General features: G+C 64.9%; 807 protein-coding genes, 20 tRNA genes, 2 pseudogenes and 4 riboswitches (1 of these 833 cut by a window edge). Of the genes and pseudogenes, 312 read left to right on the forward strand and 517 right to left on the reverse strand.

Features of this window, described 5'->3' with window-relative positions; all coding sequences use genetic code 11:
• Both JOD97_RS32590 and JOD97_RS06960 read left to right on the forward strand, forming a co-directional pair.
• Positions 1-483 carry the 3' portion of a PEP-CTERM sorting domain-containing protein gene (locus JOD97_RS32590; protein WP_229264211.1) on the forward strand. It extends 171 nt beyond the left edge of the window, so 483 of the gene's 654 nt are visible here — the last part of the coding sequence; its start codon lies off the left edge, out of view; the stop codon is at positions 481-483.
• A 1-nt stretch (position 484) separates the two neighbouring features.
• The gene (locus JOD97_RS06960; RefSeq protein WP_209714574.1) at positions 485-1228 is read left to right on the forward strand and encodes a polysaccharide deacetylase family protein; all 744 of its coding nucleotides are present in this window, start codon (positions 485-487) and stop codon (positions 1226-1228) included.
• Positions 1229-1242: 14 nt separating this feature from the next.
• Here the strand turns inward: JOD97_RS06960 and JOD97_RS06965 are convergent, their stop codons facing one another.
• A complete protein-coding gene (locus tag JOD97_RS06965; protein WP_209714576.1) occupies positions 1243-1785 on the reverse strand; it encodes a hypothetical protein in 543 nt (180 codons plus the stop codon).
• A 30-nt stretch (positions 1786-1815) separates the two neighbouring features.
• A complete protein-coding gene (gene bla / locus JOD97_RS06970; protein ID WP_209714578.1) occupies positions 1816-2679 on the reverse strand; it encodes a class A beta-lactamase in 864 nt (287 codons plus the stop codon).
• A 294-nt stretch (positions 2680-2973) separates the two neighbouring features.
• Between bla (JOD97_RS06970) and JOD97_RS06975 the strand changes: the two genes are divergently transcribed.
• The 3 genes from JOD97_RS06975 to JOD97_RS06985 all read left to right on the forward strand — a co-directional run bounded on the left by JOD97_RS06975 (position 2974) and on the right by JOD97_RS06985 (position 6967).
• Positions 2974-5151 carry a phosphocholine-specific phospholipase C gene (locus JOD97_RS06975; protein ID WP_209714580.1) on the forward strand — a complete coding sequence of 726 codons (2178 nt, stop codon included), beginning with the start codon at positions 2974-2976 and terminating at the stop codon, positions 5149-5151.
• On the forward strand, positions 5129-5851 hold the full coding sequence (locus tag JOD97_RS06980) for a PEP-CTERM sorting domain-containing protein (protein WP_229264212.1): 723 nt from the start codon (positions 5129-5131) through the stop codon (positions 5849-5851). Before JOD97_RS06975 ends, JOD97_RS06980 begins: the two co-directional genes overlap by 23 nt.
• A 483-nt stretch (positions 5852-6334) precedes the next feature.
• A complete protein-coding gene (locus tag JOD97_RS06985; RefSeq protein WP_209714583.1) occupies positions 6335-6967 on the forward strand; it encodes a hypothetical protein in 633 nt (210 codons plus the stop codon).
• Between the two features lies 1 nt (position 6968).
• On the opposite strand, the gene nhaA is transcribed toward JOD97_RS06985, so the two are convergent.
• Positions 6969-8156: a Na+/H+ antiporter NhaA gene (gene nhaA, locus JOD97_RS06990; protein ID WP_209717291.1), complete on the reverse strand. Its 1188-nt coding sequence runs from the start codon at positions 8154-8156 to the stop codon at positions 6969-6971.
• A gap of 239 nt (positions 8157-8395) precedes the next feature.
• On the opposite strand from nhaA, the gene JOD97_RS06995 reads away from it, so the two are divergent.
• The 4 genes from JOD97_RS06995 to JOD97_RS07010 all read left to right on the forward strand — a co-directional run bounded on the left by JOD97_RS06995 (position 8396) and on the right by JOD97_RS07010 (position 14287).
• Positions 8396-9991 carry an FAD-dependent monooxygenase gene (locus tag JOD97_RS06995; protein ID WP_209714585.1) on the forward strand — a complete coding sequence of 532 codons (1596 nt, stop codon included), beginning with the start codon at positions 8396-8398 and terminating at the stop codon, positions 9989-9991.
• A gap of 141 nt (positions 9992-10132) precedes the next feature.
• Positions 10133-12016: a DUF885 family protein gene (locus JOD97_RS07000; protein ID WP_209714586.1), complete on the forward strand. Its 1884-nt coding sequence runs from the start codon at positions 10133-10135 to the stop codon at positions 12014-12016.
• A 13-nt stretch (positions 12017-12029) separates the two neighbouring features.
• Entirely contained in the window at positions 12030-13289 is a 1260-nt protein-coding gene (locus JOD97_RS07005; protein WP_209714588.1) for a D-amino acid dehydrogenase, read from the forward strand.
• 41 nt (positions 13290-13330) lie between these two features.
• Positions 13331-14287, forward strand: a complete 957-nt coding sequence (locus JOD97_RS07010; RefSeq protein ID WP_209714590.1) for a M48 family metallopeptidase — start codon at positions 13331-13333, stop codon at positions 14285-14287.
• Between the two features lie 112 nt (positions 14288-14399).
• On the opposite strand, the gene JOD97_RS07015 is transcribed toward JOD97_RS07010, so the two are convergent.
• Entirely contained in the window at positions 14400-15374 is a 975-nt protein-coding gene (locus JOD97_RS07015; protein ID WP_209714592.1) for a LysR family transcriptional regulator, read from the reverse strand.
• Positions 15375-15557: 183 nt separating this feature from the next.
• On the opposite strand from JOD97_RS07015, the gene JOD97_RS07020 reads away from it, so the two are divergent.
• Positions 15558-16196, forward strand: coding sequence for a response regulator transcription factor (locus JOD97_RS07020; protein WP_209714595.1), 639 nt, complete (start codon positions 15558-15560; stop codon positions 16194-16196).
• On the opposite strand, the gene JOD97_RS07025 is transcribed toward JOD97_RS07020, so the two are convergent.
• Complete coding sequence (locus JOD97_RS07025; RefSeq protein WP_209714597.1) at positions 16186-18294, reverse strand: EAL domain-containing protein; 2109 nt, start codon at positions 18292-18294, stop codon at positions 16186-16188. The two genes, JOD97_RS07020 and JOD97_RS07025, sit on opposite strands and share 11 nt — an antisense overlap.
• Positions 18295-18608: 314 nt before the next feature.
• Between JOD97_RS07025 and JOD97_RS07030 the strand changes: the two genes are divergently transcribed.
• Positions 18609-19118, forward strand: coding sequence for a glycoside hydrolase family 73 protein (locus tag JOD97_RS07030; protein ID WP_209714599.1), 510 nt, complete (start codon positions 18609-18611; stop codon positions 19116-19118).
• Between the two features lie 15 nt (positions 19119-19133).
• Positions 19134-19478 (forward strand): hypothetical protein, encoded by a 345-nt coding sequence (locus JOD97_RS07035; protein WP_209714601.1) that lies wholly within the window; start codon positions 19134-19136, stop codon positions 19476-19478.
• Positions 19479-19482: 4 nt separating this feature from the next.
• On the opposite strand, the gene JOD97_RS07040 is transcribed toward JOD97_RS07035, so the two are convergent.
• The 4 genes from JOD97_RS07040 to JOD97_RS07055 are packed head-to-tail and all read right to left on the reverse strand — an operon-like array spanning position 19483 to position 22732.
• Entirely contained in the window at positions 19483-20139 is a 657-nt protein-coding gene (locus JOD97_RS07040; RefSeq protein ID WP_209714603.1) for a YoaK family protein, read from the reverse strand.
• Complete coding sequence (locus JOD97_RS07045; RefSeq protein ID WP_209714605.1) at positions 20126-20536, reverse strand: DoxX family protein; 411 nt, start codon at positions 20534-20536, stop codon at positions 20126-20128. Before JOD97_RS07045 ends, JOD97_RS07040 begins: the two co-directional genes overlap by 14 nt.
• Position 20537: 1 nt before the next feature.
• Positions 20538-22466, reverse strand: coding sequence for an amidohydrolase (locus JOD97_RS07050; RefSeq protein ID WP_209714607.1), 1929 nt, complete (start codon positions 22464-22466; stop codon positions 20538-20540).
• Positions 22466-22732 carry a DUF1427 family protein gene (locus tag JOD97_RS07055; RefSeq protein ID WP_209714609.1) on the reverse strand — a complete coding sequence of 89 codons (267 nt, stop codon included), beginning with the start codon at positions 22730-22732 and terminating at the stop codon, positions 22466-22468. The genes JOD97_RS07050 and JOD97_RS07055 overlap by 1 nt, the downstream gene beginning before the upstream one ends.
• Positions 22733-22965: 233 nt before the next feature.
• On the opposite strand from JOD97_RS07055, the gene JOD97_RS07060 reads away from it, so the two are divergent.
• From JOD97_RS07060 to JOD97_RS07080, 5 genes are all read left to right on the forward strand, one after another.
• Positions 22966-23382, forward strand: a complete 417-nt coding sequence (locus tag JOD97_RS07060; protein WP_209714611.1) for a hypothetical protein — start codon at positions 22966-22968, stop codon at positions 23380-23382.
• 26 nt (positions 23383-23408) lie between these two features.
• Positions 23409-24104 (forward strand): response regulator transcription factor, encoded by a 696-nt coding sequence (locus JOD97_RS07065; RefSeq protein ID WP_209714613.1) that lies wholly within the window; start codon positions 23409-23411, stop codon positions 24102-24104.
• Positions 24105-24174: 70 nt separating this feature from the next.
• The gene (locus JOD97_RS07070; protein ID WP_229264214.1) at positions 24175-24504 is read left to right on the forward strand and encodes a hypothetical protein; all 330 of its coding nucleotides are present in this window, start codon (positions 24175-24177) and stop codon (positions 24502-24504) included.
• Between the two features lie 117 nt (positions 24505-24621).
• Positions 24622-26769 carry a TonB-dependent receptor gene (locus tag JOD97_RS07075; RefSeq protein ID WP_209714615.1) on the forward strand — a complete coding sequence of 716 codons (2148 nt, stop codon included), beginning with the start codon at positions 24622-24624 and terminating at the stop codon, positions 26767-26769.
• A gap of 190 nt (positions 26770-26959) precedes the next feature.
• Positions 26960-28408, forward strand: a complete 1449-nt coding sequence (locus tag JOD97_RS07080; RefSeq protein WP_209714617.1) for a serine hydrolase — start codon at positions 26960-26962, stop codon at positions 28406-28408.
• Positions 28409-28491: 83 nt separating this feature from the next.
• Here the strand turns inward: JOD97_RS07080 and JOD97_RS07085 are convergent, their stop codons facing one another.
• The 5 genes from JOD97_RS07085 to JOD97_RS07105 form a co-directional block, all read right to left on the reverse strand.
• Entirely contained in the window at positions 28492-28887 is a 396-nt protein-coding gene (locus tag JOD97_RS07085) for a hypothetical protein (protein WP_209714619.1), read from the reverse strand.
• A 14-nt stretch (positions 28888-28901) separates the two neighbouring features.
• Positions 28902-29948 carry a GGDEF domain-containing protein gene (locus JOD97_RS07090; RefSeq protein ID WP_209714621.1) on the reverse strand — a complete coding sequence of 349 codons (1047 nt, stop codon included), beginning with the start codon at positions 29946-29948 and terminating at the stop codon, positions 28902-28904.
• Between the two features lie 31 nt (positions 29949-29979).
• Positions 29980-33054, reverse strand: coding sequence for an efflux RND transporter permease subunit (locus JOD97_RS07095; protein WP_209714623.1), 3075 nt, complete (start codon positions 33052-33054; stop codon positions 29980-29982).
• 10 nt (positions 33055-33064) lie between these two features.
• The gene (locus tag JOD97_RS07100) at positions 33065-34213 is read right to left on the reverse strand and encodes an efflux RND transporter periplasmic adaptor subunit (RefSeq protein ID WP_209714625.1); all 1149 of its coding nucleotides are present in this window, start codon (positions 34211-34213) and stop codon (positions 33065-33067) included.
• Between the two features lie 68 nt (positions 34214-34281).
• Positions 34282-35823 carry an efflux transporter outer membrane subunit gene (locus tag JOD97_RS07105; protein ID WP_209714627.1) on the reverse strand — a complete coding sequence of 514 codons (1542 nt, stop codon included), beginning with the start codon at positions 35821-35823 and terminating at the stop codon, positions 34282-34284.
• A 254-nt stretch (positions 35824-36077) separates the two neighbouring features.
• On the opposite strand from JOD97_RS07105, the gene JOD97_RS07110 reads away from it, so the two are divergent.
• On the forward strand, positions 36078-37004 hold the full coding sequence (locus tag JOD97_RS07110; RefSeq protein WP_209714629.1) for a glycoside hydrolase family 6 protein: 927 nt from the start codon (positions 36078-36080) through the stop codon (positions 37002-37004).
• Between the two features lie 87 nt (positions 37005-37091).
• Here the strand turns inward: JOD97_RS07110 and JOD97_RS07115 are convergent, their stop codons facing one another.
• Entirely contained in the window at positions 37092-37712 is a 621-nt protein-coding gene (locus JOD97_RS07115) for a hypothetical protein (protein ID WP_209714631.1), read from the reverse strand.
• A 428-nt stretch (positions 37713-38140) separates the two neighbouring features.
• Between JOD97_RS07115 and JOD97_RS07120 the strand changes: the two genes are divergently transcribed.
• On the forward strand, positions 38141-38740 hold the full coding sequence (locus tag JOD97_RS07120) for a PEP-CTERM sorting domain-containing protein (protein ID WP_209714633.1): 600 nt from the start codon (positions 38141-38143) through the stop codon (positions 38738-38740).
• Positions 38741-38768: 28 nt separating this feature from the next.
• On the forward strand, positions 38769-42353 hold the full coding sequence (locus tag JOD97_RS07125; protein WP_209714634.1) for a pectinesterase family protein: 3585 nt from the start codon (positions 38769-38771) through the stop codon (positions 42351-42353).
• On the opposite strand, the gene pcaD (JOD97_RS07130) is transcribed toward JOD97_RS07125, so the two are convergent.
• From pcaD (JOD97_RS07130) to JOD97_RS07165, 8 genes are all read right to left on the reverse strand, one after another.
• Positions 42354-43118 carry a 3-oxoadipate enol-lactonase gene (pcaD, locus tag JOD97_RS07130; protein ID WP_209714636.1) on the reverse strand — a complete coding sequence of 255 codons (765 nt, stop codon included), beginning with the start codon at positions 43116-43118 and terminating at the stop codon, positions 42354-42356. It abuts the gene before it with no gap.
• Positions 43119-43120: 2 nt separating this feature from the next.
• A complete protein-coding gene (locus JOD97_RS07135) occupies positions 43121-43906 on the reverse strand; it encodes a 1,6-dihydroxycyclohexa-2,4-diene-1-carboxylate dehydrogenase (protein WP_209714638.1) in 786 nt (261 codons plus the stop codon).
• Complete coding sequence (benC, locus tag JOD97_RS07140) at positions 43903-44928, reverse strand: benzoate 1,2-dioxygenase electron transfer component BenC (RefSeq protein ID WP_209714639.1); 1026 nt, start codon at positions 44926-44928, stop codon at positions 43903-43905. The genes JOD97_RS07135 and benC overlap by 4 nt, the downstream gene beginning before the upstream one ends.
• 15 nt (positions 44929-44943) lie before the next feature.
• A complete protein-coding gene (gene benB, locus JOD97_RS07145; RefSeq protein ID WP_209714641.1) occupies positions 44944-45423 on the reverse strand; it encodes a benzoate 1,2-dioxygenase small subunit in 480 nt (159 codons plus the stop codon).
• Positions 45420-46790 (reverse strand): benzoate 1,2-dioxygenase large subunit, encoded by a 1371-nt coding sequence (gene benA / locus JOD97_RS07150; RefSeq protein WP_209714643.1) that lies wholly within the window; start codon positions 46788-46790, stop codon positions 45420-45422. The genes benB and benA overlap by 4 nt, the downstream gene beginning before the upstream one ends.
• An 18-nt stretch (positions 46791-46808) precedes the next feature.
• Complete coding sequence (gene catA, locus JOD97_RS07155) at positions 46809-47729, reverse strand: catechol 1,2-dioxygenase (protein WP_209714645.1); 921 nt, start codon at positions 47727-47729, stop codon at positions 46809-46811.
• A gap of 30 nt (positions 47730-47759) precedes the next feature.
• Positions 47760-48050: a muconolactone Delta-isomerase gene (gene catC / locus JOD97_RS07160; protein ID WP_209714647.1), complete on the reverse strand. Its 291-nt coding sequence runs from the start codon at positions 48048-48050 to the stop codon at positions 47760-47762.
• 192 nt (positions 48051-48242) lie between these two features.
• A complete protein-coding gene (locus JOD97_RS07165) occupies positions 48243-49352 on the reverse strand; it encodes a muconate/chloromuconate family cycloisomerase (RefSeq protein WP_209714649.1) in 1110 nt (369 codons plus the stop codon).
• Between the two features lie 113 nt (positions 49353-49465).
• Between JOD97_RS07165 and JOD97_RS07170 the strand changes: the two genes are divergently transcribed.
• Positions 49466-50380, forward strand: a complete 915-nt coding sequence (locus JOD97_RS07170; protein ID WP_209714651.1) for a LysR family transcriptional regulator — start codon at positions 49466-49468, stop codon at positions 50378-50380.
• Positions 50381-50491: 111 nt separating this feature from the next.
• Positions 50492-52165, forward strand: a complete 1674-nt coding sequence (locus tag JOD97_RS07175; protein WP_209714653.1) for an alkaline phosphatase family protein — start codon at positions 50492-50494, stop codon at positions 52163-52165.
• An 81-nt stretch (positions 52166-52246) separates the two neighbouring features.
• On the opposite strand, the gene JOD97_RS07180 is transcribed toward JOD97_RS07175, so the two are convergent.
• Positions 52247-52615: a response regulator gene (locus tag JOD97_RS07180; protein ID WP_209714655.1), complete on the reverse strand. Its 369-nt coding sequence runs from the start codon at positions 52613-52615 to the stop codon at positions 52247-52249.
• A gap of 164 nt (positions 52616-52779) precedes the next feature.
• Between JOD97_RS07180 and JOD97_RS07185 the strand changes: the two genes are divergently transcribed.
• The 4 genes from JOD97_RS07185 (at position 52780) to JOD97_RS07200 (ending at position 59349) form a co-directional block, all read left to right on the forward strand.
• Entirely contained in the window at positions 52780-54318 is a 1539-nt protein-coding gene (locus JOD97_RS07185) for a carboxylesterase/lipase family protein (protein WP_209714657.1), read from the forward strand.
• A gap of 144 nt (positions 54319-54462) precedes the next feature.
• A complete protein-coding gene (locus JOD97_RS07190; protein ID WP_209714659.1) occupies positions 54463-56829 on the forward strand; it encodes a M1 family metallopeptidase in 2367 nt (788 codons plus the stop codon).
• The gene (locus JOD97_RS07195) at positions 56826-57320 is read left to right on the forward strand and encodes a DUF6702 family protein (protein ID WP_209714662.1); all 495 of its coding nucleotides are present in this window, start codon (positions 56826-56828) and stop codon (positions 57318-57320) included. The genes JOD97_RS07190 and JOD97_RS07195 overlap by 4 nt, the downstream gene beginning before the upstream one ends.
• Positions 57262-59349 (forward strand): TonB-dependent receptor, encoded by a 2088-nt coding sequence (locus tag JOD97_RS07200; RefSeq protein WP_209714663.1) that lies wholly within the window; start codon positions 57262-57264, stop codon positions 59347-59349. The genes JOD97_RS07195 and JOD97_RS07200 overlap by 59 nt, the downstream gene beginning before the upstream one ends.
• 31 nt (positions 59350-59380) lie before the next feature.
• On the opposite strand, the gene JOD97_RS07205 is transcribed toward JOD97_RS07200, so the two are convergent.
• From JOD97_RS07205 to JOD97_RS07300, 20 genes are all read right to left on the reverse strand, one after another.
• Positions 59381-61096, reverse strand: a complete 1716-nt coding sequence (locus JOD97_RS07205; protein WP_209714666.1) for a methyl-accepting chemotaxis protein — start codon at positions 61094-61096, stop codon at positions 59381-59383.
• 179 nt (positions 61097-61275) lie between these two features.
• Entirely contained in the window at positions 61276-62895 is a 1620-nt protein-coding gene (locus tag JOD97_RS07210) for a rhodanese-related sulfurtransferase (RefSeq protein ID WP_209714668.1), read from the reverse strand.
• 38 nt (positions 62896-62933) lie between these two features.
• Complete coding sequence (locus tag JOD97_RS07215; RefSeq protein WP_209714670.1) at positions 62934-63521, reverse strand: cysteine dioxygenase; 588 nt, start codon at positions 63519-63521, stop codon at positions 62934-62936.
• A 15-nt stretch (positions 63522-63536) separates the two neighbouring features.
• A complete protein-coding gene (locus JOD97_RS07220) occupies positions 63537-64874 on the reverse strand; it encodes an LLM class flavin-dependent oxidoreductase (protein ID WP_209714671.1) in 1338 nt (445 codons plus the stop codon).
• Positions 64875-64895: 21 nt separating this feature from the next.
• Positions 64896-65894, reverse strand: a complete 999-nt coding sequence (locus JOD97_RS07225) for an ABC transporter substrate-binding protein (protein ID WP_209714674.1) — start codon at positions 65892-65894, stop codon at positions 64896-64898.
• Positions 65884-68388 carry a TonB-dependent siderophore receptor gene (locus tag JOD97_RS07230; protein WP_209714676.1) on the reverse strand — a complete coding sequence of 835 codons (2505 nt, stop codon included), beginning with the start codon at positions 68386-68388 and terminating at the stop codon, positions 65884-65886. Before JOD97_RS07230 ends, JOD97_RS07225 begins: the two co-directional genes overlap by 11 nt.
• A 35-nt stretch (positions 68389-68423) precedes the next feature.
• Positions 68424-69437 carry an ABC transporter substrate-binding protein gene (locus JOD97_RS07235; RefSeq protein ID WP_209714678.1) on the reverse strand — a complete coding sequence of 338 codons (1014 nt, stop codon included), beginning with the start codon at positions 69435-69437 and terminating at the stop codon, positions 68424-68426.
• Positions 69438-69461: 24 nt separating this feature from the next.
• Positions 69462-69884, reverse strand: coding sequence for a biopolymer transporter ExbD (locus JOD97_RS07240; protein ID WP_209714680.1), 423 nt, complete (start codon positions 69882-69884; stop codon positions 69462-69464).
• A gap of 1 nt (position 69885) precedes the next feature.
• On the reverse strand, positions 69886-70683 hold the full coding sequence (gene tolQ / locus JOD97_RS07245) for a protein TolQ (protein ID WP_209714682.1): 798 nt from the start codon (positions 70681-70683) through the stop codon (positions 69886-69888).
• Positions 70684-70697: 14 nt separating this feature from the next.
• Positions 70698-71435: a TonB family protein gene (locus JOD97_RS07250; RefSeq protein ID WP_209714684.1), complete on the reverse strand. Its 738-nt coding sequence runs from the start codon at positions 71433-71435 to the stop codon at positions 70698-70700.
• A gap of 15 nt (positions 71436-71450) precedes the next feature.
• Positions 71451-72341, reverse strand: a complete 891-nt coding sequence (locus JOD97_RS07255) for a class II aldolase/adducin family protein (RefSeq protein WP_373999829.1) — start codon at positions 72339-72341, stop codon at positions 71451-71453.
• Entirely contained in the window at positions 72338-73306 is a 969-nt protein-coding gene (locus JOD97_RS07260; protein ID WP_209714688.1) for a D-isomer specific 2-hydroxyacid dehydrogenase family protein, read from the reverse strand. The genes JOD97_RS07255 and JOD97_RS07260 overlap by 4 nt, the downstream gene beginning before the upstream one ends.
• A gap of 13 nt (positions 73307-73319) precedes the next feature.
• Entirely contained in the window at positions 73320-74435 is a 1116-nt protein-coding gene (locus tag JOD97_RS07265) for an LLM class flavin-dependent oxidoreductase (RefSeq protein WP_209714690.1), read from the reverse strand.
• The gene (locus JOD97_RS07270) at positions 74432-75670 is read right to left on the reverse strand and encodes an acyl-CoA dehydrogenase family protein (RefSeq protein ID WP_209714691.1); all 1239 of its coding nucleotides are present in this window, start codon (positions 75668-75670) and stop codon (positions 74432-74434) included. The genes JOD97_RS07265 and JOD97_RS07270 overlap by 4 nt, the downstream gene beginning before the upstream one ends.
• 2 nt (positions 75671-75672) lie before the next feature.
• Positions 75673-76536 carry an ABC transporter ATP-binding protein gene (locus tag JOD97_RS07275; RefSeq protein ID WP_209714693.1) on the reverse strand — a complete coding sequence of 288 codons (864 nt, stop codon included), beginning with the start codon at positions 76534-76536 and terminating at the stop codon, positions 75673-75675.
• A gap of 2 nt (positions 76537-76538) precedes the next feature.
• Positions 76539-77378 (reverse strand): ABC transporter permease, encoded by an 840-nt coding sequence (locus tag JOD97_RS07280; RefSeq protein WP_229264215.1) that lies wholly within the window; start codon positions 77376-77378, stop codon positions 76539-76541.
• Positions 77379-77507: 129 nt separating this feature from the next.
• On the reverse strand, positions 77508-78434 hold the full coding sequence (locus JOD97_RS07285) for a LysR family transcriptional regulator (RefSeq protein ID WP_209714695.1): 927 nt from the start codon (positions 78432-78434) through the stop codon (positions 77508-77510).
• A gap of 50 nt (positions 78435-78484) precedes the next feature.
• On the reverse strand, positions 78485-80872 hold the full coding sequence (locus tag JOD97_RS07290; protein ID WP_209714697.1) for a TonB-dependent siderophore receptor: 2388 nt from the start codon (positions 80870-80872) through the stop codon (positions 78485-78487).
• Between the two features lie 26 nt (positions 80873-80898).
• On the reverse strand, positions 80899-81399 hold the full coding sequence (locus JOD97_RS07295) for a RidA family protein (RefSeq protein ID WP_209714699.1): 501 nt from the start codon (positions 81397-81399) through the stop codon (positions 80899-80901).
• Positions 81400-81422: 23 nt separating this feature from the next.
• Positions 81423-83012, reverse strand: a complete 1590-nt coding sequence (locus tag JOD97_RS07300; RefSeq protein ID WP_229264216.1) for a flavin monoamine oxidase family protein — start codon at positions 83010-83012, stop codon at positions 81423-81425.
• Positions 83013-83226: 214 nt separating this feature from the next.
• Here JOD97_RS07300 and JOD97_RS07305 point away from each other — a divergent pair, with 214 nt between their 5' ends.
• A complete protein-coding gene (locus tag JOD97_RS07305; protein ID WP_209714701.1) occupies positions 83227-84192 on the forward strand; it encodes an aliphatic sulfonate ABC transporter substrate-binding protein in 966 nt (321 codons plus the stop codon).
• 147 nt (positions 84193-84339) lie between these two features.
• Here the strand turns inward: JOD97_RS07305 and JOD97_RS07310 are convergent, their stop codons facing one another.
• The 3 genes from JOD97_RS07310 to JOD97_RS07320 are packed head-to-tail and all read right to left on the reverse strand — an operon-like array spanning position 84340 to position 88380.
• Positions 84340-85128, reverse strand: coding sequence for a phosphate/phosphite/phosphonate ABC transporter substrate-binding protein (locus JOD97_RS07310; RefSeq protein WP_209714704.1), 789 nt, complete (start codon positions 85126-85128; stop codon positions 84340-84342).
• A gap of 4 nt (positions 85129-85132) precedes the next feature.
• Positions 85133-86095 (reverse strand): fatty acid desaturase, encoded by a 963-nt coding sequence (locus JOD97_RS07315; RefSeq protein WP_209714706.1) that lies wholly within the window; start codon positions 86093-86095, stop codon positions 85133-85135.
• Positions 86095-88380, reverse strand: a complete 2286-nt coding sequence (locus JOD97_RS07320) for a TonB-dependent receptor (RefSeq protein ID WP_209714708.1) — start codon at positions 88378-88380, stop codon at positions 86095-86097. Before JOD97_RS07320 ends, JOD97_RS07315 begins: the two co-directional genes overlap by 1 nt.
• Positions 88381-88553: 173 nt before the next feature.
• Here JOD97_RS07320 and JOD97_RS07325 point away from each other — a divergent pair, with 173 nt between their 5' ends.
• Positions 88554-88748, forward strand: a complete 195-nt coding sequence (locus JOD97_RS07325; protein WP_209714710.1) for a hypothetical protein — start codon at positions 88554-88556, stop codon at positions 88746-88748.
• Between the two features lie 23 nt (positions 88749-88771).
• On the opposite strand, the gene JOD97_RS07330 is transcribed toward JOD97_RS07325, so the two are convergent.
• Both JOD97_RS07330 and JOD97_RS07335 read right to left on the reverse strand, forming a co-directional pair.
• On the reverse strand, positions 88772-89530 hold the full coding sequence (locus tag JOD97_RS07330) for a Crp/Fnr family transcriptional regulator (protein WP_209714712.1): 759 nt from the start codon (positions 89528-89530) through the stop codon (positions 88772-88774).
• Positions 89531-89716: 186 nt separating this feature from the next.
• Positions 89717-90886, reverse strand: coding sequence for a 4-hydroxybenzoate 3-monooxygenase (locus JOD97_RS07335; RefSeq protein ID WP_209714714.1), 1170 nt, complete (start codon positions 90884-90886; stop codon positions 89717-89719).
• A gap of 133 nt (positions 90887-91019) precedes the next feature.
• On the opposite strand from JOD97_RS07335, the gene JOD97_RS07340 reads away from it, so the two are divergent.
• Entirely contained in the window at positions 91020-91913 is an 894-nt protein-coding gene (locus tag JOD97_RS07340; protein WP_209714716.1) for a helix-turn-helix domain-containing protein, read from the forward strand.
• On the opposite strand, the gene JOD97_RS07345 is transcribed toward JOD97_RS07340, so the two are convergent.
• Positions 91910-92647 (reverse strand): IclR family transcriptional regulator C-terminal domain-containing protein, encoded by a 738-nt coding sequence (locus JOD97_RS07345; RefSeq protein ID WP_229264217.1) that lies wholly within the window; start codon positions 92645-92647, stop codon positions 91910-91912. The two genes, JOD97_RS07340 and JOD97_RS07345, sit on opposite strands and share 4 nt — an antisense overlap.
• A 182-nt stretch (positions 92648-92829) precedes the next feature.
• Here JOD97_RS07345 and pcaH point away from each other — a divergent pair, with 182 nt between their 5' ends.
• Genes pcaH through pcaD (JOD97_RS07365) form a run of 4 tightly spaced genes read left to right on the forward strand, consistent with a single transcriptional unit; the run spans position 92830 to position 96726 of the window.
• Positions 92830-93522: a protocatechuate 3,4-dioxygenase subunit beta gene (pcaH, locus tag JOD97_RS07350; RefSeq protein ID WP_209714720.1), complete on the forward strand. Its 693-nt coding sequence runs from the start codon at positions 92830-92832 to the stop codon at positions 93520-93522.
• An 11-nt stretch (positions 93523-93533) separates the two neighbouring features.
• Complete coding sequence (locus JOD97_RS07355; protein WP_209714722.1) at positions 93534-94055, forward strand: protocatechuate 3,4-dioxygenase; 522 nt, start codon at positions 93534-93536, stop codon at positions 94053-94055.
• A gap of 18 nt (positions 94056-94073) precedes the next feature.
• A complete protein-coding gene (locus JOD97_RS07360; RefSeq protein ID WP_209714724.1) occupies positions 94074-95453 on the forward strand; it encodes a lyase family protein in 1380 nt (459 codons plus the stop codon).
• Between the two features lie 7 nt (positions 95454-95460).
• On the forward strand, positions 95461-96726 hold the full coding sequence (pcaD, locus tag JOD97_RS07365) for a 3-oxoadipate enol-lactonase (RefSeq protein WP_209714726.1): 1266 nt from the start codon (positions 95461-95463) through the stop codon (positions 96724-96726).
• 88 nt (positions 96727-96814) lie between these two features.
• On the opposite strand, the gene JOD97_RS07370 is transcribed toward pcaD (JOD97_RS07365), so the two are convergent.
• The gene (locus JOD97_RS07370; RefSeq protein ID WP_209714729.1) at positions 96815-97837 is read right to left on the reverse strand and encodes a porin; all 1023 of its coding nucleotides are present in this window, start codon (positions 97835-97837) and stop codon (positions 96815-96817) included.
• Positions 97834-99099, reverse strand: coding sequence for a C4-dicarboxylate transporter DctA (locus tag JOD97_RS07375; RefSeq protein WP_209714730.1), 1266 nt, complete (start codon positions 99097-99099; stop codon positions 97834-97836). The genes JOD97_RS07370 and JOD97_RS07375 overlap by 4 nt, the downstream gene beginning before the upstream one ends.
• Positions 99100-99358: 259 nt before the next feature.
• Here JOD97_RS07375 and JOD97_RS07380 point away from each other — a divergent pair, with 259 nt between their 5' ends.
• Entirely contained in the window at positions 99359-100225 is an 867-nt protein-coding gene (locus tag JOD97_RS07380; RefSeq protein ID WP_209714732.1) for a MurR/RpiR family transcriptional regulator, read from the forward strand.
• Between the two features lie 6 nt (positions 100226-100231).
• Here the strand turns inward: JOD97_RS07380 and JOD97_RS07385 are convergent, their stop codons facing one another.
• The 3 genes from JOD97_RS07385 to JOD97_RS07395 are packed head-to-tail and all read right to left on the reverse strand — an operon-like array spanning position 100232 to position 103447.
• Positions 100232-101416: an ABC transporter substrate-binding protein gene (locus JOD97_RS07385; RefSeq protein ID WP_209714733.1), complete on the reverse strand. Its 1185-nt coding sequence runs from the start codon at positions 101414-101416 to the stop codon at positions 100232-100234.
• 19 nt (positions 101417-101435) lie between these two features.
• Positions 101436-102398, reverse strand: a complete 963-nt coding sequence (locus tag JOD97_RS07390; RefSeq protein ID WP_209714735.1) for a PDR/VanB family oxidoreductase — start codon at positions 102396-102398, stop codon at positions 101436-101438.
• Complete coding sequence (locus JOD97_RS07395; protein ID WP_209714737.1) at positions 102395-103447, reverse strand: aromatic ring-hydroxylating dioxygenase subunit alpha; 1053 nt, start codon at positions 103445-103447, stop codon at positions 102395-102397. Before JOD97_RS07395 ends, JOD97_RS07390 begins: the two co-directional genes overlap by 4 nt.
• A gap of 131 nt (positions 103448-103578) precedes the next feature.
• Here JOD97_RS07395 and JOD97_RS07400 point away from each other — a divergent pair, with 131 nt between their 5' ends.
• Positions 103579-104082 (forward strand): MarR family winged helix-turn-helix transcriptional regulator, encoded by a 504-nt coding sequence (locus JOD97_RS07400; RefSeq protein ID WP_209714739.1) that lies wholly within the window; start codon positions 103579-103581, stop codon positions 104080-104082.
• Between the two features lie 147 nt (positions 104083-104229).
• The gene (locus JOD97_RS07405; RefSeq protein WP_209714741.1) at positions 104230-104691 is read left to right on the forward strand and encodes a cache domain-containing protein; all 462 of its coding nucleotides are present in this window, start codon (positions 104230-104232) and stop codon (positions 104689-104691) included.
• Positions 104692-104736: 45 nt separating this feature from the next.
• Here JOD97_RS07405 and JOD97_RS07410 read toward each other — a convergent pair whose 3' ends face one another.
• From JOD97_RS07410 to JOD97_RS07440, 7 genes are all read right to left on the reverse strand, one after another.
• A complete protein-coding gene (locus JOD97_RS07410; RefSeq protein ID WP_209714743.1) occupies positions 104737-105438 on the reverse strand; it encodes an ABC transporter ATP-binding protein in 702 nt (233 codons plus the stop codon).
• A complete protein-coding gene (locus JOD97_RS07415) occupies positions 105431-106189 on the reverse strand; it encodes an ABC transporter ATP-binding protein (RefSeq protein ID WP_209714745.1) in 759 nt (252 codons plus the stop codon). Before JOD97_RS07415 ends, JOD97_RS07410 begins: the two co-directional genes overlap by 8 nt.
• Positions 106186-107178 carry a branched-chain amino acid ABC transporter permease gene (locus JOD97_RS07420; RefSeq protein WP_229264218.1) on the reverse strand — a complete coding sequence of 331 codons (993 nt, stop codon included), beginning with the start codon at positions 107176-107178 and terminating at the stop codon, positions 106186-106188. The genes JOD97_RS07415 and JOD97_RS07420 overlap by 4 nt, the downstream gene beginning before the upstream one ends.
• A 50-nt stretch (positions 107179-107228) precedes the next feature.
• Positions 107229-108095: a branched-chain amino acid ABC transporter permease gene (locus tag JOD97_RS07425; RefSeq protein ID WP_209714749.1), complete on the reverse strand. Its 867-nt coding sequence runs from the start codon at positions 108093-108095 to the stop codon at positions 107229-107231.
• A 97-nt stretch (positions 108096-108192) separates the two neighbouring features.
• Positions 108193-109395 (reverse strand): 3-oxoadipyl-CoA thiolase, encoded by a 1203-nt coding sequence (gene pcaF, locus JOD97_RS07430; protein WP_209714751.1) that lies wholly within the window; start codon positions 109393-109395, stop codon positions 108193-108195.
• 12 nt (positions 109396-109407) lie between these two features.
• Positions 109408-110070, reverse strand: a complete 663-nt coding sequence (locus JOD97_RS07435; RefSeq protein WP_209717304.1) for a CoA transferase subunit B — start codon at positions 110068-110070, stop codon at positions 109408-109410.
• A gap of 5 nt (positions 110071-110075) precedes the next feature.
• Positions 110076-110741, reverse strand: a complete 666-nt coding sequence (locus tag JOD97_RS07440; RefSeq protein ID WP_209714754.1) for a 3-oxoacid CoA-transferase subunit A — start codon at positions 110739-110741, stop codon at positions 110076-110078.
• A gap of 172 nt (positions 110742-110913) precedes the next feature.
• Between JOD97_RS07440 and JOD97_RS07445 the strand changes: the two genes are divergently transcribed.
• Positions 110914-111756: an IclR family transcriptional regulator C-terminal domain-containing protein gene (locus tag JOD97_RS07445; RefSeq protein WP_209714756.1), complete on the forward strand. Its 843-nt coding sequence runs from the start codon at positions 110914-110916 to the stop codon at positions 111754-111756.
• A gap of 159 nt (positions 111757-111915) precedes the next feature.
• Here JOD97_RS07445 and JOD97_RS07450 read toward each other — a convergent pair whose 3' ends face one another.
• The gene (locus tag JOD97_RS07450) at positions 111916-113007 is read right to left on the reverse strand and encodes a porin (RefSeq protein ID WP_209714759.1); all 1092 of its coding nucleotides are present in this window, start codon (positions 113005-113007) and stop codon (positions 111916-111918) included.
• 204 nt (positions 113008-113211) lie between these two features.
• Between JOD97_RS07450 and JOD97_RS07455 the strand changes: the two genes are divergently transcribed.
• Positions 113212-114396 (forward strand): ABC transporter substrate-binding protein, encoded by a 1185-nt coding sequence (locus JOD97_RS07455; protein ID WP_209714761.1) that lies wholly within the window; start codon positions 113212-113214, stop codon positions 114394-114396.
• A 6-nt stretch (positions 114397-114402) separates the two neighbouring features.
• Here the strand turns inward: JOD97_RS07455 and JOD97_RS07460 are convergent, their stop codons facing one another.
• On the reverse strand, positions 114403-115311 hold the full coding sequence (locus tag JOD97_RS07460) for a CopD family protein (RefSeq protein WP_209714763.1): 909 nt from the start codon (positions 115309-115311) through the stop codon (positions 114403-114405).
• 1 nt (position 115312) lies between these two features.
• On the reverse strand, positions 115313-115684 hold the full coding sequence (locus tag JOD97_RS07465) for a copper resistance protein CopC (RefSeq protein ID WP_209714765.1): 372 nt from the start codon (positions 115682-115684) through the stop codon (positions 115313-115315).
• 265 nt (positions 115685-115949) lie between these two features.
• Here JOD97_RS07465 and JOD97_RS07470 point away from each other — a divergent pair, with 265 nt between their 5' ends.
• The 10 genes from JOD97_RS07470 to JOD97_RS07515 all read left to right on the forward strand — a co-directional run bounded on the left by JOD97_RS07470 (position 115950) and on the right by JOD97_RS07515 (position 128163).
• Entirely contained in the window at positions 115950-116810 is an 861-nt protein-coding gene (locus JOD97_RS07470) for a GNAT family N-acetyltransferase (RefSeq protein ID WP_373999805.1), read from the forward strand.
• 134 nt (positions 116811-116944) lie between these two features.
• Positions 116945-118324 carry an aspartate aminotransferase family protein gene (locus tag JOD97_RS07475; RefSeq protein ID WP_209714767.1) on the forward strand — a complete coding sequence of 460 codons (1380 nt, stop codon included), beginning with the start codon at positions 116945-116947 and terminating at the stop codon, positions 118322-118324.
• A gap of 84 nt (positions 118325-118408) precedes the next feature.
• Positions 118409-118906: an Lrp/AsnC family transcriptional regulator gene (locus JOD97_RS07480; protein ID WP_209714768.1), complete on the forward strand. Its 498-nt coding sequence runs from the start codon at positions 118409-118411 to the stop codon at positions 118904-118906.
• A 142-nt stretch (positions 118907-119048) separates the two neighbouring features.
• On the forward strand, positions 119049-120548 hold the full coding sequence (locus tag JOD97_RS07485; RefSeq protein WP_209714770.1) for an NAD-dependent succinate-semialdehyde dehydrogenase: 1500 nt from the start codon (positions 119049-119051) through the stop codon (positions 120546-120548).
• On the forward strand, positions 120545-121504 hold the full coding sequence (locus tag JOD97_RS07490; RefSeq protein ID WP_209714772.1) for a M14 family metallopeptidase: 960 nt from the start codon (positions 120545-120547) through the stop codon (positions 121502-121504). The genes JOD97_RS07485 and JOD97_RS07490 overlap by 4 nt, the downstream gene beginning before the upstream one ends.
• Positions 121505-121537: 33 nt before the next feature.
• Positions 121538-121909 carry a cupin domain-containing protein gene (locus JOD97_RS07495; protein ID WP_209714774.1) on the forward strand — a complete coding sequence of 124 codons (372 nt, stop codon included), beginning with the start codon at positions 121538-121540 and terminating at the stop codon, positions 121907-121909.
• Between the two features lie 97 nt (positions 121910-122006).
• Positions 122007-122417: a hypothetical protein gene (locus tag JOD97_RS07500; RefSeq protein WP_209714776.1), complete on the forward strand. Its 411-nt coding sequence runs from the start codon at positions 122007-122009 to the stop codon at positions 122415-122417.
• 90 nt (positions 122418-122507) lie between these two features.
• Entirely contained in the window at positions 122508-123788 is a 1281-nt protein-coding gene (locus tag JOD97_RS07505) for a TolC family protein (RefSeq protein ID WP_209714778.1), read from the forward strand.
• A complete protein-coding gene (locus JOD97_RS07510) occupies positions 123785-124963 on the forward strand; it encodes an efflux RND transporter periplasmic adaptor subunit (protein WP_209714780.1) in 1179 nt (392 codons plus the stop codon). Before JOD97_RS07505 ends, JOD97_RS07510 begins: the two co-directional genes overlap by 4 nt.
• Positions 124963-128163, forward strand: a complete 3201-nt coding sequence (locus tag JOD97_RS07515) for a CusA/CzcA family heavy metal efflux RND transporter (RefSeq protein ID WP_209714782.1) — start codon at positions 124963-124965, stop codon at positions 128161-128163. The genes JOD97_RS07510 and JOD97_RS07515 overlap by 1 nt, the downstream gene beginning before the upstream one ends.
• Here JOD97_RS07515 and JOD97_RS07520 read toward each other — a convergent pair.
• Positions 128160-129380 carry a DUF1624 domain-containing protein gene (locus JOD97_RS07520; protein ID WP_209714783.1) on the reverse strand — a complete coding sequence of 407 codons (1221 nt, stop codon included), beginning with the start codon at positions 129378-129380 and terminating at the stop codon, positions 128160-128162. The two genes, JOD97_RS07515 and JOD97_RS07520, sit on opposite strands and share 4 nt — an antisense overlap.
• A 286-nt stretch (positions 129381-129666) precedes the next feature.
• Here JOD97_RS07520 and JOD97_RS07525 point away from each other — a divergent pair, with 286 nt between their 5' ends.
• The 3 genes from JOD97_RS07525 to JOD97_RS07535 are packed head-to-tail and all read left to right on the forward strand — an operon-like array spanning position 129667 to position 132526.
• Entirely contained in the window at positions 129667-131232 is a 1566-nt protein-coding gene (locus tag JOD97_RS07525) for an ABC transporter substrate-binding protein (protein WP_373999806.1), read from the forward strand.
• A complete protein-coding gene (locus tag JOD97_RS07530; protein ID WP_209714787.1) occupies positions 131229-131921 on the forward strand; it encodes a HupE/UreJ family protein in 693 nt (230 codons plus the stop codon). The genes JOD97_RS07525 and JOD97_RS07530 overlap by 4 nt, the downstream gene beginning before the upstream one ends.
• 14 nt (positions 131922-131935) lie before the next feature.
• Positions 131936-132526: a transmembrane anchor protein gene (locus JOD97_RS07535; protein WP_209714790.1), complete on the forward strand. Its 591-nt coding sequence runs from the start codon at positions 131936-131938 to the stop codon at positions 132524-132526.
• Positions 132527-132565: 39 nt separating this feature from the next.
• Here JOD97_RS07535 and JOD97_RS07540 read toward each other — a convergent pair whose 3' ends face one another.
• A complete protein-coding gene (locus JOD97_RS07540) occupies positions 132566-133237 on the reverse strand; it encodes a haloacid dehalogenase type II (RefSeq protein ID WP_209717310.1) in 672 nt (223 codons plus the stop codon).
• 254 nt (positions 133238-133491) lie between these two features.
• On the opposite strand from JOD97_RS07540, the gene JOD97_RS07545 reads away from it, so the two are divergent.
• Positions 133492-134421 carry a glyoxylate/hydroxypyruvate reductase A gene (locus tag JOD97_RS07545; RefSeq protein ID WP_209714794.1) on the forward strand — a complete coding sequence of 310 codons (930 nt, stop codon included), beginning with the start codon at positions 133492-133494 and terminating at the stop codon, positions 134419-134421.
• 95 nt (positions 134422-134516) lie between these two features.
• Here JOD97_RS07545 and JOD97_RS07550 read toward each other — a convergent pair whose 3' ends face one another.
• The 4 genes from JOD97_RS07550 to JOD97_RS07565 all read right to left on the reverse strand — a co-directional run bounded on the left by JOD97_RS07550 (position 134517) and on the right by JOD97_RS07565 (position 139539).
• On the reverse strand, positions 134517-134897 hold the full coding sequence (locus JOD97_RS07550) for a hypothetical protein (RefSeq protein ID WP_209714797.1): 381 nt from the start codon (positions 134895-134897) through the stop codon (positions 134517-134519).
• A gap of 13 nt (positions 134898-134910) precedes the next feature.
• Positions 134911-135669 carry a DUF4198 domain-containing protein gene (locus JOD97_RS07555; protein ID WP_229264219.1) on the reverse strand — a complete coding sequence of 253 codons (759 nt, stop codon included), beginning with the start codon at positions 135667-135669 and terminating at the stop codon, positions 134911-134913.
• An 11-nt stretch (positions 135670-135680) separates the two neighbouring features.
• Positions 135681-137831: a TonB-dependent siderophore receptor gene (locus JOD97_RS07560; protein ID WP_209714800.1), complete on the reverse strand. Its 2151-nt coding sequence runs from the start codon at positions 137829-137831 to the stop codon at positions 135681-135683.
• A 220-nt stretch (positions 137832-138051) separates the two neighbouring features.
• A complete protein-coding gene (locus JOD97_RS07565; protein WP_209714803.1) occupies positions 138052-139539 on the reverse strand; it encodes an aldehyde dehydrogenase in 1488 nt (495 codons plus the stop codon).
• Between the two features lie 314 nt (positions 139540-139853).
• Here JOD97_RS07565 and JOD97_RS07570 point away from each other — a divergent pair, with 314 nt between their 5' ends.
• The 8 genes from JOD97_RS07570 (at position 139854) to JOD97_RS07605 (ending at position 147970) form a co-directional block, all read left to right on the forward strand.
• Positions 139854-141128, forward strand: coding sequence for an FAD-binding oxidoreductase (locus JOD97_RS07570; protein WP_209714805.1), 1275 nt, complete (start codon positions 139854-139856; stop codon positions 141126-141128).
• A 9-nt stretch (positions 141129-141137) separates the two neighbouring features.
• Positions 141138-142094 (forward strand): ABC transporter permease, encoded by a 957-nt coding sequence (locus tag JOD97_RS07575; RefSeq protein ID WP_209714807.1) that lies wholly within the window; start codon positions 141138-141140, stop codon positions 142092-142094.
• The gene (locus JOD97_RS07580) at positions 142091-142963 is read left to right on the forward strand and encodes an ABC transporter permease (protein ID WP_209714809.1); all 873 of its coding nucleotides are present in this window, start codon (positions 142091-142093) and stop codon (positions 142961-142963) included. Before JOD97_RS07575 ends, JOD97_RS07580 begins: the two co-directional genes overlap by 4 nt.
• The gene (locus JOD97_RS07585) at positions 142960-144816 is read left to right on the forward strand and encodes an ABC transporter ATP-binding protein (protein WP_209714812.1); all 1857 of its coding nucleotides are present in this window, start codon (positions 142960-142962) and stop codon (positions 144814-144816) included. The genes JOD97_RS07580 and JOD97_RS07585 overlap by 4 nt, the downstream gene beginning before the upstream one ends.
• A complete protein-coding gene (locus tag JOD97_RS07590) occupies positions 144813-145121 on the forward strand; it encodes a (2Fe-2S)-binding protein (RefSeq protein ID WP_209714813.1) in 309 nt (102 codons plus the stop codon). Before JOD97_RS07585 ends, JOD97_RS07590 begins: the two co-directional genes overlap by 4 nt.
• Positions 145103-146479: an NAD(P)/FAD-dependent oxidoreductase gene (locus JOD97_RS07595; RefSeq protein WP_209714815.1), complete on the forward strand. Its 1377-nt coding sequence runs from the start codon at positions 145103-145105 to the stop codon at positions 146477-146479. The genes JOD97_RS07590 and JOD97_RS07595 overlap by 19 nt, the downstream gene beginning before the upstream one ends.
• Positions 146480-147649, forward strand: a complete 1170-nt coding sequence (locus JOD97_RS07600; protein ID WP_209714817.1) for an FAD-binding oxidoreductase — start codon at positions 146480-146482, stop codon at positions 147647-147649. It abuts the gene before it with no gap.
• Between the two features lie 138 nt (positions 147650-147787).
• Entirely contained in the window at positions 147788-147970 is a 183-nt protein-coding gene (locus JOD97_RS07605) for a DUF3606 domain-containing protein (RefSeq protein ID WP_090314197.1), read from the forward strand.
• A 28-nt stretch (positions 147971-147998) separates the two neighbouring features.
• On the opposite strand, the gene JOD97_RS07610 is transcribed toward JOD97_RS07605, so the two are convergent.
• A complete protein-coding gene (locus tag JOD97_RS07610; RefSeq protein ID WP_373999807.1) occupies positions 147999-150137 on the reverse strand; it encodes a TonB-dependent receptor in 2139 nt (712 codons plus the stop codon).
• A 274-nt stretch (positions 150138-150411) separates the two neighbouring features.
• On the opposite strand from JOD97_RS07610, the gene JOD97_RS07615 reads away from it, so the two are divergent.
• The gene (locus tag JOD97_RS07615) at positions 150412-150594 is read left to right on the forward strand and encodes a DUF3606 domain-containing protein (RefSeq protein ID WP_209714819.1); all 183 of its coding nucleotides are present in this window, start codon (positions 150412-150414) and stop codon (positions 150592-150594) included.
• A gap of 3 nt (positions 150595-150597) precedes the next feature.
• Here the strand turns inward: JOD97_RS07615 and JOD97_RS07620 are convergent, their stop codons facing one another.
• From JOD97_RS07620 to JOD97_RS07655, 8 genes are all read right to left on the reverse strand, one after another.
• Positions 150598-153030 (reverse strand): TonB-dependent siderophore receptor, encoded by a 2433-nt coding sequence (locus tag JOD97_RS07620; RefSeq protein WP_209714821.1) that lies wholly within the window; start codon positions 153028-153030, stop codon positions 150598-150600.
• Between the two features lie 172 nt (positions 153031-153202).
• The gene (locus JOD97_RS07625) at positions 153203-154099 is read right to left on the reverse strand and encodes an alpha/beta hydrolase (RefSeq protein ID WP_209714823.1); all 897 of its coding nucleotides are present in this window, start codon (positions 154097-154099) and stop codon (positions 153203-153205) included.
• Positions 154089-157124, reverse strand: coding sequence for a glycosyl hydrolase family 28-related protein (locus tag JOD97_RS07630; protein ID WP_209714825.1), 3036 nt, complete (start codon positions 157122-157124; stop codon positions 154089-154091). The genes JOD97_RS07625 and JOD97_RS07630 overlap by 11 nt, the downstream gene beginning before the upstream one ends.
• A gap of 11 nt (positions 157125-157135) precedes the next feature.
• Positions 157136-158500: a gluconate:H+ symporter gene (locus JOD97_RS07635; protein WP_229264220.1), complete on the reverse strand. Its 1365-nt coding sequence runs from the start codon at positions 158498-158500 to the stop codon at positions 157136-157138.
• 21 nt (positions 158501-158521) lie between these two features.
• Positions 158522-161533, reverse strand: a complete 3012-nt coding sequence (locus JOD97_RS07640) for a TonB-dependent siderophore receptor (protein WP_229264221.1) — start codon at positions 161531-161533, stop codon at positions 158522-158524.
• Between the two features lie 94 nt (positions 161534-161627).
• On the reverse strand, positions 161628-162170 hold the full coding sequence (locus JOD97_RS07645; protein WP_229264222.1) for a gluconokinase: 543 nt from the start codon (positions 162168-162170) through the stop codon (positions 161628-161630).
• 314 nt (positions 162171-162484) lie between these two features.
• The gene (locus JOD97_RS07650) at positions 162485-162730 is read right to left on the reverse strand and encodes a hypothetical protein (RefSeq protein ID WP_209714828.1); all 246 of its coding nucleotides are present in this window, start codon (positions 162728-162730) and stop codon (positions 162485-162487) included.
• Positions 162731-162837: 107 nt separating this feature from the next.
• Complete coding sequence (locus tag JOD97_RS07655) at positions 162838-163455, reverse strand: TetR/AcrR family transcriptional regulator (RefSeq protein WP_209714831.1); 618 nt, start codon at positions 163453-163455, stop codon at positions 162838-162840.
• A gap of 172 nt (positions 163456-163627) precedes the next feature.
• On the opposite strand from JOD97_RS07655, the gene JOD97_RS07660 reads away from it, so the two are divergent.
• Positions 163628-164290: a DUF3313 domain-containing protein gene (locus tag JOD97_RS07660; protein ID WP_209714833.1), complete on the forward strand. Its 663-nt coding sequence runs from the start codon at positions 163628-163630 to the stop codon at positions 164288-164290.
• Between the two features lie 15 nt (positions 164291-164305).
• Here JOD97_RS07660 and JOD97_RS07665 read toward each other — a convergent pair whose 3' ends face one another.
• Entirely contained in the window at positions 164306-165028 is a 723-nt protein-coding gene (locus tag JOD97_RS07665; RefSeq protein WP_209714835.1) for a siderophore-interacting protein, read from the reverse strand.
• A 22-nt stretch (positions 165029-165050) separates the two neighbouring features.
• Here JOD97_RS07665 and JOD97_RS07670 point away from each other — a divergent pair, with 22 nt between their 5' ends.
• On the forward strand, positions 165051-165557 hold the full coding sequence (locus JOD97_RS07670; RefSeq protein WP_229264223.1) for a MarR family winged helix-turn-helix transcriptional regulator: 507 nt from the start codon (positions 165051-165053) through the stop codon (positions 165555-165557).
• A 46-nt stretch (positions 165558-165603) separates the two neighbouring features.
• Here the strand turns inward: JOD97_RS07670 and JOD97_RS07675 are convergent, their stop codons facing one another.
• Entirely contained in the window at positions 165604-166167 is a 564-nt protein-coding gene (locus JOD97_RS07675) for a hypothetical protein (protein WP_209714838.1), read from the reverse strand.
• A 225-nt stretch (positions 166168-166392) separates the two neighbouring features.
• Between JOD97_RS07675 and JOD97_RS07680 the strand changes: the two genes are divergently transcribed.
• Together JOD97_RS07680 and JOD97_RS07685 are read left to right on the forward strand one after the other, a co-directional pair.
• The gene (locus tag JOD97_RS07680; RefSeq protein ID WP_209714841.1) at positions 166393-167010 is read left to right on the forward strand and encodes an ABC transporter ATP-binding protein; all 618 of its coding nucleotides are present in this window, start codon (positions 166393-166395) and stop codon (positions 167008-167010) included.
• A gap of 31 nt (positions 167011-167041) precedes the next feature.
• Positions 167042-168244, forward strand: a complete 1203-nt coding sequence (locus JOD97_RS07685) for a hypothetical protein (protein WP_209714844.1) — start codon at positions 167042-167044, stop codon at positions 168242-168244.
• 30 nt (positions 168245-168274) lie between these two features.
• Here the strand turns inward: JOD97_RS07685 and JOD97_RS07690 are convergent, their stop codons facing one another.
• Genes JOD97_RS07690 through JOD97_RS07700 form a run of 3 tightly spaced genes read right to left on the reverse strand, consistent with a single transcriptional unit; the run spans position 168275 to position 174269 of the window.
• Positions 168275-169708, reverse strand: a complete 1434-nt coding sequence (locus JOD97_RS07690) for an efflux transporter outer membrane subunit (protein ID WP_209714847.1) — start codon at positions 169706-169708, stop codon at positions 168275-168277.
• On the reverse strand, positions 169705-173037 hold the full coding sequence (locus tag JOD97_RS07695; protein WP_209714850.1) for an efflux RND transporter permease subunit: 3333 nt from the start codon (positions 173035-173037) through the stop codon (positions 169705-169707). Before JOD97_RS07695 ends, JOD97_RS07690 begins: the two co-directional genes overlap by 4 nt.
• An 11-nt stretch (positions 173038-173048) precedes the next feature.
• Positions 173049-174269 (reverse strand): efflux RND transporter periplasmic adaptor subunit, encoded by a 1221-nt coding sequence (locus JOD97_RS07700; protein ID WP_209714852.1) that lies wholly within the window; start codon positions 174267-174269, stop codon positions 173049-173051.
• Positions 174270-174513: 244 nt separating this feature from the next.
• Between JOD97_RS07700 and JOD97_RS07705 the strand changes: the two genes are divergently transcribed.
• The 4 genes from JOD97_RS07705 to JOD97_RS07720 all read left to right on the forward strand — a co-directional run bounded on the left by JOD97_RS07705 (position 174514) and on the right by JOD97_RS07720 (position 177950).
• Positions 174514-175521 (forward strand): SDR family oxidoreductase, encoded by a 1008-nt coding sequence (locus JOD97_RS07705; RefSeq protein ID WP_308937226.1) that lies wholly within the window; start codon positions 174514-174516, stop codon positions 175519-175521.
• A gap of 14 nt (positions 175522-175535) precedes the next feature.
• On the forward strand, positions 175536-176252 hold the full coding sequence (locus tag JOD97_RS07710; RefSeq protein WP_229264224.1) for a succinate dehydrogenase iron-sulfur subunit: 717 nt from the start codon (positions 175536-175538) through the stop codon (positions 176250-176252).
• A 190-nt stretch (positions 176253-176442) separates the two neighbouring features.
• Positions 176443-177096: a Crp/Fnr family transcriptional regulator gene (locus JOD97_RS07715; protein ID WP_209714855.1), complete on the forward strand. Its 654-nt coding sequence runs from the start codon at positions 176443-176445 to the stop codon at positions 177094-177096.
• Positions 177097-177104: 8 nt separating this feature from the next.
• Positions 177105-177950 carry a universal stress protein gene (locus tag JOD97_RS07720; protein ID WP_209714858.1) on the forward strand — a complete coding sequence of 282 codons (846 nt, stop codon included), beginning with the start codon at positions 177105-177107 and terminating at the stop codon, positions 177948-177950.
• Between the two features lie 179 nt (positions 177951-178129).
• On the opposite strand, the gene JOD97_RS07725 is transcribed toward JOD97_RS07720, so the two are convergent.
• The 7 genes from JOD97_RS07725 to JOD97_RS07755 form a co-directional block, all read right to left on the reverse strand.
• Complete coding sequence (locus tag JOD97_RS07725) at positions 178130-178972, reverse strand: oxidoreductase (protein ID WP_209714861.1); 843 nt, start codon at positions 178970-178972, stop codon at positions 178130-178132.
• A 103-nt stretch (positions 178973-179075) separates the two neighbouring features.
• A complete protein-coding gene (locus JOD97_RS07730; protein ID WP_209714864.1) occupies positions 179076-179699 on the reverse strand; it encodes a TetR/AcrR family transcriptional regulator in 624 nt (207 codons plus the stop codon).
• A gap of 44 nt (positions 179700-179743) precedes the next feature.
• Entirely contained in the window at positions 179744-180421 is a 678-nt protein-coding gene (locus JOD97_RS07735; RefSeq protein ID WP_308937227.1) for a GntR family transcriptional regulator, read from the reverse strand.
• Positions 180422-180549: 128 nt separating this feature from the next.
• Positions 180550-180990: a MarR family winged helix-turn-helix transcriptional regulator gene (locus JOD97_RS07740; RefSeq protein ID WP_209714869.1), complete on the reverse strand. Its 441-nt coding sequence runs from the start codon at positions 180988-180990 to the stop codon at positions 180550-180552.
• Positions 180977-181858 (reverse strand): alpha/beta fold hydrolase, encoded by an 882-nt coding sequence (locus JOD97_RS07745; RefSeq protein WP_209714872.1) that lies wholly within the window; start codon positions 181856-181858, stop codon positions 180977-180979. The genes JOD97_RS07740 and JOD97_RS07745 overlap by 14 nt, the downstream gene beginning before the upstream one ends.
• A 56-nt stretch (positions 181859-181914) precedes the next feature.
• Positions 181915-184902 carry a DUF4982 domain-containing protein gene (locus JOD97_RS07750; RefSeq protein WP_209714875.1) on the reverse strand — a complete coding sequence of 996 codons (2988 nt, stop codon included), beginning with the start codon at positions 184900-184902 and terminating at the stop codon, positions 181915-181917.
• 161 nt (positions 184903-185063) lie between these two features.
• A complete protein-coding gene (locus JOD97_RS07755) occupies positions 185064-187094 on the reverse strand; it encodes an ATP-binding protein (protein WP_209714878.1) in 2031 nt (676 codons plus the stop codon).
• A 237-nt stretch (positions 187095-187331) separates the two neighbouring features.
• Between JOD97_RS07755 and JOD97_RS07760 the strand changes: the two genes are divergently transcribed.
• Positions 187332-187517, forward strand: coding sequence for a hypothetical protein (locus JOD97_RS07760; RefSeq protein ID WP_209714881.1), 186 nt, complete (start codon positions 187332-187334; stop codon positions 187515-187517).
• A gap of 31 nt (positions 187518-187548) precedes the next feature.
• A complete protein-coding gene (locus JOD97_RS07765; protein ID WP_209714884.1) occupies positions 187549-188067 on the forward strand; it encodes a hemerythrin domain-containing protein in 519 nt (172 codons plus the stop codon).
• Between the two features lie 111 nt (positions 188068-188178).
• On the opposite strand, the gene JOD97_RS07770 is transcribed toward JOD97_RS07765, so the two are convergent.
• Entirely contained in the window at positions 188179-189090 is a 912-nt protein-coding gene (locus JOD97_RS07770) for a LysR family transcriptional regulator (protein ID WP_209714887.1), read from the reverse strand.
• Positions 189091-189186: 96 nt separating this feature from the next.
• On the opposite strand from JOD97_RS07770, the gene JOD97_RS07775 reads away from it, so the two are divergent.
• On the forward strand, positions 189187-190320 hold the full coding sequence (locus JOD97_RS07775; protein ID WP_209714890.1) for a DSD1 family PLP-dependent enzyme: 1134 nt from the start codon (positions 189187-189189) through the stop codon (positions 190318-190320).
• A 149-nt stretch (positions 190321-190469) separates the two neighbouring features.
• Here JOD97_RS07775 and JOD97_RS07780 read toward each other — a convergent pair whose 3' ends face one another.
• The 9 genes from JOD97_RS07780 to JOD97_RS07820 all read right to left on the reverse strand — a co-directional run bounded on the left by JOD97_RS07780 (position 190470) and on the right by JOD97_RS07820 (position 199378).
• The gene (locus tag JOD97_RS07780) at positions 190470-191675 is read right to left on the reverse strand and encodes a TerD family protein (RefSeq protein ID WP_209714893.1); all 1206 of its coding nucleotides are present in this window, start codon (positions 191673-191675) and stop codon (positions 190470-190472) included.
• Between the two features lie 5 nt (positions 191676-191680).
• A complete protein-coding gene (locus JOD97_RS07785; RefSeq protein ID WP_209714897.1) occupies positions 191681-192598 on the reverse strand; it encodes an HpcH/HpaI aldolase/citrate lyase family protein in 918 nt (305 codons plus the stop codon).
• Positions 192591-193685 carry a cysteine protease StiP family protein gene (locus tag JOD97_RS07790; protein ID WP_209714900.1) on the reverse strand — a complete coding sequence of 365 codons (1095 nt, stop codon included), beginning with the start codon at positions 193683-193685 and terminating at the stop codon, positions 192591-192593. The genes JOD97_RS07785 and JOD97_RS07790 overlap by 8 nt, the downstream gene beginning before the upstream one ends.
• A complete protein-coding gene (locus JOD97_RS07795) occupies positions 193682-194434 on the reverse strand; it encodes an HAD family hydrolase (RefSeq protein ID WP_209714902.1) in 753 nt (250 codons plus the stop codon). The genes JOD97_RS07790 and JOD97_RS07795 overlap by 4 nt, the downstream gene beginning before the upstream one ends.
• On the reverse strand, positions 194412-195590 hold the full coding sequence (locus JOD97_RS07800; protein WP_209714905.1) for a phosphoribosyltransferase domain-containing protein: 1179 nt from the start codon (positions 195588-195590) through the stop codon (positions 194412-194414). The genes JOD97_RS07795 and JOD97_RS07800 overlap by 23 nt, the downstream gene beginning before the upstream one ends.
• Complete coding sequence (locus tag JOD97_RS07805; protein WP_209714907.1) at positions 195587-196618, reverse strand: ATP-grasp domain-containing protein; 1032 nt, start codon at positions 196616-196618, stop codon at positions 195587-195589. Before JOD97_RS07805 ends, JOD97_RS07800 begins: the two co-directional genes overlap by 4 nt.
• Positions 196619-196788: 170 nt before the next feature.
• Positions 196789-197364 (reverse strand): TerD family protein, encoded by a 576-nt coding sequence (locus JOD97_RS07810; RefSeq protein WP_209714910.1) that lies wholly within the window; start codon positions 197362-197364, stop codon positions 196789-196791.
• A 133-nt stretch (positions 197365-197497) separates the two neighbouring features.
• Positions 197498-198223: a transglycosylase domain-containing protein gene (locus JOD97_RS07815; protein WP_209714913.1), complete on the reverse strand. Its 726-nt coding sequence runs from the start codon at positions 198221-198223 to the stop codon at positions 197498-197500.
• Positions 198224-198271: 48 nt separating this feature from the next.
• Entirely contained in the window at positions 198272-199378 is a 1107-nt protein-coding gene (locus JOD97_RS07820; RefSeq protein ID WP_209714916.1) for an S-(hydroxymethyl)glutathione dehydrogenase/class III alcohol dehydrogenase, read from the reverse strand.
• 129 nt (positions 199379-199507) lie between these two features.
• Here JOD97_RS07820 and JOD97_RS07825 point away from each other — a divergent pair, with 129 nt between their 5' ends.
• The 7 genes from JOD97_RS07825 to JOD97_RS07855 all read left to right on the forward strand — a co-directional run bounded on the left by JOD97_RS07825 (position 199508) and on the right by JOD97_RS07855 (position 204784).
• Complete coding sequence (locus JOD97_RS07825; RefSeq protein ID WP_373999808.1) at positions 199508-200494, forward strand: GlxA family transcriptional regulator; 987 nt, start codon at positions 199508-199510, stop codon at positions 200492-200494.
• Positions 200495-200883: 389 nt separating this feature from the next.
• A complete protein-coding gene (locus tag JOD97_RS07830) occupies positions 200884-201288 on the forward strand; it encodes a CsgE family curli-type amyloid fiber assembly protein (protein WP_209714919.1) in 405 nt (134 codons plus the stop codon).
• A 24-nt stretch (positions 201289-201312) separates the two neighbouring features.
• The gene (locus JOD97_RS07835) at positions 201313-201738 is read left to right on the forward strand and encodes a curli assembly protein CsgF (RefSeq protein WP_209714922.1); all 426 of its coding nucleotides are present in this window, start codon (positions 201313-201315) and stop codon (positions 201736-201738) included.
• The gene (locus JOD97_RS07840; RefSeq protein ID WP_209714925.1) at positions 201735-202607 is read left to right on the forward strand and encodes a CsgG/HfaB family protein; all 873 of its coding nucleotides are present in this window, start codon (positions 201735-201737) and stop codon (positions 202605-202607) included. Before JOD97_RS07835 ends, JOD97_RS07840 begins: the two co-directional genes overlap by 4 nt.
• On the forward strand, positions 202604-203020 hold the full coding sequence (locus JOD97_RS07845) for a hypothetical protein (RefSeq protein ID WP_209714927.1): 417 nt from the start codon (positions 202604-202606) through the stop codon (positions 203018-203020). The genes JOD97_RS07840 and JOD97_RS07845 overlap by 4 nt, the downstream gene beginning before the upstream one ends.
• Before the next feature lie 19 nt (positions 203021-203039).
• Positions 203040-203783, forward strand: coding sequence for a hypothetical protein (locus JOD97_RS07850; RefSeq protein ID WP_209714930.1), 744 nt, complete (start codon positions 203040-203042; stop codon positions 203781-203783).
• 35 nt (positions 203784-203818) lie between these two features.
• Complete coding sequence (locus JOD97_RS07855) at positions 203819-204784, forward strand: hypothetical protein (RefSeq protein ID WP_209714933.1); 966 nt, start codon at positions 203819-203821, stop codon at positions 204782-204784.
• A gap of 175 nt (positions 204785-204959) precedes the next feature.
• Here JOD97_RS07855 and JOD97_RS07860 read toward each other — a convergent pair whose 3' ends face one another.
• From JOD97_RS07860 to JOD97_RS07870, 3 genes are read right to left on the reverse strand one after another with little or no spacing between them, the layout of a single operon-like run.
• Positions 204960-205778, reverse strand: coding sequence for a response regulator (locus tag JOD97_RS07860; RefSeq protein WP_209714935.1), 819 nt, complete (start codon positions 205776-205778; stop codon positions 204960-204962).
• Positions 205771-207471, reverse strand: a complete 1701-nt coding sequence (locus JOD97_RS07865; protein ID WP_209714937.1) for a hybrid sensor histidine kinase/response regulator — start codon at positions 207469-207471, stop codon at positions 205771-205773. Before JOD97_RS07865 ends, JOD97_RS07860 begins: the two co-directional genes overlap by 8 nt.
• The gene (locus tag JOD97_RS07870; protein ID WP_209714940.1) at positions 207468-208196 is read right to left on the reverse strand and encodes a Crp/Fnr family transcriptional regulator; all 729 of its coding nucleotides are present in this window, start codon (positions 208194-208196) and stop codon (positions 207468-207470) included. Before JOD97_RS07870 ends, JOD97_RS07865 begins: the two co-directional genes overlap by 4 nt.
• Before the next feature lie 310 nt (positions 208197-208506).
• On the opposite strand from JOD97_RS07870, the gene JOD97_RS07875 reads away from it, so the two are divergent.
• Positions 208507-210738, forward strand: coding sequence for an NADP-dependent isocitrate dehydrogenase (locus JOD97_RS07875; RefSeq protein ID WP_209714943.1), 2232 nt, complete (start codon positions 208507-208509; stop codon positions 210736-210738).
• Positions 210739-211337: 599 nt separating this feature from the next.
• Positions 211338-211970: a hypothetical protein gene (locus JOD97_RS07880; RefSeq protein ID WP_209714946.1), complete on the forward strand. Its 633-nt coding sequence runs from the start codon at positions 211338-211340 to the stop codon at positions 211968-211970.
• Between the two features lie 72 nt (positions 211971-212042).
• On the opposite strand, the gene JOD97_RS07885 is transcribed toward JOD97_RS07880, so the two are convergent.
• Positions 212043-212555 (reverse strand): hypothetical protein, encoded by a 513-nt coding sequence (locus JOD97_RS07885; RefSeq protein WP_209714948.1) that lies wholly within the window; start codon positions 212553-212555, stop codon positions 212043-212045.
• Between the two features lie 503 nt (positions 212556-213058).
• Here JOD97_RS07885 and JOD97_RS07890 point away from each other — a divergent pair.
• Positions 213059-213689 (forward strand): annotated as a pseudogene (locus JOD97_RS07890) (tyrosine-type recombinase/integrase).
• 37 nt (positions 213690-213726) lie between these two features.
• Here the strand turns inward: JOD97_RS07890 and JOD97_RS07895 are convergent.
• The 7 genes from JOD97_RS07895 to JOD97_RS07925 form a co-directional block, all read right to left on the reverse strand.
• On the reverse strand, positions 213727-214083 hold the full coding sequence (locus JOD97_RS07895) for a hypothetical protein (protein ID WP_209714951.1): 357 nt from the start codon (positions 214081-214083) through the stop codon (positions 213727-213729).
• Between the two features lie 130 nt (positions 214084-214213).
• Positions 214214-214483 carry a hypothetical protein gene (locus JOD97_RS07900; RefSeq protein WP_209714954.1) on the reverse strand — a complete coding sequence of 90 codons (270 nt, stop codon included), beginning with the start codon at positions 214481-214483 and terminating at the stop codon, positions 214214-214216.
• Between the two features lie 101 nt (positions 214484-214584).
• A complete protein-coding gene (locus tag JOD97_RS07905; RefSeq protein WP_209714957.1) occupies positions 214585-215202 on the reverse strand; it encodes a YdeI family protein in 618 nt (205 codons plus the stop codon).
• 16 nt (positions 215203-215218) lie between these two features.
• Complete coding sequence (locus JOD97_RS32600) at positions 215219-215818, reverse strand: PEP-CTERM sorting domain-containing protein (protein ID WP_229264225.1); 600 nt, start codon at positions 215816-215818, stop codon at positions 215219-215221.
• 138 nt (positions 215819-215956) lie between these two features.
• Positions 215957-216283 carry an NIPSNAP family protein gene (locus JOD97_RS07915; RefSeq protein WP_209714960.1) on the reverse strand — a complete coding sequence of 109 codons (327 nt, stop codon included), beginning with the start codon at positions 216281-216283 and terminating at the stop codon, positions 215957-215959.
• 222 nt (positions 216284-216505) lie between these two features.
• Entirely contained in the window at positions 216506-216766 is a 261-nt protein-coding gene (locus tag JOD97_RS07920; RefSeq protein ID WP_209714965.1) for a plasmid stabilization protein, read from the reverse strand.
• A 101-nt stretch (positions 216767-216867) separates the two neighbouring features.
• Positions 216868-219798: a diguanylate cyclase gene (locus JOD97_RS07925; protein WP_209714969.1), complete on the reverse strand. Its 2931-nt coding sequence runs from the start codon at positions 219796-219798 to the stop codon at positions 216868-216870.
• A gap of 173 nt (positions 219799-219971) precedes the next feature.
• On the opposite strand from JOD97_RS07925, the gene JOD97_RS07930 reads away from it, so the two are divergent.
• Together JOD97_RS07930 and JOD97_RS07935 are read left to right on the forward strand one after the other, a co-directional pair.
• Entirely contained in the window at positions 219972-221711 is a 1740-nt protein-coding gene (locus tag JOD97_RS07930) for an amidohydrolase (RefSeq protein ID WP_209714973.1), read from the forward strand.
• A gap of 14 nt (positions 221712-221725) precedes the next feature.
• The gene (locus JOD97_RS07935; RefSeq protein WP_209714976.1) at positions 221726-222685 is read left to right on the forward strand and encodes a transporter; all 960 of its coding nucleotides are present in this window, start codon (positions 221726-221728) and stop codon (positions 222683-222685) included.
• A gap of 12 nt (positions 222686-222697) precedes the next feature.
• Here JOD97_RS07935 and JOD97_RS07940 read toward each other — a convergent pair whose 3' ends face one another.
• Entirely contained in the window at positions 222698-223813 is a 1116-nt protein-coding gene (locus JOD97_RS07940) for a PAS domain-containing protein (RefSeq protein ID WP_209714978.1), read from the reverse strand.
• Between the two features lie 178 nt (positions 223814-223991).
• On the opposite strand from JOD97_RS07940, the gene JOD97_RS07945 reads away from it, so the two are divergent.
• The 4 genes from JOD97_RS07945 to JOD97_RS07960 are packed head-to-tail and all read left to right on the forward strand — an operon-like array spanning position 223992 to position 226385.
• Positions 223992-225236, forward strand: a complete 1245-nt coding sequence (locus tag JOD97_RS07945; RefSeq protein ID WP_209714981.1) for an ABC transporter substrate-binding protein — start codon at positions 223992-223994, stop codon at positions 225234-225236.
• A 51-nt stretch (positions 225237-225287) separates the two neighbouring features.
• Entirely contained in the window at positions 225288-226001 is a 714-nt protein-coding gene (locus tag JOD97_RS07950; protein ID WP_209714983.1) for a response regulator transcription factor, read from the forward strand.
• Positions 226002-226045: 44 nt separating this feature from the next.
• Positions 226046-226234 carry a type II toxin-antitoxin system ParD family antitoxin gene (locus JOD97_RS07955; protein ID WP_209714985.1) on the forward strand — a complete coding sequence of 63 codons (189 nt, stop codon included), beginning with the start codon at positions 226046-226048 and terminating at the stop codon, positions 226232-226234.
• A complete protein-coding gene (locus JOD97_RS07960) occupies positions 226227-226385 on the forward strand; it encodes a type II toxin-antitoxin system RelE/ParE family toxin (RefSeq protein ID WP_209714988.1) in 159 nt (52 codons plus the stop codon). The genes JOD97_RS07955 and JOD97_RS07960 overlap by 8 nt, the downstream gene beginning before the upstream one ends.
• Here JOD97_RS07960 and JOD97_RS33235 read toward each other — a convergent pair.
• From JOD97_RS33235 to JOD97_RS07985, 6 genes and pseudogenes are all read right to left on the reverse strand, one after another.
• Positions 226348-226500: pseudogene (locus tag JOD97_RS33235) on the reverse strand (SDR family oxidoreductase); the annotation flags it as partial. The gene JOD97_RS07960 and the pseudogene JOD97_RS33235 sit on opposite strands and share 38 nt — an antisense overlap.
• A gap of 19 nt (positions 226501-226519) precedes the next feature.
• Positions 226520-228178 carry an alpha-L-fucosidase gene (locus tag JOD97_RS07965; protein ID WP_229264227.1) on the reverse strand — a complete coding sequence of 553 codons (1659 nt, stop codon included), beginning with the start codon at positions 228176-228178 and terminating at the stop codon, positions 226520-226522.
• A 113-nt stretch (positions 228179-228291) separates the two neighbouring features.
• On the reverse strand, positions 228292-229209 hold the full coding sequence (locus JOD97_RS07970; protein ID WP_209714991.1) for a galactose-1-epimerase: 918 nt from the start codon (positions 229207-229209) through the stop codon (positions 228292-228294).
• A 143-nt stretch (positions 229210-229352) separates the two neighbouring features.
• On the reverse strand, positions 229353-230543 hold the full coding sequence (locus JOD97_RS07975; protein WP_209714993.1) for a DNA-binding transcriptional regulator: 1191 nt from the start codon (positions 230541-230543) through the stop codon (positions 229353-229355).
• 368 nt (positions 230544-230911) lie between these two features.
• Positions 230912-233158 (reverse strand): glycoside hydrolase family 3 C-terminal domain-containing protein, encoded by a 2247-nt coding sequence (locus tag JOD97_RS07980; protein ID WP_209714995.1) that lies wholly within the window; start codon positions 233156-233158, stop codon positions 230912-230914.
• 238 nt (positions 233159-233396) lie between these two features.
• On the reverse strand, positions 233397-234605 hold the full coding sequence (locus JOD97_RS07985; protein WP_209714997.1) for an AraC family transcriptional regulator: 1209 nt from the start codon (positions 234603-234605) through the stop codon (positions 233397-233399).
• 194 nt (positions 234606-234799) lie between these two features.
• Here JOD97_RS07985 and JOD97_RS07990 point away from each other — a divergent pair, with 194 nt between their 5' ends.
• The 4 genes from JOD97_RS07990 to JOD97_RS08005 all read left to right on the forward strand — a co-directional run bounded on the left by JOD97_RS07990 (position 234800) and on the right by JOD97_RS08005 (position 240281).
• Positions 234800-235165 carry a DUF2946 domain-containing protein gene (locus JOD97_RS07990; protein WP_209715000.1) on the forward strand — a complete coding sequence of 122 codons (366 nt, stop codon included), beginning with the start codon at positions 234800-234802 and terminating at the stop codon, positions 235163-235165.
• 214 nt (positions 235166-235379) lie between these two features.
• On the forward strand, positions 235380-237563 hold the full coding sequence (locus tag JOD97_RS07995; RefSeq protein WP_209715002.1) for a TonB-dependent siderophore receptor: 2184 nt from the start codon (positions 235380-235382) through the stop codon (positions 237561-237563).
• An 8-nt stretch (positions 237564-237571) separates the two neighbouring features.
• Positions 237572-239179: a PepSY domain-containing protein gene (locus JOD97_RS08000; protein ID WP_209715004.1), complete on the forward strand. Its 1608-nt coding sequence runs from the start codon at positions 237572-237574 to the stop codon at positions 239177-239179.
• A 10-nt stretch (positions 239180-239189) separates the two neighbouring features.
• Positions 239190-240281, forward strand: coding sequence for a calcium:proton antiporter (locus JOD97_RS08005; protein ID WP_209715006.1), 1092 nt, complete (start codon positions 239190-239192; stop codon positions 240279-240281).
• Between the two features lie 108 nt (positions 240282-240389).
• On the opposite strand, the gene JOD97_RS08010 is transcribed toward JOD97_RS08005, so the two are convergent.
• Positions 240390-240575 carry a hypothetical protein gene (locus JOD97_RS08010; RefSeq protein ID WP_209715009.1) on the reverse strand — a complete coding sequence of 62 codons (186 nt, stop codon included), beginning with the start codon at positions 240573-240575 and terminating at the stop codon, positions 240390-240392.
• A gap of 214 nt (positions 240576-240789) precedes the next feature.
• On the opposite strand from JOD97_RS08010, the gene JOD97_RS08015 reads away from it, so the two are divergent.
• Both JOD97_RS08015 and JOD97_RS08020 read left to right on the forward strand, forming a co-directional pair.
• Complete coding sequence (locus JOD97_RS08015; RefSeq protein ID WP_229264228.1) at positions 240790-244134, forward strand: winged helix-turn-helix domain-containing protein; 3345 nt, start codon at positions 240790-240792, stop codon at positions 244132-244134.
• A 14-nt stretch (positions 244135-244148) separates the two neighbouring features.
• Positions 244149-244637 (forward strand): hypothetical protein, encoded by a 489-nt coding sequence (locus JOD97_RS08020; protein WP_209715012.1) that lies wholly within the window; start codon positions 244149-244151, stop codon positions 244635-244637.
• Here the strand turns inward: JOD97_RS08020 and JOD97_RS08025 are convergent.
• The 3 genes from JOD97_RS08025 to JOD97_RS08035 all read right to left on the reverse strand — a co-directional run bounded on the left by JOD97_RS08025 (position 244627) and on the right by JOD97_RS08035 (position 249221).
• A complete protein-coding gene (locus JOD97_RS08025) occupies positions 244627-245397 on the reverse strand; it encodes a hypothetical protein (protein ID WP_229264229.1) in 771 nt (256 codons plus the stop codon). The two genes, JOD97_RS08020 and JOD97_RS08025, sit on opposite strands and share 11 nt — an antisense overlap.
• A 171-nt stretch (positions 245398-245568) precedes the next feature.
• Complete coding sequence (locus JOD97_RS08030; RefSeq protein ID WP_209715015.1) at positions 245569-246159, reverse strand: NF038129 family PEP-CTERM protein; 591 nt, start codon at positions 246157-246159, stop codon at positions 245569-245571.
• A gap of 11 nt (positions 246160-246170) precedes the next feature.
• Positions 246171-249221: a putative Ig domain-containing protein gene (locus JOD97_RS08035; protein ID WP_209715018.1), complete on the reverse strand. Its 3051-nt coding sequence runs from the start codon at positions 249219-249221 to the stop codon at positions 246171-246173.
• Positions 249222-249685: 464 nt separating this feature from the next.
• Here JOD97_RS08035 and JOD97_RS08040 point away from each other — a divergent pair, with 464 nt between their 5' ends.
• Entirely contained in the window at positions 249686-249940 is a 255-nt protein-coding gene (locus JOD97_RS08040; protein ID WP_209715021.1) for a type II toxin-antitoxin system Phd/YefM family antitoxin, read from the forward strand.
• On the forward strand, positions 249937-250362 hold the full coding sequence (locus tag JOD97_RS08045) for a type II toxin-antitoxin system VapC family toxin (RefSeq protein ID WP_209715024.1): 426 nt from the start codon (positions 249937-249939) through the stop codon (positions 250360-250362). The genes JOD97_RS08040 and JOD97_RS08045 overlap by 4 nt, the downstream gene beginning before the upstream one ends.
• Before the next feature lie 75 nt (positions 250363-250437).
• Here JOD97_RS08045 and JOD97_RS08050 read toward each other — a convergent pair.
• The 26 genes from JOD97_RS08050 to plsX all read right to left on the reverse strand — a co-directional run bounded on the left by JOD97_RS08050 (position 250438) and on the right by plsX (position 270560).
• Positions 250438-250513 (reverse strand) — tRNA-Gly (locus tag JOD97_RS08050).
• Between the two features lie 17 nt (positions 250514-250530).
• Positions 250531-250604: transfer RNA gene (locus JOD97_RS08055), tRNA-Cys, on the reverse strand.
• 53 nt (positions 250605-250657) lie between these two features.
• Positions 250658-250733: transfer RNA gene (locus JOD97_RS08060), tRNA-Gly, on the reverse strand.
• 54 nt (positions 250734-250787) lie between these two features.
• A tRNA-Gly gene (locus tag JOD97_RS08065) sits at positions 250788-250863 on the reverse strand.
• An 80-nt stretch (positions 250864-250943) separates the two neighbouring features.
• Positions 250944-251019 (reverse strand) — tRNA-Gly (locus JOD97_RS08070).
• Positions 251020-251194: 175 nt separating this feature from the next.
• Positions 251195-251779 (reverse strand): CDP-diacylglycerol--glycerol-3-phosphate 3-phosphatidyltransferase, encoded by a 585-nt coding sequence (gene pgsA, locus JOD97_RS08075; RefSeq protein ID WP_209715027.1) that lies wholly within the window; start codon positions 251777-251779, stop codon positions 251195-251197.
• Positions 251780-251881: 102 nt separating this feature from the next.
• Positions 251882-253756: an excinuclease ABC subunit UvrC gene (uvrC, locus tag JOD97_RS08080; RefSeq protein WP_209715030.1), complete on the reverse strand. Its 1875-nt coding sequence runs from the start codon at positions 253754-253756 to the stop codon at positions 251882-251884.
• Positions 253757-253895: 139 nt separating this feature from the next.
• On the reverse strand, positions 253896-254291 hold the full coding sequence (gene acpS, locus JOD97_RS08085) for a holo-ACP synthase (protein WP_209715033.1): 396 nt from the start codon (positions 254289-254291) through the stop codon (positions 253896-253898).
• Positions 254288-255046, reverse strand: a complete 759-nt coding sequence (gene pdxJ / locus JOD97_RS08090; RefSeq protein ID WP_209715036.1) for a pyridoxine 5'-phosphate synthase — start codon at positions 255044-255046, stop codon at positions 254288-254290. The genes acpS and pdxJ overlap by 4 nt, the downstream gene beginning before the upstream one ends.
• Positions 255047-255080: 34 nt before the next feature.
• Entirely contained in the window at positions 255081-255977 is an 897-nt protein-coding gene (gene recO, locus JOD97_RS08095) for a DNA repair protein RecO (RefSeq protein WP_209715039.1), read from the reverse strand.
• A 10-nt stretch (positions 255978-255987) separates the two neighbouring features.
• Complete coding sequence (gene era, locus JOD97_RS08100) at positions 255988-256890, reverse strand: GTPase Era (protein WP_209715041.1); 903 nt, start codon at positions 256888-256890, stop codon at positions 255988-255990.
• 60 nt (positions 256891-256950) lie between these two features.
• Complete coding sequence (gene rnc / locus JOD97_RS08105) at positions 256951-257754, reverse strand: ribonuclease III (protein WP_209715044.1); 804 nt, start codon at positions 257752-257754, stop codon at positions 256951-256953.
• 46 nt (positions 257755-257800) lie between these two features.
• A complete protein-coding gene (locus tag JOD97_RS08110; protein ID WP_209715047.1) occupies positions 257801-258202 on the reverse strand; it encodes a DUF4845 domain-containing protein in 402 nt (133 codons plus the stop codon).
• Positions 258203-258237: 35 nt separating this feature from the next.
• The gene (lepB, locus tag JOD97_RS08115; protein ID WP_209715050.1) at positions 258238-259158 is read right to left on the reverse strand and encodes a signal peptidase I; all 921 of its coding nucleotides are present in this window, start codon (positions 259156-259158) and stop codon (positions 258238-258240) included.
• A complete protein-coding gene (lepA, locus tag JOD97_RS08120) occupies positions 259155-260948 on the reverse strand; it encodes a translation elongation factor 4 (protein WP_209715053.1) in 1794 nt (597 codons plus the stop codon). Before lepA ends, lepB begins: the two co-directional genes overlap by 4 nt.
• Before the next feature lie 191 nt (positions 260949-261139).
• Entirely contained in the window at positions 261140-261388 is a 249-nt protein-coding gene (locus tag JOD97_RS08125; protein WP_209717350.1) for a glutaredoxin family protein, read from the reverse strand.
• Positions 261389-261492: 104 nt separating this feature from the next.
• Positions 261493-263019 (reverse strand): Do family serine endopeptidase, encoded by a 1527-nt coding sequence (locus JOD97_RS08130; protein ID WP_373999810.1) that lies wholly within the window; start codon positions 263017-263019, stop codon positions 261493-261495.
• A gap of 166 nt (positions 263020-263185) precedes the next feature.
• Entirely contained in the window at positions 263186-263548 is a 363-nt protein-coding gene (locus JOD97_RS08135; RefSeq protein ID WP_229264230.1) for a sigma-E factor negative regulatory protein, read from the reverse strand.
• A gap of 62 nt (positions 263549-263610) precedes the next feature.
• Positions 263611-264213, reverse strand: a complete 603-nt coding sequence (gene rpoE, locus JOD97_RS08140; RefSeq protein WP_209715056.1) for an RNA polymerase sigma factor RpoE — start codon at positions 264211-264213, stop codon at positions 263611-263613.
• A gap of 79 nt (positions 264214-264292) precedes the next feature.
• The gene (locus tag JOD97_RS08145) at positions 264293-264721 is read right to left on the reverse strand and encodes a hypothetical protein (RefSeq protein WP_209715059.1); all 429 of its coding nucleotides are present in this window, start codon (positions 264719-264721) and stop codon (positions 264293-264295) included.
• 183 nt (positions 264722-264904) lie between these two features.
• On the reverse strand, positions 264905-266152 hold the full coding sequence (gene fabF / locus JOD97_RS08150; protein ID WP_209715062.1) for a beta-ketoacyl-ACP synthase II: 1248 nt from the start codon (positions 266150-266152) through the stop codon (positions 264905-264907).
• A gap of 31 nt (positions 266153-266183) precedes the next feature.
• Positions 266184-266423: an acyl carrier protein gene (acpP, locus tag JOD97_RS08155; protein WP_008449912.1), complete on the reverse strand. Its 240-nt coding sequence runs from the start codon at positions 266421-266423 to the stop codon at positions 266184-266186.
• Positions 266424-266576: 153 nt separating this feature from the next.
• Positions 266577-267323, reverse strand: coding sequence for a 3-oxoacyl-ACP reductase FabG (gene fabG / locus JOD97_RS08160; protein WP_209715065.1), 747 nt, complete (start codon positions 267321-267323; stop codon positions 266577-266579).
• A 59-nt stretch (positions 267324-267382) separates the two neighbouring features.
• Positions 267383-268324, reverse strand: coding sequence for an ACP S-malonyltransferase (fabD, locus tag JOD97_RS08165; RefSeq protein WP_209715068.1), 942 nt, complete (start codon positions 268322-268324; stop codon positions 267383-267385).
• 175 nt (positions 268325-268499) lie between these two features.
• Complete coding sequence (locus JOD97_RS08170; RefSeq protein ID WP_209715072.1) at positions 268500-269483, reverse strand: beta-ketoacyl-ACP synthase III; 984 nt, start codon at positions 269481-269483, stop codon at positions 268500-268502.
• Positions 269484-269498: 15 nt separating this feature from the next.
• Complete coding sequence (gene plsX / locus JOD97_RS08175) at positions 269499-270560, reverse strand: phosphate acyltransferase PlsX (protein ID WP_209715075.1); 1062 nt, start codon at positions 270558-270560, stop codon at positions 269499-269501.
• On the opposite strand from plsX, the gene JOD97_RS08180 reads away from it, so the two are divergent.
• Positions 270532-270708 carry a hypothetical protein gene (locus tag JOD97_RS08180; protein ID WP_209717527.1) on the forward strand — a complete coding sequence of 59 codons (177 nt, stop codon included), beginning with the start codon at positions 270532-270534 and terminating at the stop codon, positions 270706-270708. The genes plsX and JOD97_RS08180 overlap by 29 nt on opposite strands.
• A 39-nt stretch (positions 270709-270747) precedes the next feature.
• Here JOD97_RS08180 and rpmF read toward each other — a convergent pair whose 3' ends face one another.
• On the reverse strand, positions 270748-270930 hold the full coding sequence (gene rpmF / locus JOD97_RS08185) for a 50S ribosomal protein L32 (protein ID WP_008449924.1): 183 nt from the start codon (positions 270928-270930) through the stop codon (positions 270748-270750).
• A 181-nt stretch (positions 270931-271111) separates the two neighbouring features.
• Positions 271112-271609, reverse strand: a complete 498-nt coding sequence (locus tag JOD97_RS08190) for a DUF177 domain-containing protein (protein ID WP_209715078.1) — start codon at positions 271607-271609, stop codon at positions 271112-271114.
• A gap of 136 nt (positions 271610-271745) precedes the next feature.
• On the opposite strand from JOD97_RS08190, the gene JOD97_RS08195 reads away from it, so the two are divergent.
• The 3 genes from JOD97_RS08195 to JOD97_RS08205 all read left to right on the forward strand — a co-directional run bounded on the left by JOD97_RS08195 (position 271746) and on the right by JOD97_RS08205 (position 273994).
• A complete protein-coding gene (locus JOD97_RS08195) occupies positions 271746-272375 on the forward strand; it encodes a Maf-like protein (protein ID WP_209715081.1) in 630 nt (209 codons plus the stop codon).
• 6 nt (positions 272376-272381) lie between these two features.
• The gene (locus JOD97_RS08200; RefSeq protein WP_209715084.1) at positions 272382-273107 is read left to right on the forward strand and encodes an SAM-dependent methyltransferase; all 726 of its coding nucleotides are present in this window, start codon (positions 272382-272384) and stop codon (positions 273105-273107) included.
• 326 nt (positions 273108-273433) lie between these two features.
• Entirely contained in the window at positions 273434-273994 is a 561-nt protein-coding gene (locus tag JOD97_RS08205) for a dihydrofolate reductase family protein (RefSeq protein ID WP_209715086.1), read from the forward strand.
• Between the two features lie 135 nt (positions 273995-274129).
• Here JOD97_RS08205 and JOD97_RS08210 read toward each other — a convergent pair whose 3' ends face one another.
• Together JOD97_RS08210 and JOD97_RS08215 are read right to left on the reverse strand one after the other, a co-directional pair.
• Positions 274130-275395: an EAL and HDOD domain-containing protein gene (locus tag JOD97_RS08210; protein WP_229264231.1), complete on the reverse strand. Its 1266-nt coding sequence runs from the start codon at positions 275393-275395 to the stop codon at positions 274130-274132.
• A 104-nt stretch (positions 275396-275499) separates the two neighbouring features.
• The gene (locus JOD97_RS08215; protein WP_209715091.1) at positions 275500-276429 is read right to left on the reverse strand and encodes a 23S rRNA (adenine(2030)-N(6))-methyltransferase RlmJ; all 930 of its coding nucleotides are present in this window, start codon (positions 276427-276429) and stop codon (positions 275500-275502) included.
• A gap of 176 nt (positions 276430-276605) precedes the next feature.
• Between JOD97_RS08215 and JOD97_RS08220 the strand changes: the two genes are divergently transcribed.
• On the forward strand, positions 276606-276863 hold the full coding sequence (locus tag JOD97_RS08220) for a hypothetical protein (RefSeq protein ID WP_209715094.1): 258 nt from the start codon (positions 276606-276608) through the stop codon (positions 276861-276863).
• Positions 276860-277096 carry a hypothetical protein gene (locus JOD97_RS08225; protein ID WP_209715097.1) on the forward strand — a complete coding sequence of 79 codons (237 nt, stop codon included), beginning with the start codon at positions 276860-276862 and terminating at the stop codon, positions 277094-277096. Before JOD97_RS08220 ends, JOD97_RS08225 begins: the two co-directional genes overlap by 4 nt.
• Positions 277097-277160: 64 nt before the next feature.
• Here the strand turns inward: JOD97_RS08225 and aceA are convergent, their stop codons facing one another.
• From aceA to JOD97_RS08240, 3 genes are all read right to left on the reverse strand, one after another.
• The gene (gene aceA, locus JOD97_RS08230; protein ID WP_209715100.1) at positions 277161-278456 is read right to left on the reverse strand and encodes an isocitrate lyase; all 1296 of its coding nucleotides are present in this window, start codon (positions 278454-278456) and stop codon (positions 277161-277163) included.
• A 242-nt stretch (positions 278457-278698) separates the two neighbouring features.
• Positions 278699-279193, reverse strand: a complete 495-nt coding sequence (gene rraA, locus JOD97_RS08235; RefSeq protein ID WP_209715103.1) for a ribonuclease E activity regulator RraA — start codon at positions 279191-279193, stop codon at positions 278699-278701.
• A gap of 36 nt (positions 279194-279229) precedes the next feature.
• On the reverse strand, positions 279230-280456 hold the full coding sequence (locus JOD97_RS08240) for an MFS transporter (RefSeq protein ID WP_209715107.1): 1227 nt from the start codon (positions 280454-280456) through the stop codon (positions 279230-279232).
• A 104-nt stretch (positions 280457-280560) separates the two neighbouring features.
• Here JOD97_RS08240 and JOD97_RS08245 point away from each other — a divergent pair, with 104 nt between their 5' ends.
• A complete protein-coding gene (locus JOD97_RS08245) occupies positions 280561-281352 on the forward strand; it encodes a helix-turn-helix transcriptional regulator (RefSeq protein WP_209715109.1) in 792 nt (263 codons plus the stop codon).
• 94 nt (positions 281353-281446) lie between these two features.
• Here the strand turns inward: JOD97_RS08245 and clpB are convergent, their stop codons facing one another.
• The 6 genes from clpB to JOD97_RS08275 all read right to left on the reverse strand — a co-directional run bounded on the left by clpB (position 281447) and on the right by JOD97_RS08275 (position 291567).
• A complete protein-coding gene (gene clpB / locus JOD97_RS08250) occupies positions 281447-284047 on the reverse strand; it encodes an ATP-dependent chaperone ClpB (protein WP_209715113.1) in 2601 nt (866 codons plus the stop codon).
• Positions 284048-284202: 155 nt separating this feature from the next.
• Complete coding sequence (locus JOD97_RS08255) at positions 284203-284661, reverse strand: molybdenum cofactor biosynthesis protein MoaE (RefSeq protein ID WP_209715115.1); 459 nt, start codon at positions 284659-284661, stop codon at positions 284203-284205.
• The gene (locus JOD97_RS08260) at positions 284658-287156 is read right to left on the reverse strand and encodes a DUF349 domain-containing protein (protein ID WP_209715118.1); all 2499 of its coding nucleotides are present in this window, start codon (positions 287154-287156) and stop codon (positions 284658-284660) included. The genes JOD97_RS08255 and JOD97_RS08260 overlap by 4 nt, the downstream gene beginning before the upstream one ends.
• A 77-nt stretch (positions 287157-287233) precedes the next feature.
• Positions 287234-287977, reverse strand: coding sequence for a hypothetical protein (locus JOD97_RS08265; RefSeq protein WP_229264232.1), 744 nt, complete (start codon positions 287975-287977; stop codon positions 287234-287236).
• Between the two features lie 161 nt (positions 287978-288138).
• Positions 288139-290541 carry a bifunctional acetate--CoA ligase family protein/GNAT family N-acetyltransferase gene (locus JOD97_RS08270; protein ID WP_209715121.1) on the reverse strand — a complete coding sequence of 801 codons (2403 nt, stop codon included), beginning with the start codon at positions 290539-290541 and terminating at the stop codon, positions 288139-288141.
• A gap of 36 nt (positions 290542-290577) precedes the next feature.
• Positions 290578-291567, reverse strand: coding sequence for a DUF2804 domain-containing protein (locus JOD97_RS08275; RefSeq protein WP_209715124.1), 990 nt, complete (start codon positions 291565-291567; stop codon positions 290578-290580).
• Between the two features lie 244 nt (positions 291568-291811).
• On the opposite strand from JOD97_RS08275, the gene JOD97_RS08280 reads away from it, so the two are divergent.
• From JOD97_RS08280 to JOD97_RS33240, 10 genes are all read left to right on the forward strand, one after another.
• The gene (locus JOD97_RS08280) at positions 291812-294487 is read left to right on the forward strand and encodes a diguanylate cyclase domain-containing protein (protein WP_209715127.1); all 2676 of its coding nucleotides are present in this window, start codon (positions 291812-291814) and stop codon (positions 294485-294487) included.
• 121 nt (positions 294488-294608) lie between these two features.
• On the forward strand, positions 294609-295841 hold the full coding sequence (locus JOD97_RS08285) for an exonuclease SbcCD subunit D C-terminal domain-containing protein (protein ID WP_209715130.1): 1233 nt from the start codon (positions 294609-294611) through the stop codon (positions 295839-295841).
• The gene (locus JOD97_RS08290; RefSeq protein WP_209715133.1) at positions 295838-299656 is read left to right on the forward strand and encodes an AAA family ATPase; all 3819 of its coding nucleotides are present in this window, start codon (positions 295838-295840) and stop codon (positions 299654-299656) included. Before JOD97_RS08285 ends, JOD97_RS08290 begins: the two co-directional genes overlap by 4 nt.
• 290 nt (positions 299657-299946) lie before the next feature.
• Positions 299947-300486, forward strand: coding sequence for a putative metalloprotease CJM1_0395 family protein (locus tag JOD97_RS08295; RefSeq protein ID WP_209715136.1), 540 nt, complete (start codon positions 299947-299949; stop codon positions 300484-300486).
• A 54-nt stretch (positions 300487-300540) separates the two neighbouring features.
• Positions 300541-300750: a hypothetical protein gene (locus JOD97_RS08300; protein WP_008449977.1), complete on the forward strand. Its 210-nt coding sequence runs from the start codon at positions 300541-300543 to the stop codon at positions 300748-300750.
• A 157-nt stretch (positions 300751-300907) separates the two neighbouring features.
• Positions 300908-301885 carry a hypothetical protein gene (locus tag JOD97_RS08305; RefSeq protein WP_229264233.1) on the forward strand — a complete coding sequence of 326 codons (978 nt, stop codon included), beginning with the start codon at positions 300908-300910 and terminating at the stop codon, positions 301883-301885.
• A 109-nt stretch (positions 301886-301994) separates the two neighbouring features.
• On the forward strand, positions 301995-303164 hold the full coding sequence (locus JOD97_RS08310; RefSeq protein WP_209715139.1) for a class I SAM-dependent methyltransferase: 1170 nt from the start codon (positions 301995-301997) through the stop codon (positions 303162-303164).
• A gap of 103 nt (positions 303165-303267) precedes the next feature.
• Positions 303268-303669, forward strand: coding sequence for a hypothetical protein (locus JOD97_RS08315; protein WP_209715141.1), 402 nt, complete (start codon positions 303268-303270; stop codon positions 303667-303669).
• Positions 303670-303732: 63 nt separating this feature from the next.
• Positions 303733-303809: transfer RNA gene (locus JOD97_RS08320), tRNA-Met, on the forward strand.
• Between the two features lie 78 nt (positions 303810-303887).
• Positions 303888-305426, forward strand: a complete 1539-nt coding sequence (locus JOD97_RS33240) for a tyrosine-type recombinase/integrase (RefSeq protein ID WP_209715144.1) — start codon at positions 303888-303890, stop codon at positions 305424-305426.
• Here JOD97_RS33240 and JOD97_RS08330 read toward each other — a convergent pair.
• Positions 305423-307198 (reverse strand): hypothetical protein, encoded by a 1776-nt coding sequence (locus JOD97_RS08330; RefSeq protein ID WP_209715147.1) that lies wholly within the window; start codon positions 307196-307198, stop codon positions 305423-305425. The two genes, JOD97_RS33240 and JOD97_RS08330, sit on opposite strands and share 4 nt — an antisense overlap.
• Positions 307199-307579: 381 nt before the next feature.
• On the opposite strand from JOD97_RS08330, the gene JOD97_RS08335 reads away from it, so the two are divergent.
• The 3 genes from JOD97_RS08335 to JOD97_RS08345 all read left to right on the forward strand — a co-directional run bounded on the left by JOD97_RS08335 (position 307580) and on the right by JOD97_RS08345 (position 312763).
• Positions 307580-310186: an AAA family ATPase gene (locus JOD97_RS08335; protein WP_209715150.1), complete on the forward strand. Its 2607-nt coding sequence runs from the start codon at positions 307580-307582 to the stop codon at positions 310184-310186.
• A gap of 586 nt (positions 310187-310772) precedes the next feature.
• Positions 310773-311906 carry a DUF3800 domain-containing protein gene (locus tag JOD97_RS08340; protein WP_209715153.1) on the forward strand — a complete coding sequence of 378 codons (1134 nt, stop codon included), beginning with the start codon at positions 310773-310775 and terminating at the stop codon, positions 311904-311906.
• A 122-nt stretch (positions 311907-312028) separates the two neighbouring features.
• A complete protein-coding gene (locus JOD97_RS08345) occupies positions 312029-312763 on the forward strand; it encodes a GIY-YIG nuclease family protein (RefSeq protein ID WP_209715156.1) in 735 nt (244 codons plus the stop codon).
• A 426-nt stretch (positions 312764-313189) separates the two neighbouring features.
• On the opposite strand, the gene JOD97_RS08350 is transcribed toward JOD97_RS08345, so the two are convergent.
• Both JOD97_RS08350 and JOD97_RS08355 read right to left on the reverse strand, forming a co-directional pair.
• Entirely contained in the window at positions 313190-313687 is a 498-nt protein-coding gene (locus JOD97_RS08350) for a hypothetical protein (protein WP_209715159.1), read from the reverse strand.
• Positions 313688-313729: 42 nt separating this feature from the next.
• Complete coding sequence (locus JOD97_RS08355) at positions 313730-314113, reverse strand: glycoside hydrolase family protein (RefSeq protein ID WP_209715162.1); 384 nt, start codon at positions 314111-314113, stop codon at positions 313730-313732.
• Positions 314114-314464: 351 nt separating this feature from the next.
• On the opposite strand from JOD97_RS08355, the gene JOD97_RS08360 reads away from it, so the two are divergent.
• The 19 genes from JOD97_RS08360 (at position 314465) to JOD97_RS33090 (ending at position 334733) form a co-directional block, all read left to right on the forward strand.
• Positions 314465-314956 (forward strand): type VI secretion system tube protein Hcp, encoded by a 492-nt coding sequence (locus JOD97_RS08360; protein ID WP_209715165.1) that lies wholly within the window; start codon positions 314465-314467, stop codon positions 314954-314956.
• Positions 314957-315172: 216 nt separating this feature from the next.
• Complete coding sequence (locus tag JOD97_RS08365) at positions 315173-315940, forward strand: hypothetical protein (RefSeq protein WP_209715168.1); 768 nt, start codon at positions 315173-315175, stop codon at positions 315938-315940.
• Positions 315941-316103: 163 nt separating this feature from the next.
• Positions 316104-316904: an alpha/beta fold hydrolase gene (locus tag JOD97_RS08370; RefSeq protein WP_209715170.1), complete on the forward strand. Its 801-nt coding sequence runs from the start codon at positions 316104-316106 to the stop codon at positions 316902-316904.
• A gap of 4 nt (positions 316905-316908) precedes the next feature.
• On the forward strand, positions 316909-318504 hold the full coding sequence (locus tag JOD97_RS08375; protein ID WP_209715173.1) for an ATP-binding protein: 1596 nt from the start codon (positions 316909-316911) through the stop codon (positions 318502-318504).
• Between the two features lie 600 nt (positions 318505-319104).
• Positions 319105-319266, forward strand: a complete 162-nt coding sequence (locus JOD97_RS08380; protein ID WP_209715176.1) for a hypothetical protein — start codon at positions 319105-319107, stop codon at positions 319264-319266.
• 168 nt (positions 319267-319434) lie between these two features.
• Positions 319435-319602, forward strand: a complete 168-nt coding sequence (locus JOD97_RS08385) for a hypothetical protein (RefSeq protein WP_209715178.1) — start codon at positions 319435-319437, stop codon at positions 319600-319602.
• 47 nt (positions 319603-319649) lie between these two features.
• Positions 319650-319838, forward strand: a complete 189-nt coding sequence (locus JOD97_RS08390; protein ID WP_209715181.1) for a hypothetical protein — start codon at positions 319650-319652, stop codon at positions 319836-319838.
• A gap of 1063 nt (positions 319839-320901) precedes the next feature.
• Positions 320902-322173: an HlyD family secretion protein gene (locus tag JOD97_RS08395; protein ID WP_209715183.1), complete on the forward strand. Its 1272-nt coding sequence runs from the start codon at positions 320902-320904 to the stop codon at positions 322171-322173.
• A 15-nt stretch (positions 322174-322188) separates the two neighbouring features.
• Entirely contained in the window at positions 322189-324339 is a 2151-nt protein-coding gene (locus JOD97_RS08400; protein WP_209715186.1) for a peptidase domain-containing ABC transporter, read from the forward strand.
• Positions 324340-324404: 65 nt separating this feature from the next.
• Positions 324405-324536 (forward strand): hypothetical protein, encoded by a 132-nt coding sequence (locus JOD97_RS32980; RefSeq protein WP_255585136.1) that lies wholly within the window; start codon positions 324405-324407, stop codon positions 324534-324536.
• A 104-nt stretch (positions 324537-324640) separates the two neighbouring features.
• Positions 324641-326392 (forward strand): hypothetical protein, encoded by a 1752-nt coding sequence (locus tag JOD97_RS08405; RefSeq protein WP_209715189.1) that lies wholly within the window; start codon positions 324641-324643, stop codon positions 326390-326392.
• Positions 326393-326473: 81 nt separating this feature from the next.
• Positions 326474-327631: a glycosyltransferase family 4 protein gene (locus JOD97_RS08410; RefSeq protein WP_209715192.1), complete on the forward strand. Its 1158-nt coding sequence runs from the start codon at positions 326474-326476 to the stop codon at positions 327629-327631.
• A gap of 4 nt (positions 327632-327635) precedes the next feature.
• A complete protein-coding gene (locus JOD97_RS08415; RefSeq protein ID WP_209715195.1) occupies positions 327636-329549 on the forward strand; it encodes a glycosyltransferase family 2 protein in 1914 nt (637 codons plus the stop codon).
• A complete protein-coding gene (locus tag JOD97_RS08420) occupies positions 329546-330490 on the forward strand; it encodes a UDP-glucuronic acid decarboxylase family protein (protein ID WP_209715198.1) in 945 nt (314 codons plus the stop codon). The genes JOD97_RS08415 and JOD97_RS08420 overlap by 4 nt, the downstream gene beginning before the upstream one ends.
• A gap of 1 nt (position 330491) precedes the next feature.
• On the forward strand, positions 330492-331367 hold the full coding sequence (locus JOD97_RS08425) for a hypothetical protein (RefSeq protein ID WP_209715199.1): 876 nt from the start codon (positions 330492-330494) through the stop codon (positions 331365-331367).
• A 22-nt stretch (positions 331368-331389) separates the two neighbouring features.
• Positions 331390-332562: a glycosyltransferase family 2 protein gene (locus tag JOD97_RS08430; protein ID WP_209715202.1), complete on the forward strand. Its 1173-nt coding sequence runs from the start codon at positions 331390-331392 to the stop codon at positions 332560-332562.
• Complete coding sequence (locus JOD97_RS08435; protein ID WP_209715205.1) at positions 332559-332999, forward strand: hypothetical protein; 441 nt, start codon at positions 332559-332561, stop codon at positions 332997-332999. Before JOD97_RS08430 ends, JOD97_RS08435 begins: the two co-directional genes overlap by 4 nt.
• Positions 333000-333015: 16 nt before the next feature.
• Positions 333016-334089 (forward strand): DUF6492 family protein, encoded by a 1074-nt coding sequence (locus JOD97_RS08440; RefSeq protein ID WP_209715208.1) that lies wholly within the window; start codon positions 333016-333018, stop codon positions 334087-334089.
• Between the two features lie 56 nt (positions 334090-334145).
• Positions 334146-334733, forward strand: coding sequence for a serine O-acetyltransferase (locus tag JOD97_RS33090; RefSeq protein ID WP_304511209.1), 588 nt, complete (start codon positions 334146-334148; stop codon positions 334731-334733).
• Between the two features lie 108 nt (positions 334734-334841).
• Here JOD97_RS33090 and JOD97_RS08450 read toward each other — a convergent pair whose 3' ends face one another.
• The 3 genes from JOD97_RS08450 to JOD97_RS08460 all read right to left on the reverse strand — a co-directional run bounded on the left by JOD97_RS08450 (position 334842) and on the right by JOD97_RS08460 (position 337466).
• Positions 334842-336254, reverse strand: coding sequence for a hypothetical protein (locus JOD97_RS08450; RefSeq protein ID WP_209715210.1), 1413 nt, complete (start codon positions 336252-336254; stop codon positions 334842-334844).
• Between the two features lie 74 nt (positions 336255-336328).
• Positions 336329-336751: a biopolymer transporter ExbD gene (locus tag JOD97_RS08455; RefSeq protein ID WP_209715212.1), complete on the reverse strand. Its 423-nt coding sequence runs from the start codon at positions 336749-336751 to the stop codon at positions 336329-336331.
• Complete coding sequence (locus JOD97_RS08460; RefSeq protein ID WP_209715215.1) at positions 336741-337466, reverse strand: MotA/TolQ/ExbB proton channel family protein; 726 nt, start codon at positions 337464-337466, stop codon at positions 336741-336743. Before JOD97_RS08460 ends, JOD97_RS08455 begins: the two co-directional genes overlap by 11 nt.
• A gap of 468 nt (positions 337467-337934) precedes the next feature.
• Between JOD97_RS08460 and JOD97_RS08465 the strand changes: the two genes are divergently transcribed.
• The 4 genes from JOD97_RS08465 (at position 337935) to dbpA (ending at position 341943) form a co-directional block, all read left to right on the forward strand.
• On the forward strand, positions 337935-338282 hold the full coding sequence (locus JOD97_RS08465) for a DUF6404 family protein (RefSeq protein WP_209715217.1): 348 nt from the start codon (positions 337935-337937) through the stop codon (positions 338280-338282).
• A 93-nt stretch (positions 338283-338375) separates the two neighbouring features.
• On the forward strand, positions 338376-340037 hold the full coding sequence (locus JOD97_RS08470) for an acid phosphatase (protein WP_209715220.1): 1662 nt from the start codon (positions 338376-338378) through the stop codon (positions 340035-340037).
• A gap of 125 nt (positions 340038-340162) precedes the next feature.
• Positions 340163-340387: a hypothetical protein gene (locus JOD97_RS08475; protein WP_209715223.1), complete on the forward strand. Its 225-nt coding sequence runs from the start codon at positions 340163-340165 to the stop codon at positions 340385-340387.
• A gap of 116 nt (positions 340388-340503) precedes the next feature.
• Entirely contained in the window at positions 340504-341943 is a 1440-nt protein-coding gene (gene dbpA / locus JOD97_RS08480) for an ATP-dependent RNA helicase DbpA (protein WP_209715226.1), read from the forward strand.
• Here the strand turns inward: dbpA and JOD97_RS08485 are convergent.
• The gene (locus tag JOD97_RS08485; RefSeq protein ID WP_209715229.1) at positions 341930-343174 is read right to left on the reverse strand and encodes an MFS transporter; all 1245 of its coding nucleotides are present in this window, start codon (positions 343172-343174) and stop codon (positions 341930-341932) included. The genes dbpA and JOD97_RS08485 overlap by 14 nt on opposite strands.
• An 86-nt stretch (positions 343175-343260) precedes the next feature.
• Between JOD97_RS08485 and JOD97_RS08490 the strand changes: the two genes are divergently transcribed.
• On the forward strand, positions 343261-344073 hold the full coding sequence (locus JOD97_RS08490; protein WP_209715231.1) for a helix-turn-helix domain-containing protein: 813 nt from the start codon (positions 343261-343263) through the stop codon (positions 344071-344073).
• A 3-nt stretch (positions 344074-344076) separates the two neighbouring features.
• On the opposite strand, the gene JOD97_RS08495 is transcribed toward JOD97_RS08490, so the two are convergent.
• Positions 344077-345066: an alpha/beta fold hydrolase gene (locus tag JOD97_RS08495; protein WP_209715234.1), complete on the reverse strand. Its 990-nt coding sequence runs from the start codon at positions 345064-345066 to the stop codon at positions 344077-344079.
• 112 nt (positions 345067-345178) lie between these two features.
• Between JOD97_RS08495 and JOD97_RS08500 the strand changes: the two genes are divergently transcribed.
• Positions 345179-345916 (forward strand): hypothetical protein, encoded by a 738-nt coding sequence (locus JOD97_RS08500; RefSeq protein WP_209715237.1) that lies wholly within the window; start codon positions 345179-345181, stop codon positions 345914-345916.
• 100 nt (positions 345917-346016) lie between these two features.
• Here JOD97_RS08500 and JOD97_RS08505 read toward each other — a convergent pair whose 3' ends face one another.
• The 3 genes from JOD97_RS08505 to earP form a co-directional block, all read right to left on the reverse strand.
• Entirely contained in the window at positions 346017-347624 is a 1608-nt protein-coding gene (locus JOD97_RS08505; protein ID WP_209715240.1) for an amidase, read from the reverse strand.
• 237 nt (positions 347625-347861) lie between these two features.
• Positions 347862-348437, reverse strand: a complete 576-nt coding sequence (locus JOD97_RS08510) for an elongation factor P (RefSeq protein ID WP_209715243.1) — start codon at positions 348435-348437, stop codon at positions 347862-347864.
• 132 nt (positions 348438-348569) lie between these two features.
• Positions 348570-349721 carry an elongation factor P maturation arginine rhamnosyltransferase EarP gene (earP, locus tag JOD97_RS08515; RefSeq protein WP_209715244.1) on the reverse strand — a complete coding sequence of 384 codons (1152 nt, stop codon included), beginning with the start codon at positions 349719-349721 and terminating at the stop codon, positions 348570-348572.
• A gap of 221 nt (positions 349722-349942) precedes the next feature.
• Between earP and JOD97_RS08520 the strand changes: the two genes are divergently transcribed.
• The 3 genes from JOD97_RS08520 to JOD97_RS33095 all read left to right on the forward strand — a co-directional run bounded on the left by JOD97_RS08520 (position 349943) and on the right by JOD97_RS33095 (position 353599).
• A complete protein-coding gene (locus tag JOD97_RS08520; RefSeq protein ID WP_229264234.1) occupies positions 349943-351112 on the forward strand; it encodes a hypothetical protein in 1170 nt (389 codons plus the stop codon).
• Positions 351113-351200: 88 nt separating this feature from the next.
• Positions 351201-351491: a hypothetical protein gene (locus JOD97_RS08525; RefSeq protein ID WP_209715247.1), complete on the forward strand. Its 291-nt coding sequence runs from the start codon at positions 351201-351203 to the stop codon at positions 351489-351491.
• An 11-nt stretch (positions 351492-351502) separates the two neighbouring features.
• Positions 351503-353599, forward strand: coding sequence for a S8 family serine peptidase (locus JOD97_RS33095; RefSeq protein ID WP_209715250.1), 2097 nt, complete (start codon positions 351503-351505; stop codon positions 353597-353599).
• Positions 353600-353654: 55 nt separating this feature from the next.
• Here JOD97_RS33095 and JOD97_RS08535 read toward each other — a convergent pair.
• From JOD97_RS08535 to apbC, 10 genes are all read right to left on the reverse strand, one after another.
• Positions 353655-353730 (reverse strand) — tRNA-Glu (locus JOD97_RS08535).
• 52 nt (positions 353731-353782) lie between these two features.
• Positions 353783-353858 (reverse strand) — tRNA-Glu (locus JOD97_RS08540).
• Positions 353859-354032: 174 nt separating this feature from the next.
• A tRNA-Glu gene (locus JOD97_RS08545) sits at positions 354033-354108 on the reverse strand.
• Positions 354109-354130: 22 nt separating this feature from the next.
• Positions 354131-354206: transfer RNA gene (locus JOD97_RS08550), tRNA-Ala, on the reverse strand.
• Between the two features lie 61 nt (positions 354207-354267).
• Positions 354268-354343, reverse strand: a tRNA-Glu gene (locus tag JOD97_RS08555).
• A gap of 42 nt (positions 354344-354385) precedes the next feature.
• A tRNA-Ala gene (locus JOD97_RS08560) sits at positions 354386-354461 on the reverse strand.
• Positions 354462-354593: 132 nt separating this feature from the next.
• Positions 354594-354669: transfer RNA gene (locus JOD97_RS08565), tRNA-Glu, on the reverse strand.
• 49 nt (positions 354670-354718) lie between these two features.
• Positions 354719-354794: transfer RNA gene (locus tag JOD97_RS08570), tRNA-Ala, on the reverse strand.
• Positions 354795-354877: 83 nt separating this feature from the next.
• Positions 354878-356284: a glutamate--tRNA ligase gene (gene gltX / locus JOD97_RS08575; RefSeq protein WP_209715253.1), complete on the reverse strand. Its 1407-nt coding sequence runs from the start codon at positions 356282-356284 to the stop codon at positions 354878-354880.
• A 141-nt stretch (positions 356285-356425) separates the two neighbouring features.
• Positions 356426-357514: an iron-sulfur cluster carrier protein ApbC gene (gene apbC / locus JOD97_RS08580; RefSeq protein ID WP_209715256.1), complete on the reverse strand. Its 1089-nt coding sequence runs from the start codon at positions 357512-357514 to the stop codon at positions 356426-356428.
• 133 nt (positions 357515-357647) lie between these two features.
• On the opposite strand from apbC, the gene metG reads away from it, so the two are divergent.
• From metG to JOD97_RS08600, 4 genes are all read left to right on the forward strand, one after another.
• A complete protein-coding gene (gene metG, locus JOD97_RS08585) occupies positions 357648-359801 on the forward strand; it encodes a methionine--tRNA ligase (RefSeq protein WP_229264235.1) in 2154 nt (717 codons plus the stop codon).
• Between the two features lie 12 nt (positions 359802-359813).
• The gene (locus JOD97_RS08590) at positions 359814-360293 is read left to right on the forward strand and encodes a GNAT family N-acetyltransferase (protein ID WP_209715263.1); all 480 of its coding nucleotides are present in this window, start codon (positions 359814-359816) and stop codon (positions 360291-360293) included.
• Positions 360294-360395: 102 nt separating this feature from the next.
• Positions 360396-360911 carry a hypothetical protein gene (locus JOD97_RS08595; RefSeq protein ID WP_209715266.1) on the forward strand — a complete coding sequence of 172 codons (516 nt, stop codon included), beginning with the start codon at positions 360396-360398 and terminating at the stop codon, positions 360909-360911.
• A 488-nt stretch (positions 360912-361399) separates the two neighbouring features.
• Complete coding sequence (locus JOD97_RS08600; RefSeq protein ID WP_209715269.1) at positions 361400-363139, forward strand: PHB depolymerase family esterase; 1740 nt, start codon at positions 361400-361402, stop codon at positions 363137-363139.
• 33 nt (positions 363140-363172) lie between these two features.
• Here the strand turns inward: JOD97_RS08600 and JOD97_RS08605 are convergent, their stop codons facing one another.
• From JOD97_RS08605 to JOD97_RS08625, 5 genes are all read right to left on the reverse strand, one after another.
• Positions 363173-363634 (reverse strand): cache domain-containing protein, encoded by a 462-nt coding sequence (locus tag JOD97_RS08605; protein ID WP_209715272.1) that lies wholly within the window; start codon positions 363632-363634, stop codon positions 363173-363175.
• A gap of 10 nt (positions 363635-363644) precedes the next feature.
• Positions 363645-364709 (reverse strand): porin, encoded by a 1065-nt coding sequence (locus JOD97_RS08610; RefSeq protein WP_209715275.1) that lies wholly within the window; start codon positions 364707-364709, stop codon positions 363645-363647.
• A gap of 49 nt (positions 364710-364758) precedes the next feature.
• Positions 364759-368382 carry a hydantoinase B/oxoprolinase family protein gene (locus JOD97_RS08615; RefSeq protein ID WP_209715278.1) on the reverse strand — a complete coding sequence of 1208 codons (3624 nt, stop codon included), beginning with the start codon at positions 368380-368382 and terminating at the stop codon, positions 364759-364761.
• Positions 368383-368426: 44 nt separating this feature from the next.
• Positions 368427-369701, reverse strand: a complete 1275-nt coding sequence (locus JOD97_RS08620; protein WP_209715281.1) for an MFS transporter — start codon at positions 369699-369701, stop codon at positions 368427-368429.
• Between the two features lie 84 nt (positions 369702-369785).
• Positions 369786-370559: a putative hydro-lyase gene (locus JOD97_RS08625; RefSeq protein ID WP_209715283.1), complete on the reverse strand. Its 774-nt coding sequence runs from the start codon at positions 370557-370559 to the stop codon at positions 369786-369788.
• A gap of 151 nt (positions 370560-370710) precedes the next feature.
• Here JOD97_RS08625 and JOD97_RS08630 point away from each other — a divergent pair, with 151 nt between their 5' ends.
• The gene (locus tag JOD97_RS08630) at positions 370711-371646 is read left to right on the forward strand and encodes a LysR family transcriptional regulator (RefSeq protein ID WP_209715285.1); all 936 of its coding nucleotides are present in this window, start codon (positions 370711-370713) and stop codon (positions 371644-371646) included.
• A 22-nt stretch (positions 371647-371668) separates the two neighbouring features.
• On the opposite strand, the gene JOD97_RS08635 is transcribed toward JOD97_RS08630, so the two are convergent.
• Both JOD97_RS08635 and JOD97_RS08640 read right to left on the reverse strand, forming a co-directional pair.
• Positions 371669-372640 (reverse strand): pyridoxamine 5'-phosphate oxidase family protein, encoded by a 972-nt coding sequence (locus tag JOD97_RS08635; RefSeq protein WP_209715288.1) that lies wholly within the window; start codon positions 372638-372640, stop codon positions 371669-371671.
• 2 nt (positions 372641-372642) lie between these two features.
• Entirely contained in the window at positions 372643-373266 is a 624-nt protein-coding gene (locus tag JOD97_RS08640; protein ID WP_209715290.1) for a glutathione S-transferase family protein, read from the reverse strand.
• Between the two features lie 120 nt (positions 373267-373386).
• Here JOD97_RS08640 and JOD97_RS08645 point away from each other — a divergent pair, with 120 nt between their 5' ends.
• A complete protein-coding gene (locus JOD97_RS08645; RefSeq protein ID WP_209715293.1) occupies positions 373387-374292 on the forward strand; it encodes a LysR family transcriptional regulator in 906 nt (301 codons plus the stop codon).
• Here JOD97_RS08645 and JOD97_RS08650 read toward each other — a convergent pair.
• The gene (locus JOD97_RS08650) at positions 374289-375191 is read right to left on the reverse strand and encodes a DMT family transporter (protein WP_209715296.1); all 903 of its coding nucleotides are present in this window, start codon (positions 375189-375191) and stop codon (positions 374289-374291) included. The two genes, JOD97_RS08645 and JOD97_RS08650, sit on opposite strands and share 4 nt — an antisense overlap.
• Positions 375192-375328: 137 nt before the next feature.
• Between JOD97_RS08650 and JOD97_RS08655 the strand changes: the two genes are divergently transcribed.
• From JOD97_RS08655 to panC, 3 genes are all read left to right on the forward strand, one after another.
• Positions 375329-375538 (forward strand): DUF3460 family protein, encoded by a 210-nt coding sequence (locus JOD97_RS08655; protein ID WP_090315205.1) that lies wholly within the window; start codon positions 375329-375331, stop codon positions 375536-375538.
• An 18-nt stretch (positions 375539-375556) separates the two neighbouring features.
• Positions 375557-376477, forward strand: coding sequence for a ScpA family protein (locus JOD97_RS08660; RefSeq protein WP_209715299.1), 921 nt, complete (start codon positions 375557-375559; stop codon positions 376475-376477).
• A gap of 62 nt (positions 376478-376539) precedes the next feature.
• Positions 376540-377379: a pantoate--beta-alanine ligase gene (panC, locus tag JOD97_RS08665; RefSeq protein ID WP_209715300.1), complete on the forward strand. Its 840-nt coding sequence runs from the start codon at positions 376540-376542 to the stop codon at positions 377377-377379.
• Here panC and JOD97_RS08670 read toward each other — a convergent pair.
• The 18 genes from JOD97_RS08670 to flhD form a co-directional block, all read right to left on the reverse strand.
• Positions 377376-377993 (reverse strand): apolipoprotein A1/A4/E family protein, encoded by a 618-nt coding sequence (locus JOD97_RS08670; RefSeq protein WP_209715303.1) that lies wholly within the window; start codon positions 377991-377993, stop codon positions 377376-377378. The genes panC and JOD97_RS08670 overlap by 4 nt on opposite strands.
• Positions 377994-378006: 13 nt before the next feature.
• Positions 378007-378402, reverse strand: a complete 396-nt coding sequence (locus JOD97_RS08675) for a hypothetical protein (protein ID WP_209715306.1) — start codon at positions 378400-378402, stop codon at positions 378007-378009.
• An 84-nt stretch (positions 378403-378486) separates the two neighbouring features.
• Positions 378487-379707, reverse strand: a complete 1221-nt coding sequence (locus tag JOD97_RS08680) for an EAL and HDOD domain-containing protein (protein WP_209715309.1) — start codon at positions 379705-379707, stop codon at positions 378487-378489.
• Positions 379708-379771: 64 nt separating this feature from the next.
• Complete coding sequence (cheZ, locus tag JOD97_RS08685; RefSeq protein WP_209715312.1) at positions 379772-380431, reverse strand: protein phosphatase CheZ; 660 nt, start codon at positions 380429-380431, stop codon at positions 379772-379774.
• Positions 380431-380820: a chemotaxis response regulator CheY gene (gene cheY, locus JOD97_RS08690; RefSeq protein WP_008450066.1), complete on the reverse strand. Its 390-nt coding sequence runs from the start codon at positions 380818-380820 to the stop codon at positions 380431-380433. Before cheY ends, cheZ begins: the two co-directional genes overlap by 1 nt.
• A gap of 145 nt (positions 380821-380965) precedes the next feature.
• Complete coding sequence (locus tag JOD97_RS08695) at positions 380966-382036, reverse strand: chemotaxis response regulator protein-glutamate methylesterase (protein ID WP_209715315.1); 1071 nt, start codon at positions 382034-382036, stop codon at positions 380966-380968.
• A gap of 55 nt (positions 382037-382091) precedes the next feature.
• Positions 382092-382688, reverse strand: coding sequence for a chemoreceptor glutamine deamidase CheD (gene cheD / locus JOD97_RS08700; protein ID WP_209715318.1), 597 nt, complete (start codon positions 382686-382688; stop codon positions 382092-382094).
• A gap of 3 nt (positions 382689-382691) precedes the next feature.
• Positions 382692-383567, reverse strand: coding sequence for a CheR family methyltransferase (locus tag JOD97_RS08705; RefSeq protein WP_209715321.1), 876 nt, complete (start codon positions 383565-383567; stop codon positions 382692-382694).
• Positions 383568-383612: 45 nt separating this feature from the next.
• Positions 383613-385337 carry a methyl-accepting chemotaxis protein gene (locus JOD97_RS08710; protein ID WP_209715324.1) on the reverse strand — a complete coding sequence of 575 codons (1725 nt, stop codon included), beginning with the start codon at positions 385335-385337 and terminating at the stop codon, positions 383613-383615.
• A gap of 128 nt (positions 385338-385465) precedes the next feature.
• Positions 385466-385954 (reverse strand): chemotaxis protein CheW, encoded by a 489-nt coding sequence (locus tag JOD97_RS08715; RefSeq protein ID WP_209715327.1) that lies wholly within the window; start codon positions 385952-385954, stop codon positions 385466-385468.
• Between the two features lie 31 nt (positions 385955-385985).
• The gene (gene cheA / locus JOD97_RS08720; protein ID WP_209715330.1) at positions 385986-388187 is read right to left on the reverse strand and encodes a chemotaxis protein CheA; all 2202 of its coding nucleotides are present in this window, start codon (positions 388185-388187) and stop codon (positions 385986-385988) included.
• A gap of 39 nt (positions 388188-388226) precedes the next feature.
• The gene (locus JOD97_RS08725; protein WP_090314352.1) at positions 388227-388592 is read right to left on the reverse strand and encodes a response regulator; all 366 of its coding nucleotides are present in this window, start codon (positions 388590-388592) and stop codon (positions 388227-388229) included.
• 82 nt (positions 388593-388674) lie between these two features.
• Positions 388675-389223 carry a chemotaxis protein gene (locus tag JOD97_RS08730; protein ID WP_209715333.1) on the reverse strand — a complete coding sequence of 183 codons (549 nt, stop codon included), beginning with the start codon at positions 389221-389223 and terminating at the stop codon, positions 388675-388677.
• A gap of 49 nt (positions 389224-389272) precedes the next feature.
• Positions 389273-390235: a flagellar motor protein MotB gene (motB, locus tag JOD97_RS08735; protein ID WP_209715336.1), complete on the reverse strand. Its 963-nt coding sequence runs from the start codon at positions 390233-390235 to the stop codon at positions 389273-389275.
• Between the two features lie 55 nt (positions 390236-390290).
• Positions 390291-391151, reverse strand: coding sequence for a flagellar motor stator protein MotA (gene motA, locus JOD97_RS08740; protein ID WP_209715339.1), 861 nt, complete (start codon positions 391149-391151; stop codon positions 390291-390293).
• A gap of 132 nt (positions 391152-391283) precedes the next feature.
• On the reverse strand, positions 391284-392093 hold the full coding sequence (locus tag JOD97_RS08745) for a cyclopropane-fatty-acyl-phospholipid synthase family protein (RefSeq protein WP_373999813.1): 810 nt from the start codon (positions 392091-392093) through the stop codon (positions 391284-391286).
• Positions 392090-392632 carry a flagellar transcriptional regulator FlhC gene (flhC, locus tag JOD97_RS08750; RefSeq protein WP_209715342.1) on the reverse strand — a complete coding sequence of 181 codons (543 nt, stop codon included), beginning with the start codon at positions 392630-392632 and terminating at the stop codon, positions 392090-392092. Before flhC ends, JOD97_RS08745 begins: the two co-directional genes overlap by 4 nt.
• 60 nt (positions 392633-392692) lie before the next feature.
• On the reverse strand, positions 392693-393010 hold the full coding sequence (gene flhD / locus JOD97_RS08755) for a flagellar transcriptional regulator FlhD (protein ID WP_018059336.1): 318 nt from the start codon (positions 393008-393010) through the stop codon (positions 392693-392695).
• A 630-nt stretch (positions 393011-393640) separates the two neighbouring features.
• Here flhD and kynU point away from each other — a divergent pair.
• The 3 genes from kynU (at position 393641) to JOD97_RS08770 (ending at position 396501) form a co-directional block, all read left to right on the forward strand.
• Positions 393641-394885, forward strand: a complete 1245-nt coding sequence (gene kynU / locus JOD97_RS08760; protein WP_209715345.1) for a kynureninase — start codon at positions 393641-393643, stop codon at positions 394883-394885.
• 10 nt (positions 394886-394895) lie between these two features.
• On the forward strand, positions 394896-395783 hold the full coding sequence (gene kynA, locus JOD97_RS08765) for a tryptophan 2,3-dioxygenase (RefSeq protein ID WP_209715348.1): 888 nt from the start codon (positions 394896-394898) through the stop codon (positions 395781-395783).
• Between the two features lie 172 nt (positions 395784-395955).
• A complete protein-coding gene (locus JOD97_RS08770; protein WP_209715351.1) occupies positions 395956-396501 on the forward strand; it encodes an alpha/beta hydrolase in 546 nt (181 codons plus the stop codon).
• 157 nt (positions 396502-396658) lie between these two features.
• Here the strand turns inward: JOD97_RS08770 and htpG are convergent, their stop codons facing one another.
• Complete coding sequence (gene htpG, locus JOD97_RS08775) at positions 396659-398578, reverse strand: molecular chaperone HtpG (RefSeq protein ID WP_209715354.1); 1920 nt, start codon at positions 398576-398578, stop codon at positions 396659-396661.
• A gap of 106 nt (positions 398579-398684) precedes the next feature.
• On the reverse strand, positions 398685-400340 hold the full coding sequence (locus tag JOD97_RS08780) for a PLP-dependent aminotransferase family protein (protein ID WP_229264236.1): 1656 nt from the start codon (positions 400338-400340) through the stop codon (positions 398685-398687).
• A gap of 187 nt (positions 400341-400527) precedes the next feature.
• On the opposite strand from JOD97_RS08780, the gene JOD97_RS08785 reads away from it, so the two are divergent.
• From JOD97_RS08785 to JOD97_RS08800, 4 genes are all read left to right on the forward strand, one after another.
• Entirely contained in the window at positions 400528-401406 is an 879-nt protein-coding gene (locus tag JOD97_RS08785) for a DMT family transporter (RefSeq protein ID WP_308937235.1), read from the forward strand.
• Positions 401407-401507: 101 nt separating this feature from the next.
• Positions 401508-401969 carry a RidA family protein gene (locus JOD97_RS08790; protein WP_209715361.1) on the forward strand — a complete coding sequence of 154 codons (462 nt, stop codon included), beginning with the start codon at positions 401508-401510 and terminating at the stop codon, positions 401967-401969.
• Positions 401970-402074: 105 nt separating this feature from the next.
• Positions 402075-403268, forward strand: coding sequence for a PLP-dependent aminotransferase family protein (locus JOD97_RS08795; protein ID WP_209715364.1), 1194 nt, complete (start codon positions 402075-402077; stop codon positions 403266-403268).
• 316 nt (positions 403269-403584) lie between these two features.
• Positions 403585-404943, forward strand: coding sequence for a diguanylate cyclase domain-containing protein (locus JOD97_RS08800; protein ID WP_209715368.1), 1359 nt, complete (start codon positions 403585-403587; stop codon positions 404941-404943).
• Here the strand turns inward: JOD97_RS08800 and JOD97_RS08805 are convergent.
• On the reverse strand, positions 404921-406129 hold the full coding sequence (locus JOD97_RS08805; protein ID WP_209715371.1) for a hypothetical protein: 1209 nt from the start codon (positions 406127-406129) through the stop codon (positions 404921-404923). The genes JOD97_RS08800 and JOD97_RS08805 overlap by 23 nt on opposite strands.
• 175 nt (positions 406130-406304) lie before the next feature.
• Here JOD97_RS08805 and JOD97_RS08810 point away from each other — a divergent pair, with 175 nt between their 5' ends.
• Positions 406305-407369 carry an AraC family transcriptional regulator gene (locus tag JOD97_RS08810; RefSeq protein WP_209715374.1) on the forward strand — a complete coding sequence of 355 codons (1065 nt, stop codon included), beginning with the start codon at positions 406305-406307 and terminating at the stop codon, positions 407367-407369.
• A gap of 17 nt (positions 407370-407386) precedes the next feature.
• Here the strand turns inward: JOD97_RS08810 and JOD97_RS08815 are convergent, their stop codons facing one another.
• From JOD97_RS08815 to JOD97_RS08825, 3 genes are read right to left on the reverse strand one after another with little or no spacing between them, the layout of a single operon-like run.
• Positions 407387-408262 (reverse strand): SDR family oxidoreductase, encoded by an 876-nt coding sequence (locus JOD97_RS08815; RefSeq protein ID WP_209715377.1) that lies wholly within the window; start codon positions 408260-408262, stop codon positions 407387-407389.
• A gap of 20 nt (positions 408263-408282) precedes the next feature.
• Entirely contained in the window at positions 408283-409806 is a 1524-nt protein-coding gene (locus tag JOD97_RS08820) for an aldehyde dehydrogenase (RefSeq protein ID WP_209715380.1), read from the reverse strand.
• Between the two features lie 11 nt (positions 409807-409817).
• On the reverse strand, positions 409818-411218 hold the full coding sequence (locus tag JOD97_RS08825; protein ID WP_209715384.1) for an NAD(P)/FAD-dependent oxidoreductase: 1401 nt from the start codon (positions 411216-411218) through the stop codon (positions 409818-409820).
• 260 nt (positions 411219-411478) lie between these two features.
• On the opposite strand from JOD97_RS08825, the gene JOD97_RS08830 reads away from it, so the two are divergent.
• The gene (locus JOD97_RS08830; RefSeq protein WP_373999815.1) at positions 411479-413914 is read left to right on the forward strand and encodes a TonB-dependent receptor; all 2436 of its coding nucleotides are present in this window, start codon (positions 411479-411481) and stop codon (positions 413912-413914) included.
• An 8-nt stretch (positions 413915-413922) separates the two neighbouring features.
• Here the strand turns inward: JOD97_RS08830 and JOD97_RS08835 are convergent, their stop codons facing one another.
• The gene (locus JOD97_RS08835) at positions 413923-414387 is read right to left on the reverse strand and encodes a hypothetical protein (protein ID WP_229264237.1); all 465 of its coding nucleotides are present in this window, start codon (positions 414385-414387) and stop codon (positions 413923-413925) included.
• A 128-nt stretch (positions 414388-414515) separates the two neighbouring features.
• On the opposite strand from JOD97_RS08835, the gene JOD97_RS08840 reads away from it, so the two are divergent.
• Positions 414516-414917: a VOC family protein gene (locus JOD97_RS08840; RefSeq protein WP_209715387.1), complete on the forward strand. Its 402-nt coding sequence runs from the start codon at positions 414516-414518 to the stop codon at positions 414915-414917.
• Here the strand turns inward: JOD97_RS08840 and JOD97_RS08845 are convergent.
• Positions 414914-415114 carry a hypothetical protein gene (locus tag JOD97_RS08845; RefSeq protein WP_090314373.1) on the reverse strand — a complete coding sequence of 67 codons (201 nt, stop codon included), beginning with the start codon at positions 415112-415114 and terminating at the stop codon, positions 414914-414916. The two genes, JOD97_RS08840 and JOD97_RS08845, sit on opposite strands and share 4 nt — an antisense overlap.
• Positions 415115-415167: 53 nt before the next feature.
• Positions 415168-418008, reverse strand: a complete 2841-nt coding sequence (locus tag JOD97_RS08850; protein ID WP_209715391.1) for a pitrilysin family protein — start codon at positions 418006-418008, stop codon at positions 415168-415170.
• A gap of 96 nt (positions 418009-418104) precedes the next feature.
• A riboswitch (FMN riboswitch) is annotated at positions 418105-418254 on the forward strand.
• A gap of 94 nt (positions 418255-418348) precedes the next feature.
• Here JOD97_RS08850 and ribB point away from each other — a divergent pair.
• Positions 418349-419011 carry a 3,4-dihydroxy-2-butanone-4-phosphate synthase gene (gene ribB / locus JOD97_RS08855; protein ID WP_209715393.1) on the forward strand — a complete coding sequence of 221 codons (663 nt, stop codon included), beginning with the start codon at positions 418349-418351 and terminating at the stop codon, positions 419009-419011.
• Positions 419012-419105: 94 nt separating this feature from the next.
• On the opposite strand, the gene JOD97_RS08860 is transcribed toward ribB, so the two are convergent.
• The gene (locus JOD97_RS08860) at positions 419106-420497 is read right to left on the reverse strand and encodes an MFS transporter (RefSeq protein WP_209715396.1); all 1392 of its coding nucleotides are present in this window, start codon (positions 420495-420497) and stop codon (positions 419106-419108) included.
• A 115-nt stretch (positions 420498-420612) separates the two neighbouring features.
• On the opposite strand from JOD97_RS08860, the gene JOD97_RS08865 reads away from it, so the two are divergent.
• The 6 genes from JOD97_RS08865 (at position 420613) to JOD97_RS08890 (ending at position 425386) form a co-directional block, all read left to right on the forward strand.
• Positions 420613-421479: a LysR family transcriptional regulator gene (locus JOD97_RS08865; protein WP_209717381.1), complete on the forward strand. Its 867-nt coding sequence runs from the start codon at positions 420613-420615 to the stop codon at positions 421477-421479.
• Positions 421480-421529: 50 nt separating this feature from the next.
• Complete coding sequence (locus tag JOD97_RS08870) at positions 421530-422318, forward strand: ABC transporter permease (RefSeq protein WP_209715399.1); 789 nt, start codon at positions 421530-421532, stop codon at positions 422316-422318.
• A 21-nt stretch (positions 422319-422339) separates the two neighbouring features.
• The gene (locus JOD97_RS08875) at positions 422340-423320 is read left to right on the forward strand and encodes an MlaD family protein (RefSeq protein WP_209715401.1); all 981 of its coding nucleotides are present in this window, start codon (positions 422340-422342) and stop codon (positions 423318-423320) included.
• The gene (locus JOD97_RS08880) at positions 423317-423982 is read left to right on the forward strand and encodes a hypothetical protein (protein WP_209715404.1); all 666 of its coding nucleotides are present in this window, start codon (positions 423317-423319) and stop codon (positions 423980-423982) included. Before JOD97_RS08875 ends, JOD97_RS08880 begins: the two co-directional genes overlap by 4 nt.
• Positions 423983-424055: 73 nt before the next feature.
• Positions 424056-425039: a nucleoside hydrolase gene (locus JOD97_RS08885; protein WP_209715407.1), complete on the forward strand. Its 984-nt coding sequence runs from the start codon at positions 424056-424058 to the stop codon at positions 425037-425039.
• Positions 425036-425386, forward strand: coding sequence for a translation initiation factor Sui1 (locus JOD97_RS08890; RefSeq protein ID WP_209715409.1), 351 nt, complete (start codon positions 425036-425038; stop codon positions 425384-425386). Before JOD97_RS08885 ends, JOD97_RS08890 begins: the two co-directional genes overlap by 4 nt.
• An 18-nt stretch (positions 425387-425404) precedes the next feature.
• Here the strand turns inward: JOD97_RS08890 and JOD97_RS08895 are convergent, their stop codons facing one another.
• Complete coding sequence (locus JOD97_RS08895; RefSeq protein WP_209715411.1) at positions 425405-426673, reverse strand: DEAD/DEAH box helicase; 1269 nt, start codon at positions 426671-426673, stop codon at positions 425405-425407.
• A 118-nt stretch (positions 426674-426791) separates the two neighbouring features.
• Here JOD97_RS08895 and JOD97_RS08900 point away from each other — a divergent pair, with 118 nt between their 5' ends.
• Positions 426792-427760, forward strand: a complete 969-nt coding sequence (locus tag JOD97_RS08900) for a dipeptidase (protein WP_209715414.1) — start codon at positions 426792-426794, stop codon at positions 427758-427760.
• A gap of 6 nt (positions 427761-427766) precedes the next feature.
• Here the strand turns inward: JOD97_RS08900 and JOD97_RS08905 are convergent, their stop codons facing one another.
• Complete coding sequence (locus tag JOD97_RS08905) at positions 427767-429608, reverse strand: DUF4153 domain-containing protein (RefSeq protein ID WP_209715417.1); 1842 nt, start codon at positions 429606-429608, stop codon at positions 427767-427769.
• Positions 429609-429784: 176 nt separating this feature from the next.
• On the opposite strand from JOD97_RS08905, the gene dapC reads away from it, so the two are divergent.
• The 3 genes from dapC (at position 429785) to JOD97_RS08920 (ending at position 433062) form a co-directional block, all read left to right on the forward strand.
• Positions 429785-430999, forward strand: a complete 1215-nt coding sequence (dapC, locus tag JOD97_RS08910) for a succinyldiaminopimelate transaminase (protein ID WP_209715420.1) — start codon at positions 429785-429787, stop codon at positions 430997-430999.
• Positions 431000-431028: 29 nt separating this feature from the next.
• Positions 431029-431856 carry a 2,3,4,5-tetrahydropyridine-2,6-dicarboxylate N-succinyltransferase gene (gene dapD, locus JOD97_RS08915; protein WP_090314387.1) on the forward strand — a complete coding sequence of 276 codons (828 nt, stop codon included), beginning with the start codon at positions 431029-431031 and terminating at the stop codon, positions 431854-431856.
• Between the two features lie 63 nt (positions 431857-431919).
• A complete protein-coding gene (locus JOD97_RS08920; RefSeq protein ID WP_209715422.1) occupies positions 431920-433062 on the forward strand; it encodes a PilT/PilU family type 4a pilus ATPase in 1143 nt (380 codons plus the stop codon).
• Positions 433063-433083: 21 nt separating this feature from the next.
• On the opposite strand, the gene JOD97_RS08925 is transcribed toward JOD97_RS08920, so the two are convergent.
• Positions 433084-434088, reverse strand: coding sequence for a polysaccharide deacetylase family protein (locus tag JOD97_RS08925; RefSeq protein WP_209715425.1), 1005 nt, complete (start codon positions 434086-434088; stop codon positions 433084-433086).
• Positions 434089-434198: 110 nt separating this feature from the next.
• Here JOD97_RS08925 and JOD97_RS08930 point away from each other — a divergent pair, with 110 nt between their 5' ends.
• On the forward strand, positions 434199-435098 hold the full coding sequence (locus JOD97_RS08930; protein WP_209715428.1) for a LysR family transcriptional regulator: 900 nt from the start codon (positions 434199-434201) through the stop codon (positions 435096-435098).
• A 32-nt stretch (positions 435099-435130) separates the two neighbouring features.
• Here the strand turns inward: JOD97_RS08930 and JOD97_RS08935 are convergent, their stop codons facing one another.
• Complete coding sequence (locus JOD97_RS08935; RefSeq protein ID WP_209715431.1) at positions 435131-435304, reverse strand: hypothetical protein; 174 nt, start codon at positions 435302-435304, stop codon at positions 435131-435133.
• A 189-nt stretch (positions 435305-435493) separates the two neighbouring features.
• Between JOD97_RS08935 and JOD97_RS08940 the strand changes: the two genes are divergently transcribed.
• From JOD97_RS08940 to JOD97_RS08955, 4 genes are all read left to right on the forward strand, one after another.
• The gene (locus JOD97_RS08940; protein WP_209715434.1) at positions 435494-435847 is read left to right on the forward strand and encodes an ArsC family reductase; all 354 of its coding nucleotides are present in this window, start codon (positions 435494-435496) and stop codon (positions 435845-435847) included.
• Positions 435848-435855: 8 nt separating this feature from the next.
• Positions 435856-436989 carry a succinyl-diaminopimelate desuccinylase gene (gene dapE / locus JOD97_RS08945; protein WP_209715437.1) on the forward strand — a complete coding sequence of 378 codons (1134 nt, stop codon included), beginning with the start codon at positions 435856-435858 and terminating at the stop codon, positions 436987-436989.
• 51 nt (positions 436990-437040) lie between these two features.
• Complete coding sequence (prmB, locus tag JOD97_RS08950; protein ID WP_209715439.1) at positions 437041-437928, forward strand: 50S ribosomal protein L3 N(5)-glutamine methyltransferase; 888 nt, start codon at positions 437041-437043, stop codon at positions 437926-437928.
• Between the two features lie 84 nt (positions 437929-438012).
• Complete coding sequence (locus tag JOD97_RS08955) at positions 438013-440010, forward strand: ATP-binding cassette domain-containing protein (protein ID WP_209715442.1); 1998 nt, start codon at positions 438013-438015, stop codon at positions 440008-440010.
• Here the strand turns inward: JOD97_RS08955 and JOD97_RS08960 are convergent, their stop codons facing one another.
• A complete protein-coding gene (locus tag JOD97_RS08960) occupies positions 440011-440523 on the reverse strand; it encodes a chemotaxis protein CheW (RefSeq protein ID WP_373999830.1) in 513 nt (170 codons plus the stop codon).
• A gap of 150 nt (positions 440524-440673) precedes the next feature.
• On the opposite strand from JOD97_RS08960, the gene arfB reads away from it, so the two are divergent.
• The gene (arfB, locus tag JOD97_RS08965; RefSeq protein ID WP_209715448.1) at positions 440674-441069 is read left to right on the forward strand and encodes an alternative ribosome rescue aminoacyl-tRNA hydrolase ArfB; all 396 of its coding nucleotides are present in this window, start codon (positions 440674-440676) and stop codon (positions 441067-441069) included.
• On the opposite strand, the gene JOD97_RS08970 is transcribed toward arfB, so the two are convergent.
• Positions 441070-441852 carry a sulfite exporter TauE/SafE family protein gene (locus JOD97_RS08970; protein WP_209715451.1) on the reverse strand — a complete coding sequence of 261 codons (783 nt, stop codon included), beginning with the start codon at positions 441850-441852 and terminating at the stop codon, positions 441070-441072.
• A gap of 82 nt (positions 441853-441934) precedes the next feature.
• Between JOD97_RS08970 and JOD97_RS08975 the strand changes: the two genes are divergently transcribed.
• Positions 441935-442831, forward strand: a complete 897-nt coding sequence (locus tag JOD97_RS08975) for a LysR substrate-binding domain-containing protein (RefSeq protein ID WP_209715454.1) — start codon at positions 441935-441937, stop codon at positions 442829-442831.
• A gap of 73 nt (positions 442832-442904) precedes the next feature.
• On the opposite strand, the gene JOD97_RS08980 is transcribed toward JOD97_RS08975, so the two are convergent.
• The 3 genes from JOD97_RS08980 to JOD97_RS08990 all read right to left on the reverse strand — a co-directional run bounded on the left by JOD97_RS08980 (position 442905) and on the right by JOD97_RS08990 (position 447310).
• Positions 442905-444770, reverse strand: a complete 1866-nt coding sequence (locus tag JOD97_RS08980; protein ID WP_373999816.1) for a flagellar assembly protein A — start codon at positions 444768-444770, stop codon at positions 442905-442907.
• Positions 444771-444896: 126 nt separating this feature from the next.
• Positions 444897-446807: a flagellar assembly protein A gene (locus tag JOD97_RS08985; protein ID WP_373999817.1), complete on the reverse strand. Its 1911-nt coding sequence runs from the start codon at positions 446805-446807 to the stop codon at positions 444897-444899.
• A 164-nt stretch (positions 446808-446971) separates the two neighbouring features.
• Positions 446972-447310, reverse strand: a complete 339-nt coding sequence (locus JOD97_RS08990) for a hypothetical protein (RefSeq protein ID WP_229264240.1) — start codon at positions 447308-447310, stop codon at positions 446972-446974.
• A 234-nt stretch (positions 447311-447544) separates the two neighbouring features.
• Between JOD97_RS08990 and ompR the strand changes: the two genes are divergently transcribed.
• From ompR to JOD97_RS09005, 3 genes are read left to right on the forward strand one after another with little or no spacing between them, the layout of a single operon-like run.
• Complete coding sequence (ompR, locus tag JOD97_RS08995; protein WP_090314399.1) at positions 447545-448312, forward strand: two-component system response regulator OmpR; 768 nt, start codon at positions 447545-447547, stop codon at positions 448310-448312.
• Between the two features lie 15 nt (positions 448313-448327).
• A complete protein-coding gene (locus JOD97_RS09000) occupies positions 448328-449695 on the forward strand; it encodes an ATP-binding protein (RefSeq protein WP_209715459.1) in 1368 nt (455 codons plus the stop codon).
• Positions 449695-450426 carry a hypothetical protein gene (locus tag JOD97_RS09005; protein ID WP_229264241.1) on the forward strand — a complete coding sequence of 244 codons (732 nt, stop codon included), beginning with the start codon at positions 449695-449697 and terminating at the stop codon, positions 450424-450426. The genes JOD97_RS09000 and JOD97_RS09005 overlap by 1 nt, the downstream gene beginning before the upstream one ends.
• Here the strand turns inward: JOD97_RS09005 and JOD97_RS09010 are convergent.
• Positions 450410-450898, reverse strand: a complete 489-nt coding sequence (locus JOD97_RS09010; protein ID WP_209715463.1) for an Imm26 family immunity protein — start codon at positions 450896-450898, stop codon at positions 450410-450412. The two genes, JOD97_RS09005 and JOD97_RS09010, sit on opposite strands and share 17 nt — an antisense overlap.
• A gap of 198 nt (positions 450899-451096) precedes the next feature.
• Positions 451097-451196: riboswitch (TPP riboswitch) on the forward strand.
• Positions 451197-451251: 55 nt separating this feature from the next.
• Here JOD97_RS09010 and JOD97_RS09015 point away from each other — a divergent pair.
• Positions 451252-453408 (forward strand): TonB-dependent siderophore receptor, encoded by a 2157-nt coding sequence (locus JOD97_RS09015; RefSeq protein ID WP_209715466.1) that lies wholly within the window; start codon positions 451252-451254, stop codon positions 453406-453408.
• 158 nt (positions 453409-453566) lie between these two features.
• Here the strand turns inward: JOD97_RS09015 and JOD97_RS09020 are convergent, their stop codons facing one another.
• From JOD97_RS09020 to JOD97_RS09060, 9 genes are all read right to left on the reverse strand, one after another.
• The gene (locus JOD97_RS09020) at positions 453567-454103 is read right to left on the reverse strand and encodes an AAA family ATPase (protein ID WP_209715468.1); all 537 of its coding nucleotides are present in this window, start codon (positions 454101-454103) and stop codon (positions 453567-453569) included.
• The gene (gene pnuC, locus JOD97_RS09025; RefSeq protein WP_209715471.1) at positions 454100-454765 is read right to left on the reverse strand and encodes a nicotinamide riboside transporter PnuC; all 666 of its coding nucleotides are present in this window, start codon (positions 454763-454765) and stop codon (positions 454100-454102) included. The genes JOD97_RS09020 and pnuC overlap by 4 nt, the downstream gene beginning before the upstream one ends.
• Positions 454765-456903: a S46 family peptidase gene (locus tag JOD97_RS09030; RefSeq protein WP_209715475.1), complete on the reverse strand. Its 2139-nt coding sequence runs from the start codon at positions 456901-456903 to the stop codon at positions 454765-454767. The genes pnuC and JOD97_RS09030 overlap by 1 nt, the downstream gene beginning before the upstream one ends.
• 69 nt (positions 456904-456972) lie before the next feature.
• Entirely contained in the window at positions 456973-458718 is a 1746-nt protein-coding gene (locus JOD97_RS09035) for a PAS domain S-box protein (RefSeq protein ID WP_209715478.1), read from the reverse strand.
• Entirely contained in the window at positions 458715-461315 is a 2601-nt protein-coding gene (locus JOD97_RS09040; protein ID WP_209715481.1) for a chemotaxis protein CheB, read from the reverse strand. Before JOD97_RS09040 ends, JOD97_RS09035 begins: the two co-directional genes overlap by 4 nt.
• Before the next feature lie 162 nt (positions 461316-461477).
• Positions 461478-462929, reverse strand: a complete 1452-nt coding sequence (locus JOD97_RS09045; RefSeq protein WP_209715486.1) for an efflux transporter outer membrane subunit — start codon at positions 462927-462929, stop codon at positions 461478-461480.
• On the reverse strand, positions 462926-466216 hold the full coding sequence (locus JOD97_RS09050; protein ID WP_209715488.1) for an efflux RND transporter permease subunit: 3291 nt from the start codon (positions 466214-466216) through the stop codon (positions 462926-462928). Before JOD97_RS09050 ends, JOD97_RS09045 begins: the two co-directional genes overlap by 4 nt.
• Positions 466213-469332, reverse strand: a complete 3120-nt coding sequence (locus tag JOD97_RS09055; protein ID WP_209715493.1) for an efflux RND transporter permease subunit — start codon at positions 469330-469332, stop codon at positions 466213-466215. The genes JOD97_RS09050 and JOD97_RS09055 overlap by 4 nt, the downstream gene beginning before the upstream one ends.
• A complete protein-coding gene (locus tag JOD97_RS09060; RefSeq protein WP_209715496.1) occupies positions 469332-470726 on the reverse strand; it encodes an efflux RND transporter periplasmic adaptor subunit in 1395 nt (464 codons plus the stop codon). Before JOD97_RS09060 ends, JOD97_RS09055 begins: the two co-directional genes overlap by 1 nt.
• 285 nt (positions 470727-471011) lie before the next feature.
• On the opposite strand from JOD97_RS09060, the gene JOD97_RS09065 reads away from it, so the two are divergent.
• Both JOD97_RS09065 and JOD97_RS09070 read left to right on the forward strand, forming a co-directional pair.
• On the forward strand, positions 471012-471746 hold the full coding sequence (locus tag JOD97_RS09065) for a response regulator (protein WP_209715499.1): 735 nt from the start codon (positions 471012-471014) through the stop codon (positions 471744-471746).
• Positions 471746-473017, forward strand: coding sequence for a HAMP domain-containing sensor histidine kinase (locus JOD97_RS09070; RefSeq protein ID WP_209715502.1), 1272 nt, complete (start codon positions 471746-471748; stop codon positions 473015-473017). The genes JOD97_RS09065 and JOD97_RS09070 overlap by 1 nt, the downstream gene beginning before the upstream one ends.
• A 45-nt stretch (positions 473018-473062) precedes the next feature.
• On the opposite strand, the gene sppA is transcribed toward JOD97_RS09070, so the two are convergent.
• The 3 genes from sppA to JOD97_RS09085 all read right to left on the reverse strand — a co-directional run bounded on the left by sppA (position 473063) and on the right by JOD97_RS09085 (position 477293).
• A complete protein-coding gene (gene sppA / locus JOD97_RS09075; protein ID WP_209715505.1) occupies positions 473063-474937 on the reverse strand; it encodes a signal peptide peptidase SppA in 1875 nt (624 codons plus the stop codon).
• A 32-nt stretch (positions 474938-474969) separates the two neighbouring features.
• Entirely contained in the window at positions 474970-476433 is a 1464-nt protein-coding gene (locus tag JOD97_RS09080; RefSeq protein WP_209715508.1) for a sodium:solute symporter, read from the reverse strand.
• 77 nt (positions 476434-476510) lie between these two features.
• The gene (locus JOD97_RS09085; protein ID WP_209715511.1) at positions 476511-477293 is read right to left on the reverse strand and encodes a DeoR/GlpR family DNA-binding transcription regulator; all 783 of its coding nucleotides are present in this window, start codon (positions 477291-477293) and stop codon (positions 476511-476513) included.
• Between the two features lie 186 nt (positions 477294-477479).
• Here JOD97_RS09085 and JOD97_RS09090 point away from each other — a divergent pair, with 186 nt between their 5' ends.
• Positions 477480-478010: a sugar O-acetyltransferase gene (locus tag JOD97_RS09090; protein WP_373999831.1), complete on the forward strand. Its 531-nt coding sequence runs from the start codon at positions 477480-477482 to the stop codon at positions 478008-478010.
• Positions 478011-478020: 10 nt separating this feature from the next.
• Here the strand turns inward: JOD97_RS09090 and JOD97_RS09095 are convergent, their stop codons facing one another.
• Complete coding sequence (locus tag JOD97_RS09095; RefSeq protein WP_209715518.1) at positions 478021-479655, reverse strand: ATP-binding domain-containing protein; 1635 nt, start codon at positions 479653-479655, stop codon at positions 478021-478023.
• Positions 479656-479793: 138 nt separating this feature from the next.
• On the reverse strand, positions 479794-481005 hold the full coding sequence (locus JOD97_RS09100) for an MFS transporter (RefSeq protein WP_209715521.1): 1212 nt from the start codon (positions 481003-481005) through the stop codon (positions 479794-479796).
• A 183-nt stretch (positions 481006-481188) separates the two neighbouring features.
• Here JOD97_RS09100 and JOD97_RS09105 point away from each other — a divergent pair, with 183 nt between their 5' ends.
• The 3 genes from JOD97_RS09105 to JOD97_RS09115 all read left to right on the forward strand — a co-directional run bounded on the left by JOD97_RS09105 (position 481189) and on the right by JOD97_RS09115 (position 482824).
• Positions 481189-481407: a DUF3820 family protein gene (locus JOD97_RS09105; RefSeq protein WP_209715524.1), complete on the forward strand. Its 219-nt coding sequence runs from the start codon at positions 481189-481191 to the stop codon at positions 481405-481407.
• Positions 481408-481478: 71 nt separating this feature from the next.
• Complete coding sequence (locus tag JOD97_RS09110) at positions 481479-482507, forward strand: M4 family metallopeptidase (RefSeq protein WP_209715527.1); 1029 nt, start codon at positions 481479-481481, stop codon at positions 482505-482507.
• A 17-nt stretch (positions 482508-482524) separates the two neighbouring features.
• Complete coding sequence (locus JOD97_RS09115) at positions 482525-482824, forward strand: protealysin inhibitor emfourin (protein ID WP_229264242.1); 300 nt, start codon at positions 482525-482527, stop codon at positions 482822-482824.
• A 7-nt stretch (positions 482825-482831) separates the two neighbouring features.
• Here the strand turns inward: JOD97_RS09115 and JOD97_RS09120 are convergent, their stop codons facing one another.
• The 6 genes from JOD97_RS09120 to JOD97_RS09145 form a co-directional block, all read right to left on the reverse strand.
• On the reverse strand, positions 482832-483221 hold the full coding sequence (locus JOD97_RS09120; protein WP_209715533.1) for a PPC domain-containing DNA-binding protein: 390 nt from the start codon (positions 483219-483221) through the stop codon (positions 482832-482834).
• Complete coding sequence (locus tag JOD97_RS09125) at positions 483221-483586, reverse strand: glutaredoxin (protein ID WP_209715536.1); 366 nt, start codon at positions 483584-483586, stop codon at positions 483221-483223. Before JOD97_RS09125 ends, JOD97_RS09120 begins: the two co-directional genes overlap by 1 nt.
• 191 nt (positions 483587-483777) lie before the next feature.
• Entirely contained in the window at positions 483778-484359 is a 582-nt protein-coding gene (locus JOD97_RS09130; protein WP_209715539.1) for a YSC84-related protein, read from the reverse strand.
• A gap of 112 nt (positions 484360-484471) precedes the next feature.
• Positions 484472-486631, reverse strand: coding sequence for a bifunctional diguanylate cyclase/phosphodiesterase (locus tag JOD97_RS09135; protein ID WP_209715542.1), 2160 nt, complete (start codon positions 486629-486631; stop codon positions 484472-484474).
• Entirely contained in the window at positions 486624-487625 is a 1002-nt protein-coding gene (locus JOD97_RS09140) for an EAL and HDOD domain-containing protein (RefSeq protein ID WP_209715545.1), read from the reverse strand. The genes JOD97_RS09135 and JOD97_RS09140 overlap by 8 nt, the downstream gene beginning before the upstream one ends.
• Before the next feature lie 113 nt (positions 487626-487738).
• Positions 487739-488671, reverse strand: coding sequence for a LysR substrate-binding domain-containing protein (locus JOD97_RS09145; protein WP_209715548.1), 933 nt, complete (start codon positions 488669-488671; stop codon positions 487739-487741).
• Positions 488672-488844: 173 nt separating this feature from the next.
• On the opposite strand from JOD97_RS09145, the gene JOD97_RS09150 reads away from it, so the two are divergent.
• The 7 genes from JOD97_RS09150 (at position 488845) to JOD97_RS09180 (ending at position 495961) form a co-directional block, all read left to right on the forward strand.
• Entirely contained in the window at positions 488845-489546 is a 702-nt protein-coding gene (locus tag JOD97_RS09150; RefSeq protein ID WP_209715551.1) for a pirin family protein, read from the forward strand.
• A gap of 138 nt (positions 489547-489684) precedes the next feature.
• The gene (gene ribA, locus JOD97_RS09155; RefSeq protein ID WP_209715554.1) at positions 489685-490338 is read left to right on the forward strand and encodes a GTP cyclohydrolase II; all 654 of its coding nucleotides are present in this window, start codon (positions 489685-489687) and stop codon (positions 490336-490338) included.
• Between the two features lie 21 nt (positions 490339-490359).
• Positions 490360-491946 carry a serine protease gene (locus JOD97_RS09160; RefSeq protein WP_209715557.1) on the forward strand — a complete coding sequence of 529 codons (1587 nt, stop codon included), beginning with the start codon at positions 490360-490362 and terminating at the stop codon, positions 491944-491946.
• On the forward strand, positions 491943-492932 hold the full coding sequence (locus tag JOD97_RS09165; RefSeq protein ID WP_209715560.1) for an FHA domain-containing protein: 990 nt from the start codon (positions 491943-491945) through the stop codon (positions 492930-492932). The genes JOD97_RS09160 and JOD97_RS09165 overlap by 4 nt, the downstream gene beginning before the upstream one ends.
• Before the next feature lie 179 nt (positions 492933-493111).
• Positions 493112-493924, forward strand: coding sequence for a MipA/OmpV family protein (locus tag JOD97_RS09170; protein ID WP_209715563.1), 813 nt, complete (start codon positions 493112-493114; stop codon positions 493922-493924).
• Complete coding sequence (locus tag JOD97_RS09175) at positions 493924-494610, forward strand: response regulator transcription factor (protein ID WP_209715566.1); 687 nt, start codon at positions 493924-493926, stop codon at positions 494608-494610. The genes JOD97_RS09170 and JOD97_RS09175 overlap by 1 nt, the downstream gene beginning before the upstream one ends.
• Positions 494579-495961 (forward strand): HAMP domain-containing sensor histidine kinase, encoded by a 1383-nt coding sequence (locus tag JOD97_RS09180; RefSeq protein WP_209715568.1) that lies wholly within the window; start codon positions 494579-494581, stop codon positions 495959-495961. Before JOD97_RS09175 ends, JOD97_RS09180 begins: the two co-directional genes overlap by 32 nt.
• Before the next feature lie 72 nt (positions 495962-496033).
• Here the strand turns inward: JOD97_RS09180 and JOD97_RS09185 are convergent, their stop codons facing one another.
• From JOD97_RS09185 to JOD97_RS09215, 7 genes are all read right to left on the reverse strand, one after another.
• Complete coding sequence (locus JOD97_RS09185) at positions 496034-496996, reverse strand: polysaccharide deacetylase family protein (RefSeq protein ID WP_209715570.1); 963 nt, start codon at positions 496994-496996, stop codon at positions 496034-496036.
• On the reverse strand, positions 496996-498048 hold the full coding sequence (locus tag JOD97_RS09190) for a bifunctional UDP-4-keto-pentose/UDP-xylose synthase (protein ID WP_209715573.1): 1053 nt from the start codon (positions 498046-498048) through the stop codon (positions 496996-496998). The genes JOD97_RS09185 and JOD97_RS09190 overlap by 1 nt, the downstream gene beginning before the upstream one ends.
• A complete protein-coding gene (locus JOD97_RS09195; RefSeq protein ID WP_209715576.1) occupies positions 498045-498998 on the reverse strand; it encodes a formyltransferase in 954 nt (317 codons plus the stop codon). The genes JOD97_RS09190 and JOD97_RS09195 overlap by 4 nt, the downstream gene beginning before the upstream one ends.
• Positions 498995-500008 (reverse strand): glycosyltransferase, encoded by a 1014-nt coding sequence (locus tag JOD97_RS09200; protein ID WP_209715579.1) that lies wholly within the window; start codon positions 500006-500008, stop codon positions 498995-498997. The genes JOD97_RS09195 and JOD97_RS09200 overlap by 4 nt, the downstream gene beginning before the upstream one ends.
• Positions 500009-500060: 52 nt before the next feature.
• Positions 500061-501704 carry a glycosyltransferase family 39 protein gene (locus tag JOD97_RS09205; protein ID WP_209717393.1) on the reverse strand — a complete coding sequence of 548 codons (1644 nt, stop codon included), beginning with the start codon at positions 501702-501704 and terminating at the stop codon, positions 500061-500063.
• Between the two features lie 146 nt (positions 501705-501850).
• Positions 501851-503002, reverse strand: coding sequence for a DegT/DnrJ/EryC1/StrS aminotransferase family protein (locus JOD97_RS09210; protein ID WP_209715582.1), 1152 nt, complete (start codon positions 503000-503002; stop codon positions 501851-501853).
• Positions 503003-503297: 295 nt separating this feature from the next.
• Positions 503298-503828, reverse strand: coding sequence for a TetR/AcrR family transcriptional regulator (locus JOD97_RS09215; protein ID WP_229264243.1), 531 nt, complete (start codon positions 503826-503828; stop codon positions 503298-503300).
• Between the two features lie 31 nt (positions 503829-503859).
• Between JOD97_RS09215 and JOD97_RS09220 the strand changes: the two genes are divergently transcribed.
• A complete protein-coding gene (locus JOD97_RS09220) occupies positions 503860-505113 on the forward strand; it encodes an MFS transporter (RefSeq protein ID WP_373999818.1) in 1254 nt (417 codons plus the stop codon).
• Between the two features lie 160 nt (positions 505114-505273).
• On the opposite strand, the gene JOD97_RS09225 is transcribed toward JOD97_RS09220, so the two are convergent.
• Entirely contained in the window at positions 505274-505576 is a 303-nt protein-coding gene (locus JOD97_RS09225; protein ID WP_209715591.1) for a hypothetical protein, read from the reverse strand.
• Between the two features lie 110 nt (positions 505577-505686).
• Here JOD97_RS09225 and JOD97_RS09230 point away from each other — a divergent pair, with 110 nt between their 5' ends.
• The 4 genes from JOD97_RS09230 to JOD97_RS09245 are packed head-to-tail and all read left to right on the forward strand — an operon-like array spanning position 505687 to position 507828.
• Entirely contained in the window at positions 505687-506469 is a 783-nt protein-coding gene (locus JOD97_RS09230; RefSeq protein ID WP_209715595.1) for a BrnT family toxin, read from the forward strand.
• A gap of 35 nt (positions 506470-506504) precedes the next feature.
• Positions 506505-506996 (forward strand): DUF433 domain-containing protein, encoded by a 492-nt coding sequence (locus JOD97_RS09235; RefSeq protein WP_209715598.1) that lies wholly within the window; start codon positions 506505-506507, stop codon positions 506994-506996.
• Between the two features lie 51 nt (positions 506997-507047).
• Positions 507048-507395 carry a BrnT family toxin gene (locus JOD97_RS09240; RefSeq protein ID WP_209715600.1) on the forward strand — a complete coding sequence of 116 codons (348 nt, stop codon included), beginning with the start codon at positions 507048-507050 and terminating at the stop codon, positions 507393-507395.
• On the forward strand, positions 507328-507828 hold the full coding sequence (locus tag JOD97_RS09245; RefSeq protein ID WP_209715603.1) for a DUF433 domain-containing protein: 501 nt from the start codon (positions 507328-507330) through the stop codon (positions 507826-507828). Before JOD97_RS09240 ends, JOD97_RS09245 begins: the two co-directional genes overlap by 68 nt.
• On the opposite strand, the gene ispF is transcribed toward JOD97_RS09245, so the two are convergent.
• The 31 genes from ispF to JOD97_RS09400 all read right to left on the reverse strand — a co-directional run bounded on the left by ispF (position 507768) and on the right by JOD97_RS09400 (position 540082).
• Complete coding sequence (gene ispF, locus JOD97_RS09250) at positions 507768-508256, reverse strand: 2-C-methyl-D-erythritol 2,4-cyclodiphosphate synthase (RefSeq protein ID WP_209715606.1); 489 nt, start codon at positions 508254-508256, stop codon at positions 507768-507770. The two genes, JOD97_RS09245 and ispF, sit on opposite strands and share 61 nt — an antisense overlap.
• A 27-nt stretch (positions 508257-508283) precedes the next feature.
• Positions 508284-508988, reverse strand: a complete 705-nt coding sequence (gene ispD / locus JOD97_RS09255; protein ID WP_209715609.1) for a 2-C-methyl-D-erythritol 4-phosphate cytidylyltransferase — start codon at positions 508986-508988, stop codon at positions 508284-508286.
• 8 nt (positions 508989-508996) lie between these two features.
• Positions 508997-509686 carry a hypothetical protein gene (locus JOD97_RS09260; protein WP_209715612.1) on the reverse strand — a complete coding sequence of 230 codons (690 nt, stop codon included), beginning with the start codon at positions 509684-509686 and terminating at the stop codon, positions 508997-508999.
• Positions 509687-509690: 4 nt separating this feature from the next.
• Positions 509691-510245, reverse strand: a complete 555-nt coding sequence (locus JOD97_RS09265; RefSeq protein WP_209715615.1) for an NUDIX hydrolase — start codon at positions 510243-510245, stop codon at positions 509691-509693.
• Positions 510246-510278: 33 nt separating this feature from the next.
• Complete coding sequence (locus tag JOD97_RS09270) at positions 510279-510584, reverse strand: DUF2818 family protein (protein ID WP_209715618.1); 306 nt, start codon at positions 510582-510584, stop codon at positions 510279-510281.
• Positions 510584-512089 (reverse strand): NADH-quinone oxidoreductase subunit NuoN, encoded by a 1506-nt coding sequence (gene nuoN / locus JOD97_RS09275; RefSeq protein WP_209715620.1) that lies wholly within the window; start codon positions 512087-512089, stop codon positions 510584-510586. The genes JOD97_RS09270 and nuoN overlap by 1 nt, the downstream gene beginning before the upstream one ends.
• 19 nt (positions 512090-512108) lie before the next feature.
• Positions 512109-513608 carry an NADH-quinone oxidoreductase subunit M gene (locus JOD97_RS09280; RefSeq protein WP_209715623.1) on the reverse strand — a complete coding sequence of 500 codons (1500 nt, stop codon included), beginning with the start codon at positions 513606-513608 and terminating at the stop codon, positions 512109-512111.
• 31 nt (positions 513609-513639) lie between these two features.
• Entirely contained in the window at positions 513640-515754 is a 2115-nt protein-coding gene (gene nuoL, locus JOD97_RS09285; RefSeq protein ID WP_209715626.1) for an NADH-quinone oxidoreductase subunit L, read from the reverse strand.
• Between the two features lie 48 nt (positions 515755-515802).
• Positions 515803-516111 carry an NADH-quinone oxidoreductase subunit NuoK gene (gene nuoK, locus JOD97_RS09290; protein WP_072780604.1) on the reverse strand — a complete coding sequence of 103 codons (309 nt, stop codon included), beginning with the start codon at positions 516109-516111 and terminating at the stop codon, positions 515803-515805.
• Positions 516108-516743: an NADH-quinone oxidoreductase subunit J gene (locus JOD97_RS09295; protein ID WP_209715629.1), complete on the reverse strand. Its 636-nt coding sequence runs from the start codon at positions 516741-516743 to the stop codon at positions 516108-516110. The genes nuoK and JOD97_RS09295 overlap by 4 nt, the downstream gene beginning before the upstream one ends.
• 92 nt (positions 516744-516835) lie before the next feature.
• Positions 516836-517324 carry an NADH-quinone oxidoreductase subunit NuoI gene (gene nuoI, locus JOD97_RS09300; protein ID WP_090314443.1) on the reverse strand — a complete coding sequence of 163 codons (489 nt, stop codon included), beginning with the start codon at positions 517322-517324 and terminating at the stop codon, positions 516836-516838.
• Between the two features lie 12 nt (positions 517325-517336).
• Positions 517337-518422, reverse strand: a complete 1086-nt coding sequence (gene nuoH / locus JOD97_RS09305; RefSeq protein ID WP_209715632.1) for an NADH-quinone oxidoreductase subunit NuoH — start codon at positions 518420-518422, stop codon at positions 517337-517339.
• The gene (gene nuoG / locus JOD97_RS09310) at positions 518422-520737 is read right to left on the reverse strand and encodes an NADH-quinone oxidoreductase subunit NuoG (RefSeq protein WP_209715636.1); all 2316 of its coding nucleotides are present in this window, start codon (positions 520735-520737) and stop codon (positions 518422-518424) included. Before nuoG ends, nuoH begins: the two co-directional genes overlap by 1 nt.
• 22 nt (positions 520738-520759) lie before the next feature.
• Entirely contained in the window at positions 520760-522055 is a 1296-nt protein-coding gene (gene nuoF / locus JOD97_RS09315) for an NADH-quinone oxidoreductase subunit NuoF (RefSeq protein ID WP_209715639.1), read from the reverse strand.
• Entirely contained in the window at positions 522052-522543 is a 492-nt protein-coding gene (gene nuoE, locus JOD97_RS09320) for an NADH-quinone oxidoreductase subunit NuoE (RefSeq protein ID WP_209715642.1), read from the reverse strand. The genes nuoF and nuoE overlap by 4 nt, the downstream gene beginning before the upstream one ends.
• Positions 522544-522554: 11 nt before the next feature.
• Complete coding sequence (locus tag JOD97_RS09325; protein WP_209715645.1) at positions 522555-523808, reverse strand: NADH-quinone oxidoreductase subunit D; 1254 nt, start codon at positions 523806-523808, stop codon at positions 522555-522557.
• A 3-nt stretch (positions 523809-523811) separates the two neighbouring features.
• Entirely contained in the window at positions 523812-524402 is a 591-nt protein-coding gene (locus JOD97_RS09330; protein WP_209715659.1) for an NADH-quinone oxidoreductase subunit C, read from the reverse strand.
• Between the two features lie 18 nt (positions 524403-524420).
• Complete coding sequence (locus JOD97_RS09335) at positions 524421-524897, reverse strand: NADH-quinone oxidoreductase subunit B family protein (protein WP_008450353.1); 477 nt, start codon at positions 524895-524897, stop codon at positions 524421-524423.
• 3 nt (positions 524898-524900) lie between these two features.
• Entirely contained in the window at positions 524901-525260 is a 360-nt protein-coding gene (locus tag JOD97_RS09340) for an NADH-quinone oxidoreductase subunit A (protein ID WP_090314448.1), read from the reverse strand.
• A 174-nt stretch (positions 525261-525434) separates the two neighbouring features.
• Positions 525435-525519 (reverse strand) — tRNA-Leu (locus tag JOD97_RS09345).
• Between the two features lie 217 nt (positions 525520-525736).
• A complete protein-coding gene (gene secG / locus JOD97_RS09350; RefSeq protein ID WP_209715662.1) occupies positions 525737-526150 on the reverse strand; it encodes a preprotein translocase subunit SecG in 414 nt (137 codons plus the stop codon).
• A gap of 127 nt (positions 526151-526277) precedes the next feature.
• Positions 526278-527033, reverse strand: a complete 756-nt coding sequence (tpiA, locus tag JOD97_RS09355) for a triose-phosphate isomerase (protein ID WP_209715665.1) — start codon at positions 527031-527033, stop codon at positions 526278-526280.
• A gap of 108 nt (positions 527034-527141) precedes the next feature.
• A complete protein-coding gene (locus tag JOD97_RS09360) occupies positions 527142-528122 on the reverse strand; it encodes an NAD(P)H-quinone oxidoreductase (protein ID WP_209715668.1) in 981 nt (326 codons plus the stop codon).
• Between the two features lie 159 nt (positions 528123-528281).
• Positions 528282-528890, reverse strand: a complete 609-nt coding sequence (locus JOD97_RS09365) for a tetratricopeptide repeat protein (protein ID WP_209715671.1) — start codon at positions 528888-528890, stop codon at positions 528282-528284.
• A gap of 19 nt (positions 528891-528909) precedes the next feature.
• Positions 528910-529680, reverse strand: a complete 771-nt coding sequence (locus tag JOD97_RS09370; RefSeq protein WP_209715674.1) for a GIN domain-containing protein — start codon at positions 529678-529680, stop codon at positions 528910-528912.
• Between the two features lie 202 nt (positions 529681-529882).
• Positions 529883-531334: an ATP-binding protein gene (locus tag JOD97_RS09375; RefSeq protein WP_209715677.1), complete on the reverse strand. Its 1452-nt coding sequence runs from the start codon at positions 531332-531334 to the stop codon at positions 529883-529885.
• A complete protein-coding gene (locus JOD97_RS09380) occupies positions 531327-532034 on the reverse strand; it encodes a response regulator (RefSeq protein WP_209715680.1) in 708 nt (235 codons plus the stop codon). Before JOD97_RS09380 ends, JOD97_RS09375 begins: the two co-directional genes overlap by 8 nt.
• Positions 532009-533415, reverse strand: coding sequence for an ABC transporter substrate-binding protein (locus tag JOD97_RS09385; protein ID WP_209715682.1), 1407 nt, complete (start codon positions 533413-533415; stop codon positions 532009-532011). The genes JOD97_RS09380 and JOD97_RS09385 overlap by 26 nt, the downstream gene beginning before the upstream one ends.
• A 76-nt stretch (positions 533416-533491) precedes the next feature.
• Complete coding sequence (locus JOD97_RS09390; RefSeq protein ID WP_229264244.1) at positions 533492-536080, reverse strand: family 20 glycosylhydrolase; 2589 nt, start codon at positions 536078-536080, stop codon at positions 533492-533494.
• A gap of 27 nt (positions 536081-536107) precedes the next feature.
• Positions 536108-538741, reverse strand: coding sequence for a TonB-dependent receptor (locus JOD97_RS09395; RefSeq protein WP_229264245.1), 2634 nt, complete (start codon positions 538739-538741; stop codon positions 536108-536110).
• A 72-nt stretch (positions 538742-538813) separates the two neighbouring features.
• The gene (locus JOD97_RS09400; RefSeq protein WP_209715684.1) at positions 538814-540082 is read right to left on the reverse strand and encodes an ABC transporter substrate-binding protein; all 1269 of its coding nucleotides are present in this window, start codon (positions 540080-540082) and stop codon (positions 538814-538816) included.
• Between the two features lie 500 nt (positions 540083-540582).
• Here JOD97_RS09400 and JOD97_RS09405 point away from each other — a divergent pair, with 500 nt between their 5' ends.
• On the forward strand, positions 540583-543252 hold the full coding sequence (locus tag JOD97_RS09405; protein ID WP_229264246.1) for a TonB-dependent receptor: 2670 nt from the start codon (positions 540583-540585) through the stop codon (positions 543250-543252).
• A 61-nt stretch (positions 543253-543313) separates the two neighbouring features.
• Here JOD97_RS09405 and axe2C read toward each other — a convergent pair whose 3' ends face one another.
• From axe2C to JOD97_RS09440, 7 genes are read right to left on the reverse strand one after another with little or no spacing between them, the layout of a single operon-like run.
• A complete protein-coding gene (axe2C, locus tag JOD97_RS09410; protein WP_209715689.1) occupies positions 543314-544378 on the reverse strand; it encodes a bifunctional acetylxylan esterase/glucomannan deacetylase AxeC2 in 1065 nt (354 codons plus the stop codon).
• Positions 544378-545124 (reverse strand): GDSL-type esterase/lipase family protein, encoded by a 747-nt coding sequence (locus JOD97_RS09415; RefSeq protein WP_209715692.1) that lies wholly within the window; start codon positions 545122-545124, stop codon positions 544378-544380. The genes axe2C and JOD97_RS09415 overlap by 1 nt, the downstream gene beginning before the upstream one ends.
• Before the next feature lie 14 nt (positions 545125-545138).
• Entirely contained in the window at positions 545139-548618 is a 3480-nt protein-coding gene (locus tag JOD97_RS09420; protein ID WP_209715695.1) for a sugar-binding domain-containing protein, read from the reverse strand.
• Between the two features lies 1 nt (position 548619).
• A complete protein-coding gene (locus tag JOD97_RS09425; RefSeq protein ID WP_209715698.1) occupies positions 548620-549834 on the reverse strand; it encodes a glycoside hydrolase family 27 protein in 1215 nt (404 codons plus the stop codon).
• A gap of 10 nt (positions 549835-549844) precedes the next feature.
• Positions 549845-551176: a cellulase family glycosylhydrolase gene (locus tag JOD97_RS09430; protein ID WP_209715700.1), complete on the reverse strand. Its 1332-nt coding sequence runs from the start codon at positions 551174-551176 to the stop codon at positions 549845-549847.
• A gap of 25 nt (positions 551177-551201) precedes the next feature.
• Positions 551202-553508, reverse strand: coding sequence for a glycoside hydrolase family 3 C-terminal domain-containing protein (locus JOD97_RS09435; protein WP_209715702.1), 2307 nt, complete (start codon positions 553506-553508; stop codon positions 551202-551204).
• A gap of 28 nt (positions 553509-553536) precedes the next feature.
• A complete protein-coding gene (locus JOD97_RS09440; protein WP_209715704.1) occupies positions 553537-554808 on the reverse strand; it encodes a sugar MFS transporter in 1272 nt (423 codons plus the stop codon).
• A 311-nt stretch (positions 554809-555119) separates the two neighbouring features.
• On the opposite strand from JOD97_RS09440, the gene JOD97_RS09445 reads away from it, so the two are divergent.
• The 12 genes from JOD97_RS09445 (at position 555120) to JOD97_RS09500 (ending at position 571619) form a co-directional block, all read left to right on the forward strand.
• A complete protein-coding gene (locus tag JOD97_RS09445) occupies positions 555120-556184 on the forward strand; it encodes a LacI family DNA-binding transcriptional regulator (RefSeq protein ID WP_209715706.1) in 1065 nt (354 codons plus the stop codon).
• A 153-nt stretch (positions 556185-556337) separates the two neighbouring features.
• Positions 556338-557546 carry an AGE family epimerase/isomerase gene (locus tag JOD97_RS09450; RefSeq protein WP_209717402.1) on the forward strand — a complete coding sequence of 403 codons (1209 nt, stop codon included), beginning with the start codon at positions 556338-556340 and terminating at the stop codon, positions 557544-557546.
• A gap of 1 nt (position 557547) precedes the next feature.
• Positions 557548-558456 (forward strand): carbohydrate kinase, encoded by a 909-nt coding sequence (locus JOD97_RS09455; protein WP_209715708.1) that lies wholly within the window; start codon positions 557548-557550, stop codon positions 558454-558456.
• 118 nt (positions 558457-558574) lie between these two features.
• Complete coding sequence (locus tag JOD97_RS09460) at positions 558575-560680, forward strand: TonB-dependent siderophore receptor (RefSeq protein WP_209715710.1); 2106 nt, start codon at positions 558575-558577, stop codon at positions 560678-560680.
• A 2-nt stretch (positions 560681-560682) separates the two neighbouring features.
• A complete protein-coding gene (locus JOD97_RS09465) occupies positions 560683-562218 on the forward strand; it encodes a histidine-type phosphatase (RefSeq protein ID WP_209715712.1) in 1536 nt (511 codons plus the stop codon).
• Between the two features lie 151 nt (positions 562219-562369).
• Complete coding sequence (fdnG, locus tag JOD97_RS09470) at positions 562370-565441, forward strand: formate dehydrogenase-N subunit alpha (RefSeq protein WP_209715715.1); 3072 nt, start codon at positions 562370-562372, stop codon at positions 565439-565441.
• Between the two features lie 19 nt (positions 565442-565460).
• Positions 565461-566375 carry a formate dehydrogenase subunit beta gene (gene fdxH / locus JOD97_RS09475; protein WP_209715717.1) on the forward strand — a complete coding sequence of 305 codons (915 nt, stop codon included), beginning with the start codon at positions 565461-565463 and terminating at the stop codon, positions 566373-566375.
• Positions 566372-567046 (forward strand): formate dehydrogenase subunit gamma, encoded by a 675-nt coding sequence (locus tag JOD97_RS09480; protein WP_209715720.1) that lies wholly within the window; start codon positions 566372-566374, stop codon positions 567044-567046. Before fdxH ends, JOD97_RS09480 begins: the two co-directional genes overlap by 4 nt.
• 102 nt (positions 567047-567148) lie before the next feature.
• Positions 567149-568159: a formate dehydrogenase accessory protein FdhE gene (gene fdhE / locus JOD97_RS09485; RefSeq protein ID WP_209715723.1), complete on the forward strand. Its 1011-nt coding sequence runs from the start codon at positions 567149-567151 to the stop codon at positions 568157-568159.
• Positions 568156-569613 (forward strand): L-seryl-tRNA(Sec) selenium transferase, encoded by a 1458-nt coding sequence (gene selA / locus JOD97_RS09490; RefSeq protein WP_209715726.1) that lies wholly within the window; start codon positions 568156-568158, stop codon positions 569611-569613. Before fdhE ends, selA begins: the two co-directional genes overlap by 4 nt.
• Entirely contained in the window at positions 569610-571508 is a 1899-nt protein-coding gene (gene selB, locus JOD97_RS09495; RefSeq protein ID WP_209715730.1) for a selenocysteine-specific translation elongation factor, read from the forward strand. The genes selA and selB overlap by 4 nt, the downstream gene beginning before the upstream one ends.
• 15 nt (positions 571509-571523) lie before the next feature.
• Positions 571524-571619, forward strand: a tRNA-Sec gene (locus tag JOD97_RS09500).
• A 1-nt stretch (position 571620) separates the two neighbouring features.
• Here JOD97_RS09500 and JOD97_RS09505 read toward each other — a convergent pair.
• The 3 genes from JOD97_RS09505 to bla (JOD97_RS09515) all read right to left on the reverse strand — a co-directional run bounded on the left by JOD97_RS09505 (position 571621) and on the right by bla (JOD97_RS09515) (position 573103).
• Positions 571621-571875 carry a HigA family addiction module antitoxin gene (locus tag JOD97_RS09505; RefSeq protein WP_255585152.1) on the reverse strand — a complete coding sequence of 85 codons (255 nt, stop codon included), beginning with the start codon at positions 571873-571875 and terminating at the stop codon, positions 571621-571623.
• Positions 571876-571885: 10 nt separating this feature from the next.
• A complete protein-coding gene (locus tag JOD97_RS09510) occupies positions 571886-572164 on the reverse strand; it encodes a type II toxin-antitoxin system RelE/ParE family toxin (RefSeq protein ID WP_209715736.1) in 279 nt (92 codons plus the stop codon).
• Between the two features lie 102 nt (positions 572165-572266).
• Positions 572267-573103, reverse strand: a complete 837-nt coding sequence (gene bla / locus JOD97_RS09515; protein ID WP_229264247.1) for a subclass B3 metallo-beta-lactamase — start codon at positions 573101-573103, stop codon at positions 572267-572269.
• 140 nt (positions 573104-573243) lie between these two features.
• On the opposite strand from bla (JOD97_RS09515), the gene JOD97_RS09520 reads away from it, so the two are divergent.
• Positions 573244-574662 (forward strand): PQQ-dependent sugar dehydrogenase, encoded by a 1419-nt coding sequence (locus JOD97_RS09520; RefSeq protein WP_209715739.1) that lies wholly within the window; start codon positions 573244-573246, stop codon positions 574660-574662.
• Positions 574663-574766: 104 nt separating this feature from the next.
• Here the strand turns inward: JOD97_RS09520 and JOD97_RS09525 are convergent, their stop codons facing one another.
• The 4 genes from JOD97_RS09525 to JOD97_RS09540 all read right to left on the reverse strand — a co-directional run bounded on the left by JOD97_RS09525 (position 574767) and on the right by JOD97_RS09540 (position 578031).
• Complete coding sequence (locus JOD97_RS09525; RefSeq protein WP_209715742.1) at positions 574767-575642, reverse strand: GyrI-like domain-containing protein; 876 nt, start codon at positions 575640-575642, stop codon at positions 574767-574769.
• A gap of 132 nt (positions 575643-575774) precedes the next feature.
• Entirely contained in the window at positions 575775-576638 is an 864-nt protein-coding gene (locus JOD97_RS09530) for a class I SAM-dependent methyltransferase (RefSeq protein ID WP_209715745.1), read from the reverse strand.
• A 63-nt stretch (positions 576639-576701) separates the two neighbouring features.
• Positions 576702-577073, reverse strand: coding sequence for an antibiotic biosynthesis monooxygenase family protein (locus JOD97_RS09535; RefSeq protein ID WP_209717408.1), 372 nt, complete (start codon positions 577071-577073; stop codon positions 576702-576704).
• 64 nt (positions 577074-577137) lie between these two features.
• A complete protein-coding gene (locus JOD97_RS09540; RefSeq protein ID WP_209715748.1) occupies positions 577138-578031 on the reverse strand; it encodes an NAD(P)/FAD-dependent oxidoreductase in 894 nt (297 codons plus the stop codon).
• A gap of 113 nt (positions 578032-578144) precedes the next feature.
• Between JOD97_RS09540 and JOD97_RS09545 the strand changes: the two genes are divergently transcribed.
• A complete protein-coding gene (locus tag JOD97_RS09545) occupies positions 578145-578777 on the forward strand; it encodes a TetR/AcrR family transcriptional regulator (RefSeq protein WP_209715750.1) in 633 nt (210 codons plus the stop codon).
• Between the two features lie 149 nt (positions 578778-578926).
• Here JOD97_RS09545 and JOD97_RS09550 read toward each other — a convergent pair whose 3' ends face one another.
• The 5 genes from JOD97_RS09550 to rpsO all read right to left on the reverse strand — a co-directional run bounded on the left by JOD97_RS09550 (position 578927) and on the right by rpsO (position 582739).
• Positions 578927-579241, reverse strand: a complete 315-nt coding sequence (locus JOD97_RS09550; RefSeq protein ID WP_209715753.1) for a DUF29 family protein — start codon at positions 579239-579241, stop codon at positions 578927-578929.
• Positions 579178-579519: a DUF29 domain-containing protein gene (locus tag JOD97_RS33165; protein ID WP_209715756.1), complete on the reverse strand. Its 342-nt coding sequence runs from the start codon at positions 579517-579519 to the stop codon at positions 579178-579180. The genes JOD97_RS09550 and JOD97_RS33165 overlap by 64 nt, the downstream gene beginning before the upstream one ends.
• A gap of 2 nt (positions 579520-579521) precedes the next feature.
• Positions 579522-579941, reverse strand: a complete 420-nt coding sequence (locus JOD97_RS09560) for a DUF29 domain-containing protein (protein ID WP_209715759.1) — start codon at positions 579939-579941, stop codon at positions 579522-579524.
• A gap of 119 nt (positions 579942-580060) precedes the next feature.
• On the reverse strand, positions 580061-582181 hold the full coding sequence (pnp, locus tag JOD97_RS09565) for a polyribonucleotide nucleotidyltransferase (protein ID WP_209715762.1): 2121 nt from the start codon (positions 582179-582181) through the stop codon (positions 580061-580063).
• A gap of 288 nt (positions 582182-582469) precedes the next feature.
• The gene (gene rpsO / locus JOD97_RS09570; RefSeq protein ID WP_008450438.1) at positions 582470-582739 is read right to left on the reverse strand and encodes a 30S ribosomal protein S15; all 270 of its coding nucleotides are present in this window, start codon (positions 582737-582739) and stop codon (positions 582470-582472) included.
• 167 nt (positions 582740-582906) lie between these two features.
• Here rpsO and bamE point away from each other — a divergent pair, with 167 nt between their 5' ends.
• Complete coding sequence (gene bamE / locus JOD97_RS09575) at positions 582907-583395, forward strand: outer membrane protein assembly factor BamE (protein WP_209715765.1); 489 nt, start codon at positions 582907-582909, stop codon at positions 583393-583395.
• A 110-nt stretch (positions 583396-583505) separates the two neighbouring features.
• Complete coding sequence (locus JOD97_RS09580; RefSeq protein ID WP_209715767.1) at positions 583506-584318, forward strand: hypothetical protein; 813 nt, start codon at positions 583506-583508, stop codon at positions 584316-584318.
• Positions 584319-584413: 95 nt separating this feature from the next.
• Here the strand turns inward: JOD97_RS09580 and JOD97_RS09585 are convergent, their stop codons facing one another.
• The 7 genes from JOD97_RS09585 to JOD97_RS09615 form a co-directional block, all read right to left on the reverse strand.
• Positions 584414-585115: a winged helix-turn-helix domain-containing protein gene (locus JOD97_RS09585; RefSeq protein WP_209715770.1), complete on the reverse strand. Its 702-nt coding sequence runs from the start codon at positions 585113-585115 to the stop codon at positions 584414-584416.
• Positions 585112-585456: an antibiotic biosynthesis monooxygenase gene (locus tag JOD97_RS09590; RefSeq protein WP_209715774.1), complete on the reverse strand. Its 345-nt coding sequence runs from the start codon at positions 585454-585456 to the stop codon at positions 585112-585114. The genes JOD97_RS09585 and JOD97_RS09590 overlap by 4 nt, the downstream gene beginning before the upstream one ends.
• A gap of 30 nt (positions 585457-585486) precedes the next feature.
• Positions 585487-585837 carry an NIPSNAP family protein gene (locus tag JOD97_RS09595; RefSeq protein ID WP_209715778.1) on the reverse strand — a complete coding sequence of 117 codons (351 nt, stop codon included), beginning with the start codon at positions 585835-585837 and terminating at the stop codon, positions 585487-585489.
• An 81-nt stretch (positions 585838-585918) separates the two neighbouring features.
• Positions 585919-586842 carry a sugar kinase gene (locus JOD97_RS09600; protein ID WP_209715781.1) on the reverse strand — a complete coding sequence of 308 codons (924 nt, stop codon included), beginning with the start codon at positions 586840-586842 and terminating at the stop codon, positions 585919-585921.
• Positions 586843-586850: 8 nt separating this feature from the next.
• Entirely contained in the window at positions 586851-588398 is a 1548-nt protein-coding gene (locus JOD97_RS09605) for a 2-isopropylmalate synthase (protein ID WP_209715785.1), read from the reverse strand.
• 61 nt (positions 588399-588459) lie between these two features.
• On the reverse strand, positions 588460-589332 hold the full coding sequence (pssA, locus tag JOD97_RS09610) for a CDP-diacylglycerol--serine O-phosphatidyltransferase (RefSeq protein WP_209715788.1): 873 nt from the start codon (positions 589330-589332) through the stop codon (positions 588460-588462).
• A 104-nt stretch (positions 589333-589436) separates the two neighbouring features.
• Positions 589437-590201 (reverse strand): SIMPL domain-containing protein, encoded by a 765-nt coding sequence (locus JOD97_RS09615; RefSeq protein WP_209715791.1) that lies wholly within the window; start codon positions 590199-590201, stop codon positions 589437-589439.
• A gap of 169 nt (positions 590202-590370) precedes the next feature.
• Here JOD97_RS09615 and JOD97_RS09620 point away from each other — a divergent pair, with 169 nt between their 5' ends.
• The 4 genes from JOD97_RS09620 (at position 590371) to JOD97_RS09635 (ending at position 592754) form a co-directional block, all read left to right on the forward strand.
• Entirely contained in the window at positions 590371-591264 is an 894-nt protein-coding gene (locus tag JOD97_RS09620; RefSeq protein ID WP_209715794.1) for a prolipoprotein diacylglyceryl transferase, read from the forward strand.
• A gap of 49 nt (positions 591265-591313) precedes the next feature.
• Positions 591314-591826: a YcxB family protein gene (locus JOD97_RS09625; protein WP_209715797.1), complete on the forward strand. Its 513-nt coding sequence runs from the start codon at positions 591314-591316 to the stop codon at positions 591824-591826.
• 2 nt (positions 591827-591828) lie between these two features.
• A complete protein-coding gene (locus JOD97_RS09630; RefSeq protein ID WP_209715799.1) occupies positions 591829-592092 on the forward strand; it encodes a hypothetical protein in 264 nt (87 codons plus the stop codon).
• A gap of 122 nt (positions 592093-592214) precedes the next feature.
• Positions 592215-592754, forward strand: a complete 540-nt coding sequence (locus JOD97_RS09635) for a hypothetical protein (protein WP_209715801.1) — start codon at positions 592215-592217, stop codon at positions 592752-592754.
• Positions 592755-592857: 103 nt separating this feature from the next.
• Here the strand turns inward: JOD97_RS09635 and ilvC are convergent, their stop codons facing one another.
• From ilvC to JOD97_RS09650, 3 genes are all read right to left on the reverse strand, one after another.
• Positions 592858-593874 (reverse strand): ketol-acid reductoisomerase, encoded by a 1017-nt coding sequence (gene ilvC / locus JOD97_RS09640; RefSeq protein WP_090314506.1) that lies wholly within the window; start codon positions 593872-593874, stop codon positions 592858-592860.
• Between the two features lie 61 nt (positions 593875-593935).
• Complete coding sequence (ilvN, locus tag JOD97_RS09645) at positions 593936-594427, reverse strand: acetolactate synthase small subunit (protein ID WP_090314507.1); 492 nt, start codon at positions 594425-594427, stop codon at positions 593936-593938.
• Position 594428: 1 nt separating this feature from the next.
• Complete coding sequence (locus JOD97_RS09650) at positions 594429-596180, reverse strand: acetolactate synthase 3 catalytic subunit (RefSeq protein ID WP_209715803.1); 1752 nt, start codon at positions 596178-596180, stop codon at positions 594429-594431.
• Between the two features lie 549 nt (positions 596181-596729).
• On the opposite strand from JOD97_RS09650, the gene JOD97_RS09655 reads away from it, so the two are divergent.
• The 6 genes from JOD97_RS09655 to JOD97_RS32625 all read left to right on the forward strand — a co-directional run bounded on the left by JOD97_RS09655 (position 596730) and on the right by JOD97_RS32625 (position 602215).
• Complete coding sequence (locus tag JOD97_RS09655) at positions 596730-597299, forward strand: RNA polymerase sigma factor (RefSeq protein ID WP_209715805.1); 570 nt, start codon at positions 596730-596732, stop codon at positions 597297-597299.
• Positions 597296-597703, forward strand: a complete 408-nt coding sequence (locus tag JOD97_RS09660; RefSeq protein ID WP_209715808.1) for a DUF3619 family protein — start codon at positions 597296-597298, stop codon at positions 597701-597703. The genes JOD97_RS09655 and JOD97_RS09660 overlap by 4 nt, the downstream gene beginning before the upstream one ends.
• An 80-nt stretch (positions 597704-597783) precedes the next feature.
• On the forward strand, positions 597784-598461 hold the full coding sequence (locus tag JOD97_RS09665) for a DUF3106 domain-containing protein (protein ID WP_229264249.1): 678 nt from the start codon (positions 597784-597786) through the stop codon (positions 598459-598461).
• A complete protein-coding gene (locus tag JOD97_RS09670) occupies positions 598451-598978 on the forward strand; it encodes an RDD family protein (RefSeq protein WP_209715815.1) in 528 nt (175 codons plus the stop codon). The genes JOD97_RS09665 and JOD97_RS09670 overlap by 11 nt, the downstream gene beginning before the upstream one ends.
• Before the next feature lie 50 nt (positions 598979-599028).
• Entirely contained in the window at positions 599029-601182 is a 2154-nt protein-coding gene (locus JOD97_RS09675; RefSeq protein WP_209715817.1) for a prolyl oligopeptidase family serine peptidase, read from the forward strand.
• Between the two features lie 88 nt (positions 601183-601270).
• Complete coding sequence (locus tag JOD97_RS32625; protein WP_229264250.1) at positions 601271-602215, forward strand: PEP-CTERM sorting domain-containing protein; 945 nt, start codon at positions 601271-601273, stop codon at positions 602213-602215.
• Positions 602216-602222: 7 nt separating this feature from the next.
• On the opposite strand, the gene JOD97_RS09685 is transcribed toward JOD97_RS32625, so the two are convergent.
• From JOD97_RS09685 to JOD97_RS09755, 15 genes are all read right to left on the reverse strand, one after another.
• Positions 602223-602966: an rRNA pseudouridine synthase gene (locus JOD97_RS09685; RefSeq protein WP_209715820.1), complete on the reverse strand. Its 744-nt coding sequence runs from the start codon at positions 602964-602966 to the stop codon at positions 602223-602225.
• Entirely contained in the window at positions 602963-603985 is a 1023-nt protein-coding gene (gene ltaE / locus JOD97_RS09690; RefSeq protein ID WP_209715823.1) for a low-specificity L-threonine aldolase, read from the reverse strand. Before ltaE ends, JOD97_RS09685 begins: the two co-directional genes overlap by 4 nt.
• Before the next feature lie 22 nt (positions 603986-604007).
• Entirely contained in the window at positions 604008-604913 is a 906-nt protein-coding gene (locus tag JOD97_RS09695) for an SAM-dependent methyltransferase (protein WP_209715826.1), read from the reverse strand.
• On the reverse strand, positions 604900-605094 hold the full coding sequence (gene iscX, locus JOD97_RS09700; protein ID WP_209715829.1) for a Fe-S cluster assembly protein IscX: 195 nt from the start codon (positions 605092-605094) through the stop codon (positions 604900-604902). Before iscX ends, JOD97_RS09695 begins: the two co-directional genes overlap by 14 nt.
• Before the next feature lies 1 nt (position 605095).
• Complete coding sequence (fdx, locus tag JOD97_RS09705; protein WP_209715832.1) at positions 605096-605437, reverse strand: ISC system 2Fe-2S type ferredoxin; 342 nt, start codon at positions 605435-605437, stop codon at positions 605096-605098.
• 25 nt (positions 605438-605462) lie between these two features.
• On the reverse strand, positions 605463-607343 hold the full coding sequence (gene hscA / locus JOD97_RS09710; protein WP_209715834.1) for a Fe-S protein assembly chaperone HscA: 1881 nt from the start codon (positions 607341-607343) through the stop codon (positions 605463-605465).
• The gene (locus tag JOD97_RS09715) at positions 607344-607739 is read right to left on the reverse strand and encodes a hypothetical protein (protein WP_209715837.1); all 396 of its coding nucleotides are present in this window, start codon (positions 607737-607739) and stop codon (positions 607344-607346) included. It abuts the gene before it with no gap.
• Entirely contained in the window at positions 607736-608173 is a 438-nt protein-coding gene (locus JOD97_RS09720) for a hypothetical protein (RefSeq protein WP_209715840.1), read from the reverse strand. Before JOD97_RS09720 ends, JOD97_RS09715 begins: the two co-directional genes overlap by 4 nt.
• On the reverse strand, positions 608173-608691 hold the full coding sequence (gene hscB / locus JOD97_RS09725; RefSeq protein ID WP_209715843.1) for a Fe-S protein assembly co-chaperone HscB: 519 nt from the start codon (positions 608689-608691) through the stop codon (positions 608173-608175). The genes JOD97_RS09720 and hscB overlap by 1 nt, the downstream gene beginning before the upstream one ends.
• A 5-nt stretch (positions 608692-608696) precedes the next feature.
• The gene (gene iscA, locus JOD97_RS09730) at positions 608697-609020 is read right to left on the reverse strand and encodes an iron-sulfur cluster assembly protein IscA (protein ID WP_209715847.1); all 324 of its coding nucleotides are present in this window, start codon (positions 609018-609020) and stop codon (positions 608697-608699) included.
• 59 nt (positions 609021-609079) lie between these two features.
• Positions 609080-609469, reverse strand: coding sequence for a Fe-S cluster assembly scaffold IscU (iscU, locus tag JOD97_RS09735; protein ID WP_020702063.1), 390 nt, complete (start codon positions 609467-609469; stop codon positions 609080-609082).
• 24 nt (positions 609470-609493) lie between these two features.
• Entirely contained in the window at positions 609494-610750 is a 1257-nt protein-coding gene (locus JOD97_RS09740; RefSeq protein ID WP_209715850.1) for an IscS subfamily cysteine desulfurase, read from the reverse strand.
• A 41-nt stretch (positions 610751-610791) separates the two neighbouring features.
• Complete coding sequence (gene iscR, locus JOD97_RS09745) at positions 610792-611268, reverse strand: Fe-S cluster assembly transcriptional regulator IscR (protein ID WP_090314522.1); 477 nt, start codon at positions 611266-611268, stop codon at positions 610792-610794.
• A gap of 131 nt (positions 611269-611399) precedes the next feature.
• Positions 611400-612179, reverse strand: coding sequence for a uracil-DNA glycosylase (locus JOD97_RS09750; RefSeq protein WP_209715852.1), 780 nt, complete (start codon positions 612177-612179; stop codon positions 611400-611402).
• A 99-nt stretch (positions 612180-612278) separates the two neighbouring features.
• Entirely contained in the window at positions 612279-613619 is a 1341-nt protein-coding gene (locus JOD97_RS09755; protein ID WP_229264251.1) for a glucoamylase family protein, read from the reverse strand.
• A gap of 172 nt (positions 613620-613791) precedes the next feature.
• On the opposite strand from JOD97_RS09755, the gene JOD97_RS09760 reads away from it, so the two are divergent.
• From JOD97_RS09760 to JOD97_RS09775, 4 genes are read left to right on the forward strand one after another with little or no spacing between them, the layout of a single operon-like run.
• On the forward strand, positions 613792-615015 hold the full coding sequence (locus tag JOD97_RS09760; RefSeq protein WP_229264252.1) for an efflux RND transporter periplasmic adaptor subunit: 1224 nt from the start codon (positions 613792-613794) through the stop codon (positions 615013-615015).
• A complete protein-coding gene (locus tag JOD97_RS09765) occupies positions 615012-615707 on the forward strand; it encodes an ABC transporter ATP-binding protein (protein ID WP_209715855.1) in 696 nt (231 codons plus the stop codon). The genes JOD97_RS09760 and JOD97_RS09765 overlap by 4 nt, the downstream gene beginning before the upstream one ends.
• A 15-nt stretch (positions 615708-615722) precedes the next feature.
• Positions 615723-616880, forward strand: a complete 1158-nt coding sequence (locus JOD97_RS09770; protein WP_209715858.1) for an ABC transporter permease — start codon at positions 615723-615725, stop codon at positions 616878-616880.
• Positions 616877-618043 (forward strand): ABC transporter permease, encoded by a 1167-nt coding sequence (locus JOD97_RS09775; protein WP_209715861.1) that lies wholly within the window; start codon positions 616877-616879, stop codon positions 618041-618043. The genes JOD97_RS09770 and JOD97_RS09775 overlap by 4 nt, the downstream gene beginning before the upstream one ends.
• 91 nt (positions 618044-618134) lie before the next feature.
• Here JOD97_RS09775 and maiA read toward each other — a convergent pair whose 3' ends face one another.
• Positions 618135-618782, reverse strand: coding sequence for a maleylacetoacetate isomerase (gene maiA, locus JOD97_RS09780; RefSeq protein WP_209715864.1), 648 nt, complete (start codon positions 618780-618782; stop codon positions 618135-618137).
• The gene (locus tag JOD97_RS09785) at positions 618779-619804 is read right to left on the reverse strand and encodes a fumarylacetoacetate hydrolase family protein (protein WP_209715866.1); all 1026 of its coding nucleotides are present in this window, start codon (positions 619802-619804) and stop codon (positions 618779-618781) included. Before JOD97_RS09785 ends, maiA begins: the two co-directional genes overlap by 4 nt.
• A 393-nt stretch (positions 619805-620197) precedes the next feature.
• On the opposite strand from JOD97_RS09785, the gene JOD97_RS09790 reads away from it, so the two are divergent.
• Entirely contained in the window at positions 620198-620797 is a 600-nt protein-coding gene (locus JOD97_RS09790) for a gamma-glutamylcyclotransferase (RefSeq protein WP_209715869.1), read from the forward strand.
• Positions 620798-620819: 22 nt separating this feature from the next.
• Here the strand turns inward: JOD97_RS09790 and JOD97_RS09795 are convergent, their stop codons facing one another.
• Positions 620820-621974 (reverse strand): PA0069 family radical SAM protein, encoded by a 1155-nt coding sequence (locus JOD97_RS09795; RefSeq protein ID WP_209715871.1) that lies wholly within the window; start codon positions 621972-621974, stop codon positions 620820-620822.
• A gap of 264 nt (positions 621975-622238) precedes the next feature.
• Between JOD97_RS09795 and JOD97_RS09800 the strand changes: the two genes are divergently transcribed.
• The 3 genes from JOD97_RS09800 to JOD97_RS09810 are packed head-to-tail and all read left to right on the forward strand — an operon-like array spanning position 622239 to position 627609.
• A complete protein-coding gene (locus JOD97_RS09800; protein WP_209715874.1) occupies positions 622239-622841 on the forward strand; it encodes a DUF2760 domain-containing protein in 603 nt (200 codons plus the stop codon).
• Positions 622838-624715 carry an Hsp70 family protein gene (locus JOD97_RS09805; protein WP_209715877.1) on the forward strand — a complete coding sequence of 626 codons (1878 nt, stop codon included), beginning with the start codon at positions 622838-622840 and terminating at the stop codon, positions 624713-624715. Before JOD97_RS09800 ends, JOD97_RS09805 begins: the two co-directional genes overlap by 4 nt.
• Positions 624716-624717: 2 nt before the next feature.
• Positions 624718-627609: an Hsp70 family protein gene (locus JOD97_RS09810; protein WP_209715879.1), complete on the forward strand. Its 2892-nt coding sequence runs from the start codon at positions 624718-624720 to the stop codon at positions 627607-627609.
• Here JOD97_RS09810 and JOD97_RS09815 read toward each other — a convergent pair whose 3' ends face one another.
• The 9 genes from JOD97_RS09815 to JOD97_RS09855 form a co-directional block, all read right to left on the reverse strand.
• Positions 627610-628248: a tRNA-uridine aminocarboxypropyltransferase gene (locus JOD97_RS09815; protein WP_209715882.1), complete on the reverse strand. Its 639-nt coding sequence runs from the start codon at positions 628246-628248 to the stop codon at positions 627610-627612.
• A 43-nt stretch (positions 628249-628291) separates the two neighbouring features.
• Positions 628292-630016 carry a methyl-accepting chemotaxis protein gene (locus JOD97_RS09820; protein WP_209715885.1) on the reverse strand — a complete coding sequence of 575 codons (1725 nt, stop codon included), beginning with the start codon at positions 630014-630016 and terminating at the stop codon, positions 628292-628294.
• A gap of 126 nt (positions 630017-630142) precedes the next feature.
• Positions 630143-631021, reverse strand: coding sequence for a type VI secretion system protein TssA (gene tssA, locus JOD97_RS09825; protein ID WP_209715888.1), 879 nt, complete (start codon positions 631019-631021; stop codon positions 630143-630145).
• A 13-nt stretch (positions 631022-631034) separates the two neighbouring features.
• Positions 631035-633674 carry a type VI secretion system ATPase TssH gene (gene tssH / locus JOD97_RS09830; RefSeq protein WP_209715890.1) on the reverse strand — a complete coding sequence of 880 codons (2640 nt, stop codon included), beginning with the start codon at positions 633672-633674 and terminating at the stop codon, positions 631035-631037.
• Between the two features lie 2 nt (positions 633675-633676).
• Positions 633677-634150 (reverse strand): type VI secretion system baseplate subunit TssE, encoded by a 474-nt coding sequence (tssE, locus tag JOD97_RS09835; protein ID WP_209715894.1) that lies wholly within the window; start codon positions 634148-634150, stop codon positions 633677-633679.
• Positions 634151-634240: 90 nt separating this feature from the next.
• Positions 634241-634732, reverse strand: coding sequence for a type VI secretion system tube protein Hcp (locus tag JOD97_RS09840; RefSeq protein WP_209715897.1), 492 nt, complete (start codon positions 634730-634732; stop codon positions 634241-634243).
• Positions 634733-634764: 32 nt separating this feature from the next.
• On the reverse strand, positions 634765-636252 hold the full coding sequence (gene tssC / locus JOD97_RS09845; protein WP_209715900.1) for a type VI secretion system contractile sheath large subunit: 1488 nt from the start codon (positions 636250-636252) through the stop codon (positions 634765-634767).
• Position 636253: 1 nt separating this feature from the next.
• Positions 636254-636763, reverse strand: a complete 510-nt coding sequence (tssB, locus tag JOD97_RS09850) for a type VI secretion system contractile sheath small subunit (protein WP_209715903.1) — start codon at positions 636761-636763, stop codon at positions 636254-636256.
• Positions 636764-636800: 37 nt separating this feature from the next.
• Positions 636801-637385, reverse strand: a complete 585-nt coding sequence (locus tag JOD97_RS09855) for a M48 family metallopeptidase (protein ID WP_209715906.1) — start codon at positions 637383-637385, stop codon at positions 636801-636803.
• Between the two features lie 167 nt (positions 637386-637552).
• On the opposite strand from JOD97_RS09855, the gene tssJ reads away from it, so the two are divergent.
• From tssJ to JOD97_RS09870, 3 genes are read left to right on the forward strand one after another with little or no spacing between them, the layout of a single operon-like run.
• Positions 637553-638137, forward strand: a complete 585-nt coding sequence (gene tssJ / locus JOD97_RS09860) for a type VI secretion system lipoprotein TssJ (RefSeq protein ID WP_209715909.1) — start codon at positions 637553-637555, stop codon at positions 638135-638137.
• A gap of 15 nt (positions 638138-638152) precedes the next feature.
• Positions 638153-639514 carry a type VI secretion system baseplate subunit TssK gene (gene tssK / locus JOD97_RS09865; protein WP_209715912.1) on the forward strand — a complete coding sequence of 454 codons (1362 nt, stop codon included), beginning with the start codon at positions 638153-638155 and terminating at the stop codon, positions 639512-639514.
• Positions 639511-640293 carry a DotU family type IV/VI secretion system protein gene (locus JOD97_RS09870; protein WP_209715915.1) on the forward strand — a complete coding sequence of 261 codons (783 nt, stop codon included), beginning with the start codon at positions 639511-639513 and terminating at the stop codon, positions 640291-640293. The genes tssK and JOD97_RS09870 overlap by 4 nt, the downstream gene beginning before the upstream one ends.
• A gap of 93 nt (positions 640294-640386) precedes the next feature.
• On the opposite strand, the gene JOD97_RS09875 is transcribed toward JOD97_RS09870, so the two are convergent.
• The 4 genes from JOD97_RS09875 to JOD97_RS09890 form a co-directional block, all read right to left on the reverse strand.
• Positions 640387-641175, reverse strand: coding sequence for an OmpA family protein (locus JOD97_RS09875; protein ID WP_209715918.1), 789 nt, complete (start codon positions 641173-641175; stop codon positions 640387-640389).
• 52 nt (positions 641176-641227) lie between these two features.
• On the reverse strand, positions 641228-642196 hold the full coding sequence (tagF, locus tag JOD97_RS09880) for a type VI secretion system-associated protein TagF (RefSeq protein ID WP_209715921.1): 969 nt from the start codon (positions 642194-642196) through the stop codon (positions 641228-641230).
• The gene (gene tssM / locus JOD97_RS09885) at positions 642193-645933 is read right to left on the reverse strand and encodes a type VI secretion system membrane subunit TssM (RefSeq protein ID WP_209717418.1); all 3741 of its coding nucleotides are present in this window, start codon (positions 645931-645933) and stop codon (positions 642193-642195) included. Before tssM ends, tagF begins: the two co-directional genes overlap by 4 nt.
• Before the next feature lie 114 nt (positions 645934-646047).
• Positions 646048-646887, reverse strand: a complete 840-nt coding sequence (locus JOD97_RS09890) for a M15 family metallopeptidase (RefSeq protein ID WP_209715925.1) — start codon at positions 646885-646887, stop codon at positions 646048-646050.
• 128 nt (positions 646888-647015) lie between these two features.
• Here JOD97_RS09890 and JOD97_RS09895 point away from each other — a divergent pair, with 128 nt between their 5' ends.
• Positions 647016-647936 carry a hypothetical protein gene (locus tag JOD97_RS09895; RefSeq protein WP_373999820.1) on the forward strand — a complete coding sequence of 307 codons (921 nt, stop codon included), beginning with the start codon at positions 647016-647018 and terminating at the stop codon, positions 647934-647936.
• On the opposite strand, the gene JOD97_RS09900 is transcribed toward JOD97_RS09895, so the two are convergent.
• The 5 genes from JOD97_RS09900 to JOD97_RS09920 all read right to left on the reverse strand — a co-directional run bounded on the left by JOD97_RS09900 (position 647937) and on the right by JOD97_RS09920 (position 652490).
• On the reverse strand, positions 647937-648386 hold the full coding sequence (locus JOD97_RS09900) for an Hsp20/alpha crystallin family protein (RefSeq protein ID WP_209715927.1): 450 nt from the start codon (positions 648384-648386) through the stop codon (positions 647937-647939).
• Between the two features lie 290 nt (positions 648387-648676).
• A tRNA-Asn gene (locus tag JOD97_RS09905) sits at positions 648677-648752 on the reverse strand.
• A 145-nt stretch (positions 648753-648897) separates the two neighbouring features.
• Positions 648898-651087: a TonB-dependent receptor gene (locus tag JOD97_RS09910; RefSeq protein ID WP_209715930.1), complete on the reverse strand. Its 2190-nt coding sequence runs from the start codon at positions 651085-651087 to the stop codon at positions 648898-648900.
• Between the two features lie 439 nt (positions 651088-651526).
• Positions 651527-652210 carry a DUF3334 family protein gene (locus tag JOD97_RS09915; RefSeq protein ID WP_209715933.1) on the reverse strand — a complete coding sequence of 228 codons (684 nt, stop codon included), beginning with the start codon at positions 652208-652210 and terminating at the stop codon, positions 651527-651529.
• Between the two features lie 10 nt (positions 652211-652220).
• Complete coding sequence (locus JOD97_RS09920) at positions 652221-652490, reverse strand: hypothetical protein (RefSeq protein ID WP_229264253.1); 270 nt, start codon at positions 652488-652490, stop codon at positions 652221-652223.
• A 133-nt stretch (positions 652491-652623) separates the two neighbouring features.
• On the opposite strand from JOD97_RS09920, the gene JOD97_RS09925 reads away from it, so the two are divergent.
• Both JOD97_RS09925 and JOD97_RS09930 read left to right on the forward strand, forming a co-directional pair.
• On the forward strand, positions 652624-654777 hold the full coding sequence (locus tag JOD97_RS09925; RefSeq protein ID WP_209715936.1) for a serine/threonine-protein kinase: 2154 nt from the start codon (positions 652624-652626) through the stop codon (positions 654775-654777).
• A gap of 79 nt (positions 654778-654856) precedes the next feature.
• On the forward strand, positions 654857-655258 hold the full coding sequence (locus JOD97_RS09930) for a hypothetical protein (RefSeq protein WP_209715939.1): 402 nt from the start codon (positions 654857-654859) through the stop codon (positions 655256-655258).
• Positions 655259-655284: 26 nt separating this feature from the next.
• On the opposite strand, the gene JOD97_RS09935 is transcribed toward JOD97_RS09930, so the two are convergent.
• The 3 genes from JOD97_RS09935 to JOD97_RS09945 all read right to left on the reverse strand — a co-directional run bounded on the left by JOD97_RS09935 (position 655285) and on the right by JOD97_RS09945 (position 657680).
• Positions 655285-656670 carry a sigma 54-interacting transcriptional regulator gene (locus JOD97_RS09935; RefSeq protein ID WP_209715943.1) on the reverse strand — a complete coding sequence of 462 codons (1386 nt, stop codon included), beginning with the start codon at positions 656668-656670 and terminating at the stop codon, positions 655285-655287.
• Positions 656671-656848: 178 nt separating this feature from the next.
• Positions 656849-657052, reverse strand: a complete 204-nt coding sequence (locus JOD97_RS09940; protein WP_209715946.1) for a hypothetical protein — start codon at positions 657050-657052, stop codon at positions 656849-656851.
• A gap of 136 nt (positions 657053-657188) precedes the next feature.
• A complete protein-coding gene (locus JOD97_RS09945) occupies positions 657189-657680 on the reverse strand; it encodes a hypothetical protein (RefSeq protein WP_209715949.1) in 492 nt (163 codons plus the stop codon).
• Positions 657681-657767: 87 nt separating this feature from the next.
• On the opposite strand from JOD97_RS09945, the gene JOD97_RS09950 reads away from it, so the two are divergent.
• Complete coding sequence (locus JOD97_RS09950; protein ID WP_209715952.1) at positions 657768-658310, forward strand: hypothetical protein; 543 nt, start codon at positions 657768-657770, stop codon at positions 658308-658310.
• 172 nt (positions 658311-658482) lie between these two features.
• Here the strand turns inward: JOD97_RS09950 and JOD97_RS09955 are convergent, their stop codons facing one another.
• Positions 658483-659466, reverse strand: a complete 984-nt coding sequence (locus JOD97_RS09955; RefSeq protein WP_209715955.1) for a hypothetical protein — start codon at positions 659464-659466, stop codon at positions 658483-658485.
• A gap of 616 nt (positions 659467-660082) precedes the next feature.
• Here JOD97_RS09955 and JOD97_RS09960 point away from each other — a divergent pair.
• Positions 660083-661084, forward strand: a complete 1002-nt coding sequence (locus JOD97_RS09960) for a hypothetical protein (protein WP_209715958.1) — start codon at positions 660083-660085, stop codon at positions 661082-661084.
• Between the two features lie 263 nt (positions 661085-661347).
• Here JOD97_RS09960 and JOD97_RS09965 read toward each other — a convergent pair whose 3' ends face one another.
• The 5 genes from JOD97_RS09965 to JOD97_RS09985 form a co-directional block, all read right to left on the reverse strand.
• Positions 661348-661980 (reverse strand): hypothetical protein, encoded by a 633-nt coding sequence (locus tag JOD97_RS09965; RefSeq protein WP_209715963.1) that lies wholly within the window; start codon positions 661978-661980, stop codon positions 661348-661350.
• A gap of 322 nt (positions 661981-662302) precedes the next feature.
• Positions 662303-662378 (reverse strand) — tRNA-Asn (locus JOD97_RS09970).
• A gap of 54 nt (positions 662379-662432) precedes the next feature.
• The gene (locus tag JOD97_RS32630; protein WP_229264254.1) at positions 662433-663041 is read right to left on the reverse strand and encodes a choice-of-anchor C family PEP-CTERM protein; all 609 of its coding nucleotides are present in this window, start codon (positions 663039-663041) and stop codon (positions 662433-662435) included.
• 650 nt (positions 663042-663691) lie between these two features.
• A tRNA-Asn gene (locus JOD97_RS09980) sits at positions 663692-663767 on the reverse strand.
• Positions 663768-663892: 125 nt separating this feature from the next.
• Positions 663893-665095, reverse strand: a complete 1203-nt coding sequence (locus JOD97_RS09985; protein ID WP_209715966.1) for an amino acid aminotransferase — start codon at positions 665093-665095, stop codon at positions 663893-663895.
• Between the two features lie 113 nt (positions 665096-665208).
• Between JOD97_RS09985 and uvrB the strand changes: the two genes are divergently transcribed.
• Both uvrB and JOD97_RS09995 read left to right on the forward strand, forming a co-directional pair.
• A complete protein-coding gene (gene uvrB / locus JOD97_RS09990) occupies positions 665209-667290 on the forward strand; it encodes an excinuclease ABC subunit UvrB (protein WP_229264255.1) in 2082 nt (693 codons plus the stop codon).
• Positions 667291-667299: 9 nt separating this feature from the next.
• Complete coding sequence (locus tag JOD97_RS09995) at positions 667300-668325, forward strand: pirin family protein (protein ID WP_209715970.1); 1026 nt, start codon at positions 667300-667302, stop codon at positions 668323-668325.
• 7 nt (positions 668326-668332) lie between these two features.
• Here JOD97_RS09995 and JOD97_RS10000 read toward each other — a convergent pair whose 3' ends face one another.
• From JOD97_RS10000 to JOD97_RS10065, 14 genes are all read right to left on the reverse strand, one after another.
• Complete coding sequence (locus JOD97_RS10000; RefSeq protein WP_229264256.1) at positions 668333-669262, reverse strand: alpha/beta hydrolase; 930 nt, start codon at positions 669260-669262, stop codon at positions 668333-668335.
• A gap of 32 nt (positions 669263-669294) precedes the next feature.
• Positions 669295-669951 carry an SdpI family protein gene (locus JOD97_RS10005; protein ID WP_209715976.1) on the reverse strand — a complete coding sequence of 219 codons (657 nt, stop codon included), beginning with the start codon at positions 669949-669951 and terminating at the stop codon, positions 669295-669297.
• Positions 669948-670259: an autorepressor SdpR family transcription factor gene (locus JOD97_RS10010; RefSeq protein ID WP_209715979.1), complete on the reverse strand. Its 312-nt coding sequence runs from the start codon at positions 670257-670259 to the stop codon at positions 669948-669950. Before JOD97_RS10010 ends, JOD97_RS10005 begins: the two co-directional genes overlap by 4 nt.
• Positions 670260-670372: 113 nt before the next feature.
• Positions 670373-671467 carry an ABC transporter ATP-binding protein gene (locus JOD97_RS10015; protein WP_209715982.1) on the reverse strand — a complete coding sequence of 365 codons (1095 nt, stop codon included), beginning with the start codon at positions 671465-671467 and terminating at the stop codon, positions 670373-670375.
• Positions 671468-671479: 12 nt separating this feature from the next.
• Positions 671480-675274, reverse strand: a complete 3795-nt coding sequence (locus JOD97_RS10020; RefSeq protein ID WP_209715985.1) for a GH36-type glycosyl hydrolase domain-containing protein — start codon at positions 675272-675274, stop codon at positions 671480-671482.
• Entirely contained in the window at positions 675274-676641 is a 1368-nt protein-coding gene (locus JOD97_RS10025) for a GH1 family beta-glucosidase (protein ID WP_209715988.1), read from the reverse strand. Before JOD97_RS10025 ends, JOD97_RS10020 begins: the two co-directional genes overlap by 1 nt.
• Positions 676642-676665: 24 nt before the next feature.
• Positions 676666-679815 carry a discoidin domain-containing protein gene (locus tag JOD97_RS10030; protein WP_209715991.1) on the reverse strand — a complete coding sequence of 1050 codons (3150 nt, stop codon included), beginning with the start codon at positions 679813-679815 and terminating at the stop codon, positions 676666-676668.
• Positions 679812-680642, reverse strand: coding sequence for a carbohydrate ABC transporter permease (locus tag JOD97_RS10035; protein WP_209715994.1), 831 nt, complete (start codon positions 680640-680642; stop codon positions 679812-679814). Before JOD97_RS10035 ends, JOD97_RS10030 begins: the two co-directional genes overlap by 4 nt.
• A complete protein-coding gene (locus JOD97_RS10040) occupies positions 680639-681514 on the reverse strand; it encodes a carbohydrate ABC transporter permease (protein WP_209715997.1) in 876 nt (291 codons plus the stop codon). Before JOD97_RS10040 ends, JOD97_RS10035 begins: the two co-directional genes overlap by 4 nt.
• Positions 681511-682779 carry a sugar ABC transporter substrate-binding protein gene (locus tag JOD97_RS10045; protein ID WP_209716000.1) on the reverse strand — a complete coding sequence of 423 codons (1269 nt, stop codon included), beginning with the start codon at positions 682777-682779 and terminating at the stop codon, positions 681511-681513. The genes JOD97_RS10040 and JOD97_RS10045 overlap by 4 nt, the downstream gene beginning before the upstream one ends.
• Positions 682776-684248: a glucoamylase family protein gene (locus tag JOD97_RS10050; protein WP_229264257.1), complete on the reverse strand. Its 1473-nt coding sequence runs from the start codon at positions 684246-684248 to the stop codon at positions 682776-682778. Before JOD97_RS10050 ends, JOD97_RS10045 begins: the two co-directional genes overlap by 4 nt.
• Positions 684249-684262: 14 nt before the next feature.
• Entirely contained in the window at positions 684263-687115 is a 2853-nt protein-coding gene (locus tag JOD97_RS10055; RefSeq protein ID WP_209716003.1) for a TonB-dependent receptor domain-containing protein, read from the reverse strand.
• Between the two features lie 264 nt (positions 687116-687379).
• Positions 687380-688387 carry a LacI family DNA-binding transcriptional regulator gene (locus tag JOD97_RS10060; RefSeq protein WP_209716005.1) on the reverse strand — a complete coding sequence of 336 codons (1008 nt, stop codon included), beginning with the start codon at positions 688385-688387 and terminating at the stop codon, positions 687380-687382.
• Between the two features lie 194 nt (positions 688388-688581).
• Positions 688582-689412: a DUF2306 domain-containing protein gene (locus tag JOD97_RS10065; RefSeq protein ID WP_209716009.1), complete on the reverse strand. Its 831-nt coding sequence runs from the start codon at positions 689410-689412 to the stop codon at positions 688582-688584.
• A 139-nt stretch (positions 689413-689551) separates the two neighbouring features.
• On the opposite strand from JOD97_RS10065, the gene JOD97_RS10070 reads away from it, so the two are divergent.
• Together JOD97_RS10070 and JOD97_RS10075 are read left to right on the forward strand one after the other, a co-directional pair.
• Positions 689552-690613: a sensor histidine kinase gene (locus JOD97_RS10070; RefSeq protein ID WP_209716012.1), complete on the forward strand. Its 1062-nt coding sequence runs from the start codon at positions 689552-689554 to the stop codon at positions 690611-690613.
• A complete protein-coding gene (locus JOD97_RS10075) occupies positions 690610-691380 on the forward strand; it encodes a LytTR family DNA-binding domain-containing protein (protein WP_209716015.1) in 771 nt (256 codons plus the stop codon). The genes JOD97_RS10070 and JOD97_RS10075 overlap by 4 nt, the downstream gene beginning before the upstream one ends.
• Before the next feature lie 201 nt (positions 691381-691581).
• On the opposite strand, the gene JOD97_RS10080 is transcribed toward JOD97_RS10075, so the two are convergent.
• From JOD97_RS10080 to JOD97_RS10095, 4 genes are read right to left on the reverse strand one after another with little or no spacing between them, the layout of a single operon-like run.
• Entirely contained in the window at positions 691582-692178 is a 597-nt protein-coding gene (locus tag JOD97_RS10080; protein ID WP_209716018.1) for a MarC family protein, read from the reverse strand.
• Positions 692179-692231: 53 nt separating this feature from the next.
• A complete protein-coding gene (locus JOD97_RS10085) occupies positions 692232-692777 on the reverse strand; it encodes a phosphoribosyltransferase (protein WP_209716021.1) in 546 nt (181 codons plus the stop codon).
• A gap of 12 nt (positions 692778-692789) precedes the next feature.
• Positions 692790-694100: an adenylosuccinate synthase gene (locus JOD97_RS10090; protein ID WP_209716024.1), complete on the reverse strand. Its 1311-nt coding sequence runs from the start codon at positions 694098-694100 to the stop codon at positions 692790-692792.
• A 4-nt stretch (positions 694101-694104) separates the two neighbouring features.
• On the reverse strand, positions 694105-695265 hold the full coding sequence (locus JOD97_RS10095) for an ATP phosphoribosyltransferase regulatory subunit (RefSeq protein WP_209716027.1): 1161 nt from the start codon (positions 695263-695265) through the stop codon (positions 694105-694107).
• 252 nt (positions 695266-695517) lie between these two features.
• Between JOD97_RS10095 and JOD97_RS10100 the strand changes: the two genes are divergently transcribed.
• Positions 695518-696261, forward strand: coding sequence for a siderophore-interacting protein (locus JOD97_RS10100; RefSeq protein WP_209716030.1), 744 nt, complete (start codon positions 695518-695520; stop codon positions 696259-696261).
• A gap of 69 nt (positions 696262-696330) precedes the next feature.
• Here the strand turns inward: JOD97_RS10100 and hflC are convergent, their stop codons facing one another.
• The 13 genes from hflC to ndk form a co-directional block, all read right to left on the reverse strand.
• Entirely contained in the window at positions 696331-697248 is a 918-nt protein-coding gene (hflC, locus tag JOD97_RS10105) for a protease modulator HflC (protein ID WP_209716033.1), read from the reverse strand.
• Positions 697248-698558, reverse strand: coding sequence for an FtsH protease activity modulator HflK (gene hflK, locus JOD97_RS10110; protein ID WP_209716036.1), 1311 nt, complete (start codon positions 698556-698558; stop codon positions 697248-697250). The genes hflC and hflK overlap by 1 nt, the downstream gene beginning before the upstream one ends.
• Complete coding sequence (hflX, locus tag JOD97_RS10115; protein WP_209716039.1) at positions 698558-699778, reverse strand: GTPase HflX; 1221 nt, start codon at positions 699776-699778, stop codon at positions 698558-698560. The genes hflK and hflX overlap by 1 nt, the downstream gene beginning before the upstream one ends.
• Positions 699779-699820: 42 nt before the next feature.
• Positions 699821-700057 carry an RNA chaperone Hfq gene (gene hfq, locus JOD97_RS10120; RefSeq protein ID WP_008450615.1) on the reverse strand — a complete coding sequence of 79 codons (237 nt, stop codon included), beginning with the start codon at positions 700055-700057 and terminating at the stop codon, positions 699821-699823.
• Positions 700058-700349: 292 nt separating this feature from the next.
• Positions 700350-701696: a ribosome biogenesis GTPase Der gene (gene der / locus JOD97_RS10125; RefSeq protein ID WP_209716042.1), complete on the reverse strand. Its 1347-nt coding sequence runs from the start codon at positions 701694-701696 to the stop codon at positions 700350-700352.
• Between the two features lie 4 nt (positions 701697-701700).
• Entirely contained in the window at positions 701701-702837 is a 1137-nt protein-coding gene (gene bamB / locus JOD97_RS10130; RefSeq protein WP_209716045.1) for an outer membrane protein assembly factor BamB, read from the reverse strand.
• 61 nt (positions 702838-702898) lie between these two features.
• Positions 702899-703567 carry a tetratricopeptide repeat protein gene (locus JOD97_RS10135; protein ID WP_209716048.1) on the reverse strand — a complete coding sequence of 223 codons (669 nt, stop codon included), beginning with the start codon at positions 703565-703567 and terminating at the stop codon, positions 702899-702901.
• 49 nt (positions 703568-703616) lie between these two features.
• Positions 703617-704969 carry a histidine--tRNA ligase gene (gene hisS / locus JOD97_RS10140; RefSeq protein WP_209716051.1) on the reverse strand — a complete coding sequence of 451 codons (1353 nt, stop codon included), beginning with the start codon at positions 704967-704969 and terminating at the stop codon, positions 703617-703619.
• Between the two features lie 10 nt (positions 704970-704979).
• The gene (ispG, locus tag JOD97_RS10145) at positions 704980-706251 is read right to left on the reverse strand and encodes a flavodoxin-dependent (E)-4-hydroxy-3-methylbut-2-enyl-diphosphate synthase (RefSeq protein ID WP_209716053.1); all 1272 of its coding nucleotides are present in this window, start codon (positions 706249-706251) and stop codon (positions 704980-704982) included.
• A 28-nt stretch (positions 706252-706279) separates the two neighbouring features.
• Positions 706280-707317, reverse strand: coding sequence for a helix-turn-helix domain-containing protein (locus JOD97_RS10150; protein WP_209716055.1), 1038 nt, complete (start codon positions 707315-707317; stop codon positions 706280-706282).
• 13 nt (positions 707318-707330) lie between these two features.
• Complete coding sequence (pilW, locus tag JOD97_RS10155) at positions 707331-708158, reverse strand: type IV pilus biogenesis/stability protein PilW (protein WP_209716058.1); 828 nt, start codon at positions 708156-708158, stop codon at positions 707331-707333.
• On the reverse strand, positions 708158-709330 hold the full coding sequence (gene rlmN / locus JOD97_RS10160) for a 23S rRNA (adenine(2503)-C(2))-methyltransferase RlmN (protein ID WP_209716062.1): 1173 nt from the start codon (positions 709328-709330) through the stop codon (positions 708158-708160). The genes pilW and rlmN overlap by 1 nt, the downstream gene beginning before the upstream one ends.
• Before the next feature lie 72 nt (positions 709331-709402).
• Complete coding sequence (ndk, locus tag JOD97_RS10165) at positions 709403-709810, reverse strand: nucleoside-diphosphate kinase (protein WP_090314593.1); 408 nt, start codon at positions 709808-709810, stop codon at positions 709403-709405.
• A 280-nt stretch (positions 709811-710090) separates the two neighbouring features.
• Here ndk and JOD97_RS10170 point away from each other — a divergent pair, with 280 nt between their 5' ends.
• Complete coding sequence (locus tag JOD97_RS10170) at positions 710091-710774, forward strand: Bax inhibitor-1/YccA family protein (RefSeq protein ID WP_209716066.1); 684 nt, start codon at positions 710091-710093, stop codon at positions 710772-710774.
• Between the two features lie 256 nt (positions 710775-711030).
• Here the strand turns inward: JOD97_RS10170 and rlmD are convergent, their stop codons facing one another.
• The 9 genes from rlmD to JOD97_RS10215 form a co-directional block, all read right to left on the reverse strand.
• On the reverse strand, positions 711031-712368 hold the full coding sequence (rlmD, locus tag JOD97_RS10175) for a 23S rRNA (uracil(1939)-C(5))-methyltransferase RlmD (protein ID WP_209716068.1): 1338 nt from the start codon (positions 712366-712368) through the stop codon (positions 711031-711033).
• A gap of 120 nt (positions 712369-712488) precedes the next feature.
• A complete protein-coding gene (gene rpoS / locus JOD97_RS10180; RefSeq protein ID WP_209716071.1) occupies positions 712489-713520 on the reverse strand; it encodes an RNA polymerase sigma factor RpoS in 1032 nt (343 codons plus the stop codon).
• A 7-nt stretch (positions 713521-713527) separates the two neighbouring features.
• Positions 713528-714481, reverse strand: a complete 954-nt coding sequence (locus tag JOD97_RS10185; RefSeq protein ID WP_209716074.1) for a peptidoglycan DD-metalloendopeptidase family protein — start codon at positions 714479-714481, stop codon at positions 713528-713530.
• A 55-nt stretch (positions 714482-714536) separates the two neighbouring features.
• The gene (locus JOD97_RS10190; protein WP_209716076.1) at positions 714537-715412 is read right to left on the reverse strand and encodes a protein-L-isoaspartate(D-aspartate) O-methyltransferase; all 876 of its coding nucleotides are present in this window, start codon (positions 715410-715412) and stop codon (positions 714537-714539) included.
• Positions 715409-716146 (reverse strand): 5'/3'-nucleotidase SurE, encoded by a 738-nt coding sequence (gene surE, locus JOD97_RS10195; RefSeq protein ID WP_209716080.1) that lies wholly within the window; start codon positions 716144-716146, stop codon positions 715409-715411. Before surE ends, JOD97_RS10190 begins: the two co-directional genes overlap by 4 nt.
• Before the next feature lie 69 nt (positions 716147-716215).
• A complete protein-coding gene (locus JOD97_RS10200) occupies positions 716216-718099 on the reverse strand; it encodes a tetratricopeptide repeat protein (RefSeq protein ID WP_229264258.1) in 1884 nt (627 codons plus the stop codon).
• Positions 718100-718198: 99 nt separating this feature from the next.
• Positions 718199-718804 (reverse strand): toll/interleukin-1 receptor domain-containing protein, encoded by a 606-nt coding sequence (locus tag JOD97_RS10205; protein WP_209716087.1) that lies wholly within the window; start codon positions 718802-718804, stop codon positions 718199-718201.
• 408 nt (positions 718805-719212) lie between these two features.
• Positions 719213-721273 (reverse strand): ATP-dependent DNA helicase, encoded by a 2061-nt coding sequence (locus JOD97_RS10210; protein WP_209716090.1) that lies wholly within the window; start codon positions 721271-721273, stop codon positions 719213-719215.
• A 25-nt stretch (positions 721274-721298) separates the two neighbouring features.
• Positions 721299-721499 (reverse strand): YdcH family protein, encoded by a 201-nt coding sequence (locus tag JOD97_RS10215; protein ID WP_008450659.1) that lies wholly within the window; start codon positions 721497-721499, stop codon positions 721299-721301.
• A 158-nt stretch (positions 721500-721657) separates the two neighbouring features.
• On the opposite strand from JOD97_RS10215, the gene JOD97_RS10220 reads away from it, so the two are divergent.
• Complete coding sequence (locus tag JOD97_RS10220; RefSeq protein ID WP_209716093.1) at positions 721658-722425, forward strand: PP2C family serine/threonine-protein phosphatase; 768 nt, start codon at positions 721658-721660, stop codon at positions 722423-722425.
• Positions 722426-722461: 36 nt separating this feature from the next.
• On the opposite strand, the gene JOD97_RS10225 is transcribed toward JOD97_RS10220, so the two are convergent.
• The 7 genes from JOD97_RS10225 to JOD97_RS10255 all read right to left on the reverse strand — a co-directional run bounded on the left by JOD97_RS10225 (position 722462) and on the right by JOD97_RS10255 (position 731658).
• Positions 722462-723169 carry a hypothetical protein gene (locus tag JOD97_RS10225; RefSeq protein ID WP_209716096.1) on the reverse strand — a complete coding sequence of 236 codons (708 nt, stop codon included), beginning with the start codon at positions 723167-723169 and terminating at the stop codon, positions 722462-722464.
• Positions 723170-723185: 16 nt separating this feature from the next.
• Positions 723186-724283, reverse strand: coding sequence for a cell division protein ZapE (zapE, locus tag JOD97_RS10230; protein WP_209716099.1), 1098 nt, complete (start codon positions 724281-724283; stop codon positions 723186-723188).
• A 77-nt stretch (positions 724284-724360) separates the two neighbouring features.
• Positions 724361-725791 carry a dihydrolipoyl dehydrogenase gene (lpdA, locus tag JOD97_RS10235; protein WP_209716102.1) on the reverse strand — a complete coding sequence of 477 codons (1431 nt, stop codon included), beginning with the start codon at positions 725789-725791 and terminating at the stop codon, positions 724361-724363.
• A 3-nt stretch (positions 725792-725794) separates the two neighbouring features.
• Complete coding sequence (locus JOD97_RS10240; RefSeq protein WP_209716106.1) at positions 725795-726127, reverse strand: PspC domain-containing protein; 333 nt, start codon at positions 726125-726127, stop codon at positions 725795-725797.
• A gap of 85 nt (positions 726128-726212) precedes the next feature.
• Positions 726213-727469, reverse strand: coding sequence for a 2-oxoglutarate dehydrogenase complex dihydrolipoyllysine-residue succinyltransferase (gene odhB / locus JOD97_RS10245; protein ID WP_209716109.1), 1257 nt, complete (start codon positions 727467-727469; stop codon positions 726213-726215).
• A gap of 111 nt (positions 727470-727580) precedes the next feature.
• On the reverse strand, positions 727581-730433 hold the full coding sequence (locus JOD97_RS10250; protein WP_209716112.1) for a 2-oxoglutarate dehydrogenase E1 component: 2853 nt from the start codon (positions 730431-730433) through the stop codon (positions 727581-727583).
• 307 nt (positions 730434-730740) lie between these two features.
• Complete coding sequence (locus tag JOD97_RS10255; RefSeq protein ID WP_209716117.1) at positions 730741-731658, reverse strand: LysR family transcriptional regulator; 918 nt, start codon at positions 731656-731658, stop codon at positions 730741-730743.
• Between the two features lie 102 nt (positions 731659-731760).
• Between JOD97_RS10255 and JOD97_RS10260 the strand changes: the two genes are divergently transcribed.
• The 3 genes from JOD97_RS10260 to JOD97_RS10270 all read left to right on the forward strand — a co-directional run bounded on the left by JOD97_RS10260 (position 731761) and on the right by JOD97_RS10270 (position 734446).
• Positions 731761-732636, forward strand: coding sequence for an MBL fold metallo-hydrolase (locus tag JOD97_RS10260; protein WP_209716120.1), 876 nt, complete (start codon positions 731761-731763; stop codon positions 732634-732636).
• 74 nt (positions 732637-732710) lie between these two features.
• Positions 732711-734033: a leucine-rich repeat-containing protein kinase family protein gene (locus JOD97_RS10265; RefSeq protein ID WP_209716123.1), complete on the forward strand. Its 1323-nt coding sequence runs from the start codon at positions 732711-732713 to the stop codon at positions 734031-734033.
• 32 nt (positions 734034-734065) lie between these two features.
• Positions 734066-734446, forward strand: coding sequence for a BlaI/MecI/CopY family transcriptional regulator (locus JOD97_RS10270; protein ID WP_209716127.1), 381 nt, complete (start codon positions 734066-734068; stop codon positions 734444-734446).
• Here the strand turns inward: JOD97_RS10270 and JOD97_RS10275 are convergent, their stop codons facing one another.
• Positions 734447-735373: a LysR family transcriptional regulator gene (locus tag JOD97_RS10275; protein WP_229264259.1), complete on the reverse strand. Its 927-nt coding sequence runs from the start codon at positions 735371-735373 to the stop codon at positions 734447-734449.
• A 62-nt stretch (positions 735374-735435) separates the two neighbouring features.
• Here JOD97_RS10275 and JOD97_RS10280 point away from each other — a divergent pair, with 62 nt between their 5' ends.
• The 3 genes from JOD97_RS10280 (at position 735436) to JOD97_RS10290 (ending at position 737257) form a co-directional block, all read left to right on the forward strand.
• On the forward strand, positions 735436-736335 hold the full coding sequence (locus JOD97_RS10280) for an NmrA family NAD(P)-binding protein (RefSeq protein ID WP_209716131.1): 900 nt from the start codon (positions 735436-735438) through the stop codon (positions 736333-736335).
• Positions 736336-736397: 62 nt separating this feature from the next.
• Positions 736398-736805 (forward strand): hypothetical protein, encoded by a 408-nt coding sequence (locus tag JOD97_RS10285; protein ID WP_209716134.1) that lies wholly within the window; start codon positions 736398-736400, stop codon positions 736803-736805.
• Positions 736806-736927: 122 nt separating this feature from the next.
• Positions 736928-737257: a PilZ domain-containing protein gene (locus tag JOD97_RS10290; protein ID WP_209716137.1), complete on the forward strand. Its 330-nt coding sequence runs from the start codon at positions 736928-736930 to the stop codon at positions 737255-737257.
• Here the strand turns inward: JOD97_RS10290 and JOD97_RS10295 are convergent.
• Entirely contained in the window at positions 737212-738528 is a 1317-nt protein-coding gene (locus tag JOD97_RS10295; protein WP_209716140.1) for a hypothetical protein, read from the reverse strand. The two genes, JOD97_RS10290 and JOD97_RS10295, sit on opposite strands and share 46 nt — an antisense overlap.
• 250 nt (positions 738529-738778) lie before the next feature.
• Between JOD97_RS10295 and JOD97_RS10300 the strand changes: the two genes are divergently transcribed.
• On the forward strand, positions 738779-739972 hold the full coding sequence (locus JOD97_RS10300; protein WP_209716143.1) for a hypothetical protein: 1194 nt from the start codon (positions 738779-738781) through the stop codon (positions 739970-739972).
• A gap of 117 nt (positions 739973-740089) precedes the next feature.
• Here JOD97_RS10300 and gltA read toward each other — a convergent pair whose 3' ends face one another.
• The 7 genes from gltA to JOD97_RS10335 all read right to left on the reverse strand — a co-directional run bounded on the left by gltA (position 740090) and on the right by JOD97_RS10335 (position 746245).
• A complete protein-coding gene (gene gltA / locus JOD97_RS10305) occupies positions 740090-741391 on the reverse strand; it encodes a citrate synthase (protein ID WP_209716146.1) in 1302 nt (433 codons plus the stop codon).
• Between the two features lie 70 nt (positions 741392-741461).
• Positions 741462-741743, reverse strand: coding sequence for a succinate dehydrogenase assembly factor 2 (locus tag JOD97_RS10310; RefSeq protein ID WP_209716149.1), 282 nt, complete (start codon positions 741741-741743; stop codon positions 741462-741464).
• Positions 741744-741844: 101 nt separating this feature from the next.
• Positions 741845-742555 (reverse strand): succinate dehydrogenase iron-sulfur subunit, encoded by a 711-nt coding sequence (locus JOD97_RS10315; RefSeq protein WP_209716152.1) that lies wholly within the window; start codon positions 742553-742555, stop codon positions 741845-741847.
• Between the two features lie 9 nt (positions 742556-742564).
• Positions 742565-744343 carry a succinate dehydrogenase flavoprotein subunit gene (gene sdhA / locus JOD97_RS10320; protein WP_209716156.1) on the reverse strand — a complete coding sequence of 593 codons (1779 nt, stop codon included), beginning with the start codon at positions 744341-744343 and terminating at the stop codon, positions 742565-742567.
• Positions 744344-744345: 2 nt separating this feature from the next.
• Positions 744346-744717, reverse strand: coding sequence for a succinate dehydrogenase, hydrophobic membrane anchor protein (gene sdhD / locus JOD97_RS10325; protein WP_209716159.1), 372 nt, complete (start codon positions 744715-744717; stop codon positions 744346-744348).
• 1 nt (position 744718) lies between these two features.
• Complete coding sequence (gene sdhC, locus JOD97_RS10330; RefSeq protein WP_209716162.1) at positions 744719-745141, reverse strand: succinate dehydrogenase, cytochrome b556 subunit; 423 nt, start codon at positions 745139-745141, stop codon at positions 744719-744721.
• Between the two features lie 249 nt (positions 745142-745390).
• The gene (locus JOD97_RS10335) at positions 745391-746245 is read right to left on the reverse strand and encodes a GntR family transcriptional regulator (RefSeq protein WP_209716166.1); all 855 of its coding nucleotides are present in this window, start codon (positions 746243-746245) and stop codon (positions 745391-745393) included.
• Between the two features lie 240 nt (positions 746246-746485).
• Here JOD97_RS10335 and JOD97_RS10340 point away from each other — a divergent pair, with 240 nt between their 5' ends.
• The 6 genes from JOD97_RS10340 (at position 746486) to JOD97_RS10365 (ending at position 755650) form a co-directional block, all read left to right on the forward strand.
• Positions 746486-747475: a malate dehydrogenase gene (locus tag JOD97_RS10340; protein ID WP_209716168.1), complete on the forward strand. Its 990-nt coding sequence runs from the start codon at positions 746486-746488 to the stop codon at positions 747473-747475.
• Positions 747476-747616: 141 nt separating this feature from the next.
• Positions 747617-748624 carry a CoA ester lyase gene (locus tag JOD97_RS10345; RefSeq protein ID WP_209717439.1) on the forward strand — a complete coding sequence of 336 codons (1008 nt, stop codon included), beginning with the start codon at positions 747617-747619 and terminating at the stop codon, positions 748622-748624.
• Complete coding sequence (locus JOD97_RS10350; protein ID WP_209716170.1) at positions 748624-749145, forward strand: hypothetical protein; 522 nt, start codon at positions 748624-748626, stop codon at positions 749143-749145. Before JOD97_RS10345 ends, JOD97_RS10350 begins: the two co-directional genes overlap by 1 nt.
• A 91-nt stretch (positions 749146-749236) precedes the next feature.
• Entirely contained in the window at positions 749237-751945 is a 2709-nt protein-coding gene (gene acnA / locus JOD97_RS10355; RefSeq protein WP_209716172.1) for an aconitate hydratase AcnA, read from the forward strand.
• A 197-nt stretch (positions 751946-752142) separates the two neighbouring features.
• The gene (locus JOD97_RS10360) at positions 752143-754200 is read left to right on the forward strand and encodes a LamG-like jellyroll fold domain-containing protein (RefSeq protein WP_308937229.1); all 2058 of its coding nucleotides are present in this window, start codon (positions 752143-752145) and stop codon (positions 754198-754200) included.
• 178 nt (positions 754201-754378) lie between these two features.
• Positions 754379-755650, forward strand: coding sequence for a DUF2863 family protein (locus JOD97_RS10365; protein WP_209716176.1), 1272 nt, complete (start codon positions 754379-754381; stop codon positions 755648-755650).
• Between the two features lie 22 nt (positions 755651-755672).
• Here JOD97_RS10365 and JOD97_RS10370 read toward each other — a convergent pair whose 3' ends face one another.
• Genes JOD97_RS10370 through JOD97_RS10385 form a run of 4 tightly spaced genes read right to left on the reverse strand, consistent with a single transcriptional unit; the run spans position 755673 to position 759184 of the window.
• Complete coding sequence (locus JOD97_RS10370; RefSeq protein WP_209716178.1) at positions 755673-756038, reverse strand: hypothetical protein; 366 nt, start codon at positions 756036-756038, stop codon at positions 755673-755675.
• 28 nt (positions 756039-756066) lie between these two features.
• Positions 756067-756531: a CYTH domain-containing protein gene (locus JOD97_RS10375; RefSeq protein WP_209716181.1), complete on the reverse strand. Its 465-nt coding sequence runs from the start codon at positions 756529-756531 to the stop codon at positions 756067-756069.
• Positions 756532-756533: 2 nt separating this feature from the next.
• Entirely contained in the window at positions 756534-757661 is a 1128-nt protein-coding gene (locus JOD97_RS10380) for a M14-type cytosolic carboxypeptidase (RefSeq protein ID WP_209716184.1), read from the reverse strand.
• Positions 757662-757690: 29 nt separating this feature from the next.
• A complete protein-coding gene (locus tag JOD97_RS10385) occupies positions 757691-759184 on the reverse strand; it encodes an acetyl-CoA hydrolase/transferase family protein (RefSeq protein WP_209716187.1) in 1494 nt (497 codons plus the stop codon).
• Between the two features lie 96 nt (positions 759185-759280).
• Between JOD97_RS10385 and JOD97_RS10390 the strand changes: the two genes are divergently transcribed.
• Complete coding sequence (locus JOD97_RS10390) at positions 759281-760198, forward strand: LysR substrate-binding domain-containing protein (protein ID WP_209716190.1); 918 nt, start codon at positions 759281-759283, stop codon at positions 760196-760198.
• A 57-nt stretch (positions 760199-760255) separates the two neighbouring features.
• On the opposite strand, the gene JOD97_RS10395 is transcribed toward JOD97_RS10390, so the two are convergent.
• From JOD97_RS10395 to cphA (JOD97_RS10410), 4 genes are all read right to left on the reverse strand, one after another.
• Entirely contained in the window at positions 760256-761359 is a 1104-nt protein-coding gene (locus JOD97_RS10395) for a patatin-like phospholipase family protein (RefSeq protein WP_229264260.1), read from the reverse strand.
• 155 nt (positions 761360-761514) lie between these two features.
• Positions 761515-762978 carry a catalase gene (locus JOD97_RS10400; RefSeq protein WP_209716195.1) on the reverse strand — a complete coding sequence of 488 codons (1464 nt, stop codon included), beginning with the start codon at positions 762976-762978 and terminating at the stop codon, positions 761515-761517.
• A gap of 178 nt (positions 762979-763156) precedes the next feature.
• Positions 763157-765727, reverse strand: coding sequence for a cyanophycin synthetase (gene cphA / locus JOD97_RS10405; RefSeq protein ID WP_209716198.1), 2571 nt, complete (start codon positions 765725-765727; stop codon positions 763157-763159).
• Between the two features lie 27 nt (positions 765728-765754).
• Positions 765755-767932 (reverse strand): cyanophycin synthetase, encoded by a 2178-nt coding sequence (gene cphA / locus JOD97_RS10410; protein ID WP_209716201.1) that lies wholly within the window; start codon positions 767930-767932, stop codon positions 765755-765757.
• 336 nt (positions 767933-768268) lie between these two features.
• Here cphA (JOD97_RS10410) and JOD97_RS10415 point away from each other — a divergent pair, with 336 nt between their 5' ends.
• Positions 768269-770542 (forward strand): ABC transporter ATP-binding protein, encoded by a 2274-nt coding sequence (locus tag JOD97_RS10415; RefSeq protein WP_209716204.1) that lies wholly within the window; start codon positions 768269-768271, stop codon positions 770540-770542.
• A gap of 23 nt (positions 770543-770565) precedes the next feature.
• Positions 770566-771036, forward strand: a complete 471-nt coding sequence (locus tag JOD97_RS10420; protein WP_209716207.1) for a DUF1854 domain-containing protein — start codon at positions 770566-770568, stop codon at positions 771034-771036.
• A gap of 130 nt (positions 771037-771166) precedes the next feature.
• On the opposite strand, the gene JOD97_RS10425 is transcribed toward JOD97_RS10420, so the two are convergent.
• The 10 genes from JOD97_RS10425 to JOD97_RS10470 all read right to left on the reverse strand — a co-directional run bounded on the left by JOD97_RS10425 (position 771167) and on the right by JOD97_RS10470 (position 781491).
• Positions 771167-772756, reverse strand: a complete 1590-nt coding sequence (locus JOD97_RS10425) for an oleate hydratase (RefSeq protein WP_373999832.1) — start codon at positions 772754-772756, stop codon at positions 771167-771169.
• A gap of 128 nt (positions 772757-772884) precedes the next feature.
• Complete coding sequence (locus JOD97_RS10430) at positions 772885-774249, reverse strand: GH1 family beta-glucosidase (RefSeq protein ID WP_209716211.1); 1365 nt, start codon at positions 774247-774249, stop codon at positions 772885-772887.
• Positions 774250-774349: 100 nt separating this feature from the next.
• Positions 774350-775372, reverse strand: a complete 1023-nt coding sequence (locus JOD97_RS10435) for a LacI family DNA-binding transcriptional regulator (RefSeq protein WP_209716215.1) — start codon at positions 775370-775372, stop codon at positions 774350-774352.
• An 85-nt stretch (positions 775373-775457) separates the two neighbouring features.
• Positions 775458-776714 carry an ABC transporter substrate-binding protein gene (locus tag JOD97_RS10440; protein WP_209716218.1) on the reverse strand — a complete coding sequence of 419 codons (1257 nt, stop codon included), beginning with the start codon at positions 776712-776714 and terminating at the stop codon, positions 775458-775460.
• A 131-nt stretch (positions 776715-776845) separates the two neighbouring features.
• Positions 776846-777760, reverse strand: coding sequence for a cupin-like domain-containing protein (locus JOD97_RS10445; RefSeq protein ID WP_209716222.1), 915 nt, complete (start codon positions 777758-777760; stop codon positions 776846-776848).
• 70 nt (positions 777761-777830) lie between these two features.
• Positions 777831-779951, reverse strand: a complete 2121-nt coding sequence (locus JOD97_RS10450; protein WP_209716225.1) for a TonB-dependent receptor — start codon at positions 779949-779951, stop codon at positions 777831-777833.
• Positions 779952-780115: 164 nt separating this feature from the next.
• Positions 780116-780349, reverse strand: a riboswitch (cobalamin riboswitch).
• Between the two features lie 37 nt (positions 780350-780386).
• Entirely contained in the window at positions 780387-780566 is a 180-nt protein-coding gene (locus JOD97_RS10455; RefSeq protein ID WP_209716227.1) for a DUF3606 domain-containing protein, read from the reverse strand.
• A 90-nt stretch (positions 780567-780656) separates the two neighbouring features.
• The gene (locus tag JOD97_RS10460) at positions 780657-780851 is read right to left on the reverse strand and encodes a hypothetical protein (RefSeq protein WP_209716230.1); all 195 of its coding nucleotides are present in this window, start codon (positions 780849-780851) and stop codon (positions 780657-780659) included.
• 124 nt (positions 780852-780975) lie between these two features.
• Complete coding sequence (locus JOD97_RS10465) at positions 780976-781275, reverse strand: hypothetical protein (RefSeq protein ID WP_209716233.1); 300 nt, start codon at positions 781273-781275, stop codon at positions 780976-780978.
• Positions 781276-781414: 139 nt separating this feature from the next.
• A tRNA-Pro gene (locus tag JOD97_RS10470) sits at positions 781415-781491 on the reverse strand.
• Between the two features lie 100 nt (positions 781492-781591).
• On the opposite strand from JOD97_RS10470, the gene JOD97_RS10475 reads away from it, so the two are divergent.
• A complete protein-coding gene (locus JOD97_RS10475; protein WP_209716236.1) occupies positions 781592-782428 on the forward strand; it encodes a Sir2 family NAD-dependent protein deacetylase in 837 nt (278 codons plus the stop codon).
• A 5-nt stretch (positions 782429-782433) separates the two neighbouring features.
• On the opposite strand, the gene JOD97_RS10480 is transcribed toward JOD97_RS10475, so the two are convergent.
• From JOD97_RS10480 to JOD97_RS10500, 5 genes are all read right to left on the reverse strand, one after another.
• Complete coding sequence (locus JOD97_RS10480; protein WP_209716239.1) at positions 782434-783141, reverse strand: fumarylacetoacetate hydrolase family protein; 708 nt, start codon at positions 783139-783141, stop codon at positions 782434-782436.
• 101 nt (positions 783142-783242) lie between these two features.
• Positions 783243-783854 carry a TetR/AcrR family transcriptional regulator gene (locus JOD97_RS10485; RefSeq protein ID WP_209716242.1) on the reverse strand — a complete coding sequence of 204 codons (612 nt, stop codon included), beginning with the start codon at positions 783852-783854 and terminating at the stop codon, positions 783243-783245.
• A gap of 138 nt (positions 783855-783992) precedes the next feature.
• Positions 783993-785441 (reverse strand): AdeC/AdeK/OprM family multidrug efflux complex outer membrane factor, encoded by a 1449-nt coding sequence (gene adeC / locus JOD97_RS10490; RefSeq protein WP_209716245.1) that lies wholly within the window; start codon positions 785439-785441, stop codon positions 783993-783995.
• 10 nt (positions 785442-785451) lie between these two features.
• Positions 785452-788595: an efflux RND transporter permease subunit gene (locus JOD97_RS10495; RefSeq protein ID WP_209716248.1), complete on the reverse strand. Its 3144-nt coding sequence runs from the start codon at positions 788593-788595 to the stop codon at positions 785452-785454.
• Positions 788596-788610: 15 nt separating this feature from the next.
• A complete protein-coding gene (locus JOD97_RS10500) occupies positions 788611-789816 on the reverse strand; it encodes an efflux RND transporter periplasmic adaptor subunit (RefSeq protein ID WP_209716251.1) in 1206 nt (401 codons plus the stop codon).
• Between the two features lie 252 nt (positions 789817-790068).
• Here JOD97_RS10500 and JOD97_RS10505 point away from each other — a divergent pair, with 252 nt between their 5' ends.
• The 5 genes from JOD97_RS10505 to JOD97_RS10525 all read left to right on the forward strand — a co-directional run bounded on the left by JOD97_RS10505 (position 790069) and on the right by JOD97_RS10525 (position 797389).
• Complete coding sequence (locus tag JOD97_RS10505; protein WP_209716253.1) at positions 790069-792240, forward strand: diguanylate cyclase domain-containing protein; 2172 nt, start codon at positions 790069-790071, stop codon at positions 792238-792240.
• Positions 792241-792355: 115 nt separating this feature from the next.
• Positions 792356-793858 (forward strand): ATPase domain-containing protein, encoded by a 1503-nt coding sequence (locus tag JOD97_RS10510; RefSeq protein ID WP_209716256.1) that lies wholly within the window; start codon positions 792356-792358, stop codon positions 793856-793858.
• 5 nt (positions 793859-793863) lie between these two features.
• Positions 793864-795393 carry a response regulator gene (locus tag JOD97_RS10515; protein WP_209716259.1) on the forward strand — a complete coding sequence of 510 codons (1530 nt, stop codon included), beginning with the start codon at positions 793864-793866 and terminating at the stop codon, positions 795391-795393.
• Positions 795394-795608: 215 nt separating this feature from the next.
• Positions 795609-796382, forward strand: a complete 774-nt coding sequence (locus tag JOD97_RS10520; protein WP_209716261.1) for a MerR family transcriptional regulator — start codon at positions 795609-795611, stop codon at positions 796380-796382.
• Between the two features lie 44 nt (positions 796383-796426).
• On the forward strand, positions 796427-797389 hold the full coding sequence (locus tag JOD97_RS10525) for a S9 family peptidase (protein ID WP_229264262.1): 963 nt from the start codon (positions 796427-796429) through the stop codon (positions 797387-797389).
• A gap of 74 nt (positions 797390-797463) precedes the next feature.
• Here the strand turns inward: JOD97_RS10525 and JOD97_RS10530 are convergent, their stop codons facing one another.
• The 4 genes from JOD97_RS10530 to JOD97_RS10545 form a co-directional block, all read right to left on the reverse strand.
• Positions 797464-799371, reverse strand: a complete 1908-nt coding sequence (locus tag JOD97_RS10530; RefSeq protein WP_209716266.1) for an MFS transporter — start codon at positions 799369-799371, stop codon at positions 797464-797466.
• Positions 799372-799485: 114 nt separating this feature from the next.
• A complete protein-coding gene (locus tag JOD97_RS10535) occupies positions 799486-799755 on the reverse strand; it encodes a hypothetical protein (protein WP_209716269.1) in 270 nt (89 codons plus the stop codon).
• The gene (locus tag JOD97_RS10540; RefSeq protein ID WP_209716272.1) at positions 799745-800044 is read right to left on the reverse strand and encodes a hypothetical protein; all 300 of its coding nucleotides are present in this window, start codon (positions 800042-800044) and stop codon (positions 799745-799747) included. The genes JOD97_RS10535 and JOD97_RS10540 overlap by 11 nt, the downstream gene beginning before the upstream one ends.
• A gap of 62 nt (positions 800045-800106) precedes the next feature.
• Positions 800107-800841 carry a class I SAM-dependent methyltransferase gene (locus JOD97_RS10545; RefSeq protein ID WP_209716277.1) on the reverse strand — a complete coding sequence of 245 codons (735 nt, stop codon included), beginning with the start codon at positions 800839-800841 and terminating at the stop codon, positions 800107-800109.
• A gap of 95 nt (positions 800842-800936) precedes the next feature.
• Here JOD97_RS10545 and JOD97_RS10550 point away from each other — a divergent pair, with 95 nt between their 5' ends.
• Entirely contained in the window at positions 800937-801815 is an 879-nt protein-coding gene (locus tag JOD97_RS10550; RefSeq protein WP_209716279.1) for a polysaccharide deacetylase family protein, read from the forward strand.
• A 159-nt stretch (positions 801816-801974) separates the two neighbouring features.
• Here JOD97_RS10550 and JOD97_RS10555 read toward each other — a convergent pair whose 3' ends face one another.
• The 25 genes from JOD97_RS10555 to JOD97_RS10675 form a co-directional block, all read right to left on the reverse strand.
• Positions 801975-802586 (reverse strand): 4'-phosphopantetheinyl transferase superfamily protein, encoded by a 612-nt coding sequence (locus JOD97_RS10555; protein WP_209716282.1) that lies wholly within the window; start codon positions 802584-802586, stop codon positions 801975-801977.
• 12 nt (positions 802587-802598) lie between these two features.
• On the reverse strand, positions 802599-803045 hold the full coding sequence (locus JOD97_RS10560) for an excinuclease ATPase subunit (RefSeq protein ID WP_209716285.1): 447 nt from the start codon (positions 803043-803045) through the stop codon (positions 802599-802601).
• A gap of 10 nt (positions 803046-803055) precedes the next feature.
• Positions 803056-804288: a beta-ketoacyl-ACP synthase gene (locus JOD97_RS10565; RefSeq protein ID WP_209716288.1), complete on the reverse strand. Its 1233-nt coding sequence runs from the start codon at positions 804286-804288 to the stop codon at positions 803056-803058.
• Entirely contained in the window at positions 804285-805022 is a 738-nt protein-coding gene (locus JOD97_RS10570; protein WP_209716291.1) for a 3-ketoacyl-ACP reductase FabG2, read from the reverse strand. Before JOD97_RS10570 ends, JOD97_RS10565 begins: the two co-directional genes overlap by 4 nt.
• The gene (locus JOD97_RS10575; protein ID WP_229264263.1) at positions 805019-805513 is read right to left on the reverse strand and encodes a hotdog family protein; all 495 of its coding nucleotides are present in this window, start codon (positions 805511-805513) and stop codon (positions 805019-805021) included. The genes JOD97_RS10570 and JOD97_RS10575 overlap by 4 nt, the downstream gene beginning before the upstream one ends.
• A complete protein-coding gene (locus JOD97_RS10580; RefSeq protein ID WP_209716294.1) occupies positions 805510-806712 on the reverse strand; it encodes a beta-ketoacyl-ACP synthase in 1203 nt (400 codons plus the stop codon). The genes JOD97_RS10575 and JOD97_RS10580 overlap by 4 nt, the downstream gene beginning before the upstream one ends.
• 37 nt (positions 806713-806749) lie before the next feature.
• On the reverse strand, positions 806750-807328 hold the full coding sequence (locus JOD97_RS10585; protein ID WP_209716297.1) for a DUF3261 domain-containing protein: 579 nt from the start codon (positions 807326-807328) through the stop codon (positions 806750-806752).
• Complete coding sequence (locus tag JOD97_RS10590; RefSeq protein WP_373999822.1) at positions 807313-808560, reverse strand: NAD(P)/FAD-dependent oxidoreductase; 1248 nt, start codon at positions 808558-808560, stop codon at positions 807313-807315. Before JOD97_RS10590 ends, JOD97_RS10585 begins: the two co-directional genes overlap by 16 nt.
• Positions 808553-810904, reverse strand: a complete 2352-nt coding sequence (locus JOD97_RS10595; RefSeq protein WP_209716300.1) for an MMPL family transporter — start codon at positions 810902-810904, stop codon at positions 808553-808555. The genes JOD97_RS10590 and JOD97_RS10595 overlap by 8 nt, the downstream gene beginning before the upstream one ends.
• Positions 810901-811509 carry an outer membrane lipoprotein carrier protein LolA gene (locus JOD97_RS10600; protein ID WP_209716304.1) on the reverse strand — a complete coding sequence of 203 codons (609 nt, stop codon included), beginning with the start codon at positions 811507-811509 and terminating at the stop codon, positions 810901-810903. The genes JOD97_RS10595 and JOD97_RS10600 overlap by 4 nt, the downstream gene beginning before the upstream one ends.
• Positions 811506-811940: a thioesterase family protein gene (locus JOD97_RS10605; protein WP_209716307.1), complete on the reverse strand. Its 435-nt coding sequence runs from the start codon at positions 811938-811940 to the stop codon at positions 811506-811508. The genes JOD97_RS10600 and JOD97_RS10605 overlap by 4 nt, the downstream gene beginning before the upstream one ends.
• On the reverse strand, positions 811927-813498 hold the full coding sequence (hutH, locus tag JOD97_RS10610) for a histidine ammonia-lyase (protein WP_209716310.1): 1572 nt from the start codon (positions 813496-813498) through the stop codon (positions 811927-811929). The genes JOD97_RS10605 and hutH overlap by 14 nt, the downstream gene beginning before the upstream one ends.
• Positions 813485-814426 carry an acyltransferase gene (locus tag JOD97_RS10615; protein WP_209716313.1) on the reverse strand — a complete coding sequence of 314 codons (942 nt, stop codon included), beginning with the start codon at positions 814424-814426 and terminating at the stop codon, positions 813485-813487. The genes hutH and JOD97_RS10615 overlap by 14 nt, the downstream gene beginning before the upstream one ends.
• Complete coding sequence (locus tag JOD97_RS10620; RefSeq protein WP_209716315.1) at positions 814423-815181, reverse strand: glycosyltransferase family 2 protein; 759 nt, start codon at positions 815179-815181, stop codon at positions 814423-814425. The genes JOD97_RS10615 and JOD97_RS10620 overlap by 4 nt, the downstream gene beginning before the upstream one ends.
• Positions 815174-816934, reverse strand: a complete 1761-nt coding sequence (locus JOD97_RS10625; RefSeq protein WP_209716318.1) for an AMP-binding protein — start codon at positions 816932-816934, stop codon at positions 815174-815176. The genes JOD97_RS10620 and JOD97_RS10625 overlap by 8 nt, the downstream gene beginning before the upstream one ends.
• Positions 816927-817472, reverse strand: a complete 546-nt coding sequence (locus tag JOD97_RS10630; RefSeq protein ID WP_209716321.1) for a hypothetical protein — start codon at positions 817470-817472, stop codon at positions 816927-816929. Before JOD97_RS10630 ends, JOD97_RS10625 begins: the two co-directional genes overlap by 8 nt.
• 5 nt (positions 817473-817477) lie before the next feature.
• Positions 817478-817729, reverse strand: a complete 252-nt coding sequence (locus JOD97_RS10635; RefSeq protein ID WP_209717449.1) for an acyl carrier protein — start codon at positions 817727-817729, stop codon at positions 817478-817480.
• Positions 817730-817758: 29 nt separating this feature from the next.
• Positions 817759-818013 carry a phosphopantetheine-binding protein gene (locus tag JOD97_RS10640; protein ID WP_209716324.1) on the reverse strand — a complete coding sequence of 85 codons (255 nt, stop codon included), beginning with the start codon at positions 818011-818013 and terminating at the stop codon, positions 817759-817761.
• Entirely contained in the window at positions 818006-818791 is a 786-nt protein-coding gene (locus JOD97_RS10645; protein ID WP_209716327.1) for a 1-acyl-sn-glycerol-3-phosphate acyltransferase, read from the reverse strand. The genes JOD97_RS10640 and JOD97_RS10645 overlap by 8 nt, the downstream gene beginning before the upstream one ends.
• Complete coding sequence (locus tag JOD97_RS10650; RefSeq protein ID WP_209716329.1) at positions 818784-819533, reverse strand: beta-ketoacyl synthase chain length factor; 750 nt, start codon at positions 819531-819533, stop codon at positions 818784-818786. Before JOD97_RS10650 ends, JOD97_RS10645 begins: the two co-directional genes overlap by 8 nt.
• 285 nt (positions 819534-819818) lie before the next feature.
• Positions 819819-820889 carry an ABC transporter ATP-binding protein gene (locus tag JOD97_RS10655; protein ID WP_209716332.1) on the reverse strand — a complete coding sequence of 357 codons (1071 nt, stop codon included), beginning with the start codon at positions 820887-820889 and terminating at the stop codon, positions 819819-819821.
• 53 nt (positions 820890-820942) lie between these two features.
• On the reverse strand, positions 820943-822718 hold the full coding sequence (locus JOD97_RS10660) for an iron ABC transporter permease (protein WP_209716334.1): 1776 nt from the start codon (positions 822716-822718) through the stop codon (positions 820943-820945).
• A gap of 131 nt (positions 822719-822849) precedes the next feature.
• Positions 822850-823956 carry an ABC transporter substrate-binding protein gene (locus JOD97_RS10665; RefSeq protein WP_209716337.1) on the reverse strand — a complete coding sequence of 369 codons (1107 nt, stop codon included), beginning with the start codon at positions 823954-823956 and terminating at the stop codon, positions 822850-822852.
• 36 nt (positions 823957-823992) lie between these two features.
• Positions 823993-824970, reverse strand: a complete 978-nt coding sequence (locus JOD97_RS10670; RefSeq protein ID WP_209716340.1) for a tripartite tricarboxylate transporter substrate binding protein — start codon at positions 824968-824970, stop codon at positions 823993-823995.
• A gap of 99 nt (positions 824971-825069) precedes the next feature.
• Positions 825070-826137: a porin gene (locus JOD97_RS10675; RefSeq protein WP_209716343.1), complete on the reverse strand. Its 1068-nt coding sequence runs from the start codon at positions 826135-826137 to the stop codon at positions 825070-825072.
• 216 nt (positions 826138-826353) lie between these two features.
• Between JOD97_RS10675 and JOD97_RS10680 the strand changes: the two genes are divergently transcribed.
• The 10 genes from JOD97_RS10680 to JOD97_RS10725 all read left to right on the forward strand — a co-directional run bounded on the left by JOD97_RS10680 (position 826354) and on the right by JOD97_RS10725 (position 836835).
• Complete coding sequence (locus JOD97_RS10680; protein ID WP_209716347.1) at positions 826354-827055, forward strand: response regulator; 702 nt, start codon at positions 826354-826356, stop codon at positions 827053-827055.
• 27 nt (positions 827056-827082) lie between these two features.
• Complete coding sequence (locus JOD97_RS10685; RefSeq protein ID WP_209716350.1) at positions 827083-828561, forward strand: sensor histidine kinase; 1479 nt, start codon at positions 827083-827085, stop codon at positions 828559-828561.
• Between the two features lie 72 nt (positions 828562-828633).
• Entirely contained in the window at positions 828634-828963 is a 330-nt protein-coding gene (locus tag JOD97_RS10690; protein ID WP_209716353.1) for a nucleotidyltransferase domain-containing protein, read from the forward strand.
• A 9-nt stretch (positions 828964-828972) separates the two neighbouring features.
• On the forward strand, positions 828973-829314 hold the full coding sequence (locus JOD97_RS10695; protein ID WP_209716356.1) for a ribonuclease E inhibitor RraB: 342 nt from the start codon (positions 828973-828975) through the stop codon (positions 829312-829314).
• A gap of 541 nt (positions 829315-829855) precedes the next feature.
• Entirely contained in the window at positions 829856-832213 is a 2358-nt protein-coding gene (locus JOD97_RS10700; RefSeq protein ID WP_209716359.1) for an RHS repeat-associated core domain-containing protein, read from the forward strand.
• Positions 832210-832629, forward strand: coding sequence for a hypothetical protein (locus JOD97_RS10705; RefSeq protein ID WP_209716362.1), 420 nt, complete (start codon positions 832210-832212; stop codon positions 832627-832629). Before JOD97_RS10700 ends, JOD97_RS10705 begins: the two co-directional genes overlap by 4 nt.
• A gap of 177 nt (positions 832630-832806) precedes the next feature.
• On the forward strand, positions 832807-834243 hold the full coding sequence (locus JOD97_RS10710; RefSeq protein ID WP_209716364.1) for a HAMP domain-containing sensor histidine kinase: 1437 nt from the start codon (positions 832807-832809) through the stop codon (positions 834241-834243).
• Positions 834244-834248: 5 nt separating this feature from the next.
• Positions 834249-834851: a hypothetical protein gene (locus JOD97_RS10715; protein WP_209716366.1), complete on the forward strand. Its 603-nt coding sequence runs from the start codon at positions 834249-834251 to the stop codon at positions 834849-834851.
• Positions 834848-836296: a sigma 54-interacting transcriptional regulator gene (locus JOD97_RS10720; RefSeq protein ID WP_209716369.1), complete on the forward strand. Its 1449-nt coding sequence runs from the start codon at positions 834848-834850 to the stop codon at positions 836294-836296. The genes JOD97_RS10715 and JOD97_RS10720 overlap by 4 nt, the downstream gene beginning before the upstream one ends.
• Positions 836297-836502: 206 nt before the next feature.
• Complete coding sequence (locus JOD97_RS10725) at positions 836503-836835, forward strand: BON domain-containing protein (protein WP_209716372.1); 333 nt, start codon at positions 836503-836505, stop codon at positions 836833-836835.
• A 177-nt stretch (positions 836836-837012) separates the two neighbouring features.
• Here JOD97_RS10725 and JOD97_RS10730 read toward each other — a convergent pair whose 3' ends face one another.
• Both JOD97_RS10730 and JOD97_RS10735 read right to left on the reverse strand, forming a co-directional pair.
• Complete coding sequence (locus tag JOD97_RS10730; protein WP_209716375.1) at positions 837013-838335, reverse strand: homoserine dehydrogenase; 1323 nt, start codon at positions 838333-838335, stop codon at positions 837013-837015.
• A gap of 42 nt (positions 838336-838377) precedes the next feature.
• Positions 838378-839610: a pyridoxal phosphate-dependent aminotransferase gene (locus JOD97_RS10735; RefSeq protein WP_209716379.1), complete on the reverse strand. Its 1233-nt coding sequence runs from the start codon at positions 839608-839610 to the stop codon at positions 838378-838380.
• 327 nt (positions 839611-839937) lie between these two features.
• On the opposite strand from JOD97_RS10735, the gene JOD97_RS10740 reads away from it, so the two are divergent.
• The 5 genes from JOD97_RS10740 (at position 839938) to JOD97_RS10760 (ending at position 844504) form a co-directional block, all read left to right on the forward strand.
• Positions 839938-840330, forward strand: a complete 393-nt coding sequence (locus JOD97_RS10740; RefSeq protein WP_209716382.1) for an Mth938-like domain-containing protein — start codon at positions 839938-839940, stop codon at positions 840328-840330.
• 29 nt (positions 840331-840359) lie between these two features.
• Complete coding sequence (locus tag JOD97_RS10745; protein ID WP_209716385.1) at positions 840360-841298, forward strand: formyltransferase; 939 nt, start codon at positions 840360-840362, stop codon at positions 841296-841298.
• 58 nt (positions 841299-841356) lie between these two features.
• Positions 841357-841845, forward strand: a complete 489-nt coding sequence (locus JOD97_RS10750; protein WP_209717451.1) for a peroxiredoxin — start codon at positions 841357-841359, stop codon at positions 841843-841845.
• Between the two features lie 283 nt (positions 841846-842128).
• Entirely contained in the window at positions 842129-844012 is a 1884-nt protein-coding gene (locus JOD97_RS10755; RefSeq protein WP_209716388.1) for a PhoH family protein, read from the forward strand.
• Positions 844013-844219: 207 nt separating this feature from the next.
• The gene (locus tag JOD97_RS10760; protein ID WP_209716391.1) at positions 844220-844504 is read left to right on the forward strand and encodes a type II toxin-antitoxin system HicB family antitoxin; all 285 of its coding nucleotides are present in this window, start codon (positions 844220-844222) and stop codon (positions 844502-844504) included.
• A gap of 24 nt (positions 844505-844528) precedes the next feature.
• On the opposite strand, the gene JOD97_RS10765 is transcribed toward JOD97_RS10760, so the two are convergent.
• Positions 844529-845272: a hypothetical protein gene (locus JOD97_RS10765; protein ID WP_209716394.1), complete on the reverse strand. Its 744-nt coding sequence runs from the start codon at positions 845270-845272 to the stop codon at positions 844529-844531.
• Positions 845273-845435: 163 nt separating this feature from the next.
• Between JOD97_RS10765 and JOD97_RS10770 the strand changes: the two genes are divergently transcribed.
• From JOD97_RS10770 to JOD97_RS10790, 5 genes are all read left to right on the forward strand, one after another.
• A complete protein-coding gene (locus tag JOD97_RS10770; protein WP_229264265.1) occupies positions 845436-845741 on the forward strand; it encodes a DUF6516 family protein in 306 nt (101 codons plus the stop codon).
• Positions 845722-846090 (forward strand): DNA-binding protein, encoded by a 369-nt coding sequence (locus tag JOD97_RS10775; RefSeq protein ID WP_229264266.1) that lies wholly within the window; start codon positions 845722-845724, stop codon positions 846088-846090. The genes JOD97_RS10770 and JOD97_RS10775 overlap by 20 nt, the downstream gene beginning before the upstream one ends.
• Before the next feature lie 11 nt (positions 846091-846101).
• The gene (locus tag JOD97_RS10780) at positions 846102-846302 is read left to right on the forward strand and encodes a heavy-metal-associated domain-containing protein (RefSeq protein WP_209716397.1); all 201 of its coding nucleotides are present in this window, start codon (positions 846102-846104) and stop codon (positions 846300-846302) included.
• Between the two features lie 170 nt (positions 846303-846472).
• Entirely contained in the window at positions 846473-846802 is a 330-nt protein-coding gene (locus JOD97_RS10785) for a hypothetical protein (RefSeq protein WP_209716399.1), read from the forward strand.
• A 318-nt stretch (positions 846803-847120) separates the two neighbouring features.
• The gene (locus JOD97_RS10790; RefSeq protein ID WP_209716402.1) at positions 847121-849091 is read left to right on the forward strand and encodes a protease pro-enzyme activation domain-containing protein; all 1971 of its coding nucleotides are present in this window, start codon (positions 847121-847123) and stop codon (positions 849089-849091) included.
• Between the two features lie 33 nt (positions 849092-849124).
• On the opposite strand, the gene JOD97_RS10795 is transcribed toward JOD97_RS10790, so the two are convergent.
• Positions 849125-849844, reverse strand: a complete 720-nt coding sequence (locus tag JOD97_RS10795) for a glutathione S-transferase (protein WP_209716405.1) — start codon at positions 849842-849844, stop codon at positions 849125-849127.
• Positions 849845-849966: 122 nt separating this feature from the next.
• Between JOD97_RS10795 and JOD97_RS10800 the strand changes: the two genes are divergently transcribed.
• The gene (locus JOD97_RS10800; RefSeq protein WP_209716408.1) at positions 849967-850728 is read left to right on the forward strand and encodes a sulfite exporter TauE/SafE family protein; all 762 of its coding nucleotides are present in this window, start codon (positions 849967-849969) and stop codon (positions 850726-850728) included.
• A 190-nt stretch (positions 850729-850918) separates the two neighbouring features.
• Here JOD97_RS10800 and JOD97_RS10805 read toward each other — a convergent pair whose 3' ends face one another.
• The 5 genes from JOD97_RS10805 to JOD97_RS10825 form a co-directional block, all read right to left on the reverse strand.
• On the reverse strand, positions 850919-855016 hold the full coding sequence (locus tag JOD97_RS10805) for a cobaltochelatase subunit CobN (protein WP_209716411.1): 4098 nt from the start codon (positions 855014-855016) through the stop codon (positions 850919-850921).
• Complete coding sequence (locus tag JOD97_RS10810) at positions 855003-855338, reverse strand: DUF2149 domain-containing protein (protein ID WP_209716414.1); 336 nt, start codon at positions 855336-855338, stop codon at positions 855003-855005. The genes JOD97_RS10805 and JOD97_RS10810 overlap by 14 nt, the downstream gene beginning before the upstream one ends.
• Before the next feature lie 7 nt (positions 855339-855345).
• Complete coding sequence (locus tag JOD97_RS10815; RefSeq protein ID WP_209716417.1) at positions 855346-855942, reverse strand: MotA/TolQ/ExbB proton channel family protein; 597 nt, start codon at positions 855940-855942, stop codon at positions 855346-855348.
• A gap of 63 nt (positions 855943-856005) precedes the next feature.
• Positions 856006-856226, reverse strand: a riboswitch (cobalamin riboswitch).
• A gap of 42 nt (positions 856227-856268) precedes the next feature.
• Entirely contained in the window at positions 856269-856661 is a 393-nt protein-coding gene (cueR, locus tag JOD97_RS10820; protein ID WP_209716420.1) for a Cu(I)-responsive transcriptional regulator, read from the reverse strand.
• A gap of 4 nt (positions 856662-856665) precedes the next feature.
• The gene (locus tag JOD97_RS10825; protein WP_229264267.1) at positions 856666-858897 is read right to left on the reverse strand and encodes a cation-translocating P-type ATPase; all 2232 of its coding nucleotides are present in this window, start codon (positions 858895-858897) and stop codon (positions 856666-856668) included.
• 164 nt (positions 858898-859061) lie between these two features.
• Between JOD97_RS10825 and JOD97_RS10830 the strand changes: the two genes are divergently transcribed.
• The 4 genes from JOD97_RS10830 (at position 859062) to JOD97_RS10845 (ending at position 864205) form a co-directional block, all read left to right on the forward strand.
• Positions 859062-860375: a HAMP domain-containing sensor histidine kinase gene (locus tag JOD97_RS10830; RefSeq protein ID WP_209716423.1), complete on the forward strand. Its 1314-nt coding sequence runs from the start codon at positions 859062-859064 to the stop codon at positions 860373-860375.
• Entirely contained in the window at positions 860366-861733 is a 1368-nt protein-coding gene (locus JOD97_RS10835) for a sigma-54 dependent transcriptional regulator (RefSeq protein ID WP_209716427.1), read from the forward strand. The genes JOD97_RS10830 and JOD97_RS10835 overlap by 10 nt, the downstream gene beginning before the upstream one ends.
• 518 nt (positions 861734-862251) lie before the next feature.
• On the forward strand, positions 862252-862938 hold the full coding sequence (locus JOD97_RS10840; RefSeq protein ID WP_209716430.1) for a hypothetical protein: 687 nt from the start codon (positions 862252-862254) through the stop codon (positions 862936-862938).
• Between the two features lie 58 nt (positions 862939-862996).
• A complete protein-coding gene (locus JOD97_RS10845; RefSeq protein WP_209716433.1) occupies positions 862997-864205 on the forward strand; it encodes an SLC13 family permease in 1209 nt (402 codons plus the stop codon).
• A gap of 23 nt (positions 864206-864228) precedes the next feature.
• Here the strand turns inward: JOD97_RS10845 and JOD97_RS10850 are convergent, their stop codons facing one another.
• The 6 genes from JOD97_RS10850 to JOD97_RS10875 all read right to left on the reverse strand — a co-directional run bounded on the left by JOD97_RS10850 (position 864229) and on the right by JOD97_RS10875 (position 881005).
• Entirely contained in the window at positions 864229-865032 is an 804-nt protein-coding gene (locus tag JOD97_RS10850; protein WP_209716436.1) for a FecR domain-containing protein, read from the reverse strand.
• Positions 865033-865066: 34 nt separating this feature from the next.
• On the reverse strand, positions 865067-869161 hold the full coding sequence (locus JOD97_RS10855) for an S-layer family protein (protein ID WP_229264268.1): 4095 nt from the start codon (positions 869159-869161) through the stop codon (positions 865067-865069).
• A gap of 20 nt (positions 869162-869181) precedes the next feature.
• Entirely contained in the window at positions 869182-870777 is a 1596-nt protein-coding gene (locus tag JOD97_RS10860) for a ShlB/FhaC/HecB family hemolysin secretion/activation protein (protein WP_209716439.1), read from the reverse strand.
• A gap of 165 nt (positions 870778-870942) precedes the next feature.
• Complete coding sequence (locus JOD97_RS10865) at positions 870943-876843, reverse strand: YDG domain-containing protein (protein ID WP_209716442.1); 5901 nt, start codon at positions 876841-876843, stop codon at positions 870943-870945.
• A gap of 250 nt (positions 876844-877093) precedes the next feature.
• On the reverse strand, positions 877094-879367 hold the full coding sequence (locus JOD97_RS10870) for a CHASE2 domain-containing protein (protein ID WP_209716445.1): 2274 nt from the start codon (positions 879365-879367) through the stop codon (positions 877094-877096).
• A 9-nt stretch (positions 879368-879376) separates the two neighbouring features.
• Complete coding sequence (locus tag JOD97_RS10875) at positions 879377-881005, reverse strand: HD family phosphohydrolase (RefSeq protein ID WP_209716448.1); 1629 nt, start codon at positions 881003-881005, stop codon at positions 879377-879379.
• A gap of 233 nt (positions 881006-881238) precedes the next feature.
• Here JOD97_RS10875 and JOD97_RS10880 point away from each other — a divergent pair, with 233 nt between their 5' ends.
• Positions 881239-882174, forward strand: coding sequence for an MBL fold metallo-hydrolase (locus tag JOD97_RS10880; protein ID WP_209716451.1), 936 nt, complete (start codon positions 881239-881241; stop codon positions 882172-882174).
• Positions 882175-882287: 113 nt separating this feature from the next.
• Here JOD97_RS10880 and JOD97_RS10885 read toward each other — a convergent pair whose 3' ends face one another.
• The 3 genes from JOD97_RS10885 to JOD97_RS10895 form a co-directional block, all read right to left on the reverse strand.
• A complete protein-coding gene (locus tag JOD97_RS10885) occupies positions 882288-882767 on the reverse strand; it encodes a hypothetical protein (RefSeq protein ID WP_209716454.1) in 480 nt (159 codons plus the stop codon).
• A gap of 125 nt (positions 882768-882892) precedes the next feature.
• Positions 882893-883369 (reverse strand): GNAT family N-acetyltransferase, encoded by a 477-nt coding sequence (locus tag JOD97_RS10890; RefSeq protein WP_209716458.1) that lies wholly within the window; start codon positions 883367-883369, stop codon positions 882893-882895.
• An 8-nt stretch (positions 883370-883377) separates the two neighbouring features.
• Positions 883378-884244 (reverse strand): metallophosphoesterase, encoded by an 867-nt coding sequence (locus tag JOD97_RS10895; RefSeq protein ID WP_229264269.1) that lies wholly within the window; start codon positions 884242-884244, stop codon positions 883378-883380.
• Between the two features lie 154 nt (positions 884245-884398).
• Here JOD97_RS10895 and ycaO point away from each other — a divergent pair, with 154 nt between their 5' ends.
• A complete protein-coding gene (ycaO, locus tag JOD97_RS10900; protein ID WP_209716462.1) occupies positions 884399-886123 on the forward strand; it encodes a 30S ribosomal protein S12 methylthiotransferase accessory factor YcaO in 1725 nt (574 codons plus the stop codon).
• A 120-nt stretch (positions 886124-886243) separates the two neighbouring features.
• Here the strand turns inward: ycaO and JOD97_RS10905 are convergent, their stop codons facing one another.
• Positions 886244-886633, reverse strand: coding sequence for a hypothetical protein (locus JOD97_RS10905; RefSeq protein ID WP_209716465.1), 390 nt, complete (start codon positions 886631-886633; stop codon positions 886244-886246).
• Between the two features lie 182 nt (positions 886634-886815).
• Here JOD97_RS10905 and JOD97_RS33245 point away from each other — a divergent pair, with 182 nt between their 5' ends.
• Positions 886816-887247 carry a hypothetical protein gene (locus JOD97_RS33245; RefSeq protein ID WP_209716468.1) on the forward strand — a complete coding sequence of 144 codons (432 nt, stop codon included), beginning with the start codon at positions 886816-886818 and terminating at the stop codon, positions 887245-887247.
• 93 nt (positions 887248-887340) lie between these two features.
• Here the strand turns inward: JOD97_RS33245 and JOD97_RS10915 are convergent, their stop codons facing one another.
• From JOD97_RS10915 to rpsF, 7 genes are all read right to left on the reverse strand, one after another.
• Positions 887341-888354 (reverse strand): inorganic phosphate transporter, encoded by a 1014-nt coding sequence (locus JOD97_RS10915; RefSeq protein ID WP_209716471.1) that lies wholly within the window; start codon positions 888352-888354, stop codon positions 887341-887343.
• Between the two features lie 19 nt (positions 888355-888373).
• A complete protein-coding gene (locus JOD97_RS10920) occupies positions 888374-889000 on the reverse strand; it encodes a DUF47 domain-containing protein (RefSeq protein WP_090314775.1) in 627 nt (208 codons plus the stop codon).
• Positions 889001-889116: 116 nt separating this feature from the next.
• Complete coding sequence (locus JOD97_RS10925) at positions 889117-890502, reverse strand: replicative DNA helicase (protein WP_209716475.1); 1386 nt, start codon at positions 890500-890502, stop codon at positions 889117-889119.
• A gap of 141 nt (positions 890503-890643) precedes the next feature.
• Positions 890644-891096 (reverse strand): 50S ribosomal protein L9, encoded by a 453-nt coding sequence (rplI, locus tag JOD97_RS10930; RefSeq protein ID WP_090314782.1) that lies wholly within the window; start codon positions 891094-891096, stop codon positions 890644-890646.
• 28 nt (positions 891097-891124) lie between these two features.
• Complete coding sequence (gene rpsR, locus JOD97_RS10935) at positions 891125-891415, reverse strand: 30S ribosomal protein S18 (RefSeq protein ID WP_019922639.1); 291 nt, start codon at positions 891413-891415, stop codon at positions 891125-891127.
• Between the two features lie 15 nt (positions 891416-891430).
• Positions 891431-891736 (reverse strand): primosomal replication protein N, encoded by a 306-nt coding sequence (priB, locus tag JOD97_RS10940; protein WP_090314785.1) that lies wholly within the window; start codon positions 891734-891736, stop codon positions 891431-891433.
• 30 nt (positions 891737-891766) lie between these two features.
• Entirely contained in the window at positions 891767-892159 is a 393-nt protein-coding gene (gene rpsF, locus JOD97_RS10945) for a 30S ribosomal protein S6 (protein WP_090314787.1), read from the reverse strand.
• Positions 892160-892317: 158 nt separating this feature from the next.
• On the opposite strand from rpsF, the gene JOD97_RS10950 reads away from it, so the two are divergent.
• Entirely contained in the window at positions 892318-895032 is a 2715-nt protein-coding gene (locus tag JOD97_RS10950) for a DUF5695 domain-containing protein (protein WP_209716479.1), read from the forward strand.
• A 117-nt stretch (positions 895033-895149) separates the two neighbouring features.
• Positions 895150-895788 carry a transcriptional repressor LexA gene (gene lexA / locus JOD97_RS10955; RefSeq protein WP_209716483.1) on the forward strand — a complete coding sequence of 213 codons (639 nt, stop codon included), beginning with the start codon at positions 895150-895152 and terminating at the stop codon, positions 895786-895788.
• A gap of 159 nt (positions 895789-895947) precedes the next feature.
• Here lexA and JOD97_RS10960 read toward each other — a convergent pair whose 3' ends face one another.
• The 20 genes from JOD97_RS10960 to JOD97_RS11055 all read right to left on the reverse strand — a co-directional run bounded on the left by JOD97_RS10960 (position 895948) and on the right by JOD97_RS11055 (position 917845).
• Positions 895948-897192, reverse strand: a complete 1245-nt coding sequence (locus JOD97_RS10960; RefSeq protein WP_209716487.1) for a cystathionine gamma-synthase family protein — start codon at positions 897190-897192, stop codon at positions 895948-895950.
• A 56-nt stretch (positions 897193-897248) separates the two neighbouring features.
• On the reverse strand, positions 897249-898775 hold the full coding sequence (gene purF / locus JOD97_RS10965; protein ID WP_209716490.1) for an amidophosphoribosyltransferase: 1527 nt from the start codon (positions 898773-898775) through the stop codon (positions 897249-897251).
• A 70-nt stretch (positions 898776-898845) separates the two neighbouring features.
• Positions 898846-899334 (reverse strand): CvpA family protein, encoded by a 489-nt coding sequence (locus JOD97_RS10970; RefSeq protein WP_209716493.1) that lies wholly within the window; start codon positions 899332-899334, stop codon positions 898846-898848.
• Between the two features lie 15 nt (positions 899335-899349).
• Positions 899350-900384, reverse strand: a complete 1035-nt coding sequence (locus JOD97_RS10975) for an SPOR domain-containing protein (protein ID WP_209716496.1) — start codon at positions 900382-900384, stop codon at positions 899350-899352.
• A gap of 22 nt (positions 900385-900406) precedes the next feature.
• Positions 900407-901696, reverse strand: coding sequence for a bifunctional tetrahydrofolate synthase/dihydrofolate synthase (gene folC / locus JOD97_RS10980; RefSeq protein WP_209716499.1), 1290 nt, complete (start codon positions 901694-901696; stop codon positions 900407-900409).
• Positions 901697-901812: 116 nt separating this feature from the next.
• A complete protein-coding gene (accD, locus tag JOD97_RS10985; protein ID WP_209716502.1) occupies positions 901813-902685 on the reverse strand; it encodes an acetyl-CoA carboxylase, carboxyltransferase subunit beta in 873 nt (290 codons plus the stop codon).
• A gap of 122 nt (positions 902686-902807) precedes the next feature.
• Positions 902808-903080, reverse strand: a complete 273-nt coding sequence (locus JOD97_RS10990) for an antitoxin (protein ID WP_209716505.1) — start codon at positions 903078-903080, stop codon at positions 902808-902810.
• Positions 903081-903105: 25 nt separating this feature from the next.
• Positions 903106-903357: a BrnT family toxin gene (locus tag JOD97_RS10995; RefSeq protein WP_209716508.1), complete on the reverse strand. Its 252-nt coding sequence runs from the start codon at positions 903355-903357 to the stop codon at positions 903106-903108.
• A gap of 101 nt (positions 903358-903458) precedes the next feature.
• Positions 903459-904256, reverse strand: a complete 798-nt coding sequence (gene trpA / locus JOD97_RS11000) for a tryptophan synthase subunit alpha (RefSeq protein WP_209716510.1) — start codon at positions 904254-904256, stop codon at positions 903459-903461.
• Between the two features lie 100 nt (positions 904257-904356).
• A complete protein-coding gene (gene trpB / locus JOD97_RS11005) occupies positions 904357-905604 on the reverse strand; it encodes a tryptophan synthase subunit beta (protein WP_209716513.1) in 1248 nt (415 codons plus the stop codon).
• Positions 905588-906280: a phosphoribosylanthranilate isomerase gene (locus JOD97_RS11010; RefSeq protein ID WP_209716515.1), complete on the reverse strand. Its 693-nt coding sequence runs from the start codon at positions 906278-906280 to the stop codon at positions 905588-905590. The genes trpB and JOD97_RS11010 overlap by 17 nt, the downstream gene beginning before the upstream one ends.
• Before the next feature lie 14 nt (positions 906281-906294).
• Positions 906295-907098, reverse strand: a complete 804-nt coding sequence (truA, locus tag JOD97_RS11015; protein ID WP_209716518.1) for a tRNA pseudouridine(38-40) synthase TruA — start codon at positions 907096-907098, stop codon at positions 906295-906297.
• A gap of 53 nt (positions 907099-907151) precedes the next feature.
• Complete coding sequence (locus JOD97_RS11020) at positions 907152-909938, reverse strand: FimV/HubP family polar landmark protein (RefSeq protein ID WP_209716521.1); 2787 nt, start codon at positions 909936-909938, stop codon at positions 907152-907154.
• Positions 909939-910206: 268 nt separating this feature from the next.
• Complete coding sequence (gene asd / locus JOD97_RS11025) at positions 910207-911349, reverse strand: aspartate-semialdehyde dehydrogenase (RefSeq protein ID WP_209716524.1); 1143 nt, start codon at positions 911347-911349, stop codon at positions 910207-910209.
• Positions 911350-911375: 26 nt separating this feature from the next.
• Positions 911376-912446 carry a 3-isopropylmalate dehydrogenase gene (leuB, locus tag JOD97_RS11030; RefSeq protein ID WP_209716526.1) on the reverse strand — a complete coding sequence of 357 codons (1071 nt, stop codon included), beginning with the start codon at positions 912444-912446 and terminating at the stop codon, positions 911376-911378.
• Between the two features lie 14 nt (positions 912447-912460).
• Complete coding sequence (gene leuD, locus JOD97_RS11035; protein ID WP_209716529.1) at positions 912461-913108, reverse strand: 3-isopropylmalate dehydratase small subunit; 648 nt, start codon at positions 913106-913108, stop codon at positions 912461-912463.
• A 53-nt stretch (positions 913109-913161) separates the two neighbouring features.
• Positions 913162-913299, reverse strand: a complete 138-nt coding sequence (locus tag JOD97_RS11040) for an entericidin A/B family lipoprotein (RefSeq protein ID WP_209716532.1) — start codon at positions 913297-913299, stop codon at positions 913162-913164.
• A gap of 133 nt (positions 913300-913432) precedes the next feature.
• Positions 913433-914836 carry a 3-isopropylmalate dehydratase large subunit gene (gene leuC / locus JOD97_RS11045; RefSeq protein ID WP_209716534.1) on the reverse strand — a complete coding sequence of 468 codons (1404 nt, stop codon included), beginning with the start codon at positions 914834-914836 and terminating at the stop codon, positions 913433-913435.
• Between the two features lie 292 nt (positions 914837-915128).
• Positions 915129-917009, reverse strand: a complete 1881-nt coding sequence (locus JOD97_RS11050) for a chemotaxis protein CheA (RefSeq protein WP_209716537.1) — start codon at positions 917007-917009, stop codon at positions 915129-915131.
• Positions 917009-917845, reverse strand: coding sequence for a protein phosphatase CheZ (locus JOD97_RS11055; protein ID WP_209716540.1), 837 nt, complete (start codon positions 917843-917845; stop codon positions 917009-917011). The genes JOD97_RS11050 and JOD97_RS11055 overlap by 1 nt, the downstream gene beginning before the upstream one ends.
• A 396-nt stretch (positions 917846-918241) precedes the next feature.
• Between JOD97_RS11055 and JOD97_RS11060 the strand changes: the two genes are divergently transcribed.
• The 6 genes from JOD97_RS11060 to JOD97_RS11085 all read left to right on the forward strand — a co-directional run bounded on the left by JOD97_RS11060 (position 918242) and on the right by JOD97_RS11085 (position 922672).
• Positions 918242-918709 (forward strand): universal stress protein, encoded by a 468-nt coding sequence (locus JOD97_RS11060; RefSeq protein WP_209716543.1) that lies wholly within the window; start codon positions 918242-918244, stop codon positions 918707-918709.
• An 89-nt stretch (positions 918710-918798) separates the two neighbouring features.
• On the forward strand, positions 918799-919443 hold the full coding sequence (locus JOD97_RS11065; RefSeq protein ID WP_090314830.1) for a response regulator transcription factor: 645 nt from the start codon (positions 918799-918801) through the stop codon (positions 919441-919443).
• 298 nt (positions 919444-919741) lie between these two features.
• The gene (locus JOD97_RS11070) at positions 919742-920548 is read left to right on the forward strand and encodes a Crp/Fnr family transcriptional regulator (RefSeq protein ID WP_209717470.1); all 807 of its coding nucleotides are present in this window, start codon (positions 919742-919744) and stop codon (positions 920546-920548) included.
• A 228-nt stretch (positions 920549-920776) separates the two neighbouring features.
• Complete coding sequence (gene hemP, locus JOD97_RS11075) at positions 920777-920926, forward strand: hemin uptake protein HemP (protein ID WP_373999833.1); 150 nt, start codon at positions 920777-920779, stop codon at positions 920924-920926.
• Between the two features lie 98 nt (positions 920927-921024).
• The gene (locus JOD97_RS11080; protein WP_229264271.1) at positions 921025-921363 is read left to right on the forward strand and encodes a hypothetical protein; all 339 of its coding nucleotides are present in this window, start codon (positions 921025-921027) and stop codon (positions 921361-921363) included.
• 13 nt (positions 921364-921376) lie between these two features.
• Positions 921377-922672, forward strand: a complete 1296-nt coding sequence (locus tag JOD97_RS11085) for a DUF2325 domain-containing protein (protein ID WP_209716548.1) — start codon at positions 921377-921379, stop codon at positions 922670-922672.
• Positions 922673-922746 lie beyond the last annotated feature (74 nt).

Genomic DNA, 922746 nt, shown 5'->3' on the forward strand with positions numbered 1-922746 from the left:
ACCTCGATCCAGACCGCCATCGACAACGTCAGCGGCCTGGGCAAGATCACCCTGGGCATCATGGGCTCGGTCAAGCAAGACACCACCGGCGTGCCCAACCCCGCCGACTTCCCGGAACTGCCATCGGGCAAACTGCTGTACTCGAGCGACCTGACCGGCGTGCTGTCGGGCGCCTCGCTGTCCAACCTGAACTGGACGCTGGGCGCCGGCACCTACTGGCTGACCGGTTCCGCCTTCGCCAACACCAACGCGACCTGGACCACCGGGAACACGGCCAACTACGCGCTCTCCGACCAGGCCGGCGTGTGGACCGGCGGTCTGGAAAATAACTTCAGTCCCGCCGCGCTGATCGAAGGCATCATGATGGGCGCCGGTGGCGGCCAGGGCGGCGTGAGCCCGGTACCGGAACCGGAAACCTACGCGCTGATGCTGGCCGGCGTGGCGCTGGTCTCGGCAATGGCCCGCCGCAAACGCGCCGCCTGAAATGACACGCGCGACACGTGTCGTAAAACTGATGGCGATGGGCGCGCTGGCCGCGCTGGCGTGCCCCGCCCTCGCCGCCGAGTGCGGCGCCGACAAGCTCGGCACCTCCCGCACCATCAAGCTTCCCCGCGAAGGCGCGCTGTACGGCGCGCAGCAGCACGACCCCTTGCCGCTGAAAAAGGGCGAGGTCGTGCTGACCTTCGACGACGGCCCGGAGCCGGCGGGCACGCCCGCCGTGCTGGCGGCGCTGGCCGACCAGTGCGCCAAAGCGACGTTCTTCATGCTCGGCGACAAATTGACGCGCGCGCCGGACCTGGCGCGGCGCGTCGTTGCCGAGGGCCACTCGGCCGGCATGCACAGCTACGCCCACCAGCACCTGTCCGAGCTGCGCCCGGAGCAACAGCTCGAAGACCTGCGCAAGAACCTGGCCGCCTATCGGGCCGCGTTCGGCGTGGACGCGCCGGCCTACCGCTTCCCGTATCTGGAAGAAACGCCGACCATGCTGGCCGCGCTCAAGGCGTCCAACATCACGGTGATGTCGATCGATCTGGGCATCAACGACTGGCTGCCCAGCGACACCACCGAACTGCTGACCGTGCGCCTGGCCGAGGGCCTGACCGCCAGGGGCGGCGGCATCATCCTGATGCACGACGCCAACGGCCCAACCGTCAAGGCCTTGCCGGCGCTGCTGCGCCTACTCAAGGACAAAGGCTACAAGGTGGTCCACCTGGAGTGGGAAAAGTAATCCGCGCGGCGTGATTACGGCGCCGGGGCGTCCAGGAAAAAGATGGCGTGGGCCTTGGCCGGCGCCTTCTCGGTCGGCTTATCGATCTGCACCTGGGCGCAATCCTCGACCACCAGGCTGCGCCAATTGCCGACGCCGGCGTTGGCGAACGCCGTGTGCGCCTTCGACCCCAGGCTGATGTCCAGCGCCAGCCGCGCGTTGCGCTCGCCGGTCTTGGCGTAGTTGACGCCGCGCAGCTCGAAGCCGAACGCGGTCAGCCACGGCTCCCACAGGCCGCTCTCCACGCCGTCGACGATGCGGTCGAACATCGTCCACAGCGGCAAGCCCTTTTTCACCACGGCGCGCAGCACCGCCAGCGACGGCGCCATGCGCGCGTCGGTGCTGCGCTTGCCGGCGCCGCTCTCGCCGATCGCCTTCAATTCCTTGGAAAACGCCGCGTCACGCTCGGTGTAGTCGCGCATGCGCGCGTACAGCTCGGCATTGAGGAAGGGATTGGGGGCGCGGCCCGCGGGCGCCTCGGCGGGATTTTTGGCGGGAGGCTGTTTTTTGTTCGTCATGGGGGGCCCACTAAGGTTAAGGGCCGTAGTTTAGCCGACCTTGAACGCATCGATGACAATCTTTGCCGCCTGGCCGAGGATTTCGGGACGGATCGCGTCATCCTTGCCGGGTTGCGTCAGGTACACGGCCAGCACGATAGGCGCCTTGCCGGGCGGCCACAGCACGGCGATGTCGTTGACCGTGCCGTAGGAGCCGGCGCCGGTCTTGTCGCCCACCCGCCAGCTCGACGGCACGCCGGCACGGATGCGGGTGGCGCCGGTGGTGTTGCCGATCAGCCAATCCGTCAGGATCTCGCGCTTGGCCGGCGGCAGCGCGTCGCCCAGCGCCAGCTTGTGCAGCGATTCCATCATCGCCGCCGGCGTGGTGGTGTCGCGCGGGTCGCCGGGGATGGCGCTGTTGAGCTCGGTTTCCAGGCGGTCCAGGCGGAATTGCCGGTCGCCGATCGTGCGGGCGTAGGCGGTCACCGCCTCCGGACCGCCGAGGTGGCGTATCAGCAGGTTGGCGGCCGTGTTGTCGCTGTACTGGATGGTGGCGGCGCACAGGGCCTCGATGGTCATGCCGTCGTCAAGGTTTTTCCCGGTGATCGGCGAATGCGCCACCAGTTCGCCCTTGTCGTAGCGGATGCGCTGCTGCAGCGCCGACGGCTCGCGCGCCAGCACCGCCGCCGACAGCATCATCTTGAACGTGCTGCAGAAGGGGAAGCGCTCGTCGGCGCGGTGCAGCAGCTCGCGACCGTCGGCCGTGTTCAGCGCCGCCACGCCCAGCCGGCCGCCGGACGCCGCTTCCAGCCGGACCAGCCGCATGTCCGGCGGCATGGGGGCGGCGCTGGCGCGGGCAAATGGGGTCGATGCGAGCGCCAGCAACAAAGTACGACGGAGGGCGGAGTGGGTCATGGTGTGTGGTCGGGGCGTCAATCTGGATGAAGGGGAAGTGCTGGATGATAACGCGAAGCGCCCGCTCCGTGCCAGGGAGGCGCAAATCCGCCCGGTCCCACCGGAGGCGTCTGGCCCAGGATTATTGCCGAAATAAGTAAATTGCTTCGATTGCATGACATGTCATCAACTTTTCATAGTTGGTGCGTAAGCTCTTGCCTCGCATGACCTCAGTTTTCGTGTTCCCCGACAATCGACCTGGATCAATCAAATGCATATTTTCTATTTCGCGTTCGCACGCACGCAGGTGCATGCATGAGCCGACGTGACTTCCTCCGCACAATGGGCAAGTCGGCCGGCGCCAGTGCCGTGCTGGCGACCTTTCCACCGTCCATCCAAAAGGCGCTGGCCCTGCCTGCCAATCAGCGCACCCGCAGCTTGCAGGATGTCGAGCACATCGTCGTGCTGACGCAGGAGAACCGCAGTTTCGACCATTACTTCGGCACTCTTGAAGGGGTCAGGGGATTCGGCGATCCCTTTCCGATTCCGGTGATGGACCGGCAAAATCTCTTCAGCCGCAAATCGGTCTTCGTGCAGCGCTCGGTCGGCGGGGCGCCGGTGCCCGGCCGACCCAACTGGCCCCATGGCAGCGCCATCGCGCCGTTCCGGCTCAACACGGTGCAGGACTTTCCAGTCATGCGCGTGGCCGGGACGCCGCATAGCTGGCTCGACGCCCAGCTGGCGTGGGACCACGGACGCATGAATGACTGGTGCACGGTCAAGCAGAACCACGCGATGGGCTATTACGCCGACGCCGACATTCCGTTCCAGTTCGCGCTCGCGCGCGCCTTTACCATCTGCGACCACTATCACTGCGCAACCCAGACCGGCACCAACACCAACCGGCTGTTTCTGTTCAGCGGTCACAACGATCCCCTGGCGGTTGCGGGCGGCCCGTCGACCGACAACAGCCGCGACGACTTCAATCCGGACATGTCCACCGACTACTTGTGGACCACCTATCCGGAGCGTCTCGAAGCGGCGGGCATCAGCTGGCAGGTTTACCAGAACATGGCGGACAACTTCACCGATAACTCGCTGGCGGGCTTCCGCTCTTTCCGCAACGCGTGGTATCGCCGGCCGGGCTATTCGCAATCCCTGCGCGATCGCGGCACCACGACGCGTGACCTCGACCTGCTCAAGGCCGACGTGCTTGCCAACCGCCTGCCGCAGGTCAGCTGGGTCGTCGCGACCGCCGAAGGCTCGGAACACCCGGGTCCCTCGAGTCCTGCGTCGGGCGCCGACTACATCGCGCGCGTGCTGGACGCCCTGACCGCCAATCCGGACAGCTGGAGCAAGACGGTCCTGCTCATCAACTTCGACGAGAATGACGGCTTCTTCGACCACATGCCACCGCCCGCGGTCCCGGCGTACACGAGTTACGGCAGCAATCCGGCGCAGTCGCAGCTCGCCGGCGCGTCAACCGTCGATACCACCGGCGAGTACCATCACGTGCTCAACGGCGCCGATGCACGCACGCACCACCGCCCCTACGGGCTCGGGCCGCGCGTTCCGATGTATGTCATCTCGCCATGGACCAAGGGCGGCTGGGTCAATTCGCAGGTCTTCGACCACACCTCGGTGGTGCGTTTCATCGAGGCGCGCTTCGGTGTGCGCGAGCCGCTCATCAGCCCATGGCGCCGTGCGGTGAGCGGCAACCTGTTGTCCTGTTTCGACTTCGCCAACCCGAACGACAACGGGTTCACGCAACTGCTGCCGGAAACGGCCGCGCGGCGCGCAATGGCGCTGAGCCTGCCAAACACCAAGGTCCCCGCAACGCCGGCCACGCTGACGGCGCCGGTGCAGGCTGCCGGCGTGCGTCCGGCACGCGCCCTGCCCTACGAACTCCAGGTGCAGGCACAGGTGCCGGCCGCAGGCGGCCAGGTGGTGCTCAAATTCGACAACCTGGGCGAAGCCGGGGCGGTGTTTCATGTGTACGATCGTCTGGCATTGGAGCAGGTCCCGCGCCGCTATACGGTCGAGCCTGGCAAATATCTCGAAGGCCGCTGGAACACCGCAGCTGCCTACGATCTTTGGGTATTGGGACCGAACGGCTTTCATCGCCACATCGTCGGCGACGTGCGTGGCGCAGGCAACGCCGCCTGGCCGGAGATCAGCATGCGCGCCGACCGCAGCGCAGGCGAGCTGCTCATCGACCTGGTCAACAATGGCGCGCAGCCATGCACCTTCGAACTCACCGCCAACAAGTATTACGCGAGCAAGCCGCTGGAAGTGCGCGTCGTGGCACGCTCGAGGAGCACCGTTCGGCTTCCGCTGGCATCGAGTTCAAACTGGTACGACTACAGCCTGCGCGTGAACGGCTTGCCGGGCTGGTTGCGCCGCTTCGCCGGCCATCTGGAAAACGGCTTGCCGTCCATCAGCGACCCGGCGATGCGCGGGGCAGCGCAGCTTGACCAGTACCGCGTCATTTAACTTCTACAAGGAGCTTTTCATGAAGTGTCGATTTCTCGTTGCCGCGGCCTTGTTCGCCGTGGCGTGTAGCGGCAAAGCTGCCGTCACCTACGGTCAGAACCTCATCGTCAACGGCGACGCCGAGGCGGGCGTGAGCGGCTGGACCGGCTACTCGAATTACAACACGGTCCAGTCGGTGGACTATGGCAACAACTGGGTGCTTCCCACCCAGCCTGGCCCGGTCGATCGCGGAACGAAGATGTTCGCCGGCTTCGGGGAGTATGCGGTGGGCGTTCAGACGCTGGATTTCGGCGCGCCCACGGCGCAGAACACTTCCTATTCCTTGAGCGGATGGCTCGGCGGCTGGGCCGACCAGGGCGACAACGCACTGTTCTTCGTGCAGTTTCTCGATGCGGCGAACAATGAGATAGGAAACGCGGCGATCGGTCCCGTCACCCCGCAAGATCGCGGCAACCAGACGGGCCTGTACTACCGGGAGTCCTCGGGAATCATGCCTGCTGGCACGAGCAAGCTGTCTTTCTGGCTGTCGATGGAGCGTCTTGTTGCGGGCGACAACGATGGCTACGCGGATAACCTGTCCTTCATCGCGCGGCAAACTGCGAGCGTGGTGCCGGAACCTGGCATGGCGCCGATGTTCTTGCTAGGCTTCGGCATGTTGGCCGGGGCGCTCCGCCGCAACAAGCGCGCGCGCATGTCGTAATTGGGGGCATAGTAGGTCGACCAGCGCAGCGGCGCGAACGCCGTTGCTGCGACTCAATGTTCCGGCGGCTAGGGGGACCTGGCCACCGGACGGTAGCGGTAACGCATGGGCAGCGCCCGCCATCGAGCGATCGTGAAAGAAGTATCCGCGCGCCTACCCCCGCTTCCAACTTTGCCTGACCGAATGCAGACGTTCGGCTAATGATCGGTCGGGCTATTCGCTTGTAGTTCTGGAAATTTTGGCCGGTCCCGTTTCGTGGGCCGACCGTCGGCTAACGCCCCACAGCCGCCCCTCGTCCCCCACTCAGGAGCGGAACCCCATCGCGCTCCCCCTGGCAGTATGCACAGGGGTGGGCCGCGCAGCTCCTTGTAGCAAAAGCCCGATTTTTCGCCCTGTTTTTCCCTATTTTTCCAGGGATTGAACTATCGCCGCGCTTCCCGGTCTAAATATGACAAAGCAGAACGAAATAGGGGAGAAAATCGAATGAATACCACAGTGACCGTGCAGGTGCCTACCGATACCCTGCTCCACCTCATAGAAAAGCTGCGCCGTCGTGGCGGCTCGCAGGACATTTCGGAAGCCATGACGAAGGCCGTCGAATGCTGGCTGGAAGACCCGGCCAGATTCGCGCCGGGCGCGGACCCTGCAGACATGCACGGCTATCAATGGAAATCGCTGTTCCTTCCGGCAGGCACCGTGTTGAAATCGTGGAGCTACGGCGAAAACAATTACGCTCGCGTTGAAGGCGATCAGATCATCCACAATGGCCGCGCGGTGTCCCCGAACCAGTTCGCGCAATCGTTCGCCCGCTCGACGCGCAATGCGTGGCAGGACTTATTCATCCGCCGTCCGGGCGACAAGACCTTCAAAATAGCATGCCGGCTGCGCGATGAACTGATCGCGGCGGCAAAGCCGGCAGCCGCAACGCCAACCGCTACGATCCTGACAGGCTCTACCGCAATGCCGCCGCTGGCAGTTGGATCGACGGCAAACTTGCCCGCGCCGCAGGCCCCGTCACCGGCAGGCCAGCCACCGCGCAACACCGACCGCGAGCCCGGATGGGACTTGCCGGAGCGCAGAAAATTCCGCTATCGGCTGGAAGACGTCGCCTATTAATTCAGCAAGAATCCGTATTCGAGTCGCTCGCGAGCGGGCCACCCCTGAGCTTCAGCCATACAAACCCGACTATGCCCGCAGCCAACGAAGCTCCGAGGATCGCCATCTTCGACGCATTGATCACTTCCGCTTGCCCCGTGAACGCGAGATTGGTGATGAAGATCGACATCGTAAAACCAATTCCGCCCAGTAATCCCGCCCCCAGGATGTGCCGCCAAGCCAGATCCAGCGGCAGCCGGCACAACCCCAAAGTCACCGCCACAAAGCTGAACAGGACAATACCGACCGGCTTGCCCAGCACCAGTCCGGCGATGATGCCCAGGCTATTGCTGCTGGCGAGCTCGCCGATCCAATCCGGGCCGATGACGATGCCGGTATTGGCCAGGGCGAAGATCGGCAGGATCAAAAAGGTAACCGGCTTGTGCAGGATGTGTTCCAGACGATGCGAGGGCGACGCGGCGTCGTCTTCCTTGGCGGAATAGGGAATCGCGAAGGCAAGCAGTACGCCCGCAATGGTCGCATGCACGCCGGATTTAAGCATCAGGAACCACATCAGGGCACCGCCCAACAGATAAGGCAACAACGCCATAACGCGCAGCAGGCGGTTCATTGCAATCAGTGCGATGAAAACAGCCAGCGCGCCCATCAGATACAGGAACGACAGGTCGGTGGTGTAGAACAGGGCGATCACGACAATTGCGCCCAAGTCATCCATCACCGCCAGCGCCGTCAGGAAGATTTTCAGTGACGCTGGCACCCGGCTGCCCAGCAAAGCCAATACGCCGAGCGCAAAGGCAATGTCCGTCGCCATCGGGACGCCAACACCGGCTTGGGTAGGCGTCCCGCCGTTCATGCCGAAGTGGATCAAAGCAGGCACTGCGATGCCGCCAGCCGCAGCCAGCATCGGTAACAGCGCGTTCCTCATGTCGGACAGTTCGCCGCTGTACAGTTCGCGTTCAAGCTCCAGCCCGATGAGCAGGAAGAACACCGCCATAAGGGCGTCGTTAATCCAGTGCTCAACGCTTAGCCCCGCCACGATCTGGTGCCAGAAGCCGAGATAGGCGGCGCCCCAGGGCGAGTTTGCAATCGACAGCGAGACAAGCGTGCACAGGATGAGCACGATGCCGCCAGCTTTGCTCGACTCGGTGAATTGCTTGAAGGTATTAGAAAGACCGCGTTCGACGGACATCATGCTGCCTCCAGGGGCGCATGACGTAAGGAGGAGAAGCCAGGAGCAAAAAGGATAATGTTCATATTGGACGCAATAAAGCCGCGTGGCGGCCCGACCATCGCGCGTCCTGTCGTACCTTGCTGTACGAACACCCGGCAATCATTATACCTCGACCATAACCGATCCACCACGCCGACCAGCCCGCCCGCGCCACCAATTGCGCGCGCCGCATTCGCCCACGCGGGTAGACTGGCCCGATGGTTCCCCAAGTTCTCATCGTTGGCGCCGGACCCACCGGCCTGGTACTCGCCCTGCGGCTGGCGCGGCACGGCGTGACGGTGCGCATCATCGACCAAAACAGCGGCCCCGGCCAAGCCTCGCGCGCCATGGCCGTGCACGCGCGTACGCTCGAGTTCTACCGCCAGCTCGGTTTCGGCGACACCGTCGTCGATCTCGGCATCCGTATCGAGGCCATCCACCTGCGCGAGGAAGGCCACGACATCGCCGAGCTGCCCTTCAAGGACATCGGCGCCGGCCTCAGCCCCTATCCCTTCGTGCTGGCTTTCCCGCAGGACGACCACGAACGGTTCCTGGTCGAACAGTTGCGCGCACACGGGGTGGAGGTCGAGTGGAACACCGAGCTCGAATCGTTCACGCAGGACGAATGGGGCGTGCGCTCGGTGCTGCGGCGCGGGGGCGAACGCATCGCCTGCGGCACGGCCTTCCTGTGCGGCTGCGACGGCGCCCGTAGCCGCGTGCGCGAGTCGCTCCAAATCAACTTCGGCGGCGGCACCTACGACCATCTTTATTATGTGGCCGACGTCAAGACCGACGGTCCGCCCAACGTCGACCTGGTCGGCCACCTGGGCGCCAACACCTTCGCGCTGATGCTGCCGGTGCGCTCGCGCGGCATGCAGCGCCTGATCGGCATCATGCCCGAGCCTAAAACCGACCCGGCCGCCGGCCACGCCGAGCCCAGCTTCGAGGACGTGCGCCCGGTGCTGGAGCCATTGCTCGGCATCAAGGTCGCGCAGTTGAACTGGTTCTCCACCTACCGCGTGCACCACCGGGTGGCGTCGCAATTCCGCGTCGGCCGCTGCTTCCTGGCCGGCGACGCGGCCCATATCCACAGCCCGGCCGGCGGCCAGGGCATGAACACCGGCATCGGCGACGCCGTCAACCTGGCGTGGAAGCTGGCCCAGGTACTGCGCACCGGCGCCCACGGCGCGCTGCTCGACACCTACCAGGCCGAGCGGCTCGTGTTCGCCCGCAAGCTGGTCACCACCACCGACCGCGCCTTCCAGATGGTGGTGTCGCAGGGCACCGGCGGCCAGCTGTTGCGCAACTGGCTGGTGCCGCATGTGCTGCCGGTGCTGACCGGCTTCTCGGCCGCCCGCCGCACACTGTTCAAAACCTTGTCGCAGGTGCAGATCCATTATCCCGACAGCCTGCTCAGCGGTGGCCGCGCGGGCGAGATCATCGGCGGCGACCGCCTGCCGTGGGTGCCGCAGGCGGACGGCGGCGACAATTTCGCCCCGCTGCGCTCGCTGGACTGGCAATTGCACGTGTACGGCAAAACCGATCCGCTGCTCGCCGCCGCCGCGCAGGTGTTGCATTTGCCGCTGCACGCCTGGCCCTGGAGCGAGGCCGCCGGGCAGGCCGGCCTGCTGGAGGACGCGGCCTACCTGGTCCGCCCGGACATGCACGTGGCGCTGGCCCTGCCGCGCCAGGAGCTCGACGCGCTGCGCGAACTGGTCGCCCGCTTCCAGCTGCGGTTCGGGGCCGAGGCGGAGCCGGTTCCAGCGTCGATTTCAACGTCGAATTCGTCACCGCCACCGCCGTCCCTGTATTAAATCCGCCTTAACCTGCGCACGATACTCATTGACAATTTTCCGGCCAACGCGCTATGGTCAGCGTCGCGCCGGCCGCGCGGCCGAAAAATTCCCGCGCCACGCGCCCCGGCCAGCATTACCAACGAACAATAAAAGGATGTCATGAGCAACAAGTCCCAGAATTTCACCCGCCGCGACCTGCTGCTGTCCGCCCTTTCCGCCACTGCCGTGGGGGTGCTGCCCGCGCTGCCGGGCCTGGCACGGGCGCAAAGCGCCCAGGCCGCACCGACCGCCGCCGACGCCGGCTTCGCCAAGCTGCTCGACAACTTCGCCGAGGAGATCCTGCGCCTGTCGCCCAGCTCCGCCACCGCGCTGGGGCTCGACAAGGGCGAGCGCGCCGCCCTCAAGTCGCAGCTGGAGAACGTCAGCCGCGCCGGCGACGCCGCCTGGGCCGGCCAGGTCAAATCAATGCTCAAGCGCCTGTCCGGCGTCGACCGCGCCCAGCTCGGCGCCGACGCGCAAATCCGCTACGACACCATCCGCTACGCCGCCAACGAGGGCCTGGAGGGCTTGCGCTTCTCGTACGGCGGCGCCGCCGCCGGCTTCAACGGCGGCACGTCGCCCTTCCCCGTCACCCAGCAGGACGGCGCGCTGACCCGCGTGCCGGAGTTCCTGCACTCGCAGCACCAGATCGCCAACGCCGCCGACGCCGAGGCCTACCTCGAGCGCGTGACCGGCATGGCGCGCATGCTGGACCAGGAAAGCGCCCGCATCGCCAACCAGGCCAGCCGCGGCATCCTGCCGCCCAATTTCATCGCCCGCACCGCGCTGGGGCAGATGCAGGACTACCGCAAGACCGCCGTCGCCCAGCAAAAGCTGGTCACCTCGCTGACCGAGCGCACCCAGAAACTGGGCCTGGCCGGCGACTGGAACGCGCGCGTCACGCAGTTGGTCGAAACCCAGGTCTACCCGGCGCTGGAGCGCCAGATCGCCACCTACACCAAGGCCACGGCCAAGGCCACCGACGTCGCCGGCGTGCACCGCCTGCCCGATGGCGCGGCCTACTACGAGTGGGCGCTGCGCCTGGGCACCTCGACCAACCTGAGTCCGCGCGAGGTGCACACCATCGGCCTGGAGCAGAACAAGATGCTGCAGTCGCGCATCGACGCCATCCTCAAGGCCCAAGGCATCACGCAGGGCACCGTCGGCGCGCGCCTGCTGTCGCTGTCGAAGGACCCGAAACGCTTCTACGCCGACAACGACAAGGGCCGCGACGAGCTGATCGCCTACTGCAACGACCGCATCGACGCCGTGCGCGCGCTGATGCCCAAGATCTCCAACATGAGCCTGAAGGCGCCGCTGGAGGTGCGCCGCGTGCCGGTCGACATCGAGGCCGGCGCGCCGCTCGGCTACATGAACTTCGCCTCACTGGACGGCTCGCGCCCGGCGATCTATTACATCAACCTGAAGTCGACCACCTTGTGGCCGAAGTCCGAGATCGCCACCCTGACCGCGCACGAGGGCTTGCCGGGCCACGCCTGGCAAGGCGCCTACCTGGCCGAGCACCACGACGAGCTGCCGCTGATCTCCTCGCTGATGGGTTTTAACGCCTTCGTCGAGGGCTGGGCGCTGTACGCCGAGCAGCTGGTCGACGAGTTCGGCCTGTACGTCAACGATCCGTACAGCCAGATCGGCTACCTGCAGGCGCAGCAGTTCCGCGCCTGCCGCCTGGTGGTCGACACCGGCATGCACGCGATGAAGTGGACGCGCGAGCAGGCGATCCGCTTCCTGGTCGAGAGCACCGGCCGCGGCGAGCAGGCGATGACCAGCGAGATCGACCGCTACACGGTGTCGCCGGGCCAGGCCTGCGGCTACAAGGTGGGCCACAACGAGATCCTGCGCCAGCGCGAACGCGCCAAGGCGGCGCTGGGCGCGCGCTTCGACCTGCCCGGCTTCAACGACGCGCTGGTGCAAAGCTGCGGCGTGCCGCTGACGGTGCTGCCGACCGTGATCGACCGCTACATCGCGGGCCTGAAAAAGGCCTGATCCGGACCGCGCCATGAAGACCATCGCAGTCATCGGCGGCGGCATCACCGGCGTCACCACCGCCTACGCGCTGGCCCGGCGCGGCCTGCGCGTGACCTTGCTCGAGCGCCACCGCTACCCGGCGATGGAGACCTCGTACGCCAACGGCGGCCAGCTGTCGGCCTCCAACGCCGAGGTGTGGAACCACCGCGCCACCGTGGCCAAAGGCTTGAAGTGGATGCTGCGCAAGGACGCGCCGCTGCTGCTGAACCCCAAACCGAGCTGGCACAAGCTGTCCTGGCTGGCGCAGTTCATCGCCGCCATGCCGGACTACCGCGACAACACCATCGCCATCGCCCGGCTGGCGGTGGCCGCGCGCGAGCATCTGTTCAGCTGGGCCGAGCAGGAGCGCATCGACTTCGACCTCAAACGCGCCGGCATCCTGCACATCTACCGCGACCGCGCCGACTTCGAGCACGGCGAGCGCGTCTCGCTGCTGCTGGCGCAGGGCGGCGTGCGGCGGCGCAGCGTCACCCCGGAGGAGATGCGCGCGATCGAGCCGACCCTGGCCGGCCAGTACCACGCCGGCCACTACACCGACAGCGACAGCTCCGGCGACATCCACAAATTCACCACCGGGCTGGCGCAGGCGGCGCAGCGGCTCGGCGTGCAAACGCGCTTCGGCCAGCAGGTGGTGGGCCTGAGCGCGGACGCGCGCGGCGCCTGCGTCACCGTGCTGCGCGACGGCGTGGCCGACATCGGCGTCTACGACGGCGTGGTGGTGTGCGCCGGCACCGCCAGCCGCGCGCTGGCGGCCATGGTCGGCGACCGCGTCAACGTCTACCCGGTCAAGGGCTATTCGATCACGGTGCGCCTGGACGACGACGCCAGCCGCGCCGCCGCGCCCACCGTCAGCCTGGAGGACGACGCCGCCAAGCTGGTCGCCAGCCGGCTCGGCGACGACCGCTTCCGCGTCGCCGGCACGGCCGAATTCAACGGTTTCAACCGCGACATCCGCGCCGACCGCATCGCCCCGCTGGTCGAATGGGTGCGGCAGCACTTCCCCGGCGTCTGCACGCGCGACATCACGCCGTGGGCCGGGCTGCGGCCGATGATGCCCAACCTGATGCCGCGCGTCGGCCGCGGCAAGATTCCTTGCGTCTTCTACAACACCGGCCACGGCCACCTGGGCTGGACCTTGTCGGCCGCCACGGCCGACCTGATCGCCGCCACGGTGGAGACCAATCTGCGCTCTGTGGCGCAGCGCACCGCCGTCCCCTTGAAAATGGCCTAAACTGCCATCATTATCAGAGTAGTTCCAACTGGAGATCGACCATGAAGGCAAAATCCTTAGCAAGCATCACCCTGCTGGCCGGCGCGATGGCGCTGGCGGCCCCGGTCTTTGCGGCTGCTCCCACCATCCACGAAGTCTACGTCGCCGCCGAGGCGGGCAAGTTCGACGAGGCGCAGACGATGATGGACCAAGTGCTCAAGGAGCACCCGAACAGCGCCAAAGCGCACTTTGTCGAAGCCGAACTGCTGGCCAAGCAAGGCAAGTTCGCGGCTGCGCAAAAGTCGCTCGCCACGGCGGAAAAACTGTCGCCGGGCCTGCCCAAGGTCGATCCCGCGGCCGTGAGCAAGCTGCGCGCCGTGCTGGCCCAGGGCGAAGCCAAGCCCAAGGCCAACTATTCGCAGCAAAAGCCGGCGGCCGACCGGACCAGCTATAACAACGGCGGCTACGCCAACGGCGCCGGCGCCGGCACGAGCAGCGGCGCGGGCGGCGGCATCCCCTGGGGCACGATCCTGCTGATGGGCGGCCTGCTGGTGGGCTTCATCTTCATCGCCTCGCGCTTCATGTCGCGCCGCCAGCAACAGCAGGGCGGCCTGGGCGGCGGCTACAACCAGGGCAACCAGGGCTTCAACCCGGGCGGCACGCCACCGGGCTATCCTCCCGGCGGCGGCTATCCGCAGCAGGGTTATGGTCCCGGCTACGGCCAGCAGCCGCAGGGTAACGGCATGGGTTCGCGCATCATGGGCGGCCTCGCCACCGGCGCGGCGCTGGGCGCGGGCCTGGTGGCCGGCGAAGCGATCGCGCGCCAGTTCACGGGCGGGCATGACAACGGCGGCAACGCGGCCAACGACCAGGGACGCAACGACATCGTGTACGACGACCCATCGCGCAGCAACATCGTGCAAGGCGACGACATGGGCGGCAACGACTTTGGCGTCAGCGGCGGCTGGGACGATTCGGGTGGCGGCGACAGCGGCGGTGGCGGCGACGAGTGGAATTAATCACGCCAACGCGGCACGCTTGAACCCGCACGGCGGCATGCCCGGGGTCGGACCCCGCGGGTCGACGGGGACGCCGAGTCCCGGATCAGCCCTGCGGGTTTGACGTCAACAATCAATCACCCAACGGCACGGGCCTCGCCACCCCGGCCGCCTCCATGGCCACATCCCAATACGGCGGATCGCCGAAATACTCCCGCAAATGATTAATCAGCAGGTGCGACTTGGCCTGATTCGAGCGCCCCGGCATATGCACCGCGTGCACCGCCGATTCGGCCGGATCGTGCCGGGCCGCCGCCGCGCCCCGTGACAGCGGCGCCATCGGAAACACCGGCACCAGCTTGCCCGCCACGATCGCCTCGCTGACCATCCAGTTAGCCAGATGCACCAGCCCCGCCCCGGCGATCGCCGCGTGCATCAAGGTATCGGTATCGTCGCAGCGCAGCGCGCTTTTCACATCCAGCGGCTGGTTGTGATTGACGCCGTCGAAGCGCCACCACGCGCGCGGCGACTTGCCCACCATCGACAGACACTGATGATTGAGCAAATCCTCCGGCGTGGCCGGCCAGCCATGCCGCGCCAGATACGCCGGACTGGCGCTGACCACGCGGTTTTGCGGCGCCAACCGGGTCGCCACCAGATCGCCGTCGGGCAGCACGCCGGCGCGCACCGCCACGTCGACCCGGCGCGAGGCCAGGTCGACGACATTGTCGCTGACGTGCAAATCCACCTGCAGGCGCGGATAGCGCCGCAAAAACGTCGCGATGGCCGGCGCCACGTGCAGCCGGCCGAAGCCGGCCGGCGCGGTGACGGTCAGCAGGCCGCGCGGCTCGCTTTCGGTCTCCTGCACGGCCGCCTGCCCTTCGGCCAGCTCGGCCAGGATATTGCGCGCGCGCGGCAAAAAGCGTTCGCCGGCGTCGGTCAGCACCACGTGGCGCGAGCTGCGCACCAGCAGCCGCGCGCCCAGCTGCGCCTCCAGCGCGTCGAGCTTGCGCGACACCGACGACACCGCCATCTCCAGCTGCACCGCCGCGCGCGACAGGCTGCGCTGTTCCACCACCGCGATCAGGCAATGCAAGGCATCGATCATCCATTTCTCCCCAGGCCGGCCCCTTTGCGGAAAGCGCAAAATGCATTTGCCGGAACGGCTATTGTGCCATTTTTTGCTAAAGTGCATACTTTGTGTTGCATTGCACACCACAATCGCAAGCCTTGGGCGACATCGCCCAAATCCCTAGACATTCCTGTTTTTGGAAGATCGCATCCCTACGACATGGAACCGAGCACCGCACCCCGCCCCATCACCGTCCTGGTCGTCGACGACCATCCGCTGCTGCGCGCCGGCCTCGGCGAGGCCATCTCCAGCCAAGACGACATGCGCCTGGTCGGCGAGGCCAACAACGGCCGCGAAGCGGTCGAACGCTACGACGCGCTGCGCCCGGACGTGACCATCATGGACATCGCCATGCCCGAGATGTGCGGCGTGACGGCGCTGCAGCACATCCGCCGCGAGCACGGCGGCGCGCGCATCATCATGCTGACCACCTACAAGGGCGACGCCCAGATCCTGCGCGCCGTGCAGGGCGGCGCCAGCGGCTTCCTGCTCAAGAGCACGCTGCGGCGCGAATTGCTCGACACGGTGCGCGGCGTGCACATGGGCCAGCGCCGCATTCCGCCGGAAATCGCGATGGAACTGGCGCAGCACATGGGCCAGGGGCCGCTCAGTCCGCGCGAGATGGAGGTGCTCAATCACGCCGCCGGCGGCAATTCGAACCGGCGCATCGCCGAACACCTGTCGATTTCCGAGGAAACCGTTAAGGCCCACATGAAAAACGTGCTGGCCAAACTGGCCGCCAACGACCGCACCCACGCGGTCACGATCGCCCTCAAGCGCGGCATCATCACGATATAAGGCCGCTTTCCCTGCGGCTGGCCGCCGCGCCCGCGCCCGCGCCCAGCAGGTACTCGGCGCAGGCGGCGGCCGGCAATGGCGCGCTGTACAAATAGCCCTGGAAAACGCCGCAGCCCAGCGCCGCCAGCGTGTCGCGCTGCTCGGCGGTCTCGACGAACTCGGCCACCACCTCCACCTGCCGCGTGCGCCCCAGCGTGGCGATGGTGTGGATGATGTCGCGGCTGATCGGATTGGTGAGCACGTCGCGCGTGAGCGAGCCGTCGATCTTGAGCGAGTGGATCGAAAAGCGCCGCATGTGCAGCAGCGACGAATAGCCCATGCCGAAATCGTCCATCGCCAGCGACACGCCCATGGCGACGATCAGCGCCAGGTTCTGGTCCACCACCTGGCGCACCGGGATGGCCTGGCTCTCGGTGATCTCCAGTTCGATCTCGCCCGGCGTCAGGCCGTAGCGCTCCAGGCAGCGCGCCAGCAGCGCCGGCAGCAGCGGGTCGTCGAGCTGCAGCGGCGAGACGTTGATCGCCATCGTGATATGCGACAGCCCGAGCGCGTTCCACTGCGCCTTGCGCGCGCACGCCTCCTCCATCACCCAGGCGCCCAGCGCGCGGATCACGCCGCCCTCCTCGGCCAAGGTGACGGCGACATCGGCGCGCACCGCGCCATGGCGCGCGTGGCGCCAGCGCAGCAGCGCCTCGACGCCGACGGCCACGCCGCGATGATCGTGCTTGGGCTGGAACGCCAGCGTCAACGCGGCGGTGCCGAGGTCGCGCGTGAGCGCGGCCAGCAGGCCGCGGGCCACCAGTCCCAGCTCGCCATGGAGCGGCACCGACTGCGTCTGCGGCCGCCCCTCGGTGGCGATGGCGTTGACCGTGGCGTGGAAGGCGGCGCTTTGCGCGCGCACGCGGCGGGCCTCGGCGCGGCGCACGAACGGCAGGTAGATCAGCGTGCTGACCAGCAGGCCGAGCACCTGCAGCGCCGGGCCGCGCCAGCTGCCGGTGAGCAGATAGCCCGACAGCAGCGGCGGCGTGGTCCACGGCACCTGCACGTCGAGCAGCGGCAGCAGCCCGGCGTGGACGGCGGTCAGCGCGATCAGCGTCATGACCAGCGGCGCCAGCACGAAGGGCCACAGGAACAGCGGGTTGAGCGCGATCGGCAGCCCGAAGATCAGCAGCTCGTTGATATTGAACAGCGACGGCAGCACCGACACGGCGGCCAAACGCCGGAACGGCCCCTCGCGCGCGACGATGAACAGCGCCAGCGTCAGGCCCAGCGTGGCGCCGGCGCCGCCGATCATGCCGAAAGTGCCCAGCAGCGGGTGCCACCCCAGCACCGGATTATAGGCGGCGCCGCCGGCGCCGAACAACGCCTGCGCCTGCTGCTCCAGCACCATGTTGCCGTGTATGCCGACGAACCACAGCAGATGGCTGGCCACCACCGCCGCCGTGCAAAGCGACCAGTCGGCGTCGATCCAGCCATGGACCGTCGGCGGCAGCGCCGCCAGCCAGCGCACCCCGGGCGCCGGCAGGGTCTTGGCGGCCTCGACACCCAATATGACGCCGATGCCGAGGACGACCAACGGCGGCGTCATGCGGATGGCGGCGTAAAACGTCGGATCGCAGTCGTGGTCGGGCTTGACCCCGAAGATCCTCGTCAGCGGACGCAGCAACTCGGGCGTGGCCAGTCCGACCAGCAGGCCCAGCAGCATGGAGTCGCGGCCCATGCCGGTCAGCGCAGGGGCGTTGCCGATCGTCAGGCACAGCATGAAGTTGACCAGCGCGGCCATGCCGACCGAGACCTCGGGCAGCGTCTCGTCGGACGGGCCGGCGCCGAGGCGGCGCGCCAGCCGGATGCCGACCACCACCGCCAGCGCCAGCCCGAACACGCCGTAGGTCGCGTTGACGACAGCGTCCATGATGTCGCGCCATCCATCGCCCAAGAGGGCCGCCAGCACGCGTTGCACCGCCGCGAACGGAGCATTGGCGAGCAGCGTCGCCGTCACGCCAAGGAAGGTCAGCGGCAGCAGCAGCACAAAGCTGTCGCGGACGGTGAGCGCCCACAGCGCCAGCCGGCGCCGGCAGCGCCTCGCCAGATTACGCATGACGGCGCCACGTGCGAATCGACATTTGTATCCTTGGTTAGTATATCGAGACGTAACCCAAAGAAACATAGATTACAAAATAATAATACCAAGGAACTTACCGTGGGAGTATCGGGCAATGCTGATAGCGGGGTAGGGTTTTCCCTAGCCGCCGAGGGTGGAAGTCGGATGGAGGAAGGTTGCGCCACAGTCGATGGCGACCCCGCCGGTCAAGGCTCGGCCCCCCCGTAGTGGCAGATGAATCCTGAGCGAAATCAACAACAAGTATTTGAAACAATTCAATCTGGCTACTTCAACCGGATCGGAGATCGCTCATGTCAAAACACTCGCACGGGACCGCAAAAACGCGTAGCCACAAGCACCACCCCAAGCCGCAGCCAGCTCATGTCGCCCATTTTGTCGCACTACACATCAGCGATGCAAGAACTGTCTCCACCCGTACGAGCATTCCAGCCGAGGTAATACTTGCTCAATCAGCGCTTGAAAGCAACTGGGGCAGATCGGTCAAGGACAACGCCTACTTTGGTATCAAAGGCAAATCCGAGTCGGGCCGCTCGACGACGTTTTCAACGCATGAAGTCACGCTGTCCGGGCAACGAATAAGCGTCACCGACGAATTTCGTGCTTATACCGACTACGCCGAAGCCGCCGCCGATTACGCGTCCCTAATACAACGAAAATATCCTACTGCTTTGGCTTATCGTAACGATCCTGAAAGATTCGCCGAGGCTGTAGCTAGCCATGGGTATGCAACCGACCCGCTTTACGCGAGCAAATTAAAATCTATCATTCGTTCACACATCGTGCCGCTGGTTAGCAAATAACTACCTGGACACCCCATGAAACCACTTCACTACCTGCCGCTCTTAGTGCTTCTTGCCTCGACGTACGCGGTCTCCGGGCAAATAAAAACCAAAGACGAGGCCATCAAACTAGCCACCGACGCCATACACAAATTTCGCCTGACGACAATCAAAGACGAATGCGGCGTAATCGATGTTGTCGAGAAACCGTCATACTTCGAAATGATAGTGCGCGAACGTCACACGCAAAACTGTGGTGGCATGCAAGAGACCGGACCACGCTTGTTTAACATGCGAATAAGGAAGCACGACGGCCGGCTGACAAGCGATGTTTACGACGGGACAACTTATCAGCCGGTAGATCACATACCGGCAAAGTGATCGATCAGTCCTGCGCCGAGATCGCCAGCCACAGCAACAGCAGGCACGGCAGCAGCAGGCCGTTGAAGCCGACCGCGACGAACATCAGCGCGCCGCTCATGCAGCCGAGCGCGAACGCCAGCACCGGCCAGATCAGCTTTTTGCAGCGGCCCATGGCGTCGGGGTCGCCGCGCGCCGAGTCCACCAGATCGATCACCAGTTGCGTGACGTTGCCGGTCATGACGGTGGTGGCGGCTGCCTTGCCCAACAGCAGCTTGCCGTAGGCGTTTTGCACCGCCATGGCGCCCGCGCACAGCATCCCGGTCGCCATGCTCAGCGGGGCATCGGCCGAGACGATCGGCGCCGCCAGCCAGGCGCAGGCCACCGTCGCCACCATCAGCAGCAACTGGGTCAGGAAGCTGTTGCGCAGCTGCTTGGCGCCGGTGCGTTGCCAGCGCAGGATCAGCAACCGCGCGATCGCCACGAACAGCATGAACACCGGAAACACCAGCAGCTTGAGGAAGATCTCCGGCGCCGCCTGCACCACCGAGCGCCCGATCAGCACGAAGTTGCCCGTCACGTGGGCGGTGAACAATCCGAACAGGCCGATAAAGCCCAGCGTGTCGACGTAGCCAGCCAAAAAGCCCAGCGTGACGCCTTGTTTGATATCACCGCGTTCCATCCTTACCTTTCTGAATATCGTACCAGGCCACCAGCACGAAGGCGCCGGTCAGGCCGAGGTGTTCGAAGAAGCCGTTTTCGGCCATGAAGCGGGCCGGCCCGGTCACCTCCCAAAAGCGGTTGGCCATGAAGGTGGCCATCAGCGTGAACACGGCCAGGTAGCCGGCGCCGAGCCAGCGGTAAAAGCCGGCCAGTATCATCAGCGAGGCGCCGATTTCGCCGCCGATCACCAAGGCGGCCATCGGCGCCGGCGGCGACACGCCGAAGTGCCGCATCTCGGCGACGGCGCCGCCGAAGTCGGCCAGCTTGTCGATGCCGCCCTGCAGATACGCTGAGCACAGCAGCAACAGGCCGGTCCAGCGCACCCATGGCGCGCGTAAAAAAGCGGGAAAAGTCATCTCACACCGCCCAGCAGGCGCAGCCCAGCGCGCCCCAGAAGCTTTTCAGATCGGCGATCGGCAGCTTGCTGGTCCACGCGGTGGCATGCTGGTGGCCGTGCACATTGCACTGGTGCGCGCAGCCGCAGGCGGCCTGCTGCTCGCGCAATTGCGCCTGCTGGCGCTTGCGCTGTTCCAGCTCCTTGAGCGCGGCGCGGTTGTTGCCGATCTGCTCACCCCAGCCGGCGTAACCGCCGAAGCGGCGCACCGGCGACCAGTCGGGCATGGCCGGCGGCGGCGCCTCGTCGTGGGCGGCGAACTCCCCCGCCGCGTAGACGATCTTGCCGCCGACGATGGTCAGGCGCGACGACATGTCGGCGATTTCGCTTTCGGCGCAGGCGTAGAAATCCTTGTCCGGCACGATCAGGTCGGCCAGCTGGCCCACCTCGATGCGGCCCTTCTTGCCCTCTTCGTTCGAGAACCAGGTGGTGTTCTCGGTCCACATGCGCAGCGCCGTCTCGCGGTCCAGGCAATTGGCGCGCGGGTACAGCTGCATGCCGCCCACGGTTTTACCGGTGATCATCCACGCCAGCGACACCCACGGGTTGTACGAGGCGACGCGGGTGGCGTCGGTGCCGGCGGAGACCTTGACGCCGGCCTCGAGGATCTTCTTGACCGGCGGCGTGGCCTCGGCCGCGCCGTGGCCATAGCGCTCGACGAAGTATTCGCCCTGGTAGGCCATGCGGTGCTGCACGGCGACGCCGCCGCCCAGCGCGGCGATGCGGTCGATCGACTGGTCGGAGATGGTTTCGGCGTGGTCGAAGAACCAGTTCAGGCCTGCCAGCGGAATTTCCTGGTTGACCTTCTCGAACACGTCCAGCGCGCGGCTGATGGTTTCGTCGTAGGTGGCGTGCATGCGCCACGGCCAGCGGTTCTGCGCCAGCACCCGCACCACGCCTTCCAGGTCGTCCTCCATATTGTCCGCCATGTCGGGGCGCGGCTGGCGGAAGTCCTCGAAGTCGGCCGCCGAGAAGGTCAGCATCTCGCCGGCGCCGTTGTGGCGGAAGTAGTCGTCGCCCTGCTGGTAGGTCACGCTCTGGGTCCAGTTGAGGAAATCCTCCTTCTCCTGTTGCGGCTTTTGCGTGAACAGGTTGTAGGCCAGGCGTATCGTCAGCTGCTGGGCGTCGGCCAGCTGCTGGATCACCTGGTAATCCTCGGGATAGTTCTGGAAGCCGCCGCCGGCGTCGATCGCGCCCGTCACGCCGAGGCGATTGAGTTCGCGCATGAAGTGGCGGGTCGAGTTGACCTGGTACTCCAGCGGCAGCTTAGGCCCCTTGGCCAGGGTCTGGTACAGGACGGCGGCGTTGGGCTTGGCCAGCAGCAGGCCGGTCGGATTGCCGGCGGCGTCGCGCAGGATCTCGCCGCCGTGCGGCGCCGGCGTGTTCTTGTCGTAGCCGACGGCGCGCAGCGCGGCGCCGTTCAGCAAGGCGCGGTCGTACAGGTGCAGGATGAACACCGGCGTGTCCGGCGCCACCGCGTTTAATTCGGCGATGGTGGGCAGGCGCTTCTCGGCGAATTGATGTTCGGTGAAGCCGCCCACCACGCGCACCCACTGCGGCGCCGGGGTGATCGCCACCTGCGCCTTGAGCATGCCCATGGCGTCGGCCAGGCTGCGCACACCGTCCCAGCGCAGCTCGAGATTGAAATTGAGGCCGCCGCGGATGATGTGGCAGTGGTTGTCGATCAGGCCCGGCAACGCGCGCTTGCCACCCAGGTCGATGACCCGGGTGGCCGGACCGGCCAGCGCCATGATCTCGTTGGCGCGGCCGACGTGGGTGAAGCGGCCGTCCTTGATGGCCACCGCCTCCGCGTGCGGATTGGCGCGGTCCAGCGTGGTGAACAAGCCCCGGTGCAAAATCAGGTCGGGGGCGGCGTGGGTGGTGGTGCTCATCATGCTTTCCTTTTCGTTTCGTTGGCGTCCTGCGCGCCCGGCAGCTGGCCGAAGCAGTGCGGCTTGACCTGATCGTCGATCCAGGACACTTGTTTGGCTTGCGGTTGCCACAACTGGCGCAGCAGCGGCGGCACCTGTTCGCCGAGCAGGATGCCCAGCAGGCCGACCAGCGCGATGACCGGCGGCGCCGGCGAACGCACGTTCAAAAATCCGTAAATGATCCCGACCAGCAGGCCGGTGGCGATCGACACGATATAAATCTTCATGGCTGGCTCCTTAAAACCCAAACTCTACCCCGCGAACCGCCGGCGGCGCCCCTGCCATTGTGCCAGTGGACGCCCCGGGCGCTCGGTTATTGGCCGCCACGATGCCACACGCGCGGGGGATTGAACATACCCACATCTAGGTAGGGTGTACCCCCCGGATCGGGTCGTGGCAAAAGCGGCAAGAGGGTTTAAGCTTGCTCCGACAATGCCAACAGCGCGGGGACCGAACAGACATGCGTGGATTCAGTAGCAGTTTTCCGCGTGGCGGCGCCGGCGCCGGCCTGCTGCTGTTGCGGCTGGCCGTGGCGCTGCAACTGCTGACGGAGACGTTGTGCGCCGAGGCGGCGCCGTGGTGGTCCGCGATGCTGCCGGCCGCCATGGCGTGGCTGCCGCTGTCGCTGGCCGTCTCGCTGGCCGTGGCGCTGGCGCTGGGCGTGCTGACGCCGGTGGCCGGCGCCCTCGGCGCGCTGTGGCAGCTGCTCTGCCTCGCCCAATCCGGCTGGGGGCACGCGCCGCCGTGCATCGTCGGCGCCCTCACCGCCGCCGCGCTGGTGCTGCTGGGGCCCGGCGCCTACGCGCTCGACGCGCGCCTGTTCGGCCGGCGCCGGCTGGTGCTGCCGGCCAGTCCGGCGGACCACAACCGATTTTAGTCAGACGTTCATTTGGGAGAAACGACATGCGACTCGATAGCAAAACCTGGCCGCAGATGGCCGTGGGCGGTAGCAATGGGACGGGCGCCATCATCCATCAGGGCGACACGATCAACGTGGTGGCGGCGCACGCGGACGCCATCGTCAACGCCGGCCTGGCCGCGCTGCTCGGCGCCGGCGCCGGCATCTGCGTGCGCGCGGCCGGCGCCGATGCCATCGACGACGGCGCCGACGTCGTCATCCTCGACCACAAGGCCGGCCTGGAATACATGCGCCGCCGCGGCAATGCCCTGCATGCCCAGGACGGAAGCCAGCCGGCGGTGCTGATCGTCACGCAGCTGGACCGCGAATGGGAGGTGCGCACGGCCATGATGGCGGGCGTGCAAGGCTACCTGCTGCAAAACAGCGCCGCCGACCAGCTGCTGGCGGCGGTGCGCGCGCTGGGCCGGGGCATGCGCTACCTGAGCGCGGACCTGAGCCGCTGCGTGGCCGACAGCTTCACCCGCATCGGCCTGACCAGCCGCGAGACCGACGTGCTGCAATTGCTGGCCCAGGGCCAGTGCAACAAGTCGATCGCGCGCGAACTGGGGATCGGCGTGGGCACCGTCAAAACCCACGTCAAGGGTCTGTTCGACAAACTCGGCGCGACGGCGCGCACCCACGCGGTGGTGCTGGCCACGCGCCGCGGCCTGGTGGGCGACCACGGTCATAGCCAGCACTGAGGGCGCGGCGCGCCGCGGCACCGTGAATAGGCGTTGTCTGTTTGCGCCGAACCCCTGTAAAATCGCCGCTATGCACGCAATAACCCTCTCGCCGGCCACCCAGCATCGCAACACGCGCTACCAGCGCGTGGTGATGCTGTTCGTGCTGGTGTTTCTCGCGCTGCAACTAATCGGGGCTGTCTCGCACAGCCACGCCTACACCGACGACCACAAAAACGATTGCACGGCGTGCGCGGTCACCGACATGCCGTTCGGCGCCCCGCCGCCGCCGGCCGCCGTGGCGCCGGTGACTTTCCTGCTCACCTACGCCGTCGACGCCCTGCCGCGCGACATCTGGATCGCCCGCGCCGGCTACCTCACTCCCCCTTCGCACGCCCCGCCCGCCGCTGTTCTCTCCTGACCGCACGTACCTGAAACACCTGTAACGCCCATTGCGCGACCCGACGTACCCGCGCGCCTGCCCGACACGATCCGGCAGGCCGGCGGCCGCCCGCGCCTGAACATTCAAGGATTGAACATGCAACACACCCCACAACTCCGCACCCTGCCATTGCTGCTGGCCGCCGCTTTCTACGCCACCCACGCCCATGCCGACGACGCCGACAACCCCACCGCCGCGCCGATGCAGCAGGTCGACGTGGTTGGGCATCTGAAAAGCTCGCGTATCGACCTCTCGCCCAACGTCGGCACCACCGTCTATTCGATCGACCGCCACATGATCGACCAGCTGGGCCAGGGCGACAACACGCCGTTCAACGAAGTGCTGCTGCGGCTCCCGGGCGTGGCCCAGGATTCCAAGGCCTCGGGCTCGATCCACGTGCGCGACGATCACGCCAACATCCAATACCGCATCAACGGCGTGCAGCTGCCGGAGAGTATCAGCGGCTTCGGCCAGTCGATCGACACCCGCTTCGTGCAGCAGACCGATTTCATCACCGGCGCGCTGCCGGCGCAATTCGGCCTGCGCACCGCCGGCATCGTCGATATCCAGACCAAGGAAGGCCTGCCGAAATCCGGCGGCCGCGTCGGCGTGCTGGTGGGCAGCCACGATTACGTCGAACCGAGCGCGGAATTCTTCGGCACCCAGGGCGCGTTCAACTACTACCTGTCGGGCAGCTATCTGAAGAACGACATGGGCATCGAAAACCCGCTGCCAAGCCGCGACGCCATCCACAACCGCACCAAACAGGCCAAGTCGTTCGGTTCCCTGTCCTGGTTCCTGGACGACCAGACCCGTTTGGGCCTGATGTTCGGCACCTACAACGGCCGCTTCCAGATCCCGAACAACCCGGACCAGGCGCCGGCGTTTTCGCTGACGGGCCAGAGCGACGCCGCCGCCGGCACCAGCGCGCTGGCGTCGTCGCAGCTCAACGAACACCAGCGCGAGGTCAACCGCTTCCTGGTGCTGTCGCTGCAAAAAAGCTTGGGCGACCTGAATTACCAAGTCTCGGCCTTCCACCAGTACTCCGAGCTGCATTACACGCCGGACCCGGTGGGGGACCTGGTCTACAACGGCGTCGGCTCCAACACCCTGCGCTCGAACTCCTCGAGCGGCGTGCAGTTCGACACCAGCTATAAACTGAACGACGCCCACACCGTGCGCGGCGGCCTGGCCTACTCGCGCCAGAACACCCACAGCGACAACAGCGTCGCCGTGTTCGACATGAACGACGACGGCACGCAGGCCAGCACCGACCCGCGCACCATCATCGATAACAGCAGCCAGACCGGCAAGCTGTCGAGCATCTACGTGCAGGACGAATGGCATATCGGTGCGCCGCTGACGCTGAACTACGGCCTGCGCTACGACAAGGTATCGGCCTTCATCAACGAGCATCAGTGGAGCCCGCGCGTGAACCTGGCGTACCAGCTGGCCAAGGACACGTCGCTGCACGCCGGCTATTCGCGCTACTTCACCCCGCCGCCGCAGGAACTGGCGGCGCAGGCCAGCATCGACAAATACGCCGGCACGTCGAACGCGCCGGAGGTGCCGGTGTCCGACAACGTCAAGGCCGAACGCACCAACTACTACGACGTGGGCCTGAGCCACAAGTTCAACGAGCAGTTGACCGTCACGGCGGACGCCTACTACAAGAAGATCCGCAACATGCTCGACGAGGGCCAGTTCGGGCAGGCGCTGATCCTGTCGCCGTTTAACTACGACCGCGGCTACGCCAAGGGGCTGGAGCTGTCGGCCGTCTACAACGAGAAAAACTGGGGCGGCTTCCTCAACGTGACCTCGCAGCGCGCCAAGGGGCAGAACATCACCTCCGGCCAGTCGCTGTTCGCGCCCGACGAACTGGCGTACATCGCCAACCACTACATCTACGTCGACCACGACCAGACGTACACGGTGTCCGGCGGCGCCCACTACCACTGGGGCGAGTCGCAGGTCAGCGGCGATTTCCTGTATGGCAGCGGCCTGCGGATGACGCCCGACGGCGGCGCGCCCAATTCCGGCGCCCTGCCGAACTACGTGACGACCAACCTGTCGCTGACGCATAACTGGAAGAACACGCCGGTCGGCAATGTCGAGGGTCGCCTGGCGATGCTCAACGTGTTCGACAAAACCTATCTGCTGCGCGATGGTTCCGGCGTCGGCGTCGGCGCGCCGCAGTATGGCGCGCGCCGCACGCTGTATATGGGCCTGTCGACCAGCTTCTGACCATGAGTGCCGGCGCCGGATGCAACACCGGCGCCGGCCTCTATTTTTCGGTCACTCGTTGTTCGTGCGCCCGTTGTATTCAGCGGTTGTTGTAGGCATAATCAAAGCGAAGCCTTTAGCGGAAGATGACATGCCCCACCCTGTTTCAGATCACGACACAGCTTTCGACGCCGTCATGGCAAGGGTGTAGATGGCGGCTCGCGCGATCCCACGGCTGTTGTTCCGTTTGCTGCTGGCCGTTGGCGTCATCCTGATCCTGCTGGCCGGCGCCGCCTGGGCGCTGATCGCCAATCCGCCGGAACTGCTGCGCATCGGCGCCGCCTACGCCGCCAAAACCGTGTGCTCCAACGTCTTCGTCGCCGGGCGCGAGGCCGCCCGCGTGCTGGCCGACGATGTCCAGGCCCCCGGCCATCCGATACTCAAACACCTCAAGATAAACATCGACCAGCAGCGCAAGCTGGTACGGGCCGATTTGTTCGGCGTGATCGGCGGCGGCGTCGCGGTGTATCGCCCCGGCACCGGCTGCGCGGTGGCGCCGGACGGCGACGTGGCGCAAGCCTCGCTGTACAATTTTGTGCCGATCAAGATCTGGTCGCCCTCGCCCAGCGTGCCCTGGCCGACCGGCTCGATGGCGGAGACGGCGCCGGCGCTCCAGGCGCTGGTCAACCAGGATGCGCTGGCCGGCCCCGGCGTGCGCGGCATCGCCGTGATCCACCGCGGCCGGCTGGTCGCGCAGCGCTTCGGCGACGGCTTCACGCCGCGCACTCCGCTGCCCGGCTGGTCGCTGACCAAGACCGTCAACGCCGCGCTGGTGGGCATGCAGATCGCCGAGGGCCGCTTGTCGCCGCAACAAAGCGGCTTCTGGCCGGAGGGCGCGGACGGCAGGTCGCGCATCGCGTTGCCGCACCTGATGGCGATGAGCAGCGGCTTGCGCTTCGACGAAACCGCGGGCGGCGTCTCCGACCTCACGCGCATGCTGTATCTGGAGCCGGACATGGCGGCCTACGCGGCCGCGCAGCCGCTGATGCAGGCGGCCGGCACGGCATGGAACGATTCGAGCGGCACCGCGATGCTGCTGTCGCGCATCTGGCAGCGCGCGGCGGCGGGCGCGCGCACGGGCAGCGCGGCAAAGAACGGCCCGACGTCGGTGGCGGTGCTGTCGCTGCCGCACGACCGGCTGTTTGCGCCGCTGGGCATGAGCAGCGCGTTGATCGAGGCCGACGCGCGCGGCAATCTGGTCGGCTCCAGCTACATGTTTGCCAGCACCCATGACTGGGCGCGCTTCGGCCAGTTCCTGCTGCAGGACGGCGTCTGGCAGGGCAAGCGCATCCTGCCGGACGGATTCGTGGCGGCGATGTCGCAGCCGGCGCCGGCGTCGGGCGGCCGGTACGGCCAGGGCCAGGTCTGGCGCCAGGGACCGCCGGGACAAAACCCCGACCTGGCCTTCAAACTCCCCGCCGACACGTACTGGATGCTGGGCCAGGACGGCCAGTCGATCGCCATCGTCCCGTCCAGGGAGCTGGTGCTGGTGCGGCTCGGGCTGACGCCGGAACGGCTGCACTATCAGCCGCAGGCGCTGCTGGCCGCCATCCTCGAAGCGCTCGACGCCGACATCCCTCAACCACGTAGGGCGGATTAGCGCAGCGTAATCCGCCATGCATGCGCCGTCAGCGGCTCATCGATGGCCGACATTGCCAGCAGCATCTGAAAAAGTAGACAGCGTCACAGGCATTTACCACGCAGCGCCGCCGCGATCACCCACGGCAGCGAATACGGCCCGGCGACGCCGATGGCGCCTATCTTGGCCGGTTGATGCTTAAGCGCGTCTCCATGCAGGCAATCGGGCACCTTGGCTTCCTCGAACGCGGCGGTCATGATTCTTTGCGTCGTGCCGGCGCTAAGGGTGCCGGCATCCCGACTGACGCCAACGCCCGACCGCGCGTCCTCGGCCACGGTCTCGCGCACGGCCTTCCTGATCACAGCGTCGGTCAAGCCAGTCGGCCCGCCGGCGGGCGCCGCCTCCAGCGCCGCCGGCATGGGCGGTTCCGGCGCCTGCTGCGCGCCGGCCGGCGCGGTCACCGCCACCACCAACAGCCCCGCCACCATCATCCGCCTCATACAGCCTCCCGCGCTCAGACCTGTTCCGTATTCTCCACCGGTGGCGCGAGGCTGTCCACCCTCACGGCATTGCGGCCGGCCTGCTTGGCCGCATACAGCATTTTATCGGCGCGCATCAGCCAGTCGGCCGGCTTGCCCGCTTTGTCCATGCCCGCCACGCCGATCGACACGGTGATCGGATGCCCTTCGATCAGCGGCTCGGCGGCGACGGCGGCGCGCAGGCCCTCGGCCAGGCGACTGGCCGCGCTCAGCCCCGCGCCGGTGGCGATGATGGCGAATTCCTCGCCGCCGTAGCGGAAGATCCGGTCCGATGACCGCGTGTGGTTGCGCATCAATTGGCACAGGCGCACCAGCACCTGGTCGCCGGTCGCGTGTCCGTGCTGGTCGTTGACCTGCTTGAAGTGGTCCAGGTCCAGCAGCAGCAGGCTCGATTCCAGATGCGGCCTGCGCTCGCCGGCGTAGGCCTCGAGCTTGCGATCCAGCGCGCGGCGGTTGCCGACGCCCGTCAGGAAGTCGCGCTCGACCTCCGTGTGCAGTTCCTGGTTCTGCAATCCGGTGCGATGCGAGAAGATGTAGGCGAACAGGTTGACCAGCGAGATCGTCACCACCACCGTGAACAGGTTGAGCAACTCCAGCTCGCGCAGCAGGATCGCCACCAGCACCAGCATCGACACGCTGTTGATCGCCAGCGCCACGGCCGGCCGCAGCATGAAATAGGCGGCGATCATGGTCGGATAGACCCAGTACACCAGCGACAAGCCGCGCAGATGGATGGTGGCCAGCATGCCGGCCGAATAAAACAGCGTCACGCCCAGGCTGGCGGCCTTGTAACGACCGGTGCGCAGCACGTGGACAATCACCGCCAGCATCGCCCCCACCAGCGCCAGATCGACGGCGGCGGAGATCCAGCTGCCCTGCAGCAGCCGGTAGATACCGAACGGCAGGATGCTCGGTATGCTCAATGAGCACATCAACAAGAGAATGACTTCTTCCTTGCTTCGCTTGCGCCGGGCGGCCAACCAGGCCAGCCGGCCGCCCAGCATCTTCTCTAAATCAGGCATAAAGGTGTACAGTGGTCTCTTCAGTTTCTTATTATCCGGGCGCGTGCGCTTGCGCCGGCGACGCCGGACGTTCTCCGGCAGGCGCCTCGGCCTTGTGCTCCCCCGCCAACAGCATGTACATCGCCGGCACCACGAACAGCGTAAACAGCGTGCCGATCGACAGCCCGGTGAAAATCACCAATCCCATCGCGTGCCGGCCGGCGGCGCCGGCGCCGGAGGCGATCACCAGCGGCACCACGCCGAACACCATGGCGGCCGTGGTCATCAAAATCGGCCGCAGACGGGTGGCGGAGGCTTCCTCGATCGCTTCGCGCTTGCTCTTTCCGGCCGCTCGCAAGTGGTTCGCCACTTCGACGATCAGGATACCATGCTTGGAGATCAATCCCATCAATGTCACCAGCCCCACCTGCGTATAAATATTGATCGAGGCGAAGCCGAGGAAGATGAAGGTCATCGCGCCGAACAGCGCCATCGGCACCGAGAACAGGATCACGATCGGATCGCGGAAGCTCTCGAACTGCGCCGCCAGCGCCAGGAACACGATGACCACGGCGAAGGCCATGGTCATGACGAAGCCGCCCGATTCGGTCATGAACTGGCGCGACGAGCCGGAATAATCGACCGTGTAGCCGGCCGGCGCCACTTCGCGCACGGCGTTGCGCAGGTATTCCAGGATCTCGCCCTGCGACGCCCCGCTGACGCCGGAGATGGTGGCCGAATTGAGCTGCTGGAAGCGCGTGACCGATTCCGGCTGCACGCTGTACTGGATGCTGGCCACGGTGCTGGCCGGGATCATGCCGCCGTTGGGCGTCTTGATGTAGAAATTCAGCACATCCGACGGATTGAGGCGGTCGACCTGGCGCACCTGCGGTATCACCTTGTACGAGCGGCCGGAGATCGAGAAGTAGTTGACGTAGCCGCCGCCCAGCGCCGCCGCCATGGCGTTGCCGAAGTCCTGTTGCGTCAAGCCCAGGGTACTGAGCTTGTCGCGGTCGACCACCACCTTGGCCTGCGGCGAATCGATCTTGAGGTCGACGTCGGCGAAGTAGAACTTGCCGTCCTTGTTGGCCTTGTCCAGCACCGCGTGCGCGACGTTGTTGAGGTTCTCGAACGGCTCGGTGGTGGTGATGACAAACTGCACCGGCAGGCCCGAGCTGCCCGGCAGCGCCGGGAACTGGAACGCCGCCACGCGGCCGCCGGCGACGGTGCCCCACTTCTGCTGCAGCTCGCGCTGGATCTCGGCGGCCGAGCGGCCACGCTTGTCCCACGGCTTGAACAGCACCCCGCCGATGCCGGCGTTGGTGGTTGGTACCCCCGTGATCTGGAACATCTGGTCGTACTCCGGCAGCGCCTTGGCGATATCGAAAATCTGCTTGGCGTAGGCCTGCATCTGGTCCGAGGTGGCGGTCGGCGCGCCGACCACCTGCGACAGCACGATGCCCTGGTCCTCCTCCGGCGCCAGTTCCGACTGCGACATCTTGAACATCACACCCAGCAGCGCGCTCAGGATCACACCCAGCACGATCAGCACCGCCCAGGTGTTGAGCAGGCTATGGAGCAGCCGCAGGTAGCCGTTGTGGACCTTCTCGAACACGCGGTCGATGGCCTTGACGAACTTCCCCTGGTCCTGCTTGGGGTCGAACACGTAGGCGCACATCATCGGCGACAAGGTCAGCGCGACGATGCCCGACACCGCCACCGCGCCGGCCAGCGTGAACGCGAACTCGGTGAACAGCGCGCCCGTCAAGCCGCCCTGGAAGCCGATCGGCACGTACACGGCGATCAGCACCACCGTCATCGCCAGGATCGGGCTGCCCAACTCGCGCGCGGCGAGGATGGCGGCGTCGAACGGCTTCATGCCGGCCTTCATGTGGCGGTCGACGTTTTCCACCACGATGATGGCGTCGTCGACCACCAGGCCGATCGCCAGCACGATGGCCAGCAAGGTCAATAGATTGATCGAATACCCCAGCATCAGCATCATGAAGAAGGTGCCGATCAGCGACAGCGGCATGGCGATCACCGGCACGATCACCGCCCGCAGGCTGCCCAGGAACAGATAGATCACCACCGTCACGATCAGCAGCGCCTCGACCAGCGTCATGATCACCTCGTGGATGGAGGTGTTGATGAACTCCGTCGAATCGTAGACGATCTCCCCGGTCAGGCCCGTGGGCAGCTGCTCCTTGATCGCCGGGAAGGCCTCGCGCACGCGCGTGGCCACCTCCAGGATGTTGGCCTCCGGCGCCACCTTGATACCGATGAACACCGAGCGCACGCCGCTGAAGGCGACGTTGAAGTCATAGTTCTCCGACCCCAAGGTGACGTTGGCGACATCCTCCAGCCGCACGATGGCGCCGCCGCTCTGCTTGACGGCCAGCGCCTTGAATTCCTCCACCGTGTGCAGGTCGGTGCCGGCGGTCAGCGGCACGCTGACCATCTGGCCCTTGGTCGAGCCCAGGCCGGCCAGGTAGTTGTTGGACGCCAGCGCCGCGCTGACGTCCGTCGCGGTGACGCCGTGCGCCGCCATCTTGCCGGCGTCGAGCCAGGCGCGCAGCGCGAACTGGCGCGCGCCCAGCAGCTCGGCCGTCTGCACGCCCTGGATCGAATCGAGCTTGGGCTTGACCACCCGCGCCAGGAAATCGGTGACGTTGTTGGTCGGCAGCGTGTCGCTGTAAAAGCCCATGTACATCGCGTCCGTGGTCTGGCCCATCTGCACCGTCAGCACCGGTTGCTGCGCCTGTTGCGGCAGCTGGTTGCGCACCGAGTTGACCTGCGTGGTGATCTCGGTCAGCGCGCGGTTGGAGTCGTAATTGAGCAGCAGGGTCGCGGTGATCGTCGACACGCCGCTGTTGCTCGACGAGGACAGGTAATCGATGCCCTGCGCCTGCGCGATGGCCGCCTCCAGCGGCTGCGTGATGAAGCCGGCCACGGTGGCGGCGTCGGCGCCGTAGTAGGTGGTCGAAATGGTGACCACGGCGTTCTGCGTTTTCGGGTACTGGTTGATCGGAAGGCTGAACAGCGAGCGCAGGCCCAGCACCACGATCAGCAGGCTGATGACGCTCGCCAGCACCGGGCGTTTGATGAAGATGTCGGTAAAGTTCATGGCACCGTCCTCAATGTTCTTGCGGCGTCGGGTTCGGGCTGTTGGACGGCTGCACCGTGTTGTTGATCACGGCCGGCGTGCCATTCTTCAGTTTCAGCTGGCCGCTGGTGACCACGGTCTGGCCCTCCTTGATGCCGGTGAGGACGGCCACCTGGTCGCCGCGGGTCGGCCCGGTGGTGACGAACACCTCCTGCGCCACCAGTTGCGCATTGCCCTTGTCATCCTTCGGCGGCTCCTTGCCGTTTTGCGCCTTGGCCGGCGCCAGCACGAACACCGTCGAGCCATACGGATTGTAGGTGATGGCCGTCTGCGGCAAGGTCAGGTATTTTTTCAGCTCGCCCTGATCCAAACTGACGTTGGCGAACATGCCCGGCAACAGCTGGCGCTTGGCGTTGGCCACCGTCGCCTGCACCTGCACGTTGCGGGTGGCCGCGTCGACCTTGGGACTGATCGACGTCACCTTGGCGGGGAAGGCCACGCCGGGCCAGGCGTCGCTGCTCAAGTTGAGCTTCTGGCCGATCGACAGGCCGGCGATCTGCTTTTGCGGCACGAAGAAATCGACGTACACGGTATCGATGGTTTGCAGGGTCACCAGCGTGTCGCCCGGGTTCAGGTACTGGCCGGGATTGACGGCGGTGATCCCCAGCTTGCCGGCGAACGGCGCGCGGATGGTTTTCTTGTCGACCAGCGCCTGCTGCTGCGCCGTCAGCGCCTTGCGGCTTTTCAGGTCCGCCTCGTCGTTATCGACCTGCGCCTGGCTGATGGCTTGCGCCGCCAGCTGCAGCTTGTCGCGCTTGAGCACCGTCGCCGCCAGGTCGGCCGCCGCCTGCAGCGAGCGCAGTTGGGCGATATCCGATTCGGCGTTCATTTCGAACAGCACCTGGCCCGCCTTGACCTCGTCGCCGGACTTGAAATTCACCTTGCGCACCATGCCGGCGATTTCGGTGGTCACGTCGACGCCGCGCACCGGCACCAGCGTGCCGACGGCGGTGAGCTGCGGCTGCCATTCCACCACCGGCACCTTGATCGCGGTGACCGTCTGCGCGCCCGGCTTGGGCGAGCTGGCGATAAGTTTTTGAATCTGCAGATATTTTCCAAAGGCCAGTACGGCGATCAGTAGGATCACGCACCCTACCATGATGAGCATACGCTTGGTCATGAATCAGTCTCCTGCGTTTTTGGGATGTCCGACAAAATCCGGTCTTGCATCGACTCGCGGGCGCGCCGCTACGGACTTTTGCTGATCGACGGCGCCGCCGACACCGGCGCGGCGGCCGGCACGCCGTCGGCGCGGTTCCACCAGCCGCCGCCCAGCGCCTGGAACAGCGCCGCCGTGTCGGCGTAGCGGGCGGCCTGCGCCTGCACCAGGTTGATATGCGCCTGCTGATAGCTGCGCTGGGCGTCGAGCAGCGCCAGATAGCTGATCGCGCCGAGTTTGTACTGCTCGGTGGCCAGCGCCAGCGATTCGGCGGCCAAGGCCTCCGCCTCGGCCTGCGCCTTGAGCGCCTGCGCGTCCGTATCGAGCGCGCGCAGGCTGTCGGCGACGTTCTGGAACGCCGTCAGCAACGTCGCCCGGTACTGCGCCGCCGCCGCGTCATACGCCGCCTCGGCCGCGCGGCGCTGGGCGCTCAACGCGCCGCCGTTGAAGATCGGCGCCGCCAGCCCGGCCGCCAGGCTCCATACCGCGCTGTTGGCCTCGAACAGGTTGCCGAAGGTCGGGCTGGAGGCGCCATAGCTGCCGCTCAGGGTGAACTGCGGATACTGCGCCGCCGTCGCCACGCCGATCAAGGCGCTGGCCTGGTGCAGCAATTCCTCGCTGGCGCGGATGTCGGGACGCTGGCGCACCAGCGCCGACGGCAGCGACACCGGCAGCGTCTCGGGCAAGGTCAGTGTGTCGAGCGCGAATTCCGGCATGCCGGCCTCGCTGGGCAGCTTGCCCGCCAGGACCGAGAGCTGATGGCGGCTGTGCGCCAGCGCCTTCTCCAGCGGCGGCAAGGTGGCCGCGACCTGCGCCACCTGATTGCGCTGGCTCAGTACCGTGGTGCGCGGTATGGCGCCGAACTCGAACTGCTTCTCGATCACGCCGAGCTGTTTGTTCAAGGCGTCGAGCACCTCGCGCGTGGCCTGGATCTGCGCCCGCAGCGAGGCCTCCTGGATCGCCGTCGTCACCACGTTGGCGCTCAAGGCCAGGTAGGTCGCCTCGACCTGGAAGCGTTGGTAGTCGACCGTCGCCCGCGCCGCCTCCAGCGTGCGGCGGGTGGCGCCGAAGACGTCCGGCGTGTACGAGACATTGACCGAGGCGTTATACAGATTGAAGACGCCGGCCGCGCCGCCGGTGCCGGTGCCGGCCGCGCCGGCCTTCTGGCGCGACACGCCCAGTTGGCCGTTGACCGCCGGCCAAACCAGGTTGCCCGCCTGCGCGGCGTAGTTTTCCTGCGCCTGGCGCAGCGTCGCCTCGGCCGCCGCCATGCTCGGGTTCTGCGCCAAGGCGTTGCGGATCAACTGGTCCAGCGCCGGCGAGCGGAACACCGTCCACCACTGGGCCGGTATGTCCTGCCCCATCGAAAACTGCTGGACCGCGCCGGCGGCATTGGACGCCGGGGCCGACGCGGTGCGCGCCGCCAGCGGTGCCGGCGTGTAGCGATCCGTGGCGGCCGCCGGCGGCTCCGGCGTCTTGAAGTTGGGGCCGAGCGCGCACGCGCTCAAACCGGCGGCGACGACCGCCATCACCCCCGCCCGCGCGGCCGGACCCCTATATCGTTTTACCATAACCAGCTCCCGTTATGTCCGGGACGAGCGTCTCCCACCCGTGGCCCGATGTCCAACGTCTTCAAAGATCAGATAGTCATTTGACCACATGTTCGCATTTTTTCCGGGCGCGGTGTCGTTTTTTGTTCGGTGCGCCGCGTATCGTTGGGTGCGGCTGCAATTGAAACATCTATGTATAATTTTCTTGCATTTAATGCAAATCGCAACCCACCGACCGCCGGCCACAGCGCGGCTACCCCACCGGAGACTGCACCATGATCAAGACACTAATACAACCCACGTTGGCCTTGCTGCTGGCCGCCACCGGCGCCGCCAACGCGGCCACCGGCCTGTACGTCGATCCGCAGTCGAGCGCGGCGGTCTGGGCCCGGGCCAACCCGAGCGACGGCCGCGCCGCCGATATCGCCAACCGCATCGCCAATCAACCGGGCGCCAGGTGGTTCGGCGGCTGGAGCGGCGACATCGGCAGCGCCGTCGGCGGCTACGTGGGCGCGGCGGCGGCGGCCAACCGGATTCCGGTGCTGGTGGCCTACAACATTCCCGCGCGCGACTGCGGCCAAGCCAGCGCCGGCGGCGCCGGCTCGCTGGCGGCCTACCAGGATTGGATACGGGCGTTCGCCAGCGCGTTGGGTAACCGCCAGGCGATCGTCGTGCTGGAGCCGGACGCGCTGCCCCAGCTCGATTGCCTCGACGCCAACGGCAAGGCCGCGCGCCTGCAACTGTTCCAGTACGCGGTGACGCAGTTCAAGAACCTGGCGACGCAGACCTCGCTCTACCTCGACATCGGCAACAGCTCGTGGCTGGCGCCGGCCGAAGCGGCGACCCGCCTGGCCAACGCCGGCATCGCCAACGCCCACGGTTTTTCGCTCAACGTGTCGAACTACCGCACCGACGCCGAAAGCAACGCCTACGGCATCGCCGTGAGCAACGCGCTGCAGCAGCAAAAGGGCTACGGCAAACCGTTCGTCGTCGATACCAGCCGCAATGGCAACGGTCCCAACGGCACCCAGTGGTGCGACCCGGCCGGCCGCAAGATCGGTGTGACCTCGCGCATCAACCCGGCCGGCAGCCAGCCGGAAATGACGTTGTGGATCAAATCGCCGGGCGAGGCGGACGGTTGCGCGGCGGCGGCCGGCGCGTTCTCGCCGGAGCTGGCCTATAAATTGATCTACGGCTATTGAGCGGCGGGCGCACCCCGGCGGCGCGCCCATAAAAAAAGGGCTTTGCCGTCGTGGCAAAGCCCTTTCTGATAGATGCTTGAGGCGGGATCAGGCCAGCGCGGCCGCCACCACGCCGTAGGCGCGATTGGCTTCGGTCAGCGAGAACGCGGACGGACCGTCGACCAGCGCGTCGGTCGAGCGCTCGCTGCTGCGATAGGTGATCGGCAGCTGATAGCGGCGGCGCTCTTCTTCGCTGATCTTGCCGTCGTTGTTCAAGTCGGCCGCCTGGTGATTCTTGTCGCGCAGGCCTAGCACGCCGTCTTCGCCCACGCCGGGCAAAGGCTCCGGCGACACCAAGTTTTCCGGCGTGTCGTTATCGAGACCGAACTTGGCTTGGAAGATCTGGGTTTCCGGACGCAGCGCCAGGCGCTTCAGGCCGTCGTCGAACTGTTTCAACGCCTGCTTCAGGCCGTCGTCATCGGATTCGTTGACGGCCTTGACCATCGCGCTGGCCTTGTCGGCGGCGCTGACGGCATTGGTGGCATCGCTGGAGTCGACTTGCGCCGGGGCGTTAAAGCCAGGCAACGATAAATAAGCAGCAACGGAAGCGTTCAGCTCGACATTTTGCATGTCGGTGGATGGCTCGCGCTTCTTGTTAGGGTCGAGCGCCGCCTGTGCGATCACATCCGCAAACCGGGTGGCGCCACCTATGGCATTTATCATAATCATCATCGACTCCTGTAGGGAGATTCCTCACAGCACAATTCTACCAATAATTTTCCCTAGAAGCACCATTTTTAGCGGGCTGCAGCCGCGAAAAGTTGATTATTCGCACGAAAATACGGGTAACTCATCGTTAAAATTTATCGGTTTTCGATTGCTATAGTTTCTATTCATAGCGATAACTTGCGTTCGAACATGCTGCGGGTTTTATTGGCCAGTCCACCTTGCGTGATTGGTCAGACCACCGTAGAATTGACCACAGGAATTAGCAAACTTACATCGCCTTCCCGTAACACCACCTGTACGACAGATTTTTGACCAACCGCGAGCTCGGCGCTTCCTGCGTCCTCCTCTCGGTGGCACGGCATACGCGAGGTGTGCCGACCGGCGACCGGCAAAGACCGGCGTTGTTGAACCCAATATCTGGAGACAAAATGCACACCTCACTACACAAAGCCGTGGCCGCCGCATGTTTCGCGCTGGCCGCCGGCGCCGCGCACGCGGCCGCCGATCCGCTGCACAACGCGATCATCACCGCCAGCTACAACGGCCAGCCCGGCGGCATGCTGGGCGCCGACCACCTGTTCGCCGATGAAGCGGGCAGCAATGTCAGCGCCCTCGATCCGATCGAGCCGGGCGCCGAATTCCTGAGCCGCGACTACCTGCTGGCGTTCGACTTCGCCCCCGACGGCCGCCTGACCATCTTCAACAACGGCGCCCTGCCCGCCGGCGCCTACAGCGCCAGCTTCGATTTTGGCGCCACCCTGGCCGCGCCCATCACCGGCTTCAGCGTGCTCGATGCCGGCCCCACCAGCGGCACGCCGGTGCTCAGCATCGTCAACGGCCACACCATCTCGATCGACCTGACGGACGTGGCCTGGAACGGCGACTTCAGCGCGCTGACGACCGCGATCACCTTGCAAGGACCGGTGGCGCCGGTGCCCGAACCGGATGCCGCGTGGATGATGCTGGCCGGCCTGGTCGGCATCGGCATGCTGGCCCGCCGCCGCCGCGACGCCGCGACACCGCGCTAACAACGCCCACCCAAACAAGGAGCATTCAATGAAACTGACTCGTTTCAGGGCCGCGCTACGCCTGTCCTGTTCACTGGCCGTATCTTTATCGCTGTTCGCGGCCACCGCCGTCAGCGCCGCCGCCATCGATTCCGCGCTGCAAACCGCGCCCGCCGACGGCTTCGCCGGCCAGGCCGGCGGCACCGTCGGCGGGTCCGCCGCGATCCCGTCGCAGATCTACACCGCCACCAATCGCGCCGAATTGGTCGCTGCGCTTCGGCGCGGCGCCGCCAATCCGAAGATCGTCAAGCTGCGCGGCACCATCGATATGAGCGAGGGCGTGCCCTACGCGAACACCGGCGACCAGGCCAGCCGCGGCCTGATACGCCTGCCCAGCAACACCACGCTGATCGGCGACGGCGCGGGCGCCGGCATCGTCAACGGCCATATCGTCGTCGCCGGCGTCTCGCAGGTCATCATCCGCAACCTGAAGATCGTCAACCCGTGCGACGTCGGTCCGATCTGGGACCCGAACGACGGCGCCCTGGGCAACTGGAACTCGGCCTTCGACGCCATCGGCGTGACCACCTCGGATCACGTCTGGGTCGACCACAACACCTTCACCGACGGCGCCATGACCGACGACCTGCTGCCGATCGAGAACGGCCAGGTCAAGCAATGCCACGACGGTTCGGTCGACATCACCAAGGCGTCGGATTACGTGACCGTGTCGTATAACGTCTTCGGTCAGCACCGTAAAAATAACCTGATCGGCTCCAGCGACAACGACCCCGCCGACGCGGGCAAGCTGCACGTCAGCTTCAGCAACAACGTCTTCCGCGATGTCGTCAGCCGCTCGCCGCGCGTGCGCTACGGCCAGGTCCACATGTTCAACAACTACTTCGTGGGCAGCAAGACGAATCCGGTCTATCCGCACGAATACTCGATCGGCGTGGGCCACGCTTCGCAGATCCTGTCGCACAACAACGTGTTCGAGATCGCCGGCGGAGCTGCCGCGCTGCGCTGCCGCGACGTCATCGAACCGATAGGCGGCACCATCCGGGGCACCTTCAAGGACACCGGCTCGGCGCTCAACGGCGCGCCGCTGAGCGGCTGCACAGTGCCGCTCAACGTCACCTTCACCGCGCCGTACGCGTACACCGCGCGTCCGCTGGCGCTGGTCAAGGCCAACGCGCTGGCACAGGCCGGCGACGGCAAGCTGACCACCACCATCACCGGCAGCGGCGACGTCACGCCCGACACCACCGTCACGCTGAACTGCCCGCCCACGGGACTCTACTTCTGCGACGACTTCCAGAACGGCGGCACCGCCAACTGGAACCTGCTGCCGGTGGCCGGCGCCAACGGCAGCTTCAGCGTCAAGGCCGAAAGCGTCGGCGCGACCAACCTGGTGATGCAGTACACCGCCGCCACCACCGGCGGCGTGCTGGCGCTGCTCAAGCCCGCCGCGCTGGCCGCCGTGCCGTCGGCCGACTACTACGTCGAGGCCCGCATCAAGCCGATGACCAACAGCACCACCGGCAACAAGCAGCTGTATCTGATCACGCGCTACAAGGACGCCAACAACTGGTACGGCGCCGGCCTGAACGTGCAAAGCAGCACCGCCAGCACGCAGGTGGAGATCGCCCGCATGCTCAACGCCACGCTGTCGCGTCCCAAACAGGCGAAAAAACCGATCCTGATGGACGCCCAGTTCTACACGGTGCGCTTCGAAATGATCGGCACCGCCCTCACCGTCTACCTGGACGGCGAGGCGCTGGGCACCGTGACCGACGCGTCGTTCGCCGAACGCGGTCTGGTGGGGCTGTACACCACCAACAAGTCGTTCCAGATCGACGACGTGCGCATCGGCGACCCGTCGCTCAAACCCGCGCAGCTGACGCTCAATCCATCGTCGGTGGCCTACATCGCCGAGGTGGGCGACACGCCGCTGGCCATCAACGTCACCGCCGTCAAACCGGACGGCACACAGGATAGCTACACGGCCGCCTCCAGCAAGCCGGGTGTGGCCGCCGTCGCCGTCAACGGCGGCACGCTGACGCTCACGCCCGTCGGCGCCGGCACCGCGACGATCACCGTCACCAGCGCATCGGATCCCACGCTGCAGCGGACCATCGCGGCCACCATCAGCCCTCAGTTCGTGCAGCCGTCGCAGGCCTATCCGCTGGGCGGCGCCACGCAGCCGGCCGCCGCCGCCGCTTCGGCCCACGTCGACGCCCCGCTCAAGCTGACCTTCGATACCGCGCCGACCCTGGGCGCCGGCGGCAGCATCCGCATCTTCCGCAAGAGCGACGACGCGCTGGTCGACGTCATCCGCTTGACCGGCGAGACGGATATCCTGGGCTACGCCGGCCAGGCCACGGTCCGCAAGGTCAACACCACGCCGGTCACGATCAGCGGCAATACGGTGACGATCAAACCGCACAGCAACAAGCTCGATTACGGCACCGAGTACTACGTCGCCATCTCCAACGGCGTGTTCACCGGCACCTCGCTGGGCGGCATCCCGTTCGTCGGCATCGGCAAACTGGGTGACTGGTCGTTCACCACGCGCGCCTCGGGACCGGCGCCGGGCGCCGCCAGCGTGACCGTGGGCGCGGCCGACGACGCCGACTTCAGCTCCGTGCAGGCGGCGCTCAATTATGCGATGAAGGACGTGGCGGTCAATGATCCGCTGACGATCACCGTGCGCAACGGCACCTATACCGAGCTGCTTTACCTGCGCGGCAAAAACAACGTCACGCTGGTGGGCGAAAGCCGCGACGGCGCCGTCATCCAGTACACCAACTACGACAGCTTAAACAGCGGCACCGGCGGCAGCCAGCCCGCCGACAGCGCGGCGACTTCAGGCGGCCGCCCGGTGATGCTGGTGGAAGCGGCCGACATGCTGACCATCGACACGCTCACGCTGCGCAACACGACGCTGCGCTCCAGCGCCATCTCGGCCCAGGCGGAGGCGATCTACTTCAACAACGACAGCGGCCGGCTGGTGGCGAAGAACGCCGCCTTCTTCAGCGAGCAGGATACGCTGAACCTCAAGGGCTACGCCTGGTTCTACCGCAGCCTGGTGGCGGGGAACGTGGACTTCATCTGGGGTGGCAGCCGCGCGGCGCTGTTCGAGGAAAGCGAAATCCGCTCGGTCGGCGACACCACCAGCGCGACCGGCGGCGGCTACGTGCTGCAGGCACGCGTGCCCAACGCCACGGACAAGGGCTTCGTCTTCCTCAACAGCAGCCTGACGCACGGCCCCGGTCCGGGTCCGCTGCACGGCGACGTGCCGGCCGGCGCCACCTGGCTGGCGCGCAGTCCGGGCGGGACCTCGACGTGGGACAACATCGCCTTCATCAATACCAAGATGGATAACCACATCGCCACCGCCGGCTGGGCCGGCGCGGGTGTCAACGGCCAGCCGGCGCCGAATCCGGTGGTGCCGACGGCGGCCAGCGGCTGGCGCGAGTACGGCAGCACCACGCTGGGCGGCGATCCGATCAACCTGGCCGCGCGCGTGGGCGGCTTCCAGTTGAGCGCAACCGATGTCGCGGCGGGTTTCGCCAACCGCGCGCTGGTGTTCTCCGCATGGAACGGCGGCGCCGGATGGGACCCGCAGCCTTAATCAGCGCAGGAACGCCGCCAGCGCCTGATTGAAGGCTTGGGGCGCTTCGATGTTCGAGATATGGGACGCGGCCAGCGTGACGGTGGCCGCGTCCTTGATCTTTTGTTGCATGAAGGCGGCATCGACCGGTGTCGTCACCGGGTCGTGCGCGCCGGCGATGATCAGCGTCGCATTGGGTATCGTGGCGATTTTCTCGCGCAGGTCGGCGACGGCCAGCGCCTCGCAGCAGGCCGCGTAGCCGTCCACGTTCCCCTGCCGCAGGGCCGCCACCAGCGCGGCCACGCGTTCCGGCTCGCGGGCGACGAAATCCGGCGTGAACCAGCGCCCGGCCGCGCCATCGGCGATGCCGGCCAATCCCTCCTCGCGCGCCATCCGCGCCCGCTGCCGCCAGCCATCCGCCGTGCCGACGCGCGCGGCCGAATTGGCGATCACCAGTTTATCGATCCTGTCGTACGCGTACACGCCGAGCCACTGCGCGGTCAGCCCGCCCATCGACAACCCGCAAAAATGCGCGTGGCTGATGCTTAAGTGGTCCATCAGCGCCAGCACGTCGCCGCCCAGCTGCGCAAGGCTGTACGGACCAGCGGGATCGGATGACCGGCCATGTCCGCGCGTGTCGTAGCGGACGACGTGATAGTCCTTGCTCAGTTCCCGCGCCTGCGCATCCCACATCTCCAGCGTGGTGCCGAGGGAATTGGAGAACAACAGCGCCGGCAGCCCCGGGGAACCTTCGGTCTCGTAATGGATTCCGTTCGCGACCGGCATGGCTACCCCTGGTCGCCGCCACCGACCGGCAATACCGTGCCGGTGATGTACGACGCTTCGGCCGAGGCAAGGAACAGGATGGCGCCGACCTGCTCCGCGATGCTGCCGTAACGGTGCATCCAGCTGCTGGCGATGGTCTGGTCGACGATCCCCTGATACCACCGCTGCTCATGCTCGCTGAGCGGCTGCGGGTTGCGCGGCACCTTGCGCGGCGGCGCCTCGGTGCCGCCGGTGGCCACCGCGTTGACGCGGATGCCATCCTGCGCATGCTCCATCGCCAAGGCGGCCGTCATCGCGTTGACGCCACCCTTGGAGGCGGAGTACGGCACGCGGTAGATGCCGGTGGTGGCGACCGACGAGACGTTGACGATGGCGCCGCGCCGCCGCTCCACCATGTGCGGCAGCGCCGCGCGGCAGGACCACATCGTTGGGAACAGTGAGCGGCGGATCTCCGCCTCGATCTGCTCGGGCGCGTATTCCTGGAACGGCTTGGCCCAGATGGTGCCGCCGACGTTGTTGATCAATACATCGACGGCGCCAAACGCGTCCAGCGCGGCGGCCACCATCTGTTCGGCGCCGGTCCAGGTCTCCAGGTCGACGTTGACGGCAATGGCTTGCGCCCCCGCCGCGCGTACCTCGGCCAACACCTCCTCGACCAGTTGCGAGCGGTCTGCCAGCACCAGCCGGGCGCCCTCCCGGGCGAGCGCCAGCGCGACACCGCGCCCGATGCCCTGCCCCGAGCCGGTGACAATCACCGCCTGCCCGTCAAAACGTCCGGCGCGAGTCATGCCGCCACCTCGCTGCTGGCCGAGAATTTTTCGAAATAGAAGTTGGCCGGCGCCGCGCCGCAATCCGCCAGCCAGCGTTTGACGGCATCGACCATCGGCACCGGTCCGCACAGGTAGACATCGACATCGCCGCCATTCAGCCATTCGGCATCGACATGCTGGGTGACGTAGCCTTTGCGCGGGTGCGCGCTTTCCGGCGCCGCCACGCAGGTGCGGTAGCTGAACAGCGGATGGGCGGCGGCGATACGATCGAGCGCCTCCAACCCGACCAGATCGACGTCGTTGGTCACGCCGAACACCATCCGCACCGGCTGGGTGAATCCCGACGCCGCCAGCACCGCCAGCATCGACAGGAACGGCGCGATGCCGGTGCCGCCGGCCAGCAGCAGCAACGGCCGCCGCACCTCGCGCAGATAGAAGCTGCCGTATGGCCCGGAGAAGCTGATCGCCTGCCCGGCCGTCGCCTGGTGCGACAGGAACTCGCTCATGCGCCCGTGCGGCACGTTGCGGACGACAAAATCGAGCTGGCGGCCGCCCGGCGCGGAGCTGAAGGAATAGGAGCGCGTCAGCATGGTCCCGGGCACGTCGACGTTGACGTATTGGCCGGACAGGAAATCCAGGCCGGCCGCCGCATCCAGTTCGATCGAAAAGCCGATGGTGGTGCTCGACAGCTGTTTTACCGCCGCCAGGTTGCCGGTGTAGCGCGAGACGGCCGTCTTGCAGGCCGCCGACGTGGCCGGAATCCGCACCACGCAATCGGAGGTCGGCTTCATCTGGCAGGCCAGCACGTGTCCCTTGGCCGCGTCGTCCGGGGCCAGCGCGTCCTCGATGTAGCTCGATTCCGGCATGTCGTAGCGGCCCGATTCGCAGAAACCACGGCAGGTGCCGCAGGCGCCGTCGCGGCAGTCGAGCGGAATGTTGACCTTCTGGCGGTAGGCCGCGTCGGCCAGCTTTTCATTCTCGTTGCATGAAATGAAGCGGGTTACCCCGTCCTCGAACTGCAGGGCGATGTTGTAGCTCATCGTCGTCTCCTGATACTAGAGGTGATAGATGTCGATCACCTGGTTGATGTAGTCGTTCTTGAGCACCACGTATTTATTAAGTATCAGCGGGAGCTCGCCGGAAAAATCGATGACGTAGCGCGACATGCCGAAGTAGCTGAAATCCGCCTTGTAGCGGTGGCTCAGCGTGTGCCAGTTGAAGCGCACGGTGTAGCGGCCGCCCTCGCACGATTCGATCTCCACGTTGGCGATATTGTGGCTGGTGCGCGTGTCCGGCATGGTGGCGCTCGAGCGCTCGGTCTTGATGCGGAACACGCGATCCTCCAGGCCTTGCCGGGTCGGATAGTAGATCAGCGAGATCTCGCGTTGCGGATCGCTGACCAGTTCATCGTCGTCGTCCCACGCGGGCATCCAGAACTGCGCGTCCGGGTGGTAGCACTCCAGCCAGTCATCCCACTGCTTGTCGTCTAGCAGACGGCTTTCCTTGTAGAGGAAGGCGCTGATTTTGTCGATCATGCCCCCGCTCCTTCGATTTGGATCGCCTTCTTCATCACGTCCAGCCAATAGCGGTGCTGGATCGTGTACAGGCCCTCGTCCTCGGTCTTGACGCCGCTCATGACGGGCGCCAGGCCGATTTCCCTGGCCGCCGCGTCGGCGCCTTGCACCCAGTGCGTCGAGCCCCGGCACATGTCGTTCCATTCCAGCGCGCGGCCGTTGTAGCCCTGCTGGCAGGCGCGGAACTCCTCCAGATCGTCCGGCGTCGCCATGCCGCTGACGTTGAAAAAGTCCTCGTACTGGCGGATGCGCCGCGCGCGCGCCTCGTTCGATTCGCCCTTCGGTGCGATGCAGTAGATCGTCACCTCCGTCTTGTCGACCGAGATCGGCCGCAGCAAACGGATTTGCGAGCCGAATTGGTCCATCAGGTAGACGTTCGGGTACAGGCAAAGATTGCGCGAGCGCTCGATCATCCAGTCCGCCGTGGCGCCACCAAAGCGCTCGGCGTATTCGGCGCGCTTGGGATAGTTGGGCCGGTCCTGCGGGTTGGCCCACTGGGTCCACAGCAGCAGGTGGCCGTGGTCGAAGGCGTAGAAGCCGCCGCCCTGCTTGCCCCAGTTGCCCGCGTCCATGGCGCGGATATTATCGGGCCGGACCTCGTTCAAATCCTTGCGGCGGTTGGTGGTGGCCGCATAGTTCCAGTGAACCGCCGAGACGTGGTAGCCGTCGGCGCCATTTTCGGCCTGCAGCTTCCAGTTGCCCTCGAAGGTATAGGTGGAAGACCCGCGCAGCACTTCCAAGCCATCGGCCGACTGGTTGACGATCATGTCGATGATCTTGCCCGCCTCGCCCAGGAACTCGGCCAGCGGCAGCACGTCGTCATTCAGGCTACCGAACAGGAAGCCCTTGTAGCTCTCGAAGCGCGCAACCTTCTTCAAGTCGTGCGAGCCTTCCTTGTTGAAGCAATCCGGATAGCCGGCGCCCTCCGGGTCCTTCACCTTGAGCAGCTTGCCGCTGTTGTTGAAGGTCCAGCCGTGGAACGGGCAGGTGTAGGTGGCCTTGTTGCCACGTTTGTGGCGGCACAGCTGCGCGCCGCGATGGGTACAGGCGTTGATGAAGGCATTGAGCTCGCCCTGGCGATTGCGCGCGATGAACACCGGCTGGCGGCCGATATGCGTCGTGTAGTAGTCGTTGTTGTTAGGGATCTGGCTTTCGTGGGCAAGATAGATCCAATTGCCTTCGAAGATATGCTTCATCTCCAGTTCGAACAGCTCCGGATCGGTGAAGGCGCCGCGATGCAGACGGTAGTCGCCTTTTTCGTGGTCTTCGACCAGGTAGTGGTCCAGGTTTTTCAGCCCGGCCTTCTTCTCGACGTGAATCGGAATCATGATGGCGTTTCCTCTTGTTTAAGCGGCGGCGCGTACGCGCTCGACTTCCGCCGCCGGTGCGGCCTGGCGTTCGGCGTACAGACGGAAATCGAAGTCGATTTCGGAATAAGGTTTATCGAGTCCCTTGGCCGCGATGGCCGCCGGCTCGGTCACCTTGCGCACCGCCGGCACCAGGCCCTCGCGGCTGGCGAAGGCAAAGTCGTCCCACAGGAACTCGTCGCCGTCGATGTTGATCTGGGTCGTCAGCTTGCGCTGGCCCTCGGCGCTGATGAAGAAGTGGATGTGCGCCGGGCGGTGGCCGTGGCGGCCCAACTGGTCCAGCAGGCGCTGGGTGGTGCCGTCCGGCGGGCAGCTGTAGCCGACCGGCAGGATGCTGCGGAACTGGTAGCGGCCTTCGCCATCGGCGATGATGGTGCGGCGCAGGTTGAAGGCCGATTGCGTCTGGTCGAAGAAGGAATAGCCGCCCATCAGATTACAGTGCCAGACTTCGACTTTGGCGCCGGGGACCGGCTTGCCCTGCTCGTCGCGCACGGTGCCTTGCATGAACAGCACTTCGGCCTTGTCGCTTTCGCTGCCATCGTCCAGGCGCGCAAACCCTTTGCTCTCCGGCGCGCCGGCCACATACAGCGGACCTTCGATGGTGCGGGGCGTGCCGCCGAGCAGGCCGGCCTTGGCCTCGGCTTCGTCGGCGCGGATATCGAGGAAGCGTTCCAGCCCCAGGCCCGGCGCCAGCAGGCCCAGTTCATTGCGGACGGCCGACTCGCGCAAGTATTCCAGGCCGCTCCAGAATTCGGTGGCCTGGATGTCCAGGTCCTCGATGGTTTTGCACAGGGCGCTCACCAGGCCGAACACCACCTGCTGCACCCGTGGGTTGACCGGGCCGGTGGCGGTGTCGATGATCCAGCTCTTTACCAGTGTGTCGATTTCGTTGTGGGTCATGCTAGTCTCCTTGTTGTGTGATGGTGTGATTCAGGCGTCGGTGTCGCGGATCGAGGACGGGTGGCGGCACATCGGCGTTACGTCGATGCGCATATACGGGAACAGCGGCAGCGAGGTCAGTAGCGCATGCAGCTCGTCGACGCTGTCGACGTCGAACATGCTGACGTTGGCGTACTGTCCGGCGATGCGCCACAGGTGGCGCCATTTGCCGCTGCGCTGCAGGCTTTGCGCCAGTTCGCGTTCGGTTTTTTTAAGTTCGTCCGCCTGCGCCGCCGGCATGGCCGGCGGCAGTTGGACATCCATACGGACGTGGAACAGCATGGTGGTCTCCTCTAACTAATACAATCTCGAAAGCTCCGCCGGGCTTTGTCGGCGGCTCGACGATGGCGGATTACGCCGTTCCGGCTCTCAAGTCCTCCGGCAGGAGGACGCTCGTTCGATGGGCCCCCGGGGCGGATTGGCGGGCCTCGCCCGCTAATCCGCCCTACGTGTTTACGTTGTCGTGATCCATTACTACTTGCGGCGCAGCCGGTCGAGCTTTTCGATATCGATCTCCACACCGAGCCCCGGGCCGGTCGGCACCTGCAGCATGAAATCCTTGTACACCAGCGGTGTGCGCAGCAGCTCCTCCGTCAGCAGCAGCGGCCCGAATAGCTCCGTGCCCGCCGACAGATCGCCGAACGTCGAAAACAGATGCGCCGACGCCGCCGTGCCGATCGCCCCTTCCAGCATCGTCCCGCCATACAGCGCGACGCCCGACAGCTGCGCCACCGCCGCCACCTGCGCCGCCGGCACCAGGCCACCCGATTGCGCGATCTTGACCGCGAAGACATCGGCGGCGCCCGCGTTGGCCAGCGCCAGCGCGTCGTGCGGGCCATGCAGCGCCTCGTCGGCCATCACGGCAACGGCGAACCGGCGCGCCAGCCGGGCCATGGCGGCCACGTTCTCCGCCCTCACCGGCTGCTCGACCAGATCGACCCCGCCCGCCTCCAGCGCCGCCATGCCCTGCACCGCTTCCAGCTCGCTCCAGGCCATGTTCACATCGACCCGGATGCTGACCGCGTCGCCCAGCGCCTTCTTAATCGCCAGCACGTGCGCCACGTCCTCCCCGACGGCGCGGGCGCCGATCTTCAGCTTGAAAATGCGGTGGCGCTTCAGCTCCAGCATCATCTGCGCCTCGGCGATGTCCTTGGCGGTGTCGCCGCTGGCCAGGGTCCAGGCCACCGGCAGCGCGTCGCGCACCCGGCCGCCCAGCAGCTCGCTGAGCGGAACGCCGATGCGGCGGGCCTGCGCGTCCAGCAAGGCGGTTTCGATCGCGCACTTGGCGAAGCGGTTGCCCTGAATGACCTTGCGAATCTTCGCCATCGCCTTGGCCACCTGGCTGGCCTCCATGCCGACCAGCAGCGGCGCGATGTGGGTGTCGATATTGACCTTGATGCTCTCCGGGCTCTCCTCGCCATAATTCAGGCCGCCGATGGTGGTGCCCTCGCCCCAGCCCTCGACGCCGTCGGCGCAGCGCACCCGGACCAGCACCAGCGTTTGCGTGTGCATCGTCGCCACCGACAGCTTGTGCGGACGTATCGTCGGCACGTCGGCGAGGATGACTTCTATGCTCTGGATCATATTTAATTTGTATAATGAGTCGGAATAAGTACACAATATGCCGTTCAAACGGGAGCGTCCAACACTGAGTTGGTATGATCTCCATACCCAACAGGTATGAAAAAGGGTTAACCATGGAGCTACGCCACCTGCGCTATTTCGTCGCCGTCGCCGAAGAAAAAAACTTCACGCGGGCCGCCAAGCGCTTGTTCATCGCCCAGCCTCCGCTGAGCCGGCAAATCCAGCAGCTGGAAGAGGAACTGGGTGTAGAGCTGATCGAAAAAGGATCGCGTCCGCTGCGCCTGACCGAGGCGGGAACCTTCTTCCACGCCCACGCGCAGGAGCTGCTGGCCAAGGCGGCCGAGCTCAAATCGATGACGCAGCGGGTCGGCAAGATCGACCGCACGCTGTCGATGGGCTTTGTCGCCTCGACCCTGTATGGCCTGCTGCCGGACATCGTGCGCCACTTCCGCGAGCAGTACCCGACGGTGGAAGTGACCTTCCACGAGATGACGACGATGCAGCAGTTGAAGGCGCTGAAGGAAGGGACCATCGATGTCGGCTTCGGCCGCGTGAAAAGCGAAGACCCCAATATCCGCCGCATCGTGCTGCGCGAAGAGCGGCTGATCGTGGCGCTGCCGGCCGGCCATCCGCTGGCGCTGTCGGACACCCCTCTCAGCCTGGTGGACCTGCTGATGGAAACGCTGATCATCTATCCCAAGGCGCCGCGTCCCAGCTTTGCCGACCAGGTGCTGGGCGTGTTCAGCGAGCGTTCCATCCTGCCGCACAAGATCATGGAGGTGCGCGAGCTGCAGATCGCCATCGGCCTGGTCGCCGCCGGCGAGGGCGTGGCCGTGGTGCCGGACAGCGTGCAGGGCATGAAGCGCAACAACGTCGCCTACCGCGCCCTCACCGACCGTCACGCGGTGTCGCCGGTGATGTTCAGCGTCCGCAAAATGGACACCTCCGAGGAGCTGCGCAATATGCTCGAGACGATCTACAGCGTCTACGACCGCGCAGGCATCTCGTATATACGCGAGTCGCTATAATTCGAGCCGCAATCGTGTCATGTCATAGTCATAAGAATCGGGTAGCATATCGGGGCGCATGATAGGCTGTGCCGTTTTTGCCAACTCCTTCCACCCTGACGATGAATCACCATGACAAAGAAACTGTCCTTGCCCGTACTCGCTATCGCGACCACCTGTTTCGCCCTGCACGCCGGCGCGGCCGCCGCTCCCGCCGCGACGATCACCAACGCCGCCCAGCCCAAGCTGGTGGTGGTGCTGGTGGTGGACGGGCTGCCGAATGAACAGGTGCAGCGCTACCGCGATCAATTCGGCGAGGGTGGCTTCCGCCGCCTGCTGGACCAGGGCGCGTCGTTCAGCAACGCCCACCAGGCGCACGGCGTGACGGTCACCGCGATCGGCCATAGCGCCGTGCTGACCGGCGCCTACCCCTACGTCCACGGCATCATCGGCAATAACTGGATCGACCCGGTCACCAAAAAATCCGTCTACTGCACCGAAGACACCAACTACACCTACATCGGCGAGCACACCGATCCAAGCGACGGCACCGCGCCGACCAAACTGCGGGTCGACACGCTGGGCGACCAGCTGCGCTACGCAACGGGTGAGCGCAGCAAGGTCGTCGCCGTCTCGGGCAAGGACCGCGGCGCGATCCTGTTGGCCGGTAAAACCGGCACCGCCTACATGTATATGGAACAAACCGGTAATTTCGCCAGCAGCACCTTCTATATGAAGTCGCACCCGGCCTGGGTACAGGCATATCAGGCGACCAAGCCGCAGGACCGCTACTACGGCAAGGCCTGGGCGCCGCTGCTGCCGGATGCGGCGTACGCCGGCGACGCCAGCGAGGAACTGACCCCGGCCAAGCCGGGTGGCCACAACCGCCTGCCCTACACCTACTACAGCGAGAGCGGCCAGATCGACTCCGGCTACTACAACAATCTGAAAACCGGTCCGTTCCTCGACCAGTTGACGCTGGACTTCGCGCGCGCCGCGATCGAGGGCGAAAACCTCGGCCGCAATCCGGCCGGCGTGCCGGATTTGCTGGGTGTGAGCCTGTCGGCGCACGATTATGTGAACCACGCGTTCGGGCCGGAGAGCAAGCTGTCGCACGACCACCTGCAGCGGGTCGACCGCATGCTGGCGCAGTTCTTCACCTATCTGGACAAGCGGGTGGGTATGGACAACGTGCTGGTGGTGCTGACGGCCGATCACGGCTTCGCCAACACGGCCGAATTCTCGCAGTCGCGCCATCTGGACGCGCAGCGCATCAAGGGCGATCAGTTGATGAAGGATCTGGGCCAGCACCTGTCGGATAAATTCGGCGGCGCCAAGCTGCTGACCGCGTGGTCGCTGCCGAACATCCATCTGGACTATGCGCAGATCGACAAGAGCGGCTTGCGCCGCGAGGATGTGGAAAATGCCGCCGCGCGGTATCTGCTAGCGCAGAAGGGCATCGCCGACGTCTTTACCCGCACCCAGTTCGAAAGCGGCGCCGTGCAGGGCACGCGCATCGCCACCTTGATGCGCCGCGCCTGGAACCGCGAAGCCTCGGGCGACCTGATGGTGATCACCAAGCCATACTGGTACTTTGGCTATGGCGACACCGGCACCACGCATGGTTCGCCGTACGCTTACGATACCAATGTGCCGCTGCTCATCATGGGTAAGCGCTGGATCAAACCGGGCAACTACGGACAATACGCGGAAGTGGTTGATATCGCGCCGACCTTGGCCAACATCCTGCGCGTGCGTCCGCCGGCAGGGGCCGAGGGCCGCGTGCTGAGCGAGACGCTGCGCTGATCGATCGCGCGCCGTCGACGGCTCTTGGCGGATTACGCCGTTCCGGCTAATCCGCCCTACGTGTCTGCGCGACGGCTCAAATTAGTTCAAACCGGCGAGATACTGGTTCAAATGCTCGAAATTGAGCGGCTTCGAGAAATGGTGCGTGAAGCCGGCCGCCATGGCCTTGCGCGCCGACTCGCCATCGGCCGAACCGCTCAACGCGATGATCGGCAACGCCTGCGTCCCTGGCATGCGCCGGATCGCCCGCACCGCCCCGTAACCATCCATCCACGGCATGCCCAGATCCATGATGATCGCCTTCGGCATGGCGTCGCGCACCGAGTCGCATGCCTCGTAACCGTTATGCGCCGCCGACGTCTCGTAGCCATGGCACCGCAGCAGCGCCGACAGCGACTCCACCACGTCGACATTGTCGTCGACGACCAGTACCTGATTTGCGTTTGCCATGTTTGCCTCGTTATTGATGAGTTCGATAAGCCATCCTAACAATGCCCATACGCAATGTATGTTCGCTATCGCACCCTAGGCCAATGCCCGGGGAAACCGAAATTTGTCGCCAATGGAAGGGCTTCCAGCTATAGTTGCCACTCCCTCGTTATTGGCCAAAAGACATGAAAAAAATCGGTATGCTGTTGATCGCCTCCAGCGCGTTCGCCTATTCGGTTCCCGCCGTCGCGGCGGCGGCCGTCGCCCCGCGCGCCACCACCGCCACCGGCGTGGTGCAAGGCACGCTGGAAGCCTCCGGCGTGGCATCGTATAAAGGTATCCCGTTCGCCGCGCCGCCGGTCGGCGATCTGCGCTGGAAGGCGCCGCAACCGGCGCAGAAGTGGAAAGGCGTGCGCAAGGCCGACCACTTCGGCCCGCGCGCGATGCAGCTGCCGCTGTTTGGCGACATGGTGTTCCGCTCCGACGGCGTCAGCGAGGATTGCCTGTACCTGAACGTCTGGACGCCCGCCAAATCCGCGAAAGCCAAGCTGCCGGTGCTGGTGTACTTCTACGGCGGCGGTTTCGCCGCCGGCGACGGCTCCGAGCCGCGCTACGACGGCGCCAGCATGGCCGCCAAGGGCATCGTCACGCTGACCGTCAACTACCGCCTCAACGTGTTCGGCTTCCTCGCCCATCCCGAGTTGAGCGCGGAATCGCCGAACAAGGCGTCCGGCAACTACGGCCTGATGGACCAGGCGGCGGCGCTGAACTGGGTGAAGAAAAACATCGCGGCCTTCGGCGGCGATCCGTCGCGCGTGACCATCGCCGGCGAATCGGCCGGCTCGTGGTCGGTCAGCGCGCAGATGATCACGCCGCTGTCGAAAGGCCTGATCGCCGGCGCCATCGGCGAGAGCGGCTCGCTGCTCGGCGTCCATCCACCGGCGCCGCTGGCCGACGCCGAAAAGGCCGGTGCCGCCTTCGCCGAAAAAATCGCCGCGCCGACGCTGGCCGCGATGCGCGCGCTGCCGGCGCAACAGCTGCTCGAGACGCTGCGCCAGCCCGGCGCGCCGTGGTTCAGCGCCATCGAGGACGGCTATGTGCTGCCACGCGCGCCGAGCGCGATGTACGCGGCCGGCGAACAGGCCAAGGTGCCGCTGCTGGCCGGCTGGAACTCGCACGAGGGCCACTACAAGCAGGTACTGGGCGACGCCGAACCGACCGAGGCCAACTTCGCCGCCGCGCTGCAAAAATTCTACGGCGACCAGGCCGGCGCCGCGCGCAGCGCCTATCCCGGCGAGGTGGTGAAGGCGGCGACCGACCTGGCCAGCGACGGCTTCATCGTCTACGGCACCTGGAAGTGGATCGACACCCACGCCCGCACCAGCGGCAAACCTGTGTATCGTTATTACTACAGCCGCCCACGCCCCGGCGACACCGGCGCCGCCCATTCGGCCGAAATCGAATACGCATTGGGCAACCTCGATGGGAATAAAGTGTATGCGTGGACCGGCGAGGACCGCGCGCTGTCGACCCTGATGCAAGGCTACTTCGCCAACTTCATCAAGACCGGCAATCCCAATGGCGCCGGCCTGCCCGACTGGCCGCAAGCCAGCAACGGCGCGGGTTCGCGCCTGATGCACCTGGACGCGACGTCGCGCGCCGTCACCGCCACCGACGACGCCCGCTTCCAGTTCCAGGACGCCGAAATGCAAAAAAAACACTGACCGGAGCAGGCGACGGCGCGGCCGGTTTACGTAAATAATATAAACCGTATCATCGATTGTATTTTATTGTATCCGCCAGTGATACTTTGAAAACTTGCTATACACTAGTTCCTTTTCTTCTGGCAAAGATCAGGAATACAGAATATGCGCAAAACAATCGGCTTCGTCGCCATTTGCTTTACGGTGTCCGCATTCGCGGCGGAACCGTTCGATGACAAGTTCCGCCAGCTGGACGAAATTCTACCCACCGCCAATACCTACCGCACGGCCTCCGGCGCCCCCGGCGCCGCTTATTGGCAGCAGCGCGCGGACTACACCATCCGCGCCACGCTGGACGAAGCCAAACGCTCGATCACCGGCAGCGAGCAAATCCGCTACCACAACAAATCTCCCGATACGCTCAGCTACCTGTGGGTGCAGCTGGACCAGAACATCTACAAAAAGGATTCCGACGCCCGGATGATGATCACGCAGCCGTCGCGCGAGGCCTGGGCCAAGCCGCCGGCGCAGGACGACGGCTACAAGTTCGAAGGTTTGCGCGGCGTGCTGGCCGGCCGCGACTTCGACGGCGGCTTCAAGATCAAGAGCGTCGGCGCCGGCGGCCAGCCGCTGAAGTACACCATCAACCGCACCATGATGCGGATCGACCTGCCGACGCCACTCAAGCCGGGCCAGAGCTACGCCTTCAATATCGACTGGTCCTATAACATCAACGAGCAGAAAGTGCTGGGCGGCCGCTCCGGCTACGAAAGCTTCGAGGAAGACAAGAACGACCTGTTCGAGATCGCCCAATGGTTCCCTCGCATGGCGGCCTACTACGACGTGACTGGCTGGCAGCACAAGCAGTTCCTCGGCGCCGGCGAATTCACGCTGGAATTCGGCGACTACGACGTCCAGCTCACGGTGCCGGCCGACCACGTGGTGGCCTCCACCGGCGATCTGCAGAATCCGGGCGAAGTACTGAGCGCGGCGCAGCGCGACCGCCTGGCCAAGGCGAAGACGGCCACCAGGCCGGTGCTCATCGTCACGCAGGAGGAAGCCGAGAAGGCCGAAAAGTCCGTCAGCACCGCGACCAAGACCTGGCACTACAAGGCCGCCAATGTGCGCGACTTCGCGTGGGCATCGAGCCGCAAGTTCATCTGGGACGCGCAAGGCTACAAAAAGGACGGCACCAATGTGATGGCGATGTCCTACTATCCGAAGGAAGGCAATCCGCTGTGGGGCCAGTACAGCACCCAGGCCATCATCCATACCATCGAGCAGTACAACAAATACAGCTTCGACTATCCGTACCCGGCGGCGATCTCCGTCAACGGTCCGGTAGGCGGCATGGAATACCCTATGATCTCGTTCAACGGCCCGCGTCCGACCAAGGACAAGAAGACCGGCGCGCTAACCTGGTCGCAGCAGACCAAGTATGGCCTGATCGGCGTGATCATCCACGAGGTGGGCCACAACTACTACCCGATGATCATCAACTCGGACGAGCGCCAGTGGACCTGGATGGACGAGGGCCTGAACACCTTCGTGCAGTATCTGGCCGAGCAGGCGTGGGAGGATAATTATCCGTCGCGCCGCGGCGAACCGCGCAACATCGTCGACTACATGCGCAGCCGGAACCAGGTGCCGATCATGACCAACTCGGAGTCGCTGCTGCAGTTCGGGAACAACGCTTACGCCAAGCCGGCCACCGCGCTCAATATCCTGCGCGAGACCATCCTCGGACGCGAGTTGTTCGATTACGCGTTCAGGGAGTACGCCAACCGCTGGAAGTTCAAGCGCCCCACTCCGGCCGATTTCTTCCGCACCATGGAAGACGCTTCCGGCACCGACCTTGACTGGTTCTGGCGCGGCTGGTTCTACACCACCGACGCCGTCGACATCAGCATCGACGGCATCAGCGAATACGGCGTGGACACCAAGGACCCGGAAAAGGAAAAGGCCTGGAAGAAGGCGCGGAAGGACGCGGAGCCGGTGTCGGTGTCGCAGCAGCTGAACAAATCGCTGCCCAAGCGCCTGGACAGCCATCCGGAGCTGAAGGATTTCTACAACGAGCATGACGAGTTCACCGTCACCAACAAGGACCGCAACAGCTACGCCGAGGCGATCGAGAAGCTGGAGCCGTGGGAGAAGAAGCTGCTCGATCAGGGCAAGCACCTGTATCTGGTGGACTTCTCGAACATCGGCGGCCTGGTCATGCCGCTGGTGCTGGAGATTGAGCTCAAAAGCGGCAAGAAGTACATCGAGCGCGTTCCGGCCGAGGTATGGCGCTACTCGCCGAAGAAGATCACCAAGTTGATCGTCACCGACGAGCCGATGGTCGGCCTGACGCAGGACCCGTATTGGGAGACCGCCGATATCGACACCAGCAACAACGCCTGGCCGCGCAAGCCGACGCAGTCGCGCCTGGAGCTGTTCAAGACCGAGCATGACCGCGATAACCTGATGCGCGACTTTAATACGCCGCTCAAAGGCAAGGACAAGGCGGACAAGGACGCGTCGGACAAATGATGGCATGCGTTCTGCGCCGCCTGGCCTTCACCGTGCTGGCCTTTGCCGGCACGGCGGCCGGCGCCCATAATTTTCACATGGGCATAGCCGACATCAGCTACAACGAACGCACCGGCAATACGGAGATCGTGCATACCTACACGTCGCACGATGTCTCCACCTTGCTCACCAATCTGTATGGACGCAATTTCGACCTGGGCCAGGCGGACAGCGAGCAGCCGCTGCGCCGCTACGTCGAGAAGCAGTTCCGCCTCGCCGGTCCTGACGACAAGCGCCTGCCGCTGCAATGGGTGGGCGTCAAGGCGGACGCCGACAGCGTCGTCATCTTCCAGGAGATCGCCGGCACGAAACTCAAGCCGGGCACTCGCATTCACAACGCCCTGCTGATAGACTTCCTGCCTTCGCAAAAGAATACCGTGAACCTGCAAACAGATGGCACCGTCCAAACCCTGGTCTTCGACCAAGACAGCATCGATCAAACCGCCCGCTAAATCGCTGATCGCACTGGCGCTGGCCGCGTTGGCCATCCAGGCCCCCGTGCACGCGGACGACCTGCTGCAAAGGGTGACCATCGACGGCTCGCGCGCCAACCAGCTGGGCGTGGCCGATGCCGCCAGCGCCGGCAGCGTGTCGCAAAAGGAGCTGGCCGCGCGCACCGTCTACCGTCCCGGCGAACTGCTCGAAGCGATGCCCGGCCTGATCGTCAGCCAGCATAGCGGCGAAGGCAAGGCCAATCAATTCTACCTGCGCGGTTTCAATCTGGACCACGGCACCGATCTGCGCACCACGGTCGACGACATGCCCGTCAACCAGCGCAGCCACGCGCACGGCCAGGGCTGGACCGATCTCAATTTCCTGATCCCGGAACTGGCGGTGCGCCTCGATTACAAAAAAGGCCCCTACTCCGCCGGGGAAGGCGATTTCGCCTCCGCCGGCACGGCTTCCGTGGCCTACGCCAACCGCCTGACGCAGGGACTGGCCAGCGTATCGGCCGGCCAGAACGGCTACGCCCGCGCGCTGCTCGCCGATTCGGTCGAACTGCCGCGCGGCAGCCTACTGTACGCGCTGGAAGCGTTGCACAACGACGGCCCGTATGCGAACCCCGACCACTACCGAAAGCTCAACGCGGTGCTGCGCTACAGCGAGGGCTACGCCAACAACGGCTTCAATGTCAGCCTGATGGCCTATCGCGCGGACTGGAACGCCACCGACCAGATCCCGCTGCGCGCGGTGCGCGACGGCCGGATCGGCCGCTACGGCGCCATCGACCCTACGGACGGCGGCGAGTCGCACCGCTACAGCCTTTCCGGAGCGTGGCGCCGCACCACCGAGGACAGCGCCTCCAAGGTCAACGCCTACATCATCGGCAACCAGCTGGATCTGTTCTCCAACTTTACCTATTTCATGGGCGACCCGGTGCGCGGCGACCAGTTCGCGCAGCCGGACAAGCGCGTGACCAGCGGAGTGAATGCGAGCCACAGCTGGCACCAGCACGGCGAGGGCTGGAGCAGCGAGACCACCGTCGGCCTGCAGCTGCAAAACGATAATATCTTCAACGGCTTGTACAACACGCAGGCGCGCCAGCGCGTGTCCACCACGCGCCAGGACCATATCGTCGAATCGAGCGCCGCGCTGTTTGTCGAGAACAGCACGCGCTGGAGCGACGCCTGGCGCACGGTGGCGGGCGCGCGCATCGATCGTTACCGCTTCGACGTGCGCAGCGACCTGGCCGCCAATTCCGGCACGGCGAACGACCATCTGGCCAGCCCGAGCCTGAGCCTGATTTACGGACCGTGGAAGACGGCCGAGCTGTATGCCAATATCGGCAACGGATTCCACAGCAACGATGCGCGCGGCACCACCATCGCCGTCGATCCCAAGACCGGCGAGGCGACCGGCAAGGTGTCGCCGCTGGCGCGCTCGCGCGGCCTGGAACTGGGCGCGCGCAGCATGTGGTTGTCCGGCCTGCAATCGTCGCTGTCGTTCTACCGCTTGGATTTCGATTCCGAACTGACCTTCGTCGGCGACGCCGGCACCACCGAGGCGGGACCGCCGAGCCGCCGCTACGGCGTGGAGTTCTCGAACTATTACAAACCGCTGAAATGGCTGTCGGTCGACCTGGATTTGGCGTACGCGCGGGCGCGGACGCGTGGCGATGCGCCCGACGGCGATCGCATCGCCGGAGCGATCGAAGGTACCGGCCAGCTGGCGCTGACGGTGGATGACGGCGGACCGTTTTCGGGCTCGCTGAAGTTGCGCTACTTCGGTCCGCGGCCGCTGATCGAAGACAACAGCGTACGATCAAATTCCAGCCTGACCTTGAACGGCCGGCTAGGCTGGAAGGTTCGCAGGGACCTGTCGCTGGAGCTGGAGGCGTTCAACCTGGCCAACCGCCGCGATTCCGCCATCGATTACTACTACGCCTCGCAGCTGAAGGGCGAAGCGGCGCCGGTGACCGACATCCACTTCCACCCGATCGAATCGCGTTCGCTGCGGGCGACGCTGATCAAAACGTTCTGACCTTATTACGTCGTCCGCCGCGCCAACTGGATTAGAACTCTTCCCACTCTCCGCTGGACGTCGCCGCAGCGGTGGTCTTCGGCTTCTGGGCCGCGGGCTTCAACGGCGTGGCGGCCGCCTTGAGCGCGGGCTTGGGCAGCGCCTTTTTCGCCACCGGGGCGCTACGCGGCGCCGGACGTGCCGGCGGCGTGTAGCTCACCTGCTGCGCGCCGATCGTGAACGCGCTGACCACGCGCTCCAGGGCATCTGCCTGTTCGCGCAGCGTTTGCGCGGCGGCGGCCGTCTGCTCCACCAGCGCCGAATTCTGCTGCGTGGTCTCGTCCATCTGCGTGATCGACTGGTGCACCTGGGCGATGCCGTCGTTCTGCTCCTGCGTGGCGGCGCTGATTTCGCCGACGATATCGGTCACCTGCTTGATGCTGGAGACGACTTCGTTCATCGTCGAACCGGCCTGCTCGACCAGCTTGGTGCCGGAGCCGACCTTCTCGACCGAGTCGTCGATCAGCGCCTTGATCTCTTTTGCGGCGGCCGCCGAGCGCTGCGCCAGGTTGCGCACCTCGGTGGCCACGACCGCGAAGCCGCGTCCCTGCTCGCCGGCGCGCGCCGCTTCCACCGCGGCGTTCAGCGCCAGGATGTTGGTCTGGAAAGCGATACCGTCGATGACCGAGATGATGTCGACGATCTTGCGCGACGATTCGTTGATCGAACCCATGGTCACGACGACCTGTTCGACCACGCTGCCGCCCTGCGCCGCCACGTCCGACGCCGACCGCGCCAACTGGTTGGCCTGGCGCGCGTTGTCGGCGTTCTGGCCGACGGTGGACGTCAATTGTTCCATGCTGGCGGCGGTTTCCTCGAGCGAGGCGGCCTGCGACGAGGTGCGGTTCGACAGGTCGCCTGTGCCCGAGGCGATCTGCTGCGAAGCGGTACCGACCGCGCTGGTGGCGGCGCGCACGGTGTCGATCACGCCGGCGATCTGCTCGAGCAGCTTGTTGAACGCGACCGCCGTGTGGCCGATTTCGTCCATGCGTTGAACCGGGATTTTGTGGGTCAGGTCCAGCGACTGGCTGACGTCGACCAGCGTGCTGCGGATGCTTTCAAGGCTATTCTTGATGATGCTATACAGCTGCCACGCCAGCGCGCCGGTGACCAGCAGGCCAAGCACGATCACCGTCAGCATCAGGCGGAACGCGAACGAGTACGCGGCGGTGCTCTCGGCGCGGATGTCGTCACTGAGCTTGTTGTTGTAGGCGATATGGTCGTCGAAGCCTTTTTTAAGCGCGCCGGCAGTCAACGCCAGCGGCGTGCCGGGCATCAGCGTGGCGCGCACCGCGTCCATGTCGCCGGCGTGGGCGCCGGCCAGGAACGGAATCAGCGCCTGACGATACGCGGCCATGTTGGCCTTGTCCGCCTCCAGCAGCTTGCGGTCGGTGTCGTCGAAGACGCGCTCTTTTTCATACTTCGCGATGACCGTGTCGAACTTGGCGTGGGCATCGTTATAGGCCTTGTCGAGTGCCGTCTTGTCGGCCAGGTTGGAGAACACCGATAGACGGTAGCCGGCCAGGCGGCTGTCCGCGAGGTAGCCTTTGGCCTCGTTCAGGCCAGCGATACTGGGGTCTAATCGGGTCTGCACCAAGTCCAGCCGCGCCTGCGCGCGCGACAATTGATTCAATCCGGTGAAGCCGACGAAGATCAGCGCAAGTAGCGCCAATGACAGGGTCAGAATCAAGCGCTTGGTAATAGTCATGGTGACTTTTCTCATAGAAGTGTTAAAAGGTTCGATTATTGCGCGGTCACATTTAAGTATACCGGAACCCTATTACCACAAGACAACAATGAGGAAATTTACGCTGCGCCGCAACCAAAACGCAACGCATGCATCCATTAAGGGACGCATAGCGTTGCGCTTGTTACAAGGAAGAATAGCTAAACAACCACGAAACCGTGCGTGCCGTCGCGTCCGAGCTGTTCGACCAGCCCAAACTCCCAATCGAGATAGGCCTGCATCGCCTCGTCCTGATTGTCGGTGCCCTCGTAAGGCCGGCGGTAACGGTCGATCAGCGGCGACGCCAGGCGGGTCGGCCCCTCCTCCAGCGGCAGTCCGGCGGCGGCCCACGCCTGCGTGCCGCCCGCGAGCACGTGGATCGGCACATCGGTCAGCGCGCGCAGATCGGCCACGACATAGCGCGCCAGCAGGCTGCTGCCGCAGGTGAGCACATAACGTTTAGCGCCCGGCGCCAGTTTCGCCACGACCGCCGGTAATTCGGAGCGCAGCGCGAACCAGGCGCCCGGGATGTGGCGCTTTTTGTAATTGACGCCGGCAGTAAAATCCAGCAGCACCGTATCCTGTGGCACGTCGGCGAGCCATTGCGTCAATGTGCCCGCGCCTATCTCGCGCACTTCGGGCTGCGGCGGCAGCTGGTCGGCCCACGCCTCCGTCAAATTGAAGTCGGCCGCTTGCAGGCCGTCGATCACGTAGACCTCGTGGTTCATTTGCGCCAGCCAGTGGGCGGTCAGGTTGGCGCGCACGCCATCGCTGTCGGCGAGCACGATGCGCGCGCCACGCACCGGTGCGAACTGTTCGGTTTCCTGCACCAGCTGGCCGCCCGGCGCCGAGCGGAAGCCCGGCAGGCGGCCGTCGCGGAATTCCGCCGGAGCGCGCACGTCGAACAGATAAATGGTGCGCGAGGCGTCGGCCTTCAAAGCGTCCAGTCCCGCGCGGTCGAGGCGGCGCACGCCGGCGCGGTCTGCCAGGGATCTGGCATCGCCGGCGGCCGTCAGGCGGTTGGATTCGGACGCCGGCGGGTAAGTGCGCGACTGGCCATGCTCCAGTTTTTGCCGCGCCAGCGTCCAGCCTATCGTGCCGTTGCGCAGTGCAGCAACCGGATTGGGAATTCCAGCGTTGATCAGCGATTGCGTGCCGATGATGCTGCGGGTTCGGCCGGCGCAGTTGACGATAATTTGTGTCTTGGGATCGGGCGCCAGCTCCCGCGCGCGCAGCGCCAGCTCGGCGCCGGGAACGCTGAAACTGCCCGGAATGCTCATGGTCTGGTACTCGTCGTAGCGGCGCGCGTCGAGGATGACGATGTCCTCGCCGCCGTCGATCAGCGCCCGCACTTCCGGCGCCGACAGCGACGGGGTATGGCGCTTCGCCTCGACCAGCTCGCCGAAGGCCTTGCTGGGCACATTCACGTCGCGGAACAATTCGCCGCCGGCGGCCTGCCAGCCGGCGACGCCGCCCGCCAGCAGCGAAACGTCGGTGTAGCCCAATTGCCGCAAGCGGCTGGCGGCGGACACCGCCAATCCCTCGCCGCCATCCAGCACGACGATGGGCACGTCGCGGCGCGGCAGCTTGGCGTAGGCATCGAGTTCGATGCGGCCGTATGGCAGGTTGGCGGCAAACAGCGGATGCGCCTGCGCATGCGGATCTTCTTCGCGCACATCGAGCAGCGCGATCTCGCGCCGCGCCAGCAGGTCTTCGCGCACTTGCTGTGGGCTGCGGTAGGGGAAGCCAAGCAGGCCGGTTTGGAGCGGGTTCTTAGTCATGGCGTTGGATTCCTCGGATACTTGGATTGTGTGGACGGTCAGGCGGCATTGGCGTAGCCGGAACGGAAAGGCTTGACCGCGCCCTCGGGGGTGAACACGCTGCGATCGACGGCGCCGATGTCGGCGCCGTAGACGTGGATGCCGATCGAAACGCGGTCGTCGTAGGCGTTGAATACTTGATGGATGTCGCCGAGCGTGGGCGACACGGCCGTCACGACGCCCGTTTCCAGCCGCCGCGCCTCGCCCGCCTTCTCAAGCCGGCCGTCGGCGCGGCGCTGGTAGTCCTGCGAGATCTCCGCGCCCCGCAACAGGCCGATCAGGCCCCATACGGTGTGGTCGTGGATCGGCGTCGACTGGCCCGGTCCCCATACGAAGCTGACCACCGAAAACCGCGCCGCCGGATCGCGGTACAACAGATACTGGCGGTAGTACTGGGGGTCCGGCTGCGCCGCCTGTTGCGGCAGCCAGTCGTCATGCGACACCAGCTCGCGCAGCAGTTCGGAGCCCTGCGCGACGACGCGCGTTTCGTCCAGCGCCGGCCCCCGCCCCGGTCCCAGCAGCGCGTCCAGCGCCTCGACGAAATGCCGCAGGCGGGGCGGCGTTTCAAAACCCAGTGGTGTACTCATCTCGTTCTCCCGATCTCAGGCGGCCTGGCGGCGGGCGGCGGTGTTGGGGTTTTCCGGCACGTCCAGTCCCAGGTTGCCGCGCAGGGTGCTGTGCTGGTACTCCCGGCGGAACAACCCGCGCTGTTGCAGCACCGGCACCACCTCGGCGACAAAAGCGTCGAGCTGGCGCGGCAGCGATTCGAACAGTATAAAGCCGTCGGCGGCGCCGCCATCGAACCAGTTCTGAATCGCGTCCGCCACCTGCACACCGGTGCCGACGAACTCCTTGCGCGGGCTGGCGTAACGCAGCGCGGTCTCGCGCAGGGTCAGATTTTCTTCGCGGGCGACGCGGATGATGCGCTCGGAGGCGCTGCGGTTGCTCTCGGCGCCGTATTGGGCGATATCCGGAAACGGCCCGTCGAGCGGATACTGCGTCAAGTCATGCTCGTTGAAGGAGCGCGCCAGCGCCACCAGCGCGTCCTCGATGCGCACCAGCGAGACCGCTTCCTGGTACAGGCGCCGCGCCTCCTCCTCGGTGCGGCCGACGATGGCGCGCAGCGCCGGCAACACCGCCAGTTTGGCGGCGGGCCGGCCGAAGGCGACGGCGCGCTTCTTGATGTCCGCATAGTAGGCCTGCGACGACTCGAAGGACGATCCCTCAGTGAAAAAAGCCTCCGCGTGGCGCGCCGAAAAATTGCGGCCGTCCTCCGAGGCGCCGGCCTGGAAGATCACCGGCTGCCCTTGCGGCGAGCGGCTGATGTTCAGCGGCCCGCGCACCGAGAAGAACTCGCCCTGGTGGTGCAGCGTGTGCAGCTTGTCGGCATCGATGAATTGGCCGCTGGCCTTGTCGTGCACCAGCGCGTCGTCCTCCCACGAATCCCACAGCCCCTGCACGGTCTGCAGATGCTCGGCGGCGATCCGGTAACGCACCTCGTGCGGCGGGTGCGTCGGCTTGCCGTAGTTTTCCGCGCTGCCCGACAGCCAGGACGTGACCACGTTCCAGCCGGCCCGGCCACGGCTGATGTGATCCAGCGATGCGAACTGGCGGGCGACCGTATATGGCTCGCTGTAGCTGACCGTCAGCGTGCCCACCAGGCCGATGTTCCTGGTGGCGGTGGCCAGCGCCGACAGGATGGTCAGCGGTTCGAAGCGGTTCAGGTAGTGCGGGCTGGATTTCTCGGTGATGTGGACGCTGTCCGCCACGAACAGGAAATCGAACTTGCCCTCCTCCGCCAGCTTGGCCTGGCGCAGGTAGAAATCGATATTGGTGCTAGCGGTCGGATCGGCGTCCGGATGGCGCCAGTCGCCCCAGCCGGGACCCACGCCGTGCAGGATGAAGCCGAGTTTGAGTTGACGTTGTGCTGATGTAGTCATTGCGATGCTCCTGAAATGTGATTAGACCGGCCGGAAAAGTGTGGTGTCGACCAGCAGGCTGGCATCGACCCGGCGCGGGAACAGCTTCGCTTCAAAAAATGTATCGGCCACCTGCTGCAGTTGCGTGACGATTTGCCCATCGACGGCGCGCAGTTGCGGGCGGTCGCGCTCGACCACCAGCTTGACCACGTCGGCCGGCAGGCCTGTCAGGCGCTGGAACACCTGGGCGTACTCCCTGGGATGGGCATTGGCCCAGGTGTTGGACAGCGCCAGGCGACGCAGCACGTCGGCCAGGGCCGCGCGCTTGCCGGGATCGGCCAGCGCGGCGTCCGACGCGGCGATCACGCCGATGCCCGAGTTGATGCCAACGCCGTCGCGCAGCACGCGCGCGCCGTGGATCTCGGCGTTGGCCTGGTAGGTGCCGAAGGTGGCCCAGGCTTCGATCTTCCCGCTCGAAAAGGCGACGGCGGCGTCGCTCGGCAGCAGAAAGCCGGTGGTGACGTCGTCCGGCTTGAGGCCCGCCTCGCGCAGCGCGCCAAACAGCAGATAGTGCGCGACGCTGCCACGCGCCGACGAGACGATGACGTTGCGGCCTTTAAGATCGGCCACGGTCGTGATCGGGGAACCGGGCGGCACCAGGATCGCCACGCCGGTGGGCGACGACACGCTGGCCGCCACCACCTTGACGCGCGCGCCCCCAGCCGCCGCGGCGAGGGCCGGCGTATCGGCCGCCATCGCGGTATCGACGTCGCCCGACACCACCGCCTCGAACAATGGCGCGGCGCCCTGGAAGCTGGCCCATTGGATCTTATATGGGACGTCATCGAGCACGCCGGCCGCTTCGGCTTTGGTGCGCAGCAGCTTGACCTGGTCTCCCAGCACCACCGTCACCTTGGACAAGTCGACCGGCGCGGAGGTGTGCGCGCGAGCCTGCTCCGTAGGTTTGCCACACGCCCCGAGCATCGCGGCCGCCGGCAGCATCGCCAGCAGACGGCGGACGCGGTTCGGATCAGAAGTCATAAGTCACCTTGCCATAATAATAGGCGCCGCTGGGCGCGAACGGCGCCGGGCCGTAGACGAATCCACTGCTGCCGGAATTGGCGTCGCCGGGACCGTTCCTGTCCGGCCTTGTGTCGAACAGGTTGGCCGCGCCCAGTACCAGCTTGATGCGCTTCGTGACGGCGTAGCTGACGTCGACGTCGGTCAGCCACTTGGCGCCGAAGTGGTAATCACGGGCGCGGTCGGCGGTGGTCTGCCAATCGTAGGAGTCGTAGCGAGTGGTTTGGACGTTGGCCTCGACGGGCCCGATGAACCAGCGCGCCGACAATATCAGCTTGGTCTTCGGCGTGGCCGTCAGATCGCCGATGCCGCCGCCGGCCGAATAGCCGAACCACACGGAGCTGCCGCCGGGGTTGGCGCCCAGCGCGGTGATCTCCGGCGGCGTGGCTTTGATACTGGTGATCGTGGTACGGTTCCAGTTGAGCGCCGCGCCCCAGCGCACTAGCCCATAGGCGCCATAGTCGCTGGTGACATCGGCCACCAGGTCCGCGCCGCGCGTGCGGGTATCGACGCCGTTGGCGAAGTACTGCACCCACTCGGTGCCGGTCAGTCCTCCGGCGACGAGCGTCGGCGCGAAGGCGGGGCCGAACATGTAGCCGGTGCGAATGACGCGGTCCTTGACCTTGACCTGATAGCCATCCAGCGTGACGTTGACGTTATCGGCCGGCTTGAGCACCAGGCCGATGCCGAAGTTGACCGACTTTTCGGGATCGAGATCGCGCGCGCCGAACCTGCGGGCCAGCGCCGAATCGTTGCGTAACAGCTTGGACAGGCTCGGTTCCACCACGCCGGTGACGGGGTTGATATTGGTGCGGTTGTCGGTTTGCGAGTAGCCGGTTTGCGTCAGCGATGGCGCGCGGAAGCCGGAACCGACGGTTCCACGCACGGCGAACTTCGGCGAGAAGTCGTAGCGGCTATTGATCTTGCCGCTGGCGGTGTTGCCGGCGCTGTCGTTGTAGTGCTCCGCGCGCACGGCGCCATCGACGAACAGGTTCTCCAACGGGTAGAAACCGATATCGTTATAGATCGCCAGCACGGTGCGGCGGATGCTGGTCGCGTCGGCCGGCGACAGCGCCACGCCGGCTTGCGCGCCGACGGCCGCCGGTTTACCCACGTTGGGATTGCCTTCCTGGTCGCCCGGTTTGAAGATGTAGCCGCCATTGACGTAACCGAGCGGATCGCCGGCGTAGGTGGTGAAGCGCTCCACGCGCTGCTCCAGGCCCCACGACCACTGCAAAGGCTTTTTGAAGCCGATATCGAACGCGCGCGTGAAGTCCTCGTTGGTGGTCCACTGCTCGAACTGATAGACGGCCAGGTTATCGAAACTGGTCGGCGAGGATGGTCCCAGCGAGGGATTGAGCGTCTGGTTGCTGTACTGGCGGGCGCGGTTCTTGCCATAGCCGGTGCTGACATCCCAGTTCCAGCCGCCCGCGCGGCCGCGCGCGCCGGCGTTCAACTGGAAGTCGAAAGCGCTCATGTTATTCAGCGCGAAATAGCCGTCCGGGTACACCTGCGCTATCGTCGCCAGCCCGTTCGGCCGGCGAAAGTTATTGCCCGCCACCGTGTTGCGGGTGCCGGCGGTGCCGAAGACGTACAGCGTAACGTCCTTGTTGAAGGGCTTCTCGGCGTTGAAGGCCAGGTCGTAGGCTTCGATGCCCGGATCGCCGTTATGTGCGCCGTCCCGGTTCCAGGTGGCGTTCTTCGGGTTCGACGCCGGCGAATACGCGACCAGATTCGTCGACGGGAAGTTGTCCCACGATTGGCCGCGCTTGCGCAGCGCGGCGGCGATATGGACAAAGCCATCGTCGCCCAGCGCGAAGCCGACGTCGCCCTCCAGCTTCTTGTTGGACAGGTCGCCGTCGCCGTTTTTCAATTCGCCATAGCCGGCCGATATCTGGCCGCCGTGATTGCCCGTTTTAAGGATGACGTTGACCACACCGGCCACCGCGTCCGAGCCGTATTGCGCGGCCGCGCTGTCCTTGAGCACTTCGATATGGTCGATGGCGCTGAGCGGGATGGTATCGAGATCGATCGCGTTGACGCCGCTGGTATCGCCGCCGCCGTTGGTCAGCAGCGCCGAATTGTGGCGGCGCTTGCCGTTGACCAGTACCAGCGTATACGCCGGCCCCAGACCACGGTTGCTGACCGGCCGCACCACGGAATTGACGCCGGCCTGGTTGGTGCCGAAGTTAAACGACGGCAGCAGGCGCGCCAGCGCCTCGGCCAGCTCCGCGCGGCCGGTGTGGATCAGCTGCTCGCCGCTGATGACGTCAATCGGCGCCGGGCTGTCCGCCACGGTGCGCGCCTCGCCGCGCACGCCGGTGGTGACCACCACGTCCTGCACCTGCCCCACGCTGGTCTGCCCCAGCGCGCCGGCCCCTCCCAGCAGGCCGGCCGCCAACAGCGCCAGGCGCAAAGCCTTCAGTTTTGGTTGATTATTCTTATAGTGCCGCATGCGTTAATTCCCTCTATCGATATGTTTGTTTTTGATCAGGCCAGATACTTCGCAAAGCTGCGGTCCCAGATTGGTTTGACGTCGACCCGGCGTGCCAGCAAGCCGGCATCGGCGAAGACATCGGCCACCTGCTGCTGCGACTTGATCGCCGCGTCGTCCACCGCCGCCAGCTTGTAGGGCTGGCTGCGCTGGGTCGCCTGGTTGAGGAAGAACTGCTGCGGTACGCCGGCGATTTGTCCGCTCTTGGCGGCCCAAGGTTTCGGATTGCGGTTGATCCAGTCGTAGACCTTGGCCACGCGCTGAAGATAGTCGCCGATGGCGGCATGCTTGAGCGGATCGGCGATCGCCTGCGGCGACGTGCTGATGACGTAGTTACCAGACAGGTAGCCGTCGGCCGTGCGCAGCACGCGCGCCCCCTCCTGGCTTTTGGCCAGCTCCACCACCAGGCCGTAAATCACCCACGCATCGAGCTGCCCGCTCTTGAACGCCGCGAAGGCGTCCTGCGGCGGCAGCGCCACCGGCTGGATGTCCTTGAATCCAAGGCCGTTTTCCTTCAGCAGCTGCAGCAGAAAGTAGTGCGAGGTGGTCGACCGCGCATAGCCGATGCGCTTACCCTTGAACTGGGCCGGATCGGTGATGGTCGAGTTTTTGGGCACCAGCACCACCTGGTTGTTGACGTCCCCGCGCAGCACGGCGATCACCTTCAGCGGCGCGCCGCTGGCGGCGGCGAAGATCGGCGGTATCTCGCTCATGCTGCCGAAGTCCAAAGAACCCGACGCCAGCGCCTCGACGATCAGGTTCCCGGCCGCGAATTCGGCCAGCGCCGTTTTGTAAGGGGCGCCCGCGACGCCCGCCTCGTTAAAATAATATGAGTCGCCGCCCTTGTAGGTGCCGACCCGCAGCGTGGTGTCGCGCAACTGGGTCGCCGCCGCCCGAGTAGCATTGCTCCAGCCGCCCAGCAGCGCGGCCAGCCCGGCGCCGGCCCCCAATCGCGCGCTCCGGCGCAGGAACTGACGGCGAGTGTCGCCCTTCGAAGTGATCGAATCCATTTTTCCAGCCTCTGTATTGTATGTTTAGGGTGTTGGCGCTTCCGAGACCAGCGCGATGCGGGCGTAGCCGGCGTCGTTCAGGGTTCCCATGGTCTTGACGATACGTCCGTAGGCCAGCGCCTGGTCGCCGCGCAGATGGATGCGGCGTTCCTTGTCGCCGGAGGCTTCCCGCGCCATCAGGGGCAGCAGCGTCTCCGGCGTGGCGGCGGTCTGGTTGACGAACACCGTGCCGCTGGCGTCGATGCTGACGACGATGGGCGGCTTGGGCTCCTCCAGCGGCTTGGCGCTGGAAGTTGGCAGGTCGACCTTGACGCCCGCCGCCATCATCGGTGCCGCCACCATGAACACGATCAGCAGCACCAGCATGACATCGACCAGCGGCGTGACATTGATATCGCTGACCGGACCTGGACGGTGAGCCGGGCCGGAAGATAAACGGACACCCATCTCAGGCTCCCTGTGCCGCCAGCGGCGTGACGTTGCGTGCCGCGCGCCCGGGCTTGGGCGGCACGGTGTCGATGTTTTCCACCAGCGCCTCGCCGGCTTCCAGTTGACGCGACAACTGCACTTCCACCAGCCCGACCAGCGTGGACAGACGTGCGGCATAGCTGTTCAGATCCCCGGATGCGCGGTTGTAGGCGACAACGGCGGGAATCGCCGCCACCAGGCCAAGCGCGGTGGCGAACAAGGCTTCGGCGATCCCCGGCGCCACTACGGCCAGGCTGGTGCTGTTACTGGCGGCGATGCCCTGGAACGCGTTCATGATGCCCCACACGGTGCCGAACAAGCCTACGAACGGCGCCACGGAACCGACGGTGGCCAGTATCGACAGGCCTTTCTGCAACTGCTCCACCTCGACGTTGCTGCCGATCTGGCCGACGCGGTTGATGCGTTCCTTCAGGCTGTCGCGCCCCGCCGCATCGACCTGCAAATGCTGGCGGTGGCTGGTGTGCCATTCGTCGACGATGGCGTGATAGATGCGGGCGAAAGGGTCCCCGGGGTTTTGCCTGAGTTCCTGCGCCAGCCGCGTCAGCGAGCGCTGGCCGGAGAGCGCGGCGGTCCAGGCGATGGCACTGCGGCGCAGACGCGAGAAACGCAGCAGCTTGTCGATGATGACGCCCCAACTGGCGAGCGATGCCAGGACCAGCACCACCATAATGGATTTAACGATAAAGTCGGCCTGTTCGAACAACTGAAGCGGCGAAAGATGAGCAACAGACTGGGCGACAACTTGGGTAGCACTCATGGCGGTTTCCTTGACTAGTTAATTTTGAAGACGATGTTCCCGGCCAGCAGATACGAGCTGCCGCCCAGATCGGGCAACCGGGGGAATGGCGCCGCGCGCCGAATGGCGTCGCGCGCCGCCTCGTCCAGCGCTTCCACGCCGGACGACTGGATGTCGAAGGAAATCAGCGCGCCCTGCGAATTGAGCGTCAGGCGGTAGCCGACCTTGCCCTGCTGGCGGCGCATCTTCGCTTCGCGCGGATAATCGGTATTGCTGTTGATGCGTGCATAGACCTGGTTCACGTAATCGGTCGGAATGCCTTCGGTGGCGATCTGCTTCGGCGCGGCCGCCACCGGCGCGGGGGCGGGTGGCTGTGCCGGTGCCGGTGCCACCGGCGTCACCGGTCCGATGGGCGCGGCCTGCACCGGCGCCGCAGGCGGCGTATAGGTCTCCGCCTTGTCGGCCGAGGCATCCACCGTCTTCGGTGCCGGCATGGGCTGCGCCACCGGTTTGGGCGGCGCCAGTTGCACCGGCTTTTCCTTCACCGGCTCGGGCTTCGGCGGCGCCAGTTCCCGCTTCGGCTCTGGCGGCAGGCGGATCAGTTCCACCACCGGCGGTGCCACAGGTGCCTTGACCACACCGCTGGAGAAGCTCCAGATGGCCAGCAGTGCCGCGCCATGCACCAGCATCGTGCCGGCCGCGCCGGGGCTGCGCAACCAGCCCGCGAAGGTGGCCTGGGAGGCGTCGTTCAATGACAACGTAGCGCTAGACATCACGATTCTCCTGGATTAATCGAACAGATCCGGCTCTTCGCGCGTGATCACATCCCACAGCGGCTGAAAGCTGAACCAGCCGCCGGCGTCCGAGCCGATCTGGCTCGCCGTGTGCAGCGCCACTTCGTGCGGAATCGGCTTGGTCGGCCCGGCCGCCTCGGACAGCAGCTGCGCCTGGGCGGCGTTCTCGAAGGCGATGTAGCGCCATACCGCCGATTCCACCGACGCGCCGACCGTCAACAAGCCGTGGTTCTGCAGGATCACCGCCTTGCGCCGGCCCAGAGTGGCGGCGATGCGTTCGCCCTCGCTCGAATCGAGCACCACGCCGCTGAAGTCCGAAAAGATCGCGTGGTCCTGGTAAAACGCGCACGAATCCTGGGTCAGTGGATCGAGCAGACGGCCCTGGGCCGCGAACGCCTTGCCATACAAGCCGTGCGAGTGGGCCGCGGCGATGACATCGGGCCGCGCCTTGTGCAGCTCCGAGTGGATGGCGAAGGCGGCGCGGTTAAGCAGCCCGTCCCCCTCCACCACCTTGCCGTCGTGGCTGACCAAGATCAGATCCGATACGCGAATATGGCCGAAGTAGACGCCCGCCGGGTTGACCCAGAAGTGGTCCGGGTATTCCGGATCGCGCGCGGTGATATGGCCGGCGCCGCCCATGTCGTAGCCATAGCGCGCGAACAGGCGGAAGGAAACCGCCAGCCTCTCCTTGCGGTACTGTCGCTGGCCTTCGATGGTCGGCGGTGGCGGCGGTTCTGCGAAAATGATGCTGCCGTTGGCGTCACGCGGCGCGGCGTAGATCGCCGGACGGGGAAGGCTCTTGCCAACCTGGCGCAGGTGGGGCCGCGACAACGGCGCCGAATAAAGCGGTGATGAGCTGCTCATGATTGTTCCTTGTAAGTTCAGTAGCCGCGCGCGGTGTCGACCACGTCGGTCAAAGGTTCGCCGCTGCGGAAGCGGTCCAGGTTCAGCACGAACTTGTCGATCAGCGCCGGCACGATCTGGTCGGTGCTGGGTGAAATATGCGGCGACAGACGCACGCGCGGATGACCGTAGAACGCATGCCCGGCCGGTAGCGGCTCCGGATCGGTCACGTCCAACGTCGCCAACGCCACCTTGCCTTCGTTGAGGGCATCGAGCAGCGCCTGGTGGTCGACCAGATTGCCGCGCGCGATATTAATCAAGTGCAGTCCTGGCTTGGCATGGGCCAGCGCGGCGCGGCTGATCGCGTGGCGCGTTTCGGCGGTGGACGGCGCCGCCAGCACCAGATGATCGGAGCGCGCCAGCAGCTGATCGAGCGAATCGACCCGTTCGACGCCAGCGATGCCGAAAGTAGCGTCGGAGCGGCGCAGCGCCACCACCTTGATGCCCAGTGCCAGCGCGCGCTGCGCCAGCGCCTGTCCGATCGAGCCAAAGCCGTAAAGGCCAAGCGTCGTCCCTTGCACCAGGCCTAGCGACAGCCGGCGCCAGTCGCTGGCCTGCTCCAGCCAAATTTCCGGAATACGCTTGGCGGCCGTGAAGATCGCCGCCAGCACGTATTCGGCGATGGCCACGGAGGCGGTGCCGCGCGCCGACGTGACCACCGGCCCCTGGAACAGCCAGTGCGGGTAGTAGTCGATGCCGACGGAAGCCAACTGCACCCAGCGCACCGCGTCCCAGCCTTCCGGCGCGGGCGTCTGCAACAGCGTCTGGCCTTTCGGGGCGGGCAGCGCGAACAGGACATCGGCGCCGCGCGGCAGTTCCGTCAACGGGCCAGGCGGCACATCGCGCACGGCCAGGCCGGTACGTTCGGCCAGCAGCGCGTTCACCTCGGGGGCGAACTGGCTGGCGACGATGATGTCGCTCTTGTTTAGGCTGGTGGATAAACTCATCGACTGCTCCGTATCAGGCGGCCAGGCGCGATGGCTGATCGGTTTGCCGCGCTTCGCGTTCGGCCACCGCCGCGCGCACCAGCGGAATCAGCTCGCGGCCGTACTGCAGCGCGTCCTGGATCGGGTCGAAACCCCGGATCAGGAAGGTGGTCACGCCCAGTTCCCAGTACTTGAGCAGCGCATCGCGCACCTGCTCCGGCGTGCCGACCAAGCCGGTCGAGTTGCCGGCGGCCTTGGTCAGCGCGGCGATCCCGGTCCACAGGCGCTCATCGACCACCCTGCCCTGCGCCGCCGTGTCGAGCAGGCGCCGGGAGCCGGCGTTCTGCGGCTGCTGCGGGCGCTGGCTGAAGTGGACATTGCCCTTCACCCGTTCGGTGGCGGTGGCCAGGATGGCGTCGGCCTTGGCCCAGGCCTGTTCCTCGGTCGCCGCCAGCACGGGGCGCAGCGACAGGCTGAATCGGATCTTGTCGGCGCGGCCATGCTTGGCGGCGGCCGCACGCACCCGGGCGATCGTCTCGGCCACCTGCGCCAGCGACTCGCCCCACAGCGCGTACACGTCCGCATGCTTGCCCGCCACGTCGATGGCCGCCTCCGACGACCCGCCGAAGTAGACCGGAATATGCTGGTTGTTCAGCGGGCGCACGCCGGCGTACTGGCCTTTGAAGCGGTAGATCGGGCCTTCGTGATCGAACGGGCCTTCCGAGGTCCAGGTTTTCCTGACCACGTCCAGGTATTCGTCGGTGCGCTGGTAGCGCTGGTCGTGATCGAGGAAGTCGCCGTCGCGCTGCTGTTCGGTGTCGTCGCCGCCGCTGATGACGTGGACCGCCAGACGGCCGTCGCTGAAGTGGTCCAGCGTGGCGAACTGGCGCGCCGCCAAGGTCGGCGACACGAAGCCAGGACGATGGGCCAGCAGGATGCCCAGCTTCTGCGTCTGCGATGCGATATAGGAGGCGACCTGGAAGCCGTCCACGGAGGCGCTGCTGTGGGCCACGAGCACGCGATCGAAACCGGCGTATTCGTGGGCGCGTGCGACAGCGCCAAGGAAGCTCTTGTTGACGACGGAGCCCTGGGGCAGCACGGTTTCGGAGACTTCCTGGGTGGCGCTAAAGCCGATGAATTCAATGCTCATGATGCTTCCTTTGCAGTGATGGATGAAATACCGGCCACGCCGGACGAAGGTTTTTTCCTGGCGGCGCGGGCGGCGAATGCCGCCTTGCCGCTGTTGACTAAAATGGTGTCGTTCTGCGGCGTGTGAATACGGCTGCACAGCACATCCCGATAGTGGCGCTGCAACGGATTGGCGCGCGACAGGCCGGGATTGCCGCTTAACTCAATCGCCTTTTCCACCACCTGGATAGCCTGGTTCGTCACCAGGTATTTGATCCGGAAGCCGTCCGATGCCGGCACCGCGCCGTTGGCGGCGGCGTCGATCAGCACGCGGTTGGAAAACAGCCAGGCATCCAACTGACCCAGCGCCTCCTGAAAGCGCGGCAGGGTCGAAAGCGGCGCGCCCAGGTTGGCCGGCACGCGCTCCTCGATCCAGCCGGCCAACCAATCGCGGGCCGAACGCGCCACGGCGTCGTAGATGGCCGACAGCAGCACCGACATCCACAACAGCAACGAGACGTCCAGCTCCGGCGCGGCGCCGGCCGGCGCCACTTCCACCGCGTGATCGAGCGGCACCAGCACGTCGTCGAACACCACCTCATGGCTGCCGGTGGCGCGCATCCCCAGGTGATCCCAGTTTTCGATGACGGTGATGCCCGGGGTATCGCGACGCACCAGCCAGCTGCCGACCAGCGGCTCCGGATCGTCGCTGCGGGCCCATACACCCAGCCAGGTCAAACGCGGTATGCCGGTCGAATAGATCTTGCGGCCGCTGATGCGCCAACCTTCCGGGGTGCGGCGCGCGGTGGTCGCCGGCAGGCCGCCGCGCGCGGGCGTACCCAGTTCCGGTTCCACGCGCAACGCGTTGATCAGGGCACCGTCGCGCAGGGTCTCTTCGACAACACGCTGCAGCAGGTGCGGCGGCCACTTCGACTGGCGGCCGGACGCATGGTGCAGGTATTGCATCGTCAGCACCAGCGCGGTGGACGGCTCGCCGCGCGCCACGGCGGCGACCACGCGGGTTGTCTGCGCCAGGTTGGCGCCAAGCCCGCCCAGCGCGCGCGGCACCGTCAGGCCGAGCAGTCCCAGTTCATGCAGGCGCTCGAAATTCTTGTGCGGGAAGCTGGCGTCGCGGTCGTGCTGTTCGGCGGTGGCGCCGAATTCGGCGCTCAGGCTATCGAGCAGCGCGGCGAATTCCGGACTGTCCAACTGATGGACCGTATCGGCGACTGGCAGGCGGAGGACGGAGGTAGGCATGATCAGATCGAGAAATTACTAAAGTTGAACGGGGTATGGACAGGTGCCGGCGCCTGGACTTCCGGCGCCGGCGGCGGCACGTCGGTTTCCACGCCCAGCAATTGCAGCAACTGGGCGCGAACCCTTTGGAACTCGGGCCGTTCGGCGCTGCGGGGGCGCGGCTGGGTGATCGCGATATCGGAAACGATGCGGCCCTTCTCCAGCACCAGCACGCGGTCGGCCAGCAGCACCGCCTCGTCGACATCGTGGGTCACCAGCAGCACGGATGGCCGGTGCTGGCGCCACAGCGTCAGGATCAGCTGGTGCATGCGGATGCGGGTCAGCGCGTCCAGCGCGGCGAAGGGCTCGTCGAGCAGCAGCAGTTGTGGTTCGCGCACCAGCGCCCGCGCCAGTGCCACGCGTTGCGCCTCGCCGCCGGACAGCGTCGCCGGCCACGCGTTCTCGCGGTGCTCCAGTCCCACCTCGGCCAGCGCCCGGCGCGCGCGCTCGCGCGGTTGCTCGATCTTCAATCCCAGCGTGACGTTGCGCCAGGCGCGCTTCCACGGCATCAGGCGCGGCTCCTGGAACACCGCGGCGCGGGCTTGCGGCACCTCCAACGTGCCGGAAGTGATGCGATCCAGCCCGGCCAGCGCGCGCAGCAGCGTGGTCTTGCCGGAACCGCTGCGGCCCAGCAGCGCGACGAATTCGCCGGCGCGGATATCCAGGTTAAGCTGGTCGAGAATGAGGTTCGGGCCGAAACGTTTGCTCAACAGGCGCGCCTGCACTGGAGCGCGCGGTGGCACCGGCGCTTCCGGACGGAAGCCGGCGACGCCGTCGTTGCGCGCAGTGAGGCCAACGCCGGGCAGATCGAGTTGAATGGTTCGCATACTCAGTCCTTGATGAAAGTCGGACGCCAGGCCAGCGCATAGTGTTCGATGGCGCGCACCAGCAGGTCGGTGGCGAGGCCCAGCAGGCTGTAGACCAGCAGGCAGACGACGATGACGTCGGTGCGCATGAAGTCGCGGGCATTGTTAATCAGGTAGCCCAGGCCCGCAGTGGCGTTGATCTGCTCCACCGCCACCAGCGACAACCAGCTCACGCCCAGCGAATAGCGCAGGCCGACCAGGAAGGATGGCAAGGCGCCGGGCAGGATCACGTGCACGATCAGCTGCGGATAGCTCAAGCCGAACAACCGCGCCGCCTCGACCAGTTTGGAATCGATGCCGCGAATACCGCTGTACAGCGTCAGGTACATCGGGAAGGTGGTGGCGAACGCGATCAAGGCGATCTTGGTGAATTCGCCGATGCCGAACCACAGGATGAACAACGGCACCAGCCCGAGGAAAGGCAAGGTACGCGCCATCTGCATGGTCGAATCGACCGCCACCTCGCCCTGGCGCGACAGGCCGGCGATCAGCGCCAGCGCGGTGCCCAGCGTGAGCGACACCGACAGGCCGGTGAGAACGCGGTGTAGCGACACCCACACGTTGCTGCCCATTTCACCGGATACGATCAGCTCTCCCAGCGTGACGAAGATCTGCGACGGCGCCGCCAGCACGCGCTCTGGCAGCACGCCGGCGCGCGAGGCCAACTCCCACAGCGCGAGCAGCACCAGCGGGCTGGCGGCGCGCCGCAACACGGAGAGGAAAACGGAAGGCTTGGCTGGAGCGGGTGCGGTGCCGGCGGCCGGTACCGTGACACCGCTATAGGCAGGAGTAGAAACCGACATGTCTTTGCTTCCCTATGCTGAAGATTCGAAGGCTTCGAGAGCCGTTGAAATCTAGTATAGGTAGCAAATGATTATGTCAAAACTAATTGTTTCGACTATTGATATATGATTTTCAGGAATAATTAAGGGCTAGCGCGCGGCCACCTTCGGCACCGCCTTCAGCGGCGCCTCGGCGAATGCCTGCTCCACCGCCTGCGCGAAGAAATCGATCGCATGCCGCACCGGCCCTGGCTGCAAAGGCTGCACCAGCCAGATCTCCAGCACGGGCTTGAAGTCGACCACGTTGACGATGTCTAGTTGCGCGCGGTGGCGGCTGCGCTCCAGGATGGGAAGCGGCATCAGCCCCAGTCCCAGGCCGCTAGCGGCCAGCCCCAGTTGCAGGTCGGCGCCGAAGGTCTCGAGATTGATCTTGAACGACAGCCCCTGCTCCATCAGCGCGCGCGCCAGCCCGGCGCGGAAGCCGCAGCCGTCCGGATTGAGCACCCAGCCGGTGCCGAAGATATCGCGCAGCTTGTAGGCGCGCTTGGGCATGGCGCCCTTCTGCGCGACGACAACCAGCTCGATGCGCCCCAGCGTACGCCCGCGCAGCCCTTCCGGCAGCACTTTCGTGGCCGGGAACAACGCCACCGCCGCGTCGATCTCCGCGTTGGCGACGCGCTCGACCAACTGCGATCCCCAGCCCGACGTCACCTCGGTGTGCAAACCGTCGAAGGCGCGGTTCAGATTTTGCAGCGTATCGAGCAGCACCACGTCGCCGATGGTTTGGATGACGCCGATGCGGAACACGCCGCGCGGGGCTTGGTCCACCTGCACCAGGTCGCGCAGGCGGTCCACTTCCTGCAGCACCCTGCCGCACTGCTCGAACACCTGCTTGCCCATCAAGCTGGGTTTGGGCGGCTTGACGCTGCGGTCGAGCAGTTCCACGCCAAGCTCCTGCTCCAGGTTCTGAACGCGGCGGGTGATCGCCGACTGGGTCAAGCCCAGCGTCTCGGCGGCGGCGCTGACCGACTGGCTGCGCACCACCGCAACGAACGCACTGATGTCATCTATTTTCATGTAAGTATCGCGTTAAGCCATGCAAAAACAGACGTCATATTACCCCCTTATCAGAACTTGTAGTTCGCCCTCACATAGTAATAACCGCCGTTGAACGGTATCTGCGCGGCCGCCGTATCGTACTGATACACGCCCAGGTAACGACTGGTGGCCGGCACCTTGGTCGGATACACGTCGAACAGATTGGTCGCCCCGGCGGCCAGTTGCAGTTTTTTCGTCACGGCGTAACGCACTTCCAGATCGGTCAGCGTTTTCGGCTTGTTCTCTATGTGGTTGAAGACCGTCGTCGAGTAGATATTCGGCCCGGAATAGAAAGTCGCCTCTGTCGCGGTCTTGCCGTATCGGGCCGCGTGCAGGCTCACGCTCCAGTCGTCCAGCGTCCAGACGCCGCCGACTATCAGCTTGTTCTTCGGCGTTGCAGTCGTCAGGTAGCCTACCTGCTGGGCATTGAGCAGCGTCTGTCCATTGCCGTCATTGGCCACCTTGGTCACCTTGCTGGTGTTGATGTTGGCGCTGAAGTCCCAGTCGATCCGTCCCAGGGCGCCCAGGTTGCTGGGATAACCCGCGACAAAATCCAGCCCCTGCGTGCGGGTGTCGACGCCGTTGGCGTAATAGCTGGCGCTCACCGACGACAGCCCGCTCGGCAGGCTGATGCCGGCCGCCGTCAGCGCATCGATCGCCGCCTGGCCAGTGTAGGTGCCGCCCTGGACGATACGGTCGCGGATCAGGATGCGGTAGGCGTCCACCGTGATGTGCAGATTGTCGATCGGCTCGGCGACAAGACCCAGATTGAAGCTGCGCGACTTCTCGGGACGCAGCGCCAGCGCGCCCAGTTTGCGGGCCGCGTCCGAATTGACGGCCAACTGGCCGCCGGCGGTGGTGGGCGACACCGCCAGGCTGGTGTAGTTTTCCTGCGCCAGCGACGGCGCGCGGAAGCCGGTGCTGGCCGTCGCGCGCAACGCGAAACGCGGATTGAACTCATAGCGAGTCGATACCTTGGCGTTGCGTGTGCTGCCCGCGTCGCTGTAATGCTCATAGCGGCCGGCCAGTTCGGCCTCCCACTGGTTCGTCAGCTTGGTCGAAAAATCGGCATAGGCGGCGCCGATATTACGCGAGTGTTTGCCGGCGCTGATGGGCGACAAACCGGGCAAAGCTTGCGATCCGCTGCCGAAATAGGACGCCTCGTCACCCGCCCCCACTTCATAGGTCTCCCGGCGGAACTCCGCGCCCAGCGCGACGCTCAGCGAGGAAGGCAGAGCACCGGTGTCGAACCCGCGCGCCACGTCCGCATTGACGCTTTGCTGACTATTCTTGTACTGCGCCAGATGGAAGCTGGTCGGCGTGGCGCCGGTGGCCGCATACAAATCGGTGTTGGCCGAATCGACCATGTTGATCTTGACGTTGTCGATGCCGTAGCTGGCGCTCAGGTCCCAGCGCCATCCCGCCAGGTCCGTGCCCCTGATGCCGGCGGTCAGCGCGGCATCGGTCTCGTTGCTGGTTTCGACGGGACTAAAACCGCCCGGATGCACCTGCGGCAGCTTCGATGGCAGCCGATAGTTCTGATAGCTGCCGCCGGTGCGATGCGCCGCCGTCGCGAATGCGTACAGCTCGACATCCTTGTCGACCGCGATGCCGGCATTGGCGCCGAACGATTCGCGCCGCACTTGCGGATCGCCCAGCGTGCGGTTGACGTAGGTGCCGGTGCGTTCATCGGCGCCGCTGCGCATGCTGTGCTCATGGCGGCGGTATTCCGTACTCAGATGCAGGAAGCCATCCCCGCCCAGCGGCAGGCCCACATCGGCCGCGCCACCCAGCGTAAAGCCGTCGTGCTTATAGTATTCACCGGTGGTCGCGGTCAGGCTGCCTCCCTGGCTGGATGATTTAAGTATGACGTTGATCACGCCGGCGATGGCGTCCGAGCCGTATTGCGCCGCGGCGCCGTCGCGCAGCACCTCGATATGATCGACGGCGCTCACTGGTATCAGGTCGATATCGACCGGCGTCGCGCCCTGCTGCGATCCCGCATCTGCCGTGATGTTGGCCGAGGTGTGACGGCGCTTGCCGTTCACCAATAGCAGTACATGGTTGGGGCTAAGCCCGCGCAGCGTCAAGGCGCTGGTCAGGTTGGCGGCGTCGCCGGTTTGCGCCAGCCGGTTTATCGACGGCAGCAGCTTGACCAGCGCGTCACGCAGGTCGGTCTGGCCGGTACGCTGCAAATCCTTTGCGCTGATCACATCGATGGGGCTAAGGCTCTCTCCGGCCGAACGCTGGATGTCGCGGGTGCCGGTGACGACGACATCTTGCACCGCAACGGCGGCCAGCGCCGCCACCTCGGGTTCGGCATCAGCAGCGATGGCTGGCGCAACGGCTGCGTACAACAACGAGATGGCCAGTGCGGCGGGACGAAGGCGTGGTCGGATCGATGATGGTTGATTCATGCGGTTCAGCTCCTGAATAAAAAAAGTTATGGCTTGACGCGGGCGGCGACCAGGTCGATCTCCACCAGAGCGCCCGGCAGCGGCAGCGCGGCGACCTGCAATGCGGTGCGGGCCGGCTTGGCCGGCTGCGCGGCGGTGCCGAAGAACTGGCCGAAGGCGGTATTGAGGCCATTGAAATCGAGTTTGTTATCGAGTTTCGGATCGCCCACCAGGAACACTCGCAGCGACACAACGTCGCCGAAGTTCAGGCCTTCCGCCGCCAGTGCGGCCTGCAAGCGGCGCAGTACCGACGTTGTCTGCGTCTCCGTGCTGCCATAGGCCGCCGGCGTGCCTTTGGGCGCGGCGGCATCGGCGACTTCCGGCAACACGCCGCTGAAGTAGATGGTCTCCGCGTTGGCCGGGACCGTGACGGCGACCGAGATCGGGAAGCTGGAGTTGGGGATGGGCGTGCGTTTGATCTGCTGCGCGCTGGCGGCGGCGGTGGTGAGCAGGAGGCTGGCGACGAGTAGTTTGGATGTGGTTTTCATGGTGTTCTCTCAAGTGAATGAAATCAGGCCGCGCGTTTTACCGCGGCATCGCCGGCGGCGACGCGGTCGGCAATGGCGGCGACGGCATGGTGGGCCGACAACGCCGCCCCCTCCTGCCATGCGCCGATCTGGCTCAGGTACTCGCCGGCGAAATAGACGCGTCCATCCGGCTGGTTGAGCAGCGTGTATTCCCTCTCCGCCGGCGTGGCCCAGTGCACCCAGGAGCCAAGGCTGTACGGCACCTTGTGCCAGGCCACGCTGACGGGACGCTGCAATTCGGCGCCGCGCCCCGGATGCACGCGGTCGATGACGCCGCGTGACGACGCGAATTGCGCGGCCAGCGGTTTGGCGGCGAAATCGCGGGCCGCCTGGCCGATGTTGTAGCAGCCAACCAGCACACCGCTGGTCTTGTGAAAACCGCCGCTGGGATACCAGATCAACGCCGTCTCGTGTTTGACGATCGAGATGCCGCCATAGATATGCGTGTCCGTCTCCCAGAAGCGGCGCGACTGCCAGGCGATTTTGCTGGCGGTGTCGTAATGGACGCCGGAAATCGCCGCCTTCACCTCAGGCGAAAAATTGGTGTCGACCAGCGCCAGCACCGGCAACGGGAAAGTCGTGATCGCGAAATCCGCCGACAGCACCTGCTCCTTGCCGCTGGCGCGGTCGCGTACCGTCACATCGACGCCATTCGGCTGATTGCGGATCGCCTTGACCTCGGTGTTGAGGCGCACCACATCCTTCAGTCGCTGGTGGAAGGCGTGCGGAATGCGGTCCATGCCGCCGACCGGCTGCAGCATCGTCGGCTGGAAGATCAGCAGTTCATCGAAGATCAGCGACGTCCACAGATCGGGATCGAGCAGGGCTTCCAGCGACAGCGGCTCGTGCCGCTCGCCGACCTGCTCGGCCGAACCGGGAAAGACCTTGTAGCCGGATCGCTCGGTGCCTTTGAATTCGGCCTGCGGCGTCAGGTCGCCGTACACCTTGAGGAAGTCGACCAGCCTGGCGCGGTCGTCGGCGCTCAGCTCCTGATCCAGCGCGCCGCGATGGACCGACTTTGCCAGCAGTTCGGAGATGTGGCCGCGTGCGTCGTTGATGGCGCGCCGCAGCTGCACCGGTTGGCCGCCCTTGGCCGGATCGGGCAGGAAGTAGGCGCTGCGGCTGGTGTTGACCTCTGCTTCCAGCTCCACGCCGAACTCGCGGCAGTATCCGAGGATGGCCCGGTGATGGCTGGGCAAACGCGCCGGCCCGGCGTTGAAGTAGTGATCCGGCTCGAAGTCGGCGGTCTGCGTGGTGCCGTCGTTCAGCTCGATGCGGGTGCCGTTGCGGATGGTCCAGTTACGGCCGCCGACGCGGTCCCTCGCCTCGACCACCTGCACTTCATAACCCGCCTTGCGCAACTCGTAGGCGGACACCAACCCGGCGATGCCGGCGCCCAGCACCAGCACGCGCAAGCCTTTACCGGAGCCGGGCGCCAGCCGGGGCACGGCGGTCTGGCCGGCGACCGCGATCGCCGGCGCGCCCAATCCCAACGTCGTCATCGCCGCCGTGGCGGCGGCATAGCCGCTGGTCGCGGCAAGCCGCATGAGGAAGGTCCGACGCGACACTGTCATAAATTAGCTCCACAAATTGGTTAAGTCGGAGCGATCTTATGACGCGGATAATTATGTAGAAACTAATTGTTTATCATATTCAAATATGAATTTTGAGAATAATGTATTTACATGGACGATATCCGCTGGCGCTATATCCAAACGCGAAACCATTCGTTCCGGCGCCATCGGCACGCATCCTACAATCGGAGGATAACCAATGACAGGAGCCTCCATGTCCATGCCCCGCCGCCGTGCCGTGCTGTCCCTTCTTGCGCTGACGTCCTTGCTGCCGCTGGCCTCCTCGCCGGCGCTCGCGCAAAAACCCTCGACGCTGCGCATCGGCTATCAGAAGTCGTCCACCCTGCTGACCATCCTCAAGGTGCGTGGCCAGTTGGAGCAGGACCTGGGGCCGCTGGGCGTCAAGGTCAGTTGGCATGAATTCTCCAGCGGCCTGCCGCTGCTGGAGGCGCTCAACGTCGGCGGCGTCGATATCAGCGCCGACGTGGCGGACACGGTGCCCGTATTCGCGCAGGCGGCCGGCGCACAGTTGACGTACTTTGCGCAGGAGGCGCCATCGCCGTCGGCGCAAGCGATCGTGGTGCGGGCCGACGCCCCGTATGCCACGGTGGCGGATTTAAAGGGAAAGAAGATCGCGCTGACCAAGGCGGCCGGCAGCCATTACCTGCTGATCGCGGCGCTCGACAAGGCCGGCTTGCGCTTCAAGGACATCGAACCGGCTTATCTGACGCCGGCCGATGGCCGCGCCGCGTTCGAGCGGGGCAGCGTCGCCGCCTGGGTGACCTGGGACCCGTACCTGGCAGGCGTGCAGCGCCAGTCGCCGGTGAAGATTCTGGCGGACGGCCGCAACATCGCCGACTATCAGCGCTACTATCTGGCGGCCAGCAGCTATGCCGAAGCGCGTTCGGATGTATTGGCGGTGGTTTTTGAGGCCTTGCGCAAGACGGGCAAGTGGGTCAAGCAGTCGCCGAAGGAGGCTTCCGAGCTGCTGGCGCCGGCGTGGGGCTTGGATGCGAAGACGGTGGAATTGGCCAATAGCCGCCGCAGTTACGACGTGCGGCTGGTGCTCAAGGATGCGCTGGGCGAGCAGCAGCGCATCGCCGATGCTTTTTATGGCGAGGGCCTGCTGCCGCGCAAGCTCGATGCCACGGCTGTGCCGCTGTGGCGCGGCGCGCGGTGACATGTGGAGACGGCACGCGATGACACGTGGAGACGGCACGCGATGACACGTGGAGGCACGTAGGGCGGATTAGGCGGGACGCCGTAATCGGCCATGCATGCGCAACCAGCGGAGCATACATGGCCGATTACGCTTCGCTAATCCGCCCTACGTGATTACCGGGTAAGCCGCCGCCCCGGCTTCGGCTTCGATAGCAAGAATCCGGGCGTAATCGGTATCGTCGCGGTATTCGAAGGCGCTAATGCTCAGCACATCCATCAAGCCGCGCAGCCGCGAGGTGGGCCTCAGCAAAGCGTCGCGCATCCGCAAAACCAGTTCTTCCTCCACGCCACCACCGGCAATCAACGGCAATCCAGGCGAGGACACCGAATACCCCAGCACCTTCAATCCCTTCACCGCCTCCGGATCTTCCCGCGCCAGATACCCCCACGTGACGCAATCCACCGCCGCGATGTCGGCCGCTCCTTCGCGCACCATGCGCACACTGGCCGCATGGCTTCCCGAGACGACCACCTTGCTGAAAAACCGCCCGCCGCGCGCAAGCGGTGCCACCGCATGGCGCAGCACATTCATGCCGCTATTGGAATGCAAATCATTGACCGCCGCGACCAGTCCCATCGCATCCGCCAGCACGTCGACATCGGCCCCATCGCGCACCACGAACACGCTCGAATAGTCGCTGCCGGAACACCCGGCAAAATCGTAGCAAGGCGTGGCAACCAGCGTCACCTCGCCGCGCAGCCGGGTCATATAGGGATAGCCGCAGGTCTGGCTAAGCAGCAGGTCGCGCCGCCGCCAGAACAGCGGCAAGTCCGCGGGCGCTTCCAGCGCGACCACTTGTCCGGCTTCCTCCGCCAGCGTGACCAACAACGCCTCATACGCCCGCCCGAGCCGCGCGGAGACGTTGTACATGGGCAGGGCGGCTATCCAGGTCATGTGACTAATCCGGCATGTGAGGGTGAACCGGCGCATCGATCGCGCCGAAACCGAAACGGCGCATCAACCGTCCGTATCCCTGGACATGAAAGCCGCCACTGCGCGTATTGTAGGCCAGTCGCCGCGCCTTGTAGACGCGCGGCAGCAGATACCACGGCAGCGAAGGCAGGTCGTGATGGACCAGATGCAGATTATTATTGAGGAACAGCACCCGCCAAACAAAGCCGGCTTCATTGAGCACGATGCGCTGCTTGTGATCGGCCGCCGGACGATGCTCGTAGTACGAGCGCACCATCGCCAGCGATTGGGCCGGATACGAGATCACCAGCAGATAATAAATCGGCTCCACGCCGAACGCCGACCGCACCCACCACAACAGCGCCCCCAGCATGGCGATGTGGGTCAGCCACATCGGCACATTGCGCCAGTCGCCACGCAGCGGCTCGCGCACCGCCTCGGCCCAGGCGCCGGTGACGGCGAGCGCCGGCCCGACCAGCATACGGCCCCAGAGGGTCTTGTTAAACCAGTGCAGCGCCCTCACCGCCTTGCCCATGTCCGCCCAGCGCGCGGGCGAGACGTAATTGCTCTCGGTGTCCAGCGCCGGCATCGTCAAATGGAAGTCATTGTGGTGACGCAGATGGCTGTCCCGGTACAAACCATACGGATACCAGACCGCCAGCGGCAGATAGCCGAACAAGCGGTTCACCGCCGGCCAGCGGGTGGGATGGCCGTGTATCAGCTCATGCTGCAGCGACATGTACCACGCGCACCACCAAATCATCAGCAGCGTGGCGCCCAACGCGCCGATCTCGCGCCAATACGCAAGCGTCAGCAGCCAGCCGCCGTGGATGACGGCGATCAGCAACCAAGTCGGCCACTCACCCAACCACAGCAGGCGGCCACGCTCGGCGGCCACCTCGCCACGCTGCCGCGCATCGATATAGTCGGAGGGCCGCTGCTTCAACATCAGAATCTCGCTTTAACGCGCAGGCCCACGGTACGGGGACGCGCCATGTACACCAGATTGCCCGGCTGGATGGCGATGGTGTTCGGTACGACATCGCTAACCTTGGCGCCGTTGGTCAGGTTGGTGCCGAACAGGCCAACCTCGTACGCGCCGGTCTTGTACGTCACCGTGGCGTTGACGGTGTTCGACGACGGAATGCGCGCATACCCACCCTGCTCCGGCGCGAAGTTGGTGTAGGCGTCACCCCGGTACGCATAGCTGGCGGCGATACCCACTTCGTCCGTGCCGCGCACCGGGATGCTGTAGCTGGCGGTGGCGGTGGCCGACAAGCGCGGCGCATAGGGCACACGGCTGCCTTCCGGGATGTTCTGCGCCGCGATGCCGGTGACAACAGTGCGGGTGGCGTAGGCGTGGTTGTAGGCAGCGCTGACACCGACCGACGCGCGCCGCGTCAATTTGAAGGCGGTTTCCAGCTCCAGCCCTTCGCTGCGGATCTTGCCGGCGTTTTGGGTGAAGTAATACGTGCATGGCAGGCGGTTGAAGACCTGTACGTCCTTCCATTCGATCACATAGGCGCTGGCGTTGAAGGTCATGCGGTGGTCGAGCAGTGTGTTCTTCGATCCGACTTCGTAGTTCCACAAGCTGTCCGGCGCAAGGGTGGTCGGCGCGTTGATGCCGCAGAAGTTGAAAGGCACCGGCTGGTTATTGCCGCCATAGCGGAAGCCCTTGCCCGCCGATGCGTACAGGTTGTGGTCCGGATCGAGCCGGTAGGCGGCGACAAAGCGCGGATTGGCGCCCTTCGACGTGGCGCTGCTGTCGCTGACGGTGGGCTGTCCGACCGGCGCGGCCGGCGTGGCGCCGACCAGATTACCGAACAAGCCGCTAAAACGCAAATCGAAATCCTGCGTGCCCCGGAACAGCCGCACGCCGGCCGTTAGATCCAGCTTGTCCCAGACGGTGTACGTCGCTTCGGCGAACAATGCGGCCTGGCGCGACTTGATGTTCTGCGCCCCCGAAAAGAAATCGTCCGGATTGAAAGCCAGCTCGTTGGTCTGAGAGTTATAGCCCGGGAAGCCACGGGTCTCGGCGAAGCGCGCGTCGAAGCCGACGGTCGGCTCATCCTGCCGCGTGTTGCGCTTGCCCGACTCGAAAAAGGCACCGGCGGTCCACTTCAACGGGCCTTCGCCCTTGGAGTTGACGCGCAATTCCTGCGCGAAGTCCTCGACCTTGTTACCGATCGTGTAAGCGGCCTGCATCAGCGGATTTTTTCCGCCAAAGATGAACGCGGTCGCCGGATACTGGGCCGACGTCACGTACAGCGTGTCGCGATGCAGGTAGGAGGTCGACGAAACCAGTTGCGCGCCACCCAGGTCGTAGTTGACGCCCACGTTATACAACTGCAATTTGTCGTTGCTGGTCTGCGGGATCAAGGCAAAGGTGGTGTAAGGCGCCAGATCGCCATAAGCGTCGTTGACGCCCGCCTTGACGTTGGAGGCGGTGACGCTGGCGTCGATCACCAGATCGCGCGAGGCCTTCAACCGCAACGCGGCCCGTCCCTGGTTAGTGGAGACGGCGTTGGTGATGGCGCCGTTGTACTGATTGCGGATGTAGCCCGAGTCGTTGCCGGTGTAGGCGGTCAAGCGCAGTCCCAACACGTCGTTTTTCAGCGGCAGGTTGACCATCCCGCGCAGATTGTGATTGGCGCCGCCGAATTTGGAAGTGCTGGAGCCGACCGCCTCCACCGACCCGAATACATCGTTCAGGTCCGGTTTCTGGGTGATCTGGCGCACCGCGCCCGCCATCGCACCGGCGCCGAACAAGGTTCCCTGCGGCCCTTGCAGCACTTCGATGCGCTCCAGGTCCAACACCTTGAGATCGGGATTGGAGGACTTCAGCGTCACCGGCATATCATCGACATACACCGCGACCAGCGACGCATCCTGCACCTCGGACGGGACGATGCCCCGCACGACCAGCCCGCGCATGGTGATGTTGTTGATGCCCGGCCCCTGCTCCTGCACCGACATCGCCGGCACCAGGGCGGCGATGTCGGTCAGGTTACCGACCCCGTATCTGGTCAGATTGTCCGGTTTGAGCACCGTGATCGCCGCCGGCACCTGCTGGACATCGACCGCGCCGGCCGCTCGTGTCGCCGTGACCCGCACTTTTTCGATCCGCTCGCCGTCGCCATCCGGCGCTATCTCTTGCGTCGCCACCTGCGCATGCGCCGCCGCCATCGCACCAAACGACAACGCCGCAGCGACCCGATACTCCCTCTTCCCCATCATTTTTCCTTATTAAGCGGCCTATACCATGAGAAAACAGTATATAGACCCGGAAAAGGCCGGGAAAGGAAGATAAACGCGTTAGGTTAGAAGAAAATTAGAAGAAAAGTGGCTTAGCGCCAACGTGGTCCACCGTACAGCCGCGATGCGCGGACGGGGCCACAATAAGACCCATGGATACTTCAAAAGCCCCCAAACATACGCCCGCCGCCCGCGCACTGCATCGTCAGATGATGGCTGTGCAGCGGACCATGTCCGCGCCGACGGTGGAGGAATCGATGGTTGCGTCCCGATGGGCGATGGCTTGGTACTGCCTGGTGCAGCGCAAGCTGGAACAGCTCCAGCAAGCGCCAAGGTATCTGCATTAAGAGAGGTTTGAAGCGGTGAGGACTCAGGCGGCGACGTAGCAACCGCCGGCGCGGCGTTCCATACCCGCGCGGTCCAGAACCGTGACGGTGCCGCGACGGTATTCGATCAAGCCTTCTTCCTGCAGTTTGCCCGCCGAGCAGGTGATGCTTTCGCGGCGCACGCCCAGCATATTGGCGATCATCTCCTGCGTCACTTTCAATTCGTTGGAGGTGGAGCGGTCCAGGCGTTCCAGCAGCCAGCGGCACAGGCGCTGCTCGATGCTGCCGTGGCGGACGCCGGCCACCGTTTGCGCCAACTGGGCGAACAGCGCGCTGGTATGGCGCATCAGTTGCTGCGCCAGGGCGCCACCGCTGAAGAAGGCTTCGCGCAGCACGGCCGATTTGATGCGGTAGCCGTAGCCGGCGCTCTGCACCACCGCCGAGCAGTTTGCGCGTTCGGTTTCGTACATCGACACGCCAACTACGCCTTCGCGTCCGACCACCGCGATCTCGGTCGCGCCGCCGTCCTCGGTCACGTACTGCAGCGAGACGATGGCGTTGGTTGGGAAGAAGGCGTATTCCATTTTGTCGCCGAAGTCGAACAGGTGTTTACCGGCGGTCAGCGGCACCAGCTCCAGGTGGTTGAACAGGCTAACCAGCTCCTCACGCGACAGGGCCCGCAGCAGTTCGTTCTGCTGGGCGCCGATGATGCTGATGGCCGGCGACGCGGCGGCGGCCTGGCTGACTGACTGCATCGCGATCACTGCGTTGGCGGAGACGGTGGTGTGAGTAGCTTGTTGCATGGCGAGCCTCTTATAGTGTGTTTTATTCCGATGGTCGTTGCCGACCTGATGGATACACTATATCCCCGCTATGTGCGCTAGCTCATAGGAGCGCGTAGGAGGCATATGTAGGCTGGGAACATAGCACTTTGTCATCCCAGTCCTACGCAATGTCTCTTGTATTCCTACGTCGCGCCCAGTGGATTGTTAAAACGCCCCGACATAATTTTCCGCCAGCGCGGTCGCCATCGCGCGCGAGGTGACGATATTCTCCAATTCCGCGCGCTGCATCTCGCGCTCGAACGGCGTCGCCTCGGCGAAGGTGTGCAGCAGCCGCGTCATCGTCCACGAGAAGTACTCGGCGCGCCAGATCCGCTTGAGCGCATCGTCGCTGTAGCTTGCAAGGCGCTCCTCGCTGCCCTGGCGGTAGAACTGCTCCAATCCGCGCGCCAGCAGCTTGACATCGGAGACGGCCAGGTTCATGCCTTTGGCGCCGGTGGGCGGCACGATGTGCGCCGAGTCGCCGGCCAGGAACAGCCGGCCGGCCTGCATCGGCGTCGACACGAAGCTGCGCATGCCGATGATATTTTTCTGGAAGATCCTGCCCTCCTTGAGCCTCCAGCCGTCGTGGTTTTCCAGCCGCGCGTGCAGCTCGGACCAGATCTGGTCATCCGACCAGTTGTCGACATGGTCGGTGGGATCGCACTGGAAGTACAGCCGCTGCACCGTCGGCGAGCGCGTGCTCACCAGCGCGAAGCCGCGGTCGTGCTGCGCGTAGATCAATTCCTCGGACGACGGCGCCGATTCGACCAGGATGCCGAACCAGCCGAATGGATAGATGCGCTGGAAGTTCTTGCGCTGCTCCTGCGCCGGCATGGCCGGGCGGCTGACGCCATGATAGCCATCGCAGCCGATCACGAAGTCCGCCTCGATGCTGCGGGCCTCCCCGCCATGCATGAAGGTGGCCGACGGCGTTTGCGTGTCCACGCCGTGCAGCGCCACCTCGCTCACCTCGAACAGGATCTGGCCGTCCGCCGCCAGGCGCGCCGCCACCAGGTCCTTGATGACCTCATGCTGCGGATAGACGGTGATCGCCTTGCCGGTCAGGCCGGTCAGGTCGATACGATGGCGCTTGCCGCCGAAAGCGAGTTCGAAGCCGTGATGCAGCGCGCCTTGCCCGCGCATGCGCTCACCGACGCCGGACTCGGTCAGGATATCCATCGTGCCCTGTTCCAGCACGCCGGCGCGGATGGTCGCCTCGATGTCGGCCCGCGAGCGGGTTTCAATGACGATCGACTCGATGCCGTCGAGGTGCAGCAGGTGGGATAACAGCAGGCCGGCCGGGCCGGCGCCGATGATGGCTACTTGGGTACGCATGGTTGTCTCCGATGTGGTTATGAATGCGGCATGGCTGCATCTGTGACGCCATCGTAGCGCCGCCACGGCGTAAAAAAAATGGATGAAACGGCATAAAACTTGTACTATTTCGACAAACACCGGATTCCACACCATGCCATCACCAGCCAAAGAAGCATACGCCGACATCCCCAAGTTTGCCCTCTACGGGGAGCAAACCCGCACGGAAAACGCTGAATTCGTCCATATAGAGCTGATCGAAACCCGCAGCCGCAGGCATGACTGGCATATCGACAACCACACCCATCCGGGGATGTTTCAGGTACTTTTTTTATTCGGTGGCGAAGTGCGCGCCAGCGTCAACGACACGCGATGGGAGCGGCGCGGCCCGGTGGTGCTCACCATCCACCCGTCGGTGGTGCATGGCTTCGACTTCTCGCCGGAGGCGCACGGCTACGTGCTGACGGTGGACCAGAACGTGATTTTCTCCGCCGCCGACGACCAGGGCGATTTGTTTTCCACGCTGTTTGTCGAACCGCTGGCGATCGACCTCGCGGACCTGCCGGAGGTGCGCGCGCGCCTGGAGGCGCTGCTGCAGCAGCTGCTGGCGGAAGCGGCCTGGCCGCAATACGGCCACACGCTGATGCTGGAGTGGCTGGCGCGCGCCGCCCTGCTGCTGCTGGTGCGGGTGCAGGCCGACCACCGCTTCGCCGACCAGTCGGGACGCAGCGACTTCGAACTCTTTAGCCGCTTCAGGGCGGAGGTGGAGCAGCATTTCAAGGAGCAGTGGCAGGTCGGCCAGTATGCCGATGTGCTCAAGGCGTCGCCGGTACGCCTCAACCGCCTGTGCCTCAAGTTGTCCGGCAAATCGGCGTTCGACATCACCCAGGACCGGCTGATGCTGGAGGCATGCCGCAAGCTGACCTACGTCCCGGCCAGCATCGCCAGCATCGCGTATGAACTGGGGTTCCAGGACCCGGCCTATTTCAGCCGCCTGTTCAAGAAGCGCATGGGGCTCACGCCCAAGCAATTCCGCAAGTCCGACTAAAGCAAGGCGTTCAGCTCCACCTGCATCTTGATCAGCGCCGGCAGGCAGCGCTCCACCATTTGATCGAGCGGCATGCGGGCCGCGTGGACGCTGATGTTCATCGCCGCCACCACCTCGCCGCGAAAATTCTTCAGCGGGACGGCCATCGTGCGCAGCCCCAGCTCCAGCTCCTGGTCCACCAGCGCGTACCCCTGGGCCCGGGCGCGCGCGATCTCCAGCGCCAGACGCTCCTTGCTGACGATCGTATGCTCGGTGATCTGCTCCAGCCGCACACGGGCCAGAAAACTCTCCAGTTGATCCGGCGGCAGGCTGGCCAGCAGCATGCGGCCATTCGCCGTGCACCACGCGGGCACCCGCGTCCCCGGCTGCAGCGTCGCCGATACCAGCTGGCCGGCGCTGACGGCGGCCACGCACACCAGTTGGTCGTGATCGAGCACACCGGCCGATGCCGCCTCCCCCACCGAATACGCGAGCCGGTACAACAGCGGCTGCGCCAGACGCGGAAGCCGCGCCGAATGCAGATAGGATTGGCCGAGCCGCAGCACCATCGGCGTCAACGAAAACAGCTTGTTCTCGTGCCGCATATAGCCCAGATGCGTGAGCGTGATCAGGTAGCGGCGCGCCGCCGCCCGCGTCAGGCCGGTGCGCTCGGCCACCTCGGCGATACTCAGGCGGCTGCGCTCCTGGTCGAACGCTTCGATCACTTGCAGGCCTTTTTCGAGGCCGGCGATCATATCTCGCTTGGCGGGAGGGTCGATTCCAGTGCTCATGATGTAGAAAAACGGGGAATTTGGGCGATATGCGCACAAATTGTGCGTATAGCGAATATAGCACGCGGCGGACGGCTTGTGATGGCGCGTCCGCTTTCGTACCATCGACAGCACTACAACCAAGGCACAACCTCAGGAGACCAGCAGTGAAATTCGATGCTATCGCGCCCGGCGTCTATCCGGAGCTGATTTATCCATCCTACAAATCCACCCTCAAACGCGGCCCCGAGCAACCGGCGCTGCGCATCGTCGCGCCGGTGCCGGCGACGCAAAATATCGCGCCGTCGCCGCGCATCCTGCTGCCGAACGATATGGACCTGACCGCGCAGGGCGAGTCGGAACCGCTGGGCGAGAAAATCGTCGTCACCGGCCGCGTCGTCGACGAAGACGGCAAACCGGTGCGCAACTCGCTGCTGGAAGTCTGGCAGTGCAACGCGGCCGGCCGCTATCGCCACAAGCGCGACCAGCACAACGCGCCGCTCGACCCCAACTTCAACGGCTGGGGCAAGATGATGACCGACGACGACGGCCGCTATCGCTTCGTCACCATCAAACCGGGCCCGTACCCATGGGGAAATCACGACAAGGCATGGCGCCCGGCCCACATCCACTTCTCGCTGTTCGGGAACGTCTACGCGCAGCGGTTGGTCACGCAGATGTACTTCCCCAGCGACCCGCTGTTCGACTACGACCCGATCTTCCAGAGCATTCCGGACCTGGCCGCGCGACAGCGTTTGATTTCCCGCTTCAGCCTTGAGCACACGGTCGGCGACCAGATGCTGGGCTATGAATTCGACATCGTGCTGCGCGGCCGCAACGCCACCCCAACCGGCATCTGAGAGGAACCGACATGACCAATTCCGCAAAACCGATCACCACCTCGCAGACCATCGGCCCGTTCTCGCACGAGGCGTGGCAGTGGGCGGTGGACCTTAGCGACGCCGCCGCACCGGCCAACGGCATCACCATCAGCGGCACCATCCACGACGGCGACGGCTTGCCGATCAACGACGCCCAGATCGAAGCCTGGCAGCCCGCCGCCGCCGAAGCCGAAGCGTCGCAAGCGCTCGCCGGCTTCCGCCGCGTGCCTAGCGGCGACCAGGGCGAGTTCACGCTGCGCCTGTCCGCCAGCGCGCAACCTCCGGGCCAGCCGTTCGCTTACATCACCGTGTTCGCGCGCGGCCTGGTCAAACACCAGTTCACCGCCGTTTTCCTGGAAGACGACGCGGGACTGGCCGAATCGGCGATACTTGAGCAAATCCCGGCGGCGCGCCGCCCCACCCTGATCGCGGCCAAAACCGCCGATGGCCAGTACAGCTGGAACATCCACCTGCAGGGCGCGCGCGAAACCGCCTTCTTCGACTATGTTTGAACCAGAAATGGAGCAACAGTGAGTGTATCGATTTTCGACAGCTTCCTGACCACCAGCGACATGATCGCCGTGTTTGACGACGCGGCCATCGTGCAGGCGATGTTCCGCTTCGAGGAGGCGCTGGCGCAGGCGCAGGCCGATGAGGGCATGATGGAGCAATCGGCCGCGCGCGCCATCGCCGGCGTGTGCAACGCCCAGCTGTATGACATCCCCGCCATCATCAGCGCCGGCCGCCGCGCCGGCAGCCTGGCCATCCCGCTGGTCAAGGAGCTGACCAAGACCGTGGCGCTGTACGACGCCGAAGCCGCCGGCAAGGTGCACTGGGGCGGCACCAGCCAGGACGTGATCGACACGGCGATGGTGCTGGCCACGCGCGACGCGCTGCAACTGCTGGACGACGGCCTGCACGACCTGACCGGTCACCTGCTGGAACTGGCGGAACGCCATCTGGCCACGCCGGTGCTGGCACGCACCTTGATGCAACCGGCGCAGGTGACCAGCTTCGGCTTCAAGCTCACCGGCTGGCTGGCGCCCCTCGTACGCGCGCGCCTGCGCCTGCGCGAGGGCGCGTCGCGCGCGCTGCAGCTGCAATTGGGCGGCGCCGTCGGCACGCTGGCGGTGATGGGAGAGCAAGGCCCGGCGGTCGCCGGCCGGGTCGCCGCCGCGCTCAAGCTCAAAGTGGCCGACGCGGCGTGGCACACGCAGCGCGACGAGTGGGTGCGTCTGGGCCTGGAAGTGGCGGTGCTGTCCGGAAGCCTGGGCAAGCTGGCCACGGACCTCAGCCTGATGGCGCAAGGCGAGATCGCCGAATTGGCCGAGCCCTCCGGCAATGGGCGCGGGGGATCGTCGGCCATGCCGCACAAGCGCAATCCGGTATCGGCGATGATCGCGCTGGCCGCCGCCACCAGAACGCCGCAGCACGCGGCCGCGCTATTGGCCAGCATGGGCCAGCAGCATGAGCGGGGCCTGGGTAACTGGCAGGCCGAACTCGCCGAGTGGCCCGGCCTGTTCCTGAGCGCCCATGGCGCGCTGCAGGCGCTCAACGACGCCTTCGCCGGTCTGCGGATCGACAGCGCGCGCATGCTGCGCAATATCGACGCGCTGCAAGGACTGGTGTTCGCCGAGGCGGCATCGGCCTACCTGGCCGCCGCCATCGGCAAGCAGGCGGCGCACACGCTGCTGGAGAAGATGACGGGCGAGGCGCTCGCCAGCGATCGCCACCTGGCGGATGTACTCGAAGAAGCGGTGCGGCGGGACGACACGCTGCGCGCCCACGTCGACACGGCCCATCTGCGTTCGCTGTTCGATCCGGTCGCCGCCACCGCGCCCGCCCACCGGCTTGCGCAACAACAGCTGCAAAGCCTGCGCGGCGATATCGCCTCGCTCAACCAAAAGTGAAGACACCATGAGCTACGATCCCATCGACCACGACTTCGAACGTGGCCTCGGCAACCGCCGCGCCATCCTCGGCGACGCGTGGGTGGAGCGTTCCCTCGGCAACGCCAACAATTTCAACGCCGATTTCCAGAACCTGATCACGCGCTTCGCGTGGAACGAGATCTGGGGCCGCCCGGGCCTGGAGCAGAAAACCCGGCGTGCCATCGTCCTCTCCATCACCATCGCGCTGGGCCGCTGGGAGGAATTCGACCTGCACGTGCGCGCCGCGCTGCTGGGCGACGAAGCAAATCGCCTGACGCCGGATGAACTAAAAGAAGTATTGATCCAGTCGGCCATCTACGCCGGCGTGCCGGCGGCGAACACCGCCTTCACGCACGCGCTGGCGATCCTGCGCGAAGTCGGCCCGCAGATCGGCTACGAGCTGGAACCGGCGGCTCCCGCCGATGCCAGCCACCCCGGCGTGGGCCGCGAAAGCCGTGGCGAAAAATCCCGTCCGTCGCTGCACTACACGGTGCGCGAGCCGCGCAACGGCAAGGCGCCGCGCCACACCGTGGTGCTGAGCCACGCCATCGGCTGCGACCTGACCATGTGGGACGGGCTGGCGAATCAACTTGCGGAGGACAGCCGCGTGATCGCCTACGACCATCGGGGCCATGGCGCCTCGGAGTCGCCGCCGGGCGCGTACACCATGGCCGATCTGGCGGACGACGCGGCGGCGCTGCTGCGCGAGCTCGATACCGGACCGGTGGTGTGGGTGGGCTTGTCGATGGGCGGCATGGTCGGCCAGGAGCTGGCGCTGCGCCATCCGGCGCTGGTGCGCGCGCTGGTGCTGGCCAACACCACGTCCGGCTATCCGCAAGCGGCGCGCGAGGCTTGGGAGCAGCGTATCGCCACGGTGCGCGAGGGCGGCATCGAAGCGATAGCGGATGCGGTCATGGGCCGCTACTTCCATGAAGGGTTCAGGGCTGATCACGCGGCGACGGTGGCGCGCTTCCGGCGCCGGGTGGTGTCGACCGACCCGGTAGGCTACACTGGCTGCTGCAACGCCGTCGGCACGGTCGATACGACGGCGCGACTGAGAGGGATACAAGCGCCGACGCTGGTGATCGCGGGGGAGCTGGATCAGGGAACGCCGATCGAGATGTCGCAAACGCTGGTGGATGGTATAGCCGGAGCAAGGCTGGAGGTGCTACAACAAGCGTCGCACCTGAGCTATGTCGAGCAGCCGCAGGGCTTTAGCAAGGCGGTGCGGTCGTTCATCGCGGAGCTATGATCGCCATGGGCCGCCGATGAATCACACATGGCGGATTACGGCGTTCCGCCTAATCCGCCCTACGTGCCTCACGTATTCAATACCCTCCCTAAAAGCGGTGGTGTATCCCTACGCCGTAGAAGTTGATCGACGTCGCGGCCTTGCGTTGTGAGGCGTCCGCGTACAGGAACGTCCGCGTGGACAGGTTGTATTCGTAACCCACCCCTATCTGCTTGGTCGGCACGGCGCCATCGGGCGTCTTGCGGCCATAGCCGGCGAGCAGCGTTCCGGGACCGATATCCAGATTCGCCCCCACCACCCACGCCTTCGTAACGGAATTGACGGCCACCGTATGATCCTGGTCCTGGCTTTGATAAGAAGCCATCAACTTCAGATCGCGCCGTGGCTGCACGGAAGCGGCCACCGACCACAAACGGGTCTCGGCGGCATTGCGCTCGGACGCCAGCATCGCACCGAACATCCCCGCCTTGTACACCAGCGTCGCCGAATACGGATTGCTCGTCAACGGCGCGTTGGCCGCGTATTGCGGAGCCGCCGCCGTGCCACGTCCGATCAAGGCGGGGTTGCCGTTGGCCTCCTTGGTGGCGACGGTGACATTGAGCTGCAATCCCGCCACCTGCGGCGAATTGTAAAACACCGCATTGGAGAAACGGTTGGCCGACGAACCGGCCGGATCGAGCGGCTGGCTGTTATAACCCGCCACCATCAAGTCGGTTTCAAAACCGGCGGTGCTGGGCGTACCGCGAAACGGCTCGAACGCCACATTCGAGTCCTGATAGGCGGTCAACCCGCGCCCGACCCGCAGCGTGCCGAAATCGCCCTGAAGACCCACGCGGCTCTGGCCCTGGAACAGCGGCCGCGATACCCCCTCAACCGTGCCGACGTCCGGATCGTAGCGGATCTCCAGCTGGAACAAGGCCTTCAGGCCATTACCCAGATCCTCGACGCCCTTGAAACCGAGCCGGTTGTTATCGCGCCTGCCCTCGGTGAGCGCGCCGCCGGTCTTCTTCGACACACCGAGATCGATGTTGCCATACACCGTCACCGCCGACTGGGCTTGCGCCGCGCCGCCCGTTGCCAGCATCGCCAGCGCTAAAAACGATTTCTTCATGCTTTACCCTTCCCGTTTAAAACCAGGTGCGCCTGCTCGCGATCGATATCCTTCTCCCACACCGCCACCACCACCGTGGCCACGCAGTTGCCCATTAAATTGCCTGCGGCGCGCGCGATGCCAATGAACCAGTCCACCGACAGCACCAGCACCAGGCCCACCACCGGAATCGTCGGCATGGCCGTCAGCGTGGCCGCCAGAATCACGATGGCCGAACCGGGCACGCCGTGCGCGCCCTTGGAGGTGATCAGCGCGATCGCCAGGATGGACAGCAGGTCGCCAATCGCCAGCGGCGTGTTGGTGGCTTGCGCGATGAAGACGGCGGCCAGCGTCAGGTAGATCGAGAACGCATCCAGATTGAACGAATAACCTGTGGGGATCACCAGCCCCACGGTGGAATCCTTGATGCCCATGTACCTCAGTTTGCGCATCACCTGCGGCAGCACGCTGTCCGACGACGCGGTCCCCAGCACGATCAGCAGCTCCTCGCGCAGGTAGCCGACCAGTTTGAAGATGTTGAACCCGGCCGCCCGCAGAATCGCGCCGAGAATGACAAACACGAACACGATCACCGCGCCATAGAACAGCAACACCAGCATCGCCAGCTGCTTGAGCGAGCCGATACCGTATTTACCGACCGTGAATGCGATCGCGCCAAACACGCCCAGCGGCGCCAGCTTGATGATGAACGACATGCACTTGAAGAACGCGGTGGCCAGGCTGTCGATCAGCGTTGCCACCGGCTGCGCCTTATCGCCGATCAGCGACAGCGCGCAGCCGAATATCACCGAGAACAGCAACACCTGCAACACGTCGCCCGACGTGAAGGCGCTGACCACGGTGGTGGGAATCAGCTTGAGCATGAATTCGGCCAGGCCGGTCTTGCGCACCGCGTTGGCGTTGTCGACGTAGCCGCTCAACGAACTCGCATCGAGCGTGGACGCGTCGATGTTCATGCCCGCTCCCGGGTGGAACACGTACGCCAGCACGATACCGAGCAACAGCGCGATCGTCGTGACGACTTCAAAATAGATCAGGGCCTTCAAGCCCACCCGTCCCACCTTGCGCAGTTCCCCGGCACCGTGGATGCCCTGCACCACGACGCAGAACACGATCATCGGAACGATCATCTTGATCAATTTGATGAAGCCATCGCCCAGCGGCTTGAGACTGAGGCCGATGTCCGGGTATAACACCGCCAGCAATATGCCAGCGCACATCGCCACAACGATCTGGCCAAACAGTGATTTGAAAAACCGCATTACTGATCCCTCCCTGGTTATCCGACGCGCACAAAACTACATTTGGTTTCTTTTTTTGAGGCTAAGCCATTCACGATAATATTTTTTCACCGCTCAATTCATTGAAAATGCTTTTTCATGCAGCGTCAACATTTTCCTGTCCCTTGCATCGAAATAGACGGCGAGTAGTCGCATTCCGCCGACAACCGCAAACGCCGCGGCGGTGTATATTGGCGCTGCGGTGGATGATCCTTACGCGCTTTTCCCTGGAATGCGATCAATGACAAAAAAAACTCCTTTCACAGACAGCCTCTCGACCAGCATCAAGCAGCATATGGACCAGTTGCCGCAGGCGGAAAAACGCCTCGCCAATGTCATACTGGAGTCACCCGGCCAACTGGCCAGCTACTCGGCTTCGGAGGTGACCCGCATGGCGGGCGTGTCCAACGCGACGATGACGCGCCTGGTCCATCGGCTGGGGTATGAGAATTACGACCAGATGCGCCGGCTGGCGCGCGAGGGCAAGGACTGGGGCTCGCCTCTGTATCTGATGGATCGCCGGGAATCCGACGAGGGCGGGAAGGATGCCGCCGGTCCGTTCGACCGGCATATTTCGGCCAGCGTGCAAAACATCCACCGCACTTTCGCGGGCATGTCGCCGGAGCGGGTGGGCGAAGTCGGCACCGCGATCGCCAAGGCGCGCCAGGTGCGCGTGTTCGGCCAACGAAACAACTATTTTTTCGCCGCGTATCTGCGCTGGCAGTTCATCCAGTTTCGCAGCAACGTATATCTACTTCCGGTATCAGGAGAGACGATGGCGGAGTATCTGGTGGGTTTGCAGCCGAACGATATTTTCATCGTGTTCGGCCTGCGCCGGCGCACGCCGGGATTGGCGCCTTTGATCGCGGCGGTGGGCCGCGCCGGCGTGAAGACTTTGCTGATCACCGATTCATCGAATCACAGCGACCTCGGCGCCGACTGGGTGCTGAAGTGCGATACGGCCAGCGCCACCCCGCTGGACAACCATGCGGCGGTGATGGCGCTGTGCCACGTGCTGGCGTCGCAACTGATCGACAAGACCGGCCAGGCCGGCCGCCAGCGCCTGGTCAAGATCGAGGAACTGCACGCACAGCTCAACGAGCTGTGAACCTGGTCAGACGCCCGGATCGCGCACCTTCTCTACCTTGTCGAACTCCACGTTGAAGAACGAGCCGCCCGTGGCCTCGGCCTTGCGGATATAAACCGTCTGCACGATGTCGCGCGTGCCGGCATCGATGCTGACGGGACCGCGCACGCTGGTCCACGCCATGCCCTTCATCGCCGCCAGCAGCTTGTCGCCGTTGCTGTCGCCGGCCGTCTGCTTGAGCGCCTCGTACAGCAGATGCATGCCGTCGTACGCGCCAACCGAATGGAAGTTGGGCCGCATTCCCTTGTTCGCCTTGCCGAACGCCTCGACATACGCCTTGTTCTCCGCCGATGGATGCGCGGCCGAATAATGATGGCTGCTGACGACACCAGCGGCGGCGGGCCCGATGCTCGCCATCAGATCGTCGTCGAGCACATCGCCGGTGCAGATCAGACGAATGCCCGCCGCCGCCAAGCCACGGTCGGTGAACTGCTTGAGCACCGCCGCCCCCTCGCCCGATGGAACGAACACGAACAGGGCATCCGGCTTCAAGTCCTTGACCTTGGCCAGGAAAGGCGCGTAGTCCGGATTGCGCAACGGCGAACGCAGGCTCTCCACCACTTTGCCGCCGCCTTCGTTGAAGTCCTTGACGAACACCTTTTCCGCATCCAGGCCCGGCCCGTAGTCGCTCACCAGGGTCACCACGGTCTTCATCTTGTTTTTGGCGGCCCATTGCGCCATCGGCGCGGTCACCTGCGCCAGCGTGAATCCGGTACGCACGATATACGGCGAGCGTTGCGGAATCACCGACGTCGCGGCGGCCATCACGATCATCGGCACCTTGGCCTGCGTAGCCACCGGCGCGGCGGCGAAGGCCAGCGGCGTCAGGCCGAAGCCGGCCAGCACCTGCACCTTGTCGCGCGAGACCAGTTCCTGCGCCAGCCGCTTGGTGACATCCGGCGACACCCCGCCATCGTCCTTGAGGATGATTTCGACCTGGCGGCCGGCGACGGTGGCGCCGTTCTGCTGCATGAACAGCTTGACCGCCGCCTCGATCTGGCGGCCGGTGGAGGCGAACGGCCCGGACATCGGCACGATCAAGCCCACCTTCAGCGGTTCCGCGGCGGCGGCGATGGCCGGCAGCACGCCGGCCGACAGCGCGGCGGCGCCCAACAGGATGTGACGGCGATGCGTATTGATAAACTCTGGCATGGTGTCTCCTTCTTCTTTTTTATAGGTCCAGCAGCAGGGTCGCGCTTTTGGATCGGGAACAGCAAGGGGTGAACTGGTCGTTGGCCGCCTGTTCTTCTTCGGTCAAATACAGATCGCGGTGATCCGGCACGCCTTCGAGCACGCGCGTCAGGCAGGTGCCGCACACGCCCTGCTCGCAGGAAGCCGCCACGAACACGCCGGCGTCGCGCAACACTTGCATCACGGTGACGCCGGCGGGAACAGTGTAACTCGCGCCGCTCGATGCCAGCTTGACTTCGAAGGCCTGGTCGCCGCCGGTGTCGACGGCGGCCGCGCCGAAATACTCCAGATGCAGCTGGGCCTCGGGCCAGTTTTGCGCGGCGGCCGTCGCTTTCACATGGTCGATGAAGCCGCCCGGCCCGCAAAAGTAGATATGCGTGTCCCGATCCAGGCCGGCCAGCAGCGCCGCCAGATCGAGCTTTTGTTCCGGCGCGCCGCTATCGTAGTGGAAGTGGGCCTGCGCCGCGAATGGCGAGTTGGCGATGCGCTCACGGAAGGCGGTGCGCTCCGGCGAACGCGCGCAGTAGTGCAGCTCGAAAGGCGCGCCCTGCGCCGACAGCGCTTCCGCCATCGCCAGGATCGGCGTCACGCCGATGCCGCCGGCCAGCAGCAGGCTGCGTTTGGCCTCCACCAGCGGGAAGTGGTTTTTCGGCGCGCTGATGGTCAGCGTGGCGCCCGAGTGGATGTTTTCATGCATGCCCTGCGAACCGCCGCGCGACGCGGGATCGCGCAGCACCCCGATCAGATAGCGGTGCGTTTCGTGCGGCGGATTGCACAGCGAGTACTGGCGCACCAGCCCCGGCCCCACGTGCACATCGATATGGGAACCGGCGCTGAAAGCCGGCAGCGGCGAGCCGTCCGCGCTGACCAGCTCATAACTGCAGATATCCTCCGCCTCGCTGGCGCGGCGCTCGACCCGGACCTTCAGCAGATCGGCGCTCATGCCTGCGGCTCCGGCGTCTTTTGCTTGCTCTCCTTTTCCATCCACTGATCCAGCAGACGGCGCGACTGCACGCCGCCGGCGTCGATATTCAACATCAGCAGCTTGCGGTCGGGATGGCGCAGGATGTTCTGCTGCTGCAGCTCCAGCATCTGCTGGTCCTCGGCGAAGATCTTGCCCTGCCCTTCGCGGATGGTCGCCGTCAGTTCCTTGTCTTCCGGTTTGAAATTGCGCGCCATGCCCCAGAAGTACCAGTGCGACGTTTCCGTCTCCGGCGTGATGAAGTCGACCACGATGCTCGACGCCTTGAACTTCGGATCGGCGTCGTAACCGCCCTTGCCCGCGTGCGCCACGCCCACTTCGATCATCACGTGGCTCGGCGGGGAGAAGCGGCAGATCTGCCAGCGGTCCACCGGCACGTCGTCCGCCAGGCCGTTGCCGCGCAGGGCCGCGCGCCAGAACGGCGGCGCCATGATGTTCTCCATATAGCGGCTGGTGATGACTTCCTCGCCCTCGACGCGGGTGGTGACCGGGGCCTCGTCGATCTCCTTCTGGCCGATGCTCGACGCGTGCACATAGGTCTCGTGCGTCAGGTCCATCAGGTTGTCGATCATCAGGCGGTATTCGCAGTGGATGTGATACATGCCGCCGCCGTAAGCCCATTCCGGGTTGTCGGCCCATTCCAGATGGTGGATCAGCGCCGGATCGGCCAGTTCCTTGTCGCCGGTCCAGACCCAGATGAAGCCATAGCGCTCCTCGACCGGATAGCTGCGGATGCAGGGGAAGCCGCGCACGCGCTGGCCGGGCATGCTGACCACCTTGCCGTCGCAGCCCATCTCCAGGCCGTGGTAGCCGCAGACCAGCTGCCCCTCGCGCACGAAGCCGAGCGACAGCGGCGCGCCGCGATGCGGACAGAAATCCTCGACCGCCGCCACTTTGCCCTCCGCGCCGCGATAGAAAACGATCTTTTCGCCGCAAATCTGGCGGCCCAGCGGTTTGCCATCGATCTCGTCGGGCGTGCAAGCCACATACCAGGTGTTTTTTGGATACATCTTGTCTCCTTATAGGTTTTCAGCTTAACATTCAGTGTACTGAATGTCGTAAAGTATAGACCGGAAAACGCGGAAGTAAACACCCAGGCCCAACTCTTTTTTTATTGCGCCGCACCAGCAGAGAATACGCCATGCCAGAAACCGAAAGCACGCTCACCAATTTATATGAACATCCGGGCCACCTGCTGCGCCGCGCGCAGCAGATATCGGTATCGATTTTCTACGACGAGATGGGCGGCGAGCTGACGCCGGTGCAGTACGCGATGCTGCGCAACCTGGCCGGCAATCCCGGCATCGACCAGGTCTCGCTGTCGTCCATCAGCGGCATCGACACCTCGACCGGCGCCACCGTTTGCGCGCGGCTGGAGGAAAAGGGTCTGCTCGAGCGCAAGGTGATTCCCACCAACCGCCGCCAGCGCGCGCTGACCATCACCCGGGCCGGCCAGCAGCTGCTGGACGATATGATCCCCGGCGCGCAGCGGCTGCGGCGCCGCCTTCTGGCGCCGCTGACCGGCGAGGAGCAGCTCAAATTCATGGAGCTGCTGACCAAGCTGGTACAGGAAAACAACGAGCAAAGCCGCGCGCCGTTGACGCCCATCGCCGCCACGCCGCCCTCGGCACGCGAGGCGCGCTAGCAGCGCGGCAAACGATTCATGCCCCGCGCTCCAGTGTGTTGTATCTTGCTATCCCGCCGCACTTCCTCCTACCAAGCGCACATCCGTTGCGCTAACATGGACTGTACCGGGACACCGGAAAACAATCCAAAAAATACAGGAGACGACATGAAATCATCACCACTCATCCCTTCGTTGGCCGCCCTCATGTTGGCGGCCGCGCTGCCGGCGTTCGCGCAGAACGCGTCCAAGGCGGACGTGATCGCGCTGGTCGACAAGGCGGTCGCGAACATCGAAAAAAAAGGCGCCGAGGAAGCCTGCAAGGACTTCGCCGATCCCAAGGGAGGGTACATACAGGGCGAGTTGTATGTCTTCGTCCAGGACGAGAAGATGAAGATGACCTGCCACTCCGCCAATCCCAGGATGAACGGCAAGGACATGTCGGAACTGAAGGACGCCAACGGCAAACGCTTCACCAAGGAGATGCTCGATGTCGCCATGTCGAACAAACCGGGCTGGGTCGATTACACCTGGGTCAATCCGGTGACCAAGGCGCTGGAGCCGAAGACCTCCTACATACGCCTGGCGGCCGGCAAATACACGGTCGGCGTGGGCATCTACAAAAAATAAGAATTAAAAAAGGCGCGCCGCGATGGCGCGCCTGCAAAACGTCAATCAGGCCACCGACACCAGCCGATCGAGCTTGTCGCCATCGGCCAGCAGGCTGGCGCTATCCGAGTCGTGTACGATGCGGCCGCGATCGAGCACGATGGCGCGCTTGGTCAGCGACAGCGCCAGCCGCGCATGCTGCTCCACCACGATCACCGACATGCCCTCCTCCTCCACCAGCTTGCGGATCACGCGCACCAGCTCCTGCACAATGATCGGCGCCAGTCCTTCCATCGGCTCGTCCAGCAGCAGGATGCGCGGATTGGTCATCAGCGCGCGCGCGATGGCCACCATCTGCTGCTCGCCGCCGGACAACTGGTTGCCCATGTTGGCGCGGCGCTCATACAGGCGCGGGAAGATTTGATACACCTTCTGCAGGTTCCACGCGCCGGGACGGGCGACCACCGTCAAATGCTCCTCCACCGTCAGCGACGGGAACATATGCCGCTCCTGCGGCACCCAGCCCAGGCCCGAGCGCGATCGCTTGTGCGTGGGCATGCGCGCGATGTCGCCGCCGTCCCAGCGTATGCCGCCGCCGTGCAGGCGCGTCAATCCCATCAGCGTCACCAGCAGGCTGGTTTTGCCGACACCGTTGCGGCCCAACAGCGCCAGGCTGTCGCCTTCATTCATCGTAAACGACACGTCTTCCAGCACGATGGACTCGCCGTAGCCGGCGGTGACTTTATCGAGCGCCAGTAACTCACGCATGTTCGGCCTCCCCCAGATACACTTCCTTCACTCGCGGGTCCGCCGCGATCTCCTCCGGCGTTCCCTCTGTCAGCACCTTGCCGCCCACCATGACGGTGATGCGGTCGGCGAAGCGGAACACCAGGCCCATATCGTGTTCGATAAACAGCACCGTCACGTCGCGCGGCAGCTGCGCCAGCACTTCGAACAGCTCCTTGCTCTCGGCCGACGGGATGCCGGCCGCCGGCTCGTCCAGCAGCAGGATGCGCGGCTTGGTCGCCAGCGCCAGCGCGATCTCCACCAGCCGCTGCTTACCGTACGCCATGCTGCGGGTGATGCTGTTGGCCTGGTCGGTCAGCTTCAAGGTCGCCAGCAGCTCCATCGCCTCGTCGATGACCTCGGGGTGGTTGGCCACCGTCTTGTACCAGACCGACTGCAGGCCGCGCCGCTCGCTGATGGCCAGCGCCACCGATTCCAGCACCGTCATCCCGGCGAACAGGGTGTTGAGCTGGAAGGTGCGCGTCATGCCGCGATGTACCCGCTCGTGTTGCGGCAGATTGGTGATGTCCTCGCCGCCCAGATAGACCTTGCCGCTGCTGGGCAAGAAGCCGCCCGTCAGCAGATTGATGAAGGTGGTTTTTCCGGCGCCGTTAGGGCCGATCAGCGCGTGGCGCGCGCCGGGCTCGAAGGTCAGCGTGACGTCGCTGTTGGCGATGAATCCGCCCCAGCGCTTGCTCAGGCCCTCGGTGCGCAGTGTGATGTCCTGGCTCATGCCTGCTCCTTACGGGATGGTTTGAAACGCTGTGCGAGCTTTTCCAGTCCGCCCAGGATGCCGCCGCGCGCGAACAGCACGATCAGCACCAGCAGCAGGCCGATATAGAACTGCCAGTAGGCCGGATTAAGGCCGGCGATATAGTCCTGCGCCACCATGAACACGGCGGCGCCGATCAACGCGCCGTACAGCCGCCCGGTCCCGCCCAGCACCAGCATGATCAACAGCTCCGCCGAGCGCGGAAAGCCCAGCGCGTCGAGGCCGACGAACTGCGTGGTCTGCGCCAGCAGCGCGCCGGCCACGCCGGCGATGGCGGCGGCGGCGGTGAAGATGGCGATCAGGCGGCGATTGACGTTGACGCCCAGCGACGGCATGCGGCGCACGCCCTCGCGGATGCCGATCAGGCTCAGACCGAACGGCGACTTGACCACGCGGCGCAGCGCCACGAACAGGATGAACAGCACCGCAAAGCTGTACCAGAAAGCGACGGTGCCATTCAGGTCGAACTCGAAGACGCCGAACACCTTACCGACCATCATGCCGGACAGGCCATCGACGCCGCCGGTGATGAAGGATGCCTTGTTGGCCGCTTCGTGCAGCATCAGGCAGATGCCCATGGTGACCATCAAGCGGGTCAAATCCTGGCCGCGCACCACCAGGAAGGAGGTAATGAAGCCGAACAGGCCCGCCACCACCGCGCCGGCCAGCAGGCCGCTCAACGGCTCGCCCCAACCATGCACCGCCAGCAGGCCGGCGGTGTAGGCGCCCAGCCCGAAGAAGGCTGCGTGCCCCAGCGAGACGATGCCGGCGTAACCGAGGATCAGATCCAGCGACAGCGCGAACAGGCCCATGATCATGATCTGGCTGATCAGCACCAGATAACCGGGGAAGAAGAAATACGCGGCCACCGGCATCAGCCAGAAGACAATCTCCAACGGCTTCCAGCGGTCGTTCGGCAAATTCAGTTGGCGTTGCTGTAGTGGCGTCATGACGGGCTTTGCGACGGGAGCGGGTTTAACTGCGGTTTCGGTGAAGGCGTTCATGCTTTCCTCCGCACCAGGCCAGCCGGGAAGACGATCAGCAGCACCACCATCAACGCGTAGATGACGAAGGCGCCCACTTCAGGCACATAGTATTTGCCGGCGACGTCGAACACGCCCAGTATCAGGGCGGCCAGCAAAGGCCCCTTGATGGTGCCGGCGCCGCCCACCGCCACCACCAGCAGGAAGTAGACCATGTATTTGATCGGGAAGGTGGGGTCGAGGCCCAGCACGTCGATGCCAAGGCCGCCGCCCAGGCCGGCCAGGCCGGAGCCCAGCGCGAAGGTCAGGCTGAACACCAGGCTGACGTTGATGCCGAGGCCCGCCGACGCGGTCTGATTGTCGACCGAGGCGCGGATCTGCGCGCCGAAGCGGGTGCGTTCGATCAGCAGGCCAAGCGCGATGGTGATCAGCACCACGACGCCGATCAGGAACAGCCGGTAGGCGCCGACGTCGAGGCCGAGCAGCGACACCTGCCCGCGCAGCCAGTCCGGCAGCGTGACCGGCTGCTGCGTCGGTCCGAAAAAGTAGGTGGCGGCGGCGACCGACATGAAGGTCAGGCCGATGGAGAACAGCACCTGATCGAGGTGGCTGGCCTTGTACAGGCGGCGATACAGCAAGCGCTCCAGCACCAGCCCCACCACGGCGGACGCGATGAACGCCAACGGCAGCGATGCCAGGAACGGCACGCCAAGGCGCGACAGCACCGTCACGCTGACATACCCGCCCAGCATCGCGAACGCGCCGTGGGCGAGGTTGATAAAGTTCATCATCCCCATCGTGACCGACAGGCCGACGCTGATGAGGAAAAGGAGGCTGCCATAGGCGATGCCGTCAAACAGCACGCCGGCCATATTCGCTAGCATGGCCGCCTCCGTCGATACGCAAGACGCTCGTTGGCGCCGTTTTTTTGCTTGTTCATTTTGTCTCCTGCACTATTAACCTCGTTGAATCACACCAGCGCTACACCCTTTCGATCACCATCGCGATGCCCTGCCCCACGCCGATGCACATGGTGCACAGCGCGTAACGTCCGCCGGCGCGCTGCAGCTGATAGGTGGCGGTGGTGACCAGGCGCGCGCCACTCATGCCCAGCGGATGACCCAGCGCGATCGCGCCGCCGTTGGGATTCACGCGCGGATCGTCGGCGCTCAAGCCAAGTTCGCGCAGCACGGCCAGGCCCTGCGCTGCGAAGGCTTCGTTCAATTCGATCAGGTCCATCTGCTCCAGCGTCAGGCCGGTCTGGCGCAGCAGCTTTTGCACCGCCGGCACCGGGCCGATGCCCATCACGCGCGGTGCCACGCCGGCGGTGGCCATGCCGACGATGCGCGCCAGCGGCTTGAGGCCGTGTTTTTTCACGGCGTCGCCGCTGGCGATCAACAGCGCGCAGGCGCCGTCGTTGATGCCCGACGCATTGCCTGCCGTGACGCTGCCGTCCGGGTGCACCACGCCTTTGAGCTTGGCCAGCGCCTCCAGCGTCGTCGCGCGCGGATGCTCATCCTGCGCGAAGACGACCGGATCGCCTTTTTTCTGCGGAATCGAAACCGGCACGATCTCGCGCGTGAAGATGCCTTCTGCGATCGCGGCGGCGGCCCGCTGCTGGCTCGCCAGCGCGAACGCATCCTGGTCCGCGCGGTTGATGCCGAAGTCTTGCGCGACGTTTTCCGCCGTCTCCGGCATCGTATCGACGCCATAGGCTTCCTTCATCTTCTTGTTGACGAAGCGCCAGCCCATCGTCGTATCCTGCAGCGAGGCGCTGCGCGAGAAGGCCGAATCGGCCTTGCCCATGACGAACGGCGCGCGCGTCATGGATTCGACGCCACCGGCGATCATCAGGCAGGCGTCGCCGGCCTGGATCGCGCGCGCCGCCGTGCCGACGGCATCCATGCCGGAGCCGCAAAGCCGGTTGATGGTGGTACCGGGCACCTGCTCCGGCAGCCCCGCCAGCAACGCCGACATGCGCGCGACGTTGCGGTTATCCTCGCCGGCCTGGTTGGCGCAGCCATAAATCACGTCGTCCACCTGATCCCACTGCACGCCGGGATTACGATTCATCAGTTCGCGCAGCGGCACCGCGCCCAGGTCGTCCGCGCGCACGTCCTTCAGCGCGCCGCCGTAGCGGCCGATCGGGGTGCGGATCGCGTCGCAGATATAAGCTTCGTTCATATTCCGTTCCTCTTAAATTCTGTTGATGGCGACGGCCGGCGGCAGCAATTTTGTGCCGGTGGCCGCCTGCAGTTCTTCAAACGTCAGCCCGGGCGCCATTTCGCGCACCGCCAGGCCGTCCGGCGTCACATCCAGCACGGCCATATCGGTGTAGATGCGGTTGACGCAGGCGACGCCGGTCAGCGGATAGGTGCACTGGCCGACGATTTTGCTCTCGCCGGTCTTGGTCAGATGATCCATCATCACGAACACCTGCTTGGCGCCGATCGCCAGATCCATCGCGCCGCCCACCGCCGGTATCGCGTCCGGCGCGCCGGTGTGCCAGTTTGCCAGATCGCCGCGCTCGGACACCTGGAAAGCGCCCAGCACGCACACGTCCAGATGGCCGCCGCGCATCATCGCGAACGAATCGCCATGGTGGAAATACGCGCCGCCGGTCAGCAAGGTGACCGGCTGCTTGCCGGCGTTGATCAAATCTTCGTCCTCCTCGCCCGGCGCGGGCGCGGGGCCCATGCCCAGCAGGCCGTTTTCGCTGTGCAGGAACACCTCGCGCTCGGCCGGCAGGTAATTGGCGACCTTGGTCGGCAAGCCGATGCCCAGGTTGACGTAGGCGCCCTCGGGGATGTCCTGCGCCACGCGGGCCGCGATCTGGTCGCGGCTATATCGATTGGTCACGTTACTCACGCCGCCTCCTGCACCACGCGTTGAACGAAGATGCCCGGCGTGACGATCACTTCCGGATCGAGTTCGCCCAGCGGCACCACCTTGCGCACCTGCGCGATCGCCACTTTGGCAGCCATCGCCATGATCGGGCCGAAATTGCGCGCGGTTTTGCGGTACACCAGATTACCCCAACGGTCGCCCTGCAGCGCCTTGATCAGCGCGAAGTCGGCGTGGATCGGCGACTCCAGCACGTAGTGGCGGCCGTCGATCAGGCGCGTCTCCTTGCCTTCTGCCAGCAGCGTGCCGTAGCCGGTCGGCGTGAAGAAGCCGCCGATGCCGGCGCCGGCGGCGCGGATGCGCTCCGCCAGATTGCCCTGCGGGGTCAGTTCCAGCTCGATCTCCCCGGCGCGGTACAGCGCGTCGAAATGCTGGGAGTCGGCCTGGCGCGGGAACGAGCAGATGATCTTGCGTACCCGCTTGGCCTTGAGCAGCGCGGCCAGCCCGGTTTCGCCGTTGCCGGCGTTGTTGTTGACGATGGTGAGCTCGCGCGCGCCCTGCGCGATCAGCGCGTCGATCAGCGCCGAGGGCATGCCCGCGTTACCGAAGCCGCCGATCATGACGGTCGCGCCGTCATGAATGTCGGCCACCGCGCGCTCCAGTGATTCAAAAGTTTTATCGATCATGTCTATGCCTTGATGATTCGTCGCCTGCCGGTCGTTTTAGTTATCGTGCCTCGCCTGTCTTGTGCGATAATCGAACTAATGATTGATTACCGCACAGCCAGTGTAGAACTTGCGCCTGCCGTGGTCAAGAAAAACCGCCAATTAAATCCACCATCTGCATTAAAATCACGCCATGTCAAAAGCCACTCCCCCCGAATCCAGCGCCGCCGCCGAAGCGGACGACGAGCGCGAGCCCACCATCGCCGAGCAAATCGACGCGATGACCGACCCCAGTTTCATGACCTCCCTGGCGCGCGGACTGGCGGTGGTGCAGGCTTTCAGCGATTCGCGCAAGCCGCAAACCATCGCCAACATCAGCCAGAAAACCGGCATTCCGCGCGCCGCCGTGCGGCGCTGCCTGCACACGCTGCGCGAGCTGGGTTATGTGGACGCGGAGCTGAATAACTTCTCGCTGCGCCCCAAGGTGCTCACGCTCGGCTACTCCTACCTGTCGTCGACGCCGCTGACGGTGTCGGCCCAGCCATACCTGAACGACATCAGCCGAACGCTCAACGAATCGAGTTCGATGGCGGTGCTGGAGGACGGCGAAGTGCTGTACGTGGCGCGCGCGTCCACCGCGCGGGTGATGTCGGTGGCGCTCAACACGGGTAGTCGGCTGCCGGCCTATTGCACCTCGCTGGGCCGTGTGATGCTGGCGCACCTGCCGCCGGATGAACTGGAGCGGTACCTCGCCAAAACCAAGCTGCGCGCGATGACGGAGAACACGGTGACCAATCCCAAGCGCCTGCGCGAGATCCTGGCCGACGTGCGCCGCGACGGTTATGCCATCAACGACGAGGAACTGGAGCTGGGCCTGCGTTCGATCGCGGTGCCGGTGCGCGGCGCGTCGGGCCAGGTGCTGGCGGCGCTGAACGTGGGCGCGCAGGCGGCACGCGTCAGCGTCAAGCAGCTGGAGAAGGAGTTCTTGCCGGTGCTGGTGCGCGGTGCGCAGGAATTGGCGATTCTGCTGCCGTGATTTAGCGGGGGCCGGCGGCGGCGCCGGCATGGCGGATTACGCTGCGCTAATCCGCCCTACGTGTCTCCCCGATTAACCGCGACTTGCGCCTTCCACGGTTCCACGTAGGGCGGATTAGGCGGCACGCCGTAATCCGCCACGAGCCGCCAACACCGCCCTTTAGAAGCTGTGACGCAAACCAGCCATCACACCGTTCTGGGTTTTGCCCACGCCGACGGTGCCGCCGGCATCCAGCGCGACGGCCGACAGGCCGCTGTTCTTCATGCGGCCGATACCGCCGTAGACCGCCGTACGCTTGGAGAAGTAATAGGTCAGCCGCGCCACCAGCAAGGTGACGTCCGCGCTGCTGTTCTTCACGTCACGCTTGGCGACCTGCGTATCGAGCGTGGTCAATGGCGTGACCGGATAGCTCAAACCCAGGAAGTACAAATCCGATTCCGTCAGGCCGGTGGCCGCGCGCGTGGTGCGATCGACCACGCCGGCGCCGATCTTGCCCTCGCCGACCTTGAAGTAGCCGTTGACGGTGATGCGCTTGTCGCTGTTGTCGCTGCTCGTCAGGCCGCCGGCCGCGCCGGTGTTCCCGTACATGATGTCATAGGACGCGTTCAAACCATAAGCCGGAACCTCGTAGCCGAACAAGCCGGTGACCTGGCGGCAGGCCTTGGAATTGCCGGCCACTTCGCCGGCGCAGCCGGTGGCGGCCGGCCCGCCGGCGGCCGACGAGTCGCGCCCGGTGCTGTAGGTGGCGCCGACGACGAAGTTATTGAAGTTACCCAGGTAGCTGATGGAGTTGTCGCTGCGCGCGTTCGGCAGATACGGGTCGATACTGCCGATCGCGAACAGGTTCGGGCCCATCACGTCCGCCTTCTGGGTGGCGATGTAGGTCATATTAATCTGGCGTCCCACCGACACGGTGCCGAAAGCGCCCTTCAAACCCACCGACGCCTGGCGGCCGAACAGACGGTTGCCCTGCTGGCTGGTGCCGGTGTCCATCGCCAGGCCGGCTTCCAGCGTGAAGACCGCCTGCAGTCCGTTGCCCAGGTCCTCGACGCCGCGGAAGCCGATGCGCGACGGGAAGGAACCCGTCAACGACGGCACCTTGGTCACGGAATCGCCGGCGGCGTTGACATTGGTGACGTGGACAAGGCCGGTGTCGAGCAGGCCATACACGGTCACGTTGCTTTGCGCCATCGCTGCGGATGCGCCCATGCCAGCCATCAGCGCCACGGCGCAACGGATACTGTTTTTCATTACTGTCTCCTGTTATTTTATTGGATGTGCGATTATCGAACAATAGGTTGTTAATCGCACATAAATTCGATACTATGATTGTCGAGGGGTGTTGTCAAGAAACAGAGCGGGCCCGTGAATCAACAATGCGACAACAAAGCGTCTGCCGCGTGTCGCTTTTGATAGTCCCTCATAGACAAAAACAGAACCGAACAGGAGACCGGCATGACCATGAAAAAATTTGTAAATATTGCGACACTTGCGACACTCGCCGCCCTTGCCGTGACTATCGCCCCGCTGGCGCGGGCCCAGGACACGATCAAAGTCGGCGTCATCGCCGCGTTCTCCGGCCCCTTCGCCGACTACGGCAAGCAGATGGAAGGCGGCATCAAGGCCTACATGGCGCAGAACGGCGCCACGGTGGCGGGCAAAAAGATCGAGATCATCGTCAAGGATACTACCGGACCTTCGCCGGAAATAGCCAAGCGCCTGGCGCAGGAGTTGGTTATACGCGACAAGGTCGACTTCCTGGCCGGCTTCGGCCTTACTCCGGAGGCGCTGGCGGTGGCGCCAATCGCCGAACAGGCCAAGAAGCCGATGATCATCATGAACGCGGCCACCTCCATCATCACCACCAAGTCCAACTACATCGCGCGCTTCTCCATGACGCTGCCGCAGGTCTCCGCGCCGATGGCCACATGGGCGGTGAAGAACAACATCAAGAAGGTCGTCACCCTGGTGGCCGACTACGGCCCCGGCATCGATGCCGAGGCCGCGTTCAAGAATGAACTGGCCAAGGGCGGCGGCACGGTGACCGAATCGATCCGCGTCCCGCTGCGCAATCCGGAGTTCGCGCCCTACATCCAGCGCATCAAGGATGCCAAGCCGGACGCGGTGTTCATCTTCGTGCCGGCCGGCGAACAAAGCATCGCCTTCATGAAGGGCTACCGCGAGCGCGGCCTGGCCGAAGCGGGCATCAAGGTCATCGCCACCGGCGACCTGACCGACGACCACGTGCTGCCGGCGATGGGCGACGCCACGCTGGGTGTGATCACCACCTTCCACTATTCGGCGGCGCACAAGTCGCCGGAGAACGCGGCGTTCCTGAAAAGCTTCGCGGCGGCCAACCCGAATGGCGGGCGGCCCAATTTCATGGCCGTGGCGGCGTATGACGGCATGGCCGCGATCTACGAAGTGGTCCGCAAGCTGAATGGCAAGATCGATGGCGACAAGGCGATGGAGATCCTCAAGACCATCAAGTTCAATAGCCCGCGCGGCCCGATCGCGATCGACCCGCAAACCCGCGACATCGTGCAGACGGTGTATGTGCGCAAGGTGGAGAAGATCGGCAATGAAGTCTACAACGTCGAATTCGACCAATTCGCCAATCAGAAAGACCCGGGCAAATAAGCCGGTTCAGATGCTGGCCGGTGGCGGCATCGCCGCCAGCATCACCGCGGCCAGCATGGCGCCGGCCAGCAGCACGGACTCGATTTGCAGCAGGCCGGTGATACGCGTCATGGCGCCCGTCCGGCCCACCGCGGCGTCTGGAAAGCCGATAAACTTATTGTAGCCACCCACCGCGACGGCCAGCGCCACCAGCAGCAGCTTGACCGCCAGCGTGGTCTCGTAGGCGCCCGTTCCCACTTGCGCCCACGTGCCGAATACTCGCCACGCGTTGTAAGCGCCACTGGCCGCGATGCCCACCAGCGCGAAGGTCGCCGCATCGGACAGTAGCTCCAGATAGCGCGCCGGCGCGCCCGACCTCTCGGCGGCCAACGGCAACACCAGCCAGCCGGCCACCGCCACCGCCCCCACCCACCCGCAGATCAGCAGCAGATGCAGCCACTCGACCCACACGCCGCTGCTGAACAAGCCGTGTTCCGCCGCATGGCTGTTGGCCGCGCGGCTGAAGGCGAAGCCGCCCAACAGCACCAGCGCGATCCAATCGCGCCCCGGCAGCCGTCGACCCATCCAATGGAGCGCCGCGACCGACAGCAGGCAGATGCCGCCAGCCGCGCCGATAAGGCCGTAGGTGCTACGCGACAGCAGCATCGAGAACGCCTCGCCGGCCTCGCCCAGCGGCACGTCGGCCATCGCGGCGGCGGCGGCCCACAAGGCGGCGCAACCGGCCAGCAATGCCGCCAGCGCGGCCGCCGGCATCGACGTTTCCAGCGCCGCACGCGCCCTCGGCGCCCATGCCCGTTCGCCGGCCTGGTCGTCACCCCGCAGCCAGCGGCGGGCCAATAACGCCGCCAGCATCCACGCCAGGCACAGATTGAGAAGCAGCCCGCTGGCCGCCTGCAAAGTCGCCGTGGCAGTCAACTCACTTCACCGAAAAATTGTACTGGCCATTGCGGCGATGGCCGTCCGGCCCCACCGCCACCCAGCGCACGATGTAGCCGCCGGATTTAAGCGCCGGCAGATCGAGCTTCAACAGGCGCTTGTTGGTCGCGTCCACCGCCGCCTTGCCGATATCCGGAACCGCCTTGCCCGTCGCATCCTGCAGAACGATGGAGCTGAACGCCGGCTCCACCTCTTCATTGAAGGTCAGCGCGATCGCGGCGGGCGCCTTGTCCAGTTGCGCGTTGGCGGCCGGCTCCGACACCTGGATCGTGGCGTGTGCCATGGCCAGCGGGCTTGCCAGCGTCGCGGCGCCCAGGACGACGCTCAAAACCAGCGATTGTAGTCGTTGCATGATGATTCCTTTTCAATGAAAGACAGATTGATATGACGTTCACTTTACAAGCTTCCCCTATAGGAAGGTCAAGCTTTTTCCGGTCCCGGAATCACACTTGACAGGAATGCGAAAAAACGCCGTCGCATTCGGTAGTTTGTGCCGAAACACGGTCCCGCCCCGCGACATCCTAGCGTTCTTCCATCGGTGCTGGCGCGGCCCGCGCGGGGTGGGTTAGCATGGCTGCTCGCCGCCCCCGATCAGCGGCACGTGAAAAGGAGTTACCGTGACAGACCACCAATCCGCGACGGCAGCAAGCTACCGCCGCATCACCGACAACGACGCCGAGGCGGCGCATCGGCTGTCGCTATCGGTGCGCTGGCCGCACCGGCTGGACGACTGGCGCTTCATGCTGCGCCTTGGCGCCGGCTTCGTCGCCGAGGACGACGAAGGCATCGTCGGCACCGCCATGTGCTGGAGCCATGGCACCGAATTCGCCTCGCTCGGCATGGTCATCGTCGACGCCGCACGCCAGGGCCAGGGCATCGGCCGCAAGCTGATGTCGATGGTGATGAATGAGCTGGGCAACCGCAACGTGCTGCTGCACGCGACCGAGGCCGGCAAGCCCCTCTACGAAAAAATGGGATTCAGGCAGACCGGCGAAATCCACCAGCACCAGGGCACGGTGTTCAAGTCGCCGCTGATGCCGCTGCAACCGGGCGAACGCATACGCCCGCTGGGCTCGCGCGACGGCGCCCGCCTGGCCGCGCTTGGCGCGCGCGCCGCCGGCATGCCGCGCAATACCGTGCTAGCGGCGATGCAGGACGTCGCCGAAACCGTCGTCATCGACCGCTACGACGAGGTGATCGGCTGCGCCATGCTGCGCCGCTTCGGCCACGGCTACGCGATCGGCCCGGTGATCGCGCCCGACATCGACCGCGCCAAGGCTTTGATCAGCCATTGGACCGGCACCTACGGCGGCGCCTTCCTGCGCATCGACGTCACCGGCTGGAGCGGCCTGAGTCCGTGGCTGAACGAACTCGGTCTGGTGCAGGTCGACAGCGTGGTGGCGATGGTACGCGGCGAGGCGCCGCTGTCCGACGCCGGCGTGCGCCAATTCGCCGTCATCAGCCAGGCGCTCGCCTGAACGACGGCGGCGCGGCAGAAAATGCTGCGCCATCAAAAAATACGCAATGAACGCTTGCCCGGCGGGCCGGTTCCGCAAGCACCCGCCGGCACAACGGTCCTAACATGGAGCCATACCACCACATGGATTTCATCATGACCGACACCTCCCTGGCGGACCTGGACCGCCAACACCTGATACACCCCGTCTCCAACTTCCGCGCCCACGAAAGGCGCGGACCGACCATCCTGGCCTCCGGCCACGGCGCGTGGCTGCGCGACGACCAGGGACGCGAACTGCTCGATGCCTTCTCCGGACTGTGGTGCGTCAACACCGGCTACGGACAGGAGAGCATCGTCGCGGCGGCGACGGAACAGATGCGCCGCCTGCCCTACGCCACCGGCTACTTCAGCTTTTCATCGGAACCGGCCATCGAACTGGCGGCGCGGCTGGTCGAACTGGCGCCGGCCTCGCTGCGGCACGTGTATTTCACCATGGGCGGCTCGGACGCGGTCGACGCCGCGCTGCGCTATATCGGCTACTACAACAACTCCAGGGGGCAGCCGCAACGCGACCAGTTCATCTCGCTGCAACGCGGCTACCACGGCTCGTCCTCGGTCGGCGCGGGCCTCACGGCGCTGCCCGTGTTCCACCGCCACTTCAATCTGCCGCAGCCGAACCAGCATTACCTGCCGTCGCCGTACGCCTATCGCAGCCCGGTCGGCGCCGATCCGCAGGCGCTGATCGCGGCCTCGGTGGCCGACCTGCGCTCCAAGGTCGCCGAACTTGGCGCCGACCGGGTGGCCGCCTTCTTCTGCGAGCCGATACAGGGGTCGGGCGGCGTGGTGGTGCCGCCCAAGGGCTGGCTCAAGGCAATGGCCGACGCCTGCCGCAAGCTTGGCATCCTGTTCGTCGTCGACGAGGTGATCACCGGCTTTGGCCGCACCGGCCCCTTGTTCGCCTGCGCGGCGGAGGACGTGGAACCGGACATGATGACCGTGGCCAAAGGACTGACCGCCGGCTACGCGCCGATGGGCGCGCTGATGATGTCGGACGCGATCTACCAATCCATCGCCGACGGCGCCGGCCCGGACATCGCGGTCGGCCACGGCCAGACCTACTCCGCCCACCCGGTCAGCGCCGCCATCGGCCTGGAGGTGCTGCGCCTGTACCACGAGGGCGGTCTGCTGGCCAACGGCGTGGCGCAAACCCCGCTTTTCGAGCGCGGCCTGCGCGCCCTGCTCGACCATCCGCTGGTGGGCGACGCCCGCGGCCGCGGGCTGCTCGGCGCGCTGGAGCTGGTGGCCGACAAAGGCAGCAAGCGCCAGTTCGATCCGGCGCTGCGCCTGCACGAACGGATCACGGCCGCCGCCTATGAAAACCGGCTGATCTTCCGCGCCTTCGGCGACAACATCCTCGGCTTCGCTCCGGCGCTGTGCTACACCGCCGACGAATTCGCGATCATGTTCGAACGGCTTAAAAACACGCTGGACCAGGTGCTTGAACAGCCGGACGTGCGCCGGGCGATGGCCTGAAGCCGGCCGCTGTTCCCTCTAAAACCATCATGCTACAATCAGGCCGGCAACCACCCCAAGGCTGCCAGCCGAACAAGGGAGATCATGTTAGAAGGCGCGTTTAAACTGGATCGCATCGACATCCGCATCCTGTCCCACCTGCAGCAGAGTGGCCGGATTGCCAACGTTGATCTGGCCGATGCCGTGGGCCTGTCGCCCAGCCCTTGCCTGATCCGCGTCAAGCGGCTGGAAAAAGCCGGCTATGTCACCGGCTACGGCGCCCACATCGAACTGGAAAAAATCGGCAACGTGCAGCTGGTGTTCACCCAGGTCACGCTGTCGGACCACCGCCGCGAGGACTTCACCAAGTTCGAGGCGGCCGTGCGCAAGATCGACGAAGTGGTCGAGTGCCACCTGGTCAGCGGCGGTTTCGACTACCTGCTCAAGTTCGTCACCACCGGCGTGGTGCACTACCAGACCATCATCGAAGGGCTGCTCGACCAGCATATCGGCATCGAGAAATACTTCAGCTACATCGTCATCAAGTCGCCGTTCACCAAGGGATACTACCCAGTCGATAAGCTGTTCACGCAGAACTCCTGACCTCCCGCAAGCGGCGCGGCATATTCTGCCGCCGCCGCGCGATATTCGCAATTTCCCCCGCTTCGCCCGGCCCTCAACGGTCCCCTCCTCTTGCGCTGCGCCGCTACCATGGTCCTCAGTCCACCACACCGAGTGCATATCCATGACCTATCCAAATTTAACGTTGACGCTCGATCGGGGCGAACTGCTTTGCCAAGGCAACTACGTCGATGGCGCCTGGCGGCCGGGCCGTGCGGGCTGCCGTTACCCGGTCGTCAATCCGGCCGACGGCCAGGCTTTCGCGGAGGTACCCGACAGCGATGAAACCGACGCCCGCGACGCCGCCGACAGCGCGGCGCGGGCCTTCGAAGGCTGGCGCGCGCGCAGCGCCCGCGAGCGCGCGGCGCTGCTCAAGCGCTGGCACGCGCTGATCCTGGCGAACAAGGAAGACCTGGCGCGCCTGATCTCGCGCGAACAGGGCAAGCCGCTGGCCGAGGCGCGCGGCGAGGTGCTGTACGGCGCCTCCTACGTCGAATGGTTCGCCGAGGAGGCGGTGCGCGCGTATGGCGACATCATCCCCGAGCCGGTGCGTGGCCGCAAACTGATGGTGGTCAAGGAGCCGGCAGGCGTGGTCGCCGCCATCACGCCCTGGAACTTCCCGCTGGCGATGATGGCCCGCAAGATCGCCCCGGCGCTGGCCGCCGGCTGCACCGTGGTCGCCAAGCCGGCCGAGGACACGCCGTTGACGGCGCTGGCGCTGGTGCGGCTGGCGCATGAAGCGGGCATTCCTCCCGGCGTGCTCAATATCGTCACCGCTTCGCGCGGGCATACCCCGGCCGTCGTCGGCGCCTGGCTGGAGGACACGCGGGTGCGCAAGATCACCTTCACCGGCTCGACCGCCGTCGGCAAAGGCCTGGCGCGCGATTCGGCGGCCACGCTCAAGAAGCTTTCGCTGGAACTGGGCGGCAACGCCCCCTTCATCGTCTTCGACGACGCCGATCTCGAAGATGCCGTCGAGGGGCTGATGGCGGCCAAATTCCGCAACGGCGGCCAGACCTGCGTCAGTCCCAACCGGGTCTACGTGCAAGACGGCGTCTACGCGCGCTTCGCCGAATTGCTGACGGCTCGCGTGTCGGCGCTGGCGGTAGGTCCGGCCACCGATCCGGCGTCGCAAATCGGTCCGATGATCAACCGCCGCGCCCTCGACAAGATCGCCGCCCACGTCGCCGACGCCGTCGAAAAGGGCGCGGAACTGCTGTGCGGCGGCCGTCAACCCGCCGGCCGTGACAGCCCGGCATCCACCTACTACGCACCGACCGTGCTGGCAGGCGCCAGCCACGACATGCTGCTGGCGCGCGAGGAGACCTTCGGCCCGGTGGTGGCGCTGTTCCGCTTCGCTACCGAGGACGAAGTGGTGGCCGCCGCCAACGACACCCCTTTCGGCCTGGCGGCCTACTTCTACGCGCGCGACATATCGCGCGTCTGGCGCGTGGCCGAGCGCCTGGAGACGGGCATCGTCGGCATCAACGAAGGCGCGCTGGCGGCCGAATCGGCGCCGTTCGGCGGCGTCAAGGAATCCGGCTATGGCCGCGAAGGCTCGCGCTACGGCCTGGAAGACTACATGCACACCAAATATCTCTGCCTTGGAGGACTGAAGCAATGACCATGGAAACCTACCCGATCGAAATCGAATTCCCCGACCTCGCGCCTTACGCCGAGGGCAACACCGGCATCCCGTATGTGTACACCTACGACAGCGGTGCACCGGGCCCGCACACGATGATCAACGCCCTCACCCACGGCAACGAGGTATCCGGGGCGATCGCCGTCAAGGCGCTGCTCGACGCCGGCGTGCGGCCACGGCGCGGCCGCCTGACGCTATCGTTCGCCAACATCGACGCCTATCTCAGCTTCGATCCGAAGCGGCCCGACGCCTCGCGCTTCGTCGACCAGGACTTCAACCGGGTGTGGATGCCGGCCACGCTGGACGACATGACGCTCGACTCGTCCGAACTGCGGCGCGCGCGCGCCATGCGGCCGCTGCTCGACAAGGTCGATTTCCTGCTCGACCTGCACTCGATGCACGAGCGCAGCGCGCCGCTGACGGTCAGCGGACCGCTGCAAAAAGGCATAGCCATGGCCAGACAGCTCGGCGTGCCGGAACATATCATCAGCGACGAAGGCCATCCCGAAGGCCGCCGCATGCGCGACTACGGCCAGTTCGGCGATCCGTCCAAGCCGCACACCGCGCTGCTGGTCGAAAGCGGCCAGCATTGGGAAGCCGCCGGGGTCGAGGTGGCGCGCAACTGCTGCGCGCGATTCCTGCTCTTGTGCGGCAACGTCGACGCCGGCGACATCCCGGCCGGCTGGCTCAAGCCGCACCCGCCGTCGCAGAAGGTGATCCGCGTGACCGAACCGGTGGTCGCCAGCGGCACCGATTTCCGCTTCGCCGGCGAGTACACCGGCCTGGAGACCTTTGCCGACGCCGGCACCGTCATCGGCTGGGACGGCGACACGCCGGTGCGCACCCCCTATCCGAACTGCGTGCTGGTGATGCCGTCGCTGCGCCAGCTGCGCGCCGGCGTCACTGTGGTGCGCCTCGGCCAACTGCTCGACTAATTGACTCGCCCCCCCAAACCAGGAGCTCACACCATGCAAAGCAATCCCGTTATCCGCTTCAGCGACATCACACCGGAAACCACCTCGCAACATCCCAACGAGGCCAATCGCATCAAGGGCAACCCACTGCGCATCGCCCGCGAATACTTCGCCAACGACACGCACGGCGTGCGCGCCGGCACCTGGGAGGCCGGTGAAGGGGTCTACCGCATCGCTCTCGGCGCCGACAAGCACGAGCTGTTTCACCTGTTGACGGGGCGCGTGATCATTTCGGAGCCGGACGGCGGCAATCCGCGCCAGTTCGTCGCCGGCGACAGCGGCGTCATTCCGCCGGGATTCGCGGGCATTTTCGAGATCGTCGAAGCGGCCAGCAAATTCTGGGTCGTCACCGAGCTGCGAAACTGAGCGTCACGACGCCGCGTCAAGAAAATATTGACATGGCCGACGCCGCAGCGCTTACAATAAGAGATCTTTTCACGACCATCCCGCATCGCGTCCCGACATGAAGAAGGTGCTCCTGACTTTTCTGATGTTTGTGCTTCCGTGGCAGGCGATGGCCGCCGCGGAACGCGATCTCGCGCACATGTTCGGCGACGGTATCGGCCGCCATATCGCGGTGGTGGCCACGCATATGGCGGAACACGCCGCCCATGTGCCGCATCATCACGACGATAACGGGCACCATGACGATGAGGGCGCCGACGACGGCGCGGGCATCCACCAGGACGACTCCGGCAAATCCGTCCAGCATCTGGCCGATTACGACCAGGGCTGCGGCATGAACCTGCTGTTCCCCGCGGCGGCGCGGCTGCCCGACTCGCAGCTTCCGCGCGCCGCGCCACTGTTCGAGCCGGACGTCCACGCCGGCAGAACCACCCTGCCCCTGCTCCGTCCTCCGCGCGCGCCCGCCTGACCAGCGGGCCGTATCGTCACGCCCGGCCATTTTAATGGCCGGCCGCGGCACCGCCGTAGCGCATACCGTTCAATCACGCCGAGGCTTTTCATGCACAACATTCCCACGCGCCCGCGCGGCCGGCCCCTGGCCGCCCCGCGCCCCTGCCATCAGGCGATTCTGTCCCTCGCATTGCTGGCGGCGGTCCCCGGCGGGCATGCCGAAACACCGTCTTTCAGCGCGCTGCTGCGGCAAGCCCTGACCGATGCGCCGCGCCTGCTGGAGCAGGCGGCCAACGTGCGCGCCGCCGAGGCGGACGCCGATCAGGCCCGCGCATGGAACAATCCCACGCTGAGCGCGACGGCGGAAAACATCGGCGCGCCGCTCTCGGGAGGCGTCAGCCAGCGCCAGGACACTTACACGCTTACCCAGGTATTTGAAATCGGCGGCAAGCGCGCCGCGCGCATCGACGCGGAGCGCAGCAAGTCCGCGGCCGCCGCGGTGCATGACCGCCAGGCCCGCATCGTCTACGCCAACGAACTGGCGATCGCCTACGCCACGGCGGAGGCGATGCAAGCGCGCAAGGCGGTCGCCGACGCCGACCTCGCGCGGGCCTTTGACGACCTGCGCGCGGTGCGGGCGCTGGTCGACGCCGGCCGGGAAGCCGGCCTGCGGCTGGCGCAGGCCCGCGCCGGCGCCGCCGCCGCGGAAGCGGCGGTGCAATCGGCGGACGCGGACGCCCGCGGCGCGCTGGAGCAGTTGTCGGCGCTGGCCGGCGCGGCGCAACCGTTGGTCCGCATCGACCACACGCTGCTGTCGGCGGCCGCGCCCCCGCGCCCGGCCGCCGGCTGGAGCGAGGACCAGGCGCCGGCGCTGGCCGGCGCGGCGGCGGAACGGGACGTCGTCGCGGCACAGGCGAAGCTGGAGGAAAAACGCTGGATACCGGATATCGGCGTGAGCGTCGGCGTGCGCAAATTCGGCTGGACCGGCGAGACCGCCAAAACCATCGGCCTGAGCGCGAACATCCCGCTGTTCGACAACAACCAAAGCGGCATCGCCGCCGCGAGGGAAAGGGCCGGCGCCGCCGCCATGCGCGTGCAGGCGGCGCGTCTGGAAGCGCTTGCCATGCGCCGCTCGGCCATCGCGTCGGTGCAGGCCTCGGAGCGCCGTCTGGGCGCGGCCGAACAGGGCGAGAGCGCCGCCGTTGAAGCCTACCGGCTGGGCCGCATCGGCTACGAAGCCGGCAAAAACCCGCTGATGGAGTTGCTGGGCATACGCCGCGCGCTGTCCGAAGCGCAGGCACTTACGATCGACGCCCGGCTCGCCCGCGTGCGCGCCATCGCCAACCTTTCCACGGCCGAAGGCCGCATCGCATTTGGAGAAACACCATGATGGAACCTCGACGCCCGGCAATCGGCTGGCCCTGGGTAGCGGTATCGGCGGCCGTCGCCGCCGCGCTGGGCTTCGGCGCCGCCCGCTGGATCGCACCGGCAAGCCCCGCCGGCGCATCGGCGCCGACGGCGGCGCCGGCTCCGCGGGGCGGTGACGCGGACATCCCGCTCGCCATCAACATCCCGGCCGAATACCTGGCCGCCGCGAAGATCGAGGTCGAAGCGGTCGCTCGCGGCAGCCTGCGCGCGCAAATCCTTGCCGCCGGCACGGTGACGGCGCCGCCCAACAGCGAGGCTGTCATCGTCGCGCGGGCGGCCGGCAATATATCGCGCATCAACCGCCAATTGGGCGACAAGGTCCGCGCCAACGAAACGCTGGCCCTCGTGTCCAGCGAGGAGGCGGCATCGATGGCGGCGGCGCGGCGCGTCGCCGACACCAGGGAGGAACTGGCGCGCAAGGGCCTCGCCCGCGAATCGGCCCTGTTCGAACAGGGCGTGACGCCGCGCCAGGACATGGAGGCGGCACGGGCGGCCCTGGACGCGGCGCAAGCCGAAGCCCAGCGCGCCCGCTCGGTCGCGCAGGCCGCGCATGTATCCGCCGACGGAAAATCGGTGGCGGTGGTCAGTCCCATCGCCGGCACCATCACCGTCCAGACGGCGACGCTGGGCGGCTACGCGCAGCCGCAGACCGAATTGTTCCGCGTCTCCGGCGCCGGCCCGGTGCAGGTCGAGGCGGCGGTGCCGGCGTCCGACATCGCCCGCGTGGCGATCGGCGACCAGGCCACCATCACCGCCGCCAACGGCGAGGCCGTCGCCGCCACCGTTCGTTCGATCACGCCCACCGTCAACGGCGGCGCCCATGCCGCCACCGTGGTGCTGTCGCCCGCCGCCGGGGCACCCGGCCTGATCGTGGGCGCCGGGGTCCGGGCGCGCCTGCACGTCAGGGACGACACCGGCGGCCTGGTGGTGCCGGAGGACGCGGTGCAAAATATCGACGGCCGCGACGTGCTGTTCGTGCGCACCGGGGACGGCTTCCAGGCGCGCGCGGTGCTGGTCGGCCAACGCGGCGGCGGCATGGCCCAGATCACCTCCGGCGTAAGGGCCGGCGAGCGGATCGCCACCCGCAACGCCTTCCTGGTCAAGGCGGACATGATCAAGAGCGCCAAGGACGAATGATGATGGATTCCATACTCACAGGTTCGGTGCGCGCGCGCTGGCTGATCCTCTTCCTCACCGTCGTGGTCGCGGCCATCGGCGCCTGGCAGCTCAATCTTCTGCCGATCGACGTCACGCCCGACATCACCAACAAGCAGGTGCAGATAAACACCGCGGCGCCGACGCTGGGCCCCATCGAGGTCGAAAAGCGCGTCACCTTTCCGATCGAGACCGCGCTGGCGGGCCTGAACGGCGTCGAAAGCGTGCGCTCGTTCTCCCGCAACGGCTTCAGCCAGGTCACCGCCGTGTTCAAGGAGAGCGCGGACCTGTATTTCATGCGGCAGCAGGTGGCCGAGCGCCTGGCGCGCGCCGGCGCCGAGCTGCCGGCCGGTGTCGCGCCGCAAATGGGGCCCGTCTCCACCGGCCTCGGGGAAGTGTTCCACTACAGCGTGGAATACGCGCATCCCAACGGCGAAGGCGCCGCCGCGGCCGACGGCAAGCCTGGCTGGCAGGCCGACGGCAGCTTCCTGACCGCGCAGGGAGAACGGCTCGCCGACGACGTCGCCCGCCTCGCCTACCTGCGCACCGTGCAGGACTGGATCATCCGGCCGCAGTTGCGCGCCACGCCCGGCGTCGCCGACGTCGACTCGCTGGGCGGCTACGTCAAACAATACGTCGTCGCGCCGGATTCGGCGCGGATGGCGGCGCACGGGGTGTCCTATACCGAGCTGGCGCAGGCGCTGGAGGACGCCAACGTCTCGGCCGGCGCCAACTACATCCGGCGTTCCGGCGAATCGTATCTGGTGCGCGCCGACGGCCGCATACGCACGCTCGACCAGATCGCCGAGGCGGTGGTGGCCACGCGCCAGGGGGTGCCGGTCACGGTGGCGCAGCTGGCCCAGGTCGCCATCGGCGGCGAGTTGCGCAGCGGCGCGGCCAGCCGCGACGGCAACGAGACCGTGGTCGGCAGCGCGCTGATGCTGGTCGGCGCCAACAGCCGCACCGTCGCCCGCGCCGTCGGCGACAGGCTGGAGGCGGTCTCGAAGACGCTCCCCGAAGGCATCGTCGCGGTGCCGACGCTGGACCGCTCGCAACTGGTGGAGGCGACCATCTCCACCGTCGCCAGGAACCTGGCCGAGGGCGCGCTGCTGGTCATCGCCATCTTGTTTTTCCTGCTCGGGAACTGGCGCGCGGCGCTGATCGCCGCGCTGGTGATCCCGCTGTCGCTGCTGATGAGCGCCATCGGCATGAACGCGTTCGGCATCTCCGGCAATCTGATGAGCCTTGGCGCGCTCGATTTCGGCCTGATCATCGACGGCGCCGTCATCATCGTCGAAAACACGCTGCGCCGCCTGGGCCGGCGCCAGCATCGCCAAGGCCGCCCGCTCACGCTCCACGAGCGGCTGGAAGAAGTGGTCGGGTCGTCGCGCGAGATGCTCAAGCCAACCATCTATGGCCAGTTGGTCATCTTCCTGGTGTTCCTGCCTTGCCTGGCCTTCCAGGGCGTCGAGGGCAAGATGTTCTCGCCGATGGTCATCACGCTGATGCTGGCGCTGGGTTCGGCCTTCGTGCTGTCGCTGACGTTCGTGCCGGCGCTGATCGCGGTGATGATGAAGGAGCCGGTGGCCGAGGGCGAGGTGCGCGCGGTGGCCATGGCGAAGCGGCGCTACGAACCGTGGCTGCGTCGGTCGGTCGCCCGTCCCCTGCCCTTCATCGGCGCCGGCGTCGGCGTGCTGGCGGCGGCGCTGGTCGCCTTTTCCCTCGTCGGGCGCGAATTCATGCCGACCCTCGACGAGCAAAACCTGAACCTGTCGTCGGTGCGCATTCCATCGACCTCGATCGAGCAATCGGCCGCGCTGGATCTGCCGCTGGAACGGGCCGTCATGACGCTGCCGGAAGTGAAGACGGTCTACTCCAAAGCCGGCACCGCCAGCCTGGCCGCCGACCCGATGCCACCCAACGCGTCGGACAACTACATCATCCTCAAGCCGAAGGACGAGTGGCCGGCCGGCCTGACGACCAAGGAGCAGGTGATCGAGCGCATACGGGCCAGGACCGCCCACCTGGTCGGCAACAACTTCGACGTCACGCAACCGATCGAAATGCGCTTCAATGAGCTGATCGGCGGCGTGCGCAGCGACGTCGCGGTCAAGGTCTACGGCGACGACCTGGATCAACTGGCCGCCAGCGCCCGCGACATCGCGGCGGTGCTGCGCAGGATCCCGGGCGCCGCCGACGTCCGGGTGGCGCAGACCGAGGGCTTCCCGACCTTCGACATCGTCTTCGACCGCGCCGCCATCGCGCGCCACGGCCTGACCGTCAAGGAGGTGGCCGACACCGCGTCGGCCGCGCTGGCGGGCCGCCCGGCCGGGCAGAGCTTCGAGGGCGACCGCCGCTTCGACATCGTCGTTCGCCTGCCCGCGCGGTTGCGCGACAATCTCGACGAGCTGGGCGCGCTGCCGGTGATGCTGCCGGCCGACGGCGCGCGGCCGCGCGCCTCGGTGCCGCTGCGCCAGCTGGCCGACTTCCGCTTCACGCGGGGGCTCAACGAGATCAGCCGCGACAACGGCAAGCGCCGCGTCTATGTGGAGGCGAACGTCGTCGGACGCGACCTGGGCGGCTATGTCGACGAGGCGCAGGCCAGGATGGCGCGGGAGGTCAAGCTGCCCGCCGGCCACTGGATCGAATGGGGTGGGCAATTCCAGAACCTGCGCGCCGCCACCGGGCGCCTGGCGATCATCGTGCCGATCTGCTTCGTGCTGATCGCCGCCGCCTTGTACATGGCGATCGGCAACGCGATGTTGACCGCCACGGTGCTGACGGCGGTTCCGCTGGCGCTGGCCGGAGGCGTATTCGCGCTGGCGCTGCGTGGCATACCGTTTTCAATCTCGGCGTCGGTGGGCTTCATCGCCGTTTCCGGTGTGGCCGTTCTGAACGGATTGGTGCTGATCTCCGCCATCAACAGACGCATCGCCGACGGCGCCGACGCCGCCGCCGCGGTGGTCGACGGCGCGATGGAGCGCCTGCGCCCGGTGATGATGACGGCATTGGTGGCATCGCTGGGATTCGTGCCGATGGCCGTGGCCACCGGCACCGGCGCCGAGGTGCAAAAGCCGCTGGCGACGGTGGTGATCGGGGGATTGGTCACGTCGACCGTTCTGACGCTGTTCGTGCTGCCGGCGATCAGCGCCATGGTGTTGCGGCGCCGCGCATCGCCTTAAAAGTACCGCACCCAAGCCTGCTTCGAGCTTCGCTTGAAGTTGGCGAAGGCCTTGCAGGGGACATACAGTACCGGCATCAGCGCCAAAGCGACCACCCACACCGGCCAGAGCGCGTCGACGCCGAAGCGCGCGCCGTGGTTGGCGCCGAACACCGCGACCAGCGCCTTCTGCATATACAGCAGCAACAGCAGATGGAACAGGTAGTAGAACATCGGGGCGCCGCCGAAAGTGGCGAAGGCGCGGGTCAAACGATTGTCGTACGGCTCCAACCACGCCAGCACCAGCATTCCGGTCCCTATTGTCATCAGCACGAAGTCCAGCGACGGCGGATATTTGGTGAAGTTCAGGAAGGACATCAAAGTCCGGACCGCCGTTTCACCCTGTACCCATGGCAGTTCCTCGCCATAGATGTTCAATCCGCGCAGCACGAGCAACAGCAGCAGCGCGCCGCCGCCGATCATGCGCAGCAGCCGGCGGCGGCGTTCCGGCGCCATCGCCCGCGCGTACAGCGGCCCGGCCGCATAGCCCAGCAGGATCACGCCGATCCACGGCAGCAGCGGATAGGTGACCTTGACCTTGACCGCGCCGTCGGCGACCAGGAAGCCGCGATGCAGCAACAGGGTCCAGGCGTCATAGGCGACGCTGCCGGGTTCAAAGCTGATCCAGGTCAGCGCGTTGTGGCCGGCCACGATCAGCGCCCCGGCCGCGCCGAGCAACTTGAGCGGCAGCTTGTGCGCCAGCGCCAGGAAAATCATCGCCAGGCCGATCACCCAGATCACCTGCAGATACATCACCGGCGGCGGGAACGTGCCGACCCAGGCGAAATTGACCACCACCAGTTCCAGCGCCACCAGCAGCAAGCCGCGCTTGACCAGGAAGCCGGTCGCATCGCGCGGGCCCGCGGCCGGGTGCGCGTACAGCCAGGCCGACAGGCCAGTCAGGAACACGAACATCGGCGCGCAAAAATGCGCCGCCGTGCGGGTGAAGAACAGGTCCGGCGGCATGCTGTCGACCGCCATCGGATCGCTGATCGGCACGTGCAGGTAGATCGCCTCGCGCACGTGATCGAACAGCATGATCAACATCACCAGGCCGCGCAACACGTCGATCACGGCGATGCGCGACCTCACCGATTGGGCGGCCGCGTCCAGGGCGGCCGAGGGCACCGGCTTGACGCGGTCCGTCATACCGGGGTTGAGGGTGCTGGTGTGGTCCATGGATAGGTTCTCGGTAGGGTTGAAAAGATGTCCCGCGGCCGCCGGCGCCGCGCGGCCATCACAATATTGTACGGAGCGGGTGCGGATTTTTCTGCTTTGTTGTCCGCTTCCGGTGACGTTTAAACACCGAAATGGGCCCCGCGGCGGCATTTTCCACGGCCGGCAATCTATGCTGATCCACACGGCGAAAACCGCCGGTTGTGCGCCGGCGGCCGCGCGAAACGCGACAATCGAGCGGCGTTATTGTGATGTAATGATATCCATGACTAAGTACAAAGGCGCATCGATGAAATCAACGCTTCTTCCGCCGCGTGACCAGGTCGACACGCTGTCCCGGCGCGACATGCTGCGCCGTCTTGCCGCCGGCGGCGCGCTGCTGTCGGCGCCCGGGCTTGCGGCGGCGGCGCCGGCACCGCGCAAAGGCGGCCAACTGACGATCGCCACCCAGTCCAGCTCCACCGCCGACACGCTCGATCCGGCGCGCGGCGCGCTGTCGACCGACTACCTGCGCGCGCACATGTTCTTCAGCGGCCTGACCACGCTCGACGCCCACCTGGCGCCGCAGATGGCACTGGCCGAGGAAATGGCCACCGACGACGCGATCACGTGGACCGTCCGTCTGCGCAAGGGCGTCGTCTTCCATGACGGCAAAGCGCTGACCGCCGCCGACGTGGTCTACTCGCTCAAGCGCCACGGCGACGCGGCCATCGGCTCGAAGGTGCGCGGCCTGGCGCAACAGTTCGCGTCGGTGCGCGCGGTCGGTCCGCTGGTGGTGGAGATCACGCTGACCGGCGCCAATGCCGACTTGCCGGTGATCCTGGCGACGTCGCACTTCGTGATCATCCGGGACGGCACCACCAGCTTCAACACCGCCAACGGCACCGGCGCCTTCCGCTGCAAGGAGTTCACGCCGGGCGTGCGCACCATCGGCGTGCGCAACGAAAATTACTGGAGGCCGGGCCTGCCCCACCTCGACGAAGTGGCGCTGTTCGGCATACCGGACGAATCGGCGCGCATCAACGCGCTGCTGTCGGGCGACGTCGATTGGGTCAACGAAGTCAATCCGCGTTCGACCAAGCGTATCAGCGGCGAACCTGGCTTCGTGGTCTTGGAAAGCCAGTCCGGCTTGTACACCGACCTGGTGATCCGCCAGAACCTCGGCTTTGGCCGGCATCCCGATTTCACGCTCGGCATGAAGTACCTGATCGACCGTGAACAGATGAAGCGCGCCGCCTTCCGCGGCTACGCCGTCATCGGCAACGATCAGCCGCTGGCGCCGAGCAACCGCTTCCACTTCGCCGGCCTGCCCCAGCGCCCCTATGATCCGGACCGCGCCCGCTACCACCTGGCGCGCGCCGGCGCGGTGGGCCAGACCTTGCCGCTGGTCGCCTCGGTGGCCGCCGCCGGTTCGGTCGACATGGCGATGCTGATGCAGCAGTCGGCCATCAAGGCGGGCCTGAAACTGGCGGTCAAACGCATCTCCGCGGACGGCTACTGGTCCAACCATTGGATGAAGTCACCGATGGGCTTCGGGAACATCAACCCGCGTCCGAGCGCCGACATGCTGTTCACGCAGTTTTTCAAGTCGGACGCGCCGTGGAACGAATCGGGATGGCGGAACGAACAATTCGACCAGTTGCTACTGCTGGCGCGCGCCGAAACCGACGAGGACAAACGCAAACAGTTTTATGCCGATATGCAGGTGCTGGTGCACCAGAAGTGCGGCATCGGCATCCCGCTGTTCATCAACAATCTGGAGGCGTTCAGCAGCAAGGTGGGGGGCGCCGCCTCGCATCCGCTGGGGTCCTTCATGGGCTACACCTGCGCCGAGCAGGTCTGGCTGGAGGCATGAGCGTGAACCGGAATCTGGCACGCGCGCTGCTGCTTGCGGCGCTGGTGACGGCCGTCGGCGACGGCATGGCGCACGGCGTCGCCGACGACGACAAGGCCTACTTCGAACAAAGCAGCGGCGTGCATCTGCTGCCGTTTATCTATCTGGGCGCCAAGCACATGGTCACCGGCTATGACCATCTGCTGTTCCTGGTGGGCGTGATCTTCTTCCTGTACCGCCTCAGGGATGTCGGCGCGTACGTGACGCTGTTCGCGGTCGGCCACAGTGTGACGCTGCTGTCGGGGGTACTGAGCGGGACGCACGTCAATCCCTACCTGGTCGACACCATCATCGGTTTCTCGGTGCTCTACAAGGCGCTCGACAACATGGGCGCGCTGGAAAGGGTCCTGGGCTTCCAACCCAACACCAAGGCGGCCGTTCTGATCTTCGGTCTGTTCCACGGCTTCGGGCTGGCGAGCAAGCTGCAGGAACTGGCGCTGTCGAAGGATGGCCTGGTGCCCAATATCCTGGCTTTCAATGTCGGCGTCGAGATCGGCCAGATGCTCGCGCTCGGCGCCATTCTGATCGCGATGGGCTTCTGGCGGCGCGGCGCGGCCTTCAGGAGGCAGTCCTTCGCCGCCAATACCGCGTTGATGGTCGCGGGCCTGGTACTGATGGGATATCAACTAGCCGGTTATGCAACCACATGAACGAGGAAACCACCATGCGTCAAAACCACCAGACCGACCCATTGCCGACGCTGACCCAATTGGGCAAGGCCACCGCCGTCGCCATCGGCGCCGCCGCGCTGATACTGGCGGTGGCGGTGCTGCCGGCGGAATTCGGCATCGACCCGCTGGGTGCCGGCAGGCTGCTGGGACTGGCAAAACTCAATGGTGGCGCGGCCAAGGCCGCCGGAACGGCGCCGCCGGCGGGCGTCGGTCCGGCCTCCCCCGCCGCCTCGCAGGTGACGCGCAGCGCGCTTCCCATGCGCTCCGACGAAATGCGGGTGACACTGGAGCCGGGCCAGGGAGCGGAAGTCAAAGCCCTGATGCGCAAGGGCGAATATTTTGTCTTCAGCTGGAGCACCGACGGCGCGCCGGTCAAGGCGGACATGCACGGCGAACCGGAAAACGCCAAGCCGAACGAATTCACGACGTACTGGAAGGAGCCGCGCCAGACCGGCGCCCAGGGCGGCTTCACCGCCGGCTTCGACGGCATCCATGGCTGGTTCTGGCGCAACAAGGGAGAGCGCGCGGTCACCATCACCGTCAAGGTGACCGGCTTCCATCAGAAGTTGTACCGGCCCTCCTGACAAGACGAAGCGGCGCCCGACGCGCCGCTTCGAAGGCCGTTACAAGCCGACCAGGCCGGCCAGGCCGCCGATCTCGCTGATTTCCTGGTAGTTGTAGAACGGCGTGCCCGGCTCGTGGCCGCGATTGACGAAGGCCTTGTCCTTGATGCCGATGTCGTTGGCCGACATCAGGTCGTAGCGCATCGACGACGACACGTGCAGGAAGTCTTCCGGCTTCGCGTCCAGCTGACCGATCATGTACTCGAACGCCGTCAGGCGCGGCTTGTAGGCCTTGGCCTGCTGCGCGCTGTAGACGCGATGGAACGGCACGCCCAGGTTCTTCACGTTGTGCACCAGCTGTGCGTCCATGGCGTTCGACAGGATCACCAGCGGGATCTTGTCGGCGATCCTGGCCAGGCCCTCGGTCACGTCGGGGTGCGGGCCCCAGGTGGGAACGGCGGCGTAGATCTCGGCCACGTCGGACTCCCGGAACGGCACCTTCCAGCGGTTGGCCGTGCGCAGCAGCGCGTTGTAGACCACCTCGTAGTATGGTTTCCAGTCGCCCAGCACTTCGTCGTAACGGAAGGCCGAGAAATCCTTGCAGAACCGCTCCATGTCGTCGGCGCCGATACGGTCGGCGAACAACTTGCGCGCCATCGGTGACATCTGGAAGTAGATCAAGGTGCCGTAGCAATCGAAGCTGATGTATTTCGGTCTGAAGATGATGCCCATGGTTGCCCTTTCGTTGATGATGGTCTGATATCGCGACGGATCCATGATATCCAACCTGGCGCCGTCAGAGGTGCCGACTATGCCCCCGCCGGCGCGGCAAAACGGCTTTTATGGGCGCCGAATCAGCACGATTTGCCGCGCCGCGGCTGCGACAACCGCAGCTAATACCGCCGGCGCCCTTTATACTGTAGGCACCATAACGCAGGTTTCGCGGGGCCGCATGCGGCCCGTGACCCACCAACGAGAGCATAGTCATGAGTGTATTGTACCGATCGGACGCGGCCCGCACACAGGTATGGGCGCGCTTTTTCGCCGCGTACGCGCCGGAAATCGACTTCCGCACATGGCCCGACAATACCGGTGATTTGAACGATGTCGAGTATCTCGTCTCCTGGCATGCCGGCGCCGAGTTCCTGGCGTCGTTGCCGAACCTGAAGGTGCTCTTCGCATCCGGCGCCGGCATCGATCATATCGATTTCGACGCCGTGCCGGCAAACGTGACGGTCGTGCGCATGGTCGAACCGGGCATCGTCAACGGCATGATCGAATACACGACGATGTCGGTGCTGGCCTTGCACCGCAATCTGCTCGACTACGCCGACATGCAGTCGCGTGCCCAATGGCGGCCCATCCCGGTGATACCGGCGTCGGCGCGCACGGTCGGCGTGATGGGATTGGGCGTGCTGGGGCAGGCGGTGCTGGAACGGCTCGGCGTCTTCGGCTTTCGCCGCGCGGGCTGGAACCGCTCGCGCAAAACGCTGCCGGGCGTGGAGTGCTTCGCGGGCGACGAGTCGCTGCCGCGGTTTTTGGCGCAATGCGACGTGCTGGTTTGCCTGCTGCCGTTGACCGACGCCACACGCGGCATCCTCGGCGCAAGGCTGATGTCCCTGCTGCCGCGCGGGGCCGCGCTGGTCAACGTCGCGCGCGGCGCGCACCTGGACCATGACGCGCTGTTGTCGGCGCTGGACTCCGGTCATTTATCGCGTGCCATCCTCGACGTGACGGACCCGGAGCCGCTACCGGACGATCACGCGCTGTGGCGCCATCGGCGCGTGCTGATCACGCCCCACATCGCCAGCATGACTCAGCCGGATACGGCGGCCCCGGTGCTGCTGGCCAACCTGCGCCGCCACATGTCGGGACAACCGCTGCACGACGTCGTCGACCGCCGGCGGGGATACTAGTCTTTCGGCCAGGCTGGCCGCTTGGTCGAAGACCCCGGGACGGGTCGGCGGGCCTGGCCCGCCAACCCGACTGGGAAAAACGTCTGCGACGGGCCTTATTTGATGTCGAAAGTCGTGCTCACGCGCGTCTTCTTGTCCGCCATCGTCAGCAGCGCCAGAACCTTGCCGACTTTGGCGACGCCGGGCGCCTTCGCTTCCAGCTTGTTGCCACCGGCCGGCTTGAGCGCGAACTCCTTGCGGCCAGCCTCCGTCACCAAGGTAACCTTGCCCGTCACCTCGGCGCTTGGCATGTCATCGCCGTCGTCCTGCAAATACAATTCGACCTGATCGCCCTTCACCACCAGCTCGAGCCAGGTTTCGCCGACGGCCTGCACGATGCCCCCGTGGTTCGCCACCGGCGCCCCGTGCGCGAAGGCGTGGCCGCTGGTCAGCGCGGCCGCCGCCAGCGTCACCGCTCCAAGAATTTTTTTCATCATCCCGTCCTCCAGTTCATTCAGGTTTATGCGCGAGCACGAACGACAACGTGGCCAAATGCTCGCTGCTGTCAAACTTGGCCGGCTGCTCGGACGGCCCGCGATAAATCGCGGCGATCACATTCAGGCCCTGATTCCGCACCTTGATGGTGACGGTACCATCAGCGCCGGACAGCACCGGCTCCGCGTCGGGATCGTTGACCATGTCTTGCAACACCTGTGCTCCGGCCACCGGCTTGCCGTTGAACAGCACGCGAAGCTTGATCGGCGCTCCCAGCGTCGCCGGCAGCGCCGCCTCCACCGGAACGACCTGCAGGATCTGATTCGGCAAGGGACCAAGTGGTTTGCTCAACGGCTTGCGCAGATGGACGGCGTACTTGTAGGTATGCTCGCTGATGATGTACTTCGGAATCTCGTCCTTGCCCTTCTTGTGGAAAACGCCATCGGGCGTCTTGGTCCACGTGCCGTTGTCGAGCACCGCCGCGACGATCGCCGGCTGATTGTCGAGATTGACCAGCACCAGGCGCCCATCGGGCTGCAGCGACGTCTCCACCGGCTTGCCGTCGGCGTCATATCCTCCGACGCTGGTCACTTGCGGCAGCCGCTTTAACGAATCCAGGTCATCCGCCCCAATGCCGTACAGGAAGGCCAGCTGCGTGGCACGCTGCGCGAACCAGATACCATGCGCCTGTGCCGGCACCACGCCGGCAGCGCCGGCGAACAAAGCGATTGCGCAAACCGCGCAGGCCTTTTTTTTCAATGTCATCATGTCCATGATGCTCCTCTTCAGAATTTGTAGTGCAGATTCAAGGTCGCGGTGCGGTCGGTGCCCGGCGACACCCACAGCTGGCTGTACGAACTGGCGTAATACTGTTTGTCGAACAGGTTGTCGACATTCAGCGAGATGCGCAGCTTCTTGGTCGGCGACCAGGAGGAGATCAGCTTGGCCGTGGTGTAGGCCGGCAGCTTGAAATTGCTGGAGACAGCCACGTCGCCCAGGCGTTCGCCCACATAATTGACACCGCCGCCGATGGTCGCCATGCCGCCGGCGACAGCGAATGCCCGCGTCAGCACCACGGTGGCGCTCTGCCTGGGCACATTCGGGAAGCGGCTGCCGGTGCGGATGGTGTTGTCGCCCTTGGTGACGGTGGCGTCGGTGTACGCGTAGGCCGCCGACAGGCGCAGGTTGCGCGCGACCTCGCCCGACAGATCCAGCTCGACGCCCTTGCTACCCACCTCACCGGCGGAGATCGAGAAATCGGTGTTCGCCGGATTGGTGGTCAACACGTTCTGTTTGGTGATTTTGTAGACCGCCAGCGTCCCTGTCAGCTTGCCGTCGGCAGACTCCAGCTTCGAGCCGACTTCATAGGACTTGCTTTCCTCGGGCGCGAAAGCCTGGTTGTCGATGCTGATGCCGCTGTTCGGACGAAAGCCTTTCGAGAAGGTCGCATACAACGACAGCACCGACATCGGCTGATAAACCAGGCCGGCGCGCGGGCTGGTGGCGCTCAGCGACTGCTTGTTGGACGCGCCGTTGCGGAAGTTCGTCACCGTCTGGTCGTAGCTATCCCAACGCACGCCAAGCAACGCCTTCCATTGGGCGGTCAGGTCGATCTGATCCTGCGCATAGACGGCATGCGCGCGCTGTTCTTCCTTGGTGTTGATCGACATCGTCATCACGTCGGAGACGCCGCCATAGACGGGATTGTAGATGTCGATCGCGTAAGGGAAAGCGGCGCTCGGATTGCGGCGCAACTGGATGCGGCGGTCGTTGAATTTATAGGCGTCGACGCCCACCAGCACATTGTTCGTCACCGGCCCGGTATCGAACTTGCCAACCACCTCGACGCGGCCCGAGGCGTCGATGGCGTGGTAGTCGCGGCTGCGGTGCTGGCGGCGCACCGTGCGGCCATCGGCCTGCAGCGCGCTGGCCTCGCTCGATGCGCCTTTCAGTTCGCTGTCCCGATACGAGACGCCCGATTGCAGCTTCCAACGCTCATTGAACTCGTGTTCGACGAAGACTTGGTGGCCCAGCGATTTGACCACGGTCGGTCCGTCCGCCGGCTCGCCCAGGAAGCGCGAATTCGGGATCAGTCCCAGCACGCCGCCGACCGCCAGCACGCCCCGGTCGAACGGCACGCGCTGCTCGCTGGCTTCGACCTCGTACGACACGCGGGTGTGGTCGCCGATCAGCCAGATGAACGACGGCGACAGGAAGGAGCGCTCGGTTTCCACGGTATCGCGGAAGCTGTCGCCCTTCTCGTAGGCGCCGTTCAAGCGGTAGGCCAGGTTCTCGCTGATCGGACCGGTCAGGTCGAGCGCCGTCCGATAGGTCTCGTGGCTGCCGACCGAAACATCCAGTTCATACGAAGGCTCGAAGCGCGGCTTCTTGGTGGTGATGTTGACGGTGCCCCCGGGTTCGCCGCGCCCGTACAGCGCCGACGCCGGGCCCTTGAGCACTTCCACACTGGCGGTGCTGGCCGAGTCGCGCAGGCCGTTGTAGCCACGGCTGGAGCTGAAGCCGTTGACCAGATAGTCGGAGCCGAAATTGGGATCGCCGGTGAAGCCGCGCATCGCGTAGCTGTCCCACAGGCCGCCCAGGTTACTCTGGCGCGAGATGCCGCTGGTCAGATCGAGCGCGCTGGCCAAACTGGTCACGCCGACGTCGCGCAGCAGATCGGCGGTCAGTACGCGCACGCTTTGCGGCAGGTCCTTGAGCAGCGTGTCGGTCTTGGTCGCGCCGGTCGCCGACAGCGCGCGGTAGTTCTGGCGCGAGCCGCTCACCACCACGACCTCCTTTGCGGCCGGGGATTCGACCTGCGACGCGCCCTCCGCCACCGCGTCGACGACGCCGGGATCGGCGTCCGCCGCCAGGGAGCACAAAGGATAAGTCGCGGCCAGGAACAGGGCCAAGGTACAGTGACGAGTGGGATACATGACGAACTCCTGGTGAGGTGTGGATGTACTTGTTGATGCGTCTACTGAATTCGATTACAACATGTGCACCCCACCGGTTTATCCTGTAATCACCTTGTCACAAAACAGAAATACTTGTTTTTCCGTCCGCAATCAGCACAGCTTGCCGATCTGAAGCCGCCCGCACCGGCACGGTGCCGCGCGCGCCGCGATGCGCCAAAGCGGCGCGGCCGCATGCCCGTTATTGGCGCACGAAATCCACCAGCACGGTCTTGTAGCGCAGGTTCGCCTCATACGACTGGCGACCCAGATCCTTGCCCATGCCGGAGCGTTTGAAGCCTCCCGTCGGCAGCACGTAGTCGTCGCTGCGGCCGTAGCGGTTGATCCACACGGTGCCCGCTTCGAGCTCGCGCGCGCAACGCAGCGCGCGGCCGATATCGGCGGTATGCACGCCGGCCGCCAGCCCGTAGGCCGGATGATCGCCCAGCGCCAGCGCCTCGTCGTCGTCGTCGAACACCTGCACCGTCATCACCGGTCCGAAGATCTCGTCGCGCACCGCCTCCATATCCGCTTCGACCCCGGTTAGTATCGTCGGCTGATAGTAGCCGCCATCGCCCTCGACCGCCGCCAGCGCGCCGCCGGCCGCGATGCTGGCCCCCGCCTCCACCGCGCGCCGCACCACGCCGTCGATGCGCAGCGCGTCCTTGCGACTGATAATGGGCGACAGCGTGGTATCGCCGCTCCACGTGTGGCCCGGCCGCAGCGCCTTGAACGCCGCCGCGATGCCCTCCACCAGCTGCCCGGCGACGCCGCGCTGCACGATCAGGCGCGACCCGGCCACGCACACCTGCCCGGCGTTGCCGGCGATCGCGCCCGCCACCATCTTCGCCACCCGCTCCAGATCCGGCGCGTCGGCGAACACCAGTTGCGGACTTTTACCGCCCAGCTCCAGGGTCACCGGCTTGGTGCCGCTCTCCGCGCATGCAGCCATGATAGCCGAGCCGGTACGGGTGGAACCAGTAAATGTCACTTTGGAGATGCGTGGATGACGCACCAGCGCATCACCGGTGGTGCGGCCGTCGCCCTGGATCACGTTAAATATCCCCGGCGGCATGCCGGCGGCGATCGCCAGCTCCGCCAGGCGGATCGCCGAAAACGGCGTCAACTCGGACGGTTTGAGCACCACCGCGTTACCGGCGGCCAGCGCCGGCCCTATCTTCCAGGAGGCCATCACCAGCGGGAAGTTCCAGGGCGCGATGGCGCCGATCACGCCGTACGGCTCGGCGATGGTCATGCCCAGCGCGTCGCTGCGCGTGGCCGCCACGTCGCCGCCCACCTTGTCGGCGAACTCCGCGAAAAATCGCAGGCCCTCGGCGGTGAACGGAATATCCCAGGCCACCGCGTTGGCGATCGGCCGGGTCGAGCCCACCGCCTCCAGCGCGGCCAGTTGCGCCACATCTGCCTCGATCAAGTCGGCCCAGCGCCGCATGATGCGCGCGCGCTCGCGTGGCGCCTGGCGCGCCCAGTTACTCTTTTTGAAAGCTTGCCACGCATTTTGCACGGCCATGTCCACCAGCTCCGCATCGGCGACCGGCAGGCCGGCATAGACACGGTTGTCGGACGGACGCCGCACGTCGAGATCGAGCGCCGTGCCCTGGCCTGCCACGTGAACGCCGCCGATGAAGTGGGAACTGCGGACCTTCACCAGGTCCGGATTGAAGCTATGCATAAGGCGTATCCTTTTGATAAGTGGAATAAAAACTGCATACCTCATGCTAAGCGCGGGAGCGCAGCATTTAATGCCGCCGGGGCGGCCGTGGATGGTGCAAGCTTGTGTAGTTTCCAGCGCAGCCGTCGTTCCTGCCGCCCGGCGCGGAAAGGTGCGGCGCCACCGGCGCGGGTGGGCGCGAGGCGCAGCAATCTGTGCTGCCGACGGCCGGCAAAACCGCGCATTCTGTCTCCCCGGCGCGACAATTCAGGATATTGCGCAGCCGTGGCTATGGTGTAATGGTTTTAACAAAACGTCCAACCAAGGATAGATGCATGAAGCTTGAATCGTACTGGCTCGACACGGCGCCGCGCTTTCTCGGCGCGGCCAACGGACCTGTCCCTCCGCGGGCGGACGTTGTCGTCGTCGGCGGCGGCTTTACCGGGCTGTCGGCGGCGCTGGAGCTGGCCAAGCGTGGCGCGTCGGTGGTCTTGCTCGAAGCGGGCCGCATCGCCGGCGAGGCGTCGGGACGCAACGGCGGCCAATGCAATACCGGCCTGGCGCACGACTACGCCGACCTGTCGAACCGCCTTGGCGAGGCGCGCGCCCGTGCCTACTGGGAAGCCTACGACGCCGCCGTCGCCACGGTCGAACGGATCATCGCGGCCGAAGCCATCGACTGCGACTTCCAGCGCTGCGGCAAACTCAAACTGGCGGCCAAGCCGGAACACTACGAAAAGCTGGTGCGGGTCCACGAGCGCCTGCGCGCCAGCGTCGATCCGAACGTCGAGCTGGTGCCGCCGGAGCGCTTGAGCGACGAAATCGGCTCCAGCGGCTTTTACGGCGGCCTGCTGCAGCGCCAGGGCGCCCAGATGCACATGGGTAAATTCGGCGTCGGCCTGGGACAGGCCGCGGTGCGCGCCGGCGCCCGCGTCTACGAGAACGCGGCGGTCCAGGCCATCGAGCGCACCGCCGGCGGCTTCCGGCTCAAGTCCGCGCGCGGCGACATCGATGCCGCGCAGGTGTTGCTCGCCACCGGCAATTCCAGCCTGGGCCCCTTCGGCTACTTCCGCCGCCGTCTGGTATCGGTGGGCAGCTTCATCATCGCCACCGCGCCACTGGCGCCCACGCTGATCAACGAGATCACGCCGACCCGCCGCAACTACGTCACCACCAAAAACATCGGCAACTACTTCCGCCTCACACCCGACAACCGCCTGCTGTTCGGCGGGCGCGCGCGCTTCGCGCTCTCGAACCCGAAGTCGGACACCAAGAGCGGCCGCATACTGGCCGACACCATGGTGCGCCTGTTCCCGCAGCTGGCCGGCACCGGCATCGACTACTGCTGGGGAGGACTGGTGGACATGACGGCCGACCGCCTGCCGCGCGCGGGCGAGCACGAAGGCATGTTCTATTCGCTGGGCTACAGCGGCCATGGCGTGCAGATGTCGGTGCACATGGGCAGCCAGATGGCCGACATCATGGCCGGCAAAAGGGACAGCAACCCGTGGCGCGATCTGGATTGGCCGGCGATCCCCGGCTACTCCGGCAAGCCGTGGTTCCTGCCGGTGGTCGGCGCCTGGTACAAACTACAAGACATCCTGCACTGAGGCGCGACGATGAACTCCACCATAGGCAAGCTCGTTCTCGGCCGTCTCGGCATCGGCGCCCTCACCTTGCTGATCGTCTCGATCGTCGTCTTCGGCATCACCAACCTGCTGCCTGGCGACGCCGCGCAGGAGTCGCTGGGACAGGCGGCGACGCCGGAAGCGGTGGCCGCGCTGCGCGTGCAGTTCGGCCTCGATCAGCCGGCGCCGCAACGCTACGCGCACTGGCTGGTCCAGATGCTGAAAGGCGACGCCGGCGTGTCGCTGGTCAACGGCCAGGCGATTTCCGCGCTGATCGGCGACCGCCTCCCCAGTTCCCTGGTGCTGGCCGGCGCCACGGCGGCCGTCTCGGTGCCACTGGCGCTGTCGCTGGGCATACTGTCGGCGATGTTCCGCGGATCGCGCTTCGACCGCGGCATGAACATGCTGGCGGTGTCGCTGGTGTCGGTGCCGGAATTCCTGATCGCCACGCTGGCGGTGCTGCTGTTCGCGGTCAAGCTGCGCTGGCTGTCGGCGCTGTCGCACACGGCGGACATCCAGACGCTGGGCCAGTTCCTGCGGGCCTACGCGATGCCGGTCTTCACGCTGTGCTGCGTGATCGTCGCGCAGATGGCCCGCATGACGCGCGCCGCCGTCGTCGACCAGCTACGCTCCCCATACGTCGAAATGGCGCGGCTCAAGGGCGCGCGTCCCGTGCGCATCGTGTTGAAGCACGCGCTGCCGAACGCCATCGGCCCGATCGCCAACGCGGTGGCACTGAGCCTGTCGTACCTGCTCGGCGGCGTGCTGATCGTCGAAAGCATTTTCAACTACCCCGGCATCGCCAACCTGATGATCGACGCCGTCACCACCCGCGACATTCCGCTGGTGCAGGCCTGCGCGATGATCTTCTGCGGCGCCTACCTGCTGCTGGTGATGCTGGCCGATATCTGCGCCATCCTGTCCAACCCGAGGTTACGCAATCTATGAGCAGCTCCCCCCTTGCCTCCTTCCCTCCGTTACGTGCGTTGACCGGTGCGCTGGCCGGTGCCTGGTCGACCATGTCGCCGGCCGCCTTGCTCGGCCTGGCCATCGTGGTCTTCTGGCTGATCGTCACGCTGGCCGGCCCGTCGCTGTCGCCGCACGACGCCTCGGCCATCGTCGACGCCGACGTCTTCGGCTCCATCAGCTGGCAATTCCCGCTTGGCACCGACTACCTGGGCCGCGACATGTTGAGCCGCATCCTCTACGGCGCCCGCTACACGGTGGCGCTGGCGCTGGCGGCGACCGTGCTGGCCAGCGCCACGGGCACGCTGCTCGGTCTTTACGCGGCGGTCGCCGGCGGCTGGTTCGACGCCTCCCTGAGCCGCGCGCTGGACGCGCTGATCTCGATCCCCAGCAAAATGTTCGCGCTGATGATGGTGGCGTCGTTCGGCTCCTCGGTGCCGCTGCTGATCATCACCGCCGCCCTGGGCTTCATGCCGGGCGCCTACCGCATCGCCCGCGCGCTGGCGGTCAACGTGCAGGCGCTCGACTTCGTGGAGGCGGCCAAGGCGCGCGGCGAGGGCATGGCCTACATCGGCTGCGTCGAGATCCTGCCCAACATGATCCGTCCGGTGCTGGCCGACTTCGGCCTGCGCTTCGTGTTCACCGTGCTGCTATTGTCGGGCCTCTCGTTCCTGAGCCTCGGCGTGCAGCCGCCGGACGCCGACTGGGGCTCGCTGGTGCGCGAGAACATCGGCGGCCTCAGTGAAGGCGCGCCGGCGGTGCTGATGCCCGCGCTGGCCATCGCCAGCCTGACCATCGGCGTCAACCTGCTGATCGATAACCTGCGCGGCAAACGGAAGGACGCCCGATGAAACCATTGGTACAAGTGGAAGGCCTGCGCGTGGTCGCCCGCAACGACGCCGGCACCGAATTCCCCATCGTCAAAGGCGTCGATTTCGCGATCAACGAAGGCGAGGTGCTGGCGCTGATCGGCGAATCCGGTTCCGGCAAGACCACCATCGCGCTGTCGCTGATGGGTTATGCGCGCAGCGGCTGCCGCATCGCCGGCGGCAGCGTGCGCATCGGCGAGCAGCAAGTACTGGAACTCGACGACGCCGGCTTGTCCGGCCTGCGCGGGCGCACCGTCGCCTACATCGCGCAAAGCGCGGCGTCGTCGTTCAACCCGTCGCGCACCTTGATGGACCAGGTGGTCGAAAGCGCCGCCATCCACCACACGCTGAGCCGCGCCAGGGCCGAAGCCAAGGCGGTCGAACTGTTCCGCGCCCTGGCGCTGCCGGACCCGGAGCATATCGGCGCGCGCTATCCGCACCAGGTGTCGGGCGGCCAGCTGCAGCGCGTGATGGCGGCGATGGCCTTCATCACCGACCCGGCGCTGGTGATCCTCGACGAGCCGACCACCGCGCTGGACGTGACGACGCAGATCGAAGTGCTGCGCGCCTTCCGCAACGTGGTGCGCCAGCTCGGCACCACGGCCGTGTATGTGTCGCACGACCTGGCGGTGGTGGCGCAGATGGCCGACCGCATCGTCGTGCTGCGCGACGGCGAGATCCGCGAGAACGGCGAGACCGCGCAGGTGCTGGGGGCGCCGGCCCACGATTACACCCGCTGCCTGCTGGCCGCCGCCGAACCGGCGGAGCGCGATATCGCAATCGCCGCGCCGGCGCCGCTGCGCATGCCGGTGCCGCTGCTGCGGATACGCGGCCTGTACGCCGGCTACGGCGCGATCGGCCGCGACGGCCTGCCCGCCAAGCGCATCCTGACCGACATCGACCTGACCATCGAGCGCGGCGCCACGGTGGGCGTCATCGGCGAATCCGGCTCCGGCAAGACCACGCTGGCGCGGGTGGTGGCCGGCATGGTGCCCAGCGCGCGCGGGCAGGTGCTGCTGGACGACGCGCCGCTGCCCGACGGCAGCCATGGCAGGACGCGCGAGCAGCACCAGCGGGTGCAGTTCGTGTTCCAGAACGCCGACACGGCGCTCAACCCGGCCCACAGCATCGGCGCCATCCTGGCACGGCCGCTGAGTTTTTACCTGCACCTGCGCGGCGACGCGCGCCGCAAGCGCGTGCTGCAGCTGCTCGATCTGGTCAAGCTGCCGGCCTCCATCGCCGACCGCCTGCCGGGCGAACTGTCGGGCGGCCAGAAACAGCGCATCAACCTGGCGCGCGCGCTGGCGGCGGGACCGGACTTGATCCTGTGCGACGAAATCACGTCCGCGCTCGACACCGTGGTGGCCGCCGCCATCCTCGACCTGATGGCGGAACTGCGGCGCGAACTGAAGGTGTCGTACATGTTCATCAGCCACGACATCAACACCGTGCGCGCCATCTGCGACGAGATCGTGGTGCTGTACGCCGGCCAGAAGGTCGAATCGCGGCCGCGCGCGGCCATGGGCGACGCCCCCTTCCACCCCTATACGCATTTGCTGGTATCGTCGGTGCCCAAGCTGAAAATGGGCTGGCTCGACACCGTCTGCGCGCGCGCCACCGCCCATCCGCCCGCGTTGGCGCCAGCCCCACAAGCCTCGGACGCCGGCTTGTGTGGTTTCCTGCCGCGCTGCGGCGTGCGCGTCGACGGCCTGTGCAACCGCCTGCCGCCGCCACGCCAGCAACTGCCCAATGGCGGCGAAATTCTCTGTCACCACACGCCCGCCGCGCTGATCCCGCTGCAAGCGCCCCTACAACGTTTTGAGGAAGTCGCATGAATCCACGCTTCGTCCGGCTGGCGGAAACCACCCGCGCGCCGGTGCACTTTTACATCGACGGCCAGCCCGCGCAGGCGCTGCACGGCGACACGCTGCTGGTCGCCATCATGAGCGTCGCCCGCAGCCTGCGCGCTTCCGAATTCGACGACGGCCGCCGCGCCGGCTTTTGCCTGATGGGCGCCTGCCAGGATTGCTGGGTATGGACCGAACAGGGCGACCGGCTGCGCGCCTGCTCGACCGAGGTGCGCGACGGCCTGCGCATCGTCACACGCAACACGGAGGCGGCATGGCTGAACCAGGCGTAATCGTCATCGGCGCCGGCCCCGCCGGCGTGCGCGCGGCCGAGGAACTGGTCGCCGCCGGCCTGCGTCCCGTCGTCATCGACGAAGGTCGGCGCGATGGCGGCCAGATATACCGCCGCCAGCCGGAGCACTTCACGCGCAGCTACGAATCGCTGTACGGCGGCGAGGCGGCACGCGCCGCCGCCGTGCATCAAAGCTTCGACGCCCTGCGCGGCAAGATCGACTACCGGCCGGAAACGCTGGCCTGGAATATCTCGGAAGGCCACCTGCACGTGGTCAGCAACCACCGTACCGAAAAGCTGCCCTACGCGGCCCTGGTGGTCTGCTCCGGCGCCACCGACCGCCTGATGCCGGTGCCGGGATGGGAGTTGTCCGGCGTGTTCAGTCTGGGCGCGTCGCAGATCGCCCTCAAGTCGCAAGCGTGTTCGATCGGCGGCCGCGTGGTGTTCCTCGGCAGCGGCCCGCTGCTTTACCTGGTGGCGACGCAGTACCTGAAGGCCGGCGCCAACATCGCCGCCGTGCTGGATACGTCGCGCCTGCGCCACCAGATCGCCGCGCTGCCCAAACTGCTGGCGCGTCCGAAATTGCTGCGGCAAGGCCTGTCGTACATCGCCGCCTTGCGCAAGGCCGGCGTACCGGTGCTATCGGGGATCACACCGGTCGCCATCGGCGGCGGCGCCGAGGAAGGCGTGGACAAGCTGTCCTATCGCGACGCCTCCGGGCAGACGCATACGCTGGCGTGCGACGCCGTCGCGCTGGGCTACCATCTGCGTCCGGAAACCCAACTGGCCGATCTGGCCGGCTGCGCCTTCCGCTACGACGACGAGACGCGCCAATGGTTCCCGCAGGTGAGCATGGAGGGCCGCAGCTCGGTGGCCAACGTCTACCTGGCCGGCGACGGCGCCCGCATCCTCGGCGCCGAGGGCGCGGAAAACGCCGGCCGCCTTGCCGCGCTGTCGGCGCTGGCCGATCTTGGCCTCGCCGCCGACGCCGGCCGCGTCGCCACGCTGGGACGCGAACAAGTCAAGATGGAGTCATTCCGCCGGGGCTTGGCGCAGGCCTTCCCCTGGCCCGCCGCGCAAGCCGCCGCCCTGCCCGACGACACCATCGTCTGCCGCTGCGAATGCATCACCGCCGGCGAGTTGCGCCGCGTCGTCAACGACATGGGCGCGCAGGAAGCCAACCGCGCCAAGGCCTTCAGCCGCGTGGGCATGGGGCGCTGCCAGGGACGCTACTGCGCCAACGCCGGCGCCGAAATCATCGCCCACGCCGCCGGCGTGCCGCTGGAGCAGGTCGGACGGCTGCGCGGCCAGGCGCCGGTCAAACCATTGTCCTTCCGTACCCGCGAGGAGCAGACCTAAATGAGCAATCCAACACAGGCCGACGTGCTGATCATCGGCGGCGGCATCATGGGCGCCTCCACCGCCTTCTTCCTGCGCCAGCGCGGCGTCTCCGTCATTCTGCTGGAGCGCTGGCTGGTCGGCCAGCAGGCCAGCGGTGTCAATTTCGGCAACGTGCGCCGCCAGGGACGTTTCCTGTCGCAGCTGCCGCTGTCGAACCGCGCGCACAAGATATGGCTGCGCCTTCCCGAGCTGCTGGGCGAGGACGCGGAACTGGTGCGCGCCGGGCACCTGCGCTGCGCCTACGGCCAGGAAGGCGCCGACCGCATGGAGGTCTACGCCCGCGAGGCGCGCGAATACGGCCTGAATCTGGAGCTGCTGTCGACCGCCGCGATGCGCAGCCGCTATCCCTTCCTCGGCAACGAGGTGATCGCCGGCTCGCTGTCGGCGGAGGACGGCCACGCCAATCCCCGTCTGGCCGCACCGGCGTTCGGGCGCGCGGCGGCGCGCGCCGGGGCGCATATCCACGAGAATACCGAGGTCACGTCGCTATCGAAGGATGGCGTGGATTTTCGCGCCGTGTGCGCCGACGGCCGCGAGTTCACCGCGCCGGTGATGCTGGTCTCCAGCGGCGCCTGGGGCGCGAAGATGGCCGCCCGGTTCGACGAACCGGTGCCGCTGGTGGTGCGCGGGCCGCAGATGGCGGTGACGGAGCCCATGCCCTATATCGTCGGGCCGTCGATCGGCGTCGCCGCCACCACGTTGGAGGAGACGCTGTACTTCCGTCAGGTCAAACGTGGCAATATCGTCATGGGCGGCTGCGGGCGCTCGAACTCCACCACCGAGCCGCGCACCGCGCCGGTGCTGCCCGAGCACACGCTGACGCAGTTCAAGCAGATGGCGCGCCTGGCGCCGGTGGTGACGAAACTGAATATCATCCGCGTATGGAGTGGCGTGGAAGGCTACATGCCGGACGACCTGCCGGTGATGGGCCCAAGCGCGACGACTCCCGGACTGCACTACGCCTTCGGCTTCTGCGGCGCCGGCTTCCAGATCGGCCCCGGAGTGGGAGAAACGATGGCCGAATTGATCGCCACCGGCGCCACCGACACGCCGATCGCGCCGTTCAGCATCGCGCGCTACGCCGCTCCGGCACACACGCCGACCGCGCACGCCACGACGCAAACTTAGCGGGAAGACAAGCACGGATTTCTCAAATATTTTTTGCGCCGTTTGTCATCCGAACCGATACCTCATGCGTTAGAGCAATGTAGGACAACGCAATCGGTGCCATTTGAACAACGTCGCACTACTAGTAAATGAGACATCATGCAAGCATATCAAAACGCCAATGAAGCGGATTTCCGCTGCCAGCATACGATCAATCCCAACCTGACGCAGGCCGTGCGCTATTGGGCCAGCGAATTCGACGTGCCGCCATCGAAGCTGCTCGAAGTGGTGCGCGAAGTTGGCCGCAACCTGCTCGAAGTGCGCAAGCGCCTGTCGACGTAAGAACGGCGACAGGCCGCTAAAAGGCCTGTCAGAAACGCAGCGCGTAGCCGAGGCTCACGGTGCGGCCACGGCCTGCGAAGTAGCGTTTCGGCTCCACCAGCGCGCTTTGCGAGTAGTAGGTGATGTAGTCGCGGTCGAACAGATTGGCCATCGACACGCGCAATTCGCCGTTTTTACCGAGCTTGTAGTTGGCGCTCGCATCGACCAGCGTGTAGCCGCCGAACTCCTTGGCCGGATCGTCGAACGACTGCCCGAACGCGTGCTGCGCCTGCACGAACGTCGTCAGCTTGTCGTTCCATTCCGAAGTCCAGCCGGCGATGACGCGATTGGGCGCCACGTTCAGGCCATCGAGCCTGGCATCCAGCGAACCGTTTTCGTCGCTGTCGTAGCGGCCCTTGGTATAGGCGTAGGACAGTTTGCCGCGCTGCGCCTTGGTGAAGCGATGCCCCAGGCTCAGATCCACACCCTCGATGCGCGTCTTTTCGCGCGCCATCATGAAGGCGCCGTTGATCGGCACCACGCGCGTGCCGAAATCCGAATCGGAGCGGAACAGGCTCGCGTCCAGATCCCATGCGCCGCTGTGATAGCGGCCACCCACTTCCACGCTCCTGGTCAGGATGGGCTGCAGCTCGCGCATATTGGCAACGCTTTGGCCAACGGTATTGATGGACCGAAGCACGCGGCCGATATCCGGCATGCCGAAGCCCTCTGAATAGCTGGTGAACAGCGAGACATCCTTGACCGGGTTCCACACCAGCCCCGCGTTCATCAAGGTCTCGTTGAAATCGATGGTGCCGCCTTGTACCAGCACGCGCCGGTACTGCGCAAGGGTGCGATAGGTGTCGATCTTCAGGTCGGCCTTTTCCCTGCGCACGCCGGCGTGCATGGTCAGCGTGTCGAGCAGTTTGTATTCACCCTGCAGGAACAGCGACAGGTTGCGGTATTCGGATTCCGGCACGTAGGTGCGGCCGGTCAGATACAGGTCCTGCTTGCCCTTGTCGAACAGCGTGTCGAAGCCCACCGTCAGCTTGAGGCGGCCGTTCAGAAGATCGTCGCGGCTCAGGCCGACCTTGCTGCCGTACTTGGAGGCGACCGAGCGCGATTGATCGTACAGCGTGCCGGCGGGGGCGATCAGCGGGTCCTGGAAGGTCGCCGAGATGTCGGCGCCGAACAGGCCTTCGAACTCCTGGTTGAACACCATCGCCGACAGCTCCATTCCCGCCAGATTGGCGTGGCGGTAGCTCAGGCTCGAGGTCCACACGTCGTTCCACGGCGCGATGCCGGGTGGCGCGCCCTCGATGGAGGTGGTGGGGATACCGCGCGCGCGATCCCCCGCCACCGCCAGATAACCTGCCTTGGATTTGATCTTGTAGCGGTTGACCGAAAGCTGCAGGCGTTGATCGTCGTCGATCCAGTAGCCCAGCTTCGCCAGCACATCGTAGGTGCGCGAGTCCATCAGATCGCCCTGGGTATTGTCCGTGCCGATCGAACGCCCCTTGCCGTCCAGGTACAGGCCCTGGTCCTCGTAAGAGAGCGCGAACAGGTATTCGAGTTTGTCATCGCGGCCGCTCAGGCGATACGCCGTCTTGTAGCTGGCGGTATCCGAGCCGGCGCCGCTGGTCGGCAGCGTCGCCTGCACGTCGATGGACTGGTTGAACGTGCCCTTCTCCGGGCGCTTGGTGATGATGTTGATGGTGCCGCCGGTCGCGCCCAGTCCATTGATCGCGTTCGCGCCCTGCACCACCTCGATCCGCTCCACCATCGAAAAATCGATCGTGTGCGCCTCGCGCCCGGTGGGCCGCATCGGGTTCGATTGCGGCACGCCGTCGACCAGTATCAGCGGCGCGCGGCCGCGCAGCGTCTCACCGGAGCCGTTCATCTTGCCGCGGCTGGGCGTGTACGAAGGCAGCACGCTGCTCAAGACATCGGACGAATTGCCCGATATCGCCATCTGGCGCTCGATCTCCTCCTGCCGGATGATGACCACCGCTTGCGGCGCCTGGTTGGCAGCGACATTCGAGCGGGAGGCCGACACCAGCACCGCCGGCACGGCGGCATCGTCGGCCGGTTGCGCCGCGACGTGGGCCGCCGCCAAGGTGGCGACGACGGCGATGATGGCGCGCGGCAGGCGCGCGCTGGGATACGACGTGGGATTCAGGGATTTCACAGGGCTGGGCTCTCCGGTACATGGAACCGCCCGTACCGGCCAGCGCGGGTTGAAGAAGAAATCCGAGGAAATCGCCGCTGAACGGTGCCAGGTGGTGTGCTGGCTGGCGGCGGGAACGCGCGTGGCTTGCAAATAAGAATGATTACCATCATCAGGAAATCTTCCCGTTTGGTCAAGCGGGTGGCGTCCGATTGCCCGATAAGTGCGTTAGTGCACTGTGGCGGGGACGAATCGCTGCGACCATGACCGATCTGAGTACTATTTAGATAACATCATGCACGCACAACCAACCACCGGCCAGGCGGAGTTCCGCTTCCAGACCACCATCAATCCCAATATCACCCAGGCGGTGCGCTACTGGGCCGACGAATTCGATGTCCCGCCGGCCAAGCTGCTCGAGGTGGTGCGCGAAGTGGGCCGCAACGTCTACGAAGTCAGGAAGCGCTTGTCCGCTTAAGAGCTAGAAGGTGTAGCTTCCCTTGACGTAGTAGTAGGCGCCGTTGATGCCGAACGGTGAAAAGCTCGGATACACGTAGGCGTGCGAGTACCCTTGCGAGATCGCCTTGTCCGGATGTCGGTTCAGCAGGTTTTTCGCGCCAGCGCTCAAGGTCAGATGGGCGGTGACGTCGTAGCCGCTTTCCAGGTCGACGATCACGGTCGGATCGATGTGGTTGGTGTGATACGGCGCGCCGCCGGTATCGCCATCGGCCACCGTCAATTCCGTCACTCCGTAGCGGGTCGCGCGCAGGTTGCCGTTCCAGGCGCCGTTCAGGTAGCGCGCATTCAGAATCAGCTTGTTCTTCGGCGTCGCATCGATAATCGGCGATGCCGATGCCGGATTCAGTCCCCCCGCCAGCGTGACGTTGGTGATGCGGTTCTTGTTGACGTTCCACCCCGCCGTCCATTTCACCTTGCCGGCATCACCGAAATCGGTCGCGTAGTCGCCAGAGGCATCGAGCCCGCGCGTGCGCGTGTCGACGCCGTTGGTCAGATAGCTGACGGTGGCGTCGGTGATGCTCGGATCGAGCACGCTGCCATGCGCGACGATCGCGGCATCCGCGCCGGCGCCGCTGAGGGTGCCCGAACCGATGATGCGGTGGCGAATCTCGATCTGGTAGGCGTCCAGCGACAGGTGCAGGCGCGGCGCCGGTGCCGCCACCAGGCCGACGCTGACGTTCCTGGACTTTTCCGGCGCCAGTCGCTTGGCGCCGGCCAGCGTCGCGGCGGCCGAATTGGCCGGCAAGACCACATCCGCATACGTCGGGCCGACGTTGGCGATCGAGTGGTACTCCTCCTGCAGCGTCGGCGCGCGGAAGCCGTTGCTGACCGTGGCGCGCAACGCCAGCGCCTGGGAAAAATCGTAACGGCTGGTCAGCTTGCCGTTGAAGGTGTTACCGAAGTCACTGTAGTGCTCCTGGCGTCCGGCGAAGCTCAGTTGCCATTCGGGCGTGGGACGGTTACTGACGTCGACGTAGGCCGCGTAGTTATTGCGGCTATGGGTGCCGGCATCGTTCAGCGCGTAACCCGCGAATCCGTCGGGACCAAAGTCGTAGCGCGACGCCGCGTCGCCGGCGCCGAGGCGATACGATTCGCGGCGCGCTTCCAGTCCCAACGCCAGCAACAACGGCGCCGACCAGCCCATATCCAACGATTTGCTGACATCTGCGTTGTTGGTCCATTGCGAGAACGTGTACTGGCCGTCGTGGAAGCGCGTCGGCGAGGAGCCCGTGTCGCGCAACAGCGGACGATTGACCGTGCGCTCGACGCCAACGGCGATGTCGTCGCGGCCATAGGTGGAACTGAGGTCCCACTGCCAGCCCGAGTCGCTTCGGCCCTTGATGCCGGCGGTGACGGCATAATCGTTTTCGTTGGTAGTCTCCAATGGGCTGTAGCCCAGCGGATAAAAAGTCGGGGCCTTGGTGGGAGTGCGCCAGTTCTGCCAACTCTCCGCCTCGCGATGGGCGGCGGTGGCGAAGCCATACACCTCGGCGCCGCCATCGAGTTGCAACCCGGCGTTGAGCGCGACGGTGCCGAAGCGACTGCGCGGATCGCCGGCCACCCTGCTCGGATAGGGCTCCGAACTGGCCGAGCGGGGCACCAGCGGCGTGCCGAAGCCGGAGGTGGTCACCAGGTCGGCGCCGGTCTGGTTGGTGAAGTCGTGGTCGCGCACCTGCGCCGACAAATGCGCGTAACCGCCGCCCCCTAATTTGAAGCCCTGGTCCAGCGAGACGTCGCGCGTCAGGCCGTTGTGCTCATGGTGGGGATTGACCTTGCTGTCGCCGTAAGTGCCGATCAAGGCGTCGATCTCGCCGCCGCTGCTGCTGTTCTTGAGGATGACGTTGACCACGCCGGCGATCGCGTCGGAGCCGTATTGGGCGGCGGCGCCGTCCTGCAGCACCTCGATATGATCGACCGCCGATACCGGTATCAAGTCCAGGTCGGCCGGCGACGAATACTGGTTGGGTCCCGCGTCGGCGGCGATGCTGGCGGTGTTGTGACGGCGCTTGCCGTTGACCAGCACCAGCACGTGGTTGGGGCCCAGCCCGCGCAGCTGCACCGAACGCACCATGTTGCCGATGTCGCCGCCGACCGATTGCGAGTTATACGACGGCACCACCGTCGTCAACGCGTCATACAGGTTGCTTGCGCCGGTCTGCTGCAAGGCGTCGGCGGAGATCACGGAGATCGGCGTCGCGCTGTCGCGCGCCTTGGCGCCAGCGCCGCGCGTGCCGGTGACGATCACCGTTTCGACGCTGCTGTCGACGGTGGCGGCGGCCGATGTCTGCGCGTGCAGGTTACCCATCGGCGCCGCCAGCATGGCGGCCAGCGCCAGCTGGACGGCGCAAGCCATGACGGTCTGGCGGTATCCGTTCGAGCTATTTTTTTGATACATATTATTCCTCGCTTGATGTGTTTTGGCTGGGTTGGGAGCCAAACCATTACACCATCGCAAACGAGGCTATCCATCCCATTTTAGCGGGGCTGGACGACATAAACGGTCGTTCTGATGTCGGGCCGCAGCAGTTTGGGCGGCGGCCCGACATCAACTTCTCAATACGTCTTACTCACTGCGCCGGCGACGGCACACCCTGCGGCGCGCGGCCGCCGCGCGGCACCAGCCAGCCGCCATCGGCCAGCCAGTCGGCCAGGCGATCGGGCCAGTGGACATCCGACAACCGTTCCGAACGCTGCCCCATATTGAACGCATGGTCGGTGTCGGCATACATATGCAGTTCCGCCGACACGCCGGCCGCCACCAACTGCTGATACAGCGCCACCGCCGGCGGGCCACAGCATTTGTCGGCCGAACCGGCGACGATGAAGGCCGGCGGCGCGTTCGCCACCGCCTTGGCCGGCACGCCCAGCGGCCCTGGATACACCAGCACCTGGAAGTCGGGCCGCGCGCTTTGCTTGTCGACCGCGTCCTGCTTCGCTCCCGCCGGCGGCGCGGGATTGTCGGCCACCAGCGACACCAGTTCGCCGCCGGCCGAAAAGCCCATGACGCCAACCCGGTCGGGATCGACGCCAAATTCCGCCGCGTGCGCCCTCACCCACCGCACCGCGCGCCGCAGGTCGGCGGCGGCGTCGTTCTCGATGCTGTAGGTGGAGCCCTGGTCGCGCGCCAGCCGGTACTTCAGCACGAAGGCCGTCACACCGGCGCGGTTGAGCGACTTCGCCGCCACCATGCCCTCGTTCATCCACACCAGCATGCGATGGCCGCCGCCGGGCGCAATGACGACCGCGGCGCCGTTGGCATGGCGCGCATCGGCCTTGGCCACCGTCAGCGAAGGATCGTGGATGTTGCTGACATAGGTGTTTTGCACCGTCTCCGCTTCGCCGTGGCGCTTCTCCGATCCCGGGGCGCCGTCGGGCCACAGCAAGTGTGTTTGTTGGGCGCCAGCCTGCACGCAGACGGACATCAGGACCGCCAGCACCACGCCACCGAATTTTTTATACACCATTCAAGCCTCCGGTCGAGTAAAGCGCGCGGTGAGTCAGGATGAACAGCGTGCGTCCGCCCTCGCCACCGAAGATCAGCTGTAGCGGGCGTTCCGGCACGTCGATGCGGCCGATTTCCTTGCCATCGGGCGAATAAACGAATATCTGGCCGTTGGCGACATAGACATTGCCCGCCGCGTCCACGGCCGCGCTCTCGCCGCCGCGATTGGCCACCGGTTTGAGATCGGTGATGCCGCCGCCGGCGCCGATCACACCACTGAAGGTGCGGTTCTCGGAGCCGTTGGTGAACACCACGCGGCCATTGCGCCCGGCCGACACCAGGCCGTGCGTGTCGAGCGTGTCCGAGAAGCGCCAGCCCAGATGATCGTACGGCCCCTGCTGGAACACGCGGTAGGCCGGCAGCACCAGCGTGCCGTCGGGCGAGACGTACTCGCGCTTTTTCGGCAGCGCGACGTCGCGCGCGAACATCTCGGCCAGCGTGGTGAACTCGTAGGTCTCGGGATTGAGCTGGTCGCGGAACTCGCCGTTCTGCCAGAAGTTGACCGGCACCACGGTCCTGGCGCCGGCATGGGCCTTCGCCGGCGTCGGCTTGATCAAGGTGATCTCGCCGGCCGGGCGATCGGGATGGAAGGAATACACCGTGCCCTCGACGCCGTGCGACGACAGCACCATCAGCGCGCCGCTGTTGTCGATGGCAAGGTTGACCGGATCGAGCGGCGCGTCGCGCACCACCACCAGTCCCTTGTCCTTCGTCCAGCTATAGATGCGCTGGAAGCGGCGGTCGACGAAATACAGCTTGCCCTTGGCATCGACCACGCCACCGGCGATCGAATAAAAGCCGTCCTCCAGCTTTTCCACCTTGACCGGATTGGCCGCCGGCGCCGCCGGGTTGGCGACGATGTCCAGCATCGCGAACTCGCGCTCGCGCACGTTCAGCTTGTGGGTGACATCGCGCAGCGCGTTCTCGAACGGGAATTTGCTGGCGCGCAGATAGGTATCGCAACCGTTGGCGTCGCAGGTGGCATAGCCGCTCTCGCCGTTCACGTGCACATTGCGGAATCGGATATCGCTGGAGTTGGTCATCTTGACCGCCGCCGGTGCCGGCTTGATCGAACGGGTGACGCGATAGGCGTGATAGTTCGCGAACAGGATGTTGCGCGAGTTGCGGATCTCCAGCGACACCGCATCCATGCCGTCGCGGACCTCCTGCTCCGTTTGCGGCGCCAGGAATTCCCAGTTTTCCACGTTATCGAGCACGATCTCGGCGCGCACATGATGTTCGGCGGAGAGCTCGTAGACGCGGCCCGGCGTCTTGGTGTCGGAAACGTAGAACCCGGCCTGGGCGAAGGTGCTCGGCGACCAGACCGCGACGAAGGTGCCGCCTCCGCCGTCGGTCACCCAGATGCTCGGATACTGGCGATCCCAGTGCGCGGTCGGATCGAAGTCGGCGCGTTTTTGATACGGGTCGCGGCGCACGCCATCGTAAAGGCGCGTGCCGTGGCCGCCCTGGATGCGGATGTCGTCGACCAGCGAATGCTCGCCGGCCTTCCACAGCAGCGCGACCGCGCGCGGATTGACCTCGCCGGTCGCCAGCCCGAAGCCGGAGACGATGGCATCGCCGCCCCTGGCGCTTTCCAACAGCGCTTTGGGGCCGTCCACGCCGGCGTAAAGCGGCGAGCCATTCGGCAGCAACAGCTGCGTCAGGCCCGGATGCAGCCCGACGATCACAGTGTCCGGCTTCATGCGGATCGTATCGTTGACGAGGTAAAAGCCCAGCGGCAGATACACCACGCGGTGGTTGTCGATGGCTTTTTGAAGCGCCGCCGTGTCGTCGGTCTGGCCGTCACCCTTGGCGCCCAGGGCGCGCGCGTTGGCCCATTGTGTCGTCGGCGGCAACGCGCGCAGCACGCGTTTGGGCGCGGCCGGCATCGCGTCCAGCGGCGCGATTTTGGAAATGGTATCGAACTTTCCGGTGCTGCCCACGCCCGGCAGCATCAAGCCATAATTGAATTCGCTGACGCGGTAGATGGCGCCCGGCGCGGCGACCTTCCGACCGCTGTCGCGGAACTGCGCGAACACCGGCGTGTTGCGCGCCACGGCATTGTCGAAGCCGACCTGGGTGTAGACATTGTCCTCGTTCGAAATGATCACAGCCGCCTTCGACACATTCTCGAAGCGCACATCCTTACCCCACAGCCAATCGCCGTAGCCGCGATCGATCTCGATACCCACTTTGGTATCGCGGATGGCGACGTTGATCATCGTCAGGCCGGCTTCGTGCTCGCGGATCGCCGCGTCGCGCTGGCCTTCGAAGGTCGAATCCATCAGCGTGAACTGCCATGCCGGCGACGTTTTCTCCGACAGGATGCCGTAACGGCCGCCGTAGAACTTCAGGTTGAAGCCCTCGTTGCCGACCTGGTAGATGCCCGCCAGGCCGGAGCCGATATGGAAGTCGATGTGGCTCAGGTTCGAGTGCTGCGCGGTGCGCAGGCGCACGGCGGCGGCGGCCGGATTGCCGTCGCCGATTTCAAAGTCGACATTGCTCATCGCCGAATAGAACGTCGACGAGTTCGCGTCGCGCACGTTCTCGCTGAACGGCACCGCCGTCGGCACGGGAACCGGCACCTTGCCCACCCTGTACTGGTCGCCGCCGGTGAACACCACCATGTTGGCGACGCCCTTCTGGAAGCCCGGGGTGCGCTCGCCCAGCACCAGCACCGGCCGGGTCGGACCGACGCCGTACAGACGCACCGCCAGCGGTATCAGGATCGTGCGCGTGATGCGGTAGCGGCCCGACGGCAGGAACACCACCCCGCCCTCGCCCTTGTTGGCCGCGCTGTCGATAGCTTGCTGGATGGCGGTCGTATCGTCGGCGCGGCCGTCGCCGGTGGCCTTGACCTTGACCGCCAGCGCGTCGTTCGGCATGGTCTGGTAGACGGAAACCGAGGCCGCGGCCCGGGCGCCGTCCACCGGGACGGCCAGTATCGCCACGGTTGCCAGCAACAACCGCGTTAAAGATAATCTCATTTGCTTAGTCCTTAGATAAAGATCGATAGGAGCAATACGAAAATCAGACCAAAGACGCCAACCAGCGTTTCCATCAACGTCCAGGAGCGGAAGGTATCCTTCAGCGACAGGCCGAAGTACTCCTTGAACATCCAGAACCCGGAATCGTTGACGTGGCTGCACATCAAACTGCCGGCGCCGATCGCCAGCACCATCAGGCTCGGATCGATGCCCGAGCTTTGCACCAGCGGCGCGACGATGCCGGCAGCCGTCAGTCCCGCCACGGTGGCCGAGCCGAGGCAGATACGTATCAACGTGGCCACCAGCCATCCCAGCACCAGCGGCGGCACCGGCAGGCCGCCCAACTGCCGGCCCAACTCCCCGCTGACGCCGGAATCAACCAGCACCTGTTTAAGCGCCCCGGCGCCGGCGATCACCAGCAGGATGGGCGCGATATCGCGCAACGCGTCCTGCGCGCCGGACATCAGCGACGGCAGGCTTTTGCCGCGCGCCAGTCCCAGGGTCACCAGTGCCACGGCCAGCGCGATCAGCATCACGATCATCGGATTGGCCATGAAGGTGATGAGCGACTTCAGCGCCGGATCGGACGTCGGCACCAGCGTCAACGCGGTGGCCGAGGCCAGCAGCCAGACCGGCAGCAGCGCTGTGGCGAAGCTGTTGAAAACACCTGGCAGCTGCGCCTCCTCCAGCAGCCCGGCGCGGAACATCGGCGCCGGTTCGCTGTGGATGCGCTTGAGCGTCATCGCGAATATCGGCCCGGCGATGATCAGCGTTGGAACCGCGACGATCATCCCGTAGAACAAGGTGCGGCCCATATCGGCGTGGAACTGGGCCACCAGGGCCGTCGGCGACGGGTGCGGCGGCAGGAAGCCATGCGCGATCGACAGCCCGGCCAGCAGCGGTATCGCCAGCGCCACCGCCGGCCGCCCGCTCTGGTACACCAGCGAGAACACCAGCGGCACCAGCAGCACGAAGCCGACGTTGTAATACAGCGGAATCCCGGCCACGAAGCCGGTCAAGGTCAGCGCCACCGGCATGCGCGCCGAGCCGAATACGCCGATCAGGTAACTGGCGATGCGCTGGGCGGCGCCGCTGTCGGCGATCAATTTGCCGAACACCGCGCCCAGGCAGACGATGACGATCAGCGATCCAAGCAGATCGCCGATGCCCTTGTCGATCGATTTGGGGATGGTCTCCAGCGGCATGCCAAGCAGCAGCGCCGCCGCCAGCGCGGCCACCACGAACGCCAGCAGCGGCTGCACTTTGCCCCAGGCGATCAACAGCGTTAGAAGGCCGACCGACAAGCCGACCGCCACCATCCCCCACAATGCGGGCGTCACGCCGAAAAGCGCCGCCAATGGACTTGTGATGCTCATGACGGCGCCCTCGCTTGAAAGTTAGAAGTTGTAGCGCACGCCGACCCGGTACACACGACCCAGCACGTCGTACAGCTGCGGGTTGATACCGAAGCTAAGGTTGGTCTGCGGTGCCGGCGCCGGATCGACATTGCCGATGTTATCGATCTTGAAGTACGCGGTCGTCTTGTCACCCAGCTTGTAGCTGCCACCAAGGTCGACGTAGAACGCGCCCTTCATCTTGTTGTCGAAGATGGTCGGGTGGATCGTGGTCGACACCGGGCAGTTGGTCTGGCACTCGATGTACTCGTTGCTGTAGACGCCTTTGCTGATCCAGCGTTCGGTCAGCGTCAGGCTGTACTTGTCGGTGTCCCACGACTGCGAAGCCAGGCCTTTCCACTTCGGCGTCGCGCCCAGGTTGGCGCCGGCGCCTTCCGACGGGATCGTGCCGACCACGCCCGGATCGGTCAGGAAGCTGATATTGCGGGTGACCAGCGCGCGCAAGGTCAGACGGCCCGGCACACCCCAATCCTTCAGGTTCATACGGTAGGCGCCTTCGAGGTCGTAGCCTTTGGTGCGCAGCGACGCCAGGTTAAACGCCTGCACCGTCACGTAGTTATTGCTTGCCACGGGGCTGTTCAACACCATCGCGCCGCAGATCTCCTGATTACCGGCCACGCACAAATCGACCTCCTGCTGCGCCGTCAGCGCCGAGATCACGCCATCGACCTTGATGTCGAAGTAATCGATGGAGGCGCTGAAGCCCGGCGCCCACGATGGCTGCGTCAGCACGATGCCGGCGGTGTTGTTGCGGGCGATCTCCGGACGCAGGCGCGTGTTACCCACGGTGCGCTGCTGGATCCCGATCGTGTTGCCCTGGTACGCGACCACGTTGTTGACCACCACCTGCGCCGCATACAACTCGCTCAGGTTGGGCGCGCGCACGTCCTTGGACGTCACGGCGCGCAGGCGCAGGCCATCGATGCCGGTCTTCCAGCTGGCGCCCAGCTTCCAGCTCTCCACATGGCCGGAGGTGCTGTATTTGGTGTGGCGGTCGGCCATGTTGACGTTGGCCTCGCCCCAGGTGGCGGACTTCAGCACCGGCACGTTCAGCTCCACATACGCTTCCTTGACGTTGTAGGTGCCGCTGGCGTTATGGTAATTACCGGCGTACCAGTTGTTACCGACGGTGGTGTTAAGCAGCGGATCGGCCGGATACTCGGCGGTGTTCTGGCTGTCCGGGAAGATGCCGTTGCCGTAAGGGTCGCCGGTGACCTTGTAGTGTTCGCGGCGGTATTCGGCGCCGGTGGCCACCGCGACCGGGCCGGCCCACGACTCGAACGCCTCGCCGCTGAAGTTGACGCTGGCGACGTCCTGCGTCTGGCGGGTGTGCTGGCGCGGACCGTTTTCCGGCGCGATGTACGACCAGGTGGCCGCGTCGACCGGGTTGTTACCGATGATATTCAGCGGCTTGCACCCGGATGCGGCGGCCACCGGATTGCGGCAGACGATGGTGCCGTCGGCGGCGCGCACGGCGTCGATGGCGGCGTTGTAGCGGGCGTTCAGCGTCATGTCGTTGACGATGATGTCGGTCTTGTTGGCGCCATGCTCGGCGTACGCGTCATACGACCACTCCTTCCCCAGCAACTGGAACTTGCCGGTGCCGCCCACCACCACGCGCTCCATCTGGCGGGTCGGATGGACGTTGATATTTTCGGGGAAGATGGCGTTGGCCGTACCGTACTGGAAGCTGGTGATGTTATTGGCGGCGCAGGCGGCGGCGATCGACGCCGGCAGATAGGGATTGCTGCACTGGATGGTCAGGTTGGCGTTCTTGGCGGCGCCGGGATTCGGCGAAAACGCCGACTTCACCTTGCCGAAATTGGCCGTCATGTAGATCTCATGATCGGGATTGATGTCGAAGCCGACGCGCGTGTACGCCACCTGGCGGGTAAGATCCATCGCCAGGTTGGTGCCGGCGCCGACGCTGCCGCTCAAGTCCCCGCCGATGCACAGCGGATTGATACAGCCGGTCACCGCGCCGGTGCCGGTCGGCACGCCGTTGGAACCGTAGTTGAACTGGTACGGCTGGCCGTTGGCGCCGAAGGCCGTGCCCTGCAGCGGGCCGTTGGTGATCAGGCCATACTTGGCGTACTGGTACTGCTGCGCGTGCAGCACCGAGTAGTACTGCGGCTTGCCATCCTTGGTCTGCGACAGCGGGCGAACCTGGAACGCCGGATTCTGGTACCAGGTGCGCCCGTTCGGACCGACCTCGCCGAAGCCGGGCGAATCGATGCCCTTCTGGCGGCCGTACTCGCCGCTGACCTGCACATGCAGGCGGTCGTCCATGAAGGAGTCGCCCCACGCGGCCTGCAAGGTGCCGTTCTTGTCGTCGTGATAGGTGGTCTGGCCGCCCATCACGTTGGCCTTGAAGCCCTGGAAGCGCTTATCGGTGATGAAGTTGACGACGCCGCCGATCGCGTCCGAGCCGTACGACGCCGAGGCGCCGCCGGTCACCACGTCCACGCGCTTGACCAGCAGTTGCGGGAACTGGCTGACGTCCGTCACGCCGGTGACGTTGGCGCCCACCACGCGCTGGCCGTCCAGAAGGGTCAAGGTGCGGATCGCGCCCAGGCCGCGCAGGCTCAATGAGCTCAGGCCCTGGACCCCGCTGCTGGTGCTGTTGGTGCTGGTGGTGCGGCCGGTGCTGCCCTGCAGGGCCGGCAACTCGGCGATGCTGTTGAAGATGTTCGGCTGCGCGCCCTTGGCCAGGTCGTCGGCGCTCAGGGTGGTGGTCGGTGTCGGCTGCGTGAAGCCGCGCGCGGCGATGCGCGAACCGGAGACGGTGACCACATTCTGCACCGGCGCCGCCGCTTCCGGCGCGGCCGGTGCCTGCGGCGCGCCGCTCTGTGCTTCCGCGCCGGCCGGCGGGGTTTGGGTTTGCGCCTGGGCCTCGGCTTGGGCCTGGGCCTGGGCCTGGGCTGATAAGGCGATCCAGCTGCAAGCGCTGGCGACGGCCAGGCGCATGATGGTGTTGCGTGTAGGTGTAGTCATGTTGGTCTCCGTTTTTTTGTCTGTAATTGTTCGCGCGGTACTGCTGACGGTCCGCTGCGTTGTGCTGCCTGTGATGCCCTGTGCCGCCAGTCCGTCACGTCCGGCCGTCCGCCCCTCCCTCGCTGGCCAGTATCGACGCCACCAGCTGCGCCGGCGGCGCCGTGATGGCCAGCGTGATTCCCGCCTCGTCGGCCTGCAGCGGTTGCAGGTCCTTGAACTGGCTATCCAGCAGCGACGGCGGCATGTAGTGGCCGACGCGCGCCAGCATGCGGTCGGCGATCAGTTCGCGCGCGCCGCTCAGATGGGCGAAACGCAGCGCTGGATCGGCGGCCCGCAGCAGGTCGCGATAACGGCGCTTGAGGGAGGAGCAAGACAGCACCAGGCCGACGCCGGCCTGGCGCGCCTCGCCGATCTTGGCCTGCAGCGCCAGCAGCCAGTCGGCGCGGTCGTCATCGGATAGGGGCAGGCCGGCCGACATCTTGGCGACATTGGCCGGCGGATGAAACTGATCACCCTCGACGAAGGCCACGCCGCGCGCGGTCGCCAGCGCTTGGCCGACCGTGCTCTTGCCGCAGCCGCTCACGCCCATGACGACCCAGCGTATCGGGTGGTCTTGCGGGCCGCTGGAACTGTCCATCCATCTCTCCGGGTAAGTTAGCGCTATCATTTCAATTCTGAGTAAGGCGCACCAACTGCTGCGCGCACTCTCTCGTTTGAAACTGGGATTGGTTCGGTGATGTCGGCCAACATCAAGTTAGCGTTATCATCGGTAGGTGAACTCTAGCGCAACGCAGAAATTTGTAAAGGATTATTAATATTGCATCGCAGCATATGAGCCGCGTTCAACAGCACGGCCACGCCCGCGCCGATATGGGCGACGCGGTGCAGCACGGCCGTGGCAGGCCCGCAACATCAGCCGGACCACGGAGACACGCGGGCGCGTGTCTCCGCTCAAACGATGAACTTGTAGCGGGACGCCTCTTCCGCCAGCAAATGTTCGTCCTTGCCGCGCAGGCGGCCCATGTTGCGACGGTGCGCCGGCTCCGACACAACGCGCGCGATCACCGGTTCCAGCACGCCGCGCTCGCTCAGGTAAGCGGCGGCGCTGTCCGGCCCTTCCCGATCCGCCTTTTCGATACCGGTTTGTACAATCTCCGACGACACCAGATCGGGACGAAAAGTGTGGCTACTGGACATGATTATCTCCTCAACGAGACACGTATTGTGCGCCTGTTGCACCAGTCCGGTGCGTGCGTTCGCTCACTTTGGGCAATTTAGCCACATCAATTTTTTCTATCGCGATGTCATCGTGGCGTCATACCAGCGAAGAACAAATCGGCGGCCCGCGCCACCAACTGCTGGATCTCCTTGAGCGACAACGGCGGCGGGTCGCGCTGGAAGATCCGCGCCGACACCTCGGCCGTCACCAGCGCCGTGTACTGGCGGGCCGCCACGGTCGCGTCCACCCGGCGGATCTCGCCGCGCGCCATCGCCGACTCCAGCACCGACGCCAGCACCGCCGTCGATTCGCTCGGCCCGGCGTCGTGGAACAGCTGGCCGGCGTCGGAGCGCCCGGCCTCGGCCACCACCATGCGATACACCGCCAGCGCCTTCTTATCGTTGGTCAGCACGTGCAGCATGCGCTCGCCGAAATGGATCAGCGCCATCTCCAGCGCGGTGCGCCCGACGATATCGGTCGGCAGCTCGCGCGTGGCGTCGAACAGGTGCGCGGTGGCCACGGTCCGAACGACCGCGCCGAACAGCTCCTCCTTCGACGGGAAATAGCCGTACAGCGTCGCCTTCGAACCGCCCATTCGCTTGGCCAGCTCATTCATCGACGCGCCCTCGTAGCCGGCCTCCTGGAACAACTCCGCCGCCGCCTCGATGATCGCTTGGCGCCGCGCCTCGGTTCGTACCTTCATTGATGCCCCATATCTAAACCAGAACGTACATTTTATTGCAAATCTCGCACGGTGAATAGCGTATCCGAGGCGTGAAAGCCGCCATTTCAGCTTGACAGCCGGTATTGATCGCATCAATACTGTACATGTCGGTTCAGTTTTAAAACATCAACCCTCCATCCAAAGGCACACCATGCACGCATTGTTCAAGTCCACCGCTCCCCTGTTATCGGCCGTTTGCCTCGCGCTCGCCGGCTGCGCCAGCACCCAACCGGTGCCATACGCCGGCCTGGCGTCGTCGAGCCAACTGCGACCCAACACCAACGACCAGACCGGACGCATCCCCTACAACTACATCACGCAAGCGAATCTGCGGGACTATCGGAACATCATCGTCGATCCGGTGGTGGTGTATCGCGGCCAGGACAGCCAGTTTGAAGAGGTGACGGAGGCGGACAAGGCGGCGCTGGCCGCCTACATGCAGAGCGAATTCGAAGCCAAACTGCGCGGCCGCTTCAACCTCACCCGCGACGTCGGCCGCGACACGCTGCGCCTGAAGCTCACGCTGACGGGGGCCAAGTCCAGCACCCGTTTTCTGAGCACGGCGTCGCGCTTCGATCTGGCCGGGGGGCCGTACAACGCGGTGCAGGCGGTGCGCGGCAAGGAAGGCGCGTTCACCGGCTCGGTGATGTACGCGGTGGAGCTGTACGACGCCTCCACCAACCAGCTGCTCAACGCCTACGTCACCAAGCAGTATCCCGGCCCGTACAACCTTGGCGCCAGTCTGGGACTGATGGACGCCTCCAGGGCCGGCGTGCGCAGCGGCGCCGAGGCGCTGCTCGCGCAGCTGCAATAACGGCGGCGTCGCCGGCTATTCGAGGTTCTCGTGGTGGGCGGACGCGCCCTGCTTCCAGTAGGCGGAAATGCGCGCCGCCTCGCGCGGGAAAGCCTTGTCGACGAACAGGATGTCGCGCACCTGGCTGGCCATGCGCGCCTCGCCCGCGCACCAGATAAAGCCGTCGCCTTCCGGCAGTCGCATGGCGCGGAAGGCCTCGACGACGTCCTCCGGCGTCGGCGCCAGCTGCACGCGCAGCCGCGCGGCGCTGGCAAATTCCAGGGCGGCGGCCTCCTCGCCGGTCACCAGCACCAGCACATCGGCCGCCGCCGGCAGTTCCTCCAGCCGGCGGCGGATCGCCGGCAAGGCGGTGGCGTCGCCGGCGAGGATGTGCCAAGCATAATCGGTCGGGATGATCATCGATCCCTTGGGACCACCGATGACGGCCTGCTGGCCAACCCGCGCCTGGCGCGCCCAATCGGTCATATGCCCCTCTGTGTGCAGCGCGAATTCCAATGTGAGCTCGCGCGCGTCGCGGTCGTAGCGGCGCGGGGTATAGTCGCGCATCACGCGCTCGCCGGCGGCATCGTGCAGGATGAACTTGACGTGATCGTCATACGACAAAGAGACGAAATCGTGCAGGCTCTCGCCTTTGAATGTTACGCTAACGAAATTCGGCGCCAGCTGCCGCACCTCGCTGACCGTCACTTCGCGCGGCTTGAGTTCGTGGCGAACTCGCTGAATACGTTTATCATTCATACAAATCACCTGTTAGTTGACAATGTCCCCTATTCTGCAGAAACAAGTTAACCTTGTCAACCAATTTGGCAGCGGTCCGGCCGAGGCTATTTTCGACTCGATCCACTCGCTGATGCACATGTACCGGTCGATGCAGCTGCGCAGCCTGCGCGACACCGGTCACGAGCTCACGCACATGGAATACAAGGTGCTGGGATTTTTCGCCAAGCATCCGGGCGCCAGCCAGAGCGAGCTGGTCGCGCATTCGGGGCGCGACAAGGCGCAACTGGCGCGCCTGATGCGGGGGCTGCGCGACAAGAAGCTGCTCGACGCGCAAGTCGATGAAAGCGACCGCCGCAGCGCACGGCTGCGGCTGACCGACGAGGGCATGACGGTGATTCAAGGGCTGCAGGAATTGGGCGCCGAGGTATCGAGCCTGGCGGTGGCCGGCATGAGCGCAAAAGAATGCGCGCAATTGCAGTCGCTACTACAACGCGTGCGCGCCAACCTCGAACGCGCCGAACCTGCGGAGACACGTAGGGCGGATTAGCGCGCAGCGCGTAATCGGCCATGCCTGCGCGGCCGGCGGCGTATATTCACGGTTGCGACCAACCGCCCTCAGCCTTCAACGCATCGAGGACCAGAATCTCGTCGTTAGCCTTCCCTATAGTTCTGGTCCGGGTGCAAATATTAGCAAAAAGATGGCCACGTGACTCGTACGCGTAAATCAGATACGACTTGCCCACTTCATACGGATACTCATGGGCTTCGAATCCTATATCTCCGGCAGCGTTTCTGTGATTGGCCGTGTAAAGCGTGACGTCACGACTTTCGACCCCTTTCCACCACGAGTGGGCGGCCACTCTCACCACTTGGCTTTCAAGACCGCTCTCCGCGTGGTCCTGGGCCGGAATGTATTCGATCGCGGTGACGATGCCGTTGAAGACGGCCGCGCTGCTAGCCACGGCAAGCTTCACCACCGATTTAAGGGAAGCAAATTCACCCGAGCCAGGCATCGCGTTACAAGCGGCATCTGCTACGCCAGACCCGGTAGCCAGCGCAAAGACCGCCGCCGCTTTAAAAACAAAACGCATCATAAAACCTCGGGAAAACCTTGGGAAACCTTGGGGGTCGGAAACCTTGGGGGTCAAGTCTAACATTCAGACACGTACACATCTTTGGTCAGCATCGGCCTCCCGGCAACGCCTGCGATACCAAGGTACTCCTATCGTGCACTTACCGATCAGGACGTGTACGAATGTTAGACTTGACCCCGTCGCTGATCAGGACGTGTACGAATGTTAGACTTGACCCCGTCGCTGTGACCCCGTCGCTGACCCCGTCGCTGACGCAGTTCGGATGAGAGCAATGATGAAAGATGATCGATGATACAGGTGTCCGGCTTGTCCAAAAGCCTGGGAGCACAGACCGTGTTCAGGAGCTTGGCGTTCGAATGGGGACCGCGCGGCGCCATCTGCATCTGCGGGCCGAACGGCTCAGGCAAAACCACCTTGCTCTCCATGTTGGCCGGAGCCAGCGCGCCCAGCGCGGGCGATATCGTGCTAAATGGCCGCAGCCTGGTGCACGCCCACCAAGCCGCGCTGGAGGTGGTTTCCTACGTTCCCGACGGCTGCCCGGTGTATCCGTTTTTAAGCGGACGCGAGTGGCTCGACTTCGTCAAGTCCATCCGCCCCTGCGACCTCGGGCGCGAGCGCGAGCTGCTGGAGCGCTTCAACATCGCGCACTTGCTCGACATGCGCATCGACAGCATGTCGCTCGGCACGGCGAGGAAGTTCATGCTCACCGCCGGCTTGATCTGCGAGGCCGCTATCCTGATCCTCGACGAACCCACCAACGGCCTCGACCTGGCTTCGTTCGACGTCTTGCGCGACGCGCTGGCGCGCCACCGGCAGCAAGGCCTGGTGGTGCTGAGCTACCATGATCCGGCGCAACAACGGCAGCTCGACGTCACGGCGGTGCAATTGCACGCGCTGGAAGCGTAATGAGCGCGGCGACGGGCGGCGGGGAACCGGCATGAGCACCTTCGGCCGGCTGTGGCGCTGGCGCCTGACGCATTTCCGCGTCACGTCCCTGCGGTTGCTGGAGCGGCGCTGGCAAAACGTCCTGTTCCTGCTGTTTATGCTGTCGCCGGCCCTGATGCCGCTGCCCGAACAAATCTACTGGCTCGGCCGGCCGGTGGCGGTCATGGCCGCGCCAGGGTGGGACGGGCTGGCGCTGGGCGCGCTGGGCCTGGTGACCCTGTTCGCCTGGTTGTGGACCGGCTTGCAGGCGCACGCGCTCGACGGCGCCGGCGCCTGGCGCCACCTGCGCGCCATGCCGCTCGGCGCCAGCATGGCGCTGCGGGTCGACCTGGCGGTGCTGGCGGTGGCCGACCTGCCGTTGTGGCTGCCGTTTGCCGCCGCCATCTTCTCGTTGCGCGGCGATCCGGCGGCCGTGGCGATCGTGGCCGCCCTGGCGTTGCAGCTGCCGCTGTTCCAGGCGCTGTGGTTGAGGGGATCGTGGCGCGCCGCCGCCGGCTGCCTGCTGTTCGACGTGGCCGGCATGGCGTTGCGCGCCGGCGGATTATCGCCGTGGCTGTTCGCCGCAATGGCGGCCGGCGGCGCCGGCACCGCCCTGGCCTGCCTGATCCGCTCGCCCGGCCCCGGCATGCGCGGCATGGCAGTGGTGCCGCGCGTATTGCGCCTGGGCGCCGGCCGCGCCCGCATCCTCAATCTGGCGGCGATCGATCTGCGCCACCTGTTCAGGGTCAGCCAGCTGGCCCAGCATGTGCGTCTGCTGCTGTGCATGGCATGGCCGCTGCTGTTGAACCGCTTGCTCGGTTTGAGTGCGCTCGACGACGCCAGCAGCCGCGTCGCGCTGCTGTGCCTCGCCTGGCCGCCGCTGATCTTCAACCTGTCCGGCCTGGCCGTCGATCTGGCGGCGCTGCACGCGCCGATGCTGCCGCTGCACCGCGCGCTTGGGGTGGCCGGGCACCAGTTGCACACCGCCATGCTGCTGGTGCTCGGCACGCTGTTGAGTCTGGCGTGCCTGCCGCTGGCGACCGCGCTGTACCCGCATGGAAAGTCGCCGCTGGTGCTGGCGCTGTTCCCTGTCGGGGTGGCGACGCTGGCGGTGTGTGCGCAGCTCAATCTCAGCGCCCGCGCCCGGGGTTTTCTTCCGAAAGTAGCGGTGGTGGCGACGGCATGCTTTGCCCAGATCGCCCTGCTCTCCCTTTAGTTATTCGTACCGGAACCCGCCGTCGGCGGCCTATTGCCCCGGCACGTCCCATCCACCCGCCAGCGCCTTGTACACCGCCACCAGCGTGGTCGCCGCCCCCGCCTGCGATTGCGCCAGCCGGTCGCGCGCCGTCAGCAGTTCGCGCTCGGCGTCGAGCACCGTCAGGAAATCGGTCGAGCCGACCGCGAAGCGCTCGCGCGCGATCAGCGCCGCCTGTTCCGACGACTGCGCCGCCTCGTACAGCAACGCCGCCTGCCGCTGGCTGCGCGTGTACGCCGCCAGCGCGCCCTCGGTTTCCTCCAGCGCCGCCAGCACCGCGCGCTCGTAGGCGATCATCGCGCCCTCGCTGCGCGCATCGGCCGCCGCGATCTGCGCGCGGATGCGGCCGAAGTCCAGCAAGTTCCACGTCAGCTGCGCGCCCAGGTTGTAGACATACGCCGGCCCCTTGGCCAACTCGCTCAGGTGCTGCGCGTTCTGCCCCAAGGTCCCGCCCAGCACCACCTGCGGGAACAGCGCGCTGCGCGCCACGCCCACCTGCGCCGCCGCCGCGCTGACCTGCGCCTCGGCCAATTGAATGTCCGGGCGCCGCCGCAACAGCTCCGCCGGCGATCCGACCGCCGACAGCTCCACCGCCTGCAATCCTGGCAAGGCCTTCACCGGCTCCAGTTCGGCGTCGAGCGCCGTCGGCTGCTGGCCGCACAGCATGGCGATGCGGTAACGGGTGCGGATCAGCGCCGATTCCAGCGCCGGTATGTTGGCCGCCGTCGACTTGACCAGCGCCCGCGCGCGTTCGCTGTCGAGCGCCGTGCCGCGTCCGACGTCGAGCCGGGCGTCGACCAGCTTGAGCGCCTCGTTCTGCGTCTCCAGCGAGGAGACGGCCACCCGCAACTGCTCCTGCAGGCCGCGTAGGTCGAAGTAGTTGCGCGCCACCTCCGCCGCCACGCTCACCTGCGCCGCCCGAACACCGGCCGCTCCGGCCAGCACATTGGCCTCGGCCGCGCGCCGGGCGTCGCCCAGGCGGCCGAACAGGTCGACCTCCCAGCTGACATCCAGCCCGGCGGAGTAGTTGTTGTTGGTGCTGACGACACCGGCGTCGTTCGGCCCGCGGATGCGCGCGGCGCCGGCGTTGACGCCGATGCTGGGCAGCAGATTGGCGTCGGCGAAGCGGTTCAGCGCGCGCGCCTCGCGCAGGCTGGCGGCGGCCGAGCGCACGTCGGTGTTGGCCGACAGCGCCCGCTCGACCAGGCTGTCGAGCAGCGGATCGTTGAAGCCGCGCCAGAACCGGCTGACCGGCTGCTCGGCCTTGACGCCGGCCGGCGCGTTGGTGAAGCCGGCGCCCAGCACCGGTTCGAAGTGCTTGACCGGCGGCGCGCTGGAACAGGCGCCCAGCGCCAGCGCGACGAAGGATGCAAGTGCGGCGATGCCGGCCGGACGCAGGCGGGCCATGCGGCGAGACGTGATCATAAGTCCTCCTTGCGTGGCTCGTGCGCGGAAGGAGCCCTGTGCGCACCCGGCGCCCCGGCCGGTCCGGCGTCGTCCACGCCGGCGTGGAACGGATGCGCGGCGGCGTCGATCTCGCGCCGCAGTTCCATCGCGTGGGCGCGGCGTTTCTCGGTGCCCTTGCGCAGCAGCGCGTAGAACACCGGCGTCAGGAAGATGCCGAACAAGGTCACGCCGACCATGCCGGAGAACACCGCGATCCCCATCGCGCGGCGCATTTCGCTGCCCGCGCCGCTGCCGAGGATCAGCGGCACCACGCCGGCGCAAAACGCGATCGACGTCATCAGAATCGGCCGCAGGCGCAGATGGCAAGCCTCGATCACCGCGTCCATCATCGATTTGCCCTGCTCTTCCAGCTCCTTGGCGAATTCCACGATCAGGATCGCGTTCTTGCACGCCAGGCCGACCAGCACCACCAGCGCCACCTGCGTGAACAGATTCAAATCGCCCGCCTGGCCGAACGGCGGGAAGTGCGACAGCCACACCCCGAACAGCGCCGACAGGATACACATCGGAACGATCATGATGATGGCCAGCGGCAGGCTCCAGCTTTCATACTGCGCCGTCAGCACCAGCACCACCAGCACCACCGACAGGAACAGCACCGCGCCCAGGGTCGGGATCTTGATGTCGAGGCCCGGCAGGTTCACGGAACGCGTCAGCCGGTCCTGGTAGGCCAGGTCGGTCCACTCGTACGACATGCCGCGCGGCAGATTCTTGACCATGCGTTCGATCTCCGCCTCCGACTGGCCGCTGGAGAAGCCCGGATTGGCGGCGCCGTTGATGTCGGCCGAAGGGAAGCCGTTGTAGCGCGTCACGCGGGTCGGGCCGAAGGTCGGATTGACCTGCATGACGGAGCCCAGCGGCACCATCTGTCCGGCCGCGTTGCGCGTCTCCAGCCGCGCGATGCTGTCGGCGCGGGAGCGGAACGGCGCGTCGGCCTGCACCACCACCTGGTAGGTCTTGCCGAAGCGGGTGAAGTCGTTGACGTACAGCGAGCCCAGATTGATCTGCAAGGTGTCGTAGATATCCTGCAGCGGCAAGCCCATTTGCTTGGCCTTGGTGCGGTCGACGTCCGCGAACAGCTGTGGCACGTTGATGTCGTAGGTCGAATACGGCGTGCCGATGCTCGATTTCGGATTGCCGTAGATCTGACCGAGCACGCCCCAGATCGCGCCGTACAGGGCTTGCTCGCCCTGGCTACCGCGATCCTGCACCTGCACCTTGAAGCCGCCGGCGTTACCGAGGCCGTCGACCGCCGGCGGCGGCACCACGAACATGCGCGCGCCCTGGATCTGCTGGATCGCGCCATTGACCTTGCCCAGGATCGCGTCCTTCGACAGGTCGCCCGAGGTGCGCTTCTCGAACGGCGCCAGGCCGAAGAAGACGATGCCCTCGTTGGGCGAGGCCGAGAAGCCGGCGATCGACAGCCCCGGGAAGGCGATCGAATCGGTGATGCCCGGCACCTTGAGCGCGATGTCGCTCATGTCGCGGATCACCTTCTCGGTGCGTGACAGCGAGGAGCCGGCCGGCAGCTGCGCCACGCCGATCAGATACTGCTTGTCCGGCGCCGGCACGAAGCCGCTCGGGATGCGCGTGAACAGCAGCCCGGTCAGCACCAGCAGCACGCCGTACACCACCAGCGCCAGCGACTTGCGTCCCAGCAGACCGGTCACGCCCCGGCTGTAGGCCGCGCTGCGGCGCTGGAACATGCAATTAAACCAGTGGAAGAAGCGGCCGAACACCTTGTCCATGCCGCGCGAGAGCCGGTCCTTGGGCGCGTCGTGGGGGCGCAAAAGCATCGCCGCCAGCGCCGGCGACAGGGTCAGCGAGTTGAACGCCGAGATCACCGTCGAAATGGCGATGGTGGCGGCGAACTGCTTGTAGAACTGGCCGGACAGCCCGGGCACGAAGGTGAGCGGAATGAACACCGCGCACAGCACCAGCGCGATGGCGATGATCGGCCCACTGACCTCGTTCATTGCGCGCACCGTGGCGTCGTGCGGCGTCAGGCCGTCGGCGATGTTGCGCTCGACGTTCTCCACCACCACGATGGCGTCGTCGACCACGATACCGATCGCCAGCACCAGTCCGAACAAGGTCAGCGTGTTGATCGAATACCCGAGCAACAGCAGCACGGCGAAGGTGCCGACGATCGACACCGGCACCGCCAGCAGCGGAATCACCGACGCGCGCCAGGTCTGCAGGAAGATGATCACCACCAGCACCACCAGCAGCACCGCCTCGATCAGCGTGTGCACCACCTTTTCGATGGAGGTCTGCACGAAGCGGGTCGGGTCGTAGACGATGCTGTAGTCGACGCCCTTGGGGAAGTTGGCCTTCAGGCGCGCCATCGTCGCCCGCACGTCGTCCGACAGCTGCAGCGCGTTCGAGCCGGGCGCCTGGAAGATGGCGATCGCCGCCGCCTCCTTGTTATTGAGCAGGCTACGCAGCGAATAGGTGCTGGCGCTCATCTCGACCCGGCCGACATCCTTGACCCGCACCACCGCGCCGCTGGCCGGATCGCTGCGCACGATGATGTTGGAAAAATCCTCCTCCGTGATCAGGCGCCCCTGCGCGTTGACCTGCAGCTGGAAGTCGGTGTCGTCGGGCGCCGGCGGCGAACCGACCACGCCCGCCGCCACCTGCGCGTTCTGCTCGCGGATCGCCGCCACCACGTCGCCGGCGGTCATGCCGCGACCGGCCAGTTGCTGGGGATTGAGCCACACCCGCATCGCGTAATCGCCGGCGCCGAACTGCAGCACCGACCCCATGCCCGGGATGCGCAGCAGGTCGTCGCGCACATTCAGGTTGGCGTAGTTGCGCAGATAGAGGGCGTCGTGGCTGTTGTCGGGACTGACCATGTGCACCACCATGGTCAGGTTGGGCGACTGCTTCTCGGTCGTCACGCCGATGGTGCGCACGATCTCCGGCAGCCGCGGCAAGGCGCGGTTGATGCGGTTCTGCACCGCCGTCTCGGCCTGCTCCGGCACGGTGCCGATCTTGAAGGTCACCGTCAGCGCCATGCTGCCGTCGGCGGTGGCGCGGCTTTCGAAGTACAGCATGTGTTCCAGGCCGTTGATCTGCTCCTCCAGCGGCGCGGCCACGGTTTCCGAAATCACGCGCGGATTGGCGCCCGGGAACTGGGCGCGCACGACGATCTGCGGCGGCGCCACTTCGGGATACTCCGAAATCGGCAGCTGGAAAATGGCCAGCACGCCGACCAGGAAAATGAACAGCGATAAAACGGTGGCGAAGCGCGGACGATCGATGAAAAACCGTGAGATATCCATGCGTGCGCCCCTCAGCTCTTGGCGACGGCGGGAGCGGCGGGGGCGCCCGGCGGCGCCGCCGCCGGTAATGGCCGGCCGTTTTCATCGAGCTTGACCTGCTGCGGCGTGACGGGGGCGCCCGGGAAGGCGCGCAGCAGGCCGTCGACGATCACCAGTTCGCCGGCCTTGACGCCGGTGACCGCGCGCATGCCGCCGATCAGCGCGCCGGTCTTGACCTCGCGCTGGTCGACGATGTTGTTCTTGCCGACCACCAGCACCACCTTGCGCGTCTGGTCGGTGGTGATGGCGCGGTCGGGCACCATCGTCGCGGAATACTTGCCGCTGCCGACCAGCTGCAGGCGCGCGAACAGGCCGGGCGTGTACAGGCCGTCCTTGTTGTCGAACACGGCGCGCCCGCGCATCGAGGCGGTGGCCGGATTAAGGCGGTTGTCGACGAAGTCCATCTTGCCCTCATGCGGGTAGCCCTCCTCGTTGGCCAGGCCCAGACGCACCGCGTTGGGCGCCTCGCGCGACGACGGCCGCGAGCCCTCGCGCGCGGAGCGCATGTATTTCAGGTAGATCGCCTCGCTGGCGTCGAAGTAGGCGTAGACACGGTCGCTCGACACCAACGTCGTCAACACCGGATCGCCGACGCTCACCAGGTTGCCCTCGGTGATATTGGCGCGCGAGGTGCGGCCCGTCACCGGCGCCGTGATGTTGGTGAACTCCAGATTGAGCCTGGCCTGCGCCAGCGCCGCCTCGGCCGCCTTGACGTTGGCCTGGGCGCTCGCCAGCGCGGCGCGCAGCTGGTCGATCTCCTGCTGGCTCACGCCGCGCACCGCCACCAGTTTTTCGGCGCGCGCCAGCTCGGTCCTGTTCAACTCACCCTGGGTCTTGGCGGCCAGCAGTTGCGCCTCCAGCCGCGCCGTCTCGGCGGCGAAGGGACGCGGATCGATGGTGAACAGCTTGTCGCCCTTCTTGACGACCTGCCCCTCGCGGAAATGCACCTTGGTCAGCATGCCGGCCACGCGCGAGCGGATGTCGACCGTGTCGGGCGCCTCCAGCCGGGCCGTGAACTCGTCGAACTCCTGCACGTCGCGCTGCACCACCGGCGCCACCGACACCGGCGGCGGACCGCCGGCGTGCTGGCCGGCGCCGTCGCCCTTGCCGCAGGCGGCCAAGGTCAGCGCAAGGCCGCACAACAAGGAATGTTTCGCCCAGCGCGAGCGGGACAGTGCGGCCAGAATTTCCATCGTTGACTCCCGGTAAAGGTGACGAGCGTGAGTTGCTGGTTGATACTAATAAAGTAATGAATTCTGACAAAAAAATGTTGGCCTGTCATTAACTTTAAATTCGGCAAGGACTACAAGACGAGGAAAAGACCGAAAAACCCGCCACAGCGCTTCCTACCGGCTTGCAAGTGGCAGTCCTACATCGCCACCGGCCCCCGCGTGACACAATATTGGTCACCTAGCGAGGTCGATGATGGAAGTTCCTTTGAAAAAGCTATCTGAACAAGTCATGGTGATCACCGGCGCCACCAGCGGCATCGGGCTGACGACGGCGCGCATGGCGGCCGAAGCCGGCGCCAAACTGGTGCTGGCCGCGCGCAGCGCCGACGCCCTGCATCAACTGGCCGACGAATTGGCCGCGCGCGGCGCCGAGGCGCTGGCCGTGCCCACCGACGTCGGCGAGCGCGCCGAGGTCGAAAAGCTGGGCCAGGCGGCCATCGACCGCTTCGGCCGCGTCGATAGCTGGGTCAACAACGCCGGCGTGTCGATTTTCGGGCGCCACGAGGACGTCACCGACGAAGACCGGCAACGCCTGTTCCAGACCAATTTCTGGGGCGTGGTGCACGGCTCGCTGGAGGCGCTGCGCCGCATGAAGCGCGACGGCGGCGCGCTGATCAACCTGGGCAGCGAAGTGTCGGACCGCGCCGTGCCGCTGCAAGGCATCTACTCGGCCTCCAAGCACGCGGTCAAGGGCTTCACCGATTCGCTGCGCATGGAAATCGAAAAAGACCAGGTGCCGATCTCGGTCACGCTGATCAAGCCGGCCGCCATCGACACGATGCTGATCGCGCACGCCAAAAACTATCTGCGGCACGAACCGCGCCTGCCGCCGCCGCTGTACGCGCCGGAGGTCGTCGCCAGCGCCATCCTGCACGCCACCCAGCACCCGCAGCGCGACGTCTACGTGGGCGGCGCGGCCAAGATGATCGCCGTGGGCAGCTTCCACATGCCGCGCCTGTTCGACCACTATATGAAAGCGACCATGTTCAAGCAGCAGGAATCGGACCGGCCCGCCCCGCCCGACCGCCACGACACGCTGCACGCGGCCGACAGCCTGGAACTGCGGCAGCGGCTCGGGGCCACCTACAGCCGGGTGCACGAGCGTTCGCCCTACACCGCGGTGGCCTTGCGCTCCGGGCCCCTGACGACGGCGCTGCTGTTCGGCGGCGCGGCGCTGGCCGCGTGGAAGCTGCTGGCGCGTCCGCCGCGCTGACGCGAGGAGTCCCCATGCCCCAAAACGGCCCCGTGCGACTGAAAATCTACCGCTACGACCCGGACACCGGCGAACCGCCGCGCATGCAGGACTACACCGTGGAGGCGGGCTACCGGGGCACCATGGTGCTCGATCTGCTGATGCGCATCAAGGGCGACATCGACGACAGCCTGTCGTTCCGGCGCTCCTGCCGCGAAGGCGTGTGCGGTTCCGACTCGATGAACATCAACGGCAAGAACGGCCTGGCCTGCGTGACCGCGATCACGGAGCTGGACCAGCCGATCGTGCTGCGCCCCCTGCCGGGCGTGCCGGTGGTGCGCGACCTGATCGTCGACCTGAGCGAATTCTGGAAGCAATACCACTCGATCAAGCCGTATTTGGTCAACGACGATCCGCCGCCCGAGCGCGAGCGCCTGCAGTCGCCGCAAGACCGTGACAAGCTCAACGGCCTGTACGAATGCATCCTGTGCGCCTGCTGCAGCACCGCCTGCCCCACCTTCTGGTGGAATCCGGACCGTTTCGTCGGCCCGGCCGGGTTGCTGCAGGCCTACCGCTTCATCGCCGACACCCGCGACAGCACGCCGTCGCAGCGGCTCGACGACCTCAGCGACGCCTACCGCCTGTTTCGCTGCCGCACCATCATGAATTGCACCGACGTCTGTCCCAAGGGACTCAATCCTGCGGCGGCGATCAGCGACATCCGCGACCTGCTGGTGCGGCGCATGATTTGAGCGCGTGGACAAGCGAACCGGGAGGAATTTGACGCAGATCAATTTTTTTCCAGTTAAGACTTGCTAGGCTATCCATACTTTGCCTCAGGTCCTACACATGTCGCCGTCCAACACAGCCGTATTACGCTCCGAACCACCCAGCGCGGACTCGCCATCCACTTGCCGCGACTGCGCCACGCGCGAGCACTGTTTGCCGGCCGGGCTAGATCCCGCCGGCCTGCGCGGCTTCGAACACACGGTCACGCGCCGCCAGCACCTGAAGCGCCACGAGCGCCTCTACCAGCGCGGCATGCCGCTCGAACATCTGTTTATCGTGGCAAGCGGCCAGATCAAAACCGAACGGCCGATGCCCGACGGCCGGCCGCAGGTGGTGGGCTTCCACCTGCCGGGGCAATTACTGGGCCTGGAGGCGCTGGCGACGCACGTCTATCTCTGCGACGCCGTCGCGCTGTGCGACAGCGCGGTGTGCGCGATCTCGTACTCGATGCTCACCAGCCTGATACAGCAGCGCAGCACGCTGCTACTGCGTTTTCACGCGCTGTTCGGCACCGAGCTGGCGCGCCAGCAGAGCAGCATGCTCCTGCTGGGCAACGCCAGGGCGCCGCAGCGGCTGGCCGCCTTTCTGCTGGACTTGGCCGCCAGCCACCAGGCACCCGCGCCGCCGGCGCCGTCGTTCGAACTACGCATGTCGCGCGACGACATCGCGTCCCACCTCGGTCTCGCGCTGGAAAGCGTGAGCCGCCAACTGACGCAGTTCCGCGCGGCCGGACTGCTGGAAGTCCAGAACCGTCGCATTGAACTACTCGACGCCGAGGCATTGCAGGCGATCGCCATTTCTTCTTAGGAGGCAGCATGTCTTACAAAACCATCCTGGTCCACGTGGACCGTTCCAGCCGCGCCGACGCCCGCGTCGCACTGGCCGCCCGCCTGGCCCTCGACGAGCAGGCCTACCTGATCGGCGCGGCCTCCAGCGGCTTCGTGCCGGAGCTGTACGTCGCCAATGCGATGATGATGGCCGCGCCGATGCCGCTCGAGGAGCTGGAAGTGTGCCGCGCCGGCGCCAGGCGCGCGCTGGACAATTTTGAAAAGATCGCGCGCGGCGCCGGCGTCGACGCCATCGAGCGCCGCCTCGGCGACGACCCGGCGCAGTACGGCATCGTGCTGCAGGCGCGCTACGCCGACCTGGTGGTGGTCGGCCAGCACGACCCCGCCGATGTCGAAACGGGGGCCACCAGCGACCTGCCCGAATACGCCGCGCTGCAGGGCGGGCGGCCGGTGCTGGTGGTGCCGTACGCCGGCCAATTCGACCGCATCGACCGCCACGCGCTGGTGGCCTGGGACGGCAGCCGCTCGGCCGTGCGCGCCCTCACCGACGCGCTGCCGCTGCTGCGGCGCACCGGCAGCGTCACGCTGGCCGTGTTCAACCCGCAGCGGCAGTACGGCGTGCACGGCGACCTGCCGGGCGCCGACATCGCGCTGCTGCTGGCCCGCCACGGCGTCAAGGTCGACGTGCTGCGGCAGGACACGCCGCCGGGGCTGGACGTGGGCAACGCGCTGCTGTCGCTGGCGGCCGACATCGACGCCGACCTGCTGGTCATGGGCGCCTACGGCCACATGCGCTGGCGCGAAGTGCTGATGGGCGGCGTCACGCGCACGGTGCTGCAATCGATGACGCTACCGGTGCTGATGTCGCACTGACCACGAAAGCGACGGACATCTAAATCCGATCGGAATCCGATATCAATCCAATGTGAATCCGATCTGAATCACGTAGGGCGGATTAGGCGAAGCCGTAATCCGCCATGCGTGCGCCGCCAACGGCCCACCCCGCCCCACCGATCAGCCCGTGTAGAAATGGTGGACCTGACCCCGGAGTGTCAAAGGGTGGCGGCGGCCGGCGCGGCGACGGGCGGCTGCGCGTCGAGCTTCAGATCCTTGCGGATGCCCGCCTCCACCAGCGCGGCCGGCGCGAACCGGCGCAGCATGCGCAGCCGCGCGGCCAGCGCGCCGGCCGTGTAGCGCACCTTCGGCCGGCAGTCGCCGGCGGCCTTGAGCACCATCCGCGCCACCACGTCCGGGCCGTCCGCGCCATCCATCGCCTCCTTCACCGTGCGCGCCAGCGCGGCGCGCACATCGCGGTATTCCGGCAGCTGCTGGTCGGCCTGCAGCTGGTTGGCGTCGAACGGCGTCTTGACGTACGCCGGTTCGATCAGCGACACCCGCACGCCCAACGTACGCAACTCCTGGTCCAACGCCTCCGAGTAGCCCTCGACCGCGTGCTTGGTCGCACAGTACAGCGCCGCGTAAGGCAGCGCCACCAGGCCCAGGATGGAACTGATGTTGAGGATGCGTCCCGCGCCCTGCCGGCGCATGTGCGGCACCACCGCGCGCGTCATGCGCACCGTGCCGAAGAAGTTGGTGTCGAAGATGGCCTGCGCCTGCTCCATCGAGCTTTCCTGCGCCGCCGCCGGCGCCACGCCGAAACCGGCGTTGTTGACCAGCAGGTCGATGCGCCCGTGCCGGCGCAGCACCTCGGCCACCAGCGCCGCCACCGATTCGTCGCTGGTGACGTCCAGCGCCAGCATCTCGAAGCCGCGCCCCGCCGACGCCCCCTTGCGGCTGGTGCCGTAGACCGTATAGCCGGCTTGCGCCAGCAACCCGGCCGTTGCTTCGCCGATCCCCGACGACGCGCCGGTTACGATTGCAATCTTCTTGTCCATGCTGTTCCCTTTAATGGTGGGTGCTACGAAAATATAATATGACGATCGTCATATTTTTATTTAAAAAAAACGGCCGCGACGGCCCGGCCCGAACGGACGGTCATCAACCGTCCGCCGGGGCGAAATACTTGAGCGCCGCTTCGCGCAGCGATTTCGACAACGCCGGGTCGTCCACCGCGCGCGCCAGCACCAGCGTGCCGACCATCGCGCTGATGCGCACCATCGCCTCGTCGTGGGCGCTGCGCTCGCCCCCTTCCGGTATCTGGCGCGCGACCAGGTCGATCAGCTCCTGGATGTGGCGGGTGGCCACGTGGCGCACCTCCGGCGCCTGCCGGTGCATCTCCGAGCCCAGCGCCGAGATCGCGCAACCGCGCTCGGCGCCGTTCAAGTGTTCATCCGACAGATAGGCCTGCGTCAACCGCTCCAGCCCCTGTGCGCCGGGCGCGGCGTCGACCACCTGCGCCGTCCAGCCCAGCGCCTCGGCGCGGGCGCGGTCGGCCGCCTCCGCCAGCAGCGCCTCGCGCGAGGCGAAGTGGGCGTAGAAACCGCCGTGCGTCAATCCGGCTTCCTTCATGATGTCGGCCACGCCGGTGCCGTCGTAGCCGCTGCGGCGTATCGCCCGCGCGGCCACCTCCACGATGCGCTCGTGCGAAGCCTCCTTGCGGCTCTGCGTGGCGCGAAGCTGTGGCGTCTTGGCTGTGGTTTTCTTCTGCATGATGGTCATCATATACCATTTTTACGCAAAGCGCCAGCCAGCCGTATTTTTGCCCGTCAACCGCTGGCCGGGGGCAACACGAAATCCGGGTATTTCTCGCGCAACGCGTCGAGCTCCGACAAGGTGCCGGACAGGTGGCGGCGCACCGCGTCGCGCGCCCGCTCGGAGGCGCCGGCGGCGATGGCGGCGGCGATCTCGCCGTGGTCGTCGAGTATCCGCCGGGCTTTACTGTTGAGGGGGAGATGCAGACGCCGCAGGCGGTCCAGATTGCCGCTCAAGCGGCGCACCAGGTGCCACAAATCGACCACGTCGGCCGCCGTGTACAGCGTCTGGTGGAACTCCAGGTCGGCGCGCGCGAAGCTTTCCAGGTCGTCCCGCTCGAGCGCCATGCGCTGGCGCGCCAGCAGGTCGGCCAGCGCGCCGTCCAGCGTCGGCGGGCGGCGCTGGCACAGCTGGTGCGCCGTCTCCAGCTCCACCGACAGCCGCAGCACGTGCGCCTGGCGCGCCGAGGCCAGGTCGATCGCGCTCACGCGCGTCAGGTGCTGGGGATAGATATCCACCAGCCGCTCCTCCTCCAGGCGCAGCAGCGCGTCGCGGATCGGCGTGGTGGACAGCTTGAAGTAGTCGGCCAGTTGCTGCCGCGCCAGCACGGTGCCCGGCGCCAGCACATTGGTGACGATCTTTTCGCGCAGGTGTTCAAACACTTGCGCGGTGGCGTTACGCGAGCGATCCAACGAAAAAGCGCCCGGCGTCGGTTGCAAAGCCATAGGGGGAATGGGCTACGTGGTAGGGCTCATATATTAACATATCAGCATCACCGGCCCGGCACCACCACCGCCAATCCGGCTCGGCCGGCCGCGCCTCACTCCCCGGCCGGCGCCAGGCTGGCGGCCCGCTCCAGCCAGCGCGCCACCACCGCCAGTTCGGCCTCGGTGAAGCCGTCCGTCAGCTGTCCGTTGAGCTGCGCCAGCACCTGCTGCGCCTGCGCGCCGGCCTGGGCGCCGGCGTCGGTCAGGCGCAGGCGCGTGACGCGGGCATCGTGTTCGTCGCCGGCCCGTTCGACCAGCCCGAGCGCCTGCATGCGCTTGGACAGATTGGTGACGGCGGCCGGCGCCACCTCGGTCGCCGCGGCGATGTCGCCGATGCTGGCGGCGGGACGCGAGCGCAGGAAAAACAGCAACCCCACCTGCGCCGGACTGATACCGTCCCACGCCTGCGGCCGGGTTTCGATCCAGCGGTGCACGGCCCGTTGCGCGCGGCTGAGCAGCCAGACGAAGCGCGGCGGCGCCTTACCCTGCTTCATGCGCCGCCTCCCGTTCGGTGCAGTGACCGAGCAGCCAGTCGCCGACGCCGGGCCACAGGACCTCGGCGTGGCGTTTGCGGAAAAACCCCATATGGCCGATGGCGGCCAGCCCAACCTCGCGCGGGGCGATCTGGCGCCGTTCGACGGCCGCGTTGACGGCGGGCGCCAGCAGCAGCGCGATGGCGGTCGGATTGGCCCAGGGATCGTCGTCCAGTCCCAGCACCAGCAGCGGCATGGCGACCCGCGCCGCCCTCTGCGCGGCGTGCAGCGCCGGATCATCGTAAAAATAGCGCGGCAGGGTGGTCCAGCGGCTCCATTGGCGCATCACGCCGGCCGGCAAGTCCTCGCCCAGCCCGATGCGCCTGCCGGGCATGTAGCCGAACACGCCGCACAGCAAGGGGCCGAGCACGCGCAGCACGCACCAGACCCGCAGGCGCTCGGCCGCGCCACGGATGGTGCGCGTCACGCCGGCGTGCGCGGCGATCAGCACGCCGGCGCGCAGGACCGACGTCGACGACGCCAGCAAAATCGCGTGGCCACCGACGCTGTGGCCGACCGCCAGCAACGGCAGGCCGGGAAAGCGCGCGGCCGCCCAACGCGTGACCGCGCCCACGTCGTCCTCCATCCAGTCCGCCATCGAGACCTTGGTGTCGCGCAGATCGCGCGGTCGCGAACGGCCGATGCCGCGATAGTCGTAGGTCAGCACGTGCAATCCCCGCCCGCACAGATAGGTGGCGAACGCGTGGTAGAAGGTCTGGCTGACGGCGGTGGCCGGATGCAGCAGGACCACCGCCCTCGCCTGCCCGGCCGTCCACAAGCAGGCCCCGATGGCGGTGCCATCGACGGCTGGAATGTTCAGATGTTCCAAGGCTGCCTCGGATTTAGTTAACGTGTTAACTAAATTAAAGCACCCGGGCCGCGATGTCAATAGGGCGCCGACGCGGCGGCCTGGTAAAACTCGATCTCGACGATCGACAGCACGCCCTTGGGAGTGGTGTTGGCGCCGGTGTCGACGATCGCCTGGTTGGCCACCTCGGTCATCTTGACGGCGTTGCCCTCCTCGGCCACGCCGTTCAGCTCCACCTTGACGGCGCTGCCCCGGCGCGGCGCCAGCGGCAAGGTCACGTAGCCCAGGCTTTTCGGCGTCATGCCGGAAAAGACCACTTCCCCGTCGACCGAAATCTTCAGCGGATAGCTGCGTTCGCGCCAGCCGGACAGTTTGAGCGCGATCTCGGTCAGCGTGGCCGGTTGCGCCAGCCGGTAGGTGATGGCCGGCGCGCCCTCGCCCGGCTTGCTGACCCATTTGGTGGTTTCGTCGTCATCGTAGGAATTGGCGGCGTCGGCGGCGTTGCTGCCCGCCTCCACCGACGCCGGCAGCACCGCCACCCGCGTCACCTTGTACGACGGCGTGGCCGGCGTCGGCCCGCGCTCCAGATATACCGGCAGGTCCGCGCCGGGCAGGCGCGTCGACAAGCCGTTCGCCTGCGGGGCGGGCAGCGCGTCGAGCGTCAACACCGCGCCCGCCAGGCCGGGGGCGCTGGCCCGCACGACGATCCTGCCGGCCCGCGTGGCGCTGCGCAGCAGCACCCGGTTGACGCCTCCCTCGACCGGCAGCGTCCTGGCCAGCACGTGGTTGTCCGGCCCCTGCGCGATGCCGCCGCGCCATTCGGCCGGCCCGTCGACGTCGAAGGTGACCGTATCCAGCGCCACCGGATTGCGCCGGCCTTGGGCGTCGACCACCTCCACCTGCACCAGCGCCAGGTCGGCGCCGTCGGCCCGCAGGCCGGACGGCGACACGACCGGCGTCAGTTTGAGCGCGGCCGGCGTGCCCGCCGTCGCCAGCACCGCCTCGCACACCTGCTTGCCGGCGGCGTCGAAGCCGACCGCTTTCAGCTCGCCGGGCTGCCACGCCACATCGTCGAACGTGAACAGAAAGCGCTCGCTCTGGCGGCCCTGCCCCAGCGGCTTGCCGTTCAAGCGCAGCTCCACCTTCTCCGCGCTGGAGATCACCGTCACCGTCTTGGTGGTGCCGGGCTGGTAGTTCCAGTGGCCGACGATGTGGGCGCGCGGCTTTTCGACATCGACCCAACCGTCCCACATCACTTGGTGCGCGTAGAAGCCGTCCTTGGGGATGCGCATCGCATCGACCTCGCCGCTGCGGCGGTAATTCTCGGCGCCGCGGTGGTGGGTGTTACTGTCCGAGAAAATGATATTGACGCCGCCGGACGACACCCGCGTGCCGGTGCCGGGCCGCTCGCGCCAGTAGTCGTACCAGCGCTTGACGTTCTCGATCGCGTGCGTGTCCTGGTTGCGGTTGTAGACGCTGGCGTCCTGCCCCTTGTGCGGCGGACCGTCGCCGTCCTTGTGGAACGGCGGCGTCAGCTCGTCCCAGAACTTGCGCGCGCCCTCGTCGCGCGAATACTCCATCGCCCACATCGGGATGCGCGCGCTCTTGTTCACGTACAGCATCTCGCCGCCGTATTCGGCCACCTGCTGCAGGCGCGCGCTGAGCATCTCGCGGCTGCCGGAGGCGCGTCCGCCGTGCGGATCGAACTGGTCGCGCAGCGCCTTCATCTCCACCATGTGCGGCTCGCTGACGCCACGGTTGCCGCTTTCGTAGAAGATCACGCTCGGGCTGTTGCGGTTGTAGACGATGGCGTCGCGCATCGCCTCGATGCGCTGTTCCCAGCGCCGGCCGGTGACGTCGGCCTCCGAGTCGCCCGCCGGCAGCGCCTGCATCAGGCCAAGCCGATCGAGCGATTCGACGTCCTGCTTCCACGGCGTGATATGCATCCAGCGTATCAGGTTGGCGTTGCTGGCCAGCGCCAGGCCGTTGCTGTAGTCGCTCAACCAGGCCGGCACAGACAGGCCAATCGCCGGCCACTCGTTGGACGTGCGCTGCGCGTAGCCCTTCATCTGGATGACGCGGTCGTTCAGCCTGACCATGCCGTCGGCGAAGGCGGTCTTGCGGAACCCGGTGCGCGTGACCACCCGGTCCATCGGCTTGCCGTCGACCTTGAGGATGGTGGCGACGTCGTACAGATAGCCGTAGCCCCAGCTCCAGAAGTGCAGGTTCTTCACGGGAGCGCTGGCCTTGACGACCGCCGTCGCCCCCGGCGCCACCGTTTGCGCGGGCGAGGAGAACGCGACCACCCGCTTGCCGTCGCGGTCCATGATTTGCACCTCGTAGGTGAAGGTGCGCGGCCGGTCGTATTCGTTGCGCACCTGCGATTCGGCGCTCACGGTGGCGCGGCGGCCGGGGATGTCGAAGTCGCGCGCGTAGACGTAGACGCCGGTGGTGCCCAGCGTCGAATACAGCGGCAAGGTCTGATACAGCTTGTCCGTCACATGCAGGCGCACGTTCTTCGACAGGCCGCCGTAGTTGGCGTTGAAGTTCTTGTCCGACCATTGATAGCGCTGGCCGGTCGCCTTCTCGCGGTAGTCCCAGCTGTTATCGGTGCGTACGGCCACCGTGTTTTCTCCGTCGACCAGCGCGGCGCCGATGTCGAAACCGAAGGCGTTGATGCCGTTTTCGTGCAAGCCCATGCGCTTGCCGTTGACGTACACCTCGGCCGCCTGGCGCGCGCCCTCGAACTCCAGGAACACCTTGCGCCCGCGCGCGGCCGCCGGCAACGTGAAGCGTTTGCGGTACCAGGCCACGCCGGTCGACTGGTCGACGATGTCCTTGGCGAAGGCGTCGTCCTCGTTCCATGCGCGCGGCAGGGTCACGCGCTTCCAGTTTTGGTCGTCGAAGCTTGCCTGCGCGGCGTCGGCAGGGTCGGCGACGGCCAGGCGCCAGTCGGGGTTGAAGTTGTAGGTCAGGCGTTCGGCCACGGCGGGGAAAGGCAGCGCGATGCAGCAGGTGATCAGGAACGCCGGCAGGGTCGGGGCCGGGAAACGTCGATTGGGCATATACGCTTTCAGTGGTGGCATGCACTGAAATATTAGCATTTTAGTTCTGGCGCGTAAGCACGGTGGGTGCTTTGATCATCAATGTGATTGGTGGGGTTTGCGTTGCTGGCGGCTCGTAGATGGCGGATTACGCGCTGCGCGCTAATCCGCCCTACGTGATATCAGGAGACATTTTCGGCCGGGCTTTCGGCGAGGTCGCTTAACAGCCGCGTCAACTTTTCAAAATTGACCGGCTTGACCAGGTAATGGTCGAAATTGGCGTGCCCGGCGGCCTGCTCCTCCGGGTTGCCGTAGCCGGTGACGGCGATCAGCCGCGCCGGCGCCGTGTGCGGCTGCGCGCGCAGCCGGCGCGCCAGCTCGTAGCCGTCGATCCCCGGCATGCCGATATCGAGCAGGAACACGTCCGGCACCTCCTCCGCAGCAATGGCGAGCGCCGTGCGCGGGTCGGTCATCTCCTCGACGCTGTGGCCGACCGCCCGCAGGCACGTGGCCAGCGTCCACGCGGCGTCGGCGTTGTCGTCGACGACCACGATGCGCAGCGCCTTTCCCAGCCCCGGCGCGGCCACATCCGCAGCGCCGTCGTCCGCGGCGGCGGCCCGGTGGCGCGGCAAGCGCACCTCGAACACGCTGCCGGCGCCAACGCCGCCACTGCTGGCGGCGGCGCGTCCGTCGTGCAGCTCGACCATGCTCTTGACCAGCGCCAGCCCCAGCCCCAGTCCGCCCTGCGCGCGGTCCGGCGTGCGCGCGCCCTGCACGAACAGTTCGAACACATGCGGCAGCAAATCGGCCGCGATGCCGATGCCGTTGTCGGCCACGGTGACGACGATCTCGTCGCCGTCGATGCGCAGCGCCAGCTCGATCGCGCCCCTGGCCGGCGTGTACTTGGCGGCGTTGTTCAGCAGGTTGGCCAGCATCTGCACCAGCCGCTTTTCGTCGCCCAGCACCCGGGCCGGCTCGTGGGTGATCTGCGTGCGCACCTTGTGGCCGCGCGCCTCGATCAACGGCTGCACCTGCTCGAGCGCGGCGGCGACCACCTGCTTGCAATCGAGTACCTCCTTGTTCAGCTCGACCATGCCGCGCGTCACGCGCGAGACGTCGAGCAGGTCGTCCAGCATGCCCGACATGTGCCGCGCCTGGCGCGACAGCACCTCGCTCATGCGGGCGATGCGGGCCGGCTCCGGCGGCGCCAGCGCCAGCAGGTCGGCGGCGGCGGTGATCGGCGCCAGCGGATTGCGCAGTTCGTGCGCCAGCATCGCCAGGAAGTCGTCCTTCTGCTGGTTGCTGCGCGCCAACTCGGCTTCGACCCGCTTGGTGTCGCTGATGTCGATGGTGATGCCGTCGAAGCGCGTCGGCGCGCCGTCGCGGTCGAAATAGGTGCGGCCCTTGGCGCGCAGCCAGCGCTCGCGCCCGTCCGGCGCGACGACGCGGTATTCGACGTCGTAGCCCTTCTTGTTCTCGACGCTGGCGTCGACGGCGGCGCGGGTGCGCTCGCGGTCGTCGGGGTGGATGCGGCTGTAGAACAGGTCGAAGTCGATCTCGGCGTCCTCGGGCACGAAAAAATGCTCCTTGCACTTGTCGTTCCAGAAAATCTTGCCCATCGGCATGGGGCAGTAAAACGTGCCCAGCTCGCCGGCGGCGACGGCCAGCTCGAGGCGTTCGCCGGCCTCGGTGGCGCGCGCCTCGGCGTTGCGGCGCCGGCCCTCGCCCTCGCGCACCAGCTCGGCCAGTTGCCGCAACTCCTGAAGCGAGCGCGTCAGGTGCGCCGGCTGGTCGCCCGCGCCCGCGCCGTCCTCGCTGGCCACGATGGCCGTCAGATCAAACAGGCGGTGCAAGATGAAGCGCACCGCGCCGTCCTCGCCCGGCACCGGGATATTGGTGGGCAGCCAGTACTTGACGATGAAGCCGTCGCCGTCCCGGTCGGGCACGTCGTAGCGCTGCACCTCCATCGCGTGCGCGCGCCCGGTGGCAATCACCTGTTCCAGCGACGCGCGCAGCCGCGCCGGCCCGTCGGCGTCGGCCGTCGCCGCCGGGAAGGCATCGAACAGCGGCCGGTCGATGAGGTCGGCACGCCGCGACCGGGTCGCCGCCAGGTACTCGTCCGACGCGTGGCGGATAACGAAGTCCGGCGTGGCGTCGAGCACCGTTATCGCGAACGGCAGGAACTGCACTATCAGGGAGGTCTCGAACGTCATGCGATTTCTGTAAGGAATGGCGGTGCGGGCCCACACGGCGCGTCCGCATAGTGAATAAAAAGTAACCAAGATTGTAGCATTCGCCCCCGGCAGTCTGATGGGCAATCCGGCCTACACGGACACAAGGGGCGCTCCTACAGCCGACGGCAGAGCGCGCGTCTACTATATTTCCACGGCAAAGCTTTTCCATTGCTAACTTCAGGTTACCAACATCCGACCGACATACAGGAGATTATGATGAGCAAACCAACACAAGGCGGCAAAAACGGCGGCAACAGCAAACTGGAAGAAACCGGCACCGCTAAGAGCTCCGGCAACGGCGGCAGCGGCAAGGGCAACAGCCAGTCCGCCACCTCCGGCAACAAGGCAACGGCTGGCGCGGGCTCGGCCGGCAAGTCTTCTTCCGGCTCGAAGTCGAAATAATCCCCACACTTACCGATACGAGGCAACCGACATGACCACCACCACCACCGCCAAGGGCAAGGCGCCGCGCGCGCCGCAAGACGCAGCTTCCATCGACGCCATCGAACTGCTCACGCAGGATCACAGGAACGTCAAGGAACTGTTTGAAAAATACGAGAACCTGAGCGATCGTTCGACCGCCAGCAAGAAGAAACTGGCCACGCAGATCTGCCTGGAGCTGACCAAGCACGCGACCGCCGAGGAAGAGATCTTCTATCCGGCCGTGCGCGAAGCCAACGGCGACAACGAGGATCTGGTCGATGAGGCAACGGTCGAGCACGCCTCGGCGAAGGACCTGATCGCGCAAATCCTGGAGATGGAACCGGGCGACGACTTGTACGACGCCAAGGTCAAGGTGCTGTCGGAACAGATCGAGCACCACGTCGAGGAAGAGGAAAAGGAAATGTTCCCGAAGGCGCGCAAAGCCAAGCTGGACCTGGCGGCGCTGGGCGAGGCCATTGCCGCGCGCAAGGAAGAGGTGGAGTTGCCGATGCCGTCGTTGCCGCACTAAGCGGTATCTGAATCACGTAGGGCGCATTAGCGCAGCGTAATCGGCCATGTATGAGTCGTCGGCGACGCATGCATGGCCGATTACGGCGCTAATCCGCCCTACGTTTCATTGCTATTCGACACGCAACGCCTCGACAAAGAAATCGAACGCCGTCCTCACCCTGGACGGCATATTTTTGCTCGACTGTACCAGTATCAGTATCGGCGCGGCATCGAACTGCCACGGCTGCAGCACCCTCACCAGTTTGCCCTGGCGCACCACCTCCTCCACATCCCATTGCGAACGCAGCACCAGGCCCAGCCCCTGCTCGGCCCAGTAGCGCGCGGTGCCGCCGTCGTTGCTTTGCATCGCCGGATGGATGCGGATCGACTCGCGCGCGCCCCAGCGTGCCTCCACCCCGCCCTTGTCCGTCCTGAAATGCCACAGCGTGACATCCTCGTCGTTTTCGCGGATGCAGATGCACGCATGGTTGAGCAGGTCGCGCGGCGTGCTGGGCGCGCCGTGCTGCTGCAGATAGGCGGGACTGGCGCACACCCAGCGCTGGTTGTCGGCGATGGTGCGCGCCACCCACGACGAATCGCGCACGCTGCCGATGTGGAACACGATGTCGGCCTCGGCGCGCTCCGGCCACGGCGTCTCGCGCAAATCCAGTTGAACGTTGAGATCGGGATACCGCCGCGCCAGCCGCACGATCAGCGGCGCGATGCGCTGGCGCCCGTAGCCGAACGGCGCGGCCACCCGCAGCTTGCCCTTCACGCTCTGGGCGCCGCGGTCGAACAGCTCCGGCAATTGCTCCAGACGCGCCAACAGCGCGGTTGCCTCCTGCGCCAGCAGCTCGCCGTCGGCGCTCAAGGTCAGCATGCGCGCGGTGCGCATCGCCAGCGACAACCCCAGTTCCCGCTCCAGCGCGCGCAGGCGCATCGATAACGCGGACGGCGTCACGTTCAGCGCCCGGGCCGCCTCGCTCAACGACTCGCTGCGCGCCAGGGTCGCCATCAAGCGCAGGTCTTCGATCTTGATCATTCAATTTTGCTTAGGCTTTTATTATCTTCTATTTAAACACGGATTGACGCCCAGGCCTTACATTAAGCGCACGATTTCATTCACCAAGGAGAAAATATGTCGGCGCTTACCGGTCTGAACACGCCTGCGGCAATCATCGACGTCCCGCGCATGCAACGCAATATCGCACGCATGCAAAGCAGGATGAACACCATGCACGTCCACTTCCGTCCGCATATCAAAACCAGCAAGAGCGAGCCTGTGACGGCCATGCAACTGGCCGCCGGCGCCTGCGGCATCACGGTGTCCACGTTGCTGGAGGCGGAGCGCTTTTTCGAGACCGGCATCACCGATATACTGTACGCCGTCGGCATGGTGGGCAGCAAGCTGCCGCAAGCGATGGCCTTGCGCCGCCGCGGCTGCAACCTGAAGATCATCACCGACAGCCTGGCCTCGGCCGAGACCATCGTGCGCTTCGGCGCGGAAAACGACATGCGCTTCGAGGTGTGGATCGAGATCGACAGCGACGACCACCGCTCCGGCATCAAGCCCGACCGCGACGTGCTGCTCGACGTCGGCCGTCTGTTGCATGAGGGCGGCATGCTGCTGGGCGGCGTGATGACGCACGCCGGCGCCAGCTACGAGCTCGACGTCCCGGAACAGCTGATCGCCATGGCCGAGCAGGAGCGCAAGGCCTGCGTCGACGCGGCCGAACGGCTGCGCGGCGCGGGTCTGCCGTGCGCGGCGGTCAGCGTCGGTTCGACGCCCACCGCGCTGTCGGCGCGCTCGTTCGAAGGCGTGACCGAGGTGCGCGCCGGCGTGTACGTGTTCTTCGATCTGGTGATGCACAACATCGGCGTGTGCGCGATGGACGAGATCGCGCTGAGCGTGCTGACGACCGTCATCGGGCATCAGGATGAGAAGGGCTGGGCCATCGTCGACGCCGGCTGGATGGCGATGAGCCGCGACCGGGGCACGCAAAAGCAGAAGCAGGATTTCGGCTACGGCCAGGTGTGCGATGTCGATGGCGTGCCGATCGCCGGCTATGTGCTCAGCGGCGCGAATCAGGAGCACGGCATCCTGTCGTTGCGCGATGGCGTCGATGGCGATATTGCCGAGCGTTTTCCGATCGGTACGCAGTTACGGATTCTGCCGAACCACGCCTGCGCCACCGGCGCGCAGTATGCCGAGTACCAGGCGCTGGGCGACGATGGCAGCATCGAAAGCTGGCCGCGCCTGAATGGCTGGTAGCGGCACGGGGCGGACTGGGAACCACGGAAACACGTAGGGCGGATTAGGCGGAACGCCGTAATCCGCCAATGCATGCGCCGCCGCGACGCATGCATGGCGGATTACGCTACGCTAATCCGCCCTACGTGTCTCCACGTGATCCCACGTGATCAGCTCTTGCTGCCCGCCACCCACTTCATGCCGAAGTTGTACTTGCGGTCCATGACCTCGTGCATGCTCTTGCCGCCCTCGGGCACGATGTAGTCGACCAGCTTGGTGACCTGCAGCTTGCCGCCGACATTCTCGATCATGGCGATCGCGCACATGCGCTGGCTGGCGCCCTGGTCCAGCCGCACCTCGATCGGCGGCTGGTCCGGTACGTTGACGGTGACCACGCCATCGGTGGAGGCCCAGTTGGGCGCGCCCTCGTAAATGAACGCGAAAATAAGCGCCCGCTTGATCTCGTCGAAATGCTGGCCGTTGATGGTCAGGTTCTCGCCGTCGACGCTGGCGCCGGTGCGGTCGTCGGCGGCCAGCTGGATGTAGGGCCGGCTGTTGAAGTCGCCGAAGCTATTGCCCAGCGCCTGCACCACGCCCTTGCTGCCGCTGGTCAGCTCGTACATGCAGGCCAGGTCCAGATCGAGCCCCTTGGACGCGCGCGCGCCGCCGGTCAGCTTGGCCAGGAAGCCGCCCTTCTCGGCCGGCGCGACGGCCGCCGAGCGGTTCCAGTTCAGGTTGACGTGGATGCGGCCGAAACCGCGCGACGCCGATTTCTCCAGCGAGATCTTATCGCCGCGCTTCTCCAGCGTCACCTTCGACAGCGACACCCTGGCCTGCGGCGCAGGCGCAGGCGCCGGCGCGGGAGCGGCCACCTCGCTGCCGCCAAAATGCGCCAGCAACGCCGACATCCCGCCGTTGAAGCCCTGCCCCACCGCGCCGAAGCGCCACAAGCCATCCTTGCGATACAGCTCGGCGAGAATGACCGCCTTCTCCTCCTGGAAATCGGCCCCGGCCAGCGCGAACTGCGCCACGCCGCCCAAGGTCACGCTGCCCTGGCTGAGCGCGCGCATGATGGCGCCGCCGTCCAGCGCGGCGGTGAACACCAGCTTGGAGATCGTCGCCGGCAGCGCCGCCAGATTGACGGCGAAGCTGGCGCGCTCGCCGGCCAGCGTCAGACGAACGGCGTCGCCCGGGCTGGCCAGCTGGTTGTAGAACACCATGTAGCGGTCGTCCGACAAGCGGTCGGCGCTGTCGAGCCCGAAGCAGGAGACGTCGGCGCTGGCGCCGGCGATCCGCAGGTCGACCTCGACGTTGAACGACTGGCCGCAGCCCAGGTCGTCCAGTTTGCTTTTCTGTCCACGCGAAAATTGTTTCATTTGAATCACCTCAAAATGGTTTGACTCGTCAGCACGGGCGCCGCCTGCTCCGGATGGGAGCCGAACAGGCGCGAGCGCTCGAGCGTGCTCTCGGCCCAGGCGCGGTGGGTGGCCACTTCGCACATCGACTGGTTCATGGCGAACACCGCCGGGCTGTCCGGCCGCAGGATGGCGGAGGCCTCCTCCAGGTCGCTGGCCGAGACGCGGTAATGGCTTTCGATCGGCGTGATCTGGCTCGGATGGATCGCCGTCTTGCCGACCATGCCGTGCGCCAGGTCTTCGTTGACCTCCTCTGCCAGCAACTCCGGCAGGTCCAGATGCTCGAACACCGGCGCCGTCAGCGCGAAGCCGTGCGGGCGGAAGGTTGTCACCAGGCGCCCGATCACCGGCCCCAGCGGAGTGCGGTAGATCGTCATGTTGCGCGGCCGGCGCAAGCCCAGCAGCGCCAGCAAATCGTTGCCGCCGATGCGCAGCGCCGCCACCCGCTCGCGGATGCCGGGCGAGCTGATCAAATGGCGCAGCGCGTGCATCTCGGCGTCGTAGAACACCTCGGCCGTCTCCAGGGTCGGCATCAGCACGTGCGCGGTGTCGCGCACCAGGTTGCAGTAGATCGGCAGGTTGTACTGGGTCGCCTTGGGGATGACGAAACCGGTCAGCTTGTCGGCGCCGGGCATGGCCAGCACACGCGCCATCACGTCCAGGTTGCGCACGCGTACGAAGCGCTCGGCCGGGCCGGCCGCCGGCATGTTGGCCAGCACCAGCGACAGGTTGAACAAGGCGTAGCTGAGCTCACGGTCGGCCACCGCGTCCTCGGTGCACATGATCAATGAGCGCACGTGAGCCAGGCGGGTGCCGCTGGCGACATCCATCAGATATTTGTGGGTGGCCGGCACGTACAGCGAAGCCCCTAGTGTCTTAACCATCGGCGATACTCCTGATGATGGAAACCGCCTGGTAAGGCAGCTCGGAATCCAGATGCACCGGCACGTCTTTTTCACGCGCCAGCACCAGCAAATGGGCGACGTCGGCGCTGGCCGCGTCGCGCACGATCAACCGGTCCGGCGTGCGCCGCAACAGCACGCGCGTCGCCTCGCCCAGGCCGGGTTTGATCAGGTTGCGGTCGGCGATGCCATGCCGTTGCATGGCCGCCTCCATATAATCGCGCGATACCCGCGCCGCCGTCGCGCGCGCGGCGTCTGTCGCGGCAACGTCGGCGCCACCATTCTCCGCCCATTTTTGCGCCAGCGCGACCAGGCGGTCGGCGAAGGCGCGCGACTGGTCCTGCGGCTCGAACTCGGCGTAGTACACGCAGCCGTGGAAATCGTCCGGGCCGATGGCGTCGTTGAGGATCGAGCGGCTCACCAGGCCGGACACGGTGGCGTTCAATATGCTCGACGGTATCAGATAATCGTCGTGGGCGGCGGCGCACGCGGCCACGCCGGCCAGGTCGGACAGCACGTACAGGCCGCTGTCGATGTCACAACCATGGGCGGCGTTGAAGGCCGCCACACTGGCGTGCAGCTCGGCGGCGATAACGCCTTTGCCAGTCCAGCCGTCGACGAACACGATCGACTCCGGCGCGTGGCCCTGCGCCAGGATATATTCCAGCGCGACCCGGTCGATGCCGCGGTCGCGGATGATGGACAGCGAATAGTGCGCCACGTCGCGCCCGAGCACGCCGCCGAGCAGGCGCTTGAGCACCACCCCGACCGGCGTGCCGGCGCGCGCCAGCGACACCAGCGTGATGGCGCCGGCGCGGCGGCGCGCGATCAGGCCGGCCAGGGTCACGCAGTCGCGCGCCATGCGCTCCAGGTTGGCGGCGCAGGCCTGGCCGAACACGTCCAGATAGCGCGCCGACGGCAGCGACTCGCGCGACAGCATCTCGCTGTAATGGCGCCGTCCCGACTGGATCAGGCGCTCCTTGTCGGGCACGTCGACAAACGACGCCAGCGCCAGCGGCTTGAGCAGGAAGCGCACGTCGTCGCCGTGGTAGCTGCCGCTGAAATTCATAGCGGCTCCAGGGCGATGGCCGCCAGTTGCGTGCCGCGCGGGATGATGGCGTAGTCGCAGGCGGCCATGAAGCGCGCGTCCGAGCGGCTGTCGCCGATGCCGAAGGTCAGCAACGGGCCATGCTCGGCGCGCAGGCGCTCGGTGACGTAGGCCACCGCGTGCGATTTGTTGAGCGCGTTGGGCAGCACGGCCAGGTTGTTGCCGTTGCGGTGGATGAAGTAATCGTGGCCGCGCGTCTCCAGCCACGGACGCACCACCTCGCGCTCGATCGGTTCCAGCCGCTCGGCAACTTTGTCGGCGTCCTTGAAGACCAGGTAGAACGGAATCGAAAAATCCTCGATCACGCGGCAGCGCCCGCGCTGGCCGGCGCCGGCCACAAAGGCGTCGATCAGGCCGGCCAGCTCGGCCAGGCCGGCCTGCGCCGCCAGCATCAACGGGCGCATGCGCTCGAGCCAGGCGCGGTCGGCGCTGCCGTCGGGCAGCAGCACCACCCCGCCGTAGTTGATCACCGCGTAGCTGTTGAAGTTCAGCTTGACGCGGCTAAAGGCGTCCTGGTTGCGCGCCGTCGCCGGGATGACCGTCATGCCGTCGTCCATGAACTCGAACAGCGCGCGCTGGCCGGCGGTGGTGAACGAACAGGCGACGCCATCCTTGAGCACGGCGGCCGCTTGCAGGTCGTCGCGGCCGCCGCATTTTTCCAGCGATTGGAACAGCGTGTCGTCCAGGTCAGCGAACAGGAATTTCTTCAATCAGGGCCTCACTCATAAAATGGAACAGACGCGCCTTGAGCAGCGCGGCCAGCTCGAACAACGCGGCGCCGGGCGGCGTCTCGTGGCAGATGAACACATGGTCGTACTGGCCGGGGTGGACGTTGTACAGGAAATTGGGGATGCCTTCGCCGTAGTTGTCGGCGAAGTCCAGCGCGTGCGCGACCGCGCCCCAGCGGCGGATCGGCGAGCGCGTGGTCGACTGCACCGCCACCTCGACGCCGCCGCGCGCCAGCCCGGCGCCCAGCACATAGGCCGCATGCATGAATTCGCCCGTGCCCACCACCAGCACTTTCTGGCCGATGCCGATACCGGCCGCCAGTCCCGCCACGAAGGCCGGCGGCAGGCGCAGCGGCCCGGTCAGGCCACGGCGGCCGAACGCCGCGCTGGCGCCGCGCTCGGCGTCGGCGTCGAAACGCTGGGCCGGCGCCGCGCCGGATGCGACCATGCCCGGCGTGAAACGATAGCTGCCATGCAAACACGCGCCCAAGGTCATCGGCACGGCGCAGCGGCCCGCCAGCGATGCGGCGCCCTCTTCGCCCATGAAGTTGGTGATCACCGCCAAGTGCAGGTGCTCAAGGGTCGGTTGCACCTGGCGGCAGGCGTTCAGCAGATTGAGGAAGGTATTGCCGGTGCTGGCCTCGTCGTCGACCAGCACCAGCGAGCGCATGCCGGCGAACAGCGCGCGCTGCGCAGGGTCGGCCGGCCAATGCAGGAACTGGCGCGGCGCGTGGCTGTGCGCCTCCTCGAATTCGATCAGCGGCTCCCGGCCGACCCGGTAGCGGGTGGTGTGCAGGAACAGCGCCGGCTGCTCCGGATGGGCGCGTTGCCACGCCTCGAACATGCCCTGGCCCAGGCCGATGCCGGTTTCGGCCATCGAGATGAACACCACCGGTCCCGGCAGCTCCGGCATGCCGGCGGCCAAGTGCTCGTGGATCTCGGCCATGCGTTGCGGCGTTACCGGCCAGTGCTTGCCCAGCACCTTGCTCAGGAACAGGAAGCCGCGCTTGGCGTTGTCGCGCGCGGCGAACCCGAGCAGGCTGTCGGGGGCGAATGCGCTGTCGGTCACGCGCAGCTGCAAAGTGCCGGTCGGCAGCTCCACCTCGACCGCGCCGGGGCATGGCGACGGCCCGTTCATGGCAGCTCCACGGCCGTGCCCAGCTCGCCGACGCGCAGCCCGTCGCGCACCGGCGCCGGGGCCAGCCCCTGGTGCCCGTCAATGAACGCGCACAACGCCAGATACGGCAGGTTCGGTCCGGCCAGGCAGGCCATGCCGATGCCGCCCGAGGCGCGGGCGTTGATTTCCAGCAGGCGCAGGCCGTCGCGGCCCTCGCGGAACTGTACGTTGAACATGCCGCTCAGGCCGAAATCGGCCGCCAGCTGTTCGCACGAGGCGATGATGTCGGCGCGCATGTCGATCAACTGGCCGTGGCCGGGCTGGGGCAGCTTCTTGCGCGCCACTGCGGCGACCAAGTGGCCGTCGGCGCCGACGCAATCGACGCTGTATTCGTGGCCGCCAAGATATTCCATCAGCAGCATCGTGCGGAACCGCTCCAGCTCGGCCAGGCCACGGCGCAAGTCGCCCAGGCCGATGCGGTAGCTGGACCCGGCCAGCAACAGCGCGGCGCTGCTGCGTTCCTCGTCGAGCACGCTGAAGCCAAGGCCGTAGACCGAGCGCGCCGGCTTGACGCACAGCGTCTCGTGCCGCGCGCGCAACTCGGCGTGGGCGGCGTCGAATTGGCCGATGTCGCTGAAGACGCGGAATTCCGGCGGCGGCGCCAGCGGCAGTTTGACGGTCGCGTAGAAGGCGGCCTTGTCGTCGATGAGCTCGAGCTTGTCCGGCGCGGCGGCGCTGAGTACGCGCACGCCGTGTTCCAGGAAACGCCCGCGCGCCGCGCTCAGCGCCGCCGCGTGCTTGGACGGCACGAAGACGTCGACCTTGTGCTCGCGGCAAAACGCCAGGCACCAGTCGACATAGTCGGACGCCGCCAGCCCGGTCGGCTCGACGTGGAACGCGTGCGCGGCGCCGGCCGCCGGCGAATGGGCGTGCGCGTGCGTGTAAATGGTATGGAAGCGGCCGTCCGCGTCGGCCTCGCGGACCAGCCTGATCACGGTGGCGATGGACGAAAACGCGCTGTTATACCAAATGCGCCAAACACGGGTCATAACGGCTCCTCGGCCAAAACGGGGTGTGGTCCCGCGCTCGGATAAATGCTCATGCCGTCCTCGTGTGATCAATGATGAAAAGTGCGCGCACGTGCAAACCGGGAGACGACGGCCTCCCGGTTTGCACGTTCGGCGCGCGACTGGCGCCGAGTCGAAACTATTACTAGGTGTTAAGCGTTGACGCCGAACGAGCGCGCCAGCGGACCGAGCCCGCCTTTGAAGCCCTGGCCCACGGCCCGGAATTTCCACTCGGCGCCGGCGCGATAGAGTTCGCCGAAGATCATCGCCGTTTCCACGGAGCTATCTTCGGACAGGTCGTAGCGGGTCAGTTCGGCATTGCCGTTGGCGTTCAGGCAGCGGATGAAGGCCTTGCCGACCATGCCGAAGTTCTGCTTGCGGGCCTCGGCCTCGTGGATGGTCACGCAAAACGACACGCGGTCGATTTCGGCCGGCACACGGCTCAGGTCGACGGTCAGGGTCTCGTCGTCGCCCTCGCCGGCGCCGGTCCGGTTGTCGCCGTTGTGGACCACCGAACCGTCGCTCGACTTGAGGTTGTTGTAGAAGATGAAGTCGTTATCGCCGCGCACTTTGCCGTCGGCCTTGAGCATGAAGGCGCTGCCGTCGAGGTCGAATTCGGCGCCGTCGGTGGCGCGTGGGTCCCAGCCCAGGCCGATCACGACCTTGGTCAGGCCGGGTGCTTCTTTGCTGAGGTTGACGTTACCGCCTTTTTGCAAACTGATCGCCATACTGGTCTCCTGTTTAAAGTTCCGAGAATCAACACTGGCCCATCGGCACACTGCCGGCGGACACCTTTAAATTTCATCCCAAAGTATGTGGCGACATTTGCGCGAAAATCAATACTGCCTGAATAGAATCTTTCTATGACGAGTGGCTACAGGAGGGATAATCCGTGTCGAACCAGCCGTCCGGTTTGCATTTTCCCGCCAGCAATGACTGGATCCGCGCCACCCGCTCGGCCAGTTCGGCCGGGTGCGTCACGGGATGATATTGATTGGGCGCCTTGATCATCGCCACCAGGCCGATGAATTCGTCCTCGCTGGCCTCGTCCAGCGGCTTGCCCAGATAAGTCTCGGCCGCCATCGGCAAGCCGGTGATTTGCTTGCCGTCATTGCTGCCCATGTAGACCTCGGCCACATACAAGGCCAACTGCTCGCGCTTGGGCAGCTTGGCGTTCAACACCAATGCCAGCACATCGCGGCCGAGGTCGACCTTTTTGCAGCAGTCAAACACCCGGCTGTAAAAGCGTTGCAGCACCCCGGAGACGCCGGGCAGCGGCCGCTCGGAAAAATACAGATCGCGCGCGACTGCCGATGTGATAGTCGCCTTGCCCTGCCCGCTGGCCACGCTGAGCCCGGAGTGCTGGAAAAAGGTCGGGTCCTCGACCTTGAGCAAGATCGTCATCTGCCGGGACGACAACGGCATGCGCGGCGGCTCGGGCGCCGCCTCCATGACGGCGCGGAACGATGACGACGCCCAGACGGCGACCAGCCCGAGATAGGCGGCCACCAGCAGCAACAGCACCAGCACGGTCTTGCCTGCAAAACGCATCAGCATGACATCCTTGTCGAGAGAGAAAGATGCCAATTCTACGCTGCGGTACAGGCCGCTGCCACATCAAACCCTCTCAGAGCATCAATACAACACCACCGACCGGATCGACTCTCCGCTCTTCATCAAATCGAAGCCTTCATTGATGCGCTCCAGCGGCAAGCGGTGGGTGATCAGGTCGTCGATATTGAGCTTGCCCTCCATATACCAGTCGACGATCTTCGGCACGTCGGTGCGGCCGCGCGCGCCGCCGAACGCCGAGCCGCGCCATTCGCGCCCCGTCACCAGCTGGAACGGCCGGGTCGAGATTTCCTGCCCGGCGGCGGCCACGCCGATGATGAACGACTTGCCCCAGCCCTTGTGCGTGCACTCGAGCGCCTGGCGCATCGTGGTGGTGTTGCCGACGCACTCGAAACTGTAGTCGGCGCCGCCGTCGGTGATCTGCACGATGGCGTCGACGACGTTCTCGACCTCCTTCGGATTGATGAAATGCGTCATGCCGAACTTGCGCGCCATCTCCTGGCGCGCCGGATTGATGTCGACGCCGATGATCTTGTCGGCGCCGACCATGCGCGCGGCCTGGATCACGTTCAGGCCGATGCCGCCGAGGCCGAACACGACGACGTTGGCGCCCGCCTCCACCTTGGCCGAGAACAACACCGCGCCGACGCCGGTGGTCACGCCGCAACCGATGTAGCAGACCTTGTCGAACGGCGCGTCCTCGCGGATCTTGGCCAGCGCGATTTCCGGCACCACGATGTAGTTGGAAAAGGTCGACGTGCCCATGTAGTGGAACAGCGGCTTGCCGTCCAGCGAAAAGCGGCTGGTGGCGTCCGGCATCAGGCCCCGGCCCTGGGTCGAGCGGATCGCCTGGCACAGATTGGTTTTGCGCGACAGGCAGAACTTGCACTCGCGGCATTCCGGCGTGTACAGCGGAATCACGTGGTCGTCTTTTTTCAAGGTCTTGACGCCGGGGCCGACATCGACGACGATGCCGGCGCCCTCGTGGCCGAGGATGGCGGGGAAGATGCCCTCCGGATCGGCGCCCGACAGGGTGTAGTAATCGGTGTGGCAAATGCCGGTGGCCTTCAGCTCGATCAACACCTCGCCGGCCTTGGGGCCTTGCAGGTCGACTTCTTCAATGGTCAGCGGCGCGCCGGCGCGCCACGCGATGGCAGCTTTGGTTTTCATGGAGTGGTTCCCGTCGTAAGACACAATGTTGGAACCCGCCATTGTGCCGGCCGCGCCGGGCGAAGCGCGCCGCGACGGATGAGAATGGCCGGAAATGATGCCATAATGACCGGATTTTAAGGACCCACAGTGAGCACAAGAACCGTCGACATCGTTGTCTATCCCGGCTTCAAGGCGATGGAAGCGATCGGACCGATGTCGGTGTTCGAGTATGCCAACCTGCACCTGCAACGGCGTGGCCGCGCGCCCGGCTACGACGTGCGCATCGCGGCCACCGCGATTGGAACGGTGCGCTCCGACACGCTGATGGCGCTGCAGGCGACCAAGGCGCTCAGCGCGCTGGCCTTGCCGGACGACGCCATCGTCGTCGGCGCGCGCCACATCCAGGCGGCGTTGGCCGACGGCGCCGCCATTGTCGACTGGGTGGCGGCGTCGGCGCCCCGCCTCAAGCGGCTCGCGTCGCTGTGCTCGGGCGCGTTCTTCCTGGCGGCGGCCGGTGTTCTGGACGGCAAGCGCGCCACGACACACTGGAGCGTGGCCGACCGCTTGCAGGCCGATTTCCCGTCGATCCTGGTCGAAGCCGACGCCATCTTCATCCGCTCCGACAATTTGTGGACCTCGGCCGGCGTAACGGCCGGCATCGATCTGGCGCTGGCGCTGGTGGAGGAGGATTTCGGCCGCGACCTGGCGCTGGAGGTGGCGACCGAGATGGTGGTGTACCTGAAGCGTCCGGGCGGGCAGTCGCAGTTCAGCGCGCATTTATTGAGTGAGCGCACCGCCAAGCCGAACATCCGCGACATTCAAAACTGGATACTGGACAATCTGCACGAAAAGCTGTCGGTCGCGCAGCTGGCGCAGCGGGCGATGATGAGCGAGCGGCACTTCACGCGCGTGTTCCAGCAGGAGGTGGGTTTGAGCACGCAAGCGTTCATCGAGGCCTGCCGCTTCGAGCGGGCCACGCAATTGCTGGCCGATCTGGCGCTGCCGATCAAGACGGTGGCCGCGCGCGCCAGCTTCAGCGACGAAGCGCATATGCGGCGGGTGTTCCAGAAAAAGCTGGGCATCACGCCCAAGCTGTACCGCGAACGGTTCGCGACAACCGGCGTCACGCCGTGACAGCGGCTACCCGAACGCCGTAATCCGCCATCGATGAGCCGCCGGCGGCGCATGCATGGCGGATTACGCTGCGCTAATCCGCCCTACGTGTTTCCTCGTGAATCCTGGCGCCCCGGATCGCCGCGACGGTCCTCCGCTTGCCCCGGAGACACGTAGGGCGGATTAGGCGGAACGCCGTAATCCGCCATCGGTGAGCCGCCGGAGACGCATGCACGAATCCCGTGGCGAGCGCTATCCAAAATCAATCAATTTCCCCACGCACAAATCACTTCCTGCACGCTTGACACCTACCATGAGTCCGCATGACCGCCGTCAAATTTGCGCGCGAATCCGACTCCTATACTGAACTCCCGACGTCAGCCGTAGACGCCCCTTCCCCGCGAGTTCATATGTCCACTGGTCACATCGTCACCGCAGCGACCGTCTTTTGGCTCGGCTTCGCATCGGCCGCGAGCGCCGCCGAACCGGAACCGGCGACCGGCGTGGTGACCGTCCAGACGGTGACGATCGCCGGCCACGATTTCTCCCAATACTTTCTGGCCGCCTGGCGCGACAAGGAAGGCAGCGAACACTACACGCTGTCGATCAACGAGCGCCCGTCGGCGCGCCTGGGCAGCGAGGTGTGGATCGGCTTCGCCCAGCGCCGCGTGTTCCAGACCCGGCTGCCGCCGGCCCGCGCGGCCATCCGCTCGCTGAGCGAGAACGCCGCCGAGACGGTCTGGCAAACGGTGCTGCAAACCGACGCCGAACGCAAGCTGATCCGCGACGCCGACCTGGCCCCCGACGAATTCTGACACCGCCACACCGAGGAGTCCGCCATGCCCGTCTTCCGTCCGCCACAACTTGCCCTGATCGTCCTGGCAATCGCCGGCGGCGCCGGCGCGACCGACATCGTCTACCAGCCGGTCAACCCGGCGTTCGGCGGCTATCCGGCCAACGGCCAGCACCTGCTGGCGACGGCGACCGCCACCAACAACCACGCCGGCAAGGACGGCCTGGGCCGCTCGCTGCTGGACCAGTCGCCGCTGGCCCAGTTCAACCAGACCCTCGAGCGCACCGTGCTGAGCCAACTGGCCGCCGCCGCCACCTCCAAGCTGACCGGCAGCGACGGCAAGCTGGTGCCCGGCACCTTCTCCACCGAAAACTTCACCATCAGCGTGACCGATCTGGGCGGCGGCATGTTGCGCATCACCACCACCGACAAGGCCACCGGCGCCGCCACCACCTTCGAGGTGGCGCAATGATGCCGGCGATCAAACGCGCCGCGCTGCTGGCCGCCACGGCCGCGCTGCTGTCGTCCGGCTGCGCCCTCACCCATCCGCCGTCGGCCGCGCGCGAGGACGCCCGCTTGACGCCGATGACCGCCGCGACCAGCGACCTGCGCAAGCTGCCGCCGCCCAGGGGCAAGGTGGCGGTGGCCGTGTACGGCATCCGCGACCAGACCGGCCAATACAAGCCGGCGCCGGACAGCTCGTTCTCCACCGCCGTCACGCAAGGGGCCTCGTCGATGCTGATCAAGGCGCTCCAGGAATCGGGCTGGTTCATCCCGGTCGAGCGCGAGAACCTGCAGAACCTGCTCACCGAGCGCAAGATCGTGCGCGCGCTGGAAATGCCGCAGCCGGCCGGCACGCCGGCGGTGCAGATTCCACCGCTGCTGGCGGCGTCGGTGCTGATCGAGGGCGGCATCACCGCCTTCGAAAGCAATGTGCGCACCGGCGGCGCCGGCGCCCGCTTTCTCGGCATCGGCGTCAGCACCCAGTACCGGGTCGACCAGGTCACCGTCAGCCTGCGCACCATCGACATCCGGGGCGGCCAGATCCTGCAGAGCGTGTCGACCACCAAGACCGTGTATGCGTACGAAGTGCACCCGAGCGTGTTCAAGTTCGTCAACGTCAAGGACTTGCTGGAGCTGGAGGGCGGCATGACGCGCAACGAACCGACCCAGCTGTGCGTGAACGAGGCGATCGAGGCCGGCGTGGCCCATCTGATCGTGCAGGGTGTGCGCGACGGCAACTGGGCGCTGCAAGACCCGGCGCGCTGGTCCGATCCCGTGGTGCAGCGCTACGCCACCGATCGCGACACCGCGTACCGCGCCGCCGGAGGCACGCCATGAACGCGCGGCTGGCGGCGCTCGCCGCCCTGCTCTCGGCGCCGCTGGCGATGGCCGGCGACCTGGCCGGGCCGGAGTTCACGACCGGCGGCTTGGCGGCCGCCGTCGTCCAGCGCGGCGACGCCAACACGGTGACGGCCGGCCAGAGCGGGCGCGAACTGCAGCTGGCAGCGTCGCAGCGCGGCCGGCACAACCAGGCGTCGGTGACGCAGCAGGGATCGTCCAACACGGTCGAGCTGCGGCAAAACGGCAACGACAACGACGCCACCGTCATCCAGGCGGGCGCCGGCAACAGCGCCGCCATCGACCAGCAAGGCAGCTTCAACAGCGCGCGTGTCGAACAGTACGGCCACGATGCCGGCGCGCGCGTGACCCAGACCGGCAACGGCAAGCGCGCCATTGTGATCCAGCACTAACCACCACCGAGGAGTTCCCATGAACTACGCAATATCCTGTGTCGCCGCCGGCTTGCTGCTCTCCGCCGGCGGCGCGTCGGCGCAATTCCAGACCACCGCCACGATCACGCACAACGGTGTCGACAACCAGTCCTATGTCGAGCAGCAAAACGTCAGCAGCGAGTCCAGCGTCGCCGTCGCGCAGACCGGCAACAACAACCGCGTCGGCGATCCGGGCGCCCGGACCGGCGGCATCCTGCAACGCGACACCAACCGCATGAACATCAATGTTGTGCAGCAAGGGGATAACAACCAGGCCGCGTTCTCGCAAATCCTCGGCGACTTCGACCTGGTCTTCATCAACCAGAACGGCAACGGCAACGTCGCCGCCGTGCGGCAGAACGACGTCTACGAGTCGGTCGTGCGGATCGACCAAAGCGGCGCCGGCAACGTGGTCGAGTCCGACGGCGCCGAATCGCTGGCCTTCGGTTTCCAGGCCAGCCAAAGCGGCAGCGACAACGCCCTCCGGCTCAACCGCGGCGGCTCGGCCTTCGGCGGCCCCCGTGTTTCACAGGACGGCATCGGCAACCGGGCCTTGTCCACGCAGGATCAGACCACCTTTGCCTTCGTCGAGATCAGCCAGGCAGGCATCGGCAACAATGCCACCGTCAGCCAGGTCAACGCCGAAGTCAGCACCGCCCGCATCACGCAGGTCGGCGATGGCTTCACCGCCAGCATCACGCAGACGGGCTCCGGCAACGACGCCACCATCTATCAGCACTGAGTCCCTCCACGTTTTGACCATCGCAAGGAGTCATCATGAAATACCCCGTCCACCCCGTCGCCCTCGGCCTGATGCTGGCCATTTCCAGCGCCTCCGGCGCGTTCGCGCAAACCGCGCCCAGCGCCACCGTTACGCAAAACGGCACCGGCAACCAGGCCTACGTCGAGCAGAACCAGGCCGGCGAGGACGCCACCGTCTCCATCGTTCAGACCGGCAATTACAATATGGTGGGCGATCCGGCCAGCCGCAGCGGCGGCATCCTGCAGCACAACACGCCCGGCATGATCGTCGCCGTCAGCCAGCAAGGCGACGCCAACCAACTGACGCTGCGGCACGACGAGGGCGGATTTTTCGGCTTCGCCTACGTCAACCAGTCCGGCACCGGCAACCGCGCCACGCTGCTGCAGAACGGCGCGTACGAGTCGACCATCCGGGTCGAGCAGCATGGCGAGCGCAACGTGATCGAGGACCGCGCCAACGACGTCGGCGCGCTCAGCTTCCGTCCGCAACAGTATGGATCGGACAATGTCATCACTGTCCGCCGCAGCCGCTCCGGGTATGCCGGACTGCCGATCCGTCAGGACGGCATCGGCAACCGCGCCACCGTCACGTACGACGACGCCTTCTATTCAGGCATCGCCATCAGCCAGACGGGTACGGACAACGAGGCGCGCGGCAGCTTGACGTCGACCGGCTTTGCGACCGAGGCCGAGATCCTGCAGAGCGGCGCCGGCAACCTGGCGGTCACCAACATCGTTGGCGGCGGCGGCGCGCTGACGACGCAAACGGGGACCGCCAACACGGCCACCATCGACCAGACCGCCGGCTCGAACACGGCGGCGATCAGCCAGCTCGGCAGCCTCAACGCGGCGTCGGTGACGCAGACGGGGCCGCTGTCGAACGCGCCTAACATCGCCTGGATCACGCAAGTGGGCGACGGCTTTGCCGCCAGCATCATGCAAACGGGCAGCGGCAACAGCGCGGGCATCTACCAGCATTGAGCGCTGACGCCAGGAGGTTGGCGATGTTGACGCGTAGGGCGCATCGATGGCAAGGCCTACCTGCCGGTAGGCCTTGAGAGGCGGAACGCCGTAATCCGCCAATACGTGCGCCGTCGAAACGCATGCATTGGCGGATTACGCTGCGCTAATCCGCCCTACGTGTTTCCGTAGTACGTCATGGCCGGGCCGTCGCGAACATCGCCGCCATCGCCGTGACGTCGCGCCCCACGCCGCGGTAGCCGACGAAGCGGCTGGCGTCGTCGAACATCGGCTCGCCGCTGACCTGCAAGTGCTGCACCTTGCCGTTGGCGGCCGTGCGCCGGTAGACGAAATCGAGGAACGGCTTGCGCTCGGCGATGTTGGCCTCCAGCGTCGCGCGCTCGGCCACGTCCCAGCCGCCGCCACCGCCGGCGCCGATGCCGACCATGTCCATCACCGGCCCCGACCAATGGGTCAGCTTGCCGTCGGCATCCTGCTCCCAGTACCAGTCGCTCGACAGCTCGGCGTAGCGCTGGAAACGCGCCTCGCTGGCGCGTAACTCGGCCGTGCGTTGCATCACCTGGTGTTCCAGCTGCTGGTTGTAGCGGTTCAGTTGCCGGTGCAACAGGCGCACCTCGAGCATGTTGTGGATGCGCGTCTCGACCTCGACCAGCTCGAACGGCTTGGCGACGAAGTCCTTGGCGCCGGCCTGCAACGCGCGCAGCTTGTGGCCCGGCTGCGCCGTCACCACCAGCACCGGCACATAGCCGTCCGGCTCGATGACCTTGAGCGCCTCGAGCACCTCGAAGCCGTCCATGCCCGGCATTTGCAGGTCCAGCAGGATCAGGTCGTAGTGGTTGGCCAGGTGCAGCCCGCTCACGGCGAACGGGTCCGTCGTGCTGGTGACCTGCGTGTAGCCGGCGTTGCCCAGCATTTGCTCGAGCAGCATGACGTTGGCCTGCTGGTCGTCGACGATCAGGATGTTGGCGTTTAATAACTGGGTGGCGTCAATCATGGCGTACTTCCTTATGGGCGGCGGCGAAGGCCAGCGCCAGGTCCAAGGCGTCCATGAACTGGGCCACGTTGATGGGTTTGGTCAGATAGCGGAAGAAACCGGCCTCCACGCCTTTTTCTATGTCGCGCGGCATGGCGTTGGCCGACAGCGCCATCACCGGGATGTGCGCGGTGGTGGCGTCCTCCTGCAGGATCTTGAGGCAGCCGAAGCCGCTCACGCCGGGCAGGTTGATGTCCATCAGGATCACGTCCGGCTGGTAGGTGCGCGCCAGCTGGATGCCGGCGTACCCGTCGACCGCGGTCAGCAGCTTGAGGTCGGGCCGGCGCGTGATCAGCTGTTCGACCAGGTTCAGGTTGGCCGGGTTGTCCTCCACGTACAGCAAGGTGCGCGGCGCGGCGTCGACGTGGGCGTCGCTGTAGGTGCTGGTGTCGAACGCGGCCAGCTCGAGCACCGGCTCGGCGCTGGCGGCCAGCTCGACCCAGAACGTGGTGCCGACGCCGAGCTCGCTGTCGACGCCGATGGCGCCGTGCATCAACTCAACCAGCTGCTTGGTGACCACCAGGCCGATGCCGGTGCCCTCCTCGCCGCCCTCCTCCTGGCCGAGGCGGTTGAACGGTTCGAACAGGTGCGCCATTTGTTCGTCGCTCAGGCCGGCGCCGGTGTCGGTCACGCCGACCCGCACCATGCCCTCGCTGCCTTCGCCGCAGGTCACCGTCACGCTGCCGCCGGCGCGGTTGTACTTGATGGCGTTCGACAGCAGGTTGATCATCACCTGCTTGACGCGGGTGCGGTCGGCGTGGACGAAGAACGGCCGCTCCATCTTGCTGAAGCGCAGCTGGATGCCGCGCTTTTGCGCCTGCGGCCCGACCATCGCCTGGCAATCCTTGAGCACGTCGGACAGGCCCATCGATTCCTGCGACATCGTCACCTTGCCCGATTCGATCATCGCCAGGTCGAGGATTTCGTTAATCAGTTGCAGCAGATACCAGCCGCCCTTGAGGATCTGGTCGATCGAGCGCAGCTGCGACGGCGTCGGCGGCGGCTTGTCCGACGCCAGCAGTTGCGCGAAGCCGAGCACGGCGTTGAGCGGCGTGCGCAGCTCGTGGCTCATGCTCGACAGGAACTCCGACTTGGCGCGGTTGGCCTTGTCGGCCGCCGCGCGCGCGGCCTCCAGTTCGATATTGGTCTCCTGCAGCGCCAGTTGCTGCTCGCGCAGCCGGGCGTCGAGCACGGCCTGCGCGTCCTCGACCTGCTTGCGGGCCGTGTTGTCGGTGCCGATCAGCAGGTAGCCGATGATCTTGTCGTCGCCGTCGCGCAAAGGGCTCACCGACACGATCGCCGGGAAGCGGCTGCCGTCCTTGCGCACATAGGTCAGCTCGTATGTGTCTTCGATGCCGCGCGACGCCTTGAACGCCAGCGCCTCGAAGCCGGGGCGGATCGGCGTGCCCAGCTCCAGGCTCAGCGCCTCGGCCCGCTCGATGATCTCCTGGGCGTCGGAAATGCCGGCCGGAGTGATCAGATTGACCACCTCGGCCGCGCTGTAGCCGTGCATGCGCTCGGCGCCGACGTTGAACAGCTGGATCACGCCCTGGGCGTCGGTGGCGATGCAGGAAAAATTGGCGCTCTTAAAAATCGCCTGCTGCAAGGCGTCGGCCTTGAGCAGCGGCGCGTCGACGGTCTGGTGGGGGCTCATTGCGATCCTTGGCGTTGCCGCACGTCTGACATCAGCCGCGCGAATTCTTTTTTGACGACGTCGTAGCATTCGCACACCTCGGCCTCCAGGCCGACCCGGTCGAGCACGGTGATGTGGCCGCGGCGGTAGCTGATGTAGCCGTTTTCCTGCAACTTGCCGGCGGCCACGGTGACGCCTTCGCGCCGCACGCCGAGCATGTTGGCGATCAATTCCTGCGTCATCGTCAGCTCGTTGCCGGGCAGGCGGTCGAGCGTGAGCAGCAGCCAGCGGCACAATTGCTGCTCGACCGTGTGATGGCGGTTGCAGACGGCCGTCTGCGACATCTGCGTCAGCAGCGCCTGCGTGTAGCGCAGCAGCAGCCGCATGACGGGGCCGGCGCGGTTGAACTCGTCCATGAGGATGTGCGACTTCAGGCGGTAGCCGTGGCCGGCCGTCTGCACCACGGCGCGGCTCGGCGTTGTATTTCCGCCCATAAACAAGGAAATGCCGAGGATGCCCTCGTTGCCGACGCCGGCGATCTCGGACGAGCCGCCGTTCTCCAGCACATAGTGCAGGGAAACAATCGCCGATGTTGGGAAATAGACATGTTGCAGCTGCCCGCCGGACTCGTACAGCACGTCGCCCAGCCGCATCATGATCGGTTCGAGGTGCGGCGACAGGCGCGCGAAATCGGACTCCAGCAAGGCGGCGAGCAGGTGGTTTTGGTTGGGATCGTTAAGACGCATGGAGAAACTTTTTTTTCCAGTCGTCAACTAGGCGGGCTTCGGGGACGGGGAACGAGGACCGTGCCGCACAATAACACATCCGGGGCGCCGGCCCCGCCGCCAGCCCGGGAAACGGCAAAAAATGCCCGCGCGACCCCGCCCAACGCAGGGGTTTCCGCCCCAGTCCGCCAGTATTGTCCTAAAATAAGCACTTGAGTGAACATGGCGACCGCGCCAGCGCACCATCCGCCCCGGGTTTCCGCAGACTATCCTGCGCCCCGGAACGGGAACATTACTTACACTACCCACTACCGTTTACAAGGGAATGACAATGTCAACACAAAAGTCAAAAATCATCTACACACTGACTGACGAGGCGCCGTTGCTGGCGACGTATTCCCTGCTACCCATTATCAAAAAGTTCACCGCGCCGGCCGGCGTCGACGTTGTCGCCAAAGATATTTCCGTCGCCGCCCGCGTGCTGGCCGAGTTCCCGGAATTCCTCACCGACGCGCAAAAAGTGCCGAACAACCTGGCCGAACTGGGCGCGCTGACCCTCAAGCCAGAAGCCAACATCATCAAGCTGCCCAACATCTCGGCCTCGGTGGCCCAGCTGCAGGCCGCCATCCGCGAACTGCAGGAAAAGGGCTACGCCCTGCCCGACTTCCCGGAAGACCCGAAGACCGACGAGGAAAAAGCCCTCAAGGCGCGCTACAGCAAGTGCACCGGCTCGGCCGTGAACCCGGTCCTGCGCGAAGGCAACTCCGACCGCCGCGCGCCGAAGGCCGTCAAGGAATACGCCCGCAAGCACCCGCACTCGATGGGCGAATGGAGCCAGGCTTCGCGCACCCACGTGTCGCACATGCACGGCGGCGACTTCTACCACGGTGAAAAGTCGATGACCCTGGACAAGGCGCGCAACGTCAAGATGGAACTGATCACCACCTCGGGCAAGGCCATCGTGCTCAAACCGAAGGTCGCGCTGCAAGCCGGCGAGATCATCGACTCCATGTTCATGAGCAAGAAAGCCCTGCTCGAGTTCTACGAGAAGGAAATCGACGACGCCTACAAGACCGGCGTGATGTTCTCGCTGCACGTCAAGGCGACGATGATGAAGGTGTCGCACCCGATCGTGTTCGGCCACTGCGTGCGCATCTTCTACAAGGACGCGTTCGAGAAGCACGCCAAGCTGTTCGAGGAACTGGGCGTGAACGTCAACAACGGCATGGTCAACCTGTACGACAAGATCGACAAGCTGCCGTCGTCGCAGAAAGAAGAGATCATGAAGGACCTGCACGCCTGCCTGGAGCACCGTCCCAAGCTGGCCATGGTCGACTCGGCCAAGGGCATCACCAACTTCCACTCGCCCAACGACGTCATCGTCGACGCCTCGATGCCGGCCATGATCCGCATCGGCGGCAAGATGTGGGGCGCCGACGGCCGCACCGCCGACGTCAAGGCGGTCATGCCGGAATCGACCTTCGCCCGCATCTACCAGGAGATGATCAACTTCTGCAAATGGCATGGCAACTTCGACCCGACCACCATGGGCACCGTGCCCAACGTCGGCCTGATGGCCCAGCAAGCCGAGGAATACGGCTCGCACGACAAGACGTTTGAAGTGGCCGAAGGCGGCATCGCCAACATCACCGACCTCGACACGGGCGAAGTGCTGCTGACCCAGACCGTGGAAGCGGGCGACATCTGGCGCATGTGCCAGGTCAAGGACGCGCCGATCCGCGACTGGGTCAAGCTGGCCGTCACCCGCGCGCGCCAGTCCGGCATGCCGGCCGTGTTCTGGCTCGACACCTACCGTCCGCACGAAGCCGAAGTGATCAAGAAGGTGCAGCTGTACCTCAAGGACCACGACACCAGCGGCCTGGAAATCCACATCATGTCGCAGACCCGCGCCATGCGCTACACCTTGGAGCGCGTCTCGCGCGGCCTGGACACCATCTCGGTGACCGGCAACATCCTGCGCGACTACCTGACCGACCTGTTCCCGATCCTGGAACTGGGCACCAGCGCCAAGATGCTGTCGATCGTGCCGCTGATGGCCGGTGGCGGCATGTACGAAACCGGCGCCGGCGGTTCGGCACCGAAGCACGTCAAGCAGCTGGTGGAGGAAAACCACCTGCGCTGGGATTCGCTGGGCGAGTTCCTGGCGCTGGCCGTCTCGCTGGAAGAGCTGGGCATCAAGGAAGGCAACGCCAAGGCCAAGATCCTGGCGCAGACCTTGGACGTGGCCACCGGCAAGCTGCTCGACAACAGCAAATCGCCATCGTCGCGCACCGGCGAGCTGGACAACCGTGGCAGCCACTTCTACCTGGCGCTGTACTGGGCCCAGGCGCTGGCCGCCCAGACCGACGACGCCGAGCTGCAAGCGCACTTCGCGCCGCTGGCCAAGGCGCTGGCCGACAACGAAGGCAAGATCGTCGGCGAGTTGAAGGATGTGCAGGGCAAGCCGAGCGACATCGGCGGCTACTACTATCCGGACCCGGCCAAGACCGAAGCGATCATGCGTCCTAGCGCCAGCTTCAACGCGGCGCTCGACAGCATCTGACGATAAGCTGGACAACGGCGCGGCGCCTGGCGCCGCGCCAGCATAGCAAAAAGGGAAGCCTGCGGGCTTCCCTTTTTTATGTCGGCGTCGGCACGGCCTCGATATCGAACGGACGGGTCCGATCCTTAACAATCCGGTCAGTCCATTAAGCCTATGCGCCTCATCATTTCGAAAACGAGGTTGGTAGCGAGAAGAATCATTCAACGCCGGCGACTGGAACCGGTTCGTATCTCTCGTACGTTGCATGGGCTCGACCTCCTTGTTCGTCAGGCCTATCCCCGCCCTAACGCGGCGATGGCGTCGCCAAGATATTGGCCAGTGGTGTCACCAGGCGGCGTTTTCCAGACTCTAGGAAAGTTTCGACAATATTATCGATTGCAACGTCTGCTTGCGCCCCAAAGCGGCCCCTCGCTGCTCCCGCCAGAGCGGCCACCCATCGCGCTCCCTCTAGGAGTATGCACAGGGGTGGGCCGCGCAGCTCCTTGTAGCAAAAGCCCGATTTTCCGCCCTGTTTTTCCCTATTTTCCCCGCGATTGAACTATCGCCGCGCTTCCCGGTCCAAATATGACAAAGCAGAACAAAATAGGGGAGAAAACCGGATGAATACCACAGTGACCGTGCAGGTGCCTACCGATACCCTGCTCCGCCTCATAGAAAAGCTGCGCCGCCGTGGCGGTTCGCAGGACATTTCGGAAGCCATGACGAAGGCCGTCGAATGCTGGCTGGAAGACCCGGCCAGATTCGCGCCCGGCGCGGACCCTGAGGACATGCACGGCTATCAATGGAAATCACTGTTTCTTCCCGCAGGCACCGTGTTGAAATCGTGGAGCTACGGCGAAAACAACTACGCGCGCGTTGAAGGCGATCAGATCATCCACAATGGCCGCGCGGTGTCGCCCAACCAGTTCGCGCAATCGTTCGCGCGCTCGACGCGCAATGCGTGGCAGGACTTATTCATCCGCCGTCCGGGCGACAAGACCTTCAAACTAGCATGTCGACTGCGCGATGAACTGATCGCTGCGGCGAAGCCGGACGCCGCCATGCCAACCGCTACGATCCCGACTGGCTCCACCGCAGTGCCGCCGCTGGCGGTTGGATCGACGGCAACCTTGCCCGCGCCGCAGGCCCCGTCCCCGGTTGGCCAGCCACCGCGCAACACCGACCGCGAGCCCGGATGGGACTTGCCGGAGCGCAGAAAATTCCGCTATCGGCTGGAAGACGTCGCCTATTAATTCAGCAAAATCCGAATGCAATGATCGAGGAACGTCGCCTCTTGGCCGAATTCAGGCAAGATGAATTGTAGCTCAGGGCGCTCGGCCGTGTTCTTTGCTCCATTCGTCTAAGATTGTGATCGCCGCATGGACTTGTTCTAATTTACTACTTTTAAACCAGGAAAAATTGGGCTCCGAGTAACTATGACAATAGACAGACTGCTCATCCGGAGTTTTCCCTAGAAACGTCGACCGCAGGATATCCATAATCACCCGCGCCTTTACAAAAGCGACAGGATCGGCACCAGAGTGTGGCAACGGAAACAGCGGAACGAGTTCAGCAAACCGACGATCAATTCCAGCGATCAGCTCGTGGTTTTCGTTTAGCCAAGCGTCGTATCGGGAACGCCGTGTGCCTTCGCTATCCGGATCTATGCGGTTACAGTAACGCAGAATGGCTTCGGGAGCCACGCGCCAACCCTCGATAGCGCCCAACTGAGTTTGGATGCGATAGCTTTCTTCGCTCGCCAAGACATTCATTGGATGGATCAAAATGGCGAGCAGGCCGACGGCGAATTTACGGAAAAAAAACATGCTGAGGGGCATTCAAATGGTTTCTGAGTATGGGACTATGGGACGGATTAAAACGGCCGCTTCTGGCCGGTTACAGCCTATCCGAAAACCCTAGTGTGCCAATACATCTGCGGAGATGCAAACCACATTTCGTTCTTGGCGTTTTTGAACTGGGCAAGCTGCTTCATGGGCATCTGGTAACGAAAAAATAGCGCCAGCAAGTCTCTTAGGATGCTTGACTCAGCCTCAGTGATTTCACCACGAGTGTATCGTGCTCCCACCGCATGACGCCTGGAATTTGCATGGCCCACTCGAACAAATGCCGCTCATCAAGCTGAGAGCCGAAGGTGACGCCAGAACAATCGAGCCGAACTATCAATTCTGCACCTTATTTTCGAATAGCACCTTCTGGCCGCATTCGACCATGAGCAAGGATAGCATCTTCCCCAGAGAAAAAGCTCATCAATTACCACTCACCTTCGGATACGGCTGTCGCCCGACGAGCGCATAGTAGCGCTTCAATCAGGAGGTCAATCATGAACAATCTAGTGACAGGTTCTCCAAGCCCGTGTACGCCTTGGAACAAGGGCAAGTTGGTGGGGCAAAAAAAAAGCACCGCTGCGCGTAAGCGAAATATGGGCAATTCGAGTTCGCGTGGAAATCTTCGGTAGGGTGCGTGACTTGGCACTCTTCAACTTGGCCATCGACAGCAAATTGCGTGGTTGCGACTTAGTCCAGCTGCGCGTCAACGATGTCTGCCATGGAGGCCATGTGGCAGCGCGGGCCAGCGTGATGCAGCAGAAGACCAAACAACCCGTCCAGTTCGAACTCACCGCAGGAACGAGGAAAAGCTTGGGGGACTGGATAGCAGCAGCGTCCCTGCACCATGCCGATTTTCTTTTTCCCAGTCGAATCACGGAATCGCCGCATATTTCGACTAGGCAGTATGCGCGTATTGTTCACCAATGGTTCGACGAAATAGGCTTGGACCCGACGGCATACAGCACGCACACGATGCGCCGGACAAAGCCCACACTCATCTACCGACGCACAAAAAATTTGCGTGCGGTGCAGCTGTTGCTGGGCCATTACGGACATTTATTTCCGTCACATTTAGGCGCTATGCCCTGGTTGCATCGAACGCCAGTGTGGTTACCGGCGAACTGAAATCAACTAAACCGAGCATCGACTCAATCGATTGCGACTAACGGCAAAGCAACTGCTGGCCCAGCGCTACCGCATCGTCCAACGTCTCAAGCACAGACGGTCCCTCCCATTCGCGCCAGCCCGCAGCAGTGCGCTCATAAACGGTGAGCCGATGTGAACCGTCACGTGCTTGAGTGGCCCTCGCAAAGCGCAGCCCATCAGGTGACAGTTGCGACCACCGCTCAGGCTCTTGCCGGTTGCTGATGAAAAGCGCGCTGCCGTCGATTTCGGTCCACATTTCGTAATCGCGCGAATCGACTTTCGCATCGAAACCATACGTTCCAGGCGCACTTTCTCCGGCGCGCCGCTTCGCCGCATCTGCACTGACTTTAAGCAACCATCGTATAGGGTTCATTCAGAATGAGCGTGGGCTTGAGTTTGTTTTCTAGAAGCGGAAAGGCATGGGCGACTAACTGGGAGCTCTGCCTGATCGCGGTTGATTGTACGTCGGCTCCTTGCCGGTTGCCGGCTGGGAGGCCGTCTGTTCAATTTTCGGTCCAATACACCTCGACCTTATCTATATCCAGACCTTCTGTTTCAGGTACTTCTTGAATCTCTTCAACGTTGATTACCGGACGCGGGAAAGGTCCAACTGCCTGTAAAAGCTCTGGAGCAAGCACCCTCGCTATCGCGCAGGCTCTTGAGAAGGCGTCGTCGGGATCATCGGCACGAACGAACCCCGCGATTTCGCAGTCTTGTCTTTTACCAATTTTCATGAAGCCCCAGCCTACTGCCGACACCTGCCATACGCGCATGTTTCCCCTGCACTTCCTCGATTAAATTCCAGTCGGATCTGTTCGCCAGAGGCCGCTAATGGCCGGTTGCGGTCGTCACCGCGATAAGGCGCCCGCATTCACTACGTCGCGTCCTCGGCCGCCTTACTGCGCTTCTTCGCCATGACCGGATGAGGCGTCTCGTGCCGAGCCAGCATGGCTGCATACTCCTGTGACTTGCGTACCTTGGTCTCTGGCATTTTTGCTGTCTGCACCCGGAACAGCACCGCATAACGACTTTGCGAATTGAGCGTGGCGAAAAATTCGGCGGCCCCGGGGTGGTCGGCGAAAGCGGCATCAAGTTCGGGCGGCACGCTCGCCATGCTAGCCGAATCGTATGCGGCATCCCATCGACCATCTTGTTTCGCTCCCTCGATTTCAGCCAGGCCGCTCGGTTGCATCTTCCCCTCCTCGATATACCTCAGCACCTTCTCGCGATTGACCTTGGACCATAGGCTGCGAGGACGACGCGGTGTCCAGCGCTGCAAATAGTGATGCTGGTCGAGCGAACGCTTCTGGCCATCGATCCAGCCGAAGCACAGCGCAACTTCCAACGCCTCTTGATAGCTTACGCTAGGGACCGGAGCCCCTTTCTTCGCGTGCCGCAGCCACACCCCGTCAGAGCCATCGTGGTGGGCCGCCAGCCACTGCGCAAACGCTCCCTGGGATGGGAACAGCATCGCTTCAATATCCGCTGCCATCGAGTTACTCCGACGCTCAGGAACGCTTGCGACGCCGAGCTTCGACCCCCATCAACGCCAAGCCAGCCAGAAGCATTGCATAGTTGCCAGGCTCCGGGACCGGGGAGACGTCCTGGCCAGGGAAGCCGGGAGCGGGATAAGTATCGGTCAGGTCGAGGACAAGCCTCGTCGATGTCGTTACATCAAGATTTTCGAAATTCAAGAACAACTGATTCGACGCGACGTAGATACGGTCTGCGGTGAATTCATCCCAATTGGTGGCCGCATTGATCATGAAATTGGGTATACGCCGCTCAGTGTCAAACGACAAATTAATACCATTGAACGGCACTTCGCTGAACCGTTGGTGATCAAACTGTCCAGCGAAACCATCGATGACGATTTGCGTGTCATTGATGTGTACCGAGAAAAAGTAAGGGCGAGTGAAAGTTACGCCATCATCGGTGACCTGACCATGGCCAAAAAACCCGCCGTTATTGGCGACGGTCGACATGTCAGGAAACAAATGGAACGCTGATACGAGATCTCCGCTCATGCCTGCAAATGCAGGGCCTGCACTGAGCACAGTAAAGGCAACAGAGCAAAGAGACACACGCAGAAGTTTGAAAAAATTCATAAGTTTTAAGGCCCCATTTGAGCTGGTTGGCAATCTAAATTGTCTATTCGACAACTCGATTGTAGCACAAAGACACCTTATGAATTTTATACAAATATTTCACGCCGCCACTGGCATCACGGCAAGCAAGGCAGGCGCTCAGCGCACCGACGAATACGGGGTCGGCTCCAGGAACGAATTCTCGATGCGCTCGACGATGATGCCGTCGGCCTCCGACGCCGCGCGCGCGGCCACCCATTCCGGATCGGTGGCGAAAGCGGTCCACTTGGCCTCACGCTGGGCCAGGCTTTCCCACTTCAGCAGATAGGTCAGCGTCTGGTTGCTGGCGCCGACCACGGTGGTGAAAAAGCCGGCCTGCTCGATGCCATGCTTTTGAAACAGCGCCAAGGTCACCCGCGTGAAGCGCTGGTGCAGCGCCGGCAGGCGGCCGGGAGCGCAATGGTAGACGCGCAATTCATAAATCATTCAACTCTCCTTGGAAAAATTGGGGGACGGCATGCATGTCACCGGCTTTCGTAGGGCGGATTAGGCGAGACGCCGTAATCCGCCATGAGCCGCCGACGGCGCTTGGCGGATTACGCTGCGCTAATCCGCCCTACGTGATTCCGATCAACGCTAAATTTAGCACCGCGCAAGAGTTTATACGGAAGCACAGACGAGCGTGATCCGCCGGGTGAAATCTTACGATCAATTCAAAGGATATTTCAACGGCTCGGCAGGTGTTTTGCCTTTCGTCCGCTCCAAGGCCTCGACATCCTCGCCGGTCAGCCCGGCGGTTTGTGCCAGCGCCGCGATCGCGTCGCCAAGCCGGACACGCGTCTGCGGCGTTACCGCTGCGGCGAGGATCTCGCGCACTTCGGCCTCGGTGCTGCGGCCATGCTCGGCGGCCCGCGCCCGCAGCGCGCGGTGGACGTCGTCAGGGAGATTCCGCACAGTTAACATCGCCATACCATCACCTCATCAAACGCGTTCGGTGCCTGCATTTTATCGTATTGAATGCAGCGGCAGCGCGTAATCCGCCTGCCCCGCGTACGAATCGCCCAAGAAACTCAAGCCTCGTAGTCACCCGGCCCGGCGAACTCGACCCGGTTGCGGCCCCGCTGCTTGGCGCGGTACAGCGCCAGGTCGGCGCGCCGCACCAGCTCCAGCCCGGCGGCCGGGTGCGCCGGATCGAACTCGGCCACGCCGAAACTGGCCGTCACCGCCAACGTGCGCCCCTCGCCGATGTCGAACGGCGTCGCCGCCACCGCCGCGCGCATCGCCTCGACCCGGCCGGCGCCGGTGGCCTGGCTCAGGTCCGTCAGCAGCACCAGGAATTCCTCGCCGCCGTAACGCCCCACCAGGTCGTAGGCGCGCAGGCCCTCGCCCAGGCGCGGCACCAGCTCGCGCAGCACGGCGTCGCCGGCCAGATGGCCGTGGGTGTCGTTGATGCGCTTGAAGTGGTCCAGGTCCAGCAGACACAACAGGAAGGTGCTGCCGTGCCGCTGCCCCTTCAGGATCGCCTGGTCCATCATCTCCAGCATCGCCACCCGGTTCCACGCCTTGGTCAGGCCGTCGCGCAGCGCGCGCTCGCGCAACGCCTCCTGCGACAGCTCGAGCTCGCGCGTGCGCGCCTCCAGCTCGCTGGTGCGGGCGCGCACCAGGCTTTCCATCTCGGCGTTGTGGCGGCGCAGGCCGCGCACCCGGTAGCGGTACAACTGCCACAGCGCGAACATGGCGACGAGCGCGCACAGCAGGAAGAACCCGTTGCTCAGCCACCATGGCGGCAGGATGGTGAAGCGCAGCTCGCGCACCTCGGACTTGCTCTGGCTATCGACATTCTCCACCGCGTACTGCAGCCGGTATTGTCCCGGCGGCAGCGCCGCGTAGCGCAGGCGCGGCACGGCGGTGGTGGTCCACTCCGTCTCCAGGCCGGCCAGCCGGTAGCGGAAGCGCAACGCCTCACGGTGCTGATAACTGAGGCTGGCCATGGTGAAATTGAGCGAGCCGGCCGACCACGGCAGCGCGTCGCCGTCGCGCAACGTCAGCGCCCGGCCGTCGCGCTCGGCCGCCTCGACGATGGCCGACATCGCATACGGCGCGAACAGCCGCCCGGGCCGCTTGACCTGCGAGGCGCCGTTGGCGCTGGCCAGCCACAGCGTGCCGTCGACCTCCTCGTAGACCGGCCGCGCATTGAGCCCGTTCCACACCAGGCCGTCGCTGCTGTCGAACTGGCGCCATTCGTGCCGGTTCCACACCAGCAGGCCGGCATCGGTCGTCAGCCACAGCCAGCCGTCGCCGTCCTCGTGGATGCCGGTCAGGTTCTTGTCGCGCAGCAGCGGCACCGATTGCGCGCGCTTGACCAGGCCGCGCTCGCCCACCTCGGCGCGCCACAGCACGCCCGTGACCTGCCCCAGCCACAGCGCGCCGTCGGCCGCGCACGCCATCGAGTCGAACTCGGGCGCCCCGGCGGCGGCCAGCGCGTAGCTGTCCCAGCGGCCCTCGCGCAGGCGCCACAGCGTGTCGGCGGTCATGAACCACAACGTGCCGTCGGCGCCCTCGCAACTGCGGCGCGTCTGCGCGGTCAACAGGCCGCTGCCGACGGGCAACCCGGCCGGCAGCGACGGCGTGGCGCCCGATTCGGGCCGCTCGATCACATACAGGCCTTCGCCGGTGCTGATCCACAGGCGCCCGCGGCGGTCGACCAGCAGCTTGAAGATCATCGGCATGGTCGCGACCTGGGTCACGGCGCCGCTGTGGGCATCCTCGCGCATCAGCGAGCCGACGTAGCTGGAGGTCCACAGATTGCCCTGGTGGTCCAGCGCCATGCTGTTCCATTGCTCCGCAGGATAACCGGGCACCGGCAGCGCCCGCGTGGCGTTCGGCCCGGCCAGCATCGCCAGGCCGGAACGCGTGCCGATGCGCATGCGGCCCTCGCCGTCGCGCAGGAAGGCGAACACCATGTCGTCGGGCAGGCCCTGCGCGCCGCCCCAGTTTTCCCAGTTGTCGTAACCCATCCAGCGCACCAGGCCGTGGCCGCCCGTGCCCAGCCACAAGCCCTGATCGCGGTCGACCAGCATGGCCGGCACCCCGCCGCCCATCTTCAAGCCGTTGGCCGCGCCTAAAAATTGCCAGCGCCCAGTCGCCCAGCGCGCCAGCCCGTGGTCGACATTGATCAGCACGCGGCCGTCGGCATCCTCCACCAGCGCCGTGGCCATGGTGGCCTTGCGCATGACGTCGCCGGGCGGGGTGCGGTCGATGAAGCGCTCGGCGCCCGGTTCCAGCGCGATCACATGGTGCGCGCCGCGCGCCCACAAGGTGCCGTCGGCCGCCCGCAGCAGGTTGAGCCAGTCGTCGTCCGGCACGCCGTCGGCGGCGCCACGCACGCCCACCCCGCCGGCGCCGGCCACACACAGCGACTTGTCGCAGCCCATCCACAGGCGGCCGTCGCGGTCCACCATGACGCCGAGCAGCTGGTCCAGCGCCGGCCGGCGCTGGCGTTCCTCGCGCGAAAAAAACAGCCGCGCGTCAACCTTGCCGCCGGCTTCGGACAGCCGCAGCAATTGGTTGGTACTGACCACCAGCACGCTGTCGTCCGGGCCGTCCGCCAGCGGTTGGCCGGGAATGGTGAAGAAAGTCTCGCCCTCCTTGGTGACCGGCACCAGGCGCTCGCCCTTGCGCAGGTACACGCCATCGCTCGTGGCCACCCACAGGCGCTGGCGGCGGTCGCTGAGCACGCCGGTGACCTGGGTGCCGGTCATGCCCTCGGCCTGGCCGAAGCGGCGGAATTCGGCGCCGTTGTAACGGAACAGGCCATTGTCCGTGCCGACCCACAGGTAACCGGTCTGGTCCTGCGCCAACGCGTTGATCGCCAGGTTGCCCAAACCATCCTGCTGGGTCAGATAGCGCAGCGGTAATTGCTGGGCGCGAGCGGCCCCGGACCATGCGCTCGCCAGCAACACCGCCAGGGCGAGCACGACGGGTGACAGGAATGACAACATGTAGCGGACCCGGCATTAAATGATGAACTTGCATTGTAGCAATCAAAAACCCGCCGACTGTCGCCCGTGACGGGTTTTTTCCACGCCGACCTCCCAATTGGTACATGACGCCGCGCCGGCGCGCTCCCTACACTGGCCCGGCAGTACATAAAAAACCGATAACGGGAGACACCATGCAACTGAAAAAAACCTCGCTCCGCCACTGGACGGCCGGGCTGTGCGGCGCCATCGCGCTGGCGGCCGGCGCCGCGCCGCCGCCACCGGCCGACCTGGTCGTGCGCAACGGCCAGATCCACACGATGCGGCGCCCGGCCGAACAGGTCCAGGCCTTCGCCGTGCGCGACGGCCGCTATGTGGCCGTCGGCGACAACGCCGCCATCGACCGGCTGGTCGGCCCCGCCACCCGCGTCATCGACCTGGCCGGCGCGATGGCCATGCCGGGCATCGCCGACGTCCACATGCATCCGCTCGACGGCGCCTACGAGGCCCTGTTCGCGTGCGACATCGGGCCCGGCGGCGATCTGCCAGGCATCTTGGCGCGCGTGGCCGACTGCGCCGGCCGCGCCGGGCCGGACGACTGGGTGGTCGGCGGCGCCTGGAGCGGCGCCCTGCTGGCGCAGCTGGCCACGCCGGCCGCGCTGGCGGCGCTGGACCGCGCCGGCGCCGGCCATCCGGTGGTGTTGCGCGACGACTCCTTCCACAACCGCTGGGCCAACAGCGCCGCGCTGCGCCTGGCCGGCATCACGGCCGCCAGCACCGCGCCGGGCAACGGCGTGATCGACAAGGACCCGGCCAGCGGCGCGCCGACCGGGTTGCTCAAGGAATTCGCCGCCTTCGCCACGCTCGAGCAGGCGATCCCGCCGCGCACCGACGCGCGCCTGGCGCAGGCGGCCGAGGCGGCCGGCGCGACGCTGGGCGGCTACGGCATCACCGCCGTCCAGGACGCCTTCAGCAACGAGGCCATGCTGCGCGTCTGGCGCCAAACCGACCGCGACGGCAAGCTGCCGCTACACATGGTCAGCTCGCTGGCGGCGATGCCCACCGCCAGCGCCGGCGACGCCGCCACGCTGGCGCTGGTCGACCACCGCCGGCGCTACGCCGGCGCCCACCTGCACCCGACCTTTGCCAAGCTGTTCCTCGACGGCGTGCCGCCGGCGCGCACCGCCGCCTTCCTCGATCCCTACCTGCCCGACCAGGAACACGGCGCCCACTTCCACGGCAAGAGCAATTTCACCCGTGCGCAGCTGGCCGACCAGTTGGCGGCGCTGGACCGGCGCGGCGTCGCCGTCAAGCTGCACGCCACCGGCGACGCCTCGCTGCGGCTGGCGCTCGACGCCATCGAGGACGTGCGCAAGCGCAACGGCATGCCGGGCCAGCGCCACCAGATCGCCCACGCCTCCTTCATCGCCGCCAGCGACATCGGCCGCTTCAAGCGCCTGAACGTGACGGCCGACATCTCGCCGATGCTGTGGTATCCCACCGGCCTGGGCGCCGCCACCGCCGCCGCCATCGGCCCCGAGCGGGCCAACCACATGTTCCCGGTGCGCGACCTGATCAAGGCCGGCGCGCTGGTGGCCGGCGGCTCCGACTGGCCGGCCGGCCAGGCCACGCCCGATCCATGGCGCGGCATCGAGGGGCTGGTCACGCGCCGCGACCCGCTGGGCGCGGTGCCCGGCGCGCTGTGGCCGGAACAGGCGGTCGACCTCGACACGGCGCTGCGCATCTACACCATCAACAGCGCCACCGCGATGGGACTGGGCGCCACCACCGGCTCCATCGTCCCCGGCAAGTCGGCCGACTTCATCGTGCTGAACCAGGACCTGTTCGCCGTCCCGCCCGAGCGCATCCACGACACCAAAGTGCAGCACACCTATTTCGAAGGCCGTCCGGTCTACACGCGCCCCAACAACTAATTGAAGGACTCATCATGCGCTTACCCGTTGCGCGCCAGCCGGCGCCGTTCCGTCACGCCCCTGCCTTCTCCCTCTGGCTGGCCGCCGCCCTGGCGCTGCTGCCGGCCGGCGCCGCCCGCGCCGTCGAAGGCGGCGCCCCGATCACGCCGTTCGGCGTCAACGACTTCGGCGCCGGCATCCTGCCGCCGCCGTCGGACCTGCCGGCCATTGGCCTGCGCGCCACCAGCTACCACGCCAACCAGTTGCGCGACGACCAGGGGCGGCGCTCGCCGGTCGGCGCCGACCTCACCGTCAACAGCGTCGGCGTGGCGCTGATTAAAATGACCCGCACCACGCTGTGGGGCGCCAACTACGGTTATGGCGCCGTGCTGCCGGTGCTGGACATGAAACTGGCGCTGACCATTCCCACCCCGGCCGGCCCGCTGCGGCAAGCGGGCGAGCGGCGCGCGCAGGGCGATCTGCAGCTGATACCGGTGGCGCTGCAATGGACCGCGCCGGGGCTGTTCCAGTACGCGGCGCTGCTGGTGCAGGCGCCCACCGGCGCCTACGATCCGGCGCGGCTGGTGAACCCGGGCACCAACCACTGGAGCATCGTGCCGGGCTACGCGTTCACGCACATCGGCGCCGGCGGCTTCGAGGTGTCGTCGAGCATGCAGCTCAACATCAACAGCCGCAACCGCGACAACGGCTACCGCTCCGGCGCCGAGTGGCAGCAGGAGTTCGCCGTCGGCCGGCATGTGGGCGACTACACGGTGGGACTGGGCGGCTACTTCTACCGCCAGGTCGGCGACGACCGCCTGCACGGCAGCGGCATCGGCAACCGCGCCGGCGTCAGCGCGCTCGGCCCCAGCCTGAGCTTCTTCCGCCCCGGCTCGGGCCTGCCCAACATCTGGCTGCACGCCTACAAGGAGTTCAACGCCAGCAACCGTTCGCAGGGCACGCAGATCGCCGTGCGCGCCGCCTTCGTGCTCTGACGGGCGGCGGCGTCAGGCCGGGCCGCCGCGCTCGAGCACCTGCGCGGCGGCCGACGTCAACATCAGCCCCACCAACTCGGCCTGGCGCGCGGTGCCGGTCTTGGCGAACACCTGCTTGACCTGGCCGCGCACCGTGCCGATGCCGACGCCGCGCCGCGCCGCGTACTGCTCGAGCGTCTGGCCGGCGACCAGGCCGGCCGCCAGGCTGGCCTCCGCCGCGCTCAGCCCGAACAACGACGCGATCGCCGCCGGCGACAGGACCGCGCCCGCGCCGGCGGCCGTCAGCACCACCAACACGGCGTTGCCGTCCCGCTCCGGCGGCGACTGCAGCGCCACGTGCAAGCGCTGGCGCGGCTCGCCCAGCGTCAGGAAAGCGCCGGCGCGCCGGCCGTCGGCGACCTCGGCGATCAGCGCGCGCAAGCGGCCGTCGTCGTCGCGGCGCGCCACGCGCAGGCGTCCGCCCCACTGATCGACGCCGTGTCCGGCCTCCAGCAGCGCCCGCGCGCTGCGGTTGCTCCATTGCACCCGGCCGTCGCCGTCGCACATGAGGATGCCGGCGCGCAGCTGGTCCAGATGCCGCTGCAGGCGCCGCTGCCGTTCGGCCTGCGCGCCCAGCGCCTGGTGCAACTCGCAGGCCTGCCGCACATGCGGCGCCAGCGCGGCGAAGCGCGCCGCCTGTTCGGCCGAAAAGTCGCCGCCGTCGCCCAGGCCACGGTGCAGCGCCAGCGCCAGATAGGCGCCCTCGCCGGCCGCGCACAGCTTGCCCATGAAACGCCCCAGGCCGCGCTCGGCCAGCTGCGCCTGCAGGCGCGACTGCTCGGCGTCGCCCGGGTCGAACAAGTCCTCGTCGCGCACCACCCGGTCCAGGCCGCGCGCGAGGCGGCGCATGGCGATGCGCGGATTGCCGGCGTCGGCCAGGCCGGGGTTGGCCGCCGCCTCGCCGGCCAGCGTGCCATGGTCGGCCGTCGACCAGGCCACCGCCAGTCCGGCATGACCGCGCTCGATGCGCTGCACGACGGCCGAGCGCGCGCCGGTCTCGCGGCAGATCCGATCGAGCACGCCGGGCCAGCGGCCCGGTTCCCCGGGGCAAGCATACAGATGCAGCAACAACTGGTCGGAGACAGTCATGGGACTCGTCCTTAGGCTGGAGAATGCGAAGACGGCGACGGGTGGGTTTCAATTTGCAAGACTACACCAGCGCGGACAACAATGCATCAGCCAAAAATCCCTTGTTGACATAGCATGGCGACACGGACACACTTTACTGATGCAATCCGCCGCGACGACACTTCCTTGCCCACTGATTATGCGAACCAAAGGCTGGCTGGCGTGGGCTTTGCTCTACGCGGCGCTCGGACTGGCCGGCATCCACGCCCGCGCCGAACAGCTGGTGATCGACTACGTCGTGTCCAATACGCCACAACGCACCACCTGGGTCAGCATCATCGGTGAATTCGCCGCCGCCAATCCGGACATCGAGATCATCAATCAGGGCTATCCGCAGGAGGAATATAAACGGACTTTCACCGCGCGGCTGCGCTCGGGCCGGGCCGACCTGGCGTTCTGGTACGCGGGCGAACGTTTGCGCGACGCCGCCAGGAACAAGCTGCTCGCGCCGCTCGACGCCGATCTGGTGGCGCTGCTGAAGAAAAAGAACTTCTCGCCGGCCACCATCGAAGGCACCCGCATCGACGGCGCCGTCTATGGATTTCCGCTGTATTACTATGTCTGGGGTTTTGTTTACCGCAAGTCGCTGTTCGACCGTCTCGGCATCCGCCCGCCGGCCACGTGGAGCGAGTTCCTGCAAACGTGCGAGCGCCTCAAGGCGGCCGGCGTGACGCCGCTGGCGGTCGGCGCCAGGAGCGGCTGGCCGGCCGCCGGCTGGTTCGACTATCTGAACCTGCGCATCAACGGCATCGAATTCCATCGCAAGCTCACGCGCGGCGAGGTCCACTTCAACACGCCGCAGGTGCGGCAGGTGTTCGATGTCTGGGGCGATCTGCTGCGCAAGGGCTACTTCTTCGAAGCGACCATCGACCAGGAGCCCGAGCGCGTCATGCCCTACCTGTACCGCGATCGGGTCGGCATGGTGCTGGCCGGCAGCTTCGTCGCCTCCCGGTTTCCGGCCGCGATAGGCGCCGACATGGGCTTCTTCGGCTTCCCCAACTATTCGCCGCACATGCCCACCTACGAGGAGGCGCCGATCGACGTGCTGGTGCTGCCGGCCCGGGGCTTGAATCCCGGCGCCCGCAAACGCTTCCTCGCCTTCCTGGCCGACACCGGCGCCATGCGCAAGATCGCCGAGGCCGACCAGACCTTGTCGGCGCAGGTGGATCCCGATCCGCGCCCGATCTGGCTGGGCGACGCCCCGAGCCGGGTGTGGGGCCGCGCGGCGGGCCTGACCTATTTCTTCGACCGCGACGCCAAGGCCGAACTGGTGGCGCCGACCTACGACGGTTTGCGCCGCTTCCTGAAACCGCCCCATGACACCGGCGATGCGGTCCGCTACATCGACGACGCGATCAGGAAGGCCCGCGCCGGCGGCAAGTAGCGCCGGCGCCCGTGCTGGCGCCCCCCTTCATTTATTGCTACACTGCGCCGCATGCACATACTCCTGGCCGAAGACGACACCATCCTCGCGGACGCGCTGGACGCGCAATTGCGCGGCGCCGGCTACACGGTCGAACTGGCGCCCAACGGCCCGGTCGCCGAATACCTGCTGTCGCGGCAAACCTTCGACATGGCCATCCTCGACCTCGGCCTGCCGATGGTGGACGGCCTGACCGTGCTGCGCCAGTTGCGCGCCACCAATCAACACATGCCCGTGATCGTGCTGACCGCGCGCGACGGGCTGGAAAGCCGGGTGGACGGCCTCGACGCGGGCGCAGACGATTACATCACCAAGCCTTTCGATTTCCCGGAACTGGAAGCGCGCGTGCGCGCGCTGATACGCCGCGCCACCGCCGGCGCGGCCGCCGCCTCGCAGGGCGCGGCCGCCGAACTGGGCTTCGGCCACCTGCAGTTCGACCCCAGGGCGCGGCGCGCCAGCGTGGCCGGCGAGCACATCGAACTGAGCCCGCGCGAGTGGACGCTGCTGGAACTGCTGCTGGTCAACCGCGACAACGTGGTGACCAAGGAGCAGATCGCCCAGGCCTGGACCAGCGACGGCGGCGGCCTGGGCGCCGGCAACGCCACCGAGGTCTACATCCACCGGCTGCGGCGCCGGCTGGAGGGCTCCGGCGTCGACATCCGCACGGTGCGCGGCCTGGGCTATCTGCTCGAGGCCGACAGCAAGGCCGCCTCCCGCGCCGGCTGAACGCTATCGGCGGTCTGACTGCTGATGCAATGCAAGGAGGTGCGATGGGAACCGTACCCAAGACAATAACCAACGACAGTGAATACATCCGCGACTTGATCCGACGGGAACAGGAGCGTGGCGCAGAGACAGAGGCTATCCGAGCCGCATTGATTGAAGGGGAGGCCAGCGGCGAGCCGACATCTTTCGACGTCGCCGCCTTCAAACAGCGAATGTTGGCCGCCCGTGGCTGAATATCGGCTGACGCCGGCTGCGGAACGCGACCTTGAGTCGATCTGGATTTATACCTCGCAGCGGTGGAGCATCGACCAAGCCGATCGTTACATCGACATGTTGACCGCGACGCGGACAGCGCCGCGTCCACCATGTCGTCGGTGCGCATGACGGATTCCGGATTGAGCGCCGACAGCGGCACGCCGGAGATGTCCCAGACCTCGGTGGCGGTGGACGCGGGCAGCACCGCCTGCACCCGCACACCGGTTTCGGCCAGCTCCTCCCGGTTTTATTCCTGCGACGGCTCAGGTGATCTTCAGCGCGTTGGCATAGGCCAGCGCCGGCCGGTCGGCCGGCAAGGTCACCTGCAGGCCCTCGGCGGTTTGACGGAACGCCAGCGCCGGCCCGCCGCCGAGCAGCTCGACGCGGGTGACGGGCCGCGCCAGGTGCGCGCCGCCGCTGCCCATGGCCGCGATCGCCAGCTGGCCCGATGCCGGCCATCCCATGACGAAGGCATACACGGCGTCGCCCTTGGAGGTGAAGCGGATGTCGGCCGCCGAAAACGGCTTGCCCTTGCCCTCGTTAAAGCCCGCGCCCGACATCGGCGCGCCCGCCGCCGACGCCACCGGCCCTTCGCCGAACATCGTCCACGGCCGGGTGTCGTAGATGGCCTCGCCGTTGACGGCGATCCAGCGGCCGATCTCCTCGACGATGGCGCGCTCCTGCTCGTCGATGGTGCCGTTGCCGCGCACCGGCACGCTCAGCAGCAGGTTGCCGTTCTTGCTGACCACGTCGATCAAGGTGTGCACCACCGTTTGCGCGCTCTTGTACGCCTTGTTGTCGTACACGCGCCGGTCGTAGTGCCAGTTGCCGATGCAGGTGCAGGTCTGCCACGGCAGCTCTTCGATCTTGTTGCTCTGGCCGCGCTCGATGTCGAGCACCATGCCGCGGCGCTGCTGGGCGTTGAGGATCTTGCCGTTGACGACGGCCTCGAGCTTGCCCTTGCGCGCGATGGAACGGTTGTACATGTGCGCGGCCAGGCGCGGGCCGGCGTCGCTGAACGGCCACAGCGGCAGCACGGTGTCGTCGTAGTACACCAGGTCGGGGTCGTAGTTGTCGATCAGGTCGCGCGTGCGGTTGAAGAACTTGTCGTTGTAGGCCTGGTCGGGAATCGACGCGCCGCCGCCCCAGTGCCATTGTTCGTGCTGCACGCCGCCGTCGCCGCCGGATTTGCTCGGCGCGTGGTTCTGCGCGTACAGCGCCTGCGGGTCGAGCCCTTCCCACCACTTGCCCTTGCCGTCGGCGCGGGTGAGCTTGCCATCGTAGGGGACGCCGGCGTACGGGCCGTTCTTGTCGGCGCCCTGCGCCGTCTCGTACCAGGTCCACGCGTGCGCGGCGTGCACGCTGACGCCGAAGCGCAGGCCGTTGGCGCGCGCAGCCTTGCTCCAGCCGCCGATCAAATCCTTGCGCGGTCCCATGCTGGTGGAATTCCAGCGCGGCTGATGGCGGCTGTTGTACAAGTCGAAATTGTCGTGGTGATTGGCCAGCGCCACGAAGTACTTCGCCCCGGCCCGCTTGTAGAACGCCACCAGCGCGTCCGGGTCCCACTGCTCCGCCTTCCACTGGTGGATGATGTCCTTGAAGCCGAACTTGGACGGATGGCCATACGTGCTGACGTGGTGGCGGTAGGCGTCGCTGCCCTCCTCGTACATCAGACGGCCGTACCAGTCGCCGTACTCCGGTTCGCATTGCGGCCCCCAGTGCGCCCAGATGCCGAACTTGGCGTTGCGGAACCAGTCGGGGGTCTGGTACTTTTCCAGCGAATTCCAGTCCGGCGAAAACGGCCCGGCGGCGATGGCGCCCGGCGCCGGCGCGGCCAGCGCGTCGGCGGCGCGCGCGACACCGGACAGCGCGACGGCCGGAATGGCCGCGCCCATGTGCTTCAACAAATCCCTGCGCTTCATCCTGTCTCCTTGGCGATATTTTTTTATTGTCCAGGCACGGGCCGCGCGCCGCAATGGTCAAAACCGCTAAACCGGCGAACAAAATCGATCAAGCGGACGCATGCCCGGCGCGCCTACCCGCCCTGGTCCTGCACCGACAGCCGGTAGACCGTGGTCTGCCGGTACACGGTCCCCGCCTGCAGCACCACCTTCGGCCAGGCGACGCTGGCCAGGTTCGGCAGCGCGTCCGGTCCCAGGCGGAACACGTCCGGCCCCAGCGCGGGCGCGGAGGACGCGCCGGCCAGCACCGGCTCGGGCATGGCGCGCCGCTTGCCGGCCCAAAACGCCACGGCCGCCTCGGTGGTGTACATCCGCAGGCAGCGCCCGGAGCCGGGATCGAGCACGCTGGCCGCCTCGCGCAACGCGCCCTGCCCGCCCGTGTAATGGCCACGCACGAAGAAACGGTGATCGAAGCCGCCGGCCGTGCCGGTCTGGCTGTCCGGCCAGCTCAGGCGCGCGCCGATGGGCGCCGGCTGGCGGAAGTCGAACGGCGTGCCGCCCACCGTGGCCACGCCGACCGGCGTGCCGGCGCCGTCGATTTCGACATAATAATCGGCGCCGATGCGCAGCATATGGTCGCCGACGTCGGTGCTGCCGCCGTTGAGGTTGAAGCAGGGATGGGGCGCCGACTCCAGCGTGGCCGGCGAGCGCGCCGAGGCGTGGTGGTCGATGGTCAGGCTGCCGTCGTCGTCGAGGCGGTAGTCGAGCCGGTGGTCGCCGCGCCCGCTGGGCGACGTCAGCAGCATGGCCACGCCGCCGCCGGCCTGGCGGCCCTGCCACCGGGCCGCCGGCGCGGCGCCGGGCGGGCCGCCGGCCACGTCGCGCCCGCCCAGCAGCACATCGGCCATGCGGCCATAGCGGTCGGGCGTGCGCCACGAGCGCAGTACCCCGCCGCGCTCGCTGATCGTCACCGCCATGCCGCCGGCGTTTTCAAGCGTAAACAGGCGGCTGTCGTCCGGCTCCAACAGGCAGCCGGTAATTCGGTTGGTCATCATTGCAATGCGGGGCTTTCTGATCGAGAACGGCACCATGCCATTCTGCTATCCCCGGCATGGCGTATCAATTATGAAAATCACTAAGCGAAGCAACGATTCTGGCGAACCGCCCCACGCCTGCCCGTTGCGACCCGGGCGGCTCAGCCGGCCCGCGCGCCGGCGCCGAGCGCGCGGTCGCGGTAGGCGCGCGGCGTGCAGCCCAGTTCCCGCTTGAACACCAGGTGCATGTACTGGCTGGACGTGAAGCCGCAACCGAGCGCCACGTCGGCGATGCTGCGCTCGCCCCCCTCGAGGCCGGCCTTGGCCGCGTCGAGCTTGAAGCGCAGGATCATGTCGTGCACGCTGCAGCCCAGCTCCTCGCGGAAGTACGCCTCCAGCGACGAGCGCGACACGCCCACGTGTTCGGCCACCTGTTGCGTCTTGATGCCCTGGCAGCCGTACTGGCGGATGAAATGGCAGGCCCGCATCACCTGCGGATGGCGGATCGCCTGGTGCTCGCTGGAGGCGAACACGTTGATGCCGGCCGGCGGCACTTGGATGCGGGTGTCCGCCTGGCGCACGCCGTGCAGCATCTGGTCCAGCAGATGGGCGGCGGTGCGGCCCATTTCGCGCGCGCCCTGGATCACCGAACTGAGCGGAATGCGGGTGAGCATGCGCACCATCGGGTCGTTGTCGATGCCGATCAACGCCACCTGTTCCGGCACCTCGATGCCGGCAAGTATGCATGCCTGCAACAATTGGCGCGCGCGGGCGTCGGTCACGGCGATGATGCCGACCGGCTTGGGCAGGCTGCGCAGCCAATCGATCTGGCCCCGCACCGACTCTTCCCACGACGACGCGCTGGTCTCGCAGCCACGGAAGATCTCGCCTTCCATGCCGTCCTCCCGCATCAGGCTCAGAAAGGCGTTTTCGCGCTCCTGGGCCCAGCGGTTCTCCGGGGCCTCGGGCAGGCTGAACATGGCGAAGCGCGGCAGGCCGACATCGATCAGGTGGTCGCGCGCCAGTTTGATGAGCTTGAAGTTGTCGGTCGCCACGTAGGGTATGCCGGCCGGATAGTCGGCCTCGTTGGCGTAGGAGCCGCCCACCGCCACCACCGGCACGCTGCAGCGCGACAGCGCCTCGGCCACGGCGGGATCGTCGAAATCGGCGATGATGCCGTCGCCCTGCCAGCGCTCGATGCCGGCCAGGCGCAGTCGGAAATCTTCCTCCAGGAACAAATCCCAGGCCGCGCGGGTGCCGCCCAGGTAAGCGGCGATGCCGGCGGTAACTTCCCGATCGAAACTTTTATTTGCATTGAACAACAAGGCAATCCGACGTACTTTGCTAGTCATAGTCCAGGTCTCCGTGTGTATTTTTTTATCCGGGCGCTTTATGGCAGCGCCTCGGTCGGATCGGCTTGCGAGCATCCCCCTTGATAAATCGATCACTCACAGCTGACCACGGTTCAAGCATAGGGTCGCGTGGCGGCGCGGCAGTAATGCGCGCAAGGGGATTTCTAGTACGGTGCAGAAAATGCGAGAACTTGTGCAGGGAGTGCAAGAACGGCTGGGAATGCGCGTTCGCGGGGGATGTCCGTAGGGCGGATTAGGCGGAACGCCGTAATCGGCCATCTTTGAGCCGTCGAGACGCACGCAATGGCGGATTACGCTGCGCTAATCCGCCCTACGTGGTTTATCGGTTAAACGGGGGGGTTTAACGGTTAACGCTTGCTGGTGCGCAACGGTTTGCCGTGGACGTCGTAGACGGCGGCTTCCAGTTTGATGACCTGGCTGACCGCGCGCTTGTCGGACGCGTCGGCCGCGAGGATGACCTTGTAGTCGCCCTTCGCCACCCTCCACGTCTTGCTGGCCGAATCGTACATCGCCAGCAGGCGCGGATCGACACTGATCGTCGCCTTCACCGCGCCACCCGGCGCCACCTCGGCCTTGTGGAAACCGACCAGCCGCTTGGGCGCCTCCCAGCGGGCGCCGACCGGGGCCACATAGACCTGGGCCACCTCCTTGCCCGCCACCTTGCCGACGTTCTTCACCGTGAACGACGCGCTCAGCACGCCGTCCTTGACGCCGGCCGACAGGTCCGACAGCGCGAAATCGGTGTACGACAAGCCATGGCCGAACGGGAACAGCGGTGTCAGCCCCTTCAGGTCGAACCATTTGTAACCGACCGCCGCGCCCTCATGGTAGTTGACGTCGAAGCGACGGTCCGCCACTTCCGGAAAGCCGTCTAGCGCCGGCCGCGGCAGTTGCGACTCGGCCGCCGGGAAGGTGGCTGGCAAGTGGCCCGACGGGTTGACCTCGCCGAACAGCACGCCGGCGATCGCCTCGCCGCCGCCGGTGCCCGGATACCAGGCCTCCAGCACCGACGACACCTTCGGCAGCCACGGCATCGTCACCGGGCCACCCGTCTCCAGCACCACCACCGTCCTGGCGTTGGCGGCCGCCACGGCGGCGATCAACTCGTCCTGCTTGTCCGGCAGCGACAGGTTGGGCATGTCGAAGCCCTCGCCGGTCCACTGGGTGGCGAACAGCACGACGACGTCGCTGTCCCGCGCCAACTTGGCGGCGGCGGCGGCGTCCTTGCCGTCGTTGTAGACCACCGTCGCGCCGGGCAGGCGCGCCTGGATCGCCTTCAGTGGCGACGACGGATAGATCATCACCGGACCCGGCCAGGTCTTCGGCGTCAACTCCGGCGCCGCGTTGCCGCCGGCCGGATACACCAGCGACGAGCCGCCGCCGGCCATCACGCCACGGTCGGCATAGCCACCGATCACCGCCACACGCTTGACCGATTTGTTCAGCGGCAACAGTTTGGCGTCATTCTTGAGCAGCACCATGCCCTGCTGCGCATCCTTCACCGACACGGCGGCGTTGGCCTTGAAGTCGATGGATTGTACGGCCGGCGCCACCGGATGGTCGACCACGCCGTGTTCGAACATGGCATGCAAGATGCGGCGCACCATGTCGTCCAGCCGCGCCTGCGGCACCCAGCCGTTGAGCACCGCCTCCTTCAGCGGCGGACCGAAGTAATCGGCCAGGTCGAACGGCATGCCCGATTGCTGGTCCAGCCCGGCGTTGGCGGCCGGCACCGTGCTGTGCACCGCGCCCCAGTCCGACATCACCCAGCCCTTGAAGCCCCAATCCTTTTTCAACACCTCGTTGAGCAGATAACTACTTTCGCAACCGTGCACGCCGTTGAGGCGGTTGTACGAACACATGACCGCGCCCGGATTGCCCTCCTCCCTGGCGATCTGCAAGGCCAGCAGGTCGGACATGCGCGCGGCCTGGTCGCCGATCTTGACGTTGAGCGTGGTGCGGCCGGTCTCCTGGTCGTTCAGCGCGAAATGCTTGAGCGTCGACACCACGCGGTTGGACTGGATGCCCTTGATTTGCGCGCCGACGATCTTGCCGGCCAGCAGAGGATCCTCGCCCGCGTATTCGAAATTGCGGCCGTTGCGCGGCTCGCGCATCAGGTTGACGCCGCCGGCCAGCACCACGTTGAAGCCGTAACCGCGCGCCTCGGCGCCGATCATGGCGCCGCCCTCGTAGGCGGTCTTCACGTCCCAGGTGGCGGCCGTGTTCAGGCCCGACGGCAGCGCCGTGGCGGCCCGCGCGTCCGGCCCGGCCTGGCTGGCCACGCCCAGGCCGGCGTCGGTCTCGTACAGGTTCGGAATGCCGAGCCGGGGCACGCCGTAGATGAAGCCGGCCGACTGCTTGTACGCCTCCTCGGGGCGCTTGGTCTTCTTGTTGTCCATGTCGGCGCCGAGGTAGCCGTAGACCAGCTTCAATTTCTCGTCCAGCGTCATCTGCGCCACGGCCAGGCCGGCGCGCTCGCCGGCGTCCAGGCGCGCGTTCATCCATGGCTGCGCCCCCGTCTCCGCCGCCTGCACGGCGCCGTAGCACAGGGCCACCGCGGCCGATAAAAGACTGATCCGTTTCTTGAAACTCATGATTGCTTCCATTGATATCGATAGTGAATGACGTGAAAAAAAAAGGGGCGGCCGAGGCCGCCCCTAAAAGTGCCTTGGAGAGGCAGACAACACAATAGTTACGGTGAAACCCGAAGTCGCACGTATTGTGGAAGCGGCGCGGGGACGCGGCAATTCTAAAATTCCTCAACGGGGAAAATGAAATTGCGCAGACGCGCGGCGAATACGGCGCGCGGCGGGATCGGCGGCAACGCGGCGCTTAGGCCGCGCCGTCCTCGGGGGCGGTGGAAGCCTCGGCCGGGGCGGACTGGCCTTGCTGGACGGAGAGGGAACGGAAGGCTTTCGGCGTGCAACCGTATTCGTCCTTGAACAGCCGGTTGAAATACGAGACGTTGGCGTAGCCGACCGAATAGGCGATTTCCGCCACCGCCGCGCCGCTGTTTTCGGCCAGCAGCCTGGCCGCCTCGGTCAGGCGCAACTTGTTCAGATAGGTGGTGAAGGTCATGCCCAGCTCGGCCTTGAGCACCTCGTTGACCTTGTTGCGGTTGGCGCCGGTCCCGGCCGCCACGCCGTCGAGGTCGAGCCCCGAGTCGGTGTAATTGGTGGCGATGAAGCGCAGGATCGACGCCTTCTCCTTGTCCTTGTACGGTTCCAGCGTCAACTGGCGGTACGCGACCAGCGGCAAATCTTTTTTCATCTGCGAATCGAGCCCGGCGAGCAAGGCGCGCGCGTGGCCGCGGAAGAACCACAGGCCGAACCCCAGCCAGCTGGCCAGGATCGCCACCGCCATCGCCACCAGGTAGCGCCAGTCGCGGCCGCGCAGCGTCAGGTCGCTCACCTCCAGGTAGGAATCGATGTCGCGCGGGCTGTAGGGGCTGGTGCCGAAGACGACCTTCGACACCCCGTCCAGTCTATAGCCCTGGTCGGACAAATCGAGTTTCATCTGGGTGAACCACCAGTCCGGCGTCGTGAAGCGGGTCATGTCCAGCGACACCGGCACGCCCTGCTCGTTGCAGGAAAAATAGGTGCCCGGCGAGCGGTAGGTCTCGAACTTGCCCGGCTTGGAGATTTTGGGATCGAAGGTGGAGATGATCAACGTCATCGTGTTGGCCGGCGAGCATTTGGCAAGAAAATTGATGGTGGTGTACTTCGACCAGTCCATGTGGGCCAGCCGCCCGTTCTTGTCCTCCTGCACCAGCTCGGACGACACGTAGGGGTAGGCCGCGGCATTCTTCACCTTGAAGTCGAAGCGCAGGCGCGCCTTGTTCTGCGCGTCCAGTCGCAAGGTCGAGGCGCCGCCCATGAACTGGTCGGTAAACGTCCGGTAATGCCACAGGGCGCCGTCGCGCTGCGCCGGCAACAAGGTGAACGACGGATAACTCCCGTACGTGAACAGACCCGCCATCAGCGCGTCTCCGAGCACCAGGAGAAGCAGCGCGATCAGCGCCTTCTTGTAGAAATCTTGCATTGCGATATCAAAGTGTTTAACCGTTCGACGCACCGCCTCTGGACGGCGTGCCGCTCGCATCATAGCAGTTCAGTCCGGCAATGCGGCGGCTGCGCACAACAGTGGTGCATTTCGGCCACAGCGCTTGCAAAAATCGACAAACGCGGGGACGGCGTCACGCCGGCGCCGGACGCTGCTACAATTCCGTTATGTTGATGACAAACAAATGGCGGGGGTGGGTGGCAAGGCTGGCGTGCGTCGCCGTGCTGCTGTCGGCGTTGATGCCGGCGCTGTCGCACGCGCTGGCGCCGGACCGCGCCGCCGCCTTGCTGGCCGAGATCTGCTCGCCCGGCGGCATCCGCAACGTCGGCGAGGACGGCAAGGCGCCCGTTAAAAAGCCGATGAGCATGGAGGACTGCTCTTACTGCCGTATCCAGTTCGACACCCCGGTGCTGCCGTCGGCGCCGCCGGCGTTGATCATCGCCGCTATCGTCGCACGCCATCCGGTGCTGTACTACCAGTCGCCGGCCCCGCTGTTCTCCTGGATTTCCGCCAAGCCGCGCGGACCGCCGCTGGCCTGACCGGGCCGCGCTCCGCCACGGCCATTGCGGCCGGCGCCGGCGCGCGCCCATCGCCTTCTCCGGGTTCCGACCACGCCTGATCGGCGCCGCGCGCATCGCCCGCGCCGGCGCCCCCACGCGCGCGCCGGAACAACCAACACCGACCGCCGCGCCCATCGCGCGCGGCCGCGCCGACCGCGTCCGACGCGTGCCGGCGCCCCAACGAGAACATCACATGACTTCATCACCGCTACACCACGGCACGCCGCCCTCGCCATCACCGCTGCGCGCGCTGCCGATCACGCTGGCCTGCGCCTTCGCCGCCCTGGCGGCGCCCGCCCGTGCCGACCACCCGCTGCCCACCGTGGAAATCGCCGGCGTGGCGCCCGGCCCGCTCGGGCTCGACGCGGTCAACGGCACCGGCAGCCGGCTCGGCCTGACGGCGCGCGAGACGCCGGCCAGCGTCACCGTCGTCGACCGCGCCGCCATCGACGAGCGCGGCGCCCGCGACACGCAGGAAATCCTGCGCGCCATTCCCGGCGTGACCGCGCACGACGCGCCGGGCAATATCGGCGTCAGCTATCGCGGCTTCGGCGGCGGCTCGATCAGCCAGCTGTTCAACGGCATCAACGTCCAGTACACGATCGCCGCGCGCCCGGTCGACAGCTGGATCTACGACCGGGTCGAGGCCATCGGCGGCCCGTCGAGTTTTTTATACGGTGCCGGCGCCGTCGGCGGCTCGATCAATTACATCACCAAGGTGGCCGAGCGGCGCGACTTTTCCGAAGCGCGGCTGCGCCGGGGCAGCGACGACCTGACGGAAGGCTCGTTCGGCTTGAACCGGCGCCTCGGCGGCGACGGCGGCGCGGTCGCGCACCACGCGCGCATCGACGTCAACCACCGCGACGGCGGCAGCTGGGTCGACGGCACGCGCGGCCGCTCGACCCAGCTGGCCGCGTCGCTGCGCTCGGACTTCGGCCAGCGCCTGACGCACACGCTGGCCTATGAATTCCAGCACGAGGACGTGGCACGGCCGTACTGGGGCACGCCGCTGCGCAATCCGGCCGCCGGCGTCGCGCGTGTCGATCCCGCCACGCGCGACAAGAACTACAACAGCGCCGACGGCGTCTACGCGCAACGCGTGCACTGGCTGCGCTCCATCGCCGCGTGGCAGGCCGGCCCATCGGCCACGCTTACCAACACGTTCTACGTCTACGACGCGCTGCGCGACTACCGCAACGTCGAAAACTTCCGCTTCAACCCCGCCAACACGGCCGTGATCCGCTCCGCCGCGCTGCTGCAGCGGCACGACCAGCGCCTGGTCGGCGACCGCCTCGACGGCGCGTTCAACGGCGCGCTGGCCGGCCGCCGCAGCGACTGGGCCTACGGCATCGACGTCAGCGTCAACCGGCAGACGCGCTTTCCCAACAGCCTGCCGGCCACGGTGTCCACGGTAGATCCGCGCGACTTCGTCACCGAACGCTTCTTCGACATCCCCGGCATGGCGCCCGGCTTCCGCCCCGACCGCGACAACAAGGTGCGCACCACCGCCGTCTACGCGGAGAACCGCACCGTCCTGGCGCCATCGCTCAACCTGGTCACGGCGCTGCGGCACGAGCGCATCACGCTCGATTTGACCAACCGGCGCGACATCACGGCCGCCAACCCGGCCGCCTTCGAGCGCCGCTACCGCCCCACCACCGGCCGCGCGGGCCTGGTGTGGGACCTGGCGCCCGGCGCCAGCGCCTACGTCCAGTACGCGACGGCGGCCGATCCGCCGTCCGGCGTGCTGTCCACCGCGTCGTTCGCCGACGTGCGCACCAACAGCGAGCTGACCACCGGCCGCCAGGGCGAGGTCGGCGCCAAGCTCGATTTCTGGCACGGCAAGGGCGCGGCCACGCTGGCGGCCTACCGCATCGAGCGCCGCAACATCGCCACGCAGGACCCGGCCGACAGCACGCGGACGATGCTGGTGGGCCAGCAATCGGCCCGGGGAATCGAGCTGTCGGCGGGCCTGCGGCCGAGCCGCCGCTGGACCGTCCAGGGCGACCTGGCGCGGCTGGCGGCGCGCTACGACACCTTCCGGCAGAACGGCGTTTCGCTGGCCGGCAGGACGCCGGCCAACACGCCGCGCACGGTGGCCAACCTGTGGCTGTCGTACGCCTTCAACGACGCGTTCAAGGCCAGCGCCGGCGTGCGCCACGTCGGCCGCGTGTATGGCGACGCGGCCAACACCATCGCCTGGCCGTCGTACACGCTGCTCGACGTCGGCGTCGCCTACCGCGTCAGCCGCGACGCCGATCTGGCGCTGCGGCTGCGCAACGCCGGCAACCGCCTGCACGCGCTGAACCTGACCTCGACGATGGCCTATCTCGGCGCGCCGCGCACGGCCGACGCCGCGCTGCGCGTAACCTTCTGAGGTCTGCCATGAAAATCAACCTGAAGCTCAACTTCAAACGCCTGCTGTTGCTGGCCCACCGCTGGTTCGGTATCGTGCTGTGCGCCTTCTTCGCCATGTGGTTCGTGTCCGGCGTGGTGATGATGTATGTCGGCTACCCCAAGCTGACCGACACCGAGCGGCTGGCGCACCTGCCGCCGCTGCGCGCCGGCGCCGGCCTGCTCGGCCCGCGCGAGGCGCTGGCCGCCGCCGGCGTCGCCGGGCCTTTGCGCCAACTGAGCCTGGCCAACGCCCGTGGCGGGCGCGCCGTCTATCTGGCGGTGCCGCCGAGCGCCAGCGGCCACGGCCACGGCCGCGAGATGGCGCCCGCCATCGTGGTCGACGCGCTGACCGGGGCCCGGGCGCCGGCCACCGACCAGGCAACCGCCATGGCCAGCGCGGCCGCCTACGCCGGCGCTGGCGTCGGCCTGCGCTATCTGGGCACGGTCGGCGAGGACGCCTTCACGCACTCGCGCGCGTTGGATGGCCACCGGCCGCTGCACCGCGTGCGGCTGGCCGACGCCGACGACACGCTGCTCTACATCTCGGGCCGCACCGGCGAGGTGGTGCGCGACGCGCCGCGCACCGAGCGGCTGTGGAACTACGCCGGCGCCTGGATACATTGGCTCTATCCGTTCCGCGGCAACGCGTTCGACCGCTACTGGGCCGACATCGTCAACTGGCTGGCGATCGCCGGCATCGTCATGGTGGCGAGCGGCGCCGCCGTCGGCGTGCTGCGCTGGCGTTTCCGGCGCCCTTATCGCGACGGCGCGCGCACGCCGTACCGCGACCGCATGATGCGCTGGCACCACATCGGCGGCCTGCTGTTCGCCGTGACGACCGCCGCCTGGATCTTCAGCGGCCTGATGTCGATGAACCCGTGGCGCATCTTCGACGGCGGCGCCGCGCCGCTGCGCACGGCGGCGCTGGAGGGCGCGCCGCCGGCGCCGTCCGCCGCCGCGGTCACGCCGGACGCGCTGCTGGCCGCCGCCGGTCCCGGCGTGCGGGAATTGCGCTGGACGCGAGTGCTGGGCGACACCATCGTGCGCGCCCAGGGGGCGGCCGGCGCGCCGCTGCTGCTCGACGGCCGCGCCGCGCGCCCGCTCACGCTCGACGCCGCCGCGTTGCAAGCGGCCGCCGCCGGGCTGCTGCCGGCGCCGGTCGCGCGCATCGAACGGCTGACGGCCTACGACCTGTATTACTACAGCCGCGACGACCACGCCATGAGCGGCGGCCGCGCCAGGCCGCTGCCGGTGCTGCGCATCGTCTTCGCCGACGCCCTGCGCAGCTGGGTCTACCTCGATCCGCGCACCGGCGAGGTGGTCGGCCGCAGCGACCGCTACCGGCGCACCAGCCGCTGGCTGTTCGCCATGCTGCACAGCTGGGACTGGGCGCCGCTGCTGGCGCGCCGGCCGCTGTGGGACGTGCTGCTGATCGCGCTGAGCCTGGGCGGCGCCGTCATGAGCGCGACGGGCGTCGTCATCGGCTGGCGCCGGCTCGGCGCCAAGCTGCGGCGTGCGGTGAACGCGCAAGCTCATCCGTCGGGTAAAATTGACAGGCAGGCCACACGGCGTCCGCGCCCCCTCCACCCACTTTGATGAGCTGCCGATGAAAATATCCACCACCCTGCCCGTTTGGACGATCGCCGGACCCGTGGTCGGCTGGCTGGCGCTGGCCGGCAAGGCGCTCGGCGCCCAGGAGCTGCTCGGCGGCGCCTACCTGGCGCTGCTGGCCGTCGCCCTGTTCTGGGGTGTGCTGGCGGCGGTGTTCCACGCCGAGGTGGTGGCGCACAAGATCGGCGAGCCGTACGGCACGCTGGTGCTGGCGGTGGCGGTGACGGCGATCGAGGTGGCGCTGATCGTCTCGCTGATGATCGCCGGCGGCGCCGAGACCACCGGCCTGGCGCGCGACACGGTGTTCGCCGCCGTGATGCTGATCCTCAACGGCATGGTGGGCATCTGCCTGCTGGCCGGCGGCGGGCGCCACGGCGAACAGACCTTCACGCTGAGCGGCGTGTCGGCGGCGCTGACCACGTTGGCGGCGATCTCGGTGCTGACGATGGTGCTGCCCAACTACACCACCACCACCCCGGGGCCGTTCTACAGCGGCAGCCAGCTGATTTTCATCGCCGTGGTGTCGCTGGTGCTGTACGGGACATTCGTGTTCGTGCAGACGGTGCGCCACCGCGACTACTTCCTGCCGGCCGACGGCGGCGGCGAGGACGCGCACGCGCCGGTGCCGCCGGCCAAGCTAGCCTGGATGAGCGGCGCGCTGCTGCTGGTGTGCCTGGGCGGCGTGGTGCTGCTGGCCAAATCGCTGTCGCCGGCGCTGGAGGCGGCGGTGCTGCGGATGGGCGCGCCCAAGGCGCTGGTCGGCATCATCATCGCGGCCGTGGTGCTGCTGCCGGAGGGCATCGCGGCCTACCAGGCGGCGCGCGCCAACCGGCTGCAAACTAGTCTGAACCTGGCGCTGGGCTCGGCCCTGGCCAGCATCGGCCTGACCATACCGGCCGTGGCCATCGTGTCGATCCTCAACGGCTGGACCTTGACCCTGGGGATCGACGTCAAATCGACGGTGTTGCTGCTGCTGTCGATCATCGTCACCTCGCTGTCGCTGGGCAGCGGCCGCACCACCATCATGCAGGGCACGGTGCTGCTGATGATCTTCGCGGTGTACCTGTTCGTGACGGTGGTGCCTTAGCCTCGAACCCGTGCCATCCATCGCGCGTCCGCCAGGTTTATTACCGCATCTGCCAGAAAATCGGCAAGTCGCCCGCGTCCCGTCGGGTTGGCCCACACGGCCTGGCGTTCACGACGCGGTTTTGGGGGCCGACGCCCGCACGGCGGGTTCGCGCGCGGCCGGGGCGGGCGCTTCGTCAGCCATTAGCATGCCCAGTTGAAAACCCAGCGAGAACAGCAAAACGAGCAGCACCAGGCAGGAGAGCAAGCCCACCCACAGCAAGCGCCTTGTTAAGTTGAATCGGTATTCCATCATCGGCCTCGCCCAACAAGGTTAAGCAACCACCACGGTCGTCTGCCCACCGTCGCCTTCCGCAGTACCACGCAATTCTTAAATCGGGTAGTTCGGAACTGATGCTAGGAGTTCGCCGCCGCGTAACACAAGTAACAAACTGGTGTCTCTTCAAAATAATGACATCGACACGCATGACCATGCCGTGCTAGGATATTGCAAATTAGTTAATATCATTTTGGATATCATTTCCGCCATCATGCCCCTTCGCCATTCACCTGTTGGCAGCGCCAGCCAGGTTGGTAACGCGTCCCGCGCCAAGGCGCGGTTCCGCCTCGGAGCGTGGCTGGTCGATCCATCCTCCAATGCCATCGAAAGCGCTATCGGAACGCGCCAGATGGAGCCGCGCACGATGGATGTGCTGGTGGCGCTGTGCCGCGCCAACGGCGAGACGGTCAGCACGGAGCAACTGCTGGAGCAATGCTGGGGCAGCACGATCAATGGCGACAGTCCCGTCCACAAAAACATCGCCCTGCTGCGGCGCCTGTTGGGCGACGACGCGGGCGCGCCCATCTTCATCGAGACCATCCGCAAGCGCGGCTATCGCACCGTCGCGGAGATCGATTTCACGGTGGACGATATCCACCGCGTTTCGCTGTGGGACGGCGGCTCGCCGTTTCGTGGCTTGCTGCCGTTCGACGAGGCCCACGCGCAAGTGTTCTACGGCCGCGACGAGGCGACGCGCAAACTGGCGAACGCGGCGCAGGCACAGATCGACAACGGGCTCGCCCTGCTGCTGTTGCTCGGTCCCAGCGGTTCGGGCAAAACCTCGCTGGTGCAGGCCGGCCTGTTCCCGGCGATGTCGCGCGCGCAGGCCGGCGCTGGCGCCGCACTGCTGGCCACGACCACCTTCGACGTCGCCGATCAAGGCGAGCAAACGCTGTTCACCGCGTTGGCCGGCGGGCTGCTGGACTTGCACTGGGACGAGGCATACGCCTTTCCAGACGAGAACGCGGTCGCGCTCGGCAAACGCCTGGAAGGCGATTGCGCAAGCGTCGCCGAACACCTCCAGGCCACGCTGGCGCCGCACCGCGCCGGCATGCGCTTCGCCATCTTCATCGACCGCTTTGAAGCGCTGTTCAACGCCAACCGCGTGAGCGAGCAGGAGCGCGCCGCGTTCCTGGCGACGCTGGGACAGCTTGCGCGCAGCAGCGCCTGCTTGATCGTGCTCGCCTGCCGCAACGATTTTTACCCGAGCATCGCCAAGCTTCCCCTGTTGATCGAGGTGAAGCCGCACGGCGGCCATGTGGATCTTGGGCCGCCCAGCTTCAGCGACATCGCGCAAATGATACGCAAGCCGGCCGCGGCGGCGCAGCTGACCTTCGGCGTCGATCCCGTCAGCCACGCCAACCTGGACGATCTGTTGTGCGAGAGCGCCACGGCCAGTCCGGACGCCCTGCCCTTGCTGCAATACTGCCTGCACGAGCTATACCGGCTGCGCACGCCGGAGGGCGAGCTGAGCTTCGACGCCTTCCATGAACTGGGCGATCTCGAGGGCGCCATCGGCCGGCGTGCCGAACAGCTGGTGGTAGGCCTGACCGAGGGCCAGCGCGCCGAACTGCCCCACGTCATGTCGCTGGTGACGGTGTTGTCGATCAACGAGGAACAGGTCACGAGCCAGCGCGCGCCGTGGTCCGCGCTGCGCAGCGAGGCGGCGCGCCAGACCGTCGCGGCGCTGATCGAGGCGCGCCTGTTTGTCAGCGACCTGGCCAGCGGTACGCGGGTGTTCGGTATCGCGCACGAGGCGATCCTGCGGCGTTGGCCGCGGATGAGCGAGTGGATAGAGGCGCACCGCGATGCCTTGCGCGCGCGCGGCAGGCTGGCCCAGCAGGCGGCGCGCTGGAGCGCGGAGGGACGGCGCGCCGACCTGCTGATCCCGCGCGGCAAATTGCTCGACGAGGCCAAGGCGCTGCGCGACGCGGCCCTGTGGTCGCTGGAGCCGGCCGAATCCGAGTTGATCCGCTTGTCCAACCGCCGGGCGCGCCAGTTCGCCTGGGCACGCCTGTGCGCGCTCGGGATCATCATGGGGCTGGCGGTGCTCAATTCCGCGCTCGGTCTGAGCGCGCTGTCGGCCAAGCGCGCGGCCGAGGCACGCCGTACCGAGGTCGAGGGCCTGGCCGGCTACATGCTGGGTGACTTCACCGACAAGCTGCGGCCCCTGGGCAAGCTCGATTTGCTTGAGGGGGTCAGTGGCAAGGTGCTGGAATACCTGCGCGGCTCGCAGACGGACGCGCTGAGCCCGACAGGTTTCACCTTGCGCGCCAAGGCATTGCAAGTGATCGGCGAAGTGAGCCGGTCGCGGGGCAACGCCGTTCAGGCCATTGATGCGCTGGACGAAGCCAACGCCATTTTGAAGCGTCAGCATGCGTCGCATCCCAACGACATCAAGGTACTCAACAATCTCGGTGTGAACGCCTACTGGGTCGGCCAGTTGCACAAGGACCGCAATAATTTCGAGGCGGCCGAACTCGCGTGGCGGCAATATCTGCAGTTTGCCGATCAGGTGCAGCAACTTGAGCCCGACAAGGTGGATTGGTGGATCGAGCAGTCGTACGCCCACAATAATCTGGGCTCGCTCGCCATCACGCGCGGAACGCCGGAGCTGGCGGCGCCCGAGTTTGCCGCATCCATCGCGTTGAAGGAACGCGCGCTGCGGCGCACGCCGGACTCCAAAGTCCTGATCGCTGAATTGGCGGACAGTTATTCCTGGCTGGGTTTGGCCAGGCAATCCTTGGGCGAATTGCGGCTGGCGGAAAACCTCTACCAGAAAGAAATGGCGTTGGTCTTGCGGCTGCGCGCTCAATTCCCTGACGAGCCTCTGTGGGTGAAACGGCAGATCCAGGCACTGCAGCATCGCGCCATATTGGCACTCGCCTTGGGTCGCGACGACATCGCCCTGGCCGACTATACAACGGCTAAGGAGCTGTTCTTGCACATCGCTGGACAGGACCAAAATAACCACGCCTGGCAAGTCGAACTGGCAATGCTCGACCAGGATTTTTTGCGGGTGAAAGCGCGCCGGGAGCCGGCCTCCACCATTTTGCCCCAGCTCAGGCAGGTACACTCGACGCTGTCCTCCAGGCTGAAACTCAACCCGGAAAACGTCCTATGGGCGAGCAGCGAGGCCGTCGCCCGCTCCAGGGTTGCAAAGGCTATATTGGCGAGCGGCGATGCCGCGCTGGCCAAGCCTGAAAGCGAATTGGCCATCGCGCAGCTCAAGGCGCTGTATGCCGACAATCCGGCGAACTTTCAGGTTAGGCTGTGGCTGGTCGAATCGCTGTTGGTCTACGCAACGATACTACGGTCGGAAAAAAATCTCGAACTATCGACCAAGATTTGCAGGCATGCCTACGCCTTGATTGATCCTGGGACCAAGACCACCATGGACTATCGAATTCTCGACCCTTGGGCACATGCGGCTTTTTGTCTGGAGGACGATCGAAACGCCTCCATCCCATGGAAGCGATTGCATCAGATCGGCTATCGCGACTCCATTTTTCGTCAACTCAACGCCCCTCAATAAAAGAAAGAAATCGCATGCCACTCGCCCCCAAGCTCCCCCTGGCGCAGATAGTCGTCATGGTATCCGTTACAAAAACAGGTTCGGTCGGATACAGTTACACAGATCCCCTCAACGGTACTTATTATTCGCCTAAGCAACATTCAAATTCCTGTGTCATCAACGCACTCGCTCCCTTCCAGGTCGTTTATGCGCTCGACTACCAGAGTACGCTCATGGGCTGGCGTTTCAGGCGTCATGTGGATCCGCGAGCCGGCTCTCGCCTTATTCCGCACCAACGCGCAGCCAACCGCTTGTCGATGACCACTATGTATAAAACCATCGACACGCAATATTCGTTCTATCTTCTTTTCCAAAACAAACTAAGAGGGTTGCGCTGTTATGACGATCCGCAGGAAGGCAACATTCCACCGCCTCAGGCCAGTAGCGCATTTTCCGCACCCACCCCCACTCCCAAGCCACAAGCCAAGGTTCCTGCGCCTAAGAAAAAGACCGCTAAGTCCTGAACCTTTCGCCTGAACGGCCTTGCAATGGATTCCGGGATGAGCGCATGAACTTTTGTAAAACGTTAGAAATTTCCAGCGCCAGTTCTTCCTGCAAGGCTATCCCAACATCGCCATGACAGTCGCATTGCTGCAGGCAGACAATGTCGCCCGTCCCCTCCTCTATCAGCCGCATGGAGGCTCGGGCACGGCGGTGTTCCAACCGGACGCTAACTTCGAGGCGATGCTCCTGCGACAGCATCTGATCGTGCTCATTGCCAAACCGCTGGAATAGCTGCACGGCGAGTTCCTCCTCGAGTCCGGAGATGAACTCGCCCGAGCCGCTGTCCGTGGTGATCAATCGCATTGGTGCAAGCCGCAGTCTGTAGGACCGATCAGGCTGTTTAATTTCGCACGGCGCCAGTTCCGGCACATACGTTCCAGGCGGAATTACAATCTGCAAGCCGGCGCCATTGCCCGTCGTTGCGTAATACTGCGCGAGACGATCGCGCAGCCGGCCCATCTGCACCCGCACGACTGGATCGGTCGTTGTATCGTAATCGCGCGCATCGCGGCGAAAGACCTCGATCCCCAACGCATACTCGCTGATCGACGCTTCCATGCCGCTCAGTTTACGCATCATCAGGAACGACAACATGGCGCGCATTCGCGGCGCTTTGACGAAGACCGGACTGCCCAGCACGCGCTGAACAGCTTGCCACCGCTCATCATTTTCCATTGAGGTTGCGGCAATATTCGATGCCGCGGAGAGTAAGGCGTTCATATGCGATCCAGTCAGAAAAGTGTTCAGTCGGTGCACTGTCGTGTGCCTGAATTCACTCTATCGAGCTGGACGAATATTTACCTTTCGATGATCTTACGATTGCAAGGCCTTGATTTAACGTGGTATTTTGCGAGGGCCGGCGCGCCCGCCGGCCCGGTTTACCGCCGGCGGCTAACGATGGCGGCGCGCGTGCGCCATCAGACACAGCATGCCCGCCACCATCAGCAGCACACTGGAAGGCTCGGGGACGGCCCGCACGCGGCTCAACGCGCTAACGTTGTCGACCACGAACATCGCTCCTGGCGCCGCGCCCGGCCACAGCGACACCGTGCCGAGATCGCCGTCGGCACCAAGGTAGCGGGAATCGTCGAACAACGCCCAGCCGAAGGTCGTGCCGGCATCGCCGGCGCCCAGGGTGAAGCCGACGTCGAACGAGAGCATGCCGCCCAAGGTTACCGCCCGCACCAGCTCGCCGCCACCGTCGGCATTGCTGAATACCAACGGCCCCGGCAGCGCGCCGGTGACCGACCCGGTGACCTGGGCCGTGCCGGAGAACGCGCCGGCCAGATTACTGACCGTCGCCGTGGCCGGCGCGGCATTGCCCAAGCCGAGGAAGTACAGTCCGAGGTACGCCTGGCCGCTGCCCAAGCTGGCGGTGTCAATGGTGATGTTGTAGAGCGGCGCGGCGCCCGCCTGTGCCGCGCCTGCCACCATGCAAGCGGCCAGCAGCAGTTTTGCCAATAGGTCTTTCAGATAATTCATCGTGGATCTCCTTAGTATTTAGCGCTGATCAGCTTGCGCGCATAGCTGATGGCCAGCTTGGACGGGTTGCTGAAGGTGGTGGTCATGGTCACGCTCTGGCCCGGCGCCAGTTCGCCGACGGGCAACGTGATGTAAGGCACGCCGTCGTCGAGGCCGGTCGCGTTGTCAAGCGTGACGCCGGCGCTCAGGTTCTCCAGCCGGAAGTGCAATGGCCCCTTGATGACCTGCTGCGTGGTATTGGTGATGGACACCGTGCCGCTGTACTTCTGCGTGAAGCGGTTCATCGTCAGGCCAGATTGCAGCATCGTGACGCTGGCGCTGACGTCGACGGGCGCCAGCAAATCGAAGCGCGTGCCGTGGAAGTGAAGTTCGCTATACGACGAAATGCCGGGATACGCCGGATCGGTCGGCGGACCCGGATGGTCGACACGCACCATGAAATAGCGATAGCGCTCGTTTTCCAGTCCCGGCAGCACGGGAATGACCTCCATGATGAAATTCTGGCTGCCGGTGTCGGTGGTCTCGCGGCTGGTCAGCAAGGTCCAGCCGGCGTTGTCGTTCGAGCCGTAGACATTGATGCCCTGGGTACGATTGCCGAACATGAAGCGCGGACGGAAACCGAAAGCGCTGGCCGCCACGCGGTAGTTCGCGCCGAAGTCCAGGGTCACGGCACTGCGCAAGTCGCCGGAGGTGGTGTTGTAGTCGTCGTCCACCAGCGACGGGATGGCCGCCGCGTTCAGCACGGTCGGGACGACCATGTTCTTGCTCCAGTCCAGGCTACCGTCCGAGGCCAGCCGGGGATTGAGCAGTTCCAGCTTGCCCGCCACTTCCTGCACCTTTTTCAGCAGCGCAGGAAATTCGGCGTCGGGCACGGTGGCCATGGCCTTCCGCAACGGCGCCAGTTCGGCCTTGAACGTCGCCAGCGATGGCGTCGTATAGATCGACGCCGCGTCGTAGCCACCCAGCGCGGCGGCGAACGCCGTATGGCGGTCCGGCTGCACGCTCAGGCGCGCGGTCATCGTGCTGATCGAGACGCCGTCGGTGGCGCTGATCACCAGATCGTGCACGCCGGCCTGGTTCGGGGCCGGCGTCCAGGTCAGCGCGCCGGTCGAAGCGTCCAGCGTGGCGCCGGCCGGCAGGCTGACCGCCTTGTAGACGACACTGTCGGCGGGATTGGCATCGGTCGCCGCGTAGACGGCGCGATAGGTCATGCCCTGCACCACGTACTCCGTCACCGGGAACACCGGCATCGAGAAGCGCGGCGGCGTCAACTGCGTGGGCGCCGCCATGTTGACGAAGTCCACATCGACGGCCGCGCCTTCGGGACCGGTGAATTTGAGGTAGATGATGTTGTCGCCCAGCCGCCTGCCCGCCGTCGCCGCGTTCGAGCTGTCGGGCACGATGTAGCGCCATTGCCCGCCGGTGTCCGGCACCGTCATCTCGCACCACGGCTTGGCACCCTCGGTCGCGCTGGCGGCCAGCTTGGTGACGGCGTTGGTGCGCACCATGATGCCCACCGGCGCGTACTTGCTGCGGTCGGCGTAGCCGATGTCGTGGAACACCACGGTGGCGCCGGACGGCGTCAACTGCGCGCGGCCGTAGGTACGCTCGCCTTCGGTCGCCATGCGCCAGTCGCCGTTGAGGAAGATCGACTTGCGCTCGGTCTCGAGCATCCCCGTGTTGGCCGGCAGCGGGATGCCGGTCAGCGCCCTGGGCAAGGTCAGGAAGGCTTCGGCGCCGAAGTCCTTGTTGGCGGGGCTGGCCGGCCCCCACGGCGTGACGGGACCGTTGGCGTGGGCGGCGGCGATCGACAAATAAGGCGCCACGGAATCGACGTCCACGCCCTCCTCGTACTTGTAGACGTTGTAGACCTCGGGGATGCCTTGAACCTCGTACAAGCGCCCCCGGTACGCCTCGGAAATGCCCGAGGTGCCGCCGCTGGTGTCGGCCCACGGCGTGTTATAGCCCAGCATGAAGCGGGCATAGGCATCGGCCCCCATCAGCACCCGGTTGCCGCCGAATTTGTACACGCTGACGGCGTCGCCGGCGGTGGACGGCTTGCCGCTGTACGGATCCACCTTGGTCCCCTGCGCGGTCACCAGGCGCAGCAAGCCGATCAGGTTGTCGACGTTGTCGCCGCCGTGGGCCTGGTCGCGCTGCATTTCCTGGATCTGATAGAACGGGTAGCCGACCGTGTTGCGCGGGTTGTCCGTGTCGATCAAGGGAATCAGGGGCAGGATGCCGCCGTTGATGTCCGGGCGGGTCGAGCTGGCGTTGACGGTCAGCCATTCCACCGTCTCGTCGTAGCGGGCCCGGTTGTCGGTGAAGATGGCGCCGGCCAGCCGGCCCGCGATCGAATAGACGTGCTGGTTCATGAAGCGCTCGTTGCTGGCGAAGAAGGTGCGCTCCATGGGATCGATCAGGTTGTCCTTGATCTTTTGCGTGTCGGTGGCGGTCCAGGCCAGCGGATACGCGGTATAGCTGGCATCGGCCGGCGTGTAGCGCATGATCTCCGCCGCCAGCAGCATGCGGAACAGCGGCACGCCGGTGTGGATGTGCGCATCCGGATAGTAGGCGTAGCCGTTGGGATTCATGTTGCTCCAGGTGCGCAGGATGCGCATCGCGTTGCGGCGATACTCGTTCTGGCCTGTCATGTAGTACAGCAGCGCTTGCGTCAGCGCGCCTTGCGAATCGTTGATCAGCCGGGTCTGGCCGGTGCCGTTGTTGAAGTTCGGCGTGTTGGGCGTATCGACCTTGGTGGCGTCGCGGTTGGTCGGCTGCAGGTTGATGTTGGCGTAGTTGCAGCAGACCGTGGCGAGGGTGTTGTAGTAGGTCTTGTACGGCTCGACGTCCGCCCTGACCTGCTGGCGCGCGTACTCGAGCTGGTCCAGCGTGAAGCCGAGCGCGGGATGCCTGAAGCCGGCCTCGCTGACCGACGGCTGGGCCTGCGGTGTGGCGACGAAGCTGATGGCCGTTGCCGGCGGGGAGGAAAAAACCAATAGTGTCGACGCTACCGCGCCCCACAGCCGGATGCGGCGATGGGCGGACGTTTGCTTATCCATATGTCTCCTTATAGTTAGAAATACTGAAGCTAGGTACACCCCTCAAAAAACATCGTTTGTTATCGATAACAAACCATGGCAAAAAAAAAGGGCTGGGGTTCAGCCGGAATTTCCATGGCATCGCTATGTTATCGATAACAATTTTAAGTAAAAAAAAAGCGGCGATGTGATTTAAAGAATAGCGAATCTACCATGAGACGCTGGATTTTTCTGTAGCAAACAAACAACGATGGGTTGATTGGCGGCCTCGCCGGCCGGAGGAAAAAATGACTCCGCGCCTTGGCGATTTTGGAAATTGCGGCGTACACGAGGAGCGCGCAGAATGCGGATCACCCTCTGGAGACCATTCCTCATCTGCCCATCATGATTCTTGAAGCGGCCGAATCTGGCTCGATGGACTCAATTGAAACCCCACGCTCAATGTAGTAACATCGCTACATCGTTCACTGTGCGAGATCGACACCATGACCATTACCACCATTTCGAGCCGCCAATTCAACCAGCGCGCAAGCGAGGCCAAACGGGCCACAAACAACGGACCGGTTTTTATCACGGACCGGGGCCGACCAGCTCACGTGCTGATGACCTTCGAGGATTATCAGAGGCTCACCAAGCAGCGGCGTAACATCGCCGATGCATTGGCCATGCCGGATATCGCCGGCATCGAGTTTGATCCGCCGCGTGCGGCCATCGAGATTCGGCCAGCTGACTTGTCATGATGTTTGTTCTCGATACCAACGTGGTGTCCGAACTGCGTAAGATACGCTTGAACAAGGCCGATATCAATGTGACTGCATGGGCTGAAAGCGTTGATGCCACCGATCTGTTTGTGTCGGCCATCACGGTCATGGAACTGGAGTTGGGCGTGCTGTCGGTTGAACGAAAGGACGCCACGCAAGGGGCGATGTTACGATCGTGGTTGGAGCAACAAGTCCTGCCTGAGTTCGCTGGACGCACGTTGCCTGTCGATACCGCCGTGGCACAACGCTGCGCCAGGCTGCATGTACCCAATAGGCGCGGAGAGCGCGATGCACTCATCGCGGCAACCGCCCTCGTCCACGGCATGACTGTCGTTACTCGCAATATCGCTGACTTCCAGCCAATGGGAGTCAAGCTGTTCAATCCGTGGGAGGGGTCGTGATACCGAATAGCGGGCAAGCGGTGGGGCGAACGCCAACGCAAAAAGGGCAGCCACATCGGCTGCCCTTCTACATACTGGAGCGGGAGAAGAGTCTCGAACTCTCGACCTCAACCTTGGCAAGGTTGCGCTCTACCAACTGAGCTACTCCCGCTTGGAGTTCAAATTGTCTGGAGGCGAGGATGGGAGTCGAACCCATCTACACGGCTTTGCAGGCCGCTGCATAACCGCTTTGCTACCTCGCCAGAGGAAACTTTGACTAAGAGCACAGCGGGTTATGCGCTGCGATCCGAAATTCTGGAGCGGGAGAAGAGTCTCGAACTCTCGACCTCAACCTTGGCAAGGTTGCGCTCTACCAACTGAGCTACTCCCGCATTGGAGCTACATTTTTTTACTATCTTTGCCACACCGGCCAGCTTTTAAAAAACTGGAGCGGGAGAAGAGTCTCGAACTCTCGACCTCAACCTTGGCAAGGTTGCGCTCTACCAACTGAGCTACTCCCGCATCGGAGTCCAACATCATAGCAGCAACCTGTTGCTAATTCTAGTGCTACTTTTTTTACCGCGCCACGCGCTGCATCAAACTGGAGCGGGAGAAGAGTCTCGAACTCTCGACCTCAACCTTGGCAAGGTTGCGCTCTACCAACTGAGCTACTCCCGCGTCGTCTTCTGCAACAACAGGCCAGCATTATAGAGTATCTGTGCCGCCTGTCAATGGCAAAAACTTTGCCGAATGAAAAAGATTAAATATTGTTTATTCCGTTCTTGAACTCGCACGGCGCAGACCACCGGGGTCGTACCCGTACGGGGTACGACCCCTCTGTCGCCTTGCGGGTTTATTGCAGCGTGCCGGCTTTTTCCTTGATCAGCGGCCACGCCAGGCGCAGGTAGTAGAACATCGACCACACCGTCAGCACGGCGGCGATCTCCAGCAGGCGGGCGCCCCAGAACTGCGTGTCGATGGCGGCGAACAGCACGTCGTGGTACAGCAGCAGCGGGATGGCGGTCATTTGCGCGGTGGTCTTGATCTTGCCCAGCGAGCTGACGGCGACCGATTTGGAGGCGCCGATTTGCGCCATCCATTCGCGCAGCGCCGAGATGGCGATCTCGCGGCCGATGATCACGAACGACAGCACGGCGTTGGCGCGGTCCAGCTGCACCAGCACCAGCAAGGCCCCCGCCACCATCAACTTGTCGGCCACCGGGTCGAGGAAGGCGCCGAAGGCCGAGGTCTGGTTCCAGCGGCGCGCCAGGAAACCGTCGAACCAGTCGGTGACGGCGGCGACGATGAACACCAGCGTGGCCGCCAGGTTCTGATCCGCCACCGGCAACATCGTCGTCGGCAGGTAGTAGACCCCCACCACCAGCGGAATCAGCGCGACGCGCAACCAGGTTAACAGTATCGGTATATTGAAAGGCATAGGCTTGAATGAAGGTGCGGCTGTGAATATTCTGTTACGCGCCGCTAGTCTACCTTGCCGCCGCACATTAAACCAGCACGTTTGCCGCAGCCCTCCCCGCCGCTAATGCAGCTGGCGGTAGATTTCCTCGGCCAACGCGCTGGAGATGCCTTCGACCTGCTTCAAGTCCTCGACGCTGGCGTTGACCACGCCGCGCAAGCCGCCGAAGCGCGCCAGCAGGCGTTGGCGGCGCTTGGCGCCGATGCCCTCGATCTCCTCCAGCCGCGAGGTCTGGCGCGTCTTGGCGCGCTTGGCGCGCATGCCGGTGATGGCGAAGCGGTGCGCCTCGTCGCGGATCAAGGCCACCAGCATCAGCGCCGCCGATTCCTTGCCCAGCTCCTGCGGCGCGCGGCCGTCGACGAACATCAGGGTCTCCAGGCCGACGCGGCGCCCCTCCCCCTTGGCCACGCCGACGATCAGGCTGATATCGAGCCCCAGTTCGGCGAACACCTGACGCGCCATTTCGATCTGGCCCTTGCCGCCGTCGATCAGCACCACGTCCGGCATGACGCCGTCGCCGTTGGCCACCTTCTCGTAGCGGCGGAACAGCACCTGCCGCATCGCCGCGTAATCGTCGCCCGGCGTGATGTCGTTGATGTTGTAGCGGCGGTATTCGCCGTTCTGCATCTGGTGGTGGTGGAACACCACGCACGAGGCCTGCGTCGCCTCGCCCTGCGTATGCGAGATGTCGAAGCACTCGATGCGCAGCTGGTCGATGTCCTCCGGCTCGAGCGCCAGCGCCTCGACCAGCGCGCGCGTGCGCGACTGCTGCGAGCCCTGCTCCGACAGCAGCCGCGCCAGCGAGATCTCGGCGCCCTTCTGCGCCAGCTCCAGCCATTTACGGCGCTGATCCTGCGGCTGGAAGATCAGGTTGATGCGGTGGCCGCACTGCTCCTGCAGCGCCACCATCAAGGCCGGCTGGTCGAATTCGATATTCAGGATCAGGGTGCCGGGGATGAATTTCTCGGTGTAGTGCTGCACCAGGAAGGCGGCCAGCACCTCCACCTCGATCGGGTCCTCGGCGATGGCGGCGGCGTCGCCGATATGGTTGGGGAAGTAGGCGCGGTCGCCCAGGTGGCGGCCGCCGCGCACCATCGCCAGGTTGACGCAGGCGCGCCCGCCCTGCACCAGCACGGCGATGATGTCGACGTCGGCGTCGCCGGTGGTCTCCATGCTTTGCTGGTGCAGCACGCGCGACAGCGACTGGATCTGGTTGCGCACCGATGCCGCCTGTTCGAATTTGAGGTCGGCGGCGTAGGCGTGCATTTTCCTTTCCAGGTCCTCCATCACTTCGCTCTGGCGTCCGCGCAGGAAGCGGGCGGCGTTTTCGACGTCGAGTTTGTAGTCTTCCTTGCTGATCAAGTCGACGCACGGCCCGCTGCAGCGGCCGATCTGGTGCAGCAGGCAGGGGCGCGTGCGGTTCGAGTAGACGCTGTCCTCGCAGGTGCGGATCAGGAACACCTTCTGCAGGATCTGCATCGACTCCTTGACCGCCCAGGAGCTGGGGAATGGGCCGAAATACTGGTTCTTCTTGTCGACGGCGCCGCGGTAGTAGACCATGCGCGGCGAGTCGCCGCCGGTGATCTTCAGGTACGGGTACGATTTATCGTCGCGGAACAGGATGTTGAAGCGCGGCGCCAGCGCCTTGATCAGGTTATTTTCAAGGATCAACGCCTCGGCCTCGCTGTGCGTGACCGTGGTTTCGAGCCGGGCGATGCGCTCGACCATCATGGCGATGCGCGGGCTGGCGATGTTCTTCTGGAAGTAGCTCGAGACGCGTTTCTTCAGGTCGCGCGCCTTGCCGACGTAGAGGACCTTGTCCTCGGCGTCGAAGTAGCGGTACACGCCCGGCAGGTTGGGCAGCTTGGCCACGGTGGCCAGCACTTGTTCGCGCGGGTCGGGCGCGGGTGCCGTTACGGTTGTTGCGACTTCATTCATTGCATGTCTCGGTTAAAAATGCCGCGTCGCCACTTGCCCACGTAGGGCGGATTAGGCGGAACGCCGTAATCCGCCATCCGTGAGCCGCCGACGACGCACGCATTGGCGGATTACGCTGCGCTAATCCGCCCTACGTGTTTTAGATGGCCTGCTCGACGATGACGAAGGCGACGGCGTATTCCGCTTCGTCGCTGACCGTCACCTGTGTCGTCAGCTTATTCTTGTCCATGAATTCTTTCAGTACGCCGCTGCACACGATCATCGGCTTGCCGCTCGGCGCGTTGAGCATCTGCGCCGCCGGCCACGTCATCGGCATGCGGATACCGAGGCCGATCGCCTTGGCGAAGGCCTCCTTGGCGGCGAAGCGCGTGGCGACGAAGCGGATGCCGCGCACCGGGTTCTTGGCTTTGCGCGCCAGGTACTTTTCCATCTCCTGCGGCCCCAATATCTTTTTGGCGAAGCGGTCGCCGTGGCGCGCCAGCGCTTCCTCGATGCGGGGAATCTTGCAGATATCGGTGCCGATGCCGTAAATCACCGCGCCCCCAGCCTGGTCGAGACCATGATCGCCTTCATCTCCCGCACGGCGTTTTCCCAGCCGACGAACACCGAGTGGGCGACGATGGCGTGGCCGATGTTCAGTTCCGCGATGTCCGGAATGGCGGCGATGGCCTGCACGTTGGTGTAGTGCAGACCGTGGCCGGCGTTGACCTTCAGGCCCTTGCCGACGCCGAACAGCACGCCGCGCTTGATGCGTTCCAGTTCGGCGGCCTGCTCGGCGCCTTCGGTGTCGGCGTAGCGCCCGGTGTGCAGTTCGATCACCGGCGCGCCGACGTCGGCGCTGGCGGCGATCTGCGCCTCGTCGGCGTCGATGAACAGGCTGACGCGGATGCCCTCGCCCTGCAGCTGCTTGACGGCCGCCTGCACCGCCTTGAAGTGGGTGACGACATCGAGTCCGCCCTCGGTGGTGACCTCGGTGCGCTTCTCCGGCACCAGGCAGACGTCGGCCGGCTTGATGCGGCAGGCGAAGTCGATCATCTCCTGCGTGACGGCGGCCTCCAGGTTCATGCGCGTGAGCAGTTGCGGCGCCAGCGCGATGATGTCGGCGTCCTTGATGTGGCGGCGGTCCTCGCGCAGGTGCAAGGTGATGCAGTCGGCGCCGGCCTGCTCGGCCAGCAGCGCGGCGCGGATCGGGTCCGGATACATGGTGCCGCGCGCGTTGCGCAAGGTGGCGACGTGGTCGATGTTCACGCCAAGGTCGATGATGGTGCCGGAGGGATGCAGGTAGCTCATTTTGTCTTTTACCGGTTGTGTTTATTCTGTGATTTTATAACTGCGACAGGTCGATCAGTATCTGGCGCGTGTTCAGCGGCGCGCCGCCCAGGTGGTGCGCCAGCAGGAAGCGCATCAGCTGCTTGCTCTGCGATTGCGTGGCGGCGTCCTGGTAGTCCTCGCGCTCCATGTCGAGCAGCGTCTTGCCGCTCACGCGCGGCGACTGGTCGGCCGCGCGTTCGGGACGCGGGCCGCGCTCCGGATCGACCACGTAGACCACGTCGGCCCGCACCGGCGCGCGCGTGGCGGTGCAGCGCGACAGGTCGGCCGAGACCCCCGTCTCCCTAAGTAGGGCCCGTTCGAATTTTCGCAAGACGATGGGCGCCGGTTCGTTATGGGCCAGCTGGTTGAGCGTGGCGACGTAGTGGTCGAACAGGGCCGGATGGGCGTCGTCGCGCGCCAGCAGCTTGACCAGCAATTCATTGAGGTAGAAGCCGCACAGCAGCGCGGTTTTCTCCAGCGGCAGCATGCCGCCCACCCATTCGGCGTCGGTCAAGGTGCGCAGTTCGGATTTGCCCACCCAGCTCGACGACAGCGGCTGGAAGGTTTGCAGCACCCCGCGCAGCTGCGAGTGCGGCCTTTTGGCGCCCTTGGCGATCAGCGCCACGCGGCCGAAGTCGCGCGTGAACAGATCGATGATCAGGCTGGTTTCTTTGTAGGGATAGCTGTGCAGCACGAAGGCCGGCTGGCCGGCGACCTTGGTGCCGAAGGTGCGCTCGCGCGACGGCGCACGGGGGCGCTTGGCAGGGCTGGCCGGCGTGGCCGGCGTGGTCGCCACCGCCGGCGGCGTGGTCACCACGGGCACCACGCCACGCTCCGCGCCCGGCGCTGCCGCCGAGGCATCGGCCGTGGTCTCGGCAACATCCCCGGCGTCGTGCGTGGTGGTGGACATCGGTCCTCTGTTATTCGTAGCCGTAGGCGCGCAGACCCGCTTCGTTGTCGGCCCAGCCGGATTTGACCTTGACCCAGATCTCCAGGTAGACCGGGCCGCCGAACAGCTTTTCCATGTCCAGCCGCGCCTGCGTCGACACTTCCTTCAGGCGCGCGCCCTTGTTGCCGATGATCATGGACTTGTGCGTGTCGCGCTCGACCAGGATGGCGGCGAACACGCGGCGCAGGTCGCCCTCCTGCTCGAACTGCTCGATCAGCACCGTGCTGGTGTACGGCAGCTCGTCGCCGACGAAGCGGAACAGCTTTTCGCGCACGATCTCCGACGCCAGGAACTTCTCGCTGCGGTCGGTGATGTCGTCCGGGCCGAAGATCGGCTGGTTCTCGGGCAGGAATTTCTTGATCTCTTTTTCCAGCCCGTCGAGCTGGAAGCGCAGCTTGGCCGACACCGGCACGATGGCGGCGAAGTTGAACTTGGCCGCGACCTGCTGGGCGAACGGCAGCAGCACCGCCTTGTCCTTGACGCGGTCGGCCTTGTTGATCACCAGCACCACCGGCACCTCGGTCGGCAGCAGGTCGAGCACCTGCTGGTCGGCCGGGCCGAAGGTGCCGGCCTCGATCACGTACAGGATCAGGTCCGACGAGATCAGTGTGTTGGTGACGGTCTTGTTGAGCGTCTTGTTGAGCGCGTTGGCGTGGCGGGTCTGGAAGCCCGGCGTGTCGACGTAGATGAACTGGGCGTCGTCGTGGGTCTGGATGCCGGTGATGCGGTGGCGCGTGGTCTGCGCCTTGCGCGAGGTGATGCTGACCTTGGCGCCGATCAGCGTGTTCATCAACGTCGATTTGCCCACGTTGGGGCGGCCGACAATGGCGATATAGCCACAACGGAAGTTGGCGGGGGTCGTTTCGGTAGTCATGCTATATCGCTTCAGAGTATGGTGTTGCGCCTAATGTAATACGGAGGTGGCCGCCGCTGCCTATTTGGTGGCGGCCTTGGCCGGCGCGGCCGACGCTTCGGCGCCGGCCTCGCTTTGCACGGTGGCGATGCCCGCCAGCTTGAGCTGGGCGGCACGCGGCTTGGCCTTGCGGCCGGCGGCCGGTGTCTTCAGCAGCGCCTGCTCGGCCACTTCCAGCGCCAGCTTGGCGGCGGCCTGCTCGCCGGCGCGGCGGCTGCCGCCGCGTCCGTAGACCTGGATGCCCAGCTTGGGCACCAGGCATTCGATCTCGAATTCCTGGCTGTGCGCGGCGCCATGGGTGGCCACCACATTGTACAGCGGAAGCGAAATCTTCTTACTTTGCAGGAATTCCTGCAGCAGGGTCTTGGCGTCCTTGCCCAGGGTTTGCGGGTCGACGGTGTCGAGGATGGGGATGTAGAAGGCGCGGATCACGTCGCGCGCCGGGTTGAAGCCGCCATCCAAAAAAATGGCGCCTAACAGCGCCTCAAGCGTGTCGGCCAGGATCGATGGACGCCGGAAGCCGCCCGATTTGAGCTCGCCCTCGCCCAGGCGCAGGAACTGCGACAGCTCCAGCTTTTGGGCGATCTCGTACAGCGACTGCTGCTTGACCAGGTTGGCGCGCAGGCGCGACAGGTCGCCCTCGTCGATCGCCACGTAACGCTCGTACAGGATGGACGCCACCACGCAGTTGAGCACCGAATCGCCCAGGAATTCCAGTCGTTCATTGTGCAAACTGCTGTGGCTACGGTGCGTCAAGGCCTGCTGCAGCAAACCAGCATCCTGGAACGTGTAGCCTAAACGGGTTTGCAATAACTGAAGATTCATTGTCTGTTCGGTTCTGTGTGATGTCGTCTAAACTTGTTTACTCGACTTATTGATCGATTTTCGCCGTCGCGGCCGGCGGGCCGGACTTGGCGGTGGTGCCCTGGTATTCGAGCAGCAGGCTGGCCGGTCCGACCAGCGGGATTTTCTTTTCGTACGCGAAACTCACTTCCATCTCGCCGTTTTCCTTGCCGATCACCAGATCGCGGCCGTTGATCGCGCTGATGTAGCTGGTCGTGGCGCTGGCGTCGAACGCCTTCTGGATCTCGACCACCGAATTGCCGCCGACCGACTTGGCCGTGACGATGGCGTTCTGGATCGCCCGGTACTCGGTGTAGGTGGGCACGATCTTCAGTCCCAGCACGCCGATAAAGCCCAGCATGGCCAGTACCACGATCAGCCCCACCAGCGAAATACCCCGTTGCCTGCCGTGTTGATGAACTAATTGCATGTTAATCCCTTTCGGCCGGCCGTGCGCTCACCGGATTATTGGATGCTGCCGATGCGGCGCAGGTTACCCAGGTTCATCCAGACAAAGAATGCTTTTCCAACAATGTTCTTGTCGGGAACAAAGCCCCAGTAACGGCTGTCGAGGCTGTTATCGCGGTTGTCACCCATCATGAAATAGTTGCCTTTCGGAACCACACACGTGAAGCTGTCGTAGGTGTAGGTGCACGACTCGTCCTTCAACGGGAACTGCTGCACTTCGGCCGGATTGAAGGTCGGCGCGCGTTCGTTGTTGAGGATGCGGTGGGTCACGCCCGTCAGCGCCTCCTGGTACTGCTTGTTGTAGACCAGGCGCTCGTCGTCCAGGTAATCGTCCAGCGGGGTGTACTTCACTTCCACGCCGTTGACCGTTAAGCGCTTGTTTTCATACGTGATTTTATCACCCGGCACGCCGACCACGCGCTTGATGTAATCCTGGGTCATATCGCGCGGATATTTGAAGACCATCACGTCGCCCCGCTTGGGGTCGTTGATCTGGATGATTTTCTGGTTGAGCACCGGCAGGCGGATGCCGTAGGTGAACTTGTTCACCAGGATCAGATCGCCCACCAGCAGGGTCGGCACCATCGACGACGACGGGATCTTGAACGGCTCGTACAGGAACGAGCGCAGCACGAACACCAGCGCGATGACCGGGAAGAAGCTGCCCGAGTATTCGATCCACACCGGCTGGCGCAGGATGCCCGCCTCCAGCGCGGCGCGGTTGCCGTTGTTGTCGAGCTTGATGCCGTCGGCGGTCAGCTTGGCGTTGCGCGCGTCGTACTCGGCCAGCGCGCGGTTGGCGGCGGCGCGGCGCTGCTTGGCCAGGTAAAACACGTCGAGGCACCAGATCACGCCCGTGATCACCATCAACACGAACAGGATTAATGCGAAGTTACCTAAGATTACTTGCAGGCTCATTTATCGTCCACTTGTAAGATTGCCAGGAATGCCTCTTGTGGAATCTCGACCGAGCCCACTTGCTTCATGCGTTTTTTACCGGCTTTTTGTTTCTCGAGCAGTTTCTTCTTGCGGCTGATGTCGCCGCCGTAGCACTTGGCCAGCACGTTCTTGCGCAAGGCCTTGACGTTTTCGCGCGAGATCACGTTGACGCCGATGGCGGCCTGGATCGCCACGTCGAACATCTGGCGCGGAATCAGCTCGCGCATCTTGGCGGCCACCTGGCGGCCGCGATAGGCCGAGTTGGAGCGGTGCACGATGATCGCCAGCGCGTCGACCTTCTCGCCGTTGATCAGCATGTCGACCTTGACCACGTCGGAGGCGCGGTATTCCTTGAACTCGTAGTCCATCGAGGCGTAGCCGCGCGAGGTCGACTTGAGCTTGTCGAAGAAGTCCAGCACGATCTCGCCCATCGGCATCTCGTACACCAGCTTGACCTGGCGGCCGTGGTAGGCCATGTCCATCTGCACGCCGCGCTTGCCGATACACAAGGTGATCACCGAGCCGACGTACTCTTGCGGCATGTACAGGTTGACCGTGACGATCGGTTCGCGGATCTCGTTGATCTTGGTCGGCTCCGGCATCTTCGACGGATTGTCGACCTTGATGATGCTGTTGTCGCGCATGACGACCTCGTACACCACGGTCGGCGCCGTCGTGATCAGGTCCATGTCGAACTCGCGCTCCAGGCGTTCCTGGACGATCTCCATGTGCAGCAGGCCGAGGAAGCCGCAGCGGAAGCCGAAGCCCAGCGCCTGCGACACTTCCGGCTCGTACATCAGCGCGGCGTCGTTCAATTTCAGTTTTTCCAGCGAATCGCGCAGCGCGTCGTACTGGTTGGCCTCGACCGGGAACAGGCCGGCGAACACCTGCGGCTGGACTTCCTTGAAGCCCGGCAGCGGCGCCGGCGCCGGACGGTTGGCCAGGGTGACGGTGTCGCCCACCTTGGCGGCCTTCAATTCCTTGATGCCGGCGATGATGAAGCCCACCTGGCCGGCCGACAGCTGCGGCAAGGAGACCGAGCGCGGCGCGAAGATGCCGACGTCCTCGACCAGTTGCAGCGAGTCGGTGGCCATCAGCTTGATCTTGTCTTTTGGTTTCAAGGTGCCGTTCATCACGCGCACCAGCATGACCACGCCGACGTACGGGTCGTACCAGGAGTCGACGATCAGCGCCTGCAGCGGCGCGTCCGGGTCGCCCTTCGGCGGCGGCACCTTGGCGATGATCGATTCGAGCACGTCCTCCACGCCCAGGCCGGTCTTGGCCGAGCAATGGACGGCGTCGCCGGCCTCGATGCCGATGACGTCCTCGATTTCGGCGATGGCGGTCGGTGGATCGGCGTTCGGCAAGTCGATCTTGTTGAGCACGGGCACCACTTCGACGCCCAGGTCGAGCGCGGTGTAGCAATTGGCCACGGTCTGCGCCTCCACCCCTTGCGAGGCGTCGACCACCAGCAGCGCGCCTTCGCAGGCCGACAGCGAGCGCGACACCTCGTACGAGAAGTCGACGTGGCCCGGCGTATCGATCAGGTTCAGGTTATAGACGACGCCGTCGCGGGCCTTGTATTGCAGCGCGGCGGTTTGCGCCTTGATCGTGATGCCGCGTTCGCGCTCCAGATCCATCGAATCGAGCACTTGCGCCTCCATCTCGCGGTCGGACAGGCCGCCGCACAGTTGAATGATGCGGTCAGCCAGGGTCGATTTGCCGTGGTCGATGTGGGCGATGATGGAAAAATTGCGTATGTTGTTCATTAACAAATATTCAAAAACGGGGGTGAGACGACGGGCGCGTCGGCGAGGTGCATGCTGCGCGCAATACAAAAAAAGCGCTCCGAGCGGGGCCGTAATGCCCTGGCGAGCGCCTTATCAAACTTTTCTACCCCCGCATTTTACCGGATTTCAGAGGGGAAAGGCCGACTTCTGCACTGCGACATGCATTTTGCTTATTTATTAAGCACAGCAAGGACGCGCGGCGCGTCGAGGAAGTAGTGGCACAGCTCCGGTTCGGCCGGGTCGGCGTACAGCACCGGCACCAGCTCGTCGAAACGGGCCAGCAGGGAGGGATCGTCGGCGGTATCGATGTCGATGACGTCGACGGTGAACGGCCGCGCCGGCGTTTGCAGGCGCAGCAAGGCGTCCAGCATGTCCTGGCAGAGGTGGCAGTAGCCGCGGGAGTAGAGGGTGAAGTGCATGGTGATCGGAGCGGAGCCGTTCAACCCGCACCCCGGCGGCGTGGGGTCGGACCCGTTCGGGTCCGACCCCCGGTTGGCCGGGGCGTGGCGGGCGGCTCAGCCGTTTATTTCTCTTTCGTCGCGCTCGGCCGCAACGAAATGAACTGCGTCGCGTCACCACGGCGCACCAGCAGCACCGACGGCTTCTTCGGATCGAGCTTGGCCACCAGCGCATTGAACTGCTTGGCGTCCTTGACCTCGGTGTTATTGAGCTGCAGCACCACGTCGCCCTCCTGCAGGCGCGCCGACACACCCTCGGCCGACTCCACCATGACACCGCCGCCGACGCCCAGCGCCTTTTTCTTCTCGGCGCTCAGGTCGCTCACCACCAGGCCCAGCGCGTTCGGCTTGCCTTCCGCCTCCGGCTCGGCCTTGTTGCCCTTGCCCTTGGACGCCTTGGCGGTCTTCTCACCTTCCAGCTCGGCGACGACGACCGGCAAATCGATCTGCGCGCCCTTGCGCCACACCGTCACGGTGGCCTTGCTGCCGATGGCGGTGCCGCCCACCAGGCGCGGCAGGTCCGACGAGCGCGTCACCGTCGCGCCGTTGAATTTCAGGATGATGTCGCCGGACTTGATGCCGGCCTTGTCGGCGGGACCGCCCGGCTCGACCAGCGAGACCTCGGCGCCCTGCGCGCTCTTCAAGCCCAGCGACTCGGCCACTTCCCGGCTCACTTCGCCGATCTGGACGCCGATGCGCCCGCGCGTGACCTTGCCGGACTTCTTCAACTGCTCGGAGACGCGGATCGCCTCGTCGATCGGCACCGCGAACGAGATGCCGTTGTAGGCGCCGGACAAGGTGGCGATCTGCGAGTTGATACCGATGACCTCGCCACGCATATTGATCAGCGGGCCGCCCGAGTTGCCGGGATTGACGGCGACGTCGCTCTGGATCAGCGCCAGGTAGTCGCCGGTGTCGCGCTGCTTGGCCGAGATAATGCCGGCCGTGACGGTGTTTTCCAGGTTGAACGGGGAGCCGATGGCGATCACCCATTCGCCGACGCGGATCTTGTCCGAATCGCCCATGACCAGGAACGGCAGGCGGTCGCCTTCGATCTTCAGCACGGCGACGTCGGTGCGGGCGTCCGCGCCCAACACCTTGGCCTTGAACTCGCGCTTGTCGGTCAAGGTGACGAACACCTCGTCGGCGCCGTCGACCACGTGGGCGTTGGTCATCACGTAGCCGTCGGCCGACAGGATGAAGCCGGAACCGACGCCGCGCTGCACCGGCTCCTCCGGCGCCTGGCGGCGTCCACGGGGATTGCCTTTGCCGGGTGGCACGGCCTTGCCGCCGGGGCTGGGCTGGGGGATCGCGCCGCCGAAGAAGCGGCGCAGGAATTCCTGCATTTCCTCGTCGCCGAGGTCCTCGCCGCGGCCACCCTGCTTCATCACTTCGGTGGTGCGGATATTGACCACCGCCGGGCCGACCTTGTCGACCAGGTCGGCGAAATCGGGCAAGCCCACCACGGCGCCGGTGACCGGCGCGGCCGCTGTCGCGGGCGCCATGCCCAGCAGGGCGGGAGACATCCATACGCTTGCGCCGACCAGCAGCGCGGAAAGAGTTTTACCACCAGCAGTGAAATTGTTTTTCATGGAAAGTATCGGTCTCTATAAAGTTCTTGGATGCGTTTAACCACCCGTTGTCGCGTGGCGCCGGGTGGCTAGCATACATGGTAAGCGAAAAGTCGCCCGCCAGCGTGCGCAAAGTTATTATAAGAGTATGTGGCCGATGCTGGCTTAAGGCAGGATTACGGCGAGATTATGGCAGGATCACGTCCGCGCGGGACTCCGGCAGTTTGTCGGTCGGCGCGCCCGGCGCCAAAGGGGACCCATCCGCGGCGGCGCCGTCGGCGAACGGCGGCACCTCGTGGGCAGGCTCGGCCGCCAGGCGGGCCGCCAGCGCGGCGTTGAAGCCCGCACTCAGGGTGCCGTCGGCCTCGTCGCGCAGCACGTCGCCGGTCAGGTGATAAGCGCGCCAGGCCGCCTGCCCTTCCGCAGTGTCGAGCGCGGCGAACGCCAGCTCCCGTTCGCTGTGCGGCAGCTCACCGTCGGCCAACGCCGAGATGTTTTCGTGCAGTCTTTTCTGGGTATCCATCGCATATCCCGCCATCTTAAAACACATCCACCTCGTGCCGCCTAGTCGACACTTTCCGGACGTCAACAACAATTGCCATCATCACCGCCTTACCAGCGCTTGTCAATCGGCATGTCCAGTAAAGGCTTCAATTTTTCGGCGATGACTTCGCGGGCACGGAATATGCGGCTGCGGACCGTACCGATGGGACAGCCCATGATGTCTGAAATCTCCTCATAGCTCAATCCCTCGATTTCGCGCAAGGCGATCGCGGTCCGCAAATCGACCGGCAGGGCATCCATCGCCGCATTGACCGTTTGCGCGATTTGCTTGCTTGCCAGCATGGATTCCGGCGTATTAATGTCACGTAACTGCTCTCCATCGTTAAAGGCTTCCGCCTGTTCCGCGTCCGCTTCGGTCGACGTGGGCGTGCGGCGGCCCTGCGTCGCCAGGAAGTTCTTGGCGGTGTTGATGCCAATACGGTACAACCACGTGTAGAAGGCGGAGTCGCCGCGAAAATGCCGCAACGCCCGGTACGCCTTGATAAACGTCTCTTGTACCACATCTTCAGCCTCGGCGGGATCATGCACGATACGCGACAGCAGGCGCATCAAGCGGCGCTGATATTTCGCCACCAGCAGATCAAACGCCTGCTTGTCACCGGCCCGGACCCGGTCGACCAGCATCTGGTCACACTCACGTTCTGTCGTCACTCCTGCATTCCTCAGTGGCCTGCAGCATCGCCGAATCTTATAGTCATATATGCTATAGAGTTAGCCCGCTGCAAGAAGTTCACAGTGTTGGCGTTTTTATTTCAGTGCGTCCAGCGACGGAACGGCACGCCAGCGACAAAGCGCGCAGCTCAGGCCGCGTCACCCCGTCCGGCAGCACCAGCACCCACCGCACCCTGCCGTCATCGCCACCCAGGCGCAACAGCAACATGCCCGGCCACAGGGTCGACCCGTCCAGCAGGCGCAGCGTCGTCCCTGGTTCTTGGTATACCGCCAGCCGAAAGCGGCCGACACCGGATATATCAAGGTGGAGCGCGATACCGCAGGGACGCCCCGTCACCCAGCCCAGCAGGCCGGCCACCACGCACAACAGCGGCGCTGCCACGCCCGGACACAGCGCGGCCGACATCGCCACACAACTGCACAGCCCGGCATGCAAGAAGCGCAAGCCGGACGAGGGGCGAACGACGACAGACACCGCGATCGACATGACGGCAGCACCACAAAACGCGTACACAAAAAAATAGGGGGAAACAACACAGCTTGGAAGCGCCAGCGCGAGGCTGGGCAATTCTGGCGCTGGCGAATGCCAGCGCCGAATCCTCGCTCACCATGGTTGGACCAGGTGAGCCCGGATTTAGTTCAACCCGAAGGCGAACTTTTCACACTTTTTTTACAGCTTGCCGAACAGCAGACTACCGTTGGTGCCGCCGAAGCCGAACGAGTTCTTCAGCGCGTACTCGATCTTCATCGGCCGGGCGACGTTGGCGCAGAAGTCCAGGTCGCAGGCAGGGTCCTGGTTGAACAGGTTGATGGTCGGCGGCGACACCTGATGGTGGATCGCCAACACCGTAAACACCGCCTCCAGGCCGCCGGCGCCGCCCAGCAGGTGGCCGGTCAACGACTTGGTCGAATTGACCACCAGCTTCTTGGCGTGCTCGCCGAAGGTGCGCTTGATGCCCTGCACCTCGGCCACGTCGCCCTGCGGCGTCGAGGTGCCGTGCGCGTTCACGTACTGCACCTGGTCGGGGTTGACCCCGGCGTTGCGCAACGCGGCCTGGGCCGACTTGCTGCCGCCGGCGCCGTCTTCCAACGGCGACGTCATGTGGTAGGCGTCGGCGCTCATGCCAAAGCCGAGCAGCTCGGCGTAGATCGTCGCGCCGCGCGCCTTGGCGTGTTCGTACTCTTCGAGCACCATCACGCCGGCGCCCTCGCCCAGCACGAAACCGTCGCGGTCCGTATCCCATGGACGGGACGCGGTGGCCGGATCGTCGTTGCGCGACGACAGCGCCTTGGCCGAGGCGAAACCGCCCAGGCCCAGCGGCGAAATGGTCGACTCGGCACCGCCGGCCACCATCACGTCGGCATCGCCGTACTCGATCAGGCGAGCGGCGGCGCCGATGCAATGCAGGCCGGTGGTGCAAGCCGTCACGATCGACAGGTTAGGGCCACGCATGCCGTACTTGATCGACAGGTTACCGGAGATCATGTTGATGATCGAGGCGGGCACGAAGAACGGCGAAATACGGCGCGGACCGCGCTTGTCGTAGTCTTCCTTCTGCTCTTCGATCATCGGCAGGCCGCCGATGCCGGAACCGATGATGACGCCGATGCGGTCGGCGTTGTCCTCGGTGACGACCACGCCGGAATCCTGCACGGCCTGGATGCCGGCCGCCATGCCGTAATGGATGAACGTATCCATATGGCGGGCTTCCTTGGCCGAGATGTAGTCCTCGATATTGAAGCCTTTGACTTCACCGGCAAAACGGGTACTGAAAGCTTGCGCGTCAAACTTGGTGATGGTGGCAATACCGGACTTGCCTTCGAGCGCCGCGGCCCACGTGTCGGCAACGTTGTTGCCGATCGGTGAGACGGCGCCCAGGCCGGTAATGACAACACGACGGTTTTTAGAACCTCTCAAGCGATTCTCCTAAAGTCGATCGGGCGGTAAATCAGGCCTTGACGTGTGCAGTAGCGTAGTCGATCGCTTGCTGAACGGTCGTGATCTTTTCTGCCTGTTCGTCAGGGATTTCCATTTCGAATTCGTCTTCCAGGGCCATCACCAGCTCGACGGTGTCCAGCGAGTCAGCGCCCAGGTCGTCGACGAACGAGGATTCGATCTTGATGTCTGCTTCGGCGACGCCCAGTTGCTCAGCGACGATTTTCTTAACGCGTTGTTCGATATCCGACATGTTATGGCTCCATTTGTTTGTTACGGAAAGCGCGCATTTTATCAGGTTTGCGCACTGAAAAACTAATTTCGGTGTCTGCCGCTAATTTGCTGCAAACTATTCCGAAATCACTGGTAAAAGACGGGAACGGCATTTTTTCGATGCCAGAACCCATCAATTCATATACATACCGCCATTCACGTGCAAGGTAGTGCCGGTGATATAGGCCGCCTGCGGCGAGGCCAGGAAGGCGACCGCCGCGGCGATATCCTCCGGCTTGCCCAGGCGCGCCAGCGGAATCTGCGTCAGCAGCGCCGCGTGTTGCTCCTCGCCCAGCGCCTTGGTCATGTCGGTGTCGATGAAGCCCGGCGCCACGCTGTTGACGGTGATGTTGCGGCTGCCGATCTCGCGCGCCAGCGCGCGGCCCATGCCCTCGACGCCGGCCTTGGCGGCGGCGTAATTCATCTGGCCCGGATTGCCGGCCGACGCCACCACCGACGTGATGTTAATAATACGCCCAGTTTTCGCTTTCATCATGCCGCGCAATACCGCGCGCGACAAGCGGCCGACCGAACTGAGGTTGGTGGCGATGACGCTGTCCCATTCCTCGTCCTTCATGCGCATGGCCAGCTGGTCCTGCGTGATGCCGGCGTTATTGACCAGGATGCCGACGGCGCCGAAGGTTTTGCCGATCTCGTCGATGACGGCCGCGCAGCGCTCGGCGTCGGTCACGTTCAGCACCATGCCCTTGCCGGCCTCGGCGCCGAACTCGCCCAGGTAGGCGCTGATCGCCTCGGCCCCGGCCTCGGTGGTGGCGGTGCCGATCACGCGCGCGCCCTGGCGGGCCAGCTCTTGGGCGATGGCCTTGCCGATGCCGCGCGATGCGCCCGTGACCAGGGCGACTTGGTTTGCTAAATTCATGGTTGTCCTTCTACGTAAATAACGAGTGTGCCTGAAGTTCTTTGATTTACCCGGCCGTTTTACTTGAGCGAGGTCAAAACGCGCTCCAGCGAGGCCTGATCGGTCATGGCGTCGCCCACCAGGGTGGCGTCGATGCGCTTGGTCAGCCCCATCAGCACCTTGCCCGGGCCGCACTCGACCACTTGGGTGATGCCGTCGGCGGCGACTTTTTGCATCGTCTCGACCCAGCGCACCGGCGCGGCGGCCTGGCGCACCAGCGCGTCCTTGATCGCGGCCGGGTCGTTGAGCACGGCGACGTCGACGTTGTTGATCAGCGCGATCTGCGGCGCCGAGAAGCTCAGCTCGGCCATGTAGTCGCGCAGGCGGTCCGAGGCCGGCTTCAGCAGCGACGAATGGAACGGCGCCGACACCGGCAACTTCATGGCGCGCTTGGCGCCCTTGGCCTTGGCGATCTCGCAGGCGCGCTCGACGGCCGCGGTCTCGCCGGCGATGACCACCTGGGCCGGCGCGTTGAAGTTGACGGCCTCGACCACCGAGCCCGGCGTGGCGGCGACCGCCTCGGCGCAGGCGGCGCGGACGTCGTCGTCCGACAGGCCCAGCACCACGGCCATCGTCCCCTGCCCGACCGGCACGGCTTCCTGCATCGCCTGGGCGCGGAAGCGCACCAGCGGCACCGCGTCCTTGAACGCGATCACGCCGGCGGCGACCAGCGCCGAGTATTCACCCAAGCTGTGGCCGGCGACCACCGACGGCAGCGGACCGCCGGCGGCGAGCCACGCGCGGTAGACGGCGACGGCGGCGGTCAGCATGACCGGCTGGGTGTTGGTGGTCAGGTCGAGCTCTTCCTTGGGACCTTCGGCCATCAGCTTGCCCAGGTCGAAGTTCAGCGCGTCGGACGCCTCGGCGATGGTCTGCGCCACCACCGGATTGCCGGCGAAGCCGTCCATCATCGCGATCGCCTGGGAACCCTGGCCTGGAAATACAAAAGCAAATTTAGTCATCACGCAATCCATCTTATAAATATAGGAATCCAACCGACGCCGCCAACCGTGGTGACCACGCGTGGACCACGACGGATGATCGCACGAGGAGACACGTAGGGCGGATTAGCGAAGCGTAATCCGCCAAGCATGCGTTACAGCCGGAGCCCGTTAGAACTCTAATTCTAATTCCGCGTTAAAAACGCGCCAGGACAGCGCCCCAGGTAAAGCCACCGCCAACACCCTCCATCAGAATGTTCTGGCCCTTCTGGATGCGCCCATCGCGCACCGCGGCATCGAGCGCCAGCGGAATCGACGCGGCCGACGTATTACCGTGCTGATCGACGGTAACCACCATCTTCTCCAGCGGCAGGCCCAGCTTCTTGGCGGTACTGTTCATGATGCGGATATTGGCCTGGTGCGGAATCAGCCAGTCGATCTGATCCTGCGACATCTCGGCCTTCTCCAGCGCCTCGTTGGCCACCTTTTCCAGCACCGACACGGCCAGCTTGAACACCGCCGGCCCGTCCATGTACAGATAAGCCTCGCCGGCCACCGCGCCGCCGAACGAATCGGGCATGCACAGGATGCCGGAATGGCGGCCGTCCGCGTGCAGCGCGGTCGCCAGCACGCCCGGCTCCTTCGAGGCGGTCAGCACCACGGCGCCGGCGCCGTCGCCGAACAGCACGCAAGTGGTGCGGTCGTTGAAATCGAGGATGCGCGAGAACACCTCGGCGCCGATCACCAGCACGTTCTTGTTCATGCCGGCGCGGATGAAGGCGTCGGCGGTCGACAGCGCGTAGACGAAGCCGCTGCACACGGCCTGCACGTCGACGGCGGCGCCGTTGTTGGTGATGCCCAGCTTTTGCTGGACGATGCAGGCGGTGCTGGGGAAGCTGCCGAAGAAATCGGGGGTCGAGCTGGCCACGATGATCAAGTCGATATCGTTGGGCTGCAGGTCGGCCATCTCGAGCGCGCGCTTGGCCGCGTGGACCGCCAGGTCGGACGATTTCTGGCCCGCCTCGGCGAAGTGGCGCGCCGAAATGCCGCTGCGGCTGACGATCCACTCGTCCGAGGTCTCGATCCCCTTCGCGGCGAGCTGATCAGTCAAATCCTGGTTGGTGACACGCCTCTCGGGCAGATAGCTGCCGGTGCCGATAATTTTGCTGTACAAAGTCATGCCGTCCACCATTCACTAAATAGTTGAGCTTGGTACTTCCGGAGTTTCCGTGTTGCGCGGCATGAGTTCGGCGATTAACGTCGAAATGTGCGGCAACACATCATTTCTGGCAGCATCATACGCCCGCTTGATGGCCCATTCAAAGGAATATGCGTCGGCGCCGCCATGGCTCTTGAACACCAGGCCGCGCAGCCCGAGCAGGCTGGCGCCGTTATAGCGCGACGGCGACAGGCGGTTTTTGATGGCCTTCAACGCGCCGCCGCCGATCAGGGCGCTCAGCATCGTCAGCGGGGTGCGCTTGAATTCGGTCTTGACGGTATCGGCGAAGAAGCGCGCCACGCCCTCCACCGCCTTCAAGGTGACGTTGCCGACGAAGCCGTCGCACACGACGATATCGGTGGTGCCCTTGAAGATGTCGTTGCCCTCGACGTTGCCGTAGAAGTTCAGCGCGCCGCGCTCGTGGTCGGCCTGCAGCAGCTTGCTGGTGGCCTTGACGACGTCGTTGCCCTTGATGTCCTCGGTGCCGACGTTGAGCAGGCCCAGGGTCGGACGGGCGATGTCTTCCATCGCCGACACCAGCACCGAGCCCATGATGGCGAACTGGTGCAGGTGATGCGGTTCGCAATCGACGTTGGCGCCCAGGTCCAGCATATAGGTCGGGCCGCCCTTTTGGTTCGGCATGATGCTGCAGATGGCCGGCCGGTCGACGCCGGTCATGGTCTTGAGCACGTAGCGGGCCACCGCCATCAGCGCGCCGGTGTTGCCGGCCGACACGCAAGCCTGGGCGCTGCCGCCCTTGACCTGCTCGATGGCCACGCGCATCGACGAATCCTTCTTGCGGCGCAGCGCCACTTCGAGCGGATCGTCCATCGTCACTTGTTCGGATGCATGCACGACGGACAGGCGCGGATGCGCGTCGGCGTGATGTTTTTTCAATTCTGCGCGGATAACGTCTTCCAAACCGACCAGTATCAGTTCAGCCTCTGGTTCGCGTTTGACGAAGGAAATAGCTGCGGGGATAGTGACCGATGGACCGTGATCTCCGCCCATGCAGTCGATAGAAATTTTGATTGTCATTGTTTTGATTCAGTACCACGCTCCAGCCCTTGTCTGGGCAAGCTGCGGCAAGCGGCGGACCACTGAAATCCCGGTCTACGCGTTTCAAAATGACGGTGTGCAAAAGAGGATTGCAGCCGATGAAAAAAGAAAAAGCGATGCTTCATAAGACAGCACCGCCTATTTCCGGGTCCAGCAAAAGCGTCGATTACTCGTCGTTTTTGGTTTTCAGGACTTTACGGCCACGATAGAAGCCGTTAGGGCTGATGTGGTGACGCAGGTGGGTTTCGCCGGTGGTTGGCTCGATGCCCAGTTGTGGAGCAACCAGGAAATCGTGCGAACGGTGCATACCGCGCTTCGAAGGGGACTTCTTGTTCTGTTGAACTGCCATGTTAATGACTCCTAATACATAAGTTCTAAAATTTTAACACAATCGACCAGCAAATACATGCGAATCGAGTATCCTGCCGGCAAAACCTAACCGGCATAGTTAAACTGAGATTTACTACATTGCCCTACTGACTTGCCATACTCGACTACAACACGTGCCTGGCACGTTCTTTACACACTACTTATTCGGATTTGAGGCCCTTGAGGGCGTCGAACGGCGAGATCTTCTCGCTTTTCGCCTTGTCCAGCAGGGCGCTATCGGGGCAGACATCGTGTTTCGGCGTGTGCGGCAATGCCAGCAGCGCCTCGTCTTCCACCAGATCCGCCACCGCCATGCTGCGGCTGCCGACGATCACGTCGATCGTCTCGTCGTCGATCATTTCTTCGATTTCATCCGCCTGCTGATCATCCTTACCCAGCATCAACAGCGTCGACGAATCGATGGTGTGAGCGTATGGGGTCAGGCAGCGCTGGCAGACCAATTGCACGGTGCCGGCGACCGACAGCTTCATCTGCGGGAAGCCCATCTTGCCGGTGCCTCCTTCGACCTTCCAGGTGATGGTGCCCGAGGTATCGGCACAATCCTTGGTCAGGCGGGTCATTTCAGCAACAGGCGTCACGCCTTCGTGGCTGCCGTTGCTCCGACAAAACTCAAAAGCGTCGATGACAATAGCATTCATTACAGAAAATTCCCCGGAAAACCTGCGATAATAACAGGGTTTTCGGCATCAAGTCAAAGCCTGCTCGGCTTTTTCCTGTTTTTCGTCTTTTTCCGTCTCTGTCCAGGCCGGCGACAGAGCATATAACATTCCCCCTATGACATCAAGCGCAACCGCTCAAATCGCCCCGCAACGGCTCGTTTTGGCCTCCAGTTCGGCCTACCGCAAGGAATTATTATCACGGCTACAACTGCCGTTCGACGTGGCCGTGCCCGACATCGACGAAACGCCCGCCGCCGGCGAAACACCGAGCGCCACGGCGCTGCGCCTCGCGCGCGAAAAAGCCGCCGCCGTGGCCGCCAAAGTGCCCGGTTGCATCGTCATCGGCTCCGACCAGGTCGCCACGCTCGACGACGAGCAGATCGGCAAACCGGGCGACCACGCCAACGCGCTGGCGCAGCTGCAAAAGATGCGCGGACGACAAGTCGTGTTCCACACCGCGCTGTGCGTCTGGGACGGCCGCGCCGCCGACCCGGCGGCCGGCGCCCAGGTCGAGGACGTCCAGACGGTCGTCACCTTCCGCGACCTGCCGGACGCCGAGCTCGACGCCTACCTGCGCATCGAACAGCCGTACGACTGCGCCGGCAGCGCCAAGAACGAAGGGCTCGGCATCGCCATTCTCGAGCGCATCGACAGCAGCGACCCGACCGCCCTCACCGGCTTGCCTTTGATCGCGCTGACAGGCATGCTGCGCAAGATAGGCGTTTCCTTTTTCAATACTAAGTAGATTTATATGCCCGGCACCCTCTTTTTAATACCGAACACCCTGGGCGAGACCGAAGCGCTCGCCTCCGTACTGCCCGAACAGGTGCAGCGCATCACCTCGCAACTGGATTACTTCGTGGCGGAGAACGCCAAGACCGCGCGCGCCTTCCTCAAGCTGGTCAACGCCAACCACCCGCTGGCCAAGCCGTTGCAGGAGATCACGATCTCCGAGCTGAACGTCAACACGCCGGCGGCCGCGCTGGCCGGCCTGCTGGCGCCGCTGCTGGCGGGGCGCGACGGCGGCCTGGTGTCGGAAGCCGGCGTGCCGGCGGTGGCCGACCCCGGCGCCGACCTGGTACGGCTGGCGCATCAGCACAACATTCCGGTGCGCCCGCTGGTGGGGCCGTCGTCGCTGCTGCTGGCGGTCATGGCGAGCGGCCTGAACGGGCAAAGCTTCGCCTTCAACGGCTATCTGCCGACCGACGCCGCGCAGCGCGCCACGCGCATCAAGGAGCTGGAAACGCGCTCGCGCAAGGAAAAGCAAACGCAGCTGTTCATCGAAACGCCCTACCGCAACGCCGCGATGCTGGAAGCGCTGGTGACAGCATGCGCGCCGGGCACGCTGGTCTGCGTCGCGACGGATTTAAGTCTCGCGTCGGAAACGATCCGCACCATGACGGCAACGCAATGGAAAAGCGCCAAGGCGCCGGACTTCCACAAAAAGCCGACGGTATTCCTGCTGCTAGCGCAGTAAAGAACAGCATCACCCCGCCCGAACGACGAAACACCGTGGAGACACCGTGGAAACACGTAGAGTGTGTGAATAAATCAAAAAATCAAAAAGGTGTTTTGGCGAAGGGGTCCTCGCCCCCTTACCGCCCTCGCGAAAATCGATTGTAGGCCGTTTTAAAGGGCCAAAAAATTAGACATCGACGCAAGCGGAGCCTAGTTAGCAGCTTTTCCGAAAATTTCGATTTATTCACAACCTCGTAGGGCGGATTAGCGTAGCGTAATCCGCCATGCATGCGTATCGGCGGCACATGAATTAGTGACCTGGCTCAAGCTTATACGGAGCACACCATGGGACTCTTAACCTTCAGCATCAACGTCACCCTCGACGGCTGCATCGACCATCAAGAAGGCATCGCCGACGACGAAACCCACGCCTTCTTCACCCACCTCATGGACGAGGCCGGGGCGATGCTCTGGGGCCGCACCACCTACGAGATGATGGAAAGTTACTGGCCGGCGGTCGCCAGCGGCAACGTGGAGGCACCCCCGGCGATGCGCGAGTGGGCGGTCAAGCTGGAGGCCAAGCCGAAGTACGTGGTGTCCTCGACGCGAAGCGATTTCCCGTGGACCAATAGCCACCACATCGCCGGCGACCTACTCGCAGGCATACAAACGCTCAAGGACGCGACCGCGAACGGCGTGCTCCTCGGCAGCGGCAAACTCGCGACCGAACTGGACCGACTGGATCTGATCGACGAATACAAATTACTCGTCCACCCCCGGATCGCCGGCCACGGCCCGACACTGTACGAGAGCGGTCTGCCCGGCACGCGACGGCTTGAATTGATTTCGGCGAAGCCGCTGCGCAACGGCGCGATCGCCCTGCACTACCGGCGCGCGCTGACTTAGAGGGGGGTCAAGTCTAACATTCATACACGACCACATCTGTGACCTAACTGGCCCTCGACCAAGCCTCACCTTGTTCTGCCACGTCATTTACTGATCAGGACGTGTACGAATGTTAGACTTGACCCCCGGTCGTGGTCAGAAACCGCGCGTATATTCCGTCACCCACTCGATCGCCGCCAGTTGGATCGAATACAGCTCGGCCGGCCTGAGCGACATCTGGCTCAGCATCTGCGCCAGCACCTGCTCTTCCCGCCCGCGCTCGATGTGCTCGATCAAGCTGAGCATGCTGCCGTAATCGCCGCTCCGGTGCAGCAGCGCCGCCCTCACCTCGTCGAGCACGTTCACACTCTCGAGCACGTCGCGCATCTGGATCGAGAACAAGGTGTCCATCAACGACATCACCCCGACCGTGAAGCCGATATCGGCGCTGACCCGCTGCCCCGGCCGCAGATGCTCGACCATCAGCTCGATGGTCTTGCCGCGCGTGGTGGCCAGCTGCAGCAGCGGCGACGTGAATTCCTGCGCGCCACCGGCCTTCACATACAGCAAAATCTGCAGCCAGCGCTTGAGCTGGCGCCGCCCCAGCACCATCAGCGCGTGGCCGACCGAGTTGATGCGGTAACGCGTGCCGACCGCCGGCGTGTTCACCAGCCGCAGCAAATTGAGCGTGATCAGCGCGTCGTGCTTGACGCTGCTTTCGATCTCGTGGCTGCTGGCGTCGGCGTCGATCAGCTCGAGCAGATGCAGCACGCTTCGCTGCGACGGCGAGATCTTCTTGCCGCTCAAAATCACCGGGCGGGCGAAATAATATCCCTGGAAATATTCGAAGCCGAGATCCATGCACTGGCGGAATTGCTCCACCGTCTCGACCTTTTCGGCCAGCAGCTTTTGCTTGGGATTCTTGAGCACGCGCGCCAGCGCCGGCAAGGTGCCCGGCCGCATGTCCTGGATGTCGACCTTGATGACGTCGCACAGCGGCTGCAGCTTTTGCACGTCTTCGGATTCGCCGATGACGTCGTCGAGCGCGAAGCGGAAGCCGGCCTGCTTGAGCTCGCGGATGCGGTCGAGCACGTCCGGCGTGGCTTTGACCGACTCGAGGATTTCGAGGATGACCTTGTCGTTGGGCAGAAACCGGATGAAATCGCTCATCAGGCCGACGCCGTCGACATTGACGAAGGCCATTTGATCGCCGACCACATGCTCCATGCCGAGCTCGGACGCGTGGGCGATGACGGTGGCGGTCGCCTGGGCGTGATTGGTGATGTTGGCCGTATCGGCCGTGTGCGCGTCGCGAAACAGCAATTCGTAACCGACCAGCCGCTGCCCACGGTTGAGAATGGGCTGGCGGGCCAGGAAGAAATTGTCCGCAAGCTTGGACGGCGGCAGCTCAGGCGCTGTCATCAATAATATCCCAATCTGCGATGGCATTGTCCGGGTCACCATAGGGAGAAGCGACCCGCTAACCGCCAGACTACCCCCGCTCCTACCGTCTTGACAACATTTTTCTATCGAGAAACGGGACGACGGGCGGCAGTGTTGCGCGTAGCAGTCGGTTTACCGCTCTCGAGCGTGAATCGGGCGCCGGCGTCCTTGGCCAGCGCCTTGACCAGCCACGGCATCACTTCCTTGAGCATCGGTTCCAAGGTGTACGGCGGATTGAGGATGAACATGCCGCTGCTGTGCAGGCCGAAGCCGTCCGGCATCGGCGTGTGCGTGGTCAGCACGACGTTGAGCCAGTCGTTGCATTGCAACTGCTTGAGCTTGTCGGCGAACTGGCGCGATTCCATGCGCTGCAGCAGCGGATACCAGACCGCGTAGGTGCCGGTCGGGAAGCGGATCAACGCGTCGGCCAGGGCGTCCTTGACCTTTTTGTAGTCCATCTTGTCTTCGTACGGCGGATCGATCAGCACCAGCGCGCGGCGCGACGGCGGCGGCAGCAGCGCCTTGAGCGCCTGGAAGCCGTCGCCGCGGGTGACCAATACGCGCTTGCCGCGCGTGGTCGGACGGATGCCCTGCTGCGCGGCGTGCTCGTCGAGCTTGCGGAAATTATCGGCCAGCAGCTTCGAATCGGCCGGGTGCAGCTCGAACAGGCGCAGCCGGTCTTGCTCGCGCGCGACCTGGTCGGCGATGTACGGCGAGCCCGGGTAGTAGCGCATCTTGCCGCTGGGGTTCATGGCCTTGACCAGGTCGACGTATTCCTTGATCGGCGCGGGCATGTCGGTGCGCTCCCACAGCGGGCCGATGCCGGTGTCGTATTCGGCGTTCTTGGACGCGAACGTGCCGTCGAGCGCGTACACGCCGGCGCCGGAGTGCGTGTCGATATAGCTGTACGCGGTATCTTTCTGGTTCAGATACTGCATCAGCTGGATGGTCACGAAATGCTTCAATACATCGGCGTGATTGCCAGCGTGAAAGCCGTGGCGGTAACTCAACATAGCTAGGGTACTTCCTAAAATAGATGGTGCAACACAATCCCGCATTATCCACTAGAAAGCCCGTCCGGACAAAAAAGGCCCCGCATCGTTTGCGTCAAGGCGGGCTCGATCGTCGTGACTAAGATGGAAGGACCGCGCCGGCATTCGTCGACGCGGCGGACTTTTTGGAGGAGATCATGGCATTCAACAATGTAGGCCCGCTCACCTTCCTGGCGCCGGGCCAAACGGCGTTCTGGAGCTACAGCTATCCGGACGACCGCGGCACGCAGTTCGCCTCGGCCGACGTCAAAGCACCGAACCTGGGTGCCGTGCACGTCGCCGACGAGCAGGCCAAGCGCAAGGAAAACAACGGCAACGCCACCTATTTCGTGCAGATCCACAATCGCGGCATCGGCGGCGCTTTTCACAACTTACAAGGCGGAGGCATGGTATGAAAATGACCATCATCACCGACGACCAAGGTAACATTCTTGGTGCCGTGCAGGGTCACTCCCTGTCGGGGAAACAAGGCGAGGTCGAGGCGACAGTCTCGTTCGCGGAGGGCCACCAAACACATATGGTGGAAGTGGACGACGACATGGGCGTCATCCAGGACGCCAACGTCTTCCAGCAGCGCCTGCGGCAACATCTGGACGCGCATCTGCAAAAGGCCGCGCCCAAAGCGTAAGCATCCGGCGCGCGAGCCCCCATCCGCCACAACGGCGCATGGGGGCTTTTCTATGCGGCCGCGATCACGCGACCTTCTTGTCGAAGAACTGTTCATCCTCGGTCGAACCGTGCAACGCGGTGGTCGACGACTGGCCGTTCTGGATGGCCTGGGTCACGGCGTCGAAGTAGCCGGTGCCCACTTCGCGCTGGTGCTTGACGGCGGTGAAGCCCTTCTCGGCGGCGGCGAACTCAGCCTCCTGCAGTTCGACAAAGGCCGACATCTGGCGGCGCGCGTAGCCATGCGCCAGGTTGAACATGCCGTAGTTGAGCGCGTGGAAACCGGCCAGCGTGATGAACTGGAACTTGTACCCCATCGCGCCCAGCTCCTTCTGGAACCTGGCGATGGTGGCGTCGTCGAGGTTCTTCTTCCAGTTGAACGATGGCGAGCAGTTATAGGCCAGCATCTTGCCGGGGAAGCGCGCGTGCACCGCTTCGGCGAAGCGCTTGGCGAACGCCAGGTCCGGCTTGCCTGTCTCGCACCACACCAGATCGGCATACGGCGCGTAGGCCAGCGCCCGCGCGATCGCCTGCTCGATGCCCGGCTTGACCTTGTAGAACCCTTCCACGGTGCGCTCGCCGGTGCAGAACGGCCGGTCGTTGTCGTCGATATCGGAGGTCAGCAGATCGGCCGCCTCGGCGTCGGTGCGGGCGATGACCAAGGTCGGCGTGCCCATGACGTCGGCCGCCAGGCGCGCCGCCGTCAGCTTGTCGACCGCCTCGCGCGACGGCACCAGCACCTTGCCGCCCATGTGGCCGCACTTCTTGACCGACGCCAGCTGGTCTTCGAAGTGCACGCCGGCGGCGCCCGCCTCGATCATGGCCTTCATCAGTTCGTAGGCGTTCAGCACGCCGCCGAAACCGGCCTCCGCGTCCGCCACGATGGGCGCGAAGAAATCGATGTCGTCCTTGCCCTCGGACCATTGGATCTGGTCGGCGCGCTGGAAAGTGTTGTTGATGCGCTTGACGACCATCGGCACCGAGTTGGCCGGATACAGCGATTGGTCGGGATACATTTCGCCGGCCAGGTTGGCGTCGCCGGCCACTTGCCAGCCGGACAGGTAGATCGCCTTCAAGCCGGCCTTGACCTGCTGCATCGCCTGGTTGCCGGTCAGCGCGCCCAGTGCGTTGACGAAGGGCTCGTTGTTGAGCAGATCCCACAGCTTTTCCGCGCCGCGCCGGGCCAGCGTGTGCTCGATCCGCAGCGAGCCGCGCAGGCGCACCACGTCGTCGGCCGTGTAGCTGCGGGTCACGCCCTTCCAGCGCGGGTTGGTGTCCCAGTCCGCTTGCAGGTCCGCGATTTGCTGTTCACGAGTTGCCATGGTGTCCTCCTTGATTTAATGATGAAATAAAAAGCCGTTGAGCCAATAGTAGACCTTTTTGTGCAGCGCACGAATGGTCTTATATAAGATAGATGACTAATATATTTACATTAAAAATCAAGGAGTTGGGTTGGACTTTCCATCATGCGGAAGCATCTTCCTCCGCATGAAAAAGCGCGATGCTGCGCCACCACATCGGTTTCCGCGATGTGAAACGCATTTCCCGCATGATGAGAAATTGCTCAGGCCAGTTTTTGCTGCGCCACCACAATGCCGTCGGCGTCGGCGTAGATCCAGTCGCCCGGGTTGACGGCCACGCCGGTGATATGCACGCGCAGGTTGCGCTCGCCGGTGCCCTTCTTGCCGCTCTTTTGCGGATGGGCGCCCAGCGCGCGCACGCCGATCTCGCAGGCGTTGATTTCGTCGGTGTCGCGGACGCAGCCGTCGACCACGATGCCGGCCCAGCCGTTATCCTGGGCCAGCAAGCCCAACTGTCCACCGACCAGCGCCCGCCGCAGGCTGCCGCCGCCGTCGATGACCAGCACGTTGCCCTCGCCCGGCGTCTCCAGCACCGCGCGCACCAGCGCGTTATCCTCGTGCACCTTGAGCGTGGTGACGCGTCCGAAGAAGCGCACGTGCTTGCCGAACTGCCGGAACACCGGCGGCAAGACGGCCAACCGTCCATCCTCCAGCAAGGTGGGATTGTCGTCGCACAAATCGGTGGTGGCAAAGCTCATCGTCCTACCTCGCGGCTGATTGGGATGACGGCAATTCTATGCTGTTTTGGGGACGCCGGCCACGCGGCTGTTGTTGCCGACGCCTATCGTGGTGAAGATCACCAGCACCTGGAACAGCGCGATGCAGACGAACACCCCGGCCGGATGGTTGGCATCCATCAGCGCGCCGAACAGCAACGGACCCAGCGCCAGCCCGCTGTCCAGACCGGAATAGACGACGCCGAACACGCGCCCGGTGGCGTTGGCCGGGGCCGCGCCGCGTATCATCAGATCGCGCGACGGCCCGGCGATGCCGGTAACCAGGCCGATCAAGCCCATCAACACAATCGCCATCCACGCCGGCACCACGGCGGCGGCGAGCACCAGCGCCAGCAGGGCCGCGCCGGCGAACGCCAGCATGATGATGCGGTCGTGGTGGCGGCTGCCGGCGCCGAGGAAGCCGCCGTACAGCATGCCGACGGCCGACGCGAACATAAAGCAGGTATAGGCCGACGTCGCCCATTGCAGCGACATGCCGTACAAGCTCACCAGGCTGGTGGCGGCGAAGGTCTGGATGCCGGCCAGCGCCACGGCCGAGATCAGAAAGAAGCCAAAGCACATCCACACCACCTTCAGCCGCAGGAAGTCGAGTGCGCCGGCCGGCGCGGGGCCGCCGACGATGACGACCGCGGGCGCGGCGACCGGGTCGGGACGCAGCGCGTGGCGGTTCCACAGCAGCAGCGCCAGCACGCCCAGCGGCAGCAGCGCGGCGCCCAGCAAGGCCGTGCGCCAGTCGGTGCGGGCCGCAACAAAAGTGAGGAACAACGGCGACAGCGCCCAGCCGATATTGCCGCTGATGCCGTGCACCGAAAAGCCGTGCGTCAGCCGCGCCCTGGACACGCGCTGGTTGAGCAAGGTGTAATCGGCCGGATGGAACACGCAGTTGCCGCAGCCGGCCAGGAAGGCGCCGGCCATCAGCTGGGCGTAGCTGTGCGCGCCGGCCAGCACCAGCGCCGACAGCCCCAGCAGCGCGATGCCGCTGAACAGCACGGCGCGGGCGCCGAAGCGGTCGACCACGAAGCCGGCCATGGCCTGGCCGACGCCGGAGACCGCGAAAAACACCGTCATCAGCAAGCCGAGCTGGGCGTAACTGAGGTGGAACTCCGGCTTGAGCCACGGGATCAGCGCGGCCAGGATCACGTGGTAGAAGTGGGACGTGCCGTGGGCCAGCCCCACCAGCGAGATCACTTGGGCGTCCTGCCGCAGCAGTGTTTTGTCGGTCATCCTGTTTCTCCATATGGCGTGGTGACCAAGTGTAGCAATCCGCGGCAGTCTGATTTAAGATAGAGAGACAACTTTTATCGCGTTTACGCCATCCGCCCGAATTCATGCCCATCCCTATCGTCACGCACACGCAATTCGACTGGAATTGCGACTACCCGACGCCGGAGCGCCCATTGACGATGTCGGGACGCGACCTGCCGGCCGACGCCCACCTGCTGCCGCATCACCATCCGTGGGGCCAGTTCACCTACGCGATGCAAGGCGTGATGCGGGTGACGGCCAACAACAGCAGCTGGATCGTGCCACCGCAGCGGGCGATATGGATCGCGCCGGACGTGGTGCACGCGGTCACGGTGCTGGAGCCGACCCGCCTGCGGCCGTTGTGCGTGCACGCGGACCGCTCGCCGTTTCCGGGCAACGAGTGCAAGGTGGTCGAGGTTTCGAGCCTGCTGCGCGAACTGATCGCCGCACTGGAGCAGCACGACCAGCACGAGCAATCGGCGCGGGAGCGCTTGTTGGGGGAGATGATCCTGGATGAATTGCCGCGCTGCGCGGTGCGGCCGATCCGCGTGCCGCTGCCGGCCGACAAACGTCTGAAGTCGCTGTGCGACGCGCTGATCGCCGATCCGGGCGCGGAGCTGACCTTGCAGCAGTGGGCCGGCCACGTGGGCGCATCGGACCGCACGCTAACGCGGCTGTTCGAGCGGGAGTTGGGAATGAGTTTCGTGCAGTGGCGCCGGCAGGTGCGGCTGGCGCATGCCGCGCCGTTGATCGCGCGCGGCATGCCGTTGTCGCAGGTGGCGGCGGAGTTGGGCTACGCCAGCCAGTCGGCGTTTTCGGCGATGTTCAAAAAAACCTTCGGCAACAGCCCGTCGGCGTTTTTCGAGCAGCGATAACGAGCGGGAACCGTTCAACCCGCACGGCGGCGAACAGGGGTCGTACCCCGCACGGGGTACGACCCCGACCTTTTCGGGTTACCGCCCCGCCCAATCAGGCGCGGAACGCCAGCTCGCCGTTCTCGACGTCGACGTGAATCGTGTCCTTCGGCCCGAACCGCCCCTGCAGGATCAGCTTGGACAGCGGATTTTCGATCTGCTGCTGGATCGCCCGCTTCAACGGCCGCGCGCCATACACCGGATCGTAACCCGCCTCGGCGATCTTGTGCAGCGCCGCGTCGGTGATCGACAAGGTCATCTCCATCTTGGCCAGGCGCTGCTCCAGGATCGACAACTGGATTTTGGCGATGGCGCCGATGTTCTTCTCATCGAGGCCATGGAACACGACGATTTCGTCGATCCGGTTGATGAACTCCGGCCGGAAGTGCGACCGCACCTCCGCCATCACCGCCAGCTTGACCACGCCGGGGTCGGACTCCTCCATCGCCTGGATCTTATGCGACCCAAGATTGGACGTCATGATGATGACGGTGTTCTTGAAGTCCACCGTGCGTCCCTGCCCGTCCGTCATGCGGCCGTCGTCGAGCGCCTGCAGCAGCACGTTGAACACGTCCGGATGCGCCTTCTCCACCTCGTCGAGCAGAATCACGCTGTACGGCTTGCGGCGCACCGCCTCGGTCAGATAGCCGCCCTCGTCGTAGCCCACATAGCCCGGCGGCGCGCCGATCAGGCGGGCCACCGAGTGCTTCTCCATGAATTCGCTCATGTCGATGCGGATCATCGATTCCTCGGTATCGAACAGGAAGCCCGCCAGCGCCTTCGACAGCTCGGTCTTGCCGACGCCCGTCGGCCCCAGGAACATGAACGAACCATACGGACGGTTCGGATCGGACAGCCCGGCGCGCGAACGGCGGATCGCGTCCGACACGGCGGCAATGGCCTCGTCCTGGCCGACCACGCGCTCGTGCAGCTTCTCTTCGATGTGCAGCAGCTTGTCGCGCTCACCCTGCATCATGCGCGAGACGGGGATGCCGGTCGCGCGCGAAACCACCTCGGCGATCTCCTCGGCGCCGACCTCGGTGCGCAGCAGCCGTTGCTTGGGCGGCGTGTTCTTCTCCAGCGACACGCCGTTGGCCGACGCCGTCTCGGCCTGCTTCAACTGCGCCTCCAGTTCCGGCAGGCGGCCGTATTGCAGCTCCGAGACGCGCTGCCAGTTGCTCTCGCGCGTGGCCTGCTCCATCTGCAGCTTGATGCGCTCGATCTCTTCCTTGATGTGGGTGCTGCCCTGCACCACCGCCTTCTCGGCCTTGAGGATCTCCTCGAAGTCGTTCAGCTCACGTTGCAGGCGCGCGATCTCCTCCTCGATCAGGTCCAGGCGGCGGCGCGAGCCCTCGTCCTTCTCCTTCTTGACGGCTTCCTTCTCGATCTTCAGCTGGATCAGGCGGCGTTCCAGCTTGTCCATCACCTCCGGCTTGGAATCGATCTCGATCTTGATCTTGGCCGCCGCCTCGTCGATCAAATCGATCGCCTTGTCGGGCAGGAAGCGGTCGGTGATGTAGCGGTGCGACAGCTCGGCCGCCGCGATGATGGCGGCGTCCGAAATGGCGACCTTATGGTGCAGCTCATACTTGTCCTGCAGGCCGCGCAGGATGGCGATGGTCGCCTCCACGGTCGGCTCGTCGACCAGGATCTTCTGGAAGCGGCGCTCCAGCGCGGCGTCCTTCTCGATGTATTTGCGGTATTCGTCGAGCGTGGTGGCGCCGACGCAATGGAGCTCGCCGCGCGCCAGCGCGGGCTTCAGCATATTACCGGCGTCCATCGCGCCCTCGGCCTTGCCGGCGCCGACCATCGTGTGCATCTCGTCGATGAAGACGATGGTCTGGCCCTCGTCCATCGCCAGCTCCTTGAGCACGGCCTTGAGGCGTTCCTCGAACTCGCCGCGGTACTTGGCGCCGGCGACCAGCGCCGCCATGTCGAGCGCCAGCACGCGCTTGCCCTTGAGCGAATCGGGCACCTCGTTGTTGACGATGCGCTGCGCCAGGCCTTCGACGATGGCGGTCTTGCCGACGCCCGGCTCACCGATCAGCACCGGGTTGTTCTTGCTGCGGCGTTGCAGCACCTGGATGGCGCGGCGGATTTCGTCGTCGCGGCCGATCACCGGATCGAGCTTGCCGGCGCGGGCGCGCTCGGTCAGGTCCAGCGTGTATTTTTTCAGCGCCTCGCGCTGGCCCTCGGCTTCCTGCGAGTCGACCTTGGCGCCGCCGCGGACGGTGTCGATGGCCGCCTCCAGCGATTTGCGCGACAGGCCGTTCTCGCGCGCCAGCTTGCCTGCGTCGGACTTGTCGTCGGCCAGCGCCAGCAGCACCATCTCGCTGGAGATGAACTGGTCGACGCGCTTCTGGGCCTCCTTGTCGGCCAGGTTGAGCACCGAGACCAGCTCGCGGCTGGCCTGGACGTCGCCGCCGGTGCCGGAGACCTTCGGCAAGCGGTCGAGCGAGGCCTTGAGGGCCTTGGTCAGGCCGCCGACGTTGACGCCGGCGCGCTGCAGCAGCGAACGGGCGCTGCCGTCGTCCTGGTTCAGCAGCGCGGTCAGCAGGTGCACCGGCTCGATGTACTGGTTGTCGTTGCCCACGGCCAGACTCTGCGAGTCCGACAAGGCTTCCTGGAGTTTGGTGGTGAGTTTATCTTGCCGCATGGAATTGCTCCGATATATTTAACTTATCGCTTAGATAGTGCTATATGGGCAGTTTTCAAGGGCTTGGTGGACGCGATGCCGAACCCGGCAGGGCGGGGTCGTACCCCGTACGGGGTACGACCCCTGGCGCCGAATTGCGGGTTGAACGTGTCGCGCTAGCGCCACTTATCCAACGCGGCATCGTCGCTGACGCGCGCATCGACCCACCGCGCCCCCTCCGGCGTCTGCTCCTTCTTCCAGAACGGCGCCTCGGTCTTCAAATAATCGATAATAAATTCACAAGCCGCGAACGCCTCGCCGCGATGCGCCGCCGTCGCCGCCACCAGCACGATCTGATCGAGCGGCTTGAGCGGCCCGACCCGGTGGATCACCAGCGCGCCGAAGGTCGGCCAGCGCCCCCTGGCCTGCTCGATGATGGCGGCGATCGACTGCTCGGTCATGCCCGGATAATGCTCCAGCTCCATCTCAGCCACCTCGGCGCCCTCGTTCAGATCGCGCACCACGCCGACGAACGTGACGATCGCGCCGATCTTCGGATTGGCCGCGCGCAGCCGCGCCACCTCGGCGCTCAGATCGAAATCCCCGGTCTGGATGCGGACTTCGTTCAAGCTCATGCCCGCTCCGACGCGCCGATGCGGCGGAACAGCTGCTCGATGCGGCTGGCGGTGCGGGCGTCGGCCAGGGCCGGCATCGCGCACAACTGCAGATACGCGGCGGCGGCCGTCAGCGGCTTCTGGCCCGACTTGAGCGACGATTGCAGCACTTCGACCTGCATTTTCAACCGCTCGCGCGCGAATTCGGCGCCGCTGTCGACGCCGGCGACGATCTCCAGCCGCAGTACCTCGTCCAGCAATCTGGCGCGGTTGCGCTCGAGCTGCTCGGCGTAGGCCGCGCGGTTGCCGTCCAGCGCGGCCAGACCAGCCGTGAAGCGCCCGTGCAGCGCGCGCTCGTACTCGGGCGCCAGCGGCGGCAGCGCGGCCCAGCGGGCCTGCCACCCGGCGGCGTCGGTGTTTTCCGCGCCGGCGGCGCCGCTGATGGCGCTCTCCAGCGCCTGGCACAGCCGCAGCTTGTCGCGCAGCGCGTTGGCCTGGGCGGCGCCGGCGCGGCGCTTGATCGCGTCCGCCTGCCCCTGCACGGCGGCCACGGCGCTCTGGTAGCGCTGCGCGATCTTGGCCTCGGCCGCGCGCGGCACGGTGCCGGAGGCGTTCCAGGCGGCGGCCGCGTCGCGCAGCGCCTTGGCGATGGCCGCCAGCTGCGCCTTGTCGTCGCCGCTGAAGGTGGCCGTTTCCAGCTCCTTGCAGATGGCCTCGCGCGCGTGCAGATGGGCCTTGCGCTCGTGGTCGGCCGCGTGGGCGGTTTCCTTGCGCTTCGCGAAAATGGCGTCGCACGCGGCGCGGAAACGCTGCCACAGCGCCTGCTCGACCTTGCGTTCGAGCGGCAGCGCCTTGGCCTGTTCCTGCCAGCGCTCCTGCAAACCGCGCAGCTTGTCGAGCGTGTGGCGGTCCGACGGCTGCAACTGCTCGGCTTCGGCGATCAGTTGCTCGCGCTTGGCCGTTTCGATCTTGCGCTGCTCCGACAGCGGCGCCAGCATCTGCGCCAGCGCCTTGTCGAAGGCCTGGTCGAGCTTGCGCTTTTCCTTGCGGTCGATGGTGCCCAGCCGGCCCCATACCTGGCGCAGGCGCTGGCCGGCGGCGGCGACGTTCTTCAGGTCGGCGTTGTCGCTGGCGGCGGCCGCCGCCATCGCATGGGTTTCGTCGATCAGCGCCTGCGCCTTGGCGGCGTTGGCGTGACGCTCCTCGGCCAGCTGCTTGAAGTGCGCCGCCGCCGGCGCGTAGGCCGTGGTGCAGGCGGTGTCGAACCGCTCCCACAGGCTCTTGGGCGCGTGGCCGGAGACGGTGTCGAGCGCCTTCCAGCGCTCGCGCATGCTGCCGACCTTCTTGGCCAGTTCGCTCATCGGCAAGCCCAGCGCCGGCAGTTCCTCGACCGCCTTGACCAGCTCTTCGCGCGAGACGTTGCCGCCCCAGCGCGCCCAGTCGCCCAAACGCTTGAGCTCGGCCCGGACGTGGTTCAGGCGGTCCGTCTGCGCCGGCGTCAGCCGGGTTTTGTGTTCTTTCAGCCACTTATCGTGCTCGGCGGCGGCGTGCAGCGAGCCTTGCTCGAGCGCCGCTTCCAGCGCGTCCAGCGTTTCGAGGAATTTCTTGTCGGTTTCCTTGGGCGGCTGCGCGGCCTTGGGCGGTTTCGGGCCCTTGGCGGGGTTGGCGTTGGCCGGCTTGGCCTGGCTTGACGGATCGGCCAGCGCGGCGGCCGGGGCGGCGTCGCCCGCGCCGCCGTCGCTCACGGCGGGTTCGGCCGAAGCCGAAGCCGAAGCAACCGGCGCCGCCGGCTGGACGGCGGCCGACAGCGCCGCGCGCGCCTGCTCCAGCGCCTGCGCGAAATCGCTCAGCAGGTGCTTGGGCAGCGCGTTGTGCTCGGGCGCGTCACGGTATTCGGCCAGCGCGGCCGTGTGGCGCTCCAGCGCCTGCGCCGCCTCGTCCGGCGCCAGGCCGGCGGCCGGCAGCTGGCGCACGGCGGCCATCGCATCGATGATGGCGCGCTGCAGCTCGACCTGCGCCTGCAGGCGGGCGGCCAGCGCGGCGCGGGCGGCGTCGTACGGCACGGCCAGCTCCGGCACGGCCGAGGTGATGTTCCATTGGCGATCGAGCTCGGCCACCTGGTTCGGCGTCAGCTTTTCGTCCTGCAACAGGCGGTTGGCGTGGTCGAGGCAGGCCTGGGCCTTTTGCAGCTCGGCCTGCTGGTAGCGGATGGCGTCGAGCCGGCCCTGCATCAGCTTGGCGACGCGGCGGTCGGTGTTGCGCATCGCTTGCTGCACCTGCTCCAGATAGGGTTGCGACTGCACATGCTCGGCGGCGGCCAGGCGCACGCCGGCGAATTCGCTGTGGAGGATCAGCTCGACGGCGGCGGCCTCATCGCCGGCCAGCGCGGCGGCGCGGCGCGCCTGCTCGTCGCGGCGGCTGGCCGACAAGGCGGCGGCGGCCTGCTCCGGGGCCGCCGGCGGGGTGGCGGCGGCGGCCGGCTGGTCGGTAGTGCGCTTAAAGATGAAATCGAACATGGTGCGCTATGTGATGGGGAAAACCACCATCATAGCAAAGCAGGGGGAAATTGCCCGAGGCGAGTGCTATTCGGCGGTTATTTCGTTATAACATCGTCCAGCGACCGCTGCCGGGCGTTATATAAGGGGGCCGCCGGCGCGGCGGCGTCGAGCGCCAACGCCGGCAATACCTGCAGGCCAGGGATGGCGATGCGGGCGTCGTCGGCCGCGGCGGGGGCCGCCAGCCGGCGCGCGGCGCCGGCCTGCGCCCTGGCTTGGGCCTTGGCGGCGACGGCCGGCGGCGCCTGGTCGCCCAGCACGACGCGCGAACGTTTCATTTCCTCCAAGTGCTTGTCATGCATCATCAGCTGGTTGGCGATGGAGAACCAGGTCTCCCCTCCTATCAGACCGCGCGCCATGGCAAACAGTTCCTGCTCCTCTTTTTCGAGCCGCTTGAGCAGCGAGGCGCAGCACGTTTCGATGCTGTCGCACACCTGCTCGACCTGGAAGTCGCGCGCGTCGGCCAGGATGCCCGCGCGCTCCTGCAAGGAGCGGATGGCGGCCAGCGCCGCCTGGTTCAAATGGTTGAGCTCGTCGAGCAGCTGGTCGGCGCGCTCGGTGGTTTCGCGCAGCGCCGGGATCAGGTACATCTCGGTCTTGCGCCAATAACAGGCCTGATACAGGCTGTTGAGGTTCTCGCACGCGTACTCCAGCTGGGACAGGGTTATGCTGTTCTGCTGCATCAGCGTCGAGCGCACATACTTTTGAAACGATAACAAACTGAGGCGAACGCTGGACTGTTCCACCGACAGCGCTACCAGGGTATATGTGGCCGTTAACATTCTTACTCCCAAGACTAAAGTTGCGCACACCCGGTCGGGCGGCAAGAGCGGAAGTGGAAAGTGTAAATAAACCCGACACGGACGCCTTGAGCTAGAACAAACCAGACCCCGCGTTTCATTTCATTGGGAACATCAAATATATATCAAGCCGACAACGAACACTATCGCAACGGCAGTTCCAGGCGCACCATTCCCGCTTCCGGATGCGCCGATACCACACCGCCGAATCGCCGCACCAGGTTTTGCACGCCGAGGTTCTCCGCCAGCGCGTCGCCGACGATGGCGCCGGTGCCCCGGCCGCGGAAGTAATCGACCAGCTTAGCGAACAGGATATGCCCCAGGCCGCGCCCTTTCAAGTCGGAGCGCACGATGATGGCGAATTCAGCGTGCTGATTGTCGGGGTCGGTGACGGCGCGCGCCACGCCCAGCGTCTCGGGCTGGCCGTCGGCGCCGTTGCGGGTGGCGATGAAGGCCATCGCGCGGTCGTAGTCGATCTGCGTCAGGCGCGCCAGCTGCGCCGGCGGCAGCTCGCGCATGGCCGAGAAAAAGCGCAGCCGCACGTCGTCCGGATCGAGCGCGTGGAAGAACACCTGGTGCTGCGGGCCGTCCTCCGGCCGGATCGGCCGCAGCAGGATGTGGCCGCCGTCCCAGGCGACCTCCTGCTCGAGCTCCTGCGGATACGGCCGGATCGCCAAGGTGCGCGCGCTGCGCGCCGCTGATTGCAGCCGCAGCCGCGCGCCCAGCGCCACCACCGCGCCGCCGATGGCCAGCAGCGGATTGAGGTCGAGCTCGGCAAGCTCGGGCAGCTCGGTCACCATGTCGGCCACCTGCACCAGGGTGCGCACGATGGCTTCGGCGTCGGCCGCCGTCTGGCCCTGCGCCAGCAGGCGCGCCACGCGGGTGCGCCCGACCATGTCGCGCGCCAGCACCATGTTCAGCGGCGGCAGGCCGGCGACGCGGTCGGCCGCGACCTCGGCGGCGATGCCGCCCTGGCCGAAGAACACCACCGGCCCGAACACCGGATCGGCGCCGATCTGGATGCGCGCCGCCGCCAGCGTGTGGCCGGCCAGCGCCGCCTGCGCCGGCGTCGCCAGCGCGATGCCGTAGGCCGCCAGCAGCGCGCGCGCGTCGTCGTCCGGCAGCTCGGTGCGCCCGGCCGCCAGCGCCGCCGTCACCAGCGCGCGCGCCGCCGCGCGCTCCGGCGCCGAGGTGCCCGGCTGGCCGGCCGGCACCTCCATCAACAGCTCCTGGTTGCGCCGGTACTGGGCGATCTGCACGAAGCCGTGCACCGCCTTCTCGGGCGTGTCGTAGGTGGGCAGGCCGGCGTCGGCGAAGACCTGGCGCGCGAACGTCACCGAACTGCCGCCGAGCCAGCACGACAGCACGTTCTTGCCGGCCGCGCGCATCAGCGGCGCCACCGCCTCGGCGATCAGCTGGCTCGACACCATCGCCGTCGGCGCGTGCAGGAACAGCAGCGCGTCGGCCTGCGGTTCGCGCAGCAGGGCCTCGACGGCGGCCGTGTAGCGCTCGACCGGCGCGTCGGCCAGCAGGTCGACCGGGTTGGCCGGCGGCGCGCCGGCCTTCGTCAGCTGCTTGAGCGTGTCGTCCGACAACGGCGCCAGGCGCGCGCCGCCACTGGCCAGCGCGTCGGCCGCGATCAGTCCCAGCCCGCCGCTGTTGGTCAGCACCGCCAGCCGCTCGCCGCGCTGCGGCCGGCGCCGCGCTAGGGTCTCGACGGCGTCGAACAAATCCTCGGTCGAGTACACCCGCAGCATGCCGGCGCGGCGGATCGCGGCGTCGAACACCAGGTCGGCGCCGGGGGCGGCGTCGCGCCCGACCTTGAGCACGATGACCGGCTTGCCGCGCGCGGCCAGCCGCCCGGCCGACATGAACTTACGCGCCGCGCCGAGCTGCTCGACGCACAGCAGGATCGCGTGGGTGGCGACGTCGGCGGCCAGATAGTCGAGCAGGTCGCCGAAATCGACGTCGGCGCCGCCGCCCATGGCGATGCAGCGCGAAAAGCCGATGCCGCGCAGCGCCGCCCAGTCCAGCACGGCCGCCGCCAGCGCCCCCGACTGCGAGACGAACGCCAGTTTGCCGGCGCCGGCCGGCAGGTGGTGGAAGCTGGCGTTCAGGCCGGCCGCCGGCGATTGCACGCCGAGGCTGCCCGGACCCAGGATGCGCAGCAGGTGCGGCCGGGCCGCGTTGAGCATCGCCTGGCGCAGGCTGTCGGCGTCGCGGCCGTCCATGGCGGTCATGACGATGGCGGCGCGGGTGCCGCGCGCGCCCAGTTCGGCGATCAGGCCGGGGACGGCCGCCGCCGGCGTGCAGAGGATGGCCAGCTCCGGCGCCGCCGGCAGCGCCGACACCCTGGCGTAGCACGGCATGCCGCGCAGCCGCGCGTACTTGGGATTGACCGGCCACAGCTGGCCGCCGCCGGCGCCGAACGTCCCCTCCACCAGGTTGTCGAGCACGCGCGTGCCGATGCGCTGCGGCTTTTCCGACGCGCCGATCACGGCCACCGAGCGCGGTTGAAACAATCGGTCGAGATTCCTGATGCTCATGCGGCGGTGCTCCGGGGTTGGGTGGTGGTGAGAGGCTTACCAGCGCGACGCGTGGTCCTCGGTCACGCCCATCATTTGCGTGACGATGCGCTTGGGCTGGTCCGGCGCGCTGCGCACCCAGCCGCTGAAGGTGCCGACCGGCTGCAGGTAGCGGCTCGCCGCCAGCAGCATCTTCTTGTTGTCGCGGCGCGCCCCCTCGGGCGTGAAGTACAGCTCCAGCAGGTCGTCCTCCGTGAAGATATGCCATTGCGACAGCGGGTCGCTGCTATCGTACAGGAAGTGCGCCGGCGCCAGCGCGTGGACGTCGCCATCGAGCCACAGCGCGTTCTCGTGGCCGCCGAAATAGCCGGCTTGCAGATTGAACCCCATCTCCAGCGTGTGCGCCGAGGCCCAGCGCCACGCGGTCTCGCGCGCCAGCAGGCCGTTCGAATAGTCGAAGCTGGCCACGCCGCCGGCCAGGTCGTACTCCTCGCGCCAAGTGCGCACCTCGCCGGTCAGCGGCATGCCGGACGACTTTTGCGTCGCGTGCGCCGAGCCGCGCGCCACCGGGCCGCTGGCCAGCAGCAGCGGCGACGCGCCCGGTCCGAAGGCGGCGTCGATCTCCAGGAAGTCGCAGCGCAGCGACAGCTCGTAGCGGCCGGCGCCGTCGCTGTCGAGGGCGATGCGGGTGCTGCCGGTTTCGAAGCGGCTCGAGCCGCCCGCGTGGTCGGCCAGCCGCGCCGCCCGGCCGGGCAGGCCGTCCTGCGAGAAGTTGGCCAGCATGTCGCCGTCGTCGCGGTCGAAGGCGTAGGCGAACGCGGTGGAAGCCCAGCCCAGGTCGACGATGGCGACGGCGCAAAACACCCGCTCGGTGCACAGCGCCACGTAATGCCAGCGCTTGTGGTGGAAGCGGCGCCACAGCCGCCCGCGCGCGTACGGCGCGGCCAGCCGGCTCCAGTCGATGGCGCCGGTCTGTCCGGCGTAGCGGCCGAACAGCGGCTGGCCGTCGGGACCGGGCAAGTTGGGGGGCGCGGCTGGCAAACTCATGCGGCAGCCGCGCGCGCGGGCGCAGCCAGCGGAGGGTGTGGCGGCGGGGTTGTCAATTCGGTCAAGGTTGTTCCTTCGCGCACACGCGCGGCATGGGCCAGCCGCTATTCTAATAAGGAAATCCCTACCACCTGTGAACGGAATGCGGTTTTTTTGCCGGTGCCGGCCGGAAACGGAATACAAACCAGATATTTCCGTGCAGAATATCCATCCATGGCGACCTGTTCCCGCATCCGCTGACTCGATGACCGCACTCAACCATAGCCCGACGCAAACGACGCTCCGCGCCCTGTATCGTTCGATGCCGCTGCCCGGCTTCGCGCTGTTGCTGCTTGCGTTCATGTGGTCGGCGGTGGTCTACCAGGTGCGCGAGGAAAAGCGCAGCGCGCACTTCGAGGCCGTGCTGCACAGCCAGTCGCTGGCGCACACGCTGGCCGAGCACGCCAACCACCTGCTGCGCCAGACCGACCACGCCACCTTGCTGTTCAAGCTCAAGTTCGAGGCGCCGGGCGCCCCGCCGCAGCTGGCCGACTTCACCGGCCCCAATGGCACGCTCGACACACTCTTGCCGACCAAGTTCGACCTGCCGTTCGCGCGCCTGGACGCGGCCGGCAAGGTGGTCGACCGCAGCAACGGTTATTTTCCGCCGGACTTGCGCGACCAGGCCTTCTTCCAGGGCCACGCCGCCAGCGCCGAGGACCGCGGCGTCGTCGCCACGCCGGTGGTCGAGCCGCGCACCGGCAAATGGCAGGTGCAGATCTCGCGCCGCCTCAACGGCCCGGGCGGCCGCTTCGCCGGCGTCATCCTGGCGCGGCTGGACCCGGCCGATCTGGTCGACGACTACGACCGCGTCAGCGTCGACACCGGCGGCGCGGTGATGCTGATCAGCCGCGACAACGGCATGGTCACCGCCCGCATCGACGAGCAGCTGGTGATCGGCGGCGACATCGACTTTCGCGTGCTCGCCGGCAGCGCCGCGCGCCCGGCCGACGAACTGGTGCTCAAGCGGCCGTTCGACGCCGTGCCCCGCATCTACGGCTACGCGGAGATGCCGCGCTACCTGCTGATGGCGGCGGTGGGCAACCCGGTCGCCAGCGCCATGGCCGGTTTCGCCAAACGGCGCATGCTGTACTACGGCGCGGTGACGGCGGCCTCGCTGCTGGTGCTGGCCGTGGTCGGGCTGTTGATGCGCCAGGCGCGGCGCCTGCGCAACAGCGCGCGCCTGGTCATCGAGGCCCAGCAGTTGTTGCGGGCGGCGTCCGACGCCAGCCTGGACGCGATGTATCTGCTCAAGGCGGTGCACGCGCCCGGCCCGGCGGGGGAAATCACCGACTTCGTCATCGCCGACCTGAACCAACACGCGGCGGCCCGGCTGGGCCGCGCCAGCAGCGAGCTCAAGGGCAAGGCGCTGCGCGAGGTGGCGCCCGAGCTGCACAGCAAGGGCCTGGTCGACCAGTTCCGGCAGGTGCTCGCCAGCGGCCAACCGCTCGAGGAGGAGGTCGAACTCGATGGCGCCGACGGCGCCGGCGAGCACTGGGTGCAGCGCCAGATCGTCGCCATCACCGACGGCGTGGCCGTGACCGTGCGCGACATCACCGCCCACAAGGAGGCCGAGCTGGCGATGCGCAAGAACCAGGCCGAGCTGGCCGCCGTCAACGACGCCTCGCCGCTCGGCCTGATCCGCGCCGACGCCACCGGCCATTGCACCTACGTCAACCGCACCTTCGAGTTCATCACCGGCCTGCGGCGCGAGGAGGCGCTGGGCGACGCCTGGATGCGCGCGGTCCACCCCGGCGACCGCGGCCTGCTCGAGAAGGCCTTGCGGCGCATGGTCAAAACCCGCCGCCCCTACCAGGGCACGCTGCGCTGCATCCATCCGGACGGCATGGTGATCTGGATCTCCTTCAAGGTCGCCGCGATGGTGGTCGACGGCCGAGTGTACGGCTATGCCGGCACGGTGGACGACATCACCCACGTGCGCAAATCGGTCATGGCGCTGCGCGAAAGCGAGGCGCGGCTGCGCACCATCACCGACACGCTGCCGGCGATGGTGGCCTACATCGACTACGAGGAGGTGTACCGCTTCCACAACATCGCCTACGAGCGCGAATTCAATCGCGGCGGCGTGCAGGTGCTGGGCAAGACCATCCGGCAGACGATGGGCGAGGCGCGCTACGCCGCGCTGGAGCCCTACATCCGGCGCGTGCTGGCCGGCGAGGCGCTGACCTTCGAGGAAGACGACAACAGCGGCGGCGTCGAGCGCACCTTCGAAGTCGATTACATCCCGCAGCGCGACGAGGACAACGTCACGGTGATGGGTTTCCACGTCATGCGGCAGGACGTGACGGCGCAAAAGCACGAAAAACAGCGGCTGCTCAAACTATCGCAGGTCGACGCGCTGACCGGCCTGACCAACCGCGCCGGCTTCCTGCAAAAGCTCCAGGAGGGCATGGCGGCCAGCCGCGAGAACGGCGGCTTGATGGCGGTGATGTACATGGACATCGACCGCTTCAAGCCGGTCAACGACACTTATGGCCACAGCGTCGGCGACGCGCTGCTGAAGATCTTCTCGGCGCGCCTGACGCACGCGATGCGCGCCAGCGACACCATCGCGCGTCTGGGCGGCGACGAATTCACCGTCATCATGGAGCGCATCCACCGCCCCGAAGACGCCGCCGCGCTGGCCGCCAAGATCGTCGGCGTGATGCGGGCCCCGTTCGATCTGGGCGGCACGGTCGTTTCGGTCTCGGCCAGCATCGGACTTGCCTATTACCAAGGCGAAGACATCACCCCGGCGGACCTGCTCAACCACGCCGACAAGCTGTTGTATGAAGCCAAGCAAGCCGGCCGCGACACCTTCCGCGCCGCCCCAACGGCCTGCGACATGAGAAAAACCGAGGAACCACGTAGGGCGGATTAGGCGGAACGCCGTAATCCGCCATGTCCGCGTCCCGCCGACGCCAGAACCCAGCATTTCTCAAGTCGTCCCCAGCCATCTTGCGCTATATTGCTGGTTTGCTGTTTCCACCACACACCACCCCATGCGCCTGCTGCACACATCCGACTGGCATCTCGGCCAATCCCTGCACAATTTCGAACGCCACTACGAGCACCAACGCTTCCTGGACTGGCTGCTCGACACCATCGTCGCCGAGCGGGCCGACGCGCTGCTGATCGCCGGCGACATCTTCGACAACGCCAACCCATCATCGGCGTCGCAAAAGCAGCTATACCGCTTCCTGCAGCGGGCCAGGGAACGCGTGCCGCACCTGAACCTGATCGTCATCGCCGGCAACCACGACTCGCCGGGCCGCCTGGAAGCCCCCGGCCCGCTGCTCGAAGCGCACGGCACGCGCGTGATCGGCGCCGTGCAGCGCGACGCCGACGGCGCCATCGACATCGACGCGCTGGTGCTGCCGCTGACGGCAAGCGACGGCGCGATCGCCGCATGGTGCCTGGCGGTGCCCTTCCTGCGCCCCGGCGACGTGCCCAGAATACCGGCCGACGGCGACAACCCCGCCGATCCCTACCTGGCCGGCATCGCCCTGCTCTACAAACAGGCGCTGGAACTGGCACAGGCCAAGCGCGGCGACGGCCAGGCCATCCTGGCGATGGGCCACTGCCACATGGTCGACGGCCAGATGTCGAACGACTCCGAACGGCGCATCGTCATCGGCGGCACCGAAATGCTGCCGGCCGGGATCTTCGACCCCGCCATCGCCTACGCCGCGCTGGGCCACCTGCATCTGGCGCAGGCGGTCGGCAAGCAGGACCACATCCGCTACTGCGGCAGCCCGATCCCGCTGTCGTTCGCGGAGGTCGGCTACACGCACCAGATCCTGCGCATCGACATCGACGGCGCCAAGGTCGGCGCGATCACGCCGATCCACGTGCCGCGCGCGGTGGAGCTGCTGCGCGTTCCCGCCAAGCCGGCGCCGCTGGCGCAGGTGCTGGAGGAACTGGCGGCGCTGGACGTGCCGGACGCCCCGCCCGACCAGCAACCGTTCCTGGAGGTGCGCGTGCGGCTCGACGCGCCCGAGCCGGGCCTGCGCGCGCGCATCGAGGCCGCGTTGGAGGGCAAGCCGGTGCGGCTGGCGAAGATCGAAACCTCCAGCGCCGCGCGCGCGACCTCCATCGACAGCGACATGATGACGCTCGACCGGCTGGAGCAGCTCAAGCCGGACGACATCTTCCGCCAGCTTTATCAGCAGCGCTTCGGCAACGACGCCCCCGCCGAACAACTGAGCGCCTTCGCGGAGTTGATGCTGCCATGAGAATCCTGAAAATCGGCGGCAAGAACCTGGCCTCGCTGGCAGGAGAATTCGGCGTGGACTTCGAACAGGAGCCGCTGGCCTCGACCGGCCTGTTCGCCATCAGCGGCCCGACCGGCGCCGGCAAGAGCACCCTGCTCGACGCGCTGTGCCTGGCCTTGTACGACGCCACCCCGCGCCTGCTCAAGGTCGCCGGCCGCAACTACCTGACCGACGTCGGCGCCGAAACCGTCTCCACGCAGGACACGCGCACCCTGCTGCGACGGGGCACCGCCGAGGGCTACGCGGAGGTCGATTTCGTCGGCAACGACGGCGCCTCGTACCGCGCGCGCTGGAGCGTGCGGCGCTCGCGCACCAAGGCCGAAGGCGCGTTGCAGCCGACGGCGATGAGCCTGCACCTGCTGCCGGCGCTGCAGCCGATCGGCGGCACCAAGACCGAGGTGAAGGCGGAGATCGAAAAGCGCATCGGCCTGTCGTTCGAGCAGTTCACGCGCGCCGTGCTGCTGGCGCAAAACGAGTTCTCGGCCTTCCTCAAATCCGAGGACAACGAACGCGGCGAGCTGCTCGAGACGCTGACCGGCAGCACCATCTACACCGAGATCTCGATGCGCGCCTTCGAGCGCGCCAAGCTGGAACAGCTGGCGCTGCAAAAGCTGAACGCGCGCCTGGCCGACCAAAAGCCGCTCGGCGGCGAGCAGCGCGGCGAACTGCAAGCGCAAAGCGCAACCGCCGGCGAGGCGCTGCAGGCGCTGGACCAGCGCAAGGCGGAGCTGGAGCAGGAACTGCGCTGGCACAAACAGGCGGAAAAGTTGAAGGATGACGAACTGGCCGCGCGGCAGGCCTGCGAGCTGGCCGCCGCCGACGTGCTGGCCGCCGCCCCGCAACGCGCAGCCCTCGCCCGCATCCTCGCGGTGCAGCCGGCGCGCCCGCTGGCCGACGACATCCGCCGCATCGACGCCGACATCGCCGCCGCGCAGGCCGGCATCGCCGCCGGCACCCAGGCGGCGGCCGACGCCGCGCTGGAGCTGGAACGCGCCGGCGCCGCGCACACGCAAGCGGCCGCGCAACTGCTGGAGGCGGAAAACGCCCAGCGCGCCGCCGCACCGCTGCTCGACCAGGCCAAGGCGCTGGACGCGCGCATCGAGGCCATGCTGCCGGCCTACCGCCAGGCGTCCGCCGCCTGCGAAAAGGCCGACCACGCCGACGCCGCCGCCAAGGCGGCGATGCAGTCCAAGCAGGACGAACGCCAGCGCCTGGACGCGCAGCACGCGGCCGGCCTCACCTGGCTGGGCCAGCACAAGCAATGGCAAACGCTGGCGCAATCGTGGGAGCGCTGGGACGTGCTGTTCGTGCAGGCCGGCCAAGCCGCGTCGCAGGCGGAAAAGCTGGGCAACGCCGCCGCCCGCGTCCAACGCAACGCCAAGGCCCATCGCGACGAGGAAGCCGACGCCAGCGCCAAACTGGCCACCTCCAGCGCCGTGCTGCAAACGCTGGAGGCGCGGCGCCAGGACGCCGCGCAGGCGCTGGCCGCCTTCTCCGCCGAGCAGTTGCAGGCCACGCGCAGCGGCTGGGAACAGCGCCGCGACCTGCTGGCCGGCGCAGAAAAGATCTGGATCGAGCTGGAAGCGCACCAGCAGCGCGGCGCGCGCATCGCGGCGCAGTCGGCGCAGCAGCGGCTGGCGATGGAAACGGCGGAACAGCAGCTGGCGGCGGCACGGCAGGAGAACATCGCCATCCTGGCCGCCTTCTCGCAGGCCGAACGCTCGCTGAAACTGGCGGAGGCGGCTTGCGCCGAGAACGTCGAATCGCTGCGGGCGTCGCTGGAAGATGACACCCCTTGTCCGGTGTGCGGCGCGCACGAACATCCATACCGCCATAACGACGGGCCGCTGCAAGCGATGCTCGGCGGGCTGCAGGCCGAGGTCTCGCGCTGCCGCCAGCAGATGGAGGCCAACGTCAATCAGCAGGCGGCACAACGCGCCACCGTCCAGGCCAGCCTGGAACAGCTGCAACTGCTGGCCACCGAAAGCCGCGGCGTGCAGCAGGCGCTGGAGAAGGCGGCCGCCGCGTGGGGCGCCCACCCGCTGGTGGCCGGCGACGACGACACGCGGGCGGAGCTGCCGCCGGAGCCCGAACGCACCGACTGGTTCACGGCCGAGCTGGAGGCGGCGCGCGCGGCGCTGCGGGCGGCCGAGCAACAGGAACGCGCGCTGCACGCCGCCCGCAATGCCCGCGACCAGGCGCAATCGGCCTGGGATGTGGCGTCGGCGGAGCACGCGCGTTTGCAGGGCGTGGCGTCGGGCGCGCAAACCGCCCTGGCGCTGGCCAACACCGAATACAAGGCCCTGGAGGACCAGCGCATCGAAGTGGCGCTGACGCTCAGCGCCCTGCTGTCCGACCTGGACGCGGCCTTCAGCGGCGGCGACATCCCCAGCGACGAATGGAAAGACGACTGGAAAACCGGCCCGGCCAGATTCCACGCGGCGCGCCAGGCCGAAAGCAAGCAATGGCTGGCGCAGCGCGCCGCCCACGACGAGCGCAATGCGGCCCTTTCCACCATCGACGTCGAACTCAAAGCGTTGAATGACGCCCTGGCCAGGACCGGCCACGACGCCCTCGCCGCCCGCGAGGCCTGGAACGCCGCCGACGCCGCGCTGCGCGCCATGCAGCAGCAACGCATGGAACTGTGGGACGGCAAGCCGGTGCGCGAAGTCGAACAGGCGCTCGGTGCCGCCATCGACGCCGCCAGGTCGCAGCTGTCCGCGCGCCAGCGGGCATTGGAACACGCCGCACAAGCCCGGACGCGCCAGGACGAGGCGCTGGCACAAGCCGGCCATCGACTGGCCGCGTTGCGCGCGTCCGCCACGGCCGCCGCCGATGGCCTGGCGCAGTGGCTGGCCGCGTTCCAGCAGCGCCAGCCCGACGCCGATCTGCGCGACCTCGAACAACTGCACGCGCTGCTCGCCCACACCGCCGAGGACATCGACGCGCGGCGCGCCGCGCTGCAAGCCATCGACCGCGCCGCCGACAACGCGACCACCGTTTTGCAGGAACGCCAGCGCCAGCGCGAACAGCATCGCCTGTCCGCGCCGCCAAGCAGCCTGCCGCCGGTGATGGAAGAAGCGTCCTCCGACGTACCCGATTCCCCGCTCGCCGCCCTCGCCACCGCCCTTAATGAACTGATGGCCGAACGCAAGGCGGCGCACGACCACGCCACCGCCCTGCAACTGGCGCTGGCGCAGGACGACGCCAAGCGCCGGCAATCGCAGGCGATGCTGGCGGAGATCGAAAAGCAGGAGGCGATCGAGCAGCGCTGGTCGCGCATGAGCGATTTGATCGGCTCGGCCGACGGCAAGAAATTCCGCAACTACGCGCAGCAGTTCACGCTGGACGTGCTGCTCGGCTACGCCAACGCCCACCTGAACCACCTCGCGCGGCGCTATCAGCTTGAACGGATCAACAATCCGGCCAGCCCCTCGCTGGCCCTGCTGGTGCGCGACCAGGACATGGGCGGCGAGATGCGCTCCGTGCATTCGCTGTCCGGCGGCGAATCGTTCCTGGTGTCGCTGGCGCTGGCGCTGGGACTGGCCTCGCTGTCGTCGAACCGGGTGCGGGTCGAATCGCTGTTCATCGACGAGGGCTTCGGCAGCCTGGATGCGGAAACGCTGCGCGTCGCCATGGATGCGCTGGACGGCTTGCAAGCCATGGGCCGCAAGGTTGGCGTCATCTCCCACGTGCAGGAGATGACGGAGCGGATCGCCACCAAGATCCTGGTGCGGCCGTCCGCCGGCGGCCGCAGCACGGTCAGCGTGATGTGAGTGTCATCGCTTGGGTGGCTCGCCGCGCTCCAGCTTCAATAACTCCCAGCCCAACTCGCGCCGGATCTGTTTCGGGTCCGGCGGCGGGCGCCGTTGTTCGATCTGTATCCGCAACCACTGGCGTACAGCCTCTTTGCTCGGTTGCTTCCTGTCTTCCATGGCATTTGCCTCTTGATGGAATGATCCCTGGTGAGACCATAACGCACGGCGCACAACGGTGTTGACGGCGAATTTGCAACCAATTGCGACAAATTTGCTATCATTAAAGCATCAGTCAGGAAGCGACCATCATGAGCATTGGCGCCATATCAACCAGCCCCGCGATCCAGCCGCCCGAGCGCGCAGCGTCGAAGGCCAGGCAGGACGCATCGGCGCCGGCCGCGCCCACGGGCGGCGCCTCCACCACCACGCTGACGCCGGAAGCCCTCAAACTGATCGACCAACTCAAAGCGCGCGACGCCGAAGTGCGCCAGCACGAGCAGGCGCACCTGGCGGCCGCCGGCGGCCTGGCCCTGTCCGGCGCCTCCTACACCTATCAGCGCGGCCCCAACGGCGTCAACTACGCTATCGGCGGCGAAGTGCAGATCGACACCTCGCCCGGCGCCACGCCCCAGGAGACCATCGCGCGCGCCGGCAAGATCCAGGCGGCGGCGCTGGCGCCGGCCGGCCCGTCCGGCGCCGACCGCGCGGTAGCGGCCCAAGCACAACAAATGGAAACCCAGGCCCGCGCGGAACTGGCGCAGCAAGACCAACCGGGTGCGTCGGAGCGCGTGCGCCGCGCTTATGGCAGCGAGCCGTCGTCCCAGCCGACGCTGGATGTCCACGCATAAGCGCGCGGACCGGATGATAAAATCCCGCCTTTGCCTCTCGCCTACGGATCAATCATGTTAAAAGCACCACGCACCCTCACCTTCAAATGCGCCAAATGCGCCAAGGCGGTACAAGTCCGCCTGCAAAAGGTATCGGCCTGCTCGCACATCCAGCCATACCTGGGCATTTGCGCATGCGGCGAAGTAAAGCACCACGCGATCGGCCAAAAAGACGCGGTAGCCTCGTACCTGGCCGCCCCCGAAGGCTGGACCCACCACCACTAATAAATAAGATGACGGTAAATTGGTCTAAACCACGTAGGGCGGATTAGCGCAGCGTAATCCGCCAAGCTCCACCCGCGGCCAACGATTACATTTAAAGCAACCCCTCAAGTTTCCCTGATCCCGACCGTTATAGAAGTATTATCAAACGGAAACTGCCATGTCCACTCTCTCCGCACTCGGCGCCCGTGCTTTGCCGGCGTCCTACCCTGCCGCCACTGCGCAAAACGACGGCAAGACCACCGGCGCGCCCGCCACGCAAAAGAGCACCAGCGCAGCTTCCTCGCCGCTTTCCCTATCCAGCGACGCGCTGGACATGCAAAAACGTGTCGCCTCGCTGGGCGGCGCCACCGTCGATTTCGCCCAAGACCTGATGAACAGCTTCACGCAGGCCCTGTTCGGCGACGCCGCCAAGGGCGCGACCATCGACTTCGACTCGGCCAGCCTGGAAACCTCGTCCAGCTTCGCGCTGGGCGTACAACAAAGCTCCGGCCCGAACGGCACCACCTCTTCGGCCGCCTTCAGCCTGACCGACAGCTCGCACTTCCTCGGCAAGGGCACGATCACCACCGCCGACGGCCGCAAGTTCGATTTCGAAGTCGAAGTCCAGTACGACTACCAGCTCGACGCCGCCGCCAGCCAGACCACCGGCGCGGCGCCGGCGTCCGACCGGATCTACAACCGGGCCGGCGAAAAAGCCAACGGCAAGGACAGCGGCAAGGCCGGCAACCAGCCGCAAACCATCGACCTGCCGACCGTGCAGCTACCGAATATCGACTTCGCCGGCACCCTGGCCGACCTGTTCCAGTTGATCGGCCGCGATCTGCACACGGCGCTGTCCACCGGCGGCGATAAAAGCAGCCAAATCGGCGGCGACGTCGACCGCAACGCGCTGCGCAGCCTCTCGCTGCGGCTGCTCAACCTGGTCGACAGCAAGGACGCCAACACCTACACCGCCCCGACCCCGGCCGACCAGGCCAAATCGGCCGCCGCGTACGGCGACCAGGCCGGCGCGGCCGACAAGGTGACCGGCGGCCCGTCCGGCGCCGTCGATCCGCAAGCCGAAGGCGCCAGTTCCGCCGCCGCGCCGGGCGTCGCCGACGACGACGGCAAAGGCGCCGCGACCGCCGCAAGCTGACCGCCAAGTATAATAAGCGCCTCAACACGCAAACGCCGGCAGGGATGAACCGCATCCCCGGCGTTTTTCGTGCTCGTTCCGATCCGCTTATTCCTACCGATTGCCCGACATGCCCGTACAAACTCCCGCTTCCCCGATTCCGCAGCAGATCCACTGGGAGGAAAACGGCGTGCAGTGCTCCGCGCGCTGGCGCTCCGAAGCCGGCATGCCGCCGCCCAAGCGCGTGATCATCGCCGACGACCGCACCAACGCCGATGTCGCCTACCGGCTGGCCTGCGAAGGCACCGCCCTGCTGTGGCGCGGCGACTTCCAGAACGCCCGCCAGCTGCTGCAGGCGCTGGCCCGGCGCGCCGACGTCAAGGGCAAGCCATCTAAAAAGGCCAAGCCGGCCAAGGCCCCGGCCACGCCGACCGAGGCGTTCCACCTGCACCGCCAGGCGCAGTCGCAGCGCGCCCGCACGCTGGCCATGCTGCTGATCCCCTTCGAGGACGGCTACACCATTCCGCTGCGCCGCGCGCCGGACGTGCAATTGGCCTGCAACGAAGCCTACGGCCGCTTCGAGCAACCGTTCATCGCCTCGCTGCGCGAACTGCTTGGCCTGATCGGCGCCCACGAATGGCGCCGCACCGGCGTCGAGATTGCGGCGCTGGACGCGCGCATCCACCCGCACTACGGCGTGTTCTCGCCGGTGCGCGGCGAATACGTCGAGCTGGTGGCCAACACCCCGCTGCCGGCCGGCGTCAAGCTGGCCTACGACATCGGCGCCGGCACCGGCGTGCTGTCGGCGGTGCTGGCCAAGCGTGGCGTGGCCCGCGTGATCGCCACCGACCAGGACCCGCGCGCGCTCAGCTGCGCGCGCGAAAACCTGGCCCGCCTCGATCTGGACGGCCAGGTCGAACTGCTGCAAACGGACCTGTTCCCCGACGGCCGCGCGCCGCTGGTCGTGTGCAACCCGCCTTGGGTGCCGGCACGGCCGAGCTCGCCAATCGAACACGCCGTCTACGATCCGGACAGCCGCATGCTGCGCGGCTTCCTGGCCGGCATGGCCGATCACCTGACGCCCGGCGGCGAAGGCTGGCTGATCCTGTCCGACCTGGCCGAGCACCTGGGCCTGCGTCCGCGCGACGAGCTGATGGGGTGGATCGCCGCCGCCGGCCTCAAGGTGCTCGAGCGCCACGACGTGCGCCCGACCCATCCGCGCGCCGCCGACGCCACCGACCCGCTGCACGCGGCCCGCGCCGCCGAGGTCACCTCGCTGTGGCGCCTGGCCGCCGCGTAAGCACGCGTTGAGGTGGATCAAACGGCCATCGCGCGCCGTTTGACTTGCGATAAGGCACGGCGCAAGCTTTTCGGCTGAGTCAATGAACCGGACGGAGGCACCCATGGAGACCACGGACATACTTCAAACGATCCGCCAGCTTCAGCGCGACTTTCAATCGGTCGCGCCGGATAACCTGGCGGGTCTGTCGGCCCAGCTGGAAGACATGCGCAACTATTTCGACACGACCGCGCCGCGCGTCCGCTACGGCGCCATCGCCCATGCGCTGGACCCCGACGCCGAGATCGATCGCGAGCTGGAAACCACCGGCCAAGCCATCAGCCAGGCCTATCACGCGGTGCGGCGGGGACGCGCGCGGCGCGGCCAGGCGCCGGCCGCCGGCATCGCCGCCGTCTACGGCGCCGCGCGCGCGGCCTACGCGGCCGTGGTGCGCCTGCAGTGGGAAATCGGCGCCCACGACGTCGAGTTCATTCCCGGCACGGCCGGCCACGCGGCCCCGGCTTAAAAAGGCCCGGTTATTTAAGCCCTTGCGGAAACAAACAGGCCTGTGTATAATTCGGGCCTCAGACGCGGGGTGGAGCAGTCTGGCAGCTCGTCGGGCTCATAACCCGAAGGTCACAGGTTCAAATCCTGTCCCCGCAACCAGATTCAAAAAAGCCGTTGATTTTCCTAGGGGAATCAGCGGCTTTCGCTTTTCCGGGTGCACCACCTAGTGAGCCACCTGTGCAAATCAAAGCCCCACGCCTCTACCGCAACCGTTGCGGCGTCTACTACTTCCGCTTCAAGTCCGGCGGAAAAGAAAAGCGGATCAGCCTCCGCACCAAGTGTTCCAAAACTGCTAACATTCTCGCTCTGCAACTCAACCTTGATTTGGAGCGGAGGCGGGACATGGGCCCACCCAAACTGTCGGATTTCAACTTCGATATCGAGGCGCTGCGCCGCTACGAGATCGCGCTCAAAAACGGAACCACCATCCGTACCGACGGCTCCGCCGAGGAGCATGCTCGCGCCATGGAGATGGTGGCCCAGATCGAGCGGATCGGCATGATCGATCCCGAGGACTGTCCACAGCGCCGTCCAGCCAAGTCCAAGCCGATCACCTTGGCCGTTGACAAGTGGATCGCCAACTGCGCGGGCAAGAACGGCGAGCGCACCTTGGACGCGAAGGTCTATCACATCAAGGACTTCCTCGAACGCTCGTTCCCATTAGTCGAGTCGGTTGAGCGCTGGCTCGCCTTGCATGAGAAGGTCGAGTTCAACAAGAGCAAGGGGCTTCGACGGTTGGATGAGAACAAAGCCGCTGGCCGCCACGTCAGCTCTGACATCGAAGTCAACGTCATCGGCAAGCAAACGCTGGTCGAATACAAGGACGCTTTGCTCGCCATACCGCAGACCCCAAAGACTATCGACAACAAGCTCAACAGCCTGCACGACTTCTTCAAGTACATGATCGGCCACGGCCTGCACACCGCGCTCGAAACGAATCCGGTCGAGGGCATGTTCATCCAGACCAAGAAGTCGCGCAAGAAGATCACGAACCCGTATCAGCCATTCACGGCGGAGGCGCTCGCGATCCTGTTCGAGCCCGAAGCATACCGCACCGCGATGGACTCGCCGGACCTGTTCTGGGGACCGCTGCTACGCATCCACACCGGCATGCCGATCGGCGAGGCCACGCGAATCCGCTGCGTCGATGTCCATCAAGCTCCTGGCAGCGGCCTGCATTACATCCACGTCTACAAAAGCAAGACGCCCGGAGGCATCCGCAACGTCCCCATCAGCGACGCCCTGATCGAGCTGGGCTTCTTGGACTATGTCGGGGAGTGCCGAGCGGCCGGCGCGGACCGGCTGTTCCCGCACCGCACGCTCATCAACCACAGCTACTCCAAGGAGCTGTCGGCGGGGATGCTGGCATACCAGCGCGCGCGTCGCATCAAGGCGCCGCAGACGAGCGTCCACTCGTTCCGCATCAACGTCATCACGCAGATGCACAACAACGACTCGAACACCGCAAAGGTCATGAAGATCGTGGGGCACGACGACGGCGGCGGCCACACGGTGCATTGGGGGCTACGTCCGCGACCTTCCCGATTTGAAGCCCATCGTGGACAAGCTGGAATGACCGATAGACGTGCAGGCTTTGCGATACAACGGCCGGTTCGCCAGTTTTTGGCGAATCGGAACAACTGGGCGCCTGACAAATCCACGGGCAAAGCCACTGCCAAGAACGCCAAGCCCAAGAGAAGCAACCCCGTCGTTTAGGCCGCGCTGCCGGCACCATCCGCGAGCTGTTCCGCCGGCTCCGCCGCAGAAGGGGCTTCTGCGCCTCGCTCATCCAACACATCTTCCAGCCCGGCCTCTCGGAACACTTTGCGGATTGCCCGGCTAAGGCGTGGAATTGTGTCTGCGCGGCAAATGGCCCGACACGCTGTGGCGAAATGCTCCAAAGCGTCGGCGAAGTCCGCCACATAACCTCCGCGCCGAGAATACAAGACAACGTTCGCGCGCAAGAAATCGCGCAGATGCGGCCCCGACGTTGTCTTGATCGTATCCTCGTAGGAGGCGACGGTCGCGTCGCGCATGGCTTGGCTGTTCACACTTTCCCGATTGGCATTGTCTCCAATGCGAAGGCACGCCACCAAAAGAGATGGGAGCGGTTTGAGGCGCCTCTCGGCCTCCGCAAAGGCCGCCTCTATCTCGGGATGCAGCGGCTTGTTGTCATAGTTGTCTAGACGATGTTGGGGCGGCTCCTTCGCTTTGAAACCATCCAGCCAGCGCGCGACAATCGCCTCTCCCACGCTGGCTCCGCCCGGGACATCGGCCAACCTATCGTGAAGCGCCGTGGCGGCATAAGGGTCCAGCAGGTCGGCGCTTTCCGCCAGCTCCGCCGCAAGCGACAGAAGCTCCTCGTCCGTGACCGAGGGGTGCCACTGCTCCAACTCGAAAAATCGTCCGCATTTCTCGCGAAGCTCCATCACGTTCTTCTCGGCCACGTAGCGATCCAGTATGGCATCCACCCGGCCGGAATCCAGCAACCCCGATGTCAGGAAGTCGAGCAGCATGCGCTCGTAGTCGTCGCAATTGATAATCTTCAAGTCGTCCAACAACGCTCCCCACTTCCTCTCCTCTGGCGGGCGGGCTGGGGCATCTGCGAAAACGCTGCCCGGACGCCTCATCGCTTCCTCCATCTGGAAGTCTGAGGAATTGAATCCCATGACGAAATCGAAAGAAGGGCCGTTGTCCAAGCCGTGATGATGCATGGCGCACATGAGGACCGTCGAGGGGATTGTCCGGGCCAACACCTCGTCCGTCAAATTGTCGCGATCTCCAAGCACCTTGTTCACCGTTCGGATGATCTTTTGGATGATGCGAATGTTGGAAATTTTGCAGACCTCCACGGCGCCCTCGATGTGGGGCGCGTATATGGATGGCTCCTCCTCGATAGCTATTTTAAACGCCTCCTTCGGCGTCGTTGTCAACGCAATCTCGTGGTCGATCACTTTCTCGCGCAGCTTGTTCCACATGTCCTTGTCTTCGAGCTTGTCAGAATTCAGGATCAGTAAAATTCGAGAGCCGTAAACTTGGGTGAATTCGTCGATGAAACCCATCACCTCTTCGATGTTGAGGTCCATGTGCTTGCGTTCGATGTCGTCAATGACGATCACGCGTTTGCGCAGAATGGCCGGCACAGCCAACAATGCGATTTCGTCGATGGCGGCGAAGCCTGGGTGCAAGGTCTTCAAGAATTTGGACGATTCCCGCCAAGCGCTCGTGATGACTTCGCGCGCGACGTGGCCGGTCTTGCTGTTTGGCACCGCGCTTTGGACAATTTTCATTTTCAATTGCAGTATGTCCTTGACCCCAAACAACGACACGTAAAGAGCGTTCTTGATCGCGCCGTTGGTCGAATCCTTCTGCACCTCTCGCCACATGTGGCTTTTGCCCGATCCCCACTTGCCAGACAACGCGATCACGCCGTTGTCCCTGTCGTCAATCAACTGCTCAAAATTAGCCTTCGTGATTGCTAGCGACATTCTTGATCCTGTTCAGCTTTGCGTGGGCGACGACCTATTCTTTCACAAGCCTGTCCAGTGCAGCAAGACCAAAGTCTCTTAGTCCAAGGCCGTCAATGCCCTAGGCAGCCAGCGAGAAAGAAGCATTCGGCGATCCGGCTTAGATTTTGAACGTCGCGCTCATATTTAGGCGCCAGGAATTTTGGAAGAAGCTTGCTGAGTGAAAGCTTATAGGCATCATCAGATCCTTTGTCTCACCACTCCTCTCCATAGGAGAGGAGTGGCAGGCGAAGCTATTTTTGTGGCGGCTTTCAGCCTCTTGCATGTTTGTCTCCCGACGTTGTTGAAATGGAATACCATTATCCAAAAGACAAAACCATATTTCCACCGTCCAAGGCGCACATGGCAACGATACTGCAGGAGATTCAAAAATGGTCCGAGGAGCTGCCGGCTTGGCAGCAGCACGCCATCGCAAAGATATACGCACAAGGAGAACTGACGCAGCAAGATCACGACGACGTATATGCGCTGCTCAAAGCGGCCCATAAGATTGCCGACCCGGAGAACCGCGCGGCGAACAAGCTCGCGGCCGGCGAAGTCGCGGTCCAGCCAGCAGTCGGGCAGCACATCCAAATCGGGGCGATCAAAAACCTGAGCAATGTGAATGCGTTGGCGGGCGACCAGCGCCTCTCTCTCTCGGTGAAGGGGCTCACAGTCATCTATGGCGAGAACGGCTCGGGCAAGTCGGGATATTCCCGCGTCTTCAAGCATGCTTGTCGCGCTCGCGACCGGCGCGAGCCCATCCTGCCCAACGCCAACGAGGAGCCTGGAAAAGCCGGCCCTCCACAAGCGACCTTCGAACTGCACGTGGACGGCGTCGAGCACGAAGTCCAATGGCAATCGGGGCAAGTGTCCCCAGCGGAGTTGTCGTCCATCGCCATCTTCGATTCACATTGCGCTCGCGCCTACTTGGACAACCACGGCGATTTCGCCTACGTTCCCTACGGTTTGGATATCCTCAAAAAATTGGTGGATACCCTCGGGACGTTGAAGGCAATGGCTACCAAGGAGCACGGGCAGAACACGCCCGACTCGGCCCTGTTCGCCGAACTGGGCCAAACCAAGACCAAAGTGGGAACCTTGCTGTCCGCCCTCTCCGCCAAGACCAAGCCCGCTGATGTCGACGCCCTCGCGATGTGGTCGGAGGAGAAGAAAGCCGAGCACGCAAAGATTGTGGCCGCGCTTAGCGAAGCCGATCCCAAGCTTAAAGCTCAGACGCTCAGGAATCAAGCCACTCGATTCGAAGGCTTGGCCACCAGAATTGACACGGCAATCGCCCTAGTTGATGACACGCCCCTCGTCGTGCTGGTCGCGGCGGTCCACACCGCAAGCGTTGCGAAGGACGCGGCTGAGCTCGCAAGCAAGGCGTTCAGGGAGACGCCGGGCCAATTGCCAGGCACCGGCGAAGAGGCTTGGAAAAAGCTGTTCAAGGCGGCGCGGTCGTTCGCCGCCGAGTCGCATCCAGGCAAGAAATTTCCGCATCTTGGACCTGAGTCCGCGTGTCCATTGTGTCAAAACACTCTCGGCGCAGAAGGCGCCGAGCGGCTCGTCATGTTCGACGAGTTTGTCGAGCGTAAAACTGAGCAGGAGGCCAAGACGGCGAAGGATGCCGCCGATGTCGCCATCTCGGCCATCAAGCTCGCCAACTTGGACCTGTTGATCGACGAGATCTTGAACAATGAGATCGCCGCCCGGGATCAAGCGCTGGCCGAAGGCTGCGCCGGCATACAAAAATGGCTGACTGACCGGCGCTCTTCAATGTTGGCCGCGTGTCTGCCAGCCGGCGACTGGGCAAACTTGGTTCAGTTGATCGAGAGCCCTGCGCCCGCGCTCGTTCTTTTGAAGGACCAACTCATCGCCGAGGCGGACGCCTTGGAGGCGACGCTGGACGAGGCCGGACGCGCGAAGATGATTGCGGATCGCGATGAGCTTGATGCCTGCCGCCGCCTGTCCGAGTTGAAAGCGGCTGTAATGCTCGCCATCGAAAAGCATGTCCTGACTGGCAAGCTTAGTTCATGCATGACGGCGGCTGGCGGCACCACGCCAATCTCCAAGAAGGCAACGACGCTTTCTGACACGATGGCCACAAAGGAAGTCGTCGCCGCGCTCAACGCTGAATTGGAAAGCCTTAACGTCCATGAGTTGAAAGTGGTGATGAAGCCGGCCTCGGCCAAAGGCAAGGCTCAATTCAAACTTGCGCTGGAAATGCTGGGCAAGCGCGACGCCACCGAGATTCTCAGCGAAGGCGAGCAACGGGCCATCGCGATCGCATCCTTCTTGGCTGAAGTCGGCTTGGGCAAAGGATTGGGAGGCATGGTGTTCGACGACCCAGTGTCCTCGCTCGACCACTCACGACGCGAATATGTGGCGCGCCGCATCGCGAAGGAGGCGCTTTCCCGCCAAGTCATCGTCTTCACTCACGATTTGTTCTTCCTGAACGTATTGGTGCATGAAGCCCGCTCGCTGGACATGGAGCCGGCATGTCGTAGCCTGCGAAGAGCTCCTGCGGGCTATGGCGTTGCTGACGAATCCATGCCATTCGAGGGCGCTTCGACCAAGGACAGGGTCGGCATCTTGCGCGTGATGCTGGTTGCAGCAACGAAGCTGCACAAAGAGGGCGAAGACAAGGGATACAAGCGTGAGGCGCGCGACATATACGCTCACCTTCGCATGTCCTGGGAGCGCGCCGTTGAAGAGCTGTTGTTCAACAACGTGGTGCTGCGATTCCGCAAGGGCGTGGAGACGAACCGCCTCAGCAAGGTGACGGTCGCGCCGGCCGACGTTGAGACTATCATGAAGAACATGGGCAAGTGCTCCAACTACACCGGACATGACGGGGCAATCCAAGCCAATCTCGCCATCCCCCTTCCGCCGGAGATTGAGCAAGACATCAAGGTCTTGGATGATTGGCGCAAAGCCGCCTCGGACCGGCTCAATAAGAAAAAATAAACTTCACGATGTTGAATGACTTCCACCCCTTGACTGACCATGGAGACGCTATGCCGATGACCCGAAAATCCGCTGTGGACCCGATTTACACGATTGCACAATTGCTTTCTTATTTGCAGATCGAGGGGCACTTGGATGGCATTGAAGTTCGGCGGGACATCAGTCGAAGAGCTCATGCTCGCGCTTAGAACCGTCGGCAATCGACGGTGGCTCCAATAAGTCTACGTGCTCCACGGGCCGGCGGAGGCTGCGGACAAGTGATCGGCGACTACCTTATGGGAAACGAGGTGGCATCGCCGGAAGACTTGGGCTAGAGGCGGCAGCGAAGCAGCTCAGTTTCAATATGACGTTGCTAAAAAAACTTTGGCTCAGGAAGTAAATTTTGTTCTCGAGGACGACGACGCGAAAGGCTCGATCAGCACTGGCAGGCATTAAAGCCTAGTGGCCGTAACGCCCGGCCTCCTGTCCCCGCTGATAAATCGATGGGCGACTGTTGGCGAAATAATGGCTCGGTTATGAACCTGGCGTATGCTCGCCGGGCAAGCGCGCGCGTGCTATCGCCCCCATGCACTACTTGAAAACGATTATGAAAATCAAAATCGAAGCGGCAACGTTTGGCAATGACAACCCAACGCTGTATGGGACCGACGCCCAATTGGCGCTCTATTACGATGAGACGAACAATGTCAGAAAACTGCGCCTCACGGAAAATGGCTTGAATGTGGCAAAGCATGACAACTTCGTGCTTGGAGGGATCGTCCTGAAGCTAGGGCAATCAGTCGGAGACATCGCAGAGCTTAGAAAGCTCCTATGGATTCAAAAGACCGCCGAGGAAATCAAATTTGATTTGGTGGCAAAAGGCGACTTCGAAAAGGTGCTGGATTCGACCAAGTTGAACAAGGTGTTTGAATGGCTTGCGGCGCGCGGCATCGGCATCCACTACGTCAACGTCAATATCTTGAATTGGTTCATCTTGGATATCATCGAATCTTTGGTGGCCGATGACCGGTTCGAGGATTTTCTGCCTTTTCATCGCGAGATCAAGAACGAATTTCATCGAATGGCCATCGCCGATCTCCCAGCCTTCTTGGCGATGCTCAGAAGCTACGGCTTTCCCGACATCGACCGGAGCAAAACAAACGAGTTCATGACCGAGATACGAGCAGTCGCCCAAAGGCATTGGCCGCTCCGTCCGAATAACGCAACTAGGATGTTGAATGATCTATTGGGGCGCGCGCGATCGTTGCCCAAACTGGCCTTCTTGGTTGACGAGACCCCAAACGAACTCATTGACGGATTCAGTGGCTTTTTTCTCGACAGGATCTGCACGTTCAGAAACGCGCGGCATGTGCTGGACGAGGAGTATGAGATACAGGGTTCTATAGAAAAATTCCAGTTGATGAATGGAGACCGCGAAGTTGACTTCTCTTTCGTCGATTCGAAGTCGTCTGCCGAAGTCCAACTATCAGACATTGTCGTCGGCTTTTTGGGGAAATATTTTACGTTCATAGAGAAGACGCCCATGTCGGTGCTGCTCAGCAAGCGCAAGGCTCTCACTAAAACGCAAGCAAGCACCTTGAAATTGTTTGCGACTATGATCGACATTTCTGACGAGACCAGCAATGGGCTGCTTCACCGAATCACCACTCTGGACAGTGACTGGAAGAGCGACTCATTCCTATTAGGCCGAGCGCCGCCACCGCACCTTCTCGAAGACTGAATTGACGCGCCGCCAATAGAAGGCACGCCCAGCGAGATGTTCCGTTCGACGTCATCGACTAGAAGCCGAAATACTTCGAGCATCCTTAAACAATACGAGACCAATGGAAGGCCGACGCGATCATGAAATCAACTGAACTTCTCCGCCACTTGTCCAACAAAATGGGAACCGTCAGCGACACAGCGCTGGCTTCGATCCTCGGCATAAAGCCGCATGCGCTTCATCGTTGGCGCAGAGATGAAACATTGCTCACCGCGCTGCAGGTGGCCAATGCGATCAACAATGCACACAAGGCGGCGACAGTGCATGTTCACTCACATGCGATCAAGCCCATAGTCGAATTCTTTCCGATCGAAGCAGTGGCGGTCGGCCGCTCAGGAAATTATCTTCAAGTCTTCGACACCGGCGACGATTGCGGCAAACATTTGCAGGGCCTGTGCGAAATGCTTACAAATGCGAAGTCAGGGCTTTATATTTTTTACGATACCCGAGGCCGAGCGCTGTATGCAGGACAAACCAAGAAACAGAATATTTGGAAAGAAATGAATCTGGCCTTCAACCGGCATCGAAGCGGACAAATCATGACCTTGGTCCGCCACCCGACAAGGGATGTGAGTTTTAAATCCGCCCACATCAAGGTCCGCCAACCAACGGACACCATGTTGAAGCTTTACGATCTGGCAGCATATTTCAGCGCTTATGAAGTCTTGCCTGAAATGGTGGATGACTTGGAGGCTTTGCTGATCAGGGCATTCCCGAACGACATGTTGAATTACAAGATGGAGAAGTTCGCGAAAAGCGCGAGAAAGGCCGCCAAGACGAAGGCGGCCAATTTGAAAAAGAAAGCTGCCCGTTAAAGGCGCGTTGCGAAGATCGGACTTCCAGCACCTAGCCAACTTCCGGCGATGTTGTATTCGAAGAACTCGGCGGCGCCGTCCTTGTCCATGTCGTTCCGGCGCCGCAGTGCTTGAATGATCTTCCGGGTCATAGTCGACGCAGGCCTCGCCATCTCGCTCAGCTATGCCGATGATAGCGTCGTCGTGCCCATCCAAGAACATCAGCTCGTCGCCGCCAACGGCATCGGTGTAGCCTTGGCGAAGCCGCGCGCCATCGCGTGCCGGCCAGGCCTGCGGGGTGTCGGCCAAATTGGAATCCACTTTGGTTGCTCCCATGCCGCTCTGCTCTCGTTGTTGCGCTCTTCGGCGCATTCTTTGGCAGGCTGACGGCATTGCTCCTGCGCGCGTGCTGTAAGCACCGCCACTTCGCCCCTTCGATCTCGAAGATCAGTGCCGCGTCGGCCGAGGCCGAACTCCGCGTGCCGCCTTGATCGCGTCGAAATAGAATCCGTCCCAGTGGACAACGATGCGGCCGGGGGCCTTAAGGTAGAGATGGGTGCAGCGGGCGTCGATGGCCGTTACCGGATCGGGGAGCCCCATGTTCGCGGAGCTCACGTGGCCCTGCTCTCGAAACGATTTAACGAGGTCCTCAACGCTGCGCTCGTAAGTCGGTCGCCTGCAGGTCCGGTTGCCGATCTTGAATCTATCCTTCGCGATCACCACCTCCTTGCCGATCATGGCTTGGGCTTGGCGGTCGGACATCGCGGCGATGTCGGCCGAGCCGAGCACCTTGGCCAGCCGCCATGTCCCATAGATGTCGGCGTTCGCCTCGGCCGGCGCCGGCGGCTCGGCTGGCCAGGCGGACATTGGGGCGAGCAGGAGCGGCGCCAACGCGCACAGCGCGGCGCCTAGACGCACCTTTGAAAGCAATCCAGCGAGTCGCATGACGATCCCCTTTTTAATGGTTCTATGTGGCGGCGAAGCGCGCTACCTCGCCGTAGTCCGGAACGGCGCACTCTCCTCCGCGCGCCTTCCGATGAGCCCGCGCGCCACGACCTGCTTCGATCCCCTGCGCGTCTTGACTGTCATGTAAATCGTTCGGGAGATCGCCGCAGCCGCCTCCTTGAAGTCCCCGTCGTCGACGAGCGACAGGACGTTCTCGGAGCCTTTCCAACCCGCGTTGTAGACGAAACTAACCAGTGCGTCGAACTGATCTTGGCTCAACGCCTTGTTTGGCACCTTCCTGCGGACGGTCCTCTCCGCGTCCGCTACGTGCTCCGCGAAGGCCGCCTCGACTTCTGCTGGGCCGACCTCCCGCTTGAGCTCCTCGTCGGTGCAGGCGCCCCTGTGGCGAGCGTCCCGATGCCCCATGTGCAGTTTCCTCGGCCGGGCCTGCCGCCGTCGTCGTAATAATGGTATTTCGGGTCCTCGCGTGCCCGCATGCGCGCCCTGGCGGCGGCGCTCATGCGCAGCTTGCTGTTGTCGACCTTCTGCGCATTTAAGTCATCGTCGGGCATGGTTTCCTCGAGGCGGTTAGCGGGTGATTGAAATCGGCGCGGCCGCATTCCAGGGCGGCCACGCCAAACTTTACGTCCGCCAATCCGCGCCCGCCCTGACGCCGCGCAAGGGCGATCCGTTGAGCATCCTCAACGGAGGTTGACTCCGGCCGGCAAATAATCGCATGGCGCGCGGCACCGTCGCGCCTAACCAAAGGAAAAAACCATGGCGATCGACGTCTATCTGCGCATCGACGGCATCAAGGGCGAGTCGAACGACGACCGCCACAAGGATTGGATCGAGTGCAAGTCCGTCCGGTGGGAGCTGTCACAGCCCAAGTCGGCGACGGCATCAACCAGCGGCGGCCACACGGCCGAGCGGAGCGAGCACGGCGACATTGTGATATCCAAGCTCGCGGACCTGTCTTCGCCGCTACTGCTGCAAAACTGCTCGTCGGGCAAGACCATCGCGAGCGCGACGATTGAGTTTATGCGCGCCGACGCGATGGGCGAGCGGGTCAAGTATTTCGAGATTGCCTTGGAGAACGTGCTGATCGGCGGCGTGTCGCCTCGCGTGTGCGAGGGCGACATCCTCGGGGAGCATGTCGCTCTGAAATACTCGAAGATCAAGTGGCGCTACACGCGGCAGGACATTTCCGGCGGATCGGCCGGCAACACCGCCGGGGGCTGGGACTTGTCGACGAACAGGATCGCCTGAAGCTCCGAGGCACGTCTTTTGAACCCTCACCCGCCCGCTCGAAGCTGTGTTTCGCCTGACGGTCATCGCACATCTCATGCGTTCCTGGCACCTCTCCGTCCCGCAACCAGATTCAAATGCGGCAAGCCAACACCCTTCGCGCGGTGAGAATGTGCGTATTTGTCAACGATACATCTCTGTTAAGCTGCACCGGTTTCAAGCAACCATCACATCGACATGCAACGAGCCATCGTGGTCCTCGGGGTCCTCTGCGCGGCCTTGTTCGGCAGCGCCCTGCTGCTCTCCTATGCCAACCCGCGCCTGATCGAGTCGGCCATGCGGGAAGTGATCCGTATCCAGGTCGAGCGCGAGAGCACGGAGAAGGTTGACTCGTTGCTCAACTCGCGCCTGGTCGCGGCGGCGCAGCGCGCGCTGGGCGGCACCGACGCACAGGTGGCACAGGCCCGGGAACGGCTGCGCGCGGACGTCCCGGCCAAGGTCGCGGCGGTCGTCGCCGAGATGGTGCGCCCAGACTGCCCATGCCGCGCGCGCCTTGCCGACGCCGTCCAGGTTTTCGAGCGCCAGCGCCTGCACTCCCTGCTGCACACGCGGGAACGGCTGGCCGCGTTGATCGAGTCCACTTACTCGACAGTCGCGGCAAGCCTGCTGCGCGAGTTTCGCATCTTCACCGCCGCGAATGCCCTTGCGTTCGCCGCATTGGGGCTGATCGCCGCGTCCCGCCCTCGCGCCACGATGCAATTATTGCTTCCAGCGGTGGCGCTGACGGCGGCGGCGCTGGTCACTGGCGGCCTATATCTGCTCGGCCAGGACTGGCTCCGCACGATCGTCTTCAACGACTATGTCGGGCTGGCCTACTTCGCCTATCTGCTGGGGATGGCGCTGCTATTTGCCGACGTGCTGCTCAACCGCGCGCGCGTTGCCACGCGCGTTGTGAACCTGGTGTTGCATGCGCTGGGCTCGGCGACGTCAGCCGTGCCGTGTTGATTGCCGAAGCGGTAGAAAGCCGTTGATTCTTGCAAAGGAATCAACGGCTTTTTCATTGCCGTAGGCCCCGCACGACCGGCTATCGCACCGCCAGTCACGGCGTTTGATGATATCCTTTGCCCCTCCCAAGCCGGCCAGAAGCAACCCACACCAGGATCGACCAATGCACCTGCAAAAGCGCAACAACATCAAGATACTCGGCGACGGCGAAGCGACCATGGTGCTGGCCCACGGCTTCGGCTGCGACCAGAGCATGTGGCGCCACCTGGTGCCGGCGTTCCGCGACCAGTTCCGCATGGTGTTGTTCGACCTGGTCGGCAGCGGCGGCTCGGACCTGTCGGCCTACGACAAGGCCAAATACGGCACGCTGCAGGGCTACGCCGACGACCTCGTCGAGATCGTCGACCACTGCGGCAACGGGCCGGTGGTCTTCGTCGGCCACTCGGTCAGCTCGATGATCGGGCTGCTCGCCTCGAACGGCGCGCCGCACAAGTTCACCGCGCAGATCATGGTCGGCCCGTCGGCGTGCTACATCGACGACGCCGACTACCGCGGCGGCTTCTCGCGCGAGGACATCGACGACCTGCTCGACACGATGGCCGGCAATTACCTCGGCTGGTCCAGCACCATGGCCCCTGCCATCATGGGCGCGCCCGACCGGCCGGCGCTGGGCGAGGAGCTGACCAACAGCTTTTGCCGCACCGATCCCGACATCGCCAAGCACTTCGCCCGCGTCACGTTCCTGTCGGACCACCGCGCCGACCTGGCCAAGTCGACCATTCCGACCCTGATCCTGCAATGCAGCGACGACCTGATCGCCCCCAGGGAGGTTGGCGACTTCATTCATCGCGCCATTCCCGGCAGCGCGCTGGCGATGATCGAGAACACCGGCCACTGCCCGCACCTGAGCGCGCCCGCCGCCAGCATCGACGCCATGCGCGCCTTCCTGGCCGCGCCCCGCTGACGCCATGCGCGAGCGACGCAGCTCCGGCTGGGACCTGTGGGAGGATGCGCCGTGCGGCCTGCTGATCGCCGCCGCCGACGGCACGGTCATGCGAGTCAACGCCACCTTGTCGCGCTGGATCGGCTACGAGCCGTCCGAGCTGGTGGCCCATAAACGCTTGCCCGAACTCATGCCGATGGGCGCGCGCGTGTTCCTGCAAACCCACTGGACGCCGCTGCTGCAAATACAGGGATCGGTCTCCGAGGTCCAGCTCGACCTGCTGCACAAGGACGGGCGGCGCGTGCCGATGATGCTCAGCGCCATCCGGCGCGAACGCAACGGCGTGCTGCAGGATGAGATCGCGGTGCTGATGGCCAGCGACCGCAAGCTCTACGAGCGCGAGATCCTGGCCGCGCGCGCTAAGGCGGAAGCCGCCGCCAACGACCTGGAACTGGCGCAAAACCGGCTGCGGCAGGCCAACGAGGCCATGGCCGCCGAGGACCGCCGCAAGGACGAGTTTTTGGCGACCTTGGCGCACGAACTGCGCAACCCGCTGGCGCCGCTGTCGAACGTGATCGCCACGATGGAGCTGCGCGGCGCCGACGCGCCGCCGTCGGCGCGCGAGCTGGCGGTGCTGACGCGCCAGGTGACGCAGATGACCCGGCTGGTCGACGACCTGATGAACGTCTCGCGCATCAGCCAGGGCAAGATCGACCTGCGGCTGGAACCGGCCGACCTGGTGCAGGCGCTGCGCTTCGTGGCGGAGGAGGCGCTGTCGTCGATCCACGCGGCCGGCCAATCGTTGCGCGTCGACCTGCCGCCCTACCCGATCTGGGGCAACGTCGACCGGGCGCGGCTGACGCAGATCGTCGCCAATCTGCTCAACAACGCCAGCAAATACAGCCACTCGGGCGCGTACATCGACCTGGTGGCCAGGATAGTCGACGGCGGCGCGGTGATCGAGGTGACCGACGACGGCATGGGCATCCCCGCCGACCAGCTCGACAATATTTTCGACATGTTCTCGCAACTGACGCCGGCGCTGGACCGGGCCCAGGGCGGCTTGGGGATCGGCCTGTCGCTGGTCAAGGGGCTGGTCGCGCTGCATGGCGGCGAGGTCTCCGCCCGGAGCGCGGGCGTGGGACAGGGCAGCTGCTTCACCGTGCGCCTGCCGTTGATCGAAGCGCCGGCGGCCACGGTGGCCGTGGAACCCATCGCGCCGACCACGGCCGCCAGCCAGCCGGCGAGCGTGGTCATCGTCGACGACAATGTCGACGCGGCCGAAACGCTGGCGGCGGCAATGGAGATGCTGGGTTACCTGCCGGTGGTCGCCAACACGGGGCGCGACGCCTTGCGCGTGATCGGCCAGTCGCCGCCCGGCGCCGCCATCCTCGACATCGGCCTGCCGGACATGAACGGCTATGAGCTGGCGCGCAAAATCCGCGGCGAGCCGTGGGGAAGCGCCATCGTGCTGGTCGCGGCGACTGGCTGGGGCCAGGAATCGGACAAGCAGGCCGCCAGGGACGCCGGCTTCGACCTGCACTTCACCAAGCCGCTCGATTTCATGAAACTGGACCAGCAGCTGCGGCCGCTGATGACGGGCGCCTCCGCAGTTCGCTAACGCGAGCGGATTCCGATCACAGGGCGGACAGGCGCGGCGCAATCCGCCGGACACCGTCGGGCATCGGGCGCGCCAAAAACGAAATTTCATTACGCCACTTGGTCAATTTCATAATTGAAGTTAAACTGGTTTCAGGTCGATAATAAATTACAAAATAATAAATATGTATGGAGACACTGAAACAAAATGAAAGTCGTAGATTTCTATCGTTTACTAAACGCTCGCTATACGGACTCTCCGCCCTCCGCTAAAAGAAGGTCAGCCCGCCATTATCATCCGTTAAAATGTGGTAATGACTATTGGTCGCGCTAACCTCTTGTTCCGCAAAAGTGGAACACCACGTCCAATCGTGATTTAGGCGTCAAAACAACCCGAAACTGTGCATTGGTGTTACCCAGTGTTTAAATCCGCCCGGAACGTGGGCAGGGACGGGTTCGTTCGCAGACAATTGACGGGTATTTAAAATAATTCTGATAGTTACATTGTGATAGTTTCATACCCACTTTTCCTGATAGGATGCACAGCCATATCCTTGGGAATCGAAAAAAAACTCGTGCAAGCGGGTCCGCTTGGAGATGTCAACATTTTTTGGAGAATTAAATGCGTGATTTGTATAAAAACGAGGTTGCAGTAGTTTCCGGTGCTGGGGCGCTTTCTACAACACCTATCATTCTCGGCATCGAAGTCTCGCATGCGCCAATCGTGATTACTATTCCGATGCCGCCACCCATCTATGAGTTCCCGACAGTGCCGAGGACATAAAACCCGCTTCCGATCGCCTGTCAACTACCAGAGCAATTGCTGTCCCGGCGACACACGGCGAAACAGAAAAAATTTAGGTGTGAGGCCGGCTGGGGTCTTGTGCCGCAATATCGAGTTCAAGTAGTACGGGGCAGCGCTGTCCAGCTGCAAGAAGTAGTGAGGAGAGATATGGTTGAACTAACTTTTGACGAAATCAATGCCGTTTCCGGTGCATTATCTGTGAGCACCATTGGCGTTGGCGTGGTCGCCATCGGTGGTGCGGCTGCGACGTTAGGCTTCGTCCCAGTCGGCGCCGCTATTGCCATAGTTGGCGTTGGGTTAATCATCTACGGTTGAGCGACCCACACTATTTATTTTTTTCAATCCATTGAAAGATAAAAATTATGCAAGATCTGAGCTTCGAAGAAATTAACGCGGTCGCAGGTGGCGATGGCGACATTCCCATTCTGACGAAAACCGGGGACGTACTAGCAGGCTTGGCCGTACCAGCCCTTATCTTTGGGCCTGAGGCATCCGCAGCAATGCTGGCCACGGCCGGGTTGTTCTACATTAGTTCCGGCCTGTTCGGATAATTGCACCGGGAAATTGATAAGGGATAACCCTCATCCCCTCCGTCAAAGCAAGACGGGGGGGATTCCATCACGCCACTCCCTGTCACATTAAAGGAATATTATGGACAACCTCCGAGGACTAATTCCCATCATCGTCTGTGCCGTCATTGTCATGCTCCGCTGGCGCGCTACCACCGACGTCGACACCAAGATTTACAACATTAGGAAAAAACACTGGTATGCAATCTTCGAATTCATTCTGCTAGTAGCCGCCCTAGTGATAATCCTAAAAGCGCAGCAATAAAATTATTTTTACCACTAAGGCAATAGTCGACGAGTAGAGCCAGTTGGGGCATTCCAACATTTTTTAGGAGTTAAAATGCGTGATTTGCATGAGCAAGAAGTCGCAGTAATTTCCGGCGCAGAAGGAATTTCCTCGATATCAGCCATTGGCGGCCTCGAAATTCCACATACACCCGTCACGCCCATCCCAGTAAAGCCGCCATTCCATGGGCAGCCCATAATAGTACCGCCCGAGCCGCTATAAAAAGTTACGGACAATTGCTGACTACCAACCATTGGTGTATCCGGGTTTCTTTTGGTTAAAATTAGGGCATGTCTGGCCCCCTTATTACCGAAATTCAACCCGGGTAGAACAAACCTTTCTTAGGCACATGCCTTCCGCCTATCTTTATCTTGATGCTCCCAGTCGTGCCGGGATCAGTTTTTACCAGTATTGGCGCCTGAGTAAAGAATTTCGTTGACCGGAATGACCTGTAGCGGAAAGGCTGGGCTCAGATATTAACCAGGTTTTCATGCTTGCTTTTTCCTGTTGTGACAATGTGAGAGATTTTCATAAATATTTCCTGATAACATCCTCTATCAATATCAATTTGATAGTTGAAAATTTCAGGCCCTTCGCGCTTGCGTTGAGGGGCTATCGTTAATGTTTTCCATTAGAGAAAAATAAACAATCATCGAGACGCGGTCCATTACGCGGTGTGCTGATTTGTAGCATACACGCCGCTTATTGACCATATACATAGTATCGCCTTACGCGAACAGCTTTTCCCGAGCAAATCTTATGAGTGTCAAGCAGTTGTACCGGTCAGAGGCGCTGAACGCCCGCCAAGTCAAATGGCTCGGTGAAATCGTTCTGGTGCGCCCCATCACGTTTTCCTTCCTGTGCGCCGTGGCCGTGGCGCTCGCTTCCCTGATCATTGTTTTCCTCTTTTTCGGCTCGTACACCAAACGCGCCGCCGTCGCCGGACTGCTGCTTCCCGACCTGGGCCTGGTGAAAGTCTTCACCCCGCAGTTCGGCATCGTCGAGCGCAAGAACGTGGTCGAGGGACAAGCCGTCCAACGGGGCGACGTCTTGTACGTGCTGTCGAGCGAGCGTCAAAGCGGCGCCCAAGGGGGCATCCAGGCCTCCATCAGCAGGCAGGTCACGGTCCGCCGGCAATCCCTGCTCGACGAGTTGGACAAGACGCGCCGCCTGCAGCAGGACGAGCGCGCCGCGCTGGTCAAGAAGATCGACGGCCTGGTCTCGGAGCTGGCCAAGATCGACAGCCAGATCGAAGGCCAGTCCAGCCGCGTCAAACTGGCCGAGGACGCCGTGGTGCGCATGCGCGACCTGTCCGCGCAAAACTTCATCTCCAAGGAACAGCTGCAGCAAAAGCAGGCCGACCTGCTCGACCAGCGCGCACGGCTGCAAGCGCTCGAGCGTGACCACATCAACATCGGCCGCGACCTGACCAGTCAACGCGACGAGCTGACCAGCTTGCCGCTGCGGCACCAAAACCAGCTCGCGCAGATCGAGCGCGGTATCACCAGCCTCGGTCAGGAGTTGACCGAAAGCGAGGCCAAACGTCGGTTGGAAATCACCGCACCCGAAGCCGGCATCGCCACGGCGGTCGCGGCTGAAGTGGGCCAGATGATCGACGGCAGCAAGCCCCTGGTCAGCATCGTCCCCCGCGGCGCGACGTTGCAGGCCCAACTGTACGCGCCGAGCAAATCGATCGGTTTCATCAAGCCCGGCGACAAGGTGCTGCTGCGCTATCAAGCCTACCCGTATCAGAAGTTCGGCCAGTCGCAGGGCACGGTCGCCTTCGTCTCCAAGGTGGCCCTATCCGGTAACGAGCTGGCCAGCATGACCAACTCGGCCGGCAACGGCACCGTGGGCAGCGAACCCCTATACCGCATCACCGTCAACCTGGCCAGCCAAGCCGTGACGGCCTACGGCCAGCCGCAGATGCTGCAGGCTGGGATGTCGCTCGACGCCGACATCCTGCAAGAGCGGCGGCGGCTCTACGAGTGGGTGCTGGAACCGCTGTACAGCCTGACCGGCAAACTCTAACCAGAAAAAGATCGCATGTCCTTCCTCTCCGATATCAGCTTTGGCTTCGGCGCCAAGCTGCCCCTGATTCTGCAAACAGAGGCCACCGAATGCGGTCTGGCCTGCCTGGGCATGGTCGCCGGCTACCATGGCTACCGCACCGACCTGGCCAGCCTGCGGCGCCAGTTCCCGATCTCGCTCAAGGGGGCGACGCTGGCGCATCTGATCAAAATAGCCAACCGCATGGAGCTGGGCACGCGCCCGCTCAAGCTCGACATGGAAGATTTGGGGCGCTTAAAACTGCCCTGTGTGCTGCATTGGAATTTCAACCATTTCGTCGTGCTCAAGGAGGTCGGCGCCAAGTCCATCACCGTGCACGACCCGGCCTTCGGTACGCGCAAGCTGCCGCTCGACGTGGCGTCCAAATCCTTCACCGGCGTGGCGCTTGAACTGTGGCCGAACGCCAGTTTCAAGCCGCAGGAAAAAAAGCAAGCGGTGCGACTGCGCAGCCTGACCGGCCGCATCACCGGCCTGTCGCGCTCGTTCAGCCAGATCCTGCTGCTGGCCGTGTCGCTCGAGGTGTTCGCGCTGGTCAGCCCGTTCTTCCTGCAGTGGGTGTTGGACAACGTCATCGTCTCGGCCGACCGCGACCTGCTCACCACGCTCGCGCTCGGCTTCGGCCTGCTGATGCTCATGCAGCAGGCGGTGAGCGTGATCCGCTCGTGGGTGATCATGTACATGGGCACGACCCTGAACATCCAATGGCGCGCCAACGTGTTCACCCACCTGATCCGCCTGCCGATGCAGTATTTCGAAAAGCGCCACCTGGGCGACGTGGTGTCGCGCTTCGGCACCATCGATCAAATCCAGCATACGCTGACCACCTCGTTCCTGGAAGCGATCCTCGACGGCGTCATGGCGGTCGTCACGCTGGTGGTGATGTTCATCTACAGCGCGGTGCTCGGCTGGATCGCGGTCGGCGCCATGACCTTGTACGCCCTCTCCCGCTGGGCCTGGTATCGCCCGCTGCTCAACGCGACCGAGGAGCAAATCATCCACGCGGCCAAGCAACAGAGCCATTTCCTGGAAACGGTGCGCGGCGTCAAGGCGATCAAGCTGTTCCAACGCCAGGACGAGCGGCGCGCCACCTGGCTGACCTTGCTGGTCGACCAGATCAACGCCGACGTCCGCATGCAAAAGCTGCAACTGCTGTACCGGTTGCTCAACGGCGTGCTGTTTGGCATTGAAAACATCCTGATCATCTGGCTCGGCGCCAAGATGGTTTTGGACGGCAACTTCAGCGTTGGCGTGTTGATGGCCTTCAACGCCTACAAGGGGCAGTTCGATTCCCGCGTCGGCTCGCTGATCGACAAATTCATGGAAGTGAAGATGCTGCAGTTGCAGGGCGAGCGGCTGGCCGACATCGTGCTGACCGAACCGGAGGACGTCCACGGCACCCACGAGGCGCGCCCGGACGCCACGCTGGGGGCGGACATCGAGGTCCGCGCTCTGCGCTACCGCTACGCCGAACAGGAACCCTACGTCATCGATGGCATCAACCTCAACATCGCGGCCGGCGAATCGGTGGCCATCATCGGCCCCTCCGGCTGCGGCAAGACCACGCTGATGAATGTCTTGCTGGGCATCCTGCCGGCGACCGAAGGCGAGGTGTCGATCGGCGGCGCCAATCTCAAACAAGTGGGCATCGACGCCCTGAGGGGGATGGTCGGCACCGTGCTGCAAGACGACGTGCTGTTTGCCGGTTCCATCGCCGACAACATCAGCTTCTTCGATTCGCAGGCCGACCAGCCATGGGTGGAGGAATGCGCGCGGCTGGCGGCCATCGCGCCGGAGATCGCCGCCATGCCGATGGGCTACGGCACGCTCGTGGGCGACATGGGCACCGTGTTGTCGGGTGGGCAAAAACAGCGGGTGCTGCTGGCGCGCGCCCTCTACAAGCGGCCCCGCATTCTGTTCCTCGACGAGGCCACCAGCCATCTGGACATCGCCAAGGAATACGAGGTCAACGCGGCCGTCAAGGCGCTCGACATCACCCGCATCATCATCGCGCACCGCCCGGAAACGATCGCCACCGCCAGCCGCGTGATCGTACTGACGGGCGGAAAAGTCGTGCACGACTCGGCCATCGCCGTCGCGCAGGTTGAAACCGAGCAAAAGGTTGCATAGCGCGGCCTTGCAAGACGGGACAGCGCTGATCAGCTGTGGTAGCAAAAGTAGCCATTGGAAAATTTATGACTGAAATGTCACATGACGAGATCAACGCTGTCGCGGGCGGCATCGACCCATCGACCGCTGTGGCCGTTGGCGTGGCCGCGGGCGCGGCGGGCGCGATAGCGGGCGCCATGTACGGGTACTACGGTTAAACGTTCCAAAAAGTTGGCGGGCCTGATGGCAGGAATGTGATGTGACCACCAGGCTTGGCCAACACCAAAGGCCATTAGACAGACATATCAGCGATAGGAAACACATGCTTAACATCGGCGACTTCAAGGAAAATCTGGTTGGATACGATTGCTACCGGCTGCTCAACACCAACACCATCTGGATGAATGAGGCCGAGGCCGACAACATCGAGAAGGTATTGAATTCCTCCCTGTCGCCAGAAAGTTTCGCAAATTTTTTTTCCTACGTCCCCCAAAAAAACCGATGTTTCGATGCCGCGTCCCTCGACCTGCGCGATCACCGCGTCTACGAGGCGGAACGGTACGGCGGCGGCGGCGTCGGCGATAACGGCGGAGGCGGCCGCGTCGGCAACTACGCCAACTTCCAGGTGAAGGGGGCCGGACCGAATCCGGTGACGAACAGCAGCACCACATGGTATTCGTACGGCTCGTTAAATTTAGTGGACGCGGCCTACGAGGCGATCTTCTCGACGATATTGAACGATCTGCTGCCGCTGGGCTGCGCGAAGATCTACGGAATTATTTTTACCTCCAAAACCGGCGCGTTCCACTCGGTGAACGGTGCCGCGCAAGATGCGCAATTAACGCCGGCCAGCGGCGCCCTGCTGGTGCGGGAGCCGACCTTACGACCCGCCCATTTCATGAGAGCGGATGTTTTCACGCCGGCGAAATCGAGCAACTTAATGAGGGACAGTAACAGGGTGCGCATCGTCAACAAACGCCTCAGGGAAAAATTCGCCGGCGACAACGACTTTATCCGCTATCTCGGAAAATTCCTCTTATCGTCGGCAAAACAAATGTCTTTCGCCCTGGCCGCGAGGATCACGCACGGCGCGCTGACGGCGTCCAACATGTGCCTGGACGGCCGTTGGATCGATTTGACCGAAGCCCGGTTCCTCAGTGGCGGAAAAAATTTCACCGGGCTCAATGCGTTCTACGACGATCCGAAAATTCCCGCTTACGTGCTGTCCGAGCTGGCGTATATCTTCGGGAAGAGCAATGTCGTAAATTTCAACCTCGCACCATTGATGGCCTACTACCAGCGTGTTTTCGATAGCTGCTTCGCCTATTATGGGCTCGGCATCCTGGGCCTGCCCTCCGCCGAATTGACGGAGATCGCCGAGGGCGACGACGGCAAGCTGGTCGCCCGCGCTTTTTTTTCCGTCATCACCAGACACAAAAAATCCCTGTCCGACGTCGACGATGTCCCCGATCCGGAAGATCCGGTCATCGATTTCATGCGATCGCTGTATCGCTCTTTACCCAACGACGGCGCCGGCGCGAGCGCTCTGGAAGCGGCGCTGTCGCCCTCAGATCTGGATGCGGGCGCGGTCGCCGCCGCCTTCGAGCGCGTCTTCCTCAAGTCCATTGCAGCATCGGACGGAAACGGCGCGGCGGCGACCAGGAGCAAGCGCATCGCCTGCGCCATCAAGGCACTGAGATGGGCCTATTTGTCATCCTTCTTTTATAAAAAGCGCTTGATATCCCATCTGTATTATTTGTCGCACCAGGAAGCGCCGGCCCGCGTCGGCGAGTTTATCGCCGAGTGCATCGGCTATGCCAAATGGATCTTCTCGACGGCGACCAGCGGCAGTGTCCCGCTACTCGAAACCGCCGCCGTTCGCGTCAGCTTTGAAGAATCACAGCACATCTATGTCGTCGCGGCGGATGAGCGTCGTGAATTTTCCCGCTACGCCGATTGTCTCGAATTCATGGCGAACCGGTATCCGGGTGCGAGCATGAGCGGGAACTTCGACCCGTCATTCTATTTGAATGGCATCCACCAGGTTCTGACCGGACTTGAGAGCGATGCATAACGCCGCTGAAGCAGCGTAAGCAATCGCCAATAGCGCTAAATCGTCACAATAAAAATACCGATATCAAGGGGACTGGACGCAATGATCGATCCGAATGTGCTATTCGTTAGCTATGAATTTGGCCCGCAGGTTTCCGGCGGCGTAGCCCGGGTTATCAATGGGCTCAGCGGAGCTTTGCTGGGAAAGCTGAAATTCGATGTCTTCCTGCTGCAGTGGCGGCTGGCACTCGACGACTTCTCGGGTGACCTGTTCCGGTCCGGACTTCACCAAGAGTCGTATCACACCCATTACATCGAGACGATCCGGAAGCTGATCCAAACGCGCGGCTATAACGTCGTTCACATCATGCACTCCGGAGAGCATACCTACGCGCTCGTCAAGGCACTCAACGAATGCGGCGCCGATGTGAAAATCGTCTTCAGCTCTCACTCCATCGCCAAACACGAACAGTTGATCAGGAATAGCTCGGATCGCGACCTGTTCCACGAGGACTATTTACTTAAAAACAGCCACCACATCCATCTGCTAAGCGAAACGGCAAAAAGCTGGCTGCTAAATGCCTATCCGGAGCTGGCGCCGATGGCCGACTTCCACATCATCCCGAACGCGATCAATTGCCGGGCCACCGAGCATATGGAAAAACTTGAAAAGCCGGAAAAAATCGTCTTGTGCATGTCCAGATGGAGCCATGGCAAAGGCATCGAATATCTACTGGATGCCATCCCCCACGTCGTGCGCGAACTGCCTGACGCAAAGTTCATCATCGCCGGCAGAAAAGAAAGCAGCTGGGAGAATGACGTTTTAACCTATGTGAAAAAAATAGACGCAAAAATAGAAAAACTGAGCGCTTTTATCGAGGTGCTGGGATGGATCACGGACGCCGAGAAAGACCTGCTCTTTGCCAAGGCGAGTGTGGTGGTGATGCCTAGCGAAATAGAATATTTTCCATATTCTGTACTGGAACCGGCGGCGGAAAAAGTTGCGCTCGTCTCCAGTCGTATCGCCGGCGCGCAAGAGATTCTGGTCGAAAACCGGGATTGCCTGATGTATGAGACCACGGATGCTGTGGAACTTGCCGGCAAAATCATCCAATTGCTCCGTGATCCGGCGATGGCTGATGCGCTTGCCGAGCACGCCTTCGAGAACGTCTCCTTGCGGTATACGTGGAACCGGGTAAGCGATATCTATTGCAATTTGTACACCCACGTAGTCACCAATAAAGAGCTAGTCGAGGCGTAGAACCATGTTGAAGTATTGCCTGCTTAACAGCGGAATAACCGGCGGCCACCAGCTTGCGATCGGCGCGGCGCAGTGGGTCAAGGCGTTTCGAGGTGCGCTCGTCGAGCCAGGCGCGCTGGCACAGCGCGCCGATATCGAACGGTATGACATCGTCCACGTCATTCTGTGTCCTGAAAACTATGCGCTGATCGAACGGCTGCGCGTCGCCTTGGGCGAAAAATCCAAGACCAGGCTGATTCTATCCCTCGACACGTCTGCCTTTGATCGACACGCGTCCGAGGACGGCGTCAGATTGTCCGAAATCCACAGCAAAGCCGATCTCGTCTTCGCCAATGATCACGCCACGGTCCTGCGCTTCGAACGCGTCATCAAGCGCCCGATCTTTGAGCTGACCCATCCAGCGGATCTTCAAACGTTGTGCGTTCCCGCCGAAAAAAATAACAGAACAGCGGTTTTTGTCCCGCCGGCGCGCTTCAGCTATGTGAAGGCGCTCCTCCTCAAACTTATCGCGCCGGCCTTCACCGGCCATTGCGGCGGATGCAAGATCGATATCATCACCGGTCATCTCAAAAACAATCCGGCCGCGCTGGAAAAATTGGCCAGTTATACATTTATCTGCTTTGACTCAAAATTCAAGGATCACGATGACGAGCTGCTGTATCTAACGAGCCGCGCAGCCATACTGATCGGCGGAAGCGCCGCCGAAGTGGCTAAAAGATGTTTCTCCCTGACGGCACACAGCACTTACCGGCAGATGTTAAAGACGCTTTCGTGGCTGGCATCGGACGCCAATGCCGCCGATTACGCGCTAGAGTACGCCGCCGACAAATTAGAATATTACAATTTAGGCAACAGTGCAAACCGGATGCTTAACATCATAAACAATCACAGCGATCAGCGCGTTTTATTGGAGAACAAAGACAGCTGGCATGACGATCCCAACAGGGTAGTCTATCTGGACGCAATACCCCATATTTTCGGTCCGACTCGTGTGGCATACGAAAAAAATCAATTTGTCGTCGTTTGCCTGGTAAAGAACGGCGATGAGTATCTGCCGTCCTTCCTCAGGCATTATCGCAAGCTCGGCGCCAGGCATTTCTTCTTCATCGACAATGAATCGACTGACGACACCTTGCGCACGCTACGCCAACAGCCGGACGTGACAATTTATACCACGTCGTTAAAGCACAAAAAATACGAGAGCGAAGTCCGGCGAACAATTATCGAGAAGCATTGCGTTTCACGGTGGTGCCTGTGCGTCGACATTGACGAGTTATTTGAGTATCCGGGCTCGGAGCGGAACACCATGGCTGCGTTCCTGGATTACCTAAACACCCATCGATATACAGCCGTGGTGGCCTATATGCTCGACATGTTTGCGACAGAGCAAAACGCAACAAGCCCTTATCTCGAAGACATTTACACGAGCTTCGATTTAAGTGACATACAATGGGGCGGCTATTTTTCCGGCTTCGAAGCATTCAACGACCATAACGTTCTCCCTGTGAAAACCATTGGAAATTACTATGGTGGCGTGAGGCAGAAACATATCAAAACGGGCGAAAGCAAATTTTTACTCACCAAGCATCCTTTGATCTTCCTCGACCATCATATCGAGCCTGTGACCATGCCGCATTTTTGTAACAAATCAAGAATAGCCGACGTGACATGCCTGCTCAAACATTATAAATTGACCACGTCATTGAAGAAAAATATCGACGAAGGGATTAGCAACGACACCTTCTCGTTCATTATCAAAGACCAGATATCCGCTTACCTTTCCATGATTGAAGAAAATAACTTTTGCAACCTCTCAAATAAATATGAGAGATATGCAGGGGTGAACGCCTTGGTTGACGCCGGTTTTTTATATACCTCCGAAAGCTATAAAAATTACTCAGCCGAGGTGGCGGTGTGAAAAAAATTCTCGTCACCGGAGGCGCCGGCTTTCTTGGCAGTCACCTCTGCGAAAAACTTCTTCAACAAAATGGCGATGTGATGTGCCTGGATAATTATTTCACAGGCAGCAAATCCAACATCGTGCATTTGCTGAACCGGCCATATTTCGAGAGCATTCGACATGATGTCACCTCCCCTATTTCTCTCGAGGTCGATGAGATCTACAACCTGGCATGCCCGGCCTCGCCAGTCCACTATCAATTTGATCCGGTGCAAACGACAAAAACGTCGGTGCTCGGCGCGATAAACATGCTGGGACTGGCCAAGCGCACCGGCGCCAAAATACTTCAGGCGTCCACATCCGAGGTATACGGCGATCCGGAGGTGCATCCGCAGGTGGAGGGCTATTTTGGATCGGTCAATCCGGTGGGCATCCGGGCTTGCTATGACGAGGGCAAGCGGTGCGCGGAAACGCTGTTTTTTGACTATTACCGCCAGCACGCGGTGCCTATCAAGGTCGCGCGTATCTTCAACACCTATGGCCCCAGGATGCACCCCAACGATGGCAGGGTGGTCAGCAATTTCATTGTTCGCGCCTTGCGTGGACTACCGATCGAGATCTATGGAGACGGCAATCAGACGCGCAGTTTTTGCTACGTCGATGACTTGGTCGACGGGTTGGTGAAATTGATGGCGACGGATCAAGATTGCACGGGGCCGATCAATCTTGGAAATCCGGTGGAGTTCACCATGATCGAGCTGGCCAAGCTGATCATCTCGATGACGAACTCCAAGAGCCTCCTCGTCTTCAAACCTTTGCCTCAGGACGATCCCGCGCGGCGCCGCCCGTGCATCGGAATGGCCAGGGAGAAGCTGGACTGGTCGCCACGGATTTCCTTGGAAAATGGCTTGGACAAAACGATTTCTTATTTCTTCAACTTATTAAAAAATGACGAATGACATGGACGCTACAAAGAAACCAAGCCGCGGCGTGTATTTTTTAGCAAACAATAAAGTCTATGAACTGGCGGTCGCCTTTCTGAACAGCTTCAGGACGCACAACCGGGAGTTGGACTTATGCCTGATCCCCTACGACCAGGATGTTGACCGGATAATTGCGCTCAAGGACACTTACGCATTCTCGGTCTTCCAGGATGATCACCTGCTCGCCAGTTGTGATGCCATAAGCGAGAAATTTCACGGAAAAAGGCTGGGCGCTTACAGGAAATTCGTCGCTTGGGAAGGGACATTCGATGAATTCATCTATATCGACCTCGATACCGTCGTGCTGGATTCCGTCGACTTCGCCTACGAAAATCTACATCGCTGCGACATTTACACCTCCCATTCCAACATCGAGGCCATCAGGCAATGGGTATGGAAGGATAGCATCTACGAAAAGAATATTCTGGCCCCAGAGCAGATAGCCTTCGCGGCGAACACCGGCTTTTTCGTGAGCACGCGACACCTGCTGAACATGGGCCAGATAGAAGCTAAAGTCGATGCCGGATTGCGGTTAAAAGACGATATGGAATTGAAGTGCATGGAACAGCCATTCCTCAATTATCTGATCGTAACGTCAGGCCATCGCTACGGTAGCTTGTTGACGTTTCTCGTGTCAGGCGCCGATCCCACGGTCAAGCTGGAAATGTGGGCGGGAAATCCGGGCTGCATCGTGGGCGACGGCAAGTTACACATGCCGAACTTCCCTCCTATTTTCCTGTTGCATTGGGCCGGGATCTGGCAGTCGGACAACGGCTCCCTGTCAGAAATACCGTACAAGAAACTGTGGGATCATTACCGAAACCTGAGTCTCTCGGCTGACGTGTCGTCATGATCATTTGTTAAAGAACGTAGATATGAAATATAGTTTCGTGATACCGACCTATAACAACCGGGATAATTTGAGGAACTCTCTGCAGTCATTGGTTGTTCAGCGCGGTTATTCAAAAGATCTATATGAGGTCGTCGTTGCCGATGACGGATCCACGGACGATCTGCCCGCTTCACTTGACGATTTTCAAGAGCTATTGAACTTGAGGCTTGTGCGAATGGAGCGCGACGAGAAATCATGTCGCTCCAGAGCCAGGAACTTCGGTTGGAAGAATTCCTGCGGAGATTTCGTCGTATTCATCGACTCCGACATCATTGTAAAAGACGATCACTTGCAACAGTTGGACCGCTACTTCGACGCCAACGATGACTGTGTAGTGATCGGCAACCGCATTCACAAGCGCAGCGGAATCTCTCGAGAAACCATCGCCGATGGGACGCTATTCGACGCGTTCAAGTTTCCCATGGAAGATATTTCGAGCCTGGATTACCGGTACCTGACGTTCTCCGCCCAGTCTTTTAACGCCAGGGTGGTCCCGGATCCATGGCTGCACGCGTACTCCTGCAACATCGCCATGTCCAGGAAATGGCTCCGCAAGACCGGTGGATTCAATGAGAAGATGCTTAATTGGGGGCTTGAGGATGTCGAATTCGCATACAGACTATGCCAGGCGCATGCCGATATCCATATCAATCCCTATCTTGAGGTCCTTCATCAAAACCTCGGCCACAGGGACGACATTTCCATCAGCCGGGCACGAATGGATGGGTATCTGAAAAACATCGACTATTTTTTGTGCCTCCATCCCAGCGCGCTGGCGCACTACCCCGATCCGGTCCATGTTTTGGTCAAGGGACACGACTACGCCGAGTTCGCCATCGTGGAAAACGACATTTGCATAGACAATTTCAAGAACGAGTTCTCAGTGGACGAATTCGCGTTATTCATCATGAAAATTCGCGAAAATATCGGAAGACTTATCTTATTCGACCATGCGGACAGTTCAGGTCTCGATGTGCATGTCCAGAATTTCAAAGATCCGTCGTACCCCATTTATTATTTTCCGCTCAATAGAAAAATAGACGTGGCGCGCATGAAAAGTCATGTCGACGCCGCCAGACGTCGGGATGCCGTGGACTACCGGGCCGGCCTCGCCGCCGGTCATGAAAACCGCGGCATGGCGGTGTTAAATAATTGACACAAACCGAAAGCTACTCAATGTATAAGAATGCACCCAGCGAATTTTCCATCGCTTTGGACTTGGTATCCCGCTCCGGCATCAATCTGAGCGCGGCCACACTGACCAATTTGAGGATGGCAGCCGAAGCCAAGACGTTGACAATTTTATGGAATGGGAAAAACGAGCCCGTTGGCTACGTTTCTTGGGCCGGGGCAAACAAGGAAAGCGTCAGGATGGCCAGCCAGTTCAATCTCTCACCGTCCAGGCTTTGGGAGTTTCGAGAAGGGAACATCGCCTTCATCATGAATGTTCTATTCTCTCCAAGATTTAAGGACGAGGCGAAGGCGGAATTTAGAAAATTCGTCAGGGCGCGCCGTGCCGTGTTCTTCGTAAAGAAGGAAAAAAAACGGTTGGCGGTGAGAACCTCCCGGGGTTTCCGTTTTCCTGCCATGTGAGCCGGCGGTAACGAAATTGAATATTTCAAATTCACATAAAAAGCTCTCCTTCGTCGTCCCGTTCACGTTGGAAGAATCCATTGGCGACGTTTCGCGCTGGCGCCAGGAGGTCAACAACGACAGCGCACATCGATTCAGACTCCTGATCAGCTCATTTCTGGCGATGTTCGACCAGAACGATTTATGCGAGTTCTTAATCGTCTGCCCAGCAAAACACGTCGACGCGATACGGCGTCTGATGGCCGGCGTGACCACGGACGACAGATATGTGGTCCTTGCCGAATCCGTGGTCGTCCCGAAAATCGGCGCGGTGCTGCGAGCCGATGTCGACGGGATGGGCGGCTGGTACGCGCAACAGGTGATCAAACTCGCCGCGCATGAACTGGTGAAGACAAAATATTATCTGGTGCTGGACAGCGATATTGTGTGCATCCGGCCATGCGGCTACGACAGCTTCGTGGTTGGCGAGCGGTGCTTGTTGAACATCGAAACCAGCGCCGATTATTCCCGGCTCTACCGCCCTGATTTCATTCAACAAGAGAAGAAATTTAAACGTGACCGTTTCGCCAGTTCCTCGCGCGTGGTGAATCAAAATTTCGTTGAAGGCGGGATGGATCGCTTTTATGGGGAGACGCCGGTAGTTCTTTCCACTTCGCATGTTAGGTTATTGATCCAGGCATTGGAACGCCAGCACCGCGCCGACTGGGTCGATGCACTGGCGAAATTTCAACGGTGGACAGAGTATGGCCTGTATTTTGGTTTTTTAGAAAGCCAAAATATATTGGAAAAGGTGTACAAAGAGGCGGACTGCAACGCCATTCTCAGCCTGGAAAAGTCTGTTTGGCACGAAAGCCATCATTACCTTGTCCCCAGAGAATACAATCAGGCGCACTTCTTCGGCGAGAAAGCCGGATATTTTGCAGCTATCCAATCCTGGATACCGGAAGCCCACTGGCTGCCCTCGCGCTACGCGTCCAAGACCGAGTTTTATCGCGATATGGAAAAATGGGTGGCCGCCGCGGCCGAAAAAAATATATCGCAGACGGTTCGGCATGACCAACCGTATCCAGCAAAAGGGGCATATGGATGACTTCCCGCGTCTGATTCCCGCAGCCGCGATGATGACTCTCACAGAACTATAGCCCGATGAACTATTTCCTATTAATCCTGAGCGCCGGCCGTTTGATACCGCACTTTCTGGTGTTTACCCTCATCGATCGCACCGCCGCCATCGATGCCGACATCGACCGCTGGACCGACATAGTCTTAAATAAGAAAAAAACAGGGATTTACCACCGTTTTTTGCTGCTCATGACTTTTTTCCCGGAATTCAGAAATCTTTTCTATTACAGGGTCGGGGCCGTCGGAAAATTCCTGAGCATTTTTTGCCGCCCGATGAACACCCTTTTTCTCGCCTCGCATTCAATCGGACCTGGGCTCTTTATCCAGCACGGTTTTTCAACAATTATTGCGGCGAGAAGTATCGGAAAAAATTGCTGGATAAATCAGCAAGTCACGGTCGGATACTCCAACGAAACCGATTGTCCCGATATCGGCGACAACGTGACCATCTGCGCGGGGGCGAAAGTCATCGGTGGCGTGACGATAGGCGAAAACTCGACGGTCGGCGCCAACGCCGTTGTGATAAAAAATGTGCCGGCAAATGTAACGGTGGTGGGCGTTCCGGCGCGCATAGTAAGACACAATGGCAACCGGGTCGATGCGGCGCTATAAGGCAGTTTCCCAGCCAAGGCGTCGACTGCCGAACCGGGAGCCCGTGCGTTTGATGCTACCAGGACATGCCTCGGCATCGTCGGCCAATGAAACAAGACGACCGCGCCCTTAGCGTGTCAGCACCATCGACAGGAAGGCGCTGTTGGGGCCATTCGACAGCTTGAAAAACAGTTTGTTGCGGCCCTTGTTGAAATGCAGCACACGCTTGCCCTCGGTGCGGTTGTAGTCGCGCAGATAGGCGCCGCCGTCCTCGAAAATCTGGTTAAAGTATCCCTGCTTGTTGACGTTTCCGCCTTTCCAAACCATGTGGTCATTCAGGTAGATCTGGACATCGTCGTCGGCGCCGATCCACGCGGTCAAGTCGCAGGCCTGGTCGACGAAGACTTCGGTGTAGCCGTAGTAGACCGAGTCCTCGACCGCGTCCGGTGGAACCAACGGATAGCTCTGGGAGGTCACGTAGCGCCACTTGAGCAGGCGCTTGTCCTTGCCGAAATAAACCGCGTCCAGCACCACCGCCTTTTCCGGTGGATAGGAAGGGTTGTCGAACAGGCCTCCCTCGTGGCGGCCGGCGAACGGTCCGATGATGTACCAGCTGTTCAGGTAGACGCGGTTGGCATACTCGCCGCCCGCGCCGAGCATGCGCCCGTGTCCCGGCACCATAGTGGCGACATCGACCGGCGGAATCCGGCCGGCGCCTTTGTCGAAGAAGCTGGTCTTGTTGCCGAAGTAGCTCTTCGATGCCGTCGTCTCTCCGCCTGGCCTATCGGTGCCGATAAACTCGGCGATTTCCGCGCCCACCGAGCTGCCGCGCCCGTGGCCCTGGGCAGCCGCCCCCGCCTGCCCAGGGCCAGTGCCTTGACTGCCCGCCTCGACCGGCACGCCGTTCGCCCTGGCCTGGAGCTGGCGCGCGCGCTGTGCCAGCGTGGTCCGCGCCTTGGCTTCGAGCGCGGCGATTTCGCCGGCGGCGGTCTCCGGGGTGACGGCGACCTGCGCGCCGCCGCGCGGGTGGTCCGCCGGGGGATTGCCAGCGTCGGTGCTGCCACCCTTCGCCTCGGCCTCGTGTCGCTGCGGCGGCTTTGCCGGCGCGCTTGCCTGGTCGGCCTGGAGCGCGGGGGTCTCGCTGGCCGCGGTCGGCGCCTCGGCCACAGCCGCCGGCTTGGCCACGGCCGGCGGCTTGTCCGCGCCGGTCAGCATGGCCAGCTCCTCGGCCTGGATATCCTTGTTCAACGCGTCGATCGCCTTGGCCAGCTCGCGCGCCTGGTCCAACATTTGCTGGGGCGTCTCCGGCTCGGCGGGCATGGCTGCACCCGGTGCCGGCGCCGGCTCGCTGTCGCCACGGCCGGCCGACTTCTCGAGCAATTGCTTGATGGTCTGCAGATCGCGCAGTCGCTGCGCCGAGCTCGCTTGGCTTGTCGCGCGCAGGCTGGAAGCGACATCGGCTTCCTGCTGGCGCAGCGACAACTGATAACTACCGAAGTAGTACAACAGGGCCAGCAGCGCGGCATGCGCGAGCACAGACACGGATAAGTAGGGCCGGCGCGCGGCGGCCGACCAAACGATCGCAAACGGCGACGAAGAGTGCCACGCGTCCGCTTTCATCGGCGGGTGTGCATGGAAATCTTGGTCAGGCCCTCGAACTGGCACAGGTCGAGCACGTGGACGATATCCTGGTAGCGGGCCATTTCGTCGCCGTCGATGCGGATCGGCCGGCCAGGCGTGCTCGCCGCCTCCCGCTTGAGGCGATCATGCAGCCCCTGCACCGACACCGCGCTGCCGTCGAGATACAGTTTGCCGTGCTTGTCGACGCCGATCGTCAGCGGCGCCGCGCCCGCGCCGATGCGGTCCAAGCTCATTTGCGCGCTCGGCAAAGTCACCGGCAATTCCTTCTGCGGCTTTTCCCCGACCGGCTGCTTGAACGAGGTCGCCACCATGAAAAACATTAGCAGGAAAAAGATGCAGTCGATGAGCGCGATCAGGCCGATCTCAGGCGTTTCCTCCTCGCCCAGATTAATGCGCATGCTGCACCACTTGCAGGGGCGGCGTTTCCGGCTGGAGCAGGAACCATTGATTGATCAGGGTGTTGGTTTGCTTTTCCAGCGCCAGACCGAGCGTCGCCAGGCGGTGCTTGAAAAAGTGGTGCATGCCCAGCGCGGGCAAGGCCACCGTCAGGCCGGCGGCCGTGTTGACCAGCGCTTTTGAAATCCCGCCCGCCAGCAGGGCCGGATTGCCCATGCCTTCGGCGTAGGCGATCACATGGAAGGCGTCGATCATGCCCAGCACCGTGCCGAGCAGACCGACGATCGGCGCGACGGTGGCCACGATCGCCAACGCGTAGGCTTTTTGCGCATGCTGGCGCAACTCCATCGACGCGATGTCGCCAACGGCGCTGTTGATGACCGCGTAAGGCTGATGGCGCTGCGCGACCATGCACGCGATCACGCGCGCCAAGGTGCTGCCGTCTTCGGCCAGCAGTTGTTCAATCTCGGCGAAGCGGTGCGCCGCCCACAGCGGCTGGACCCGCGCCACCAAGCCGGCCGGGGCCACGGCCTTGGCGCGCAGATGCGCGATGCGCTCGATCGTCACCGCCAGGAACAGTATCGACAGTGCCAACGTCACCAGCACGGCGGCGCCCCCTTCGACGAGCTGCTCGAACAGGTTGATTTCGGCTCCAAAGGCTACCGCCGGCAGGCCGGCCAAAAGGACGGCACCGGCAAGTGGTTTCACAGCGATCATTTTATTACCTATAAAAAACGTTACTTCGATGCTAATATGACGGCAGTGGGAAGTCAATGCAAAGTGCCCGCCCTCAACCAGGCGGCTCTTCAAAATGAAATTTCATTGCGTCGCTTGGTCAATTTCACAATTGAAGTCAGGCCGATATTAATTAAATAATAATTTTAAAATTGCTTGCGGAGATACTGTCGCGAAATGAAAACTGCAAAATTAAAGCGTTTACTAAACATCCGCGCCACCGATACCCCCACGCCGCCCACGCGGCCAAAAAATTTCTACCTGTCTTCCTCCTGTTCGGCAGCGGAACACTAGTCGGTACCGTTATCTATACGGGCTATCTGGCTACCCCCTATCATATTGACTGGGGACGGGCCATGTTTGTTGGCTTATTCGCCGGGATCGCGGCGTCGATAGCCCATCGATTCATGGACAGATGATCGAGTCGCGTCGCTGATAAATGGATGAAATGTGAACGACTTTGATCGAAAAAAAGAAATCGCGCTCAATTTGCTTCGCAAAACGAATATCAAAGAGAGAAATTACCTGCCGCCGATGTTTCCATTTCTATGGCGATTTGGCGTCCAGGTTCCACCGCCCCACTTCATCGGTCTTTTGCCGCTGATATTGATTATGGGATTGCCGTTCGGTTTTTGCGGCTTGGGCTTCTATATGATGGACCTTGGAAACAAGCCCTTTTCCCCAAGCGCGGCAATCGCCTTGGTCTGTGCGATCACGCTGTTCTTGGGCGCCGGATTCGGCTTTTACTATCGCGGCAGCGCCAGAGCACGCCGCCTGCCCTCCTGGAAAACCCTGTAGCGGGGACGCCGCGCTGTTTTTTACACGCTGGACATATTCAACTGCTGCGGGAGATGCCACAATCATGCCTTTTGGCGAGCTCAGGAGGCTATAGTGAAGGATACGGTACCGGTAACAGCGCAACCACAGCGGGACGCACCCGCCAACCCGTCGCGCCGCCGCATCTTCCAGGCCGCCGCCGCGACCGGCCTGGCCACTTCCCTGCCCGCGCTGAGCGAGGCCGCCCCCGCCAGACAGCCCGCCAAGGGCTCGCTCGACGCCAAGCTCAAGGCCCACGTCAAGAACGTGGTGGTGATCTACCTGGAAAACCGCAGCTTCAACAACCTGTTCGCCAACTTCCCCGGCACCGCCGCGCCGCTGTCGGCCGCGCCGGCCGCCGCCTGCCTGCAGCGCGACCGCGACGGCTCCGTGCTGCCGGCGCTGCCCAAGGTGTGGGGCGGCATGGTGCCCAACACCCAGGACATCGGCGGTAAAAAATACGTGCTGAAGGAGGACGACGTCAAGGACCTGCCGAACGCGCCGTTCAAGCTGGCCGACGCCGAAGGCAAGCCGCTGCCCGAGGCGGTCATCACGCGCGACCTGTGGCACCTGTTCTACCAGAACCAGATGCAGATCAACGGCGGCAAGAACGACGGCTTCGCCGCGTGGGGCAACACCGGCGGCATGGTCATGGGCTACTACGGCGAGGCCAGCAAAAACCTCGGCCTGTGGAAGATCGCCGAGCAGTACACCTTGTGCGACAACTTCTTCATGGCCGCTTTCGGCGGCTCCTACCTGAACCACCAGTTCCTGATCAGCGGCCGCACGCCGGAATACTTCAACGCCCCGCAAACGGCGGCCAAGAAGAAGATCGCGGTGCTCGACGACGGTCCCACCGGCATGTGGCTGAGCGTGACCAAGGACAGCCCCGCCTCGGCGATGGACGGCATGCCGGTCTACGTCAACAACGGCGCCATCACGCCGGACGGCTACGCGGTCAACACCATGGCGCCGCCCTACCAGCCCAGCTACATCCGCCCGGCCGCCGGCGGCGACAAGCTGCTGGCCGATCCCGACGACGCCGCCACCCTGCCGCCGCAGACCTACGACACCATCGGCGACCTGCTGTCGGCCAAGAAGGTCGGCTGGGCGTGGTACGGCGGCGCGTGGCAGGCGGCGCTCGACGCGCGCGGCGGCGGCGAGAAGCCCAACTTCCAGTACCACCACCAGCCGCTCAACTACTTCCGCCAGTTCGCGCCCGGCACCGCGGCGCGCGCCGAGCATCTGCGCGACGCCGGCATGGGCGACAGCCCGATCTCGAACAAATTCATCGCCGACGCCATCGCCGGCAAGCTGCCGGCCGTGACGTTCTACAAGCCGCAGGGGAACCTCAATCTGCATGCCGGCTACTCGGACGTGGAATCCGGCGACGCCCACATCGCCAACGTCGTCGAGCACCTGAAGAAGTCCCCGCAGTGGAAGGACATGGTGGTGGTGATCACCTTCGACGAGAACGGCGGCTGGTGGGACCACGTGGCGCCGCCCAAGGGCGACCGCTGGGGACCCGGCTCGCGCATCCCGGCCATCGTGGTCTCGCCGTTCGCGAAAAAGGGCCAGGTCGACCACAGCTTCTACGACACCACGTCGATCCTGCGCTTCATCACCCGCCTGCACGATTTGCCGCTGCTGCACGGGCTGAAGGTGCGCAACGAGGCCTTCGCCGCGCGCCAGGCGACGCCGCCGGGCGACCTGACGGGGGCCTTGAGCTTCCGCTGATTGACCTGCAGGCCGCGCCGGTGTGCTACAATCGCGGCTATTACCTCACTGAGCCCGACTCCTGCAGCCGGGCTTTTGTTTTGAGCGGCGCCTTTTCGACGGCGCCGTGGGCACGAGATTTTGAAATGAGAGATAAAAAAGATAACGCCACGTTCGACCTGCCCGGTTTCAGCCCGGCCGCGCCGCTCGAACCGGAAGCGAAGCGTCCACCGGCGCCCCGCGCCAGACGCGCGCAGCTCAAACAGGAACAACTCGAACTGCTCGAACCGACCGACGCCAGCGGCTTGCCGGTCTGGGTCCGCGACGATGCCCTGGACCTGACCGGCCTGCCGGTGTGGGCGCGGGACTAATCAATACCGTAATCAATACCGTAAGACCACCGCAACATCACCACCGCACACAGCATCAGGGCCGGAACGGAGCCTGTTAGACTGTGCTTACGTCCTTTTTGAACAGGCCTGACATCATGACCCCGACCGACACCACCGCGCCCGCCGGCGACAACACCGCCTTCGCCAGCCTGCCGCTGACCGCCGAATTCCTCGCCAACCTCGATTCGCTCGGCTACAAGGCGATGACCACCATCCAGGCGCAAAGCCTGCCGTCGGTGCTGGCCGGGCGCGACCTGATCGCCCAGGCCAAGACCGGCAGCGGCAAGACCGCCGCCTTCGGCATCGGCATCCTGGCCAAATTGAATCCGGCGTGGTTCGCGGTGCAGGCGCTGGTGCTGTGCCCCACCCGCGAGCTGGCCGACCAGGTGGCCAACGAGTTGCGCCGCCTGGCGCGCAGCACCGGCAACGTCAAGGTGCTGGTGCTGACCGGCGGCTCGCCGATGCGCCCGCAAATCGCCTCGCTCGAACACGGCGCCCACATCGTCGTCGGCACCCCGGGCCGCGTGCGCGACCATCTGGGCCGCAATACGCTGGACCTGTCGAAGGTCGAGACCCTGGTGCTCGACGAGGCCGACCGCATGACCGACATGGGCTTCTACGACGAAATCGCCGGCATCGTCAGCGCCTGCCCGAAGCGCCGCCAGACCTTGCTGTTCTCGGCCACCTATCCGGACGACATCCGCCGCGCCACCGATTCCTTCCTGGCCGATCCGGTCGAAGTGACGGTCGAGGCGCAGCACGACAACAGCAAGATCGAGCAGCTGTTCTTCGAGATCGGCTTCGACCAGCGCACCGCCGCCGTCGGCAAGCTGCTGGGCCACTACAAGCCGGCATCGGCTATCGCCTTCTGCAACACCAAGGTGCAGTGCCGCGAACTTGCCGAGGACCTGCGCGCCAAGGGCTTCTCGGCGCTGGCCCTGTTCGGCGAACTGGAACAGCGCGAGCGCGACGAGATCCTGGTGCTGTTCTCGAACCGCAGCTGCTCGGTGCTGGTGGCCACCGACGTCGCCGCGCGCGGCCTCGACATCCCCAACCTGGAGGCGGTGATCAACGTCGACGTCTCCAAGGACACCGAGGTGCACATCCACCGCATCGGCCGCACCGGCCGCGTCGGCGAAAAAGGCCTGGCGCTGTCGCTGTGCGCGCCCAACGAGAAGAAGTGGGTCAAGCTGATCGAGGAATACCAGGGCTCGCAGGCCGAGTGGTTCGACCTCGATAGCCTGGACGGCGACGACTACGGCGTCGATCCGGCGCCGATGATGACCTTGGTGATCTCGGGCGGCAAGAAGGACAAGCTGCGTCCGGGCGACCTGCTGGGCGCGCTGACCGGCGACGCCGGCCTGAGCAAGGAACAAGTGGGCAAGATCAACGTGTCCGAGTTCCAGACCTACGTCGCCATCGACCGCCGCGTCGCCTACGAGGCGTTCGACCGCCTGAGCAAGAACAACCCGCTGGGCGGCGACTTCGGCGCCATCAAGGGCCGCAACTTCAAGATGCGCTTCATCGAGGTGTAAGGCGCTCGACGTCGGGCAGCAACACGGTCAGCACGCCAAGCAGCGGCAGGTAGGAACACAGCTTGTAGACATAGGCGATGCCGGCGACATCGGCGATATGGCCCATGGCGGCGGCGCCGATGCCGCTGACGCCAAACATCAAGCCGAAGAAGATCCCGGCGATCATGCCCACCTTGCCCGGCATGAGCTCCTGCGCGAACACCACGATGGCGGAGAACGCCGACGAGATCACGAAGCCGATCACCACGCTCAGTATCGCGGTCCACAGCAGGTCCACGTACGGCAGCATCAGCGTGAACGGCGCGGCGCCCAGGATCGACATCCAGATCACCCGCTTGCGGCCGATGCGGTCGCCGATCGGGCCGCCCATGAAGGTGCCGGCCGCCACCGCCGCCAGGAACAAGAACAGATACATCTGCGCCGACGCCACCGACAACCCGAATTTATCGATCAGGTAGAACGTGTAGTAGCTGCTCAAGCTGGACATGTAGATATATTTGGAGAACACCAGCAGCGCCAGCACCGCCAACGCGCCGAGCACGCGGCCCTGGGACAGCGGCGACGCCACCGGCGCCGCCGCCTTGCGCGGCAAGCCGGCCAGATGTTCGCTGTGCCAGCGGCTCACGCGCACCAGCACCGCGATCGCCACCACCACCAGAATCGCGAACCAGGCGATATTGCCCTGCCCCCGGCCGATGATGATGGCGGCGGCGAGCAAAGGTCCCAGCGCCGAGCCGACATTGCCGCCCACCTGGAACAGCGACTGCGCGAAGCCGAAGCGGCCGCCGGAGGCGATGCGCGCCACGCGCGAGGCCTCGGGGTGGAAGGTCGACGAGCCGACGCCGATCAGCGCGGCCGCCGCCAGCAGGCCCGCGAAGCTGGCGGCGACCGACATCAGCAGCACGCCGACCAGCGTCGCGCACATCCCCAGCGGCAGCAGGAAGGGCATCGGCTTGCGGTCGGTGTACAGCCCGATCCACGGTTGCAGCAGCGAGGCGGTGCACTGGAAGACCAGCGTGATCAGGCCGACCTGCGTGAAACTCAGGCCGAACTGCGCCTTTAGCATCGGGTAGATCGAGGGCAGCATGGCCTGCGTCAGGTCGTTGAGCAGGTGCACCAGCGCCACCGCGCCGAGGATGCGCATGACGGTTGGGCCGTGCGGCCGGCTGGCTGTAGCGTGCGGCGCCGCGCTGGCGGCGGCGGACTCTGTAACTGTAGCTGTGGAAGTCATGATGGAGCCTTAGGTGTCGAAGGGTTCAGTGTATGATGGCTCCTGCAACCACATATTCCATCTTTCGTCGAATAAGTGACAAAATAATGTCTCAGCCTCCCCTCCCCGGCCGCAGCAGCGACCACCGCGACTACCAGCGCGTGCCGCGGGTGGTCACCGCCATGGCGCGCGACGCCGGGCATGGCGTGTCGGCCGCGCCGCACAGCCACGAACGCGCGCAACTGCTGTACGCCACCGAAGGCCTGATGCGCGTGCAGACCGAATCCGGCGTGTGGATACTGCCGCCGCGGCGCGCGCTGATGATACCGCCGGGCGTGGTGCACCACTGGACTTCTATCGGCAAGGTGACGATGCGCACCATCTACGTCGAAGCCGGCGCGGCGACCGCGTTCGGCGCGGATTGCCGGGTGATCGAAGTAAGTCCGCTGCTGCGCGAGCTGATACTGGCGCTATTGACCGAGCCGGTGGAGTATCCGCTGCCGGGGCGCGGCGGGCATCTGGCGATGCTGATTTTGTCGGAGCTGGCGGCGGCGCAGACGGTGCCGATGGCGATCCCTTGGCCGCGCGACCGCCGCCTGCTGGCGGTCTGCTCGGCCATCGTCGATGATCCGGGCCGCGCGCGCACGATCGAGGACTGGGCCGCCGACGTCGGCGCCAGCGCGCGCACCTTGATACGCTTGTTCCCGAAGGAGACCGGCCTGCATTACCGGCAGTGGGTACAGCAGGTGCACCTGGCCGAGGCGTTCGGCCGGCTGGCGCGCGGACAGGGCGTGGGCGAGATCGCGGCGGCGCTGGGCTACGCCAGCCCCAGCGCGTTCAGCGCCATGTTCCGCCGCATCCTGGGCCAAACGCCGCAGCACTACCTGTCCGAATGGCGCGCCCCGCTGCAGCCGGGGTGACGGCTACTTCACCTGCTTGAGTACCTCGAGCACGGCCTGCACCACGGCTTCCGGCTTGTCGGCCTGGATCACGTGGCCGGCGCCGGGCACCACGCGCTGCGTGCCGCGCGTGGACAGCGCGGCGATGTCTTTTTGGATGGCGAAGTTCTCGTCCTCGAACGCCTTGTTCAAAGCGCTCTGCGGCTTGCCCGGCTGCGCGTATGGGCTGACGCCGCGTGTGAGCACCACCAGCGGCAGATCGCCGAATGGGCGGCGGCGCTTGCGCAGTTGCTCGTCGCTGACCTTGATGGCGTCCCACTCGGCGACATTGGCGCGCCAATAGGCCGGCGTGATGGTCGACTTCAGCACCACCGCGCCCAACGCCGGACCGTACACTTTCGCCGGATCGCCGGCGCAGTTCATCTGGTCCTCGCTGCCAGGCTTGATGCCCTTGGTGGCGGCGGCCAGGCAGTATTTATTCTGTTCCGCGACCATGCCATAGATCTTGGTGAGCATGCCCTGGCTGGCCTTGTCCAGGCGCGTGGTCTCGTCCTCGTGCTCCGCTTCGACCAGCACCAGCCCTTTGACTTCGTCGGGATAGCGGTAGGCGTACACCTGCACGTTGGCACCGCCGAGCGAATTGCCGACCAGGACATACGGCGGCTTGACGCCGGCGCCGGCCAGCAGCTTGTGCAAATCCTCGGCCACGCTCTCCGACGTGTTGGGCTGCTTGGCCGGATCGCTGAATCCGAGGCCGGCGCGGTCGTACACGCAGGCGCGCGTGTGCTTGGCCACCTCGGGCTGCACCCGATGCCAGTTCCAGCCGGCGTCGCCGGACGGCGCGTCGAAAATCACCGTGGTCGCACCCTGGCCGCTGCAGTAGATATTCATTTTGCGCCCGCCGACATCGATCAGCTGATGTGGCGTGGCGAAGGCGCTGCCGGCGGCAAACGCGGAAGAAGTCATACCTGCGGTCAGCGCCAACAGCGCAAGGCCGGACAAAGTTTTAGTCATCGATGCGATCCCTGATCAAGTGATTCAAAGTGATTCGAAAAACGGCGGCGCCACCAGCGCTGTCCGGAAAAGATGGATAATACAACATGATGTTGATAAAAAAGGAAGATCGATGCAGAAGTTAATCGCGGAGCTGCGCAGGCTATATTTGTCCAACGACCGGCGCTACGACGACGCGGCACTGGAGCGGCATCTGCGCGGCGAGCACACCATGCGTGTCGATCTGGCCGGCGACGATGGCTTGGCGCGGGCGCTGGTGATCGATTTCCGCCGCCTGCCCGACGACGGCCACTGGGCCCAATTGTGCGAGACCGCCAACGCGCTGCAAACGGAGCTGGGCCTGCCGGCGCCGGCGGTAAGCGTGTCGGGCGGCGACAGCTACGGCCTGTGGCTGTCGCTGGAAACGCCGGTTCCGGTGGCGCGGCTGCGACAGCTGAAAGCCTTGCTGCATAAGGCCTACTTCGCGCAGCAGGACATCGACCTGGATACCACGTCGGTCGAACTGCCACCGTGCCTGCATCAGGCCAGTGGCCTGTGGGCGGCGTTCATCAATCCGGGCATGGGTGCGTCGTTCGCCGACGATCTGGGTCTGGAGATGACGCCGCCTGTCGGCGCGCAAACGTCGTTTCTGGAGGGGCTGCGCGGCATCAGCGAAAAGGAGTTGGCGCACGCGCTCGAGGTGCTGGGGAATTGCCTTGGCGCCGGCGCCGACACGCCGCCGACATTGGCACCGGCGCCGGCGGGAAAGGCGGCGCCGGCGGGCTTGCTGCTGAAGGACGCCACCATCGAGGACATCGTCCGGCATCTGCATGAACGGAATATCGAACCGACCTTCCGCTTTCTCAAATAAGAGATCGAACCCGGCGTGCGGTCCCCGACATGCACACCACGCCGCTCAGGGGTCGTACCCCGCACGGGGAACGACCCCGCGTGGAGGTGCGGGTCCGAACCTAGCGCACCGCCAGCGACACGCTTGGCGGGAACTGCGGCGCGCGCCGGTGCAGCGTGGCCTGCTCGTACGAGTAAGCCATGCGGATCAGCGCCGCGTCGCTGAAGGCGGCGCCGACGAACGACAGCCCGACCGGCAAGCCGTGCACGTACCCGGCCGGCACCGTGATGTGCGGATAGCCGGCCACCGCCGCCGGCGACGAGAAGCTGCCGCTGAAATGGTCGCCGTTGATGAAGTCCGTCAGCCACGCCGGGCCGCCGGTCGGCGCCACCAGCGCGTCCAGCTGGTGTTCGCGCATCACGCGGTCGATGCCCTCGGCGCGCGCGTAGCGGTGGTTGTTGGCCAGCGCCTCGCGGTAGGCCGGCGTCTCCAGCCCGCCCTTTTGCTGCGCGCGCTCCAGATACTCCTGGCCGAAATACGGCAGCTCGCGCTGGCGGTGCTGCTGGTTGAAGGCGATGACGTCGGCCATGTTGGCCACCGACGCGGTGGGCGCGTACTCTTTCAGATACGCGGCCAGGTCGGCCTTGAATTCGTACAGCAGCACCTCGGTCTCGGTGTCGCCGTACTTGTTGACGTTGGGGACCTCGGTGTCGACCAGCACCGCGCCCTGCGCCCGCAGTTCGGCCAGCGCCTTTTCGATGACCGCGTCCAGTTCGTCGTTCTCGCCGAAGAAGTTGCGCGCCACGCCGATGCGCGCGCCTTGCAGCCCGCCCGGGCGCAGCGCCGCCAGGTAGTCGCCGCCCTTGCCTTCCCCTTCCTGCGTGATCGGATCTTTCGGATCGGCGCCCGTCATCGCCGCCAGCATTAGCGCGGCGTCGGCGACGCTGCGCGCCATCGGGCCGGCCGTGTCCTGCGAATGGGCGATCGGGATGATGCCGCTGCGGCTGACCAATCCCAGGGTCGGCTTGATGCCCACCAGCCCGCAGATCGACGCCGGCGAGACGATCGAGCCATCGGTCTCGGTGCCGACGGCCAGCGTGGCCAGGCCGGCGGCGATGGCCGCGCCGGAGCCGGAGCTCGAGCCGCTGCAGTTGCGGTCGAGCGAATACGGGTTCAATGTCAGCCCGCCACGCGCGCTCCAGCCGCTGACCGAATGGGTCGAGCGCATATTGGCCCACTCGCTCAGATTGGTCTTGCCGATGATGACGGCGCCGGCCGCGCGCAGCCGCTCGGCGACGTGGGCGTCGCGCGCGGCGCGCACGTTCGACAGCGCCAGCGAGCCGGCCGTGGTGCTCATGCGGTCGCCGGTGGCGATGTTGTCCTTCAATAGCACCGGTATGCCGTGCAGCGGTCCGCGCACGCGCTTCAGATGGCGCTCGCGGTCCATCTCGAGCGCGATCTTGAGCGCCTCCGGATTGATCTCGATGATGGCGTTGATGCGCGGGCCGGCCTTGTCGATGGTGCGGATGCGCGCCAGATACTGCGACGTCAGCGCGTGCGAGGTCAGCTTGCCGGCCTCCATCATGCGCTGCTGCTCGCGCACCCCGGCGTCGAGGATGCCGCCGGGGTGCTTGCCGGCGGCGGCCGGCGCGGCCTGGGCTTGCGCGCCGCTGGCGCCAACGGCGGCGCCGGCCGCGACGCCGATTCGAACGAACTGCCTGCGATCCATACCGTCCCCGTGAGTGGAAGTCGTGGATGATCCGCTGATCATCAATACGCAAAATTTGTTGCGTCGCATTAATATATCAGCGGGTTGACAGCCTGACTACAAAAATTACTTCTATTTCAGCAATTAATTGCATTTCGCACATTTTAGGGCGTAAAAAAAGCACGCCGGCGTGCGCGGGCGTGCTTTTTAGCCACAAAATCGCCGAAGTTCGGCGCTTCACGACTCAAACGTCGGTCATTAGTTACGAACGATACGCTTGTATTCGTTGGTGCGGGTGTCGATCTCGATCACGTCGTCCTGGCTTACGAACAGTGGCACTTGCACGGTGTGACGCTTCGATTCGATGGCGTTTTCGATCTTGGCTTCCTTCAGGACGTTACCCGAGGTGTTGCCCTTGACCGCAGGCTCCGAGTAGACGATCTGGCGCGCGATGGTGGTCGGCAGTTCGACCGAGATCGCCTTGCCGTCGTAGAACACGGCTTCGCATTCCATGCCGTCTTTCAGGTAGTTCAGCGCGTCGCCCAGGTTCTCTTCTTCGATTTCGTATTGCTCGTAGTCGGCGTCCATGAAGACGTACAGCGGATCGGCGAAGTACGAGTAGGTCACCGGCTTTTTGTCCAGTACGACCACGTCGAACTTGTCGTCGCCGCGGAAGACGTTTTCCAGCGGGCTGTTGGTCAGAAGATTCTTCATCTTCCATTTGTACGTGAAGCCCGTGCGGCTCGAACCGTTGACATCGGAGCGCAGCACGATGAATGGCTTGCCTTCGACCATGATGATATTGCCAACACGAATTTCTTTTGCAGGTTTCATAGGGAGTGTACGTAAAAAGTAGGTTGCGTAAAAATCATCTGTCGCCAGGCCAAAAGCCGTCAGCTCACGGTTGATCCGGTAAAAATGTTCTAGAGATTAACCCGGCATTATACCCTGCTTTTTCGGCGCCGCCTATCTCAAGCTGGCGGCAAAGCGCACCAGGTTGGACGCCAGATCGCCGTTGGCCAACATCTGTTGCCGCCATTGCTCGGCGCGCGCGGCCATTTGCGACATCTCCGCGCGGAAGGCGCGCCACCGGGCCGGCCAATCGCCCTGCCCGTCCGCCGGCGCGGCGTCGTTCCAGGCCAGCGACACCTGCTCCAGCGCCGGCAGCGCGCCGGCGTAGCGTTGCAGGAAGGCGCGCAACTTCTTGTGATGCAGGTTTTCGTCCTGCGGATAAATGTGCCAGACAAACGGCTTGCCGGCCCACTGGGCGCGCACGAAGGAATCCTCGCCGCGCACGAAGTTGAGGTCGCAGGCCCACAGCAGCTTGTCGTAGTCGGGCTGGGGCACGAACGGCAGCACGCGCACCGTCAGCGCGCCGCGCGTGGCCGCCGCGCCGGCCGTCGGCGGGACGCCGAGGAACGCTTGCACCGCGTCCGCGGCGACGCCCTCGGGCACCAGGCAAACCAGCGCCTCGCCGCCCTGCCGCCAGCTGTCGAACAGCGCCGCCACCGGGGCGTGCGGGTAGCAGAACAGCGAGACCCTGGTCGCGGCCAGTTCCGCCTCCGCCACGCCGAGGCCGGCCAGGAAGGCCGTCATCGCCGCCGGGTCCGACTGGAACGCCAGCCGCTCGGCTTCCAGCGCCGCCTCGCGCGGCAGGCCGCCGGTTTTGTCGGTAAAGCCAGGGAAGAAGAAATGCTTGGTCAGCGGCAGGCGCGGATGCGGCGACGTCAGCCGATGGCAGCCCTCGACCCACTCCTCCGCCGTCAAGCCCTCCAGGTTGAACCACACCGGGCGCGTCGCGCACTCGGCCATCGCGGCGATGTAGCCGGGCGGGATGTCGCAGGCGAAGAACTCGATGACGATGTCGGCCACGTCGGCGGCGGTGTAGACGCCGTCCTGGCCGCGCCAGTGGCGCACGGTGACGCCGTCGATCAGTTGGGTATCGGCGTCGGGGGCCACCTGCGGGCACAGGCGCCGAAAGCTGACCAGGTCGTCCACCCACAGCCGCACGTCGAGTCCGTGCTCGCGCCGCAGCTGGCGGGCCAGGCGCCAGCAGATGCCGATGTCGCCATAGTTGTCGACAACACGGCAAAAGAGATCGAGGCTGCGCAAAGTCATGGTGGGAGCGGTTTGAAAATGAGGCTGGATGATACCTGATTACCGCGCGGCGGGAACCAAGAATACCAAAACTTCCCTCGCCGCCGCCAGTCCAAATAACTCCAGCGCCTGCCGCCGTATAACAACCCCGCAGCGCCGACGCCGCTCGAATAACGAGGCCGCGCTGGAACATATATCCATAAGCGAACACCTACAACACGAATCAATAACAAGGAGATGTCATGAACGAGTTTCAACAATATTACGGACAACAAATGATGCCGCAACAAATGGGGCCGATGGGTCAGATGGGACCGATGGGCTCTATGGGCCAAATGGGGCCGATGGGACAGATGGGTTCGATGGGGCCGATGGGTTCGATGGGCGGCCTGGCGCCGATGGGCTTCCTCGGGGGCATGTTCGGCGCGCCGCTGGGCGGACTGATCGGACGCGGCATCGGCGGCCTGTTCGGCAACGCGAAACTGGGCGGCCAGATCGGCCAGATGGCCGGCGGCATCGGCGGCTCCTTCCTGCCGATGGGCGCGGACCCGCTCAGCGCCGCCTACGCGCAACAGGCGCAGCAACAACAGTTGCAGCAACAGTTGCAGCTGCAACAACTGCAACAGCAACAAATGCAGGGCGACCTGTCGCCACAGGGCTGGTTCGGCAACCTGGTTAAGCAGGTGGCGCGTCCGCTGGGCGGCGCCATTGGCGGCGCGTTCGGCCACGCCGGCTTGGGCGGCACCATCGGCGGCATCGCCGGACAACTGGGCGGCATGCTGCCGTTCGGCGCCGACCCCGTGTCGCAAGCCTACGCGCAGCAAGCCCAACAAGAGGCGCAGCTGCAGCAACTGCAGCTGCAAAGCATCATGCAAGGCATGGGGCCGAACTTCAGCTCGACTCCCGGTTCCGGCTGGCTGGGCAACCTGCTGCGCAACCGCCCGTGGAGCAGCTACTACTCGCCGACCATAGGCAACACCGGCATCATGGGCCCGCGCATCGGCAGCCAGCCGATCGGGCAAAGCCCCAACCTGCTGCCCTTCGGCGCCGACCCGGTGGCGCAAGCCTACGCCCAGCAGGAGGCGCAGATGCAGCAATTGCAGCAATTGCAGCAGTTGCAGCAGATGCAGCAGTTGCAAGACCCGCAGGGACTGGCGCCGCAGGGTTGGTTCGGCAACCTGGTCAAGCACGTCGCCCAACCGCTGGGCGGCGCCATTGGCGGGGCGTTCGGCAACGCCGGGCTGGGTAACACCATCGGCGGCATCGCCGGCCAGCTCGGCGGCATGCTGCCGTTCGGCGCCGATCCGATGATGGCCGCGTATGCGCAGCAGGCGGCGCAGCAGGCACAACTGGCCCAGCTGGCCCAGGCCGGCAACGGCGCCATGTACGGCGGCCAGCAAACCATGCACTGACGCCGACCGGCCAAGGCGACGGCGCCGGACGCCGTCTTTGCCCTCCGCCGGCCCCGGCCGCGGAGGGCCCCGCTTTAAGGAGAAACCCATGAGCCAAGCGCCCACAGCGCAGGGCAAGGCCAGGTATTTGGTCCACGCCGCCGACGGCACGCCGCTGACGGACTTTCTGGCGCTGGCCGAGACCGATCCCGAGATCACCGTGGTCGATCTGATCGGCCCGCGCGGACAGGCGCATACGGCCATCTTGGAAATCAGCGCCGAGACCGCGAACCGGCTGGCGCGGCAATTCCGCGATACCAGCCCGCTTCCCCATCAATTGACGATAGAGCCGGACCGCCCGCTGTCGATGTTCGACAACGGCGCGGCGGGCCCGATTTGAAAGGAATCCCCATGCCCAAAAATCCCAACGGCGGCGCACCGATGCCGCCGGAATCCACATCAAGCGGCGGTGAACCGACCGCCGCCGCGTCCGGTGCTGAAGGGCGCGGCGGCCGTGGCGCCGCCACCGGCGGCCCGGCCGCCGGTGGCGGCGCGGCAGGCGGCGCGGCGGGCGGCGCCACGTCGGCGGCCGGCAGCTCCGGCGGCGTTGGCGACGACGCCGCCGGAGCTGCCGTAGCCGCCGCCCCGACGTCCACCGCATCCGGCGCTTCCGGCCCCACCCGCTCCGCCGACGGCAACGCGGCGCGGGCGGCCGACAGCCGTGCCGACAACCTCGGCCGCGCGGTCGGCTCGCGTAAAAAACAATACGTGGTCGCGCCGCGCCAGGTGCCGGAGGGCCTGCAAACGCTGGGCTTCCAGCCGCTGCAGTTCTCGGCGCTGGAGCAGGCGCTGCGCAACAGCGCCGACATCGAGGTGGTCGACACGGTCGGCCCCAAGTCGGTGCTGGGCGCGCTGGCCGATGGCATGGGCGGCAGCCAGGGTGTGCTGGTGGCGCGCATGACAGAACAGAAAGCGGCGCTGCTGCACCAGCAGGGCCAGGGACGACTGCTGGTCGAGCATGACCAGCACCTGTCGCTGATGGAGCCGGCGCTGCGCCAGCCGCAAATGGTCACCGGCGTCATGGCCGGCGGCGGCCCGGTCGTCAACGCCGTCATCAGCGTGATCGGCAAGGACGGCGCGCCGCAGGCCGACGCCGAGGTGTCGCTGTTCGGCGGCCTGATGCCGGCCAGCGGCAAGACCGACGCCAACGGCCAGTGCACCTTGTCGCTGTTCGGCGAAACGCCGGAGTCGGTCACCGGCCTGTACGTCAAGCCCAAGGCCGACCACTGGAGCTTCTACCAGCGCGATCCGGACATCAGCACCGACCAGGCCAACGTGGTGGCGCTGCGCGCGCTGTCGGACTGGCCGGCGCTGGCGGGCTTTCCGCGCCAGCGCGCGCTCGGCTGGGGGCAGAAGGCGATGCGGCTCGACCAGTTGCCCGGCAACTATCGCGGCCAAGGCGTCAAGATCGCCATCATCGATTCCGGCGCGGCCACCACGCATGACAATCTGCACGGCATCAAGGCCGGCTTCGACGTGATCAACAAAAAGACCAACCCCAACGGCTGGGACCAGGACACGATGGGCCATGGCACCCATTGCGCCGGCGTCATCGCGGCGGCCGACATCGCCTCCGGCATCCGCGGCTTCGCGCCCGACGCCGAGGTCCACGCCTGCAAGCTGTTCCCGGGCGGCCAGGTCAGCCAGCTGATCGACGCGCTCGAGTACTGCATCGACAAGCAGATCGACGTCGTCAACCTGAGCCTGGGCGGCGCCGAGGTGTCCGAGGCGCTGGAGCAGCAGATCGTGCGCGCCAAGCGGGCCGGCATCGCTTGCATCGTGGCGGCCGGCAACTCGGGCGGCCCGGTGCAATACCCGGCGTCGTCGCCGAACGTGCTGGCGGTGGCCGCGATCGGCAAGCTCGACGAATTCCCTGCCGACAGCTACCACGCGCAGACGCTCGACGCCAACGTCGACGCCTACGGCTACTTCACCGCCAAGTTCAGCTGCTTCGGGCCGCAGGTGGGCGTGTGCGGACCGGGCGTGGCCATCACCTCCTGTGTGCCGCCGAATAATTTCGCCGCGTGGGACGGCACCTCGATGGCGACGCCGCACATCACCGGCCTGGCGGCGCTGACCCTGGCGCACCACCCGGACTTCCAAACGCCGCAGTACAAGGCGCGCGGCGCCGAGCGCGTCGAACGGCTGTTCCAGATCCTGCGCGCCAGCGCGCGCCGCGTCAGCCTGGGCGACCAGAGCCGCATCGGTTTCGGTTTGCCCGACGCGCTGGTGGCGGTCGGCCTGCAAACACTGTCGGGGCAAACCGCGCAGCCGGCGATGGCGCCGCAAAACGTGATGGGAGGCATGATGTCGCCATTGATGGCCGGGCCGGGCATGGAGCCGTTCGGGCTGGAGCTGGCGCGCGCGCCGTGGGCCATGCCGCGCACGCCGCCGTGGTATCAAATGACGCCGGCGATGCCGCCGCCGTATCCGACGTTCCAGTGGTGACCGGCGCCGCAATGCAAAAAGCCGCAAAGGCGGCTTTTTGCGTTTGCTACTTATCTGGCGTCCCCAGGGGGATTCGAACCCCCGTACTCACCGTGAAAGGGTGATGTCCTAGGCCTCTAGACGATGGGGACAGAAAGCTGTCCGTGTTACCGACCTGAATTACTGCTGAAACTGGAAAGATCCTGGCGTCCCCAGGGGGATTCGAACCCCCGTACTCACCGTGAAAGGGTGATGTCCTAGGCCTCTAGACGATGGGGACTTTTCCAAGGCGCGAATCATAGCAGTCAAATTCGCCGGATGCAATAGCAAACCCTTGTTTTTGCTCGTTTTTCCCGCAAGCTTGGCAGCCCGGCAACAGCCGCGTCCGGCGCGGCGAACGGCGGCGCAAAAACAAAAAAGCCGCACAGGGCGGCTTGATGATCGAATCGAATGCTGGCGTCCCCAGGGGGATTCGAACCCCCGTACTCACCGTGAAAGGGTGATGTCCTAGGCCTCTAGACGATGGGGACATGTCGGTGCTCTCTGCGCTAATGGTGGAGGTAAGCGGGATCGAACCGCTGACCTCTTGCATGCCATGCAAGCGCTCTCCCAGCTGAGCTATACCCCCCGGGCGCAGAAAGTCTTCTGTCGTACTGCTACACATTTACTACTCGTCAGCTTGGCAAGGCTGGCGTCCCCAGGGGGATTCGAACCCCCGTACTCACCGTGAAAGGGTGATGTCCTAGGCCTCTAGACGATGGGGACCTTGGAACTACGGCACTACAATCAACGACCATTTCCGCGCGGTGGTGGAGGTAAGCGGGATCGAACCGCTGACCTCTTGCATGCCATGCAAGCGCTCTCCCAGCTGAGCTATACCCCCCGGGCGCAGAAATAATAAAAGCCGCTTGCGCGACTTTTGTTTTCACTACTTGTATCTATCCAGCGTGAAGCCAAACATCAAACAAATCAGTACAAACAACGTCAACTACAACTCTTCTACTGCTTTACAACTTGGCGTCCCCAGGGGGATTCGAACCCCCGTACTCACCGTGAAAGGGTGATGTCCTAGGCCTCTAGACGATGGGGACTGCGAACAACCAATTTTACCACTTCGTTTCTGCGCACCAGAATGTTTCTTGGTGGAGGTAAGCGGGATCGAACCGCTGACCTCTTGCATGCCATGCAAGCGCTCTCCCAGCTGAGCTATACCCCCGTTGGCGCAGAAACAAGAGTATAGCAAAGAAGCCGCACTATGCAAATACCCTTTTGCAACTTTGCTCTGCTTTTAATGCAAACTCACAGATATTTCGCCACGCGCGCCACAATCGCTTCGCGGCCGAAGATCTGCAACACCGCGTCGATGGCCGGCGTCTGCAACTGGCCGGTGACGATCAGGCGCAGCGGCATGGCGATCTGCGGCATCTTCAAGCCGTTCGCGGCCAGCACTTCCTTGATCATCGCGGCCAGCGACTCCTTGCTCCACTCCACCGTTTTGCAGCGGTCGGCGAACTGCGCCAGCGCCGGCTTGACGGCGTCGGTCAAGTGCTGCGCCAGCAGCGCCGCGTCCGGCTGCGGCGCGCGGTAGAACAGCATCGCCGCGTCGGCCAGTTCGTTGACGGTGTTGACGCGCTCCTTCATCAGCGCCAGCACGGCCGGCAACGGCGGCGCGCCGTCGAACACTGCGCCGGCGGCCAGCATGCGCGGCTTGGCCAGCTCGGCCAGGCGCTCGTTGTCGGCCTGCTTGATATAGTGGTTGTTGAGCCAGTTCAGTTTTTCGATGTTGAACTGGGCGGCCGAGTTCGACAGGTGCGAGCCGTCGAACCAGGCGATCACCTGCTCCATCGAAAACACTTCGTCGTCGCCGTGGCTCCAGCCCAGGCGCGCCAGGTAATTGAGGATCGCTTCCGGCAGATAACCCTGCGCCGGATATTCCATGACGTTGACGGCGTCCTTACGCTTGGACATCTTCTGGCCGTCCGAACCCAGTATCATCGGCAGGTGGCCGTACAGCGGCAGCGGCGCGCCGATCGCGCGCAGGATATTGATCTGGCGCGGCGTGTTGTTGACGTGGTCGTCGCCGCGCAGCACGTGGCTGATCTGCATGTCCCAGTCGTCGACGGCCACGCAGAAGTTATAGGTCGGCGTACCGTCCGGACGGGCGATGACCAGGTCGTCCAGTTCCTTGTTGCCGATGGTGATAGTGCCTTTGACGAAATCGTCCCAGGTCACCTCGCCGTCGAGCGGATTCTTGAAGCGCACCACCGGCTTGCGGCCTTCCGGAATGGCGGGCAGGGTCTTGCCCGGCTCGGGGCGCCAGGTGCCGTCGTAGCGCGGCTTTTCGCCGGCCGCGCGCATACGCTCGCGCATCGCCTCGACTTCCTCGGGCGACGAGTAGCAATGATAGGCGCTGCCGGCGGCCAGCATCTGCGCCACCACCTCGCGGTAGCGGTCCATGCGCTGCATTTGATAGAACGGGCCTTCGTCGTGGCTCAGGCCCAGCCATTCCATGCCCTCGATGATCGCTTGCACGGCCTCGGGGGTGGAGCGCTCCAGGTCGGTGTCCTCGATGCGCAGCACGAAGGTGCCGCCGAAGTGACGGGCGAACGCCCACGAGTACAGCGCCGTGCGGGCGCCGCCAAGGTGGAGGTAGCCGGTCGGGCTGGGAGCGAATCGGGTGCGGACGGGCGTGGTGGGTGTGGTCATCTGAATTGAAAAGCTATCTGGAAAAGGGTTATTTTAACGTGTCGGCCGGGCGGGCAACCCATGTGCATTCGGCGCGACGCAGGCGCCGACGCTGAGGGGGTGCGGGTTGGGCGCGCGCCAACCCGCGCTCCCGCAAAACGCTCAATCGTTCTTGATGACGATGCTCGGAAACTTGCTGGTCATGTCCTTGGCCTTCTCCGACACCTGCACCGCGATCTTGCGGGCGATGTCTTTATAGATGGCGGCGACCTGGCCGTCCGGCTCGGCGACCACCGTCGGCTTGCCGGAGTCGGCCTGCTCGCGGATCGCCATCGTCAGCGGCAGCGCCCCGAGGAATTCGACGCCGAAGTCCTTGCACATCCTGGCGCCGCCGCCGGCGCCGAAGATTTCCTCCGCGTGGCCGCAGTTCGAGCAGATGTGCGTGCTCATGTTCTCGACGATGCCAAGGATCGGGATGCCGACCTTCTCGAACATTTTCAAGCCCTTGCGCGCGTCCAGCAGCGCGATGTCCTGCGGCGTGGTGACGATGACGGCGCCGGTGACGGGCACCTTCTGCGACAAGGTCAGCTGGATGTCGCCGGTGCCTGGCGGCATGTCGACGATCAGGTAATCGAGGTCGCGCCAGTTGGTCTGCTCCAACAGCTGCTGCAGCGCCTGCGTGACCATCGGGCCGCGCCACACCATCGGCTCGTCCGGGTCGATCAGGAAGCCGATCGACGACACTTGCACGCCGTAATTTTCCAGCGGCTCCATCGTTTTGCCGTCCTTGGTTTCCGGACGGCCCGACACGCCCAGCATCATCGGTTGCGACGGGCCGTAGATGTCGGCGTCGAGCAGGCCGACCGAGGCGCCCTCGGCGGCCAGCGCCAGCGCCAGGTTGACGGCGGTGGTCGATTTGCCGACGCCGCCCTTGCCGGAGGCCACGGCGATGATGTTTTTCACGTTCGGCATCAGCTTCAGGCCGCGTTGCACCGTGTGCGGGATCACCTTGGTCGAGACGCCGACGCTGATGTTGCCGGCGCCCGGCACGGCCTTGAGGCCGGCGATGACGCTGGCGCGGATGGCGTCGACCTGGCTCTTGGCCGGATAGCCGAGCTCGATGTCGAGCGAGATGTCGCCGTTGTCGACCTTCAAATTCTTGACGGCCTTGCCGCTAACGTAGTCTTTCGTTGTATTTGGATCAATGATTTTGGACAGCGCGGCCTTGACGTCTTCTACTGTGATGCTCATGTGACTCTCCGTGAAATGTGCGCCCATTTTAGCGCATCGCGCCATAATTACCGGCCACGCCCCATTGCCGGAGTGACCGCTGGCCGCTTCCACTGTTAAAATGCTGCTTTTCCACCCACAAAGTGCATCAACCATGACTCGCAAGCTGTTCGTCACCACTGCCCTGCCCTACGCAAACGCCGCTTTCCATATTGGCCACATGATGGAGTACATCCAGGCCGACATCTGGGTCCGGTTCCAGCGAATGCAGCGCGACGGCGATGCTCCGCGCACGGTGCACTTTGTCGGCGCCGACGACACCCACGGCACGCCGATCATGATCGCGGCCGAAAAGGAAGGCATCACGCCGCAGGAGTTCGTCGCCAAGATCGCCGCCGGCCGCGCCCAGTACCTCGACGGCTTCCACATCGCCTTCGACAACTGGTACTCGACCGATTCGCCGGAAAACGTGGAGTTGTCGCAAGGCATCTACCGCAAGCTGCGCGACGCCGGCCTGATCCAGACCAAGATCGTGCCGCGCTTCTACGACCCGGTCAAAGGCATGTTCCTGGCCGACCGCAACATCAAGGGCGAGTGCCCGGTGTGCCACGCCAAGGACCAGTACGGCGACAACTGCGAGGTGTGCGGCGCGGCCTACCAGCCGACCGAACTGATCAACCCGTTCTCGGTGTTCACCAACGCCACGCCCATCCTCAAGGATTCGGAGCAGTACTTCTTCAAGCTGTCCGATCCGCGCTGCTACGAATTCCTCAAGGAATGGCTCAACACGCCGGGCCGTTTGCAGCCGGAGATGGTCAACAAGGTCAGCGAATGGCTGGGCGAGGCCGGCGAAAAACTGGCCGACTGGGACATCTCGCGCGACGCGCCCTACTTCGGCATCCCGATCCCGGACGCGCCGGGCAAGTTCTTCTACGTCTGGCTGGACGCGCCGGTCGGCTACCTGGCCAGCCTGAAGAACTATTGCGACAAGCAGGGCATCGACTTCAATGACCTGCTGAACGACCCGGCCACCGAACAAATCCACTTCATCGGCAAGGACATCGTCTCCTTCCACCTGCTGTTCTGGCCGGCGATGCTGAAGTTCGCCGGCCATCCGGTGATCGACAAGCTCAAGGTCAACGTGCACGGCCACCTGACCGTCAACAACGAAAAGATGTCCAAGTCGCGCGGCACCGGCATCTCGCCGCTGCGCTACCTGAACCTGGGCATGAACCCGGAATGGCTGCGCTACTACATCGCCTTCAAGCTCAACTCGAAGGTCGAGGACCTGGACTTCACCGGCGAGGACTTCGTCGCCCGCGTCAACAGCGACCTGATCGGTAAGTACGTCAACATCGCCAGCCGCTGCGCCGGCTTCATCGCCAAGAAATTCGACGGCAAGCTGGCGGCCTCGCTGTCCGAGGGCGCGCAGGGCTGGATCAAGCGCGCGCTGGTGACGGCCGACGGCGTCGAACGCCAAGCCAGCATCGCCGCCAATTTCGAGGCGCGCGAGTTCGGCAAGGCGCTGCGCGAGATCATGGAGATCGCCGACATCACCAACCAGTATGTCGACGAGAACAAGCCTTGGATTCTGGCCAAGGACGAGGCGAAAATCGCCGAGTTGCACGACGTTTGCACGGCCGCGCTGATCCTGTTCCGCCAGCTGACCATCCTGCTGTCGCCGGTGCTGCCGGGCGTGGCCGCCAACGTCGCCAAGTTCCTCAACGACGAGCAACTGGTGTGGGCCGACACCGATGTCGCCAGCGGCGCCGTGTCGCAGGCCATGCTGGGCCGCACCATCGGCGCCTACAGCCACCTGATGACGCGCGTGGACGCCAAGATGATCGAGGAACTGTTCGACGCGCCCGCGCCCGCCGCCGCACCTGCTGCAACTGCGGCTGCGGCCGCGGCCGCGCCGGCGGCAACCCTGGCGGCACCGGCCGCCGGCGACATCGAAGCGCTGGCGCCGGAGATCAAGATCGACGACTTCGCCAAGGTCGATCTGCGCATCGCCAGAATCGTCAATTGCGAACACGTCGACGGCTCGGACAAGCTGCTGCGCCTGACCCTGGACGCCGGCGAGGGCCGCCACCGCAATGTCTTCTCCGGCATCAAGTCGATGTACAAGCCGGAAGAGCTGGTCGGCAAGCTGACCGTGCTGGTCGCCAACCTGGCGCCGCGCAAGATGAAGTTCGGCGTGTCCGAAGGCATGGTGCTGGCGGCCTCGGCCGCAGACGAGAAAGCCAAGCCGGGCATCTACATCCTCCATCCGTGGCCGGGCGCCGAGCCGGGCATGCGCATCGGTTAAGGACGGCAAGGCATGAACATCGTGGTGCGTGAAGCAACGGAAGACGATGCCAAACTGATTGCCGAGCTCACGCGCGCCGCGTGGGCCGGCAAGGTCAGCGTCACCTCCAGCGGCCACCGCGAAACCGCCGTCGTCGTCGCAGACCATCTGCGCGACGGCGGCGGTTTTGTTTTATTGGTCGACGACGCGCCGGTCGGCTCGGTACGCTGGCTGCCGCTCGACGCCGACCCGGACGTCTGGGAGATCTGCCGCATGGGCGTGCTGCCGGAGTATCGGGGCAGCAACCTGTCGCAGCACCTGCTGGAGGCGGTGATCCACCACGGCCTGGCCAGCGGCCTCGAGGAAGTGCGCCTGGCCGTGCGCGCCGACCAGCCCAAGCTGATCGATTTCTACACCGCCTACGCGTTCGAGCTGGCCGAGGAACTCGAGTACTCCCACGCCAATCCGTTGGAAACGCCGCCGCTGGTCATGCGCCGCTCGCTGAAGCACTGATCGAGTCCTCCAATCCGACCCCGCCGCGGGTCGCGCTCCTACTTTGAACGATGCGGCGCTGTGAAAAAATGGCCGCTCCTGTTATCCATTCGAGGAGCGAACATGAACGCCAAATTAACAGCAATAATCACCGCCGTCCTGATGAGCGCTGCCGCGGTGGCGCAGACCGGCGGCACCAGCGGCCAGACCGGGAGCGGCGGCAGCACCAGCGGCAGCGGCTCCCAATCCGGCACCGGCACCGGTTCGGCCGGCGGACAGTCGACTGGCTCGACCGGTTCGAGCGGCACCAGCGGTTCGACCAGGGGCCAGGGCGGCAGCAGCACGGGCAGCAGCGGCATGACCGGCAGTGGCGCCACCGGCAGCAGCGGCATGACCGGCAGCCAGTCGGGTGGCAGCGGCGGACAAACGGGCTCGACCGGTAGCTCGACCGGCGGCACCGGCAGCGATCAGTCCGGTACCGGCACGGGCAGCGCCGCGAGCCCGGGCACCAGTTCCAGCGGCGGCACCGCGCAGGACGGCACTTCCACCACCAAGAAGAAGCAGCAGGCCAGGAACAAAAACAAACACAAGTCGGACAAGTCCGGCAATTCCAACGATTCCGCCTCAAGCGCTCGCTGACACCCGGCCGGCGAGGAGCGCACCGGACGCGCTCCTCCCGCTTCCCATTCCGCCCCTTGCCTCCCTCCCCCGACCGCCCAGCAGCAACAAAAAAAAATGCGCAGGCACTATATTTTTGCGGAACTTAATTTCTTTGATCCATGTCAAAGTTATTGAGAGCAGCGAGGTGTAGCGCGCGCGGCGGAGACATCGTGGCCACCGCGCGCAAGAGCGGCCAAATTCATCGAGATGCCGGTGCGCCCCCGGTTCACCATCATCCCGATAGTCACCCACTCCCGGCAAGATGCTAGCGAACGCGGCCATAAAGGCCTGCGGAGCCGGCGCGCGCCAAGCACATCTTCGCTACCTCAAATCGCTCGCAGAAGCGAATCGCGTGCACAACAGTAGAAATACTGGGGTGCTTGTAAGCATATTTTTTTGAACTACTATTTTCTTCACCCGGCATCCTAGCTGCGGGAAATATAGTTAAATAACGGAGACGATTCATCATGAGATTCAACATCAAACAGTTGGTGTCGCGCGCGCTCGCCGCCACCCTTATACTTGCGTCCGCCGTCGCACATGCCGCGACGGCCGGGCCGGGCACTTGGAGCACACAACAAAGCTGGGCGACCGACACCGTCAACGGCGGCAAGCTCACGGGATATTTCTACTGGCCCGCCTCGCAACCGACGCTGGCCGGCAAACGCGCGCTGGTGCTGGTGCTGCACGGCTGCCAGCAAACGGCTGCGGGCGACGTCATCAACAGCGGCAGCGACGGCGGCTTCAACTGGAAAGCGGTGGCCGACAAATACGGCGCCGTCGTCATCGCCCCCAACGCCACCGGCAATGTCTACGCGAACCATTGCTGGGATTATGCAAGCACCAACCACAACCGCAGCAGCGGCCACGACGCCGTGTTGCTTGACGTCGTCAACCGCTTCGTCGCCGATCCGCAATACGCGATCGACCCGAACCAGGTGTATGTGACCGGCCTGTCCTCGGGCGGCGGCGAGACGATGGCGCTGGGCTGCCTGGCGCCGGACGTGTTCGCCGGCGTCGGCATCAACGCCGGGCCAACGCCGGGCACCACGACCTTGCAGATCAGCGCGGTGCCGTCCGGCTACACCGCCTCCACCGCCGCCAACGCCTGCAAGGCGATGGCCGGCAGCAGCGCCAGCAAATTCTCGACGCAGATCTCCGGCGCCATCTGGGGCACGTTCGACTACACGGTCGGGCAGGCCTACGGACCGCTGGCCACGGCGGCGATGCGTCAGATCTACGGCGGCACCTTCAAGGCCGACCCTGCGGTGGCGGTGCCTGGCGGCGGCAGCGCCGTCAACTACCGCGACGGCAACGGCAAGGTGCGCACGCACGAAATCACCGTCAGCGGCATGGGCCACGCGTGGCCGGCCGGCCCCGGCGGCAAGAACGTGCACTTCGTCGACGGCACCAAGGTCGACTACCCGGAATTCGTGATGGACTTCTGGTTCAAGAACAACCTGCGCACCACCGCCGCCGGCGCCGGCCCCACCGTGACCGCCTGCTCGGCCAACGTGATCAGCGCCACCAGCGCGACCATCAGCGGCGCCGCCACCACCACCACCGGCAGCGTGGCGAACTACACCGTGACGCTGAACGGTCCGACCCAAGTCAACGACAACGCCGCCGGCAGCGGCCCGAGCTTCAGCAAGACGTATAACCTGGGCAACGGCTACTACAGCGGCACCGTCACCGCCACCGACAACCAGGGCCAAACCTCGGCCGCCTGCTCGGTGTCGCAGTTCCTGGTGGGTAATGCACCCAGCCTGCCCGCGCCGGACGGCCTGAGCGCCGGCACCGCGACCGCCACCTCCGTGCCGCTGAGCTGGAAAGCCGTCAACGGCGCCACCGGCTACAACGTCTACCGCGACGGCGTCAAGCTGACGTCGACGCCGGTGACCACCACCAGCTACACGGCCACCGGCCTGACCGCCGGCACCACCTACCGCTTCGCCGTGTCGGCGGTCGGCGCGGAAGGCGAGAGCGCGATCTCGGCGCCGGTGAGCGTCACCACCACGACGGGCTTCGCCTGCACCAGCACCACCGCCAGCAACGCCGCGCATGTGCAGGCGGGGCGCGCGCACGCCACCTTCGGTTGGGCGCTGGCCAACGGCTCCAACCAGATCATGGGCTTCAACAGCGCCTTCTTCCTGAGCAAGCTGTCGGAGACCAAGCCGGGCTACTTCATCGTCGGCAGCTGCCCATAAGGCGCGTCACCATCGGGCGCTGATCGGCCGCCGTCAGCGATACACACCGCAGCCGATCACCACATCCTCCACGCGCTCCACGTAGGTGCGCTTGGAGTCGATGCTTCCCGTGCCGGGGTTGGGCCACTTGTAGTCGACCCAACCCTTGCCTTCCTTGCTCATCCCCAGCGCCAGGATTTCCTTGATCAGGAATTTTCCATCGGCGTCCTTCATCTCCTTGACGTTCTTCCCGACCAGGCGGTAGTTGGCGCCGTTGGCCTGTTCGACGCCGTCGCCATTGGCGAGGAACGCGAAGATGTACAAATCCTTGTCGACGAACTGGCCCTTGGCGTTGTTAAATTCGGCGAACGCTTTTTCCTTGCCGTTTTTCTTCAGGAATTCGGCGGCCTTCCTGACCATCGCCACCGCCTCGTCGGCGCTGCCCTTCTCCGCCGCGCCGGCGCCCAACGCCACCATCATCAGCGCCGCGCACAACATCTTGACTACGTTTTTCATGGCGATTCCCCTAGAAGACGTGACGGATACCGAGATTCAGGCCGCGATTGCCGGTGCCGCCCTCGATCGCGCTGCCCACCGTGTAGCCGGCGCCGTTCTTGTTGCGGATGTGCGCGTACACGCCATACAAGTCGGTGCGCTTCGACAGGTAGTAGCGATAGCCGCCGGCGAACTGCCGCGCGTCCTGATCGAAGCCGGTCTTGTCGTTCTTGCGGATGTATGACGCCAGCCACACCCCCATCCCCTGCTGCACCGTCACCCCCAGCAGCAGCACGTCGCTGTCGGTGCTCGGCGTCGGCGCCACCGCGTAGCCGAACGGATTGGCCAGGTTGCGCGGCAGCGCGCTGTTCAAGCCCTTGTCCCTGCCATACGCCGCATGGGCCTTGAACTCGCCGGCGTCGTACAGCGCCGTCAGCACGGTGTTGTTGGCGGCGCCGGTGTTCTTCAGCGTGGCAGTGTCGTTGTCGCGGTGATGCGTGGCCAGGCGCAGCGTCAGCGGGCCGCCGTTGTAGGTCAGCGATGCGCCCAACTGGCGGCCGGCCGCGCTGTCGCCGGCGACTTCGCCGGCGCCGTACACCAACTCCGCGCTGAAACCGCTCCACACCGGCGACGCATATTTGATCGCGTTGTCCATGCGGCTGGCGCCATTGCCGGTCGACGCCATCAGGTTCTTGGTGTCGCCGGCCGTGCCGGAGCCGAACGGATCGACCGCCGCCACGGCCAGGTATTGCGGCGTGTACTGGCGCCCCAGGGTGACGGTGCCGGAGCGCGTGCGCAGGCCGACATAGGCCTGGCGCCCGAACAGCAGGCCGCCCTGCCCCAGCGCGCCGGTGTCGGACTGGAAGCCGTTCTCCAGCAGGAAGATGGCCGACATGCCGCCACCCAGGTCCTCCGCGCCCTTGAAGCCGAGCCGCGAGCCCGCCTCGACGCCGCTGGTCAATTTGGTGGTGGTGGCAAGGCCGCCGCTTTCGCGCACCAGCGCCATATCGACGATGCCGTACACCGTCACATTCGATTGGGCCGAAGCCGTCGCCGCCGACGCGCCCAGCGCGAGCGCAAACATGGTTTTTTTCATGGTGGATCCCCGTTGCTTATTGTTTGGTGATTGTTTGGTGATTGTTTGATTATGGTTTTGATCCGAACCCGCCGCCGCCCGGCGTCTCGATGGCGAAGACGTCGCCGGGCCGCATGTCGGTCGTATGCGTGGCGCCGAATTCCTCCACCGTGCCGTCGCCGCGCTCGACCCAGTTGCGCCCCAGCGCGCCGGACTGCGCCCCCGCCAGCCCGAACGGCGCGACGCGGCGGTGCCCGGCCAGGATGTTGGCCGTCATCGCCTCCAGGAAGCGGATGCGGCGCAGCGCGCCATCGCCGCCGTGGTGCGCTCCGGCGCCGCCGCTGCCGCGCCGGATCGCGTGCGTCTCGACCAGCACCGGGAAGCGCCACTCGAGCACCTCCGGATCGGTCATGCGCGAGTTGGTCATGTGCGTCTGCACCGCCGCCGTGCCGTCGAAGCCCGGACCGGCACCGGAACCGCCGGCGATGGTTTCGTAGTACTGGTGTTCCGCGTTCCCGAACGTGAAGTTGTTCATCGTCCCCTGCGAGGCCGACATCACCCCCAGCGCGCCATACAGCGCGTCGGTGACGGTCTGCGACACTTCCACGTTACCGGCCACCACGGCGGCCGGATAGCACGGGTTGAGCATCGAGCCTTCCGGGATGATCAGCGTCAGGGGTTTGAGCACGCCCTCGTTCATCGGGATGTCGCTGTCGATCAGCGTGCGGAACACGTACAGCACCGCCGCCTTGCACACCGACAGCGGCGCGTTGAAATTGGTCGACCGCTGCGCGCTGGTGCCGGTGAAGTCGACGATCGCGCCGCCGTTGGCGCGGTCGATGGTCAGCTTGACCTTGACCACGGCGCCGTCGTCCATCTCGTAGGCGAAGCTGGCGTCGCGCAGGCCGACGATGGCCTTGCGCACCGCCGCCTCGGCGTTGGCCTGCACGTGGCCCATGTAGGCCAGCACCACGTCCTCGCCGTAGGTGTCCACCGCCTTCAACAATTCGTTGGCGCCGGTTTCGCAGGCGCCCAGCTGGGCGATCAGGTCGGAGATGTTCTGGTCGATGTTGCGGCTCGGCCAGGGCCCGGCGGCGAACAGGCCGCGCACCATCGGCTCCAGGAACACGCCCTGGTCGACGATCTTGACGTTATCGAGCAGCACGCCCTCCTCCTCGATGGTGGTGCTGTTGGGCGGCATCGAGCCGGGCGTAATGCCGCCGACGTCGCCGTGGTGGCCGCGCGCGGCGACATAGAACAGCGGCGCCGCGCCGGCGCCCGCGCCGTACACCGGACAGACGACCGTGATGTCCGGCAGGTGCGTGCCGCCGTTGTAGGGCACGTTGAGCACATAGGCGTCGCCCGGCGCCATCGTGGCGGCGTGCTGGCGGATCACGCACAACACGCTGTCGCTCATCGACCCCAGATGCACGGGAATGTGCGGCGCGTTGGCGATCAGGTTGCCCTCGCGGTCGAAGATCGCGCACGAGAAGTCCAGCCGCTCCTTCATGTTGACCGAGTAGGCCGTGTTTTCCAAGGTGGTGCCCATCTGGCGCGCGATGGCCATGAACAGGTTGTTGAAGATCTCCAGGTGGATCGGGTGCGCGGCGGTGGTCATCTTGTGGGCGCTGCCGGCGGCGGCGCCGCGTTCCAGCAGCAAGGTGCGGTCCGGCAGCACGCGCGCGGTCCAGCCGGCATCGACCACCGTGGTGGCGATCTCCTCGCGGATCAGCGCCGGGCCGGCGACGCGGCTGCCCACCGGCAGCTCGGCGCGCACGTGCAGCGCGATCGGCACGGTCTGGCCGTCGACGTAGCTGTAGACGCGGCCGGAGCCGCTGTCGGTGCCTTCGGCGGCCGGCACTTCGATGACGAAGTCGGCGCCGTCGCCGGCGCCGATGGCTTCGGCCGACACCGACTCGATCACCAGCGGCTGGCCTTCCATGACGAAGCCGAAGCGGCCACGGTACAACAGCGCGAACGCTTCCGCCATCTGCTCCACCCCGGCCAGCGCGATGACGAAGGCCGAGTCGCTGTCCTGGTACTTGAGGCGCGCGCACAGTTCGACGCGGATATCGTCCGCCGCCACTTGCTGCGCCAGCAGGTCGGCGTGGGCCTGGCGCGCCAGTTCGGCCAATTGCGGCTGCAACGCCTCCAGCGTGGCCGCCGTCAGCGGCTGTTCGACCGCGCCCTCGCGCATGGCGCGGATGTCGGCCAGGCCCATGCCGAAGGCCGACAGCACGCCGGCGAACGGGTGGATGGCGATCTTGGTCATGCCCAGCACGTCGGCCACGCGGCAGGCGTGCTGCCCGCCGGCGCCGCCGAAGCAGCACATGGCGTAGCGGCTGACGTCATAGCCGCGCTCCACCGAAATCGACTTGATCGCCTGCGCCATGTTGTCGACGGCGACCGCCAGGAAGCCGTCGGCGACCGCCGACGGCGACAGGCGGGTGCCGGTTTCGCGCTCGATCCTCGCGGCCAGTTCGCCGAAGGCGCGCACCACCACGTCGCGGTCCAGCGGCAGGTCGCCGTTGGGGCCGAACACGCGCGGGAAATGCTCCGGCTGTATGCGGCCGAGCATGACGTTACAGTCGGTGACGGTCAGCGGGCCGCCCTTGCGGTAGCTGGCCGGCCCCGGATTGGCGCCGGCCGATTCCGGACCCACCTTGAAGCGGCCGTTCTCGAAACTGCAGATCGACCCGCCGCCGGCGGCCACGGTATGGATATGCATCATCGGCGCGCGCACCCGCACGCCGGCCACCACGGTTTCGAACACGCGCTCGTAGGCGCCGTCGTAGTGGGCGACGTCGGTCGAGGTGCCGCCCATGTCGAAGCCGATCACCTGTTTCAGGCCGATCGCCTCGCAGCTCTTGACGGCGCCGACGATGCCGCCGGCGGGGCCGGACAGGATCGCGTCCTTGCCCTGGAAGCGGCCGGCGTCGGTCAGCCCGCCGTTCGATTGCATGAACATGATGCGGGTGTCGCCAGTGTCGGCCGACACCCGCGACACGTAGTCGCGCAGCACCGGCGACAGGTAGGCGTCGACCACCGTGGTGTCGCCGCGGCCGACGATCTTCATCAGGGGGCTGACCTGGTGGCTGACCGAGATCTGCCTGAAGCCCGCCTCCTCGGCCAGCGCGCGCAGGCGCAGCTCGTGCCGGGGGTAGCGGTAAGCGTGCATCAGCACGATCGCGATGGCGTCGATGCCGCGCTCGCGCAGGCCGGCGAACTGCCGGCGCAGCAGCGCCTCGTCCGGGGCGCGCAGCACGTCGCCGTGCGCGCCGATGCGCTCATCGATCTCGATCACTTCCTCGTAGATCAAATCCGGCAACTTGATATGCATGGCGAAGATGTCGGGCCGGTCCTGGTAGCCGATGCGCAGCTGGTCGGCGAAGCCGCGCGTGATCGCCAGCGCGGTGCGCGCGCCTTTGCGCTCGAGCAGCGCATTGGTGGCGACGGTGGTGCCCATCTTGATCACTTCGATCTGGTCCGACGGCAGCGGGTCGCCGGTCTTCAGCCCCAGCATGTCGCGCATGCCCTGGGTGACGGCGTCGTCGTAGCGCTCCGGGTTTTCCGACAGCAGCTTGTGGGTCACCAGCTTGCCGTCCGGGCGGCGGGCGACGATGTCGGTGAAGGTGCCGCCGCGGTCGACCCAGAATTGCCACAGCATGGATTGGGTTGGAATGTCGTTTTTCATGTTGATGCCTTTGATCTTTTTTGTACTATGAAATCAGCGGTTGGTCAGGACTCGAGTTTTTTGCCGGCGGTTTCGGGCAAGGTCAGCGCCGCCAGGATCATCACGCCGTACGCGGTGCCGGCGAAGACGCCGATCGCCTCGCCCAGCGCCATCGACTGGCTGCTCAAGCCGATCATCAGCGGGAACAGCGAGCCGATGGCGCGGCCCATGTTGTAGCTGAAGCCCTGGCCGGAGCCGCGCATCGACGTCGGGAACAACTCGGTCAGGAAGGCGCCCATGCCGCTGAACACGCCCGACACGCAGAAGCCGAGCGGAAAGCCGAGGAACAGCATCACGCTGTCGTTGACCGGCAGCCGGGTGTAGGCCAGCGCGATGCACATCGAACCGGCGGCGAACAGGATGAAGTTCTTCTTGCGGCCCAGGTAGTCGGTCAGGAAGGCGCTGACGATGTAGCCGACATACGAGCCGACGATCACCATCGCGAGGTAGCCGCCGGTGCCCAGCACCGTCAGATGCCGCTCGGTCTTGAGGAAGGTCGGCAGCCAGGTGGTGATGGCGTAGTAGCCGCCCTGGGCGCCGGTGGTCAGCAGCACGGCGCGCAGCGTCACGCTGAGCATCTTCGGCGCGAAGATGGCGGTGAACTGGACCCGGTCCTCGCTGGCCTTGACCTTGTTTTGTTCGGCGATGAAGACTTCCGGTTCGTCGACGAAGCGGCGGATGAAGATCACGAACAGCGCCGGCAATATCCCCAGCAGGAACAGCGAACGCCACGCCCACTCGGCCGGCAGCAGCGTGAACATCAACGCGTACAGCAGCGCCGACACGCCCCAGCCCAGCGCCCATCCCGCCTGCACCATGCCGACCGCCTTGCCGCGGTCCTTGGCGCGTATCACCTCGCCGATCAGGATGGCGCCGGCGGTCCACTCGCCGCCCATGCCAAAGCCCATCAGGCCGCGCGCCCACAGCAGCTGCTGGAAGTTTTGCGCCAGGCCGCACAACACGGTGAAGAAGGCGAACCACAGGATGGTGATCTGCAGCGTCTTGACGCGGCCGATACGGTCGGACATGATGCCGGCGATCCAGCCGCCGAGGGCGGAGGTCAGCAAGGTGACGGTGCCGATCAAGCCGGCGTCGCCCTTGGACAGGCCCCAGCTGGCGATCAGCGTCGGAATCACGAAGCTGAGGAACTGCGTGTCCATCGCGTCGAGCGCGTAGCCGATCTTGCAGCTCCAGAAGGTGCGGCGCTCCTTGCCGGTCAATGCGTGGAACCAGGCGAAGTATCCCTCCGGCTGCGCGGCGCTTGCTACTTTTGTGTTCATCGTGCTCTCCTTTTTTTAGATGCGGCACTCCCCCGGCGGGTGCGCATGCGGACCCGCTGTGAAGGTGCTGCCATTTTGTTTAAATCAGAATGCGGCCAGCGCGGCGTTGCGGATGTCCGTCACCAGCATGTAGCCCGGCTGGTGGGTGATCACCAGCGGCAGGCGCGCGTGGCGTATGGCTTCCTGCGGCGTGACGCCGCAGGCCCAGAAGACCGGGATCTCGTCCGGCATGACCTCGACCGCGTCGCCGTAGTCGGGAAGATCGAGGTTGGCGATGCCGATCAGCGACGGGTCGCCCAGATGCACCGGGGCGCCGTGGACGGCCGGAAAACGGCTGGTGATCTGGATCGCGCGGATGGCGTCGGCCGCCTTCATCGGCCGCATCGACACCACCATCTCGCCGCCGAACGGACCGGCGCCGCGGTTGGCGATATTGGTGCGGTACATGGCGACGTTGCGGCGCTGCTCGATGTGGCGCAGCCGGATGCCGGCGTCGATCAGCATCTGCTCGAACGAGAACGAACAGCCGATCGCGAACACCACCAGGTCGTCGCGCCAGATGTCGTGCAGCGCCGCCGTTTGCGCCGCCAGCACGCCGTCGCGGTAGACGTTGTAGCCGGGCGTGTCGCTGCGCAGGTCCATGTCGGCGCCGAGGCTGGCGACGTTCCACTGTCCGGGTTCGCCGACCGCCAGCAGCGGACAGGCGCGCGGGTTGCGCTGGCAGAAAAGCAGGAAGGCGTCGGCGTGCATGTGCGGCAGGATCACCAGATTGGCCTGGGCGTACGCGCCGCAATAGCCGGCCGTCGGCAAGCGGAATTCGCCGCCGCGGACTTTGTGCCTGAGTTCAAGTGGGGTCATGGTCGTTCGCTCATAGTGATGTGAAAACTGCATGAGTTCAGAATAAACTTGAATACCCCATCATGCTATCTAGTTATTTTTGCTGTTGTTGTATAGTTTTTCTTATCTCCGTGCGCTATCCCGGTGCATGCGGTTAAGGTATTCTTGTTCCATGAACACCCGTTTCCTTGAAACCTTCGTCACCTTGGCGCAGCTGCGTAGCTTCCGCGCCACGGCGCGCGCGCTGCACGCGACGCCGGCGGCGATCTCGCTGCGCATCAAGTCGCTAGAGGAGGAATTGCAGACGGAGCTGATCGATCGCAGCTGCAAGGACTTCCGCCTGACGGCCAACGCCGAGTACCTGCTGGGCCACGCCAAGGCGGTGGTCGACGCCACCCGCAGGCTGCAGGCGGCCGCGCACAAAGATAGTGCGGTGCGCGGCCGGCTGCGCCTCGGCGTGATCGAATCGGTGGTCCACAGCTGGCTGGCGCAGTACATCCGCCAGCTCAATGTGTTGTATCCGGAGCTCGAAGTCGATCTGGCGGTCGACATCAGCAATGTGCTGGAGCGGCGCCTGCGGGCGCGCGAGCTCGATCTGGTGATCCAGGTCGAGGGCGTGGAGAGCAGCGACATCGTCTCGGAGGCGCTGGCGGTCTATCCGCTGCACTGGATCGCGCGCCGCGGCCTGCTCGACACGCGCAGGGAAGGCTTGAACCAGCGCCTGCTGCAGCTGCCGCTGCTGACGTTCGGACGCGGCACCGCGCCGCAGCGCGCGGTCGAGGAAATCGTCAGCAAGATGGCCAACCTGGCGATGGTGCCGCTGGAGCAGACCCGCATCACCTGTTCGCCGTCGGTGGCGGCCATCGTCCAGCTGATCAAGGACGGCTATGGCGTGGCGGCGATCCCCAGCCTGTTCGTGGTCGCCTCGCTCGAGAGCGGCGAATTCATCGAACTGCCGGTGCAGCCGGAGCCGCCGTCGATCATCGTCTCGCTGTGCTTCCATTCCAACGCCGAGATGCTGGTGCACGCGGCGGCCAAGGCCGCACGCCACGCCTGCGCCAGCTATTGCGCGCAAGTCGACCCGCGCTATATCAAGTCGCTGGGCTGACGGTAAGGCGCAACGCAAGCGTTCATCCGCCCAAAACCTCCGGCCAGCTGCCGGTGCGGGCGATCTGCGCCGCCGGTTGCGGCTCGCTCCAGCGGAACGGCAGCGCGCCGACGTTGCGCACCACTTCGCGGATGTGAAACCGCAGCAGCCGCTCGGCGCCGGCGAACGCCTCCACCTGCGGACCGTCCCAGATGATCTCCGCCTCCACCGCCAGATGCAGCAGGTCGCCGCGCTCGAAGTCGATGAACAGCAAGCCGGCGCGCGCCTGCCGCAGCAGATTACCCGTTGTGTTGAAGACAAAATTGCCGCGGAACTCGGGCGACGTCAGCGTGCGCTCGTCATCGACGCGCACGAAACCGGGCCGCCCGCCGCGATGCGAGACATCGACGCCACGGGCATCGCCGGCGTCGGCATCGAGGTAGGCGCTGGCGATGAAGAAGGTGTCCGAGCGCGCGATCAAGCTGCGGTCCTCGTCACCGAGCGCCGCCCCGCGCAATACCTGCGCCCCTGCGCCGGCCGCGCCCACGTTGGGCGCCGCGCTGTGCTGGCGATGCTGAATGTACTGCGGGCAGTTGCCGAAGCTCTGGGCGACCGCGATGCGCAGGCCGCCATCGTCGATGGCCGTGATCACGCCGTTGACGCGGTTGCGGCGGCGCGTGGCCGGCGCCAGCCCGAGGCCACCGACATGGTCGCCGACACGCAACCGGCCCCGCAGCGGATCGCCGGCCAGCATGCCGCCGGCGATGTCCAGGGTGCGCGCGTCGGGCGTACCGATGAAGCCGGGTTCGGCGGCCAGCATCGTCGCCCACGGCTGTCCCGCCCCGTCCACCGCACCGATGAAGAAGAACGGCAGCTCGGCGAAGAACTGGCGATGCTGGTCCGGCATGTGGTCGCGGATGGCGATTGCACTGACGCTGGCGATGCGCTCGCGCATGCCGACGCGCTGCTGGATCGCCAGTTCGCCGGCGTGGAAGGGAGAGCCCGGGACGCCCATGACTATGCCGCCTCCGGCGCGACGCCGGCTTGCGTGGCCGGCATGGCGACAAAGCCCGGCAGCGCGCGCACGTTGGCCAGCCAGCCGCGGATGTTCGGATACGGCTCGAGCGAAACGCCGCCTTCCGGCGCGTGCTCGATGTAGCTGAACGCGGCCACGTCGGCGATGGTGGCGTGCTCGCCGACCAGGTAGCGGCGCCCTTCGAGCTCGCGCTCCAGCACCTCGAACAGGCGGGTGGCGACGCCTTTGACATACTCGTGATCGAACCTGGCGCCAAACACCGTCACCATGCGCGCGGCGGCCGGACCGTAGGCGATCTTGCCCGAGGCGGTCGACAGCCAGCGCTGCACCCGGGCGGCGGCGAGCGGATCGCGCGGCAGCCAGCGTCCGCTGTCGTCGTATTTGGACGCCAGGTACACCAGAATCGCGGTCGAATCGGCCAACACCACGTCGCCGTCCTCCAGCACCGGCACTTCGCCGAAGCCGTTCATCGCCAGGAACGCCGGCGTGCGGTGCCCGCCGCCGGCCAAGGGCACCGGGACGAACTCGTAAGGCAGCTTGAGCAGGTTGAGGAACAACTCGGCGCGGTGGGAATGGCCGGAGAGCGGGAAGCCGTACAGTTTCATGACAAAGTCCTTGTAGGGGAAGTGGATGAAGCCAGTATAGACAGCCGCCGCCGTGCCGATAAGCCGGACAATGCCGGAATCTCTGTCCACTCAAAGTGGACAATCGAGGCATAATGGTGCATGGTCGATCTCAATACCGTCAATCTGAACCGCCTGATCAGCTTCGTCGCCGTGGTCGAGGCCGGCTCGTTGACGGCCGCCGCCGAGCGGCTGGGCCTGGCCAAGTCCATGGTCAGCAAACACATGCAGCTGCTGGAGGCGGAAATCGGCGTCGGCCTGCTGCTGCGCTCGACCCGCAAGCTGAGCCTGACCGAGCCGGGGCGCGCGTTCTACGAGGCCAGCCGCCAGTTGCTGCGCTCGGCCGAACAGGCGATCGAGCAAGCGCGCAGCGGGCGCGACGCTCCGCAAGGCACGCTGCGCGTGGCCGCGCCGATCGACTACGGCGCGCTGGTGGTGGCGCCGGTGCTGGCGCAGCTGCGCGCGCGCTATCCGTCGCTGCACATCGACCTGGTCTGCGCCGACCACGTGATCGACCTGATCGCCGAAGGCATCGACGTCACCGTCAGGCTGGGCAAGCTGGCCGATTCCGGCCACATGGCGGCGCGCGTGGGGCCGCTCAGGCGCTGGCTGGTGGCCAGTCCGGACTTCATCGCCCGGCATGGCATGCCGGACCATCCGGACGCGCTCGAACCGCTGCCGTTCATCGCGCTGTCGGTGCTGCCACAGCCGAGGGTGTTCACGCTGGAGGATGGCGCCGGCCGGCGGCGCGAGATGCGCATGCGCAACACGGTATTTTCCACCAACACGGCGTACGCCAGCCGCGCCGCCGCGCTGGCCGGCGTGGGCGCGCTGCGGGCCACCACCTTCCTCACGCAGGAGGACGTGGCCGCCGGCCGGCTGGTGCGGCTGCTGCCGGCATGGTCGCAGGCCGAAAGCGATATCCACGCCGTGTTCCCGGCCTCGCCCCACGTGCCGCAAAAAGTGCGGGTGTTTATCGACGCGCTGAAGGCCGCCGCCGCCGGCTAGCCGCGCCGCGCCGACACCACGATGCCGGCGACGATCAGCGCGAACGCCGCCGCGTGGTAGGCGTGCGGCGCCTCGCCGAGGAAGGCCGACGACAGCAGCGCCGTAAACAGCGGCGTCAGGTTGACGAAGAAGGCGCCGATGGCCGGGCCGGCCAGCCGCACGCCTTCGCCCCAGCAGCGGAAGGCGATCACCGCCGGGAAGATCGCCACGTACAGCAGCGCGGCGCCCAGCCACCAGCTCCAGCGCACCGGGATCGCCCCCAGCCATTGCTCGCCGAGCGCGAAGGCGCCCGACCACAGCGCGCCGAACGCCACCTGCGCCGCCAGGAAACCGGCCCAGTCGGCGCGCAGCGCGGCCGGCTCCCGGGTGCGCATCAGCATCCAGCTGTAGAACGACCAGGCGATGGTGGCCAGGATCATGAACAAATCCCCCGCCACCAGCCGCAGCTCGAGCACATGCCGCCATTCCCCGCGCGCCAGCACCACCAACACGCCGGCGATCGACAGCACGGCGCCGGCCATCTGGCGCCCGCTGACGGCCACGCCAAAGAACAGCCGGCCCGTCAGCATCATCCACACCGGCAATCCCGATGCGACCAAGGTGACGTTGATCGGCGTCGAGCTTTGCAGCGCCATGTACTGGAAGGTGTTGTACAGGCCGATGCCAAACAGGCCCAACAGGGCGTAACGCCGCCAGTGGCCCCACAACGCGCTGTCCCGCTGGAACACGCGGCCGGCCAGCGGCAGCAGGATCAGCAAGGCGATCGCCCAGCGCAGGAAATTGAGCAACACCGGCGGCAACATGTCGTGCACCAGGCGCCCGACAATGGCGTTGCCGGCCCACAGCAGTGGCGGCAGGGTCAACAAAAAGATGGTCTTGGGGGTCAGGCGTGTTGTCATTATCATTATATCTTTGCAACATTACGCCTTTGAGCATAACCGATTCCGCCGCTTTGCGCGGCCGGCGGCGATAGAATTAGCGCGTCGGCGCCGCGGCGCGGTAAAATACCTATTGCTGAGCCACTCACTTGGACTATATGAAATTCTCTAAACAACATTCGATGTACGAATCCGACCACACCTTGTTCATCAAGTCGCTGAAGGAAAAGAACCCGGCGATCGAAGAAGGACAACGTCTGGGCCGCGCGCTGCTTTGGGACAAGGCGCCGCTGTCGCTCGACGAGCAGGAACGCCAGCTCGAGTCGGCCGTCAAGCAACAAGCCTACGTCTACCAGAACAAAGTCTAAGGACTTGGGGCGGCACGGATGTTGCCAGACGACACGGCTGAACAGCCGGCCGGCGATGTCGCGGACACGCGCCCGGCGCTAACCGCCGACGGCGACGCCGTAGCGGAGGCCCCCGTGCCGCCGGAGATCGTCGGCGCGGCCGCCGCCGCGACGTCGGAAGTGGCCGCCCTCGCCCGGCTCTACGGCGAACCGCTGCTCAAGCTGCCCAACGATCTGTACATTCCGCCGGACGCGCTGGAGATCTTCCTCGACGCCTTCGAAGGGCCGCTCGACCTGCTGCTTTACCTGATCCGCAAGCAAAACTTCAACATCCTCGACATCCCGATGGCGCAGCTGACGCTGCAATACCTGAAATATGTCGACCAGATCCGGCTGTCGAACCTGGAGCTGGCCGCCGAATACCTGCTGATGGCGGCGATGTTGATCGAGATCAAGTCGCGCATGCTGTTGCCGCAGCGACAATCGGACCTGGAGATCGAGAGCGACGACCCGCGCGCCGAACTGGTGCGGCGTTTGCTGGAGTACGAGCAGATCAAGCTGGCCGCCTACGACCTGAACGCGATCCCGCAGGTCGACCGCGATTTCGTGCGCACCCAGATCTTCATCGAGCAAAGCCTGGTGCCGACCTGGCCGGAGGTGGCGCCGGTCGACCTGCAGCAGGCCTGGCTGGACGTGATCAAGCGCGCCAAGCTGACCCAGCACCACAAGATCAGCCGCGAGGAGCTGTCGGTGCGCGAGCACATGACCGGCATCTTGCGGCGCCTGCAATCGAGCCGCTTCGTCGAGTTCGCCGACCTGTTCGACATCGCCGGCGGCGTGCCGGTGGTGGTGGTGAACTTCGTCGCGCTGCTCGAACTGGCCAAGGAGACGCTGATCGAAATCACCCAGGCCGAGCCGTTCGCCCCGATCTATGTGCGGCTGGCCTACTCGCCGGCCTGAGCGGCCCGCGCGCGCTCCAGTCCTCCACCGAATTCCCTTTTTACGCCGATAGCGACCATGTCATGAAAATCATCACCACCATTGAAGAACTGCGCGACCAACTGAGCGGTCAACTGCGCACCGCCTTCGTCCCGACGATGGGCAATCTGCACGAGGGCCACCTGTCGCTGATGCGCCTGGCGCGCAAGCACGGCGATCCGGTGGTCGCGTCGATCTTCGTCAACCGCCTGCAGTTCGGCCCCAACGAGGACTTCGACAAGTATCCGCGCACCTTCCAGGCCGACGTCGAAAAGCTGGAGAAGGAAGGCGTCTACGTGCTGTTCGCGCCGACCGAGAAGGACCTGTATCCGGAGCCGCAGGAATTCCGCGTCAACCCGCCCGCCGACCTCGGCAACACGCTGGAGGGCGAATTCCGTCCCGGCTTCTTCACCGGCGTGACCACGATCGTGCTCAAGCTGTTCTCGTGCGTGCAGCCGAAGGTGGCCGTGTTCGGCAAGAAGGATTACCAGCAGCTGATGATGGTGCGCAACATGGCGCGCCAGTTCGCGCTGCCGACCGAGATCATCGGAGCCGAGACGTACCGCGCCGACGACGGCCTGGCGCTGTCGTCGCGCAATATGTACCTGTCGGAGGCGGAGCGGGCGGAGGCGCCGGCGCTGTTCCAGAGCCTGAACTACGTCGCCAACGAGATGCGCGCCGGCCATCTGGATATTTTCCAGGTCGAGCACAAGGCGATGGAGGATTTGGCCAAGCGCGGCTGGAAGCCGGACTACGTATCGATCCGCAAGCGCAGCGACCTGCAGCCGCCCAGCGCCGGCGACCTGGCGCAAGGCTCGCCGCTGGTGGTGCTGGCCGCCGCCAAGCTGGGTTCCACCCGTTTGATCGACAACCTGGAAATCTAAGGTTGCTTTTTCGCCGCCGGGGCGGCCGGCACGGGAAAGGTCACGCCCTGCGGCGAAAGCTGGATGATCACCGGCGGTGTGGCCGGCGCCGCTTTGGGCACGGCGTTATTGAGCACGAAGGTCATGAGCGTGATGAAGATCGCCATGGAGGCGAGGAAAATGCCGACCATCCACTGCACCATGCGCGCGCTAACGTCGGCGAGCTCCTTACGCAGTTCGGCGCCCAGTTTGTCGATCTTGGCGTCGATGGTATCGATCCTGGCGTTGAGTTGGGCGGCGACGGTATCGATCTTGGCGTTGAGCTCGGCGGCGACGGTATCGATCTTGGCGTTGAGCTCGGTGGCGACGGTATCGATCCTGGCGTTGAGCTCGGTGGCGACGGTATCGATCCTGGCGTTGAGCTGGGCGGCGACGGTATCGATCTTGGCGTTGAGCTCGGCGGCGACGGTATCGATCTTAGCGTTGAGCCCGGCAACAGATTTATCCAATTTGGCGTTCATCTCGGCGAATCGACCATTCACATTCGCCTCGAACGTGTCCAGCCGCCCGTCCATGCCGGCTTGGACCGCTTCAACCTTGGTGTCAATGTAATCTTTATCGGAATTGGCGTTCATGGTCGGAGTCCCGTCATCCGGGTTTTGGTGGCGCCACCGGCGCCGCCGTCAACGGCGGCAGTTGAATGACGATCGGTGGCAAGGCCTGCAACGGTTGGGCTTGCCGAACCTGAGTGATGCTATTCAGAAAGAAAACCATGGAACTGAAGAAGATGGTGAACATGACAATGCAAATACCCACCATCCACTTGACCATCTGCGACGTCGCGCGTTCGATGGCTTCCTTGAATTCCGCGCGTATCTGCGCAAAGCCGGCTTCCATCTTTGTTTCCAACGCGACAAATCGCATATCGATGGCGGCGAATTTACCATTCACATTTTCCTCGAACGCGGCCAGCCGCCCGTCCAGGCCGGCGCGGGTAGCCTCGGTCTTGGCGTCGATATAATCTTTATCGGAGTTCGCGTTCATACGTTGATCTTCGACCTGGCCAGCGGCCGTGTCAACGCGCGCACGGGAGATATTCGGGCCGCGTTTGCGCCAGCTTAAGGCGCGTTACGCGGCCACCGTCTGCGCCCACGCCAGCGCCGACAGGTGCGCCGTGTTGACGTCCTCCGGGCTGAGCTTGAGCGACGCCGCCAGCGACGCCACCAGGTCGGAATTGAGCTCGCACGCCTCGGCCAGCGCCAGGTACGGGCCGTACTTGCCGCCGCGCGTCAGCAAGGCCGCCACCACGTCGTCCGACAACTGGATGTTGGCCAGCACCTCTTTCATGCTGATGCCCAGCAGCCGGTCCAGCAGCGAGAACATGCCCGCCACGAAGATGTTCTCGGCCGCGTTCTTGCCCAGCGCGGCCTGCCCCAGCAGCTCGGCCAGGCGGCCGCGCACCACCGCCGTCTCCAGCAGCACCGGCGAGTAGCCGGACGTGCTGGCCGTCGCCAGCAGCAAGGTCAGCCAGCGGTACAGCGGCGTGTAGCCCAGCAGGGCCAGCGCCTGCCGGATCGATTGCACCTCGCGCCCGGCGCCGAAGCCGGCAGAGTTGATGAAGCGCAGCAGCTTGTACGACAAGGTGGCGTCGTGCTTGAGCACGGTTTCGATCTGGCCGATGTCGGCGTTCTGCCGCACCATCTGCATCAGCTGCATGATGATGGTCTGGGCCGGGTTCATGCCGCCCGAGAGCAGGCTGGTGCGCGGGGTCAGGTGCAGCTTGCCGACGAAGGCGTTCAGCCCCAGCGCGGCGCAGGCGTCGAAATCGGCCCAGTTGCTGACCGGACGCGCGATCATGCCCACCGCCGATTGCCGGAACGCGGCGTAGGTGCGCGCCTGGGTGGCGACGTCGGCGCCGGAAAAGCGCACCTCGACATACGAAGCCAGGGTCGGCAGCCGGGCGCCGCTGCGCGCCAGGTCGGCCTCGCGCAGCAGGATGCCGACGCCGCCGGCGCGCAGCGCCTGCACCGCCGCCAGGGTGTCCGGGTTGGCCAGCGCGGCCGCCTTGAGCGACAGCACCGTGCGCTCCGGCGGCAGCCGGTGCAGGGCGTCGGTCGACAGCATGGCCGGCACGGCTTCGAGAAACAGGATTTTGTCGCGCAGCAGCCAGGCGCCGTTGTCATCGTCGACCATCTGCCCGGCGACGAAGTCGACCAGTGATTCGAGCTCGGCCGGCGTCGACGGCGGCGCCCCGCTGCGGGTCTGCCGCTGCCAGCATAATTCGTAGCCCACCACCCGCTGCCTGGGATCCAACAACGGCTCACGAACGAGGAAATTGGTCTGGTGCATGGTTGTGATGGATGGGAAGGCCCGCCGCCCGGCTGGCCGGGCTACGGACGGTACTGCGTCAAGGTCAGAAGCCCAGACTGTCGAGCAGGTCGTCCACCTGCTCCTGGTCGGCCACCACGCCCTCGCCGGTCGGATCGATCTGCGGTCCGTTCAGCAAGCCGTTGTCGATTTCCTTCTTCATCTGCTCCGGCGCGAAATCGATCAGCATCTGCACCAGTTGCTTTTCCAGGTTTTGCGCGATCGACGTCACCTTCTTGATCACCTGCCCGGTCAAGTCCTGGAAGTCCTGCGCCATCATGATGTCCATCAGATGGGCGCGGGTCTCGGACGCGCCGGCGGCCGCGCCGTCGAGCGCGGCGACGGTCTGGCGCGCCAGCGCGCGCCATTGGGCGTCGGCCGGACCGGCCTCGGCGCCCAGCGCCAGCAGCGCACTCCACGACGCGCCCAGTTGCCTGGCGTCGCCGCCGATGCGCTCCTGCAGCGGACTGGCGGCGTCGGTGGCGTTTAACACTTTCTGCGCCGCGTCCTCGCTCAGACGGGCCACATAATCGAGGCGGTCGCGGGCGTCGGGTATGTCCGACGCCGCTTTTTCGATCAACTTGTCCAGGCCCAGACCGCGCAAACTCTCATGCAGGGCCCGCGTCATGTGACCGATACGCGACAAAAACTCCTCGTTCGGCTCCGCCCCGACCGCGACGGCGCCGCTTTGTTGCTCAGCCATCATCAAGCCCCGAGTTTTTCGAAGATCTTGTTCAGCTTTTCATCCAGGGTGGCGGCGGTGAACGGTTTGACCACGTAGCCGTTGGCGCCGGCCTGGGCGGCGGCGATGATGTTTTCCTTCTTCGCCTCGGCCGTCACCATCAGCACCGGCAGCTTGGCCAGCGCCGGGTCGGCACGGATGTTTTGCAACATCGTCAGGCCGTCCATGTTCGGCATGTTCCAGTCCGACACGACGAAGTCGAACGACTCGGCGCGCAGCTTCGCCAGCGCCATCACGCCGTCTTCCGCCTCGTCGACATTGGCATAACCCAATTCTTTCAACAGATTCCGGACGATGCGGCGCATCGTCGAAAAATCGTCAACCACTAAAAATTTCATCTTTGGATCAGCCATGAATTACTCCGTTGATTCTCTACGCGGTTGTGAATAATGCCTACAATTTCCATCAAGTTGTAGGATAGCATTTTCGTTGCTCTAAGGCGAACAAAGTAGCAGTAAAACGTCATCCGGGACACATTTAGCACCGGTACGTCGGCATTTACACGCGCAACGCGCGCGCGCCATGGGTGGCCAAGTGGCCCAGCACCATGCCCGGCAGCGCCTGCAGCGCGCCCACCTCGTGCGCGGCGCCGACCGCGATCGCCTCGCGCGGCATGCCGAACACCACGCAACTGGCCTCGTCCTGGGCGAAATTATACGCCCCGGCCGTGCGCATCTCCAGCATGCCGGCCGCGCCGTCCTTGCCCATGCCGGTCAGGATCACGCCGACGGCGTTCTTGCCGGCCGCCTGCGCCGCCGAGCGGAACAGCACGTCGACCGACGGCCGGTGGCGGTTGACGGGATCGGCCTGGTCGATGCGGGTCATGTAGTTGGCGCCGCTGCGCGTCAGGTACAGGTGCGAGTGGCCCGGCGCGATGTAGGCGTGGCCCGGCAGTACCCGCTCGTTGCCGGCCGCCTCCTGCACCGAGATCTTGCACAGCGAGTCGAGGCGCTTGGCGAACGAGCGCGTGAAGCCCTCCGGCATGTGCTGGGCGATCAGGATGCCGGGACAGTCCGACGGCATCTGCATCAGGAACTCGCGGATCGCCTCGGTGCCGCCGGTGGAGGCGCCGATGATGATCAGCTTTTCCGACGACGTCAGCGGGTTGCGCAGCTGCGGCAGCGGCGCCTGTCCCTCGGCGCCGGGCTGCGGCAGCACGCGCGCGCGCACGCGGGCCTTGGAGGCGGCGCGGATCTTGTCGGTGATGAGGTCGGTATATTCGCGCATGCCCGCCTGGATCGAGATTTTCGGTTTGGTGACGAAATCGACGGCGCCCAGTTCCAGCGCGCGCATCGTGATTTCCGAGCCCCGCTCGGTTAGCGAGGATACCATCACCACCGGCATCGGGCGCAAACGCATCAGTTTTTCCAGGAAATCGAGCCCGTCCATCTTCGGCATCTCGACGTCCAGGGTCAGCACGTCCGGATTGGTCTGCTTGATCAATTCGCGCGCCACCAGCGGATCGGGCGCCGCGCCCACCACCTCCATGTCGGGCTGGCTGTTGATGATCTCGCTCATGACGCTGCGGATCAACGCGGAGTCATCGACGATGAGGACTTTGATCTTCATAAAACGCTACTTTCCGGGCCTGGCCCTGTATCTACTCTATCGATTCTTGACACGCTCAGAACAGGTCGATCTCGCCGCCGACCGGCGCCTTCTTGAGGCGGCTGGCGTATTCGATCTCGCGCTTGGCCAAGGTGTCGTTGTGGGTTTGCATCAGCTTCTTGACCAGCACCTTGCCGGTGCGCGGGAAGAAATAGACCTTGCGCGGGTGGACGTCGTTCAAGTCCTCGGCCACCACGCGGATCTTCTCGGTGCGCAGGAAGTTGAGCACGAAGGCGGCGTTGCGCTCGCCGACGTTGATCGCCGTGAAGCCCTTGAGCACGGCCCCGCCGCCGAACACCTTGGCCTCCATGTTCTCGCGCTTGGCGCCGGCCTTGAGCAGGTCGTTGATCAGGATCTCCATCGCGTAGGTGCCGTAGCGCGCCGACGCCGACACCGGGCTGCCGTCGCCGCCGCCGTCGGGCAGCATGAAGTGGTTCATGCCGCCCAGGCCGGTGACGCGGTCGCGGATGCAGGCCGACACGCACGAGCCGAGCACGGTCACGATCAGCATGTCCTTGTTGGTGAAGTAATACTCGCCGGGCAAAATCTTGGCGGCTTCACAATCGAACGTGCGGTCGAAATACACGTTGGTGGCAAATTGTTCGAGGTCCATGTGTTATCTCGTCTGCGGGGCGCCGCTTTTTTGCGCGGCGCCACGGTGTTGATCGTCCAACTCGTACACCGTCTTGCCGCGTAGTTTGAGCGACTCCGACACGTAGAGGAAATTCTCCGAATGGCCCGCGAACAGCAGGGCGTCCGGCTTCATCAATGGGACAAAGCGCGACAGGATCTTGCGCTGGGTCGCCTTGTCGAAATAAATCATCACGTTGCGGCAAAAGATGACGTCGAACTGGCCGCTGACGGGCCAGTTGTCGGCCAGCAGGTTGAGCGGCTTGAACGTGATCATGTTGCGCAGCTCCGGGCGCACCCGCGCCATGCCCTCGCGGTCGCCCTTGCCCTTGAGGAAAAAGCGGCGCGAGCGCTCCGGGCTCATCTTGTCGAGCCGGTCCATCGTGTAGACGCCGTTCTCGGCGTGCGCCAGCACGTTGGTGTCGATGTCGGTGGCGATGATGTGGCAGTTCGGCGTGAGCGTGTTGAACGCCTCGCACACCGTCATCGCGATCGAGTACGGCTCCTCGCCGGTGGAGGCGGCCGAGCACCAGATGGTGATCGGCTCGCGCTTGTTCTTCACATGCTCGGCCAGCAGCGGGAAGTGGTGCGCCTCGCGGAAGAACGACGTCAAATTGGTCGTCAGCGCGTTGGTGAACGACTCCCACTCCTCGCCCAGCCGGCCGGCCTCGAGGTCGTCGAGGTACTTGGCGAACGAGGCGATGCCGGTGGCGCGCAGGCGGCGCGCCAGGCGGCTGTAGACCATCTCTTGCTTGCTGTCGGCCAGCGAAATGCCGGCCCGCTTATAAATCAGGCCGCGCACACGTTCGAAATCCTTGGCGTTGAAATCGAACTCTTTAACGGTGTCTTTGGTATGCGGCATGGGGTATTCCTTCATTTACTGCTTGGCGCTGTATCAAAATGCCGTTTAAAACTCTTCCCATTCGTCGCCGCTGGTCTGCGGCGCCGTGGTCAGCTTCTTGGGGGTGGCCGGCTTCGGCTTGGCCGGCGCCGCCACCGCGGCGGCGGCCGGGGCGGCGACCGCCTTGGGCGCGGCGCCGCGGGCCGGCGCCGCGATGGCCGCGGCCGGCCGGCGCATGCCGACCTCGTCGGCCAGCTTGAACACGCTGACCGCGCGCGCCAGCATCTCGGCCTGCTCCTGCATGCTCTCGGCGGCGGCGGCCGACTGCTCGACCAGCGCGGCGTTCTGCTGGGTCATCTCGTCCATCTGCGTGATGGCCTGGTTGACTTCCTCGATGCCGTTGCTCTGTTCCTGCGTGGCGGCGGTGATCTCGCCCATGATGTCGGCCACCTGGCGGATCGACGTCACCACCAGGTCCATGGTCTGTCCGGCCTCGTCGACCAGGCGGCTGCCGGCGTCGACCTTGTTGACCGAGTCGCCGATCAATTCCTTGATCTCCTTGGCGGCGCCGGCCGAGCGCTGCGCCAGGTTGCGCACCTCGGAAGCGACCACCGCGAAGCCGCGGCCCTGCTCGCCGGCGCGGGCCGCCTCGACGGCCGCGTTCAGCGCCAGGATGTTGGTCTGGAAGGCGATGCCGTCGATGACGCCGATGATGTCGACGATCTTGCTCGAGCTGGCCTTGATCGAGCCCATCGTCTCGACCACCTGCGACACCACGCTGCCGCCCTTCTCCGCCACCGACGAGGCCGTCACGGCCAACTGGTTGGCCTGGCGCGCGTTGTCGGCGTTCTGCTTGACGGTCGAGGTCAACTCCTCCATCGACGAGGCGGTCTCCTCCAGCGAGCTGGCCTGCGACTCGGTGCGCGACGACAGGTCGGCGTTGCCGGCGGCGATCTCGTGCGACGCCGTGGTGATCAGTTCGGTGCCGCTGCGCACGTCGCCCACCGTCTTGGCCAGGCTCTCGTTCATGTCCTTGAGCGCCCGCAGCAGCTCGCTCGTCTCGTCCTTGCCCTCGACCGTCACCTGCGAGGTCAGCTCGCCGGCGGCCACGCGCTGGGCCACCTGCACCGCGCCCGACAGCGGCACCACGATCGAGCGGGTGATGACCACCGCGCACACCACGCCCAGCGCCACGGCCACCGCGCCCAGGCCGAACAGCACGAACATCAGCGAGCGGTCGGCCGTGACGGAACCGTCCATCACCTGCTTGGCGTTGGCCTGCTGCATGTCGACCAGCTTGTTGATCTGGCCCAAGGTCTGCTGGTTGAGCGGATCGATGCGCCCGGAAATGACCTTGGCCGCGCCCTCGCTGTTAAACGCCAGCACCTGGCCGATCGCCTCCTTGAAGGCGCTGTCGGTGTCGGCGTCGAGCTTGGAGATCTCGGCCAGCACCTTCTGCTCGTCGTCGTTCAAGCCCAGCGCCTTGAGGTCGGCGACCGCCTTGTCGTAGCGTCCGCGCTGGTCCTTGACCTTCTGCTCCTCCTTCTGCATCAGGCTCACGTCCGATTGCAGGCCGATGTTGCGCATGGCGATGCCGGTTTCGAGCATCGCGCTTTTCATCGCGCCCGCCTGCAGGTTCTTGGCGGTGCTCAGCTCCAGGCCCTTGGTCAGCTTGCCCTTGTTGCTGAAGTTGAGGTAGTTGGTCATCAGGACCATCGCCACCAGGATCAGCAAAATGCCGCCGAAGCCGATGCGCAGGCGCGTACCGATGCTGAAATCGCGTAAATTCATGTTGTTTCTCCCCTAAGCTGTCTATGCGTCTACTCGCCGGCGCCATCAACCCGATGACTATTGCGGTCTTTCGGCGCGCCCTCTGCGGGACGCTGCCGCCGGCGACCGCCGGCCGGCTGCGGCAAGCCCTATGCGGCCAGTTGTTCCATCAAGCCCATTTCGGCGCTCGACATCAGCTTGTCGATGTTTACCAGGATCAGCATGCGCTCGTCGATGGTGCCCAGGCCGATCATGTAGTCGGAGCTGAAGGCGGTGCCCATCTCCGGCGCCGGCTTGACCTGCTCCGGCGTCAGGGTGGTCACGTCGGAGACCGAATCGACCACCATGCCGACGATGCGGCCGCTGATGTTGAGGATGATGACGACCGTGAACTGGTCGTACACCGGCTCGCCCAGGTTGAACTTGATGCGCATGTCCACCACCGGGATGATGATGCCGCGCAGGTTGATGACGCCCTTGATGAACTCGGGCGCGTTGGCGATGCGGGTGACGGTCTCGTAGCCGCGGATCTCCTGCACCTTGAGGATGTCGATGCCGTATTCCTCCGAGCCGAGCGTGAACGCCAGGTATTCGTGCCCGGCGATTTCGTTCGCGCCGGTGGTCAGTACGTCTGCCATGATGGTTTCCTATCTATGTTGCGTTGGTTCGTCAGGAGAAAATCTGCTCGTCCGACAGTTGGCGCGACGAGCGTATCAGTGCGGCGACATCGAGTATCAGCGACACGCCGCCGTCGCCCAGGATGGTGGCCCCGGAAATGCCGGCCACCTTGCGGTAATTCGATTCGAGGTTCTTGACCACCACCTGCTGCTGGCCGACCAGGTCGTCGACGAACAGGCCGGCCTTGCGCCCGTCGGTCTCGATGATGACGACGATGCCCTGGGTCGGATCGGTGTGGCGCGGGGTGATGTCGAACATCTGGTACAACGGCACCAGCGGCAGGTATTCGCCGCGCACCTTGATGACGCGGCCCTTGCCGCTGATTTCCTTGACGTCGTCGGCCACCGGCTGCAGCGACTCGACCACAAAGCCCAGCGGCAGGATGTAGACCTCCTCGCCGACCCGGATCGACATGCCGTCCAGGATCGCCAGGGTCAATGGCAGCGAGATCGAGATCGTGGTGCCGAAGCCCTTGGCCGAGCGGATGTCGACCACGCCGCCCATGGCGGTGATGTTGCGCTTGACGACATCCATGCCGACGCCGCGTCCGGAGACGTCGGTCACCGTCTCGGCGGTCGAAAAGCCGGGCGCGAAGATCAGTTGCCAGACGTCGGCGTCTTTCATGTTCTCGGGATCGGCCAGCGGCAAGCCGTTTTGCGCCGCCTTGGCCAGGATGCGCTCGCGGTTCAAGCCGCCGCCGTCGTCCGACACCTCGATGATGATGTTGCCGCCCTGGTGGGAGGCCGACAGGAACAGCCGGCCCGACTCGCTCTTGCCGGCGGCGCGCCGCACGTCCGGCATCTCGATGCCGTGGTCGATCGAGTTGCGCACCAGGTGCGTGAGCGGATCGACGATGCGCTCGATCAAGCCCTTGTCCAGTTCGGTCGCGGCGCCGTTGGTGATGAAGTCGACCTTCTTGCCCAGCTTGGCGGCCAGGTCGCGCACCATGCGCGGGAAGCGCGAGAACACGAAGTCCATCGGCATCATGCGGATCGACATCACCGCTTCCTGCAGGTCGCGGGTGTTGCGGGTCAGCTGGCTGACGCTGTTGAGCAGGCGCTCGTGCGCCATCGGGTCGAGCGTGTCGACGCGCTGCTCGATCATCGCCTGCGTGATCACCAGCTCGCCCACCAGGTTGATCAGCTGGTCGACCTTTTCGATCGACACGCGGATCGACGACGACTCGGCGCCGGCGCCCGGCGTGCCCTTCTCGTCCTTCTTGGCGGCCTTCTTCTCGTGCTCCTCGGCCACCGTCGGCGCCGGCGGCGCCTCGATGACGATGCCGGCGGCGGCGCGGATCTGCTCGACCGGCTGGAAGAAGCCATAGCCGTTGGCGTCGTCGTTGCCGTCCTTGGCGTTGGCGCGGATCTCGTCGAGCGGCTGGAAGAAGCCGTAGCCCTGGCCGCCGCCGGCCTGCGCCGGATGCAGCTCGGTCTCGTCGAAGAAGCCGTAACCGAGCTCGCTCTCGACCTTCGAACGCTCGGCCTTTTCGGCGCGCGCCTGCTTCTCGCTCAGCGCCGGCAGCTCGGTCACCACCATGTCGTCCGGATTGAGCACGAACGAGCAGATGGCGATGATGTCGTCGAGGCTCTCGTGGGTGGTGACGACCATCGCGTTGCGGTCCTTGTCGAGCGGCGTGATCGACACGTGGCCCATCAGCCCCAGCTCGGCGCCGAGCGCGGTCACCTCGCGGTGCACCATGACGGGCAGCTCGAGCCGGTAGCGGCGTCCGCCGCTGTGGTCGACCACCTTGGCCTCGGGCGAGTTGAACGCCGGCGCCACCGGCGACAGCGCCACCACCGGCACGTCCTGGGTCAGCGACTGCAGCATCATGCGCACGTCGCCGACGGCGTCCTGGTCGACGGTGCTGCCGAGGCGGTGGCCGTCGAGCTGCATCTTGAGGATGTCCTTGGCCGCCAGGAAGGCGTCGACGTGCTCGGAGGTGAGCGCCATCTCGCCCTTGCGGATGCGGTCGAGCAAGGTCTCGAGGATGTGGGTGACCTCGGTCATGTCGGTCACGCCGAACGTGGAGGCGCCGCCCTTGACGGAATGGGCGGTGCGGAAGATCGCGTTCAGATCCTCGGCATCGGGGGCGTCGACGTCCACGGCCAGCAGCAGCCGCTCCATTTCAGCCAGCAGTTCCTCGGCCTCATCGAAGAAGACCTGGAAAAACTGGCTTATGTCGATGGTCATGGTGATACTCCGTAAAGTTCGCTCATTGCCCGCGCCTTATCAGCCGATGACCTTCTTCACCACCTCGATGAGCCGCTGCGGATCGAACGGTTTGACCAGCCAGCCGTTGGCGCCGGCCGCGCGGCCCTTGGCCTTCATCTCGTCGGACGACTCGGTGGTCAGCATCAGGATCGGCGTCTTGGCGTAGGTCGGCAGCTCGCGCAGCAGCGCGATCAGCTGCAGGCCGTCCATGCGCGGCATGTTCTGGTCGGTCAGCACCAGGTCGACGCTTTGCAGCTTGGCTTTTTCCAGCCCGTCCTGGCCGTCAACCGCTTCCACCACCAGATAGCCGGCGGCCTTGAGGCTGAAGGCCACCATCTGGCGCAGGGAACTGGAATCATCAACTGCAAGTATTGTCTTGGCCATCTTGGTTCTCACTCTTATCAATGCTGGACGCGCACGTCCATTTTTTAAAACAATCGGTGTTCAGCGGGGGTCTTGTCGACCACTAGAATAATTCGATGTCGCCGCTCTCCAGGTGTTGCTGACTTACCGCCTTGCGCAACACGCTGCGCAGTTCCAAACTCTGTATCGCCAGCGCCATGCTGACCTTGCCCAGCAGCGCGACGATCTCCTCGTTGTCGCTCTCGGGCAGCATCTCGGCGCCGTGCGCGCCCAAGGTGCCGAGGAACTCGCGCAGGCCGGTCACCCGCTTGAGCGTGCGGTCGATCAGCTGGCTCGTCATGTCCTGGAACTGCATGCTGGTGATGGCGGCGTTGACATAGCCGCCCACCTGCCCCTGCAGCGCCTGCAGCTGGGCGCGCTGCTCGGGCGTGGCGATGCCGCCGTCGAGCAGCAACTGGATGGTCGCCTGTTCCGCCTCGACCGTCTGGTGGATGGCCATGAAGTTGAACGACAGCTTCTCGATGGCCTCCTCCAGCAGCAGGCGCGTCTGGATCAGATCGGTCTCGACCTCGGTCAAATGCTTGCGCCCGTGGTCAGACACGCCCGACAGCAGGCGTTTTACATGTGACCCAAGGATTTTTTTTCTCGTCATAACATTCTCGTTGTTCTACTCTTCGCTGCGTGACTCGCTACCTGCCTGCCTATTTGCGCACCGGCGGACCCGGCGGGCCCGGTGGCGGCGCCGCGGCGGCACCGGCCGCGGCCGCCGCGTCGTCCTCGGCGCCGACCTCGATCTGGCGGCCGCCGTCGCGGATCACGCTCTCCTCGGTCCGCTTGTTCATCACCAGGATGCTGATGCGGCGGTTGATCGGGTTGAACGGATCGGCCTTGTCCAGATTGGCCGCCGAGGCCAGCCCCACCACCCGCAGCACCTTGGCGTCGGCCATGCCGCCGACGATCAGCTCGCGGCGCGAGGCGTTGGCGCGGTCGGCCGACAATTCCCAGTTGCTGTAGCCGGTCTCGCTCATGTACGGCGTCGAATCGGTGTGGCCCGACAGGCCGATGCGGTTGGGCACGTCGTTCAGCACAAAACCGATCTCATGCAAAATCTCTTTCGTGTACGGCTGCAAATCGGCCTTGGCCAGCGCGAACATCGGACGGTTCTGCTCGTCGACGATCTGGATCCGCAAGCCCTCGGTCGTAATATCGAGCAATAACTGGTTCTTGTACTTGACCAAAACCGGATTGGTCTCAATCCTGGCCTCGATTTTTTCCTTCAGCGACTTGAGCCGCTGCGCGTCCTCGGCCTCGATGGCGGCGCGCGCGGCGGTCAGGTTGAAGGTCTTCTTGACGGCCGGATCGTCGCTGGCCTTGACCTGGCCATCCTTGCGGGTCAGGTCCTTGCCGCCGCCGGGGATCACCGACGAACTGTCGCCGCTGCCCGAGCCGCCCTGCATCGCCACCTTCAGCGGCGTCTTGAAGTAATCGGAAATGCCCTTCAAGTCGCCCTTGGAGGTCGACCCGAGCAGCCACATCAGCAAGAAGAACGCCATCATCGCCGTCACGAAGTCGGCATACGCGATCTTCCACGCGCCGCCATGGTGGCCGCCGCCGTGCTTCTTGATGCGCTTGACGATAATTGGCCGTAAGCCTTCTTCAGCCATGACGATTCCTCAATGATTCCAGCATGATCACTACCTTGGTTCCACTCATTGCCGCTTACTTCGACTTCGACTTCTTGATATGGTCTTCCAGCTCGTTGAAGGTCGGCCGTTCGGTCGAATACAGCACCTTGCGGCCGAACTCCACGGCCAGCGCCGGCGCGTAGCCGTTCAGGCTGGCCAGCAGCGTGACCTTCACGCACTGGAACATCTTGGTCGACTCCTCCAGCTTTTGCTCGAGCAGGCTGGCCAGCGGACCGACGAAACCGTAGGCCAGCAAGATGCCGAGGAAGGTGCCGACCAGCGCGTGCGCGATCAGGATGCCCAGCTCGGCCGGCGGCAGGCCGACGCTCTCCATCGTGTGCACCACGCCCATCACCGCCGCCACGATACCGAACGCCGGCATGCCGTCGCCCAGCCGGGCGATCGCGTGGCCGGGCGCGGCGCCCTCGTGGTGGTGGGTCTCGATCTCGTTGTCCATCAGGTTCTCGATCTGGAACGCGTCCATATTCCCCGACACCATCAGGCGCAGGTAATCGGTCATGAATTCGACGATGTGGTGATCCTCCAGCACGCTTGGATACTTGCTGAACAACGGGCTCTGCTCCGGGCTGTCGATATCGCCTTCGATCGACATCAAGCCTTCCTTGCGCACCTTGGAGAGGACGTCGAACAGCAGCGACATCAACTCCATATATAAATCCTTGGTGTAGCGCGACCCCTTGAACAGGGTCGGCAGCGCGGCCAGCGTCGCCTTGAGGGTCTTGGCGTTGTTACCGACGAGGAAAGCGCCGAACGCGCCGCCGCCGATCATCACCAGCTCCAGCGGCTGCAGCAGCGCGGCGAGGTGTCCGCCGTTCATCGCGTAGCCGCCGAAGACCCCGACAACCACCACCACATATCCAATTATGACTAACAAGTGACCTGACTCCCCATAGTGAAACAAGGCCAAAATGTCAACTAACGCCGGCCCGATTTCAATAAATTTACGTGTAGAACTACAATAGCGTGTCTGGGGGTGGCCGGGCAAGAGAATAACGCCAAATGATGCTTAAAAGTACCATTTATAGAGTGGCGTGTCGTCGTCTGTGGCGTGAATGGTCTGATCTGGCGCTCTGGCGTCGATTGCAAATTCGTAGCTGATAAGTGTGGAACCAGGACACATTTCAGCGCTCGCCTTGCGCCACAAACCACCCATCGCGGCCGGCGACAGATAGGCGAACACCACGTCGTAGCGGGCGAAATCGAGCTTCTCGTAATCGCCCAGCAAAAAGCGGGCGCGGCTGCCGCCCACGGCGGCCCGCAGGCGGCTATACAACCACGGCAGCGGCGCCAGCTCGATGCCGACGCATTCGATGTCGGGACGGGCGCGCGCCAGGTACGTCACCAGGCCGCCCAGGCCGCTGCCGATGTCGATCACGCGCAGCGGCCGGCCATTGCCGTCCTCCACCCTGCGCGGCGGCGGCAACTGCTGGCGCACCGCGTCCCACACCGCCGGATGCGACGGGTAATACGGCACCTGCGTGCGGAACGTCGACCAGTACAGGCCCAGCAACACGAGGAAGACCGCCAGGAACAGCCACGGCGGCAGCCGCAGCGACAAGGCCGCCAGCACCGCCAGCGGAAACACGAATTCGATCGCGCGCCACCACACGGCCAGCCCCGCGCGCCACGTGATGGCGGCGGCGACCAGGCCGTGCACGACGGCGACGGTCAAATAATCAACGGGGAAGCGGAACCTGGCCAGCAGGTAAATCAGGCCGAGGCTGAGCGGCGCGGCGCCGCATTGGATCAGCAGGGCCCGCACGGCGGGCGCGCGGACGATGCGTTGGAGATAGGACGGTGGCGGCTGGCGGGTCACGCGGCCAGGGCGTCGTCGCGGGACTTCTTGGTCTTGCCGGCGCGCGAAGGCATGTGGCACAGGCCGCAGACATAGCTGCCGTTCAAGTCCATGCAGTTGACCACGTACTTGCCCTGACACTTGCCGCACGGGGCCAGTTCCAGCATCTTGCTGCCGAAAAAGCGCACCAGCGTCCAGGCGCGGGTCAGCGACAGCAGCGGCTCTTCGCCCGGTTCCGGCGGCATTTGTTCCAGGTACAGCTTGTAGGCCTTCATGACCGCCTCGATGCCGGTGGCGCCGGCGTGGTCGACCAGGAATTTATGGATGTTGATGAACAGCGAGGAATGGATGTTCGGCTGCCAGGTCAGGAACCAGTCGGTCGAGAACGGCAGCATGCCCTTCGGCGGCGACACGCCGCGCAGCTCTTTATACAGCTTGAGCAGGCGCTCGCGCGACAGCGACACCTCGGTTTCCAGCAGTTGCAGGCGCGCGCCCAGCTGGATCAGTTCAATCGCAAGCTGAATCTCTTGTGCTTCAGACACTACGCTTTTCTTGGTCATGATCTCGGCTCCGGGCTGTCTATACGATGGTAATGCGCTTGGCGATACGGCGGCGTTCGATTAAGCGATTTCTTCAACAGCCTGGCCGGCCATCAGGATGGCCGCGTGGGACTGGGCCAGCGAGCGATCTTTATTATAGTTGGTCAGCATCGACAGGATGGCGCCATCGTCGAAGCGGAAGCGGGCCAGCATCATGTTGCCGCCTGCCAGTTTGAGGATCTGGGCATTGCTCATGCCTTCGATCAAGTCGGCGATCTCGGCGGCGATGCCCAGACGGAAGATCGCGGTGACTTTGTCGGCGCGGATCATCTGCTGTGCGAGCATCAGGTAGCTCAGGTTAGCATCGCGAATTTCAGCCATCATATCGTTTGCGGTCATTTCCATCTCCCAGTATTTGTTTCACTGCGGAACACAATTGCGTTTCCAGTGAGATACATTCTGCGGGAGCAACAAAAATACGAGTAGAGGATGCCTTCCGTATTTTCGGTCAGGGAATAGCGAACGCGACCCGTCAGTGTTTGTCTGACAAACACTTGGGGATCGAGGCTCCACGCCCTTGCGGCGTGGAAATTATGTGGCTGAGAATCTTCAAAAAAGTCCTGTCATGACACGAAAAAATAGTTCGTATGGCGACTCTTTTTTGCTACATCTAACCTGGTTACGGCAGCTTTTTCGGGAACTTTAGGGTTTCCACAGAAAAATTTTAAATTATTTTCGACTACATTCATGCAAGTTGAGCCTGGCTTTACGCGCTTTTACGCTCATCATGAAACTGGTAACGGCGGCGCCGGCCGGAACTTGAGGGTTTTTTTGAATTTTTTTGAAAAAAATCGAAAATAATTTGAGCCCACCCGGCAAAGCCAGCATCCATGCGGGTTTGCGGGGTGACGGACAGGATGCCGGCCAGCCGCTGGACACACGAAAGCCGCCCTTTTTCCTGTTACACTGGCGCATCCGACAACTTGTTGAAGCCTAAAGTATCCGCCAGCCTCAATGGAAAGTAACTTAATGACAACCCGCACCGACTGCCTGCAACGCGACGCGCAAGATCCGCTCGCCGCGCTGCGCGACCGCTTCGACCTCCCCCCCGGCGTGATTTATCTAGATGGCAACTCTCTGGGCGCCCGCCCGAAAGCCGCCCTCGCCCGCGCCCAGCACGTCATCGCGCGCGAATGGGGGCACGACCTGATCCGCAGTTGGAACACCGCCGGCTGGTTCGACCTGCCCAAAAGGCTGGGCAACCGGCTGGCGCCGCTGATCGGCGCCGGGGAGGACGAGGTCGTCGTCACCGACACCACCTCGCTCAACCTGTTCAAGGCGCTGGCCGCCGCGCTGCACATGCAGGCCACGGACGGCGCCGAGCGGCGCGTGATCGTCACCGAACGCTCGAACTTCCCGACCGACATCTATATGGCCCAGGGCTTGAGCGGCTGGCTCGATCGCGGTTACGTCGTCAAGCTGATCGACTCGGTGGAGGAACTGCCGGACGTCATCGGCGCCGACACCGCCGTCGTCATGCTCACCCACGTCAACTACCGCACCGGCTACCAGCACGACATGCGCGCCACCAGCGCGCTGGCGCACGCGGCCGGCGCGCTGATCGTCTGGGACCTGGCGCACTCGGCCGGGGCGGTGCCGCTCGACCTCAACGGCGACGGCGCCGACCTGGCGGTCGGCTGCACCTATAAGTACCTGAACGGCGGCCCCGGCGCCCCGGCCTTCATCTGGGTGCCGCGCCGCCACCAGGCGCGCTTCACGCAGCCGCTGTCGGGCTGGTGGGGCCACGCCGCGCCGTTCGCCATGGCGCCGGACTTCGCCCCGGTCGACGGCATCGGCCGCGCACTGTGCGGCACCCAGCCGGTGGTATCGTTGGCGATGGTCGAATGCGGACTGGAGGTGTTCGAACAAACGTCGATGGCGGCGCTGCGCCAAAAATCGCTGGCGCTGACCGACCTGTTCATCGAACTGGTGGAGCAACGCTGCGCCGACCATCCGCTGGGACTGGTCACGCCGCGCGAGCACGCGCGCCGCGGCAGCCAGGTCGGCTTCACCCACCCGCACGGCTACGCGGTGATGTCGGCGCTGATCGCGCGCGGCGTCATCGGCGACTACCGCGAGCCGGCCATCATGCGCTTCGGCTTCACGCCCCTCTATACCAGCTACACCGAGGTGTGGGACGCGGTCGAGATCCTGCGCGACATCCTGGACAGACAAGACTACGACGTCGACGCCAAGCGCGACGCCGTCACCTGAAGAGATCATCATGAGCGAACAACAAGCGGCGGCCGGCGGCTGCCCGATGCAGGCCAACACCCCGGCCGGCGCCGACAACGCGCAATGGCACGGCGCGCAAATGGACTTCAGCAACACCATGAGCTACGGCGACTATCTGGGGCTGAACCAGATCCTCAACGCCCAGCACCCGCTGTCGCCCAACCACAATGAAATGCTGTTCATCGTGCAGCACCAGACCAGCGAGCTGTGGATGAAGCTGATGCTGCACGAAATGCACGCGGTGCGCGCGCACCTGCAATCGAACGACCTGGCGCCGGCCTTCAAGATGCTGGCGCGGGTGGCGCGCATCATGGACCAGCTGGTGCACGCCTGGGACGTGCTGGCGACGATGACGCCGCCGGAATACACCGCCATCCGCCCGTACCTGGGCGCCTCGTCGGGCTTCCAGTCGTACCAGTACCGCGAAATTGAATTTATCCTGGGCAACAAGAACGCCGCCCTGCTGAACGTGCACAGCACCGCGCCGGACGCCTTTGCCGTGCTGGACAAGGCATTGCGCGAACCGTCGGTGTATGACGAAGCGATCAAACTACTGGCGCGCAACGGCCTGCCGATCGCCGCCGAGCGGCTCGATGCCGACTGGACCTTGCCCACGGCCGCCGACGAATCGGTGCAGAACGCCTGGCTGGAAGTGTACCGCGACCCGTCGCGCCACTGGGCCTTGTACGAGCTGGCGGAAAAGCTGGTGGACCTGGAGACGGCGTTCCGTTTCTGGCGCTTCCGCCACGTCACCACGGTCGAGCGCATCATCGGCTTCAAGACGGGCACGGGCGGCACGGCGGGCGTCAGCTACCTGCGCAAGATGCTCGACGTGGTGCTGTTCCCCGAACTGTTCGCGCTCCGAACGGCGCTGTGATCCGGGGTCAGGTCCACCATTTCTACACGAGCTGGACCTTAACGACGCCGTATGCGTCGGCCGCCTTGCCGAAACCTCACTTGTCCGGGCTTGCGCATATCGCGGCGGCCACACCCGCGCCGCCACCTGAGCGGTTTAAGATGCCAGGCATCCAACCCGAGAAGGAGTGCGCGTGGAATATGAAGTGTTAACCCTGGCCGGCCTGTGGAATTCAGGCCCGGCCCACTGGCAAACCCACTGGGAGCAAAAACACCCGGCTTGGCGCCGCGTGCCCCACCGCGATTGGGAGACGCCGGACGGCGCCGAATGGGTGGCCGAACTGGACGCCGCGATCGCGCTGTGCAAACGTCCGCCGGTGCTCGCCGCGCACAGCCTGAGCTGCTCGCTGGTGACCCGCTGGACCGCCTCCGGCTCCGTGCACCCCATCGCCGGCGCCTTCCTGGTCGCGCCCAGCGACACCGACGCGCCCTCCTACCCCGACTGCACCACCGGCTTCCGGCCCATGCAGCTCGCACGCCTGCCCTTCCCCAGCATCGTCATCGCCAGCGGCAACGATCCCTACGTGAGCACGGAACGCGCGCGACGGTTCGCCGAAGCCTGGGGAAGTGAGTACAAGGAAATCGGCAACGCCGGCCATATCAACGGCGACGCCGGCTACGGCCCGTGGCCCGAGGGAGAACAGATGCTGTTGGAATTTTGCGGAAATATCCACCGCTGAGGGAAGGCGCGCGAAAAGCTGGCGTCGCGCGCCGGGACATCTGAACACTTCTAAAACACGTAGGGCGGATTAGCGTAGCGTAATCGGCCATGCATGCGCCGCCAACGGAGCATGCATGGCCGATTACGGCGTTCCGCCTAATCCGCCCTACGTGGAGTTACTTGCTCGCGCCGCTCAGCAGCATCTCGTTCAGGCGCTTGACGAACGTCGCCGGATCGCTCAGCGAGCCGCCCTCCGCCAGCAGCGCCTGATCGAACAGGATGTTGGCCCAGTCGCCGAACAAGGTGCCAGATTCCTCATACTTCAAGCGCGTCACCAGCGGGTGGTTCGGATTGATCTCGAGGATAGGCTTGGACTCCGGCGCGCTCTGCCCCGCCGCCTTCAGCATGCGCAGCAGATTGCCCGACAGCTCGTGCTCGTCCGCCACCAGGCAGGCCGGCGAGTCGGTCAGGCGGAACGTCACGCGCACGTCCTTGGCCTTGTCCGACAAGGCTTCCTTCATCTTGCCGACCAAATCCTTGTACGAGCTTTCGGTCTCCTCGTGCTCCTTCTTCTCGGCTTCATCCTCCAGCGCGCCCAGATCCAGGCCGCCCTTGGCCACCGACACCAGCTCCTTGCCTTCGAACTCGGTCAGGAACGACAGCATCCACTCGTCGACGCGGTCCGTCAGCAGCAGCACTTCGACGCCCTTCTTGCGGAAGATCTCCAGGTGCGGGCTGTTTTTCGCGGCGACGTAGTTATCGGCCGTGACGTAGTAGATCTTGTCCTGGCCTTCCTTCAGGCGGGCGACATACTGCTCCAGCGAGACGCTTTGCTCGTCGTTCTCGTTGGCGGTCGAGGCGAAACGCAGCAGCTTGGCCAGACGGTCCTTGTTGGTGGCGTCCTCGCCGATGCCCTCCTTGAGCACCTGGCCGAACTCCTTCCAGAAGGTGACGTACTTGTCCTTCTTCTCCTGCTCTTCGGCGTTGGCCAGTTCCTCCAGCATGCCGATCACGCGCTTGGTCGAGCCGTCGCGGATCACCTTGACGTCGCGCGACTCCTGCAGGATCTCGCGCGAGACGTTCAGCGGCAGGTCCGCCGAGTCGATCACGCCCTTGACCATGCGCAGATAGGCCGGCATCAGCTGCTCGGCGTCGTCCATGATGAACACGCGCTTGACGTACAGCTTGATGCCGCCGCGCTTGTTGCGGTCCCACAGGTCGAACGGCGCCTTGGCCGGGATGTACAGCAGTTGCGTGTACTCGCTGCGGCCTTCGACGCGGTTGTGCGTGTACGCCAGCGGCGCCTGGAAGTCGTGCGAGACGTGCTTGTAGAATTCCTCGTACTGCTCCGGCGTGATCTCCGATTTGCTGCGCGCCCACAGCGCGCTGGCCTGGTTGACGGTCTCGAATTCGTCCTTGACGACGGTTTCCTTCTTCTCGTCGTCCCACTCCTCTTTCTGCATCACGATCGGCAGCGAGATGTGGTCGGAGTATTTGCGGATGATGGATTTGATCTTCCACGACGACAGCAGCTCGTCCTCGCCTTCGCGCAGGTGCAGGATGATGTCGGTGCCGCGTCCGGTCTTTTCGATCTGCTCGACCGAGTAATCGCCCTCGCCGGCCGATTCCCAGCGCACGCCCTCGGACGCCTCGGCGCCGGCGCGGCGGGTTTCGACGGTGATCTTGTCGGCGACGATGAAGCCCGAGTAGAAGCCCACGCCGAACTGGCCGATCAGGGCCGCGTCCTGCTGCTGGTCGCCCGACAGCTTGCCGAAGAATTCCTTGGTGCCCGATTTGGCGATGGTGCCCAGGTGCGAGATCGCCTCGTCGCGGCTCATGCCGATGCCGTTGTCGGAAATGGTGATGGTGCGCGCGGCCTTGTCAAACGAGACCTTGATCTTCAGTTCATGGTCGTTGCCATACAGGGCGTCGTTGTTGATCGCCTCGAAGCGCAGCTTGTCGGCCGCGTCGGACGCGTTCGAGATCAACTCGCGCAGGAAAATCTCCTTGTTCGAGTACAGGGAGTGGATCATCAGCTGCAACAGCTGCTTCACTTCCGCCTGGAAACCTAGGGTTTGCTTATCGTTATCTGCCATTTTTAGAGCCTCTAATAGTCTTGGTGTACGTGCGCGAAGTCGCACGGGTGTGGCGAAAGTGGGGATTATAAAATGGTTTTCAAGAGCAGCTTGCCATTTTCCCAACTCATTTTCCCAACTGTTGCTCGAGGAAGCGCCACACCGCCGGCTCCTGCATCGCCGCCACGTTCAGCCGCATGCGGGTCGACGGCAGCTGCGCCGGCGAGAACAGGCTGCCCGGCGCCAGCAGCAGGTTGTCGGCCATGGCGCGCTCGGTCAGCACGCTGGTGTCGCAGCCGGCGTCCACCCAGACGAACATCCCGGCCGGCGACGCCACGTCCACCTTCAGGCCGACGCGCTCCATCTGGCGCACCGCCTTGGCGCGGATGCCGTCGAGCCGCGTGCGCACCCGGTCCGCGTGCTTGCGGTAGGAGCCCTCGGACAGCACCTTGTAGACCACCCGCTCGCCGATGTCGCTGGTGGTCAGGGTCGACAGCATCTTACGGTCGGCCAGCCTCTCGGCCCGCTCGGCCGACGTGGCGATGAAGCCGACCCGCAGGTTGGCCGCCATCGTCTTCGAGAACCCGCCCAGGTAGATCACCCGCCGCAGCTGGTCCAGCGCCGACAGCCGCGTGGCCGGCTGCACCGCGCTGCCGGGGTGCAGGTCGCAGTAGATATCGTCTTCGACGATGATGAAGTCGTGCTCCTCCGACAACCGCAGCACCTGGAACGCCTTGGCCGCCGACAGCGACGTCGAACTGGGGTTGTGCAGCACCGAGTTGATGATATAGAGCTTGGGCTTGTGGATCGCCGCCAGCTCGGCCAGCCGGGCGATATCGGGGCCGTCGGCCAGGCGCGGGATGCCGATCACGTTGGCGCCCAGCGCGGCGAAGGAGCCGAACATCAAAAACCAGGCCGGATCGTCGACGAAGATGGTGTCGCCGGGGCGGGTGAACTCGCGCGCCACCATGTCCAGCGCCTGCGTGACGCCGGCCGTGGTGACGATTTGCTCGGGCGCGGCGGCGATTTCCAGCTCGGCGAGCTTGTGCTGCAGTTGCTGGCGCAGCGGCAGGAAGCCCTGCGGCAGGCCGTAGCTCACTAATAGATTGGGATTCTGGCGGCTGACCGCGCGCAGCGCGTTGGCGATCGCGGTGCCGTCCAGCCATTCCGGCGGCAGCACGCCGGAGCCGGGCATCTGGTGGTGCGGCATCTGGCGGAACATGTTCCGCACCAGCCAGACCACGTCGACCGGCTTGGTGTCGAGACGGCGCGGGGCGGCCACGCCGGCCGCCGCGCCCCCGGCGGCGTTGAGCGCCATCGGCGCCCGCTCGCGCACGAAAAAGCCGGCGCCCCGGCGCGATTCCAGATAGCCGGCGGCCACCAGCTTGTCGTAGCTGGCCACCACGGTGAAGGCGGACACCCCGTGCCCGGCGGCGAACGCGCGGATCGACGGCATGCGCGCCCCGCCGCGCAGCAAGCGGTCATCGATGCGCGCGGCCACCGTCCGCACGATCTGGTCGATCAGCGTTTCGCCCGACTCGCGCGACAGCAATCCCAGCAGCGGCCCGGCGGCCGGCCGGGCCGCGCGGCCAGAGCGCGCCGGCGCCGCACCCGGCGGCCCGGAGCTGGATTGGGCCGGCGCCGGAACCGACGTCACCGCCGGACCGGGGGCGGCGGCGGCGAGCGAGCGGGCGTGCGCCGCCGCCAGCGCCTCGTTGACGGCCTCGGCCGCGGCCGAGGCGGCGGCCCCTAAAAGCGACGTGCGCTTGCGTGTATTGGTCATCCTACCGTCACAGTATGAGAAATTAAGTTTGAAGTGTACCGGCACTGTACTGGCCTTTGTACCGTAGGATACACCCATCGCCCTTACAAATCCACCGGAGTCCCGCATGACGCACAGCGCACCGCCCGCCACCATCGCCGCCATCCCGACCCGCCGCCCGCTCGGCATCGGCGACGAGACGGCCGGCATGCTGCTTGGCCTGGCCGGCGTGGCCATTTTCAGCCTGACCCTGCCCTTCACCCGGCTCGCCGTCGGCGCCGCCGGCGACGCCCATGGCCTGTCGCCGATGTTCGTGGCGCTGGGGCGGGCGCTGGTGGCCGCCGCGCTGGCCGGCGCCTGGCTGCTGTGGAAGCGCGCGCCGCTGCCGCCGCGTTCCGCGCTGCCGGCGCTGGCGATGGTGGCCATCGGCTGCGTGATCGGCTTCCCGTGGCTGACCTCCGTCGCCATGCGCTCGCTGCCGGCCGCCCACGGCGCCGTGTTGATCGGCATCCTGCCGCTGGCCACCGCCGTCTTCGCGGCCCTGCTGGGCGGCGAAAAGCCGTCGGCCGGCTTCTGGATCATGGCCATGTGCGGCTCGGCGCTGGTGGCCGGCTTCGCGCTGCGCCAGAGCGGCGGCGGCCTGCACCCGGCCGACCTGGCGATCTTCGCCGCCGTGCTGCTGGCGGCCATGGGCTACGCCGCCGGCGGCCGCCTGTCGCAAACGCTGGGCGGACAGTCCACCATCTGCTGGGCGCTGGTGCTGGCCGCGCCGGTGCTGGTCCCCGTGGTCGGCTGGCTGTGCTGGCGCGACGCCGGGCAGATCGCCGCCGCCGGCGCCGCCGCCTGGACCGGCTTCGCCTACGTGTCGGTGTTCTCGATGTTCATCGGCTTCTTCTTCTGGTATCGCGGCATGGCGCTCGGCGGCGTGGCGCGGGTCGGCCAGGTGCAGCTGGTGCAGCCCTTCCTGTCGCTGCTCGGCGCGGCCGTGGTGCTGGGCGAGGCGCTGGAGTGGCCGACCGTGATATTTGCAATCGCCGTCATCGCCACGGTGGGCCTCGGCCGCAAAATGCAGGTGAAACGCCGCTAAAACCGTGGAGTATTCTGATTTTGACCCAATTGCAGGCGGCGCCTGTCTCAAGAGTACAATATCGGTCTACAGCCCCACCCACCTACTATTTGGATAAGCACATGTCTGTCTACGAAAAACTGAAAGCGCTCGATATCACCCTGGCGGCACCCGCCACCCCGGCCGCCGCCTACGTCATGTACGCGCAAACCGGCAACACGGTGTTCATCTCGGGGCACATCGCCAAACGCGCCGACGGCAGCGTGTGGGTGGGCCAGCTGGGCAAGAACATCGACACGGCCGAAGGCAAGCAGGCCGCGCGCGCCATCGCCATCGACTTGATCGGCACCCTGCAGGCGGCCGTCGGCGGCGATTTGAACCGCGTGCGCCGCATCGTCAAGCTGATGAGCCTGGTTAACTCGACGCCCGATTTCACCGAACAGCACCTGGTCACCAACGGCGCTTCCGAGCTGCTGGGCGAAGTCTTCGGCGACGCCGGCAAGCACGCCCGCTCGGCCTTTGGTGTCGCACAAATCCCGCTTGGCGCCTGCGTCGAAATCGAACTGATCGCGGAAGTCGCGTAAGCGGGCGGCGTCCTATCCGGCGCCGTTCTTATAAAAGCACGCCACGAGCGAGCTTGTTGAATTGCCTGCCCCCTCCGGCGGCGGCACACATCTAGTGAGACAAGTATGAAAATTGAAAATCCGAACCCGATCCAGTGGCGCTTCTCCGAACGCGCCGACCAGCTGCAATCGTCCTTCATCCGCGAGATCCTGAAGATCACGCAGCAGCCCGAGATCATCTCCTTCGCCGGCGGCCTGCCGTCGCCGCTGACCTTCCCGGTCGACGAAATGAAGGTCGCCTTCGACAAGGTCCTCGAGAACAACGGCAAAGTCGCGCTGCAGTACGGCCCGACCGACGGCTACCTGCCGCTGCGCCAGTGGATCGCCGACTCGCTGTCGACCAACGGCGCCAAAATCATCCCCGAACAGGTGCTGATGACGTCCGGCTCGCAGCAGGCGCTGGACCTGCTGGGCAAGGTGCTGATCGACGAAGGCAGCCGCGTGCTGGTCGAGACGCCGTCCTACCTGGGCGCGTTGCAGGCGTTCTCGGTCTACCGTCCGGAGTTCAAGTCGGTCGACACCGACGAACACGGCCTGGTGCCGTCCTCGCTGGACGCCGTCGCCGCCGGCGCGCGCCTGCTGTACGCGCTGCCGAACTTCCAGAACCCGACCGGCCGCACCCTGTCCGTCGAGCGCCGCCTGGAGCTGGTGGAAACCTGCGCCCGTCTGGGCCTGCCGCTGATCGAGGACGATCCGTACGGCGCCTTGAGCTATAAGGGCGAGCCGCTGCCGAAGATGGTGGCGATGAATCCCGAGGGCGTGATCTACATGGGCTCCTTCTCGAAGGTGCTGACGCCGGGCATCCGCCTGGGCTACGTGGTGGCGCCGCTGCCGCTGGTGCGCCGCCTCGAACTGGCCAAGCAGGCCGCCGACCTGCACACCTCGCAGCTGACCCAGATGGTGGTGCACGAAGTGATCAAGGACGGCTTCCTCGAGCAGCACATCCCGAAAATCCGCACCTTGTACGGCAACCAGTGCCAGGTGATGCTGGACGCGATGGCGCAGTACTTCCCGGCCAGCGTCGAATGGACCAAGCCCGAAGGCGGCATGTTCATCTGGGTCACGCTGCCGAAGCACATCGACGCGATGAAACTGCTGGACGAGGCGATCGCCCAGAAGGTGGCCTTCGTACCGGGTTCGCCGTTCTACGCCAACGAGCCGGAAACCAACACCTTGCGCCTGTCGTTCGTGACCGTGCCGCCGGAACGCATCCGCGCCGGCATCGAGATCCTCGGCAAACTGATCGCCGCCAAGATCTAAAACCGTCCCAACGCGGCACTTCGTGGGCGGCGTTCGCCGCCCACGCTCCCCTTCTTGTCATCTCCACAAAAAAAAGCACGCTCCCTTACGGCCGCTGGCCCCGCGTCCCTATCAAGGCTGAAGTGTCGCGCCAAAATCATACGCGAATTTTCACATATCAAGCGGTCAACGCGGTATGATTTGAATGGATAGTCACTTGGTAAGGCAAGCCTTTGTTCATGCGTGTACAAACTCCTCCCGCTCGCTCCTTGCGCCGCGCCTCCGCGCCCTTGCGGCGTCACGCCGGGACGATCCATCAGGTTAAAGGCCACGCGCAATGAACCCCGCGAGTTCCGGATTGGCCACGCGGCGCGACGCCGCCATACTGATCGTTGACGACGCGCCGGAAAATCTTGCCGTGCTGCGCAAGCTGATGGTCCAACAGGGCTATCAGACCTTTGTGGCCACCTCCGGCGAACGCGCGCTCAAGATCGCGCGCCGCGTCCATCCCGACCTGATACTGCTGGACGTGGTCATGCCCGGCATGGACGGGCTGGAGACCTGCCGCCAGCTCAAAAGCCACGCCGCCACGCAGCGCATTCCCGTCATCTTCATGAGCGCCAGGACCGATACCGACGACGTGGTGGCCGGCTTCGACATCGGCGCCGTCGACTACATCGGCAAGCCGCTGCGCATGGCCGAGGTGTGCGCGCGCGTGCGCACGCAGCTGCAGATCCGCAGCAACAGCGAAACCCAGGAGGAGCAGGCCGAACGCCTGCGCACCATCGTCAACAACATGGCCGAGGGCCTGCTGATCATCGAGGCGGACGGCCGCATCCAGTTCACCAACCCGGCGTGCGACAAATACCTGGGCTACCAGGAGAACGAGCTGGCCGGGCGCGCCATCTCCGACCTGCTCAATCCCCTGGTGGCGCAGGAATACCTGGAATACTTCGACCGCTACGCCGCCTCGCCGGAGATGGCGCACAGCCACGGCACGCGCGAGGTCATCATCCGCCACCGCAACGGCAGCTCGGTGTGCATGGACCTGACGCTCACGCCGATGTACCTGCGCCAGCCGCTGTTCATAGGCCTGCTGCACGACATCACCCATCACAAGCAATCGGAGGATGCGCTGCAGCGCGCCGCGATGGTCGATCCGCTGACCCAGATCGCCAACCGCCGCCACTTCGATACCTTTTTGGAGAAGGAGTGGCAGCGCTCGATGCGCAGCGGCCAGCCGCTGTCGCTGGTGGTGCTCGACGTCGACCACTTCAAACTGTACAACGACACGCTCGGCCACCCTGCCGGGGACTCCTGCCTGCAACAGGTGGCCGCCGCCATCGCCTCGCACGCGCTGCGCCCCACCGATCTGGCGGCGCGCTACGGCGGCGAGGAATTCGTGCTGCTGTTTGCCGAAACCGGCGCCGAGACGGCCGCCATGATGGCCGAGGCGATCCGCGCCCACATCGAGTCGCTGCGCATTCCGCACCCGCGCTCGACGACCTCCGACTGGCTCACCGTCAGCATCGGCGTGGCGACCATTCATCCGCACCAGCTGGACAACACCGAATCGCTGTTCGTCGCCGCCGACCGCGCCATGTACGTGGCCAAGGAAGGCGGCCGCAATCAGGTGCGCGCCACCAGCACCGGCGGCGCCGCGCTGGAGGCGGTCAAAGCGCTGGTGATGCGCTGACCCGGCCACGCAGCGCCTTCAACCCGAGCGGCACGCTGACGGCCAGCGCCAGCAGCGAGAACACGATCACCCCCAGGCCGCCGGCGTCCTGGAACAGCTCCCCGGCGCCGACCGTGCCCACCGCCACGGCGGCGAAGGTCACCACCACCGACTGCGACAGCAAGGTGCCGTCGCGGTCCTGCGCCGAGATAAAGCTGTTCAGCACCGCCATGATGGCGTAGAAACCCGCGTTCAACATCAGCTGGGAGGTGAAAAACATCGGCGCGCCGTCGGCGGTGAAAAAGCAGGCGACCGATGCGAACATCACCAGCAACGCGCCCATGACGGTGAGACCGCGGCGCGCCGCCAGCGCCGGTATCGCCGGCACCACCGCGCCGAAGAAGCCGAGCAGCGACGACACCGCCAGCAAGGTGCCTATCGTCGGCAGCGACAGGCCGATACGCTCGCCCTGCAGCGCCGATACCGCCCACACGCCCGCCTGCACGCTGTAGACCCCGACGAACACGCCCCACGCCAGCCATACGCCGGCACCGAGGCGGCGCCGGCCGGCGCCCTGCTCCGTCGGCGCGAGCGGCAGCGGCTGCGGGGCCAGGCGCGCGGGCGCCAGCGACGGCGCACGCACGGCCGCCACGCCCAACACCGCCGCCAGCAGCGCCAGGGCGATCCAAACGCCCTCCCCCGCCGCCACGTCGGGCAGCAGCGACACCAGCGTAAACACCCCGGCCACCGCAAGCCCCGACAACAGCAGCACCATGCCCCATAACCGCTCGGCGTCGCGATGGCAGGCCAGGCAAATGCCGACCATGACGATCATTTGCGATTCGCACAGGCCAGCCACCAGCCGCAGCGCGCCGAACACCGGCGGCGACAGCGTCCACGCGGTCAGCATCTGGCTCAGCGCCAGCAGCACCAGCGCCACGGCGGTGGCGCCGGATCTGACGGCGGCAGGCCAGCGCCGCGACAGCAGCGGTAGCAGGATGCAGCCGGCCAGCATGCCGATCATCTCGATCCCGGTCATCAGCGTGGCCTGGCCCTCGTCGAGGCGCAGCCGCGCCATCGTGTTGGTCACCAGCAGGGGCATCATCGTGGTGCCGCCTATGCCCAGCGCCCAGACGGAGGAAAGAATCAAGGTGGAACCGGCCGTGGTTTTCACGGCGTCGACGTCGGGCACGGGTGTGGTGGTCATCGCTTGTCCATGGTGGCGGCGGCACGATTTGCCGTCGTCAAAGCATACGACGGATACCACGCCGGACGGGGCCAAAGTGGCCAAAAAAGATACAAAAACGGCCATTGCGCGCGGTTCGGCACGCCGCTGCGGGCATCCTGTGCTAGCCTCGATCATCAACCAGAAGGAGTGGCCCATGCCGGCAAAACAGCACCTCCCCGACTCGGAGGCCGACGTACCGCCCCACGTGATACGCCAGGTGCTGCACCTGATGGCCAGCCGGGGCCACTCGGCGGAAAGGCTGTGCAAGGGACTGGGGTTCACCCCGGAGAATCTGTGCGACGCCGGCTTTCGCGTCTCCTACCGGCAAACCAGCGTGTTGGTGCGGCGCGCCATGCAGCTTTGGGGCGATCCGGCCATCGGCATCGCCACCGGCGCGCGCCAGACGGTGGTGTGTTTCGGCCTGCCCGGCCTGGGCATGCTCACCTGCCCGACCCTGGGCGAGGCGATGCTCTACCTGATCAAATACCAGCGCGCGGCGGGGGCGCTGACCACCAACGAACTGGCGGTGGTCGACGAGCGCCATTTTTCCATCGAAGTGAACACCCGTTTCCATGACGCCGAACTGGAACCGTTTTTCATCGAGGAGATCTTCGTCAGCGGCGTGGAGGTGGCGCGCTCGATGGTGGGGTCGCATTTCCGGCCGTCGCGACTTGAGCTGCGCTATCCGCGTCCGGTCTACGCCAGCGCCTACAACGAATACTTCCGCTGCCCGGTGGTGTTCAACGCGCCCCTTAATCGCCTGATCTGCGACATGGCCTGGTATCACTGCCCGCTACCGACGCACGACCGCTTCATGCAGGCCAGCCTGCAGGCGCAGATCGACCAGCTGCTGTCCACCGACGCCCCACGCAACGATCTGGTGGAATCGATCATGAACGTGCTGCGGGCGTCGGTCGACGAGATGCCGGGGCTGGCGCAGGCCGGGGCTGCGCTCAACATGAGCGAGCGCACGCTGCGCCGCCGCCTGGCGGAACTGGACACGTCCTACCAGCGGCTGGTGGACCAGGTGCGCTACGAGTGCGCGCTCGACCTGCTGCGGCGCAGCGAGATGCCGTTGGTCGACATCGCGATGGCGACCGGCTTCACCGACGCGCGCAACTTCCGCCGCGCCTTCAAGCGCTGGTCCGGCATCCTGCCCAACCAGATCCGGCAAGGCGTGCCCGCTCCGCGCCTGCTGATGCCGGAGCGCACCGCCTAGTGGCCGTTACGGCGCGGTTAAGGCAGCTCCCACTTGCCGGCGCGGCTCACCAACAGCCCGCGCCGGCGCAGCGACTCCAGATAGCGCGCATGGCCGCGCACACCTTTTTTGCGGAACAGCGGTATCAGCCTCGGTAGCATGTTCGGCACCAGCATCGCCAGCCTGACGGTCCACGATTCGCTGGGGCGCGGGTAGCGTTCCAGGCACGGGCTGTCCAGCATGCGCATGACCTGGCGCGCGACGTCCTCCGGTTGCTGCGGCGGGTCCATGAACTGCAGCGTGTTGCCGCCTTCGATCGCCTCGCGCATCAGCATCGGGGTCTCGGTCGCCGACGGCAGCACGCTGCCGACCTGCACGCCGTGCCGTTCGCGGTCCATGCCCAGGCACAGCATGGCCCCGCGGAGGCCGAATTTGGTGGCCGAATAGATGCTGGTCTCGGGCAGCGGGAAGATGCCGCCCAGGGAGACGGTGTTGATCACGCGGCCGTCGCCGGCGCGCTGCAACGCGCCAAAGGCCAGCCGGGTCAGCACGATCGGCGACAGCAGGTTGATGTTCAACTCCGCCAGGATGTGATCGACCGAACGTTCCTCGAAGTGGCCGGTACCGGTGATGGCGGCGTTGTTGACCAGGATGTCGAGCCGCCCGAAGCGCTCCTGGATAAAGGCCAGTAGCGAGGGCAATTTGTTCAAGTCGTCCAGATCGACCTGCACGCCCACCGCCGCCGGCCCCAGGTCCGCCGCCGCCCGGTCCAGCGCCGCCTGGTCGCGGTCGGCCAGCACGCAGGTGATGCCGCGCTCGATGAAGCCGCGGCAGATCGCCCGCCCTATGCCGCCCGCGCCGCCCGTGACCAGGGCTACCCGCCCCGCCGGACCCGCGTTCGATGTTATCGCCATGTGTATTCCTCTCTGTGTTCTTAATTGTTCTTGCTGCCGGCCGCGCCCAGCTGCATCCAGATGGTCTTGGTCTCGGTGTACTGGTCGTGCGCCAGCAGCGACTTTTCACGCCCGCCGAAGCCCGATTCCTTGTAGCCGCCGAACGGCACGCCGGTATCGCCCTCGGAGAAGCAATTGATCGACACGGTGCCGGCGCGGATCGACTTGGCCACGCCGTGGGCCGAATCCAGATTGCTGGTGTAGACCGACGACGCCAGGCCGTAGCTGGTATCGTTGGCGATGGCCACGCCCTGCGCCAGCTCGTCGAACTCCATCACCGACAGTACCGGCCCGAAGATCTCCTCGCGCGCGATCGTCATCGATGGCAGCACGCCGTCGAAAATGGTCGGTTCGACGAAGCTGCCGCCGCTGTCGCGCCGCACCTGCCCGCCGCCGTGCACAAGCCGTGCGCCCTGCTCCCTGCCGCCGGCGATATATCCCAGCACGCGCCGCATGTGCCCCGGCTCGATCAGCGCGCCAACGCGCGTGGCCGGGTCGAGCGGATCGCCGACCACCCATTCGTCGAAGGCGCGCTTGACCTCTTCCAGCAGTTCCTCCTTGCGCGAGCGGTGGACGATCAGGCGCGAACCGGCGCTGCAGTTCTCGCCCTGGCAGAACAGCGCGCCGGTGGCGACCTGGCGCGCCACGCGGGGAAGGTCGAAGGCGTCGGCCAGCACCAGCGCCGGGCTCTTGCCGCCGCATTCCAGCACGACCCGCTTCAGGTTCGACTCGGCCGAATACTTCAGGAACAATCGCCCCACCTCCCCCGAGCCGGTAAAGCTGACGCAGTCGATGTCGCGGTGGCGGCCCATGGCCTGGCCCACCGTCTCGCCGTAGCCCGGCACGATATTCAGGACGCCGTCCGGCAAGCCGGCCTCCAGCGCCAGCCGGCCCAGCATCAGCGCCGTCAGCGAGGTCTGTTCGGCGGGCTTGATGACGATCGAATTGCCGCTGGCGAGCGAGGGACCGATCTTCCATCCGGCCAGGTAGATCGGGAAATTCCACGGCAGGACCGCGCCCACCACGCCGACCGGCTCGCGCACGATCATCGCCACCACGTCCGGCGCGGTCGGCGCCACCTGGTCGTACAGCTTGTCGGCCGCCTCGGCGTGCCAGCGCAGGCTGTCGATCATGTCCGGCAGGTCGGCCGACAGCGCGTCGCGTATCGGCTTGCCCGAGTCCAGGCTCTCCATCAGCGCCAGCGTCTCCAGGTTGTCCTCGACCAGGTCGGCCAGCCGTAGCAGCACTTTTTTGCGGTGCTTGGGCGAGGCCCGCGACCAGTCGCCACGGTCGAAGGCACGGCGCGCGGCGCCGACCGCCTGGTCCACGTCGGCCGTGTCGCAGCTGGCGATGCTCGCCAAACGCGCGCCGGTGGCCGGATTGACGGTGTCGAGGCGCTGCCCGGAGACGGCGTCGACGAAGCGTCCGCCGATCAGCGCGCGGGTTTCAAAATCCAGTCCGACGGCCAGCCGCTGGTAGTCTTGCAAGGTCTTATCCATGCTCATTCTTAATCTCCTCACGCCGCCGCGCGCAAACCGGCTGTGGACCGCGAGGCGGCCACGCCATCGCGCAGATTGTCGTAATAGGACTCGCTCAATTCCGGCCAGCCCATTTTCTTGCGCAGGCGCTTCAGGTAGGACTTGAGCGCGTGGGCCTCCAGATACACCTCGTGCCGCTGCGACTTGACGAATTTGAGCCCGCCCGACAAATCGGGGTCGTCGCTGGCGATGAGCGCGTCGAAGGGGCTGGCCTTGCCCGGGTTGTCCAGCTGGTCGCGCAGGTAGGCGGCGATCATGAAGGCCTCGGTGTCGAACAATTTATAGGCGCTGGAGTTGGTCTCGACGTAGCCGATGCCGAACAGGTTGCGGTGATCGCGGCTGAACATCGACAGATACAGCTGCGGCCTGCCGCCGCGCCATTCGAAGTATTCGCCGGCGTATTTGCAGCTCCACTTGTAGCCGGTGGCGTAGATCACCAGGTCGAGCGCCTCGCGGCTGCCGTCCTTGAAGACGACGTCGTCGCCGTCGTAGTGCGAGATGTCCGGCTTGACGGCGATATTGCCGTGCTGGAGATTGTGCAGCAGCTGCGAATTGAGCAGCGGATGGCTCTCGAACAGCTTGTGGTCCGGCTTGGGCAGGCCGAAGCGCGTCAGGTCGCCGGTGAACATTTTCAGCAATCCGCTCATGATCGGCCGCGCGATCCAGATCGGCAGCGGCGGGCCGCTCTCGCCCACCTGGTCCGCCGGCAGCCCGAACAAATGCTTGGGGATGAAGTGGTAGCCGCGCCGCATGCTGATGAAGGCCTTGTCGGCGCGGGCGGCGGCGTCGCAGGCGATGTCCGCGCCGGAGTTGCCGGCGCCGACGATCATCACCCGTTTGCCCTTGAATTCATCGGCGCTCTTGAAGGTGACCGAATGGCGGATCTCGCCGTTGAAGTGGCCTTTGATCTCGGGCATGTTCGGATCCCAGTTGCAACCGGTGGCGCAGATGACGGCCAGGTAGCGGCGGCGGGCGCCGTCGCCCAGCGTGACCACCCACTTGCCGTCCTGCTCCTTGCGCACGTCACGCACCGGGGTGTTGAAGCGGATCGCCTCGCGCAGGCCGAAGGCGTCGGCGTAGCTGCGCACGTAGCTCAGTATCTGCTGGTTGGTTGGATAGTCGGGATAGGACTTCGGCATCGGAAAGCCGATGAAGCCCGACAGGTCGCGCGACGAAATGAAGTGCGCCGATTCGTAGATCGGGCTACCGGGATTGTGCATGTCCCAGATGCCGCCGACGTCCGAGTGGCGTTCGAACTGTTCGTATGCCAGCCTCATTCCCTTGAGTGCGCGGGCGGCGGACAGGCCGCCGGGACCCGCGCCGATGACGCATACGGCGTTGCCGCAGTCGATAATCTGGCCAGTCTGCTCTTGTTCCATTTTCAGTCTCCCATGTTTGTTGTTCGCCGTTCATTGTGCAAACAAAGCCGCCGCCGCACGGGGGGCAAAGGGACAGGCAGGGAGCATTTCCGGCCAACGCCGCAATCCGGGCGAGCGCACAACACCGGGTCCTGTTTGGCCACACCGGCATCCTTCGGTGTCCGATCCGGCCCCATCGCCGGTCCGGCGCGCGACTACATTCGATAACAGAAGGTTAAAAAGAGCAGCCCAAAAGACCATACATAACAACGGGAGATATCGTGAAGACAGTCGCAAAACAGACGCCATCCGGCCACCAGCAAGCGTTGCGCACACTGGCGCGCAGCATCGCCGTGGCATTCGCCGGCACCGCCGCCGCCCACGGCGCGCTGGCCCAGGACGACATCCAGAAAGTGGTCGTCACCGCGCAATCGCGCTCGCAGTCGGCGCAGGAGGTGCCGATCTCGATGGAGGTCGTAACGGCCAAGGACATCCGCAACCTGGGCGCGAACAACCTCGGTGATCTGAACGGATACCTCCCCGGCCTGGACGTGAACGCCACGCAGCCCACGCAACCGCTGTTCGGCATACGGGGCGTGCAGGCGGGCGACTTCGGCATCGGCACCGACATGCCGGTCGGGATCTATGTGGACGGGGTCTACACCGGCAAGACCGGCGGCGCGCTGATGAACTTCATCGACATCCAGCGCGTCGAGGTGCTCAAGGGGCCGCAGGGAACGCTCTTTGGCCGCAACAGCGCCGCCGGCGCCATCTCCGTGGTCACCAACGAGCCGGATCAAACGCTCGACATGAGCGGCCATGTCAAGGTCGGGGAGTACGGACGCGCCGACATCGACGCGATGGTCAACGTGCCGCTGGCGGAGAACACGGCGGCGCGCCTGGTGTTCGTGCGCGCCGCCAGCGATGGCTGGGTGCGCAACACCACCACCGGCGACCGCACCGCCGGCGACAAATCCTGGGCCGCGCGGCTCTCGCTCAAGCAAAAGATCGCCGACGCCACGCTGAACCTGACCCTGGAGCACGAACAGCTGCGCCAGAAAGGCTGGCCGGCCTTCGGCGTCGTCAAAGACCCTGCGCAGCCGTTCGCCGGCTTCCAGGGAGTCTACGACGCCGCCTACGTCGCCAACTTCGTCGATCCGCGCAAGGCGCCGCTGGAAAACGACGTCGGCGGCAGCGAGCGGCGCACCTTCGACGGCGCCTCGCTGCGCGCCGATCTGCCGCTGGGCGGCGTCACCTTGCGCTCGATCACCGCCTACCGCACCTTCTCCACCTACAACCTGACCGACAACGACGGCGGCGCGCGCCCCGGCTTCTCGCTGGCGAACACGGATCAAAAGCAGGCCTACAACTGGCAGCAGGAATTCAAGCTATCCGGTAAAACCGAACACCTGGACTGGATCGCCGGCGCCAGCTTCTACGATAACCGCGAGCGCCAGGCTTCGACCGCGCTGCTCAACACCGCGACCTTGGACAACGTCAGCCTGCTGGGCGGCGGCAACGCCGATCTGGCGGGCCTGTTCGGCGCGCTGGGCCAGGCCGGCATTCCCGGTGTCGAGGCCACCTCGAACTTCCCGTGGGGCGAGACCAGCCACAACTACCTGAGGACGCGCGCGTTCTCGTTGTACCAGGACGTGATCTGGCATGCCACGCCGGCCACCAACCTGACCCTGGGGCTGCGCTGGAGCCGGGACCGCAAGAACATGGAATGGTACGTGCCCGGACGGCAGTCGCCGGCGCTCGACGAGCTGCTGAACACCTATGGCCCGCTGGCGGGACTGGACGCCTCGGCGCTGCCGTCCAACCAGATCTTCTACGCGGCCGGCCAACTGGCGGCCACCCCGGTCCATTCGACGAAAAGCTGGACCGACTGGAGTCCGCGCCTGGTGCTGGACCATAAGGCGACCGGGGACCTGCTGCTGTTCGCGTCCCTGTCGAAAGGCTACCAGGCCGGCGGCTTCAATGTGTTCACGCCGCCGAATCCGGCGTCGGCCAACGCCAAACAGCGCGATCCGAGCTACGATCCGGAGAAGATGACCAATCTGGAGCTGGGTTTCAAACTGTACCTCCCGTCCATCAAGGCCACCGTCAACGGCTCGGTGTTCGCCTACCGCTTCAAGAACCTGCAGGACATCAAGCTGGGTGGAACGGGCCCCATCCCCACCTACAATGTGGTCAACAGCGACCAGCAGGCGAAGGGGCTCGATCTCGATGGCCGCATCCGGGTCTCGCCGAACCTGACGCTGTTCGCGGGACTGGAGCTGATCGACCAGACCTATAAACGCTACCGCACCACCGACGACAACGGCATGGCGCTGGACCTCTCCGGCCAGACGGTCGGCACGCCAACCTTCAACGGCATGGGCGGCGTCAACGCGAATTGGGAGGCGCTGGGCGGCAGGATCAGCACCACGCTGCAGGGCACCTACCAGAGCAAGGCGCGCTGCAACGACGACACGCGCGCGCTGCAATGCATGAACGCGCCGGCCTTCCGCACCGGCGAGGCGCGCGCCAAGGCGGACTTCCGCCTCGGCTGGGACAACGCCAACGGCAAATTCGGTATCGCCCTGCTGGTGAACAATCTGTTCGACAAACGCTATGTGCACACGCTGGACGGCCAGACCAAGCCATTCGGTCTGCCATACGCCATCGTCACGCCGCCGCGCACCGTCTCGCTGGAGCTGCGCGGCAGCCTGTAGGCCAGCGTTTAGATCGCGTTCCCGGCGACGCGCACGAAAGGTCCGATGCAGCGGTTCAAGCTGCGCTCGACGCACATCAGGAACAGATCGCCGCCGGGGTGGAACAGCAGGTAGTTGGTGACCGAGCGCCCCGGCTTGGTGATCTGGCCGGTGCAATCGGGCTTGCCGTTGTCCTTGACGATGGTGTCGACCGATTTGTAGAAGCCGTCCTTGTCGGGCTTGTCGGCGACGACGAAGGTGGATTCGGCCACCTCCTCGTTGCTGAACACCAGCGTGCTGCCGTCGCCGCGTACCCGGTAGGTCTCGCTGCAGGAGCCGTCGGGCAGCGTGATCTTCCAGATGCCGATGAACGGATGATCGTGCCGCAACGGCGCGGCGGTGGCCGTCATCGGCGCGCCGGCCAGCGCCAGCGCCGCCGTCAGTGCGGCCGCGACCGTTAGCGCGGCCGTTCGGAAAAGAGGTCCCCTCGTCATCGCACACCTCCACGCCTGGTTATTTTGCCATTTAAGCATAAACGCCCCGACGATCTTTTGGCGCGCCGCTGAACGCTCGTTTCTTCGTGTATATAATTATCGAACTGATACTCGTCCATGGTGAACAAATGCTATCGCATGTCTACGTCGGCACCAACGATTTTGAAAGCGCGTTCGGCTTTTACAGCGCGGTGATGGAGACGCTCGGCACACGCCTGCGCTTCAGCGATCCGACCAAGCCGTGGGCGGCGTGGATGCCGGCCGACGGCGGACGGCCGCTGTTCATCATCGGCAAACCGTACGACGGCCAGCCGGCGGGATGCGGCAACGGCCAGATGATCGCGCTGATGGCGCCATCGCGCGAGGCGGTCGACCGCGCCCACGCGGCGGCGCTGGCGCACGGCGGCCGGTGCAAGGGGCCTCCGGGACCGCGTCCGCACTACCACGACAACTACTATGGCGCCTACTTCCGCGACCCCGATGGGAACAAACTGGGCGTCGTCTGCCACGACGCCGTGGACCACGATTAGGCCAACGCCTCCTTGGCCGCTTCCTCGGGCGTCAGGCCGTCGTAGAACTGGTCGGTGAACCACTCGACCTGCTCTTCGATGTGATCCTGCGCCTCCGCCACCGTCGCCCCGCCCTTGACCAGAAAACCCTCAACCTCGATACACCAGTTGATCAACTCCAGGGTCTCCGGGTCCAGCTCTTCCTTTTTCTTTGCCATGATTTACCTCTGCATCGGGTGGTTACGAGCCTCCAGTGTAACAGGCGGCGGGCTTACTTCTCGGGGTAGAGCACCACCTGCAGATAATTATTCATGTCGAAGTAGCGCTTGGCGGCCTCCTTCAGGTCCGACGGCTTGATCGCCCGAACGCGTTCCTCGTACTTCAGGATATCCTCGGGATTGCTGTTGTTGAAGAAGGCGTTCTGCAGGGAGGCCAGCCAGTATCCGTTCTCGCGCATGCCCTTCTGGTAGCCCTTGAGCCACGCGGATTTGACCTTGTTCAGGTCCGCCTCGTCGGCGCCATCCCGCTTGATCTTCTCGATCTCGGCGAAGGTCGCGGCGATCACCTTGTCCACATTCTCGGGCGCGCACGGCAGGTTGGCGCTGATCGTGTAGTTCTCGTAAGGGATGCGGTTCAGCGAGCCGTTCATGCCGCCGCTGTAGATGACACCCATCTTCTCGCGCAGCACCTCGATCAGTTTAAGGTTCATCACTTCGACCAGCGCCTGCAGCCGCATGCGCTCCTCGCGCGAGTATTTGGCATCGCCGGTGAACGACAGCGAGATCGTGCTCTTGGGTTCGGCGCCGGCATGCACCTCCTTCTTGACCACGCCCTTGACCGGCCGCACGCCCTCGTCCTTGAAGGCCACCGGAATATCGTCCGTGGGCAGGCTGGCCAGATAGGTGGCGATCAGCGGCTTGATCTTCTCCACGTCGAAGCTGCCGACGATGAAAAAGGTGAAGTCGCGCGCGCTCGAAAGACGGGCTTTATAGATCTCCATCACCCTGTCCAGCGCCAGCTGGTCGAAATCGGCCGGTTTGGCGGCGCGCAGCACGCGCGGGCTGTTGTTGTAGAGCGTGGCGGCGATCGTATCGTAGAACACCGACTCCGGACGCGCCAGATTGTTCTGCGCCAGTTCGCGCTGGCGGTCGACGTAGGCGCTGTAGATGGCGGCATCCTTGCGCGGCTGCGTCATCTGCAAATAGGTCAGCTGCAGCATCGATTCGATATCGTCGCTGCCCGAGCTGCCGCTCACCGCTTCGTTGAGCGAGTTGACGCCGGCGCTGGCGCTGACGCTTTTTCCGGCCAGGACCTTCACCAGATCGTTCGGCGTGTAGTTCAACACGCCCATCTGCGCCACGATGCTGCTGGCGTAATGGGACGTGAAGACGTCCTTGTCGCCGAACAGCGACCAGCCGCCGTAGCGCAGGCCGGACATCAGCACCTGATCGTTATTGAAGTCGGTCGGCTTCAGCACCACCTTGACGCCGTTGCTCAATATGAGCTCCGTCGTGCCGAGCTTCGCATTGACGGTCTGCTTGGCGATGGCGCCCGGTTTCGGCAGCACCGGCATCAGCTGGGTGGCGTAGATCTTTTCCTCCTGCGCCTTGACGCTGATCTTTTCGGCGGCGTTGGCGATGGCCACCAGATCGGCGGCCTTCGGCGTGGCCGCGCCGGCCTTCTCGACGCCGGTATAGATCACCAGCTTGCTCTGATTGTCCGGAATCGCCATCTTGACGGCGGCGTTCACCTCCGACAGCGAGATGTCCGGCAGGAGCTCGCGCGCGTAGCGGTACTCGGCGGCGATGCCGGGGATGGTTTCATCCTCAAGGAAGTGGCGGATATACTCGGCCGCGTAACCGGACGAATCGGATTTGTCACGCTCGTTGTACAGATTCTCGTAGGTGCGCAGAATGCCCTTCTTGGCCCGTTCCACCTCGGAGGCGGTGAAGCCGTACTGGCGCGCGCGCTCGTCCTCCTCCACCAGCGCGTTGATGGCCGGCGTGACGCCGCCCTTGCCCAGCACCGCGCCGGCGCCGAACGAACGGTAGCCGCGCACGATCTTGTTCATGCCGCTGCCGCCCTGCAGGAAGGGCGGGTTGGCCTGCTGCGTCAATTCGTACATGCGCTGGCTGAGAATAAAGCTGTACACGTTTTCGATCAGCTTCTGGCGATAGTCGGCGAGGGTCTCGCCGGCCGGCCAGGGCTGGATCGGATAACGGATGTAGACCGAATTGCTGCTGACTTCCTTGTCGGTGAAGACGATGCCTTCGGACTCCTGGCGCTCCGGGATCTTGGCGTACTCGCGCGGGCGCGGATTGGCGGGGTTCTTCAATTTGCTGAAATGCTGTTCGATCAGCTTTCGCGCCGCTTCCGGATCGATATCGCCCACCACCACCACCGCCATCAGGTCCGGGCGGTACCAGTCGCGGTAGAAGCGCTTGATGGCGTCGTACTTGAAGTTCTTGATGATGTCTTCTTTACCGATCGGCATGCGCTGCGCATAGCGCGAGCCATTGAGCACCTTCGGCAGCAGCACCTTGTTCATGCGGTCGTCCACGCCCTTCCCCATGCGCAGCTCTTCAAGCACGATACCGCGCTCGCTGTCGATGTCAGCGTCATTGAAGGACAGGCCGTGCGCCCAATCCTCCAGCACCTGGAAGCCCTGCTCGACGATCTCCTTTTTATCGGTCGGTATCGGCAGGATGTAGACGGTTTCGTCGAAGCTGGTGTAGGCGTTCAAATCGGCGCCGAACTTCACGCCGACCGACTGCAGATACGATACCAACTCATTGCGTTTGAAATTGGTGGAGCCGTTGAAGGCCATGTGTTCGGTGAAGTGGGCCAGGCCTTGCTGGTCGTCGTCCTCCAGGATCGAACCGGCTTTCACTACCAGCCGCAGTTCCAGCTTGTTTTCCGGGCGGGCGTTCTTCTGCACATAATATGTCAGACCGTTTGCCAGCTTGCCAACCTTGACCTGGGGCCCGATCGGCAGCACGTCGCTTAATTTGAGAGGGGGCTCCTGCCCCTGCACCTGCCCCTGGCCTTGCGCCAGGAAGGAAAACGACAACAAGAACGCCCCGGACAGCACCCGCAATTTGATCAAATTCATTCGGCAGACAGTAAAAAATCGGAAAAAGCTACCTTACACCGAAAATCCCGATTTGGGCTAGAATCCTTGTTCGCCTGCCAGCCGGCAGGCGCTAACTTACGTCTTCGGGGCGGGGTGCGATTCCCCACCGGCGGTAAGACCAGCGATGGTCAAGCCCGCGAGCGCCCTTCCGGCCTGCCGGAAGGGGTCAGCAGATCTGGTGTGATTCCAGGGCCGACGGTATAGTCCGGATGAAAGAAGATGTGCGGTGACGCGGCCTCCCGCCCGAGCGATCGGTGCGGCGGGCCGCGCGTATTCGCTTGCCCTGTTGCGTTTTTCGCTATCGCGAGGAGCGTTACCCATGTTTGACCAAGTATCCGCAGTATCCCCCTACTCCCTTGTTTCGGATGATCTGGAGGGCCGCATCGCCGCGGCGCTCGAGGCCATGCGCGCCGGCGTGCCGGTGATCCTGCTCGATGATTTCGACCGCGAGAACGAAGCCGATTTGATCGTCGCCGCCGAAAAGATCAGCGTGCAGTCGATGGCCATGATGATCCGCGAATGCAGCGGCATCGTCTGTCTGTGTCTGAGCGCCGACAAGGTGCGCGCGCTGGAGCTGCCGCCGATGGCGGCCGATAACGGCAGCCGTTACGGCACGCCGTTCACGGTATCGATCGAAGCGCGCGAGGGCGTCACCACCGGCGTCTCGGCCGCCGACCGCGTGACGACGATCCGCGCCGCCATCGCCGCCGACGCCCGGCCGGGAGATCTGGTGCACCCGGGCCACGTGTTCCCGTTGCGGGCCACGCCGGGCGGCGTGCTGGCGCGCAAAGGCCACACCGAAGGCTCGGTGGACCTGGCGACGATGGCGGGTTTACAACCGGCCGCCGTGCTGTGCGAGTTGATGAACCCCGACGGCACGATGATGCGCGGCGCCGAGATCGAACGCTTCGCCGAGCTGCATGGCATGCCGATCTTGACCATCGCTGAAATGATCGAGTGGCGCCAAACCCACGGTCTTTGAACCGCAAGGAACACACGTAGGGCGGATTAGCGCAGCGTAATCCGCCATGCATGCGCCTCGACGGCTCATGCAATGGCGGATTACGGCGTTCCGCCTAATCCGCCCTACGTGGAACAAAGAAATAAACCAGGGCCAGCGCCCCCGCGTACGCCGCCGACACCAGCCCGAACGCCAGCGGCAGCCGCCACGCCCACTCCGGCATCACATGCATGACGGTACCCATCATCGCCACGCCAACGAGCGCGCCGATCTGCCGATTGGCGTTCAAGGCCGCCGCCGCGCTGTTGGCATGCGCCTTGCCCGCCACCAGCATCACCGTCGCCGTCATCCCCGGAATCGCAATGCCGATGGCGACATTCATCACGATAGTCCCCGGCACCAGCAACCAGTACGGCGTCTGCGGCGTCAGCCCCACCAGCATCACCAGCCCGGTCCCCAACCCCACCATCAACCCATACAACATCGGCGGCCGCGTCCCCACCCGCGCCACGATCGCACCCGAGGTCAAATTGCCGACTGCGAAAGCGCCCATCATCGGTATCAGCTTCAACCCCGTATCCAGCGCGTCGGCCCCGCCCTGCTGGATATAAAGACTAAGCAAAAACAGCTGCCCGAACACGGCGAAGTTGATCAAAAAGCCAACGCCATTCGCCGCCGCGAAAGCCGGCGTATCGAACAACGCGCGCGGCAGCAGCGGATGGGCGCCGGTGCGCTCGCGCCGCACCAGCAGCGCGACGCTGGCGACAGCGGCGACGCCCGCCACCAGCACCGCCGCCGACGCCCACCCCAGCACCGGCCCCTCGATCAGCACAAAACTCAGCGCCGCCAGCGCCGCCACGCCCAGCGCGTGGCTCAGCATCGACAGCGCGCGCCGGTGCGGCGGCGTGGCCGGCGCCAGCATCTGCGTCAGCACGATGCCGGCCAGGCCGATCGGCACGTTCACCCAGAACACGCTGCGCCAGCCGAATTCGTGGACCAGCAGCCCGCCCACCAGCGGCCCGGCGGCGGCCGAGCACCCGACGATGGCCGACCACGTCCCAAGCATGCGCGCCCGCGTGCGCTGGTCCTCGTAGGCGTGCGTCAGCAGGCTGAGGGAACTGGGCATGAACAAGGCGGCGCCCGCGCCCTGCAGCAACCGGGCGGCGATCAGCGCGCCGCCGCTCGGCGCCAGCGCGCACGCCACCGAGCCGAGTATGAACACGCTCAAGCCGCCCTGATACACGTTCCTGGCGCCGTAACGGTCGGCCAGCGCGCCGCCGGCCAGCAGCAGCGCGGCGAAGGTCAGTGTGTAACCGTCGACCACCCATACCAGCCCGGTGAGCGGCACCGACAAGCTGGCGGAGATATCGGACAAGGCGGTGTTGACGGCGGTGACGTCGATCATCGCCATCACGAAGCCGATGGCGAGCGTCATCAGCATCAGCAGCGGTGGAACCTGGCGGTCCGGCGCGCGCAAACGCGCTTCGGCGGTGGATAGTATGGTCATAGGAGCGTTCCTTAATAAGATCCACTGCATCTTAGGCCGCTTGCGTGATGCGGTAAATATGCATAAGATCGGCGCTTCGATGCAAAAATGCATCACCCACACGGGCTATCGCACCATGGACTGGGACAACGCCAGGATTTTCCTCGCCATCTACCGCAAAGGCACGCTGCGCGCCGCCGCCGGCGAACTCAATATCGACCAGGCCACCGTCGGCCGCCGCCTCAACGCGCTGGAGGACTCGCTGGGCGCGCGCCTGTTCCTGCGCACGCCATCCGGCTACATGGCCACGCCCGCCGGCGAACTGGCCGTCACCGCCGCCGAGTCGATGGAACAGGCGGCGCTGCGCTTTCAGCGTGAGATGCAGGGCATCGACAACCGCCTGTCCGGCATCGTGCGCGTCACCACCTCGGACACGATGGCCAGTCATTTCGTCATCGACGCCATGCGCCGGCTGCACCTGACGCACCCGGAAATCCGCATCGTCCTGAGCACCGGCACCGAGATCACCAGCCTGACGCGCCGCGAGGCCGACCTGGCGGTACGCACCCTCAAACCAACGAGCCCGGACCTGATCTCGCGCCACCTGACCCGCCGCACCATGGGCCTGTACGCCACGCCCGGCTACCTGAAGGAGCGCGGCATACCGCTACCGGGCACCGGCCTGGCGGGACACGACATCGTGATCTATCAAGGCACGGTGGCGCCGCGCCACCGCGAGAAAATCTGCCTGGAGCCGGTCACCCACGCCCGCGTGGCGATCGAGGTCAATAGCGGCTTGATGCTGCTGGAGGCGGCGCGCAAAGGCATGGGCGTGGCCGAACTGCCCTGCCACATGGCAGACGGCGATCCGCAGCTGACGCGCATCTGGCCGGACCGGGTCGACCACTACGATGTCTGGCTGGTGATGCACAGCGATCTGAGTCGCAGCGCGCGCGTGCGCGCCGCCGCCGACGCCATCATTGACTCCTTCCCGCAGAACTAGGGTGCGATGACGAACACCTGCCCGCGCCCTCCCGGTGCTAATATGCCAACATGAACGCTCAAGCATCGACTCCATCCGTATTGCAACGACTACACCATGGCGCGGTCGACTGGCTGCAGACGTGGTGGCGGCTGGCGCAGTTCGCGGTGCTGATGCTGTCGGTCGCGCTCACGCCGGCCACCTATGGCCGCGAAAACCGTCCGGTGCTGGCGCGCCATCTGGTGGCCGACACGGTACCCAACCTGGCCTGGTTCGGCGTGATGTCGGCGCTGGTCGGCCTGGTGCTGATCCGCATCGTGCTGGTGACGTCGCTGAGCTACGGCCTGTCGCGCTTCGCGCTGGAGATGGTGGTGCGGGTGCTGGTTCTGGAGCTGATACCGCTCACCGCCGCCGCCTTCGTCGCCCTGCGCACCACCCTGCCGGCCGGCCTGGAGTTCTCCCAGGGCCGTCGCAACGGCACTATCGCCACCATGCCGGAGCTGCAACGCGAATTTTTCCCGCGCGTGGCCGCCGGCGTGTTCGCCGTGTGGATGCTGGCGGCCGTCAGCTGCGTGCTGGCGCTGATCCTGGCCTACCTGACGCTGTACGGCTTCACCCCATGGGCGCTGGCCGGCTACACGCGCGTGGTCGGCCAGGTGTTCAACCCCGCCGTCACGCTGATACTGGTGCTGAAGGTCGTGTTCTTCAGCTTTGCCGTCGGCCTGGTCCCGATGGCGTCCTCGTTCTACTTCGGCGGCAATTACCGCGTCAAGGTCACACACGGACTGTCGGACATGGTGCGCCTGTTCGCCATGATACTCCTCATCGAAGTCGCCTCATTGATGGGCAACTACTACTAAGCGGCGCTAGCCCGAAAAACCATGACAGAACAACCCACACAAACACCGCCCGCCGCCCCGCCGGTGCGCAACGCCGAATTCAAGGCCGCCGTGCTGCTGGTGGCGATGGTGCTGCTGGTCGCCGGCGCGGCGGTCTATCTGCTGTACGCGCGCGGCGCCTTCGAATCGACGCAAACGCTGTTCCTGGAGGCGGACGATTCCGAGGGCGTGGTCGTCGGCATGGACGTCACCTTCGCCGGCTTTCCGATCGGGCGCGTGCGCCGCATCGAATTGAGTAAAGAGGGCAAAGCCCGCGTCGTGGTCGACGTGCCGCGCGACGACGCGCACTGGCTGCGCAAGTCCAGCATCTTCACGCTCGAGCGCGGACTGGTGGGCGGCGCCAAGCTGCGCGCCTTCACCGGCATTCCGACCGACCCGCCGCTGGAGGAAGGCGCCGCGCGCGCGCTGCTGGTGGGCGATCCGGGCGCCGAGATTCCCCGCCTGCTGGCCACCGCCCGCGACCTGCTGGAAAACCTCAATACGCTGACGGCGGAAAATTCCGCGCTGGCGGCCAGCCTGGCCAACATCCAGGGCGTGACCGGTAAGCTGAACGGACCGACCGGCGCCATGGGACTGATCGCCGGCGACGACAAGAACGCGCAGCAACTGACCGAACGCGCCAACAAGCTGCTGGCCACCGTCAACACGCTCGCCACCAAGGCCGATAGCCTGATCGGCCACGCCGACAGCCAGGTATTCGGCCCGCAGGGCGTGGTCACCGATGCGCAGGCGACCATCGTGCAGCTGAATGGTCTGCTGGCCGACGCCCGCAACAGCTTGAAGAAAATGGACGCGGTGCTGGTGGAAGCGCAGGCCGTCGGCGCCAACGCCAAGGAGGCGACCGCCGATCTGGGCACATTGCGCGCCGAGGTGGAAAGCAGTCTGCGACGGGTCGAACAACTGGTCAACGAAATCAACCGCAAATGGCCGTTCAAACGCGACACGGAGATCAAACTGCCATGAAGACCACCGCTCCGCTGATCGCCGCGGCGATGGCCGTCATGCTGGCCGCCTGCGGCAACAACCCGCCGGTGCCGGACTGGCAAATGAATGCGCAAAGCGCGATCGAGCGCTCGACGGCCGCCTACCTGTCGGGCAACGCCCGCGTGGAGCAAGCAGAATACCAGCGCGCCCGCGAAGCGCTGGGCAGCACCGGCAAAGTCGATCTGATCATCCGCGCCGAATTGATACGCTGCGCCGCCCGCGTGGCCTCGCTGGTGTTCGAGGACTGCGCCGGCTTCGACAAACTGGCGGCGGACGCCAGCCCCGCCGACCGCGCCTACGCGGCCTACCTGTCCGGCCGCGCCAGCGCCGCCGACGCCGCGCTGCTGCCCGCGCAGCACCAGCCGGTAGCGGCGGCGGCCAGCGACACGGCGGCAGCCGCCGCCACGCAAGCGATCACGGACCCGCTATCGAAACTGGTCGCCTCCGGGGTTCTGCTGCGCGCCAACAAGGCCACGCCCGCCGTGTTGGCCGATGCCGTGGAAACCGCGTCGACGCAGGGCTGGCGCCGGCCGTTGCTGGCGTGGTTGGGCGTGCAGGCCATGCGCGCCGGGCAGGCCGGAGACGCCGCCGAGGCACAGCGCATCAAACGCCGCATCGACCTGGTAAGCGAACGACCTTGAAACCTTAGCCCGACGCGCCCCGCGAGCCGCCCGTGCTCTGCTAGAATCGCGCATCCAACGATTCGGACCGACCATGGCCTATTCCCTTTCCCGACCGCTGCGCGGCCTGTTATCCATACTGGCGCTGTCGTGCGCCGCCGTGCTGGCGCCGCCCGCCCATTGCGCCGAACGGCTCAAGGTTATCGTCGACATGGACATCGGCGACGACATCGACGATTCCTTCGCGCTGGCGCTGCTGCTGCAAAGCCCGGAGATCGAGATTGTCGGCATCACCACCGCGTGGGGCGACACCGCGCTGCGCGCGCAACTGCTGGAACGCATGCTGCGCGAGACGGGCCACAGCGGCATCCCGGTGGCGCAAGGCATCGCCAGCACCGGCAATCCGCAACCCTTCACGCAGGCGCGCTACGCCCGGCGCGGCAAGCTGCCGGCCAAGGTGCCGGCGGTGGACTTCCTGCTGGACCAGATCAAACGCCAGCCCGGGCAGATCACGCTGCTGGCACTCGGCCCGCTGACCAACGTCGGCGCCGCGATCGAACGCGACCCGGCCGCCTTCGGCAAACTGAAACAGGTGGCGATGATGGGCGGCTCGGTGCGCGCAGGCTATCGCAAGTCGCAATACGTGCCGCCGCGCCCCGCCGACAAGGAATACAACATCGCCTCCGACATCGCCGGCGCGCAAAAGCTGTTCAAGTCCGGCGTGCCGATCGTGATGATGCCGCTCGATTCGACGCAGATACGCCTCGATGAGGTGGAGCGCAACGCCCTGCTCGGCCACGGCTCCCCTGTCACCGACGCGCTGGCGCTGATGTACCACCAGTGGATCGACGCCTACCAGCCATGGTCGAGCAACATGCCGTCGCTGTTCGACGTCGTGCCCGTGACCTGGATGATCGATCCCACCGTCTGCCCGACCACGCCGCTGCGCATCGTCGTCACCGATGACGGCTACACCCGCGAGGAAGCCGGCACGCCCAATGCGGCCGTGTGCCTGGCGTCGGACCAAAAACGCTTCTTCAATATTCTGATGCCACGACTGCTGGAGGACAAACCATGAGCACCCGGCTGGTATATTCGACCGAAACAGGCCGCATCTGCCCGGATTGTGGCAAGCCGCTTGCCGATTGCGCTTGCAAATCGGCCGCCAAAGCCAAGCCGGCGGGCGACGGCAACGTCAAGGTGTCACGCGAATCCAAGGGGCGCGGCGGCAAGACCGTCACCCTGGTCAAGGGCCTGGCCCTCGACGCCATCGCACTGGCGCTACTGGGCAAGCAGCTGCGCGGCGCGTGCGGCTCCGGCGGCACCGTCAAGGACGGCGTGATCGAGATCCAGGGCGATCATTGCGACCTGGTGATGGAAACGTTGAAAAAACAGGGCCACACCCCCAAACGCACCGGCGGTTGAGGGCGATTTTCGAACGGGTTATTCGCCGGCGGGCGCGCCGGCATCGCGGGCCGCAGCCTCGCGCAGCTTGTCCTTCTTGCTCTTGCGCTTACCCTTGATGCCGCCGTTGACGGTGTCGGTGACCGAGCCGGCCGGCGGTGGCGGCAGCGTCTCCACCGGCTCGAAGCCGGCGATCCGCTCGCGCGGCAGCAGGATCTCCTGGCGCTTTTCGATCAGACGGAAATGCTGCTCGGTCTCGGCGCTGACAAAACTGATCGCCACGCCGCTCTCGCCGGCCCGGCCGGTGCGGCCGATGCGGTGGGTGTAATCGATGGCGGAGCGGGGCAAGTCGTAATTGACCACCGCCGGCAGGCGCGCGATGTCGATGCCGCGCGCGGCGACGTCGGTCGCCACCAGCACCTGCAGCCGGCTGGCCTTGAAGTCGCCCAGCACCTCGGTGCGCGCCCCCTGGCTAAACTCACCGTGGAAGGCGCCGGCGCGGATGCCGTTGCGGTTCAACTTGTCCGCCACGTGCTCGGCCGCGTATTTGGTGGCGACGAACACCAGCACCCTGCTCCAATTTTCTTCCTGGATCAGATGCTTGAGCAGCATGGTACGGCGCGGTACATCGACCATAATCGCGCGCTGGTGGATATCGGGCTTGCTGAGCGGCTCGGACAGCACTTCGATGCGCGTCGGCTGATGCAGCATGCTGTCGGCCAGCGCCTGCACCGCCGGCGGGAACGTCGCCGAGAAGAACAGGTTCTGCCGCTGCTTGGGCAGCAGTTCCAGGATGCGGTTCAATTCTTCGCTGAAGCCCAGGTCCAGCAGGCGGTCCGCCTCGTCCAGCACCAGCATCGCGGTGCGCGATATCTTCAGCGCGTTATGGTCGATCAGGTCCAGCAGGCGGCCAGGCGTGGCGATGACGATGTCGGCGCCGCCGCGCAGCGCCATCATCTGCGGATTGATCGACACGCCGCCGAACACGATCGACACCTTGATCTGCATCGACAGATGCGCCGCCAGCTTGCGCACCGACTCGCCCACCTGCGCCGCCAGCTCGCGCGTCGGCACCAGAATCAGGCCATGCAGCTGGCGCGGGCCGCTGCGATTGTCCAGCAACGCTTGCAGCAACGGCAGCGCGAAGGCGGCGGTCTTGCCGGAACCCGTCTGCGCCGCGCCCAGTACATCCTCGCCGCGCAAAATGGCGGGAATGGCGGCGCTCTGGATCGCCGTCGGCTCCAGATAACCGATTTCGGTGACCGCGTTGATCAGGGAGGGAGCAAGGCCCAGCGAAGAAAATGACATGTTGGCCTATGTGGTAAGCGTGTGAATAGGCCAACAGTATAAAGCATGCGGCAAGCGCCACCCCTTGGCATGCCCGGCGATTGTCGGTTAGAGTGGGCTTTTTGACAAAGAAACCGCCATGATCAACTGGGACGCCCACGCCTGCCTGCCGCAGCATCCACATGCCGACTTCACGCCAGTGCGCAAGCTGCACGCGGCCGGGGTGAACTACGTCTGTCTGAACGTGGGCGCCGACATGAACCCGGTCTCGCAAGTGATGTCGGTGATCGCCGGCTACCGCGCCACCATCGCCGCCGAACCGGAACGCTATACGCTGGTCTCCAGCGTGGACGACATCATCAAGGCCGCCGCCGACGGCCGCATGGCCATCACCTTCGATCTGGAGGGGGCGATGCCGCTGCTGGACCAGCCCGAAATGGTGGCGCTGTACGCGCAGCTGGGCGTGCGCCAGATCCACCTGGCCTACAACCGCAACAACAACGTCGCCGACGGCTGCCACGACCTGCCGCGCGGACTGACGCCGCTGGGGCACAGCATGGTGGCGGCGATCAACGATGCCGGCATACTGATGGACTGCGCGCACACGGGCCGCATGTGCAGCCTCGATATCATGGCCGCTTCGTCGAAGCCCGTGATCTTCAGCCACGCGAACGCATACGCGCTGGTGCCCCACGGGCGCAACGTCACCGACGAACAAATCCGCGCCTGCGCCGACACCAACGGCGTCGTGTGCGTATCCGGTCTTTCGTGGTTCCTTGGTGCCGATAACCCGGGCGCAGACGACGTCGCGCGGCACGTCGCCTACATCGCCGATCTGGTGGGCGTATCGCACGTGGGCATCGGCCTCGATATCTGCTTCCAGCAGCCAGGCCTGGATGACACGCCGCCCGGGGAGTTCGATCCCGGCTACTGGTGGCCCGCATCGGCCGGCTATCGGGCCGACCAGCCGCCAACCTTTACGCCGCCGGAAGTGTGGCGCGAACTGGCCGGCGCCCTGCGCAAGATAGGCATGAGCGACCAGGAGACGGCGCTGGTCATGGGCCGCAACATGATGCGCGTGGCGCAGCAGGTGTGGCACCAGCCTTAAGTATCTTTATTTGATCTCTTTGCAACTGGCGTGGGACAACTCCGGACGCACAAGCACGCCCACACGCTGCCCGCCCACTTCCAACTCCTTCACCTTTGGGGCGACCACGCTGAATTCACCGCTTTTAAGCTTGTCGAGCAAAGGTTTGCAGCGTGCATATCCATAGTTGAGCGACCCGATCGACCCCCACCTGCCGTCGGCGCCTTGCGCCATGAGCGCGTTATCGCCGCTGTCCATGTCGATCAGAAGGACTTCGTTGGCGCCATCGCCCGTCATATCGATCATGAACCCATCGCACCTGCCTTTTTTGCTATCCAGGCAATTGGGTTTGCGGTCATCGGCCACCTCCTCCCACTTCTGCGACACGAAACTGGCCGGCAGCTTGGCCCCGGCGGGCCAGGCGGTGACATTTTCCTCGACGGAGATCGGCACGGCGGCCGGCTTATGGAGTAGCCAGCGCTGGTTATCGGCCAGCGCCAGCGCCAACGTCGCTTCCCGCCGCACGGATGCCGCATCGGGGCCGGCGGACCACTGCTTGAGCCGCTCCAGCGCGGCCTTGCCATAACGCCCGCCCTCGAACCGCAGATAGTGGAAATCGAACTGGCCGGCGGCGGTCTTGCCGCTTTCCAGCCGCGCCATCTGGCTATTCACCGAGATGCGCGCCGGGTCGGCGATCGGCGTAAACAGCGCCAGCATCACTGCGATCACCAGGAAGGCCGCCATGACGTTGACGGGGGCGAGAGGTCGCAGCCAGGTATCGTATTGATAAGCGGCCCACGCGTAGCCGATCGCATAGCAGCTGGCCACCAGCAGGCAGGCCGCCGCGATGACGCGGTCGGAGGTCCAGCCGTACTGCGCCACCCGCAGCGCGAGCGCATAGACGCCGATCACGGTCAGCGGAAATATCAGGATGCACGCGGCGCGGGTGCTCAGGCGGACGATCGTCTGCACGCCAGCCACCGCATCGCCGTTCTGGAACGCCGCGTTGATCAGTACAACCAGCACCACCACCGCCGACAACAGGACGGAGGTGGCGTGACGCGTCTCCCACAGCGCCTGCAATCCGGTGAACGGCAGGCTGCACAAGAAACCGGTCACGATAATGGCCGCCACCGGCAAGATCCACGACATCAGCACCAGCAGCAGCGTGCGGATGCCCCGCACGATCGCCGGCCGCACATCGGTGATATGCATGGCACACGAAAAGGCGGTGAAGACCACCGGCACGTTGAACCACGCCTCCTTGAGCAGCTCCTGCAGGAAGTTCAACTTGATAAGCTTGAACAACGCGCTGCCCATGAACAGCACGACAAATAGCGCGCCCACGAAAAACGCCGAAAACAGCAGCTGCACCCCCAGCTTCCAGGCGGTTTCGAAGTAGGTACCGTAACCGGCCACCCAGCGCTTATCGTGGACGCCCGACAGCACCAGGGCCTGGGCGATGAAGAAGAGCGGAACGCTGCATAGCGCCAGTATCTGCGACGGCGCATAGACACTCCGGCCGGCCTGGTGGTCGAACATCGGGTAGCCGTGGTGGCCGCGCCAGGCATCGTGCAGCGCCATCGCCAGAATGACCAGCGCCGCCGTCGCCAGCCAGGCGCCCCCCTTGCGGGCCGACATGTGGCCCAGGGTGGACACCAGCAGCACCGGCAGGAACAGCGCCAACATCATCAACGGCACCATCAGATACTGCGCCGTGGCCGGCCAGACGCCATCCTTGCCGGCGCGGTACAGCCAATACAGCAGCACGCCCTGGAGCAGGCCAGTCGCCAGCCTCGCGGCCATCACGCGCCGGCTGACGCCCGTCCCCAGCGCCATCTCATCCCGTTCCACCGCCGATAGCTCCATGATTCGCCCTCCTTACTATATGTGCGGCGAGTATCGCATAATTATCAATCACGCCATGTTAACTGTTTGGCATTGATGCCAAAGCGTCCACGCGGCGAATGACCCTGGCGCGCCATAGGCGCTATAATGCCTGACCTACGCCGTTCCTTTTTCAACGTCCGCATCCGGTCCGCCACGTGAATCCACATCTCGAAAAGCTGCAACCCTATCCATTCGAAAAACTGCGCCAGTTGTTTGCGCAGGTGAGCGCCAGCCCGCGCCACAAGGCGATCAGCCTGGGCATGGGCGAACCCAAACACCCCACGCCGGCTTTCATCCAGCAGGCGCTGATCGACAATATCGACGGCCTGGCCAACTACCCAACCACCATCGGTTCGGACGCGCTGCGTGGCGCCATCGCCGGCTGGCTGGAACGCCGCTACGGCCTGCCCGCCCTGAATCCAGCCACCCAGGTGCTGCCGGTGAACGGCTCGCGCGAGGCCCTGTTCGCGCTGGCGCAGACGGTGATCGATCCGGCCGCCAAGTCGCTGGTGGTGTGTCCCAACCCGTTTTACCAGATCTACGAAGGCGCCGCCTACCTGGCCGGTGCCGAGCCGTACTTCGTCAACTCCGACCCGGCCCGCAATTTCGGCTGCGACTACGACAGCATCCCGGCCTCGGTCTGGGAGCGCGTGTCGCTGCTGTTCCTGTGCTCCCCGGGCAACCCGACCGGCGCCGTGCTGACGCTGACCGACTGGGAGAACCTGTTCGCCCTGTCCGAGCGCTACAACTTCATCATCGCCGCCGACGAATGCTACTCCGAGATCTTCCACGGCGAGCAAGCGCCTTTGGGCGCGCTCGAAGCGGCCCACACGCTGGGTTTGTCGACGGTCGACAAGCCGTACGCCCGTCTGGTGGTGTTCAGCAGCCTGTCGAAGCGCTCCAACGTGCCGGGCATGCGCTCGGGCTTCGTCGCCGGCGACGCCGACGTGCTGAAAAAATTCCTGTTGTACCGCACCTATCACGGCGGAGCCATGAGCCCTTCCGTGCAAGCTGCCTCGATCGCGGCCTGGAACGACGAAACCCACGTCGAACAGAACCGCGAAAAATACCGCGCAAAGTTCAACGCCATCACGCCGCTGCTGCAGGAGGTCCTGACGGTGGAACTGCCGGACGCCGGCTTCTACCTTTGGGCGGACGTCAGCCGCACCGGCCTGTCGGACACCGAATTCGCGCAGCGCCTGTACGCCGAATATAATGTCACGGTACTGCCGGGCAGCTATCTGGCGCGCGACGCCCACGGCGCCAATCCGGGCCGCAACCGCATCCGCATGGCGCTCGTCGCCGAGACGGAAGAAGGCCTGGAAGCGGCCAAGCGCATCGTCGACTTCTGCAAAGCCCTCAATAAATAATCAAGCCTCAACTCATAAGATCGAACATCATGACCCAACAACTCCAGCAAATCATCGACCAGGCATGGGAAGACCGCGCCAACATCAACCCGGCCAACGGCGCCGCTGAACTGCGCGACGCGGTCTCGCACGTGATCGCGGGCCTGGACGCCGGCACCATCCGCGTGGCCGAAAAAACCACCGGCGACTGGGTGGTGAACCAGTGGGTCAAGAAAGCCGTGCTGCTGTCCTTCCGCCTGGAGAACAACGTGGTCATGCCGTCCGACGGCACCATGCAGTTCTACGACAAGGTACCGACCAAGTTCGCCAACTACACGCCGGAAGATTTCGCCAAGGGCGGTTTCCGCGTGGTGCCGCCGGCCGTCGCGCGCCGCGGTTCCTTCATCGCCAAGAACGTGGTGCTGATGCCTTCCTACGTCAACATCGGCGCCTACGTCGATGAAGGCGCGATGGTCGACACCTGGGCCACCGTCGGTTCGTGCGCCCAGATCGGCAAGAACGTCCACCTGTCGGGCGGCGTCGGCATCGGCGGCGTGCTCGAACCAATGCAGGCCAATCCGACCATCATCGAAGACAACTGCTTCATCGGCGCCCGCTCCGAAATCGTCGAAGGCGTGATCGTCGAAGAGAACTCGGTGATTTCGATGGGCGTGTACATCGGCCAGTCGACCAAGATCTACGACCGCGCCACCGGCGAGGTGACCTACGGCCGCGTGCCGGCGGGTTCGGTGGTCGTCTCGGGCAACCTGCCATCGGAAGACGGCAAGTACTCGCTGTACTGCGCCGTCATCGTCAAGCGCGTGGACGCGAAAACCCGCGCCAAGACCGGCATCAACGAACTGCTGCGCGGGATTTAAACCGCATCCGGCGGGTGTCGGACGTCGCGACACCCGCCCGCCGTCGATTTTGAGGAGCGCATCATGGCCATGGACCGCCTGTTCCAGCTGATGAAGGAAAAAAACGCGTCGGACATGTTCTTCGCGGTGAATTCGCCGGTGCACATCAAAATCAACGGCAACCTCATTCCCATCAACCAGCAAAAGCTCGAACCGGGCAACATCGAGTCCATGCTGGCCGAAATCGCCTCCCCGGCGCAGATGGACGAACTGGCCGCCACCAATGAGCTCAACATGGGCGTGTCGGTGGCGAACCTGGGGCGCTTCCGCCTGTCGGCCTTCAAACAACGCGGCACCATCTCCGCCGTTTTCCGCTTCGTCCCCGCCGCCATCCCCGTATTGTCCGATTTGCGGCTGCCGCCGGTGCTGTCGGACCTGATCATGGAAAAGCGCGGCCTGCTGCTGCTGGTCGGCTCGACCGGCTCCGGCAAGTCCACCACCATCGCCTCGATGCTGGACTACCGCAACGAGCTGCGCTCGGGCCACATCCTGACGCTGGAAGACCCGATCGAGTACCTGTTCAAGAACAAAAAATCGATCGTCAACCAGCGCGAGATCGGCAGCGACGCCAAGGATTTCGCCACGGCGCTGCGCAATTCCATGCGCCAGGCGCCGGACTGCATCCTGATCGGCGAGATCCGCGACAAGGAGACCATGGCCGCGGCGCTGGCCTACGCGCAGTCGGGCCACCTGGTGCTGGCGACACTGCACGCCAATAACAGCTATAACGCGCTAAACCGTATTATCAGTTTCTACCCGATCGAGAACCGCGCGGCCCTGCTGCAGGATTTGTCGTCGACGGTCAAGGCGATCGTCTCGCAGCGGCTGGTGCGCTCGATCAACGGCGGCACGCGCACGGCGGCGGTGGAGGTGATGGTCAACACCCGCTACATCTCGGACCTGATCGAAAAAGGCGACATCGGCCAGATCAAGGAGGCGATGGAAAAAAGCCTGTCGCCAGGCTCGCAGTCGTTCGAACTGGCCCTGCTCAAGCTGGTGCAGGATGGCTTGATCAGCCAGGAGGAGGCGCTGGCCAACGCCGATTCGGCCACCAACCTGCTGTGGCTACTCAATAATGGCCCCGACAGCAAAGCCGCCAAGGCCGAAGCGGAGGCCAAGCCGCCTCCCGACGAAGCCTCCTTCACCGAGTTCACCCTCAATACCTGACGCCTAGGCGATCACCCGACATCAAATGGTTTCGGTTTCGCGCAGCGTGTCCGCCCTGCCCGATACATAGCGCGCTATTTCGTCCTTGCGCATGAAGGCCACGCCGGGGTGCGACTTGGCATAGCGCAGGAACTCGTCCCAGACCCGCACCATCTGCGGCGAACCGCTGATGCGGTCATGCGCGCTGACGGACATGAGGCGACGTCGCGTGGCGCCTTCCTCGTAGAGCTGATCGAAGTCCAACTTGATCTGCTCAAGGAACTGGCTCGGCGAGTAGTTGCGGCCTTCGATCAGCAAGATGTCGTTGTTACGCAGCGTGTACGGCACCACCACGAAGTCCTTGCCGTTGACCTGCTCGATAAACGGTTCGTCGCGGCTCAGGTCATCGATGTGGTAGGTGTAGCCCAGCTCCTGCAGCAGCGACAGCGTATTCGGGCCGCGGCGCAGCCAGTTGCAGTTGTAACCGGTGGGGCGCTGGCCCGTGACCGCCTCCACCATGTCGGCCGCCTCGATCAGGAAGCGTCGCTCCTGCGCGCGGCTCATCGCATATTGCGAACTCCAGCGCGGCCCGTGGCCGGCGGCCTCGTGGCCCCGCCGCACGATCTCCTGCGCCAGTTGCGGATGGCGGCGCACCGCCTCGCCTATCATGTGCGACGTCACCTTGACGCCATGCTTGTCCCACAGGTCCAGCATGCGCGGGATGCCCTCGCGGTAGCCGTAGGCGAACCAGGTGTTCGTGACCAGGTCCGCCGGCACGCTGGCGGGAAAATCGACCTTCGGGAACGGGCTATCGGTGCCTTTGGGCGGCTGCCCGCCCGCTTCGAACTGCATCGAAATGGATATGACCAGGCGCGCCCCTCCCGGCCAGAACTCGCCCGTGCCGCGCGCCGCCGGCGCCGCCGCGGCCGACGGCGCTGCTTGCGCGGCGGCCGCTTGCGCCAGCAGGCCGCCGGCGGCCAGGGTGCCGGCCTGTCCCAGGAAGTTGCGCCGGGCTGCGCGCGCCGGCTTGGTGGATTTAGTCATCATCTCTCCTTCAGCAATAGTTGGGTGGTCGATGTGGCTATAATAGAACCCAAAAACGCCGCGAGTAAGCCCCTTTATGGGGATAGATATTTTCCTTTTTGAGAATAATAACCATGATCGACGACCTGCCCGCCCTCACCGCCTTCGCCCGCATTGTCAGTGCGGGCAGCATGTCGGCCGCCGCGCGCGAGCTGGATCTGCCGCTGTCTGTCGTCAGCAAGCGTATGGCCCAGCTGGAAAAGAGCATCGGCGTGCGGCTGCTGCAGCGGACCACGCGACGCCAGTCGCTGACCGAGGAAGGCGCCATGCTTCATGCGCGCGTGCTGCGCATCCTGGACGAGATCGAGCAGGCGGAATCGCTGCTCTCCCACAGCCGCCGCGAAGTCGGCGGCCTGCTGCGGGTGACGGCGCCCGGTGAATTCGGCCGCCACCACATCGTGCCGATCGTCGCCGACTTCCAGCGCCAGCACCCAAACCTGGCCATACAGCTGGACCTGGACGATGCGGTATTGAACCTGCTGGCGAGCGGCCACGATCTGGCGATCCGCTTTGGCAGCCTGGAAGATTCGACACTGGTCGCGCGGCGGCTGGCGCCGAACTACCGCGTCGCCTGCGCCGCGCCGGCCTACCTGGCGCAGCATGGCACGCCAGGCCATCCGGCGGAACTGGCGCGGCACCGCTGCATATTGATCGGCGACCAGCGCCGGGCGGAGTGGCGCTTTGAAGGCGCGGAGGACGTGGCGGTGCGCGTCACCGGGGCGCTGATCACCAACGACGGCCAGGCGGCGCACGCGTTGGCGTTGCAGGGCGCGGGCATCGTCGTCAAGTCGATCTGGGACGTCGGCGACGACATCCTCGCCGGGCGGCTGCAGCGGGTGCTACCCGCCCACGCCATGCCGACCGCGCCGCTGCAAGCGATATTCCCGCACAACCAAAATCTCGCGCCGCGCGTACGTGCGTTCATCGACTATCTGCAGCAGCGGCTGCGGCAGGCGTGGCGCTGGGACGCCTGACGGTCCGATTGCCGCCGGGCCGGCAACTGCGCTCAGGGGCGTGGCAGCGGCTCCGATGGCTGACACGCCTCCTCGGAGGACGGCACCAAACCCCAACCAAGCTGCCGGCGAATATCCCCGGTCGACGGCGGCGAGCATTGTTGCGCCAGACGCTCGTTCATATACTGACGGATCTGTTCTTTGGTCGGCTTCTGCGGCAATTCCATCCCACGGCTCCTGGTAGTTGTACGACGACCGATCCATATTAGGCAGCGAATTCGCCGACCACCAATGCCAATTCGATAAGTAGCAATATCAAATTGTTATACCAGCCCGCCATGCGCGCGGCCCCGGGCCGTATCCTCCTCCTGCGGCCCATGGTATTCTGTCGGCCTTTCGCCCGACACCGCACGCACATGAAAATCACCCTCTACGGCATCCCCAACTGCGATACCGTCAAAAAAGCCCGCGTATGGCTGGCCGACCAGCAGCAGGATTTTGTCTTCCACGACTTTAAGAAGCAGGGACTGACGCGCGACATCGTCGCCGGCTGGCTCAAACATCTGTCGCGCGATGTGCTGGTGAACAAAAAAGGCACGACCTGGCGCGCCTTGTCCGACGAGCGCAAGGCCGCCATCGTCGACGACGAAGCGGCCATCGCGCTGATGCTGGAGAACCCCTCCGTCATCAAGCGTCCGGTGCTCGACAAGGACGGCAGCTTCGCCGTCAGCTTCTCCGACGCCCAGTACAAACAAATTTTCAATCTCTGACCTTCATCATGACACCTTCCAAGACCCTGGCGCTGACCGAAAAACTGATCGCCCTCTCCTCTGTCACCCCGGACGATAAAGGCTGCCAGCGGCACCTGATCGACCTGCTGTCGCCGCTGGGCTTTGTCTGCGAGGTGATCGAATCGAACGGCGTGACCAATCTGTGGGCGCGCAAGGGCACCACCGCGCCGCTGCTGGTGTTCGCCGGCCATACCGACGTGGTGCCGACCGGCCCTGTCGAACAATGGCGCTCGCAGCCCTTCACGCCGACCCACCGCGACGGCAAGCTGTATGGCCGCGGCGCCGCCGACATGAAGACCTCGATCGCCGCCTTCGTCGTCGCCTGCGAGGAGTTCATCGCCGCGCACGCGGACCACAAAGGCTCGATCGCCTTCCTGATCACCAGCGACGAGGAAGGCCCGGCCACCGACGGCACCGTCGTCGTCTGCAATATCCTTAAGGAGCGCGGCGAGACGCTGGACTACTGCATCGTCGGCGAGCCGACCTCCGACGAAACGCTGGGCGACGTGATCAAGAACGGCCGCCGTGGCTCGCTGTCGGGCAAGCTGACGATCAAGGGTGTGCAGGGCCACATCGCCTATCCGCAGCTGGCCAAGAACCCGATCCACCTGGCCGCGCCGGCGCTGGCCGAGCTGGTGGCCGAGGTCTGGGACACGGGTAATGAATACTATCTGCCGACGTCCTGGCAAATGTCCAACATCAACGGCGGCACGGGCGCCAACAACGTCATTCCGGGCGAGATGGTCATCGACTTCAACTTCCGCTTCTCGACCGCCAGCACCCACGAGGAACTGAAGCGCCGCGTGCACGCGATCCTCGACAAGCACGATCTGCACTACGACCTGAAATGGGCATTGAGCGGCCTGCCGTTCCTGACCCCGCGCGGCACCCTGAGCGACGCGCTGTCGGCGGCGATCAAGTCCGAAACCGGCGTGGACACCGAATTGTCGACCACCGGCGGCACCTCGGATGGACGCTTTATCGCTCAGATCTGCCCTCAAGTGATAGAATTCGGGCCTCCCAACGCAAGTATCCACAAGATCGACGAGCATATCGAGCTGCGTTTTGTCGATCCGCTGAAGAATATCTATCGCCGAACACTGGAAAACCTGCTGGCCTGACCGCGGCATGCGCGGCGTGCGCGAACCGATTACCGTTTTACCGAGATAACCATGAACACGACTCCTTTCACCACGCCGCGCGACCTGTTGCGCTATGCCGTCACCCGCTTCAACGCCGCCCAGCTGTTTTTCGGCCATGGCAGCGTCGAAGCCTTCGACGAGGCGGCCTACCTGATCCTGCACACGCTCAAGCTCCCGCTGGACAAGCTGGAACCGTTCCTCGACGCCCGGCTGCTGCCGGAGGAAGTCGCGTCGGTGCTGGCGGTGATCGACCGCCGCACCGTGGACCGCGTGCCGGCCGCCTACATCACCAACGAGGCGTGGCTGGGCACCTACAGCTTCTACGTCGACGAGCGCACCATCGTGCCGCGCTCCTTCATCGCCGAACTGATCCCCGACTACTTCGCCCCGTGGGTCAACCAGCCGGATAACATCAGCAACGTGCTGGAACTGTGCACGGGCTCCGGCTGCCTGGCCATCATGCTGGCCGACGCCTTCCCCGACGCCCACGTCGACGCGGTCGACATTTCGGCCGATGCGCTGGAAGTGGCGAAGAAAAACGTCGCCACCTACAAGCTGGAAGACCGTTTGACGCTGATCCAGTCGGACCTGTACGCCAACGTGCCGGACAAGAAGTACGACCTGATTATCACCAATCCGCCGTACGTCAATTCGAGCTCGATGTCCAAGCTGCCGAAGGAATACCTGGCCGAACCGCAAATCGCCCTCGACGGCGGCAGCGACGGCATGGACCTGGTGCGCAAGATCGTCGCCGGCGCCGCCGAGCGCCTGACCGATGACGGCATCCTGATCGTCGAAATCGGCAACGAGCGCGAATTCGCCGAAGCCGCCTTTGGCGCGCTGGGCCTGACCTGGCTGACCACCAGCGCCGGCGACGACATGGTCTTCCTGCTGACCGCCGACCAGCTCAAACTGTAAACAAACCCGGACCCCGGCCGCGTGGGGTCGCACCCCGTACGGGGTACGACCCCGGTTTGCGGGGTTCAAACGTAGAAGAACAAGATGATCCGCTTTATACAAGTAAGTCTGATGCGCGGCACCAAGCCGCTGTTGGAACAAGTCGATGTCACGCTGAACCCGGGCGACAAGATCGGCCTGATCGGCGCCAATGGCGCCGGCAAATCGAGCCTGTTCGCGATGATGCGCGGCGAGCTGCACCCGGACCAGGGCGAGATCGACTTCCCGGCCAAATGGCGCGTCGCTTACGTGGCGCAGGAAACGCCGCCGCTGGACCGCGCGGCGCTCGATTACGCCATCGACGGCGACGTCACCCTGCGCAAGCTGGAAGCGGAACTGGCGCGCCTGGAGTCGGAGCCCGAATCGTCCGACAACGGCATCGCCATCGGCGAGATCTACAGCGCGCTGGCCGACGCCGACGCCTACACCGTGCAGTCGCGCGGCGAGCAGTTGCTGCTCGGCCTGGGCTTCACGCTCGACCAGATGCAGCAGCCGGTGGCCAGCTTCTCCGGCGGCTGGCGCATGCGCCTGAATCTGGCGCAGGCGCTGATGTGCCCTTCCGACCTGCTGCTGCTCGATGAACCGACCAACCACCTGGATCTGGACGCGATCATCTGGCTCGAGGACTGGCTCAAACGCTACGCCGGCACCTTGCTGATCATCTCCCACGATCGCGACTTCCTCGACGAAGTGGTCAACGTGGTGGTGCACATCGACGAGCGCAAGCTGAAACGCTATTCGGGCAACTACTCGTCGTTCGAACGTCAGCGCGCGGCGCAGATGATCCTGGCCGCCGGCGCGCTGGAAAAGCAGCAACGCAAGCGCGCGCACCTGGAATCGTTCGTCAACCGTTTCAAGGCGCAGGCATCCAAGGCCCGCCAGGCGCAGAGCCGCATGAAGGCGCTGGCCAAGATGGAGGAACTGGCGCCGCTGCGCGCCGCCGCCGAATTCTCGTTCGAGTTCCGCGAGCCGCTGAGCGCTCCGAATCCGCTGCTGGTGATGGAGGACGTCGACGCCGGCTACAAGATCGAGAACGAGCAGACCGGCGAGATCACCCACAAGACCATCGTCAACAACATCAAGTTCTCGCTGCAGATCGGCCAGCGTATCGGCCTGCTGGGTGTGAACGGCGCCGGCAAGTCGACGCTGATCAAGACCATCGCCGGCGAGCTGGCGCCGCTGACCGGCGACGCCACCATCGGCAAGGGCTTGAACATCGGCTACTTCGCCCAGCACCAGGTGGAGATGCTGCGCCACGACGAATCGCCGCTGTGGCACCTGGCGAAGATCGCCCCAACCGTGCGCGAACAAGAACTGCGCAACTTCCTGGGCGGCTTCAACTTCCCCGGCACCATGGTCACCAGCTCGATCGCGCCGTTCTCCGGCGGCGAGAAGGCCCGCCTCGCGCTGGCGTTGATCGTCTGGCAGCGCCCCAACCTGCTGCTGCTCGATGAACCGACCAACCACCTGGATCTGGAAACGCGCGAGGCGCTTACCGAGGCGCTGGCGCAGTTCGAAGGCACACTGGTCGTGGTCTCCCACGATCGCCACCTGCTGCGCGCCACCACCGACGAATTCATCATAGTCGCCGACGGCAAGCTGCAGCCGTTCGACGGCGATCTGGACGACTACAAGGATTGGCTGTTCAAGACCAAGCTGGGGAAAGGCACCGACGTGCTGCCGGCCGCCGGCAAGGCCAACAAGACCGACTTCCCGGTGGTATCGCCGGTCGCCGCACCGGCGGCGGCCGCGCCGGTGGCCAGCAAGGACCAGAAGCGCCAGCAGGCCGAGGACCGTCAACGCCTGGCCGCGCTGCGCAAGCCGCTGGAGCAGAAGATCAAGCGCCTCGACGATCAAATCGCCAAGCGCAGCGCGCAGAAGGCGGATGTCGATGCCCAGTTGGGCGAGTCGTCGATCTACGAAGCGGCCAACAAGGCCAAGCTCAAACAGCTGCTGGCGGACCAGAGCTTCTTCACCAAGGACCTCGGCCAGCTGGAAGCGGAATGGCTGGAGCTGCAGGAGCAGCTCGAAGCGCTGGCCTGATCAAGCAGCCTGGCGGGCGCCGACCGGCACTTTGCGGATCGACATCAGCTTATCGATGTCGACCACGATCAGGCGGCGCCCCTCGACCTCTCCGAGGCCAAGCAGGTATTCCACAGCCGGCCCGCCGTTGGCGCCCGCGCCGGGGATCGGCAGCAGTTCGTCGAGCGTCAGCGAGACGATGTCGGTCACGCCGTCGACCACCATCCCCATCACGCAGCTCGACAGCTTGAGAATGATCACATCCGTCAGCGGGTCGTGCGCCGGCGGACGCGGTCCGAAAGCGATCCGCATGTCGACGATCGGCATGATCACGCCGCGCGACACCGCCACCCCGCTGATAATCTCGCCGTCCGAGGCGAAGCGTTCGAGTTCCTTCAGCGGCCGCAGCTCCTGCACCTTGCTGAAGTCCAGCGCGTAATCCAGGCCGCCGAGGCGGAACACCAGATATTGCTGCGCCCCGGCGTCGGGCGGGCGGGTGCCATTGTTGATGGCATTGGCGTTGAGGGCTTGCATCTTGGAGAGAATCATGATCATCCTTTCGTCTATTGACGTGCGGTAACAGGCATGAATCATCCTACCCGCGCACTTCTGGTGCGGGATTGATTGGCGTCAACGATCGCCCGGCGGCCCGCGCGCGTTTGCTACAATGAGACAATGAGTGCTATGGACTTAATCGATATGAACGACGTGGAGCTCAGTGCGATCCGCGCGCAGGGACCGGGGGGACAGAACGTCAACAAGGTCTCCAGCGCGGTGCATCTGCGTTTTAATATCGTAGCCTCTTCGCTGCCGGAGCATATCAAGGAGCGCCTGCTGGCCATGCGCGACAGCCGCATCACCAAGGACGGCGTGGTGGTGCTGAAGGCGCAGCAGTCGCGCAGCCAGGAGGCCAACAAGGAGGACGCCTTGCGGCGCCTGCGGGAGCTGGTCGACAGCATCGTGGTGCTGCCCGCCGTGCGGCGCGCCACCAAGCCGACACGCGGCTCCCAGCGCCGCAGGCTGGATGGAAAAACCAGGGATGGCGAGCGCAAACAGCTGCGCGGCAAAATCACCCTCTAGTCACGCCAGTGACGTCATCGCGACGCGCACGCATTGATGCGCGCCCAGCGCCAGCAGGCTGATAAAAAAGCAGCGCCGGAACACCGCCGCAGGCATGCGCCCGCGCAGCCACTGCCCCAGCACCATCCCCGCGCCCGCCGGCAACAGCGCCAGCACCGACCCGCCGGCGGCCGACGCCTGCCAGTTGCCCCGGCATGTCAACACCACCGCCAGCGCCAGCGTCGAGACGGTGAAGGCCAGTCCCAGCGCCTGCACCAGATCGTCCTTGTCCAGATTGAGCGCCTGCAGATAAGGAGCGACGGGCATGACGAAGACCCCGGTGACGCCCGCCAGCACGCCCGTGGCGGCGCCGGCCAGCGGCCCCGCCCACGGCTCCGCGCGCGGCGCCACGCGTCCGCGCCAGCCGCTCAATCCCAGCGCGCCGTAGCCGGCCAACGCCAGCCCGAGCACCAGCGAGGCCCACGCGCCGCCGGACGCGCCGGCGGAGACGAAGCCATCCTGCGGAGGCGCCGACAGCAGCCAGCCGCCCGCCGCCGTGCCCACGCACACCGCCGCCAGCATGGGCCGCAGGCGCAGCCACAGCGGATACAGCGCCGGCCCGGTGGCCAGCTGCCAGACGTTCGTCACAGCCGAAGGCACGATCAGCAGGGCCGCCGCTTCCAGTGGCGGCAGCGTCAGCGTCAGCAAGGCCATCGCCACCGTCGGCAAGCCCATTCCCGTTACGCCTTTCACCAGGCCGGCCAGCACAAAAACCAGTGCGATAAAAAGTGTCGATGTATCCATGGGAGCTATTCTGCACTCCGGGAGCCCGCCTGGGAATGTGGAATATACTTAGCCTGACTTCACATTTTCCGTAGGCTCAACCATGCGCTTCGACCTGATCGACCTCAAATTGTTCGTTCATATCGCCGAAAGCGGCAGCATCACGGCCGGCGCCAAGCTGGCGCACCTGTCGCTGCCGTCGGCCAGCGCCCGCATCCAGGGCATGGAGGAAGGACTGAACCTGGCGCTGCTCGAGCGCGGACGGCGCGGCGCCGAGCCCACCGAGGCGGGGCGCGCGCTGCTCCATCACGCCCGCGCCATCGCCCGCCAGCTGGACGACATGCGCGCCGACCTGGGGCGATTCGGCGCCGGCCTGAAACGGCAGGTACGCCTGCTTTGCAACACGTCCGCGATGACCGAGTTCCTGCCGGAGGCGCTGGCCGGTTTCCTCGCCAGCCATCCGCAATTGGGCATCGATCTGGAGGAGCGGCTCAGCCGCGATATCGTGCAGGCGGTCACCGACGGCGCGGCCGATATCGGCATCGTCACCGACGCGGTGGACAGCGCGGCGCTGCAAACCTTGCCGTTCCGCGACGATCCGCTGGTGCTGGTGATGGCGCGCAAACACCCGCTGGCGCAGCGCGTCGGCAAGCGGCGCGCCGTGCTGTTCGCCGATGCGCTGGATCAGGATTTCATCGGTTTGGCGGGCGATAGCGCTTTGCAGCGGTATGCGGCCGAACAGGCGGCGCGGTTGGGAAGGACGATGCATTGCAAGATCAGGTTGCGTAGCTTCGAGGCGGTTTGCCGCATGGTCGCCAGCGGTGCGGGGGTGGCGATCATGCCGGAGACGGCGGCGCGGCGCGGTGGCTGCGTGGAGGATTTGCGGGTGGTGGGGTTGAACGACGATTGGGCCGATCGCAAGCTGCTCATTTGTATGCGCGATCATGCGGCGCTGCCGGTTCATGTGCGGGAGTTGGTGGCGGCGTTGCGGCGGGGTTGATGCGTCGCGGGCTTGCCGGCATGGCGGATTACGCTGCGCTAATCCGCCCTACGTGATTCTAGAAAACGCTGCGTTATTCGGTTGGGGGCGCCCAGTCGATCGGGCCTTCGTGGCCGGAGAAGATTTTCGTCATGCCGGCGTCCGCGCCGCGCACCTTTGCCTTCAGTTCTTTCGGCGGGCGGTCGTATGGCGGCGGGCCGTCCGGCACGAAGCTCATCGTCCGCGCCAGCACGTCGCCGGTCAGCAGTTGCACGCTGCAGCGCGAGCCGTTCATCAGTGCGCGCTTCTCGCGCTCCACCTGCCTGACCTCTTCCTGCGCCTGCTCCTGCCGCACCTGCGCCGCCTTCATCGCCAGCGATATCCTGGCGACCGCGCGCAGCGACGGTCCCACCGTGGCCGCCATCTTTTGGAACAGGGGTTCCTGCTCCCGCGTCAGTATCACCTCGCGCTTGCGCACCCGGGTGGCCAGGTTCAGGTAATTGCGCACCTCCGGCTGGCCCGTGATGGCGTCCATCTCGGCCTTGTGCTGTTCGGCCTCGCGCAGCGCCTGCGCGATCTTCGGCCGCAGCTCGGCGATTTTTTTATCGAGCTTGGACAGGTCCGGCACCAGCGTGTACAGCAGCATCTCGCTTTGCTTGCGCGGGCCGGCGTGCGTGATCTCGATCCTGCGGGCGGCGATGGCGCAGCCCTCGGCCACCTTGATGATCACCTCGTCCGCCATGATTTCGCAGTTGCTCGCCTCGCCGATGACCACCCGCGTGCCGGAGATGATGCAGCTCTCCGCGCGCGCCAGCGCCACCTCGCCCCGCTTGGTCTGCAGCACCGCGCCGGAGGCCACGCCCTTGACCCGGATCGCGCCATCCGCGTTGACGGCCGTGCCGCCCATCAGATTGCGGCCCAGGACGATGTCGCCGCCGCGCGAGCTGATATTGCCGAACACGTTGCCGTGGATGGTGATGTTGCCGCCGTCGACGAAGCGCTGGTCCTGCACGTCGCCGAACTCCTCGTACTCGCCGGTCAGCTGCAGGTTGCCAGTGGTGCGCGCGCTCACGCCTTCGCGGCTGATGATTTTCGGGCCGATCGAGATGCGCTTGCTGCCCGCTTCGACGCTCAAAAAGCCTTCGACCGCCGACACCAGGTACTCGCCGTCGCGCAGGTTCTCGATCACCGTGCCGGCGCCGGCGACGGACGTCAGTTCGATATCGCGCGGCGCCGGCGGCTCCAGCACCGCGCCGGACAACTCGAAGCCGCGCACCCCGGGCGTGCTGGGCACCTTGCGCAGCAGCTTGACGTTGGGTTTGACCTGCGGGAAGCGGTTCTGGAAGGTCTGCATATCGAGCTTGCCGTCCGCCGTCTCGCGCGGCGCGTTGCTGCGGTGGATATCGCGCGATACTTCAACGATGGTAGCGTCGCGTCCCGGCACCGCGTTGAGCCGCCGCGCGACGATGATGCGCGCGACCCGTCCGGTGGCGATGACGTCGCGCACGGCCGGCGCGTCGATGCCGAAGCGTATGCCCTTGCCCCACATGTCGGCGACGAATTCGTCGAACTTGAGCCGCGCCGGTTGCGGCGGCAGGTCCGGCACCTCGAAGTACACCGGTTCGAAATAGTATTCGGCCTCGCCGCCGATCAGCTTGACGGTCTTGTACAAACCCCGGCGCACCGCGTGGAATGGCTCGATGCTGTCGGCGAAGCGCAGCAGCGGCTTGCCGGCCTGGCCGGGCGGCAGTTCGGGGCCGCAGTGGTACAGCACCCGGGTGAAGACGGCGTAATCGAGGCCGGCGAAGTAGGCGCCGCCGAGGAACAGCTGTCCCACCGCCGCCACGCACGACACCGCGTCCGCCGCGGCGTCGAAATAAATGCCATCATCGCGCTTGACGATCGCCGCGGACAGCCCGCCTGCCCCGTTGTGTTCCAGCGTCGTTGCGTCCTCTGACACGGCAATCCCCACGAAGATGTACGTCGGAGCCCGCGCCCCTTCACTTTTTTAATGTTGTTTGTAGATTAGCATGAACGCACATCATTGTGCGCGCGCGTTATGATGCGCCCAAACCGATGTGGCCGCTTAATCGGCCGGGGCGCGCCGCCTCGGGTCCAGGTGCCAGTCGAGCGATCCGGCGCTGTCGCAGAACAGCAGCTCGCCGCCGTTCGGCGTGCCGCGCAGGCGCTGCTTGATCTCCTTGGGCGGCAGCAGCGTCAACGCCACGCCGTCGGCCAGGAAGGGCATGGTGCGCACCGTGGTCTCGCCGCTGACCATATGCAGGCCGCAGCGCGCCACGCCGGCCGCCGCCACCTTCTGCTCGATCACCCGCGCCAGCCGGTCCTGCAGCAGTTTTTGCTGCGTCTGGGCGGCCTGGACCTCCTTCTTCAGCTGCTCGATGGCCTGGATCTCGGTCGCCACGGCGCCAGCGATCTTGCGCAGGAACTGGCCCTGCTCGGGCGTCAACGTCAGCTCCTGGGTGCGCAGCTTGACGGCCAGCGCCAGATAGCGGCGCACATCGGGCAGCGCGGCGATGCGCGCGGCCTCCTGCTCGCCGGCCAGGATGGTGCCGGCGAAATCGGCCAGGCGCGCATCGAGTTCGGCGATCTCCTCGTCGAAGCGCGCCACGTCGCGCACCAGCACATGGATCACCATCTCGGTGCGGCGGCGCGGACCGGCGCTTTCGATTTCCACGTTGCGTGCGGCCACCGCGCAGCCCTCCGCCACCGAGATCACCACCTCGTCGGCGACGATCTCGCAGTTGGACGCCTCCTCGATCCTGACGCTGCTGCCGGAGATGACGCAATTTTCGGCGCGCCCGATGGTGATGGCGCCGCCGCTGGTGTGGATCACCGAATTGGACGCCACGCCGGCGATGCTGATCGGGCCGAGCGCGTTTTGCACGCTGCCGCTGACCAGGTTCTGGTCCAGCACCACCACCCCGCCGCGCGAATGGATGTTGCCGTAGACGTTGCCGTGCACCGTGATGTCGCCGCCGGTGACGTCGCGCTGCTCCTGCACGTCGCCGTACTCCTCGTAGGCGCCGGCCAATTGCAGGTTGCCGGTGGTGCGCCCGCTCACCCCCTCCAGGCTGACGATCTTGTCGGTGATGGAGATGCGGTTGGACTTCGCGTCCACGCTCAGGAAGCCTTCGCGCGTGGACACCAGATATTCGCCATCGTCCAGCGTCTGCGCCTCGGTGCCGTCGCCGGCGTAAAAACGCAAGGTCAGGTCCTGCGGCTGCTCGGACGGCGTCAAGTGCCCGGCCAGGTCGAAGCCCGGCTGGCCCGGCACCGCCGGCACCTTCTTGAGCAGCCTGACATTGGCCTTAATCTGCGGGAAGCGGTTCTGAAAACTTTGCAGGTCGATGCGGCCGTCGGCGCGCGCCTTGGGCGCGTCGCTGCGGTGCAGGTCGGACGACACCTCCATCACGGTGGCGTTCCGCCCCGGCTCCGGTTCCAGATCGGTGGCGAAGGTGATGCGGTCCGGCTTGGTCGCCGCCATCGCCGACGCCACCGCCGCCACGTCGATACCGAACTGTATGCCCTTGCACCACATGTGGGCCACGAATTCGTCGAGGTCCAGGCGGGTCTGGCGCTCGGGGATCACGGTGCCGTCGGGGAGCACCTCCTCGTCCAGATACAGCGGCTCGAAATAGTATTCGGCGTAACCGCGGCCCATCTTGGGATTTTTGTACAGCGAGGCGCGCAGCGGGTCGAACAGGCGCACGTCGTCGCACAGCCGCACCGCCTGGGCCGGACCCAGGTCGGGGCCGACGCCGTACAGCGCCGCGATCAGCAGCGGATAGTTGAGGCCGGTTAGATAGAAGCCCGCGCGGAACACCTGGTTGACGGCGGCGACCAGCGCCGGCCGGGGCAGGCCCACATCGATATAAATGCCGTCGGTCTTCCGGACCAGGCCGATAGGCAGGCCGGCGTCGGCGGCGGGGGGCGCGCCCACGGGAAGGGGCGCCGCGGCGGCAACGTCTTGAACCACGATTTTCCTCCAGGCGTCACGCGGCCGAAGGGCATTGCGTGCAATTAACTAATATTACACGCGGAGAAAGAAAAAGAAAGCATTATCCGTGGTAAAAACTCTACACCCGTGATCTTATTGTTACAGATCAATAGTAAATTGACACGGATGGCCGGCTGCGGGGCCTAGCGGCGCGGCGGATTGGCGTAAATATCCTGGCCGACCTCGTTGATCTGGCGGCGCAGGTCGCGCCGCTCGTCCGGCGTCAGGCGGCCGACGCGGCGGTTGATCTCGGCGTTGCGGCTGGCCTCCTGCATGGCGCGGCGGTGCTCCTCGGCGCGCGCCTCGTAGCTGTTGCGCTGGTCGATCTGGCGCTGCTGGTCGGCCTGGCGCGGCTCGGCCTGGCGCTGGGGGTTTTGCTGCACGGCCTGCGGACGATTGTCGTCGCGGCGCGGCCCGTCGCCCGGCTCGGCATGGGCGTGCGCGGCCCCCATCACACCGCAGCACACCAATAGCGAACCCATGAAGGATCGAACGCAAAAAGATGCGCTTGCTGCCGCGTGTATTTTTTTGTGATCGATGAACATGATGTTCCTAAAAAGCTGAATCCGTGCTTGAAGTGTATGATGCTTTATCCGAGGGGGTAAGACCAATTGGGTAAAGTTTGTAACACTTTGTAATGGGTCGTCACAGACGTTTTCGCCAAGCGGATATGACGTTACCATAGCGACATCAATAATACAATTCTCATACAGCAAATGACTAGCACAACGACCGAATCCGGCAACAACTCCGCCAACCAGCACGGCCACCAGGCCAAGATCATGGTGGTGGACGACGACGTCCGTCTGCGCGATCTGCTGCGGCGCTACCTGACCGAGCAAGGCTTCAACGTCTTCACGGCCGAGAGCGCCACTGCCATGAACAAGCTGTGGCTGCGCGAGCGCTACGACCTGCTGGTGCTGGACCTGATGCTGCCCGGCGAGGACGGCCTGTCGATCTGCCGCCGGTTGCGCGGCGCCGGCGACCAGACGCCGATCATCATGCTCACCGCCAAAGGCGAGGACGTCGACCGCATCGTCGGCCTCGAAATGGGCGCCGACGACTACCTGCCCAAGCCGTTCAACCCGCGCGAGCTGGTGGCCCGCATCGGCGCGGTGCTGCGCCGCCGCGGTCCCGACGAGATTCCCGGCGCGCCGTCCGAAACGCCGCAGTCGTTCGAGTTCGGCCAGTTCGTGCTGGACCTGGGCACGCGCACGCTGAAGAAAAACGGCGAGACCGTGCCGCTGACCACCGGCGAATTTTCGGTACTAAAAGTATTCGCCCGCCACGCGCGCCAGCCGCTGTCGCGCGAAAAGCTGATGGAGCTGGCGCGCGGGCGCGAGTACGAGGTGTTCGACCGCAGCCTGGACGTGCAGATCTCGCGCCTGCGCAAACTGATCGAACCGGATCCATCGAGCCCGCTGTACATCCAGACCGTCTGGGGCCTGGGCTATGTGTTCATTCCGGAGGGGCAGCCGCGCTAGCGCGCGAAGATGCGCATGAAGTCTCCTTTGAAGTTCCGTTACGCTTTTCGGCTGGCCAGCATGAAAAGCGGCCTTTTCTGGCGCACCTTCTTCCTGCTGGGCGCCTTGACGACGACCAGCATGACCGCGTGGGTCGGCATGATCAGCGTGGTGCAGCACGAGCCGCAGGTGCAGCAGATCTCCGCGCAGGTGATCTCGGTCGTCACCATCACCCACGCCGCCCTCACCCACTCGGCGCCCGAACTGCGGCGCGAGCTGCTGTTCGACCTGGTGTCGAACGAGGGTATCCGCGTGTTCCCGCTGGAGGAGGACGACAAGGTCGAACCGCCGCCGAACAACGCGCTGATGCCCGACATCCAGAAGCTGGTCAAGGCCAAGCTGGGCGCCGACACGCGCTTCTCGGCCAAGGTCAATGGCGTGTCGGGCTTCTGGGTCAGCTTCAAGATCGACGACGACCAGTACTGGCTGATGCTCGAACGGGAACGCATCCGCGGCCTGACCGGTATCCAGTGGCTGGGCTGGGCCAGCGTGGTGTCGGTGGTGTCGCTGCTCGGCGCGGCCTTCATCTCCAGCCTGATCAACCTGCCGCTGCGGCGCCTGACCAAGGCCACTCGCGCCTTCGCCCAGGGCAAGCGGCCGGACCCGCTGCCCGAGAGCGGCCCGGCCGAGATCATGGAGGCCAACCGCAGCTTCAACCAGATGGTCGACCAGCTGCAGCAGGTCGAATCGGACCGCGCCGTGATCCTGGCCGGCATCTCGCACGACCTGCGCACGCCGCTGGCGCGCATGCAGCTCGAAGTGGAAATGGCCAACCTGTCGAACGAGGCGCGCGAAGGCATCCAGTCCGACATCGGCCAAATGGACGCCATCATCGGCCAGTTCCTCGACTACGCCAAACCGACCGAGGCGTCGAGCTTCACCGACGTCGACGTCAGCGAGCTGCTGACCGACAGCGCCCACGAGGCGGAGCGCATCCCGGACGTGCGCGTGACCTGCGACATCGCCGACGGCGCCCACGTGATGGGCAACGCGACCGACCTCAAACGGGTGATCAACAACCTGGTGGAAAACGCCCGCCGCTACGGCAGGACGCCGGGCTCCGACCTGACCGAGATCGACATCCAGTGCGCCGTCAAAGGCGCGGGCGCGTCGCGGCGCGTGACGATCGCGGTGCAGGACCACGGCTGCGGCGTGCCGGACGACCAGATCGAACAACTGCTCAAGCCCTTCACGCGGCTCGACGCCGCGCGCGGCCAGGCCAACGGCGCCGGCCTGGGACTGGCCATCGTCGACCGCGTGCTGCTGCGCCACGGCGCGGAACTCGACGTCAGCAACCGCGAAGGCGGCGGCCTGCGGATCCAGATCGCGATGAAGGCCGTGTGATGGCGCGGCCGATGTGTCATGGCTTGCTGATCGCGGCGCTGGCGGCGCTGACGGCCGGCGCGGCGGCGGCGCCGGCGAAGGCCGCCGACAACAAGGCGGCGCCGCGCCTCGAACAGCGCGCGCCGACAGCCGAGGAGCGCGACTCCTTCGACGAATTTTTCCGCGCCCGCAACGCCGCGCAACCGCACCGGCCGTGGGGCGCCGCGCCGCTGTTCGCGCCCGCGTTCGAGATCGAACGCCAGCGCGGCCAGCCATGGCGGGTGGTGGCGCGGGTCGATTCGGCGCCGCGCCGCTCGGCGCCGGACCTATGCCGGCAAATCCGCTCCAGTTTTGTTTACGACGCGGCCAAGCCCAAGGGCGAACGCTGGGGCGACTCGGCCGAGGCGCCGCAATGGTATGTGTGGCTGGCGCAAGCGAACGTCCCCTGCCAGGCGGCCAGATATACGGTATTGATGGACCCGGCCGTACCGCCGGCCGACGCGGTGGCCTTGCTGTGGCAGCATCGCGAGCTGCTGAACCGCGCGCGCCTGCTATTCGCCGGCAACTCGCAATGCGCGCGGCAACGCGCCCTGACCTTCCGGCTGGCGGCGCTGAAACCGGCGGCCGCGACGGCGGGCGCCCCGGTGATGTTCGGGATGGTGTTTGAAAGCGACCGCGACACGACCGCCACGGTCGACGTGCGCAAGCACCGTGGCGAGTACGTGGCGTGGAACGTCAGTTGCTCCGGTTGATCGGGTGCTCGCGCGATTCCAGCAGCTTGGTTAGCAGCAACTCGGTCGAACCGTAGCCGTACAGCGAATCGGCCTCCAGTCCGGGCGTATCGTACGGCACCGATTCTTCCCGCTCGGAACGACTCGGGTCGGTGTCGGAATAGGTCACGCGCCAGGCACGCTTGAGCGCGTCGGCGCGGCGCAGGAACTGCGGCATCGGCCACAGCGCGGGATTCCAGTCGACGGCCTCGCCCAGCACCCGCCAATGGCCGCTGGCCAGCGCCATGTCCCCCACGCGCAACACCTTGACGGCGTCCTGCGGCTGCAGCGTATGGAGCTCCTCGATCGACGGCAACCTGTCGAGCTTGGGACCGAACAAATAGGCCAGCATGATCTTGCTGCCCGGCGACAAGCGCGCCACCAGGCCCCAGCCGTAGCCACCATCGAGCAACGGCACCGCAAACCAGCTACCTTCATGATACGACTGCCTCATTCCACTCCTTTCGCTAGCACGAACCAGCAAAGTGGCGCCGAAATGCACTGACGGACAGGACATACGACCGCCTCCACATATGCTGTGACTGCTTCGTTGGCGCCGTGCGGCGCAAACCCGAAGTGTATCGGCGCGGCGCAAAACGCGTCGCACGCCATCCCGCCCGCGCGCGGCGCGCCACCCGCTTGTGATACACTGGCGGCTCGCTAGGGGTCCTGGGCATTTTTGTTCCGGGTGAGAGATACCCTTCGTACCTGATCTGGATAATGCCAGCGAAGGAAAGCGCAAAGTAGTTCTCCCTTCTTTGATGGCTCTCTTCGCGGCTTCCAGCCGAGAACAAGTAGAGAGCAGACATGTCCACACCCAATTTCGCCGTTTCCGTCATCGCCCTGGCGGTGTTCCACGCATTTTCCGGCGCCGCCATGGCCGCCACCGCCGATACCGCCGTCGAGGCCGCCACCGAGCAGGCCATGCCGGAAGTCATCGTCAGCGCCACCAAGGCGCGCGCCAACACCGCCTCGATTGCCGGCTTCGGCAACGTCCCGCTGCTGGAAACGCCGGCCTCGGTCAGCGTGCTGACATCGCAGCAGATGCAGGACCTGCAAATCCGCTCGACCACCGACGCCGCCAAGTTCGACGCCAGCCTGAGCGACTCGTACAACGCGGTCGGCTACGCGGAGCAGTTCTCGATCCGCGGCTTCAAGCTCGATAATGCGTCGAGCTACCGCAAGGACGGCATGGCCATCCCGGGCGACACCCAGATCCCGCTGGAGAACAAGGAGCGCCTGGAGGTGCTCAAGGGCCTGTCCGGGCTGCAGGCGGGCGTCTCGGCGCCGGGCGGCATCGTCAACTACGTCACCAAGCGCCCCACCGACACGCCGCTGCGCACCGTGGTGCTGGAGGCGCGCGAGCGCGGCACCCTGTACGGCGCCGTCGATGTCGGCGGCCGTTTCGAGGACAACCGCTTCGGCTACCGCGTCAACGTCGCCGGCGAGCGCCTGCGCTCCTATATCAAGGGCGCGGACGGCAACCGCAAGTTCGTCTCGGCCGCCTTCGACTGGCAAATCTCGCCGCAGGCGCTGCTGCAAATCGACGCCGACTACCAGAAAAAATCCCAGTTGACGGCGCCCGGCTTCCAGCTGCTGAACAACACGACCTTGCCGGTGGTCGATCCGGACACGATGCTTAACGACCAGCCGTGGAGCCGGCCGGTGGAAACGACCACCAGCAACGTCGGCGCGCGCTTCGAATACAAGTTCTCGCCCGACTGGAACGCCACGGTCAGCGCCAACCAGCACAATTTCAAGCGCGACGACTACACCGCCTTCCCTTACGGCTGCGATGAACAGAAACTGGCGCCGGGTTACTGCGGCAACGGCGATTACGACGTCTACAACTACATCAGCGAGGGCGAGAAGAAGTCGCCGCTGACGGTGCAGGCGCTGGTGCAGGGCCGTTTCGCCACCGGCTCCTTCGCGCATGACTTCACCGGCGGTGCCTCGTTCTACAAGAACAGCGAAAAATGGGGCGACTACCTGTACGACTACTCGGGCGTCAGCAACATCTACCACCCGGTCGTGGTCGCGCCGGCGCCGGGCACCAGCGGGCCGGTCTCCGAACGTCGCCACACCAATGAACGGGCGCTGTTCGCGCAGGATATCGTCAGCCTGAACGCGCAGCTCAAGCTGCACGCGGGCGCGCGCTACGTGCAGGTCAAGCGCAGCGAATACGTCGGCTTCAACGACGCCGGCGATCTGCTGCCGGATGCGCACACCGATGTCGGCTTCTGGCTGCCGAACGTGGCGCTGGTCTACAGCGTGCGTCCCAACGTCTCGCTCTACGCCTCGTACGCGCAAGGCCTGGAGCATGGCGGCATCGCACCGATACAGACCGCGAACGAAGGCCGCGCGCTAACGCCGTCCAAATCCAAGCAGGTGGAAGTGGGCGTCAAGGCCGATATCCACCCGGACCTGAGCGCCACCGTGGCCTTGTTCGAGATCCGCAAAGGGCTGGAGTACACCGACGCGCAGAATGTCTTCGTGCGTAATGGCGAAGCGCAGAACCGCGGGTTGGAAATGGCGCTGAACGGTCGTGCCACGCGCGACTTGACAGTGGGCGTTTCGGCCACCGCGTTGAACACCAGGCAAAGCGACACCGGCCAGGCCAGCCTCGACGGCAAGCGCGTCACCAACGTCGCCGCGTTCAAATCGTCGGTGTATGCGGAGTATGCGGTGCCGCAGGTGGAGGGTTTGAAGCTGAACGCCAACTGGCAGTACTCGGGCAAGAAGGCGTTCGATCCGGAGAACACGGTGTTCGTGCCGAGCTACCATGTGCTCAATCTGGGCGCTTCGTATGCGACGCGCATCGCGGGCGTGTCGACGACGCTGCGCGCCAGCGTGAACAACGCGCTGGACAAGTTCTACTGGCGCGACGTCACGCAGGATCTGGGCGGATATTTGATGCCGGGCGCTTCGCGCACCTTCCGCGTGTCGGCGCAGTTCGACCTGTAAGGCCACGCTTGGAAACACGTAGGGCGGATTAGCGAAGCGTAATCCGCCAATGCACGCGCCGTCGACGGCCCATGCATTGGCGGATTACGGCGTTCCGCCTAATCCGCCCTACGTGTTTCCGTGGCCCGCACGCATTTCATTTACGCGCGGCGCATCAATCACACGCCCGTGGCCAGCAAGCGCTCCACCTGCGCCAGCCGCTGCTCCAAATCGCCCGACACCAGCACATACGGAATCGCGCGCGCCGACAGCTCCTCCATCAACAAGCGGTTGATGGTGACGCTGACCTGCTCGCACTCCCTCTGCAAGCCGTCCGCCACCCACGGGATATCCGGCGCGGTCACCAGGGTCAGCGCATAGTCGCCCACGTGCGTATCGGCTAGCCGCGCCAACTGATCATCCACGCCACCAAAATAATGGCGGCTATACACCGCCGTCATCAACGGCGCCGTATCGCAAAACAGATACCCGTCCGCCGCCTGCGCCGCCACGTCCTCGCGCCCGCGCTGCGTGGCGGCGATATGGAATTGGTCCCCCGCCACCGGCACCCTGCCCCGGACATCGACAAACTCGCGCAGATACTCCGGCACCCACAGCGTCCCGTAACGCCGGGCCAGCGCGGCCGCCAGCGTGGTCTTGCCGGAGGACGCCGCCCCCAGTATCGCCACGCGCGGCGGCAACGCGGCCGCTGTCATTCCAGCACCAGCCGGCGATCGCCGGTGTCGTCCCCGCCCGGGCCCATGCCCGCCGCCTGCTGCCACGCGCGCAGGCCAACCACCGCCATGCCGACGAACACCGCGTACAGCACCGCCGTCAGTATCAAATGCTTGTGCAGATACAGGCCGACATACAACACGTCGACAATGATCCAGACATGCCAGTTCTCGATCTTTTTACGCGACAGCAGCAGCTGTCCGACCAGGCTGCCGGCGGTCAGGAAACCATCGGAGCGCGGCACGTCGGTGTCGGTATAGGACTTGAGGAACCACGCCAGCAGCACGAAGCCGGCCAGCCAGGCCACGGCGGCGATCCAGCGTCCGCGCGCGTCGAGCGCGGTCACCGGCAGCCGCTCGTGACTGTCGTCGCCGTGCAGCCACTGGTACCAGCCGTAAATCGAGACGCTGATGAACACCAGTTGCAGCCCCATGTCGCCGTACAGCCGCGAACCGAAGAACACCAACCCGTACGTGGCCGACGATATGATGGCGAACAGCCAGGCCCAATGACTCTGGCGGATGTTGAGCCACACGGTGGCCACCGACAAAATGAACGACACCAGTTCCAACGGGGTCGTGGCGAATCCCGCCAGGTGCAGCGGCAAATTCAGGTACCCCAACAGAACTGACAATTCGTGCATTATTTTTTCGCCGGATATTTGATGGTCATCTCTTTGAGCACGTTGTCGGCGTGATCGACTTCGCTCATCACCCACAGCATATACCGGATATCGAGATGGATAGCGCGGGTGATGGCGGGATCGAAGTACCAATCCTTGGTGATCGACTCGTAGGTCGAATCGAAGTTCAGCCCGATCAGCTCGCCCCTGCGGTTCATCACCGCCGAACCGGAATTGCCGCCGGTGGTATCGGCGCTGCTCAGGAAGTCGACCGGCACGGTGCCGAGGACGTCGTCCTTGAACCGTCCGTAGCGCTTGGCCTTGATCGCCTCGAGCTCCCTGGCCGGCGCGTCGAACGGCTCTTTGCCGGTGTGCTTTTCAACGATGCCGTCGACGGTGGTGAACGGCCCCTTGCTGATGCCGTCGCGCGGCGAGTACGGCGCCACGGTGCCGTAGGTCACACGCAGCGTGCCGTTCGCGTCCGGATACACCGGCTTGCCCTGCGATTTCTTCCACGCGATGACGGCCTCCATATAGCGCGGGATCACGCGCTCCAGATTGCCGTCCAGCTCTTTGCGGCGTTCCTTGAGCGATTGCCCGACGGCGTCCAGCTTGACCGCCAGCTTGAGGAAGGCGTCATCCGATGCCTTGACGGCGGCGGCGTCCTTGCCGATCCAGGCCAGCCGGGCGGCGGTGTCGCCCAGCTGCGTTTGCGCGTACATCGCGGTCGCCGCCTCGGGCGCCGGCAGCAGCGCGTCCAGGCCCGCCACGTGCATCGACGTCGGCAGTTTGGCGTAACGCCGCAGCGACGCCGCGAACCGCGCCTGGTCCACGGCGGCCACGTACGACTGCTCCAGGCGGGTCAGGCGGGCCTTGATGAAGGAGGCGTCGCGCTGCTGATAGCCGGTTTCACGTTCGGCGTCCGGCTTGGCGCCTTCCAGCGCCAGGCGGTACAGGGTGGTGGCGCTTTTCAGCAGCTCGCCGGTGGTGGCCACGCTGTAGCCGAATTCCTCGTCGCCCAGGGCGATGTCGGCGCCAATCACGGCGTCGAGTTCCGCCAGCAGCGTTTTCGACACGCCCGGCTGGGCGCCGTACCAGGCGCGGAATACGGCGTCCTGCGCATCCTTGACGGCGGCGATGTCCTTGCGCGCGAAGCCGTCCATCAGCCCCTGCGATTTTTTCATCACGTTGTTCAGGCCCTTGACGACGCTGGCATAGCGCACTTGCGCAGCCTCGCTGCCCTTGGTGGCGGCGGCGATGACGTCGAGATCGGCCTGGATTTCGGCCACGCGGGCCGGATAGCCGACGTCGCGCGCGGCGCGGATTTCCGACGGCAGCTTGTAGCGGCTGGTGCGGCCCGGATAGCCGGCCAGCAGCACCGGATCGCCGTTCCTCAGCCCCTCGGCCGACAGCACCAGGAAGTCCCTGGAATGGTAAGGCACGTTGTCCGGCGACGGATCGGCGGGACGGCCATCCTTGCCCACGTAGGCGCGCAGGAAGGAAAAGTCGCCGGTGTGGCGCGGCCACTCGTAGTTGTCGATGTCGCCGCCGTAGTTGCCGATCATGTCCGGCGGCGCGTACACCAGGCGCACGTCGCGTATCATCATCTGGCGGATGCGGTAGTATTCCAGCCCGCGATGGAAGGCAGGCACCGAGCAGCGGTAACCCTTGTCGCTCTCGCATTCGGCGATCAGCGCCTTGACCGCTTTTTCAACCGCGTCGTTGCGCTGCCTGCCGCTCATCGTCGCGGTCACGCCTTTGAGCACGCGGGCGGTGACGTTTTCCACCTTGTCGGTGACGTACACCAGCGCGTTGGGGCCGCCGGGCAGCTCCTGCGCGCGGGTCTTGGCCAAGAAGCCGTCCACGATGTAATTGTGCTCGGGGGTCGAGTTGCGCTGGATGGCACCATAGGCGCAATGGTGGTTGGTGACCACCAGGCCGGCGTCGGACACGAACGACGCCGAGCAGCCGGGCAGCGCGACAATGGCGCTCATTGGATGTTTCGACAGGTCGGCCAGCTTTTCGGCCGGGATGGTGATGCCTATGCGTTGTAGTTCGGATTTCAGCTGCGGCAATTGGTATGGCTGCCACTGCCCTTCGTCGGCGTGAGCCGCCGCCGCGCCGAGGATAGCGGCCGGCAGCACTAGATATTTTAACAAGATAAATGCCCCTGGTTGAGTTCCAGCGGCAGTATATTCCTTATGCGGATGGCTGAAAACGCTTTTTGATCATCCGGCTTCGGGCAGCTCGAAGCCCAGCGTGAGCTTACAGCCGCCGCCCGGCACATACGGGCCGACCTCGAAGCTGCCGCCCAGCGCCGCCACGCGCTGCGCCATGCCGATCAAGCCGAAGGACTCGTTCTTGCCGCGCTCGTGGGGCGCGAGGCCAATGCCATTGTCCGCCACGCTGAAGACCAGACGCGCGCCCCGCGCCTCCAGCGCGATGTCGACATGGCTGGCGCGCGCGTGGCGCCGCACGTTGCTCAACGCTTCCTGCAGCCCGCGGAACAGCACGATCGCCATATCCGGCGTGATCGCCGCGAACGTCGCCTCGTCCGGCAACGTCAGCGCGCAGGCGATGCCGCTGCGCTTGCGGAACTCGACGGCCTGCCATTCCATCGCCGCCTGCAAGCCCAGGTCCAGCACCGCCGGACGCAGTTCGTTCATGATGCCGCGCACGTTGCGGATCGTCGTGTCGATGTTGGCCAGCACCCCGTTGACGCGCTGGTGCAGGTGCGGATGGCGCGTGCCGGTGCGGGCGCTGAGCATCGAGATGTCGATCCGCAGCGCCATCAGGTTCTGTCCCAGCTCGTCGTGGATGTCGCGGGCGATGCGCTTGCGCTCATCTTCCTTGACCGTCTCCAGGTGCTCGGCCAGCTTGCGCAACTGCTCGCGCGATTCATGCAGCGCCGCCGCGGTGCGTTTGCGCTCGGCCACCTCCAGCATCAGCAGGCGGTTCGCCTCGGTCAGCTCGGCGGTGCGCGCCGCCACCCGCGCATCGAGCTCGCGCGACAGTTTGAGCAGGTCGGCCTCGGCCCGCTGGCGCGCGGTGATATCGGAGAACACGCCGATGAAATGGGTGATGGCGCCGTCGTCGTCGCGGATCACGGTGAGCGACATCGCCGCCACGTAGGGCATGCCGTCGCGCCGGCGGTTGAACACCTCGCCCTGCCACCTGCCGTAGCTGCACAGGCAGCGCATCGCCTCGGCATGGAATCCCAGCGGATGGGCACCGGGCCGGCCCAGGAAGCGCGGATCGCGGCCCAGCGCCTCCTCCACCGGGTAGCCGGTCAGCCGGGTGAAGGCGGGATTGACGGAGACGATTTTCTTTTCGGTGTCGCACACCATCACGCCCTCGCCCATGCTATCGATCACCTGGAAAGCGCGCCGCCGCGCGGCCTCGCGGGCGCCGGCGCTGCCGATGTCGGTGAGGATCATGCGGCACTTGCGGGCGGCGATGTCCAGATTGGCCTCGATGTGCAACTGGCGCGGCGCGCCGCCGCGGTTCGCCCCGAACAGCGGCACCTCCAGCACCGCGCGCTGTCCGCTGACCAGCAGCTCGGCCAGGAACCGGCGCAGGACGGCCTGCGCCTGCGGCGCGACGAACTGTTCGAACGACCTGCCCACCAGTTGTTCGCGCCGGCACGCCAGCAAATTGCCGGCGGCGTGGTTGGCGCGCGTGATGCGGCCCTCCGGGTCGAGCGACAGATAGCCGGCCGGCGCCTGGTCGTACAAGACCGCATAGTGCTCGCGCGCCATCTCGGCCAGATCGCGCTCGGTCTGCACCTCGGCCAGCGCCACGTTCTGCATATCGAGCTCGATCTGGCTCACCTGCAGCTCGTGCCAGCGCTTCAACTCGTCGCTGTCGGCGCCGAGCGGCGGCGCCCTGCCCGTTTTGGCCAGCGCCGCCACCGCCTGCTCAGCCACATAGCGCAGCTGGTCGGGGTCGAGTTCGGGGCGCTGGCGCTTGTTCATGCGGGCCCCGGGCCTTTTTGCATGGACCGCAGTTGCGCCTCCAGCAGTTTCGATTCGGTGATGTTGATGAAAGTGACCACCACGCCGTCGATCACGTTCTCCACGGTCCGGTAGGGCATGATGCGCACCGTGTACCATCCGCCGCTGCGCGTGGCGATCTGCTTTTCGCAGAACACCAGCGTGCGCAGCACCTCGTGGGCGTCCGCCTCCAGTTCCGGATACTGCAGGTCGTTGACGATGTCGCTCAACGGCCGCTGCACGTCGGCCGGTATAAGCTTGTAGATCTGCGTGGTCTGGTCGGTGAAGCGGCGGATGCGCAGCTTGTTGTCAAGGAAGATGGTCGCAACGTCGGTGCTGTTGAGGAGATTTTTCATGTCGCCGTTGACCAGCGACAGATCGTCCACCTTGGACTGCAGCTCGGCGTTGACGGTGTACAGTTCCTCGTTGAGCGACTGCATCTCCTCCTTGGAGGTGGTCAGCTCCTCGTTGGTCGACTGCAGTTCCTCGTTGGTCGACTGCAGCTCCTCGTTGGCCGACTTGAGCTCCTCGCGCGAGGTCTGCATCTCATCGCGCACCGCCTGGATCTCCAGGCGCGCCTGCGCCAGCTGCTGTTCCAGCTCCAGCACCTGCGGATTGGTCGAGCGCGAGCGGCGTTTTTCCGGCGGCAGCGGCACGCTGGCGAAGGTCACCATCAGGGTGCCCGACAGCGAGCCCGAATCCGGCATCGCCTCGGCCGTCAGGTCCAGCGCGTGCGAGGGCTTGCCCGCGTCGTCGCGCTGGATCAGGCCACGCATGACGATCATCTCGTCGGTCTGCGCGGCGCGCTTGAGCAGGTCGGCCAGCTCGTGGCGCAGGCTGTCGCGCGCCATCGCGTGGATATTCCAATTGGCCTTGCCGGCCGCCGGCTCCAGGTAGGCGCCGGTGCGGCCATGGATGTACAGGATGTCGCCATGGACGTTGAGCAGCACGGCGGCCGGAGCGTGCTTTTTCAGCAGCAGCTGCTCGACCTGGGTTTGAAGATTACCGTTCATTGTTGGGTTGCTAGGCTCGCTGGCAGAAGGAATCGACACGCTGTTGACACGCGTGGGGAAGTAGTTGGCCACCCGGTGGATGGAGGCGTCCAGCCGCCGGTAGATGCGGCCGGCGCCGGTCAACGGCGCGAACAGTTCGTTGAAACGGCCCGGCGTGTCGGCGCTGCCCAGCATCAGCAGCCCGTCGTGCTTGAGCGCGTAGTGGAACAGCGGGATCAATTGCTCCTGCAGCTTGGCCGTGAAGTAGATCAGCAGGTTGCGGCAGCACAGGATATCGAGCTTGGTGAACGGCGGATCGGAGATGATGTTCTGCCGCGCGAAGATGATCGTGTTGCGCACGTCCTTGCGGATGCGGTAGCCGCCCTTCTCGGCCGGCATGAAGTAGCGCTGCAGCAGTTCGCTCGAGACGTCGGCCTCGATCGCGGAACCGTACACCCCCTGGCGCGCGCGGTCGATGGCGTCGTCGTCAAGGTCGGTGGCGAAGATCTGCAGCGTGTAGCGCGCAGTCGGCCGCACCCGCTCGAGCACCTCGTTGAAGGCGATCGCCAGCGAATAGGCCTCCTGGCCGGTCGAGCAGGCCGGCACCCAGGCCTTGAAGGCGGCGCCCTCGGGGTGCTCCGCCAGCAGCTGCGGCAGCGCGCTCGCCATCAGGTACTCCCACACCTTGGGATCGCGGAAGAAGTTGGTCACGCCGATCAGCAGTTCCTTGAACAGCAGGTCGACTTCGGCCGTGTTCTCGCGCAGGTAGCCGACGTAGGCCGCCACCGAGACGCACTGGCACAGCTTCATGCGGCGCTCGATGCGGCGCATGACGGTGCTGAGCTTATAGTCGGAAAAATTGGCGCCGGTCTGTTTGAGCAGCAGCTGGAACAACTGCCGCAGCGCGTCGCGCTGGGCCGCGGCCTGCGCCGGCAGGCCGTCTTCCTGGGCCCCGCGCCACTCGGCGATGTGGGCCGGCATGTCCGCCGGCGGTACGACCATGTCGACCACCTCGGCCTCGATGGCGCTGAGCGGCATGGGATCGAAGCGGGCGCTCGCCGGCGGCTGTGCCAGTGTCAGGCCACCGTTCTCGCGGATTGCCGCCAGTCCCACCGTGCCGTCCGCGCCCATGCCGGAGAAGACGATGCCGACCGCGCGCTCGCGGCCATACTCGGCCAGCGCGCGGAAAAAACTATCGATCGGCAAGCGAAGGCCACGCCCGCCGGACGGCGGTAGCACGGCGAAGCGATCGCCCTCGAAACCGAGGTCGCGGTTGGGCGGTATCACATACACGTGATCCGCCTCGACCTCCATGCCGTCGGTCACCTCGGTCACTTTCATGCGCGTGACCCGCTGCAGCAGCTCGGGCAGCATACCTTTGTGCAGAGGGTCCAGATGCTGCACGACGACATAGGCGAAGCCGCTGGAAGGCGGCACGCCGGCGAGGAATTCGCAGATCGGATCGAGGCCGCCGGCCGAGGCGCCGATGCCCACCACCGCGGCCACGGCGGCGGACGAACGCACCGGCGCGCCGTCGGCGGAAGCGACAGGGACTGGCGTGGCGATGGTAAGGGGGCGTTTCGTCATCGTGGCATTAAAACCGACCGTAGGATGCGCCGCCCGCGGTACAACGCAACGACCATGCAGGAGGCAGTGAATGTGGTTTTTGTCTACATCTTGCCAGATGATTATACAAAGGTCACGCTGAAAAACCAAGCGGACGCGCCGGCCCCCGCCGCCGGACGCCCGCTACTCGCCGCTTGCAGCATGCCAGCCGCCGCCGAGCGACTGGATCAGCGCGATCGCGGTGGTCTGGCGGTCTACCTGCGCTTGCACCAGCGCGCGGCGCGCCGTCAGCGCGGTCGTCTGGGCGGTGACCACGTCGGTGTAGCCGACCTGGCCGGCGCGGTAGCGGTTCAGCATCTGCGCCTCGACCTGGTCGGCCGCCTCGGAGGCGATGCGGCGCAGGTCCTGCTGCGCCGCCAGCGCGCGGGTGGCCGAGAGCTGGTTCTCGACGTCGGCGAACGCGCTCAGCACCGTCTGCCGGTAGCGGGCGATGGCGGCGTCGCGCGAAGCCTCGGCGCCGGCCACGCGGGCCTTGGTGGCGCCGGCGTCGAACAGCGTCTGCGCCGCCGACAGGCCCAGCGACCACAGGCTGTTGGACGCGTTGAACAGGCCCGAGGCGGCGTTGGCGCCGAAGCCGTAGGAGCCGGTCAGGTTCAGGCTCGGGAAGTAGGCGGCGCGGGCGATGCCGATTTGCTCGTTGGCGGCGGCCACCGAGCGCTCGGCGGCGGCGATGTCCGGGCGGCGCTGCAGCAAGGTCGATGGCACGCCGGCCGGCACGTCGGGCACCGTCATGTTCCACGGCGCCGGCGCCAGCGCGAAGTCGCTGGCGGCCTTGCCCAGCAGGACCGCGATCGCGTGTTCCAGCGTGGCGCGCTGGCGCACCAGGGTGACCTGGTCGATGCGCGCATTGGCCAGCTGGGTTTGCGCCTGCAGCAGGTCCGACTTGGTGGTGACCCCGGCGTCGAAGCGGTTCTGCGTGATCTGCAGCACGCGCTCGTAGCCCTCGGTGGTGGCGTCGAGCAGCGCCTTTTCGGCGTCGGCCTGGCGCAGCTGGAAGTAGTTGGTGGCCAGCTCGCCCTGCGCCGACAGGCGCGCGGCCGCCAGGTCGGCGGCGCTGGCCTGCAGGCTGGCCTTGGCGCTGTTGGTGCCGGCGCGCAGCTTGCCCCAGATGTCCGGCTCCCAGCTGGCGCCGATGTTGGCGCGGTACTGGCTGGCGGTGCGGGTGTCGCCGCCGCCACCGGAGCGGGTGGCGCTGCCGTTCAAATCAACGGCCGGGAACAGCGCAGCGCGCTGTTCGCCCACCAGCGCCCTCGCCTGCGCGTAGTTGGCGGCGGCGACGGCGACGTTCTGGTTCGAGACCTCGATGCTCTCGGCCAGCTGGTTGAGCAGCGGATCGCCGAACAGCTGCCACCACGGGCCGCGTTCGAGCGTGTCGGCCGGCGCGGCGGCGGTCCAGCCGGCGGCAGCCTTCTCGGCGTCGCTGGCGGTTTCCTTGAAGGCCGCCGGCGACGGCGTCTCCGGCAGCTTGTAGGCCGGGCCGACGGCGCAGCCGCCGGCCGCCAGCGCCGTCAGGACGGCAAGCGCGATCGATTGATAACGCGGCGTTCGGCGGGAATTCGGTGCGTGTTTGCTCATGGTGTGCTCGGCGACGGATCGCTGTGAATTTTGCTCAATTGTTGTTCGGACGGACCGCGGCGGCGCAGCTTGTCCATCAGGATGTAGACCACCGGCGTGGTCAGAAGCGTCAGCAGCTGGCTGGCGATCAAGCCGCCGATGATGGCCACGCCCAGCGGCCGGCGCAATTCCGAGCCTTCGCCGAAACCGATCGCCAGCGGCAGCGCGCCCAGGGCGGCGGCCAGTGTCGTCATCAAAATGGGGCGGAAGCGCAGCAGGCAGGCCTCGCGCACCGCCGACAGCGGCGTCAGGCCGCGCGAGCGCTCCGCCTCCAGCGCGAAGTCGATGATCAGGATGGCGTTCTTCTTGACGATACCGATCAGCAGGAAGATGCCGATCAGCGCGATCGTCGAAAACTCCATCTTGAAGATCAGCAGCGCCAGCACCGCGCCCACGCCGGCCGACGGCAAGGTGGTGAGCACGGTCACCGGGTGCACCAGGCTTTCGTACAGGATGCCCAGCACGATGTAGATCACCACGATGGCCGCCAGGATCAGCAGCGGCAGCGACTTGTTGCTGTCCTGCGCCGTCTTGGCCGAGCCGGCGAAGCTGCCGCGCACATTGTTCGGCATGCCGATCTGCGCCTCGGCGGCCGCGATATCGGCGGCGGCGTCGGACAGGCTGGCGCCGTCGGCCAGGTTGAAGGCGATGGTGGTCGACAGCTCGCCGTCCTGGTGGTTGATCGACGTCGCCGCCGAGCTCTCGGCGAAGCTGGCCAGCGCCGACAGCGGCACCATCGTGGTGGCCGTGGTGCTCAGGGCCGAACCGGAGGACGCGTCCCTGACGGCCGGCGCGGCGACGTTGGCGGCGGTGGCCGTGCTGGCGGTGGCGCTGGTGCCGCTGGTGCCGGTGCCGCTGGCGGTGGTCGTCGCCGTCGGCGCGCCGGTCGGATTGCTGGCGGTCGGCGCCGGCAATCCCTTCGACGGCACATACACGTCCTTCAGCGATTCCGGACTCCTGCTGTATTCGCGCGCCACCTCCATGATCACGTGATACTGGTTCAACTCGCCGTAGATGGTGGCCACCTGGCGCTGGCCGAAGCTGTTGTAAAGCGCGTTGTCGATATCCTTGGCCGACACGCCCAGCCGCGACGCGCTGGCCTTGTCGATGGTGACATAGGTTTCCACGCCGTTTTCGGCCTGGTCGCTGTCGACATCGACCAGCGATTTCTGCGCCTTCATGGCGTCGGCCAGGCGGCTGGCCCACTTTTTGAGGTCGGCCTGGTTGTCGCTCTTGAGCGTGTACTGGTTGTTGGCGTTGGCCTGGCGGCCGCCCGAGCGCAGATCCTGGACGGGACTGAGGAACAGGCTCACGCCCGTCACCCTGGCCAGCTTGGGCCGCAGGCGCGCGATCACCGCGTTGCCGGCCACGCTGCGCTCCCCGGCCGGCTTCAGGTTGATGAACATGAAGCCGCCGCCGGCGCGCCGTCCGCCGGTGAAGCCGACCACGGTGGCGACATCGGGATCGTCCTTGATGATGTTGACCAGCTGGCGCAACTTGCCCTGCATGGCCTGGAACGAGATGCTCTGGTCGGCGCGGATGCCGCCGCTGACCTGCCCCGTGTCCTGCTGTGGGAAGCCGCCCTTGGGTATGGCCGCGAACAGATAGACATTCAGCCCGATCACGAACAATAGGCTGAGCATCACCAGCCACACGCTCGACAACGCCCAGTCCAGACTGTGCTCGTAGCCCTTCAGCACCTTGTCGAAGCCCGCCTCGAAGAAGCGCGCCACGCGGCCGGGCGGCTTGGCGTGGTGGTCCGGCTTGAGCAGCCAGGCGCACATCATCGGCGTGGTGGTCAGCGAGATCACCAGCGAGATCATGACCGCCGCCGACAGCGTGATGGCGAACTCCTTGAACAGGGCGCCGAACTGGCCGCCCATGAACAGCAGCGGAATGAACACGGCGATCAGCGAAAGGCTGATCGACAGCACGGTGAATCCGACCTCGCGCGCACCCAGCAGCGCGGCCGACAGGCGGTCCATCCCCGCCTCGATATGGCGGGTGGTGTTTTCCAGCACCACGATGGCGTCGTCGACGACGAAGCCGGTGGCAACCGTCAGCGCCATCAGCGACAGGTTATTGAGGCTGAACCCAAGCAGGTACATGACGCCGAAGGTGCCCAGCAACGACACCACCGTGGCCACCGCCGGCACGATGGTCGCGCGCAGGTTGCGCAGGAAGACGCTCACCACCAGCACCACCAGCAGGATCGAGATGATCAGCGTGACCTCGATCTCGTGCAGCGACGAGCGGATCGAATTGGTGCTGTCGCTGGCGACGTCGATATTGACGTCCGGCGGCAGCTGCGCCCGCAGCGACGGCAGCTGCGCGCGCACGCTGTCGACCGTCTCGATGACGTTGGCGCCGGCCTGGGGCCGGATCAGCACAATGATCGCCGGCTGGCCGTTGAACAGGCCCAGATTGTTCTGGTCCTCGACGCCGTCGACCACCTGCGCCACGTCCTTCAGGCGGATCGCCGTTTGGTCGCGCCATCCGACCACCAGGTTCTGATAGTCGCCGGCGCTGCGCCCGCCGCTGGCGTTGGCCGACTCCGAATAGATTTGCAGGCGCCGGCCGTGGCCCTGCAGCGCCCCGCGCGGACGGTTGGCGTTGGTGGCCTGGATCGCCGCGCGCACGTCCTCCATCGACAGGCCGTAGCGGTTCAGCGCATACGGATTGAGTTCGACGCGCACCGCCGGCAGCGAGCTGCCGCCCAGCTCCACGTCGCCCACGCCGGTCACCTGCGACAGGCGTTGCAGCACCGTGTTGGAGACCTCGTCGAAGATCTGCCCCGGCGTGCGCGTTTTGGACGTCAGCGCCAGGATCATCACCGGCGCGCCGGAGGTGTTGGCCTTGCGGTAGGTCGGATTGCTGCGCAAGGTGGCGGGCAGGTCGACGCGGCTGGCGTTGATCGCCGCCTGCACCTCGCGCGCGACCGAGTCGACGTTGCGGTTCAAATCGAACTGCAAGGTGATGTTGCTGGAGCCGGTGCTGGAGCTGGACGTCATTTCGTTGACGCCGGCGATCACGCCCAGGTGGCGCTCGAGCGGCGTCGACACGCTGCTGGCCATCGTCGCCGGGCTGGCGCCGGGCAGCGATGCACTGACCGAGATGATGGGGAAATCGACCTGCGGCAGCGGCGCCACCGGCAGCACGAAGAACGCGCCGATGCCGGCCAGCGCCAGCCCGCACGTCAGCAGGACGGTGGCGATCGGCCGCTTGACGAATGGCGACGACAGATTCACGGCGCACCACCTTCGACTGCGGAGGATTCGCCCGCCGGCGCGGCGCGCCTGCGGCCGCCGAAGCGCCGCCCCAGGCTGTCGAAGCCGAGATAGATGACCGGCGTCGTGAACAGCGTCAGCAACTGGCTGACAATCAGGCCGCCGAAGATCGCCAGGCCCAGTGGCCGGCGCAGTTCCGCGCCCTCGCCCCAGCCCAGCATCAGCGGCACGGCGGCGAACAGCGCCGCCAGCGTGGTCATCAGGATGGGGCGGAAGCGCAGCAGCGCGGCCTGGTGGATCGCCTCGCGCGGCGGCTTGCCCTCCTCCCGCTCGGCCTCGATGGCGAAGTCGATCATCATGATCGCGTTCTTCTTGACGATGCCTATCAGCAGAATGATGCCGATGATGCCGATCACGCCCAGGTCCTGGCCGCTGATCATCAGCGCCAGCAAGGCGCCGACGCCGGCCGACGGTAAGGTCGACAGGATCGTCAGCGGATGGATATAGCTTTCATACAGCACGCCGAGCACGATGTACACGCAGATCACCGCCGCCAGGATCAGCCATAACTGGTTCGACAACGAGGCCTGGTAGGCGCCGGACGCGCCGAGGAAGGTCAACGTCGCCGACGCCGGGAACTTGATCTCGGCGGCGGCCTGCCTGATGCTGTCGACCGCCGTGCCGAGCGAGACGCCGGGGGCGGTGTCGAAGCCCAGCGTGGTGGCCGGATACTGCGCCACGTGCGTCACCTGCAAAGGCGCCGAACGCTCGGTGATGGTGGCCAGCGCCGACAGCGGCGTGGCCTTGCCGGACCCGGTGCGCAGCTGCAGGTTGCCCAGGTCGCGCGGCGTGGTGATGTCGTCGCTTTTGGCCTCCAGGATCACGCGGTACTGGTTGGTCTCGGTGAAGATGGTCGACACGATGCGCTGGCCGAAGGCGCTGTACAAGGCGTCGTCGATCGAGGCGGCGGTGACCGACAGCCGCGAGGCGGTGTCGCGGTCGACACTGACGTAGGCGGCGTTGGCGCTGGCGCCGACGTCCGAGACGACGTTGCGCAGCTCTTTCTTGGTGCGCATGCGCTCGGCCAGTTTGGTGGCCCATTCGTTGACGGTGGCGTTGTCGGCGCCTTCGATCGACACGCGGAACTGGGTCGGGCCGGTTTCGGCGTCGATGGTCAAGTCCTGGGTCGGCTGCAGATACAGCGTCAGGCCGGGAATCGCGGCCACGCGGCTGCGCAGGCGGTCCATGGTCTCCTGCTGGCTGCCGGTGCGTTCGCGTTTCAGGTTGATCAGCATGCTGCCGGTGTGCAGCATGGTGTTGTTGGCCGCGTCCACACCGACCACGGAACTGAGCGTGGCCACGTCCGGGTCCTGCAGCACCACGCGCGCGGCCTGCTGCTGCAGGTCCGCCATTTTGGCGTACGACACCGCCTTGCCGGTCTCCAGGCGCGCCTGCAACTGGCCGGTGTCCTGGGTCGGGAACAGGCCTTTCGGAATCACGACATATAGCAGCACCGTCAGCAGCAAGGTGGCCAGCGCCACCAGCAGCGTCAGGCCGCTGTGCGCGAGCACCCAGGTCAGCGAGCGGTCGTAATGGCCGATCACCCAGTCGAAGAACTGCTGGAAGCGCCGGGCGAAGCGGCTCTGCTTTTCCTCGCCGTGGGGCTTGAGCCAGCGCGCCGACATCATCGGCACCAGCGTCAGCGAGACCACGGCGGAGATCAGGATCGTGATCGCCAGCGCCATCGCGAATTCGCGGAACAGCCGCCCCACCACGTCGCCCATGAACAGCAGCGGAATCAGCACCGCGATCAGCGACACCGTCAGCGAGATGATGGTGAAGCCGATCTGCTTGGCGCCCTTGAGCGCGGCGGCCATCGGCGTCTCGCCCTCCTCGATGTAGCGCGCGATATTCTCGAGCATGACGATGGCGTCGTCGACCACGAAGCCGGTGGCGATGGTCAGCGCCATCAGCGACAGGTTGTTCAGGCTATACCCGAGCAGATACATGATGCCGCAGGTGCCGATCAGCGAGATCGGCACCGACAGGCTGGCGATCACCGTCGCGCGGATGCTGTGCAGGAAGGCGAAGATCACCAGCACCACCAGCAGCACCGCCAGCACCAGCTCCATGCCCACGTGTTCGACCGAGGCGCGGATGCCGGTGGTGCGGTCGCTCAGCACCTCCAGCTTGATGGCGCCCGGCAGGCCGGCCTCCAGCTCCGGCAGGCGCGCCTTGATCGCGTCGACCGTGGCGATGACGTTGGCGCCGGGCTGGCGCTGCACGTTGAGGATGATCGCCTGCTTGTTGCCGGACCACGCGCCCAGCTCCACGTTCTCCGCGCTGTCGACCACCTGTGCCACGTCGGACAGGCGCACCGGCGCGCCGTTCTTGTAGGCCAGGATCAGATTCTTGTAGTCCTTGGCGGCCACCAGCTGGTCGTTGGCGTTGATGGTGTAGGCGCGGGTGGGGCCGTCGAAGCTGCCCTTGGCGCCGTTGGCGTTGGCGGCGGTGATCGCGGTGCGCAGCGTGTCGAGCCCAAGCCCGTAGGACGCCAGCGCATTGGTGTCGGCCTGGATGCGCACCGCCGGCCGCTGGCCGCCGCTGAGCGTGACCAGGCCGACGCCCGAGACCTGGCTGATTTTCAGCGCCAGGCGCGTGTTGACGATGTTCTGCACCTCGGTCAGCGGCATCGTGTCGGAGGTGATCGCCAGCGTCAGCACCGGCGCGTCGGCCGGGTTAACCTTGGCGTAGACCGGCGGCGCCGGCAGGTCGGTCGGCAGCAGCGAGGAGCCGGCGTTGATGGCGGCCTGCACCTCCTGCTCGGCCACGTCCAGCGTCTGGCCCAAGCCGAATTGCAGCGTGATGATGGAGACGCCGGCCGCGCTGGTGGAGCTCATGCGCTGCAGGCCGGCCATCTGGCCGAACTGGCGCTCCAGCGGCGCCGTCACGGTCTGCCCCATCACCTCGGGGCTGCCGCCGGGGTACAGCGTCTGCACCTGGATGGTGGGGAAATCGACCTGCGGCAGCGCCGACAGCGGCAGGAACTTGAAGCCGACCAGGCCGGCCAGCACGATCGCCAGCATCAGCAGCGAGGTCGCCACCGGCCGCTGGATAAATGGAGCGGATGGACTCATTATTGCGCCGCGCCCTGTTCTTTGCGGTGGCGGCGCTCGTGGGCCGGTGCGGAGGCGCCATCTGCCGCCGCGGAAGGCGCGCCGCTGGCGGCGCCCTGCGCACCGGCCCTGGCGCCGCCATGCGAGCGCTGTCCGCCCGCGCCGGCGCCCGGCAAGGTCACCTTGGCACCTTCCTTGAGGCGGTCGGCGCCCTCGGTGATCACCTGCTCGCCCGCTTGCAGCCCGCTGGCGATCTGCACCTTCTCGACGGTCGCCTCGCCGCGCGTGATGGGGCGCATGGTCACGCTCTTGTCGTCCTTGAGCACCCAGACGAAATCGCCCTTGGTGCCGTGGCGCACCGCGTTAACCGGCACCATCACCGCATCCTTGATGGTGCGCAGTTCCAGGCGCACGTTGACGAACTGGCTCGGGAACAGCGTGGACTTGGCGTTGGCGAAGCGCGCCTTGGCCTTGACGGTGCCGGTCTGCGTATCGACCTGGTTGTCCATCGCCGCGAACATGCCGTTGTCGAGGGTGTTGGTGCGGGTGCGGTCCAGCGCCAGCGCCGGCAACGAAGCGCCGTCGTTCACGCGCTGCATCACGCCGGGCACGCTGTCCTGCGGGATCGAGAATTCCACATCGATCGGCGACAGCTGCGTGATCACGGCGATGCCGGTGGCGTCGCTGGAACCGACCAGATTACCGATATCGACCACGCGCAGGCCGACACGGCCCGTGATCGGAGCGATCACCTTGGTGTAGCCCAGATTGAGCTTGGCCGTGCCCTCGGCCGCGCGGTCGGTCATGACCGTGCCCTCCAGCTGCTTGACCAGCGCCGCCTGCGTATCGACGTCCTGGCGGGCGATCGAATCCTGTCCGAGCAGCGTCTGATAGCGTTTCAGCGTGAGTTTGGCGTTTTCCAGCTGCGCCTCGTCGCGCTGGCGCTGGCCGCTGGCCTGCAGCAGCGCCATCTCGAACTGGCGCGGATCGATTTGCGCCAGCACCTGGCCGGCCTTGACCATCTGGCCCTCCTTGAACAGCACCTTCTGCAAAATACCGGATACCTGCGGTCGCACGGTGGTGGTGGCGGCGGCGGTCACGGTGCCGAGCGCCTCCAGCGTCACCGGAATGTCGGCCTTCTGCGCCGCCGCGACGCCGACGGTGGTGGCGGGCGTGCCACGGCGGCCGCCGCCACCGCCGCCGGGGCCTCCCGGGCCGCCCGGGCCTCCGGGACCGCCCATGCCGGGAGGTCCGCCGGCCGCCGGACCCGTGGCTGCCGGCTGGTGCGTCAGATACCAGGCCAGGCCACCCAGCCCCGCCATCGCGGCGACGGCGATCAGGCCGCCGACGACTTTACCGCGACGGCTGCGCTTTGGAGGGTTGACGTTCTGTGTCGGCTTGGCTTGCGAATCCATTGTTATCCTTTTATTGGCTTGCATGTCCATGGCAAAAACACCATGACGATTGATGCGTGGACTCTAGCATATGCACCCTGCCCTGTCAGTCGCCTGCAACCCCGGGTTACAAACTCGCTACAAATCCCGGGTTTTCCCCACGGGGCGTTCACACCGCTTTACATTTCTTTACGGATTTGACATTCCAGCGACATGCCGGCGCGGCAAACTGGCCCTTTGAATCATGGACATGACGGGCGATGACGGAGCTTGTGAAGCCGTGTCCCGGTCCGTAGAATGAACCGCATGAACACGACAAACGACCGCATCCTGCTGGTGGAGGACGATCCCCGCCTGGCCGAGATGCTCACCGAATATCTGAGCCAGTCCGGCTTTCGCGTCACGCACGCGCCCAACGGCCGCACGGCCGTCGGCCACATCGCCGCCGGCGAGGCCGACGCCGTGGTGCTCGACCTGATGCTGCCCGATATGGACGGCCTGGAGGTCTGCCGCCAGGCGCGCGCCGTCTCCGACGTGCCGGTGCTGATGCTTACCGCGCGCGGCGACGCCATCGACCGCATCGTCGGCCTGGAGATGGGCGCCGACGACTACCTGCCCAAACCGTTCGAGCCGCGCGAGCTGCTGGCGCGGCTGCGCGCCATCCTGCGCCGCCGCGTCGATCTGGGTCATTTGGACAGCGCGAACCGGAGCGCGGGATCGGTCGCGCGCGGCCACTTCCTGCGCTTCGGCCGGCTCGAGATCGATCCCGATTCGCACTCCGCCAAGCTTGACGGGGTCCCCTGTGAGCTGACCGCCTACCAGTTCGACCTGCTGCTGGTGCTGGCGCGCCACGCCGGCCGCGTGCTCTCGCGCGACAGCCTGATGGAGCTGCTCAAGGGTGAGCCGATCGAAGCGTTCGACCGCTCCATCGACGTCCACATGTCGCGCATCCGCGCCGCCGTGGAGGACGACCCCAAAAAACCGCGCCGCATCATCACCGTGCGCGGCGCCGGCTACCTGTTCGCCAAGGTGCAGGATTGATGAAGCGACTGAACCTCGGCCTGCCGCGCCTGTATTTCCGCTTCTACGTCGCGATACTGGTCATCCTGTTGCTGTTCTCGCTGGCCGTGCGGCAGGTGTGGAGCCGCAGCGGCGGCCCGCTGGAGCGCTCCAACGTCACGCTGTCGCACGTGATGCAGAACGTGCTGGCGCCGCCGGACGCGCCGCGCGAGCAGCAGCAGGCGGCTCTCGAAAACGTGGCCAAGGGCCTCAACGCACACATGACGCTTTATACGCGCGACTGGAAGACGCTGGCGGTGGTCGGCGACCAGATCCCGGCGCGCCACTGGCGCCAGCGCGGCATCACCGGGCCACCGCCGGAATCGTTCGTGCGGCTGCCGGATGGGCGCAAACTGCTGTCGAGCGAACCGCTGGGCTTCACGCGGCCCAAGGCGATGCTGAACAACGCGCTGCTGCTGCTCGCCGTGGGGATCGGCATCGCCGCCTTTCCGCTGGTGCGCGGGCTGACCAGGCGAATCGAGCGCCTGCAGCACGGCGTGGAATCGCTGGGCGCGGGCGATTTGAAGGCGCGGGTGCAGGTCGAGGGCAATGACGAGGTGGCGCGGCTGGCGCTCAGCTTCAACCGCGCCGCCGACCAGATCGAGCAGCTGGTGGGCGCGCACAAGACGCTGCTGGCCAACGCCTCGCATGAACTGCGCACGCCGCTGGCGCGCATCCGGCTGGCGCTGGAACTGATCAAGGACGGTGTCGATCCAAAGCGCCGCGCCGGCCTGGAACAGGATATCGCCGAACTCAATGAACTGCTCGACGAGATCCTGCTGGCCAGCCGCCTGGGCGCGGTGGTCGACGATACGGAGTTCGAGGAGCTCGATTTGCTGGCGCTGGCGGCGGAGGAATGCGCGCGCTACGACGACGCGGTGCTGGACGGCGAATCGGCCGTCATGCAGGGCGATCCGCGCTTGCTGCGGCGCTTGTTGCGCAATCTGCTGGAGAACGCGCACCGGCACGGCAGGCCGCCGGCGAACGTGCGCATTGGCAGTGCCGAGCGCATGGCGGTGCTGACGGTGTGGGATGACGGGCCGGGGATTCCGGAGACGGAGTTCGAGCGGGTGTTCGAACCGTTTTATCGTCGCAGGAATACCCGCGACAACAGCGGCGCCGGCCTGGGATTGGCGCTGGTGCGGCAAATCGCGCGACGCCATGGCGGCGAGGCGCGCTGCGTGCTGATGGCCGATGGCCGCAGCAGCTTCGAAATCACGCTACCGCTGGCAGCCAAACGTAGGGCGGATTAGCGAAGCGTAATCCGCCATGCATGCGTTACCGACGGCCCATGCCGATTACGGCGACTCGCACAAACAATGCGTAATCGCCGTGAACGGCTTACGCGACGCCGTCAACTCCGACAACCACCCCAGGTCACTGGCGATACCGGCCGCCGCGCTTGGCGGCAGACCGGTGCTGGCGGCCACACCCAGATTCACCTGCTTGGTGATCGCCTTGGCCACCGCCTGCGCCGCCGAACCACCGATCATATCGATCACGCGATCGAACTTGCTGGTCTCGCGCTCGATATACACCACGCGGAAATCGCCGCCCAGATTGGCGCGCTTGGCCGCCGACTTCAGCGCATCGTTGTAGCTGCCCAGCGTATCGACCAGACCACGCTCCTTCGCCTGCGCCCCGGTCCACACGCGGCCCTGCGCCACCGCGTCGATTTTCTCCGGCGTCGTCTTGCGCGCCTTGGCCGCGCGGGTCGTGAACTCGGCGTAGATATGGTTGATGCTCCCCTGGATAACCTGCGCGAAGCGCGGATCGAGCGGACGCAGTGGATTGCCGGCGTCGCCCAGCCAGGTGGTCGGCTGGCCGGCGGTGTGGATGCCCAACTTGTCGATTACCTTGTCGGCGGTCGGCAGAATCGCGAACACGCCGATCGAGCCGGTGACGGTATTCGGATCGGCGATCACCTCGTCGGCCGCCATCGAGATCCAGTAGCCGCCGGAAGCGGCCACGTTGCCCATCGAGACCACCACCGGCTTGCCGGCGGCGCGGGTCAGTTCCAGCTCGCGGCGGATCAACTCCGAGGCGAAGGCGCTGCCGCCTGGCGAATCGACCCGCAATACGACGGCCTTGATGCCATGGTCCTCGCGCGCGGCGCGTATCAATTTGGAGGTCGAATCACCGCCGATGGCGCCCGGACCGGTGCTGCCGTCGCTGATTTCACCCTGCGCCACGATCACGCCGACGGCGTCGCCGGTGAGCTTGTTCGGCACGCGCGCCAGGTACTCGTCGAAGCCGACCTGGCGGAAGCTCTTGCCCTCGGCATCGAGCGCGCCGCGGTTGATCATCATCTGGCGGATTTCATCGCGGGTTTTGAGGCCGTCGACCAGCTTGGCCGACAGCGACAGCTTGCCCATGTCGCCATTGACCGCCGCCACCTGGGCCGGCAGGTCGTTGATGGTCTTCATGATCTGCCCCTGCGGCAGCTTGCGCGCCTTCTCGACGTCGGTGGTGTAGGACGTCCACAGCGCGTTGTTCAGATACGATTCGGCCTCGGTGGCCGCCTGCGACGGGCCGTTGGCGACATACGGCTCGCCAAAGCTCTTGTAGGTGCCCACGCGCAGCAGGTTGACCGTCACGCCCAGTTTGTCGAGCGCGTCGCGGTAGTAGTTGCGGTAGCGGCCGAAGCCCTCCATCAGCACCATGCCCATCGGGTGCATATACACCTCGTTGGCGTGGGCGGCCAGCAGATACTGGCGCTGGTCGTAGCTGGAACCCCAGGCCACCACCGGCTTGCCGGCCGCCTTGAACTTCTCCAGGCCCGCCGCCACTTCGCGCAGCGTAGCCTGGCCGCCGCCTTCCATTTCGTCGGTCAGCAGCACGGCGGCGCCAATCGACGGATCCTTGGCGGCCGTGTCGAGCACCATCAGCACATCGCGCAGCTGCATCATCTTGTGCGCCTCGCCGCCGCGCGCGGTGTTCAGCAGCGCTTCGCGCGCGTTGACGTTGGACTGTTCGACCAATTGCCCCTTCAGGTCCAGCACCAGGGTGGTCTTGGGGCCGAGCGGCTTGAAGCCGCCGCCGAAGATCGCATAGGCCAGCGCGATCAGCAACACCAGGAACAGCAGGTTCAGGATCGTGCGGCGGCCGGCGTCGAGCGCCCGCCAGAAGAAAGCGAAGCCGCTACGGAGATAGGAAAACGGGGATCGGGCCATTGATACTCCAAGTGATTGCGTAATTTACAAGATCATACTGCATGCGGCCTGCGCCGTCCCGGCACCGATATCAGGAGCAAGCCCCCAAACACCAGCAAGCCGTTCATGATAAGCAATTCCAAGCCCAGACGATAGTTACCGAATAGTAATTTTTGATTGACATCAATCGCATAACACAGCGCCGGGCCGGCCAGCGCCACCAGCGGCACCCAACGGTCGCGCACCGCGCGCCGGGTCAGGATACCGAAGGCGAATAGTCCCAGCAACGGGCCATAGGTATAGCCGGTCAGCTTCAGCACAAGGCCCACCATGCTGGCATTGTCGATCCATTTGAACATCAGCACCAGCAGCAGGAACAGCGCGCAAAAACCCAGGTGGACGCGGTGGCGCAGCCGCACCGTGGCCGCTTCGGCCAAGTCCGTACGGCGCTGCAGGCCGAGGATGTCGATGCAGAAGGTCGACGTCAGCGCGGTCAGCGCGCCGTCGGCGCTGGGGAACAGCGCCGATACCAGGCCGACGAAGAAGATCAGCTGCAGCGCCGCCGGCATGTGGCCCATGACGACGGCCGGGAAGATCTTATCGCCGCTGGCCGTCAGGCCGACCGTGGGCGCGTACAGGTACAGCAGCCCGCCGAGGAACATGAACAGCGCCAGCACGGCGGACAGGATCACCGTCAGCATCAGCATGTTCTTTTGCGAGTCGCGCAGGGTCTTGACGGAGATATTCTTCTGCATGATCTCCTGGTCCATGCCCGTCATCGCCAGCACGATGAAAAAGCCGGCCAGCACCTGCTTCCAGAAATAGGCCGGGCTGTCGACCGACGTGGTGACCACCCGCGTCAAGCCTTGCGCGTGCATCTGCGCCAGGCTCTCGGGCAGGCTCAGGTCCATGTCGTGCAGCAGCCAGGCGACGCAGATCACCAGCCCCACAACCATGCCGGTGGTTTGCAGCGTGTCGGTCCAGACGATGGTTTTCACGCCGCCCTCGTAGGTGTAGAGCAGGATCATGGCCAGGATCACCAGGGTCGTCAGCCAGAACGGCACGCCCATGGCGTCGAGGATGGTGATCTGCAGGATGTTGACGACCAAATAAAGCCGCGCCGAGGCGCTCAGGGTGCGGGACAGGATGAAGAACGCGGCGCCGCTCTGATATGAACGCCGGCCGAGGCGCACATCCAGATAATGATAGATCGACGTCAGCTTGAGGCGGTAGTACAGCGGCAGCAGGATATAGGCGACGGCGACGTAGCCGAGCGCATAGCCGAGGATCACCTGCAGGTAGCCGAAGCCGTCGCGGCCGACCGCGCCCGGCACGCTGATGAATGTGACGCCGCTCAGTGTAGTGCCGACCATGCCGAATGCGACCAGCATCCAGTTGCTGCTTTTGTTACCGATGAAGAAGCTGTCGTTGGTGGCGTTGCGGGAGGTGCGCCAGGCAACCGCCAGCAGCAAGGCGAAATAGGCGAAGACCAGGCAAAACAGCGAAACAGCAGACATGAGGGTTATCCAGCGGCAAGTGATTCAAATCGCCGCCAATATACACCGCCGTCCGCGCCGGTGGGCGGGCGCTCAGCTCACGGCGCGTTCCAGGGCTGCGCTTTCGACACGACGGCGTCCGCTTCCAGCAGCGGCTCGAGCGCGGCGGCGGGCACGTCATGCTCGAGGATGAAATCGCCGATGCCGTTGACATGCGCCACCCGAAACGGCGCGCTGGTGCCCAGCTTCTCGTTCGTCGCCAGCACCGAGACGTGCGCGCTGGCGGCGACCAGCGCGCGCTTGAACTGGGCGTCGGCGGGATCGAAGGCGCTAACGCCGGTGGACGCGGCCACCGCGCACGCGCCCAAAAACAGGCGGTCGATATTCATCGCGGACACCGTGGCGATGGCGCCGGCATCGACGCTGCCGCCCAGCGCCGGCGTGACCACGCCGCCGACCAGGATCAGGCGCAGGCCGGGCCGGCGCAGCACGGCGGCGGCGACGTCGATGGAGTTGGTCGCCACCGTCAGGTTCTGGTCCTCGTCCAGAAAGTCGACGATGGGCAGGTTGGTGCTGCCGCAATCGATGAAGATCAGCTGCCCGGGCAGGACCGTCGCCGCCGCGGCGCGCGCCAGCGCCGCCTTCTGACGCTGCGCGGTTTGCTTGCGCACCGCGATCGGCTGCGCCGCCGGCACGGTGGGCAGCGCGCCGCCGTAGATGCGCTGGCATAGGCCTTCGGCCGCCAGCGCGCGCAGGTCGCGCCGCACGGCGTCTTCGGACACGGCGAATTCGGCGGCCAGCGCGGCGGCGGAGACGGATAGGCCGTCGGCCAGCCGTTGGGCGATGGCGGCGCGGCGTTCGAGGGGAAGAATTGAGGTCATGCACGATCATACCATGCATAACCGTGCATAAACAATCAGAAGTCGCCACTGGGTCGTACGGCGTGTTTTGTCGTAAACTCTTTGCAATATGAATGATATCTGGGTATTGTCGCGTTTACGACAGTGCACGTTCTTGCACGATTCAACTCAAAGGAAGCCCAATTGGAACCAACGCAAAAACAGAAAATGCTGGCCGGCGATTTCTACAACGCGGCCGACGCGGAGATCCAGGCCGATCAAACGGCGGCGCGCGACTGGATGGAGCGCTACAACCGCCAACGCGGGTTGACGCCCGAAGAACAGCGCCAACTGCTGGTCGAGCGTTTCGGCGGTGTCGGCGAGGGCGCCGTGATCCGGCCGCCCTTCCACTGCGACTATGGCTACAACATCCGGGTCGGCCAAGGCGTGTTCATGAACTTTAACTGCGTGATCCTCGACGTGGTCCAGGTCGACATCGGCGACATGACGCAGATCGGCCCGGGCGTGCAAATCCTCACCGCCGACCACCCGCGCGATCCGGCGCTGCGCGCGCAAGGGCTGGAGTTCGGCCGCCCGATCCGCATCGGGCGCAACGTCTGGATCGGCGCCGGCGCGCTGATCATGCCCGGCGTGACCATCGGCGACGACGCCTTGATCGGCGCCGGCAGCGTGGTCACGCGCGACGTCGCGGCCGGCGTCACGGTGATGGGCAATCCGGCGCGGCCGCGCTGCGCGTAGGCCGGCCGCCTCAGATCCGGTCGAGCAGCTGTTGTTCGGCGCGCTCGCTGAGCACCAGCACCAGTTTGAGCCTGGCGCGTGTCATGCCGACGAACAGCTTGCGCAGCACGCGCTCGTCGATCTCGGCGAAATCGATCTCGGTGAAGATCACCGCCGGCGCCGACTGGCCCTTGAAGCGGTACACCGATTCGGCCAGCAATCCGCCTTCCCGGTATTGGGGAATGCCGAACAAGTCGTACTCGCCGGTGAACGACTTCAGGGTGTGGGCGTCGCTGAGCTTATCGAGGTGGAGGATCGTCGATTTTTCGCGTCCGCGAAACGACGCGATGGCGATATCGTGGCGCGCGAAGCCGGCGCCCAGGCACAGGGTGACGGCCTTGCGGGTTTGCGCCAGCATCGCCTCGGTATCGCCCTCCGGGTACATCAACTCCTCGATGTCGGCGCCCTTGAACGGACTGCCCGCCTCCACCGGCATGCGGGTCGCGCCTATCGTGGCCAGCATGTCGACGATCTGGCGCGGGCTGCGGTAGTTGGTGTCCGAGTGCAGCGTGACCCAGCCCGGCAAAGGCACCATCTCGCGGCCGTACAGGTTCTGGTTCGGGTCCTCGAGCCAGATCGCGCGGCCGTCGTCCTTGAGCATGCGCAGCAGGATATCGCGCCAGGCCGGCGAAAAATCCTGGCCCTCGTCGACGATCACCACATCGTAGCGCCAATCGGCGGGCAGCGGCGAGGCGGTCATCAGCTCCTCGATGCGCTCCCACACGCCGGGCGCGCCGTATTCGGGCACCTGGTCGCGGGCGCGCATGAAGGCGTCGCTCAGCATGTGGAAGCTCGCCACCCGCCCGCCGGGCGGCACCAGATGCTCGATATGGTCGGCCAGCGGGCGGTTGTAGCACACGTAAAGCGGCGACAGGCCGGCCTCGATGGCGGCGGCGTATTCGGCCAGCGCCAGCTGGGTCTTGCCGCTGCCGGCGGTGCCCACCACGTGCAGGCGGAATGGCGCGAACTCCAGCCGCCGCGCCCACGTCGCCAGGCCACCGGACAGGCGCGCGACCATCTTGGCGGCGTTGCCGATCATCGAACTGGGATCGGGCCGCAGGCTTAGCATGTTGCCGAGGAAGCGCGTGACCTTGTCGAACTGGTCGCCGGGCGTGGCATCGTCGACGGGCAGGATTTCGCGGATGACGGCGGCCAGGCGGTCCTTGTTGGTGGCATCGATGATGTGGTGCGGATCGATGCCGGCCAATTGCGGGTCGCGCACGGTGTAGTCCGGGCAGTACAGCAGGTAATCGATGGACAGCTCGCCGCCGAAGCGTTCGCGCAAGCCTTTGATCGAGCGCATGATATGGTTGACCACCTTGCGCGGCTTGCCCTCGTAGTTACGGACCAGGCCCTCCCCGGTCTCGTTCAGGAAGCCGGACTTCTGCTCGATCAGCAGCACCCTGCCGCTGGGCGCGACGACGATGAAATCGATCTCGCCGAAGGCCGAAAAGCCGTTCTCGACATTGGTCCAATGGACGCCGTGATAAACGCGATACGGCGTGCTGGCGAGGGTCGACTCGAGGTAGGCCAGCGTCTCGATCTCGCGGGCGGCGGTGCCGGTGACGGCCATCTCTCGCCAGCCGGTAGGGTAAAGATGGGCCATGGGGGCGGACCTGGGCTTAGTTTAAAAAAAACATTGTAAGACAGATCCGGGGTCAGGTCCGCCATTTCTACACGAGCCCAACGCTGGCAGCCGCTACGGCAGAGGCCGTGTAGAATTGGTGGACCTGACCCTGGAGTTTTAGTGGGCGGCGACGCGGGTGCGCTTGGTCTCGCCCGCCACGGCCGCACGCGGGTGGAGCCGGTCGAGGCGGCCGCTGAGCACGGTCAAGCCGTAGGCGCCCAGCACCACCAGCGCGCCGATCCAGCCGGTGTGCACCAGGCCCAGGTGTTCGACGATCAGGCCGCCGCCCCAGGCACCGCCGGCGATGCCCAGATTGAAGGCGGCGATGTTCAGGCCCGACGCCACATCGACCGCGCGCGGCGTGAAGTGCTCGGCCTGCTGGACCACGTACACCTGCAAGCCGGCGACGTTGCCAAAGGCGAAGGCGCCCCACACCAGCACCGTGATCAGCATCAGCCACTTGAACGGCGCCACGAACGTTACCACCAGCAATACCGCGGCCAGGCCGAGGAAGATGATCTTCAGCGCGCCCACCGGGCCGCGCGCGTCGGCCAGCTTGCCGCCCCAGATGTTGCCAACCGCGACCGAAACGCCGTACACCAGCATCACCAGCCCAACAGCGCTGGCGCCGAAGCCGGAGATCTGCTGCAGAATCGGCGCCAGATAGGTAAAGGCAATGAAGGTGCCGCCATAGCCGACGGCCGTCATCGCGTACACCAGCAGCAGGCGCGGCTCGCCGAGTACCTTGACTTGCTGCAGCAGCGAGGCGGGCTTGCTGTGCTGGATCGTCTTCGGCACGAACAGCAGGCTGCCGACAAAGGCGATCACACCCAGCGCGGAGACGGCCAGGAACGTTTCGCGCCAGCCGAAATGCTGGCCGATGAAGGTGCCGAGCGGCACGCCGGTCACCAGCGCCACCGTCAGACCGGTGAACATGATGGCGATCGCGCTGGCCGCCTTCTCCTTCGGCACCAGCGAGGTGGCGATGGTCGAGCCGATCGAGAAGAACACGCCGTGCGCCAGACCGGTCAGGATGCGGGCGATCACCAGCGATTCGTAGCCGGGCGCTTTCCAGGCCAGCAGATTGCCGGCGGTGAACAGCACCATCAGCGAAACGAGCAAGGTCTTGCGCGGCAGCTTGCCCGTCAGCGCGGTGAGGACCGGCGCGCCGACCGCCACGCCCAGCGCGTACAGGCTGACCAGCAGTCCGGCCGATGGCAGATTGACGCCCAAATCGGCGGCGATGGTCGGCAACAGGCCGACGATGACAAATTCGGTGGTGCCGATGGCGAACGCGCTGATGGTCAGCGCCAGCAAGGCAAGTGGCATGACTACACTCCTGATAAGTTGATGCCATGCAGTATCCGGAGTTTGCCTGCTGAGAAAAAGGCACGAAAACGCAGAACATATTTGCTCTACACGCAAAGATGGATGCGCGACACTTCAGCTCGTGTTGGAATGTTAGACTTGACCCCAATGATTTGACCCCAATGATTGATCGACAAGCTGACCATGGATTCTGAAAAACTCGCGCTGCTGCTGACGCGTGAAATGCCTTACGGTAAATACAAGGGCCGCAAAATCGCCGACCTGCCCGGCCATTACCTCGGCTGGTTCGCGCGCGAGGGCTTCCCTGCCGGTGAGCTGGGCGCGCTGATCGCGTTGATGTACGAGCTCGACCACAATGACTTGCGCGCCCTGCTCGATCCGCTGCGCCGTCAGGCTTTCTGATTGCAATAGGTGACGTCGGAAAATTCCGATTCCGTGTATAAAGTCACTTATCGCTAACAGAGGAGAACGCCATGTCGCCCCACCCATATCGCTGCACCTGTTTCATCATCTCGTCGAAAATGCTGCGCGTGCTGGCCGACGAAGCGACCGATGAGCACGAACGCTGCGTCTTGTTGGACCAGGCCGAGCTGTCGGCCCATTTGCGCGGCCAGCGTTCGGTGGCGCAGCCGACCACGGCGTTCGGCATCACCACCACCGGCGAAAAACGCCGCACCGTCTACGATGCGAAAAACAAGGCCACTTTGCCGGGCAAACTGGTGCGCGGCGAAGGCGCCAAGCCCAGCGCCGACGTGGCCGTCAACCAGGCCTACGACGGCGCCGGCGCCACCTATGATTTCCTGTTCGAGGTGTTGAAGCGTAACTCGATCGACGACAAGGGCGTGCGGCTCGATTCCACCGTCCACTATCAAAAGAAATTCAACAACGCGTTCTGGAACGGCCAGCAAATGGTCTACGGCGACGGCGACGGCAAACTGTTCCTCGGCTTCACCGGCGCCATCGACGTCATCGCCCACGAATTGACCCACGGCTTGACGCAGAACGCCGTGCCCGGCGGCCTGGTCTACGACGACCAGAGCGGCGCGCTCAACGAATCCATTTCCGACGTCTTCGGCAGCATGGTCAAGCAGTGGAAACTCAAGCAGAGCAGCGCGCAGGCCGACTGGCTGATCGGCGCCGGCATCATGGGGCCGACTGTCGGCAAGGCGCTGCGCTCGATGGCCGATCCGGGCAACAAGGAACTTACCTGGTCCGGCGATGACCAACCCAAGACGATGGCCGGATATATCGAGGACGGCGACGTCCATACCAACTCGGGCATTCCGAACCACGCTTTTTACGTGGCCTGCATGGCGCTCAAAGGCAATTCATGGGACAAGGCCGGCCCGATCTGGTACAAGTCGTTGGCCTTGCTGACGTCCAACGCCACGTTCGCCGACATGGCCAAGGCCACCATGCAGTCCGCCGAGCTGCTGTACGGCGCCGGTTCGACCGAACAGCAGGCGGTGCGCGACGCGTGGACGAAAGTCGGCGTGATCTGAAAGGAAGCATGATGCGGATGAAACTACGATGTACCGGCGGCTTCGCCGGACCGGCTGGCGCCCAGACGCGCACCGTCGATCTGGCGTGCCTGCCGCACGACCAGGCCGAGCAGATGCAGCAGCTGGTGCAGGCCTGCGATTTTTTCGCGCTGCCGGACAAGCTGGTCAAAACCGAGCCGAAGTCCTGGGATTTCCAGTACGACCTGGAGGTCGACGAGGGCCAGCAAGCCCACACCGTGCGCTATCACCTCGACGCGGTGCCCGAGCAACTGCGGACGTTGACCGAGAAGATCAACGACGAGGTCGATCCGGACTAACTGATGACTAGCTGATCTTTAGTTCGGGATAGCCGGTGCGGGGATCGTGTTCGCGGCTGAAGCGATGGTCGGGCAACAAGGCCAGCAGCAATTCGGCCGTGGTGCGCACCACGCAGCCCGGGGCGACATGGCCGCCGAGCACCTGTCCGCTCGCGTCGGACACCGACATGTGCAGATGGGCGCCGTCGGGCGCGATCGAGCCGGCCAGCGTGAGGATTTCCAGGTCGCCGCGCAGCGCCGTAGGCTGCGGCTGGCCGGCGTAGCGCAGTTGCGCGGCGCTCAGGCTGCCGATGCCTTGCAGCACGAAGCCGGCCTGGTGGCCGCTGGCCAGCAAGGCGGCGACGACGGCGGCGCGCACGTCGTCGCCGGGCTGCAGGCGCAGCGGCAAGGTCAGCATCAAGCCACCATGCGCGCGAACTCGCCGCTCTGGATGAGCTTGTGCAGATCGGAGGCGCCGCCGATCAGCACGCCTTTGACGAAAATCATCGGGAAGGTCGGCCAGCCGGTCCACATCTTGAGCGCCGTGCGCGGGCGCCATTCGGAGAAGTAATTACCGTAGCTCAGGTATTTGTAGGGTGTGCCGTTGGCGTCGAGCAGCTGGCGCGCCTTGCGCGGAAACGGGTTCAGCCCCATGCCGACCACCACCACCGTGTTGGCGGCGATGGCGGCCTGGACCTCGGTGACGAGGTCGCGGCGGTAGGCGCCGACGCGCTCGCGGATGGCGGGATGGAGGTGGGCTTCGTCCAGGATGTTGCGGCTCATCGTGTTCCTCGTGATCATGAAAACCGCAAGGGTAGCCGTAACCGGCGCCGACGGCCAGCATTTTTCGCGCGAGCGCCCGCAACCCAAACATTCTTCTGAACCACGTAGGGCGGATTAGCGAAGCGTAATCCGCCATGCATGCGTCGCCGGCGGCGCGTGCAGGCGGATCCGTGGTTACGCCCGCTTACGCCTCACAGCGCCAGCTTGCTGATCTTCGTGCCTTCCAGGTTCAGGTTGGCCATCAATCCCGCGTTGGTCAGCACCAGCGCCTGCACCGGCCCCGTCGCCGTGGTGGTGTCGATCTCGCCATTGGCGCCCACCTTCAGCAACGCCACCGAGCCGTCGACGCCGGCCGTCCAGCCTTTGCTGTTGCGGAATTTATCCAGCGCTTCCCGCGTCATGAACAACAGCACCACCGCCTTCGACTGCGCGCCCGCCTGGAACCCCACCGACACCGACGTCATGCTGTAATAATCGGCCGTCTGGCCACCCGTGCGCAACACGCCGCGGCCGTACTCGCCGCCGACCACCAGCCCGGCCGCCAGCACGCGCGGGAACACCAGCACGCCGCTGGACTTGCGCACCAGCTCGCGCGACCCCTTCACTTCCTTGTACAGCCGCTCCAGCGTGTCGTAGGAGCCGCGCTCGATCTCCGTCTTGACGGCCGCCGGGTCGGACTTGGCGTCGGTGGTGGTGGTCGTGCAGCCGCCCAGGGCCAGGCCGGCGAACGCCACGGCGGCGGTGGCGCGCATCAGAAAGGTACGTTTTTGCATAGAAGTCTCCTGAGGATAGTCGAGTGAGCCAGCTTGCCAAAATAGCACCCCGATTTTGGCACTTTTATTCAAAACGTGCCATAACTCGCGCTTCTATCAAACGCGCCAGCAACTAAACCCGCGTGCCGAAGGCCAATCGCTTGCCTTCCCGCAACATCGCGGCGAATTCCACGGCGGGCACCGGTTGGCTGAACAGATAGCCCTGCAGCTGGTCGCAGCCCAGCGCGCGCAGGAAGCTCATTTGCTCGACCGTCTCCACGCCCTCGGCGACGATCTCCTGGCGCAGTTGCTGCGCCATCGTGACGATCGCGCGCGCGATGGCGCAATCGTTTTCCTCGTACGGCAGGCCGACCACGAACGAGCGGTCGATCTTGAGGGTGCTGATCGGGAATTTCTTCAGGTAGGCCAGGCTGGAATAACCGGTGCCGAAGTCGTCCAGCGCCAGCGACATGCCCATCGCCACCAGCTCGTTCATGATGGCGATGACGTTGTCGGTGCCGCGCACCAGCAGGCTTTCGGTGATTTCCAGATTGATCTGGTCCGGCTGCACGCCGTGGCGCTCCAGCACCGCGGCGATGCGCTGCGGCAGCTGGCTGTCGAACTGCCGCGCCGACAGGTTGACGGCCACCGGCGGCATGATCAGGTTGTCCTCGCGCCAGTCGCGGATCTGGCGGCAGGCCTGCTCCAGCACCCACGTGCCCAGGTCGAGTATCAGGCCGCTCTCCTCGGCCACCGGGATGAACACGCCCGGCGACACCAGCCCGCGCACCGGATGGCGCCAGCGCAGCAGCGCCTCGGCGCCGACGATGCGGCCGCTGCGCAGGCTCACCTTGGGCTGGTAGTACAGCAGCAACTCGTCGTTGACCAGCGCCTGGCGCAACTCGCTCTCGAGCCGCAGGTGCTCCTTGGCGCGCTGGTTCATCTCCTCGCTGTAGAACAGGAAATCGGCCTCGATGTTTTGCGCCGCCTTGTTCATGGCGACGTCGGCGTAGCGGATCAGCGTCGGCACGTCGGTGCCGTCCTCGGTGTAGACGGTGATGCCGATGTGCGCGCCCACCTGCAGGCTGTGCGAGGCGATGCGGATCGGCGCGGCCAGGGTCGCCAGCAGCTTTTGCGCGACGATGGCGGCGTGTTCGCGCTTGTCGATGTGCAGCAGCGCGACGGCGAACTTGTGGCCGTCGAGCCGCGCCAGCACATCGGCCTCGCGCAGCGTGGCGCGGAACATGCGGCCGATCTCGCACAGCAGCTCGTTGCCGATGTCGCTGCCGAGCGTGTCGCTGATGGCGCCGACGCGGGTGATCTCGAGCACCAGCATCGCGCCGTGCTCCTGCGAGCGCCGGTTCTCCGTCATCGCCTGGCCCACCAGCTGCGTCAGCAGGCACAGGTTGGGCAGGCCGGTCAGCGCGTCGTAGTTGGCCATGCGCTGCATGCGCGCCTGCGCGTCCTTGTGCTCGCTGATGTCGGAGAACAGCGAGAACGTGTGGCTGATCTGGCCATGCTCGTCGCGCACCACGCTGATCGTCACCGACTGCGGGAACAGCTCGCCGTTCTTGCGCTTGCCGATGATCTCGCCGCGCCACGGCCCGGCGCCGCGCATCGCCGCGCGCACCTTGGCGCGGAACTCGGCGTCGTGCACGCCCGAGCGCAGCAGGTCCGGCGTCTTGCCGATCGATTCTTCGGGCGAGTAACCGGTGATGCGCGTGAACGAGGAGTTGATCGAGACGATGCGCTCGTTGGCGTCGGTGATCAGCACGCCCTGGTCGCTGTCCTCGATGATGCGCGCGTGCAGGTTGATCTTGTCGGCCGCCGACAGCGCCTCGTCCACCTGCGCCAGCCGCACCAGCATGCCGGCCGGCTCGCCGCTGTCGTCGTGGCGCATGAAGATATGCATCTTGACCCAGATGATCTCGCCGTTCTTCTTGCGGCGGCGCACCTCGGCGGTGGCGCCGGCCTCGCCGCCGGCGTCGAAATACAGCTCGGCGATGTTGCCGTCGTCGTCGTCCTCGGCGTACAGGAACAGCACGTGCCGGCCCAGCGCCTCGTCGGCCTCGTAGCCGAACAGGCGCGTCGCGCCCGGGCTCCAGGCCGTCAGGTAGCCGGTCAGGTCCAGCTCGAGCACGGCGTGGTCGTCGGCGTCGACCGACGGCGCCATCGCCGCGCGCGCCTCGGCCAGCGCGGCGTCCAGGCTGGCCAGCGTGCGCGCCAGCGCCTCGCCCTGCTCGCCGCGGGCCCGCTGACTGAGCGCCAGGCAACGCTCGATCGCGTCAAGCATGGGACTGGCCCGTTTTGCCGGACGCCACGGTCTGCATCCACAGGTAGGCGTCGGCGACGACCTGGTTGAAGCCGTCCGTGTCGATCTGCAGCGCCTGCAGACGCGACGCCAGCGCGGCCTCGTCGTCGCGCTCGGCCGCCTCGACCACGCCGAGCAGGTCGCCCAGCTCGCCCTCGTGCGCCAGCAGCGCCTGCTGAACGGCCTCGCTCATCGTCAACGGCTGCAGCACTTCGGGCAGCGGCATGCCGAACAACACGCCCAGCAGCGAGAACATGCCGACCATGAACGCCTGCTCCTGGCGCGACTTGCCCAGGCCGGCGTCCCTGGCCAGCAGTTCCATCGCCCGCGCCCGCACCGCCACGCGCGCCAGCAGCATCGGCGAGCGGCGGTCGCCCTCGCGCGACGAGAACAGCATCAGGTTAAGCCAGCGCCGCAGTTGCGAGCGCCCCAGGATCAGGATCGCCTGCGAAAAACTGGTGACGCGGCGGCCGGCGCCCATGCCCAGCGAATTGACCAGCCGCAGCAGGTGATACGACAGCGTCGGGTCTTGCCGCAGCACCGCTTCGATTTCGTGGGTGTCGGCGTCGGCCGAGACCAGTTGCACCAGATGCAGCGCCAGCGCGCGCGAGGCCACCTGGCTGCCCACCGGCTTGGACGGCGGCGCCAGGAACCATTCGCCCTCGACCCAGGTCGCGCTGGACGGCATCGCATTGCAGAGCTCGCCATCGGCGCGGTGCAGCTTGTCGGCCGGCAGCCGCTTCCAGCCGGCCTGGTCCAACTGCGCGGCGATGGCGCCGTCGAGCCCGGCGCGGTAGTAGCAGCCCATCAGGCCGCCGGCCAGTTCGCCCAGCACGCCGGCGACGGTCTGCGGCAACGCGGCCGGACCGCCCAAGCGCTCCAGCACGCCGGCGTCAAGCAGCAGCGCGCCGGGGTGACCGTTGCGGTCGGCCAGCGGATGCAGGAAAACGGGCGGGATGGAGATCAGGGCGGTCATCAATGATCCAGCAAAAACAGTCAGTTATGCCGCTATGGTACTCCGAAACTGTTGGCGTTGGTCAACATTGTGGAGCCGTGCGGGGCTCACCCCCGCCGCTTCCCTGCGCCGCGTCAAACGGATGGCGCGTGCCGGGGCAAATGTTGCAACAGCCGCTCGAACAGCCCCGGCTGCCGCATGCGGGCCATCCACCAGTCCAGCGCGGCGCCGTGCTCGCCACCGCGCCAGGCCAGGTAGAAGGTTTCGGCCGGCTTGGGCTCCTGCACCTGTTTTTCCACCAGCAAGCCGGCGTCGATGGCGGCGCGCGCGCACGGCTCGGGCAGGAAACCGAAGCCGGTGCCGGCCAGCTGGAATTGCAATTTCGTCTTCATGTCGGGCACGGTCAGCGTGTCCTGTCCCAGCAACAGGCCGACCGTGCGCGGCGCCAGCTGGCGGGCCGAGTCGGCAACGCTGACGGCCCGGTATTGTTGTAAATGCACGCGGTCGAGCTTGCCCTCGACCGCCGCCAGCGGATGCGACGGCGCCACCGCAAAGACGAACTCGACCTTGCCGATCGGCTCCGACACGTAGCCGCCGCCGGCCGGACCGTCGCCGGCCACGCCCACCAGCAAATCGGCGCGCCGGTCCAGCAGCGCCTCCCAGGCGCCGGACAGGGTTTCCTGCAGGATGCGCAGCCGGGTCTGTTGGGCGACCTGATAGAAGGCGCTGATATCGTCGAGGAACATGCTCGGCGAAAACATCGAATCCATGCATACCGCCAGCTCGGTCTCCCAGCCGGAGGCCACGCGCCGCACCCGGTGCTCCAGGTCCTGCGCGGCCTTGAGCAGGTAGCGCCCCTCCTTGAGCAACTCGACGCCGGCCGCCGTCAGCACCACGCGCGGGCCGTTGCGCTCGAACACCTGGACGCCCAGATCGTCCTCCAGCTTGCCCACAGTATAAGAGATGGTCGACGGCACGCGGTGCAATTCCTTGCCGGCGGCCGAGAACGAGCCACGGCGGTCGATGGCGTCGACGATTTGCAGCGCTTCAAGGCTTAATCTGAGCATTCGATTTTTTCGATAGTAGATGGGTAAATTTTCCGTTTTTTAATCCGGAAACAGGGGTCTATACTGTGATTCATGGATGCGGCGACGAGTGAACAGCGACGAAACAGCTTTCAAAATTATCGCACATCAGCTGAACAACAACCTTGAAAATAACTGAAGAAACGGAGCTCATCATGTTGGAAATTCGTAAAAGTGAAGAACGCGGCCTGGCAAATCACGGTTGGCTCAACTCCCACCACAGCTTCTCCTTCGGCAGCTACCACGACCCAAGGCACGTCGGCTTCGGCCCGCTGCTGGTGATCAACGAAGACCGCGTGCAAGGCGGCCAGGGCTTCGGCACCCACGGCCACCGCGACATGGAGATCATCTCCTACGTGCTGAGCGGCGCTCTGGAGCACAAGGACAGCATGGGCACCGGTTCGGTGCTGCACTACGGCGACGTCCAGCGCATGAGCGCCGGCACCGGCGTGCGCCATAGCGAGTTCAACGGCGACCAGAAGGAGCAGGTGCACTTCCTGCAAATCTGGATACAGCCGAGCGAAGCGGGCATTCCTCCCAGCTACGAGGAAAAGCACTTCACGCCGGAGAGCAAACAAGGCCGGCTGCGGTTGATCGCCTCGAACGACGGCCGCGAAGGCTCGGTGCTGATCCACCAGAACGCGGCGATCTACGCCACGATCATGGGCTCGGGCGACAGCCTGAAGCATGAGCTGGCGACCGGCCGTATCGCCTACGTCCACGTGATCCGTGGCGACGTCGCGGTCAACGGCACCGCGCTCAAGGGTGGCGACGCGCTCAAGATCACGGCGGAGAACCTGGTCACGCTGGAACAGGCGACCGATGCCGAAGTGCTGTTGTTTGATTTACCAAACTAAGTTGCCAAAGTGAAGTAGAGGCCGGCCTAAAATAATTTTTCGCCAGGTTTGGTATGATGAAGGGCGCGCCGGGTCTGTTCGAACAGCCCGGCGCGCCTTTTTTAATTATTACATCATCAATATTTGAAGAGCATAGCTATGTTGCAGAGCGCGGATACCCCGGCAAAAGACGAATTGGACTACATGACTTCTTGCGCGTTGCCGACGCCCTGGGCCCAGTTCACGCTGCACGCCTTCGTTGAAAAAGCCACCGGCAAGGAGCATCTGGCCATGGTGCTGGGCGATATCGGCGACGGCGAGCCGGTGCTGGCGCGCGTGCATTCGGAATGCCTGACCGGCGACGTGCTGTTCTCCCAGCGCTGCGATTGCGGCGCCCAGCTCGAGGGCGCGCTCAAGAAGATCGCCGCCGAAGGCCGCGGCGTGCTGCTGTACCTGCGCCAGGAAGGCCGCGGCATCGGCCTGATCAACAAGATCCGCGCCTATCGCCTGCAAGAGGCCGGCGCCGACACGGTCCAGGCCAATGAACAGCTGGGCTTCAAGCCGGACCAGCGCACGTACGGGCTGGTCAAGCCGATGCTGGCCCAGTTCGACGTCAAAAGCCTGCGCCTGATGACCAATAATCCGCGTAAGATTGATGCGATGACCAAACTGGGCATCGAGGTGGCCGAGCGCGTGCCGCTGCTGGTCAACCGCAACGCTTTCAACCAGCATTATTTGAACACCAAGGCCGCCAAGCTGGGCCATATGATGACGCCGCTGACGCCCGCCGCCGTGGAAGACGGCGCGCTCTGAGGTTGACGATCTAAGGATTGCATGAAATTTACCGCGCTTGCCACATCCATCGCCTTGACCGGGGCCTGCGCTGGCGCGCTAGCGGCTCCCACCACTGCCCACACCACCGCGCCGACGTTGGCCGCCGCCAACGCGGCCACCGCCGCCACCTCGACGACCGCGACCACCGCCACCGCGCCCGCCGCCAAGGGCAAGCCGCCGCCGGCCGCGCCCGCCTCTCCAGCCCCACCCGCCGCGCCCGGCACCGCCGAGACGGCGGCCGCCGCCGATACGGCGCCGCTGCCGCCGCCGTCGAGCGCGGCCCAGCATCTGTACGCGTCAGCCAAGAACGACATCCTGCAAGTGCGCTCGCTGCTCAAAAGCGGGCGCACGCAGTCGTCGGTCGGCTCGGGATTCCTGATCGGCACCAGCAACCTGGTCGTCACCAATTACCACGTGGTGTCGCAGTTCGCGCTCGATCCGGACACCTACGTCGGCGAATGGGTCGACACCAGCGGCCAGCGCGGCAATGTCGAGCTGCTGGCGGTCGACGTGCTGCACGATTTGGCGGTGCTGCGCGTCAGCCGCAACGGCACCGGCTTCTTCAAGATGCCGGAGCAGCTGGCGCGCCTGACGCAAGGCCAGTATCTGTATTCGATGGGCAATCCGCTCGACCTGGGTTTCGCCATTTCCGAGGGCGCCTATAACGGCGTCATCGCGCGCGGCTTCTACGACCAGCTGATGTTCACCGGTCCGATCAACTCCGGCATGAGCGGCGGCCCCAGCGTGACGGTCGATGGCTCGGTGGCCGGCGTCAACGTCTCCAAGCGCCTCGATGGCGAGCTGGTCAGCTTCCTGGTGCCGGCCCGCTTCGCCCAGGACCTGCTGCGCAAGGTCGAGCAACAAGCCAAGGCGCCGGCCGACTTCACGTCGGTGGTGGCCGGCCAGCTGCTGAGCCACCAGCGCGCGATGGTCGATCAATTGCTGTCCAGCCCGCTGAGCCTGAAACCGATGGGACCGTACATGGTGCCGGTGCGCGAGTCCGAGCAGATGCGCTGCTGGGGCCGCTCCAACGTCAAGGCCGACAAACCGTTCACCGTCGACGACGCCAGTTGCGCGATGGAATCGGCGATCTTCGTCAGCGGCTCGCTGCAAACGGGACAGCTGAGCATCCGCCACCAGTTCCTGCGCGGCACCGGCCTCGACAAGGTGCGTTTCGCGCAACTGGCCAGCGCCTCGTTCAAGAACGAACACTTCGGCAGCAACAAGGACACCCGTTTGACCGGCCCCAACTGCACCGAATCGTTCGTCAACAATCAAAACGTGCCGCTGCGCGCCGTGCTGTGCGTGCGCGCCTACCGCAAGTTCGCCGGCCTGTACGACTTTGCGCTGTTGACGGCCAGCACCGACCAAGGGTTGATGAGCCTGCAAAGCCGGCTCGACGCGCGCGGCGTCTCGTATGACAACGGCATGCGCCTGTCGCGCGTGTTCCTCGAATCGCTGTCGCTGGCGCCGGCGCCGGGCAATGCGCCGGTGCCCGCCCGCGTTCCGGCCAGCAAACCGGCCACCGGAGCGGTCGACAAAAAAGCCACAGCCGCCGTCAAGCCGGCCACGGGAGGCGCGCAATGAAAGCCCCCTACTTCGTTGAAATCCTCGCCCGCAACGGCGACGTCATACACCGCCACAAAGCGGAAACCTTGCCGATCCGGCTGGGACGCAGCTACGACAACGACATCATCCTCGACGATGCCCACAGCGCGGCCGCGCACGCCATCGTCGACATCGACGACCAGGAAAAGCTGGTGCTGCGCGATCTCGGCAGCAAGAACGGCACCTACGCCCGGGGCAAGCGCCAGACCGAGGTGGTGCTGGGCGGCGACACGGTGGTGCGGCTCGGCCACACGCGCCTGCGCATCCGCGCGGCCGACTTCCCGGTGCCGGCCGAAATCGCCGACACCACGATGCACAGCTGGGAGGGCGCGGTTCCGGCCACGATCGGCCTGGTGCTGATCGCCTTCTTCAGCTGCGCGGAAGCGTGGCTGTCGGATGTCGAACCGTTCGCGCTGATCCGTTATCTGCTGGTGCTCGCGTCCAGCCTGGCGGCGGGATTGCTGTGGAGCGGCGTGTGGGCACTGGCCAACCGGCTGTTCGGCAGCCACGCGCGCATGGGCCGGCACCTGTTCATATTAGGCGGCGGATTGGCGCTGGTCGGGCTGTGGCGCGCCGGCAGCAGCGTGATGGCGTACGCGTGGTCGGCCGAAGGGTTCACGCGCTATGGCAATCTGGTGACCTTGGCGATCGTCTGCGGCATGCTGTTCTTCCACCTGACGACGATCAAGCCGCACCATCCGAGGCGTTTCGCCATCACGGCCACGGTCATGATGCTAGCCGGCGCCGGTTTGATGCTGATGACCAATCTGCAGGGTTCGGGGCGCGCGGCGGACGAGCTGTACATGTCGGTGCTGCTGCCGCCGGAGGTCAAACGCAGCGCGGACCGCAGTGTCGACCAGTTCATGGCCAACGCGGCCAAGCTCAAGGCGGATACGGACGCGGCCCGCGCGCGCGGCGTCAAAGACGGCGCCGACGAAGCGGATGACGACGACAGCGGCGAATGAGAGTAGCGCGTGAATACCACGGTTCCACGTAGGGCGGATTAGGCGGAACGCCGTAATCCGCCATCGATGAGCCGCCGGCGACGCACGCATTGGCGTGTAACGGTGGTGTTACCGGTAAGTATGCAGTAAGACGACTTGGCCGACCATGTGGCTTCACATTCAACGTTCGGAGAAATCACATGCAGCTTCCACGCATCCTTACCCTGGCCTCCCCTTGGGCGATCAAGCACGTGCGGGCCGCCGCGGCCCTGGCGCTGGGGCTCTGCGCCACGGCCGTGGCGGGCGCCGCCCCGGCCGACGAGGCGTCCTCGTGGGGCCTGGGCATCGCCGCGTTCAGCGCGCAACAACCCTACACCGGCATAGACCGGGAAAAACGCGCGCTGCCGCTGATCTCCTACGAAAACCAATATGTGCGCGTGTTCGGCCCGGTCGTCGAATTCAAGGCATACAGCGCCGATCTCGGCGGCGGCCAGCGCCTCGACCTGCGCGTGATCGGCAAGTACGACTTCAGCGGCTATGAAGCCAGCGACGCCCCCATCCTGAACGGCATGCGCGAGCGCAAAAGCGGCTTCTGGGCCGGCGGCAAGATGCTATGGCGCACCGGCATGGTCGATGTCAGCGCCGAAGTGCTGGCCGACGCCTCGGGCAAGAGCAAGGGCCGGCGCGCCAACCTCGGCCTGGAAAAGACCTGGCGCATCGGCGAGCATGTCATGTTGACGCCCCGCATCGGCGCCGCCTGGGTCGACAAGAAATACGTCGACTATTACTATGGCGTCGCCGCCGACGAGGCGCGCGCCGGCCGCGCCGCCTACGCGGGCGAATCCGGCGTCAACGCCGAGCTGGGCCTGCGCGGCACCTACGTCGTCGACGCCCACCACTCGCTGTTTCTCGATCTGGGGGTGACCAAACTGTCCAAAAAGATCAAGGATAGCCCGCTGGTCGACCGCGCGACCGAGAATCGTGTCGGCCTGGGATACCTGTACCGTTTCTGATGAACCGCATCCTGCTCATCGAAGACCACGACCGCCTCGCCCAGCTGATGTGCAAGGCGCTGGCGGCCGCCGGCATCGCGGTCGACGTCATCGACCGCATCGACACCGCGTGGACCGCCATCCGGCAACTGCCGTATCAGGCCGTCATCCTCGACCGCGGCCTGCCGGACGGCGACGGGCTGTCGCTGTTGCACCGCGTGCGCGGCGCCGGGCTGCACGTACCCTGCCTGGTGCTGACCGCGCGCGACGCGCTGCACGACCGCGTCGAAGGCTTGGAGGCCGGCGCCGACGACTACCTGCCCAAGCCGTTCGCCATGGACGAGATGGTCGCGCGCGTGCGGGCCTTGTTGCGCCGGCCCGTCGATTGCCGCCCGCTCGACCCCAGCCACGACGACCTGACGCTGCGCCCCGGCGCCGGCCTGGTCTGCTGCGGCGACGACAGCGTCACCCTGGCCCCGGCGGAGATGCAGATCATGCTGATGCTGGTGCACCGGCACGCCGAGGTGGTGCGCCGCAGCGCGCTGGAGGCCGCCGCCTGGGGGCTGAGCGAGGCCGTCACGCCGAACGCGCTGGACGTGGCGCTACACCGGATCCGCCGCAAGCTGCTGGCCATCGGCTCGCGCCAGCGGATCGTCAACGTGAGGGGACAGGGCTATGCGCTACGCGCGTCCGACGTGGCTCAATAGCCTGGGCTTCAAAGTCCTGCTCGCCTACGTGGCCGGCGTGGTGCTCAGCACCGCCCTGCTGCTGGCGGCCTTTTACCTGATCACGACGAAAAGCGATATTTTGCCGCGCACGGACGTGGCGCAACGCACGGAGGAACTGGCCGAGGCGCTGCGCTTCGATAGCGCCGGACGCCCGGTCGGCTTCCTCGACAGCGAAGACAGCCATCGCTGGACGTACGACAGTCTACGGCGCGAGATCGCCTACCGCGTGCTGGATGCGGCCGGCAACGTCGTGCTGGCGTCCGCCACCGGCCCGGGGACGGCATGGCCGTCGACACCGGCGACGCGCCGCTTGGCATCGGGGTCCTTCACCTTCGATCTCGCCGGCGTGCCGATGTACGGCAGCACCGCCGCCGTCGAGCATGAGGGCCGGCGCTGGTTTGTGCAGTTCGCCGCCAGCGAGCGGGTCATCGAGCTGTTCCAGACCGTGTTCGCGCTGCCGTTCATGGGCGCCGGCATCGTGCTGTTCAGTCTGGTCATGCTGTTCGTCTTCGGCGCCTGCGCGCTCATCACGCTGCGCTACACGCTCAAGCCGCTGCGCGAGGTGTCGGAGTCGGCCGCGGCGATTTCCCCGCGCGCGCTGCACGCGCGGCTGCGGGTCAACGCGGTGCCGGCCGAGGTGGCGCCGCTGGTCGACAGTTTCAACCGCGTGCTGGAGCGCCTGGAACAGGGTTATCGCGTCCAGCAGGGTTTTCTAGCGACGGCCGCGCATGAATTGAAAACGCCGCTCGCCCTGATCCGCGCGCAAATCGAGCTGACGGACACCGGCGGCGAGCGCGATTCGCTGCTCAGCGACATCCAGCACATGACGCGCCAGGTGCAGCAGTTGCTGCTGCTGGCCGAAGCGAGCGAGGAGCAGAATTACATTTTCGCCAGGGTCGATCCGCGCGACGTCGGCGCCGAGGCGGTCGCCTATCTGCGGCGCATGGCCGACGCGGCCAACGTGCGCCTGACGCTGCGCGACGACGGTACGGTGGCGCCATGGCGGGCCGACCCGGCGACGCTGTTCACCTTGCTGAAAAACCTGCTGGAGAACGCCATCCAGCATGCTCCCGAAGGCACCGAGGTGTGCGTGACGGTCGGCGCCGAGGCGCTGACGGTGCGCGATAGCGGCCCCGGAGTGGCGCCGGAACAGATGGCGCGGATGTTCGAGCGCTTCTGGCGTGGCGCGCATCGCCGCGACCACGGCGCCGGACTGGGCCTGTCGATCTGCCAGGAAATCGCGCGCGCGCACGGCTGGACACTGGCGGCGCAGCGGATGGAGCCTGGTCTGCTGTTCCGGCTGACGACCCGGCCGGCGCCGGATGCGTGACACCGGTGCGGCGCAAGGCCGGTTGACCACCGCGGCCAGCGCATAGCCGGCGCGGGCGGAACACCTGCCCGCTCACGGCGCCCCGCCCTGCATGATCACGCGCCCGGAGCGCCCGGGCAGCTCGCCCCAGCCCAACGGCGACGCCGGCAGCGGCGCGTGCCTGACCTTGTCGTAGTAGTCGGCCAACGCGCCGAAGCGGTAGCCCTGCGCGCGCCAGCCGCGCAGCAGTTGCTCGAACACGGGCGCCAGCTTTTGTCCCTCCAGTTCGGCGTGCAGCGTGTAGACGTGGTCGCGCGGGGCGCAAGCGGTCAGCGACAACAGGTGCGCCGCGACGTTGTCCACCGTGATCGTCCTGCCGTCGATCACGCGCCCGAGCAGTTCGTCCAGCGTGGGCAGCGTGGTGGGCAGCTGGATGCAGTCGATCACGCGGCCGCCGGCTACCACCCGGTGCGGTCCGCTGGCCGGGTCGCGCAGCGCGCCCCTGTCGTCGAGGGCGACGCGGCCGTCCGAGGCGTAGCAGTAGCCGGCCGCGTCGTGTTCGGCGAAGGCGGCGGCGTTCATCTGCCAGCCGGCCGCGCCGTGCGTGCGCGTGGCTACGCCGAACACGTCGACATGGCGGCGCGCGGCCTTGCGCATCATCTCGCGCGTCCAGTCGGCGCCGCGCGCGGCCACGTTGTCCTGCCACCGCACGTGGTCCCAGGTGTGGATGCCGCATTCGAAGCCGGCATCGCGCACCGCGCGCAACTCCGCCGCGCAGCGCCAGCCGATGTCGGGGCCGGGCAGCAAGGTGCCGTACATCAGGGTCTTCAAGCCGTAATGCTCCACCACCGAGGTGCGCGCGACCTTGTTGAAAAATCCGGGCCGCAGCGCGCGCCGCAAGGCCCAGCCGGTGTGGTCGGGGCCGAGCGAAAACAGGAACGTGGCGTTGGCCTGGTGCGCGCGCAGCATGCGCACCAGGTTGCCCACGCCCAGCCGGGTGCCGCGGAAGGTGTCGACGTCGATCTTGAGCGTCAGCAGCGGTGTCGTCGCCGCCATCAATCGATCAGCGCCCGCGCCTGCGCGACCTGGCTGCGGTAGGCGTCGAAGATGCGGCGCAGCGCGTCGGCCATGCTGGTGGTCGGCGTCCAGCCCAGTTCCTCGCAGGTGTTGGTGATCTTCGGCACGCGGTTCTGCACGTCCTGGTAGCCTTCGCCGTAGTAGGCGCCGGAAGTCGTCTCGACGATCCTCACCTTGTCGAGCGCGGTCGCGTACTCGGGATAGTCGGCGGCCAGCTCCAGCATCATGTGGGCCAGCTCGCGGATCGAATAATTGTTGGCCGGGTTGCCGATGTTGTAGATCTTGCCGCTGGCGACGCCGCCGGCGTTGGCAATAATGCGCACCAGCGCGTCGATGCCGTCGTCGATGTAGGTGAAGGCGCGTTTCTGCGCGCCGCCGTCGACCAGCGAGATCGCCTCGCCGCGCACGATGTGGCCGAAGAACTGCGTCACCACGCGCGACGAACCTTCCTTGGCGGTGTGGATCGAATCGAGGCCGGCGCCGATCCAGTTGAACGGCCGGAACAGCGTGAAGTTCAAGCCCTCCATGCCGTAGCCCCAGATCACGCGGTCCATCAACTGCTTGGCGTTGGAGTAGATCCAGCGCGGCTTGTTGATCGGGCCGCAAATCAGTTCCGAGCGCTCCGGGTCGAACTCGTCGTCGTGGCACATGCCGTACACCTCCGACGTCGACGGGAACACCAGGTGCTTGCCGTACTTGGCGGCCGAGCGCACGATCGGCAGGTTGGCCTCGAAATCGAGCTCGAACACGCGCAGCGGTTGCTTGACGTAGGTCGACGGCGTGGCGATCGCCACCAGCGGCAGGATCACGTCGCATTTCTTGACGTGGTATTCGATCCACTCCTTGTTGATCGTGATGTCGCCCTCGTAGAAGTGCATGCGCGACTTGTAGGCCTCGTTTTCCAGCAAGGCCGTGATGCGGTCGGTGTGCATGTCCATGCCGAACACCTCCCAGTCGGTGGTTTCGAGGATGCGCTTGGACAGGTGGTGGCCGATAAAGCCGTTGACGCCAAGGATAAGAACTTTTTTCATGGGTGTACCCGGGTGATGTCGATCTGCGCCGCCGAACTGGCCAGCATGGTTTGTAAATGGTGTGGCGATACCTCGGCTGCGCCGTCCAGCAAAGAGGAGATGGCGAGCATGCGGCCGTCGCCGCACACGCCGACGATTTCGCCGTCGAGCACCGCCAAGCCGGGCGCCATGCCGGAGACCGGACGGTCCGGCGACAAGCGCGCGCGCCCCAGCGTCAAGGACACGCCGCCCACCTCCGTGTGCGCGCCCGGATAAGGCGGCGCCACCGCGCGGTGCAGGTTGTAAACCGTTTGCGCGTCGGCGCGCCAGTCGATGCGGCCGTCGGCCGGCGTGCGCCCGCCGAAGTAACTCCCCTGCCGCAGGTCGTTGTCACGACGCGGCGCGGCGCCCGCCAGCAGCGCCGGCAGCACGCCCCACAAGGTCTGCTCGGCCGCCACGGTGACCTTGGCGAACACCTCGTGGGCCGTGTCGTCGGGCAGGATGGGCACCGCCGTCTGCGCCACGATGGCGCCGGCGTCGGGCTTGACGGTCATCTCGTGCAGGGTGGCGCCGGTGCGGTCGGCGCCGTGCAGCACGGCCCAGTTGACCGGCGCGCGGCCGCGAAACTTCGGCAGCAGCGAGCCGTGCATGTTGAACGCCGGCGCCACCGCCAGCACGGCCGCCGGCAGCATATGGCGGTAGTAAAAACTGAACAGGAAATCCGGCCGCGCCGCGCGCACGGCGGCCAGCAGCGCCGGGTCGGCGGGATCGGGGTGGACGGCGGTGGCGATGTCGTGCTCGCGGCAAACCGCCCGCACCGAGCCGTACCAGGTGTTCTCCGCCGGATCGTCGTCATGCGTGAGCACCAGCGCCACGTCCACGCCGCCGGCCAGCAGCACCCGCAGGCAGCGCACGCCGACGTCGTGGTAGGCAAACACCACGGCGCGCGGCGCCGCGCCTGGCGCCGTCACCGCCCCACCCCGCGCTGTTCCAGCGGCAAGATGGCCGCCGCGTTGGCGGCGTCGGCCGCCTGCCGCCGCGCCGCCGGCGCCAGCTCCTCGAGGATGGTTTGGACCACATAGCGCGGCCGCGCGCGCACCTGCTGGTAGATGCGGCCAATGTATTCGCCCAGCAGGCCGATGCCGAACAGGATCACGCCCATCAGGAAGAACACCAGCGCGAACAAGGTGAACGCGCCCTCGGCCTCGGCGCCGAGCAGCAGCCGGCGCGTCAACAGCACCAGCACCAACAGGCCGGAGGCGCCCGACAGCGCCATGCCCAGCATCGAGAACATTTGCAGCGGAATCAGCGAGAAGCCGGTCACCAGGTCGAAGTTGAGCCGTATCAGGCTGTAGAACGAATACTTGGACTCGCCGGCCGCGCGCTCCTCGTGCTCGACCACGACCTCGGCCGGATTGCGCGCGAAGGTGTAGGCCAGCGCCGGCACGAAGGTGTTGACCTCGGCGCACTGGTTGATCAGGTCGATGACGTTGCGGCCGTACGCGCGCAGCATGTTGCCCTGGTCGGTGATGCGGATGTTGGTGATGCGTTCGCGCAGGCGGTTCATCGCCTTCGACGCCAAGGTGCGCCAGGCCGAATCCTGACGCACGCGCCGGATCGAGCCGACGTAATCGTGGCCTTCGCGGATCTTGGCGACCAGCTTGCCGATTTCCTCGGGCGGATTCTGCAGGTCGGCGTCGAGGGTGACCATGATCTGGCCGCGCGCCGACTGGAAGCCAGCCAGGATCGCCATGTGCTGGCCGTAATTGCCGTTGAATAGCACCACCCGCGTGACGTCGGGGCGCCGCCGGAACTGCTCGGCCAGCAGCGACACCGAGGCGTCCCGGCTGCCATCATTGACGAAGACGATCTCATAGCCGGTGCGCAGAGCGTCAAGCGCCGGATACAGCCGCGCGAACAGGCCGGGCAGCCCCGCCTCCTCGTTGTAGACCGGAATGACGATGGACAATTCGGGCGTCATCGGCACACCGTCCGGGGTAACACGGGCAACACAGGTAAGCAAGCGGGCGCCGTCATGGCAATCCTTTCGTCAATTGATTGGAGATCACGAGCCGGCGCCCGTCGCGCGCCACCAGCCGCATCGGCACGCCGCGCTGGCGCAGCCGGTCGTACAGGGCCGGACTGGCGATGGCCATCGAGGGCAGGCCGGCGGCGGCGTCGCGCCGCCATAGCGCGACGAACTCGTCCAGCCCGGACAGCGCCAGTCGCGGTTCCTGTTGCAGCCCGAAGGCGAATTCGTCCACGTACTCGACCAGCATCGCCGGCCGGCCCAGGTAGAAGGTCAGCGACTGCTCGTAGCGGCCGACCGCGTACAGCTTGGTGGACGGCGTCAGTTCGGCCCGGATCGCCGGCAGCAGCGCGGTGCCCGCGCGGTCCTTGCCGTACACCTCGAAACCGGCAACGATCAGGTGGGTGGCGAGAAAGCCGGCCACCGCCATCGTCAACACCGTCGGATCGCGCCGGCCGCGCGCCGCGTGGAACCACGCGAGGCAGCCGCCAACCAACAGGATGCAACCGGCGAACATCAGCCACGGCTGGTAGCTGCGCAGGCTGTGCGGAGCAGAGCCGGCCGCGCCCGCGCCCGTCGCCAGCGCCACCGGCACCGCGACCACGAGCACCGCGCCGACCAGCGCCAGCAGCGCGGCGGCAACCATGTGCGGGCGGCGACCGGCGGCGTCCAGGCACAGCGCCGTGAGCAAAGCCAACGCCGGGAACACCGGCACGATGTAGCCGGGCAGCTTCGAGCTCGACATGCTGAAAAACACGAAGATGAAGACGAACCAGATCAGCAACAACAATCTCGGCTGGAACCGGCCCGGCGCGCGCTTCACGCCCTCCGCCAACGCGTGCGGCAGCCAGCCCAACCAGGGCAACATGCCAGGCAGCAGCAGCATGATGAAGGCGTACCAAGGGCCCTCGCGCTGGTGGCCGGGGCTCAGGAAACGGTCGACATGCTCGTGGATGAAGAAGAAATGCGGCTGTTCGGGGTTGCGCTGGGCAACCAGGATGAACCAGGGCGCGGCGATGGCGACAAACAGCAGCAATCCCTTGCCCATGTGCAGGCGGGTCCAGACGCGCCAATCGCGCGCGGCGGCGCCGTAGAGCACCAGCACGGCGCCCGGCAGCACCACGCCAACCAGGCCCTTGGCCAGCACCGCCAGTGCCATCGCCGCCCACGCGACCAGCATCCAGGCGCGCCGCTGGCCGGTGGTGGCGCCGTCGCGCTGGGCGATCAGCACGGCGGCCAGGCTGGTGGCCATCATGCCCGACAGGCTCATGTCGAGCGAATTGATCTGGCCCGACGCCAGCCAGAACAGCGTCGACGCCAGCACCAGGCCGGCATACAGGCCGACGCGGGGGGAGAACACCACGCGCCCGGCCCAGGCGGTCATGACCACGCCGAGGATGCCGCAGACGCCGGTCCACAGCCGCGCTTGCCATTCGCCCAGGCCGAACAGGGTGAAGGTCAGCGCGTTCATCCACGCTTGCAACGGCGGCTTCTCGAAATATTTGATGCCGTTCAGGCGCGTGGTGATCCAATCGCCGCTGGCGAACATCTCGCGGCCGATCTCGGCGTAGCGGCCCTCGTCGGGCGGCACCAGTGTGCGCACGCCGAGCGCGCACAGCGTGATCAGGACGAAGCCGCCGAACAGCATCCACAGCAGCGCCGCCGACAGCGGCGGCGCGGCGCCGGCGCGCCTGGACGGCGGCGCCGGACGCGCGGCGAGGGCGTCGTCGAGCAGCGCGTCGGCGGCGCCGCCGGTGAACGGCCGACGCACCGTCCCGTGCATGGCATCGAGGTTCATTCGGGCACCCGCGGGTGGATCAGGATCGATTCGACGGCCGCCACCACGCGCTCGACGTCGTCGAAGGTCATCGCGTAAAACATCGGCAAGGTCACCGTCAGGCGGCCGATGCGCTCGGCGACCGGGAACATGCCCTCGCTGAAGCCGCGCGCGCGGTACAGGCTGAACAAATGAATCGCCGCGTAATGGAAGCCGGTGCCGATTCCCCGGCGCGCCATCGCCTCCATGAAGCCGGCGCGCGTGCCGGGCCCGCGGTCCGGCAGGATGATCTGGAACAGGTGCCAGTTGCTGTTTTCAAAATCGGCTACCGGCAATTGCGCGCCGGTGGCGGCCTCGAAGCCGTCGCCGAACTGCGCGAAATAGTGGCGCGCCAGCGCGCGCCGGTGCGCGGTGACGGCCGCGATGTTGGCGAACTGGCCCAGGCCGATCGCCGCCATGATGTCGCTCATGTTGTGCTTGCCACCGGGGAGATCGACATCGATGCCATCGACCCCGCTGCGGGTGACGCCCTGCAGGCGGTGCCTGGCGGCCAGCGCCGCCTCGTCCGCGTCGTTCAGCACCAGGCAGCCGCCCTCGCCCGTGGTCAGGTTCTTATTGGCTTGAAAGCTGAACGACACCAGATCGCCGAAAGCGCCGATGGGCCGGCCGCGCCAGCGCGATCCGAACGCCTGCGCGGCGTCCTCGATCACGCGCAGCCGGTGGCGCGCGGCGATACGGTACAGCCGCTCCATGTCCACCGGCAGGCCCGCCAAATGCACCGGCAGCAGCGCGCGCGTGCGCGGCGTGATCGCCGCCTCCAGCCGGTCCAGGTCGATGTTTCGCGTGGCTGGGTCGATATCGGCGAAGACCGGCGTCGCGCCGACGGCAAGGATGACGTTGGCCGTGGCCGGCCAGGAGATCGGCGTGGTGATCACCTCGTCGCCGGGGCCGATGCCAGCCACGCGCAGCGCGATCTCCATCGTGCAGGTGCCGGAATTAAAAGTCAGTACCGGCCGCCCGCCGAAGTACGCGGACAGCTGCTCCTCGAACTCGCGCACCTTGGGCCCGCTGGTGATCCAGCCGGAGCGCAGCACGTCGCCGACGGCGGCAATGGTGGCCTCGTCGATGGTGGGTCGGGAGAACGGCAGGAAAGGCAGGTCGGGCGTCATACGGACGCCAACAGCGAGTCGCTCATGCCGCTGTGGATGGTTAGTCGCTTGGTCGAGGTGAATAATACGCGAGAGCCGCATGAGTGTTTCTCCGAGTGCTGAGGCTGAGAGCTCATCATCGGACAAGTTGACTTACTGAACACTTACCGGGCTTAATACAGGAGGTGGAAGAGGCGGACCGCCGTGATCCGCCATCGATGGGCCGTCGACGGCGCACGCATTGGCGGATTACGCTGCGCTAATCCGCCCTACGTGGAACCGTGGTATTTCGTGGATTCCCGGTGACAATCGGCATTCACGGCCAGCCGCGCAAGACCTGATCCACCACGCCCTGCAACTGCTCGCGCGTGGCGCCGGCCGCAGCCTGTACCGCCATGCCGTTCGACACCGTCATCACATAGCGCGCCATCTGGCCCGAACAGCTATCGGCCGGCAAATCGCCGTCCACCTTGGCCCGCTCGAAGCGCTCGCGCAGCTTTTCCTGACTGGCCGCGCGCCGCTCGATCAGCGAGTTCCGGATCGGCAGCGCGTCGTCGCTGCACGCCAGCGCGCCATTGATCACCAAACAGCCATGCGGCTTGTCGGTCTCGGTCTGCGCGTCGGCATTGCCGCGCAAGAAATGCTCGACCACGGCGCGCGCGGTCGGCTCCTTCAACGCGGCATGAAACAGCGGATCGTGCGTCGCGCCATACCGGTCCAGCGCCATGCGGAACAGGTTTTCCTTGTTGCCGAACACGGCGTACAAACTGGGCCGGTTCATGCCCATCGCCTCGGTCAACTCCGGCAGCGAGCTACCTTCGTAACCCTTCTCCCAGAACACCTTCATGGCTTTGTCCAGCGCGGTTTCAGCATCAAAAGTGCGTGGACGTCCCGTCTTGCGGGCCTTGCCGCCTGCAGGCGAGCCGTCGGCGTCGCCGGCCATCGTCACCGCCCCCACCCGCTCGGCCTGGCTGGCCGTGCTCTCCGTCGCCGTCGGCTCATTCGCGCTGGTGACGACGGAATTCCTGCCGGTCGGCCTGCTGCCGTCGATCGCCGCCGAACTGAAGGTCACCGAAGGGCTGGCCGGCATGATGGTGACGATACCCGGCTTGGTGGCCGCTTTCGCCGCCATCCTGGTCACCATCGGTGTCGGCAAGACCGACCGCCGCTACGTCATCTGGGGCCTGACCGCCACCTTGATCGTCTCCAACCTGATGGTGGCGCTGTCCGATTCGTTCACCGTGATCCTGTTCGGCCGCGCCTTGCTGGGCATCGGCGTGGGCGGTTTCTGGGCCATCGGCGGCGCGCTGGGCAACCGGCTGGTGCCGCCCGAATATGCGACGCGGGCGACCTCGATCATCTTCGCCGGCATCTCGCTGGGCACCGTGGCCGGCGTGCCGGCGGGCGCGCTGATCGGTGAACTGGTCGGCTGGCGCGTGGCCTTTTATGCGGCCGGCGCGGTCGCCGTGCTGGTGCTGCTGACGCAAATGTGGCTGCTGCCACGCCTGCCGACCACGCAATCGCTGACCTTCGCCCAATTGCCGGAGCTGCTGCGCGTGAAGAAAGCGCGGCTGGGCATGCTGGCCACGCTGCTGATCTTCATCGGCCAGTTCGCCGCCTACACGTATGTCACGCCCTTCCTCAGCCAAGTCGGCGGCCTGAACGCGACGACTATCAGCGCGCTGCTGCTGACCTATGGCGCCGCCGGTTTCGTCGGCAACTTGATCGGCGGCTGGACGGTGGCGCGCAGCGTGCGCACGTCGATGATCGCCACCGGCCTGGTGATGGGCTTGTCGGCGGCGGCGTTGCCGTTGATCGGCACCAGCCTATGGGGCGCGACCGCGCTGATCGTCATCTGGGGCCTGGCCTTCGGCATGATGCCGATCTCGGTGCAGACCTGGATGTTCCGGGCGGCGCCCCACGCAATGGAAAGCGGCGGCGCGGTGTTCGTCGCCACGGCGCAAATCTCGCTGGCCAGCGGCGCGCTGGTGGGTGGCGTGGCGGTCGACCATCTGGGCGTATCGAGCGCGATGCTGGTCGGAGGCGTGTTCGCCGTGGCGATGGCGGCGGTGATCGCGAAGTGGGGCGAGGACGACGGCAAGCCGTCAACCAAGCTACACGCCGTGCATTAATCGTTAATCCACACCGGCGTGTGCGACCCGAGGAATCACGTAGGGCGGATTAGCGGGCGAGGCCCGCCAACCGCCCCTGGGCCCATCGAAGAGGCGGCCTACCTGGCCGGTAGGCCTTAAGAGCGAAGCGTAATCCGCCATGCATGCACCGCCGGCGGCCCTAAATCCGACCGCGCTTGAATTCAGCCAGGAAGGCCTTGGTCTCCCCGGCCGACAACACCTTGACGTCATCCCCATGCCAAGCGTACAGATAAGGCGTCCCACCCTGCCGGTCGGTCAACTTGGCATCCAACAAAAAGCAAGTCCCCAACGGATACAACGCCGTATCACTCATCCGGCGCGAACACTGCACCGCCAGCTCCGGCGAAAACGCCTGCCCCGGCACCGGATGAATCTCCACCACACCGCCGCGCAGCACCGAGTGCACCGCCACCTGACGGTATGCATAAATATCGCGCGCCATTGTCATCCCTGCTGAAAAACCGCCATGGTAGCAGATCGTTTTCCACCAGCATGACAATCACCACGCACCATTGATCTGATCGAACAACCGATGACAAAGCCAGGCGCACGATGTCGCAAGATGTCCTGGCGCCTGGCTTTTTTTATTCAGTGCCGCTTGAAGGATATCCTCAAGCTACTACACTGAACATGACCACCTACACTTGGGACGAGGCCAAACGCAAAAGCAACCTGCGCAAGCACGGACTGGATTTTGCTGATGCCGCTACCGTAATCGAAGGCAAGTCATATACGGAAGAAGACATGCGCTATCACTACGCCGAGCGGCGCTACCTGACAATCGGCTATTTTGAGGGCAAGGTGGTTGTGGTTGTATTTACCGAGGAAGACGTGAAATACGCATCATCTCATTTAGAAACGCAACCAAACGCGAGCGACGTTGACTATTGGGACAGAAATGACAGTTGGGGCAATGTCATGCCCATTCCGGGCGACGACGAGATCAAATACGACGAGGACTCGCCACCACTTGAGTCCGGCTTTTACGCAAATGGCGTGCATCGGATACATGGCCGGGCACTGCCTCCGCGCACGTCGCCGCTCGATCCCATAGACCCCGAGGTGCTGGCCTTTATGCAAACCCAGGTTCCAGAAGTCCAAATGGATCCGCACATCCTGGGAGGCATGCCGGTCTTCAGGGGAACCTTGGTGCCCATCAAACGCATGTTCGACTATCTGCTCGCCGGCAAGACCATCGACGACTTTCTGACCGAGTTCCCCACCGTGCCGCGCGCCACCGCGCACTTGGTGCTCGAAACCGAGGCGACGATGTTCTACGAGGCCATCAGTAAGGCGATGGAGTGCGAAGCAACACTAACATCATTGTCGAAATGATGGTGCCTTTCAACGCTTTCAACGAGGGGCTATCAATGACCCATTCCAGCACCGACAACGCGCAAGACACTCTTTGCGACGAACCCGCCGGTTGGATCGACGTGATGCCTAACCATGACGACGAAATCGGGAACGACGAAGACTGCCCGGAGTACGATCCACGCTATTTCACCGAACCCGTGCATCGCTTCAAGGGCCGTATCATACCGCCGCGAAAATCACCTACTGATCCGTATGACCCGGAGCTGTTGGCGTTCATGAAGTCGATCACCCCGCTGGTGCAGATGGAACCGGATATCCTCGGCGGCATGCCAGTGTTCAAGAACACGCTCGTTCCAATCAAGCGCATGTTCGACTATCTGCTGGCCGGAAAAACGATGGATGACTTCCTGGGTGACTTTTCTGCCGTATCCCGAGACACCACGACCGCTGTGCTGGAAAGCGACGCCACGCTGTTTTACGAAGAGATCAGCAACGCGATCGATTCGACTTCGAATGTCAGCCGCGCAACCAAAAGATCCGGCTGACTTAAACAATATTGATCTGATCGTGGGACCGCCGGAGAAGCCAGGCGCAGGATGTCGCGAGACGTCCTGGTGCCTGATTTTTTTTACTCAGTGGCGCTTGAAGGATATCCTCAAGCTACTACACTGAACATGACCACCTACACTTGGGACGAGGCCAAACGCAAAAGCAACCTGCGCAAGCACGGACTGGATTTTGCCGATGCGCCCGCTGTGCTGGAACGAACGACATACACAAAGGAAGATGCTCGCTTTCACTACAGCGAGCGTCGCTACACATCAATCGGTTTTTTTAACGGCCAGGAGGTTGTGGTCGTCTATACGGAGATCAACGATGAAGTACGAATCATCTCATTTAGAAAAGCAACTAACCACGAACGAAAAGTCCTCTACCGAAGGTGATCGCAGTTGGGAAGAAGTTATGCCAACACCAGACGAGGAAATTGAATACGACGAAGATTCCCCACCGCTGGATTCGAGCTTTTTCACCAACGGCGTCTTCCGTATTAACGGCAGGATTATTCCACCGCGCACTACGCCCACGGACCCGCATGATCCCGAATTATTAGCCTTCATGAAGTCGCTCACTCCCCTAGTACAGATGGACCCGGAGGTCCTCGGCGGCATGCCGGTGTTTAAAAATACGCTGGTTCCCATCAAACGCATGTTCGACTATCTGCTGGCTGGAAAAACGATGGATGACTTCCTGAGGGACTTCCCCACCGTCTCGCGCGAGATGGCGACCGCCGTGCTGGAAAGCGACGCCACGCTGTTTTACGAAGAGATCAGCAAGGCGATCGATTCCGCCGCGATGCCCTCTTCCCTGCCCAAATAACCGAGCTTCTCGTTGGTCTTGGCCTTGACGTTGACCTGGCTGATGTCCAGGCCCAAATCCTCGGCGATGTTGGCGCGCATCGAGGCAATGTGCGGCGCCATCTTCGGGCGCTGGGCGATGATGGTGCAGTCGATATTGCCGATGCTGTAGCCGGTGGCCACCACGCGGCGCGCGGCCTCCTTCAGCAAGGTGCGCGAATCGGCGCCCTTGAACTGCACGTCCGTATCCGGAAAATGCTTGCCGATGTCGCCCAGCGCGGCGGCGCCGAGTATCGAGTCGGTGATCGCGTGCAGCAGCACGTCGGCGTCCGAATGCCCCAGCAATCCGACGTGGTGCGGGATGTCGACGCCGCCGATGATCAGCTTGCGGCCTTCCACCAACGCGTGGCAGTCGTAGCCCTGGCCGATGCGGAACGGGAGCTTGGTCATATCGTTTCCTTCATTTGGTTTCCTTGGTTATTCGCCCGCCGCCAGATACATCTCCGCGATGCGGATATCGGCCGGCAGCGTGACTTTCAAATTTCGTGGATGGCCTTCGATCAGCCGTGGCGACATGCCCAGCATCTCGACCGCGCTGGCGTCGTCGGTGATGGCGTTGGCGTCCGGCGCGTTGCCCAGCGCGCGCAGCAGCAAACCGTAGCTGAACATCTGCGGCGTCTGCGCCAGCCACAGGCCGTCGCGCGGCACCGTGGCCACGTCGTCGCCGGCCCTGCGCTTGACCGTGTCGACCACCGGCAGCGCCAGCAGACCGCCGGCGGCATAGTCGCCGACGCCGTGTATCAGCTTGGCGATCAAGGACGGCGTCAGGCCGGGGCGCGCGGCGTCGTGCACCATGATCAGGTCCGCGTCGGCGACGATGCCGGCCAGCGCGCGCAAGGCGTTGAGCACCGTGTCCATGCGGGTGGCGCCGCCGCAGCGCAGCACCGTGACGCCGTCCAGGTCCGGCGGCAGCACCGCGTCGACCTGGCCGTCCGCCGCGCTGACGACGACGTAGGTGTGCGCCACCAGGTCGCTGGCGCGGAAGGCGTCGACCGCGTGGCGCAGCATCGGCTTGCCGCCGACCGCCAGATATTGTTTGGGTCCGTCGGCCGCCATGCGCGCGCCGACACCGGCGGCCGGCAACAGCGCAAAGTACCGCGGGGTGTTCGTATTCACAGTCATATTCTTCTTTATCTCCTGCGTCGGCGATTGACGATATCCCGTATCTCGCCGTTGCAACTATCGGCCAGCCGCGCGTATTCCTGCGGGGTGTCGATTTTAGCCTGCTCCGCCTTGCCCTTGTCGAATTCGTCGCTGATAAACCGCATCCACACGCTGTTGATCTCGTGCTGCAGCGCCGATTGCGCGGTGCCCGAGGGCGCGTACAGCGGCTTGCCTTCGAAGCGCCGGTTCATCGCGTCGCGCACTACCTTCTCCACCCGCGCCAGATTGTCCATGTAGGCTTTCAGGTGGCGCTGTTCATGCTGGAGTATCGTGTTGTAGGCGCAGGTGCCGGGCACGAACTCGTTGCCGACGTAGATCAGCACCGGCGAGTAGTTCAACTTGATCTCCACGCGCGGCGCCACGCATTCGTAGCCACTGACCTTGTCCTGCAGGATAGGCCCGCCCATGGTGGCGGCGTATTGCGCGCGCGTGACCGTCAGGCCCAGGGTCTCGGTGCGGCCATCGATGCTACCGGTTTTCAGCGTCAGCGCGCGGTAAGGCAGCTGGTTGTTGATCGTGAAGCCATTGCTGGTCGTCGACAGCACCGAAATGGTTTTGCTGATCGTGTCCTCGCAGCGGATCTGGAACGGCGTGCGCTCGGCCGCGCCAGCCGCGCCGGCGCCGCAGCACAAGCAGATCAGCGCCGGCCACCTCATAACGTCAGTCCAGTTTCCAGTCGCCCGCGCGCAGCTTGTCGAGCCAGAACGCGCCGATGATGGTTTTGACGTCGGTGACTTTACCTTCGCGCACCCACTGCAGCAGTTCGTCGATGGTGGCGGTGAACAGCTCGAGGAATTCGCCGTCGTCCAGCTTTTGCTCGCCCTGCGTGAGGCCGCGCGCCAGGTACAGGTCCAGATGCTCGTCCGAATAGGCGATGGCGTTGTGGATGGTGGTGACGAACTGCCAGTCGCTGGCGGTGTAGCCGGTTTCCTCCACCAGCTCGCGCTTGGCGCAGTCGAGCGGATCTTCACCGGGGTCGATTTTCCCGGCCGGGAATTCGATGAACACGTCGTGCAGCGGATAGCGGAACTGGCGCTCGAGCAGCACCTTGCCGTCGTCGAGCAGCGGCAGGATCACCACCGCGCCCGGATGCAGGATGTATTCGCGGGCGGTGCGTTTGCCGTCGGGGAGTTCGATGGTGTCGCGTTGGACTTTGAGGAAGTGGCCTTCGTAGACCATTCCGCCGTCGATGCGGGTTTCTGTCAGATTCACCATGTCGGCTCCAGGTAGATTGAAGCCGATAGTGTATCAGTCGTGGGACTTGCGCAGGTAGCGCACGATGAATCCGGGGAAGCCGAGAACGAGGAACAAGCAGGCGGAGATCGCGAAGAACTCCCAGGTTTGCGTGAAGCGGTTGCCGATGTAGCCTTCCAGCGCGATGCCGACGGCGCCAACGACAAAGTACAGCACCACCATCTCGGCCAGGCGAACGATCAGCGGCTTGCGCCGCCACGTCGCCGGCACCAGTGCGAATACCTTGTCATTGAAAAACGGCAGGTTGGCGGCCGCGATAGCGATCGCGATCACCAACCAGCTTGCGACGGATACATCCATCAGGTGGCGAGCGTCGCTTGCATGGCCTTCAGGCACATGGCCAGCAGCGGGCCTGGCAGAACGCCCAGCAGCACGATGGCCAGACCGTTCAGGCTCAGGACAAACTTCATGTCGCCGTGGGCGACGATGGCCGAGCTGTCGGTCGGCTCGTCGAACCACATCACTTTGACGATGCGCAGGTAGTAGAACGCGGCGATCAGCGAGAACATCACAGCGACCACGGTCAGCCAGATCTGGCCGGTACCCAGCACGGCGCTCAGCACCGAGAACTTGGCGGCAAAGCCCATCATCGGCGGCACGCCAGCCAGCGAGAACATCATGATCGTCATGACGACCGCGAACCAGCCGTTACGCTTGCTCAGGCCTTTGAAGTCGTTGAGCGTTTCGGCGTCGAAGCCGGCGCGCGACAACAGCATCAACAGACCGAAGCTGCCGACGGTGGTCAGCACGTAGGTGATGGTGTAGTACATCGACGAGCTGTAGGCGGCGGCGATGCCGGTGCGGTCGGTGGTGCCGGCCACGCCAGCCAGCAGGCCAAGCAGCACGAAGCCCATTTGCGCGATCGTCGAGTAAGCCAGCATGCGCTTCAGGTTCGTTTGGGCGATCGCGGTCAGGTTACCGATGACCAGCGACATCACGGCCAGGACCATCAGCATCTGCTGCCAGTCGAACGCCATCGGCAGCAGGCCTTCCACCAGCAGGCGGATGCAGATCGCGAAGGTGGCGATCTTCGGCGCGCCGCCCAGCAGCAGGGTCACAGCCGTTGGCGAACCTTCGTAGACGTCCGGTACCCACATGTGGAACGGCACGGCGCCCAGCTTGAACGCCAGACCGGCGACCAGGAACACGATACCGAACACCAGGATGGTCGGCTTGATGGTGCCGGCGGCGACGGCCGTGGCCACTTTGCTGATTTCCAGCGTGCCGGTGGCGCCGTACAGCATCGAGATACCGTACAACAGGAAACCGGATGCCAGCGCGCCGAGGATGAAGTACTTCATCGCCGCTTCGGTGGCCTTGTGGTTATCGCGGCGCATGGCGACCAGCGCGTACAGCGACAGCGACATCAGTTCGACGCCCAGGTAGATCGTCAGGAAGTTCGAACCCGAGATCATGACCATCTGGCCCAGCATCGCGAACAGCGCCAGGACGTAGAACTCCCCGCCCAGGTTACCGCTCATCATGCCGCGCTGCGTTACATACTGGCGCGAATACACCAGGGTCAGCGCCACCGACAGGTAGGTGAACAGCTTGAGCAGGTTCGCCATCGGATCGTTGACGTACATGCCGTGGAAGGTGTACGCGGTGCTGCCGGCGTTGAAGTCGGCGAAGGTGATGCCGGCCAAGACCAGCAGCAGCAACAGCGACAGCACGTAGGTGACCGAGCGCTTGGACTCGGACAGGAACATGTCCACCAGCAGGAGGACCGAGGCGCCGATAATCAGCGTCACCTCGGCGTACGCCGGTGCGATGTTGAACGCCTCTTGTGGAATAGGTGTAGTCATTTATGCGTTTCCGTTTTTCTTAAGGCAGCTTGCTTTTTGCGACGTGAGTCAGCAGGTCGGCGACCGAGGTTTGCATCGTGTCGGTGAACGGCGCAGGGTACAGACCCATGACCAGCACCGCGACCGCCAGGATACCCAGCATGAAGAACTCGCGGCCGTTGACGTCGACCAGCGCGGCCACGTGGTGGTTGGTCACTTTGCCGAAGATGACGCGCTTGGCCATCCACAGCGAGTAAGCGGCACCGAAGATCAGCGCGGTCGCGGCCAGCAAACCAATCCAGAAGTTGTGCTGCACGGCGCCCAGGATCACCATGAACTCGCCGACGAAGCCGGAAGTCGCTGGCAGACCGCAGTTAGCCATCGAGAAGAAGATGAACAGCGCGGCGAATTTAGGCATCTTGTTGACGACACCACCGTAGTCGGCGATCTGGCGCGAATGGGCCTGGTCATACAGCACGCCGATACACAGGAACATCGCGCCGGAGATGAAACCGTGCGAGATCATTTGCACGATCGCGCCCTGCACGCCGATGGCGTTGAAGATGAAGAAGCCCAGCGTGACGAAGCCCATGTGCGCGATCGACGAGTAGGCGACCAGCTTTTTCATGTCCTTCTGCACCAGCGCCACCAGGCCGACGTAGATCACGGCGATCAGCGACAGGGTGATGACGAAACCGGCCAGGTAGTGCGACGCGTCCGGGGTGATCGGCAGCGAGAAACGCAGGAAGCCGTAGGCGCCCAGCTTCAGCATGATCGCGGCCAGCACGGCGGAACCGCCGGTCGGCGCTTCGACGTGGACGTCCGGCAGCCAGGTGTGGACCGGGAACATCGGTACCTTGACGGCGAAGGCCATGAAGAAGGCGATGAAGATGAAGATCTGCTCGCGCATCGTCAGTGGCGTCAGGTGCCAGGTCAGGATGTCGAAGCTGCCCGTCACGCGGTACAGGTAGATGATCGCGACCAGCGTCAGCAAGGAGCCGAAGAAGGTGTAGAGGAAGAACTTGAACGACGCGTACACGCGGTTCTCGCCGCCCCACACACCGATGATGATGTACATCGGGATCAGGGTCGCTTCGAAGAAGAAGTAGAACAGCAGGCCGTCCATCGCGCAGAACACGCCGATCATCAGACCGGAGAGGATCAGGAAGGCGCCCATGTATTGCGCGACGCGCTTCTGGATCACCTGCCACGCCGAGATCACGACGATCACGGTGATGAACGCCGTCAGCGGCACGAACCACAGCGACAGGCCGTCGATGCCCAGCGAGTAGTAGATGTTAAACGTCTGGATCCAGGGCGACTTCTCGACGAACTGCATGCCGTGGGCGGCGTTGTTGAAATTGGTGATCAGCGGGATCGTCGCGGCGAAGCTGACGATCGCGCCGATCAGCGAACCGACGCGCACCAGCGCCGCGTTGGTGTCGCGGCCGACGGCCAGCACGATCAGGCCGAAGATGATCGGAAGCCAGATCGCCAGGCTCAGGTACGGAGGTAATGTAGATATAGTTGACTGCATCATGGTTATCGTTATCTCTTTGCGTATCAGCTAATTAAGCGTGCCAAAACGGCAGGAAGTAGACCAGGAACCCCAGAATGCCGAGGATCATGACGAAAGCGTAGTGGTAGATGTAACCCGTCTGCCCCAAACGCGTCAGCTTCGAGAACCAGTTCACGACCTTGGCGCTGCCGTTGACCAGCAGGCCGTCGATCAGGGTCTTGTCGCCGACGTTCCACAGGCCGTTACCCAGCATGCGTGCGCCGCCTGCGAAGACAACCTCGTTGAATTTGTCCATGTAGTACTTGTTATCCAACAGCGTGTGCACGGCTTTGAACTTGGCGTAGAACCAGGCCGGCACGCGTGGATTGATCATGTAGCAGTAGTACGCGGTCACGACACCGGCGATCGCCAGCCACAGTGGCAGCGACGTCAGCGAGTGGATCGCCATGGCCATCGGACCGTGGAACTCTTCGCCCAGGATTTCCATCGCCTTGTGGTGTTCGCCGATGAAGATGACGCCTTTGAAGAAGTCGCCGTGCAGCATAGGCTGGATCGTCAGGTAGCCGATGATGACCGAAGGGATAGCCAGCATTACCAGCGGGAACCAGACCACGAATGGCGATTCATGCGGCTTCTGGCCCGGCTCCAGGCCGTGGTGCGCGTGGTCGTCCTCTTCCTCTTCGTGATGCGCGTCCGAATCGTGGCCGTGCGCGGCCGGATCGGCGTGCGCGGCGGCCTTGGTGTCATGCGCGTGATGATCGTGGTGATCGTGGGCGTGGGCCTGGCCGAAACGCTCTTTCCCGTGGAAGACCAGGAAGTACATGCGGAACGAGTAGAACGCGGTCACGAACACGCCTGCCAGCACGGCGAAGTTGGCGAAGCCCGAACCCCAGATGTGGGTCTCGTGCACCGCTTCGATGATCGAATCCTTCGAGTAGAAACCGGAGAAGAACGGGGTGCCGATCAGCGCCAGGGAACCGAGCAAGGACGTGATCCAGGTGATCGGCATATATTTGCGCAGGCCGCCCATGTTGCGGATGTCCTGGTCGTGGTGCATGCCGATGATGACCGAACCGGCGCCGAGGAACAGCAGCGCCTTGAAGAACGCGTGGGTCATCAGGTGGAACACGGCCACCGAGTAGGCCGACGAGCCCAGTGCCACGGTCATGTAGCCCAACTGCGACAGGGTCGAGTAGGCGACCACGCGCTTGATGTCGTTCTGGATGATGCCCAGGAAGCCCATGAACAGCGCGGTGATCGAGCCGATGACCAGGATGAACGACAGCGCGGTGTCCGACAGCTCGAACAGCGGCGACATGCGCGATACCATGAAGATACCGGCGGTAACCATCGTCGCGGCGTGGATCAGTGCCGAGATCGGGGTTGGGCCTTCCATCGAGTCAGGCAGCCAGACGTGCAGCGGGAACTGGGCCGACTTGCCCATCGCGCCGATGAACAGGCAAATACAGGCGACGGTCAGCAGCATCCAGTCGGTGCCCGGCAAGGTCAGCATCGACAGCGCTTCCCTCTTGGCGAAGACTTCCTGGTAGTTCATGGTGCCGGCGTAGGCCAGCAGCAGGCCGATGCCGAGGATGAAGCCGAAGTCGCCGACGCGGTTGACCAGGAACGCCTTCATGTTGGCCACGATCGCCGTTGGGCGCGTGTACCAGAAGCCGATCAGCAGGTACGAGACCAGGCCCACCGCTTCCCAGCCGAAGAACAGCTGCAGGAAGTTGTTGGCCATGACCAGCATCAGCATCGAGAACGTGAACAGCGAGATGTAGGCGAAGAAGCGGTTATAGCCCGCGTCTTCCGCCATGTAGCCGATGGTGTAGATGTGCACCATCAGCGACACGAACGTCACCACGCACATCATCATCGCCGACAGCGAATCGATCTGGAAGCCCACTTCGAACTTGATGCCGGCGATCGTCATCCAGTTGTAGATGGTGCCGTTGAACGTGGCGCCATTGAGCACGTCGTTCAGCGTCATCGCCGACAGGATGAAGGCCACCAGCACGCCCAGGATGGTGGCCGTGTGCGACGTCTTGCGCCCGACGACGTTGCCAAAGAATTTGGTTCCTAACAAACCCGCGATCGCAGCGCCGGCCAGCGGCGCCAGAGGTACGGCCAGTAGGAGGTTAGGGTTAAGAAGAGTACCCGCCATGATGAACCTTAATCGTTATTTTTCGAGATTAGAACTAAAGCCACGGGATCAACCCTTCAGGCTATCCAGGTCTTCCACATTGATGGTGTCCAGATTACGGAACAGCACCACCAGAATCGCGAGGCCGATCGCCGATTCGGCGGCCGCCACGGTCAGGATGAAGAAAACGAAGATCTGCCCGGCCGCGTCGCCCAGGTAGTGGGAGAACGCGATGAAGTTCATGTTCACCGCCAGCAGCATCAATTCGATGGCCATCAGCAGGATAATGATGTTCTTGCGATTCAGGAAAATACCGACGATCGAGATCGCGAACAGAATCGCGCCGAGAACGAGGTAGTGAGCTAGCGATAAAGTCATGGTGTCTCCTTTACTTCGGCCGAACCGGCGACGGCGCCACGCGTGGTGACGGCGTCGATCTTGACGATCTTCAGACGGTCGTTGCGCTTGACGCGCACGGCGTCGGCCGGGTCGAAATGTTTGGTGTCCTTGCGCTTGCGCAGCGTCAGCGCCACCGCCGCGATGATCGCGACCAGCAGAATCGCCGCGGCCACTTCAAAGCCGTAGACATATTTGGTGAAGATCAGGACACCCAGTTCCTTGGTGCCGCCGATGTTGCCGGCGCTGACGGCCTGCTGGTCGAACGACAGGAAGGAGCGCCACAGCACGGCGGCCATTTCCAGCACGATGATGGCGCCGACGAGCGACGCGATCGGCAGGTAGCCCCAGAAGTTTTCCCGCATCTTCTCGGTGTCGATATCGAGCATCATCACCACGAACAGGAACAGCACCATGACGGCGCCGACATAGACCAGCACCAGCACAATGGCCAGGAACTCGGCTTCGAGCAGCATCCAGATGCCGGCGGCCGAGAAGAACGCCAGCACCAGGAACAGCGCGGCGTGCACCGGGTTGCGGTCTGTGATAACGCGCAACGCAGCCAATACCATGATGGCTGAGAAGGCGTAGAACAAAGCAGTTTTAAATTCCATAACTAACCCAAGAGACGTACAGTTTTATTGATCAACACGCTGCGACCCGCCCTGCCCCCCAACACCGGCCGGGGAACATGACAGGTCGTCGATCAGCGGTAAGGAGCGTCGGCTGCGCGGGCTTCGGCGATCTGGTTTTCGTAACGATCGCCGACGGCCAGCAGCATCTCTTTGGTGTAGTACAAATCACCGCGCTTCTCGCCGTGGTACTCCAGCACGTGCGTCTCGACGATCGAATCGACCGGGCAGGACTCTTCGCAGAAACCGCAGAAGATGCACTTGGTCAGATCGATGTCGTAACGCGTGGTGCGGCGCGAGCCGTCGTCGCGCTGTTCCGATTCGATGGTGATGGCCATCGCCGGGCACACCGCTTCGCACAGTTTGCAGGCGATGCAGCGCTCTTCGCCGTTCGGATAGCGGCGCAGCGCGTGCAGGCCGCGGAAGCGCGGCGACATCGGCGTCTTCTCTTCCGGGTACTGCACGGTGATTTTGCGCGAGAACATGTACTTGCCCGTCAGCGCCATCCCTTTGATCAATTCGGCCAGCATGAAGCTGCCGAAAAAGTCTTTTAATCGTTCCATTTTCTCTCGTCCTTACTTCCAGATATTCCAGGATGTCTGCATCCAGCCGGCCACGAACACCAGGTACACCAGCGTCAGAGGAATGAACACTTTCCAGCCCAGGCGCATGATCTGGTCATAGCGGTAGCGTGGGAAGGTACCGCGCACCCAGATGAAGACCGACACCAGGAAGAACGCCTTGACGAACAACCAGAAGAAGCCGCCGAAACCGCCGCCGAACTCGAGGAAGGCGAATGGCGCGGACCAGCCGCCCAGGAACATGATCGAACCGATAGTGGCGATCAGGATCATGTTGGCGTATTCGGCCAGCATGAACATGGCGTAGGCCATGCCCGAGTACTCGACCATGTGGCCGGCGACGATCTCGGACTCGCCCTCGACCACGTCGAACGGGTGGCGGTTCGCTTCGGCCAGGCCGGAGGTCAGGTAGACCACGAACAGCGGCAACAGCGGCAGCCAGTTCCACGACAGGATGTTGATACCCTTGGCGGCGAACATGCCCACCTGCTGGCCGGCGACGATGTCGCCGAAGTTCAGCGAGCCGGAGACCATCAGGATCACGACGAATACGAAGCCCATCGGGATTTCGTAGGAGATCATCTGCGCCGAGGCGCGCATCGCGCCCATGAACGAGTACTTCGAGTTCGAGGCCCAGCCGGCGATGATGATGCCGTAGACTTCCATCGAGGTGATCGCCATCAGCAGCAGCAAGGCGGCGTTGACGTTGGCCAGCACCGCTTCCGGGCCGAAAGGCACGACCGACCACGCGGCCAGCGCCGGCATGATGGTCATGATCGGACCGATGACGAACAGGCCGGGGTTGGCCTTGGCCGGCATGATGATCTCTTTGAACAGCAGCTTGAGCGCATCGGCGATCGGCTGCAGCAGGCCCATAGGACCGACGCGGTTAGGACCGACGCGGATCTGGATCCAGCCGATGAACTTGCGCTCCCACAGCGTCAGGTAGGCGACAAGGCCCATCAGCGGCAGCAGGACCAGCACGATCTTGATCATCGTCCAGATGATCGGCCAGACCGGCGCCAGCGGGCTGGTCGCGCCGAGATTGTGCAATGTAGTGACGAATTCAGGCAGAGCCATTATTTACCCTCCCCTGCTTTTTCAACGGTGATAGGACCGAACATGCCACCCAGGGCGGCGGTCGACGGATGCGCGGCGGCGACGCGCACGGCGTTGGCCGGCAGGCCCGCATCGACGGCGGCGACCAGGATCGCGCTGCCCGAACCTTGCGTTACCTTGACGGTGTCGCCGGCGGCGACGCCCAGTTGCTGCGCCAGGGCGGTCGACAGGTGCGCTTTCGGCGCGGCCGAATCGGCCATCTTTTGCAGCGACTCGGCGCGGCGCACGACGGCGTCGGCGAAGTAGATCGGCACGTCGGCGATACGTTCGGTGCCGGTCGACGCGGTCGAACCAGCGACCAGCGACTGCTTGGTGATGTTGTTCAGCTTAGCCGAGAAACCGGCGGCGTTGACCACTTCGTCGCGGATCGCTTCCGAGGTGTCGTAGTCGAAGCCGGACAGGCCGAGGATGTTACCCAGCACGCGCAGCACTTTCCACGCCGGGCGGGTTTCCAGCATCGGCTTGACGGTGCCGTTGAAGCTTTGCGGACGGCCTTCGCAGTTGACGAAGGTGCCCGAGGTTTCGCTGAATGGCGACACCGGCAGCAGCACGTCGGCGTAGTCCATGCCGTGCTTGTAGGCGGACATGACGACGACCATCTCGGCTTTTTTCAGCGCGGCGACGGCGGCCTGCGGGTTGTACGCGTCCAGTTCCGGCTCGACGTTCAACAGCACGTAGGCTTGTTTCGCTTCGGTGAAGGCCGGAGCCTTGGCGCCGTTGGCGTTGACCAGGTAGGCGCCGACGGTGTTGGCGGCCTCGGTCAGGTAACCCAGCTTGGCGCCGGTTTGTTCGGCGATCCATTGCGCGGCGGCGTGCAGCGCGGCCGCTTGCGGGTGCTGCGTTGCCGCGTTACCCAGGAAGACGCCCCTGTTTTCACCCGACAGCAGCGACGCGGCGATGGCGGTCGCGGCGTCCGACGCCTCGATGCCTTCGAAGCCGGCGGGGGCCGACACTTCCTTGGCCTTGGCGACAGCCACCACCACTTGCGACAGCGCCGACAGCCAGTCCGACGGCGCGGCGATCATCTTGTTCGCCACCTTCATCAGCAAGTCGTCGTCGGTCGCGTGCAGGACCGACAGCTTGGCGCCGTTCTTGACGGCGGTGCGCAGGCGGGTCGCCAGCAGCGGGTGATCCTTGCGCAGGAAGGAGCCGATCACGAAGGCGCGGTTCAACGCGCCGAATTCGGTGATGCTCATGCCCAGCCAAGGGGTCACGTCGGTCAGCGAGAAATCGCTGTGGCGCAGACGCGTGTCGACGCTGTCCGAGCCCATGGCGCGGGTCAGCTTTTGCAGCAGGTGCAGTTCTTCCAGCGTCGAATGCGGAGTCGCCAGCGAGGCGATCGCCTTGTCACCGTGTTCGTGCTTGATGTTCTTCAGGCCGTGCGCGACGTATTCCAGCGCGGTTTGCCAGCTCACTTCTTTCCATTCGCCGCCCTGCTTCAGCATCGGCTGGGTCAGACGGTCGTCGGCGTTCAGGCCTTCGTAGGCGAAGCGGTCTTTATCGGAGATCCAGCACTCGTTGACGGCGTCGTTTTCCAGCGGCAGCACGCGCATGACCTTGCCGTTCTTGACCTGGACGATCAGGTTCGAACCGAGGCCGTCGTGCATCGACACCGACTTGCGGCGCGACAGTTCCCAGGTGCGGGCGCTGTAGCGGAACGGCTTGGACGTCAGCGCGCCGACCGGGCACAGGTCGATCATGTTGCCCGACATTTCGGAGTTGACGGTCTGGCCGACAAACGCGGTGATTTCCGAGTGCTCGCCGCGGCCGATCATGCCCAGCTCCATGACGCCGGCCACTTCCTGGCCGAAACGTACGCAGCGGGTGCACTGGATGCAGCGCGCCATCTCTTGCATCGACACCAGCGGACCGGCGTCCTTCGGCACGACGACGCGCTTGTCTTCCTCGTAGCGCGACTCGCCCTTGCCGTAGCCGACGGCCAGATCCTGCAACTGGCATTCGCCGCCCTGATCGCAGATCGGGCAGTCGAGCGGGTGGTTAATCAGCAGGAATTCCATCACGGACTTCTGGGCCTGCACGGCCTTGTCCGACGCGGAGCGCACGATCATGCCGGCCGAGACCGGCGTGGCGCATGCTGGCAAAGGCTTGGGGGCCTTCTCCACTTCGACGAGGCACATGCGGCAGTTCGCGGCGATCGACAATTTCTTGTGATAGCAGAAGTGCGGAATGTAGGTTCCCAATTTGTTGGCGGCGTCCATCACCATGCTACCAGCAGGGACTTCGACTTTTTTGCCGTCTATTTCGATTTCAACCATGGTGATCGTTACCTGACGCAGCTTAGATGTAAGCGGGCACTAAGCAATGCTTGTGCTCGATGTGATATTCAAATTCTTCGCGGAATTGCTTGATGAACGCGCGCATCGGCATGGCCGCCGCGTCGCCCAGCGCGCAAATCGTGCGGCCCTGGATGTTGTCGCAAACCGAGTTCAGCACGTCCAGGTCCGACGGACGGCCCTGGCCGTTTTCGATGCGGTGGATCATGCGGTACATCCAGCCGGTGCCTTCGCGGCACGGCGTGCACTGGCCGCACGACTCTTCAAAGTAGAAGTACGCCAGGCGTTCCATCGCCTTGACCATGCAGCGCGTCTCGTCCATGACGATGACGGCGCCCGAACCGAGCATCGAACCGGCCTTGGCGATCGAGTCGTAGTCCAGGTCGGTGTTCATCATCAGTTCGCCACGGATGACCGGGGCGGACGAGCCGCCGGGAATGACGGCCTTGATCTTTTTGCCGCCGCGCATGCCGCCTGCCAGCTCCAGCAATTTGGCGAACGGCGTGCCCAGCGGAACTTCGTAGTTGCCCGGCATTTCAACGTCGCCCGAGATCGAGAAGATCTTCGAACCGCCGTTGTTCGGACGGCCCATGCCGAGGTACTTTTCCGGGCCCATGTTCAGGATGAACGGGACGGCGGCGAAGGTTTCGGTGTTGTTGATCGTGGTCGGTTTGCCGTACAGGCCGAACGAGGCCGGGAACGGCGGCTTGAAGCGCGGCTGGCCCTTCTTGCCTTCCAGCGATTCGAGCAGCGCGGTTTCCTCGCCGCAGATGTAGGCGCCGTAGCCATGGTGCGCGTGCAGCTGGAAGCTGAACTCGCTGCCCATGATCTTGTCGCCCAGGAAGCCGGCGGCGCGCGCCTCTTCCAGCGCATCTTCAAATTGCGTGTAGACGTCGAAGATCTCGCCGTGGATGTAGTTGTAGCCGACCGTGATGCCCATGGCGTAAGCGCCGATGGCCATGCCCTCGATCAATGCATGCGGGTTGTAACGCATGATGTCGCGGTCCTTGAAAGTGCCCGGCTCGCCCTCATCTGAGTTACATACCAGGTACTTTTGACCCGGGAACTGGCGCGGCATGAAGCTCCACTTCAAGCCGGTGGGGAAACCTGCGCCGCCACGGCCGCGCAACGACGACGCCTTGAGGTCGGCGATGATTTGTTCCGGGGTGATCTTCTCTTCCAGGATGCGGCGCAGCGCGCTGTAGCCGCCCCGTTTGACGTAATCTTCCAGGTGCCAGTTCTTGCCGTCGAGGTTGGCCAGAATCACCGGGTCGATGTGACGATTGTGGATGGACGTCATTTCGTATTGTTCCCACTCAGTTCCGCGACGAGACCGTCGATTTTATCGTTCGACATGAAGCTGCACATGCGGTGGTTGTTCACCAGCATGACCGGCGCGTCGCCGCACGCGCCCATGCACTCGCCTTCCATCAGCGTGAACTTGCCGTCGGCGGTGGTGTCGCGGTAGTCGATGCCCAGCTTTTGCTTCAGGTGGTGCGCGGCGCGCTCCCCGCCCGACAGCGCGCATGGCAGGTTGGTGCACACGGTGATCTTGTGCTGGCCGACCGGCTTCAGGTTGTACATATTGTAGAAAGTGGCCACTTCCTGCACGGCGATCGCCGGCATCTGGATGTAGTCGGCCAGTTCCTGCATGGTTTCCGGCGAAATCCAGCCCAGTTCAACCTGGGCGTGGGCCAGCGCGGCCATCACGGCCGACTGGCGCTGGTCGGCCGGGTACTTGGCCAGTTCGCGATCGATTTTTTTGTAGCACTGCTCTGATAACAACATACTTTTGCCTTTTAGCGGTCAATACTGCCGAACACGATGTCTTGCGTACCGATGATGGTCACGGCGTCGGCGATCATGTGTCCGCGCGCCATTTCGTCCAGCGCCTGCAGGTGGGCGTAATCGGGTGCGCGCAGCTTCATACGGTATGGCTTGTTGGCGCCGTCCGACAGCAGGTAGACGCCGAACTCGCCCTTCGGATGCTCCACCGCGCTGTACGCTTCGCCCGGCGGCACGTGGAAGCCCTCGGTGAACAGCTTGAAGTGGTGGATCAGCGATTCCATGTTGGTCTTCATGTCGACGCGGCCCGGAGGCGCGACTTTATGGTTGCTGGTGATGACCGGACCTGGATTGTTGCGCAGCCATTCTACGCACTGTTTGATGATCTTGTTGGACTGGCGCAATTCCTCGACGCGCACCAGATAGCGGTCGTAGCAGTCGCCGTTGGTGCCGATCGGCACGTCGAAGTCCATCAAGTCGTACACCTCGTACGGCTGGTGCTTGCGCAAGTCCCACTGGATGCCCGAACCGCGCAGCATGGCGCCGGTGAAGCCCATCGCCAGCGCGTCTTCCGGCTTGACCACGCCGATGCCGACGGTACGCTGTTTCCAGATACGGTTGTCGGTCAGCAGCGTTTCGTATTCGTCGACATAGGTCGGGAAGCGGCGCGTGAAATCCTCGATGAAGTCCAGCAGCGAGCCCTGGCGGTTCTCGTTCAGGTTGGCGATGGCCTTGTCGGAACGGATGATCGACGGCTTGTGCTGCGGCATCGAGTCCGGCAGGTCGCGGTAGACGCCGCCCGGACGGTAGTAGGCCGCGTGCATGCGCGCGCCCGACACCGCCTCGTAGCAGTCGAACAGGTCTTCGCGGTCGCGGAACGCGTACAGGAACGGGCCCATGGCGCCGACGTCGAGCGCGTGCGCGCCCAGCCACATCAGGTGGTTCAGGATGCGGGTGATCTCGTCGAACATGACGCGGATGTATTGCGCGCGCAGCGGCACTTCCAGGCCCAGCAGCTTCTCGATCGCCATCACGTAAGCGTGCTCGTTGCACATCATCGAGACGTAGTCCAGACGGTCCATGTACGGCACCGACTGCAGGTAGGTCTTCTGTTCCGCCAGCTTCTCGGTACCGCGGTGCAGCAGGCCGATGTGCGGGTCGGCGCGCTGGATCACTTCGCCGTCGAGCTCGAGCACCAGGCGCAGCACGCCGTGCGCGGCCGGGTGTTGCGGACCGAAGTTCAGGGTGTAGTTCTTAATTTCAGCCATTTTTTACTTCCCGTAATTTTCTTCGCGGATCACGCGCGGCACGTTTTCACGCGGCTCGATGGTGACCGGCTGATAGATCACGCGCTTCTGCTCGGGGTCGTAGCGCATTTCGACATAGCCCGACACCGGGAAGTCCTTGCGGAACGGATGGCCGATGAAGCCGTAGTCGGTGAGGATGCGGCGCAAGTCGTTGTGGCCTTCGAACAGGATGCCGAACATGTCGAACGCTTCGCGCTCGTACCAGTTGACGGCGCGCCACAGCGGCACCACCGACGGCAGCAGCGGCATCTCGTCGTCGGCGGCGAACGCGCGCACGCGCACGCGCCAGTTGTGCCGGATCGACAGCAGGTGCACGACGACCGCGAAACGCAGGCCGTCCCAGGCGCCGTCGCCATAGTTCAGGTAGTCGACGCCGGCCAGGTCGATCAATTGCTCGAAGCCGAGCGACTTGTCGTCGCGCAGCGTTTGCATGACGCCGTAGTAGTCGGCGGCCTTGACGGTCACGGTGACCTCGCCCAGCGCGACGGCGATACTAACGCGATCGCCCAGGGCGGTGCCGAGGGCGCTTTGCAGTTGTTCTAATTGTGTAGTCATCTTTTGAAGCGGCCTCGTTTAGCGTGCGATCGTGTTGGTGCGCTTGATCTTGTTTTGCAGCTGCATGATGCCGTACAGCAGGGCCTCGGCCGTCGGCGGACAGCCCGGCACGTAGACGTCCACCGGCACGATGCGGTCGCAACCGCGCACCACGGAGTACGAGTAGTGGTAGTAGCCGCCGCCGTTGGCGCACGAGCCCATCGAGATGACCCAGCGCGGCTCCGGCATCTGGTCGTAGACCTTGCGCAGCGCCGGCGCCATCTTGTTGCACAGCGTGCCGGCGACGATCATCACGTCGGACTGACGCGGCGACGGACGGAACACGACGCCGAAGCGGTCCATGTCGTAACGGGCCGCGCCCACGTGCATCATTTCGACCGCGCAGCAGGCCAGACCGAACGTCATCGGGAACATCGAACCCGTGCGCGCCCAGTTGATCAGCTTGTCGGCCGAGGTGGTGATGAAACCTTCGTTTAATACGCCTTCAATAGCCATGGCTTATTCCCAATCAAGGGCACCTTTCTTCCAGATATACCAAAAACCGACGACGAACTCGGCGATGAAGCTCATCATCACCAGGAACCCGTTCCAGCCCAGTTCGCGCACGGAGACGCCCCATGGGAAGAAGAATGCCGTTTCCAGATCGAACAAAATAAAGAGGATCGCGACGAGGTAGTAACGCACGTCGAATTTCATGCGCGCGTCTTCGAACGCTTCGAAGCCGCATTCATACGGGGACAGTTTTGCCGCGTCGGGCTTGTTCGGACCGAGGACGTGGCCCAACACCTGGGGGAGGATACCGACGCCGAGACCGACGAGGATAAATAACAGAACGGGGAGATAATTTTCGAGGTTCACGATGATAATCTTAAGTAGAACGATCGGTTGGACTGCGAGGATGCCTGCGGTGTTTTGCGGTGCTCTCTTAACGTTCGCCCCAATCGTACAACTTAGACCAGGATCGAACGACACATCCTCGTAAAAAAGCCAGCTCAGGTGAACACTACTCCCTTGCTGGCCTCTATATTTTTATGGTGCCGACGACGAGACTCGAACTCGTACAGCTTTCGCCACTACCCCCTCAAGATAGCGTGTCTACCAATTTCACCACGTCGGCATAAGGCCGCTATTCTACTTTGTTTTCACGCTGTTGTTAATGCGTATTGCGCTAAAACAAAAAGAAAAACGATAAATCTTTACTTCTTTTACGCACCTGATTGGTTTTCCGGCCAGGGAGCCGGAGGCACTACTAAAACTACCGCAACTTCTGCCAAAACAAACGGCAGCCGCCGCGCGGCCAAGGACAACACCGCGCTATTGAGACCATGATTATATTACTTCGGGATCGATCCTGCAGGACCGGCCGGTGCCGGCGCGGTGGCTGGGGCGGCCGGAGCGGCCGGCGCGGCGGCAGGAGCGGTCGGGATCGCCGCGGCGCCGGTGGCTGGCGCCGGGGCCGGAGCGGCCGGCAGCGCCTTGTCCATCACGCCGCCGCTGACCGTGCTGTGGCCCTGCGCCGAGATGTACGACAGCGCCAGGGTGGCGCTGAAGAAGATCGCGGCGGCCACGCCGGTCGACTTCGACATGAAGTTCGACGAACCGGTGGCGCCGAACAGGCTGCCCGAGGCGCCCGAACCGAAGGCCGCGCCCATGTCGGCGCCCTTGCCGTGTTGCAGCAAGACGAGGCCGATGATGGCGATGGCCGAAACGACTTGCACGATGATTACCAGATTGAACAAGCTGCTCATGTTATTCCATTCAAAGATTAAATAGTTTTGTATCGTTTTGTTTCACGCTTGTTTCTAAGCTGCCAACAAGCTGTTTCTACCAGCGTATCGTTACCGCCCGATTACCGTGGCGGCTTTTATACAACACTCAGACGGCGTGGATGATGCCGAGGAAATCCGCCGCCTTCAACGCGGCGCCGCCGATCAGGCCGCCATCGATATCCGGCTGCGCCATCAATTCTTTCGCGTTTTCGGGCTTCATGCTGCCGCCGTACAGGATTTGCACGCCGGCCGCCGCCTCGGGGTTCTTCTGCTCCAGGCGCGCGCGCAGGAAGCGATGGGCGTCCTGGGCGATTTGCGGCGTGGCCGTTTTGCCGGTGCCGATCGCCCATACCGGCTCGTACGCCAGCACCACCTTGGTCAGCTCGGCCGCCGGAATCACATCCAGCGCCGCCTGCAGCTGGCCGCAGATGACCGATTCCGTGGTGCCGGCCTCGCGCTGCTCGAGCGTCTCGCCGACGCAGATGACCGGCGTCAGGCCGGCCGCCAGCGCGGCGAGCGCCTTCTGCGCCACCAGCTCGCTGCTTTCGTTGTGATAAGCGCGGCGCTCGGAATGGCCGCACAGCACGTAGCGGGAAGCGAAATCGACCAGCATGCTGGCCGCCACTTCGCCGGTGTAGGCGCCGCTGGCGTGGACCGACAGATCCTGTCCGCCCCAGGCCACCGCGGTGCCCTGCAGCTCGGCCTGGCACTGGGCCAGGTAAGGAGCCGGCACGCAGACCGCGCAATCGGCACGCGCGGCGCCGTCGGCGTTCAGGCCGGCGACGACGCCGGACAACAATGCCGAGTTGGCGGCGCGGTTGCCGTTCATTTTCCAATTGCCGATGACGAGTTTGCGTCGCATAGTAGCCTAAAATTCAATAACCCGCTATTTTAACGCGGGGCCGGGGTGGGGTCAAACCGCGCGCCCGCGCGGTGCTGGCGCACATGACGGAAATACCACGCCAAGTCGTTAAATTACTTGCAACATGATCTTGCCGACATGGCTGCTGCTTTCCATCAGCGCGTGCGCGGCGGCGGCCTGCTCCAACGGGAACACGGTATGGATCACCGGCTTGATCTTGCCCGCCGCCATGATCGGCCACACCCTTTTCAGCAGGTTCTTGGCGATCGCGCCCTTGAACTCGACCGAGCGCGGACGCAGGGTCGAGCCGGTGATGGTCAGGCGCCGGCGCAGCACCTGGGCCAGATCGACGGTCGCCTTGCCGCCGCCGAGGGTGGCGATCAGCGCGATGCGGCCGTCGTCGGCCAGGCAAGCGATCTCGCGCGGCACGTAATCGCCGCCGACCATGTCGAGCACGACGTCGACGCCGCGGTCGTTGGTCAGCGACTTGACGACCTGGGCGAAGTCCTCGGTCTTGTAATTGATGCCGCGTTCGGCGCCCAGCTTGACGCAGGCGGCGGTCTTGTCGTCGCTGCCGGCGGTGGCGAACACGCGGTGGCCCATGGCCGAGGCCAGCTGTATCGCCGTCACGCCGATGCCGGAGGTACCGCCCTGCACCAGCAAGGTCTCGCCGGCGCTCAGCTGGGCGCGGTCGAACACGTTGCTCCACACGGTGAAATAGTTCTCGGGGATAGAGGCGGCCTCGAGCATGCTCCAGCCCTTCGGGATGGGCAAGCACTGGGCCACCGGCGCGACGACGTACTCGGCGTAGCCGCCGCCCTGCACCAGCGCGCAGACCTGGTCGCCGATATCGAGGGTGGTGTAATCGAGGTCGCCGTCGACGATCTCGCCGGCCACTTCCAGGCCGGGCAGGTCGGAGGCGCCGGGCGGCGGCGCGTAATTACCCATGCGCTGGAACACATCGGGACGGTTGACGCCGGCGGCATGGACCTTGATCAGCACCTCGCCGGCCTTCACGACAGGCATCGGACGCTCGCACAGTTTGAGCACATCGGCGGGGCCGGGCTGGGTGATTTCAATCGCGCGCATGGAGGACTCCAGACAAAACGGCGATTGTACGCGAGAAGATAATTCGTTGTTTTACTCCGGGGTCAGGTCCACCATTTCTACACGAGCTCGGCCGTATTGGCCTTATACGGCCGAGCTCGTGTAGAAATGGTGGACCTGACCCCGGAGTTGTTTTGACAACTATTCGCCGCCGGTGCGCGACTTCGTTGGCAGCGGCGTGTTCGGCTTCCACGCCGCCGACAACGCCTGCCCTTCCTCGATCTGCTCCTGCGTCATGTGCTTGACCACCGCCGAACGCTGCTCGGCCGCCGTCGCCGAGCCCTTGGCCGCCGCCAGATTCCATAACATGTAGGCGATGACGTTGTCCTGCGGCATGCCTCCCATGTGGTAGCGGTACATCAGCCCCATCACCTGCTGCGCGTCCGCGTGCCCCTGCTCGGCCGCCTTGCGGAACCAGCCGACCGCTTGCTTGTGGTCCTGGATCACCGCGTTGCCCGTGTAGTACATGGCGCCGACCACGTATTGCGCGTCGGCCTTGCCCTGCAGCGCGGCCTTGCGGTGCCACGCCAGCGCCTGCTTGTAGTCCTGCTTGACGCCGCGGCCCATGTAGTACATCAGGCCCAGCAGGTGCTGGGCATCGGCGTTGCCGGCCTTGGCCAGCGGCGCGATCTCCTTCAAGGCGAGCGCGTAGTTCTTGTTGTTGTAGGCGGTGGCGCCTTCGGCGAAGCCAGCCATCGCACTCTGCTGCAGAGCCAGTGCGAGACCTATCGCTAAGATGAATTTTTTCATGTCGCGGTTTTATTTGGTTTTATTTCCAACTTACCTTGCCAAGGCCGTCAACGGTGACGTTGCGGTTCAGCGGCTTGCCATACACAGTGACCGATCCGAGGCCGCTCAGGTTCAACGTCGCGTTGGTCTTGGCGTGGACGGTGGCGTTGCCCAGGCCGCTGAGGTCGACGTTGACCGAGTCCGCCTGGAACTGCTGCGCGTTCAGGCCGCCCAGGCCGCCCAAGGTCGCCTTGAGCAGCTTGCTGCGCCCGCCCAGGGTGATGTAGCCGGCGCCGCGCAGGTCCAGCTCGGCGGTGTCGTTGTCACTGACCCACAGGTGCATCTTGCCGACCCCGCCCAGATTGGCCTTCAATATCTTGTAGTCGACGCTCGCCTTCATGCTGCCGGCGCCATCCATCGTCAGCTCCAGTTCGTCTCCGCTGAAGCCGCTGATGTCGGTCGTGCCGACGCCCTCGGACACCACCTGCCGCAAACTCGGCAACACGAGCTCGGCGCGCGCGCCCGAGGGCCCCAGCTTGACGCCGCGGCCGTCGTCGGTCTCCAGGTACAGGGTGTCGCCTGTTTGAGACGAGCTCAGCTTTGCCAGGTCGCGCCGGTCGCCGGTGATCCTCAGCGACGGCGTCTCGCCCTGGCGCAGCTTGACGTCGATCACGCCGTCAAGCTTGACGCGCACCACACGCGCGTCGATCGCCACCACGCGCGTTTCGCTGCCCTCCTCGGCCGCGCCGGCGCGCGAAAACAGCGCACAGAACGCGGCAAACAGCAGCCCAAACCGGAAAAGCTTCGTCATCATCTCTATCCTCTGATATTTTTGGCAAGCCGCAGTGGTCAATATAGCAACAATTTCAACGGCCACCAACCACCCTTGATGTGGATGATCACTATATCAACCGCCCGCGCGGCGCCGCCCCGGATTGCGACGAACTGCACAAAACGGCGACCGGGCGACGGAAAACGCGGATGGGCGCGCGCCGCGCCAAGCTTCTTAGTGCTCAGGCCGGCAGGCGGATGGTGGCGTTCAGGCCGCCTTCGGGGTGGTTTTCCAGCAGCAACTGGCCGCCATGCGCCTCGATGATGCTGCGCGCGATGCCCAGTCCCAGTCCCATGCCGCCGTCGTTCTTGCCGCGGCCGTGCTCGAGCCGCACATACGGCTCGAACAGGCTGGCGAACGCCTCCTCCGGCACGCCCGGGCCGTGGTCGCGCACCGCGATGGCCACCGCGCCAGGCTCGCCGCGCACGTCGATCTCGGCGCGGTCGCCGTAGAACAGCGCGTTGTCGAGCAGGTTGCCGATGGCCCGCTTCAGCGCCAGCGGCTTGGCGCGCACCGACAGGCCGCTGTCGCGATACCCCACCTCGTGCCCGGCCAGCCGCGCGCTGCGCACCAGGCGCCCGAGCAAGGCGTCCAGTTTGACCTCGGCCGGGTTCTCGTGGATGTCGCTGTCCTTGACGCACTGCAGCGCGCCCTTGACCATCATGTCCAACTCGTCGAGGTCCTCCTCGAACTCGTTGCGCAGGGCCTCGTCGTCGAGCAGCTCGGAGCGCAGCTTGAGGCGCGTGATCGGCGTGCGTAGGTCGTGCGAGATCGAGATGAACAGACGGTCGCGGTCCTCGATGTAGCGCTGGATGCGCTCGCGCATGGCGCTGAAGGCGCGCGCGGTGTTGACGAATTCGCGGCTCCCCCCTTCCGGCAGCGGCGGCGCGCGGTCGTCCTGGCCATTGCCGAAGGCGGCGGCGGCCTCCGACAGCGCCGCCAGCGGCCGCGTGATCCAGCGCACCACCAAAAGACACAGCACCAGCACCGCCGCCAGCGACAGCCCTTGCAGCGCCAGGCGGTCCCACGCCAGCGGATCGTTAACGCTCAAGAAGTACGGGTTGGGCATCAACGCCGCCATGTACAGCCAGTTGCCAGGCTCGATCTCGGTCTGGATCACCAGGATCGGCGCGGGGTCCGGCTGCAGCAGCAGGATGTGCTGCACCCAGGCGTCCGGCAGGTCGCCCAGGCGCACGCCGTTTTCCGACACCACCAGTTGGTCGGGCCAGGCGAACGCCAGGTGGAAGTCGGGCGAATGCGGCAGATCGTTTTTCAGCGTCGCGCCGACGGTATCGATGACGCTGCGCGCCAGCGGATGCTCGGCGATGCGCGCGACCGGCACATAGGCGCGGTTGAGATTGACGAAGAAGCGCGTGCCGCCCATCTCGCGCAGCTGCTGGATCAGCAGCAGGCGGTAGTTGGCCGGCAGGCTGCGGAAGAAGCGGATCGCGCCGGAGGCGCTGTGCGCCATGTACTGCGACGCCGATTGCGCCTCCACCTGCGCCTTGGCGCGCGACTGGCCGGCCCAGATGATGCTGGCGGCGAGCTGCGTCACCAGCAACCCCGCCACCATCACCAGGGTCAATCGCCCCAGCAGCGATTGCGGCAGCAGCTGCAGCAGGCGTCTACGCATGCGAGACGCTGACGTCGGCCGAGAACACGTAGCCGGCGCCGCGCACCGTCTTGATCAGGGCCGGCTGCTTGCCGTCGTCGTTGAGCCGCAGGCGCAGGCGGCTGATCTGGACGTCGAGCGAGCGGTCCAACGGGCCGGCGTCGCGCCCGCGCGTCTCCTCGCACAACAGGCCGCGGTCGAGGATCACGCCCGGATGCTCGGCGAAGTATTTGAGCAGCTGGAAATCGAGCCCGGTCAGCGCCACCTGGTTGCCGTCCTGGTCGACCACCTTGCGCTCCTTGAGGTCGAGCGTGAAGCCGACGAAGCGATAGTAGCGCGCCGACGCCGGCTCGGCCGCGCTGCGCCGCAGGATGGCCTTGATGCGCGCCAGCAGCTCGCGCGGGCTGTACGGCTTGGCGATGTAGTCGTCGGCACCCAGTTCGAGGCCGACGATGCGGTCCGTCTCGTCGGAGCTGGCGGTCAGCATGATGATGGCGACGTTGGAGCGCTGGCGCACCTGCTTACACAGCGCGAATCCGTCGGTGTCGGGCAGCATGACGTCGAGGATCACCAGCGAGAGCTGGTCGGCGTGCGCGTGCAGCTCGGCCAGGAAGCTCTCGCCGTTGTGCGACAGGATCACCTCGTACTGGTTTTTCTCCAGATAGGTCTTGAGCAGCACCCGGGTTTTTTGGTCATCATCTACGATCAGTATCTTGCGCACCGGGCGCTCCTTGGCTTCTGAGGTTAAACAGTCGGAACAGCGCGCCGAGGCGCCGCTGCGCCTCCGCCGGCGTGGCCCTGTCGTCGAGAAAATAGCGGTGGACCTCGGCGATGATGGCGTCGCGGGTGGCCTCGTCGGACGCCATGCGGTGCACCAGGCTGGGAGCCTGCACCGCCGCGCCCTGCGCGAACGCGGTCCACGAGGCGCGCGCGCAACTGTCCATGCGCGCCGGGTCGGCGTCGCGCCGCACCGGCACCGCACCTTTGAGCGCGTTGAAATCGGCCTGCACCGACGGCGACACCAGCAGCCGTGCCATCTTCTCCTGCGACGGCATGTGCCGGTAATCGCCGGCGAACATCGTCAGCGTGTCGACGCTGTACAAGTGGTACCTGGCGGTGCCCGGCGCGGCGGCGCAGCCGTAATCCTCGTCCAGCGCCATGCCGCGTTCGGCCAGCTCCGGCTTGGCCCAATCGCCCATGATCATCATGCCCGCCTCCCGCCGCGCGAACTGGCGCACCACCTCGGGCCACGGACGTTCGTCCATCTGGTGGCGCATCCAGCCCTTGACGATGCGCAGCCGTTCGAGCGCCTCGGCGGTGCGGCGGTCGGCGGCGGCGGCCGGGTTGCGCTTGACCAGCAGCTCGCGGTAGAACTCCGGCCCGCTCTCGGCCAGCACCAGATTTTCGAACAAGGCCGCCACCTGCCACGACTCGCTGCTCTGCGCCAGCGGGGTCACGCCGGCGGCCCTGAGCTTGTGCGCGGCCGCTTCGAATTCGGCCCAGGTCTGCGGCGGCGACAGCTTGAGCTGCGCGAACAGCGCGCGGTTGTAGAACAAGGTGTTGACGCGGTGGATGCCGAGCGGCGCCGCCACCACGTGCTTGCGGTGCTGGATCAGCTTTTGAATGGTGGGGAACAGGAAGCCGTTCCAGTTGCCAGCGCTGGCGACGTTGTCGATTTCGAGCAGCAGTCCGAGTTCGGCCCACTCGGCGACCGAGACGCCGATGATCTGCGTGACCTCCGGCGCGTCGCCCGCCAGCACGCGGCCCTTGAGCACCTTGCCGGCGCCGATGCCGGCGCCGCCGGGAATGGCGGCGTCCTTCCACGCCAATCCCTCGTCGCCCATGCGCGCGGCCAGCAGGTCCGCCGCCTTGCGCTCGCTGGGTGAGGTCCACCAGTGCAGCACCTGCAAGGTGTTGACGGGCGTGGCCGGCGCCTGCGCCGACGGCGGCTGCGGCGGGGATAAAGCGGCGCCGTCGCCGGCACAGGCCACCGCCAGCAGGCCGAAGATCCAGGCGCGGACGGACGGCGCGCGTGGCGCGGCCGAACGAAATCGTAACCGGTCCAACCAGGGCGGGGCTACTTTTTCTATCGGCGCTATCACTCATCATCCCTGAGAAAACAGTGAAATGATTATAACGGAGATGAGCGCCGCCGGGGATGATAGTGACGTCGTCGGGCTAGCGGTTTTCCACCCACGCCACCTGCCCTTTCCTGCCATTGCGGTCGAAGGCCGCGACCTGGATCACGCCCTTGTCCGCGATCGGTCCGGTGACCGGTTTGCTGTTGATGTCCGGCGCGCTGCCGTCCGCCGTGTAGCGCATCGCGATGCCCGGCAGGACGTGGTTGACCAGCACGCGGCCGCCATCGAGCAGCAGGCCGGGAGGCGCGATGCGGTAGTTGACGTCCGCCTTTTCCAGGTCGAGGCGCGGCAGCACGCGCTGGCTCAAGGTGTTGACGAAACCGGACCACGCGGCGCGGTGCAGCACGGCGGCTTTGGTTGTGTCGCTCTCGGTGGCCCAGGCGGGATCGGGCGCCCATGAGCGCTCCGCCATCGCCAGCAATCGCGGCATCACCAGATAGTCGATGCCCTCCGGCGTCGGCACGGTCTCGGTGAACAGCGTCGCTTCCAGTCCGCGGATGCGGCGCTTGCCGTAGTCAGTCAGGCCGTCCTTGCCCGGCAGCGGCTTGCCGCCGCTCCTCAGGTAGTCCAGCGGGACGAAGTCGTAGACGGTATCGAGTTCGACGTAATCGCCCCAGTTGACGCCCGGCTCCTCCGGGTTGGCGTTGTAGGCCATGTCCATGTACATCTTGGTCACCGGCGCGAGCACGACATCGTAGCCGGCGTTGGCCAGACGGTAGGCGAAGTCCTCGGCGCCCTCGGTGTTGTTCCAGACGTAGGCGCTGAAACCGCGCTGCGTGAAGCGGGGATTCGGGATCAGCTTGGGCTGACCGCGCAGCATGGTGGTGCGCGCGGCCATCTCTTCCCAGCCGGAGGCGAACAGGCCGTGCTTGCGCAGGATGACGTCGACGCGGTCGTAGAAATAGTCCCACAGGTCGGCGGTGCTCTCCAGCTTTTTCTTTTGCATGAGCGCCAGGCTGGCCGGCGATTGTTCCCACGCTCCGCGCGGCAGCTCGTCGCCGCCGACATGGATGGTGCGCAGCGCAACGCCGGCCTGCCGGTGCAGCGCGGCGACCTGGCCGATGACATGCTCGATGAACGTGTAGCTGGACTCCATCCCGGGATTGATCACGTGGTCGTTGTACATCTGAGGCGACTTGTAAACCGAGCGGTCGTCGAAGTCGTTGAGCAGGTATTTCGCCGCGTCGCCTTTGCCGGCGGCCTTGAGCCGGTGATAGCGCGCCTCCATGGCCTGCACCGCCGCCCGCGCATGGCCCGGCATTTCGATCTCGGGGATCACGTCGATATGGCGCGCGGCCGCGTAGCGCAGGATCTCGATGTAGTCGGCCCGGGTATAGTAGCCGGTGCCGCTGGTGTTGTCCGGATCGCCGCCCGAACCGTAGGCCGGTTGCAGGCGCACGCCCGGCTTGGCGCTGTGACCACGCACGGCGCCGATGGAGGTGAGCTCCGGCAGGCCCGCGATCTCCAGCCGCCAGCCTTCGTCGTCGGTCAAATGGAAGTGGAAGGTATTGAGCTTGTAGCGCGCCATCAGGTCGAGCAGCTTGAACACGGTTTGTTTCGTGTGGAAGTTGCGGCTGACGTCGAGCTGGAAGCCGCGATACGGAAAGCGCGGCGCGTCGACGACGGTCAGCTCAGGCAGATCAATGCTTGCGGCGCCGGGCAGCGGCATCAGGTCGCGCAGCGATTGCAGGCCGTACGCGACGCCGGCGGCGCTGTTGCCGACAATGGCGATGCCGCCGCCGGCCTTGATGGTCAGGCTGTAAGCTTCCGGCGAGGCCTGGCCGGCCACCGTGCCCACGCTCAGGCGCAGCTCCGGCGCGCCGCCGGTGGCAGGCATCGCGGCCGGGAACAGGGAGCGCGCGAACGCGGCCTCCGTTTTCAGCGCGGCGGGCGCCACGATCCTCGGCAGCGCCGCCAGATGCAGCGTGCCGAGGCCCTGTTGCAGCCGCAGCGGCGTCGGGAACACCGGTGGCAGCGCCTCCGCCGGCAGCAAGTCGGCGTTGGCGTTGCGGCGATAGGTGTCGCGGGGGGTGACGACTGCCTTGGCGCCGCTGTCGCCCTTATCCAGTTGCTCCGCACGTTGGACCGGCAGCAGTTCGTAGTCGGCGATGTTCTGTCCCACCCCGGGCGCGCTGTCGTAGACCAGATACGGACCCGCCGGCGCCTTCGCCAGTTTAATAACCAGGTTGGGATGAATGTACGGCACGTTCAGCGTCTGGCCCGGCGCCACGCCGGCGAAACCCGGCGTGGGACGTATGCGGAACAAGCCGCCCGCCACCTGCTCCAGCGTCAGATTGCCGGCCAGCGGGCCGGTGGCGACACCGTCCATGCAGTTGAAGTAGAGCGACCAGCCTTGCGGCGGAAGTGGATGCTGGTCCAGGTTGGTGAGCACGAAGCGGGCGCGCGTGATGCCGCCCGGCGCCGCGGCGGTGAACTCGTTGCGTTCCAACTCCCAGCGCAGGCGCAGCTTGGCCGCAGCGGCGGCCGCGGGCGCGGACTGCTTCGTCACGCTGGACCTGTCCGCGACGGGGATCTCCGCCGCCCACGCCACCGTCCCCAGCATCGTCGCCATCAACAGCGACAACGACGCCAGCCTGAGATCCCCGACCGTTTTACGATTCAGCATTCCACTCCTCTGGATAAAACTTGATGATCAAAACTTCGCTTTGACGCCGACACTATACCGTGCGCCGTTTTCATAAACGCCGACCGGCAGGCCGTCGGTGGTATTGGTGCGTATCAGCTCATTACCGATGTTCACCGCCGTCAGATACAGGCTGACTTTGGGCGTGACGTCCCAGCTGGCCGACGCGTCCCACTGGCCGTAGGCGCTGGTGACATCCTGGCCGCCCTCATTCAAACCGCCATATGACTTGGAGCGGTAGTTGTAGGAAAGCCGCGCGCTGTAGCCGTTCTTCTCGAAGAAACCGGTGACGTTGGCCTGGTTGCGCGAGTTGCCCACCACGTTGAGCTTTTGGCCGTTGGCGTTGGCGCCGGTTTTGGCGTCGGTGAAGGTGTAGTTGACGATGGCGCCGAAGCCGCTGCCGAACGCTTGCTGCCACTGGAGTTCCAGGCCGTTGACGGTCTGCCCGCTGTCGGCGTTGTAAGGCCGCGTGACCGTTCGCGTGACGCCGGCCACGTTTTCCTGCGCGCTTTTCGAGTAGATGAAGGTATCGAGCTTCTTGGCGAACAGCGTCGCCGACAGCAGCGAAGCGTCGGCGTAGTACCACTCGGCGCCGATCTCCGCCTGGTTGGCATGGTACGGTTTCAGGAACGGATTGCCGGCGGTGGCGGCGTTGGTGGTGCCGCTCACCTCCGTGCTGGCGCTCAAATCGCTGTAGGTGTTACGCGCCATCACCCGGGCGACGGCGCCGCGCACCAGCAGGTCCTTGTTCACCGAGTAGACCGCGTTAAGGCTGGGCAGCACATCGTTGTAAGTGCGTGAAACGCTGCCCAACACATAATTGCCGTTGCCGTTCAAGTCCTGGTATGCCTCGGAGGTCTGATCGGTCTTGACCAACCGGGCGCCGAAGTCGCCGCGCCACTGCCCCGTCGCGAAATCCGCGCGCACGTAGGTCGCGTAGATCTTCTCCTTGATGCGGTAGTACTCGCCCTTGGCCTCGGCGTAGACCATGCCCTTGTCGAACATCGTGAAGCCCCTCGACGACGCCAGCCCGTCGTCCACCCACGCATATTGCGTCAGCGAGCCGGCGCTCGCCGCCTCCTGCGAAATCAGCGGCGAAGCGCCGGTCGACAGGTCCGCCAGCGTCAGCGTCTCCCAGCCTGGATTGCCAGGACCATTGGTGCCGATGATGCGTCGGTTTTGCACCTTGGTGTCGCGCAGCTTGACGCCGACCTTGATCGATTTGAAGAAAGCGCCGTTCAGGTCCACCGTCAGATCACCCTGCGCGTAGTTCTCCTTGGTCTCCATCCGGCGTATCCAGTCGCGCGTGCTTTGCAGGGTCAGCTTGGTCGGATCGAGCGGATTCATATCCAGATACTTGATTTCGTAGGTGTCGGGCGCCAGGTTGAAGGTGGCGCGCGTATTCCCGGTGAACCAGAAATTGCGGTCATGGTCGCTGCCGCCCGAGCCCTTGGTGGTGCCGGCCTGGCCGTGGAACTTCCAGCTGTCGGCGTCATAGGTGCCGTCCAGGTCCAGCACCTGCGATTTGATGTAGGACTGGCGGAAGATCGGCTCGAACGATACGCCCGTGGTGGGGCCGACCGTGCCGCCGACCAGCGCCTTGGTGCCGTCCGAGGTGGTGATGAAGCGCGGATTGGTGACCGCGATATTGCCCCGCGCGTCGGCCAGTCCACCCGCCTGCCACAGGTAGTTCTGGTTGCTGTTGTCCATGCTCATATCGGAGTCCATGTAGTTCAGCGAGATGTCCGTATTGGCGTTGGGACGCGCCTGCAGCGTGATGTTGCCGGTGGTGCGCTCGCGGTCCTGGCGGAAGATCGGCGTGCCGCCGCCCCACGACGCGTAGGCGCCCGGCGTCACCGCGCCGTTCTGGTCGACGATGTTGTACTTGGTCGTGTCGGTGAAGTTTTCCAGGCCGTCGCGGCGCATCGTGCGTTTCTGCCGGCTGACGGCGACCAGCGCGCCAAAGGTCTTCTGCTCGTTGGTCCAGCTAAGCAGGCCGGAGAACTGCGGATCGGTTTTCTTCGGCAGCTCGCTGTAGGTCGCTTCCGCCGACACCTGCGCCACGAAAGGCTTCAGCTGGAAAGGCTTGCGGGTCTTGACGTTGACCAGGCCACCGATGCTGCCCTCGTCCAGGTCCGGCGACGGGCTTTTGTAGACGTCGATGCTGCCCACCAGTTCCGATGCCAGGATGTCGTAGTTGAAGCCACGGCTTTGCGAATCGTTTTTCCACCAGTAGCCCGAGGCCACGGCCTGGCCGTTCAACTGCGTCAGATTCAGATTCTTGTCGGTGCCGCGCACGAAGATGTCGCGCCCCTCGCCCCAGGTGCGGTCCACCGAAATGCCGGGCACGCGTTGCAGCGAGTCGGCCACGTTCTTGTCGGGGAACTTGCCTACCTCCTCCGCCGTGACGGTGTCGATCACGTTGCCGGAGTCGCGCTTCTCGGCCAGATTGCGCTTGAGGCGTTCGCGGATGCCCTTCACTTCCACCACCGCCGGCTCTCCCGCCGTGGTGGTCTCCGTGGCCTGCGCCACCGCCGCATCGGCGGCGTACGAATGCGGAGCAAACGCGCCCCCCAGCGCCAGGGCGATCAGCTTGGGTAGCAGTTTTTTCTTCAACAGCGGCTTAGTCGTAGTCATCGTCATTTGATACTCCTGTTTTTATATTTAAGTAAAAACCGCTTCGATATCGGACATCGACACCTGATGGTCTTCCCCCTACTTTTGCTGCGGCTTGTACCACTTCGCAAAACCGTTCTGCAGCCTGGCGGCGGCATCCCTCGGCGCCAGCTTGCCGTTCAAAACCTGGGCATTGACGGCCCACAGTTCGCTTTCCATGCTCGGCTGCCCACGATTGAGCACCTGTGCATTGAAACGTATCGTCGAAGCGCAGCTCTTGCGCCACTCCGCCATCTGCTTGGCCACGGGATCGCGCACCGCGATCAGGTGATTCGACAGCGAAAAGAAACCGTTGATGCTGTTGGTGTAGAGGTCCGCGAACTCCTGCGATCCCACCCATGCCAGAAACTTGAGCGCGTCGTCCTTGTTGCGGGACTTTTTATTGATGCCGATGCCGATGTCCATATGGTCCGAGATGAAGCAAGGATCGCCCGCCTTGCGCACCGGCGGCGGAAAGGCGCCCGCTTCGAGGCCCGGCGTCTGGCTGAAGTGGGAGATATCCCAGGAGCCGGCGGGATAGACTGCGGCACGGCCCAGCGCGAACAGATTCTGGCTGTCGCCGTAGGTTTGCGCGCCGGCGCCCTTATCCAGATAGGCGCCCATCCTGGCTTCGAACTGAAACGCCTCGACAAACGGCGCGTCGGTCAGTTTGGCCTTGCCGGCGATGAGCGCCTTGCGCCCCTCCTCTCCGCGCCAGAAGTTCGGGCCGATATTGGTATAAACCATTTGGCTCGATTCCCACCGCTCGGCGGTGCCCAACGCCAGCGGCACGACACCGCCGCCGCCCTTCTTCACCGCCTCCAGCACGGCAAAGAATTCATCGACGGTTTTCGGCGGCTGCAAATCGAGCTTCTTGAAGATCTTCTTGTTGTACAAAAAGCCGTGGATCACCGAGGCGACCGGCATGCAGAACGTGTCCTTGCCGTCGTCGGTCTGCCAGGCGACCAGCGACGTCGGGGCGAAGTTCTGCATTCCCGGTTTGCCGTCGAGCTTTTCGAGATGGCCTTTTTTGTACAGCGACAGCGATACGTCGAAGGGCCGGCACGCGATCAGATCCCCCGCCGTGCCGCCGGCCAGGCGCGCGGCCACGCCGGCGTCGTATTCGGTGGGCGCGGTCGACGCGAACTTGACGTCGATGCCCGGATGGTTTTTTTCAAACGCCGGCAGCAGCACCTTTTCCCATAGCGTTTTGTCGTCGACGCGCCAGCTTTCGATCACCAGCGAACCGGCCTGCGCGGCCTGGGCGCACAGCAAGCCGACGAGTAAAAAGTAAGCTGGAATATAAGCTGGAATTCCGCGTAATCGCATGTGGCTGTCCGTCGTCTTTTTTAGTGATTCTCTAGCAGTATTTGCAACGATGAATTAATTCTAGCATTGCATTTTCTGCGACGGGCCGGGCTTTCACCTCATCCGTCGAATACCATAAGTCGTTGAAAACATTGATGTTTATTTTTCCCGGCGGCAGCGGAGATTACACTTCCTTACGTCCCATCTCCTCGCGCACACGGGCGAGCCGCCAGCGTCGACGTCCCTTCGGCGCAAGAAAACGCAATAAAAACTTACAAAACTTAACCAAAAGACGGCCGCTATTTCCGTGCGGCGGCGGAGTGTTGTCAGCGTGCGACGGCCGCGACTGGCAGTAGCGGCGTGTTTAGTAAAGGTGGTTAAACTGCGCAGCGTTTTTTGGATTCGTTTGACCTTCAAGTTTTCGAGATGCAATACTAAATTGTCATTATTGACACTCCCAGTACCCATAATTCTAAAGACGTCAAGGAGACGACATGCTGCATCCGACCAGAAGAACACTTATGAGTTTGGCCGTCGCCAGCGCTTGCGGGTTGATGACCATGACAGCACATGGACAGGCCAACGACACCGCCGCCGGCACCACCGATACACCAGCGGCAGCCGCCGCGGCTCCGGTCATCACCAACCCGGACCAGATCCCCGAAGTGAAGGTGACCGCCACCCGCTATTCGACGTCGCTGCTGCGTACCCCGCTGGCGGTGGCGGCGCTCAGCCAGGAGCAGCTGACCCGCAAGGGCGCCACCAGCCTCTCCGACTTGAGCGGCGAGATGCCCAACGTCGTGATCGAAAACACCGGCGAGGATTCGGCCGTGCAGATCACCATCCGCGGCATCACCTCCACCAACTTCACCGAGACCGGCGACCCGGCGGTCGGCTTCCACGTCGACGGCATGTACTCGCCGCGTCCCCAAGGCGCGCAGGCGCTGATGTTCGACCTGGAGCAGGTCGAGGTGCTGCGCGGCCCGCAAGGCACGCTGTTCGGCCGTAACTCCACCGGCGGCAGCGTCAACGTGATTCCCGCCAAGCCGGATTGGACGGGCAACTACGGCAAGGCCGACATCGATATCGGCAACTACCGGAAGAAGCAAATTTCGGTGGTGCAGAACATCGTCGTCAACGACGCGCTGGCACTGCGCGCCACGTTCATGAAGGTCAAGCGCGACGGCTACGCCAACCAGACGCGCGACGTCAGCGAGGCGAACGCGCCGGCGCTGGGCTGGGTCCCGAACGGCAAGCCGGATGTCGACCAGCGCTTCAACCGCGTGGTCGGTCCGAGCGACTACTACACCAATCAGGACGAATGGGCCGGCCGTTTGACCGGTCTGCTGAAGATCAACAAGGACCTCACGGCCAAGGCCTCGTACGAGCAGTTCCAGGATTCCGGCGCCGGCGGCGCCACCTTCCGCGACTGCGACGCCACCGCCGGCACCCGCTACGCGTGCGGCCCGGGCCAGGGCAAGTGGGACATCAACGTCAACGTCCCGGGCCAGAACGACCTGAGTATCAAGACGCTGCGCACCGGGATCAACTGGAATATCAACGATCACACCAATTTCGACTACACCTTCCAGATCGCCGACCAGAAGCGCTCGCAGATCACCGACGACGACCTGGGCATGCAGCACGCGGCGCCGTTCCAGATCAACGGCGCCTACCCGAATTCGGCCGATGGTAACTGGGGCACGTGGCCGCTGACCGACTCGTTCCACCGCACGCTCGACTCGCGCTACCTGTCGACGGTGCACGAGGCGCAGTTGAAGCAGCAGCTGGGCAATGTGCAGTACGTCGGCGGCTTGTTCTGGATGCACGAGCGTAACCGCATCGACTACGAGCAGACCAACACCATCCAAAAGCCGTACGGCGATGTCGGCAGCGTGCTGTATAACCAGCCCAATCGCCAGGTCGACGCCAAGGCGGTCTTCGCCCAAGCCGACTGGAAGTTCATCCCGACGTGGACCGGTACCCTCGGCGCCCGCTACAGCGTCGACAGCAAGGAGGACAAGGGCGGCAAGGTCTACGGCGCCAACTGGATCGGCAACACCGCCTACTACAACGGGCTGTATTCGCAAGGCACGCCAGGCACGCCGGGCTTCCACGTCCACGACGGCACCGACCTGACCCCGGCCATGGGCGGCAGCGTGGCGGCGTACCATCTGTATGGCGCGCCGACCTCGAACGACCATAAGCAGGAATGGAAAAAAGTGACATGGCGCGCGGGCCTGCAGAAGCAGCTCGACACCAACAAGATGGTCTACGCCTCCGTGTCGACCGGCTACAAGGCCGGCGGCTTCGCCGACAAGACGGACAGCTGCAACTACCGCCTGTGCGCCGACGGCAAACCGGGCGTCGAGACCTTCCTGCCGTACGAGCCGGAAACCGTCACCAACTATGAGCTGGGCTTCAAGGGCAAGTTCCTGGACAACCGTTTAAGCCTGTCGGCCACCGCGTTCTTCATGAAGTACAAGGACATGCAGGTCACCGGCACCTACTTCATCAACCAGATCATCCCATCGAACGGCCTGCCCTGCCCGGCCGACCAGCCAAAGTGCGACGTGTATGAAGGCTGGCGCACCATCAACGTCGGCAAGGTGAATATCCCAGGCCTGGAGCTGGAGTGGGATTACAAGCCATGGCGCGGTGGCCGCATCGGTGGCGGCTTCGCTTACATCAACTCCAGCATCCACGACTACAACTCGTACAGCGACGACTACCAGTGCGACGTGCGTCTGGAACTGGGTCTGCCGGCCTGCCCGACCGCCTACAATGGACCGGACAAGACGCTGCTGGGCCGCCGCCTGGCCAACATCGACGGCAACCATCTGCCGAACACGCCGAAGTACCAGTTCAACATCAACTTCTCGCAGGAGTTCGGGTTTGAGAACGGCTACAAGGTGATCCCGTACGTGAAAGTGAACTGGCGCGACAAGGCTTACTTCGACATGCTCAATTCGGAGTTCTCGCACATCGGCCGTTACCAGAAGGCGTATGCGATGGGCGACGCGTCGGTGCGGCTGGAGGCGCCGGACGACAAATGGCACGCGGAGCTGTATGTTCGTAACATCTCGGACAGCCATGCGAAGCTGAGCGGCAATTCGGTGTACGGTGGCTTCATGGAGGCTAACTTCGTACAGCCTCGCATGTTCGGCCTCCGGGTGGGCGCGAGCTACTAAGGCGGTTGGCGGATTACGCCGTTCCGGCTAATCCGCCAAGCTCCGTCAACGGCTTAAGCGTTCACCAACCCATAATGGCGCGAACCTGGGGCAGCAAATCGTTGGCGATATCAACGGTTTGCTCCCTGGTCGGATGCCCGTCATCGGCATCGCCCGGATACGGTTTCGACGCAATGGCATGAACGCGCTTATCCCCCACCCGCTTCACCGTCTCGGCGATATATTCAACCAGCGCCTCGCGCTTCTCGCCGGTCATCAACCCGCCTTCGGTCAACACGATCTGCGCCTGCGGATGATCCCTCAACAGGGTTTGCACGAACCGCACATAAGTCCCCACATACCCTTCGCGATCCGGAATCCCCGGATTGAAATCGTTATTCCCGATCGCGCTGAGGATCACGTCCGGCCGATAATCGCGCTGGTCCCACTGAACCGGCTTATCCCTGTCCGGAATCGCCAAGCGATAATAGTCGGGCAGATTCATTTCATCGGTTTTGTTATCCCAGGTGCGTATCAAACCCCGCCCGCCGTAGCAGACCAGCTGCACCTGCGCGTGCAAAGAGCGCGCCATCAACATGCCATACGACGACCGCGCGTTCCACCACGCCGGCTCCTTCTTCGCGCCCGGCACGCGGTCGATGGCCTCGCCGCAGGTGACGGAATCGCCCAACATCAGCATCTTCCGCCCGGGGAGCACGGGTGCGGGATTCCATTTACCGTCGGTGTCGAAGCGCAGCAAAGCGGCGGTGCCGTGCCAGGTCTCGGATCGATTGACGATTTCCACTGCATGCTTGCCCGCCGCCGCGTGGTCGAGCAAGACGACAGTCTGCCTGCCGGCCGCCAACCGCACCTTGCGCGCGACGCCATCGACGATCACGTCAAGATAGCTATTGGTGCCGCTGGCTTCCGCCTCGACGCTCAGGCGCGTGCCTTCGAAGTTGAGAAAAAAACTAACGCCCGGATAGCCGAAGCGCACTACGCCGTCGGCGTTGATATCGCTTCGGCCCATCCGGGCGACGTGGGAGTCGGCGGCCGTCATCGACGCCGCCGCGACCAGCGGGGTATGCCCCCATAGCGCGACAAGGATCGCCGCGCAGCCGGTCAAACGGCCATGGGAGGGCTTCATTACTTCATCAGCTTCTGGATATCCGGCAGCATCGCGTCGGACCAGATCTGGTAACCCTTGGGCGTCGGGTGCAGGAAGTCGGCCATCACCTCCGGCGACATGTCGCCGTTCTGCAGCAGGAAGCGCGCGCCGTAATCCTTGAACACGATGCTCTTGCCATCGCCCAGCGTCGATATCTTGCGGTTCAGCTCAATGATCTGCTGCCGCTTTGGACTCTGTGCCGATTGCTCGTAAGGCAGCACGGCGTTGAGCAGGATCTTCGCGTCCGGGTACAGCGCGCGCAGCTTCTTGACCACTGCCTGCACACCCTCGAACACGTCGTCCGGGCCGGCGCCACAATGGAAGAAGTTGTTCACGCCGATCGTCAGCACCACCAGCTTGGGATGCAGTTTGTCGGCATGCCCGTTGTCCAGGCGCCAAAGCACGTTGCCGGTGTGGTCGCCGCCGATACCGAAATTAGCCGCCTTCCAGGAGCCGAAGGACTTATTCCAGATCTCCTGATTCCAGCCCTCGGTGATCGAATCCCCGACGAACAGCAGATCGACGTTGCCCGCATCGGTGACCGCGACGTCCTCCTTGAACATCTGATACCAGCGTTCCACCGACATCCACGGGTACTCGATCTTGCGTGGCGCCGGGGTGGTGCTGCACGCGACGGGGCTCACGCCCGCGTCGGCGTAGCTCGGGGCGCTGCTCAGCGCCAGCAGGCCCGCGGCTACCAGCGCGGAGATCAGGGATTTTTTCATCTTGATAGTTCCTTTCATTGTGCGCTTACCCGCAGCGATTGCGGCGCCACGTTCCAGCCACGCAGATCCAGGCGCACGGCGCCCTGGCTCTTGAAGGTGGCGGTCACGGTGCGGCTCTCGCCGGGCATCAACGCGACGTAGTTATCCGAGAAATACACCGGCAGTATCCGCTCGCCGTCCGCATTTAACAAGGTCAGTTTTCCGCCGAGCGCCGGCGCTTCACCGCCGTTGCGGATTGTAACCTCCAATTGCCGCTCGCCCGGCGTGGCGGCGCTGGTCCAACGGGTAGCCAGCTCCAGGGGCACGGTCGCCAATTGGTTCAAGCCCTGTTGGCCGGCGAGCGTGCTGCTTGGCCAGTAGACGTTCTGCGACAACAGCTTGCCGTCGGCCGCCTTGAGCGCCAATTTGAGCACGATCAGTTTTTCCCGCTCCAGCAAACCGGCGATGCCGGCGTCGATCGGTTCCGATGTGCTCACCGGCGCCACCGTCACCGGCTGGTCGCCGCTTGCCAGCAACTTGCCCTTGACGTCATAGGCGGCGTACGACAACGTGACGCCGTTCAAAGCCGCTGGCGGATTGTTGATCACCATGAGCTGGTAATCGGGCAGGTTCATTTGCACGTGGACCGGCTCCGCCGCGCTCTTCACGCCATAGAAGGCGCCGTGCGTATCGTAGTCATGGCTCAGGATCTGCCACATGGTGCTCGGCCAGGCCGGCTGCGTCATCCACAGCATGCGGCCGCTATGCTGGCGCCACAGGCCAGCGTTCATGCCTTCGAAGATGGCGCGATGGCTTTCATAGTTCAACAACTGCGCCTTGCGTTCGAAGTCCGCCAGCGTATCGGGCGCGCCGTAGCCGGCCGCCATCGCCGTATTGAAGGTTTTGACGCTGCCGTTGCCGTCCGGGTGCCAGTCGTGGTACGTGACGGTATCGCTCAGCGGCCACTGGTCGGTCGATGGCACCGCCGCCTTGATCGCCTCCATCGTCGGGAACGACGGCGTGCCCACCTCCACCGAGAAGCCTTTGGCGTGCTCGGTGAAGTAGCTCGCCGGCGTCTGATAGTTATAGGGACCGCTGTTCTGCAGATTGATGCGGTTGGAGCTGCCGCTGTACCAGCGGGTGCCGTCGAGCTGGTAGATCATCGCCTCCAGCGCCTCGTTCAGCACCGGTTGCGGCACGCCCTCGTTACGACCGAACCACATGATCACTGACGGATGATTGCGATAGCGTTTGACGACATCGCGCGCGTTGTCCATGAACAGATTGACGTCCTGCGGCTCCAGATTGTAATCCTGGGTCGACGCCCAGAAGTCGTTCAATACCATCAGGCCGTATTCATCGGCCAGCTCGAAGAAGCTATCTTCGGTGTTCTGCCCCACCCAGTTGCGGATGATGTTGACATTGGCGTCGCGGTGCAGCCGGAAGTAAGGCTCCAGCCGTTCGCGGTCGATGCGCTTGCGCCAGTCCTCCGTGCCCCAGTTGCCGCCGCGCGCGGCGATGCGCACGCCGTTGACCTTGATGACCAGGAAAGGACTGAGCGTGGTTTCCTCCAGCGGTCGGATGGCGGCGGTGCCGTCGGCCTCCGGCCGCAAGCCGGTGGCCCAGTTGTTATCCGAGAGCTTACGAATCGACTGGTGGCGACCATCGGTGATGCGCACGCCCAGCTCCCGCCCCTTGGTGAAGTCGGCTTCCACGCGGCGCAGATGGCCGCTCTGGTCGACCAGCGACAGTTCGTAGGTCACGGCGCGCACGCCGAAACGGGTGCTGGCCTGGTCCGACAGCTGCGCGCCCTGCAGCACCTCGAGCTTGAGCTCATGCAGATCCGGCGCGCCGTAGCCGTTGGGCCACCACAGCTTGGGATTCTTCAGCTTGAGCGCGGCGAAATCGGCCGGGATGAAGCGCACACTTTGCTCACCCGGCGCCAGGCTGACGGTTTTACTGACCTGGATCGGCTTCATGCCGCCGTCGCGGCGCGAGATAGTGGCGCGCACGGTGACGCGTTGCGCCGACTTGGACAGGTTCGCGACCGGCACTTCGATGCTGACGTCGGCCACGCTGTTGTCCGCTTGCGGCAGTGCCGTGATGACCTGGGCGTCGCCCAGCTTGAAGTCGCGCGTGGCGTGCAGCACCACGTCCTGCCACAAGCCGGTGTTGCGGTCGCGGACCGACGGAATCCAGTCCCAGCCCTCGGAGGCGATGAAGGTCGGGCCGTCCTGCGCCAGCGTGCCGCCGTTTTCGCCGGCACCCGCGGTGATCGATTCTTCCTGCGGGATGCCGGGATGCGGCGGCGGCGACACCTTGACGGCGATGACATTCTCGCCCTTGAGCTTCAGGTAAGGACTAAGGTCGAAGGTGCCGCGTACGAATGCGCCCTTCATGCCGCCCAGTTTGCGGCCATTGATCCAAACCTCGGCCTCGTAGTTCACCCCCTTGAAGGTGACGAACAGATGCTGCCCCTGTTTGAAAGCGGCCGGCGTCTGGAACAGCGTCCGATACCAGTAATCCTGCTTGTTCAGCGACTCGGGAATGGCCATGTTATTCAAGCCAAAGTCGGGATCGGGGTAGACGCCGCGATCGACCAGCGTGGTCAGCACCGTGCCCGGCGTGGTGGTTTGATACCAGCCGGCGGTGTCGAAGCCGGCGGACGATATCTGCTGCGCCTTGGCGCTGACCTGGGGCGCGGCCTGCAGCTTCCACGACTTAAGCGTCCACAGATTAGCGTCGCTCTGCACCAGCGCGGGACCGCTGTAGGCCGGCTTGGCTTTCGGCTCCTGTAACGGCGAGCCGGATTTCGGCAAGGTCCACGGATCCTGCGGCGCGAGCTGGCCGTACATCTGGCGCACCTGTATCGGCCACGACGGGCTACCGGATTCGAAATTGATCAGCGCATCGTTCGGCTGCGCCGCCGCCATCGCACGCACCGCGTCTTCATCCAGCGCGGTGGCGGCGACGGTGAAGCCGGCGATGCGTCCGGCGTAGCCCGTTGCCGCCTTGCTGCGCGGCCCCAGGGAAATCTGGGCACCAGCATCTGCGGCCGGTATCAGCGCCTCGGCCTTCAGCACCGCGTCCTGGCGGGCGACGACGCTGCCGTTGGCGTACAGCGTGACCTGCTTGCCGTCATAACCGGCCGCCAGATGCACCCAGGCGTTCGGCGCCAGCTTAAGCGGCGAAACCACTTCCAGGCCATAGCCGCAGAAACCGACCGCGCCATCCACGCTGCACAGGAACCAACCAGGTCCCGCCTGCGCGCCCGCGACGCCGGCGATCAGCGTGCGGCCGGGAGCCGGTTCCGACGGTTTGAACCAGCCGCTCAAGCCGAATGGTTGCACCCTGCCCGTCACGGCCGACGCGAAAATGTCGGCCTGCTTGACCTTCTTGAGCAAGCCATCGCTGGCGGCCGGGAATTCGGCGTTATACGGTCCCCACTGGTCGCCGGCCTGGGCGCCGGACCACATCATCGCGGCCAACGCCGCCACAGTCATCGTGTGCTTCATCTCAGCTCCGGGCCTTCAAACGCAGAACGATCGCGCCATGCGGGGCGAGTTTGCTCTCCAGTTTTTTGCTGGTGTCGCCGGTCTTGCCGGTCCAGGCGTCGGTCCAGGTGTACACCGTCTTCGTGGTGTCGAGTACGCGCTTGCTCATATCGTCGTTGACACGGTGGTTGGTCCACTGATAGCTGACCGGCATGGCCTGCTCGCTGCGATTAAGTATCATCACCGCCCACTCGCCCTTATCGAGCGGCTTGGCCCAATACTCCAACCGGCCGGCCTGCATGAATCGCCACGCCTGGATTCCCAGCTTGTCCTGGTTGATCGCGATGACTTCCTTGTTGGTCAGGATGCGTTTGGTGGCGTCCGACATCTTGCGCACGTCGTTACCCAGGATCAGGGGAGACGCCAGCATCGCCCACGCGGCGAAGTGCGAGCGGTCCTCGTCCTCGGTCAGGCCCCTGCCCACTTCGAGCATGTCCATGTCGTTCCAGTGTCCCGGGCCGGAATGCACACGCAGGCCCGCCTGCTTGTCGAGGATCTGTAGCACGCCCCATCTCGAGTACGAGGCCTCGCTGAATTCGCAGTCGAAGCAAAGATAGATGTCGCCGGTGGTGCGCCACGAGTGGCCGACATCCTTGGCCCATTCCCAAGGCTTGCTGTCGCCCCATTCGCACATGCTGAACAACATCGGCCGGCCGGCGGCACGGATCGCGTCACGCATGGTGGTGTAGGCGCCGACCGGGTTCAAGCCCTTGGTGTCGCACCAGTCGTACTTGATGTAGTCGATGCCCCAGGCGGCGTAGGTCTGCGCGTCCTGGTATTCGTGGCCCCGGCTGCCGGGATGGCCGCCGCACGTGGTGGCGCCGGCATCCGAATAAATGCCGATCTTGAGACCCTTGCCATGGACGTAATCGGCCAGCGCCTTCATCCCGGACGGAAAGCGCTCCGGGTCTGCCTGGATCACGCCCTTCTCGTCACGCTTGCCGTGCCAGCAGTCGTCGATGTTGACGTACTCGTAGCCGGCGTCTTTCAGGCCGTTCTTGACCATCGCGTCGGCGGTGTCGCGGATCAGCTTTTCGTTGATGTCGCAGGCGAAGGTGTTCCAGCTGTTCCACCCCATCTGCGGCGTGGCGGCCAGTCCGTCGAACTTCTGGGCGTGGGCGTTGAAAGCGACGGTACAGGCGGACAGCGCCAGCATATTCAGCATCGAACGTTTCATGGACGGCCCCTTAACGTTTGATGGAATTGAGTTTGTCGGCGTATTCCTTGATCAGCTTGAGCGAGCTGGCGTCCGAATCGAACACCGAATACAGGCCTTGCTCCTCCTGCGGCGGATCGCCGACGAAATCGTTACCCGGCTTCCACCAGTAATCGGCGTTGGCCGCGCGTCCGGCGCCGCCCCATGCCCAGAAATTAAAGCCGGCGATAGGGTCGCCCTTCTTGGCGCCGCCGTAGACGAAGTCGAACACCTCGCGATAGAAGCGGTCGCGGATGGTGGTGCCGGCCTTGATGCTGAAGGATGCGCCGTCACGATCCAGGCCGAATTCCTCCAGCACGATAGGCTTGTCCAGCTTTTTGGCCAGCTCGATGTGCGAAGTCAGATAATTACGGCTTTTGGCGATGGCGCCGTCCCACGAACCGGTTGGATCCTGGGAGTCGAACCAGCCCCAGTTCTTAGGCCACAGGTGATAGGTCAGGTAATCGATATGCTTGGTGCGGTGCGCATCGAGGTACAGCTGGGCGTCCTGGGCGGAGCCGGCCAGGCCTTCGCTGCCAGTGCTGACCATGTGGTTCTTGTCCAGGCTATGGATATAGCCGGCGACTTCATCGACCCACTTGATGTAGGCTTTTTTCTCCTCCGGCGTGGCGTTGCCGTTGCCCGGACGCGGCTCGTTTGCCAGCTGCCACGACATCAAGCTTGGATCTTCCGCGTACGGCTTGCCGGTGATGGTGTTGACGCGCTTGACGATCTTCTGGATCACGTTGCGGTACTCTTTTTGCGCCGCCCCGTTGACGTAGAAGCGCGCGTTCTTCTTCATGAAGTCGTCGTAGTCCTTGGTCACGTTCGGGTCCAGCGCCGGCGTGCCTTCGAACCAGTTCAGGTACTGCGTCATGCCGCCAGACCACTGCCAGAAGTTGTTCAGGTAAAGCACCACGGTCATGTCGCGCTTGGCCGCTTCGGCCATCAGGAAATCCAGGCCGACCAGCAGGTTCTCATCGTATTCGCCCGGCTTGGCGGTGGTCGCCGGGCTGACGGCGCTTTTCATCTCGGTCTTCTCGGAGACGGCCAGCACGCGCAGGTTGTTGATGCCGATCGCGCGCATGCTATCGAGTTCCTTGAGCAAGCGCGCGCGCTCGCCCACGCCGCTCGGCGCGCCAAGATAGCCGCCGTACCAGAAATTGGCGCCGACGATGTAGTAGGCCTGGCCCTTGCGCGCGAAGTGCGTCTTCTTGGCGGTGACGAAATTACCCTTGCCGGAGCTCGCGCCGTCCGCCGCGGAGACCACGCCGCAAGCACCGATCATCAGCGCGGCCGCGCAGAATTTGTACAGTTGTTTCATGTCTCGTCTTTCTTTTTATGGATGATTACTTGGTTGGCTGGCCGGCGACATTCAACGTCTGCTTCGGCAGCTGCACGGTGATGCTGGTGGCCTTGGCGTCGCCGGCGTCGTGCGCCAGCAATACCTTGTACCCGCCCTGCGCGACGCGCCAGGTCTTGGATTTGCTGTCGTACATGGACAGCAGGCGCGGATCCACCGTCAGGCTGACTTCCTTGCTTTCGCCCGGCGCCAGTTCGACCTTGTCCCAGCCGGCCAAGCGCTTCGGCGCCTCCCATTTGGCGCCGACCGGCGCCACGTACACCTGCGGCACATCCTTGCCCTTGACGGCGCCGGTGTTGGTGACCTTGAAGCTCAGTTGCAGCTTGCCGCCCTTCTGGCTCGCGGCCAGGCCGGAGTACGAGAACTGCGTGTACGACAAGCCGTGACCGAACGGGAACAGCGGCTTGAGGCCTTTCAGATCGAACCACTTGTAGCCGACCGCCGCGCCTTCGTGATAGTTGACAGTGAAACGCTGCTTCTCGTTCTTCGGATCGCCGTCGAGCTTTGGACGCGGCAACTGGCTTTCGGACACCGGGAAAGTGGTTGGCAGGTGCCCGGACGGATTGACTTCGCCGAACAGCACGCGGGCGATCGCCTCTCCGCCGCCGCTGCCGGCGTACCAGGCCTGCACCACGGCCGCGCTCTGGTCCACCCAAGGCATCAGCACCGGACCGGAGGTCTCCAGCACCACCACGGTTTTCGGGTTGGCCTTGGCGACGGCGCCGATCAGGGCGTCCTGATTGCCGGGCAGCGCCAGCGACACGGCGTCGAGCGCCTCGCCCACCCACTGCTGGGCGAAGACGACGACGACGTCGGCGTCGGCCGCTTCCTTCGCGGCGGCGGCAGGATCTGCGCCGTCGTTATAGACAACCTTGGCGCCGCCGGCGCGCGCCTTGATCGCCTTCAGCGGCGACGACGGGTGGTACACCACCGGGCCGGGCCAGATCGTCGGCTCGATGCCAGGCACCGGATTGCCGCCGATCGGATACACCAGCGACGAGCCGCCGCCGGCCAGCACGCCGACATCCGAATGCGCGCCGATGACAACGATTTTTTTGGCGCCGGCCTTCAGCGGCAGCACGCTGCCGGTGTTCTTCAGCAGGACGATGCCCTCTTCCGCGTCGGCCTGGCTGACCAGCTTGTGCGCGTCGTAGTCGATCGCGCCGCCCTCCTTGACCGGATTGTCGACCACGCCCTTGTCGAACATGGCGTGCAGGATGCGGAACACCATGTTGTCGAGGCGCGCCTGCGGCACGTGGCCGTTTTCGACCGCCTCCTCCAGCGCGCCGCCGAAGTACGCCGACTTGTCGAACTCCCAGCCGGAGTGCTGATCGAGGCCGCCGTTGGCCGCTTCGACGGTGCTGTGCACGGCGCCCCAGTCGGACATCACATAGCCCTTGAAGCCCCAGTCCTTCTTCAGCACCTGGTTGAGCAGGTAGTCGTTTTCGCAGGCGTAGACGCCGTTCAAGCGGTTGTACGAGCACATGACCGAGCCGGGATTGGCCTGCTCCAGCAGGATCTGGAACGCCAGCAGGTCGGACATGCGGTTGCTGGCGTCGTCCAGGCGGGCGTCGAGCACGAAGCGGCCGGTTTCCTGATCGTTGACGGCGAAGTGCTTCATCGTCGCGATCAGATTGTTCGACTGGATACCCTTGACCTGTTGCGCCACCATGGTGCCGGCCAGCAGTGGATCTTCGCCGGCGTATTCGAAGTTGCGGCCGTTGCGCGGCTCGCGCAGCAGATTGACGCCACCGGCCAGCATCACGTTGAAGCCGGAGGCGCGCGCCTCCTTGCCGATCATGGCGCCGCCCTGGTAGGCCAGATCGCGGTTCCAGGTGGCGGTGGTGGCCAGGCCGGAAGGCAGCGAGGTGCGCTCGCGCGGCGTTTTACTCAATTGCGTGGCCACGCCCAGGCCGGCGTCCGTTTCAAACAGCGCCGGCAGGCCCAGTCGCGGCACGCCGGGGATGTAACCGGCCGAAAACGGCAGCGCGGCCGGATGCTTCTTGGTCTTGTTGGCGAAGTCGGCGCCGAAGTGGCCCAGCACCCAGCCCAGTTTCTCCTGTTGCGTCATGGCGTCCAGCGCCAGCTTGGCGCGCTTGTCGGCGCTCAGCGATTTGTCCAGCCACGGCTTGGATGCCGGTTCGGCCGGTTCCGCGGTCGCCGCTTCGGCGGCGTAGGCCGGCAGCGCGGTGGCGACCGTGACGATGGTGGCGGTGGCCAGCGCCGCCGCCACCGCCAGCGCGATGGCCAGCGGACGCAGATTCAGTTCGGAATTCTTCAGTTCGGAATTCATATGTCTCTCTTTATTATTGGAGGTCAAATCAGCGGTCGGAATACATGCCGGCGTATTTTAGGCCGTAGTACAAGATAAAGGTATAGCAGGCGGCGGGCACGACGAACGACATCTGAAGGCCGATCGTGTCGGCCAGCAGGCCTTGCGCGAACGGCACCAAGGCGCCACCGACGATGGCCATGCACAGGATACCGGAACCCTGGCTGGTCAGGGGGCCGAGCTTGAACAGCGCCATGCTGAAGATGGTCGGGAACATGATGGAGTTGAACAGGCCGACCGCGATGATCGACCACATGGCCAGCGGGCCGTGGGAGAAGATCGCCGTCAGTATCAGCACGATCGACGCCGCGGCGTTGAACGCCAGCGCCTTGCCCGGGCTAACGTAGCGCATCACGCCAAAGCCGATGAAGCGGCCGATCATGGCGCCCAGCCAGTAGAAGCTGACGTAGTTGGCGGCCGCGCCGTGCGACATGCCGGCGATGTTGGACTCGCCCAGGAAGTTGATCAGGAAGCTGCCGATGCTGACTTCTCCGCCGACGTACAGGAAGATGCCGATCGCGCCCAGCACCAGGTGGCGGTGCGACGTCACTTTTTTGTCCAGCGTGTAGGCGCCGCCGGCTTCGTCGGCATCGACGATTTTAGGCAGCCGCACCAGCGCGAACAGGATCGCGATGGCCAGCAGCGTGGCCGCCAGCACCAGGTATGGTCCCTGCACGGTGGCCGCTTCCTCGGCCTTGGTCTTGACGATGTTGGCGACGGCGGGAACGCCCTCCGACAGGATCAGGAAGCCGCCCAGCGCCGGAGCGATCGCGGTGCCCAGCGAATTGAACGCCTGCGTCAGCGTCAGGCGGCTCGACGCGGTGGCCGGCGCGCCCAGCGCCGCGACGTAGGGGTTGGCGGACACCTGCAGGATGGTGATGCCGCCGGCGAGCACGAACAAGGCCAGGAGGAACAGCGCGTAGCCGCTCATCGAAGCGGGATAGAACATGGCGCAGCCGGTGGCGGCGACCACCAGGCCGGCGACCGCGCCGCGCTGGTAGCCCAAGCGCTTGATCAGCATCCCGGCCGGGAGCGAGACGATGAAATAGGCGCCGAAGAAGCAGAACTGCACCAGCATCGCCTGCACATAGGTCAGCGTATAAATCGATTTAAGGTGCGGAATGAGGACATCGTTCAGCGACGTGATCAACCCCCACATGAAGAACAGCAGCGTGATGATCATCATCGGGAAGGTGTTGCTGCCTCCCGTCTGATGCGCATGGTCGTGGGTATTCAAAGTTGCCGGTGCAACGTGTTCCATCAGCTGTCTCCTCTAGGATGGTTTTATAGTAATGAAAAGATTCTGCATCGGCGCCGCGCGAGGGTCAAATAGCAAGCGAATTTGGGGCGCAGTTTAGCCGCCTTCACTAAACACGCGATGCCAGGCGATACGCCGTGTTGCGCTGCAGCGTACGGCTAAAATCCCCGTGTTTAGTAAATTGCGCTAAACTTTTCGTGAAAATCGAACTGCCGTTTGACCGTGAGTGGACGCTTATGCAAGACTGCATCCACACCAGAAACCCGCCGACGGCACCGCCGCGAGCCGGTTCACCGAGAGATTTGGAGACTGAGATGGGCGAATCCACAAACAACGCTGCGACCACCGGAGTGACGATACGGGATATCGCCCGCGTCGCCGGCGTGTCGGCGGGGACCATTTCACGCGCGCTGAAAAACGAGCCGGGATTGACCGAGGCGACCCGCCAGATGGTGCTCGAGGCGGCGCGCAAGCTCGGTTACGACTTCTGCAAGCTGCGCCCGAAACGATTGCGCCGGCTGACCTTCCTGCTGCACCGCCAGCACAACACGGCGTCGAGCAGCCCGTTCTACTCGCCGGTGCTGCACGGCGCCGAGGAGGCCTGCCGCAAGCAGGGCATCGTGCTGTCGTTCATGGCGGTCGGCCCGGCCGACGGATTGATCGACCAGATACGCATGCACGCGCCGGACGGCATCGTCTGCGCCGGATTCTTCGAACCGGAGACGCTCAGCGCCCTGCGCTCGACCGGCAAGCAGCTGGTGCTGATCGATATGAAGCTGCGCGGTTACAGCTCCGTCAATCCGGACAATATGATGGGCGGCTACCTGGCCACCAAACACCTGATCGACACCGGCCGCACGCGGGTCGGCTTCATTTCCGGTCCGCTGTCGCACTACAGCATCCGCGAACGCGCGCGCGGCTATCGCCAGGCGCTGTTCGAAGAAGGCATCCTGGCCGACCCGCGCCTGGAAGCGGGCCTGCCGGATGGCGTCGACCTTGAAACCGGCGCGTGGGAAGCGATGGAGCAGTTGCTGGCCCTGCCCCATCCGCCCGACGCCGTTTTTTGCTACAACGACAGCGCCGCGCTGGTGGCGATGCGCTGCTGCCTGGCCAAGGGATTGAAGGTCCCGCACGATATCGCGATCGTCGGCTTCGACGATATTTCGACCGCCGTGCTGGGACATCGCCCGTTGACGACGCTGCGCATCGATAAAAAAGCGCTCGGCGCGCTGGGCGTGGAAATGCTGCTCAACGGCCCGCACAACGAGCCGGTGGAAAAAATCGCGCCGGTGGAATTGGTGGTGCGGGCCAGCACCGTGTTTGACGGCTGGCGGGTACAAAAGCCGCAAGGCAAAGGGGGCAGCGTGGCAGCCGCCTAAGCCCGAACCAACCCAGACAACATCGCGCGCCACCTGGCGTTGGGCTTTCGCCGCAACGCGGGGACCGGTGCGCGCCAGAGAATTTAACACCTGACGATTTAACCTGGGCCGCCGTGAAAAGCGCCCGCCTATCAACCAACAACGGACCTCATGATGGTACCAGATTTTCAATCCCGCGCGACGCTGCTGAACCACATCCGCCATACCCGCCAGTTCTACGACAGCCGTTGCGTGGACGCCAGCGGCGGCTTCTATCACTTCTACAAGGACGACGGCACCGTCTACGACACCCGCACCCGCCACCTGGTCAGCAGCACGCGCTTCATCTTCACCCACGCCATGGCATGGCGCCAGTTCGGCGAGGCGGCGGACCAGCAGCGCCTGCGCCACGGCCTGGCCTTCCTGCGCGGCGCCCACCGCAACCCGCAGACCGGCGGCTACGCCTGGCAACTGGACTGGAACAATGGCGAGGGCCGCGTCACCGACGGCACCAACCACTGCTACGGCCTGGCCTTCGTGCTGCTCGCCTACAGCCACGCGCTGATGGCCGGCGAGAGCGATGCCCGCGCATGGATAGACGAGACCTTCGAGCTGATGGAACGGCGCTTCTGGGACGCCAAGCATGGCCTGTACGCCGACGAGGCCAGCGCCGACTGGTCGACCCTGGACGCCTATCGCGGCCAGAACGCCAACATGCACGCCTGCGAGGCGCTGATCGCGGCCTTCGAAGCGACCGGCGAGCGCGCCTTCCTGCTGCGCGCCGAAACACTGGCGCGCAACATCACCCAACGCCAGGCGGCGCTGGCCGGCAATCTGATTTGGGAACACTATCACGCCGACTGGTCGGTCGACACCGAATACAACCGCCACGACAAGAGCAACATCTTCCGTCCATGGGGTTACCAGCCGGGCCACCTGACCGAATGGGCCAAGCTGTTGCTGCTGCTGGAGCGCCACGGCGACCAGCTCGAAGGCGGCAAGGACTGGCTGCTGCCGCGCGCCGTGGAGTTGTTCAACGCCGCGATGGACAAGGCGTGGGACGCGCAGCACGGCGGCATCTACTACGGTTTCGGGCCGGACGACAGCATCTGCGACGACCTCAAATACTTCTGGGTGCAGGCCGAGAGCCTGGCCACGGCGGCCCTGCTGGGCGCGCGCACCGGCGAGGCGGGCTACTGGACCTGGTACGATAAGATCTGGGCCTATAGCTGGGAGCATTTCGTCGACCACAAATACGGTGCGTGGTATCGCATCCTCGGCGCCGACAACAGCAAACTGACCGACGAGAAAAGCCCGGCCGGCAAGGTGGATTACCACACCATGGGCGCCTGCTACGAAGTACTGAACGTGTTGAAGGACTGAGATGGCGACTTTTCCATTATTTGTGGCGGCCGGCGAAGCGCTGACCGACATGATCGTGCAGGATCCGGCGCAACAGCATTGGCTTAGCCAGGTCGGCGGCTCGACCTGGAACGTGGCGCGCACGATGGCCAGGCTGGAGGTGCCGACCGCGTTCGCCGGCGCCATCAGCGGCGACGTCTTCGGCGACGCGCTGCACAGCGCCAGCGAGGCGGCCAACCTGGACATGCGCTTCCTGCAGCGCTACGCCAAATCGCCGCTGCTGGCGATCGTCCACCGCACCGATCCACCGGCCTACTTCTTCGTCGGCGACGACAGCGCCGATCTGCACTTCGACGCCGCGCTGCTGCCGCAGGGCTGGCGCGCGCACTGCAAGTGGGTGCACTTCGGCGGCATCAGCCTGGCGCGCCAGCCGCTGGCCGGCAAGCTGGTGACGCTGGCCGAACAGCTCAAACTGGACGGCGTGCGCATCAGCTTCGATCCGAACTACCGGCTGCTGATGGACCAGCGCTATGACGCCACGTTGCGCCGCATGACCGAGCTGGCCGACGTCGTCAAGGTATCGGAGGAGGATCTGGCGGGCCTGTTCCGCACCGACGACATCGACACCGCGTTCGCCACGCTGCGCGGCTGGAATCCGGCGGCGACCTATCTGTACACCAAGGGCGGCGACGGCGCCTCGCTGCATATCGGCGGCGACGCTTGGCAACTGCCGGCGCCGCGCATCACCGTGGTCGACACCGTTGGCGCCGGCGACGCCAGCATCGCCGCCCTGGCCTACAGCATGATGCATCACGCCGATCGCGCGCCGCTGGACCATTTGCGCTTCGCGGTGGCCGCCGGCGCGGCGGCCTGCCTGGCGCCGGGCGCCTCGCCGCCGTCGCTGGCGGCGATCGAGGCGCTGCTGGACTAGGACCGAGAAAGAGGACGGGTGGCCGACGGCGGCATGACTTGCCATCCGCAAGTCATACGCCTGTCATATGGCGCCACTACCATGACGGGCTTTATTCCGTCCTCTTTTTTAGGTCCATATGTCCCCGAATACGTCGTTCGCTAAAACCCGCCTGGCCCTCGCGGTCGCCGGCCTGTGCGCGCTGCACGCCAACACCCACGCCGCCGAAGATGCCGGCGAAGGCGCCCTGTCCAAGGTGGTCATCAAGGCCACCGTCGAAAAGAAAAAACTGGGCGACAGCGTCAGCGGCGGCGCGTTGGGCCGCAAAGCCGCACTCGACACCCCCTTCTCCACCAAGGCCGTCAGCAGCGACGAGATCGAGGACCGCCTGGCCACCAGCATTTCCGAGGTGCTGAAATACGACGCCTCGGTCACCGCCATCAGCCCGCCGATCAGCACCCATCCCGCCACCATCCAGATGCGCGGCCTGCGCCTCGATGACCTCAACGGCTACAAGGTCGACGGCCTGGCCAACATCAACCGCGGCACCGAAATGCCGCTGGAGATGTTCGAGAGCGTGGAGGCGCTCAAGGGCCTGACCGGCTTTATGTACGGCTTCGGTTCGCCCGGCGGCACCGTCAATTACGTCAGCAAGCGCCCCACCACCGACGCCAGCTTCAGCGCGGCGATGGGCTATCAGGAAGGCGGCGCGATCAAGGAGCATATCGACATGGGCGGCCGCGCGGGCGAGCAAGGCGGCTTTGGCTACCGTATCAACCTGCTGCACGAAGATGGCGGCGTGCAGGAGGAAAGCGGCTCGATCAACCGCAACGCTGCGGGCCTGAACCTGGAATGGCGCGTCACCGATGACCTGGCGCTGACCTACGACGCGCTGTACCAACGCCGTAGCAGCGTCGGCGGCACCGACGTCGTCCTCACGCCGGCGGTCAAGGTGCCGGCGCCGATCGCCGGCGACACCAGGCTCAATAGCACCGGCGCCGGCAGCGACGTCGAATACTCGCTGTTCACCGTCGGCCTGGAATACCGACTGGCGCCGGACTGGATGGCCAACGTGTCGTACCGCACCTCCGATTCGAGCCGCGTCTACAAGAAGGACCAGTACTACATCACCAACAACAAGGCCGACTATCGCGACCGCGTCACCTCCGAGCTGCACGACTATGGCTTCGACCAGGTGCAGGCCACCGTGCAGGGCAAGTTCGATACCGCCGGCCTGCGTCACGAGGTGGTGGCCGGCCTGACCTCGCAAAAGCTGGAATCGGTATCGTCGATGGTCACGCCCAAGACCTACCTGGGCACCGGCAATCTGTACGCGCCGAACATCCTGAACGTCGCCGCCGTCAATTACAGCGGCGGCACCTACCGCGACGAGGCGACGCGCCAGGATGCGGCCTTCGTCAGCGACACCGTCAAGCTGACCGACAACTGGTCGGCGATGGCGGGCGCCCGCTACACACGCTTCAAGGACACCGCCTATTCGACCAAGGGCGCGGTCAGCGCCGAGTACCCGGCCAACAAGACCACGCCGACCGTCGCGCTGATGTTCAAACCACGCGCCGACACCACCATCTACGGCAGCTACGTCGAAGCGCTGGAGCAGGCGGCCAGCGCGCCGGCGTCCACCGCCAACGCCAACCAGGTGTTCGCTCCGCTCAAGAGCAAACAGACCGAAATCGGCGTCAAGACGGAGCACAGCCTGTGGAACGCCAGCGCGGCGCTGTTCCGCATCGAGCGCGGCGCCCAGTACACCAACGCCGCCAACGTCTACGTGACCGACGGCCAGACAAAATACCAGGGCCTGGAGTTCAACAGCGTGGCGCAGGTGGCAAAAAACCTGTCGCTCGAAGGCGGCATCATGCTGCTGGACGCAAAACTGGAAGACGCCGCGCCGGGCTACGGCGGCAAGCACGCCGTCGGCGCCCCGCGCCGCCAGGCCTCGCTGCAGGCGACCTGGCGCGAAGTGCTGCCAGGCCTGGCCCTGCATGCCGGCACCCAGTACCTGGGCGACCTGCCGATGGACGCGGCCAACGTCAACCAGCTGCCGTCGGTGGCGCTGTTCGACGCCGGCTTGAACTACCGCCACCACTTCTTCGGCAAGATGGTGAGCCTGCGCGCCAACATCTCCAACATCGCCAACCGCAAATACTGGACCTACTATCAGGAGAATTATCTGAACGTGGGCGCGCCGCGCACCGCCAGCCTGAATGCGAGAGTAGACTTCTAGGGATGAAAAAGACGCCCCTGGCGGCCGGCGCCGCGCTGTCCCTGCTGCTGTTGAACGCGTCCGGCGAGCAGTATTATCAGACCAAGACGCCCTATCAACCGCGCCAGGACGGCGCCAGCTACGAGGCGCCGCCGCCGGGCTACCGGGCCGTCTCCACGCAGTTGCTGGCGCGCCACGGCTCGCGTGGCCTGAGCGGCTTCAAGACCGACCTGGCGATGTACCGGCTGTGGCAATTGGCGGAGCAGGACGGCGCCCTGACGCCGCTGGGGAAGGAGCTGGGTCCGGACATCCTGTCGATGATGAAGGCGAACTTCCTGCTCGGGTACGGCGTGGCCGGCATCGGCAAGCCCGGTTACGGCAACGAGACGGCGCAGGGCGTGGCCGAACACACGCAACTGGCGCGGCGCATGCACGGGCGCTTGCCGCAGCTGTTCCGCGATGCCGCCGACAAGCGGCGCGAGATCGTCGTGGTCAGCTCGGGTAAGGACCGCGCCGTCGACAGCGCGTACTTCTTCACGCGCGCCCTGGTGGCGCGGCAGCCCGGCCTGGAACCGCTGCTGACCCACCCGGCCTCGCTGGCGCCGCGCGGCGAATCCGACCATGCCAGCCGCCCGGCGGGCACCGACCGCTTCCTGCTCTACTTCCACAAGCTCGGTGAAAAGCAGGACAAGACGGCCGGTCCGGCCGATCCGCTGCACGCGGCGTACCAGGCCAGCCAGGCCTACCAAAGCTGGGTGAGGAGCGACGAGCTGCGCGCCCGCGAGGACGCGATCCGCGCGCAACCACGCCTGGCCGAGGCGGCGCGCGCCACGCTCGAACGCCTGTTCACGCCCGATTTCATCGCCGCGCTGGACCAGGGCCGCCGGCGCGCCGCCAACACCGGCGGTTTCAGCTACACCAGCGCCGACGGCAAGTTCACCAACACGCTGGCGGGCGACGGCGGGACCGAAATCGCCTCCGCCACCGACGCCGCGCTGGCGCTGTACGAACTGTATGCGGCGGCGGCCGACATGCCCGACGAAGTGCCGGCCGATTTCACCCGCTACGTGCCGGCGGCGCAGGCCCGCGTGTTCGCCTCCATCGAGGACGCGCTGGCCTTCTACGAAAAAGGCCCCGGCATCGCCGAACACGGCGACCTGACATGGCGCATGGCGCGCACGCTGCTCGACGATTTCTTCGGCGAGGCGGATGCCGTCGCCCGGGGCGACATGCGCCACGCCGCCAAGCTGCGCTTCTCGCACGCCGAAATCGTCATTCCAATGGCCGCCATCCTCGGCCTGCCGGGGATGTCCGCCCAACTGCCGCGCGCCACGATGTACAGCTACGAAAACAGCGACTGGCGCGGCGACGCGGTCGCGCCGATGGCCGCCAACATCCAGTGGGATATCTATCGCAACGCCAAGGGGCGCACGCTGGTGCGTTTGCTCTATAACGAGAAGGAGACCGATTTCAAGTCCGCCTGCGCGGGCGCCAAAATCGCCGCCGGCAGCCGCTATTACGATTATCTAAAACTTAAAAGCTGCTATAAAGACAAATAATCGCGCATCTTCGGGCAAAAAAATTGATCATTGATCCATATCAAATGGGAGGAATCTGGCTTTAGCGCAACGTTTGATACGGATCAGCAGTATGCAATTAATATGATGGTGCTACACTCGGAAGGTTCCTTCGATCAACTGAGAGGCTCCAATGAACCAGATGTCCAGGCGACAGTTCCTTCGGGTGACTGGCGCAACCATCGCGGGTTCGAGCATCGCGCTCCTCGGCTTCGCGCCGGCGACGGCCCTGGCCGAAGTCCGGCAGTACAAGCTGGCGCGCAGCACCGAAACCCGCAACACCTGCCCCTACTGCTCCGTAGGCTGCGGAATCCTGATGTACGGCCTGGGGGACGGTGCCAAAAACGCCACCGCCAGCATCATCCACATCGAGGGCGATGCCGACCACCCGGTCAACCGTGGCACGCTCTGTCCGAAAGGCGCAAGCCTGATCGACTTTATCCACTCCCCGAATCGCTTGATGGTGCCGGAATACCGCGCGCCCGGCGCCACGGAATGGAGCAAGATCTCCTGGGACGACGCGCTCACGCGCATCGCCAAGTTGATGAAAACCGACCGCGACGCCAACTTCATCGAGAAGAGCGCCGATGGCAAAACCGTCAACCGCTGGACCACCACCGGCATGCTGTGCGCGTCGGCCGGCTCCAACGAGGTAGGCTATCTAACCCATAAAACCATGCGCAGTCTGGGCATGCTCGCATTCGACAATCAAGCACGCGTATGACACGGTCCAACGGTGGCAGGTCTTGCCTCGACATTTGGACGTGGTGCGATGACGAATCACTGGGTGGACATCAAGAACGCCGATGTCATCCTGGTCATGGGCGGAAACGCCGCTGAAGCACACCCTTGCGGATTCAAATGGGTCACGGAAGCGAAGGCGCATCGCGGCGCCAAGCTGGTCGTGGTCGATCCGCGCTTTACCCGAACCGCCTCGGTAGCCGACTATTACGTCCCTACCCGTACCGGCTCGGACATCGTATTCCTGGGCGGGATCATCAACTATCTGCTCACGAACGACAAGATCCAGCACGAGTACGTCCGCAACTACACGGACATGCCGTTCATCGTCCGCGAGGACTTCGCCTTCAACGACGGCCTGTATTCGGGCTACGACGAGGCGGCCGGAAAATACACGGACAAGAGCAGCTGGAATTACGAGATGGGCGACGATGGCTACGCCAAGATCGATCCGACGCTCGAGCATCCGCGCTGCGTGTATCAGCTGATGAAGAAGCACTACTCGCGCTACACGCCGGAGATGGTGGAGAAGGCCTGCGGCGTGCCGCCGGAGAAATTCCACAAGGTCGCCGAGATGCTGGCGTCGACCGCCGTTCCCGGCCGCGCCGCGACCATCCTGTACGCGCTGGGTTGGACCCAGCACTCGACCGGGGCGCAAACCTTGCGCACCGGCGCCATGGTGCAGCTCCTGCTGGGGAATATCGGCATCGCCGGCGGCGGCATGAACGCGCTGCGCGGCCACTCCAACATCCAGGGCCTGACCGACCTCGGTCTGCTGACCAATATGCTGCCCGGTTATCTGACCCTGCCCGGCGAGGCGGAACAGGACTGGGAAGCCTATGCGGCCAAACGGGCGCTCAAGCCTTTGCGTCCGAACCAGCTTAGCTACTACAGCAACGCCAAGAAGTTCCTGGTCTCGTTCATGAAGGCCTGGTGGGGCGACGCCGCCACCGAGGAAAACCACTACGCGTTCGACTACCTGCCCAAGCTGGACAAGCCGTACGACATGATGCAGGCCTTCGAGCTTATGCATCAGGGGAAAATGAACGGCTACATCTGCCAGGGTTTCAACATCCTGGCGTCGGCGCCGGACAAGCAGAAGATCACCGAATCGCTGTCGAAGCTGAAGTTCCTGGTAGTGATGGACCCTCTCGCCGTGGAGACGGCGGAGTTCTGGCGTCCGTTCGGCGAATTCCACCAGGTCGATCCGACCAAGATCATGACCGAAGTGTTCCGCCTGCCGACCACCTGCTTCGCCGAGGAACGCGGCTCGCTGGTGAGCTCCTCGCGCGTACTGCAATGGCACTGGCAAGGCGCCGAGGGCCCGGGCCAGACCAAGAGCGATCTGGAGATCATGTCCGGCATCTTCATGCGCATCCGGAAGATGTACCAGACCGACGGCGGCAAATTCCCCGACCCGATCGTCAACCTGACGTGGAACTACGCCCAGCCTCTGAGCCCGCAGCCGGAGGAGATCGCGATGGAGTACAACGGCAAGGCGCTCAAGGAGCTCACCGATCCGAAGGACCCGACGAAAGTCATCCTGAAGAAGAACGAGCAACTGGCCGGCTTCGCGCAACTGCGCGACGACGGCAGCACCGCCTGCGGGTGCTGGATCTTCGCCGGCTGCTGGACCGCCGCCGGCAACCAGATGGGACGCCGCGACAACAGCGACCCGACCGGCATCGGCAACACGCTGAACTGGGCCTGGGCCTGGCCGGCCAACCGCCGCGTGCTGTACAACCGCGCCTCGTGCGACACCAAGGGCAAGCCGTTCGATCCGACCCGTAAGCTGATCGGCTGGAACGGCACCAACTGGGCCGGCGCGGACGTACCGGACTTCAAGGCCGACGAACCGCCGGAAAACGGCATGGGTCCATTCATCATGCTGGCCGAGGGCGTGGCGCGCTTCTACGCGCGTGACGCCATGGCCGAAGGTCCGTTCCCGGAACACTACGAGCCGTTCGAAACGCCGGTCGGCCACAACCCGATGCACCCGACGAACCCGCGCGCCACCAGCAATCCGGCCGGCCGCATGTTCCCGGGCGACAGGGCAAAGCTGGGCAAGGCGAACGAGTATCCGCACGTGGCGACCAGCTACCGGTTGACGGAGCACTTCCACTACTGGACCAAGCATGCGCGCCTGAACGCGATCATCCAACCGGAGCAATTCGTCGAAATCGGCGAAGACCTCGGCAAGGAGTTGGGCGTGGTGCACGGCGACCGTGTCAAGGTCAGCTCCAAGCGCGGACATATCGTGGCCAAGGCCGTGGTGACCAAGCGTATCAAGGCATTGACCATCGACGGCAAGAAGACCCACCAGGTCGGACTGCCGATTCACTTCGGGTTCAAGGGAGTCACCAAACCGGGCTACCTGATCAACACCCTGACGCCGACGGTTGGAGACGGCAATTCGCAGACACCGGAATTCAAGTCGTTCCTGGTGAAAGTGGAAAAAGCATGACGGCCCGAGGAGAATAAACATGGCTTTACAATCACTTGATATCAAACGGATGTCGGCCACCACGGTGCAGACGCCGGTGGCACGCACGCCGGTCACCGGCACCGTGGCCAAGCTGATCGACGTGTCGAAGTGTATCGGCTGCAAGGCATGCCAGACCGCCTGCATGGAATGGAACGACCTGCGCGACGACGTCGGCGAAACCACCGGCGTGTACGACAACCCGCTCGACCTGACGCCGCAATCGTGGACCGTGATGCGTTTTTCGGAGCACGAGACCAGCGACGGCAACCTCGAATGGCTGATCCGCAAGGACGGCTGCATGCACTGCGAGGACCCGGGCTGCCTGAAGGCCTGCCCGGCCCCGGGCGCCATCGTCCAGTACACCAACGGCATTGTGGATTTCCATCAGGAGAACTGCATCGGCTGCGGCTACTGCGTCGCCGGCTGCCCGTTCGACGTGCCGCGTATCTCGAAGAAGGACGACCGCGCCTACAAGTGCACACTGTGCTCGGACCGCGTGGCCGTCGGCCAGGAACCGGCCTGCGTCAAGACCTGCCCGACCGGCGCGATCGTCTTCGGCACCAAGGAAGACATGAAGGAGCACGCGGCCGAGCGCATCGAGGACCTGAAGTCGCGCGGCTACGCCAACGCCGGGCTGTACGACCCGGCCGGTGTCGGCGGCACCCACGTGATGTACGTGCTGCACCACGCGGACAAGGCGCCGCTGTACCATGGACTGAAGCAGAATCCGAGCATCAGCCCGATGGTCGGCTTGTGGAAAGGCTTGACCAAGCCGCTCGCGCTGGCCGGCATCGCCGCGACGGCGCTGGCGGGCTGGTTCCATTATTCGCGCGTCGGTCCGAATGAGGTCAGCAGGGACGAGGAAGCGGAGGCGCTGCACGAGGCCAACCGGATCAGGGAGAGCGAGAAATGAGCACACACTCAAACAACCCTCTGCGCGACAAGGACGGCAATCCGCTGATCGAACGCTACACGCCGAATGAACGCAGCAACCACTGGATCACCGCCATCTGCTTTATCGTGCTGACGGTGTCCGGCCTGGCCATGTTCCATCCGGCGACAGCGTGGATGGCGGTGTTCCTGGGCGGCGGCCAGTGGACGCGCATCCTGCATCCCTTCTTCGGGATACTGATGTTCGTCTCCTTCGCGCTGCTGGTGGTGCGCTTCTGGCATCACAACCGCTTCGAACAGGGCGACAAGCAATGGCTCAAGCAGTTTGACGACGTGGTCAACAACCGCGAGGACAGGCTGCCCAGGGTCGGCCGCTACAACGCCGGCCAGAAGGTGCTGTTCTATGTGCTGATCCTGTGCATGGTGGGGCTGCTGTTGTCGGGCATCGTTATCTGGCGCGCGTACTTCGCGTTCTACTTCCCGATCGAAGTGGTACGCTTCGCAGCGCTGCTGCACGCGTTCTGCGCTTTTGTGATCATTTGCTCAATAGTGGTCCACATCTACGCCGGCATCTGGGTCAAGGGCTCGATCGGCGCGATGGTGCGCGGCACGGTCACCTACGGGTGGGCGCGCAAGCATCACCCGCGCTGGTTCGAGGAAGTCGCGCGCAACGCAAACAAGCCGCGCGATTGAATAGTCAATTTGTGATTCACAATTTGGGATTAAAATACTTCCCAGGCCGGCGGCCTTCGTCACAAGCGTTTCCAGCGCCGCCGGCAAACCGGGAGACATCATTTGGTACAACGTCTGCTTGAACCGGGCGAAATCGAATCGCTCGATCACAATGCGATACCGCGCTTGCTGCTGCCGCAAGCGCGCGCTCTTTTTACCGCGCGCGCGGCCCGTCTGCGCCAACTCGCGAACAACGACATCATCGGCATTCCCGTCGGCGAATCGATGCAGGGCTACCTGCGCCTGATGGCCGCCCTGGTCGACGCCCAGGCGGCCGTCGCCGCGTCGCTCCCGGCCCACACCTTCGCGCTGCCGGATGCGGCGGAAATCACATTATCGCTGGACCACAACATGCCGCCGCTGCCGGTCAGCGGCGCCCGTCCGGCGTCGTGGCGCACCGTGTTCGGCGCCATCCTCGACCAACTGGAGCCGCTGGCCGCGCAGCAGCCGCAAATGGCGGGGGTGCTGGCGCAGCTGCGCGAGCTCGATGCCGCCCAGCTGGAAGGCTGCGCCGACGCCGTGCTGGCGGAAGTGACCGAAGGCGTCGACCCGTTGCACGCGCCGTTCGTCGCCGCCGCGCTGCAAGTGGTGTGGGCGATGCGCGCCAGCCAGCTCGACTCCCCGGCGGTGCAACCGCTGGTGACCAACACGCTGTGCCCCGTATGCGGCTCGCACCCGGTGGCCAGCGTGATCCGTATCGGCGGACAGTCGCAGGGCTACCGCTATCTGCATTGCGGCGCCTGCGCCAGCGAATGGCATATGGTGCGGGTCAAGTGCTCGTGCTGCGAGCACACCTCCAAAATCGCCTACCAAAGCCTGGAGGCGGCCGACAACCAGCCCGCGGCGGCGGCCGATCCGGCTGTCATCAACAAGGCCAACGACCCAAGCAAGGTGGCGCGCGCCGAGACCTGCGACGACTGCAAAACCTACCGCAAGATCTTCAACCAGGAACACGACTTCAACGTCGAGCCGCTGGCCGACGATCTGGCCAGCCTGACGCTGGACCTGCTGGTGGGCGAGGCCGGCTACGCCCGCGCCAGCGGCAACCCGCTGTTGTGGTTCAACGCCGCATGAGCGGCCCCGCCAACTCGCCAAAGCCGGCCGGCGCGATCCACCTGCCGGCCGTGCATCTGATCCTGTCCGACGCCGGCTGCCAGGCGCTGATCGCCGAATACGGCCGCACGCAAACGACGGATGCGGCGCGCGCGCTGCTGGCCGAGTTGCGCGGCCTGCTGCTGGCCGCGCGCGACGGCAGCGGCCATGGTCCGGTCGACACCGACACTTCCATCCCCACGCTGCTAACGATGCTGGCCGCGCGCCTGCGCGAGGCCAACCGCTCGCCGCTGCGTCCCGTGTTCAACCTGACCGGCACCGTCCTGCACACCAATCTGGGACGCGCCCTGCTGCCCGACAGCGCGGTGCAGGCCGTGGCCGAGGCGCTGCGCTGGCCGATGAACCTGGAGTGGGACATCGACACCGGCAAACGCGGCGACCGCGACAACCTGGTCGAGGATCTGCTGCTGGAACTGACCGGCGCGGAAGCGGCCACCATCGTCAACAACAACGCCGCCGCCGTGCTGTTGATGCTCAACACCCTGGCGCAGGGCCGCGAGGTCATCGTCTCGCGCGGGGAGCTGGTGGAAATCGGCGGCGCCTTCCGCATCCCCGATATCATGACGCGCGCCGGCGCCGTGCTGCGCGAAGTGGGCAGCACCAACCGCACGCATTTGAAGGACTACGCCGAGGCGGCCGGCGCACAGACGGCGCTGATGATGAAGGTCCATTGCAGTAACTACGCGATCACCGGCTTCACCAAAAGCGTCGAGCTGCCGGAGCTGGTGCCGCTCGCGCGCGAACACAATATCCCGACCGCCGTGGACCTGGGCAGCGGCACGCTGGTCGACCTCGAACAATACGGCCTGCCGCACGAAACCACGGTGCGCGAAACCATCGCCGCAGGCGCCGACCTGGTCACCTTCAGCGGCGACAAGCTGCTGGGCGGGCCGCAATGCGGCATCATCGTCGGCCGCGCGGACCTGATCGCGCAAATCAAAAAGAACCCGCTCAAGCGCGCGCTGCGCGTCGGCAAACTGACGCTGGCCGCGCTGGAACCGGTGCTGGCCTTGTACCGGGCGCCGGACCTGCTGCCCGAGCGCCTGACCACCTTGAAGCTGCTGACCCGCCCCGCCGCCGCCATGCGCGCGCAGGCGCTGGCCATCCTGCCGCTGCTGCAGGAGGCGCTGGGCGACGGCTACACGGTCAGCGAAGAACCGATGATGAGCCAGATCGGCAGCGGCGCCCTGCCCGTCGACCAGCTGCACAGCCACGGGCTGGCGATACGGGCCGCCGCGACGGTCCGCACCGGCAACGCGCTCGGTGTGCTCGAACAGCGGCTGCGCGCCCTGCCGCTGCCAGTGATCGGCCGCGTTTCGCAGGACGCACTGTGGCTGGACCTGCGCTGCCTGGACCAGCACCAGCAGCAGCGCTTCATCGAGCAACTGCCCCTGTTGGGACAGACACCCGCATGATCGTCGGCACCGCAGGTCATATCGACCATGGTAAAACCACGCTCACGCGCGCGCTGACGGGCGTCGACACCGATCGTCTGAAGGAGGAAAAGGCACGCGGCATCTCGATCGAACTCGGATACGCTTACGCGCCGCTGGCCGGCGGCGACATCCTCGGCGTGATCGACGTTCCGGGACACGAAAAATTCATCCGCACGATGGCGGCCGGCGTCACCGGCATCGACGCCGCGCTGCTGGTGATCGCCGCCGACGACGGCATCATGCCACAGACGCTGGAACACCTGGCCATTCTGCGGCTGCTCGGCGTGCGGCGCGGCGCGGTGGCGCTGACCAAGATCGACCGCGCCGACGCGCGTCGGCTGGCGCGCATCGAGGCCGACATCAAGGCGCTCCTGGCGCCGACCGACTTCGCCGGCGCGCAGATCTTCCACACCAACGCCACGCGGGAAGCCGACTCCGGCGTCCAGGCACTGCTGGCGCATCTGGCCACGATGGCGGCGGCGCTGCCGGCGGCCGATGAACAGCGTTTGTTCCGGCTCGGCGTGGACCGGGTGTTCACGTTATCGGGCCAGGGCACCATCGTCACCGGCACCGCGCTGGCGGGCAGCGTGCGCGTGGGCGACACGCTGCAGCTGGCGCCGGGCGAACAGCAGGTGCGCGTGCGCGGCATCCACGCGCAGAACCGCGCCGCCGACACCGGCCGCGCGGGCCAGCGCCTGGCGCTGAACCTGAGCGGCATATCGAAAGATGAGATAGCGCGCGGCAGCTGGATCGTCGCCCCCGCGCTCGCCGCCTGCTCCGAGCGCATCGATGTGGAACTGACGCTGACCGCCGACTGCGGCGTCACGCTCAAGCCCTGGACGCCGCTGCATGTGCATCTGGGCGCGGCGCACCATACCGCGCACGTGGTGCCGCTTGACGACGACGCGCTGCCGCCGGGCCATACCGGCCGCGCGCAGCTGGTGCTCGACGCCCCGGTGCATGCCGTACCAGGCGACCGCTTCGTCATCCGCAACGCGCAGGCCACGGCCACCATCGGCGGCGGCATGGTGCTCGATCCGTTCGGCCCGGCGCGCAAGCGGCGCAGCGCGGCGCGGCTGGACTGGCTGGATGCCCTGTCCGAATTTATCGGCGGTGGCGACATCGCCGCGCTGCTGGCGCGCAGTCCGCTGGGCTTGCGGATGTCGACGCTGGTGCGGTTGTCGCAGCTGCCGGCCGAGAGGATCGTGGCGCCGCCCGACACCATCGAGGTCGCGCTGCCCGCCGGGGACGCGCTGCTGATCGCCGCCGCCGAGGTGCGGGCGCTGGAGGCGTGCATCCTGGCCGGCCTGGCCGAGTTCCACGCGCGCGCGCCCGACGACGCCGGCCCGGAGCTGTGGCGCCTGAAACGCATCGTCGCGCCGGAGATGGAGGACCGGTTGTGGAGCCGCCTGATCGACACGCTGGCCGACAGCGGGCAGCTCATGCGGCGCGGCCGCAGCCTGCATCTGCCGAGCCACAGCGTGGAGCTGAGCGAGGCCGAACAGGCGCAGGTTCGGCCGCTGCTGGTGTCCTTGCATGCGGGCCGCTTCGATCCACCGTGGGTGCGCGATCTGGTGCGCCAGCACGCGATGCCGGAGGCGGAGGTGCGGCGCCTGCTGCTCAAGCTCTCCAAGACGGGGGAAGTGAGCCAGGTGGTGCCGGACCTGTTCTACCATCCGGCGCCGCTGGCCGAGCTGGCGCAGCTGGTGGCGACCTTGCCGCAGGTGCAGGCCGCCTCGTTCCGCGACGCGACGGGACTTGGACGCAAGCGTGCGATACAAATTCTGGAGTTCTTCGACCGGGTCGGCTACACGCGGCGCGTCAGCAACGTCCATCTGCTGCGTCCCAACGCGGTTTGGCTATTTAATGCATAATTCGGCTTGTTTTACGGAAGGCAATCTCATCCGGTGATGGGGCCGGGCTTCAAACCCGGTGAGGGGCGTCAGCCGCTCCTCCGTAGGTTCGACTCCTACTGTCTTCCGCCATTTACTTCGATGCCGCCGTTCGCGCGTCATACTCCGCCTGAAGATTCAACCAGAACTGCGCGGACACTTTAAAATACGACGACAGGGACTGAGCGAGGCGCTCGGTAACGCTATTTTCCCCTGACATCAACGCATTGACCTGAGAAACAGAGATATGCAATTCCGCTGCCAACGCCGCCGCGGTCAGGTCAAGAGGTTTCATGAATTCCTCCCTCAATATTTCTCCGGGATGAATTTCATCTGGTCGCACTCGCATTGTTGGCTCCCTAGTGATAATCCACAATCTCTAGATCGTAAGCATTTCCATTCTGCCAGCGAAAACAAATACGCCACTGGTCGTTTATCCGTATGCTGTATTGACCTTGCCGACTGCCGGACAGCATTTCAAGCCGATTGCCAGGCACGCCGCTCAGATCGCTCAGAGTCATCGCAGCGTGAATCATCAATAACTTTCGACGAGCCACTCGATCGATGTGCCCAAACCGCAGCACCTTTCGGTTGAAAAACAGCCATTCGGTGTCTTTACTCGCGAAAGAGCGGATCATAGTAAAAGTACTCCACTTGACGAGGATTTACAAACGATTCCCTCGACGATAGTGCGGCACCTCCCAGAACGATTTGATATTACTTAAGCTGCTGCCCGACCGTTATTTCAAACTCTCTGCGCGTTCGCTGGCGAGACGCTTGGCCAGTTTCGCGCGCGACTGCGCGACGTAGCGTTTGCAGTCGCCGCCATTGCCCAGCAGCGCTCGCGGCTTGCCGGACTGGACCTTCTCCCATAGGCCGGTGAAGTCCGGATGCACCGAGACGACGATGTCGCAGGGCGTGCCCTCGAGAACCGCGTAACTGCGCTCGAAGTCCGTCACGATCGAAGGATAGCTGGTGTTCGTCGTGAATTTAAAGCCATCGCTGGAAATCGGATTGATACTGTCGGCAAAGACGATATCGACGCAGCGATCCTGCTCGCACGAGCGCCAAGTCCAGCTGGTGCCGCCGGGCGTGTGCCCGGGCGTGTAGAGCGCCGTCACCGCCAGCGGGCCCAGCTTGACCACTTCGCCGTCGCCCACCTCGCCGACTTTGGCGACGGCCGGGAACGGCGTCAAGTCGGCCAGTTGCGGATCGTCCTTGCCTACCCTGCCGCGCCGCAGCGACGCCGCCGTCGCCGGGCTGGCCAGCACCGTGGCGCCGCTCAAGCGCCGCAACTCCTCGACGCCGCCCGCATGGTCGTCGTGGTCGTGCGATGTGAGGATGAATTTAACGTCCTCGACCTTGAAGCCGAGGGCGCGGATATTGGCCGCGATCAAAGGCGCTGACGCCGGCAGCGCGCCGTCCAGCAGCACGTGCCCCGCCGGCGAGGTGATCAACACCGAACTCAAGCCTTTCACCCCGACGTAATAGCTGTTGCCGAAGATTTGGAACGGCTGTGCAGGAAGGTTCCACTCGGGACCGGCGTGGGACGTGGCGGCGGCGAAAAACAGGGACATGGCAACGGCCATACGGCGCAGCGGGTGCAGGTTCATTGGAACTTATCGCGGGAAGTGGACAGACCGCCGATTGTACAACTATCAAGATGTCCGACACGCAATAAAGTGGCACAATACCGCATCACTTATCCGGGGACAACATGAAACAGATCGCCTTGCCAGCCGCCGCTATCGCTGTGGCCTTCGCCTCGTTCGCCGCGCAGGCCGCCTCGCCGTCCGTGACCGCTGAAAATCTCTATCAGGCGAACTGTGCGTCGTGTCACGGCGTCAAGATGGAGGGTGGCATCGGCCCGACCCTGGGCAAGCATACTTGGCTGCACGGTGAGCCCACCAAGGCCAATTTGATCAAGGTGATCGGCAAGGGCGTCCCCGACAAGGGTATGCCTGCCTGGTCGCCCGCGTTGAGCGCGCCGCAGATTGCGCTGCTGGCCAACTACATCGCGGCCGGCGCCGGCAAGCCCGCCGTGGCAGCCTCCACCACTGTCGCCGCCGCGCCGGCCGCCGCCAAAACCGCCGCCGACGGCATCGACCTGAGCGGATTCAAACTGCCCAAGGGCTTCCACATCGGCGTCTACGCCAGCGAGGTGGAGACCGCGCGCAGCATGGTCGTGTCCGACTCCGGCATCGTCTATGTCGGCTCGCGCAAGGCCGGCAAGGTGTACGCGCTGGTGCCGCGCGCCGACAAGCAGACCGCCGACGTGGTCACCATCGCTTCAGGCCTGGAGAATCCGATCGGCGTCACCCTGCTCAACGGTGCGCTGTACGTAGGCGAGATCGGCCGCGTGATCCGCTTCGACAACATCGACAAGCGCTACGCGCAAAAGCCGACGTACGAGGTGGTCAAGGTCAACCTACCGGACGACAAATGGCATGGCGAGAAGATCATGAAGGCCGGTCCCGACGGCAAGCTTTACATCCCGGTCGGCGCGCCGTGCAACGTCTGCGACACCGACGACACCAAGTCCGCCAAGATCTACCGCATGAACCCGGACGGCAGCGGACTGGAGGAATACGCGCGCGGCGTCCGTAACACCGTCGGCTTCGCCTTCCATCCGACCACCAAGGCGCTGTGGTTCACCGATAACGGCCGCGACCAAATGGGCGACAACACGCCGTCGTGCGAGCTCAACATCGCGCCCAAGGCCGGCCTGCATTTCGGCTTTCCGTATTGCCACGGCGGCGTGGTGCCGGACCCGGACTTCGCCAAGGGCCGCACGTGCGAAGAGTTCGTCGAACCGGCGGCCAAACTGGGACCGCACGTCGCGCCGCTGGGTTTGACCTTCTACACGGGCAAACAGTTCCCGGAAGCGTACCGCAACAACGTCTACGTCGCCGAGCATGGTTCATGGAACCGCACCACCAAGAGCGGCTATAGCGTGCGCCTGATCACGCTCTACGGCAGCAAGGTCGTCAGCGACACCGCGCTCATCGACGGCTTCCTGCGTGGCGAGGAAGTGGTGGGGCGTCCGGTCGATGTGGTCACCTTGGCCGACGGCTCGATGCTGGTCTCCGACGACCACGGCGGGCGCGTGTTCCGGGTGACGTACGACGGCAAGTGATCACCTTGAGCAGCAGGCCTTGATACAGCTCGGCGACGTCAAAATGGCGCGGCTGCGGCGCGCCATCGGGATTGGCGCGGCGGCAGTACCGCTATGTTAGGCCGCTATTTCAACGGCAAAAACAGTTCCGCGACCGCCTCCGTTTCTGGCACCTCCGGGAAGAAACTCAGCCGCTGGCAGTAGATCGGGAAATCGCGCGCCTCCTCGCCACTGGCGGGAAGCCATTCACGATAAAGGTAAAGCGCGGCAGGCTCCAAATTATGGGTGTTGCCAACAACGCGGAGCACGGCGCAGCGTCCACCGGGGATCTCTCCGGGTTTAATTTGCTCTCCGTGCGCGTCAATCGGCTGGTCGGTTCCGACACAAAGGTCCATGCTGTAGTCGGCGGGCGACGCGGGGCGCCGTTCGGAATACCAGACGTTGAACGTCGGGTTTGTCTTGGGGTTCAGGCCGGCAGCCTTACGCCAGGCGATAAAACGCTGAATCGTCGCGCCGAGCGTCGCCGGGTCGCCGCGATGCTCCAGGATGGCCACGCGCGTGGTGGGTACATCACGAATCGTCACGTCGTCATTGGTAAAGTTCTGCATGATTTTGCTCCTTGCGTTGTCGAGGGGCTCGAAGGCCGAAAACCAGGTCTCCCAGTCGGGCGAGCTCCGGAACGCTGACGGCGATTGTCCAAACCGTTGCCTGAACGCGCGGGCAAAGGCATCCGGCGCTTCGTAACCGGCATCCATGGCTATCCCGGTAATCTGGGCGTCGCGATAGGCCAGTTGATACGATGCCCGCTTCATGACGGCGAGCTGGATATAGCGATGCACGGACACACCGAAGACCGCGGTGAAATGCCGATGGAAATGGAATTTTGAGTACGCGGCGACACCGGCCAGCGTGTCGAGGTCAAGATCCTCATCCAGATGCCGGTCGATGTAGTCCAGCACCCGCTGCATCCGGGCATGGTAGTTTTGAAACGCTGCTGTCATCGTTATTCTCCGAAGAAGCGTCATTTTGGCGCAGACAGGCGGAAAGCGCCCGACTGATCTTGCGGTTTTCTGCATGCCTTCGTTTCGTTTTCAGGGGGGCACGGAGCGGGGCGTTTCCGCTGCTAACCCCTGTCACCTTGCCGGGTTGCGTGCCATGACGATCCACGCTGCGCCGTTGATCATCACCGATCGTTCTCCGGGGAGGCCCGCGAAGGCGACACGAACCGCAGCCGAGGCGCGCGCGCGGATATCGTCAGGCTTATCAGCGAGTGATCGCGACAGCGGGCCAACCTCAAGCGTCATTTTCACCGCGTCGTCGAGCGCAGCGTCCCGCGTCCCGCCCTCGCCAAACGGGACGGAAGCATCGAACGGCGCGATAGCGATATCGGTGAAGCCGGCCGCCGTCAGGATGCGTGCCACGCGACCCCGGTCGCCGAACGAGAATGGACCGGGCGCATCGGGATCAGGCAGCGCGCTCGGCGGGAGGATGCCCATGATCGCACCCATCGGCAGGCGCACCCAATCGTTCTCGGCCGCGCCGCGCCAGCAAACGAAAGCGACCCGTCCGCCCGGCCGCAGCGCGCGTCGCATATGGGCGAACGCCGCTGTCGGATCGTCGAAGAACATCACGCCGAAACGCGAGAACAGGATGTCGAACGCGCCCTCGGACAGATCGGCGTTGCTAGCGTCGGCCACCCGGTAAAGGACTGGCGTATCCTGTGATGCAAGCGCGCGCGCCCGGCCGATCAGCGGTGCGGATATATCCACGCCTAGCACTTGCCCTCCAGCGCCGACGCGGGCGGCCAGAGCCAGACTCGACGCGCCGGCGCCGCATCCGACGTCCAGCACGCGCTCGCCCGCCGCAGGAGCAACGGCGTCGATCGCGGCCTCACCAAACACCGCCACTATGGCGTCGAGCCGGGCTTGGTTGGCGACCCAGCGCTCGCCGCTTTGATCATTCCAATCGCCAACCTGATCAGCATTTTGCTTTGCCATGACATATCCTCGTTCTGATGATTCTTAACTAAGCTGCCGTCGCGCCTTGCCATATTTCCGGAGTCAGGCTGTGCAGAAGCCAGGGACGGCGACCTTCTGGAACAGGTGCGGGCTGGCCACGACGGATGAAGGATATGCTGGAAGTTTCGCGAGGAACTCGGGATCGGTGAAGGCGGCGCCGACCGCCTCGGTGGATTCCCACATAACATAGTTCAGGTAAGTCGGGCTATCGCCGATCGCTCGATGTAGTTGCATGGAAATGAAGCCCGGTTGTTTCGTTATGATCTCGGCAGCCGCCTTGAAAGCGTCAAGGAAGCCAGCTTCGTCGGCGGTATCGCCGACCGTGAAGAGGTTGATGAGCACGAGAGGCGCGGCCGCGATACCGAGTTGGCGGTCAAACGGAAATTTCTCGTCTAAAGGTTTGAATGGTTTTATAGCGGCCATGCTGGCGCTCCTGTCTATTGTGAAATTGAACTGGGGTGACCGATGCTGCTTGCACTCAAGTCAGCATCGACTGCTGAGCGAAGATACCCGCCATCACGCCCTGCCATGTTGCCGTGGTGACCGACGGGATGCCGGGGTTGGCGAGGTCACCGGCGGCGTAGATGCCTGGCATGCTGGTTTCGCGGCGCTCGTCGGTCTTCAGGGCGATGCCGGTTGGCGTATTGATCGTGGCGAGGCCCAGTGCGTCATGAAGGCTTGCGGACGGCATGGTACGGGGATGCGCGAATAGGACATCGACTGCGACCTCAGGGCCGGTATCGATCTTGATGGTGGAACTATGGCTCCCGCGACGTGCGATTTCGGTGATGCGACCATCAACGAGAGGTACCTGGCGACCCGCCAGATCGGCCCGTATGTCCGGGGGGATGTCGTGACCATCGCCGAAGACAGTCAACCTGTCGGTCCAATCGTGAAACAGCCTGACCTGATTCATCGACTGCGGGCCAGACCAGACGAGGCCCCAATGCTGGTCAGCAACTTCGAAGCCGTCGCAATAGGGGCATGGGATGACGGATGCGCCCCAATTCTCGGCAAAGCCCGGAACATCAGGCATTTTGTCAACAACGCCATAGCTCAGGATCAGGCGGCGTGCCTTTAGCTGTTCGTTATCGTCCGTGACGACGCAAAAATCGTCGATTGCGCCAGACACGCTCTCGGCGCCGGCATTGACCAGTCTGATCGTTGGATAGCGCGCCAGCTGCTGCCGCGCTTCATCTAAAATATCCAGCGGCGGCTTGTGATCATGGCCGAGCACGCCATGCGAATGGCCGGCAAAGCGGTTGCGCGGCCGGCAGGTATCGAGAACAATGACCTTACGGCGGGCACGGCCAAGCTGCAGGGCGGCGGCGAGGCCGGCAAAGCTGCCTCCGATGATGATGACGTCATTCATGGTAATAGGCTCCAAATTGTAGATGAGGGCTGGGCTGAGCTGGCTTGTGTATTTTCAGTACTAGATGGTATCATAATTTATTGATTTAAATACTGTCAAGTACTGGAATTATCATGACCAAAATTAGCCAGGCCCGGCGCGGTCGGCCCGCCAACGAGGCGCTTCGTCAAACGATAGTCGACGCCGCCTGCGAACTCTTTGTGGAATTGGGTTTTCAAGCGACGACCATGGACAAGGTCGCCCAGCGGGCAAAGATATCCAAGCTAAGCATCTATCGACACTTCGAGAACAAGGAAGCTCTGTTCAGCGCGGCCATGGTGGCCCACTGCCAACCGTTTGCCCCACAGGTCCTTGTTGAAGGTGTCGACGGTTCGGCCGAAGATCAGCTCATGGCGGTGGGATCATCCCTGCTTCTTACGTTGTTGAGCCCGGACGTCCGCAGTGTCGAAGCCATGGTCTTGGCCGACAAGACGACCCAAAAGTCGTTAAGCAAGCTCCATTACGAAGCCGGGCCGGCCCATGTCGTCGCCCAAATCGAAGCCCTGTTGCGTCAGTTGCACGCGAAGGGGGGGCTCAACGTGCCCGATCCCCTCCGATCCGCTCGCTTGTTTGCCGCGCTTTTTAAAGGATCTGATCTCCTGGTTATCGCACGTTTCGATGAAGCGAGAGCAGAGGACGCCAACGAAATCGAATCCTATTGCCGGTCGGCCGTCGCCATGTTCATCGCCGCGCACGGTGGCATCTAAAGTTGCGCTATCGCGGCCAATGTAGAACACGCAGCCACTGTATATGTTCACCCCGAACAACCTTATGGATGATGCGTGGACGACTGACGCGCGAGGCTACTGCGTGGTCGCGAAGTACTGACGACCGCGCTTAGACGCACGCGATGACTTCAAACGAGTTTTAGCTCGTCGGGCACATAGTAGCGCTTCAATCGCCGCCTACTCCAACGGCGGCGAATAATTGCTTCCCGCATCAGGCATAAACTCCGTGGAAAGAATTTACTCCATGGTCCAGGGCAAGTCATCCGGCAAGAGCAGGTCGTGCGTGGACCTTTGACAAGATCCTGCTGGATCGCAGCACGCTGCTCCCGAATTGTATAGACCCAGCTATGGCCTCGCATATCCTGCTGATATGCCCACTTCAGCAAATGCGCGACCAGCAACGCCAACCGGCTTTGGAGCTCCCGTTTTTCGCCCTTGCCCACATGGGACTATCCTCCACCGCCTCGTCGATCGCGGTTCGTTGGGTGCCGATCGTTCCGCGCCAGCTTGTGCTGCGCCGGCTGGGCTGATAGGCCCATTTCAACAAATGGACCAGCAAGATCAGCAGATGGCTGCGTAACGCGCGCTGGTCGCTCTTGCCCACATCCTCGATCTCCTCGGCGATGTTGTCGATATCGAGTTGCGACCACTGGCGCGCGCGTATCAGCGAGGCCTGCTGCTCGGCCCACGCAACCACGTCGTCTTCATATAGCGTACCCACGCTTACCCCTCCCGCAGCGCTTCGTCCAAGGTCCAGGGACTCAGCTCCGGCAGATCGTCCAACCCCGCTTCGTTGATGGCAAGGACGACGGCATCGCTCCATACGTCTTCGGCGAAGCCTGGATCCGTCATCAATTGACGGAGGCTGGGTGTCCGACGCAACAACCTCCGCATCCTGGCCCTCTGCTCGCGGATAGTTCGACGCCAGCTTGAACCGACCCGGTCCGGCTGATACCTGCATTTGATGAGATGCCCAACCAAAACCGCCAGCCGATGGCACAGCTCCCTCTTCTCGCTTTTGCCCACATCCTCGATCTCCTCGGCGATATTGCCGATATCCAGTTGCGACCACTGACCCGAGCGCAGCAACGCCGCCTGCTGCTCGGCCCAGGCAATGACATCCTCGTCGTAAAGCGTGCCCATGGCTCCCCCTCATTCGCGCACACCAAGTTGGATCGTCGCCATGATCAAAAGTTCAAGACGAAAAAAACCGCGCCGTGTGCAAGCACACGGCGCGGTTTAAATCAGCCTAAGCCGAAGGATTACTGCGCTGCGGCGGCCGCTTCTTCAGCGGCTGCTTTCATCGACAGCTTCAGGCGGCCGCGGTCGTCGGTTTCCAGAACCTTGACGCGCACTGCCTGGCCTTCTTTCAGGTAGTCGGCAACGGCGTTGACGCGCTCGTTGGCGATTTGCGAGATGTGCAGCAGGCCATCCTTGCCTGGCATGACCTGGACGATCGCGCCGAAGTCCAGCAGCTTCAACACCACGCCGTCGTAGGTCTTGCCCACTTCGACCGAGGCGGTCAGCTCTTCGATGCGACGCTTGGCTTCCTGGCCGGCGGCGGCGTCGACGGAGGCGATGGTGACCACGCCTTCGTCGCTGATGTCGATCTGCGTGCCGGTCTCTTCGGTCAGCGCGCGGATGACGGCGCCGCCCTTGCCGATCACGTCACGGATCTTCTCTGGGTTGATCTTGATGGTGATCAGGCGCGGCGCGAAATCGGACAGTTCCGTTTTCACGTGCGGCATGGCTTTTTGCATTTCGCCCAGGATGTGCTCGCGGCCTTCCTTGGCTTGCGCCAGCGCCACTTGCATGATTTCCTTGGTGATGCCCATGATCTTGATGTCCATCTGCAGCGCGGTGATACCGTTGCGGGTACCGGCGACCTTGAAGTCCATGTCGCCCAGGTGATCTTCATCGCCCAGGATGTCCGACAGCACGGCGAACTTGCCGCCTTCCTTGATCAGGCCCATCGCGATACCGGCGACGTGCTCTTTCATTGGCACGCCGGCGTCCATCAGCGCCAGGCAGCCGCCGCAGACCGAAGCCATCGACGACGAACCGTTCGATTCGGTGATTTCCGACACCAGGCGCACCGAGTAGCTGAACTCTTCCGGTGCCGGCAGCGCGGCGATCAGCGCGCGCTTGGCCAGACGGCCGTGGCCGATCTCGCGGCGCTTCGGCGTGCCGACGCGGCCCGTTTCGCCGGTGGCGAACGGTGGCATGTTGTAGTGCAGCATGAAGGAGTCGGTGAACTCGCCCATCAGCGCGTCGATCTTCTGGCTGTCGCGGGCGGTGCCCAAGGTGGCGACGACCAGCGCCTGCGTTTCACCGCGGGTGAACAGCGCCGAACCGTGGGTGCGTGGCAGCACCGAGGTGCGGATCGAGATCGGACGCACGGTGCGCGTATCGCGGCCGTCGATGCGTGGCTCGCCGTCCAGGATCTGGGTGCGGACGATTTTCGCTTCCATGTCGAACAGGATGTTGTTCACTTCGGCGGCGTCGATCGGCGCGGCGCCGGCGGCGGCCGCTTCGGCCGACAGGTCGGCCAGCACTTCGCTGGTGGCGGCCTTGAGCTTGGCGGTGCGTTCCTGCTTGTCCTTGGTCTGGTACGCTTCGTTGATCTTGCTGGCGGCGAAATGCGCCACGCGGCCGATCAGCGCTTCGTTCTTAGCCGGTGGAACCCACTCGACTTCCGGCTTGCCGCCGTCGCGCACCAGGTCGTGGATGGCGTCGATGACCGCTTTCATCTGGGTGTGGCCGAACACCACGGCGCCCAGCATGACTTCTTCGGACAGCTGCTGCGCTTCCGATTCGACCATCAGCACGGCCGTTTCGGTACCGGCGACGACCAGGTCCATCTGCGAGGTTTTCAGTTGTTCGACGGTCGGGTTCAGGATGTACTGGCCGTTGGCGTAGCCGACGCGCGCGGCGCCGACCGGGCCGTTGAACGGCACGCCCGACACGCACAGCGCGGCCGAGGCGCCGATCATGGCGGCGATGTCCGGATCGATCTCAGGGTTGACCGACAGCACGTGAATGATGACCTGCACTTCGTTCAGGTAGCCTTCTGGGAACAGCGGGCGGATCGGACGGTCGATCAGACGCGACGTCAGCGTTTCTTTTTCCGAAGGACGGCCTTCGCGCTTGAAGAAACCGCCTGGGATTTTACCGGCGGCGTAGGTTTTTTCGACGTAATCGACGGTCAGCGGGAAGAAGTCCTGACCTGGCTTGGCATCTTTGCGCGCCACAACCGTTGCCAGTACGACGGTGTCTTCGATCGACACCATCACCGCGCCGGATGCCTGGCGAGCGATTTCGCCGGTTTCCAGCGTCACGGTGTGTTGGCCGTACTGGAAGGTTTTCGTAACTTTGTTAAACATGGGTAATCCCTTTCTATTTGCCGACAGATTTTCAGGGGCTGTCGTTCACCTCACCACAGACGGCATACCCGCCGTCTTTACTACACTTACTAAATACACTTGCTAAAACGTTTGACCACGTGGGGCCGATGAGCGCATCGCGCGTAATCCGCCATACGTGATACTGGGATTCCATGCTGCGTTGCCAAGATCGAGTTCCACTTAGCAATTTTTTAACGGCGAAAATGACAAAATGCCCGCGACAGCAAACTGGCGCAGGCATTTCGATTAAGCCGGATGACGCAAATATTACTTACGCAGGCCCAGTTTAGCGATCAGATCGCGATAACGGGTTGCGTCTTTGCCCTTCAGGTACGACAGCAGGCTCTTACGACGGTTAACCATCATGATCAGACCACGACGGGAGTGGTGATCCTTGCTGTGGGCCTTGAAGTGGCCGTTCAGTTCGTTGATGCGCGCGGTCAGCAGTGCAACTTGCACTTCTGGGGAGCCGGTGTCTTTTTGACCACGGGCGTTGTCCGCGATGATCGCGGCTTTGTTGATGTTTTCTACGGTCATGATATTTACCTTTAACATGCGGTGCGCGGAGTCTGAACCCTGCACACCGTGAACTTCAAAAAAAACTGATCCGAAGACCAGACCCGAAAGTATAGCGGAAAAAGCGCCGCGTGTATCCCGGCTTGGCTACAATTTGTCACCTTCCCCCCTGTTTTTGGAGGCCCGCGATGAAAAGAGTGTTTATTCTGGCAATGTTTTGTGGCGCGCTGGCCGGCTGCGCCAGCCTGTTCGGCCCGCCGCCGGCGCCGGGCGACAGCGCCGCCGTCGTCGAGGCCAAGCTGGGCCGGCCCACCAACGTCTACCAGGACGGCCCGGATACACTGCTCGAATACGCCATGGGGCCGCTCGGCCAGTACACCTGGATGGCCCGCATCGGCCCGGACCAACGGCTGCGGTCGTACGAGCAGGTGCTGACGAACGCCAAATTCGGCACCATCAAGGTCGGCCGGGACACCAAGGACAGCGTGCTGCGCATCGTCGGCCGGCCATCCAAACAGGTGCGTTACTACAGCGTCGACGGCGACGTCTGGCAATACCGCTACAAGGAAAGCGACGTGTGGAACTCGGTGATGGATGTGCAATTCAACCGCGACGGCGTGGTGCAGGCGCTGGTCAACGGCCCGGACGAGGAACGCGAACCGCGCTGGCTGCGCTGACCGCTTCGGTAGGAGCAGTCCCACGCGCGGTTTGGCAGTGCGCCGACGTGAAATATTTCCCGTGGTTGCTATGATTTCCATATATCAAAACGCAACTCACTGGAGAATTCATGTCTTTACGCACGCCTTCCGCCCGCCACGCGATGTACGCCGCCACCCTGATCGCGCTGACCACAGCCACCGCGATGGCCTGGGCGGAACCATCGCCCGCGCTGGACCGCGCCAGCCTGTCGGTCGGCGCCTTCTACACCGACCCGCGCATCAAGGTCGAGGGCGACACCAACTATGGCCGCATCGACACCGGCACCTACAAGTCGGACAGCGTCACCTTGCCGCGCGCCAAGGCCAGCGTGCTGATTGGCGATTCGCACGGCATCGACTTCGATTACTACCGCTACGATAAGGAGTACAACCCGAACCTGAGCGGCAGCACCAATATCAACGGCCTGCCGCTGACCGGCACCGGCAAGCTGAACGCCAAACTGAAGCTGGACCTGGCCAATGTCGCCTACAAGTGGTGGCTGGGCAGCGGCGCCGATGTGTTTGGCGTGGGCGTCGGCGCGGCGTATTACCGCGCGCGTATCGACGGCACGGCCAACGGCGTGCTCAATGGAATCAGCGGCAACGCGCGGTATTCGGAAAATGAAAGCGCCTATGCGCCGCTGGTGGAATTGGGCTGGCGCCACCAGTTCTCGCCGCAGTTGCGCATGTATGCGGATGCGAATGGCATCAAGAAGAATGGCGGCAAGATTAACGGCCATATCTACGGCGGCGCCGTCGGGGTGGAATGGTATGTGACGCCGATGGTCGGCGTGGTCGCCGAGTACAGCGCGTCGAAGATCAGCTTGCGGCGCGAGCGTGATGATACCGCCGTTAATGTGCGGTTGAACGGGCCGGCGGCTTACGTTAAGGTGCGCTTCTAGGAGTCACGTAGGGCGGATTAGCGGAGCGTAATCGGCCATGCATGCGCCGCCGGCGGCTCATCGATGGCCGATTACGGCGTTCCGCCTAATCCGCCCTACGTGTCTCCAGAATGGGTCAACGTGGCCAGGCCGGTTTTTCCGCTGGCCGTTACCTGCAGCGCGCGCGTGTCGTCGTCGCGACGCAGCCATCCGCGTTCGATGAAGTTGTCGAGCAGCGCTACCGCCAGCGGTCCGGCGAAGTGATCGCGCCGCTCGGACCAGTCCACGCAGCCGTATAGTTGTCTCGCCTGCGCGCCTTCGACCACCGCGATGCCAAGTTCGCGCAACCGCGCCTCCCCCACCCTGGTCAGCCGATAGTCATGTCCGTCCTGGCCATCCTTCTCCACCCATCCGTTTTCAACAAAACAGCGGCACAGCTCCACACCCAGCACACCGGCCAAGTGGCCGTAGCAGCTGCGCGCGTGACGCAAACCGCGCATCGCCGGCGCCTGCCAGCGCGTGGTTTCGGGCAGCGCGCCATCGGCCACGCGCAGCAGCGCCTCCAGCGCATGCGCGACATTGCCGTCGGCCAGCATGTAGTAGCGATGCCGGCCCTGCGCGCGCACCTTCGCCAGACCTTCGTCAACCAGCAGCTTGAGGTGCTGCGACGCCGTCGGCGCGGCCACGCCCGCATGGCGCGCGAGGTCGGTGGCGGTGTAGAACCTGCCGTCCAGCAGGCGCGATAGCATCAGCGCACGCGTCGGGTCGCCGATCGCCGCCGCCACGCGCGCGAAACGCGGTTGCGCCGCGGCGTTCACGACGTCACCGGCGCGTGATATGGCGGCGCCTCGTCGCGCTCCAACAGGCCGTAGTCGCGGATCACCGATGCCACGCGCAGCCGGTAGTGATCGAACACGCCGGCACGGCCGGCGCTTTGCGCGGCGCGGTGCTGTTCCTGCTCGCGCCACGCGCGCACCGATTCCTCGTCGCGCCAAAAAGACAGCGACAGCAGCTTGCCCTGTGTGCTCAGGCTTTCAAAGCGCTCCACCGAAATAAAACCGTCCACCTGGGCCAGCAAGGGCGCCAGCCCCGCCGCGCGGTCGAGGTATTCCGCAAAGCCGGCGGCGCTGGGCTGGACTTCAAAAATCACGGCAATCATTTGACGCTCCCCGATCAAGACGCGTTGGCGTCATTGTAAAACAGCCGACGCGTCGACCGCCGCAACGCCGAAGGTGCCGCCCACGGCTTCGTTGAAGGTGCGTTCTTCGCGCAGGATAAAGCGTTGTTCCCGGGCATAGGCGAAATTCTCCCTGGCTTGCGGGTCCTCGCGCAGGCGTGCGCGATAAGATTCGTAGGCGGCCAGCGAGTCGAATGCCACCAGCCCCCAGGCCTCGTAGTTGGTGCCTTCGAGCGGCAGGAAGTAGCCGACCAGATGGCCGCCGAGACGGGGAATGATGCGTCCCCAGTTCTCGGCGTAGCGGCGGAAAGCCTCGCGCTGGAACGGGTCGATCTCGTAGCGGATAAAGCAGGTGATGATCATGAAAGCCTCCTGTCGTTGAGTGAGACGACAAGATAACTTTTCAAGAGCGCCAATGCTTAGGCCTGGACCGAAGTGTTGATCTCAGCCCAAAGCGGCCCGTACCCGCTCGGCGGTGGGGATGGGCGCCACCGCGCCGTGGCCCAGCGTCGACAAGGCGGCGCTGACGTTGGCGTAGCGGACCGCGTCGGCCAGCGCGTCGCCGGCGGCCAGGCGCGCCAGCAGGCTGCCGTCGAAGCAGTCGCCGGCGCCGGTGGCGTCCACCGCCTGGACCGGATAGCCGGCCATCAGTCGCGGTGCGGCATCCGCTTCCGCGTACCACGCACCAACCGGGCCGCACTTGAGCACCACCGACCGCGCCCCTTGCGCGCGGCACCAGGCGAACATGGTCTCGACGTCGTCGGTGCCGGCCAGCGCCACCGCCTCGTCCAGGCTGGGCATGAACAGGTCGGTCATGCCGATGGTGGCGCGGATGACGGCGCGGGCGCGCGCCAGGGGCCACAGCGCCAGGCGCAGATTCGGATCGAAGCTGACGCGCGCGCCGGCGGCGCGGGCGGCATCGATGGCGGCGAACACGGTGTCGCAGGCGCTGGCCGATATCGCCTGCGAGATCCCCGACACATGCAGCCAGCGCGTGGCGGCGACCGCGCTCAGATCCATGTTCCCCGGCCGCATGCGGCTGGCGGCCGAGCCGGCGCGCAGATAGCTGAACGCGTGGCCGTCGGGGCCGTGGTTGACGAAATACAGGCCGGTGGGCGCGTCCGGGTCGCGCGCGACGGCGCTCGCATCGACGCCCTCGGCCCGCCACAAGTCGAGCAGCATGGCGCCGAAGCGGTCATCGCCGACGCGGCTCAGATAGGCGGTGCGCGCGCCCTGCCGGCTGGCGGCGATGACGGCGTTGGAGGTGTCGCCGCCGAAGCCCTGGCGGTAATTGGCTTCGCCCGGCGTGGCCTGGTTGAACTCCACCATGGCCTCGCCCAATGCGACGATGTCAAAGTCTTTTGCCACTCAAAACCTCATGGTTGTGGATTGACGCGCTCGATCTTCGAGTGCAGTTTGTTGAGCGCCGACAGGTAGGCCTTGGCCGAGGCGACGATGATGTCCGGATCGGCGCCGACGCCGTTGACGATGCGGCCCTCCTTCGACAAGCGCATCGTCACTTCGCCCTGCGACTGGGTGCCGGTGCTGATGGCGTTGACCGAAAACAGCACCAGCTCGGCGCCGCTGCCGACCTCCGATTCGATGGCGTTGACGGTGGCGTCCACCGGGCCGTCCCCCTTGCCTTCGGAAACGTGCTCCTCGCCGTCGATCGAGAACACCACTTTGGCGCTCGGCGTCTCGCCGGTGTTCGACTGCTGCGACAACGACGTGAATCGATAGAATTCGCTCTCCTGCGACTGCTGCTCGTCCGAGACCAGCGCCAGGATGTCCTCGTCGAAGATGTCGGACTTGCGGTCGGCCAGTTCCTTGAAGCGGATGAAGGCGGCGTTGACCTCCGCCTCCGATTCCAGGTCGATGCCCAGTTCCTGCAAGCGCTGCTTGAAGGCGTTGCGGCCGGACAGCTTGCCCAGCACGATCTTGGTGGCGGCCCAGCCGACATCCTCGGCGCGCATGATCTCGTAGGTCTCGCGCGATTTGAGCATGCCGTCCTGGTGGATGCCGGAGGCGTGCGCGAACGCGTTGGCGCCCACCACGGCCTTGTTGGGCTGCACCGCGAAGCCGGTGATCTGCGACACCATCTTCGACGCCGCCACGATCTGCGTGGTGTCGATGCCCACCTCCAGATTGTAGTAGCCGCCGCGCGTGCGCAGCGCCATCACCACTTCCTCGAGCGCGGTGTTGCCGGCCCGCTCACCGAGGCCGTTGATGGTGCACTCGATCTGGCGCGCGCCGCCGATCATCACGCCGGCCAGCGAATTGGCCACCGCCAGACCCAGGTCGTTGTGGCAGTGGACCGACCAGATGGCCTTGTCGGAGTTGGGGATGCGCTCGCGCAGGCGGCGGATGGTTTCGCCGAAAATCTCCGGCACCGCGTAGCCCACCGTATCGGGGAAGTTGATCGTCGTGGCGCCTTCCGCGATCACCCCTTCGAGCACGCGGCACAGGAAATCCTCGTCCGAGCGGCTGCCGTCCTCCGGGCTGAATTCGATGTCGTCGGTATGCTGGCGGGCGTAGCGCACCGCGTTGCGGGCCTGCTCCAGCACCTGCTCGGGCAGCATGCGCAGCTTCATCTCCATGTGCAGGTTGGAGGTGGCGATGAAGGTGTGGATGCGTTTGCGCTCGGCCGGCGCCAGCGCCTCGGCGGCGCGGGCGATGTCACGGTCGTTGGCGCGCGAGAGCGAGCAGATGGTCGATTCGCGCACCACCGAGGCGATCGCCTTGATCGATTCGAAGTCGCCCTGCGAGGCGGCGGCGAAACCGGCTTCGATCACGTCCACGCGCAGGCGTTCGAGCTGCTTGGCGATGCGGACTTTCTCGTCCTTGGTCATCGACGCGCCGGGCGATTGCTCGCCGTCGCGCAAGGTGGTGTCGAAGATGATCAGGCGGTTGGATGAGGTGTTCATATTAGCTCCGTTGCTGTGGCTGCGTTGCTTGAAAATGCTCAGGGCCTACCGCCCTCGGGGTTTAATGACGTTCGCTCGGATCGTCGCTGTCGATCTCGGTCTGGATCAGGCTGACCGGCTTGCCCTTCGCAAGCCGCCACACCAGCACCGCGTAGCCCGACAAACCATAGGCGATAAAGATCGGGAACAGCACCTTCGGCGGATCGATCGACACCAGCGCGAACACCAGCGCGATCAGGAACACGGCGATGAACGGCACCGACTTGCGGAAGTTGACGTCCTTGAAGCTGTAGAACGGCACATTGGTCACCATCGACAGGCCGGCGAAGACGGCGATGCCCCACGAGATCCAGCGCAGCTCCAGGCCGGAGACTTCCTGGTCGACCATCAGCAGGATGAAGCCGGCCACCAGCGCGGCGGCCGACGGCGAGGGCAAGCCCTGGAAGAAGCGCTTGTCGACCACCTCGATATTGGTGTTGAAACGGGCCAGGCGCAGCGCCGCGCCGGCGCAGTAGACGAAAGCGGCGATCCACCCCAATTTACCCAGGCCGCGCAGCGACCATTCGTAGATCACCAGCGCCGGCGCGGCGCCGAATGACACCATGTCCGACAGGCTGTCGTACTGGGCGCCGAATTCGCTCTGGGTGTTGGTCAGGCGGGCCACGCGGCCATCCAGCCCGTCAAGCACCATGGCGATGAAGATCGCCCAGGCCGAGTGTTCGAATTTCTGGTTCATCGCCATGACGATGGCGTAGAAGCCGCAGAACAGCGCGGCGGTGGTGAAGGCGTTCGGCAGCAGATAGATCCCCCGGTGACGCGGCCGGTCGAGGCCCTCGCCCCGGGCGCGGCGCGCAAAACGGCTGAAACGCGACGTCTTGGGCAATTTGGCTTGGGCGGCGGCGTTTTTAGCGCGGCGGCGGGGAAAATTCGGCATAGGGTTCCATTCTCATTATGTGGTCTTGTTGCGCCATCATTATAGTGGAGCCGACAATAAAAAAGGGGGATGGCGCCCATCCCCCCTATTCTGCACAAGTTTGCTTATTTGAAGCGCACCTTGCCCACCAGTTGCATCTGCAAGGTGGTCTCGCCCGGCTCGAAACTCGGCTCGGAGACCTCGGCGCTGTCGGCCATCTTGGCGCGCATCATCATCGGCGCCGGCGCGGCCTGGGCGCGCTCCTGCGCGTAATTGCCAGAGCCCTCGAAGTCGACCGTGTCGAGCACGGCGTCGCCGACCTTGCGGCCCATGGCGTTGGCGATCGAGTTGATGCGCTCGTTCAGGTTCTTATAGGTCGCGGCGATGCGCTCGTCGTCGAGCTTTTTGGTGGTTTCCGGCGACAGGCCGAAGTGCAGGCCGCTCAAGGTCAACACCTTCTGGGCGGCGGCCACCGTCTTCGGCAGCTTGTCCAGGCTGGTGGTGGTCACCTCCAGATACTGGCCCACGCGCCACGCGGTCGGCACCCGTTGTTTGGGCATCTGGCCGTTCGGCAGCGGACGGTCTTCCGGATAGACGGGATAGGTGTAATAACCCTGGGTCTTGAGCTTGGCCTGCGGGTCGGCCGCGCGGACGATGTCGAGGCCCTGCTTCATCTTCTGGTTGACGCGCGAGGCGGCGGCCGCCTTGTCCTTGTCCTGCTCTTCGATCGCCAGCGTGGCGACGGCCTGGTCGTTGACGTGCTTGACTTCGCCGAACGCGGGCACCACCACCAGCGTGCCGCTGGTCGGCAGCGAATCGGCTGGCGCGGCGTGCGCGGCCAGCGCGAAGGATACAGCGGCGGCTGCGGCGAGGTTTTTCATGACGGTCATTGCGGACTCCAAAGTTGAATTTGCGACAAGCCGAACTTTACCTGAATTTAACCGGCGCACCTGTAAGACATGGTGACCGTTTGTAACATTTCTGGGGAGCACAGACTTATGCTAGAGTGGTTGAGCAATTGTTATGCATGCGATTTCGACAGGTACTTGAAGGACTACAATGTCATACCCATTTTTAAGCGACGTGGTGAAGGCCTGGACCGGCTACGACGTGCCGTTGCCGCTGGCGACCTTCGGCCTGTTCGTCGCTTTGGGCGCGCTGGCGGCGGCCGCGTGCTTCCGCGCCGAGCTGAGCCGCCTGTACGCCGCCGGCAGAATCCGCGCGGCGCTGGTGGCGGGCGCGCAGGTGCCGCCGCAAACCGTGGTCGGCGATTTCATGGTGGTGGTGATGATCGCCGGCGTGGTGGGGGCGCGGCTGTTTCATATTCTCGAGCACAGCCAGCAGTTCATGGCCGATCCGATGAGCATGATCCTCACGCGCTCGGGACTCAGCATTTTCGGCGGGCTGATCGTCGGCACCTTGGCCGGCATGGTGTGCGTGCGGCGTTGGCGATTGCCGGTGCGTCCGCTGCTCGACGCCGCCGCGCCGGCGATGATGATCGGCTACGCGATCGGCCGCGTCGGTTGCGAGGTGTCGGGCGACGGCGACTGGGGCATCGCGTCGAACATGGCGCTGAAGCCGGACTGGCTGCCGACGTGGTTGTGGGCGCAAACGTACGACAACAATATTTTCGGCGAAGTGATCGCCGCGCCGGGCGTGTATCCGGCGCCGATGTACGAGACGGCGATGGCGCTGCTGTGCTTCCTGGCGCTGTGGGCGCTGCGGCGCCACCCGTTCCGCACGGGCTGGCTGTTTTCGGTGTATTTGATCCTGGCCGGGGCCGAGCGCCTGCTGATCGAGCAGATCCGCGTCAATCCGGTGCTGGATTTTCTGGGGGTTCGCGCCACGCAGGCGGAGGCGATCGCCGTGGTGCTGATGGTGTTGGGCGTGGTGGGCACGGTGCTGCTGGGGCAGCGCCAGAATGCCGCCGACAAGCTGCTGAAGCCGCGCTGAGATGGCGGGCTCGCCCGCTTACAATTTCAGTTAAAAGGACGGTGCACACATGTGGTTCAGTCATCCCAAGCCCTTTATCACCAAGGCGGTCGCCATGCAGATGGCCGAGCAAAAGCAGCTGCCGCCGCCCGATACCACGATCACCGTCGAGCACCAGGACCCGTCCATCCCCGAATTGTGGCGGCAAACACGCGCGACGGCCGGCGACACCGCGCCGATCAGCATCCGGGTCGCCTTGCGGCTGCGCGAATATCTCGATTTCCGATGGGCCAGTTCGCTATCGAAGAAAAACAAGCTGCGCCTGCCAACGACGGTGGCCGGCGCGCTGTGGTACTACCTGCGGGTGCGCCACATGCCGGCGAGCGATATCGACATCGACGAGCAACAGATCAAACGGACGGGCGCCGGAGGCACTTCGGTCTGGAGCTGGCGCGACGTGCGCGAGGTTCGGCCCTACCCCAGCGGCTATCTGGTGCGCGTGGCGGACGAGTCGATGGCCATCCCCTACCGCCACCTGAACGCCGATCAACGCGCCCGTTTCAGGGCGATGATACGGAGGTAGCCATGGCGCTCGATTTCATTGGCTCGGTGCTGGTACGCGTTGGTTTCGAAGTGCTTGGCTACGGCACCGGCCGGGTCGTCGTTCCCCTGCTGTCGTTCGGCAGGGCGCGCGCCGACAAGCTGAGCCTGCGGCGCTACGTCAAACCGTACCAATTGTGGTGGCGGGAAGACGGGCAAGTGGTGCTGAGCGGCGAGGCCACCGCGCTCTCCGGCATGGGGTTCTGGATCGCCGCCTTCATCATGATGCTGGTCTGCATACAGCATTAGTCCGGGGTCAGGTCCACCATTTCTACACGGCCTCGGCTGTGCATATATGCCGAGGCAACATTTGTACGATCTTGGGCTTCCCCGCCCACCATAGCGGAAAAAAAATAACGTTGAGGAATGGATTGCAATACTATAAATGGGATTTCCCCACAAGCTGGCTAAGCCTCGACCAGGCGCACAACCTGTTCACCCGGCTCTTTCTTTCGGACCTGACGGCGACCGACTTAATAGCCAGATCAAATATTTCGGAAGCTACCCCTCGCGCGATTGAACGCCGGGTCATTTACAATTTATGGGTCATCGTACAAAAGCTCTCGAAGGACGCCAACCACCCATCATTCAAGAAAGAATGGGGATCCAATAAATATCTGGAAAAACGTCGATTCACCGGTGTGTTGCCCCCAGAATATACCGCCGCTGAAACGCACGCTTACCTCTCGGCACAAGCGTTGGACTACGCAGGAAAAGCCATAGCGAAATCCCTGGCCACGGCGGTATTTGAAGCTGGCGGGAAGTTTAGCGATCCGGAAGCGCAACTTTCTTTCGAACATAAAATTGTAGAGCTGGTGCGCCGATTAGCGCCGCCAGGCGGGTGGCTTGCCTATTATCTGGGCAGAGGGCCGTGGTGTTTGTTGGCCAGGATAGAAGATAGCGATTCTTAATCGGACCACCAGCGCCAGCACCAGGACGGACATCCCCACCCAATGCCGCCGTAGACGCAAAAAAGCCGGCTCGCGCCGGCTTTCGTTTTGAAGAAGAGACTGCTTAGTTCTTCGACTGGTCGACCATCTTGTTCTTGGCGATCCAAGGCATCATGGCGCGCAGTTTGGCGCCGACTTCTTCGATCGGGTGCTCGGCGGTCAGACGGCGACGCGAGATCAGGGTCGGCGCGCCGGCCTTGTTTTCCAGGATGAAGGACTTGGCGTATTCGCCGGTCTGGATGTCTTTCAGGCACTGGCGCATCGCGTCCTTGGTGGCCGACGTCACAACCTTAGGACCGGTCACGTACTCGCCGTATTCGGCGTTGTTCGAGATCGAGTAGTTCATGTTGGCGATGCCGCCTTCATAGATCAGGTCGACGATCAGCTTGAGCTCGTGCAGGCACTCGAAGTACGCCATTTCCGGCGCATAACCGGCTTCGGTCAGCGTTTCGAAACCGGCTTTGATCAGCTCGACGGCGCCGCCGCACAGCACGGCCTGTTCGCCGAACAGGTCGGTCTCGGTTTCTTCGCGGAAGTTCGTTTCGATGATGCCGGCGCGGCCGCCGCCGTTGGCCGAGGCGTACGACAGGGCGATGTCACGGGCGATGCCGGACTTGTCCTGGTACACGGCGACCAGGTGCGGCACGCCGCCACCCTGGGTGTAGGTGGCGCGCACGGTGTGGCCCGGGGCCTTCGGTGCGACCATGATCACGTCCAGGTCGGCGCGCGGCACGACTTGGCCGTAGTGCACGTTGAAGCCGTGGGCGAAGGCCAGCACCGCGCCCTGCTTGGCGTTCGGCGCGACGTTTTCGTTGTAGACCTGGGCGATGTTCTCGTCCGGCAGCAGGATCATGATGACGTCGGCGGCCTTGATGGCGTCGTTCACTTCGGCGACCTTCAGGCCGGCCTTCTCCACCTTGTTCCACGAGGCGCCGCCCTTGCGCAGGCCGACGGTGACGTTGACGCCCGAGTCGCTCAGGTTTTGCGCGTGCGCGTGGCCTTGCGAGCCGTAGCCGATGATGGCGACGTTCTTACCTTTGATCAGGGAGATGTCGGCGTCTTTGTCGTAGAAAACTTTCATGATAATTCCTTAGTAATAATTTTTAATGTTGGGGTGTCGGCGGGCCTCGCGGCCATGCCAATTAAACTTTGAGGATGCGTTCGCCGCGTCCGATGCCGGAACCGCCGGTACGTACCGTCTCCAGGATGGAGGCGCGGTCGATCGAGTCGATGAACGCGTCGAGCTTGCTCTTGGCGCCGGTCAATTCGATCGTGTAGGTTTTCTCGGTGACGTCGATGATGCGGCCGCGGAAGATGTCCGCCGTGCGCTTCATCTCTTCCCGTTCCTTGCCGACAGCGCGCACCTTGATGAGCATGAGCTCGCGTTCGATGTGCTGACCCTCGGTCAGGTCCACCACTTTCACCACCTCGATCAGGCGGTTCAGGTGCTTGGTGATCTGCTCGATGATGTCGTCCGAGCCGCTGGTGACGATGGTCATGCGCGACAGGGTCGGATCTTCGGTCGGGGCCACGGTCAACGTCTCGATGTTGTAGCCGCGCGCCGAGAACAAACCGACGACGCGGGACAGCGCGCCGGCCTCGTTTTCCAGCAATACAGAGATAATGTGTCGCATCTTATAAGTCCTCCGAACCCAACAGCATTTCAGAGAGCCCCTTGCCCGCTTTCACCATCGGCCAGACGTTTTCCGATTGATCGGTAATGAAGTTCATGAACACCAGCCGGTCCTTCATGCCGAACGCTTCGCGCAGCGCGCCGTCGACGTCGCCCGGTTTCTCGATGCGCATGCCGACGTGGCCGTAGGCCTCGGCCAGCTTCTCGAAGTTCGGCAGCGAATCCATGTAGGACTCGGAGTAGCGCGAACCGTAGTCGATCTGCTGCCACTGGCGCACCATGCCGAGGAAGCGGTTGTTCAACATGATGATCTTCGGCGTCAGATGGTATTGCTTGCAGGTGGCGAGCTCCTGGATGCACATCTGGATCGAGCCTTCGCCGGTGATGCAGGCGACGGTGGCGTCCGGGTTGGCCATCTGCACGCCCATGGCGTACGGCAAGCCCACGCCCATCGTGCCCAGGCCGCCCGAGTTGATCCAGCGCTTGGGCTTGTCGAACGGATAGTACTGCGCGGCCCACATCTGGTGCTGGCCGACGTCGGAGGTGATGAACGCGTCGCCCTTGGTCACTTCCCACACCTTCTGCACCACCGATTGCGGCTTGATGACCAGGTCCGACGTCGAGAATTTCAGGCATTCCTTGCCGCGCCATTCGTTGATCTGCTTCCACCAGTCCTTGACGGCGGGCGCGTTCGGCTTGGCGTCGGTCGCGTCGAGCTGCGCCAGGAACTCGATCAGCACGTCCTTGACGTTGCCGACGATCGGGATGTCGACCTTGACGCGCTTGGAGATCGACGAAGGATCGATGTCGACGTGGATGATCTTGCGCGGGTGCGAGGCGAAGTGTTTCGGGTTGCCGATCACGCGGTCGTCGAAGCGGGCGCCGATGGCGATCAGGACGTCGCAGTGCTGCATCGCCATGTTCGCTTCGTAGGTGCCGTGCATGCCGGGCATGCCGACGAAGTGCTCGCTCGACGCTTTATAGGCGCCCAGGCCCATCAGGGTGTTGGTGACCGGGAAGCCGAGCTTGTCGACCAGCTTGTTGAGCTCGGGCGAGGCGTTGGCCAGGATCACGCCGCCGCCGGTGTAGATCATCGGGCGTTCGGCCTGCAGCAGCAGCTGGACGGCCTTGCGGATCTGGCCCGAATGGCCCTTGTCGACCGGTTTGTACGAGCGCATCTCGATCTCTTTCGGATACGAGAACGTCGTCTTGTGCATCGAGATATCCTTCGGGATGTCGACCAGCACGGGGCCGGGACGGCCGGTGCGGGCGATGAAGAAGGCTTTCTTGACGGTTTCCGCCAAATCCTTGACGTCTTTGACGAGGAAATTGTGCTTGACCACGGGACGGGTGATGCCGACCGTGTCGCATTCCTGGAAGGCATCCTGGCCGATGGCGTGGCTGGGCACCTGGCCCGAGATCACGACCATGGGGATGGAATCCATGTAAGCGGTGGACAGGCCGGTGACGGCATTGGTGACACCCGGACCGGACGTGACCAGCGCGACGCCAACCTTGCTCGAACTACGCGAGTACGCATCGGCGGCGTGGATCGCGGCCTGCTCGTGACGCACCAGCACGTGTTGGAATTTGTCTTGCTTGAAGATGGCGTCGTAGATATACAGCACGGCTCCGCCGGGATAGCCGAAGACGTGTTCCACGCCCTCTTCCGCCAGGCAGCGCACGAGGATTTCCGCGCCGGTGAGTTGGCCGTTTTGGCCACCAGATTGTTGTGACGATGCTTCGGTGTTCATGAAACATTCCTTTCAAGGTCCATTGGAGATTGATCGGATGCTCTGTCCTGACGAAGTATGCCTGCCTCTACAGCTTTGCCCAGCTTCCCTTTGTCATGCGGTCACGCCCGCCTCTTCCGCCAACCGTAGTGACGTGCAAAGCGGCGCTCAACGCAAATATCGTTCGGCCGGATCTTTCTGTAGCGGTGGTGCGTACCTCTCGCGCTTGTGGCACGGGTGAGAGCAAACTGCCTACATATGAAAGCGCGTCGTGTCGGTGGCGGCGTTGTGTGCCTGCCGCGACAAGACCATAAAGCTTCGGGGTGTTCAAAGCGTCCCATACGGTACACCGCCGGCACCGGTTTGAGCAAGGAATAAATGACAAAATGCGGGCAAAAAGCTTGTTACCGGTGCAAAAATCCGGTGTTTTGACGTAAAACGGTGCAAGGAATGCCGATTTTTGCTAGCATGCGCTCAGTTCGCAAATCGCCGCCAGCTAGCCATACCAACAACAATCAGCAGCAACGACGCGCCCATCGCCGGTGATCCCGGCAGTACCTCACCCAACGCATGGCCACAGACAAAGAATTATCCGACTTTCTCGAAAACGTCGAGCGGCGCGCCTTCAAACAAGCCGTCTACGCGGTACGCAAGGACGAATCGGCCCTGGACATCGTGCAGGACGCGATGATCAAGCTCGCCGAGAAATACGGCGACAAGCCGGCCGCCGAACTGCCGATGCTGTTCCAGCGCATCCTGCAGACCACCATCCTCGATTATTTCCGCCGCGAAAAGGTCCGCAACACGTGGGTCAGCTTGTTTTCGGGCATGGCGCCGGCGGGCGAAGGCGGCGAGGACTTTGATATACTCGAATCCTACGCCGCCGAGGAGGGCACCGAGGCCGCCGAATCGAGCGCCGACAAGGTCGAACGCCAGCAAATGCTCGCCCTGATCGACGAAGAGGTACAAAAGCTTCCGGCACGTCAACGGGAAGCCTTCCTGATGCGTTATTGGCAGGACATGGACGTGGCTGAAACAGCCGAAGCAATGGGATGTTCCGAAGGGAGCGTGAAGACGCATTGCTCACGCGCAACACACACTCTCGCCGAGTCGCTCAAAGCCAAGGGAATAAAATTATGAACACCGATGATCTGAACTTCGCCTACAAAGTACGTCACGCGCTCAACGAGCGGCTCGACGACCTGCCCGCGTCGACCACCGACCGCCTGGCGCAGGCGCGCAAGCAGGCGCTGGCCCGCAAAAAGGCCCACGTCGAGGTGCCGCTAAGCGTGCGCGTGGCCAAAACCGAGCTGGCCACCAGCGGCGGCTTCCTGTCGCAGGGCTTCGGCTGGCTGGGCCGCATGGGCGTGGCCGTGCCGCTGCTGGCGCTGGTCGCCGGCCTGGCCGGCATCTATCAGTACGAGCAACAGCAGCGCATCGCCGATCTGGCCGAGATCGACGCCGCCGTGCTGTCCGATGAACTGCCCTTGTCCGCCTACCTGGACCACGGTTTCAACGCGTATCTGACCCAGAGCGAGCAATAAGTATGGCATTAAGCGGTCGGGCAAAATGGGGCGTCTCCGCTGTGGCGGTGTTAGCGGTAGCAGCGGCGGGCGCGGCATGGATGGGCAACCAGTCCGGCGCGCCCGTGATCGCCGCCGCGCCCATGACGGTCAGCAATGGCAGCATCCCGTCCGAAAAAACCTTGTGGAAAGACTTGCCGTTGGCGCAACAGCAGGCGCTCGAGCCGCTGGCCGGCGAGTGGGATACGATGGAACCCATCCGCAAGCAGAAGTGGCTGGGCATCGGCAAGCGCTACGCGTCGATGAAGCCCGACGAGCAAGCGCGGATGCAGGAACGCATGCGTGAGTGGGTCAGGATGACGCCCGAGGAAAGGCGCCAGGTGCGGCAGAATTTCTCGCGCGCGCAAAAGCTCGATCCGTCGCAGAAGTCGACCCAGTGGGAATCGTACCAGCAACTGTCCGACGAGCAGAAGAAGGAACTGGCGGCCAAGGCCCCGAACAAGAAGCAGCTGGCCAACCTGCCGACGCCGGCCCAGAGCAAGATGAAGATGCCGGCGCCGATCAAACCGAGCGCGCCCACCACCGGCACGCCGGCGGCGGGCACGGCGGCCGCGCCGGCGGCGCCCGCGCCATGGATCGATCCGGCCACCGGCGGCCCGCTGCCGAACGCCTCCAACATCGCGCCGGTGGTGCCGGGCACGGCGCCAACACCGGCAACGGCTCCGGCCGCCCCGCCCGCCCCCGCGCCGACGGCGCCGGCCAGCGACAATGCAAAATAGCCTGTCGAGCACCCGGCCGACGGTCAAGCGCCGCTTGATCTCGATGGTCTACGAATCCCTGCTGGGATTCGCGGTGCTGTTCCTGCCCTTCCTGATTTTTGAAATGATCACCCGCGCCAGCCATGCGCCGCTGGTCGAGCACATGCGCCAGGCGCTGGCGTTCCTGGTGCTCGGCGCCTACTTCATCCACCAGTGGAGCCGCGACGGCCAGACCTTGGCGATGAAGACCTGGCGCTTAAAGGTCGTGCTGCCGGGCCAGGCGCACGTGCCGCCGCGGGCCGCCGCCGTCCGCTATCTGCTGAGCTGGATGTGGGTGCTGCCGGCGCTGCTCGCTTGCCTGGTGCTCGACCTGCACCGCTGGCAGGCGCTGGGCGCGATCGGCGCCGGCATTCTGCTGTGGTCGCTGACGGCCTTCCTCGACCAGGATCGCCAGTTCCTGCACGACAAGCTGGCCGGCACCCGGCTGGTCCAGTTGCCGCCGCCCGAAAAGAAAAAGAAGGCGGCGCCGGCGGTGTAATCCTCACAATCTTCTATGGCAGAATAAGCGTTCCGCCACTAGGAGATAAGATGACCAAGTTTGTCCACCTGATGTACGGGGCTACCCTCGCCCTGACCGCTTGCGCCGCCCTGGCGCAACAGCCTGTTCCGCCCGCCCCCGTGGCCAAGGTGCAACCCGTCACCGACACCTATTTCGGCGAGGCCATCGTCGATCGCTATCGCTGGATGGAGAACGACAAAGACCCCGACTGGCTGCCCTTCCTCAAGCAACAGAACGCCCACGCGCGCGGCGTGCTCGACGCGCTGCCCAAGCGCGACGTGCTGCTGAAGCGCATCGAGCAGCTGTCGGGCGACGTGGCCGCGCCGGCGCGCGTGCAACAAGCCGGCCGGCTGACGTTCTACCAGCAGCGCCCGGCCGGCGCCAACAACTTCAAGCTGTTCGTGCGCGACGGCAGCAAACCGGGCAAGGACCGCGTGCTGGTCGATCCGACCAAGCTCGACACCAAGAGCAGCCACTACTCGCTCGACTGGTGGCAACCGTCGCCCGACGGCAGCAAACTGGTCTACGGCCTGTCGAAGGACGGCAGCGAGGATTCGGTGCTGCAGATCATGGATGTGCGCAGCGGCGCGATTCTGAAAGAGCGCATCGCCGACACCCAGGGCGCCAATCCGAGCTGGCTCGACGACAGCTCCGGCTTCTTCTACAACCAGATGACGGGCAAGGTCAACACGCCGGAACGCTACCTCGATTCGCGCGTGCGCTTCCATAAGCTGGGCGCCAATCCGGCCAAGGACCCGATCCTGATGCAGCGCGACCGCGACCCGGCGATCAAGTACGAGAAAATCCAGGCGCCCTACATCGCCACCGCCATGCGATCCAACTACGCGGTGCTGCTGCTGATCGACGTGCGGCCCGAACAGCGCGTCTACATCGCGCCGGTGGCCGACGTGCTCAAGGGCAAAGCCAACTGGAAAAAGGTCGCCGACTTCGAGGACGAGGTCACCGGCGTCGAGCTGCACGGCGACGAGCTGTATCTGATGTCGACCAAGGGTCATCCGCGTGGCCGCCTGCTGAAGACTTCGGCCAAGGCGCCGTCGCTAGCGACGGCGACCGAGGCGGTGGCCGAGTCCCAGCTGGTGCTCGAGGGCACGGCGCGCGCGCGCGACGGCCTGTACATCCGCTCGATGGACGGTGGCAACAGCCGCCTGCAGCGCCTCGGCAACGACGGCAAGTTGACCGACATCGCCCTGCCCTTCGACGGCACATTGCGCTCGATCGAAGCCGACGCCGACGCGCCCGGCGCGCTGGCCATCCTGTCCGGCTGGCTCGAACCGGCCGCCATCTGGCACGTGGGCGCCGACGGCAAGTTGACCGACACTGGCATCACGCCCAAGCCGGCCATCGATACCAGTGCCTACACCACCGAGCGCCGCTTCGCCACGGCCAAGGACGGCACGCAGATCCCGTACAGCCTGATCTACAAGAAGGGCCTGAAGATGGACGGCAAGAATCCGGCCTTCATCTCGGCCTACGGCAGTTACGGCGCGGCCGCTTACACGCCGTCGTTCGCCGGGCGCGCGCTGGCGCTGGCTGACGAAGGCGCCATCATCGGCTACGCCAACGTGCGCGGCGGCGGCGAGTTCGGCCGCGAATGGCACCGCGCCGGCAAGCTGGAAAACAAGCCCAACACGTGGCGCGACCTGATCGCCGTCAGCGAGGACCTGGTGGCGAAGCAATACACGGCGCCGGCGCATCTGGCCATCGGCGGGCGTTCGGCCGGCGGCATCCCGATGGGACGGGCGATGGAGGAGCGTCCCGACCTGTTCGCGGCCGTGGTGTCGGGCGTGGGCTGGCACAATCCGCTGCGCTATGTGGCCGAGCAGAACGGCTACGCGGAGGAGCCTGAATGGGGCGCCATCTCGGACCCGGCCGGCTTCAAGGCGATCAAGAGCATCGACAGCTACCAGCAGGTGGTCGACGGCACCAAGTATCCGGCGGTGCTGCTGACGACCGGCGTGACCGATCCGCGCGTGGCGCCGTTCCATCCGGCCAAGATGGCGGCGCGGCTGCAGACGGCCACCGCCAGCGGCAAGCCGGTGCTGCTGCGGGTCGACTTCGACGCCGGCCACGGCATGGGCTCGACCCGCGCCCAGCAGGATGCCGAGGCGGCCGACACGTACGCCTTCATCCTGTCGCAAACGGGCGGCGGCGACGGCAAATAAAATAAGGTGCAAAATTAAATTCATCGCCTCGCTGATTCTGAGCGCCGCGACGCTGCCGGCGATGGCCGCCACGGCGCCGCAGTTCAGCATGACTTATCTCGGCGACTTCTCCGCCACCGCCATCAACAACCTCGGCCAAGTGGTGGGTTACGACGCCACGCAAGCGGTGCTGTACAACGGCAGCGGCTTGAGCCACCTGGGTTCGCCGTCGGGCAGAAGTTTCGCCTATGGCATCAACGACTCGGGCCAGATCGTCGGCCAGTATGGCGGCAACCAGGCGTTCAGCTATTCCGGCGGCGTCTATACCAACATCGGCACGACCAACAGCACGGCGACCGCGATCAACAACGCCGGCCAGATCACCGGCAATGTGACCACGGACGCCGGCTTCCAGGGCTTTGTGTATTCGAATGGAACCGTCACCAGCCTAACGCCGGCCAACGCGACCCAAAGCGCCGCGTACGCGATCAACAACGGTGGCCAGATCGCCGGCAGCGCGGGCCAGACGCTCAACGAGGCCTTGATCTTCTCGAACAACGGAACGACCAACCTGTCGGGCACCTTCCCGGGCGATGGCAGCACCACCGCCCAGGCGGTCGCCATCAGCGACAACGGCCATACCGTGATCACCTCGCGCGACTATTCGACGCAGGCCAGCCATTCCTACCTCTACGCCAATGGCGTGACGACAGGCCTGGGCGGCTTTGAAATCGTCGCCAAGGACGTCAACAACGCCGGCATCGTGGTCGGCGGCGACGGCTTGGGCGCGGGCTTCCTGTGGCAAGGCGGCGTGATGTACGACATCAACACCCTGGTGACCGGGTTGAACGGCTGGCATATCTCGGACGCGATCGGCATCAACGAAAACAACCAGATCGCCGTCCTCGCCTGCCGCGGCTCGGACTGCGGAACGCTGCTGCTGTCGAACGTCGCGGCGGTGCCGGAACCGTCGACCTACGCGATGATGGCCGGCGGCCTTGGCCTGCTGGGCTTCATGGCGCGCCGTCGCCGCGCGGCCGCCGACAAGGCATAAGGTACAGTTAGAAGCGCTCGTGATCCTGCAGGTAGCGCCACTCGCCTAGCGGCAGGCTGGCCATCGCGATGCGGCCGACGCGGATGCGCTTCATCGACACCACACTCAAGCCGACCAGTTTGCACACGTGTTCAATCTGGCCCGGCTTGGGATTCTTCACGGCGAAACGCAGACGGTTCTCGTTCTGCCAGCTCACCTTGTTCGGCGCCAGCGGCTTGCCGTTGAACGGCAGCCCGTGGTTGAGCAACGCCAGTCCATTCTCCATGATCTTGCCGCTGACTTCGACGATGATCTCCTGCTCGATCTTGGCCGCTTCGTCCACCAGCTTGCGGCTGACGCGGAAGTCCTGCGTGAACACCAGCAGGCCGCTGGCCTTGGTCTCGAGCGGCGTGGTCAACGTCAGGTTGACCAGGTGGCGCTTGAGGAAGCGCTGGCCGGGCGCGCTGCGCGTCAGCGATTCGGCGTTCAGCAAATGCGCGGCCGGAGAACCGTCCTTGCCCACGCCGCCGTTGGCGCCGGCCGGCTTGTGCAGCAGGATCGTCACCGGCACGATCTCCAGCAAGGTGGCGTCGGGGGCCAGTTCGATCTTCTGCTCCGGCGTCACGCGCGCGCCGGCCTCCTCGACCAACGTGCCATCGACGCTGACATAACCGCCTTCGATATAGAGTTCGGCCTCGCGGCGCGAGCATGGAAGTATCTCGGCCAGGCGTTTGGCCAGGCGAAGGCTGTTATCAGTGGTGCTGTCGGTCATCCGAAAAAATCCCCAAAAACGGTAATGGCGCGATCGATGTCGTCGCGCGAGGCATCCATGTGCGTAACGATGCGCAAACGCGGCGACATCGACACGCGGATGCGGGTCAGTTGCAGTACGTCGTTCAATCCACGGCAGGCGTCGGCCGGGATATCGACGTAAAAAATGTTGGTCTGCGGCGCGCTGACCTGGATGCCTTTGAGCTTGGACAGCTCGCCGGCGAAGTAGGCGGCGTTGTCGTGATCCTCGGCCAGCCGCGCGATGTTGTGCTCCAGCGCGTACAGGCCGCCGGCGGCGATCATGCCGGCCTGGCGCATGCCGCCGCCCAGCATCTTGCGCCAGCGTGTCGCTTCCTTGATCAACGGCCTGCTGCCGCACAGGATGGAGCCGACCGGCGCGCCCAGCCCCTTCGACAGGCACACCGAGACGGAATCGAAACCGGCCACCGCCGCGCGCGGACTGACGCCCAGCTTGACCGCCGCGTTACAGATGCGCGCGCCGTCCATGTGCGTGGCCAGACCGCGTTCATGCGCCAGGCTGGTGGCCCGCTGCAGGTAATCGAGCGGCAGCACGCGGCCGCCGATGGTGTTCTCCAGCGCCAGCAGCTTGGTGCGCGCGAAGTGGATGTCGTCCGGCTTGATGTACGCCGCGATGTCGGCCAGCGCCAGGCTGCCGTCGGCCTGGTTGGCGATCGGCTGCGGCTGGATACTGCCCAGCACCGCCGCCCCGCCGCCCTCGTACTTGTAGGTGTGCGCCTCCTGCCCGACCAGGTACTCGTCGCCACGGCCGCAGTGCGCCAGCAGCGCCACCAGATTGCTCTGCGTGCCGGACGGCGCGAACAAGGCCGCCTCGTAGCCGAACAAATCGGCGGCGTATTCCTGCAGGCGGTTGACGGTTGGGTCGTCGCCGTAGACGTCGTCGCCGACGTCGGCCGCGTTCATCGCCGCCCGCATCGCCGCGCTGGGGCGGGTGACGGTGTCGCTGCGCAGATCCAACCAATTTTCTTTCAGATCACTCATCGTTCCGTCACCCTTTGGTTTTTTACTGTTTTTCCAGCTGTTCGGTGAAGAAGCGGTTGCCCATTTCTTCCAGTCCGACCGTTTCAAGCACCTCGCGCAAGCGCTCGGACGGGCGCTGGCGCGGCAGGTTTTTGTAGGTGGCGATGATCAGCTCATTCTTCATCGAGTGCTCCCAGCCCACCAACTCGGTCACGTTGACCTGGTAGCCGTGCGCCTCCAGCTGAAGGCAGCGCAGCACGTTGGTGATCTGGCTGCCAAATTCGCGCGTGTGGATCGGGTGGCGCCAGATCTCGGTGAGCGCGGACTTGCCCAGCGACTGGCCCTTGTTCTTCTTCAGCACCGACGCGACTTCCGCCTGGCAGCAAGGCACCAGCACCATGTACTTGGCCTTCTTCTTCAACGCGAACTGGATAGCGTCGTCGGTGGCGGTGTTGCAGGCGTGGAGCGCGGTGACGATGTCGACCCGGTCCGGCAGCAGCTTCGATTCGGTCGATTCCGCCACCGACAGCGGCAGGAACGACATGCCCGGGAAGTTGAACTGCTTGGCCAGCTCCTGCGAGCGCGCCACCAGTTCCTCGCGGGTTTCGATGCCGTAGATGTGCGAACCGTCATTCAGGGCTTTGAAGAACAGGTCGTAGATGATGAAACCGAGGTAGGACTTGCCGGCGCCATGGTCGACCAGCGACACTTGGCCCTTCTCGGCCAGCACGTCCTTCAGCAGCGGCTCGATGAACTGGTACAGGTGGTAGACCTGTTTGAGCTTGCGGCGGCTGTCCTGGTTCATCTTGCCGTCGCGGGTCAGGATGTGCAGCTCCTGCAGCAGCGCGACGGTCTGGCCTTCGCGGATTTCCGGCATGTTGTCGGCGCCGGTGACGGTGGCGCCGATTTTGGCGGGTACGGGCTTCGCCGACGGCTTATTTGGCTTCATCGATCCACGCCTGCTGTACCGCCTCCAGAACTTTTTCACCACCGCGCGTGTGGTCGTCGTCGAACTCCTCGAGTTCGACGATCCAGTTGTGCAGATCGGTGAAGCGGATAGTCAGCGGATCGATGTCCGGGTGCTTATCGTAGAGCGCTTCCGCGATCGCGGTGATGTCGGTCCACTTCATATCAGTGTCCGCCTTCGCTGGCGTGGTTGATGGTGTATTTCGGGATTTCGACGACCAGGTCCTCGTCGGCGACGACGGCCTGGCACGACAGGCGCGACACCGCTTCCAGGCCCCAGGCCTTGTCCAGCAGGTCTTCCTCGGTCTCGCTGGCTTCGCTCAGCGAGTTGAAGCCTTCGCGCACCAGCACGTGGCAGGTGGTGCAGGCGCAGGACTTCTCGCACGCGTGCTCGATGTGGATGTCATTTTCCAGCATGATGTCGCACAGGGTTTTACCGACTTCGGCTTCGACGACGGCGCCGTCCGGGCACAGTTTTGCGTGGGGCAGGAATACGATTTGTGGCACTTGATACCTCTGTTTTTATGGGTTCTTAAACTACCTGGTCGAGCGTCTTGCCGGCCAGTGCGCTGCGCACGCTGCGATCCATGCGGCGCGACGCGAATTCCTCGGTGCCGTGGGCCAGCGCCTCGACGGCGGCCTTGACGACCACGTGATCGGCCGCGCCGGTCTGCGATTGCGCGACCACGTCGCGCACCTTGTTCATCAGGACGTCGACCGACGCCCGCTCGTCGTCCGACAGCAGGCCCGCGTCTTCATCGAGCGCCGATTGCGTGGCCAGGATGATGCGCTCGGCCTCGACCTGCTCTTCGCGCAGCGCGCGGGCGACCATGTCGACATCGGCCGACTTGTACGAATCCTGCAGCATGCGCGCGACATCCTCGTCGCCCAGGCCATAGGCCGGCTTGACGGTGATCGACGCCTCGACGCCGGAGCGCAGCTCGCGCGCCGACACCGACAGCAAGCCGTCGGCGTCGACCTGGTAGGTGATGCGGATGCGGGCGGCGCCGGCGACCATCGGCGGAATGCCGCGCAGCTCGAAGCGCGCCAGCGAACGGCAATCGGAGACCAGTTCGCGCTCGCCCTGCAGCACGTGCACCGCCAGCGCCGTCTGGCCGTCCTTGAAGGTGGTGAACTCCTGCGCGCGGGCGCACGGGATGGTCGAATTGCGCGGAATGATCTTCTCGACCAGGCCGCCCATCGTCTCGATACCGAGCGACAGCGGAATCACGTCCAGCAGCAGCCAGTCGTCGCCGGGAGCGCGGTTGCCGGCCAACAGATTGGCCTGCACCGCCGCGCCCAGCGCCACGACCTTGTCCGGATCGATGTTCGCGTGCGGGATGGTGTGGAAGTACTCGCTGACGGCACGCTGCACGTGCGGCATGCGCGTCGCGCCGCCGACCATGACCACGCCGTCGACGTCGTCGGCATCGACGCTGGCGTCGCGCAGCGCCTTCTTGATGGCGCTCATGGTCTTGGCGATCAGATGCTTGGTGATCTCCTGGAAGGTCTCGGCGGTGATCTTCAGATGCACTTCCTCGCCGGAGCCCAGGATGGCGTCGACGGTCACCTCGTTCTTGGTCGACAGCAGCTCCTTGGCCTCGCGCGCCTTGACCATCAGCACGGCGGTGTCCTCGTCGGACAGCGGCGCCAGTTTTTCCTGCTGGTGGATGTAGCAGAACAGGCGGTGGTCGAAATCGTCGCCGCCGAGGGCCGAATCGCCGCCGGTGGACAGAACCTCGAACACGCCCTTGCTCAATTTGAGGATGGAGATGTCGAAGGTACCGCCGCCCAGATCGTAGACGGCGTAGATGCCTTCGGAACCGTTATCGAGGCCGTAGGCAATGGCGGCGGCGGTCGGCTCGCTCAGCAGGCGCAGCACGTTGATGCCGGCCAGCTGCGCGGCGTCCTTGGTGGCCTGGCGCTGGGCGTCGTCGAAGTAGGCCGGCACGGTGATGACCGCGCCCACCAGATCGTCGCCGAGCGAATCCTCGGCGCGCTGGCGCAAGGTGGCCAGGATCTGCGCCGAGATCTCCACCGGGCTCTTGATGCCGGCGATGGTTTTCAGCTGCACCATGCCGGGCGTGTCCTGGAAATCGTAGGGCATGTTCTCGGCGTAGGCGATATCGGCCAGGCCGCGGCCCATGAAACGCTTGACGGAGACGATGGTGTTTTTCGGATCGGTGGTCTGGGCGGCCTGCGCCTTGTAGCCGATGTTGGCATGGCCGTTGGGCAGATAGCGCACCACGGACGGCAGCAGCGGGCGGCCATCCTCGTCGTTCAGCACTTCTGGAATGCTGTTGCGCACGGTGGCGACCAGCGAATTGGTGGTGCCCAGGTCGATCCCCACCGCCAGCCGATGCTGGTGCGGCGCGGTCGACATGCCCGGTTCGGAAATTTGCAGAAGTGCCATTTATAGTTTTACGTCTTGCGACTCAAGTTTAATTAATGCGTCGAGAAAACCCTCGACTTTCGAAGCTTTTAAGCGGACCGCGTTAAACAGACGCCGCGTAAAAGGCGTGGGCGGAAACTCAAAATCGACCTCACCGCCTTCACCGAACAAAACAACCCGGATTCGTTCCGAGGCGGTTTCGGCAAGCCCGGATTGCGGAATGCGGCGATACTGCTGGAACAATCCGAGCTTCTTACCCAGGTATTCGGTCTCGAAATAATAAGGAGCGACGTAATCATCGCTATTTATCAGGCCAATTGGCGCCCTACCGCTTAGCCACTCAAGCTCTCCGAACTGGGTCAATTTCAAAATCTGGGCAAGCCCACGCTCGGCTTTACTAAATTTATCCATGTTCATTTTCGACTCCAATCTTGGTCTACTTGATCATGTCGTAGAGATCGAACCAGGCCGATACCCCGTCCATAAATTTCGTCGAGCTGGACGCCCCTCGGGCTAACCGTGGTGCTTTGAGCCATCTCAATCAAGCCGATTAAATGCTTTGCTATCGCCAGTGAATCGCCGCTCGCCTTGCGCTTCACACTCCTGACATCCGCAAGCAAATTGCTCAGGATTGGGAACGCTGCGGACTGGTCGAACTCGCGTTCACTCAGCAACTCATCCAGACTTTCAAGCGATTGCTGCAACTCGAGTATCAAGTTCGGCATCGTCGCCCTGAACAGATACCGCCGCTCGATTTGACGCAGCTTGATTACCGCATATAACGAAGCCAGGCCACCAATAATCTTGATCGCCTCTGAAAGATAGTCGAACAAGACTGGCCAGTCTGGCATCAGGCATCCTCTAGTTGATGCAGCGCTCCATCTATCTCTTGCTTCATTTTTTCCAAAAACATCAGCGCGCGCACGCCTTGCGCGGCTTGCGCGTAGTCGTCGGCGTCGATCTGTTGTTCGATCTCCGCCAGCCGCTCCTTGCGCGCGGCGCGCAGTTGCTTGTCGAGCGCTTCGAGCGCGTCGGCGTCCTTGCCGGCGCGGGCCTCGCCCAGCTCTTCGCGCCACTCCATCTGCTGCATCAGGAAGGCCATCGGCATCGCCGTGTTGGACTCGGTCTGCAAATCGACGCCATTCAACTCGCACATGTACTGCGCGCGCTTCTGCGGATTTTTCAGGGTCTGGTAGGCTTCGTTGGCGCGCGTGGCCCATTGCATCGCGACGCGCTTTTCGGCGTCGGTCGCGTTGACGAACTTGTCGGGGTGGACGCGGCTTTGCACGTCGCGGTAGGCGCTGTCGAGCGCCCCCGCGTCGACGGCGAACTTTTGCGGCAAATTGAACAGCTCAAAGTGGTTTTGCATGTCGATCAGATGCGGAAGCTCTCGCCGCAGCCGCAAGCGTCTTTCTCGTTCGGGTTGTGGAACTTGAAGCCCTCGTTGAGCCCCTCGCGCGCGAAATCGAGCTCGGTGCCGTCGATGTACGGCAGGCTTTTCGGATCGACGAACACTTTGACGCCGTGCGATTCGAAGACGCTGTCCTCGGCCGCCACTTCGTCGACATATTCCAGCTTGTACGCCAGGCCCGAACAGCCGGTGGTGCGCACGCCAAAACGCAAGCCGACGCCCTTGCCGCGACGTTCGATGTAGCGGTTGATGTGCTTAGCTGCTTTTTCGGTCAGGGTGATTGCCATTTAATTCTCCCGCACCGCTCCCGCTTGCGCGGGCACGGCGTCGTAGTTCAACGATCCAGTTACGCGGCCACTGGATGCTTGGTCTGGTAATCCAGCACAGCTGCCTTGATGGCGTCTTCCGCCAGGATCGAGCAGTGAATCTTGACCGGCGGCAGCGCCAGTTCTTCGGCGATCTGCGTGTTCTTGATGGCCAGCGCCTGATCCAGCGTCTTGCCCTTGACCCATTCGGTCACCAGCGAGCTCGATGCGATGGCCGAGCCGCAGCCGTAGGTCTTGAACTTCGCGTCTTCGATCAGGCCATCGGCGCCGACCTTGATCTGCAGTTTCATGACGTCGCCGCAGGCCGGCGCGCCGACCATGCCGGTGCCGACGCTGTCATCGCCTTTTTCGAAGGCGCCGACGTTGCGTGGATTTTCGTAGTGGTCCAACACTTTTTCCGAGTAAGCCATTTTGATGCTCCTGTGATCTTAAAATTAGTGGGCTGCCCATTGGATCGAGCTGATGTCGATGCCTTCTTTGAACATGTCCCACAGCGGCGACAGTTCACGCAGTTTGTGTACCTTGGACTTCATCAGGTCGATGGCGAAGTCGATGTCCTCTTCCGTCGTGAAACGGCCGATGGTGAAACGGATCGAGCTGTGCGCCAGCTCGTCGCTGCGGCCCAGCGCGCGCAGCACGTACGACGGTTCCAGCGACGCCGACGTGCACGCCGAACCGGACGACACGGCCAGGTCCTTGACGGCCATGATCAGCGATTCGCCCTCGACGTAGTTGAAGCTGACGTTGAGGTTGTGCGGCACGCGGTGCTCCATGTCGCCGTTGATGTAGGTCTCTTCGATTTCCTGCAGGCCCTTGGCCAGGCGGTCGCGCAGCGCCTTGATGCGGGCGATTTCGGTGTCCATCTCGACCTTGGCCAGGCGGAACGCCTCGCCCATGCCGACGATCTGGTGGGTCGGCAAGGTGCCCGAACGCAGGCCGCGCTCGTGGCCGCCGCCGTGCATTTGCGCTTCGATGCGCACGCGCGGCTTGCGGCAGACGTACAGCGCGCCGATGCCTTTCGGACCGTAGGTCTTGTGGGCGGTGAAGGTCATCAGGTCGACCTTGGTCTTTTGCAGGTCGATGACGACCTTGCCGGTCGCTTGCGCGGCGTCGCAGTGGAAGATGATGCCCTTCGAGCGGCACAGCGCGCCGATTTCGTCGATCGGCTGGATCACGCCGATTTCGTTGTTGACCAGCATGACCGACACCAGGATCGTGTCCGGGCGGATCGCCGCCGTCAGTTGCTCGATGGTGATCAGGCCGTTGTCCTGCGGCTCCAGATAGGTCGCCTCGAAGCCGACGCGCTCCAGCTCGCGTACCGTGTCCAGCACCGCCTTGTGCTCGGTCTTGACGGTGATGATGTGCTTGCCCTTGGTCTTGTAGAACTGCGCCGCGCCCTTGATGGCCAGGTTGTTCGACTCGGTGGCGCCGGAGGTCCAGATGATTTCGCGCGGGTCGGCGTTGACCAGCGCGGCGACGTGGCCGCGCGCCTCCTCGACCGCTTTCTCAGCCGTCCAGCCGTACATGTGGCTGCGCGAGGCCGGATTGCCGAACTGCTCGCGCAGGTAGGGAATCATGGCGTCGGCGACGCGCGGATCGATCGGCGTGGTGGCCGAGTAGTCCATGTAGATCGGGAAATGCGGGGCGGTCTGGAACTTCACTGCGGCGAGGTTTTTTTCTGGGGCGTTCATCTGGTAACTCCGGTTTTCTCTGTCTATATTAGCTAAAGCGCTCAACCAAGCGCGGCATGGTTACGGTGCATCACGACCACGTTTTGTTCAGCATTCTTTTGCTTCTGTTGATCGACCAGATCCTGCAGCGAAACGGAATCCAGATAATCAACCATCTTTTCGTTCAGCGTGGCCCACAGTTCGTGGGTCATGCAGCGCACGCCGCTGGCGGCGTCGGCGCCGTGGCAATTTTCCTTGCCGCCGCACTGGGTGGCGTCCAGCGGCTCGTCGACGGCGATGATGATGTCGGCCACCGTGACCTTGTCGGCCCGGCGCGCCAGACTGTAGCCGCCGCCCGGGCCGCGGATCGATTCGACGATCTCGTGGCGGCGCAACTTGCCGAACAACTGTTCCAGATAGGACAGCGAGATCGCCTGCCGCTGGCTGATGCCTGACAGCGTGACCGGGCCTTTGCCTTGGCGCAAAGCCAGATCGATCATCGCAGTCACAGCAAAACGGCCTTTGGTGGTCAGACGCATCACTACCTCGGTTCAGCTAGGTTAAAATATCGACCCCACTGCTCAACGCTAAAGCCTGATTAGTTGATCGATTTAGTCAAGTATACCAAACTTTATGAAAGTTTGCCGGACGCCCCCTCGGCGCTTCCCTCTTACTTGCCTTTTAGCAAGCGCATCGGCTGGAACAGCGCGTGCATGTCGGGGTTGCCGATGAAGCTGAGGTTGTACGGATGCTCGGCGGTGATCTGCGGAAACTCTTTCATTACCGGCAACTTTTTCAGCAGTTCGGCGATTTTGCCCCATAGAATCATCGTGGGTGTCTGCCGCGCCTTGGCCGCCAGGCCGGCCATCACGGTCTCGAAGAATGGCAACCAGGCTTTGGCATCCTTGACGGGCGGCACGTGGCTGCGGAACACCAGCGAGGCGTTCAACAGCAGGAAACCCTGTTCGGTCAGTTTTTGCTGCATCTCGGCCAGGGTTTGAATGTGGGTGCCGGCGCCGCTGCGCGCAAGAGTGGAAACGGCGGCCATCGCGCCGCCGCCGGTGTCTTCCAGCTTCAGTTGGCCGTCGGCGACCAACAGCATTTTCATGAAGTTGCGCAGCGATGTGGCTTTGTTGACAGGCTTGGACAGGCCGCCGCCCTCCTCGCTCGACCACAGGCTGCCGACCGCGCCGTCCATGAAGCACACGCCGGTGGCGCTGTCCGCGCGCGGGTACGGGCCTTCGCCCACTAATACATAGCGCACTTTATCCAGCGGCAGCGCGAAGGCGGCGAACAGGCGCTGCTCGGTTGGCAGGTAGGTATCGTTGGCCAGTTCGGTGAGGTAGCCGGGCGTGGCCGCCTGCATCGCGTTCAGGCCGTCGATCAGCAGTGGCCGCCAGGAGGCGTCGGCGCGCGACAGCGCATCGAGAATGGAAGCGGGGATTGTCATTACAAATAGCGGGGAAAGAAAGGCGAGATTGTAACGTAGGGCGGATTAGCGTAGCGTAATCGGCCATGCGTGAGTCGCCAACGGCGCATGCATGGCCGATTACGGTGTTTCCCCGTCCAGCCAGCCGCCGGCGAATCCGGCGCGGCGCAGGCCGGTTTGCAGATAATAGTTGCCGCGCATGATGTTCCAAGGGAAGTCGTGCAGGTAGTTTTCCACCATGATCACTGTCGGGCCTTCATTGATGCCGAAGTGGTACGGCGAGACCCAGTGCCGGCACGCCACCCTCCCATGTGAAAACACCGTCGAGAACGATGCCTTGAAGCCGTACGGATTGGCCTCGCACAACTGCATATCCTGATAGTGGATGATGCTGGGCATGACGATTTCCGGCGCGAACGGCAGCGATGCGGCCACTGCCCACGGTGCCAAGGTACCGTCGTCCGGGCCGTACGGCACGCCGCGCGCGACATAGTCCCAGAACTTGCGCTGCACGCCGTCTATCCTGCGCGTGGCCGGCCCCGGCCCGTCGCTGGCGGTGATGCCCCAGCATAAGGCGCCATACTCCGGGAAGCCCATCGGATTCTGGATCGCATATTGTTGCTGCACATACGTGGCGCGCCGGCTGTTCTCGAAGTAATCCGAGTCGTGCGCCCGCATGAAGTCGTCACGGATGCCGCGCAGATCCAGCCACACATGCGACATCTGGTGGATGAACAACGGTCCGGCATATAGATAGTCGATGCCGTAGACCGTCTTCCATTCGTAGGTCCGGCACCAGGCGTCGTAGCTGTCGCGCTCGACCGGGAAGGTGGGCGAACCCAGCGCCAGCACATAAAGAATCAGCGCCTCGTCATAGCCTTCCCAGTGCCAGCGCAGAAAACCCTTGCCGGGATTCCAGCCGTGGCAGATCAGATTGTCGCGCCCGCGCATCCATTGCCAATCGACACGGCGGTACAACATGTCGGCCAGCGCGCGGATCTCGTTCTCGTCCGGAGTATCCCGGGTGAAATATTCGGCCGAGGTCAGCATGCCGGCGATCAACAGCGCCGTGTCGATGCTCGACAGCTCGCATTCCCATGCGCGGGCGCCGCTGTTCATGTCGAGGAAGTGGTAGTAGAACCCCTTGTAGCCGGTCGCGCGCGGCGATTCGCTCTGTTCGCTGTCGGCGAAAAAACGCAGCGTGGTCAGGGTGCGGACCACGGCGTCGGCGCGCGCCATGAAGCCCTGCTCGACGCCGATCGGGTAGGCGGTCAGCGCCATGCCGACGGCGGCGATGCTGGCCGGCCAGACTTCGGCGGTTTTGTCGCGGATCAGCCCATTGGCGGGATTGACTTCGTTGACGAAGTAGTCGAACGAGTCCTTCTGCAAGTCGTTTAACAAGGTCAGCGTGGACGTGTCGATGGTCGCTGGCGGACGCTGGGCGCGCGGCATGGTGGTCATAAAAGTCCGAACAATCTAAAAGGTTTATGCTGTCACAGCAGTAAGCTTGCAGTATGTACCTGAACACACAGATACGGCCGCCGCTTGCGATTCAATCGCACTTGCCGCACTATTTGCTGGCGAAGTTGGCAACGGCTGACTCAACGACGATGTGGCGAACGCGAGGTTCCAATTGGCGACTCCAGATATTTCCCGTTTAAAAATCGACCGCGAGGCCAAGGCGCCCACGCCCGGCCAGCGTTACGGCCGCCGCTGGGGCAGGATGGTGCTGCTGGCGCTGGTCCTGGCGTTGGCCGCCGTCATCGCCACGAACTTACTCACGAGCAAGCCCGCCGTGGAAATCGTCACGGTCGCGCAGGCCTATCCGGCGCAGAACTACACGCTGCTCAACGCCACCGGCTACGTGGTGGCCCAGCGCAAGGCCGCGCTGTCGTCGAAGGCGACCGGCCGGCTGGAATGGCTCGGCGTGCTGGAAGGCTCGCACGTGAAGAAGGACCAGGTGGTCGCGCGGCTCGAAAACCGCGACGTGGAGGCGGCGCTGGGGCAGGCGCGGGCCAACGTGCAGGTCGCGCAGGCCAATCTGGAACAGGGCCGGGCCGAGTTGGGCGACGCGCAGGCGGCGTTCCAGCGCACCGCCAAACTGCTCGGCCAGAAATTCATCGCCGCCTCGGCCTACGACACGGCGCAGGCCCGGCTCAACAAGGCCAAGGCAAGCATCGCCGGCTACCAGGCCGCCATCGCCGCCGCCCGCGCCAACGCCCAGGCGGCGCAGGTGGCGGTGGACCAGACGGTGATACGGGCGCCGTTCGACGGCGTGATCCTGACCAAGAGCGCCAATGTCGGCGACAACATCACGCCCTTCTCCTCCGCCGCCGACAGCAAGGGCGCCGTCGTCACCATCGCCGACATGGACACGCTGGAGGTGGAGGCGGACGTCTCCGAGTCCAACCTGAGCAAGATCCGCGTCGACCAGCCGGTCGAAATCCAGCTCGACGCCTTCCCGGAGCTGCGCCTAGCCGGCACCGTCTCGCGCATGGTGCCGACCATGGACCGCAGCAAGGCGACGCTGCTGGTCAAGGTGCGTTTTATCGAGCGCGATCCGCGCGTGCTGCCGGACATGAGCGCCAAGGTCGCCTTCCTCTCCCGCGCGGTGCCGGCGCAGGACAAACGTCCCGTGGCCGCCGTGCAGCCGGCGGCGATCGTCGCGCGCGGCAGTCCGCCGGCCGCGTTCCTGCTCGACGCCGGCGGCGCCAAGGTCACACGGGTGCCGGTCGCGCCGGGCCGCAAGATCGGCGAGTTGGTCGAGGTGACGGGCCTGAAGCCGGGCGACAAGGTCGTGCTGGCGCCGGACGAGGCGCTGCGGGACGGCCAGGCCGTCAAGGTGGCGAAGAAATGACCGAGCCGCTGGTGTTGATCGAACATCTGGTCAAGTCCTACCGCCGTGGCGACCAGGTGGTGGAAGTGCTGCGCGATATCAGCCTGGCGATACCGGCCGGCGCCTTCACCGCGCTGATGGGGCCTTCCGGTTCCGGCAAAAGCACGCTGCTCAACCTCATCGCCGGCATCGACAAGCCCGATCGCGGCGTGCTGCGCATCGACGGCCTCGATATCGCCGGCATGGGCGAGACCGAACTGGCCAACTGGCGCGCGGCCAACGTCGGCTTCATTTTCCAGTTCTACAACCTGATGCCGGTGCTGTCGGCGTTCGAGAACGTCGAGCTGCCGCTGCTGCTCACGCCCCTGTCGCGCCGCGAACGGCGCGAACGCGTGGCGCTGACGCTGGAGATGGTCAACCTGTCCGACCGCATGGACCACACGCCGAACGAACTGTCCGGCGGCCAGCAGCAACGGGTGGCGATCGCCCGCGCCATCGTCAGCGATCCGACATTGATCGTGGCCGACGAGCCGACCGGCGACCTTGACCGCCACTCGGCCGGCGAGATCCTGTCCCTGCTCCAGCAATTGAACCAGCAACTGGGCAAGACCATCATCATGGTCACGCACGACGCCAACGCGGCGGCGCAGGCGCGCAACGTGGTGCATCTCGAAAAAGGCGAACTGCTCGCCCACGAGCCGTGGCCCGCCTGACGATCGATATCCACCATGTACACACTGCGGTTGATCGTCAAGAACGCCCTGCGCCATAAGCTGCGCACATCGCTGACGATACTCGGCCTGGTGGTGGCGATCTTCGCCTTCGGCCTGCTGCAGACCGTCATCGACGCCTGGTACGCCGGCGCGGAGGGTGCGTCCAACACCACGCTGGTCACGCGCAACAAGACGTCGCTGGTGTTTCCGCTGCCGCTGTCGTACGAGGCGCGCATCCGCGCCGTGCCCGGCGTGACGGGGGTGGGCTACGCCAACTGGTTCCAGGGCGTCTACAAGGACCCGAAGAACTTCTTCGCGCAGTTCGCCATCTCCGGCGCCAGCTACCTGGATATCTATCCCGACTATCTGCTGCCGCCCGAGCAGCGCGCCGCCTTCCTGCGCGACCGCAAAGGCGCCATCGTGGGCCGCAAGCTGGCGAACCAGTTCGGATTCAAGGTGGGCGACGTCATCCCGCTCAAGGGCACCATCTATCCCGGCGACTGGGAGCTGGTCGTGCAAGGCATCTTCGACGGCAGGCAAAGCACGACCAATACCGCCACCCTGTTCCTGCACTGGGACTACGTCAACGAGGCGCTCAAGAAGACCCTGCCCCGCCGGGCCAACCAGATCGGCGTGTACGTGGTGCGGATCGACGCGCCGGAAAACGCCGCCGCCGTCTCCGCCGCGATCGACAAGGAATTCAGCAACTCGCTGGCCGAGACGCTGACCGAGACGGAGAAGGCTTTCCAACTCGGTTTCGTCTCGATGTCGGAGGCGATCGTGATGGCGATCCGCGTGGTGTCGTTCGTCGTGATCGTCATCATCGCGGCGGTGATGGCCAATACGATGGCCATGAGCGCGCGCGAACGCCTCGGCGAATACGCCACGCTCAAGGCGCTGGGCTTCGGTCCCGGCTTCCTGACGGCGATGATCCTGGGCGAATCGCTGCTGCTGTCGCTGGTCGGCGCGGCGCTCGGCATCGCCGTGCTGTTCCCGTTCGCCGCCTTCCTCGGCAGCGTGATGGGAACGATGTTTCCGGTCTTCGAGGTGACGCGGCTGACCGTGATCCAGCAGGTGGCGGCGGCGCTGGCCATCGGCGCGGTCGCGGCCATCGCGCCGGCGCTGCGGGCCACCCGCGTCAACATCGTCGAAGGCCTGCGGAGCATCGGATGAAGATTCCCCTTTCCTACGTCGCCCGCAACCTGTGGGCGCGGCGCCTGACCACCGCGCTGACCGGGGCCGGCCTGGCGCTGGTGGTGTTTGTTTTCGCGACGGTGCTGATGCTCGACGAAGGACTGCGCAACACGCTGGTCACCACCGGCGAATACGACAACGTGGTGCTGATACGGCGCAGCGCCGACACCGAGGTGCAGAGCAGCGTGGACCGCGCGCAAGCCAATATCGTCGCCAGCCACCCGGCCATCGCGCTCGGCGCCGACGGCCGGCCGATGTTGTCGAAGGAGACGGTGGTGCTCATCTCGCTCAACAAACGCGGCTCGGCCAAGCCGTCCAACGTCATCATCCGGGGCATCGCGCAGCGCGGACTGGCGCTGCGGCCGCAAGTGCGGCTGACGGCCGGACGGATGTTCCGGCCAGGCGCTTCCGAGATCATCGCCGGCGCCAGCATCGCGCGCCGCTTCTCCGGCGCCGGCATCGGCGAGACGCTGCGCTTCGGCCAGCGCGAATGGACAGTGGTGGGCTTGTTCGACGCCGGCAACAGCGGTTTCGATTCCGAGGTATGGGGCGACGCCGATCAGTTGATGCCGGCTTTCCGGCGGCCGGCCTACTCGGCGATCGTGCTGCGGTTGGCCGACACGTCGCTGTTCGAGTGCTTCAAGAAGGACATCGAAGGCGATCAGCGCCTGACTCTCGACGCCAAGCGGGAGCAGGCTTTTTATTCGGACCAGTCCAAGGCGCTGTCGACCTTCATCAGCGTGCTGGGATTGATTTTGTCGGTGATTTTTTCGATCGGGGCGATGATCGGCGCGACGATCACCATGTACGCGTCGGTCGCCAACCGGGTCGGCGAGATCGGCACGCTGCGGGCGCTGGGGTTTCAGCGCAGGAGCATTCTGGCGGCGTTCCTGGCCGAGTCGATGTTGCTGGCGGTGGCCGGGGGCGCGCTGGGATTGGCGTGTGCGTCGCTGATGGGGTTTATCTCGTTCTCGACGACCAATTTCCAGTCGTTCTCGGAGCTGGCGTTCGGGTTCCGGCTGACGGCCGCCATCGTGGTCAAGACGCTGGCGTTTTCGCTGGTGATGGGATTTATCGGCGGGGTGCTGCCGGCGCTAAGGGCGGCGCGCATGAAGATCGTGGACGCGCTGCGCGCCGCATAACGAGGCTCGAGGATACCCATTGAAACACGTAGGGCGGATTAGGCGGAACGCCGTAATCCGCCATTTATGAGCCGCCGACGACGTGTTATGACTATTCCGCGTCGGGCTGCCGCGACGGGTGCGCCCGCTGGAACGCCGGCAGCGCCGCGCACGCGGCGTTGATGCGCATGACGGTCGGATACGGCGCCATATCCACCTCGAACCGCTGCGCGTTGAACACATGCGGCACCAGGCAGCAGTCAGCTATCGTGGGCGTATCGCCATGCGAATAAACACCAGTGCGCGCATCGCCGGCCAGCAGCGATTCCAACGTCGCCAACCCGCTGCGCAACCAATGCCGATGCCACTCCAGCTTGACCTCCTCGCTCTGCCCCATCTCGCCCTTGATGTACTTCAGCACCCGCATGTTCCCCAGCGGGTGGGTATCGGCCACCACCGTCAACGCCAGCGCGCGCACGCGGGCGCGTCCCGCCGGATCGGGCGGCAGCAACGGCGTTTGCGGACGCGTATCCTCCAGATACTCGAGTATCGCCAGCGACTGGCCGATGACGGCGCCATCGTCATCCTCCAGCGTGGGCAGCAGCTTGGACGGATTGACCGCGCGATAAGCATCGGCCAGATGCTCGCCACCGTCGCGCAGCAGGTGCACCGGTTGCGCCTCGTAGGCCAAGCCCTTGAGATTGAGCGCGATCCGCACCCGGTAGGCGGCGGAGCTGCGGAAATAAGTGTAAAGCTTCATCGCTGACGCTCCCCATAATGCGCGACGGTCTGCTCGATCGCGCCGAAGATGCTCACGCCCTGCGCGTCCCGCATCTCGATGCGCACACTGTCGCCGAATTTCAGATAATCGGTTTGCGGCTTACCGGTCTCGATGGTTTCATACATGCGTACTTCGGCCAGGCAGCAATAGCCCACGCCGCCGTTGTCGATGCTCGATCCATTGAGGCCGCCCTGCTTGTTGGAGACGGTGCCGGAGCCGATGATGGTGCCGGCCGCCAGCTCGCGCGTGGCGGCGGCGTGGGCGACCAGCCGCGCGAAGTTGAAGGTCATGTCCTCGCCCGCGTTCGGTTTGCCGAACGGCTTGCCGTTGATGTCGACCAGCAGCGGCAAATGCAGTTTGCTGTCGGCCCAATCGAGGCCCAGTTCATCCGGCGTGACCGCCACCGGCGAGAACGCGCTGGCCGCCTTGGACTGGAAGAAGCCGAAGCCCTTGGCCAGTTCGTTCGGGATCAGGTTGCGCAGCGAGACGTCGTTGACCAGCATGACCAGCCGGATCGCCTGGCCGGCGTCCGCCACGTCCACGCCCATCGGCACGTCGCCGGTGACGACGGCCACCTCGGCCTCCAGGTCGATGCCCCACTCCTCCGACAAGGCGTAGATCGGATCGCGCGGGCCGATGAAACTGTCCGAGCCGCCCTGGTACATCAGCGGGTCGGTGTAGAACGAGGCCGGCACTTCGGCGTTGCGCGCCTTGCGCACCAGCTCAACGTGGTTGATGTAGGCCGAACCGTCCGCCCATTGATAGGCGCGCGGCAGCGGCGAGTGGCAGGCTTGCTGGTCGAACGGCTGGGCGTCGACGGCGTCGCCGGCGTTGAGCAGCACGTATACCGCCTGCAGCCGCGCCGCGACCAGGTCCCAATGGTCCAACGCATGCTGCAAGGTGGCAGAGATTTTCGGCACCGGCTGGTACAGCGACAAGTCACGGCTGACCACCACCAGGCGGCCGTCGCGGCTGCCGTCTTTCAGGGTGGCGAGCTTCATGCCCGATCTCCCGGGGACGCCGCGGCTTTCCTGGCGTCGCGGCATCGGTACGCGACGTGGTGCATTTGTTTGATCTTCATGGTTGCCTCCAATTTTAGTCTTTCGACATTAGATGCCAATCTCAGATATCACACAAACAGTATTTTTGAGGCCAGTTATCAGGTTTTGCAAGCAATCCAAGCTTGCGACAGGTGATTTTTGTGCCCCCGCGCTGGCGCTGGTGCACGCGCGGGCGGACAGCACGGTTCGTCGATTTCCTCAGGGAATACGTCGCGGCGCAGCAATGGGACGTTCCGCTCAGTTAAGATATCTTACATCTTCCGACTACCATCGCCGGGGCGGCGTGTGTATGCTTCCGGATATGAATATTCTGCAGCTAAAACGACAGGAATCATGACAGCAGACACCATCGCCATCAATCAGCAGATGGATCAATTTGACGGCCACCACAGCGTGTGGCTGTTCGGCTACGGCTCGCTGATCTACAAGGCGGACTTTCCCTATCTGCAGCGGCGCCCGGCCAGCATCGCCAACTGGACGCGGCGCTTTTGGCAAGGCTCGCACGACCATCGCGGCACGCCGGAAGCGCCGGGCCGCGTGGTCACCATCATCGAGCAAGCCGGCGCCATCTGCCATGGCATGGCCTATCTGGTGACGCCGGAAGTGTTCGCCCATCTGGACCATCGCGAAAAGAACGGCTACCTGCGGCTGGCGATATCGATCACCTTCGACGATGGCGACGACGGCAACGACGACGTCATCGGCCTGGTGTATATCGCGACGCCGGACAACACCGCCTTCCTCGGCGAAGCCTCCGAGCAGGAGATCGCGCGGCACATCGCCCGCTCGGCCGGCCCCAGCGGTCCGAACAGCGACTACCTCAACCACCTGGCCAGCGCCCTGCGCGAACTGGGCCGCCACGACCAGCACGTCTTCGAAATCGAACGGCACCTGGCCGCGCTGACCGCCGCTCCGTCCCCCCCTCCCGTCTAATAGTCCGTCGGAATAAAGTCCGTCAGAATAAATCGAGCTGGCCTTCATTGGCCGGCTTGGCCCGCGCGCCCAACGGCGGCACCACCAGCGGCCGGGTGAACTGCGACGCATCCATGCTGTGGAAGCGGCTTCCCTGGCCCGACAGCCCCAGGCGCTCGGTGGCGATCTTGAAGCGCTGCCGTATCAATTCCGCCCACACGCCCTCGCCCTTCATGCGCGTGGCGAAATTGCTGTCGTAGTCTTTACCGCCGCGCATTTCGCGCACGCGGTTCATCACCCGCTGCGCCCGCTCCGGGAAGTGCGCCTGCAGCCATTGCTGGAACAGCGGGGCCACCTCCCACGGCAACCGCAACACCGTGTAGTGGGCGGTGACGGCGCCGGCCTCCTTGACGGCCTCCAGCAAGCGCTCGATATCCGGCTCGGTGATGAACGGAATGATGGGCGCGACGCTGACGGCCACCGGAATGCCGGCGTCGGTCAGCGTGCGGATCGTGCGCAGCCGGCGCGCAGGGGCCGCCGCGCGCGGCTCCAGGGTGCGCGAGATGGCCGGGTCCAGCGTCGTCAGCGTGATGGCGACGCCGGCCTGCCGCTTGGCCGCCATCGCCGCGAGGATGTCGATATCCCGCTCGATGAGCGACGATTTGGTGATCAGCCCGACAGGATGCTGGCATTCCTGCAGCACTTCCAGCACGCGCCGCGTGAGTTTGCGCTCGCGCTCGCAGGGCTGGTAGGCGTCGGTGTTGACGCCCAGCGCGATCGATTCGGGCTCGTAGCCGGCCTTGGCCAGTTCGCGCCGCAGCATTTCCGGCGCGTTGACCTTGGCGAAGATCTTGCTCTCGAAGTCCATGCCGGGCGACAGGCCGAGATAGCTGTGCGTGGGACGGGCAAAGCAATAAATACAGCCGTGCTCGCAGCCGCGATACGGGTTGAGCGACACGCTGAACGGCAGGTCCGGCGAGGCGTTACGGCTCAAAATCGATTTACAATATTCGTCAGTGACCTGGGTTTTCCATGGCGACGCCTCCTCTTCCTCGCGCTCCCAGCCGTCGTCATAGGCTTCGCGCGCGTTCACCTCGAACCGCCCCTGCAGGTTCGATACCGCGCCACGCCCCTTTTGCGCCTTCAGCGGACGGGGCGGCAGCATCACGTGCTCTTGATTGTTGTCGTCGTGGTTCATGGTGGGGCCGGTCGGAATCGCTATCACTGTCGCTATCACTGTCGTCATTACTGTATATATATCCAGTATTCTATGCGCTCCAAATGACCATATCAAGCGAAAAATCAAAGGTGCGGCCCTGGCGTCTTTGGCGCCCGCGCCCGAACTGGTATCATGCGGGGCTTCCGGGGGAAAGACTTTCCCCGCGCCACGCGCGCCCCCACCCCACATTCCGCCAGGCTGCCGCCCCAGGCAGCGGCCCGGCTCACTCTACGCGAGCTAACCATGAACAATTCGACTCAACCGTTGCCGTCTTTTTTTAGCCGGATATCGATCGCCATCGGCGCCTTCTTCCGCGCGCTGTCCGACGCCGAATACGCCGCCCGCCTGGCGCGCATCGCCGCCGGCGAGCCGCAGCCGTCCGCCGCGCCGGTTTCCGCACCTGCTCCCGCTCCCGCTCCGGCGCCTGTTCCAACCCCGGCCCCTGCCCCGGTCACGCTGCGCGTCGCCACCCCGGACGCCGCGCTCCAGCTGCTCGGCCTGTTCCAGCGCGAAGCGCGCCTGATCGATTTCACCCAAGAGAACCTGAGCGCCTATTCGGACGCCGACATCGGCGCCGCCGCGCGCGTGGTGCACGAAGGCTGCGGCAAAGTGCTGCGCGAGCACTTCACCATCGAAGCCGTTCGCGGCGAAGCCGAAGGCAGCCGCGTGGTGCTGGAGGAAGGCTTTGACGCCAGCGCCGTGCGCCTGACCGGCAACGTGGTCGGCAAGGCGCCCTTCCGCGGCGCGTTGAGCCATCGCGGCTGGCGCGCATCGAGCGTGCGCTTGCCGAAACTGGCCGAAGCCCACGACGCGGCCATCTTGGCACCGGCGGAGGTGGAATTATGAGCGACCCACGCTACGCCATCGGCATCGACCTTGGCACCACCCACAGCGCGCTGTCCTATGTCGACCTGACCGCCAGCGACGGCGAGAAAACCCAGCACGGCGTGCTGGCCATTCCGCAACTGACCGCGCCGGGCACGGTGGAAGACCTGCCGCTGCTGCCGTCCTTCCTGTACCTGCCGCACGCCGACGAACTGGCGCCGGGCGATTTGAGCCTGCCGTGGCCGCAGTCGGCGGCCGAACAAACCGGCGTGGCCGGCGAGATGGCGCGCAGCCGTGGCGCCACCACGCCGATCCGCCTGGTCTCCAGCGCCAAGAGCTGGTTGAGCCACCCTGGCGTGGACCGCCGCGGCGCGCTGCTGCCGAACGACGCGCCGGAGGAAGTCACGCGCGTCTCGCCGCTGGAGGCGTCGACGCGTTATCTGTCGCACCTGCGCCAGGCGTGGGAACAGGCGCACCCGGAGGCGCCGTTCGGCGAGCAGGCGGTGACGGTGACGATCCCCGCGTCCTTCGATCCGGGCGCGCGCGAACTGACCGCCGACGCGGCACGCGCCGCCGGCTACACCAATCTGACGCTGCTGGAAGAGCCGCAGGCGGCCCTGTACAGCTGGATCCAGGGCAGCGAAGGCCGCTGGCGCAAGGAAGTCAAACCCGGCGACATCATTCTGGTGGTGGACGTCGGCGGCGGCACCAGCGACTTTTCGCTGATCGCCGTGCTCGAACGCGACGGCGTGCTGGAACCGCACCGCATCGCGGTGGGCGACCACATTCTGCTCGGCGGCGACAATATGGACCTGGCGCTGGCGCACTTGGTGGCGCGCAAGCTGGCCGCCAACGGCACGCAACTGGACGCCTGGCAGATGCGCGCGCTGACCTACGGCTGCCGCACGGCCAAGGAAAAGCTGCTGGCCGACGCCAGCGCCGAGACCTGGCCCATCGTGGTGCCCAGCCGTGGCTCGAAGCTGATCGGCGGCTCGATCCGCACAGAACTCACGCGCGCCGAAGTGACCACCTTTATTCTCGATGGCTTCTTCCCGGCGGTGGACGCGGCGGCGCGGCCGGCGGTGCGCACCCGCGCGGGCCTGACGCAGCTTGGCCTGCCGTATGCTCAGGACGCGGGCATCACCCGCCATCTGGCCGCGTTCCTGGCGCGCCAGGCCGGCGCCACCAGCGAACTGGAAGGCTACGCCGGCCAGCACAGCGCGGAGGCGACGTTCCTGCATCCGACGGCGGTGCTGTTCAACGGCGGCGTGTTCAAGTCGGAGCTGCTGGCGCAGCGCGTCATGGGCACCCTCAACGACTGGCTGTACCTGGAAGGCGCGGAGCCGGCCCGCATGCTGGGGGGCGCCGATCTGGATCTGGCGGTCGCGCGCGGCGCGGCTTATTACAGCTACGTGCGGCGCGGTAGCGGCGTGCGGATTCGCGGCGGCACGGCGCGCGCCTACTATGTGGCGATCGAGTCGTCGATGCCGGCCATCCCCGGCATGGAGCCGCCGATCCAGGCGCTGTGCGTGGCGCCGTTCGGCATGGAGGAAGGCAGCGAGATCGAACTGCCGAACCAGGAGTTCGGTCTGGTGGTCGGCGAGCCGGTGCAGTTCCGCTTCTTCGGTTCCTCGGTGCGCCGCCAGGACCAGATCGGCGACCTGCTGGACTTCTGGGGCCCGGATGAACTGATCGAGTTGAACGAGATCCAGGCCACGCTGTCGCCGGAAGGCCGTCAGGCCGGCGACGTGGTGCAGGTGCGCCTGCACGCGATGGCGACCGAATCGGGCACGCTCGAATTGCAGGCGGTGGCCAACGACGGCCAGCGCTGGAAAGTGGAGTTCGACGTGCGCTCCGGTGCCAAGGAAAACGAAACCGAGAGCGCCGCCGCCTGAGCATGAGCCAATACATCGTCAGCATCGACCTTGGCACCACCAACACGGTGCTGGCCTATTCGGCGCCCGGCAAAGCCGACATCGAGTTGTTCGACATCGAACAGCTGGTGGCGCCGGGCGAGGTTGGCGCGGACGCCTTGCTGCCCTCCGTCCGATATCACCCTGCCGAGGGTGAACTGGCCGAAGGCGAGTTGCAGCTGCCATGGCCGCAGGCCGACGTCGCGGGCTTGAAGCAAGTGGTGATCGGTCGCCTGGCGCGCAAGCTGGGCGCGCAGGTGCCCGGGCGGCTGGTGGCCAGCGCCAAGAGCTGGCTGTCGCATCCGAACGTGGACCGCACGGCGGCGATCCTGCCGTGGGGAACCGAGGCCGACGTGGCCAAGGTGTCGCCGGTGGCGGCCAGCGCCTCCTATCTCGCGCATTTGCGGTCGGCGTGGAATACGCGCTTTCCCTCCCATCCGCTGGAACGGCAGCAGATCGTTCTGACGATCCCCGCCTCCTTCGACGAGGGCGCGCGGGCGCTGACGCTCGAGGCGGCGCGCATGGCCGGCCTGTCCGGCCTGCGGTTGCTGGAGGAGCCGCAGGCGGCCTTCTACGATTGGCTGTTCCGCCAGCGCGACACGCTGGCCGCCGATCTGGCCGAAACGCGGCTGCTGCTGGTGTGCGACGTCGGCGGCGGCACAACGGACTTTAGCCTGATCAAAGTCGAGATGGCCGATGGCCAGCCGGAGATCAGCCGCATCGGCGTCGGCAATCACCTGATCCTGGGCGGCGACAATATGGATCTGGCGTTGGCGCATCTGGTGGAGACGCGCATGGCCGCCGGACAGCCCGGCGACGCGCCGGCCGCGCGCCTGTCGTCGAGCCGCCTTGCGCAATTGGCGGAACGCTGCCGGGTGGCGAAAGAACAGCTGCTGGCGGCCGACGCGCCGGAGCGCGCCAGCGTCACCCTGCTCGGTTCAGGCTCGCGCCTGATCGGCGGATCCCGCTCGGCGGAGCTGACGCGCGACGAAGTGGCGGCGCTGGTGGTGGACGGCTTTTTCCCATTGAACCCGTCGCGCGAGCCGGCCACCCGCGTACGCGGCGCGATCATCGAATTCGGCCTGCCCTACGCCAGCGACGCCGCCATCACGCGCCATCTCGCGGGCTTTCTGCGCCAGCACGCGGCCGCCGCGCGCGAGGCATTGGGCCTGCCGGCCGACGACCACGCGACGATACCGGTGCCCGATACGCTGCTGCTGAACGGCGGCGTTTTCCGCGCCGACGCCCTCACCCGCCGTTTGCAGGAAGTACTCTCCAGCTGGCGCGGCCAGGCGTTGCGCGTTTTGAACAACAACGATCCCGATGTCGCCGTCGCGCGCGGCGGCGTGGCCTACGCGCTCGGTCAAACCGGGCAGGCGCCGGTGATCGGCGGCGGCTCGCCACGCAGCTACTTCCTGCTGCTGGACGACGAACAACGCGCCGACAAGCCGCGCCGCGCCGTTTGCATACTGCCCCGCGGCAGCGCCGAGAACCGCGAGATCCTGCTGGCCGAACGCACTTTCGCGCTGCGCCTTGGCCGGCCGGTGCGCTTCCACCTGGCCTCGTCGACCTCCGACGCCACCCCGCCGCAACCAGGGGAGCTGGTCGAACTGTCGCCGGACGATTACGTCCAGCTGCCGCCGATAGCGACCGTGCTGCGCGACAGCGGCGCCGCCGACGCCCGCAAGGAAATCCCGGTGCGGCTGGCCGCGACGCTGAGCGAAGTCGGCACGCTGGAAGTGCATTGCGTGGCGATCGAGGACGCGCAGCGCTGGCTGCTGGAGTTCCAGCTGCGCGGCGACACCGGCATCGCGGAAACCGACGACCTATCCGCCCCCGGCCAACATGAGTCGCCGATGCCGGCGGGCCTGAACGCCGCCATCGACAAGATAGACCGCATCTTCGGCAGCCGCGCGCAGCAGGTCGACATCAAGGAAGTCAAGCAGTTGCGCGCGCAGCTGGAGCACCTGCTGGGCAGCCGCGAGAGCTGGACCACGCCGCTGCTGCGCCGCCTGTTCGACGCGCTACTCGAACGCGCCAAGGGCCGCCGCCGCTCGTCGGAACACGAACGCGCGTGGCTCAATCTGAGCGGCTACTGCCTGCGTCCCGGCTTCGGCCATCCGCTCGACGAGTGGCGCATCGAGCGCTTGTGGGCGATGTTCGAGGCCGGCGCTCAGCACCACAAGGACAGCCAGGTCTGCGCCGAATGGTGGACCTTGTGGCGGCGCGTGGCCGGCGGCCTGAGTGTCGAGGCGCAGTTGCGAGTGCTCGACGATTTCGCCTTCAACGTCCAGGCGGACGCGCAGGAGCGCGGCCGCCGACCTCAAACGCTGGTCAACGGCAGCGAGGAGGACATGCTGCGTCTGGGCGCGTCGCTCGAACGCATCCCCGGCAGCTACAAGGCCGAAATCGGCGCCTGGATGCTGTCGCGGCTCGACGCGGCGACCCGCGCCGCCGCCAAGGCCGGCGCCAATAAAACCCGTGCCGGCGCGGCCGATGCCGGCAAGGCCGAGGCGTCCCAGGCGCGCTTCCTGTGGGGCCTGAGCCGCGTCGGCGCGCGCCAGCCTTTCCACGGCAGCGCGCACGATGTCGTCGACAGCGGCGTCGCCGCGCAGTGGCTTGCCGCGATACTGGGGCTAGACTGGAAGAAGGTGGAACCGGCCGGCTTCGCGGCGGCGCATCTGGCGCGCATGACGGGCGACCGTTCACGCGACATCGACGAGGCCTTGCGCGCCCAGATCCTGCGGCGGCTTGCCGCCATCGGCGCCCCCGCCAACTGGAGCGCCATGGTGCGCGAGGTGGTGCAACTCGACCAGGCCGACGAAAAACGCATGCTGGGCGAGTCGCTGCCGCCGGGGTTGAAGCTGATCGCCTGATCAGGCGCGCACGTAGCTGGCTTGCTGGGCGACGAAGCCGTCGAAGGCGTCGATCAGCGGCGTGAATTTGTGCGGGTCGTTTTCCAGTTGCGCCAGCGCGTACGCCGTGGCCTCCAGCGTGGACAGCTGATCCGGCAGATGCGCCTTGCGTATCAGATAGTGCGACGGCGGCGTATCGCGCAGCGGCAACCGGGGCAGCGCCTGCAGCGGCGGATTCAGATACAGCATCTTGCGGCTCTTGCGCCAAGTCCCGTCCAACACCACCAACCGCAAACGCTCAGGCTCCGCGAGCCAGTCCGGGTCGAACGGCAGCGGCAAGGCCAGTCCCAGCGATTTATCCTCAGCCGTCTCCGGGTACAGCAGCACGTTGCGGCGGTCCGGCGACAGCAAGCCGCCCAGCCGCTCGGGATCAAACGCTTCGCCGCATTCCAGGGCGCTGTTGGATAGACTCAGATGCAACAGGCGCGCGCTGCCCTTGGCGTTGGCGACTTCCAGCGGATGCTGCAGGATCAGCACCTCCACCCGGTTGGCGACGGCGGTCACCCAGCGGCAGATGCATGTCTGGCGCGGCCGCAGGCACGCCGGGCATTGCGCCCGCGTGCTGCGCGAATTCGATGGTGCGGCGTCGGTACTGGTCATGGGCCGTCATTGTACCGAAGCGCGGACGCGTTTAAAACCGCATTTAGAACTCTTCCCAGCCGTCCGAGTCGCTGGCGGTGATCGCCTTGCGTTTGCTGTCCGACGCCACCTTGCGGGGCGGCGCGGAAACGGCGGCCACGGTGGGCTTGGCGCGGCGCGGTGGTAGCGCCGGCCGTGGTTGCGCGCGCGGCGCGCCTCGGGCGTCATGGGCGGGCGCCGGCAGCAGCAGGCCGTCCAGTTTAAATACGCTGACCACGTCGGCCAGCTTGGCCGACTGTTCCTGCATCGATTCCGCCGCCGCCGCCGCTTGCTCGACCAGCGCCGCGTTCTGCTGCGTCACCTGGTCCATCTGGGTGATGGCGTCGTTGACCTGGGCGATGCCGATGCTTTGCTCTTCGCTGGCGTGGCTGATCTGCGTCATAATCTGGGTCACGCGGTTGATGCTGGTGACGATTTCGCCCATGGTCTGGCCGGCCTTGTCGACCAGGTCCGAACCCAGCGAAACCTTCTGCACCGAGTCGTCGATCAGGCCTTTGATGTCCTTGGCGGCGGCGGCCGAGCGCTGCGCCAGGGTGCGCACTTCCGACGCGACGACCGCGAAACCGCGTCCCTGCTCGCCGGCGCGGGCCGCTTCCACCGCCGCGTTCAGCGCGAGAATATTGGTCTGGAAGGCGATGCCGTCGATGACCGAAATAATGTCCACGATCTTGCGCGACGAGTCGTTGATCGAACCCATGGTGTTAACCACCTCGCCCACGACGGCGCCGCCACGGCTGGCGATTTCCGCGGCGCTGATCGCCAACGCGTTGGCCTCCCGCGCGTTCTCGGCGTTGAATTTCACCGTCGACGTCAATTCCTCCATCGACGATGCCGTCTCCTCCAGCGAGCTGGCTTGCTGTTCGGTGCGCGACGACAGGTCCTGGTTGCCGGCGGCGATCTCGGTCGAGGCGGTGGCCATCAAGTCGGTGCCGTTGCGAACCTGGCCGACGATGCTGACCAGGTTCGAGTTCATGATCTTCAGGGCGTTCATCAACTGCCCGGTTTCATCGGTGCTGTGGACCTGGATATCGCTGGTCAAATCGCCCGAGGACACGGTCTCCGCCACCTTGACCGCCTCGTTGATCGGCTTCGTGATCGTGTGGGTGATCCACCACGCGGCGAAGATGCCCATGACGATGGCGGCCACGCCCAGCAAGATAAGCAGCGTGCGGCCGCTGGTGTATTGGTCGTGGATCTCGTCGCCGGCCTTGTCAAGCAGGACTGCGTGCCGGTCCGAGAAGGTTTTCAACGCGGCCAGATAGCTGTTGCGGGTTTGCGTCAGGTCGCCTTCGTAGAGTTTTTTGCCTTTTTCCAGATCGCCCGCGGCCTTGGCGGCGAAGACGGCCTTGCGCACGTCGGTGTAGGCCTTGCGCGTGTCCAGCACCTGTTTGAACAGCGGCTTGAGTTCCTCGTCCGTGATCGTCGCGCCGATCTGGTCCTGGATCTTGGTGGCGCGGCCGGACGACTCGGCCATCAGCCCTTCGAGGGTCTTTTGATCGGCCGGATCGGCCACCATCCAGGCGCCGGTGGTGCGGGCGGCGTTGACCTCGATGATCTTGCCCCACTCGGCGATCAGGCGCTGATCGCGGATTCTCACGTCGATCATTTGGTCGGTCATCGCGCTGGCGCTACTGAGGCGCATGATGCCAATGATGGTCATCGTGGTCAGTAGCAGCAGGATGAGCGAGAAGCCGACGCCGAGACGCGTGCCGATTTTCAGGTTGTTCATGGCGAACCCCTAGCAAAGAATCAGGAATGTATGACTCATGCTAGCACTGTTCGCCAGAATCTGTAGCACTCAGAGCAATATTAGACGTTGCGCTATAACAACTACCACAGCCGGACGATGCGCCGGCTATTCGCCGGGCGGCTGGGAGCCCAACAACTCCTCGACGCCGGCGATGGTGCCCGGGTCCTTGATGACGGCGCGCAGCCAGACGTGCAGCGGCATGTCGCCCCAGCTCGCGGCCTTGTCGGCGAGATAGGCGACCGGGCTATGGGGTTCGGTGCGGCGGAAAAAATCGGCCACCACCCGCAGCTGCTGCAGCGCCTGGGCGCGATTTTGCACCTGCCCGCCGAACGTCGCGGGCGCGCCCTGGCCGGCGACACCCGCGCCGGTCTCGCCGCCCGGCGTCATCGCGGCGTGGCCGCCGGCCGGCGCCAGGGCGCTGACGACCGCCTGCAAAGCGTCTTTGGCGGCGCTAAAGCCCGGACCCTCGGCGCCCAGCCGCCTGTCGACCACGCGCTCCAGTTCCGTGAGCATGGCCAGGCAGTACTCGGCCTCGGGCAGCAGCGCGCCGCCGTCGGCCTGCGGCATTTCCCTCACCAGCACCGGGGTGCGGGTGAGCAGCCAATACAGATTGCCGATGCGCTGATCGTAGTCGCCGTCCTCCGGCAGCGGATGCAGGCCTTCCCAATAATGCTCGCACAGGCCGGACAGCACAGCGTAGCCGTCACCCAGGCCGCGCAGGCCGCGCGTCTTGGCCAGGGCTTCCGCCAGCCAGGCGGCCAGGCGCAGATCCTTGGTTTGGGTTTCGATCATGCCGGCGCAGCGGCTGCCGACGAACTCCCAGTCGGCCTCCTTCAGCACCGCGACCCACTCGCCTTGATCGAGCGTGGGGTCGTCAAAAGTGCGGGCGCGCGCGATGGCGTCCACCTCGCCGCTGAAGGACAGATCGTCGCCGCAGATCCGCTCGGCGCTGATGGGCAACAGCAGTTGTGCGATGCTGAACATGGCTGGCTCCTTGCTATTTGATGGTGTACTTGAACTGCCCCTGCTTGCTGGCGCCGACCTTGATCTTGCTGATCGCCGCGCCCTGCGCCATCTTCTCGAGCACCGCCTCGGCGATCTCCGGCAGCAGGCTGCCGTTCAGGATATGGTCGACATTGCGGGCGCCGGAATCGACCTCCGTGCAGCGCGCCAGCACCGCCTCGACCAGCGCCTCGTCGTAGCCGAACTCCGCGTGGTGCTGGTCGCGGATGCGCTGGCCGATGCGATCCAGTTTGAGCGCGATGATACGTACCAGCACCTGGTCCGGGATCGGGTAGTACGGCACCACCTTGAGCCGCCCGAGGAAGGCGGGCTTGAAGTGCTTGACGAGCTGTGGCCGCAACAGCTGCTCGAGTTCATCGACCGTCGGCGGTGTTTCCTTGTTCAGGCATGCCTGCATGACGGCCGCCGAGCCGGCGTTGGAGGTGGCGATGATGATGGTGTTGCGGAAGTCGATCTCGCGCCCCTCGGCGTCGTCCATCACGCCTTTGTCGAAGACCTGGAAAAACAGTTCGGTGACGTCGGGATGGGCCTTTTCAATCTCATCGAGCAGCACCACGCTGTACGGATTGCGCCGCACCGCCTCGGTCAGCACGCCGCCCTGGCCGTAGCCGACGTAGCCGGGCGGCGAGCCTTTCAGTCCCGAGACGCTGTGCGCCTCCTGGTATTCGCTCATGTTGATCGTCAGGAGCTTGCGCTCGCCGCCGTACAGCAGATCGGCCAGTGCCAGCGCGGTTTCGGTCTTGCCGACACCCGAGGGACCGACGAACATGAACACGCCCTTGGGTTTGTTCGGGTCGTCCAGGTTGGCGCGCGCGGTGCGCACGCGCTGCGCCACGGCGGCGATGGCGTCCGGCTGGCCGAGAATGCGCGCCTGCAGCGCGTCCTGCAGTTTGAGCACGGTGCGGATTTCATCCTTGACCATTTTCCCCAGCGGGATGCCGGTCCAGCCGGAGACGATGGCCGCCACGGTGGCGGCGTCGACTTCCACCGGCACCATCGGCGTCTCGCCCTGCAGCGCCGCCAGCTCCTCCTTCAGCGCGCGCAGGTCGCCCACGCTGGCACAGGAACCATCCGCGCCTTCGCGCAGGCGTGCGATGGCGGCGACGATCGATTGCTCGCGCTGCCAACGCTCGGTGTTCTTCACATGTTCCTGCGCCAGCGCGGCGCGCGTGTCGGTCAGCTGCTGCAAGCGCTGGCGACGCAGCGCGTCCGCGCTCTTGTCGCCGCCCTCCTCGCGCTGTAAAGCGTTGATCTCCGCGTCGATGCGCTCCATGCTCTTCGCCGCCGTTTCCAGCAACGCCGGCGTCCCGCTCTGGCCCAGGGCGACACGGGCGCACGCCGTATCGAGCACGCTGACCGCCTTGTCCGGCAGCTGGCGGCCGCTGATATAGCGGTGCGACAGCCGCACCGCCTCGGTCACGGCTTCGTCGCGGATGCGGATGCCGAAGTGGCGCTCCATCAGCGGCGTCATCGCGCGCAGCATGGCGCTGGCGATTTCCTCGCTCGGTTCCTCGACCTTGATCACCTGGAACCGCCGCGCCAGCGCCGCATCCTTCTCAAAATACTTTTTGTATTCGCTCCAGGTGGTGGCGGCGATAGTCCGTAACTCGCCGCGCGCCAGTGCCGGTTTGAGCAGGTTGGCGGCGTCGTTCTGGCCGGCCGCGCCGCCGGCGCCTATCATCGTGTGCGCCTCGTCGATGAACAGGATGATGCCGTGCGGGCTTTGCTTGACTTCGTCGATGACATTTTTCAGGCGGTTCTCGAACTCGCCCTTGACACTGGCGCCGGCCTGCAGCAATCCCATGTCCAGCGTGCGGATCTCCACGCCGCGCAGCACGGCCGGCACGTCGCCGGCGGCGATGCGCAGCGCCAGGCCCTCCACTACCGCGGTCTTGCCCACCCCGGCCTCGCCGGTGAGTATGGGATTGTTCTGGCGGCGGCGCAGCAGGATGTCGATCATCTGGCGCACTTCCGTTTCGCGGCCGATGACGGGATCGAGCCTACCCTCGCCGGCGGCGCGCGTCAGGCTGGTGGTGTACTGGTCCAGCGCCGGCGTGCGGGCGCCGCCCGGTTGCGCGGCGTCGACGGCCGGCGCGGCGTGCGAATCGCCCGCGGCATGGGCTGCGCCGGCGGTTTCCTCCTGCGAGCCTTCGGTATATTTTTCCAGCCGGTGTTTGACTTCATCGATCGGAATCCGGGCGAACGCCGACGAAGCGCGGTGCGCGATCTGCGACAACTCGGGTTCGGTCAACAGCGCCACCAGCAAATGCGCGCTGCGGATGCGGTCGGGCTGCGGCGTCGCCAGAGAGGCGATCAGCCACGCGTGCTCCAGCAGCAGCGGCAGATGGCGAGAGAACACGGGCGTGCGCGTGCTGCCCGTCTTGAACTGGCTGACCTCGTGATGAAGGTCGGCCTCCAGCGTGTCGATACTGACGCCGCAATGGCGCGCGATCAGCACCACGTCGCAGCGCTGCTGTTCGAGCAGCGCCAGGAACAGATGTTCGATCTCCACTTCGTACTGCCCAAGCGCCACGCAAATGCTGGCGGCGCGCGTGGCGGCCATGCGCGTGGTGTCATTCAGTTTGCCGATCAGTGTTTTCAGATTCAGATTCATGTCTAGGCTCCGCGGGCGCTGCGGTTGATTGAATAATGCAGGGATGAGGGTTGCAGCACCGCGTCGAAACTGACCGACTCTGTCACCGGCAGACCGGCCAGCGTGGCGCTGATGGCGAAACTGACGCGGTTGATGGAGCCGTTTTCACGCTCCAGCCATGCCTGCACATTGCGCAGGCGCGGTTCGTGGCGTTCGATCGCCGTCTTCAACGCGGCGCAGATGCGGGCACGATCCTCGCTGCTGCTAAGGCACATGCCGGCGAAATCGATCAAGCCGTAGTTGACGATGGAGCTGGCGCATTCGGGAAATTCGTCCAGCAGCTCATCGGATAGCGCGCAGCGCGTGTTGAGCAGGTCTTCCAGGTCGCGCGCGACGGAGTCCTTCAGCTGTTCCAGGGACATGCCGTGGCCCGGGCGGGCGGCGGCGCCTTGCTCGCCCAGCAGACGGTCAAGCAGGCCAGGTGTGAAGCCGTTCATCGGGATGCACTCATAAAAAAAGGCCAGGCCAGGCCGGCCTGGCCCAAAAGGCGCGCCGCCGCAAGTAGAACGACGGGCGCGGGGGGATCGTCAGACCACGCGGTTGGCGGACAGGTCCCAGCCACCGGAGGTATTGCCGCCGGAGCCGCCGCCGATTTTCTGCTGCGTATAGCGCCACTTGATCTTGGAGAATTTCAGCGCGACTTCCTCGGTCAGGATATCGCCCTCGTGCACCGATGGCGAGACGGCGCCGATCAGCACATTCTCGATCTCGATCTCGAAGTATTTGACACGTTCGCCATTGGCGTCGGCACGCATGAATTCGAGCCGCGCTTTCGGGATGGTGCGGCCGGCGGAACAGGTTTGCAACAGGATCGGCGAGGACAGGTCCGCCAGTTTCGAGAACACGATATCGCGGTGTTCGCAGCGTTCGGCCGTGTGGCCGCCGCCGGTGGACGCGGTGGCCGATTTCGGCTGATCCACGCCGAAGGTCACGGATTTACATTCGATCCAGTCCTTGTGGCGGTCGTCGGCGGACTCGCCTTTGATACCGTCGATTTGCAGATAAACGTCGATTGCCATTGCATGCTCCAGTCTCAGGTTATGGTGAAAAATCAGCTATTGGTCGACTGCGGAAGCTCCGCGACCAGTCGGAGGGAAACGGACAGCTCGTCGAGCTGGAAGTGCGGCCGCAGGAAGGACACGGCGCGGTACACGCCGGGACGCCCCGCCACCTCGTGCACCTGGACCGACGCCTCGCGCAGCGGGAACTGCGCCTTTTGCTCCTGGCTGGCGTTGTCGTCGAGCAGAACGTATCGCATCAGCCAGCGGTTGAGGAAGTCCTCGACGTTGGAGGCCGAGGCGAAGCTGCCGACCTTGTCGCGCATCATGGCCTTCATGTAGTGGGCGATGCGCGACACCGCAAAGATGTACTGCAGCTGCGACGACAGCACCGCGTTGGCGTTGGCCGCGTCGGAGCTGTACTTCTTCGCCTTCTGCGCCGACTGGGCGCCGAAGAAGGCGGCGTAGGCCGTGTTCTTGCAGTGCACCAGCGAGATGAATCCGAGATCGCTCAGTTCCTTCTCGCGGCGGTCGGTGATGGCCACCTCGGTCGGGCACTTGAGCGCCACCTCGCCGTCGTCGGTCTTGAAAGTGTGCGTGGGCAGGTCGTCCACCAGGCCTCCGCCCTCGACGCCGCGGATCGCCGCGCACCAGCCGAAATCGTCGAAGGCCTTGGTCAGCTTGGCGCCGAAGGCATAGGCGGCGTTACACCACAGGTATTTCTGATGATCGCTGCCGTCCACCTCCTCGACGAAGTTGAAGCCTTCGACCGTGGTGCCGTCGACCGGATTGAATGGCAGGCGTCCCAGGAAACGCGGCAGCGCCAGCCCAACGTAGCGCGAATCCTCCGATTCGCGGAAGGCCTTCCACTTGGCGTATTCCACGGTGTCGAACACCTTGGACAGGTCGCGCGGCTTGCCCAGATCGCCGTAGGTCTCCAATCCAAACAGCTCGGGCGCGGCGGAGGCGATGAACGGCGCATGCGACGCCGCCGCCACGTGCGACATCTGCTCGATGAAGTACATGTCCTCCGGCTGGCGCGAGATCTCGAAGTCGCCCAGCAGCGCCGCGTAGGGCGCGCCGCCGAAGGTGCCGAATTCCTCCTCGTAGACCTTCTTGAACATCGAGCTCTGGTCGAACTCCAGCGCCGACTGGAAGTCCTTGACCAGCTCCCGCTTGGTTGCGTTGAGCATGCGGATTTTCAGGCCCTGGCCGGTGGCGGAATTCTTGACCAGGTAATGTAGGCCGGTCCAGCTTTGCTCGAGTTTTTGAAACGCCGGCGCGTGCATGATGGCGCTCAACTGGCTGGAGATCAGCCGGTCCAGCTCCGCCACGCGCGCATCGAGCGTCGCCGACAGGTTGTTCGACACCACCACCGTGCCGTCGAGGACCTGGGCCACCAGTTCGGAGATGATGTCCTTGGCGCGTTCGTGTTCGACCGTCGATTTGGCGACCTTGCTCTCCTCGACGATCTGGTCCAGCAGGCTGGAATCCTCCGTCATCACGGCGGCGTCCCGCACCTGGTTGATTTGCGCGGACATGTCAGCTCTCCTTGACCGGTTTGGCCGATTTGAGCTTGGCCAGCTTGTCGGTGCTGCTCAGGACCTCGCTCAGGATGTCCTCCAGCTTGTCGTTGCCGGCCAATTTGTTGCGCAGGTCGGCCAGCTTGCCGCGCGCCTCCAGCAGGCGGCTGAGCGGCTCGACCTGGCGCACCACGGCCTCGGGCCGGAAATCCGACATCGCCTTGAAATGCAGCTCCACATTGAAGCTGGTGTCGTCGCCGGCCAGCTGGTTCGGCACCTGGAAGCGCGCCACCGGTTCGACGCCGCTCAACACTTCATCGAAGTTGTCGCGGTCGATTCCGACGAACTTGCGGTCCTTGAGGCGCTTCTTCTCCACCTTCGAATCGCCGCCGAAGTCGCCGACCACGCCCACCACGAACGGCAGCTCCTTGTTCTCCATCGCGTCGCCGATCTCCACGTCGTACGTCATCTGCACACGCGGAGGGCGCACTTTGGTCAGGCGCTTTTGGACACTGTCACCATTTGCCATACAAACTCCATCAAAAAAGGAAGACAAGGGAAGCGGCTTACTTCAAACCGCCGAAAGGATCGCTGCTGTTGGTTTGGTTGGTGTTCTTGACCGCAGGCGTCGCGGCGGTGTTCTTCTTGGTGGGAGGCGTTTTGCGCCCGGCCGCCGATGGCACCAGCACATCCTCGCCCAGGCTGCCGCGCAGCAGCTTGGCCAGCTCCTGCGCCTCCGAACGCAGCGACCCATTCAGGTTGTTTTGCCGGCTCAGATCCGACAGCGCCTTGGTCGACAGCCGCAGGCCGCTGACGGCGACGATGCTGTTCCCCAGCTTGTCGTTCGGATCGCGCTGCAAGGCCTCGAGCGCGTTGGTGATCGCCTCGCCGTAGTTGGCGCGGTCGAATTTGATTTGCGCCATCTGCAGCCAGGGCGCCTTGTCGGCCGGGTAGGTGGTGGTGGCGGCCTTCAGGATGCCCTGCGCCTTGTCGCCTTCGCCGGCGGCCAGCGCGGCGCCGGCATCGGTCAGCGCCTGCTCCAGCGTGGCGGCATGCGGCTTGTCGGCGCGGACCTTCTCACCGTCCGTCGCGCAGGCGGACAACAGGATCAGACCCGCCACGCACGGCAACCATGTTCTTGCTATGTTCATCACTCTCTCCTTGTTTGCAGACCCGAATACGAGAGAACCATTATTCATGAACGCCAGTATCGATAGTTGCGTTTAGTCAAGTATTCCATCCTCTCCAAATTGCTTGCGCCTTCGCAAGTTCGATGCCGCCGGCTTTCGTTCTAATGCATGGATCGTCTGGAGAAAACATGAACGGAACAACCATGATCGTGATAGCGGGATTCCTTGCCCTACAAGGCTGCGCGGCCGGCTCCATCGCCGGCGCGGCGCTGCAAATGGCCGGCATCCAAAAGCCGCCGGAGCTTCCCGACGCGCAGAAGCCGCCGCGCAATGTGGCGATTCGGCTGCACGCGGCGCAGAACCTCAACGCCGGCAAGGCGGTGCAGCCAATGGCGCTGGCGGCGCGCATCTACAAGCTGCGCCAAACCGCCACCTTCCAGCAAATGAACTTCAACGCCTTCCTCGATCCGCAGACCGAGCGCCAGTTGCTGGGCAACGATCTGCTGGAGGTCAAGGAGGTCATGCTGATACCGGGCCAGCGCTACGAGGTGGTTGAGAAGGTCACGCGCGAGGCCTATTTCATCGGCGTCGTCGCATTGTTCCAGGCACCGGCCGAGCAGCGCTGGCGCCTGTCGTTTTCATCCGCCGATGCGGAAAAGTCCGGCATCACGGTGGGCCTGCACGCCTGCGCGATGAGTGTCGGTGCCGGCGCCGGCGCGACGGTGCCAGCCAATGAAGCCGGCAAGCCTCTGGCGGCCGTGCGCTGCCTATAACCTGAAGGAGTGAGCATGAGTATTCCATCCAAGGTCCTGTGGGGCGAAGGCGTGTTCCTGCGCCCACAGCACTTCCAGCAGCAAGACCGGTATCACGAGGCGCGCCTGCACCAGACCGCGCTGGCGCTGCACCCCTACCTGTGGGGCGTGCGGCGCATCGAGTGGGACTACGATGCCCTGAAAGCGGATCGCCTGCGCCTGCAAGCGCTGTCGCTCATGTTCCAGGACGGCGAGATCGTCGACGCGCCGTCGAGCGAGCCGCTGCCGGTGGCGATCGATTTGTCCACGCTGCCCACCAGCCTGCAGGAGGTGACGTGGTATGCGGCCCTGCCTGCGCTGGCGCCCGGCGGCGGCAACGCGGCGCCAAACGTCCCGCACAGGGACGCCCAGCAGGCGGGCGGCGCGCGCTACAGCCAATCGAGCAGCGAGACGCCGGATTTATACACCGGCGCCGTCAGCGCGGAAGTGAGCTATCTGAAAAAATCGGTGCGGCTGGTGTCCGATCAGGAACCGCTGGGCGCATTCGACTGCGTGCCGGTGATACGCCTGCGCCGGCTGGTCACCGGCGGCTTCGAGCCCGATCCCACCTTCATCCCGCCCGGCGTGTCGATCGCCAGCGCGCCGGCGCTCAAGGCGATGCTGGACCGCCTGATGGACGCCCTGCAGGCCAAGGTGCAATCCCTGCAGGGCCATATGCGTGAGCCCAGCCGCAATGTCATCGAATTCCGCTCCGGCGACGTCTCGTCGTTCTGGCTGCTGCACACGGTCAGCACGTCGGCCGCCGCGTTGATGCATTACGTCCGCAATCCGGAGCTGCATCCGGAGCGGCTGTTCGAATCGCTGCTCGCGCTGGCCGGCGCCTTGATGACGTACTCGAAGCAGTACGCGCTGACCCACCTGCCCCACTACCGGCACGACGACATGGCGCAATGCTTCGCCAGCCTCGATCACATCATCCGCGATTTGCTCGACACCGTGATCTCGACCAAATACTTCGCCATCGCGCTGTCCGAGGAAAAGCCGAGCTACCACCTGGGCAAGCTCGATTCGGGAAAAATCGACCAGCGCACCACGCTCTATCTCGCCGTCAGCGCCTCGCTGTCCGCGCTGGAGCTGGTGGAGATCGTGCCGCTGCGCGTCAAGGCCGGCGCGCCGGACGACGTCGAGAAATGCGTGCTGACGGCTATGCCGGGCGTGAAAATCACCCACGCGCCGCAGGTGCCGGCGGCGATTCCGGTGCAACCGGACACCTATTACTTTGCGCTGGAGAGCAAAGGCATGTTGTATGAGCAGATGCTCAAGGCGCAGTCGATCTCGATCTACGTGCCAAGCGGGATACGGGACCTGCGTATCAGCCTGATCGCGGTGACAGCATGACGGCCCAAGTCGAACGCCGCGCCATACCGACGCTGATGGGCGGGCAGCGCCGGCAGATCCAACCCGGCTATGGGCATGTGCAGACCCTCCTCGACCTGCTGCAGGAAGGCTTCTACCTGCTGTTCATGCTGAAGAACGGCAGCGCGCCTCCGGGCGAGGCGGCCTTCCTCGACAGCATCACCGCCTACCTGGCGGAATTCGACCGCGAGGCCCGCAAGCTGCGCGCGCAGGGCGAGGATATCGACGACGCCAAGTATGCCTTCTGCGCGGCGCTCGACGAGATCATCCTGTCGTCGCCGTTCCCGATGCGCTTCGCCTGGGAGCGCCGTCCGCTGCAACTGGTGATCTTCGGTGACCAGCTGGCCGGTGAACACTTCTTCGACCGTCTGGAAGCCCTGCGCAGCACCGGCGGCGCCAGGCTGCCGGCGCTGCAGGTGTTCCATATGTGTTTGCTGATCGGCTTCCGCGGCAAGTACGCGCTCGACGCCGGCGACAAGCTGGCCTACCTGACGGCGCGCCTGGGCGACGAGATCGCCCACCTGCAAGGCAAGAGCAAGGGCTTCGCGCCGCAGGCCGAGCGGCCCGACCAGATTGTCAACAAGCTGCGCAGCAATACGCCGCTGTGGGCCATGTCAGCGCTGTTCGCGGTGATCGGCCTGGCCGCCTACATCGGGTTGGAATCTTCGCTGTCGCACGACACGCAGAACAAGCTGGCTGGCTATTCGGACCTGATCAAGCTGGCGCCCCGACCGGCGTATGTGACGATCACGCTGCCCTGACCTAACCCGCACGGCCAGGCGGGGTCGTACCCATGGGGTACGACCCCGAAGAGGTACGGCCAGCGTATCGCCAAATGCATAGGGGTTGGCAGCCTATTGGGCGATGCGGAATTCGATACGACGGTTGCGCGCGCGGCCGTCGGCGCTGCTGTTCTCGGCCACCGGCCGGTCCGGCCCCTGCCCCGAAACCATCACCATATCCTGGGGGATGCCCTTGTCGGCCAGGTAGCTGCGCACCGCCTGCGCGCGCGCGTGGCTCAACGCCAGATTGCTGTCGCGCAGGCCGACGTTGTCGGTGTGGCCGATCACCTCCACTTTTTTGCCCTTCACCTTGCGCAGTGCCGCCGCCATCTCGTCCAGGATGCCTTTGCCGGAATCGGTCAGCGTCGCCTTGCCGCTCTCGAACTCGATGATGCGCTTGGCCAGCGTCTCGTCGAGCAGGTTTTGCTCGGCCGCGCTCACGCGCAGGCCGTTGTTGACCGTGTAGCTGGGATTGAGGCTGGTGGCGAAGTCGCTGGCGATCTGCTGGCGCTGCGCCTCGTTGGCCACCTCGCCGCGCAGCGTGACGTTGGTACCATCGATCTTGATCTCGCCCTTGCTGATCAATTTCAGGTTGGGGCCGATCAGCTTTTGCACGTAGCTGTTCCAGTTCGGCGGCAGCGACACCGGCGCGATCGACACCTGGTCGACCACGCGGTCGGCGCCATACAGCTCGCGCACGCGCGCCAGCATGGCCGCCTTGCTCGCCTCGTCCGGCACCGAGCCGTTGACCAGCACCTGGCCGGGCCTGGGCGTGGCGGGCGCCGGGGTTTGCGCCGCGCAGTAGATCGACGTCGATAACAATGCCGGCATCACCGCCGGCCAGATGATCCGCTGGCGCATCGCAAAGCTCCTTTTTTTGATGGAATCGGAATGGATAGGATCGGACGAAAGGTCACACGAAGGTTTCGTGGAACAGCGCCTGGACGGAGCGCAGCGACAACTGCCCCTGTTCCAGATAGGCGGACAGCTTTTGCACCGCCGCGTCGGCGGCGACCAGCTCGTCGACCCAGCCCGAGTAGTCGAAGTTGATCTGGTGGTCGACGGCGCAGGCGGGATCGATGATGGCTTGCAGCGCTTCGGGCGCGGCACCGCCGAAGCCGATCACCAGCGACGGCTGCTCGCGGATATCGGCCAGGAACACGGCCAGCTCAAAATCGGCCTGGTGCAGGAACGGCGCGATCAGGTCCATCCAGAAAGCGGCGACCAGATAGCGCTGCCGAGGCGACTGCGGCAGCGGCAGCGCCAGGCTTTTGTCCAGGCGCGCATCGGCGCTGTGTCGCACCGGCTGCAGCAGCAGGCCGACTGCCAGTATCATGCGGCGCGCCGAATCGCGGCCCAGCATCGCCTCCAGACTGGCGATATTGTGACGATCGAGGAAATCGACGAAGGCGATTTCGTGCTCGGGGGCGCCCGGCTCGATATCGAAGGTGGTGGCGGCCAGCGCCTGCAGCGCGGGCTCGGGATCGGCCGCGTCGAGCACGTCGGCCGCCAGCTGTTCCAGCTCGCACCACAGCGGCGCCAGCACCACGGGGCTCAGCGCCAGGAAGGTGCGCGGCGCCTCGACCTCGATGGCGGTCATGCTCAAAAACGGATAGCGCCGCTGCGACGCGTCGCTGCTGGCGGCCAGATGGCCGGCGATCGCCCGCCGGCTGCGCGTGCCGACGAAGGCGAACTGCAACGGGCGCATGGCGTCGTAGTTGATCTTCCAGCGCGGGTCCGCGCTCAATAGGTTCATCACTTCCGCCAGCCAGCCGTCGAGCAGATTGGCCAGCGCCAGGTTGTTGGTCGCCTTGATAAAGTCGCCCCGCGTGGGAAGCTTGCCGAAGTAGCCGATGCGTACACTTTGTGGGAGGCGTTTCATTGCGGCGCTCCGGTGGCGGCGATAACGCCGGTGGGTGTGACGGGGACGGCTGCGCCGACGATGGTTTCCGGCAGCCGCATGCCGAGGAAGCCCTGCTCCTGCGGCGCACCGCCGCCGTCCGGGCTGCTGATGATCTTCAGGCCCATGGCCACCGTGATGGCGCCGCTGGTCCAGCGCAGCTCGAAGACGCCGCCGTCGCGCTTTTGCTTGGCCGCCGCGTCGATCATGCGTTTAAGGCCGAACTGCCCCGGCTCGTTGAACACTTCGACATTGCGGCCGTCGAACGACACCGCCGTGATGCGCGCACCCGGCACGCCCTGGGGGGCGGGATGAACCATATTGGTCCATTGCGCCGGCGTGTTGCGATAGCGGATTTGCTGGCCGTCGATGTCGACGGTGTATTCCAGCGTGCCCGGCGCCGGCATCGGCTGCAGCTGGAACACGGTTTGCGCGGGCACCGGGCCGGAGCCGCCGATCGGCGCGATCCAGCGGGGGAAGCGAGCCACCGTTTGCGGCGCCAGCGTGATGCCCATGTCGGCCCAGGTGCGCGGCGCCAGCACGTCGCCACGACGCAGCACCAGGGGACCCATCGCGGTGGTGGCGAATTTGGCGATCAGTCCATCCGGACCAAAGAACTGCGCGATCTCGCTGCCGGCCGCCTCGATGCGGGCGTTGGGCGAGAACGGATACTTGTTGGCCAGCGATTGCTGGAACGGCTCGTAGACCTGCGCCAGCCAGGTCTTGTTGATCTCCGCCTCGGCGGGACCGATCAACACCGCGAAGGTCTGCATCAGCGGCCGCACGAGGATCGGACGGATCGCCATTTTCTGCGAATCGCTCATCCCGGTCAGCATTTGCTCGTCGACGTAGCGCAGCGCGTCGGCCAGCTCCGAACCGGTGCCTTCGAGCGTCTGCTGCATGAACTGGCGCGCGCCGGGACCGGCGTCGCCCTGGTTCTTCAACTGATTGAGACGGCTGCGCAGCTTGGACAGGGTGTCCATGTAGGCGCGCATCAGCGACGCATCCTTGTCCTTGGCGGCGACCAGCTTGCCGACGCCGGCGAACTCGCGGCCGATCGGCCCCATGGGCTTGTCCGCGCGCGCCTGATCCAGCTGCACGTTGACGTTAACCTGCGACGGTCCGCGCTGCATGACGCTGTTTTTGATCCAGTTGACGAAACCCGACTGCGCCTCTTTGAGCTCGGTGCTCATCACCGCCGGGTTGTCCCACGACGTTTGCTGATGGATGGTGGTGAGCAGCTTCGATATCGGCGACGATTGCGGATCGCCCAGGCGGTTCATGGCAACGACCGCCGCGTCGAAGCCATTCAGGTTGGCGATGGTGACGCCTTGCACGAACTTCTGCCATTCACGCGCGTAGTCGGCCTTGTACAAATCGGTCAGTCCCTTCTGGATTTGTTCCGGGCTGCCTTCCAACGTCAGATCGTCGCGCGCGGCCGTCTTGAGGACCCAGTCGGCGCTTTGCAGTTCGTGCGTCGCCGCCTCGCGGAAGGCGTCCTGCACGTACTTCTCCCACGCCTCGCGGGTATAGGCGCCGGCGATCGCGTGACTGCCGGTGACCAGCGCCTGATCCTGCTCGCCGACCATGCGCGCCACCGTCATCGCCGGGAAGCGGGTATTGGCGCGGGCGCGGATGTCGGCATAGACGCGCTCCCGCGCCGGCATGCCGCGCACCACGCGCTTCAGGTTTTCGCGCGCCTGGTCGATCAGTGCCAGCTTCGGCTCCACGCGCGGCCACGAGGGGTCCACGATCTGCGCAAGGTAGAAAGTCATCAGCCGCTCGGCGCTGTGGATCATCTGCTCGCGCGGCATCGCGCCCCGGTGGCTTTCCAGCCACACGCGCCAGTAGCGGGTCAACTGGTCGTTCAGATGGCCGGGCTCCGCGTGCGTTTTATCGACCAGCATCAGATAGCTTTTCAACGCGTTGTAGGCGTCTTCCACGTTGACGGCGGAGGCCTGCTGGAACTGGCGGTTCGCCGTGCCCGCGGAAGGGGCGGCGTCGCCGGCCGGCCGCGCCGGGGCGGCGCCGGGGGCCTGCAACTCGTCTGCATGCGCGTTCATCTCGGACAGCAGCGTCTCCAGATTGTCGACGACCGGCTTGATCATCACCTCGCGCACGCCGGAGAAGTACTCCTCGCGCAGCTTGCGCTCCAGCAGCGCGCCCTGGTAAAGCCCCATGCGCAGCGACCATGGCCGCTCGTCGCGGTACTGCTCCAACTGCTCGATGCGGTCCTGCAGGATCTCCAGCGCCTCGAGGCGCGACTGCAAATCGAGCCGCTTGTCCTGCAGCTTGATCACCTTATCCAGGTCGGCCTGCACATTGCTGACCAGCTGACGATTGCCCAGGTAGGACCAGCTCCACCCACCCAGCGACGCCCCCAATAGCAGCACCGCGCCGAAGAAGGCGGCATACGTCAACCGCACCTTATGCTTGCTGGCGTACTGCGACACCAGGTCCTTGTCGGCGAAGATCACCTTGCGGAATAAATTCTGCAGGAAGAAGCCGGACTGCCCTGCCCCGGCCACGCCCGGCGCATCCGGCACCGACAGCTCGAAGCGCTTGGCCACCCTTTGCGACTGTTCACTGACCGGCATCCCCTCCTGCAGCGCGCTGGTGAAGTAGTAGCCGCGGAACACCGGTTTGAACTGGAAGGGGTTTTCCTCGAACAGCGTCGCCAGAAACGCCCGCAGCGGCATCCTGATCGTCGAGAATTCGAGCGGAAAGGTGAACACGCCGGGCTCCATCCGTTCGCGCCGCTGCTGGCCCATATTGGCCAGGCTAAGCGCCTTCAGGCCGTCGCACAACTCGTCGAAGCTCTGGTCGAAGAACGCCATCAATTGCTGGCTGGTGGCGCTGCGCTTGTAGGGCATGGTCGCGCCCCACACGCGCTCGCGCTCCGTGCGTTCGGACTTGGCAAAGAACTCGCCGAAGCCGGCGATCAGATCGGCCTTGGTGAACACCACGTACACCGGCGCGAACACCTCCAGCCGCTCGATCAAATCCTGGACCCGCTTGCGCAGACTGAGCGCGAGCTTGATGCCCGCCTCGGGATCGTCGCCACGCAGCTCGGCGACGCTGACGGCGATCAGGATGCCGTTAATGGGCGCGCGGCGGCGGTACTTCTTCAGCAGATCGAGAAAACCAAACCACTCGGCGCGGTGCTCGTCCATCACCGAGTAGCGGCCCGCCGTATCGAGCAGGATGCCGTCCGGCGTAAAGAACCAGTCGCAGTTGCGCGTGCCGCCGACGCCCTGCACCACCTTGCCGTCGGCGAAAGGAAACTGCAAACCGGAGTTGGTGATCGCCGTGCTCTTGCCGGCGGCCGGATTACCGATGATCATATACCAGGGCAGCTCGTACAACGCGCGCGTGCCCGAGACGATGCCCAGCTTGGAACCCTTGATGGTGTCGATGGCCTTCAGCAGGCTCTCGCGGATCGCCTTGACCTCGGCGCCCGACTGGTCCCGCTGCGGCTCCTCGGTGGCGGCCTTGGTGCCGATGGCGTCGGCCAGCTTGGCGGACTCGCGGCTGGCGCGCGAGCGCCGCCACAGCCAGACCAGGCCCGCCAGCGCCAGCATCAAAGCCGTCGCCGCCAGCGCCCAGATCAGCGCCAGCTCCAGCACTTGCGCGCCCAGATAAAAGAGAGCCGCCATCGCGGTCAAACCGAGGATCGTCAAATGACGGCTGTCGGTCAGGAAGTGCCAGATTTTTCGCATCATGATTCGGTCGGGGCTTGGGCGACTGCGCCTGAGATGAAGGCGGACCGATCAATGTTGCCACCAACCAAGCCGAGAATTCTTGAGCGGGGACAATGATCACCCCGCCGCGTTCTATTTGCGCACGGTACCCGCCACACGCAGCTCGGTGTGGCCGAAATCCATCATGGTCCAGCGCCCGCCCCAGGTCAGCCCGACCGATTCGGCCGCCTCGCCGTACAGGCGGTAGCCGCGCATCGCCCACGGGTCCTTCTCCGAGATCACCAGCTTGCCGTCGCGCAGAAACGCACAATCGGCCGCCAGGCCGAACTGGTGATAACTCTGGAAGGCCTTGGCATTGGTGACGCTGGGGCCGGCCGCCGCCAGCGCGTTCTGGCGCTCCGGGCTGCGGTAGCCCTCGAGGATCGCCATGTCGTAACCGTGGCGCTCCTTCATGATCCGAAACACCAGCAGCATGCGGCGCGAGAAATCGGCGTCGAGCAGTTGCCAGTTGCGGTTGGCGCTGTCGAGCATCGGCCGCACCAAGGTCACCTCGGCGGTCGTGAAGACCAACGGCGGCAACGGCGCCGGCGCCACCAGTTGCTCGCCCTTGAGCAGTTCGGCCACCTGCTCGTTGGTGACGTGGCCGCCGCCGTCATAGCCGCCCAGCATGCCGCGACCGCTTAGCATCAGCGCCAGCAGCGGCGGCACCGACATCAGCACGGCGGCCGCCAGCATCAGCGGATAGCGCCGTTGCACGAATCGCCACGCGCTGCCGGCGCCGCCGCGCGCGCCCCGGCCCAGCGCCGACGCCTGTTGCGCGCCCTGCCGGCAATCGCGCCGCAGACGCTGCTCCAGACGGCGGCCGACCGCGCTTGCCGAGTGCGCCACAAGCTCGCGGCCTGCCGGAAACAGCAGCAGCCAGGCGCCAACACACGCGACCACGAAAAATATCAACACTGAAAAGAGAAACATGGTGCGCTCCGTCAAAGCAAGTCCCGGCCACCGGATGGACACTGGCAAGCGGCCGGGTCAAGAACGTTTCATCCTAGGCCCGATCGGCGATCGGCGTGAAAGACCAGATCAAATTCGGAGGAAATATTGTGGACACATCCAAACAGAAACCGGACTTGATGGGAACGTCAGGATCGCAGCCGGACGGCGCCAAGCGCATCCTGGCCCATCTAGAGCACGGCGCCAGGCTGCCGGCGTCCAAGCCGGCGCGCGCCGCCTGGACACTGGACGGATGGACCGTCGGACTGGCCCTGTTGCTGCTGGTGATGTGCGGCGTCGCCTGGCTGGCGCATGAACGAACCGCCGCGTCCGGCGGATACAAGGCGGGCTACGGCAGCGCGCGCGCGGCGGCCAGGTACGAGAGCAAGTACGAGACGATACGGGCGCGGGTGGAAAGCGCGCGGACGCCGCCGACCGAGGTGATCGTCGAGCCGGCCGAGCTACCGGCGAAGATCGTCAACGAGTCCGCGCAGACGCGGAACAAGAATGAAATACAAACGGCGGCCACGCCGGACGGCATCATCGGGACATCCGCCGCGCTACCGGCGAGCAAGGCCGACCTGCCCGCCGACCTGCCCGCGCCGGGGCCGGCGGCGATTGCCGCCGCCACGGTGCGCACGGCTTCGTTCGGCGCGCCGCATCCAAGGCCGACGACCGCCGGCACCAGAAACGCCGCCGGCACGGACGACGACAACGGCGCGAGCACCGCCTTGCCAGCCTTGGCGCGCACCCCGGCGACCATCGCCACGCAAGCACGCGCCAAGGCGGCGGCGCCTGTCGGCGACACCGACGTCGCCCTGCTCGCCGCGCTTGTCGCGCACGCCAACAAGCCCACCACCGTCGCGCCGGAACGCAGCCGCGATATCGTCGAGCGTCACGAGGGCGACAACACCGCCGACCTGCTCGCGCGCTGCAAACAACTGGGCCTGATCGAGGGCATGCTGTGCCGCTCGCGCATTTGCTCCGGCCGCTGGGACTCCGACGCCACCTGCCGCCTGCCGGCGCACTGATTACTGTATCGTCAGCTGCTTGCCGCCGCTGCCCACCTTCTTTGGCAAGGTCAGGTGCAGCACGCCGTTCTCATAGCGCGCCTGGGCCTGGTCGTCGTCGACTTCCTGCGGCAGCGTGAAACTGCGCTGCAACTGCCCGTAGTAGCGCTCATTGCGCAGCGAGCCGGCACTGCCGGCGGACGCATCCCTCTCATCCTTGATCTCCGCCGACAACGACACCTGGTTGCCGTTGATCGCCACCTTGATATCGTCCTTTTGCACGCCGGGGATCTCGGCCTTGACGAGATACTCCTTTTCGGTCTCGCTCACGTCCATGCGCATGCGCGGTACCTGGTCGACGTTGCGCCATATGGCCGGGTTCAGGTCGCGGAATAAATCATCGATATCGCGGAACGGATCGAAACGGGCGATATCGCGAAACGGGTCCATTCGCATCAGATTGTTTGCCATGACAACCTCCTATCAATTGGTCAGGCCTTTTATGATAAGAAGCGCGCCACCATCGAGTTTGAGGCACATCAAACCGACCTGACGGCACGCTAGATGCGCTGGCGGACGCTGCGGCCATCGTGGTCGGCATCGGGTTCACGGTCGCGCGTCCTGCCGCTGGTCGACGCGGCGCGCTCCTCCGCCGTGTCGGACGGGCTGAACGGCGCGCAAAAATAACCGCAAACGAAAAAGCCCCATGTGGCATTGCAACGATTTTGAGCGTTGCAAGCACACATGAGGCTTTTAAATTCTGGCTCCCCGACCTGGACTCGAACCAGGGACCTGCGGATTAACAGTCCGTCGCTCTACCGACTGAGCTATCAGGGAAAAGAGGCCGCATTATATACGGCCGATTTCTAGCTGTCTAGGCTAGAGAAAAAAATCGTACATCTCGATCCATTCGATGCCGCTGGCGGCTCGTGGCGGATTACGCCGTGCCGGCTAATCCGCCCTACGAGTTACCATCCAACGATCAGAAACCGCCCTTGAACTGCACACCGAACTGGCGCGGCTCGTTGACCATGCCGGTCAGGTTGTTGAAGTCGATGGCGCCGATGATGCGCTGGGTGTCGGTGATGTTGCGCGCGAAGGCGGCCACTTCGTACTTGCCGCCGTCCCAGTTGTAGCCGACGCGCAGACCGCCTTCAACCATCGATTTGCCGGTGAACTCCTTGGCTTCGTACAGGAAGAAGTTGATCTTGCTGCGGTACGACCAGTCGGTCAGCACGAACAGGTTGCCGTTGTCCAGCGCCCAGTTGTAGCGCGCGGTCGCGTTCAGGATGTACTTCGGCGCCTGCGGCAACGGGTTGCCGTTGATCTCGACGCGGCCGGCCGCGTTGAGCGGATTGGTCACGGTGCACGAACCGCACTTGGCCACGGACAGGCTCGGGTCCTTGATCTCGGTGAAGTTGTACGAACCGCCAGCCGACACCTTGAACGATGGCGTGATGAACGCTTCGAAGTCGGCTTCGACGCCACGGCCGGCGGTCTTGGCCGCGTTGATCAGCTTGGTGACGTTGGAGTTGCCGCCAACCACCGTCAGCTGCTGGTTCTTGACGTCGTAGTCGTACACGCTGAACGAGGCGCGCGCGCGGCGGTTGAACAGGTCGGCCTTGATGCCAGCCTCGTACGAGGTGATGGTCTCGGCGTCGGCCACGGTGATCGGCACCGACGCCGAGGCGGCGGCGATACTCGGCGCGCGGAAGCCGGTCGCCACGCGGGCGTAGGTGCTCACGTCCGGGTTGATCTTGTAGGTCAGGCTCAGATCCCAGTTGGCTTTGCTCTTGCTCTCGTCGACCGAGTTCGGGCCGATCTGCACCACGTTCTGGGCTTCCACGGTGCTGAAGTCCTTCTTGTCGTTGGTGTAGCGCAGGCCGCCGCGCAGGATCAGGTCCGGCGCCAGGTCGTAGGTGACCGAGCCGAACACGGCCGCGGCCTTGTTGACCTGGCGGCTGGCCAGGTGCGACGTTTGCGCGCCGGTGGTGCTGTTGTAGTTGTTGCTGTAGCCGTCGGCGCTTTCCTTGAAGTAGTAGACGCCGGTCTGCCAATTCAGCGGACCCGCGTTTTTCGATTCGACGCGGAATTCCTGGCTGTACTGGTGCAGGCCGCTCAGTCCGCCACCGGTCTCGACCTGGAACGGGATGAAGCCCGGGCCGGCCGGCGTGCCGCCGTCGATGTCGCCGCGGCTGAAGTACTTGTCCACGCCTTCGTAGCCGGTGATCGAGAACAGCTTGACCGAGCCGAGGTCCCAGGTCAGGCGGGCGTTGGCGCCGTTGGTGCTCAGCTCCTGGCCGTTCTGGCCGTTGGTGCTGATCTGGTTGAAGCTGTAGCCATCGGCGAAGTCGTTGGTGCCCTTCTTGATGATGTTGGCGCGGAACAGGCGCGCGCTGCCGCTGGTCGAGCGCGCGTGCACGTTAAACAGCGCGTTGAAGGTGGCACTCGGGCTGTACAGGAACTGCACGCGCTCGGCGTGCTCGTTGTAGCCTTCCAGCGAGTCTTTAGCGCCGGTGAAGGTGTTGTCGACGAAGTCGTCGCGGTGCTGGCGCAGGGTCGATACGCGCATCGCCCACTCGCTCGACAGCGGCACGTTGGCGGCGGCCTCGAGGTTGACGGTGTTGTGCGACGCCCACGACAGGCTGTAGTAGCCTTCGACCTGTTTCAGGTTCGGCTTGGCCGATTCGAACTTGACCACGCCGGCCGGGGTGTTGCGGCCGAACAAGGTGCCCTGCGGGCCGCGCAGCACTTCGACGCCGGCCATGTCGAACATCGGGAAACCTTTGAGGATGCCGTTTTCCTGCACCACGTCGTCATACACCAGCGACACCGGCTGCGAGGCGAAGGTGCTGAAGTCGGTGTTGCCGTAGCCGCGGATGTAGAAGCGCGGGAAGGTGCGGCCGTTCGACGATTCGACGTTCAGCGATGCCACTTTGCCGGCCAGCAGGCGGATGTCCTGGCCGCCGGACAGCAGCACGTCGAGCTTCTCATCCTTGAGCAAGGTGACCGACACCGGCACATCCTTGATGTTCTCGGCGCGGCGCTGGGCCGTCACGACAACAGTTTCCAGTTGCGCGTCGGCCGCGGCGCTTTGCGCGAAGGCGGAACCGATGGGCATAACGGCGCTCAACGCCAGCAGGCGCTTGTGCATCTTAGACAATTTGATCATTCAATTTCCCGATTTAAATGTAATGCAAAGAGTAAAAAACAGCGTCTCCTGTTTTCTCTTTCGTGGACACCGCACGGCCCTCTGACGTGGCTGTTGCGGCGCAAGCGGGCCGCTTGCACGCCGCTTTCGGCAAAACTCGACCGCCCCGCTTCTCCGCCGTGACGGCGTGAGCGGGATCGAATCCGCATCTTGATTGATGTCTAGAATGCACCGACTGGCAGAAAGGCGGTATTTTCTGCCATTGATAGCATGTATTGCAAGACGAATATATCGATAGACGAATTAACTGTTAGAAATTCGGCGGCTACTATGATGAAACTGAATAATAGAAGGCCCGCGCGCGGCGGGCCTGCAACAACGATAGCGAAAAAACATCGACCGTTGACGTCTTCCAAACAGCGTCACTGTGTTGGAAATGCCACAAACGGCCGGCCGGGCGCTACATGCCCAGCGACTTGAGCAGGTCCGAGTTGTCGTCGGGATCGTCGGTCGGCGACGGCGTCGACGCGTTGTCGGTGTTGTACGCGTCGTCGATCAGCGATTGCGGATCGTGTTCGGCCGAGTCGAAGTCGTACAGCTTGATGAACTCGGTGCGGTCGATCGCCAGCTCCAGATAGAAAATGTTGTTCTTCTCGGTGTAGAAGGTCACGCGGCGCATTTCCGGACGGTCCAGCGGCGTGTCCACGCTCAGCATCACCTGCTTGGTCAACACCAGCATCTTCGGCTGGTTCTGGGTGATGTTGGTCTGCAGCTCGCGCCGCACCTTGCCGGTGAAGTCGCCGACGATCTGGTTCATCAGCTCGCCCATGATGTTGGACACCTCGTCGGAGGTGTGCGAACTGGCCAACTCCGACTTGGGCATGCCCATGTGCAGCATGTAGCGCTCGTAGATCTCCATCGCCGTGTCGGCGGCGAAGTTCAGCACCACCAGGCCGGTGAAGCCGCCGTCGAACATCACGAAGCAGCCGATGTCGGGCTTCAAGCCGGTCTTGGTGATCCTTTGCACCATGCCGGAATAATTCACTTTGCTTTGCGTGGCGACGTTCAACACACGGGCGACCGAGTTACACAAACTCATCAACAAATCTTCTGTACCGTACACAACATCCTTTTCTTCGCTCATGGGGCAACCTCTATTTACTTTTTATCGATGACAACACTGTTTCCCGGGCCAGTGCGAGACGAAACAGGACGACCTCGCCCAGCAAGCGGGCGAGCTCGTCTTTCCATTGCTGATTCTGCGCCGTCGAGGGCGGCATGGCGGCCAGCGTGGCGCGCAGGACCGCGACTTCACGTTCGAGTTCGCACACCCGCTGCACGCTCTCGAGCGCCCGACCGTTAGTGACCATGCCGTCCCCTTGTGGCGGAAATAAATCAATACCACCGAGAATACCGAGGTGCAAGATTCTCGTCCACCTGATTCACACATTTGCGTCAGATTTCGGCCGCCACTCCCCCTGTGGAACGGGTTTGTGGTAACGTGAACATATTGTCATGTGACAATATTAACTAACCCACATCCTCCCCAAGATCAGCATGGAAACGCCCGCCCCGGTCTCAAGCGACGTCACGACCAGCCAGATCAGCTGGAAGCATTATCACATCGGCAAATGCCTGGGCGAGGGAGGTTTTGGGCAAGTGCACGAGGCGTGGGATAGCAAGCTGTGTCGTCCGGTCGCCATCAAGCGCCTCAAACACGCGGCCGTCGACCACGCCGACCTGGCACGGGAGGCGCGCATGGCCGCATCGCTGCGGCACCCCGCCTTCGTCAAGATCCACGCGCTGGAGGACGATGGCCAGACCCAATCGATCGTGATGGAGCTGGTGCCGGGCGTCACGCTGAAGGAATGGGCCAGGGCGCGCGCGCCGACCGAACAGGACGCGCTGCGCGTGGTGGCGCAGATCGCCGAGGCCATGCACGAAGCGCACGCGTCCGGCCTGATCCACGGCGATTTGAAGCCGTCCAATTTGATCGTCGAGCCCTCCGGCAAGGTGCGCATCCTCGATTTCGGCCTGGCCATCAAGCACGACGACCAGCTGACCGCCTCGCTCGCGCAGGCCGATCCCCAGGGCACCATCGCCTACATGGCGCCGGAGCGCCTGCTTGGCGCCGCCCCCAGCGCCGCCAGCGACATCTACGCGCTGGGCATGATCTTGTACGAGCTGTGCAACGGCGCCCGCCCCCACGCCCATCTGACGGGATTGTCGCTGGCGGCCGCCATCACCCAGTCCAACTCCGAGCAGTGGAGCTACGCGCCGACCTTGTCGCCGGCCGCGGTCCGGCTGATGCGCGCGATGACCGCCACGCCGGCCGAACGGCGCATCGGCAGCATGCAAGAGGCGCTCGAGCAACTCGCCGCCGCCTCGGCCGGCGCCGTCGCGGCGACGCCGCCGCCAACCAGCGGCCCGCGCGCCCATCCGCGCCGGCGCCTGATCGGGTTGGCGCTGGTAGTGCTGTTGCTGGCCTTGGCCGGACTGTGGCGATTCGGTCCCGATCCACTGCAGGTGCGGCAGGCGCTGACGCCCTATTCCGAGTCGCAGGAAATCAAGAACGGTCTGGCGGCGTTGAAATTCTTCGACCGTCCCGGCAACCTGGACCGCGCCGGCGGCAATTTTTCGACCGTACTCAAACACAACGCCGACAGCGCGGCGGCCGTGGCCGGCATGGCCATCGTCTACCGGTTCCGCTACCTGAGCGACGCGGAAGACCCGCTGTGGCTGCAAAAGGCGGACGCCGGGGTCCAGCAGGCCATGCGGCTGAACGACCAGTTGGCGCTGAGCCAGGCGGCGCGGGCGTTGGTGCTCGACGCGCAAGGCAAGAGCGAGGCCGCGCTGGCCGCCGCCGAGCGCGCGCTGAGCCTCGATCCGCTCGATTTTTTCGGCTGGCACGCCAAGCTGACGGCGCTGCGGCATCTGCGGCGCTACGACGAGGCGCGCACGGCGGCGGAACAGGCGATCGGCCGCTTTCCCCAGGAAAGGGTGTTCGCCGACCATCTGGGGACCGTGCATTTTGAACAAGGCAACTACGCCGACGCCGAACGGGCATTCCGGTCCAGCCTGCAAATCCAGCCCGACGCGGTGTATGCGTACGCCAACCTGTTCGGCGCGCTGATGGCCCAGAACCGCGGCGACGACGCGCTGCAGGTGTTGCAGCAAGGCTTGCAAATCAGGCCTAGCGCCAGGCTGTTCAACAATCTCGGCAACGCGTTCTTCTTGCGCGGCGACTATGTGTCGGCGGCGGCGGCCTTCGAGAACGCGGTCTCGCCGCAAAAGGGCAATCCCGCCGACTACCTGATGTGGGCCAATCTTGCCGACACCCTGCTGTGGATACCGGGGCGCGAGCAGCAAGCGCGGGAGGCCTATGAGCGCGCCATGCAACTGCTGGCGCCGCGCCTCGAAAGGTCGCCCGGCAACGCCGTCCTGGTATCGCGCATGGGCTTGTATTCGGCCCGGGTCGGCGACAAAGCCGGCGCCGAGGCGCTGTTGCGGCGCGCGGTGGAGGCGGCGCCGAAAGGGCCCGACATCCGTTTCCGGGCCGGACTGGGTTACGAGCTGATCGGCAATAGGGACGCCGCGCTCACCGAGATCGCCAAAGCCAGGGAACTAGGCTATCCGCTCAAGTTCATCGAGGCGGAACCGGATTTGATCGCGCTCAGGCGCGACAGCAGATATCCCGGCGGCAAGCCGTAGCCGGGGTGGACCGATTTTTGCATCGCTAGCTGCGACACCATTCTATTTGACACCCGAAGTTCAACCCGAGGAGATTGTTTTGGAAAATCACGCATCCGTCAGCACACCCTATGTCTGCACGATCAGTTACGGGGCGCCGACGCCGCCCGTGAGCCAGGCGCACTACGCCTTCACGCCGGCGTTGAAACAGCTAAAGCCGGGCGACACCATCACCTTCAAGTTCGCCCCGAGTCCGGCTCAAGCCACACCGCGCCTGGCCACCTTGATTGCGGCCTACAAATCGCCGGTCACCGACAAGGACACCTCGCCATTCTGGAACGACGCCAACACCATCGACATCGTGTCGTTTCCGACTTTGACCATCGGGCAACGGTACGGCAAGTGGGGTTTTGCGGTGCTCTTCACCGTCGAGACGGCGACCGATTCACATTTCTTCTTGCTGCCCGACCCGGAAATCATCGTCGGACCTGAAAGCCATTAATGCACGTCCGGCGGGTCGGTCCGGCGTCAGCGGGCCGCGCGCCGGATTTGCGGATACATCTCCAGCAGCTTGTACAGCGAGGGGCGCGAAATGCCCAGCTCCAGCGCGGCACGGCGGATGGTCCAGCCGTTGTTTTCCAGCGCGTCGAAAATCTCCTTTTCCTGCAGCCCGACCAGCTTCTTGCGCACCGCCGCGATGGCGACCGGTGGCTTGTCGCCGACGTCGGCACTCGGCTTGACCTCGCCGGCCGGCGGATCGCGCGGAACGTTGAGCATGGCATCGACGCCCGGGGCCTCCCCCATCTGCAGCGCCATCAGCACGCGCCGGAAGACGTTCGACAGGTCGCGGACATTGCCCGGCCAGTCATGGTTCAGCAACTGGCTCACCAGCGCGGTCGGCAACAGCGGGGTCACCTCGGCCGGCAGCATATGCACCAGCAGCAGCCCGATATCCTCGCGCCGGCAGCGCAGCGGCGGGATGCGGATGACGAAGTGCTCGAGCCGGCGCAGCAAGGCCTGGTTGAAGCCCGCGCCGTACAGATCCTGGTCGGTGGCCGCGATCACGCGGGCGTTGGAGTGCTGGTCGTGGGTGGCGCCCAGCGGGCGATAGTCGCCGCTTTCGAGCACCCGCAACAGCATCGGCTGCACGCTGCCCGGCGTATTGCCTATCTCATCGAGAAACAGCGTCGAATCCTGCGCCTGGGCGAACCAGCCCTGGCGCGCGGTCTGCGCGCCTGTGTAGGCGCCGCGCACGGCGCCGAACAAGTCGGCCGCCGCCAGCGTATCGCTCAAGGTCGCCATGTTGACGCACACCATGGCCGCGCCGGCGTTCTTGCCGAGCGCATGGATCGCGCGCGCCGTGACTTCCTTGCCGGTGCCGGTTTCCCCCAGCAGCAGCACGACCGCGTTGGTCTTGGCCACTTGCCGAATCTGCTCGCGCGTGGCGATCGCGGCGCTGCCCACGCCGATAAAGCCGGGCACCGGATTGTTTCTCGGCAGGCAGTGCATCCAGTGCAGGCATAGCAGCACCGTGCGGCCCAGGCCGAGGACGACGCCGCGGTCGATCTGCTCGCGGGTCAGATGCGTGGGCTCGGCGATTTCCCTGCCGTTCAGTTCGATCACCATGCGGCTCTGCGGCGGCCACACGGTGATGCCGCCGGTCGCATCCCTGATCAGCCGTACCGCCGTGCGCGACACGCTGCTGTGGCCCAGCCCCTCGCCGTCCTGCCCGGGCCGCCGGAACGCCGGCAGATAGCGGCTCAATTCCATCGTTCCGGCCTCGGCCAGACCGACAAACTGCTCGCCGACGCGCCGCAGATCCGGGTGCCAGGCGATGGTCAGGCCCAGCAGCGCGTCGCCGCCGGGCGCCGACGCCGGCAAGGGCGAAGTCAGTGTGTGATCGGAATCATCCATGGCCGTCGCTGTACTACCTTTCCGATTAAAAAGCTGATCAATTTTACACCAGGAAAGGGGGCGCGGTGGCATGCCGGTGCGGCCGTTGACATGCCGGCGAGTGTTCTTTACATGTCAAATCGCCGCCGACGACAGCCAAATCCGGCGCTGGCCAGCGGCGCGCGTTAGCCGGAAGACGCTATTTGGCGGCGCGGCGTTTTTTGCGTTTCGGCGGCTGGGCCAAGGGGAACATGGCATCGGTCCAGACCCTGGTCATCTGGGTCATGTTCTTGGCCGTCTCGCGTTTGACGGCAGCCGCCGCTTGGGCGCGCGCGGAGCCGGCAACCTGGTTGGCAATCCGGTTGGCCTGGCTCAGGAACATACTCATGAATGGATTTTTCATATCGCCACCTACTCTGAAGGAGTGAGTGCCAACAGTACAACGTTGACACGAAGGCCACTGTACGTTAGCCCACCCAGTGGGCGTGGAAGACGGCATAAAGCAGAACGTCGTCCACAGCGGCTCGTGTTGCAACGCCTTAATTCCGGCCTGCCGAGTCCGGCTTGTGCCTGGCATTCACTTCGTCTTGCATTTTCTTGAGCAGAGCTGCCGTCTGATCGGTTTGTCTTTTGACTTCGGCTTGCGCAGCCGAGGTGTTTTTCCCGGCCTCGAACGCGGCGACCATATTGGATAGAACGGTCGCGTTAAACGCTGCAACACCCAGGACGATGGCAAGCACAGCGCTAATGGCCGTGACTATAACCGTGGTCTTGAGTCCTTCGATAGCTGAACGGGTTTCCGCTCTTATTTCCGATAGCGCTGTTTCGATCCGCTCCATCCGGGCGTCTGAATGACGTGATCGTTCTTCCATCAATGCGGCAGAGGCGGCCAGCGCGGACTCGATTCGCGCCACGCGACCATCCATGCGGCTCTCGACGGCCTCTAGTTTTGCGTCAACGTAATCTCTGTCTGATGAAGCGGCCATCGGATTATGTTCGCGCGTGACTTCGGCACTGTCAATCGTCGCCATGACACGTCGGCCGCGCAATTCTGATATGGGTCAACGAACCTGGACAATTCGCTCGATATGATTGCCGACATCCATCGGGAGAGATGAATGCCCTGTTACTTGACCTGCCTCGTTGCCGCCGCAGTACTCATCGCCAGCGATAACGCCGGCGCCCAGCGAAGCGCGGTCAGTATCCACACCGATATCTCCGGCAAGTCCTGCAACAAGCACATCAACGACAAATCGACAGGTGCCTACACGTTGGACTGCCGCGGAGTTCATGGTTTCCGCTTGCACGTCCTCGAAGACGATGAGCGCAGTTCGATCAGCATCGTCACGCCGGACAAACAAATCTTCCCCCTCAACTATTGGGACGTGGTAACCCAGGGATTTTCGACGTTGGGCGCCAGGGTGGAATGGCGCATTACGAGGGTGGATGGGGAAGCGGTACCAGTCGCGCTGATCGTTCGCGTCAACGCCCTCGACCAAAGCGATCCGGAGCAGCCGAAACGAGTCCCCGTTCTCGCGGTCGCGAAAATAACCCGTAACGCGGCCTGTGTTACCCGCGTCATCGACGCCCTCGCCCCTGACGCAAACAAAGAAGCAAGACGATCTTCCGACGACCAGCGGCTGGCCTGCCTGCCGATCTAATCGGCAACGCTAAGCCCACTCGTCCAAGCCTTCATGCTCAAATAAACAGGGGTCAAAAAACAAAAAGCCCAACCGATAAAGGCTGGGCTTTCTGGTATTCTGGCTCCCCGACCTGGACTCGAACCAGGGACCTGCGAATTAACAGTTCGGAACCTCCGCACAGAAAGGTGAACTAGATCGTTCCCTCTACGAACTTCCTGAAAAGAGCGTCGGCTTGCGTAAAATCCATCAATTCCTCAGTTTTAAGATTGAGATTGTCAAGCATTTCTCTCACTGGCTGATTGGTCTTCATCAGGCAAAGCTCTCGAATGGCCGCGCCATTATGCATCACCTGCAGGGCCAAAACCGCCCCCATTCGAGGTTCCGCCTCAGTGAAGTAAAGTTCAATGAAGGACCGTCCCTCGTAGTCCTCAAGCAGCCATTCAATCCTATCCTTTGTATATGCCGCACGATACACATCTAAGTATTCATGATCAATAATGCGGCTTACTTGGAAGTTAGCTGGTTGATCACGCAGTTCCCTGTGAGCCCTCAGAGCTCGTAGCAGCATGTGGTTTTTTGTTACTGAGGCCAATGCGTGGAGGCGCTCTGTGCGTGTACCGAATTCCACCATGTATTTGTACTGGCAGAAGTGAGCAATGGCTTCGCTAAAAAGCAGATGCGACCGTAGCATTTCAATATCATTGCTTGCGCGGCGCAGAGTGTACTCTGCCGTATGCCCCAGCTCATGAATGAGAAGGTCAGGAGAAACATATTCCTCACCTCTCGGTGGGAGAATTACCAAGTGATCGGTTGCCCTACAAGTAACCGCTCTACCTTCTGCATGCTTAAAGTTTCCAGCGGCACGTAGGATCTCAACTTTACTTAAATCCACGTTCAAGAGCCGTTCAACGTAGGAGCGGTAGAAGTTCTCAGCCTGATCTACTTCTTGATGCGTCTCGTCCGGATGAATAAGGGCGATATCATTAATCAGACTCTGCGAAATATGGGTCTGAAGCACTTCAGGCATTGCAAATGAGTTGAGGAAAACGAGGTGAGGAAGATGGCACGTCTTCTGATACAACTCATACGAATATTGATCCGCAAGCTCTGAATTTCCAGAGATTATTGCTTGGCGGCGAAGTCCTTCAATTTCATAAAACTCTGCTAATTCCATCATCTTCCTTGAGGGTTGGCGTATTTACGATACTAGCTGACTCAGCAAGACATTAGGAAGTATCACAGGCGAGGTGCTAAGTTAATCAAACATTGTAGAGCCCCCCGCAGGGAAGGCTCAAAGAAGCTTGCGTGAACTAACCCAGGGTCCTCGTTTCCGGGTCCAGCTCCGCCCCCCCCGGAGGCCTCACCACGACCCCCTATGCGCTAATAAGCGTACTCGCCGCGATGCCGCCTGACTGGCTGGGGAGCCTCATGAGTTCGGTCGCCCTGCCCTCGAGTCTCAACCCACCATCGACCTGCCAACAGAGTATCCGCCTGTGCAGCGTGAGTCCGGCCTAAGGGGTAGCTGATCCTCACTCGCCAACGGCCTCACCTCGGGCCACTATGCGCAAATAAACGGATCCTAAAACGCGAAAAACCAACCGGGTTAGAGCTGGGTTCTTGGCATGCTACTGTATTCTGGCTTCAGGTTCAGGATCTGAGTCTGCGGTATCGAATTCTGAAAATTATTACACCGCAGTGACAATTGGTGATATTTCATGCATGAAACTTCGCCATAATATAATTAATTATTCTAAGTACCACAAAGATCACACTTTATTTTGGAGGCGCTCTTGGCGCAGCAGTCACTTTACTTTTTCAAAGCCACCAAAAATGTCAGCGATGAATTAGGAAATATGTTTAGCTTTAGTTGGGCCAGCTACTTGGGTCTTCGCGAACTATGGTGGCAATCACGAGGGTATGCCAGTGTTCATCCTGAACTAACCGCGAAACAGATAGAGAAGAAATTTACAGGGGGACTTCCACTGCCGGGCGGAATTGACTTTGAGGAACTATTTTTAAAAATGAGCTGGGCGGAACATGAGCGTCGTGTCGCCAAGTCAATTCTTTTCGAAGCCTGCAGTATGTATGAGCAATGGCTGGAAGCTGTTTGCAGCGAAATGCGGCTTCCATCCTCTAGAGCAAAAGTTATAGCTGACCAGCTTCAATTTCCCTTAGGTCACACCACTGGTAATGGTATTCCTAACGACTATCAGGTAGCACTTGACTATCTAAAACTGCATAACTCTATGGTCATAGGGACCGAATTTTTACCAAATTTAAGGAAAAATAAATTAAATTGTCTGCATCACTTATCCTCGTATATAACGGCATATAGATATTTCAAAGAATGCAGAAATTCCCTTATCCATTCTAGCGGAAAAGTAAACGCTCGAATTATTAAGTATCATCTAAACTTGGTGCTAGAGCAAACTTTCGTAAACACTCCCTTAGCCCTACCATTTAATCATGAATTCAGTCTCACCATTGCCCCTGAGGATGATACTATTCCACTAAGTATTCAGGACTGCAAATTGTTTGCCACCGTTGTTCAGCGAATTATAGTTATGCTCGATGCCGAGCTTGCTGTATATCAGGGATGTGAGGATATCGTTAAATCCAGAGTAGGATCAATTGTCAAGACGGATAAGTCGAAATGGATCAATCTTATCGGAAGTAATGCAAAGAAACAGGCCACAAGAACTAACGGTTTATTGGCAAAATCAGGGCTTCCCAAAGCCGTAGACGCATTAAAAGTGTACAACTGGCTCCGAGCGGAAAAAGTTGTCCCATGAGCCCAGTCTAGGTAGGCCATCACTGTTGCTAGGTTGCCGCCCCAACTCTAACCTCCTGAACCGGTTCGGTCGTCCGGCTCTCGCGTCCCAGCCAGCAATCGGCCGGCTTGCAGAGTTCCCCGGTGTGCCACGCGATTCCGGCCTAGGCTAGGTCGTCTCCACCCGCTAGCGGGCTCACTTCTGCCTGCTATGCGCAAATAAACAGGCTCTAGAACGCAGAGCCCAACCGGGTTGCGTCTTAGTGTCCTGACACTCCAAGAATCTTAAGCTACGACGACTCGTGCATACCCCATGACTTTCGCAGCAAGAACAAACACGTCTTTCGCTGTAATCCGATATTGCTCCGAAAGCGTAAAAAGGATTTGCGCATTTCCCTCCCTTCCCGAACCGGGATCGGGGTACCGTCCAGCCCATTCCAGAAAATGAGTAAGCAGCGTCAGAATTGCTTGTTCTTTGGCGTTCAGCTCAGGAATAAATTCAGCAAGCCTCACCAGCTTGTGATGCTTATGCGCCTTTTCTTCTGCGACATAGGAAGTCACTCCCTTTTTCACAATGAGCATTCCCTTTAGACAGATTTCGAGGCTGTAGCCGACCAGCATGAGGCCAACCGCACGATATTGGCTATCACATATTCCTCGACTCAGCAGAGGTAGAGTTTCCAAGTCGGGATTACCTCGTAAAACAAGAGCGGCTGCCTGTGACAACGCATGTGCCTGGCTAAGCCACAGTACTGGGGACTTCAATTCCTCACTTGTCGGAGGCACACTTGGGTCAATGTCAAATCCATGCAAATTTTGTAGAATGGCCCATTTCATCCATGCCATTGCGGAGTAGCCGAAAGGATCAGATGCAAAAGAATCAGGGTCGGGGAGTAACTGTTCTTCTAATGTCTTCATTCATGCACTTCATTCAAGTATGGAATATGCACAATGTACAGTTTCTGCCAGCCGGAATCTATGCTTAATTGGAACAGATGACTTAAAGCGTCCACACATCGGTTCGGTCGTGCAGCCCTCGTATTCAAGCCCATCATCGACCGGCCCGCAGAGCGCCCGCCTGTGCAGCGCGAGCCCAGCCTAAGGGGTAGCGCATCCCCACCGCCCAGCCGCCTCACCATGGCTCACTATGCACAAATAAACGGCCCTAAAACGATAAACAGCCCTAAAACGCAAAAACCCAACCGGGTTAGGGTTGGTTTTTTTGGATACTGCTGAATTCTGGCTCCCCGACCTGGACTCGAACCAGGGACCTGCGGATTAACAGTCCGTCGCTCTACCGACTGAGCTATCAGGGAATTGAGGCCAGAATTATAGCCGCTCAAGTTCGATTTGCCCAGCCCAAAAAGCAACTATTTTCGCCGGCGCGCCAGGCCGCCCACCATCGCCAGCCCCGCCAGCAACATACCGTAGGTGGCAGGCTCGGGCACCGCCGCGACGACCGAGACATTGTCCAGCGCGGCGCCGTAGTAGCTATTGTAGGGATCGCCCACAAAACTCAGCGTGCTGGTACCCGAGGTGGCGACAAAGCTGAAGCTCTGCCTGACCCAGCCCATATTGGCGAGTGTCTTGCCGTTGATATCGACGATGTAGGCGTGCGGCGCGGTCACGCCGGCGGAGAAATACTTGTCGCCACCGCCGACCGGATTGCCAGCCAGGCTGAAGCTAACGTTATACGTCTGCCCCACGACCGTCGCGAACGATTGCGAGATCGATCCGGCCCCGCCGCCATTCAAGTCGAGGCTGTAGCCGCCGGACGCGGGCGCCCAATAGGTATTGATCAAGTCGACCGTGCCGCCGATGGTCCAGCCGTCCAGGCCGGAACCTATGGTTTCGAAACCACCGCTGAAGCCGCCGGCGGACTCGAAGCCGCCGTTGTGAATCAGCTCGACCGAGGCGTGCGCCGCAGGGCCGAGAAGAACAAGCGCCGCGATGGTGGCGAAGGATTTGATTCTGGACATTTTGCTCCCCTGTTATAGTTGGCTTGCCTAAACGAGAATTTCCTAGCATCAATCTGCAAACTATAGACGATAACAAGCAAACATCAAGAATTACATTTTAGAAACCATCCGGGCCGACCGCGCAATAGCCCTTCCCTCACCGTCCCCGCTCCCATATAAGGCGCGTGATACCAGCTTCCCTTCGCCTTCGCGCTAACCCGGCCCGGCACTATCACGTTCCACATGCCCGGCGTCCACCCTGATCGGCTCGCGCCCTGCCAGCCGAGGCCGCTCCGCTTTAAACGTCCTCTCAAGTTTTTCTACGTGCACGGGCAAGATCAAATTCTGTTGGTTGACGTTGCGATAGATGGGTTCCATCGCCATACGCAGGTCGACGGCCTGCACTATGCACGAATAAACGCAATCGCCGCCGTGACGACTGCTAGACCACCCGCGCGCCGCATGAGTTCAGTCGCCTTACCGTTGGTGCCCCGGTCCACCTTCGACCGCCCCGCAGAGTGCCCGCCTGTGCAGCGCGAGGCCAACCCAAGGGGTAGCTGATCCCCAGCGCCTAACGGCCTAACCACGATCCACTAAGCGCAAATAAACAGGCGCTAAAACGCAAAAACCCAACCGGGTTAGGGCTGGGTTCTTGGCATGCTACTGTATTCTGGCTCCCCGACCTGGACTCGAACCAGGGACCTGCGGATTAACAGTCCGTCGCTCTACCAACTGAGCTATCAGGGATTAGAGGCAACATTTTATACCGTTTTCTTCGCGCCATCAAGAAAGATTTCCGTCAGCGCAACTTCATGCGATATGCCATGTTGCCATTCGAATCAAGCTACTGCTCAACCCGAAGAAGCAAGAGTTTAGAGCACTTTGGCGATGGCGTCAATGACGATGTCGATATTGCGCGAATTGAGCGCCGCGACGCAGATACGGCCGGTGTCGACCGCGTAGATCGACTGCTCGCGCAGCTGATCGACCTGCGCCTTGGTCAAGCCCGAGTACGAGAACATGCCGACCTGGTCGCGCACGAAGGCGAAATCGTGGGCCGGCGCCTTGGCCTTGAGCTTGGCGACGAAGGCTTCGCGCATTTCCTTGATGCGCACGCGCATGCCGGCCAGCTCGTCTTCCCACATCTGGCGCAGCTCGGGCGTGGTCAGCACGGTGGCGACCACCTTGCCGCCGTGCACGGGCGGATTGGAATAGTTGGTGCGCACGACACGTTTCAATTGCGACATCAGACGGCTCGCCTCTTCGCCGCTGGCGGCGACCACGCTCAGCGCGCCGACGCGCTCGCCGTACAGCGAGAACGATTTCGAGAACGAGTTCGACACCAGCAGCGGACCGCCGGGGGCGGCGAAGCGGCGCACCACGGCGCCGTCTTCGGCGATGCCGGCGCCGAAGCCCTGGTATGCCATGTCGAGGAACGGCACCAGGCCGCCGCCGATGACGGCCGCGATGACCTCATCCCACTGGGCCGAGGTCAGGTCGGCGCCGGTCGGGTTGTGGCAGCACGCGTGCAGCAGCACGATGGAGCCGCGCGGCATGGCCTTCAACGCGGCCAGCATGCCAGCGAAATTGACGCCGTGGGTGGCCGGATCGTAGTAGGCGTAGTTATTGACGGTGAAGCCGGCGCTTTCGAACAGCGCGCGGTGGTTCTCCCAGCTTGGATCGCTGATGTAGACCTGCGAATCGGGCGAGAAGCGCTTGAGGAAGTCGGCGCCGATTTTCAGCGCGCCGGTGCCGCCGATCGCTTGCACGGTGACCGCGCGCTTCTCTTGAATTATCGCGCTGTCGGCGCCAAATACCAGCTCTTGCACCGCCTTGTCGTAGGCAGCCAGGCCTTCGATCGGCAGGTAGGTGCGCGGCGCGGGCGTCGCGATCAGGATTTCTTCCGCTTTCTGTACGCAAGACAGCAGAGGCACTTTGCCGTTGTCGTCATAATAAACGCCGACACCCAGGTTGATTTTGGCTGGGTTTTGGTCGGCGTTGAAGGCTTCGGTGATACCCAGGATCGGGTCGCGTGGTGCCATGTCGATGGCGCTGAACAAGCTAGGATTCGTCATGATAAGATTGGATTCGATTGGAAGCGTTTCGCAGCGGATGAACGTAGACAGCGCCCCACAAAAACTACTTCAGGCCGCTGGCAGGCCATTATTCTAACAAAGGTCGGAACAAGATGGCTGAATTACCAGTAGTAGATACCCCCACGGCAACGGTTGTTACCTTCCCGGACTCGCCGTTCAAACTGCACCAACCTTTCCCGCCCGCCGGCGACCAGCCGACGGCGATCGACCAGCTGTGCGAGGGCATCGACGACGGCCTGTTCTTCCAGACGCTGCTCGGCGTGACCGGCTCCGGCAAGACCTACACGATGGCCAACGTGATCGCCCGCAAGGGCCGGCCGGCGATCGTGTTCGCGCCGAACAAAACGCTGGCCGCGCAGCTGTATTCGGAGTTCCGCGAATTCTTCCCCGAGAACGCGGTCGAGTACTTCGTCTCCTACTACGATTACTATCAGCCGGAAGCCTACGTGCCGCAGCGCGACCTGTTCATCGAAAAGGATTCGTCCATCAATGAGCACATCGAGCAGATGCGCCTGTCGTGCACCAAGTCGCTGATGGAGCGGCGCGACGTGATCATCGTCGCCACCGTGTCGGCCATCTACGGTATCGGTAATCCGAACGAATACCACCAGATGATTTTGACCCTGCGCCAGAAGGACCGCGTGGCGCAGCGCGACATCATCGCGCGCCTGATCCAGATGCAGTACACGCGCAACGAGGTCGATTTCGGCCGCGGCACCTTCCGCGTGCGCGGCGACACGCTCGACATCTTCCCGGCCGAGAATGCGGAGCTGGCGGTGCGCCTGGAGCTGTTCGACGACGAGCTGGAATCGATCCAGCTGTTCGACCCGCTGACGGGCCGCGTCAAGCAGAAGATCCCGCGCTTCACCGTCTATCCCGGCTCGCACTACGTCACGCCGCGATCGACCGTGCTGCGCGCGATCGAATCGATCAAGCTCGAACTGCGCGACCGCCTGGAGTTCTTCCGCAAGGAGAACAAGCTCATTGAGGAGCAGCGCCTCGAACAGCGCACCCGTTTCGATCTGGAGATGATGGCCGAAATCGGCTTCACCAAAGGCATCGAGAACTACTCGCGCCACCTGAGCGGCGCGATGCCGGGCGAACCGCCGCCGACCCTGGTCGACTACCTGCCGAAGGACGCGCTGATGTTCCTCGACGAGTCGCACGTGCTGATCGGCCAGTTGAGCGCCATGTACAACGGCGACCGCTCGCGCAAGACCAATCTGGTGGACTACGGCTTCCGCCTGCCGTCGGCGCTGGACAACCGGCCTTTGAAATTCGAGGAATTCGAGCAGAAGATGCGGCAGACGGTGTTCGTCTCGGCCACGCCGGCCGACTACGAGAACTCGCACGCCGACCAGGTGGTCGAGCAGGTGGTGCGTCCGACCGGCCTGGTGGACCCGCTGATCATCGTGCGCCCCGCCCGCTCGCAGGTGGAGGACCTGATGTCCGAGATCACCGACCGCGTCGCCAAGAACGAGCGCGTGCTGGTGACCACGCTGACCAAGCGCATGTCCGAGCAACTGACCGAATTCCTGACCGACCATGGCGTCAAAGTGCGCTATCTGCACAGCGACATCGAGACCGTGGAACGGGTCGAACTGCTGCGCGACCTGCGCATCGGCACCTTCGACGTGCTGGTCGGGATCAACCTGCTGCGCGAGGGCCTGGACTTGCCCGAGGTGTCGCTGGTGGCGATCCTGGACGCCGACAAGGAAGGCTTCCTGCGTTCCGAACGCTCGCTGATCCAGACCATCGGCCGCGCCGCGCGTAACCTCAACGGCGTGGCGCTGCTGTACGCGGACCGCATGACCGATTCGATGGAGCGCGCCATCGGCGAGACCGAGCGCCGGCGCGCTAAGCAGATCGCCTTCAACGCCGCCAACGGCATCGTGCCGCGCGGCGTGAGCAAGAGCATCAAGGACATGATCGACGGCGTCTACAGCCCGCAGGACGCGCGCGACAACCGCCAGGTGGCGCAGGAGGCGGCCAAGTACGAATCGATGAGCGAGAAGCAGATCAGCAAGGAGATCAAGCGCTTGGAGAAGGCGATGCTCGATCACGCCAAGAACCTGGAGTTCGAAAAGGCGGCGCAGGTGCGCGACCAGCTGCATGGCCTCAAACAGCAGCTGTTCGGCGCGCCGGGCGCGGACACGCCACCCACCCCGAACTGATTGGCAGATATGACGAATCCGATTTTAAGCAGCGGCCCGCTGGGCTTCCCGTGGGCCACCATGGACCCGTTCCTGTTTTGCGTCCACCACGTGGACAACTACCCCAAGGGCGACGGCAAGTTCGGTCCCGCCGCGTCGCTGGCGGGGCGCCGCCTGGGCCAGGACTTCATGGGCGTCGATGGCTGGAATATGTACCACGGCGAGCAGGTGCCGGGCTTTCCCGGCCACCCGCACCGGGGCTTCGAGACGGTGACCATCGTGCGCCGTGGCCTGATCGACCATTCGGATTCGCTGGGCGCGGCCGCGCGCTTCGGCGCCGGCGATGTGCAGTGGCTCACCGCCGGGCGTGGCATCGTCCATTCGGAGATGTTCCCGCTGCTGAAAACGCAGGAAGACAATCCGCTCGAGTTGTTTCAGATCTGGCTCAACCTGCCGGCCCGGGGCAAGTTCGTAGAGCCGCACTTCACGATGATGTGGTCGGAAGACATTCCCCGCGAAACCGTCACCGACGCCTCGGGCGCACGCACCGAGGTGGTCTGCGTCGCCGGCCGCGTAGGCGATTCCGACGCCCTGCCCCCGCCGCCGAATTCCTGGGCCGCCACCGAGGACAGCGACGTCGCGATCTGGGTGGTGACGATGGAGCCGGGCGCGCAGTGGACCCTGCCGCCGGCGCGCGGCGCCGACACCAAACGGGCCTTGTACTACTTCGACGGCGAGGGCGCCAGCCTTGGCGGCCAGCCGCTGGCCTCGCGCAGCGTCAACGACGTGCGCACCGACCTGCCCCTGCCGCTGGCGAACGGCGCCACCGGCAAGGCGCAATTCCTGATCCTGCAAGGGCGGCCGATCGGCGAACCGGTGGTGCAATCGGGGCCGTTCGTGATGAACAGCGAGCAGGAAATCCGCCAGGCCCACGCCGATTACCGGCAAACGGGGTTCGGCGGCTGGCCATGGCCCGATGGCGCCCCGGTGCACGGCGACGACCCGACGCGCTTCGCCCGCCACACCGACGGCAAGGTCGAACGCCGCGAGGGGTGAGGCCCCGTCAGCGCTGCTTGACGAACGTGGCCACCGCCTCGCCCAGTTGCGGCGCCAGCGGCAGGTCCGGATTGCTGTAGGAGTCGCGCTGGCGGGCCGGATCGGCCGGCACCATCTTCAACACGTGATTCATGCCGTCGATGATCACCAGCTTGGCCGCCGGCGCGGCGGCCGACAGCGCCTGCGCCTCTGTCACCGCGACCTGGATATCGGTCGTGCCCTGCAAGATCAGCACAGGCATTTTCAGCGCGGCGATCGCTTTGCGCGGGTCGGTCTTGAAGGACGATATCAAATACGGCTGGACCGACGGCCGGTACAACATCATCAGCTGCGGCGGCACCTCCTCCACCGGCTTGCCCTGCTCCAGAGAGACCAGTATGCGTTCATTGTCGCCGGCCAGCGCGGGTGGCAGCTTGGGCTTAAGCTGGTCACGCAGGATGTCGGCCAAAGGATGGCCTGAGCCGGAGATCGACACGCAGGCATCCGCCTTGGCGCGCTGGCATGCCACCAGCGCGATCAGCGCGCCCTCGCTGTGGCCCGCCATCACCACGCGCGAGAAGCGCTGGTCAGCACGCAACTGACGCATCCAGACCACGGCGTCATCGACGTAACCATCGAGGCGCAAATCGGATTCCTCCTTGACCGCGCCGGCGCTGGAAGCGACTCCGCGCTTGTCATAGCGCACCGTCGCAATGCCCTGCCGCGCGAGCGATTCGGCCAGCATGCGCAGCGAGTTATTCAGCAAGGAAGCCGCCTCGCTATTGCCGTCGCGGTCAGTCGGCCCGGAACCGGAGTGCAGCAGCACCACCGGCACCTTGGCCTCCCCCTCTGGTATCAACTCGGTGCCATACAGCGTACCGCCGGCGACGGCCTGCGTGATGGCGCGTTCGGTGTAGCTGCCCGCATGGGCGGCAAAGGACAGCACCAGCATAGCCATTAACAATTTACAGCGCATGAATAAACCTCCGGTTAGTGCGATTCGAGTTGCTGACTGTTCTGCAGCCTTTTATAGTGCAGCAGCGAGTAAAGGACCACGAGCGGCGCCCACGCCAGCACCAGTAGCAGAATGCTCCACGCCGGCGCATGCATCCACAGCGCCAGCAAACCGAGCAAACCGCTAGCGACCATCAGCCGAGCCGCCGTGCGGTGCGTGGCGTACCAGACGCGCTCATTGGCCAACGTCCAGGGCGTGCGGATGCCGACATAGAAATTGCGGCGCACCTTGCCCATTGGGTTGCCCATCAGGATAAGCAGCAGGAACAGACCCGCCGGCAATGCGCGCTGCATCGACACCTCGCCGCCTGTCGCGGCGATCAACACCAGCGCGAACACATAGCCAAGCATGCACACCACCAGGCCGGCGATGTAATAGTAAGTCGGCAGGAACGCCGTCATGCCGAAGCGCTGCGGCGACAGCACCGGTAACGCCAATCCCACAAGCGTGAACAGCGCCATGCTACCGGGACCGAGCGCCCACATCACGACGCGCCCGGCATAGCCGTCCACCTGGCCTTCGATATTCCAGTGAACAGGCACCTGCTCGGGCAGCCGCGGCCAATAGTACGTGAGCGCGGCACAGGCAGCGGCGATCAGCAACAGGCAAACGACGAGATAGCGCGTCCTCATTTTTTTCTCCCTTTTGATTCCGTCTTTTGTACGGGTTTGGTGTCGGTGTCGGTCAGGTCCATCACCCAGGCCAACACATCCTGCAGCACGGTGGTATTGAGCCCGTACCAGATGGTCTGGCCATCCCGCCGCCGGGTGATCAGGTCAGCCTCGCCAAGCACCGCGAAGTGGTGGGACATCGAAGGCTTGCTCATATCGAAATGCCCCGCAAGGTCGCCAGCCGTCATCTCGCCTTGTCGCAGCAGCCGCAGAATTTCGCGCCGCGCCGGATCGGCGATGGCTTTAAAGGCGTTATTGGAAGCATTCATTAGTCATTCATCTAATTAGACATTCGTCTAAATATAAGCCGATAAAATGCCCCGGTCAAGCGGTATTTAGCCGGGTGGACGCCTGCGCCGCGAACTGGCGCGCGCAGGCGAGATTAGTAGACAGCCCGTCCGGATTCGTCGAAGACGTGCCAACGCGCCTGCTCCACGCGCATCGCCGCTGTTTGGCCGGCCTGCCATCGAGCGTCGGCATCCACGCGGGCGATCAACTGGGTGGCGCCGTCGTCGGGCGTCAGGTAAATATAGCTGGCATCGCCCAGCAGCTCCGCCGCCTGCACCGTGACCGGAATGCCGGCGACGCCGCCGCCCGGCTCCGACGGCGCCAGCGCCATATGCTCGGCGCGTACTCCAAGCGACACCGGCGATCCGGGCACCAACCCGTCGCGCGCCTCGATCGGCACCAGCGCGCCGCCGGCCAGCCGCACCGCCATCGCCTGCCCTGCCGACAGCTCCACCACGCCATTTAAAAAGTTCATCGCCGGCGATCCGAGGAAGCCGGCGACAAACATATTGGCCGGCCGCTGATACAGTTCCAGCGGCGCGCCGACCTGCTCCACCTGGCCTCCGCGCAGCACCACGATCCGGTCGGCCAAGGTCATCGCCTCCACCTGGTCGTGGGTCACGTAGATCATCGTGCTGCGCAGCGTGCGGTGCAGGTTTTTCAGCTCGATGCGCATCTGCACCCGCAGCGAGGCGTCCAGATTGGACAGCGGCTCGTCGAACAGGAACACCTCCGGCTGGCGCACGATCGCGCGGCCGATCGCCACCCGCTGCCGCTGGCCGCCCGATAGCTCCTTGGGCTTGCGCTGCAACAGCGGCTCGATGCGCAGCGTGGCGGCGGCCTGCTCCACCTTGACGCGTATCTCGTCGCGCGAGAGTCCCGCCATCTTCAGCGCGAAGCCCATGTTGTCGAACACCGTCATGTGCGGATACAACGCATAGCTCTGGAACACCATCGCGATGCCGCGCGCGGCCGGCGCCACCTGCGTCATGTCGCGGCCGCCGATCGTCACCGTGCCCTCGTCGGCGCTTTCCAGCCCGCAGATCGTGCGCAGCAAAGTCGATTTGCCGCAGCCCGACGGCCCCACGAACACCACGAACTCGCCGTCGGCGATGCTAAGGTCGATACCACGCAGGATCGGTTGCTGGCCGAAACCTTTGCGGATGCCCCGAATGTCTACTCCAGCCATGCCCCCTCCCCCTCAGCCTAAAACCAGTTCGACGCGATGGGTCGCGCCATCGCGCAGCAGCGGAATGCGCGCCGCGCCGCCGGCGTGCGCCAGCGCCTTGCCGTCAAGGGTAACAGACACCACGCCGTCGGCCCGGCGGTGCGGGTTAAGCACCGTAATCTCGTAACTGCCACCGTCATCAGGCAGCTGATGGCGGATGCTAAACTCCGGCCACTGATCGGGGATGCGCGGCGCCATGACGATCGTGTCGCCGCCCTCGATGGCGAAGCCCAGCACCGATTCCAATCCCACCCGGTACATCCAGCCAGACGACCCCGTGTACCAGGTCCAGCCGCCGCGGCCCACGTGCGGCGCCTCGCCATAAACGTCCGCCGCGATGACATAAGGTTCGACCTGGTACACCGCCACCGACGCCAAGTCGCGCGCGTGGCTCACGGGGCTGAGCATCTCCAGCAACCGCGCTGCGCGGTCGCGGCGTCCGGCTTCGGCCATCGCCCGCACCACCCAGCACGCGGCGTGGGTGTACTGGCCGCCGTTCTCGCGCACGCCCGCCACATAGCCTTTGATGTAGCCCGGATCGTTGGGGGTGTTGACGAAGGCCGGCGTCAACAGCCGTATCAGCCCGTCCTGCTCGGACACCAGCCGCCGCTCCAGCGCGTCCAGCGACTGCGCAGCCCTTGCCGGCGGCGCCGCCTCCGAGATCACGGCCCACGCCTGCGCCAGCGCGTCGATCTGGCATTCGTCGCTATCCCTGGAGCCGATGACGGCGCCGTTGTCGTAATAAGCGCGGCGATACCATTCGCCGTCCCAGCCGCCGTCGTTCAGCGCCTGGTCCAGATGATCGTGGTACGCGCTGTAGATGGCGACGCGCGCGGTGTCTCCGCGCCGCTCGCAAATCGGCAGGAAGTCCTTGATGATGCGCGACAGGAAAAATCCCATCCAGACGCTCTCGCCGCGCCCTTCGCGGCCGACGCGGTTCATGCCGTCGTTCCAGTCGCCGGTGCCCATCAGCGGCAAGCCGTGCGCGCCCTGCGTCAGCGAGCGGTCGAGGGCGCGGCAGCAATGTTCGTAGACGTCGCCGCTTTCGCCGGACAGCGAAGGCTTCAGATAGACCTCGTCCTCGCCCTCCGCCAGAAGCGGCGCGGTGAGGAACGGCTCGACTTCATCGAGCACGCTCCAGTCGCCGGTGGTCTTGATGTAGAAGGCGGCGATGTAGGGCAGCCAAAGCAGGTCGTCCGAGAAGCGCGTGCGCAGCCCGCGTTCCATCGGCGCGGTGTGCCACCAGTGCAGGACGTCGCCTTCGACAAACTGGTGTGCCGCATGGATGCGGATCTGCTGGCGCGTCAAGTCCGGCCGGGCGTAGATCATCGCGCTTGAATCCTGCAACTGGTCGCGATAACCCAAGGCGCCGCCGGACTGGTAGAACGCCGAGCGCCCCCAGATGCGGCAGCTCAGGTTCTGATAGGCCAGCCAGCCGTTCTGCATCAAGTCGATGGCCGGCACCGGGGTGCGCACTTGCACCGCGCCGACGGTATGGCGCCAGAATGCGGTGATTTCGTCGAGCGCCTGTTGCACCGCCCCCGGCGCGGCATAGCGCCGCGCCAGTTCCAGCGCCGCCGCGCGGTCCTGCGTTTCGCCCAGCAGCACAACCCATTCCAGCGTGGCGCCCGGCGCCAGTTCATGCGTCGTCTGGAACGCGGCGCAGGGATCGAGCCCGGGTCCGGTGGCGCCGTCCAACCGTGCCGCCATCAGCGCGGCCGGCCTGGCCAGGTCGCCGTGCGCGCCGATGAAGGCGGCACGGTCGGCGCTGTGGTGGACCGCCGCGCCATCGCCCGGCAAGACAGTGGCAAAAGTGACGCCGTCGGCGAACTGCCCGGCCAGCGGATTGGTCGCCAGCAGTACGCCGGAGGCATCGCGCTCGGTGACGACAAACCGGCTGCTGTCGGCCGGCGTGCCGCCCAGCACCAGCCGCTGGCAGGAGAACAGCGACAGGCGCCGCGCGGCCGCGTCGCGGTTGGTCACCCGCACGCGCACGATCTTGACCGGATCATGACGCGGCACGAACATCACCGTTTCCTGTTCCAGTCCATGACTGAAATGATTGAAGCGCGTGTAGCCGAAGCCGTGCGCCGCTTCATATCCCGCGCCGGCCGGGGCCGGGCCGGGCACCGGCGACCAGTATTGGCCGCTGTCCTCGTCGCGCAGATACAGCGCCTCGCCGTGGGGATCGCGTATCGGATCGTTGGACCATGGCGTCAGCCGCTGGATGCGGCTGTTGCGGCTCCACGTGTAGCCGGCGCCGCTTTCGCTCACCAGGAAGCCAAAGCCCTCGTTCGAGATGGCATTGGTCCAGGCCAGCGGCGGGCGAAGCAAACCACCGGCCGCGTTCCAGTCCATGCGGATCACGTATTCATTGCCCGCGTCGGAAAACCCACCATAGCCGTTGAAATGGTGCAGCACCGCGCGGCCGGGAACCGTCGCCGGTCCGTCCGTCCCTATCGCGCGCCTGGCCGGCGGCGCGGAAAGGCCGGCGACAACGTCGAGCATCGGCAGTTCGCCGCGCACCACCAGCAACGCGGTCAGCTCGATCAACGCCAAATCCTGAGCTTTCAATTCCTCCGGCCGACGAACCTGGACGCCATCCGTAGAAGACCATGCGCCTTCGCTATCAAGCAGCAGCAAGTCGATCGGCCAGCCATGCGCGGTCCAGTAGCGGCGCGCGCGCATCAGTAGCGACACGTTGGCGTCATCCGCGCCACTGGCCCACACCACCGCGAGCGGACCGGCGGGCACGCCATTCGACAATGCAACCGAAGCGATATCGGCGGCGGGGACAACGTCAAGGGCCGTGGCGGCCGGTGCCCGCACCGACGATACGCCGTACAGCATCGCGCCGGCCAGGCGCTGACAGTAGGTCGCCTCCTCCGTGGTCAAGTCCAGTTGCCGCTCCAGCGCCTGCTGCGCCGAACGGGCGGCATCGATCACGGCGCGGTCGTTCGGAGCCAATCCGGACGCGAGCGCCAACGCCTGTTCGCGGCTGCCGGCGGCGCCCAGAACAAACGACAGCCGGACCTGCGCACCCGGCGCCAGCGTCACACTGCGGCGCAAGCTGAAGGCCGGATCGAGCACGTTCCCGGCGGTGCCGGACAATTTTCCGTCCAGGCCCGCCGGCGCGCGCAGATCGCGGCCACGTCCGACGAAGCGGGTGCGGTCGGTTTCGAAGCCGGCATCGCTGCCACCGGCGGCGGCATGCACCATCCACAAACCGGCCTCGCCTTCGCCGCGCGGCCGGCGCCGCGCCAGCAGCGCGCCACTGGCCGCGTCTCGCTCGGTCTGAACGAACAACTTGGAGAAGGCCGGATGCGAAGCCTCGTCGGCCTGGCGATTGAGCACCACTTCAAGATAGCTGGTCACTTCGATACGGCGCTCGGTGTCGCCGGGATTGGTCAAAACGATGCTGCGCAACTCGACATCGCGGTGCGGGTCGACGGCGATATCCATGTGTGCTTCGATGCCGTGCGCCGTGGCGCCGATCCAGAATCCGCCGCTGCCGCCGCCGGCGGATCTTGCTGCGCCGTCGCCACCGCCCGGCTGCAGGCCAAGCGTCCAGGTCTCGCCGCTGACGGCGTCGCGCAGATAGATGAAATAGCCCTCGCAGTCCTCGACGCGATCCCCGGTCCAGCGCGACAGCATCGTGTCGCCAACCCGGCTGAAGCCCGTGCCGGCACCGGTGATCAGGGTGGTGAAGCTGCCATTGGAGAGCAGCCGGGTTTCACGCGCCGGCGTGTTTTCTAAACGATTATCCATTATGCGTTTCCAGCTGCTTGATTGAGGCAGGCGCCATTGCTGGCGACGATGTCGGCGTACAGCAGCGCGCTGTCCTTCAGTGTGCGCTGCTGCGTTTCAAAATTAACGTGGATGATGCCGAAGCGCTTGGAGAACCCCAATGACCACTCCAGATTATCCAGCAGCGACCATACCATGTAGCCCCGCAGGTCGACGCCCGCTTCCAGCGCCGCGCTGATGGCGCGCATATTCTTGCACAGGCAGTCCACCCGCAGCGGATCGTGCACCCGTCCGCCCTCGGCCTGCGGCGGGTCGTAGAACGCGGAACCGTTCTCCATCACGTACAGCGGCGTGTCGCCGTACAGGCGCTTGAAGTTCACCAGCGTGTCGGTGAGGCCTTGCGGGAACACCTCCCATCCGGTTTCGGTGTAGGTGGCCTGGGTCTGGCGCACCGGCGCCACTTTCAGCGGCCAGTTGGACGCCTCGTCGCGCACCACGCTGCGGGTGTAGTAATTGATACCGACGAAGTCCAGCTTCTGGCCGATCAACTCGAAGTCGGCGGCCGGCCAGTCCGGCCAGGCGTCGCCGAACATCTCCTTGAGCTCCGGCGGATAAGCGCCCAGGAAGATGGGATCGAGATATTGGCGGTTCATGTAGGCGTCGGCGCGCCGGGTGGCGTCGAGATCGGCCTGCGACTGGCTGGCGGGGTATTTAGGTTCGATATTAACCACGATGCCGATGCGATGCTTGCCCTCCTCGCGATAAGCCTTGACGGCGCTGCCGTGCGCGCGCATCAGGTTATGGCTGGCCAGCGCCGCCTCGTGCACGCCACGGTGGCCCGGCGCCAGCGTGCCGTGCATGTAGCCGCCATCGGTGACCACCCACGGCTCGTTGAGCGTGGCCCACGACTTGACGCGCCCGTCGAAGGCCCGGAAAAGTATCCGCGCGTAGTCGGTGAACCAGTCGGCGATATCGGGATTGAGCCAGCCGCCGCGATCGTCCAGCGCGGCGGGCAAATCCCAGTGGTACAGGGTCAGCAAAGGCTCGATGCCATTGGCCAGCAGCTCGTCGATCAGGCGGCTGTAGAAATCAAGGCCCGCCTGGTTCACTGCGCCGCGCCCCTGCGGCAGGATGCGGCTCCAGGACACGCTGAAGCGGTAAGCCTTCAACCCCAGCTTCACCATCAGGGCGACATCCTCCTTGTAGCGGTTGTAATGATCGCAGGCGATATCGCCGTTATCGCCGTCGCGCACATTGCCCGGCACCGCGCAAAAACGCTGCCAGATGCTCGGCCCCGCGCCATCGGCCAGGGGCGAACCCTCGATCTGATACGCCGACGTCGCGCTACCCCACAGGAAGTCGGCGGGAAACTGGATGGATTTGCTCATGTGATGATCCTTGTGATCTTGAGGTTAGAACGGTGCGCCATTAATTTTCAGTACCGCCGGCAGGCTGTCGATGCGGACCTGCCGGTTCCGCCACGTCACCGGCAGGCCGTTCAGCGTGGCCGCGCCGGGCGCCGTATCCCACGGCCAGGTGAAGACGACGCCACCGGGTGGAGTGCGCGGCATCGCCTCCACGCTGAGCGCGAGCGTGCCGCCGGCGGCGGCCACTGTGTAGCTGAGCGGCCCATACGGCGTGCGCAGCCCCCGCAGGCCGATGCCCTCCCCGCGCAGCCAGTCCAGCGGCACGCCTTCGGCCAGCAGCAGCGCGTGGTCGGCCTCCCGTTCGTAGGCGAACGAGTCGAGCGCTGCGCGGATGTAATCGGAAGATATCCAGCCGTGCGGCATATCCCCGACGAAGCGCGGTTCGCGCATGTCGCGGCCAACCACTTCGGCCCACTGGTTCCAACCGGCGGGGCGCTGATCGGCGTAGAAGTAGTCAAGCAGCCGGGCAGCCCGCTCGCGCCAGCCCAAGCGCACGAAGGCGCTGACATTGCGCAGCTCATACGGCGTGTAATCCTGCCATGCCTTGCGGCCGTCGCGGCGGGCCAGGAAAAAGTCCCAGTATTTATCGTAGGTCGCTTTCAGCATCGCCGGCGACAGGAACTGCTGCTCGCCGCCGGGCGTGAGCGCGATGGTCGACGACGTGGGATCGAAGTCGCCCAGTTCCGCCGCGCCGGGAAGGTAGTCGATGCCGTGGCGCCGGGTTGCGGCGGCCAGCGACGCATAGAGGTCGTGCCGGAATTCGTCGCGCTCGCCCGCCAAACGTCCGGCCGCCTCGGTATGCCCGAGCACCGTGGCGATATCGGCGGCGTCCTTGTAGCCGCGCATCGCCCAGAAGTCGTCCCAGTAGGAATGCATCGGCTTTTCCGAGTAGCCCTCGTGGCTGATCGAGACCGGCATCAAACCATAAAAAGCGCGACGCTCCGGCACAAGGTTGCCGGCGACGCGTTCGGACTGGCGCATGGTCTCCATGTAGCGCGCGGCGGCGTCGACGCGCGGCCATGCCTCGGCAAGCGCGGTCCTGTCCTGCGTGTAGCGGTACAGTTCCGCCGCGAGGAATATCAGCTGGCCATGACTGTCGTTCTCCGGCACCGGATCGGCGCCACGGCGATCCACGCAGCACGGCACCTTGCCGTTATCGAACTGGTATGGCGCATACCAACGCAGGTAGTCCGCCGCGATGCCGGCCTGCCCGAGCCGCAGCAGCGCCTCGGACATCATCGCCCCATCGCGTATCCACGAGCGGCGATAGGATCGCGTGCCCGGCTGCAGGGATGCGCCCTCGCGCGTCATCAACATGTGCGCCAGCGACGAGCGCAGCGTGTCGGCCATATGCTGGCCCGCTGCCGGCACCTTCAGCCCGACCCGATTCAGCTTGTCGCGCCACTCGGCAGCCACCGCATCCTGCCGGCCGGACAGCCACGCCACGGAGTCGTGGCCGGCCGGCGCAATCGCATCGCCCGCCATCGGCAGGACCGCGCCGATGGCAACGCTGCCATATGGCGGCAGCACGACGTCATACGTCAGCGCGGCGGAGGCCATGCCCGTATCGTCATGCAGGTGGCGCGCGGCGTTGGATGGCGCGCGACGAATACCGGGCAGCAGGCCGCCATCGAATGACGACAGCTCCACGCCGGCGGGAAGCTGCAAAGGATGAATTTTATTCTCTCCGTTGACGCTGATCTGCCGGCCATCCCATCGCAGATCACGAATGGCGCTGAAACCACCCGGGGTGTTGAGGAACTGGCGCGGCGCGTTGACCTGAAACGGACGCACCGCCAACACCAGTTGCAGCCGGCGCGCGGTGGCGCCCAGGTTTTTGAGCTCGTACTTCGCCAACAGGCTTGACGACGCCGGCGTGCCGTCGGCGGCGGCCGTCACCGACAGCGTCCAACCGGGATGGCGCCACAACACCGTCGGTATCGGCAGATACCCGTCCAGCAAACTCTGGCTGACCTCCACATCGGCCCAGCCGACCAGCCGGCCCTCGTCACGCACGAAAGGCTCGACGGAGAAACCGCCCTGCTTCGACTCCAACGCGCCGTCCTCGGAAATGAGCGCGCTGTGGTCGCCGCCACCGTCGACGCCCACCAGCGTCCAGTAGGACTGCTGGCCGGAGAAGCCACGCGGATACAGTCCCCGTCGCGCCTCGCGGGCCACGCCTTCGATGAACTGGTTCGGCGTCGCGCCCCAGGCCAGATCCTTCAACTCCACCTCCGCCAGCGCATAGGCGGCCGCCGGACCGTCGCGCAGCACCAGCCGGATATACCGCGCTTCCGACTCCTGCAACCGCAACGGATCGTCACCGCCGTTGCCCCCGGCGACATGGCGCACCGTCCGCCATTGGCCGCCGTCGGACGACAGTTCGACATCGTAGTCGCTGGCGTGGCGGCGGCCCTGCCAATGCAGCACAAGGCCGCCGAATTCGCGCTCGGCGCCCAGATCGACAATCAGCCGCTGTGGTTTGCCCTCATTCCTCTTGCTCACCCATGCCGTGCGGGGATTACCATCGACCGCCAGCGCGGCGCCGGCCATTTGGGATGACGCCCGCGCAACAGGCTTCGGCCAGGTGTCCGGTACCGGCGGCAGCGGACGAATCGCCAATTGCCGAAGCTGGACCGTTCCCTTGCCACCGCCGCTGCCGGCGCTGACGACAAACTCGATACGGTCGGCATGTTTGAGCACGCGGTCCCTGGTTGGCCCCCACGCGAACAACACCTGCCGCTTCTTGATGCGCACGAGTTGCCAGTCCTTGGGGAAGCTGTAGTTCTGCTGCTGGAACCACCAGACGTTGTCGCCGCTGGCGTCGGTCAGCTTGAACTCGAAGTGGTTGACCGGCGCGTCCGCGCGCACGTAGAACGAAATCTCGTAGTTGTCCGGCAGGTCGAGCGGCAGCGCGCGGCGTACGAAGGCATAACCGCCTTTGCCGGCGAAGTCGAAATCCAGGCGCAATCCTCCGTCGGCGGCGCTGGCGGCTGCCAGCACGCCATCGGAGGCCTGCGCCTGCCACGCGTCGACGGCGGAAAAATCATCGAGCACGCGCGCCGGCGCGGCGGCGTGGGCCGCCGAAACCAGCATCGCCGCCAGGCCGGCGGCCAGTATGCGAAAGAGCTTCATCCCTTTACGCTCCCCACCAGCAGGCCTTGTATGTAGTAGCGCTGCAGGCAAAGGAACAGCAGCAGCACCGGCAAAATGGTCAGCACCGAACCGGCCATCATCAGTTCATTGTCCTGAACGTGTTCGCGCGACAGCGACGCCAGCGCCACCGGCAAGGTGTAAAGGTCTTTATCGGTCAGCACGATCAACGGCCACATAAAGTCGTTCCACGTGCCGAGGAAGGTGAAAATACCCAGCGTGACCAGGATCGGCGTCAATAGCGGCAGCACGATCACCCGGAAAATACGAAACTCGCTGGCGCCGTCCATGCGCGCCGCCTCCAGCAGCGCATCGGGGATCGTCAACGCGTACTGCCGCACCAGGAAGATGCCGAAGATGCCCGCCATGGCCGGCACCAGCACCGCCCCATAGGTGTTGACCAGTCCCAGATACTTCAGCAGCAGGAACAGCGGCAGCATCGCGACCTGGCTCGGAATCACCAGCGCGCCCAGCATGACCTTGAAAATCCGGTCGCGGCCCTGGAAGCGCAGCTTGGCGAAGGCATAGCCGGCGCTGACGTTGAACAGCAGCGACAACACCGTCGCGGCGCACGACAACAGCAAACTGTTAAGCAGATACCTGCCGATGCCGGCCTGGCCGAACAATTCCCGATAGCTGTGCAAGGTCGCCGCGTTCGGCAGCATCGGCAACGGGAACGAACTCGACTCGCCGGGCTTCATCAGCGACACCGACAACATCCACACCAGCGGGAACAAGGTCAATGCGCCGGCGGCCAGCATCACGGCATTGAGCGCCAGCGCGCGTGGCTTCCAGGCGAAGGCGCTCATGCGTCCACTCCCTTGGCAAAGCGCAGCTGCAGCAGCGTGACCCCGAACATGATCGCGAACAGCACGAAGGCCACCGCCGACGCCGCGCCCAGGTTCCACCATTTGAAACCCTGCTCGTACATGAAATACAACACGCTGACCGTGCTTTGTACCGGCCCGCCCTGCGTCATCACATACGGTTCCGCGAACAGCTGGAAGTAGGCGGACATGCTAAGGATACTCACCATCAGCATCGTCGGCCCCAGCATGGGCCAGGTGACGAAACGGAATTGGCCCCACACGCCGGCGCCGTCCAGCCCCGCCGCTTCGTACAAGTCGTCGGGTATGCTTTGCAGGCCCGCCAAAAAAATGATCATGTTGTAGCCGAAGTTTTTCCAGACCGCGAACAGGATAATCGCCGGCATCGCCCAATCGGGATCGTTCAGCCAGTCGATCGGCGCTATGCCCAACTGCTCCAGGCCGTGGTTGATCATGCCGTAGCGCGTGTGCAGCAGGTAGCGCCAGATCACCGCCACCGCCACCAGCGATGTCACCACCGGCGCGAAGAAGGCGGTGCGGAACAGGCCCTTGAACCAGGTCAGCCTCGAATTGAGCAGCAGCGCCGCGCCGAGCGAAGCGGCGATCGACAGCGGCACGCCGACGGCGACGAAATACAGCGTGTTGCCCAGCGCCTGCCAAAACAGCGGCGTTTGCAGCAGCTGGGCGTAGTTGCGCAGGCCGACGAAGCGCAGGTTGTCCAGGTTCGCCAACGCGTAGATATCGAAGTCTGTCAGGCTCATGGCCAGCGCGGCCAGCACCGGCAGGAAGAAGAACACGCCAATGACCAGCAGCGCGGGGCCGGCGAAGCACCAGGCGGCGCGGTGCGAGTTCATCGCCCCTCCTTCCGCGCCAGCATCCAGCGGCGCTTTTCCAGAATATGGTCGGCCTTGGCGTCAAGTTCCACCGCCGCCTGGTCGACCGTCAGCTCGCCGTGGGTCACGCGCTCGGCCACCAGCCGCATTTCGGTGGCGATGCGTTCCCACTCGGGCACCTTGGGCGCGGGACGTACACGCTCCAACTGCTGCCGGAACGCCTGGGCATAAACATCGTTGGCAAGACGCGGTGCGCTCCAGTTGCCGCGGCGCGGCGGCAGATCGCCGGTCAGCTCATGGAAGCGCGCCGCCGTGTCGGTGCGGGACAGGTATTCGATCAACTGCCACGCCTCGCGCGGGTGTTTGGAGGCCGCCGACAGCACCAGGCTGGAACCGCCGGCGATCGACGCGGCCGGCCCCGAAGGTCCAGGCAAAATCGCCGTCATCCAGTGATCCTGCTGATCGGCCGGCAGCCGGCGTTTGAACTCGCCCATATTCCACGGGCCGGAAATGTAGAACGAGACGTAGCCCATGCCGAATTCGTGATACACGTTGGTGATGCGGTTCATCGGCGCCAGCTTTTGCGCATACATGTCGGCATACAGCTGAAGGCTGCGGCGGAAGCCGGCGCTGCGGAAATTGCCATAGCGGCCGCCGTCGCGCAGCAGCGGCTCCTCGTTCTGCAGCGCCAACGCCAGCAGCGGTTCGAATTCATCGCTCGGCAGCAGGATCGCGTAATTGTCCGGCCCCACGCGGCGCTTGATGGCGTTCATCGCCTTCATCCACTCGGCCCAGGTTTGCGGCGGCTTGGCGTAGCCGGCTTGCGCCAGCATGTCGCGGCGGTAGAACAGCACGCGGGTATCGACATACCAGGGCGTCCCCCACAATTTGCCATCGACGATGTTGGTGTCCCAGATGCCCGGGAAATAATCGGCAGCTGTCACCAACCGCGAGGCGGCGACCTGCGCGTCCAGCGGCAGCAGCGCGCCCAGCGCCGCGAACTCCGGCACCCACGTATTCCCCAACTGGAAAATGTCGGGCATGACGTCACCAGCGAACGCGGTCAACAGCTTTTCGTGCGCGGCGGTCCACGGCAGCTGCTGGACTTCGACCCGCACGCCGGGGTGGGTGCGCTCGAACTCCGGCATCAGCGCGGTGACGACTTCGCCCTCCCGCCCCATGGCCCAGAACTTCAGCACCACGCCCTGCTCCGGGCGAGGCGCGCAGGATGCCAGCAGGCCGCAGGCCAGTATCAGCGTCGCCGCGCGCGCAAACCTTCGCATCATTGGACGGGCGCCATCTCGGTTGCCGGCTTGACCGCTTCCGGTTGCCGCAGCCAGCCGCCCGTAAAGCCGGCCCGCTCCAGGCCGAGACGGATCGCCGGATGGTTGCGCATCACGCGCCACACCAAGTCGCTGCGGTAGTTTTCCGTCATGGCGATGATCGGGCCCTGGTCGATGCCGAGATAGTCATTGTCGACCCAGCCCTTGCCCTTGATCGTACGCCCCTGCGAGACGGGAATATCGTAGGTAAAGCTCGGATTGAAGGCGTCCAGGAAGCCGTAGCGGCCATAGATCCAATCGCCGTAGCGATTTTTCATCTCCAGCACCGCCGGAACGACGATCTCCGGCGCGAACGGCAGCGATGACGCGGCGGCCGTCGGCGCCAGGGTGCAATCGTCGTAGTGCTTCAACCCGCCGATCCCGCGCGCCGTATAGGTGCGGAACGGCAGCTGGATGCCGCCATAATCCAGTGTCTTGTCCACCGGGCCGTCGCTGGCGGTGATGCCCCAGACGTTGGCGCCGTAGCCTTTGCAACGCAGCGGATTGGCGATCGCATAGGCCTGCTGGCCATAGGTGGCGCGGCGGCTGTTTTCGAAATAGTCGTATCCGCGCTGGCGCATGTACTCGTCGCGGATGCCGCGAAAATCGATCCACACGTGGCTGTACTGGTGAATGAACAGCGACGGATAGGCGAGGTGCTCCTTGTCTCCCTTGCCTTCCAGGCTGTTGCCGTAGGTGCTGGTCCAGGCCTTCCAGGCGTCCGGCTGCACCGGATGCGTGGGCGATCCGAGCGCCAGCACATACACCAGCATCGCCTCGTTGTAGCCCTTCCAGTCGTAGCCGATGAAGCCGGACTCCGGATGCCAGCCAAGCGCGATCGAAGGCTTGCGCGCCTGCGCCCAGGTCCAGTCGACCCGCTCATAGATTTCGGCGGCCAGCTTGCGTATCTCCTTCTCGGCCGGATCGTCACCATCGAAATAGGATTGGCAGAACAAGGCGCCTGCCAGGAACAGCGCCGTGTCGACGGTCGACAACTCGACCTTGTCGTACCGCAGCCCGGTTTTCATATCCAGGAAATGATAGAAGAAGCCCTTGTAGCCGCTGAAAGAGGTGCCTTTGGCGCCGCCCTGCGGCGCGTTGCGGAAAAAGCGCAAGGTGGCCAACACCCGCTCGCGCGCCTGCTTGCGCGTGACGTAGCCGCGCTCGACGCCGATCGGATAGGCGGTCAGGCCAAAGCCGACCGCCGCCACGCTGGAGAACGACGGCGTCGGATACCGGTCGGGTACCAGGCCGTTGGACGGATTAGCGGTGTCCCAGAAAAAATCGAAGGTCCGGCGCTGCAGGTCGTCGAACATCGGCGGCAGCGCCGCATCGCGCGCCTGCGCGGCGCCGCTGCCGGCGAATGCCGCCGACACGGCAAACGCCAGAGCGGCGAAGGCACGCAAGGCACGGGGCTTGATGAATACGGACATGAACCCGGGCCTCCTTAAAACGCGTAGCGCGCGCTGAACTTCAACGTGCGCATCTGGCCGCCCATCGAATTGGCCACGCCGAGGTTTTTGTTATCGCCGCCTAACCGGTTTTGCGGATTGCCCGGACCACCGCCCCAACCGTCGTAGCCGCCGTAGTTGATGCTGTTGAATACATTGAGCACGTCCGCGCGCAGCGACACCCGGCCGAAGCGGAACGCGACCTCCTTCGACAGCCCGAGATCCACCTGATGGAACGCGTCGCCATCACCCTTGGCCGACACGCATTGATTGAAGCCGGTCGAGCAATCGGTGATACGGTACGGCAGGCCGGACCCCAGCGTCACCTTCCCGGACAACATCAGGCCCCAGGGCAGCCAGCCGTCCGACACGCCGGCCACCACCAGCCGGTGGCGTTCCACATCGGTCGACGGATTCCATGCGGAGGCATAGCGGCCATAGGTCCAGTTGAAGATCTCGTTGGTCCATTCCTTGTTGGTGGTCTCGCCCTTGCTGTAGGTGTAGGTCGCTCCCAGGCTCCATGTGGAGGCCTTGGTGTACGGCTTATCCATTTTCAGATACACCGACTCGGTCTTGGCCTGCGAGATGAAATCGCCCAGCACCAGCGTTCCGTAGCCGGGCACGGAATTGAACATCGGATCGATCGGGCTTGCGCCGCCCCAGCCGCCATTGACATCCCGATTACCGCCGAACCAGTTGAACTGATTGCGCGCATGCGAATTGGTGTAGCCCGCCTCGCCGTTCCATGCGCCCAGCGCCTGGCGCAGACCGAAGCTCCACATATCGGTGTAGGCCATCTTATGATCGTTTTTGATCATCCAGATTTCGCCACCGGCCTGCGCGTTCTTCTGCGCCTCGTCCAGCGCATGGTTGGCGATGGTGCGGTCGTACGCCCTGCCCCAACCCGCAAACAGCACCGACGCGCGGTCTCCCTTGATATCGTAGGAGAGCCCGAGGCGCGGCGCCAAGGCCTTTTTGAACGCCTTGCGGCTGCTGCCGGTGCTGATGTAATCGGCGATATTGACGCCACCCTTGGCCAGCGACTGCGCGTAGGTCTGTCCAACCGGCGCGCCGTCGCGCGGGTCTTGTTTGCCGAACAGGGCGACGCGGTCGGCGGGCGTCGCGTAGCTGTCGTTGAGCATATTGTCTTCGTAGTCGTAGCGCATGCCCAGATTGAGCAGCAGCTTCTCGCTGGCTTGCCAGTCGTCCTGGAAGTAGATGCCGTACTGGTTGTTAGAGAACTCGACTCCATACGGCGGAACCACCGGCTCCGAGCGGATCAGGTTCGTCTGCCCGGTGACGGTGTCGATCCGTTCGATACGCCGCTCGACGGCGAACGCGGTGCCGGACAAATCGTAGGTGATGTGCTTGACCTTGAAGCCGGCCTTCATCGTGTGTCCGCTCTTGCCGGTGTAGGTCAGATCGTCCTGGAACAGCAGTCCGCTCTGCTCGCGGAACTGGTTGTTCGGCGATCCGCCGACAACCAGCACGTCGACGACGTTGATATCCGTATTGCTGGGCGAGACCTGATATTTGATATAGGGCTTGTTGGCGTTCGAGTGCGGATTCCAGCTGTACTTCTCATAGCCGACGCGCGCCTCGTTGAGAAAGTCGTCGCTGCTCCATTCGTGTTTGAAGTCCAGGCGGTCCTCGTCGTTGCTGCGATTGAGGACGTTCTCGGCCACGCTAAGCTTCATATCCTCCGGAATCATATCCGTCTCGCGGCGCACCCGCGCGGTCGCTTCGACGCGCTGGTTCTTGGCGATCTGCGCATCGACCTTCAGCAAGAACAAGTCCTCCTTGAACTTCGACACGGCATTGCCCTGCTGCGCCAGCAGCGACGGCACGATGCCGGCGTTGGGCAGCAGGTCGGTGCGCTGGGCGATCACCTGGCGTGGGCTGTCGATCTTCTTGCCTTCGTACGCGAAGAAGTAATGCGCGACGTCCTTCTTGATCGGACCGCCCAGGGTCATGCCATATTGGTCCTGCGAGGATTTGGGACGGCCGACGCCCTGCCGCTCCGCCTCCTGCTGGAACGGATCTTTCGCTGTTATGTTGGTGCCGGTGTGGTCCCAGAAGGCGTCGCCATGGAGCTCGTTGCCGCCGGATTTGGTGACGGCGGTGATCGCCGCGCTCGACACCTGGTCGAATTCGGCCTTGTAGTTTTGCGCGATCACCTTGTACTCGGCGATCGCCGATTGCGGGAACGGATTGCCGCGGCTTGTATCGAGCCCGGACACGCCGCCGCGCAGGATATTGTTTTTTTGGCTGACGCCATCGATGAAGACGTTGACGTTGTCCTGGTTCTGCGAGCCCGATTGCAGCTTGACGTTGCCGCTGTTGTCGACGCTGAAGCGCACGCCCGGCGCCAGATCGGCGAAGGACAGGAAATTGCGGGTGACCTGCGGCAGCTTCTCGATTTGTTCGCGCGAGACGGAGGTGCCGACCTCGGAGCCGGCGACATCGCGCCGGGATGCGGAGCCGGTGATCACAACCTGCTGCACGCCGCCTTGCAGCGCCAGGTTGACCTGGCTGGTCTGGCCGACGTTGACGGTCACCAGTTCGGATTGCTGGTCGCCGACCTTGATCTGGTAGGTGCCCGGGGCCACGCCGGTCAGCACGTAGCTGCCGTCGGCACGCGTGACGGTGTTGTAGACGTAGCCGTTCAACTGGTTGGTGGCCGTGACCGGGCTGCCGGCCGACGGCGCGGTGCCGTTGGTGACCTGGCCCTGGATGGTCGCGCTGCTCAGTTGAGCGTGCGCCGGGACGGTCGCCAGCAGTGCGGTGGCCAGTGCCGCGGCCATGGCGGACAGACGTAGGGACGGCGTTTGCCGTTGGGTGGTTTTCATGGTTGTCTCCTGTTTTTGTGTACTTTTTTTGTTTGTACTACTAAGGCATGAAACTTGGTGCTGCTGGTGTTTGGCGGATTACGCTGCGCTAATCCACCCTACGTGGTTCAGAACGGACCTGATGCCGATGCCCCATCACGCGTATGACTCCAGTGCGGACCTTAGGGCTGTGGCCACCACACGTGCCGGACATTTGAACCACGTAGGGCCGATTAGCCGGAACGGCGTAATCCGCCATGCATGAGCCGCCGCCGGCGCCATTTTTTAAATTGGCGTGGTCCCTCCCGTCGAGGCGCGCACCACCAACTCGGCGGCCAATGTCTGCACGGTGGCCGGCGTGCCGCCGGACTGTCCGATCTGCGCGTGCAGCCGTTCCAACGCCCGCACACCCAGTTCGGCGATCGGAACTCGAACGGTCGTCAGCGCTGGACTGACGTACCGCGCAATGCGAATATCATCGAAGCCAGCCAGCGCGATATCGCGCGGCAGTTCCAGTCCGTGCTGCCGCAGCTCCAGCAGCGCGCCGATGGCCATCATGTCGTTGGCGGCGAACAGCGCATCCGGGCGTTCGTCCGCAGCCGCCAGCGCCCGTCCGACACGCTGTCCCGACTCCTCGGAGAAATCGCCTTCGAACACTTGCGCCACCGCGTGCGGCGCCAGCGCGGCCAACGCCGCGTGATAGCCGCGCAAGCGTTCCTGCGCCTCGAAGTTACCGGCCGGTCCAGCGAGGAAGGCGATGCGGCGGTAACCCTGCCCGACCAGGTGCTCGACCATCGCGTAGGCGCCGCTGTAGTTGTCGAACGAGATGGAGGCGTACTGCGTGCCGCCGGCGGAGGTGCTCATCAAAACGATAGGCAAATCCTCGGGCAGGTTATCGGACAGCAGCGCGGCGTCGACGTGGGGCGACATCACCAGCAGGCCGTCGACGCGCCCGCGCATGGCGCGGATCGACAGCGCCACTTCGTCGGCGTCGCCGTGCAGGCTCGATACCATCAGGTGCAGGCCGCGCGCGCGCGCGGCGACGTCGATGCCACGTATGATCTCGGAGAAGAATTCACCGTACAGGTCCGGCAGCAGCACGCCGATGGTGTTGGTGAAGCTGGTGGTCAGGCTGCGCGCGCCGACGTGCGGCATGTAGCGCATGCGCTTGACCACCGCCAGGATGTGCTTACGGGTGTCGTCGGTGATGCTGGCGTGCCCGTTGAGTGCGCGCGACACCGACGCCACCGACACGCCCGCCTCCTGCGCCACATCCTTGATCGTTATCGCCATCCCGCCGTCCCCTGGAAATGTAACCGGTTACATTTTCACCAAAAAATATAACCGACTACGTTAATGCGAATGTAACCGGTTACATTGGTGTTTTGAAAAGTCTACTCGCGTTCGCTACGCACTGTAAAGACTTTTTCACAACTTTTCAGTGGACCGATCGCGCCACGCCTTTGCATGGCGTGGTTAAACACGGACTACATATACGGCCACCACATGCCCATCGTCGCCACCAGGATCCCGGCCGTCATCGCCAACGACAGCACCGCCAGCAGCACCGCAGTGCCGCCGCGCGCCACCACCCCGCCGGCGCGCAGATACAGTTCAAGCACCGCCAGCGGCAGCAGATACTGGGCGAACGACAGGAAGCTGAGGAAAGGCCCGGTGAAAGTGTCGACATCGAAGCCGGCCGGCCCTCCGTTCACGGCGAGCCAGAACATCAACCCCACGCGGAAGAACCACACGCCGCTCACGCACAGGAACAGCCGCAGCGCCCAGCGCCGGTGCGCGGCGAAGTCGCGCGACAGCGCGCGCCGCACCGTCATGCCGGCGCACGCCACGACCAACACCGCGTTCATGCTGGTGCCGACGTGCTGCACGACGTCGCCGACCGCGCCCCTGAACCACACCATGTACAAGCCGCTGAGCGCCGTCACCACTGCGGATACGAGATACACCCGACCATTCCAGCGATGGAACGACGGCGCGCGCGCACGCACCTGCGGCACCAGCTGAAGCGCCCCGCCCAACATGATCACGGCGGCCAGCAGCAGATGGGCGGCGGTAACGATATTGCCGGCCGGGTCGGCACGCACGAAGCCGTGCGTCATGACCTTGTTCCAGCCGTTGAAGTTGCCGGCGATGGCGGCTCCGCCGTACAGCGACACGATATACGCGCCGAATACCAGCTGGCCGAAGATGGTGGCGGCAAACCAGAAACGCGCCGCCGCGTAGAGCGCGAGCGCCGCCCAGGCCTGGCGCGTACGCCGGTGCGCCGCCGCCGAATCGATGGAAAGTGTGGACGTCATGTCGTGCTCCCTGGCTGTTGTGATGTCCCGACGATAGCCGGCCTTCGCCACGCCACCGGGCGCGGGCAGCGAACGATGCGACCAACCACGGTTTTTAAGGCTTGAACGACGGGCGTCCAGCGGTTATCGTTAGGCGATGATGCCGAACGCTCCCCGCCCCCGCGCCACCAAGTTCCTGCCAACCGCCCGGCAGGTGCTGGTGGTTACCGTGTTCACCTTGCTGCTGTCGTGGCTCCTGCACAAGTTGAGCCGCACACCCTATTCCACCGTATTCGGACATATCGGATTTATCGGCGCGGTGCTGTTGCTCGCCTATTCGGCGGCGGACCGCTTGCGCCCGCGCTGGCTATCGACCGGCAAGGCGCGGCTGCTGGCGGTGATGCTGGCCGCGCCGCTGGCGTCGCTGATGACCGCTGTAGGCACGCAGGGCCGCGACGTCATCTCCTATCTGAGCAATATCGAAACGCTGTCCGGCTACATCATGATGGTGGTGCTGGGGGTGATCTTCGGCGTGACGTTCTCGCTGCTGGCGATGCGCGCCGAACGCCGGGAACGCGAGCGGGCCGACCGCCTGCAGGCCGAACTCGAAAAGAACACGCTCGAGCGCGAACTGGTCGACGCCCGCCTGCGGCTGTTGCAGGCCCAGATCGAGCCGCACTTCCTGTTCAACACCCTGGCCAACGTGGAGGCGCTGGTGGCCGCCGGCTCGCCGAACGCGGGGCCGGTGCTGCGCCACCTGATCGCCTACCTGCGCGCGGCCATGCCGCGCCTAGGCGACGCCGACGCCACCTTGGGCACGGAGCTGCAACTGGTGCGCGCCTATCTGGAGCTGATGCACATGCGCATGCCCGACCGGCTGCGGTTTTCGGTCGCCGTGCCGGCGGCGCTGGAGCCGCTGCGTTTTCCCGCGATGGCGTTGCTGACATTGGTGGAGAACGCGGTCCGCCACGGCATCGATCCGGCGCCGGCCGGCGGCGACATCGAAGTCGGCGGCCGTTACGACGCGGCCGGCAAAGTGATGCTGTGGGTCGGCGACAGCGGCGTCGGCATGTCGGAGACGGCGCAAGCGGGTACCGGCCTGTCCAACCTGCGCAGCCGACTGCACGGCTTCTACGGCGCCGACGCGCGCCTCGATCTGCATGAGCAAGCGCCGCACGGCATGCGCGCCGAACTGCACTTCCAGCCTGGAGAACAAAAGTGAAACAGCCCACCGCCCTGATCGCCGACGACGAACCGCTGCTGCGCGAGCGCTTGCGCAGCCACCTCGCCACGCTGTGGCCCGAACTACGGTTGATCGACGATGCCCGCAACGGCGCCGAGGCGCTGGAATTGTTCGAGCTGCACCAGCCGCAGGTGGTGTTTTTGGACATACACATGCCGGGCATGGGCGGCATCGAGGTGGCGCGCGCGCTGGCCCGGCGCGCGCATCTGGCGTTCGTCACGGCGTACGAGCAGTACGCCGTGCAGGCTTTCGAGCATGGCGCGATCGACTATCTGGTCAAGCCGATCGACCCGGCGCGCCTGGCGGACACCGTGCAGCGTCTGCGCCGACAGTTGGATGGGCCGCTGCCGGGTGGAGCTGCGCTCGACGCCATGTTGGACCAGTTGGCCGGCCGGCTGGGGCAGCGCGCCGAACCGCGCCGCTGGCTGCAGTGGATCAAGGCGTCGGTGGGGACCAGCGTGCGGCTGATTCCGGTCGAACAGGTTTGTTATCTGAAGGCGGAGGAAAAATATACGCTGGTGGCGTGGGAGGAAGGCGAGGCGCTGATCCGCAAGAGCATCCGCGAGTTGGCCGAGCAGCTCGATCCGGAGCGCTTCGTGCAGACGCACCGTTCGGTGATCGTCAATCTGGCGCATGTCGCGGAAGTGGTTAGGGGCGTTAACGAGACGGCGGAGTTGCGGTTGCGCGGGCGTGGCGAGGTTTTACCCGTCAGTCGGAGCTATCTGCATCATTTCAGGCAGATGTAAGGATCTCGGTTGTCTGATGCGGCGTCGGCGGCTCGTGGCGGATTACGGCGTTCCGCCTAATCCGCCCTACGTGTCACCGCGGGATCGTTTCGGTCGCCGCACAATGAAGGAACGAGGCGATATTCCGGCCGTCCCGCAATCGCGGAGGCACGTAGGGCGGATTAGCGCAGCGTAATCGGCCATGCATGAACCGCCAACACCTCACAGCGTTTTGACGAACTCCCGAATACCACTCAACAGCATCTCGACCGACATCGCCGTCAGGATCAGCCCCATGAGCCGTTCGAACGCCGTCATCACCTGCGGCCCGAGCACCTTCTGCAGCCGCTCGGCGCTGAGGAACACCAGCAACCACACCACCGCCACCGCCGCCAGCGCGGCCACGTGCACCATCACCTCGCCGGTGCTGTCGCTGGAGAACAGCAGCACCGTGGCCAGCGCGGACGGACCGGCCAGCGCCGGTATCGCCAGCGGCACGATGAACGGCTCGCCGCCGTCGGTGCGGCCCAACACCCCGTCCGGATGCGGGAAGATCATGCGGATCGAAATCAGCAGCAGGATCACCGCCCCGCCGATGCGCAGCGCGATCTCCGACAGATGCAGCGCCGCCAGGAAGTGACGGCCAAAGAACATGAAGATCAACAGCAGCACGAAGGCGATCCCGCACTCGCGCACGACGATGCGCGAACGCCGCGCCACCGGCACCGGATTGAGCACGCTGGCGAACAGCGGCACGTTACCGAAAGGATCGGTCACGAGAACCAGCAAAATAAAGGTCTGGAAGAAGTCCTGGGTCATGTGTTTTTTTTATCGAATAAAAAAGGGAGCCGAAGCTCCCTTGGTCGAACGGCTTATTTCGCCGATTCGCCTTTTTTGATCCATGCCGCCAGTTGATGCGGACGCAGACCGTCGTAGTCCTCGAACGGCTGGTGGATCCACGGATTGTGCGGCAGTTCTTCCATCTGGTAGTCCGGCTTGAAGGCCGAGCTGCCCTTGGTCCAGATCACGGCCGACTTCACGTCGGTGACGCCTTCGAAGTTGTCCTTCAAATGCTTCATCACCTTGATCAGGGTGACGCCGGAATCGGCCAGGTCGTCCACCAGCAGGATCTTGCCGGAGAGCGGGCCCTTGGTCATCGTCATGTACTTGGCGATGTCCAGGTCACCGCGCACGGTGCCCGCTTCCTCGCGGTAGGAGCTGGTCGACAGGATCGCCAGCGGCACGTCGAAGATGCGCGAGAAGACGTCGCCAGGACGCACGCCGCCGCGCGCCAGGCACAGGACCATGTCGAACTTCCAGCCCGATTCATGGACCTTCAGCGCCAGGCGCTCGATCAGGCGGTGGTACTCGTCCCAGGATACCCACAGGTGTTTTTCGTTCGATTGCGGTTCGCTCATGATGATTCCTTATTATTCGAACGGATGACGCAGAACGATCGTCTCTTCACGATCCGGACCGGTCGATACCATGTCGACCGGCACGCCGACCAACTCTTCGATACGTTTGATGTAGGCGCGCGCGGTGGCCGGCAGCGCGGCCAGCGATTTCGCGCCGACGGTGCTCTCGGTCCAACCAGGCATCTCTTCGTAGACCGGCACGCAGCGCGCGGCTTCCTCGGCGCCCGACGGGAAGATGTCGACGGCGACGCCGTCGATGGTGTAGCCGGTGCACAGCTTGAGCGTTTCCAGGCCGTCCAGCACATCGAGCTTGGTCAGGCACATGCCGGTGACGCCGTTGATCTGGACCGAGCGGCGCAGCAGCGCGGCGTCGAACCAGCCGCAGCGGCGCGCCCGGCCCGTGACGGTGCCGAACTCGTGGCCCACTTGCGCCAGGTGGTGGCCGACGCCGGCATCGGTCGGCAGCTCCGACGGGAACGGGCCGGAACCGACGCGGGTGGTGTAGGCCTTGGTGATGCCCATGATGTAGTGCAGCATGTTCGGACCGACGCCGGAACCGGCGGCGGCGTTGCCGGCCACGCAGTTCGACGAGGTGACGAACGGATAGGTGCCGTGGTCGACGTCCAGCAGCGAGCCTTGCGCGCCTTCGAACAGCAGGTTGGCGCCGGCCTTGTGCGCGGCGTACAGCGCGCTCGAGACGTCGGTCACCATCGGGCGCAGGCGCGGCACGTAGGCCAGCGCGTCGTCCAGGGTTTTCTGGTATTCGATGCGCGGGGCCTTGAGGTAGTTCTCCAGCACGAAGTTGTGGTAGTCGAGGTTCTCGGCCAGCTTTTCGGCGAAGCGCTTTTCGTTGAGCAGGTCGGCGACGCGGATGGCGCGGCGCGCCACCTTGTCTTCGTAGGCCGGGCCGATGCCCTTGCCGGTGGTGCCGATCTTCGCTTCGCCGCGGGCGGCTTCACGGGCCAGGTCGAGCGCGGCGTGGTAAGGCAGGATCACGGGAGCGGCGTCCGACACCTTCAGGCGCGAGGCGACTTCGACGCCGACTTTTTCCAGCTTGTCGATTTCGCGCAGCACGTCCGGCACCGACACCACCACACCGTTACCGATGTAGCAGGCCACGCCCGGACGCATGATGCCCGACGGGATCAGCTGCAGCGCGGTCTTCACGCCGCCGATGACCAGCGTGTGGCCGGCGTTGTGGCCGCCCTGGAAGCGGACCACACCCTGTGCATGATCGGTCAACCAGTCGACGATCTTGCCCTTGCCTTCATCGCCCCACTGGGTACCGATGACGACGACGTTCTTTGCGTTTTTCTTTGACATCACACTAACCTAAGTTTTTAAGAATCCAGTTGCTACCACTATCGTCGAGTACCAGAGCGCGGTCGCACTCGAACTCGTCCAGCTCGTTGCTGTGACCCGGCATACTCTGGATCACGACTTCGCCGGACTTGCGCAGCTCGGCGATTTTTTCCTTCAATTCGGGCGCGTTGCCCCACGGCGCGCGGATCGACTGCTTGCGCTCCGCGGTCGGCAGCAGGCGCGCCAGTTCGCGCAGGTCGAGCGAGAAGCCGGTGGCGGGACGCGCCCGGCCAAAGGCCTCGCCTACGTGATCGTAACGGCCGCCGCGCGCGACGGCGTTCGGCAGGCCTGGCACATACAGCGCGAACATCGCGCCGCTTTCGTACTGGTAGCCGCGCAGGTCGGACAGGTCGATCGCCACCTCGGCGCGGCCCAGCGCCGACGCGGCCAGCGCCGCCAGTTCGGCCAGCGCCTTGGCCATGCCAGGCAGGTCGGGCAGCGTTTCGCGCGCCTTCTTCAGCACCTCGACGTCGCCGTACAGGTTGGGCAACGCCAGCAAGGCCTCGCGCACCGGCGGCGCGTAGCTGGCGGTGATCGCCTGCAGGCCCGGCACGTCCTTGGAGCGCAGCAGCACGTACAGCGCCGCCTCGTCGCGCGCCGCGTTGGCGTCGGCGTCGAGGATCACGCGCAGCACACCGGCGTGGGCCAGGTCCAGCCGCACCTCGTTGAAACCGGCCAGCGCCAGGCAGGCCAGCGACAACTCGAGGATCTCGGCGTCCGCTTCGAGGCCGGCGTGGCCGTAGATCTCGGCGCCGATCTGCAGCGGCTCGCGCGTGGTGTGCAGGCCCGATGGACGGGTGTGCAGCACGCTGCCGGCGTAGCACAGGCGCGTGACGGAGTCGCGGTTGAGCAGGTGGGCGTCGATGCGCGCCACTTGCGTGGTCATGTCGGCGCGGATGCCAAGCATGCGGCCGGAGATCTGGTCGACCAGCTTGAAGGTGCGCAGGTCGGTGTCCTTGCCGGCGCCGGCCAGCAGCGATTCGACATACTCGAGCAGCGGCGGCATGACCAGTTCATATCCGTACAGACGGAAATTATCCAGCATCAGACGACGCAACTCTTCGATCTTGCGGGCTTCCGACGGCAAAACGTCGGCGATGTTCTCGGGCAAAAGCCAATTCGGCATGGGAAACTGATACGGAAAAATTAAAAAACGAATAATGCGGCGAACGTGGCGCTGCCGGAAAAGCGGCGGGCCGAACCTGATATTTTACGCGAAATGCCGGGCGGGCGGGAAAAAAATGCCGCCCACAATAACCTGTAGGCCCATTCGTCTACATTACTATCGATACGATATTCGCCCCGCGCGCGCCCTTCCAAGCCCGCGCCGGCCGGCGCTATCGCCCTTCCACCTGAAGAACGTCACGGAGCCTTTGCAATGAACGACCTCACGATCCCGCCCCTGAAAAACCGCGCCGGCATGCTCGAATCGGCGCTGCTCAAGCTGTTCACACGCAGCGCGCGGGTGCAGGAGATCGAGGACATCGGCGACGCCTTCCGCATCGTCACGCTGGGCGGCGAGGCGCTGCGCGGCGCCGGCTGGACGCCCGGGGACAAGATCCAGATCCAGCTGGGCGGCTGGACCCAGCGCACCTACACGCCGATGGGCTGGGACGCCGAGGGCGGGCGCACCCGCATCCTGGCCTACCTGCACGCCGGCGGCCCGGGCGCGCAGTGGGCTCGCGCGCTGCGCAAGGGCGACGACTGCGTCGTCTTCGGCCCGCGCAGGTCGGTGCGGCTGGCGCGGCCGCCATCGGCGGTGATCGTGTTCGGCGACGAGACGTCATTGGGCCTGGCGGCGGCGCTGGCCGATCAGATGGCCGCGCCCGCCGTGGTGGGTTTGTTCGAAGTCTCGCGGCCCGGCGACACGGCGGCCGCGCTGGAACGGCTGGAAATACAGGGCGCCACGCTGTGCCCACGGCTGGAAGACGACGGCCATTTCACCGAACTGGAAGCGCGCCTGGCGGCGCTGCTGCGGGCGCACCCGGCGGCCGACATCGTATTGAGCGGCCGCGCCGGCGCCATCCAGCGCATGGGCAAGCTGCTCAAGCAGGAGAATGTGGCCGCCGGCCGGCGCCAAAGCAAAGCGTATTGGGCGCCCGGCAAGACCGGGCTCGATTAATCGCCGACCACCAATGAAAAAGGGGCGGATACCTGGCTGGTATCCGCCCCTTTTTTAACCGTCGCCGGCTTACTTCTTGGCCGCGGCCGGGGCCGACGGCGCGCCGCCGGCGCCCGGGCTCTTGAAGTACTTGAAGTAGTCCGAGCTCGAATCCATCACCATCACGTCGCCATGGTTTTTGAACGTGGCGCGGTAGGCTTCCAGGCTGCGGTAGAACTTGTAGAACTCCGGATTGCGGCCGAACGCTTCGGCGTAGATCGCCGAGGCCTTGGCGTCGCCCTCGCCGCGCATCGTTTCCGCTTCGCGATAGGCTTCGGCCAGGATCACGGCGCGCTGGCGGTCGGCGTCGGCGCGGATCTTCTCCGATTCGGCCGAACCGGTCGAACGCAGCTCGTTGGCCACGCGCAGGCGCTCGGCCTTCATGCGGTCGTACACCGAGTTGTTGATCTGCTCGACGTATTCGACCCGCTTGAGGCGCACGTCGATGATCTCGACGCCGATCTGCGCGGCTTCCTGAACCACCTTGGTGCGGATCGCCTCCATCACCTTGCCGCGCTTGCCGGAGATGACCTCGCTCACGGTGTGCTTGGTGATTTCCTCGTTCAGCGCGGCCTTGACGATGACCGACATGCGGTCGCGCGCGCGCGTCTCGTCGCCGCCGAAGGTGACGTAATACAGCTTGGCCTGGCCTTCGTTGCGGCCGATGCGCCACTTGACGAAGCTGTCGACCAGGATGTTCATCTTCTCGGCGGTGATGAAGCGCTCGGCGTCGGCCGATTCGATGGTCAGGATGCGGTTATCCAGATACAGCACGTTCTGGAACGGCGGCGGCAGTTTGAAGTGCAGGCCCGGCTCGCGTATCACTTCCTTGATCTGGCCCAGCGCGAAGACGATCGCGTACTTGCGCTGGTCGACGACGAACACCATCGACGACAGCAACAGCAGCACGACGAAAACAGCAATGAGGGAACTAGCTATGCGATTCATTAACGACCCTCCCGGTCACGTCCGGAATCCCGCGAGCGCGCATCGCGCTGGCGGTTTACTTCAACCGATGGCATGACCTCCGACGGCAGCGTTGCCACCGGTGGTGGCGCCGCCTGCGCCGCGGCCTTGGCGGCGGCGCTCGAGGCGTCGGTGGCCGCGGCCTGGGCGATCAGCTTGTCGAGCGGCAGATACAGCAGATTGCTGCCGCTCTTGGCGTCGACCATCACCTTGCTGGCGCTCGAATAAATCTGCTGCATCGTTTCCAGATACATGCGGTCGCGCGTGACGCCCGGCGCCTTCTGGTACTCGGTCAGCACCTGCTTGAAGCGCGCCGCGTTACCGGTGGCGTTCTCGGTGACCATCGAGCGATAGGCTTCGGCCTCCTGCAGCAGGCGCGAAGCGTAGCCGCGCGCCTTCGGAATGACGTCGTTGGCGTAGGCCTGGCCCTCGTTCTTCTGGCGCTCCAGATCCTGGCCGGCCTTGACGGCGTCGTCGAAGGCGACCTGCACCTGCTCCGGCGGCTGCACCGCCTGCAGCGTCACGTTCGAAATCAGCACGCCCGAGGCATAGCGGTCGAGGATCAGCTGCATCAGTTGCTGGGTTTCGTAGGCGACCTTGTCGCGGCCCTCGTACAGCACGAAGTCCATCTTGTTCTTGCCGACGATTTCGCGGATCGAGGTCTCGGCCACCTGGCGCACGGTGTCCTCCTCGTCGCGGTTGTTCATCAGCCAGGCCACCGGGTCCTTCAGCTTGAACTGCACGGCGAACTGCATGTCGATGATGTTCTCGTCGTCGGTCAGCATCAGCGATTCGCGCGACTGCTTGTTCTTGACGTTGCCGCGGTAGCCGATTTCGACCATCCGCATCTGCGATACCTTGACCGTCTCGTCGCTCTGGAACGGATACGGCCAGCGCCAGTTGAAGCCGGAGCCGGTGGTGTGACTGACCTTGCCGAAGGTGTAGACGATGCCGGTCTGGCCTTCCTGGACGATGAACGAGCCGCTGGCGAGCCAGATCAGCACCGCCACCGCGCCGACGGCGACGCCGGTGGCGCGCATGCCGGCCAGGTCGGGACGCGGCCCGCCAGGGGTGCCGCCGTTGCCGGGGCCCTCGGGGCGGTTCTTCTGGCCGAAGAAGCTGTTCAGGCGCTGATTGAAATCGCGCCACAGCTGCTCCATGTCGGGAGGTCCTTCACCAGGCTTTTTGCCTTCGTTCGCTTGCGGCTCGCCGTCCTTCTTGTCCGAGCCCCAGCGGGGATCGTTCAGCGACGGCTTGAGGCCGAGACGTTTCATAATTGAGGAGACACGCATCAGTGTGATCCAACGTGATTAGGGGTGGGACTACTATCTGCTTCAGAGTCGGATGTGGAGTCGGCGTCGGCCGCCTCCGCGTCATGGTCTTGATCGGCGTCGTCGATTTCTTCTTCGTCTACCGGCCAGGCCTCATTGAGCCTGGCGCCCGGCGCCGCCTTGGCCCATTCGACGATGGCGTCGCGCATAAGATCGACGCCTTGGCCGGTGCGGGCGCTGAGGAAAACGCGGGAAATTTTAGCATATTCATCCCTTTCCACGGACGGCTCCAGGCCGGCCGCGTCGATCTTGTTCCACACCAGGATCTGCGGAATATGATCGGCGCCGATCTCCTTGAGCACCAGGTTGACCTGCTCGATCTGCTCCATGCGCACCGGCGACGAGGCGTCGACGACGTGCAGCAGCAAATCGGCATGGATGGTCTCCTCCAGCGTGGCGCGGAACGCCGCCACCAGCTGGTGCGGCAGCTCGCGCACGAAACCGACCGTGTCCGAGACCACCACGTTGCCCACCTCCTGGCCCATGTAGACGCGGCGCGAGGTCGTGTCCAGGGTGGCGAACAACTGGTCGGCGACGTAGACGCCGGCCTTGGTGAGCGCGTTGAACAGGGTCGATTTGCCGGCGTTGGTATAGCCGACCAGCGACACCGAGAACGTCTGGCTGCGACCGCGCGAGCGGCGCTGCGTCTCGTGCTGCTTGCGCAGCTTGCCCAGGCGCGCGCGCAGGGCCTTGACCCGCTCGCCGATCAGACGGCGGTCGGTTTCAAGCTGCGTCTCGCCCGGACCGCGCAGGCCGATACCGCCCTTTTGCCGTTCCAGGTGGGTCCAGCCGCGGATCAGGCGCGTGGCCAGATGCTGCAGCTGCGCCAGTTCCACCTGCAGCTTGCCCTCGTGGGAGGCGGCGCGCTGGGCGAAAATGTCGAGGATCAGGCTGGTGCGGTCGAGCACACGGATGTTGAGGCGCTTTTCCAGGTTGCGTTGCTGGGCCGGCGACAGCGCGTGGTTGAAGATGACGATCTCGACGCCATGGTCGAGCACGGCCAGACCGATCTCGTCGGCCTTGCCGCTGCCGACGAAATACGCCGCGTCCGGGGATGAACGCTTTGCCGTGATCGTCGTGACAGGCTCCGCGCCTGCTGAACGGGCCAGCAGTTGCAGTTCCTCGACGCTGGCGGCAAAGTCGCCCTGACCGAAATCGATACCGACTAGAGCTGCGCGCATAAGACGGTCAGGCAAGTTGGGAAGAAGCCGAGATGCAAGCGCTTATTCCGCTTCGGATTCAATGTTGAGGTTGACGGCGCGTGCCGGCACTACCGTGGAGATGGCGTGCTTGTAGACCATCTGGGTTACGGTGTTGCGCAGCAGTACGACGTACTGGTCGAACGATTCGATATGGCCCTGCAGCTTGATGCCGTTGACCAGGTAAATCGAGACGGGTACATGCTCTTTGCGCAAGGCATTGAGGAATGGGTCTTGTAACAGTTGCCCTTTGTTGCTCATAACAGCTCCATTTTATGTTGTTGTGTTGGAATTGGAGGCGAAACGCTTAATTTCAAGTGCGATTTCAAGTACGTGGCCCAGCGAAAGTCAAATGATTTTCGCTGAAACACCGCTCGCCACGCCGGGAATGGTGCTTCTAAGCCACTGTAACCTGTTTTGACAATTTTTGCAGGGGAGTCCCGTACAAAAGAGCCAAAATTCTCTTATTTTTTTCTTATTCAACCCGCACGGCAAAGCCTGGACCGGGGTCGTACCCCGTACGGGGTACGACCCCTGCTTTGGCTTGGGGTTATTACTTCGGCGCCGTCTTGGAGAACGGGTTTTTACCGGTGCGCAGCTCGATGCGCAAAGGCGTGCCCACCAGCTGGAACGTGTCGCGGAAATGTTTTTCCAGATAACGCTTGTAAGGCTCGCCGACGGCGTCCAGAGCGTTGCCGTGGATAACGATCACCGGTGGATTCATGCCGCCCTGGTGCGCGTAGCGCAGCTTCGGACGGATCGAACCCTTGCGGCGCGGCTCCTGCTTTTCCACCGCCTCGATCAGGGCCCGCGTCAGCTTCGGCGTCGACAGGTTGGCCGTGGCGGCGGCGTAGGCCGCGTCGACCGATTTCATCAACGGGCCGATGCCCTGCGATTTCAAGGCCGAGATGAAGTGCATCTTGGCGAACGACAGGAAGTCGAGCTTGCGGTCGATATCGATCTTGATCTCGTCGCGCTCGTCGGTGCGCAGGCCGTCCCACTTGTTGACGGCGATCACCAGCGCGCGGCCCGTCTCCAGCACGAAGCCGGCGATGTGGGCGTCCTGCTCGGAGATGTCCTGCTGGGCGTCGAGCATCAGCACGACCACGTTGGCCTCGGAGATCGACTGCAGCGTTTTGACGACCGAGAACTTCTCGATCGCCTCGAACACCTTGCCGCGGCGGCGGATGCCGGCCGTGTCGATCAAGGTGTACTGCTTGCCTTCGCGCTCGAACGGGATCTCGATCGAGTCGCGCGTGGTGCCTGGCATGTCGAAAGCGATGACGCGCTCCTCGCCCACCAGGGTGTTGATCAGGGTCGACTTGCCGACGTTGGGACGGCCCACCAGCGCGATCTTGATGCCGTGGTCGGCCTTGTCGAGCTCCTCCGGGTCTTCCGGACGCTGGGCGAAGGCCAGGTTCAGCGCCTCCTCCACCAGGTCGGCGACGCCGTCGCCGTGGGCCGACGAGATCGAGTACGGCTCGCCCAGTCCCAGCTCGTAGAAGTCGGCGACGACGGCGGTGTAGCGCATGCCCTCGGACTTGTTCACCACCAGCATGACCGGACGGCCGCTTTTACGCAGGAAGTCGGTGATGGTTTTGTCATGCGGCGTCAGGCCCTGGCGGCCGTCGACCAGGAAGACGACGATGTCGGCTTCGGCCACGGCCTGCTTGGTCTGCTTGGCCATCTGGTGCATGATGCCTTCCTTGGCGACCGGCTCGAAGCCGCCCGTGTCGATGACGAGGAAGGGACGTTCGCCGACACGGCCCTCGCCATAGTGACGATCGCGCGTCAACCCAGGCAAGTCCGCCACCAGCGCATCGCGCGAGCGGGTCAGACGATTAAACAAGGTCGATTTCCCTACATTGGGTCGACCCACTAGTGCGATTACCGGCTTCATTGTATTACTCGACCGCGAGAGCGGTCACTGTCCCTGATTGGGTTTGAAAAATCAAATTCGAGCCGGCGATGACGGGGTCCGATTGGATCGGGCTTCCGTCGGTCGCGGCACGACCTATGTACGAACCATCTTCCCGCGACAGGAAGTGGACGTAACCCTGGTAGTCGCCGACGGCCACAGCGCGGCCGAACGACACGGGGGTCGACAGGCGGCGATACGACATCTTGTCGTTCTTCCAGGCGTTGCTGCCGCTTTCGCGGCTATAGGCTGCAACTTCGCCTTTGTCGTCGGAGACGAACACAAAACGCTGGTCCACCGCCACGCCCACGTCGGACGATGTCGGCTTGCTCCAGTGCGGGGCGCCGGTGGTGGCGTCGAAACAGGCCACGCGGCCCTGGTACGACACGGCGCAAACATCTTTTTCGAAGATCACCGGCGTGCCGGCGATGTCGGTCACCCGTTCCAGCTCGGTGGCGCCGCGCGGCTCGCCGACCACCAGTTCGAAGCGCTGCAGGCCGCCGGCCAGCGCCAGCACCAGCAGCTTGCCGCCCGGCTGGGCGACATATACATTGGGGCCGTTGATCACCATGCCCGGCGCGTTGCGCAGGGTCAGGGCCGGCGTGGTGCGCGCCACGCTCCAGCGTTTGACGCCGGTCTTGGCGTCGTACGCGGTGATCAGGTTGTCGACGCTGCGCACCACCACCACGCCGCCGCCCACCACCGGCGACGACAGCACTTCGCTGCTGGCCTGGCCCTTCCACAGTTCCTTGCCGTTGGCGTCGTAGGCCAGGATCACGCCCTTCTTGCCGCCGACGACCACCACTTCGCCGTCGGTGCCCACGCCGGCGGTCAGGTCGACGCCGGTCTTGACGCGCCAGGCTTCCTTGCCGCTGGCCGCGTTCAGGCGCGCCAGCACGCCGTCGCCGTCGGCCACGTAGACGCTCTCGCCGGAGATCGCCGGCGTGAAGACGGCGGTGCCGGCCTTGTTCATCGAGTACTTCCACACGGTCTTGGGCACCATGCCGCCCTTGAGCTCCACCAGCGGCGCCGGCTGGTTCTTGGTGTCTTTCGAGCCAAACAAGGAACAACCGGCCAACATCGCGAACACACTTGCAGCAATAACTTTTTCGGTAATACGCATTTTTTAACCTTGATCTGGGGAGCTAAGCGGGCGCCGTGGCGCCCTTGCGGCGTGACGTTATTCAGGCGGCGCTTTTGGCGTCCTTGGCGGCATCGGCCGGCACGGAGCCGCCCATCGCCTCGAACTTCAGCTGGATCAGCTGGCGGCCTGGATTCTTCTTGTCGGTCGCGTCAAGCGCGGCCTGGTAGGCGGCGCGCGCTTCGGCGATCTTTTTTTGCGCGGCCAGGATGTCGCCCTTGCGGTCGGCGACGGCGCCGGCGAACTGCGGCGCCACCTCGCCCGACAACGCCTTGAGCGCCTCGTCGTAGGCTTTTTCGTCGAGCAGGATGCCGGCCAGGCGGATCTTGGCCAGCGCCTTGAACTCGTCGGCGCCATGCTCGATCGCCCACTGCAGCTGCGCCTTGGCCGACTTGACGTCGTTGGCGTCGAAGCTGCTCTTGGCGGCCACCAGCGCGGCCATCGGCGCGTAGCTGGTGCCGCCGAATTTCGATTCCATGTCGCCGGCGGCGCGCAGCACCTTGGCGTTGTCCTTGGCCTGCACCGCCGTTTGCAGTTCCTCGTACAGCGCCGAGGCCTGGGCCGATTCGCTGCGCTGGTGGTAGTTCCAGTAAGACCAGCCGGAATACGCGGCCAGGCCGGCGATCAGCACCCACGAGGTCAGGTTGCCGTATTTTTCCCACCAGGCTTTGAGGGTAGCGAGTTGTTCTTGTTCTTCGAGATCGTATGCCATGTCAGTTCGTCTGCTAGAAGGTTAAAAGTGAAAGCGGTTTAAAAACGGCTTAGTGGTTGCAATGCTCGTCGTGCACGTGGTGATGGTGGTCGCCGCTGCCGGTGATCTGGTCGACCAGGAAGTCGACCACGTCGTCGAACGGCACCGTCGATTGCTGCAGGTCGCCCTCCTCCGCGCGCATCGCCTTGACGGTGGCGGTGTGGTTGGCCACCTCGTCCTCGCCGATGATGACGGCGAACGAGGCGCCGCTGCCGTCGGCCTTCTTCATCTGCGTCTTGAAACTGCCAGGACCATTGGCGGTCGAGGCGTGCATGACGACATCGAGGCCGGCGTCGCGAATTCTCTCGCCCAGCACGAAGGCTTGCAGCTGCGCCGCCTCGCCCTGGTGCACCAGGTAGACGTCGCACTGGTTAGGCTGTTCCGGCTCGCCGGCTTCCTTCATCAGTTCCAGCAGGCGCTCGATGCCCATGGCGAAACCGACGGCCGGCGTCGGCTTGCCGCCGAACGAAGCGATCAGCGGATCGTAGCGGCCGCCGGCGCACACGGTGCCCTGCGCGCCGAGCGAATCGGTGACCCATTCGAACACGGTGCGGTTGTAGTAATCGAGGCCGCGCACCAGGCGCGTGTTGATCACGTACGGAATGTTGTTATGGTCGAGGATCTTGCGCACGCCGTTGAAGTGCGCCAGCGATTCCTCGCCCAGGTAGTCCATCAGCTTGGGCGCGGCGTTGACCATTTCCTGCATCGCCGGATTCTTGGTATCCAGGATGCGCAGCGGATTGCTGTGCAGGCGGCGCTTGGCTTCGGCGTCGAGGATGTCCTCGTGCTTTTCCAGATACGCGATCAGGTCGACGCGGTGGCGCGCGCGCTCCTCGGCGTCGCCGATCGAGTTCAGTTCGAGGCGGATGTTTTCCAGGCCCAGGTCATCCCACAGGCGGCGGCACATCATGATCAATTCGGCGTCGACGTCCGGGCCGTTGAAGCCGACCGCCTCGCAGCCGAACTGGTAGAACTGGCGATAGCGGCCGCGCTGCGGACGCTCGTGGCGGAACATCGGACCGGTGTACCACAGGCGCTTCGGGCCCTCGTAGACCAGATTGTGCTCGATCACCGCGCGCACCGCGCCGGCCGTGCCTTCCGGGCGCAGGGTCAGCTCGTCGCCGTTCATCGAATCGGTGAACGAGTACATTTCCTTCTCGACGATGTCGGTCACGGCGCCGATGGCGCGCTTGAACAGCGCGGTGTCCTCGACGATCGGGGTGCGGATCTGCTGGAAGCCGTAGCTTTGCACGACCGACTGCGCGGTGTTTTCAAACAGCTGCCACAGATGCGAATCGGTCGGCAGGATGTCGTTCATGCCTTTGACGGCGGTGATCTTTTCAGCTTTTTTAGTTTCGGACATTTCAATCTTCTTATGCATCTACCGGCTGTTTGCCGTAATTATTCTTCACGTAATTGAGGACGATTTCCTGGAATTCCTCGACGATGCGCTCGCCGCGCAGGGTCGCGAACTTGGCGCCGTCGACGAACACCGGCGCCGCCGGCGATTCGCCGGTGCCCGGCAAACTGATGCCGATGTTGGCGTGCTTCGATTCGCCCGGACCGTTGACGATGCAGCCCATGACGGCCACGTTCATCGCCTCCACGCCCGGATAGGTCTTTTTCCACTCCGGCATCTGCTCGCGCAGATAGGTCTGGATATTGTCGGCCAGCTCCTGGAAGGTGGTCGACGTGGTGCGGCCGCAGCCCGGGCAGGCGATCACCATCGGCGTGAACTTGCGCAGGCCCATGGTCTGCAGGATCTCCTGGCCGACCACCACTTCCTTGGTGCGGTCGCCGCCCGGCTCCGGCGTCAGCGAGATGCGAATGGTGTCGCCGATGCCCTCCTGCAGCAGCACCGACAGCGCCGCCGTCGAGGCGACGATGCCCTTGCTGCCCATGCCGGCCTCGGTCAGGCCCAGGTGCAGCGGATAGTCGCAGCGCCTGGCCAGCTCGCGGTAGACGGCGATCAGGTCCTGCACGCCCGAGACTTTACACGACAGGATGATCTTGTCGCGGCCCAGGCCCAGCTCCTCGGCGCGCACGGCGTTCTCGATGGCGGAGGTGATCAGCGCCTCGTACATCACCGCCTGCGCGCTCCACGGCTCGGCGCGGCCGGCGTTTTCGTCCATGATGCGCGCCAGCAGCGCCTGATCCAGGCTGCCCCAGTTGACGCCGATGCGCACCGGCTTGTCGTAGCGCGCGGCCACTTCGATCATCTGCGCGAACTGCGTGTCGCGCTTGGCGCCCTTGCCGACGTTGCCCGGGTTGATGCGGTACTTCGACAGCGCCTTGGCGCATTCGGGATAGTCGTTCAGCAGCGTGTGGCCGTTGTAATGGAAGTCGCCCACCAGCGGCACGTCGACGTCCATCTTGTCCAGTTGCTCGCGGATGTAAGGCACCGCCTCGGCGGCCTCCGGACGGTCCACCGTCAGGCGCACCAGTTCCGACCCGGCGCGCGCCAGGTCGCGGATCTGGATCGCCGTCTCGATCGCGTTGGCGGTGTCGGTGTTGGTCATCGACTGCACCACCACCGGGGCGTCGCCGCCGACCCAGATCTTGCGCTGGCCGTACGCCACCAGCACGCTGCGGCTGGCGCGGCGGTTCGATGGTCCCGAAGGAATAGCTGTTTGCGTAGAAGACATGGCTGTTTGCTCGTGCTGAATGCTTAAATTATTTGATATTGACCCGCGAGATCGTGCCGCCGGCGACCGGTGGCAGCGCCAGCGGGGCGCCGCCCAGCGTCGCTTTCACGCCGTCCGGTTTGCCGATGATCAGCAGCGCCGGATCCTTGATATCGAAGGTCTCGGTGCTGCCCGCCTTGACCAGGCGCGAAATCAGCGGCTTGGCGCCGGGACGGCGGATCTCCACCCACGAATCGGTGGTCACTTCCAAAACCAGTTGCGTGCCGGTCGCCGCGGCCGCGGCGGCGGCCGGCGGCGGCACCTGCGCCGCCGGCGCGGTCGTCGCCGGCGCGGCGGCAGCGGTGGTCGCGGGGGCGGTGGCGGCGGTGGCCGGAGCCGGAGCGGCGGTCGCCGCCGGGGCGGTCGTCGCCGCTTCCGCGGCCGTGGTTCCACCCGGCGGCGGCACCGAAATCAGCGGCACGTTCGGCGACTGCAGCGGCGCCGTTTCCTGGCCCGGCTTGACCAGCGTGGTCTCGAGCGGCATGCTCGAATCGATCGGCTTGGGCAGCTCGGTCACGGCGCTGGCGCTGGCGGCGCCCCCGCCGTCGCCGCGCTCGAACAGCGAGTGGGGTATCAAACCGCTCTGATAGGCGTAGACGCCGCCGCCGATCAAGCCCGCCACCACCACGACCGCGCCGACCATCCAGCCGCCACGGCCGGACGAACGGTCGGTCATCAGCGGCAGGCGCGACTCGGAAAACTGCGCCGCGCGCTCCTTGCGCGGCGGCGCGGCCTCGGGACTGGTCGGCGACACCACTTCGATCATCGCCACCAGCGGCGTGGCGTCAAGCTTGACGACCTTGGCGTAGGCGCGCACGAAACCGCGCACCACCGCCATATTCGGCAGCGAGGCGTAATCGCCCGCCTCCAGCGCGACCACCTGGCGCGGGGCCAGCTTCAACTGGTCGGCGATCTGTTCCACCGACAGTCCCATCGCTTCGCGCTGGGCCGCCAGTTGTGCTCCGGGCGTGGCCAGGCTGCTGCCGCCCTGGTCTTTTTTTGGCGGTTCCGCCCACTCTGAATTCATTGGTATCCCTGTCTCACTCATCAAACGCCCCACGTTGATAAGCAGCATATTCGGTCGAGCCGGGGTGGTGGCGGCGCAATTGCGTCGCCCAGCCGGCTTCCGCTCCCGTGTCGCCCACCTTATGCTGCACCTTAATCCCGAGCCACAGCACGTCGGCCGTCAGGCTCTCCATCTTTGCCACCTTGTTCAGACGGGTAATGAAGAAATTGGCGCGCACATAATCGCGCTTTTCAAAATATACCCGCGCCAGATTGGCGTTGGTGGCCGGCAGGTCGGGCGTCAACTGCAAGGCTTGCAGCAGATAACGCTCCGCGCTGGCGTAATCCTTGATCTTCACCGCGCAGGCGCCGGCGTTGTTGGCGGCCGACGCCGGAGAACGGTAGCCGCGGTTGCCCAGCGCCTCGTCGAACAGCGGCAGCGCCTCCGCCACCCGGCCGTTCTGGCACAGGAAGGAGCCATAATTGTTGGCCAGATCCGGATTGCCCGGCGCCAGTTTGCGCGCGCGGACAAAATTATCCTCGGCCAGGCCGGTCTCGCCCATGGCCTGGTAAATCAGGCCGCGCATGCCGTAGGCGTCGGCGTACTGCGGGTCGGCGACCAGCGCCATCTTGACCTCGTCGAGCGCGAACGTGTACTGGCCCTGCTCGTAATAACCGACCGCCAGCTGCATGCGGATCTCGACCTTGCGCTGGGCGCCGGTCTGGTCCGACGCGGTGGTCAGCTCGGCCTTGCCGCTGTTGCCCCGTTCCGGCGCCGAGGCGCAACCGGCCAACGTCCCCGCCAGCGCCGGGATCAACCCGAGCGCGACGAGCCGCCGGCTACGCTGCGCCAGGAGTGTCATCAGGAAGTGATCTCCACGATCTTGCCGAAATTGGCGCCGAACTTTTGCTGGTACTCGGCCATCTTCTCCATGCGCTGGGCCACCTTGGTGCGGTCCTGGACCTCGCCGGCCAGCTGGCCGCAGGCGGCGTCGATGTCGTCGCCGCGCGTCTTGCGGATGGTGGTGACGATGCCGGCGTCGACCAGGATCTGGGCGAAGGCCTTGATGCGCGGGTTCTTCGAGCGCAGCAGGCCGGACTCCGGGAACGGATTGAACGGAATCAGGTTGAATTTGCAGTTGACGCCGAACTGGCGGTCCTGCACCAGCGCGATCAGCTCGCGGGCGTTGTCGTCGGAGTCGTTGACGCCGTCGAGCATGCAGTACTCGAAGGTGATGAAGTCGCGCGGGGCGAATTCCAGATAGCGCTTGCAGGCGGCCATCAGCTCCTTGAGCGGGTATTTTTTGTTGAGCGGGATCAGGCTGTTGCGCAGCTCGTCGTTGGACGCGTGCAGCGACACGGCCAGCGCCACCGGCACTTCCTGCGACAGCTTGTCCATCATCGGCACCACGCCGGAGGTCGACAAGGTGACGCGGCGGCGCGACAGGCCGTAGGCGTTATCGTCGAGCATCAACTTGAGGGCGGTGGCGGTCGGCTCGAAGTTCAGCAGCGGCTCGCCCATGCCCATCATGACGACGTTGGTGATCTGGCGCTCGCCCTTGGGGCCGGGCTCGATGCCCTTGGTGCGGCGCAGCTCGAACTCGGCCATCCACAGCTGGCCGATGATCTCGCCCACGCTCAGGTTGCGCGAAAAGCCCTGCTTGCCGGTCGAGCAGAAACGGCAGTTGACGGCGCAACCGGCCTGGGTGGAAATGCACAAGGTGCCGCGGTTTTCTTCCGGGATGAACACGGTTTCGACCGCGTTGCCGTTGCCGACGTCGACCAGCCATTTGCGCGTGCCGTCGGTGGACGTGTGGTCGCTGATGATGGCCGGCGCGGCGACGTGGGCGCGGGTTTTCAGTTTGTCGCGCAGCGACTTGGCCAGATCGGTCATGGCGTCGAAGTCCGACGCGCCGAATTGATGGATCCAGCGTTGCAGTTGCTTGGCGCGGAACGGCTTCTCCCCCAACTCGGCGCAATAAGCGATGAGCTGCGCGGGATCGAAGTCCAGCAAGTTGGTCAGGGGTGCGTTCATAGTCAATTTCAAAACAGTTCTAAAAAAAACTCCGTTTCCGCGCGTTGGCGGAAACGGGGGTATCACACTAAATTACTTGCCGAAGAAGTAGGCAATTTCAACCGCGGCGGCTTCGACAGCGTCGGAACCGTGCACGGCGTTGGCGTCGATCGAGTCGGCGAAGTCAGCACGGATGGTGCCTTTTTCAGCCTTCTTAGGATCGGTGGCGCCCATCAGTTCGCGGTTTTTCAGGACGGCGTTTTCGCCTTCCAGCGCCTGGATCATGACCGGGCCGGAGACCATGAAGTCCACCAGGTCCTTGAAGAAGCCGCGCTCTTTGTGCGCGGCGTAGAAACCTTCAGCCTCTTCACGCGACAGCTGCTTCATTTGCGCAGCAACGATCTTCAGGCCAGCGCCTTCGAAACGGCTGTAGATTTGGCCGATAACGTTTTTTGCAACTGCGTCTGGTTTGATGATCGACAGGGTGCGTTCGATTGCCATTTGAAAAACTCCAATAAAAAGAAAGGTTTAAAACAAAATTGATAGCTCAATCAACCTTTGATTTTACCATAGAACACCCCATATTCCGAGAAACGGCACCAGATTAGGCTGTAGCATGGTCCCGGGACGCCCCATGACGGGGCGAAAACCGGTGGCCCGGCCCCGATACGTGCTGTTTAAGTCCGGATTAAGTGCTTTTGAGCCATGTTTTTGGGTATTTCGGCTGGTCCGTGCTATGCTTTTAACAAGCAGTAAACCGAATCACTTTGAAGGAGGCACTATGATTAACATGGAAAAGACTTACGATCTGTCGGCGGGCAGCCGCCGCGCCGTACAGCACAACGTGCTGCGCAACACCTACTGGCTGCTGGCATTGTCGATGATCCCGACCGTGTTCGGCGCGGCGCTGGGCGTGTCCCTGCACCTGCCACTGGGCGGCGGGCTGATGGCACTGGTGTTCCTGGCCGGCGCCTTCGGCTTCATCTGGGCGATTGAAAAGAACAAGGAAACCGGCGTGGGCGTGGCCCTGCTGCTGGGCTTCACGTTCTTCATGGGCCTGATGTTGACGCCGCTGCTGTCGCGCATCCTGGGCTTCTCCAACGGCGCCTTCCTGATCATGACCGCGTTCGGCGGCACGGCATCGGTGTTCGCGGTGCTGGCGTCGGTCGCCACGGTCTCGAAGCGCGACTTTTCGGGCATGGCCACGTGGCTGTTCGCCGGTGTCATCGTGCTGATCTTGGCCTCGCTGGCCAACATCTTCCTGAACATCCCGGCGCTGGGCATCGTGATCTCGGTGGTGGCGATCGCGATCTTCTCCGCGTACATCCTGTATGACGTGCAGCAGATCGTCAACGGCGGCGAGACCAACTACATCAGCGCGACGCTGCGCCTGTACCTCGACGTGTACAACATCTTCGTCAACCTGTTGTCGCTGCTGGGCATCGCCGGCGGTAGCCGCGATTAAGCGGACCAGTCAGTAGTACCAAGAAAGCCGGCCTCGCGCCGGCTTTTTTTTGACCATGGAATCATGAATGACCACGGATGCACGTATTGACCACGGATGCACGTATGACCACCGATGCACGTATGACCACCGATCCACGTAGGGCGGATTAGCGAAGCGTAATCGGCCATGCATGCTCCGTTGGCGGCTCATAGATGGCCGATTACGGCGTTCCACCTAATCCGCCCTACGTGGCCATCTGGTCATCTGCCGGTTTCTACCCCAGGTTGAACACCGCCATCGATTCCACGTGCGACGTGTGCGGGAACATATTGACCACGCCGGCCTTGTCGAGCACATAGCCGGCGTTGACCAGGATGCCGGCGTCGCGCGCCAACGTCGACGGGCTGCACGACACATACACGATGCGCTTGGGCAGCAGGTCGGCGCGCGTGGCGCTCAACGCCACCAGCGCCTCGCTCAGCGCCATGGCGCCGTCACGTGGCGGGTCGATCAACATGCGGTCGAATTTACCGAGCGCGATCAGGTCGTCGGCCGTCACCTCGAACAGGTTGCGCGTGTAGAACGTGGTCTTGTCCGACAATCCGTTGGCCTTGGCGTTGTCCAGCGCCCGCTCCGACAAGGTGGTGCTGCCCTCGATGCCGACCACCTCGCGCGCCTGCGTCGCCAGCGGCAAGGTGAAGTTGCCCAGGCCGCAGAACAGGTCGGCCACGCGGTCTTCCGGCCGCACCTCGAGCAGGCGCAGCGCCTTGCCCACCAGCACACGGTTGATGTAGTGGTTGACCTGCGTGAAGTCGACCGGCTTGAACGGCATCTTGATGCCGAATTCGGGCAGCAGATAATGCAGGTCGTCGTCCAGCGGATAGAACGGCGCGGCCGTCTCCGGCCCCTTGCTCTGCAGCCAGAATTGAATCTTGTGCAGGTCGGCGAACGCCTTCAGCTTGGTCTCGTCGTCGGCGGTCAGCGGCGCCATGATGCGCAGCACCAGCGCGGTGACGCCCTCGCCGATGGCCACCTCGATCTGCGGCACCTGGTCGTACAAGGACAGCGAGCCGATCAGCGCGCGCAGCGGCAGCAGCAGGTCCGACACGTGGCGTGGCAGGATCTCGCAGCTGTCGATATCGGCCACGAACACCGATTTTTTCTCGTGGAAGCCGACCAGCACCGTGCCCTTCTTGACCACGTGGCGCACCGACAGCCGCGCGCGGTAGCGGTAGCCCCAGGTCGGGCCGTACATCGGCCGCATCACCGTCAGCGGCTTGACCTTGCCGATGTGGCGCAGGTTGTCCTCGAGCACGCGCTGCTTGATGGCCACCTGCGCGGTCGGCTCCAGGTGCTGCATCGAGCAGCCGCCGCAGTAGTCGAAATGCTTGCACTTGGGCGTAACCCGCATCGGCGACTCGCGGTGCAGCGCCGTCATGCGCGCCATTTCCCAGTTCTTCTTCTTTTTGAAGGTATAAAAACTGACCTTCTCGCCCGGCAGCGCGCCCTCGACAAACACCACCTTGCCCTGCGAACCGTCTTCATTGTGCAAATGGCCGACGCCACGGGCGTCCATGTCGAGCGATTTGATGTCGAGGATAATATCTTGCATAAAATTTAATTTTAAGGAAAGAATGGCTGGCGCCGGCCGCGCGGCTGGCGGCCCGCCGTGGCTGCGCCGGGGCCGATATGATAGCAGAACGCGGGTGGGGAACGGATCGAAAGAAATGGGCTACAGCAGGGAATCGCGCACCACGCCGCGCGCGGCCATGGCCCGCTTGAGCTTGACCAGCGCCTCCTGCTGGATCTGGCGCACGCGCTCGCGGGTGACGCCCATCTCCTCGGCCAGGGTTTCCAGCGTGGCGGGGTCGTCGTTGTCGAGGCCGAAACGGCGCATGATGACGATGCGCTGCTTGTCCGGCAGCTTGGTGAGCCAGTCGCGCATCAGCACCGTCATTTCCTGGTGCTCGGCGCGGGCGTCGGGGCTGTCCTCGCTGTCGCCGGGCAGCATGTCCATCAGCGACGACTGCGGGTCGTTGTCGAGCGGGGCGTCGAGCGAGGTGGCGTGCTCGGACAGCGCCAGGATGTCCTGCACCTCCTCCACCGGCCGGCCGACCAGCTCGGCGATGTCCTCGGCGGTGGCGTCCTTGCCGTTGTGGTGCTGGGCTTCCAGATGGTATTTGCCGCGCAGAATTTGGTTCAGTTCGCGCACCATGTGCACCGGCAGGCGCACGGTGCGGGCCTGGTTCATGATGGCGCGCTCGATGCTCTGGCGTATCCACCAGGTGGCGTAGGTCGAAAAGCGGAAGCCGCGCTCGGGCTCGAACTTGTCGATCGCGCGCATCAGGCCGATGTTGCCCTCCTCGATCATGTCGAGCAGCACCACGCCGCGGTTGATGTAGTGCTTGGCGATCGACACCACCAGCCGCAGGTTGTGCTCGATCATGGTCTGGCGGGCGCTGAAGTCGCCGGCCTTGGCCAAGGTGGCGTAGTGCACCTCCTGCGGCGCCGTCAGCAGCGGCCGGGTGCCGATCTGGTTCAGGTAGTGCTGGGTGGTGTCGGTCGACAACTCGGCCGCCAGCACCTTTTTCAGCTCGTCGACCTCCAGCACCGCCGCCTCCGGCAGCGGGCCGCCCTCGCCGGGGCCCTCGCCGGCACCGTCCGCCCCGTCGATGGCATCGATGGCGACATCGTCGCCCGACTCGTCCTGGAAGTCCTCCGGGGCCGGGTCGTCATCCATCGGGTCGTGCGGCGTCTGTTTCATGGCTCGGCTAGCGGTTAGGCAGGAATTTGGACGGGTCCACCGGCTTGCCCTGCTGCCTGATTTCAAAGTGCAGCTTGACGGAGTCGGCGTCCGAATCCCCCATCTCGGCAATCATTTGTCCCTTGGTCACGCTCTGGCCTTCCTTGACCACGATGGTGCGGTTATGGGCGTAGGCCGACAACAAACTATTATTGTGCTTCACAATAACGAGATTACCATAACCGCGGATGCCGCTACCGGCATACATGACTTTTCCGGCGCCGGCGGCAACGACATGCTGGCCCGCCTTGCCGGCGATGTCGACGCCCTTATTCTTGCCCTCGTCGAAGGTGGCGATGACCTTGCCCTCGGACGGCCACATCCAGCTCAGTTTGTCGTCGTCGGCGCCGGCGGCCGGCGCGGCGGCGGGCGCGGCCGGCGGACGGGCGGCCGGGGCCGGAGCAGCCGGTGCGGCCGGGGCCGGGGACGGCGCTCCGCTGGCGGCCACTTCCTTGCCGTTGTCGGCGCGCTGCAGCTCGGCCAGCGTGGCGTCGGTGTACGGCCGCTTCTCGCCCTTGGGCCCGGTCTTCTTGACCGCTGGGGGTGGCGGCGGCGTCTTGTCGCTCGGCGGCATGACGACGGCGGCCGTCTCCACGCCGTTGCCGGCGGCGTCGGGCGGCAGCACGCGCAGCACCTGGTCGACCTTGATGTCGTTCGGGTTGGCCAGGTTGTTCCAGGCCACCAAGTCGCGGTAGTTCTGGCCGTATTCGAGCGCGATGCGGATCAGCGTATCGCCTTTTTTGACGGTGTAGAGGCCGCGCTCGTCGCGCGACACTTGCGCCGTTTCGCTCGGCGTGGCGGATTTGACTGGCGGGTTCGACACCGGACGGTCGATCACCGGGGCCTGGTTCGGGGTGGTGCTGCAGGCGCTCAGGAAAGCGAGCACCAAGCTCAATACGAGCACATTACTTTTATTTGTCATTCTCATCTTATGTTTCAGTGTGATGCGTTCTGTGGCGCGGACCGGGCGTGAGCGGTCACGCCGTGCCCGGACGCAAAGGCACGAAATGGCAATCTTCCAGCGTTTCGCTGGTCCATTCCTTCTTGCCGATGCGGGTAATCAGTTCCAGACGTTGCGCGCGGGCGCCGACCGGCGCCACCAGCCGGCCGCCCATGGCCAGCTGTTCGAGCAATGCTTGCGGCACTTCCAAACCGGCCGCGGCCAGTATGATGCCATCAAACGGCGCCGCTTGCGGCAGGCCAAGCATACCATCTCCGTAATGCAAGCGTAGATTCGGCACACGCAAGGGCCGCAAATTGTTCTTGGCGAGCTCGTGCAGAGGCTTGATACGCTCGATAGAATAAACCTCCTGCGCCACCCGCGCCAACACCGCCGCCTGGTAGCCGCAGCCGGTGCCGATCTCCAGCACCCGCTTGAGCTGGCCGCCGTTGCGCATCACCTCGATCATGCGGGCGACGATGTACGGCTGCGAAATGGTCTGCTGGTGGCCGATCGGCAGCGAGGCATCGATGTAGGCCTGCGAGGCCAGCGCCTCCTCCATGAACATGTGGCGCGGCACGGCCTCGAGCGCGCCCAGCACCACCGTGTCCTTGACGCCCTGCCGGGCCACCCGCTGCACCATGGCGCGGCGCACCGCGTCCGACACCAGCGGATTCTGGCGCGGGGCCGGCGCCACCACCGGCTGCGCCCGTTCCATCGCGTAACTGTGGGATTTCGATGGCACCGCCACCGGACGCGGCCCCGGGTAACCGTGCTGCGGCGGCACGTGGCGCGCCGCGTTCTGGGTCGCCGTCTGCGGCGTGGCCACCGGCGCGAACAGGGGGGTCTTCTTGGCGCCCTTGTCCACCACCGACGACAGCGGCAGCGGGAAGGTGCGGGGTTTGTCGCTCATGCCAGGGCCTTTTCCAGTGCCGCGAGTTGCGATTTATGGGTCAGATCGACCTGCAGCGGCGTGATCGACGTGCGGCCGTGGGCGCAGGCGAAGAAATCGGTGCCCTCGCCGGCGTCCTTGGTCGCGCCCGGCGGACCGATCCAGAAAATTTCCTTGCCGCGCGGATCCTGCGAGCGGATCACCGGCTCCGACTGGTGGCGCTTGCCCAGCCGGGTGGCGACCACCTCGGTCAGGTGCGCGTACGGACGGTTGGGGATGTTGACGTTGAGCAGATACGGACGCGGCAGCGTGTCGTAATAGCGCTCGATGAGGTCGCGCGCGTGGCGGGCGGCGTCGTCGATGTGCTCCCAGCCGAACGTCCCCTGGGAAAAGGCGATGGCCGGAATGCCGAACAGATAGCCCTCGGTGGCGGCGGCGACGGTGCCCGAATACAGCGTGTCGTCGCCCATGTTGGGGCCGTTGTTGATGCCGGAGACGACCAGGTCGGGCCGGTAGTCGAGCACGCCGGTGAGCGCCACGTGCACGCAGTCGGTCGGCGTGCCATTGACAAAATAGAAACCATTGGCGGCCCGCTGCACCGACAGCGGCCGGTCCAGCGACAGCGAATTGGACGCGCCGGAACGGTTGCTGTCCGGCGCCACGACGACGATGTCGGCGATGGGCGCCAGCGCGTTTGCCAACGCATTGATGCCGGGCGCCAGGTAGCCGTCGTCATTACTGATCAGGATTCTCATACAGAGATTTTACCTGAAGCAACGCGCGGGGCGCGCGCGCGGACCGGCTACGAACCAGATAAATTTGCGCTAACGCGACGCCGGCCGGACGCCGCCGAGCTGCTCGTCGAGCGCCAGCAACTCGTCGCCGCGGCGCGCGCGCAGGCCGGCCGCGTCCATGGCGACGCGCCCCAGGGGCGGGCGCGGCAGCGCGTTGTCGTAGTCTGCCATGGCCGCGTCCTGGTGCAATTCGCGCACCGGCGCGCACCCGCCCGCGTCCGGCGCGCCGCCCGGGCGCGCGTGCGGCCGCTCCGGCGGCGCCACGCCCAGCAGCTCCATGGTCTTGCGGGTGTCCGGATGGTCCGGCCCCAGCCGGCGCAACTGCGCCGCCAGCACCTTGTCGAACAGCACGCGGGCGCCCTCCTGCTCGTTCAACGCGACCAGGGTGCAGGCCAGCGCGGTTTTACTGCGCAAGGTGTCGGGATGCTCGGCGCCCAGCAGGCGCTTGCGCTTGGCCAACACCTGCTCCTGTTCGCGGCGGGCCTGGTCGAGGTCGCCGCGCTGGAACAGCAGGTCGGCCCGGGCCGCCTTGCAGGACAAGGTCAGCAGGTGTTCCGAGCCGAGCATGCGCAGATAGGCGTCCAGCACGGCGTCCTGGATGGCCAGCGCGTCGGCGCCCTGCCCCTGCTCGGCCAGGGTGGCGGCCAGGTTGGCGCGCGCCGCCAGCGTGTCGAGGTGTTCCGCCCCCAGCAGGCGTTCGCGCGCCTCGACGATGCATTCCTCCAGGAACTGCGCCTCGTCCAGCCGCCCCTGCCGCCGCAGCACGCCGGCCAGGTTGCTCTTGCTGATCAGCGTATCGACATGGTCCTCGCCCATGCCGCGCTGGCGCAGGGTCAGGCTTTCCTGGAAACAGTCCAGCGCCTGGCGCAGCCTGCCCTCGCGGCGATACAGCTCGCCCAGCAGGTTGAGGTCGCGCGCCAGCGGTTGCGACAACGCGCGCGCGCCGCCCTCGCCCAGCGCGTGGCGCGCCTCGTCGATGGCCGACAACAAGTGGATCTCGCGGCTCGATTGCCATGGAAAGTAGCCGGGACCGAGCCAGTCGAGGAAGGCCTCGAACGTGCGCGTCAGCGAAAAGCGGTCGCCGCCCTGGTCCATGCGCACCGCCAGCTGCTCGCCATAGGCGAAGGTGCGGGTCTGTTGCAGCTGGACCTCGTCGAAATAGCTGTCCAGCGACACTTGCTGCATGCCGTAGCAATCGCGCATCAACTGTTCGAAGATGGGCTGGTAGCCCACTATATTATGTTGGGGGTCGCCGCGCCGCCATTGCGCGCGCTGCGTGCTGTCGCCCATTTCGATGCGCGACGGCAGCGGGTAGACCAGCAGCGGCCGCTGCTCGTCCTCGTGGCTGCGCCGGTAGGCGGTGGCGCGCGCCACCAGCGCCTGCACCCCCTCGAGGCTTTGGCGGTTGGGCGTGAACACCACCACCAGCTTGCGCGGCAGCAAGGTCGTGCAGATGCCGGCGCTGTCCGTGCGGCCGGTGCGCGAATCGACCAGCACGTAGCGGAAGTGGCGCGCAAGATTGTCAGCAAAACAACGGAACAGCGCCGGACAGCTGTCGAACAACTCGTCCCAATGCATGGCGGCGAGCCGCTCGGCGTAGCTGTCGTCGAAGCGGCCGGCGCGCATCAGGTACAGCTGGCTGCTCTGGTCGACCCGGCTGACGTACTGCTCCCAGCCCACCGCCGCCAGCACCTCCTGCGCCAGCTCCTCGTCGTCGAGCACGTCTGCGCCCTTGCGCCGCCGATGTAGTTGCTCGCGGCAAGCTTCGAACAGTTCGAGCACGCCCGCGCGTTCCTCGCTGTGCTCGAAGTAGTGATGCAGGCCGGGCGCTTCCATATCCCAATCGATCATCAATACCGGGGTGGTGGCGTTCTGTTGCCTTGCAAGCAAGACCGCCAGATTCGACAGGGCCATCGTGCGCCCCGTCCCACCCTTGTAAGAATAGAAAGTAACCACTTCGCCGTTGGCTGTGAGCGGTGGCAAGGACAATGATGTGGTTTCCATAGCGAACCTTTAGCGAGGGAAGTGGGGAGGAGGTAGGGCGCGCCACTCGGGCGGAATGTCCGGCATGACAAAACGGCCACAGTCATGCCCGGGGGGCGTGCATTGTTTCAGGTAGTGGTAGTGCTGGGCGATACGCACGACGATCTTTTCGATGTCCGGCAAAAATTCCGGATTGGTTTTCAGGTCGCCGCTGGCCAGGGTGTAGCGCGAAAAATCGACATACATGCCCGGCCCCGAAATCTGCGGGGGCAGGCTCAGCGGGTGCCGCGTCATGATGACCGGGATGATCAGGTGGCTGGGCAGCGTGTACCATTTCTTGCGCTCTTCTTCAATTAGTTGCATTGCTGCAAACTCACGCCGGGTATAGGCGTGGGCTTCGTACTTCGGTGTGTAAATCACAATCATGCAAGCACTTTCACACAGCGCCCGGGCGATTTTTTCATCCAGATCATCACCGCCGCCCAGCTGCTCACTGTCGACAAAAAGTTCGTTCTCGTTGTCGAAGTGGGGTTCCAGATAACACTTGAGCGCGTCAATCAAATCGTTTTTGAACTTGCTCATGTATGCATGCTGGCCGTGTGCATAGCTGAAAAAACAGCCGTGGCGGATAGTCATGGCCTCCTCCGATCCTGCTCCTTAGGGGAACAGCGCTTAACCAACTCTAACAATCGGCTCAGCAGCCACTTTGAGCGAACGCAAACGCATGCCAGATGAAACTTAGTCGGGCCCGCTCCGTCGCGCCCCTCGGCGGATGCACTACGGTTCAGGTGATGCCGGTCGCAAATTTTCGATGCGATCCCCGGCTCGCGCCAAATAATGGCTAAAACATGCCAATTTCCGACATGATTCGCACGAGAAACGGCCTCTGGCGGCAAAACCGCGGGCGCGCGGCGTGGCGGCGGTGACAGGAAAAAGGTGTGGGTGCTGGGATTGGACCAGCTCAGGAAGAGGCTTGCAGCGCTGCGGACGGCGGCAAAAAGCGCGCGGCGGGACCGCCGCGCGCGCTGAAAAACATACTAAAAGTTACTGATCCACATGCTTGTTTTGGAAAAAGGCCACCGCGTCGGCCTGCTCGCGGGTGCGCTTGAAGGACGGCAGACTCTGCCAGATGCGCTTGCCGTAAGGCTTGGAAATGACGCGCGGATCGCACAGCATCAGCACGCCGCGATCGCCCTCGTCGCGGATCAGGCGGCCGGCGCCCTGCTTCAGGTTGATGATCGCCTCCGGCAAGGTGTGGTGCATGAAGCCGTTTTTGCCCTGCTTTTCCATGACCTCGATGCGGGCGGCAAGCACCGGATCGTCCGGCGGCGCGAACGGCAGCTTGTCGATAATGACCAGCGACAACGCGTCGCCGCGCACGTCGACACCCTCCCAGAAACTCTGGCTACCGATCAGCACGCCGTTGCCGGCCTTGCGGAACTGGTCCAGCAATTCGGTGCGCCCCTTGTCGCCCTGGACGAACAAGGGATACGGCAGGCCGCGCTTTTCGAACTCGTCGCGCAGGCGCTCGGCGGCGCGCTTGACGGCGCGTAAAGTCGTGCACAAAAGGAAAGTTTTCCCGCCCGCCGCCTCGATCACCGGCAACGCCAGGTCCAGCACGGCGTCGGTGTACCCCATCGAATTGGGGTCCGGCAAACCTTGCGGCACATATAAAAGACCCTGCTGCTCGTAATTAAACGGGCTCGGCCAGGACTTCGACGGCTCGTCGGCCAAGCCCATCTGTTCGGAAAAATGGCTGAAATCATTCTTCACGGCCAAGGTCGCGGACGTGAAAATCCAGCTGCGGGGCACGCCCTCGCGCTGGCCGTTGAAGATCGGCGCGATCGATAACGGCGTTTTATGCAGCTGCAACGACGACGCGTAGGCCTCGACCCAGAACACCGCCTCCTCGCCTTTTTCGACGCGCGCCTTCGGATCGAATTTCCAAGAAGCCAACTTTTGACCCAGCTCGATGCCACGCTGGCGGCACTGCTCCAAGGTTTCCGCGCGGGCGGCCTGGGTCTCGAGCACGGCCAGCATGCCGTCGAGCTCGTCCTTGAGCGTCTGCAGCGCCGGGAAAAAGTCGCTCGACGGCGCGATCTGCGGCAACGACAGGCGCACGATATCTTGCGGGAATGTCAACCTGAGGTCGCGCGCGGCCTTCTCCACCACCGTCACCACCTTGCCCCAGTCGGCGCCGTCGCGCGCGTGCGACAAGCCCTCGGCCAGCACGTCGCGGCACAATTCCAGCACCTGCGAGGTCGAAAAGGTGTCGCCGAAGAACAGGGTGGCGGTGTCGGGCAGCTGGTGCGCCTCGTCGAAGATGATGGTGTTGGCCGACGGCAGCAGTTCGGCCACGCCGGAATCCTTGAGCGCGACGTCGGCGAAGAACAGGTGGTGGTTGACCACCACCACGTCGGCCTGCTGCGCTTCCTTGCGCGCCTTCATGACGAAACAATCCTGGTAGTACTGGCACTCTGCACCCATGCAATTGTCGCGGGTCGACGTCACCAGATTCCAGATCAGCGCGTTTTCCGGCACGCGGGCCAGCTCGGCCTTGTCGCCGGAACTGGTCATTTTGAGGAAGCGCGAGATCTCGCGCAGGTGGCCGACGTCGTCGCGCGAGGTCATGCGGCCATTCTGCAGCGTGCGTTCGAGATGGTAATGGCAGACGTAATTCGACCGACCCTTGAGCAGCGCCACCGACACCGGCGCCTGCAACGCCGCGCGCACGGTGGGGATATCGCGCAGGAACAACTGGTCCTGCAAGTTCTTGGTGCCGGTCGAAACAATGGTCTTGCCGCCCCACAGCAAGGCGGGCACCAGGTAGGCGAAGGTCTTGCCCGTGCCCGTGCCGGCCTCGGCGATCAAGGTGGTTTGCGTGGCGATCGCAGCCGCGACCGCCTTGGCCATTTCCGTCTGCGAGCGGCGCGGCTTGAAGTCGCCCACAGCCGGCCCCAGCGGTCCACCGGCGCCGAACAGTCGCTCGACCTCGGAATCGTATTTGCCGGGGGGCAGGTCTGGGGTGGCGCCGACTATGGCGGGGGTGGCGTCGGCGGCGGCCGGCGCGTGCGGATCGGCGGGCGTGGGGAGGTGTTCGGTCAAAATATACTTAGTTGAGGCGGACTGCTTAAGCCGGGACGTCAGGCACCAGTTGCATTTTCAGCAGGGTGATATGGTCTTTCAGTTGCAGCTTGCGCTTTTTCAGGCGGCGCAATTGCAGCTGATCGTGGTGTCCGTCCAGCGTGAGCATGTCGATCACCGCGTCCAGGTCGCGGTGTTCGACGTCGAGTTCGATCAGACGACGCTGGATATCTTGTACATCAGTCATATTTCTCAATCTACCCACACAAAATAGTTTCACTGGAACAACAGACGTATTGCAAACAAACTGCGACACGGTGCATAGTTTAATCTACGGCGCGCCCGCCGCCAACAGAATGATCGATATCGCCGCTCACCCGCCGTTCAGGATACAGTGTCAACCATATGAGCGCCTATAAAATAGAAGCGGGCACCGCCCAGCACATCGGCAACCGGCCGCAACAGAACGACCGCGTGGCCCTGCTGACGTCGCCCAACGCGCCCGGCTATGTGCTGGCGGTGCTGGCCGACGGCAACCACAGCGCGATCGGCCCGGACCAGGCGCTGCTGACCAGCAAGCAGCTGTTCGACGATTTCCGCGTCGGCGACACGCCCAATCTGCCGCGCCTGAAAGAGCTGCTCGGCGCGATAGTGCTGGAGGCCCACCAACTGATCAAGATGAACCCGATCACGGCCGCCGCCGAACCGCACAGCGCGCTCGCGCTGCTGGTGCTGACCCCGGCCGGGCAGGCGGTCTGGACGCATGTGGGCGAGACGCGGGTGTACCGCTTCAGCGGCGAGGCCAGCGCCGAGCGCAGCAACGACAACGCCTACGTCGAGCATCTGGTGCGCAATGACAAGGTGCCGCTGGAGGCGGCCAAGAAGCATCGCAGCTCCAAGCTGCTCGCCAATGTGCTGGGCAATAGCTTCAAGGCGCCGTATGTGGCGCTGAACGTGTATGAGGGATTGCGGCCGGGCGACGCGTTCCTGCTGTGCTCGGACGGCCTGTGGCAGTGTTTCACGGACCAGGAACTGGCGGCGGCCGTGGCGCGCAACACGCCCCGCCAGGCCGCCGAGCGGCTGATCGGCAAGGCCGCCGAGCGCGCCCAGGGCAAGGGGGACAATTGCACGATGGCGATCATCAAGCTGGTCGCGCCGGCCGTCAACCGCTGAGGATGCACGGCCGTGGCGCGGCCGGGCGCCAGCGCCTTATTTTTTCACCGCCGCCGCCGCCGCGGCCGCAGCGGCAGCGGCCTTCTTCTTCTCCGCCTCGACCTTGGCGGCCCGCTTGCGCTCGGTCTCGGCGACCCGCTTGGCCACATCGGCCTGGCGCCGTTCGGCATCGATCTTCTTCTGCTCGTAGCGGGCGGCGCTGGCGGCGCGCTTGTCGGCGTTGGCGGCCGTCGCCGCCGCCTCGCGTTTCATCCTGGCGGCATGGTCGGCCTCGCGCTCGGCGATGCGCCGGCCCTTGGGCGGCGCCGGCGGCGGCGCGTTGTCCACATCCTTGACCGGCTTGGGCGGTAAGGCCTCGCGCCGGGCCAATTCCTCGTCGTCCTTGCGGGCGCGCTCGGCCAGGTCGGCGTCGCGGCGCGCCACGGAAGCGGCGCGTTTGAAATGCTCGGCTTCCACTTCCAGCGCGCGCAGGTTGGCCAGCTCGACGCGGCGTTTTTCCTTGGCCTTGTCCAGGCAGTTGTTGACGAAGAACTTGTTGTAGCAGACCGCTTCGCCGGCGGCGTACTCGGCGTTGACGGCTTCGCGTTCGGTCGCCACCCTGGCCAGGGTGGCGTCGGCCTCGGCGACCGAGTGCGACGACGGCGCTACCGACGTCGCCTCCTGCGCCATGGCCGGCGCGGCCAGCGCCACAGAGACGGCCGCGGCCACGATCATCCCGCCCAGCGGTTTCAAACTTGCTCTCATATGCTTTCCTGTTGCGTCACGCCAGCGAACCGGCTGCGGCGCGCTGTTCTTTATCCATGTACTCGCGCGACTGCATCTCGACAATGCGCGACACGGTGCGGTGAAATTCATTGGCCAGGGTGCCGGTCGTGTACAACTCCTCCGGCTCGACCTCGGCCGACATCAGCAACTTCACGCCCTGATCGTAGAATACATCGATCAGCCACGTGAAGCGGCGCGCCTCCGACGACATCGATGCCGACATCATCGGAATCCCGGACAATATCACGGTATGGAAGCGGCTGGCGATTTCCAGATAATCGTTCTGCGAACGCGGCCCGCCGCACAGCGTGTGGAAGTCGAACCAGATGATCGATCCGGCCCGGCGCAGCGCGCGGATCTCGCGCGCCTCGATGCGCACCACCGGGTCCTCGTCGGCGGTCTCGGCGATGCTGGTGTAAGCGTCGCGCAACTTCTTGTCGGTCTCGGCGTTGATCGGCGTGTAGTAGGAATCGACCTGCTCGAGCGCGCGGCCGCGATAGTCGATGCCGGCGTCGATGTTCATCACGTCGAGTTTTTCGTACAACAACTCGATGGTCGGCAGGATGCGGTCGCGGTGCAGGCCGTCCGGGTACAGCAGTTTCGGATCGTAGTTCGACGTCATGATGAAGGACACGCCGTTGTCGAACAGCGCCTTCAGCAAGTTGTACATGATCATGGCGTCGGCCACGTCGGAGATGTGGAATTCGTCGAAGCAGATCAATCGGTATTTCTTGGCGATGCGCTTGGCCACCTCGTCGAGCGGATTGGCGACGCCGGTCAGCTCGTCCAACTGGCGGTGCACGCCGCGCATGAACTCGTGGAAGTGCAGGCGCGTCTTGCGCACCAGCGGCACCACCGAATAGAAGCTATCCATCAGGAACGACTTGCCGCGCCCCACCCCGCCCCACATGTAGACGCCCTTGGGCACCTCGGGACGGTTGATCAAGCGCTTGAACGTGCTCGAGCGCTGGCCCTTGTACGCCACCCATTCGTCGTAGCATTGCTGCAGACGATCGACGGCGCGGCGCTGGGCCGCGTCGGCCTTGAAATTGCGCTGTTGCAGCGCTTGCTGATAAAACTCTTCGACGTTCATGGGTTCGATTCTGTGGGGGCGGCGCAAACAAAAACGGGCGGACCGCAGTCCGCCCGCAGTCCGCCTTTAGCTACTGCTTAGAAATTGAGCGTGCGCTTGTCGATCGCCAGCGCCGCTTCCTTGGTCGCTTCCGACAAGGATGGGTGGGCGTGGCAGATACGCGCGATGTCTTCGGCCGAAGCCTTGAACTCCATCGCCACGACCGCTTCCGAGATCAGCTCCGAGGCCATCGGTCCGATGATGTGCACGCCGAGGATTTCGTCGGTGGTCGCATCGGCCAGGAACTTGACCATGCCCGAGGTGTCGCCCAGCGCGCGTGCGCGGCCGTTGGCCAGGAACGGGAAAGTGCCGGCCTTGTAGGCGACGCCCGCAGCCTTCAACTGCTGCTCGGTCTGGCCAACCCAGGCGATTTCCGGCGAAGTGTAGATGACCCAAGGAATGGTGTTGAAGTTGGTGTGGCCATGCTGGCCGGCCATGCGCTCGGCCACGGCAACACCCTCTTCTTCCGCCTTGTGCGCCAGCATCGGGCCGCGCACGACGTCGCCGATCGCCCATACGCCCGGCAGATTGGTTTTGCAGTCGTCGTCGACGGCCACGAAACCGCGCTCGTCCAGCGCCAGGCCGACCTTGTCGGCGGCCAGGCCGTTGGTGTTCGGGGTGCGGCCGATCGAGATGATCAGCTTGTCGAACACGGCGGTCTGCGCCTCGCCCTTGGCGTTCTCATACGCCACGGTGACGTTGTTGTCGCCCTTGGTGATGGCGCCGATCTTGCAACCCAGGTTGATGGCCAGGCCTTGCTTGGCGAACAGCTTGGCCGCTTCCTTGGCGATCTGCTCGTCGATCGCGCCCAGGAACACCGGCAAGCCTTCGAGCACGGTCACTTCCGCGCCCAGACGGCGCCATACGGAGCCCATTTCCAGGCCGATCACGCCGGCGCCGATCACGCCCAGCTTGGCTGGAACGCCCTGGATCGCCAGCGCACCGGTGTTCGACAGGATCAGTTGCTCGTCGAAAGGCGCGCCCGGCAGTTCGCGCGCGTTGGAACCGGTGGCGATGATGACTTGCTTGGCGCTGATGGTCTCGTTGGCCGGGGCCGAGATCGTCAGCGGGTAGCCTTCGGCGGTGGCGGCGCCGGCGAACGAGGCGCGGCCGTGGAAGAAGGTGACCTTGTTTTTCTTGAACAGGAACAGGATGCCGTCGTTGTTCTGCTTGACGACCTGGTCTTTGCGCTTGAGCATTTGCGGCAGGTTCAGCGACAGGCCGGCGACATCGATGCCGTGGTCCTTGAACGCGTGGCCGGCGTGCTCGAAGTGCTCCGACGATTGCAGCAGCGCTTTCGACGGGATGCAACCGACGTTGGTGCAGGTGCCGCCCGGGGCGGGACCGCCTTTTTCATTTTCCCACGCGTCGACGCAAGCGACGGAGAAACCCAGTTGCGCGGCGCGGATGGCGGCGATATAACCGCCGGGACCGGCACCGATGACTACGACGTCAAATTGTTTACTCATTTTTTATTTTCCAATCAGTTCTTCGTCTGGAACGAAAATCCATAACAGAATGTAAATCGCCAGGCCGAAACCAAAGGTCAGCACGAACATCACGAACAGCAGGCGCCAGATCCAGGCTTCGATGCCGGAAACACGGCCGAGGCCGCCGCAGACGCCGCCCAGCCAGCGGTCGCTGCGCGAGCGGCGCAGGCGGGAAATATCGTCGCCGATATTGTCGCCCGGCTGGTACGGTGGGCTGCTCAGCAGGCGCGCCTTGGCGGCGGCGAATTCCTCGTCCGACAACGCGCCGGCCTGATGCAGTTCGTGCAAACGCTTGATTTCTTCGGCTACGCTCATGACATCCCTAAGAGTTGAAACCCGCAAACCCGGGGGATGGGGTCGTACCCCGAGGGGTACGACCCCGGTGTGCCCGGGTTAACTATTACAGGTCCAGCAGCAGACGTGCAGGATCTTCCAGCGCCTCTTTCATCGCGACCAGGCCCAACACGGCTTCGCGGCCGTCGATGATGCGGTGGTCGTAGGACATCGCCAGGTAGTTCATCGGGCGGATCACGATCTGGCCGTTTTCGACGACAGCGCGGTCCTTGGTCGCGTGCACGCCCAGGATGGCCGATTGTGGCGGGTTGATGATCGGGGTCGACAGCATGGAGCCGAAGGTGCCGCCGTTCGAGATCGAGAACGTGCCGCCGGTCAGGTCGTCCAGGGTCAGCTTGCCTTCCTTGGCCTTGGCGCCGAATTCACCGATTTTCTTCTCGATGTCGGCGATCGACATTTGGTCGGCGTTGCGCAGGATAGGCACCACCAGGCCGCGTGGCGAACCGACGGCGATACCGATGTCGAAGTAGCCGTGGTAGATGATGTCGTTGCCGTCAACCGAAGCGTTGATGATCGGGTACTTTTTCAGCGCGGCGACGGCGGCCTTGACGAAGAACGACATGAAGCCCAGCTTGACGCCGTGCTCTTTCTCGAACTTGTCCTTGTACTTGTTGCGCAGTTCCATCACAGGCGCCATGTTCACTTCGTTGAACGTGGTCAGGATGGCGTTGGTCGATTGCGATTGCAGCAGGCGCTCGGCGATACGGGCGCGCAGACGGCTCATCGGCACGCGCTCTTCCGGACGCTCGCCCAGGCTGGCGACGGTCGGCGAAGCGATTTGCTGCAGCGCTGGCTTCGGCGCGGCGGCGGCCAGCGGCGCGACGGCCGGGGTGGCGGGAGCCGAAGCGGCCAGGGCGTCGCCCTTGGTGACGCGGCCGTCTTTGCCCGAACCGGCGACATCGCCAGCGCTCAGGCCTTTTTCGGACAGGATCTTGGCGGCGGCCGGCATGGCGACGTCGCCCTTGCTGCCACCGGTGGCGGCGGCCGGCGCGGCGGCTGGCGCAGGTGCGGCGGCTGGCGCTGGCGCGGCGGCGGCGACCGGAGCGGCGGCGGCTGCGGCGGCGTCGGTGTCGATCACGGCGATCAGTTCGTCGGCGACAACGGTGCTACCGTCGCCCTTGATGATCTTGACCAGCACGCCGGCGGCCGGCGCCGGCAGTTCCAAAACGACTTTGTCGGTTTCGATATCGATCAGGTTTTCGTCGCGGGCGACGGTGTCGCCGACTTTTTTATGCCACGTCAGCATGGTTGCTTCAGCGACCGATTCCGACAATTGAGGAACTTTGACTTCGATTTGTGCCATTGTAAAACTCCGTATATTTGTTATTGCGGCGCCACCCCGCGTAGCAAGGCGGCGCTCCGTAAATAGTGTGATGTAAGGAGAAGCCGCGCCCAGCGCGCGGCCCCTTGACGCTTATTTCGTCAGGATGAAACCTTTCAGCTTCGAGAACGCCGTTTCCAGCAGGTCTTTTTGCTGGGCATAGTGCTTGTCGTAGTAACCGACGGCCGGCGATGCCGATGCCGGACGGCCGGCGTAGGCCAGGCGCTGGCCGGCGTCCATGCTCTCGAAGATGTTGTGCTGAATCTGGAACCATGGGCCCTGATTCTGCGGCTCGTCCTGCGCCCACACCACTTCGGTCAGGTTCGGGAACTTCTTCAGTTCGGCGGCGAACGACTTGTGCGGGAACGGATACAGCTGTTCGACACGGATGATGGCGGTGTCGGTCTGGCCGCGCGTTTTGCGTGCGTTGACCAGGTCGTAGTAGACCTTGCCCGAGCAAGCCACCACGCGCTTGACCTTCTTGGCGTCGATTTTCTCGTCGACTTCGCCGATGACGGTCTGGAACGCGCCCTTGGCCAATTCGTTCAGCGACGAGCCCGCGTCCTTGTTACGCAGCAGCGATTTCGGCGTCAGGATCACCAGCGGCTTACGGAACTGGCGCACCATCTGGCGGCGCAGCACGTGGAAGATCTGGGCGGCGGTGGTCGGCTGCACGACTTGCATGTTGTTGTCGGCGCACAGCTGCAGGAAACGCTCAGGACGCGCGGACGAGTGCTCCGGACCCTGGCCTTCGTAGCCGTGCGGCAGCATCATGACCAGGCCGGAGGCGCGGCCCCACTTCACTTCGCCGGAGCTGATGAACTGGTCGATGACCACTTGCGCGCCGTTGACGAAGTCGCCGAACTGGGCTTCCCAGATCGTCAAGGTGTTCGGTTCGGCGGTCGAGTAACCGTATTCGAAGCCCAGCACCGCCTCTTCGGACAGCACCGAGTCGATCACGGTGAACGGCGCCTGGCCTTCGGCGATGTTCTGCAGCGGCACGTAGGTGCCGGCGTCCCAACGCTCGCGGTTCTGGTCGTGCAGCACGGCGTGGCGGTGCACGAAGGTGCCGCGGCCGGCGTCCTGGCCGGTCAGGCGTACGGCGTAGCCGGAAGCGACCAGCGACGCGTAGGCCAGGTGTTCGCCCATGCCCCAGTCCAGGTTCAGCTCGCCCTTGCCCATGTTGGCGCGGTCGCCCAGGACCTTCTCGACCAGCGAGTGGACCTTGAAGCCGTCCGGCACGGTGGTGATGCGGCCGGCCAGGCGTTTCAGTTCGGTCATCGGCACGGCGGTGTCGGCCGAGTCGGTCCACTTGCGGTTCAGGAACGGCAGCCAATCGACCGCGTACTTGTTCTTGAAGTTGGAGATGACCGGATCGACGGTGTGCTTGCCGGCGTCCATCGCGTCGCGGTAGGCGGCTTGCATCTGTTCGCCGCCGTCGGCCGGGATCACGGCTTGCGTGACCAGCTTGTCCGCGTACAGCTTGCGGGTGCCTGGATGCTGGCCGATCTTCTTGTACATCAGCGGCTGGGTCAGCGCCGGGGTGTCCTGCTCGTTGTGGCCCAGTTTGCGGTAGCAGATGATATCGACCACGATATCCTTCTGGAACTCGAGGCGGTAGTCCATGGCGATCTGCGACGCCAGCACCACGGCTTCGGGATCGTCGGCGTTCACGTGCAGCACCGGCGCCTCGATCATCTTGACCACGTCCGAGCAGTAGATGGTCGAACGGGCGTCGCGCGGGTCGGAGGTGGTGAAACCGATCTGGTTGTTGATGACGATGTGCACCGTGCCGCCCGTGCCGTAGCCGCGGGTCTGCGCCAGATTCAGCGTTTCCATGACCACGCCCTGGCCTGCGAAGGCGGCGTCGCCGTGCACCAGGATCGGCAGCACTTGCTTGCCCAGGTGGTCGCCGCGGCGATCCATGCGGGCCTTGACCGAACCTTCGACGACCGGGTTGACGATCTCCAGGTGCGACGGGTTGAACGCCAGCGACAGGTGGACCGGACCGCCCTGGGTCGAGATGTCGGACGAGAAACCTTGGTGGTATTTGACGTCGCCGGCCGGCAGGTCGTCGCCGTGCTTGCCTTCGAATTCTTCGAACAGTTCTTTAGGGGCCTTGCCCAGGGTGTTGACCAGCACGTTCAGACGGCCGCGGTGGGCCATGCCGATGACGATCTCCTGCACGCCTTTTTCGCCGGCGCGCTGGATGATCTCATCGATCGACGCGATGAAGGTCTCGCCGCCTTCGAGCGAGAAGCGCTTCTGGCCGACGTACTTGGTGTGCAGGTAGCGTTCCAGGCCTTCGGCCGCGGTCAGACGCTCCAGGATGTGCTTTTTCTTTTCCGCCGTGAAATTCGGGGTCGAACGGATCGACTCCAGGCGCTCTTGCAGCCAGCGCTTCTCGGTCGGATCCGAGATGTACATGTACTCCGCGCCGATCGAACGGGTGTAGGTGTCGCGCAGATAGTTCAGCAGGTCGCGCAGGGTCGCGGTCTCCGGGCCGAAATAGGTGTTGCTGATGTTGAAGACGGTATCCATGTCCGCATCGGTGAAGCCGTAGAAGCTTGGCTCCAGCTCGTTGATGGTCGGACGTTCCTGGCGTTGCAGCGGGTCCAGATTGGCCCAGCGCGAACCCAGATAGCGGTAGGCGGCGATCAGTTGCGTAGCTGCAACACGTTTACGGCCCATTTCGACGTCGGCCGAGGCCACGACGGTACGGATGGGGCCGGATTTAGCGCGTTCGGCGAAGGAAGCGATGACGGAAGCGTGAGCGACGTCTGGCTTGTTGGTGCCATCGACGGCCGGCACGTGCTGCATGGCATCGAAGTACGAGCGCCAGTTATCTGGCACGGAACCTGGGTTGTTGAGATACGCCTCATACAGTTCTTCGACGTACGGAGCGTTCCCACCAAACAGGTAGGAGTTGGACGTATATTGTTGCATTTGCTGCTCACCTTTCTTCGCGCTTCGCGAGGAATTAGCGGGTTAATCTAACCTTCCGCGACACGGCCTGACCGGTTAGCGGATTGCACATCAAGTTGTGGGGAAGGGCTAAAGTTCTTCAGTGGTTCAAAAAACGGTCATTCAGGATAGCACCGGTATTGTATCGCAACAACCATTTATGTACCGATACCGCCGCTATTAATTTTCACCTAAGTCGCGCAGCGGGCCTAAACCCGGGGGTCAAGTCTAACATCTCTACACGAGCGCGGCCGTATACCGCTGCCACGGCCGAGGCCGTGTAGCAATGTTAGACTTGACCCCGGAGTTGCGCTCCAGCAAGGTTGGTGTGGGAAAACCAGTCGAGCAGGAAGTCGAGCATCGCCCGCAACGCCGGCGACATGTGCTGGCGCGATGTATAGATGCCGTAGATGCCCATTTGCTGCGTTTTGTAGTCCGGAAGCAACGCCACCAGCCGGCCCTGCGCGATCAACGGTCCGGCGCTGTAGAGCGGTTGCAGCGCGATGCCGGCCCCTTCCACCGCCGCTTTCAGCAGGATGTGGTCGTCATTGGCCGACAAGTTGCCGCTGACGGGCACCGTGACCTCCTCGCCGTCCGCGCGGGTGAACTGCCACAGGCTTTGGCCGAAATAGGTGTACGCCAGGCAGTTGTGGACCGCCAGGTCCTCGACCCGCTGCGGCGCGCCGCGCTCGGCCAGATACGAGGGCGCCGCGCACACCACCGAGTCGCAATGCCCGAGTTGCCGCGCGATCAGGTTCGGTTCCAGCGCATTGGTGATGCGTAGCGCCAGGTCGATGCGCTGCTCGACCAGGTTGACCGCCCGGTTGCTGCCCTGCAGATCGACCGAGGTGCGCGGGTAGCGCTTCAGGAAGGCGGTCACGGCCCTGGCCAGCTCGGCCTGCGCCAGCGACGGCGAGCACGTGATGCGCAACAAGCCTTTAGGCGCGTCGTCGGCGTCGGCCGCCACTTCCATCGCGCCGGCCAACTCCAGCAACTGGCGGCAGCGCGCCAACGTGGCGTCGCCGGCGTCCGTCAGGCTCAGGCGCCGCGTGCTCCGGTGCAGCAGCCGGGCGCCCGCCCACTCCTCCATCTCGGCCAGATAACGCGTGACCATCGCCCGCGACATGTCGAGCGCGTCGGCGGCGGCGATCATGCTGCCGCGCTCGGTGATGGCGACGAATACCCTGGCGGCGGTGATGCGATCCATATTAGCTCGATCCATGCAATGAATAAGTGCAGATTACCCGGTTTTTCTGTCGGATAAAGAAATTTATGATGGATTCACTTCCAACCACATTGAAAGACGATCATGCGCACCTTCAAAATCCAGCACACCCTGATGTCCGCCGCCCTGGCCGCCACCGTCGGCGGCGCCGGCGCCGCGCCGCTCAAACTCGACGTTTTCAATCCCGGCGAAGCCGCCATTTTCCCGGTCGCCTCGGTGCTGGTCAGCGGCGCCAAGGACGCCGTGCTGATCGACGCCCAGTTCTCGCGCGGCGAGGCGGTCAAGCTGGTCGACAAGATCCGCGCCAGCGGCAAGCGCCTGACCACGGTGTACGTCAGCCACAGCGATCCGGACTTTTACTTCGGCCTGGACGTGATCCACGCCGCCTTCCCCGATGCCAAGATCGTCGCCACGCCGCAAACCATCGCCGGCATCGAGAAGAAAAAGGACGCCAAGGTCGCCTACTGGTCGCCGATCCTGAAAGATAACGCGCCCAAGAGCATCATCGTGCCGCAGCCGCTACAGGGCGACTCCATCAAGCTCGAAGGCGAAACGCTGAAAATCGAAGGCCTGGACGGCGCCACGCCGGACCGCAGCTATGTCTGGATTCCATCGATCAAGGCCGTCGCCGGCGGCGTGGTGGTCTTCAACGGCCTGCACGTGTGGACCGCCGACACCCAAAGCGCCGAGTCGCGCAAGAACTGGCTGGCCACGCTCGACCATATCGCCGCGCTCAAGCCGGTGACCGTGGTGCCGGGCCACTTCAAGCCGGGCGCCGCGCTGACGCCGGACAGCGTCGCCTTCACCCGCGACTATCTGGTCCGCTTCGAAGCCGAGACCACCAAGGCCGCCAACTCGGCCGCGCTGATCGCCCGCATGAAGGAACTGTATCCGGACGCCGGCCTGAACGCCGCGCTCGACACCGGCGCCAAAGTGGCCAAGGGCGAAATGAAGTGGTAAGCCGGACCTAAGCGGCCTGGGGCAAGGGGCGGTGAAGTGATAAACTTCAACATTGACCTTCACCGCCACTTCCCATGCATACCTTAGAGCAGTTGCGCGCAGGCGCCCTCGCCGGCGTCCAGCGCCTGCAAATGCGCGGCGGCCTCACCGAATTCCCGCGCGAAATCTTCGATCTGGCCGACTCGCTGGAAATCCTCGACCTGTCCTCCAACGCCCTGTCGTCGCTGCCCGACGACCTGCCGCGCCTGCACAAAATGCGCATCATCTTTTGTTCGGACAACCAGTTCACCGAACTGCCGGCGGTGCTCGGCGCCTGCCCGGCACTGACGATGGTCGGCTTCAAGGCCAACCGCATCGGCAAGGTGGCGCCGGAGTCGCTGCCACCGTTGCTGCGCTGGCTGGTGTTGACAGACAATCAGATCGAGGAACTGCCGGATGAACTGGGACGGCGCCCGGCGCTGCAGAAACTGATGCTGGCCGGGAACCGCTTGCGCGCCCTGCCCGCCAGCATGGCCCAGTTGCACCGTCTGGAATTGCTGCGCATTTCCGCCAATCAGCTCACCGAATTGCCCGCCTGGGTGACGTCGCTGCCACGGTTGGCGTGGCTGGCCTACGCCGGCAATCCGTTTTGCGCGCCGCGGGAACTGGCGATGACGGGCGCGCCTTCGTCCGCGATCGGCTGGGACCAACTGGCGTTGAAGCAAAAGCTGGGCGAAGGCGCCTCCGGCCTGATCTATCGCGCGGACTACCGCCACGACGGAGCGACTGAAGACGTCGCCGTCAAACTGTTCAAAGGCGCGATGACCAGCGACGGCTCGCCGCTGTGCGAAATGGCCGCCTGCCTCGGCGCCGGCGCGCATCCGAACCTGATCCCCGTGCTGGGCCACCTCGAGCGCCATCCCGAAGATGTGCACGGCCTCGTTATGTCGCTGATCGACCCGGAGTTCATCAACCTGGCCGGCCCGCCCAGCCTCGACAGCTGTACGCGCGACGTCTATGACGCCGGCAAGCGCTTCGAGCTGGCAACGACGCTGGCAATCGCCCACGGCATCGCCTCCGCCACCGCCCAACTGCACCGGCGCGGCATCACGCACGGCGACCTGTATGCGCACAACATCATGCATCGGCCCGACGGCAGCACCTTGCTGGGAGACTTCGGCGGCGCCTCGTTCCACGATCCGGCCTCCGCCGAGGCCACCGCGCTGCAACGGCTTGAAGTGCGCGCCTTCGGCTGCCTGCTGGAGGAACTGGCCGAGCGCTGCGACGCACCTTCCGCCATGCAGCCGGCATTGGCGCGCCTGCGCGCGCTGCGCGACGCCTGCCTGCATCCTGACAACGCCCAACGCCCGCTGCTGTCCGACATCGCAGCGCAGCTGCTCGCGCTCAAACAAGACTAGACAAGACGTTCTAGATATTTTATTCTACATCCATGACGACTGTAGCCCCACCCAAACCGACCGCCGCCGAGCTGGAGATGTTGCGCTTGCTGTTCGCGCTCGGCCCGGCCACCGCCAAGCAGGTGCACGCCGCCGCGCTCGAGACGCGGCCGGACATGAACTACGCCACCGTGCTGCGCCTGCTGCAAGTGATGCACACCAAAGGCCTGCTGACGCGCGACGAAAGCCAACGCGCGCACGTCTACGCGCCGGCGCAGGAGCAGGATTCGATCCAGACCAACCTGCTCAAGGACTTGATACAAAAGGCGTTCTCCGGCTCCGGCAAGGCGCTGGTGCTGGCGGCGCTGCGCGGCGGCCACGTCAGCAAGAAAGAGCGCGCGGAAATCCAGGCGCTGCTGGATCAGGAAAAATAATCAGATTCCACTGACGACGTCGACCAGTTGCTGCCTTGCCCAAGCATGGGCGGGGTCGCGGTGGAAGCGCTCGTGCCAGATCATCGCCGGCGACAAGGGCGCGACCTCCAACGGCAATTCCAGCAACACGAGCGGGAGCCTTTTCGCCAGCAGGCGCGCCAGCCGGCTCGGCAAGGTGAGTATCATGTCGCTGTCCGCCACCAACATCGCGCCGGCAAGAAAGTGCGGAACCCGCAGCGCGACGTGGCGAGTGAGCCCCAGCGTCGACAGCGCGACATCGACCGCGCTCTCCCCCATCCCGGAAATGGTCACGGCAATGTGACGCATGCCCACATAACGCTCCAGACCGAGTCCGCCGGCCACAGCCGGGTGATCGACCCGCGCCACGCACACGAAGCTGTCGACATACAGGCCACGTCGATGGAAACTGCCGGGGAGCGTCTCGAAAATGCCCAGTGCCAGATCCGCGCTCCCCTGCTCGATCAGCCGCACATTGTCCCCGGCGGGTTGCGCGATATGCAGACTTAACGCAGGCGCATCGCGCTCGAAGCGGGCCATCAACCCAGCGAGGACGATCAAGCTCAGATGGTCGTGGGCGGCGATCGTGATGCGCCCCGTCGCCGAGGCGGGATCGAAGACGGCGGGCGAGACAATGCCCCGGGCATCGTCCAGCAGCTTGGCCACCGGACCCGCCAGTGCTTCACCGCGCGGCGTCAGTTCCAGACCGAGCTTGCCTCGGACCACCAGGCGGTCTCCCAGCATCGTGCGCAGCCGCCCCAGCGCGCGGCTGGCGGCCGGTTGGCTCAAGCCCAGCCGCAGCCCCGCCTGGGTGACGCTTCGCTCCCGCGCCAACGCTTCGAACAGCTTTAAGAGGTTGAGGTCGACGGTAGATAAATCCACTTGGTGCATGTTGACTATAACTTTCATGTCATTGATGGATGGCGGCTCATCATGCACGATTCTGTTTCATCTGAACAGGAGATCACCGTATGAACGCTTGCTTCCCCCTTCCTTACGTTGTATTCGGCGTGTCCGGTCGCACCGGCGCCGCCACCGCCGATGCGCTGTTGCGCTCGGGCCACCCCGTGCGCGTCGTGGTGCGCGACCCGGCCAACGGCCGACCATGGGCCGAACGTGGCGCCGAGGTCGCCGTCGCCGACCTGACCGACCTGGCCTCGATGGTCGGCGCGCTCGGCGGCATCCAGGGAGCCTATGTCGTCAATCCACAGCACTACCATCGTGAAGACCTGTTCGAGACGGCGGACTTGATTGCCGCCATCACGGCGCACGCGGCCGTCGCGGCGGGCGTGCCCCGCCTTGTGGCCCTTTCCTCGGTGGGCGCCGACCGTGACAGCGCAACGGGATGGATCGGGATGAATCGCAGGTTCGAGCAGCGTTTGGCCGAAGCCGGCGTGCCCACCGCGTTCCTGCGCGCGGCCTATTTCATGGAGAACTGGACGCCGATGGTTGGGCAGGCCATGCGCGGAGGCGCGCTGCCGTCGTTCCTGGCGCCGCCACAGCGTCCCCTGCCGATGGTGGCGACGGTCGATGTCGGCACCGCGGCGGCCGCTTTGCTGCTGCAAGAACGGACGGAGAACTCCATCGTCACGCTCTCGGGGCCCGATGACTACGCGCCGAATGACGTCGCCGCTATTATCTCCGCCGGGCTCCGGAGGCCGGTCGATGTGGCGGTCCTGCCGGAAACCGAGTGGCCCACAGCGCTGGCCGACGCCGGGTTCTCCAGAGCGGCCCTTGCCGGTTTCACCGACATGACGCGCAGCCTCAATAACGGGCATATCGACATCGCGAGCGATCCCAACGCGGTGCACTGGAGGGGAACGACCTCGCTCGAACAAGTCATGCAAGGCATAGTCGCATCAACTAATTAAGTTCGCCCGCCGCCGCGCCGGTTTCATCCTACAATGGAGCCCCTTTTCTTCCGCGTCGCCCCATGAACAGCCGCCTCCACTCCTGGCCCGAACATCCGCACCCCGTCATCGCCGTCATGCTGGCGGTGGCGATCTGTGCCGTGCCGGTCGTGCTGCCGCACGCCAACCGGGCCAACCTGATGCCCAACCTGTTCGCGTACGTTTTCGCCTGCGTGCTGGCCTATCCGGTCGCCGCCGTACTGCGCCACCGTGTCACCAGCCTGCCGGTGCTGTGGGGCGTGGCCGCGCTGATCCTGCTGGGATTGTGTTTCTACCACACCAACATCATCGTCGAGACCGCCAACGCGGCCTGGCCGCAACGGCGCGACGCCACGCTCGGCAAGTTCCTGTTCAACCTGCCGCAACTGACCCTGGGCGTGCTGTGCTGGTGGCTGCTGGTGGTGCGGCCCGACGGGCGCAAGCTGAAATAAGAACCACTCCGGGAAATTCCGCACAGATTTCCCGCCGGTTCGCGCGGTTGCCCGGAAGCACTTGCTGTATAGGACACAGTTCTGCTAGTCTTGCTCTCATTACACTATTCGAGTTCCGCGCCATGAGTCAGAAAGCACGAGTCACGCGCCGCCGACCGGTCCGTCATGCCGCCACGCTGACGATGACCGATCAAACCAGCCATCCGGCGCACACGCTGGACCTGTCGCAGGGCGGCGTCAGCCTGCAGACGTCGAGCCAGATCAGGCTGGCGCAATACTGCGCGGTGTCGTTCCAGGTGCAACTGAAGGATGGCGCGCACAAGGTGCTGGCGATGGGCCAGGTGGTCTACAGCGACCCCGACGCCGAGCTAGGCTACAAAACCGGCGTGCAATTCCTGCGCCTCGATCACGGCAGCGTGGCCGTCATCGACAAGCTCTTGCAGGACGGCTGATCGCCACACGGCATCCTTTGCGCGGCGGTTTGTAATGGACGAACGTGCGTACTCAGGAAAGCCGACACCTCTTGCGCGATGACCGGCATAAAGTCCTGTTCGAGCCAATCGTAATCCTCCCGCTTCGAAAGGAGATGATGACGCGCCGGAAAGCGCCGGTAGATCACCTTGGCGCCCTTCTTATTCGCTTGTTCAATCGCGTCAACCTGACGCGCCACGCCGACTTGCCGGTCCTTGTCGCCCCACATAAAAAGGCCCGGTATTTCCAGCCGCCTCATCACATCGGCCGGCGCGGTTTGACCGTAGAAGTGCAAGCGCATCGACGCCTCGGTCACGTCGGGCACCCGCACGCCGTTCGCTTGGGTCTTCCATTCCAGCTGTCCAGCACCCGAAACCTCGCTGAAATCTTTGAGTATCTGCTCGTAGTTAATCTCCATGTCGTCTGCTAACAGGTGCCGGGTGTGGCTATCCCATTGCCCGTTATTGCTCAACCACCCCGCCAGGTTCATGAACCGGTTGACACCACGCTTATGCCCGCGTTTGATTTCATCGTTGGTAACAATGCCGTCGGCATTGATATCGAACCGATCCAGCGACTCCATGATGCGACTGGTGCCTTGCCAGCGGGTGGCCGTGTCAAACCGCTCGGCCGGCGAGCCGATGGAGATCAGCCCCGAAAGCTGAACGGTTCCCCTGTCAGCCAGCGCGGCCGCGTGCATCAGCCCCTCCGAGAACCCAAACAACACCAATTGCTTGCGTGCCGCCGGCATCAGATTTTGAACGTGAAATACCACCTTTTCGATATGGTCCAGATAGCGATCCGGCGTATAGCGAGACACGATCGCAAGATCCATACAACGCTGCCATAAAACCCGTTCGGTGAGTCCGCTACGCAAGATGGTTTCGCGGCACTTCTTCGTGGGGGGCAAAACTCCGGGATTGTCGAACCGGATCACCGCCACACCCTGCCTCACCAAGGCAGCGGACAGGTCCCGCAGCGGCACGCGTTTGGACCAGACCGTCTCCAACGCCCGCACGGTCCAGCCGTCCCGATCGTCGGGACTCGCGCTGGAAATGAAGAGCAATACCGGACCGTCCCAATTCTGCGGCCGGCCTTGAGGCCAGTCGATTTGCCCTTGGAGGGCGTCGGTTGTCGCGCTGGCGGGCACCGAGAATTGCATGCTTTGTTGGCAGAATGCCGAAGATGCGCTCAACGACAAGCCAAGCGCCCAGAACCATGAAATTACCCTGCTGAATAAGCGATGCGTCATACACCCTCCAAATCCGTGCAAAAGCCGGTAGTGTGCCCCGCCCGACGCGGTCGCGTTGGCCGATCATGACATCGGCTGACACGCCCATATTGCAGTAACGCAATCCACACGATGCACGGCCCGCGCACATTCGGCAATCGCCCCCGCCAACCAATATAATTGTCTTTTATAGATATTTTTTATTTAATTATGCTATAAGGAAACTGCACCATTGAATGCCGTGGTTCACGGCACCCCTACAAGGACTTAAATGAAACATCAACTCCCCCTGGTTCCGCTGGCCCTGGCCGGTCTTTGCGCCCTGGCCGGCTGTGGCGGCTCCGACGGCGACAACACTCCGGCCCCGCCGCCCACCGTCGTCAAATATGGGATCGGTGGCACCGTCAGCGGCCTGCCGGCCGGCGCGTCGCTCACCCTGGCCAACGGCAACGACACCGTCAACGTAGCCGCCAGCGGCAACTTCACCTTCCCCGTCACCGTTCCGGCGGGCACCGCCTACGCGGCCACCATCAAGACCCAAAGCGCGGGCACGACCTGCCAGCTGCAAAACGGCACGGGCACTGTCGGCACCGCAGCCGTGACCAACATCGCCGTGAGCTGCGCGCCGGTGTTGCTGGCGACGCTGCCGTTCACCCCGGCCCCGCAGTTCGCGGCCGACTTCCAGGGCAATCTCTATCTGGCGGACACCGCTCAAAACCTGGTTCGCCGACTTTCGTCGACGGGCCAGCTGACGGTGCACGTCGGCGGCGCCCCCGGCGCGCCGTTCGTCGCGCCCGACGCGGTGGGCATCAGCCGCGCCGGCCAACTGTACGTCATCGACCACCCGACGGACACTTCCTACCGTGTCCGCCTCGCGGGGCTGGACGGCACCTACATCATCAGCGCGATAGCCCTGCCCGGGCTGCGTTACCACTGGATCGCCGCGTCCGCCGCCGAAGACTTGGCGGCGGTCGACCAGGGAGGCGCCAGCGTCCTAAGGCTGAATCCGAAATGGCCCGCCACCGTCATCGCCAGCGCCGACGTGGCGACCGCGCTGGCCGGCACGCAAGGCGCGGCCAGCAATTATGCGCCCGCCTCGGTTGTGTATGGCAATGAAACGGACAGCACGCTCTACATCGCCGACAGCGGCAACTCGGTGATCTACAAGTCGCAGTTCCGCGGCCCGGTCACCGTGTTCGCGGGCACGCCGGGCGTGCGCGGCTCGGCCGACGGTGCCGCCGGCACCGGCAAGCTCGATTTGACGGCCGCCAGCGCCCTCACCATCGACGAATCGGGCAACCTGTATGTCAGCGGCGCCGGCGGCGTACGCAAGATCGCGCCGAACGGCACGCTGTCCACGCCGCAACTGGCCTGGGGCACGCCGGCGCTCGACAGCATCACCTACGCCAAGCCTTTGCTGTACGGCCGCGTGCAAAACACCTTGATCCAAACCTATCTGCCGTAACACACCCGGCATCGCGGGCTGGCCCGCGAGCGCCGCGTACCAATGAAAAAAGCCCGGTTCCGCATGCTGCGGAACCGGGCTTTTTTTTGAACGCGACCGTGTGCGCTCAGGCGTCGATCAACGCTGATCCAGCGGCTTGACGTCGCGGGTGGTCGAACCGACGAACAGCTGGCGCGGACGGCCGATCTTCTGTTCCGGATCGGCGATCATTTCGTTCCACTGGGCGATCCAGCCGATGGTGCGGGCCATGGCGAAGATACCGGTGAACAGCGACACCGGGATGCCCAGCGCCGATTGCACGATGCCCGAGTAGAAGTCGACGTTCGGGTACAGCTTGCGCGAGACGAAGTATTCGTCGCTCAGCGCGATTTTTTCCAATTCCATCGCCAGCTTGAACAGCGGGTCGTCCTGCAGGCCCAGCTCTTCGAGCACCTCGTAGCAGGTCTCGCGCATCAGCTTGGCGCGCGGGTCGAAGTTCTTGTACACGCGGTGACCGAAGCCCATCAGCTTGACGCCGGAGTTCTTGTCTTTCACTTGCGCGATGAAGGCCGGGATGTTCTCGACGGTGCCGATTTCCTTCAGCATGGTCAAGGCCGCTTCGTTGGCGCCGCCGTGGGCAGGACCCCACAGGCAGGCGATGCCGGCGGCGATACAGGCGAACGGGTTGGCGCCCGACGAACCGGCCAGGCGGACGGTCGAGGTCGACGCGTTCTGCTCGTGGTCGGCGTGCAGGATCAGGATGCGGTCGAGCGCGCGCACCAGCACGTCGTTGACCTTGTATTCCTCGCACGGGTTGCCGAACATCATGCGCATGAAGTTGGCGCTGTACGACAGGTCGTTGCGCGGATACATGAACGGCTGGCCCATCGAGTACTTGTACGCCATCGCCACCAGGGTCGGCATCTTGGCGATCAGGCGGATGGCCGAGATCTCGCGCTGCTTGGCGTCGTTGATGTCGAGCGAGTCGTGGTAGAACGAGGCCAGCGCGCCGACCGTGCCCACCAGCACCGACATCGGGTGCGCGTCGCGGCGGAAGCCGCGGAAGAAGAATTGCATCTGCTCGTGGACCATGGTGTGCTTGGTCACGGTTTCAACGAACTCGGCCTTCTGCACGGTGTTCGGCAGTTCGCCGTTCAGCAGCAGGTAGCACGATTCCATGAAGTCGGCGTTGACGGCCAGCTGTTCGATCGGATAGCCGCGGTACAGCAGCTCGCCCTTGTCGCCATCGATGTAGGTGATGGTCGAGTTGCAGGCGGCGGTCGACATGAAGCCCGGGTCGTAGGTGAACTTGCCGGTGCCGGCGTACAGCTTGCGGATGTCGATCACGTCGGGACCGACGGTGCCTTTGTAGATCGGGAATTCCACCGATGGGCTGCCATCGGAGAATGACAGGGTGGCTTTGGTGTCAGAAGTATTCATGGACTCTTCCTTTTTCTAGGGAGATGGGGCAAGTAAAAAAACGCAAAAATTCTGGCTGCCTTCAGCGGCCTCAGGCTTGTCGCAGTCGTTGCAGCAGCGCATGCACGTGCGGCAGATCGACCTCGCCTTCCGGCTCTTTACGGGCCAGCACCAGATCCATCAGGGCATTGTCCGACAAATCGAGGAGCCGCGTGAACGCGTCCACTTCTTCGTCGGTCAATTCGGTTTCATGCGCATCGAGAAAACGCGTGAGGATGATGTCGTTTTCCAGCAGACCCCGGCGGGAGCGCCAGCGCAGGCGCGCTCGGTTGGCCGGGTCGGACTGATGCGCAGATTGGTTCGGTTCAGTCATGGGTCACTACTTTACACTGCGCGCGCCAAACGTGCTGGAGCGCCACTACTAAAACGGAACGGACAAAAAACAGGCGGCGCTGAGGCCGCCCGCAATTGCGCTTAGATCGCGCGGCGTACCATCAGCTCTTTGATCTTGCCGATCGCCTTGTTCGGGTTCAACCCTTTAGGGCAAACGTCGACGCAGTTCATGATCGAATGGCAGCGGAACAGGCGGTACGGGTCTTCCAGGTTGTCCAGCCGCTCGCCGGTGGCTTCGTCGCGCGAGTCGGCGATGAAGCGGTAGGCTTGCAGCAGGCCGGCCGGGCCGACGAACTTGTCCGGATTCCACCAGAACGACGGGCACGACGTCGAGCAGCACGCGCACAGGATGCACTCGTACAGCCCGTCGAGCTCTTCGCGCTCGGTCGGCGTCTGCAGGCGTTCCTTTTCGGGACGGATCGAGTCGTTGATCAGGTACGGCTTGATCGAGTCGTACTGCTTGAAGAACTGGGTCATGTCGACGATCAGGTCGCGGATCACCGGCAGGCCTGGCAGCGGACGTAGCACGATAGGTTCGGTCAGCTCGTTCAGGTTGGTGGTGCAGGCCAGGCCGTTCTTGCCGTTGATGTTCATCGCGTCCGAACCGCACACGCCTTCGCGGCACGAGCGGCGCAGGGCCAGCGAATCGTCGACGTCGGACTTGATGCGCTGCAGCGCGTCGAGCAGCATCTTGTCGGTGTCTTTCAGCTCGACCGTCACGTCCTGCATGTACGGCTTGGCGTCCTGGTCCGGATCGTAACGGTAAATTTTCAGTTTGAGAGTGCGTGCCATGGTCTTGCCTTAGAAAGTACGTGGTTTCGGTTTGAAGGTATCAACCGTCAATGGCTTGGTCACGACTGCCTTGTATTCGAGGCGGTTGTCTGCCGAGTACCACAGGGTGTGCTTCATCCAGTTGTCGTCGTCGCGGTGCGGGTAGTCGTCGTGGGCGTGGGCGCCGCGCGATTCCTTGCGCGCCACGGCCGACAGCATCGTCGCCTTTGCCGTTTCGATCAGGTTGTCCAGCTCCAGCGCCTCGACGCGGGCGGTGTTGAACACCTTGGACTTGTCCTTGAACGAGACGTGCTTGCGGCGCTCGTCGAGCACCATGATCTCCTTGGCGCCCTGCTGCATGGTCGCCTCGGTGCGGAACACGCCGCAGTATTTCTGCATCGTGGCGCGGATGTCGTTGGCGACGTTCTGCACTTTTTCCGAGCCGGTCGACGTTTCGAGCTTGTTCAGGCGGTCCATCGCGAAGTCCGACGCGTCCTTCGGCAGCGGCTTGTTTTCCTTCTGCTTCAGGTTCGACGCGACCACGTGGTTGCCGGCCGCGCGGCCGAACACCACCAGGTCGAGCAGCGAGTTGGTGCCCAGGCGGTTGGCGCCGTGCACCGAGACGCAGGCGCATTCGCCGATCGCGTACAGACCGTTGACGATCTTCTGCGTGCCGTCGCCGTTCGGGGTGACGACCTGGCCGTGGATGTTGGTCGGAATACCGCCCATCTGGTAGTGAATCGTCGGCACGACCGGAATCGGTTCCTTGGTGGCGTCGACGTTGGCGAACTTGTGGCCGATCTCCAGGATCGACGGCAGGCGCTTGGCGATGGTGTCGGCGCCGATGTGGCGCAGGTCCAGCATCACGTGGTCCTTGTTCGGACCGCAGCCGCGGCCTTCCTTGATCTCCTGGTCCATCGAACGCGAGACGAAGTCGCGCGGCGCCAGATCCTTCAAGGTCGGCGCGTAACGCTCCATGAAACGCTCGCCCTCGGAGTTGATCAGGATACCGCCCTCGCCGCGCACCCCCTCGGTGATCAGCACGCCGGCGCCGGCCACGCCGGTCGGGTGGAACTGCCAGAATTCCATGTCCTGCAGCGGCAGGCCGGCGCGCGCGGCCATGCCCATGCCGTCGCCGGTGTTGATGAAGGCGTTGGTCGAGGCGGCGAAGATGCGGCCGGCGCCGCCGGTGGCGAAGATGGTGGTCTTCGCTTCCAGGATCATCGTTTCGCCGGTTTCCATTTCCAGTGCCACCACGCCGACGACGTCGCCCTCGGCGTCGCGGATGATGTCGAGCGCCATCCATTCGACGAAGAAGTGGGTGCGGGCGCGCACGTTGCGCTGGTACAGCGTGTGCAGCAGCGCGTGGCCGGTGCGGTCGGCCGCGGCGCAGGCGCGCTGCACGGCTTTTTCACCGAAGTTGGCGGTGTGGCCGCCGAACGGACGCTGGTAGATGGTGCCGTCGGGATTGCGGTCGAACGGCATGCCGAAGTGTTCCAGCTCGTAGACGACCTTCGGTGCTTCGCGGCACATGAATTCGATCGCGTCCTGGTCGCCCAGGTAGTCGCCGCCCTTGACGGTGTCGAACATGTGCCAGAACCAGTTGTCCTCGGCCATGTTGCCCAGCGAGGCGCCGATGCCGCCCTGCGCCGCCACGGTGTGCGAGCGGGTTGGGAACACTTTCGACAGCACGGCGACGTTCAGGCCGGCTTCGGCCAGTTGCAGCGAGGCGCGCATGCCGGAGCCGCCGGCGCCGACGATTACCGCGTCAAAGCGGCGGGTTGGAATTCCAGTTTTAATAGCTGCCACGATTACACACTCCAGAGTATCTGTACCGACCATACGGCACAAGCGATCAACCACAACATGGTGGCGATTTGCAGGATCAGGCGAATGCCGACGGGTTTGACGTAGTCCATCCACACGTCGCGCATGCCGACCCAGGCGTGATAGAACAGGCCGAACAGGGTGACGGCGGAAATCAATTTGAACCATTGCTGGGCGAACAGAGCGGCCCAGCCTTCATAGGTGAAATTCTGGCCGCTCAGGAACGAGATCAGCAGGATGGCCGTGTACAGGACCATGACGACGGCGGTGACGCGCTGCGCCAGCCAGTCCTTGAGGCCGTAATGGGCGCCGACGACGCGACGCTTAGGACCGACATTGTTATTCACGTTTGCCATATCAGAACACTCCAAACAGTTTCAGGGCGACCAGCGCCGTCAGGACCAGGCTGATGACCAGCACGGCGGCCGACGATTGGCGCGCCGAATCCTTGTCCAGGCCGATGTGGGTATCCATCACCAGGTGGCGTACGCCAGCGCAGAAGTGGTGGAAGTAGCCCCAGCACAGGGCCAGGATGATCAGCTTGACCAGCGGATAGGTGACAAAGCCTTGGTAGTGTGCGAAGGAAATCTCGGAACGCAGGCTCTCTTGCAACAAATACAGCACGAATGGGAGCAACAGAAACATCAACGCGCCGCTGATGCGGTGCAGGATGGAGACGATGGCGGCCAGGGGCTGGCGATATTTAAGGATTTCGGTAACATGGATATTACGGAACTCCGGCCGTTCTTTTTTAGGGACTTCCCTTACGGCTTCTGACATAACAAGACCTCCTCAGGCTTAAACAAAAATTGGTTAGACCGCGATTTTCGCCGATTTTCGCGTTGATAACCAATATCTATTGTTACATATAACTAAAATAGTGTTTCGCAACACCGTCCGGCGGCCGCTTTCCGCAGCTCAACGTATTATCAGCGCAACAATGCTACCGTGGTATGACGCACGGTAGATTTGTCCGCTACCTGACGCGCTGTCTCGCCCGCCAGGGTCTCCCTCTCCACTCGCTTGAGTTCAGTTCAGCTCATTGTGATAATGATGACGCTCGGTCAAATACTGTCCGCGGCGCAACTCCACCGGCTTGTCGCCATACGTGAACGAAACCCGCTCCGACGCCAGCAGCGGCGTGCCGGCGGCGATGTGCAGCAGCGCGGCGACGCCGTCGTCGGCGCACACGGCGCGGATTTTCTCCGTCGCCCGTATCATGCGGGTGCCGAATTCGGACTCGAACAGCCCGTACATCGGGCCCTTGTATTCAACCAGCCGCTCGGCAGTCAAGCCCTTGAACGTCACGCCGGGCAACCACATCTCCTCGACGATAGTGGGCACGCTGCCGAACGATTGCACGCGCTTGATATAGATGACGGCGTCGCCGGATTTCAGGTCGAGCAGGCGCGCCACGTCGGCGGGCGCGCGCATACGCTTGACTTCAATGAACTTGCTTTCAGGATAGTGCGGCACGCCCTCGTCGGGCATCAGCTTGAGGAAGCGGAAGTGGGCGCGCGCCTCGTGGTGGGTGGCAACAAAGGTGCCCTTGCCCTGCTTGCGCATGACCAGGTTCTCGGCGGCCAGCTCGTCGATGGCCTTGCGCACGGTGCCCTGGCTGACTTTGAAACGGTTGGCCAGCTCGACCTCGCTGGGGATCAATTCGCCCGGCTTCCACTCCCCCGATTGCAGGCTCTGAGTTATCAGCGCCTTGATTTGCTGGTAAAGTGGGGAGAATGTCGGCGAGCTGCCGGTCGCCACGGCCGCCGGCGCGCCGGCCGCGGACGGCGTCGACGCTGGCGCCGAACCCGCCGACGCTCCCGCGGCGCCACCGGCACTCGAGGCTGGGCTGCTGCTGTTCGGATTGGGCGGGACGGGATTCATAGACCGAGATTTCACCACAAATGCCCACTTCCGTCCAGCAAAACCGGCAACAACTTATCTGTCTTATATAAGACATAAGATAGGATTGACAGAAGCTAGTTACGCGCCTACACTCCGCAGCCATGCGCTTATATGCTGTGGATTTGCAGTATCATTATGGATTAGGTTTTCCCGGGCCGGCACGGTCCAGATTTAAGAACGCGGTCTAGAACACTTTCATTCCCACTTTGGAGATTCATCATGGCTAAAACCCCAATGCGTGTTGCTGTCACCGGCGCCGCCGGTCAAATCGGTTACGCTCTGCTGTTCCGCATCGCCAACGGCGACATGCTCGGCAAAGACCAGCCGGTCATCCTGCAACTGCTGGAAATCGCCGACGAAAAGGCACAGAAAGCCCTCAAGGGCGTCATGATGGAAATCGACGACTGCGCCTTCCCGCTGCTGACCGAGATGACCGCCCACTCCGACCCGATGACCGCCTTCAAGGACGTCGACGTGGCCGTGCTGGTCGGCGCCCGTCCGCGCGGCCCTGGCATGGAACGCAAGGACCTGCTGGAAGCGAACGCCCAGATCTTCACCGTGCAGGGCAAGGCGCTCGACGCCGTCGCCTCGCGCAACGTCAAGGTGCTGGTGGTCGGCAACCCGGCCAACACCAACGCCTACATCGCCATGAAATCGGCGCCGTCGCTGCCGGCCAAGAACTTCACCGCCATGCTGCGCCTGGACCACAACCGCGCGCTGTCGCAAGTGGCCGCCAAGACCGGCACCGCCGTCAAGGACATCGAGAAGCTGACCGTGTGGGGCAACCACTCGCCAACGATGTACGCCGACTACCGTTTCGCCACCGTCAACGGCAAGGCCGTCAAGGACCTGATCAACGACCAGGAATGGAACGCCAACGTGTTCCTGCCGACCGTCGGCAAGCGCGGCGCCGCCATCATCGAAGCGCGCGGCCTGTCGTCGGCCGCGTCGGCCGCCAACGCCGCCATCGACCACGTGCACGACTGGATGCTGGGCACCAACGGCAAGTGGACCACCATGGGCGTGCCGTCGGACGGTTCGTACGGCATCCCTGAAGGCACCATGTTCGGCTTCCCTGTCACCACCGAAAACGGCGAATACAAAATCGTCCAGGGCCTGGAAATCGACGCCTTCTCGCAAGAGCGCATCAACCTGACCCTGAAGGAACTGACCGAAGAGCGCGAAGGCGTCAAGCACCTGCTGCCGTAAGCTTTCTTCGTGCGCCAAGTGGAACCGGTTAAACCACCGATCCGCCGCACCCGCCGCGCTGCCGAGAGCAGCGCGGCGTCCGTTCAGCCGATAGCGGCCAGCGCCGCCACCCAGCCAACCGCCATTCCAGACCACACCCGCATGCACCCATCCGAGGTTTTATTCCAGGGCAATCGCCAGCCGCTGCTGCTGCCGGCCTGCGACCACTACGCCGGCTCCGAAAAGCTGATGCGCAAATCGATCGCCCTGCAACAAGAACTTGGCCCGCTGTTCGACATCACGCTCGACTGCGAGGACGGCGCCAGCGCCGGCAACGAGGCCGCCCACGCGCGCCTGGTCGCCGAGCTGCTCAACTCCGACGACAACAAATTCAACCGCATCGGCGCCCGCGTGCACGACGTCGGCAGCCCGTTCTTCGCCCAGGACGTCGAAATCATCTGCGCCGCCGCGCCGCGCCTGGCCTACCTGGTGCTGCCCAAGGTGCACTCCGCGCAAGAGGTCATCGACGCCATCGCGCTGATCAACCGCCACGCCGCCCAGGCCGGCCGCGGCGCCGACAACCCGGTGCCGGTGCACGTGCTGATCGAGACCCACGGCGCGCTGCGCCAGGCCTACGACATTGCCGCCATCGCGCAGGTGCAGTGCCTGTCGTTCGGCATCATGGACTTCGTCTCGGCGCACTACGGCGCCATTCCCGGCGCGGCCATGCGCACGCCGGGCCAGTTTACGCACCCGCTGGTGGTGCGCGCCAAGCTGGAGATCGCCGCCGCCTGCCACGCGCACGGCAAGGTGCCCTCGCATAACGTCACCACCGAGATCAAGGACACCGCCGTCGCCGCCAACGACGCCCAGCGCGCCGCCGCCGAATTCGGCTACACGCGCATGTGGAGCATCCACCCGAACCAGATCAAGCCGATCATCAAGACCTTCACGCCGCGCCTGTCCGAGGTGAACGAGGCCGCCGCCATCCTGCACGAGGCGGCCGCCGCGCAGTGGGGGCCGATCGCGCAGAACGGGCGCTTGCACGACCGCGCCAGCTACCGATATTATTGGACCGTTTTACAGCGCGCCAAACTGGCCGGGCTGAGCTTGCCCGAGTCGGTCGCCGCGCTGATGAACCCCGCCGACCACCCACTGGAAACAAACTGATGTCGATCACCAAACTACTCACGGCCTGCGGCTTCGCGCTGGCCTCGCTGTCCCTGGCCGCCGGCGCCCACGCCGCCGCCGACACCACCCCAACCACGGCCAAGAAAACGGTCAAGAAGTCGACCAAGGCGACCAAGAAGGCCGCCAAGGTCGAGGAGGCCCCGAAGGCGCCCGACGAGGACGCCGACGAACCGGCCATCACCGATTCGTCCGTCACCGAGTTCGACTGCGAACTGGGCAACAAGATCTCGATCTACGCCAACACCGGCGACGACTCGCACATCGCGCTGCGCTGGAAAAAGCGCCTGCACCGCCTCACGCGCGTGGGCACGACCACCGGCGCCCAGCGCTTCGAGAACAAATTGTACGGCCTGATCTGGATCGGCATTCCGGCCAAGGGCATGCTGCTCGATTCGAAGCAGAACCGCCAGCTGGCCAACGAGTGCCGCAACGCCGAACAATTGAAGCCGGTCACCGCCACCAGCACCGAGCCGACCAGCACCAAGATCACGATCCAGTAATACCACGGTTCCAAAACGGGGCGCGCCGGCACGGGCGCTTTGCAGCACGCTGTCATTCAACAAATAGACGATACCCACTGAAGGAGAGGTCATGTCCCGCAACACTCTGAACACGCTTAAGGATTTCAACATTTCGGGCAAGAAGGCGAAGTTCTACTCGCTGCCTGCACTGGAAAAGAGCCTGGGCGCCAAAATCTCCCGCCTGCCGGTATCGATCCGCGTGGTGCTGGAATCCGTGCTGCGTAACTGCGACGGTAAGAAGGTTACCGAAGAACACATCAAGCAGCTGGCCAACTGGAGCCCGACCGGCGAGCGCACCGACGAGATCCCGTTCGTCGTCGCCCGCGTGGTGCTGCAGGACTTCACCGGCGTGCCGCTGCTGGCCGACCTGGCCGCGATGCGCAACGTCGCCTACAAGATGGGCGTCAACGCCAAGAAGATCGAGCCGCTGGTCCCGGTCGACCTGGTGGTCGACCACTCGGTGACCATCGACCACTTCCGCGAGCCGAACGCGCTGGACCTGAACATGAAGCTGGAATTCTCGCGCAACAACGAGCGCTACCAGTTCATGAAGTGGGGTATGCAAGCCTTCGACACCTTCGGCGTGGTGCCGCCGGGCTTCGGCATCGTCCACCAGGTCAACCTGGAATACCTGGCGCGCGGCGTCCACAAGGACGCGGCCGGCGTGTACTACCCTGATTCGCTGGTCGGCACCGACTCGCACACCACCATGATCAACGGCATCGGCGTGGTTGGCTGGGGCGTGGGCGGCATCGAAGCCGAAGCCGGCATGCTGGGCCAGCCGGTCTACTTCCTGACCCCGGACGTGATCGGCGTCAACCTGACCGGCGTGCTGCGCGAAGGCTGCACCGCGACCGACCTGGTGCTGACCATCACCGAACTGCTGCGCAAGGAAAAAGTCGTCGGCAAGTTCGTCGAGTTCTTTGGCGAAGGCACCGAGACGCTGTCGGTCACCGACCGCGCCACCATCGCCAACATGGCGCCTGAATACGGCGCGACGATGGGCTTCTTCCCGGTCGACGACGCCACCATCGAATACTTCGAAGGCACCGGCCGCACCAAGGCGGAAATCGACGCCTTTGCCGCCTACTTCAAGGCGCAGGGCATGTACGGCGTATCGAAGGCCGGCGAGATCGACTACACCCGCGTGGTGGAACTGAACCTCACGAGCGTTACGCCATCCTTGGCCGGTCCTAAGCGTCCACAGGACCGTATCGAAATCGGCAACGTGAAAAACAACTTCACCGAACTGTTCTCGAAACCGACCACCGAAAACGGCTTCAACAAAAAGCCGGAAGACCTGTCGAAGACCTACACCACCACCAACGGCGTGCACGTGAAAAACGGCGACGTGCTGATCGCCGCGATCACCTCGTGCACCAACACGTCCAACCCGAGCGTGCTGCTGGCCGCCGGCCTGCTGGCCAAGAAGGCCGTCGAAGCCGGCCTGACGGTCGCCCCGCACATCAAGTCGTCGCTGGCCCCCGGCTCGCGCGTGGTCACCGAGTACCTGACCGCCGCCGGCCTGCTGCCGTACCTGGAAAAGCTGGGCTTCGGCGTGACCGCCTACGGTTGCACCACCTGCATCGGCAACGCCGGCGACCTGACCCCGGAACTGAACGCGGCCATCACGTCGAACGACATCGTCGCCTCGGCTGTGCTGTCGGGCAACCGTAACTTCGAAGCGCGGATCCACCCGAACATCCGTTCGAACTTCCTGGCCTCGCCACCGCTGGTGGTGGCCTACGCGATCGCCGGCAACATGACCGTCGACCTGATGACCCAGCCGGTCGGCAAGGGCACCAACGGCAAGGACGTGTACCTGGGCGACATCTGGCCGACCTCGCAAGAGATCGCCAAGCTGATGAAGTTCGCGATGAACTCGAAAGTGTTCAAGACCAACTACGCCGACGTCAAGGGCAACCCGGGCAAGCTGTGGGAGCACGTGTCGACCACCGAAGGCCAAGTGTACAACTGGCCGGCGTCGACCTACATCGCCGAGCCACCGTTCTTCGACGGCTTCGAGATGACCCCGAAAGCGGTCGCGGCCGGCATCGAAGGCGCGCGCGCGCTGGGCGTGTTCGGCGACTCGATCACCACCGACCACATCTCCCCTGCCGGCTCGATCAAGGAAGACGGCCCGGCCGGCAAATGGCTGCTGGCCAACGGCGTGCTCAAGGCGGACTTCAACTCCTACGGCTCGCGCCGCGGCAACCACGAGATCATGATGCGCGGCACCTTCGCCAACGTGCGCATCAAGAACAAGATGATCCCGCCAAAAGCGGACGGTTCGGCGGTCGAGGGCGGCATCACGATCCACCAGCCATCGGGCGAACAGCTGTCGATCTACGACGCGGCAATGAAGTATGTTGCCGAAGGCACGCCGACCATGGTGTTCGGCGGCGAAGAGTACGGCACCGGCTCGTCGCGCGACTGGGCGGCCAAGGGCACCCAGCTGCTGGGCGTGAAGGCGGTCATCGTGCGTTCGTTCGAGCGTATCCACCGCTCCAACCTGGTCGGCATGGGCGTGCTGCCGCTGCAATTCATCGGCAACGACAGCGTCGAGTCGCTGGGCATCACCGGCAAGGAAACCTACGACCTGAAGGGCCTGGAAGGCGAGATCAAGCCACAACAGCTGGCCACCCTGGTGATCCACCGCGCCGACGGCTCGAGCCAGGAAGTCAAAGTGTTGTTGCGTATCGACACCCCGATCGAAGTCGACTACTACAAGCACGGCGGTATCCTGCCATTCGTGCTGCGCCAGCTGCTGGCCGCCTAAGCAGCCGCTTAAACTAGTTTCAGACGTCGAAAACACCCTGTCCGCGCAAGCGGCAGGGTGTTTTTTTTCGTCCCGCACGATTGAAAACATTTCCCAAATGAAATTACTTGTCGCATAATCGGCTTCGCTATGTATTTTTTTAACATTTGAGCTCCCCGAGCTGAAAGGTCAACATGTCGAAAAAGCCGGAAGTCGTATTGCAACGTAGGATTTTTTGCGCGGGTTCGCTCGGTCTGGCGGCTCTCGGTCCCCTGGCGCTGGCCGGTTGCGGCGGCGGCTCGGGCGACAGCGCCGAACCGGCCGCCGCCGCCCCGCGCCTGCTGGCCGGCGCGCCGTTGGTCCAGGCGGCGCGCGTCTTCAAGCACCCCGGCTTGCTGCACACCGAGGCCGACTTCGACCGCATGCGCGCCAAGGTCAACGCCGACGCGCAGCCATGGGCGGACGGCTGGGGCGCGCTGCTGACCACCGGGCGCTCGCACCTGGGGAAGAACAACTATCCACGGCCGGTGGCCACCGTCATCCGCGACAACACCCCCAACAACAACGTCTCCAAACTGTATATCGACACGGCCCGCGCCTACCAGCTGGCGGTGCGCTGGAAAATCTCCGGCGACGTCGCCTACGCCAACAAGGCGTTGGAGTATCTGAACGCCTGGTCGGGCGTGCTGACCACCATCGCCGGCAACGCCGACCGCTTCCTGGCCGCCGGCATCTACGGCTACCAGTTCGCCAACGCCGCCGAAATCATGCGCACCTATGACGGCTGGGCGCCGGCCGACCTGGCCCGCTTCCAGACCATGATGCTGAACGTGTTCTACCCGCTCAACCACCAGTTCCTGGTGCAGCACAACGACGCCGACATCACCAACTACTGGGCCAACTGGGACCAGTGCAACCTGGCCTCGATCCTGGCCATCGGCGTGCTGTGCGACCGCCAGGACCTGTACGACGAAGCGGTCGGCTACTACAAGACCGGGGCCGGCAACGGCGCCGCCAACCAGGCGGTGCGTTTCATCCATCCGGGCTACCTCGGCCAGTGGCAGGAAAGCTCGCGCGACCAGGGCCACACCACGCTCGGCGTCGGGCTGGCGGCATCGTTCTGCGAGATGGCGTGGAACCAGGGCGACGACCTGTACGGCTACGACAACCATCGCCTGCTGGCCGGCGCCGAGTACGTGGCCAAGTCCAACCTGGCCGACGCCAACGGCAACCTGTACTACACGTCCATGCCGTTCGATCCCTACACCAACAAGCACGGCACCGGCCTGGGGATCTCGCCCGCGAGCCTGCCGTTCACCCGCCCGGTGTGGGAAATGATACGCAACCACTACGTCAACCGGCTCGGCCTGGCCGCGCCGTGGACCACGCTGATGGCGCAAAAAATACGGGTCGAGGGCGACGGCGGCAACGGCGACCAGCTCGGCCTCGGCACGCTGACGTTCACGCGCGATCCGATCGCCGCCGGCGCCCCGCCCAGCGGGCTGACGGCGCGCCTGGTCGGCGGCAAGGTCGAATTGTCGTGGTGGGGCGGCGCCTACGCCACCGCCTACACGGTCAAGCGCGCCACCAGCGCCGGCGGTCCGTACACCACCGTCGCCAGCGGCATCACCGATCTGCTGACCTTCACCGACAGCGGCATGGCACCGGGCGCCTATTATTATGTCGTCACGGCCGCCACGCCGAGCGGCGAGAGCGCGCCCTCCAACGAGGCCAGGGCCGACACGGCCGTCACCTTGCTGACCCGCGTGGCGGCGGCGACGTTGAACGGCGTCGACCAGTATGTTCCGCTGCCGGCCGGTGTCGCCGCCGGGCTGGCCGACTTCACCATCGCCACCAAGGTATTCTGGAACGCGGCGCGCGACTGGGAACGGGTGTTCGACTTCGGCACCGGCATGAACCAGTACCTGTTCCTGACGCCGCGCGCCTTCCGCGGCGGCTTGTCGTTCACCATCTCCAACAACGGCGGCTTCGGTAGCCAGACGGTGTCGACGCCGACGCCGCTGGCGACCGGACAGTGGGTGCATGTGGCAATCACCTTGTCGGGCTCGACCGCGACCTTGTACGTCAACGGCGCCGTGGTCGGCACCAACACGGCGATGACGCGCGCGCCGTTCCGCCTGGACGACGGCGACAAGAACTGGCTCGGCCGCTCGCAATATCCGGCCGATCCCTACTTCAACGGCAAGCTGGAGGAATTCCGCATCTACAACGGCGCCATGACGGCGGCGCAGGTCGCCGCGCTGGCGGTGGCGTAAGGCATGGGCGGGCCGGCGATCCGGCCGGCCCCGGCCGCGCGCGGACTTGATTTGCGTCCCTCTGTCCCGAACTAATAAGAGTTAGCCGAGCGAATCAACTACAATACGTGTCATAAGGGTTATCATCCGTATGACTGATCCGCTTTATTCACTAATTTTATAAGACTCTTATTGCGCTATGCGTCGTCCATCTAAAGATTCATCCCATAAATTGTCTGTCGAAAGCCAGCGCCTCGTCACCTACGCCCAGGCGGTCGGTCAAGCGGCCAGCCGGCTGGAGGAACGGTCGTGGGAACACAGCCTCGATGCACAGCTCCAGAAACTGCTTAAAACCGGCCACCAGGACACCATCGACGCCACCCTCAACGCGCTGTTCAAGGAAGACCTGAACGCCTACGACGTGCTGATGGATGGCGTCGAGGCGGTCAGCGAATCGAGCAGCATCACCATCGACACCGCCGACGGCGTCGCCAAGCAATACGACGTGCTGCTGGTGGCCGCGCCCATCCTGGCCTGGACCCGCTTCTCGATCGCCTCCGGCGCCATCCCGGCCGACATCCTGACCACCCTGTCGGCGCATTTCAGCGCCCACCTGCTGGCCGACGGCACGCGCATGGCGATGTCGCCGACCTTGTTCTCGATCGACCAGCTGCCGCGCAGCCACGTCGAGACCTACGGCAAGGTGCACAAGCTGGCGCAGGCCGCGATCAAGGGCACGGCGCTCAAGGCCGACACCAAGGTGCCGGAGACGGCGCCGTTCCTGGCCGACACGCGCTACCTGCTGGCGGCGGTGGTTGCCCCGGCCGGCGCCCCGCTGTTCCGCTGGCAGATGCCCGCCAACCAGAGCAACTTCGCCAACGAGCGCGCCACCGCGCTGGAGCAGTGGCGCGAGCAGGTCACGCCGACGGTGACCCGTCTGCTGCCCGGCTGCGGCATCGAGCTGCTGCTGCCGGAGGCCTACTACATGGCGTGCCGCGAGGCTGACAAGCTGATCCGTCCGGTGTCGATCCGCGCCGCCGTGCACTACCTGACGCATACCCTGGCGGTCGAACCGTCGGAGCTGCGCGCGGTGATCGCCGGCTTCGGCGAGGAAAACGCCGATGGCCAGATCGACGAATACCGCGTGGCGTTCACGCAGCGCTCGGCGTCGGACGTGATCTACGGCGTGGTGTGGCCGCTGTACGGCCAGGAGGACGAGGAAGGCACGCCGCCGGAAGGCCCGCTGCAAGGCGGTCCGGGCGGCGTGGTGCAAAAGCCGGTGACGCCGGTCGACGAGATCGTCGCGCACCTGAACGCGGCCGGCATCACGCAGATCAAGAAGCACGCCGAGCGCTATGTGGCCGAGTTCTGCGACGATTGCGGCGCGCCGTTGTTCGCCGACCCGGTCGGCGAGCTGGCACATGCCGAAATGCCGGAGGACGCGCCCAGCGGCACCGAGCATTTCCATTAAAAAAAGCCCTTCGGGGCTTTTTTTATTTTGGGGTCGGTTGAGGTTGCGATTGAGGCTGCGGGAGATAAATGACGATCGGCGCCTGGGCTTGCGGTGCGGGCTGGGCCGTCGCCGGCCGTGCCTCGAACGACCTGTTGGCCGCGAAATACAAGCCGCCGAAACCGATGAACATGCCGATCATCGATGCGACCATCCAACGGTAGCCCTCGGCTGACATCTTATGCATTTCGGCGCGCAAGATCTCGATATCGGCCTTCGTCGCTAACGTCGGCACGATTGCATCGATATGCGCCTTGAGCGCGAAAACCTCGCTGATATCGGCCTTCGTCGCTAACGTCGGCACGATTGCATCGATATGCGCCTTGAGCGCTGACACTTCGCTGTCCATGCCCTAAGCTTAGACCAGATTCCGCCCACTACCAAGCCGAAAACGGGTGTTTAATCAGGTTCGAATTGAGGTAGCGCAGGTCATCCGTGACCTCCTGCGCCACCCACTCCGGCCTGTCGAACACCTGCTCTTCCGAACCCAATTCGATCTCCGCCACGACCAGCCCGGCATTGGCGCCGAGGAACTCGTCGACCTCCCAAACATTGCCGGCGAAGTCAATGCGGCGGCGGTACTTTTCGATCAGCGGCTGCTCGCACAAACCGTCGAGCAGCTCGACCGCGTCGGCCATCGGGATCGGATACTCCCACTCGCCGCGCGTGGCGCCGACGTTGCGGCCCTTGATCGTCATCACCGCCCGTTCGCCCTCGATGCGCACTCGCACCACCCGCTCCTTGTGCGACGACAGATAGCCCTGGCGGAAAAACACCGGCTCGCCCAGGGCCTTCCAGGCGTCGCCGCGCACCAGGAACTTGCGCTCGATCTCGACGCCCACGGTCAGTAGTCGTCCAGCGACAGCAGGATCGGCTGCAGGATCGCCGCGCCCAGCGCCGCGCTGCGCGCGCCGTTCCAGCCCACGTGCGGATCGGGCAGGTCGGCGTTGTCCTTGAACGGCATCTCCAACGTCAGCGCCAGGCAGCCGAAGTGGTGGCCGACATACTTGGACGCCAACGTCAGCATGTCTTCCTTGTACTTGCTGGCCGCGTAGCCGACCTTGTCCTGGAAGTCCGGGCTGGCGTTTTTGTAGCGGTCGATGAAGGCCTGCTGCTTGGCGCGGCGCTCGTCGCTGAAGTTCTCCAGCATCTCGTTACCGGCCACGAAGTTGTACGGCAGCGCCTCGTCGCCGTGGATGTCGAAGAACATGTCGATGCCCGTCTCGTGCATCTTCTGCTTCACGTACAGCACTTCGGGGCTGCGCTCGACCGATGGCGTCATCCACTCGCGATTGAGGTTGGCGCCGGCCGCGTTGGTGCGCAGGTTGCCGCGCACCGAGCCGTCCGGGTTCATGTTCGGCACGATGTAGAACACGCAGCGCTGCAGCAGCTTGCGCGCGATCGGGTTCGAATCGTCGAGCAGCGTATCGATCAGGCCTTCGATGAACCATTCGGCCATCGACTCGCCCGGATGCTGGCGCGCGATGAACCAGATTTTCTTTTCCGCTTGCGGCTTGCCGATGACGACCAGATTCATGTCGCGGCCGTCGACCGTGCTGCCCAGATCGAGCACGCGCGCCAGCGGGTTCTCGGCCACTTCGCCCAGCAGGCGCAGATGGCGCTCGAACGAATACGGCTCGAAGTAGGCGTAGTAGACGCTGTCGAGGTCCGGCGTGTGGCGGATCGTCATGACGGCGCCGTCGAAGGTGGTCGGCACGCGGAACCAGTTCTCGCTGTCGTAGCTGGCCACGGCCTGGTAGTCCTCGTAACCCTTGGCGTAGGTGGCCTGGCCCGCGTTGAGGAAGCGCATCGTGACCTGCTGGCCGCGCGCGCCCTGCAGGCGGAAATGGAACCACTGGTGGATGTCCGCGTGCGAGTCCTTGCGCAGATTCAGTTCGATGGTGGCGGCGCTGTCGGCGCGCAGCACCTCGATGGCGCCGGAGTCGAAGTTCTGGCTGATTTTGATGGTCATGTCGATCCAATAAGTGAATACCGATCACGCTATTTTACCAGCATGCTCCCCTCCCGCCGGTAGCGCAGGTGCCAGGACAGCGCCTGCTCCAGCACATGCGGCGTCTGGCCGCCGCCGGCGAGCGCGGCCTCGAAATAGGCGCGCAATTGCGGCCGGTAATCCGGGTGCGCGCAGCGCTCGATGATCAGCGGCGCGCGTTCGCGCGGCGCCAGCCCGCGCAGGTCGGCCAGTCCCCATTCCGTCACCAGCACATCGACATCGTGCTCGGTGTGGTCGACGTGGGCGGCAAACGGAACCACGCTGGAAATGGCGCCATCCTTGGCCACCGATTTGCTGACGAAGATCGCGATCTGGCCGTTGCGCGCGAAGTCGCCCGAACCGCCGATGCCGTTCATCATATGCGTGCCGCCGACGTGGGTCGAGTTGACGTTGCCGTAGATGTCGAATTCGAGCGCCGTGTTCAACGCGATGATGCCCAGCCGCCGCACCAGCTCGGGGTGGTTGCTGATCTCCTGCGGGCGCAGCACGATGCGGTCGCGATAGCGTTCGATATCGCGGATGAAGCGCGCATGCACCGGCGCCGACAAGGTGATCGAGGACGCCGACGCCATCGCCAGATGGCCCGAGTCGAGCAGCTCGATGGCGCTGTCCTGCAGCACCTCGGAGTACATCGTCATGTCGCGGAACGGCGAATCGAGCAGCCCATGCAGCACCGCGTTGGCGATGGTGCCGATGCCCGCCTGCAGCGGCAGCAGCTCCGGCCCCATGCGCCCCGCCGCCACCTCGCCCGCCAGGAAGGCGATCACGTGGCGCGCGATGGCGTCGGTCTCTTCATCCGGCGGCAGGGCGTTGGACGGGCTGTCCGGGCTGTCGGTGATGACGATGGCGGCGATGCGCTCCGGGTCGACCTTGATGGCGGTGGCGCCGATGCGCTGCCATGGCGCCAGCAACGGGATCGCGCCGCGGTGCGGGCGCTGGCCGGGCACATAAATGTCGTGCAAGCCTTCCAGCGCCAGCGGCGCGTTCAGGTTGATCTCGACGATGATGCGCCCGGCCTGCTGCGCGAACCCGGCGCTGTTCCCGACCGACATGGTCGGAACGATGCCGCCGTCGGCGGTGATCGCGACCGCCTCGATGACGGCGATGTCGATCGGTTTCAGGTCGCCGGAGCGCAGCTGTTCGGCCGTCTCGGACAGATGCTGGTCGATGAACATCACCTCGCCGGCGTTGATCTTGCGGCGCAGCGCGGCGTCCGACTGGAACGGCATGCGCCGCGCGACGACGCCGGCGTTGGCCATCAAGCCGTCGCTGTCGTTGCCGAGCGAGGCGCCGGTCAGCAGCGTCAGGTTCAGCGGCGCGCGGCGGGCACGCTCCACCAGCGCCAGCGGCAACGCCTTGGCGTCGCCGGCGCGGGTGAACCCGCTCATGCCCACGCTCATGCCGTCTTCAAACAGCGCGGCGGCGTCGCTGGCGCTCATCACCTTGTCCATCAGCGCGGGGCGGCGGATGCGGTCTTCGTACATATTATTTCCTTAGTGCACCGATTAGATGGAAGCAGTATAAAATCGGGCCACCAGTCGCCGCATGACTTAATTTCCCATTTTCCAGTCGAAAAATTCATGGATCTTCGCTCGCTGCGTTATTTCGTCGAAACCGTCCGCCTCAACAGCTTCACCAAGGCGGCGGAAGCGCTGCACGTGACGCAGTCGACCATCAGCAAGATGGTGCGGCAGCTGGAGCGGGAGGTCGGCGCCCAGCTGTTGATACGCGAAGGCCGCGCGCTGACGCTGACCGACACCGGACAGGCGGTGTACGCGCGCGGCGAGGAAATGCTGGCGACCATGCGCCGGCTGGAGCTGGAGGTGCGGGACACCCAGGCCGTCGAGCGGGGGCGGCTGGTGGTCGGCATCCCGCCCATGATCAACCTGCTGTTCACGCCGGCGCTGAAGGCTTTCCGCCAGCGCCATCCGCGCATCGCGCTCGCGCTGCAGGAAGACACCGGGCAGGAGGTCGAGCGCAAGGTCGCCGCCGGCGAACTGGAAATCGGCATGACCGTGCTGCCGGCCGACGCCCGGCTCGAACTGGAGACGGCGCCGGTCGCCAGCTACCCGATCTGGGCGGTGGCCGCCAGCGGCACCTTCCAGGCCAACCGCGCCACCGTCGCGCTCAAGGCGCTGGCCGGCGCGCCGCTGGTGATGCTGACGGATGATTTCGCCCTCACGCGCGCATTGCGGCTGGCTTTCGGGGAGGCGGGATTCGAGCCGGTGATCGCCGCGCAGAGCGGCCAGTGGGACTGGCTGGTGGCGATGGCGTCGGCCGGCGTCGGCGTCGCGCTGCTGCCGGAGCCGTTCGTGCACCGGCTGGCGATCGGCCACCTGGACGCCGTGCGGCTGGTCGAGCCGGCGCTGCAATGGCAGGTGGCCCATGTGTGGCGCCGGCGCTACCTGTCGCACGCGGCGCGCGCCTGGCTCGAGGTGTGCCGCGACGTGCTGGGGACCGCGCCGCCGGCGGCCGGGCACGGGCGATCGCCCCGATAGCACCGGCCCTGGCGGCGCGCGCCCGCTATTTTTTCAGCGGCTCGACCAAGGTGCTCTCTACGCGCCCGCCTGCGGCAGTTCATGGATGGCGACGCCCTCGATCGGATCGACCGGCAATTGCCACGGCCGCAATGCGATCATCCGCATCGTATCGTCGTAGCCGGCCCGCCAGCGCGCGCCGATGCCGGCCGCGCTGAAATCGATATCCTTGGTGTGGTCCTCGTCGCCCAGGCGCGGCGCCTTGAGCGAGACGACGTGCATGGTGGTGCCGCAGCCCCAGCGCGCCAACTCGCGCGCCTCGCCGGCGTCGAAAGCCGACTGGGGCAACTTCAGCGCCAGCTGGCGGATCACATGGCGCAGCCGGTGCAGCTTGCGCTGCTGCTCGAGGTGGCTGGCGCGGCTGGCGTACTGGATCTCCTTTTGCTTGTCGAGCACCTGCATCACGCTTTGCGGCTCGCTGCCGTCCGGATTCCACACCTGCACCGAAAAAATCACCGAATCGCGGCGCGGCTCGTCGTCCAGCACCGCCTCGATCGGCGTGTTGGAATAAATACCGCCGTCCCAATACGGCTCGCCGTCGATGCGCACCGCCGGAAACGCCGGCGGCAGCGCGCCGGAGGCCATCACGTGGATCGCGCCCAGTGGTTCGTGGCGGGTGTCGAAGTAGCGCATGGCGCCGCTGCGGGCGTTGACCGCGCCCACCGTCATGCGCATCGCGTCGTTGTTGAGCACATCGAAATCGATCAGCGCATCGAGCGTGGCGCGCAGCGGCGCGGTCTGGTAGAAGGAGGCGCGTTCGATGCCCACGTGCGCGTCGGGATTCCACCACGCGGCGGGATTCGGTTCGAAAAAGGCCGGGATGCCCTGCCCCATCGTGACGGCGTTGGCGAGGCCGCGCGGCAGGGCGGTGAAGCCCAGCGCGTTGCGTTCCATGCGGCGCCAGAACTCGCGCAGCCGGTCGAGCCGATGCTCCGGCCGATTGCCGGCGATGATGGCGCCGTTGATGGCGCCGATGGATGTGCCGATCACCCAATCGGGCTCGATGCCCGCCTCGTGCATGGCCTGGTAGACGCCGACCTGGTAGGCGCCCAGCGCGCCGCCGCCCTGCAGCACGAGCACGGTCTGGCCGGGAATGGCGAGTGTATCGGCGGGTTGTGTCAAGAGAACCTCCAGCGGCTGGTCAATAGCATCATTGTAGGGCGGATTAGGCGGAACGCCGTAATCGGCCATCGACGAGCCGCCGACGGCGCACCGATGGCCGATTACGCTGCGCTAATCCGCCCTACGTGCTACTCGTTACATGCCACCACCTCGCATCAGGCTACATTCACACCCCTGGCCTTCAGCGCGGCGCGCACGCCGGCGCCGTAGGCCGGGTCGGCCTGGTCGAAGTGACCCAGCTGGCGGGCGATGATCTCGGCGCTCACCTGGCTCAACGGACCGGCGATGTTGTTGAACAGGTTGAGCTTTTCCTCGGCCGGCAACAGGCGGAACAGATTACCGGCCTGCGTGTAATCGTCTTCCTTGCCGCGACCGTCGTAGCGCGCCGCGCCGCCGTCCAGCGCCAGCGCCGGTTCGCCGTGGCCCAGGCCTTGCGGATCGCTGCCGTTCGACTCGACCGGCTGGTAGTTCTGCGCCGCGCCGCCGTTGGCGATCGCCATCGCGCCGTCGCGCTGCTGGTTGTGGACCGGGCAGCGCGGCGCGTTCACCGGCAGGTGCTGGTGGTTGGTGCCGACCCGGTACAACTGGGCGTCGTGGTAGGCGAACAGGCGCGCCTGCAGCATCTTGTCCGGCGAGTAGCCCAGGCCCGGCACCACGTTCGACGGCGACAACGCCGCCTGCTCGACTTCCGCGTGGTAGTTCAGCGGGTTGCGGTTCAATTCGAACACGCCCACGGGAATCAGCGGGAAGTCCTTGTGCGGCCACACCTTGGTCAGGTCGAACGGATTCCAGCCGGTGCGCGCCTCCCACGCCGCCAGTTCGGCCTCGGTCGCCACTTGCAGCTTCACTTCCCACTGCGGGAAGTCGCCGGCGGCGATGGCGCCGAACAGGTCGCGCTGCGCGTAGTCCGGGTCCTCGCCGGCCAGGCGGCTGGCTTCGGCGGCCGGCAGGTTCTTGATGCCTTGTTTGGTCTTCAGGTGCCATTTGCAGTACACACGCTCGCCGGCCTCGTTGATCAGGCTGAAGGTGTGGCTGCCGAAACCGTCCATGTGGCGGTAGCCGTCCGGCGTGCCGCGATCCGAGAACAGCATCGTCACCTGGTGCAGGCTTTCCGGGGTCTTGCTCCAGAAGTCGAACATCATCGTCGGCGACTTCAAGTTGGTCTGCGGATCGCGCTTTTGCGTGTGGATGAAGTCCGGGAACTTGATGCCGTCCTTGATGAAGAACATCGGCGTGTTGTTGCCGACCAGGTCCCAGTTGCCCTCTTCCGTGTAGAAGCGCATGGCGAAGCCGCGCGGATCGCGTTCGGTGTCGGCGCTGCCCCGCTCACCGCCGACGGTGGAAAAGCGCACGAAGGTCTCGGTCTGCTTGCCGACCGCCGAGAACAGCTTGGCCTTGGTGAATTGGGTGATGTCGTGGGTGACGGTGAAGGTGCCGTAGGCGCCCGAGCCCTTGGCGTGGACCACGCGCTCAGGAATGCGCTCGCGGTTGAAGTGCTGGAGTTTTTCGATCAGGTGGAAGTCCTGCAGCAGCAACGGGCCGCGCCGCCCGGCGCTGACGGAGTTCTGGTTGTCGGCGACCGGGATGCCCGATGCGGTGGTGATAGGTGGCTGGCTCATGGCGTTGGCTCCTCGTTGTATGAAAGTGAGTTCATTGTAACGAGGCAACGCGATAAATAAAAACTATAAATACCTATGGATTTGATAGGTAAAGACAATAACCCGAATGGCGATGGGGTCGTACCCCGTCCGGGGTACGACCCCGGTGTGCCGGGGTTACGGGTTCAAAGGGCCGCCGTCAAGCTTCGGCGATGCGCTTGGCGATGTGCGCCAGCGCGTCCTCCACCTGGTCGATCAGGATCAGGCACAGGTCACCCTCGCCCAGCCGCGCCAGGGCGGTGTCGATGGCCAGGAACTCGCCGTAGATCTCCTCGACGTGGCTGGTGCGGGGCGCGCCGTCCAAGCCGGAACGCAGCAGCGCGACGACCTCGCCGTCGACCCGCCCGCGCTGGCACTGGTCCTCGTACAGGATCACGTCGTCGAAGGCGCGGCCGAGGATCTCGGTCTGCTGCTTGATGTCCTGGTCGCGGCGGTCGCCGGCGCCGGAGATCACCACCGCGCGGCGCTTGGCCGGCATGGTCTCCACCGCCTGCACCAGCGCCAGGATGGCGTCCGGATTGTGGCCGTAGTCGGCGATCAAGGTGGCGCCCTTGTAGTCGAACACGTTGAAGCGGCCCGGCGCGTTGTCGGAGTCGTTGGCGAAGGTTTTCAGGCCCAGGCGGATCGCGTCCCAGCTGATGCCCACGCCCCACGCGGCGGCCACCGACGCCATCACGTTCTCCACCTGGAAGCCGATGGCGCCGTTGCGGGTGATCGGCACCTGCGACAGCGCGATCTTGTTCAACTCCTTGCCTTCCGCCGCGACGATATGGCCGTCCTCGACGTACACAGTGCGGCTGCCCTGCGCGCGATGCGTGGCGATCACCGGATGGCCGCGGTCGGCGCCGAAGAAGATCACCTTGCCGCGGCAGGTGGCGGCCATGCCGGCGACGATCGGATCGACCGCGTTGAGCACCGCGAAGCCGCTTTCGGAGACGTTCTGCACGATCACGCGCTTGAGCACCGCCAGGTCTTCGACCGTGGTGATGTAGTTCAGGCCCAGGTGGTCGCCGGCACCGATGTTGGTGACCACCGCCACCTGGCAGCGGTCGAAGGCCAGGCCTTCGCGCAGCACGCCGCCGCGCGCGGTTTCGAACACCGCCGCGTCGACGTCCGGATGCAGCAGCACGTTGCGCGCGCTGCGCGGACCGCTGCAGTCGCCGCTGTCGGTCTGGCGGCCCTCGATGTAGACGCCGTCGGTGTTGGTCATGCCGGTGCGCAGGCCGCTGGCCGTGAGCAGGTGCGCGATCAGGCGCACGGTGGTGGTCTTGCCGTTGGTGCCGGTGACGGCGACCACCGGGATGCGGCCGTTCTCGCCGGGCGCGAACATGGTGTTGACGATCGCCTCGCCCACCGCGCGGCCCTTGCCGTACGACGGCGCGATGTGCATGCGCAGGCCGGGGGCGGCGTTCACTTCCACCACGCCGCCGCGCTGGTTGTCGAACGGTTGCAGCACGCCTTCGCACACCACGTCGACGCCGCAGATATCGAGGCCGATCATCTGCGCCGCCTCGACCGCGCGCGCCGCCACTTCCGGGTGCACGTCGTCGGTGACGTCGGTGGCGGTGCCGCCGGTCGACAGGTTGGCGTTGTTGCGCAGGATCACGCGCTGGCCCTTGGCCGGCACCGAATCGGCGTCCAGGTCCTGCAGCGCCAGGCGCGCCAGGGCGATGTCGTCGAAGCGGATCTTGGTCAGCGAGGTCGAATGGCCGCTGCCGCGGCGCGGATCGGCGTTGACGATGTCGACCAGCTCGCGCACCGTGTGGGTGCCGTCGCCGACCACCTGCGGCGGATCGCGGCGCGCGGCGGCGATCAGCTTGTTGCCGATGACGAGCAGGCGGAAATCGTGGCCCGGCAGGTAGCGCTCGACCATGATGTCGTCGCGGAATTCGCGCGCGGTGTTGAACGCCTTTTCCAGGTGCTCGCGGGTCGTGACGTTGACGGTGACGCCCTTGCCCTGGTTACCGTCCTTGGGCTTGACCACCACCGGCAGGCCGATCTCCTGCGCCGCGGCCCAGGCGTCGTCGACGTCGTCGACCGAACGGCCGATCGGCACCGGCACGCCGGCCGCGTGCAGCAGCTTCTTGGTCAGTTCCTTGTCCTGCGCGATCGATTCGCCGATGGCGCTGGTGCTGTCCATCTCGGCGGCCTGGATGCGGCGCTGCTTCGAGCCCCAGCCGAACATCACCATGCTGCCCTCGGTCAAGCGGCGAATCGGGATGTCGCGCGCGACGGCGGCGCTGACGATGGCGCCGGTGCTCGGGCCCAGGCGCACGTCCTCGTCCAGGTCGCGCAGTTCGGCCAGCGCGCCGGTCAGGTCGAACGGGGTGTCGGCCAGCGCCGAGTTGATCAGGTTTTCGGCCAGGGTCACGGCCAGGCGGCCGACCGCCTCCTCGCTGTATTCGACCACGGTCTGGTAGATGCCATCCTCCAGCGTGGCGCTGGTGCGGCTGAAGGTCACCGGGCAGCCGGCTTGCGCCTGCAGGCTCAGGGTCGCCACTTCCAGCACGCGGGCCAGCGGCACGTCGTCGGCGCGGCCGGTCGTGCGCAGCGCGCCGATGGCCGGGAAGCGCGCGTGCAGGCGCTGCTCGAAGCCGGGCAGCAGCGCGATCGACTGCTCCTCGGGCGGACAGGAGACGATGACTTCGACCGCCGTGTGGTGGCTCCAGAGATTGGGGCCGCGCAGGGCGCGGGTGCGTTTAACTTCCATAAATCTTCGTGTTCTTTCAGTGATGTGTCAGTGATGAGTCCGCTTAGGATTCGCATCGAAGGTGCGCAGCCCGGCGCCGATCAGGTCCGGCGTCAGTCCCAGCGCCCAGCCGGCGGCGATCGCCGCCAGCACGGCCTCCGGCGGCACCAATGGCGACAGCGGCAGGCTCGCCACCTCGTCGTGGCCCTTGGCCATGACGATGCAACCCGTGTCGCCGCCTTGGCGGTGGAACACCACGCGCTCGCTGTCCTGGCGATGGGCGGCGATGGCCGGCAAATGCTCGTCGACGCCATAGAAAATCACCTCGCCGTCGCACAGGCGGGCCATGTCGACCACTTGTTCGTCGGCCGCGTTGAGCACCGCCACGCCGCTCGGCAGGATCACATCGACCTGGGTGCGCAGCACGCCATACAGCTTGTCGGCGCTACCGATATGGAACTCGCTGAGCTCCTCGAAGTCGCTGACGTCGGTGACCACGCCAACCGCGCACTTGTCGTAGGCCAGGCCCTCGGTCAGGATCATGCGCGCGTTCGATTCGAACACCGCCGCCTCGACGTTTTTGTTGAGCAGCAGGCGCTCGCCGGTTTCCCAGTCGCTGAAGCCGTCGCGCGGCAGCAGGCGGCCGTTGACGAACAGGCCGTCGGCGCAGGTCAGGCCGACCTTCTTGCCGCTGATTTGCAGCAGCCAGGCGATCAGGCGCGAAGCCATCGTGGTACCGTGCTTGCCGGTGATGCCGACGATCGGCATGCGCCCGCTCTCGTCCTGCGCGAACAGGTGGTCGACGATCGCCTCGCCGACGTTGCGCGGCTCTCCGTTGGCCGGCTTCAGGTGCGCCAGCAGGCCGGGGCTGGCGTTGACTTCGATGATGGCGCCGCCCTGCTCGTGCAGCGGACGCGAAATGTCGCTCGCCACCAGGTCGATGCCGGCGATATCGAGGCCGACGACGCGCGCCGCCAGGGTCGCCATCGCGGCCACCTGCGGATGCACCTTGTCGGTGACGTCGGTGGCGACGTTGCCGTTCGGCTGGATCAGCACCTTCTGCGTGGCCAGCGGCACCGATTCCCACGTCATGCCCTGGCGCGCCAGTTCCAAAATGATCTCGCCCGACTCGTGCGGCTTGACCACGCCCAGCGGCGCGTCCTCGACTTCGCCGCGGCGCGGATCGGTGTTGATCTGCGTGTTGCACAATTCGAGGATGTTCGACTTGCCGTCGCCGGTGACCCACAGCGACTCGCCGGCGGCGGCGGCGATCAGGCGTTTGCCCACCACCAGCAGGCGGTGTTCGTCGCCGGGGATGAAGCGCTCGACGATGACGCTCTTGCTGCCGCCCTTGCGCGCCGCCAGCTCGTAGGCGGCCGTCACGTCGGACCGCGTCATCAGGTTGAGCGAGACGCCGCGGCCATGGTTGCCGTCGTACGGCTTGAGCACCACCGGCACGCCGATGTCCTCGGCCGCTTCCCACGCCGCCTCGGCGCTGGTGACCAGCTCACCCTGCGGCACCGGCACGCCGCAGGAGGCCAGCAGGCTTTTGGTCAGGTCCTTGTCGCTGGCGATGCCCTCGGCGATGGCGCTGGTCTGTTCGGTTTCGGCGGTCCAGATGCGGCGCTGGGCGGCGCCGTGGCCGAGCTGCACCAGATTGCCGTCGGTCAGACGGATCGACGGGATCTTGCGGTCGGTGGCGGCATCGACGATGTTGGCGGTGCTCGGCCCCAGGCACAGCGACTCGACCATGTCGGTCAGCTCGGCCACCTTGGCGGCCAAGTCGTAAGGCCGGTCCTCGATCATCGCCATCAGCAGGTCGCGGCCCGCCTCCAGCGCCGCGCGGCCGACCTGCTCCTGGCGGGTGCGGAAGGCCATCTTGTACAAGCCGGTGTCCTCGCCGATCTCGCGCGTCTTGCCGAAGCCGGTCTTCATGCCGGCCAGGTTCTGCAGCTCGAGCACCACGTGCTCGAGGATGTGGCCGGCGTAGGTGCCGTCGCGCAGGCGCTCGAGGAAGCCGCCGACCTCGCCCACGCCGCAGCGGTGCACGATCAGTCCGGGCAGGATGGCCGTCAGGCGCTCATACAAGCCAGGCAACAGATTCGACGGGAATTTTTCCAGCTCGCCAATATCCAACCACGCCTCGATCACCGGGCGATAGGTCCAGATGTTGGGGCCGCGCAAATGGGTTACGCGGAGAATTTCTATGTCTTTCTTCTTGGTCATGTTTCTATTCTTGTATCTTTGTTATCAGCCGTGGCCAGCCTGCGCCGTATTTTAAACCTGTACCACCGCTTGCCGCCAAATCGCGTTTGGCCCACCCCGTAGCTCTGACCAAGTTCATCCCGCGCCACCGGCCCTGATGTCTGTGCGTTATACTTGCCGCCAGTACAAAAGCCCGGTCGTTTTTTGCGGTTTTATGTTGATTCACGTCAAATGTTTAATAACTGACAGAATACCGTAAATAATTACTTATACCAGCCGCAACGCCTGATTGGCAAAGCGATTGTTGTAGAGTGCCGATGCTCGTTCCACCATTTTCGACCCGGAGTATGCCGCACGATGACAACCCAACAACTTTCCACCGTATCCAGCCTTAGCGAGCTCCCTGAACGCTGGCGTTCCGAGATACAGGCACAGCTTTCCCAAGGGGAAAACGCCGTAAGTGCCCTGGAGGTTGACCTGGATCAGCAACTTCGTTTCGCCAAGGGTGTCATCGTCATCACGGCCACGCGCCTGCTGGCGCGCGCGCCGGGCCAGGAGCAGTGGCAATCGTGGCCGTTTTCCGAGGACCTGAGCCTGCGGCACCACGACCACGCCGGCGTCGGCCACCTCGAGCTGATCGGCCGGAGCGGCCGCCTGGCCGCGTGGCGCTTCACGCTGGGCCAGAACCTCAACGCCATCCGTCTGGTCGAACAATTCGGCGCCCACCGCGACAGCCACGCCAGCGGCGTGCCGGTGGTCGTCGAGGAAAAGAGCATCTGCCCGAGTTGCAAGGCGCCGCTGGAGCCGGACCAGGAGGAATGCCCGGTCTGCACCAAGGTGATATACACGCCACCGTCGACCTGGACCCTGTTCCGGCTGTGGCGCTTCGCCAGGCCGTACAAATTCCAGCTCGCGCTGGGATTCTCGCTCATGTTGCTCAGCACCGGCGCACACATGATTCCACCCTACCTGACCATCCCGCTGATGGACAACGTGCTGATCCCGTACCAGAACGGCAAAGCGGTCGACACCGGGATGGTGGCGCTGTACATGTCCGGCCTGGTGGGTGCGGCGGTGATGGCGTGGATACTGGGCTGGGCCAAGACCTACGTGCTGGCGCTGGTGTCGGAGCGCATCGGCGCCGACCTGCGCACCGAAACCTACGACCATTTACTGCGCCTGTCGCTGGAATACTTCGGCGGCAAGCGCACGGGCGACCTGATGTCGCGCATCGGCAGCGAGAGCGACCGGATCTGCGTGTTCCTGTCGCTGCACCTGCTCGACTTCGCGTCGGACTGCCTGATGATCATCATGACCGGCGTGATCCTGTTCTCGATCGACCCGTGGCTGGCGATCTTCACCCTGCTGCCGCTGCCGTTCATCGCCTGGCTGATCCACGTGGTGCGCGACCGCCTGCGCATGGGCTTTGAAAAGATCGACCGCGTGTGGGGCGAAGTGACCAACGTGCTGGCCGACACCATCCCCGGCATCCGCGTGGTGAAAGCCTTCGCGCAGGAGTCGCGCGAGGCGGCGCGCTTCCGCACCGCCAACCAGCACAACCTGGCGGTCAACGACAAGCTCAATAAAATCTGGTCGCTGTTCTCGCCGACGGTATCGTTCCTGACCGAACTCGGTCTGCTGGTGATCTGGGTGTTCGGCATTTACCAGGTATCGAAGGGCCACATCACGGTCGGCGTGCTGTCGGCGTTCATCGCCTACTCGAGCCGCTTCTACGGCCGCCTCGACTCGATGAGCCGCATCGTCTCGGTCACGCAGAAATCGGCGTCGGCCGCCAAGCGCATCTTCGACATCCTCGACCACGTCTCGTCGGTGCCGGAGCCGGTCAACCCGGTCAAGCTGGCCAAGATCGACGGCGACATCACCTTGCGCGAAGTCGGTTTCCGCTATGGCAACCGCGCCGTCAACCGCGGCATCAGCCTCGATATCAAGGCCGGCGAGATGGTCGGCCTGGTCGGGCACTCCGGTTCGGGCAAATCGACCTTGGTCAATTTGATCTGCCGCTTCTACGACGTCTCGGAAGGCGCCATCATGCTCGACGGCGTCGACATCCGCTCGTTCGCGGTGTCGGACTACCGCCGCAATATCGGCCTGGTGCTGCAGGAGCCGTTCCTGTTCTTCGGCACCATCGCCGAGAATCTGGCGTACGGCAAGCCGGACGCCACGCGCGAGGAAATCATCGCCGCCGCGCGCGCCGCGCACGCGCACGAATTCATCCTGCGCCTGCCGCAGGGTTACGACTCGATGGTCGGCGAGCGCGGACAGGGGCTGTCGGGCGGCGAGCGCCAGCGCATCTCGATCGCGCGCGCGCTGTTGATCGATCCGAAGATCCTGATCCTCGACGAAGCCACGTCCTCGGTCGACTCCGAGACCGAAAAAGAAATCCAGCGCGCGCTGGAAAACCTGGTGAAGGGCCGCACCACGATCGCCATCGCGCACCGCCTGTCGACCTTGCAGAAGGCCGACCGCCTGGTGGTCCTGGATCGCGGCGTGGTGGTGGAGGAAGGCTCGCACGACGTGCTGATGGCGCGCGAAGGCGCCTACTACCGCCTGTACCAGGCGCAGGCCCGCAATGTCGACACCGACATGGGCGACAGCGGCAGCAAGGAATAACCAGGAAAGCAACCGAGAAGCACATGACGACGACAAAATTTGAACTGGTACGCAATCCTTTCGGCCGGCTGGTGCTGACGACGGCGGAGGGCAACGTGCATGAAGGCGTAGCGGCGGTGCGGGCGTTCCCGGTACAGGCGCCGGAGGACGGCATCGCGCTGGTCAGCGGCGACGGCAAGGAAGTGGCCTGGATCGACCGCATCGAAGACCTGCCGAAGGAAATCGGAGAGCTGGTGCGCGAAGAGCTGGCGGGGCGCGAATTCATGCCGGAGATCTCGCGCATCGTCGACGTCTCGGGCTTCGCCACGCCGTGCACGTGGACGGTGGAGACGGACCGCGGCGCGACCGAATTCGTGCTGCGGGGAGAGGAAGACATCCGGCGCCTGACGGTGGACACGTTGCTCATCTCCGACATCCACGGCATCCACTACCTGATCCGCGACGTGCGCGAGCTGGACAAGCACGGCAAAAAAATCCTCGACCGTTTCCTCTAAACTCCAGGGTCAGGTCCACCAATTCTACACGGGCCGGACCGTAATCCGTCATGGGCCGCCAACGGCGCTTGGCGGATTACGCTGCGCTAATCCGCCCTACGTATTTCCGGTGACCGCTTTAATTTAGCGGCTATGTGAACGCCTTGATCAGCGCATCGAACTTGACCCCAATCGACTGATCGTGATGGCTGACCGGCGGCACCTCGCGCTTGACGTCTAGCAGCTGGTACACCGCCATCTGCGCCGCCCGCACCGAGTACTCGACCGTGAACACCACGTCCTCCGGCACCTCCACGAACTGGCTGACAAACGCCAGGTTGCGCGAGTTGGGCGGCACCGGCAGCGGACGATCGCTGCGCAGTCGCGGCATGAACATGCTGGTGATGTAAGGCATGCGGCACGGGATGCAGTTCGCCGACGCCATCACCTCCATGTCGAAATTCAGGTGGCCGCACAACTCGCGCAGGATCTCCTCGCCGGTGCAATCGGCCATCGGCTTGGCGACGAAATTACCGATACGGTCCGGATGCAGCGAATAGCCCCAGAACACCTGCACGCCCTCCGGCTGTCCGGCGAAATGCGGCTGGTGCGCCAGCACCACCGACAGCAGCCAGTTCGAGTCCTTGAACGTCACCAGCCCTCCGGTGCCCGCCACGTTGCCGGTGAAGCGCTCCATGCGATCGAAGAACGCCGGGTCCTTCAACGTCACGGTGAAGGACTCCCACCACGATTCCGGAATGCTGGAATTGAAAGCGGCCGGATTGCCGAACTGCGGCCGGTCGACGGCCAGCTTCTCCCACAGCGCCCAGCCCTGGCTGTCGCGCTTATCCAGCTTGGGCGGCGCGCTGTGCATATCGCCATGGCTGGAGGCGTCGGTCATCGAGCCGTTCTGGAAGAACACCAGGTCCTGCGGCGCCACCGCGATCGTTTCGGCGACGCCGTCGCGCGTGCAGCGGATCGCGGTCACGGTGAGCGTGCCGCCCTCCTCCATGATATCCAGATCGTCGACCTTGCAGTTGGCGACGATGCGCACGCCCTGCTCCCGCAACCAGTGCTGCAAAGGCCGCACCAGCGAATCGTACTGGTTGTAGACGGTGCGCTTGACGCCGGCCAGCGTTTCGATGCGCGAAAACTCCATCATGAAGCGGTGCAGATAGCGCTTGAACTCCACCGCGCTATGCCACGGCTGGAAGGCGAAGGTGGTGGCCCACATGTACCAGAATTTGGTGTCGAAAAACTCCGGCGACAGCCAGTCGGTGATGACGCTGTCGCCCAGCTTTTCCTCGTCGGCTTCGGTCAGGTTCAGCAGCTCGGTGCGGTCGCGCATCGAAAAGCCCATCGACGTCACGTCCACCTTGAAGCGGTTGCGGTCCACCAGCCGCGCCTTCGAATCCGATTTATGCAGCTCGTTGAAGGCGATGGTCTCGTCGTACACCGTCTGCCCCGGATGCTCGATCGAAGGAATGCTCTTGAACAGATCCCAGGTGCACTCGTAGTTATCGGTGGTGAACATACGCCCGCCGCGCAGCGTGTAGCCGCGCTCCGGATCGCCGCCGCCATCGAGGCTCCCGCCGACCAGCGGCAGCGCTTCGAAGATGGTGATGTTGGCGCCGGAGACGCCCGCGTCGCGGATCATGAAAGCCGCCGCCGACAGCGAGCCTATGCCGCCGCCGACCAGATAAGCCTTGATGGAACTCATGTCTACATCCTTCCTTGCGATTGAGATGAGACCATCATAGTTCGCGGACGCAAGGCGCACGCGAGAGTAAACCCTCTAAGACGCATTTCCATGCGCCAGATCAAAATAGAGAAAAAGAATACCGGCTAAATTCAAGGGTTAAAGACGAATCACTCTCCCCGCACGAAGGCCCCGTACCATCGGCCGCTTTGCTTGACGGTGCGGCGCTGCGTCGGGTAGTCGACATAGGTCAGGCCGAAGCGGCGCAGATAACCCTCCGACCACTCGAAGTTATCCAGCAAACTCCAGGCGAAGTAACCTTTGACCGGCGCGCCGGCGGCGATCGCGTCGCGCGTCGCGGCCAGGTGGCGAATCAGGTAATCGCGCCGCGCGGTGTCGTTCACGGCGCCATCGGCATCCGGGTGGTCGTCGTAGGCCGAGCCGTTTTCGGTCACATACAAATCGCCGGTCGGGTACTCGCGCGCCACCCGTGCCAGCAGGTCGACCAGTCCTTGCGGCGATACTTCCCACCCGAAGTCGGTACGCTCGCGGTCCTGGGGATGGACGATGGCGGTACGCAGCGGATACTGGTCGGGCGCGTCGATGACCACCTCCGGGAAGTAGTAGTTCACGCCGAGGAAATCGCAGCGCGCGGCGATGGCGTCCATATCGCCTTCCACCACCGCCGGCGCATCGTCGCCCACCAGCCGCAGCGCCAGCTCGGGATAACCGCGTCCAAACAGCGGATCGAGGAACCAGCGGTTGCGAAGCACGTCGTGGCGCACCACCGCCTCCCGGTCGGCGGCGCTGTCGCTGGCGGCCTCGATCGGATGCAGGCTCAATGCGATGCCCACTTTCGCATCCGGCACGTTAGCGCGGATCAGAGGCACGGCCAGGCCATGCGACACCAGCACATGGTGGCAAACCTGCAGCGCCAGCGGCAGGCTCTTGTTCCCCGGCGCGTGCATGCCGTCCCAGTTGCCGTGCATGGCTGTGCACCACGGTTCGTTGTGGGTGATCCAGTGCTTGACGCGGCCGCCCAGATGCTGGGTCATCACGTCGACGTAGCGCAGATAGGCGTCGATGGTGGCGCGGTTCTCCCAGCCGCCCCGGTCCTGCAGATACTGCGGCAGGTCCCAGTGGTACAGCGTGCACCAGGGCTGCAGGCCGCGCGCCAGCATGCCGTCCACCAGGCGCGAATAGAACGCCAGCCCTTCGGCGTTCGGCCGCTCGTCCACGCCGTTGAAGATGCGCGTCCAGGCGATCGAGAACCGGTAAGAGTTCAGGCCCATGGCCCGCGCCAGATCCAGATCCTCCTCCCAGCGATGATAGTGGTCGCAGGCGACCGCGCCGGTGGAGCCGTCGCGCACCTTGCCCGGCGTCGCGCTGAAGGTGTCCCAGATCGAGGGCACGCGGCCATCGACGCCTGCCGCGCCTTCGATCTGGTAGGCGGACGTCGATACGCCCCACAGGAAGCCGTCGGCGAAGTCCGAACGCCTGATTGCCTTGGTCAAGTCGGTAGAAGTCATAGTCATCGTGAGTTGTTGTTTTGCGAAAGCGGCGACCGGCACCCATATTGGAATCGTTTCCAATATACTACAAAAAAAGAGCGTGCGGCCACCGCACGCCCGATATTTACGATTTTTTGCGCGACGGCGCTTTCGCCAGCGAAGCGCGTTCCGCCACGTGCAGCTTGTACTTGCGCTTGACCGGCCGGTCCGTCTCGTAGCACCGGTTCAGCAGATAATTCAGGCCGTTCGACGTCATCTCGCTCCACGGGATATGGACGCTGGTCAGGCGCGGCGCCGTGAACTGCGCGCTGTGCGTATCGTCGTAGCCCAACACCGATACCTGATCCGGCACCGGGATGCCGGCCTGCTGGAAGAAGGACAAGGCGCCGACCGCCATTTCATCGTTGGCGCAAAAAACCGCCGTGAACTCCCGGCCAGACGCCAGCAAGCGCTCGGCGCAGGCCCAGCCGCCTTCCGGCGTGAAGTCGCCGTGGTCCACCCACAGCTTGCCGCTGTCGAGGCCCGCCGCGTCCACCTCCGCCATGAAGCCGGCCAGACGCTCCTGGTTGTCCGGCGCGCTGGCGCGGCCGGCGATGACGGCGATCTTGCGATGCTTCTTTTCCAGCAGCGTGCGCGCCGCCAATCGTCCGCCGGCCTTGTGGTCGACCGTGAAGCACTGCTCGGCGATGCTGGCGTAGCCGTGATTGATCACCACCACGCGCGACTGGAATGGTCCCAGCGCGGCGAAGTCCTCGTCCTCCAGCGCATTACTCATGAGGAGCAAACCGTCGCACCCGCGCTCGATCAAAAAATTCACGCCGTCGATCGCCTGCCGCCGTTCGTCGCCCTCGCCGACACCGAAAGCGACCACCATGTTGAGCCCCGACGCGCGCAGCGCGGTGTGGATCGACTGCAGGATCGGCGTGTAAAACGTCCCGCTCAGATACGGGATATAGACGCCGATCATCTGCGAACTGCCCGACAGCAGCGAGCGCGCCGCGTGCGAGGGCCGGAAGTCCAGCTCCGCGATGGCCTTTTGCACCTTCTCCATCGTCGCCTTGGACACCGATCCCCTGCCGCTGACCACCCGCGACGCGGTGCCCAGCCCCACTCCCGCCAGCCGGGCGACGTCTTTGATTGTTGCCACGAGTTCCCTCATCCGTTGAGTCTATGCGGCGGTCAGCATACCGCATCGCCACGGACGGTGACAAGCGGGCTCCATGCAAGCCCCTCTAGTCGCGCAGCGCGGCCAGGATGCTCTTTTGCGCCTTCTCGACCGGCATGCGGGTGTTCCAATAAGTGGTCAGCACATCCTGCAGCGCGCCGTTCTGGTCCGGCGTCAGATACACCTCGATCATGCCGACCTGGCGTGACTTGTCCTTCATGATGGCCATGCCGGCCTGCGCGCACACGTCCATCGACGAGGTGTCGGCGTTGCTCAGGACGGGCAGCGATCCTTTCAGCTTGCTGAACTCCAGCTGGGCGGCCGGCGCCAGCATCGTCTGCGCCAGCAGCTTTTGCGCCTTGACCGTCTCCGGGTTCTTCGTCTTGGGGAAGACGAAGGCGTCGCCCTGGATCAGGTACGGCACGTTCGGTCCGAGGCCGGCGATGCAGCCGAAATCCTTGCCGGCCGTTTGTTTGGCGGCGGCGAATTCGCCCTTGGCCCAGTCGCCCATGATCTGCACCCCGGCCCTGCCGCTGATTAGCATGGCGGTGGCGTCGTTCCAGTTGCGGTTGGGCGCACCCGCGTCGACATAGGTCTGCAGCCGCTTGAAGGCAAGCAGCACGTTTTTAAACGCCTCGGAGTTGATCGCTTGCGGCGAGCGGTCGCGCAGCACCGACAGGTACAGCGCCTTGCCGCCGACATTGGCCAGCATGGCCTGGAACAGGATGTTCTCCTGCCACGGCTGGCCACCGTGCGCCAGGCCGACCACGCCGGCCGCCTTGAGTTTGTCCAGCGCGGCGAACAGTTCGTCCGGCGTGGCCGGCTCCTTGACGATGCCGGCCTTCTTGAACGCCGCCTTGGAGTACCAGATCCAGGTCGACATGTGGATGTCGACCGGCGCCGCGTAAAAGTGTCCATTGACCTTGATGACGTCGAGTACGGGCGCCGGCATCAACTGGTCCCAACGGTCGCGCAGCGCGATATCGTCGACGTTATTGAGCGAGCCCTGGTCGATCAGGTCGCGGAATTGTTTGGTGGTGTTGAACTGGGCGGCCGTGGGCGGATTGCCGCCGACGATGCGGTTGATCGCCACCGACTTGGCCTGGTCGGCACCGGCGACCGCCGTATCGGCCCAGACCCCGCCGGCGGCGCGGTAGGCGTCGGCGAATTTGCGCACGGCGGCCGACTCGCTGCTCGAGGTCCACCAGTGCAGCACCTCCGCCTTGGGCCCGGGCGCCGCCGCGACCGACGCCGCCGGCGCCGTCAGGCCCACCGTCATGACAGCCGCCACCCCGGCGGCCAGTGCCTTGCATTGCTTGAACATCCAGCCTCCTTGAACGCCGATGCCGCCGGCGCGCCGCACATGATTGGAAACGTTACCAATTAACAAACCCGAATATATCACCCAATTATTTTGAGTGTCAACGACGCGATCGACGTCACGCCGTCCGTATGCTACCCGTCCACCCGTCGCAGGGAATCGTCGCCGCTCAAGGCGAACGGCAGCGACCTGGCCCACCGGTTCGACGACAGCGAAAACGTCAGCGCCCGCACCTGGTGGTACCACCCGGCCGGCACGTACAGCATATCGCCGGGATTGACGATACATTCGATCATGGTCGCCTGGCGCGCGAGCGGGAATCTGTCGAAATCCGGCGCCTCCGGATCGAACGGGGAGCCGAACAGGATGGCGTTCGCCTCGTTCGGGTACAGGAACTCGTCATGATGGGGCGGCGACAGGAAAATACGCTTGGTGCCCCAGATCTGGGCGAAGATATTGTCGTCATAGTCGCAATGCAGCGGCGTGACGGTGCCGGCGGGGCCCAGCCAAAAGCGCGGCGGCCCCATTTTGTCGAAATAGGTCGGCCAGTGGCACATGCTGTTCAATTCGCGCAGTTCCAGATTGCCCAGATACGGCGGCAAGTCCGAAGTACCGGCGGCGACCAGGTCGAGGTACTCGCCCATCGACATATCCCGCATGGCGCGATCGGCCGCGAACGCGGTATTGATATAGTCCCCTACCCGCGCGCGCACTTGAACCTCGCTGAAACGGTCGCGCAGCACTTGCGGCGTCAGCGCGCACAGCGGCCAGCGGTTGACGTGGCCCGTGATCAGGAACGGCAGCCCCTCCGCGGCGCGCGCGCGGAAGGCCGCCGCATCGGCCACGCGCACGCGCGGCACCTCCGAAATCGTCGGCAGTGCGCGCCCGGCGCGCCGTATCGCATCGCGCATTTCCTGAATCGACGTCACGCCGCGCACCTGCGCATCGCGCTGCTCGCGCTCCCGCCTTTTGACGGCGGCCTCCTCGGCCGACGCCGGCCGCGACGCCTGCAACGGCGGCGGCTTTCTCTCTTTTCTCTCTTTTGACATATGCCTTACCATGAATTCCCAGCCGCGCAGCATAACGCATCCTGTTTGGATTTCGCTAGTGCCGGCGGCCTCAGAACCGCCAGGCCAGGCCCGCGCGCAGCGTGCGCATTTCGCCGGGATGGGTATGGATATCGGCCACCGGCGCCGCCTCGCCGGGCAGGCGCGACTCATAATAGTAGTCGATGTCGCTCACCTTGCGGTCGAGCAGATTGAGCACCTCGACCGTGAGCTTGAGATTGGCCGCCAGTTTATACCCCAGCTTCATGTTGACCAGCGTCGACGAAGGCGAACGCACCGAGTCGTCCTCCACCAGCGCGCGCTGGCCGAAATAGCGCAGCCTGACGCCGCCCGACCACGGACCGGATTCGCCCGACACCCCGACCGACGCCGTGCGGTTGATCGATCCCGGGATGAAATTCCCCGCCGGATCGTTGTCGGTGAAGCGCGCATGCGACCATGCCAGGTTGGCGTCGATGATCCAGTCCTTGGCCGGCGTGTAGAAGTTGGCCAGTTCGATGCCATGGCGGCGGCTCGGTCGCCCGGCCTCGGTGCTGCCCGCGTCGCCGATGAAAATCAGCTCCGAATCGAGATCCAGCCGCCACGCGGCGACCGTCGTTTGCAAGCCCGGCACCAGTCCGACCAGGCGCAGGCCGGCCTCCTTGCCGATCGCCTTGACCAGCGGCTTGGCGCGTTCGATCGGCGCACCATCGGCGTCCACCGCCAGCCCGGTTTTAGGATCGACGGTGCCGGTGACGCCGCGCGCGTCGTCACTATGGAAGCCACGGCCCCAATTCAGATACACCTCGGCGTTTTTACCCGGCGTGAAAATGGCGGTGAATTTGGGGCTGGTGATCGACGCGTCGACCTTGCCCGAGTTGGCCGCGGTGTCGCTGTCGACATCGAACGAATAGCGGTCCGACCGCACGCCGGCCACGGTGCGCAGCCACGGCGTCCAGGTCGTGCTGTTGGACAGATACAGCGCCGCCGCGCGCTCCTTGACGTCGTCCTCGCGCACGGTAGACAGGCGCCGGCGCTGCTCGGTCAGATACAGCCCCACCGGCGACAAATGATCCTGGCGCAGCTGCGCGCCCAGCGTCGTCTCCGAGGCGAACGGCCCGAGTTTGTGCTGCCATGCGCGTTCCGCGTTCAGGCCCAGGATCTGGCGGCTCTCGGCCTGGTGGTACTGGTCGCCGTGTTCGGGATCGTCAAGCACATAGGTGAAATTGCTGAACAGGTCCAGACGCGATTTGATCAGGTACGCATCGACCTTGCCGTGACCATCGGCGTACTGGCGCGTCCACTCGGCGGACGCGCTGTAACGCGAGGTCTCGCCGCCGTCGCTGGGATCGAGTGCGCCATAGCGGCCAATCAAACCGCTGTCCAACGCGCGCCGTGGCACCTGGTCGGTGGAATTCCACGACGAGTGCATGCCCATGGCGGTCAGCCTGACGTCGTCGTCGCCGCTGCGCAGACTGTATGACAACACGCCGTTCACGCGCTTGTAGTCCTCGGGCGTATCCCACGGACCGTCCTGGCCCGCGCGCTCGATCGCATACAGCAGCGTGCCGGCGGCCAGCGGCGCCGAATTCGCCACCAGCACGCGGGTAAAGCGGTTCTGGCCCGCCTCCACGCTCAGTAAACCCTGCTCCATGCGTTGGACATAATCGAAGGCCGCCGCGCCGGCCGCCGAGAAGTCGCCCTCCTCCGCGTAGTACGTGGCCTTCTTGTATTGGATGGTGCTCACCAGCTCCGGGATCAGGAAGTTCAGGTCCGAATAGCCCTGGCCATGCGCGTTGCTCGGCAGGTTGACCGGCATGCCCATCACGGTGGTGCGGAAGTCGGTGCCGTGGTCGAGATTGAAACCGCGCGCGAAATACTGATTGGCCTTGCCGTCACCGGCGTGCTGGGTCACGATCAGGCCCGGCACCGCCTCGAGCAGTTCGCCGGTGCGCAGCAACGGACGGTTTTCCAGCTGCTTGGCCGTCACCGTGCCCTGGTTGGCGGAATCGGCGACGCCGAGCGGAATCAGGCTGGCCGACACGCGCACCTGCAGCGGCGTGGCCTGGCTGCCGTCGGCGGGAGCGCTGCCATCGGCGCCGTCGGCCGCGAGGGCGAAGGCCGGCGCGGCCAGCAGGAGCATGGAGGGAATCAGGCGCAGCGTGCATTGCGGCCGGGGGAATTGCTTCTTCATGAGGACTTTCTGTCACGATCGCTGGCGATCTTTTTTGTCAGGCGCACATCCCCGTGCGCCGTAAAAAAAGAAGCAGCCGCCATCAACGACAGTCAGACGAAATCACAAGCCGGCGCCGTGGCGCCGATCCCGCATCCTCCGCAAAACACGACACCTCCCGGCCGCTTGCTTCCATCCGCCTTGGCCGGTATCCGGGCTAACAGGTCGGATCGTCTCGCCTTCCCATGCCGAACGCACAGTGGACTTCAGAGACGACCGGCCGCGCATCCAGTGGAAGCGCGGCGCCTGTTTTACCGTTGCGGGGACAGCACACGTTTGCCGCTGGCGAGCCAGCGCGTGTTTCCCGTTTAACTGCGGCCTGGAACCAGGCCGCGAGCACCAAAACGCCGCCATGATACGACGGGCTGGCAACTATGGCAACGTTGGAGATGGTGCTTAATCGCTGGCCAGCTTCTCGCGGACAGCCTTGACGCTCGGCCCGGCCTCTTTCACCAGCTGCGCGAGACGGTCCTTCGTCACACCCAGCTCCTTGGTCCAGTAGTCCACTTCATGCGGCTCGTTGACATTGATACGCGCGCGGTCCTGCTGCCCCGCTTTTTTCAGATCGTCGCTCATGGCGCCCTCCGGTTTGTTTGTGTGCTGGAAGAATGACACAGAAGCGCGATCCGCACCGTTACATGGCGTACCGAGGAGTTTCGATGGTAATTACTTAACGCTGCCCCTGAGGGTGGGATGGCCGTCATACATGGAATTGGTGCCCACATAGCGTGCATCCTCGGGGATTAGCTCGTTCAGAACGATCGCGTAGACGAGTACTGCGGCGACAATCAAACCCAGCTTGTTCCAGTCAATTTTTGCAAACACAATTTTCCCCGATGTAATTTTTATTAGCTCCTCCATGGTAGTCCGACCGTAGCATTTTGGGAATGAATTTTGATAATAAACAACACTTTGCAAGGTCCTGTGTTGCGTTGGGGCGAAAAAAAGCCGCCCGGATGGGCGGCGTGACGTCGTGGTGGAACACCTAGCCGATAGTGAACGGCTCGCTCTCATCCTCGGTGTATCGCACTGGCCCCAGATTGTTGCTGGCGATGATGTCTTTCAAACTTGGGCCGGTCGACACGATGTTCTCTTTCTGCAATACCAAATCCAAAATCTTATCTTCGTGCAAAATACTCGCGCTCGAATGCTCCAAGGGCTCAGGGCTGTTCCGATACCAAACCTTATAAAATGGCATACCAAACTCCTCGTGGTTGGGCGGGTCAGTATGGCATGTATAGGCGGATAATGCCGCAGGCGACAGTAGCGAAATGGTCCAGGCCATCAACTGAGCTTGGCGGATTACGCTACGCTAATCCGCCCTACGTGATTTAGATGAAGGTTCGTTTCACGACAACCATTTAGAGTTGATGATTGAAAAGAAAAAGGCCAATCCGAAGATTGGCCTAAGTCCTTGAATCTATTGGTCGGGGCGAGAGGATTCGAACCTCCGACCCCGTGCACCCCATGCACGTACGCTACCAGGCTGCGCTACGCCCCGACGAATTCGCAATTATAGCAGCCACTTTAAGTATTTGTCATGTTTGCGTTACATCCTGCTCGAATGGCATTCCATCCCACGCCCGGGTAAGATATCCGCCATGTCCGAAACCTCCCCCTCCGACCTGATCGAACAAGCCGCCGGCCTGGTCGCCAACGCCGATCTGCTGCTCGTCGCCGCCGGCGCCGGCATGGGCGTCGACTCCGGCCTGCCCGATTTTCGCGGCGACGAAGGATTCTGGCGGGCCTACCCCGCCCTCGCCCGCGCGCGCATGGCGTTCACCAGCGTCGCCTCGCCCGACACCTTCCACGCCAATCCGTCGCTGGCCTGGGGCTTCTACGGCCATCGCCTCAAACTTTACCGCGACACCGCGCCGCACGCCGGCTTCGCCCTCCTTAAAGCATGGGGCGGGCGCATGGACCACGGCTATGGCGTCTTCACCAGCAATGTCGACGGCCAGTTCCAGCGCGCCGGCTTCGATCCGCAACGGATATACGAATGCCACGGCTCCATCCACCACCTGCAATGCCTGACGCCATGCGGCGGCGACATCTGGCCGGCCGACGACTTCCACCCGGAAGTCGACAACGACGCCTGCCGCCTGCTAAACGCGGCCCCGGTCTGCCCGCGCTGCGGCGCGCTGGCGCGGCCGAACATCCTGATGTTCGGCGACTGGGGCTGGAACGAGCGCCGCTCGTGGCTGCAGGAGGCGCGTCTGGACGCGTTGCTGCGGACGGCGCGGCGGCCGCTGGTCGTGGAATTGGGTGCCGGCGTGGCGATACCGTCGGTGCGCCATTTCGGCCAGCATGTGATCCAGCGGCACGGCGGCCGCATGATCCGGATTAATCCGCGCGAACCGCGAGTCATGGGCGCGCGCGATGTCGGCCTGGCGATGGGCGCGCTGGCCGGCCTGGCCGCCATCGACGCCCTGCTCTAAACGATTTACACCAGTTTGACGGCGATGCCGGACAGCCCATCGACCTTGCCGGTCAGGGTCTGGCCGCGCACCACGGCGCCCACGCCCTCCGGCGTCCCGCTGAAAATCAGGTCGCCCGGCGCCAGCGCGAACAAGGTCGACAAATTGGCGATGGTTTCGCTGATCGACCAGATCAGATGGTCGATAGTGGCCGACTGCTTGGTCACGCCGTCGACATCGAGCTGGATCGACGCGTGGCCGATATCGCCCGCTTCTTCGGCGCGGTGGATCACGCCGATCGGCGCAGAGTAGTCGAAGGCCTTGCCGATTTCCCACGGCCGGCCGGCGTCGCGCATCTTGAACTGCAGGTCGCGCCGCGTCATGTCCAGCCCCACCGCGTAGCCGAAGATGTGCCGCGCGGCGTCTTCGACGGCGATGTCGCTGCCGCCCTTGCCGATGGCGACCACCAGTTCGCACTCGTAGTGCAGATTGCTGGTCACCTGCGGATACGGCAGCTCGACCACCTGCCCCGGCGCCACCGGCACCAGCGCCTGGGCGTCGTTCGGCTTGCAGAAGAAGAATGGCGGTTCGCGGTCGGGGTCATACCCCATTTCGCGCGCGTGGGCGGCGTAATTGCGGCCGACGCAGTAGACGCGGCGCACGGGGAACAGGTCGGCGGTGCCGGCGACCGGCAGGCCGACGATGTCATGGGCGGGGATAACGTAGGAAGTCATGATGCTCCGATGGCTGGTATGGGAGATCGGACATGGTACAACAGCCGGCCCGCGCCCGCGCGGCCTGAAACACTACGAGACAAAATCGTCGAGCGAGACCCTCAGGACAACAGCAGCGCCGTCATCGCGATGCGGAACGCATCCACCAGGCTGTCGCGGTTCATCTCGGGGCGGTGCAACGCGCGGATCTGCAAACCCTGGAAGTACGAGATGATGGTGTCGATGCGGCCGTCGAGCATGACGTCGTCGACCGGAAGATTACGGCGCTCGCGTCCCTGCTTGACCAGCTCGCGCAACTGGGTGCGCGAACTTTCCTCGTGCACGCGCAGTTGGGCGGCGATCACCGGATTGCGCGACGCCTCCGCGTACATCTCCAGCGGCACGTGCCAGGGCTGCGGATCGAGCGACTCGTCGATATGCCGGCGCGCGTCGTCGATCATGGCCTGCAGCGGATCGTCGCGCGTTTGCAGGTCGCGCAGCAAGCCGGTGACGTACTCGCTCTCGCGCTCGACGATGGCCATGATGATGGCGTCCTTGCTGTCGAAATAATTGTAGATATGGCCGGCGCTCATGCCGGCCTGCTTGGAAATCTCCGACATGCTGGCGCCGTGAAAGCCACTGCGCGCGAAGCAGACGGCCGCCGCCTCCAACACCTGGTTGCGCCGGTTCTGCGCACGTTCCGGGTCGGTGCGTCGTTTTGCGGGGGTGGTCATGTCGTGTCCTTGGGTCTCTCTAATGCCTGAAGGCGGAACTGTGGCGATGCCGGCCGGGTTTGTCAATTCGCCCTTGGCCTGATGCGGCGGGCGCGCAACAGCTGTGCATCACAGCCGCCGCGCGTCCGCCTGCGCAGTTTAGCCGCGCGGCGGATTGCCCTGTTGAGCAATCTCAGGTTGCCAGCCGCCGCCCAGCACCTTGTACAGGGTGACGGCGTTGCTGGTCTGGTTCAGGCGCGTGCTGATCAAACCCTGCTGGGCCGAATACAGCGCGCGCTGCGACACCAGCGCGTTCAGATACGTGTCGGCGCCCTTGCGGTAGCGGGCGTCGTTGATCTTGAAGCTTTTCTCGGCCGCGTCCACCAGCGCCTGCTGCGAAGCGAGGCGCTCGTCGATCGTGCCGCGCGTGGCCAGCGCGTCGGCCACCTCGCGGAAGGCCACCTGGATCGCCTTCTCGTACTGCGCCACCGAGATGTCGCGGTCGGTCTTGGCGATATCGAGGTTGGCGCGATTGACGCCGCCGTCGAAGATCGGCAAATTGATCTGCGGCGCGAAACTCCACGTGCCCGATCCGGACTTGAACAATCCGGACAGGTTGCGGCTGGCGCTGCCGCCCGACGCCGTCAGCGAGATGCTGGGGAAGAAGGCGGCGCGCGCCACGCCGATGTTGGCGTTGGCGGCGCGCAGCGAGCGCTCGGCCTGCTGCACGTCGGGACGGTTTTGCAGCAGGTCCGACGGCAGTCCGGCCGGGATGGCCGCCAGCTGCGTGACCGGATTGAGGTCGTCCGTCGGCAGCAGGTCGGCCGGCACCGCGCCGCCCACCAGCAGCGCCAGCGCGTTCTGGTCCAGCGCCACCTGCGCGGTGTAGGTGGCGACGTCGTTGCGGGCCGACTGCACGCTGGTTTCGGCGTCGTACATGTCGACGCCGGAGGTGACGCCGTTCTCGAAGCGCTTGCGGCTCAGGTCATAGGTGATCTGCTGGCTGCTCAACGTCTCCGCCGCCAGCTTGAGGCGCTGCTGGTCGGCAGTCAGGGTCAGGTAGGCGTTGGCCACCTCCGCCACCAGGCTGATTTGCTGCGTGCGGCGCGCCTCCTCGGTGCCGAGGTAGGTCTGCAGGCCCGCCTCGGAGGCGTTGCGCACCTTGCCGAAGAAGTCCAGCTCATACGACGGCATCGACAGCCCGCCGCTGTACTGGCGGGTGATGGCGGCGTCGCCGGTGCCGGTCATGTTGGCCGGCGTGCGGGTGGCGCTCTGGCTCACGCCCGCGTTCACCTTCGGCAGCAGCGCCGCCGTCTGGATGTTGTACTCGGCGCGGGCGCGCTCGATATTGAGCACCGACACGCGCAGGTCGCGGTTGTTGGCCAGCGCCAGCTCGATCACCTTGCGCAGGCGCGCGTCGGAGAAGTACTCGCGCCACTGGATCTCCGACACCGGCTTGGCGTCGGCGGCGGCAGGCGGCACGCCCTTGTAGGCGTCGCCGGCGGGCCAGGCCTGCGCCACCGGGGCGGCGGGACGCTGGTACACCGGCGCCAGGCTGCAGCCGGCCAGCAGCGCCAGCGCGGCCATGGTAATTAAAGACTTGTTCATGCTTTTCATATTAGTGCGCCTCCACGTGCGAGGTTGGCGCCGATGGCGTGGCTTTCTTCTTGCTGAAGAAGCCGCGCACCAGCACAAAGAACAGCGGTACGAAGAAGATGCCGAGGAAGGTCGACGTCAGCATCCCGCCCAGCACCCCGACGCCGATGGCGTTCTGGCTGCCCGAGCCGGCGCCGCTGCTGATGGCCAGCGGCAGCACGCCCAGGCCGAAAGCGATCGACGTCATCAGAATCGGACGCAGACGCTGGCGCACCGCCTGCAAGGTGGCCTCGCGCAGTTCGACGCCCTGCTCCTGCAGGTCCTTGGCGAATTCCACGATCAGAATCGCGTTCTTCGCCGCCAGACCGACCACCGTCAGCAGGCCGACCTGGAAGTAGACGTCGTTCGACAATTTGAACACGAACGTCGCCAGCACGGTACCGACCACGCCCAGCGGCACGATCAGCAGCACCGAGAACGGGATCGACCAGCTTTCATACAGCGCGGCCAGGCACAGGAACACGATCAGCACCGAGATCGCGTACAACTGCGTCGTTTGCGAGCCGGAGTCGCGCTCCTCGATCGACAGGCCGGTCCACTCGTAGCCGATACCCGGCGGCAGCTTCTCGGCCAGCTTTTCGATTTCCGCCATGGCCGCGCCGGAGCTCTGGCCGGGCGCCGGGGCGCCCAGGATCTCGCTCGACGACAGGCCGTTGTAGCGCTCCAGGCGCGGCGAGGCGTAGATCCACTCGCCGGTCGAGAAGGCGGAGAACGGCACCATGTCGCCATTGGCGTTACGGACGAACCATTTTTTCAGGTCTTCCGGCGCCATGCGCGATTCGGCCTGGCCCTGCAGGTACACCTTCTTCACGCGGCCACGGTCGATGAAGTCGTTGACGTAGGCGCTACCCCAGGCGTTGCTGAGCACCTGGTTGACGTTGGCGACGGTCAGGCCCAGCGCGATGGCTTTTTGCTGGTCGACGGTGATCTTGTACTGCGGCGTGTCTTCCTGGCCGTTCGGACGCACGCCGACCAGCACCTTGCTTTGCGAGGCCATGCCCAGCATCTGGTTACGCGCGGCCATCAGGGCCTCGTGGCCGACGCCACCGGTGTCCTGCAGCTGCAGGTCGAAGCCGGAGGCGTTACCCAGTTCCAGCACCGCCGGCGGAGCGAAGGCGAACACCATTGCGTCCTTGATCTGCGAGAACGCCCCCATGGCGCGGCCGACGATGGCGCCGACGGCATGGTCGGCGCCCTTGCGCTCGGACCAGTCCTTCATACGGACGAAGGCGATACCGGTGTTCTGGCCATTACCGGCGAAGCTGAAGCCGGCCACCGCGAACACCGAGGCCACCGATTCCTTCTCGTCTTTCATGAAGTGCTGTTCGACCTTTTCGATCACCTTGAGCGTGCGCTCCTGGGTGGCGCCGGTCGGCAGCTGGATCTGCGTGAACAGCACGCCCTGGTCCTCTTCCGGCAGGAAGGAGGTCGGCAGGCGCAGGAACACGAAGGCCATGACGCCGACGATCAGCGCGTACACCACCAGCGAGCGGCCGCCGCGATTCAGGATCTTGCCGACGAAGCCCTCGTATTTATGGCTGCTGCGCTCGAAAGTGCGGTTGAACCAGCCAAAGAAACCGGTGTTGATCGCCGCGTGGCCCTTCGGCACGGGCTTGAGCAGGGTGGCGCACAGCGCCGGCGTAAACACCATCGCCACGATCACCGACAGCACCATCGCCGAGACGATCGTGATCGAGAACTGGCGGTAAATCACGCCGGTGGAGCCGCCGAAGAAGGCCATCGGCACGAACACCGCCGACAGCACCATGGCGATACCCACCAGCGCGCCGCTGATCTGGGTCATCGACTTGCGCGTCGCCTCCAGCGGCGACAAGCCCTCCTCGGTCATCACCCGCTCGACGTTTTCCACCACCACGATGGCGTCGTCGACCAGCAGGCCGATCGCCAGCACCACCGCGAACATGGTCAAGGTGTTGATCGAGTAACCCAGCACCGACAGGATGGCGAAGGTCCCCAGCAGCACGACCGGCACGGCCATGGTCGGGATCAGGGTGGCGCGGAAGTTTTGCAGGAACAGGTACATCACCAGGAACACCAGCACGATCGCCTCGACCAGCGTCTTGACCACTTCCTCGATCGAGATCTTGACGAACGGCGTGGTGTCGAAGGCGATAACGGCCTTCATCCCGGCCGGGAACAGTTTTTCCAGCTCCGCCACCTTGGCCTTGACGGCGGTGGCGGTATCGAGCGCGTTGGCGCCGGTGGCCAGCTTGATCGCCATACCGGTGGCGGCGTTGCCGTTGTAGCGCGACAGCACGCTGTAGTTCTCGCTGCCCAGCTCCATGCGGGCGACGTCGCGCAGATGCACGGTGGCGCCGCTGGCGGCGGTCTTCAGCAGGATGGCGCCGAACTGCTCGGCCGTCTGCAGGCGGCTTTGCGCCGACACGGTGGCGTTCAACTGCTGGCCTTTGACGGCCGGCACGCCGCCCAGTTCACCGGCGGAGACCTCGGTGTTTTGCGCGGTGATGGCGGCGGTGACGTCGGCCGGCGTCAATTGATAGCTTTGCAGCTTGGCCGGGTCGAGCCAGATGCGCATGGCGTACTGCGAACCGAAGGCGGTGACGTCGCCCACGCCTTCGACGCGGCTGATCGGATCGATGACGTTGGCGGCCACGTAGTCGCCCAGGTCGGCCTGCTTCATGCTGCCGTCCTCGGAGATAAAGCCGAGCACCATCATGAAGTTCTTGGTGGCCTTGCTGACCACCAGGCCTTGTTGGGTGACGGCGGCCGGCAGCAGCGGCGTGGCCAGCTGCAGCTTGTTTTGCACCTGCACCTGCGCGATGTCGGGATTGGTGCCGCTGCGGAAGGTCAGCGTGATGCTGATGCCGCCGGACGAATCGCTCGACGCGTTCATATAACGCAGGCCGTCGATGCCCTTCATCTTTTGTTCGATGACCTGGGTGACGGCGTTTTCCACCGTCTTGGCCGAGGCGCCCGGATAGGAGCCGCTGATCGAGATCGATGGCGGCGCGATGCTTGGGTACTGCGCGATGGGCAGGCCCATGATCGCCAGTACGCCGCCGAGCATGATCACAATCGCGATCACCCAGGCGAAAATGGGGCGGTCAATAAAGAAGCGTGACATAAGCTGGCTCCTGTCTTAGTGCGCGCTCGGCGCGGCAGGCTTGGCGGCGGCGGTCGGCGCCACCGGGGCCGCCGGCGCGGCTGCCACGGCGGCCTTGGCCGGCGCACCGGGCTTGACCTTCTGCAGCCCTTCGACGATCAGCAGGTCGCCGGCGGCCAGACCGGACTTGACCAGCCACTTGTCGCCCTGGGTGCCGCTGGTGACCAGGATGCGCTGCTCGACCTTGCCCTGCGGGTTGAGCACCATGGCGGTGGCCTGGCCCTTCTGGTTGCGGCTCACGCCCTGCTGCGGCACGGCGATGGCCTGCTCGTCGACGCCCGCCTCCACCACCGCGCGCACGAACATGCCCGGCAGCAGATCGTGCTTCGGATTGGGGAACAGCGCGCGCAGCACGACGTTGCCGGTGGCGGTATCGACCGACACGCCGGCGAACTGCAGCTTGCCCGCCTCCGCATACTTGGTGCCGTCGGCCAGCACCAGCGAGACCTTCGCCTGGCCCGATTGTTTCAGGCTGCCGCTTTCCATGTCGCGCTTCAGGCGCAGCAGGTCCTCGCTCGATTGCGTGATGTCGACGTAGATCGGGTCGAGCTGCTGCACGGTGGTCAGCGCGTCGGTCTGGTTGGCCGTCACCAGCGCGCCCGGGGTCACCGTCGAACGGCTGATGCGCCCGCTGATGGGCGCGTACACGTGGGTGTATTTCAGATTGATCTGCGCCTCTTCCAGCGCGGCGGCGGCCGATTCGACATCGGCCTTGGCCTGGGCGTCGGCGGCGACGGCGTCCTCGTAATCCTGGCGGCTGACGCCCTCGATGGCGACCAGCTCTTTATAGCGGGAGACTTTCGGACCGCTGGTCATCAGGTTGGCCTTGGCCTTGGCCAGGGCCGCCTTGGCCGAGTTGACGCTGGCCTGGTACAGCGATGGATCGATCTGGTACAGCGGGGTGCCGGCCTTGACGTCGGCCCCCTCGACAAACAGGCGTTTTTGCACCAGCCCGTTGACCTGCGGGCGCACTTCGGCCACCTGGAAGGCGGCGGTGCGACCCGGCAGTTCGGTGGTGATTTGCAGCGCTTGCGGCGCCACCTTGAAAACGCCCACTTCCGCCACCTGCGCGTGAGGTGCTTCGGTCGTGGTCTTGGAGCAACCGGCTACCAGCACGGTTGCGGTGATCAGGGCTGCGGCCCCGGCCGTCCGCAGGGACGGTTTGCAGAAAAGAGCTTCCATGGCTTGGGACTTTCTGTAGAAATTATGAGCACAAACCATAGAATGAACGATCATTCTAATTATGTCAAGCTGGCATTTAATGATGCAAGGAAACTTTAAGGGCGATTTAAGAAAGCCCCCACGAACCAAACCGTGGTTGTGAATAGGAAATTTGTCTATGACAATGGAATTATTCCGACTTTCGGGTGTTAGAATAAAAATACTTTCTTTCAGTTATCTTTCAGGCCCCGCGCGGGCCGGAAACACGCCGTCATGACCATGCCGCGCACCGACCGCAAGGCCCGCCCCAGGCTCACCACGCTGGTGACGGCGGGCGTCAGCGCGACGGTGCTGCTGACGGTGCTGTCGCTACTGATCCTGGTCGACCACTTCGCCTACAACTACGCCGAACGCGAGGCCGAACAGCGGCTGCGGCAGCTGTCGTGGCAAACCCGCGACGCCCTCGAGCGCATGCTGCAAAAAGCCAGCGGCGACGTCCAATTGCTGGCCGAGCTGGCGCAGGTGCGCGACGCCGACTCGCCGGCGCGGACGCGGGCGGTGCTCGAGAGCGCGCAAAAAGCCTTCCCCGACTACGCGTGGATCGGCCTGGCCGGGCCGGACGGGCGCGTGGTGGCCGCCACCCAGGGCTTGCTCGAAGGGATGGACGTCGGCGCGCGCGCCTGGTTCCAGGGCGGGCGCGCCCAACCGTTCGCTGGCGACCTCCATCCGGCCCCGCCCGGCGGGCAGGCGCCCGCCGGCGCCGGGCCGTGGCGCTTCGTCGACGTCGCCGGCCCGGTCAGCGGCGCCGACGGCACCGACCGCGGCGTGCTGTGCGTGCGCCTGGGCTGGGGCTGGGCGCGGCGCCTGGCCGGCGCCATCGTCGCCCCGGCCGACCGCGCCGACGGCGCCGAGATCCTGGTGGTGCGCGCCGACGGCACCGTCATGCTCGGCCCCGGGAACCTGGCCGAGCGCAAGGTCGACAGCGACAGCCTGAGGCTGTCGCGCGCGGGCGGCTCGGGCGCCGTCACGGAAACCTGGGCCGACGGCCGCCGCTATCTGAGCGGCTACGCGCTGGCGGGCCGGCCGGGCGCGCCGGCCACGCTGGCGTGGTCGGTCATCGCGCGCCAGCCGGAGGACGTGGCGCTGGCCTCGGCGCGGGCGCTGGAGCGGCAGATTTTGCTGCTCGGCGCCATCCTCGGCGTGGTCATGGCCGCGGCGGCGGCCGTCATCGCGCGGCGCTACACGCGCCCGCTCGACGCCCTGAGCGGCAAGCTCGAACTGCGCTCGGCGACGCCGGCCGGCGCCGCCGACCTGCCGCCGATCGTCCAGGTAGACAGTTTCCACGAGCTGCAGGTGCTGTCGGGCGCGCTCGCGCGCATGGTCGGCAACGAACAAGCCCACCTGGCCGCGTTGCGCGCGCTGAACGAACAGCTCGAATCGACGGTGGCCGAGCGCACCTGCGAAATCGCCAGCAAGGCGCAGCAGCTCGAGCGCGCGCTGGACCAGGAGCACAGCGCGCAGCGCCTGCTGCAGGAACGCGCGGCCGAACTGCGCGCCATCCTCGACCACGCGCACGACGCCTTCATCGCGCTCGATCCAGGCGGGGTGGTGGTGGACTGGAACCGCCAGGCCGAAAAGCTGCTGGGCTGGACCCGCGCCGAGGTGATCGGCCGGCCGCTGGCGGCGATGGTGCTGCCGCCGCTGCTGCGCCGCGCCTACGAGCGCGACCTGCGCCAGCTGGCCGACGGCCGCGCCGCCGGCTACCTGCCCGGCGGCGGCGACGCGGCCGTGCTGAACCGCCGCGTCGAACTGACCTTGCACAACCGCGACTGCCAGGAGCTGCCGGTCGAGATCTCGCTGGCCTACGTGCCGCGCGGCGACGGCCACCTGTTCATCGCCTTCCTGCACGACATCAGCGAGCGCAAAAAACTGTTCGCGTCGCTCGAGGAGATGGCGCTGCGCGACCCCCTCACCGGCCTGCCCAACCGCCGCGCGCTGCTGCAGACCTTGACCGAGGCGCTGCGCCGCGCCGACCGCCAGCGCCAGTGCTGCGCCGTGTACTTCCTCGACCTCGACCGCTTCAAGCAGGTCAACGACCGCTACGGCCACGACGAGGGCGACGAGCTGCTGCGCCAGTTCGCCGAACGGGTGCGCGGCGCGGTGCGCAAGACCGACACCGTCGGCCGCCTGGCCGGCGACGAGTTCGTCGTCATCGTCGAGATGCTGCACTGCGAGGCCGACGCCCGCGAGGCGGCCGACAAGCTGCTGGTGCTGCTGCGCCGGCCGTACGTGCTCAAGACCGTCACGCTCGAGCTGGGCGCGAGCATCGGCATCGCCGTCCACCACCCGGACGATCCGCAGGATATCGAGATGCTACTGGGGCGGGCCGACCGCGCCATGTACCTCAACAAGCAGCAGGGCGCGCGCCAGGCGGCGCGGCGCTAGCGCGCACGCTTTGTTCGCTGGCGTACGCACGTTTCATATCGAAAATCCATCTTTCCGTGTTTCCGGTAATATTTAAGTCAACTTAAGGCAATCCGCCTGGATCTCGGAACCGCACATGGAAGCACAAAACAGCGTCACCAATCTTTTTCTCGGCACCGGCGTGCCCGGCCTGGACGAGGTGCTGGCCGGCGGCCTGACGCGCGACCGCCTGTACCTGGTCGAGGGCGAACCGGGCACCGGCAAGACCACGTTGGCGCTGCAATTTCTCAACGAGGGCGCGCGCCAGGGCGAGGCGGTGCTCTACATCACCTTGGCCGAGACCGCTGTCGAGCTGCGCAGCGTGGCGCAGTCGCACGGCTGGGACATGCGCGGCATCGAGGTCGAGGAGATCATCCCCAACGAGAACGCGCTCGACCCGGACCAGCAGTACACCATCTTCCACCCGTCCGAGATCGAGCTGGGCACCACCACCCAGCGCATCGTCGCGGCGATCGAAAAATACAAGCCGCGGCGCGTGGTGCTCGACTCGCTGTCGGAGCTGCAGCTGCTGGCCGAGAGCCCGCTGCGCTACCGGCGCCAGGTGCTCGCGCTCAAGCAGTACCTGACCAGCCGCGCCTGCACCACCATCTTCCTCGACGACCGCACCGCGCTGTCGACCGACCTGCAGGTGCGCAGCGTGGCGCACGCCGTGCTCACGCTGGAGCTGGCCGACCAGGCCTACGGCGCCGAGCGGCGCCGCGTGCGGGTGGTCAAATACCGCGGCATCGCCTTCCACGGCGGCGCCCACGACTACAAGATCGTCAAGGGCGGGCTGCACGTCTATCCGCGCCTGGTGGCGGCCGGCACCCGCGTCGACCGCCAGCGGTGCCAGCTCTCGAGCGGCCTGCCCGAGCTCGACCAGCTGATCGGCGGCGGCCTGGAGGAAGGCATGAGCACCTTGATCTCCGGCCCGCCCGGCACCGGCAAATCGTCGCTGGCGGCGCAGTTCATCCACGCCGCCGCCCAGCGCGGCGAGGCCAGCGCGATGTTCCTGTTCGAGGAGGCGCGCAACAACCTGCTCAACCGCTCCGCCGCCCTGGGCATGGACCTGGCCGGCGCCATCGACCAGGGCCTGCTGACGGTGCAGCAGATCGACCCGGCCGAGCTGGCGCCCGGCCAGTTCGCGCACGCCATCGTGCAAGCGGTCGAACGCGGCGTGCGGATCGTCGTCATCGACAGCCTCAACGGCTACCTGAACGCGGTGCCCGACGAGCGCTTCCTGACCATCTACCTGCACGAGCTGCTGACCTACCTGGGCCAGCGCGGCGTGGTCAGCATCATCGTCGGGGTGCAGCAGGGCATGATCGGCACCGGCATGACGACCTCGGTCGACGCCAGCTACATCGCCGACAACGTCATCATGCTGCGCTACTTCGAGGCGGCCGGCGAGGTGCGGCAGGCGATCTCCGTGTTCAAGAAACGCGGCAGCGCGCACGAGCGCACCATCCGCCGCTTCCAGGTGACCAGGGACGGCATCCGGGTCGGCGCGGTGCTGCGCGGCTTCCACGGCATCCTGACCGGCGTGCCCACCTACGACGGCGACGGCAGCGACGCCGCCACCGCCGGCCAGCCCGGCTAACGCGCATGGAGACGCGCATCCTGATCTACGCGCCCACCGGCCAGGACGGGCCGCTGGCGGCCAAGGTGCTGGCGCTGGCGCAGATCGACAGCCACGTGTGCGCCACCCTGGCCGACCTGGCCGACCAGCTCGAGCTGGGCGCCGGCGCCGTGCTGACGGTGGAGGAGGCGCTGGGCCCGGGCGGCTTCAAGCTGCTGCAGGACTGCGTGGCGCGCCAGCCCGACTGGTCGGACCTGCCGATCATCCTGCTGACCCACCGCGGCGCCGACTCGGCCACGGTGCGCCAGGCGGTGGCCGCGCTGGGCAACCTGAACCTGATGGAACGGCCGGTGCGCACCCTGACGCTGATCACGGCGCTGCACTCGACGCTGCGGGCGCGCAACAAGCAATACCAGGTGCGCGAGGCGGCGCGCCGCAAGGACGAGTTCCTCGCCAGCCTGGGCCACGAGCTGCGCAATCCGCTGGCGCCGATCCGCACCTCGGTGTCGCTGCTGACGCACCTGTACCCGGACGCGGCGCCAGTGGCGCGCATCCGCGACATGGTCGAGCGCCAGGTGCGCCTGCTCACGCGGCTGGTGGACGACCTGCTCGACGTCGCCCGCATCACCAGCGGCAAGATCAAGCTGCAGCGGCAACTGGTGACCTTGGCGTCGGTGATGAACCACGTCAGCGAGCTGTGTTCGCAGGCGGCCGCCGCCAAGCGCATCCACGTGGCCTGGCAACTGCCCGCCAGCGAGATCATGCTCAACGCCGACTACGCGCGGGTGGTGCAAATCTTCGCCAACATCCTGTCGAACGCGATCAAGTTCACGCCCCAGGGCGGCAACGTGGTGGTGCGCGCGGCGGTCGACGGCGACGTCCTGACGGTGGCGCTGCGCGACAGCGGCATCGGGCTGGAGGCCGAGGCGATCCCGCGCATCTTCCGCATGTTCGAGCAAAGCAACACGGTGGTAGGCCAGTTCTCCAGCGGGCTGGGGATCGGCCTGAGCCTGTCGCGCCAGTTCGCCGAGATGCACGGCGGCACGGTCGACGCCCACAGCGAGGGTCCCGGCCGGGGCAGCGAATTCGTCATCCGCCTGCCGGTGGTCAACGCCGGCGGCGCGCGCGAGCCGGTGCCGCTGGCCTCCCCGGCCGCCGCCGACGGACGCAAAATGAAAGTGCTGGTGGTGGACGACAACACCGACGCGGCCGACTCGCTGGCGGCGCTGCTGGAGATCGACGGCTTCGACGTGCGCGCCGTGTACGACGGCGCGGCGGCGGTGGCGATGGCGATCGAAAACCAGCCGGACATGATCATCATGGACCTGGGCATGCCCGGCATGGACGGCTACGAAACGGCGCGGGCAATCCGCCAGCGTCCCGGCGCCGAGCGCATTTTGATGCTGGCGCTGACGGGCTGGGGCCAGAGCGACGCGCGCCGCCGCACGGTGGAGGCGGGGTTCGACCACCACCTGGTCAAGCCGGTGGAGCTGGAACAAATCATCCGCCTGGCCGGCGCCCGCCAGAACCGCGAGCAGGTGCAGGCGGCGCGCTGACTCCGGGGTCCACATTTCCACACGGCCTGATGCGTCACTCCGGGGTCAGGTCCAAAATTTCTACACGAGCTGTTGTGTAGATAAGCCAATCGCCACTTCCGCATCCACTACAGCTTAGATCGTGTAGAAATGGTGGACCTGACCCCGGAGTGTTTTTTGTTGACTCTCACGTGGCGTCATCCCGCACAATCGGGGTGTTATCGAGGGAGGAACATATGCGCCAGACAGTTAAACAGGTGGCCAAGGCGGCGGGCATCAGCGTACGCGCGCTGCATCACTACGACGAGATCGGATTGCTGACGCCGGAGGTGGGCGCCAACGGCTATCGCTACTACGGCCAGCAGGAGCTGCTGCGCCTCCAGCGCATCCTGTTCTACCGCGAGCTGGGCGTGGCGCTGGCCGACATCCGCCGCATGCTCGACGATCCGGCCTTCAACACCCGCGCCGCGCTGGTCGAGCTGCGGCACAGGGTGGAGGCCGAGATCGACCGCCGCCGCGACCTGGCCAGGACCATCGACCGCACCCTGGCGCTGATCGACGCCGGCCAGCCACTGGACGCGCGGCGGATGTTCGACGGCGTCTCGCCGGAAAAACAGGCGGCGTGGGAGGCCGAGCTGATGGACCGTTACGGCGACCACGCCACCGATGCGATCCGCGGCGCGCGCGCGGCGCAGGCGGCGCTCTCCCCCGCCGCCATGCTCGACTTCAAGGCGGAGATCGACGCGATCCACGCGCGCTTCGTGGCGCTGATCGAGCGCGGACTCGCGCCCGACACCGCCGAGGCGCAGGCGGCGACCGCGCGGCACCATGACTGGGTATGCCGCTCATGGCGTCCCGACGCGCAGGCCTACGCGGCGCTCGGCGCGCTCTACACCGACCACGCCGAATTCAGCGCCATGTACGACGCGCTGCATCCGCGATTGGCGCGCTTCCTGGCCGCGGCGATGGCCGTGTATGCGCAACGCGTCCTCGCGGCGCCGGCGGCGTGAAGCGCCGCGCCTTGCTGGCAATTCCACTGATAGGAGCAATGACCATGTCGAACTTTAGCGCGGGCGCGGTGCCCGGCGAGCAGGACGCCGACGTCACCGTCGCCGGCGTGAAGATAGCGTGCCGATTCAGCCTGCCCGATGGCGATGCCGCAGGCGCGGTGCTGATCGTGCCCGGCTCGCTGTTCAGCGACGTCGACGGAAACTATCCTTCGATGAACATGCGCCCGCACGCGTACGCGGATCTGGCGAGGCAGTTGCGCGCGCGCGGCTTCGCGGTGCTGCGGATGGCAAAGATCGGTCCCGGCACAGGCTCGCAGACGATCAACGCGATGCTGGCGGCGTCGCATGTCGATTTCCAAACGCGGGTGGCGGTGGCCGCCGCCGGCCTGGCGCTGCTGCGCGGGCGGATCGGCGCGCGGCCGGTCATCGTCGCCGGCCATAGCGAGGGCGCGGTGGTGACGTCGCTGCTCGCCGGCGGCGCGACGGCGAAGACTATCGACGGCGTGGTGAGTTTATCCGGCCCGGCGACGCCGGTCTTCGACGTCATGCGGGAGCAGATCGCGGCGATGGCGCCCGACCTGACGGTGTTCGACCGCACGGTGGCGGCGATACGCGCCGGCGGCCCGCCACCAGCGGAGGCGGCGCGCGATCCGGCGACGGCGATGCTGGCGACGATGCCAGCGATGGGTCATGCCTACTTGCGCAGCGTGGACCGGGTCGATCCGGTGGCGGCGCTGGCGAAGGTGCGGCAGCCGGTGTTGATCGTGCAGGGAGGACGGGACACGTCGGTGCCGGCGGAGCATGCCGACCTGCTGCGCGCGGGACGCGGCGGGCTGCCGACCGAGATGGCGGTGTTCCCGACGCTGAACCACTTCTACAAGAACACGCCGCCGAACCTGCCGCCGATGCAATCGATGATGCTCGAAACCGAAAGCGACGCGGCGGTGGCGGACGCCATCGCCAGCTGGACCGATCGATTAACCACGGATCCACGTAGGGCGGATTAGCGCGCAGCGCGTAATCCGCCATGCATGCGCCGCCGACGGAGCTTGGCGGATTACGCGCCTTGCGCTAATCCGCCCTACTTCCAATCCCCGCGCAGATCGAGGACCTGCTTCTGCAGCCCCTCCGGCGTCACGTCATGCGGCGGCACCGGCAGCCCCACCGCCAGCGCCAGCCGCGAACGCAAGCCGTTGCGGAAGGCGCGCTGGAACACGTTCTCGCCATTACGACTCAACAAATGCCCCCACAAGCCGCGCAGCGCCATCGGAATCACCGGCACCTTGGACCGTTCGATGATCTTGGCGATGCCGCCCTTGAACTGGTTGATCTCGCCGTCATGCGTCAACCGCCCCTCGGGGAAGATACACACCAGATCCCCCTCGTGCAGCGCCTGCGCGATATCGACATACGCCTTCTCCATCAGCCACGGGTCCTCCTTGGCCGGCGCGATCGGAATCGCACGCGCGGTGCGGAAGATCCAGCCGAGCAGCGGCAACTTGAAGATGCGGTGATCCATCACAAAACGGATCGGCCTCGGGCTGGCCGCGCCGATGACGATGGCGTCGACATAGCTGACATGGTTGCACACCAAAACCGCCGCGCCTTCGGCCGGAATGCGATCGGCGTCGATGGTGCGCACGCGGTGCACCGTGTGGATCAGCATCCAGGCCAGGAAACGCATCAGGAACTCCGGCACCAGCGAGAAGATATACAGCGCCACGACCGCGTTGAGCAGCGCCGTCACCAGGAACAGCTGCGGTATCGTCAGGCCCTGCCCCAGCAGCACGATGGCCACGCCGGCCGCCGCCACCATGAACAGCGCGTTGAGGATGTTCATGCCGGCGATGGTGCGCGAGATGTGCGCCGGGTCGCAGCGCGTCTGGATCAGCGCGAACAACGGCACGATGAAGAAGCCGCCGAACATGCCGATCATCAGCACGTCGAACAGGATGCGCCAGGTGCCGGCGTGCGCCATCAACTCGAAGGCGCCCAGGTGCGGGCCGGCCACCAGCGCGCCGGCGCCGGCGGTGAAGGCGACGCTGGCGAAGTACAGGTCGACGCCGAACAGCGTCAGGCCGATGGAGCCGAAAGGCACCAGGCCGATTTCCACCTTGCCGCCGGACAGGCGCTCGCACAGCAGCGAGCCGCTGCCCACGCCCAGCGAAAACACCGTCAACAACAGCACGAACACGCCGTGATCGCCGTGCAGGTAGTCCTTGGCATAGACCGGGAACTGCGCCAGCACCAGCGCGCCGTAAAACCAGAACCACGAGTTACCTAGCATGGACTGGAACACGACGCGGTTCTTGCGAGAGAAATTCAGGTTGCGGAACGATTCGGCGATGAAGTTCCAGTTGATCTTCAGGTCCGGCGCGGGCGCCGGCGATACCGGAATGCGGTAGCTCGCCACCAGGCCAAGCAGGGCCACGCCGATGGTGGCGCAGGCCTCGAACAGGATGCCGTTGGGGCGCTGCACGATCAGCACCGCGCCCAGTATCTCGCCGAGCAAAATGCCGACGAAGGTGCCCATCTCGGTGACGCCGTTGCCGCCGATGAGCTCCTCGGGCTTGAGCTGCTGCGGCAGATACGCGTATTTGACGGGGCCGAACAAGGTCGAGTGCACGCCCATGCCGACCACCGCCACGATCAGCAGCCACAGATTGTGCGTGACCCAGCCCAGGCCCGCGATCGACATGATCGCCACCTCCAGCCACTTGACGAAGCGCGTCAGGCCGGCCTTTTCGAACTTGTCTGCCACCTGCCCGGCGGTGGCAGAGAACACCACGTAGGGCAGGATGAACAGGCCGGGAATCAGGTTGGTGATCAGCGACGGCGACAGCGTGGTCCAGCTGAGCGCATCGAAAGTGAGGATGACCACCAGCGCGGTCTTGAACAGATTGTCGTTGAACGCGCCGAGGAACTGGGTCCAGAAAAACGGCGCGAAGCGGCGTTGCGTCAACAGGGAAAACTGATTGGGCTGGCTCATATCGTTCGAATCCGTGCTGTGTGGAAATTCCGGAAGATTGAGCGGATTATAACCGCACGCCGACGCTGCCCGGCACGCCATATTAGAAGTGACCGGTGAGCCAGATCAAAGGGTTCATCCGGCGATACTTAGCAATCCGGCCGCCTTCGACAGGTGCAGCGCCGCGTAGCCGAGCAGGGTCGCCCCGCCCATCCACAGCCAGGCGCGCAGGCCGCTGCGGGCGACGAAGGCGAGCGACATCGCGCCCACCCAGACCGGGAAGAACATCAGCAGCCATGGCAGCGTGGTGCGCGGCTGGTCGTGGCTGAGCAGCGCGCAGATGCCGATCACGATCACCGCCAGCGGCAATCCGAGAAGGACGGCGGCCGTCGACTTACCCCACATGGCGCGCCTCCGGCCTGGCCGGCGCTTGCGGTCCCGGGCGGCGCAGCCAGGCGTCCGCGTAAGGCAGCGCGACGAGCGCCGTCATGAACCCGGACAGCGCCACGCACACGCCGCACCAGACGCCGTAGTCCTGCACCGCCGCCGCGACGGCGCCGGTGGCCAGTGGCGCCGCCAGCCAGCGCAGAAAATGACGGCGCGCCAGCGCGGCCGGCCACAAGGCCTGATGCGGCGAGGCCAGATATAAACACAGGGCGGCCGATGCCGCGACGACGATGCTGATCCAGTTCACAGCGTCCCTCCAAGCCATAAACCTCAATACTAAATGAGAATGATTTTCATTCCAATATAAATTTATTGAGCTGGCATAGGCTTGACACCCACCAGATTAATCAGCGTCTCCTCGCGCACCGCCTTGGGTTTGATGCGCAGGGCCGTCTCCAGTATCCCCAGGTCCTCGCGGCTCCACCAAAGGAACGGGTACGACACCGCGCTATCGGGCACCGAGAAGCCGGCCGCGCGCACCATCGCCAGATACTCCGGCGCCGTCTTCTGCACATCCATCGGATGGCGGAACAGCAGGCGGATGATCCACGAATGGATATAGCGCCTGGTCGACTCGGCGAACAGCAGCACCCCGCCCGGCTTGAGCACGCGGAAGAACTCCTGGATCGCCCGCTCCTGGTCGATCAGGTGATGGAAGGTCTGATGACAAAACAGCAGATCGACCGAATTGTCCTCCAGCTTGATGTTGGAACTGGAGCAGCAAATGAAGTCGGCCGCGATATTGAGCGCCGCCACCTCCTTCGCCGACTCCCGCAGCATCTCCGGATCGATGTCCATGCCGATCAGGCGCTTGGGCGCGAAGCGCTGGTGCAGCTTGCCCAGCGAACGCCCGAAGCCGCAGCCGACATCGGCCACCACGTCGTAGCCGCGCCGGTCGGCCGGCATCATGCGCTGCAGGTCCACCAGCGCGCGCTCGAGCACATGGACGGTCCACGTCTCGGTGCGCAGGAACCACTTGCCGAAGGCCGTCTCCGGCACATGGGGATCGCCGGAAGGCTGCGTTAAATCGAAATTGGCGCTCATAAGATCATCATCTACATTTGGTTTATAAAATTCCGGGTGCGCGAAATTCGCGCTAATTCACGTACAATAACCATCCCTTGTCGTCTGTTGAGCCCGTGTTAGTCCTTCGTCATCATCTGCTGCTTGCAACGTTGTCATTGCTGCTCTCGAACGCCGCCGCCGGGCAGGATGCGCCCGCGCCCGCGCGGAATGCGGCACCGGCGCCGGTGCGGTTTTTGCTGACCTTCGACGACGGTCCCGCCGCCGCCGACAGCGACAATCCCACCGTGCATATCCTCGAGACGCTGGCCCGCAATCCGCTGCAGGACAACATCAAGGCCGTGTTCTTCACCCAGACTCGCGCCTGGCACGGCGGCGGCACCGAGACCGGCCGCGCGCTGATCAAGCGCGAACACGACGAAGGCCACATCGTCGCGCTGCACAGCGCCACCTTGTTCCACTCGAACCACCGCTTCATGAGCAAGAAGACGCTGGACGAATCGATGCAAAAAGGCGTCGACGATCTGGTCGGCGTCACCGGCGTCGCCCCCAAGCTGGTGCGCCCGCCGTTCTGGGCCTACGACGCCGAGACGCTGGAATCGTATCGCCAGCACGGCATGCGCATGCTGCTCACCGACCTCAATGCCAACGACGGCAAAATCTACGGCATCAACTTCAGCTGGCACAAACGATCAAACATGCTGACCCACCTGGCCGAGACGCGCAAGCGCTGGGCGGCCGGCGCCATGCCGGTGGTCGACGGCAGCACGCCGGTCGTCGTCACCTTCCACGACGTCAACACCTACACCTCGCGCCACATCCAGGAGTACATGGACATCCTGATCGACGTCGCGCGCGAGCTCGATGTGCCGCTGGCGGCCAAGCCGTTCTACGACGACCGCGATGAACTGGAACGCGCCGCGCTGGCCAGCACCGTCACCAGCGCCGACGCCAAGCCGCAACTGCCAGGCCTGTGGAACTGGCTGTGGCAGTGATCCAGCTGTGGCGACGACCCGGCTCTGGAAATAATCTGAATCACGTAGGGCGGATTAGCGAAGCGTAATCCGCCACGCATGCGCCGTCGGCGGCTCAAACATGGCGGATTACGGCGTTCCGCCTAATCCGCCCTACGTGTTTCAGATTCAAATACCGTTTCAGGCCAGGCTGACGACTTCTATCCTCGGCCCCTGGTCCAGCGGCTGCCCGCTGCACACCACCACCGACAACTCCCCGTGCGGCACGGCGACGCAATGCCCGCCAACACCCTCGCCCAGCTTGAAGCGCGCCTCCTTCTCGCTCCACATCCTATAAAACCCGTCGACACGGCGCGCCTCCGGCAAGCCCTGCCAGCGCGAAATCTCCGGCGCATCGAACACCTGCGCGGCCAGCGCCGCCAGATCACGCCCGGCATCGAGCATCTCGATATCCAACCCCAGCGCCGTCTGCGCGCTCACCACGCAAGCAACCCACCGGCCGCTATGCGCGATGCTAAACCCCGGCATGCCACCCTTGACAACGGGCGACACCAGCAACGGCGCCTTGCCGACCTGCTCCTCCAGCTGAATCTCCCGCGGCGCCACGTTCAGCAAGCGCCCCAACGCCATGCGCAGCAAAACCCGGCCCACGACAAACTGGCGCAGCCGCTGCGCGCGGACAAAGCGCTGATAGCGCGCCAATTCGCCGGCGGACAGCCAATCGCGGAAGCGCAGCAAATCGGCATCCGTCACCGCGTCCGCGTCGACCATCCACAACGTAGCGTCAGTCATGTAAGCCGGAGATCACTTGGCCAGTTTGACGAAATCGCCCTTCAGCGCGACGCCGGCCATGATGGCGCCGTCGGCGCACTCGAACTCCGTCTGGCTGGCGAATTCCTGATCCTTGAAATTACTGACGATATTGACCACCGCGTCCGCGCCGACTTCCGTGGCGCGCTTCTGCAGGGCCAGCATGGCGGACAGGAACACCCAGTTGCAGGCTTTTTCGGAGGACTTGCCAAAGCCGTTGGTGCGCTGGCTGGTCTTGTCCGAGGTGATCTTGCTTGCCACTTTAGGCGTCGGCTGGTCGGCGAAATAGAACTTCACCGTATCGCCCAGACGCTGCTGGGCGTCGTTGGCTGCCATGGCGCCGGCGATAGGGAACTTGATCATCTTGTCTTCGGCCGAAGCCGGGAACGAGGCGGTGAGCGAAACAGCCAGCAAGGCGGCGACAGCAATCGTTTTTTTCATGGTTGTTTTCCTATTTGACGTACCGTTTGAAAATCAGTGAAGTATTGATACCACCGAAAGCGAAGTTATTCGACATCACGTACTCGCATTGCAGCGCGCGGCCGGCGCCGGTGATGTAATCGAGCGGCGCGCACTCGCCGTCCACCCGCTCCAGATTGATGGTCGGCGCGAACCAGCCCTCGCGCATCATCTCGATGCTGATCCACGCCTCGAGCGCGCCGCACGCGCCAAGGGTGTGGCCCATGTAGCTTTTCAGGGAACTGATCGGGGTCTTGTCGCCGAACACCGCCAGCGTCGCCTGCGATTCGGCGATATCACCCTGCTGCGTGCCGGTGCCGTGGGCGTTGATGTAGCCGATGTCCGACGCTTGCAAGCCGGCGTCCCGCAGCGCCAGCGTCATCGCCTTTTGCATCGTGGCCGCATTGGGCTGCGTGACGTGGCAACCGTCGCTGTTGGTGCCGAAGCCCACCAGCTCCGCGTGGATCGCCGCGCCGCGCGCCAGCGCGTGGTCCATATCCTCGAGCACCAGGCAACCGGCGCCCTCGCCGATCACCAGGCCGTCGCGGCCGGCGTCGAACGGACGCGGTGTCGTGTGGCCGGCGTCGTTGCGGGTGCTGGTGGCGAACAGCGTGTCGAACACCGCCGCCTCGGTCGCGCACAGCTCCTCGGCGCCGCCGGCCACCATGGCCAGCTGCTTGCCGGCGCGGATGGCCTCATAGGCGTAGCCGATGCCCTGGCTGCCGGAGGTGCAGGCGCTCGACGTGGTGATCACGCGCCCGGTGATGCCGAAGAAGACGCCGATGTTGACCGGCGCCGTATGCGACATCATCTTGATGTAGGTGGTGGCGTTGATGCCCTTGGTGGTGCGCTCTTCCATCATGCGGCCGAAGTCGCCGATGGCGCTCGGCGTGCCGGCCGAGGAGCCGAACGACACCCCAAGATCGCCGCTCTTGAGCAGCGGATGATCGAGCAGGCCGGCGTCGGCCAGCGCCAGCTCGGTGGCGCGCGTGGCCATCAGCGCCACGCGGCCCATGCTGCGGATGGCCTTGCGGTTATAGCGCTCGGTCAGTTCGAACGGCGCGGCGGGCGCGCCCAGGCGCGTGTTCAGGCCCTCGTAATCGCACCAGTCGTCCATGTGCACGATGGCGTTGCGGAACTCGCCCAGGCGCTGGCGAACCGCGGCCCAGTCGTTGCCGACCGGGCTGATGCCGGCCATGCCGGTGACGGCGACGCGGCGGCTCATGCCAGCCCGCCGTTGACGGAGATGACCTGGCGCGTGATGTAGCCGGCCTCCTCGCCGACCAGGAAGCTGACGGCTGCCGCCACCTCCTCCGGTCTGCCGACGCGGCGCGCCGGTATCATCTTGAGCGCCTCGTCCATCGGCACGTCGCCGATCATGTCGGTCTCGATCAGGCCTGGCGCCACGCAGTTGACGGTGATGGCGCGCTTGGCCAGCTCCAGCGCCAGCGCCTTGGTGGCGCCGATGATGCCGGCCTTGGCGGCGCTGTAATTGACCTGGCCACGGTTGCCGATCAAGCCCGACACCGATGCCAGCGTGACGATGCGGCCCGGTTTGCGCCGCTGCACCAGCGGCATCACCAACGGATTGAGGACGTTGTAGAAGCCGTCCAGGTTCGTTTGCAGCACGATGTCCCAGTCCTCGCCGGACATCGCCGGGAAGGCATTGTCGCGTGCCACGCCGGCGTTGCACACCACGCCGTAATAGCAGCCGTGTTGGGCGATGTCCGCCTCCAGCGCGGCGGCGGTGGCGGCGCGGTCGCCGATGTCGAACTGCAGCACGCGCACCGCGCGGCCCATCTCCGCGATCTCCGCCGCGACCGCGTCGGCCTCGGCGCGCTGGCTGCGACAATGGAGCACCATGTCGTAACCGTCGCGCGCCAGCCGCAGCGCGATCGCCTTGCCGATGCCGCGGGACGATCCCGTCACCAGCACGCTCATGGACTTATTTTGATTCATGCTACGTTTCCATCTTTGAGAAATTGATTGACATTATCGGGCTGGAAAACAGTCACCGTCGCCGTGGCCAGGCTGGCCGCGCCGGGGGCGGCGTCGGCCGACTCTATCCTGCAGTCGAACGCACCGAGCCCGTTTTCGGCCTGCAGCACGCGATGCACATGCACCCGCAGCACGCTGCCAAGCGCGAAATACGGCACGCTCGCCTCGTACTTGCGGGAGCCCAGCAAAAATCCGACCTTGACGGCGTCACCGCGCCGCTCCGCCAGCCAGCCGGCGTGCGCGGCGATCGCCTGCGCCATGTATTCGATGCCGACCCACGAGCCCACGCCATCGGCGGTGGCCAGCACGCTGCCGGCATGGATGCGCACTTCCGCGCACAGGTTCTCATCGTCCGCGCTGACCACGCGCTCGAGCAGCACCATTCCGCCGGAGTGGGGGACCAGCGACCTGATATCGGGCATCGTTGCTGGCATCGTCGCGGGACTCGTCATGCCACCCTCCCCAGCACCAGCACCGCGTTGGAGCCACCGAACGCGAAGGAGCTGCTCAGCACATGGCGCAAAGGACGTCCCAGCGCCGCGCCGGCCGGCACCAGGTTGAGCGCCGGCAGCGCGGGATCGGCGGCGCCGTCCCACAGATGCGGCGGCAGCCTGCCCTGCGGATTATCGTCCTGCATCGCCAGCCAGCACAGCGCCGCCTCCACCGCCGCCGCCGCGCCCAAGGTGTGGCCGGTGAACGGCTTGGTCGAGCTGACCGGCACTTCAAGTCCGAACAGCGCCTCGATCACGCGCGACTCCATCGCGTCGTTTTGCGGCGTCGCCGTGCCGTGCATGTTGACGTAATCGATGCACGCGGCGTCCAGGCCGGCGCGTTCCAGCGCCTGCGTCATCGCCAGCCGCGCGCCGCCGCCCGCCGGATCGGGCGCCGACATGTGATGGCCGTCCGAAGACTCGCCCCAGCCTAGCAAGGCCACGGGGGCGGCGTCTCCCGCGTCGCCGGCATCGGCACTCATCAGGAACAGCGCGGCACCTTCGCCGATGTTGATGCCGTGGCGGTTCGCGCTCATCGGGTTGCAACGCTCGTCGCTGACCGATTCCAGCGACGCGAAACCGGCCACCGTAAAGGCGCACAGCGAATCGACGCCGCCGGTCAGGACGGCGTCGCACAACCCCATCTTGATCAGCCGCGCCGCGCTGGCCATCGCCTTGGCGCTCGACGAACAGGCGCTCGAATGCACGTAGGCCGGCCCGGACAGGCCCAGCTCGTGCGCCAGCATGACGGCCGGCGATCCCATCTCCTGCGGGTCGTAGACGAAGTCCGGCGGCAAAACGCCGTTGGCGCAGTAGTCGCGGATCGCCTGTTCGGTCTCGCCGATGCCCGAGGTGCTGGTGCCGATCACCACGCCCACGCGGTCGGCGCCATGGCGCGCCACCGCCGCCTCGACGGCCGGCCGAATCTGCGCCAGCGCGGCCAGCGCCAGCGCGTTGTTGCGGCTGCGCTGGCGCGGCGGCAAATGCTCGACCGACGGCAGCGGCGCGAGCACGCGCCCGAGCGGCAGCTCGCGCCCCGGCGACCACTCGCCGGTCATCGCGACGCCGCTGTCGCCGGCGTACAGGCGCGCCTTGACCTGCGCGTGGCTGTCGCCGAGCGCGCAGATAATGCCGCAAGCGTTCAGATAAAAATTCAACATGCTTCAGTCTCGGTCAATCTCGTTACGCTTATTGGGCTCATTGCCCTTCCTGCGCGAACTGTATCGTCAGCTTATAGTGATACCGCAGATTCTCCAACACCACGGTGCCGCTCCAGCGCGGGGTTCCACTATAGGATATCCTCATGATAGGCTCGTCGGCCAGGTACAAGGTGCGCGTCGCCCCCTGCTCGGCGATGCGCCAGCCGTCCGGCAGCGCCGCGGCGACCGCCTCGGCCGGCCACAGGGTCAGTTGCATGTCCTCCAGCACATCCTCGGGGCGCACCTGCGACGGCAGCATCACGTGGCGCCACGAGGTCAGCTCCTTACCGTCGTAATGCATAGTCAGCACGCGCTGGCCGAACGCCAGGCCGACCACGTCGATCGCCTCCGGCTCCACCTGCAACGCCACGTCCAGATCGTCGGTGCGGCCGGCGCGTTCCACCTTCAGATGCTGCTGCACGCTGATCGAGGCGCCCAGCGCCGCCGGCGGCAGCTTCAGGCCAAGCCGCGCCTGCGGCGGGGGCGCGGTGGCGCAACCTGCCAGCAGCGCCACCACCGTCAGCAACGCCACATGCAGGCCGTGGCGAACCCGGTTCGATATCACTGCGGCGTGCATAAGGCCTCCAACGCGGCGAGCCTGCGCGGCGTCTCCTTGACGTACGGATTGCTCAAGTCCCAGGCGTAGCCGGCCAGGATGGCGGAGATCATGCGCTTGATCTCCGGCTGCTGGTTTTCGTGGAAGATGATCTTCTGGAAGCCGCCGGCGTACCAGGATTCGACGAAGACGCGGAACGTGTCCACGCCCTTGCGCAGCGGCGCGCCGAAGTCGGCCTGCCAGTCGACCGTCTCGCCGGCGAACTGGCGTTGCAGCGCGGCGGCGGCCAGGCTGGCCGATTTGAAGGCGATGGTCACGCCGGACGAGAACACCGGGTCGAGGAATTCGCCCGCATTGCCCAGCAGCGCGTAGCCCGGTCCCCACAGTTTTTCCACGTTGGCCGAATAACCGACGATCTGGCGCGCCGGCGTGTCCCACTTGGCGTCGGCCAGCAAGGCGCTCAGCGACGGTTCCTCGGCCAGGATCGCCTGCAGCCGCTCGGTCGGCGTGCCCTGATAGCGGTCGAGGAAGCTGGTTTCGGCCACCACGCCCTGCGAACAGCGGCCGCCGGCGAATGGAATGGTCCAGAACCAGACGTCGTCGTGCTGAGGATGCACCGTCACGCGGATCTTGTTGCGGTCGAAGCCACCCCGTATGCCGTCTTCGATGTGGGTGAAGATCGCCCCGCGCACCGGGAAATTGGACGGCGTTTCGAGCGTCAAAAGACGCGGCAGGATGCGGCCAAAGCCGCTGGCGTCCAGAATGAAGCCGGCGCGCACCTGGTACGTTTCGCCGTCCGGATTCTTGACGGTGACCAGCGCCGGCGCGCCGTTCGCTCCCAGCTCGATGTTCATCACTTCGTGGCGATAACGTACCTCGGCGCCGAAGCGCGCGGCCTCCTTCGCCAGGATGTGGTCGAACTGCGCGCGCTGCACCTGGTAGGTCGTGCCCCAGCCCTCCGAGTGCTTGTCGCGGAAATCGAAATCGGTGTAGCGGCCACCGCGCATGAAGGCGGCGCCGTTCTTGAACTGGAAGCCCGCCTCCACCACCGCCCGCAGCATGCCCGCTTGTTCGAGGTAGGCCATACTTTGCGGCAGCAGGCTTTCGCCGATCGAAAAGCGCGGAAACTCTTCGCGCTCGATCACCAGCACCTGGCGTCCCTGCTGGCGCAGCAGCGCGGCGGCGACGGAACCGGCCGGGCCGGCGCCGACGATCAGGATTTCCACCGATTCGATGTTCAGTGCGTCAGTCATGCTTGCTTTCTTTGATGGTGCCAAAACAGGGAACAATAAGCCAGGCCAGCGCGATCCCCAGCAGCATGGTCAGGCCAAAGGCCTGCAACGCCGGGGTCTTGCTCAGGCCGAGCAAACCAAACGACAAAAATGTATTCGACGCCGACATCCCCACCGCCAGCCACGCCGCGCCGCCGCGATTGTCGGGACGCTCCTGCATGAAGATGCCGTAGTCGACGCCGACGCCGAGCAGCAGCAACAGCGCCAGCACATGGAACAGCTGCAGGTTCTGCGACGCGAAACCGAGCACCGCCAGCGTGGCCACGCTAGCCAGCGCCGTCGGCGCCAGCACGCGCCACGTGCGGCCGCGATAGCGCGGGAACAGCATCGCGAACACCAGCGCGTACGCGCCCAGCACCACCCAGCTCATGTTCTCGCGGTAGCGGCCCAGCACCGAGGAAATCTCGGCCACCTTGTCGACCCACTGCACGCCATGCAGGCCGTCGGCCGCGCGCATCACCTCGGGCACCGCCGCCCTGCCAAGGCCGCGCAGCGCGACGATGCTGGCGTGAACGCCGCCGGTCTCGCCCAGCCACAGATGACGCGAAGGCTCGCTGGCCGGCGACTTCAGGAAATCGTCCGGCGTCAGCGGCGCGCCGGCCGCCAGCAATCCGGCGCGGGTCGCCGCGATCCACTGCGCGTCCTCGCCCGTCTGTTTGGCCAAGCCTTGCAGCGGGCCGTCGTCGGCGAGCAGCTTTTGTTCGACCAGCGCCCGGCGTTCGGCCTGCGCGCGGGCCGACGGCACCCAGTTCGACACGGCCTGATAGCCGGTGATGCCGCTGGTGGCGATCAGTGTATCGAGCTTCGCCTTGAGCGCCTCCTCGCGCTGCAGCACCACCTCGGCGGACTCGCCGCGCACCAGGAAGTACTGCACCGGCGTCGGCGCGTCCAGCAGCTTGCTCAACTTGATCTGATCGTCGATCAGGTGCTTGGGCGGATTTTGCAGCAAACGGATATCGTCGTTGGCGCCCAGGCGGCTGATGCCGTAGCCCGCCGCCAGAGCGAAAACCACCGCCGCCGCCAGCGTGGCAGCGTTCAGCCGCAGCACCGGCCAATGCCGCAGCGCGTCGCCGTACACGCGTACCAGGCCGCCGGACTTGAGCGCGCGCGCGCCGATCAGCGCCGGGAACCAGAACGCCACCGTCAGCCAGGCGAACACCAGGCCGAGCGCGGAGAACACCGCCATCTGGCGCAAGCCGGGGAACGGCGTCAACGCCAGTCCCATGTAACCGATCACCGCCGCCAGCAACGTCAGGCAAAGGCCCGGCAGCAGGCGTTTGAGCAAAGCCGGCGAATCGAGGGTTTCGCCGGCCGCCAGGCGGTTGGACAGGAAGTAGATACCGTAATCCTGCGCCACGCCTATCAGGCTGGCGCCGAACACCAGCGTCATTAAATGGATCTGGCCGAACATCAGCCAGCACACCGACAAGGCGCCGAGAAAGCCGATGCCGATCGATAGCAGGATCAGCGAAATCGGCTTGAACGAGTGGAAGGCGAACCACATCAGCAGCACGATGCCGAGCAGCGAGCCGATGCCGATGGTCGACACTTCGCCGCTGGCCTGTGCGCTGGCGTTGGCCGCGTGCAGGATCACGCCCGCCCGCACCAGTTCCACTTGCGGCACCGCCTTGCGGGCGGCGTCGCCGGCCCGCTCGAGCAGCGGCAGCACCGTTTCCTGGGCCGTCATCGACAGCGCGGGCACCTTCAGCGTCAACACCAGCAGCACGTACTGGCGCTCGGCGCCGGCGACGAACAGGTGGCCGTCGCGCGGGCGCACCGGCGTTTCCTGCGCGCGTTCCTGCACCCAGCCGGCGAACAATCCAAACGGGTCCTGCTGCCACGAACCCAGTTTCGGTCCGCCGAAGGAACCATACAATTTGCCCAGCGCCGTCTCCAGCCAGAACTGCGACGGCTGGCCGCGCAATTGCGCCTCCTGCTGCGCGGTCAGCAAGGTCAGGCTATGCCGCTGAAACAGCGACAGCCAGTCGTTCTGTGTTTTTTCGTCGATCGGCGCGGCATCGAACAAATCCTTGCGCGGCGCCAGCACGGCGCTGTAAGCGTCGGCGGCGCGCTTGGCGTCCTCCCAGTCGGCGGCGCCAACCAGCACGATCACGCGCTGCTGCGCCGCGTCGACCATGTGCGAGAACGACTGCTGCAGCACCGGGTCGCGCTCCTGCACCGGCAACAGCGCCATGATGTCGGTGTTGGGCACGATGCGCTGGACCAGCCACAGATAGGCGTTATGCCCCAGCAGCAGGCACACCACCACCGCCCACAGCAGCGCGAGTTGTCGGGTACGCGTCAAAACAGCGCCGCCTCTTCCTTGGTCAGCGCCGTCTCGCCGGTCTGGATGGCGGAGAACACGATGCTGGTCTTGTCGCCGCCGGACTCGCTCATGACGATGTTCTTGACGTAGGCGCCGCCATCGAGCTTGATGGTGCCGATGGCCTTGTCCAGCGCCGCCTGGCGCGCCTTCAGCGCCACGTTCCAGCTATTGGCGTCGACGCTGCCGTCGACTTCGAACAGCGATTCGAGCTGTCCCAGATCGCCCGACAACAGCGAGAACAGCACGTTGTTGATCATGCGGACGGTCGGCTCGGTCTTGGCGTCCAGGCGCATGGCGACACGGTCGCCCTGGTAGTTGACGATTTCGTCGCGCGTGAGCCGCAAGGTGTTCGGGAAAGGCTGCAAGGTGCGCCACAACACGCCCTTGCCGGCCACCACGCAGAAGCGGCCATTGGAGGCCAGCGGCTTTTTCATGCCGGCCAGTTGCTTGGTCTGGTCGAAACGGCCGCACATGATGGCCGGCTTGGCCAGCATGGCCTGGATCTTGGCGACCGGCGCGGCGGCCTGCGCGGGGTTGAACAGCGCCAGCGCGGCCGCCAGCAAAACGGTTTTCATTTTATTCATACAGGCTCGATTCCCAGTTTTTCGAACAGCACCGGCGGCGACACGAAGCACATCTCCCTGGTCGCGAGATCGACGGCGACCATGGTGGTGCTGGCGCGGTTAAGGCGCTTGCCGGTTTCGGCGTCGGTGATCAGATAATCGATCTTCAAACGGTTTTCCCATTCGACGATATCGGCGCGCAGCTTGAGCTTCTGGCCGAAGGTGGCCGAGCCGACATAGCGCAGCTGCATGTCGATCACCGGCCAGGCGTAGCCCGAGGCCTTCATCTGCGGGTAGTTGTAGTCTATCTTGTCCAGCAAAGCGCAGCGCACGACTTCCAGATACTTGACGTAGCGGCCGTGCCAGACGATCTCCATCGGGTCCAGGTCGAAAAACTGCACCTGCATCTCGACTTCCGCGAACCAGCGGCTCTCCTTGTTAGTCCTGCGCATACAAATCCCATGACTTGGCACGGATGCGCTCGAGCAGCAGGCGCAGGTCCGGTTCCAGGCGGCGGTCTTCCTCGACCGCCTTGATATCGGCGGCCAGCGCCTCCTGCATCGCCGCCAGCGGGGCGTGCGGGCGCAGCTCGGGGCTTGCCTGGCAACGCAGCCAGACGCCCTGGCGCACCGTGATCAGCAACGCCGCGACCACCTGCTCGGTCAATTCCAGCACGCGCAGGCAGTCGCGCGCGGCGATGGTGCCCATGCTGACCTTGTCCTGGTTGTGGCATTCGGTCGAGCGCGAGAACACCGACGCTGGCATCGTCAGCTTGAGCGCTTCGGCGGTCCACGCCGAAGCGCTGATCTGCAGTGCCTTGAGGCCGTGGTTGATCGCCGCGCGCGCGCCGGTGGCGCCGGACAGGTTGGCCGGCAGGCCATGGTTGTAGCGGCTGTCGACCAGCAGCGCCATCTGGCGGTCCAGCAGGTCGGCCAGGTTGGCCACGGCGTTCTTCATGCCGTCCATCGCGAAGGCGATATGGCCGCCGTAGAAGTGGCCGCCGTGCAGCACGCGCTCGTTGTCGGCGTCGATCAATGGATTGTCGTTGGCGCTATTGAGCTCATTCTCGATCGACGTGCGGAAGAACGGCATGGCATCGGCCAGCACGCCGATCACGTGCGGCGCGCAGCGGATCGAATAGCGGTCCTGCAGGCGCTTGCCGTTGCGCTCCCATTGGTCGGTCGGCAGGTCGCTGCGCAGCCACGCCGCCACCTGCTGCATGCCGCCGTGCGGCTTGACCGAGAACAGCACCTCGTCGAAATGATGGGCGTTGCCGTCCATCGCGAACGACGCCATCGCCGTGATGCGGGTGGTCAGCTTGACCAGATAGTCGGCGCGGTCGTAGGCCATGCAGGCCAGCGCCGTCATGACGGCGGTGCCGTTCATGATCGCCAGGCCCTCCTTCGGCCGCAGGCGCAGCGGCGTGATGCCGGCTTCGCGCAAGGCCTGCGCGGCCGGCACCTGGACGCCGTCGCGCCATACTTCGCGCTCGCCGCACAGCACCGCCGCCACATACGACAGTGGCGTCAGGTCGCCACTGGCGCCGACCGAGCCCTCCGACGGGATCAGCGGCAGCAGGCCGGCGTCGAGCAGGCGGGTGATCTGCAACAGCAGTTCGACGCTGACGCCGGAATAGCCTTTGCTCAGCGACGCCAGGCGCGAGGCCAGGATCGCGCGCGTCTGCTGCGGCGTGAAGTACTCGCCCAGGCCGACGCCGTGATAGGTGTACAGGTGGTGCGGCAGCTCGGCCACCAGCTCCGGCGGCACGGTGACGGTGCAGGAATCGCCGTAACCGGTGGTCACGCCATAGATGGTGCCGTCCTCGCGCAGCAGCCGTTCGAGGAAATCGGCGCCGCGCGCGATGGTGGCGCGGAACGCGGGATCGTCCGACAGCGTTGCCGTCGCGCGCCCTTGCGCGATATCGACGATGTCTTCGATCGTCAGGCGCTGGCGGTCGAAGCGGACGGCGCGCGCGGCGGTATTCGGTCGGGCTGTGTCAGCGGGGTACATCGGAACGCTCCAATTCGGGTAAATGCCAAAAATCGTAAAAATTAAACCATTGCAGCGGCGCCTGCGCGGTGTGGTGCTCGAGCCGCTTGGCGTAGTCGCCGGCCATTTGCGCCAGCGCGGCGTCGCGCTCCTTGCGCGGGATGCGCACCGCGTCGCGGAAGTGCTCGAAATACAGGTCCGAACGACGCCCCCGGCGCATCGAGAACAACAGGAACACCGGGCATTGCAAGACGCCTGCCAGCACGTAGGGACCGACCGGGAAGGCGGCCGGCGCGCCCAGGAAATCGGCCACCGCCACGCGCGGATTATGCGAGACCGGAACGCGGTCGCCGGCGATGACGACGAATTCGCCGCGCGCCACGCGCTCGGCCAGCAGCATTGCGGTGGCCGGCGACATGTCCGTCACCTGCATCAGATTGAGCTGGCTGGCGGGATTCAGGCTGCCCAGCATCTCGTTGAAGGCTTGCGCGTGCTTGGTATGCACCAGCACCGTGAGCTTGATGTCGTGGCGCTGGCGCGACAGCACCCGGCACAACTCCAGATTGCCCAGGTGGGCGCAGATCAGCAGGCCGCCGCGCCCCGCCGCCACCGCGTCGGTGATCAGCTCACCGCCGTGCAGCGTGACGTCGTCGACTTTGAACAGGCCACCCCACAGCAGCATCTTGTCCAGGATACTCTCGCCAAAGGCGGCGAAGTGGCGCAAGACGCCCGGCTGCGCGCGGCCGCTGAAGCGCTCCATGCGCCGTAGATAGTCGCGCGAAGCCTTGCGCGGCAAGGGCTTGGTCAGCACGTACCAGCCCAGCACCGGATACAGCACCACGCGGAACGGCCAGCGGCCGAAAACGCGGCAGATCCAGAACAGGAAGCGCATACCGGCGACAAAACTGATTTCGTTGATCGCGGCCCAGTGCAGACTGCGCGCGCTCACGGTGTCCGCCACTTGCGCGCCAGCAGTTTGGGGATGCGCGGCAGCATGCCGAAGAACAGCACCGTGTGCATCCACGTGATCAGCACATTGTCGCGCCAGACGCGGAAGTGCGACACGCCGTCCGCCGGATACGATACGCGGGTGGGCAGATTGACCACTTGCAGGCCGTCCCAGAACAGCCGCACCAGGATGTCGGTGTCGAAGTTCATGCGCGCGCCGATGGCGTGGCGCGCCGCCAGTGCGTTGACCGGCGCCACCGGATAGACGCGGAAGCCGCACATCGAATCCTTGATGTCGAACGACAGCGTATTGATCCAGACCCAGATGTGGGTGGCGTAGCGGCCGTACAGGCGCGCCTTGGGCACCGATTCGTCGTAGACCGGATGGCCGGCGATGATGGCGTGCGGGTGGGCCCGCGCTTGCGCAAGGAACCCGGGCACGTCGTCGGTGCGGTGCTGGCCGTCCGCGTCGATTTGCAGCACATGGCTGAAACCCAGCTGCGCCGCGCGCACAAAGCCGCTCAGCACCGCCACGCCCTTGCCCTGGTTTTGCGGCAGCCGCACCAAGGTCACGCGCTCCGGGTTGGCCTGCGCCAGCGCATCGAGCACGCCGGCGCACGCCGCGTTGCTGCCGTCATCGACCAGGATGCACGGCACGTCGTGGCGCAGCAAGCCGGCCAGCACCGCGCCGATCGCGTGTTCGTGGTTGTACACCGGGACCACGATGCAGGGCTTGAAGCCCGGCGCCTCAGTCATGGCCGCTCCCCGCCAGCAGCATGACGCGGCCGCTCGAATGCTGCCCGGCGTCGGACGCGTAACGGAATTGCAGGCTGCCCTTGACCGCGTCGTGCGTCAGTTCCAGCCGCACCGGCTGCGCCGGCTGTATCACCTGCTGGAACTTGAGCGCGTTGATGCCTTTGAAAATGGCCGGCAGCGGAAAATACTGGCGGCCGTAATGGATGGCCCAGTCGACCTGCACCACGCCAGGCAGGATAGGCGCGACGTCGAAGTGGCCGTCGAAATAATACAGGTTCGATGGCGCCGTCACTTCCAGCAGCACGCGATCGCCCGCGCGTTCCAGCTCGCGCACTTGCGGCAGGCGCGGACGACGATCGACCCCGTCGTCGTCCAGCAGCGCAAGCAAGGCCGCCAGCGTGGTTTTGCCTTGCGCGTTCACCGGCATCTGGTCCAGGTAACGCCAGCGGCGCGGCAAGGCCACCAGTTCCACCGTCGCGGCGAGCGCGGCGCGCAGGCGGGCGTTCAGCGCGGTTTTGCCGCCGGTCGCCAGCAGCGTGCGGCCGGCGATGGTCGGCACGACGAAGGCGGCCACCTTTTGGCGTTCGCCGGCGACCGGATCGCACAGGACGACGCGTGCTTCGGCGGCCAGGCCGGTGCCGGTCAACGCCGCCTCCATCGCCGTCAGCGAAACCCTCTTTTCCTCGATTTTGACGATACGGTCGCTGCGCCCGCGCAGCACGAAGCGCTGTTCGCCGCCGCTGGGGGCACGCCCGGCGCCCTCGGCGCGGTCGGCCAAGGCCAGCCACGCGTCGTCGGGCAGATGCGGCGAGCGCACTTCCAGTCCGTTGTCTTCGCCCAGGCGCCATTGCACCGTCGGGAAAGGCAGCCACGAATCGTCGGCGCCGGCCTTGCGCTGGCGCCAGGCCACGCCGCCGGTCTCCGAACTGCCGTACACCTCCACCGGCACCTTGCCCAGCACGGTGCCCATGGCGAACGCCGTCTCCGGCGCCAGCGGGCCGCCGGACGAAAACACGCCGCGCAGCATGCGTGCGGCGCCGCTCCAGTCCAGATGGTCCGGCAGGCGTTTCAGATGCGCCGGGCTGGCGATCAGCACGCACGGACCGGCCGCCATCGCCGGCGCCAGCGCCTCGGGGAAGGCAATGCTAATCGCGTGGATGGCGCGGCCGGAACTGAGCGGCCACAAAATCTTGAACAGCAAACCGTAGATGTGCTGGTGCGATACCGTCGCCAGGATGGCGGCGTCGCCGGTCGCGGGGCCAAACAGCAGATCGAGCGTTTCGACCTCGTTCGCCATCTGCGACAGTTTTTTGGGGATCGCCTGCGCCGCACCGGTGCTGCCGGAGGTGAACACCACCAGCGCGGGGAATTCCGGATCGAGCGTGCCGTCTATTTCAGCGTCGTCGTCCGCCGGCGGCGACGGCTGCAAAGGCGCCATCTCCGCCGGGAACTGGCCGAGGAAGCCGTCGACCGAAGCGCGAAGCGCGGCGCACGTGGTCTCCAGCGTGTCGGCGCTGAGCCAGATGGTTTTGCCGGCGTGCCAGGCCCCCAGCAGGGCCGCGCCGAATTCGATGCTGTCTTCCAGGTACAGCGCGTAGTCGCGCCCCGGCCGGCCGCGCAGCAGCGCGTGCCACGCCCGCGCCCGCGCCAGGAACCGCTCATTGGTGACGCCCTCGCCGGCGCTCCAGCCGACGATGCCGCCGGCCGGCCGCGCGGCCATCGCCGCGTACAAACGCTCGATACGGTCAGACATGGTGCAGCCGCTTGAAACGCATCCGCACCAGATATTCGGCGCCGAACAGGATCGCCATCAAGGCATACGAAATCACGCCGGTGTACAGCGACCACACGGCCTCGGAAGCCCACAGCGCGGTCGCCAGCGCGACCGCGCCATTGATGATAAAGAAGCCGCACCACACCTGCGTGACCGAGCGCATATAGGCCTGCGCCGGCGGCGCAAAATCCTCGCCGCGCAGGCGCGCCATGCGCTCGACCGCCGACATCGGCGTGCCCAGGCTCCAGGCGAAGCCCGCCAGCAGCGCGGCGTTCACCAGCACCGGGTAGAGTTTCAGCGGCAGCAGCAGATTGCTCCAGATCGCGCACGCGACCAGCACCAGGCCGCCCGCGGCCGACCAGCGCGCGACGCCGCTCAACTTGAGCGCCGGCAGGCGCGTGGCGACCGCCAGCAGCAGCAGGCCGGCCAGCCAGCGCGGTTCCACTTGTCCATGTCCCAGCCAGATCGCCAACGGATACAGCAGCGTCAACGCCGCCGTCAATACAGTCATCGGCATCGCGTTTAAGCCGCCTGCTCCGTCATGCCGGCCAGCGCGTCGACCACGTCACCGATGGTGCGGATGGTCTTGAACACTTCCGGCTGCAGACGCTTGCCGGTCAGTTGTTTCAGCTTGACGGCCAGGTCGACGGCGTCGATGCTGTCGATATCGAGATCGGCGTACAGGTTCGAGTCGGCGGTCAGTTCCGCTTTATCGAGTTCGAACATATCGGCCAACAAATCGATCACCCAGGCTTGCAGCTGGTCTTTGCTCATGTCGTTCAACGCTATCATGTCGTGCTCCCTTATTTCTTCCTGTGGGTCTCGATCATCGTCGCCAGCGCCCGCACCGACGCGAAATGGCGGCGGGTGTCTTCGGAATCGGCCGACAGGGATATCCCGTACTTCTTCTGCAATGCGACGCCCAGTTCCAGCGCGTCGATCGAATCGAGGCCCAGGCCTTCGACAAACAACGGTGCGGCGCTGTCGATATCGTCCGGCGTGATATCTTCCAGCTGCAGCACTTCGATGATCAATTCTTTCACTTCCTGTTCAAGCATGACGTTGGTACTTCCCGGTAAAATAGTCTTGTAAAAATTCCGTCAACTGGCGCGCCGCCATCACTTCGCTGGCGCCGCCCCCCGTAAACGTCTCGATCGCCAGGTCATCCTGGACGTCTATCCGTATCAACACCCGCCGCGGCGGCACGCGCCACCACTTCTCGCCCTTGCCCAGCGTGAGCGGATCGCAGCGGATCAGCACCGGCGTCATATCGCGCGCGCCGCGCACCGCGATGTTGGCGGCGCCGCGCTTCATGCTGATGACGCCATCGGCCGGCGTGCGCGTCCCCTCGGGGAACACGATCAGGTTGTTACCGCGCCGCAGGGAGGCGATGCAATCGTCCACCAGCGCCGCCCCGCCCTCGTTGTTGATATAGCCCGCCGCCCGCACCGGCCCGCGCGTGAACGGGTTGTTCCACAACGCGCCCTTGACGATGCAGTCGGCGTTCTTCACGAACGCCATCAGGAACACGGTATCGATCAGGGTCGGGTGGTTCGCCAATATCAGCAAGCCGCCGCGTTCCAGCTTCTCCAGGCCGCGCACCTCGTAGCGCAGCACGCCCAGCGCGCGCATCATGTCCACGTAGGCGCGAAACGCCCGGCGTATCAATCCGCGCGCCGCCGCCACGCGCCGCTCCTTGTTCCGAACCAGCAGGTTCAGCACCGGGAACAGCACCACGCGCATGAGCAGCCCGCCAACCCCGAACACGGTAAAACTCAATCCCGTGGCGAACACGCGCCAGTACAGCGACAGCCCGGCCAGCGCCGCATCAAGCATCGCGGCTCCAGCTCCAGCGCATGCGGCCATCGCAGCGCTCCATCCGGTCCGCCCCGCCCAGATGGAAGGCCGCCACCTCCAATCCGCCCGGCATGCCGGACGATGGCGTTTGGTCGCTCGCGCTCCAGCGCAACGCGATCGGATCATCGGCGCCGTCGGCGGCCGTCATCAGCCATGCCCACGCGTGCGGCTGTTCCTCGCAGTCCTGGAACGGCAAAAACAGTTCCGGCAGCTGGCAATCGGAGGCCACCAGCAGCACCGCCGGTGCGCCGTCGGCCAGCAGGCCGCAGGCCTCGATCACCGCGTGTTCGATCGTCGCCGCGCCGGCGGCCAGCGCGATGTGGTTGGCGCGATCGGCGCGCGCGATGGTCAACAGGCCCGCCGTCGCGTTGTGCACCGACATGCTGAAGGCGGTCGGCGACAGCGCCTCGCCGCGCGCCAGATCGCTCAGTAATTCAAGGGCGCGCGAGACCTCGCCGTGCCGGGAACAAAAGACCGTCGGAATGTCGCCGCCCGCTTCGCCGCGCCCGTCGAGGCATTGGTACGCCACCTCCAGCGCCATCTTCCCCAAAAAACCGGCCCGGCGCCGCAACATCGCCGGCATCGCCTTGACGCCGGGTTCTTCGCCAGCGACGATGCGGCGCGGGGCCCGCGCCCATTGCGTCCACGCTTCCGGTGTGGTCAGGCCGGGCGCCCATTGCGCATGCTTGACGATAGAAAAAGTGACGCCGTGAGTGCGCATGTTGACAATTATTCCAGAGCTTTGAGGTAAAAGGAGGTACGAACTCGCGCTCACATGCCGCAAAATGCCAGCCGACGTACTTTTAAAATTATAAACGACTGCCGAGCGCAATCAGCCAAAAAAATAGACGCATGGCAACTATTTTGCTCATTGAGCTCTACTTTTGTGCAACTATGGTGAAGATTTCTAGCCAAATGTCACACTTTTCGGTGCGCAAAAGCAAAAAGACGGGGCGCATCGCTGCGGCCCCGCCTTTCGTTGATTAAATTAATCTACTTTAAGCCCTTAGAACACCCACAGCTTGTCAGCAGGCAATTGTAGCCAATATTTCCCGGCTTCCAGCTTGTACTTGGAGTAGGCGCGCAGGCCGAACTCGGCGCCGCCGGCGCTCTTGAACAGGCACTCGAAGCGGTCGCCCAGATACATACAAGTCAGCAGCGGCATTTCGATGGCGTTGTCGACCGGCGTCGCGCTGATCTTCACCTCCTCGACGCGGATGATGGTCGATGGCTCGCCGCCGCTGGCGCCGCGTGCGGTGCCCTGCAAGGCCGTGCCGTTGACATCGAGCCGCACCGACGCGCCGTCGCGCCCCACCACCTTGGCCGGCAGACGGTTGTTACTGCCCATGAACTCCGCGGTGAACAAGGTCTCCGGCGTTTCGTACATGCTTTGCGGCGTGCCTTGCTGCTCGATCTTGCCGTTATTGAGCAGCAGGATGCGGTCGGAGATCGCCATCGCCTCGGCCTGGTCGTGCGTGACCATCAGCGCCGACAGGCCCAGTCGCACAATCAGCTCGCGCAGAAAGGCGCGCGCCTCCTCGCGCAGCTTGGCGTCGAGGTTCGACAACGGCTCGTCGAGCAGGATCACGGGCGGGTTGTACACCAGCGCGCGGGCGATCGCCACGCGCTGCTGCTGGCCGCCGGACAACTGGTGCGGATAGCGCTCGGCCAGATGGCCCAGGCCCAGGTTCTTGAGGACGTCAGCGACTTTGTCCTTGATGTCGCTGGCGCCCATCTTGCGCAGCTTCAGGCCATAGGCGACGTTGTCGAACACCGTCTTGTGCGGCCACAGCGCGTAGGACTGGAACACCAGCCCCAGGTTGCGGTGCTCGGCCGGCATCTCGAAGTTCCTGGAGCCGTCGAAGACATTGCGGTCGCCGATGGCGATGATGCCCTGCTTCGGGCTTTCCAAGCCGGCCACCGCGCGCAGCAAGGTGGTCTTGCCGCTGCCCGAGGGCCCGAGCAGCGCCACCACTTCGCCCTTTTGAAGGTGCATCGACACGCCCTTCAGGATTTGATTGGCGCTGGCGCCGGTGCCGTAGTCCAGGTGCAGATCGTTGACGGTTAATTCATTCATGATGATGTCTCGTTTCATATTATTTGACTTTAGATGCGGCTTGGTTGTGCAGCTTAGTTATGCAGCTTAACTCCGAAGCGCAAGGCGATGCCCAGGCCGATCGCCACCAGCGAGATGTTGATGAACGATAGCGCCGCCACCAGATCGGTGGAGCCGGTCGCCCACAGCGAGACGATCATCGCGCCGATCACCTCCGTGCCCGGCGTGAGCAGGTACACGCCGGTCGAATATTCGCGTTCGAAGATCAGGAACACCATCAGCCACGCGCCCAGCAGGCCGTATTTGACCAGCGGCAGCGTGACGTCGCGCGTCACCTGGCCGCGCCTGGCGCCGACCGCGCGCGCCGCCTCCTCCAGCTCCGGGCCCACCTGCAGCAGCGCGGTCGAGATCAGGCGCATGCCGTAGGCCAGCCACACCACCGAATACGCCAGCCACAGGGCGAAGATGGTCGAGCGCACGGAGCGCAGCAGCGGTATCGCGTGCTCGCTGAGCCACAGCGCCACGCCGTTGTCCATGCCCTTCAAGGCGCCGTCGAGCCAACTGGGCACGAACAGGAACACCCACAGGAACGACAGGCCGGCCAGCAGGCCCGGGACCGCGCGCGGCACCAGCACGCTGTAGTCGAGGAAGCGGGTGATGGCGTCCGGCTTGCGGTGCATCGCCAGCGCGATGGCGCTGTAGCAGATCACCGCCAGCGCGCCGCCGATCACGCCGATCAGCACCGTGTTGACGATGCCGCGGATGAGCGCGGGCTGCTCCAGGATTTCGCGGAAGTGCTGCAGCGTCAGCACGTCGGCCAGCTTGACGCCCTCGCCCCAGTACTGCACGAAGGAGCGCAGCACGATGCCCGACAGCGGCATGATGATGGTGAACATCAGCCAGGCGAAGATCAGCGCGAAGGCCAGCCATTTCCAGCGGCCCAGCGGCATGGCCTTCGAGCGCGCGCCCTTGCCCTTGATCGAGACGAACTTGTTGGCCGACTTGAGCAGGTAGCGCTGCACCATCACCAGCGGCATCGTCACCATCACCAGGCAGACGGCGACGGCGGCCATCAGGTGGTAGGACGGCGTGCCCAGTTTGTTGGTCAGCTTGTACAGATAGGTGGCCAGCACCATGTGGCCCTCCGGATCGCCCAGCACCAGCACCAGGCCGAACACCTCGAAGCCGAGGAAGAACACCAGCACGCCGGCGTAGGCCAACGCCGGCGTGATCATCGGCAGCGAGACGTTGAACATCACCTGCAGCGGCGAGGCGCCGGACACGCGGGCCGCCTCCTCCACGTCCGAGCCCAGGCTTTTGAGCGCCGACGAGGCGTACAGGTAGACGTGCGGCACGTGGGTCAGGCCGGCGATCACCACGATGCTGGTGAACGAGTAGATGTTCCACGGGATCAGGCCGAGGATGTCCTTGGCCCACAGCGAGTAGAAGCCGACGGGGCCCATCGACACCACGTAGCCGAAGCCCATCACCATCGGCGAGACGAAGATCGGCACCAGCAGCAGCGGCGCGATGAAGCCTTTGCCCGGCAGGTCGGTGCGGATCATCAGGAAGGCCAGCATGCCGCCCAGCGGCACGGCGATGGCGGTCAGGCCGGTGGCCAGGTAGAAGGCGTTCTTGAACGCCATCGAGAAATCGGGATCATCGAAGATGAAGCGGTAGGCGTCCAGGCCCAGTTCCTTGACGGGCATGAAGAACGGCGCGCTCAGGAAGCTTTGATAGAAGATCAGGAACAGCGGCAGGAAGATGGCGATGGAGGCGAGGGTCACCACCACGCCGCGCGGCCAATTGAGGCTGCGCCGGCCGGAGCCAGGTAGGGTCATAGTTTGCATAGGAATTCCGTTTTTACGAACGCGTGCGGGCACCCAACCCGCGGGTCCGGGCAGGGGTCGTACCCGTGCGGGTACGACCCCGCGCCGGTACGGGGTTCGGTGGACCTGGTGAGGCGCTTTACTTCAGACGATTACTTCTTGCCGGCCGATTCTTTCCACTGCTTCAGGAAGGCCATGCGCTTGGCCGGCCCGAGGAACTGCAGCACCATCGGATGCACCGGCACCGGCTTGACGTTGTCCTTGCCGATTTGCTTGATCAGGTCCGCCGAGGTGGTTTCGCCGGTGACGTCGCCGCGGATGGCGAACAGTTTGGATTCGTTGGCGATGATGGTCTGGCCGCGGTGGGACAGCATGTAATCGAGCCACAGCTTGGCGGCGTTCGGGTTCTTGGCGCTTTTGCTGATGAACAGCACGCGCGACAGGACCAGCGTGTAATCCTTCGGCAGCACCACGCCGATCGACGGATCGGTCTTGGCGCGCACCAGCGCGTAGGAGCCGACCACGTTGTAGCCGATCAGGTTCTCGCCCGACGAGATCCGCTCGAGCATCGTACCGGTCGACGACTGCACCCGCACCTTGGCCGCGCCGAAGGCGTTCAGCATGTCGAGGAACTTCGGATTTTCGCGCGCGTCCTGGGTCATGAACATGAAGCCCACGCCGGACTTCTCGATGTCGTAGGTCGTGACCTTGTCCTTGAACTTGGGCAGCTGGATCAGCTTCTGGAAGTCGGCGTGCGTCTGCGGCACTTCCTTGGCGTCGACCAGGCGCTTGTTGTAGACGATGGCGGCCGGCTCGAAGGTCGTGCCGTAGGCCTGGTCGTCCCACATCGACCATGCCGGCAGCTTGGGCGCCTCGACCGATTTGTACTTCATCGCGTAGCCGTCCGAGGCCAGGCGCATCTGCAGGTCCATCGCCGACGACCAGACCGCGTCGGCGGTGTTGCCGCCGGCCGCCACTTCGGAGATGAAGCGGTTATACACCTCGGTCGAATTCATGTCGTTGTATTCGACCGTGATGCCGGGGAACTGGGCGTTGAAATCCTTGATCAGCGGCTGCGTGGCCTTGCTGTCGGTGGCGCCGTAGACCACCAGCTTGCCCTCTTTCTTGGCGCCGTCGATGATTTTCTGGTAGTCGGCCGGATAGCCGGCCGGCACCTGCGCCAGTGCGGCGGTCGAGGCGGCGAACAGCGCGAAGGTGAGCGTGGCGCATGCGGCGGCCATGGTGGTCTTGAACATCATTTTTAGTCTCCGTTTGTTTTATCTATTTTCTTGTGATCAGCGCACCAGGCCAAGTTCGGCGGCGCGCCTGCCGTAATCGTCTACGGCCTTTGCTACATAATCCCTCAGCGCGTCGCCGGTCAGCCCGAACGGGAACAGACCCGACGCCGCGCGCATCTGCGCGAACTGCGGACTGGCCAGCACGCGGTCGAACGCCGCCACCCACTGCCGATAATCCGCATCCGGCACCTGGGGGCCCATCCACAAGCCGCGGATGACGGGCCACACCACGTCGATCCCCTGCTCGCGCGCGGTCGGCACGCCGGACAGCACGCCGGGCAGGCGCTTCTCCGACAGCACCGCCAGCACGCGGGTATTGCCACCGGCCGCGTACAGCGTCGCCTCGCTGGCGTCGCCCGACACGACCTGCACGAAATTCGCATGCATCGCCGTGAAGGCCTCGCCGCCGCCCTCCAGCGCCACGAAACGCAGCGCCTTCGGATCCAGCCCGGCGGTCTTGAACACCATCGCCATCTTCAGCCAGTCCTGGCTGCCGATGGTGCCGGAGACGCCGATCAGCACCTTCTCCGGATTGCGCTTGAGCGCGGCCAGCAGGTCGCCCAACGTCTTGTAGGGCGAATCGGCGCGCACCGCGATCATGCCGTAGTCCGTGCCGAGCGCCGCGACCCAGCGCACGTCGCTCGCCTTGGCCTTGCCGAACTTGCCCTGCGCCAGATTGAGCAGCGAGCCGCCCGAAAAGGCCACCAGCGTGTTCGGCTCCGCGCGGCGCCGCTGCGACACCAGCGAATGCCAGGCCACCGCGCCGATACCGCCCGGCAGATAGGTGATCCGCATATCCGACGGTGGTGGCTTGGGCGCGTCGCGCAAGCCCTGCAAGCCCTTTTGGGCGAGCTTGCACGTGAGGTCCATCGCGCCACCCGGCTTGGATGGCACGATGCACTCCAGGCTTGCCGCCCGCGCGCCCGCGCACAGTAACAGCAGCGCGGCGATCACAGCCTGCAAAACTTTAGTCATCTTGGTTATCTTAGAGCGGTGAAGCTTTCAAAGCGCTTTCAGGCCGCGTCGACTTGCATAAAAAAATCGACACGGCCCGGTCTTCGGTCGCGAAGCGGCTTAGAAGCGGTGCTGCATGCCGGCGGTGATGCCGCGCTGGCTGTTGCCGAAGCCGGCGTCGTCGCGGGACAGGCCGGTGAGCTGGCCGTTTTTGGCTTTGGCGTAGGCGCCCGACACGTGCAAGTCGGTGCGCTTGGACAGCGCGTAGCGGTAGCGCAGCACGTACATGGTCGGATCGGCGTCGCGGCCGGCCGCCACGTTCTTGACGTTGATGTGGTAGACCGCGGCGGTCAGGGTGGTGACCTCGTTCGGTTTGAAGGCCACTCCACCCCAGGTGGTGGTGGCTTCGACGTCGGGGGTCGCCGCGCGGCCGGCCGTCAGGTTGTAGTCGCGCAGGACGGCCCAGAACTTGAGCGGGCCGGTCTCGTAGTTGGCGCCGACGTGCCAGACGGTGTTTTCATCGCGGTTGCCGGTGGCGACCACGGTGTTGCCGTTGTTGCGCTCATAGGTGGCCATCAGATTGGCGCCGCCGATCTTGTAGGCGACGGTGGCGCCCATCTTGGCGCTGTCGGCCACGCCGGTGGTCTGCTCGCCGGCGGAATAGTTGGCGCCGAAGCGGAAGTCGCCGAAGGAGCCGGCGTACTTGATCAGATTGTCGTAGGCGGTGGTGAAGCCGTATTTGCTAGGACCGGTGGCAGGACCGGAGGTCGCCCACGAATAGTAAGGCGCGAAGCCCATCGGATCGTAGCTGATCACCGTGTCGTACACGCTGGTGAACGAACGGCCGATGACCACGCGGCCGAAGGCGCCCTCCAGGCCCACATACGCCTGGCGCTTGAACAGCGCGCCGTCCTGGGCGCCGGTGTCCATCAAGATCCCGCCTTCCAGATTGAACACGGCTTTCAGTCCGCCACCCAGGTCTTCCGTTCCCCTGAAGCCCCAGCGCGAGGTGTTCATGCCGCCGGAAATGACACGGGTCATGCTGCCGCCGTTGGCGCTCGTGTTGTTGGCGTTTTCGACGCCGACGTCCAGCAGACCATAGACCTGCACATTCGATTGGGCTTGCGCGGCGCCGCCCACGGCGGCTGCCAGTGCCAAGATGGCAAGGCTAATTGGGGACTTTTTCATTGTATCTCCAGATAATATAGTTATTTGTGATTCTGATATTTGCTATCAGGGTGCCACTATAGAAGTCGCTTCCTTTCAATTACCTTTCACTGCTGCCGGGAGGGCCTTGGCTGTCGTCGTCGCACCACAAAGCCGACCGGCCCTTCCCTTTTCTGTCGTGGGCGACGATGATTCTGGCCTTACACTGAACCCATTTTTACGTGATGGCAAGAATTTATGCGCATACTGTTAGTTGAAGACCACACCGAGCTGTCGCACTGGCTGGCCAAGGCGCTGCGCGACGCCCACCTGACGGTCGAATGCGCGGACAACGGCGCCGACGCCGACGCCCTGCTGCACACGCAGGATTACGCGCTGCTGATCCTGGACCTGACTTTGCCGCGCATGGACGGCCTGGAGGTGCTCAAGCGCCTGCGCGCGCGCGCCGCGCCGCGCGGCCAGACGCCGGTGCTGATCCTGACCGCGCGCGGCGGCCTGGAGGAACGGGTGCAGGGCCTGAACCTGGGCGCCGACGACTACCTCGCCAAGCCGTTCGAACTGGCCGAGCTGGAGGCGCGCGTCAAGGCGCTGCTGCGCCGGAGCGTCGGCAACGAGGCGCTGGTGCACACCTGCGGCGCGCTCAGTTTCGACACCGTCACGCGCATGTTCACCTACGCCGGCAGCGCGCTGGCGCTGACCCCGCGCGAACACGCGGTGCTCGAAACGCTGATCACGCGCGCCGGCCGCGCCGTCTCCAAGGAAAAGCTGTTCGACGAGGTGTTCGCACTGGCCGACGACGCCAACATCGACGCCATCGAACTGTATATCCACCGGGTGCGCAAAAAACTCGACATCGCCGCGCCGGATGCGGCCATCATCACCACCTTGCGCGGCATCGGCTACCTGCTGCAACCGCGGCCGGCGCTGGCCGCCGACTGACGCGCGCGCCGCCCGACGCAGATGCCGATGCCGCCGCTGACCAGGCTCGCCCAACGATTCGGCCCCGGCGCCACGCTGGGCAGCCTGCGCGGCCAGCTGCTGCGCTGGCTGCTGGGGCCTTTGCTGGCGCTCGTCGCGCTCAACACCTTCTCGGTCTACCGCAACGCGCTCGACGCCGCCGATGTCGCCTACGACCGCTCGCTGCTGGCGTCCACGCGCGCGCTGGCCGAACGGGTCTCCATCGTCGGCGGCAAGGTGGTGGCCGACGTCCCGTACGTGGCCCTCGACAGCTTCGAGACCGACACCCTGGGCCGCATCTACTACAAGGTCACCGGCATCAACGGCGAGACGGTGTCCGGCTACGGCGACCTGCCGGCGGTGCCGCCCAACGTGCCGCGCTCGGAGGCCTATCCGGCGCTGGTGCGCTTCTACCACGCCAGCTACAACGGCCAGCCGGTGCGCATCGCCGCGCTGCTGCAGCCGGTGTACGACGACTCGATGCGCGGCATCGCGCTGATCCAGGTCGGCGAGACGCTCGAGGCGCGCCGCGGCCTGTCGAACCAGATCCTGTTCGACACGCTGACGTGGCAGGCCTTGCTGCTGCTGGCACTGGCGCTGCTGGTGTGGTTCGCCGTGCGGCTGGTGCTGCGGCCGCTGATGCGGCTGAAGATCGCGGTCGAAACGCGCAGCCTGAACGACCCGTCCGACGTCGACCCGGCGCTGGTGCACAAGGAGGTGCGGCCGCTGGTGGCGGCGATGAACAGTTCGCGCTCGCGCCTGCAGCTGCTGATCAGCAGCCAGCGCCGCTTCATCGCCGACGCCTCGCACCAACTGCGCACGCCGCTGACGGTGCTCAAGACCCAGGCCGAACTGGCGCTGCGCGAATGCGACCGGCCCGGCGTCGCGCCCGAGGAGACCAGGGCGGCGCTGCGCCACATCGTCCACAGCATCGCCGCCACCACCGACTCCACCGTCAACCTGGCCAACCGGCTGTTGACCTTGGCGCGCATCGAACATGGCGGCGACGCCGACGGCGCGGCCGCGCGCGCCGAGCCGGTGCCGCTGCGCGACATCGCGCGCCAGGTCGGGCTGGAGATGGCGATGGCGGCGGTGGCCAAGAACATCGACCTGTCGCTGGAGGCCGAGCACGAATGCGTGGTCGGCGGCCAGGCCTTGCTGCTGCATGAACTGATCGCCAACCTGGTCGACAACGCGCTGCGCTACACGCCGGCCGGCGGCCAGGTCACGCTGCGCGTGGCCGACGGCGCCGGCGGCGTCGTGCTGGAGGTGGCCGACAGCGGCCCTGGCATCGCGGCGGCCGAGCGCGAGCGCGTGTTCGCGCCGTTCTACCGCGCCGCCGCCACGCTGGAGCGCAATCCCGGCGGCGCCGGCCTGGGGCTGGCCATCGTGCGCGACATCGCCACCCTGCACGGCGCCACCATTGCGCTGGACGACGCCCCCGGCGGCCGCGGCCTGAAAGTAACCGTCACCTTCCCGCGCGCCTGAACGCGGCGGCGCGGCGGGATCGGCGTGTGGCGGTAAAATGGCGTTGCATGAACAGCTTTCACAGGGCAAATCATGAGCGAACCTAATGAGCAGCAGCCTCTGGCATTCGGGTTAAAGCCTGGCGTGATTCACGAGATGACGAGAGTTTTCGCCAGTCATCCAGAAGTCGAGCAGGTGATACTCTACGGTTCGCGCGCGACAGGAAATTTTAAAGCCGGATCGGATATTGATATTTGTATGAGTGGACAGGATCTGACCATTTCGCTGCTGTTGCGAATCGATACCGAGTTGGACGACCTTTTACTGCCGTACAAGATAGACTTATCCATCCTTGACCACATCAATAATCCGGACCTGTTAGCCCATATTCAACGCGCCGGCGTGTGCTTTTATCGCCGGTAGAAAGAATCTATGATCACCAAAGAAGAAATGGTCGAGCTATTCGCCGACATGAAGCAGAACGCCCCCTGGGACATCGCCAAGCCGCTGTTGTGGGGCTATTTTTTCGCCGACCCGGACAAGGCGAAGCTGGAAGCCGTGCAGCCGCTGTTGAAGGCCAAGGGGTACCAGATCGTCGGCCTCTACGAGTCCAAACCCGACGGCGACTCGCCGATGCTGTGGTGGCTGCATATCGAAAAGGTGGAAAAGCACACCGTCGACACCCTGCACGCGCGCAACCAGCAATTCTACAAGTTCGCCGAGGAGCACCAGCTGGAATCCTACGACGGCATGGACGTCGGCCCGGCATCGTGATCAACACTGATGTTTCCTGCCTCCTCGCTGTCGCGGCATCATGCGTGCCATGACAGCGTAATAAACCCAATCGGCAAGACAGCCCCAGCCGCTGCACGTCCTCGTCAAGATCTCGCACCGCAACGCCTCGAACCCGCGTTCCCGAGCCAGCCATTTCCAACACCGATTCACAGGCCAAGATGCAGGCGGATGGGAGGCGGGATCACGTCACCAAAGCGGCCCAAAGGCCTGCACCACGTCGGACCCAGCTTCCTCACCTTTCTTCACTAATTGCAACGAACGGAATGCGTCGTGCGCGGCCCTCTGGGCCTACTACATTAATTATCTTGATTTTTGGAAGTAATGCCGGTGAGTACGAATTGATATTTGTCAGGCCATAATTTTTCAATCCTTCGGGCTTGATTTTTAACCAAAGATTCAATTGCGGAAAAATCTAGACTGCACTGGCATCTGACTGCCGGACGGCCTCCCTTCTCGCCAGGTGCGAACGATCCAGTCCCGAATTGTATGGCTGGCCGATTTATGAACCTGAAGGAAGAATATGTCCAGTGCAATTAACCCGCCCTCTCTTTTTAAGCCATTGCGTCGATGGATCAATCAGCCGTCACCGTTGATCGTTTTTCTCCCAGCGCTGGTTTTAGTGCTCACAGCCCATTATGAAACCGCACTTGCGCAGACGCCACAGTCGTCGACCATCCGTTATGAATATGACGTGAACGGAAACATCACCCATGTTATCGATCCGTTGGGCCGCGTCTCGGTCCAGCGCTACGGCGCCTTCAATCAGCTCATCGAGCAGCACCTTCCTTCGCCCGCCGCGGGGACGCCGCCGCCGGTGATAGCCTACAGCTATGACGCCAGAGATCAGCTCACAGGCGTAAAGGATCCGCGCAATTTATCCACGCAATACACGGTAGACGGTTTAGGCGATCAAACGGCGTTGGCCAGTCCGGATTCCGGCCTCGCCATCAGAACATTCGATGCGGCGGGCTTGCACACGTCCTCCAAGGACGCGCGGGGGCAGCTGACAACCTTTGACCACGACGCGTTGGGCCGCATCACGCGGATCGCATACGCCAGCGGCGTGCCGAGCACTTTCGAGTACGACGTTGGATCGGCCGGGGCGGTCGGTCATCTAACTAAAATGAGTGACGAGTCGGGGCAGAGCGCCTATCAATACGACTCCGCCGGGCGCCTGATCCGAAAAAATGTCGTGATCGGCACCGGTGACGGCCAGAAGTCTTTCGCTGTCGGCTACGATTACGGATCGAGCGGCCCCTCCAACGGTAAAATTGTCGGCATGTCCTACCCCAGCGGCAACCAAATTTTCATTGAATATGGGGAGGGTGGCCGCGTCTCCGCCATGTCCGTGCGCAAGGCTGGGTCGACCACGCCGGTGGTATTGCTGAGTGACATAGAATACCAGGCTTCGGGCCCGGTGAAATCATGGAGTTGGGGCAATAGCAGCGTCGCCACACCAAACCGCTACTTCCGGGAGTTCGATTTACGCGGTCGCATCACACGTTTCCCGCTCGGGAATATTTTAAAAGGCGGAGTCATCCGAACCATCACTTACGATGCCGCCGGACGCGTCGTCAAAACCGAACATGTCGGCAGCGGTGGACCAGGCGATCTGACTTCGAACCTCAACCAAAACTATGCCTATGATGATCTTGATCGTCTCACCCACTTTACGGAGTATGGCACCAGCGTGCGTTATTACTACGATGCGAACGGAAATCGCACGCAGTTGGCGTATGGCGGACAGACGTCGCTCAATACAATCGATCCGCTCAGCAATCGATTGCAAAAAACCACCGGCTCCGCTCCCATAAAAACCAACGCGTATGACACGGCGGGCAACCTCATCAGTGACGGCACGAGAAATTATACATATAACGCACGAGGCCGGCTGCAATCAGCGCAATCGGGCACCATCACCGCCACTTACAGGCATAATGGACTGGAACAACGCGCAGTAAAAATGGTGAAAACCGGTTCCTCTGCCAACAGCACCAGCGAAACGACATATTTTATTTATGATGAATTCGGCCAATTGATAGGGGAATATGACTCCCTTGGCGCACCCATTGAAGAAACAATATATCTTAAAAACCTACCCATAGTGGTACTCATGGGCGGAACAGTCGATGAGCCGTCGAATTCTGGCATATACTATATCTACAATGATCAAATCAACACACCACGCACCATAACTGATGCAATCGAAAACCACATCGTTTGGCGATGGGACTTGGGTGATCCATTTGGCACCGCCCAGCCCAGGGAACTTTCGCATACACAAGCTGGATTTTTTTATAATTTGCGATTTCCAGGCCAATATTATGACAAGGAAACCAACCTTCATTACAACTACTATCGCGACTACGATCCACAGAGTGGACGGTATGTACAGAGCGATCCAATCGGTCTTAATGGAGGGATTAACACCTATGCGTATGTGGAAAACATTCCCACAGCACGTTCCGATCCATTGGGGCTTAGCCCAGGAGATCCTTACGCATCAGCTAATGCAGCAGCTATACAAGCTATAAAGGAAATTAATCCGATGTCGATCAAGATCGATCTTGAGATAGGTGGAAGAATTTATCGACGCCCCGATGGGAATTACTCCTATACTTGGCCTGCGATGGGGACTCAAAAAGATATGGGGCAGATACCCACCATGTGCGAAAATAACGAAGGAATGTACCATACTCATGGCAATTATAACGGAAAGTCGCGGCCTGATATAATTTCCGGTCTTGATCAATATTGGGCGGATCAAGAAGGAAAGCCAATCTGGGCTGGCACGCCCTCAGGGAAGGTTCTCAAATTCACCCCCAATGGAATCCCGTACGGGGGTGCCGTCGAAGTAATCGCTCGAGGCATAAAATGATCTTGCGTTCACTCTTCGTAAAAACACTTTTTTTGCTCCTCATCCTCGTGGCCTCAGTTGAAATGAGCCTTTGTCGAGCTGATGAAGCTTCAGCTTTGCCCGTATCGATCTACCAGTTGATAGCAAATCCTGAAAAATATGATGGAAAAACGGTTTATGTTATCGGCTTTATGCATATGGAGTTCGAAGGCGACGTTGTTTACGCACATCGAGAGGATTGGGCTCATTCCTTGATTCAAAATGGCGTCGCACTGGACGTGCCGAAGAGTAGCTTTTCATCTTGGAAGAAAATCAATAATAACTATGTCGCTATTCAGGGCACTTTCTCAGCAGTGAAAAGAGGACACCTTGCCCTGAGGGTTGGGTCGCTAACGAATATAACCAAACTCGTCAAATGGAAAAAGCCAAATCCCTGACGTTACACAGTGACGCGGATGGTTGAGCAATACGACTTATCCGCGATCCTGCTCCAACCAAGTCCAGCTTTCCGTCGAAGTCACAACGCAGCCGCGCATCGAGTGTTTCCAATCGAACACGCCAACACGGCGGTTTCGCCATATCATTCAATTAATATCTCCCTGTACTGACCTCCGATGCTCTCGAAACTCTCGTTTCGCCAGTTGCTGCTGGGCGTCTTCCTGTTGATCGCTGTGTTGCTGAGTGCCGCCTCCCTGCATGCGCTGTGGACGCTGGACCGTCTCGCCGCCCACAGCCGCGACAGCGGACACCACGCGCTGGCGCTCACCGAAAACACCCAACAGCTGGCCGAGCGCAGCGTGGCGATGACGCGCAGCGCCCGCCAATACCTCGTGCTCGACGACCCCGCCTTCCGCATGCGCTACGCCGACGCCTGGCGCGAGGCGCGCGCCGCGCTCGACGCCGTCCAGCGCGGCCTGCCCAACGCCCCCAACATCGCCTTCGACACCTGGCGCCAGGCCGGCGAACAGGCCTGGGACATCCTGCAGATGCCGACCCGCGCGCGCACCAGCGCCCGCCGCCAGGCGCTGGAGAAAGTGTTGACCTTGTTGCCGCGCATAAACGCGCAACTGGCCGAGGAGGTCAAGCAGGAGGTCGAGCGCCGCAACACCGATCTGTTGACCGAACTCGACCAGCGGCGCGCCGTGCTCAAGGCGCAGGTCATCGCCTCCATCGTGGTGGCGGCGATGCTGGCCGGCGGCTTCGGCCTGTGGCTGTCGCGTCCGCTCGCGCAGATCGAATCGGCGATCGACCGGCTCGGCGAAAACCGCTTCGACGAGACGGTCGAGGTGCGCGGCCCGGCCGACCTGCGGCGCGTCGGCCAGCAACTGAACTGGCTGCGCCAGCGCCTGTCCAACCTGGAGGCCGACAAGTCGCGCTTCCTGCGCCACATCTCGCACGAGCTGAAGACCCCGCTGGCGGCGCTGCGCGAAGGCGTTGCCCTATTGGAAGATGGCGTGGCCGGCGCGTTATCGCCCAACCAGCGCGAAATCGCCGGTATACTGAATCAAAACACGGCCGCGCTGCAGTCGCAGATCGAGGCGCTGTTGCGCTACAACGAAGCGACGTTCGATGCCCACCACCTGCACCTGGAGCCGACCGACCTGTCGGCGCTGCTGGCGCAGGCCATCGACAGCCAGCGCTTGCAGTGGCAGGCGGCCAAGCTGACCGTCAACACCGAGGGCCAGGCGCGGCCGATCGACGTCGACGCCGACAAGATGGCGGTGGCGCTGGGCAACCTGCTGTCGAACGCCGTGCGTTTCAGTCCGCCGGGCGGCGTGATCGCCTTCAAGCTGGAGGAGCGCAACGGCCGGCTGCTGATCGACTGCGCCGACCAGGGGCCGGGCGTGGCGCCCGACGACGCCACCCGCATCTTCGAACCGTTTTACCAGGGCCAGCGCCAGCCGCCCGGCGCGCGCCGCGGCAACGGCATCGGCCTGTCGATCGTGCAGGAATATATCGCCGCCCATCGCGGCGTGCTGCAATTGCTGCCCTCCGACCGGGGCGCCCGTTTCCGAATCGAACTACCTTATGAACCGCTCAACGATGGTTAATCCCTATGACGCCTGACGCCCCCTCCGTTTCAACCCGCGCCCCGGCGCGCCTGCTGGCACTCATCCTGTGCCTGGCGCTGGCGGCCTGCGCGCGGATCCAGCCCAAGCCGGCGCCCGAGCCGGCGCCGGCCCCGCCGCCACTGGTGATCGAGGTGCCGACGCCGGCGCCACCGCCGCCGGCCGACGAGATCGGACCGCTGCTGAGCTATCACCAGTCGCTGCGGCGCATGAGCCAGGGCGAGCTGATCAAAGAGCTCAGCGGCCTGGGCCTGCAAAAACGCAGCCCGCGCGTGGCCGTGCAAATGGGCATGGTGCTGATGCTCACGCGCGGCGGCGGCGACCTGGCGCGCGCGCAGGCGCTGCTCGACGGCGTCGGCAACGCCAACGACAGCGAGGCCAGCGTGTACAAGCCGCTGGCGCAGATGTTGTCGAGCAATTGCGCCGAGGCGCGCCGGCTGGCCGAGCACATCGACCGGCTGGCCACGCAGCAAAAGGACAACCAGCGCCGCATCGACCAGCTCAACGACATGCTGGAAGGCCTGAAAACCATCGAGCGCACCCTGCCGCCCAGACCGGCCGCCAGCGCGCCGACGGCGGTGATCAAATGAGCGCGGCCGACGAGCAACTGGCCGCCGCCGGCGCCGCCCGCAATCCCGCCGGCAAGGGCGCGCACCTGCTGGTGGTGGACGACGACGCCGACCTGCTGCGCCTGCTGTCGATGCGCCTGACCGCCAACGGCTACCGCGTCACCGGCGTCGGCAGCGCCGAGGCGGCGCTGGCGCGCATGTCGATCGAGCTGCCTCGTCTGGTGATCAGCGACATCCGCCTGCCGGACCGCGACGGCATGTCGCTGTTCCAGGAGATCCGCCACAACTACCCGGCGCTGCCGGTGATCCTGCTGACCGCGCACGGCACCATTCCGGACGCGATCGAGGCCACCACCCTGGGCGCCTACGCCTACCTGACCAAGCCGTTCGACGCCAAGCTGCTGCTCGACCGCATCGCCCAGGCGCTGAGCCTGTCCGCGCCGGCCGCCAGCCCGTCGAACGGCGACGAGGCCTGGCGCGCCGGCCTGATCAGCCGCAGCCAGCGCATGGACGAACTGCTGGCCGAGGCCAGGCTGGTGGCCGCGTCCGACGCCAGCATCCTGATCCGCGGCGAAAGCGGCACCGGCAAGGAGTTGCTGGCCAACGCCATCCACCGCGCCAGCCGCCGCGCCAAGGCGCCGTTCATCGCCGTCAACTGCGGCGCCATCCCCGAAGCGCTGCTGGAGTCGGAACTGTTCGGCCACGTCAAGGGCGCCTACACCGGCGCCGTCAGCAGCCGCGAGGGCCTGGTGCAGGCGGCCGACGGCGGCACCTTGTTCCTCGACGAGATCGGCGACATGCCGCTGCTGCTGCAGGTCAAGCTGCTGCGCGTGCTGCAGGAGCGCGTGGTGCGCCAGCTGGGCTCGGACGTCCCGAGGCCGGTCGACGTGCGCATCCTGTCGGCCACGCACCGCGACCTGGACGCGGCCATGCTCGAAGGCCAGTTCCGCGAAGATCTCTATTACCGGCTCAACGTCATCACACTGACCCTGCCGCCGCTGTCGCAACGGCGCGAGGACATCACGCCGATGGCGACCCAGTTCCTGCACACGCTGGCGGCCAAATACGGCAAGACGGTGCGCGGCTACGCGCCCGACGCGCTCGAGGCGCTGACCACCGCCTCGTGGCCGGGCAATGTGCGGCAACTGTATAACGTGGTCGAACACGTGTGCGCGCTGGCGACGGCGCCGCTGATTCCGTTGTCGCTGGTGCAGCGGGCGCTGCGCGTGCCGTCGCTGGAGGTGCTCAGCTACACCGAGGCCAAGCAGCGCTTCGAGCGCAACTATCTGGTCCAGCTGTTGAAACTGACCGACGGCAACGTGGCCGACGCCGCCCGCCTGGCCGAGCGCAACCGGACCGAGTTCTACCGTCTGCTGCAGAAATACGACCTCGACGCCAGCCTGTTCCGCAGCGATTCGCCCCCTGTCGCCACAGAGCGACAAGACGATTCCCTTAAAAATCAATGACTTAATAAATTTCGGCAGTAGCTTGTCGCCATTTCACGACAAAATCCGTGGAATATGGTCGAAAACATCACGATTTGACAATTTACTTTAGGAAATTTCCACGCAAGCCCATGATTTACAAAGGGTTTTTTGATCTGGCACGGCGATTGCTAAGGATAGGGTAACGTCACTGACGTTTCACCTAAAACTTGAAAAAGGATCAAATCATGATGACTACCAAACTGATCGCCCGCCTGATGGTTGCCGCCACCCTGACCGCCGCAGCCGCCACTGGTACCGCTTTCGCAGCGGGTCAGCAAGAAGGTGCAATGGCTGGAGCCGCCAAGACTGGCACCGCCTCCAATGACGAAGCAATCACCAGCAAGATCAAGGCTTCCCTGGCCGATCAAAAACAAATTGGCGTGACCACCACCGACGGTGTGGTCGTGCTGAGCGGCGCCGTGCCAAGCACTGAAGTGGGCACCAAGGCCATTCAGGTGGCATCGGCCGTCCCAGGCGTTAAAGAAGTAAAAAGCGAACTGACCGTCGCTTCGAAGTAAGTAGTACCGCAGTAATGAGTATCCCGCAGTAAACCCTAGTAGTAGAAGTACCGCAACACACCCTAGTAACTGACCCTTTTCCGGGTAGCGTGCGTAGACGCTACCCGGACTTTTTTTTGCCCGCGAAGTTGCCAAATAATCAATTCAAATCGATTATCCGGCCCCTCCCGGCAACGATCAGCTCAAGTTTTCCAAACGGATTTTCGTCACGCTGCCGCACACGGTCGACAACGCTTCCATCTTGGCGATGGCCGCCGTCACATTTTTCTCCTGCGTCTGGTGCGTCAGGAAGATGATGTCGGTCTTGGTCTCGCCCTCTGCCGGTTCCTTTTGCAGCATGGCGTCGATCGAGATCGTCGCGTCCGCCAGGATGCGGGTCAGGTCGGCCAGCACGCCCGGCTGGTCGCTGACGTTCATGCGCAGGTAGTAGCTGGTGGTGATTTCCGACATCGGCAAAATCTCGATGTTGGTCATCGCGTTCGGCTGGAACGCCAGGTGCGGCACGCGGTGTTCCGGATCGGCCGTGGCCAGGCGGGTGATGTCGACCAGGTCGGCGATCACGGCCGACGCGGTCGGCTCGGCGCCGGCGCCTTTGCCGTAGTACAAGGTGGCGCCGACGGCGTCGCCCTGCACCAGCACGGCGTTCATCGCGCCCTCGACGTTGGCGATCAGGCGCTTGCTCGGAATCAGGGTCGGATGCACGCGCAACTCGACGCCCTCGACGCCGTTGACCTTGGCGCGCTTGGCGATGCCCAGCAGCTTGATACGGTAGCCCAGCTGCTCGGCGTAGCGGATGTCGATCGCGTTGAGCTTGGAGATGCCCTCGACGTGCGCCTTGTCGAACTGCACCGGAATGCCGAAGGCGATGGCCGACATGATGGTGGCCTTGTGCGCCGCGTCCACGCCCTCGATGTCGAAGGTCGGGTCGGCCTCGGCGTAGCCCAGCTCCTGCGCCTGCTTGAGCACGGTGGCGAAATCCAGGCCCTTGTCGCGCATCTCGGACAGGATGAAGTTGGTGGTGCCGTTGATGATGCCGGCCAGCCAGTCGATGCGGTTGGCGGTCAGGCCCTCGCGCAGCGCCTTGATGATCGGGATGCCGCCGGCCACCGCCGCTTCGAACGCGACCATGACGCCCTTGGCTTGCGCGGCGGCGAAGATCTCGTTGCCGTGCACCGCCAGCAGCGCCTTGTTGGCGGTGACCACGTGCTTGCCGTTGGCGATGGCTTGCAGCACCAGCGCCTTGGCCTCGTCGTAGCCGCCGATGAGCTCGACGACGATGTCGATTTCCGGATCGTTGACGATGTCGAACGGGCTGGCGACGACTTTGACCTTGCCGCCGGTGCGCTGCTTGGCGCGCTCGAGGTTGCGGGCGGAGACGGCCACCACCTCGATGCCGCGTCCGGCGCGGCGGCGGATTTCTTCCTGGTTGCGTTCCAACACGTTGAACGTTCCGGAGCCGACGTTGCCGACGCCTAACAAGCCTACTTTGATGGGTTTCATATATTCGTTTCTATTGATCTGCGGTTCGGTGGAGCGGTGTGCTTAAAAGCTGGCGCCGTGGCGCTTGCGGTAGCCTTCCATGAATTTGGCGATGCGGCCGAAGGCTTCCGTCATATCGTCCGAGTTCGGCAGGAACACGACGCGGAAGTGGTCCGGCGCGATCCAGTTGAAGCCGCTGCCCTGGACGATGAGCACTTTCGTTTCTGCCAGCAATTCGTAGGCGAACTGCTGGTCGTCCGCAATCGGGTAGATTTTCGGATCGAGGCGCGGGAACATGTACAGCGCCGCTTTCGGCTTGACACAAGTGACGCCCGGAATATCGGTCAGCAGCTTGTAGGCCAGATCGCGTTGCTTCAACAGGCGCCCGCCCGGTCCCACCAGGTCGTGTATCGACTGGTAGCCGCCGAGCGCAGTCTGGATCGCAAACTGCCCCGGTGCGTTGGCGCACAAGCGCATCGAGGCCAGCATGTTGAGGCCCTCGATATAGTCTTTCGCATGGGATTTCTCGCCCGACACCACCATCCAGCCCGAGCGGTAGCCGCAGGCGCGGTAGTTCTTCGACAAGCCGTTGAAGGTGACGAACAGCACGTCGTCGGCCAGCGAGGCGATGGAGACGTGCTCGGCCTCGTCGTACAGCACCTTGTCGTAGATTTCGTCGGCGTAGATGATCAGCTGGTGCTGGCGCGCCACTTCGATGATCTGTTGCAGCAACTCGACCGGGTACAGCGCGCCGGTCGGGTTGTTCGGGTTGATGACGACAATAGCGCGCGTGTTCGAGGTGATTTTGCGGCGGATGTCTTCAATATCCGGATACCAGTCCTGCTGCTCGTCGCAGATGTAGTGCACCGGCGTACCGCCGGACAGGCTGACGGCGGCGGTCCACAGCGGATAGTCGGGCGCCGGCACCAGCACCTCGTCGCCGGTGTTAAGCAGCGCGTTCATCGACATGACGATCAGCTCTGAGGCGCCGTTGCCCAGATAGATATCGTCAATCGACACGCCGGCGATGTTCTTGCCCTGCGTGTAATGCATGACCGCCTTGCGGGGCGCGAACATGCCCTTGGAATCGGTATAGCCGGCCGCGTTGGACAGGTTGATCTTCATGTCCTGGACGATCTCGTCCGGGGGATCGAAACCGAACACGGCGAGGTTGCCGATATTCAACTTCGTGATCTTGTGGCCTTCTTCCTCCATTTGCCGGGCTTTTTCCGGCACCGGGCCGCGGATCTCGTAGCAGACTTCCGCCAGTTTGTTCGATTTATTAATCGGTCGCAAAATAAAATCCTGTCTTGGTGAGGCAAACCGCTGTGGCCTGCCAAAAACGCGCTGGCGGCCTGTGCTGCGATGCGAAAAGAACCATTCTGCCGAAAGCCACCCGTTTAATCAACCTCTGGCGGGGCGAAACGCCGAAGCGCGCCCCGAAAAACGCTACAATGTCACTTACACCACCAAATTCGATGGACCACATAGACACGTAGGGCGGATTAGGCGGAACGCCGTAATCGGCCATGGTCGAGCCGCCGGCGGCGGATACATGGCCGATTACGCCGCGCTAATCCGCCCTACGTAGCACGTGCCCCCGTCTCCAACCGCACAAATACCATGAAGCTCCACGCAAGCGACACCAAAAAGTACCAAACCGTCACCGGCTACGATGAAACCGGCGTCGAGATCAACGCCCAGCGCTACAACTACAGCCTGATCGTGCTACCGGAAACCGAACCGCGCGCCTGGAACGCGCCGACCTTCGAATCGATCACCGCCGAGCATTTCGACATCATCGGCGCCGACTCGCCGGACGTCGTCATCCTCGGCACCGGCGCCAAACAGCGCTTCATCCACCCGCGCCTGACGGCCGCGCTGACGATGCGCCGCATCGGCGTCGAATGCATGGACAGCCAGGCCGCCTGCCGCACCTACAACATCCTGATGGGCGAAGGCCGCAAGGTCACCTTGGCGCTAATCATCGACAACACCGGCGCGGCGGGCGCCTGAGCCGGCCTGCTGGTCCAGGGCGCCATGCCATGAGCGGCGACGCCTCGAACGATGCCGGCGACGACGAGCGCCGCCCACGCGCCGTGGCCTTCGCCCACCACGAGATCGGCCTGCGCTGCCTCAAGGTATTGCTGGCCGGCGGCGTCGACGTCGCGTTGGTGGTTACCCACGCCGCCGACGACGAAGCGCTAACGTCGCTGTGCCACGAAGAACGCATCCGCTGCATCGCGGCCGACGGCGCCGACGCGCCCCAGCTGCTGGACCAAGTGCGCGGCGCCATGCCGGACCTGATATTCAGCCTGGGCTACGGCCACCTGCTGCCGGCGGACATGCTTGCCGTCGCCCCCGCCTACAACATGCACGCCTCACTGCTGCCGGAGTTCCGCGGCCGCTCGCCGGTCGAATGGGCGGTGCTGCACGACGCCGCCACCACCGGCGCCAGCCTGCACGAGATGACGGCCCGGCCCAACGCCGGCGCCATCATCTCCCAGATGGAAGTGCCGATCCTGCCCGACGACACCGCCCGGGACGTGTCCGCCAAGGTCGTCGTCGCGGCCGAGCAGACCTTGTGGCGCGTGCTGCCGTCGCTGCTCGACGGCACCGCGCCGCGCCTGTTCAACGATACCGGCGCGGGCCCCTGCCTGCCCCTGCGCACGCCCGAGGACGGCCGCATCGACTGGCGCCAGCCGGCGCGGCAGGTCTACAATCTGCACCGCGCCATGGCGCCGCCCTGCTGCGGCGCCTACACCGACATCGACGGCGTGCGCTACGCGATCGAACGCGCCCGCCTGTCCGGCAATTTCGGCAACGTGGTCGCCGTCGGTTTGCCAGCGGGCTTGACCGTAGTGGATAATTGCATCTTTGGCGTGTGCGGCGACGGCCGCATGCTGACGATTTCGCGCCTGACGGCCGACGGCGCGCCCGTCACGCCCGCGCAACTGCAAGCGCGCCTGCTTGCCCGGCGATGACGCCAACATTTACTTCGCGCGCGGGCTTGAACGGCGAAAACTTGCCCTCACATTGTCGATGTCCATCTCCAGGAGAAAACCAGTGGCTGATAGCCAACCCGCAGTAACCGACTTTTCCGCCCCCATGACCAGCGGCCAGACCTTCCAGTTGTCGGGCCGGCCGGCGCGCCACACGGTGCTGTTTTTCTACCCGAAAGACAATACCCCCGGCTGCACCACCGAAAACATGGCGTTCCGCGATTTGTACGAGCAATTCCAGGCCGCCGGCACCGAAATCTACGGCGTCAGCCGCGATTCGCTGCGCTCGCACGAAAGCTTCAAAGCCAAGCTGGGCCTGCCTTTCGAGCTCATTTCCGATCCCGACGAGGCGCTCTGCACGCAGTTCAACGTCATGAAAATGAAGCAAATGTACGGCAAGACCGTCCGTGGCGTCGAGCGCAGCACGTTTATCATTGACGCTGCTGGTCAATTGGTGAAAGAATGGAGAGGCGTGAAGGTAGCGGGTCACGTCGATGAAGTGCTGGAATTTGTGGCGCGTCAGGCTTAACAGGTTTGCGCGTTGCCTTTCAGAGTTGCTCAACCGTAGCAGAATCATGCGCATCCAGCCATTTTGTTAACCATTTTGAGTCATCACTGTAACTCTTCCCACCCTACATGGTGGCCAGCCGGCCACCACGCGGTACTTTCTCCGGGCAAGATGTGCGCCCGTCGGCAGTCTTATATCCTGTTTTACCTAGCATCCACCCCATCCGGTCCCAATGTTTCCAATTCGCGGAGACATGCTGCGCCTATGGGCGGATTCCTCCAGTTATTTTTCAATTGAGATCCTGATGCCACTGCCAAAATTACCTAGTAAGCCAGCGACTTTACTGTTGGCAAAAGATTATCCAAAAGCGACAGGGCCGCGCCCGGTTTCCGCCATTGCGGCGGTCGCCGAGATCGCGCCGGCCCCCGCGCCGAAGAAAGCGGCGCCCGTCAAAGCAGTTCCCGTAGCAAAAACCAAAGCGGCGGCGCCGGTCGCCGTCCCAGCCGCACCGGCCGCGCCAGCGCCAGCGAAAACCACCGCCAAGTCGAAGGCCGTGGCCGCTGTGCTGAAAGCCGCGCCGGCCGTGTTGAAGGCCGCCCAAGCCACCCCTGCCCCCGCGCCGGCGCCGGTGGCCGCCAAGCCGGCCGCCAAGGCCAAGCCCGCCGCGCCGGCCGCGCGCGGCAAGGTCACGCCGATCACCGCCGAGGCGCCACACCCGGCCAAGCACAAGATCAACGAAGTGGCGATCAAATCGTCGACCAGCCGTCATGCCGACCAGACCGGCACGACCAAGCTGTTCGTGCTCGACACCAACGTGCTGATGCACGATCCATCGTCGCTGTTCCGCTTCGAGGAGCACGACGTCTACCTGCCGATGATGACCCTGGAGGAGTTGGACAACCACAAGAAGGGCATGACCGAGGTGGCGCGCAACGCCCGCCAGGTGTCGCGCACCCTCGACGCGCTGGTCTCCAACACCGACGACGACGCCATCGAGAACGGCATCCCGCTGTCCAAGCTGGGCAACAAGGACGCCAAGGGCCGCCTGTACTTCCAGACCCGCATGCAGACGGCGGACCTGCCGGTCGGCCTGCCGGTCGGCAAGGCCGACAACCAGATCCTGTCCGTGGTCCGCTCGCTGGAGGCCGAACAGGAAGGCCGTCCGGTGGTGCTGGTGTCGAAAGACATCAACATGCGCATCAAGGCGCGCGCGCTGGGCCTGCCGGCCGAGGATTACTTCAACGACCACGTGATGGAAGATACCGACCTGTTGTACTCGGGTATCGTCCAGCTGCCGGACGACTTCTGGACCAAGCACGGCAAGGATCTGGAATCGTGGCAGGAAAACAAGAATGGCCAGAGCGCGACGTTCTACCGCGTCACCGGTCCGTTCGTGCCGTCGCTGCTGGTGAACCAGTTCATCTTCCTGGAGCCGAAGAATGGCGAGGCGCCGTTCTACGGCCAGGTCAAGCAGATCAACGGCAAGACCGCCGTGCTGCAAACCTTGCGCGACTTCAGCCACAACAAGAACAATGTGTGGGGTGTGACCGCGCGCAACCGCGAGCAGAACTTCGCCTTGAACTTGCTGATGAATCCGGAGTGCGACTTCGTCACCCTGCTCGGCCAGGCCGGCACCGGCAAGACCCTGCTGGCCCTGGCCGCCGGCCTGGCGCAAGTGCTGGAAACCAAACTCTACAACGAAATCATCGTCACCCGCGTGACGGTGCCGGTCGGCGAGGACATCGGTTTCCTGCCGGGCACCGAGGAAGAGAAGATGTCGCCGTGGATGGGCGCCTTCGACGACAACCTCGAAGTGCTCAACAAGTCCGATTCGGACGGCGGCGAATGGGGCCGCGCGGCGACGCAGGACCTGATCCGCTCGCGCATCAAGATCAAGTCGCTCAACTTCATGCGCGGCCGCACCTTCGTCAACAAGTTCCTGATCATCGACGAGGCGCAGAACTTGACGCCGAAGCAGGTCAAGACCCTGGTCACGCGCGCCGGTCCGGGCACCAAGATCCTCTGCCTGGGCAACATCGCGCAGATCGACACGCCGTACCTGACCGAGGGCTCGAGCGGCCTGACCTACGTGGTCGACCGCTTCAAGGGCTGGTCGCACAGCGGCCACGTGACGCTGGCGCGCGGCGAACGCTCGCGTCTGGCCGATCACGCCAGCGACGTACTGTAATGTAGTAAAATAAACACGTACCTGTTAGCCCCGCCCGCAGCGATGCCGGCGGGGCTTCTTTTATAGCAAACAGTTTCCGTCATCCAACCTATGCACAAGTAAGCGAATTGATCCACGAAAGTTCTTGAATCCTGTGCCATCCTGTATGACACTATGATCCAAGTCATTGATTTCGCCCGCCTTTTCTATCACTGCTGAGGTAAGACCATGGACATCCCTATCCTGATCCAGAAGCGTGAAGGCAGCCGCTACGGGGTGACCGTGCCGGACATCCCGGGCTGCGTGACCACCGGCGAGACGGTGGACAAAGCGATGAGCAACGCCACCAAGGCCATCTACGGCCATGTCGGCCAGCTGGTCGAGCAGGGCAAGGCCTTCGAGATCAAACCGTCGGAAGTGGAGTATCTGTCGCGCGAGCCGGACTACGCCGACGGCATCTGGGCCCTGGTCAGCCTTGATCTGGCCCGGCTGGACGATCCGCCGGAAAGCTGACGGCGCGTGGCGCCGAGGCGTGGCTTATCCATTGCGCCGAAACGCCAGACGCTGGCGGCGCACTCCCTGGGTTGCGAAGTCGGCGTCCGCGGGCACCGGCACAGTGAAGAACTCCCAATTAATCCGTCGAAGAAAATTAAATTTCTTCGAGCGGAGTATCCCTCCCCGATTCCGCTTCAGCTCGCTGTAGCGATCGCCCTTGAATTCGCGGTGCACGGCCGTGAACGGCAGTACGTGTTCGGCCATATCCGCGAAATGCAATGATGGATTTGTCTTCTTGAAATTTTCGAAAATCTCGAACTGGTCGCGGCAAATCACCTGGATCGCCGTTTCCGGGAAATCGTTATATTCGGTCCACAAGACATGCCATCCGGTCTGGACCTGGTTGATGAAATCGACCAAGCGGGGGCTTAGAATATAAGCATCCGACTCGATGTGGATGATTTTATCCACGCCCAATTCCCTGGCCACATCAATCGAATGCAGGAAACTGCGCCACCAGCCGGGATAGTCCTTAATACTCTGCCGGCCCAGATTGTTATCGAATCGGATGATCAGATTCGAATCTTCTTCCGACGCCAGGGGCGCGGTATTCGAAACCGTCTTGATGACTTCAGCGGGCGGCAGGAATGGCGACCCGTCGTCGATCATGACCCTCTTGATGGCATCGATAGGAACGTCCTGATAATAATCGAGCCAGAGCTTATATCGGTCCCCCCACGCCTCGGCGTCCTTGATATAGCTTGTGCAAAAGATTATCGATTTCATCACTGGACGTTATTTTACGAAAACCTTAGATCCTACCACAGAGGCGGCGGCCCCTCCAGAACGGTAAGCCCCAAAGCCGACCTTATCTGATCAATGTCCAATCATCCCATCAGCGGCTCTGCTAACGTCGATTCAATTGACAACTACAAGTGGCGAGAGCAGGATGACTAAGCAAAAGGCGACCTTGCTCCATAAGAGCCGCGTCATTGTGTCATCTCAGGCATTTGCTGAATTCGTGATTTGGAAGCTACCCCATGCCGCCAGTACAAAGGCGCACGCGTACAAATACAGACTGGCATATGTCGTCAACAACAAATGCGTGGTTCGGTATGACAATGAACTTTCCAAAGGCGACCACCGCCACTACGGTTCGAGCGAGCTCACCTATCAGTTTCACTCCTTGGAACAGCTAATCATAGATTTTTATTTGGACGTCGAAAGGTGGAATCATGAAAACAGCGATCCTTAGAGTTCAGTCAATGGATAAAAGCTTGGCTGGTTTTGCCCGTGCCTGGGAGTCGGGCGTAGTGCAAACCGCCGCGACCATCGCCTTCGCGACGCCCGAGTTGATGCGCGCCATCCTCACGCCCGAGCGCTGTCATATCGTGAAAATGCTGTGTGGCGCCGGGCAGGTGTCGATCAGAGACATCGCACGCAGCGTCGACCGGGACATGGGCAGCGTCGATACCGACATCGTTGCCCTGCTCTCCTCGGGAGTACTGGAACGGCGTGGGAATGGCGTAATCTTCCCATACGACGACGTTTCCATTGACCTTCCCACCATTGGAAGGCATACAGTGGCATCATCGAAAACCTGAAGGAGTAATCCATGTATCAACTGCAAGTGGAGAACATGAGTTGCGGCCATTGCGTGGGCGCGGTGATCAAGGCGGTGCAGGCGATCGACGCCGCCGCCAAGGTCGAGGTCGACCTGGCCGGCAAGACCGTCAAGATCGACAGCGCCACGCCACTGGCCCCGTTGAAATCGGCCATCGCCGATGCCGGCTATCCCGTGGTCGGCGCGGCCTGATTCGGCCGTTACGCAGGCCCGGCGCGCAACTTTGCCGGGCCTCGTAAAACATATTCTGAAAACAACAGTCACCGCATAAATATTTAGAAAAAGCAATCGTGCGGGAGACCGCTTGCTATACTTTCCTCACGGTTGCTATAAAAGCCACCCGTTACCAGGAATGCACCAGCATGCGGTCACTCGACGAAGGCACCAGTAGCGAGAGGTCCCGACCCACCGTCCGGCGGATGGTGGTGGCGCTGATCGTGCTGAGTGTTTTCCTGCTCCAGTTGTTCACCCTCGGTGTGCATCACCATGCGATCGCCGACGACGACTCGGATTGCCCGACCTGCCAATTGGTCATCGACACGCCGCTGCTGCCACCTTCCGGCGACTTGAGCGTGACCCCGGAATCGCCGGGCCAAACCTATCGCGCCGATCTGCCGCTATATCGCTCCAACACGCTGTCCGCCACCTTCCTCACGCCCCATTCGCACGCTCCTCCCGTCTTTACCCTCTGAGCTTTTCCCGCCCTGCCTCCTCGTCACGACGCGCGCGCAAGGACATCTCCGTTAACGCGAACCACCGCCGCCATGTCTGACGGCGGCGCATGACGGACGCCGTGGACTAGCTCCCCCCGTTGTATCCCCAATACCAGCGCGGCCGCCCACCGGCGGTCCGCGTTGAGACAGACACGCCTTGACCACTCCATCTGGAGCGGCCAACGGGGCGTGTCGCCCTGAGAAAACACACCCGTTTTGTCAGGGGCGGTGCAAGCCGCGCGGCACCGATGATCATTCGGCGCCGCGCATCACGTTAGATAAAAATCGGAGAACTACATGATCTTGAAAGAGCAAATGAAGCTGTTGCCCCTGGCCTTGCTGGCATTGACCGCCACCAGCGGCGTTGACGCCGCCGAAACCTGGGTCCCCACCGCCACCAAGGCGCCCGTCGTCAGCGGCGCGACAACCCAGCAGCAGGCCCTGATGCAGGCCGGCATAGCGACCCACGTCGTGGTCGCGCTCAAGCTGCGCAACAAATCCGACCTGGACGCGCTGACCGGCGATATCGTCGCCGGCCGTAACGTCCAACCGCTGACCAGGGAGCAGTTCATGGACCGCTACGCGCCCACCGCCGCCCAGGCGCAACGCGTGGCCGACCATTTGAAACGCAGCGGCTTTATCAATGTCACCGTGTCCGACAACCGCCTGCTGGTGAGCGGCGACGGCACCGCCGGCTCGGTCAAGACCGCGTTCAACACGGAGCTGCGCAACTACACCGTCAATGGCCGCACCGCCTTCGCCAACGTCAGCGACGCCGCCGTGCCGCAGTCGCTGGGCGACACGGTCATGGCCGTCCACGGCCTGCAGACCATCCACATGTACCATACGATGGCCAAGCCGGCCGCCCATACGCTGGCCAGCACCGGCCACAATCCGACCGATTTCCCGGCGATTTACAACGCCAGCGGCTTGCCCAGCGCGGTCAACGCCACCATCGGCATCATCACGCAAGGCAGCATGCGGCAAACCATCGCCGACCTGAATACCTTCACCAGCCGTGCCGGTTATCCGACGGTGAACGTCAGCACCGTGACGGTGGGCGGAGCCAGCTCCGACACCTCCGGCGTCGGCGAGTGGAACATGGACACGCAGGACGCCTTGGCCGCCGCCGGCGGCACCATCAAGCAGATGATCCTGTACACGGCCAACACCCTGAGCGACGCCGACCTGACCGACACCTACAACCGCGTCGTCAGCGACAACGTCGCCAAGACCATCAACGTCTCGCTGGGCGAGTGCGAAACCAGCGCCAAGAACTCCGGCATCATGGCCAGCAACGACCAGATCTTCCAGGCCGCCGTGGCGCAAGGCCAGACGTTCTCGGTCTCGTCGGGCGATTCCGGCTCCTACGAGTGCGGCGGTTCGAGCACGTCGCAAAGCTATCCGTCGGTATCGCCGTGGGTGGTGTCGGTCGGCGGCACCTTGCTCAACACCAGCGGCACCACGTGGAATTCCGAGACCGTGTGGGCTTGCAGCAGCAGCGCCACCTGCCAGCAAAGCGCCGAAGGTGGCGCCGGCGGCGGACCAAGCCTGACCGAGGCGGCGCCTAGCTGGCAAGTCAACGCCGGTGTGCTGGGCACCTCGACCAAACGCGGCACGCCGGACATCGCGCTCGACGCCGATCCCGCCAGCGGCGCGCTGGTGCTGGTCAACGGCTCCACCGAACAAATCGGCGGCACCAGCCTGGCCGCGCCACTGTTCACCGGTTTTTGGGCGCGCGTCCAGTCCATGAACAACAACGCGCTGCCGTTCCCGTCGTCCAACCTGTACGCCCGCGCGGCCGCCAACCCGGGCATGTTCCACGACGTCACCTCCGGCAGCAACGGCGGCTACACCGCCAAGACGGGCTGGGACTACGCCAGCGGCTACGGTAGCCTGAACATGGCCAACTTCGCCAGCGTCATGGCCGGCGGAGGCTCCACCACGCCGCCGGCGTCGAACGCGTTGACCAACAACGTCGCGGTGACCGGCATCTCGGTGGCGGCCAACGCGGGCAAGGTCTACACCTTCGCCGTGCCCTCCGGCGCCACCAGCCTGACGTTCAACACCTCCGGCGGCAGCGGCGACGCCGACCTTTACGTCAAACTGGGATCACAGCCGACAACCAGTTCGTACCTGCGGAAATCGGACGGTTCGACCACCACCGAGAGCATCTCGATCGCCAGCCCGGCGGCCGGCACCTACTACGTGCTGGTTTACGGTTACAAGGCGTCGAGCGGGGTCTCGCTGGTGGCCAGCTACAAGTAACCGGAGGCGTTTGACCGGTTTATGACATCCGCCCTACTCCAACTCGGGGTAGTGGCGGAATATGCCGTCCTCGTTGAACGGAATGCGCCGCTTCGAACCCAGGTAGGCCGCGATATTGGGGCGCGCCGCCACCTTGTCACGCAAGGCCACCAGGCCGGGATAGGACGGCTCGAGCTTGGCCATCGTCTTCGGGAACGCATAACGCAAGCCCTCGATCAACTGGAACAACGACAGGTCGACATACGACAGGCGCGAGCCGACGGCCCAACCACCCCGTCCCGGATTGCGCGTCACCACGCCTTCGAAATAATCCAGGAACTTCGGTATGCGCGCCTCGCGAAAATCCTTCGAGCGCGCCTTGGCTTCCTTCTTCTGGTCTTCGTAGTATTTGTTGGTGGAGATCGGATGGTGCGTGTCGTGCGCCTCGGCGACGATGTCGGCGATGGTCAGTTGCAGCTGGTTGGCCCACAAGCGCCCCGCCTCCGCGCGCGGCGCCAGCCCGTGCCGGGCGCCGAGGAACAGCAGGATGTTGGCCGTTTGCCCGATCAGCAGCTCGCCCGCGCGCAGCACCGGCGGCGCGAACGACGGATGATCGACCTTGTCGCCGTCCAGGCTCGCCATCAACGCCGGCATGCCCTTTTTGGCGCGCGCCACATCGCTGTAGGGGATGCCCGCCTCCTCCAGCGCCAGCCGCACGAATTCGCCGCGGCCCTGCAGGCCGTCCCAGTAATAGAGTTGGTATGGTGTCGTCATGCGGAATATCGTAGCACCGTCGGCGCCCGCGCGGCGCCCGGAAAGGTTTGCGGACCACGGTTATAATCGACCGGAAACTATTGTTTCGTTCGCTTCCACACCAACCATGTCTGCTTCCGCCCATGCCGCCAGTCCCACCGCTTGAAATCCACATCGTCCTGATGGTCGCCGCAGCCGGATTTCTCGCCGGCGTGCAAAACGCGCTGGCGGGGGGCGGCTCGTTCATCACCTTCCCGGCCCTGCTGCTGGCCGGATTGAATCCGCTGGCCGCCAACATGACCTCGACCATCGCGCTGTTCCCCAGCCAGATCACGTCCGCCTACGCGGGGCGCAAGTTGGCAGGCGATGTCGGTCCGCTGACGTTCCGCCAGATGCTGATCATCAGCGCCATCGGCGGCGTGTTCGGCGCCATCCTGCTGCTCAATACTCCGGCGTCGTTCTTCGCGCGACTGGTGCCTTGGCTGGTGCTGTTCGCCACCAGCGTGTTCGCGTGGGGCAGCTTCCGCAAAAAGCCGCTGCACGCGGCCAGCGGCATGCCGCGCTGGGCGCTGGTGCTGGTGCAGGGCTGCATATCGATTTACGGCGGGTACTTTGGCGGCGGCATCGGCTTCCTGATGCTGGCCGCGCTGACCATCGCCGGCCAGCAGGTGCGCATGGCGGCGGCCACCAAGAACGTGCTGGCGATGGCCATGAACGCGGTGGCGGCCGTGATCTTCGCGACGTCCGGTTTGGTCAGCTGGCCGGCCGCGCTGGCGCTGTGCGTGGGCGGGATCGCGGGTGGATTGTGCGGCGGGTGGTTGATTCACCGCTTGCCGGAAAAGGTCATGCGCGGGTTCGTGGTGCTGGTCGGCGCGGCGCTGACGGTTTGGATGTTTGTTCGTTGATCCCTCGTACCTGCTTTAAGCGTCGCGGCGACGCACACATGGCGGATTACGCTTCGCTAATCCGCCCTACGTGATTGTCCGGTCCATCAGCGTACAGACGACGCTCCGCCACCGTTCCACGTAGGGCGGATTAGGCGGAACGCCGTAATCCGCAATCGATGAGCCGCCGACGGAGCATGCGTGATATGGGTCAACGCTGATTCAGCAAGTCCTTCAACTTCTTACGCCGTCCCAAATAACCCGCGCCCACCAGGCCGGCCGCCAGTGCCAGCAGGGCCAGCGTACCCACCGTCTTCTGCGCCGGCGTCAGGTTGGACAGCGTCTGCATTTCGAAGCCGCTTACCTTGGCGTCCGCCGGCTCGGTCTTCGCAAACGATGCCGGTGCCGGGTCGGCCGGCTTTGCCTTGGCGCGCGGCGCCGGCATCGGTTGCAGCTCCTGCGACTTCGCCTGCAACACCTGCAAATCCGCCAGTGCGGCCTGCATCGCGGCGTCGTTGGCCTGCTGCCCCGGCGGCGGCGCGACCGGCTGCGCCGACGGCGCCGATCCGCCGGCACGGCCGGCCGCCGCCGCGCCGCGCGCGATCGCCGGATTGGAGCCGACGTTGGGCACGAACTGTCCGGTGAACTCCGGTGCGATCTTCAACGTCGCCTTGCTGCACGAGTCGGCGCTGCACGCGACGCCGGCTTCCCTGATCGCCCGCGCGTTCTGCTGCGCGAGCTTCTCTCGCACCTCGCCGCTCGGCTGCCAGTAGCCACGCTCGATGGCGCTCAGCATGCGGTCGGTCACGGCCTGCCAGGCGCGCAGGTTGCCGCTGGCCGCGAATCGCTCGCGCACCTTCAAGCCATGGCGGTCGGCCACGTAGGTGTCGTACATACGCTGCCACTTGCCGCTATCGACCACCTCCGGCACCGTCACCTGCCAGGCCCACAGATAATCGACCACGCGGTTGATGTAGCGCGCGCCGGAATAGCCTTCCTTCAGCATCGAATCGGCCCACTTGGGGTTCAGGTAGCGCGACTGCATTTCCTGGCCCATGTACTGCTCCAGCGTCTTGTGGCCCGGCTTGCGCGGGTTGGACAGATCGCTGACCACCACCTCCGGCGTCTTGCCGTCGACGCTGCGAATCGCCATCGCGGTGCCGCCCAGATACTGGAAGAAGTCGTCGTTGTCCAGGGTCGCGAACAGATTGCTGGAGCGGCTGTGCAGGGCGATCTTGCTGCCGCTGATGGCCTGCTTGAACAACTCGCGCCGCTGGACGGGATCGGCCTTGTCGTCGCCCCAGTATCCGGCGCCGAACGGGTGGCTCATGCGGTTGATGAACACGTCCGCCACTTCCTTTTCGTTCTTCCAGGCGTTCGTCAGCGGGATCAGCTTTTCGATCTGCGTGCCGTAGGCGCCGCTCGGCACGCCGAAAATGCGCACCGACGCCATGCGCCACGCCTCGTCGGCGGAGATGCCGTTCGCCTGCATCACGGCGGCGGTCTTGCGGCTATGCTCCTGCATCACGTTGCCCGACGGTCCGGTGTCGGCGGCTGCGCCCAGGTCGTCCTGTTGCTGCGCCAGTTGCGCCGCCTTGTCCATCAGCGCCAGCAGATTGCCGAACAGGTCGCGGAACAGGCCCGAAGAAATCAAGGTGACATCGACCCGTGGGCGCCCCAGCTCCTTGCGGGTCAGCGCCTCGACGCCGGTCACGCGGCCACGTTCATCCCAGGTCGGGCGCACGCCCATCAGCGACATCGCCTGCGCCTCCATGATGCCTTCGTGGCGCGAGGTCTCCACGCCCCACAGGTTCATGCTCAACTTGTCCGGATAGACGCCGTGGCGCTTGCGGTAGTCGTCCACCAGCTGCCCCGCCAGTTTCGCGCCCGCCTCGTAGGTGGTCTTGCTCGGAATGCGCGACGGATCGAGGCCGAAGAAATTGCGGCCCGTTGGCAGCGCGTCCGGATTGCGCACCAGGTCCGCGCTGGCGCCGGTCGGGATGTAGCGCCCGGACAGCGCCTCCATCAGGCGGTCCAGCTCCAAGGCCGCGCTGCGCTCGATATCGTTTTCCAGTTGCGCGACGCGTTTGGTCTTCTGTTCGGCCGTGGCGCCGGTATCGAGGCTGACGACCGCGCGCGCGGTGGCGTTGCGCAGCTCCCTGGTGGGCGCCACGCCGAAGGTGTGCAGGCCGAACGGCGTCAGCTTGTTGCCGGTATCATCCAGATACTCTTCCAGCGCCTCCATGTCCGCTTCGGTTTTGAGGCCGGTCGTTTTCATGTCCTTCAACACGCCGCTCCTGGCCGCGATCCGGTTCAGCGCCACCAGGTGGCTGCGCGCCAGCAGCGGGCTCTTTTGCTCGGCCACGCGGTAGTCGTTCAGCAGCGCGCCTAGCTCGCGCAGGTCGGGATTGAGGCCGGCGATATCGAACGGCGGCGTCATATGGTCGATGATCGTCGCCATGCCGCGGCGCTTGGCCTGGATGCCCTCGCCCACGTCGTCCATCACGTACGGGTAGATGTTCGGCATGGCGCCGATCAGCGCCTCGGTCGGATCATCCTCGGACAGGCCGGCCTCCTTCCCGGTCAGCCATTCCTGCGTGCCGTGGGTCCCGATGTGCATGACGGCGTTCGCCTGGAAGCTTTTTTGCAGCCACAGATAGAAGGCGATGTACTCGTGGCTCGGCGGCATGCTCACCTCGTTATGCAGCTTCTCCAGGTTCTGCTCCCACGCGCGGCCGGGCTGCGGCGCCATCAGCACGTTGCCGAAGCGGCGCGCCGGATAGACAAAGAATGGCTGGCCCTTGGCGTCGCGCCACAGCACCGGCGCGCTTTCCGGCTTGCCCCACGACGCCAGGATCGAATCGCGCAGCGCTTGCGGCAGTTTCGCGAACCATGCCTGGTAGTCGGACAGCGGCACCAGCAGCGCCTGGCCGCTCTCGGCCAGATGCTTCAGGCCCGCCATGTAGTCGCCCTTGGACTTGCCCGGGTAATTGCCCCACTGCTGGATCTCGCCTTGCAGCTCGGCCTCGCCGGCCGGCAGCGCGTCGCCGGTCTGGTAGCCGTCGCGCTTGAGGCGCTGGACGATTTGCCACAGGCTCTCCGGCAGCACGTTCAGATACGCCGCGCCTATCGTCTCCGAGCCGTGCGGATAGTTAAAGTAGATCATGGCGATACGCTTGTCGCCATTGGCCTTCTGGCGCAAGGCCAGCCACGCGGCCACCCGCTCGTTGAGACGGTCGATGCGCTCGCCGATCGGCGTCTCCTCGACGTAGGCCAGGCCGGTTTGCGCGTCGCTGATGCGCTCACGGCTGGCGACAACGGTCGGCTGTATCAGTCCCGCCACCTCGGCGCCGGCCAGCTGCCAGGTGCGTTCGATGATATCGAGGCCGATCTTCGATTCGCGCCACTGCGCCGCCGTGTGCTGGCTCAGGGTGATGGCGTTGATCGCCGGGACGCCGATCTTGTCGAGCAGCGCGCCGGTGTTGGCGGTGCCGCCAACCTTCATGCCCAGCGCGACGATCAGGTCGACGCGGCTCTTGCCGTTTTCGTCGAGCAGGAAGCGCAGCGGCACGTCGTACGGATAGCCGAACACCGGCAGCACGTTGTAGCCACTGGCCTCGAGCCGCGCGACGATGGTCGCCAGCGGCAGGGTTTGTCCCGCCACCAGGCTGGCGCGGTAGAACGGCACGGCGATCCACGGCGCGCCGGTCTTGTAGTTGGCATAACCCTGCAAATAGTGCTCGTAACTGCCGTAGGTGCGGTTGGCCGCGACATCGTACAGACCTACGTCCGGCATCGCGTGCACCGGCGCCACCGTCAAGGTCGCGCCAAACTGGTTGCGCAGGATGTAACGCAGCAGGTTGCCCATGTTCTCGATGCCGCCCTCGCTGTGATACTGCTGGATGGCCTTGTCGTCCTGAACGCCCAACTCCCGCATGCTGTCGTCGATGGCGCCGCCGACGGCGAACACCGGATGGCGCGCCTTGCGCAGCGCCCGCAGCTCGTCGGTCAATCCCGCCATCGCCAAGCGTCCCTTGGCGTTGACCACCGCCACGTCGGCGCTGGCCAGCGCGTCGCGGTCGGCCGTCGTCATGCCGTTGGCGGGGATGATGCGGATGACGACATTCAGCTCCTTCAATTCCGCCTGCAAGCCGCGCACCGCCAGCACGGCGGGCCGCGATTCGACATCGCCCAGCATCAGCGCCAGGGTGCGCGGCGCCTGCGCCGAGTGCACGTAGCCGACGATGAAGAATGAGATCAGCAGCAGTAAAACGACTTCCAGTGTTCCAAAGCGCTTATTCGGGTACATACACGACCTTCCCGTCGGGCAGCTGGTAGGCGGTGCCCAGGCGTTTGCCGGCGCCGGACAGCGGCTTGTCGCTGACGCGGCTCACCGAAATCTCGGCGCCCTTCTTGGTCAGCACCTCGACGCGGCCGTCGGCGCTTTTCTTGGCGATCGTGACCTCCGAATTCGGGTCCAGCAGGTCCATCATGTTCCAGGCCGAGAACAGCGCGAGCATCATGGCGACGATGAAGACGATGCTGGCGTCGAACAGGTTGGCGACGCCGGCCAATGGGTCCTCGGTGTGCTCGCCGATGCGGCTGTAGCGGTGGCGGTTCATAAATCGCATGGTTGTCTCAGGCCTCCACGCGCATCAGGTGCGGCTTGTGTCCGTGCGTCGCCAGCATCGCCTCGGCGGCGTAGGCGATGTCGGTCAGGTCGCTGCGCAGCCAATGTTCGCGCACCAAGCTCAGGACATACGCGCATACGCTGCACGCCAGGCCGACCACGGTAGCGGTGAACGCGGTGGTCATCGATTCGGCCATCTTCGGCAGGTTGCCCTGCGCCAGGCCGGCCAGCGAAATACCCATCGGGATCAGGGTGCCCATCAGGCCGAGCGCCGGGCCGACCCGCACCACGAAGCGCACGCCGTCGAGCCGGCGCACACCGGCGGCATCGGCGCGCTGCACCACCCGCTCGAGGCGCGCATCGAGTCCGGGCTCGCCTTCCTGCGCGGTCAACACGGCCGCCATGTCATGCCGGGCGGTGGCCACCAGCATGCGGACCCCGCGCCGGCGCTCGATCCATTCGGCGCCGAAGGTGCCGAAGCACACCAGCATGTACAGAGTCAGCGCCGCTATCCCCAGCAGCACGGGCAGATACAGCACGTTGGAAATCGAATACAGCAGCGTCTCGATCGAGCGGATGGCCGCGTCGGCAGGTAAATTTGGCATGAATGATCCAGCGACAGAAGCAATCCGCTCACCTCCCCGTGAGCGGATTGAAAGAAGGCGCCTGGGCGCCTCCACCTCTTTGGCCGGTATCCGGGCTCGCAAGCAAATCCGCCCGACCTTCCCATGCGAACGCACAGTGGTATAGCGAGGCGGATCGTCGTCGGCGACGACGCTTGTTTACCGTTGCGGGGGCAGCACATGTTGGCTGGCGTGGGCCGGCTCCATGTTTCCCGTTTAACCGCGGTCCGGACGGACGCGCGAGCACCAAAACCTGGCGATTATACGTGGTTCCGACGCGGCCGGACAGATCGGCGTGGGCCTGAGGCCTACTTGGGATCGGCGAGGCTTTGCAGTATCGGACAATCGGGCCGGTCGTTGCCTTTGCAGCAGCGCGCCAGCGTTTGCAGCGTGTCGCGCATTTCGGTCAGCTCGGCGATGCGCTGGTTGAGTTCCTCGACGTGGCCGAGCGCGATGCGTTTCACGTCGGCGCTGGCGCGCTCCTTGTTCTGCCACAGCGACAGCAGCTCGCGGATCTGGTCCAGCGAGAAGCCCAGCGTGCGCGCGCGCTTGACGAAGCGCAGCGCATGCAGGTCGTTCTCGCTGTAGATACGGTAACCCGAGTCGCTGCGCCGGCCCGGCGGGATTAGCGCGATGCTCTCGTAGTAGCGGATCATCTTGGCCGAAACGCCCGAGGCGCTGGCCGCTTGTCCGATGTTCATGGCGTCACTCCTTGACGATGGCTTGGACCGGCGGCTTCCAGCGGCGCAGCAGCAGCGCGTTGCTGATCACGCTGACGGAGCTGAGCGCCATCGCTGCGCCGGCGACCATGGGATTGAGCAGGCCGAAGGCGGCAAGCGGAATGCCGACCAGGTTATAAATGAAAGCCCAGAACAGATTCTGGCGGATTTTGCTGTAGCTGCGGCGCGAGATCGAGATCGCGGCGGCCACCAGCGCCGGGTCGCCGCGCATCAGCGTAATGCCCGCCGCGTGCATGGCAACGTCGGTGCCACTGGACATGGCGATGCCGACATCGGCGGCGGCCAGCGCCGGCGCGTCGTTGATGCCGTCGCCCACCATGGCGATGCACTTGTCCTTGTGCTTCATGGCGCCGATGGCGGCGGCTTTATCGGCCGGCAGCATGTTGGCGACCACACGCCCGATGCCGAGCGTGGCGCCGACATGATCGGCGCTGCCCTGGTTGTCGCCGGTGAGCAGCACGGTATCGATCCGCAGCGCGTGCAGCGCTTCGATCGCGGCGCGGGCCTGCGACTTGACGCGGTCGCCGAAGGCCAGCAGGCCAAGCAGGCGCGCGCGCCCCGATGGCGGCGCGTCCGCGGCGGCCAGCCAGGAGACGGTCAGGCCTTGCCGTTCCAGTTCGTCGGCGCGCGCGGCCAGTGCCGTCAGCACGACGCCCTGCTCTTCCATCAAACGCGTGCTGCCGAGGATCAGCCGCATGCCGTCGACCGTCGCCGCGACCCCGCGTCCGGGCAACGCGGTGATGTCGGAGGAGACCGGCGCGCCGGCCGCCTCCCCGGCGGCTTGTCGCACCGCGTAGGCCAGCGCATGCTCGCTGCCCCGCTGCACGGCGGCCGCCAGCTGCAGCAGGCGCGCCCTGTCGATGGCGCCGGGCGCCGGTTCGCAGGCGGCCAGCGACGGCTTGCCCTCCGTGAGCGTGCCGGTTTTGTCGAAGGCCACCGTGGTGATGCGATGCGCCAGTTCCAGCGCCTCCGCATCCTTGATCAGGATGCCGTAACGCGCGGCCACGCCGGTGCCGGCCATGATGGCGGCGGGCGTCGCCAAACCAAGCGCGCACGGACACGCGATCACCAGCACCGCCACCGCGTTGATGATGGCGCGCTCGCCGTCGCCGGTCGCCAGCCACCAGCCGGCCAGCGTCAGCAGGGCCAGCGCCAGCACCACCGGCACGAACACCGCGCTGACGCGGTCCACCAGATGCTGCACCGGCGCCTTGGCCGCCTGCGCGTCCTCCACCAGGCGGATGATGCGCGCCAGCGTACTCTCGGCGCCGACCGCCGTCACGCGCACCAGCAGCATACCTTCGCCGTTGATGGCACCACCGGCCACGCGGTCGCCGGCATGGCGCGCCACCGGCAGGCTCTCGCCGGTGATCAGGGCCTCGTCGACATGGCTGGCGCCTTCGAGCACCACGCCATCGACGGCAATGCGCTCGCCCGGCCGCACCACCACCGTCTCGCCGGCGAGCACCTGCGCGATCGGTACCTCGACATCGCGATCGCCGCGTCGCACGCGCGCCGATTCCGGCCGCAGCACCTGCAGCGCGCGGATCGCGGACGTGGTCTGCCGCTTGGCGCGCGCCTCCAGCCATTTACCCAGCAACACCAACGTGATGACGACGGCGGAGGCCTCGAAATACAGGTGCGGCGTGGCCGAGGTGGCGGTCAGCAGCTGGTAGATGCTCAACCCGTAGGCGGCGCTGGTGCCCAGCGCCACCAGCAAATCCATATTGCCGCTGCGGGCGCGCGCGGCCAGCCAGCCGGCCCGGTAGAAACGCGCGCCGAGCCAGAACTGCACCGGCGTCGCCAGCAAAAATTGAACGCGGCCGTCCAGCATCCAGTGGACGCCGGCCACTTCGAGCAGCATCGGCAGGATCAGCGGCAGCGACAGCAGCGCCGCCAGCAGCACCGCGCGGCCGCCGGTGCCGGGTGGCGTCACCGGCGGCGCGGCCGGGGCGAACGGCGCCGGCGCCGGGCTGGCCTGGTAGCCGGCCTTGTCGACCGCCCGTTGCAGCAGCGCGAAGTCGAGCGGACGCGCCGATTCGACGCGCGCCATCTCGGTCGCCAGGTTGACGCTGACCTGCTCGACGCCCTCCACGGCGCCAAGCACGCGCTCGACCCGTCCGACGCAGGACGCGCAGCTCATGCCTTCGATCTTGATCGATTGCGAGACTAGTTTTTCAGGGGTTGCACTCATCATGGTCATTCATATGGCAGGTTATTAACGCCAGCTTCAAGTATCCCACGATTGGAAGGTCAAGCGTTTTTTTGCGCGCGCGTTGGCGCCCGCACGGAAACCGCCGGGATCGCAGCTACAATTGGCAAAACAACAGGACACGAAAGGTCGATGTGGCGCTGGGCGGAATGTTAAAACGCGATCTGCTGTGGCTATGGACGGCCATCGCCGCCATGGTGGTGGTGCTGGTCTGGCTGCTGCTGCAACTGGGCCGCCAGGGCGCCGATTGGCAGGTCTCGACGGCCCGTGCGCGCGCCGCCGTGCTGTGCCAGATCATGCGCGCCGGCGGTGAGCGCATCGACATCGGTGCCGGCGGCGGCGATGCGACGGCGCGCGCCGTCGTCGATATGGCCCTGCGCGAGGACGCCGGCGTCGAGGGCGGCCTGTGGGACCGTGATCGCGGAGTGTTCGCCTACGCCTTCCCGACCTACGACGGCAGCGGCGTCAAGACCGACGCGCCGGCGGCCGAGCTGCCACGGCTGGCGGCGTTGTCGGAGCAGGCGCTGGCCGCCGGCGCCCCGGTCGGCGAGGTGCGGCCGGGATTGCGCGAGGCGGTCGTCTATAGCGCCTGTCCGGTAACCGCCAACGTGGCCGGTTGGACCTTGACCCGGGTGGCGACCATCGCCGACAGCGCGCTCAAACATCTGATCCTGGCCCTCGGTTTGCTGCTCGGTTCATTGGTGCTGGCCGGCGCCGGCTTCGCCCTGCTGCTGACGCGCTGGGGGCGCGAGGCGCAACGCCTGTCGGCGCTGCTGGTGGCCAGCGAACGCATGGCCGCGCTGGGCGGGCTGGCGGCCGGCCTGGCGCACGAGATCCGCAACCCGCTCGGCACCATCCGCATGAAGGTGGACAACGCGCTGGCGGCGCCGCCGGAGCGGCGCCAGGCGCGCACCGAGGCGGCGCTGCACACCACGCTGCTGCAGGTGCGGCGGCTCGAAACGCTGGTATCGAGCCTGCTCGCGCTGACCCGCTCCTTCCATCCGCAACGCGCGCCGGTGGCGCTTGCGGACTGGCTTGCGCAGCGCGTGCGCGAGCACGCCGAGGCGGCCGCCGATCTCGGTGTGGAGTTAAAACTCGATCTTCAACCGGGTCTGGAGGACGCATCGCGCGACAAGGCGTTGTTCGATCCGGCGCAAATGGAGCGCGTGATCGACAATCTGGTGTTGAACGCGCTGGCCCACACCCCCGCCGGCGGCCATGTCGAAGTGGGCGCGGCGCGCGACGCCGCGTTGCTGCGTCTTTGGGTGGCCGACGACGGCAGCGGCGTGCCGCCGGCATTGCGGGCAACGTTATTCGATCCGCTGGTGACCGGCCGTGCGGGCGGCACCGGACTGGGATTGGCCGTGGTACGCGAGGTGGTCCAGGCCCACGGCGGCCGCGTGGCGCTGGCCGCGCAACCGGGCACCGGCACCCGCATAGAACTGGAGCTGCCATGGCCATGATCCTGATCGTCGACGACGACGCGGCGTTTCGCGCGACCTTGGCCGAGACGCTGGAGGATCTGGGCCACGATGTGCGCCAGGCCGCCAGCTGCGAGGCCGGCCTGCGCGGCCTGGCCGACGGAGGCGTCGCCGCCGCCATTGTCGATTTGCGCCTGCCCGGGGACGACGGCCTGGCCTTCCTGCGAGCGGCCGCCGCCATCGCGCCCGGCGTGCCGTGCATGATGCTGACGGCCTACGCCAGCGGCTCCAATACCATCGAGGCGATGCGCCTCGGCGCGTTCGACCACCTGACCAAGCCGCTCGGCCGCGACGCGCTGACCGTGGCGCTGGGCCGCGCGCTCAAGGCCGGCGAGCAAGCCGCGCGCCACGCGCCACCGCCGCCGGACGACGGCGTCCAGGCCGACGAACAGATGGTCAGCAACAGCGAGGAGATGCGGACCATCTTCAAGCGTATTGGCCTGGTGGCCGACAGCGACAACTCGGTGCTGGTGCTGGGCGAGACCGGCACCGGCAAGGAACTGGTGGCGCAGGCGCTGCATCAGAACAGCGCCAGGGCGGCCGGACCGTTCGTGGCCGTCAACTGCGCGGCGATCCCCGCCGAACTGCTCGAGAGTGAGCTGTTCGGCCATGTCAAAGGCGCGTTTTCCGGCGCCAGCGCCGATCGGCCGGGTCGCTTCCGCGAAGCCGACGGCGGCACCTTGTTCCTCGACGAGATCGGCGACATGGCGCTGCCGACCCAGGCCAAGATACTGCGCGTGCTGCAAGAGCGCGAAGTCACGCCACTGGGAGCGCGCCACAGCCAGCCGGTGGACCTGCGCGTGGTCGCTGCCACGCACCGCGACCTGGAGGCCGAAGTGGCCGCCGGCACCTTCCGCGCCGACCTGTGGTACCGGCTGCAGGTCATCACGATCACACTGCCGCCGCTGCGCGCCCGCGCGGGCGACGTCGCGCTGCTGGCCGAGCATTTTTTACGCGCGCACGCCGGCGGCCGCGGCAAACGTTTGAGCGAGCCGGCGCTGCGCGCCCTGCGCGCGCACGACTGGCCGGGCAACGTGCGCGAGCTGCGCAACACGATACAGCGCGCCGTCGCCCTCAGCGAGGGCGACTTGATCGAGGTCGAGCACCTGGGTATCGGCGCGCCCCGCCCCGCAGGCAAGGCGGCCGATAACGCGGCGCCGGCGGCGGTCGCGGACGTCGATTGGGATGGCACGCTTGAAAACGCGCTGGCGCAGGTCGAACTGGCCATGCTTTGCCGCGCGCTGGAAGCGGCCGGTGGCAACCGCAGCGAGGCGGCCCGCCGTCTCGGCCTGTCACGCCAGCAGTTGTACCGCAAGCTGGCGCAATATCAGCTGGAGTAACCGTGTGCACCGCGCGGCGGACAGCTGTCCGTTCCATTGACACCGGGGTGTCACAGACTCGGACACCCGGGCTGGCGCAGCGCCATAAATGGCCGTTTCAGGCATGGCACGCTATCTGCATAGTCATGGGTACCACCCCTCGACATCACACAAGGAGATAGTCATGAATGTTCTTAAATACCCCATGCTGGTAATCGCACTGTCGCTGGCGACCGCCGCATCCGCAGCCCCGCCGCAAACCGATCCGGTTCCACCGCCGCCGGGTCAACCGGCGCCACCACCAGACCAGCCGGCGCCACCTCCGCCACCGGGATCGCCTGTCCCGCCACCACCGGGCGCGGACGCACCCCCACCACCGCCGCCGAAAGCGCACGCCCAGCGCGGCAAGTCCGTTCAACCGGCGCCGCCGCCCAAGCCACGCGCCCCGGACGGCAAAAAACCGCCGCTGGACGCGCCGCCGCCGGCACCCGGCACGCCAACGCCGCCACCGCCACCGGTCGACCAGCGATAACACGGTCGTGAGAACGGCATTGGTCACCCGGACGCGCGCCGCCGTACTGGCGGTGGCGCTCTGCGGCTTGCGCTTCGGCGGGGCAGCGGCGGCGCCATCACCGCCGCCGCACGGGCCGGCGTCGGCCATGCCTGCGCTGGTGGCCGAAGGAACCGTGGCGCGCCATCTGAGCACGCCCTACGGCGACTCGAACGGCCTGCGGCTGACCGATGGCACGCTGGTGCTGTTCGCCCCCCACCTGGGGGCGCGCATCGGCGCGGCCGCCGCGCCGGGCGACCGCATCCGCGTCATCGGCAACGTCGCCGACGATGGCGCCATCCGCGCCGTCGCCGTGGTGAACCTGGCCTCGGGCGCCACCATCGACGACGAGCCTTCCGGCGCGCCCGCCGCGCCTCCCCGCGCGCGCGCGCCGCTGCAACGTCTGGAAGTGGCGGGCACCATCGACCTTGTGCTGCACGGGCCGCGCGGCGAAGCCAATGGCGTTATCCTCGTCAACGGTGGCGTCGTCTACTTTCGTCCGGACCTGGTCCGCACACGGCTAACGCGCGGCCAGCCGTTCGCCGCGATCGGCATCGGCACGCGCGGCGGCGCCGGCGTGGCGATCGAGGCCATCGCGGCCGGCGCGGACCTGGAAGCGGCGCGCGCGGCGGCCAGGGCGACGCCGGCACGGCCGGCGCCGGCCAATCAACCTTAATCGGAGTACGCACCGCGTGTCGACTGAAAATACACTATGGCTCATCACCGGCCTGACCATGGCAGGCATCGTACTGCGGCCGTGGCGCGTGCCGGAAGCCGTCTGGGCGACGCTGGCGGTGCTGGCGCTGGCGCTGCTGCATCTGATCGAGCCGGCACGCATCGTCAGCGGCATCGCGCGCGGCTGGGACGTCTATCTTTTTTTGGCGGGCATGATGCTGCTGGCCGAGCTGGGACGCCGCCACGGCGTGTTCGACTGGCTGGCTGCGCACGCCGCACACGCCGCCGCCGGCTCCGGCCATCGCCTGTTTTTACTGGTCTACCTGTCCGGCACCGTGGTCACGGCACTGCTGTCGAACGACGCCACCGCCGTCGTCCTGACGCCCGCCGTGTACGCGGTGGCGCGTGCCGTCGACGCCCCGCCGCTACCCTATCTGTTCATCTGCGCCTTTGTCGCCAACGCCGCCAGCTTCGTGCTGCCGGTGTCGAATCCCGCCAACCTGGTGATGTTCGGCGAGCACATGCCCGGCCTGCGACAGTGGCTGGATCTATTCCTTCTGCCGTCGCTGGGCGCGATCGCCGCCACCGGCGTCGCTCTGTACCTGCTGCTGCGCGGCGAGCTGGCCGTGTCGATCCGGCGCGATATCGCGGTGCCGCGCCTGACCGCGGCCGGCCGCCTGACCGTCGGCGCCTTGGCCGGCACGGCGCTGCTGCTGGGCGTGGCCTCGGCGCTGGGCGTGCCGCTCGGCCCCGCCACCCTGGCGGCGGCGGTGATCGCGCTGCTGCTGGCCAGTGTGAGCTCGCGCAGCGCGCCGACGGCGACCCTGCGCGCGCTGTCGTGGGATGTGCTGCTGATGGTGGCCGGCCTGTTTGTGCTGATCGAAGCGTTGCAGCAGCACGGCGTGGTCGCCGCGCTGGGCGCGCAGCTGCAAGCGTTGCAGGCGCGCTGGCCGGACGGCGCCGGCGGCCTCACCGCCGCGCTGCTCGCGCTGGCCTGCAACCTGTTCAACAACCTGCCGGCCGGCCTGCTGGGCGCGGCCACGCTGGACCATGTCGGCGCCTCCAGCGCGCTGCGCGCGGCGGCGCTGATCGGCATCGACCTGGGGCCGAATCTGTCGGTGAGTGGATCGCTGGCGACGATTTTGTGGCTGACGGCGCTCAGGCGCGAGGGCGTGCGGGTGGGCGCGTGGCGCTTCCTGTCCCTGGGCGCGGTGGTGATGCCGGCCGGTCTGGCGGCGGCGCTGTTGCCGCTGTGGGTGCGCGGATAACGGCCTTGGGCCGGAGCCGCGGACTACCGGACCTCGCAGTCGACGGCGGCGGATTTGGGCGCGCCGGCGCCGGTGCCCGGCGTCGTCGTGCTGCTGTTGAACACGGGCGGCGGCAGGAATTTGATCCCGGGATTGGTCGGAACAACCACCGGCGGTACCATCACGCTCGCCGTGTAGCCAAACTGGCCGGCGCTGAAGTTCGTCGACCCGCCGTTGTTGGACACCGAAATCATGCCGTCGATGACCTGAACATACAGGCCGGGCGCGCGCGCGCCGTTCGGCGACGGCGGCGCGGACGTTCCCTGCGCCAGCATCAGCGGCCGCACTGGCGCCGCCAGCGGGTCCAGCGACGCGGTGCTGGCCATCAGGTAGGCTTCGCGCGCGGCCACGGCTTCGGCCGACGGTTCCTCCATCTCGGCGATGAAGGTGGTGCCACGGATGCCGATGGTGGCACCCGGGGTCTTCATCGAGAACTTTTCCTTGTTACGTTTGCCCAGCAGGCCGGTGACCGAGCGCAGTCCGCCTTTGACAAGGCTGAACGACGCCTGGTCGCCGTCCGGCTTGGCGGCGTCGAAGGCGAAGTTCTCGACCTTGAACGTGGTTCCCGGCTTGAGCGTGATTTCGCTGTTGTCGATGAACTTCACCAGCGCGTAGGTGTTCTTTTCCGTCACCAGCGTGTCGCCGCTTTCCACCTCCGAACGCAGCGAGAGGATGCGGACCGCGCCGTCGACCTTCTTGGCGAGCAAGGGGCCGCTGAGTTGGGTGATGGTGCCGGCCACCTGCGCCGCCCAGCTCGCGCCGACCACGCCACACAGCACCAGCAGCATTACCGCCTGGAGCAGGCTCTTGGTTGCAACATGCCTAGTTGCAGTAGGTTTTCTTAGCAGGGACATTTTGTTTTCCGGTGTTTTCGGTGGTGGTGGTACCGTTTTGCGACTTCGGTTCGCTCGACAACGGCGCGTCGGTCTTGTCGCCGGTCCCCGAGGACGGAGCGGCGGTGCTGCGAGTGATCGTTTTGATGACTTCCGTGCTTGCCAGCTGCACCGGTTTGACCGGCTCGGTCGCGCTAGGCGGCGACAATATCTGGCATAGCGCGGAATTCGGCGCGATGCTGCAGATATTCGCCGATGGCGTAGGTGCAGGCGCTGGCGTCGGTGTAGGCACTGGCGTAGGCACTGGCGTAGGCACCGGCACTGGCGTTGGAGTCGGTGTAGGCACTGGCGTCGGTGTAGGCGTTGGCGTTGGCGTTGGCGTTGGCGTTGGCACTGGCGTCGGCGTTGGCACTGGCGCCGGCGTCGGCACCGGCGTTGGAGTCGGATCCGGCGCTGGCGTCGGCGTCGGTGTCGGCGTCGGTGTCGGATCCGGCGTTGGCGTTGGCGTTGGAGTCGGATCCGGCATCGGTGTCGGCGTCGGTGTCGGATCCGGCGTTGGCGTCGGCGTCGGCGTTGGAGTCGGCGTCGGATCCGGCGTTGGCGTTGGCGTTGGCGTTGGCGTCGGCGTTGGCGTCGGCGTTGGCGTTGGCGTTGGCGTTGGCGTCGGCGTCCACGTATTCTGCGTATAGCCGCCATTCGCGCCGGCGATCCTGCTACCTTGGGCGAACGCAAAATTAGTCGCCGCGATCGTCACCGAACCACTGACCGAAATCACGCTGGCCCCACTGCCAAAGGTCATTGTGTTGGTCTGGTCATAGCTGTCGCCAGCCGCCAGATTGATATCGCCAGCCGCCGAGGCGATCACGCCATCGATCGTCAGCGGGCTATGGGTTTGCAGCGTGATGTCGCCGGCGAGGGTCCTCACGCCGTACAAACCATCGCCCGTCGCCGCCGCGATCCGCATCCCGCCGGTGTTATCGATCGTGATCGCGCCGTTGTTGATGCCGCCGTCGGAAAGCTGCTGCGCCTTCGTCACCGTCAGCGTATCCGCATGGGCGTCGTTGTTGAGGTTGGCGATATTGATCGGCGCCGTACTGCCGCCGCCAGCGGTGTTGACCGCCGCCAGCTGCGAGACCGTCGTCGGCACCGCGGCGCTGGCCGAGCCGATTCCGCCCTTGGCGTACATGGTCAAATGATCGGCGGTGATGCGGCCGCCGGCGCTGGTGATGGAGCCGCCGACGTCGAGCGTCACATTGCCGTCCGTACCGATGCCGTTGATCTCGTACAGGCCGGCGGCGAGCAGGTTGGCGACAGCCACATTGCTGCTGTTTTTGAACACAAGGTGATTGCCGGCGCCTTGCTGGGACACCGCCAGGTTGCCCACCACGTTGCCGGCGTTGGCCAGCGTGATGCCGCCCGCGTTGGCGAGCGCCAGGTTCTGCACATTGATGGCGCCCGTTTGCGTGATGCTACCGCCGTGGCTTAGCAGGGCGATGCTGGTGGTGTCGGCGTTGCGCTGCGACAGCGAGCTGCCGCCGGAGGTGATGCCGGCAACGGCAATGCCGGTCACGTTTTGATCCGCATCCTCGCTACCGATAACCAGCGTCGGCACCTTCAGAAAGCGGATGTCCTTGACCAGCATGCAATTGGTCGAATTGCTGCACGCGGCGCCGCCCAACTCGATGTGATAGCCGCCGCTGGCCGGCCGGATGCTGGCCAGGTTGCCGGTGACGCTGGCGTTCAGGTCCAGCGAGTTGGCCGCGATGTCCACGACGCCGGCATTGATCGCCGCGTCGACGGTCACCGCCGCGGCGTTCATCGCCAACGTTCCGTCGACCCGGGTGGCGGCGTCGACCTGCACGGCGAGGGTGCGCCCAGTTCCGAGCGTCAAATTGCCGATGCCCGCGCCCGACAAATCGAGCGAACCGCTCACCGCGACCACACCGCCGGTGCTGGCGATGGTGACATCGGCGTTGTCGATTTTCTTGAGCGCGTCCTCGGTCAACGCCATCGCGCCGCCACTCGAACCGGCGCCGGTGCCGACGTTGACATCGCCCACCGACGTGATGAGCAGTTTGGCGCCGCTGCCCTTGCCGCTGATGCGGGCGCCGCTGCCCAGGGACAGCGCGCCGGCCGTGATGCTGATATCGCCGCCGGTGACGGTCGCGTTGTTCGCCACCGTCACGCCGGCCGCATTGAGCGTCAACTGGCCGCCGGCGCTGATACCCGTGCCGTTGATGGCCATATCGCCGGCGCTGGTGAAAACAAAGCGCTCGGCGCTGGTCCCATGGACGCCGCCGACCACGTTGGCGCCGGTCAGCCCGACATCGCCGCCGGTGACGCTTAAATCGCCGGCCGTGATGGCGCCGGCGCCATAGATCATACCGCCGCTCAGGTCCACGCCGCCGGCGCCGGCGTTGATCCTGCCGTTGACGTTGACGGCGGCCCCCGCCAGCGAGACCGTGTGGCCCCGGCTCTCGATCGTGGTGTTGGCCGGAATCGACGCGATGGTCACGGCGCCGCCGCTCGCCGTGCCGGCGCCGTCGTCGTTGGCCGACAGCCGGATCGCGCCGGTCATCGCCAGCGAGGCGTTGACGTTGATGTCGTTGCCCGCCTGCGCCGTCAGGCCCACGCCGCTGTGCGTATTGTTGACCGACGCGCCGAACGTGATATCGTGCCGCGCCTGCAGCACCACGTTGGCCGTGGCGCCGCTCAGCAAAGCGGCATCGACCTCGGTCACGCCGCTGTCGGCCTGGCCGAACGGGGTCAGATCGGACAAGGTGGCCGAACTGCTGGAATCCTTGACCACGGAGATATCGTAGGGGTCGAGCAGCCAGGTGCCGTGGCGCCCGCCCGCGACGGCACCGGCGCCGACCCGCGCGCCGGCCACGTCCAGATAATGGCCGGAGGTCTCGATCAGGCCACCGTTGCCGCCAGCGGCCCCACCGCGCGCCGACAGCGTGCCGTGCATGCGGGTCGCCTCGTCGCTCCAGACCACCACCTTGCCGCCATCGCCGACGGCGCCGGCGTCCGCGCTGATCGTCACATCGCTGCCGACAAAGGTTTGCCGCGCGTTCGGCAGCGCCGCGTTCTTGCCCTGGTAGTCGCCGCCCACCAGCACGGTGCCGCCGCCGGCAGCGCCGCTGGCGTCGACCACCGCGTTGCCGGTCAAGCCGACCTGCGCGCCCAACAGCACGATGTCGCCACCGGTGTTGAGGTTGGCGCCGGTGGCGCTGGTGACGCTGCCAGCTTCCAGCATCGTCGTGCCGGAGGCCTTCAGGACGATCTGGCCACGCTCGCCGCGCACGGCGCTGTCGGCGTTGATCGTGCCGCGCTGCGTGACCAGCGCGCCGTACACGCCCACGCGCCCGCCCCTGGCGACGATGGCGCCCAGGTTGAGCGCCTGGTCGGCCGGCGCCGACACCACCACCTGCACATTCGGATCGCGCGAGTCGAACAACTGCACGCTATGACCGGCCGCCAGCACCACGTCGCCGTTGGGCGACGAGATGACGCCGCTGTTTTCCACCGCCGGCGCGACCAGGAAGATTTGGCCGCCGCCCGGCGTGGCGATGGTGCCCTGGTTGACCACCTTGCCGGCGTCGGCGCCGCCGCTGAAGCTGTTTTTACCGGCCAGGAAATCGGCGTTGGAAATCGCCAGGCTGGAGGCGACCAGGCCGCCGACGTCGACCCGCGAGCCGGCGCCGAACAACACACCGTTCGGATTAATCAGGAACACCTTGCCGTTCGACTGCAGCGCGCCCAGGATGCGGCTCGGGTCCTGGCCGGTGATGCGGTTCAGGACCTTGCTGTCGGCGCTTTGCTGGATGAAGCGGGTGATCTCGCCCGCGTTGACCGAAAAGCTGCGCCAGTCGATGATGGTGTTGGGCGTATTGGTGATCGAATACAGATTGCCCTGCTGGGTGAAGGTCGCCGCGCCATGCACCACCGTCGGCGCCACCGGGTTGGCCTGGGCCGTGCCGAAGGCCGCGGCCACCAGCATCGCCAGCACCTTGCGGCGCAGCTTCGCGGACGACGGCTGGCGGCTGGTGCGGCGGCTGGAGGGGGTCTGGTGGCTTTTCATTGGATGTCTTCTTTGAGCGTTCAATAAGCCAGACCCAAACGCAGGTGCAGGCGGTTGGCGTCGGCGTGACCGGTGGCGCCGGCGCGCAGCACGTGGCCATAGTCGAGTTGCAGATTGACGTAGGTCGACAGCAGCAGGCGCGCGCCCACGCCGGCGCTGCCGATAGAGGTGCTTTCCAGCTCGCCCGGCAGCGCGTGGTTGCGCTTGATGTAGGCGTTGTCGAAGAAGCCCAGCAGGCGGCAGTTCCACGCCGCGCGGGCGCACAGGTTGGGCGTGTACGCCTCCAGATTGACGGCGACGCCGGAGTCGTTGGAGATTTCGCGCTCGACGAAGCCGCGCACCGACGTCGCGCCGCCGGCGCCGAACTGCTCGCCCGGTATCAGCGCGTCGCGCGTGTACTGGCCGTTGGCGATGGCGCGCAGTTGCCAGTCGCCGGCCAGCGCGCGCGTGACGCTACCGCCCAGGCGCAGCACGGTGTAGTCGGCCTTGGCGCCGGTGCGCGCCAGCGTGAAGTCGCTCTGGCCGCCCTTGGAGCCGCCGGAGATATTACGCAGCAAAGTGATCTGGCCGCCCACCTCGCCCGCCGTCAACGGCAGGCTGCCGGTGTAGCCGATGCTGATCGGGTGGACGGTGACGTCGTTGCCAAGGTTGCCCAGTTGCTGGCCCACCAGCTCGACGTTGTTCTTGAACGCCTTGACGTCGACGCCGTAGGTCAGGCGCGCCTCGTAGTCGCCGCGCTTGGCCAGCGCCTGGTTGTAGCGCGCGCCGTAGACCGCGCCGCGCCCGCTGACGGCCAGGTTGAACGCGCCGGCGGCGATGGTGCCCGAATCGACGTTGGAATAGCTGGCGAAGAAGTCCAGCGAATCGCCTAGCGCGTACAGCGGAATATGGTAGCCGGCGCCGTAGACCTTGACCCGGCCCGGCTCCTCGGCCGAGGTGGTGTACTGCAGCGAGGCCAGATGGTCGCGCCCGAACAGGTTGGCGTTCTGCAGCACGAAGCCCAGATGGGTCTTGCCGGTCTGCTCGGTGCCGGTGTTGTCGACGTTGGCCATCGCCTTCCAGGGGCGCTGGTCCTTGACCTCCAGTACGGCGTCGACCTCGTCGTCTTTTTCGCCGCCCTGCAGCTTGAGCGTGACCTGCTTGGCAGGGCTCTCGTTAGCCAGCTTGAGGTTGGCCGAGACCTCCTTCAAGTTCGGCGTGCGGCCCTCGCGCAACGCCGGCAGGCTGCGGCGGATGTTGGCCTCGTCAAAATACTGGTTGTTCTTGACGGCGACGCGGCCGATCTTGGCCTCCACCACGCGCAGCAGCACCACGCCGCGGTTCAGTTCCTGCTCTGGCAATTCGATGGTGACGGCGCCGTAGCCCTGCGCGTGATAAGCGCCCTCGAGCGCCTCCAGCGCGCGCTGGACGTCGCCGAAGTCGCGCGACTTGCCGGTGAAGGGCGTCAGCAGCTGGTCGATCCGCTGTGGGGGCAGCAGCGTGTTGCCCTGGACGTCGAAACGCGAAATCTCGAAGCTGATAGCGGCGCTTTCCACGGCGGGCTCCGCCGCCCAGGCCGGGGCGACCGCCACGGCGAGGATGGAGCTGGCTAGCAGGCGCTGTAATCTATAGGTCATATCCGCTCTTGAAATTTGTTTCGCTATCGTCCGCCGGGAATGTTAATTATTTGACACCCAGACTCTCCGGCAACTCCGATGTTAACATGTTCGGCGCCCGAATGATGCTCAATTGCAATTTTCAACTGTTAAATCGTCGGCACAAGTGTTGGATTTCGGGCAGTCCTAGTTGCAATACATTTTCTTCGCCGCCGTGGACGCCTTGGGGCCGTCGCCACCGCCATCGCGCGCCGCGAGCTCCTTGTCGGGCGCGGTGCCGCCGTTTTTGGCGTCCTCCGGGCGCTTGGTCTGGTTCGGCGCGTCGGCGCCGGTCTTCGGCGCGGTCGTCGCCACGGCATTGATCACATTGACGGTGGCGTTGAGCGCCTGCCCGACCGGTTCGGCCGGACGCCCCTGCGTCGCCGCCAGTACGGCGACGACGTCGGCGGCGGCCTTGGAGGCGGCGGCGTCGGCGGCGGCCTTGGCTGCAGCATCGGCGGCCGCCTTGGCGGCGGTATCGGCGGCGGCTTGGGCGGCGGCGTCCGCAACCGCTTTGGCGGCGGCATCGGCGGCGGCTTGGGCGGCAGCATCGGCAGCCGCTTTGGCGGCGGCGTCGGCGGCGGCCTGGGCGGCGGCATCGGCGGCAGCCTTGGCGGCGGCGTCGGCGGCAGCCTTCGCGGCGGCGTCGGCTGCAGCCTTGGCGGCGGTATCGGCAGCCGCTTTGGCGGCGGCGTCGGCGGCGGCCTTGGCGGCGGCGGCGTCGGCGGCGGCCTTGGCGGCGGCGTCGGCCGCCGCCGCTCCGCCGTCATTGAGCGTCGGCACGGTCTGGCCGATAAATACGTAGGACGGCACGTTGATCGCGCCGCGCACCGACGTCAACGTCACCGCTCCGCCGCCGCTGTCGATGGTGGCCCCCTCCAGCGACGTGATATTGCCGTTGGCGGCGGTGGCGCTGATGCGGCCGCTCGACGGCACCCTGAGCTTGCCGCCGAAGACGATGTTGCCGCCGGCGTTCAGGCCGATCGACGCGCCGGCGTTCAGCGACGAATGCTGGGCCAGCCGGATGTCGCTGCTGGCGTCGAGCACGATGTTGGCGGCGCTGATCTGATTGTTGATGGTGATCGGGCTGTGCGCGGTGATCGACACCAGGCCGCCGGCGCCGGCGATGTCGCCGGTGGTGTGGATGCCGCCGGTGTTGTCGATGACGATGTTGCCGCCGGTGCTCATGCCGCCCAGCGCCAGCTCGCCGCTGGAGACGGTGTTTTTCAGCGTGATATCGCCGCCGCCACCGGCCACCGCCCCGAAGGCGCCGACATGGTTGCCGGCGTCGGTCAGCGCGATGCCGTTGGCCGCGAACGCCTGCAGGCTGTCGGTCACCAGCGCGCCGCTCTGGGTGATGGCGCCGTGCGCGGCGTTGAGCGTGATGCCGGCCTTGGCGCGCACGTTGCCGATCGAAATATCGCCGCCGTTGCCCACGGTCAGCGCGCCGTCGATATCGATGCCGCCGCCGCTCTGCGCCAGGGTGCCGATGTCGAGCCGGGTGGCGGCGCCGGTGCCGGACAACACGCCGCCGCCGAGCACCAGGTTGCTGATCTGCATCTCGCCGTTGAGCACCAGCGCGCCGCCGCCGAGCATCAAGCCGCCGCCGTTGGCGTACGAGGCGGCGTCGCCGATGCCGCTCAAGGTCAGCGTGCCGCCCGTCACGCGCACGCCCTGCCCGCTCGCGCGCAGCGACGTCAGCGTGGTGGCGCCGGCGCCGCTGTCGTAGGTGACGACGCCACCGGTGTTGTTGACCGCGGCCGCCAGCACGTTGGCGCCCGAGGGCGCGACGCCGTCCTGCCAGTTGCCGGCGTCGCTCCACAGGCCGCCGCCGCTCGCCGTCCACGTCGCCAGCGCCCGGGGCGTGATCGTGCCCTTCGCCAGCGCCACCCGGTAGTTGCCGGCGTCGGCGCCGGACAGGCCGACGCTGCCGCCGATCGCGACCAGCTTGTCGACGCCGGCGTTCTTGTCGGCGTAGGCGGCGGTGGCGCCGCCCGCCGCCAGCGCCACGACATCCGCGCCCAGCACGCCGCCCAGCGTGGCGCCGGTGAAGGTGCCGGCGGCGCTGTTGTTGTACTCGCGCGCGGCCAGCGACACCGTCAGTGCGGCCGGCGTGATATCGGCCGTCAATCCGCCCGGCAGGCTGCCCACCACATAGTTGCCGGCGTCCGCGCCGCTCAGCGTGATGCCGTTGACGGTGACGCTCTTGGCCACGCCGACGTTCTTGTCGGCGAAGGTGGCGTTGGCGCCGCCGATGGCCACCTGGTCGGTGCCGATCACGCCGCCCAGCGCGCCGCCGCTCAACGCCGCGCGCCGGCCCACGGTGGCCGAGGCGCTGTCGTAGTCGAGGTTGTAGACGCGGTTGTTGGCCGTGAGGCCGGCCACCGTCAGCGTCGCCGGCGTGATCTCGCCCACCAGATCGGACGGCGACACCAGCACGTAGTTGCCGGCGTCGGCGCCGGTCAGCCCCAGGCCGCCGACGCCGACCGTGACGGGCTTGTTGGCGCCGACGTTTTTATTGTTGAAGGTGGCCGTGCCGCCGACCACGCCGGTCAGCGCCACGTCGTCGCCGTAGACGCCACTCACCGACGCGCTGCCGCCGAGCTGGGCCGCGGTCGTGCCGTCGTAGCGGCGCGTGGCCACGCTCAAGCCCGACAGCGCCAGCGGCGCCTTGGCGATGCTGCCGCTGCCGCCGATGGCGCCGCCCAGCACGTAGTTGCCAAGCTCGTTGTTGGTGAGCACGGGATTGGCCACGCTCATCGCCTTGCCGGTGCCGGCGTTCTTGTCGCTGAAGCGCACCAGGCCGGACACGCCCAGCGTGTCGCCGCCGACCAGGTTGCTGAACACGTAGGTCGCCGGCTGTTCCATGTAGGCCACGCCGTCGTAGGTTTTGCTGCCGCTGACGGTGGCCGTGACGGTGCGCGGCTGGATGGTCAGCCGCGCGTTGCTGCCGGTGTAGCTGATGTCGTATTGGGTCGACCACAAGCCGCCGACATCGTAAGTGCCGGCGTTGACGGCGCCATCGTAGCCGAGCGTGCCGTTGATGCCGGCGACCACCCCGCTGGCGGTGCCGGTGAAGGCCGCGCTGGCGCCGTCATAGGTTTTGGTGACGCCGCTGCCGCCGCCGCTGACGACGATGGTGCGCGGCGTCAGCAGGCTTTTCAACAGCGGCGTGGTGTGGCCGTCGTAGTTGCGCCACACGGTGGAGAAATCGAAGCCGGCGAAGCTCGATTGCAGCCGGCTCTGCTTCCCGGTCAGCGCCGTGCCGGCCGCGTCCGAGGCGGTGCCGGCGGCGTCGGCGTTGAAGTAACCGTTGTTCAGGACGCCGGCGCCCAGCGCCCCGACCATGCCGTTGACGCCGCCGGAGAAGGCGGCGCCGTCGACGCCGCCGGCGCTGTAGCCGTTGGTGACACTGCCGGAGAACAGCTCGCCCAGCAGCCCGCCCATGTTTTGGTGGGACAGGTTGACGTCCAGCCCGTTGCCGCTGACGCCGCCGGTGGCGTAGACATCGGCGATGGTGCCGCCCTGCCCGTTGAGGACGGCGTTGCGGCCGGCCAGGCCGCCGACGTTGCGCCCGCCCTGGACGTCGCCGCTGGCGTAGGCGACACTGATCGTGCCGCCGTTGTTGTCGCCCACCAGGCCGCCGACGATCTCGCCGGTGCCGGTCACCTTGCCGTCCGCGTGCGAAGCGGTGATGGCGCCGATACGCGAGCCGTCATTGGTGTTGCTGCCGACCAGGCCGCCCGCATAGCCGAAACCGGTCGTGTCGACCGCGCCGCTGGCCGACGAGGCGCGGATGGCGCCCACGTTGCGCCCGGCCAGGCCGCCGATATTGGCGGCGTCGGCGCCGGCCAGGCCGGTGACCGTGCCGCTGGCGCTGGCGTTGCCGATCGCCGCGCCGTTGTCGCCCACCAGCCCGCCCACGTTGGTCACGCCGGTGACGGTGGCCGACGCATGGACGTTGTCGATGACACCGCCGGCCTGCGCGGCGCCCACCACGGCGCCGACGTTGACGCCGCCGCGCACGCTGCCGCCGTCCAGCGTCAGGTTCTTGATCGTCCCCGTGCCCAGCACCGAGAACAGGCCGACGTTGCCGCTGCCGGCGCGCCCGATGGTCAGGCCGGCGATGGCGTGGCCGTTGCCGTTGAAGGTGCCGGCGTACGGATGGTCGCTGTTGCCGATCGGCGCGAAGCCCTGGCCCGCGTTCCATGCGGCGGTGCCGGCGGCGTCGATGTTGCCGGCCAGGCTGTACCACGTCGACGACGGCAGCGTGGCCGCGCCTTGCAAGCCGTAGACGTCGGCCAGCAGATACGGCGCGGACGCGCTGCCGTCTCCGCCGGTGGCGCGCACGAAGGTGCCGGCGGCGAGCCGGAAATCCTGCGCAGCGAAGGTCGGCAAGGCGCCGGTCTGCGACCAGTTACCGCCCGCCAAGGTGAAGGTGCCGCCGACCCGGACCTCCGACAAGGCGGCGATGGTGCCGGCGGCGTTCAGGGTCAGATCGCCGCCCGCCGACAGCGGCTGGCCGAGCAGGATGGCGCCGTCGGCGTTCAAGGTCAGGCCGTGCGTCGAGGTCCACGCGAGCGGGCTCACCACGCTGATCTTGCCGCCGCCGGTGCCGGCGCCGTTGGCCGTGCTGACGGTGACGTCGGTGGTCGCCAGCGCGTTTCGCAAGGTGCTGGTCAGCAGCAGCGAATCGGCCACGGCGCCCGTTTCCATGAACACGCCGCCGTTGTTGACGGGCGTGGCGCCGGCCGTCATGCCGGCGGCCGCCGCGGCGCCACTGTCGCTGGCGATGTAGATGTCGCTCGGGTCCAGCAACAGCGTGCCGGTCGCGCCCAGCGGCGCGCGCGTGTCGACCCGGCCCTGCATGTCGAGGTAATGGCCGGACGTCTCGACCAGGCCGCCGTTGCCGCCGGCCGCGCCGCCGCGCGCCGAGATGGCGCCGAACACCCGCGTCGCCCGGTCGCTCCAGACGATGACCTTGCCGCCGTCGCCGCGCCCGGTGGCGTCGGCCCGGATCACGCTGTCCCGGCCGACGTAGGCTTGTTGCGCGTTCGGCACGGCCGCGTTTCGGCCCTGGTAGTCGCCGCCCACCAGCACCGTGCCGCCGCCGGCGCCGCCGCTGGCGTCGACCACGGCGTTGCCGGTCAGGCCGACCTGCGGACCCAGCAGCACGATGTCGCCGCCGGTGTTGAGGTTGCCGTCGGCGGTGCCGCGCGCGCTGGTCGTGCTGCCCGCCTCGAGCAAGGTGGTGCGGCTGGACTTGAGGACGATCTTGCCGTTGGCGCCCATGACGGCGCTGTCGGCGTTGATCGTGCCGCGCTGCGTGACCAGCGCGCCGTACACGCCCACGCGCCCGCCCCGGGCGACGATGGCGCCCAGGTTGAGCGCCTGGTCGGCCGGCGCCGACACCACCACCTGCACATTCGGATCGCGCGAGTCGAACAACTGCACGCTGCGGCCGGCCGCCAGCACGATGTCGCCGTTGGGCGAGGAGATGACGCCGCTGTTTTCCACAGCCGGCGCGCTCAGGAAGATTTGCCCGCCGGCCGGCGTGGTGATCGTGCCCTGGTTGACCACCTTGCCGGCGTCGGCGCCGCCGCCGAAGCTGTTTTTACCGGCCAGGAAGTCGGCGTTGGAGATCGCCAGGCTGGAGGCGACCAGGCCGCCGACGTCGACCCGCGAGCCGGCGCCGAACAGCACACCGTTCGGATTGATCAGGAACACCTTGCCGTTCGACTGCAGCGAGCCGAGGATGACGCTGGGGTCCTGGCCGGTGATGCGGTTCAGCACCTTACTGTCGGCGCTTTGCTGGATGAAGCGCGCCACCTCGTCCGCGCCCAGCGAGAAGCCCTGCCAGTTGATGATGGTGTTGGGCGTGCTGGTGATCGAATACGTCTTGCCCTGGAAGTTGAAACTGGCCTGCCCCGCCGCCACGCTCGGATTGACGGGCGCGGCCTGGACGGCGCCGTAACAGGCGGCCACCAGCACGACAAGCAGCTTGCGCCGCAAAGGGCGTTGGCGTTGGCAATCAAGATCTGCTTTCATGAAGACTTCCTCTATCGGCGCTGGTCGTCAACCCGGCGCGCCGTGGCGGCACGTGGGCGGGTGCAATCGAATGGGTGACGGCACGGGCGTGCGGAACACGCCGCAATATATCCGTCGGGAAACAAATATTACTTGAAGTGTAGTCGGCTTTGGGCCTGGCGCCAGCGTTTTCTTGGAAATAGGCATGCATTCCCCGCTTTCTGTGGCGCGCCGCGCGCGCTGTCAAACGCCCATCATTGACGATGTCGCATCACTTGGTTTCAAACGTCGTGACGCCGTCCCAGTCGTCACCCGGGGGATGGGCCCGGTAGTGATCGATACGTTCAGTGTATAAGAGATACAAGCGATTGTCCGGCGATAAAACATGCAATTGAGCAATTATTGACATGGCTCTATCCCACTGTTGGGCGCGCACCGCGGCCAGCGCCTCGTGCCAGCGCGCCAGCTCGGCGGCGGTGGCCGCGTCCAGTTGCTCGGCCGGCGCCAGCGGCTCGAAGATCGCCACCGGCTCGTGCTTGCCCTTGACGCGCACCAGGTCCAGCTCCCGGTAAGCGAACTCGGGCGCGGCGGCGCGCGTGGCCGCGCCGACCACGATGCCCACGCCGTAGACCTTGGTGATGCCCTCCAGCCGCGAGCCGAGGTTGACCGCGTCGCCCATGACGGTGTAGGCGCGGCGGATCTTCGAACCCATGTCGCCCACGTGCATCAGCCCGGTGTTGACGCCGATGCCGATCGACAGCGGCGGCCAGCCGCGCGCGACGAACTCGCCGTTGAGCCGGCGCGCGCTGGCCTGCATCAGCAGCGAGGTGGCGACGGCGCGGCGGGCGTGGTCGGCGAAGGCCACCGGCGCGCCCCAGAACGCCATGACGGCGTCGCCGATGTATTTATCGAGCGTGCCGCGATGGCTGTCGCGGATATCCTCCGACATCGCCGTCAGGTACAGGTTGATGTATTCGCGCAGCGCCTTCGGCGTCAGCCCCTCCGAGATGGTGGTGAAGCCGCGCACGTCGACGAACAGCACCGTGAGCTCGCGGCTTTCGCCGTCCATGTTGTACTGTTCCGGGTTGGCGGCCATCTCGGCCACCAGCTCGGGGGCGACGTATTCGCCAAAGCGCGACACCAGCGCCCGGCCCTTGCGCACCTCGAAGAAATAGCCCCAGGCGACGTTGAAGACGAAAATGCTGACGATGACGATCAGCTGCATGGCCAGGTGGAACAGCAGGTCGCGCTCGCTGTACAGGTAATAGTTGGCGCCGACGCTGGCCACCAGCGCGGCCGCGCCCAGCAGGATGGCCTGCGACGGCGCCAGCGCCGGCAACGCGAACGTCAGCAGCAAGCCGGCCAGCAGGATCAGCCCGGCCTCGAGGACGATGGCGTAATAGGGCCGGGCCTTGAAATGGCCGTCGAGGATGGACTTGATGATGTTGGCGTGGATCTCCACCCCCGGGTATTCGGGATTGACCGGCGTGGCGCGCAGGTCGACCAGGCCGGGCGCGGTGGTGCCCACCAGTACCACCGCGCCCTTGAGCAGCGCCGCCGGCGCGCGGCCGGTCAGCACGTCGGCCGCCGACACGTAGCGGAAGGCGCCGCCGCGCGGCCCGCCTTCGCCGCGGAACTGGATCACCGTCGTCATCGCCTCGCCCACCGGGATCAGGCGCTGGCCGCCGGGCAGGAACAGCGACAGGAAATCGTAGCCGCCGCTGTCCTGCTGGCTCTGCGACATGCTGTCGACCGAGCGGTCGAGGTAGGGTTTGATGGCGCGCGCCTTGAGGAACACGGCGGCCGTGGCCAGCGACAGCGACGGATAGTAATCGGCGCCGACCTGCTGGATCAAGCCGGCGCTGCGGACGATGCCGTCGGGATCGGTGACCACCGAGAAGCTGCCGGCGCCGGCGGCGGCGCGCGCCAGCGGCGCCACGTTGGCCTCGTAGCCGTCGGCCGAATAGGCCAGCAACTCGCGGCCGTTCAAGTCCGCCTCGCTGAACAGCGGCGCCGGCAGCGCGCCCTTGACCTGGTCCGGCGACAGATTAAAACCCAGCACCACCGGCTGGCCCGCCAGCGCGGCGGCGAACAGGCCGTCGTAGTCCAGCGCCGGCTTCAGTTGCGCCAGCCGCTCGCGCAGCGCCGGCACGTCCTTCAGTTCGCCCGTGGAGAGCCGCTCCAGCACGCCGTAGCCGGAGCTGGTGTCCGGCTCGGGGAAGGAGATATCGTAGCCGACCGCGCCGGCCTGGTAGTGCCGGGTCAGTTGCGAGACCAGCCGCGCCTGGATGTCGCGGCTCCACGGAAAGCGGCCGAACTCGGTCAGCGCCTTGCCGTCGATGTCGACGATGACGATGCGCGGGTCGAGCACCGGCGCGCGCAGCTTCATGCGCTCGCCGGCGATCAGGCTGTCGAGGCGGGCGACGGTGCCGCTGTCGTACCAGCCGAGCGCGTAGGCCGCGCCGAGCGCGGTGATGAGCAGCCCCAGCAGCCAGCGCGGCGCGGACCTCAACAGCGTCTTGCTCCACCGGCTCCACTGTGGCATGGGCGTTCCTTACGGCTTGTAGCCGGGAATCAGCGTTTCGTCGATGGCGTCGATCTGTTTCTCGTCCATGTTGCGGCGGGCGAACTCCAGATAGATCTTGCTGCGGATGAAGATGTCGAACAGGTCCGGGTCGATGTGGCCGTTGAGCGCGAACTGGCCCAGGATGCGCAGCGATTCGGACAGCATCTTGCCCTTCTTGTACGGGCGGTCCTTGGCCGTGAGCGCCTCGAAGATGTCGGCGATGGCCATCAGCCGCGCCTGCACCGACATCTGGTCGCGCGTCAGCCCGCGCGGATAGCCCTTGCCGTCCATGCGCTCGTGGTGGCCGCCGGCGTATTCGGGCACGTTTTTCAGGTGCTTGGGCCACGGCAGGGCCTCGAGCATGCGGATCGTCACGACGATGTGGTTGTTGATGATCTTGCGCTCGGCCTCGGTCAGGGTGCCGAACTTGATCGTCAGGTTGGTGACCTCGTCGGCGTCGAGGAAGTCGCGCTCGGCGCCGTCCGGGCCGGTCCAGCGGCGCGCGGCGATCTCGCGCACGCGCTGCTGGTGCTCGGCCGACATGGCCTCGGCGCCGATGTTGGCGAAGCGGATGAAGTCGCGCTCGTCGCGCAGGTCGGCCTGGCGGCGCGCCAGCTCGGCGTCGATCGCCACCAGCCGCGCCGGGTCGTCGCCGGCGGCCAGTTTTTGCTTGAGCGCGGCGATCTCGGCGTCGCGCAGCAGCACCTCGAAGCGGGTGTCGACCACGTGGATGCGGTCGCCGATGGTTTCGAGCTTGGTGGCCTTGTCGACCACGTGCACCGGCGTGGTGATCTTGCCGCAATCGTGCAGCAGCCCGGCCAGCCACAGTTCCTTGCGGTCGGCGTCGGTCATGCGGAAGTCCGCCATCGGACCGGTCTCGGTGTTGTGCACCGCCTCGGCCAGCATCATCGTCAGTTCCGGCACGAACTGGCAATGGCGCCCGGTGTAGGGCGATTTCTCGTCGATGCCGATGTTGATCAGGTTCACCAGCGACTCGAGCAACTCCTCCAACTGGCGGATCAGGCGCTGGTGGGTCAGCGCCACCGCCGCCTGCGCGGCCAGCGCCTCGATGAAGCGCTGGTCGGTGGGCGAAAAGGCGCGGATGGCGCCGGTGTCGGGGTCGATGGCGTTAATTAACTGCAACACGCCGACCAGCTCGCCCTCGTGGTCGCTCATCGGCACCGTCAGGAACGATTGCGAATGGTAGTTGCGCTGGCGGTCGAACTCGACCATGCCGGAAAAATTGAAGACGTCGGCCTGGTAGACGTCGGCGATGTTGACCGACACGCCGAAATGGGCCGCGTACGCCGCCACCGACGCCAGGTTCTTGGCGCCGTCGGCGTCGTACAGCGGAATCGGCGGCGCGCTGATCTGCGCGCCATTGACGCCGCCCTGGCGGATGCCCAGCGTGTCGTTCCACAGGATGTGGAAATCCAGCGCGCGCTTGTCGGCGCCGGGCCGGTACAGGGTGCCGCCATCGGCGTTGGTCATGGTCTTGGCGGCCACCAATATACGTTCGAGCAAGGCGTCGGTGTCGTGGGTGCCGCCGAGCTCCACGCTGAGCTCGGTCAACTGGTCCAGGCGCTCGGCAATCCGCGTTTGATTCAATTCTTGCATGATTGATTTTTTGGTACCGTTTTAGGGGAAGTGACTGGCATCAACGCACCTTCGAGTGTAGCCGTAGTGCAAGCTGTTGTACATGGAGAAATCTCCAGTGCGACAAAATTGATCGTTCTCTATTGCCGGTTCTCCCCCGGGCGGGAAAAAAAAGCTATCATCGCGCCTAAGTGCCAGCGCAGAAAAAAAGCGGAAAACCCGCTAAATGACAAAAAAATCACTAGGGATAGAGCATGAAATTCAGATTTTGGGGTGTGCGCGGCTCCATTCCCTCCCCCGGGCCGCGCACCGCGCGCTACGGCGGCAACACCACCTGCATCGAAGTGCGCACCGATGACGATACACTGATCATCATCGACGGCGGCACCGGCCTGTTCTCACTCGCGCAATCGTTGATTCAAAACAAAACCGCGCCGATTCACGCCAACATTTTCATCACCCACAGCCACTGGGACCACATCCACGGACTGCCGTTCTTCACGCCGCTGTTCGTGCGCGACAGCCGGGTGCGGCTACACGGGGTCACCGACCCCGTCACCGGCAACGGCATCGAGCACGTGATGGGCGTGCAGTTACAAAACAGTTATTTCCCGGTCAGCGAAACGCAGATGGACGCCACCATCGAGTATCACACGCTGGAGGTCGGCACGCCAGTGCCGGTGGGGGACGCCACCGTCAACAACGTCGTGATGAACCATCCGGTCACCGATCTGGGCTACCGCATCGATTGCAACGGCAAGTCGGTGTTCTTCACCGGCGACCACGAGCCTTTTTATAATATCCACCCGGCGGGCGATCCGGAACACGCGGCCTACGAGCGCTGGATGCACGAGCGCAGCGCCGCCATCGACGCCATGGCCATGGGCGTGGACGCGCTGATCGTCGATTGTTCCTACACGCGCGAGGAGTATCCGGCCAAGCGCGGATGGGGGCACGGGACGTTCGACTCGGCGTTCGCGCTGGCGTTGCGCACCGGCGCCGGCACCTTGTATTGCACCCACCACGAACCGACCCGGGGCGACGACGAACTGGAGGCGGTGTTCGCCGACGTGATGGCGCGTCACGCGGCGCTGCTGGGCGGCTTGAAGGTGGTGCTGGCGTACGAGGGATTGGAAGTGGAGCTGGGAAACAAGGCCCCGGATACAACGGAAACACGTAGGGCGGATTAGGCGGAACGCCGTAATCGGCCATCGTTGAGCCGCGGGGACGCATGCAATGGCGGATTACGCTGCGCTAATCCGCCCTACGTGTTTTATTGGTTATGTGACGGTCACAGGACAAATCACGCGGCGACCGGCACGCGCGCCGTCAACCGCCGGTCCGCCAGCGCGCGCAGCCGCGCCACGGCGGCCGGCAAATTGAACGCGCGGCCGGCGCGCAAGGCACTCACCATTTGTGTGGCGATGCGCAACGCCGGCGCGGCGGCGTTCTTGGCCGCGTACGGCAGCACCAGCCGATACCGGCCCTTCATGCGCGGCACCACGCCGACAAACCCCACCGTCACTTCATTCAGCGCCAGACGGCGCAATTCCAGCGCGACCTGCTGCACCACGCGCACGATCTGCGGCACGTCGTCGCCGCGCATGCCCACCAGCCCGGCCTGGCGCCGTACGCCCGGCAGCATCGCCAGCAAACGCTGGTCGAGCGACGCCAGCGCGGCCGGCGTGGCCGACGTGTCGTCGACTTCGAGGATGCTGAGCAGGCAAGGTTGGGTGGAGTAACGGTTGTCGCTGGAAAGGTAACGCTGATCGATGATTCTCATGTTTTTTCTGGCCTTTGATGAAACAGGCCGTATTCTGATCCCGATCGCGCCAACGCGGAAGCGGCGCCCGGAGCCTTCGCTTGTAAGACCAGGCTTACACATAAGGCTTACCTAATCCAGCCGTGCTAGGCGCCCGGCAGTTGCTTCTCGAAGCACACGGCCAGCGGGTTGCCGATATATTTGCCGTAGTTGGCGATGCGCACATAGCCGCGCGCCGTGTAGAAATCGACCGCGCGCCGGTTCACCAGGCGCGTCTCGAGCCAGATCGCCTGGTAGCCCAGCGCCGCCGCCTCGCGCTCCAGATACGCGAGCACGGCGCTGCCGATGCCGCTGCTGTGGCGGCGCGCGTACATGCGCTTGATCTCGGCCACGCCCGGCTCCAGCGGACGCAACGCGCCGCAGCCCTGCGCCACGCCGGCGGCGTCGCGCGCGACGACGAAACAGGCCATCGGGCCGCGCACGTCGTCGGCGTCGAACGAGGCCTTGCCGCTGCTGCCGGTGATTTCCTCGAGTACCGCCGACAGCTCCTCCATGAGCACCAGGCACTCGTCGGCGCCGGGATCTTCGGGCGTGAGCAGGATGGCGGGAATGGGCTGGTTCATGCCACCGATTATTGCACAGTACAGATGACCAGTTCCGGATCGGCGTTGATGCGCACCGGAATGCCGCTGCAACCCACGCCGCGACTGACGATCAGCGCGCCGTTGTCGCGCACCGGGAAACGTCCGTAATGATAGGGACGCGACAGCGGACCGCGCGGCATCACCAGCGGCGTGCCGTCGCCGGTGGCGATCTGGCCGCCGTGCGTGTGGCCGGCGAAACCGACGTCGAAGCGGTGGCCGTCGAGCCGCAGCAGGCCGTCGGGCGCGTGCATCAGCAGCACCCGCGTGGGGCCGGCGCCGGCGAAGGTGGCGTGACCGTCGGGCGCGCCGGTCCATGGATCGTCCATGCCGCATACCGAGACGCCCTCGAACGGCGCCGGCAGCGCCAGCGCGCGGTTGACCAGCATCTGCACCCCGGCGCGCGCGAACAGGCGCTCGATCAGGTCGTGGTCGGTGATCAGGTCGTGGTTGCCGAACACGGCCAGCTTGCCCAGCGGCGGACGGCACGCCGCCAGCGCCGCGCACAGCGCCTCGGCGTAGCGCGCCGGGCCGTGCACGTAGTCGCCGCCCAGCAGCAGCAAATCGGGCCGCTCGGCGTCGATGCGCGCGAACAGGTCGGCGAAGATGCCGGGATGGGTCGGCGGCCCGGCGTGGAAATCGGAGGCGAAGGCGATCTTGAGCGGGCGCGCCAGGCGCCGCTCGGGCGCCAGCGCCACGCTGTGGCGCGTCACGCCCAGCCGCCCGTGCAGGCCGAGACGGTAGCTGCACGCCGCCACCAGCCCGCCCAACAAGGCGGCGTTCATGGCCGTCTCGGTGTAGCGCCGCAACCGGGACTGGCGCGCGCCGCGCGGGGCCTTGCCCGGTAGTAATGTCATTGATGCCTGAGGGAATCTGGAAAAGGCGGCATCATAGCGCATTTGCGGCGGCGCGGCCGCGTCGGTGGTAAGCTTGGATCAGGTAGCACGCATTCCGCCCGCCGGCGCGGGGTCCGCCGCGCGCCGTTCGCCCCTCGCCTTCGGAGATCGCCCGATGACAGCTGAAACCTACATTCCGGGCAAAGACGCCGCCCTCGAAACCACCATCGCCACCATGCGGGCCCAACTGGCCAAGCGCGGCTTCAGGCCGAACGAATCGCCGCCGCTCAACGAGATCGCCGGCATCTGGTCGATCCACATGAAGGACAGCGAGTGTCCGCTGCTGTTCTCCAACGGCAAGGGCACAAGCGAGCTGGCCGCGCGCGCCAGCGCGTACGGCGAGTTCCTCGAGCGTCTCAACACCCACTATTTCTGGACCCACTTCCACCTGGGCGCGGAGCGCGCCAACGCGCCGTTCGTCCACTCGCCGCGCGAAAGGTGGTTCGCGCCGGGGTCCGATGGCGCCTGGCCGGCCGAGCTGCTCAACCCCGAGCTGCACGCGTTCTACAATCCGGACGGCGACATCGACGCCGGCGTGCTGGTCGACCTCAACTCCGGCAATGTCGCGCGCGGCGTCTGCGCGCTGCCCTACCGGCGCCTGCGCGACGACAGCACCGCCTACATCCCGGTCAACATCATCGCCAACCTGTATGTCAGCAACGGCATGGCCGCCGGCAACACCGTCAACGAGGCGCGCGTGCAAGCGCTGTCGGAAATCTTCGAGCGCGCCATCAAGTACCGCGTCATCGCGGAGGGCCTGTGCCTGCCGGAGGTGCCCGACGACGTCATCGCGCGCTTCCCCCGCATCGAGGCCGGCATCGCCGGCCTGCGCGCGGCCGGCTTCGGCATCCTGGTCAAGGACGCCTCGCTGGGCGGCAAATACCCGGTCATGAACGTCACGCTGATCCAGCCGAAGGACCAGGGCGTGTTCTCCAGCTACGGCGCGCACCCGCGCCTGGAGATCGCGCTGGAACGGGCGATGACCGAATTGCTGCAGGGCCGCGCGCTCGACTCGCTCGAAGGCTTCCCGGAGCCGGGCTTCGAGATGGGCGAGATCAGCGCCGTCGCCAACCTCGAGGCCCACTTCGTCGACTCGAGCGGCATGATTTCATGGGACTTCCTGAGCGACACGTCGGACTACCCGTTCGTCGACTGGAACTTCAGCACCAACACCGCGGAGGACTACCGCTGGCTGGTCGACGCCATCCACGCCGAGGGCAAGGACATCTATATCGCCGACTTCGACGAGCAAGGCGCGTACTGCTGCCGCATCCTGGTGCCGGGCTTCTCGGAAATCTACCCGGTCGAGGATCTGGAATGGGAGAACAACAGCGTCGGCAACGCGCTGCGGCCGCTGCTGGCGCGCCTGCACGAGCTGAGCGTGCAGGAATGCACCAGCCTGCTGGCCGAGCTGCAAACCTCGAACCTGAACGACGAGCGGCCGCTGTGGGAAATCCTGGGACTGGCGGTCCCGCTGGGCACGCCGTGGAAACAGCTGCGCCTCGGCGAACTGAAAACCCTGCTGGCCTTGGTGGTCGGCGACGAGGAGGCGGTGCTGCAAGGCTGCGACTGGATCCACCACTACGGCGACCTGCCCAAGGCGCGCCGGCTGGTGTACCGCTGCATCGAGAGCATCGTCAGGCTGGAGGAGCCGGAGAACTTCCGCCGCGGGCTGGAGCTGCTGTACGGCGCCGAGACGCTGGCGCTGGCCGAGGCGCTGCTCGACGGTTCGGAGCGCTTCTTCGGCCTCGACACGCTGGGACCGAACTTCGAAGGCAGCGCCATGCACCAGAGCTTGCTGGCCGCGTACGACAAGCTGTTCGCGCCCGAGGTGCGTTAGGCGTAGATTTTATCTAAACCACGTAGGGCGGATTAGCGCAGCGTAATCCGCCAATGCATGCGCTGCCGCCGGCTCACACACGGCCGATTACGGCGTCCCGCCTAATCCGCCCTACGCGATTCACACGGCCGCCGCATCCACCAGCAAAGCGGGCTGCAATGCCCGAATGCGCAACTCCGTGAAATAGCCGCCGGCCTCGTTGTAGCGCAGATAGTGGCGGCCGCAACTCATGCAGCGCGCCACCGTGCAGCGGTTGTACGGGAAATAGCGCGGCGAGATCGGCGCGTCGGCGCTTTCGTAGCGCGTGCCGTTCGGATGAAACTCGACGAAGGTCGGCTCGTCATACGGATCTTCCATCAGCGTGCCGACGTCCTCGAACCGGTCTAACTCCAACGTCATGGGCAGCGCCTGCCACGCGGCCATCGAAACCGTATTGCAACCGCAGGGCATGCTCACCGCCGACGACGCCTGCGCCAACTGGCTCAACGCCGCGAAATCAATCTTTTGCATGTTCAGTCCATTATCAAGGAATCCGATTCTACTGTAACGTAGATCAAGCCGCATCCGCTTGACACGCATATCGACGGGGCACGCACCTCGCTGTTAATCGGATTTATACTGTGGCTATGCGCTGTTGTTGTGGACCTCGCGCGAGGAGGCAAGCAATGAACTGGGTAGCTGTAAGAGAGGGTTTGGAACTGATCGCCTTGGCGATGCTGGGCTCAGTAGCTTTCGGCATCGCGGCGACATTCATTCTCCGCCGCTATTTCCCCAGAAAGATAGAGGACGACTACACCTACGTCCTGCGCTCTGCGGACGGCAAGAAAACCACCGTTTTCCTGCCCCCGGATCTGCCCGAAGCCGAGCAACAGCAACGCATGCGGCAAGCTTATGAGAAGCTCGGCCTGCCCGCCCTGCCCCACTATCCGGCGCCGATGCCCAGCGGCGACACCAATCCCTGGCGCATGCACCGGCATACCACCAAGGCGTTCCGAAACGGAGATTTCCAGGCCATCCAGATCCCCCCTGAAATCGCCTACGGCCGTCCCGACATCGATCTGGAAATTCAACGCATCGGCGACGAGCTGCGCATCCGTCCGGCCAGGGCGGCGGAACAAGCCTAGCGGTCCGCCGACCTGAGCGGCACGGCCCCACAAACAAAAAACCCCGCCTTCTCGCGAAGATGGGGTTCCACAGAGCGCCAGGCGGTCCGGTTATTACAAGATGTGATGCCCGATCCACCAGGCGATCGCGGCCACGAACGCCGACGCCGGAATGGTGAAGATCCACGCCCACACGATGTTGCCGGCCACGCCCCAGCGCACCGCCGACATCTTTTGCGCCGAGCCGACGCCGACGATGGCGCCGGTGATGGTGTGCGTGGTCGAGACCGGCACGCCGAGCGCGGTCGCGGTAAACAAGGTGATCGCGCCGCCGGTTTCGGCGCAGAAGCCGCCCACCGGTTTGAGCTTGGTGATCTTCTGGCCCATGGTCTTGACGATGCGCCAGCCGCCGAACAAGGTGCCGAACGAGATCGCCGTGTAGCACGAAATGATGACCCACAGCGGCGGCATGGCGTCGCTGGCGTTCGAGTAGCCGGCGGCGATCAGCAGCATCCAGATGATGCCGATGGTCTTTTGCGCGTCGTTGCCGCCGTGGCCCAGGCTGTACGAGGCGGCCGACAGCAGTTGCAGCCGACGGAACCATTTGTCGACCCGGCGCGGCGTCGAGCGCACGAACACCCACGACACCAGCAGCATCATCAGCGAGCCGAAGATGAAGCCGAGCAGCGGCGACAGCACGATGAACAACACCGTCTTGATCAGGCCGGCCGAGATCAGCGCGCCGGTGCCGCTCTTGGCCACGGCCGCGCCGACCAGCCCGCCGATCAGCGCGTGCGACGACGACGACGGAATGCCGTAGTACCAGGTGAAGATATTCCACACGATGGCGCCGACCAGCGCGCCGAAGATGACGTACTGGTCCACCACGCCGGGGTCGATGGTGCCCTTGCCGACGGTGGCGGCCACGGTCAGCTGGTGAAACACGAAAATGGCGACAAAGTTGAACAGCGCGGCCATCGCCACCGCCGTCTGCGGCTTGAGCACGCCGGTCGAGACCACGGTGGCGATCGCGTTGGCGGCGTCATGGAAGCCGTTCATGAAGTCAAACACCAAGGCCAGGGCGATGAGGATGCCCAGCACATAGATGCTCATTTGGATGGTATTCATGGACTGATCTTTTTTTTAATTATGCGTTTTCGACGATGATGCCTTCGATGATGTTGGCCACATCCTCGCAACGGTCGGTCACGGTTTCCAGGATCTCGTAGATGGCTTTCATTTTGATCAGGTTGCGCACGTCCGGCTCGTCGCGGAACAGCTTGGACATGGCGGCGCGCATGACGTGGTCGGCGTCCGACTCGAGGCGGTCGATCTCCTCGCAAATGGCGACGATCTGGCGCGAATTGTCCATATTGTGCAGCAGCGCGACCGCTTCCTTGACCTTCTCGGTGCAGGCGAGCACCAGCTCGGCGAGGCGCTTGGCTTCCGGCGTGACCGAGTGCAGGTCGTACAGCGAGACGGTCTGGGCGGCGTCCTCGAGCAGGTCGAGGATGTCGTCCTGGCGCGTGATGAGCTTGTGGATGTCGTCGCGGTCGATCGGCGTGATGAAGGTCTTGTGCAGCAGGTCGACGGTGGCGTAGGTGATCTTGTCGGCCTGTTTCTCGATGCTCTCGATCGCGTGCACGCGGTTTTCCAGGTCGTCGAAGTTGGACATCAACCCCAGCATCTCTTTTGCACCTTTGACGCACAGGTCGGCGTGCTGATTGAACAGGTCAAAAAATTTGCCCTCGGTGGGCATCAAGCGTCCAAACATGTCTTTCTCCGTTTCATAGTCGTGATTACTGCTACAGACCGCCGCCCGGATGTCCCGGACCGCGTCAGGATGGGTTCGCCCTGTTTGCTGTGGCGGACCCAGTGGTGTTGCCGGTGTTAGTCGCCTTGGTACAGCGCCAGGTTACCGGCGTAGTTGCCGAACTTGGTGTATTGGCCGATCCAGGTCAGGCGCACCGAGCCGATCGGGCCGTTACGCTGCTTACCGATGATGATCTCGGCCGTCCCCTTATCGGGCGAGTCCGGGTTGTAGACCTCGTCGCGATACAGGAAGATGATGACGTCCGCATCCTGCTCGATAGCGCCCGATTCGCGCAGGTCGGACATGACGGGACGTTTGTTGGGGCGTTGCTCCAGCGAGCGGTTCAGCTGCGACAGCGCGATCACCGGGCATTGCAGTTCCTTGGCCAGGCCCTTGAGCGAGCGCGAGATCTCCGAGATCTCGGAGGCGCGGTTGTCGCCCTGGGTCGAACCGGTCATCAGTTGCAGGTAGTCGACCACGATCAGGCCGAGCTTGCCGCACTGGCGCGACAGGCGCCGCGCGCGCGCGCGCATCTCGATCGGGTTGAGCGCCGGCGTCTCGTCGATGTAGACCTGGGCGTCGTTCATTTTCTGGATGGCGTGCGTCAGGCGCGGCCAGTCCTCGTCATTGAGTTTGCCGGTGCGCAGGCGGTGCTGGTCGAGCTGGCCGACCGAGCCCAGCATACGCATGGCCAGCTGCACGCCGCCCATCTCCATCGAGAACACGGCCACCGGCAGGCCCTCTTCCACCGCCACGTTCTCGGCGATGTTCATCGAGAACGCGGTCTTGCCCATCGACGGGCGGCCGGCCACCACCACCATGTCGCCCGGCTGCAGGCCGGAGGTCATGCGGTCGAGGTCGATCCAGCCGGTCGGCACGCCGGTGATCTCGGACTGGTTGTCGCGCGAATACAGTTCGTCGATGCGCTCGACCACCTGGGTCAGCAGCGGCTGCACCGGCAGCCAGCCGGCCGCGCCGCGCGCGCCCTGCTCGGCGATGGCGAAGATCTTCGATTCGGCCTCGTCGAGCATCTGCTTGACTTCCTTGCCCTGCGGCGTGAACGCCTGGCCGGAGATCTCGTCGGCGACGGTGATGAGCTGGCGCAGGATCGAGCGGTCGCGCACGATCTCGGCGTAGCGGCGGATGTTGGCCGCCGACGGCGTGTTCTGCGCCATCGCGTTCAGGTAGGCCAGGCCGCCGACGTCCTCGGCCTTGCCCAGCTGGGTCAGTGTCTCGAACACCGTGATGACGTCGGCCGGCTTGGAGCCGTTGATCATCTTGACGATCTGTTCGAAGATGATGCGGTGGTCATAACGGTAGAAGTCCTCCGAATTCATCATGTCCGCGATGCGGTCGAACGCCGCGTTATCGCGCAGCAGGCCGCCAATGACGGACTGTTCTGCTTCGATGGAATGCGGCGGGACGCGGAGTGAATCTAATTGCGGATCGGAGGGGGTGTTCATGGCGCGAATTATACCTGCTTAGGGCGGCAGCCAAGGCGTTGCGGCAAAAAAATTGGCGAGAAAAAAGCCGGGCAAGCCCGGCTTTTTTCAAATATTGCTATTATTACCAGCACAACAGGCATTGCTGCCTGTGCAAGTAATTTAGGCTGCTTCGCCGACGACGGCGACGGTCACTTCGACCACCACGTCGGTGTGCAGAGCAACGCTCACCGGGTGCTCGCCAACGGTCTTCAGCGGACCGGTAGGCATGCGCACGGCAGCTTTTTCAACTGCGAAACCAGCTTTGGTCAGCGCTTCGGCGATGTCGAAGTTGGTAACGGAGCCGAACAGACGACCGTCGACGCCAGCTTTTTGCGAAACGTTCACGGTCATGCCGTTCAGTTTCTCGCCTTGGGCTTGGGCGGCGGCCAGTTTGGCGGCAGCGGCCTTTTCCAGTTCGGCGCGCTTGACTTCGAATTCAGCAACAGCCGACGCGGTAGCGCGACGGGCCATTTTTTGCGGAATCAGGAAGTTACGTGCGTAACCGTCTTTAACTTTAACGACTTCACCCAGGTTGCCCAGGTTGACGACTTTTTCTAACAGAATGATTTGCATAGTTTTTCTCCAGGATTAGACTACGCAATTAAGCGTGGTGCAGATCGGTGTAAGGCAGCAGCGCGAGGTAGCGGGCGCGTTTGATGGCGGTGTCAACTTGACGCTGGTAGTGCGCCTTGGTGCCGGTCAGACGTGCTGGCATGATCTTGCCGTTTTCCTGGACGAAGTCCTTCAGGGTGTCAACGTCTTTGTAGTCAACCTGCTCAACGCCAGCGGCGGTGAAGCGGCAGAACTTCTTACGCTTGAACAGTGGATTTTGTTGCTTGCGCTTTTCTTTAAGCTTGAGCTTGTTTTTGTCGAACTTTTTACCGAATGCCATTTGAGGCTCCTGTATCTAAATTGAGCTGTCTGGGACAGCACTAAAATCAATGATGTGAAACACCAGGCTTTTGCTGTTGCGTGTCTTCTTGTTGATAAAACCGGTGAACTGGTACACCCCGCCCAGTGGCGCCTGGCTGAAGCGGCCCGAGATCTCGCCCGCGGCGACCGCGGAAATCTCAAACTCGCTCAACCGGGCTATGCCCGCCTCCATCTGCTGCGACCGGTGCTGGAGTACAGCGTTCACGATCGGCATGCCGGCCGGGGTATAGCGCAAGGCGTCCCGTTCGGCGATCAAGGCAATGAATTGGCTTTGATTCACTGGAGCTGTGTCAGCTCGGTTTTGCAACAATTAGGCCGCTGGAGCGGCGGCAACAGGAGCTGCTGGGGCTTCGGTGCGATGCGATTTCGCCGCATCTTCACGTTGTACCGACTTCATCATCGGCGAAGGAGCGGTTTCCGCTTTCTTCATCTTGACGGTCAGGTGACGCAGCACGGCATCATTGAATTTGAAGGCGGTTTCCAGCTCGACCAGGGTCTCGTTGTCGCATTCGATGTTCAGGCAGATGTAGTGTGCTTTGGCCAGTTTCTGGATCGAGTAAGCCATTTGACGACGGCCCCAATCTTCAACACGGTGCACGGCGCCGCCGCGGGTCGTTACGGTGGTCTTGTAACGTTCGATCATGGCGGGCACTTGCTCGCTCTGGTCCGGATGGACGATAAATACTATTTCATAGTGACGCATGCAAACTCCCTTAAGGACTGTGAATAGTGCCCACCCTGGCGTCAAGACAGGTGTGGGAAGAGGTAAGCCGGCGACTATAGCAGCTTTTCGGACAGAAATCTACCCCTTGCCGCCCCCGCGACAGTGCTAACATCTTGTAAAACCAACAGGATTCCGATATGCCACCCATTCGCCTACCCTGCGCGCTGTCTCCATTGCTGTTTTCACTGCTGCTGGCGGCCTCCGCCTCTGCCGCCGAAACCCCCGCCCCGGCCCCGGCCAAACCCAGCCATCCCGACGTCGCCACCCAAGCCTACCGCACCAAACAATTCCTGCTGGCCCTGCGCACCGACACCCAGACGCTGGCCCGGCTCGATCCCATCGCCGACCCGAGCTTCGACTTCACGCCCGGCCCGCGCGAGGCCGAGCGCCAGTACGACGGCTACGCCCACATAGGCGACCTCAACCTGCGCGTGCGCGGCGCCGACGGCGCCCAGTGGCAAGAGTTTTCCTCGTCGGCGGCGCGGCGCCCGGTCACCCCGCTGGCGGCAGGCGGCAAGACGCTGGCGGCGGCCGACATCACCGCCAGCCTGGGCAAGGACGTGCCGCTGACGGTCGAGCGGCGCTGGCTCAACGAAGGCGGCGCGCTGGTGCTGCGCTTCACGTTGATCAACAACTCCGGCGCGCCCGTGGAGATCGGCGGCCTCGGCATGCCGATGGTGTTCGACAACATCATCACCGACCGCACGCTCGAGCAGGCGCACGCCAGCGCCAGTTTCGCCGATCCGTACATCGGCCGCGATGGCGGTTACGTGCAGGTCACGCGCCTGAACGGCCAAGGCCCGGCGCTGATCGTCACGCCGGACGGGCGCACGCCGCTCGAGGCGTGGCGTCCGCTGGCCGACCGCAGCGCCCGCGCGCAAACGGCCGAGGGCTTTTACGACTGGACCGTCGCCAGCAAGGCGTATGCCGAGAACGAATGGAAAAACGCCGGCGAACAATGGAACGCGCCCACCAGCATCACGCTGGCGCCCGGCGCGCGGCGCGACATCGGCGTGCGCTTCGCCACGGCGCCGTCGATCCGCGCGATCGAGGCCACCCTGCTGGCGCGGAAGCGCCCGGTGGCCGTCGGCATCCCCGGCTACGTCGTGCCGACCGACCTGGAGGCGACCTTGTTCCTCAACAGTCCGCAGAAAGTGGTCGGCATCACCAGCTCGCCCGAGGGCGCGCTGGCCGTCACGCCGGCCAAGGCGTCCGCGAAAGGCTGGGCGCGCTACACGGTGCGCGGCAACGGCTGGGGCCCGGCGCGGCTATCGATCGCCTACGCCGACGGCAGCGTGCAGACGGTCAGCTATTTCATCACCAAGCCGCTGGAACAGGCGGTGGCCGACCTGGGCAAGTTCGCCACCACGCAGCAATGGTTCGACGACAAGAAAGATCCGTTCAAACGCGCGCCCGCCATCCTGACGTACGACCGCGACGCCAAGCGCATCGTCACCGACGACCCGCGCGTGTGGATCTCCGGCATGAGCGACGAAGGCGGCGGCGGCAGCTGGGTGGCGGCCATCAGCAAGCAGCTCGACAACCCCGACCCCGCCGAGGTGGCCAAGCTGGAACGCCTGGTCAACGAAACGGTGGTCGGCAAACTGCAGGTGGCCGACGGCCCGCAGGCCGGCGCCGTGCGCAAGAGCTTGTTCTACTACGACCCCAAGGCCTTCCCCGGCTACTACAACCCCAAGGCCAACTGGGGCACCTGGGCCTCGTGGAAGAAGCAGGACGCCGACGACCTCGGGCGCGCCTACAACTATCCGCACGTGGCCATCGGCCACTGGGTGCTGTACCGGCTGGCGCGCAACCACGCCGGCCTGGTCAACGCGCACGACTGGCGCTGGTATCTGAACAAGGCCTACCAGACCACGGTGGCGATGGTGCGCGACGCGCCCGAGTACGCGCAGTTCGGCCTGATGGAGGGCGACGTCTTCGTCGACATCCTCAAGGACCTGCAACGCGAGGGCATGAGCGCCGAGGCGGCCGACATGGAAAGCATGATGAAGCGGCGCGCCGACCACTGGCGCACGCTGGCCTACCCGTTCGGCAGCGAGATGGCGTGGGACTCGACCGGCCAGGCCGAGGTCTACGCGTGGATGCGCCACTTCGGCTACAAGAAGCAGGCCGACATCACGCGCGAGGTGATCCTCGGCTACGATCCGGCGATCCCCAGCTGGGGCTACAACGGCAACGCCCGCCGCTACTGGGACTTCCTGTACGGCGGCAAGACCGCGCGCATCGAACGCCAGATCCATCACTACGGTTCGACGTTGAACGCGGTGCCGCTGTTCGACGCCTACCGCGCCGACCCAAGCGACCTGCACCTGCTGCGCGTAGCCTACGGCGGCCTGCTGGGCGGCATCACCAACATCGACCGCGACGGTTTTTCGTCGGCCGCGTTCCACGCCTGGCCCGACATGATGCGCTGGGACGCCTACAGCGGCGACTACGGCATGGGCTTCTACGGCCACGCCTACGCCAGCGCCACCTACGTGGTCAAGGACCCAACGTTCGGCTGGCTGGGCTTCGGCGGCAACCTGCAAATGGAAAAGAACGGCGTGGTGCGGATCACGCCGAAGGACAGCGCCCGCACGCGCCTGTTCGTGGCGCCGGCGCGCGCGTGGATCACCTTGGAGGCGGGCAAGATCGACAGCGCCACCTACGATCCGAAAAGCCGCGCCATCACGCTGGAGCTGGCGCCGGCCACCAGCGCCACGCCGGCGGCCCGGCTGCTGATCGACAGCCCGGGCGGCAAAATCAAGCCGCAGGGCCTGGTTGCCGAGCGCGGCGGATACCAGGTTCCACTGACGGCAGCGGCCACGCGCGTGCTGCTGAAGCCACGATGACGGGCGTTGAGCGAACTTTTTTCATTTTATTTCGCTGAACACAACAAATTTCCTTGCATTGCGGGCCATACTGTACAAAAATACAGACTGTCTATATACACAGGCCCAACTGCACTCATGATCAAGCTCACCGCACGCCAGGAACAAATTCTCAATCTGATCAAGGATGCCATCGAAAACACCGGCTTCCCGCCGACGCGCGCCGAGATCGCCAACGAACTGGGCTTCAAATCCGCCAACGCGGCCGAGGAGCACTTGCAGGCGCTGGCGCGCAAGGGCGCGATCGAGATCGCCGCCGGCACCTCGCGCGGCATCCGCCTGCTGGGCGTGCACGCCGAGCCGGCGACGCCGAAGGTGCCGGTGTCGCTGATGATGTCGTTGCCGCTGATCGGCCGCGTGGCCGCCGGCTCGCCGATCCTGGCGCAGGAAAATCTGGAAACGAGCTACAGCGTCGACCCGGCGATGTTCTCGTCCAAGCCGGACTATCTGCTCAAGGTGCGGGGCGAATCGATGCGCGACGCCGGCATCATGGACGGCGACCTGCTGGCGGTGAAGAAAGTCGACAGCGCCAAGAACGGCCAGATCGTCGTCGCGCGGATCGGCAACGACGTCACGGTCAAGCGCTACCGCAAGACCGGCACCTTGGTCGAGCTGCTGCCGGAGAATCCCGACTTCAAGATCATCAAGGTCGACCCGGAGGCGGACGAATTCGCGCTCGAAGGCCTGGCGGTCGGCCTGATGCGCAGCTGGCACTAAGCCGGGCCGGGGCCACAGGGTTAAACGTGGAGACACGTAGGGCGGATTAGCGCAGCGTAATCCGCCAAGCTCCGTCGGCGGCTCATAGATGGCGGATTACGGCGTTCCGCCTAATCCGCCCTACGTGTTCAGAAGTATTTCGAGCGGCCCGGAGTGGTTTTAGCAGGCTTCCAGCGCACAGGCGAAGTCGTCGAGCAGGTCGTCGGTGTCTTCGATGCCCACCGAGACCCGGATCAGCGATTCGGCTATCCCCATCGAGGCGCGCCGCTCGGCCCCCATCTCGTAGAAGATCGTGTGCGCGACCGGGATCACCAAGGTGCGCGTGTCGCCCAGGTTCGACGCCGGAATCGCCAGCTTGAGCCGGTTCAGGAAGTCGAAACAGTCGATGCCGTCCTTGAGCTCAAAGCTGAGCAACGAGCCATGCTTTCGGAACAGCTCGCTCGAAATGCCGTGCTGCGGGTGCGATGCCAAGCCCGGATAGTGCACCGCCGCGACGCGCTCGTCCGCCTCCAGCATCTCGGCCAGCGCCTGCGCGTTGGCGCAGGTGCGCTCCATGCGCAGCGCCAAGGTCTCGGCGCCGACGGCGATGTGGTGCGCCGCCTCCGGCCCCAGCGAGGCGCCGAAGTCGCGCAGCCCCTTGGCGCGGATCTGCGCCAGCCCCCATTGCGCCGGCGCGACCTTCTTGTAGTTCTCGTAAATATTCGGGAAGCTGGTCCAGTCGTAGGCGCCGGTGTCGGTGAGGCTGCCGCCCAGCGCGTTGCCGTGGCCGCCGATCGATTTGGTCAGCGCGTTGACCACCAGCCCGGCGCCGACCGACTTCGGCCGGAACAGGTACGGCGTGGTCATCGTGTTGTCGACGATGTAGAGGATGCCGCGCGCCTTGCACAATTCGCCGATGCGCTGCAAGTCCGCCACCTGCGTGCGCGGGTTGGCGATGGTTTCGACGAACACCACGCGGGTCTGCCCGGTGATGGCCGCCTCGACGTTGGCGACGTCGGTGGCGTCGACGAACGACACGCCCACGCCCTGCGCCATCGTGGTCTGCCACAGGCTGTTGGTGTTACCGAACAGGAAGGACGACGAGACGACGTGGTCGCCCGCCCGCAGCAGCCCTTGGAACACGGCACCGATCGCGCCCATGCCGGTGGCGAAGCACAAGGTGCCGACGCCCTGCTCCATCTTGTTGACCTTGTCCTCGAGCGCGGAGATGGTCGGATTGCCCTGGCGGCCGTAGCGGAAGCCCGGCTCCTTGCCCTGGAATACCGACGCCAGTTGGCGCGCGTCCGCATACCCGAAGGCGACCGAGGTGTGGACCGGCTTGTGCAGCGAGCCGTGCTCGATGCCCTTGAGGCGGTCGTTGTGCAGGATGGTGGTGGTGAAGCCGTAGTTCTTCTTATCGTTCATATGCTTGGAGTAATCAAAAAAAAAGCCCGGTACGGCGAACCGTACCGGGCGCGACATCAGCCTTCGGCGGTCGCGAGATTCAGGTTCAGTTGCGAGCGGCCCGCATCCTCGTGGCTGGTCTTGGCCTTCGGATGGTGGCGCGCGTATTCCAGCTTGTCGAGGTATTCCTTCGACACGTCGCCCGTGACGTAGATGCCGTCGAAGCACGACGCCTCGAAGTTCTTCAACTCCGGATTGACGTCCGAGATGGCACGCTTGAGCGATTCGATATCCTGGTACACCAGGTGGTCGGCGGTGATTTCGCGGCACACTTCCTCGGTGGTGCGGCCGTAGGCGATCAGCTCGTCGCGGGTCGGCATGTCGATGCCGTACACGTTCGGGTAGATCACCGGCGGCGCGGCCGAGGCGAAAATCACCTTCTTGGCGCCCGCTTCGCGCGCCATCTGCACGATCTCGCGGCTGGTGGTGCCGCGCACGATCGAGTCGTCGACCAGCAGCACGACCTTGTCCTTGAACTCGGATGCGATGGCGTTGAGCTTCTGGCGCACCGATTTCTTGCGCGCGGCCTGGCCCGGCATGATGAAGGTGCGGCCGATGTAGCGGTTCTTGATGAAGCCTTCGCGGTATTCGACGTTGAGCGCCAGCGCCAGCTGGATCGCGGCCGGACGCGACGAATCGGGAATCGGCATGACGACGTCGATCTCGCCGTCCTTGAATTCGCGCTTGATCTTCTCGGCCAGGTACTCGCCCATTTTCAGGCGGGTGGCGTACACCGAGGCGCCGTCGATGACGGAATCGGGACGGGCCAGGTAGACGAATTCGAACACGCAAGGGTTGAGCGACGGATTGTCGGCGCACTGGCGGCTGTGCAGCTGCATGTCGGCGTCGATGAAGACCGCCTCGCCCGGCGCGATGTCGCGCAGGAAGCGGAAGCCCATGCCTTCGAGCGCGACCGACTCGGAGGCGACCAGGTATTCGGCGCCCTGCTCGGTTTCGTTGATGCCCAAGCACAGCGGACGGATGCCGAACGGATCGCGGAACGCCAGCAGGCCGACGCCGGCGATCTGCGCCACGGCGGCGTAACCGCCGCGCACCCGGCGGTGCAGCACGGTGACGGCGTCGAAGATGGTGTCGGCGTCGATCGAGATGCCGGTGGTGGCCTTCTGGATTTCATGCGCCAGCACGTTGAGCAGCACTTCCGAATCGGAGTCGGTGTTGATGTGGCGGCGGTCGTTCTTGAACATCTCTTGCTTGAGCTGTTCCCAGTTGGTCAGGTTGCCGTTGTGCGCCAAGGTGATGCCGAACGGCGCGTTGACGTAGAACGGTTGCGCCTCTTCCTCGCTCGACGAGCCGGCGGTGGGATAACGGCAGTGGCCGATGCCCGAGTTGCCTTGCAGGGTGCGCATGTTGCGGGTACGGAAAACGTCACGCACCAGGCCGTTGGCCTTGTGCATGGCGAACATGCTGCTGTGATTGGTCGCGATACCCGCTGCGTCCTGTCCGCGATGCTGCAGCAGCAGCAAGGCGTCATACAGCAGTTGATTGACAGGTTGATGGGAAACGACGCCGACGATGCCACACATGATGGTGCTCCTGGACTGGGTAAGACGGATTAAAAACGCAGATTAAAAATGCTGATGCAAGAAAACGAATTCAAAAATTCACATGCTGCGCCATCGCAGCGGGAAGGAAGGTCTTGACGATCCGCGCGCCGCTTTCGGCGAATGGACTGAACAACGCGTCCTTCCAGAAATCCTGTTGTGGGAGCGACGTCATCCCACATAAGATGACGGCGGTCAGCACGATTACAAGGCCGCGGCCGACGCCGAACACGGCGCCGAGCGCGCGGTCGAACAGGCTCAGGCCGCCCGCGTCGAGCAGCGCCCCCAGCGCCATCGACAGCAAGCCCATTAAAATGCGCACGCCGATGAACAGCGCGACAAAGGCCAGGAACAGGCGCAGCACCGCGCCCGGCACCACCGCCGGCAGCATCACGGCGAGCGCGGCGGCGTAGGCGTTGGCCACCACGAAGGCCACCACCCAGCCGGCCAGCGACAACACTTCCTTCACCAGGCCGCGCAGCAGGCTGATGATGACCGAGGTGACCATCACGAAGATCACCAGATAATCGAAGATCGTCACGTCAGGCGGCCTGGATCAAACCGTTTCCAGGCGGCCGTTCAAGCCCATGCCGCTCAGCTTGGCGCGCACTTTTTCCGCCTCTTCCTTGTTGGTGAACGGCCCCACGCGCACCCGCGTGATGTCGCCGGACGGGGTTTTCTGCGTGAAGGAGCTGATGCCGGCCTCCTTGAGTTTCTTGCGCAGCTCGTCGACCTTGCCCTGGTCGCTCAACGCGGCCACTTGCAGCACGAATTTCTGGCCTGATTCGGCGGCGGCCGGCTTGGCGCCGCCCTTGCCTTCCAGGATGGCCAGCGCGCGCGCGTCCTCGGACGCCTTGTCCGGCGCCGGCTTGGCCGCCGCTTTGGCCTCGGCCTGCTTACGCTCGGCGTCCGCCTTGGCCTTGGCTTCGGCCTTCGCCTCGGCCAGCTTGCGCTCGGTTTCGCGCTTGCGCTCCGCTTCCAGCCTGGACTTGGCCTCGTTGTCGGCCCGGGCCTTGGCTTCGTTGTCGGCCTTGGCCTTGGCCAGCGCCTCGGCCTTCGCTTCCGCCTTGGCCTTGGCTTCGGCCTTCAGGTCGGCTTTGGCTTCGGCTTCCTGGCGGGCGTTGTCGGCCTTGATGATCTCGGCGGCCGACGGCGCGGCCGCGGCGGGCTTGGCCGGTTTGACGTCGTCGACGATTTCTTCCTTGCTGTCGAGGGCGGCGCTGGCGGCGACGCTGGCGGCGGGCGCGCGCACGGCCGGAGCCGGCTTGTCCTTGGCCGGGATCTTGATTTCGATGTCGGACGCCAGCGGACGCGGCTCGGAATCGAGCACCATCGGCAAGCCGACGGCGACGGCCAGCGCCAGCGCGACGGCGCCGACCAGCCGGCGCCGGGCGCGTTTCTTTTCAGGCAACACCGGATCGTCCGCTTCGCGATCCTTGGCGCGGCGCGACCTGGCCGAGCCGTCCGCCGACGAGGCGCGCTTGGAGCGTGCGCGTTCCATGGCGGCCTGATCATCCGCGCTGGTGTAATAGCCGCTGTCCTGACCGGCGGTCTCTTGCTTGTTTTTACCGAATTTCGAGAACAAGCCCATGCGTGATTTCAGTCCTGTGCGTTCAATGGAGTGAGGATTTTCTCGCCGCCATGACGCCTGCGACCGTGAGGAAAGATCCAAAGACCACAATTCTATCATTCTCGCCGGCCCGGCTCATCGCATTTGCATAGGCCGCCGCCGGATCGTCGAAGATATTGATGGTGCGTTCGGGTTTTTCAGCTTGCACGATTTGCACCTTGGCGGCCAGTTCGGAGGCGCTGGCCGCGCGCGGCGACGGCAGGGTCGCCAGGCACCAATGGTCGACGTGCTCGGACATGGCGGCGATGACGCCGTCGATATCCTTGTCGTGCATGGAGCCGAACACGGCGTAGGTGTAAGGATGGAAACCCATGTTGCCCAGGTTCTGGTTCAGCGCCGACGCCGCGTGCGGATTGTGGGCCACGTCCAGGATCACGGTCGGGCGGCCCGGCAGCACCTGGAAGCGCCCCGGCAGCTCCACCGTCACCAGGCCGGTGCGCACTTCCTGCGCGCCGACCGGCAATTCCAGCTTGAGCGCCTCGAGCGCGGCCAGCACGGCCGTGGCGTTGAGGATCTGGTTGGCGCCGCGCAAGCTCGGGTAGGCCAGCGAATTGCGGCGCTGCGAACGGCCGCCGTAGTTCCACTGCTGCTTGTCGCCGGCGTAATTGAAATCGCGCCCCATCAGCCACAGGTCGGCGCCGATGGCGTTGGCGTGGTCGATCAGCGATTGCGGCGGCACCGGGTCCGAGCAGATCGCGGTCTTGCCGGCGCGGAAGATACCGGCCTTCTCGAAGCCGATCTTCTCGCGCGTGTCGCCCAGGTAGTCGGTGTGGTCGATGTCGACGCTGGTGACGATGGCGACGTCGGCATCGACGATGTTGACCGCGTCCAGGCGCCCGCCCAGGCCCACCTCGAGGATCACCACGTCCATGCCGGCGCCGGCCAGCAGCTTCATGATGGCCAAGGTGGTGAATTCGAAGTACGTCAACACGGTGTCGCCGCGCGCCGCCTCGACGGCGTTGAAGGCGTCCACCAGCACCGCGTCGCTGGCCAGTTCGCCGTTGATGCGGGCGCGCTCGTTGAAGTCGAGGAAGTGCGGCTTGATGTACAGGCCCACCTTGTAGCCAGCGCGCAGCAGCACCGATTCGAGCATGGCGCAGGTCGAGCCCTTGCCGTTGGTGCCGGCCACCATGATGACCGGGCAGCTGAAGCTCAGTTGCAAGCGTTCCTTGACGGCGAGCACGCGGTCAAGGCCCATGTTGATGACGGTTTCGGCGTGGCGCGATTCAAGCAACGCAAGCCAGGCGGGCAAAGTAGTTGGGAGGTTGGACATGATGGTGACTCTGAAATGGGCAACGGCGCGCAGGCCGGATGATATCCGATTGCGCGCCGTTGTGCGGGGCGGCTAGGCCCCGCAGTGAATTAAGCGATAACGTTAACCTATCACCATCAGGCAATGACCTCGGCCGGCTGGTTTTGCAACAGGGCCATCAGACGGGCGATTTCTTCGCGCATCTTGCGGCGGTCGACGATCATGTCGACGGCGCCCTTGGTGACCAGGAACTCGGAGCGCTGGAAGCCTTCCGGCAGTTTCTCGCGCACGGTGTTTTCGATCACGCGCGGGCCGGCGAAGCCGATCAGCGCCTTCGGTTCGGCGATGACGACGTCGCCCATGAACGCGAACGAGGCCGACACGCCGCCCATCGTCGGATCGGTCAGCACGCTGATGAACGGCAGCTTCTTCTCGGACAACTTGGTCAGCATGGCGGTGGTTTTCGCCATTTGCATCAGCGACAGCAGGCCCTCCTGCATGCGGGCGCCGCCGGTGGCGGTGATACACACGAACGGCACTTTCTGTTCCAGGGCCACTTGCGCGCCGCGCACGAAGCGCTCGCCGACCACGGAACCCATGGAGCCGCCCATGAATTCGAACTCGAAGCAGGCCACGACGACCGGCATGCTCATGATGGCGCCGCCCATGACGATCATGGCGTCGGTCTCGCCGGTGGCTTCCATCGCTTGCTTGAGGCGGTCGGGGTATTTCTTGCTGTCTTTGAACTTCAGCGTATCGACCGGCAGCGTATCCATGCCAATTTCATAACGTCCGCCGGCGTCGAACAGGCTGTCGAGCCGTTCGCGCGCGCGGATGCGCATGTGGTGGTCGCACTTGGGGCAAACATGCAGGTTCGACTCCAGATCCGTGCGGTACAGGACGGCTTCGCACGATGGGCATTTGACCCACAGGCCCTCTGGCATCGTCTTGCGGGCGGCAACGTCGGAACGCTGGATTCTTGGGGGCAGCAGTTTTTCCAACCAACTCATAAATTCTCCTTGCAGCTAACTTGTGGCCGAAGTGTAGCCGTTTCTTGTACGCCTGTCGAACATTGCAATACAATAATTTTTAGCTTTCGTCATGGAATTCGGCGGGATTTAGAGGGAATCCACTACGCGGGCGGTGGAGCTCCCCCCTCGCTCCCCATCGACGCTTTGAGCTGCTCGCGTTCTTCCAATGTAAGTTCTTCCAGATCCAACTTGAAGCCCGTCCCCGCCAGATACCTCAAATAGCGATGGATCATGTCCTCGGCAGAAAAACCATACGGCTTACCCAGATTTTGGAAGTACTCGATGGTATCAAAGTCCAACCGAAAAGTTATCTCTTTGCTCAGCCGCTCAAAATAAGGATTGGGAATGGCCGTGGAAAAATCAAATTTGTGCATATATTCACCTTTAAGGATGTTATTCCTACTGAAACGACGCTCTGCGCGCTGAAATAATGCGGACAACGTCATGACCTCGATAACAATGACTGACGAAAAGACGCCGGCCCCGGCTGCTGTACCCGTACAAGACAAACCTGTCTTCGCTATCGGAGTGCTCGTGGTCGAAATTAAGAATGCCGTATGGATCACGGAAAGCCGTGCAGGCTTCCTCGAAGCTGACTCCGTGCTTGCGCAGATTATCTTTTGCCTTACGGGCATCCCATTCAAAGCGCACGACCGCTTCCCTTCAACATAGTCAGTACTTAACTATGTATCAAGGTGAGCGGTCGTGATTTGAGGGTGGCCAAGCGGCCGGAGGGTGTTACGGCCGCCTGATCAGGCGTCGAGGGCGCTGCGGATGTCGCTGACGAAGGCTTGCACGGCTGCCACCGCGCCGTCCTTGCCGTGCTTTTCGATCTCCTGCACGATGCGGCTGCCGATGACCACCGCGTCGGCCACCTCGGCCACCGCGCGCGCCGTGGCGCCGTCGCGGATGCCGAAGCCTACGCCGATCGGCAACTGCACGTGCTGGCGGATCGCCTTCAGGCGCTCGGCCACCTGCACGGTGTCGATGTTGCCGGCGCCGGTGACGCCCTTGAGCGAAACGTAATAGCTGAAGCCGCCACCAACCTTGGCCACCTGCTGGATGCGCTCCTCGGTCGAGGTCGGCGCCAGCAGGAAGATCAGGTCGAGCTCGGCCGCGCGCATGGCGGCGGCGAACTCTTCGCACTCCTCCGGCGGGTAGTCGACCACGATGGCGCCGTCGGCCCCCGCTTCCTGCGACTTGGCGATGAAGGCGGCGGCGCCGATGCGCTCGATCGGGTTGGCATAGCCCATCAGCACCACCGGCGTGGTCTGGTTGGTCTTGCGGAACTCGGCGACGTACCCGAACACGTCGCGGATGCCGACGCCGAACGCCAGCGCCCGCTCGCAAGCGCGCTGGATGACCGGGCCCTCGGCCATCGGATCGGAAAACGGCACGCCGAGTTCGAGGATGTCGGCCCCGCCCGCGACCAGCGCGTGCATCAGCGGAACGGTGAGCTCGGGCGCCGGGTCGCCAGCGGTGATGAAGGTGACGAGCGCGGTTTTGTTGTTCGCCTTCAGGTCGGCGAAAGTTGCTGCGATTCTGGACATGTTTTTTTCCTGTTTAAATGTGGAGTTGAAACCCGCACTGCCAAACAGGGGTCGTACCCCGCGGGTACGACCCTGGGCTCGCGGGTTGCGGGTTGGGGGCTCAGCTGAAGTTGAGTCCCATCCGCTCCGCCACGGTATGCATGTCCTTGTCGCCACGGCCCGACAGGTTGGCCAGAATGATCTTGTCCTTCGGCAGCGTGGCCGCCAGCTTCACCGCGTACGCCAGCGCGTGCGACGATTCCAGCGCCGGGATGATGCCTTCGATGTGACAACAATCGTGGAAGGCCTTGAGCGCCTCGTCGTCGGTGATCGACACGTACTCGGCGCGGCCGATATCCTTCAGGTAGGCGTGCTCCGGCCCCACGCCCGGATAATCCAGGCCGGCCGAGACCGAATGCGTCTCGATGATCTGGCCGTTCTCGTCCTGCAGCAGGTAGGTCCGGTTGCCGTGCAACACGCCCGGATAGCCCTTGGTCAGCGAGGCCGCGTGCTTGACGCCGTCGAGCCCCTCGCCCGCCGCCTCGACGCCGATCAGGCGCACCTGCTTCTGGTCGATGTACGGGTAGAAAATCCCCATCGCGTTCGAACCGCCGCCGATGCAGGCCAGCACGTAATCCGGCTGGCGGCCGGTCATTTCCGGCATCTGCACCAGGCACTCCTCGCCGATCACCGACTGGAAGTCGCGCACCAGCATCGGGTACGGATGCGGGCCGGCCACGGTGCCGATGATGTAGAAGGTGTTTTCAATGTTGGTGACCCAGTCGCGCATGGCCTCGTTGAGCGCGTCCTTGAGCGTCTTCGAGCCGGACTCGACCGGCACGACCGTCGCACCCAGCAATTTCATGCGGTAGACGTTCTGCGCCTGGCGCTTGACGTCCTCGCTGCCCATGTAGACCACGCACTCGAGGCCGAAACGGGCGCAGATGGTGGCGGTGGCGACGCCGTGCTGGCCGGCGCCCGTCTCGGCGATGACGCGCGGCTTGCCCATGCGCTTGGCCAGCAGGGCCTGGCCGATGACGTTGTTGATCTTGTGGGCGCCGGTGTGGTTCAGGTCCTCGCGCTTGAAGTAGATCTGCGCGCCGCCGGTCAGCTCGGACCAGCGCTTGGCGTGGTAGATCGGCGACGGGCGGCCGACGAAGTGCTTCAATTCGTAGCGGAATTCCTCGAGGAACTCGGGGTCCTTGCTGTAGCGCTCGTAAGCCTCGTTCAGCTCGGCCAGCGCGTAGGTCAGCGTTTCGGCCACGAAGGAGCCGCCGTACGGGCCGAAGTGGCCGGTGGCGTTGGGCAGTTCGTAATCCTTGGCGTGGAACAGGGGCGCGGCGGCGCCGATCTCAGGTAGTGCTTTCATGGTGGGTTTCGCTTTCAATCATGTCATCTCCGGCCCGCACCGCCGCGACGAAGGCGGCGATCTTGCGGGCGTCCTTGATCCCCTTGGACGCTTCGACACCACTGCTGATGTCGACGGCGTAGGGGCGTACACCGACCACCGCGTCAGTCGCGTTGTGTACGCTCAAGCCACCACTTAAAACGACCCGAGGCGCGAGATCTTTTGGAATGAGAGACCAATCAAAACCCTTTCCTGCGCCACCGTAGGCATCCACATATGTATCCAGCAACAAACTGGTGAACAAGGGACTGGCGGCGCGGCATAGTTGTTCGTATTCTAGCAAATCGGACGGCGAGGTGTCGGGTTTGACGCGAAACACCCGCATGAACTGGCGCCCGGCGGCGGTGGCGATGGCGGCCGACTGTTCGATTGTCTCGTCGCCGTGCAGCTGGATCAGCGCGATCGGCGCCACGTTCACGGTGGCGGCCACCTCCTCCGGCGTGGCGTTGACGAACAAGCCGGTGCAGGTGATGAACGGCGGCACGGCCGCGATCAGCGCGGCCGCTTGCCCGGGCGTCACGTAGCGCGGGCTTTTGGGGTAGAACACGAAACCGATGGCATCGGCGCCGGCGGCCACGGCGGCTTGCACGTCTTCCACGCGGGTCAGGCCGCAGATTTTGATACGGGTGCGTGGCATGCGGTGTTTCCTTTTTAAAACCAAGGGAGCGCGCTGGTCGTCTCCAGCGGCAATTCCCATTTGGGGTCGTAGTCGATTTTGGCCAGGTACAGGCCGTCCGGCATGAAGGTCGGCGCCGCGGCGTGGCGGTCCTTGGTTTCCAGCAGTTGGCCCAGCCATTCGGGCTTTTCGCGCCCGGTGCCGATGTAGACCAGCGAGCCGACCAGGTTGCGCACCATGTGGTGCAGGAAGGCATTGGCGGTGATGGTGAACACCACCAGCTCGCCGACGCGCTTGATCTGGATGTCGTGCATCAGCTTGACCGGCGACTTGGCCTGGCATTGCGCGGCGCGAAAGGCGGTGAAGTCGTGCCAGCCGATCAGCGGCGCGACCGCTTGTCGCATCAGCTCGACGTCGAGCGGGCGGAAGCAGAAGCCGGCGCGGCCTTCCAGCAGCGGCGAGCGGGTCGGATTGTTGTACAGCACGTAATGATAGGTGCGGGCGCGGGCGCTGAAGCGGGCGTGGAAGAAGTCGTCGACGGTGGGGTCGCCGGGCAGTTCCTTGGCCCAGCGCACGGCGATCGACGGCGGCAGGAAGGCGTTGACGCCGCGCACCCAGGAATGGGCGTCGCGCGTCAGGTCGGTGTCGAAGTGGACCACTTGTTCGAGCGCGTGCACGCCGGTGTCGGTGCGGCCGGCGCAGGTGGTGGCCAGGCGCACCGTGGCGAATTTCTCCAGCGCCTGTTCCAGCTTGTCCTGGACCGTGTGGCCGTCTTCCTGTTTCTGGTAGCCGTGCCAGGCGGTGCCGTCGTACTGGACGCCGATTGCTATCCGTTTCAATTGCTGCCCGATGTGATGTTTGAGGCTGGCATTATATCGGACAACGCCAACACCTATCCCAGCTGCGCCTTCATCGCGTTGGCCTTGGCGATCTGGTCGTCGCTGCCGCCGCGCAGCACTTCGTCCAGCAACTCGCGCGCGCCTTCCTTGTCGCCGATTTCCTGATAGGCGATCGCCAGGTCGAGCTTGGTGTCCATTTCCATGTGGTGCGCCGACATGGTGTCGTCGCGCGGCGCCGGTTCGGCAGTGCCCGCGCCGCCCAAGCCATTATCCAGATCGAGGTTGATGTCCGACAGGTCGAACTCGCGCGCCGGCGCCGGCGCGGCCGTGATCGATTCCGCGTCCTCCGGCAATTCCAGGGCGGCATCGAAATCCATCGCCTTCGGCTCGGCTTTCGGCGGCTCGGTAAGGGCCGGCACCTCCGGAATATCGAAGCCCATGATGTCCATGTCCAATGGATCGGTGCCCGCCGCCGGTGTCCGCTGCGCCGCTTCGGCCGGCAGATCGAGGCTGAAGTCCATGCTCGGATCATCGGCCGGCGCTGGCGTTGCCGCCGCCGGTTTCGCCGGCGCGTCGAAGGCCAGGTCGAACGGATCGTCGGCCGCCGCTTCCGGCTCCGGCGCCGGCATTTCGATCGGCGCCTTGCTGCTGGCGACCGGCTCGAAACTCATGTCGCCCAGGTCGAAGTCCATCAGGTTGTCCGATTCGGCGGCCACCGAGGCCGGCGATATCGATGCGTCGGCCGGTTGCGGCAAGGCCGTCTCCAGATCGCCACCGAAGTCCATGCCGGCACCGTCGTCGCGCGCAGGCGCGGCGGCCGGCGCCGCATCGAAGCCCAGATCGAGGTCGAGGCCGGCGGGGCCAGGCGCGGCGGCGGGCCGCTCGGCGCCGAAATCGTCGCCGGTGCCGAAATCGTTGCCGAAGTCCGTGGCCGAATACGCCGAGGCGGCGGCGGCTGCTGCGGCAGCGCCGGCCGCCACCGGCACCGCTGAGGCCGCGGCCGCTACTCCGGCCCCGGCACCGTCATGCGCCGGCGAGTACAGCGGGTTGGTCGGATCGAGGGACTGGCCCATGGCGGCCGCCTGCGCCCACTCCTCGCCGTGGCCGCGCGTCATCGCGTACAGCTCGGAAGCCTGGCTCTCGAAGCCGCTGGCGTCCTTGCGGGTGGCGTAGATTTCCAGCAGCTTCAGCCGCACGGGATAGCGTTCGGGATGGGTGCGCAGCGCTTCCTTGAGGATGTCCTCGGCCTGGGCATCGCGGCCGTAGGCGATGTAGACGTCGGCTTCGGCCACCGGATCGACTTCGTTGGTGTCGAGCTGGCTGGCCGATGGCGCGAAGTTGGAATTGAACACGCTGTTGCTGGTGTCAACATTCTGGGCGCCGGCCTCGGTGATGAAAGGCTGTATCGGCGTGGTCGGGTCGGGCGGCATGACGATCTCGCCCGGCACGACGACGAATTTCTTGCGGCGGCGCGCGACGATGATGCCGTAGACCAGCGCCAGCAACGCGGCGGCGGCCAGGCCGACCAGTTGCAGGTTGTCCATCATCACTTCGTACCAGCTCGGCTCGACGGGCTTCCTCGGCGGCACCGCCAGCGAGCGCTTCGGCTTGGGCGGCGCGGCCTGCCCGGCGGCCGGCGCCGGGGTGGGCGCAGAGGCCGCGGGCGCCGCTGCGGCGGGCTTTTCAGCGGCCGTCTTGCTCTTCACCGCCATCAACTTTTCAAGGTCGTTGACGTTCTTTTCCAGTTCCTTGACGCGCGCGGCGGCTTCGTCGACCTGCTTTTGCTTGGCGATGCTTTCTTCGGCCGCCAGCCCCGTCTTGCCCTCGGCCGGCGCGGTGGCGGTCGATTTGGACAAGGTCAGCTTGTCCTTGGCCTCGTTGACGGCGTTCGGTTTTTCCTCGACCTTGGCGGTGATCTTGCCCTTGACGTTCTGGGTCGTCTCCGCTTCCTTGGCCGGCGTGCTGCTGGCCACCTGGCCGGCCAGCCGGGCGCGGTAGGCATTGAAATCGACCGCGTGCGCGACGACCACGCCGCGCGCCTCGCCCTCGGGCGCGATGGAACGGATCGCGCCGGAATCCGGCACCTTGAGGATCTGGCCGGACTTCAACCGGTTCATGTTATTGCCGGAAAACGCCTCCGGATTGGCGCGGTACAGCGCCACCAGCATCATGTCCAGCGAAATGTCGCCCGGCTTGACCTGGTTGGCGATGCGGGTCAGGGTGTCGCCTTTTTTGACGGTGTACTGCTCGGCCGATTTCTTGGCCGGCTGCTGCCTGGCGGGCGCGGCCGAAGCGGCCGGCGCGGAGGGCGCCGGCGCGGCGGCGACCGGCGCATTCGGCGCCGTCGCGGCCGGCGCGGCGGCCTGGCGACCCAGATCGACCGGCGCGGCCACTTGCGGCGACTGCGCCGCGCGCATGTCCGGCGGGTCGAGCAGGAAGGTGTATTCGCGCACCATGCGCCCGCCGTTCCACTTCAGCTCGAGCAGCATGTCGACGAACGGCTCGTTGACGGGCTGGCTCGACGAGACGCGGATCAGCTGGCGGCCGCCGCGCTGCTCGACCTCGAAGCGCAGCGACATCAGCGCCGGGTTGAAGTCGATATTGGCGGTGCGGAAGGCGTCGGCCGACGCCAGCTGCGCGACCAGGCCGCTGGCCTCGTCGGCGCTGACGGCCGTCAGTTCGATTTCCGCCCGCAACGGCTGGCCCAGCGACGACAGGACGGTCAGCTTGCCGAGCCCGGCAGCGTTTGCGGCGGCGGACAACAACACCGCACTGGCGACCGCGCCGGTTAGTGTTTTCAACGCGAACGAAACGATGCGGGAGCGATTGGGTACGGGCATAGTGGGCGGCGGTAGATTGTCAGAGGGAAAATGTTACTTTCCCGGATATACCAACATATCATCATGCACATGAGCATGCAAGCTTTGCGCGCCGTTTCTCAAGTGATACATGAGGAGTTGTCAGCTCTGTGCCTAATTTAAACCAAAAAAAGGGGTTTTCCCTATGAAAGCACACAGAGAAAACCCCTTTTTTTCCAACACAGCGGCGGCCGCGTGGTGATGGGGTCGTACCCGGCGGGTACGACCCCGCTTGGCCGCGCGGGTTTGCTTACTTGTCCAGCACGATGCGCAGCATGCGGCGCAGCGGTTCGGCCGCGCCCCACAGCAGCTGGTCGCCGACGGTGAACGCGGACAGGTAATCGTCGCCCATGCTCATCTTGCGCAGGCGGCCGACCGGGATCGTCAGGCTGCCGGTGGCGGCGGCCGGCGACAGGTCCTTGACCGACGCTTCACGCGTGTTCGGCACCACTTTGACCCACTGGTTGTTGGCGGCGATGATGTCGTGGATCTCGTCGATCGGCACGTCCTTCTTCAGCTTGATGGTCAGCGCCTGCGAATGGCTGCGCATGGCGCCGATGCGCACGCACAGGCCGTCGACCGGAATCGCTCGGCCGGCGCCCCGGTTGGAGCCGAAGTCGGCGCCCAGGCCGAGGATCTTGTTGGTTTCGGCGCCGCCCTTCCACTCTTCCTTCGACTGGCCGTTGCCCAGGTCCTTGTCGATCCAAGGGATCAGGTTGCCGGCCAGCGGCGCGCCGAACTGCTTGGTCTCTTCGGCGCTCAGGCCGTGCTGGGTGGCCAGCACCTGGCGGTCGATCTCCAGGATGGCCGAGGCCGGATCATCCAGCAGCGCCTTGACCGACGAGTTGATCGTGCCGAACTGGGTCAGCAACTCGCGCATGTGCTGGGCGCCGCCGCCCGAGGCCGCCTGGTACGTCATCGACGTCATCCACTCGACCAGGTTGTGCTGGAACAGGCCGCCCAGGCCCATCAGCATGCACGACACGGTGCAATTGCCGCCGATGTAGTTCTTCACGCCCTTGCCCAGCGCGTCCTTGATGACGTGCAGGTTGACCGGGTCCAGCACGATGACGGCGTCCTTCTCCATGCGCAGGGTCGACGCGGCGTCGATCCAGTAGCCGTTCCAGCCGGCCGCGCGCAGTTTCGGGAACACCTCGGTGGTGTAGTCGCCGCCCTGGCACGAGATGATGATCTCGCACTTTTTCAGTTCGTCGATGTCGGTCGCGCTTTTCAGTTTGGTTTCATTCTTCGCCATCTTCGGGGCGTCGCCGCCCGGGTTCGACGTCGTGAAAAACACCGGTTCGATGTGGGCGAAATCGCCCTCTTCCTGCATGCGCTGCATCAGGACCGAACCGACCATACCGCGCCAACCTACCAAGCCTACGAGTTTCATTTTGCTCTTCCTTGTCTTGAGTTTTTTTATGCCAGTGCCTTGACGACCGCGTTGCCCATCTCCTCGGTGCCCACCTTGGTGGTGCCCGGTTCGAAGATGTCGCCGGTGCGCAGGCCCTGCGCCAGCACGCTCTTGACGGCGGTCTCGATGCGGTCGGCCTGCTCGGTCTTGTCGAAGGTGTAGCGCAGCATCATCGCCGCCGACAGGATGGTCGCCAGCGGATTGGCGATGCCCTTGCCGGCGATGTCGGGCGCCGAACCGTGCGACGGCTCGTACAGGCCCTTGTTGTTGGCGTCGAGCGAGGCCGACGGCAACATGCCGATCGAGCCGGTCAGCATGGCCGCGCAATCGCTGAGGATGTCGCCGAACATATTGCCGGTGACGATGACGTCGAACTTCTTCGGCGCGCGCACCAGTTGCATGGCGGCGTTGTCGACATACATGTGCTCGAGCGCGACGTCCGGGTATTCCTTGTGGACGTCGGTGACGATGTCCTTCCAGAACTGGAACGTCTCCAGCACGTTGGCCTTGTCGACGCTGGTCAGGCGCTTGTCGCGCTTTTGCGCGGCCTGGAACGCCACGTGGGCGATGCGGCGGATCTCGCCTTCGGCGTAGCGCATGGTGTCGAAACCTTCGCGCTGGCCTTTGAACGGGCCGTCCGGGCACTCGCGCACGCCGCGCGGCTGGCCGAAGTAGATGTCGCCGGTCAGTTCGCGCACGATCAGGATGTCGAGGCCGGACACGACTTCAGGCTTCAAGGTCGAGGCGCCCGCCAGTTCCGGATACAAAATCGCCGGACGCAGGTTGCCGAACAGGCCCAGCTGCTTGCGCAGGCCGAGGATGGCTTGTTCCGGGCGCAGCGCGCGTTCCAAGGTGTCGTACTGGTAGTCGCCGACGGCGCCGAACAGCACCGCGTCGGCCGCCTTGGCCAGCGCCAAGGTGCCTTCCGGCAGCGGATGGCCGTGGGCGGCGTAGCCGGCGCCGCCGACGGGGGCGGTCTCCAGCTCGAACGATTCGCCCAGCACATTGAGGACCTTGACGGCTTGGGCGATGATTTCCGGGCCGATACCGTCGCCCGGGAGGATTGCGATTTTCATGTGAGTTTTCGAGATTAGATGACGTTAGCCAACCAGGGTTGGTTTGCCAGATGGCGCTCTTCGAAGCCGCGGATGGCGTCGGCGTGGCGCAGGGTCAGGCCGATATCGTCGAGTCCGTTCATCAGGCAGTATTTGCGGAAGGCGTCGATCTCGAAGGGATAGGAGATGCTGCCATTGCTGGTGGAAATGCGCTGCTGCTCAAGGTCGACCACCAGACGGTAACCGGGGAAGGCCTTGACTTCGTTGAACAGATGATCGATCTGCGTTTCACTCAAAACGATGGGCAGCAAGCCGCTCTTGTAACAATTGTTGAAGAAGATGTCGGCGAACGACGGCGCGATGATGGCGCGGAAGCCGTACTGGTCGAGCGCCCACGGCGCGTGTTCGCGCGACGAGCCGCAGCCGAAGTTCTTGCGGGTCAGCAGGATCGAGGCGCCCTGGTAGCGCGGCTCGTTGAGCACGAACTCCGGGTTCAGCGGACGCTTGCTGTTGTCCATGCCGGGTTCGCCGTGGTCGAGGTAGCGCCACTCGTCGAACAGGTTGGGGCCGAAGCCGGTGCGATGGATGGACTTCAGGAATTGCTTCGGAATGATGGCGTCGGTGTCGACGTTGGCGCGGTCGAGCGGGGCCACCAGGCCTTCGTATATCGTAAATTTATCCATGATCTCGTTCGGGTTGTGCGACGGCGGACCGTCGCGGCCCGCCGTTCTGCGGATTATTTTTTGGTCGAAGCGCCTTCCAGCGACTCACCGACTTTTTTGACGTCCTTGCCGAAGCCGTTGACTGTGTTGCAGCCGGTCAGGATCAGCGCAAGGAAGGACAGTGATACGGACAGGGCGAATAGTTTTTTCATGTTGGACTCTCGTCTGGACAGTTATTTTTATATCTCACCGGATTCGCGGATCACGCGAAACCCGTAAAGCTGGGGTCGTACGGGGACGCCGAGTCCCGGTCGGGTACGACCCCGACCGGCAGGTCGGGTTACTTCAGCGCAGCGCGCGCACGTCGACGAAGTGGCCGGCGATACCGGCGGCGGCGGCCATCGCGGGCGACACCAGATGGGTGCGTCCGCCCTGGCCTTGGCGTCCTTCGAAATTACGGTTGGAGGTCGAGGCGCAGCGCTCGCCCGGTTCCAGGCGGTCGGCGTTCATCGCCAGGCACATCGAGCAGCCCGGCTCGCGCCACTCGAAACCGGCGTCCTTGAAGATGCGGTCCAGGCCCTCGCGCTCGGCCTGGTCCTTGACCAGCCCCGAGCCCGGCACCACCAGCGCCAGCTTGACGTTGGAGGCGCGCTGCTTGCCGCGCACCACGGCGGCGGCGGCGCGCAAGTCCTCGATGCGCGAGTTGGTGCACGAACCGATGAACACCTTGTCGATGCGGATGTCCTCGATTGCCGTGTTCGGCTTGAGGTTCATGTAGACCAGCGCCTTTTCCATCGCGTCGCGCTTGACGCTGTCCTTTTCCTGGTCCGGATCGGGCACGCGGCCGTCGATCGAGGTCACCATCTCCGGCGACGTGCCCCAGGTCACCTGCGGCTTGATGTCGGCGGCGTCGAGCGTGACGACCAGGTCGAAGCGGGCGCCGGCGTCCGAATGCAAGGTGCGCCAGTAATCGACCGCGCGGTCCCAGTGCGGGCCGACGGGCGAGAACGGCCGGCCCTTGACGTAGTTGATGGTGGTATCGTCGACGCCGATGATGCCGGCGCGCGCGCCCGCCTCGATCGCCATGTTACAGACGGTCATGCGGCCTTCCATCGACAGCGCGCGGATGGTCGAGCCGCCGAACTCGATACAGTAGCCGGTGCCGCCGGCGGTGCCGATCTTACCGATGATGGCCAGCACGACGTCCTTGGCGGTGACGCCGGCCGGCAGCGCGCCGTCGACCTGCACCAGCATCGCCTTGGATTTTTTCTGCAGCAGCGTTTGGGTGGCCAGCACGTGCTCGACCTCGGAGGTGCCGATGCCGTGCGCCAGCGCGCCGAACGCGCCGTGGGTCGACGTGTGCGAGTCGCCGCAGACGACCGTCATGCCCGGCAGGGTGGCGCCCTGCTCCGGCCCGATCACGTGGACGATGCCCTGGCGCTTGTCGTTCATGTTGAAATAGGTCAGGCCGTAGGACTTGGCGTTCTTGTCCAAGGTTTCGACCTGCAGGCGCGAGACCGGGTCGGCGATGCCGTCGGCGCGCGAGGTGGTCGGCACGTTGTGGTCGGCCACGGCCAGGTTGGCCGACAGGCGCCACGGCTGGCGGTTGGCGGCGCGCAGGCCGTCGAAGGCCTGCGGGCTGGTGACTTCGTGCACCAGGTGGCGGTCGATGTAGAGGATGGTCGTGCCGTCTTCCTCGGCCTTGACCACGTGCGATTCCCAGAGTTTGTCGTAAAGCGTCTTCATCATGTTGTGTGCTGACTGCTGCTGCCTGTGTGAGTGATCCACTTCGATTATGCCATATTGTGCAATGCGATAGCGGGCGCCGCCGCCGGGCCTCGTGAGCCGACGCGGTTCCGCCTATCGATACACTTTTTATGACTCCTATTAGAAAATTGTTGCATTCAACCCGCACAACGCAAAAGGGGTCGTACCCTTGGGGGTACGACCCCGCGACGGATCGCCGTGCGGGGTACTAAAAACGAACAAAAAAAAAGCCTGCGTGGACGCAGGCTTTCGTGTTGTTGGCTCAATCTTTCGACTAGGCCGCCATGCGTACACTTCCCCTGCATCCGTCCATCAGGAACGATAGGCCCACCACTAGCACCAGTTCGCCCTCGGCCGAGCGCGCGGTGCCGGTGATGCCCTCGACGCTGATCGCGGTCATCGGCTTGATCACCAGGTCGGCCGTGCCGTCGACCGCTTCCACGGCCAGAATATACGGCTGTGGCGCGGCGACAACAATGCCCACCTTCTCGCGGCAGCTCTCGTAGCCCAGCGCATCGGCCAGCGACCGCACCGGCAGCGGCCGGCCCTGGTCCTTGAGGACCGGGGCGCCGCCCACTTCCATGAACACCTCCGGCAGCTCGACCACGCGCTGCACCACGGCCATCGGCAGCGCCAGCGCGGCGCCCGAGGTCGAAACCAGCATGGTCGGCACGATCGACAGCTCGATCGGCAGACGGATGGCGAACTTGGTGCCCTTGCCCAGCTGCGACTCGATGTGGATGGCGCCGCGGTTCTTCTCCACGGCGGTCTTCACCACGTCCATGCCGACCCCGCGGCCGGACACGCTCGAGGCCACTTCCTTGGTCGAGAACCCCGGCAGGAACACCAGCTGGAAGCACTCGTCGTTGGTCAGGTTGGCCGACTCGCTGATCAAGCCTTTTTGCTGCGCCTTGGTGCGCAGCATCACCGGATCCATGCCCTTGCCGTCGTCCTGCAGCACGATCATCACGCTGTTGGCCTCCTGCCACGCCTTGAGCGAGATGAACGACTTGGCCGGCTTGCCCGCCGCCAGCCGGTCTTCCGGCGATTCGACGCCATGGTCCAGCGAGTTGCGCAGCATGTGCACCAGCGGATCGTACAGGCTGTCGACGACCACGCGGTCGACCTCGGTCTCGGCGCCCTCGATGGTCAGTTCGACGTCCTTGCCCAGGTCCTTGGCCAGCTCGCGCACCAGGCGCGGGAACTTTTGGAACAGGCGGCCGACCGGCTGCATGCGCGTCGCCAGGGTGGCGCGCTGCAGTTCGGTCGAATAGCGCGACGCCCGCTCCAGCGTCTCGGCCAAGGTGGCCATCAAGGTCTGGGCCTGGCCCTCGAACTTGAACTGCAACAGGCGCTCGAGCAGCACGGCGGCCTGGTTGGCGGCCTGCACCGATTCGCCCGCCACTTCCAGCAAGGCATCCAGTTTAACAGCATCGACGCGGATCGACTCTTCTTTGGCCGGGGCCGCATGCGGACGCTCCTCGCGTTTCTCGGGCGCGTCGCGCTTGACGGGGGCGGCGACGGCGCCGGCGGCGGGCGCGGCGGCCGGCGCGGCGACCGCAGCGGCCGGGGCCGCGGCGGCGACCGGGGCGGCGGCGGCCGGACGCGTATAGCTGCCGGCCGGCATCACGGCTTCATACATGCCTTCCCAGTCGAGGCCGTCCTCGGACGTGATCGACACGGGCGCGGACGCCACCGGGGCGGCGGCCGCCGGGGCCGCTGCCGGCGCCGGGGCGGCGGCGGGGGCCGGCGCGGCGGCCGATGCGCCGGTCTTGCCCTCGATGGCGTCGGTCAGGATCAGTTCCAGGTCCTTCGGCATCGGCGCCAGGCTGTGCGGCTCGGCGCCGTTGTTCAGTTCGGCGAGCTGGTCGGCCACGAAGCCGGACGCCTGCAGCGCCGCCTCGATCGCGATCGGCGTCACCGGCGCGGCGCCGGTGCGCAGCGCGTCGAACAGGTTCTCGGTCAGGTGGCAGGCCGCCACCATCGCCGGCAGGCCCATGAAGCCGGCGCCGCCCTTGATGGTATGGAAGGAGCGGAACACCGCATTCAGCGTCTCTTTGTTGTCGGGGTCGCGTTCGAGCCGCAGCAAGTGCTCTTCAACGTTGACCGCCAGATCCATCGCCTCGACGACGAAATCCTTGAGCATATCGTCCATTAGAATCCCAGGTCAGCAAGCAGGTCGTCGACATTGTCCTGGTTCAGCGCCACGGCCGGAGCCGAGGGGCCGGACATCAGGGACACTTCTTTTTGCGCGATTTTCTCGCGTACCGCCGGCGGCGCGTTGTCGCGCAGCAGTTCCGCCAGTTCGTGCTCCACCGTCTTGGTGATGTTCACCACTTTCTTGATCAGCTGGCCGGTGATGTCCTGGAAGTCCTGGGCCATCATGATTTCGAGCAGACGGGCCTTTTCGGCCTCGGTGGCGGCCGACACGGCCACCGCGAAGGCCTGCGAGTCGCCGGCGAGCTGCTTGAACTGGTCCAGGCTGAGCTTGCCCGCGAACAGGTCGGCCCAGCGGGTTTCCATTTCCTTCGACTTTTTCGACAGCGTGTCCTGCTCGGGCATGCCCTCGTCGAGCGTGTTGAGCACCTTGTTGGCGGCCTGCTCGGTGAGCGTGGCGACGTATTCCAAGCGGTCCTGGGCGTCGTTGATCTGCGACGAGGCCTCGGTCAGCGCCTTGTCGTAGCCCAGCTCGCGCAGCGAATCGTGCAGCAGGCGCACGATGCCGCCCAGGCGCTCGAACATCGGCTTGTCGCCGCCCTCCTCGGCCTCGCCGCCGTCGGCGGCGGGCGCGGGCGCGGCGGCCACCGGGGCCGGCGCGGGCGCCGCAGCGGCGTCGGCCGGCCGGGCCGACGACACCTCGTCGAACAGGCTTTCCAGGTCGTCTTCGGCGGCGGCGGGTGCGGGGGCAGGCGCTGGAGCGGGCGCTGCGGTCTTGCTCTGAGCGGACACTTCTTCAAATAATGCGTCGAAATCATCAGCGGCGTTGGTCATAATCCCTGCTTCTCCATAATTTGTAAAATTGCTGCCCTCAACTTTGCGCTAGTGATGACGCTCGGCAATAAAAAGCACTTATGCGAGTGTAGCAGGGCATCGTCGAAATATTCAATCCCGGCGTCGGCTCGCCTGCCTTGTTCCCCGTCTCAAAGCCCAGTTTCGTTGTATTTGGGGATACTATCACCGGATGGAACGCCAAAGTACGGGTCGTGGCACGAAAGTAATGCCCATGTGCAAAAAAAACCGCCGGGCAACTGTGAACAAGTGTTACAGCGGCCCGGGCGGCGCCCATAAAGCGCTTTTATTTGATAAACATCAAGTCTTTCCATCCTAGCAATAGTGTAATTCGCGACTACAATAGCGGATAGGCCGCGTTGAAAAAGGAGGCTCGCCATGTACCGTAAAATCCTGATCACCACCGACGGCTCCGCCGTGTCGAGCAAGACCGCCTGCGCCGGCGTGGCGCTGGCCGAACAGCTCGGCGCCGAGGTGCTGGCCGTGTTCGTCGCGCCCGAATACCAGTACCCGATCTACGTCGAGATCATCCCGCCGAGCTATCCCAGCGAGGACGAATACCGCGCCGCCATGCTGCGCGCCGGCCGCGAGCACACCAAGGACGTGGTCGAATCGTGCGCCCGCCGCAACGTCCGTTGCGAGGCGTTGACAACGTTTTCGGAGAGCGCCGCGCTGAAGATCGTCGATGTGGCGGAAAGCAACGCTTGCGACTTGATCTTCATGGGCTCGCACGGGCGCAGCGGCTGGGGCCAGCTGCTGCTGGGCAGCGTGACCAACAAGGTGTTGTCGCACTCGCGCATCCCGGTGCTGGTGCACCGCTTGATCAAAGAGCCGGACCACAAATAAAATACGGTCCCCGCGCTTTCTATAGTAAGATAACAAGGTTAATTCAAACGCAACAGTATTTTCTTTAGGTCACTTGAGATAGCCCCTTTATGATTCGAATAGTCATTGCGGACGACCACACCATCATGCGCGAAGGTCTCAAGCGCATCCTCGACGGCGCCCCCGACATCGACATCGTGGGCGAGGCGATCGACGGCTTCGAAGTGCTCGGCCACGTGCGCCAGGGCGGCTTCGACCTGCTGCTGCTGGACCTGTCGATGCCCGGGCGCAGCGGCGTCGACCTGATCCGCCAGATCAAGGCCGAGGCGCCCAAGCTCGCCATCCTGATCCTCACCATGCACGAGGAGGAGCAGTACGCGGTGCGCGCCATCCGCGCCGGCGCCCAGGGCTACCTGACCAAGGAGAGCGCCGGCACCCAGCTGGTCGGCGCGATCCGCAAGGTCGCCTCCGGCCGGCCCTACATCAGCACCGAGGTGGCCGAGCAACTGGCGCTCAACATCATGATGCCCAACGAAAGCCTGTTGCATAAACAGCTGTCGGACCGCGAATTCGAAGTGTTTTCGTTATTGGTCGCAGGCAAATCGATCACCGAGATCGCCAACAGCCTGCACCTGAGCGTCAAGACCGTCAGCACGCACAAAACCCGCATCATGCAGAAAATGGGCATGAACTCGCTGTCGGAAATGGTCCAATATGCCGTGGCGCATCGTTTGTTATCCCCGTTCAAAACCTGACCGGCGCCCGGGCCAGTAGGAGTCCTCCTACAACCGTGCGCTGACGCCTACTCCCATATTCAGCCATTGCTGATATCTATCTCCTCCCTCTGTTGGCATACTGAAACCACACGATTGATGCTGCAAGGCTACATGCCAAGCAGCGAGATGCCGCAAGGCACATTTGCTTTATAAAATGTCATGCAGTCAACCGTTCCCGGCCTAACGTATAGCTTTACCTGATCAGGAGATCAACATGCTGTCAACGCAAACGTCTGAAATTCGCCCAGTCACCACCGCGACGGTGCAATCCTCTTCGATGGAAGCAGGCCGTCAGCGTCAGGGGCGGCTCTGGTCGAACCTGAAGGAGGTCTGCGACCTGCTGCACATTCCGGCCGCCGTCTCGGTCGCCACCGAGGAGCTGCTGTTCCAGCACGTGCAGTTCAAGACGGGCCAGCGCATCCACACGATCGGCCAGCCGTTCGACACGCTGTACATCGTCAACTCCGGTTTCCTCAAGACCGTGCTGATCGACGAGTTCGGCAACGAGCAGGTGCTCAGCTTCCCGATGAAGGGCGACATGCTCGGCGTCGACGGCATCCACACCCGCCACTACTCGTCGGAGGCGGTGGCGCTGTCCGATTGCGACCTGATCCTGCTGCCGTTCAAGAAGCTCACCGCCCTCGGCCGCGTGCACCTGGAGCTGGAAAACATGATGTACGGCGTCATGAGCCGCGAGCTGGTGCGCGAACAGGCGATGATCGGCATGCTGGGCGCGCTCAGCGCCGAGGCCCGCGTGGCGCGCTTCCTGGTGTCGCTGGCGGACCGTTTCGCACAGATGGGCTACTCGAGCAAACTGTTCAACCTGCGCATGACGCGCCACGAGATCGGCAGCTACCTGGGCCTGACCCTGGAGACGGTCAGCCGCACCTTGTCGGCCTTCAACGAAATCGGCCTCATCAGCGTGGACCAGCGCACCATCGGCATCAAGGACCCGGAGGCGCTCAAGACCTTGCGGCGCCTGCCGCCGTCGCGCACCCGCGCCAAACAGCTGGCCGCGGCCAAGAGCAAGGCGGGCGAGGCCGGCGAGGCGGTCACGCCGGGCCAGCTGCTGGCCACGCTGTAAGCCGACCCGGGCAATCAACCCAGCCTTGGGCCCGGCCTCCCCGCCGGGCCTTTTTTTGCGTCCCTTCCATCCGCCCGTCCCGGGTCACTTTCATTTCAAATAATTCTTGCATTCCGTCCCGCCTTCCACAATAATGAATGCAAATACGAATCATTCTTATTTAAAGGAGAAACGACGATGACCACCACCACCCTGCCGCTGTCCCAGCCTTCCCGCCCCGTTCCCGCCATGGTATCGGCCGTCTCGGCGGCAACCCCGGTCAAGCGCATCAGCAGCGCCGGCCTGATGGACGGTGGCCGCGAGGTCGAAATCGAACACGCGGGCCGCGTCTACCGCCTGCGCGTCACCCAGCTCAACAAGCTGATCCTGACCGCCTGATCCGCGTTTGACCGCTTGCCCGGGCGCCGCCGCGCCCACTCCCCCGAGTCGCCAGCCATGCCGCCAGCCACACTCCCAATTTGCCCCAGGAGCGTTTGATGGCCATAGACCGTAGCAATCCGATTTTTCTCGCCCCGCCGCAGGGACAGGGCGGACACAATCCCGAACTGATGCTGTCCGCCGTGCTGCATCTGATGTCGCACTACACCGCCGGCGCCGACGCCGCCGGCGGCTGCGTCAAGCTGGCCTCGGTGATCGAGCGCCACCTGAAGGCGCTGGCCGGCCTGCCGGAGCTGGCGCCGGTGCTCAGCGCCACCTGCCAGCAGTTGTCCGAGCAGTGGGCCACGGTGGTCGAACGCAGCCTGCACGAGCAGGAAAAGACCAATTTCCTCAGCCGCATCATGGCGCGCGCCCGCAGCGCGCCGGCCACCGCCTGAGGAGACCCCACCGATGTGCGAAAAACACGATCCGCTGGCGGCCATCATCGCCGCCGCCATGCCGCAGGTGGCCGGCGCCGCCCCGATCGGCCCACGGCAGACCGAGCCGGCGCCGCGGCAAGTCATCAAACCGGTCATCAACAACGTCGCCGCCATCCTCGCCGGGCAGCCGGAGGCGCACACCTCGCGCCGCCGGCGCCTGTGGGAGCTGGGCCACGCCTGCCATTGCCCGCTGGTGGGCGTCGGCTTTCCGCTCGGCGTGCTGCGCAAGCTGGTCGATAAAGTCACCAACGGCAAGGTGGTGGCCGACGACTACGAGGTGCATGTCGGCGCCGTGACCGAGTGCGCCAGCCGCAACCGCCTGTCCGAGGCGCTGCAAAAGGAGCTGGAACGGCGCTACGCGGCCGTGCTGCTGCGCTTCCGGGCCGCCAGGACGACCGAACAGGTCGGCGAGCTGTGGCGGGCCGCCGTGGCCGCCGGCGACGTCGCGGGGGCCTTCTGGGCCGGCCTGACGCACCCCCGCTGCAGCAGCGAGCTCGAGGAACAGATGTGCCGCGACCTGCACATGGTGCAACACCAGGCCGGCGCCTGCGTGCGCGCCGACATCGGCAAGTTCAACGCCACCCTGGCCGAGAACGCGCGCCTGGCGCACGACCTGGCCAAGGCCCAGCAGCGCGCCGCCGCCCTGCTGGCCGACAAGAGCGCCGACGCCGAGCGCCACGCCACGCAATTGATGCAGCTGCGCGCCCAGCTGGTGGGCAAGGACAGCATGATCGACTCGCTGCGCACCGAGCTGGAACAGTTGCGCGGCTCGATCCCGGGGCTGGAGACGCGCGCCAAACTGGCCGAGCGGCTGGCCCAGATGGACGAGCGCGAACGCGCGCTGCGCCAGCAGATCGCCGAGCTCAAGACCGAGGCGCTGCGCGCGGCCGAGCCGCCGGCGCCGATCCAGGAGGAAACCCGCCAGGTGGTCGAGCACGTGATGAAGATGACGCCGCGCCTCAGCGACCGGGCCGTGCTGTGCGTGGGCGGGCGTTCCGGCAACGTCGCCACCTACCGCGAACTGATCGAGCGCGAAGGCGCGCAGTTCGCCCACCACGACGGCGGCCTGGAGGACAACGCCAACCGCCTCGACGCCAGCCTGGCGGCGGCCGACCTGGTGATCTGCCAGACCGGCTGCATCAGCCACAGCGCCTACTGGCGCGTGAAGGATTATTGCAAGCGCACGGGCACGCGCTGCGTGTTCATCGACAACCCCAGCATCTCGAGCCTGGCGCGCGGGCTGGAGCAGGCCGGCGCCGAACCCTAACGAACGGACGGGCGGCCAAATCCACCCCAACCCCAACCGCAGGTTCAACGAGACGCCGGCGCCGCCATCATGGG

This window comes from Duganella sp. 1411, from assembly GCF_017833525.1.
Classification (GTDB): Bacteria; Pseudomonadota; Gammaproteobacteria; order Burkholderiales; family Burkholderiaceae_D; genus Rugamonas.

Excerpts from the sequence above, each read along its gene's own strand:
- JOD97_RS07225 (WP_209714674.1), bottom strand. The coding sequence starts at position 65,894 with ATGACTTCTGATCCGAACCGCGTCCGCCGTCTGCTGGCGATGCTGCCG.
- JOD97_RS10345 (WP_209717439.1), top strand. The coding sequence starts at position 747,617 with ATGCACCCATCCGAGGTTTTATTCCAGGGCAATCGCCAGCCGCTGCTG.
- JOD97_RS08645 (WP_209715293.1), top strand. The coding sequence starts at position 373,387 with ATGGTCGATCTCAATACCGTCAATCTGAACCGCCTGATCAGCTTCGTC.
- JOD97_RS10240 (WP_209716106.1), bottom strand. The coding sequence starts at position 726,127 with ATGAGCGTAGCCGAAGAAATCAAGCGTTTGCACGAACTGCATCAGGCC.
- JOD97_RS07560 (WP_209714800.1), bottom strand. The coding sequence starts at position 137,831 with ATGTATCCCACTCGTCACTGTACCTTGGCCCTGTTCCTGGCCGCGACT.
- catC (WP_209714647.1), bottom strand. The coding sequence starts at position 48,050 with ATGCTGTTCCACGTCCGTATGGATGTCCAACTGCCGCCGGCCATGCCG.
- JOD97_RS08195 (WP_209715081.1), top strand. The coding sequence starts at position 271,746 with ATGACATCAAGCGCAACCGCTCAAATCGCCCCGCAACGGCTCGTTTTG.
- JOD97_RS09120 (WP_209715533.1), bottom strand. The coding sequence starts at position 483,221 with ATGCTGACCTTGCCGCTGCGCCTGCAGCCCGGCGACGACGTGCGCGCC.
- JOD97_RS09360 (WP_209715668.1), bottom strand. The coding sequence starts at position 528,122 with ATGCGCGCGATTGAAATCACCCAGCCCGGCCCCGCCGATGTGCTCAAA.
- JOD97_RS08390 (WP_209715181.1), top strand. The coding sequence starts at position 319,650 with ATGCAAGATCTGAGCTTCGAAGAAATTAACGCGGTCGCAGGTGGCGAT.
- JOD97_RS07285 (WP_209714695.1), bottom strand. The coding sequence starts at position 78,434 with ATGAAAATAGATGACATCAGTGCGTTCGTTGCGGTGGTGCGCAGCCAG.
- cphA (WP_209716198.1), bottom strand. The coding sequence starts at position 765,727 with ATGGAAGTTAAACGCACCCGCGCCCTGCGCGGCCCCAATCTCTGGAGC.
- JOD97_RS10460 (WP_209716230.1), bottom strand. The coding sequence starts at position 780,851 with ATGGAGGAGCTAATAAAAATTACATCGGGGAAAATTGTGTTTGCAAAA.
- JOD97_RS07720 (WP_209714858.1), top strand. The coding sequence starts at position 177,105 with ATGTCTTACAAAACCATCCTGGTCCACGTGGACCGTTCCAGCCGCGCC.
- JOD97_RS08310 (WP_209715139.1), top strand. The coding sequence starts at position 301,995 with ATGCCCGTACAAACTCCCGCTTCCCCGATTCCGCAGCAGATCCACTGG.
- JOD97_RS09840 (WP_209715897.1), bottom strand. The coding sequence starts at position 634,732 with ATGGCAATCGACGTTTATCTGCAAATCGACGGTATCAAAGGCGAGTCC.
- JOD97_RS08835 (WP_229264237.1), bottom strand. The coding sequence starts at position 414,387 with ATGACGAGGGGACCTCTTTTCCGAACGGCCGCGCTAACGGTCGCGGCC.
- JOD97_RS10835 (WP_209716427.1), top strand. The coding sequence starts at position 860,366 with ATGGCCATGATCCTGATCGTCGACGACGACGCGGCGTTTCGCGCGACC.
- tolQ (WP_209714682.1), bottom strand. The coding sequence starts at position 70,683 with ATGAGTGCTACCCAAGTTGTCGCCCAGTCTGTTGCTCATCTTTCGCCG.
- JOD97_RS07115 (WP_209714631.1), bottom strand. The coding sequence starts at position 37,712 with ATGATTATGATAAATGCCATAGGTGGCGCCACCCGGTTTGCGGATGTG.
- JOD97_RS09795 (WP_209715871.1), bottom strand. The coding sequence starts at position 621,974 with ATGAACCACGACGACAACAATCAAGAGCACGTGATGCTGCCGCCCCGT.
- JOD97_RS09330 (WP_209715659.1), bottom strand. The coding sequence starts at position 524,402 with ATGACTACACAATTAGAACAACTGCAAAGCGCCCTCGGCACCGCCCTG.
- JOD97_RS07835 (WP_209714922.1), top strand. The coding sequence starts at position 201,313 with ATGCCCGTCTTCCGTCCGCCACAACTTGCCCTGATCGTCCTGGCAATC.
- JOD97_RS07620 (WP_209714821.1), bottom strand. The coding sequence starts at position 153,030 with ATGTATCAAAAAAATAGCTCGAACGGATACCGCCAGACCGTCATGGCT.
- leuB (WP_209716526.1), bottom strand. The coding sequence starts at position 912,446 with ATGAAAATCGCAATCCTCCCGGGCGACGGTATCGGCCCGGAAATCATC.
- JOD97_RS10485 (WP_209716242.1), bottom strand. The coding sequence starts at position 783,854 with ATGACCACCCCCGCAAAACGACGCACCGACCCGGAACGTGCGCAGAAC.
- JOD97_RS09525 (WP_209715742.1), bottom strand. The coding sequence starts at position 575,642 with ATGACAGCAGCGTTTCAAAACTACCATGCCCGGATGCAGCGGGTGCTG.
- JOD97_RS09415 (WP_209715692.1), bottom strand. The coding sequence starts at position 545,124 with ATGAAAAAATCCCTGATCTCCGCGCTGGTAGCCGCGGGCCTGCTGGCG.
- JOD97_RS07070 (WP_229264214.1), top strand. The coding sequence starts at position 24,175 with ATGCACGCAATAACCCTCTCGCCGGCCACCCAGCATCGCAACACGCGC.
- arfB (WP_209715448.1), top strand. The coding sequence starts at position 440,674 with ATGGACTTAATCGATATGAACGACGTGGAGCTCAGTGCGATCCGCGCG.
- JOD97_RS09625 (WP_209715797.1), top strand. The coding sequence starts at position 591,314 with ATGTGGTTCAGTCATCCCAAGCCCTTTATCACCAAGGCGGTCGCCATG.
- JOD97_RS11040 (WP_209716532.1), bottom strand. The coding sequence starts at position 913,299 with ATGAAAAAACTATTCGCCCTGTCCGTATCACTGTCCTTCCTTGCGCTG.
- JOD97_RS09015 (WP_209715466.1), top strand. The coding sequence starts at position 451,252 with ATGTCCACACCCAATTTCGCCGTTTCCGTCATCGCCCTGGCGGTGTTC.
- hflC (WP_209716033.1), bottom strand. The coding sequence starts at position 697,248 with ATGAATCGCATAGCTAGTTCCCTCATTGCTGTTTTCGTCGTGCTGCTG.
- JOD97_RS08170 (WP_209715072.1), bottom strand. The coding sequence starts at position 269,483 with ATGACTTTGTACAGCAAAATTATCGGCACCGGCAGCTATCTGCCCGAG.
- JOD97_RS10745 (WP_209716385.1), top strand. The coding sequence starts at position 840,360 with ATGAGCGGCGACGCCTCGAACGATGCCGGCGACGACGAGCGCCGCCCA.
- JOD97_RS08355 (WP_209715162.1), bottom strand. The coding sequence starts at position 314,113 with ATGGGGCATCGGGACGCTCGCCACAGGGGCGCCTGCACCGACGAGGAG.
- JOD97_RS07670 (WP_229264223.1), top strand. The coding sequence starts at position 165,051 with ATGTCCCCTATTCTGCAGAAACAAGTTAACCTTGTCAACCAATTTGGC.
- JOD97_RS07510 (WP_209714780.1), top strand. The coding sequence starts at position 123,785 with ATGATGGAACCTCGACGCCCGGCAATCGGCTGGCCCTGGGTAGCGGTA.
- JOD97_RS07450 (WP_209714759.1), bottom strand. The coding sequence starts at position 113,007 with ATGAAAAACAGTATCCGTTGCGCCGTGGCGCTGATGGCTGGCATGGGC.
- pssA (WP_209715788.1), bottom strand. The coding sequence starts at position 589,332 with ATGCCGAATTTTCCCCGCCGCCGCGCTAAAAACGCCGCCGCCCAAGCC.
- JOD97_RS10850 (WP_209716436.1), bottom strand. The coding sequence starts at position 865,032 with ATGCTGCTGGTGCTGTGTGGCGTGGTCGGCGCGAGCTGGGCGGCGCAG.
- JOD97_RS08680 (WP_209715309.1), bottom strand. The coding sequence starts at position 379,707 with ATGCACCAGACCAATTTCCTCGTTCGTGAGCCGTTGTTGGATCCCAGG.
- JOD97_RS07695 (WP_209714850.1), bottom strand. The coding sequence starts at position 173,037 with ATGGATATCTCACGGTTTTTCATCGATCGTCCGCGCTTCGCCACCGTT.
- JOD97_RS08350 (WP_209715159.1), bottom strand. The coding sequence starts at position 313,687 with ATGCGACTCGCTGGATTGCTTTCAAAGGTGCGTCTAGGCGCCGCGCTG.
- JOD97_RS08975 (WP_209715454.1), top strand. The coding sequence starts at position 441,935 with ATGCGCTTCGACCTGATCGACCTCAAATTGTTCGTTCATATCGCCGAA.
- JOD97_RS08815 (WP_209715377.1), bottom strand. The coding sequence starts at position 408,262 with ATGGCGATAACATCGAACGCGGGTCCGGCGGGGCGGGTAGCCCTGGTC.
- JOD97_RS10845 (WP_209716433.1), top strand. The coding sequence starts at position 862,997 with ATGGCAGGCATCGTACTGCGGCCGTGGCGCGTGCCGGAAGCCGTCTGG.
- JOD97_RS09080 (WP_209715508.1), bottom strand. The coding sequence starts at position 476,433 with ATGTCTGCTGTTTCGCTGTTTTGCCTGGTCTTCGCCTATTTCGCCTTG.
- JOD97_RS08335 (WP_209715150.1), top strand. The coding sequence starts at position 307,580 with ATGGCAACGATACTGCAGGAGATTCAAAAATGGTCCGAGGAGCTGCCG.
- JOD97_RS07930 (WP_209714973.1), top strand. The coding sequence starts at position 219,972 with ATGCAACTGAAAAAAACCTCGCTCCGCCACTGGACGGCCGGGCTGTGC.
- JOD97_RS09185 (WP_209715570.1), bottom strand. The coding sequence starts at position 496,996 with ATGGCGGCGACGACACCGCTGCTGACGCTCAAGATCGACGTCGACACC.
- cphA (WP_209716201.1), bottom strand. The coding sequence starts at position 767,932 with ATGACCAAGAAGAAAGACATAGAAATTCTCCGCGTAACCCATTTGCGC.
- JOD97_RS07660 (WP_209714833.1), top strand. The coding sequence starts at position 163,628 with ATGCACGCATTGTTCAAGTCCACCGCTCCCCTGTTATCGGCCGTTTGC.
- JOD97_RS09660 (WP_209715808.1), top strand. The coding sequence starts at position 597,296 with ATGAACACCGATGATCTGAACTTCGCCTACAAAGTACGTCACGCGCTC.
- JOD97_RS07490 (WP_209714772.1), top strand. The coding sequence starts at position 120,545 with ATGACCATGGAAACCTACCCGATCGAAATCGAATTCCCCGACCTCGCG.
- JOD97_RS07690 (WP_209714847.1), bottom strand. The coding sequence starts at position 169,708 with ATGATCACGTCTCGCCGCATGGCCCGCCTGCGTCCGGCCGGCATCGCC.
- JOD97_RS07945 (WP_209714981.1), top strand. The coding sequence starts at position 223,992 with ATGCGAACCAAAGGCTGGCTGGCGTGGGCTTTGCTCTACGCGGCGCTC.
- nuoF (WP_209715639.1), bottom strand. The coding sequence starts at position 522,055 with ATGACGTCCATCCACAATCGTCACATCGACCCGGTGATTCTGGCCAAC.
- JOD97_RS10225 (WP_209716096.1), bottom strand. The coding sequence starts at position 723,169 with ATGAGAGCAAGTTTGAAACCGCTGGGCGGGATGATCGTGGCCGCGGCC.
- JOD97_RS08715 (WP_209715327.1), bottom strand. The coding sequence starts at position 385,954 with ATGGCAGACGTACTGACCACCGGCGCGAACGAAATCGCCGGGCACGAA.
- JOD97_RS08875 (WP_209715401.1), top strand. The coding sequence starts at position 422,340 with ATGACAGAACAACCCACACAAACACCGCCCGCCGCCCCGCCGGTGCGC.
- JOD97_RS09785 (WP_209715866.1), bottom strand. The coding sequence starts at position 619,804 with ATGAAGCTCGCCACCCTGAAAGACGGCAGCCGCGACGGCCGCCTGGTG.
- JOD97_RS10400 (WP_209716195.1), bottom strand. The coding sequence starts at position 762,978 with ATGAGCCAGCCACCTATCACCACCGCATCGGGCATCCCGGTCGCCGAC.
- JOD97_RS08225 (WP_209715097.1), top strand. The coding sequence starts at position 276,860 with ATGAAAATGACCATCATCACCGACGACCAAGGTAACATTCTTGGTGCC.
- JOD97_RS09870 (WP_209715915.1), top strand. The coding sequence starts at position 639,511 with ATGACGGCCCAAGTCGAACGCCGCGCCATACCGACGCTGATGGGCGGG.
- JOD97_RS10185 (WP_209716074.1), bottom strand. The coding sequence starts at position 714,481 with ATGACAAATAAAAGTAATGTGCTCGTATTGAGCTTGGTGCTCGCTTTC.
- JOD97_RS08405 (WP_209715189.1), top strand. The coding sequence starts at position 324,641 with ATGCTTAACATCGGCGACTTCAAGGAAAATCTGGTTGGATACGATTGC.
- JOD97_RS08215 (WP_209715091.1), bottom strand. The coding sequence starts at position 276,429 with ATGTTGAGTTACCGCCACGGCTTTCACGCTGGCAATCACGCCGATGTA.
- JOD97_RS06985 (WP_209714583.1), top strand. The coding sequence starts at position 6,335 with ATGAATACCACAGTGACCGTGCAGGTGCCTACCGATACCCTGCTCCAC.
- JOD97_RS10695 (WP_209716356.1), top strand. The coding sequence starts at position 828,973 with ATGATCACCAAAGAAGAAATGGTCGAGCTATTCGCCGACATGAAGCAG.
- JOD97_RS07935 (WP_209714976.1), top strand. The coding sequence starts at position 221,726 with ATGCGCTTACCCGTTGCGCGCCAGCCGGCGCCGTTCCGTCACGCCCCT.
- JOD97_RS10465 (WP_209716233.1), bottom strand. The coding sequence starts at position 781,275 with ATGGCCTGGACCATTTCGCTACTGTCGCCTGCGGCATTATCCGCCTAT.
- JOD97_RS07565 (WP_209714803.1), bottom strand. The coding sequence starts at position 139,539 with ATGCATAGCTTCAATCCGGACCTGGTGAAGGTCCGCAGTTCCCACTTC.
- JOD97_RS08295 (WP_209715136.1), top strand. The coding sequence starts at position 299,947 with ATGAGCATTGGCGCCATATCAACCAGCCCCGCGATCCAGCCGCCCGAG.
- JOD97_RS07475 (WP_209714767.1), top strand. The coding sequence starts at position 116,945 with ATGACCGACACCTCCCTGGCGGACCTGGACCGCCAACACCTGATACAC.
- leuD (WP_209716529.1), bottom strand. The coding sequence starts at position 913,108 with ATGGATAAATTTACGATATACGAAGGCCTGGTGGCCCCGCTCGACCGC.
- purF (WP_209716490.1), bottom strand. The coding sequence starts at position 898,775 with ATGTGTGGCATCGTCGGCGTCGTTTCCCATCAACCTGTCAATCAACTG.
- JOD97_RS10080 (WP_209716018.1), bottom strand. The coding sequence starts at position 692,178 with ATGACCCAGGACTTCTTCCAGACCTTTATTTTGCTGGTTCTCGTGACC.
- fabG (WP_209715065.1), bottom strand. The coding sequence starts at position 267,323 with ATGAATTTAGCAAACCAAGTCGCCCTGGTCACGGGCGCATCGCGCGGC.
- JOD97_RS10380 (WP_209716184.1), bottom strand. The coding sequence starts at position 757,661 with ATGACCATCAAAATCAGCCAGAACTTCGACTCCGGCGCCATCGAGGTG.
- JOD97_RS08820 (WP_209715380.1), bottom strand. The coding sequence starts at position 409,806 with ATGAGCATGGATAAGACCTTGCAAGACTACCAGCGGCTGGCCGTCGGA.
- JOD97_RS08210 (WP_229264231.1), bottom strand. The coding sequence starts at position 275,395 with ATGACAGCGCCTGAGCTGCCGCCGTCCAAGCTTGCGGACAATTTCTTC.
- JOD97_RS10625 (WP_209716318.1), bottom strand. The coding sequence starts at position 816,934 with ATGTCTGACCGTATCGAGCGTTTGTACGCGGCGATGGCCGCGCGGCCG.
- JOD97_RS09935 (WP_209715943.1), bottom strand. The coding sequence starts at position 656,670 with ATGGATGATTCCGATCACACACTGACTTCGCCCTTGCCGGCGTCGGCG.
- pcaD (WP_209714726.1), top strand. The coding sequence starts at position 95,461 with ATGAGCTACGATCCCATCGACCACGACTTCGAACGTGGCCTCGGCAAC.
- JOD97_RS10430 (WP_209716211.1), bottom strand. The coding sequence starts at position 774,249 with ATGACTATGACTTCTACCGACTTGACCAAGGCAATCAGGCGTTCGGAC.
- JOD97_RS10290 (WP_209716137.1), top strand. The coding sequence starts at position 736,928 with ATGAGTCAGAAAGCACGAGTCACGCGCCGCCGACCGGTCCGTCATGCC.
- kynU (WP_209715345.1), top strand. The coding sequence starts at position 393,641 with ATGACAACCCGCACCGACTGCCTGCAACGCGACGCGCAAGATCCGCTC.
- JOD97_RS07445 (WP_209714756.1), top strand. The coding sequence starts at position 110,914 with ATGTCAAAAGCCACTCCCCCCGAATCCAGCGCCGCCGCCGAAGCGGAC.
- JOD97_RS07810 (WP_209714910.1), bottom strand. The coding sequence starts at position 197,364 with ATGGCGATCAGTTTGCAAAAAGGCGGTAACGTCAACCTCAGCAAAGAA.
- JOD97_RS07790 (WP_209714900.1), bottom strand. The coding sequence starts at position 193,685 with ATGAATTTCAGCGGCAGCTACCACGGCGACGACGTGCGCTTCCTGCTC.
- zapE (WP_209716099.1), bottom strand. The coding sequence starts at position 724,283 with ATGAACGTCGAAGAGTTTTATCAGCAAGCGCTGCAACAGCGCAATTTC.
- cueR (WP_209716420.1), bottom strand. The coding sequence starts at position 856,661 with ATGAACATCGGACAAGCGGCCAGCGCCTCGGGCGTTTCGGCCAAGATG.
- era (WP_209715041.1), bottom strand. The coding sequence starts at position 256,890 with ATGACTACCGAAACGACCCCCGCCAACTTCCGTTGTGGCTATATCGCC.
- hutH (WP_209716310.1), bottom strand. The coding sequence starts at position 813,498 with ATGTACCCCGCTGACACAGCCCGACCGAATACCGCCGCGCGCGCCGTC.
- JOD97_RS07925 (WP_209714969.1), bottom strand. The coding sequence starts at position 219,798 with ATGTTGTCATTCCTGTCACCCGTCGTGCTCGCCCTGGCGGTGTTGCTG.
- ycaO (WP_209716462.1), top strand. The coding sequence starts at position 884,399 with ATGACAGCTGAAACCTACATTCCGGGCAAAGACGCCGCCCTCGAAACC.
- JOD97_RS10715 (WP_209716366.1), top strand. The coding sequence starts at position 834,249 with ATGACGCCTGACGCCCCCTCCGTTTCAACCCGCGCCCCGGCGCGCCTG.
- JOD97_RS08395 (WP_209715183.1), top strand. The coding sequence starts at position 320,902 with ATGAGTGTCAAGCAGTTGTACCGGTCAGAGGCGCTGAACGCCCGCCAA.
- JOD97_RS07970 (WP_209714991.1), bottom strand. The coding sequence starts at position 229,209 with ATGACCAACCGAATTACCGGCTGCCTGTTGGAGCCGGACGACAGCCGC.
- JOD97_RS07055 (WP_209714609.1), bottom strand. The coding sequence starts at position 22,732 with ATGAAGATTTATATCGTGTCGATCGCCACCGGCCTGCTGGTCGGGATC.
- JOD97_RS09400 (WP_209715684.1), bottom strand. The coding sequence starts at position 540,082 with ATGCGATTACGCGGAATTCCAGCTTATATTCCAGCTTACTTTTTACTC.
- JOD97_RS08125 (WP_209717350.1), bottom strand. The coding sequence starts at position 261,388 with ATGCACTTCACCCTCTACTCCCGCGGCTACTGCCACCTCTGCCAGGAC.
- JOD97_RS10790 (WP_209716402.1), top strand. The coding sequence starts at position 847,121 with ATGATCTTGAAAGAGCAAATGAAGCTGTTGCCCCTGGCCTTGCTGGCA.
- JOD97_RS09480 (WP_209715720.1), top strand. The coding sequence starts at position 566,372 with ATGAGCACACACTCAAACAACCCTCTGCGCGACAAGGACGGCAATCCG.
- clpB (WP_209715113.1), bottom strand. The coding sequence starts at position 284,047 with ATGCGGCAAGATAAACTCACCACCAAACTCCAGGAAGCCTTGTCGGAC.
- JOD97_RS10640 (WP_209716324.1), bottom strand. The coding sequence starts at position 818,013 with ATGCTTGAACAGGAAGTGAAAGAATTGATCATCGAAGTGCTGCAGCTG.
- JOD97_RS08270 (WP_209715121.1), bottom strand. The coding sequence starts at position 290,541 with ATGAGCATCAGGAATCTCGACCGATTGTTTCAACCGCGCTCGGTGGCC.
- flhC (WP_209715342.1), bottom strand. The coding sequence starts at position 392,632 with ATGACCAAGAAAAGCGTAGTGTCTGAAGCACAAGAGATTCAGCTTGCG.
- JOD97_RS07850 (WP_209714930.1), top strand. The coding sequence starts at position 203,040 with ATGAACTACGCAATATCCTGTGTCGCCGCCGGCTTGCTGCTCTCCGCC.
- catA (WP_209714645.1), bottom strand. The coding sequence starts at position 47,729 with ATGACCCACAACGAAATCGACACACTGGTAAAGAGCTGGATCATCGAC.
- JOD97_RS32630 (WP_229264254.1), bottom strand. The coding sequence starts at position 663,041 with ATGTCCAGAATCAAATCCTTCGCCACCATCGCGGCGCTTGTTCTTCTC.
- JOD97_RS07390 (WP_209714735.1), bottom strand. The coding sequence starts at position 102,398 with ATGAGCGCCGATCTGCTGAAGGTCCGGGTCGAGCGCCGCGCCAGCGAG.
- JOD97_RS08955 (WP_209715442.1), top strand. The coding sequence starts at position 438,013 with ATGATCCGCTTTATACAAGTAAGTCTGATGCGCGGCACCAAGCCGCTG.
- plsX (WP_209715075.1), bottom strand. The coding sequence starts at position 270,560 with ATGACAATCAAAATTTCTATCGACTGCATGGGCGGAGATCACGGTCCA.
- JOD97_RS10805 (WP_209716411.1), bottom strand. The coding sequence starts at position 855,016 with ATGTACCCGAATAAGCGCTTTGGAACACTGGAAGTCGTTTTACTGCTG.
- JOD97_RS08620 (WP_209715281.1), bottom strand. The coding sequence starts at position 369,701 with ATGAACACAAAAGTAGCAAGCGCCGCGCAGCCGGAGGGATACTTCGCC.
- JOD97_RS10070 (WP_209716012.1), top strand. The coding sequence starts at position 689,552 with ATGCCGAACGCTCCCCGCCCCCGCGCCACCAAGTTCCTGCCAACCGCC.
- JOD97_RS11060 (WP_209716543.1), top strand. The coding sequence starts at position 918,242 with ATGTACCGTAAAATCCTGATCACCACCGACGGCTCCGCCGTGTCGAGC.
- rlmD (WP_209716068.1), bottom strand. The coding sequence starts at position 712,368 with ATGCAAGATATTATCCTCGACATCAAATCGCTCGACATGGACGCCCGT.
- pdxJ (WP_209715036.1), bottom strand. The coding sequence starts at position 255,046 with ATGAGCTACCTGCATCCCTCCGGCACCATCATCGACCTTGGCGTGAAC.
- der (WP_209716042.1), bottom strand. The coding sequence starts at position 701,696 with ATGAAGCCGGTAATCGCACTAGTGGGTCGACCCAATGTAGGGAAATCG.
- JOD97_RS07585 (WP_209714812.1), top strand. The coding sequence starts at position 142,960 with ATGAAACCATTGGTACAAGTGGAAGGCCTGCGCGTGGTCGCCCGCAAC.
- fabD (WP_209715068.1), bottom strand. The coding sequence starts at position 268,324 with ATGACTAAATTTGCTTTTGTATTTCCAGGCCAGGGTTCCCAGGCGATC.
- tssM (WP_209717418.1), bottom strand. The coding sequence starts at position 645,933 with ATGCGAAAAATCTGGCACTTCCTGACCGACAGCCGTCATTTGACGATC.
- JOD97_RS08935 (WP_209715431.1), bottom strand. The coding sequence starts at position 435,304 with ATGGAATTGCCGCAGAAGCCGACCAAAGAACAGATCCGTCAGTATATG.
- JOD97_RS07395 (WP_209714737.1), bottom strand. The coding sequence starts at position 103,447 with ATGTATCCAAAAAACACCTGGTATGTGGCTTGCACGCCCGACGAGATC.
- JOD97_RS07600 (WP_209714817.1), top strand. The coding sequence starts at position 146,480 with ATGAGCAATCCAACACAGGCCGACGTGCTGATCATCGGCGGCGGCATC.
- JOD97_RS07315 (WP_209714706.1), bottom strand. The coding sequence starts at position 86,095 with ATGTTGAAGCAGCGGCCCTCCGACTATATCGATGCGCGGCAGCGTGGC.
- JOD97_RS07050 (WP_209714607.1), bottom strand. The coding sequence starts at position 22,466 with ATGAGCACCACCACCCACGCCGCCCCCGACCTGATTTTGCACCGGGGC.
- JOD97_RS09545 (WP_209715750.1), top strand. The coding sequence starts at position 578,145 with ATGACCAAAATTAGCCAGGCCCGGCGCGGTCGGCCCGCCAACGAGGCG.
- JOD97_RS08725 (WP_090314352.1), bottom strand. The coding sequence starts at position 388,592 with ATGGCCAAGACAATACTTGCAGTTGATGATTCCAGTTCCCTGCGCCAG.
- JOD97_RS10515 (WP_209716259.1), top strand. The coding sequence starts at position 793,864 with ATGGAGACGCGCATCCTGATCTACGCGCCCACCGGCCAGGACGGGCCG.
- JOD97_RS10340 (WP_209716168.1), top strand. The coding sequence starts at position 746,486 with ATGGCTAAAACCCCAATGCGTGTTGCTGTCACCGGCGCCGCCGGTCAA.
- JOD97_RS10950 (WP_209716479.1), top strand. The coding sequence starts at position 892,318 with ATGCCACCCATTCGCCTACCCTGCGCGCTGTCTCCATTGCTGTTTTCA.
- JOD97_RS08415 (WP_209715195.1), top strand. The coding sequence starts at position 327,636 with ATGTTGAAGTATTGCCTGCTTAACAGCGGAATAACCGGCGGCCACCAG.
- JOD97_RS11010 (WP_209716515.1), bottom strand. The coding sequence starts at position 906,280 with ATGCCACGCACCCGTATCAAAATCTGCGGCCTGACCCGCGTGGAAGAC.
- JOD97_RS07700 (WP_209714852.1), bottom strand. The coding sequence starts at position 174,269 with ATGGAAATTCTGGCCGCACTGTCCCGCTCGCGCTGGGCGAAACATTCC.
- JOD97_RS07860 (WP_209714935.1), bottom strand. The coding sequence starts at position 205,778 with ATGATTGACGCCACCCAGTTATTAAACGCCAACATCCTGATCGTCGAC.
- JOD97_RS07010 (WP_209714590.1), top strand. The coding sequence starts at position 13,331 with ATGAAGGCAAAATCCTTAGCAAGCATCACCCTGCTGGCCGGCGCGATG.
- JOD97_RS10475 (WP_209716236.1), top strand. The coding sequence starts at position 781,592 with ATGTCCGAAACCTCCCCCTCCGACCTGATCGAACAAGCCGCCGGCCTG.
- JOD97_RS08870 (WP_209715399.1), top strand. The coding sequence starts at position 421,530 with ATGAACGCTCAAGCATCGACTCCATCCGTATTGCAACGACTACACCAT.
- JOD97_RS07215 (WP_209714670.1), bottom strand. The coding sequence starts at position 63,521 with ATGAGTACACCACTGGGTTTTGAAACGCCGCCCCGCCTGCGGCATTTC.
- JOD97_RS09160 (WP_209715557.1), top strand. The coding sequence starts at position 490,360 with ATGAAATTTACCGCGCTTGCCACATCCATCGCCTTGACCGGGGCCTGC.
- leuC (WP_209716534.1), bottom strand. The coding sequence starts at position 914,836 with ATGATGAAGACGCTTTACGACAAACTCTGGGAATCGCACGTGGTCAAG.
- JOD97_RS09420 (WP_209715695.1), bottom strand. The coding sequence starts at position 548,618 with ATGAAGCACACGATGACTGTGGCGGCGTTGGCCGCGATGATGTGGTCC.
- JOD97_RS10100 (WP_209716030.1), top strand. The coding sequence starts at position 695,518 with ATGAACGACCTCACGATCCCGCCCCTGAAAAACCGCGCCGGCATGCTC.
- JOD97_RS08640 (WP_209715290.1), bottom strand. The coding sequence starts at position 373,266 with ATGAAACTGTACGGCTTCCCGCTCTCCGGCCATTCCCACCGCGCCGAG.
- JOD97_RS08845 (WP_090314373.1), bottom strand. The coding sequence starts at position 415,114 with ATGGCAAAGAAAAAGGAAGAGCTGGACCCGGAGACCCTGGAGTTGATC.
- JOD97_RS09460 (WP_209715710.1), top strand. The coding sequence starts at position 558,575 with ATGTCCCCGAATACGTCGTTCGCTAAAACCCGCCTGGCCCTCGCGGTC.
- rpsR (WP_019922639.1), bottom strand. The coding sequence starts at position 891,415 with ATGGCATTCGGTAAAAAGTTCGACAAAAACAAGCTCAAGCTTAAAGAA.
- JOD97_RS10455 (WP_209716227.1), bottom strand. The coding sequence starts at position 780,566 with ATGAGCGACGATCTGAAAAAAGCGGGGCAGCAGGACCGCGCGCGTATC.
- nuoH (WP_209715632.1), bottom strand. The coding sequence starts at position 518,422 with ATGGCTCTGCCTGAATTCGTCACTACATTGCACAATCTCGGCGCGACC.
- JOD97_RS08650 (WP_209715296.1), bottom strand. The coding sequence starts at position 375,191 with ATGACAACACGCCTGACCCCCAAGACCATCTTTTTGTTGACCCTGCCG.
- tssA (WP_209715888.1), bottom strand. The coding sequence starts at position 631,021 with ATGTTCAGCATCGCACAACTGCTGTTGCCCATCAGCGCCGAGCGGATC.
- JOD97_RS10660 (WP_209716334.1), bottom strand. The coding sequence starts at position 822,718 with ATGCAAACTATGACCCTACCTGGCTCCGGCCGGCGCAGCCTCAATTGG.
- JOD97_RS07595 (WP_209714815.1), top strand. The coding sequence starts at position 145,103 with ATGGCTGAACCAGGCGTAATCGTCATCGGCGCCGGCCCCGCCGGCGTG.
- JOD97_RS07535 (WP_209714790.1), top strand. The coding sequence starts at position 131,936 with ATGCGTCAAAACCACCAGACCGACCCATTGCCGACGCTGACCCAATTG.
- JOD97_RS10065 (WP_209716009.1), bottom strand. The coding sequence starts at position 689,412 with ATGACGTCCACACTTTCCATCGATTCGGCGGCGGCGCACCGGCGTACG.
- metG (WP_229264235.1), top strand. The coding sequence starts at position 357,648 with ATGACTCGCAAGCTGTTCGTCACCACTGCCCTGCCCTACGCAAACGCC.
- JOD97_RS11055 (WP_209716540.1), bottom strand. The coding sequence starts at position 917,845 with ATGACCAACGCCGCTGATGATTTCGACGCATTATTTGAAGAAGTGTCC.
- JOD97_RS10040 (WP_209715997.1), bottom strand. The coding sequence starts at position 681,514 with ATGAACTCGCACCGCGCCGCCTGGTGCTTCGCCGGCCCCGCGCTGCTG.
- JOD97_RS07355 (WP_209714722.1), top strand. The coding sequence starts at position 93,534 with ATGACCAATTCCGCAAAACCGATCACCACCTCGCAGACCATCGGCCCG.
- JOD97_RS10635 (WP_209717449.1), bottom strand. The coding sequence starts at position 817,729 with ATGAGCAAAGACCAGCTGCAAGCCTGGGTGATCGATTTGTTGGCCGAT.
- JOD97_RS09370 (WP_209715674.1), bottom strand. The coding sequence starts at position 529,680 with ATGACGAAGCTTTTCCGGTTTGGGCTGCTGTTTGCCGCGTTCTGTGCG.
- JOD97_RS07845 (WP_209714927.1), top strand. The coding sequence starts at position 202,604 with ATGAACGCGCGGCTGGCGGCGCTCGCCGCCCTGCTCTCGGCGCCGCTG.
- JOD97_RS07675 (WP_209714838.1), bottom strand. The coding sequence starts at position 166,167 with ATGTTAGACTTGACCCCCAAGGTTTCCGACCCCCAAGGTTTCCCAAGG.
- JOD97_RS09665 (WP_229264249.1), top strand. The coding sequence starts at position 597,784 with ATGGGCAACCAGTCCGGCGCGCCCGTGATCGCCGCCGCGCCCATGACG.
- JOD97_RS07530 (WP_209714787.1), top strand. The coding sequence starts at position 131,229 with ATGAGCGTGAACCGGAATCTGGCACGCGCGCTGCTGCTTGCGGCGCTG.
- JOD97_RS07655 (WP_209714831.1), bottom strand. The coding sequence starts at position 163,455 with ATGAAGGTACGAACCGAGGCGCGGCGCCAAGCGATCATCGAGGCGGCG.
- JOD97_RS07410 (WP_209714743.1), bottom strand. The coding sequence starts at position 105,438 with ATGCGTGAGTTACTGGCGCTCGATAAAGTCACCGCCGGCTACGGCGAG.
- JOD97_RS07265 (WP_209714690.1), bottom strand. The coding sequence starts at position 74,435 with ATGAGCATTGAATTCATCGGCTTTAGCGCCACCCAGGAAGTCTCCGAA.
- JOD97_RS09085 (WP_209715511.1), bottom strand. The coding sequence starts at position 477,293 with ATGACCTCAATTCTTCCCCTCGAACGCCGCGCCGCCATCGCCCAACGG.
- JOD97_RS10895 (WP_229264269.1), bottom strand. The coding sequence starts at position 884,244 with ATGACATTACTACCGGGCAAGGCCCCGCGCGGCGCGCGCCAGTCCCGG.
- JOD97_RS09240 (WP_209715600.1), top strand. The coding sequence starts at position 507,048 with ATGTCGCGAGACGTCCTGGTGCCTGATTTTTTTTACTCAGTGGCGCTT.
- JOD97_RS07440 (WP_209714754.1), bottom strand. The coding sequence starts at position 110,741 with ATGATCGATAAAACTTTTGAATCACTGGAGCGCGCGGTGGCCGACATT.
- JOD97_RS10580 (WP_209716294.1), bottom strand. The coding sequence starts at position 806,712 with ATGTTGAATTTTTATCTGAACGCTTGCGGCATTATCTGCGCGCTCGGC.
- JOD97_RS07630 (WP_209714825.1), bottom strand. The coding sequence starts at position 157,124 with ATGAGATTATCTTTAACGCGGTTGTTGCTGGCAACCGTGGCGATACTG.
- JOD97_RS07240 (WP_209714680.1), bottom strand. The coding sequence starts at position 69,884 with ATGGGTGTCCGTTTATCTTCCGGCCCGGCTCACCGTCCAGGTCCGGTC.
- JOD97_RS07865 (WP_209714937.1), bottom strand. The coding sequence starts at position 207,471 with ATGAGCCCCCACCAGACCGTCGACGCGCCGCTGCTCAAGGCCGACGCC.
- JOD97_RS08400 (WP_209715186.1), top strand. The coding sequence starts at position 322,189 with ATGTCCTTCCTCTCCGATATCAGCTTTGGCTTCGGCGCCAAGCTGCCC.
- JOD97_RS10170 (WP_209716066.1), top strand. The coding sequence starts at position 710,091 with ATGATTAACATGGAAAAGACTTACGATCTGTCGGCGGGCAGCCGCCGC.
- JOD97_RS10705 (WP_209716362.1), top strand. The coding sequence starts at position 832,210 with ATGATCTTGCGTTCACTCTTCGTAAAAACACTTTTTTTGCTCCTCATC.
- JOD97_RS10730 (WP_209716375.1), bottom strand. The coding sequence starts at position 838,335 with ATGAAACCCATCAAAGTAGGCTTGTTAGGCGTCGGCAACGTCGGCTCC.
- JOD97_RS08810 (WP_209715374.1), top strand. The coding sequence starts at position 406,305 with ATGCCGGCAAAACAGCACCTCCCCGACTCGGAGGCCGACGTACCGCCC.
- JOD97_RS09450 (WP_209717402.1), top strand. The coding sequence starts at position 556,338 with ATGGTACCAGATTTTCAATCCCGCGCGACGCTGCTGAACCACATCCGC.
- pcaF (WP_209714751.1), bottom strand. The coding sequence starts at position 109,395 with ATGAACGAAGCTTATATCTGCGACGCGATCCGCACCCCGATCGGCCGC.
- JOD97_RS08525 (WP_209715247.1), top strand. The coding sequence starts at position 351,201 with ATGAGCCAAGCGCCCACAGCGCAGGGCAAGGCCAGGTATTTGGTCCAC.
- JOD97_RS08805 (WP_209715371.1), bottom strand. The coding sequence starts at position 406,129 with ATGACCACCACACCCGTGCCCGACGTCGACGCCGTGAAAACCACGGCC.
- JOD97_RS07235 (WP_209714678.1), bottom strand. The coding sequence starts at position 69,437 with ATGGATTCGATCACTTCGAAGGGCGACACTCGCCGTCAGTTCCTGCGC.
- JOD97_RS08485 (WP_209715229.1), bottom strand. The coding sequence starts at position 343,174 with ATGACTTCCACAGCTACAGTTACAGAGTCCGCCGCCGCCAGCGCGGCG.
- JOD97_RS10215 (WP_008450659.1), bottom strand. The coding sequence starts at position 721,499 with ATGACTGATGTACAAGATATCCAGCGTCGTCTGATCGAACTCGACGTC.
- tpiA (WP_209715665.1), bottom strand. The coding sequence starts at position 527,033 with ATGCGACGCAAACTCGTCATCGGCAATTGGAAAATGAACGGCAACCGC.
- JOD97_RS09965 (WP_209715963.1), bottom strand. The coding sequence starts at position 661,980 with ATGAAGACATTAGAAGAACAGTTACTCCCCGACCCTGATTCTTTTGCA.
- JOD97_RS09675 (WP_209715817.1), top strand. The coding sequence starts at position 599,029 with ATGACCAAGTTTGTCCACCTGATGTACGGGGCTACCCTCGCCCTGACC.
- JOD97_RS07290 (WP_209714697.1), bottom strand. The coding sequence starts at position 80,872 with ATGAATCAACCATCATCGATCCGACCACGCCTTCGTCCCGCCGCACTG.
- JOD97_RS10865 (WP_209716442.1), bottom strand. The coding sequence starts at position 876,843 with ATGAAAGCAGATCTTGATTGCCAACGCCAACGCCCTTTGCGGCGCAAG.
- JOD97_RS09505 (WP_255585152.1), bottom strand. The coding sequence starts at position 571,875 with ATGCGAGTGCGACCAGATGAAATTCATCCCGGAGAAATATTGAGGGAG.
- JOD97_RS10645 (WP_209716327.1), bottom strand. The coding sequence starts at position 818,791 with ATGCTTGATGCGGCGCTGGCCGGGCTGTCGCTGTACTGGCGCGTGTTC.
- JOD97_RS09995 (WP_209715970.1), top strand. The coding sequence starts at position 667,300 with ATGACGAATCCGATTTTAAGCAGCGGCCCGCTGGGCTTCCCGTGGGCC.
- JOD97_RS07500 (WP_209714776.1), top strand. The coding sequence starts at position 122,007 with ATGAAGAAGGTGCTCCTGACTTTTCTGATGTTTGTGCTTCCGTGGCAG.
- JOD97_RS10090 (WP_209716024.1), bottom strand. The coding sequence starts at position 694,100 with ATGTCAAAGAAAAACGCAAAGAACGTCGTCGTCATCGGTACCCAGTGG.
- JOD97_RS07645 (WP_229264222.1), bottom strand. The coding sequence starts at position 162,170 with ATGGACAGTTCCAGCGGCCCGCAAGACCACCCGATACGCTGGGTCGTC.
- JOD97_RS09170 (WP_209715563.1), top strand. The coding sequence starts at position 493,112 with ATGCAGCTTCCACGCATCCTTACCCTGGCCTCCCCTTGGGCGATCAAG.
- JOD97_RS08850 (WP_209715391.1), bottom strand. The coding sequence starts at position 418,008 with ATGAATTTGATCAAATTGCGGGTGCTGTCCGGGGCGTTCTTGTTGTCG.
- JOD97_RS08495 (WP_209715234.1), bottom strand. The coding sequence starts at position 345,066 with ATGACTAAAACTTTGTCCGGCCTTGCGCTGTTGGCGCTGACCGCAGGT.
- JOD97_RS09770 (WP_209715858.1), top strand. The coding sequence starts at position 615,723 with ATGTACACACTGCGGTTGATCGTCAAGAACGCCCTGCGCCATAAGCTG.
- JOD97_RS09855 (WP_209715906.1), bottom strand. The coding sequence starts at position 637,385 with ATGAACATAGCAAGAACATGGTTGCCGTGCGTGGCGGGTCTGATCCTG.
- JOD97_RS07820 (WP_209714916.1), bottom strand. The coding sequence starts at position 199,378 with ATGAAAACCAAAGCTGCCATCGCGTGGCGCGCCGGCGCGCCGCTGACC.
- JOD97_RS09325 (WP_209715645.1), bottom strand. The coding sequence starts at position 523,808 with ATGGCTGAAATTAAGAACTACACCCTGAACTTCGGTCCGCAACACCCG.
- JOD97_RS07220 (WP_209714671.1), bottom strand. The coding sequence starts at position 64,874 with ATGACTACATCAGCACAACGTCAACTCAAACTCGGCTTCATCCTGCAC.
- JOD97_RS08315 (WP_209715141.1), top strand. The coding sequence starts at position 303,268 with ATGGAGACCACGGACATACTTCAAACGATCCGCCAGCTTCAGCGCGAC.
- JOD97_RS10650 (WP_209716329.1), bottom strand. The coding sequence starts at position 819,533 with ATGCGCACTCACGGCGTCACTTTTTCTATCGTCAAGCATGCGCAATGG.
- axe2C (WP_209715689.1), bottom strand. The coding sequence starts at position 544,378 with ATGAAGCCCTCCCATGGCCGTTTGACCGGCTGCGCGGCGATCCTTGTC.
- JOD97_RS08920 (WP_209715422.1), top strand. The coding sequence starts at position 431,920 with ATGGCCATGGACCGCCTGTTCCAGCTGATGAAGGAAAAAAACGCGTCG.
- JOD97_RS10055 (WP_209716003.1), bottom strand. The coding sequence starts at position 687,115 with ATGAAAACCACCCAACGGCAAACGCCGTCCCTACGTCTGTCCGCCATG.
- dapE (WP_209715437.1), top strand. The coding sequence starts at position 435,856 with ATGACACCTTCCAAGACCCTGGCGCTGACCGAAAAACTGATCGCCCTC.
- JOD97_RS10780 (WP_209716397.1), top strand. The coding sequence starts at position 846,102 with ATGTATCAACTGCAAGTGGAGAACATGAGTTGCGGCCATTGCGTGGGC.
- JOD97_RS07125 (WP_209714634.1), top strand. The coding sequence starts at position 38,769 with ATGAAACTGACTCGTTTCAGGGCCGCGCTACGCCTGTCCTGTTCACTG.
- JOD97_RS09950 (WP_209715952.1), top strand. The coding sequence starts at position 657,768 with ATGCCCTGTTACTTGACCTGCCTCGTTGCCGCCGCAGTACTCATCGCC.
- JOD97_RS07870 (WP_209714940.1), bottom strand. The coding sequence starts at position 208,196 with ATGCGTCTTAACGATCCCAACCAAAACCACCTGCTCGCCGCCTTGCTG.
- hscB (WP_209715843.1), bottom strand. The coding sequence starts at position 608,691 with ATGCAAAACCACTTTGAGCTGTTCAATTTGCCGCAAAAGTTCGCCGTC.
- JOD97_RS07405 (WP_209714741.1), top strand. The coding sequence starts at position 104,230 with ATGAAATCATCACCACTCATCCCTTCGTTGGCCGCCCTCATGTTGGCG.
- cheD (WP_209715318.1), bottom strand. The coding sequence starts at position 382,688 with ATGGACCTCGAACAATTTGCCACCAACGTGTATTTCGACCGCACGTTC.
- JOD97_RS09270 (WP_209715618.1), bottom strand. The coding sequence starts at position 510,584 with ATGGATGTATCCGTCGCAAGCTGGTTGGTGATCGCGATCGCTATCGCG.
- JOD97_RS07295 (WP_209714699.1), bottom strand. The coding sequence starts at position 81,399 with ATGAAAACCACATCCAAACTACTCGTCGCCAGCCTCCTGCTCACCACC.
- JOD97_RS08785 (WP_308937235.1), top strand. The coding sequence starts at position 400,528 with ATGCTGCTTGGCCTGGCCGGCGTGGCCATTTTCAGCCTGACCCTGCCC.
- JOD97_RS07750 (WP_209714875.1), bottom strand. The coding sequence starts at position 184,902 with ATGCCCAATCGACGTTTCCCGGCCCCGACCCTGCCGGCGTTCCTGATC.
- JOD97_RS07995 (WP_209715002.1), top strand. The coding sequence starts at position 235,380 with ATGACTTCATCACCGCTACACCACGGCACGCCGCCCTCGCCATCACCG.
- JOD97_RS11070 (WP_209717470.1), top strand. The coding sequence starts at position 919,742 with ATGGAAGCAGGCCGTCAGCGTCAGGGGCGGCTCTGGTCGAACCTGAAG.
- JOD97_RS09045 (WP_209715486.1), bottom strand. The coding sequence starts at position 462,929 with ATGAGCAAACACGCACCGAATTCCCGCCGAACGCCGCGTTATCAATCG.
- ispG (WP_209716053.1), bottom strand. The coding sequence starts at position 706,251 with ATGTCTTCTACGCAAACAGCTATTCCTTCGGGACCATCGAACCGCCGC.
- JOD97_RS11065 (WP_090314830.1), top strand. The coding sequence starts at position 918,799 with ATGATTCGAATAGTCATTGCGGACGACCACACCATCATGCGCGAAGGT.
- asd (WP_209716524.1), bottom strand. The coding sequence starts at position 911,349 with ATGAAACTCGTAGGCTTGGTAGGTTGGCGCGGTATGGTCGGTTCGGTC.
- JOD97_RS07270 (WP_209714691.1), bottom strand. The coding sequence starts at position 75,670 with ATGCCTACCTCCGTCCTCCGCCTGCCAGTCGCCGATACGGTCCATCAG.
- JOD97_RS10280 (WP_209716131.1), top strand. The coding sequence starts at position 735,436 with ATGAACGCTTGCTTCCCCCTTCCTTACGTTGTATTCGGCGTGTCCGGT.
- secG (WP_209715662.1), bottom strand. The coding sequence starts at position 526,150 with ATGAGCAGCTTGTTCAATCTGGTAATCATCGTGCAAGTCGTTTCGGCC.
- JOD97_RS07035 (WP_209714601.1), top strand. The coding sequence starts at position 19,134 with ATGAAACCACTTCACTACCTGCCGCTCTTAGTGCTTCTTGCCTCGACG.
- JOD97_RS10045 (WP_209716000.1), bottom strand. The coding sequence starts at position 682,779 with ATGATGCGAAGGTTTGCGCGCGCGGCGACGCTGATACTGGCCTGCGGC.
- JOD97_RS09655 (WP_209715805.1), top strand. The coding sequence starts at position 596,730 with ATGGCCACAGACAAAGAATTATCCGACTTTCTCGAAAACGTCGAGCGG.
- JOD97_RS09365 (WP_209715671.1), bottom strand. The coding sequence starts at position 528,890 with ATGAAAAAATTCATCTTAGCGATAGGTCTCGCACTGGCTCTGCAGCAG.
- JOD97_RS07305 (WP_209714701.1), top strand. The coding sequence starts at position 83,227 with ATGTCCATGCCCCGCCGCCGTGCCGTGCTGTCCCTTCTTGCGCTGACG.
- JOD97_RS09790 (WP_209715869.1), top strand. The coding sequence starts at position 620,198 with ATGACAGCAGACACCATCGCCATCAATCAGCAGATGGATCAATTTGAC.
- benA (WP_209714643.1), bottom strand. The coding sequence starts at position 46,790 with ATGATTCCGATTCACGTCGAGAAGAAGGCCGGGCTGAAAAACCTGGAC.
- fdxH (WP_209715717.1), top strand. The coding sequence starts at position 565,461 with ATGGCTTTACAATCACTTGATATCAAACGGATGTCGGCCACCACGGTG.
- JOD97_RS08925 (WP_209715425.1), bottom strand. The coding sequence starts at position 434,088 with ATGATGACTAAATCCACCAAGCCGGCGCGCGCAGCCCGGCGCAACTTC.
- JOD97_RS08990 (WP_229264240.1), bottom strand. The coding sequence starts at position 447,310 with ATGGGTTCGCTATTGGTGTGCTGCGGTGTGATGGGGGCCGCGCACGCC.
- JOD97_RS08365 (WP_209715168.1), top strand. The coding sequence starts at position 315,173 with ATGCAACGAGCCATCGTGGTCCTCGGGGTCCTCTGCGCGGCCTTGTTC.
- nuoI (WP_090314443.1), bottom strand. The coding sequence starts at position 517,324 with ATGGAACGATTAAAAGACTTTTTCGGCAGCTTCATGCTGGCCGAATTG.
- JOD97_RS07385 (WP_209714733.1), bottom strand. The coding sequence starts at position 101,416 with ATGCCAGAGTTTATCAATACGCATCGCCGTCACATCCTGTTGGGCGCC.
- JOD97_RS10565 (WP_209716288.1), bottom strand. The coding sequence starts at position 804,288 with ATGAGCCGCCGCGTCGCCGTCACCGGCATGGCCGGCATCAGCCCGGTC.
- JOD97_RS07770 (WP_209714887.1), bottom strand. The coding sequence starts at position 189,090 with ATGATCAAGATCGAAGACCTGCGCTTGATGGCGACCCTGGCGCGCAGC.
- JOD97_RS08630 (WP_209715285.1), top strand. The coding sequence starts at position 370,711 with ATGAACACCCGTTTCCTTGAAACCTTCGTCACCTTGGCGCAGCTGCGT.
- JOD97_RS09810 (WP_209715879.1), top strand. The coding sequence starts at position 624,718 with ATGAGCCAATACATCGTCAGCATCGACCTTGGCACCACCAACACGGTG.
- JOD97_RS08190 (WP_209715078.1), bottom strand. The coding sequence starts at position 271,609 with ATGAATGCTATTGTCATCGACGCTTTTGAGTTTTGTCGGAGCAACGGC.
- JOD97_RS09010 (WP_209715463.1), bottom strand. The coding sequence starts at position 450,898 with ATGAGGCAGTCGTATCATGAAGGTAGCTGGTTTGCGGTGCCGTTGCTC.
- JOD97_RS08025 (WP_229264229.1), bottom strand. The coding sequence starts at position 245,397 with ATGAACGCCTTACTCTCCGCGGCATCGAATATTGCCGCAACCTCAATG.
- JOD97_RS10810 (WP_209716414.1), bottom strand. The coding sequence starts at position 855,338 with ATGCGATTTATGAACCGCCACCGCTACAGCCGCATCGGCGAGCACACC.
- JOD97_RS10390 (WP_209716190.1), top strand. The coding sequence starts at position 759,281 with ATGGATCTTCGCTCGCTGCGTTATTTCGTCGAAACCGTCCGCCTCAAC.
- JOD97_RS07650 (WP_209714828.1), bottom strand. The coding sequence starts at position 162,730 with ATGTCCAGTAGCCACACTTTTCGTCCCGATCTGGTGTCGTCGGAGATT.
- JOD97_RS09750 (WP_209715852.1), bottom strand. The coding sequence starts at position 612,179 with ATGACAATCCCCGCTTCCATTCTCGATGCGCTGTCGCGCGCCGACGCC.
- nhaA (WP_209717291.1), bottom strand. The coding sequence starts at position 8,156 with ATGTCCGTCGAACGCGGTCTTTCTAATACCTTCAAGCAATTCACCGAG.
- JOD97_RS09720 (WP_209715840.1), bottom strand. The coding sequence starts at position 608,173 with ATGCCAGACTGGCCAGTCTTGTTCGACTATCTTTCAGAGGCGATCAAG.
- pnp (WP_209715762.1), bottom strand. The coding sequence starts at position 582,181 with ATGTTTAACAAAGTTACGAAAACCTTCCAGTACGGCCAACACACCGTG.
- JOD97_RS07175 (WP_209714653.1), top strand. The coding sequence starts at position 50,492 with ATGACAAAGAAACTGTCCTTGCCCGTACTCGCTATCGCGACCACCTGT.
- JOD97_RS08660 (WP_209715299.1), top strand. The coding sequence starts at position 375,557 with ATGTTGCCAGACGACACGGCTGAACAGCCGGCCGGCGATGTCGCGGAC.
- JOD97_RS33090 (WP_304511209.1), top strand. The coding sequence starts at position 334,146 with ATGAACTATTTCCTATTAATCCTGAGCGCCGGCCGTTTGATACCGCAC.
- JOD97_RS10925 (WP_209716475.1), bottom strand. The coding sequence starts at position 890,502 with ATGAACACCCCCTCCGATCCGCAATTAGATTCACTCCGCGTCCCGCCG.
- JOD97_RS09425 (WP_209715698.1), bottom strand. The coding sequence starts at position 549,834 with ATGAAACGTTCGATGCTGAATATGCTGGCGCTGTCCGCCTGTACCGTC.
- sppA (WP_209715505.1), bottom strand. The coding sequence starts at position 474,937 with ATGGCCCGATCCCCGTTTTCCTATCTCCGTAGCGGCTTCGCTTTCTTC.
- JOD97_RS07495 (WP_209714774.1), top strand. The coding sequence starts at position 121,538 with ATGCAAAGCAATCCCGTTATCCGCTTCAGCGACATCACACCGGAAACC.
- JOD97_RS07545 (WP_209714794.1), top strand. The coding sequence starts at position 133,492 with ATGAGTGTATTGTACCGATCGGACGCGGCCCGCACACAGGTATGGGCG.
- JOD97_RS07415 (WP_209714745.1), bottom strand. The coding sequence starts at position 106,189 with ATGAGCCAGGACATCACACTGCGCACCGAGGGCCTGAGCAAGCGCTGG.
- JOD97_RS07345 (WP_229264217.1), bottom strand. The coding sequence starts at position 92,647 with ATGATCGCCGGCCTCGAAAAAGGCCTGCAAGTGATCGAAGCGTTCGAC.
- odhB (WP_209716109.1), bottom strand. The coding sequence starts at position 727,469 with ATGGCACAAATCGAAGTCAAAGTTCCTCAATTGTCGGAATCGGTCGCT.
- JOD97_RS09135 (WP_209715542.1), bottom strand. The coding sequence starts at position 486,631 with ATGCTTGACGCGATCGAGCGTTGCCTGGCGCTCAGTCAGCGGGCCCGC.
- JOD97_RS08880 (WP_209715404.1), top strand. The coding sequence starts at position 423,317 with ATGAAGACCACCGCTCCGCTGATCGCCGCGGCGATGGCCGTCATGCTG.
- JOD97_RS09430 (WP_209715700.1), bottom strand. The coding sequence starts at position 551,176 with ATGAAACAACTGTACAAATTCTGCGCGGCCGCGCTGATGATCGGTGCT.
- JOD97_RS07455 (WP_209714761.1), top strand. The coding sequence starts at position 113,212 with ATGACCATGAAAAAATTTGTAAATATTGCGACACTTGCGACACTCGCC.
- JOD97_RS07135 (WP_209714638.1), bottom strand. The coding sequence starts at position 43,906 with ATGACTCGCGCCGGACGTTTTGACGGGCAGGCGGTGATTGTCACCGGC.
- JOD97_RS09090 (WP_373999831.1), top strand. The coding sequence starts at position 477,480 with ATGCTGGCCGGCGATTTCTACAACGCGGCCGACGCGGAGATCCAGGCC.
- JOD97_RS10875 (WP_209716448.1), bottom strand. The coding sequence starts at position 881,005 with ATGCAAGAATTGAATCAAACGCGGATTGCCGAGCGCCTGGACCAGTTG.
- JOD97_RS07025 (WP_209714597.1), bottom strand. The coding sequence starts at position 18,294 with ATGCGTAATCTGGCGAGGCGCTGCCGGCGCCGGCTGGCGCTGTGGGCG.
- rplI (WP_090314782.1), bottom strand. The coding sequence starts at position 891,096 with ATGCAAATCATTCTGTTAGAAAAAGTCGTCAACCTGGGCAACCTGGGT.
- JOD97_RS10005 (WP_209715976.1), bottom strand. The coding sequence starts at position 669,951 with ATGAGGACGCGCTATCTCGTCGTTTGCCTGTTGCTGATCGCCGCTGCC.
- JOD97_RS09435 (WP_209715702.1), bottom strand. The coding sequence starts at position 553,508 with ATGAATTCCGAACTGAAGAATTCCGAACTGAATCTGCGTCCGCTGGCC.
- JOD97_RS10350 (WP_209716170.1), top strand. The coding sequence starts at position 748,624 with ATGTCGATCACCAAACTACTCACGGCCTGCGGCTTCGCGCTGGCCTCG.
- JOD97_RS08610 (WP_209715275.1), bottom strand. The coding sequence starts at position 364,709 with ATGAAAAAAACCATGTTTGCGCTCGCGCTGGGCGCGTCGGCGGCGACG.
- ndk (WP_090314593.1), bottom strand. The coding sequence starts at position 709,810 with ATGGCAATCGAACGCACCCTGTCGATCATCAAACCAGACGCAGTTGCA.
- hisS (WP_209716051.1), bottom strand. The coding sequence starts at position 704,969 with ATGTCCGAAACTAAAAAAGCTGAAAAGATCACCGCCGTCAAAGGCATG.
- JOD97_RS07540 (WP_209717310.1), bottom strand. The coding sequence starts at position 133,237 with ATGGGCATCATCTTCAGACCGAAATACATCAGCTTCGATTGCTACGGC.
- JOD97_RS09620 (WP_209715794.1), top strand. The coding sequence starts at position 590,371 with ATGTCATACCCATTTTTAAGCGACGTGGTGAAGGCCTGGACCGGCTAC.
- adeC (WP_209716245.1), bottom strand. The coding sequence starts at position 785,441 with ATGAACAAGTCTTTAATTACCATGGCCGCGCTGGCGCTGCTGGCCGGC.
- JOD97_RS08330 (WP_209715147.1), bottom strand. The coding sequence starts at position 307,198 with ATGTCGCTAGCAATCACGAAGGCTAATTTTGAGCAGTTGATTGACGAC.
- gltA (WP_209716146.1), bottom strand. The coding sequence starts at position 741,391 with ATGAATACTTCTGACACCAAAGCCACCCTGTCATTCTCCGATGGCAGC.
- rpmF (WP_008449924.1), bottom strand. The coding sequence starts at position 270,930 with ATGGCAGTTCAACAGAACAAGAAGTCCCCTTCGAAGCGCGGTATGCAC.
- sdhD (WP_209716159.1), bottom strand. The coding sequence starts at position 744,717 with ATGGCAAACGTGAATAACAATGTCGGTCCTAAGCGTCGCGTCGTCGGC.
- JOD97_RS10315 (WP_209716152.1), bottom strand. The coding sequence starts at position 742,555 with ATGGCACGCACTCTCAAACTGAAAATTTACCGTTACGATCCGGACCAG.
- JOD97_RS09615 (WP_209715791.1), bottom strand. The coding sequence starts at position 590,201 with ATGACCGTCATGAAAAACCTCGCCGCAGCCGCCGCTGTATCCTTCGCG.
- JOD97_RS07780 (WP_209714893.1), bottom strand. The coding sequence starts at position 191,675 with ATGAAACAATTTTCGCGTGGACAGAAAAGCAAACTGGACGACCTGGGC.
- JOD97_RS09180 (WP_209715568.1), top strand. The coding sequence starts at position 494,579 with ATGCGCTACGCGCGTCCGACGTGGCTCAATAGCCTGGGCTTCAAAGTC.
- JOD97_RS07550 (WP_209714797.1), bottom strand. The coding sequence starts at position 134,897 with ATGATGAAAAAAATTCTTGGAGCGGTGACGCTGGCGGCGGCCGCGCTG.
- JOD97_RS10700 (WP_209716359.1), top strand. The coding sequence starts at position 829,856 with ATGTCCAGTGCAATTAACCCGCCCTCTCTTTTTAAGCCATTGCGTCGA.
- JOD97_RS09125 (WP_209715536.1), bottom strand. The coding sequence starts at position 483,586 with ATGAGCCGCAACATCCTGGACGAAGCCCACCTCCATCCCGCCATCCGC.
- JOD97_RS09560 (WP_209715759.1), bottom strand. The coding sequence starts at position 579,941 with ATGGGCACGCTTTACGACGAGGATGTCATTGCCTGGGCCGAGCAGCAG.
- JOD97_RS09395 (WP_229264245.1), bottom strand. The coding sequence starts at position 538,741 with ATGACGATGACTACGACTAAGCCGCTGTTGAAGAAAAAACTGCTACCC.
- JOD97_RS09510 (WP_209715736.1), bottom strand. The coding sequence starts at position 572,164 with ATGATCCGCTCTTTCGCGAGTAAAGACACCGAATGGCTGTTTTTCAAC.
- JOD97_RS09890 (WP_209715925.1), bottom strand. The coding sequence starts at position 646,887 with ATGTTTCTCTTTTCAGTGTTGATATTTTTCGTGGTCGCGTGTGTTGGC.
- JOD97_RS09630 (WP_209715799.1), top strand. The coding sequence starts at position 591,829 with ATGGCGCTCGATTTCATTGGCTCGGTGCTGGTACGCGTTGGTTTCGAA.
- JOD97_RS07100 (WP_209714625.1), bottom strand. The coding sequence starts at position 34,213 with ATGACCAAGCGTATGCTCATCATGGTAGGGTGCGTGATCCTACTGATC.
- JOD97_RS07950 (WP_209714983.1), top strand. The coding sequence starts at position 225,288 with ATGCACATACTCCTGGCCGAAGACGACACCATCCTCGCGGACGCGCTG.
- JOD97_RS10765 (WP_209716394.1), bottom strand. The coding sequence starts at position 845,272 with ATGAAATCGATAATCTTTTGCACAAGCTATATCAAGGACGCCGAGGCG.
- hfq (WP_008450615.1), bottom strand. The coding sequence starts at position 700,057 with ATGAGCAACAAAGGGCAACTGTTACAAGACCCATTCCTCAATGCCTTG.
- gltX (WP_209715253.1), bottom strand. The coding sequence starts at position 356,284 with ATGACCACACCCACCACGCCCGTCCGCACCCGATTCGCTCCCAGCCCG.
- JOD97_RS07730 (WP_209714864.1), bottom strand. The coding sequence starts at position 179,699 with ATGATGACCATCATGCAGAAGAAAACCACAGCCAAGACGCCACAGCTT.
- JOD97_RS09055 (WP_209715493.1), bottom strand. The coding sequence starts at position 469,332 with ATGAGTCCATCCGCTCCATTTATCCAGCGGCCGGTGGCGACCTCGCTG.
- JOD97_RS09100 (WP_209715521.1), bottom strand. The coding sequence starts at position 481,005 with ATGCCACTTGCCTTGCTGGCGCTGACCATCAGCGCGTTCGCCATCGGC.
- JOD97_RS08595 (WP_209715266.1), top strand. The coding sequence starts at position 360,396 with ATGAACGCCAAATTAACAGCAATAATCACCGCCGTCCTGATGAGCGCT.
- JOD97_RS09215 (WP_229264243.1), bottom strand. The coding sequence starts at position 503,828 with ATGAAGGTGTTCTGGGAGAAGGGTTACGAAGGTAGCTCGCTGCCGGAG.
- JOD97_RS07855 (WP_209714933.1), top strand. The coding sequence starts at position 203,819 with ATGAAATACCCCGTCCACCCCGTCGCCCTCGGCCTGATGCTGGCCATT.
- JOD97_RS10275 (WP_229264259.1), bottom strand. The coding sequence starts at position 735,373 with ATGAAAGTTATAGTCAACATGCACCAAGTGGATTTATCTACCGTCGAC.
- JOD97_RS08375 (WP_209715173.1), top strand. The coding sequence starts at position 316,909 with ATGCGCGAGCGACGCAGCTCCGGCTGGGACCTGTGGGAGGATGCGCCG.
- JOD97_RS10680 (WP_209716347.1), top strand. The coding sequence starts at position 826,354 with ATGCGCATACTGTTAGTTGAAGACCACACCGAGCTGTCGCACTGGCTG.
- JOD97_RS09020 (WP_209715468.1), bottom strand. The coding sequence starts at position 454,103 with ATGACAGCGGCCGCGTTGCCGCCGCGCGTGGCGATACTGGGGGCGGCG.
- JOD97_RS10815 (WP_209716417.1), bottom strand. The coding sequence starts at position 855,942 with ATGCCAAATTTACCTGCCGACGCGGCCATCCGCTCGATCGAGACGCTG.
- JOD97_RS09040 (WP_209715481.1), bottom strand. The coding sequence starts at position 461,315 with ATGACGAAACGCCCCCTTACCATCGCCACGCCAGTCCCTGTCGCTTCC.
- pcaD (WP_209714636.1), bottom strand. The coding sequence starts at position 43,118 with ATGCCGGTCGCGAACGGAATCCATTACGAGACCGAAGGTTCCCCGGGG.
- JOD97_RS08275 (WP_209715124.1), bottom strand. The coding sequence starts at position 291,567 with ATGAGTTTGCCAGCCGCGCCCCCCAACTTGCCCGGTCCCGACGGCCAG.
- JOD97_RS09765 (WP_209715855.1), top strand. The coding sequence starts at position 615,012 with ATGACCGAGCCGCTGGTGTTGATCGAACATCTGGTCAAGTCCTACCGC.
- cheZ (WP_209715312.1), bottom strand. The coding sequence starts at position 380,431 with ATGATGGCTGAGCAACAAAGCGGCGCCGTCGCGGTCGGGGCGGAGCCG.
- pilW (WP_209716058.1), bottom strand. The coding sequence starts at position 708,158 with ATGACACTCCTGGCGCAGCGTAGCCGGCGGCTCGTCGCGCTCGGGTTG.
- JOD97_RS09945 (WP_209715949.1), bottom strand. The coding sequence starts at position 657,680 with ATGGCGACGATTGACAGTGCCGAAGTCACGCGCGAACATAATCCGATG.
- JOD97_RS07400 (WP_209714739.1), top strand. The coding sequence starts at position 103,579 with ATGCCAGAAACCGAAAGCACGCTCACCAATTTATATGAACATCCGGGC.
- tssJ (WP_209715909.1), top strand. The coding sequence starts at position 637,553 with ATGAACGGAACAACCATGATCGTGATAGCGGGATTCCTTGCCCTACAA.
- JOD97_RS08510 (WP_209715243.1), bottom strand. The coding sequence starts at position 348,437 with ATGAAACCTGCAAAAGAAATTCGTGTTGGCAATATCATCATGGTCGAA.
- tagF (WP_209715921.1), bottom strand. The coding sequence starts at position 642,196 with ATGAAACGCCTCCCACAAAGTGTACGCATCGGCTACTTCGGCAAGCTT.
- JOD97_RS09520 (WP_209715739.1), top strand. The coding sequence starts at position 573,244 with ATGAAACAGATCGCCTTGCCAGCCGCCGCTATCGCTGTGGCCTTCGCC.
- JOD97_RS10205 (WP_209716087.1), bottom strand. The coding sequence starts at position 718,804 with ATGACTATCCGCCACGGCTGTTTTTTCAGCTATGCACACGGCCAGCAT.
- JOD97_RS09530 (WP_209715745.1), bottom strand. The coding sequence starts at position 576,638 with ATGGCAAAGCAAAATGCTGATCAGGTTGGCGATTGGAATGATCAAAGC.
- JOD97_RS10690 (WP_209716353.1), top strand. The coding sequence starts at position 828,634 with ATGAGCGAACCTAATGAGCAGCAGCCTCTGGCATTCGGGTTAAAGCCT.
- hscA (WP_209715834.1), bottom strand. The coding sequence starts at position 607,343 with ATGGCACTTCTGCAAATTTCCGAACCGGGCATGTCGACCGCGCCGCAC.
- benC (WP_209714639.1), bottom strand. The coding sequence starts at position 44,928 with ATGAGCTACAACATCGCCCTGCAGTTCGAGGACGGGGTAACCCGCTTC.
- JOD97_RS09805 (WP_209715877.1), top strand. The coding sequence starts at position 622,838 with ATGAGCGACCCACGCTACGCCATCGGCATCGACCTTGGCACCACCCAC.
- JOD97_RS10620 (WP_209716315.1), bottom strand. The coding sequence starts at position 815,181 with ATGACTGAGGCGCCGGGCTTCAAGCCCTGCATCGTGGTCCCGGTGTAC.
- JOD97_RS07830 (WP_209714919.1), top strand. The coding sequence starts at position 200,884 with ATGTCCACTGGTCACATCGTCACCGCAGCGACCGTCTTTTGGCTCGGC.
- JOD97_RS07885 (WP_209714948.1), bottom strand. The coding sequence starts at position 212,555 with ATGCCCCTCAGCATGTTTTTTTTCCGTAAATTCGCCGTCGGCCTGCTC.
- JOD97_RS07335 (WP_209714714.1), bottom strand. The coding sequence starts at position 90,886 with ATGCGTACCCAAGTAGCCATCATCGGCGCCGGCCCGGCCGGCCTGCTG.
- JOD97_RS10920 (WP_090314775.1), bottom strand. The coding sequence starts at position 889,000 with ATGTTTGGACGCTTGATGCCCACCGAGGGCAAATTTTTTGACCTGTTC.
- JOD97_RS07985 (WP_209714997.1), bottom strand. The coding sequence starts at position 234,605 with ATGCAAGATTTCTACAAGAAGGCGCTGATCGCGCTGCTTCTCCTGGTG.
- lepA (WP_209715053.1), bottom strand. The coding sequence starts at position 260,948 with ATGAACAACATACGCAATTTTTCCATCATCGCCCACATCGACCACGGC.
- JOD97_RS10200 (WP_229264258.1), bottom strand. The coding sequence starts at position 718,099 with ATGGCCCTGTCGAATCTGGCGGTCTTGCTTGCAAGGCAACAGAACGCC.
- JOD97_RS09210 (WP_209715582.1), bottom strand. The coding sequence starts at position 503,002 with ATGACGCCCGACCTGCCTTTCCTGCCGTTCTCCCGACCCACCATCGAC.
- JOD97_RS08220 (WP_209715094.1), top strand. The coding sequence starts at position 276,606 with ATGGCATTCAACAATGTAGGCCCGCTCACCTTCCTGGCGCCGGGCCAA.
- JOD97_RS08380 (WP_209715176.1), top strand. The coding sequence starts at position 319,105 with ATGCGTGATTTGTATAAAAACGAGGTTGCAGTAGTTTCCGGTGCTGGG.
- JOD97_RS11080 (WP_229264271.1), top strand. The coding sequence starts at position 921,025 with ATGGCCATAGACCGTAGCAATCCGATTTTTCTCGCCCCGCCGCAGGGA.
- bamE (WP_209715765.1), top strand. The coding sequence starts at position 582,907 with ATGAAAAGAGTGTTTATTCTGGCAATGTTTTGTGGCGCGCTGGCCGGC.
- JOD97_RS08110 (WP_209715047.1), bottom strand. The coding sequence starts at position 258,202 with ATGCAATTAGTTCATCAACACGGCAGGCAACGGGGTATTTCGCTGGTG.
- JOD97_RS10830 (WP_209716423.1), top strand. The coding sequence starts at position 859,062 with ATGTTAAAACGCGATCTGCTGTGGCTATGGACGGCCATCGCCGCCATG.
- sdhC (WP_209716162.1), bottom strand. The coding sequence starts at position 745,141 with ATGTCAGAAGCCGTAAGGGAAGTCCCTAAAAAAGAACGGCCGGAGTTC.
- JOD97_RS08045 (WP_209715024.1), top strand. The coding sequence starts at position 249,937 with ATGATGTTTGTTCTCGATACCAACGTGGTGTCCGAACTGCGTAAGATA.
- JOD97_RS08475 (WP_209715223.1), top strand. The coding sequence starts at position 340,163 with ATGAGAGATAAAAAAGATAACGCCACGTTCGACCTGCCCGGTTTCAGC.
- JOD97_RS09230 (WP_209715595.1), top strand. The coding sequence starts at position 505,687 with ATGTCGCAAGATGTCCTGGCGCCTGGCTTTTTTTATTCAGTGCCGCTT.
- JOD97_RS10530 (WP_209716266.1), bottom strand. The coding sequence starts at position 799,371 with ATGAGCCAGCCCAATCAGTTTTCCCTGTTGACGCAACGCCGCTTCGCG.
- JOD97_RS09605 (WP_209715785.1), bottom strand. The coding sequence starts at position 588,398 with ATGAACACCTCATCCAACCGCCTGATCATCTTCGACACCACCTTGCGC.
- JOD97_RS08200 (WP_209715084.1), top strand. The coding sequence starts at position 272,382 with ATGCCCGGCACCCTCTTTTTAATACCGAACACCCTGGGCGAGACCGAA.
- JOD97_RS08280 (WP_209715127.1), top strand. The coding sequence starts at position 291,812 with ATGACCGCACTCAACCATAGCCCGACGCAAACGACGCTCCGCGCCCTG.
- JOD97_RS07665 (WP_209714835.1), bottom strand. The coding sequence starts at position 165,028 with ATGAATGATAAACGTATTCAGCGAGTTCGCCACGAACTCAAGCCGCGC.
- JOD97_RS07195 (WP_209714662.1), top strand. The coding sequence starts at position 56,826 with ATGATGGCATGCGTTCTGCGCCGCCTGGCCTTCACCGTGCTGGCCTTT.
- JOD97_RS09260 (WP_209715612.1), bottom strand. The coding sequence starts at position 509,686 with ATGAGGTGGCCGGCGCTGATCTGCTTGTGCTGCGGCGCCGGCGCGGCT.
- JOD97_RS07485 (WP_209714770.1), top strand. The coding sequence starts at position 119,049 with ATGACCTATCCAAATTTAACGTTGACGCTCGATCGGGGCGAACTGCTT.
- JOD97_RS10035 (WP_209715994.1), bottom strand. The coding sequence starts at position 680,642 with ATGAGCGCCTTCGCCTGGAAGCCACGCGCGCTGGCGCTCAATGCCGTG.
- JOD97_RS10420 (WP_209716207.1), top strand. The coding sequence starts at position 770,566 with ATGACGACGACAAAATTTGAACTGGTACGCAATCCTTTCGGCCGGCTG.
- JOD97_RS09455 (WP_209715708.1), top strand. The coding sequence starts at position 557,548 with ATGGCGACTTTTCCATTATTTGTGGCGGCCGGCGAAGCGCTGACCGAC.
- JOD97_RS07685 (WP_209714844.1), top strand. The coding sequence starts at position 167,042 with ATGAGCACCTTCGGCCGGCTGTGGCGCTGGCGCCTGACGCATTTCCGC.
- JOD97_RS09175 (WP_209715566.1), top strand. The coding sequence starts at position 493,924 with ATGAACCGCATCCTGCTCATCGAAGACCACGACCGCCTCGCCCAGCTG.
- JOD97_RS07380 (WP_209714732.1), top strand. The coding sequence starts at position 99,359 with ATGACAAAAAAAACTCCTTTCACAGACAGCCTCTCGACCAGCATCAAG.
- JOD97_RS10825 (WP_229264267.1), bottom strand. The coding sequence starts at position 858,897 with ATGATGAGTGCAACCCCTGAAAAACTAGTCTCGCAATCGATCAAGATC.
- JOD97_RS09985 (WP_209715966.1), bottom strand. The coding sequence starts at position 665,095 with ATGACGAATCCTAGCTTGTTCAGCGCCATCGACATGGCACCACGCGAC.
- bla (WP_229264247.1), bottom strand. The coding sequence starts at position 573,103 with ATGTCCCTGTTTTTCGCCGCCGCCACGTCCCACGCCGGTCCCGAGTGG.
- JOD97_RS33095 (WP_209715250.1), top strand. The coding sequence starts at position 351,503 with ATGCCCAAAAATCCCAACGGCGGCGCACCGATGCCGCCGGAATCCACA.
- iscU (WP_020702063.1), bottom strand. The coding sequence starts at position 609,469 with ATGGCTTACTCGGAAAAAGTGTTGGACCACTACGAAAATCCACGCAAC.
- JOD97_RS08860 (WP_209715396.1), bottom strand. The coding sequence starts at position 420,497 with ATGACCATACTATCCACCGCCGAAGCGCGTTTGCGCGCGCCGGACCGC.
- JOD97_RS07330 (WP_209714712.1), bottom strand. The coding sequence starts at position 89,530 with ATGCAACAAGCTACTCACACCACCGTCTCCGCCAACGCAGTGATCGCG.
- JOD97_RS07570 (WP_209714805.1), top strand. The coding sequence starts at position 139,854 with ATGAAGCTTGAATCGTACTGGCTCGACACGGCGCCGCGCTTTCTCGGC.
- JOD97_RS10445 (WP_209716222.1), bottom strand. The coding sequence starts at position 777,760 with ATGTCAAAAGAGAGAAAAGAGAGAAAGCCGCCGCCGTTGCAGGCGTCG.
- JOD97_RS10775 (WP_229264266.1), top strand. The coding sequence starts at position 845,722 with ATGAAAACAGCGATCCTTAGAGTTCAGTCAATGGATAAAAGCTTGGCT.
- JOD97_RS08135 (WP_229264230.1), bottom strand. The coding sequence starts at position 263,548 with ATGTGTTTTAAGATGGCGGGATATGCGATGGATACCCAGAAAAGACTG.
- JOD97_RS09580 (WP_209715767.1), top strand. The coding sequence starts at position 583,506 with ATGTCTTTACGCACGCCTTCCGCCCGCCACGCGATGTACGCCGCCACC.
- JOD97_RS09800 (WP_209715874.1), top strand. The coding sequence starts at position 622,239 with ATGAACAATTCGACTCAACCGTTGCCGTCTTTTTTTAGCCGGATATCG.
- JOD97_RS07425 (WP_209714749.1), bottom strand. The coding sequence starts at position 108,095 with ATGCTAGCGAATATGGCCGGCGTGCTGTTTGACGGCATCGCCTATGGC.
- JOD97_RS10975 (WP_209716496.1), bottom strand. The coding sequence starts at position 900,384 with ATGGGCTTGTTCTCGAAATTCGGTAAAAACAAGCAAGAGACCGCCGGT.
- JOD97_RS09095 (WP_209715518.1), bottom strand. The coding sequence starts at position 479,655 with ATGGCCCATCTTTACCCTACCGGCTGGCGAGAGATGGCCGTCACCGGC.
- JOD97_RS10665 (WP_209716337.1), bottom strand. The coding sequence starts at position 823,956 with ATGATGTTCAAGACCACCATGGCCGCCGCATGCGCCACGCTCACCTTC.
- JOD97_RS10960 (WP_209716487.1), bottom strand. The coding sequence starts at position 897,192 with ATGAACGATAAGAAGAACTACGGCTTCACCACCACCATCCTGCACAAC.
- selA (WP_209715726.1), top strand. The coding sequence starts at position 568,156 with ATGAGCGGCCCCGCCAACTCGCCAAAGCCGGCCGGCGCGATCCACCTG.
- JOD97_RS08410 (WP_209715192.1), top strand. The coding sequence starts at position 326,474 with ATGATCGATCCGAATGTGCTATTCGTTAGCTATGAATTTGGCCCGCAG.
- JOD97_RS07515 (WP_209714782.1), top strand. The coding sequence starts at position 124,963 with ATGATGGATTCCATACTCACAGGTTCGGTGCGCGCGCGCTGGCTGATC.
- JOD97_RS08625 (WP_209715283.1), bottom strand. The coding sequence starts at position 370,559 with ATGACCCCACTTGAACTCAGGCACAAAGTCCGCGGCGGCGAATTCCGC.
- JOD97_RS07015 (WP_209714592.1), bottom strand. The coding sequence starts at position 15,374 with ATGATCGATGCCTTGCATTGCCTGATCGCGGTGGTGGAACAGCGCAGC.
- JOD97_RS10365 (WP_209716176.1), top strand. The coding sequence starts at position 754,379 with ATGCGTCGTCCATCTAAAGATTCATCCCATAAATTGTCTGTCGAAAGC.
- JOD97_RS07210 (WP_209714668.1), bottom strand. The coding sequence starts at position 62,895 with ATGACTAAGAACCCGCTCCAAACCGGCCTGCTTGGCTTCCCCTACCGC.
- prmB (WP_209715439.1), top strand. The coding sequence starts at position 437,041 with ATGAACACGACTCCTTTCACCACGCCGCGCGACCTGTTGCGCTATGCC.
- JOD97_RS08030 (WP_209715015.1), bottom strand. The coding sequence starts at position 246,159 with ATGAATTATCTGAAAGACCTATTGGCAAAACTGCTGCTGGCCGCTTGC.
- JOD97_RS09000 (WP_209715459.1), top strand. The coding sequence starts at position 448,328 with ATGAAGTCTCCTTTGAAGTTCCGTTACGCTTTTCGGCTGGCCAGCATG.
- JOD97_RS07900 (WP_209714954.1), bottom strand. The coding sequence starts at position 214,483 with ATGCGCGTATGGCAGGTGTCGGCAGTAGGCTGGGGCTTCATGAAAATT.
- uvrB (WP_229264255.1), top strand. The coding sequence starts at position 665,209 with ATGGCTGAATTACCAGTAGTAGATACCCCCACGGCAACGGTTGTTACC.
- JOD97_RS08675 (WP_209715306.1), bottom strand. The coding sequence starts at position 378,402 with ATGAACGCGAACTCCGATAAAGATTATATCGACGCCAAGACCGAGGCT.
- JOD97_RS10015 (WP_209715982.1), bottom strand. The coding sequence starts at position 671,467 with ATGGCTGGAGTAGACATTCGGGGCATCCGCAAAGGTTTCGGCCAGCAA.
- JOD97_RS10630 (WP_209716321.1), bottom strand. The coding sequence starts at position 817,472 with ATGCCGATGACTGTATTGACGGCGGCGTTGACGCTGCTGTATCCGTTG.
- JOD97_RS08865 (WP_209717381.1), top strand. The coding sequence starts at position 420,613 with ATGGACTGGGACAACGCCAGGATTTTCCTCGCCATCTACCGCAAAGGC.
- JOD97_RS08010 (WP_209715009.1), bottom strand. The coding sequence starts at position 240,575 with ATGATGGAATACCGATTCAACTTAACAAGGCGCTTGCTGTGGGTGGGC.
- JOD97_RS07840 (WP_209714925.1), top strand. The coding sequence starts at position 201,735 with ATGATGCCGGCGATCAAACGCGCCGCGCTGCTGGCCGCCACGGCCGCG.
- flhD (WP_018059336.1), bottom strand. The coding sequence starts at position 393,010 with ATGACCGCAAACGATATGATGGCTGAAATTCGCGATGCTAACCTGAGC.
- nuoK (WP_072780604.1), bottom strand. The coding sequence starts at position 516,111 with ATGACTTTATCGCTAGCTCACTACCTCGTTCTCGGCGCGATTCTGTTC.
- JOD97_RS08460 (WP_209715215.1), bottom strand. The coding sequence starts at position 337,466 with ATGATCGCTGTGAAACCACTTGCCGGTGCCGTCCTTTTGGCCGGCCTG.
- hflX (WP_209716039.1), bottom strand. The coding sequence starts at position 699,778 with ATGCGCGCAGCTCTAGTCGGTATCGATTTCGGTCAGGGCGACTTTGCC.
- JOD97_RS07990 (WP_209715000.1), top strand. The coding sequence starts at position 234,800 with ATGACAAACAAATGGCGGGGGTGGGTGGCAAGGCTGGCGTGCGTCGCC.
- JOD97_RS07190 (WP_209714659.1), top strand. The coding sequence starts at position 54,463 with ATGCGCAAAACAATCGGCTTCGTCGCCATTTGCTTTACGGTGTCCGCA.
- JOD97_RS09695 (WP_209715826.1), bottom strand. The coding sequence starts at position 604,913 with ATGAAGCCAAATAAGCCGTCGGCGAAGCCCGTACCCGCCAAAATCGGC.
- JOD97_RS08890 (WP_209715409.1), top strand. The coding sequence starts at position 425,036 with ATGAGCACCCGGCTGGTATATTCGACCGAAACAGGCCGCATCTGCCCG.
- JOD97_RS10370 (WP_209716178.1), bottom strand. The coding sequence starts at position 756,038 with ATGGACAGCGAAGTGTCAGCGCTCAAGGCGCATATCGATGCAATCGTG.
- JOD97_RS08130 (WP_373999810.1), bottom strand. The coding sequence starts at position 263,019 with ATGAAAAACAATTTCACTGCTGGTGGTAAAACTCTTTCCGCGCTGCTG.
- JOD97_RS08615 (WP_209715278.1), bottom strand. The coding sequence starts at position 368,382 with ATGAAAAACGACATTCCAACCCAATCCATGCTGTGGCAATTCTGGGTC.
- JOD97_RS10025 (WP_209715988.1), bottom strand. The coding sequence starts at position 676,641 with ATGAGCAAATCCATCCAGTTTCCCGCCGACTTCCTGTGGGGTAGCGCG.
- JOD97_RS09715 (WP_209715837.1), bottom strand. The coding sequence starts at position 607,739 with ATGAACATGGATAAATTTAGTAAAGCCGAGCGTGGGCTTGCCCAGATT.
- JOD97_RS07710 (WP_229264224.1), top strand. The coding sequence starts at position 175,536 with ATGCCCCAAAACGGCCCCGTGCGACTGAAAATCTACCGCTACGACCCG.
- JOD97_RS09940 (WP_209715946.1), bottom strand. The coding sequence starts at position 657,052 with ATGAAAAATCCATTCATGAGTATGTTCCTGAGCCAGGCCAACCGGATT.
- JOD97_RS10605 (WP_209716307.1), bottom strand. The coding sequence starts at position 811,940 with ATGCGCAGGACTAACAAGGAGAGCCGCTGGTTCGCGGAAGTCGAGATG.
- JOD97_RS09145 (WP_209715548.1), bottom strand. The coding sequence starts at position 488,671 with ATGCTCAGATTAAGCCTTGAAGCGCTGCAAATCGTCGACGCCATCGAC.
- JOD97_RS08300 (WP_008449977.1), top strand. The coding sequence starts at position 300,541 with ATGTTAAAAGCACCACGCACCCTCACCTTCAAATGCGCCAAATGCGCC.
- rnc (WP_209715044.1), bottom strand. The coding sequence starts at position 257,754 with ATGAATCTTCAGTTATTGCAAACCCGTTTAGGCTACACGTTCCAGGAT.
- JOD97_RS07165 (WP_209714649.1), bottom strand. The coding sequence starts at position 49,352 with ATGATCCAGAGCATAGAAGTCATCCTCGCCGACGTGCCGACGATACGT.
- acpP (WP_008449912.1), bottom strand. The coding sequence starts at position 266,423 with ATGTCGGATATCGAACAACGCGTTAAGAAAATCGTCGCTGAGCAACTG.
- JOD97_RS09465 (WP_209715712.1), top strand. The coding sequence starts at position 560,683 with ATGAAAAAGACGCCCCTGGCGGCCGGCGCCGCGCTGTCCCTGCTGCTG.
- earP (WP_209715244.1), bottom strand. The coding sequence starts at position 349,721 with ATGACTTTGCGCAGCCTCGATCTCTTTTGCCGTGTTGTCGACAACTAT.
- JOD97_RS08005 (WP_209715006.1), top strand. The coding sequence starts at position 239,190 with ATGAAAATATCCACCACCCTGCCCGTTTGGACGATCGCCGGACCCGTG.
- JOD97_RS10795 (WP_209716405.1), bottom strand. The coding sequence starts at position 849,844 with ATGACGACACCATACCAACTCTATTACTGGGACGGCCTGCAGGGCCGC.
- JOD97_RS08520 (WP_229264234.1), top strand. The coding sequence starts at position 349,943 with ATGAACGAGTTTCAACAATATTACGGACAACAAATGATGCCGCAACAA.
- JOD97_RS07060 (WP_209714611.1), top strand. The coding sequence starts at position 22,966 with ATGCGTGGATTCAGTAGCAGTTTTCCGCGTGGCGGCGCCGGCGCCGGC.
- JOD97_RS07465 (WP_209714765.1), bottom strand. The coding sequence starts at position 115,684 with ATGCAACGACTACAATCGCTGGTTTTGAGCGTCGTCCTGGGCGCCGCG.
- ribA (WP_209715554.1), top strand. The coding sequence starts at position 489,685 with ATGTTGCAGAGCGCGGATACCCCGGCAAAAGACGAATTGGACTACATG.
- JOD97_RS08040 (WP_209715021.1), top strand. The coding sequence starts at position 249,686 with ATGACCATTACCACCATTTCGAGCCGCCAATTCAACCAGCGCGCAAGC.
- JOD97_RS09295 (WP_209715629.1), bottom strand. The coding sequence starts at position 516,743 with ATGGAATTTAAAACTGCTTTGTTCTACGCCTTCTCAGCCATCATGGTA.
- JOD97_RS08430 (WP_209715202.1), top strand. The coding sequence starts at position 331,390 with ATGAAATATAGTTTCGTGATACCGACCTATAACAACCGGGATAATTTG.
- JOD97_RS07040 (WP_209714603.1), bottom strand. The coding sequence starts at position 20,139 with ATGGAACGCGGTGATATCAAACAAGGCGTCACGCTGGGCTTTTTGGCT.
- JOD97_RS07105 (WP_209714627.1), bottom strand. The coding sequence starts at position 35,823 with ATGGTAAAACGATATAGGGGTCCGGCCGCGCGGGCGGGGGTGATGGCG.
- JOD97_RS10095 (WP_209716027.1), bottom strand. The coding sequence starts at position 695,265 with ATGCCGAATTGGCTTTTGCCCGAGAACATCGCCGACGTTTTGCCGTCG.
- JOD97_RS10255 (WP_209716117.1), bottom strand. The coding sequence starts at position 731,658 with ATGGATCGCATCACCGCCGCCAGGGTATTCGTCGCCATCACCGAGCGC.
- JOD97_RS10010 (WP_209715979.1), bottom strand. The coding sequence starts at position 670,259 with ATGAATGCTTCCAATAACGCCTTTAAAGCCATCGCCGATCCGGCGCGG.
- JOD97_RS07280 (WP_229264215.1), bottom strand. The coding sequence starts at position 77,378 with ATGTCGGTTTCTACTCCTGCCTATAGCGGTGTCACGGTACCGGCCGCC.
- JOD97_RS32600 (WP_229264225.1), bottom strand. The coding sequence starts at position 215,818 with ATGAATTTTTTCAAACTTCTGCGTGTGTCTCTTTGCTCTGTTGCCTTT.
- JOD97_RS10385 (WP_209716187.1), bottom strand. The coding sequence starts at position 759,184 with ATGTACGAAGACCGCATCCGCCGCCCCGCGCTGATGGACAAGGTGATG.
- JOD97_RS07680 (WP_209714841.1), top strand. The coding sequence starts at position 166,393 with ATGATACAGGTGTCCGGCTTGTCCAAAAGCCTGGGAGCACAGACCGTG.
- JOD97_RS07300 (WP_229264216.1), bottom strand. The coding sequence starts at position 83,012 with ATGACAGTGTCGCGTCGGACCTTCCTCATGCGGCTTGCCGCGACCAGC.
- JOD97_RS07310 (WP_209714704.1), bottom strand. The coding sequence starts at position 85,128 with ATGACCTGGATAGCCGCCCTGCCCATGTACAACGTCTCCGCGCGGCTC.
- JOD97_RS07065 (WP_209714613.1), top strand. The coding sequence starts at position 23,409 with ATGCGACTCGATAGCAAAACCTGGCCGCAGATGGCCGTGGGCGGTAGC.
- JOD97_RS08780 (WP_229264236.1), bottom strand. The coding sequence starts at position 400,340 with ATGACCAATACACGCAAGCGCACGTCGCTTTTAGGGGCCGCCGCCTCG.
- JOD97_RS08205 (WP_209715086.1), top strand. The coding sequence starts at position 273,434 with ATGGGACTCTTAACCTTCAGCATCAACGTCACCCTCGACGGCTGCATC.
- iscA (WP_209715847.1), bottom strand. The coding sequence starts at position 609,020 with ATGGCAATCACCCTGACCGAAAAAGCAGCTAAGCACATCAACCGCTAC.
- JOD97_RS10740 (WP_209716382.1), top strand. The coding sequence starts at position 839,938 with ATGAAGCTCCACGCAAGCGACACCAAAAAGTACCAAACCGTCACCGGC.
- JOD97_RS07965 (WP_229264227.1), bottom strand. The coding sequence starts at position 228,178 with ATGAAGCGCAGGGATTTGTTGAAGCACATGGGCGCGGCCATTCCGGCC.
- maiA (WP_209715864.1), bottom strand. The coding sequence starts at position 618,782 with ATGAAGCTTTACACTTATTTCCGCAGCTCCGCCGCCTACCGGGTGCGG.
- JOD97_RS08730 (WP_209715333.1), bottom strand. The coding sequence starts at position 389,223 with ATGACGAGAAAAAAAATCCTTGGGTCACATGTAAAACGCCTGCTGTCG.
- JOD97_RS10555 (WP_209716282.1), bottom strand. The coding sequence starts at position 802,586 with ATGACTGACGCTACGTTGTGGATGGTCGACGCGGACGCGGTGACGGAT.
- JOD97_RS11020 (WP_209716521.1), bottom strand. The coding sequence starts at position 909,938 with ATGCCCGTACCCAATCGCTCCCGCATCGTTTCGTTCGCGTTGAAAACA.
- JOD97_RS10755 (WP_209716388.1), top strand. The coding sequence starts at position 842,129 with ATGCCACTGCCAAAATTACCTAGTAAGCCAGCGACTTTACTGTTGGCA.
- ilvC (WP_090314506.1), bottom strand. The coding sequence starts at position 593,874 with ATGAAAGTTTTCTACGACAAAGACGCCGACATCTCCCTGATCAAAGGT.
- JOD97_RS10295 (WP_209716140.1), bottom strand. The coding sequence starts at position 738,528 with ATGACGCATCGCTTATTCAGCAGGGTAATTTCATGGTTCTGGGCGCTT.
- JOD97_RS10880 (WP_209716451.1), top strand. The coding sequence starts at position 881,239 with ATGAAATTCAGATTTTGGGGTGTGCGCGGCTCCATTCCCTCCCCCGGG.
- JOD97_RS07765 (WP_209714884.1), top strand. The coding sequence starts at position 187,549 with ATGACCACCACCACCACCGCCAAGGGCAAGGCGCCGCGCGCGCCGCAA.
- JOD97_RS10545 (WP_209716277.1), bottom strand. The coding sequence starts at position 800,841 with ATGAGCGCCAATTTCGATTTAACGCAGCCTTCCGGCGATCCCCATGTG.
- JOD97_RS07755 (WP_209714878.1), bottom strand. The coding sequence starts at position 187,094 with ATGACGTTCGAGACCTCCCTGATAGTGCAGTTCCTGCCGTTCGCGATA.
- JOD97_RS10265 (WP_209716123.1), top strand. The coding sequence starts at position 732,711 with ATGCATACCTTAGAGCAGTTGCGCGCAGGCGCCCTCGCCGGCGTCCAG.
- JOD97_RS08655 (WP_090315205.1), top strand. The coding sequence starts at position 375,329 with ATGAAATTCTCTAAACAACATTCGATGTACGAATCCGACCACACCTTG.
- JOD97_RS07775 (WP_209714890.1), top strand. The coding sequence starts at position 189,187 with ATGTCGGCGCTTACCGGTCTGAACACGCCTGCGGCAATCATCGACGTC.
- JOD97_RS08970 (WP_209715451.1), bottom strand. The coding sequence starts at position 441,852 with ATGGATACATCGACACTTTTTATCGCACTGGTTTTTGTGCTGGCCGGC.
- JOD97_RS08600 (WP_209715269.1), top strand. The coding sequence starts at position 361,400 with ATGAGATTCAACATCAAACAGTTGGTGTCGCGCGCGCTCGCCGCCACC.
- JOD97_RS08240 (WP_209715107.1), bottom strand. The coding sequence starts at position 280,456 with ATGACCGACAAAACACTGCTGCGGCAGGACGCCCAAGTGATCTCGCTG.
- JOD97_RS09925 (WP_209715936.1), top strand. The coding sequence starts at position 652,624 with ATGGAAACGCCCGCCCCGGTCTCAAGCGACGTCACGACCAGCCAGATC.
- JOD97_RS10505 (WP_209716253.1), top strand. The coding sequence starts at position 790,069 with ATGACCATGCCGCGCACCGACCGCAAGGCCCGCCCCAGGCTCACCACG.
- apbC (WP_209715256.1), bottom strand. The coding sequence starts at position 357,514 with ATGAGCATCACAGTAGAAGACGTCAAGGCCGCGCTGTCCAAAATCATT.
- JOD97_RS07640 (WP_229264221.1), bottom strand. The coding sequence starts at position 161,533 with ATGACTACACCTACACGCAACACCATCATGCGCCTGGCCGTCGCCAGC.
- JOD97_RS10135 (WP_209716048.1), bottom strand. The coding sequence starts at position 703,567 with ATGGCATACGATCTCGAAGAACAAGAACAACTCGCTACCCTCAAAGCC.
- JOD97_RS07940 (WP_209714978.1), bottom strand. The coding sequence starts at position 223,813 with ATGACTGTCTCCGACCAGTTGTTGCTGCATCTGTATGCTTGCCCCGGG.
- surE (WP_209716080.1), bottom strand. The coding sequence starts at position 716,146 with ATGAGAATCCTGATCAGTAATGACGACGGCTACCTGGCGCCCGGCATC.
- JOD97_RS09540 (WP_209715748.1), bottom strand. The coding sequence starts at position 578,031 with ATGAATGACGTCATCATCATCGGAGGCAGCTTTGCCGGCCTCGCCGCC.
- JOD97_RS07045 (WP_209714605.1), bottom strand. The coding sequence starts at position 20,536 with ATGACTTTTCCCGCTTTTTTACGCGCGCCATGGGTGCGCTGGACCGGC.
- JOD97_RS07880 (WP_209714946.1), top strand. The coding sequence starts at position 211,338 with ATGAATACCACAGTGACCGTGCAGGTGCCTACCGATACCCTGCTCCGC.
- selB (WP_209715730.1), top strand. The coding sequence starts at position 569,610 with ATGATCGTCGGCACCGCAGGTCATATCGACCATGGTAAAACCACGCTC.
- JOD97_RS10685 (WP_209716350.1), top strand. The coding sequence starts at position 827,083 with ATGCCGCCGCTGACCAGGCTCGCCCAACGATTCGGCCCCGGCGCCACG.
- JOD97_RS10050 (WP_229264257.1), bottom strand. The coding sequence starts at position 684,248 with ATGTCCGTATTCATCAAGCCCCGTGCCTTGCGTGCCTTCGCCGCTCTG.
- JOD97_RS08590 (WP_209715263.1), top strand. The coding sequence starts at position 359,814 with ATGAACATCGTGGTGCGTGAAGCAACGGAAGACGATGCCAAACTGATT.
- JOD97_RS10510 (WP_209716256.1), top strand. The coding sequence starts at position 792,356 with ATGGAAGCACAAAACAGCGTCACCAATCTTTTTCTCGGCACCGGCGTG.
- JOD97_RS10520 (WP_209716261.1), top strand. The coding sequence starts at position 795,609 with ATGCGCCAGACAGTTAAACAGGTGGCCAAGGCGGCGGGCATCAGCGTA.
- JOD97_RS10710 (WP_209716364.1), top strand. The coding sequence starts at position 832,807 with ATGCTCTCGAAACTCTCGTTTCGCCAGTTGCTGCTGGGCGTCTTCCTG.
- JOD97_RS07090 (WP_209714621.1), bottom strand. The coding sequence starts at position 29,948 with ATGCCTGATTTAGAGAAGATGCTGGGCGGCCGGCTGGCCTGGTTGGCC.
- cheY (WP_008450066.1), bottom strand. The coding sequence starts at position 380,820 with ATGGCTGATCCAAAGATGAAATTTTTAGTGGTTGACGATTTTTCGACG.
- JOD97_RS10750 (WP_209717451.1), top strand. The coding sequence starts at position 841,357 with ATGTCCATCTCCAGGAGAAAACCAGTGGCTGATAGCCAACCCGCAGTA.
- JOD97_RS09390 (WP_229264244.1), bottom strand. The coding sequence starts at position 536,080 with ATGCTGAATCGTAAAACGGTCGGGGATCTCAGGCTGGCGTCGTTGTCG.
- JOD97_RS08385 (WP_209715178.1), top strand. The coding sequence starts at position 319,435 with ATGGTTGAACTAACTTTTGACGAAATCAATGCCGTTTCCGGTGCATTA.
- JOD97_RS10535 (WP_209716269.1), bottom strand. The coding sequence starts at position 799,755 with ATGTGGGGTAAGTCGACGGCCGCCGTCCTTCTCGGATTGCCGCTGGCG.
- JOD97_RS09190 (WP_209715573.1), bottom strand. The coding sequence starts at position 498,048 with ATGAAAAAAGTTCTTATCCTTGGCGTCAACGGCTTTATCGGCCACCAC.
- JOD97_RS07525 (WP_373999806.1), top strand. The coding sequence starts at position 129,667 with ATGAAATCAACGCTTCTTCCGCCGCGTGACCAGGTCGACACGCTGTCC.
- JOD97_RS10570 (WP_209716291.1), bottom strand. The coding sequence starts at position 805,022 with ATGAATCAAAATAAGTCCATGAGCGTGCTGGTGACGGGATCGTCCCGC.
- JOD97_RS08930 (WP_209715428.1), top strand. The coding sequence starts at position 434,199 with ATGATCGACGACCTGCCCGCCCTCACCGCCTTCGCCCGCATTGTCAGT.
- JOD97_RS09405 (WP_229264246.1), top strand. The coding sequence starts at position 540,583 with ATGAGTTTGGCCGTCGCCAGCGCTTGCGGGTTGATGACCATGACAGCA.
- JOD97_RS08695 (WP_209715315.1), bottom strand. The coding sequence starts at position 382,036 with ATGAAGATCAAAGTCCTCATCGTCGATGACTCCGCGTTGATCCGCAGC.
- JOD97_RS07740 (WP_209714869.1), bottom strand. The coding sequence starts at position 180,990 with ATGAAGCAGGGTAAGGCGCCGCCGCGCTTCGTCTGGCTGCTCAGCCGC.
- JOD97_RS07370 (WP_209714729.1), bottom strand. The coding sequence starts at position 97,837 with ATGAAGAAATCGTTTTTAGCGCTGGCGATGCTGGCAACGGGCGGCGCG.
- JOD97_RS08425 (WP_209715199.1), top strand. The coding sequence starts at position 330,492 with ATGGACGCTACAAAGAAACCAAGCCGCGGCGTGTATTTTTTAGCAAAC.
- JOD97_RS10600 (WP_209716304.1), bottom strand. The coding sequence starts at position 811,509 with ATGAATAAAATGAAAACCGTTTTGCTGGCGGCCGCGCTGGCGCTGTTC.
- aceA (WP_209715100.1), bottom strand. The coding sequence starts at position 278,456 with ATGGCAACTCGTGAACAGCAAATCGCGGACCTGCAAGCGGACTGGGAC.
- JOD97_RS08635 (WP_209715288.1), bottom strand. The coding sequence starts at position 372,640 with ATGGGCGTCCCGGGCTCTCCCTTCCACGCCGGCGAACTGGCGATCCAG.
- JOD97_RS10060 (WP_209716005.1), bottom strand. The coding sequence starts at position 688,387 with ATGGCGATAACGATCAAGGATGTGGCGCAGGAGGCGGGCGTGTCGGTG.
- rraA (WP_209715103.1), bottom strand. The coding sequence starts at position 279,193 with ATGAGCTTTGCCACCACCGATTTGTGCGACGACAATCCCACCTTGCTG.
- JOD97_RS07170 (WP_209714651.1), top strand. The coding sequence starts at position 49,466 with ATGGAGCTACGCCACCTGCGCTATTTCGTCGCCGTCGCCGAAGAAAAA.
- JOD97_RS08370 (WP_209715170.1), top strand. The coding sequence starts at position 316,104 with ATGCACCTGCAAAAGCGCAACAACATCAAGATACTCGGCGACGGCGAA.
- JOD97_RS07625 (WP_209714823.1), bottom strand. The coding sequence starts at position 154,099 with ATGGTGTATAAAAAATTCGGTGGCGTGGTGCTGGCGGTCCTGATGTCC.
- JOD97_RS08500 (WP_209715237.1), top strand. The coding sequence starts at position 345,179 with ATGCAGAAGTTAATCGCGGAGCTGCGCAGGCTATATTTGTCCAACGAC.
- tssB (WP_209715903.1), bottom strand. The coding sequence starts at position 636,763 with ATGGCAAATGGTGACAGTGTCCAAAAGCGCCTGACCAAAGTGCGCCCT.
- JOD97_RS10785 (WP_209716399.1), top strand. The coding sequence starts at position 846,473 with ATGCGGTCACTCGACGAAGGCACCAGTAGCGAGAGGTCCCGACCCACC.
- JOD97_RS06995 (WP_209714585.1), top strand. The coding sequence starts at position 8,396 with ATGGTTCCCCAAGTTCTCATCGTTGGCGCCGGACCCACCGGCCTGGTA.
- JOD97_RS08825 (WP_209715384.1), bottom strand. The coding sequence starts at position 411,218 with ATGGAACAAGAGCAGACTGGCCAGATTATCGACTGCGGCAACGCCGTA.
- JOD97_RS08605 (WP_209715272.1), bottom strand. The coding sequence starts at position 363,634 with ATGAAAAACGTAGTCAAGATGTTGTGCGCGGCGCTGATGATGGTGGCG.
- JOD97_RS11050 (WP_209716537.1), bottom strand. The coding sequence starts at position 917,009 with ATGGACGATATGCTCAAGGATTTCGTCGTCGAGGCGATGGATCTGGCG.
- tssC (WP_209715900.1), bottom strand. The coding sequence starts at position 636,252 with ATGTCCGCGCAAATCAACCAGGTGCGGGACGCCGCCGTGATGACGGAG.
- JOD97_RS08960 (WP_373999830.1), bottom strand. The coding sequence starts at position 440,523 with ATGCAAGCCCTCAACGCCAATGCCATCAACAATGGCACCCGCCCGCCC.
- JOD97_RS08180 (WP_209717527.1), top strand. The coding sequence starts at position 270,532 with ATGCAGTCGATAGAAATTTTGATTGTCATTGTTTTGATTCAGTACCAC.
- JOD97_RS10495 (WP_209716248.1), bottom strand. The coding sequence starts at position 788,595 with ATGTCACGCTTCTTTATTGACCGCCCCATTTTCGCCTGGGTGATCGCG.
- ispF (WP_209715606.1), bottom strand. The coding sequence starts at position 508,256 with ATGACCAAGCTCCCGTTCCGCATCGGCCAGGGCTACGACTGCCACGCG.
- JOD97_RS08255 (WP_209715115.1), bottom strand. The coding sequence starts at position 284,661 with ATGAGCTTGAACGAAGTCCGCATCCAGACCGGGGATTTCGATCTGAGC.
- JOD97_RS09035 (WP_209715478.1), bottom strand. The coding sequence starts at position 458,718 with ATGAACAAGCGCCAGCGCCCCGAACTCGACCCCGACCAGCTGCGCTAT.
- lpdA (WP_209716102.1), bottom strand. The coding sequence starts at position 725,791 with ATGAGTAAACAATTTGACGTCGTAGTCATCGGTGCCGGTCCCGGCGGT.
- JOD97_RS09955 (WP_209715955.1), bottom strand. The coding sequence starts at position 659,466 with ATGGAATTAGCAGAGTTTTATGAAATTGAAGGACTTCGCCGCCAAGCA.
- JOD97_RS08000 (WP_209715004.1), top strand. The coding sequence starts at position 237,572 with ATGAAAATCAACCTGAAGCTCAACTTCAAACGCCTGCTGTTGCTGGCC.
- JOD97_RS07120 (WP_209714633.1), top strand. The coding sequence starts at position 38,141 with ATGCACACCTCACTACACAAAGCCGTGGCCGCCGCATGTTTCGCGCTG.
- JOD97_RS07095 (WP_209714623.1), bottom strand. The coding sequence starts at position 33,054 with ATGAACTTTACCGACATCTTCATCAAACGCCCGGTGCTGGCGAGCGTC.
- JOD97_RS10870 (WP_209716445.1), bottom strand. The coding sequence starts at position 879,367 with ATGCCACAGTGGAGCCGGTGGAGCAAGACGCTGTTGAGGTCCGCGCCG.
- JOD97_RS08265 (WP_229264232.1), bottom strand. The coding sequence starts at position 287,977 with ATGTTAACGGCCACATATACCCTGGTAGCGCTGTCGGTGGAACAGTCC.
- JOD97_RS09130 (WP_209715539.1), bottom strand. The coding sequence starts at position 484,359 with ATGCAAAAACGTACCTTTCTGATGCGCGCCACCGCCGCCGTGGCGTTC.
- nuoN (WP_209715620.1), bottom strand. The coding sequence starts at position 512,089 with ATGACTACACCTATTCCACAAGAGGCGTTCAACATCGCACCGGCGTAC.
- JOD97_RS08340 (WP_209715153.1), top strand. The coding sequence starts at position 310,773 with ATGAAAATCAAAATCGAAGCGGCAACGTTTGGCAATGACAACCCAACG.
- JOD97_RS10590 (WP_373999822.1), bottom strand. The coding sequence starts at position 808,560 with ATGACTGACGCACTGAACATCGAATCGGTGGAAATCCTGATCGTCGGC.
- JOD97_RS07085 (WP_209714619.1), bottom strand. The coding sequence starts at position 28,887 with ATGAGGCGGATGATGGTGGCGGGGCTGTTGGTGGTGGCGGTGACCGCG.
- JOD97_RS09590 (WP_209715774.1), bottom strand. The coding sequence starts at position 585,456 with ATGATTGCCGTGATTTTTGAAGTCCAGCCCAGCGCCGCCGGCTTTGCG.
- JOD97_RS08260 (WP_209715118.1), bottom strand. The coding sequence starts at position 287,156 with ATGTTCGATTTCATCTTTAAGCGCACTACCGACCAGCCGGCCGCCGCC.
- JOD97_RS10860 (WP_209716439.1), bottom strand. The coding sequence starts at position 870,777 with ATGACCTATAGATTACAGCGCCTGCTAGCCAGCTCCATCCTCGCCGTG.
- dapD (WP_090314387.1), top strand. The coding sequence starts at position 431,029 with ATGACCCAACAACTCCAGCAAATCATCGACCAGGCATGGGAAGACCGC.
- JOD97_RS09820 (WP_209715885.1), bottom strand. The coding sequence starts at position 630,016 with ATGAACAACCTGAAAATCGGCACGCGTCTCGGCGTCGGCTTCTCGCTC.
- JOD97_RS09445 (WP_209715706.1), top strand. The coding sequence starts at position 555,120 with ATGGGCGAATCCACAAACAACGCTGCGACCACCGGAGTGACGATACGG.
- JOD97_RS10335 (WP_209716166.1), bottom strand. The coding sequence starts at position 746,245 with ATGAATCCCGTCCCGCCCAATCCGAACAGCAGCAGCCCAGCCTCGAGT.
- hemP (WP_373999833.1), top strand. The coding sequence starts at position 920,777 with ATGGTATCGGCCGTCTCGGCGGCAACCCCGGTCAAGCGCATCAGCAGC.
- JOD97_RS07520 (WP_209714783.1), bottom strand. The coding sequence starts at position 129,380 with ATGGACCACACCAGCACCCTCAACCCCGGTATGACGGACCGCGTCAAG.
- JOD97_RS07505 (WP_209714778.1), top strand. The coding sequence starts at position 122,508 with ATGCACAACATTCCCACGCGCCCGCGCGGCCGGCCCCTGGCCGCCCCG.
- JOD97_RS08035 (WP_209715018.1), bottom strand. The coding sequence starts at position 249,221 with ATGGATAAGCAAACGTCCGCCCATCGCCGCATCCGGCTGTGGGGCGCG.
- ltaE (WP_209715823.1), bottom strand. The coding sequence starts at position 603,985 with ATGAGTGATCTGAAAGAAAATTGGTTGGATCTGCGCAGCGACACCGTC.
- tssK (WP_209715912.1), top strand. The coding sequence starts at position 638,153 with ATGAGTATTCCATCCAAGGTCCTGTGGGGCGAAGGCGTGTTCCTGCGC.
- JOD97_RS08670 (WP_209715303.1), bottom strand. The coding sequence starts at position 377,993 with ATGAACGCCAATTCCGATAAAGATTACATTGACACCAAGGTTGAAGCG.
- trpA (WP_209716510.1), bottom strand. The coding sequence starts at position 904,256 with ATGTCCAGAATCGCAGCAACTTTCGCCGACCTGAAGGCGAACAACAAA.
- JOD97_RS08790 (WP_209715361.1), top strand. The coding sequence starts at position 401,508 with ATGTCTGTCTACGAAAAACTGAAAGCGCTCGATATCACCCTGGCGGCA.
- JOD97_RS10560 (WP_209716285.1), bottom strand. The coding sequence starts at position 803,045 with ATGAAAAAAACGATTGCTGTCGCCGCCTTGCTGGCTGTTTCGCTCACC.
- lepB (WP_209715050.1), bottom strand. The coding sequence starts at position 259,158 with ATGAGCCTGCAAGTAATCTTAGGTAACTTCGCATTAATCCTGTTCGTG.
- JOD97_RS07955 (WP_209714985.1), top strand. The coding sequence starts at position 226,046 with ATGGGAACCGTACCCAAGACAATAACCAACGACAGTGAATACATCCGC.
- JOD97_RS07590 (WP_209714813.1), top strand. The coding sequence starts at position 144,813 with ATGAATCCACGCTTCGTCCGGCTGGCGGAAACCACCCGCGCGCCGGTG.
- JOD97_RS07580 (WP_209714809.1), top strand. The coding sequence starts at position 142,091 with ATGAGCAGCTCCCCCCTTGCCTCCTTCCCTCCGTTACGTGCGTTGACC.
- JOD97_RS06960 (WP_209714574.1), top strand. The coding sequence starts at position 485 with ATGACACGCGCGACACGTGTCGTAAAACTGATGGCGATGGGCGCGCTG.
- JOD97_RS07020 (WP_209714595.1), top strand. The coding sequence starts at position 15,558 with ATGGAACCGAGCACCGCACCCCGCCCCATCACCGTCCTGGTCGTCGAC.
- JOD97_RS08840 (WP_209715387.1), top strand. The coding sequence starts at position 414,516 with ATGCTATCGCATGTCTACGTCGGCACCAACGATTTTGAAAGCGCGTTC.
- JOD97_RS09235 (WP_209715598.1), top strand. The coding sequence starts at position 506,505 with ATGACCCATTCCAGCACCGACAACGCGCAAGACACTCTTTGCGACGAA.
- JOD97_RS10890 (WP_209716458.1), bottom strand. The coding sequence starts at position 883,369 with ATGAACCAGCCCATTCCCGCCATCCTGCTCACGCCCGAAGATCCCGGC.
- JOD97_RS07805 (WP_209714907.1), bottom strand. The coding sequence starts at position 196,618 with ATGACCCGTGTTTGGCGCATTTGGTATAACAGCGCGTTTTCGTCCATC.
- JOD97_RS10725 (WP_209716372.1), top strand. The coding sequence starts at position 836,503 with ATGATGACTACCAAACTGATCGCCCGCCTGATGGTTGCCGCCACCCTG.
- hflK (WP_209716036.1), bottom strand. The coding sequence starts at position 698,558 with ATGCGTGTCTCCTCAATTATGAAACGTCTCGGCCTCAAGCCGTCGCTG.
- JOD97_RS07325 (WP_209714710.1), top strand. The coding sequence starts at position 88,554 with ATGGATACTTCAAAAGCCCCCAAACATACGCCCGCCGCCCGCGCACTG.
- bla (WP_209714578.1), bottom strand. The coding sequence starts at position 2,679 with ATGACCCACTCCGCCCTCCGTCGTACTTTGTTGCTGGCGCTCGCATCG.
- JOD97_RS07000 (WP_209714586.1), top strand. The coding sequence starts at position 10,133 with ATGAGCAACAAGTCCCAGAATTTCACCCGCCGCGACCTGCTGCTGTCC.
- rpsF (WP_090314787.1), bottom strand. The coding sequence starts at position 892,159 with ATGCGTCACTATGAAATAGTATTTATCGTCCATCCGGACCAGAGCGAG.
- JOD97_RS09910 (WP_209715930.1), bottom strand. The coding sequence starts at position 651,087 with ATGATCAAATTGTCTAAGATGCACAAGCGCCTGCTGGCGTTGAGCGCC.
- JOD97_RS10720 (WP_209716369.1), top strand. The coding sequence starts at position 834,848 with ATGAGCGCGGCCGACGAGCAACTGGCCGCCGCCGGCGCCGCCCGCAAT.
- JOD97_RS09685 (WP_209715820.1), bottom strand. The coding sequence starts at position 602,966 with ATGACCGACAGCACCACTGATAACAGCCTTCGCCTGGCCAAACGCCTG.
- JOD97_RS10190 (WP_209716076.1), bottom strand. The coding sequence starts at position 715,412 with ATGAGCGACAAACCCCGCACCTTCCCGCTGCCGCTGTCGTCGGTGGTG.
- JOD97_RS08305 (WP_229264233.1), top strand. The coding sequence starts at position 300,908 with ATGTCCACTCTCTCCGCACTCGGCGCCCGTGCTTTGCCGGCGTCCTAC.
- lexA (WP_209716483.1), top strand. The coding sequence starts at position 895,150 with ATGATCAAGCTCACCGCACGCCAGGAACAAATTCTCAATCTGATCAAG.
- JOD97_RS08895 (WP_209715411.1), bottom strand. The coding sequence starts at position 426,673 with ATGTCATTTTCTTCGCTGGGCCTTGCTCCCTCCCTGATCAACGCGGTC.
- JOD97_RS08345 (WP_209715156.1), top strand. The coding sequence starts at position 312,029 with ATGAAATCAACTGAACTTCTCCGCCACTTGTCCAACAAAATGGGAACC.
- JOD97_RS07785 (WP_209714897.1), bottom strand. The coding sequence starts at position 192,598 with ATGGTTAAGACACTAGGGGCTTCGCTGTACGTGCCGGCCACCCACAAA.
- JOD97_RS09265 (WP_209715615.1), bottom strand. The coding sequence starts at position 510,245 with ATGGTGAATCTGACAGAAACCCGCATCGACGGCGGAATGGTCTACGAA.
- JOD97_RS08360 (WP_209715165.1), top strand. The coding sequence starts at position 314,465 with ATGGCGATCGACGTCTATCTGCGCATCGACGGCATCAAGGGCGAGTCG.
- JOD97_RS09150 (WP_209715551.1), top strand. The coding sequence starts at position 488,845 with ATGTTGGAAATTCGTAAAAGTGAAGAACGCGGCCTGGCAAATCACGGT.
- benB (WP_209714641.1), bottom strand. The coding sequence starts at position 45,423 with ATGATCGACAAAATCAGCGCCTTCCTCTACAAGGAAAGCCGTCTGCTA.
- JOD97_RS10585 (WP_209716297.1), bottom strand. The coding sequence starts at position 807,328 with ATGCACGCCGCAGTGATATCGAACCGGGTTCGCCACGGCCTGCATGTG.
- JOD97_RS07200 (WP_209714663.1), top strand. The coding sequence starts at position 57,262 with ATGGCACCGTCCAAACCCTGGTCTTCGACCAAGACAGCATCGATCAAA.
- JOD97_RS07180 (WP_209714655.1), bottom strand. The coding sequence starts at position 52,615 with ATGGCAAACGCAAATCAGGTACTGGTCGTCGACGACAATGTCGACGTG.
- motB (WP_209715336.1), bottom strand. The coding sequence starts at position 390,235 with ATGGCTGAAGAAGGCTTACGGCCAATTATCGTCAAGCGCATCAAGAAG.
- JOD97_RS07230 (WP_209714676.1), bottom strand. The coding sequence starts at position 68,388 with ATGCGGCACTATAAGAATAATCAACCAAAACTGAAGGCTTTGCGCCTG.
- JOD97_RS07185 (WP_209714657.1), top strand. The coding sequence starts at position 52,780 with ATGAAAAAAATCGGTATGCTGTTGATCGCCTCCAGCGCGTTCGCCTAT.
- JOD97_RS07920 (WP_209714965.1), bottom strand. The coding sequence starts at position 216,766 with ATGGCGATGTTAACTGTGCGGAATCTCCCTGACGACGTCCACCGCGCG.
- JOD97_RS10525 (WP_229264262.1), top strand. The coding sequence starts at position 796,427 with ATGTCGAACTTTAGCGCGGGCGCGGTGCCCGGCGAGCAGGACGCCGAC.
- JOD97_RS09115 (WP_229264242.1), top strand. The coding sequence starts at position 482,525 with ATGAAACTACGATGTACCGGCGGCTTCGCCGGACCGGCTGGCGCCCAG.
- folC (WP_209716499.1), bottom strand. The coding sequence starts at position 901,696 with ATGTCCAACCTCCCAACTACTTTGCCCGCCTGGCTTGCGTTGCTTGAA.
- JOD97_RS06975 (WP_209714580.1), top strand. The coding sequence starts at position 2,974 with ATGAGCCGACGTGACTTCCTCCGCACAATGGGCAAGTCGGCCGGCGCC.
- JOD97_RS09670 (WP_209715815.1), top strand. The coding sequence starts at position 598,451 with ATGCAAAATAGCCTGTCGAGCACCCGGCCGACGGTCAAGCGCCGCTTG.
- JOD97_RS07340 (WP_209714716.1), top strand. The coding sequence starts at position 91,020 with ATGCCATCACCAGCCAAAGAAGCATACGCCGACATCCCCAAGTTTGCC.
- kynA (WP_209715348.1), top strand. The coding sequence starts at position 394,896 with ATGAGCGAACAACAAGCGGCGGCCGGCGGCTGCCCGATGCAGGCCAAC.
- accD (WP_209716502.1), bottom strand. The coding sequence starts at position 902,685 with ATGAGTTGGTTGGAAAAACTGCTGCCCCCAAGAATCCAGCGTTCCGAC.
- tssH (WP_209715890.1), bottom strand. The coding sequence starts at position 633,674 with ATGAATCTGAATCTGAAAACACTGATCGGCAAACTGAATGACACCACG.
- JOD97_RS09815 (WP_209715882.1), bottom strand. The coding sequence starts at position 628,248 with ATGACCAGTACCGACGCCGCACCATCGAATTCGCGCAGCACGCGGGCG.
- JOD97_RS10270 (WP_209716127.1), top strand. The coding sequence starts at position 734,066 with ATGACGACTGTAGCCCCACCCAAACCGACCGCCGCCGAGCTGGAGATG.
- rpoS (WP_209716071.1), bottom strand. The coding sequence starts at position 713,520 with ATGAAACAGACGCCGCACGACCCGATGGATGACGACCCGGCCCCGGAG.
- JOD97_RS09280 (WP_209715623.1), bottom strand. The coding sequence starts at position 513,608 with ATGATGCAGTCAACTATATCTACATTACCTCCGTACCTGAGCCTGGCG.
- JOD97_RS10675 (WP_209716343.1), bottom strand. The coding sequence starts at position 826,137 with ATGAAAAAGTCCCCAATTAGCCTTGCCATCTTGGCACTGGCAGCCGCC.
- JOD97_RS10480 (WP_209716239.1), bottom strand. The coding sequence starts at position 783,141 with ATGACTTCCTACGTTATCCCCGCCCATGACATCGTCGGCCTGCCGGTC.
- JOD97_RS07760 (WP_209714881.1), top strand. The coding sequence starts at position 187,332 with ATGAGCAAACCAACACAAGGCGGCAAAAACGGCGGCAACAGCAAACTG.
- JOD97_RS08145 (WP_209715059.1), bottom strand. The coding sequence starts at position 264,721 with ATGTCGATCGCGGTGTCTGTCGTCGTTCGCCCCTCGTCCGGCTTGCGC.
- JOD97_RS10150 (WP_209716055.1), bottom strand. The coding sequence starts at position 707,317 with ATGAATTCAGAGTGGGCGGAACCGCCAAAAAAAGACCAGGGCGGCAGC.
- JOD97_RS09060 (WP_209715496.1), bottom strand. The coding sequence starts at position 470,726 with ATGGATTCGCAAGCCAAGCCGACACAGAACGTCAACCCTCCAAAGCGC.
- JOD97_RS07725 (WP_209714861.1), bottom strand. The coding sequence starts at position 178,972 with ATGGACAAGAAGATTGCAATCGTAACCGGCGCGTCGTCGGGGATCGGC.
- trpB (WP_209716513.1), bottom strand. The coding sequence starts at position 905,604 with ATGAAAGCACTACCTGAGATCGGCGCCGCCGCGCCCCTGTTCCACGCC.
- JOD97_RS07205 (WP_209714666.1), bottom strand. The coding sequence starts at position 61,096 with ATGACTATTACCAAGCGCTTGATTCTGACCCTGTCATTGGCGCTACTT.
- JOD97_RS08900 (WP_209715414.1), top strand. The coding sequence starts at position 426,792 with ATGATCAACTGGGACGCCCACGCCTGCCTGCCGCAGCATCCACATGCC.
- nuoE (WP_209715642.1), bottom strand. The coding sequence starts at position 522,543 with ATGTTGTTATCAGAGCAGTGCTACAAAAAAATCGATCGCGAACTGGCC.
- htpG (WP_209715354.1), bottom strand. The coding sequence starts at position 398,578 with ATGGCAGATAACGATAAGCAAACCCTAGGTTTCCAGGCGGAAGTGAAG.
- JOD97_RS09740 (WP_209715850.1), bottom strand. The coding sequence starts at position 610,750 with ATGAACGCCCCAGAAAAAAACCTCGCCGCAGTGAAGTTCCAGACCGCC.
- JOD97_RS10300 (WP_209716143.1), top strand. The coding sequence starts at position 738,779 with ATGAAACATCAACTCCCCCTGGTTCCGCTGGCCCTGGCCGGTCTTTGC.
- JOD97_RS07980 (WP_209714995.1), bottom strand. The coding sequence starts at position 233,158 with ATGAGTTTCAAGAAACGGATCAGTCTTTTATCGGCCGCGGTGGCCCTG.
- JOD97_RS10500 (WP_209716251.1), bottom strand. The coding sequence starts at position 789,816 with ATGGAAGCTCTTTTCTGCAAACCGTCCCTGCGGACGGCCGGGGCCGCA.
- pgsA (WP_209715027.1), bottom strand. The coding sequence starts at position 251,779 with ATGCCTTTCAATATACCGATACTGTTAACCTGGTTGCGCGTCGCGCTG.
- JOD97_RS07800 (WP_209714905.1), bottom strand. The coding sequence starts at position 195,590 with ATGAACGGGCCGTCGCCATGCCCCGGCGCGGTCGAGGTGGAGCTGCCG.
- JOD97_RS07555 (WP_229264219.1), bottom strand. The coding sequence starts at position 135,669 with ATGGACATGATGACATTGAAAAAAAAGGCCTGCGCGGTTTGCGCAATC.
- JOD97_RS07905 (WP_209714957.1), bottom strand. The coding sequence starts at position 215,202 with ATGGCAGCGGATATTGAAGCGATGCTGTTCCCATCCCAGGGAGCGTTT.
- JOD97_RS07250 (WP_209714684.1), bottom strand. The coding sequence starts at position 71,435 with ATGTCTAGCGCTACGTTGTCATTGAACGACGCCTCCCAGGCCACCTTC.
- JOD97_RS08885 (WP_209715407.1), top strand. The coding sequence starts at position 424,056 with ATGGCCTATTCCCTTTCCCGACCGCTGCGCGGCCTGTTATCCATACTG.
- JOD97_RS09245 (WP_209715603.1), top strand. The coding sequence starts at position 507,328 with ATGAAGTACGAATCATCTCATTTAGAAAAGCAACTAACCACGAACGAA.
- JOD97_RS08795 (WP_209715364.1), top strand. The coding sequence starts at position 402,075 with ATGAAAATTGAAAATCCGAACCCGATCCAGTGGCGCTTCTCCGAACGC.
- JOD97_RS08290 (WP_209715133.1), top strand. The coding sequence starts at position 295,838 with ATGAGAATCCTGAAAATCGGCGGCAAGAACCTGGCCTCGCTGGCAGGA.
- JOD97_RS09775 (WP_209715861.1), top strand. The coding sequence starts at position 616,877 with ATGAAGATTCCCCTTTCCTACGTCGCCCGCAACCTGTGGGCGCGGCGC.
- JOD97_RS08490 (WP_209715231.1), top strand. The coding sequence starts at position 343,261 with ATGTCTCAGCCTCCCCTCCCCGGCCGCAGCAGCGACCACCGCGACTAC.
- JOD97_RS07260 (WP_209714688.1), bottom strand. The coding sequence starts at position 73,306 with ATGAGTTTATCCACCAGCCTAAACAAGAGCGACATCATCGTCGCCAGC.
- iscX (WP_209715829.1), bottom strand. The coding sequence starts at position 605,094 with ATGAAGTGGACCGACATCACCGCGATCGCGGAAGCGCTCTACGATAAG.
- JOD97_RS10670 (WP_209716340.1), bottom strand. The coding sequence starts at position 824,970 with ATGACTAAAGTTTTGCAGGCTGTGATCGCCGCGCTGCTGTTACTGTGC.
- JOD97_RS07320 (WP_209714708.1), bottom strand. The coding sequence starts at position 88,380 with ATGGGGAAGAGGGAGTATCGGGTCGCTGCGGCGTTGTCGTTTGGTGCG.
- JOD97_RS10915 (WP_209716471.1), bottom strand. The coding sequence starts at position 888,354 with ATGAATACCATCCAAATGAGCATCTATGTGCTGGGCATCCTCATCGCC.
- JOD97_RS07875 (WP_209714943.1), top strand. The coding sequence starts at position 208,507 with ATGTCAACACAAAAGTCAAAAATCATCTACACACTGACTGACGAGGCG.
- JOD97_RS11085 (WP_209716548.1), top strand. The coding sequence starts at position 921,377 with ATGTGCGAAAAACACGATCCGCTGGCGGCCATCATCGCCGCCGCCATG.
- JOD97_RS10020 (WP_209715985.1), bottom strand. The coding sequence starts at position 675,274 with ATGGATAATCGTTTAGAAAACACGCCGGCGCGTGAAACCCGGCTGCTC.
- JOD97_RS07635 (WP_229264220.1), bottom strand. The coding sequence starts at position 158,500 with ATGAGCATCACAAGTCCATTGGCGGCGCTTTTCGGCGTGACGCCCGCA.
- JOD97_RS09205 (WP_209717393.1), bottom strand. The coding sequence starts at position 501,704 with ATGCTGTTCGGCGGCTTCGTCCTGATCACGCTGTGCGCGCTCGGCGTG.
- JOD97_RS10220 (WP_209716093.1), top strand. The coding sequence starts at position 721,658 with ATGAGCGCCTATAAAATAGAAGCGGGCACCGCCCAGCACATCGGCAAC.
- JOD97_RS09105 (WP_209715524.1), top strand. The coding sequence starts at position 481,189 with ATGGATTCTGAAAAACTCGCGCTGCTGCTGACGCGTGAAATGCCTTAC.
- JOD97_RS07480 (WP_209714768.1), top strand. The coding sequence starts at position 118,409 with ATGTTAGAAGGCGCGTTTAAACTGGATCGCATCGACATCCGCATCCTG.
- rlmN (WP_209716062.1), bottom strand. The coding sequence starts at position 709,330 with ATGAACGCACCCCTGACCAACTTGCTGGACTTCGATCCCGCGCAGCTC.
- JOD97_RS32625 (WP_229264250.1), top strand. The coding sequence starts at position 601,271 with ATGACTTATCTCGGCGACTTCTCCGCCACCGCCATCAACAACCTCGGC.
- nuoL (WP_209715626.1), bottom strand. The coding sequence starts at position 515,754 with ATGGCGGGTACTCTTCTTAACCCTAACCTCCTACTGGCCGTACCTCTG.
- JOD97_RS08505 (WP_209715240.1), bottom strand. The coding sequence starts at position 347,624 with ATGGATCGCAGGCAGTTCGTTCGAATCGGCGTCGCGGCCGGCGCCGCC.
- JOD97_RS09335 (WP_008450353.1), bottom strand. The coding sequence starts at position 524,897 with ATGGCTATTGAAGGCGTATTAAACGAAGGTTTCATCACCACCTCGGCC.
- JOD97_RS09915 (WP_209715933.1), bottom strand. The coding sequence starts at position 652,210 with ATGAGCGAAGAAAAGGATGTTGTGTACGGTACAGAAGATTTGTTGATG.
- JOD97_RS09005 (WP_229264241.1), top strand. The coding sequence starts at position 449,695 with ATGGCGCGGCCGATGTGTCATGGCTTGCTGATCGCGGCGCTGGCGGCG.
- ribB (WP_209715393.1), top strand. The coding sequence starts at position 418,349 with ATGTTTGACCAAGTATCCGCAGTATCCCCCTACTCCCTTGTTTCGGAT.
- JOD97_RS07615 (WP_209714819.1), top strand. The coding sequence starts at position 150,412 with ATGCACGCACAACCAACCACCGGCCAGGCGGAGTTCCGCTTCCAGACC.
- JOD97_RS10575 (WP_229264263.1), bottom strand. The coding sequence starts at position 805,513 with ATGACGAGTCCCGCGACGATGCCAGCAACGATGCCCGATATCAGGTCG.
- dbpA (WP_209715226.1), top strand. The coding sequence starts at position 340,504 with ATGACCCCGACCGACACCACCGCGCCCGCCGGCGACAACACCGCCTTC.
- JOD97_RS09225 (WP_209715591.1), bottom strand. The coding sequence starts at position 505,576 with ATGGCGCGCGATATTTATGCATACCGTCAGGTGGCGGTGCACTCGGTG.
- recO (WP_209715039.1), bottom strand. The coding sequence starts at position 255,977 with ATGTCCACCACCACGCACGACGCCGGGGATGTTGCCGAGACCACGGCC.
- JOD97_RS10310 (WP_209716149.1), bottom strand. The coding sequence starts at position 741,743 with ATGACTGAACCGAACCAATCTGCGCATCAGTCCGACCCGGCCAACCGA.
- JOD97_RS09375 (WP_209715677.1), bottom strand. The coding sequence starts at position 531,334 with ATGCGTAGACGCCTGCTGCAGCTGCTGCCGCAATCGCTGCTGGGGCGA.
- JOD97_RS10415 (WP_209716204.1), top strand. The coding sequence starts at position 768,269 with ATGACAACCCAACAACTTTCCACCGTATCCAGCCTTAGCGAGCTCCCT.
- JOD97_RS09595 (WP_209715778.1), bottom strand. The coding sequence starts at position 585,837 with ATGATCATCACCTGCTTTATCCGCTACGAGATCGACCCGTTCCAGCGC.
- acnA (WP_209716172.1), top strand. The coding sequence starts at position 749,237 with ATGTCCCGCAACACTCTGAACACGCTTAAGGATTTCAACATTTCGGGC.
- JOD97_RS10260 (WP_209716120.1), top strand. The coding sequence starts at position 731,761 with ATGCGCACCTTCAAAATCCAGCACACCCTGATGTCCGCCGCCCTGGCC.
- JOD97_RS08285 (WP_209715130.1), top strand. The coding sequence starts at position 294,609 with ATGCGCCTGCTGCACACATCCGACTGGCATCTCGGCCAATCCCTGCAC.
- bamB (WP_209716045.1), bottom strand. The coding sequence starts at position 702,837 with ATGCGTATTACCGAAAAAGTTATTGCTGCAAGTGTGTTCGCGATGTTG.
- JOD97_RS07575 (WP_209714807.1), top strand. The coding sequence starts at position 141,138 with ATGAACTCCACCATAGGCAAGCTCGTTCTCGGCCGTCTCGGCATCGGC.
- JOD97_RS08455 (WP_209715212.1), bottom strand. The coding sequence starts at position 336,751 with ATGCGCATTAATCTGGGCGAGGAGGAAACGCCTGAGATCGGCCTGATC.
- JOD97_RS10000 (WP_229264256.1), bottom strand. The coding sequence starts at position 669,262 with ATGGCTATGCTGGTGCTGTCCTTTGCCGCCCATGCGGGCAGCTACACC.
- JOD97_RS10655 (WP_209716332.1), bottom strand. The coding sequence starts at position 820,889 with ATGAATGAATTAACCGTCAACGATCTGCACCTGGACTACGGCACCGGC.
- JOD97_RS07375 (WP_209714730.1), bottom strand. The coding sequence starts at position 99,099 with ATGCGGTTTTTCAAATCACTGTTTGGCCAGATCGTTGTGGCGATGTGC.
- JOD97_RS09065 (WP_209715499.1), top strand. The coding sequence starts at position 471,012 with ATGAACACGACAAACGACCGCATCCTGCTGGTGGAGGACGATCCCCGC.
- JOD97_RS09110 (WP_209715527.1), top strand. The coding sequence starts at position 481,479 with ATGTCGCCCCACCCATATCGCTGCACCTGTTTCATCATCTCGTCGAAA.
- JOD97_RS10285 (WP_209716134.1), top strand. The coding sequence starts at position 736,398 with ATGAACAGCCGCCTCCACTCCTGGCCCGAACATCCGCACCCCGTCATC.
- nuoG (WP_209715636.1), bottom strand. The coding sequence starts at position 520,737 with ATGGTTGAAATCGAAATAGACGGCAAAAAAGTCGAAGTCCCTGCTGGT.
- JOD97_RS07005 (WP_209714588.1), top strand. The coding sequence starts at position 12,030 with ATGAAGACCATCGCAGTCATCGGCGGCGGCATCACCGGCGTCACCACC.
- JOD97_RS07030 (WP_209714599.1), top strand. The coding sequence starts at position 18,609 with ATGTCAAAACACTCGCACGGGACCGCAAAAACGCGTAGCCACAAGCAC.
- JOD97_RS07110 (WP_209714629.1), top strand. The coding sequence starts at position 36,078 with ATGATCAAGACACTAATACAACCCACGTTGGCCTTGCTGCTGGCCGCC.
- JOD97_RS07915 (WP_209714960.1), bottom strand. The coding sequence starts at position 216,283 with ATGATTTATGAATTGCGCGTCTACCATTGCGCTCCCGGCCGCCTGCCG.
- JOD97_RS09070 (WP_209715502.1), top strand. The coding sequence starts at position 471,746 with ATGAAGCGACTGAACCTCGGCCTGCCGCGCCTGTATTTCCGCTTCTAC.
- JOD97_RS10085 (WP_209716021.1), bottom strand. The coding sequence starts at position 692,777 with ATGAGCGAACCGCAATCGAACGAAAAACACCTGTGGGTATCCTGGGAC.
- JOD97_RS07275 (WP_209714693.1), bottom strand. The coding sequence starts at position 76,536 with ATGCGAACCATTCAACTCGATCTGCCCGGCGTTGGCCTCACTGCGCGC.
- JOD97_RS07975 (WP_209714993.1), bottom strand. The coding sequence starts at position 230,543 with ATGACTAGCAAAGTACGTCGGATTGCCTTGTTGTTCAATGCAAATAAA.
- rpsO (WP_008450438.1), bottom strand. The coding sequence starts at position 582,739 with ATGACCGTAGAAAACATCAACAAAGCCGCGATCATCGCGGACAACGCC.
- JOD97_RS10760 (WP_209716391.1), top strand. The coding sequence starts at position 844,220 with ATGGACATCCCTATCCTGATCCAGAAGCGTGAAGGCAGCCGCTACGGG.
- iscR (WP_090314522.1), bottom strand. The coding sequence starts at position 611,268 with ATGCGTCTGACCACCAAAGGCCGTTTTGCTGTGACTGCGATGATCGAT.
- JOD97_RS10885 (WP_209716454.1), bottom strand. The coding sequence starts at position 882,767 with ATGAGAATCATCGATCAGCGTTACCTTTCCAGCGACAACCGTTACTCC.
- JOD97_RS10855 (WP_229264268.1), bottom strand. The coding sequence starts at position 869,161 with ATGAAAAGCCACCAGACCCCCTCCAGCCGCCGCACCAGCCGCCAGCCG.
- pnuC (WP_209715471.1), bottom strand. The coding sequence starts at position 454,765 with ATGCACGAATTGTCAGTTCTGTTGGGGTACCTGAATTTGCCGCTGCAC.
- JOD97_RS09200 (WP_209715579.1), bottom strand. The coding sequence starts at position 500,008 with ATGACGCCCGAATTGTCCATCGTCATTCCGGTCTACAACGAGGAGGCG.
- JOD97_RS08020 (WP_209715012.1), top strand. The coding sequence starts at position 244,149 with ATGCCACTCGCCCCCAAGCTCCCCCTGGCGCAGATAGTCGTCATGGTA.
- ispD (WP_209715609.1), bottom strand. The coding sequence starts at position 508,988 with ATGACTGTGAATACGAACACCCCGCGGTACTTTGCGCTGTTGCCGGCC.
- JOD97_RS08245 (WP_209715109.1), top strand. The coding sequence starts at position 280,561 with ATGCCCATCCCTATCGTCACGCACACGCAATTCGACTGGAATTGCGAC.
- JOD97_RS09900 (WP_209715927.1), bottom strand. The coding sequence starts at position 648,386 with ATGGCAAACAATCTGATGCGAATGGACCCGTTTCGCGATATCGCCCGT.
- JOD97_RS10905 (WP_209716465.1), bottom strand. The coding sequence starts at position 886,633 with ATGCAAAAGATTGATTTCGCGGCGTTGAGCCAGTTGGCGCAGGCGTCG.
- JOD97_RS07080 (WP_209714617.1), top strand. The coding sequence starts at position 26,960 with ATGGCGGCTCGCGCGATCCCACGGCTGTTGTTCCGTTTGCTGCTGGCC.
- JOD97_RS08905 (WP_209715417.1), bottom strand. The coding sequence starts at position 429,608 with ATGGAGCTATCGGCGGTGGAACGGGATGAGATGGCGCTGGGGACGGGC.
- cheA (WP_209715330.1), bottom strand. The coding sequence starts at position 388,187 with ATGACCATCGACATAAGCCAGTTTTTCCAGGTCTTCTTCGATGAGGCC.
- JOD97_RS10800 (WP_209716408.1), top strand. The coding sequence starts at position 849,967 with ATGCCGCCAGTCCCACCGCTTGAAATCCACATCGTCCTGATGGTCGCC.
- JOD97_RS10770 (WP_229264265.1), top strand. The coding sequence starts at position 845,436 with ATGACTAAGCAAAAGGCGACCTTGCTCCATAAGAGCCGCGTCATTGTG.
- panC (WP_209715300.1), top strand. The coding sequence starts at position 376,540 with ATGAAAATCATCACCACCATTGAAGAACTGCGCGACCAACTGAGCGGT.
- JOD97_RS10250 (WP_209716112.1), bottom strand. The coding sequence starts at position 730,433 with ATGCAACAATATACGTCCAACTCCTACCTGTTTGGTGGGAACGCTCCG.
- uvrC (WP_209715030.1), bottom strand. The coding sequence starts at position 253,756 with ATGAATGAAGTCGCAACAACCGTAACGGCACCCGCGCCCGACCCGCGC.
- JOD97_RS08710 (WP_209715324.1), bottom strand. The coding sequence starts at position 385,337 with ATGAATTTACGCGATTTCAGCATCGGTACGCGCCTGCGCATCGGCTTC.
- JOD97_RS32980 (WP_255585136.1), top strand. The coding sequence starts at position 324,405 with ATGACTGAAATGTCACATGACGAGATCAACGCTGTCGCGGGCGGCATC.
- ilvN (WP_090314507.1), bottom strand. The coding sequence starts at position 594,427 with ATGCGACACATTATCTCTGTATTGCTGGAAAACGAGGCCGGCGCGCTG.
- JOD97_RS09755 (WP_229264251.1), bottom strand. The coding sequence starts at position 613,619 with ATGACCACCATGCCGCGCGCCCAGCGTCCGCCAGCGACCATCGACACG.
- JOD97_RS10030 (WP_209715991.1), bottom strand. The coding sequence starts at position 679,815 with ATGAAGCTCTTTCGCATACTGGCCGCCGGCCTGGCGGCGATGCTGGTT.
- JOD97_RS06965 (WP_209714576.1), bottom strand. The coding sequence starts at position 1,785 with ATGACGAACAAAAAACAGCCTCCCGCCAAAAATCCCGCCGAGGCGCCC.
- JOD97_RS09440 (WP_209715704.1), bottom strand. The coding sequence starts at position 554,808 with ATGGAACACGTTGCACCGGCAACTTTGAATACCCACGACCATGCGCAT.
- JOD97_RS08800 (WP_209715368.1), top strand. The coding sequence starts at position 403,585 with ATGAACCCCGCGAGTTCCGGATTGGCCACGCGGCGCGACGCCGCCATA.
- JOD97_RS07420 (WP_229264218.1), bottom strand. The coding sequence starts at position 107,178 with ATGACGCCACTACAGCAACGCCAACTGAATTTGCCGAACGACCGCTGG.
- JOD97_RS07075 (WP_209714615.1), top strand. The coding sequence starts at position 24,622 with ATGCAACACACCCCACAACTCCGCACCCTGCCATTGCTGCTGGCCGCC.
- JOD97_RS10990 (WP_209716505.1), bottom strand. The coding sequence starts at position 903,080 with ATGCACAAATTTGATTTTTCCACGGCCATTCCCAATCCTTATTTTGAG.
- JOD97_RS09165 (WP_209715560.1), top strand. The coding sequence starts at position 491,943 with ATGAAAGCCCCCTACTTCGTTGAAATCCTCGCCCGCAACGGCGACGTC.
- JOD97_RS09875 (WP_209715918.1), bottom strand. The coding sequence starts at position 641,175 with ATGCGCCAGCGGATCATCTGGCCGGCGGTGATGCCGGCATTGTTATCG.
- JOD97_RS10450 (WP_209716225.1), bottom strand. The coding sequence starts at position 779,951 with ATGAAGAAGCAATTCCCCCGGCCGCAATGCACGCTGCGCCTGATTCCC.
- JOD97_RS08705 (WP_209715321.1), bottom strand. The coding sequence starts at position 383,567 with ATGCCGCATACCAAAGACACCGTTAAAGAGTTCGATTTCAACGCCAAG.
- ompR (WP_090314399.1), top strand. The coding sequence starts at position 447,545 with ATGACTAGCACAACGACCGAATCCGGCAACAACTCCGCCAACCAGCAC.
- tssE (WP_209715894.1), bottom strand. The coding sequence starts at position 634,150 with ATGAACGGCTTCACACCTGGCCTGCTTGACCGTCTGCTGGGCGAGCAA.
- JOD97_RS08940 (WP_209715434.1), top strand. The coding sequence starts at position 435,494 with ATGAAAATCACCCTCTACGGCATCCCCAACTGCGATACCGTCAAAAAA.
- JOD97_RS07605 (WP_090314197.1), top strand. The coding sequence starts at position 147,788 with ATGCAAGCATATCAAAACGCCAATGAAGCGGATTTCCGCTGCCAGCAT.
- JOD97_RS07895 (WP_209714951.1), bottom strand. The coding sequence starts at position 214,083 with ATGAACCCTATACGATGGTTGCTTAAAGTCAGTGCAGATGCGGCGAAG.
- JOD97_RS09650 (WP_209715803.1), bottom strand. The coding sequence starts at position 596,180 with ATGAACACCGAAGCATCGTCACAACAATCTGGTGGCCAAAACGGCCAA.
- JOD97_RS10440 (WP_209716218.1), bottom strand. The coding sequence starts at position 776,714 with ATGTTCAAGCAATGCAAGGCACTGGCCGCCGGGGTGGCGGCTGTCATG.
- JOD97_RS09140 (WP_209715545.1), bottom strand. The coding sequence starts at position 487,625 with ATGACCGCCCTGATCTCCATCCCGCCCGTTTTCCTGCATCCGCTGGCC.